General features: G+C 62.0%; 822 protein-coding genes, 10 tRNA genes, 10 rRNA genes, 2 other RNA genes, 1 pseudogene and 2 riboswitches (2 of these 847 running past the window's edge). Of the genes and pseudogenes, 517 read left to right on the forward strand and 328 right to left on the reverse strand.

Going from position 1 to position 914,909, the window contains the following annotated elements; genetic code table 11:
- Positions 1-938 carry the 3' portion of a GGDEF domain-containing protein gene (locus D9M09_RS01320; protein ID WP_240453525.1) on the forward strand. 232 nt of this gene lie to the left of the window's left edge, so the window shows 938 of its 1,170 coding nt (coding positions 233-1,170); its start codon lies off the left edge, out of view; it ends in the stop codon at positions 936-938.
- Here D9M09_RS01320 and D9M09_RS01325 read toward each other — a convergent pair.
- From D9M09_RS01325 to rpe, 7 genes are all read right to left on the reverse strand, one after another.
- A complete protein-coding gene (locus tag D9M09_RS01325) occupies positions 889-1,341 on the reverse strand; it encodes a hypothetical protein (RefSeq protein WP_141750026.1) in 453 nt (150 codons plus the stop codon). The two genes, D9M09_RS01320 and D9M09_RS01325, sit on opposite strands and share 50 nt — an antisense overlap.
- A 20-nt stretch (positions 1,342-1,361) precedes the next feature.
- Positions 1,362-2,162, reverse strand: a complete 801-nt coding sequence (gene trpC, locus D9M09_RS01330) for an indole-3-glycerol phosphate synthase TrpC (protein WP_070223789.1) — start codon at positions 2,160-2,162, stop codon at positions 1,362-1,364.
- 34 nt (positions 2,163-2,196) lie between these two features.
- Positions 2,197-3,240 carry an anthranilate phosphoribosyltransferase gene (gene trpD, locus D9M09_RS01335; protein WP_070312616.1) on the reverse strand — a complete coding sequence of 348 codons (1,044 nt, stop codon included), beginning with the start codon at positions 3,238-3,240 and terminating at the stop codon, positions 2,197-2,199.
- A gap of 65 nt (positions 3,241-3,305) precedes the next feature.
- Positions 3,306-3,869: an aminodeoxychorismate/anthranilate synthase component II gene (locus D9M09_RS01340; protein ID WP_070223786.1), complete on the reverse strand. Its 564-nt coding sequence runs from the start codon at positions 3,867-3,869 to the stop codon at positions 3,306-3,308.
- A 1-nt stretch (position 3,870) separates the two neighbouring features.
- Positions 3,871-5,367: an anthranilate synthase component I gene (gene trpE, locus D9M09_RS01345; RefSeq protein ID WP_070292458.1), complete on the reverse strand. Its 1,497-nt coding sequence runs from the start codon at positions 5,365-5,367 to the stop codon at positions 3,871-3,873.
- Between the two features lie 269 nt (positions 5,368-5,636).
- Positions 5,637-6,341 (reverse strand): phosphoglycolate phosphatase, encoded by a 705-nt coding sequence (locus D9M09_RS01350; RefSeq protein WP_121668413.1) that lies wholly within the window; start codon positions 6,339-6,341, stop codon positions 5,637-5,639.
- The gene (rpe, locus tag D9M09_RS01355) at positions 6,341-7,015 is read right to left on the reverse strand and encodes a ribulose-phosphate 3-epimerase (protein ID WP_070223781.1); all 675 of its coding nucleotides are present in this window, start codon (positions 7,013-7,015) and stop codon (positions 6,341-6,343) included. Before rpe ends, D9M09_RS01350 begins: the two co-directional genes overlap by 1 nt.
- A gap of 167 nt (positions 7,016-7,182) precedes the next feature.
- Here rpe and apaG point away from each other — a divergent pair, with 167 nt between their 5' ends.
- Entirely contained in the window at positions 7,183-7,557 is a 375-nt protein-coding gene (gene apaG / locus D9M09_RS01360; protein WP_035828598.1) for a Co2+/Mg2+ efflux protein ApaG, read from the forward strand.
- 24 nt (positions 7,558-7,581) lie between these two features.
- Here the strand turns inward: apaG and D9M09_RS28710 are convergent, their stop codons facing one another.
- Positions 7,582-7,728: a hypothetical protein gene (locus D9M09_RS28710; protein WP_162995539.1), complete on the reverse strand. Its 147-nt coding sequence runs from the start codon at positions 7,726-7,728 to the stop codon at positions 7,582-7,584.
- A gap of 49 nt (positions 7,729-7,777) precedes the next feature.
- Here D9M09_RS28710 and mltA point away from each other — a divergent pair, with 49 nt between their 5' ends.
- Positions 7,778-9,007 carry a murein transglycosylase A gene (mltA, locus tag D9M09_RS01370; protein ID WP_240453526.1) on the forward strand — a complete coding sequence of 410 codons (1,230 nt, stop codon included), beginning with the start codon at positions 7,778-7,780 and terminating at the stop codon, positions 9,005-9,007.
- Between the two features lie 37 nt (positions 9,008-9,044).
- Here the strand turns inward: mltA and D9M09_RS01375 are convergent, their stop codons facing one another.
- Together D9M09_RS01375 and D9M09_RS01380 are read right to left on the reverse strand one after the other, a co-directional pair.
- The gene (locus tag D9M09_RS01375; protein ID WP_070292460.1) at positions 9,045-9,482 is read right to left on the reverse strand and encodes a universal stress protein; all 438 of its coding nucleotides are present in this window, start codon (positions 9,480-9,482) and stop codon (positions 9,045-9,047) included.
- A gap of 137 nt (positions 9,483-9,619) precedes the next feature.
- Positions 9,620-10,921 (reverse strand): MFS transporter, encoded by a 1,302-nt coding sequence (locus tag D9M09_RS01380; RefSeq protein WP_240453527.1) that lies wholly within the window; start codon positions 10,919-10,921, stop codon positions 9,620-9,622.
- Between the two features lie 76 nt (positions 10,922-10,997).
- On the opposite strand from D9M09_RS01380, the gene D9M09_RS01385 reads away from it, so the two are divergent.
- The 7 genes from D9M09_RS01385 to rrf (D9M09_RS01415) all read left to right on the forward strand — a co-directional run bounded on the left by D9M09_RS01385 (position 10,998) and on the right by rrf (D9M09_RS01415) (position 17,740).
- Positions 10,998-11,774 carry an enoyl-CoA hydratase gene (locus D9M09_RS01385; protein WP_121668415.1) on the forward strand — a complete coding sequence of 259 codons (777 nt, stop codon included), beginning with the start codon at positions 10,998-11,000 and terminating at the stop codon, positions 11,772-11,774.
- A 380-nt stretch (positions 11,775-12,154) separates the two neighbouring features.
- Positions 12,155-13,685, forward strand: a 16S ribosomal RNA gene (locus D9M09_RS01390).
- Positions 13,686-13,766: 81 nt separating this feature from the next.
- A tRNA-Ile gene (locus D9M09_RS01395) sits at positions 13,767-13,843 on the forward strand.
- Positions 13,844-13,868: 25 nt separating this feature from the next.
- Positions 13,869-13,944 (forward strand) — tRNA-Ala (locus D9M09_RS01400).
- A 239-nt stretch (positions 13,945-14,183) separates the two neighbouring features.
- Positions 14,184-17,059, forward strand: a 23S ribosomal RNA gene (locus tag D9M09_RS01405).
- Between the two features lie 136 nt (positions 17,060-17,195).
- Positions 17,196-17,308: ribosomal RNA gene (gene rrf, locus D9M09_RS01410) — 5S ribosomal RNA — on the forward strand.
- A 319-nt stretch (positions 17,309-17,627) separates the two neighbouring features.
- Positions 17,628-17,740, forward strand: a 5S ribosomal RNA gene (rrf, locus tag D9M09_RS01415).
- Together the 16S, 23S and 5S rRNA genes with 2 tRNA genes alongside form the textbook arrangement of a ribosomal RNA operon.
- Before the next feature lie 60 nt (positions 17,741-17,800).
- Here rrf (D9M09_RS01415) and D9M09_RS01420 read toward each other — a convergent pair.
- From D9M09_RS01420 to D9M09_RS01435, 4 genes are all read right to left on the reverse strand, one after another.
- Positions 17,801-18,145 (reverse strand): DUF1840 domain-containing protein, encoded by a 345-nt coding sequence (locus tag D9M09_RS01420; RefSeq protein WP_070224486.1) that lies wholly within the window; start codon positions 18,143-18,145, stop codon positions 17,801-17,803.
- A gap of 180 nt (positions 18,146-18,325) precedes the next feature.
- Positions 18,326-18,871 (reverse strand): hypothetical protein, encoded by a 546-nt coding sequence (locus D9M09_RS01425; protein WP_121668416.1) that lies wholly within the window; start codon positions 18,869-18,871, stop codon positions 18,326-18,328.
- Between the two features lie 64 nt (positions 18,872-18,935).
- Complete coding sequence (locus D9M09_RS01430) at positions 18,936-20,456, reverse strand: YifB family Mg chelatase-like AAA ATPase (RefSeq protein ID WP_121668417.1); 1,521 nt, start codon at positions 20,454-20,456, stop codon at positions 18,936-18,938.
- A 119-nt stretch (positions 20,457-20,575) separates the two neighbouring features.
- A complete protein-coding gene (locus tag D9M09_RS01435; protein WP_070289926.1) occupies positions 20,576-20,830 on the reverse strand; it encodes an accessory factor UbiK family protein in 255 nt (84 codons plus the stop codon).
- A gap of 270 nt (positions 20,831-21,100) precedes the next feature.
- Between D9M09_RS01435 and D9M09_RS01440 the strand changes: the two genes are divergently transcribed.
- The 13 genes from D9M09_RS01440 (at position 21,101) to D9M09_RS01500 (ending at position 33,888) form a co-directional block, all read left to right on the forward strand.
- Positions 21,101-21,868, forward strand: a complete 768-nt coding sequence (locus tag D9M09_RS01440; protein ID WP_070311087.1) for a TorF family putative porin — start codon at positions 21,101-21,103, stop codon at positions 21,866-21,868.
- A gap of 11 nt (positions 21,869-21,879) precedes the next feature.
- Positions 21,880-22,218 carry a P-II family nitrogen regulator gene (locus D9M09_RS01445; protein ID WP_010393464.1) on the forward strand — a complete coding sequence of 113 codons (339 nt, stop codon included), beginning with the start codon at positions 21,880-21,882 and terminating at the stop codon, positions 22,216-22,218.
- 11 nt (positions 22,219-22,229) lie between these two features.
- Positions 22,230-23,771, forward strand: coding sequence for an ammonium transporter (locus D9M09_RS01450; RefSeq protein ID WP_121668418.1), 1,542 nt, complete (start codon positions 22,230-22,232; stop codon positions 23,769-23,771).
- A 203-nt stretch (positions 23,772-23,974) separates the two neighbouring features.
- Positions 23,975-25,273 carry a glutamate--cysteine ligase gene (gene gshA / locus D9M09_RS01455; RefSeq protein ID WP_070222828.1) on the forward strand — a complete coding sequence of 433 codons (1,299 nt, stop codon included), beginning with the start codon at positions 23,975-23,977 and terminating at the stop codon, positions 25,271-25,273.
- A 96-nt stretch (positions 25,274-25,369) separates the two neighbouring features.
- The gene (gene gshB / locus D9M09_RS01460) at positions 25,370-26,326 is read left to right on the forward strand and encodes a glutathione synthase (RefSeq protein ID WP_070222826.1); all 957 of its coding nucleotides are present in this window, start codon (positions 25,370-25,372) and stop codon (positions 26,324-26,326) included.
- A gap of 12 nt (positions 26,327-26,338) precedes the next feature.
- Positions 26,339-26,743, forward strand: coding sequence for a PTS sugar transporter subunit IIA (locus D9M09_RS01465; RefSeq protein WP_035824452.1), 405 nt, complete (start codon positions 26,339-26,341; stop codon positions 26,741-26,743).
- A gap of 92 nt (positions 26,744-26,835) precedes the next feature.
- Complete coding sequence (locus D9M09_RS01470) at positions 26,836-27,105, forward strand: HPr family phosphocarrier protein (protein WP_010393142.1); 270 nt, start codon at positions 26,836-26,838, stop codon at positions 27,103-27,105.
- Between the two features lie 44 nt (positions 27,106-27,149).
- The gene (gene ptsP / locus D9M09_RS01475) at positions 27,150-28,892 is read left to right on the forward strand and encodes a phosphoenolpyruvate--protein phosphotransferase (RefSeq protein WP_121670926.1); all 1,743 of its coding nucleotides are present in this window, start codon (positions 27,150-27,152) and stop codon (positions 28,890-28,892) included.
- Between the two features lie 133 nt (positions 28,893-29,025).
- Positions 29,026-30,225, forward strand: coding sequence for a homoserine O-succinyltransferase MetX (gene metX / locus D9M09_RS01480; protein ID WP_071650235.1), 1,200 nt, complete (start codon positions 29,026-29,028; stop codon positions 30,223-30,225).
- On the forward strand, positions 30,222-30,833 hold the full coding sequence (gene metW / locus D9M09_RS01485; RefSeq protein WP_070222822.1) for a methionine biosynthesis protein MetW: 612 nt from the start codon (positions 30,222-30,224) through the stop codon (positions 30,831-30,833). The genes metX and metW overlap by 4 nt, the downstream gene beginning before the upstream one ends.
- A complete protein-coding gene (locus D9M09_RS01490) occupies positions 30,833-32,092 on the forward strand; it encodes an AmpG family muropeptide MFS transporter (RefSeq protein WP_121668419.1) in 1,260 nt (419 codons plus the stop codon). The genes metW and D9M09_RS01490 overlap by 1 nt, the downstream gene beginning before the upstream one ends.
- Entirely contained in the window at positions 32,073-32,975 is a 903-nt protein-coding gene (locus D9M09_RS01495) for a M48 family metallopeptidase (RefSeq protein WP_070289936.1), read from the forward strand. Before D9M09_RS01490 ends, D9M09_RS01495 begins: the two co-directional genes overlap by 20 nt.
- Before the next feature lies 1 nt (position 32,976).
- Positions 32,977-33,888 carry a pseudouridine synthase gene (locus D9M09_RS01500; protein ID WP_070289938.1) on the forward strand — a complete coding sequence of 304 codons (912 nt, stop codon included), beginning with the start codon at positions 32,977-32,979 and terminating at the stop codon, positions 33,886-33,888.
- A 134-nt stretch (positions 33,889-34,022) separates the two neighbouring features.
- Here the strand turns inward: D9M09_RS01500 and D9M09_RS01505 are convergent, their stop codons facing one another.
- Positions 34,023-34,799, reverse strand: a complete 777-nt coding sequence (locus D9M09_RS01505; RefSeq protein ID WP_070222814.1) for an exodeoxyribonuclease III — start codon at positions 34,797-34,799, stop codon at positions 34,023-34,025.
- Positions 34,800-34,908: 109 nt separating this feature from the next.
- Between D9M09_RS01505 and pyrE the strand changes: the two genes are divergently transcribed.
- Positions 34,909-35,571: an orotate phosphoribosyltransferase gene (gene pyrE / locus D9M09_RS01510; protein ID WP_070222812.1), complete on the forward strand. Its 663-nt coding sequence runs from the start codon at positions 34,909-34,911 to the stop codon at positions 35,569-35,571.
- Here pyrE and D9M09_RS01515 read toward each other — a convergent pair.
- Together D9M09_RS01515 and D9M09_RS01520 are read right to left on the reverse strand one after the other, a co-directional pair.
- Entirely contained in the window at positions 35,568-35,822 is a 255-nt protein-coding gene (locus D9M09_RS01515) for a GNAT family N-acetyltransferase (RefSeq protein WP_070222810.1), read from the reverse strand. The genes pyrE and D9M09_RS01515 overlap by 4 nt on opposite strands.
- Positions 35,810-36,553, reverse strand: coding sequence for a sulfite exporter TauE/SafE family protein (locus D9M09_RS01520; RefSeq protein ID WP_121668421.1), 744 nt, complete (start codon positions 36,551-36,553; stop codon positions 35,810-35,812). Before D9M09_RS01520 ends, D9M09_RS01515 begins: the two co-directional genes overlap by 13 nt.
- Before the next feature lie 125 nt (positions 36,554-36,678).
- On the opposite strand from D9M09_RS01520, the gene D9M09_RS01525 reads away from it, so the two are divergent.
- The 5 genes from D9M09_RS01525 to D9M09_RS01545 all read left to right on the forward strand — a co-directional run bounded on the left by D9M09_RS01525 (position 36,679) and on the right by D9M09_RS01545 (position 39,606).
- Entirely contained in the window at positions 36,679-37,572 is an 894-nt protein-coding gene (locus tag D9M09_RS01525; RefSeq protein ID WP_070222806.1) for a LysR substrate-binding domain-containing protein, read from the forward strand.
- A gap of 21 nt (positions 37,573-37,593) precedes the next feature.
- Positions 37,594-38,460 (forward strand): alpha/beta fold hydrolase, encoded by an 867-nt coding sequence (locus tag D9M09_RS01530; protein ID WP_121668422.1) that lies wholly within the window; start codon positions 37,594-37,596, stop codon positions 38,458-38,460.
- Between the two features lie 95 nt (positions 38,461-38,555).
- Positions 38,556-38,747: a YqaE/Pmp3 family membrane protein gene (locus D9M09_RS01535; protein WP_070222801.1), complete on the forward strand. Its 192-nt coding sequence runs from the start codon at positions 38,556-38,558 to the stop codon at positions 38,745-38,747.
- Between the two features lie 65 nt (positions 38,748-38,812).
- Positions 38,813-39,277, forward strand: coding sequence for a carboxypeptidase-like regulatory domain-containing protein (locus D9M09_RS01540; protein WP_121668423.1), 465 nt, complete (start codon positions 38,813-38,815; stop codon positions 39,275-39,277).
- The gene (locus D9M09_RS01545; RefSeq protein ID WP_121668424.1) at positions 39,277-39,606 is read left to right on the forward strand and encodes a hypothetical protein; all 330 of its coding nucleotides are present in this window, start codon (positions 39,277-39,279) and stop codon (positions 39,604-39,606) included. Before D9M09_RS01540 ends, D9M09_RS01545 begins: the two co-directional genes overlap by 1 nt.
- 21 nt (positions 39,607-39,627) lie before the next feature.
- Here the strand turns inward: D9M09_RS01545 and D9M09_RS01550 are convergent, their stop codons facing one another.
- The 6 genes from D9M09_RS01550 to gatC all read right to left on the reverse strand — a co-directional run bounded on the left by D9M09_RS01550 (position 39,628) and on the right by gatC (position 46,097).
- On the reverse strand, positions 39,628-40,665 hold the full coding sequence (locus D9M09_RS01550) for an oxidoreductase (RefSeq protein WP_121668425.1): 1,038 nt from the start codon (positions 40,663-40,665) through the stop codon (positions 39,628-39,630).
- A gap of 247 nt (positions 40,666-40,912) precedes the next feature.
- Positions 40,913-42,160: a M56 family metallopeptidase gene (locus D9M09_RS01555; RefSeq protein ID WP_121668426.1), complete on the reverse strand. Its 1,248-nt coding sequence runs from the start codon at positions 42,158-42,160 to the stop codon at positions 40,913-40,915.
- The gene (locus D9M09_RS01560; protein WP_121668427.1) at positions 42,157-42,540 is read right to left on the reverse strand and encodes a BlaI/MecI/CopY family transcriptional regulator; all 384 of its coding nucleotides are present in this window, start codon (positions 42,538-42,540) and stop codon (positions 42,157-42,159) included. The genes D9M09_RS01555 and D9M09_RS01560 overlap by 4 nt, the downstream gene beginning before the upstream one ends.
- Before the next feature lie 191 nt (positions 42,541-42,731).
- A complete protein-coding gene (gene gatB / locus D9M09_RS01565) occupies positions 42,732-44,207 on the reverse strand; it encodes an Asp-tRNA(Asn)/Glu-tRNA(Gln) amidotransferase subunit GatB (protein ID WP_276208764.1) in 1,476 nt (491 codons plus the stop codon).
- Positions 44,208-44,244: 37 nt separating this feature from the next.
- Entirely contained in the window at positions 44,245-45,741 is a 1,497-nt protein-coding gene (gene gatA / locus D9M09_RS01570; protein ID WP_099409747.1) for an Asp-tRNA(Asn)/Glu-tRNA(Gln) amidotransferase subunit GatA, read from the reverse strand.
- 53 nt (positions 45,742-45,794) lie between these two features.
- Positions 45,795-46,097, reverse strand: coding sequence for an Asp-tRNA(Asn)/Glu-tRNA(Gln) amidotransferase subunit GatC (gene gatC / locus D9M09_RS01575; protein ID WP_070222787.1), 303 nt, complete (start codon positions 46,095-46,097; stop codon positions 45,795-45,797).
- Positions 46,098-46,448: 351 nt separating this feature from the next.
- Between gatC and D9M09_RS01580 the strand changes: the two genes are divergently transcribed.
- The 6 genes from D9M09_RS01580 (at position 46,449) to D9M09_RS01605 (ending at position 53,330) form a co-directional block, all read left to right on the forward strand.
- Positions 46,449-47,492 (forward strand): rod shape-determining protein, encoded by a 1,044-nt coding sequence (locus tag D9M09_RS01580; protein WP_010393186.1) that lies wholly within the window; start codon positions 46,449-46,451, stop codon positions 47,490-47,492.
- A 108-nt stretch (positions 47,493-47,600) separates the two neighbouring features.
- On the forward strand, positions 47,601-48,662 hold the full coding sequence (mreC, locus tag D9M09_RS01585; protein WP_099409748.1) for a rod shape-determining protein MreC: 1,062 nt from the start codon (positions 47,601-47,603) through the stop codon (positions 48,660-48,662).
- Positions 48,659-49,171 carry a rod shape-determining protein MreD gene (gene mreD / locus D9M09_RS01590; protein ID WP_035824494.1) on the forward strand — a complete coding sequence of 171 codons (513 nt, stop codon included), beginning with the start codon at positions 48,659-48,661 and terminating at the stop codon, positions 49,169-49,171. The genes mreC and mreD overlap by 4 nt, the downstream gene beginning before the upstream one ends.
- A 12-nt stretch (positions 49,172-49,183) precedes the next feature.
- Positions 49,184-51,154, forward strand: coding sequence for a penicillin-binding protein 2 (gene mrdA / locus D9M09_RS01595; RefSeq protein ID WP_121668429.1), 1,971 nt, complete (start codon positions 49,184-49,186; stop codon positions 51,152-51,154).
- A gap of 8 nt (positions 51,155-51,162) precedes the next feature.
- The gene (gene rodA, locus D9M09_RS01600) at positions 51,163-52,278 is read left to right on the forward strand and encodes a rod shape-determining protein RodA (RefSeq protein WP_070222781.1); all 1,116 of its coding nucleotides are present in this window, start codon (positions 51,163-51,165) and stop codon (positions 52,276-52,278) included.
- Positions 52,278-53,330 (forward strand): septal ring lytic transglycosylase RlpA family protein, encoded by a 1,053-nt coding sequence (locus D9M09_RS01605; RefSeq protein ID WP_070311062.1) that lies wholly within the window; start codon positions 52,278-52,280, stop codon positions 53,328-53,330. Before rodA ends, D9M09_RS01605 begins: the two co-directional genes overlap by 1 nt.
- Before the next feature lie 160 nt (positions 53,331-53,490).
- Here the strand turns inward: D9M09_RS01605 and D9M09_RS01610 are convergent, their stop codons facing one another.
- From D9M09_RS01610 to argS, 7 genes are read right to left on the reverse strand one after another with little or no spacing between them, the layout of a single operon-like run.
- Entirely contained in the window at positions 53,491-54,180 is a 690-nt protein-coding gene (locus D9M09_RS01610; protein WP_121668430.1) for an SPOR domain-containing protein, read from the reverse strand.
- Positions 54,174-54,932: a type III pantothenate kinase gene (locus tag D9M09_RS01615; protein WP_121668431.1), complete on the reverse strand. Its 759-nt coding sequence runs from the start codon at positions 54,930-54,932 to the stop codon at positions 54,174-54,176. The genes D9M09_RS01610 and D9M09_RS01615 overlap by 7 nt, the downstream gene beginning before the upstream one ends.
- Before the next feature lie 4 nt (positions 54,933-54,936).
- Entirely contained in the window at positions 54,937-55,740 is an 804-nt protein-coding gene (locus D9M09_RS01620) for a biotin--[acetyl-CoA-carboxylase] ligase (protein WP_121668432.1), read from the reverse strand.
- Positions 55,741-55,750: 10 nt separating this feature from the next.
- A complete protein-coding gene (locus D9M09_RS01625; RefSeq protein WP_121668433.1) occupies positions 55,751-56,512 on the reverse strand; it encodes an SDR family oxidoreductase in 762 nt (253 codons plus the stop codon).
- Positions 56,513-56,549: 37 nt separating this feature from the next.
- Entirely contained in the window at positions 56,550-57,221 is a 672-nt protein-coding gene (locus tag D9M09_RS01630; RefSeq protein ID WP_070222768.1) for a thiol:disulfide interchange protein DsbA/DsbL, read from the reverse strand.
- A 9-nt stretch (positions 57,222-57,230) separates the two neighbouring features.
- Positions 57,231-57,947 (reverse strand): SPOR domain-containing protein, encoded by a 717-nt coding sequence (locus D9M09_RS01635; RefSeq protein WP_121668434.1) that lies wholly within the window; start codon positions 57,945-57,947, stop codon positions 57,231-57,233.
- Positions 57,948-57,967: 20 nt separating this feature from the next.
- Positions 57,968-59,677, reverse strand: coding sequence for an arginine--tRNA ligase (gene argS / locus D9M09_RS01640; protein ID WP_070311051.1), 1,710 nt, complete (start codon positions 59,675-59,677; stop codon positions 57,968-57,970).
- A 375-nt stretch (positions 59,678-60,052) separates the two neighbouring features.
- Here argS and rsmB point away from each other — a divergent pair, with 375 nt between their 5' ends.
- The 8 genes from rsmB (at position 60,053) to D9M09_RS01680 (ending at position 68,288) form a co-directional block, all read left to right on the forward strand.
- Positions 60,053-61,474: a 16S rRNA (cytosine(967)-C(5))-methyltransferase RsmB gene (rsmB, locus tag D9M09_RS01645; RefSeq protein ID WP_121668435.1), complete on the forward strand. Its 1,422-nt coding sequence runs from the start codon at positions 60,053-60,055 to the stop codon at positions 61,472-61,474.
- Between the two features lie 97 nt (positions 61,475-61,571).
- Positions 61,572-62,078, forward strand: coding sequence for a DUF4390 domain-containing protein (locus D9M09_RS01650; protein ID WP_226939765.1), 507 nt, complete (start codon positions 61,572-61,574; stop codon positions 62,076-62,078).
- Entirely contained in the window at positions 62,078-64,375 is a 2,298-nt protein-coding gene (locus D9M09_RS01655) for a sensor histidine kinase (protein ID WP_070222758.1), read from the forward strand. The genes D9M09_RS01650 and D9M09_RS01655 overlap by 1 nt, the downstream gene beginning before the upstream one ends.
- 98 nt (positions 64,376-64,473) lie before the next feature.
- Entirely contained in the window at positions 64,474-65,193 is a 720-nt protein-coding gene (locus D9M09_RS01660) for a response regulator (protein ID WP_070222756.1), read from the forward strand.
- On the forward strand, positions 65,190-65,591 hold the full coding sequence (locus D9M09_RS01665; RefSeq protein WP_070311047.1) for a GTPase: 402 nt from the start codon (positions 65,190-65,192) through the stop codon (positions 65,589-65,591). The genes D9M09_RS01660 and D9M09_RS01665 overlap by 4 nt, the downstream gene beginning before the upstream one ends.
- 156 nt (positions 65,592-65,747) lie before the next feature.
- Entirely contained in the window at positions 65,748-66,005 is a 258-nt protein-coding gene (locus D9M09_RS01670; protein WP_070222752.1) for a BTH_I0359 family protein, read from the forward strand.
- An 86-nt stretch (positions 66,006-66,091) separates the two neighbouring features.
- Positions 66,092-66,871, forward strand: coding sequence for a class II glutamine amidotransferase (locus D9M09_RS01675; protein ID WP_071650236.1), 780 nt, complete (start codon positions 66,092-66,094; stop codon positions 66,869-66,871).
- Between the two features lie 136 nt (positions 66,872-67,007).
- The gene (locus tag D9M09_RS01680; protein WP_035824533.1) at positions 67,008-68,288 is read left to right on the forward strand and encodes an EAL and HDOD domain-containing protein; all 1,281 of its coding nucleotides are present in this window, start codon (positions 67,008-67,010) and stop codon (positions 68,286-68,288) included.
- Positions 68,289-68,476: 188 nt separating this feature from the next.
- Here the strand turns inward: D9M09_RS01680 and D9M09_RS01685 are convergent, their stop codons facing one another.
- From D9M09_RS01685 to D9M09_RS28715, 3 genes are all read right to left on the reverse strand, one after another.
- Entirely contained in the window at positions 68,477-68,848 is a 372-nt protein-coding gene (locus D9M09_RS01685; protein ID WP_083287233.1) for an SPW repeat protein, read from the reverse strand.
- A gap of 122 nt (positions 68,849-68,970) precedes the next feature.
- Positions 68,971-72,765: a methionine synthase gene (gene metH / locus D9M09_RS01690; RefSeq protein ID WP_205602323.1), complete on the reverse strand. Its 3,795-nt coding sequence runs from the start codon at positions 72,763-72,765 to the stop codon at positions 68,971-68,973.
- A 155-nt stretch (positions 72,766-72,920) separates the two neighbouring features.
- Positions 72,921-73,265, reverse strand: coding sequence for a hypothetical protein (locus D9M09_RS28715; RefSeq protein ID WP_139143694.1), 345 nt, complete (start codon positions 73,263-73,265; stop codon positions 72,921-72,923).
- A gap of 136 nt (positions 73,266-73,401) precedes the next feature.
- On the opposite strand from D9M09_RS28715, the gene D9M09_RS01695 reads away from it, so the two are divergent.
- Both D9M09_RS01695 and D9M09_RS01700 read left to right on the forward strand, forming a co-directional pair.
- The gene (locus D9M09_RS01695) at positions 73,402-75,873 is read left to right on the forward strand and encodes an IPT/TIG domain-containing protein (protein WP_162995541.1); all 2,472 of its coding nucleotides are present in this window, start codon (positions 73,402-73,404) and stop codon (positions 75,871-75,873) included.
- Between the two features lie 145 nt (positions 75,874-76,018).
- Positions 76,019-76,426 (forward strand): tautomerase family protein, encoded by a 408-nt coding sequence (locus D9M09_RS01700; protein ID WP_099409760.1) that lies wholly within the window; start codon positions 76,019-76,021, stop codon positions 76,424-76,426.
- Between the two features lie 6 nt (positions 76,427-76,432).
- Here D9M09_RS01700 and D9M09_RS01705 read toward each other — a convergent pair whose 3' ends face one another.
- The 3 genes from D9M09_RS01705 to def form a co-directional block, all read right to left on the reverse strand.
- On the reverse strand, positions 76,433-77,329 hold the full coding sequence (locus D9M09_RS01705; protein WP_070311039.1) for a LysR family transcriptional regulator: 897 nt from the start codon (positions 77,327-77,329) through the stop codon (positions 76,433-76,435).
- Positions 77,330-77,359: 30 nt separating this feature from the next.
- Complete coding sequence (fmt, locus tag D9M09_RS01710; RefSeq protein WP_070222742.1) at positions 77,360-78,316, reverse strand: methionyl-tRNA formyltransferase; 957 nt, start codon at positions 78,314-78,316, stop codon at positions 77,360-77,362.
- 93 nt (positions 78,317-78,409) lie between these two features.
- Positions 78,410-78,952 (reverse strand): peptide deformylase, encoded by a 543-nt coding sequence (gene def, locus D9M09_RS01715; protein ID WP_121668437.1) that lies wholly within the window; start codon positions 78,950-78,952, stop codon positions 78,410-78,412.
- A 306-nt stretch (positions 78,953-79,258) separates the two neighbouring features.
- Between def and dprA the strand changes: the two genes are divergently transcribed.
- The 3 genes from dprA (at position 79,259) to D9M09_RS01730 (ending at position 83,886) form a co-directional block, all read left to right on the forward strand.
- Positions 79,259-80,362, forward strand: coding sequence for a DNA-processing protein DprA (gene dprA / locus D9M09_RS01720; RefSeq protein WP_121668438.1), 1,104 nt, complete (start codon positions 79,259-79,261; stop codon positions 80,360-80,362).
- 94 nt (positions 80,363-80,456) lie between these two features.
- Complete coding sequence (locus D9M09_RS01725) at positions 80,457-80,921, forward strand: DUF494 family protein (RefSeq protein ID WP_070222738.1); 465 nt, start codon at positions 80,457-80,459, stop codon at positions 80,919-80,921.
- Between the two features lie 298 nt (positions 80,922-81,219).
- A complete protein-coding gene (locus D9M09_RS01730; RefSeq protein ID WP_121668439.1) occupies positions 81,220-83,886 on the forward strand; it encodes a DNA topoisomerase III in 2,667 nt (888 codons plus the stop codon).
- A 62-nt stretch (positions 83,887-83,948) separates the two neighbouring features.
- Here D9M09_RS01730 and D9M09_RS01735 read toward each other — a convergent pair whose 3' ends face one another.
- The 3 genes from D9M09_RS01735 to D9M09_RS01745 all read right to left on the reverse strand — a co-directional run bounded on the left by D9M09_RS01735 (position 83,949) and on the right by D9M09_RS01745 (position 87,636).
- Positions 83,949-84,671: a hypothetical protein gene (locus tag D9M09_RS01735; RefSeq protein ID WP_121668440.1), complete on the reverse strand. Its 723-nt coding sequence runs from the start codon at positions 84,669-84,671 to the stop codon at positions 83,949-83,951.
- 74 nt (positions 84,672-84,745) lie between these two features.
- Entirely contained in the window at positions 84,746-86,155 is a 1,410-nt protein-coding gene (locus D9M09_RS01740; protein WP_121670928.1) for an alkaline phosphatase, read from the reverse strand.
- A gap of 29 nt (positions 86,156-86,184) precedes the next feature.
- Positions 86,185-87,636, reverse strand: a complete 1,452-nt coding sequence (locus tag D9M09_RS01745) for an alkaline phosphatase (RefSeq protein ID WP_162995542.1) — start codon at positions 87,634-87,636, stop codon at positions 86,185-86,187.
- 269 nt (positions 87,637-87,905) lie between these two features.
- Here D9M09_RS01745 and D9M09_RS01750 point away from each other — a divergent pair, with 269 nt between their 5' ends.
- The 4 genes from D9M09_RS01750 (at position 87,906) to D9M09_RS01765 (ending at position 91,566) form a co-directional block, all read left to right on the forward strand.
- The gene (locus D9M09_RS01750; protein ID WP_162995543.1) at positions 87,906-88,775 is read left to right on the forward strand and encodes an MBL fold metallo-hydrolase; all 870 of its coding nucleotides are present in this window, start codon (positions 87,906-87,908) and stop codon (positions 88,773-88,775) included.
- Between the two features lie 14 nt (positions 88,776-88,789).
- On the forward strand, positions 88,790-89,446 hold the full coding sequence (locus D9M09_RS01755; protein WP_121670931.1) for a DsbA family protein: 657 nt from the start codon (positions 88,790-88,792) through the stop codon (positions 89,444-89,446).
- A gap of 94 nt (positions 89,447-89,540) precedes the next feature.
- Entirely contained in the window at positions 89,541-91,004 is a 1,464-nt protein-coding gene (locus D9M09_RS01760) for a catalase (protein WP_121668441.1), read from the forward strand.
- A gap of 178 nt (positions 91,005-91,182) precedes the next feature.
- Positions 91,183-91,566: a hypothetical protein gene (locus tag D9M09_RS01765; RefSeq protein WP_070222728.1), complete on the forward strand. Its 384-nt coding sequence runs from the start codon at positions 91,183-91,185 to the stop codon at positions 91,564-91,566.
- 54 nt (positions 91,567-91,620) lie between these two features.
- On the opposite strand, the gene D9M09_RS01770 is transcribed toward D9M09_RS01765, so the two are convergent.
- The 4 genes from D9M09_RS01770 to D9M09_RS01785 form a co-directional block, all read right to left on the reverse strand.
- On the reverse strand, positions 91,621-95,199 hold the full coding sequence (locus D9M09_RS01770; RefSeq protein WP_121670932.1) for an ABC transporter permease/M1 family aminopeptidase: 3,579 nt from the start codon (positions 95,197-95,199) through the stop codon (positions 91,621-91,623).
- A 10-nt stretch (positions 95,200-95,209) separates the two neighbouring features.
- The gene (locus D9M09_RS01775; RefSeq protein ID WP_070222726.1) at positions 95,210-96,103 is read right to left on the reverse strand and encodes an ABC transporter ATP-binding protein; all 894 of its coding nucleotides are present in this window, start codon (positions 96,101-96,103) and stop codon (positions 95,210-95,212) included.
- Positions 96,104-96,285: 182 nt separating this feature from the next.
- Positions 96,286-97,482: an ABC transporter permease gene (locus tag D9M09_RS01780; protein WP_070222724.1), complete on the reverse strand. Its 1,197-nt coding sequence runs from the start codon at positions 97,480-97,482 to the stop codon at positions 96,286-96,288.
- A gap of 3 nt (positions 97,483-97,485) precedes the next feature.
- Positions 97,486-98,265, reverse strand: a complete 780-nt coding sequence (locus tag D9M09_RS01785) for an ABC transporter ATP-binding protein (protein ID WP_121670933.1) — start codon at positions 98,263-98,265, stop codon at positions 97,486-97,488.
- Between the two features lie 147 nt (positions 98,266-98,412).
- Here D9M09_RS01785 and D9M09_RS01790 point away from each other — a divergent pair, with 147 nt between their 5' ends.
- Complete coding sequence (locus D9M09_RS01790) at positions 98,413-98,844, forward strand: hypothetical protein (RefSeq protein ID WP_121668442.1); 432 nt, start codon at positions 98,413-98,415, stop codon at positions 98,842-98,844.
- 86 nt (positions 98,845-98,930) lie between these two features.
- Positions 98,931-99,575: a 2-polyprenyl-3-methyl-6-methoxy-1,4-benzoquinone monooxygenase gene (gene coq7, locus D9M09_RS01795; protein ID WP_121668443.1), complete on the forward strand. Its 645-nt coding sequence runs from the start codon at positions 98,931-98,933 to the stop codon at positions 99,573-99,575.
- Between the two features lie 108 nt (positions 99,576-99,683).
- Here coq7 and D9M09_RS01800 read toward each other — a convergent pair whose 3' ends face one another.
- On the reverse strand, positions 99,684-100,106 hold the full coding sequence (locus D9M09_RS01800; protein WP_070289996.1) for an OsmC family protein: 423 nt from the start codon (positions 100,104-100,106) through the stop codon (positions 99,684-99,686).
- Between the two features lie 225 nt (positions 100,107-100,331).
- Between D9M09_RS01800 and rplM the strand changes: the two genes are divergently transcribed.
- From rplM to erpA, 5 genes are all read left to right on the forward strand, one after another.
- Positions 100,332-100,760 carry a 50S ribosomal protein L13 gene (rplM, locus tag D9M09_RS01805; protein ID WP_010393282.1) on the forward strand — a complete coding sequence of 143 codons (429 nt, stop codon included), beginning with the start codon at positions 100,332-100,334 and terminating at the stop codon, positions 100,758-100,760.
- A 9-nt stretch (positions 100,761-100,769) separates the two neighbouring features.
- Positions 100,770-101,162, forward strand: a complete 393-nt coding sequence (rpsI, locus tag D9M09_RS01810) for a 30S ribosomal protein S9 (protein WP_010393285.1) — start codon at positions 100,770-100,772, stop codon at positions 101,160-101,162.
- A 170-nt stretch (positions 101,163-101,332) separates the two neighbouring features.
- A complete protein-coding gene (gene argC / locus D9M09_RS01815) occupies positions 101,333-102,370 on the forward strand; it encodes an N-acetyl-gamma-glutamyl-phosphate reductase (protein ID WP_070222714.1) in 1,038 nt (345 codons plus the stop codon).
- A gap of 90 nt (positions 102,371-102,460) precedes the next feature.
- Positions 102,461-102,850 (forward strand): bactofilin family protein, encoded by a 390-nt coding sequence (locus D9M09_RS01820; protein WP_070290243.1) that lies wholly within the window; start codon positions 102,461-102,463, stop codon positions 102,848-102,850.
- Positions 102,851-102,944: 94 nt separating this feature from the next.
- On the forward strand, positions 102,945-103,307 hold the full coding sequence (gene erpA / locus D9M09_RS01825) for an iron-sulfur cluster insertion protein ErpA (protein ID WP_029496047.1): 363 nt from the start codon (positions 102,945-102,947) through the stop codon (positions 103,305-103,307).
- Positions 103,308-103,476: 169 nt separating this feature from the next.
- Here erpA and D9M09_RS01830 read toward each other — a convergent pair whose 3' ends face one another.
- Positions 103,477-104,571 (reverse strand): anhydro-N-acetylmuramic acid kinase, encoded by a 1,095-nt coding sequence (locus D9M09_RS01830; protein ID WP_070222712.1) that lies wholly within the window; start codon positions 104,569-104,571, stop codon positions 103,477-103,479.
- A 141-nt stretch (positions 104,572-104,712) separates the two neighbouring features.
- Positions 104,713-106,080 (reverse strand): M23 family metallopeptidase, encoded by a 1,368-nt coding sequence (locus D9M09_RS01835; RefSeq protein ID WP_121668444.1) that lies wholly within the window; start codon positions 106,078-106,080, stop codon positions 104,713-104,715.
- 154 nt (positions 106,081-106,234) lie between these two features.
- Here D9M09_RS01835 and tyrS point away from each other — a divergent pair, with 154 nt between their 5' ends.
- From tyrS to D9M09_RS01890, 11 genes are all read left to right on the forward strand, one after another.
- Positions 106,235-107,500: a tyrosine--tRNA ligase gene (gene tyrS / locus D9M09_RS01840; RefSeq protein ID WP_121668445.1), complete on the forward strand. Its 1,266-nt coding sequence runs from the start codon at positions 106,235-106,237 to the stop codon at positions 107,498-107,500.
- Positions 107,497-107,943, forward strand: a complete 447-nt coding sequence (gene dtd / locus D9M09_RS01845; RefSeq protein ID WP_121668446.1) for a D-aminoacyl-tRNA deacylase — start codon at positions 107,497-107,499, stop codon at positions 107,941-107,943. The genes tyrS and dtd overlap by 4 nt, the downstream gene beginning before the upstream one ends.
- A gap of 33 nt (positions 107,944-107,976) precedes the next feature.
- Positions 107,977-108,609 carry a YbhB/YbcL family Raf kinase inhibitor-like protein gene (locus D9M09_RS01850; protein WP_121668447.1) on the forward strand — a complete coding sequence of 211 codons (633 nt, stop codon included), beginning with the start codon at positions 107,977-107,979 and terminating at the stop codon, positions 108,607-108,609.
- A gap of 3 nt (positions 108,610-108,612) precedes the next feature.
- On the forward strand, positions 108,613-109,257 hold the full coding sequence (locus tag D9M09_RS01855) for a histidine phosphatase family protein (protein ID WP_121668448.1): 645 nt from the start codon (positions 108,613-108,615) through the stop codon (positions 109,255-109,257).
- Positions 109,258-109,378: 121 nt separating this feature from the next.
- The gene (gene dusB, locus D9M09_RS01860; protein ID WP_071653823.1) at positions 109,379-110,431 is read left to right on the forward strand and encodes a tRNA dihydrouridine synthase DusB; all 1,053 of its coding nucleotides are present in this window, start codon (positions 109,379-109,381) and stop codon (positions 110,429-110,431) included.
- Between the two features lie 168 nt (positions 110,432-110,599).
- Positions 110,600-110,833 carry a helix-turn-helix domain-containing protein gene (locus D9M09_RS01865; RefSeq protein ID WP_008445162.1) on the forward strand — a complete coding sequence of 78 codons (234 nt, stop codon included), beginning with the start codon at positions 110,600-110,602 and terminating at the stop codon, positions 110,831-110,833.
- Positions 110,834-110,940: 107 nt separating this feature from the next.
- A complete protein-coding gene (gene purH / locus D9M09_RS01870; protein ID WP_070290015.1) occupies positions 110,941-112,527 on the forward strand; it encodes a bifunctional phosphoribosylaminoimidazolecarboxamide formyltransferase/IMP cyclohydrolase in 1,587 nt (528 codons plus the stop codon).
- A 180-nt stretch (positions 112,528-112,707) separates the two neighbouring features.
- Positions 112,708-113,247: a crossover junction endodeoxyribonuclease RuvC gene (ruvC, locus tag D9M09_RS01875; RefSeq protein ID WP_121668449.1), complete on the forward strand. Its 540-nt coding sequence runs from the start codon at positions 112,708-112,710 to the stop codon at positions 113,245-113,247.
- A 35-nt stretch (positions 113,248-113,282) separates the two neighbouring features.
- Positions 113,283-113,861 (forward strand): Holliday junction branch migration protein RuvA, encoded by a 579-nt coding sequence (gene ruvA, locus D9M09_RS01880; RefSeq protein ID WP_070222695.1) that lies wholly within the window; start codon positions 113,283-113,285, stop codon positions 113,859-113,861.
- Positions 113,862-113,867: 6 nt separating this feature from the next.
- Positions 113,868-114,923 (forward strand): Holliday junction branch migration DNA helicase RuvB, encoded by a 1,056-nt coding sequence (ruvB, locus tag D9M09_RS01885; RefSeq protein WP_034749202.1) that lies wholly within the window; start codon positions 113,868-113,870, stop codon positions 114,921-114,923.
- 32 nt (positions 114,924-114,955) lie between these two features.
- On the forward strand, positions 114,956-115,426 hold the full coding sequence (locus tag D9M09_RS01890; RefSeq protein WP_070312433.1) for a YaiI/YqxD family protein: 471 nt from the start codon (positions 114,956-114,958) through the stop codon (positions 115,424-115,426).
- 38 nt (positions 115,427-115,464) lie between these two features.
- Here the strand turns inward: D9M09_RS01890 and D9M09_RS01895 are convergent, their stop codons facing one another.
- The 4 genes from D9M09_RS01895 to D9M09_RS01910 all read right to left on the reverse strand — a co-directional run bounded on the left by D9M09_RS01895 (position 115,465) and on the right by D9M09_RS01910 (position 121,826).
- On the reverse strand, positions 115,465-116,604 hold the full coding sequence (locus D9M09_RS01895) for an OmpA family protein (RefSeq protein WP_121670934.1): 1,140 nt from the start codon (positions 116,602-116,604) through the stop codon (positions 115,465-115,467).
- Between the two features lie 13 nt (positions 116,605-116,617).
- Positions 116,618-118,135 carry an ice-binding family protein gene (locus tag D9M09_RS29880; RefSeq protein WP_121668450.1) on the reverse strand — a complete coding sequence of 506 codons (1,518 nt, stop codon included), beginning with the start codon at positions 118,133-118,135 and terminating at the stop codon, positions 116,618-116,620.
- 272 nt (positions 118,136-118,407) lie between these two features.
- The gene (locus D9M09_RS01905) at positions 118,408-118,854 is read right to left on the reverse strand and encodes a DUF2147 domain-containing protein (protein ID WP_121668451.1); all 447 of its coding nucleotides are present in this window, start codon (positions 118,852-118,854) and stop codon (positions 118,408-118,410) included.
- Between the two features lie 164 nt (positions 118,855-119,018).
- Positions 119,019-121,826, reverse strand: coding sequence for a valine--tRNA ligase (locus D9M09_RS01910; protein WP_121668452.1), 2,808 nt, complete (start codon positions 121,824-121,826; stop codon positions 119,019-119,021).
- 676 nt (positions 121,827-122,502) lie between these two features.
- Between D9M09_RS01910 and D9M09_RS01915 the strand changes: the two genes are divergently transcribed.
- On the forward strand, positions 122,503-123,543 hold the full coding sequence (locus D9M09_RS01915) for a porin (RefSeq protein ID WP_070290247.1): 1,041 nt from the start codon (positions 122,503-122,505) through the stop codon (positions 123,541-123,543).
- Positions 123,544-123,550: 7 nt separating this feature from the next.
- On the opposite strand, the gene D9M09_RS01920 is transcribed toward D9M09_RS01915, so the two are convergent.
- Positions 123,551-125,647, reverse strand: coding sequence for a putative bifunctional diguanylate cyclase/phosphodiesterase (locus D9M09_RS01920; protein WP_070222687.1), 2,097 nt, complete (start codon positions 125,645-125,647; stop codon positions 123,551-123,553).
- Positions 125,648-125,885: 238 nt separating this feature from the next.
- Here D9M09_RS01920 and D9M09_RS01925 point away from each other — a divergent pair, with 238 nt between their 5' ends.
- The 12 genes from D9M09_RS01925 (at position 125,886) to D9M09_RS01980 (ending at position 137,452) form a co-directional block, all read left to right on the forward strand.
- Positions 125,886-126,626, forward strand: a complete 741-nt coding sequence (locus D9M09_RS01925; protein WP_070222685.1) for a Crp/Fnr family transcriptional regulator — start codon at positions 125,886-125,888, stop codon at positions 126,624-126,626.
- A gap of 95 nt (positions 126,627-126,721) precedes the next feature.
- Positions 126,722-128,581: a hybrid sensor histidine kinase/response regulator gene (locus tag D9M09_RS01930; RefSeq protein ID WP_083287235.1), complete on the forward strand. Its 1,860-nt coding sequence runs from the start codon at positions 126,722-126,724 to the stop codon at positions 128,579-128,581.
- Positions 128,582-128,609: 28 nt separating this feature from the next.
- The gene (locus tag D9M09_RS01935; protein ID WP_070222683.1) at positions 128,610-129,416 is read left to right on the forward strand and encodes a response regulator; all 807 of its coding nucleotides are present in this window, start codon (positions 128,610-128,612) and stop codon (positions 129,414-129,416) included.
- A gap of 38 nt (positions 129,417-129,454) precedes the next feature.
- Entirely contained in the window at positions 129,455-129,712 is a 258-nt protein-coding gene (locus tag D9M09_RS01940; RefSeq protein WP_121668453.1) for a hypothetical protein, read from the forward strand.
- A 108-nt stretch (positions 129,713-129,820) separates the two neighbouring features.
- Positions 129,821-129,936, forward strand: a riboswitch (TPP riboswitch).
- Positions 129,937-130,015: 79 nt separating this feature from the next.
- Positions 130,016-131,929, forward strand: a complete 1,914-nt coding sequence (gene thiC / locus D9M09_RS01945) for a phosphomethylpyrimidine synthase ThiC (protein ID WP_121668454.1) — start codon at positions 130,016-130,018, stop codon at positions 131,927-131,929.
- Between the two features lie 20 nt (positions 131,930-131,949).
- Complete coding sequence (gene thiS / locus D9M09_RS01950; protein ID WP_070222852.1) at positions 131,950-132,153, forward strand: sulfur carrier protein ThiS; 204 nt, start codon at positions 131,950-131,952, stop codon at positions 132,151-132,153.
- Between the two features lie 157 nt (positions 132,154-132,310).
- Positions 132,311-133,105, forward strand: a complete 795-nt coding sequence (locus D9M09_RS01955) for a thiazole synthase (protein ID WP_070312414.1) — start codon at positions 132,311-132,313, stop codon at positions 133,103-133,105.
- Positions 133,102-133,869, forward strand: a complete 768-nt coding sequence (thiD, locus tag D9M09_RS01960; protein WP_240453528.1) for a bifunctional hydroxymethylpyrimidine kinase/phosphomethylpyrimidine kinase — start codon at positions 133,102-133,104, stop codon at positions 133,867-133,869. Before D9M09_RS01955 ends, thiD begins: the two co-directional genes overlap by 4 nt.
- Before the next feature lie 10 nt (positions 133,870-133,879).
- Entirely contained in the window at positions 133,880-134,503 is a 624-nt protein-coding gene (gene thiE, locus D9M09_RS01965; RefSeq protein WP_121668455.1) for a thiamine phosphate synthase, read from the forward strand.
- Positions 134,504-134,581: 78 nt separating this feature from the next.
- Entirely contained in the window at positions 134,582-135,214 is a 633-nt protein-coding gene (locus D9M09_RS01970) for an ANTAR domain-containing response regulator (protein WP_070222669.1), read from the forward strand.
- Between the two features lie 90 nt (positions 135,215-135,304).
- Positions 135,305-136,411 carry an S-(hydroxymethyl)glutathione dehydrogenase/class III alcohol dehydrogenase gene (locus D9M09_RS01975; RefSeq protein WP_121668456.1) on the forward strand — a complete coding sequence of 369 codons (1,107 nt, stop codon included), beginning with the start codon at positions 135,305-135,307 and terminating at the stop codon, positions 136,409-136,411.
- 186 nt (positions 136,412-136,597) lie between these two features.
- On the forward strand, positions 136,598-137,452 hold the full coding sequence (locus tag D9M09_RS01980; protein WP_162995544.1) for a hypothetical protein: 855 nt from the start codon (positions 136,598-136,600) through the stop codon (positions 137,450-137,452).
- On the opposite strand, the gene D9M09_RS01985 is transcribed toward D9M09_RS01980, so the two are convergent.
- On the reverse strand, positions 137,449-137,724 hold the full coding sequence (locus D9M09_RS01985) for a hypothetical protein (RefSeq protein ID WP_121668458.1): 276 nt from the start codon (positions 137,722-137,724) through the stop codon (positions 137,449-137,451). The genes D9M09_RS01980 and D9M09_RS01985 overlap by 4 nt on opposite strands.
- Before the next feature lie 109 nt (positions 137,725-137,833).
- On the opposite strand from D9M09_RS01985, the gene D9M09_RS01990 reads away from it, so the two are divergent.
- Complete coding sequence (locus D9M09_RS01990; RefSeq protein ID WP_070278250.1) at positions 137,834-140,143, forward strand: UvrD-helicase domain-containing protein; 2,310 nt, start codon at positions 137,834-137,836, stop codon at positions 140,141-140,143.
- Positions 140,144-140,461: 318 nt separating this feature from the next.
- On the opposite strand, the gene D9M09_RS01995 is transcribed toward D9M09_RS01990, so the two are convergent.
- From D9M09_RS01995 to D9M09_RS02005, 3 genes are all read right to left on the reverse strand, one after another.
- Entirely contained in the window at positions 140,462-141,253 is a 792-nt protein-coding gene (locus tag D9M09_RS01995; RefSeq protein WP_070290041.1) for a BPSS1780 family membrane protein, read from the reverse strand.
- Positions 141,254-141,255: 2 nt separating this feature from the next.
- Positions 141,256-142,212, reverse strand: a complete 957-nt coding sequence (locus D9M09_RS02000; RefSeq protein ID WP_121668459.1) for a homoserine kinase — start codon at positions 142,210-142,212, stop codon at positions 141,256-141,258.
- 84 nt (positions 142,213-142,296) lie between these two features.
- Positions 142,297-142,692: a hypothetical protein gene (locus tag D9M09_RS02005; RefSeq protein WP_070222654.1), complete on the reverse strand. Its 396-nt coding sequence runs from the start codon at positions 142,690-142,692 to the stop codon at positions 142,297-142,299.
- Between the two features lie 291 nt (positions 142,693-142,983).
- On the opposite strand from D9M09_RS02005, the gene polA reads away from it, so the two are divergent.
- Both polA and D9M09_RS02015 read left to right on the forward strand, forming a co-directional pair.
- Positions 142,984-145,746: a DNA polymerase I gene (polA, locus tag D9M09_RS02010; RefSeq protein ID WP_070290044.1), complete on the forward strand. Its 2,763-nt coding sequence runs from the start codon at positions 142,984-142,986 to the stop codon at positions 145,744-145,746.
- Between the two features lie 324 nt (positions 145,747-146,070).
- The gene (locus D9M09_RS02015) at positions 146,071-146,955 is read left to right on the forward strand and encodes a dienelactone hydrolase family protein (protein WP_121668460.1); all 885 of its coding nucleotides are present in this window, start codon (positions 146,071-146,073) and stop codon (positions 146,953-146,955) included.
- Between the two features lie 98 nt (positions 146,956-147,053).
- Here the strand turns inward: D9M09_RS02015 and D9M09_RS28720 are convergent, their stop codons facing one another.
- A complete protein-coding gene (locus D9M09_RS28720) occupies positions 147,054-147,335 on the reverse strand; it encodes a hypothetical protein (protein WP_162995517.1) in 282 nt (93 codons plus the stop codon).
- On the opposite strand from D9M09_RS28720, the gene D9M09_RS02020 reads away from it, so the two are divergent.
- Positions 147,223-147,981, forward strand: a complete 759-nt coding sequence (locus D9M09_RS02020; protein ID WP_070222636.1) for a ZIP family metal transporter — start codon at positions 147,223-147,225, stop codon at positions 147,979-147,981. The genes D9M09_RS28720 and D9M09_RS02020 overlap by 113 nt on opposite strands.
- 276 nt (positions 147,982-148,257) lie before the next feature.
- Positions 148,258-150,000: an ABC-F family ATP-binding cassette domain-containing protein gene (locus D9M09_RS02025; protein ID WP_121668461.1), complete on the forward strand. Its 1,743-nt coding sequence runs from the start codon at positions 148,258-148,260 to the stop codon at positions 149,998-150,000.
- A 45-nt stretch (positions 150,001-150,045) separates the two neighbouring features.
- On the opposite strand, the gene D9M09_RS02030 is transcribed toward D9M09_RS02025, so the two are convergent.
- Genes D9M09_RS02030 through D9M09_RS02040 form a run of 3 tightly spaced genes read right to left on the reverse strand, consistent with a single transcriptional unit; the run spans position 150,046 to position 152,990 of the window.
- Positions 150,046-150,897 (reverse strand): sulfurtransferase, encoded by an 852-nt coding sequence (locus D9M09_RS02030; protein ID WP_121668462.1) that lies wholly within the window; start codon positions 150,895-150,897, stop codon positions 150,046-150,048.
- 13 nt (positions 150,898-150,910) lie between these two features.
- Entirely contained in the window at positions 150,911-151,834 is a 924-nt protein-coding gene (locus D9M09_RS02035; protein ID WP_121668463.1) for a DMT family transporter, read from the reverse strand.
- 55 nt (positions 151,835-151,889) lie between these two features.
- On the reverse strand, positions 151,890-152,990 hold the full coding sequence (locus D9M09_RS02040) for an aromatic ring-hydroxylating oxygenase subunit alpha (protein WP_070222628.1): 1,101 nt from the start codon (positions 152,988-152,990) through the stop codon (positions 151,890-151,892).
- A gap of 406 nt (positions 152,991-153,396) precedes the next feature.
- On the opposite strand from D9M09_RS02040, the gene D9M09_RS02045 reads away from it, so the two are divergent.
- From D9M09_RS02045 to D9M09_RS02085, 9 genes are all read left to right on the forward strand, one after another.
- On the forward strand, positions 153,397-153,648 hold the full coding sequence (locus D9M09_RS02045; RefSeq protein WP_046683420.1) for an exodeoxyribonuclease VII small subunit: 252 nt from the start codon (positions 153,397-153,399) through the stop codon (positions 153,646-153,648).
- Complete coding sequence (locus D9M09_RS02050; protein ID WP_240453529.1) at positions 153,645-154,556, forward strand: polyprenyl synthetase family protein; 912 nt, start codon at positions 153,645-153,647, stop codon at positions 154,554-154,556. Before D9M09_RS02045 ends, D9M09_RS02050 begins: the two co-directional genes overlap by 4 nt.
- A complete protein-coding gene (gene dxs / locus D9M09_RS02055; RefSeq protein ID WP_121668464.1) occupies positions 154,557-156,425 on the forward strand; it encodes a 1-deoxy-D-xylulose-5-phosphate synthase in 1,869 nt (622 codons plus the stop codon).
- Between the two features lie 165 nt (positions 156,426-156,590).
- Complete coding sequence (locus D9M09_RS02060) at positions 156,591-158,684, forward strand: FUSC family protein (RefSeq protein ID WP_121668465.1); 2,094 nt, start codon at positions 156,591-156,593, stop codon at positions 158,682-158,684.
- Between the two features lie 269 nt (positions 158,685-158,953).
- Positions 158,954-159,139 carry a hypothetical protein gene (locus tag D9M09_RS02065; protein ID WP_070222622.1) on the forward strand — a complete coding sequence of 62 codons (186 nt, stop codon included), beginning with the start codon at positions 158,954-158,956 and terminating at the stop codon, positions 159,137-159,139.
- Between the two features lie 90 nt (positions 159,140-159,229).
- Positions 159,230-159,595, forward strand: a complete 366-nt coding sequence (locus D9M09_RS02070; protein ID WP_240453530.1) for a glutaredoxin family protein — start codon at positions 159,230-159,232, stop codon at positions 159,593-159,595.
- A 31-nt stretch (positions 159,596-159,626) separates the two neighbouring features.
- A complete protein-coding gene (locus D9M09_RS02075) occupies positions 159,627-159,818 on the forward strand; it encodes a hypothetical protein (RefSeq protein ID WP_121668466.1) in 192 nt (63 codons plus the stop codon).
- Positions 159,819-159,902: 84 nt separating this feature from the next.
- A complete protein-coding gene (locus D9M09_RS02080; protein WP_070222616.1) occupies positions 159,903-160,103 on the forward strand; it encodes a hypothetical protein in 201 nt (66 codons plus the stop codon).
- Between the two features lie 94 nt (positions 160,104-160,197).
- The gene (locus D9M09_RS02085; protein ID WP_121668467.1) at positions 160,198-160,386 is read left to right on the forward strand and encodes a hypothetical protein; all 189 of its coding nucleotides are present in this window, start codon (positions 160,198-160,200) and stop codon (positions 160,384-160,386) included.
- 62 nt (positions 160,387-160,448) lie between these two features.
- Here D9M09_RS02085 and D9M09_RS02090 read toward each other — a convergent pair whose 3' ends face one another.
- Positions 160,449-161,003: a cob(I)yrinic acid a,c-diamide adenosyltransferase gene (locus D9M09_RS02090; RefSeq protein ID WP_070222612.1), complete on the reverse strand. Its 555-nt coding sequence runs from the start codon at positions 161,001-161,003 to the stop codon at positions 160,449-160,451.
- Between the two features lie 150 nt (positions 161,004-161,153).
- Here D9M09_RS02090 and D9M09_RS02095 point away from each other — a divergent pair, with 150 nt between their 5' ends.
- Genes D9M09_RS02095 through glcF form a run of 3 tightly spaced genes read left to right on the forward strand, consistent with a single transcriptional unit; the run spans position 161,154 to position 164,973 of the window.
- Positions 161,154-162,644 (forward strand): FAD-linked oxidase C-terminal domain-containing protein, encoded by a 1,491-nt coding sequence (locus D9M09_RS02095; protein ID WP_121668468.1) that lies wholly within the window; start codon positions 161,154-161,156, stop codon positions 162,642-162,644.
- Between the two features lie 16 nt (positions 162,645-162,660).
- Entirely contained in the window at positions 162,661-163,731 is a 1,071-nt protein-coding gene (glcE, locus tag D9M09_RS02100) for a glycolate oxidase subunit GlcE (RefSeq protein WP_121668469.1), read from the forward strand.
- Positions 163,732-163,737: 6 nt separating this feature from the next.
- A complete protein-coding gene (gene glcF, locus D9M09_RS02105) occupies positions 163,738-164,973 on the forward strand; it encodes a glycolate oxidase subunit GlcF (protein ID WP_121668470.1) in 1,236 nt (411 codons plus the stop codon).
- Here glcF and D9M09_RS02110 read toward each other — a convergent pair.
- From D9M09_RS02110 to D9M09_RS02125, 4 genes are all read right to left on the reverse strand, one after another.
- The gene (locus tag D9M09_RS02110) at positions 164,966-167,074 is read right to left on the reverse strand and encodes a putative bifunctional diguanylate cyclase/phosphodiesterase (RefSeq protein ID WP_121668471.1); all 2,109 of its coding nucleotides are present in this window, start codon (positions 167,072-167,074) and stop codon (positions 164,966-164,968) included. The two genes, glcF and D9M09_RS02110, sit on opposite strands and share 8 nt — an antisense overlap.
- Before the next feature lie 184 nt (positions 167,075-167,258).
- Positions 167,259-167,744, reverse strand: coding sequence for a glutathione peroxidase (locus D9M09_RS02115; protein WP_121668472.1), 486 nt, complete (start codon positions 167,742-167,744; stop codon positions 167,259-167,261).
- A 1-nt stretch (position 167,745) separates the two neighbouring features.
- Positions 167,746-168,885, reverse strand: coding sequence for a PilT/PilU family type 4a pilus ATPase (locus D9M09_RS02120; protein ID WP_205602324.1), 1,140 nt, complete (start codon positions 168,883-168,885; stop codon positions 167,746-167,748).
- Between the two features lie 3 nt (positions 168,886-168,888).
- Positions 168,889-169,932 (reverse strand): type IV pilus twitching motility protein PilT, encoded by a 1,044-nt coding sequence (locus tag D9M09_RS02125; protein ID WP_070312390.1) that lies wholly within the window; start codon positions 169,930-169,932, stop codon positions 168,889-168,891.
- 70 nt (positions 169,933-170,002) lie between these two features.
- Between D9M09_RS02125 and D9M09_RS02130 the strand changes: the two genes are divergently transcribed.
- Both D9M09_RS02130 and proC read left to right on the forward strand, forming a co-directional pair.
- Complete coding sequence (locus D9M09_RS02130) at positions 170,003-170,704, forward strand: YggS family pyridoxal phosphate-dependent enzyme (RefSeq protein WP_070290071.1); 702 nt, start codon at positions 170,003-170,005, stop codon at positions 170,702-170,704.
- A 16-nt stretch (positions 170,705-170,720) separates the two neighbouring features.
- Positions 170,721-171,551 (forward strand): pyrroline-5-carboxylate reductase, encoded by an 831-nt coding sequence (gene proC / locus D9M09_RS02135; protein ID WP_121668473.1) that lies wholly within the window; start codon positions 170,721-170,723, stop codon positions 171,549-171,551.
- 12 nt (positions 171,552-171,563) lie between these two features.
- Here the strand turns inward: proC and D9M09_RS02140 are convergent, their stop codons facing one another.
- From D9M09_RS02140 to D9M09_RS02175, 8 genes are all read right to left on the reverse strand, one after another.
- The gene (locus tag D9M09_RS02140; RefSeq protein WP_121668474.1) at positions 171,564-172,280 is read right to left on the reverse strand and encodes an anti-sigma factor; all 717 of its coding nucleotides are present in this window, start codon (positions 172,278-172,280) and stop codon (positions 171,564-171,566) included.
- Entirely contained in the window at positions 172,277-172,843 is a 567-nt protein-coding gene (locus tag D9M09_RS02145) for a sigma-70 family RNA polymerase sigma factor (RefSeq protein WP_070290077.1), read from the reverse strand. Before D9M09_RS02145 ends, D9M09_RS02140 begins: the two co-directional genes overlap by 4 nt.
- Positions 172,844-172,933: 90 nt before the next feature.
- On the reverse strand, positions 172,934-173,491 hold the full coding sequence (locus D9M09_RS02150) for a DUF3455 domain-containing protein (protein WP_070312386.1): 558 nt from the start codon (positions 173,489-173,491) through the stop codon (positions 172,934-172,936).
- Between the two features lie 89 nt (positions 173,492-173,580).
- Entirely contained in the window at positions 173,581-173,928 is a 348-nt protein-coding gene (locus tag D9M09_RS02155; protein WP_121668475.1) for a hypothetical protein, read from the reverse strand.
- Positions 173,925-174,302 (reverse strand): phage holin family protein, encoded by a 378-nt coding sequence (locus D9M09_RS02160; protein ID WP_083287244.1) that lies wholly within the window; start codon positions 174,300-174,302, stop codon positions 173,925-173,927. The genes D9M09_RS02155 and D9M09_RS02160 overlap by 4 nt, the downstream gene beginning before the upstream one ends.
- Positions 174,303-174,356: 54 nt before the next feature.
- Complete coding sequence (locus D9M09_RS02165; RefSeq protein ID WP_070290084.1) at positions 174,357-174,713, reverse strand: glycine zipper domain-containing protein; 357 nt, start codon at positions 174,711-174,713, stop codon at positions 174,357-174,359.
- 108 nt (positions 174,714-174,821) lie between these two features.
- Positions 174,822-175,676, reverse strand: a complete 855-nt coding sequence (gene ubiA, locus D9M09_RS02170) for a 4-hydroxybenzoate octaprenyltransferase (RefSeq protein ID WP_121668476.1) — start codon at positions 175,674-175,676, stop codon at positions 174,822-174,824.
- A gap of 58 nt (positions 175,677-175,734) precedes the next feature.
- Complete coding sequence (locus D9M09_RS02175; protein ID WP_070312382.1) at positions 175,735-176,673, reverse strand: hydrogen peroxide-inducible genes activator; 939 nt, start codon at positions 176,671-176,673, stop codon at positions 175,735-175,737.
- Positions 176,674-176,807: 134 nt separating this feature from the next.
- Between D9M09_RS02175 and D9M09_RS02180 the strand changes: the two genes are divergently transcribed.
- The 9 genes from D9M09_RS02180 (at position 176,808) to D9M09_RS02225 (ending at position 188,210) form a co-directional block, all read left to right on the forward strand.
- The gene (locus D9M09_RS02180) at positions 176,808-177,047 is read left to right on the forward strand and encodes a DUF3717 domain-containing protein (RefSeq protein ID WP_070222578.1); all 240 of its coding nucleotides are present in this window, start codon (positions 176,808-176,810) and stop codon (positions 177,045-177,047) included.
- Between the two features lie 33 nt (positions 177,048-177,080).
- Positions 177,081-177,563, forward strand: coding sequence for a D-glycero-beta-D-manno-heptose 1-phosphate adenylyltransferase (rfaE2, locus tag D9M09_RS02185; RefSeq protein WP_070222576.1), 483 nt, complete (start codon positions 177,081-177,083; stop codon positions 177,561-177,563).
- A 127-nt stretch (positions 177,564-177,690) separates the two neighbouring features.
- On the forward strand, positions 177,691-179,187 hold the full coding sequence (locus D9M09_RS02190; protein ID WP_162995545.1) for a hypothetical protein: 1,497 nt from the start codon (positions 177,691-177,693) through the stop codon (positions 179,185-179,187).
- On the forward strand, positions 179,184-180,653 hold the full coding sequence (locus D9M09_RS02195; protein WP_121668478.1) for a hypothetical protein: 1,470 nt from the start codon (positions 179,184-179,186) through the stop codon (positions 180,651-180,653). Before D9M09_RS02190 ends, D9M09_RS02195 begins: the two co-directional genes overlap by 4 nt.
- 44 nt (positions 180,654-180,697) lie before the next feature.
- Positions 180,698-181,135 carry a hypothetical protein gene (locus tag D9M09_RS02200; RefSeq protein ID WP_121668479.1) on the forward strand — a complete coding sequence of 146 codons (438 nt, stop codon included), beginning with the start codon at positions 180,698-180,700 and terminating at the stop codon, positions 181,133-181,135.
- A gap of 36 nt (positions 181,136-181,171) precedes the next feature.
- Positions 181,172-184,870 (forward strand): tubulin-like doman-containing protein, encoded by a 3,699-nt coding sequence (locus tag D9M09_RS02205; RefSeq protein WP_121668480.1) that lies wholly within the window; start codon positions 181,172-181,174, stop codon positions 184,868-184,870.
- A gap of 33 nt (positions 184,871-184,903) precedes the next feature.
- A complete protein-coding gene (locus D9M09_RS02215; protein WP_162995546.1) occupies positions 184,904-186,136 on the forward strand; it encodes a hypothetical protein in 1,233 nt (410 codons plus the stop codon).
- A gap of 17 nt (positions 186,137-186,153) precedes the next feature.
- A complete protein-coding gene (locus D9M09_RS02220; RefSeq protein WP_070290099.1) occupies positions 186,154-186,900 on the forward strand; it encodes a hypothetical protein in 747 nt (248 codons plus the stop codon).
- Positions 186,901-187,250: 350 nt separating this feature from the next.
- On the forward strand, positions 187,251-188,210 hold the full coding sequence (locus tag D9M09_RS02225) for an IS110 family transposase (protein WP_121668350.1): 960 nt from the start codon (positions 187,251-187,253) through the stop codon (positions 188,208-188,210).
- Between the two features lie 15 nt (positions 188,211-188,225).
- Here the strand turns inward: D9M09_RS02225 and trmL are convergent, their stop codons facing one another.
- The gene (trmL, locus tag D9M09_RS02230) at positions 188,226-188,696 is read right to left on the reverse strand and encodes a tRNA (uridine(34)/cytosine(34)/5-carboxymethylaminomethyluridine(34)-2'-O)-methyltransferase TrmL (RefSeq protein WP_070222564.1); all 471 of its coding nucleotides are present in this window, start codon (positions 188,694-188,696) and stop codon (positions 188,226-188,228) included.
- A gap of 39 nt (positions 188,697-188,735) precedes the next feature.
- Positions 188,736-189,503 carry a ComF family protein gene (locus tag D9M09_RS02235; protein WP_121668483.1) on the reverse strand — a complete coding sequence of 256 codons (768 nt, stop codon included), beginning with the start codon at positions 189,501-189,503 and terminating at the stop codon, positions 188,736-188,738.
- A gap of 57 nt (positions 189,504-189,560) precedes the next feature.
- On the opposite strand from D9M09_RS02235, the gene D9M09_RS02240 reads away from it, so the two are divergent.
- The 7 genes from D9M09_RS02240 (at position 189,561) to D9M09_RS02265 (ending at position 195,629) form a co-directional block, all read left to right on the forward strand.
- Positions 189,561-190,484, forward strand: a complete 924-nt coding sequence (locus tag D9M09_RS02240) for a methyltransferase domain-containing protein (RefSeq protein WP_240453531.1) — start codon at positions 189,561-189,563, stop codon at positions 190,482-190,484.
- Positions 190,485-190,949: 465 nt separating this feature from the next.
- Positions 190,950-192,158, forward strand: a complete 1,209-nt coding sequence (gene coxB / locus D9M09_RS02245) for a cytochrome c oxidase subunit II (RefSeq protein ID WP_070222560.1) — start codon at positions 190,950-190,952, stop codon at positions 192,156-192,158.
- 13 nt (positions 192,159-192,171) lie between these two features.
- Complete coding sequence (ctaD, locus tag D9M09_RS02250) at positions 192,172-193,770, forward strand: cytochrome c oxidase subunit I (RefSeq protein ID WP_034749009.1); 1,599 nt, start codon at positions 192,172-192,174, stop codon at positions 193,768-193,770.
- A 51-nt stretch (positions 193,771-193,821) separates the two neighbouring features.
- On the forward strand, positions 193,822-193,938 hold the full coding sequence (locus tag D9M09_RS29545) for a cytochrome oxidase small assembly protein (RefSeq protein WP_217494223.1): 117 nt from the start codon (positions 193,822-193,824) through the stop codon (positions 193,936-193,938).
- 1 nt (position 193,939) lies between these two features.
- Complete coding sequence (locus D9M09_RS02255) at positions 193,940-194,512, forward strand: cytochrome c oxidase assembly protein (protein WP_071650232.1); 573 nt, start codon at positions 193,940-193,942, stop codon at positions 194,510-194,512.
- Between the two features lie 9 nt (positions 194,513-194,521).
- Positions 194,522-194,728 carry a DUF2970 domain-containing protein gene (locus D9M09_RS02260; protein WP_034749002.1) on the forward strand — a complete coding sequence of 69 codons (207 nt, stop codon included), beginning with the start codon at positions 194,522-194,524 and terminating at the stop codon, positions 194,726-194,728.
- A gap of 40 nt (positions 194,729-194,768) precedes the next feature.
- A complete protein-coding gene (locus D9M09_RS02265; protein ID WP_070222559.1) occupies positions 194,769-195,629 on the forward strand; it encodes a cytochrome c oxidase subunit 3 in 861 nt (286 codons plus the stop codon).
- A gap of 161 nt (positions 195,630-195,790) precedes the next feature.
- Here the strand turns inward: D9M09_RS02265 and D9M09_RS02270 are convergent, their stop codons facing one another.
- Entirely contained in the window at positions 195,791-195,991 is a 201-nt protein-coding gene (locus D9M09_RS02270) for a twin transmembrane helix small protein (RefSeq protein ID WP_121668485.1), read from the reverse strand.
- A gap of 36 nt (positions 195,992-196,027) precedes the next feature.
- Here D9M09_RS02270 and D9M09_RS02275 point away from each other — a divergent pair, with 36 nt between their 5' ends.
- From D9M09_RS02275 to D9M09_RS02300, 6 genes are read left to right on the forward strand one after another with little or no spacing between them, the layout of a single operon-like run.
- Entirely contained in the window at positions 196,028-196,774 is a 747-nt protein-coding gene (locus tag D9M09_RS02275) for an SURF1 family protein (RefSeq protein ID WP_121668486.1), read from the forward strand.
- Positions 196,755-197,384, forward strand: coding sequence for an SCO family protein (locus D9M09_RS02280; protein ID WP_121668487.1), 630 nt, complete (start codon positions 196,755-196,757; stop codon positions 197,382-197,384). Before D9M09_RS02275 ends, D9M09_RS02280 begins: the two co-directional genes overlap by 20 nt.
- Positions 197,385-197,402: 18 nt before the next feature.
- Positions 197,403-198,578, forward strand: coding sequence for a COX15/CtaA family protein (locus tag D9M09_RS02285; protein WP_121668488.1), 1,176 nt, complete (start codon positions 197,403-197,405; stop codon positions 198,576-198,578).
- A complete protein-coding gene (cyoE, locus tag D9M09_RS02290) occupies positions 198,579-199,478 on the forward strand; it encodes a heme o synthase (RefSeq protein ID WP_070290106.1) in 900 nt (299 codons plus the stop codon).
- Positions 199,475-200,068, forward strand: a complete 594-nt coding sequence (locus tag D9M09_RS02295) for an SCO family protein (protein WP_121668489.1) — start codon at positions 199,475-199,477, stop codon at positions 200,066-200,068. Before cyoE ends, D9M09_RS02295 begins: the two co-directional genes overlap by 4 nt.
- A gap of 42 nt (positions 200,069-200,110) precedes the next feature.
- The gene (locus D9M09_RS02300; RefSeq protein WP_070222553.1) at positions 200,111-201,187 is read left to right on the forward strand and encodes an AI-2E family transporter; all 1,077 of its coding nucleotides are present in this window, start codon (positions 200,111-200,113) and stop codon (positions 201,185-201,187) included.
- Here D9M09_RS02300 and D9M09_RS02305 read toward each other — a convergent pair whose 3' ends face one another.
- The 3 genes from D9M09_RS02305 to nhaR all read right to left on the reverse strand — a co-directional run bounded on the left by D9M09_RS02305 (position 201,188) and on the right by nhaR (position 205,021).
- Positions 201,188-202,528, reverse strand: coding sequence for a hemolysin family protein (locus D9M09_RS02305; protein ID WP_070222551.1), 1,341 nt, complete (start codon positions 202,526-202,528; stop codon positions 201,188-201,190).
- Positions 202,529-202,647: 119 nt separating this feature from the next.
- Complete coding sequence (locus tag D9M09_RS02310) at positions 202,648-203,982, reverse strand: MFS transporter (RefSeq protein ID WP_121668490.1); 1,335 nt, start codon at positions 203,980-203,982, stop codon at positions 202,648-202,650.
- Between the two features lie 124 nt (positions 203,983-204,106).
- A complete protein-coding gene (nhaR, locus tag D9M09_RS02315) occupies positions 204,107-205,021 on the reverse strand; it encodes a transcriptional activator NhaR (RefSeq protein ID WP_070222547.1) in 915 nt (304 codons plus the stop codon).
- A 115-nt stretch (positions 205,022-205,136) separates the two neighbouring features.
- Between nhaR and D9M09_RS02320 the strand changes: the two genes are divergently transcribed.
- From D9M09_RS02320 to D9M09_RS02340, 5 genes are all read left to right on the forward strand, one after another.
- Entirely contained in the window at positions 205,137-206,210 is a 1,074-nt protein-coding gene (locus tag D9M09_RS02320; RefSeq protein WP_099409825.1) for a DUF475 domain-containing protein, read from the forward strand.
- A 131-nt stretch (positions 206,211-206,341) separates the two neighbouring features.
- Positions 206,342-206,917 (forward strand): TerD family protein, encoded by a 576-nt coding sequence (locus tag D9M09_RS02325; RefSeq protein WP_070222543.1) that lies wholly within the window; start codon positions 206,342-206,344, stop codon positions 206,915-206,917.
- A 72-nt stretch (positions 206,918-206,989) separates the two neighbouring features.
- Entirely contained in the window at positions 206,990-207,685 is a 696-nt protein-coding gene (locus tag D9M09_RS02330) for a TIGR00266 family protein (RefSeq protein ID WP_070222541.1), read from the forward strand.
- Between the two features lie 39 nt (positions 207,686-207,724).
- Positions 207,725-208,306, forward strand: a complete 582-nt coding sequence (locus D9M09_RS02335; protein WP_070222539.1) for a TerD family protein — start codon at positions 207,725-207,727, stop codon at positions 208,304-208,306.
- 80 nt (positions 208,307-208,386) lie between these two features.
- Entirely contained in the window at positions 208,387-208,605 is a 219-nt protein-coding gene (locus tag D9M09_RS02340; protein ID WP_034784905.1) for a hypothetical protein, read from the forward strand.
- Positions 208,606-208,698: 93 nt separating this feature from the next.
- Here the strand turns inward: D9M09_RS02340 and D9M09_RS29300 are convergent, their stop codons facing one another.
- From D9M09_RS29300 to D9M09_RS02365, 5 genes are all read right to left on the reverse strand, one after another.
- Positions 208,699-209,196 (reverse strand): zinc ribbon domain-containing protein, encoded by a 498-nt coding sequence (locus D9M09_RS29300; protein WP_070312926.1) that lies wholly within the window; start codon positions 209,194-209,196, stop codon positions 208,699-208,701.
- Positions 209,197-209,340: 144 nt separating this feature from the next.
- On the reverse strand, positions 209,341-210,981 hold the full coding sequence (locus D9M09_RS02350) for a patatin-like phospholipase family protein (RefSeq protein ID WP_162995547.1): 1,641 nt from the start codon (positions 210,979-210,981) through the stop codon (positions 209,341-209,343).
- Between the two features lie 84 nt (positions 210,982-211,065).
- A complete protein-coding gene (locus tag D9M09_RS02355) occupies positions 211,066-213,348 on the reverse strand; it encodes a CPBP family intramembrane glutamic endopeptidase (RefSeq protein ID WP_121668491.1) in 2,283 nt (760 codons plus the stop codon).
- Positions 213,345-214,070: an ABC transporter ATP-binding protein gene (locus tag D9M09_RS02360; RefSeq protein WP_070312923.1), complete on the reverse strand. Its 726-nt coding sequence runs from the start codon at positions 214,068-214,070 to the stop codon at positions 213,345-213,347. Before D9M09_RS02360 ends, D9M09_RS02355 begins: the two co-directional genes overlap by 4 nt.
- Positions 214,067-214,765 (reverse strand): ArsR/SmtB family transcription factor, encoded by a 699-nt coding sequence (locus D9M09_RS02365; RefSeq protein ID WP_070312922.1) that lies wholly within the window; start codon positions 214,763-214,765, stop codon positions 214,067-214,069. The genes D9M09_RS02360 and D9M09_RS02365 overlap by 4 nt, the downstream gene beginning before the upstream one ends.
- A 76-nt stretch (positions 214,766-214,841) precedes the next feature.
- Between D9M09_RS02365 and D9M09_RS02370 the strand changes: the two genes are divergently transcribed.
- Both D9M09_RS02370 and D9M09_RS02375 read left to right on the forward strand, forming a co-directional pair.
- Positions 214,842-215,948, forward strand: a complete 1,107-nt coding sequence (locus D9M09_RS02370; protein ID WP_121668492.1) for a cytochrome P450 — start codon at positions 214,842-214,844, stop codon at positions 215,946-215,948.
- A complete protein-coding gene (locus D9M09_RS02375) occupies positions 215,945-216,292 on the forward strand; it encodes an antibiotic biosynthesis monooxygenase family protein (RefSeq protein WP_070222526.1) in 348 nt (115 codons plus the stop codon). Before D9M09_RS02370 ends, D9M09_RS02375 begins: the two co-directional genes overlap by 4 nt.
- On the opposite strand, the gene D9M09_RS02380 is transcribed toward D9M09_RS02375, so the two are convergent.
- On the reverse strand, positions 216,289-216,741 hold the full coding sequence (locus D9M09_RS02380; RefSeq protein ID WP_070222524.1) for a hypothetical protein: 453 nt from the start codon (positions 216,739-216,741) through the stop codon (positions 216,289-216,291). The genes D9M09_RS02375 and D9M09_RS02380 overlap by 4 nt on opposite strands.
- Before the next feature lie 181 nt (positions 216,742-216,922).
- On the opposite strand from D9M09_RS02380, the gene D9M09_RS02385 reads away from it, so the two are divergent.
- On the forward strand, positions 216,923-217,189 hold the full coding sequence (locus D9M09_RS02385; RefSeq protein WP_070290134.1) for a hypothetical protein: 267 nt from the start codon (positions 216,923-216,925) through the stop codon (positions 217,187-217,189).
- A gap of 89 nt (positions 217,190-217,278) precedes the next feature.
- Here D9M09_RS02385 and rpoH read toward each other — a convergent pair whose 3' ends face one another.
- The 5 genes from rpoH to D9M09_RS02410 form a co-directional block, all read right to left on the reverse strand.
- Positions 217,279-218,172, reverse strand: coding sequence for an RNA polymerase sigma factor RpoH (rpoH, locus tag D9M09_RS02390; RefSeq protein ID WP_070222520.1), 894 nt, complete (start codon positions 218,170-218,172; stop codon positions 217,279-217,281).
- Positions 218,173-218,582: 410 nt separating this feature from the next.
- Positions 218,583-219,503 (reverse strand): permease-like cell division protein FtsX, encoded by a 921-nt coding sequence (gene ftsX, locus D9M09_RS02395; protein ID WP_070222518.1) that lies wholly within the window; start codon positions 219,501-219,503, stop codon positions 218,583-218,585.
- On the reverse strand, positions 219,500-220,243 hold the full coding sequence (locus D9M09_RS02400; protein ID WP_070312921.1) for a cell division ATP-binding protein FtsE: 744 nt from the start codon (positions 220,241-220,243) through the stop codon (positions 219,500-219,502). The genes ftsX and D9M09_RS02400 overlap by 4 nt, the downstream gene beginning before the upstream one ends.
- A gap of 8 nt (positions 220,244-220,251) precedes the next feature.
- Positions 220,252-221,307 (reverse strand): signal recognition particle-docking protein FtsY, encoded by a 1,056-nt coding sequence (gene ftsY / locus D9M09_RS02405; protein WP_070222514.1) that lies wholly within the window; start codon positions 221,305-221,307, stop codon positions 220,252-220,254.
- Positions 221,308-221,471: 164 nt separating this feature from the next.
- A complete protein-coding gene (locus D9M09_RS02410; RefSeq protein WP_121668493.1) occupies positions 221,472-222,413 on the reverse strand; it encodes a MerR family transcriptional regulator in 942 nt (313 codons plus the stop codon).
- Positions 222,414-222,617: 204 nt separating this feature from the next.
- On the opposite strand from D9M09_RS02410, the gene D9M09_RS02415 reads away from it, so the two are divergent.
- The 10 genes from D9M09_RS02415 to D9M09_RS02460 all read left to right on the forward strand — a co-directional run bounded on the left by D9M09_RS02415 (position 222,618) and on the right by D9M09_RS02460 (position 232,291).
- Positions 222,618-223,931 (forward strand): NAD(P)/FAD-dependent oxidoreductase, encoded by a 1,314-nt coding sequence (locus D9M09_RS02415; RefSeq protein ID WP_070222510.1) that lies wholly within the window; start codon positions 222,618-222,620, stop codon positions 223,929-223,931.
- Positions 223,921-224,718 (forward strand): DUF1365 domain-containing protein, encoded by a 798-nt coding sequence (locus D9M09_RS02420; RefSeq protein ID WP_121668494.1) that lies wholly within the window; start codon positions 223,921-223,923, stop codon positions 224,716-224,718. Before D9M09_RS02415 ends, D9M09_RS02420 begins: the two co-directional genes overlap by 11 nt.
- Positions 224,715-225,962, forward strand: a complete 1,248-nt coding sequence (locus D9M09_RS02425) for a class I SAM-dependent methyltransferase (protein ID WP_430886682.1) — start codon at positions 224,715-224,717, stop codon at positions 225,960-225,962. The genes D9M09_RS02420 and D9M09_RS02425 overlap by 4 nt, the downstream gene beginning before the upstream one ends.
- Before the next feature lie 2 nt (positions 225,963-225,964).
- Entirely contained in the window at positions 225,965-226,513 is a 549-nt protein-coding gene (locus D9M09_RS02430; protein ID WP_121668495.1) for a chalcone isomerase family protein, read from the forward strand.
- Complete coding sequence (locus tag D9M09_RS02435; RefSeq protein ID WP_121668496.1) at positions 226,510-227,790, forward strand: MFS transporter; 1,281 nt, start codon at positions 226,510-226,512, stop codon at positions 227,788-227,790. Before D9M09_RS02430 ends, D9M09_RS02435 begins: the two co-directional genes overlap by 4 nt.
- On the forward strand, positions 227,781-228,341 hold the full coding sequence (locus D9M09_RS02440; protein WP_121668497.1) for a DUF3833 domain-containing protein: 561 nt from the start codon (positions 227,781-227,783) through the stop codon (positions 228,339-228,341). Before D9M09_RS02435 ends, D9M09_RS02440 begins: the two co-directional genes overlap by 10 nt.
- Entirely contained in the window at positions 228,338-229,105 is a 768-nt protein-coding gene (locus tag D9M09_RS02445; RefSeq protein ID WP_121668498.1) for an SDR family NAD(P)-dependent oxidoreductase, read from the forward strand. The genes D9M09_RS02440 and D9M09_RS02445 overlap by 4 nt, the downstream gene beginning before the upstream one ends.
- Positions 229,102-229,557 carry a nuclear transport factor 2 family protein gene (locus D9M09_RS02450; protein ID WP_121668499.1) on the forward strand — a complete coding sequence of 152 codons (456 nt, stop codon included), beginning with the start codon at positions 229,102-229,104 and terminating at the stop codon, positions 229,555-229,557. Before D9M09_RS02445 ends, D9M09_RS02450 begins: the two co-directional genes overlap by 4 nt.
- A 974-nt stretch (positions 229,558-230,531) precedes the next feature.
- Positions 230,532-231,596 (forward strand): porin, encoded by a 1,065-nt coding sequence (locus D9M09_RS02455; RefSeq protein ID WP_070222502.1) that lies wholly within the window; start codon positions 230,532-230,534, stop codon positions 231,594-231,596.
- 152 nt (positions 231,597-231,748) lie between these two features.
- Complete coding sequence (locus tag D9M09_RS02460; protein WP_121668500.1) at positions 231,749-232,291, forward strand: hypothetical protein; 543 nt, start codon at positions 231,749-231,751, stop codon at positions 232,289-232,291.
- A gap of 72 nt (positions 232,292-232,363) precedes the next feature.
- On the opposite strand, the gene D9M09_RS02465 is transcribed toward D9M09_RS02460, so the two are convergent.
- Entirely contained in the window at positions 232,364-234,067 is a 1,704-nt protein-coding gene (locus tag D9M09_RS02465) for a thiamine pyrophosphate-binding protein (RefSeq protein WP_121670940.1), read from the reverse strand.
- Positions 234,068-234,307: 240 nt separating this feature from the next.
- Here D9M09_RS02465 and rnpB point away from each other — a divergent pair.
- The 17 genes from rnpB to D9M09_RS02550 all read left to right on the forward strand — a co-directional run bounded on the left by rnpB (position 234,308) and on the right by D9M09_RS02550 (position 253,284).
- Positions 234,308-234,647: RNase P RNA component class A (gene rnpB, locus D9M09_RS02470), an RNA gene on the forward strand.
- Positions 234,648-235,308: 661 nt separating this feature from the next.
- The gene (mraZ, locus tag D9M09_RS02475) at positions 235,309-235,737 is read left to right on the forward strand and encodes a division/cell wall cluster transcriptional repressor MraZ (protein ID WP_034748899.1); all 429 of its coding nucleotides are present in this window, start codon (positions 235,309-235,311) and stop codon (positions 235,735-235,737) included.
- Between the two features lie 9 nt (positions 235,738-235,746).
- Positions 235,747-236,718: a 16S rRNA (cytosine(1402)-N(4))-methyltransferase RsmH gene (gene rsmH / locus D9M09_RS02480; RefSeq protein ID WP_070222499.1), complete on the forward strand. Its 972-nt coding sequence runs from the start codon at positions 235,747-235,749 to the stop codon at positions 236,716-236,718.
- Positions 236,715-236,984: a cell division protein FtsL gene (gene ftsL, locus D9M09_RS02485; protein ID WP_034748894.1), complete on the forward strand. Its 270-nt coding sequence runs from the start codon at positions 236,715-236,717 to the stop codon at positions 236,982-236,984. The genes rsmH and ftsL overlap by 4 nt, the downstream gene beginning before the upstream one ends.
- Positions 236,984-238,762, forward strand: a complete 1,779-nt coding sequence (locus tag D9M09_RS02490; protein WP_070222497.1) for a peptidoglycan D,D-transpeptidase FtsI family protein — start codon at positions 236,984-236,986, stop codon at positions 238,760-238,762. The genes ftsL and D9M09_RS02490 overlap by 1 nt, the downstream gene beginning before the upstream one ends.
- A gap of 8 nt (positions 238,763-238,770) precedes the next feature.
- The gene (locus D9M09_RS02495) at positions 238,771-240,279 is read left to right on the forward strand and encodes a UDP-N-acetylmuramoyl-L-alanyl-D-glutamate--2,6-diaminopimelate ligase (protein ID WP_121668501.1); all 1,509 of its coding nucleotides are present in this window, start codon (positions 238,771-238,773) and stop codon (positions 240,277-240,279) included.
- Complete coding sequence (locus D9M09_RS02500) at positions 240,279-241,709, forward strand: UDP-N-acetylmuramoyl-tripeptide--D-alanyl-D-alanine ligase (RefSeq protein WP_121668502.1); 1,431 nt, start codon at positions 240,279-240,281, stop codon at positions 241,707-241,709. The genes D9M09_RS02495 and D9M09_RS02500 overlap by 1 nt, the downstream gene beginning before the upstream one ends.
- Positions 241,710-241,711: 2 nt before the next feature.
- Complete coding sequence (gene mraY, locus D9M09_RS02505) at positions 241,712-242,887, forward strand: phospho-N-acetylmuramoyl-pentapeptide-transferase (protein WP_070222491.1); 1,176 nt, start codon at positions 241,712-241,714, stop codon at positions 242,885-242,887.
- Positions 242,887-244,443, forward strand: coding sequence for a UDP-N-acetylmuramoyl-L-alanine--D-glutamate ligase (gene murD / locus D9M09_RS02510; RefSeq protein ID WP_070222489.1), 1,557 nt, complete (start codon positions 242,887-242,889; stop codon positions 244,441-244,443). Before mraY ends, murD begins: the two co-directional genes overlap by 1 nt.
- A complete protein-coding gene (gene ftsW / locus D9M09_RS02515; RefSeq protein WP_070222487.1) occupies positions 244,443-245,654 on the forward strand; it encodes a putative lipid II flippase FtsW in 1,212 nt (403 codons plus the stop codon). The genes murD and ftsW overlap by 1 nt, the downstream gene beginning before the upstream one ends.
- Entirely contained in the window at positions 245,651-246,745 is a 1,095-nt protein-coding gene (gene murG / locus D9M09_RS02520) for an undecaprenyldiphospho-muramoylpentapeptide beta-N-acetylglucosaminyltransferase (protein ID WP_071650230.1), read from the forward strand. The genes ftsW and murG overlap by 4 nt, the downstream gene beginning before the upstream one ends.
- 10 nt (positions 246,746-246,755) lie before the next feature.
- Complete coding sequence (gene murC / locus D9M09_RS02525) at positions 246,756-248,159, forward strand: UDP-N-acetylmuramate--L-alanine ligase (RefSeq protein WP_070222485.1); 1,404 nt, start codon at positions 246,756-246,758, stop codon at positions 248,157-248,159.
- Position 248,160: 1 nt separating this feature from the next.
- On the forward strand, positions 248,161-249,129 hold the full coding sequence (locus D9M09_RS02530; RefSeq protein ID WP_070222483.1) for a D-alanine--D-alanine ligase: 969 nt from the start codon (positions 248,161-248,163) through the stop codon (positions 249,127-249,129).
- 1 nt (position 249,130) lies between these two features.
- Entirely contained in the window at positions 249,131-249,949 is an 819-nt protein-coding gene (locus D9M09_RS02535) for a cell division protein FtsQ/DivIB (RefSeq protein ID WP_070312913.1), read from the forward strand.
- A gap of 49 nt (positions 249,950-249,998) precedes the next feature.
- Positions 249,999-251,231, forward strand: coding sequence for a cell division protein FtsA (gene ftsA, locus D9M09_RS02540; RefSeq protein ID WP_010394955.1), 1,233 nt, complete (start codon positions 249,999-250,001; stop codon positions 251,229-251,231).
- Positions 251,232-251,385: 154 nt separating this feature from the next.
- Positions 251,386-252,594, forward strand: coding sequence for a cell division protein FtsZ (ftsZ, locus tag D9M09_RS02545; protein ID WP_034784974.1), 1,209 nt, complete (start codon positions 251,386-251,388; stop codon positions 252,592-252,594).
- Between the two features lie 183 nt (positions 252,595-252,777).
- Positions 252,778-253,284: a peroxiredoxin gene (locus D9M09_RS02550; protein WP_121668503.1), complete on the forward strand. Its 507-nt coding sequence runs from the start codon at positions 252,778-252,780 to the stop codon at positions 253,282-253,284.
- Positions 253,285-253,705: 421 nt separating this feature from the next.
- Here the strand turns inward: D9M09_RS02550 and D9M09_RS02555 are convergent, their stop codons facing one another.
- Positions 253,706-254,473 carry a class I SAM-dependent methyltransferase gene (locus D9M09_RS02555; RefSeq protein WP_121668504.1) on the reverse strand — a complete coding sequence of 256 codons (768 nt, stop codon included), beginning with the start codon at positions 254,471-254,473 and terminating at the stop codon, positions 253,706-253,708.
- A gap of 104 nt (positions 254,474-254,577) precedes the next feature.
- On the opposite strand from D9M09_RS02555, the gene D9M09_RS02560 reads away from it, so the two are divergent.
- From D9M09_RS02560 to lpxC, 3 genes are all read left to right on the forward strand, one after another.
- Positions 254,578-255,351 (forward strand): helix-turn-helix transcriptional regulator, encoded by a 774-nt coding sequence (locus D9M09_RS02560; RefSeq protein ID WP_121668505.1) that lies wholly within the window; start codon positions 254,578-254,580, stop codon positions 255,349-255,351.
- Between the two features lie 160 nt (positions 255,352-255,511).
- Positions 255,512-256,354: a DMT family transporter gene (locus tag D9M09_RS02565; protein ID WP_121670941.1), complete on the forward strand. Its 843-nt coding sequence runs from the start codon at positions 255,512-255,514 to the stop codon at positions 256,352-256,354.
- Positions 256,355-256,429: 75 nt separating this feature from the next.
- A complete protein-coding gene (lpxC, locus tag D9M09_RS02570; protein WP_070222474.1) occupies positions 256,430-257,365 on the forward strand; it encodes a UDP-3-O-acyl-N-acetylglucosamine deacetylase in 936 nt (311 codons plus the stop codon).
- Between the two features lie 109 nt (positions 257,366-257,474).
- Here the strand turns inward: lpxC and D9M09_RS02575 are convergent, their stop codons facing one another.
- Entirely contained in the window at positions 257,475-257,984 is a 510-nt protein-coding gene (locus tag D9M09_RS02575; protein WP_070222473.1) for a DciA family protein, read from the reverse strand.
- 279 nt (positions 257,985-258,263) lie between these two features.
- On the opposite strand from D9M09_RS02575, the gene secA reads away from it, so the two are divergent.
- A complete protein-coding gene (gene secA / locus D9M09_RS02580) occupies positions 258,264-261,035 on the forward strand; it encodes a preprotein translocase subunit SecA (protein WP_121668506.1) in 2,772 nt (923 codons plus the stop codon).
- 84 nt (positions 261,036-261,119) lie between these two features.
- Here the strand turns inward: secA and D9M09_RS28725 are convergent, their stop codons facing one another.
- Positions 261,120-262,376, reverse strand: coding sequence for an alpha/beta hydrolase (locus tag D9M09_RS28725; RefSeq protein ID WP_139143047.1), 1,257 nt, complete (start codon positions 262,374-262,376; stop codon positions 261,120-261,122).
- A 217-nt stretch (positions 262,377-262,593) separates the two neighbouring features.
- Between D9M09_RS28725 and argJ the strand changes: the two genes are divergently transcribed.
- From argJ to D9M09_RS02610, 5 genes are all read left to right on the forward strand, one after another.
- On the forward strand, positions 262,594-263,832 hold the full coding sequence (argJ, locus tag D9M09_RS02590) for a bifunctional glutamate N-acetyltransferase/amino-acid acetyltransferase ArgJ (protein ID WP_070290173.1): 1,239 nt from the start codon (positions 262,594-262,596) through the stop codon (positions 263,830-263,832).
- A complete protein-coding gene (locus tag D9M09_RS02595; RefSeq protein ID WP_121668507.1) occupies positions 263,829-264,710 on the forward strand; it encodes an ATP-binding protein in 882 nt (293 codons plus the stop codon). Before argJ ends, D9M09_RS02595 begins: the two co-directional genes overlap by 4 nt.
- Positions 264,707-265,129 carry an NUDIX domain-containing protein gene (locus D9M09_RS02600; RefSeq protein ID WP_121668508.1) on the forward strand — a complete coding sequence of 141 codons (423 nt, stop codon included), beginning with the start codon at positions 264,707-264,709 and terminating at the stop codon, positions 265,127-265,129. Before D9M09_RS02595 ends, D9M09_RS02600 begins: the two co-directional genes overlap by 4 nt.
- Positions 265,130-265,250: 121 nt before the next feature.
- Positions 265,251-265,460 (forward strand): FitA-like ribbon-helix-helix domain-containing protein, encoded by a 210-nt coding sequence (locus D9M09_RS02605; protein ID WP_070219361.1) that lies wholly within the window; start codon positions 265,251-265,253, stop codon positions 265,458-265,460.
- Between the two features lie 6 nt (positions 265,461-265,466).
- Entirely contained in the window at positions 265,467-265,889 is a 423-nt protein-coding gene (locus D9M09_RS02610) for a type II toxin-antitoxin system VapC family toxin (protein ID WP_139143048.1), read from the forward strand.
- A gap of 3 nt (positions 265,890-265,892) precedes the next feature.
- Here the strand turns inward: D9M09_RS02610 and yacG are convergent, their stop codons facing one another.
- From yacG to D9M09_RS02665, 10 genes are all read right to left on the reverse strand, one after another.
- A complete protein-coding gene (gene yacG / locus D9M09_RS02615; RefSeq protein ID WP_034785391.1) occupies positions 265,893-266,084 on the reverse strand; it encodes a DNA gyrase inhibitor YacG in 192 nt (63 codons plus the stop codon).
- An 18-nt stretch (positions 266,085-266,102) separates the two neighbouring features.
- Positions 266,103-266,858, reverse strand: a complete 756-nt coding sequence (gene zapD / locus D9M09_RS02620; RefSeq protein ID WP_070219363.1) for a cell division protein ZapD — start codon at positions 266,856-266,858, stop codon at positions 266,103-266,105.
- Between the two features lie 62 nt (positions 266,859-266,920).
- Positions 266,921-267,568: a dephospho-CoA kinase gene (coaE, locus tag D9M09_RS02625; protein ID WP_121668509.1), complete on the reverse strand. Its 648-nt coding sequence runs from the start codon at positions 267,566-267,568 to the stop codon at positions 266,921-266,923.
- Positions 267,569-267,590: 22 nt separating this feature from the next.
- Positions 267,591-268,460 carry a prepilin peptidase gene (locus D9M09_RS02630; RefSeq protein ID WP_162995548.1) on the reverse strand — a complete coding sequence of 290 codons (870 nt, stop codon included), beginning with the start codon at positions 268,458-268,460 and terminating at the stop codon, positions 267,591-267,593.
- A 285-nt stretch (positions 268,461-268,745) separates the two neighbouring features.
- Positions 268,746-269,336 (reverse strand): DUF2867 domain-containing protein, encoded by a 591-nt coding sequence (locus D9M09_RS02635; RefSeq protein WP_070290185.1) that lies wholly within the window; start codon positions 269,334-269,336, stop codon positions 268,746-268,748.
- 186 nt (positions 269,337-269,522) lie between these two features.
- The gene (locus tag D9M09_RS02640; protein ID WP_121668510.1) at positions 269,523-269,912 is read right to left on the reverse strand and encodes a hypothetical protein; all 390 of its coding nucleotides are present in this window, start codon (positions 269,910-269,912) and stop codon (positions 269,523-269,525) included.
- Positions 269,913-270,060: 148 nt separating this feature from the next.
- Positions 270,061-271,404 carry an ABC1 kinase family protein gene (locus D9M09_RS02645; protein WP_070219368.1) on the reverse strand — a complete coding sequence of 448 codons (1,344 nt, stop codon included), beginning with the start codon at positions 271,402-271,404 and terminating at the stop codon, positions 270,061-270,063.
- Positions 271,401-272,135 carry a TetR/AcrR family transcriptional regulator gene (locus tag D9M09_RS02650; RefSeq protein ID WP_070219369.1) on the reverse strand — a complete coding sequence of 245 codons (735 nt, stop codon included), beginning with the start codon at positions 272,133-272,135 and terminating at the stop codon, positions 271,401-271,403. Before D9M09_RS02650 ends, D9M09_RS02645 begins: the two co-directional genes overlap by 4 nt.
- Before the next feature lie 783 nt (positions 272,136-272,918).
- Positions 272,919-274,115, reverse strand: a complete 1,197-nt coding sequence (locus tag D9M09_RS02660; protein WP_121668512.1) for a type II secretion system F family protein — start codon at positions 274,113-274,115, stop codon at positions 272,919-272,921.
- A gap of 73 nt (positions 274,116-274,188) precedes the next feature.
- Complete coding sequence (locus D9M09_RS02665) at positions 274,189-275,661, reverse strand: DHA2 family efflux MFS transporter permease subunit (RefSeq protein WP_240453532.1); 1,473 nt, start codon at positions 275,659-275,661, stop codon at positions 274,189-274,191.
- Between the two features lie 206 nt (positions 275,662-275,867).
- Between D9M09_RS02665 and D9M09_RS02670 the strand changes: the two genes are divergently transcribed.
- The gene (locus tag D9M09_RS02670) at positions 275,868-277,013 is read left to right on the forward strand and encodes a hypothetical protein (RefSeq protein ID WP_121668513.1); all 1,146 of its coding nucleotides are present in this window, start codon (positions 275,868-275,870) and stop codon (positions 277,011-277,013) included.
- Between the two features lie 66 nt (positions 277,014-277,079).
- On the opposite strand, the gene D9M09_RS02675 is transcribed toward D9M09_RS02670, so the two are convergent.
- From D9M09_RS02675 to cobT, 13 genes are all read right to left on the reverse strand, one after another.
- Positions 277,080-278,534, reverse strand: coding sequence for a cobyric acid synthase (locus D9M09_RS02675; RefSeq protein WP_070219373.1), 1,455 nt, complete (start codon positions 278,532-278,534; stop codon positions 277,080-277,082).
- On the reverse strand, positions 278,531-279,337 hold the full coding sequence (locus D9M09_RS02680) for an ABC transporter substrate-binding protein (protein ID WP_121668514.1): 807 nt from the start codon (positions 279,335-279,337) through the stop codon (positions 278,531-278,533). Before D9M09_RS02680 ends, D9M09_RS02675 begins: the two co-directional genes overlap by 4 nt.
- Positions 279,334-280,245 (reverse strand): cobalamin-binding protein, encoded by a 912-nt coding sequence (locus tag D9M09_RS02685; protein WP_099411878.1) that lies wholly within the window; start codon positions 280,243-280,245, stop codon positions 279,334-279,336. The genes D9M09_RS02680 and D9M09_RS02685 overlap by 4 nt, the downstream gene beginning before the upstream one ends.
- Complete coding sequence (gene cobD, locus D9M09_RS02690) at positions 280,242-281,228, reverse strand: threonine-phosphate decarboxylase CobD (protein WP_121668515.1); 987 nt, start codon at positions 281,226-281,228, stop codon at positions 280,242-280,244. The genes D9M09_RS02685 and cobD overlap by 4 nt, the downstream gene beginning before the upstream one ends.
- Positions 281,221-282,174, reverse strand: coding sequence for an adenosylcobinamide-phosphate synthase CbiB (gene cbiB / locus D9M09_RS02695; RefSeq protein WP_121668516.1), 954 nt, complete (start codon positions 282,172-282,174; stop codon positions 281,221-281,223). The genes cobD and cbiB overlap by 8 nt, the downstream gene beginning before the upstream one ends.
- Entirely contained in the window at positions 282,168-282,734 is a 567-nt protein-coding gene (gene cobU, locus D9M09_RS02700; RefSeq protein WP_121668517.1) for a bifunctional adenosylcobinamide kinase/adenosylcobinamide-phosphate guanylyltransferase, read from the reverse strand. The genes cbiB and cobU overlap by 7 nt, the downstream gene beginning before the upstream one ends.
- Positions 282,735-282,741: 7 nt before the next feature.
- The gene (cobO, locus tag D9M09_RS02705) at positions 282,742-283,374 is read right to left on the reverse strand and encodes a cob(I)yrinic acid a,c-diamide adenosyltransferase (protein WP_070219379.1); all 633 of its coding nucleotides are present in this window, start codon (positions 283,372-283,374) and stop codon (positions 282,742-282,744) included.
- Entirely contained in the window at positions 283,371-284,144 is a 774-nt protein-coding gene (locus D9M09_RS02710) for an ABC transporter ATP-binding protein (RefSeq protein ID WP_121668518.1), read from the reverse strand. Before D9M09_RS02710 ends, cobO begins: the two co-directional genes overlap by 4 nt.
- 7 nt (positions 284,145-284,151) lie before the next feature.
- Positions 284,152-285,177: a FecCD family ABC transporter permease gene (locus D9M09_RS02715; protein ID WP_070219381.1), complete on the reverse strand. Its 1,026-nt coding sequence runs from the start codon at positions 285,175-285,177 to the stop codon at positions 284,152-284,154.
- A gap of 80 nt (positions 285,178-285,257) precedes the next feature.
- Entirely contained in the window at positions 285,258-287,126 is a 1,869-nt protein-coding gene (locus D9M09_RS02720) for a TonB-dependent receptor domain-containing protein (RefSeq protein ID WP_070219382.1), read from the reverse strand.
- 127 nt (positions 287,127-287,253) lie between these two features.
- Positions 287,254-287,495: riboswitch (cobalamin riboswitch) on the reverse strand.
- 44 nt (positions 287,496-287,539) lie between these two features.
- Entirely contained in the window at positions 287,540-288,094 is a 555-nt protein-coding gene (locus tag D9M09_RS02725) for a histidine phosphatase family protein (RefSeq protein ID WP_121668519.1), read from the reverse strand.
- A 1-nt stretch (position 288,095) separates the two neighbouring features.
- Positions 288,096-288,902, reverse strand: a complete 807-nt coding sequence (locus tag D9M09_RS02730) for an adenosylcobinamide-GDP ribazoletransferase (RefSeq protein ID WP_121668520.1) — start codon at positions 288,900-288,902, stop codon at positions 288,096-288,098.
- A gap of 4 nt (positions 288,903-288,906) precedes the next feature.
- Positions 288,907-289,947, reverse strand: coding sequence for a nicotinate-nucleotide--dimethylbenzimidazole phosphoribosyltransferase (gene cobT, locus D9M09_RS02735; RefSeq protein ID WP_121668521.1), 1,041 nt, complete (start codon positions 289,945-289,947; stop codon positions 288,907-288,909).
- A gap of 489 nt (positions 289,948-290,436) precedes the next feature.
- On the opposite strand from cobT, the gene D9M09_RS02740 reads away from it, so the two are divergent.
- From D9M09_RS02740 to rrf (D9M09_RS02760), 5 genes are all read left to right on the forward strand, one after another.
- Positions 290,437-291,967: ribosomal RNA gene (locus D9M09_RS02740) — 16S ribosomal RNA — on the forward strand.
- A gap of 100 nt (positions 291,968-292,067) precedes the next feature.
- Positions 292,068-292,144 (forward strand) — tRNA-Ile (locus tag D9M09_RS02745).
- Positions 292,145-292,171: 27 nt separating this feature from the next.
- Positions 292,172-292,247, forward strand: a tRNA-Ala gene (locus D9M09_RS02750).
- Positions 292,248-292,494: 247 nt separating this feature from the next.
- Positions 292,495-295,384, forward strand: a 23S ribosomal RNA gene (locus tag D9M09_RS02755).
- Between the two features lie 136 nt (positions 295,385-295,520).
- A 5S ribosomal RNA gene (gene rrf, locus D9M09_RS02760) occupies positions 295,521-295,633 on the forward strand.
- A 227-nt stretch (positions 295,634-295,860) separates the two neighbouring features.
- Here rrf (D9M09_RS02760) and rtcR read toward each other — a convergent pair.
- Positions 295,861-297,465, reverse strand: coding sequence for an RNA repair transcriptional activator RtcR (gene rtcR / locus D9M09_RS02765; protein ID WP_121668522.1), 1,605 nt, complete (start codon positions 297,463-297,465; stop codon positions 295,861-295,863).
- A 206-nt stretch (positions 297,466-297,671) separates the two neighbouring features.
- Between rtcR and D9M09_RS02770 the strand changes: the two genes are divergently transcribed.
- The 5 genes from D9M09_RS02770 (at position 297,672) to D9M09_RS02790 (ending at position 303,264) form a co-directional block, all read left to right on the forward strand.
- Positions 297,672-299,243, forward strand: coding sequence for a TROVE domain-containing protein (locus D9M09_RS02770; RefSeq protein WP_121668523.1), 1,572 nt, complete (start codon positions 297,672-297,674; stop codon positions 299,241-299,243).
- 272 nt (positions 299,244-299,515) lie between these two features.
- Positions 299,516-300,751, forward strand: a complete 1,236-nt coding sequence (locus D9M09_RS02775; protein ID WP_121668524.1) for an RtcB family protein — start codon at positions 299,516-299,518, stop codon at positions 300,749-300,751.
- A 16-nt stretch (positions 300,752-300,767) separates the two neighbouring features.
- Positions 300,768-301,787: an RNA 3'-terminal phosphate cyclase gene (gene rtcA / locus D9M09_RS02780; protein WP_121668525.1), complete on the forward strand. Its 1,020-nt coding sequence runs from the start codon at positions 300,768-300,770 to the stop codon at positions 301,785-301,787.
- A gap of 132 nt (positions 301,788-301,919) precedes the next feature.
- Positions 301,920-302,405 carry a cytochrome c-550 PedF gene (gene pedF / locus D9M09_RS02785; protein WP_070221748.1) on the forward strand — a complete coding sequence of 162 codons (486 nt, stop codon included), beginning with the start codon at positions 301,920-301,922 and terminating at the stop codon, positions 302,403-302,405.
- A gap of 25 nt (positions 302,406-302,430) precedes the next feature.
- Positions 302,431-303,264, forward strand: coding sequence for a substrate-binding periplasmic protein (locus tag D9M09_RS02790; RefSeq protein ID WP_240453533.1), 834 nt, complete (start codon positions 302,431-302,433; stop codon positions 303,262-303,264).
- 159 nt (positions 303,265-303,423) lie between these two features.
- On the opposite strand, the gene D9M09_RS02795 is transcribed toward D9M09_RS02790, so the two are convergent.
- Complete coding sequence (locus D9M09_RS02795) at positions 303,424-305,562, reverse strand: TonB-dependent receptor family protein (protein WP_121668527.1); 2,139 nt, start codon at positions 305,560-305,562, stop codon at positions 303,424-303,426.
- 204 nt (positions 305,563-305,766) lie between these two features.
- On the opposite strand from D9M09_RS02795, the gene D9M09_RS02800 reads away from it, so the two are divergent.
- The 7 genes from D9M09_RS02800 to D9M09_RS02830 all read left to right on the forward strand — a co-directional run bounded on the left by D9M09_RS02800 (position 305,767) and on the right by D9M09_RS02830 (position 315,419).
- On the forward strand, positions 305,767-306,723 hold the full coding sequence (locus D9M09_RS02800) for a beta-propeller fold lactonase family protein (RefSeq protein WP_121670943.1): 957 nt from the start codon (positions 305,767-305,769) through the stop codon (positions 306,721-306,723).
- 336 nt (positions 306,724-307,059) lie between these two features.
- Positions 307,060-308,580 (forward strand): aldehyde dehydrogenase, encoded by a 1,521-nt coding sequence (gene adh, locus D9M09_RS02805; protein ID WP_070221751.1) that lies wholly within the window; start codon positions 307,060-307,062, stop codon positions 308,578-308,580.
- 55 nt (positions 308,581-308,635) lie between these two features.
- A complete protein-coding gene (locus tag D9M09_RS02810) occupies positions 308,636-309,025 on the forward strand; it encodes a DUF779 domain-containing protein (RefSeq protein WP_070221752.1) in 390 nt (129 codons plus the stop codon).
- A 49-nt stretch (positions 309,026-309,074) separates the two neighbouring features.
- Positions 309,075-310,811, forward strand: a complete 1,737-nt coding sequence (locus tag D9M09_RS02815; RefSeq protein WP_240453534.1) for a PQQ-dependent methanol/ethanol family dehydrogenase — start codon at positions 309,075-309,077, stop codon at positions 310,809-310,811.
- A 287-nt stretch (positions 310,812-311,098) separates the two neighbouring features.
- Entirely contained in the window at positions 311,099-312,259 is a 1,161-nt protein-coding gene (locus D9M09_RS02820; protein ID WP_070310866.1) for a porin, read from the forward strand.
- Between the two features lie 117 nt (positions 312,260-312,376).
- Positions 312,377-314,419, forward strand: a complete 2,043-nt coding sequence (locus D9M09_RS02825; RefSeq protein ID WP_240453535.1) for a 4Fe-4S binding protein — start codon at positions 312,377-312,379, stop codon at positions 314,417-314,419.
- Positions 314,409-315,419, forward strand: a complete 1,011-nt coding sequence (locus D9M09_RS02830) for an FAD:protein FMN transferase (RefSeq protein WP_121668529.1) — start codon at positions 314,409-314,411, stop codon at positions 315,417-315,419. Before D9M09_RS02825 ends, D9M09_RS02830 begins: the two co-directional genes overlap by 11 nt.
- Before the next feature lies 1 nt (position 315,420).
- Here the strand turns inward: D9M09_RS02830 and D9M09_RS02835 are convergent, their stop codons facing one another.
- Positions 315,421-317,409 carry a sigma-54-dependent Fis family transcriptional regulator gene (locus D9M09_RS02835; protein WP_227742104.1) on the reverse strand — a complete coding sequence of 663 codons (1,989 nt, stop codon included), beginning with the start codon at positions 317,407-317,409 and terminating at the stop codon, positions 315,421-315,423.
- A 604-nt stretch (positions 317,410-318,013) separates the two neighbouring features.
- Between D9M09_RS02835 and D9M09_RS02840 the strand changes: the two genes are divergently transcribed.
- From D9M09_RS02840 to rrf (D9M09_RS02860), 5 genes are all read left to right on the forward strand, one after another.
- Positions 318,014-319,544 (forward strand): 16S ribosomal RNA (locus D9M09_RS02840).
- A 98-nt stretch (positions 319,545-319,642) separates the two neighbouring features.
- A tRNA-Ile gene (locus D9M09_RS02845) sits at positions 319,643-319,719 on the forward strand.
- 107 nt (positions 319,720-319,826) lie between these two features.
- Positions 319,827-319,902: transfer RNA gene (locus D9M09_RS02850), tRNA-Ala, on the forward strand.
- Positions 319,903-320,139: 237 nt separating this feature from the next.
- Positions 320,140-323,013, forward strand: a 23S ribosomal RNA gene (locus tag D9M09_RS02855).
- 136 nt (positions 323,014-323,149) lie between these two features.
- Positions 323,150-323,262: ribosomal RNA gene (gene rrf, locus D9M09_RS02860) — 5S ribosomal RNA — on the forward strand.
- Between the two features lie 233 nt (positions 323,263-323,495).
- Here the strand turns inward: rrf (D9M09_RS02860) and uraH are convergent.
- The gene (gene uraH, locus D9M09_RS02865; protein ID WP_034785620.1) at positions 323,496-323,849 is read right to left on the reverse strand and encodes a hydroxyisourate hydrolase; all 354 of its coding nucleotides are present in this window, start codon (positions 323,847-323,849) and stop codon (positions 323,496-323,498) included.
- 120 nt (positions 323,850-323,969) lie between these two features.
- Between uraH and puuE the strand changes: the two genes are divergently transcribed.
- The 10 genes from puuE (at position 323,970) to D9M09_RS02915 (ending at position 341,212) form a co-directional block, all read left to right on the forward strand.
- Complete coding sequence (gene puuE / locus D9M09_RS02870; RefSeq protein WP_121668530.1) at positions 323,970-324,923, forward strand: allantoinase PuuE; 954 nt, start codon at positions 323,970-323,972, stop codon at positions 324,921-324,923.
- 99 nt (positions 324,924-325,022) lie between these two features.
- Positions 325,023-326,489, forward strand: a complete 1,467-nt coding sequence (xdhA, locus tag D9M09_RS02875) for a xanthine dehydrogenase small subunit (RefSeq protein ID WP_070311905.1) — start codon at positions 325,023-325,025, stop codon at positions 326,487-326,489.
- A 10-nt stretch (positions 326,490-326,499) separates the two neighbouring features.
- Complete coding sequence (gene xdhB / locus D9M09_RS02880; protein ID WP_070311906.1) at positions 326,500-328,845, forward strand: xanthine dehydrogenase molybdopterin binding subunit; 2,346 nt, start codon at positions 326,500-326,502, stop codon at positions 328,843-328,845.
- Positions 328,846-328,854: 9 nt separating this feature from the next.
- Positions 328,855-329,934, forward strand: coding sequence for a xanthine dehydrogenase accessory protein XdhC (gene xdhC / locus D9M09_RS02885; protein WP_070311907.1), 1,080 nt, complete (start codon positions 328,855-328,857; stop codon positions 329,932-329,934).
- 9 nt (positions 329,935-329,943) lie between these two features.
- Positions 329,944-331,260: a guanine deaminase gene (guaD, locus tag D9M09_RS02890; protein ID WP_070291085.1), complete on the forward strand. Its 1,317-nt coding sequence runs from the start codon at positions 329,944-329,946 to the stop codon at positions 331,258-331,260.
- Between the two features lie 43 nt (positions 331,261-331,303).
- A complete protein-coding gene (locus tag D9M09_RS02895) occupies positions 331,304-332,806 on the forward strand; it encodes an adenosine deaminase family protein (RefSeq protein ID WP_121668531.1) in 1,503 nt (500 codons plus the stop codon).
- A gap of 792 nt (positions 332,807-333,598) precedes the next feature.
- Positions 333,599-337,033 (forward strand): TonB-dependent receptor, encoded by a 3,435-nt coding sequence (locus D9M09_RS02900; RefSeq protein WP_121668532.1) that lies wholly within the window; start codon positions 333,599-333,601, stop codon positions 337,031-337,033.
- Between the two features lie 156 nt (positions 337,034-337,189).
- On the forward strand, positions 337,190-338,887 hold the full coding sequence (locus D9M09_RS02905; RefSeq protein ID WP_240453536.1) for a bifunctional metallophosphatase/5'-nucleotidase: 1,698 nt from the start codon (positions 337,190-337,192) through the stop codon (positions 338,885-338,887).
- Between the two features lie 16 nt (positions 338,888-338,903).
- Positions 338,904-340,133 carry a phospholipase D-like domain-containing protein gene (locus D9M09_RS02910; protein ID WP_070291088.1) on the forward strand — a complete coding sequence of 410 codons (1,230 nt, stop codon included), beginning with the start codon at positions 338,904-338,906 and terminating at the stop codon, positions 340,131-340,133.
- 8 nt (positions 340,134-340,141) lie between these two features.
- A complete protein-coding gene (locus tag D9M09_RS02915; RefSeq protein WP_121670946.1) occupies positions 340,142-341,212 on the forward strand; it encodes a S1/P1 nuclease in 1,071 nt (356 codons plus the stop codon).
- Positions 341,213-341,248: 36 nt separating this feature from the next.
- Here D9M09_RS02915 and D9M09_RS02920 read toward each other — a convergent pair whose 3' ends face one another.
- Complete coding sequence (locus D9M09_RS02920) at positions 341,249-342,013, reverse strand: DeoR/GlpR family DNA-binding transcription regulator (protein ID WP_121668533.1); 765 nt, start codon at positions 342,011-342,013, stop codon at positions 341,249-341,251.
- 85 nt (positions 342,014-342,098) lie between these two features.
- Here D9M09_RS02920 and D9M09_RS29550 point away from each other — a divergent pair.
- Positions 342,099-342,683: pseudogene (locus tag D9M09_RS29550) on the forward strand (NUDIX domain-containing protein); the annotation flags it as partial.
- A 513-nt stretch (positions 342,684-343,196) separates the two neighbouring features.
- On the opposite strand, the gene D9M09_RS02930 reads toward D9M09_RS29550, so the two are convergent.
- From D9M09_RS02930 to D9M09_RS02960, 7 genes are all read right to left on the reverse strand, one after another.
- Positions 343,197-344,168 carry an ABC transporter permease gene (locus D9M09_RS02930; protein ID WP_034754516.1) on the reverse strand — a complete coding sequence of 324 codons (972 nt, stop codon included), beginning with the start codon at positions 344,166-344,168 and terminating at the stop codon, positions 343,197-343,199.
- 4 nt (positions 344,169-344,172) lie between these two features.
- Positions 344,173-345,252 carry an ABC transporter permease gene (locus D9M09_RS02935; RefSeq protein ID WP_034754518.1) on the reverse strand — a complete coding sequence of 360 codons (1,080 nt, stop codon included), beginning with the start codon at positions 345,250-345,252 and terminating at the stop codon, positions 344,173-344,175.
- Positions 345,249-346,778 (reverse strand): ABC transporter ATP-binding protein, encoded by a 1,530-nt coding sequence (locus D9M09_RS02940; protein ID WP_121668535.1) that lies wholly within the window; start codon positions 346,776-346,778, stop codon positions 345,249-345,251. Before D9M09_RS02940 ends, D9M09_RS02935 begins: the two co-directional genes overlap by 4 nt.
- 81 nt (positions 346,779-346,859) lie before the next feature.
- A complete protein-coding gene (locus D9M09_RS02945; protein WP_070219322.1) occupies positions 346,860-347,855 on the reverse strand; it encodes a BMP family lipoprotein in 996 nt (331 codons plus the stop codon).
- Positions 347,856-348,348: 493 nt separating this feature from the next.
- A complete protein-coding gene (locus D9M09_RS02950) occupies positions 348,349-349,251 on the reverse strand; it encodes a LysR family transcriptional regulator (RefSeq protein ID WP_121668536.1) in 903 nt (300 codons plus the stop codon).
- Between the two features lie 85 nt (positions 349,252-349,336).
- The gene (locus tag D9M09_RS02955; protein ID WP_430886683.1) at positions 349,337-350,266 is read right to left on the reverse strand and encodes a pseudouridine-5'-phosphate glycosidase; all 930 of its coding nucleotides are present in this window, start codon (positions 350,264-350,266) and stop codon (positions 349,337-349,339) included.
- Between the two features lie 3 nt (positions 350,267-350,269).
- Entirely contained in the window at positions 350,270-351,427 is a 1,158-nt protein-coding gene (locus tag D9M09_RS02960; RefSeq protein WP_070291091.1) for a carbohydrate kinase, read from the reverse strand.
- Positions 351,428-351,783: 356 nt separating this feature from the next.
- Between D9M09_RS02960 and xapA the strand changes: the two genes are divergently transcribed.
- The 7 genes from xapA to D9M09_RS02995 all read left to right on the forward strand — a co-directional run bounded on the left by xapA (position 351,784) and on the right by D9M09_RS02995 (position 360,459).
- Complete coding sequence (xapA, locus tag D9M09_RS02965; protein WP_070291092.1) at positions 351,784-352,623, forward strand: xanthosine phosphorylase; 840 nt, start codon at positions 351,784-351,786, stop codon at positions 352,621-352,623.
- Between the two features lie 117 nt (positions 352,624-352,740).
- Positions 352,741-353,934 carry a phosphopentomutase gene (locus D9M09_RS02970; RefSeq protein ID WP_070219353.1) on the forward strand — a complete coding sequence of 398 codons (1,194 nt, stop codon included), beginning with the start codon at positions 352,741-352,743 and terminating at the stop codon, positions 353,932-353,934.
- The gene (gene deoC / locus D9M09_RS02975) at positions 353,931-354,890 is read left to right on the forward strand and encodes a deoxyribose-phosphate aldolase (protein WP_070219318.1); all 960 of its coding nucleotides are present in this window, start codon (positions 353,931-353,933) and stop codon (positions 354,888-354,890) included. Before D9M09_RS02970 ends, deoC begins: the two co-directional genes overlap by 4 nt.
- Before the next feature lie 12 nt (positions 354,891-354,902).
- On the forward strand, positions 354,903-357,284 hold the full coding sequence (locus D9M09_RS02980; RefSeq protein ID WP_430886684.1) for an aldehyde dehydrogenase family protein: 2,382 nt from the start codon (positions 354,903-354,905) through the stop codon (positions 357,282-357,284).
- A gap of 116 nt (positions 357,285-357,400) precedes the next feature.
- Positions 357,401-358,723, forward strand: coding sequence for a thymidine phosphorylase (gene deoA / locus D9M09_RS02985; protein WP_121668538.1), 1,323 nt, complete (start codon positions 357,401-357,403; stop codon positions 358,721-358,723).
- Positions 358,724-358,829: 106 nt separating this feature from the next.
- Positions 358,830-359,237, forward strand: a complete 408-nt coding sequence (locus tag D9M09_RS02990; protein ID WP_034785574.1) for a cytidine deaminase — start codon at positions 358,830-358,832, stop codon at positions 359,235-359,237.
- 4 nt (positions 359,238-359,241) lie between these two features.
- A complete protein-coding gene (locus tag D9M09_RS02995; RefSeq protein ID WP_162995812.1) occupies positions 359,242-360,459 on the forward strand; it encodes a nucleoside deaminase in 1,218 nt (405 codons plus the stop codon).
- 1 nt (position 360,460) lies between these two features.
- Here D9M09_RS02995 and D9M09_RS03000 read toward each other — a convergent pair whose 3' ends face one another.
- The 4 genes from D9M09_RS03000 to D9M09_RS03015 all read right to left on the reverse strand — a co-directional run bounded on the left by D9M09_RS03000 (position 360,461) and on the right by D9M09_RS03015 (position 363,113).
- Entirely contained in the window at positions 360,461-361,624 is a 1,164-nt protein-coding gene (locus D9M09_RS03000) for a dipeptidase (RefSeq protein WP_121668540.1), read from the reverse strand.
- Positions 361,625-361,635: 11 nt separating this feature from the next.
- Positions 361,636-362,058, reverse strand: a complete 423-nt coding sequence (locus D9M09_RS03005; protein ID WP_099410329.1) for a VOC family protein — start codon at positions 362,056-362,058, stop codon at positions 361,636-361,638.
- A gap of 160 nt (positions 362,059-362,218) precedes the next feature.
- The gene (locus D9M09_RS03010) at positions 362,219-362,488 is read right to left on the reverse strand and encodes a hypothetical protein (RefSeq protein ID WP_070312743.1); all 270 of its coding nucleotides are present in this window, start codon (positions 362,486-362,488) and stop codon (positions 362,219-362,221) included.
- Between the two features lie 142 nt (positions 362,489-362,630).
- Positions 362,631-363,113 carry a hypothetical protein gene (locus D9M09_RS03015; protein WP_070219311.1) on the reverse strand — a complete coding sequence of 161 codons (483 nt, stop codon included), beginning with the start codon at positions 363,111-363,113 and terminating at the stop codon, positions 362,631-362,633.
- A 310-nt stretch (positions 363,114-363,423) separates the two neighbouring features.
- On the opposite strand from D9M09_RS03015, the gene D9M09_RS03020 reads away from it, so the two are divergent.
- The gene (locus D9M09_RS03020; protein WP_070291200.1) at positions 363,424-364,359 is read left to right on the forward strand and encodes a choice-of-anchor A family protein; all 936 of its coding nucleotides are present in this window, start codon (positions 363,424-363,426) and stop codon (positions 364,357-364,359) included.
- Between the two features lie 13 nt (positions 364,360-364,372).
- Here the strand turns inward: D9M09_RS03020 and D9M09_RS03025 are convergent, their stop codons facing one another.
- Together D9M09_RS03025 and D9M09_RS03030 are read right to left on the reverse strand one after the other, a co-directional pair.
- Positions 364,373-365,071, reverse strand: a complete 699-nt coding sequence (locus D9M09_RS03025) for a TetR/AcrR family transcriptional regulator (protein WP_121668543.1) — start codon at positions 365,069-365,071, stop codon at positions 364,373-364,375.
- 10 nt (positions 365,072-365,081) lie between these two features.
- Entirely contained in the window at positions 365,082-366,539 is a 1,458-nt protein-coding gene (locus D9M09_RS03030) for a PLP-dependent aminotransferase family protein (RefSeq protein ID WP_121668544.1), read from the reverse strand.
- A gap of 203 nt (positions 366,540-366,742) precedes the next feature.
- Between D9M09_RS03030 and D9M09_RS03035 the strand changes: the two genes are divergently transcribed.
- The 7 genes from D9M09_RS03035 to D9M09_RS03065 all read left to right on the forward strand — a co-directional run bounded on the left by D9M09_RS03035 (position 366,743) and on the right by D9M09_RS03065 (position 376,585).
- Entirely contained in the window at positions 366,743-368,059 is a 1,317-nt protein-coding gene (locus D9M09_RS03035) for an aspartate aminotransferase family protein (RefSeq protein WP_121668545.1), read from the forward strand.
- A gap of 75 nt (positions 368,060-368,134) precedes the next feature.
- Positions 368,135-369,640, forward strand: a complete 1,506-nt coding sequence (locus D9M09_RS03040; protein ID WP_121670948.1) for a CoA-acylating methylmalonate-semialdehyde dehydrogenase — start codon at positions 368,135-368,137, stop codon at positions 369,638-369,640.
- Between the two features lie 44 nt (positions 369,641-369,684).
- Positions 369,685-371,052, forward strand: coding sequence for an NAD(P)-dependent oxidoreductase (locus D9M09_RS03045; RefSeq protein ID WP_121668546.1), 1,368 nt, complete (start codon positions 369,685-369,687; stop codon positions 371,050-371,052).
- Positions 371,052-372,332 (forward strand): NAD-dependent dihydropyrimidine dehydrogenase subunit PreA, encoded by a 1,281-nt coding sequence (gene preA / locus D9M09_RS03050; RefSeq protein WP_205602325.1) that lies wholly within the window; start codon positions 371,052-371,054, stop codon positions 372,330-372,332. The genes D9M09_RS03045 and preA overlap by 1 nt, the downstream gene beginning before the upstream one ends.
- A 109-nt stretch (positions 372,333-372,441) precedes the next feature.
- On the forward strand, positions 372,442-373,926 hold the full coding sequence (locus D9M09_RS03055; protein WP_121668548.1) for an NCS1 family nucleobase:cation symporter-1: 1,485 nt from the start codon (positions 372,442-372,444) through the stop codon (positions 373,924-373,926).
- Between the two features lie 21 nt (positions 373,927-373,947).
- Positions 373,948-375,339: a dihydropyrimidinase gene (gene hydA, locus D9M09_RS03060; protein WP_121668549.1), complete on the forward strand. Its 1,392-nt coding sequence runs from the start codon at positions 373,948-373,950 to the stop codon at positions 375,337-375,339.
- Between the two features lie 10 nt (positions 375,340-375,349).
- A complete protein-coding gene (locus D9M09_RS03065) occupies positions 375,350-376,585 on the forward strand; it encodes a Zn-dependent hydrolase (protein WP_070219303.1) in 1,236 nt (411 codons plus the stop codon).
- 2 nt (positions 376,586-376,587) lie between these two features.
- Here the strand turns inward: D9M09_RS03065 and D9M09_RS03070 are convergent, their stop codons facing one another.
- On the reverse strand, positions 376,588-378,342 hold the full coding sequence (locus D9M09_RS03070) for an allantoate amidohydrolase (RefSeq protein ID WP_121668550.1): 1,755 nt from the start codon (positions 378,340-378,342) through the stop codon (positions 376,588-376,590).
- 73 nt (positions 378,343-378,415) lie between these two features.
- The gene (locus D9M09_RS03075) at positions 378,416-379,354 is read right to left on the reverse strand and encodes a LysR family transcriptional regulator (protein WP_034754583.1); all 939 of its coding nucleotides are present in this window, start codon (positions 379,352-379,354) and stop codon (positions 378,416-378,418) included.
- Positions 379,355-379,485: 131 nt separating this feature from the next.
- On the opposite strand from D9M09_RS03075, the gene D9M09_RS03080 reads away from it, so the two are divergent.
- From D9M09_RS03080 to D9M09_RS03145, 14 genes are all read left to right on the forward strand, one after another.
- Positions 379,486-380,718, forward strand: coding sequence for a urate hydroxylase PuuD (locus D9M09_RS03080; protein ID WP_121668551.1), 1,233 nt, complete (start codon positions 379,486-379,488; stop codon positions 380,716-380,718).
- A complete protein-coding gene (locus tag D9M09_RS03085; protein WP_121668552.1) occupies positions 380,715-381,950 on the forward strand; it encodes a M20/M25/M40 family metallo-hydrolase in 1,236 nt (411 codons plus the stop codon). Before D9M09_RS03080 ends, D9M09_RS03085 begins: the two co-directional genes overlap by 4 nt.
- 57 nt (positions 381,951-382,007) lie before the next feature.
- Entirely contained in the window at positions 382,008-382,925 is a 918-nt protein-coding gene (locus D9M09_RS03090; protein WP_121668553.1) for a LysR family transcriptional regulator, read from the forward strand.
- A 209-nt stretch (positions 382,926-383,134) separates the two neighbouring features.
- Positions 383,135-383,809: a DUF4286 family protein gene (locus D9M09_RS03095; protein ID WP_121668554.1), complete on the forward strand. Its 675-nt coding sequence runs from the start codon at positions 383,135-383,137 to the stop codon at positions 383,807-383,809.
- Positions 383,810-383,918: 109 nt separating this feature from the next.
- Entirely contained in the window at positions 383,919-385,247 is a 1,329-nt protein-coding gene (locus D9M09_RS03100) for an MFS transporter (protein ID WP_070291110.1), read from the forward strand.
- 4 nt (positions 385,248-385,251) lie between these two features.
- Entirely contained in the window at positions 385,252-385,929 is a 678-nt protein-coding gene (locus D9M09_RS03105) for a DUF2848 domain-containing protein (protein ID WP_121668555.1), read from the forward strand.
- A gap of 4 nt (positions 385,930-385,933) precedes the next feature.
- On the forward strand, positions 385,934-387,292 hold the full coding sequence (locus D9M09_RS03110) for an amidase (RefSeq protein ID WP_121668556.1): 1,359 nt from the start codon (positions 385,934-385,936) through the stop codon (positions 387,290-387,292).
- A gap of 128 nt (positions 387,293-387,420) precedes the next feature.
- Complete coding sequence (locus D9M09_RS03115) at positions 387,421-388,713, forward strand: paraquat-inducible protein A (protein ID WP_430886685.1); 1,293 nt, start codon at positions 387,421-387,423, stop codon at positions 388,711-388,713.
- Positions 388,706-390,346: an intermembrane transport protein PqiB gene (locus tag D9M09_RS03120; RefSeq protein WP_070219293.1), complete on the forward strand. Its 1,641-nt coding sequence runs from the start codon at positions 388,706-388,708 to the stop codon at positions 390,344-390,346. Before D9M09_RS03115 ends, D9M09_RS03120 begins: the two co-directional genes overlap by 8 nt.
- Positions 390,343-390,939 carry a PqiC family protein gene (locus D9M09_RS03125; RefSeq protein WP_240453537.1) on the forward strand — a complete coding sequence of 199 codons (597 nt, stop codon included), beginning with the start codon at positions 390,343-390,345 and terminating at the stop codon, positions 390,937-390,939. The genes D9M09_RS03120 and D9M09_RS03125 overlap by 4 nt, the downstream gene beginning before the upstream one ends.
- Before the next feature lie 47 nt (positions 390,940-390,986).
- Positions 390,987-391,394, forward strand: coding sequence for a DUF2946 domain-containing protein (locus tag D9M09_RS03130; RefSeq protein WP_240453538.1), 408 nt, complete (start codon positions 390,987-390,989; stop codon positions 391,392-391,394).
- A 77-nt stretch (positions 391,395-391,471) separates the two neighbouring features.
- Positions 391,472-393,586 carry a TonB-dependent receptor family protein gene (locus D9M09_RS03135; RefSeq protein WP_240453539.1) on the forward strand — a complete coding sequence of 705 codons (2,115 nt, stop codon included), beginning with the start codon at positions 391,472-391,474 and terminating at the stop codon, positions 393,584-393,586.
- Between the two features lie 8 nt (positions 393,587-393,594).
- The gene (locus D9M09_RS03140; RefSeq protein ID WP_121668559.1) at positions 393,595-394,935 is read left to right on the forward strand and encodes a PepSY-associated TM helix domain-containing protein; all 1,341 of its coding nucleotides are present in this window, start codon (positions 393,595-393,597) and stop codon (positions 394,933-394,935) included.
- 57 nt (positions 394,936-394,992) lie between these two features.
- Positions 394,993-395,385: a hypothetical protein gene (locus D9M09_RS03145; RefSeq protein WP_121668560.1), complete on the forward strand. Its 393-nt coding sequence runs from the start codon at positions 394,993-394,995 to the stop codon at positions 395,383-395,385.
- 3 nt (positions 395,386-395,388) lie between these two features.
- Here the strand turns inward: D9M09_RS03145 and D9M09_RS03150 are convergent, their stop codons facing one another.
- On the reverse strand, positions 395,389-396,303 hold the full coding sequence (locus D9M09_RS03150; RefSeq protein ID WP_070291203.1) for a LysR family transcriptional regulator: 915 nt from the start codon (positions 396,301-396,303) through the stop codon (positions 395,389-395,391).
- 102 nt (positions 396,304-396,405) lie between these two features.
- Between D9M09_RS03150 and D9M09_RS03155 the strand changes: the two genes are divergently transcribed.
- The 4 genes from D9M09_RS03155 to D9M09_RS03170 all read left to right on the forward strand — a co-directional run bounded on the left by D9M09_RS03155 (position 396,406) and on the right by D9M09_RS03170 (position 400,165).
- Complete coding sequence (locus tag D9M09_RS03155) at positions 396,406-397,515, forward strand: muconate/chloromuconate family cycloisomerase (protein ID WP_121668561.1); 1,110 nt, start codon at positions 396,406-396,408, stop codon at positions 397,513-397,515.
- A gap of 9 nt (positions 397,516-397,524) precedes the next feature.
- Entirely contained in the window at positions 397,525-397,815 is a 291-nt protein-coding gene (catC, locus tag D9M09_RS03160; RefSeq protein WP_070291119.1) for a muconolactone Delta-isomerase, read from the forward strand.
- A gap of 11 nt (positions 397,816-397,826) precedes the next feature.
- Positions 397,827-398,630, forward strand: coding sequence for a 3-oxoadipate enol-lactonase (pcaD, locus tag D9M09_RS03165; protein ID WP_121668562.1), 804 nt, complete (start codon positions 397,827-397,829; stop codon positions 398,628-398,630).
- Between the two features lie 131 nt (positions 398,631-398,761).
- Positions 398,762-400,165, forward strand: coding sequence for a sodium:solute symporter family protein (locus tag D9M09_RS03170; RefSeq protein ID WP_121668563.1), 1,404 nt, complete (start codon positions 398,762-398,764; stop codon positions 400,163-400,165).
- A 1-nt stretch (position 400,166) separates the two neighbouring features.
- Here D9M09_RS03170 and D9M09_RS03175 read toward each other — a convergent pair whose 3' ends face one another.
- From D9M09_RS03175 to D9M09_RS03185, 3 genes are all read right to left on the reverse strand, one after another.
- Positions 400,167-401,561 (reverse strand): GntP family permease, encoded by a 1,395-nt coding sequence (locus tag D9M09_RS03175; RefSeq protein WP_121668564.1) that lies wholly within the window; start codon positions 401,559-401,561, stop codon positions 400,167-400,169.
- Between the two features lie 128 nt (positions 401,562-401,689).
- Positions 401,690-401,766, reverse strand: a tRNA-Pro gene (locus D9M09_RS03180).
- A gap of 54 nt (positions 401,767-401,820) precedes the next feature.
- Positions 401,821-403,914 (reverse strand): AsmA family protein, encoded by a 2,094-nt coding sequence (locus tag D9M09_RS03185; protein WP_121668565.1) that lies wholly within the window; start codon positions 403,912-403,914, stop codon positions 401,821-401,823.
- Between the two features lie 120 nt (positions 403,915-404,034).
- On the opposite strand from D9M09_RS03185, the gene D9M09_RS03190 reads away from it, so the two are divergent.
- A complete protein-coding gene (locus D9M09_RS03190) occupies positions 404,035-404,403 on the forward strand; it encodes an ArsR/SmtB family transcription factor (protein WP_240453540.1) in 369 nt (122 codons plus the stop codon).
- Positions 404,400-404,822 carry an arsenate reductase (glutaredoxin) gene (gene arsC / locus D9M09_RS03195; RefSeq protein ID WP_121668566.1) on the forward strand — a complete coding sequence of 141 codons (423 nt, stop codon included), beginning with the start codon at positions 404,400-404,402 and terminating at the stop codon, positions 404,820-404,822. Before D9M09_RS03190 ends, arsC begins: the two co-directional genes overlap by 4 nt.
- A gap of 61 nt (positions 404,823-404,883) precedes the next feature.
- Here the strand turns inward: arsC and ispB are convergent, their stop codons facing one another.
- Positions 404,884-405,873, reverse strand: a complete 990-nt coding sequence (gene ispB / locus D9M09_RS03200; RefSeq protein WP_121668567.1) for an octaprenyl diphosphate synthase — start codon at positions 405,871-405,873, stop codon at positions 404,884-404,886.
- 304 nt (positions 405,874-406,177) lie between these two features.
- Between ispB and rplU the strand changes: the two genes are divergently transcribed.
- The 5 genes from rplU (at position 406,178) to proB (ending at position 409,596) form a co-directional block, all read left to right on the forward strand.
- The gene (gene rplU, locus D9M09_RS03205; RefSeq protein WP_034754730.1) at positions 406,178-406,489 is read left to right on the forward strand and encodes a 50S ribosomal protein L21; all 312 of its coding nucleotides are present in this window, start codon (positions 406,178-406,180) and stop codon (positions 406,487-406,489) included.
- Positions 406,490-406,529: 40 nt separating this feature from the next.
- Complete coding sequence (gene rpmA / locus D9M09_RS03210; protein WP_070219281.1) at positions 406,530-406,802, forward strand: 50S ribosomal protein L27; 273 nt, start codon at positions 406,530-406,532, stop codon at positions 406,800-406,802.
- Positions 406,803-406,916: 114 nt separating this feature from the next.
- On the forward strand, positions 406,917-408,026 hold the full coding sequence (gene obgE, locus D9M09_RS03215; protein WP_034754647.1) for a GTPase ObgE: 1,110 nt from the start codon (positions 406,917-406,919) through the stop codon (positions 408,024-408,026).
- Between the two features lie 13 nt (positions 408,027-408,039).
- Positions 408,040-408,450, forward strand: coding sequence for a hypothetical protein (locus tag D9M09_RS03220; protein WP_070312768.1), 411 nt, complete (start codon positions 408,040-408,042; stop codon positions 408,448-408,450).
- A 27-nt stretch (positions 408,451-408,477) separates the two neighbouring features.
- Positions 408,478-409,596 carry a glutamate 5-kinase gene (gene proB / locus D9M09_RS03225; RefSeq protein ID WP_121668568.1) on the forward strand — a complete coding sequence of 373 codons (1,119 nt, stop codon included), beginning with the start codon at positions 408,478-408,480 and terminating at the stop codon, positions 409,594-409,596.
- A gap of 126 nt (positions 409,597-409,722) precedes the next feature.
- On the opposite strand, the gene nth is transcribed toward proB, so the two are convergent.
- A complete protein-coding gene (gene nth / locus D9M09_RS03230) occupies positions 409,723-410,370 on the reverse strand; it encodes an endonuclease III (RefSeq protein ID WP_070219278.1) in 648 nt (215 codons plus the stop codon).
- Positions 410,367-411,095: an electron transport complex subunit RsxB gene (gene rsxB / locus D9M09_RS03235; RefSeq protein ID WP_070219277.1), complete on the reverse strand. Its 729-nt coding sequence runs from the start codon at positions 411,093-411,095 to the stop codon at positions 410,367-410,369. Before rsxB ends, nth begins: the two co-directional genes overlap by 4 nt.
- A gap of 357 nt (positions 411,096-411,452) precedes the next feature.
- Between rsxB and D9M09_RS03240 the strand changes: the two genes are divergently transcribed.
- The 3 genes from D9M09_RS03240 (at position 411,453) to D9M09_RS03250 (ending at position 415,569) form a co-directional block, all read left to right on the forward strand.
- Positions 411,453-412,193 carry a substrate-binding periplasmic protein gene (locus tag D9M09_RS03240; protein WP_070291129.1) on the forward strand — a complete coding sequence of 247 codons (741 nt, stop codon included), beginning with the start codon at positions 411,453-411,455 and terminating at the stop codon, positions 412,191-412,193.
- 164 nt (positions 412,194-412,357) lie between these two features.
- Entirely contained in the window at positions 412,358-414,850 is a 2,493-nt protein-coding gene (locus D9M09_RS03245) for a TonB-dependent receptor plug domain-containing protein (protein ID WP_162995549.1), read from the forward strand.
- Between the two features lie 41 nt (positions 414,851-414,891).
- Complete coding sequence (locus D9M09_RS03250; RefSeq protein ID WP_070291131.1) at positions 414,892-415,569, forward strand: DOPA 4,5-dioxygenase family protein; 678 nt, start codon at positions 414,892-414,894, stop codon at positions 415,567-415,569.
- Positions 415,570-415,636: 67 nt separating this feature from the next.
- Here D9M09_RS03250 and D9M09_RS03255 read toward each other — a convergent pair whose 3' ends face one another.
- From D9M09_RS03255 to D9M09_RS03270, 4 genes are all read right to left on the reverse strand, one after another.
- On the reverse strand, positions 415,637-416,857 hold the full coding sequence (locus D9M09_RS03255) for a polyhydroxyalkanoate depolymerase (RefSeq protein ID WP_070291132.1): 1,221 nt from the start codon (positions 416,855-416,857) through the stop codon (positions 415,637-415,639).
- A gap of 279 nt (positions 416,858-417,136) precedes the next feature.
- Positions 417,137-417,460: a ferredoxin FdxA gene (fdxA, locus tag D9M09_RS03260; protein ID WP_010395176.1), complete on the reverse strand. Its 324-nt coding sequence runs from the start codon at positions 417,458-417,460 to the stop codon at positions 417,137-417,139.
- A 331-nt stretch (positions 417,461-417,791) separates the two neighbouring features.
- On the reverse strand, positions 417,792-418,079 hold the full coding sequence (locus D9M09_RS03265; protein ID WP_121668570.1) for a protealysin inhibitor emfourin: 288 nt from the start codon (positions 418,077-418,079) through the stop codon (positions 417,792-417,794).
- Positions 418,080-418,182: 103 nt separating this feature from the next.
- On the reverse strand, positions 418,183-419,580 hold the full coding sequence (locus D9M09_RS03270) for a hypothetical protein (protein WP_070219271.1): 1,398 nt from the start codon (positions 419,578-419,580) through the stop codon (positions 418,183-418,185).
- 218 nt (positions 419,581-419,798) lie between these two features.
- Between D9M09_RS03270 and D9M09_RS03275 the strand changes: the two genes are divergently transcribed.
- A complete protein-coding gene (locus D9M09_RS03275) occupies positions 419,799-420,083 on the forward strand; it encodes a polyhydroxyalkanoic acid system family protein (protein ID WP_070219270.1) in 285 nt (94 codons plus the stop codon).
- Positions 420,084-420,261: 178 nt separating this feature from the next.
- Here the strand turns inward: D9M09_RS03275 and D9M09_RS28730 are convergent, their stop codons facing one another.
- Positions 420,262-420,423 carry a hypothetical protein gene (locus tag D9M09_RS28730; RefSeq protein ID WP_162995550.1) on the reverse strand — a complete coding sequence of 54 codons (162 nt, stop codon included), beginning with the start codon at positions 420,421-420,423 and terminating at the stop codon, positions 420,262-420,264.
- A 245-nt stretch (positions 420,424-420,668) separates the two neighbouring features.
- Here D9M09_RS28730 and proV point away from each other — a divergent pair, with 245 nt between their 5' ends.
- From proV to proX, 3 genes are read left to right on the forward strand one after another with little or no spacing between them, the layout of a single operon-like run.
- Positions 420,669-421,901 carry a glycine betaine/L-proline ABC transporter ATP-binding protein ProV gene (gene proV / locus D9M09_RS03280; RefSeq protein ID WP_070219346.1) on the forward strand — a complete coding sequence of 411 codons (1,233 nt, stop codon included), beginning with the start codon at positions 420,669-420,671 and terminating at the stop codon, positions 421,899-421,901.
- A complete protein-coding gene (gene proW, locus D9M09_RS03285; protein WP_070219269.1) occupies positions 421,898-423,001 on the forward strand; it encodes a glycine betaine/L-proline ABC transporter permease ProW in 1,104 nt (367 codons plus the stop codon). Before proV ends, proW begins: the two co-directional genes overlap by 4 nt.
- Positions 423,002-423,013: 12 nt before the next feature.
- Positions 423,014-424,072, forward strand: a complete 1,059-nt coding sequence (proX, locus tag D9M09_RS03290; protein ID WP_070312774.1) for a glycine betaine/L-proline ABC transporter substrate-binding protein ProX — start codon at positions 423,014-423,016, stop codon at positions 424,070-424,072.
- A gap of 91 nt (positions 424,073-424,163) precedes the next feature.
- Here proX and D9M09_RS03295 read toward each other — a convergent pair whose 3' ends face one another.
- From D9M09_RS03295 to D9M09_RS03305, 3 genes are all read right to left on the reverse strand, one after another.
- Complete coding sequence (locus D9M09_RS03295) at positions 424,164-424,625, reverse strand: GNAT family N-acetyltransferase (protein ID WP_070312775.1); 462 nt, start codon at positions 424,623-424,625, stop codon at positions 424,164-424,166.
- Positions 424,626-424,672: 47 nt separating this feature from the next.
- Positions 424,673-424,927 carry an acyl-CoA-binding protein gene (locus D9M09_RS03300; protein WP_070219266.1) on the reverse strand — a complete coding sequence of 85 codons (255 nt, stop codon included), beginning with the start codon at positions 424,925-424,927 and terminating at the stop codon, positions 424,673-424,675.
- Positions 424,928-425,127: 200 nt separating this feature from the next.
- Positions 425,128-425,484 carry an FKBP-type peptidyl-prolyl cis-trans isomerase gene (locus D9M09_RS03305; protein WP_034760263.1) on the reverse strand — a complete coding sequence of 119 codons (357 nt, stop codon included), beginning with the start codon at positions 425,482-425,484 and terminating at the stop codon, positions 425,128-425,130.
- Positions 425,485-425,681: 197 nt separating this feature from the next.
- Between D9M09_RS03305 and D9M09_RS03310 the strand changes: the two genes are divergently transcribed.
- From D9M09_RS03310 to D9M09_RS03340, 7 genes are all read left to right on the forward strand, one after another.
- Entirely contained in the window at positions 425,682-426,653 is a 972-nt protein-coding gene (locus D9M09_RS03310) for a cytochrome D1 domain-containing protein (protein WP_070291134.1), read from the forward strand.
- Between the two features lie 11 nt (positions 426,654-426,664).
- On the forward strand, positions 426,665-427,501 hold the full coding sequence (locus D9M09_RS03315) for a polysaccharide deacetylase family protein (protein ID WP_240453541.1): 837 nt from the start codon (positions 426,665-426,667) through the stop codon (positions 427,499-427,501).
- Positions 427,498-428,538: a sterol desaturase family protein gene (locus tag D9M09_RS03320; RefSeq protein WP_430886686.1), complete on the forward strand. Its 1,041-nt coding sequence runs from the start codon at positions 427,498-427,500 to the stop codon at positions 428,536-428,538. The genes D9M09_RS03315 and D9M09_RS03320 overlap by 4 nt, the downstream gene beginning before the upstream one ends.
- A complete protein-coding gene (locus D9M09_RS03325) occupies positions 428,538-429,365 on the forward strand; it encodes an EI24 domain-containing protein (RefSeq protein WP_121668571.1) in 828 nt (275 codons plus the stop codon). The genes D9M09_RS03320 and D9M09_RS03325 overlap by 1 nt, the downstream gene beginning before the upstream one ends.
- Before the next feature lie 31 nt (positions 429,366-429,396).
- Entirely contained in the window at positions 429,397-430,182 is a 786-nt protein-coding gene (locus D9M09_RS03330; protein WP_070219263.1) for a competence/damage-inducible protein A, read from the forward strand.
- Between the two features lie 364 nt (positions 430,183-430,546).
- Positions 430,547-433,663, forward strand: coding sequence for a transglycosylase domain-containing protein (locus tag D9M09_RS03335; RefSeq protein WP_121668572.1), 3,117 nt, complete (start codon positions 430,547-430,549; stop codon positions 433,661-433,663).
- A gap of 59 nt (positions 433,664-433,722) precedes the next feature.
- On the forward strand, positions 433,723-434,103 hold the full coding sequence (locus D9M09_RS03340) for a hypothetical protein (RefSeq protein ID WP_121668573.1): 381 nt from the start codon (positions 433,723-433,725) through the stop codon (positions 434,101-434,103).
- On the opposite strand, the gene D9M09_RS03345 is transcribed toward D9M09_RS03340, so the two are convergent.
- Positions 434,100-434,705, reverse strand: a complete 606-nt coding sequence (locus D9M09_RS03345; protein ID WP_121668574.1) for a glutathione S-transferase family protein — start codon at positions 434,703-434,705, stop codon at positions 434,100-434,102. The two genes, D9M09_RS03340 and D9M09_RS03345, sit on opposite strands and share 4 nt — an antisense overlap.
- Before the next feature lie 131 nt (positions 434,706-434,836).
- On the opposite strand from D9M09_RS03345, the gene D9M09_RS03350 reads away from it, so the two are divergent.
- Positions 434,837-436,183: a TAXI family TRAP transporter solute-binding subunit gene (locus tag D9M09_RS03350; protein ID WP_070291206.1), complete on the forward strand. Its 1,347-nt coding sequence runs from the start codon at positions 434,837-434,839 to the stop codon at positions 436,181-436,183.
- Positions 436,184-436,196: 13 nt separating this feature from the next.
- Here the strand turns inward: D9M09_RS03350 and D9M09_RS03355 are convergent, their stop codons facing one another.
- The 3 genes from D9M09_RS03355 to D9M09_RS03365 all read right to left on the reverse strand — a co-directional run bounded on the left by D9M09_RS03355 (position 436,197) and on the right by D9M09_RS03365 (position 437,447).
- On the reverse strand, positions 436,197-436,481 hold the full coding sequence (locus tag D9M09_RS03355; RefSeq protein ID WP_070291138.1) for a helix-turn-helix domain-containing protein: 285 nt from the start codon (positions 436,479-436,481) through the stop codon (positions 436,197-436,199).
- Positions 436,478-436,828 (reverse strand): type II toxin-antitoxin system RelE/ParE family toxin, encoded by a 351-nt coding sequence (locus D9M09_RS03360; protein ID WP_070291139.1) that lies wholly within the window; start codon positions 436,826-436,828, stop codon positions 436,478-436,480. The genes D9M09_RS03355 and D9M09_RS03360 overlap by 4 nt, the downstream gene beginning before the upstream one ends.
- A 157-nt stretch (positions 436,829-436,985) precedes the next feature.
- Positions 436,986-437,447: a rhodanese-like domain-containing protein gene (locus tag D9M09_RS03365; protein WP_070219342.1), complete on the reverse strand. Its 462-nt coding sequence runs from the start codon at positions 437,445-437,447 to the stop codon at positions 436,986-436,988.
- Between the two features lie 385 nt (positions 437,448-437,832).
- Here D9M09_RS03365 and glnA point away from each other — a divergent pair, with 385 nt between their 5' ends.
- From glnA to D9M09_RS03405, 8 genes are all read left to right on the forward strand, one after another.
- Positions 437,833-439,248 carry a type I glutamate--ammonia ligase gene (gene glnA, locus D9M09_RS03370; RefSeq protein ID WP_070219258.1) on the forward strand — a complete coding sequence of 472 codons (1,416 nt, stop codon included), beginning with the start codon at positions 437,833-437,835 and terminating at the stop codon, positions 439,246-439,248.
- A gap of 173 nt (positions 439,249-439,421) precedes the next feature.
- A complete protein-coding gene (locus tag D9M09_RS03375; RefSeq protein WP_070291207.1) occupies positions 439,422-439,904 on the forward strand; it encodes a DUF4124 domain-containing protein in 483 nt (160 codons plus the stop codon).
- Between the two features lie 5 nt (positions 439,905-439,909).
- Positions 439,910-440,998: a nitrogen regulation protein NR(II) gene (gene glnL, locus D9M09_RS03380; RefSeq protein WP_070291140.1), complete on the forward strand. Its 1,089-nt coding sequence runs from the start codon at positions 439,910-439,912 to the stop codon at positions 440,996-440,998.
- A gap of 48 nt (positions 440,999-441,046) precedes the next feature.
- Positions 441,047-442,537, forward strand: a complete 1,491-nt coding sequence (gene ntrC, locus D9M09_RS03385) for a nitrogen regulation protein NR(I) (protein ID WP_070291141.1) — start codon at positions 441,047-441,049, stop codon at positions 442,535-442,537.
- Positions 442,538-442,675: 138 nt separating this feature from the next.
- Positions 442,676-443,641: a magnesium/cobalt transporter CorA gene (corA, locus tag D9M09_RS03390; protein ID WP_034760218.1), complete on the forward strand. Its 966-nt coding sequence runs from the start codon at positions 442,676-442,678 to the stop codon at positions 443,639-443,641.
- A 134-nt stretch (positions 443,642-443,775) separates the two neighbouring features.
- Positions 443,776-445,149 (forward strand): ATP-binding protein, encoded by a 1,374-nt coding sequence (locus D9M09_RS03395; RefSeq protein ID WP_121668575.1) that lies wholly within the window; start codon positions 443,776-443,778, stop codon positions 445,147-445,149.
- 300 nt (positions 445,150-445,449) lie between these two features.
- Positions 445,450-445,818 (forward strand): TonB-dependent receptor plug domain-containing protein, encoded by a 369-nt coding sequence (locus D9M09_RS03400; protein WP_121668576.1) that lies wholly within the window; start codon positions 445,450-445,452, stop codon positions 445,816-445,818.
- On the forward strand, positions 445,812-448,265 hold the full coding sequence (locus D9M09_RS03405) for a TonB-dependent receptor domain-containing protein (RefSeq protein WP_121668577.1): 2,454 nt from the start codon (positions 445,812-445,814) through the stop codon (positions 448,263-448,265). The genes D9M09_RS03400 and D9M09_RS03405 overlap by 7 nt, the downstream gene beginning before the upstream one ends.
- Before the next feature lie 88 nt (positions 448,266-448,353).
- On the opposite strand, the gene D9M09_RS03410 is transcribed toward D9M09_RS03405, so the two are convergent.
- Together D9M09_RS03410 and D9M09_RS28735 are read right to left on the reverse strand one after the other, a co-directional pair.
- Positions 448,354-449,985, reverse strand: coding sequence for an NAD(P)/FAD-dependent oxidoreductase (locus D9M09_RS03410; protein ID WP_070219253.1), 1,632 nt, complete (start codon positions 449,983-449,985; stop codon positions 448,354-448,356).
- Positions 449,986-450,060: 75 nt separating this feature from the next.
- On the reverse strand, positions 450,061-450,369 hold the full coding sequence (locus D9M09_RS28735; RefSeq protein ID WP_162995551.1) for a hypothetical protein: 309 nt from the start codon (positions 450,367-450,369) through the stop codon (positions 450,061-450,063).
- A 698-nt stretch (positions 450,370-451,067) separates the two neighbouring features.
- Between D9M09_RS28735 and D9M09_RS03415 the strand changes: the two genes are divergently transcribed.
- Complete coding sequence (locus D9M09_RS03415) at positions 451,068-454,067, forward strand: TonB-dependent receptor (protein WP_083287270.1); 3,000 nt, start codon at positions 451,068-451,070, stop codon at positions 454,065-454,067.
- A gap of 174 nt (positions 454,068-454,241) precedes the next feature.
- Here D9M09_RS03415 and D9M09_RS03420 read toward each other — a convergent pair whose 3' ends face one another.
- The gene (locus D9M09_RS03420) at positions 454,242-454,967 is read right to left on the reverse strand and encodes a 16S rRNA (uracil(1498)-N(3))-methyltransferase (RefSeq protein ID WP_121668578.1); all 726 of its coding nucleotides are present in this window, start codon (positions 454,965-454,967) and stop codon (positions 454,242-454,244) included.
- Positions 454,968-455,491: 524 nt separating this feature from the next.
- Here D9M09_RS03420 and D9M09_RS03425 point away from each other — a divergent pair.
- The 3 genes from D9M09_RS03425 (at position 455,492) to gap (ending at position 461,559) form a co-directional block, all read left to right on the forward strand.
- Positions 455,492-458,230, forward strand: coding sequence for a TonB-dependent receptor (locus tag D9M09_RS03425; protein WP_121668579.1), 2,739 nt, complete (start codon positions 455,492-455,494; stop codon positions 458,228-458,230).
- Positions 458,231-458,474: 244 nt separating this feature from the next.
- Positions 458,475-460,472, forward strand: a complete 1,998-nt coding sequence (gene tkt / locus D9M09_RS03430) for a transketolase (protein ID WP_070312784.1) — start codon at positions 458,475-458,477, stop codon at positions 460,470-460,472.
- A 76-nt stretch (positions 460,473-460,548) separates the two neighbouring features.
- Complete coding sequence (gap, locus tag D9M09_RS03435; protein ID WP_010395244.1) at positions 460,549-461,559, forward strand: type I glyceraldehyde-3-phosphate dehydrogenase; 1,011 nt, start codon at positions 460,549-460,551, stop codon at positions 461,557-461,559.
- Between the two features lie 42 nt (positions 461,560-461,601).
- Here the strand turns inward: gap and D9M09_RS03440 are convergent, their stop codons facing one another.
- The 3 genes from D9M09_RS03440 to glnE all read right to left on the reverse strand — a co-directional run bounded on the left by D9M09_RS03440 (position 461,602) and on the right by glnE (position 465,756).
- On the reverse strand, positions 461,602-462,384 hold the full coding sequence (locus D9M09_RS03440) for a YoaK family protein (RefSeq protein WP_070219248.1): 783 nt from the start codon (positions 462,382-462,384) through the stop codon (positions 461,602-461,604).
- Positions 462,385-462,411: 27 nt separating this feature from the next.
- Positions 462,412-462,903 (reverse strand): cache domain-containing protein, encoded by a 492-nt coding sequence (locus D9M09_RS03445; RefSeq protein WP_083287269.1) that lies wholly within the window; start codon positions 462,901-462,903, stop codon positions 462,412-462,414.
- Positions 462,904-462,999: 96 nt separating this feature from the next.
- Entirely contained in the window at positions 463,000-465,756 is a 2,757-nt protein-coding gene (gene glnE / locus D9M09_RS03450) for a bifunctional [glutamate--ammonia ligase]-adenylyl-L-tyrosine phosphorylase/[glutamate--ammonia-ligase] adenylyltransferase (protein ID WP_070291146.1), read from the reverse strand.
- Between the two features lie 259 nt (positions 465,757-466,015).
- Here glnE and D9M09_RS03455 point away from each other — a divergent pair, with 259 nt between their 5' ends.
- The 3 genes from D9M09_RS03455 to tldD are packed head-to-tail and all read left to right on the forward strand — an operon-like array spanning position 466,016 to position 472,513.
- The gene (locus D9M09_RS03455) at positions 466,016-470,191 is read left to right on the forward strand and encodes a YhdP family protein (protein WP_346428568.1); all 4,176 of its coding nucleotides are present in this window, start codon (positions 466,016-466,018) and stop codon (positions 470,189-470,191) included.
- A 36-nt stretch (positions 470,192-470,227) separates the two neighbouring features.
- The gene (locus tag D9M09_RS03460) at positions 470,228-471,028 is read left to right on the forward strand and encodes a carbon-nitrogen hydrolase family protein (RefSeq protein WP_070291147.1); all 801 of its coding nucleotides are present in this window, start codon (positions 470,228-470,230) and stop codon (positions 471,026-471,028) included.
- Between the two features lie 24 nt (positions 471,029-471,052).
- The gene (gene tldD, locus D9M09_RS03465) at positions 471,053-472,513 is read left to right on the forward strand and encodes a metalloprotease TldD (RefSeq protein WP_099410277.1); all 1,461 of its coding nucleotides are present in this window, start codon (positions 471,053-471,055) and stop codon (positions 472,511-472,513) included.
- Between the two features lie 199 nt (positions 472,514-472,712).
- On the opposite strand, the gene D9M09_RS03470 is transcribed toward tldD, so the two are convergent.
- Positions 472,713-475,553 carry a TonB-dependent receptor gene (locus D9M09_RS03470; RefSeq protein ID WP_121668580.1) on the reverse strand — a complete coding sequence of 947 codons (2,841 nt, stop codon included), beginning with the start codon at positions 475,551-475,553 and terminating at the stop codon, positions 472,713-472,715.
- Between the two features lie 108 nt (positions 475,554-475,661).
- Positions 475,662-475,847: a hypothetical protein gene (locus tag D9M09_RS28740; protein ID WP_141750030.1), complete on the reverse strand. Its 186-nt coding sequence runs from the start codon at positions 475,845-475,847 to the stop codon at positions 475,662-475,664.
- A 204-nt stretch (positions 475,848-476,051) separates the two neighbouring features.
- Between D9M09_RS28740 and aroG the strand changes: the two genes are divergently transcribed.
- Positions 476,052-477,116, forward strand: coding sequence for a 3-deoxy-7-phosphoheptulonate synthase AroG (aroG, locus tag D9M09_RS03475; RefSeq protein ID WP_070219338.1), 1,065 nt, complete (start codon positions 476,052-476,054; stop codon positions 477,114-477,116).
- Between the two features lie 75 nt (positions 477,117-477,191).
- On the opposite strand, the gene D9M09_RS03480 is transcribed toward aroG, so the two are convergent.
- From D9M09_RS03480 to D9M09_RS03490, 3 genes are all read right to left on the reverse strand, one after another.
- Positions 477,192-479,930, reverse strand: a complete 2,739-nt coding sequence (locus D9M09_RS03480; RefSeq protein ID WP_162995553.1) for a TonB-dependent receptor — start codon at positions 479,928-479,930, stop codon at positions 477,192-477,194.
- A gap of 461 nt (positions 479,931-480,391) precedes the next feature.
- Positions 480,392-483,070, reverse strand: coding sequence for a TonB-dependent receptor (locus tag D9M09_RS03485; RefSeq protein WP_121668582.1), 2,679 nt, complete (start codon positions 483,068-483,070; stop codon positions 480,392-480,394).
- A 178-nt stretch (positions 483,071-483,248) separates the two neighbouring features.
- Positions 483,249-486,029 (reverse strand): TonB-dependent receptor, encoded by a 2,781-nt coding sequence (locus D9M09_RS03490; protein ID WP_121668583.1) that lies wholly within the window; start codon positions 486,027-486,029, stop codon positions 483,249-483,251.
- Between the two features lie 624 nt (positions 486,030-486,653).
- Here D9M09_RS03490 and D9M09_RS03495 point away from each other — a divergent pair.
- The 20 genes from D9M09_RS03495 (at position 486,654) to D9M09_RS03590 (ending at position 512,361) form a co-directional block, all read left to right on the forward strand.
- Complete coding sequence (locus D9M09_RS03495; protein ID WP_070312789.1) at positions 486,654-488,492, forward strand: ABC transporter substrate-binding protein; 1,839 nt, start codon at positions 486,654-486,656, stop codon at positions 488,490-488,492.
- Between the two features lie 28 nt (positions 488,493-488,520).
- Entirely contained in the window at positions 488,521-489,459 is a 939-nt protein-coding gene (locus D9M09_RS03500; RefSeq protein WP_070219240.1) for an ABC transporter permease, read from the forward strand.
- Between the two features lie 9 nt (positions 489,460-489,468).
- On the forward strand, positions 489,469-490,584 hold the full coding sequence (locus tag D9M09_RS03505; RefSeq protein ID WP_099410271.1) for an ABC transporter permease: 1,116 nt from the start codon (positions 489,469-489,471) through the stop codon (positions 490,582-490,584).
- 9 nt (positions 490,585-490,593) lie between these two features.
- Positions 490,594-492,285: an ABC transporter ATP-binding protein gene (locus D9M09_RS03510; protein ID WP_121668585.1), complete on the forward strand. Its 1,692-nt coding sequence runs from the start codon at positions 490,594-490,596 to the stop codon at positions 492,283-492,285.
- Between the two features lie 27 nt (positions 492,286-492,312).
- Entirely contained in the window at positions 492,313-493,275 is a 963-nt protein-coding gene (locus D9M09_RS03515) for a VTT domain-containing protein (protein WP_070219237.1), read from the forward strand.
- A 378-nt stretch (positions 493,276-493,653) separates the two neighbouring features.
- Positions 493,654-494,673: a glucokinase gene (locus D9M09_RS03520; protein WP_070219236.1), complete on the forward strand. Its 1,020-nt coding sequence runs from the start codon at positions 493,654-493,656 to the stop codon at positions 494,671-494,673.
- Positions 494,674-495,087: 414 nt separating this feature from the next.
- Positions 495,088-495,882: an SMC-Scp complex subunit ScpB gene (gene scpB / locus D9M09_RS03525; RefSeq protein WP_070219235.1), complete on the forward strand. Its 795-nt coding sequence runs from the start codon at positions 495,088-495,090 to the stop codon at positions 495,880-495,882.
- The gene (gene rluB / locus D9M09_RS03530; RefSeq protein WP_121668586.1) at positions 495,875-497,947 is read left to right on the forward strand and encodes a 23S rRNA pseudouridine(2605) synthase RluB; all 2,073 of its coding nucleotides are present in this window, start codon (positions 495,875-495,877) and stop codon (positions 497,945-497,947) included. Before scpB ends, rluB begins: the two co-directional genes overlap by 8 nt.
- 344 nt (positions 497,948-498,291) lie before the next feature.
- A complete protein-coding gene (rimP, locus tag D9M09_RS03535) occupies positions 498,292-498,780 on the forward strand; it encodes a ribosome maturation factor RimP (protein ID WP_035828693.1) in 489 nt (162 codons plus the stop codon).
- On the forward strand, positions 498,777-500,342 hold the full coding sequence (nusA, locus tag D9M09_RS03540) for a transcription termination factor NusA (RefSeq protein WP_070222358.1): 1,566 nt from the start codon (positions 498,777-498,779) through the stop codon (positions 500,340-500,342). The genes rimP and nusA overlap by 4 nt, the downstream gene beginning before the upstream one ends.
- A gap of 46 nt (positions 500,343-500,388) precedes the next feature.
- Positions 500,389-503,247, forward strand: a complete 2,859-nt coding sequence (infB, locus tag D9M09_RS03545; RefSeq protein WP_034760145.1) for a translation initiation factor IF-2 — start codon at positions 500,389-500,391, stop codon at positions 503,245-503,247.
- A gap of 120 nt (positions 503,248-503,367) precedes the next feature.
- Positions 503,368-503,784 (forward strand): 30S ribosome-binding factor RbfA, encoded by a 417-nt coding sequence (gene rbfA / locus D9M09_RS03550; RefSeq protein ID WP_035825200.1) that lies wholly within the window; start codon positions 503,368-503,370, stop codon positions 503,782-503,784.
- Between the two features lie 2 nt (positions 503,785-503,786).
- Positions 503,787-504,722, forward strand: coding sequence for a tRNA pseudouridine(55) synthase TruB (gene truB, locus D9M09_RS03555; protein ID WP_121668587.1), 936 nt, complete (start codon positions 503,787-503,789; stop codon positions 504,720-504,722).
- A gap of 253 nt (positions 504,723-504,975) precedes the next feature.
- Positions 504,976-506,808, forward strand: a complete 1,833-nt coding sequence (gene typA, locus D9M09_RS03560) for a translational GTPase TypA (protein WP_070223676.1) — start codon at positions 504,976-504,978, stop codon at positions 506,806-506,808.
- A 119-nt stretch (positions 506,809-506,927) separates the two neighbouring features.
- Positions 506,928-507,923 carry a tRNA dihydrouridine(20/20a) synthase DusA gene (gene dusA, locus D9M09_RS03565; protein ID WP_121668588.1) on the forward strand — a complete coding sequence of 332 codons (996 nt, stop codon included), beginning with the start codon at positions 506,928-506,930 and terminating at the stop codon, positions 507,921-507,923.
- The gene (locus tag D9M09_RS03570; RefSeq protein WP_121668589.1) at positions 507,923-508,387 is read left to right on the forward strand and encodes a hypothetical protein; all 465 of its coding nucleotides are present in this window, start codon (positions 507,923-507,925) and stop codon (positions 508,385-508,387) included. Before dusA ends, D9M09_RS03570 begins: the two co-directional genes overlap by 1 nt.
- Before the next feature lie 536 nt (positions 508,388-508,923).
- The gene (locus D9M09_RS03575) at positions 508,924-510,678 is read left to right on the forward strand and encodes a methyl-accepting chemotaxis protein (RefSeq protein ID WP_121668590.1); all 1,755 of its coding nucleotides are present in this window, start codon (positions 508,924-508,926) and stop codon (positions 510,676-510,678) included.
- Positions 510,679-510,738: 60 nt separating this feature from the next.
- Complete coding sequence (locus tag D9M09_RS03580; RefSeq protein ID WP_070218202.1) at positions 510,739-511,086, forward strand: energy transducer TonB; 348 nt, start codon at positions 510,739-510,741, stop codon at positions 511,084-511,086.
- Between the two features lie 168 nt (positions 511,087-511,254).
- Entirely contained in the window at positions 511,255-511,827 is a 573-nt protein-coding gene (locus D9M09_RS03585; protein ID WP_121668591.1) for a hypothetical protein, read from the forward strand.
- 150 nt (positions 511,828-511,977) lie between these two features.
- On the forward strand, positions 511,978-512,361 hold the full coding sequence (locus tag D9M09_RS03590) for a hypothetical protein (RefSeq protein ID WP_070311565.1): 384 nt from the start codon (positions 511,978-511,980) through the stop codon (positions 512,359-512,361).
- Between the two features lie 515 nt (positions 512,362-512,876).
- Here D9M09_RS03590 and D9M09_RS03595 read toward each other — a convergent pair.
- From D9M09_RS03595 to D9M09_RS03605, 3 genes are all read right to left on the reverse strand, one after another.
- Positions 512,877-513,326 (reverse strand): hypothetical protein, encoded by a 450-nt coding sequence (locus tag D9M09_RS03595; RefSeq protein WP_070218194.1) that lies wholly within the window; start codon positions 513,324-513,326, stop codon positions 512,877-512,879.
- A gap of 259 nt (positions 513,327-513,585) precedes the next feature.
- Positions 513,586-514,245 carry an FxDxF family PEP-CTERM protein gene (locus D9M09_RS03600; protein ID WP_070218193.1) on the reverse strand — a complete coding sequence of 220 codons (660 nt, stop codon included), beginning with the start codon at positions 514,243-514,245 and terminating at the stop codon, positions 513,586-513,588.
- A 325-nt stretch (positions 514,246-514,570) separates the two neighbouring features.
- Positions 514,571-516,676, reverse strand: coding sequence for a TonB-dependent receptor family protein (locus tag D9M09_RS03605; protein ID WP_121668592.1), 2,106 nt, complete (start codon positions 516,674-516,676; stop codon positions 514,571-514,573).
- Positions 516,677-516,963: 287 nt separating this feature from the next.
- On the opposite strand from D9M09_RS03605, the gene D9M09_RS28745 reads away from it, so the two are divergent.
- The 3 genes from D9M09_RS28745 (at position 516,964) to D9M09_RS03620 (ending at position 518,412) form a co-directional block, all read left to right on the forward strand.
- Positions 516,964-517,410, forward strand: coding sequence for a response regulator (locus D9M09_RS28745; protein WP_162995554.1), 447 nt, complete (start codon positions 516,964-516,966; stop codon positions 517,408-517,410).
- 151 nt (positions 517,411-517,561) lie between these two features.
- Entirely contained in the window at positions 517,562-517,948 is a 387-nt protein-coding gene (locus tag D9M09_RS03615; protein WP_070291164.1) for a BPSL0067 family protein, read from the forward strand.
- Positions 517,949-517,956: 8 nt separating this feature from the next.
- A complete protein-coding gene (locus tag D9M09_RS03620; protein ID WP_139143720.1) occupies positions 517,957-518,412 on the forward strand; it encodes an STY0301 family protein in 456 nt (151 codons plus the stop codon).
- An 82-nt stretch (positions 518,413-518,494) separates the two neighbouring features.
- Here D9M09_RS03620 and D9M09_RS03625 read toward each other — a convergent pair.
- The 4 genes from D9M09_RS03625 to D9M09_RS03640 all read right to left on the reverse strand — a co-directional run bounded on the left by D9M09_RS03625 (position 518,495) and on the right by D9M09_RS03640 (position 521,885).
- A tRNA-His gene (locus D9M09_RS03625) sits at positions 518,495-518,570 on the reverse strand.
- 133 nt (positions 518,571-518,703) lie between these two features.
- Entirely contained in the window at positions 518,704-519,585 is an 882-nt protein-coding gene (murI, locus tag D9M09_RS03630) for a glutamate racemase (RefSeq protein WP_240453543.1), read from the reverse strand.
- A gap of 72 nt (positions 519,586-519,657) precedes the next feature.
- Positions 519,658-521,199 carry a fumarate hydratase gene (locus tag D9M09_RS03635; protein ID WP_086144995.1) on the reverse strand — a complete coding sequence of 514 codons (1,542 nt, stop codon included), beginning with the start codon at positions 521,197-521,199 and terminating at the stop codon, positions 519,658-519,660.
- A 71-nt stretch (positions 521,200-521,270) separates the two neighbouring features.
- The gene (locus D9M09_RS03640; RefSeq protein WP_070291168.1) at positions 521,271-521,885 is read right to left on the reverse strand and encodes a YqhA family protein; all 615 of its coding nucleotides are present in this window, start codon (positions 521,883-521,885) and stop codon (positions 521,271-521,273) included.
- Between the two features lie 294 nt (positions 521,886-522,179).
- Here D9M09_RS03640 and acs point away from each other — a divergent pair, with 294 nt between their 5' ends.
- From acs to D9M09_RS03680, 9 genes are all read left to right on the forward strand, one after another.
- Positions 522,180-524,186, forward strand: a complete 2,007-nt coding sequence (acs, locus tag D9M09_RS03645; RefSeq protein WP_121668593.1) for an acetate--CoA ligase — start codon at positions 522,180-522,182, stop codon at positions 524,184-524,186.
- A 213-nt stretch (positions 524,187-524,399) separates the two neighbouring features.
- Positions 524,400-524,490 (forward strand) — tRNA-Ser (locus D9M09_RS03650).
- 231 nt (positions 524,491-524,721) lie between these two features.
- Complete coding sequence (locus tag D9M09_RS03655) at positions 524,722-526,032, forward strand: tyrosine-type recombinase/integrase (protein ID WP_121668594.1); 1,311 nt, start codon at positions 524,722-524,724, stop codon at positions 526,030-526,032.
- A complete protein-coding gene (locus D9M09_RS28750) occupies positions 526,025-526,204 on the forward strand; it encodes a hypothetical protein (RefSeq protein ID WP_162995555.1) in 180 nt (59 codons plus the stop codon). Before D9M09_RS03655 ends, D9M09_RS28750 begins: the two co-directional genes overlap by 8 nt.
- A 940-nt stretch (positions 526,205-527,144) precedes the next feature.
- Complete coding sequence (locus D9M09_RS03660) at positions 527,145-528,011, forward strand: phage integrase N-terminal domain-containing protein (RefSeq protein ID WP_121668595.1); 867 nt, start codon at positions 527,145-527,147, stop codon at positions 528,009-528,011.
- A 136-nt stretch (positions 528,012-528,147) separates the two neighbouring features.
- Positions 528,148-528,348: a helix-turn-helix transcriptional regulator gene (locus D9M09_RS03665; RefSeq protein ID WP_034760447.1), complete on the forward strand. Its 201-nt coding sequence runs from the start codon at positions 528,148-528,150 to the stop codon at positions 528,346-528,348.
- A gap of 271 nt (positions 528,349-528,619) precedes the next feature.
- Positions 528,620-528,961, forward strand: a complete 342-nt coding sequence (locus tag D9M09_RS03670; RefSeq protein WP_162995556.1) for a hypothetical protein — start codon at positions 528,620-528,622, stop codon at positions 528,959-528,961.
- Positions 528,962-529,413: 452 nt separating this feature from the next.
- Positions 529,414-530,541, forward strand: a complete 1,128-nt coding sequence (locus D9M09_RS03675; RefSeq protein ID WP_240453545.1) for an ImmA/IrrE family metallo-endopeptidase — start codon at positions 529,414-529,416, stop codon at positions 530,539-530,541.
- Between the two features lie 14 nt (positions 530,542-530,555).
- Positions 530,556-531,071: a DUF4411 family protein gene (locus D9M09_RS03680; RefSeq protein WP_121668597.1), complete on the forward strand. Its 516-nt coding sequence runs from the start codon at positions 530,556-530,558 to the stop codon at positions 531,069-531,071.
- A gap of 129 nt (positions 531,072-531,200) precedes the next feature.
- Here D9M09_RS03680 and D9M09_RS03685 read toward each other — a convergent pair whose 3' ends face one another.
- Entirely contained in the window at positions 531,201-531,485 is a 285-nt protein-coding gene (locus D9M09_RS03685) for a helix-turn-helix transcriptional regulator (RefSeq protein WP_121668598.1), read from the reverse strand.
- Positions 531,486-532,408: 923 nt separating this feature from the next.
- Between D9M09_RS03685 and D9M09_RS28755 the strand changes: the two genes are divergently transcribed.
- Together D9M09_RS28755 and D9M09_RS03690 are read left to right on the forward strand one after the other, a co-directional pair.
- A complete protein-coding gene (locus D9M09_RS28755) occupies positions 532,409-533,371 on the forward strand; it encodes a retron St85 family effector protein (RefSeq protein ID WP_143449988.1) in 963 nt (320 codons plus the stop codon).
- Complete coding sequence (locus D9M09_RS03690; RefSeq protein WP_121668599.1) at positions 533,368-534,315, forward strand: retron St85 family RNA-directed DNA polymerase; 948 nt, start codon at positions 533,368-533,370, stop codon at positions 534,313-534,315. Before D9M09_RS28755 ends, D9M09_RS03690 begins: the two co-directional genes overlap by 4 nt.
- Before the next feature lie 361 nt (positions 534,316-534,676).
- On the opposite strand, the gene D9M09_RS03700 is transcribed toward D9M09_RS03690, so the two are convergent.
- Complete coding sequence (locus tag D9M09_RS03700; protein WP_240453546.1) at positions 534,677-536,149, reverse strand: MFS transporter; 1,473 nt, start codon at positions 536,147-536,149, stop codon at positions 534,677-534,679.
- A 100-nt stretch (positions 536,150-536,249) separates the two neighbouring features.
- Between D9M09_RS03700 and D9M09_RS03705 the strand changes: the two genes are divergently transcribed.
- The 3 genes from D9M09_RS03705 to D9M09_RS28760 all read left to right on the forward strand — a co-directional run bounded on the left by D9M09_RS03705 (position 536,250) and on the right by D9M09_RS28760 (position 539,627).
- The gene (locus tag D9M09_RS03705; RefSeq protein ID WP_121668602.1) at positions 536,250-537,080 is read left to right on the forward strand and encodes an AraC family transcriptional regulator; all 831 of its coding nucleotides are present in this window, start codon (positions 536,250-536,252) and stop codon (positions 537,078-537,080) included.
- A gap of 467 nt (positions 537,081-537,547) precedes the next feature.
- Positions 537,548-538,534, forward strand: coding sequence for a hypothetical protein (locus tag D9M09_RS03710; protein WP_070291185.1), 987 nt, complete (start codon positions 537,548-537,550; stop codon positions 538,532-538,534).
- Positions 538,535-538,796: 262 nt separating this feature from the next.
- Positions 538,797-539,627: a BPSL0067 family protein gene (locus tag D9M09_RS28760; RefSeq protein ID WP_240453547.1), complete on the forward strand. Its 831-nt coding sequence runs from the start codon at positions 538,797-538,799 to the stop codon at positions 539,625-539,627.
- Between the two features lie 89 nt (positions 539,628-539,716).
- Here D9M09_RS28760 and D9M09_RS03720 read toward each other — a convergent pair whose 3' ends face one another.
- The 3 genes from D9M09_RS03720 to D9M09_RS03730 form a co-directional block, all read right to left on the reverse strand.
- A complete protein-coding gene (locus D9M09_RS03720; protein ID WP_121668603.1) occupies positions 539,717-540,139 on the reverse strand; it encodes a type II toxin-antitoxin system HicB family antitoxin in 423 nt (140 codons plus the stop codon).
- 253 nt (positions 540,140-540,392) lie between these two features.
- A complete protein-coding gene (locus D9M09_RS03725) occupies positions 540,393-541,973 on the reverse strand; it encodes an isocitrate lyase (protein ID WP_070310553.1) in 1,581 nt (526 codons plus the stop codon).
- Between the two features lie 338 nt (positions 541,974-542,311).
- On the reverse strand, positions 542,312-543,616 hold the full coding sequence (locus tag D9M09_RS03730; protein ID WP_121668604.1) for an MFS transporter: 1,305 nt from the start codon (positions 543,614-543,616) through the stop codon (positions 542,312-542,314).
- Between the two features lie 152 nt (positions 543,617-543,768).
- On the opposite strand from D9M09_RS03730, the gene D9M09_RS03735 reads away from it, so the two are divergent.
- Complete coding sequence (locus D9M09_RS03735) at positions 543,769-544,485, forward strand: SDR family oxidoreductase (RefSeq protein WP_070310551.1); 717 nt, start codon at positions 543,769-543,771, stop codon at positions 544,483-544,485.
- Positions 544,486-544,488: 3 nt separating this feature from the next.
- Here D9M09_RS03735 and D9M09_RS03740 read toward each other — a convergent pair whose 3' ends face one another.
- Both D9M09_RS03740 and D9M09_RS03745 read right to left on the reverse strand, forming a co-directional pair.
- The gene (locus D9M09_RS03740) at positions 544,489-545,007 is read right to left on the reverse strand and encodes a hypothetical protein (RefSeq protein WP_070310550.1); all 519 of its coding nucleotides are present in this window, start codon (positions 545,005-545,007) and stop codon (positions 544,489-544,491) included.
- Between the two features lie 56 nt (positions 545,008-545,063).
- Positions 545,064-546,254, reverse strand: coding sequence for a DUF1566 domain-containing protein (locus D9M09_RS03745; protein WP_162995557.1), 1,191 nt, complete (start codon positions 546,252-546,254; stop codon positions 545,064-545,066).
- A gap of 129 nt (positions 546,255-546,383) precedes the next feature.
- On the opposite strand from D9M09_RS03745, the gene D9M09_RS03750 reads away from it, so the two are divergent.
- The 13 genes from D9M09_RS03750 to D9M09_RS03810 all read left to right on the forward strand — a co-directional run bounded on the left by D9M09_RS03750 (position 546,384) and on the right by D9M09_RS03810 (position 562,313).
- The gene (locus tag D9M09_RS03750; protein WP_121668606.1) at positions 546,384-546,815 is read left to right on the forward strand and encodes a hypothetical protein; all 432 of its coding nucleotides are present in this window, start codon (positions 546,384-546,386) and stop codon (positions 546,813-546,815) included.
- A gap of 83 nt (positions 546,816-546,898) precedes the next feature.
- A complete protein-coding gene (locus D9M09_RS03755; protein ID WP_121668607.1) occupies positions 546,899-547,855 on the forward strand; it encodes a bifunctional helix-turn-helix transcriptional regulator/GNAT family N-acetyltransferase in 957 nt (318 codons plus the stop codon).
- 107 nt (positions 547,856-547,962) lie between these two features.
- A complete protein-coding gene (locus tag D9M09_RS03760) occupies positions 547,963-548,601 on the forward strand; it encodes a TetR/AcrR family transcriptional regulator (protein WP_070218173.1) in 639 nt (212 codons plus the stop codon).
- A 116-nt stretch (positions 548,602-548,717) separates the two neighbouring features.
- A complete protein-coding gene (locus D9M09_RS03765) occupies positions 548,718-549,527 on the forward strand; it encodes an alpha/beta fold hydrolase (protein WP_083293448.1) in 810 nt (269 codons plus the stop codon).
- Positions 549,528-549,673: 146 nt separating this feature from the next.
- Positions 549,674-551,887 (forward strand): TonB-dependent receptor, encoded by a 2,214-nt coding sequence (locus D9M09_RS03770; RefSeq protein ID WP_205602327.1) that lies wholly within the window; start codon positions 549,674-549,676, stop codon positions 551,885-551,887.
- A gap of 124 nt (positions 551,888-552,011) precedes the next feature.
- Positions 552,012-553,007: an extracellular catalytic domain type 1 short-chain-length polyhydroxyalkanoate depolymerase gene (locus D9M09_RS03775; protein WP_070310547.1), complete on the forward strand. Its 996-nt coding sequence runs from the start codon at positions 552,012-552,014 to the stop codon at positions 553,005-553,007.
- A gap of 75 nt (positions 553,008-553,082) precedes the next feature.
- Positions 553,083-553,946, forward strand: coding sequence for a hypothetical protein (locus D9M09_RS03780; RefSeq protein WP_162995558.1), 864 nt, complete (start codon positions 553,083-553,085; stop codon positions 553,944-553,946).
- A gap of 81 nt (positions 553,947-554,027) precedes the next feature.
- Positions 554,028-556,823: a type VI secretion system Vgr family protein gene (locus tag D9M09_RS03785; protein WP_121668609.1), complete on the forward strand. Its 2,796-nt coding sequence runs from the start codon at positions 554,028-554,030 to the stop codon at positions 556,821-556,823.
- An 18-nt stretch (positions 556,824-556,841) separates the two neighbouring features.
- Positions 556,842-559,112 (forward strand): T6SS effector phospholipase Tle3 domain-containing protein, encoded by a 2,271-nt coding sequence (locus D9M09_RS03790; RefSeq protein ID WP_121668610.1) that lies wholly within the window; start codon positions 556,842-556,844, stop codon positions 559,110-559,112.
- 80 nt (positions 559,113-559,192) lie between these two features.
- Entirely contained in the window at positions 559,193-560,812 is a 1,620-nt protein-coding gene (locus D9M09_RS03795; RefSeq protein WP_121668611.1) for a type VI lipase adapter Tla3 domain-containing protein, read from the forward strand.
- Between the two features lie 13 nt (positions 560,813-560,825).
- The gene (locus D9M09_RS03800; protein ID WP_070310542.1) at positions 560,826-561,092 is read left to right on the forward strand and encodes a PAAR domain-containing protein; all 267 of its coding nucleotides are present in this window, start codon (positions 560,826-560,828) and stop codon (positions 561,090-561,092) included.
- An 85-nt stretch (positions 561,093-561,177) separates the two neighbouring features.
- Positions 561,178-561,840, forward strand: coding sequence for a hypothetical protein (locus D9M09_RS03805; RefSeq protein ID WP_162995559.1), 663 nt, complete (start codon positions 561,178-561,180; stop codon positions 561,838-561,840).
- A 38-nt stretch (positions 561,841-561,878) separates the two neighbouring features.
- Positions 561,879-562,313 carry a DUF695 domain-containing protein gene (locus D9M09_RS03810; protein ID WP_070218165.1) on the forward strand — a complete coding sequence of 145 codons (435 nt, stop codon included), beginning with the start codon at positions 561,879-561,881 and terminating at the stop codon, positions 562,311-562,313.
- Here D9M09_RS03810 and bla read toward each other — a convergent pair whose 3' ends face one another.
- Together bla and D9M09_RS03820 are read right to left on the reverse strand one after the other, a co-directional pair.
- Positions 562,314-563,207 (reverse strand): class A beta-lactamase, encoded by an 894-nt coding sequence (gene bla, locus D9M09_RS03815; protein ID WP_070218164.1) that lies wholly within the window; start codon positions 563,205-563,207, stop codon positions 562,314-562,316.
- Positions 563,200-565,875: a hybrid sensor histidine kinase/response regulator gene (locus D9M09_RS03820; RefSeq protein ID WP_121668613.1), complete on the reverse strand. Its 2,676-nt coding sequence runs from the start codon at positions 565,873-565,875 to the stop codon at positions 563,200-563,202. The genes bla and D9M09_RS03820 overlap by 8 nt, the downstream gene beginning before the upstream one ends.
- On the opposite strand from D9M09_RS03820, the gene D9M09_RS03825 reads away from it, so the two are divergent.
- Together D9M09_RS03825 and D9M09_RS03830 are read left to right on the forward strand one after the other, a co-directional pair.
- The gene (locus tag D9M09_RS03825) at positions 565,874-566,083 is read left to right on the forward strand and encodes a hypothetical protein (RefSeq protein ID WP_121668614.1); all 210 of its coding nucleotides are present in this window, start codon (positions 565,874-565,876) and stop codon (positions 566,081-566,083) included. The two genes, D9M09_RS03820 and D9M09_RS03825, sit on opposite strands and share 2 nt — an antisense overlap.
- Before the next feature lie 307 nt (positions 566,084-566,390).
- Positions 566,391-568,622 carry a TonB-dependent receptor gene (locus tag D9M09_RS03830; protein ID WP_121668615.1) on the forward strand — a complete coding sequence of 744 codons (2,232 nt, stop codon included), beginning with the start codon at positions 566,391-566,393 and terminating at the stop codon, positions 568,620-568,622.
- Between the two features lie 192 nt (positions 568,623-568,814).
- On the opposite strand, the gene gluQRS is transcribed toward D9M09_RS03830, so the two are convergent.
- The 13 genes from gluQRS to D9M09_RS03870 form a co-directional block, all read right to left on the reverse strand.
- Positions 568,815-569,744, reverse strand: coding sequence for a tRNA glutamyl-Q(34) synthetase GluQRS (gene gluQRS, locus D9M09_RS03835; protein WP_121668616.1), 930 nt, complete (start codon positions 569,742-569,744; stop codon positions 568,815-568,817).
- Positions 569,745-569,870: 126 nt separating this feature from the next.
- The gene (locus tag D9M09_RS28765) at positions 569,871-570,722 is read right to left on the reverse strand and encodes a hypothetical protein (RefSeq protein ID WP_162995560.1); all 852 of its coding nucleotides are present in this window, start codon (positions 570,720-570,722) and stop codon (positions 569,871-569,873) included.
- A gap of 508 nt (positions 570,723-571,230) precedes the next feature.
- Entirely contained in the window at positions 571,231-571,431 is a 201-nt protein-coding gene (locus D9M09_RS03840) for a hypothetical protein (protein ID WP_071650130.1), read from the reverse strand.
- Between the two features lie 57 nt (positions 571,432-571,488).
- Positions 571,489-571,911, reverse strand: coding sequence for a hypothetical protein (locus D9M09_RS28770; protein WP_162995561.1), 423 nt, complete (start codon positions 571,909-571,911; stop codon positions 571,489-571,491).
- 312 nt (positions 571,912-572,223) lie between these two features.
- A complete protein-coding gene (locus D9M09_RS28775) occupies positions 572,224-572,700 on the reverse strand; it encodes a hypothetical protein (protein ID WP_162995562.1) in 477 nt (158 codons plus the stop codon).
- Between the two features lie 77 nt (positions 572,701-572,777).
- Entirely contained in the window at positions 572,778-573,218 is a 441-nt protein-coding gene (locus tag D9M09_RS28780) for a hypothetical protein (RefSeq protein WP_162995563.1), read from the reverse strand.
- A 549-nt stretch (positions 573,219-573,767) separates the two neighbouring features.
- On the reverse strand, positions 573,768-574,223 hold the full coding sequence (locus D9M09_RS28785) for a hypothetical protein (protein ID WP_162995564.1): 456 nt from the start codon (positions 574,221-574,223) through the stop codon (positions 573,768-573,770).
- Positions 574,224-579,218: an RHS repeat-associated core domain-containing protein gene (locus D9M09_RS03845; protein ID WP_121668617.1), complete on the reverse strand. Its 4,995-nt coding sequence runs from the start codon at positions 579,216-579,218 to the stop codon at positions 574,224-574,226.
- Positions 579,208-580,512, reverse strand: a complete 1,305-nt coding sequence (locus D9M09_RS03850; protein ID WP_121668618.1) for a DUF2169 family type VI secretion system accessory protein — start codon at positions 580,510-580,512, stop codon at positions 579,208-579,210. Before D9M09_RS03850 ends, D9M09_RS03845 begins: the two co-directional genes overlap by 11 nt.
- A gap of 2 nt (positions 580,513-580,514) precedes the next feature.
- Entirely contained in the window at positions 580,515-582,656 is a 2,142-nt protein-coding gene (locus D9M09_RS03855) for a type VI secretion system Vgr family protein (RefSeq protein ID WP_121668619.1), read from the reverse strand.
- Between the two features lie 78 nt (positions 582,657-582,734).
- Positions 582,735-583,775 (reverse strand): type VI secretion system baseplate subunit TssG, encoded by a 1,041-nt coding sequence (tssG, locus tag D9M09_RS03860; RefSeq protein WP_121668620.1) that lies wholly within the window; start codon positions 583,773-583,775, stop codon positions 582,735-582,737.
- Positions 583,739-585,580, reverse strand: a complete 1,842-nt coding sequence (tssF, locus tag D9M09_RS03865) for a type VI secretion system baseplate subunit TssF (protein ID WP_121668621.1) — start codon at positions 585,578-585,580, stop codon at positions 583,739-583,741. The genes tssG and tssF overlap by 37 nt, the downstream gene beginning before the upstream one ends.
- Before the next feature lie 78 nt (positions 585,581-585,658).
- Complete coding sequence (locus D9M09_RS03870) at positions 585,659-586,471, reverse strand: outer envelope protein (RefSeq protein WP_080753567.1); 813 nt, start codon at positions 586,469-586,471, stop codon at positions 585,659-585,661.
- Positions 586,472-586,922: 451 nt separating this feature from the next.
- On the opposite strand from D9M09_RS03870, the gene D9M09_RS03875 reads away from it, so the two are divergent.
- From D9M09_RS03875 to D9M09_RS03900, 6 genes are all read left to right on the forward strand, one after another.
- The gene (locus D9M09_RS03875; RefSeq protein ID WP_121670957.1) at positions 586,923-588,437 is read left to right on the forward strand and encodes an ABC transporter ATP-binding protein; all 1,515 of its coding nucleotides are present in this window, start codon (positions 586,923-586,925) and stop codon (positions 588,435-588,437) included.
- The gene (locus D9M09_RS03880) at positions 588,430-589,506 is read left to right on the forward strand and encodes an ABC transporter permease (RefSeq protein ID WP_121668622.1); all 1,077 of its coding nucleotides are present in this window, start codon (positions 588,430-588,432) and stop codon (positions 589,504-589,506) included. The genes D9M09_RS03875 and D9M09_RS03880 overlap by 8 nt, the downstream gene beginning before the upstream one ends.
- Positions 589,499-590,428: an ABC transporter permease gene (locus tag D9M09_RS03885; RefSeq protein ID WP_121668623.1), complete on the forward strand. Its 930-nt coding sequence runs from the start codon at positions 589,499-589,501 to the stop codon at positions 590,426-590,428. The genes D9M09_RS03880 and D9M09_RS03885 overlap by 8 nt, the downstream gene beginning before the upstream one ends.
- A 21-nt stretch (positions 590,429-590,449) precedes the next feature.
- Positions 590,450-591,535, forward strand: coding sequence for a BMP family ABC transporter substrate-binding protein (locus D9M09_RS03890; protein WP_121668624.1), 1,086 nt, complete (start codon positions 590,450-590,452; stop codon positions 591,533-591,535).
- Positions 591,536-591,655: 120 nt separating this feature from the next.
- Positions 591,656-592,492, forward strand: a complete 837-nt coding sequence (locus D9M09_RS03895) for an HDOD domain-containing protein (protein ID WP_121668625.1) — start codon at positions 591,656-591,658, stop codon at positions 592,490-592,492.
- 135 nt (positions 592,493-592,627) lie between these two features.
- Positions 592,628-594,241, forward strand: coding sequence for a M28 family peptidase (locus D9M09_RS03900; RefSeq protein WP_121668626.1), 1,614 nt, complete (start codon positions 592,628-592,630; stop codon positions 594,239-594,241).
- Between the two features lie 170 nt (positions 594,242-594,411).
- Here the strand turns inward: D9M09_RS03900 and D9M09_RS03905 are convergent, their stop codons facing one another.
- Both D9M09_RS03905 and D9M09_RS03910 read right to left on the reverse strand, forming a co-directional pair.
- The gene (locus tag D9M09_RS03905) at positions 594,412-595,626 is read right to left on the reverse strand and encodes an MFS transporter (RefSeq protein WP_121670958.1); all 1,215 of its coding nucleotides are present in this window, start codon (positions 595,624-595,626) and stop codon (positions 594,412-594,414) included.
- A gap of 171 nt (positions 595,627-595,797) precedes the next feature.
- Entirely contained in the window at positions 595,798-596,796 is a 999-nt protein-coding gene (locus D9M09_RS03910; protein ID WP_121668627.1) for an LLM class flavin-dependent oxidoreductase, read from the reverse strand.
- A gap of 261 nt (positions 596,797-597,057) precedes the next feature.
- Here D9M09_RS03910 and galT point away from each other — a divergent pair, with 261 nt between their 5' ends.
- The 5 genes from galT (at position 597,058) to D9M09_RS03935 (ending at position 606,115) form a co-directional block, all read left to right on the forward strand.
- Entirely contained in the window at positions 597,058-598,161 is a 1,104-nt protein-coding gene (gene galT, locus D9M09_RS03915; protein ID WP_121668628.1) for a galactose-1-phosphate uridylyltransferase, read from the forward strand.
- Positions 598,158-599,264, forward strand: coding sequence for a M24 family metallopeptidase (locus D9M09_RS03920; RefSeq protein WP_070218144.1), 1,107 nt, complete (start codon positions 598,158-598,160; stop codon positions 599,262-599,264). Before galT ends, D9M09_RS03920 begins: the two co-directional genes overlap by 4 nt.
- Positions 599,261-600,328 carry a galactokinase gene (gene galK / locus D9M09_RS03925; protein ID WP_121668629.1) on the forward strand — a complete coding sequence of 356 codons (1,068 nt, stop codon included), beginning with the start codon at positions 599,261-599,263 and terminating at the stop codon, positions 600,326-600,328. Before D9M09_RS03920 ends, galK begins: the two co-directional genes overlap by 4 nt.
- A gap of 177 nt (positions 600,329-600,505) precedes the next feature.
- Positions 600,506-602,242 carry a glycoside hydrolase family 2 protein gene (locus D9M09_RS03930; protein WP_070310074.1) on the forward strand — a complete coding sequence of 579 codons (1,737 nt, stop codon included), beginning with the start codon at positions 600,506-600,508 and terminating at the stop codon, positions 602,240-602,242.
- 54 nt (positions 602,243-602,296) lie between these two features.
- Positions 602,297-606,115: an NAD(P)-binding protein gene (locus tag D9M09_RS03935; protein WP_121668630.1), complete on the forward strand. Its 3,819-nt coding sequence runs from the start codon at positions 602,297-602,299 to the stop codon at positions 606,113-606,115.
- Positions 606,116-606,425: 310 nt separating this feature from the next.
- Here D9M09_RS03935 and D9M09_RS03940 read toward each other — a convergent pair whose 3' ends face one another.
- Positions 606,426-606,935, reverse strand: coding sequence for a hypothetical protein (locus D9M09_RS03940; protein WP_162995565.1), 510 nt, complete (start codon positions 606,933-606,935; stop codon positions 606,426-606,428).
- 264 nt (positions 606,936-607,199) lie between these two features.
- Between D9M09_RS03940 and D9M09_RS03945 the strand changes: the two genes are divergently transcribed.
- On the forward strand, positions 607,200-607,499 hold the full coding sequence (locus D9M09_RS03945) for a hypothetical protein (RefSeq protein ID WP_070312035.1): 300 nt from the start codon (positions 607,200-607,202) through the stop codon (positions 607,497-607,499).
- On the opposite strand, the gene D9M09_RS03950 is transcribed toward D9M09_RS03945, so the two are convergent.
- The 5 genes from D9M09_RS03950 to D9M09_RS03970 form a co-directional block, all read right to left on the reverse strand.
- Positions 607,500-607,913 (reverse strand): VanZ family protein, encoded by a 414-nt coding sequence (locus tag D9M09_RS03950; RefSeq protein ID WP_070288585.1) that lies wholly within the window; start codon positions 607,911-607,913, stop codon positions 607,500-607,502. It lies immediately after the preceding gene.
- 542 nt (positions 607,914-608,455) lie between these two features.
- Positions 608,456-609,220: an SDR family NAD(P)-dependent oxidoreductase gene (locus tag D9M09_RS03955; protein WP_035825332.1), complete on the reverse strand. Its 765-nt coding sequence runs from the start codon at positions 609,218-609,220 to the stop codon at positions 608,456-608,458.
- An 87-nt stretch (positions 609,221-609,307) separates the two neighbouring features.
- Positions 609,308-609,829: a TPM domain-containing protein gene (locus tag D9M09_RS03960; RefSeq protein WP_070312036.1), complete on the reverse strand. Its 522-nt coding sequence runs from the start codon at positions 609,827-609,829 to the stop codon at positions 609,308-609,310.
- The gene (locus tag D9M09_RS03965; RefSeq protein WP_121668632.1) at positions 609,829-610,662 is read right to left on the reverse strand and encodes a TPM domain-containing protein; all 834 of its coding nucleotides are present in this window, start codon (positions 610,660-610,662) and stop codon (positions 609,829-609,831) included. The genes D9M09_RS03960 and D9M09_RS03965 overlap by 1 nt, the downstream gene beginning before the upstream one ends.
- Position 610,663: 1 nt before the next feature.
- The gene (locus tag D9M09_RS03970; RefSeq protein WP_070221362.1) at positions 610,664-611,278 is read right to left on the reverse strand and encodes a LemA family protein; all 615 of its coding nucleotides are present in this window, start codon (positions 611,276-611,278) and stop codon (positions 610,664-610,666) included.
- Between the two features lie 157 nt (positions 611,279-611,435).
- Between D9M09_RS03970 and pyrF the strand changes: the two genes are divergently transcribed.
- A complete protein-coding gene (pyrF, locus tag D9M09_RS03975; RefSeq protein WP_121668633.1) occupies positions 611,436-612,260 on the forward strand; it encodes an orotidine-5'-phosphate decarboxylase in 825 nt (274 codons plus the stop codon).
- Positions 612,261-612,667: 407 nt separating this feature from the next.
- Here the strand turns inward: pyrF and sbcB are convergent, their stop codons facing one another.
- On the reverse strand, positions 612,668-614,116 hold the full coding sequence (sbcB, locus tag D9M09_RS03980; protein WP_121668634.1) for an exodeoxyribonuclease I: 1,449 nt from the start codon (positions 614,114-614,116) through the stop codon (positions 612,668-612,670).
- A 158-nt stretch (positions 614,117-614,274) separates the two neighbouring features.
- Between sbcB and D9M09_RS03985 the strand changes: the two genes are divergently transcribed.
- On the forward strand, positions 614,275-614,904 hold the full coding sequence (locus D9M09_RS03985) for a DUF5610 domain-containing protein (RefSeq protein ID WP_227742112.1): 630 nt from the start codon (positions 614,275-614,277) through the stop codon (positions 614,902-614,904).
- 1 nt (position 614,905) lies between these two features.
- On the opposite strand, the gene D9M09_RS03990 is transcribed toward D9M09_RS03985, so the two are convergent.
- From D9M09_RS03990 to D9M09_RS04010, 5 genes are all read right to left on the reverse strand, one after another.
- Positions 614,906-615,871, reverse strand: coding sequence for a GGDEF domain-containing protein (locus D9M09_RS03990; RefSeq protein ID WP_121668635.1), 966 nt, complete (start codon positions 615,869-615,871; stop codon positions 614,906-614,908).
- Between the two features lie 261 nt (positions 615,872-616,132).
- The gene (locus tag D9M09_RS03995) at positions 616,133-616,510 is read right to left on the reverse strand and encodes an HPF/RaiA family ribosome-associated protein (protein ID WP_121668636.1); all 378 of its coding nucleotides are present in this window, start codon (positions 616,508-616,510) and stop codon (positions 616,133-616,135) included.
- Positions 616,511-616,711: 201 nt separating this feature from the next.
- A complete protein-coding gene (locus D9M09_RS04000) occupies positions 616,712-617,377 on the reverse strand; it encodes a DUF1345 domain-containing protein (protein ID WP_070221367.1) in 666 nt (221 codons plus the stop codon).
- A gap of 38 nt (positions 617,378-617,415) precedes the next feature.
- On the reverse strand, positions 617,416-618,687 hold the full coding sequence (locus tag D9M09_RS04005; protein ID WP_070221368.1) for an MFS transporter: 1,272 nt from the start codon (positions 618,685-618,687) through the stop codon (positions 617,416-617,418).
- 78 nt (positions 618,688-618,765) lie between these two features.
- Positions 618,766-619,791 (reverse strand): CDP-6-deoxy-delta-3,4-glucoseen reductase, encoded by a 1,026-nt coding sequence (locus tag D9M09_RS04010; protein ID WP_121668637.1) that lies wholly within the window; start codon positions 619,789-619,791, stop codon positions 618,766-618,768.
- Positions 619,792-619,803: 12 nt separating this feature from the next.
- Between D9M09_RS04010 and D9M09_RS04015 the strand changes: the two genes are divergently transcribed.
- From D9M09_RS04015 to D9M09_RS04030, 4 genes are all read left to right on the forward strand, one after another.
- Entirely contained in the window at positions 619,804-620,721 is a 918-nt protein-coding gene (locus D9M09_RS04015) for an SDR family oxidoreductase (RefSeq protein WP_121668638.1), read from the forward strand.
- 83 nt (positions 620,722-620,804) lie between these two features.
- On the forward strand, positions 620,805-621,065 hold the full coding sequence (locus tag D9M09_RS04020; RefSeq protein ID WP_070221371.1) for a hypothetical protein: 261 nt from the start codon (positions 620,805-620,807) through the stop codon (positions 621,063-621,065).
- A gap of 205 nt (positions 621,066-621,270) precedes the next feature.
- The gene (locus tag D9M09_RS04025; protein ID WP_070221372.1) at positions 621,271-621,540 is read left to right on the forward strand and encodes a hypothetical protein; all 270 of its coding nucleotides are present in this window, start codon (positions 621,271-621,273) and stop codon (positions 621,538-621,540) included.
- 242 nt (positions 621,541-621,782) lie between these two features.
- Complete coding sequence (locus D9M09_RS04030) at positions 621,783-622,022, forward strand: hypothetical protein (protein WP_029496207.1); 240 nt, start codon at positions 621,783-621,785, stop codon at positions 622,020-622,022.
- A gap of 87 nt (positions 622,023-622,109) precedes the next feature.
- Here the strand turns inward: D9M09_RS04030 and D9M09_RS04035 are convergent, their stop codons facing one another.
- The 3 genes from D9M09_RS04035 to D9M09_RS04045 all read right to left on the reverse strand — a co-directional run bounded on the left by D9M09_RS04035 (position 622,110) and on the right by D9M09_RS04045 (position 626,828).
- Positions 622,110-622,949, reverse strand: coding sequence for a glycine-rich domain-containing protein (locus tag D9M09_RS04035; RefSeq protein WP_346428570.1), 840 nt, complete (start codon positions 622,947-622,949; stop codon positions 622,110-622,112).
- Positions 622,950-623,010: 61 nt separating this feature from the next.
- Positions 623,011-624,858: a CHASE domain-containing protein gene (locus D9M09_RS04040; RefSeq protein ID WP_240453548.1), complete on the reverse strand. Its 1,848-nt coding sequence runs from the start codon at positions 624,856-624,858 to the stop codon at positions 623,011-623,013.
- A 203-nt stretch (positions 624,859-625,061) separates the two neighbouring features.
- Positions 625,062-626,828 carry a glutamine--tRNA ligase/YqeY domain fusion protein gene (locus D9M09_RS04045; protein ID WP_121668639.1) on the reverse strand — a complete coding sequence of 589 codons (1,767 nt, stop codon included), beginning with the start codon at positions 626,826-626,828 and terminating at the stop codon, positions 625,062-625,064.
- 162 nt (positions 626,829-626,990) lie between these two features.
- Between D9M09_RS04045 and D9M09_RS04050 the strand changes: the two genes are divergently transcribed.
- From D9M09_RS04050 to D9M09_RS04070, 5 genes are all read left to right on the forward strand, one after another.
- Positions 626,991-627,284 carry a DnaJ domain-containing protein gene (locus D9M09_RS04050; protein ID WP_121668640.1) on the forward strand — a complete coding sequence of 98 codons (294 nt, stop codon included), beginning with the start codon at positions 626,991-626,993 and terminating at the stop codon, positions 627,282-627,284.
- A gap of 215 nt (positions 627,285-627,499) precedes the next feature.
- Positions 627,500-628,012: a hypothetical protein gene (locus tag D9M09_RS04055; protein ID WP_121668641.1), complete on the forward strand. Its 513-nt coding sequence runs from the start codon at positions 627,500-627,502 to the stop codon at positions 628,010-628,012.
- Positions 628,002-628,787 (forward strand): hypothetical protein, encoded by a 786-nt coding sequence (locus tag D9M09_RS04060; RefSeq protein ID WP_099410539.1) that lies wholly within the window; start codon positions 628,002-628,004, stop codon positions 628,785-628,787. Before D9M09_RS04055 ends, D9M09_RS04060 begins: the two co-directional genes overlap by 11 nt.
- Before the next feature lie 19 nt (positions 628,788-628,806).
- Entirely contained in the window at positions 628,807-629,679 is an 873-nt protein-coding gene (locus tag D9M09_RS04065; protein ID WP_070288596.1) for a hypothetical protein, read from the forward strand.
- Between the two features lie 283 nt (positions 629,680-629,962).
- Positions 629,963-630,922, forward strand: coding sequence for an IS110 family transposase (locus D9M09_RS04070; protein WP_121668350.1), 960 nt, complete (start codon positions 629,963-629,965; stop codon positions 630,920-630,922).
- A gap of 92 nt (positions 630,923-631,014) precedes the next feature.
- Here D9M09_RS04070 and D9M09_RS04075 read toward each other — a convergent pair whose 3' ends face one another.
- Positions 631,015-631,917 carry a LysR family transcriptional regulator gene (locus D9M09_RS04075; protein ID WP_121668642.1) on the reverse strand — a complete coding sequence of 301 codons (903 nt, stop codon included), beginning with the start codon at positions 631,915-631,917 and terminating at the stop codon, positions 631,015-631,017.
- Between the two features lie 103 nt (positions 631,918-632,020).
- On the opposite strand from D9M09_RS04075, the gene D9M09_RS04080 reads away from it, so the two are divergent.
- Positions 632,021-633,301, forward strand: a complete 1,281-nt coding sequence (locus tag D9M09_RS04080; protein WP_240453549.1) for an MFS transporter — start codon at positions 632,021-632,023, stop codon at positions 633,299-633,301.
- Positions 633,302-633,307: 6 nt separating this feature from the next.
- On the opposite strand, the gene D9M09_RS04085 is transcribed toward D9M09_RS04080, so the two are convergent.
- Positions 633,308-633,955, reverse strand: coding sequence for a hypothetical protein (locus D9M09_RS04085; protein ID WP_121668643.1), 648 nt, complete (start codon positions 633,953-633,955; stop codon positions 633,308-633,310).
- Positions 633,956-634,119: 164 nt separating this feature from the next.
- On the opposite strand from D9M09_RS04085, the gene D9M09_RS04090 reads away from it, so the two are divergent.
- Positions 634,120-634,446 (forward strand): hypothetical protein, encoded by a 327-nt coding sequence (locus D9M09_RS04090; RefSeq protein ID WP_070221866.1) that lies wholly within the window; start codon positions 634,120-634,122, stop codon positions 634,444-634,446.
- 17 nt (positions 634,447-634,463) lie between these two features.
- Here the strand turns inward: D9M09_RS04090 and D9M09_RS04095 are convergent, their stop codons facing one another.
- Together D9M09_RS04095 and D9M09_RS04100 are read right to left on the reverse strand one after the other, a co-directional pair.
- Positions 634,464-635,333, reverse strand: coding sequence for a LytR/AlgR family response regulator transcription factor (locus D9M09_RS04095; RefSeq protein ID WP_121668644.1), 870 nt, complete (start codon positions 635,331-635,333; stop codon positions 634,464-634,466).
- The gene (locus D9M09_RS04100; RefSeq protein WP_121668645.1) at positions 635,330-636,445 is read right to left on the reverse strand and encodes a sensor histidine kinase; all 1,116 of its coding nucleotides are present in this window, start codon (positions 636,443-636,445) and stop codon (positions 635,330-635,332) included. Before D9M09_RS04100 ends, D9M09_RS04095 begins: the two co-directional genes overlap by 4 nt.
- Before the next feature lie 185 nt (positions 636,446-636,630).
- Here D9M09_RS04100 and ugpQ point away from each other — a divergent pair, with 185 nt between their 5' ends.
- Positions 636,631-637,374, forward strand: coding sequence for a glycerophosphodiester phosphodiesterase (gene ugpQ / locus D9M09_RS04105; RefSeq protein ID WP_121668646.1), 744 nt, complete (start codon positions 636,631-636,633; stop codon positions 637,372-637,374).
- Between the two features lie 107 nt (positions 637,375-637,481).
- Here ugpQ and D9M09_RS04110 read toward each other — a convergent pair whose 3' ends face one another.
- Positions 637,482-639,539: a TonB-dependent receptor domain-containing protein gene (locus tag D9M09_RS04110; RefSeq protein ID WP_162995567.1), complete on the reverse strand. Its 2,058-nt coding sequence runs from the start codon at positions 639,537-639,539 to the stop codon at positions 637,482-637,484.
- A gap of 159 nt (positions 639,540-639,698) precedes the next feature.
- On the opposite strand from D9M09_RS04110, the gene D9M09_RS04115 reads away from it, so the two are divergent.
- The 6 genes from D9M09_RS04115 (at position 639,699) to D9M09_RS04140 (ending at position 647,353) form a co-directional block, all read left to right on the forward strand.
- The gene (locus D9M09_RS04115) at positions 639,699-640,145 is read left to right on the forward strand and encodes a Fur family transcriptional regulator (RefSeq protein WP_121668647.1); all 447 of its coding nucleotides are present in this window, start codon (positions 639,699-639,701) and stop codon (positions 640,143-640,145) included.
- Positions 640,146-640,264: 119 nt separating this feature from the next.
- Positions 640,265-642,877 (forward strand): alanine--tRNA ligase, encoded by a 2,613-nt coding sequence (gene alaS, locus D9M09_RS04120; protein ID WP_121668648.1) that lies wholly within the window; start codon positions 640,265-640,267, stop codon positions 642,875-642,877.
- 237 nt (positions 642,878-643,114) lie between these two features.
- On the forward strand, positions 643,115-643,342 hold the full coding sequence (locus D9M09_RS04125; protein WP_010395510.1) for a sulfurtransferase TusA family protein: 228 nt from the start codon (positions 643,115-643,117) through the stop codon (positions 643,340-643,342).
- 243 nt (positions 643,343-643,585) lie between these two features.
- Positions 643,586-644,335: an electron transfer flavoprotein subunit beta/FixA family protein gene (locus D9M09_RS04130; protein ID WP_070221859.1), complete on the forward strand. Its 750-nt coding sequence runs from the start codon at positions 643,586-643,588 to the stop codon at positions 644,333-644,335.
- A gap of 42 nt (positions 644,336-644,377) precedes the next feature.
- Entirely contained in the window at positions 644,378-645,310 is a 933-nt protein-coding gene (locus D9M09_RS04135; RefSeq protein ID WP_070221858.1) for an electron transfer flavoprotein subunit alpha/FixB family protein, read from the forward strand.
- Between the two features lie 252 nt (positions 645,311-645,562).
- Complete coding sequence (locus D9M09_RS04140) at positions 645,563-647,353, forward strand: acyl-CoA dehydrogenase (protein WP_121668649.1); 1,791 nt, start codon at positions 645,563-645,565, stop codon at positions 647,351-647,353.
- A 234-nt stretch (positions 647,354-647,587) separates the two neighbouring features.
- Here the strand turns inward: D9M09_RS04140 and D9M09_RS04145 are convergent, their stop codons facing one another.
- Positions 647,588-648,214, reverse strand: coding sequence for a glycine zipper 2TM domain-containing protein (locus tag D9M09_RS04145; RefSeq protein ID WP_070221856.1), 627 nt, complete (start codon positions 648,212-648,214; stop codon positions 647,588-647,590).
- 134 nt (positions 648,215-648,348) lie between these two features.
- The gene (locus D9M09_RS04150) at positions 648,349-648,783 is read right to left on the reverse strand and encodes an NINE protein (RefSeq protein ID WP_070221855.1); all 435 of its coding nucleotides are present in this window, start codon (positions 648,781-648,783) and stop codon (positions 648,349-648,351) included.
- Between the two features lie 277 nt (positions 648,784-649,060).
- Between D9M09_RS04150 and rpsP the strand changes: the two genes are divergently transcribed.
- From rpsP to D9M09_RS04200, 10 genes are all read left to right on the forward strand, one after another.
- Positions 649,061-649,312: a 30S ribosomal protein S16 gene (gene rpsP / locus D9M09_RS04155; protein WP_010395524.1), complete on the forward strand. Its 252-nt coding sequence runs from the start codon at positions 649,061-649,063 to the stop codon at positions 649,310-649,312.
- 13 nt (positions 649,313-649,325) lie between these two features.
- Entirely contained in the window at positions 649,326-649,883 is a 558-nt protein-coding gene (gene rimM / locus D9M09_RS04160; protein ID WP_070221854.1) for a ribosome maturation factor RimM, read from the forward strand.
- A gap of 50 nt (positions 649,884-649,933) precedes the next feature.
- Positions 649,934-650,680: a tRNA (guanosine(37)-N1)-methyltransferase TrmD gene (trmD, locus tag D9M09_RS04165; RefSeq protein ID WP_070221853.1), complete on the forward strand. Its 747-nt coding sequence runs from the start codon at positions 649,934-649,936 to the stop codon at positions 650,678-650,680.
- Between the two features lie 131 nt (positions 650,681-650,811).
- Positions 650,812-651,195, forward strand: a complete 384-nt coding sequence (rplS, locus tag D9M09_RS04170; protein WP_010395528.1) for a 50S ribosomal protein L19 — start codon at positions 650,812-650,814, stop codon at positions 651,193-651,195.
- A gap of 80 nt (positions 651,196-651,275) precedes the next feature.
- Positions 651,276-651,935, forward strand: a complete 660-nt coding sequence (locus D9M09_RS04175; protein WP_070313791.1) for a CoA pyrophosphatase — start codon at positions 651,276-651,278, stop codon at positions 651,933-651,935.
- Positions 651,936-652,031: 96 nt separating this feature from the next.
- The gene (locus D9M09_RS04180) at positions 652,032-652,991 is read left to right on the forward strand and encodes a CobD/CbiB family protein (RefSeq protein WP_070221851.1); all 960 of its coding nucleotides are present in this window, start codon (positions 652,032-652,034) and stop codon (positions 652,989-652,991) included.
- 224 nt (positions 652,992-653,215) lie between these two features.
- Positions 653,216-653,551: a DUF3579 domain-containing protein gene (locus D9M09_RS04185; RefSeq protein WP_070221850.1), complete on the forward strand. Its 336-nt coding sequence runs from the start codon at positions 653,216-653,218 to the stop codon at positions 653,549-653,551.
- An 81-nt stretch (positions 653,552-653,632) separates the two neighbouring features.
- Positions 653,633-654,082 carry a CBS domain-containing protein gene (locus tag D9M09_RS04190; RefSeq protein WP_070221849.1) on the forward strand — a complete coding sequence of 150 codons (450 nt, stop codon included), beginning with the start codon at positions 653,633-653,635 and terminating at the stop codon, positions 654,080-654,082.
- 78 nt (positions 654,083-654,160) lie between these two features.
- A complete protein-coding gene (locus D9M09_RS04195) occupies positions 654,161-654,979 on the forward strand; it encodes an AraC family transcriptional regulator (protein WP_121670961.1) in 819 nt (272 codons plus the stop codon).
- Positions 654,976-656,439 (forward strand): carbon-nitrogen hydrolase family protein, encoded by a 1,464-nt coding sequence (locus D9M09_RS04200; protein ID WP_162995568.1) that lies wholly within the window; start codon positions 654,976-654,978, stop codon positions 656,437-656,439. Before D9M09_RS04195 ends, D9M09_RS04200 begins: the two co-directional genes overlap by 4 nt.
- 191 nt (positions 656,440-656,630) lie before the next feature.
- On the opposite strand, the gene D9M09_RS04205 is transcribed toward D9M09_RS04200, so the two are convergent.
- Entirely contained in the window at positions 656,631-657,371 is a 741-nt protein-coding gene (locus D9M09_RS04205; protein ID WP_070221847.1) for a GntR family transcriptional regulator, read from the reverse strand.
- A gap of 387 nt (positions 657,372-657,758) precedes the next feature.
- Here D9M09_RS04205 and D9M09_RS04210 point away from each other — a divergent pair, with 387 nt between their 5' ends.
- The 3 genes from D9M09_RS04210 (at position 657,759) to D9M09_RS04220 (ending at position 664,507) form a co-directional block, all read left to right on the forward strand.
- A complete protein-coding gene (locus D9M09_RS04210) occupies positions 657,759-660,419 on the forward strand; it encodes a TonB-dependent receptor (RefSeq protein WP_070221846.1) in 2,661 nt (886 codons plus the stop codon).
- A gap of 202 nt (positions 660,420-660,621) precedes the next feature.
- Entirely contained in the window at positions 660,622-663,321 is a 2,700-nt protein-coding gene (locus D9M09_RS04215) for a TonB-dependent receptor (RefSeq protein WP_162995569.1), read from the forward strand.
- 64 nt (positions 663,322-663,385) lie between these two features.
- Entirely contained in the window at positions 663,386-664,507 is a 1,122-nt protein-coding gene (locus tag D9M09_RS04220) for an acyltransferase family protein (RefSeq protein ID WP_121668651.1), read from the forward strand.
- Here the strand turns inward: D9M09_RS04220 and D9M09_RS04225 are convergent.
- The 11 genes from D9M09_RS04225 to D9M09_RS04275 all read right to left on the reverse strand — a co-directional run bounded on the left by D9M09_RS04225 (position 664,504) and on the right by D9M09_RS04275 (position 676,544).
- Positions 664,504-665,703: a DUF5009 domain-containing protein gene (locus D9M09_RS04225; protein WP_162995570.1), complete on the reverse strand. Its 1,200-nt coding sequence runs from the start codon at positions 665,701-665,703 to the stop codon at positions 664,504-664,506. The two genes, D9M09_RS04220 and D9M09_RS04225, sit on opposite strands and share 4 nt — an antisense overlap.
- A gap of 83 nt (positions 665,704-665,786) precedes the next feature.
- On the reverse strand, positions 665,787-667,094 hold the full coding sequence (locus D9M09_RS04230) for a tetratricopeptide repeat protein (RefSeq protein ID WP_121668653.1): 1,308 nt from the start codon (positions 667,092-667,094) through the stop codon (positions 665,787-665,789).
- A 159-nt stretch (positions 667,095-667,253) separates the two neighbouring features.
- Positions 667,254-668,387 (reverse strand): ABC transporter ATP-binding protein, encoded by a 1,134-nt coding sequence (locus D9M09_RS04235; RefSeq protein WP_121668654.1) that lies wholly within the window; start codon positions 668,385-668,387, stop codon positions 667,254-667,256.
- 14 nt (positions 668,388-668,401) lie between these two features.
- A complete protein-coding gene (locus D9M09_RS04240) occupies positions 668,402-669,724 on the reverse strand; it encodes an MFS transporter (protein ID WP_121668655.1) in 1,323 nt (440 codons plus the stop codon).
- A gap of 26 nt (positions 669,725-669,750) precedes the next feature.
- The gene (locus D9M09_RS04245) at positions 669,751-670,587 is read right to left on the reverse strand and encodes a carbohydrate ABC transporter permease (RefSeq protein WP_121670963.1); all 837 of its coding nucleotides are present in this window, start codon (positions 670,585-670,587) and stop codon (positions 669,751-669,753) included.
- A 13-nt stretch (positions 670,588-670,600) separates the two neighbouring features.
- Positions 670,601-671,470 carry a carbohydrate ABC transporter permease gene (locus D9M09_RS04250; protein WP_070221839.1) on the reverse strand — a complete coding sequence of 290 codons (870 nt, stop codon included), beginning with the start codon at positions 671,468-671,470 and terminating at the stop codon, positions 670,601-670,603.
- A 7-nt stretch (positions 671,471-671,477) separates the two neighbouring features.
- On the reverse strand, positions 671,478-672,734 hold the full coding sequence (locus D9M09_RS04255) for an ABC transporter substrate-binding protein (RefSeq protein WP_121668656.1): 1,257 nt from the start codon (positions 672,732-672,734) through the stop codon (positions 671,478-671,480).
- Between the two features lie 88 nt (positions 672,735-672,822).
- Positions 672,823-673,836, reverse strand: a complete 1,014-nt coding sequence (locus D9M09_RS04260; protein WP_070221837.1) for an SIS domain-containing protein — start codon at positions 673,834-673,836, stop codon at positions 672,823-672,825.
- Positions 673,826-674,938 (reverse strand): N-acetylglucosamine-6-phosphate deacetylase, encoded by a 1,113-nt coding sequence (nagA, locus tag D9M09_RS04265; protein ID WP_070221836.1) that lies wholly within the window; start codon positions 674,936-674,938, stop codon positions 673,826-673,828. The genes D9M09_RS04260 and nagA overlap by 11 nt, the downstream gene beginning before the upstream one ends.
- Positions 674,935-675,669, reverse strand: coding sequence for a GntR family transcriptional regulator (locus tag D9M09_RS04270; protein WP_070221876.1), 735 nt, complete (start codon positions 675,667-675,669; stop codon positions 674,935-674,937). Before D9M09_RS04270 ends, nagA begins: the two co-directional genes overlap by 4 nt.
- 2 nt (positions 675,670-675,671) lie before the next feature.
- Positions 675,672-676,544, reverse strand: coding sequence for a BadF/BadG/BcrA/BcrD ATPase family protein (locus D9M09_RS04275; RefSeq protein ID WP_121668657.1), 873 nt, complete (start codon positions 676,542-676,544; stop codon positions 675,672-675,674).
- Positions 676,545-676,892: 348 nt separating this feature from the next.
- Here D9M09_RS04275 and D9M09_RS04280 point away from each other — a divergent pair, with 348 nt between their 5' ends.
- On the forward strand, positions 676,893-677,180 hold the full coding sequence (locus tag D9M09_RS04280; protein WP_034759823.1) for a hypothetical protein: 288 nt from the start codon (positions 676,893-676,895) through the stop codon (positions 677,178-677,180).
- A 51-nt stretch (positions 677,181-677,231) separates the two neighbouring features.
- Here the strand turns inward: D9M09_RS04280 and D9M09_RS04285 are convergent, their stop codons facing one another.
- The gene (locus D9M09_RS04285) at positions 677,232-677,510 is read right to left on the reverse strand and encodes a hypothetical protein (RefSeq protein ID WP_139143662.1); all 279 of its coding nucleotides are present in this window, start codon (positions 677,508-677,510) and stop codon (positions 677,232-677,234) included.
- A gap of 417 nt (positions 677,511-677,927) precedes the next feature.
- Here D9M09_RS04285 and D9M09_RS04290 point away from each other — a divergent pair, with 417 nt between their 5' ends.
- From D9M09_RS04290 to bufB, 8 genes are all read left to right on the forward strand, one after another.
- A complete protein-coding gene (locus tag D9M09_RS04290; RefSeq protein ID WP_070313696.1) occupies positions 677,928-678,452 on the forward strand; it encodes a hypothetical protein in 525 nt (174 codons plus the stop codon).
- 51 nt (positions 678,453-678,503) lie between these two features.
- Positions 678,504-680,135, forward strand: coding sequence for an ExeA family protein (locus tag D9M09_RS04295; protein WP_121668658.1), 1,632 nt, complete (start codon positions 678,504-678,506; stop codon positions 680,133-680,135).
- A gap of 1 nt (position 680,136) precedes the next feature.
- Entirely contained in the window at positions 680,137-680,829 is a 693-nt protein-coding gene (locus D9M09_RS04300; RefSeq protein WP_121668659.1) for a general secretion pathway protein GspB, read from the forward strand.
- A 100-nt stretch (positions 680,830-680,929) separates the two neighbouring features.
- The gene (locus D9M09_RS04305) at positions 680,930-682,426 is read left to right on the forward strand and encodes an alkaline phosphatase family protein (RefSeq protein ID WP_070292142.1); all 1,497 of its coding nucleotides are present in this window, start codon (positions 680,930-680,932) and stop codon (positions 682,424-682,426) included.
- Positions 682,427-682,520: 94 nt separating this feature from the next.
- Positions 682,521-683,045 carry a molybdopterin-guanine dinucleotide biosynthesis protein B gene (gene mobB / locus D9M09_RS04310; RefSeq protein ID WP_121668660.1) on the forward strand — a complete coding sequence of 175 codons (525 nt, stop codon included), beginning with the start codon at positions 682,521-682,523 and terminating at the stop codon, positions 683,043-683,045.
- Between the two features lie 57 nt (positions 683,046-683,102).
- Positions 683,103-683,303, forward strand: a complete 201-nt coding sequence (locus tag D9M09_RS04315; RefSeq protein WP_034781856.1) for a YjfB family protein — start codon at positions 683,103-683,105, stop codon at positions 683,301-683,303.
- Between the two features lie 233 nt (positions 683,304-683,536).
- The gene (locus tag D9M09_RS04320; protein WP_070292140.1) at positions 683,537-683,839 is read left to right on the forward strand and encodes a BufA1 family periplasmic bufferin-type metallophore; all 303 of its coding nucleotides are present in this window, start codon (positions 683,537-683,539) and stop codon (positions 683,837-683,839) included.
- A 17-nt stretch (positions 683,840-683,856) separates the two neighbouring features.
- Complete coding sequence (gene bufB / locus D9M09_RS04325) at positions 683,857-685,482, forward strand: MNIO family bufferin maturase (RefSeq protein WP_121668661.1); 1,626 nt, start codon at positions 683,857-683,859, stop codon at positions 685,480-685,482.
- 4 nt (positions 685,483-685,486) lie between these two features.
- Here bufB and D9M09_RS04330 read toward each other — a convergent pair whose 3' ends face one another.
- The 3 genes from D9M09_RS04330 to fumC all read right to left on the reverse strand — a co-directional run bounded on the left by D9M09_RS04330 (position 685,487) and on the right by fumC (position 687,608).
- Positions 685,487-685,771, reverse strand: a complete 285-nt coding sequence (locus D9M09_RS04330; protein WP_070221826.1) for a hypothetical protein — start codon at positions 685,769-685,771, stop codon at positions 685,487-685,489.
- A 125-nt stretch (positions 685,772-685,896) separates the two neighbouring features.
- Complete coding sequence (locus D9M09_RS04335; protein WP_121668662.1) at positions 685,897-686,118, reverse strand: RNA-binding S4 domain-containing protein; 222 nt, start codon at positions 686,116-686,118, stop codon at positions 685,897-685,899.
- 95 nt (positions 686,119-686,213) lie between these two features.
- Positions 686,214-687,608, reverse strand: coding sequence for a class II fumarate hydratase (gene fumC / locus D9M09_RS04340; RefSeq protein ID WP_070221825.1), 1,395 nt, complete (start codon positions 687,606-687,608; stop codon positions 686,214-686,216).
- A 172-nt stretch (positions 687,609-687,780) separates the two neighbouring features.
- On the opposite strand from fumC, the gene D9M09_RS04345 reads away from it, so the two are divergent.
- The gene (locus D9M09_RS04345) at positions 687,781-688,899 is read left to right on the forward strand and encodes a type IV pilus assembly protein FimV (RefSeq protein ID WP_162995572.1); all 1,119 of its coding nucleotides are present in this window, start codon (positions 687,781-687,783) and stop codon (positions 688,897-688,899) included.
- Between the two features lie 429 nt (positions 688,900-689,328).
- Here the strand turns inward: D9M09_RS04345 and D9M09_RS04350 are convergent, their stop codons facing one another.
- Together D9M09_RS04350 and D9M09_RS04355 are read right to left on the reverse strand one after the other, a co-directional pair.
- Complete coding sequence (locus tag D9M09_RS04350; protein ID WP_070221823.1) at positions 689,329-689,625, reverse strand: flagellar protein FliT; 297 nt, start codon at positions 689,623-689,625, stop codon at positions 689,329-689,331.
- Between the two features lie 177 nt (positions 689,626-689,802).
- Entirely contained in the window at positions 689,803-690,630 is an 828-nt protein-coding gene (locus D9M09_RS04355) for an HDOD domain-containing protein (RefSeq protein WP_099410574.1), read from the reverse strand.
- 155 nt (positions 690,631-690,785) lie between these two features.
- Between D9M09_RS04355 and D9M09_RS04360 the strand changes: the two genes are divergently transcribed.
- The 3 genes from D9M09_RS04360 to D9M09_RS04370 all read left to right on the forward strand — a co-directional run bounded on the left by D9M09_RS04360 (position 690,786) and on the right by D9M09_RS04370 (position 693,918).
- Entirely contained in the window at positions 690,786-692,855 is a 2,070-nt protein-coding gene (locus D9M09_RS04360; protein WP_121670964.1) for a M13 family metallopeptidase, read from the forward strand.
- Between the two features lie 67 nt (positions 692,856-692,922).
- Positions 692,923-693,558 (forward strand): class I SAM-dependent methyltransferase, encoded by a 636-nt coding sequence (locus D9M09_RS04365; RefSeq protein ID WP_121668664.1) that lies wholly within the window; start codon positions 692,923-692,925, stop codon positions 693,556-693,558.
- A gap of 174 nt (positions 693,559-693,732) precedes the next feature.
- Positions 693,733-693,918 carry a CsbD family protein gene (locus D9M09_RS04370; RefSeq protein WP_034759763.1) on the forward strand — a complete coding sequence of 62 codons (186 nt, stop codon included), beginning with the start codon at positions 693,733-693,735 and terminating at the stop codon, positions 693,916-693,918.
- Between the two features lie 73 nt (positions 693,919-693,991).
- Here D9M09_RS04370 and D9M09_RS04375 read toward each other — a convergent pair whose 3' ends face one another.
- The 3 genes from D9M09_RS04375 to D9M09_RS04385 form a co-directional block, all read right to left on the reverse strand.
- Positions 693,992-696,202 (reverse strand): S9 family peptidase, encoded by a 2,211-nt coding sequence (locus D9M09_RS04375; RefSeq protein ID WP_121668665.1) that lies wholly within the window; start codon positions 696,200-696,202, stop codon positions 693,992-693,994.
- Between the two features lie 190 nt (positions 696,203-696,392).
- Positions 696,393-697,232 (reverse strand): PhzF family phenazine biosynthesis protein, encoded by an 840-nt coding sequence (locus D9M09_RS04380; protein WP_121668666.1) that lies wholly within the window; start codon positions 697,230-697,232, stop codon positions 696,393-696,395.
- Positions 697,233-697,247: 15 nt separating this feature from the next.
- Positions 697,248-698,639 (reverse strand): MATE family efflux transporter, encoded by a 1,392-nt coding sequence (locus D9M09_RS04385; protein ID WP_070313707.1) that lies wholly within the window; start codon positions 698,637-698,639, stop codon positions 697,248-697,250.
- A gap of 192 nt (positions 698,640-698,831) precedes the next feature.
- On the opposite strand from D9M09_RS04385, the gene D9M09_RS04390 reads away from it, so the two are divergent.
- The 6 genes from D9M09_RS04390 (at position 698,832) to D9M09_RS04415 (ending at position 703,814) form a co-directional block, all read left to right on the forward strand.
- Complete coding sequence (locus D9M09_RS04390) at positions 698,832-699,509, forward strand: beta/gamma crystallin family protein (RefSeq protein WP_083293754.1); 678 nt, start codon at positions 698,832-698,834, stop codon at positions 699,507-699,509.
- Positions 699,510-699,687: 178 nt separating this feature from the next.
- On the forward strand, positions 699,688-700,560 hold the full coding sequence (locus D9M09_RS04395; protein ID WP_121668667.1) for a beta/gamma crystallin-related protein: 873 nt from the start codon (positions 699,688-699,690) through the stop codon (positions 700,558-700,560).
- A 102-nt stretch (positions 700,561-700,662) separates the two neighbouring features.
- Complete coding sequence (locus tag D9M09_RS04400; RefSeq protein ID WP_070221817.1) at positions 700,663-701,655, forward strand: beta/gamma crystallin-related protein; 993 nt, start codon at positions 700,663-700,665, stop codon at positions 701,653-701,655.
- Between the two features lie 161 nt (positions 701,656-701,816).
- The gene (locus tag D9M09_RS04405) at positions 701,817-702,482 is read left to right on the forward strand and encodes a beta/gamma crystallin-related protein (RefSeq protein ID WP_121668668.1); all 666 of its coding nucleotides are present in this window, start codon (positions 701,817-701,819) and stop codon (positions 702,480-702,482) included.
- 96 nt (positions 702,483-702,578) lie between these two features.
- Positions 702,579-703,499: a DnaJ C-terminal domain-containing protein gene (locus tag D9M09_RS04410; RefSeq protein WP_070292121.1), complete on the forward strand. Its 921-nt coding sequence runs from the start codon at positions 702,579-702,581 to the stop codon at positions 703,497-703,499.
- Positions 703,500-703,502: 3 nt separating this feature from the next.
- Positions 703,503-703,814, forward strand: a complete 312-nt coding sequence (locus D9M09_RS04415; RefSeq protein WP_070221814.1) for a MerR family transcriptional regulator — start codon at positions 703,503-703,505, stop codon at positions 703,812-703,814.
- A gap of 7 nt (positions 703,815-703,821) precedes the next feature.
- On the opposite strand, the gene D9M09_RS04420 is transcribed toward D9M09_RS04415, so the two are convergent.
- Entirely contained in the window at positions 703,822-704,049 is a 228-nt protein-coding gene (locus D9M09_RS04420; protein WP_121668669.1) for a hypothetical protein, read from the reverse strand.
- A gap of 143 nt (positions 704,050-704,192) precedes the next feature.
- Positions 704,193-705,107, reverse strand: a complete 915-nt coding sequence (locus tag D9M09_RS04425; RefSeq protein WP_121668670.1) for a LysR family transcriptional regulator — start codon at positions 705,105-705,107, stop codon at positions 704,193-704,195.
- Positions 705,108-705,241: 134 nt separating this feature from the next.
- Here D9M09_RS04425 and D9M09_RS04430 point away from each other — a divergent pair, with 134 nt between their 5' ends.
- The gene (locus tag D9M09_RS04430) at positions 705,242-705,847 is read left to right on the forward strand and encodes an FMN-dependent NADH-azoreductase (protein ID WP_121668671.1); all 606 of its coding nucleotides are present in this window, start codon (positions 705,242-705,244) and stop codon (positions 705,845-705,847) included.
- A gap of 113 nt (positions 705,848-705,960) precedes the next feature.
- Positions 705,961-706,515 carry a nuclear transport factor 2 family protein gene (locus tag D9M09_RS04435; protein ID WP_121668672.1) on the forward strand — a complete coding sequence of 185 codons (555 nt, stop codon included), beginning with the start codon at positions 705,961-705,963 and terminating at the stop codon, positions 706,513-706,515.
- 17 nt (positions 706,516-706,532) lie between these two features.
- Here D9M09_RS04435 and D9M09_RS04440 read toward each other — a convergent pair whose 3' ends face one another.
- Positions 706,533-706,832, reverse strand: a complete 300-nt coding sequence (locus tag D9M09_RS04440) for a hypothetical protein (RefSeq protein ID WP_070221809.1) — start codon at positions 706,830-706,832, stop codon at positions 706,533-706,535.
- Between the two features lie 137 nt (positions 706,833-706,969).
- On the opposite strand from D9M09_RS04440, the gene D9M09_RS04445 reads away from it, so the two are divergent.
- Positions 706,970-707,224 (forward strand): hypothetical protein, encoded by a 255-nt coding sequence (locus tag D9M09_RS04445; RefSeq protein WP_070221808.1) that lies wholly within the window; start codon positions 706,970-706,972, stop codon positions 707,222-707,224.
- Here D9M09_RS04445 and D9M09_RS04450 read toward each other — a convergent pair.
- Positions 707,206-707,445, reverse strand: coding sequence for a TIGR02450 family Trp-rich protein (locus D9M09_RS04450; protein WP_070221807.1), 240 nt, complete (start codon positions 707,443-707,445; stop codon positions 707,206-707,208). The two genes, D9M09_RS04445 and D9M09_RS04450, sit on opposite strands and share 19 nt — an antisense overlap.
- Before the next feature lie 72 nt (positions 707,446-707,517).
- Between D9M09_RS04450 and D9M09_RS04455 the strand changes: the two genes are divergently transcribed.
- Positions 707,518-708,381 carry a cysteine hydrolase gene (locus tag D9M09_RS04455; protein WP_121668673.1) on the forward strand — a complete coding sequence of 288 codons (864 nt, stop codon included), beginning with the start codon at positions 707,518-707,520 and terminating at the stop codon, positions 708,379-708,381.
- 79 nt (positions 708,382-708,460) lie between these two features.
- Complete coding sequence (gene pncB / locus D9M09_RS04460; protein ID WP_070221805.1) at positions 708,461-709,651, forward strand: nicotinate phosphoribosyltransferase; 1,191 nt, start codon at positions 708,461-708,463, stop codon at positions 709,649-709,651.
- A gap of 181 nt (positions 709,652-709,832) precedes the next feature.
- Here the strand turns inward: pncB and D9M09_RS04465 are convergent, their stop codons facing one another.
- Positions 709,833-710,132, reverse strand: coding sequence for an antibiotic biosynthesis monooxygenase family protein (locus tag D9M09_RS04465; protein WP_070221804.1), 300 nt, complete (start codon positions 710,130-710,132; stop codon positions 709,833-709,835).
- 66 nt (positions 710,133-710,198) lie between these two features.
- Positions 710,199-710,633 (reverse strand): hypothetical protein, encoded by a 435-nt coding sequence (locus D9M09_RS04470; RefSeq protein ID WP_121668674.1) that lies wholly within the window; start codon positions 710,631-710,633, stop codon positions 710,199-710,201.
- Positions 710,634-710,804: 171 nt separating this feature from the next.
- On the opposite strand from D9M09_RS04470, the gene D9M09_RS04475 reads away from it, so the two are divergent.
- The 4 genes from D9M09_RS04475 (at position 710,805) to D9M09_RS04490 (ending at position 714,246) form a co-directional block, all read left to right on the forward strand.
- Entirely contained in the window at positions 710,805-711,386 is a 582-nt protein-coding gene (locus tag D9M09_RS04475; RefSeq protein ID WP_121668675.1) for a DJ-1/PfpI family protein, read from the forward strand.
- A 64-nt stretch (positions 711,387-711,450) separates the two neighbouring features.
- The gene (locus D9M09_RS04480; protein WP_070221801.1) at positions 711,451-712,683 is read left to right on the forward strand and encodes a GAF domain-containing sensor histidine kinase; all 1,233 of its coding nucleotides are present in this window, start codon (positions 711,451-711,453) and stop codon (positions 712,681-712,683) included.
- A 53-nt stretch (positions 712,684-712,736) separates the two neighbouring features.
- On the forward strand, positions 712,737-713,384 hold the full coding sequence (locus tag D9M09_RS04485) for a response regulator (RefSeq protein WP_175444754.1): 648 nt from the start codon (positions 712,737-712,739) through the stop codon (positions 713,382-713,384).
- A 166-nt stretch (positions 713,385-713,550) separates the two neighbouring features.
- Positions 713,551-714,246 carry a Crp/Fnr family transcriptional regulator gene (locus D9M09_RS04490; RefSeq protein WP_070221800.1) on the forward strand — a complete coding sequence of 232 codons (696 nt, stop codon included), beginning with the start codon at positions 713,551-713,553 and terminating at the stop codon, positions 714,244-714,246.
- On the opposite strand, the gene D9M09_RS04495 is transcribed toward D9M09_RS04490, so the two are convergent.
- A complete protein-coding gene (locus D9M09_RS04495; RefSeq protein WP_121668676.1) occupies positions 714,243-715,433 on the reverse strand; it encodes an MFS transporter in 1,191 nt (396 codons plus the stop codon). The genes D9M09_RS04490 and D9M09_RS04495 overlap by 4 nt on opposite strands.
- A gap of 91 nt (positions 715,434-715,524) precedes the next feature.
- Between D9M09_RS04495 and D9M09_RS04500 the strand changes: the two genes are divergently transcribed.
- Positions 715,525-715,977 carry a winged helix-turn-helix transcriptional regulator gene (locus tag D9M09_RS04500; RefSeq protein ID WP_121668677.1) on the forward strand — a complete coding sequence of 151 codons (453 nt, stop codon included), beginning with the start codon at positions 715,525-715,527 and terminating at the stop codon, positions 715,975-715,977.
- Positions 715,974-717,197 (forward strand): D-amino acid dehydrogenase, encoded by a 1,224-nt coding sequence (locus D9M09_RS04505; RefSeq protein ID WP_121668678.1) that lies wholly within the window; start codon positions 715,974-715,976, stop codon positions 717,195-717,197. Before D9M09_RS04500 ends, D9M09_RS04505 begins: the two co-directional genes overlap by 4 nt.
- Here the strand turns inward: D9M09_RS04505 and D9M09_RS04510 are convergent.
- Together D9M09_RS04510 and D9M09_RS04515 are read right to left on the reverse strand one after the other, a co-directional pair.
- A complete protein-coding gene (locus D9M09_RS04510; RefSeq protein WP_121668679.1) occupies positions 717,172-718,251 on the reverse strand; it encodes a hypothetical protein in 1,080 nt (359 codons plus the stop codon). The two genes, D9M09_RS04505 and D9M09_RS04510, sit on opposite strands and share 26 nt — an antisense overlap.
- 69 nt (positions 718,252-718,320) lie before the next feature.
- The gene (locus D9M09_RS04515) at positions 718,321-719,352 is read right to left on the reverse strand and encodes a MerR family transcriptional regulator (RefSeq protein ID WP_121668680.1); all 1,032 of its coding nucleotides are present in this window, start codon (positions 719,350-719,352) and stop codon (positions 718,321-718,323) included.
- Positions 719,353-719,691: 339 nt separating this feature from the next.
- Here D9M09_RS04515 and D9M09_RS04520 point away from each other — a divergent pair, with 339 nt between their 5' ends.
- The 13 genes from D9M09_RS04520 to D9M09_RS04580 all read left to right on the forward strand — a co-directional run bounded on the left by D9M09_RS04520 (position 719,692) and on the right by D9M09_RS04580 (position 732,283).
- Positions 719,692-720,702: a zinc-binding alcohol dehydrogenase family protein gene (locus tag D9M09_RS04520; protein ID WP_121670965.1), complete on the forward strand. Its 1,011-nt coding sequence runs from the start codon at positions 719,692-719,694 to the stop codon at positions 720,700-720,702.
- 1 nt (position 720,703) lies between these two features.
- Positions 720,704-721,840 carry a mannitol dehydrogenase family protein gene (locus D9M09_RS04525; RefSeq protein ID WP_121668681.1) on the forward strand — a complete coding sequence of 379 codons (1,137 nt, stop codon included), beginning with the start codon at positions 720,704-720,706 and terminating at the stop codon, positions 721,838-721,840.
- 114 nt (positions 721,841-721,954) lie between these two features.
- A complete protein-coding gene (locus D9M09_RS04530; protein WP_121668682.1) occupies positions 721,955-722,872 on the forward strand; it encodes a GntR family transcriptional regulator in 918 nt (305 codons plus the stop codon).
- Between the two features lie 25 nt (positions 722,873-722,897).
- Positions 722,898-723,233 carry a UxaA family hydrolase gene (locus D9M09_RS04535; protein ID WP_121668683.1) on the forward strand — a complete coding sequence of 112 codons (336 nt, stop codon included), beginning with the start codon at positions 722,898-722,900 and terminating at the stop codon, positions 723,231-723,233.
- Positions 723,230-724,453 (forward strand): UxaA family hydrolase, encoded by a 1,224-nt coding sequence (locus D9M09_RS04540; protein WP_121668684.1) that lies wholly within the window; start codon positions 723,230-723,232, stop codon positions 724,451-724,453. The genes D9M09_RS04535 and D9M09_RS04540 overlap by 4 nt, the downstream gene beginning before the upstream one ends.
- A gap of 11 nt (positions 724,454-724,464) precedes the next feature.
- Positions 724,465-725,481, forward strand: coding sequence for an aldo/keto reductase (locus D9M09_RS04545; RefSeq protein WP_121668685.1), 1,017 nt, complete (start codon positions 724,465-724,467; stop codon positions 725,479-725,481).
- Positions 725,478-726,308 carry an amidohydrolase family protein gene (locus tag D9M09_RS04550; RefSeq protein WP_205602328.1) on the forward strand — a complete coding sequence of 277 codons (831 nt, stop codon included), beginning with the start codon at positions 725,478-725,480 and terminating at the stop codon, positions 726,306-726,308. Before D9M09_RS04545 ends, D9M09_RS04550 begins: the two co-directional genes overlap by 4 nt.
- Before the next feature lie 114 nt (positions 726,309-726,422).
- Positions 726,423-726,752 carry an L-rhamnose mutarotase gene (locus D9M09_RS04555; protein ID WP_121668686.1) on the forward strand — a complete coding sequence of 110 codons (330 nt, stop codon included), beginning with the start codon at positions 726,423-726,425 and terminating at the stop codon, positions 726,750-726,752.
- 77 nt (positions 726,753-726,829) lie between these two features.
- Positions 726,830-727,585, forward strand: a complete 756-nt coding sequence (locus D9M09_RS04560) for an SDR family oxidoreductase (protein WP_099410601.1) — start codon at positions 726,830-726,832, stop codon at positions 727,583-727,585.
- 188 nt (positions 727,586-727,773) lie between these two features.
- Positions 727,774-728,640, forward strand: a complete 867-nt coding sequence (locus D9M09_RS04565) for a fumarylacetoacetate hydrolase family protein (RefSeq protein WP_121668687.1) — start codon at positions 727,774-727,776, stop codon at positions 728,638-728,640.
- 66 nt (positions 728,641-728,706) lie between these two features.
- Positions 728,707-730,266 carry a sugar ABC transporter ATP-binding protein gene (locus tag D9M09_RS04570; RefSeq protein WP_099410603.1) on the forward strand — a complete coding sequence of 520 codons (1,560 nt, stop codon included), beginning with the start codon at positions 728,707-728,709 and terminating at the stop codon, positions 730,264-730,266.
- 19 nt (positions 730,267-730,285) lie between these two features.
- Positions 730,286-731,260 carry an ABC transporter permease gene (locus D9M09_RS04575; protein ID WP_092714916.1) on the forward strand — a complete coding sequence of 325 codons (975 nt, stop codon included), beginning with the start codon at positions 730,286-730,288 and terminating at the stop codon, positions 731,258-731,260.
- Between the two features lie 60 nt (positions 731,261-731,320).
- Complete coding sequence (locus D9M09_RS04580) at positions 731,321-732,283, forward strand: ABC transporter substrate-binding protein (protein WP_121668689.1); 963 nt, start codon at positions 731,321-731,323, stop codon at positions 732,281-732,283.
- A 355-nt stretch (positions 732,284-732,638) separates the two neighbouring features.
- Here the strand turns inward: D9M09_RS04580 and D9M09_RS04585 are convergent, their stop codons facing one another.
- From D9M09_RS04585 to D9M09_RS04595, 3 genes are all read right to left on the reverse strand, one after another.
- On the reverse strand, positions 732,639-733,583 hold the full coding sequence (locus D9M09_RS04585) for an SMP-30/gluconolactonase/LRE family protein (protein WP_205602329.1): 945 nt from the start codon (positions 733,581-733,583) through the stop codon (positions 732,639-732,641).
- Between the two features lie 63 nt (positions 733,584-733,646).
- Entirely contained in the window at positions 733,647-733,889 is a 243-nt protein-coding gene (locus tag D9M09_RS04590) for an Imm32 family immunity protein (protein ID WP_070292076.1), read from the reverse strand.
- Complete coding sequence (locus tag D9M09_RS04595; protein WP_070292074.1) at positions 733,886-734,644, reverse strand: hypothetical protein; 759 nt, start codon at positions 734,642-734,644, stop codon at positions 733,886-733,888. Before D9M09_RS04595 ends, D9M09_RS04590 begins: the two co-directional genes overlap by 4 nt.
- A gap of 249 nt (positions 734,645-734,893) precedes the next feature.
- Between D9M09_RS04595 and D9M09_RS04600 the strand changes: the two genes are divergently transcribed.
- Entirely contained in the window at positions 734,894-735,136 is a 243-nt protein-coding gene (locus D9M09_RS04600) for a hypothetical protein (RefSeq protein WP_070221783.1), read from the forward strand.
- A gap of 45 nt (positions 735,137-735,181) precedes the next feature.
- Here the strand turns inward: D9M09_RS04600 and D9M09_RS04605 are convergent, their stop codons facing one another.
- Together D9M09_RS04605 and D9M09_RS04610 are read right to left on the reverse strand one after the other, a co-directional pair.
- Positions 735,182-736,336, reverse strand: a complete 1,155-nt coding sequence (locus tag D9M09_RS04605; RefSeq protein WP_121668690.1) for a sensor histidine kinase — start codon at positions 736,334-736,336, stop codon at positions 735,182-735,184.
- A 564-nt stretch (positions 736,337-736,900) separates the two neighbouring features.
- Positions 736,901-737,410: a penicillin-insensitive murein endopeptidase gene (locus D9M09_RS04610; protein WP_162995573.1), complete on the reverse strand. Its 510-nt coding sequence runs from the start codon at positions 737,408-737,410 to the stop codon at positions 736,901-736,903.
- 242 nt (positions 737,411-737,652) lie between these two features.
- Between D9M09_RS04610 and D9M09_RS04615 the strand changes: the two genes are divergently transcribed.
- Positions 737,653-739,254 carry a GGDEF domain-containing protein gene (locus D9M09_RS04615; protein WP_121668692.1) on the forward strand — a complete coding sequence of 534 codons (1,602 nt, stop codon included), beginning with the start codon at positions 737,653-737,655 and terminating at the stop codon, positions 739,252-739,254.
- A gap of 183 nt (positions 739,255-739,437) precedes the next feature.
- On the opposite strand, the gene D9M09_RS04620 is transcribed toward D9M09_RS04615, so the two are convergent.
- Positions 739,438-739,806 carry a hypothetical protein gene (locus D9M09_RS04620; RefSeq protein ID WP_121668693.1) on the reverse strand — a complete coding sequence of 123 codons (369 nt, stop codon included), beginning with the start codon at positions 739,804-739,806 and terminating at the stop codon, positions 739,438-739,440.
- Positions 739,803-740,153, reverse strand: coding sequence for a hypothetical protein (locus tag D9M09_RS04625; RefSeq protein ID WP_162995574.1), 351 nt, complete (start codon positions 740,151-740,153; stop codon positions 739,803-739,805). The genes D9M09_RS04620 and D9M09_RS04625 overlap by 4 nt, the downstream gene beginning before the upstream one ends.
- Positions 740,154-740,479: 326 nt before the next feature.
- Here D9M09_RS04625 and D9M09_RS04630 point away from each other — a divergent pair, with 326 nt between their 5' ends.
- From D9M09_RS04630 to D9M09_RS04655, 6 genes are all read left to right on the forward strand, one after another.
- A complete protein-coding gene (locus D9M09_RS04630; RefSeq protein WP_162995575.1) occupies positions 740,480-741,040 on the forward strand; it encodes a hypothetical protein in 561 nt (186 codons plus the stop codon).
- Positions 741,019-741,339, forward strand: coding sequence for an EI24 domain-containing protein (locus D9M09_RS04635; protein ID WP_121668696.1), 321 nt, complete (start codon positions 741,019-741,021; stop codon positions 741,337-741,339). The genes D9M09_RS04630 and D9M09_RS04635 overlap by 22 nt, the downstream gene beginning before the upstream one ends.
- Positions 741,332-741,784, forward strand: coding sequence for an HD domain-containing protein (locus D9M09_RS04640; RefSeq protein WP_121668697.1), 453 nt, complete (start codon positions 741,332-741,334; stop codon positions 741,782-741,784). The genes D9M09_RS04635 and D9M09_RS04640 overlap by 8 nt, the downstream gene beginning before the upstream one ends.
- Before the next feature lie 283 nt (positions 741,785-742,067).
- Positions 742,068-742,529: a penicillin-insensitive murein endopeptidase gene (locus tag D9M09_RS28790; RefSeq protein ID WP_139143186.1), complete on the forward strand. Its 462-nt coding sequence runs from the start codon at positions 742,068-742,070 to the stop codon at positions 742,527-742,529.
- A gap of 13 nt (positions 742,530-742,542) precedes the next feature.
- Entirely contained in the window at positions 742,543-742,911 is a 369-nt protein-coding gene (locus D9M09_RS04650; RefSeq protein ID WP_070292055.1) for a hypothetical protein, read from the forward strand.
- Positions 742,905-743,291 (forward strand): hypothetical protein, encoded by a 387-nt coding sequence (locus tag D9M09_RS04655; protein WP_083293755.1) that lies wholly within the window; start codon positions 742,905-742,907, stop codon positions 743,289-743,291. Before D9M09_RS04650 ends, D9M09_RS04655 begins: the two co-directional genes overlap by 7 nt.
- Before the next feature lie 397 nt (positions 743,292-743,688).
- Here D9M09_RS04655 and D9M09_RS04660 read toward each other — a convergent pair whose 3' ends face one another.
- Positions 743,689-744,045 carry a TfoX/Sxy family protein gene (locus tag D9M09_RS04660; RefSeq protein WP_070313731.1) on the reverse strand — a complete coding sequence of 119 codons (357 nt, stop codon included), beginning with the start codon at positions 744,043-744,045 and terminating at the stop codon, positions 743,689-743,691.
- A gap of 98 nt (positions 744,046-744,143) precedes the next feature.
- Here D9M09_RS04660 and D9M09_RS04665 point away from each other — a divergent pair, with 98 nt between their 5' ends.
- A complete protein-coding gene (locus D9M09_RS04665; RefSeq protein ID WP_070313732.1) occupies positions 744,144-744,377 on the forward strand; it encodes a hypothetical protein in 234 nt (77 codons plus the stop codon).
- A complete protein-coding gene (locus D9M09_RS04670) occupies positions 744,374-744,835 on the forward strand; it encodes a MepB family protein (RefSeq protein WP_070313733.1) in 462 nt (153 codons plus the stop codon). The genes D9M09_RS04665 and D9M09_RS04670 overlap by 4 nt, the downstream gene beginning before the upstream one ends.
- A gap of 29 nt (positions 744,836-744,864) precedes the next feature.
- On the opposite strand, the gene D9M09_RS04675 is transcribed toward D9M09_RS04670, so the two are convergent.
- Positions 744,865-746,424, reverse strand: a complete 1,560-nt coding sequence (locus D9M09_RS04675) for a recombinase family protein (protein ID WP_070313734.1) — start codon at positions 746,422-746,424, stop codon at positions 744,865-744,867.
- Between the two features lie 109 nt (positions 746,425-746,533).
- Between D9M09_RS04675 and D9M09_RS28795 the strand changes: the two genes are divergently transcribed.
- Both D9M09_RS28795 and D9M09_RS04680 read left to right on the forward strand, forming a co-directional pair.
- A complete protein-coding gene (locus D9M09_RS28795; RefSeq protein ID WP_141750100.1) occupies positions 746,534-746,746 on the forward strand; it encodes a hypothetical protein in 213 nt (70 codons plus the stop codon).
- A 172-nt stretch (positions 746,747-746,918) separates the two neighbouring features.
- On the forward strand, positions 746,919-747,926 hold the full coding sequence (locus D9M09_RS04680; protein WP_070313735.1) for a 2-hydroxyacid dehydrogenase: 1,008 nt from the start codon (positions 746,919-746,921) through the stop codon (positions 747,924-747,926).
- Positions 747,927-748,028: 102 nt separating this feature from the next.
- On the opposite strand, the gene D9M09_RS04685 is transcribed toward D9M09_RS04680, so the two are convergent.
- From D9M09_RS04685 to D9M09_RS28805, 10 genes are all read right to left on the reverse strand, one after another.
- Complete coding sequence (locus tag D9M09_RS04685; protein WP_070313736.1) at positions 748,029-749,174, reverse strand: Arm DNA-binding domain-containing protein; 1,146 nt, start codon at positions 749,172-749,174, stop codon at positions 748,029-748,031.
- Positions 749,175-749,480: 306 nt separating this feature from the next.
- A complete protein-coding gene (locus tag D9M09_RS04695; protein ID WP_070313737.1) occupies positions 749,481-749,720 on the reverse strand; it encodes a hypothetical protein in 240 nt (79 codons plus the stop codon).
- Complete coding sequence (locus D9M09_RS28800; RefSeq protein WP_162995576.1) at positions 749,714-749,866, reverse strand: hypothetical protein; 153 nt, start codon at positions 749,864-749,866, stop codon at positions 749,714-749,716. Before D9M09_RS28800 ends, D9M09_RS04695 begins: the two co-directional genes overlap by 7 nt.
- The gene (locus D9M09_RS04700; protein ID WP_121668700.1) at positions 749,863-751,701 is read right to left on the reverse strand and encodes a replication endonuclease; all 1,839 of its coding nucleotides are present in this window, start codon (positions 751,699-751,701) and stop codon (positions 749,863-749,865) included. The genes D9M09_RS28800 and D9M09_RS04700 overlap by 4 nt, the downstream gene beginning before the upstream one ends.
- A complete protein-coding gene (locus D9M09_RS04705; protein ID WP_121668701.1) occupies positions 751,691-752,044 on the reverse strand; it encodes a hypothetical protein in 354 nt (117 codons plus the stop codon). The genes D9M09_RS04700 and D9M09_RS04705 overlap by 11 nt, the downstream gene beginning before the upstream one ends.
- Before the next feature lie 101 nt (positions 752,045-752,145).
- The gene (locus tag D9M09_RS04710; RefSeq protein ID WP_121668702.1) at positions 752,146-752,547 is read right to left on the reverse strand and encodes a hypothetical protein; all 402 of its coding nucleotides are present in this window, start codon (positions 752,545-752,547) and stop codon (positions 752,146-752,148) included.
- Between the two features lie 122 nt (positions 752,548-752,669).
- A complete protein-coding gene (locus D9M09_RS04715) occupies positions 752,670-752,933 on the reverse strand; it encodes an ogr/Delta-like zinc finger family protein (RefSeq protein WP_121668703.1) in 264 nt (87 codons plus the stop codon).
- Positions 752,930-753,118, reverse strand: coding sequence for a hypothetical protein (locus tag D9M09_RS04720; protein ID WP_121668704.1), 189 nt, complete (start codon positions 753,116-753,118; stop codon positions 752,930-752,932). The genes D9M09_RS04715 and D9M09_RS04720 overlap by 4 nt, the downstream gene beginning before the upstream one ends.
- Before the next feature lie 47 nt (positions 753,119-753,165).
- A complete protein-coding gene (locus tag D9M09_RS04725) occupies positions 753,166-753,369 on the reverse strand; it encodes a hypothetical protein (protein ID WP_121668705.1) in 204 nt (67 codons plus the stop codon).
- Positions 753,370-753,379: 10 nt separating this feature from the next.
- Positions 753,380-753,583, reverse strand: coding sequence for a hypothetical protein (locus D9M09_RS28805; protein ID WP_162995577.1), 204 nt, complete (start codon positions 753,581-753,583; stop codon positions 753,380-753,382).
- An 81-nt stretch (positions 753,584-753,664) separates the two neighbouring features.
- Between D9M09_RS28805 and D9M09_RS04730 the strand changes: the two genes are divergently transcribed.
- The 3 genes from D9M09_RS04730 to D9M09_RS28810 all read left to right on the forward strand — a co-directional run bounded on the left by D9M09_RS04730 (position 753,665) and on the right by D9M09_RS28810 (position 755,258).
- The gene (locus D9M09_RS04730) at positions 753,665-754,108 is read left to right on the forward strand and encodes a helix-turn-helix domain-containing protein (protein WP_121668706.1); all 444 of its coding nucleotides are present in this window, start codon (positions 753,665-753,667) and stop codon (positions 754,106-754,108) included.
- Positions 754,105-754,512 (forward strand): hypothetical protein, encoded by a 408-nt coding sequence (locus tag D9M09_RS04735; RefSeq protein ID WP_121668707.1) that lies wholly within the window; start codon positions 754,105-754,107, stop codon positions 754,510-754,512. The genes D9M09_RS04730 and D9M09_RS04735 overlap by 4 nt, the downstream gene beginning before the upstream one ends.
- A 65-nt stretch (positions 754,513-754,577) precedes the next feature.
- Positions 754,578-755,258, forward strand: coding sequence for a hypothetical protein (locus D9M09_RS28810; RefSeq protein ID WP_162995578.1), 681 nt, complete (start codon positions 754,578-754,580; stop codon positions 755,256-755,258).
- A gap of 19 nt (positions 755,259-755,277) precedes the next feature.
- Here D9M09_RS28810 and D9M09_RS04740 read toward each other — a convergent pair whose 3' ends face one another.
- The 24 genes from D9M09_RS04740 to D9M09_RS04850 all read right to left on the reverse strand — a co-directional run bounded on the left by D9M09_RS04740 (position 755,278) and on the right by D9M09_RS04850 (position 773,570).
- A complete protein-coding gene (locus D9M09_RS04740; protein WP_121668708.1) occupies positions 755,278-756,522 on the reverse strand; it encodes a phage late control D family protein in 1,245 nt (414 codons plus the stop codon).
- Positions 756,519-757,127: a phage tail protein gene (locus tag D9M09_RS04745; protein ID WP_121668709.1), complete on the reverse strand. Its 609-nt coding sequence runs from the start codon at positions 757,125-757,127 to the stop codon at positions 756,519-756,521. The genes D9M09_RS04740 and D9M09_RS04745 overlap by 4 nt, the downstream gene beginning before the upstream one ends.
- A 14-nt stretch (positions 757,128-757,141) precedes the next feature.
- Positions 757,142-760,045 carry a phage tail protein gene (locus D9M09_RS04750; protein ID WP_162995579.1) on the reverse strand — a complete coding sequence of 968 codons (2,904 nt, stop codon included), beginning with the start codon at positions 760,043-760,045 and terminating at the stop codon, positions 757,142-757,144.
- Complete coding sequence (locus tag D9M09_RS04755) at positions 760,046-760,159, reverse strand: GpE family phage tail protein (protein ID WP_071650284.1); 114 nt, start codon at positions 760,157-760,159, stop codon at positions 760,046-760,048. It lies immediately after the preceding gene.
- An 8-nt stretch (positions 760,160-760,167) separates the two neighbouring features.
- The gene (locus D9M09_RS04760) at positions 760,168-760,476 is read right to left on the reverse strand and encodes a phage tail assembly protein (RefSeq protein WP_121668711.1); all 309 of its coding nucleotides are present in this window, start codon (positions 760,474-760,476) and stop codon (positions 760,168-760,170) included.
- Positions 760,477-760,516: 40 nt separating this feature from the next.
- Positions 760,517-761,026 (reverse strand): phage major tail tube protein, encoded by a 510-nt coding sequence (locus D9M09_RS04765; protein ID WP_121668712.1) that lies wholly within the window; start codon positions 761,024-761,026, stop codon positions 760,517-760,519.
- Positions 761,027-761,094: 68 nt separating this feature from the next.
- Positions 761,095-762,270: a phage tail sheath protein gene (locus D9M09_RS04770; protein ID WP_121668713.1), complete on the reverse strand. Its 1,176-nt coding sequence runs from the start codon at positions 762,268-762,270 to the stop codon at positions 761,095-761,097.
- A 37-nt stretch (positions 762,271-762,307) separates the two neighbouring features.
- On the reverse strand, positions 762,308-762,790 hold the full coding sequence (locus D9M09_RS04775; RefSeq protein ID WP_121668714.1) for a hypothetical protein: 483 nt from the start codon (positions 762,788-762,790) through the stop codon (positions 762,308-762,310).
- Positions 762,791-762,792: 2 nt separating this feature from the next.
- A complete protein-coding gene (locus D9M09_RS04780) occupies positions 762,793-764,352 on the reverse strand; it encodes a phage tail protein (RefSeq protein ID WP_121668715.1) in 1,560 nt (519 codons plus the stop codon).
- Complete coding sequence (locus tag D9M09_RS04785; protein WP_205602330.1) at positions 764,349-764,969, reverse strand: phage tail protein I; 621 nt, start codon at positions 764,967-764,969, stop codon at positions 764,349-764,351. Before D9M09_RS04785 ends, D9M09_RS04780 begins: the two co-directional genes overlap by 4 nt.
- Entirely contained in the window at positions 764,962-765,873 is a 912-nt protein-coding gene (locus D9M09_RS04790) for a baseplate assembly protein (RefSeq protein WP_121668716.1), read from the reverse strand. The genes D9M09_RS04785 and D9M09_RS04790 overlap by 8 nt, the downstream gene beginning before the upstream one ends.
- The gene (locus D9M09_RS04795) at positions 765,870-766,214 is read right to left on the reverse strand and encodes a GPW/gp25 family protein (protein WP_121668717.1); all 345 of its coding nucleotides are present in this window, start codon (positions 766,212-766,214) and stop codon (positions 765,870-765,872) included. The genes D9M09_RS04790 and D9M09_RS04795 overlap by 4 nt, the downstream gene beginning before the upstream one ends.
- Positions 766,211-766,882, reverse strand: a complete 672-nt coding sequence (locus D9M09_RS04800; RefSeq protein WP_240453551.1) for a phage baseplate assembly protein V — start codon at positions 766,880-766,882, stop codon at positions 766,211-766,213. The genes D9M09_RS04795 and D9M09_RS04800 overlap by 4 nt, the downstream gene beginning before the upstream one ends.
- Positions 766,883-767,019: 137 nt before the next feature.
- Complete coding sequence (locus D9M09_RS28815; protein ID WP_162995580.1) at positions 767,020-767,601, reverse strand: hypothetical protein; 582 nt, start codon at positions 767,599-767,601, stop codon at positions 767,020-767,022.
- Between the two features lie 148 nt (positions 767,602-767,749).
- A complete protein-coding gene (locus D9M09_RS04805; RefSeq protein ID WP_121670969.1) occupies positions 767,750-768,217 on the reverse strand; it encodes a phage virion morphogenesis protein in 468 nt (155 codons plus the stop codon).
- Positions 768,214-768,702 (reverse strand): phage tail protein, encoded by a 489-nt coding sequence (locus D9M09_RS04810; RefSeq protein WP_121668719.1) that lies wholly within the window; start codon positions 768,700-768,702, stop codon positions 768,214-768,216. Before D9M09_RS04810 ends, D9M09_RS04805 begins: the two co-directional genes overlap by 4 nt.
- Complete coding sequence (locus D9M09_RS04815; RefSeq protein ID WP_240453552.1) at positions 768,686-769,198, reverse strand: lysis system i-spanin subunit Rz; 513 nt, start codon at positions 769,196-769,198, stop codon at positions 768,686-768,688. The genes D9M09_RS04810 and D9M09_RS04815 overlap by 17 nt, the downstream gene beginning before the upstream one ends.
- Complete coding sequence (locus tag D9M09_RS04820) at positions 769,195-769,755, reverse strand: glycoside hydrolase family 108 protein (protein WP_121668720.1); 561 nt, start codon at positions 769,753-769,755, stop codon at positions 769,195-769,197. The genes D9M09_RS04815 and D9M09_RS04820 overlap by 4 nt, the downstream gene beginning before the upstream one ends.
- Positions 769,755-770,126: a hypothetical protein gene (locus D9M09_RS04825; protein ID WP_035820867.1), complete on the reverse strand. Its 372-nt coding sequence runs from the start codon at positions 770,124-770,126 to the stop codon at positions 769,755-769,757. Before D9M09_RS04825 ends, D9M09_RS04820 begins: the two co-directional genes overlap by 1 nt.
- 64 nt (positions 770,127-770,190) lie before the next feature.
- Entirely contained in the window at positions 770,191-770,400 is a 210-nt protein-coding gene (locus D9M09_RS04830) for a tail protein X (RefSeq protein ID WP_121668721.1), read from the reverse strand.
- A complete protein-coding gene (locus D9M09_RS04835; protein WP_121668722.1) occupies positions 770,400-770,903 on the reverse strand; it encodes a head completion/stabilization protein in 504 nt (167 codons plus the stop codon). Before D9M09_RS04835 ends, D9M09_RS04830 begins: the two co-directional genes overlap by 1 nt.
- A 95-nt stretch (positions 770,904-770,998) precedes the next feature.
- Positions 770,999-771,715, reverse strand: coding sequence for a phage terminase small subunit (gene gpM / locus D9M09_RS04840; protein ID WP_121668723.1), 717 nt, complete (start codon positions 771,713-771,715; stop codon positions 770,999-771,001).
- Positions 771,715-772,734, reverse strand: a complete 1,020-nt coding sequence (locus D9M09_RS04845; protein WP_121668724.1) for a phage major capsid protein, P2 family — start codon at positions 772,732-772,734, stop codon at positions 771,715-771,717. The genes gpM and D9M09_RS04845 overlap by 1 nt, the downstream gene beginning before the upstream one ends.
- 47 nt (positions 772,735-772,781) lie before the next feature.
- Positions 772,782-773,570: a GPO family capsid scaffolding protein gene (locus tag D9M09_RS04850; protein WP_205602331.1), complete on the reverse strand. Its 789-nt coding sequence runs from the start codon at positions 773,568-773,570 to the stop codon at positions 772,782-772,784.
- Positions 773,571-773,706: 136 nt separating this feature from the next.
- On the opposite strand from D9M09_RS04850, the gene D9M09_RS04855 reads away from it, so the two are divergent.
- The 3 genes from D9M09_RS04855 to D9M09_RS04865 all read left to right on the forward strand — a co-directional run bounded on the left by D9M09_RS04855 (position 773,707) and on the right by D9M09_RS04865 (position 776,797).
- Complete coding sequence (locus D9M09_RS04855; RefSeq protein WP_121670971.1) at positions 773,707-775,518, forward strand: terminase ATPase subunit family protein; 1,812 nt, start codon at positions 773,707-773,709, stop codon at positions 775,516-775,518.
- 62 nt (positions 775,519-775,580) lie between these two features.
- Complete coding sequence (locus D9M09_RS04860; RefSeq protein WP_121668726.1) at positions 775,581-776,585, forward strand: phage portal protein; 1,005 nt, start codon at positions 775,581-775,583, stop codon at positions 776,583-776,585.
- On the forward strand, positions 776,582-776,797 hold the full coding sequence (locus D9M09_RS04865; protein WP_121668727.1) for a DUF2116 family Zn-ribbon domain-containing protein: 216 nt from the start codon (positions 776,582-776,584) through the stop codon (positions 776,795-776,797). The genes D9M09_RS04860 and D9M09_RS04865 overlap by 4 nt, the downstream gene beginning before the upstream one ends.
- Positions 776,798-777,183: 386 nt before the next feature.
- On the opposite strand, the gene D9M09_RS28820 is transcribed toward D9M09_RS04865, so the two are convergent.
- On the reverse strand, positions 777,184-777,501 hold the full coding sequence (locus D9M09_RS28820; RefSeq protein ID WP_141750102.1) for a hypothetical protein: 318 nt from the start codon (positions 777,499-777,501) through the stop codon (positions 777,184-777,186).
- Between the two features lie 64 nt (positions 777,502-777,565).
- Positions 777,566-777,937 (reverse strand): hypothetical protein, encoded by a 372-nt coding sequence (locus D9M09_RS04870; protein ID WP_141750103.1) that lies wholly within the window; start codon positions 777,935-777,937, stop codon positions 777,566-777,568.
- Positions 777,938-778,138: 201 nt separating this feature from the next.
- Between D9M09_RS04870 and D9M09_RS04875 the strand changes: the two genes are divergently transcribed.
- Positions 778,139-778,516, forward strand: a complete 378-nt coding sequence (locus tag D9M09_RS04875; protein ID WP_070313768.1) for a response regulator — start codon at positions 778,139-778,141, stop codon at positions 778,514-778,516.
- A gap of 521 nt (positions 778,517-779,037) precedes the next feature.
- Here the strand turns inward: D9M09_RS04875 and ssrA are convergent.
- From ssrA to ompA, 4 genes are all read right to left on the reverse strand, one after another.
- Positions 779,038-779,398: a transfer-messenger RNA gene (ssrA, locus tag D9M09_RS04880) on the reverse strand.
- Positions 779,399-779,489: 91 nt separating this feature from the next.
- Positions 779,490-780,194 carry an HAD family hydrolase gene (locus D9M09_RS04885; RefSeq protein ID WP_121670972.1) on the reverse strand — a complete coding sequence of 235 codons (705 nt, stop codon included), beginning with the start codon at positions 780,192-780,194 and terminating at the stop codon, positions 779,490-779,492.
- A gap of 68 nt (positions 780,195-780,262) precedes the next feature.
- Positions 780,263-780,958 (reverse strand): bifunctional 2-polyprenyl-6-hydroxyphenol methylase/3-demethylubiquinol 3-O-methyltransferase UbiG, encoded by a 696-nt coding sequence (gene ubiG / locus D9M09_RS04890; RefSeq protein WP_070219394.1) that lies wholly within the window; start codon positions 780,956-780,958, stop codon positions 780,263-780,265.
- Positions 780,959-781,083: 125 nt separating this feature from the next.
- Entirely contained in the window at positions 781,084-781,794 is a 711-nt protein-coding gene (gene ompA / locus D9M09_RS04895; RefSeq protein WP_070219395.1) for an outer membrane protein OmpA, read from the reverse strand.
- 656 nt (positions 781,795-782,450) lie between these two features.
- Between ompA and gyrA the strand changes: the two genes are divergently transcribed.
- The 15 genes from gyrA (at position 782,451) to D9M09_RS04970 (ending at position 799,648) form a co-directional block, all read left to right on the forward strand.
- Positions 782,451-785,129, forward strand: a complete 2,679-nt coding sequence (gene gyrA, locus D9M09_RS04900) for a DNA gyrase subunit A (RefSeq protein ID WP_099410367.1) — start codon at positions 782,451-782,453, stop codon at positions 785,127-785,129.
- Between the two features lie 154 nt (positions 785,130-785,283).
- Complete coding sequence (locus tag D9M09_RS04905; protein ID WP_162995581.1) at positions 785,284-785,868, forward strand: DUF2059 domain-containing protein; 585 nt, start codon at positions 785,284-785,286, stop codon at positions 785,866-785,868.
- Positions 785,869-785,894: 26 nt separating this feature from the next.
- Positions 785,895-787,001 carry a 3-phosphoserine/phosphohydroxythreonine transaminase gene (gene serC / locus D9M09_RS04910; RefSeq protein WP_240453553.1) on the forward strand — a complete coding sequence of 369 codons (1,107 nt, stop codon included), beginning with the start codon at positions 785,895-785,897 and terminating at the stop codon, positions 786,999-787,001.
- A gap of 83 nt (positions 787,002-787,084) precedes the next feature.
- On the forward strand, positions 787,085-788,155 hold the full coding sequence (gene pheA, locus D9M09_RS04915) for a prephenate dehydratase (protein ID WP_121668729.1): 1,071 nt from the start codon (positions 787,085-787,087) through the stop codon (positions 788,153-788,155).
- Between the two features lie 173 nt (positions 788,156-788,328).
- On the forward strand, positions 788,329-789,435 hold the full coding sequence (gene hisC / locus D9M09_RS04920; RefSeq protein WP_070219398.1) for a histidinol-phosphate transaminase: 1,107 nt from the start codon (positions 788,329-788,331) through the stop codon (positions 789,433-789,435).
- Positions 789,436-789,439: 4 nt separating this feature from the next.
- Entirely contained in the window at positions 789,440-790,348 is a 909-nt protein-coding gene (locus tag D9M09_RS04925) for a prephenate dehydrogenase (protein ID WP_121668730.1), read from the forward strand.
- Positions 790,349-790,366: 18 nt separating this feature from the next.
- On the forward strand, positions 790,367-791,722 hold the full coding sequence (aroA, locus tag D9M09_RS04930) for a 3-phosphoshikimate 1-carboxyvinyltransferase (RefSeq protein WP_070289560.1): 1,356 nt from the start codon (positions 790,367-790,369) through the stop codon (positions 791,720-791,722).
- Positions 791,723-791,833: 111 nt separating this feature from the next.
- Positions 791,834-792,502 carry a (d)CMP kinase gene (cmk, locus tag D9M09_RS04935; protein ID WP_099410373.1) on the forward strand — a complete coding sequence of 223 codons (669 nt, stop codon included), beginning with the start codon at positions 791,834-791,836 and terminating at the stop codon, positions 792,500-792,502.
- A 119-nt stretch (positions 792,503-792,621) separates the two neighbouring features.
- The gene (gene rpsA / locus D9M09_RS04940) at positions 792,622-794,334 is read left to right on the forward strand and encodes a 30S ribosomal protein S1 (protein WP_071650172.1); all 1,713 of its coding nucleotides are present in this window, start codon (positions 792,622-792,624) and stop codon (positions 794,332-794,334) included.
- A gap of 17 nt (positions 794,335-794,351) precedes the next feature.
- Positions 794,352-794,657: an integration host factor subunit beta gene (locus tag D9M09_RS04945; protein ID WP_008446215.1), complete on the forward strand. Its 306-nt coding sequence runs from the start codon at positions 794,352-794,354 to the stop codon at positions 794,655-794,657.
- Between the two features lie 240 nt (positions 794,658-794,897).
- Entirely contained in the window at positions 794,898-795,200 is a 303-nt protein-coding gene (locus tag D9M09_RS04950; protein ID WP_029496228.1) for a LapA family protein, read from the forward strand.
- A gap of 46 nt (positions 795,201-795,246) precedes the next feature.
- Positions 795,247-796,422 (forward strand): lipopolysaccharide assembly protein LapB, encoded by a 1,176-nt coding sequence (lapB, locus tag D9M09_RS04955; RefSeq protein ID WP_070219401.1) that lies wholly within the window; start codon positions 795,247-795,249, stop codon positions 796,420-796,422.
- A gap of 79 nt (positions 796,423-796,501) precedes the next feature.
- The gene (locus D9M09_RS04960) at positions 796,502-797,869 is read left to right on the forward strand and encodes a UDP-glucose dehydrogenase family protein (RefSeq protein ID WP_070219402.1); all 1,368 of its coding nucleotides are present in this window, start codon (positions 796,502-796,504) and stop codon (positions 797,867-797,869) included.
- Complete coding sequence (gene rfaE1, locus D9M09_RS04965; RefSeq protein ID WP_070219403.1) at positions 797,866-798,819, forward strand: D-glycero-beta-D-manno-heptose-7-phosphate kinase; 954 nt, start codon at positions 797,866-797,868, stop codon at positions 798,817-798,819. Before D9M09_RS04960 ends, rfaE1 begins: the two co-directional genes overlap by 4 nt.
- A gap of 166 nt (positions 798,820-798,985) precedes the next feature.
- Entirely contained in the window at positions 798,986-799,648 is a 663-nt protein-coding gene (locus D9M09_RS04970) for a ComEA family DNA-binding protein (RefSeq protein ID WP_121668731.1), read from the forward strand.
- 94 nt (positions 799,649-799,742) lie between these two features.
- On the opposite strand, the gene D9M09_RS04975 is transcribed toward D9M09_RS04970, so the two are convergent.
- Positions 799,743-801,308, reverse strand: a complete 1,566-nt coding sequence (locus tag D9M09_RS04975; RefSeq protein WP_121668732.1) for a phospholipase D family protein — start codon at positions 801,306-801,308, stop codon at positions 799,743-799,745.
- 199 nt (positions 801,309-801,507) lie between these two features.
- On the opposite strand from D9M09_RS04975, the gene D9M09_RS04980 reads away from it, so the two are divergent.
- A complete protein-coding gene (locus D9M09_RS04980) occupies positions 801,508-802,872 on the forward strand; it encodes a M20/M25/M40 family metallo-hydrolase (protein WP_121668733.1) in 1,365 nt (454 codons plus the stop codon).
- Here the strand turns inward: D9M09_RS04980 and D9M09_RS04985 are convergent.
- Positions 802,869-804,638 carry an FAD-dependent oxidoreductase gene (locus D9M09_RS04985; RefSeq protein ID WP_121668734.1) on the reverse strand — a complete coding sequence of 590 codons (1,770 nt, stop codon included), beginning with the start codon at positions 804,636-804,638 and terminating at the stop codon, positions 802,869-802,871. The genes D9M09_RS04980 and D9M09_RS04985 overlap by 4 nt on opposite strands.
- Positions 804,639-804,890: 252 nt before the next feature.
- On the opposite strand from D9M09_RS04985, the gene cysM reads away from it, so the two are divergent.
- Entirely contained in the window at positions 804,891-805,793 is a 903-nt protein-coding gene (gene cysM, locus D9M09_RS04990; protein WP_035825682.1) for a cysteine synthase CysM, read from the forward strand.
- 99 nt (positions 805,794-805,892) lie between these two features.
- Here cysM and D9M09_RS04995 read toward each other — a convergent pair whose 3' ends face one another.
- From D9M09_RS04995 to D9M09_RS05015, 5 genes are all read right to left on the reverse strand, one after another.
- Complete coding sequence (locus D9M09_RS04995; protein WP_034751784.1) at positions 805,893-806,225, reverse strand: hypothetical protein; 333 nt, start codon at positions 806,223-806,225, stop codon at positions 805,893-805,895.
- Between the two features lie 438 nt (positions 806,226-806,663).
- Positions 806,664-807,827 (reverse strand): lytic murein transglycosylase B, encoded by a 1,164-nt coding sequence (gene mltB, locus D9M09_RS05000; RefSeq protein WP_070219407.1) that lies wholly within the window; start codon positions 807,825-807,827, stop codon positions 806,664-806,666.
- A complete protein-coding gene (locus D9M09_RS05005) occupies positions 807,818-809,839 on the reverse strand; it encodes a transglutaminase TgpA family protein (protein ID WP_121668735.1) in 2,022 nt (673 codons plus the stop codon). The genes mltB and D9M09_RS05005 overlap by 10 nt, the downstream gene beginning before the upstream one ends.
- Positions 809,836-810,822, reverse strand: coding sequence for a DUF58 domain-containing protein (locus D9M09_RS05010; RefSeq protein ID WP_121668736.1), 987 nt, complete (start codon positions 810,820-810,822; stop codon positions 809,836-809,838). The genes D9M09_RS05005 and D9M09_RS05010 overlap by 4 nt, the downstream gene beginning before the upstream one ends.
- 5 nt (positions 810,823-810,827) lie before the next feature.
- A complete protein-coding gene (locus D9M09_RS05015) occupies positions 810,828-811,736 on the reverse strand; it encodes an AAA family ATPase (RefSeq protein ID WP_070219410.1) in 909 nt (302 codons plus the stop codon).
- A gap of 226 nt (positions 811,737-811,962) precedes the next feature.
- Between D9M09_RS05015 and D9M09_RS05020 the strand changes: the two genes are divergently transcribed.
- Positions 811,963-812,889, forward strand: a complete 927-nt coding sequence (locus tag D9M09_RS05020; protein ID WP_121668737.1) for a histone deacetylase family protein — start codon at positions 811,963-811,965, stop codon at positions 812,887-812,889.
- 12 nt (positions 812,890-812,901) lie between these two features.
- Here the strand turns inward: D9M09_RS05020 and D9M09_RS05025 are convergent, their stop codons facing one another.
- Together D9M09_RS05025 and D9M09_RS05030 are read right to left on the reverse strand one after the other, a co-directional pair.
- The gene (locus tag D9M09_RS05025; RefSeq protein ID WP_070219412.1) at positions 812,902-813,228 is read right to left on the reverse strand and encodes a hypothetical protein; all 327 of its coding nucleotides are present in this window, start codon (positions 813,226-813,228) and stop codon (positions 812,902-812,904) included.
- Between the two features lie 158 nt (positions 813,229-813,386).
- A complete protein-coding gene (locus tag D9M09_RS05030; protein WP_070289569.1) occupies positions 813,387-814,127 on the reverse strand; it encodes a hypothetical protein in 741 nt (246 codons plus the stop codon).
- 257 nt (positions 814,128-814,384) lie between these two features.
- Here D9M09_RS05030 and ylqF point away from each other — a divergent pair, with 257 nt between their 5' ends.
- Positions 814,385-815,332 carry a ribosome biogenesis GTPase YlqF gene (ylqF, locus tag D9M09_RS05035; protein ID WP_121668738.1) on the forward strand — a complete coding sequence of 316 codons (948 nt, stop codon included), beginning with the start codon at positions 814,385-814,387 and terminating at the stop codon, positions 815,330-815,332.
- Positions 815,333-815,495: 163 nt separating this feature from the next.
- Here ylqF and D9M09_RS05040 read toward each other — a convergent pair whose 3' ends face one another.
- Positions 815,496-816,371, reverse strand: coding sequence for a DODA-type extradiol aromatic ring-opening family dioxygenase (locus tag D9M09_RS05040; protein WP_240453555.1), 876 nt, complete (start codon positions 816,369-816,371; stop codon positions 815,496-815,498).
- A 112-nt stretch (positions 816,372-816,483) separates the two neighbouring features.
- On the opposite strand from D9M09_RS05040, the gene D9M09_RS05045 reads away from it, so the two are divergent.
- Complete coding sequence (locus tag D9M09_RS05045) at positions 816,484-817,374, forward strand: LysR family transcriptional regulator (protein ID WP_121668739.1); 891 nt, start codon at positions 816,484-816,486, stop codon at positions 817,372-817,374.
- Here the strand turns inward: D9M09_RS05045 and D9M09_RS05050 are convergent, their stop codons facing one another.
- Entirely contained in the window at positions 817,375-818,259 is an 885-nt protein-coding gene (locus D9M09_RS05050) for a hypothetical protein (protein ID WP_121668740.1), read from the reverse strand. It lies immediately after the preceding gene.
- Positions 818,256-820,508 (reverse strand): M1 family metallopeptidase, encoded by a 2,253-nt coding sequence (locus D9M09_RS05055; protein ID WP_121668741.1) that lies wholly within the window; start codon positions 820,506-820,508, stop codon positions 818,256-818,258. Before D9M09_RS05055 ends, D9M09_RS05050 begins: the two co-directional genes overlap by 4 nt.
- A 223-nt stretch (positions 820,509-820,731) precedes the next feature.
- On the opposite strand from D9M09_RS05055, the gene D9M09_RS05060 reads away from it, so the two are divergent.
- The 5 genes from D9M09_RS05060 (at position 820,732) to D9M09_RS05080 (ending at position 824,840) form a co-directional block, all read left to right on the forward strand.
- A complete protein-coding gene (locus tag D9M09_RS05060; RefSeq protein ID WP_121668742.1) occupies positions 820,732-822,267 on the forward strand; it encodes a TonB-dependent receptor domain-containing protein in 1,536 nt (511 codons plus the stop codon).
- Between the two features lie 146 nt (positions 822,268-822,413).
- Positions 822,414-823,085 carry a thiol:disulfide interchange protein DsbA/DsbL gene (locus tag D9M09_RS05065; protein ID WP_070219418.1) on the forward strand — a complete coding sequence of 224 codons (672 nt, stop codon included), beginning with the start codon at positions 822,414-822,416 and terminating at the stop codon, positions 823,083-823,085.
- A gap of 14 nt (positions 823,086-823,099) precedes the next feature.
- Positions 823,100-823,324, forward strand: coding sequence for a hypothetical protein (locus D9M09_RS05070; RefSeq protein ID WP_121668743.1), 225 nt, complete (start codon positions 823,100-823,102; stop codon positions 823,322-823,324).
- A 91-nt stretch (positions 823,325-823,415) separates the two neighbouring features.
- Positions 823,416-824,162, forward strand: a complete 747-nt coding sequence (locus D9M09_RS05075; protein WP_121668744.1) for an SDR family oxidoreductase — start codon at positions 823,416-823,418, stop codon at positions 824,160-824,162.
- 135 nt (positions 824,163-824,297) lie between these two features.
- Entirely contained in the window at positions 824,298-824,840 is a 543-nt protein-coding gene (locus tag D9M09_RS05080) for an ester cyclase (RefSeq protein WP_121668745.1), read from the forward strand.
- 9 nt (positions 824,841-824,849) lie between these two features.
- Here D9M09_RS05080 and D9M09_RS05085 read toward each other — a convergent pair whose 3' ends face one another.
- From D9M09_RS05085 to D9M09_RS28825, 7 genes are all read right to left on the reverse strand, one after another.
- Positions 824,850-825,767, reverse strand: coding sequence for a LysR family transcriptional regulator (locus D9M09_RS05085; RefSeq protein ID WP_240453556.1), 918 nt, complete (start codon positions 825,765-825,767; stop codon positions 824,850-824,852).
- On the reverse strand, positions 825,764-826,660 hold the full coding sequence (locus D9M09_RS05090; protein ID WP_070313787.1) for an efflux RND transporter periplasmic adaptor subunit: 897 nt from the start codon (positions 826,658-826,660) through the stop codon (positions 825,764-825,766). The genes D9M09_RS05085 and D9M09_RS05090 overlap by 4 nt, the downstream gene beginning before the upstream one ends.
- Before the next feature lie 38 nt (positions 826,661-826,698).
- Complete coding sequence (locus tag D9M09_RS05095) at positions 826,699-826,899, reverse strand: DUF1656 domain-containing protein (protein ID WP_070224633.1); 201 nt, start codon at positions 826,897-826,899, stop codon at positions 826,699-826,701.
- Complete coding sequence (locus D9M09_RS05100; protein WP_240453557.1) at positions 826,889-829,033, reverse strand: FUSC family protein; 2,145 nt, start codon at positions 829,031-829,033, stop codon at positions 826,889-826,891. Before D9M09_RS05100 ends, D9M09_RS05095 begins: the two co-directional genes overlap by 11 nt.
- A 10-nt stretch (positions 829,034-829,043) precedes the next feature.
- Positions 829,044-829,550, reverse strand: a complete 507-nt coding sequence (locus D9M09_RS05105) for a MarR family winged helix-turn-helix transcriptional regulator (RefSeq protein WP_070224646.1) — start codon at positions 829,548-829,550, stop codon at positions 829,044-829,046.
- A gap of 73 nt (positions 829,551-829,623) precedes the next feature.
- Positions 829,624-831,036: an efflux transporter outer membrane subunit gene (locus D9M09_RS05110; RefSeq protein WP_121668746.1), complete on the reverse strand. Its 1,413-nt coding sequence runs from the start codon at positions 831,034-831,036 to the stop codon at positions 829,624-829,626.
- Between the two features lie 132 nt (positions 831,037-831,168).
- Positions 831,169-831,486 carry a DUF4148 domain-containing protein gene (locus D9M09_RS28825; protein WP_162995582.1) on the reverse strand — a complete coding sequence of 106 codons (318 nt, stop codon included), beginning with the start codon at positions 831,484-831,486 and terminating at the stop codon, positions 831,169-831,171.
- 286 nt (positions 831,487-831,772) lie between these two features.
- Here D9M09_RS28825 and D9M09_RS05120 point away from each other — a divergent pair, with 286 nt between their 5' ends.
- From D9M09_RS05120 to D9M09_RS05130, 3 genes are all read left to right on the forward strand, one after another.
- On the forward strand, positions 831,773-832,102 hold the full coding sequence (locus D9M09_RS05120; RefSeq protein ID WP_121668748.1) for a hypothetical protein: 330 nt from the start codon (positions 831,773-831,775) through the stop codon (positions 832,100-832,102).
- A 115-nt stretch (positions 832,103-832,217) separates the two neighbouring features.
- Positions 832,218-832,535, forward strand: coding sequence for a hypothetical protein (locus D9M09_RS05125; RefSeq protein ID WP_070224630.1), 318 nt, complete (start codon positions 832,218-832,220; stop codon positions 832,533-832,535).
- 87 nt (positions 832,536-832,622) lie between these two features.
- On the forward strand, positions 832,623-833,099 hold the full coding sequence (locus D9M09_RS05130; protein ID WP_121668749.1) for a DUF2244 domain-containing protein: 477 nt from the start codon (positions 832,623-832,625) through the stop codon (positions 833,097-833,099).
- Here the strand turns inward: D9M09_RS05130 and D9M09_RS05135 are convergent.
- Both D9M09_RS05135 and mgrA read right to left on the reverse strand, forming a co-directional pair.
- Positions 833,084-833,569, reverse strand: a complete 486-nt coding sequence (locus tag D9M09_RS05135) for a hypothetical protein (RefSeq protein WP_121668750.1) — start codon at positions 833,567-833,569, stop codon at positions 833,084-833,086. The two genes, D9M09_RS05130 and D9M09_RS05135, sit on opposite strands and share 16 nt — an antisense overlap.
- 75 nt (positions 833,570-833,644) lie before the next feature.
- A complete protein-coding gene (gene mgrA / locus D9M09_RS05140) occupies positions 833,645-834,685 on the reverse strand; it encodes an L-glyceraldehyde 3-phosphate reductase (protein WP_099410395.1) in 1,041 nt (346 codons plus the stop codon).
- A gap of 120 nt (positions 834,686-834,805) precedes the next feature.
- Between mgrA and D9M09_RS05145 the strand changes: the two genes are divergently transcribed.
- Complete coding sequence (locus D9M09_RS05145) at positions 834,806-836,395, forward strand: CYTH and CHAD domain-containing protein (RefSeq protein ID WP_162995583.1); 1,590 nt, start codon at positions 834,806-834,808, stop codon at positions 836,393-836,395.
- A gap of 34 nt (positions 836,396-836,429) precedes the next feature.
- On the opposite strand, the gene D9M09_RS05150 is transcribed toward D9M09_RS05145, so the two are convergent.
- The 5 genes from D9M09_RS05150 to D9M09_RS05170 all read right to left on the reverse strand — a co-directional run bounded on the left by D9M09_RS05150 (position 836,430) and on the right by D9M09_RS05170 (position 842,782).
- A complete protein-coding gene (locus D9M09_RS05150) occupies positions 836,430-837,305 on the reverse strand; it encodes a Kdo hydroxylase family protein (protein ID WP_121668752.1) in 876 nt (291 codons plus the stop codon).
- A gap of 78 nt (positions 837,306-837,383) precedes the next feature.
- The gene (locus D9M09_RS05155) at positions 837,384-837,755 is read right to left on the reverse strand and encodes a lysozyme inhibitor LprI family protein (protein WP_121668753.1); all 372 of its coding nucleotides are present in this window, start codon (positions 837,753-837,755) and stop codon (positions 837,384-837,386) included.
- Positions 837,756-837,880: 125 nt separating this feature from the next.
- Positions 837,881-840,847: a sensor histidine kinase gene (locus tag D9M09_RS05160; protein ID WP_121668754.1), complete on the reverse strand. Its 2,967-nt coding sequence runs from the start codon at positions 840,845-840,847 to the stop codon at positions 837,881-837,883.
- Positions 840,848-840,972: 125 nt separating this feature from the next.
- Complete coding sequence (sodB, locus tag D9M09_RS05165) at positions 840,973-841,551, reverse strand: superoxide dismutase [Fe] (protein ID WP_071078930.1); 579 nt, start codon at positions 841,549-841,551, stop codon at positions 840,973-840,975.
- A 211-nt stretch (positions 841,552-841,762) separates the two neighbouring features.
- Entirely contained in the window at positions 841,763-842,782 is a 1,020-nt protein-coding gene (locus D9M09_RS05170) for a LacI family DNA-binding transcriptional regulator (protein ID WP_070224621.1), read from the reverse strand.
- Between the two features lie 470 nt (positions 842,783-843,252).
- Here D9M09_RS05170 and D9M09_RS05175 point away from each other — a divergent pair, with 470 nt between their 5' ends.
- The 6 genes from D9M09_RS05175 to D9M09_RS05200 all read left to right on the forward strand — a co-directional run bounded on the left by D9M09_RS05175 (position 843,253) and on the right by D9M09_RS05200 (position 851,339).
- Positions 843,253-844,512: an extracellular solute-binding protein gene (locus tag D9M09_RS05175; protein ID WP_205602332.1), complete on the forward strand. Its 1,260-nt coding sequence runs from the start codon at positions 843,253-843,255 to the stop codon at positions 844,510-844,512.
- 7 nt (positions 844,513-844,519) lie between these two features.
- On the forward strand, positions 844,520-845,512 hold the full coding sequence (locus tag D9M09_RS05180; RefSeq protein WP_121668755.1) for a carbohydrate ABC transporter permease: 993 nt from the start codon (positions 844,520-844,522) through the stop codon (positions 845,510-845,512).
- Positions 845,509-846,327, forward strand: a complete 819-nt coding sequence (locus D9M09_RS05185) for a carbohydrate ABC transporter permease (protein WP_034751746.1) — start codon at positions 845,509-845,511, stop codon at positions 846,325-846,327. Before D9M09_RS05180 ends, D9M09_RS05185 begins: the two co-directional genes overlap by 4 nt.
- A 32-nt stretch (positions 846,328-846,359) precedes the next feature.
- Positions 846,360-847,736: a GH1 family beta-glucosidase gene (locus tag D9M09_RS05190; protein ID WP_121668756.1), complete on the forward strand. Its 1,377-nt coding sequence runs from the start codon at positions 846,360-846,362 to the stop codon at positions 847,734-847,736.
- A 1-nt stretch (position 847,737) separates the two neighbouring features.
- Positions 847,738-848,778 (forward strand): ABC transporter ATP-binding protein, encoded by a 1,041-nt coding sequence (locus D9M09_RS05195; protein WP_121668757.1) that lies wholly within the window; start codon positions 847,738-847,740, stop codon positions 848,776-848,778.
- A gap of 107 nt (positions 848,779-848,885) precedes the next feature.
- Positions 848,886-851,339 carry a TonB-dependent receptor gene (locus D9M09_RS05200; RefSeq protein WP_121668758.1) on the forward strand — a complete coding sequence of 818 codons (2,454 nt, stop codon included), beginning with the start codon at positions 848,886-848,888 and terminating at the stop codon, positions 851,337-851,339.
- A 94-nt stretch (positions 851,340-851,433) separates the two neighbouring features.
- Here the strand turns inward: D9M09_RS05200 and xseA are convergent, their stop codons facing one another.
- Both xseA and D9M09_RS29885 read right to left on the reverse strand, forming a co-directional pair.
- Positions 851,434-852,795, reverse strand: coding sequence for an exodeoxyribonuclease VII large subunit (gene xseA, locus D9M09_RS05205; protein WP_121668759.1), 1,362 nt, complete (start codon positions 852,793-852,795; stop codon positions 851,434-851,436).
- Positions 852,796-853,111: 316 nt separating this feature from the next.
- Positions 853,112-853,243 carry a hypothetical protein gene (locus D9M09_RS29885; RefSeq protein WP_276208716.1) on the reverse strand — a complete coding sequence of 44 codons (132 nt, stop codon included), beginning with the start codon at positions 853,241-853,243 and terminating at the stop codon, positions 853,112-853,114.
- An 881-nt stretch (positions 853,244-854,124) separates the two neighbouring features.
- Here D9M09_RS29885 and D9M09_RS05210 point away from each other — a divergent pair.
- From D9M09_RS05210 to D9M09_RS05250, 9 genes are all read left to right on the forward strand, one after another.
- Complete coding sequence (locus tag D9M09_RS05210) at positions 854,125-854,730, forward strand: MotA/TolQ/ExbB proton channel family protein (RefSeq protein WP_058050625.1); 606 nt, start codon at positions 854,125-854,127, stop codon at positions 854,728-854,730.
- Entirely contained in the window at positions 854,727-855,167 is a 441-nt protein-coding gene (locus tag D9M09_RS05215) for an ExbD/TolR family protein (protein ID WP_121668760.1), read from the forward strand. Before D9M09_RS05210 ends, D9M09_RS05215 begins: the two co-directional genes overlap by 4 nt.
- Positions 855,168-855,241: 74 nt before the next feature.
- On the forward strand, positions 855,242-856,297 hold the full coding sequence (lpxK, locus tag D9M09_RS05220) for a tetraacyldisaccharide 4'-kinase (RefSeq protein ID WP_121668761.1): 1,056 nt from the start codon (positions 855,242-855,244) through the stop codon (positions 856,295-856,297).
- Positions 856,278-856,454: a Trm112 family protein gene (locus D9M09_RS05225; protein ID WP_010395789.1), complete on the forward strand. Its 177-nt coding sequence runs from the start codon at positions 856,278-856,280 to the stop codon at positions 856,452-856,454. The genes lpxK and D9M09_RS05225 overlap by 20 nt, the downstream gene beginning before the upstream one ends.
- Positions 856,455-856,456: 2 nt before the next feature.
- The gene (gene kdsB, locus D9M09_RS05230) at positions 856,457-857,215 is read left to right on the forward strand and encodes a 3-deoxy-manno-octulosonate cytidylyltransferase (protein ID WP_121668762.1); all 759 of its coding nucleotides are present in this window, start codon (positions 856,457-856,459) and stop codon (positions 857,213-857,215) included.
- A gap of 275 nt (positions 857,216-857,490) precedes the next feature.
- Positions 857,491-858,147, forward strand: a complete 657-nt coding sequence (gene adk, locus D9M09_RS05235; RefSeq protein WP_070224611.1) for an adenylate kinase — start codon at positions 857,491-857,493, stop codon at positions 858,145-858,147.
- A gap of 195 nt (positions 858,148-858,342) precedes the next feature.
- Positions 858,343-860,466, forward strand: coding sequence for a sodium-translocating pyrophosphatase (locus tag D9M09_RS05240; RefSeq protein WP_070224610.1), 2,124 nt, complete (start codon positions 858,343-858,345; stop codon positions 860,464-860,466).
- 200 nt (positions 860,467-860,666) lie between these two features.
- Positions 860,667-861,053, forward strand: a complete 387-nt coding sequence (locus D9M09_RS29555; protein WP_070224609.1) for a hypothetical protein — start codon at positions 860,667-860,669, stop codon at positions 861,051-861,053.
- A gap of 13 nt (positions 861,054-861,066) precedes the next feature.
- Positions 861,067-861,567: a glycine zipper family protein gene (locus D9M09_RS05250; RefSeq protein WP_205602333.1), complete on the forward strand. Its 501-nt coding sequence runs from the start codon at positions 861,067-861,069 to the stop codon at positions 861,565-861,567.
- On the opposite strand, the gene D9M09_RS05255 is transcribed toward D9M09_RS05250, so the two are convergent.
- Entirely contained in the window at positions 861,564-863,621 is a 2,058-nt protein-coding gene (locus D9M09_RS05255) for a TonB-dependent receptor domain-containing protein (RefSeq protein WP_121668764.1), read from the reverse strand. The two genes, D9M09_RS05250 and D9M09_RS05255, sit on opposite strands and share 4 nt — an antisense overlap.
- Before the next feature lie 279 nt (positions 863,622-863,900).
- Here D9M09_RS05255 and D9M09_RS05260 point away from each other — a divergent pair, with 279 nt between their 5' ends.
- The 35 genes from D9M09_RS05260 to D9M09_RS05430 all read left to right on the forward strand — a co-directional run bounded on the left by D9M09_RS05260 (position 863,901) and on the right by D9M09_RS05430 (position 908,273).
- Complete coding sequence (locus D9M09_RS05260; protein WP_070224606.1) at positions 863,901-864,323, forward strand: hypothetical protein; 423 nt, start codon at positions 863,901-863,903, stop codon at positions 864,321-864,323.
- Positions 864,324-864,555: 232 nt separating this feature from the next.
- Positions 864,556-865,800 (forward strand): hypothetical protein, encoded by a 1,245-nt coding sequence (locus D9M09_RS05265; protein WP_139143015.1) that lies wholly within the window; start codon positions 864,556-864,558, stop codon positions 865,798-865,800.
- A 4-nt stretch (positions 865,801-865,804) separates the two neighbouring features.
- Complete coding sequence (locus D9M09_RS05270; protein ID WP_121668765.1) at positions 865,805-867,247, forward strand: UbiA family prenyltransferase; 1,443 nt, start codon at positions 865,805-865,807, stop codon at positions 867,245-867,247.
- A gap of 42 nt (positions 867,248-867,289) precedes the next feature.
- Positions 867,290-867,634, forward strand: coding sequence for a DMT family transporter (locus D9M09_RS05275; RefSeq protein WP_071650290.1), 345 nt, complete (start codon positions 867,290-867,292; stop codon positions 867,632-867,634).
- Between the two features lie 160 nt (positions 867,635-867,794).
- Positions 867,795-868,553 (forward strand): 3-hydroxyacyl-CoA dehydrogenase, encoded by a 759-nt coding sequence (locus D9M09_RS05280; protein ID WP_070224603.1) that lies wholly within the window; start codon positions 867,795-867,797, stop codon positions 868,551-868,553.
- 84 nt (positions 868,554-868,637) lie between these two features.
- Positions 868,638-870,413: a gamma-glutamyltransferase gene (gene ggt / locus D9M09_RS05285; RefSeq protein WP_121668766.1), complete on the forward strand. Its 1,776-nt coding sequence runs from the start codon at positions 868,638-868,640 to the stop codon at positions 870,411-870,413.
- 41 nt (positions 870,414-870,454) lie between these two features.
- The gene (locus D9M09_RS05290) at positions 870,455-871,624 is read left to right on the forward strand and encodes a patatin-like phospholipase family protein (protein WP_070224601.1); all 1,170 of its coding nucleotides are present in this window, start codon (positions 870,455-870,457) and stop codon (positions 871,622-871,624) included.
- A 119-nt stretch (positions 871,625-871,743) separates the two neighbouring features.
- Positions 871,744-875,907: a hybrid sensor histidine kinase/response regulator gene (locus D9M09_RS05295; RefSeq protein ID WP_121668767.1), complete on the forward strand. Its 4,164-nt coding sequence runs from the start codon at positions 871,744-871,746 to the stop codon at positions 875,905-875,907.
- Positions 875,908-875,993: 86 nt separating this feature from the next.
- Positions 875,994-876,701 carry a response regulator gene (locus tag D9M09_RS05300; protein WP_070312085.1) on the forward strand — a complete coding sequence of 236 codons (708 nt, stop codon included), beginning with the start codon at positions 875,994-875,996 and terminating at the stop codon, positions 876,699-876,701.
- A gap of 231 nt (positions 876,702-876,932) precedes the next feature.
- Positions 876,933-878,552 (forward strand): AMP-binding protein, encoded by a 1,620-nt coding sequence (locus tag D9M09_RS05305; RefSeq protein ID WP_121668768.1) that lies wholly within the window; start codon positions 876,933-876,935, stop codon positions 878,550-878,552.
- Positions 878,549-880,924 carry a bifunctional salicylyl-CoA 5-hydroxylase/oxidoreductase gene (locus tag D9M09_RS05310; RefSeq protein ID WP_121668769.1) on the forward strand — a complete coding sequence of 792 codons (2,376 nt, stop codon included), beginning with the start codon at positions 878,549-878,551 and terminating at the stop codon, positions 880,922-880,924. The genes D9M09_RS05305 and D9M09_RS05310 overlap by 4 nt, the downstream gene beginning before the upstream one ends.
- 1 nt (position 880,925) lies before the next feature.
- On the forward strand, positions 880,926-881,726 hold the full coding sequence (locus tag D9M09_RS05315; RefSeq protein WP_121668770.1) for an SDR family NAD(P)-dependent oxidoreductase: 801 nt from the start codon (positions 880,926-880,928) through the stop codon (positions 881,724-881,726).
- A gap of 13 nt (positions 881,727-881,739) precedes the next feature.
- The gene (locus D9M09_RS05320; protein WP_083287188.1) at positions 881,740-882,252 is read left to right on the forward strand and encodes a MarR family winged helix-turn-helix transcriptional regulator; all 513 of its coding nucleotides are present in this window, start codon (positions 881,740-881,742) and stop codon (positions 882,250-882,252) included.
- 2 nt (positions 882,253-882,254) lie between these two features.
- Entirely contained in the window at positions 882,255-883,109 is an 855-nt protein-coding gene (locus tag D9M09_RS05325; RefSeq protein ID WP_121668771.1) for an enoyl-CoA hydratase family protein, read from the forward strand.
- A 4-nt stretch (positions 883,110-883,113) separates the two neighbouring features.
- Complete coding sequence (locus tag D9M09_RS05330) at positions 883,114-884,274, forward strand: acyl-CoA dehydrogenase family protein (protein WP_121668772.1); 1,161 nt, start codon at positions 883,114-883,116, stop codon at positions 884,272-884,274.
- Positions 884,275-884,300: 26 nt separating this feature from the next.
- The gene (locus D9M09_RS05335) at positions 884,301-884,693 is read left to right on the forward strand and encodes a RidA family protein (protein ID WP_070224642.1); all 393 of its coding nucleotides are present in this window, start codon (positions 884,301-884,303) and stop codon (positions 884,691-884,693) included.
- A gap of 119 nt (positions 884,694-884,812) precedes the next feature.
- Positions 884,813-885,559, forward strand: coding sequence for a PEP_CTERM-anchored TLD domain-containing protein (locus D9M09_RS05340; protein WP_227742124.1), 747 nt, complete (start codon positions 884,813-884,815; stop codon positions 885,557-885,559).
- Between the two features lie 172 nt (positions 885,560-885,731).
- Positions 885,732-887,204, forward strand: a complete 1,473-nt coding sequence (locus D9M09_RS05345) for an MBOAT family O-acyltransferase (RefSeq protein ID WP_121668773.1) — start codon at positions 885,732-885,734, stop codon at positions 887,202-887,204.
- 6 nt (positions 887,205-887,210) lie between these two features.
- Positions 887,211-888,233 (forward strand): hypothetical protein, encoded by a 1,023-nt coding sequence (locus D9M09_RS05350; protein ID WP_139143016.1) that lies wholly within the window; start codon positions 887,211-887,213, stop codon positions 888,231-888,233.
- Between the two features lie 96 nt (positions 888,234-888,329).
- Positions 888,330-888,404, forward strand: a tRNA-Arg gene (locus tag D9M09_RS05355).
- 160 nt (positions 888,405-888,564) lie between these two features.
- A complete protein-coding gene (locus tag D9M09_RS05360; RefSeq protein WP_070289606.1) occupies positions 888,565-890,457 on the forward strand; it encodes an ATP-binding cassette domain-containing protein in 1,893 nt (630 codons plus the stop codon).
- A 151-nt stretch (positions 890,458-890,608) separates the two neighbouring features.
- The gene (locus tag D9M09_RS05365; protein WP_240453558.1) at positions 890,609-891,298 is read left to right on the forward strand and encodes a CAAX prenyl protease-related protein; all 690 of its coding nucleotides are present in this window, start codon (positions 890,609-890,611) and stop codon (positions 891,296-891,298) included.
- 103 nt (positions 891,299-891,401) lie between these two features.
- A complete protein-coding gene (epsL, locus tag D9M09_RS05370) occupies positions 891,402-892,595 on the forward strand; it encodes an XrtB/PEP-CTERM-associated polysaccharide biosynthesis outer membrane protein EpsL (RefSeq protein ID WP_227742125.1) in 1,194 nt (397 codons plus the stop codon).
- A gap of 8 nt (positions 892,596-892,603) precedes the next feature.
- The gene (locus D9M09_RS05375) at positions 892,604-893,986 is read left to right on the forward strand and encodes an undecaprenyl-phosphate glucose phosphotransferase (protein WP_070312095.1); all 1,383 of its coding nucleotides are present in this window, start codon (positions 892,604-892,606) and stop codon (positions 893,984-893,986) included.
- A gap of 681 nt (positions 893,987-894,667) precedes the next feature.
- The gene (locus tag D9M09_RS05380) at positions 894,668-895,648 is read left to right on the forward strand and encodes an EpsD family peptidyl-prolyl cis-trans isomerase (RefSeq protein WP_240453647.1); all 981 of its coding nucleotides are present in this window, start codon (positions 894,668-894,670) and stop codon (positions 895,646-895,648) included.
- A 52-nt stretch (positions 895,649-895,700) separates the two neighbouring features.
- On the forward strand, positions 895,701-896,489 hold the full coding sequence (epsE, locus tag D9M09_RS05385; RefSeq protein ID WP_070312096.1) for a polysaccharide export protein EpsE: 789 nt from the start codon (positions 895,701-895,703) through the stop codon (positions 896,487-896,489).
- 62 nt (positions 896,490-896,551) lie between these two features.
- Positions 896,552-897,967 carry a chain length determinant protein EpsF gene (gene epsF, locus D9M09_RS05390; protein WP_070224586.1) on the forward strand — a complete coding sequence of 472 codons (1,416 nt, stop codon included), beginning with the start codon at positions 896,552-896,554 and terminating at the stop codon, positions 897,965-897,967.
- Between the two features lie 15 nt (positions 897,968-897,982).
- On the forward strand, positions 897,983-898,858 hold the full coding sequence (gene epsG, locus D9M09_RS05395) for a chain length determinant protein tyrosine kinase EpsG (protein WP_070224585.1): 876 nt from the start codon (positions 897,983-897,985) through the stop codon (positions 898,856-898,858).
- Positions 898,859-899,764, forward strand: coding sequence for an exosortase B (gene xrtB / locus D9M09_RS05400; RefSeq protein ID WP_070224584.1), 906 nt, complete (start codon positions 898,859-898,861; stop codon positions 899,762-899,764). It begins immediately after the preceding gene.
- Positions 899,761-900,456, forward strand: a complete 696-nt coding sequence (gene epsI, locus D9M09_RS05405; protein ID WP_083287667.1) for an exosortase-associated protein EpsI, B-type — start codon at positions 899,761-899,763, stop codon at positions 900,454-900,456. The genes xrtB and epsI overlap by 4 nt, the downstream gene beginning before the upstream one ends.
- Before the next feature lie 111 nt (positions 900,457-900,567).
- Positions 900,568-902,076: a lipopolysaccharide biosynthesis protein gene (locus tag D9M09_RS05410; protein ID WP_070224582.1), complete on the forward strand. Its 1,509-nt coding sequence runs from the start codon at positions 900,568-900,570 to the stop codon at positions 902,074-902,076.
- Positions 902,077-902,086: 10 nt separating this feature from the next.
- Positions 902,087-903,520, forward strand: coding sequence for an O-antigen ligase family protein (locus D9M09_RS05415; protein ID WP_070224581.1), 1,434 nt, complete (start codon positions 902,087-902,089; stop codon positions 903,518-903,520).
- Entirely contained in the window at positions 903,520-904,458 is a 939-nt protein-coding gene (locus tag D9M09_RS05420) for a glycosyltransferase family 2 protein (protein ID WP_121668774.1), read from the forward strand. Before D9M09_RS05415 ends, D9M09_RS05420 begins: the two co-directional genes overlap by 1 nt.
- A 121-nt stretch (positions 904,459-904,579) precedes the next feature.
- Positions 904,580-906,874 (forward strand): heparinase II/III domain-containing protein, encoded by a 2,295-nt coding sequence (locus D9M09_RS05425; protein ID WP_227742126.1) that lies wholly within the window; start codon positions 904,580-904,582, stop codon positions 906,872-906,874.
- A 145-nt stretch (positions 906,875-907,019) separates the two neighbouring features.
- Positions 907,020-908,273 carry a glycosyltransferase gene (locus D9M09_RS05430; protein WP_175444759.1) on the forward strand — a complete coding sequence of 418 codons (1,254 nt, stop codon included), beginning with the start codon at positions 907,020-907,022 and terminating at the stop codon, positions 908,271-908,273.
- Between the two features lie 7 nt (positions 908,274-908,280).
- Here the strand turns inward: D9M09_RS05430 and D9M09_RS05435 are convergent, their stop codons facing one another.
- Positions 908,281-909,531: a phenylacetate--CoA ligase family protein gene (locus D9M09_RS05435; RefSeq protein ID WP_139143018.1), complete on the reverse strand. Its 1,251-nt coding sequence runs from the start codon at positions 909,529-909,531 to the stop codon at positions 908,281-908,283.
- Positions 909,532-909,875: 344 nt separating this feature from the next.
- Here D9M09_RS05435 and D9M09_RS05440 point away from each other — a divergent pair, with 344 nt between their 5' ends.
- The 5 genes from D9M09_RS05440 to D9M09_RS05460 all read left to right on the forward strand — a co-directional run.
- Positions 909,876-911,003 carry a glycosyltransferase family 4 protein gene (locus D9M09_RS05440; RefSeq protein WP_227742127.1) on the forward strand — a complete coding sequence of 376 codons (1,128 nt, stop codon included), beginning with the start codon at positions 909,876-909,878 and terminating at the stop codon, positions 911,001-911,003.
- A gap of 96 nt (positions 911,004-911,099) precedes the next feature.
- Positions 911,100-912,380: a nucleotide sugar dehydrogenase gene (locus D9M09_RS05445; RefSeq protein ID WP_070224576.1), complete on the forward strand. Its 1,281-nt coding sequence runs from the start codon at positions 911,100-911,102 to the stop codon at positions 912,378-912,380.
- Positions 912,381-912,435: 55 nt separating this feature from the next.
- A complete protein-coding gene (locus D9M09_RS05450; RefSeq protein WP_070224575.1) occupies positions 912,436-913,458 on the forward strand; it encodes a DUF354 domain-containing protein in 1,023 nt (340 codons plus the stop codon).
- A gap of 74 nt (positions 913,459-913,532) precedes the next feature.
- Positions 913,533-914,624: a Gfo/Idh/MocA family protein gene (locus D9M09_RS05455; protein WP_070312099.1), complete on the forward strand. Its 1,092-nt coding sequence runs from the start codon at positions 913,533-913,535 to the stop codon at positions 914,622-914,624.
- A 206-nt stretch (positions 914,625-914,830) separates the two neighbouring features.
- A protein-coding gene (locus D9M09_RS05460; RefSeq protein ID WP_240453559.1) for a hypothetical protein crosses the window boundary here: on the forward strand, positions 914,831-914,909 show its 5' portion. The gene runs 653 nt beyond the window's last position; the window shows 79 of its 732 coding nt (coding positions 1-79); the start codon lies at positions 914,831-914,833; its stop codon lies off the right edge, out of view.

A 914,909-nucleotide genomic window follows, 5' to 3' on the forward strand; every position in this document is an offset into this window, starting at 1 on the left:
TTGGCCTGGCGCCCAGCCGCCGCGCCTATCTGCTGATACTTGTCCTGGCCATCGCCGGCAATTGCTGGTGGTTGCTGGCGCACCCCGATTTCTCGGCGCGCGTGGCGCTCTTCTCCCTGCTGGTCTTCCTGTTTTATGCGCGGCAGGTGCAACTGGTGTGGCGTCATGGCGAACGCCATTTCTCGAGTTTTTTCTTTGGCGCGCTGATGCTGCTGCAAGCCGTCGTGGTGCTGGCGCGCGGCGTGTCGGCCTTGCTGCATGGCGGCGCCAGCGTGAACCTGACGGTGGCCGGCACGCCGGCCGGCATCTATCTGGCGGTTGCCAATTTCATGGCGCTGCTGCTGACGGTAGGCTTCATGACGGTGGCGACCCGGCGCCTGCAGCAGATACTGGAGCGCCGCTCGACCCACGATCCGCTGACGCAGGTGCTGAACCGGCGCGGCTTTGGCGACGCCTATGCGCGCGAAATCGGCAATCTGCGGCGCCGCCGTTTGCCGCTGACACTGCTCAGCATCGACCTCGATTACTTCAAATTGATCAATGACCGTTACGGTCACGCGGTGGGCGACCAGGTATTGGCGCATGTGGCCGCCGTTATCAAAGGCGCCCTGCGCGAATCGGATTGCGTGGCGCGTTTCGGCGGCGAGGAGTTCGTCGTGCTGATGCCGGATATGCCGGTGCATAACGCGCTGGGCGTGGCCGAACGCATCCGCGCCTTGCTGCGCGAGCCCAGTCATGCGGGGCTGCCACCGTGTACGGTCAGCATCGGCGTCGCTTGCCAGGCATCGGTGGTGGAAGGGCTGGAACAGTTGCTGTCGCGCGCCGATGCGGCCCTGTACCTGGCCAAGGAGCGTGGACGAGACCGCATCGAACTCGATGCTTGTGCGTTTACTGAGGACCGGACAATGTCCGCAGCTGGAAGCGGTACTGGTCGTTGAAGAGGAAAGTTTCGGAAAAATCGAAGGTGCGGGCGTGGCGGCGCATCAGGTGTGCGGCCGGCGGAAAGAGGACCTGCACGCGCCGCACGGCGGCCAGCGCGGCGGCCGATGCTTCGTTGTCGCGCGAACGGTGCACGTGCACGCTTTTCAGTTCGCCATCGGGACCCACGCTCAGGTCGAGCACGACGATGGCCGGCAGCATGGGCGGCAGGCGCCCGCTGAACGTGTATTCTGCGTTGGCCGCCATGATCTGCTGCGCCACCAGCGACTTGTAGACGTCGATGCTGGCGGCAAGCTGTATCGCGGCCGGCGTGCGAGGGGGCATGGGCGCCGTTGGCGGGGGCGCAGTCTGGCAAGCCGACAGCAGGGCAGCAGTGGCAAGGACGATAATCGCGTGTCTCATGGCTGCCAGCCTACCATGGTTTAACTGAACAGGCGTTCCAGCTCCACGCCGGGGTCGGGTGCGCGCATGAACGCTTCGCCCACGAGGAAGCTGTGGATGTGCGCATCGCGCATGCGTTGCACGTCGGCCGTGCTGTGGATGCCCGATTCAGTGATGATCAATTTGTCCTGCGGGATGCGCGGCAAGAGATTGATGGTCGTGTCGAGCGACGTCTCGAACGTGCGCAGGTTGCGGTTGTTGATGCCGATCAGCGCACTCTTGAGTTTCAATGCCGCCGTCAGTTCTTCGCCGTCGTGGCTTTCGATCAGCACGCCCATGCCCAGTTCGTGGGCGCACGCTTCCATCTCGGCCATCAGGCCATGGTCGAGCGCCGCGACGATCAGGAGAATGCAGTCGGCGCCCATGGCGCGCGCTTCATAGATCTGGTACATGTCGACCATGAAATCCTTGCGCAGCACGGGAATGGCGCAGGCGGCGCGCGCCTGCTGCAGATAATCCACGGATCCCTGGAAGAACTGTTCGTCCGTCAGCACGGACAGGCAGGCCGCGCCATGCGCCGCATAGCTGGCGGCGATGTCTGCCGGACGGAAGTCGGCGCGGATCACGCCTTTCGACGGTGACGCCTTTTTGACTTCGGCGATGATGCCGGGCTTGCCGGCGGCGATGTGCTGGCGCAGGCTCGCTTCAAAGCCGCGCAGGCCGGCACGCAGGGCGCTGTCGCTTTCCACGTCGCCGCGCAGGCTGGCCAGGCTGCGGCGGGCTTTGGCCTTGGCCACTTCGTCGGCTTTCACGGCCAGGATTTTATCGAGTATGTCGGACATGATGGTCGCTATTCTATCAAGGAGGGCGGAGAGCTTACGCTTGCGGCGGGGTGCCCAGCTGCTGCGTCACGCGCACGAATTGGTCGAGTTTCGCCAGCGCGGCGCCCGAACTGACGGCGGTGCGCGCACGCGCCAGGCCGTCTTCGATCGAGCTGGCCACGCCGGCCGCGTACAACGCCGTGCCCGCATTCAGGGCCACGATGTCGGCGGCGGCACCAGGATCGCCGCGCAGCGCTTCCATCATCTTCGCTTTCGATTCGATGGAATCGGCCACCTTCAGATTGCGGCTGGCGATCATCGACATGCCGAAGTCTTCGGGATGGATTTCATATTCGCGGATCTCGCCGTTGATCAATTCGCCCACCATGGTGGCCGCGCCCAGCGACACTTCATCCATATTGTCGCGGCCATACACGACGATCGCATGCTGTGCGCCCAGGCGCTGCAGCACACGCACCTGGATGCCGACCAGGTCGGCGTGGAACACGCCCATCAGGATGTTCGGCGCGCCGGCGGGATTGGTCAAGGGACCGAGGATATTGAAGATCGTGCGCACGCCCAGCTCCTTGCGCACGGGCGCCGCATGCTTCATGGCCGCATGGTGGTTCGGTGCGTACATGAAGCCGATGCCCGTTTGCGCGATCGACTGGGCGATCTGCTCGGGCTGCAGGTTGATGTTGACGCCCAAGGAATCGAGTACGTCGGCGCTGCCGGACGAGGACGACACGCTGCGCCCGCCATGCTTGGCCACGCGGGCGCCCGCCGCCGCCGCCACGAACATCGAGGCGGTGGAAATATTGAACGTGTGCGCGCCGTCGCCGCCCGTGCCGACGATGTCGAGCAGGTTGGTGGTGTCGGCCATGGGCACCTTGGTGGAAAACTCGCGCATCACTTGCGCGGCGGCGGCGATTTCGCCGATGGTTTCCTTTTTCACGCGCAAGCCCATGGTGAGGGCCGCGATCATGGTGGGCGACATTTCGCCGGACATGATCTGGCGGAACAGGTACAGCATTTCGTCGTGAAAGATTTCGCGGTGTTCGATGCAGCGCAGCAGGGCTTCTTGTGGGGTGATCGGCATGATGCTTCCTTCTTCAATGATGGCGCAGGAGGACACTGATGGCACGCCGGGGCGTGCGCATGGGATCAGCGCTCGAGGAAATTCTTCAGCAGGGCGTGGCCGTGCTCCGAGAGGATCGATTCAGGGTGGAATTGCACGCCCTCGATATCGTATTCCCGGTGGCGCACGCCCATGATTTCGCCGTCGTCCGTCCACGCCGTCACTTCCAGACAGGAAGGCAGCGAGGCGCGTTCGATCGCCAAAGAGTGGTAGCGGATCACTGTGAAGGGGCTGGGAATGTCCTTGAAGACGCCCACGCCCGTATGCGCGATGAGGGAAGTCTTGCCATGCATGACCTGCTTGGCGCGGATGACCTTGCCGCCAAACGCATCGCCGATGGCCTGGTGGCCCAAGCATACGCCCAGTATCGGCTTCTTGCCGGCGAAGTGCTTGAGCACTTCCACCGAAATGCCCGCCTGTGCCGGCGCTTTCGGGCCGGGCGAGATGCAGATGCGGTCCGGGTTCAGCGCCTCGATCTGTGCGATCGTGATTTCATCGTTGCGGTAGACCCGCACGTCTTCGCCCAGTTCACCGAAATACTGCACGATGTTGTAGGTGAAGGAGTCGTAGTTGTCGATCATTAGCAGCATCTTAAAACCCTCCATCCAGGCCATCTTGCACTTGTTCGGCGGCACGCAGTACGGCGCGCGCCTTGTTTTCAGTTTCCTGCCATTCCATTTCGGGGATGGAGTCGGCCACGATGCCGGCCGCGGCCTGCACATACAGCATGCCGTCCTTGACCACGCCCGTGCGGATGGCGATCGCCACGTCCATTTCGCCGCCAAACGACAGGTAGCCGCAGGCGCCGCCGTAGATGCCGCGCTTGGTGATTTCCAGTTCGTCGATCACTTCCATGGCGCGCACTTTCGGCGCGCCCGTCAGGGTGCCGGCGGGGAAGGTCGCGCGCAGCACGTCCAGGTTCGACAGGCCCTCCTTGAGGGTGCCTTCCACGTTCGAGACGATGTGCTGCACATGCGAGTATTTTTCGATGACCATGCGGTCGGTGACTTGCACGCTGCCCGTTTCGGCGATGCGGCCGATGTCGTTGCGCGCCAGGTCGATCAGCATCACGTGCTCGGCGATCTCTTTCGGATCGGCCAGCAGCTCGGCCGACAGCTCGGCGTCGCGCTCGGGCGTGGCGCCGCGCGGACGCGTGCCGGCAATCGGACGCAAAGTGACTTTCTTGCCGCCGTCCGCCGTCGTCTCGTTGCGCACCAGGATTTCCGGCGAGGCGCCGATGATCTGCATGTCGCCGAAATTATAGAAGTACATATACGGCGATGGATTGAGCGAACGCAAGGCGCGGTACAGGGTCAGCGGCGAATCGACATAGGGTTTACGGATGCGCTGGCCGATCTGCACCTGCATCAGGTCGCCCGCCATCACGTATTCATGCGCCTTGGCGACCGCCTTCAGGTAGTCTTCCTTGGAAAAATCGCGGATGGTTTCCGTGCGCACGGAAGCGCTGGTGACGGGCGCATCGACACCGCGGCGCAGCATCATGCGCAAGTCCTTCAGGCGCTGCTGTGCTTTCGAAAACGATTCGGGCTGCGCCGTGTCGGCGTAGACGATCAGGTAGAGTTTACCGGACAGGTTGTCGATGACGGCCAGTTCTTCCGTCACCATCAGCTGGATGTCGGGCAGCTTCAGGTCATCTTTCGGCGCGCCGCCGGCCAGTTTTTTCTCGATGTGGCGCACGGTGTCGTAGCCGAAGTAGCCGGCCAGGCCGCCGCAGAAGCGCGGCATGCCGGGGCGCAGGGCGACCTTGAAGCGCGACTGGAATTGTTCGATGAAGTCGAGCGGATTGCCTTCGTGTTCTTCGATCACACTGCCGTTCTTGACGATTTCGGTGCGTTTGCCGTAGCTGCGCAACACGGTCGTGGCGGGCAAGCCGATGAAGGAGTAGCGGCCGAAGCGTTCGCCGCCGACGACGGATTCGAGCAGGAAGGTGTTTTTGCCACCGTGTTGGGCCTGTGCCAGTTTCAGGTACAGGGTGAGCGGGGTTTCCAGGTCGGCGAACGCTTCCGCGATCAGGGGGATGCGGTTGTAGCCTTGCTGGCCCAGCGATTTGAATTCGAGTTCGGTCATGTTTCTCTCCATGCCGTCAGGGTATGAGTGTGCATAGTGCACAAACCCTGCGGTGGGTTATCAAAAAACTTGCCGGTACATGGAACTTGCGCAAGAGGCGCAAAGGACGCGTATGCAGCCGGCAGCAATCGTAACGGCTCGGCCCTTAAGCCTGCCAGGATTGCCAGCGTCGCCAAAGCCAGGCCTCAATCGAGCCGGTTTGGGTGACATTGTGTTTTTTGATGAGAAACGTGTTCACGATATGGTGTTGGGTTTGGTCAGTATGCCGCTTAGTTTTGCATGCCAATAAAACGTGCTGCTTCGAGCAGTGTCTTTACTATACCATCGGAATCGGTATCGTGTATAGAGTGTCCGTGATTGTAGCCATACGGTACCGTCAATACGGGGCAAGCCGCAGCCCTGGCCGCTTGCGCGTCATTCGAGGAGTCGCCGATGGCCACCACTTTGGCGGGCGCCAGGTCGAAGTCCGCGCACACTTGCAGCAGCGGCAGCGGATCCGGTTTTTTCTTCGGCAGCGAATCGCCGCCGTAGACGATCTCGAAATACTGGTCGAGGTTTTTCAGTTTCAGCAGGGGCAGGGCAAAGGCGATCGGCTTGTTGGTGACGCAGGCCAGGCGCAGGCCCGCCGCCTTCATCGCCGCCAGCCCCGCTTCCACGTCCGGATACAGGGTGCTGAACTGGCCGTTGATGGCCAGGTAGTGGCGCTGGTAACCGTCCATCGCCTGCTCGAAATGCTGTTCCACGCCGGCCGCGTCGAAGTCGAGCGCCAGCACGGTGCGGATCAGGTTTTCCGAGCCCTTGCCGACCATCCGCTTGATGGCCTCGGCGCTGATGGGTGCCAGGTCCAGTTCAGCGCGCATGCCATTGATGGCGACATGAAAATCGGGCAGGGTGTCTAGCATCGTGCCATCGAGGTCGATGATGGCGGCGCGCACGCCGGCCAGTACGTGGTCTTTCACCGTGCCCGCTTGCATCAGGCGCCCTTGACGGATGCCAGCTCGGCGCGCATGGCGTCGATGACGGCCTTGTAGTCGGGCTTGCCGAAGATGGCCGAGCCGGCGACGAAGGTGTCGGCGCCGGCCGCGGCGGCGGCGGCGATGTTGTCGATCTTGATGCCGCCATCGACTTCCAGCATGATGTCACGGCCCGATTCGTCGATCATGCGGCGCGCTTCGGCGATCTTCTTCAGCGCCTGCGGGATGAAGGACTGGCCGCCGAAGCCCGGGTTGACCGACATGATCAGGATGATGTCGATCTTGTCCATCACGTGTTCCAGGTAGTGCAGCGGCGTGCCCGGGTTGAAGACCAGGCCCGATTTGCAGCCATTGTCGCGGATCAGCTGCAAGGAACGGTCGACGTGATCCGACGCTTCCGGGTGAAAGGTGATGATGTTCGCGCCAGCCTTGGCGAAATCCGGGATAATGCGATCGACAGGCTTGACCATCAGGTGGACGTCGATGGGCACTTGCACGTGCGGGCGGATCGCTTCGCACACCAGCGGGCCGATGGTCAGGTTCGGCACATAATGGTTATCCATCACGTCGAAGTGGATGATGTCGGCGCCGGCGGTAACGACGTTGCGCACTTCCTCGCCGAGGCGGGCAAAGTCGGCGGACAGGATGCTGGGAGCGATACGGAATGTTGTCATGGTGGCTAAAGGCTGAGAGTAGAAAATGCGAAGATGCGCTATTTTACGCTTGACGCCGGTACCATGCTTCATTGAAGGACCGTGAAACACAGAATACGCATCGCGCGATGGTCAATGCGTCGCGCGCGACACACAATACGACTGGCAATGTCTGAATAGGAATGACGATGGCGACTTATGAATTTACGGTAACGGTCAAGACGCAATACCTGCCCGAGCAATCGGCACCGGACCAGGGGCGGCACGTGTTCAGCTACACGATCCGCGTCGTCAACACGGGCACGGCCGGCGCGCAACTGATTTCGCGCCACTGGGTCATCACGGATGCGAACAACAAGGTGGAAGAGGTACGGGGCCTGGGCGCCGTCGGCCACCAGCCGCTGCTGCAGCCGGGCGAGCAGTTCGAGTACACGAGCGGCACCATGCTGGGCACGCCGCAAGGCTCGATGCATGGCGAATACTTCTGCGTGGCCGAAGACGGCCATCAGTTCGAAGCTTTGATTCCCGAGTTCGTGCTGTCGGTGCCGCGCACCCTGCATTGACGCAACGCCGGGGGGCTTGGCCCCTTATTTCAGTTTCTCGGTGCCGTCCTGTTCTTCGCCGAGCTGTTTGCGTGCCGGTGGCGCGGGTTTTTTACCCGAATACATGGTCCACCAGACTATAAATGCCAGCAAGAAGAACGCCACCAGCGCCTCTATCATCAAGATCCACATACGCACCCCTATGTTATTTACCCGCAGCTTAGTATTTACCCGCCGTCTGTTGACACGCGGTAGTCTACCCGTTTCCATCGGCGCCGTCGCGCTTGCGCTTTCCGCCTGTACCACGCCATCGGCGCCACCGGCCGCCGCCGGCGGCAAGGCGCCGCCCATCGCGCCGACCGTCGTCAGGCCCGTGCCCGCCAAGCCGGCCGACGCCAAGGATGCCGCGGATGTGGCAGCGCCCACCTTTGTGCCCGCCAAGTTCGCCGCCTTGCCTGGCTGGGCCCGCGACGACATGCGCGCCGCCTGGCCAGCCTTCATGGCTTCGTGCGGCGTGCTGGTGAAGCGTCCGGACTGGAAGGAATCGTGCACGATCGCGCGCCAGGTGAATGCCGACAGCGACAAGGCCATCCGTCTGTTCTTCGAGACCTTCTTTGTGCCCAATCAAGTCATTACGGCCGATGGTGCCAGCACGGGCCTCGTCACCGGCTACTACGAGCCGCTGCTGCACGGCGCGCGCAAGCGCGGCGGTCCATACCAGACGCCACTGTACAAGGTGCCTGACGACCTGGTCTCGGTGGACTTGGCTGGCGTGTATCCGGAACTGAAGAACATGCGTCTGCGGGGCAAGCTGGTCGGCAAGAAGGTGATACCGTACGCGACCCGTGCCGACATCGAGCGCGCCACGTCCGTCACGGGCAAGGAATTGCTGTGGGTGGATGACGAAGTCGAGGCGTTCTTCCTGCAGGTGCAGGGTTCCGGCCGCGTGCAGCTGACCGATACGCAGGAAACCGTGCGCGTGGCATATGCGGATCAAAACGGCCACCCCTACAAGTCGATTGGCCGCTACCTGGTCGACAAGGGCGAGCTGACCCTGAGCCAGGCGTCCGCGCAAGGCATCAAGGCGTGGATTGCCGGCCACCCGACGCGCAAGGATGAATTGTTCAACGCTAACCCCAGCTATGTCTTCTTCAAGGAAGAGCGTTTGCCCGATCCGAAAGTGGGGCCGAAGGGTGCGCTGGGCGTGCCGTTGACGCCGCAGCGCTCGGTGGCCATCGATTCGCGCTTCCTGCCGCTGGGCGCGCCCGTGTTTTTGTCCACGACGCAAGCCAATAGCGAGATTCCCATGCAGCGCCTGGTGATGGCGCAGGATACGGGCGGCGCCATTCGCGGGCCGATCCGTGTCGATTATTTCTTTGGCTTTGGCGCGGAAGCGGCCGAGAATGCGGGCCGCATGAAGCAGAGCGGCGCCGTGTGGGTATTGTTGCCGAAGCAGGCACCGGCGCGGTGAGTTGCTGCGCGCGACGCCGGGGTAGTTATTGTCTGGCTTAACGCAGAACCATGACCGGCAAATGCGTATGCGCGAGCACTTTTTGCGTTTCGCTGCCCACGAACAGCTTGTTCAAGCCCTTGCGGCCATGCGAGGCCATCAGGATGATGTCGCAATGGTAGGTTTGCGCCGCATTGACGATTTCGTCGTGCGGGCTCGGTGACACTGCCACCACGCCTTCGAAAGCCACGCCGGCGGCGCGTGCCGCTGCGCCGATCTTGTCGATCGCGCGTTGCGAAGCTTCCTGCATCTGCTGTTCATACAGGCTGGCGTCGAGGACGATGCCGCCGTCGGCCATCGGCGAGAACGGGAACGGTTGCACCACGCTGATGGCGACCAGCTTGGCCTTGTTCAATTGGGCAAAGGCGAGGGCGGTCTCGGCGGCTTTGTCGGACAACGGCGAGCCGTCGGTGGGAAATAAGATGGTGTTAAACATGGCGTGCTCCTCAAGTGATGTAAGACAGCTTATGGATTTACATCAATTAAAACATTGATGTAAATCAAACCTCACAGGCTTTGGCATGAATAGTGTCGCCAAGGCAATCTTTCATCAGTGTATGCCCGTTCCTCGCTTCAGGTGCGCACGCTACGCAGCGGCGTGCCCCATACCATGGCGACCGTCAACGCAATGCTGCCTGCCGCGATGCAGGCCAGGCCATTGCGCACGCCAAAATGTTCCGCGACCCAGCCGGCGGCCAGCGCGCCCAGCGGCGCCGTTGCCACCGTCAGGAAGCGCATGGTCGATGTCATGCGGCCCAGCATGGGATCGGGCGTGACTTTCTGGCGCAAGCCCAGGTAGGGAATAAAGAACAGCATCACGCCGCAATCGAAAAAAAACATCAATATGGCATAGGCGACGGCACTGGCCGCCGCGCTGCCGAACAGCGCGGCGGGAATCGTTGGCGTCAGGGCAAAGCAGAGCGAGGTCGAAGCCAGGCCGATCAGGATGGTGCGGCCAGCGCCGTAGCGCTTCGTCAGCGGCTTGACGATGAAGGCGCTGAGCAAGACGCCGGCGCCGCCCAGCATCTGCGTCATGCCCAGCACGCCAGGGCTCATGCCCAGGTCGCGTGTGGCGAACAGCACCGTCAAAGCCATGCTGGCATAAAACAGGAAGTGCCAGATGCCGGCGCCCCAGACCAGCGCGCGCAGCAGCGGCTCGCGCCAGACGAACAGCAAGCCGTCGGCGATGTCGCGCAAGGCGTGCTTGTCAGAGGGGGCCGGCCGTGGGTCGCGCACGCTCATGGCGCGCAAATTGAAAACGGAAATCAAGTATCCGCAGGCCGTGCACAGGATGGCGACGGGCGCCGACAGTATTTGCACCAGCACGCCGGCCAGGCCGGGGCCGATCAGGCGCGAAGCCGATTCCGTGGCGGCAAATTTCGATTGCGCATCGATCAAGCCATCGCGGCCCACGAGGAAAGTCAGAAACACCTGTTCGGCGCCGCCGCCGACGACGAAGCCCGTGCCGATGATGAATCCCACTATATATAACCATGGCATCGACAGCACGCCGCACCAGTAGGCCACGGCCACGCTGGCCAGGGCCAGGCCGGACATGCTTTCGCTGAACAGCATGATCGGGTGCTTGCTGCGCCTGTCCAGCAGCACGCCGACGGGCAAGCCAAACAGGGCGAACGGCAGCGCCTGTAGCGCGACCAGTACGCCCATCTGTTCCGGCGTCGCATGCAGCAGCAGTACCGCGCAAAGGGGCAGGGCCAGCGAGGTGATCTGGGCGCCGAAGCAATTGAGGCCGTTGCTGAACCACAGGCGGCGGAAATTGACGCTGGCGGCGCTGCCGTCGCCGCGCAGATAGCGGGTGCAGTACTGGAAGAAGGAGGAGAAAATACGCTGCTCGATAAAGGTGATCGGACTCACAATAATAGCAGCGCACCTGCCGCGCCGCTGCCGTTAGCCGCTACAATCGTTGCACCGTTCATCGAGAGGAGACACTATGCAATACGAAGACCTGATCATCGACATCCAGGACAAAGTGGCGGTCATCCGCCTGAACCGTCCCAAGGCCTTGAATGCCTTGAACGACAATATGATGAATGAGCTGGGCCACGCCTTGCTGAAGTTCGATGCCGATGAGAATATCGGCTGCATCGTGCTCACGGGCAGCGAAAAAGCCTTTGCCGCCGGCGCCGACATCGCCGCCATGGCTGACTACACTTATCCCGATACCTTTACCCAGGGCTACATCAGCCGCAACTGGGAACATATCTTGCGCGTGCGCAAACCGGTGGTGGGCGCGGTGGCCGGCTATGCGCTCGGTGGCGGCTGCGAACTGGCCATGATGTGCGATTTCCTGATCGCCGCCGACAGCGCCAAATTCGGCCAGCCGGAAATCAAGGTTGGCGTCACGCCGGGCGCGGGCGGTACGCAGCGCCTGCCGCGCGCCATCGGCAAGGCCAAGGCCATGGATCTGCTGCTGACGGCACGCACCATCGATGCCGCCGAGGCGGAACGCATCGGCCTGGTGTCGCGCGTGGTGCCGGCCGATAAGTTGCTGGAAGAAACCCTGACTGCCGCCAAGACCATCGCCGCCATGCCGACCTCGGTGGCCATGATGATCAAGGATTGCGTCAACCGCGCCTTTGAAACGACCCTGACCGATGGCGTCGCCTACGAGCGCCGCTTGTTCCAGGCTGCCTTCGGCACGCCTGCACAAAAAGAAGGCATGCACGCTTTCCTGGAAAAGCGCTTGCCAAACTTCGACGGTCTTTGATATGATTCGCCTCCCCGATGAGACGCACTAGTTTGCGGCACAAAAGGGGCGGCCTTCCGGGGCTGGGTAGTAAAAAAGAAAGTTGACGAATTAGCCGAAATGCTTCATACTCTTCCTTCTTCGCAGCTGACAAACACAACGCTTTGTCGATAGCGCGAAAGTAGCACCGAATACAGTTCTTTAACAATTAACAGTCGATAAGTGTGGGCATTTGATGTAAGTGCAGCGCTGCGCAAGCAGCGTAAAACTTAAAATATCAAATGTTCACGAAGAAATAAATGAAATAGGACGCTTCGCAAGAAGTGGCCTGTCAGTTGTTTTTGAAGTGAGCGACCCGTCAGCAATGACGGTGCCGGTAAAACGGCAAAGTAACAGAGATTAAACTGAAGAGTTTGATCCTGGCTCAGATTGAACGCTGGCGGCATGCCTTACACATGCAAGTCGAACGGCAGCACGGAGCTTGCTCTGGTGGCGAGTGGCGAACGGGTGAGTAATATATCGGAACGTACCCTGGAGTGGGGGATAACGTAGCGAAAGTTACGCTAATACCGCATACGATCTACGGATGAAAGTGGGGGATCGCAAGACCTCATGCTCGTGGAGCGGCCGATATCTGATTAGCTAGTTGGTAGGGTAAAAGCCTACCAAGGCATCGATCAGTAGCTGGTCTGAGAGGACGACCAGCCACACTGGAACTGAGACACGGTCCAGACTCCTACGGGAGGCAGCAGTGGGGAATTTTGGACAATGGGCGAAAGCCTGATCCAGCAATGCCGCGTGAGTGAAGAAGGCCTTCGGGTTGTAAAGCTCTTTTGTCAGGGAAGAAACGGTGAGAGCTAATATCTCTTGCTAATGACGGTACCTGAAGAATAAGCACCGGCTAACTACGTGCCAGCAGCCGCGGTAATACGTAGGGTGCAAGCGTTAATCGGAATTACTGGGCGTAAAGCGTGCGCAGGCGGTTTTGTAAGTCTGATGTGAAATCCCCGGGCTCAACCTGGGAATTGCATTGGAGACTGCAAGGCTAGAATCTGGCAGAGGGGGGTAGAATTCCACGTGTAGCAGTGAAATGCGTAGATATGTGGAGGAACACCGATGGCGAAGGCAGCCCCCTGGGTCAAGATTGACGCTCATGCACGAAAGCGTGGGGAGCAAACAGGATTAGATACCCTGGTAGTCCACGCCCTAAACGATGTCTACTAGTTGTCGGGTCTTAATTGACTTGGTAACGCAGCTAACGCGTGAAGTAGACCGCCTGGGGAGTACGGTCGCAAGATTAAAACTCAAAGGAATTGACGGGGACCCGCACAAGCGGTGGATGATGTGGATTAATTCGATGCAACGCGAAAAACCTTACCTACCCTTGACATGGCTGGAATCCCCGAGAGATTGGGGAGTGCTCGAAAGAGAGCCAGTACACAGGTGCTGCATGGCTGTCGTCAGCTCGTGTCGTGAGATGTTGGGTTAAGTCCCGCAACGAGCGCAACCCTTGTCATTAGTTGCTACGAAAGGGCACTCTAATGAGACTGCCGGTGACAAACCGGAGGAAGGTGGGGATGACGTCAAGTCCTCATGGCCCTTATGGGTAGGGCTTCACACGTCATACAATGGTACATACAGAGCGCCGCCAACCCGCGAGGGGGAGCTAATCGCAGAAAGTGTATCGTAGTCCGGATTGTAGTCTGCAACTCGACTGCATGAAGTTGGAATCGCTAGTAATCGCGGATCAGCATGTCGCGGTGAATACGTTCCCGGGTCTTGTACACACCGCCCGTCACACCATGGGAGCGGGTTTTACCAGAAGTAGGTAGCTTAACCGTAAGGAGGGCGCTTACCACGGTAGGATTCGTGACTGGGGTGAAGTCGTAACAAGGTAGCCGTATCGGAAGGTGCGGCTGGATCACCTCCTTTCTAGAGTTTGCACGAATCAGGTAACTGGTTCACGCATCAAATGTTCACACTTATCGGCTGTTAATATAAAGAACAGCATTTGGGGCTGTAGCTCAGCTGGTTAGAGCACCGTGTTGATAACGCGGGGGTCGTTGGTTCGAGTCCAACCAGCCCTACCAGTTTCTGTAGTCTGGAAATACCCTAGGGGGATTAGCTCAGCTGGGAGAGCACCTGCTTTGCAAGCAGGGGGTCGTCGGTTCGATCCCGTCATCCTCCACCAAAAGTTCAAACGTAAATCAGCGCAGATGGCGCCGGGATTTAGGTTTGGTCTTTTCGAGATCAAGTGCTGTATGTTCTTTAACAATCTGGAAGAAGTAAAGATTATTTATTGATCGGTTTGCCGTAAAACGCAGATCGATGGGTAATGATTGTATGTATCAACAAACAAGCAACAACGTTGTACTTTCTTATCCCTGTAGCGCTCTTTGATTACCTGGTAATCAGAGGCTAACGTTATAGGGACAAGCGAATAAGTGCACATGGTGGATGCCTTGGCGATTACAGGCGATGAAGGACGTAGTAGCTTGCGATAAGCTGCGGGGAGTGAGCAAACACACTTTGATCCGCAGATTTCCGAATGGGGCAACCCACCCTTTTAGGGTATTGCATACTGAATACATAGGTATGCAAGGCGAACGCGGCGAACTGAAACATCTAAGTAGCTGCAGGAAAAGAAATCAACCGAGATTCCCAAAGTAGCGGCGAGCGAAATGGGAAGAGCCTGTACGTGATAGTCGGACCGATAACAGAATCCTCTGGAAATAGGAGCCATAGTGGGTGATAGCCCCGTATGTGAAATCGGACCGGTGGTACTAAGCGTACGACAAGTAGGGCGGGACACGTGACATCCTGTCTGAATATGGGGGGACCATCCTCCAAGGCTAAATACTCGTAATCGACCGATAGTGAACCAGTACCGTGAGGGAAAGGCGAAAAGAACCCCGGAAGGGGAGTGAAATAGATCCTGAAACCGTGTGCATACAAACAGTAGGAGCGGACTTGTTCCGTGACTGCGTACCTTTTGTATAATGGGTCAGCGACTTACATTCAGTGGCAAGGTTAACCGAATAGGGAAGCCGTAGAGAAATCGAGTCCGAATAGGGCGATCAGTCGCTGGGTGTAGACCCGAAACCAAGTGATCTACTCATGGCCAGGATGAAGGTGCGGTAACACGCCCTGGAGGTCCGAACCCACTAATGTTGAAAAATTAGGGGATGAGCTGTGGGTAGGGGTGAAAGGCTAAACAAACTTGGAAATAGCTGGTTCTCTCCGAAAACTATTTAGGTAGTGCCTCAAGTATCACCATCGGGGGTAGAGCACTGTTATGGCTAGGGGGTCATTGCGACTTACCAAACCATTGCAAACTCCGAATACCGATGAGTGCGAGCTTGGGAGACAGACGTCGGGTGCTAACGTCCGGCGTCAAGAGGGAAACAACCCAGACCGCCAGCTAAGGTCCCAAAGATTGGCTAAGTGGAAAACGAAGTGGGAAGGCTAAAACAGTCAGGATGTTGGCTTAGAAGCAGCCATCATTTAAAGAAAGCGTAATAGCTCACTGATCGAGTCGTCCTGCGCGGAAGATGTAACGGGGCTAAGCCAGTCACCGAAGCTGCGGATATCCTTTATTGGATATGGTAGGAGAGCGTTCTGTAAGCCTGCGAAGGTGTCTTGTAAAGGATGCTGGAGGTATCAGAAGTGCGAATGCTGACATGAGTAGCGATAATGGGGGTGAAAAGCCTCCACGCCGTAAGCCCAAGGTTTCCTGTTCAACGTTCATCGGAGCAGGGTGAGTCGGCCCCTAAGGCGAGGCAGAGATGCGTAGCTGATGGGAAGCAGGTTAATATTCCTGCACCGTCGTATGATGCGATGGGGGGACGGATCGCGGAAGGTTGTCTGACTGTTGGAATAGTCAGTTTCTGCTTCATAGAAGGCACTTAGGCAAATCCGGGTGCGGAATTCAAGGGAGTGGGACGAGTGAATTTATTCACGAAGCAATCGGAAGTGGTTCCAAGAAAAGCCTCTAAGCTTCAGTCATACGAGACCGTACCGCAAACCGACACAGGTGGGCGAGATGAGTATTCTAAGGCGCTTGAGAGAACTCGGGAGAAGGAACTCGGCAAATTGGTACCGTAACTTCGGGAAAAGGTACGCCCCGGTAGCTTGACTGGTTTACTCCAGAAGGGTGAAAGGGTTGCAATAAACTGGTGGCTGCGACTGTTTAATAAAAACACAGCACTCTGCAAACACGAAAGTGGACGTATAGGGTGTGACGCCTGCCCGGTGCTGGAAGATTAAATGATGGGGTGCAAGCTCTTGATTGAAGTCCCAGTAAACGGCGGCCGTAACTATAACGGTCCTAAGGTAGCGAAATTCCTTGTCGGGTAAGTTCCGACCTGCACGAATGGCGTAACGATGGCCACACTGTCTCCTCCCGAGACTCAGCGAAGTTGAAATGTTTGTGATGATGCAATCTACCCGCGGCTAGACGGAAAGACCCCATGAACCTTTACTGTAGCTTTGCATTGGACTTTGAACCAATCTGTGTAGGATAGGTGGGAGGCTTTGAAGCGGGGACGCTAGTTCTCGTGGAGCCAACCTTGAAATACCACCCTGGTTTGTTTGAGGTTCTAACCTTGGTCCGTTATCCGGATCGGGGACAGTGCATGGTAGGCAGTTTGACTGGGGCGGTCTCCTCCTAAAGTGTAACGGAGGAGTTCGAAGGTACGCTAGATACGGTCGGACATCGTGTTGATAGTGCAATGGCATAAGCGTGCTTAACTGCGAGACTGACAAGTCGAGCAGGTACGAAAGTAGGACATAGTGATCCGGTGGTTCTGTATGGAAGGGCCATCGCTCAACGGATAAAAGGTACTCTGGGGATAACAGGCTGATTCCTCCCAAGAGTTCATATCGACGGGGGAGTTTGGCACCTCGATGTCGGCTCATCACATCCTGGGGCTGTAGCCGGTCCCAAGGGTATGGCTGTTCGCCATTTAAAGTGGTACGTGAGCTGGGTTTAAAACGTCGTGAGACAGTTTGGTCCCTATCTGCCGTGGGCGTTGGAAATTTGAAGGGGGCTGCTCCTAGTACGAGAGGACCGGAGTGGACGAACCTCTGGTGTACCGGTTGTCACGCCAGTGGCATTGCCGGGTAGCTAAGTTCGGAAGAGATAACCGCTGAAAGCATCTAAGCGGGAAACTTGCCTTGAGATGAGATTTCCCAGAGCCTTGAGCTCTTTGAAGGGTCGTTCGAGACCAGGACGTTGATAGGCTGGGTGTGGAAGTGCAGTAATGCATTAAGCTAACCAGTACTAATTGCCCGTACGGCTTGTCCCTATAACCTTAGCAGGTACAGAGGATAAGACGGTACAACGTTGCGTGTGTGTTGATACCATTCATTACCCCAATCTTTGCTTCTTCCAGATTCATGGCCTTGTCGTCCTACAGGAGACAAGCGTCAGTACAAGTTATGCCTGATGACCATAGCAAGTTGGTCCCACCCCTTCCCATCCCGAACAGGACCGTGAAACAACTTTGCGCCGATGATAGTGCTGCAACCAGTGTGAAAGTAGGTTATCGTCAGGCTTGTTATACGCAGTAAGAGAAAAACCCCACCGGATTCCGGTGGGGTTTTTTTTCGTCTGACGGTTTTGCGGGGCGCCGCGGGTGGTTGTCGGCTTACGCTGCGCTAAGCCGACCTACGCCGACCTGCGCCGACGGACATCGGCCGACATCGACCAAACCAGGTAGGTCGGATTAGCGCGCAGCGCGTAATCCGACAACACTGTTGGCGTCCGAGGGGAGACTTATGCGCTTGCGCGCCAAGCTGACCTACGGTATAATTCGCCTCCTCAGATCAGATGGTTTGCTGCCCCGTTGGGAGCAGGCTGTTGAAAAAGTTATGCCTGATGACCATAGCAAGTTGGTCCCACCCCTTCCCATCCCGAACAGGACCGTGAAACAACTTTGCGCCGATGATAGTGCTGCAACCAGTGTGAAAGTAGGTTATCGTCAGGCTTGTTATATAAAAAAACCCCGCATCAGCGGGGTTTTTTTTCGTCTGCAGCATTCATCGGACTAGATGCCCCAGGTGATGCTTTCATTTTCCGCCTTGGCCGAGCGCAGCATCTCCATCAAGGGATAGGCGCGCTGCGAGAAATGCACTTTTTGCGCGCGCGCATGGGCGCCCGTTTCGCCATCTTCCAGCGTTTCCGGCGTATGCGCATCGTGTTCGACGTCATTTTCCGGATGTAGTTTGCTTTCCGCGACTTCTTTTTCCAGCAGGGCCAGGGCATCGCCCGCTTCGGCTGGCGTGATGACGCCGCGTGTGGGGTTCTTGTGCAGGATGTCGAGGATGCGCTGGGCATGTTCCTGGTACATCAGCACTTCAGGGGAGGATTTGGATTTGAATGAGATCAACATAAGCGCTTTCTGAAACTTGTTGTTAGTGTCGAAACAATATCACGACTTGAAATGTCGCACAGGCCGTCCGATTGCCCGGATTGCACATTTGCAAGCCGGATAGGGCCATCTGTTGGACAACGCACGCATTTACAAGAGCTTGCTTGCGGTGAAAACACCCGTTTAAGCGATCGTTAAGTCTCAATCCAGTTTCACCGAGTCCATGAAAGTGTCGATGGTGTCACGCGACAGCTTGCTTTCTTCACCGAGGATGATGATCTGGAAAATCCGTTTATCCTGCGCCACAAAACGGCCGACCAGCAAGACCGGCTTGCCTTGCTGCGTGCCTTTGGCCTCGATGCTGAGCGAACTGCGCTGGTGTGTTCCGGCCGCCGTGCTGCTGGCCGTCGATGCCGATTTTTCGCTGCGCACGGTGCCGTTGATATTTTTTAACAGGGCAGTCTGCATGGCGGGCAGGGCCGCTTGCGCCTGTTCTGCGCTGTCGAGCACGGCGCTGCCGATGGCGAAGGTATTGCCATCGACCTCGCTGGCCGTCATGGTCAGGCTGATTTTCTTGCCATCGAGATCGATCTCGCGCGTCAGCACGGCCGGTTTGCCTGGAAACAAGGCCGTGAACTGGGCGTCGGGGCTGCGGTAGTCGCGCCAGTCGAACTTCGGACTGCAGGCCGACAAGATGCCGGCGGCCGCGAGCGTAGCCAGAAAGAGGGCAAGTGATGGTTTTTTCATCAGCAGATGGTAGCAGCGCCGCCAGTCGTGCGCAATCGTGCACGTGCGGCACTTACGGGCCGCCTTATATTTCACGCAGCACGCGCCGGTACTGGATCGCTTCGGCGACGTGCGGCTGCGTGATGCCGGGGCTAGCCTCCAGGTCCGCGATGCTGCGCGCCACGCGCAGTACGCGGTGATAGGTACGCGCCGACCAGTGCAATCGCGCCATGGCGCCGTGCAGCAGCTGTTCGCCATGCGTTTCCAGGCGACAATGCTGTTCGATTTCGGTGCTGCTCAGGCGCTGATTCGCCTTTCCCTGGCGTGCCAGCTGCAGGGCAAAGGCTGCCGCTACCCGCGTGGCGATGGCTCGCGTGCTTTCTCCGGCGCCGGCGTGCCGGCCCAGCGCCGCCGGCGGCATGGCGGCCACTTCAATCTGCAGGTCGATACGGTCGAGTAGCGGACCGGACAGGCGGCTGTGATAACGGAGCACGGCGTCCGGCGTGCAGCGGCAACGTCCCGAAGCGTGGCCCAGATAGCCGCACGGGCAGGGATTCATGGCGGCGATCAGCTGGAAGCGGGCAGGAAACTCGGCCTGGCGGGCCGCGCGTGAAATGTTGATCACGCCCGATTCCATGGGCTGGCGCAGCACATCGAGCACCCGGCGCTGGAATTCGGCGATTTCATCGAGAAACAGCACGCCGCAGTGCGCGAGCGAGATTTCTCCGGGGCGCGGCACGTTGCCGCCGCCCACCAGGGCCACGCCGGACGCCGTCTGGTGCGGGGCACGATAGGGGCGGCGTTTCCAGTGTTCCACCTTGAAGTGGCCGCCCAGCGAATGCACGGCGGCCGATTCCAGCGCCTCTTCGTCGCTCATGGGCGGCAGCACGCCGGGAAAACGGCTGGCCAGCATGGTCTTGCCCGCGCCCGGCGGCCCGACCATCAGGACGTTATGGCCGCCCGCGGCCGCCACTTCCAGCGCCCGCCGCGCCTGCTGTTGCCCTTGCACGTCGGCAAAGTCAGGATACGGAAAGACGTGCGCTGCCAGCATGGGCTGATGGCGTTGCAGGGCGGTCTGGCTGCCGTGCGCGGCAAAATGCGCGCAGACTTCGAGCAGGCTGTGGGCGGGATAGATGCAGGCATCGCGGACCAGCGCCGCCTCGTCCGCATTCGCCTGCGGCAGGATGAAGGCGCGTGGCGCGCCCGCCGGGCAGCGCTGCATGGCAAAGGTCATGGCCAGGGCGCCGCGAATGGGACGCAACTGGCCAGAGAGCGACAGTTCGCCCGCGAATTCGTAGTGATGTAATTGGTCGCCCGGCAACTGGCCCGAGGCGGCCAGGATACCCAAGGCAATAGGCAGGTCGAAGCGCCCCGATTCCTTGGGCAAGTCCGCCGGCGCCAGGTTGGCCGTGATGCGCCGCGCCGGCATCTCAAAGCCGCAGTTTTGCAGCGCGGCACGGACGCGGTCGCGCGATTCCTTCACTTCCGTATCCGGCAGGCCGACTATCGTAAATGAAGGCAAACCGTTGGCAAGGTGGACTTCGACACTTACCTCGGGCGCTTCCATGCCGGCCAGGGCGCGGCTTTTCAGGACGGCCAGACTCATCAAACTCCCCTGTGGCGCGGGCGCGGGCAGTCTCAGTCTAGCGCGTGAAACGCCGTCAGGCTTGAGCTATGCCAGCAAGGCCGTCAATAACGTGGTCTGGCTGGCGTCAGCTTACAACCTTACACCTTGGCCTTGGGTTCGTTCAGACGGGTTTCCAGTTCGATCAGGCGCAATTCCAGTGCGTCGAGCTTGGCGCGGGTCTTGGCCAGCACTTGCGCCTGGATATCGAATTCCTCGCGCGTGACGAGATCGAGGCGGGCGAAGCCTTGGGTCATCATCGATTTCACGTTTTTCTCGATATCCTTGGCCGGCGAGTTCTCGATGGCCTGGTGGATCTTGCCTTGCAAGTCGTTAAAGAAGGTATTCATGTCCATGTTCAGTCCTTTTATGGTGCGGCATGTGCATCGCACCATTGCGGTGCACAGCGGTGTTAATCTGGTGCGAAAATAGGCAAATCCACAACGCTTCAGCAACGTATTTCCGCATGCCCAGCGGCTTGCACGGTATGTATGGCCGGAAAGGCACCTGTCAAGGTGGCAAGAGAGCTGGCACGTATTCTGCTAAAGAAGGTATGAACGCTTTGTGATCTCCAGCCAAGATTTTAAACCTCAACCGCTTTAAAAGTTCAATAAAAGGGAATCGCCATGAAGAATCTGTCCAAGAACATGACTTTAGCTGCAGCGTTGACGCTGGCCATGACCGCCTTGTGCGGCAGCGCCATGGCCCAGGATGCAGTGGCGGCGCCTGCTGCGGCCGAAGCCGTACCTGATAACGTGGTGAGCTACAACGTGGCGCTGACCAGCGACTACCGCTACCGTGGCGTGTCGCAAAGCCGTCTCGACCCTGCCATCAGCGGCGGCGCCGACTATACCCACAATCCGACGGGTTTGTACGTGGGGACCTGGCTGTCGAGCATCAAATGGATCAAAGACGGCGGCGGCGATACCAACCTGGAATGGGATATCTACGGCGGCAAACGTGGCGAGATCAGCAAGGATTTCACCTACGATGTGGGCGGCCTGTACTACTTCTATCCCTCGAATGGGCTGAGCACGAACGCGAACACCTTCGAACTGTACGGCCAGCTCGGCTATGGCCCGGCCTACATCAAGTACTCGCATTCGACCAGTAATCTGTTCGGCGTGCCTGACAGCAAGAACAGCGGCTACCTCGATGTGGGTGCCAACGTCGATGTGCACGATGGCTACATGCTGAACCTGCATGCCGGACGCCAGAAGGTCGCGCACAACGATTCCCTCAGCTATAACGATTACAAGATCGGCGTGACCAAGGATTTCGGCGTGGTGACCGTGGCTCTGGCCGCCGTCAAGGCCAACATCACGTCGCTGGCACCGAATGGCAAGAATCTGGCGAAATCCGGTCTCGTGCTGACCGTATCCAAAACCTTTTAAGCGAGACTGCCATGAAAATGATTACTGCAATCATTAAACCGTTCAAACTGGACGAAGTACGCGAAGCCTTGTCGGCTATCAATGTGCAAGGCATTACCGTCACCGAAGTCAAAGGTTTCGGCCGCCAGAAAGGCCATACGGAACTCTACCGTGGCGCCGAGTATGTCGTTGATTTTTTGCCAAAAACCAAGATTGAAGCAGCCGTCGATGACGCCATTGTCGACCAGGCCATCGAAGCGATCGAAGGCGCCGCGCGTACCGGTAAAATCGGCGACGGCAAGATTTTCGTCTACAACCTGGAACAAGTCATCCGCATCCGTACCGGTGAAACCGGCAACGAAGCGCTCTAAGGGGAATATTGATGCGTAAAAATATAACAAAATTGCTCGCTGGGATAGCCTGTCTGTGTGCGTTTGGCGTCGCCGCGCCAAGCTTTGCCGATGCCCCCGCCAAGACGGAGGCGGCCACGACCACGGCCGTCGCCGCTCCCGCCGTCACGCCCGTGCCTGACGCCGCGCCCGCTGCCGCCGCTCCGGCTCCGGCCCCGGCCGCTGCCGCACCGGCTGCCGCCCCTGTCGCCAACAAGGGCGATACCAGTTTCATGATGATTTCCACCTTGCTGGTGATTTTGATGACCATCCCCGGCCTGGCCCTGTTCTACGGCGGCCTGGTGCGCTCGAAGAACATGCTGTCGGTGCTGATGCAAGTGTTCATGGTGTTCGCGCTGGTCATCGTGCTGTGGTGTATCTACGGTTACTCGGTCGCCTTCACGGAAAAAACCGCCTTCTTCGGTGGCTTCGACCGCCTGTTCCTGAACGGTATCTGGGATCCGGCCAAGGGCACGTTTGCCGCCGCCGCCACCTTCAGCAAGGGTGTCGTCATTCCCGAGTTCGTCTTCGTCGCCTTCCAGGGCACGTTTGCCGCCATCACCTGCGCACTGATCGTCGGCGCTTTCGCCGAGCGCGCCAAGTTTGCCGCCGTGCTGGCCTTCGTCGTGCTGTGGTTCACGTTCGCCTACCTGCCAGCGGCCCACATGGTGTGGTTCTGGACCGGTCCTGACCTGATCACCAATGCCGCCACCTCGGCCAGCGAAGCCCTGAAAGCGGGCTGGATCTGGCAAAAAGGCGCGCTGGACTTCGCCGGCGGCACCGTGGTGCACATCAATGCCGCCGTCGCCGGCCTGGTGGGCGCGATCATGATCGGCAAGCGCGTCGGCTACGGCCGCGAATCGATGGCGCCGCACTCGCTGACGATGACCATGATCGGCGCCTCGCTGCTGTGGGTGGGCTGGTTCGGTTTCAATGCCGGTTCCTCGCTGGAAGCGGGCGACGTGGCGGCCCTGGCCTTCGTCAACACCTTGCTGGCCACTGCCGCCGCCACCCTGTCGTGGGTATTTGGCGAGTGGATCAGCAAAGGCAAGCCATCCATGCTCGGTGGCGCGTCCGGCGCCGTGGCCGGCCTGGTGGCGATCACCCCGGCGGCCGGCTTTGTCGGCCCGATGGGCGGCCTGGTCATCGGCCTGCTGGCCGGTATCGTCTGCCTGTGGGGCGTGAATGGCCTGAAACGCCTGATCGGCGCCGACGATTCGCTCGACGTGTTCGGCGTGCATGGCGTGGGCGGTATCCTCGGTGCCTTGCTGACGGGCGTGTTTGCTGCACCACAATTGGGCGGCCAGGGCATCTTCGACTATGTCACCAACAAGATGTCGGCCGATCCGTATTCGATCGGTCATCAGGTGTGGGTGCAGGCGCAAGCGGTCGGCACCACCATCCTGTGGTCGGCCGTCGTCTCCGTCGTCGCCTATAAACTGGTCGACATCGTCATCGGCTTGCGCGTACCGGAAGAAGAAGAGCGCGAAGGCCTCGACATCACCAGCCATGGCGAGCAAGCGTATCATGGTTAAATAACAAGGATATGGCATGCCAGCGCCCCGGCGCGGCATGTCCGGCCAGAAAGGCGCCTCATTGAGGTGCCTTTTTTTCGTTGTGGGAATGGAAAAGGTCTTTAAAACAAGGGTTTTGCCCCGATTTGGGGTACTTACACGGTAATATAGTCGGCAGTTCTGTGTGCTTTTTTGAATACTGCACATAATTTAAGGATGTAACTATGGTTCCCCATCTCGTCACGGCCCTGACCGGACCGCTGCTCGACCTCGAAAAAAAGATTCTGGCCGCGACGCCGGCCATTGAGCGCTGGTTTCGCATGGAGTGGCAAGAACACACGCCGCCCTTCTATTGCTCGGTAGACTTGCGTAACGCCGGCTACAAACTGGCGCCCGTCGATACCAATCTGTTCCCTGGCGGTTTCCATAACCTGGCCACGGAAATGCTGCCCCTGTCCGTGCAGGCGGCCATGGCTGCCATCGACAAGTATTGCCCGGACGCCCGCAACCTGCTGATCGTGCCGGAATTGCACAACACCACGCCGCAATACCTGCAGAACGTGGCGCGCCTGATGCAAATCTTCCGCCAGACGGGACTGCACGTGCGCTTCGGTTCGTGGTCGCCCGAGATCACCCAGCCGACACCGCTGGCCCTGCCGGACGGCAACATGCTCGTCATCGAGCCCCTCGTGCGCCTGAACAACGGTCGCCGCCTGGGCTTGAAGGATTTCGACCCGTGCACGATTCTGCTGAATAACGACTTGTCGGACGGCATCCCCGATATCTTGCAAAATATTCATGAACAAAGCTTGCTGCCGCCCTTGCACGCGGGCTGGGCTTTGCGCCGCAAGAGCAACCACTACACGGCCTACGATGAAGTGGTGAAAAAATTCGGCAAGATGATCGATGTCGACCCGTGGATGCTCAATCCCTTCCACGCCAAGTGCAGCGACGTCAATTTCCAGGAAGGCGAGGGCGAAGATGCGCTGGCCGCCAGCGTCGACGTGCTGCTGGCCAAGATCCGCAAGAAATACAAGGAATACGGCATCAAGGAAAAGCCCTTCGTCATCGTCAAGCCCGATGCGGGCACGTATGGCACGGGCATCATGACGGTGCGCGACGCCAGCGAAGTGCGCGACCTGTCGCGCAAGCAGCGCGACAAGATGTCCATCGTCAAGGATGGCAAGGTCGTCACCGACGTCATCATCCAGGAAGGCGTGCCCACGTTTGAAAGCATCAAGGATGCCGTGGCCGAACCCGTCGTCTACATGATCGACCGCTATGTGGTGGGCGGCTTCTACCGCGTGCACGCGGAAAAGGGTGTCGACCAGAACCTGAACGCCCCAGGCTCGCAGTACGTGCCGCTGGCGTTTGCCCAGCAGCATGCCGTGCCGGACTTGAAGGCCAAGCCGGGCACGGCCGCGCCGAACCGCTTCTATGTGTATGGCGTGGTGGCGCGCCTGGCCTTGCTGGCCGCGTCGCTGGAAATGGAGCGCACGGACCCGAATCCCGAGGTGTATTGATCGCTCCCCGCAGCTTGCCGGGCGCGGTGACTACCGCACCTGGCGATCTCGGCTAGAATCAAGCATTCCTTATCAGGCTCCCCGATTGGACGCACCATGAAAATTGCATTCCTTGCCGACCCGCTGGCAGGCTTCAAGACTTACAAAGATTCCACCTTCGCCATGATGCGCGAGGCGGCCAAACGCGGTCATGCCGTGTACGCGTTCGAACAGAAGGACATGGCGCTGGAAGAGGGCATCGTCACGGCACGGGTAAACCACATCGCGCTGACGGGCGACGAACACGATTGGTACAAGGTCGTCTCGACCGAGGAAGTGCGCCTGTCGGCCCTGGACGCCATCATCGAGCGCAAGGACCCGCCGTTCGACATGGAATACGTGTACGGCACGTATTTGCTGGAACTGGCGGAAAAGCAGGGCGCGCACGTCTTCAACAAGCCGTCCGCCATCCGCGACAACAATGAAAAGCTGGCGATTGCCCAGTTTTCCGAATTCACGTCGCCGACCCTGGTGACGTCGGATGAAGCGCGCCTGCGCGCCTTCCACGCCAAACACCAGGACGTCATCTTCAAGCCGCTCGACGGCATGGGCGGCACGGGCATCTTCCGCGTCAAGGCCGATGGCCTGAACCTGGGCGCCATCATCGAGACCTTGAGCGAGAACGGCGCGCAGACCATCATGGCGCAGCGTTTCATCGCCGACATTGTCAAGGGCGACAAGCGCATCCTCGTCATCGGCGGCAAGCCGGTGCCGTTTTCGCTGGCGCGCATCCCGCAGGCGGGCGAAGTGCGGGGCAACCTGGCGGCCGGCGGCACGGGCGTGGCGCAGCCATTGACGGCGCGCGACCTGGAAATCGCAGAAAAGCTGGGCCCGATCCTGGCCGCGCGTGGCCTGATGCTGGTAGGATTGGACGTGATCGGCGACTATCTGACGGAAGTCAATGTCACCAGCCCGACCTGCTTCCAGGAAATCATGCAGCAAACGGGTTTTGACGTGGCTGCCATGTTTGTCGACGCCGTCGAGCATGGCGTTGCGCAAGCGCAGCAGCGCTAGAGGGTATTGACTATGGTAGGGATTTTGCTCATGACACATGCACCGCTGGGACAGGCTTTCATCGCCGCCTGCGCGCATGTGTTTCGCGGGCCAACGGAACGGTTTGAAGCCATCGACGTCGTCGCCGACCAGGACCTGGCGGAAGTGCAGAAGCTGGCGTCGGACGCCATCTGCCGCCTTGACGACGGCTCCGGCGTGCTGGTGATCACCGACGTGAAGGGCGGCACGCCGTCGAACTGCTGCAACAAGCTGGCCGATGCGGGCCGGGTGGAAGTCATCGCCGGCATCAGCCTGCCGATGCTGCTGCGCGCCATCACGTATCGCCGCGACACGCTCGACGTGGTGGTGGAGATGGCGCTGGCCGGCGCGCAAAGCGGCGCCGTGCGCGTCGATAACCGCATTCGCGTGGGCGAGTAAGGAAGTACATGGCCGCCGCCCTGAAGGCGGCGGGTTTTATAGGCCAAGATTGTCATCAGCGTAGTGCATTCAGGGATAGAGACCATACAAAAATGATTCAAAAAGAACTCGAAATCATCAACAAGCTGGGACTGCACGCACGCGCCTCCGCCAAATTTACCCAGCTCGCCGCCAAGTTCAAGAGCGACGTCTGGCTGACCCGCAACGCGCGCCGCATCAACGCCAAGTCCATCATGGGCGTGATGATGCTGGCCGCCGGCAAGGGCGCGAAAGTGACCCTGGAAGCCGAGGGCGATGATGAGCAGGCATGTGTCGATGCGCTCACCGCCCTGATTAATGACAGGTTTGGCGAAGGCGAGTAATGCCCGCCGAACGCAGCCGCAGCCGCATTCCGACAGGTCAACCCATGGCATCTTTCACGCTCCACGGCATCCCGGTTTCCCGCGGCATCGCCATCGGCCGCGCACATCTGCTGGCGCCGGCCGCCCTTGACGTCAAACATTACCTGGTCGCCCAGGAACAGATCGAAGCCGAAGTCCAGCGCCTGCAAAGCGCCATCGCCACCGTCCACAAGGAACTGCAGACCCTGTGGAACGAGCTGCCCAAGGATGCGCCCACGGAGCTGGGCGCGTTCATCGACGTGCATGCGCTGATCCTCTCCGACCCGATGATTTCCGAAGCTCCGCTCGACATCATCCGCAAGCGCCATTACAACGCCGAATGGGCGCTGTTGACGCAGATCGATGAGTTGTCGGCGCAGTTCGATGAAATCGAAGACCCGTACCTGCGCGAACGCAAGGCCGACATCCAGCAGGTGGCCGAGCGCGTATTGAAAGTCTTGCTGGGCACGGAGCAGCTGCTGCCCAAGGCCGCGGCCGAAGACGAATTGATGGCGCAGATGATCGTCGTCGCGCACGACATTTCTCCGGCCGACATGCTGCAGTTCCGCGACCGCTCCTTCATCGGTTTCATCACCGACGTGGGCGGGCAGAACTCGCACACGGCCATCGTCGCACGCAGCCTCGATATCCCGGCCGCCGTCGGGATGTCGCAGGCGTCGATGCTGATCGACCAGGATGACTGGCTGATCATCGACGGCGACGCCGGCGTCGTCATCGCCAACCCCAGCGCGCTGGTGCTGGAACAGTACCGCGAGCGCCAGGTGGCCATGCAGCGCGCGCGCAAGAAGCTGGGCAAGCTGAAAAAGACGCCGGCCGTGACCAAATGCGGCACGCCCGTCACCCTGCTGGCGAATATCGAGTTGCCCGAGGATTGCGCGTTTGCGCTGGAGTCGGGCGCCAGCGGCGTGGGCCTGTTCCGCTCCGAATTCCTGTTCATGGGCCGCGCCCACAAGATTCCCACCGAGGACGAGCAGTTCGAGGCTTACCGCAACACGGTGCAGTCGATGAAGGGAAAAGTCGTCACCATCCGCACGCTCGACATCGGCGCCGACAAGCCGCTCGACCAGTCCGACCATACGGCATTGAATCCCGCCCTGGGCCTGCGCGCCATCCGTTACTGCCTGGCCGAGCCGCAGCTGTTCCTGACGCAGCTGCGGGCGATTTTGCGCGCCTCGGCCTTCGGCAAGGTGCGCATCCTGATCCCGATGCTCGCGCATGCGTTCGAGATCGACCAGTCGCTGTCCATGATCGCGCAAGCAAAGGCCAGCCTGCGCGAGGAGGGCGTCAAGTTCGACGACGAGGTCGAAGTGGGCGCCATGATCGAGATTCCGGCCGCCGCGCTGGCCCTGCCCATGTTCGTCAAGCGCATGGATTTCCTGTCGATCGGCACGAACGATCTGATCCAGTACACCCTGGCCATCGACCGGGTCGACTACGAAGTGGCGCATTTGTACAATCCGCTGCATCCGGCCGTGCTGCAGCTGATCTCCATGACGATCGCGGCCGGCCACAAGGCGGGCATCGACGTGGCCGTGTGCGGCGAGATGGCGGGCGACGTGAAGCTCACGCGCTTGCTGCTGGGCATGGGGCTGCGCGAGTTTTCCATGCATCCGGCGCAGCTGTTGGCGGTCAAGCAAGAGATCCTCAACAGCGACCTGGGTCTGATTGCGCCACAAATGCGCAAAATTATGCGTTCGATGGAACCAAATGTGATCGCGGAAGCCGTCCAGCAACTGCAGCTCATGTAAACTGTCACCTTAAGCATCAGGACACATCGCGCGCGGCAAGAGGTGTCCTGATGTTAAAGTTGCAGTACCTATCATCGCGGTGCTGCATCGACCATGGCCCGTGGGGCCGCCCCCCTTTTATAAACCGACACACATGTCATCCATTGGAATCGTTTCGCCGCAAACTATGTATTTTGCGCAACCCCTGCAGCTGCAAAGCGGCGCATCGCTGCGGGACTATATGTTGATGTATGAAACCTACGGCACCCTGAACGCCGACAAATCGAACGCGGTGCTGGTCTGCCACGCCCTGAACGCCTCGCACCACGTGGCCGGCGTCTATGCGGACGAGCCGAAAAGCACGGGCTGGTGGGACAATATGGTCGGCCCCGGCAAGCCGCTCGACACGGACAAATTCTTCGTCATCGGCGTCAACAACCTCGGCTCCTGCTTCGGCTCGACGGGCCCCATGCACACCAATCCCGCCACCGGCAAGCCATATGGCGCTTCCTTCCCCGTCGTGACGGTGGAAGACTGGGTCAGCGCGCAGGCGCGCCTGGCCGATGAACTGGGCATCACCCAGTTCGCCGCCGTGATGGGCGGATCGCTGGGCGGCATGCAGGCGCTGGCGTGGAGCATCATGTTCCCCGAGCGGCTGCGCCACTGCGTGGTGATCGCCTCGACGGCCAAGCTGTCGGCGCAAAACATCGCCTTCAATGACGTGGCGCGCCAGGCCATCCTGTCCGACCCCGATTACCATGGCGGCGACTTCTATGCGCACGGCGTGGTGCCGAAGAACGGCTTGCGCGTGGCGCGCATGGTGGGCCACATCACGTATCTGTCGAATGACGACATGGCCGAGAAATTCGGCCGCAAGCTGCGCGACGCGGCGCAGACGGGCGACTACAAATTCGGCTTCGGCATCGACTTCGAGATCGAATCGTATCTGCGCTACCAGGGAGACAAGTTCTCCGAGTACTTCGACGCGAACACGTATTTATTGATCACCAAGGCGCTCGACTATTTCGATCCGGCGCGCGCGCATGGCGGCGACCTGGCCAAAGCCCTGTCGGGTACCAAGGCCAGGTTCTTCCTCGCCTCGTTTTCCACCGACTGGCGTTTTTCGCCCGAGCGCAGCCGCGAAATCGTCGAAGCGCTGGTGTGCAACCGCCGCCAGGTCACGTATGCCGAAATCGACGCGCCGCACGGCCACGACGCCTTCCTGCTGGAAGATGCGCGCTACATGAACATGGTGCGCGCCTATTATGGCCAGGTTTGGAACGACATCGGGGCGGGCTTGCCCGCTCCTGCACCGCACACCGCCGTCCGCCAGGGCGCCAAGGAGACCGCATGACTTTTGACGAATTGAGCGCGCTGCGCCCCGACCTGGCCTTCATCGCCCATTGGGTGCCGAACAACGCGCATGTGCTGGACGTGGGCTGCGGCGAAGGCGTGATGCTGCAGTATCTGCAAAGCGACAAGGAGTGCAGCGGCTATGGCATCGAGATCGCCGACGACAAGGTGCTGGCCAGCACCCTGCGCGGCGTGAACGTGATTCAGCAGGACATGGAAAAGGGCCTGGCCATCTTTGGCGACAACAGTTTCGATACGGTGTTGTGCCTGTCGTCGCTGCAGATGATGAAGCAGGTCGAGCCGCTGCTGCGCGACATCGTGCGCGTGGGCGCCGAGGCTATCGTCTCGTTCCCCAACTTTGCCTACTGGCCGCACCGCGTGGCCTTGCTGAAAGGCCGCATGCCCGTGTCGAAGTCGCTGCCCTACCAGTGGTACGACACGCCCAACGTGCGCTGCGCCACCATCAACGACTTCCGCGAGCTGGCCGAGGAATGCGGCCTGGAAGTGATCGAATGCGTGGCCCTGGCCGAAGGCAAGATGGTTTCCGTGCTGCCGAACCTGCGCGGCGACCTGGCCGTCTTCCGCCTGCGTAAAAAAGCGGTGCATTGATGAGCACAAGCCCGGCGCCCGGCTGGCGTTCCTATGCCAATGGCCGCATGCTGGCCGTGCTGGTGCTGGGCTTCAGTTCCGGCCTGCCCCTGTTCATCCTGCTGTACCTGCTGCAGGCATGGCTGGCCAAGTCGGGCTTGAACGTCAAGGCGCTGGGGCTGTTCGCCCTGGTGCAGTTCCCGTACATCTGGAAATTCCTGTGGGCGCCCCTGATGGACCGCTACCGCATCCTGGGACTGGGACGCCGGCGCGGCTGGATGGCGCTCACGCAAGTGGCGCTGTTCTTTTCCATCGGCGCCATGGGCATGCTCGATCCGCTCACGCAGATCGGCCTGATCGCGGCCGCCGCCGGCGGCGTGGCCTTTCTGTCGGCCAGCCAGGACATCGTCATCGACGCCTACCGGCGTGAAATCCTTGCCGACAACGAGCAGGGCCTGGGCGCGGCCGTCATCGTCAACGCGTATAAAGTGGCGGGCATGGTGCCGGGCGCGCTGTCGCTGATCCTGGCCGACCGCATGCCATGGCAGCCCGTGTTCTGGATCACGGCCGCCTTCATGCTGCCGGGCCTCATGTGCACCTTGCTGATCAGGGAACCCACCGTGTACGGCTCGCCGCCAAAGACCATGCGCGAAGCGATCATCCTGCCGTTCCAGGAATTCATCGCACGCGATGGTTGGCGTAGCGCAATGTGGATACTTGCCTTCGTATTACTCTACAAAATCGGCGACAGCATGGCCACGGCGCTGGCGACGAAGTTCTATCTGGACCTGGGTTTTTCCATGACGCAGATCGGCCTGGCCGCCAACACCACGGGTTTCTGGGCCAGCCTGGCCGGTGGCGTGGTCGGTGGCGTGTGGATGCTCAAGCTGGGCATCAACCGGGGCCTGTGGGTGTTTGGCGCGCTGCAGGCGATCGCGATTCTGGGTTTCGCCTGGCTGGCGCAGGTGGGGCCGAATACCATGCTGCTCAGCGCCGTGATCGGTTTTGAAGCCTTCGCCAGCCTGGGCCTGGGCGCGGCCGCCTTTGTCGCGTTCCTGTCGCGCACCACGGACCCGCGCTATACGGCCACGCAATATGCCTTGTTTTCCAGCCTGAGCGCCGTGCCGCGCACCCTGATCAATGCCTCGGTGGGCTTTCTGGTCGCGGAATTGGGCTGGTTCTCGTTTTTCATCGTGTGCTTCTTCCTGGCCTTTCCGGCCATGATGATGCTGCCTAAAATTGCTCCATGGAGGTCTGCCAATGGCACCAATATCCCTTAAACGTTACGCCATCCTGGCCAGCCTGTGCGCGGCCACCGCGCTGGCGCCCCTGTCCGCCCATGCCCAGCAGGCGACGGTCCAGGACGGCATCAAGGTGCGTCCCCTGTCGACGTCGCGCATCTTTGCCGGCGGCGCCGATTTCAATGCACAATCGAAGCAGCAATATGCGCAGCTGGTCAACGAGGCGAAGGAAAAAAATGCGCTGGTGCCCGACAGCGATCCGCAAGTGAAACGCCTGCGCGCCATCGCCCAGCGCATCATCCCGTTTGCCACGCGCTGGAACGAGGCGGCGGCCGACTGGAACTGGCAGGTCAACCTGCTCAATTCCGACCAGGTCAATGCATTCTGCATGCCGGGCGGGCAGATCGCTTTTTACAGCGGCATCATCACCAAGCTCAATCTGACCGACGACGAAGTAGCCATCGTCATGGGGCATGAAATCTCGCATGCGCTGCGCGAACACTCGCAGGCGCAGGCGGGCAAGGGCAACCTGGCCGCCGTCGGCGCCAAGCTGGCCGGCGCCGGACTGTCGGCCTGGCTCGGTGTCGATCCGAGCATCACCAGTACCGCCACGAATATGGCGGCGCAGGGCGTGATGCTGAAGTTTTCGCGCGACGATGAACGCGAAGCGGACTTGATCGGCATGGACCTGGCCGCGCGCGCCGGTTTCGACCCGCGCGCCGGTGTCATCCTGTGGCAGAAAATGGCGGCCGTGAGCAAGGGCGCGCCGCCGGAATTCCTCTCGACGCACCCGTCGGGCAAGGACCGTATCTCGCAGATGAACAGCCACATGGCGCAAGTGCTGCCCCTGTACGCGCGCAGCAAGGGCGTCAGCGTGGACGCCTTGCCGCCATACCGCAGCAACGCCATCGCGCAGCGCTAGGATGACCAAGCGTCACGCCGCCGCACCTTTGCCCATGCGCGACGGCGTGGCGGCCAGCTACCTGTGGCTGCCGGAAGGGCAGTGGCCGGACATGCTGTCCTTTCTGGTCGAGCGCTATCCGCAGATCAGCGCCGCGCAATGGAGGGACCGCATGGCGCGCGGTGAAGTGGTCGATGGCGACGGCGCCGTGCTGGCGCCCGGCAGCGGATACAAGCGCGGCATGCGCATTTTTTACTACCGCGAGCTGGAGCGGGAAACGCCGATTCCCTTCCAGGAAGATATCCTGTTTCAGGACGAGCATCTGATCGTGGTCGACAAGCCGCATTTCCTGCCCATGACGCCGGGCGGGCGCTTCGTGCAGGAGACCTTGCTGACGCGCCTGAAGAAACGGCTCGATAGCGCCGACCTCACGCCGATCCACCGCCTCGACCGCGAGACGGCCGGCGTGGTGATTTTTTCGCGCCAGATCGCCAGCCGTGGCGCCTATCAGTCGCTGTTCCAGCGCCGCGAGGTGCGCAAGACGTACGAGGCGCTGGCGCCCGTGCTGGCGGGACGCGATTTTCCATTTACCTACCACAGCCGCATGGTCGAGGGCGCGCAGTTTTTCCTCATGCGCGAGGAAGCGGGCGAGCCGAACTCGGAAACCGTCATCGACGTGATCGAAGAGCGCGGCGGCGTGAATCTGTACCGGCTGCAGCCGCATACGGGGCGCAAGCACCAGCTGCGCGTGCACCTGGCCTCGCTGGGCATCCCCATCGTCAACGATGCGTTTTACCCGGTGGCCCTGCCGTGCAAGGAAGACGACATGTCGCAGCCCTTGCAGCTGCTGGCGCGGGCCATCGATTTCACGGACCCTTTGAGCGGCGAGCCGCGCCATTTCGAAAGCCGGCGCGTGCTGGCGTGGCATGCTTAATCCGCCACCATCACTGACGTGCCAACAATGCTGTCGGATTACGGTCCTGCGGACCTAATCCGACCTACGGCAGATTCAGCGTAGGTCGGGTTAGCGCGCAGCGCGTAAGCCGACACCACCACGGACGTATCAGATCAGCCCTTGACCGTGTAATCGATGATCAACGGTGCGTGATCGGAAAACCGCTCGTCCTTGTAGACGCTGACCGTATGCGCCTGGGCTGCGATGCCGGGCGTGGCGACGTGGTAATCGATGCGCCAGCCCACGTTCTTCGCGTAGGCTTGTCCGCGGTTGCTCCACCACGTGTACTGGTCTTCGCGCTTGTCCAGGCCGCGGTGCACGTCGACAAAGCCCACTTCGTCGAAGACGCGCGTCAGCCACGCACGCTCTTCCGGCAGGAAGCCGGAATTCTTTTTGTTGCCCTTCCAGTTCTTCAGGTCGATTTCATGGTGGGCGATGTTCCAGTCGCCGCAGATGACCACTTCGCGGCCCAGCGCCTTCAATTCCAGCAGGTGCGGCAGGAACAGTTCCATGAAGCGAAACTTGGCTTCCTGGCGTTCCGGCCCGGACGAGCCGGACGGGCAGTACACGGAAATGACGGACAGGTTGCCAAAATCGCAGCGCACGTAGCGGCCTTCGGCATCGAATTCAGGGCTGCCGAAACCGATATGCACGGCGTCCGGTTCCACCTTGCTGTATACGCCCGTGCCGGAGTAGCCCTTTTTCTCGGCATAGTGGAAATGGCCATGGTAGCCGTGCGGGTTGAGGAATTCCGGCGTCATGTCGGGCAGCTGCGCCTTCAATTCCTGCACGCAGATGAAATCGGCCGTCTGCGTGCCCATCCAGTTGAAAAAGCCTTTTTTGGCGGCGGAACGGATGCCGTTCAGGTTGGCGGAGATAATTTTTGGCATAGAGTGAGAATGAAAAGGGCGCTGGACGGGGCCGGCGGGCGCGGCATGGCGATTGTCTCGCCGCTGCGCGCGGATTAAAATACAGGCACTTTTAAAAAATGAGGCTAATGTGAATAATTTACGCCAGCAGTTTATCGCGTTTTCAGTATCCAAGGGAGTCTTGCGGTTTGGCGAGTTCACCACCAAGGCCGGGCGATCATCGCCGTACTTCTTCAATGCGGGCCTGTTCCATGACGGCGCCACCCTGGCCGAACTGGCGCAGTTCTACGCGCAGACCCTGCTCGACTCGGGCGTGGAATTCGACATGCTGTTCGGCCCCGCCTACAAGGGCATCACCCTGGCGTCGGCCACCGCCGTGGCGCTGGCCGGCAAGGGCCGCAACACCTCGTTCGCCTTCAACCGCAAGGAAGCCAAGGACCATGGCGAAGGCGGCACCATCGTCGGCGCCAAGCTGCATGGTAAAGTCGTCATCATTGACGATGTGATCTCGGCCGGCACTTCGGTGCGCGAATCGGTGGACATGATCCGCGCCGCCGGTGCCGAACCATGCGCCGTGCTGATCGCCCTGGACCGCATGGAGCGTTCGGGCCCGGACGGCCAGCTGTCGCCAAGTTCGGCGGTGCAGGAAGTGTCGAAACAGTACGGCATTCCCGTCATCTCGATCGGCAACCTGGACGACTTGTTCGGCTACCTGAACGGCGCGGGCGCCGATCCGGAACTGCTCCAATACAAGGATGCCGTTTCCGCGTACCGCACGCGCTACGGTATTTAAGTCGTCTTTTCCAGCAGCGCCCGCAGCCGCGGGTCGCTGCAGGCGGCGCCAGCTTGCGGATGGCATTGCAGCAGCCGCTGCAGCAGCGCGCCGCCGATGCCGCGCCGGCGGAACGGCGGTTTCACGAACAGCATGTTCACCGTCACTTCATCGGCGTCTCTGCTGATATCGAGCATGGCCACCTGCTGGCCGTCGATCCACGCGCACAGCGCGCTGTCCCCTTGCCAGTCTATCCGCATCACGCCAGCCATGGTTTGACCGCCGCATGCAGGCCCAGGGCGAACAGGCCGATAAAAAAGCAGCGCTTGAATACCTGCTGCGCGATTCGCCCGCGCAGCCATTGACCGGCCAGCATGCCGGCCAGCGCCGGCAGCAGCGCATACGCGGATGCGCCGGCCGCGCCGAGGCTGAAGTCGCCGTGCAGGGCCAGGCTGGCCGCCAGCGCCACGGTCGAAGCCGTAAACGCCAGGCCCAGCGCCTGCACCAGCGCGTCGCGCGCCAGGCCCAGTCCCTGCAGATATGGCACGGCGGGGATCACGAATACGCCCGTGGCGGCCGTCACCAGTCCCGTCGCCGCGCCGGCCAATGGCCCCAGCCACGCTTCGTGCCGCGCCGGCACGCGCAGCTGCAGCGAGAACAGGCCCGCCAGCGCATACAGCATCAGCGCCACGCCCAGCGCGACGACGGCCCAGGCACCGCTGTCGGCCGGCAGCAGGGCGCCGCCCGCCACGGTAGCGGCCATGACGGCGGCCAGCATGGGCCACAGGCGCCCCAGCAGGGCGCGCAGGCCGGGGCCGGCCGCCAGTTGCCACACATTCGTCACCATCGACGGCACGATCAGGAGGGCTGCCGCCTGCACGGGCGGCATGACGAGGCTGAGCGTGCCCATGGCCACCGTCGGCAAGCCCAATCCGACTACGCCTTTGACGAAACCAGCGACGAGGAAGCTGGCGCCGACGGCCAGCAGAAATGACGTCTCCATTTTTTCTGTTCCACAGTGAATTGCGTGGATTCTGCGCGCGCTGGGCGGTTTCGCCAAGGTGGATTATTTTGAGTCAGCCTCAGTAAAATACGAAGGCTGGTAAGATGGTGAAAAGGGGAGCCGTCATGCGCTTTGATCTGGTCGATTTGCAGCTGTTCGTCAACGTGGTGGAAGCGGGCAGCCTGACGGCGGGCGCCGCGCGCAGCCATCTCGCATTGGCCTCCAGCAGTGCGCGCGTGCGCGGCATGGAAGAGATGCTGGGCATGCCCTTGCTGCTGCGCGGACGGCGCGGCGTGGAGCCGACGCCCGTGGGCCAGACCTTGCTGCATCACGCGCGCCTCGTCTTGCTGCAAATGGAGAAAATGCGTGGCGAGCTTGGCGAGTTTGCGCGCGGCTTGAAAGGGCAGTTGCGCCTGCTGTGCAATACGGCCGCGCTCAGCGAATTTTTGCCCGAGGCGCTAGGCGCTTTTCTCGACCGCCATCCGAACCTGACCATCGACCTGGAAGAGCGCCTCAGTTACGATATCGTCAAGGCCGTCTCGGAAGGGCTGGCCGACATGGGCATCGTGTCCGACTCGGTCGACATGCGCGGCTTGCAGACGTTTCTGTTCCGCCCCGACCGGCTGGTGGTGATCGCCGCGGCCGACGGCGTGCATCACCGCGCCCTGGGCCAGGATGGCGTCGTCGCGTTCTCCACGCTGCTGGATCACGATTTCATCGGCCTGGCCGACGACAGCGCGATGCAGCAGTATCTGGGCATGCATGCGGCACGCCTGGGCCGCCCCTTGAAGGTGCGCGTGCGCCTGCGCAGCTTCGATGCCGTGTGCCGCATGGTGGCCAGCGGCGTGGGCATCAGCGTGGTGCCGCTGGCGGCGGCCAGCCGCTGCCAGCAGACGATGGCGCTGCGCTGCCTGGAATTATCCGATCCCTGGTCGGTACGCAATCTGACGATCTGCGTGCGCCAGTTCAGTGAATTACCCCTGTATGCGCGCCAGTTGATCGATCATCTGAAGGCGTGACAGGGCATGACAGGAGCAGCGATGCGTTTTTCAGAAGACAAGATGGCCAGCCTGCTGTGCAGCGACCGGATCGAGCGGCCCATCCACATCTGGCAGCCGGAGCATCCCCGCGCCGTGATCCTGGCGATCCACGGCGGCATGGCGCATGCGGGCGACTACGTCACGCCGGCGCTATACTTCCGCCAGCACGGCATCGCCACCGTCAGCTTCGACATGGTGGGCCACGATGGCAAGCGCAAGGTGGACATCCCCTCGTTCGACGCCTTCCTCGACGACGAGGAGCTGTTCCTCGCCTGGGTCAAGCAGGCGTATCCGGGCGTGCCGATCTTCGTCATGGGCCACTCCATGGGCGGCCTGATCGCCACCCACCTGGGGCTGCGCCGCTTTGCGGGCGATCCGGCCATCAAGGGATTTGTGATTTCATCGCCGTATTACGTGAATGCGATTCCCGTGCCGAAGGTGCTGCAGATGCTGTCGGGCTGGCTGGCGCGGCGCTTCCCCACGATGAAGGTGCCGCTGGGTAACCTGACCATGCTGCTCACGCACGATCAAACCATCACCGCGCGTCATTTCCAGGACGAGCGCGACGGCATCCGCGCCAGTGCGGCGTCGGTGCGGTTTGCCCATGCGCTGACGTCGGCGCAAAAGGAACTGGCGGGCGGCCTGTCGGACTGGCGCTTCCCCCTGTTCGCCGCAGTGGCGGGCGACGACAAGCTGGCCGACAGCCGCGCCACGGAAAGCCTGCTGCGCAGCGTGCCAGATGGCTTGCTCGACTATCATTTTTATCCGGCCAATTATCACGAGAATTTCAATGAAGTGAACCGCGAAGCGATCTTTGCCGCCATCCTGGCCTGGATGGAGAAACTGCTGGCACCCGTGCAGGCTTGACGGCCGGGTATCGTTATAATCGGCTTGACTGCATTTACCGCCGGCGCCTGCCGGCCCGGTCCCCGCGGCACAGGGGAATACTCAAGGAACGAACGATGCGCTTGCTGATTGCCCTGTTACTCCCATGGCTGACCTTTTTCACGATCGGCCGTCCGATCGCCGGCATCATTTGCCTGATCCTGCAAATCACCTTGATCGGCTGGCTGCCGGCCACGATCTGGGCCGTGTATGCGCTGAGCCAGTACAAGACGGACCAGAAGATCGCCGACGCCATGCGCCGGCGTTGATATAGGGCTAAGGCCTGTTTAAGCTGCGCTTCCTATCTTGATTCAACCGACATGAGGAGAGTGAGATGGCATCAAACAGACGCGGTACCCTGAGCCTGGCGGCGGCGATGCTGGCCGCCGGGCTGTTGCTGGGAAGTGCGGCGCAGGCGCAAACCGACGGTGCACTGCCGCCCGTGCAGAAGAGCGGGGCGGTGGAATACCTGAGCGGCGGCATCGGCCTCGATGAGTCGACGGCCATCAAGAGCGCCAGCCGACATTGGCCCTTGAGTCTCGTGTTTTCCGTGCAGGCGGCGGGCAAGGCGGAATTTGCCTCCGACGTGAAGCTGGAAATACGCGATGCCAAGGGCGCTCCGGTGCTGGACACGACGGCCAGCGGACCGTTCCTGCTGGCGAAACTGCCGCCAGGCAGCTACAGCCTGCGCGCCACCCTGGCCGGCAAGTCGCTGGAGCGCAAGGTGCAGATCAAGGCGGGCAGTTCCGCGCGCGTGGAGCTGGTCTGGCCGGCGGGAACGAACCAGGGCCGGCCTTGATGTCTGGCGACGGCAAGGCGCCCGAACGGGACTTGTCGGCGCGGGGCTTGTCGGCGCATATCCTGCCCACGTCGGCGACGATGGTCGGCGTGTGCATGACGGTGCTGTCGATCGGGCATCTGGCGCCGCGCGGCGACATGCGCGTGGCCATCGACAAGCTGCTCGCCGTCGATGCCATCGTCTTTCTCGTCAGCGCAGTGCTCTCGTTCATGTCGCTGCGCCCCGGCCAGTCGCGCTTGCGCTACGAATCGTGGGGCGAACTGCTGTTCATCTGCGGCCTGGCCCTGCTGGCGCTGGGCGCCGTGGTGCTGGCCTTCGTCATCAACTGACCGCGATCAGCTGACATCGAATCAGCTGACCGCGAGCACGCGCCCTTCGGCAGCGCTTTGCAAGGCCAGTTCGATCAGGCGTATCGTCGCTGCCGCATCCTCGGCCGCCACCGGCGCCGGTGCGCCGTGGCGGATGGCGTCGGCCATGCCCTGGTAAAAGTCCTGGTAGCGGCCCGCCTGCATTTCGAGGTGTTCGCAATGGCCGTCCGGCTGCGTGCCCAGGTGCAGCGCGCCGCGCACGGGGGCCACGCCCCAGCCGGGCTGGCCCGGCCTGCCGCCCGCCTTAAGCGCATCTTCCTGCGGATCGAGGCCGAATTTCACGAAACTGCCCTTTTCGCCATGCACGGCGAAGCGCGCCGTCGGCGCCTTCACCAGGCAGCCCGCTTGCAGCACCACGCGCAGCCGGTCGTAATACAAAACGATGTGCATGTAGTCGACGGCTTGCGCGCCATCGCGCTGCAGGACGATATCGGCGTACAGTTTTTCCGGCTTGCCGAACAGCTGCATGGCCTGGTCCAGCATGTGCGGACCCAGGTCGTACAGCAAGCCGCCGCCCGGCGCGCCGGATTCGCGCCAGCGCTGGCGGATCTCGGGGCGGAAGCGGTCGAAGTGCGATTCGACGCTGGCGATGCGCCCCAGCGTGCCTTGTGCCAGCAGCGCTTTCAGGGTCAGGAAATCGCCATCCCAGCGCCGGTTGTGGTACACGCTGAGCACCAGCTTGCGCTCTTTCGCCAGCGCGATCAGACTCTGCGCCTCGGTGCTGGAAATGGTGAAGGGCTTGTCGACCACCACGTGCTTGCCCGCTTGCAGGGCCGCTTGCGCCAGGCTGAAGTGCGCCTCGTTGGGGGCGGCGATGACGACCAGCTCGATGGACGGATCGGCAAACAGCTGCGCCGCATCCGCATACACGGTGGCGTGCGGCCAATCCTTGTGCACGAGCTCGGGCTTGCTGGAGGCGACGGCCGTTAATTCCAGGGCATCGATGGCGGACAGGACGGGAGCGTGGAAGGTGGAGCCGGCAAAGCCGTAGCCGACCAGGCCGGTTTTGATCTTGTTCATGGCGGGTTCACAGGTGCGTGGAAGAATCCATGATCATACCCGCAAGCGGGCGGCGGCACCGCTGCAGCAATGCTGCCACGATGCCGCCGCGCATGCTTTAGAGCCTATCCCAGTAGGGAGCGTCTTTTGCAAGCAGCACATCAGGAGCGCGGACAAGGCGCGAGGAGGACGCGTGGCGAGCCACGCGACGACTCCCCGCTTCTGAGGGGCGCTTGCAAGAGATGTATTCATCTACTGGGATAGGATCTTAGTTCAGGCTCCAGACGTATTGCACCTTGACGCTGGCGCTGACCGGCTTGCCGCCAGCGAGGGCCGGCTTGAACGTGCACTTGGCAATGCCAGTGCGCGCCGCCTCGTCGAGGGCAGGATGGCCGCTGCTCTTGACCACGCTTGACCCTTGGACCTTGCCGGTGGCGTCGACATCAAAGGACAGGTTGACCGTGCCCGTTTCCTTCGCCTGCAGCGATGCGGGCGGGTAGACCGGTTTGCCGCACACGCCAAAGTCGATGACGGGGCGGCGCTCCAGCACGGGTGCGCTGTCGGCGGCGACGGCCTGGCCGTAGATGCCGAGGCAGGCGCCGGCCAATGCCAGCAGCGGCACGGCCGCCTTCCAGTTCAGGGCTTGTGGTGCGGGGCGCAGCAATCGTTTGATACGTGACATAAGATCTCCTCCGTTGGCCGCCTGGGCCAGGTGGTGGGTTGAGAACTGGAGACGTTCCAGTTCCGAGAGTGCAAGAGCCAGACGCCGCGGTTCGCCCAGTTGTCTTGCTGCGAAATCATCTGCAATATGTTCGCGTTCGAGGCGCACGCCGCGTGAAATCCACCAGACGGCAGGGTGGAAGAACAGCAGCGCCTCGATGGCGTTTTGCAGCAGGTTGACCAGATAATCGTGGCGCCGGATGTGCGCCAGTTCATGCGCCAGCAGCGCATCGAGCAGGTGCGGCGGCATGCCGGTGATCAGCGCCGCAGGCACCAGCACCATGGGGCGCCAGATGCCGGCCGTGAGCGGACTGGCGATGTTGTCGAGCACGCGCAGCCGCACGGGCCGCGCCACGCCGGCATCGTGCGCCATGCGCGACAGCCTTGTCTGCAGCTGTGCATGCGTGGTGCCCGTGTTCCTGGCGCTGCGCTCTATCCACAGCATGCCCAGCGCCATGCGCACGGCCAGCACGGCGGCGCACAGGGCCCAGACGCCGACGACGGCGCGCAGCAGCAGGTCCAGGTCGGGCAGGCTGTCGGGCGCCAGCAGGGCGGCGGACAGCAAGGCGCTGGAGTACAGCGCGCCCGTGGCATCGGCCCCGGCCAGGCGCAGATACAAGCCCGCCGCCGGCCACGCCAGGCAGGCCAGCAGGGCGCCGCAACCGACGGCGTAGCGCGCCTCGGGACGCGCATTGCGCAGGGCCGCCCACGCCAGCGCCGTGGCGCAGCCGATCAGCAGCCCTTGCCACAGGAAGTGCAGCAGGGTCCAGCCCAGCGCCGGCACGAAGCCGCTCATGACTGATCGTCCTTGAGCATTTTTTCGATTTCCTCGCGTTCGGCGCGCGACACGCCCGTGCGCAGCGCCGCCAGCACCAGCGCCTTGGCCGAACCGGCAAAGGCCTTCTGCATCAGTTCCTTCAGCAGATTCGTCTGCAGGCTGTCCTGCGCCTGGGCCGGCGCATACACGTGCGAGCGCTGGCTTTCGTCGCGGATCAGCAAGCCCTTGCCATGCATGATCTGCATCAGGCGCAGCACGGTGCCATAGGTGATGGCCGGCTTGGCCAGCGTCAGCGCCTCGTGCACCTGCTTGGCCGTGGCCGCACCCAGCGGCCACAGCGCCTGCAGCAGATCGAGCTCGGCTGCCGTCGGTTTCGGGATGTCGTGCGTCTTGGTCATGCGGTTTTCCTCTTGCCTGAAATTCAATATGGCTAGATTACTCGTTGTAGACAAAAATGTATACTTTAATTTTCAGTGGCGTATAAACGCCTGTCAGACGTGACATAAAAAGTAGACAAGCTTGTTTATGAGGAGATCCGACAGGCAAAAAAAAAGACGCCGCAGCGTCTTTTTTTTGGGGCGAGTGAAAATTATCCCGCCAGCTTGGCCTTCAGCAGTTCCGTCAGCTGGGCCGGGTTGGCCTTGCCCTTGGATGCCTTCATGGCCTGGCCGATCAGCGCGTTGATCGCCGCTTCCTTGCCGGCGCGGTACTGCTCCACCGACTTGGCGTTGGCCGCCAGTACTTCATCGACGATGGCTTCCAGCGCGCCCGAGTCCGAGATCTGCTTCAAGCCCTTGGCGTCGATGATGGCGTCGACCAGGTGCTCGTCGTCCGATTTCGCTTCCCACATGCCGGCGAAGACTTCCTTTGCCGCCTTGTTCGAGATCGTGCCGTCGGCGATGCGCTTGAGCATGGCGGCCAGCTGGGCGGCCGAGACGGGGGCGTCGTCCAGGTCCACGCCTTCGCGGTTCAGGGTCGACGAGACGTCGCCCATCAGCCAGTTGGCGGCGGCCTTGGCGTTTTCCTTGCCGGCCTTCTCGACCACGGCGACGAAGTAGGTCGCCATGGCTTTCGATTGCGTCAGCACCAGCGCATCGTAGTCCGGCAGTGCGTATTCGCTGATGAAGCGGGCGCGCATGGCGGCCGGCAGTTCCGGCATCGAGGCCTTGACCGTGTCGATCCACGCTTGCGAGATGACCAGCGGCGGCAGGTCCGGATCCGGGAAGTAGCGGTAATCCTGGGCGTCTTCCTTGCTGCGCATTTCGCGCGTTTCCTTGCGGTCCGGATCGTACAAACGCGTCGCTTGCACGACCTTGCCGCCGTCTTCGATCAGTTCGATCTGGCGGCGCACTTCGACGTGCACGGCTTCCTCGATGAAGCGGAAGGAGTTCAGGTTCTTGATCTCGCAGCGCGTGCCGAATTCCTTCTGGCCGACGGGGCGCACGGAAATGTTGACGTCGCAGCGGAACGAGCCTTCCTGCATGTTGCCGTCGCAAACGCCCAGCCACATGACCAGCGAGTGCAGCGCTTTGGCGTAAGCCACGGCTTCGGCGGCGCTGCGGATTTCCGGCTCCGAGACGATTTCCAGCAGCGGCGTGCCGGCGCGGTTCAAGTCGATGCCGCTCATGCCCGCATAGTCTTCGTGCAGGGATTTGCCGGCGTCTTCCTCCAGGTGGGCGCGTGTCAGGTTGACCGTCTTGGTGACGAATTCGCCATCCTTTTCATAGCCGAAGGTCAGGGCGCCGCCGATGACGACGGGGTCCTCGAACTGGCTGATCTGATAACCCTTGGGCGAATCGGGATAAAAATAGTTCTTGCGCGCGAAGACCGAGTGCGGCGCCACGGTGGCGCCCACGGCCAGGCCGAAGCGGATGGCGCGGTCGACGGCTTGCTTGTTCATCACCGGCAGCACGCCGGGCAGCGCCAGATCGACGGGGCTCGCCTGCGTGTTGGCTTCGGCGCCGTACTTGATCGGCGAACCGCTGAAAATTTTGGATTCGGTCGTGAGCTGCACGTGGTTCTCAAGACCGATGACGACTTCCCATTGCATAGTGTTCTCGCTTATTTTTTGGTGGCGCCGCCTGGGCGGCGCGATTTTTTTCTTAGATGCCGGCCGTTGCGTTGCCTGGAGCACGCGTATGCCAGTCCGTCACTTGCTGGAACTGGTGGGCCACGTTCAGCAGTTTGGCTTCGCCAAAATAATTGCCGATGATTTGCAGGCCGACGGGGCGCTTGCCATTCTTCTCGCCTGCACCGAAACCGCAAGGGATTGACATGCCGGGCAGGCCGGCCAGGCTGGTCGACAGGGTGTAGATGTCGGCCAGGTAGTTCGCCACCGGGTCGTCCGTCTTGTCGCCCAGGTCCCAGGCGACGGTCGGCGCGACGGGGCCCATGATGACGTCGCAGACGGCGTCCGGGCCATTCAGCACGGCGTCGAAATCCTGCGCGATCAGGCGGCGGATCTTTTGCGCCTTCAGATAGTAGGCGTCGTAGTAGCCATGGCACAGCACGTAGGTGCCGACCATGATGCGGCGCTGCACTTCCGGACCGAAGCCCTGGGCGCGCGACTTCTTGTACATGTCCTGCAAGTCCTTGTACTCGGCCGCGCGGTGGCCGTAGCGCACGCCGTCGTAGCGCGACAGGTTCGACGACGCTTCGGCCGGCGCGATCATGTAGTAGGCGGGAATCGACAAGGCCGTGTTGGGCAGCGAGATGTCGACCAGGGTGGCGCCCAGCTTTACATACTGCGCCAGCGCGCCGCGCACGGCCGCTTCCACGTCCTTGGCCAGGCCCTCGCCGAAGTACTCGCGCGGCACGCCGATGCGCAAGCCCGTCAACGGCTGGCCCAGTTCACGTGAAAAATCTTCCGCCACGCCGCCCTGTTCCGGCGACAGGCTGGTCGAGTCGCGTTCGTCGAAGCCGGCCATGGCGGTGAGCAGCAGGGCGCAGTCTTCGGCCGAGCGGGCCATCGGGCCGCCCTGGTCCAGCGACGAGGCAAAGGCGATCATGCCGAAGCGCGAGACGCGGCCATAGGTCGGCTTGATGCCGGTGATGCCGCAGAAGGCGGCCGGCTGGCGGATCGAGCCGCCCGTGTCGGTGCCGGTAGCCGCTGGCGTGAGGCCGGCGGCGACGGCGGCGGCCGAGCCGCCGGACGAGCCGCCCGGCACGGCTGTTTTATCCCACGGGTTCTGCACGGCGCCGAAGGCCGAGTTCTCGTTGCCGGAACCCATGGCGAATTCATCGCAGTTGACCTTGCCCAAAGTGACCATGCCGGCCGCCTGGAATTTTTCCACCACGGTGGCGTCAAACGGGCTGGCGTAGTTGGCCAGCATTTTCGAGCCGGCCGTCGTACGCCAGCCTTTCGTGACGAACAAGTCCTTGTGCGCGATCGGCACGCCCGTCAATGGCGTGGCCGTGCCGGCGGCGATACGCGCGTCGGCGTCGGCTGCTTGCGCCAGGGTCAGGGCACGGTCGACGTGCAGGAAGGCGTTCGAGTTGTCCGCTTCGATGCGGTCGAGGAAATGCGTCGCCAGTGCAACGGCGGAAATTTCCTTGTTCTGCAAAAGCGTGGACAGCTGTTTGATGGATTTTGTATGCATGGCGTTTCTATTGTGATATTCGGCAAGAAGGCGGGAACGGCGCAACGGCGTGTTTATTCGATAACCTTGGGAACGAGATAGAGTCCATCCTGTACCTTCGGCGCCACGGCCTGGTAGGCGTCGCGGCGATTCTGTTCCGTGGCGACGTCCTCGCGCAGGCGCAGGGCGATATTGTCCATGTGGGCGGCCAGCGGGTGGCTCAGGGGCGCCACGCCATCGGTATTGACGGCTTGCATTTGTTCTGCCAGTGCGAAAATCTTGTTCAATTGGGCCAAAGACGTGACGGCCTGGTCGTCGGCCATTTCAAGTTGGGCCAGGTGGGCGATGCGTTTTACGTCGGAGAGTGTCAGGGACATGGCGAATGGCGCGGAGTGCCGCGCATTAGTATTAAGTTGGCGTTTTGATAAAACGCGGGTATTTACTGCTATTTTGCTCACAAAAATCGAGGAATGCCGCGTAACTCGCGGCTGCAAGAGTCGCACTTTTCCATGGTTTTTGAGCAAATCGCATTCAAATTATAAGGTAGAATGGCGGGTTAATGCGTTGCCGGCGCTGATGGACCGCTGCCGCAGCATAGAAAAGATTGCGCAAGCGCCAAGCGAAACCCGAAAAAATCGCCTCCACGGATTTTCAGGGTGCCTGAAAGCGCCCGCTTTGAAACTCCCCATAAACAGCTTTTGCGCAGCTCGATGCGCTACAGGACACTCATGTTTGGTTTTTTACGCAGGTATATCTCCACCGATCTGGCCATTGACTTGGGCACGGCCAACACCCTTATTTATGTACGCGGCCTCGGTATCGTCCTGGACGAGCCATCCGTCGTCGCCATCCGCCAGGAAGGCGGTCCGAATGGCAAGAAGACCATTCAGGCAGTCGGCAAGGAAGCCAAGCAGATGCTGGGCAAAGTGCCGGGCAATATCGAAGCGATTCGTCCGATGAAAGATGGCGTGATCGCCGACTTCACCGTGACCGAGCAGATGCTCAAGCAATTCATCCGCATGGTGCATGACTCGAAATTCTTCCGTCCATCGCCGCGCATCATCATTTGCGTGCCGTGCGGTTCGACCCAGGTCGAACGCCGCGCGATCCGCGAATCGGCCCTGGGCGCCGGCGCCTCGCAGGTGTACCTGATCGAGGAACCGATGGCAGCGGCCATCGGCGCGGGCTTGCCCGTGTCGGAGGCGACCGGCTCGATGGTGGTCGACATCGGCGGCGGCACGACGGAAGTGGGCATCATCTCGCTCGGCGGCATGGTCTACAAGGGTTCCGTGCGCGTGGGCGGCGACAAGTTCGATGAAGCCATCGTCAACTACATCCGCCGCAACTACGGCATGCTGATCGGCGAACAGACGGCCGAAGCCATCAAGAAGGCCATCGGTTCGGCCTTCCCTGGTTCGGAAGTGAAGGAAATGGAAGTCAAGGGCCGCAACCTGTCCGAAGGCATCCCGCGTTCGTTCACCATTTCCAGCAACGAGATCCTCGAAGCGCTGACCGACCCGCTGAACAACATCGTCTCGGCCGTGAAAAACGCGCTGGAACAGACGCCGCCGGAACTGGGCGCCGACATCGCCGAAAAAGGCATGATGCTGACGGGCGGCGGCGCGCTGCTGCGCGACCTGGACCGCCTGCTGATGGAGGAAACCGGCCTGCCGGTGCTGGTGGCCGAGGACCCGCTCACCTGCGTGGTGCGCGGTTCCGGGATGGCACTGGAACGTATGGACAAGCTCGGCTCGATCTTCTCCTACGAATAATCTGACAGAAGGGCCGGAAACCATTCCGGCCTTTTTTTGGTTTTGGCGCCGGCGTCTGACCGGGGCCTGCACGTTGGCGCACTGCGCCTGGCCTGATTATTGGAAGTCATGGAATACAGTCCTCCGCCACTTTTCAAACAAGGCGCCTCCGCCCGCGTCAAGATGATGGTGTTCGCCGGCATTTCTATCGCCCTGCTGCTGGTCGATTCGCGCATGCACGCGCTGACGGCCGTGCGTCAGGCGGTCGGCACCGTGCTGTATCCGGTGCAGATGGCGGCCCTGGTGCCGCGCGACGTGGCGCTTGGCGTCGGCAACTACTTTTCTTCGCTGTCCGCCCTGGAAAAACAGGTGCGCGACCTGAAGCACGAACAGATCGCCTCGGCGCAGATCCTGCAGCAGGCGCAGCTTAATATCGTTGAAAACAACCACCTGCGCAAGCTGATGGAAGCGCGCGAGCGCGTGCCCGTCAAGACCATGATGGCCGAAGTGCTGTACGACACGCGCGATTCGGCCACGCGCAAGATCGTGCTCGATCGCGGCATCCAGCATGGCGTGGAACTGGGCCGCCCCGTGATCGACAACCTGGGTGTGGTGGGGCAGGTCACGCGCGTGTTCCCGTTCACCTCCGAAGTAACGCTCTTGACCGATGAAGAGCAGGCCATTCCCGTGCAGCTGCTGCGCAACGGTGTGCGCAGCGTGGCCATCGGCCGCGGCAAGTCGGGCACCATGGAGCTGCGCTTCACGGCCCCCAGCGCCGACATCCAGATCGGCGACATCGTCATTACCTCGGGCCTCGACGGCCTGTACCCGGCTGGCCTGGCCGTGGCGCGCGTGACCCTGGTCGAGCGCAATGCGCATGGCCCGTTCGGCCGCGTCGTGTGCCAGCCGCTGGCCGGTATCGAACGCAACACCCAGCTGCTCATCCTGATGACGTCGCCCGATATTCCGCCGCGCCCGCCCGCCGAAGATGTCAAGACGGGCCGCAAGATCGCCGGCAAGATGGCGCCGATCAAGGACCCGGCCAAGGAGCCTGCCGCCGCCGCGACAGCCCCCGCCGCGAAGCCGCCCGCCAGCGCCGCGCCGAAACCGGCGGCGCCGGCAGGACCTGCCGCAACGCCTGTAACAACGCCAGCACCTGCCGCCGTGCCACCGAAGGAAGCGACACGATGAACCGCCCGCATTACATCCTGCTGCCGGTCAGCCCCCTGTTCATCGGTTTTTCCCTGCTGTGCGCTTTTTTGCTGAATCTGCTGCCATGGGGCCAGTTTGTCGGCGTGCCCGATTTCGTCGCGCTGGTGCTGGTCTTCTGGGGCATCCACCAGCCGCGCAAGGTCGGCATCGGCGTTGCGTTCTTCATGGGCCTGATGATGGACGTGCACGATTCGACCCTGCTGGGCGAGAATGCCTTGGCGTATACCTTGCTGTCGTATTTCGCCATCATGATGCACCGGCGCGTGCTGTGGTTCCCCATCCTGACGCAGGCACTGCACGTGCTGCCGCTGCTGCTGCTGACGCAGGCGCTGCAATTGCTGACGCGGCTGATCGTCTCGGGCCGTTTCCCCGGCTGGCTCAATTTCATCGAGAGCTTCGTCGCCGTCGCCCTCTGGCCTTTCGTGACGTGGATCCTGCTGGCGCCGCAGCGCCGCGCCGTGGACCGCGACCATAACCGGCCGATCTGACGGGCGCCTGCCATGACCGAACTGAAAAATACCGAGCGCGAACTGCATTTTTTCCGCATGCGCCTGACCATCCTGGGCGCGCTCGTCTTCGTCTGCTTTTCGCTGCTGCTGGCGCGCTTCATCTGGCTGCAGGTGATCAAGCACGAGGACTACGCGACCAAGGCTGAGGACAACCGCATCGCCGTGGTGCCCATCGTGCCCACGCGCGGCCTGATCCTCGACCGCAACGGCGTGGTCCTGGCGCGCAATTACTCGGCCTACACGCTGGAAATCACGCCGTCGAAATTGAGCGCCAGCCTCGATTCCGTGATCGACGAGCTGTCGACCCTGGTGCAGATCGACGTCAAGGACCGCCGCCGCTTCAAGAAGCTGCTGGAAGAATCGAAGAACTTCGTCAGCGTGCCGCTGCGCACGCGCCTGACGGACGAGGAAGTGGCGCGCTTCACGGCGCAGCGTTTCCGCTTCCCCGGCGTGGAAGTGCAGGCGCGCCTGTTCCGCCAGTATCCGATGGGCGAGGTGGCCTCGCACGTGGTGGGCTTCATCGGCCGCATCAACCGCAATGAAGCCAAGGCGCTGGAAGAGGGCGAGGACGCGGCCAACTACAACGGCACCGACCATATCGGCAAGGAAGGCCTGGAAAAAAGCTACGAAAAGCAGCTGCATGGCACCACCGGCTACGAAGAAGTGGAAGTGTCGGCCGGCGGGCGCGCCATGCGCACCCTGTCGCGCACGGCGGCCACCCCCGGCAACAACCTGATCCTGTCGATCGACATCGAACTGCAGAAGGTGGTAGAGGAAGCGTTCGGCGAATGGCGCGGCGCGGCCGTGGCCATCGACCCGGCTACGGGCGACATCCTCGCCTACGTCTCCAAGCCAGGCTATGACCCCAACCTGTTCGTCGACGGCATCGACCAGCAAAGCTGGAACGAACTCAATACCTCGCTGGACCGGCCGATGGTCAACCGTCCCCTGTCCGGTACCTACGCGCCCGGTTCGACCTTCAAGCCCTTCATGGCGCTGGCCGCGCTGGAACTGGGCAAGCGCACGCCGAGCCAGTCGATTTCCGATCCCGGCTTCTTCATCCTCGGCGGCCACACCTTCCGCGACGACAAGGTGGGCGGCCATGGCACGGTGGACATGCACAAGTCCATCGTCGTCTCGTGCAACACCTATTACTATCAGCTGGGCCGTGACATGGGCATCGACGCCATCCACGACTTCATGAAGCCGTTCGGTTTCGGCCAGCTGACGGGCATCGACCTGAATAATGAAAAGACGGGCGTGCTGCCGTCGACGGAGTGGAAGCGCAACCGCTTCAAGACGCCGCAGCAGAAAAAATGGGTGGGCGGCGACACGATTTCGGTGAGTAACGGCTCCGGCTACAACTCCTACACGCCGCTGCAGATCGCCCACGCGACGGCCAACCTGGCCAATAACGGCGTGGTGATGAAGCCGCATCTGGTGAAGATCATCGAAGACGCGAGCACGCGTGCGCGCACCCTGACGGTACCGAAGGAAAGCTACCGCATCGCGCTCAAGCAGGAAAACATCGACATCATCAAGCGCGCTATGGTGGGCGTGACCAGCGAGCAGGGCGGTACGGCCGCGCGCATCTTCACCGGCGTGCAGTACACGGTGGGCGGCAAGACGGGCACGGCGCAGGTGGTCGGCATCAAGAAAAACGAGAAGTACAATGCCAAGCTGCTGGCCGAGCGCCTGCGCGACAACGCCCTGTTTACGGCCTTCGCGCCGGCCGACAAGCCGCGCATCGCGATCGCCATCGTGGTGGAAAACGCGGGCTTCGGCGCCGGCGTGGCCGCGCCGATCGCGCGCAAGGCGCTCGACTACTACCTGCTGGGCAAGCGCCCGAGCGACAAGGAAAAGGACACCACCAAGGTGCCCAAGGAAGATGTCGACGAAGTGCGCACCCTGGAAGAAATCACCGACGAGCAGGCCGCCCCGGCGCCGCCTGCCAGGCAATAAGGAAGCACATGCCCATTAACGAGAGGCGCTCGCTGTGGCGGCGCGCCAAACCCTACCTGGCGGTGTTCGATCCGCCGCTGATGATCATCATCCTGATGCTGCTGTGCACCAGCCTGCTGACCCTGTATTCGGCCAGCATCGGCATCCCCGGCAAGATCGAGGACCATCTGCGCAACATCATGCTGTGCTTTTTCGTCATGTGGGTGGCGGCCAACGTCACGCCGCAGATGATGATGCGCATCGCCGTGCCGGCGTACACGGTATCGGTGATCTTGCTGGTGGCCGTGGCGCTGTTCGGCACCATCAAGCTCGGTGCGCGGCGCTGGCTGCATATCGGCGTGATCGACATCCAGCCGTCCGAATTCCTGAAGATCGCCACGCCGCTGATGCTGGCCTGGTTCTTCCAGCATAATGCGGGCGCCCTGCGCTGGAAATCGTTCCTGATGGCGGCCGTGCTGCTGCTGGTGCCCGTCTACCTGATCGCGCGCCAGCCCGACCTGGGCACGGCGCTGCTGGTGGTGGCGGCCGGCTTTACCGTCATCTTCCTGGCCGGCCTGTCGTGGAAGGTGCTGGCCGGCTTGCTGATCACCTTTGTTTCCTGCCTGCCGATCGCCTGGTCGCACCTGCATGATTACCAGCGCGACCGCGTGATGATGCTGATCGACCCGACCAAGGACCCGCTGGGAAAGGGCTTCCATATCATCCAGTCCATCATCGCCATCGGGTCCGGCGGCATGACGGGCAAGGGCTGGACGCACGGCACGCAGGCCCACCTGGAATTCGTTCCGGAGCGCACCACCGACTTCATCTTCGCCGTGTATTCGGAGGAGTTCGGCCTGGTGGGTAATCTGATTCTGATGCTGATGTATTTACTGCTGGTGGGACGGGGGATGATGATCGCCGCCAACGCCCCCAGTTTTTTCACTCGCCTGCTGGCAGGAGCGATAACAATGATTTTCTTTACGTATGCGTTTGTCAACATGGGCATGGTCAGCGGCATCGTGCCGGTCGTCGGCGTTCCCCTTCCATTCCTCAGCTATGGCGGCACCGCGCTGCTGACCCTGGGCGTGGCCACCGGCATCCTGATGAGCATTCAGCGCCACCGCAAGCTGGTGCAGACCTGATGCGGGCGCCTGTCGATACCTTCGCCATGCGCGGGCTCAGCCTTGCCGCCTTGCTGACCCTGGCCGCCTGCGGCACCGCGCCGCACAAGCCCGCATCGAACAACGTGCCGCTGCCGTCGGGCGGCAAGGTCAAGGTGCCCGTGCGCCAGGATCCCACCTTGCCGGTATTGCCGGCGGCCGGCTCCGGGCGCGGCGGCTACTACAAGGATGACGGTCCGGGCGACAATCCGCCCGCCAACCTGCGCGACGTGCCCGATGCGGAAGTGCGCAACGAGCCGTATTCGACGCGCTCGAACCGCCCGTATGTCGTCTTCGGCAAGACGTACACGCCGATCACCGACAACGAGCCATTCAAGCAAAAGGGCACGGGCACCTGGTATGGCAAGAAATTCCATGGCCAGCGCACCTCGTCGGGTGAAATCTACGATATGTACAAGATGACGGCGGCCCATCCGACCTTGCCGATTCCATCGTATGCGCGCGTGACGAGCATCGACAGCGGCGAGCAGGTGATCGTGCGCATCAACGACCGCGGCCCGTTCCACGCCACGCGCGTGATCGACGTGTCGTACACGGCGGCGCTGAAACTGGGCTTTCTCGGCAAGGGCAGCCACCAGGTGGTCGTCGAACGCCTGCTGCCGGCCGATATCGATGCCATCCTGGCGGCCCGCGCGGCGCCCAAGCCGGTGCCGTCGGTGGTGGCCATTTCCATCGATACGCCGGCCGACAGCGAACCGGAAATGCGCGCCGTGGTGCAGCCTGAAATCACCGCGCTGTCAGCGGTCGATGCCACCGTGGCCGCGCCCGCGCCAGCGGCGCTGGCCACCGGCTTCTACCTGCAGCTGGGCGCCTATTCGCGTGCGGACAATGCGGAAGCGGGCCGCGCGCAACTGGCGCCGTATGCGCAAACGCTGGGCAATCTTGATGTGGTGCCGGCCGGCCCGTTGTTCCGCCTGTACGGCGGACCGTTCACGAGCCGCACCGATGCGGCGCGCGCGGCGGCCAGCCTGCCGGCGTCGGCGGGTGTCAAACCGATCGTCATTGAGAGATGAGCGTAGGTCGGATTAGCGTGCAAGCGCGTAATCCGACACCATGGTTGGCGTCGCTGGCGTTGTCGGATTACGCGCAAGCGCTAATCCGACCTACCTGGCTGAAGCACAGTGAGCATCGCAGGTTGCCTATGCCGGACGCGCAGTAGGTTTGGTCCGGCGCTTATTTACAGGAGCGCAGTTCCTGCTCGTCGAACTGCTTCGTGATCTCGGCCAGCCGCGCGCGCGTGGCGGCGTCGAGGTCGCGGAACTGGTAGGCGAATTGCTTGCTGGCGCTGTAGCGCGGCGCGACGCGGGCGCTGTGCACGCCCTGTTTGTTGAGCGATGCCAGCTGGCTTTGCGCGCTCGTTTCCGACTTGAATACGCCCAGTGAAATGCCCCAGCGCAGTGGGCTGTTTTCGTTCATGATGAAGTAATTCGTCACGCCCAGCTGCTTCAATTCGCCGGCCTTGCGGTCGGCGCCTTCCTTGCTGCCCTGCGGCGGGATGTACACCATGTAGCTGGAAATGTCCTGGCCGGCGACGTTGCGGCGCGATTGGCGGTCGCCCAGGCTCAGCGCGGCCACTTGCGCTTCGAAGCGGCGGCCATCGGCCAGCAGGAAATTGCCCACCTCCGTGCACGCATACGATGGCGGCGGCGCCGGCGTTTCTGCGGCGACCGGCGCAGGCGCTGTGGCCACGGCCGGTGCGGTCGCCTGCTCCTGCGTCAGCAAGGTGAGCTTGCCCGCCTGCAGCTGGTTTTTCAGGCGCGCCGGCTCGCGCGTCTCGCTGCGAAAACTGCCCAGATAACCCTGGCCGATGGCCAGCACCAGCAGGTTGACGCCGGCCAGCAGCCAGAAGACGAATTTCAGCATACGTGGTTTCCTTGTGTTCCTGCGGCCCCGGCGCGCGCGGCCGCCTGCAGGCCGATCATGACGATATTGTCGACCAGATGCAGCGGCACCGCCAGCGCCAGGGCCGGTGCGATGCGCAGTGCGGCGCCGCCCGACAGCAGGCAGGCGCTGGCGCCGTGCATGCGCACGGCCCGTTCGATGGCGCCCGCCTGCGCCGCCAGGCAGCCGGAGAGGATGGCGTCGTCCGTGTTGTCGGCAAAGCCGGCCGGCAGCACGGCGTCGCTGGCGATGTGCGGCAGCTGCGCCGTATTGCGCGCCAGCGAGCTGGCCATCAGTCCCAGTCCAGGCAAGATCATCCCGCCGAGAAAAACGCCGTCGGCCGTGATGGCGTCGATGGTGGTGGCGGTGCCGCAATTGGCGACGATGACGGCCTGGCCAGGCGCCAGCGCGTGCGCGCCGATGGCGGCGGCAAAGCGGTCGCAGCCCAGCTGCGACGGCGCGCGGTAGCCGTTCGTCAGTCCGGCCAGCTGCGGCAGCGAGACAAAGTCACGCGGCGCGACCGGCAGCATGGCGCGCAGGCGCGTGCCGATGACGGCGCCCGCCACGTTCGACAGCAGCGCTTCGCTGATGGCAAGAGTCGCCCAGTGCGCGGCCAGGGTCTCGATCTGCGCATGCGCGACGACGCCGCTGGCCAGCCAGCCGCCGGCCGCGCTGTCGGCGGCCACGAGCGCCCATTTGATGCGCGTATTGCCGGCGTCGATCAGCAGCAGCATGCGCTCACTCCCCGGCCAGGCGCAAGGACACGTCGCCCGACATGACTTCCTGCAGGCCGCCGTCGGTGCGCAGCAGCAAACGGCCCAGCTGATCGACGCCGGCCGCCACGCCTTGCTGCAGCAGCTGGCCGTTGTCGAGGATTTTCACGTGCTGGCCCTGCCACGCGTGCAGCAGGTTCCAGCGTTCCGCAAACGGTGCAAAGCCCGTGTCGTCGAATTCGGCCAGCACGCCGGCCAGGCGGCTCAGCAGCGCCGCCACCAGGGTGTTGCGCTCCATCTGCGCCAGCCAGGGCACGGCCGAGACGCTGCGCCCGATCTGCCGTTCCAGCGCATCGGGCATCAAGAGATTGATGCCGCAGCCGATGACGGCCCACACGCCGCCGCTATCGTCGCCCTGTGCCTGTTGCGTTTCGACGAGGATGCCGGCCAGTTTGTGGCCATCCTTGAGCAGGTCGTTCGGCCATTTCAGTTGCACCGGCACGCCCAGCGCCGTCATGCTTTCGGCCAGCGCCACGCCGACGGCCAGCGGCAGGCCGACCAGCTGGTGCAGCGGCCCCTTGAAGCGCCAGGCCAGCGAGAACATCAGGCTGGCGTCCGCCTGCGACACCCACGGCCGTCCGGCGCGCCCCCGTCCGGCCGTCTGCTGGCCGGCGATGCGCAGGGTGGGGCCGGCCAGGGTGGCGCAGCGCGCCAGCAGGTCGGCGTTGGTCGATCCCGTTTCATCGACCACTTCGATGGCCACGTGCGAGGCGCCGGTGGCGCAATGGGCGGCGATGGCCGCGCTGTTCAAGTCTGAGTGCTTCGTCATGTTGGTCAGTTCAGTTGCGCGCCTTGTGCGGCGCATTCGCGAAGGCCCGGTCGTAGACGGCATTGGGCAATGCGCGCAGCAGCTTGGCGACGACGCCCATCTGCCACGGGATCACGCGGTAGCTGTCGCCGTCGGCGATGGCGCGCGCGGCGCGCACGGCGAATTTTTCGGCCGGCATCAGGAAGGGCATGCGGTAGGCGTTGTGGCGCGTCATCGGCGTGTCGATGTAGCCGGGCGTGATGGTGACGACCTTGATGCCCGCCGGTTTCAATTCCAGGCGCAGCGATTCGCAGTAGCTGATGACGGCCGCCTTCGAGGCGCTGTAGGCTTCGGCGCCGGGCAGGCCGCGGATGCCGGCCACGCTGCCGATGCCCACCAGGCGTCCGCTGCCCTGGTTTTTCATGGCGGCGATGAAGGGCGCGAAGGTGGCGACGGTGGCCGTGACGTTGATGGCGATGAGGCGCGCGAAGGCGTCGAGGTCTTCCGCGTGTTCGCTCAGGGTGCCGTAGGACACGCCGGCGCTGGCGATGACGACGTCGATGCCGCCGGCGTGGGCGATGAAGTCCTGTGCTGCGCCTTTCAGGGCGGCGTGGTCGCACACGTCGACGGCGTAGGCGCGGTGGCGTTCAGGGCGGGGCAGGGAAGCGATCAGTTGCTGCAGCGTGTCGCCGCGGCGGGCCAGCAAGCCCAGTTGGGCACCCTGGCGCGCGTACTGCAGCGCCAGGGCGGCACCCAGTCCGCTCGACGCGCCCGTGATGAAAACGCGATGCATCAGGCGATGCCCGGGCGCGCCAGGGAAGTGGCCATGCTTATTTCTTTTCCGCTTTGGCTTTCGCGACCAGCACGTCCATCACGGTGAGCGCCTGGGCGTTCAGCTGCTCTTCGTTCTTGGCCGACTTGCTGCCCTGATCGGCTTGCGAAGGCGAGGTGATGTAGCGGCCGTCGATGGCGATCATGGGCCAGAACGTCACGTTATAGCCCTGCATCATGGCATCCGCGCGGCGCACGCGGGCCGAGACGCCCATCGAACGGTAGGTGTCGATGAATTTCTGGCGGTCCACGCCCTGCTTGGCGACGAAGTCGAAGACGGCGTCGTCGGTGTTAAGGCGGTTGCGTTCCACGTGCATGGCGTGGAAGACGCCGGTGTGCAGCTTGTCGACCAGGCCCATGGCTTGCAGGGTGAAGAACAGGCGCTGCTGCGGCGCCACGCTCTCGTCGCGCGACACGTGCACGCGCTTGAAGACGATGTTGTCGCCCTGTTTCTTGACCCACGCCGCCAGTTGCGGCTCGAGCACGTTGCAATGCGGGCAGTAATAGGCGAAGAATTCCGTCACTTCGATTTTCTTGCCCGATTCCGTCGCCTGCTGCGCGGGCAGGGTTTCGTATTCGACGCCGTTCTTCGGCTCGGCAGGCGAGGCGGACGCGCCCAGGGCGATGGTGCAGAGGGCGGCGGCGAACAGGATTTTCTTCAGAAAACGCATGCTGGTTCCTTATTTTTGGTTACGGACGACGGCGACATCGATGCCGTTTTCAGATAGTTTGGTGCGCGCGCGGTTCATCGCTTCGAGCTGGTTGAACGGCCCGATGCGCACGCGGTGCAGCACGCCGGCGTCGGTGCTGCGGTCGCTGATGGCCGCTTCGAAACCGAGCAGCGCCAGTTTGCCGCGCGTGCTTTCGGCGTCCGACATGTCATGGAAGGCGCCGGCCTGCAGATAATAAATCCATTTGTCGCTGGCTGCATCGGCCTTGGCTTCTTTCGCGTCGGCCTTGGCTTGCGGTGCTGGCGCCGCTGGTGCGGCCGCCGGCGTTTTCGGCGCCGGCTTGTCCTTCAGTGTACCGATCAATTCCTGCAGCGCGTCCGGCGGCGGTGCCTTCGGCTGCTGCGCGGTGGTGGGCGCCGGCGCCGGCGCGGCAGGCTGCGTCGGCGTGACGATCTCGCGCGGCTCCTTGGAGAAGTCGCGCGCCGCTTCCTTGGCCGCTTCCTTGTTGCCGTACATCGGCTTGTTCGGGTCGGCGATCTGGCCGGCCGTCGGTTCGGCCGACTTGCCGGCCTTGCCCGATTTGTCGGTGAAGGGCGAGGCGCCCTTGGTGATCACCAGGGCGACCACCACGGCGATGCCCAGGCCGATGACCAGGCCGATGATGATGCCGACCAGGGTATTGCCCTGCTGGCGCCGGGTCGAAGAGAAGCGGGAAGCATGATTCATTGACGGTTTGACCTTCGCGATTACATTTTGTTTGGCGCGGACACGCCGATCAGTGCCAGGCCGTTGCGCAGCACCTGGCGCGCGGCGACGACGAGGGCCAGGCGGGCCATCTTGACGGCGTCGTCCTCGACCAGCACTTTTTCGGCGAAGTAGAAGCTGTGCAGGTTGGCGGCCAGCTCGCGCAGGTAGAAGGCGACCTGGTGCGGTCCCAGTTCGGCTTGTGCGCGCGCCAGCATTTCCGGGTAGGCGGCCAGGGTCGCCAGCAGGGTCGCTTCGGTCGGCGCCGTCAGCGGGGACAAGTCCACGCCGGCAACCGTGCTTTCATCGCCGCCCCAGTTTTCCAGGATGCGGCAGATGCGCGCATGCGCGTACTGCACGTAATAGACGGGGTTTTCATCGGTGGTTTTCAGGGCCACGTCGACGTCGAAGACGAATTCCGTGTCGGCCTTGCGCGAGATCAGGAAGAAGCGCACGGCGTCGCGGCCCTTGGCGATGTCGCCGCCGCCCGACCATTCGATCAGGTCGCGCACGGTCACGTAGGAGCCGGCGCGTTTCGAAATCTTGACTTCTTCGCCGTCCTTCATGACGGTGACCATCTTGTGCAGCACGTAGTCGGGGTAGCCTTGCGGGATGCCCATGTCGACGGCCTGCAGGCCGGCGCGCACGCGCGCGATGGTGCCGTGGTGGTCGCTGCCCTGGATATTGATGGCCTGCACGAAACCGCGCTGCCATTTCACCAGGTGATACGCGACGTCGGGCACGAAATACGTGTAGGTGCCGTCCGTCTTGCGCATGACTCTGTCCTTGTCATCGCCGAAGTCGGTGGTGCGCAGCCACAGCGCGCCATCCTGCTCGTAGGTGTGGCCCGCCTTGATCAAGGTTTCCACTGCGCTGTTGACCTTGCCGTCCGCGTACAGCGACGATTCCAGGTAGTAATTGTCGAACTTCACGCCAAACGCCTGCAAGTCGATGTCCTGCTCGTTGCGCAGGTAGGTGACGGCGAACGGGCGGATCGAATCGATGTCTTCCACATTGCCGTTGGCCGTCGCTGGCAAGCCGTCGCTGGCCGCAACCGTCTTGCCGGCCTTGAAGTCGCTGGCGATGTCGGCGATGTAGTCGCCGTTGTAGGCGGACTCGGGCCATTCGGCGTCGCCGGGCTTGAAGCCGCGCGCGCGCGCCTGTACGGAGTTGGCCAGGGTCTGGATCTGCACGCCCGCGTCGTTGTAATAGAACTCGCGCGTCACCTGGTAGCCTTGCGCGTCGAACAGCGAGGACAGGGCGTCGCCCAGGGCCGCCTGGCGGCCATGGCCCACGTGCAGCGGACCGGTCGGGTTGGCCGAGACGAATTCGAGGATGACTTGCTTGCCGGCGCCTGCCGTGCTGCGGCCATAGCGATCGCTTTCGCCCAGGATGGTCTTGATGACGGCCTGCTTGGCGGCGGCGGAGACGCGCACGTTGATGAAGCCGGGACCGGCGATTTCCACTGCCTCGACCAGGCCCTTGCCGGCCGGGTTGGCCAGCACGGCCGTCACGATGGTTTGCGCCAGTTCGCGCGGGTTCTGTTTCAGCTGCTTGGCCAGTTGCATGGCGATATTGCAGGCGACGTCGCCATGCGATGCATCGCGTGGTCGCTCGAGCACCACGGTAGGCTCAAGCGAAGTGCCGGCCAGGACGGGAGCGAGGGCGGCCTGGAACAGGGCGATGATTTCTTGTTTCTGTTGGGCGAGCATGAGCAGGATGGCGGTGGAACCGCGTTAAGAATGAATAGAATGAATCGAAAAGCAAAACGGACGGCCATGACATCGCCGCCCAGACTGCGTTAATTATACTGGTTTGCTGCCGGGAACAATACGCTAGCCGGCAGTGTCCCCGTGCTGGCGCGTTTCACGATATTATCAGGACAGCATGCCCATGTTGGTGCGCGAAAACATCAGCATGGCGCATTCTGCTTGTATATATGCAGTTTTTTGCCGCAATTTACATGTATCGCTGCAATCGCTTGGGCCAGAGGACGCCACAAACGCTACAATCGACCCTTTATTGATGACGCGCGGCCGCGACTTTGCCTCCATGCAGCCCGCCGCGCGCAGCCACACCGGATAACTATGAACAAGCGCCCCACGCTGAAATTGAAAACCAAGCCGGCGCCAGGCCAGGCGCCTGCCGCACCGAAATTGCGTCCCAGCTACCATCCCGACCTGAAACCGGTCTTGCAGCCAGGCTTCCAACCCGATTTGCGCGCCGACTCGCTGGCGTTTTGCCTGCTGGGCGCGGCCAATGCCGTGGCGCAAGTGCGCACGGGCACGGCCCTGCCGCAGGCGCTGGCCAAGGTGTTTACGCAATCGAACGCCAGCCCGCAGGCGCGCGGCGCCATCCAGGATATTTCCTACCGCACCATGCGCCAGCTGGGCCGCAGCGAAACGCTGGTCGGCCTGATGACGTCGAAGGCGCCCGAGCCGCCGATGCTCGCAGCCCTGCTGTGCTGCGCGCTGTCCTTGATGTCGGCCGAGCCGGGCGAGCAGCCGTACGAAGAGTTCACGGTGGTCGACCAGGCGGTCACGGTGGCCACCTCGCACCCTGACCTGGCGCATGCCAAGGGCATGGTCAACGCCGTCTTGCGCCGCTTCTTGCGCGAGCGCAAGTCCTTGCTGGAAGCGGCCTTGCAGCAACCTTTGGCGCAATGGAATTATCCGCAGTGGTGGATCGATTCGCTGCGCCTGGCTTACCCGCGCGACTGGCAAGCCATTTTGACGGCCGGCAATGCCGTGCCGCCATTGACCTTGCGCGTGAATCGCCGCAAGAGCACGGTAGAAGCCTACCTGGCCGTGCTGGCGGAGGCGGGTATCGCCGCGCGCCAGGTGGGGCCGTTCGCCGTGCGCCTGGACAAGCCGATCGGCGTAGCGCTGATTCCCGGCTTCGAGCAGGGTGCCGTCTCCGTGCAGGATGCTGGCGCGCAACTGGCCGCGCCGCTGCTGGATTTGCAGGACGGCATGCGCGTGCTCGATGCCTGTGCGGCGCCGGGCGGCAAGACGTGCCATATCCTGGAACTGGCCGACGTGCACGTGACGGCCATCGATGCGGACGCCAAGCGCCTGCCGCGCATCGCGGAAAACCTCGAGCGCCTGGGCCTGGACGCGACCTTGAAGGCGCAGGACGCGCAATCGAGCGCATGGTGGGACGGCCAGCAGTACGACCGCATCCTGGCCGATGTGCCGTGCACGGCCTCGGGCATCGTGCGCCGCCATCCCGATATCCGCTGGTTGCGCCGCAAGGGCGACGCGTTCCAACTTGCAACACTTTCATCCAAAATTCTGGACAACCTGTGGCAGATGCTGCGCCCCGATGGTAAATTGCTGTTCGTGACATGTTCGTTGTGGCCGCAAGAGTCCGAGGCACAGGCAGCGGCATTTGCGGTGCGCAATAATGCGACCCGATTGACAGCGCCTGGCCAGCTGTTGCCGACCGGCAGCGCGGAGCAGGACCACGACGGTTTGTTCTATGCGCTATTCCAAAAAAATGCGGCTTGAGCGATTCGTCGAACCTTTTCTCACGGACACTACCGGCACACTTGTGACAACACGACTCTTCCGACTCCTGGCCCTGCTGCTGATGCTGGCATGTACCATGCCACGCGCGCATGCCGCCGATATGGTCGAGATCACCCGTGCCTACATCGAGGCCAGCGAAGAGGGCTACAAGCTGGCCGCCACGTATTCCTTCGAGCTCAATCATGACCTCGACGATGCCGTGCAGCATGGCGTGCCGCTGTATTTCACGACGGAAATCGAACTGACCCGGCCCCGCTGGTATTGGTTCGATGAAAAAGCCATCGTGGCGCGCCAGACCAGCAAGCTGTCGTACAACGTGCTCACGCGCCAGTACCATGTGTCGGGCGGCGGCTTGCAGCAAAGCTTTCCCACGCTCGACGATGCGCTGTTCCTGATCCGCCGTCCCAGCCGCTGGCTGGTGGCGCGGCGCGGCGAGCTGAAAGTGGGGCAGACGTATAACGTCACCTTGCGCATGGGCATGGACCGCGATTACCTGCCCAAGCCGATACAGGTCAATGCCTTCAATAACAGCGACTGGCGCCTGGCTTCGAATAAAAAAACCTTCTTGTATACGGCGGAGTAGTGAGTCAAGCATTGCGCTATCTGCTGGTGGTGGGCGGCGGCATAGTCAGTATCCTGCTGTTCCTGCTGGCATCGGCTTCCGATAATTCCGGCTTTTTCGACCGTTACTACACTTGGCTGCTGGGCCTGAACGCGGCCGTGGCCGTGTCCCTGCTGGCGCTGGTGGGTATTTCCCTGGGGCGTCTGTACGCGCGCTACAAGAGCGGCAAGTTCGGCTCCAAGCTGATGACGCGCCTGGTGATGCTGTTCGCCGCCGTCGGCATCCTGCCGGGCCTGGTGATTTTCCTTGTCTCTGTGCAATTTGTCTCCCACTCGATCGAATCCTGGTTCAACGTCAAGATCGAAGCGGCGCTGGAATCGGGGATTGAGCTGGGCCGTGCCGGCCTCGATGCGGCCCTGGTCGAGCTCGATCACCGGGGCCACAAGGCCGTCGAAGAAATGGGCGCCGACCCGGTGGCCGGCCCGGCCGTGCTGACCAGCCTGCTGCGCGAAGAGGGCATGCAAAATGCCATGCTCGTCAGCGGCGACGGCGTGCTGCTGGCCAGCGCCGGGCCGCACAGCGCGGCCGACTTGCCGACGCCGGCCATGCTGGTGCAGGCAGCCTTGCCGGCCGGCTATGCCTCCGCCGAAGGGGGACTGGAATTGCACGACGACGGCACGGAGTCGGGCGGCGGCGGTTTCCGCTCGGGCTTGCCGGCGTCGCTGGAAACGGCGGCCAGCCTGCGCCTGCGCGTGCTGGTGGCCGTGCCGGGACCGTCCGTCTCGCCCCGCTACCTGCAACTGCTGCAATCGGTGCCGCCCAAGCTGGCGACGAATGGCGAGGTGCTGCGCGCCGCCTACAGCGAGTACAAGGAACGTTTCGTCGCGCGCGTGGGACTGCGCAAGATGTACATGGAAATCCTCACCTTGACCTTGCTGCTGGCTATCTTTGGCGCCATCGGCAGTGCTTTCCTGATCGCGGGCAACCTGGCCCAGCCCCTGCTGCTGCTGGCAGAGGGCACGCGCGCCGTGGCCGAGGGCGACCTGTCGCCGCGCCCCATCGTCGCCACCAAGGATGAACTGGGTACCTTGACGCAATCGTTCAACATCATGACGCGCCAGCTGCTCGATGCGCGCACGGCCGTGGAAAGCAACCGCGCCGCGCTGCAAAACGCCAAGGCCCACCTGGAATCGGTACTGGCCAACATGTCGGCCGGCGTGATGGTGCTCGATGGCGACTTCAAGCTGGTGACCTGCAATGAATCGGTCGAGCGCATCCTCCAGCATTCCGGGATGAGCATGGTGGGCCAGCCGCTGGCGCAGATTGCTGGAATGGAAGAATTTGGCGGCGCCATCATCAGCGCCTTCACGGCGCAAAGCGCGCAATCGGCGTCGGGCCGCAACCAGCAGCGCCTGCATTGGCAGCGCCAGATCGAGATTCCGCGCCGTCTGGGCAGCAGTGCCGACGAGCATGACATCACCTTGCTGGCGCGCGGCTCGCGCCTGCCGCTGGAGTCGGGCAGCGGCTACATCGTCGTGTTCGATGATATTTCCGACGTCATTTCCGCGCAGCGCTCGATCGCCTGGGGCGAGGTGGCGCGCCGCCTGGCGCATGAAATCAAGAATCCGCTCACGCCGATCCAGCTGTCGGCCGAGCGCCTGCAGATGAAGCTCGAAGGCAAGCTGGAGCAGCCCGATGCCGATCTGCTCAGCCGCGCCACCACCACCATCGTCAAGCAGGTCGATGCGATGAAGCGCATGGTCGACGACTTCCGCGACTATGCGCGCACGCCGCCGGCCGTGCTCGTGCCCCTGCGCCTGAACGAGCTGATCGAAGAGATCCTGAACCTGTATCTGCGCGGCGACGATGGCGACATCATCCACCCGCTGTTGGCGCCGAATCTGCCGATGGTGATGGGCGATCCGACCCAGTTGCGCCAGGTGATCCATAACCTGCTGCAGAACGCGCAGGACGCCATGGCCGACCTGCCGCCGGATTCGCCGCATCCGCGGATTGACGTAAGGACGGAAGCAATTCATTATCGCAGTGCGGACGGCGGCGTGAATATCGCCGTGCGGCTGGCCATCACGGACAACGGTCCCGGTTTTGCGCCAAAAATCCTGGCGCGCGCCTTCGAGCCGTATGTGACCTCGAAGGCCCGCGGCACGGGATTGGGCCTGGCGATGGTCAAGAAAATTATCGATGAACACGGCGGACGCATCGATATCGAGAACCGGGTCGACGGCAATGGCGCTTCGGTGGTCATTTTGCTGTTAAAGTTAGCTCCCGACACTCCTGCCCAGGAATTCCTGGCGTGAGGGTCTGGTTTAGTATTTAAAACACTAATAAAATCATAGTTGTCCGCCGTGTACATCTTGTGCGCGACGGCCGGCGAAATGAGGAAGGCAAGACACGAATGGCAAACATACTCGTAGTGGATGATGAAATGGGTATCCGTGAGTTGCTCTCGGAAATTCTGGGCGACGAAGGACATGCTATCCAGCTGGCCGAAAATGCGCAGCAGGCGCGCGAAGCGCGTGCCGCCGGTGCACCGGATCTGGTATTGCTGGATATCTGGATGCCCGACACCGATGGCGTCACCTTGCTCAAGGAGTGGCAGCGCGATGGCTTGCTGACCATGCCGGTGATCATGATGTCGGGCCACGCCACCATCGATACGGCGGTCGAGGCGACGCGCATCGGCGCCATGAATTTCCTGGAAAAACCGATTGCCTTGCAAAAGCTGCTGAAAGCGGTCCAGCAAGGCTTGACGCGGGCACAGGAAACCGTGCGCGCGCCGAGCGTGGCGCCGCGTCCCGCGGCACCCGTGGTGACCGAGGAAAGCAGCCATCCCGTGCCCAGCTTTGGCGGCAGCGCGCCGCAACAGCTGATGGTGCGCCCAGGCATCGCCGTACCGGCGGTGGCCGAAGGCCATGGCTACAACCTGTCGTTCGACTTGCCGCTGCGCGAGGCGCGCGATGCGTTCGAGCGCATGTATTTCGAACACCACCTGGGCCGCGAAGGCGGCAGCATGACCCGCGTGGCGGAAAAAACGGGCCTCGAACGCACCCATTTGTACCGCAAACTGAAACAGCTGGGCGTCGAACCGGGCAAGCTGGCCAAGAAAGGCCTGTGACGTCAGCCGTACGGCGTCCGACGCCGCTGACCCTGGTCAGCGGTGGTTGCGCGGCCGGGCGCGAGGCGGCCATCGCGCAAGCCTTGCAGCCTGGCCAGCCGGCCGCCGTGATCCTCGAGGGTCTCGCTGACGGCAACGCCATCCTGGCCGACCTGGCCGAACAAATTTCTCCTTCTCCATCGTTTCCACTGCAACTGTTGCGTATTGCGCCCGGCTGCCTGTGCTGCAGCGGCAATCTCGTATTGCGTGTAACATTAAATCGTCTGCTGCGCCATCCACCCGCGCGCCTGTTCATCAGCCTGGCCGACGCCTCGCATATCGAACAGCTGCGCACCTGGCTGACGGCCAGTCCCTACGATGTCCTGCTGGCGCTGGAACCGGACCTGCTTGTTTCCTGAACGCGGCTTTCTGACGGTATTACCGCAGTCGCAGTTTGCATCTCGTTACAACTCTGTAGCCCGCAGGGTGGCCCGGCCGCTTGAAATGGCGGCGTGGGGACCCCACCTCTGTCCTGAAACCGCAAGAGTTTCTCTTGCTTGAGCGAAGGATGCAAAATGAACCTGATCTATAACAGCGAACAATACAGCGTCGTGGAATTCGGCGTCGATGGCGACCTGGAAGCCCTGCGCTTCGGCGGCTATGAAATCGTCGACAAGGGCGGCAAACGCGAGACTTTCATCGCGGGAGTCCTCGCGCAAAACTTCCGCCGCGACGTCACGGAATTGATCGCCAGCGAACCGAGCATGGAAGAGATCGATGAATTTTTGGGCAGCTATGATTCCCTCATGAGCCAGCCGGTCCTGTTGCACTGATTCTGGCTGTCTGATGGCCATCGCCACCATACCAATCCGCAAGGCGGCGTGGTATGGTGGGCATGTTATCCCGCTGCAAACAGACCATGTGCCAACTTCTCGGAATGAATTGCAATGTCCCCACGGATATTGTCTTTAGTTTTACCGGCTTCGCCATGCGCGGCGGCCATACCGATACCCACCATGACGGCTGGGGCATCGCCTTTTTCGAGGGCGCCGGCGTGCGCCATTTCGTCGATCACCAAGCGGCCATCGCCTCGCCCGTGGCCGAACTGATCAAGCGCTACCCCATCAAGTCGCGCAATGTCATCGCGCACATCCGCAAGGCCACGCAAGGCCAGGTGGCGCTGGAAAACTGCCACCCGTTCGTGCGCGAACTGTGGGGCCGCTACTGGGTCTTTGCCCACAATGGCGATTTGAAGGAGTTCAACCCCGTGCTGACGGGCAGCTACCGCCCCGTCGGCTGCACGGACAGCGAACTGGCTTTCTGCTACCTGCTGCAGGAATTGCACGCGCGCTTCGGCGACGCCCCGCCGGCCTTGCCGCAACTGCATGCCGCGCTGGCGGAGCTGTTGCCCGGCATTGCTGCCCACGGCACGTTCAACATGATGCTGTCGAGCGGCGAGGCGCTGTTTGCCCATTGCTCGACCAGTTTGCACTATCTGGTGCGACAACATCCGTTTCCAACTGCTAAACTCTCCGATGAAGACCTGAGCGTGGACTTTTCCCAGGTGACGACGCCCCAGGACAGAGTGGCCGTGATCGTTACCCAGCCGCTGACGACGAATGAACAATGGACGGCGTTTGCGCCCGGCGAATTGAAATTATTTGTCGATGGGATGGTGCAAGACACGCCAGTGGCCTGATTTTTGACGACAATAGCCTTGATTACTGCCAAAATACCCACAGCGCGGGCGAAATTCAGCTAAAGTATTGTCAATAGTGAACCTTGATGCGGGCGCCGCGCGGCCGGTGTCACTCGACGTGATTGATGAAGAGTTAATGATCGATATTTCCAGCAACGACATCACCCCGAAACCCTTGCGCGTGCGCGAGTTCTATCTGGGGCGACAACCTATCCTCGACCGCAACCAGGCCCTGTTCGGCTATGAGTTGCTATTCCGCAACGCTCCGGTCGGTCCCGCCAACATTACCAGCGACCTGTCCGCCACGGCCTCCGTGATCGCCCACGCTTCCCAGCTGGGCATGGAAAAAGTCATCGGCGACGCGCTCGGTTTCGTCAACGTCGACGCCGACGTGATCATGAGCGACATCTTCGTTTTCCTGCCGCGCGAAAAAGTCGTGCTGGAAATCGTCGAATCGATGCCCGTCACGCCGGAAGTGCGCGCGCGCATCAGCGAACTGGTGGGCCACGGCTTTACTTTCGCGCTGGAAAACGTCGTCTCCGATACGGCGCAAGTGCAGGAACTGTTGCCGTTGGTGCAATACGTCAAGATGGACATGAGCACGGTCGACCCGAAAGTGCTGGCAGCGCTGGCGCCCCGTTTCAAGCAGGAAAACAAGAAACTGGTGGCGGAGAAGGTCGAGACGCGCGAAGAATTCAAGTCGGGCCTGGACCTGGGCTTCGATTATTTCCAGGGTTATTATTTTGCCAAGCCCGCCATCATGACGGGCAAGAAGCTGTCGCCGTCGCAACTGGCCGTCATGGAACTGATGACACTGGTGACCTCCGATGCCGACAACATGGACATCGAGCGCGCCATCAAGCGTGACGTGTCGCTGGCCCTGAACCTGTTGCGCCTGGTCAATACGCCGGCCGTGGGTGCGCGCCAGCGCATCGATTCGCTGAGCCAGGCCGTGACCGTGCTGGGCCGCCGCCAGCTGCAGCGCTGGCTGCAAATCATGCTGTACGCGGAGCCAAGCAAGCGTGGCCATAGCATGACGCCGCTGCTGATGCTGGCGACCACGCGCGGCCGTTTGCTCGAATTGCTCGCGCATAAACTGCGCCCGAACCATGCCCATTCGGCCGATATCGCCTTTACGGTCGGCATCATGTCGCTGATGGATACCCTGTTCGGCGTGCCGATGTCGGAAATCCTCAGCCAGATCGAAGTGATCGACGAAGTGGCCGAAGCGCTGCTGTCGCGCGAAGGCTTCTACGGCGACCTGCTGCGCCTGGCCGAATGCATCGAACGCATCGAAGACATGGAAGGCGAGATCGTGCCGACCTTGCGCGACCTGGCCATGTCGCCGGACGACCTGGTGGAACTGGAAATGGCGGCCTACGAATGGAGCGATAACGTAGTGCGTTATGCGCTGTAAGTTGGATTAGGTGGGGCCGCCGAGGCCCAAAGGGCCGTAATCCGACACAACATTGTTGGCACTGACCGGTGTTGTCGGATTACGCGCAAGCGCTAATCCGACCTACCCGCTGTAACGTCCCGGATTTCCACTTTTAAAAAACCCTGCACGGCATGCCGTGGCAGGGTTTTTTTACGCCGGTAGCTGCGCTACGCGGCTGCGCCGGGCCAGTGCTTGTGCAGCTCGGGGTCGGTGCGCAGCTCCCACAGGGCCAGCACGGCGACGGCGATACCGACGATCAGCTCGTTCCACATGACGACGCGCTGATCTGCCAGCCGCAGCACCCACGGCGAGGCGGCGACCCAGACGCCCACCAGCAGGTTGACGACGACGGCCCAGAAATAGGTCTTGTACAGATCGAAGGCGGCCAGCACGGCGATGACCAGGCCCGAGACAAAGGCGTTGATCATCTGCGGCGAGCCTTCGGGATAGGAAAAGGCCCAGGGCGAGACGAGCAGCCACAGGCCCAGCAACAGGATCACTTGGTCCTGCCAGCGTTTCAGTTTGAAGTTGGTTGCCATATTACCTCCTTGCCAGTTGGGGAACGGGCCGGAGCGGGCATGCAGCATGCCGGCCGGCATACTGCGTTAGTGCGCTGCGGCGCGCGAAAAGTTCCGCGCGCCGCAGCGCAAGGCGATGGTGCTTACGACAAGTTGGGCGCCAGCCAGCGTTCCACGTCCTCAATACTGGCGCCACGGCGCTTGGCCATGTCTTCCACCTGGTCCATGCCGATCTTGCCGACGACGAAGTATTTCGACTCCGGGTGGGCAAAATAAAAGCCGGAGACGGCCGCGCCTGGGAACATGGCATACGATTCCGTCAGCTGCATGCCGATTTCCTCGGCCTGCATGACCTCGAACATCTCTTTCTTGACCGTGTGCTCAGGGCAGGCCGGGTAGCCGGGCGCGGGACGGATGCCCACGTATTTCTCGGCGATCATGTCGTCGTTGCCCAAGTGTTCATCGGGCACGTAGCCCCACAAATCCTTGCGCACGCGTTCGTGCAGGTACTCGGCAAACGCCTCGGCCAGGCGGTCCGCCAGGGATTTGAGCATGATGGACGAGTAATCGTCGTGCGCATCCTCGAAGCGCTTTTCATACTTTTCGATGCCCAGGCCGGACGTGACGGCAAACATGCCGATGTAATCCTTCACGCCCGACGCCTTCGGCGCGATGAAGTCGGCCAGGCACTGGTTCGGGCGCTGCACGCCGTCGACCACGGGTTTGACGCCTTGCTGGCGCATGCCGTAATACGTGAACGCCACCGTACTGCGCGTATCGTCGGTGTACACCTCGATATCGTCGTCATTGACGCTATTGGCTGGCAGCAAGGAGACGACGCCGTTGGCCGTCAGCCAGCGTCCGTCGATGAGTTTTTTCAGCAAGGCCTGGCCTTCCGCGTACACCTTGGTGGCCGCGTCGCCCACCACTTCATCCGTCAAGATGGCGGGGAAGGGACCGGCCAGGTCCCAGGTCTGGAAGAATGGGCCCCAGTCGATATAGTTGGCCAGCGTGGCCAGATCCACGTTCTTGAACACGCGGCGGCCGATGAACTTCGGCTTTACGGGCGTGCACGGGCCGTCGAACGGCACGACCATCTTGTTCGCGCGCGCCTGCGCCAGCGGCAGGATGGGCAGGGCCTTCTTGTTGGCGTGCTGTTCGCGGATACGCGCATAGTCGAGTTCGATGTCTTCCACGTACTTGTCGCGCTGTTCCGGCGTCAGCAGCGATTGCGCCACGGACACGGAACGCGAAGCGTCCGGCACGTAGATCACGGGGCCTTCGTAGTTGTGCGCGATTTTCACGGCCGTGTGGGCGCGGCTGGTGGTGGCGCCGCCGATCAGCAGGGGAATCTTCAGCATGCGGAAGTGTTCGTCGCGCTGCATTTCCTTGGCGACATACGCCATTTCTTCCAGCGACGGCGTGATCAGGCCCGACAGACCGATGATGTCGGCGTTTTCCACCTTGGCGCGGGCGAGGATTTCCGAGCACGGCACCATCACGCCCATGTTGACCACTTCGAAGTTATTGCATTGCAAGACTACCGTGACGATATTCTTGCCGATGTCATGCACGTCGCCTTTCACGGTCGCCATGATGATCTTGCCCTTCGGCTTGGCGACGATGCCCGTGCGCTGCTCTTCGAGCAGCTTTTCTTCCTCGATGAACGGAATCAGATGGGCCACGGCCTGCTTCATCACGCGCGCCGATTTCACCACTTGCGGCAGGAACATCTTGCCTTGGCCAAACAGGTCGCCGACCACGTCCATGCCGGCCATCAGCGGTCCCTCGATCACGTGGATGGGGCGCCCGCCATTGTGCAGCAGTTCCTGGCGCGCTTCTTCCGTGTCTTCCACGATGAATTGCGTGATGCCATGCACGAGCGCGTGCGACAGGCGTTCCTGTACTGTTCCCTCGCGCCAGGCCAGGGTTTGCGCTTCGGCCTTGCCGCCCGCCTTCAGGGTGCCGGCAAATTCGATCATGCGCTCGGTCGAGTCTTCGCGGCGGTTCAGCACCACGTCTTCCACGCGCTCGCGCAATTCCGGATCCAGGTTGTCGTACACGCCCACCATGCCGGCGTTGACGATGCCCATGGTCATGCCGGCCTTGATGGCGTGGTACAGGAAGACGGTATGGATGGCTTCGCGGGCGGGATCGTTGCCGCGGAAACTGAAGGACACGTTCGACACGCCGCCCGAGATCTTCGCGTACGGCAGGTTTTCCTTGATCCAGCGCGTGGCGTTGATGAAGTCGACGGCGTAGTTGTTGTGCTCTTCGATGCCGGTGGCCACGGCAAAGATGTTCGGGTCGAAAATGATGTCTTCCGGCGGGAAGTCCAACGCATCGATCAGCAGGTGGTAGGCGCGGGCGCAAATCTCGATCTTGCGCTCGAAGGTGTCGGCTTGCCCTTTTTCATCGAAAGCCATGACGATGACGGCCGCGCCGTAGCGGCGGCACAGTTTCGCCTGGCGCAGGAATTCCTCTTCGCCTTCCTTCATGGAAATCGAGTTGACGATGGCCTTACCCTGCACGCATTTGAGGCCCGCTTCGATGACCGACCATTTCGACGAGTCGACCATGATGGGCACACGCGAAATATCGGGTTCCGAGGCGATCAGGTTCAAGAAACGCGTCATGGCGGCCAGCGAATCGAGCATCGCCTCATCCATATTGATGTCGATCACTTGCGCGCCGTTTTCCACCTGCTGGCGCGCCACGGACAAGGCTTCGTCGTATTGCTCGTTGAGAATCATGCGCGCGAACGCTTTCGAGCCCGTGACGTTGGTGCGCTCGCCCACGTTGACGAACAGCGACTCGTCGTTGACGACGAACGGTTCCAGGCCCGCCAGGCGCAAGTCGTGCGACGGGGCCGGCACGGTGCGCGGTGTATTTTTCGACAGCAACTCGCCGATGGCGGCGATGTGCTCGGGCGTGGTGCCGCAGCAGCCGCCCGCCATGTTCAAAAAACCCGCGTCGGCAAATTCGCGCAGCAGGGCGGATGTGTCGGCTGGCAACTCGTCGAAGCCCGTGTCGCTCATGGGATTGGGCAAGCCCGCGTTCGGGTAGATGCAAACAAACGTGTCGGCGATCTTGGCCAGTTCTTCCGCGTACGGGCGCATCAGGGCGGCGCCCAGCGCGCAGTTCAGGCCGATGGTCAGCGGTTTCGCGTGGCGCACGGAATTCCAGAAGGCGGGCACGGTCTGGCCCGACAGGATGCGGCCCGAGGCGTCCGTGACGGTGCCGGAAATCATCAAGGGCAGGCGCACGACGGTAGGATTCTGTTCGTAGAACAGGTCGATGGCGAACAGGGCCGCCTTGCAGTTCAAGGTATCGAAGATGGTTTCCACCAGCAGCACGTCGGCGCCCCCTTCCACCAGGCCCTGCGTCTGCTGCAGGTAGGCGGCCACCAGCTGGTCGAAACTGACGTTGCGCGCGGCCGGGTCGTTGACGTCGGGCGAGATCGATGCCGTCTTTGGCGTCGGTCCCAGGGCGCCCGCGACGAAGCGCGGCTTGTCCGGGGTGGAATATTTATCGCAGGCGGCACGCGCCAGTTTCGCCGCCTGGACGTTCATTTCATAGGCCAGGTGGGCCATGTGGTAATCGTCTTGCGCGATCGTCGTGGCGCCGAAGGTATTCGTTTCGATCAGGTCGGCGCCCGCCGCCAGGTAGCGCTCGTGGATTTCCTGGATGATGTGCGGCTGCGTGAGGGTCAGCAGCTCATTGTTGCCTTTGACGAACAGTTCGCGCGCGCCGCTGTCGGCCGGCGCGGCGAAATCGATGAAGCGGCCGGCGGGACCGCCACGGTACGCTTCTTCGTCGAGCTTGTACTGCTGGATGATCGTGCCCATGGCGCCGTCGAGGATCATGATCCGCTGCGCCAGGATGGCGCGCAAGGTGGCTTCGGTCGGGGACATGGCGGGGATCACGGTATCGTTCATTTCATGCTTTCAATAGGCAAACGGGCGGCGGCGCGGCGACAAGACAGTACGAGGCGGTTGCGGGCCAGCAGGATCAGCTGACGGAGTGTGCCCGCCGGGTAGGGCAGGCAGAAGGTGGCAATCGCCTGAATCACCGGGTCTAAAATTATACGGCATCAGGCTGCTTTGGTTTTAAGCAAAAGCGGCCGTTCGCCTCGCGGCAGGCTTGCTTGCAACAGATCGGCTTGCGCCGCGCCTGATTCTGAAATGACATTCCTGAAAATCTTACTCAAAGTGTTAATTCTTCCGCCAAAATTGCCAGGAAGATATGTCCTCCAGGCTGTGGAAAAATTCCCACATTCTTGGCGCCATAGCAGCCTGTTTTTAATGGATTGTATGGCAATAGCTGCAAAGGAAAATAATTTTGATTCAAGGCCATGTAGGTGGGGGCGAATAATTCTTAAATAAATATTTCCAGACGAATACTTTATTATTATCAAAACCAATTGAATCAAAAGCATTAATAGTTGTCTTTGGGAATCGAATTAACCGATAATATGGGTTCTTCGAAATCACATTCTCACCAAAAGTCACCAATATGTCACATTTCTCTCGTGTCCTCCCCGGCATCGCGCTGCACCAACATGGTTGCCATCCATGAAAAACCATCTGCTTGTTGCATTGTTTCTTGTGCTGGGCCTGTCCGCTTGCGGCGGTGGCGGCGGTGGTGACACGGCGGTGGCGACCACGTCGGGCAATCCTGCCGTGGTTCCTGCCGTAACGGCCGTCTCGGCGGCGAATGTCGCCGTGGGCGGCAGGCTGGTGGTGACGGGCACGAATCTGAGCCGCGTGACGGCTTTCCAGGTAGGCGGCGTGAACGTTGCCGCCAGTGCCAGCAGCGACACCAGCGTGACCCTGGCCATGCCGGGCACCCCTGTGACGGGCGCCTTGAGCCTCGTCAGCGCCAGCGGCACGGCGACCACCAGTTATAACGTCAATGTGTACTTGCCGCTGAGCGTGAGCAGCGTCGCGCCGGCGACGGGCGGCGTCGGTTCCAGCGTGACGATCGCGGGCGGCGGCATGGGCGCCGTGACGGCGGTGCAGTTCGGCAGTGGCGCGGCGGCAACGCCGCAAAGCCAGACAGCCGGCAGCGTGACGGTAGTGGTGCCTGCGGGCGCAGCGACAGGCGCGCTGACGGTGCGCGGTCCGTACAACGATGTGATCAGCAGCGACACGTACACGGTCCTGGCGAGCGTGGCAGTGACGTCGATCACGTCGGCCGTCAACGGCGCGACCTTGTCGGTGACGCTGCAGGGCAGCAATCTGGACCAGGTCAGCTCGGCAACGGTGGGCAGTACGCCAGCCGTCATCGTCAGCGCCAGTAGCAGCCAGCTGCTGCTGTCTGCGCCAGCGTCGGCAACGGGCAACGTGATGCTGTCGGCCGCTTCGCGCATCGCCGTGAATGCGGGCACGGTGTCGGCCTTTACCTTGGGCAGCATTGATTTCGCGCAGGTACTGAACTTGAATTCCAGCGATGCCGCCTTGCGCTTGACGCGCGGCAAGCCGGCCGCCGTGCGCGTCTCCGTGCTGGCCACGCAAACAGGCCAGACCAGCCCGGCCGTGATCTTGAATGCGACGGCCGCCAATGGCGGCAACCTGGGCAGCATCACCATGAGCGGCCCATCGGTCTTGCCGACGGTGAAAAGCGATTACAGTTTCAACGGCAATTTCAGCGCCGTCCTGCCTGCTGGCTGGATCTTGCCCGGCGTGCGCGTGCGCGTGACGGCAGTGGGCAATGACGGCGTGCAAGTGAGCCAGGAAGCGGCGCCCGTGGTGGGCAGCGCAGCGAAAATTCACCTGGTGCTGGTACCGCTGAGCACCGATGATGGTGTGGCGCAATTGCCGGACGCCGAGGTGATCCGTGCTGCACTGACGCGCGTGTATCCGTATGCGGCGGAAAATATCAGCATCACCACGCGCACGGCGCTGAGCATGCCAGGCAGCAGCACGGCCGACAGCTGGTGGAGCGATGCCTTGGACAAGCTGGACAACAAGCGTGCACTGGAAGATAGTGGCGCCTATTATTATGGTTTCGTGCCGAGAATGTCTTCCACGCGCACCGCCGGCCTGGCCTACATCAACCCGACGGGCAGCAGCAATGCCTTCACGGCGGCCATCGGCCTCGATGCCAGGTTCAACAGCATTGCCTCCGTCGATCCCTTTGGTAATAACTGGCCTGAATGGCTGACCACGCTTGTGCATGAGCTTGGCCATAACCACTCGCTGCAGCACGTCGCCTGCGGCGGTCCAGCCAGTGCGGCCACCGACTACCCGTATCCGAATGGCGAACTGGGCCCGCAACCGCTGTACAACAGCGACTATGCGGGCAGCATTGGCCAGTTGAGCAAGGCCGTGTATGGCGCTACGCCGATGAAGGACGTGATGAGCTATTGCAGCGGTGCCTGGTTCTCCGACTACAGCTATGTGCGGGTACAGCAATTCCTGGAAAGACGCAGCACGCAGGTGACGGGCAGCAATGTGCTGGCCGCCAGCATGTCCGTGGCCGAGAACGGCTATCTGACCATTTCCGGCCGCATCACGCCAGCCGGTGTGGGGCTGCGTCCCGCCGTTGCCTCGTCTGCGCGCATCGGCCCCGCTGCCGGCGGCAGCGGCCATGCATATACCCTGCGCGTGCTGACGGCGTCGGGACAGACTATCGACTTGCCTTTTGATGGCGTTTCCGTGGCTGATCATGGCGGCAACGCCATGAGTCATTTCCGCGTCAGCTTCGCCAACCCGGGCGACATCAGCGACGTGCAAGTGCTGCAAAATGGCAAGGCTTTAGCCAAGCTGGAGCGCTCTGCGCGCCGCAGCAGGGCCGCCGCCAACGATGCCACGTTCGATGCGACACAAAGCGGCGGCAAGCTGGCGCTGGTCTGGAATGCCGATGCGGAACCCTACGCCGCCGTGCTGCACGTGGCCGCCGATGGCCGCAAGACGGTGGTCGCCAGTGACTTGACGGGTGGCAAAGCCAGCGTCGACGTCAGCGCCTTGCCGGCCGGCGGCCGTTTCGAGGTCAGCCTGTCGTCGTCCGTGGGCGCACGCCTGATGAGGGTGCAGCGCCGCTAAGCCAGCGGGCTCGATGCGACGAGGGCTTGCCGCGGCAAGCCCTTTTTTTGTGTGTGGAATATGCACAGATCCTGTACCTGGCGAGGGCTGCCGTTTTACCTCCCGCCTGCCTAGAATGGGACTTCATCCACTTGCGGAGCATCCCATGCCCATTCTGAACCTGCGTTTGTCCACCACGCCCGATGCGCGCCAGTCGGCCGCCATCGCCGCCACCTTGAGCGCCTTGACGGCGCAGTTGCTGCACAAGGCGCCCGAACTGACGTCGGTGGCGATCAGCCATCTTGACGCGGCGCACTGGTTTGTCGGCGGGCCATCCCTGCAGGTGCAGGGCAAGGCCAGCTTTTTCCTCGATATCCTGATCAGCGATGAAACGAATACGGCGGCGGAAAAGGCCGCGTATATCGCCGCCGTGTTCGCTGCCATGCATGAGCATCTCGGCGCCTTGCATGACGTCAGCTACATCCACGTGCACGACGCGCGCCAGGCGGCCTGGGGCTACGGCGGCTTGACGCAGCAGTTCCGCGCCGTGCGCAAGGCGCTGCAGCCGGCCTGATCAATCCTAGCGGTGATTTTGATAGTGTTGCACGGCAAAATCGATGAAGACCCTGACCTTCGGCGACAGCTGGCGGCTGTGCGGATACAGCGCGTACAAGGTGCGTGGGCGCAAGGTGTAGCCGGGCAAGACTTCCACGAGCTGGCCGCTGCGCAGCGCGTCGCGCACGATGAAGCCGGGCGCGCCGGCAATGCCCATGCCGCCCACGGCAGCCTCGCGCAGGGCCACGCTGGTATTGGCTTGCAGGCTGCCGCGCACGGCTACCTTGTGCGCGGCGCCGCCCGCATCCGTGAACGACCACTCGGCCGGCTTCTCGCCGGAGCTGTACATCAGGCAATTGTGCTGCGCCAGGTCTTGCGGCGTGGCCGGATGGCCATGGCGGGCCACGTAGGCGGGCGAGGCGACGGCCAAGGTGCGGCTGCTGCCCAGCTGGCGCGCCACCAGGGTGGAGTCGGGCAAGCCGCGCGCCAGGCGCAGCGCCACGTCGAAGCCATCGTCGATCAGGTCAACGATGCGGTCATTGCAGACGAGATCGATGTGGAGGTGCGGGTAGTGGCGCGTAAAGTTGGGCAGCCAGGCGGCCAGTTCCAGGGTGCCGAAGGCCATCGGCGCATTGATGCGCAGGCTGCCGGACGGCTGTGCCTGGTGCATGGCGACGGCGCGATCGGCCGCATCGAGGGCGTCGAGGATGTCGCGGCTGGCCAGATAGTATTCCTGGCCGGCGGCCGTCAGGGCGAAGCGGCGCGTGGTGCGGTTGAGCAATTGGGCGCCCAGCTGGCTTTCCAGCTGGCGGATCTGGCGCGACACGATGGAGTGGGAAATGCCGAGCGCGGCGCCGGCGGCCGTGAAACTGCCCAGTTCCACGACGCGGCGCAAGGCGCGCAGGGCGGTCAGCTGGTCCATGGGCGCTTGCCGCCGGTATCGATGGCTTAATTAAACGAAACGCTTGCCTTCGAGGGGGAAGCCCTTGATGAACTCGGCTGCGGGCAGGCGCTTGCCGCCCGGTTTTTGCAGTTCCGTCAGGCGCAGCGAGCCATTGCCGCAGGCCACGACGATGCCATGCTGGGCGTCGGCCGCCAGCACCTGGCCCGGCGCTTCCTTGCTGTCCGCGTCGAGCACCTCGGCGGCCCAGATCTTGATGGTGACGCCATCGACCTGGCCGCAGGCGCCGGGAAACGGATTGAAGGCGCGGATTTTCAGGCCCAGTTCCAGCGCCGGCAAGCTGAAATCGAGCGCCGCTTCTTCCTTGGCAATCTTTGCCGCATAGGTGACGCCCGCTTCCGGCTGCGGCACCGCTTCCAGCGGCTGCTGCTGCATCTTGCGCAGGGTCTCGACGATCATCTTGCCGCCCAGTTTGGCCAATTTGTCGTGCAGGGTGGCGGTGGAGTCGCCCGCCTCGATGGGCGTGCGCTCGATGGCCAGCATGGGGCCCGTATCGAGGCCTTCTTCCATCTGCATGATGGTCACGCCCGTTTCATCGTCGCCGGCCTCGATGGCGCGGTGGATCGGCGCGGCGCCGCGCCAGCGCGGCAGCAATGAACCGTGGATATTGATGCAGGGTTTGATGTCGAGGGTGCTGCGCGGCAAGATCAAGCCGTAGGCCGCCACCACCATCACATCGTAATCGGTGGCCAGCAGGCGCTCATGGGCCGCCTTCGCCTCTGCGGCGCGCTGCGGGTCCTTGCTGTCCATGCGCAAGGACAGCGGTTGCAGCACCTCGATGCCGTGCTGCTGCGCGTACTGCTTGACGGCCGAGGCGTGCAGCTGCATGCCGCGTCCGGCAGGACGGTCGGGCTGGGTCAGCACCAGCGGAATCTCGAATCCCGCTTCGTGCAAGTCTTTCAGGGCCGTGGCGGCGAATTCAGGCGTGCCTGCGAAGATCACTTTCATAGCGTTCCTTGACGTGAGGTGCGCAGGCCCGGGCCGGAGGCGCCAGGCTGGCGTGGTGTTACGACTATTGTTGCTTAGTCTATCAGCAGCGGCTTAGAAACGACGGTTCTGTGCGCGCAAGCTCGCTTCGCGCTCGAGACCGCGGATTTCCTTGATCATCTTGGTCTTGATGCGGTTGCGCTTGAGCGGCGACAGGTATTCGACGAATACCTTGCCCAGCAAGTGATCCATCTCATGCTGGATGCAGACGGCCAGCAAGCCATCGGCTTCCAGCTCGTACTGCTTGCCGTGGCGGTCCAGGGCGCGCACCTTGATGCGGGCCGGACGCTCGACGCCGTCATACACGCCGGGCACGGACAGACAGCCTTCGTCGTAGACCTGCTTTTCTTCGCTGGACCAGGTGATTTCCGGGTTGATGAATACTTGCAGCTGGTTTTTTTCTTCGGTGGTGTCGATCACCATCATCTGGATATGCTCGTCCACTTGCGACGCAGCCAGGCCGACGCCCGGGGCGTCGTACATGGTTTCGGCCATGTCGTCGATCAGGGTTTGCAGGCGCGCGTCAAATTCGGTGACGGGCTTGGCGATCGTGTGCAGGCGAGGATCGGGGTAACGCAGGATATTTAATATGGACATACGGATTCGACTGGTTAAGGTGGGCGCCGGTGCGCCGGATTATTCATGCCTGGGCCATGCGAACGATGGCAGGGCTATTTTATTTTTGAGTACGCTACGGTTGGGCGCGTGTGGCGCAACGGCGCGGCAGATGCGTTTGCCAGTGCGCTATTCGTTTGCTGCAAAGGGAAATTTTATCACAGACGCCCATGGCCCTGTGGACGGCGGGCCGTTTTGCGGCGTCATTGCACGCATCCTTGCGCGCGTCGGTATCGCGTGCGCGCCATGGCGCTAGCATGGGATGCCACAGTACATAACGAGGTTGTCATGCATGCACTTGCAACGATGGCGGACACGGCCACGGAACTGGCGGGCTGGCTGCGCCTCCAGCATCTGGCCGGTGTGGGGCCGGTGGCGGCGCGCGCCTTGCTGGCCCGCTTCGGCTTGCCGCCGCAAATCTTTGCCACGCCGTTCGACATCCTGCGCGAGGTGGTGCCGGCCAGCGTGGCGCGCGCCATCGTGCAGCCGCCCAAGCCGGTGGCCAACAGCCAGCTGGCGCTGACCCTGCAATGGCTGCAGCGGCCCGGCAATACCGTGCTGACCCTGGCCGATGCCGCGTATCCGCCCCTGCTGCTGGAAATCGCCGATCCGCCGCTGTTGTTATATGTGCGGGGACGGGCGGAACTGCTGTCGCGTCCGGGCGTGGCCATCATCGGCAGCCGCAATGCCAGCGCGCAAGGCATGCAGAACGCGGCCGCCTTCGCCCAAGCGCTGAGCGCGGCAGGCTTGACCATCATTTCAGGGCTGGCGCTCGGCATCGACACGCACGCGCACGAGGGCGGCTTGCGCGGCGCGGGCGGCACGGTGGCCGTGATCGGCACGGGCGCCGATTTGGTGTATCCACGCCGTAACCTTGATCTGGCGCAAAGAATTGCCGAACAGGGCTGCATCGTCAGCGAGTACGCGCTGGGGCTGCCTGCCATGCCGGGGAATTTTCCGCGCCGCAACCGTCTGATCAGCGGCCTGGCGCGCGGCGTGCTGGTGATCGAGGCGGCGGCCCAGTCGGGTTCCCTGATCACGGCGCGCCTGGCGGGCGAGCAGGGGCGCGACGTGTATGCCTTGCCCGGCTCCATCCATGCGACTTTGGCCAAGGGTTGTCATGCACTCATCAAGCAGGGTGCCAAGCTGGTCGAATCGGCCGATGACGTGCTGCAAGAGCTGCAGTGGCTGGGCGGCGTCCCCAGCGTGCCGGCCGCGGTGGAGGACGAGCCGCCGCTGCTGGCCGCGCTGGGCCACGATCCGCACGACGCCGATACCCTGGCCGCGCGCAGCGGCCTGGCCATGGGCGCACTGATGGGGCAATTGCTGGCGCTGGAGCTGGCGGGCCGGGTCGAACGCTTGCCGGGAGGACTGTTTCAACGCTGCAAATGACAGCTTGTCACTTGTGTGGCGGCCTTGCCGCACGGGCGCGCTTTGTCTGCGCGCACCCTTGTGTCTTAGCGAGCTTAGCTGCTAGAGTAGAGCCATGTTCGATATCCTGGTGTACCTCTACGAGACTTACTATCGCCCCGATGCCTGCCCCGAGCCGGCAGTCCTGGCGCGCAAACTGTCGGCCGTCGGTTTCGACGACGTGGAGATTTCCGAAGCGCTCGTGTGGCTGACGGACTTGAACGCCATGGCCGGCGCCGAACAAACCCTGACGGCCAGTTCCACGGGCACGCGCTTCTACGTGCAGCAGGAAAGCGACGTGCTGGGCACGGCCGCCATCGGCTTCATCCAGTTCCTGGAAAGCGCCAAGGTGCTGTCGCCGCTGCAGCGCGAAATCGTCATCGAACGGGCGCTGGCGCTCGACGAGGCGCCCGTGTCGCTGGGCAAGCTGAAAGTCATCGTGCTGATGCTGTTGTGGAGCCAGGGCAAGGAACCGGACGCCTTGATGTTCGACGATTTATTCGTCGACGACGAAGACCTGCCTCCCCGCCTGCTACACTAATATAATACAGCGCTTGCTGGCTGCTCCTCCAGCCGTTGGCCTGACACCCCGGCGCCGCTGCCGCGCCATCCCCTTTAAGATGCACTGCACCGGCGCGCACGCCAGTCCATTGTGTTTGCGCCTGCGCATTCTTGCTTGCAGATAACTTGCCGAATTCTTCAATAGGCGCTTATCATTGGCCGCTTGACAAGACCACAAGTCACAAGGCCTTGCGCAGACAAAAGCGTCGGCGCCTGGCAATGCACTGTATGATGCGCATGCTGAAACTATCCTAGAGCATTTTTCGAGACCAAAAAATATGACAAAAACCCTCATCATCGCCGAGAAGCCTTCTGTCGCGAACGATATCGCGAAGACGCTTGGCGGCTTCACCAAGCACGATGAGTACTTTGAATCGGATGAATACGTCCTGTCGTCGGCGGTCGGCCACTTGCTGGAGATCGCCGTACCGGAAGAATTCGACGTGAAGCGCGGCAAATGGAGTTTCGCGCACTTGCCGATGATTCCACCGTATTTCGCGCTCAATCCCATCCCGAAGACGGAAGCGCGCCTCAAAGTATTAAACAAGCTGATCAAACGTAAAGACGTTTCCACCCTCATCAACGCATGCGATGCGGGGCGCGAAGGCGAGCTGATTTTCCGCCTGATCGCGCAAAACGCCAAGGCCAAGCAACCGATCAAGCGCCTGTGGCTGCAGTCGATGACGCCGGGCGCCATCCGCGACGGTTTTGCGCACCTGCGCAGCGACGAAGAAATGCTGCCGCTGGCCGACGCGGCCCGCTGCCGTTCGGAAGCCGATTGGTTGATCGGCATCAATGGCACGCGCGCCATGACGGCGTTTAATTCGAAAGAAGGCGGTTTTTACCTGACCACCGTGGGCCGCGTGCAAACGCCGACCCTGTCCATCGTCGTTGAACGCGAAGACAAAATCAAGAAATTCGTGCCGCGCGACTTCTGGGAAGTGCGCGCCGAATTCGTCTGCGCGGCCGGCATCTATGAAGGCCGCTGGCTCGACACGAAGTTCAAGAAGGACGAGAACGACCCCGAGAAGCGCGCCGAGCGCCTGTGGAGCAAGACGGCTGCCGACTCGATCGCCACCGCCTGCCGCGGCCGCCAAGGCATCGTCACGGAAGAATCGAAACCGACCACCTCGATGGCGCCGGGCCTGTTCGACCTGACCAGTCTGCAGCGCGAAGCGAACTCGCGTTTCGGCTTCTCCGCCAAGAACACGCTGGGCCTGGCACAGGCGCTGTATGAAAAGCACAAGGTCTTGACGTATCCGCGTACCGATTCGCGCCACCTGCCGGAAGACTACATGCCGACCGTGCTGCAGGCGCTGGAAACGGTCAAGGAAAACAGCAACTACCACCAGTTCGCCAAGCAGATCATCGACAAGGGCTGGGTCAAGCCGAACAAGCGCATTTTCGACAACACGAAAATCTCGGATCACTTCGCGATCATCCCGACGACGATTGCGCCAAAGAATTTGTCCGAGCCGGAACAGAAGTTGTACGACCTGGTCACGCGCCGCTTTATGGCCGTGTTCTTCCCGCCTGCGGAATTCCAGGTCACCACGCGCTATACGGAAGTGTCCGGCCATCAGTTCAAGACTGAAGGCAAGGTCATGACCAATCCGGGCTGGCTGGCCATCTACGGCAAGGAAGCGTCGACGGACGCCGACAAGGAAAGCAATGGCAACGGCAACCTGGTGCCCGTCGCCAAGGGCGAGAAAGTGCAGACGGAAAGCGTCACCGCCAACGGGCTGGTGACGAAACCGCCAGCGCGTTTCACGGAAGCGACCTTGCTGTCGGCCATGGAAGGCGCCGGCAAGCTGATCGACGACGACGAGCTGCGCGACGCGATGGCCGGCAAGGGGCTTGGAACCCCGGCCACGCGCGCGGCCACCATCGAGGGCTTGCTGACGGAACGCTACCTGATCCGCGAAGGCCGCGAACTGATCCCGACGGCCAAGGCATCGCAGCTGATGACTTTGCTCAAAGGCCTGGGCGTCAATGAATTGACGGCGCCTGAGCTGACGGGCGAGTGGGAATACAAGCTGTCGCAGATGGAAAAAGGCAAGATTTCGCGCGAAGAATTCATGCGCGAAATCGCGCAGATGACGCAAATCATCGTCAAGCGCGCCAAGGAATACGACAACGACACGATTCCCGGCGACTACGCGACCCTGGAAACGCCGTGCCCGAATTGCGGCGGCGTGGTGAAGGAAAACTACCGTCGTTTCGCCTGCACCAAGTGCGAATTCTCGATGAGCAAGACGCCGGGTTCGCGCCAGTTCGAAATCGCCGAAGTGGAGCAATTGCTGAAGGACCGCACCATCGGCCCGCTGCAAGGCTTCCGCTCGAAGATGGGCCGTCCGTTCGCCGCCATCCTGCGCATCGTGCGTGATGAAGAGATCAAGAATTTCAAGCTGGAATTCGATTTCGGCCAGAACGACGAGAGCGAAGATGGCGAAGGCGTCGATTTCACGGGCCAGACGCCCGTGGGACCGTGCCCCAAGTGCAATGCCGGCGTGTACGAAATGGGCCTGGCCTATGTGTGCGAACACAGCGTGGCCAAGCCGAAGACGTGCGATTTCCGCAGCGGTCGCATCATCTTGCAGCAGGAAATCTTGCCGGAACAAATGGCAAAACTGCTCAACGATGGCAAGACGGACTTGCTGCCGGGCTTCGTATCGCAGCGCACGCGCCGTCCGTTCAAGGCTTTCCTCGTGCGCGGCAAGGATGGCAAGGTGAGCTTCGAGTTTGAAGAGCGCAAGGCCAAGCCGGGTGCGAAGACAAAGGCTGCCGCTGCCGAGGTCGAAGGCGAAGAAGGCGCGGCGCCAGCGAAGAAAACGGCCGTCAGGAAAGCGGCAGCCGTCAAAAAGGCACCGGCCAAGAAGGCCACGGCCGTGAAAAAGCCGGCCGCCAAGAAGGCGCCGGCGAAGAAGGCGGCAACGGCCGAGTAATCGGACGCCAGCCAGACAAAAGCCAGGGATTTCCCTGGCTTTTTTTATGTCCCGAGGCTGGCTTAGTCCAGGTAGTCGGAGTACTCGCGCTGCGCGTAATTCTGCAGATTCGCCCACGGCTGCGCCTTGCTGACGGTTGGCTGCAGCTTGACGTCGACCCGGCGATAGAAGGTATTCGCGCGGTCGCCGCTTTCGATGATCAGGGGAATCTGCTTTTGTTCATCCCACAGGATGCGCTGGAACACGCCGTTCTTTTCCACTTCGCGCCAGCGCGCCCCCGTCACGTTCGATGCCTGTTTCGACAGGGGCATGGCGGCCACCAGTTTCGGGTCCAGCAGATAAAAACTGTTTTCCCAGGAGCCGTCGAAATTGACGTTTTCGTATTCGGCCTTGGGAATCGAGACGACGATCTTGTCGTGCGCATCGATGTATTCGACGCGCACGGTGTTCTTTTCCAGCATCACGTGGCGCGGGATGAGCACGGGATTGAAGTGCTTGTGTTCATGCTGCGTAGCTTTCAGTGCCACTTTGGTGTTGTTGCCATGCTTGTGGCCCGCATGCGCGTCCGTCGACGGCGCCAGCACGCGCTCGACCCACACGTGGCCGGGGCGGCGCAGCATCTTTTCTTCGTAGCGGCTTTCGCGCGTCACGCCTTCCGGCGTCAGGACGCGGCTGTAATAGGTGATGCCCAGGTCCAGGTCGGCAGGAGCAGCAGCGGTGGGGGCGGCTTGGGCGCTGGCGGCAAAGCCGGCGGCGAGGAGGATGGCGATCAGGGACGATTTCATGGTGGTGCCTTTACGTGCAGAGGGGCGGAGGGCATACGCCATCCGCCCCGGTGGGGTTGCCGTGTTGATGTGGATCAGAAGCCGAAGGCCGCCTTCAGCAAGTCAAACACCTTGGTGTTGTCCAGGGTGCCCTTGAAGGTCTTCGCGCCGGCGCCCGTGGCCAGCAGCTTGACGTCGCCGCCGCCATGGGTTTCGCTGGCCAGACGCACGCCTGTTTCTTGCAGGTAGTTGTCTTTCAGCGCCGTGGCGCTGTCGACGTTGCTGCGCAGGTCAGGGCGGTTCGGGCCATTGCCGAATACCAAAGTGGTGTAGGTGTTGCCATCGGCATCCTTGCTTGGCTGGTTATCCTTGTAGCCGCGGTTGATGTCGAGGATATTGTTGCCGCGCTTGCCGTAGCCGTTGAAGGCCAGCGTGTGGTCATGGTCGGCCGTGACGACGATCAGGGTATTGGCCAGGGTCGGGTCGGTTTCCTTGATCTTGGCGATGGCCGCCTTGATGGCGTCGTCGAAGGCGATGGTGTCCGTCAGCGCGCGCTTGGCATTGATGCCGTGCAAGGCGTGGTCGATGCGGCCGCCTTCGACCATCAGGAAGTAGCCGTTCGTGTTTTTCGACAGCAAGTCGATGGCTTTGAGCGTCATTTCCGACAGGCTAGGCTGGGTCGCGCCTTCGCCCAGCGGCGGCGTGGCCGTGCGGTCCAGTTCATATTCGAGGTGGCTGCGGGTGCTGTACAGGCCGATGAATTTCTTGCCGCTCGGCGCTGCCGCCATTTCCGTCTTGTTGGCGGCCACGGTGTAGCCCTTGGCGGCAAATTCCGTCAGCAGGTTGCGGCCATCGGCGCGGCCATATTTGTTGCTGGCCGACCAAGGCGTGAAATGGTTGCGACCGCCACCCATCAGCACGTCGACGCCATCGCCGAGGGCTGCGTTGTAGCCGGCGCCGCCGGGTGTCGCTTGCGCGGCGATCGCGTATTGCGCATTGCGGTTGCAGATGTGCGAGAACGTCGTCGCCGGCGTGGCGTGCGTCAGTTCCGTGGTGGTGATGGCGCCCACGGCCTTGCCCTTGGCTTTCGCCAGTTCCAGGATGGTCGGCACGCTCTTGCCGCCGGCCGGGCAATTGTCCACGCCCAGGTTGCCGTTGGCGTCGCGGCCGGGTTCCTTGGCGATCGTGTCTTGCGCCATCGAGATGACTTCATTGTTCATCTTGACGCCGGTCATGTAGGCGGCCATCGATGGCGCGCTGTCCGTCGTTTGCGCATCGTTCGAGAACGTCTTGATGCGCGCCGTACGTTCCAGCGTATCCATCGTCAGGCTGCCGTCTTCGCCGTATTTGTAGATGCGCGACGCCGTCACGACGGACGGGCCCATGCCGTCGCCGAGGAAGAAGATGACGTTCTTCGCGTCGGCGGCGTAGGCGCTGGCGACGCTGGCGGCCACGAGCGTGGTCAGCAAGGAGAGTTTCAGGGCGGGTTTCAATGCGAGTTTCATGTGCTTGTCCAATTCTTGTCTCTTGGGGATTACAGACCGCCGGCGGTCTTGACCAGGCCGAATACTTTGGTGTTGTCGATGGTGCCCAGGAAGGTTTCCGAACCCTTGCCGATGGCGCCCAGGAAGACGTCGGTGCCGCCGTGGGTCTCGTTGCCTGCCGCCGTGCGGATCACCGCTTCCTGGTGGTAGGAATTGGCGCTGGTGACGGTTTCATCGAGGCTGGCCATGGCGGCGCGGCTAGATTGTGTGCGGTTTTCGCCATTGCCGAAGCCGATGATCGAATACGGTGCGCCGTCCAGGTCTTTCTCGACCGCGCCGGTGACGTAGTTCTTCACCACGCCCAGCACGCCAGGGTTGCCGGCAGCCGTCTTGCCCGTGCGCTTGGCGTAGCCGTTCAGCACCAGGGTATGGTCATGGTCGGCCGTGACGACGATCAGGGTATTGGCCAGGGTCGGATCGGTGAGCTTGGCTTTTTCGATGGCGGCCTTGATGGCGTTGTCGAACGCGACCGTGTCTTGCAGCGCTTTCTTGGCCGTCGTTTCGTGCAGCGCATGGTCGATGCGGCCGCCTTCGACCATCAGGAAGTAACCCTTCTTGTTCTTGGCCAGCACGTCCATGGCCTTGGTGGTCATTTCCGCCAAGCTAGGCTCCTTGGCCGCATCGCGGTCCAGGTCGTAGCTCATGTGGCTGGAAGTGAACACGCCGAACAAACGGTCGGTCTTGGCCGGATCGACGGCCTTGAAGTCGGTGGCGTTATTGGCGACCGTATAGCTCTTCGCTTTCAGTTCGGCCACCAGGTCGCGGTCGTCGGAACGCTTGCCGCCGCTCTTGAATGGCGTAAAGAATTGCGCGCCCCCACCGAGGACCACTTCCAGGCCGGTGGTGCCCAGGGCGCTGTTGTAGCCCGTGCCGCCTGGCACCAGGGCCGCGGCGATATCGTTTTCCAGGTCGCGGTGGCAGATGTGCGCGTAGGTCGCGGCCGGCGTGGCGTGCGTCACGCGCGCCGTGCTGACGACGCCGGCGGCAAAGCCCTTGGCCTTGGCCAGTTCCAGCAAGGTGGTGGCGGGCGTGCCGTTGCCGGTGCCGCATTTGTTGACCAGCTTGTTGCCGTTCGCATCCGTGCCCGGATCGATGGCGACCGTGTTGGCCGACATCGAGATGACTTCATTGTTCATCTTGACGCCGGTCATGTAGGCGGCCATCGATGGCGCGCTGTCGGTCACTTGCGCGTCGTTCGAGAACGTCTTGACGAAGGCCGTTTCCGGCAGGGTGTCCATGGTCAGCGAACCGTCTTCGCCCACCGAATAGATGCGCGCGGCCGTCATGGTGGTCAGGCCCATGCCATCGCCGAGGAAGAAGATGACGTTTTTCGGCGGCGCTTCAGCCACTACCTCTTCTTTTTTTGCATCGCTGCCGCAGGCGGCCAGCATCAGGGTGATGGCGACGCTGCAGCCAGCGACGGAAATTTTTCTGCGTGTCATGTGGTTCATCCGGCTAGGTTTGAAAGAGCTAGCAAGATAGCAATCCAATGTGACACCCTCATGACGCTGTGACATGTTTTGTGACGGCGCCACACCGCCGCAGCGGTGTGGCTTTCGCGTACGTCTACGCCGGAAAAATACACCGTCGCATGCCCGACATCGGTATATTGCATCGAAATAAGCAACAAACTATTGCGTTTTAACGGGTTTTTCTACCGAATCAAGCAACGTAAGATGCCGTCATCCCAATCATTTTGTGAAGGCAGATCATGTTCTCCAAATCCATCAGCAGCGTTCTTGTTTCCACCCTGTTTGCCGCCGGCGCCGCTTCTGCCGCCGCCAGCGCTCCCTTGAGCCTGGAAGTCTTCAACCCGGGCGAAGCGGCGATTTTCCCCGTCGCTTCCGTGCTGGTGGCGGGCAAGCATGACGCCGTGCTGATCGACGCGCAGTTTTCGCGCGCCGAAGCGCAAAAGCTGGTGGAGAAGATCCGCGCCAGCGGCAAGAAACTGACGACGGTCTATATCAGCCATAGCGACCCCGATTTTTACTTTGGCCTCGACGTGATCAAGGCAGCCTTCCCACAGGCAAAGATCGTTGCCACGCCGGAAACGGTGGCCGAGATCCGCCGCAAGGCTGACGCCAAGGTCGCCTACTGGGGGCCTATCCTGAAAGACAATGCGCCGCACGGCATCGTCATTCCCGAAGCCTTGAAAGGCAAGCGCATCAGCCTGGAAGGCCAGTCGCTCGATATCGCCGGCCCGACGCCAGCGCGCACCTATGTGTGGATTCCATCGATCAAGGCCGTCGTCGGCGGCGTGGTGCTGTTTGGTAACTTGCACGTGTGGACGGCCGATACGCAAAGCCTGCAATCGCGCCAGGACTGGCTCAAGACGCTCGACGGCATCGCGGCGCTGCAGCCCGTCACCGTCGTGCCTGGCCACTTCAAGGTCGGTTCGCCCCTGACGCCCGACAGCATCGGTTTTACGCGCGACTACCTGGTGACGTTCGAAGCGGAAACGGCGAAGGCCGCCAATTCGGCCGCCCTGATCGCCGCCATGAAACAGCACTACCCGCAACTCGGCCTCGATGGCGCTTTAGAAACGAGCGCCAAGGTGGCAAAGGGTGAAATGCAATGGTAAGCGGCAAGGCCGGCATGCCCACATTGCACTACATTTTCGACCCCCTGTGCGGCTGGTGCTACGGCGCGGCGCCGCTGGTCGAGGCGGCGCGCGCCGTGCCCGGCCTGACGGTGGCTTTCCACGGCGGCGGCATGATGACGGGCAGCAATCGCCGCCAGATCACGCCCGCCTGGCGCGGCTATGTGCTGCCGCACGACCGGCGCATCGAGCAAATGTCGGGCCAGCCCTTCGGCGACGCCTATATCAACGGCTTGCTGAACGACACGACGGCCATGATGGATTCCGAGCCGCCGATCACGGCCATCCTGGCGGCTGAATCGCTGGCCGGCAAGGGCCTGGACATGCTGCAGCGCGTGCAGCGCGCCCATTACGTGGACGGCTTGCGCATCGCCGACGTGCCCGTGCTGGTGTCCTTGGCGCAAGAGCTGGGCATGGACGGGGCCGCATTCGGGGCGGAATATGCCCGGCAGGCGGGCGCTGCCACGCAACAGCACATCGACGCCAGCCGGGCCCTGCTGGCGCGGGTGGGCGGGCAGGGCTTTCCCACGTTCGTGCTCGACGATGGCAGCGGCAAGCTGTCCGTGATCGATATCGGCGGCTTCCTGGGCCAGCCTGCGAAGTTGCAGGCGGAACTCGGCGGCGTGTGCGACGCTCACGGCTGTGCATTGTAAATAGCTATCGGTTCGATAAAATCAATTAGCTTTTCCTTTGTTGTTGACCTCGTTACACTAGGTTTCATCAGTCAACAACGAAGGAAAAGCAGTCATGAGTCAACAGCCGCCATTCAGTACCGCCTCGGGCATCCCCGTCGCCGACAACCAGAACTCCATCAGCGCCGGCCCCCGCGGCCCCTTGCTGCTGCAAGACTTCCACCTGATCGAAAAACTCCAGCATTTCAACCGCGAGCGCATCCCCGAGCGCGTGGTGCACGCCAAAGGCTCGGGCGCCTACGGCACCTTTACCGTCACGCACGATATTTCCCGTTACACCAAGGCCAGGCTGTTCAGTGAAGTGGGCAAGCAGACGGCCACCTTCGCCCGCTTTTCCACCGTCGGCGGCGAACGCGGCAGTGCAGACACGGAACGCGACCCGCGCGGCTTCGCCGTGCGTTTCTATACGGAAGAGGGCAACTGGGACCTGGTCGGCAACAACACGCCGATGTTCTTCATCAAGGACCCGATCAAGTTCCCCGATTTCGTCCACACGCAAAAGCGCGATCCGCAAAGCAACCTGAAATCGGCCGAGATGATGTTCGACTTCTGGAGCCATGCGCCGGAAAGCCTGCACCAGGTCACCATGCTGTTCTCGGACCGGGGCACGCCGGACGGCTACCGCCACATGGATGGCTTCGGCAGCCATACGTATAGCCTGATCAATGCGGACGGCCAGCGTGTGTACGTGAAATGGCACTTCAAGACGCGCCAGGGCATCAAGAATTTGCCTGCGGCGGAGGCGGGCCGCCTGGCCGGTGCCGATCCCGACTACGCCCAGCGCGACCTGTTCGGCGCCATCGAACGCGGCGATTTCCCCCAGTGGGAAGTCAAGCTGCAGGTGGCGACGCAGGAGCAACTCGATGCCTGGGAGCAGCGCACGGGCTGGAACCCGTTCGACCTGACGAAGGTGTGGCCGCACGCGGATTTCCCGCTGTTGCCCGTCGGTATTTTCGAGCTGAACCGCAATCCGGACAATTACCATGCGGAAGTCGAGCAGGCCGCCTTTTCGCCGGCCAACGCCGTGCCCGGCATGGGATACTCGCCGGACAAGATGCTGCAAGGCCGCTTGTTCGCCTACCACGACGCCCAGCTGTACCGCGTCGGCACGAACCACCAGCATTTGCCCGTGAATGCGGCGCGCTGCCCCTTCCATAACCAGCAGCGCGACGGCGGCATGGCGATCCACAATGGCAGTTCTGCGCAGAATTACGCGAACGTGGCGGCGGCGGGCACGCAGCCGCAAGGGCTGGGCCATGGCGAGCCGGCGCTGGCGCTGGCTGGCGGCGCGGCCCGCTACGATGGGCGCGGCGTGGAAGACGATTACACGCAAGCCGGCAATCTGTTTCGCTTGATGTCGGCCCAGGCCAGGCAAAACCTGTTCGACAACCTGGCCGGCCCCCTGAGTCAGGTGCGGCCGGAAACCTTGCAGCGTCAGCTCGCTCACTTCGACCAGGCCGACCCAGCCTACGGCGCCGGCGTGCGGGCCGCCTTGCAGGCCCGCGGCGTGGCACTGTAATTGTGTGTGGCAGGCGGAATAAGCTGGTTCCGCCTGTTTGATGCAGCACAAATGAGAGCTTATTAGAGTTGGATGCTAAATATTGCCGTATGGACATATTTGCCTTCCATGCGTAGACTTGTCGGTCTGATGATCGCGCCGCCTTCCTGGCGGCGTCCTGACTAGAAAGTCTTGCAATATGAATATGGCGAAGCTGTGCGTGCATGGGGACGACCCCACGCTCAAATCCATCCTCGAAGTCTTGCCTACCGATCCGGAGCGGCAATGGCGCAAGGGCGAGGCGAAGGGCGCGAATCGCGTGCATCTCGATTCCGGCTTCGACGTGCTGATCGCGCAAGCGCCCAAATCGCAAGTGTTGCCCTCGCGCATACGCAGCTACCTGGCCGAATGCCGTTCGCGCGGCGTGACGTTCACCATGCCGCGCATCGTGGCCGAGCTGCAACTGGAGCTGAATGGCGACGACACGGTCGACGCGCCGCTCGACTTGAGCCTGGCCGACATGCAGCACCTGACGGAAATGGGCATCAGCCTGAGCCTGGTGACGCGCTGCGCCGCAGCCTGATTCCCGTGTGACACGCAAAAAAATGGCCGCCCATCAACGGGCGGCCATTTTTCGTCATGGCTCGTCGAGCTCGACGGTGACCATATTGTCATCGGGCTTGCGGTCGATCAGCTTGTTGTCAGGATCGATGCCCGCCTTGCCGGGGCGGCTGCCGACGATGACGGTGTAGCTCGCTTCACGGGCCGTCATGCGCAGGCGTTCGCGCAGCAGCGGATGGCCATTCGCGTCGTCGACGCCGATCTCGATCCAGTCATGCAGCGGCGCGTCGTGTTCCTCGCCCTGTTCGCCGGCCGTCAATTTGCTTGCCTGCACCTTCATGGTGACGGCGTACTTGCCATCGCTGCGTTTCTTGGCCGTGGCCGACAGGGCGCGGTTGTCGAACAGCACGATTTTCTCGAACAGGTCGTCGATCAGGTAAGCCTGCTCGGGCGGCGTGACCTGGCGCAAGCCCTGGACCAGCGCCGTCACGCTCGCATACGGCGGGCCTTTCTGGCCGTAGGTCTTGAGCAGCTCGCGCAGCACGCCGTTGACCTTGTCTTCGCCGATGATGTCTTGCAGCAAGTACATAGCCAGGCTGCCCTTGTGATAGTGGATGTAGGCCTGGTTTTCATTCTCGGCCAGCGGCAATTCCTTCTTGCGTTCCTCGCTGCGCCCCATCAGGTATTGATTCAGGTCATAGCGCAGGAAGCGGCGCATCTTGGCCGGTCCCACGGTCTTCTTCATCACCATCAGGGCCGAATATTCGGCCAGGGTTTCGCTGAGCACGGTGGCGCCCCGCGTATTGCCGCCCACCAGTTGATGCGCCCACCACTGGTGCGCCACTTCATGCGCCGTGATGTAGAACGGATAGTCGATGTCCTTCGGGTTCTTGTCGTCCACCTTGGCGATAAAACCCAGGCCTTCCGAGTACGGTATCGTGTTCGGGAACGATTGCGCAAACGTGGCGTAGCGGGGGAATTCGACGATGCGCAGGATCTTGTGCTGGTAGGGGCCGAAGTTCTTCGTGTAGTACTCGAGCGCTTCCTTGCTGCCGCGCACGAAACGCTCGAGGTTGTATTCATGGCCAGGATGGTAATACACGTCGATGGCCACGTCTTGCCAGCGCTCGTGCTTGACGGCGTAGCGGGCCGACTGGAACGCATAGAAATTCAGGATCGGCTGGTCCATCGTGTAATGGAAGTAATGGCGGCCCTTGGCGATCCAGTCGTTGTCCAGCATGCCCGGCGCGATGGCCGTCTGGCCGTCGACGGTGCTGACGGTGGCGTCAAAGTTGATGCGGTCGGCGTCGTTGCTGACGTAATTGTCGGCCAATCCCTTCGCATCGTCGCGTGGCAAGGCCCGTTCGCGCGCGGGCAAGCCGTGTTTCTTGCGGTCGCGCGGGTCCGTCAATTCCAGCTGCGGCTGGTAACCGATGTGCGGCAGCACGGCATTCGTGAAGAAAGTGCCGTTGGCCACCACGGGCGTGTCCTGGCCCAGGCCGAAGATGCCGCGCGGCGCATAGCGGATGTCGAAATCGAGGCCCAGGGTGGCGCCCGGCGCCAGCGGCGCGGCCAGGCGGTAGCTGTAAAAGCCCAGCTTGCCGTCATCGAGGCCGGGATGCACGCGCGTATCGAACCGCAGGCGCATGGTGGCCGTCGGGTCTTGCTGCACAAAAATGTGGCTGATCGGCAAGCTGGTCTTGTTTTGCAGCACATAGCGGCCCGTGACGGCCAGGGTGCGCTGCGCCGGGTAGATGGCCACGTCGAGTTTCACGTCGGTGATTCTCGGCTGCGGCGTGGCGGCAAACTTGCGGTACTGGCGCTCGATGCTGGCGCGGTCCGCATCGCGGGAAAATTCGGACTGGTAATCGTTGGCCACGTGGAAAACGTAAAACAGCACGCCACCGGCGCCGACGAAGATCAGGGCGCCGCCGGCAAAGCTGGCCAGCACGCCATGCGTGAGGCCGTGGCGCGCCAGGCGCAGGCGGATACGCCAGCTGTCCTGCGCGCCGCGGGGCCAGAACAGCAGCGACAGCACCGTCAGCATGACGGCCGCGCCGCTCCAGTACAGCAAGTACCAGCGCTCGCGCAACACAAAGTGGCCGGCGCCGTTCATGGCCGAATACACGACCTCCGGCGTGCTGCCGTACAGCAGCAGCGGGTCGCCCAGGCCCAGCGAGGAAAAGCTGATGCTGGCGATGTGGTACAGAATCATGGCGAAATACGCCAGGTATTTCTGATTGATCAGCACTTGCACGAAGATGGCCAGCACGGCGACCAGCGCATAGTAGGGCAGGTGCGACAGGAACAGCGATTCCAGGTACAGGCCGGGATCGAGGCGGTAATAGCCCTTGAAGACCTGGATCGACATGCCGCACAGCATGATGACCAGGCTCAGCAAAGCTTGCAGGCCGACCAGCGCACACAGTTTCGACAGCAGGGGCAGCCAGTTCGGCACGGGCAGGGCGTCGAGCATCAGATACGTGCCCGCTTCCCGTTCGCGCCACACCAGCTCGCCCGCGTAGAAGGTGGTAATGATCAGCATGAACAGGGCGAACGAGGCGCTGACCATGTCCAGCACCTTTTCCGTCACGGGATAGGTATTCGTGCCGTACATGGAACCCATGTCCAGCGCGCCCGCATACATGGTCAGCACGCCGGCCAGCACGATGACGACGAAATAGATGTTCTTGATGGTTTCGCGCAGGTTCAGCCAGCTCATCTTGACGAGCAGGGCGGCCAGGTTGCGCTGCGCGAAGTCCGGCGTTTCCTGCGTGGACAGCGAAGCGTTCGACAGGCGCTGCGGCGCCTCGCCCTCGCTGCGGCGCCGGGTGGCGCCCGCGTCCGTCGTCGCGTGGAACTGGAAGCGCCAGTAGCCGAGCAGCAACGCCACGAGGGCGAAGCCGGACCAGATGGCGCGGTTCAGCAGGTATACGCCTTCCAGCGTCACCAGGCGCGTGTTGCGTTCCGCGTTCGGCCAGTATTCCGTCAGGCGTATCAGCGCCGTGGTGCCGAAAGGATCGATCAGGGCGGCCAGGGTCTTGTAGTCGAGGTCGCGCGCCAGCGACGGCGCTACCAGGTAGCCGATCAGCATGACCACCGAGCTGATGTACACGGGCAGCATGCGCCGCGTCAGGGCCGCGATGACGAAGAAGATGGCGCCGAAGATGAACAGGTTGGGCAGCAGGGTAAAGACGTAGGGCATCAGGTAGGCCAGCGCCCGTTGCGGCCCCAGCCGTTCCGGGTCGATGCCGGGCAGCCAGGCGCCCAGCCAGGCGCCGATCACGATGCTGGAAAACACCACCGCCAGCACCAGGTAGGCGCCGAGGAAGCGGCCGAAGACGTACTGGTATTTTTTGATCGGTGCGCTGAAAAAGAAATGCTGCATGCCGTACTCGAAATCCTGCTGCACCGAGCGGCCCATCATGGCGGCCACCACCACGGCGCCGAAGCAGCCCAGCAGGCTGCACGTGAACGCCAGCGAACGGGGGGCGTTGATCAGGAACTTGCCGCCGAAACTGATGCTCGCTTCCTTGAAGACGCCGCCGGCGGCGGCCATCCACAGCATGGCCAGCGCCAGGAACATGGCGAAATACACCCAGGTCGACAGCAGCTTGAGCCGCTGTCGCGCTTCAAAGCGGGCGATGGCAAACATGGCCGCCCCCTCAGTCGCATTGCGGGGCGACGCGGTGGCGCCCGGCAATGGTGGCGAAATACAGGTCTTCCAGGTCGCCGATGGCTTCCTCGAAGCCGTCGCCCGGGTCGTCGTCGCTGTAGACGTGGATCAGGGTACGGCCCGACAGCAAGCGCGTGGAAATGACGGCGTGGCGCTGCTGGAAGCTGGCCAGTTCTTTCTTTTCGACGAAGCGCGCCCAGATCTTGCAGCTGACTTCATCGATCAGTTCCTGGGTCTTGCCGCACAGCAGCAAATGCCCCTTGTTGATGATGGCCATGTTGGCGCACAGGTCGGCCACGTCGGACACGATATGCGTCGACAGGATCACCGTCTTGTCTTCGCCGATGTCGGACAGCAGATTGTGGAAGCGGACTCTCTCCTGCGGGTCGAGGCCGGCCGTCGGCTCGTCGACGATGATCAGTTTCGGGTCGCCCAGCAGGGCTTGCGCGATGCCGAAGCGCTGGCGCATGCCGCCGGAAAAGCCGCCCAGGCGCTGGTGGCGCACGTCGAACAGATTGGTTTGCTGTAACAGCCCGTCGACGACTTCGCGCCGGCGCGCCCGTTGCGACAAGCCTTTTAACATGGCGAAGTGGTCGAGCAGCTCGTAGGCCGTCACTTTCGGGTACAGGCCGAAGTCTTGCGGCAGGTAGCCCAGCATGCGGCGGATTTCGTCCTTGTCGTCGAGTACGTCGTAGTCGCCGAAGAAGATGGAGCCGGAATCGCATTCCTGCAAGGTGGCCAGGGTGCGCATCAGGGTCGACTTGCCGGCGCCATTCGGGCCCAGCAAGCCAAACATCCCGGGCGGTATCGTCAGCGAAACGTTGTCCAGCGCCACCACGCCATTCGCGTAGGTCTTCGACAATTTGCGGATCTGCAATTCCATACAACTCCTAACTCATGCGTTGCTGCCCGATGCGACAGGGCTACTCTATGCTGGCATTGTATTGAATTTAGGACGCACTGGGCAGTTGCATGCGATACACGGCATTTTCGCGTGCCCAGAGTGCAGTTGGCGAGGGCGGATGGCGGGCCGGTCCTGGTCTTGTCGGACGCGCCACGAGAGTGTCAGTTACGGAACAAAACCGATTCCCGGTTAAACCACCAGCGGCACAGCATCAGCAGCGCGCCGGCGATCACCGTCGTCGAGGCCAGGATCACGCCGAACATGCGGTAATCCATGGTGCCTTTCACCAGTTCCTTCATGGCCAGCGACACGTTCGTCAGCGGCACCATGGCCCACATCCAGTTCAGCTCGACGCCGGGCAGCATGGCCGTCACCGTGGGCAGGATGACAAACAGCATCAGCGGCGTGATCATGCCGGCCGCCTCCTTGTAGCTCTTCGCGTAGATCGAGATCGACAGCAGCAGCGAGGCGAAGATGGCGGCCGTCGGCACCAGCATCAGGGTCACCATGGCCAGGTCGGGCAAGCCGATGCTGTGCACGAGGATGGCCATGTGGCCTTCCAGCGAGCTGCCGAAGATGGCCAGCAGGACGCCCATGCTGCCCACCATCAGCACGGCGGAGGTCATGCCCACCGTAAACAGCACGAGGAACTTGGCCAGCACGATGGCGCTGCGCGGCACGGGCGCCAGCAGCAGGGTTTCCAGCGTGCCCCGTTCCTTTTCGCCGGCGCCCAGGTCGATGGCCGGATACATGGCTGCCGTCAGGCACACCATCAGCAGCAGATACGGCACCATGCCGCCGATGATGGCGCCCATCTGTTCGCGCTCGTTGGCCGTCGATTGCTTGTCGAGCACGATGGGATTGAGCGCATAGGCCAGCTGGGCAGGGCTCAGGTTCAGGGCGGACAAGGCTCCTTCGCGCAGGCTGGCGTTGTAGGCGTCGACGATTTCGCGCACGCGCTGGTGCGTCACGTCCACCGAGCTGGCGCTGTTGTAGTGCAGGGTCACCTTGGCTTGCGCCTGCTGCTTCAGCGCTTGTTCAAAATGCGGCGGGATGACGACGGCAAACTTGATGGTATCGTCGCCGATGGCGCGGCGGATGTCCGCCTCGCTGGCCAGCGGTACTTCGCGCAGGTTGTGCTGCTGCGCAAACCGCGCGCTCAGGCCCGGCGAATGGTCCTTGCCGAACAGCGCGTAGCGCAGTTCCGCCGTCTTGGCGTTCTTGAACATATTACTTGAAACATAAGCGAAGCCGCCAAAGATCAGCGGCATGGCAAAGATGGGGATGAGGATGGTGAAAATCAGCGTCTTGCGGTCGCGCGTGAGTTCCAGCAACTCTTTCAGATAAATGGTCCACATGGCTCAGGCTCCCTGGTTGATGACGCTGACAAAGGCGTCGTACAGATCGGTACTGCCGCCCAGGTGGCGCAGTTCGTCGACCGTGCCATGGAAGGCGGTGGTGCCGCGGTTGATGATGCAGACGCGGTCGCACAGCTTTTCCACCTCGTGCAGGTGGTGCGTGGAAAAGATCAGCGGCACGCGCAGCGCCTTGTAGCTGGCGATGAAGTCGAGCAGGATCTTGGCCGACATCACGTCCAGGCCCGTGGTCGGCTCGTCGAGGATGACCACTTGCGGCTCGTGCACGACGGTGCGGGCGATCGCGCACTTCTGTTTCATGCCCGTCGACAATTGATCGGCCCGCTTGCCGCCGTATTCTTCCATCTGCAGCAAGGAAAACAGTTCGTCGCAGCGGCGTTTCAGCTTGTCGGCAGGCATGCCATGCAGGCGGCCAAAGTATTCCACGTTTTCGCGCGCCGTCAGGCGGCCGTACAAGCCCGTCGAACCGGACAGGAAACCGATGCTCTGGCGCGCCACCAGCGGCTGGCGCAGCACGTCGACGCCATTGACGAGGGCGCTGCCCGCGTCCGCCTGCAAGGCCGTCGACAGCAGGCGCAGGGTGGTCGTCTTGCCGGCGCCATTCGGACCCAGCAAGCCCAGCACTTCGCCGGGGGCGCAGCTGAAACTGACGTCGCGCACGGCGTGGAACCAGCCCTCATGTTCGCGCGGATCGCTCACGTGCACGTCCTTGCCCTTGTGGGGCGGCATGCGGAAACGTTTTGCCAGGTGCTTGACCTCTATCATGTGCTTCATCCATTCAACGGTGAACAACGAGAGTAGCATGCAAAAAATGTAACTTGCAAGGTGGAAATATCGTTTGGTCTATTGAAAAAAACAGCATCTTCATGCAAGCTGGCCCGGTGGCGCCGGCGGACGGCGCGGGAGAGCGTAATGCAAACGATCGATCAGGCGATGCAGGACAAGGTATTGGCCGTGGCCCGCGCCGGCATGACCAGTGCCGAAGCCATCGGTTTCTTCCGCGTCAGCCTGGGACTGTACTATCTGGCCGGACTGATGACGGAAGAAACCCTCGATTTCAAGCAGATCGACGCGAAGTACAACCGTTTTATTTACCACTCGCTAGGTGGCGGGCACAGCATCGCCAGCGTGCTGCAATTCATGAGCGGCGAGAAAGTCTTGCGCGTGCTGCAATCGGAGCGTTTTCGCGCCGCGTTTGCCGAATACTGCCCGGACATTCCCGTCGACAGCATTTCTTTTCTGATTTCACTGAACCTGGGCGTGGCGAAAAGCCTGTCCGGGCTCGATGCCGTCGGCCCCGTGGTGGACTGGATCGAGCAGGAAAAAGCGCGCACAGGTCAATAAAGCCCCGTTCGGCCCGCGCGCGGCGTGGGGACGGCTGGCCCTGATCGTCCTATAATTCATGTTTTCCCTTACATGAATAGCCCACGATGACCGCGAACCGCCATTTTGACCCCCTGGATCGTTTGATTGTTGGCGCCGACAAGGCCTTGCGCGTCATCGCGGGCGTGGCTTCGGCCTCGCGCCCCACGCCGGCCGCGCATGCGCCCGATGCGGAGCTGAGCCCGGCCGAGCAGCGCCACAGCGCCGGCTTGATGCGCGTCAACCATGTGGGCGAAGTGTGCGCGCAAGCCTTGTACAACTCGCAGGCGCGCTATGCGCACAGCCCGGCCATCCGCGCCCAGTTCGACGAGGCGGGACGCGAAGAGGAAGACCACCTGGCCTGGACGGCGCAGCGCCTGACGGAGCTGGGCTCGCGTCTGAGCCTGCTCAATCCCCTGTGGTATGCGGGTTCGTTTGCGCTGGGCACCATCGCCGCACGCATGGGCGACGGCCGCAGCCTGGGTTTTGTGGTGGAAACGGAACGCCAGGTGGAAGCGCACCTGGCCAGCCACCTGCAGGAATTGCCGCCGCAAGACGCCAAGTCGCGCGCCATCGTCAAGCAGATGGCCATCGACGAGGTGGAACACGGCGCCGCCGCCCAGCGACTGGGCGCCATCGACACCCCGGCGCTCGTGAAGGCGTTGATGGGGTTGATGGGCAAAGTGATGACAAAAACCGCGTATTACATCTGATATTTCTGCGTAGGTCGGCGTAGGTCGGATTAGGCCGCAGGCCGTAATCCGACAACATTGTTGGCGCCGGCGGTGTCGTCGGATTACGCGCTCACGCGCTAATCCGACCTACTCCTCGATGATTTCAAAGGAATGCGTGATCTCCGCGGTTTTCGCCAGCATGATGGACGCCGAGCAATATTTATCATGCGACAATGAAACGGCCCGTTCCACGGCCGTCGGTTTCAGGGCCTTGCCCCGTACCGTAAAGTGGAAGTGGATCTTGGTAAAGACTTTCGGGTCGGTGTCGGCGCGCTCGGCTTTCAGGGTCACTTCGCAGCCGTTGACGGCTTCGCGGCCCCGTTTCAGGATCAGCACCACGTCATAGGCGGTGCAGCCGCCCGTGCCCAGCAAGACCATTTCCATGGGGCGCGGCGCCAGGTTGTGGCCGCCGCCATCGGGCGCGCCATCCATGGTCACCAGGTGGCCGGAACCGGTTTCTGCCCGAAAACTCATGCCCGACGGGCCATTCCAGCTGACTTTGCATTCCATCGTACTCTCCGAAAATTGTAAGCGTTTTGTATTGTAATAGAGGAATGCCCATCCATGTGCCGGCCGCCAGCCCGCAGCCGGTCTGCATCGTGGCTTGACGCGGCAGGGTAAAGCCGCTTATACTTGTCGGCTTTCCGTTCGCTCAGGAAAAGTAAATAAGGCAGAGTCCGCATAGCAACATCGGCGGAACCACCATTTGAGCGTGTAATCTATTAGGAAGTCAACATGAAAACATTTTCCGCTAAAGGACATGAAGTCCAGCGCGATTGGTTCGTGGTTGACGCGACGGACAAAGTCCTCGGACGTGTTGCCAGCGAAGTGGCACTCCGACTGCGCGGCAAACACAAACCAGAATTTACTCCTCACGTCGATACCGGCGACTTCATCGTCGTCATCAACGCAGGCAAACTGCGTGTGACCGGTACCAAAGCTACTGAGAAAATTTACTACCGTCACTCTGGCTATCCAGGCGGCATCTACGAAACCAACTTCCAGAAAATGCAACAGCGTTTTCCAGGTCGCGCGCTTGAGAAAGCGGTCAAAGGCATGCTGCCTAAAGGCCCACTCGGCTACGCAATGATCAAGAAGCTGAAAGTGTACGCGGAAGGTTCCCATCCGCACGCTGCTCAGCAACCTAAAGCACTTGTTCTCTAAGGAACTGACATGATCGGTAATTACAATTATGGAACCGGCCGTCGCAAAAGTGCAGTGGCTCGGGTTTTTATCAAAGTTGGCACAGGCTTGATCGTTGTTAACGGCAAACCAGCAAACGAATACTTTTCGCGCGAAACGGGTCTGATGGTCATCCGTCAACCACTGGAACTGACCGGCAATGTCGAGCGTTTCGACATCAAAGTCAACGTCCATGGCGGCGGTGAGTCGGGCCAGGCTGGTGCAGTTCGTCACGGCATCACCCGCGCTCTGATCGACTACGATGCAGCGCTGAAACCGGAACTGGCGAAAGCCGGCTTCGTGACCCGCGATGCACGTGAAGTCGAGCGTAAAAAAGTTGGTCTGCGCAAAGCACGTCGCGCAAAGCAATTCTCGAAGCGTTAATTTCTACGCTACAGCACCTTGCGGGGTGCTGGTCGAAAAGCCGCTGGACTTCGGTCCCGCGGCTTTTTTGCATTTCAGCGTGACTCTGCGTTGCGCTGTAAAATACGCGGAAAACCCGCAGGGGGAGCGTTTCCCTTCATCTTTATGCAATCTATACACAAGGAAAGAACATGATCAAAGTTGGCATCGTCGGCGGCACTGGATACACGGGCGTGGAGTTGCTGCGCTTGCTCGCTACCCATCCAGATGTCGAGTTGACGGCGATTACCTCGCGCAAGGAAGATGGCTTGCCCGTTGCCGACATGTATCCTTCCCTGCGTGGCCACGTCAAGCTGGCGTTTTCCTCGCCGGACAAGGCGAACCTGGAGCAGTGCGACGTGGTCTTCTTCGCGACCCCGCATGGTGTTGCGATGGCGCAAGCGCCAGCTCTGCTGGCCGCCGGCGTGAAAGTCATCGACCTGGCCGCTGACTTCCGCCTGAAAGACCAGGCCAAGTTCGAGCAGTGGTACAAGATTCCCCACACGGCCCCCGAGCTGATAGCCGAGGCCGTGTATGGCTTGCCGGAACTGAACCGCGAAGACATCAAGCAGGCCAGGCTGATCGCCAACCCCGGTTGCTACCCGACCACCATGCAGCTGGGCTTTTACCCGCTGCTCAAGGCGGGCCTCGTCAATGCGGGCGGCTTGATCGCCGACTGCAAGTCGGGCGTGTCCGGCGCCGGCCGCAAGGCGGAAATCGGCATCCTGTTCTCGGAAAGCAGCGACAGCTTCAAGGCCTATGGCGTGGCTGGCCACCGCCACCTGCCGGAAACGACGGCGCAGCTGCAGCGTTTCACGGATGAGAAAGTGGCGCTGACCTTCACGCCGCACCTGGTGCCGATGATCCGCGGCATGCATTCGACCCTGTACGCGCAGCTGAACAAGGATGTCAGCAATGAAGAATTGCAAGCCTTGTTCGAAACGCAATACAAGGACGAGCCTTTCGTCGACGTGATGCCATTCGGCTCGCACCCGGAAACCCGTTCCACGCGCGGCTCGAACATGCTGCGCCTGGCCTTGCACCGTCCCGAGGGCGGCAATACCGTCATCGTGCTGGTGGTGCAGGATAACCTGGTCAAGGGCGCTTCGGGCCAGGCCGTGCAGTGCATGAACTTGATGTTTGGCTTGAAAGAAACGGCAGGTTTGCAACATATCGCCTTGCTGCCGTAAAAATAGGCAGCCGTGCTTGCGCGGGTCCGGCGCCTTTTTGCCGGACCTGTGCTAAATTGGACTGCCACGTATACCAACAGGATGACGTTCATGTTCGAGCGCAACGCGAAAAACCCCATCGACACCCTGATTGGCGCTTCCACGCGGATCGAAGGCGACTTGCTGTTTTGCGGCGGCTTGCGCATCGATGGCCATGTGCGCGGCAACGTCACGGGCGAGGCGGGCGAGCCCACGCATATAGTGCTGGGCGAGGCAGGGCGCATCGATGGCGAGGTGCGCTGCTCGAGCCTGGTTGTCAGCGGCGAGATCAATGGCCCTGTGTATGTGTCCGAAATGCTTGAAATCCAGCCCAAAGCCCGCATTGTAGGAGAGGTCTATTACAAGGTGCTGGAAATGCACAGCGGCGCATTGGTGCAGGGCAAGCTCAGCCGCCACGACAGCGCCGACCCCGTGCTGCACCTGGCCGTATCGGAAATGTGAGCAGGAACAACACCGGCTAGCCGCCTCTGCGGACGCCGCAGCGCGAGTTGTGCCAACAGTCTATAATGAGGCTATGTTTTCTGAGGAGTCTGAAATGAATGCAGTCGCTGAAATGCAAGATGTGATCCCTTCGCCTATCATCTTTACCGATAGCGCCGCCGAAAAAGTCGCGCAGCTGATCGAGGAAGAAGGCAATCCCGACCTGAAATTGCGCGTCTTCGTGCAGGGCGGCGGCTGTTCCGGCTTCCAGTACGGTTTCACCTTCGACGAAATCGTCAACGAAGATGACACCACCATGGTCAAGAACGGCGTTCAGCTGTTGATCGACTCCATGAGCTACCAGTACCTGGTCGGTGCGGAAATCGACTACAAGGATGACCTGGAAGGCGCGCAGTTCGTGATTAAAAACCCGACCGCGACGTCGACCTGCGGTTGCGGTTCGTCGTTCTCGGTATAAGCTGGTACACCTGAGAAAACGTCCATGGCGGCGTTGCATTGTCTCGCCGTACTCTTCGTACTGTCTTTGGCAATGCGCCTTGCCCTGAACGTTTTTTAGGCGCGCCGGTTTACAGGCGCAATATAAAAATAGCGGATCATCGATCCGCTATTTGTGTTTCTGCGCCCGCTTAGCGCGGGTAGAGCGCGCCCAGCACCCGCAAGCCCTGAGCACCCGTCACGGCCGGCAAATTGCCCGGCTTGCGCTGTGTAAAGCGCCAGGCCAGCCAGGCAAACGCCAGTGCCTCGACCTGGCTGGGCGCCACGCCCAAGGCCTCCGTCGACTCCACCGCCATGCCCGGCAATTCCCGGGCCAGCGCTGCCATCAGCGCGGCGTTCTGCGCGCCGCCGCCGCACACATACACGGTTTCCGCGTGCGCTCCGTCGCGCGCGATGGCCTGCGCCAGGCTGACGGCCGTCAGCTGCGTCAAGGTCGCCTGCACGTCGGCGGCTTGGGCGCCACGGTGATTCGCCAGCTTGCCTTGCAGCCAGTCGGCGTGGAACAGGTCGCGGCCCGTGCTTTTCGGCGCCGGCAAGTCAAAATAGGGATCGTCGAGCAAATCCGCCAGCAGGGCGGGGATGACTTGGCCAGTGGCGGCCCAGGCGCCGTTGGCATCATACGGCTGGCCCAGGTGCCGCAAGGCCCAGCCATCCATCAGCGCATTGCCGGGACCCGTGTCGTAGCCCGTCACTGTGCCGTCCGCGTGCAGCACGCTGATATTGCTGATGCCGCCGATATTGGCCAGCACGCGCGTGTGGCCGGGCAAGTTGAAAATGGCCTGGTGAAAAGCGGGCACCAGCGGCGCGCCCTGGCCGCCGGCCGCCACGTCGCGGCTGCGCAAGTCGGCGATGACGTCGATGCCCGTCAGTTCCGCCAGCAGGGCCGGGTTGTTCAACTGGCGCGTAAAGCCCAGCTCGGGGCGGTGGCGGATGGTCTGGCCATGCGCGCCGATGGCGGCGATGGCGTCCGGGCCGATGCCCGCGTCGCTCAACAGCAGGGCGACGCATTCGCCGTAATGGCGCACGAGCTGATTGGCCGCCAGCGCTTCGCGTTCGATTTCATTTTGGCCGGCACTTTGCAAGGCCATCAGGTCGGCGCGCAGGCTGGCGGGAAAGGCAATGTAGGCGTCGCCCAGGCTGCGCGTGCCGCCATCGTCGGAAAAGTCGACCAGCGCGCCATCGACGCCATCGAGGCTGGTGCCAGACATCAGACCGATATACAGCATGGGGGTTGTCCTTGAATGCATAAGTGATGGGGTGCATTGTGCCGCATTTGTGCCGTGTGCACGCGGGAAAAAACAAAGGCACCGGCCATCTGCATGGGCGGTGCCTTTATGGGTTGCCCGAAGGCAGTGTTGGAATGTCGTTTAACGCGACGCCAGTGCCGTGTCGTTCGGACGCAGCAGGGTGAAGCGGTGCATCATGTCGGCGGAGACCATGCGGAAGCGGCTCAGCTCGGCGGCCGTCAATGGCGCCTGGGCTTGTACGTTCAGCTTGCTTGGATCTTGTGCCACGCCGCCGACACGGAATTCATAGTGCAAATGGGCGCCCGTGGACCAGCCGGTGGTGCCGACGTAGCCGATCACATCGCCCTGGCTGACTTTTTGACCTTTTTTCAGGCCCGAAGCGAAGCGGCTCATGTGGGCGTAGGCGGTGCTGTAGTTGGCCCAGTGTTTCAGAACAACAACATTACCGTAGCCGTTCTGGCTGCCGACGGAATCGACCACGCCGTCACCGGAAGCGCGGATAGGGGTACCCGTTGCTGCGGCGAAATCGATGCCCTTGTGTGCTTTCCAGTTGCCGGAAATCGGGTGCACGCGCATGGAGAAGCCGGACGAGATGCGGGAAAATTCGAGGGGGGATTTCAGGAAGGCTTTTTTGAGGGACTTGCCGTCGAAGCTGTAGTAACCGCCGCCTTGCTTGCTGGCTGGGTCTTCGAACCAAACGGACTGGTAAGTCGTGCCGCGGTTGGTGAATTCACCGGCCAGGATGCGGCCCGCTCGGACAAATTCGCCATCTTGCCAGAATGTTTCGTAGACCACATTAAACGAGTCGCCGCGTTTCAGGTCGGAACGGAAGTCGATATTGGTGGAGAACATTTCCACGATTTGCGCGGAAATCGAGTCTGGCAGGCGGGTACCGTCCAAGCTGGAGTCGGTGGCGGCGAACAGGGTGGAAGTGATCTTGCGCGCGTGCATTTCAACGCGGCGTTCCAGCTGGGCTGCCACTTCCGTGGCCACGAACTTGTCGCCCTTGCGGGTGATCAGGATGTTCTTGACCGATTTGTCGGTGCCGTCAACGAGGGTGGCGCGCATCCAGTTGAGGTCGCCGTTTTCGGTCGTTTGCGCTTGCACGCGCTTGCCTGATTTCAGCAACATCACGCCGCGCGCGATCTTGTCGGTTTTGATGAAATTGGCCGCCGCCGGATCATCCACGCCGAGACGGGTCAGCAGGGTGGCGAGGGTATCGCCAGCGCGGACTTTTTCTTCGTGGGTGAAATTCTGGTCTACCTGTTCCATCGCGGAAATTTGCGAGGCGAGATCAGGCATTTCCAGGTTCTGGGCGATGGACGTGACCGGCAAGTCCGATGCGTCGGGCGCCATGGGCGACACAGCGACCGCGCCGAAGGCGGCCACGGCGAGCAGCACCGCGGATGCGCCAATAATGCGCGCCTTGCGTGTCGTCGTCAGCTGTGTGTACAAGCTTGAGCCTGTGATTTTATGTATAGGGTTCATGCAATCAGTTAAAATTTGCCCTTGAACGATACCTGAACTAGTGCTCTTTGTTATTGTTATTTTGGTTCGTTTTCATACGGCAAGATTGATGGGATCGAGCATTATAGCAAACTCCGCAAACCTACCACCATTTTGAGATTTATAGTCAAATTTTATGGAAATCAACACCACCGCATCGCCTACAAAGGCTAACGCCGCTCAGACCGCGCTTCCACTGTCGGACAGAGTACAAGAAGCCCTCGCGATTACCAAGCGTGGCGTCGACGAACTCTTGATCGAAAGCGAATTTGCGCAAAAATTAGCGCGCTCCGAGAAAACTGGTGTTCCACTGCGCATCAAACTGGGCCTGGACCCGACTGCACCCGACTTGCATCTGGGCCACACTGTCGTGCTGAACAAGATGCGCCAGCTGCAAAACCTCGGCCATCAAGTCATTTTCCTCATCGGCGATTTTACTTCCATGATCGGCGACCCTTCGGGCCGCAACGTCACGCGCCCGCCGCTGACCAAGGAACAGATCGAGATTAACGCGATGACGTATTTCGCGCAAGCATCTTTAGTGCTGGATGCCAGCAAGACGGAAATCCGCTATAACTCCGAGTGGTGCGATCCGCTGGGCGCGCGCGGCATCATCCAGCTCGCTTCCCACTACACGGTGGCGCGCATGATCGAGCGCGACGACTTCACCAAGCGCTTCCAGGGCGGCATTCCGATTTCCGTGCATGAATTCCTGTACCCGCTGATGCAAGGCTACGACTCGGTGGCCCTGAAATCGGACCTGGAACTGGGCGGCACGGACCAGAAGTTCAACCTGCTGGTGGGCCGCGAACTGCAAAAGCAGTACGGACAGGAGCAGCAGTGTATTTTGACCATGCCGCTGCTGGAAGGTTTGGACGGCGTGGAAAAAATGTCCAAGTCGAAGAATAACTACATCGGCATCACGGAACCGGGCAACACCATGTTCGCCAAGCTGATGAGCATTTCCGACGTCATGATGTGGCGCTACTACGAGCTGCTGTCGTGGCGCTCGATCGCCGAACTGGCCCAGCTGAAGCGCGAAGTCGAGGAAGGGCGCAATCCGCGCGACGCCAAGGTTGCGCTGGCGCAAGAAATCGTCGCCCGTTTCCACTCGCAGCAGGCGGCCGAAGATGCGCTGGCCGACTTCGTCAACCGCTCGAAGGGCGGCATTCCTGAGGATATCCCGGCAGTAACCCTGGCCGGCGCCCCGCTGGGCATTCCGCAATTGCTGAAACAGGCGGGCCTGTGCCCGTCGACATCGGAAGCCATGCGCAAGATCGACCAGGGCGGCGTGCGTATCGACGGCACCGTCATCAGCGACAAGGGCCTGCAAGTGGCGGCCGGCGAATTCGTGTTGCAAGTTGGCAAGCGCAGTTTCGCGCGCGTCACCTTGACGGCATGATCGCGCTGCTGCAGAGAGTCACGCAGGCGAAAGTCGACGTCGGCGGCGCCACCGTCGGCGCCATCGACGCCGGCCTGATGGTGCTCGTGTGCGCGGAGCGGGGCGATACGGAAAAGGAAGCGGACGCCCTGCTGACCAAACTGCTCGGCTATCGCGTGTTTGCCGACGAAGCGGGCAAGATGAACCGCAGCGTGACGGACGTGGCCGGCGGCTTGCTGCTGGTGCCGCAGTTCACCCTGGCGGCCGATACCAAGTCCGGCACGCGCCCGTCGTTTACGCCGGCGGCCGCGCCGCAGGACGGCTTGCGCCTGTTCACGCATTTCGTGGATCAGGCGCGCAGCCGCCATGCGACCGTGCAAACGGGGCAGTTCGGTGCCGACATGCAGGTGTCGCTCACCAATGACGGACCTGTCACATTCTGGCTGCAGGTGAACGCTAAATAAGCGTCAAACAATAACTATAAAGAGGAGCAAGCGATGAAATTGTGGAGCGAGACGTTTCGTGATGGCGGCCTGATGCCGGCCGACTATGCCTTTGCCGAGATCGATCCGGCCAGCCGCGTGCGCCTCGCCGGCAACCGCAATCCCCATCTGGCCTGGGACGAGGTGCCCAACGGCACCGAGTCGCTGGCCCTGTTCTGCATCGATTCCGATGCGCCGCAAGACGCCCGCCTGGCCAACCGCGACGACCAGTCCCTGCCGCTGACGGCGCTGCGCGGCGACTTTTATCACTGGAGTTTGCTCGACTTGCCGCCCGCCATGCGTTCTATTGCCGCCGGCGAATTTTCCAGCGGCATCACGCCGCGCGGCAAGGCTGCAGGTACTGGACTGCGCCAGGGCATCAACGACTACACGGGCTGGTTTGCCGGCGATGCCGCCATGGCCGGCGATTATTACGGCTATGATGGCCCGTGCCCGCCGTGGAATGACGAGCGCATCCACCACTATATTTTCCGCCTGTATGCGCTCGACGTGCCGCAGCTGGCTTTGCCTGAGCGTTTCACGGGACAGCAAGCCCATGCCGCGCTCTACGGCCACATCCTCGACGAAGCCCAGCTCGTCGTCGCCTATTCGCTCAATCCCGAGTTGGCACTTACTCTGAAGAAATAACGCATGAGCACCACGATTTTATTGATACGCCATGGCGAGACGGCCTGGAATGCGGGCCGCCGCCTGCAGGGCCATATCGACATCGCCTTGAACGAGGCGGGCCTGGCGCAAGCGGCCGCGCTGGGGCAGGCGCTGGCCGACGAAGCACTGGCCGCCATCATCGCCAGCGATCTGCAGCGCGCGCAGCAGACGGCGCAAGCCGTGGCCGACGTGAACAAGCTGCCCGTGCAGACGGATACCTTGCTGCGCGAGCGCTGCTATGGCGCTTTCGAAGGCTTGCTGTATGCGGACATCGCCGCGCGTTATCCGCACGAGTATGCGCAATGGCAATCGCGCCAGATCGACGCCGTGATGCCGTCGGGCGAGCGCGACGCGGAGAGCTTCCGCCAGTTTTACGCACGCGCGAATGGCGCCATCGCCCGCTGGGCCGAACGCTATGACGGCCAGACGATCGCCATCGTGGCGCACGGCGGCGTGCTCGAGTGCGCTTACCGCGAGGCGGTCGGCATGACGCTCGACAGTCCGCGCGACTTCCAGGTCAAAAATGCCAGCGTCAACCGCTTCTCGTATGCGGACGGCAAGCTGCATTTAGTGCACTGGGGAAATATCGAGCACCTGAGCGCGCCCGCGATGGACGAGCTGGGGTAAGAGTGCCCTAAGCGACGGCGCCATCCTCACTCTGACGCACTGATCCAAAAAAATAGTGCTTATTAAATAGGCAGGGAATCGGTTAAAATAGCAGGTTCCTCCGTCCATTCCAGGTTCTTCAGTGCAAATCGGCCCTCACATTCTGCGCAACAATGTTTTCGTCGCTCCCATGGCGGGCGTGACGGATCGGCCTTTCCGCCAGTTGTGCAAGCAGCTGGGTGCCGGCTATGCCGTGTCGGAGATGGCGGCGTCGAATCCGCGCCTGTGGGCAACGGAAAAAAGCGCGCGCCGCACGGATCACGACGGCGAAATGGAGCCGAAAGCCGTGCAGATCGCCGGCGCCGATCCGCAGGACCTGGCCGACTGCGCCAGGTTCAATGTGGACCGAGGCGCGCAGATCATCGACATCAACATGGGCTGCCCCGTCAAAAAGGTGTGCAACAGCTGGTGCGGTTCGGCCCTGCTGCAAGATGAAAGCCTGGTCGAAAAGATCCTGCACGCCGTCGTCAATGCCGTCGACGTGCCGGTCACCCTGAAATTTCGCACGGGCTGGAACCGTTCCAACAAGAATGCCCTGACCATCGCCCGCATTGCCGAGCAAGCGGGCATCCAGATGCTGACCCTGCACGGCCGTACGCGTGCCGATGGCTACAAGGGCGATGCCGAATATGAAACGATTGCCGCCGTGAAAGCATCGGTGGGCATTCCCGTGGTGGCCAACGGCGACATTACCAGTCCGGAAAAGGCCCGTTTTGTGCTGGATCAAACGGGCGCCGATGCCGTCATGATCGGCCGCGCGGCACAGGGCCGGCCGTGGATTTGCCGCGAGATCGACCATTTCCTGCGCACCGGCACCTTGTTGCCGGCGCCGTACGTGGATGAAGTGCGGACCTTGATGGACGAGCATTTGCGCGCCCATTATGCGTTTTATGGCGAGTTCCTCGGCGTGCGCACGGCGCGCAAGCACATCGGCTGGTACGTCAAGGATCTGGAAGGCGGCGAAGCGTTCCGTCAGGAAATGAACTTGCTGGAGTCGACGGATGCGCAGTTGCTGGCCGTCGATCAATTTTTTGAGTCGCAATGGAAATTTGGCGAACGGTTACAATACCGCCTCGCCGAATCCAGTGAAAGTGGCCTGATCGATACGATCAAACCTGCGGCCACGGCAGCATGAGCAGATAGCAACAAGCAGGGTAAATCAGTTAGCAGCAGTACAAGGGCGAACGCCTATACAGAGCGTCATGCAATATTAATTACAACACCGAGGCAAGAGGGCAGCACGCGGACCGCATGAGCGGCGCGGCGCCGGATGGCCAGGTGTTCAGCCGGTTGAAGCATAAAAATGAGCAAAGAAAGCATTCAGGAAGTCGTACAGAAAAGTCTAGAAGATTACTTCAATGACCTGGGCGAACAGCAAGCATCGAATATCTACGACATGGTCGTGCTGACCGTGGAAAAGCCCATCCTGGAAGTCGTGATGACACGCGCCGATGGCAACCAGTCGCACGCCGCGCAGATGCTGGGCATCAACCGCAATACCCTGCGCAAGAAATTGCAGGAGCACGGTTTGCTGTAATGCCGGCATGCAAGTGACGCCAAGATTTGAATCCGCCGCAGCGGGCCCGGCCTGATAGCTGATTGCTGCGCCATTCGCCAAGAACACTTAACCACCTAGCCACAGCCATGATCAAACAAGCTCTCCTCTCCGTTTCCGACAAGACCGGCGTTCTCGACTTCGCCCGCGCCCTGTCCGCCCTCGGCGTCAACCTCCTGTCCACCGGCGGCACCGCCAAATTGCTGGCAGACAACGGTGTTCCTGTCACGGAAGTTGCCGATTACACGGGTTTCCCGGAGATGCTCGATGGCCGTGTGAAGACCCTGCACCCGAAAGTGCACGGCGGTATCCTGGCGCGCCGCGATTTCCCTGAGCACATGTCGAAACTGGTCGAGCACGACATGCCGACCATCGACATGGTGGTGGTCAACCTGTACCCGTTCCAGGGCACGGTCGCCAAGGCTGATTGCACGCTGGAAGACGCGATCGAAAACATCGATATCGGCGGCCCGACCATGCTGCGTTCGGCAGCCAAGAACCACAAGGATGTGGTCGTCATCTGCGACCCGACCGACTACGACGCGGTGCTGGCGGAAATGCGCTCGGCCGATGGCCAGGCCGGCGACGTCAGCTATGACACCAAGTTCATGCTGGCGAAAAAAGTCTTTGCGCACACGGCGCAATACGACGGCGCCATCACCAACTACCTGACGAGCCTGGGCCCGACGAAGGTGCACGCCGAGCGCGGCGCCTATCCGCAAATCCTCAACGTTGCATTTGAGAAAGTGCAAGACATGCGCTACGGCGAGAACCCGCACCAGAGCGCCGCCTTCTACCGCGACCTCGTCGCCACCGATGGCGCGCTGGCCAACTACCGCCAGTTGCAGGGCAAGGAATTGTCGTACAACAACATCGCCGATGCCGATGCTGCCTGGGAATGCGTGAAGAGCATGGGCGGCTTCGAGCAAAGCGCCGCCTGCGTCATCGTCAAGCATGCGAACCCGTGCGGCGTGGCCCTGGGCAAGAACGCAGCGGAAGCGTACGCGCGCGCCCTGCAGACGGACCCGACCTCGGCATTCGGCGGCATCATCGCGTTTAATACCGAACTCGACGGCGCCACCGCCGGCGAAATCGCCAAGCTGTTCGTGGAAGTGCTGATCGCTCCGTCGTTCTCCGCCGAAGCGAAACAAATTCTGTCGAGCAAGCAAAACGTGCGCATGCTGGAAATCCCGCTGGGCAGCGGCGTACACGCCATGGACTTCAAGCGCGTCGGTGGCGGCTTGCTGGTGCAATCGCCGGACGCGAAAAACGTCGGCATCGGCGACTTGCGCGTGGTCAGCAAGCTGCAGCCGACGCCGCAGCAACTGGCCGACCTGATGTTCGCCTGGAAAGTGGCGAAATTCGTCAAGTCGAACGCCATCGTTTTCTGCGGCAATAACATGACCCTGGGAGTGGGCGCAGGCCAGATGAGCCGTATCGACTCGGCCCGCATCGCTTCCATCAAGGCGCAAAACGCGGGCTTGTCGCTGACCGGTTCCGTGGTGGCGTCGGACGCCTTCTTCCCGTTCCGCGACGGCCTCGACGTCGTCGTCGACGCAGGCGCGACCTGCGTGATCCACCCGGGCGGCTCCATGCGCGACCAGGAAGTGATCGATGCGGCGGACGAGCGCGGCGTCGTCATGTTGTATACCGGAACGCGTCACTTCCGTCATTGATAGTGAAGAGAGTAGGTCGGATTAGCGAGGCCGAAGGCCGCGCGTAATCCGACAAGCGCAGTTGGCGACGCATGTCGGATTACGCGTACCGCTAATCCGACCTACAGCTCTCGATAAGGTACTCAGCGGCAGGCACTGGTTATTCACCGGTGCCTGCCGTATTCATTATAGAATCTGGCGATGATTATTCTTGGCATCGATCCTGGCCTGCGCACGACCGGCTTTGGGGTCATTGAAAAACACGGCAACAAGCTGCGCTATATCGCGTCGGGCACCGTCAAGACGGGTTCCGAAGGGGAATTGCCGCCGCGCCTGAAGGTCATCCTGCGGGGCGTGAGCGAAATCGTCGGCACCTACCAGCCCGATTGCGCGGCCATCGAAAAAGTGTTTGTCAACGTCAACCCCCAATCGACCTTGCTGCTGGGCCAGGCACGGGGCGCGGCCATTTGCGCGCTGGTCCACGCCGACCTGTCGGTGGCCGAATACACGGCCCTGCAAGTGAAACAGGCCGTCACGGGCCACGGCAAGGCGGCCAAGGAGCAGGTGCAGGACATGGTTTCCCGGCTGCTGTCGCTGCCCGGCTTGCCCGGTACGGATGCGGCCGATGCGCTGGGCGTGGCCATTTGCCACGCCAACAGCATCGATGCGCTGGCCATGCTCGGCGCGCTGGCGCCGCAATTGCAGGGCTTGCGCATGAAGCGCGGCCGCCTCGTTGGATAAAGCAGCACTCTGAAATTTTACATTAGGAACACGCGATGATAGGCCGTCTCTCCGGTATTTTGCTTGAAAAAAATCCGCCACAATTGCTGGTCGATTGCCAGGGCGTCGGCTATGAAGTCGACGTGCCGATGAGCACCTTTTACAACCTGCCCCACGTGGGCGAAAAAGTCGTGCTGTTCACGCACCAGGCCATCCGCGAGGATGCGCATTTGCTGTTTGGCTTCGGCAATGCGGCCGAGCGGGCCGTGTTCCGCCAGTTGATCAAGATCACGGGCGTGGGCGCGCGCATGGCGCTGTCCATCCTGTCCGGCATGACGATCGCGGACCTGGCGCAAGCGATCACCCTGCAGGATTCCGGCCGCCTCGTGAAAGTGCCTGGCATCGGCAAGAAGACGGCCGAACGGCTGCTGCTGGAATTGAAGGGCAAGCTGGGGGCCGATATCGGCGCCGGCGGCGCGCACGCGGCGCCCGATGCCCAATCGGACATCCTCAATGCGCTGGTCGCGCTCGGCTATTCCGACAAGGAAGCGCTGGCCGCCGTGAAAAACGTGCCGGCCGGCAGCGGCGTGTCGGACGGCATCAAACTGGCGCTGAAAGCGCTGTCGAAAGGCTGATAGGGCATGAGCATCCAGACCGACAGCTTCACGGAACAGCGCATCATCGACGCGGCGCCCATCTCGCACAACGAAGAGGCGATCGAACGGGCCTTGCGCCCGAAGCAGCTCGACGAGTACGTGGGACAGGAAAAGATCCGCGACCAGCTGGAAATTTTTATTACGGCCGCGCGCCAGCGCAAGGAAGCGCTCGACCATACCTTGCTGTTCGGCCCGCCTGGCTTGGGCAAGACGACCCTGGCGCACATCATCGCGCGCGAAATGGGCGTCAATCTGCGCCAGACCTCCGGCCCCGTGCTCGAGCGCCCGGGCGACCTGGCGGCAATCCTGACGAACCTGGAAGCGAACGACGTCCTGTTCATCGATGAAATCCACCGCCTGTCCCCCGTCGTCGAAGAGATTTTATATCCGGCCCTTGAGGATTATCAGATCGACATCATGATCGGCGAAGGCCCGGCTGCCCGTTCCGTCAAGCTCGATCTGCAGCCGTTTACATTAGTGGGCGCCACCACGCGCGCCGGCATGCTGACCAATCCGCTGCGCGACCGCTTCGGCATCGTCGCCCGGCTGGAGTTCTACAACACGGGCGAATTGACGAAGATCGTCACGCGCAGCGCGGCCCTGCTGAAAGCGCCGATCGACCCGGAAGGCGCGCATGAAATCGCCCAGCGCGCGCGCGGCACGCCCCGCATCGCCAACCGCCTGCTGCGCCGCGTGCGCGATTTCGCGGAAGTCAAAAGCAATGGCGAGATCACCAAGGTGGTGGCTGACCGCGCGCTGGCCATGCTGGACGTCGATTCCGCCGGTTTCGACGTGATGGACCGTAAATTGCTCGAAGCCGTGCTGTTCAAGTTCGGCGGCGGCCCCGTCGGCATCGGCAATCTGGCCGCCGCCATCGGCGAAGCGGCCGATACCATCGAAGACGTGCTGGAACCTTACCTGATACAGCAAGGTTTCCTGCAGCGCACGCCGCGTGGCCGTGTCGCCACGCCGGCCGCCTACCTGCACTTCGGCGTCAGCGCGCCGCGCATGGGCCCGGGCGGCGAAGCGTGGGAACTGTGATGGCGGAAGCGGGTGAGCAAGCGAACGTGGGCATGCAGATCTGGATCGACGCCGATGCCTGTCCCGTGGTCATCAAGGAAATTTTGTACAGAGTCGCCGACCGCCTGGAGTTGCCGCTCACCCTGGTCGCCAACCAGGGTTTGAGGGTGCCGCCCTCGCGTTTCATCCGCACCGTGCAAGTGCCGTCTGGCGCCGACGTGGCCGACCAGGAAATCGTGCGGCTGCTCAATCCCGGCGACCTCGTCATCACGGGCGACATCCCGCTGGCGGCCGACGTCCTGGCCAAGGGCGGTTTCGCGCTGAACCCGCGCGGCGAGTTTTATACGAAAGACAATATCGCCCAGCAATTGACGATGCGCGCCTTCATGGAAGAATTGCGCAGCGGCGGCGTCGACACGGGCGGCCCGGCCGCCTTCAGCCAGTCGGACCGGCAACAGTTCGCCAACAGCCTGGACCGGCATCTGAGCAAGCATCACCGCAAGCCGGCAGCGCCGCAGACGTAAAAAAACCGGCGCAAGCCGGTTTTTTGTGCGCGTAAAACTTAACGCATGACTTTGCGCGTGCCCACGACTTCCACCGTCACGCGGCGGTTCTTGGCGCGGCCGGCGGCACTCGTGTTGTCGGCCACGGGCTGGGTTTCTCCCTTGCCTTCCGTGTAGACGCGGCTCGTCTCGACACCCTGCGCCACCAGATAAGCCTTGACGGCTTCGGCGCGGCGCAAGGAGAGCTTCTGGTTGTAGGCATCCGGACCGACGGCATCCGTATGGCCGACTGTGACGATGACTTCCAGGTCCATGCCCGTCAGTTGACCGAGCAGCTGGTCCAGTGCCGCCTTGCCTTGCGGCTTGAGCGTCGATTGATCGAAATCAAACAGCGCTTCGGAAGCAAACGACACTTTTTCCGACACGGGGGCTGGCGCCGGCTTGGCCTCGATCACCGGTGCCGGCATGGCGACGACGGGGGCGACTTCGGGCGCCGGCTGGTAGGCGGGCGTGGCGCTGGCCGGACGGCCCAGTTTATACACGAGGCTGACGGAATACAGGTCCGCATCGCCGCGGTTGCCGACGGCGTCGTTCAGGCGATAACGCTCGACTTCGCCACGCAGGGCCAGCGCTTCGCTGAACTTGTATTCGAGGCCCAGGCCCAGCTTGGCGTTGAGCTTGCGTTCGCTGGCATGGGTATTGCTCGAACCCAGCAGGCGGTTGCCGCTGAATTCCGTGTTGGTCTTGGTGTAGTGCATGCCGACACGGCCCAGCAACGACAGGCGCTGCGACAGCGGCAGCTGGCCCAACAAGTCCAGGTTTACGCCGCGAAAGGCCGCTTGTCCGTTCAGTACGCCGTTGCCGCTGGTGGTCGACTTGAAATCGAACTTGCCCAGGTCAAAGTAACCGGCTTCCACGGCGACATACTGGTTCAGTTGGCGGCCGACAAACAGTTTATAGCCGGTGTCGCGCTGGTCCTTGCTGAAACCGATGACGGTTTCGCCGTTGGCGGCCAGGCTGGCGCGCAGGCGCGGCTCGTCGATGGTGGCGCGCGACTGGCCCGCGCCCGCGCCGATGTACCAGGCGCTGTTGGCCCAGTCCGGGTTGATGAAGGTGTTGTCCTGCGCCTGCGCCGATTGGGCCGCCAGCAAGGCGCCGGCCATTACGCTCAGGGCGCCCAGTGTGTGTGCGATAGTCATGGTCATGTCCCGATTATTTGGTGATCTGATTGTTGCGCAGGGTAACGGCGGCGGCCGTCAGCACGCGGCCATTGAGCAGGGTCGTATTGTCGCCCACCGTGATGGCGGCCGACTGGCCCAGGATATTGCCCTTGAAGACGCTGTTGGCGGCCAGGGTGGTGGGGCCGACGGGCAACCAGCTGACGTTGTCGGCCGTGGCGCCATTGTTCAGGGCAACCACCGAGTTGACGGTCGAGTTCAAGGTCAGGGCCGTACGGAAGATGTACACGCCAGGACCGTTCAGGGTCAGGGTGCCCGTGATGCTGATGGCGCCCGCATAGCAATACACGCCGGGACCGAAGGTTTGGCCGCCGAGGTCGATGCCGCCGGCAAAGCTGACGTCGCACGTACGGCTGTTGCCGTCCGTGATTGCCGCTTGCAAATCCGTCATGGCGCCGGCCAGGATGGCGCCCGACTTGTAGTTGGTAAAGCCTGCCGCCTGGGTCGGATCGACCGTTTGCGAAGGTGAGCCGACGTCGCCCGTGATCAGCGTGGTGCCGCCCGAATTGTTCGTGATCGAGGTACCTGCCAGCACGCCGAAAGGTGCCGCGCGGCCCAGGAAGATCGGGTTCAGGACGGGCGGGATGGCGACAGCGGTGACGGTCAGCAGCGCGCTGCCCGACTGGCCGCCGGCCGTGGCGGTGATGCTGCTGGTGCCGGTGGCAACACCGGTGGCGATGCCCGTGTTCAGTACCGTGGCATTGGCAACGGTGCCCGAGGTCCAGGCGGCGCTGTTGGTGACGATGGCGTTCGAGCTGTCGGAATAAGTGGCGGTGGCAATGAATTGCTGCGTGGCGCCGACAGCGATGCTGGCGGTGGCCGGCGTGACGGCAATGCTGACGATGCTGGTGGCCGGCACGGTGATGGTGGTGCTGGCCGTCTTGCCGTTGAAGCTGGCGTTCATGACGCTGGTGCCAAAGGCAACGCCGGTGACGAGGCCGCCGCTGGCGACGGTGGCGAAAGCGGGCGTGACGGCAAGGAAGCTGCTGCTGGCCGTGACGTCAGCCGTGCTGTTGTCCGAGTAGGTGGCAATGACGGCCAGCTGGCGCGTCGCGGCGACGGGCACGATGGGGCTTTGCGGCGTGACGGCGATAGCCAGCAAGGTCGCTGGCGTGACGGTCAACTGGGCCGCTGCGCTCTTGCCGCCAAACGCGGCGCTGATGCTGCTGTTGCCGGCAGCGATGCCGGTGCTCAAGCCTGTGGCGGCATTGACTGTCGCGCTGGCCGGTGTGGCCGACGCCCAGGCCGCCTTGGCGCTGACGTCTTGCGACGAGCCGTCGCTATACGTGGCGATGGCCGTGAATTGCTGGCCCGCACCGATGGTGACCGTGGCCGTGGCTGGCGTGACGGCCAGGCTGGACAAGGTGGCGCCCGGCAAGCCGAGGATGGGATCGCGTCCCTGGTCGCCGCCGCCGCAACCGGCAAGGGCGGCCATGGCCAGCAAACCTGCCGAGACGAGCAGCGGGTTCAGATATCGCTTGAAGAGATTCATATAGTTCCTTTGTGCATGGCAATCATTGCCGGGCATCCGCGGATGAGGTCATCCGGCAGAGCCATGCCGCCTTTCGCTACGGGCGATGGCGTCACAGGCATGCACTATTTCATTTAGGAAACTTCAAGTATGTTCGGTGGCGCGCATAGCCTGCCTTTGGCAGGAAAACGGCGCAAACGCGAGCAATTCGGCCTGGAAAACAACGGCCGTGTGCGGAATACAGACACAAAAAAGCCGGCGCAGCGGCCGGCTTCGATAGCGCAGGGGAGGGATTATTCTTCGCGCAGCCAAGTTTGCGTGCGGCCCAGCATCGGTATGCCCTTGTAAGCGCGCATGCTGATTTTCTTGCCGCCATCGCTCAGACTGATTTTGCTTTTATAGACAGTGCCATTTTTGGGATCGACGATTTCACCGCCGGTAAATTCGTTACCATCTTTTTTCAGGCCAGTCAGGATCACCATGCCGATAACGGGCTGATCCTTGCGCGCACCTTCGCACTTTTCACACTTTGGGCTCTGGTCTTCATTCGGCTCGCGGAACAGCTTTTCAATCTGGCCTTGCAGTACGCCATTGTTTTCCGTGATGCGTATCAGCGCCTTTGGCTTGCCAGTCTCATCGTCGATGTTTTTCCACAGGCCAACCGGCGATACATCTGCGGCCAAGGCGAGGGCAGGGGCGACGCACAGCATGGCGCTGATGGCAAATGCGGCAAATTTCATGGTAAGTCTCCTCATTGGTTTTTGTTTGTCGAGTGTAACAAATAAATGACCGGTCGTACTATTTTCTACTAAATTTAACGCCTAACCATGACAGCATAGGCGCATGGCCAAAAAAAAGCCGCCCGGTAGGGCGGCTTTTCAACTGCTACATTGCTTGGGTTTGCTTAGGATGCTGACAACTTGGCAAACTGCTCGCGCATCTTTTCCAGCGTCGCGGAGAAGTTAGCGACGCGGGCTTTTTCCTGCGCCACCACTTCAGCCGGTGCGCGGGCGACAAAACTTTCGTTCGACAGTTTGCCGTTGGCTTTGTTGATCTCGCCTTCAAGACGTGCCATTTCTTTCGACAGGCGCTCGCGTTCGGCTGCCACGTCGATTTCCACTTTCAGCATCAGCTTGGTGGTGCCGACGATGGCGACGGCCGCTGGCGAGTCCGGCAGCGCATCGACGATCTGCACTTCAGCCAGCTTGCCCAGCGACTGGATGTACGGTGCGTACGACGCCAGCGCGGCCTTTTCCGCCGCATTGCCCGCTTCGACGATCAGCGGCACGCGCACGGATGGCGAGATCTGCATTTCGCCGCGCAGGTTGCGCGTCGCATCCGTCAAGGCCTTCAACTGCTGCATCCACGCTTCGGCCGACTCGTCGATCTTGCTGGTGTCAGCGATCGGATACGGCTGCATCATGATCGAATCACCCTCAGCTTTCAGGGTCTTGCCGGCCAGCGGCGCCACCGTCTGCCACAGCGCTTCCGTGACGAAGGGGATGATCGGATGGGCCAGGCGCAGCACCACTTCCAGCACGCGCAGCAGGGTATGGCGGGTGGCGCGCTGCTGGCCTTCCGTGCCTTGCTGTACTTGCACCTTGGCTACTTCCAGGTACCAGTCGCAATACTCGTCCCACACGAATTTGTAGATGGTGGCGGCGATGTTGTCGAAACGGAAGTCTTCGAAGCCCTTGGCCACGTCTAGTTCCGCCTTTTGCAGCAGGGAAATAATCCACTTGTCCGCTTGCGACAGATCAACATCGTTCGGGGTGCAATCCTTGCCTTCCGTATTCATCATGACGAAACGGGTGGCGTTCCACATCTTGTTGCAGAAGTTGCGGTAGCCTTCGCAGCGGCCCAGGTCGAAGTTGATGTTGCGGCCCAGCGAGGCATAGCTGGCCATGGTGAAGCGCACGGCGTCCGTGCCGTAGGCGGAAATGCCTTCCGGGAATTCCTTGCGTGTCGCCTTGGTGATCTTTTCCGCGTCGCGCGGGTTCATCAGGCCCGTGGTGCGCTTGACGATCAAGCCTTCCAGGTCGATGCCGTCGATCAGGTCGATCGGGTCCAGGGTATTGCCCTTCGACTTGGACATCTTCTGCCCCGTCGAATCGCGCACCAGGCCGTGCACGTAGACGGTTTCAAACGGTACCTTGCCCGTGAAGTGCGCCGTCATCATGACCATGCGCGCGACCCAGAAGAAGATGATGTCGAAACCCGTGACCAGCACGGACGACGGCAGGAAGGCCTTCATGTCCGGTGTTTCTTCTGGCCAACCCATGGTCGAGAACGGCACGAGAGCCGACGAGAACCACGTGTCGAGCACGTCGTCGTCGCGTTTCAAGGGGCCCGTGCTGCCGGCGGCCTGCGCCTTGGCGATGGCTTCCGCTTCTGTCTTGGCAACGAAGATATTGCCCTTGTCGTCGTACCAGGCCGGAATTTGATGGCCCCACCACAGCTGGCGCGAGATGCACCAGTCCTGGATGTTGTTGAGCCACTGGTTGTAGGTGGTGCTCCAATTTTCCGGCACGAACTTGATTTCGCCATTGGCGACCTTGTCCAGCGCCGTCTCGGCGATCGACTTGCCCGGGAAGAAAGTGCCTTCCGGGGCCGGTTTGCTCATGGCGACGAACCACTGATCCGTCAGCATCGGCTCGATGACGACGCCCGTGCGGTCGCCGCGCGGCACCATCAATTTATGCGGCTTGACCTGTTCCAGCAAGCCTTGCGCGTCGAGGTCGGCGACGATCTGCTTGCGCGCGGCGAAACGGTCCATGCCGCGGTAGGCGGCCGGCGCGTCGTCGGTGATCTTCGCGTCCAGGGTCAGGATGACGATCTGCGCCAGTTTGTGGCGCTGGCCCACGGCGTAATCGTTCATGTCGTGCGCAGGGGTGATCTTCACGCAGCCGGTGCCGAATTCCTTGTCGACGTATTCGTCGGCAATGATGGGGATTTCGCGGTCCGTCAGCGGCAGTTTGAGCATCTTGCCCACCAGCGCCGTGTAGCGCTCGTCCGTCGGATCGACGGCCACGGCCACGTCGCCCAGCATGGTTTCAGGACGCGTGGTGGCCACCGTCAGGAAACCGCTGCCGTCGGCCAGCGGGTATTTGATGTACCACATGGAGCCGTCTTCTTCTTCCGACACCACTTCCAGGTCGGACACGGCCGTGCCCAGCACGGGGTCCCAGTTGACGAGGCGCTTGCCGCGGTAGATCAGGCCCTGCTCGAACAGGCGCACGAAGACGTCGGTGACGACTTTCGAGCGCGGTTCATCCATCGTGAAGTATTCGCGCTGCCAGTCGGCCGAAGCGCCCAGGCGGCGCATCTGCCCGGTGATGATGGAACCCGATTTTTCTTTCCATTCCCACACTTTTTCCACGAATTTCTCGCGGCCCAGGTCATGGCGCGAAATCTTTTGCGCGTCCAGCTGGCGTTGCACGACGATTTGCGTGGCGATGCCCGCGTGGTCGGTGCCGGGAATCCAGGCCGTGTTGTGGCCCAGCATGCGGTGGTAGCGGGTCAGGCCATCCATGATGGTCTGGTTGAACGCATGGCCCATGTGCAAGGTGCCGGTGACGTTCGGCGGCGGCAACTGGATGCTGAAGGAAGGTTTTCCGGCATCGAGGGTGGCGGTAAAGTAACCGCGCTGTTCCCACTCGGTGCGCCAGAATTGTTCAATGTCGGCGGGCTCGAAAGACTTGGCTAATTCCATGATTTGGCGTGTGATTGGCAAAAGGAACCATTATAGATGACGCGGCAACGCCTGCAGCGTGGCAAGCGGCCTTTTTCAGTGTTTTGGCGGCCTGGCGGGCCGCGAACTAAGTAATCCTCAGGAAATTATTGTGAAATTATGACGAACAGAACCGGATGCTATGCAAGGCGCCAGCCGTGACGCAGTGCGAGCACTGCTAGCAGCGGGCAACGCCGCAGAGCGCCGGTTATGGAAGTCAGAAATCACAATAATTTATTGGGGGTTACTTAACAACAGAGGGCGCAATAAAACGGGGGCGACAGGGGCGCCGATGCTATAATGCCGGCCTCGGCGCCTCCTGCCCCATCCTTGCGGACGGCGCCAGCAGACGCGGTTGCATTAAAGTTTCATATCCAGCACTCGTCCGCGTCTCACGGCCAGCGCATCTGCGATGCCAGCCACCTTCAGCGCATCCCCTTTGGGCCGGGCGCCTGAGCCACGCGCACCGCCAGCGGTGCACCATTCACGGCGGAATCAAAGCGGCACGTCCATTGCACGCCGCTGCCGCCACAGCTTAGCCAGGATCTGTTGTCCGGCGCGTCGTCTTTTGATACGGCATACCCCGCTTGGCGCCTTGCCGCCTGCGGCCTTGCCGTGGCCGCCGCTTTCCTGGTTGCGCTTTTACAAGGAAATCATCATGAAAAAAATCGCCATCGTTGCCGGTCTTGCCACCACTCTGGGCGCCTTGCCTGCCGCCCAAGCCCAGTCGTCCGTTGATGTCTATGGTCTGATGGACGCGGGCCTGGTACAGGAAGGCGGCATCAGCAAGCTCACCAGTGGCATATCGGCCGGCTCGCGCCTGGGCCTGCGCGGCACGGAGTCGCTGGGCAATGGCTGGCAAGCCGTGTTCACCCTGGAAGCGGGCGTGCAGGGCGATACGGGCCGCTCGGACCAGGCGGGGCAATTGTTCGGCCGCCAGGCGTTTGTCGGCCTCGACAGCCCGCTGGGCATGCTGACCGTGGGCCGCCAGTACAACCTGCAAAGCCAGGCCTTGACCGACGTGGCCGACCCGTTCGAAGGCGGTTATGCCGGCGCGGCGACCAACCTGGCCGGCTATTCGGCCACGCGCATCGACAATACCGTGCGCTACACCTCGCCGGAATGGCGCGGCGTGACGGGCACCGTCATGTATGGCGCCGGCGAACACACGGGTGTGGCGGCGGACCAGCGCTCGCTGGGTCTGGCCCTCGGCTATGTCAACGGTCCGTTGACCTTGCGCCTGGCGCGCCAGAGCCGTGCGGGCGAGCCGGGTAAGGCCGACGCGAACAACACGATTCTGGCCGGTAACTACAACTTCGGCGTGGCCACGGCGTTTGCCGGCTATGGCCGCAACACGGGCGAGGGCAGCACCATGTTCTTCGCGGAAAACCCATATGGCGCGGCGCAGGCGCCCACCGCGTCGAACGACAGCCGCGACGCCATCGTTGGCGTCTCCGTGCCGCTGGGCGCGACGACTTTGCTGGCCTCGTATGTGCGCAAGGATGACCGCGACAGCGCCAACCGCGATGCGCAGCAGCTGGCCATCGGCGCCACGTACGCCTTGTCCAAGCGCAGCAAGGTGTATCTTGCCTACGCGCATATCCGCAACCGCAACGACGCCGCCTACATGGTGGGCAATGCCACGGAAGTGGGCACGGGCAACCGCGCCTTCAACGTCGGCTTGCGCCACGCGTTTTAACGCCTGGTCAACCCATCGCCAGGGCCGGCAACATGCTGCCTTGGCGTAATAATTCTTCGAAGGCGGGCGCGGCCAGGGGGCGGCTGAACAGATAGCCCTGCATCTGGTCGCAGCCATGCTGGCGCAGGAAGGCCAGCTGCTGCGCCGTTTCCACGCCTTCGGCGATCACTTTCAGGCGCAGACTGTGCGCCAGCGAAATAATGGCGCGCACGATGGCCGCATCGTCGTCGCTGTGCGTGATGTCGCTGACGAAGGTTTTGTCGATCTTTAATACATCGATGGGGAAGTGGCGCAGGTAGGCCAGGCTGGAATAGCCGGTGCCGAAGTCGTCGATGGACAGTTGCACGCCCAGCGCCTTCAGGTTGGCCATGATGGCGGTGGCTTGCTCCACGTTATGCATGACCATGCTTTCCGTTAATTCCAGTTCCAGATGGGCGGCGTCGAGACCTGTCTCGGCCAGCGCCTGTGCCACAGCGTGCAGCAGATTTCTTTGCTTGAATTGTCGTGCCGACAGGTTCACGGCCAGGCGCAGCGGACCATGGCCTGCCAGCTGCCAGGCGCGTGTCTGGGCGCACGCCGTGCGCAGGACCCAGTCGCCGATGGGCGTGATCAAGCCCATTTCCTCGGCAAGGCCGATGAAGCTGGCAGGTGGAATACGCCCCAGTTGCGGATGTTGCCAGCGCAGCAGCGCTTCCATGCCCACCACCGCGCCGCTGGCCAGATCCAGCTGGGGCTGGTATTCGAGGTGAAACTGCCCGCGTTCCAGGGCGTGGCGCAATTCGCTCTCGAGTCCCAGTTGTTCCAGGGTGCCTGAATTCATGCCCGAGGCATAGAATTGCCAGTGGCCCCGTCCCTGTTCCTTGGCGCGGTACATGGCGATGTCGGCGTGCTTGATCAAGGTGTCGGCATTCTGGCCATCGTCGGGATACACGGCCACGCCCATGCAGCAGCTGAGAAAAAATTCATATTCGCCCAGTTGCAGCGGCTGCGCCACGGCGTCCTGGATGCGCTGCAGGATGGCGGCGCCCGGTTCGCCAGCGCCATGCTGTGGCAACAGCAGCACGAATTCGTCGCCGCCCAGGCGTGCCACCGTGTCGACTTCACGCGTGGCGTCGCGCAGGCGCTCGGCCACGTTTTTCAGCACCAGGTCGCCCGCATCGTGGCCCAGGGTGTCGTTGACGAATTTAAAGCGGTCGAGATCGATGAACACCACCCACAGGGGCTGGCCGCTGCGCCGCGTCACGGCCATCGCCTGTTCCAGCCGTTCGCGCAGCAGGGCGCGGTTGGCCAGCCCCGTCAGGATATCGTGCCGGGCCTGGAATTCCAGTTCCTGCTCGAAGCGCATGACGGTGCTGATGTCGTATTGCGCCACGACAAAGTGGCTGACGGCGCCATCACCATCGTCGCGCACGGGCGCGACGAACAGCTCGCTCCAATAAGTGCTGCCATCCTTGCGGAAATTGCGCACGATGGCCTTGCCTTCGCGCTGTTCGCGCAGTGCGGCCGTAATCTGATGCATGTCTTGCCGCCCCTGCTCCGGACCCTGCAAGTCTTCCAGGCGCTGGCCGATGACTTCGCCGGCCGCATAGCCGGTGATGCGCTCGAAGGCGGGATTGACGTATTCGATCAGGTAGCCGGGTGCGTCGGCGCTGCACAGGATGATGGCGTTGGCCGACACTTCGATGATGCGTTCGCGCAAACGCAGCGACTTTTCATTGCGCATGCGCGCCGCGATGTCTTCGGACAGGCGCAAATTGGCAAACTGCAGCGCCGCCGTGCGTTCGCCCGTGATGCGGGCAATCACGAAATTGCGCGACACCAGCTGGTATACATAGGCCGTTGCCAGCAGGCTCGACAGCAGTCCGCCCAGCAGCACATACAGCGAACCGCGATGGTTGGCATCGGGCGCCATGCCTTTGGCCGGCAGCAGGGCCGCGCCCAGCGTATGCCCGCTGGCGTAGTACTGCAGCAACAGCTTGCTGCTTTCCGACTCGATCTGGCGTGCCGAGGCGTAGCACAGGGCCGTCAGGCAAAGCCCGACCGTCAGGGTGATCAGGGCCGAGATGGAGACGGAAATGGAGATACGTTTGAAGAATGATTGCATGATGGCGTCCGGTAGCAGCGCCGGCGCCGATCCATGATCCGGCAGCTCTGGCAGTGACTGACTGTAGGGCGGCAGGCGCCGCGGGGTCCGTTCGCTGGCGAACGGACAAGCATGCTTGCAAGAAATATAGTCGGGCCACTGTGCAGGCGCTGTGTTACGCTGCTGCATATGGCGCCCCTCGTTCGGACGTCTTTCACTTCTCTCCCTAGCTGACGACTGGAAACCAGGAAAACTGCCCATGTCGAGTCCGCATGCCCAGCTGCACAACCCGAATCAAAACCATTTACTCGCCGCCATGCTCGACGCCGATTTCGCGCGCCTGGCTCCCCATCTGGAGCAAGTCTCCATGCTGCTGGGCGATGTGATCTACGACTCGGGCGACAAGCTGCAGTATGTATACTTCCCCACCACGGCCATCGTTTCCATCCATTACCTGCTGGAAAACGGCGGCTCGTCCGAGATCGCCGGCGTCGGCAACGAGGGCATCGTGGGCGTGTCGCTGTTCATGGGCGGCAACTCGACACCGAGCCGCGCCGTCGTGCAGACAGGCGGCGTCGGCTACCGGCTCAAGGCCCACCTGCTGATGGAAGAGTTCGACCGCGCCGGCCCCGTCATGCGTTTGCTGCTGCGTTATACGCAAGCGCTGATCACGCAAATGTCGCAAACGGCCGTGTGCAACCGCCACCATACGGTGGAGCAGCAGCTGTGCCGCTGGCTGCTGCTGACCATGGACCGCCTGCCGAACCGCGAGCTGACCATGACGCAGGAACTCATCGCCAACATGCTGGGCGTGCGCCGCGAAGGCGTCACGGAAGCGGCGGGGCGATTGCAGACGCGCGGCTTCATCAGCTACCGGCGTGGCCATATCTCCGTGCTGGACCGCGCCGGCCTCGAAGGCCATGTGTGCGAATGCTATGGCGTCGTGAAGAAGGAATTCACGCGCCTGCTGTCGGACGTGCGCCAGCGCCAAGGCCGCTAAACGCCGCATTTCCCTCTCTTTTATTATTGTCCTAGCCCAGGCTACCTATGTACTCAGTTGAAAATCACCCTACTCGCGCCCCTTCGCGCTGGCCCATGACATTGGCATTCTCGTTCAGCGCCATCGTATTGGTGGTCATCGGCGTGCTGGCCTGGCGCGCGCCGCCTTTTGATGCGGCGATCCTGATCGAGGCCCTGGTATGCCTGCTGTTGCTGATGCTGGTGGCGCTGTACCGGCGCACGGTGTCGGCCAGCCTGCCGCGCCAGCTGCTCAAGGCGGGCGCCTTGCAGGATGCGATTTTCAACAGCGCCAATTTCTCGTGCATCGCCACCGATGCGCAGGGCGTGATCCAGATCTTCAACGTGGGCGCCGAACGCATGCTCGGCTACGCAGCCAGCGACGTGGTCGACAAACTGACGCCGGCCGGTATTTCCGACGCGCAAGAAATCGTCACCCGCGCCGCCGCCCTCAGCGCCGAGCTCGACACCGTCATCACGCCGGGCGTGGAAGCGCTCGTGTTCAAGGCCACGCGCGGCATCGAAGACATCTATGAGCTGACCCACATCCGCAAGGATGGCAGCCGCTTCCCCGCCATCGTCTCCGTGACGGCCTTGCGCGACGCGCAGAGCAAGGTCATCGGCTATCTGCTGATCGGCACCGATAACACGGTGCGCAAGCAGGTCGAAGCGGAACAGGCGCTGCTGGATCAGCGCCTGCGCGAACAGCAGGCGTATACGCGCTCGCTGGTCGAGACCAATAATGCCGAGTTGAAAAAGGCGCGACTGGTGGCGGAAAAAGCCAACCGCGCCAAGTCCGAATTCCTGTCGAGCATGAGCCATGAATTGCGCACGCCCCTGAATGCCGTGCTGGGTTTCGCCCAGCTGATGGCGTCCGACGTGCCGCCGCCGAGCCCGCCGCAGCAGCGCTCGATCGAGCAGATTCTCAAGGGCGGCTGGTACCTGTTGCGTTTGATTAATGAAATCCTCGACCTGGCCATGATCGAATCGGGCAAGGTCACCCTGTCGCAGGAAGCGATGTCGCTGCTCGACGTGCTGCAGGATTGCCAGGCCATGATCGCGCCGCAGGCGGAAAAGCGCGGCATCCGCATGCATTTCCCCCGCTGCGGCAAGGCCTTTTATGTGCATGCGGACCGCACGCGCGTGAAACAGGTGATGATCAACCTGCTGTCGAACGCCATCAAGTACAACCAGGGCGGCGGCGCCGTCACCGTCGAATGCAGCCGGCATGGCGAGCGCGTGCGCGTGAGCGTGCGCGACAGCGGCGCCGGCCTCGACGCGGCCCAGGTGGCGCAGCTGTTCCAGCCGTTTAATCGCCTGGGACAGGAAAACAGCACGGAAGAGGGCACGGGCATCGGCCTGGTCGTCACCAAGCAACTGGTCGAATTGATGGGCGGCACCATCGGCGTCGACAGCACCGTCGGCGTGGGCACCACGTTCTGGTTCGAGCTGGCCGCCAGCAGCGCACCGGAACTGGTGCTGGGCGACGGCGATGCGCTGCCGCAGGTGCAGGAACCGCAGGAAAGCCAGCGCACTTTGCTGTACGTGGAAGACAATCCCGCCAACCTGGCGCTGGTCGAGCAATTGATCGCCCGCCGCAGCGACTTGAAACTGCTGACGGCCATCGATGCGCATCTGGGCATCGACCTGGCGCGCACCTATCAGCCCGACGTGATCTTGATGGATATCAACCTGCCCGGCATCAGCGGCTATGGCGCGCTGCATATCCTGCATGATGATCCCCTCACCAGCCACATCCCCGTCATGGCCTTGTCGGCCAATGCCGTGCCGCGCGACATCGAGAAAGGCTTGCAAGCGGGCTTCTTCCGCTATCTCACCAAGCCGATCAAGGTGGTCGAATTCATGGATGCGCTCGATGTAGCCCTGCACCATGCAGCCGCGCACGGCCTGGCCGACGACACTCACGCAATACGCTAATTCAGCAATCAATTTTAGGAATACCGCCATGCTTCAAGCCACCGAGATCCTGAACGCCAGCATCCTCATCGTCGATGACCAGGAGGCCAACGTCATGCTGCTCGAACAGGTGCTGCGCAATGCCGGCTACACGCGCATCACGTCCACCATGGACCCGCAAGCCGTGCGCGCGCTGCATCAGCAGCACCGCTACGACCTGATCCTGCTCGACTTGCAGATGCCGGAAATGGATGGCTTCGAAGTCATGGAAGGCTTGCGCGACCTCGAGGCGGGCAGCTATCTGCCCGTGCTGGTGATCACGGCCCAGCCCGGTCACAAGCTGCGCGCCCTGCAGGCGGGCGCCAAGGATTTCGTCAGCAAGCCCTTCGACCTGGTGGAAGTCAAGACGCGCATCCACAACATGCTGGAAGTGCGCTTGCTGTACCAGAAGCTGGCCGAATACAACAAGTCGCTGGAACAGATGGTGGAAGACCGCACGGCGGAGCTGCGCGAAAGCGAAGCGCGCTTCCAGCGCTTCACGGAACTGTCTTCCGACTGGTACTGGGAACAGGATGCACAGGGCAATTTGACGCGCTTTTCCGGCCCCGTGGCCGAGATGCTGGGCATCGGCAGCGAGGAAGAGCCGCAGCGCTGGAATGCCGCCGAGCGCGCCTTGCTCGACGCAAAAATTGCCGCGCGCGAACCGTTCCTCGATTTCATCTACAGCCGCGCCAACCTCGACGGCAGCACGCAGTATCTGCAGGTCAGCGGCGAACCGATGTTCGACAATGGCAGCCGCTTCATCGGCTACCGCGGCATCGGCCTCGATGTCACGGAGCGCTTGCGGGGAGCGTGATTTATACTTGGTGTTATTGATATTGACCAGGAAAAATCATGACTGACAAATCACCACCGCAATACTGGTTCCCTGCCAAGACCTATGGCTGGGGCTGGGGCTTGCCCATCACCTGGCAGGGCTGGCTGGTGTTCCTGGCCGCGCTGGCGCTGTTCGCCTGCGGCGCCTTCCTGTTCCCGCCGCAAACCATGCTGGTTGGCTACATCATCTATGAAGCGGCCATCGTCGCCGTGCTCATTTTCATCTGCCAGCTGAAGGGCGAACCGACCGCCTGGCGCTGGGGCAAGAAGAAATAATCGTGCCGGCATCTGCTGCATTGCAGCAGATGCGCAAAGACGACACCTGCAAGAAATCATCTGGCCACGCGGCGCGAACCGCGTATAATTGGCTCGCTGCCGCAAGGCGGCAAACGCTAGGGGTCCTGCCTTTCGCTGTGGAAACACAGTGCAAGCGCGGGTGAGAAATACCCTCCGAACCTGATCTGGATAATGCCAGCGAAGGGAAGCTTTAGGATGAACGCACCCCGCTTTTCCGCGTGCGTAATTCCGAACCTCCTTAGCTGGCTCCAGGCTTAAAAATAGTCTAGCCAAGGAGCCAAAATGAACGCCAACCCGAAATTCCTCTCCGCCACCGCCACGGTCGACGAAGCCGCCATCGCGCCGCTGCCCAATTCGCGCAAGATCTACGTGCAGGGCAGCCGCCCCGACATCCGCGTACCCATGCGCGAGATCAGCCAGTCCGACACGGAAGCATCGTTCGGCGGCGAAAAGAATCCGCCGATCTACGTCTACGATACCTCCGGCCCGTACACGGACCCGGACGTGCGGATCGACATCCGCTCGGGCCTCGATACGCCGCGCCTGCCGTGGATCATGGAGCGGGCCGACACGGAAGAATTGCCTGGCCCCACCTCCAACTACGGCATCGCCCGCCTGGCGGACCCGAAGCTGGCCGAGCTGCGTTTCAACCTGCACCGCAAGCCGCGCCGCGCCATTGCCGGCAAGAATGTTACACAGATGCATTACGCGCGCCAGGGCATCATCACGCCGGAAATGGAATTCGTCGCCATCCGCGAAAACATGCGCCGCCAGGAGTATTTGCGCGAACTGAAAGCTTCCGGCCCTATGGGCGAGCGCCTGGCCGACCTGATGGGCCGCCAGCACCCGGGCCAGTCTTTCGGCGCCAGCATCCCGGCGGAAATCACGCCGGAATTCGTGCGCGAGGAGATCGCCCGCGGCCGCGCCATCATTCCCGCCAACATCAACCACCCGGAAGTCGAACCGATGATCATCGGCCGCAATTTCCTCGTGAAAATCAACGCGAATATCGGCAACTCGGCCGTCACCTCGTCGATCGGCGAGGAAGTGGAAAAGATGACCTGGGCCATCCGCTGGGGCGGCGATAACGTGATGGACTTGTCCACCGGCAAGCATATCCACGAAACGCGCGAATGGATCGTGCGTAACAGCCCCGTGCCCATCGGCACCGTGCCGATTTACCAGGCCTTGGAAAAGGTCAATGGCAAGGCCGAAGATTTAACTTGGGAAATCTTCCGCGACACCCTGATCGAGCAGGCCGAGCAGGGCGTCGATTACTTCACCATCCACGCGGGCGTGCTGCTGCGCTATGTGCCGATGACGGCCAAGCGCTTGACGGGCATCGTCTCGCGCGGCGGCTCCATCATGGCGAAATGGTGCCTGGCACACCACCAGGAATCGTTCCTGTACACGCATTTCGAAGAGATTTGCGAAATCATGAAGGCGTACGACGTGTCGTTCTCGCTGGGCGACGGCTTGCGCCCCGGCTCCATCTACGACGCCAACGACGAGGCGCAGCTGGGCGAATTGAAGACCCTGGGCGAGCTGACGCAGGTTGCCTGGAAGCACGACGTGCAAGTGATGATCGAGGGCCCGGGCCACGTGCCCATGCAACTCATTAAAGAAAACATGGACTTGCAGTTGGAGCAGTGCGGCGAAGCGCCGTTCTACACCCTGGGGCCGCTGACGACGGACATCGCGCCCGGCTACGACCACATCACTTCGGGCATCGGCGCGGCCATGATCGGCTGGTACGGCACGGCCATGCTGTGCTACGTGACGCCGAAGGAACACTTGGGCTTGCCCAACAAGGCGGACGTCAAGGACGGCATCATCACGTACAAGATCGCGGCGCATGCGGCCGACCTGGCGAAAGGCCATCCGGGCGCGCAGATCCGCGACAACGCGCTGTCGAAAGCCCGCTTCGAATTCCGCTGGGACGACCAGTTCAACATCGGCCTGGACCCGGACAAGGCGCGCGAATTCCACGATGAAACCTTGCCCAAGGATTCGGCCAAGGTGGCGCATTTCTGCTCCATGTGCGGCCCCCACTTCTGTTCGATGAAGATCACGCAGGAAGTGCGCGAATATGCGGCCGGCATGGGCATCGCGGAAGACAAGGCGCTCCAGCAGGGCATGGAAATCAAGGCCATCGAATTCATCAAGAACGGCGCTGAGCTGTACCGCAAGGTCTGAAGGAGAGCGTGATGCCTGCATTGATATCCATCACGCTCAACGGCGCGCCGCACCAGGTGCCGCCGGGGCAAACCCTCGATCAACTGATCGCCGCGCTGTCGCTGGAAAACCAGGCGCTGGCGCTGGCCGTCAACCGCAACGTCGTGCCGCGCAAGGCGTGGCCAGGACAGGTCTTGCAAACGCAAGACCAAGTGGAAATTGTACGCGCCATTGGCGGTGGCTGAAAACGTCCAAGCAAACCTACTGCGCGTCGTGCTTTGCGGCCTGTGATGCTCACCGGCTCGGCGCCCCCGTGCTCTAGCACGGTTGCGCGTCTCGGCCACAAATCATCGCCGCTCGCTACGGTTTTCTTCGGACGTTTAAAAACTTAAGGAAAAGCACATGAATACCGCAACACATGACGACCTGCTGACCATCGCAGGCAAGCAATACCAATCGCGCTTGCTGGTGGGCAGCGGCAAGTACAAGGATTTGCCGCAGACGCGCGAAGCGACGGATGCGGCCGAGGCGCAGATCATCACGGTGGCGATCCGCAGGGTCAACATTGGCCAGGACCCTAACGCGCCCAGCCTGCTCGACTTCGTGCCGCCGGACCAGTACACGATACTGCCGAACACGGCCGGCTGCTACAACGCCAAAGACGCCGTGTACACCCTGCAGCTGGCGCGTGAACTGCTGGGCGGGCGCAACCTGGTGAAGCTGGAAGTGCTGGGTGATGAAAAGACCCTGTTCCCGCACATGCCGGAAACGTTGATTGCGGCCGAAGCGCTGGTCAAGGATGGTTTTGACGTGATGGTCTACTGCAGCGACGACCCCATCCAGGCGAAGATTCTGGAAGAGATCGGCTGCGTGGCCGTCATGCCGCTCGCTTCGCTGATTGGCTCGGGCATGGGCATCCTGAATCCGTGGAATTTGTCGCTGATCATCGACCAGGCAAAGGTGCCTGTGCTCGTCGATGCGGGCGTGGGCACGGCGTCGGATGCGGCCATTGCCATGGAACTGGGCTGCGATGGCGTGCTGATGAACACGGCCATTGCCGGCGCGCGTGACCCCGTGCGCATGGCGCGTGCCATGAAGCTGGCCGTGCGGGCCGGGCGCGAAGCGTTTCTGGCGGGACGCATGCCGCGCAAATTTGCCGCGTCGCCGTCGTCGCCGATGGCGGGCCGCCTGACGTGACGGGGCCAACGTTGCCGACGGTGCTGGTGTTTGCCGGCGCCGACCCGTCCGGCGGCGCCGGCATCGCCGCCGATATTGTCGCGATTGCCGCGCAGGGCGCGCATGCCTTGCCCGTGATCACGGCGCTGACGGTGCAGGACAACGACAGGGTCTTCGGCGTGCAGCCGGTGGCGCCGGAATGGCTGCGCCGGCAGGCGCTGGCGCTGATCGACAAGATGGTAATCAGCGCCGTGAAAATCGGCATCCCGGGCAGCGCCGCGAATGCGGCCGTCATCGCGCAGCTGATCGCGCAATTGCGCCAAAGCCGGCCGGACTTGCCCGTGGTGCTCGATCCCGTGCTGGCCAGCGGCCATGGCGACGTGCTCAGCCGGGACGATGCCGTGCTGGCGCTGGCGCCCTTGCTGCCGGTGACGACCGTGATCGTACCGAACGGGCCCGAAGCGCTGGCTCTCGGCGGCGAAGCAGCGTTGCGCGCGCAAGGCTGTGGCCACGTGCTGGTGACGGGTGGCCACGGCGAGGGCCAGACGATCATCAACCGCTGGTTTGACGCCGCTGGCGAGGAGCGCGAATGGTGCTGGCCGCGCCTGCCCGGAGAATTTCACGGCAGCGGCTGCACCCTGGCCTCGGCCATCGCGGCGCGCCTGGCGCTGGGACAGGCATTGCCTGAAGCGCTTGATCTGGCGCAAAGCTATTGCCATGCGGCCCTGGCCGGCGCGTATGCGATTGCGCCAGGTCAGCTTATGCCGCAACGATTCATTCAATAAGGAAAACATCATGCGTGGACTGTATCTGGTTACCCCGAATTGGGACGACACCGACCGCCTGCTCGACATCACGGAACAGGCCTTGCACGGCGGCGTGGCCCTGCTGCAATACCGTCACAAGAGCGCCGAGGCGCAGCAGCGGCGCGAGCAGGCGGGCGCCTTGCTGGCCCTGGCCCGCAAGTATGGCGTGCCCTTCATCATCAATGACTTTATCGCGCTGTGCGAAGAACTCGACGCCGATGGCGTGCACGTGGGCGGCCTGGACGCGTCCGTGGCGCAGGTGCGCGCCCGCCTGGGCAAGGACAAGATCGTCGGCGCTTCCTGCTATGGCGACATGGCCCTGGCCAGGACGGCCGAGGCCGGCGGCGCCAGCTATGTGGCCTTCGGCGGCTTTTATCCTTCGCTGGTGAAAAAGTATCCGGTGACCACGCCCCTGGACATCGTGCTGCAGGCGAAACGCGAGATCGCCTTGCCCTGCGTGGTGATCGGCGGCATGACGCCGGAGAACGCGGCGCCGCTGGTGGCGCGCGGCGCCGACATGGTGGCGGCCATCAGCAGCGTCTTTAATAATGCATACGAGGCGGACGATGTGAATATTGCGGTGCAGCAATTCAATCAATTATTCGCGGCATGAGCATGGACATACGGGGCTGATTTGGGGCAATAATCGGCATATAATAAGAACATCATTCATTACCGAGGTTCCCCACCCATGAGTCAGCCAGCCGCCGCGAAACGCCTTATCCTGATCGTTGACGATGACCAGCTCCTGTTGGAATTCCTCGGCGAAGTCCTGCGCCATGCCGGCTACGAGACGGCCCTGGCCAATTCGGCCGAAGTGGCGCTGCAGCTGGTCGCCCAGCGCGAGCCGGACCTGGCTTTGCTCGACATCCACATGCCGGGCATGTCCGGCCTGGAACTGGCCAAGCGCCTGCATGGCGAGACGGGCGTGCCGTTCATGTTCCTGTCCGGCAGCGGCGACAGCGAATCGGGCAAGCAGGCGGCCGCCTATGGCGCCGTCGGCTACGTGGTCAAACCCGTCGACGAAGGCCGCTTGATGCCGGCATTCGAAGCGGGCCTGGCGCGTGCCGATGAAATCCGCCAGTTGCGTCGCACCGAGCTGAACCTGAACGCGGCCCTGGCCGCCGGCCGCGAAACGAGCTTGGCCGTGGGTTTGCTGATGGGCAAGTTCCAGACGGACCGCAACACGGCGTTCGAAGTGCTGCGCGACCATGCCCGTTCCAGCCGCCGCAAGATCAATGAAATCGCCAGCCAGCTGTTGCTGGCCGAGGAAACCCTGAACGGCTTGCACGGCGCATTTTTGAACCGGGCAAAGACCAAGTAAGCGTATCCTCTCGCGCCCGCATGCCTGCCTTGCTATGATGTGGCGATACGGCGCGCTGGCGCGCCTGGTTCAACCATAGACAGGACATACATGAAAACCAAAGCAGCGATTGCCTGGAAGGCGGGCGCCCCGCTGACCATCGAAGAAGTCGACCTGGCCGGCCCGCGCGAGGGCGAAGTACTGGTCGAGATCAAGGCCACGGGCATTTGCCACACCGATTACTACACCCTGTCGGGCGCCGACCCTGAAGGCATCTTCCCGTCCATCCTCGGCCATGAAGGCGCCGGCATCGTCGTCGACGTGGGCCCGGGCGTGAAAAGCCTGAAGAAGGATGACCACGTCATCCCCCTGTACACGCCGGAATGCCGCCAGTGCAAATTCTGCCTGTCGCAAAAGACCAACCTGTGCCAGTCGATCCGCTCGACGCAGGGCCGCGGTCTGATGCCGGACGCCACCTCGCGCTTCTCCATCGACGGCAAGCCCATCTTCCACTACATGGGCACCTCCACCTTCTCGAACTACATCGTCGTGCCGGAAATCGCGCTGGCAAAAATCCGCGAAGACGCACCGTTCGACAAGGTCTGCTACATCGGCTGCGGCGTCACCACCGGCGTGGGCGCCGTGCTGTTTACGGCCAAGGTCGAGGCGGGCGCGAATGTCGTCGTGTTCGGCCTGGGCGGCATCGGCCTGAACGTGATCCAGGCGGCCAAGATGGTCGGCGCCGATAAAATCATCGGCGTGGACATCAACCCGGCGCGCCAGGCCATCGCGCGCAAGTTCGGCATGACGCATTTCGTCAATGCCAACGAAGTGGAAAACGTCGTCGACAACATCGTGCAGTTGACGGACGGCGGAGCCGACTACAGTTTTGAATGCATCGGCAACACCACCACCATGCGCCAGTCGCTCGAGTGCTGCCACAAGGGCTGGGGCCAGTCCATCATCATCGGCGTGGCGGCGGCCGGCCAGGAAATTTCCACCCGTCCATTCCAGCTGGTGACGGGGCGCGTGTGGAAAGGTTCCGCCTTCGGCGGCGCGCGCGGCCGCACGGACGTGCCGAAGATCGTCGACTGGTACATGGAAGGCAAGCTCAATATCGACGACTTGATCACGCACCGTCTGAAGCTCGACGACATCAACCAAGGTTTCGACCTGATGAAAAGCGGCGAATCGATCCGCTCCGTCGTGCTGTATTAATTGAAATACGCCGTACCACGGCGTTTTTGCGGAGGCTGCGGCCTCCGTTTTTTTTTGCCCCGCGTGCCATCCATCGTCCATGTCTGCCATCCAGGCAAGTCTTTTTGCAGCCTGTCGCACCGCGCTGGAGCCGTGCGCCATCCATCGCTACAGTCAATGCTCCACTACTTTTGCGACGAGGCAGCCATGTCCACTTCCCACCGTTTGATCCTCAGCCTGGCCGGTATTGTGCTTGGCGGCAGCGCGCTGGCCGTGCAGCCGTCGCAGCCGCCCGCGCCGCCGGCCGCACCGGCCGCGCCGAGCAAGAAAATCAGTATTTCCATGGGCAGCGGCGATGGCTATGCGCTCGTCGACAGCAGCGAGGATAGCGTCACCATGGCCGGCACCGATGTCGACGGCCAGCAGATCAAGCAGCTGCAGCGTTCGCTCAAGGGGCAGTTCTTGTGGTTCCGCGACCAGGGCAAGGGCTATGTGACGCAGGATGCCGCGCTGCTGGCCCGCGTGCGCGACGCCTGGAAGCCGTCGCAAGATCTGGGCTTTCAGATGAGCGGCCTGGGCAAGCAGATGAGCGAACATGGCAAGGCGATGGGCGAACTGGGCAGCAAGATGGGCGCCCATGGCGCGGCGCAGGCGAACGTCGGCGCGCGCGATGTGGCGCAACTGCAGGCGCTGGGCCGCCAGCAGCAGGAACTGGGCCGCAAGATGGGCGAGGCGGCACGCCGCCAGGCGCAGGCCACCACGGAGACGGCGCGCCGCGCGGCCGGACGCGAGGTGGAACGCCTGCAGCAGCAGATGGAAGATGCGCAGGACGCCATGGAAGAGGTCAACGACCGCATTGCCACCGCGCAAGAACGCGAGGCGGACAAGGTGGATGTGCTGTCGCGCCAGATGGATCAGCGCGGCAAGCCGATGGAAACCCTGGGCAAGCAGATGGAAGCGCTGGGACGCCAGCAGGAAAAAGCCACCAAGGCAGCCGACAAGGCCACACGCCAGGTGATTGCCCAGGCGCTCAGCGAAGGCAAGGCCAAGCCGGTGCGCTAGACTTGGTTCCAGCTGGCGGCCACGGCCCGGTATTGCGCCGGCAGCTGCGCCCTGGCCTCGTCTTCGCTCGCATACACCTCATCCTGCAGCGTATCCCAGCGAGCGTCGCAGCTGAAACGGTAGACGCGCGCCTCGCCCGCATACTGGCACACGGCCAGGCCGTGGATGGCGATGGGGGCGGTGCCGACTTCACTGGCGACGTGGCCGAAGGGCAGGTCGGACCAGGCCCAGGCCAGTACGCGGGCGCCGTCGAGGTGGGTGGGTGGTGTCATGGGGATACAGGCCGTTGTGTCGGGATGCCGATTGTAGCGCGCGTGGGTAAAATGGCGCGACCGCTGGACAAATGCACAGTATTTTTAGCCATGCCGGTATAATCACGGGATGCAAAATCTTCTTCACAACCTCAATCCCGAACAATTGGCTGCCGTCACCCTGCCGGCCCAGCATGCGCTGATCCTGGCCGGCGCCGGTTCGGGCAAGACCCGCGTGCTGACCACCCGCATTGCGTGGCTGATCCAGACCCAGCAGGTATCGCCGCCCGGCATCCTGGCCGTGACCTTTACGAATAAAGCCGCCAAGGAAATGCTCACGCGCCTGTCGGCCATGCTGCCGATCAATACGCGCGGCATGTGGATCGGCACCTTCCACGGCCTGTGCAACCGCTTGCTGCGCACGCATTACCGCGACGCGGCCTTGCCGCAGACGTTCCAGATCCTCGATTCGCAGGATCAGCTATCCGTGATCAAGCGCTTGTTGAAGGCGAACAACATCGATGATGAAAAATTCCCGCCGAAGACGGTGATGTATTTCATCAACAATGCCAAGGACCAGGGCTTGCGCGCCACGGACGTGGAAGCGTATGACGCGCACGAGCGCAAGATGGTCGAGCTGTACCAGCTGTACGACGACCAGTGCCAGCGCGAAGGCGTCGTCGATTTTGCGGAATTGCTGCTGCGCACTTACGAGTTGCTCAGCCGCAATCAACCGTTGCGCGAGCATTACCAGGCCCGTTTCCGCCATATCCTCGTCGACGAGTTCCAGGATACGAACAACCTGCAATACAACTGGCTGAAATTGCTGGCCGGCCATGGCAGCCGCGATGGCGGCGCCCTGTTTGCCGTCGGCGACGATGACCAGAGCATCTACGCCTTCCGCGGCGCGAATGTCGGCAACATGAGCGCCTTCGAGCATGAGTTCCAGGTCAAGAACTTGATCAAGCTGGAGCAGAACTACCGCTCGCACGGCCACATCCTCGACAGCGCCAACGTGTTGATCGCGAACAATAGCAAGCGCCTGGGCAAGAATTTGCGCACGGACGCTGGCCATGGCGAGCAGGTGCGCGTGTATGAAGCCAGTTCTGACTTGCAGGAAGCGCAGTGGATCATCGAAGAGGCGAAAAGCCTGATCGCCGACGGCGCCTCGCGCAGCGAAATCGCGATTCTGTACCGTTCGAACGCGCAGTCGCGCGTGATCGAACACGCGCTGTTCTCGGCCGCGATTCCATACCACGTGTATGGCGGCCAGCGTTACTTCCAGCGCGCCGAGGTCAAGCACGCGATTGCCTATTTGCAATTGATGGATAATCCGCACAATGACTCCGCTTTCTTGCGCGTGGTCAATTTTCCCACGCGCGGCATCGGCATGCGCTCGATCGAGCAATTGCAGGCCGCGTCGGAACAGTACGGCATTTCGCTGTACGCATCCGTGCCGTATGTGGCCGGCAAGGCGGGCAGCGTGCTGGCCGGTTTCGTCAAACTGATCGAAGGCGTGCGCTTCGAAACGCAGCAATTATCTCTGCCGGAAATGGTCAGAGTCGTGCTGGAAGCGAGTACCTTGCTGCAACACTATCAGAATGAAAAGGAAGGCGCCGACCGCATCGAGAATCTGGAGCAGATGGTCAGCGCGGCCAGCCAGTTCATTTCCGAGGAAGGTTTTGGACAGGGCGCACCGGCCCACCTGGGCCCAGCAGCCCAGGCGCAGTCGGGCGCGCCCGTCGTCAACCAGGATGGCATCGAGATACTCGACGCGGACGCGCCGCTGCCGGCCGTGATGTCGCCGCTCTCCGCCTTCCTCTCGCACGCGTCGCTGGAAGCGGGCGACAACCAGGCGCAGGCGGGCCAGGATGCGCTGCAGATGATGACGGTACATTCGGCCAAGGGCCTGGAATTCGACAATGTGTTCATTACGGGCCTGGAAGAGGGCCTGTTCCCGCACGAAAGCAGTTCGAAGGAAGACAACGGCGTGGAAGAGGAACGCCGGCTGATGTACGTGGCCATCACGCGCGCGCGCAAGCGGTTGTACATGAGTTTTTCGCAGACGCGCATGCTGCACGGCCAGACGCGCTACAACATGAAGTCGCGCTTCTTCGACGAGTTGCCGGAAGAGTCCTTGAAATGGCTGTCGCCGAAGGTGCAGGCCAACTGGTTCGGCAACCGCAAGTCGGCCTGGGACGAGGCGCCCAAGGTGGCCAGCCTCGGTTCGGACAATGCGATTGCGCAAAAGATCGCGCAAAAAGCCACGGGCGGCGGCTGGCGCATCGGCGAATCGGTGGCGCACGCCAAGTTCGGCGAAGGCGTGATCGTCAATATCGAAGGCGGCGGCGGCAATGCGCGCGCGCAGATCAACTTCGGACAGCACGGCATGAAGGTGCTGGACCTGGGAATTGCCAAGCTGGAACGTCTGGGACGGTGATGTGGTACGCGGGATGGCTGACGATGGCGTCGGATTACGCCTTCGGCTAATCCGACCTACGCCAGGAACGGTGATCTGGTCTGGCGCGTAGGTCGGATTAGCGTAGCGTCATCCGACAACATTGTTGGCCTCGCAGCGTCGGATTACGCGGCGTGCCGCCGCTAATCCGACCTACGTTGTGGCATTGCAAGGCATTCGAGAGCGTGTAGGTCGGATTAGCGCAGCGTAATCCGACATCATTGTTGGCGTTGCAAGGCATTCGATATATAAAAAAGGGGCAGCCTGCGCAGGCTGCCCCTTTTTACATCTGGCCGGTGATCACTCTCCGGTCTTGTCCAGCGACACCGTCTTGCTCTCATCGACGGGCAGGCCGAAGATTTGCCGGTAGGCGGCGTAGAACGAGCAATGCATGATGATGGTGAGTATCATCGACAGGGGCATCATCAGCTGCATCATCAGCGGCGTGCGGCCAAAGATGACGGCCAGTAACTGGCTGGTGACGACGCTGATGGCGAACCAGGTGGCGGCGAAGACGATGAAGGCCGACAACGAACGCCAGACGGCGAAAAAGCTGAAGAACAGCGCCTTGCCCAGGCCGGTTTGGCGCCAGTAGATCAGCGGCGCGGCAAAGCAGAAGGCCATGGCGGCGGGCACGTACAGCACGATGGCCAGCAGGATGCCCAGGCCCAGGCGCGAGTCGGGGATGGCGGCGCGTGCCGCTTCTTCCGTCAGTTGCCCCGTGACCAGTTTCCACAGCAAGCCGTCGTCCACCAGGGTCGAGGCGCCGATGGCAACGATGGCCATCAGGATGTACAGCACGCCCAGGCCGAACAGGGAAGGAAACGCGGGTTTGCGGAAGCCCGAAATCAACAGGCTGGGCAGGACGCGCTTGCCCTGGTCGATATTCAGGCAACCTTGCACGAAGGCCACGGAAAACACGGGCACCAGGATGACGGGCAGCAATTGGCCCAGCACGGGCACGATGCTGACGGCCAGCATGCAGAACATATAGCCGAGAAACAGCATCGACATGCCGCCAGGTTGCTTGCGAAACAGGGCGAATCCCTGTTTCACCCATTGCCAACCTGTACTTGCAGGTAATTTTTCCATGTTTAAAACAGTTCCGGAGCAGGTGTGGCGATACGTTCGCGCAGAATGCGTTCGAAATGCGTGGGATCGTGCGGTGTCAGCATTTCCGCTTCGCGCGGCTGGTAATAATCGTACAGGCGCGACAGCCAGAAACGCAGCGCGGCGGCGCGCAGCATCGGTTGCCATGCCGTTTGTTCTTCGTGCGTAAACGGGCGCACGGCCTGGTAGGCGTCGAGCAGGGCGCGCACGCGCACCTTGTCGAGCACGCCCGTGGCCAGGTCCACGCACCAGTCGTTGACGGTGACGGCCACGTCGAACAGCCAGGTGTCGCAGCCGGCAAAGTAAAAGTCGAAAAAGCCCGTCAGGCGCTCGCCGTCAAACATGACGTTGTTGCGGAACAAGTCGGCATGCACGGGACCGCGCGGGATGGCTTTATACGTATCGCAGGCAGCAAAGGCGTCCTGGAAGTGGATTTCCGCGCGCAGCAGGTGCGCCCTGGCATCGTCGAGATGGTGCAAGACCAGCGGCGTGGTGGCGTTCCACCAGTCCAGGCCCCGCAGATTCGGCTGCTGCAGGGGGAAGTCCTGCGCCGCCAGGTGCATCTTCGCCAGCATGGCGCCCACGGCGGCGCAATGCACGGCTTGCGGCGCCATCTGCGAGCTGCCGTCGAGTTTGCTGACGATGGCGGCCGGCTTGCCTTGCAGGGCCGTCACCAGTTCGCCATCGGCATTGGCGATCGGCGCGGGCACCAGCACGCCCCGGTCCGCCAGGTGGCGCATCAGTTGCAGATAGAACGGCAATTGCGCGAAGCTGAGGTTTTCAAAGATCGTCAGCACAAACTCGCCGCGCTCCGTGCTCAGGAAGAAATTGCTGTTTTCGATGCCGGAGGCGATGCCCTTGAGCGCCAGAGGTTTGCCGAGTGGAAACTGCGTGATCCACTGGCCGATATCGTCCAGGTGTAGCGCGGTAAAAACTGCCATGGGAAAGAGAGGAATGGTCTAAAAGGTCAAAAAAAGCCGACTGCCCCCGCGCATGGCCGGGGCAGGGCAGAAGAGAGTGGCTGCTTACTTCGCTGGTGCGGGCGGTGCTGGCGCGTCCGCTGCCTCTTCATCGCGTTGTTTCTGTTTTTTCTTGCCCAGATCAAATTCCAGCACTTTCCATTGCGGGCCGCGCAGGGCGTTGCCGTTGGCCTGGTCGGCGCCGGCGGCCGGCTTCATGTAATAGGTGCTGCCGCCGCTGGTGACTTTCACTTCGCTGGTGACGCCCGCTTCGCGTTTTTCGGTAATCTGCTGCTTGGCGGCGGCCGGCGCCACGGTGATGGGGGCTTCGCCCATTTCCTCGATACGTTCCAGTTGTGGCGGCGCATCGCTCGGTTTGGCCGGCGTCTGGGCGCTGGCAATGGCTGAACATGCCAGCAGGGGCAGGGCGAGGAATGTCCAGAGTGTCGATGTACGCATCATGATGGGTTCGCTTCCATGTGTGGGGCTGCAGCGCGTGCAGTGGTGTAATGCCGTCAATTTATCTATAAGGCATTGTAACAAACTGATAGGCAATGCTGTTTAAATGAACGGAAATGGCTGGCAGCGGCGGCACGCATGCCAGTTCGGGGCCGCCAGGGTGGCAAAAACGCCAGGAACGGCACGTATTGCGGCCGGTGGCGCGGCCCTAAACTCTGCGATAATTGGACGATATTCCACCCGCCCGCCGCTGTACTTCCTGGGCGGGCGCGCTCACCTTATTTTATTGGCATTATGCAAAACACCCTGCTGTTAGTCGACGGTTCCAGTTACCTCTATCGTGCCTTCCATGCGCTGCCCGACCTGCGCAGCCCGGACGGTTACCCCACGGGCGCCATGCATGGCATGGTCAACATGCTGCGCCGCCTGCGCGCCGATTACCCGGCCGCCTACATCGCCTGCGTGTTCGATGCCAAGGGTAAAACTTTCCGCGATGACATGTATCCCGAGTACAAGGCCACGCGCGCCTCGATGCCGGACGACCTGCGGCTGCAGATCGAACCGATCCACGAAGCCGTGCGCGCCATGGGCTGGCCGATTCTGATGGTCGACGGCGTCGAAGCGGACGATGTGATCGGCACCCTGGCCGTGCAGGCGGCCGCCGCCGGCATGAACGTGGTGGTGTCCACGGGCGACAAGGATCTGGCACAGCTGGTCAACAGCCAGGTGATGCTGATCAATACCATGAGCAATGAAAAGCTCGACGAAGCGGCCGTGCTGGCCAAGTTCGGCGTGCCGCCCAACCGCATCATCGATTATCTGTCGCTGATCGGCGATACGGTCGACAACGTGCCGGGCGTGTCGAAATGCGGGCCGAAAACGGCCGTCAAGTGGCTGACCCTGTACGACAGCCTGGAAGGCGTGATGGAAAACGCGGCCAAGGTGGGCGGCGCCGTCGGTGAAAACCTGCGCACGGCCCTGCCATGGCTGCCGCAGGCGCGCGCCTTGATCACCGTCAAGACCGATTGCGATCTGTCCGGCCATATGACGACGATCGCCGATTCGCTGGTGGCGAAACACGAAGACAAGGAAGCGCTGCTGGCCTTCTTCAACCGCTACGGCTTCAAGGCCCTGCTGCGCGAACTGGGCGCCACGCCGCCGCCGATGTCGCCCGTCGGAGCGCCGCCTGCCGCCGGCGTTTCCGTCGTCAACACGACGGGCGACATGTTCGCCGATGCCGCGCCAGCGGTGGAAGCCGAGTATGAAACCGTGCTGACGGATGCCCAGCTCGACAAATGGATCGCGCTGATCGATGCGGCTGCCCTGACGGCCGTCGACACGGAAACCACCTCGCTGGAACCGATGACGGCGCAAATGGTCGGCATTTCCCTCTCCGTGGCCGAGCACGCCGCCTGTTACATCCCGCTGGCCCACGACTACGCGGGCGCGCCGGAACAGTTGACGCGCGAACACGTGCTGGCGAAACTGCGCCCGTGGCTCGAAGATGAAACCAAGCCCAAGCTGGGGCAGAACCTGAAATATGACAGCCACATCTTCGCCAACCATGGCGTGACGTTGCGCGGCATCGCCCACGATACCTTGCTCGAATCGTATGTGTTCGAATCGCACAAGAAACACGACATGGACAGCCTGGCCCTGCGCCACCTGAACTACACGACGATCCCGTTCGAGGACGTGTGCGGCAAGGGCGCCAAGCAGATCACGTTCAATCAAGTCGAGGTGGAGCAGGCGGCAAAGTACGCGGCCGAAGATGCCGACGTCACCTTGCGCCTGCACAATGCCATGTGGGGCAATGTGGCGAACGATGAAAAACTCACCTTCATCTATGAAAAGATCGAAATGCCGACGGCCGTGGTCTTGCAAAAGATCGAGCGCAACGGCGTGCTGATCGACGACGAATTGCTCAACATCCAGTCGGCCGAGCTGGCCGTCAAAATCCTGGAGCTGGAAAAGAAGGCGTATGAACTGGCCGAGCAGCCGTTTAATTTAGGCTCGCCCAAGCAGATCGGCGAAATCTTCTTCGAGAAATTGAAGCTGCCGGTGGTCAAGAAAACCCCGACGGGCGCGCCGTCGACGGATGAAGAAGTGCTGCAAAAGCTGGCCGAGGATTATCCGCTGCCGAAAGTGCTGCTCGAATACCGCGGCATGGCCAAGCTGAAGTCGACGTATACCGATAAATTGCCGAAGATGATCAACGTCACGACGGGCCGCGTGCATACGAACTATGCGCAAGCCGTGGCCGTGACGGGGCGGCTGGCGTCGAACGACCCGAATTTGCAGAATATTCCCATCCGCAGCGCGGAAGGCCGCCGCATCCGCGAAGCGTTCATCGCGCCGCCGGGCAGCCACATCGTTTCGGCCGACTATTCGCAGATCGAATTGCGTATCATGGCGCATATCTCGGGCGATGAAGCCATGCTGCGCGCGTTTGCCGACGGCATCGACATTCACCGCGCTACGGCCGCTGAAATCTTTGGCGTGCCGGCCGCGGAAGTGCAGAGCGAGCAGCGCCGCTACGCCAAGGTCATCAACTTCGGTTTGATCTACGGTATGAGCGCATTCGGCCTGGCCGGTAACCTGGGCGTGGACCGCACGGCCGCGCAAAGCTATATCGACCGTTACTTTGCCCGTTTTTCCGGAGTGAAACAGTACATGGAAGACACGCGCCAGCAAGCCAAGGCGCGCGGCTACGTGGAAACCGTGTTTGGCCGCCGTTTGTGGTTACCGGAAATTAATTCGCCGAACGGCCCGCGCCGCCAGGGCGCGGAACGGGCGGCGATCAACGCGCCGATGCAGGGCACGGCTGCCGACCTCATCAAGCTGGCCATGATCGCCGTGCAAGGCTGGCTGGAAACGGACGGCTTGCAGACGAAGATGATCATGCAGGTGCACGATGAACTGGTGCTGGAAGTGCCGGACGCGGAACTGGAACTGGTCAAGCGCAAGCTGCCGGAACTGATGGCCGGCGTGGCCGCGCTGAAAGTGCCGCTGACGGCCGAGGTAGGCGTAGGCAGGAACTGGGACGAAGCGCATTGATGCTGCGTCGGCTTACGCGGGGCATGCCCCGCTAAGCCGACCTACATGTTGACTCGAGCAATTACCGTAGCCCGAACACATGTTTACTTGAGCAATGACCGTAGGTCGGCTTAGCGCAGCGTAAGCCGACATTGTTTGTCAACTGGGACGAAGCGCATTGATGTTGCGTCGGCTTACGCGGGGCATGCCCCGCTAAGCCGACCTACATGTTTAATTCAGCAATGACCGTAGGCTGAACACATGTTTACTTGAGCAATGACCGTAGGTCGGCTTAGCGCAGCGTAAGCCGACATTGTTTGTCAACACACCCTTCAGGAGTAACGCATGAGCGACATGATCACCGATTGTGAAAGTTTGCTGGGCCAGAGCAGCGTGTCCGGACCGGACGGCCGGCGCGGTTTCCTGAAGGTGGCGCTGGGCGCGGGCTTTGCCGTGGCCGTGCTGCCCGTGGCGGCGCAAAACGTCATCAAGACGGATTCCGCCGGGCTCGTCACGGGCAGCATGTCGGTGATGGTCGATGGCCAGGCCGTGCCCGTGTATGCGGCCCAGCCGGAAGGCAAGACGGGTTTGCCCGTGGTATTGGTCATTTCGGAAATCTTTGGCGTGCATGAACATATCGCCGATATGGCGCGCCGCTTCGCCAAGCAGGGCTACCTGGCGCTGGCGCCCGACCTGTTCGTGCGCCAGGGCGATCCCACCAAGGTGTCCAGCATCCCGGAATTGATGAAAGGCATCATCGCCAAGACGCCGGATGCGCAAGTGATGGCGGACCTCGATGCGGTTGTTGTGTGGGCGAAACAGAATGGCGGCGACACGAGCCGCCTGGGCATCACGGGCTTTTGCTGGGGCGGCCGCATCACGTGGCTGTACGCGGCGCACAATCCGGCCGTCAAGGCGGGCGTGGCCTGGTATGGCCGCCTCGTGGGCGAAGCGACTGCCTTGCAGCCGAGCAACCCCATCGACATCGCCGCCACCTTGAAAGTGCCCGTGCTGGGCTTGTATGGCGGCAAGGATACGGGCATCACGCAGGAATCGATCGCCAAGATGAAGGAGGCGCTGGCCAAGGGCGGCAACCAGTCGGAATTCGTCGTGTATCCCGATGCGGGCCACGCCTTCAATGCCGATTACCGCCCCAGCTATGTGGCGGCCGATGCGAAAGACGGCTATGCGCGCTGCCTGGCCTGGTTCAAAAAGCATGGCGTTGCCTGAGGTTGCAAGCTGAACGTCGCTAAAAGTGCCTGATTGCCACATTTTTTTCCAGAAGTTGCCGCGAAAGGCGCACCGGGCTGTAAAATGCCCGGTTCGCGTCAATGCAGTACAATTGCATCTTCACTGCGCCACGCTGCCGCCAAGCGCGCACAAGATTGAATAATAAGCAACACTATACAGATCAAGCCAGACGCCAGCATTGCGGGCGCCCGTAGGCCGGCGCCATTTTGAGGTAAGAAAATCATCGATCCCGTCCTTATATCCATTTTGCTCGCGACAACGATCGCGGGCGTCTTCAGCATTACTGCGGCGGCGATCTTTTCGTTTGCATTCCTGTCCAAAGTGGTCGAGCGCATGGTCAGCTTGTCCGTCGGCATCATGTTGTCGACGTCCTTGCTGCATGCCTTGCCCGAAGCGTTCGAATCGCAGGCGGACCCGCGCAGCCTGTTCGCCACCTTGCTGGCGGGCTTGCTGGCCTTTTTCATGCTGGAAAAATTCGCCATCCTGCGCCATTCGCACCACCACGAAGGCGACGGCCACCACCATGCGCACGGCCACGACAAGCACGAGGCGGGCAAGGCCGGCTGGATGATCCTCGTCGGCGACGGCATGCACAACTTTACGGACGGCATCCTGATCGCGGCCGCCTTCCTGGCCGACCCGAAGCTGGGCCTGGTCACGGGCCTGGCCATCATCGCGCATGAAATCCCGCAGGAAATCGGCGATTTTATTGTACTGCTCAACGCCGGCTTCTCGCGCCTGCGCGCGTATGTCTTCAATCTGCTGTGCAGCCTGATGGCGGTGGCCGGCGGCCTGCTCGGCTATTTCACCCTGGACCGCGCCAGCAATCTGATCCCGTACGTGCTCGTGTTCGCCTCGTCCGGCTTCATCTATATCGCCTTGTCCGACCTGATGCCGCAGATGCAGCGCCGCGCCACCTTGCGCGAAACCATCCCGCAAGTGCTGCTGATCGCGCTGGGCGTATGTATCGTGCTGTTCCTGACGCATAAGCGCCACGGCGGTTGATGCACTGATTCGGTGCCGCAGTACCACTTATGCTATATTGCCTTTCTGACTAACTTGCACAGAAAGGAGGAAAATATCATGGAAGAAAACTTGTTGCTCGCCTTGTGGCGCGCACGCTCTTTTAGCGCATTTGCCAGCTCTTGCCCACGTTCTATCGCGCTGCGATAACCTGGCCAGAGCAAAGTTACCCTCCTCTACGAGTCCTTTCCTGGTACTCCGTTGTCGTTAGCGCTCCTGTTAACGCGGATGCTTGCATCCCGAACAAAGACAAGAGCCATGACTACCCTGATTTCTACCCAAGCTTTACAACTGGATACCCACGACGGTTTCCTCTTCAACGAACTCGCCTTTACCTTGCGCCAGGGCGACCGCATCGGCCTGATCGGCCACAATGGCTGCGGCAAATCCACCTTGCTGGGCTTGCTCAGCGGCACACGGGAAGCCACTGCCGGCACCATCCACTATGCCCGTGCCTGCCGCCTGCAGCACGTGGAGCAGCATTTGCCGGCCGAACTTGCCAGCCTGAGCCTGTACGACGCCTTGCTGGCGCCCGTGCTGGAGCAGCCCGAGCTGCATTGGCGTGTCGACAGCCTGCTGGCCGAGTTAGGCTTCGAGCACGAGACGGCGCAAGTGCCCGTGCATTCCCTGTCCGGCGGCCAGCACACGCGCCTGCTGCTGGGGCGCGCCCTGCTGCAGGAGCCGAACGTGCTGCTGCTCGACGAGCCGAGCAATCATCTGGACTTGCCGTCGCTGCTGTGGCTGGAGCAATTCCTGCTGCGCTGGCGCGGCGCCTTCATCCTCGTCTCGCACGACCAGCGCCTGCTCGACAACGTGGCCACGCGCAGCTGGATTTTGCGCGATAGCCGCCTCTACGATTTCGACTTGCCGTGCGGCCCCGCGCTGGCGGCCCTGGCCGAAGCCGATCTTGCCGCTGCCGCCCGCCATGCGGCCGAACAGAAGGAAATCGACCGCCTGTCCGCCAGCAGCGCCCGCCTGGCCCTGTGGGGCCGCACCTACGACAATGAAGACCTGGCGCGCAAGGCCAAGACCATGCAGCGGCGCATCGACAAATTGAAGGATGCGCAATCATTCGTCAGCGATGGCGCACCGTGGCGTTTGAGTTTGCGCGGCAAGCCGCTGGCGGCCGACCAGTTGCTGGCGCTGGACGCCCTGGACGTGCGCGCCGTGCCCGCTTCCCCGCTGTTGTTCCACACCGGTCAGCTGTGGCTGAAACCGGGCGACCGGGTCGCCTTGCTGGGTGCCAACGGCAGCGGCAAGTCGTCCTTGCTGCGCCTGTGCTGGCAAGCGATCCAGGAACAGGAGGAGCGGGCGGACTTGCGCTGGCACCACGCCGCCAACATCGGCTATTACGACCAGTCGCTCAGGCAACTGGCCGATACGGCCGATTTATCCGACGCCCTGTACCCGTTTGCCGTGCAGAACGAAGCGGCGCGCAGCCAGGTGGCGCGCAAGCAAGCGTTGATCTCGGCCGGTTTCCCGTATGCGCGCCATGGCCAGACGGTGGCGACCCTGAGCGGCGGCGAGCGGGCGCGGCTGTTGTTCCTGGGGCTGTCCCTGGCCAGCTATCATTTATTGTTGCTCGATGAACCCAGCAACCACCTGGACATGCAGGGTAAGGCGGAGCTGGGGCAAGCCTTGCGCGGCTTTGAAGGAGCTTGTTTGCTGGTGTCGCACGACCGCGACCTGATCGAAACGGCCTGCAACCGTTTTTGGGTGGTGGCCGACGGCCGGCTGGAAGAGTGGCCGGACGCCGGCAGCGCGTATGCACGCCTGAGTGCCGAGGATGGACAGGCGCCGTTGCCGGTGCCGCGCGTGGAAAGCGCACCGCTTGTGCCAGGGCAAACTGATGTGGATCAACAGCTGGAGCGCTTGTGCGAACTGGAGCAATTGCTGGCGGAAGACCTGGAGAGAAAACCGCGCCACCAGAAGCCGGCCAGCCAGCAGGCGTGGCAGGCGGAACTGGCGCAGTTGAATCAATCGCTGGGGATAAGTTCATAGTTATCCACGGGTAAAAAAATGGCGGACCATCTGGTCCGCCATTTTTTAATTGCCCGTCGCCACCGGCCGCGCCGGATCGGCGCACCATTCGCTCCACGAGCCCGGATACAGGGCCGCGCCAGGTAAACCGGCCACTTCCAGGGCCAGCAGGTTGTGGCACGCCGTCACGCCGGAGCCGCACTGCATGACGGCCGCTTGCGGTGCGTCAAACAGGGCGCTGAAATCGCGCCGCAGTGCTTCCGCGCTTTTAAAGCGGCCGTCCGCCTGCAGGTTATCCTTGAAGAAACGGTTTTTCGCGCCCGGGATGTGGCCGCCCACGGGGTCGATGGTTTCGTTTTCGCCCCGGTAGCGGTCGGGGGCGCGCGCATCGATCACCGTCAAGGCTTGCGTTTCCAGGTTGGCGATGACGTCCTGCACGCTGACCGTGCGCGTCAGGCTGGCCTTTTCCGTCAGCTTGCCGGCAGGGCGTGGCGCCACGGGCGTGACCAGCGGCAAGCCCTGTGCCTGCCAGGCGGCCAGGCCGCCGTCGAGCACGGCCACATTCGGATGGCCGACCCAGCGCAGCAGCCACCACAAACGGGCGGCGAACATGCCGCCCTGGCCATCGTACGCCACCACTTGCGTGTCGTCATTGATACCCCAGCCGCGCAGGGTGGCCAGCAGGGCGTTGCGGTCGGGCAAGGGATGCCGTCCCGTAAATTGGGGGCCACGGGCCGTCTTGGGGCCGGACAGGGCCGTGTCGATGTCGGCGAATTGCGCGTTCTGGATATGCCCGGCGGCAAACGCGTCGCTGCCCGCTGCCGGGTTGAGCAAGTCGTGGCGGCAATCGAGGATGACCCAGTGGCTGTCATTCAGGTGGCTGGCCAGTTCGCTGGCCTGGATCAAGGTGGTGTACATCAGGAATGCTCCTTTACACTTCGCTGGCGATGGGATCCGTGCGCGCGATGGCGGCGCCACGGGCCGTGTTGCGGGTATTGTAATAGGTGGCGGCGATGCCCGAGGCGAGGATGATGGCGATGCCCGTCCAGCCGTGCCAGTCGAACAGGTCGCCGAAGATCACCACGCCCCAGAAGCTGGAAAAGACGATGCCTGTGTATTGCAAATTGGCAACCACGAGGGTCTTGCCCAGGCGATAGGAGCGCGTCATGGCCATCTGCGCCATGGTGGCGCACAAGCCGATGGCGGCCAGCAAGCCGATGCCGTAGGCGCTCGTGTGCATGTGCCAGACGACGGGGCCGCCGCCGGCGCTGGCCACGTGGCCGATCACGCCGGCCAGGAAATTGACGACCGAGAAATAGAACACGACCCGGTATTCGGGCTCGCCCAGCAAGCCCAGTTTGCGCACCTGCAAGTAGGCGAGGGCCGACAGCATGCCGGAAATCAATGCCGTGATGGCGCCGGCCAGCTGGTCCGTCTCGAACACCGGTTGCAGCAGCAACGTCACGCCGACAAAGCTCATGGCAATGGCCGCCACCAGCGGCCACTCGACCTGTTGCATGCCTTTCCACCAGCCGCCAGCCAGCAGGATGACGGCGATCCAGATGGGCGCCATGTAATTGAGGGTCATGGCCGTGGCAAGCGGCAGGATGGCGATGGCATAAAACCACAGCCACAGGGCGATCACGCCCACCACGCCGCGCCACAGATGCTGGCCCGGCATCGTGGTTTTAAAGCTGCCGCCCTGGTACAGAATCGTGCAGCTCATGACGAGCATGCCGATGATGCCGCGGTACATGACGATTTCGGACGTCGAATACAGATCCGACGCCAGTTTCACGCACACGCCCATGATGGCGAACATAAAGCTGGCAAACAGCATCCAAAGTGACTGCATGAGTAATCCTGACGATGAAAATGAAAAAGGCCGCGCAATGCGGCCCCTTGAGGAATTACAGTTCGATATTGCTGCGGTACCACTCGTGGAAATGCTGCATGCCGTCTTCCATGGGCGATTGGTAAGGGCCCACTTCGTTCACGCCGCGCGCAATCAGGACCTTGCGGCCCGCATCCATGCGCTGGGCGATTTCATCGTCCTCGACACAGGTTTCCATGTAGGCAGCCCGTTCCGCTTCGACGAAGTCGCGCTCGAACAGTACGATTTCTTCCGGGTAATAGAACTCTACCACGTTGCGCGTTTTTTGCGGGCCGTCGGGCCACAGGGTCGAGACGACCAGCACGTGCGGATACCATTCGACCATGATGTTCGGATACAAGGTCAGCCAGATGGCACCATACGGCGGCGCTTCGCCGCCGCGGAATTGCAGCACCTGCTCCTGCCATTTCTTGTAGGCAGGCGAGCCGGCCTGCTGCAGGCCGCGGTGCACGCCCACCGTCTGCACGCTGTAATCCTTGCCGAATTCCCAGCGCAGGTCGTCGCAGCTGACGAAGCTGCCCAGGCCCGGGTGGAACGGTTCGACGTGATAATCCTCGAGGTAGACTTCGATGAAGGTCTTCCAGTTGTAGTCGCACTCGTGGATTTCCACGTGGTCGAACATGTAGCCGGAAAAATCGAGGTCTTTCGAGACGGACAAATCTTTCAATTTTTCCATCACGTTGTAGCCATTTTGCTCGAACAGCAAGCCATTCCAGCTTTGCAGCGGCGTTTTCGACAGGTTCAGGCACGGCGTCTCGGGGAAATGCGGCGCGCCGATCAATTCACCCTTGAGGTCGTAGGTCCAGCGGTGCAGCGGGCAGACGATGTTATTTGCGTTGCCGCGGCCATTGAACATCAGCGCCTGCCGGTGGCGGCACACGTTGGACAGCACTTCGATGCCATTGGCGTTGCGCACGAGCATGCGCCCTTCGTTCTCAGACGCCAGGGTCGCAAAATCGCCGGTTTCCGGCACCATCAGCTCGTGCCCGACATAGCGCGGGCCGGCTTGGAACAATTGCTGCATTTCACGCTGCAACAGCGTTTCGTCAAAATAGACGTGGACCGGAAGTTGCGCGTTTGAACGCGCCAGCTTGGCGTGAGTAGCCAGATCGGACATCCCAACCCCCATAAATGTACAACGGTCAGCAGTGCCCCAGGCCATTCCCTGGGCAACCGCTACAGAGAGAAAGAATCCGCAAAGACCTGAATTCAAATTTGTTGAAACGGTATTTCGGACAGAACCGGCGATTATAGCGCGTATCGGCCTCGGCATTATCAAACCCGCCCGGTAAATGCACTACTTTAATGAGAAACATTGTCATTTGGCGTGCAATTTCCGGTAGCAAGGGGCGATTCGGCTAAAATCCACTGACAAGCTGGCAACGCTATTGACTTTGAGCGCGCCGATTGCGCTTAAGTTTTCACTTAATAGTGTGGTTTGTTCTAAAATAACGCTTCTATACTGGCCGGGAGTCCCCGGCGTCTCCCTACAAGCCCCTCGTGCCACGAAGAGATCTGAGTCTATGTCGAAGAAATTAACTGCCGCTGCCGCAGCGCCGGCCTCGTTTGAAGAGGCGATGGCGGAACTGGCGCAGCTGGTAACGCAAATGGAAGCGGGCCAGTTGCCGCTGGAAGCATCGGTCGCGGCGTACCAGCGCGGCTCGGAACTGGTCAAGTATTGCGCTACCCAGCTCGACAGTGTCGAAGCGCAGGTGAAAGTACTGGAAGGCGACATGTTGAAACCGTTCGTGGATGCCGGCGAGGCCGCCCAATGATGGCCAATGTGCAACAAGACAGCGTGACCTTCGGCGACTGGATGCAAGCGACCCAGTCCGGCGTGGAAGGCCGGCTCGACCAATTCCTGCCGGCGGCAGACGTCGTGCCGCACAAGCTGCACGCGGCCATGCGCTACGCGCTGCTGGGCGGTGGCAAGCGCGTGCGCCCGCTGCTGGTGATGGCGGCCGGCGAACTGTTTGACGCCGATCAAGACACGCTCGCGCGCGCAGCTTGCGCGCTGGAAATGATTCACGTGTATTCGCTCGTGCATGACGACATGCCGTGCATGGATGACGATGCCTTGCGCCGTGGCAAGCCCACCGTGCACATCGCCTATGATGAAGCGACGGCCCTGCTGGTCGGCGACGCGCTGCAATCGCAGGCCTTCATGCTGCTGGCCGACGGCGCGGCGATTCTTCCCGCGCGGCAGATGGCGATGATCCGGCTGCTGGCGCACGCTTCCGGTTCCGCAGGCATGTGCGGCGGCCAGGCGATCGACCTCGACAGCGTCGGCCTGGCCTTGACCTTGCCGCAGCTGGAACAGATGCATCAACTGAAAACGGGCGCCTTGCTGCGCGCAGCCGTGATCCTCGGCGCGCTGGCGGGCAAGGATTTGACGGCGGACGAGATGTCGGCGCTGAACGCGTATGCGCGCGCCGTCGGGCTGGCGTTCCAGGTGGTCGACGACGTGCTCGACGCGACGGCCGATTCGGCCACCCTGGGCAAGACGGCGGGCAAGGATGCTGCCGCCAACAAGCCTACCTACGTATCGATACTGGGGCTGGAACCATCGCGGGCCCTGGCAGAACAATTGCGGTGCGACGCCCATGCGGCGCTGGCGCCATTCGGGGACAAGGCACGCCGTTTGCGCGAGCTGGCGGACCTGGTCGTGCAGCGGAAGGCATAAATGAAACTGTTAGAAACCATCAATGAACCAGCGCAAGTGCGCAAGCTGGCCCGCTCGCAACTGGTGCCGCTGGCGCAGGAATTGCGCAGCTTCCTGCTCGATTCCGTTTCCAAGACGGGCGGCCATCTGTCGTCCAATCTGGGCACGGTCGAGCTGACCGTCGCGCTGCACTACGTCTTCAACACGCCGCACGACCGCATCGTCTGGGACGTGGGCCACCAGACCTATTCGCACAAGATCCTGACGGGCCGCCGCGAGCGCATGCACACCTTGCGCCAGAAAGACGGCATTTCCGGCTTCCCGAAACGCGACGAGAGCGAATACGACACCTTCGGCACGGCGCACTCGTCGACGTCGATCTCGGCCGCGCTGGGCATGGCCCAGGCCGCCAAGATCAAGGGCGATCCGCTGCATGCGATCGCCGTGATCGGCGACGGCTCGATGACGGCCGGCATGGCCTTCGAGGCGATGAACAATGCGGGCGTGCAGGAAGACGTCAACCTGCTGGTGATCCTGAACGACAACGACATGTCGATCTCGCCGCCCGTGGGCGCCCTGAACCGCCACCTGGCGCGATTGATGTCGGGCCAGTTCTATGCGGCGGCGAAAAATGTCGGCAAGTCCGTTTTGCCCGGCCCCGTGCTGGAACTGGCGAAGCGCTTCGAAGAGCACGCCAAGGGCATGGTCGTGCCCGCCACCATGTTCGAGGAATTCGGTTTCAATTACATCGGCCCCATCGACGGCCACGACCTCGATTCGCTGATCCCGACCTTGCAAAACATCAAGCAATTGAAGGGCCCGCAATTCCTGCACGTGGTGACCAAGAAGGGGCAGGGCTACAAGCTGGCCGAAGCGGAACCGATCCTGTACCACGGCACGCCGAAGTTCAATCCCTTGGAAGGCATCAAGCCGGCCACGGCACCGGGCAAGATGACGTACACGGAAGTGTTCGGCAACTGGCTGTGCGACATGGCGGCGCACGACAAGCGCCTGGTGGGCATCACGCCGGCCATGCGCGAAGGCTCGGGCATGGTCAAGTTCGAACAGCAATTCCCGAACCGCTATTTCGACGTCGGTATCGCCGAGCAGCATTCCGTGACGTTTGGCGCCGGCCTGGCCTGCGAAGGCTTGAAACCCGTCGTGGCCATTTACTCGACCTTTTTGCAGCGCGCCTACGACCAGCTGATCCACGACGTGGCCCTGCAAAACCTGGACGTGACGTTCGCGCTGGACCGTGCCGGCCTGGTGGGCGCCGACGGCGCCACGCACGCGGGCAATTACGACATGGCGTTCCTGCGCTGCATCCCGAACATGGTCGTCATGGCTGCGTCCGATGAAAACGAATGCCGCCAAATGCTGACGACGGGCTACCATTATCCGGGCCCCGCCGCCATCCGCTATCCGCGCGGCGCCGGTGCCGGCGTGGCCATCGTGCCGGAACTGACCAGCATCGAGATCGGCAAGGGCGAGATCAAGCGTCACGGCAAGCGCATCGCCATCCTGGCCTTCGGTTCGATGGTGGCGCCGAGCGTGGCGGCCGGTGACAAGCTCGACGCGACGGTGGCCAACATGCGCTTCGTCAAGCCGCTCGACGTGGCACTGGTGAAGCAGCTTGCTGCCGAGCATGATTACCTGGTGACGGTGGAAGAGGGCTGCATCATGGGCGGCGCCGGTTCGGCCGTGGCCGAAGCGCTGGCGGCGGAAGGCATCGTCAAGCCTATCCTGATGCTGGGCTTGCCCGACACCTTCATCGACCATGGCGACCCCGTGCAACTGCTGAAAAGCGTGGGCCTGGACGCCACCGGCATCGCCGCGTCGATCGAGCAGCGTTTTGGCGGCTCCCAGCCGCGCCTGGCTGTCGTCAGCTAAGTTGGCTTACAGAATGAAAAGCGGCACTGCGGTGCCGCTTTTTTTGCGCCTGCGGGGTTTTTACGCTGCACTGCAACATTTTTCGTCCGGGAATGCTACGATGACGCTTTGATACCCCTTTCAAAGCCGATCTTGCATTTCAGGAAACTCCACCGCCGTTCGCGCATGCTGGCAAGCCGCTGGCTGACGGGCATGCACGCCTATACCGACACCCTGGCGCAGCGCCGTCCCCTGTGGATGGTCAGCCTGGCCATCGACGAAACGAACTTGTCCGAAGGCTTGCGGGCCGCTTGCGCCTCGAGCGCCATGCTGCTCTTGGGCTTGCTGTTCGACCATCCCGATTTTTCCTGGGCCGCCATCGGCGCCTTCTGGACCTGCCTGGCCGACGCGGCCGGTACGCGGCGCATGCGTTTCGTGTCGATGGTGGGTTTCGGCCTGCTGTCGACCGTGGCCGGCGGCCTGACGGCGCTGGCGGCCGGCCATGGCGTGGTGACGGCGGCCATCGCCGTGCTGCTGTTTTCCTGGGCCGGCGCGCTGGCGCGCATCTGGGGCGCGGCCACGGCGCAGGTGGCCATCCTGGCGGCCACGGCCTGCGTGGTGATGGTCACGCATCCATTGCAATCGATGACGCAGACGGCGCCTTTCCTGGGGCTGTACATGTTCGGCTGCCTGTTCGCCACCGTGCTCAGTTTTACGGTCTGGCGCATCCATCCGTTCGGCCCGAGCCGGCGCGCCATCCGCGCCGCGTATTCGCGCCTGGCCGGCATCGCGCGCGACAATGCGCGCTTCCTGGAACAGGGCCCCGCATTGCCGGACGCGGCCGCGCATGGCGCCAGCTACCGTTCGCAGGCGCGCGCCGCGCTGGAAGCGGCACGGGTGGCGCTGGCCGCCGTGCCGCCCGCGCGCGCGGGCCGCAGCGCCCTGTACGACAATCTGCTGCTGGCACTCAGCGACGCCGAGCGCATCTTCGCCTATCTGATCGCCGTCACGCATACGTGCGAGCGCGAGCAGCACCGGCTGCGCCAGGACCCGCGCGCGCGGCGCAGTCTGGAAGTGATGGCCGTGCTGCTGCGCCGCCTGGGGCAAGCCGTGCAGCGCCAGCCGGAAACGCCACCCCTGGAATTGCAGCGCCGCCTGGCCGGTTGCGGACGGCGCCTGGAAGCGGCGCTGGGCGCCTTGCTGCCCTTGCGCCTGAACGTGGAATTCATGGAGCTGGGCTTGCCGCGCGCGACGCAGCTGCCGTGGCGCGAGGCGGCCTTCCTGGCGCTGGGGCAGGCGTGGCAAACGGCGAAAGTCAACGCCACGCCGCAGTCGCTGAGCTGGCGCCACGCGGCGCGCGTGTCGCTGGCGACGACGGCCGGCTTCCTGCTGGTCGAGGCGCTGCATATTCCGTTCGGCTACTGGGCCACCATGGCCATCTTATTGATATTGCAGCCGTCGGTGTCCACCACCTGGCCGCGCGGCATCGAACGCGTGGCGGGCAGCGTGCTGGGCGCCGTGCTGGCCGTGCTGATCGGCCTCGTCATCTACACGCCGCTGGGCATCTCGCTGGTGGTGTTTCCCCTGATTGTCGCCACGATGGCCTTGCGCCGCGTCAGCTACAGCCTGCACGTGCTGTTCATGACGCCCGCCTTCGTGCTGGTGGCCGACTATGCGGCGCCGGCCAGCGAGATGGTGTATGCGATGAGCCGCCTGGGCAACAACGTGCTCGGCTGCGTGTTGGCCCTGCTGGCCACGTTCTTCCTGTGGCCGGACCGCGAGGCGGACGACCTGGATCAGCGCCTGGCGAAAGCCGTGTCGGCCAACCTGAAATACCTGCTGGCCGTGCTGGCGGCCGGTGGCAAATGGGATAGCGCCATCGCGCGCCTGCGCCGCGAGGCGGGGTTGGCCAGCAATAACGCGGAACAGGTCTTGCAGCGCTTGCGCATCGAGCGCCGCCTGGACCGCAGCAGCGGCGTGGGCCTGGCGGCGCTGCGCACCTTGCCGCTGCTGCGCCGCGTGGCGGGCAGCACGGCGCGCATCAGTCTGAGCCCGCAGGCCGAGCCGGCGCCGCCCGAATTGCAACGCTGGATCGCCGAGGTCAGCGGGGAAATCGATGCGCTGCTGCGCGGTGACGCCGATGCCGGCGCGCCTGGTCCCTGCGTTGCGGAGGGCTTGACGGCCCTGCAAGCCGACGCGGTGGCCCAGGTGCAGCTGCTGCGGGGATTATTGCGCGAACACATGCATGCGCAGCCCGTGAGCCTGCCTGTACCGGCCTGAATATAGCCGCCGGCCGGCTGCGCCCGCAACCGGCCTCTCCTGCTTGCGGCGCCGATATTGTATAGACGTTTGACGCCTCCCAATCTCTCCAAATTCCACATTCCATGCGCTTTGCCCGTATATTTTCCAAACTGGAAATTTATCGAAATGAAACGTTGACTCTAAAATAAGTGCGGTCTATATTCGTTTTCGTAGCAAGCAAAGATGACATTTCTTACGACTGGTCTGCCGCGATTGCCTGAGGCAATCGCTCACATGGAGAGTAGTAAATGAAAAAGATTGCAGCATTTATTTTCACCCTGGGATTGAGCGCTTCCTATGCCATGGCTTCCGATATCGGCTGCTCTACCTGCGAGGAGGAGCTGCGGGAATGCACGATGCAAAATGGCGACAGATCCCCATTTTGCATCGGCAGTTACAAAGCCTGCCTGAGGGTCTGCGACATCGGCTCCTGATCTCCGTGCATTGCCAGGCGGCGGGCAAGCGCATGCTGCGCCGGCCGCCCTCGATCATCTACGTCTCTGATACCTATGATGCAGAAAAAAATGAAAACCATCGTCATGTATGGCCTGATCCTCGCTGCCGGTCTGGGCAGCGGTTATGGCCTGTCCTTGTTGCCGGGCTTGTTCAAGTCGAATTACACCGAGGGCAATTACGCGGCGTATTTCCCGAATGCCCAGGCGAAAGTGGTCTTGTACGGCACGGACTGGTGCGGCTACTGCGCCAAGACGCGCGCGTACTTCAAGGAAAACAAGATCGAATTCGTCGATCTCGATATCGAGAAATCCCCGGAAGCGAAAAAAGCCCATGCGGAACTTGGCGGCGGCGGCGTGCCTGTTGTGCTGATCGGCAACCGCAAGATTCAGGGTTTTAATGCGGGCGCGCTGGAAGCGGCGCTGAAGAAAATCTGACGTTCCCACTTGTTAACTTGAAAGGCTGACCATGTTCAAAAAGATTGCCGCTTTCCTGTTTGCCGCCGGCGCCGCCCTGTCTTTCAGTGTCCAGGCTGGCGGCCCTGACTGCCCCTTTGTCTGCGAGCGCAACTTGCTCGATTGCGTGGAATTCGGCCAGCCGGCCTGCATGGAAAATTATCAGGCTTGCCAGAAGGAATGCCTGCGCCCGCCGCATAACTGACGCGCGGAAGCACTTATGGATGACGCGTAAGGGACGGCGCGCCATGGATGTTGCTCATCGTCTCACAATTCAACAGGAGTGCTTATGTTCAAAAAACTGGGTTTCTTTTTGTTTGCCATGGGCGTCAGCGCCTCGTATGCGATCGCCGGCGGCGGCGAGCCGGAATGCTATGCGCAGTGTGACGACGATCTGGTGCAGTGCATGACCGACCATCCGACGGCGCCAGGCGCGTGCACCAAGATTCACCGGATGTGCATGAAAAGCTGCGATCCGATCTTGCCATAGATCATGATTGCCGGCTAACCAGTCAGTACGCTGGGCAGGCCGGCTGCGTCACTTCATCCATCCTGCCGTCCCTCATTTCCACAAAGGAGTACTTATGTTCAAAAAACTGGGTTTCTTTTTGTTTGCCATGGGCGTCAGCGCCTCGTATGCGATGGCCAGCAGTACCGCCGACATTTCGGAATGCCAGGCCGAGTGTTATATGGCGCTCGACGCCTGTGTCATGGAGTTCAGTGTGCCTTCATGCGTGCGTGTCAATAAGGCGTGTCTGCAGGCCTGCGGCTAGCAAGCGCCTGTCAGCTTGATGCAACACGGCGATGCCTGTCAAACTGCATCGCCGTTTTTTATTTAGCCCCGCGTGCGGTCATGCCGCCACAGCACGTCGCTGCCGCCGGCAAAGCGGTTGAGCACGCGCGACAGCACGAACAGCAGGTCCGACAATCGGTTCACGTACTGGCGCGGATGTTCGTGCAGGGGCTCCGCATTGGCCAGGGCGACGATGCTGCGCTCGGCGCGGCGGCAGACGGTGCGGCACACGTGCGCGAGCGAGGCGGCGCGTGAGCCGGCCGGGAGGATGAATTCGGAGAGGGCCGGCAAGTCCGCATTGTATTTCGCCAGCAGGTCGTCGAGGCGCAGCACGTGCTCTTCCTTGATCAGCTGGTAGCCGGGGATGCAGATTTCTCCGCCCAGGTCGAACAAATCGTGCTGGATGGCCACCAGTTCGTCGCGCAAGGCGTCGGGCATGGCTTCGCACAGCAGCAAGCCGATGTTGGAATTGAGTTCATCCACGTCGCCCATGGCGTGGATGCGCGCGCTGTCCTTGCTGGTGCGGCTGCCGTCGCCCAGGCCGGTGCTGCCATTGTCGCCCGTGCGCGTGGCGATTTTCGAAAGTCGGTTGCCCATGATGCTGATCCTGTAAAGAAGAATGGGGGCAGCATACGACACTGTGCGCCGCCCGGCGCCGGATTTGCAGGCAAATCGGACAAAAAATGCGGTGCGCGCCACTTTTGTGCTTACAATCGTTGCACGTCCATGCCTCTTGCCATCCATCTTATGCTCAATGCCGCCCCTGAACCCGGATTGACCGCCGCGCGCCAGCAAGCCGTCGTCGCGGCCCTGCTGGCCGTGCTGCCGGCCCGCTGCGTGCTGTCCGACGCTGAAGACACGCGCCCGTATGAATGCGACGGCCTGGCCGCCTACCGCCAGCTGCCGATGGTGGTGACCCTGCCCGACACGGAAGAACAGGTCATCGCCATCCTCGGCGTCTGCCGCGAACTTGGCGTGCCGATCGTGCCGCGCGGCGCCGGCACGGGCTTGTCGGGCGGCGCCTTGCCCATCGCCGACGGCGTGGTGCTGTCGACGGCGCGTTTGAACCGTATCGTGCGCCTCGACGCTTATGCGCGTACGGCCGTGGTGCAGCCGGGCGTGCGCAACCTGGCCATTTCCGAAGCGGCGGCGCCCCACGCGCTGTACTACGCGCCCGACCCGTCCTCGCAGATCGCCTGCAGCATCGGCGGCAACGTGGCGGAAAACTCGGGCGGCGTGCATTGCCTCAAATACGGCCTGACCGTGCACAATGTGCTGCGCGTGCGCGTCGTCACCATCGACGGCGACGTGCTGGAACTGGGCGGCGAATGCCTCGATTCGCCCGGCCTGGACCTGCTGGCCGTCTTCATCGGTTCCGAAGGCATGCTGGGCATCGTCACGGAAGTGACGGTGAAACTGATACCGAAGCCGGCGACGGCGCGGGTCATCATGGCCTCGTTCGGCGACGTCGTCACGGGCGGCAATGCCGTGGCCAACGTGATCGCCGCCGGCATCATCCCGGCCGGCCTGGAAATGATGGACCAGACCTCGTCGCGCATGGTCGAACCGTTCGTCAAGGCCGGCTACGACACCGACGCGGCGGCCATTTTGCTGTGCGAAGCGGACGGCACGCACGAGGAAGTGGAAGAGGAAATCGCCCGCATGACGGCCGTGCTGGAAGGGGCGGGCGCCAGCGCCATTGCCGTCTCGCAGTCGGAAGCGGAGCGCATGAAATTCTGGTCCGGCCGCAAGAACGCGTTCCCCGCCGCGGGACGCATCTCGCCCGACTACTACTGCATGGACGGCACCATCCCGCGCAAGCGCCTGGCGGAAGTGCTGACGGGCATCGCCGCCATGGAAACGACGCATGGCTTGCGCTGCGCCAACGTGTTCCACGCGGGCGACGGCAATCTGCACCCGCTGATCCTGTTCGACGCCAACAAGCCCGGCGAATTCGAGCGCGCCGAGGCGTTTGGCGCGGACATCCTGGCCCTGTGCGTGGCCGTGGGCGGCACCATCACGGGCGAACATGGCGTGGGCATGGAAAAGATCAATTCCATGTGCGTGCAATTTACGCGCGCCGAACTCGATGCCTTCTTTGCCGTCAAGCGCGCCTTCGATCCCCATGCCTTGCTGAACCCGGACAAGGCGATTCCCACCTTGAACCGCTGCGCCGAATTCGGCAAGATGCATGTGACGGCGGGACGCCTGCCGTTCGCCAACCTGCCCCGTTTTTAATTTTCCGGAGACCCCATTGCAAGCGATAGCGGAACAATTCAGGCAGCAGATTCTGGCGTCCAGCGCGGCGGGCAAGCTCTTGCGCCTGCGCGGCGGCGGCACGAAAGACTGGTATGGCCAGCAGCTCGATGGCGAGGTGCTCGACACGCGCGCGTATGCGGGCATCATCGATTATGAACCGACGGAGCTGGTGATCACGGCCCGCTGCGGCACGCCGCTCGCCGAGATCGAGGCGGCGCTGGCCGCGCGCAACCAGATGCTGGCTTTCGAGCCGCCGCATTTCGGCGCTGGCGCCACGCTGGGCGGCGTCGTCGCCAGCGCCTTGTCCGGGCCGCGCCGGGCCAGCGCGGGCGCCTTGCGTGACTTCGTCCTGGGCGCCGTGCTGATGGATGGCCATGGCGAACGCCTGGCCTTTGGCGGGCAGGTCATGAAAAACGTGGCCGGCTACGATGTCTCGCGCCTGCTGGCGGGGTCCATGGGCACGCTGGGCCTGATCCTGGAAGTGTCGCTGAAGGTGCTGCCCCTGCCGCTGCGCGAAGCGACCTTGCGCGTGGCGTGTGCGGAAATTGCCGCCTTGCGCCTGCTCAATGAATGGGCCGGTCAACCGCTGCCCATTTCAGCCAGCTGCTGGCACGATGGCGTCTTGAGCGTACGCCTGTCCGGCGCCGAGGCGGCCGTCTCGGCGGCGTTGCACGCGCTGGGCGGCGAGGTGCTGGCGCCCGATGACGCGGCCGCCTTCTGGCTGTCCGTGCGCGAGCAGACGCACGCCTTCTTTGCGGGCGCGGGCAGCTTGTGGCGGCTGTCGCTGCCGCCGCACGCCAGCGCCGTGATCGTCAAGGGGCGCCAGTTGATCGAGTGGGGCGGGGCGCAGCGCTGGCTCAAGCTCGACGCCGACGCCGATGCGGCCGGGGCGCTAGACATCCGCCAGGCGGTGGCCGCCGCTGGCGGCCACGCCACCCTGTTCCGCGGCGGCGACAAGGCCGTGGGCGTATTCCATCCGCTGGCGCCGGCCGTTGAAAAAATCCACCAGCGCCTGCGGCAGGCTTTCGACCCGGCCGGCATCTTCAACCCGCACAGAATGTATTGAGCGCGCATGCAAACCAATCTCGCCGATTTCATCAAGAACACGCCGGCAGGCGACGAAGCCGAAGCCATCCTGCGCGCCTGCGTGCACTGCGGCTTTTGCACGGCCACCTGTCCCACCTACCAGCTGCTGGGCGACGAACTCGATGGCCCGCGCGGGCGCATCTACCTGATCAAGCAGGTCTTGGAAGGCGCGCCCGTCACGGCCAAGACGCAGACGCACCTGGACCGCTGCCTGACCTGCCGCAACTGCGAGTCGACCTGTCCCTCGGGCGTGCAGTACGGGCGCCTGGTCGACATCGGCCGTAACGTCGTCGAGCAGCGCGTACAGCGCCCCTTGCGCGAACGCGCGCTGCGCTTCGCCCTGAAGGAAGCCTTGCCGCGCCGCTGGCTGTTTACGCCCGTGTACAAGGCGGGTCAGGCGCTGCGCCCGCTGCTCTCGAAAAGCTTGCAGGACAAATTGCGGCCAGGCGCCGCAGCCGGTGCATGGCCGGTGCGCCGGCACGCGCGCACCATGTTGCTGCTCGACGGCTGCGTGCAGCCGGCCATGTCGCCGAACATCAATGCGGCCACGGCGCGCGTGCTCGACGCGCTGGGCGTGCAATTGATCGTCGCGCCGAAGGCGGGCTGCTGCGGCGCGCTGCGCCATCACCTGAATGACCAGGACGCGGCGCTGGACGACATGCGCCGCAATATCGACGCCTGGTGGCCCTATGTCAACGGCATGGACAGCGCCGAAGCCATCGTCATGACGGCGTCCGGCTGCGGCGCCACGGTGAAGGAATACGGCCATCTGCTGGCGCACGATGCGCAGTATGCGCAGAAGGCGCGGCGCATCGCTGAACTGACGCGCGATCTGTCCGAGATCATGCCGGCCTTTGAGAACGAACTGGCGGTGCTGCTGAAGGGGCGCATAGTGAAAAAGGTGGCGTACCACCCGCCGTGTACCCTGCAGCACGGCCAGCAGATCCGCGGCAAGGTGGAACAGGTGCTGCGCACCGTCGGCGTTGACGTGCACCTGTGCGCGGACAGCCATTTGTGCTGCGGTTCGGCCGGCACGTATTCGATCCTGCAGCCGGCCCTGTCGCAGCAGCTGCGCGACAACAAGGTGGCGAACCTGGAAGCGTGCGAGCCGGAGATGATCGTGTCGGCCAATATCGGCTGCCTGAGCCATTTGCAGTCCGGCACGCAGACGCCCGTGCGGCACTGGATCGAGCTGATCGACTCGGCCTTGACGCCTAAATAGGTATTTCGCTGTACTGCGCGATGCGCCATTGCGGGGCGGGGATGAACGTGTTCGCCCACTCCAGCACGGCGTCGGCCGGCATGGGACGGGCGATGCCGTAGCCTTGCGCCAGGTCGCAGCCGAGCTGGATCAGGCGCGCGCCATGCTCGACGCTTTCCACGCCTTCGGCGATCACCGTCAAGCTGAAGGAACGGGCCAGGCCGATGACGGCGCGCACCAGGTGCAGGTCGTCGCGGTCGTTGAGCATATTGCGCACGAAGCTCTGGTCGATCTTGACGATGTTGGCCGGCAGGCGTTTCAGGTAGGACATCGACGAATAGCCGGTGCCGAAATCGTCGAGCGCGAACGTGATGCCCAGCGCCTGGCAGGCGCGGATGATGCGGCGCACGTCCTCGATGTCGTGCAGGGCCGACGATTCGAGGATTTCCAGTTCCAGCATGCTGGCGCGCACGCCGGGAAATTCGCCGAGGATGGTTTCCAGGCGCGAGACGAAGTCCGGTTGCTGGAAGTGGCGCGCCGCGATGTTCACGCTGACCACCCAGTGCTTGCCGGTCGCGCTCCAGCGCTGCATCTGCCACAGGGCCTGGCGCAGCACCCATTCGCCGATATCGATGATCAAATCCGTCTGTTCCACCAGCGGCAGGAATTGCGCCGGCGCCAGCACGCCGCGGCGTGGATGCTGCCAGCGCAGCAGCGCTTCCATGCCCACCACCGTGCCGGCGCGCATATTCACCTTGGGCTGGTAGTACAGCCGCAGTTCGCCGTTGATCAGGGCGTGGCGCACTTCCGTGCGCTGGTTGTGGTGGGTGCGTACTTCCTCGTCGAGGTTGGTGTCGAAGAAGTGGTACTGGTTGCGCCCCGTCAATTTCGCCTGGTAGACGGCGTGGTCGGCGTGGCGCAGCAGGCTTTCCGTATTCAGGTCCTTGCCCGCGTAGACGGCGATGCCGGCGCTGGCCGTCATGTGCAGCGCCTGCTGGTCGCACTGGTAGGGACGGCTCAGCTCAGTCATCAGTTGCGTGACGTTCTGTTCGATGCTGGCGATGCTGGCCTGGCCGCACAGCAGCATGACGAATTCATCGCCGCCCAGGCGCGCCGCATAGTGGACCTGGCCCGTAAAGCCGTGCAGGCGGCCCGCTACCTGCTTGAGGATTTCATCGCCCGCCTCGGCGCCGTAGCGGTCGTTGATGGCCTGAAAGTGATCGAGGTCGAACAGGCAGACGGCCAGCAGACGCTGGCGTTCGCGCGCCAGGAACAGTTCCTGTTCGAAGCGGGCGGCCAGCGCGGCACGGTTGGGCAGGCCCGTCAGCACATCATTATAGTTTTGCCAGGACAGCTTTTGCAGCGCCTGTTGCATGTGCACGGTTTCATTCAGCTGTTCGCCCAGCTGGCGCTGGCTGGTCTTGAGTGAGGTCAACAGTTCTTCGATATCGCCGGCCATGCCGTTGAACGACTGCGACACGGCTTGCGCCTCGGGCGTGGCGCCGGCTGCCAGGCGCACGGCGAAGTTGCCTTCGCGGAAGCGGTCGGTCGCCTGCACGAAGCGCGCCAGCAGCTTGCGGTGCGTGGCCAGGATCAAGCCCAGCAGCAGGAAGACGAGCACGATATTGATGCTGCTGAGGACGGCTTGGTCGCGTACCCGGTGCCACACTTGCGCCAGGGGCAGGCCGGGCGTGTAGTGCAGGTTCAGGGTGCCGTCGCCGCCGTCCGGCAGCGCCACCGTCAGGCGGCTGCGGATGGCATTGATACCCGCCAGGCGCGCGAACCACGCCGGCACCGTGGCCAGTGTGTCGCCAAGCTTGCTGTCGGCCAGCACCTCGACATGCCCGCCAGCCGTGTCCCAGCGGGCGGAAACGAGGCTGCGGTTCAGCGGCAGGGCGCTGCGCAGTACCTGGCGCACGCTGTCGTGCATCGCGTGACTGTCCGCGTGCACGGCCAGCGGCAGCACGCTATTGGCGAGGAACAGGTCGAGTTGCCGCGCATCGTTCTGGTAGCGCGCATTGGCCAGCGCCGTTTCCGTGCCGAGCAGGGCGTGATAGCGGACGGTGGAAACGGCGAGTATCAGGAAGAAAATAGGAAGAAAGAGGCGGGAATAAATTCCCATCCGCATCCATGAAGATAATATTTTCCCAAAGACTGGCATCGTTTTTTGATCGATATCTGCGAATAATTATGCAAACATTATCACTGAAATTTGCTATTGGAAACACAATATTGATATCAAGCATGAAATAAACACGGATTCATTGATTTGAGCAATTATTGTTTTTAATCAAACCGTCGAATGGCTATTCCTGTAGCAATTGCCGAATGTCGTCCGCCAGGCTGGCCGGTTTGCTGGCCGTCGCGTAGCGGCGAAATACGCTGCCATCCTTGCGCACCAAAAACTTGGTGAAATTCCATTTGATCGACTGCGTGCCCAATATGCCGGGCGCCGCCTGTTTTAATTGCGCAAAGACAGGGTGCGTATGCGGGCCATTCACATCGATCTTGGCAAACAGGGGAAAGGTGACGCCGAAGTTCTTTTCGCAAAAGGCTTTGATTTCCCCATTCGAGCCCGGTTCCTGCTGGCGGAATTGGTTGCAGGGAAAGCCCAGCACGACCAGGCCCTGCTCGTGGAATGCGCGGTACAGCGCTTCGAGCCCCTGGTATTGCGGCGTGAAGCCGCAGGCGCTGGCCGTGTTGACGATCAGCAGTACCTTGCCCTTGTAGCGGGCCAGGTCGATCGGCGTGCCGTCCAGCGCCTCGGCCTGGAAATCGTGGATGCTGGTCATGTCAGAGGAGTCCCAGTTTGGTGGCGCCCGTTTGCGGAGCGGGTTCCGGCGCCGTGGCGCCCTTGAGTTTGATCGCCAGGCGCAGGTCGTTGACGGAGTCCGCATTGCGCAGCGCGTCTTCATGGCTGATGGCGCCCGCTTCGTGCAGGTCGAACAGGGCCTGGTCGAACGTCTGCATGCCATGCTCGCGCGATTTTTTCATCAATTCCTTGATCTCGTGCACCTGACCCTTGAAGATCAGGTCGCTCATCAGCGGCGAATTGAGCAGGATTTCCAGCGCCGCCTTGCGCCCGCCGCCTTCCTTGTTGGGGATCAAACGCTGCGAAATCATGCCCTTCAAATTCAGCGACAGATCCATCAGCAGTTGCTGGCGACGCTCTTCGGGGAAGAAATTGATGATGCGGTCCAGCGCCTGGTTGGCGTTGTTCGCGTGCAGGGTGGCCAGGCACAGATGGCCCGTCTCGGCAAATGCGATGGCGTGGTCCATCGTGTCGCGGTCGCGTATTTCGCCGATCTGGATCACGTCGGGCGCCTGGCGCAAGGTGTTTTTCAGGGCCGTGGCCCAGTCGTCCGTGTCGACGCCCACCTCGCGCTGGGTGACGATGCAGTTGCCGTGCGGATGGATGAATTCCACGGGGTCTTCGATGGTGATGATGTGGCCATGGCTGTGCGCGTTGCGGTGGCCCACCATGGCGGCCAGGGTGGTCGACTTGCCGCAGCCCGTGGCGCCCACCATGATGACGAGGCCCCGCTTGCTCATCACGATGTCTTGCAGGATGGCGGGTAAACCGAGCCCATCGAGCGTGGGGATGGCGGTATTGATCAGTCGCAAGACCATGCCTGCCTGGCCCATCTGCACGAAGGCGGACACGCGGAAACGCCCGAGGCCGTCCGGGCTGATGGCGAAATTGGCTTCGCGGCTCGATTCGAACTCGGCCGCCTGGCGTTCGTTCATGACGGCGCGCACGTAGCCGGCCGCCTGCTGCGCGGCCAGCGCGGCGCCCGCCAGCGGCGTCAGCTTGCCGTCGAGCTTGATGGCGGGCGGAAACCCGGCCGTGATGAACAGGTCGGAGCCGCCCCGTGCGCGCATCTGCGCCAGCAGCGCGTGCATGGCGCCATAGTGTTCGTGCGTCGTCTGCATGGCTTATCCGGGGAAGTTTTCGGGCGATTTGGCGGCCGAGCGGGCAGTTTCCGCCGAGATCGTGCCGCGCCGCACGAGGTCGGACAGGCACTGGTCCAGCGTCTGCATGCCCACGTTGCTGCCCGTCTGGATGGCGGAATACATTTGCGCCACTTTCGCTTCGCGGATCAGGTTGCGCACGGCCGGCGTGGCCAGCATGATTTCATGCGCGGCCACGCGCCCAGCGCCGTCCTTGGTTTTGAGCAAGTTCTGCGAAATGACGGCTTGCAAGGACTCGGACAGCATGGCGCGCACCATTTCCTTTTCCTCGGCGGGGAAGACGTCGATGATGCGGTCGATCGATTTTGCCGCCGACGAGGTATGCAGGGTGCCGAACACCAGGTGGCCCGTTTCGGCCGCCGTCAGCGCCAGGCGGATGGTTTCCAGGTCGCGCAATTCGCCCACCAGAATGACGTCCGGGTCTTCGCGCAGGGCCGAGCGCAGCGCATTGCTGAACGAATGCGTGTGCGAGCCTACCTCGCGCTGGTTGATCAGGCATTTCTTCGGCTCATGCACGAATTCGATCGGGTCTTCGATGGTCAGAATATGGTGATTCAGGCGCTCGTTGACGTGGTTCACCATCGCTGCCAGGGTGGTCGACTTGCCCGAACCCGTCGGGCCCGTCACCAGCACGAGGCCCCGCGGGCGCATGGCCAGTTCGCCGAAGATGCGCGGCGCGTTCAGGTCTTCCAGGGTCAGCACTTTCGACGGAATCGTGCGCAGCACGGCCGAGGCGCCGCGTTCCTGGTTGTAGGCGTTGACGCGGAAGCGGGCCAGGCCGGGAATTTCGAACGAGAAATCGCACTCGAGCGCCTCTTCATACGCCTTGCGCTGGCTGTCGTTCATGATGTCGTAGATCATGCTGTGCACTTCCTTGTGCTCGAGCGGCGCCACGTTGAGGCGGCGCACGTCGCCATTGACCCGTATCATCGGCGGCAGGCCGGAAGACAGGTGCAGGTCGGAAGCCTTGTTGCTGACGGAGAAAGCGAGAAGTTCGGAGATGTCCATTTATAATCCCTGTGCCTGCATTGATGGGCTGGCGCACTGTGCCGCCGCCCCTATACACTAGAAAATGATTATGTCCACAATCGAACAGAACTTGCAAGCCGTGCGCGACAGTATTGCGCAGGCGGCCGTGGAGGCGCAGCGCGCGCCTGCCGACGTGACCCTGCTGGCCGTGTCAAAAACCTTCGGCGCGGACGCCGTGCTGGACGCCATGCGCGCGGGCCAGATGGCGTTTGGCGAAAACTATCTGCAGGAAGCGCTCGACAAGATCGCCTTTGTGAAGGAGGCCTCGCCGCAGCACGTCCCGGCATGGCATTTCATCGGCCCCATCCAGAGCAACAAGACGCGCCCCATCGCCGAGCACTTCGACTGGGTGCATACGGTGGAACGGGAAAAGATCGCCGCGCGCCTGTCCGAGCAGCGCCCTGCCGGCTTGCCTGACCTGAATATCTGTCTGCAAGTTAATATCAGCGGCGAAGCCAGCAAGAGCGGCGTAACGCCGGCTGACTTGCCGGCGCTGGCGCATGCCGTGGCGCTGCTGCCCCGCTTGCGTTTGCGCGGCCTGATGGCGATCCCCGAGCCGGAAACGGATGTCACGCTTCAGCGCCGTGCCTTTGCGCAACTGCGCGCGCTGTACGAACAATTGCAGGCGGACGGGCTGGCGCTCGACACCCTGTCGATGGGCATGTCGGCCGACTTGCGCGCCGCCGTGCTCGAGGGCGCCACCATCGTGCGCGTGGGCAGCGCCATCTTCGGTTCCCGCAACTATTCCTGATGAAGAGAGAACAAGCATGACGACAGAATTGAATATCGCATTTGTAGGCGGCGGCAACATGGCCGCGGCCCTGATCGCCGGCCTGGCGGGCAAGCTGACCCTGGGCGGCAACATCCACGTGATCGACCCGCACGCGCCGGCGCTGGAAAAACTGCAGGCGCAATTCGGCGTCACGACGGCGACGTCCGCCGGTGACGCGTTGCGCGGCGTGGACGTGATCGTGCTGGCCGTCAAGCCGCAAAGCATGCGCGACGTGGCGGCGCAGCTGCTGCCCTTCCTCGACGGCGAGCGGGCGCCATTGATCCTGTCGATCGCGGCCGGCATCCGCGCCGCCGACCTGTCGCGCTGGCTCGGCGATTACCCTGCCATCGTGCGCTGCATGCCGAACACGCCGGCCCTGATCGGCATGGGCATCACGGGCATGGTGGCCAGCAGCGGCGTGAGCGACGAACAGAAAAAGACGGCGGACGCCATCCTGCGCGCCGTCGGCCAGACCGTCTGGCTCGACGACGAAGCGAAGATCGATCCCGTGACGGCCGTGTCCGGCAGTGGCCCCGCCTATGTGTTTTACTTTATCGAAGCGATGCAGCAGGCAGCGGCCGAACTGGGCTTGACGCCCGAGCAGGGCACGCAGCTGGCCATTGCCACGTTTACGGGCGCGGCGCAGCTGGCGGCGAATTCCAGCGAACCCGTGTCGCTGTTGCGCGAGCGGGTCACGTCGAAAGGCGGCACGACCTATGCGGCCTTGACCAGCATGGAAGAGAGCGGCGTGAAGGCGGCCATCGTCAAGGGCATCAAGGCAGCCGCGCAGCGCGGGCGCGAGATGGGAGACGAGCTGGGCAAATAAGTGGACAGGTAATTACATGACCTTGACGGCGCGGCCGATGTAGAGCACCGGCCCCGTCGGCCTGCCCGTGGGCGAACCCGTCGCCGGCTCCAAGGTGATTTCAAACAATTGCTCGGGCTGCAGCGGCGGCAGCTTATCCAGGGTCAATTTGACGCTTTGCCCCGGCTTGACGAGGCCCAGCGAGACGGGCGCGCCCCAGTCCTTGCCCTTGGTCCAGAATTGCAGGGCTTTCTGCTGCGGCACGCTAGTCGGCCCCAGCGGGATCAGGCTCAGGTCGCGGTTCTTGCCGCCGCGTCCGCCCGCCTGCACGATCCAGCCCGGCGATTTATCCTGCGGCGCCACCAGCACCACCAGGTAGCCGGGCCCGCTGGGCGCTTGCAATTGCGTAGTGACCAGCACGGCCAGCACGGCCGTGGCCAGCAAGCCGCCGCCGGCCAGCACTCTCCAGAAGGCCAGGCTGTTCCACCACGCTTGCCAGCCGCCCGCCTGCCGCACGGTGTTCGGCATGAACAGGCTGGCGCTGATGCGCGGCCACAGTTGCGCCGAGGGCGTTTCGGGCGGCGCCAAAGTCGTCAAGGGTAGCAGACGCCGTTCCCAGTCGGCCACGGCGTCGCGCAAGGCGGTGTCAAGCGGCAAACGCTGTTCCAGCTCGACGCGCTCGGCCAGCGCCAAAGTGCCCAGCACGTATTCGCCGGCCAGCCTTTGCAATTCCTCGTCGCTGTTGATCATCCCATGCACTCCCGCAAGGCAGCCAGGCCCCGCTTGACCCAGGCCTTGACGGTCCCCAGCGGCGCTTGCAGGCGCTGCGCGATTTCGCTATGGGAACAGCCATCGACGTAGGCGTACAGGATGCTGTTGCGCTTGGGTTCGTCCAGGTGGCCCAGGCAATCGTGCAGCTTGCCCATGTTCGCCTGCAGCGCGTAGGCGTCCGAGGTGGCGTCGGCATCGTTGCCTTCGCGTTCATGCAGCAGGGTTTCCACGGTATCCTCGTCGGCCGATACTTCATGGGCGCGGGCGCGCGCCACGTTCAGCGCCTGGTGCCGCACCACTACATAGATCCAGCCCTTGCCGCTGCCGCGCGTGGCGTCGAAGCTGCCGGCGCGGCGCCAGATGTTCAGGAAGGCATCGTGCAGCACATCTTCGGCCAAGGCCCGCTGGCGCACGATGCGCAGGGCCACGCCCAGCAGATAGCGGCTTTCCTGCTGGTACAGGCCATGCAATGCCTGCTGCTCGCCCCTGGCGCAGGCGCGCAGGGCGGCATCGTAATCGTAAGGGGCGGCGTGGGCTGGCAAGGTCGGCGCAATCGTTGACTGAACGGTTAGCAAGTTTTCAAGGCCGAGTATAGGTCAGAAACCCGCTTGCCAACCGTCGCTTGAAAGGATTTATGCCGATTTCCAGAAGATGTAGTCGGCCTGGTAGGGCACCCATTGTTTGGCACCGACGGACTCCATGCCGCAGGGGCTGCTTGGCGCCACGCCGCCGCTGGTGGCCACGCGCTGGATGTAGCTGACGCCCTGCATGGCGCCGCTGCCCGTGGCCGGATTGGCTTTCACCAGCTGATACGGGATATTGCCCGCGCCGGCCGGTGCCACGGCCACTTGCGTCGCCGTCACTTTCGAGCCGTCCAGGTTGGCCCAGGTGGCGGGTGGTCCCACATACGTGCCCACTTGCATGCCGCTGCGGTCGTTCAGGGCCGCGTCCGGTCCCACGAAGACCCATTCATGGCCCGTCATGTCTTTCTTGGCCTTGCATTCGTAGGCGATCTTGCCCACGCCCACCGTCTGCATGGCGACCTGATGGCCATCGGGCACCTTGACGGCGTTCGGCAATTGTTCCTGCGAGTAGCGTGCGCTCATCGGTGCGCAGGCAGCCACGAGCAGGGCGGCGCACAGGACGGTGAGCGAGGGGGCGGTATGGCGTGGGGCGGTGGTGGCATGCATGGCAAGCTCCTGGTAGTTGGCTCAACCGGCTGGTTGATACCATTACTACGCAGGGGCCGGCCATTTGGATGCAGCCAGGCAAAAATATTTTATGGCGGCGTTTCTTTTTTGCTGAAACGCTGCGCCAGCGCCAGCACGACGGGCATGGCGGTGGTGGCGTGCTTGAGCAGCGCGCCGCTGGCCCGCAGCAGCGGCAGGAAGCGGCGCGGGCGCACCAGCAGCAAACCCAGCACGGCGCCGCCCACCATCAGGGGAATTTTAAAACGCGTGGCCAGGGTGTGGCGCAGATTGCCGCCCGTTAAAGGTTCCAGCAATTGGCGTGTCTGCACGCCCAGGGCCAGGCGCTGCAGCGCGCATTCGGCCAGCAGCGCGTCACGTCGCTGCGCTAGGCTGGCGGCCGTGTGCACGTGCGACAGTTTGGTGGGATGCGTGGTCATGGCCGCTCCGATCCCCGGCGGGCCAGTAGTTGCAGCTCGTCCAGGTCTTTGTTCAGTTCGGAAAGTGTGAAGGACAGCAGTTTCGGCTTGCTGCGGAAACTGGCGCGCACGCCCAGCAGGGTGGCGACGGCGGCGACGATGAAGACGGCGGCCGTGATGGCGATGGCGGCGATGCGGTGCGTATCCCAGAACAGCACGATGACGAGGAATACGATCAAGACGAGGCCGACGAACAGGCACAGCAGCGCCAGCATGGCCAGCGCCAGATAGGACAGGAAGCGCAGCGACTCTTCTTCCATTTCCACGGCCGCCAGGGCCAGACGGGTCTGGACGATGGCGGCGAGGGTCGCTGCGACTTGGGCGACATGGTGCATGATAGCCATATGCTGCCTTTCGCGTCAGGAGACGGCGAATGCCGTCAATACTGTCTAACGGCGTGACGAGGAAAGCAGCAGGCCGAACAGCACGCCCACGACGGCGCCCGCACCCACGGCTTTCCATGGATTGTCCTGCACGTATTCGTCGGTGGCCTTGGCCGCCTTCTTGGTACGTTCGAGCAAGTCTTCTTCCAGCTTGATCAAGTCTTTCTTGGCCGTTTCCAGGGTGGCGATGAACTTGTCCTTGACGGCTTTGACATTCTCGCCAGTCTGATCCTTGGCGCCATCGAGCCAGCCTTCCGCTTCATTGATGACGTTTTTCAGGTCGCCGACCAGTTTGTCGCGGGCCTTGTCGGCGTCGGCGAGGATGCTGTCGCTGCTGGATTTGCCGGTATGTATCGAGTTCATGTATTACCTCATGGAAGTGAAACTGCACAGTGAAATACCAGTGTAGGCAGCTGCGGCCAGGCCTGTCTTGCGCCGCCTCAAGGGCTGCCGCGGCGCAAAGATCGTTGCTTAACGGAAAGCAATGTCCAGTACCACGCCCGCAAAGACCGCTGCTCCTAGCCAGTTATTATGCCGGAATGCCGCAAAACACGGCATACGCTCGCGTGCGCGGATCAGGGTGTAGTGATAAACGGCGCAGCCGGCCGCCACCAGCAAGCCGGCGACGAACCAGTAACGCAAGCCCAGATACCAGCCGCATGCCAGCCACAGCAGCAGGAAAACGGCATAGCAGAACATGACGATGGCCACGTCGTAGCGGCCGAAGGTGATGGCCGAGGTCTTGATGCCGATTTTCAAGTCGTCGTCGCGGTCGACCATCGCATATTCCGTATCGTAGGCCACGGCCCAGAAGACATTCCCCAGCAGCAGCAGCCAGGCGACGACGGGCACGGAATCCGTGATGGCGGCAAAGCCCATGGGAATGCCGAAGCCGAAGGCGATGCCCAGATACGCTTGCGGAATCGCAAAGAAGCGCTTGAAGTAGGGATAGGTGCCGGCGATGATGACGGCCGCCACGGACAGTTGCTTGGTCAGCGCATTCAGGGGCAGGATCAGGCAAAAGGCCAGCACGGTCAGCACGCTGGCCACGGCCAGCGCTTCCTTGCCGCTGATGCGTCCGCTGGTGATGGGACGGTCCGCCGTGCGCTTGACGAATTTGTCGATATCCTGGTCGGCGTAGTCGTTGATGGCGCAGCCTGCCGAGCGCATCAGGAAAGTGCCGAGAGTGAAGATGAGCAGCAGCCGCCAGTCCGGCACGCCTTGCTGCGCCAGCCACAGCGCGCACAGGGTAGGCCACAGCAGCAATACGGTACCGATAGGCTTGTCCAGCCGTATCAGGCGGAAATACAGCGCCAGCTTGTTCATGGAAGACTCGATCTTGTTGAAGAGAAAGGTCGATTATCGCAAATAGTATGCAAATGTACTATTCGTCGTCTTCGCACAAGGGGGTGATGCCAGGCAAGTTGCAGCCGGCGATGGCCGCGCACAGGGCGTCGATGGCCGCCTTGCGCGTAAAACTCTTGCGCCACAGCATCACTACCCGGCGCGATGGCACGGGGGTGGCGAAGGGCCGGTATTCGAGCATGCCGTCGGTGGCGTGCATATTGGCGACCGAGGCGCGCGGCAAGACCGTCAGGCCGATACCGCTGGCCACCATGTGGCGGATGGTTTCCAGAGAGGAACCTTCGAACGTGCGCTGCATGCCGTTGCCGGGCGAGGAAAAGCGCGCCATTTCGGGGCACACTTCCAGCACCTGGTCGCGGAAACAGTGGCCATTGCCCAGCAACAGCATGGTTTCCGATTTCAAATCCTGTGCGGCGATTTTTTCACGCGCCGTCCACGGATGCTGGCGCGGCATGGCCACGACGAACGGTTCGTCATACAGTTCCTGCATGGCCATGCCGTGATCGGGCAGGGGCAGCGCCATGATGGCCACGTCCAGTTCGCCCTGGCGCAGCAATTCGAGCAGGCGAACCGTGAAGTTTTCCTGCAAAATCAAAGGCATCTGCGGTACCTGGTCTATCATGGCCTTGACCAGCGGCGGCAGCAGGTAGGGGCCGATCGTATAGATCACGCCCAGGCGCAGGGGGCCGGCCAGCGGGTCCTTGTTCTGCTTGGCGAGTTCCTTGATGGCGGCCGTCTGTTCCAGCACGCGCTCGGCTTGCGCGATGATCTGCGCGCCCAGGGGTGTGACGGAGATTTCCGCGCCGCCCCGTTCGAACAGGACCACGCCCAATTCGTCTTCGAGTTTCTTGATGGCCACTGACAGGGTGGGCTGGGCAACGAAACAGGCTTCGGCGGCGTGGCCGAAGTGCTTCGCTCGCGCGACTGCAACGATATATTTCAGTTCAGTCAGTGTCATAGGTTGATTGAAACACAGGAAGTACTTACTTGCAATGAATGAAAGGTGGCGCAAACGTGAAACTGTGGCGCCGATGGCGTATTGTAGCGGATCGCCCCCTATAATGCGGGAGCGGGCGGCGGAAGGAGGGGGCGATGGAACTGCGGATGCAGGCGCTGGAAGCGGCGATCAATTACTGGCGTGCCCGGCAACCGGCGCGCGGCAATGAATATGCGCTGTCGCTGCCCGTCAGCCGCCTGGCCGGCGTGTATGCGCTGATGATTTATTACCGGCAAGATCGCATCGCCGAAGAGGGCCTGGATCCTGCCGTTCTCGCCTTGATCGATGCCTGGCGCCGCCATGCCGCTGGCATCCAAGGCGATAGCCACGCCTGAGTGTGACCGTATTTAACCCAACAAGAGATATCCATGCCTGAATTTGAAAACAAACTGTGCGGTCGTGACGAACTGCGTGCCCGCGCCGCGGCCCTGCCGAAACCGGTGGTCGTGACGAACGGCGTGTTCGACATTTTGCACCGCGGCCACGTGACGTATTTGGCGCAGGCGCGCGCGCTGGGCGCTTCGCTGATCGTTGCCGTGAATACTGATGCATCAGTGAAACGCCTGGGCAAGGGCGACGACCGTCCCCTGAACAGCTGCGAAGACCGCATGGCCGTGCTGGCCGCGCTGGAAGCGGTGAGCCTGGTCGTGCCGTTCTCGGAAGACAGCGCCCTGGAAGTGGTGCAGGAGATCGAACCGGAAATCTATGCCAAGGGCGGCGACTACGACATGGCGGCCATCCCCGAAGGACGCGCCGTGCTGGCGTATGGCGGCCAGGCCGTGGCCATCGATTTCGCGCACGACCGCTCGACCACCAAGCTGTTGACGAAAGTGCGGACGCAGCAGGGCTGAGGACCGTCGTCAATGTTTCCATACAGATAAAAAGACGTTACTATGAGAACTGCCAGGGCTGCGACTTCGTTTCGACAGCCCCAGCACGTTACACCGTCTGATATGCATTGCTTGTCATAGAAAATACATGGATCATAAAACTTCTGGGGATTGGCCACTGCCCTCCGGCGCCTGGTACGTCGATGACGCGGGCGCGTGGAGCATGCAGCGCAGCGCGGACGGCCAGAATGTCTCGCCCTTGGTGAGCCAGGCCGATATCGGCAAGCTGATGTTGGCGCGGCGCCTGCCGGCGGCGGCCGGCGCGCCCGTGCGGCAGTTTCCGCCCGAATTTGCGTTCGACCCCGCCTCGGGCGCGGCCTTGCAAGTGCCGCCCGAGGCGGCCGCCACGCCGTCCGGGGGGGCGCCTTGGGTTCCTCCTTTCGGCGCGCATCCCGTCAGCGACGTGCCGCCGGCCGGTCCGGCCGGCTTGCGCCAGGCCAGCGTACCGCTGAAGCTGGCTGACCAGCGTGCGCGCGAAGAGCATGCGCAAGCCGATGCCTCGCTGCCCATGCCGCCGCCCGGCGAATACGAATTCTTTTCCGCCCCGTTCGGCACGAGCGCGCCCGCGCTGCTGGCGCTCGACCCGCGCAAGGCCGTCTTGCACGCCTGGCTGCCCGCCTCGAAACGCTGGCTGGCGCTGGACCCCGACTATGGCAGCTTGCTGGCCGAATCGGACCTGGCCCACGGCGCCTGGCGCGCCGAGCTGGTGCCGGAATTCAATAGCGTGCTGGTCTTGCCGACCGGCCATGGCCTGGCCTGCATCCGTCCCGACGTGCCTTCGCTGAGCTACGTGGTCGAGCACGTGGGCGGCGCGCCGTGCATCGCCGCGCCTGTCTGGTTCCAGAGCCGCCTGTGGGCACCGCTGCGCGACGACGATGGCCGCATCCGCTTCGTCAACCTTGATGCGCAACAAAAGCCGGGCAGCGACGTGCTGCTAGACGGCGTGGTTGACCTGGGCACCGTCAGCGCCCCCGTCGCCTACAACCGCATGGCCGTGTGGCCCTGCGCCAACGGCCAGCTGCGCCTGCAATTGCAGCCGGACGGCAACGTGGCCGCTTCGTTTACGCCCTGGCCCGAAGGGCTGGTGCCGCATTTCGAATTCGGCAGCCCGTACGTGTCGCGCGATGGCGGCCTGTGGCAGCTGTGCTTCGAGCGCAGCCGCGGCACCTATGTCTACGTGAAACTGGGCGCGCAATCCGAGCGGGCCGACGCGCTGGCGCCGCGCCTGTGTTCGGGCAGCTTCAATTACCGCTTCGCCGCCAAGCTGAAAACGGCGCCGTGGGAAGAACCGGAACACGGCGACGATGGCGGCAAGAACCAGGCCGTCATGCCCTTGCTGGAATCGGGCGGGGGCAGCAGCGTCTTTGGCGTCAAGTTCGCCACCAGCGCCGGCCTGTCGAGCGTGCTGCGCTCGAGCGAGCGCCTGGCGGCCCAGCTGGTGCAGGACGACGAGTTGCGCGAGACCGTGTTCCATACCTTTGCCGTCAGCGAGCCGTGGCGCGTGCGCCTGTTTGTGCATGAAGGCATGCTGTGGGCCTACCACCCGCTGCTGTCGCGCATCGATGGCTGGGCCTTGCAGGCATGAAGGCGCGCTTACTGACCGTGGCTTGCGCCGCGTTTTTCAGCGCCGCCGCCGCGCAGGCGGCCGGCATCCAGCAAGCGTTTCTGGTGCAAAACTCGGGCTGGATGGAGCCGTTTTACACGGATGAGCATTCGCAGCTGAAAGCCCTGGTGGGCGCCGTGGCGCAGGCCGCTACAAACCCGTCCGACAAGGTCTACACCCTGGCCTTCAGCCAGAGCAGCGGCAGCAATGTGTCGCCAGCGCTGATCGGGCAAGGGCAGGGCGGCGCTGGCGTGGCGGGCCAGCTGGCCAATCTGGGCCTGGCGCGCAAGAGCGCCGGCGGCGCGCTGGCCGACACGGATTTTCAGGAAGCCGTGACCAAGACCATCACGGGCCCGTTTCAGTCCGCGTCCGGCATCGTGTGGATCTTTACCAATAACAAGAACAGCCCGAACAACGACAGCCAGACGGCCGAGCGCAACCGCGATTTTTACCGCTTGCTGCACCTGGAACCGTCGATCACCAAGACGGTGGTGTTTCCGCTGCGCATGCCCGTGCAGGGCAAGCTGTACAGCGCCAAGGGCTTGATGGTGTATGCGCTCGCGTATGGCCAGCCCGCGTCCGAGGCGTTGACCCGCATCCTGGCCGAGGGCCGGCTGTCGCAAGTGCTGACGCGTCCGCCCGCGCGGCTGAAACCGGTGGACCAGGATGCCGTGCGCATCGTGCCCCAGTCCGTCAAGAACAGCGCCAACGTGCATGCCAGCCTGGGCCGCGACGGGCGCACCATCGTGCTCGACGTCGATGCGGCGAACCTGGTGCCGCAAGTGGTGCTGCAGGCGTCCTTGCAAAACATGTTTTTCCCGTACGTGATCGACAGCGCCAGGGTGCACGCCAGCCTGGCGGGCCAGAACGCGCCGCTGCACGTTGCGCCAGATCAAATCCGCCAGCTGCAGCCGGGTGCCAGCCAGTCCGTGCAGGTGCAGTTCGCGTTGCCGATGGCGCAGATTCCGTCGCCGTGGTCGGCGCAGGCGATCGCCGCCATGGGCAAGCAGGTGTTGCTGCCCATGCAGGCGCAGGTGGGCCTGTCGGAACAGCGGCTGGCGCTGGCGTCCAGTTTTGGCAAGGATTTGCAGGAACTGTTTCCCGGCGATCCGATCTCCGGCATGTTCACACCGCCCGACAGCGTGCGCGCGTCGCAGGCGACGATCCCGCTGCTGGTGCGCATCCAGTACCCGCTGCTGCCCGTGCTGGTGATACTCGGCGGCGTGCTGGCGCTCGTGCTGGGTTTGCTGGCGCTGGGTTTGCTGGGCACGCGCGCCACGCGCTACAAGGTGCTGGCCGACGGCGTGCAGCGGCAAGTGCTGCTCAAACCCTTCAAAAGCGTGCAGATCCGCGACGATGACGGCCGCGACATTGGCGAACTCAAGCGTGGCCTGGGCAAGCCGGCCGTCGTGCGCGTGGCCGAAGGCCATACCCTGAGCCTGGCCTGATAACGATTTCCTTTTAAACTATTCAAATCCACCAGAGGCATACCATGGCGCAAGAGACTCCCAAAGACAACAGCGGTTTTACCCTGCCGGCCCCCGCATCCGCGCCGCCGGCCGCCGATGCGCCGGGCGCACCAGCATCCACCACGGCCACCACCGAAGCTGCGCCCGCGTTGGACGCCGCCGCCACGACCGACACCTCGTCGCGCGACACGCTGATCGGCGGCGTCGTGCTGTTGCTGCTGTTCGTAGCCTTTTTCTTTGCCAAGAATGCCTATGCGAATGGCCTGGTGGCCAAGCGCGTGCCGCCGAACAAGGCCAATGCCTCGGGCTGGTGGCTGTTCATCTTCCTGGCCAGCCTGGCGACCGGTGTCGTGCTGGCGGCCGTGAATGCCCATAAATTCCTCGCGCCGCTGTTCATGGGACCGCTGGTGCTGGTGGGCCTGGTCGCGTTACTGTTGACCTTTACTTCCAGCCGCCGCTAAGAATACGCCGTTGCACGCATCATCGAAGGAATCACCATGGCAGAGAACCTGAACCAAACCATCACCGGCGGCGCCAGCGAGCGCAAGCAGGACAAGATCATCGAACTGCGCCCGACCCTGTTCATCGGCATCGGCGGCACGGGCATGCAGGTGTTGATGCGCGTGCGCCGGCGCATCCTCAACACCCTGTGGGGCGGCGCGGGCAACCGCACGCGCATCGAGGGGCTGGCCGACTTCCCCATCGCGCAATTCATCCATTTCGACCTCGACAATGGCGCCGTGATCGAGAGCGGCGAGTCGCAGGCGAAGGACTTGCAGTTCGACCAGGTGAAGTTCACGGACGATGACAAGGTGGTCGAATCGTTCGACATGGACAAGTACAGCCGTGATGAAGATTCCCTGGAAAAGTATCCGCACATCAAGGAATGGTTGCCGCTGACGCCGCAGCGCATCCGCGAGCTGCGTTTCGACATGAGCAGCGGCGCCGGGCAGATCCGCGCCGTGTCGCGCCTGTATTTCTTCGACAAATACGCGAAGATCCGCGACAAGATCCGTTTTAAGCTGAAAGCCCTGAAGGCGGGCCTGTCGCACGAGCGCCAGCTGGCCGAACTGGGTTTGCGCATGGAAACGAACCGTTTCCGCATCGTCATCGTCGGTTCCGTGGCGGGCGGCACGGGTTCCGGTTCCTTCCTCGACATGGGCTTGCTGGCGCGCTGGCTGGCGCGCAGCGAAGTGGGCGCGGCCGACGTGGAGCTGATGCTGTTCTTGCCGACCGGCTACACCAAGGCCAACAAGGACCGGGTCGAGGCCAACGGCTATGCGGCGCTGATGGAGCTGGAATCGGCGATGATGGGCAACAAGGGTTATGTGGGCCGCTGGGACGCGTATGACCGTCCGGAGCTGACGCGCGAGCCGTACAGCGAGGTGTACCTGATCGATTCGGGTAATCTTGCCCAACAGCACACCAAGGATGTCAGCGACGTCTACCACATGGTGGCCGACTCGCTGTTCGAGGATTTTGCCTCGGCCGACTTCGCCCGCGCCAAGCGTTCGATCGCCGTCAACCAGGCGCAGCACAAGAATTCGCTGTACAACGCGCCCGTGCCGCAAGACCGCTTCGGCGACATGCGTTTGTATTTCTCGAAGCGCTTTTCCTCGTTCGGCATGGCCGTGCTCGATACGCGCCAGGAAGCGGCGCGCGACGAGCGGGCCCACCGCTGGGCCGGCGCCATGCTGCAAGCGTTCTTTGGCGTGGGCGGCACGGACGCGGGCGCCAACCGCGCCACGGATACGCAGCGCGATAATTTTCTTGCTGCAAATATGTTCCTGAAGGGCACGCCCTTCAGCGATTTCCCCGAGTTTTCGGACAAAAGCATCGAACTGAAGCGCTCCAGCGGCGACTTCATCGATTTCCGCGTCGTCGACGAATTGCTGGAAGACCGCCACGGCCACTTGCTGGCCGGCGTGGAAAACCGGGTCAATACGCGCATTAACGATATCCGCACGGGCTTCGACCGCAGCGAATGGCCGGCCCAGGTGCGCGACGCCATGAAGCACCTGGAACGCGACGCCGTGCGCGACCAGGATTCCACGGCCGACACGACGGAAGACCGCATCAGCAAGCGCCGCCGCGAAGTGCTCGACGACGTCAAGAAAGTCGTGCGCGACCAGTTGTATGGCTATCTTGATAATAAAGAATTCGGCGGCCTGGAATACGTGCTGTCGCTGGTGGAACAGATCAAGGACCGCATCGAGGCGCCGGGCAGCGGCTTGACGGCGCAGATCGGCGCGAATGCCGAGCGCTACCGTGAAATCAAGGAAGCCGTGCGCTCGCGCGAATACGAGCGCCTGCTGAACAACCTGGAACAGACGCGCAGCACCTTCGGTTTCCTCAGCAATGGCGAAAAGCAGGCGGGCGTGGTGATGGATCATTTGCGCACGGAAATGGCGAATGCGCTGAAATTCCATCTGCGGGCCAAAGCGGCGGACGAGTCCGTCATCCTGCTGGGCGAGCTGTCGCGCTGGCTGGGCAACCGGGTCGGCGTCGATGCGCAGGGCCGCGCACAGTGGAATGGCCTGGTGGGCGAGCTGCAAACGGGCCGCGAAGGCGTGCTGGCCATGCTGGCGGAACTCAAGACGGCCAATACCATCCTGCAAAAGGACCTGGACAAGGAACATGCGACCCTGATCGTCATTCCCGTCACGGAAAAAGACATCGCGCTGCCGTCGGCGGCCACCTTGCGCCAGTGGGCCGATGAAGCGTTCAAGGACATGGGCGGCTCAAAAGCCCTGTTCCCCATGCTGGGCGAACCGGCGCAGCGCGGTTTGATCCTGGCCAAGGTCACGCGCATGGCCGAGAACATGATCGCCACGGCGGGCCTGGCGGAAGGGGCGACGAGCACGCCCGACCCCCTGTTCGAGGCGCTGGAACAGATGGATGTATCCGAACGCCTGGACCGCTTCCGCAAGCTGCTGGCCTGCTCCATGCCCTGGATCGACGCCAACATGGCGGGCGACTTCACGGTCGTGTCGGACCAGTTCAAGTGCGTGATCGGCGTAGCCAACGCGGCCGCCTTCAAGGCGAAGTTCGGCGCCGAGCTCGAATCGTGCGTGCCGACCCAGGTGGGCATCACGGTGAGCCAGCTGGAAATCGTCGAGACGGGCATCCGCGGGCGCGCCGTCTGCTATTGCGAGCTGGCCGGCGTGCCGATGACGGTGCTGCGCGGCCTGGAAGGCTGGCGCACCAGCTACCGCAAGGAAGGCGACAACGACAAGGCGCCGACCCACACGCATATTGATCCAACGCAATTTACGCACCCGATCGCGCCCAATACCGATGAAATGAAACGCCTGGCCGAGGATTTCGGCGAGTTCCTGCAAGCGATCATGCTGGGCGTGCTGACGCGGCACACGGGCAGAGTCGTGCCGCCGGGCCAGTACCAGTTCGCCGTCGAACCGGGCGACCTGCGCCGCATCGGCAACGAACGGGCCATCCGCCAGAACGGCATGCCCGCCTCGTACGAGAAAAATATCGCCCTGCGCATCGAGGAAAAATTGACGGCGCTTGACGCCGTGCAGACGGCGGCCATGGCGGCGCTGGCAAAATACTATGAACGCACGGTGTATGCGCCCAAGCTGGTGGCGCAGGCCGATGGCTCGCAGCTGCCGTACGTCGGCTTTGGCAGCGCCATTTCCGCCGAGCTGGGCGCGCGCCTGCGCGAATCGGCGCGCCGCAAGGGCATGGCCAGCGATGAGCTCGACCGCACGGTGCAAGCCTTGCTGGGGCGCCTGAAGGAATGGGCGAACGTGATCGGCGACTCCGACGGCGACGCTTACGAATGGGAAGTGCGCGAGCCGGAAGCGGACGGCCAGCCCCGGTTGAAATATGCGATCAAGGGAGAAATGCTGGAAGCGGGACGCCTGGAGCAATTGCTGCGCCCGGCCAGCGCGCCGGCCGCTGGCGTGGCGCCGGCCTTCGGCATGGTGCCGCCACCGCTGGGCGGCATGCCGCCGCCGCTGGTGGAATACCAGTATTTCCTGGGCATAAACGGCCAGCAGCAGGGACCGTTCACGGCCCAGCAGATCGTGCAGTACGTGCAGGGGGGGCAGGTCGTGCCAGCCACCACCAAGGTGTGGCGCGCCGGTTTGCCGGCCTGGGCCGAGCTGGCCCAGTTCCCCGAGCTGGCGCCCTTGTTCCTCAGTGCGCCACCACCGTTGATGCCGCCGCCTCTGTGAACGCTGGAATGACGTTGGAATGAAGGATTAGTTTTGGATATCTGCAACAAATGCAAGACGGGCCTGTGGACCGTTGTCAGCCATTGCCCGTACTGCGGGCAGGCGCAGGCTGGCGCAGTCCAGCCAGCCGCGGCCGTGCCGCCGCCGCTGCCCGTGCAAGCGCCTGTAACAGCGCCTGTGCCGCCTGTGCCAGTATCGCCGCCTGTGGCGCCCAAGCCGCCGCCTCAGCCGGTGGCACCGGCGCCTGCGCCGAAAGCGCCGCCCAAGCCGGCTCCGGCTCCGGCTCCGGTCCCGGTGCCGCCGCAGGCCGCGCCGAAGCCCGTGCCGGTGCCGCTATCGGCGCCTGCACCGACAGTCCCGCCGCCGCCGCGCAAGTGGCTGCGCTGGCTGGGCGGCGCCGTCGTGCTGGCGGCCGTCATCGTCTACATGAATGGCAAGCCGGGCGGCAAGAGTGAATCGGCCTGCAATGACGCCATCGACAGTGGCTTGAAGCTGGTGGCGAATGGCAGCCTGGACGGCGCCCGCCAGAAGCTGGCGACGGCGAAAAATGTGTGTACGGGCAAGTCGAGCGCCAAGGCCGACGATCTGCAGGCGGCGATCGGCAAGGCGGGCTCTGGCTCGAGCGGCTGTCAGCGCGGCGTGCGCGCCATCGAGCGCAATATTGACGGCCATCAATTGCAAAGCGCCGCCAGGGGCATTGCCGGGCTCGACATCGATTGCGCGGGCGCTGCCAGCGTGGATTCCTTGCGCAAGCAGCTGGCGCGCCAGCAGGCGGCAGCCGCGTCCGTGCTGGTCGGCGTGCGCCAGGCGCTCGATGGCAAGGATGCGACGGCGGCCCGCAATGGCATCGCCAGGCTGGAAGCGATCGACCGCGAAGCGGTGGAATTGCCGCAGCTGAAGGCCGACGTGCAGGCGCTGTCGATGGCGGCGCCCGTTTCTGCCCCGTCACCGGCCCCGGCGCAGGCAGCAATGCCGGCACAGCAGGAACCGGCGCCCGCGCGCGCGGTCGAACGTCCAGTGGTGACCGAACGCCGTACGCTGGAAACGTCGCCCGTCGATAGCGGCGCGGCCATGCGCAACGAGATGGCGCAATCGTTCCTGCGCGATGCCGAGCGTTCTTTGCTGGAAGGCAAGTTCGATGCGGCCAAGACCTATCTGGAAAGCGCGCGCCGCGTCGATCCGGGCAATGCGCGCATCGACAACCTGTCGCGCCGCATCCGCGAGCGCGAACGGCAAGTGCTGCAGACGGAAACAACGATCAATTAGCCATCTGGGGAGTCACCATGCTGAATCACACCACCTTGCGCGCCGTCGCTGCGCTGACCATCGCGGCCATGCTGACCGGCTGCGCCACGGCGACTATGAGCCCGAACGGCGTGCGCCAGGACAGTTCCTATCCGCAAGGCGGCGCCCAGGCGGCCACGGATGAGGATCCGTGCAGCGTGGGCACATCGGCGGCGGCCGGTGCGGCCGTGGGCGCGCTGCTGGGGGCGCTGGCGGGCGGCAAGAATGGCGCGCTGAAGGGCGCGGCCATCGGCGGCGGCCTGGCGGCGGCCGGTTGCCTGGCCATCAATGTCAATTCGCGCCAGACCAAGACGGCGGCGCAGGCGGACCGCGACTACATCCGTACGCGCGGCGCCTTGCCGCGCGAGCCGCAAGTGGTGTCGTACACGCCGCAGCTGAGCGCGTCGACCGTCAAGCGCGGCCAGCCGTTCAAGGTCAACTCCGTGGTGGAACTGGTCAACGGCAGCGCGCAAAGCGTCAACGACGTGCGCGAAGAGCTGGTGGTGCTCGACCCGCAAGGCCAGCCGTTCAAGTCCGGCTCGAAAGCCCTGGCCAGCAACAACAAATCGGGCGGGCGCTTTGAAAACTCGTTCGAGCTGACCTTGCCGGCCGGCGTGTCGCAGGGTGTGTATGGCGTCAAGACGAATTTATATGTCAACGGCAAGCTGGCCGCCACGCGCGACCTGCGCACGCAGCTGGTGATGCTGGACGACAATAGCGGCGCGGCGCAGCTGGCGCTGCGCTGATCGCCGTATGCAAATGCGTAGGTCGGATTAGCGGGGTAAAGCCCCGCGTAATCCGACAACACCACTAACGCCAACAATGTTGTCGGATTACGGCCCCTTGGGCCTAATCCGACCTTGTATTATTCCCCTCATGCCGTTCGTGGTATTGCGAACGGTATCGACCGCTGTCAAAATCTTGATAGGCATATCAAGACCGGGTAACTGGATGCCGTATCCGCCCTTAGGCCCCGAGCCAGCTCCGTAGATCTCGCACCAGTTACCCATCCTCCATGTCAAGATCGGACAGTATCTTTGGCACCGGCATGCCGGTTAGCCCGCATTTGCAAGGTAGATCGCAAGAGGACCACAGCATGTTTAATTTAGGAATCGACGTTGCCAAGGCCAAGCTCGACTGCGCGCTGCGCCTGCCCAACGGCAAGCATCGTAACAAGGTTGTCGAGAACAACCACCAAGGATTCACCGCGCTCCACGCATGGCTGCTGAAGCATGCTGCCGGCAGCCCCAGGGTGTGCATGGAAGCGACGGGCACGTATTGGGAAGGGGTTGCCGAATATCTCGCTGGACTTGGCATGGTGGTCAGTGTCATCAATCCAGCCCAGATCAAGGCCTTCAGCGCTTCACGCCTGGTGCGCACCAAGACCGACAAGGTCGACGCACAGCTGATCGCCGACTTCGCCCATGAACGCCAGCCAGAGCCCTGGCAGGCGCCATCGCCGGCCGAGCAATCGCTGCGCGCGCTGGTGCTGCGCCTCGATGCCTTGCAAGCGATGCGCCAGCAGGAAAGCAACCGGCTTGAAGTGGCGCGCGCGGCGGTACGCCAGGGTATCGAGGATCATATTGCCTGGCTCGACGCCGAGATCAAGGCGCTGATCCTGGCGATCCGCCGTCATATCGATGACGACCCGGATTTACGCGGCAAGCGCGAATTGCTCGATAGCATCCCTGGCCTGGGCGAGCGCACGATTCCCGTGCTGCTGTCCTACTACGCCAATCCTGAGCGCTTCGACAGCGCCAAGCAGGCGGTGGCGTTTGCGGGCCTCGATCCGCGCCAGCACGAGTCAGGTTCCAGCGTGCGTGGCAAGCCACGCATGTCGAAGGTCGGCCACAGTTTCCTGCGCAAGGCACTGTACATGCCGGCCATGGTGGCAGTGCATAAGACGCCTTGGGGCAAGCGCTTCGGTCAGCGTCTGCGTGACGCCGGCAAAGCGCCCAAGCTGATCATCGGCGCCATGATGCGCAAGCTGGTGCACGTGGCATTCGGCGTGCTCAGGTCGGGAAAAATATTTGATCCGGCCTTGCACGCCGCTTGACGGGGATAACAGTATCTACGCGCCGCCGGCGTATCCATGCTGGCGCCAGGCCTCGTAGACAACGACGGCCACCGTATTCGATAAATTCAAACTGCGGTTGTCCGGGCGCATGGGCAGGCGGATGCGTTGCTCTGCCGGGAAACCGTCGCGCAGGGCTGGATCGAGGCCTTTCGTTTCCGAGCCGAACACGAACACGTCGCCCGGCAGGAAGGCCACGTCGCCGAACGGGCGCGAGCCGCGCGTCGTCATGGCGAACATGCGGGCGGGGTCGGGCTGGGTATCGGCCAGGAAGGCTGCCCAATTCTTGTGCACCTTCATCTTCGCGTAATCGTGGTAATCGAGGCCGGCGCGCTTCATCTTGGCATCGTCGAGGGGAAAGCCCAGCGGTTCGACCAGATGCAGCTGCGCGCCCGTGTTCGCGCACAGGCGGATGACGTTGCCCGTATTGGGCGGGATTTCAGGTTCTACCAAAACAACGTGAAACAAAATGCTCTCCTTGGTCTATCTCTCATATATACAGCGAATTTAATGCGGCGGCGTGCGCGCCACCACCAATATGCTGACCCTGGCCGACCCCGCGCGCTTGCAGGCGGCCGCCAGGGCGTTGACGGTATGGCCGCTGCTCATCACGTCGTCGACGATGCCGACATGGCATCCTGGCAATAACGCCGCATGGTCCGGCGCGATGGCGAACGCGTGCGCCAGGTTGGCTTGCCGTTCCTGCGGCGCAACGCCGCTTTGCGCCCGCGTCTCGCGCACGCGCAGCGCCAGGCGGGGCTGTAAAGGCACGTCCAGCAGGCGCGCCAGCGGGCGCGCGATTTCCAGCGCTTGGTTAAACCCCCGCTCGGCCAGCCGGGCCGGGCCCAAGGGCACTGGACACAGCAGTTGTGGCGCTTGCCATTCCTGCTGTTGCTGAATGGCAACATGCAGCAGTTCTGCGAACAGGGGCGCCAACGCCAGTCGCGCGCCGAATTTCAGCTGCAGCAGCAACTGGTCGACGGGCGCCGCATAGTCAAACGCCGTGACGGTGGCGTCATATGCGGGCCGCTGGCGCAAACAGCGCCCGCAGAGTTGAGCCACCTCAATGTCAGCGAGCGGATTGGCGCACTGGCGGCAGCGGTGGCGCAGTTGCCCGCGTCCTTGCCCCAGGTACTGCGCGCGGCAAGGCGGGCACAGCACTTGCGGGCCGCCGATGCCGCACAGCGCGCACTGGGCCGGCAGCACGGTGGCGCCCAGCCACAGTCGCAACGCCCGCCAGGCGGCATCAAATTGTTGCCGGGTGGCGGTCCGCATCGCGATGGCGTCGTTCCATGTACACTGCCGACATTATCTCACCTCACCCGATTCAACATGCCAGTTCCCACCAGTCCGCCCAAAATGAGTGCGCCCATCGATGCGGTGCAAGTACGCGATTTCTTTTCCCGTCCGGCGCGCGTCGCGCCGTCGGACTTCCTGCGCCGCGAAGTGTCGGCACGCATGCACGAGCGCCTGGAGCTGGTGAAAATCACGCCGCATCGCGTGCTTGACGCCGGTTGCGGCCCCGGCGCGGACCTGGCGCAGTTGCACAAGGATTATCCCGCTGCGCAGATTATCGGTCTCGATGCAGCGCAAGCGATGATGCAGGCGGCGCGCGCGCCTGCGTCGAAACTGGCCAGCCTGAACCAGTTCCTCAGCAAGTTGCTGCCGGCCAAGACAGGCGTGGATTTGTTGTGCGGCGACCTGGGCGACCTGCCGCTGGCGCAGGGCAGCATCGACCTCGTGTGGTCGAATCTGGCGCTGCACTGGCATGCCCAGCCCGACCGCGTGTTTGCCGAATGGCGGCGCGCGCTGCGCCTCGATGGCTTGCTGATGTTTTCCTGCTTCGGCCCCGATACCTTCCGCGAAGTGCGCGACGCCTTTGCCGAGGCGGATTTATATCCGCACGCCTTGCCCTTCGTCGACATGCACGATTTTGGCGACATGCTCGTCGAGACGGGCTTTTCCACGCCCGTGCTGGACATGGAGATCATCACCGTCACCTACGATACGGCGGAAAAACTGCTGGCGGACATGCGCGCCTTTGGCGGCAACCCGCTCACCACGCGCCGGCGCGGCCTGATGGGCAAGGCGGCCTGGCAGCGCATGCTGGCCGCGCTGGAAAAGACGCGCCGTCCCGACGGCAAGCTGGGTCTGAGTTTCGAAGTGATCTATGGCCATGCCTTCCGTCCCGCGCCGCGCGTGACGCGCAATGGCGAAGCGATCATCCGCTTCGATCTGCCGCGCAAGCCCAAATAAAAGGGCAAAGAAACCGACACTTGGTCGCATTCGCGCGCGATGTGGCAACTTGGCGTTGCAAAGCGCGCGGCGGCCGGGAGAAGGGCGCGCACAAAGCCGATTATTGCTTGATGGATTCAAGTTTACTTGATTATAATCGTTGATTGTTTGTCAGCTTGCTAATTGAAAAAAACAAGGGCTGCATACAAAATAAAAAAAACAAAGCGAGACTTATTCGAAGTTACTGCATTAGTATAGTAACCATCTTCCACACGAGGCCATTTCGATGTGGGGAAGAAAAACAGGGTTCCAGCATGGTTGCGCGCCGCCGTTTTTTGCTGCGGCAGCCAGCATGGAATTCGCTGGTGCTTGACGCACATGGCCGCATTCCGGCCGTGTTGCTTTCATGGAGGAGCGGCAGCGGTCCAGTACGGAGAAATCCGCAGCCGTTTAAAATATCATTATTTTTGGGTGGTTGGGGAAAACATGACACATGCAAAGCGACTTCAATCGTTGCTGCTCGGGCTGTCTTTGACAGCGTTTGGCATCGGGCGATGGGCCACGGCGGCACCGGCTGCCAGCACCTATCCCGGCACCGGCGGTCCCGTGCCGTTCGAAATGAATCTGCAACCGCCGGCGACACAGATCGCCCATGAAATCTACGATTTGCACACCCTGATGATGATCATCTGCCTGGTGATCTTCGTGGCCGTGTTCGGCGTCATGTTCTATTCCATCTTCAAGCACCGCAAGTCCCTGGGCCACAAGCCGGCCACTTTCCACGAAAGCACCACCGTCGAGATCGCCTGGACCGTCGTGCCTTTCCTGATCGTCATCGGCATGGCCCTGCCTGCCACGCGCACCGTGGTCGGCATGAAGGACACCTCGAACGCCGACATCACCATCAAGGCCACCGGCATGCAGTGGAAATGGGGCTATGACTACCTGAAAGGCGAGGGCGAAGGCATTTCCTTCCTCTCCAACCTGGCCACGCCGCGCTCGCAAGTGGGTGCGCCAGGCGCGCCGCCGACGGAAAAACGGGGTGAAAACTACCTGATCGAAGTCGACAACGAAGTCGTCGTGCCGGTCAACAAGAAGATCCGCGTGGTACTGACGGCCAACGACGTCATCCACGCTTGGTCCGTGCCCGCCTTTGGCGTCAAGCAGGATGCGATTCCCGGCTTCGTACGCGACACCTGGTTCAAGGCCGACCATATCGGCACCTTCCGCGGCAATTGCGCCGAGCTGTGCGGCAAGGAACATGCGTTCATGCCCATCGTCGTCAAGGTCGTCTCCGCCGACGACTACAAGGCCTGGGTTGATGTAAAACAAAAGGAAATGGCCGCATTGGCTGATGATCCAAGCAAGGTGTGGACCATCGACGAATTGAAGGTCAAGGGCGAGAAAGTGTATACGGCCAACTGCGTGGTCTGCCACCAGGCGACCGGCAAGGGCGTACCGGGGGCATTTGCGCCGCTGGACGGCTCGGCCGTGGTGAACGGCCCGAAAGCTGATCAGATCCACGTCTTGCTGAACGGGCAAAAGAGCGGCAAGTATCCCGCCGAAATGCCGGCATGGAAACAGCTGTCCGACACGGAAATTGCCGCAGTGATCACTTACACGCGCAATTCCTGGTCGAACAAGGCCGCAGAGAACATCGTTCAACCAGCCGAAGTCGTGGCTGCACGCAAGTAATTAGGAGCCGCATATGAGTACGAGCACGAGCACCTTGGACCACGCCGGTCACGATCACGACCATGCCCACGACCACCCGACCGGCTACCGCCGCTGGCTGTTTGCCACCAACCACAAGGATATCGGTACGTTGTACCTGTGGTTTTCGTTCATCATGCTGCTGTCGGGCGGCGTGCTGGCCCTGATGATCCGTACGGAACTGTTTCATCCAGGCTTGCAATTCTTTCACCCGGAATTTTTTAATCAACTGACCACCATGCACGGCCTGGTGATGGTGTTTGGCGCCATCATGCCGGCCTTCGTCGGCTACGCCAACTGGATGATCCCGCTGCAAGTGGGCGCGTCCGACATGGCGTTTGCCCGCATGAACAATTTCTCGTTCTGGCTGCTGCCGCCGGCCGCGCTGCTGCTGGCCACGTCATTCCTCGTACCGGGCGGCGCCACGGCTGCCGGCTGGACCCTGTATGCGCCGCTGTCGACGCAGATGGGCCCCGGCATGGACATGGCGATTTTTGCCATGCATCTGATGGGCGCCTCGTCCATCATGGGTTCGATCAACATCATCGTCACCATCCTGAACATGCGCGCCCCCGGCATGACCCTGATGAAAATGCCGATGTTCTGCTGGACCTGGCTCATTACCGCGTATCTGTTGATCGCCGTCATGCCCGTGCTGGCCGGCGCCATCACCATGACCCTGACGGACCGCCATTTCGGCACCTCGTTCTTTAATGCGGCAGGCGGCGGCGACCCCGTCATGTACCAGCACATCTTCTGGTTCTTCGGCCATCCCGAGGTCTACATCATGATTCTGCCGGCCTTCGGCATCGTCTCGCAGATTCTGCCCGCGTTTGCCCGCAAGCCCCTGTTCGGCTATGCCTCGATGGTCTACGCTACCGCTTCCATCGCGATTCTGTCCTTCATCGTCTGGGCGCACCACATGTTTACCACCGGCATGCCGGTGACGAGCCAGCTGTTCTTCATGTACGCGACCATGCTGATCGCCGTGCCCACGGGCGTGAAAGTGTTCAACTGGATCGCCACCATGTGGAAGGGCTCGATGACGTTCGAAACGCCGATGCTGTTCTCGGTGGGCTTCATCTTCGTGTTTACCATGGGCGGCTTCACGGGCCTGATCCTGGCCGTCACGCCGATCGACATCCAGCTGCAGGATACCTATTATGTGGTGGCGCACTTCCACTACGTGCTGGTGGCCGGTTCGCTGTTCGCCCTGTTCGCCGGTTTCTACTACTGGTCGCCGAAATGGACGGGCCATATGTACAACGAGACGCGCGGCAAGATCCACTTCTGGCTGTCCCTGATCACGTTCAACGTGACCTTCTTCCCGATGCACTTCCTGGGTCTGGCCGGCATGCCGCGCCGCTACGCCGACTATCCGGCGCAGTTCACGGACTTTAATATGATCGCCTCGATCGGCGGCTTCGGTTTCGGCCTGATGCAGGTGTACTTCCTGTTCTTCGTCGTCTTGCCGACCATCCGCGGCGGCAAGGCTGCGCCGGCGAAACCATGGGAAGGCGCGGAAGGCCTGGAATGGACCGTGCCGAGCCCGGCGCCGTTCCACACGTTTGAAACGCCGCCGACCGTGAAATAAGGTATCGCGGGCCGGCGTGTTGCGCGGCCCGTCTTGAATAAAGTGCCTGCCATGACCGAAGTGAAAACTGAGCGCAAGAAACCGAACAACCTGCGTACCGGGCTGATCTTGGCCGCCCTGGCGGCCTTCTTCTTCCTGTCCGTGTTCGTCAAGCGCATGTGGCTCTGACGTGACGACGCCCCACCAACAGGAAACACGCGGCCTGAACCGCAAGATGCTGGGCAAGCTGCTCGTCATTGCCGTGCTGATGTTCGGCTTTGGCTATGCCCTGATTCCCGTCTACAAGCAGATTTGCGAAGTGATGGGCATTAACGTGCTGACGCAAAAAGATGGCACGGTGGCCTACGACAACAATACGCAGGTCGATACGACGCGCAGCATCACCGTCGAGTTCGACGGCAATGCGCAGGGCCCATGGCGCTTCCGCCCGACCGTCTCGAGCATGCAGGTGCATCCGGGCGAGCTGGTGACCGTCCTGTATGAAGTGGTCAACACGCAAAACCGCGTCGTCAACGCGCAAGCGATTCCCAGCTACGCGCCGCAGAGCGCCACGCCGCATTTCAAGAAGGTCGAGTGCTTCTGCTTCAAGCAGCAGACCTTGAAGGCCCACGAAGCGCGGCAGATGCCGGTGGTGTTCTTCCTCGATCCGGCCCTGCCGAAAGAGGTGAAGACCATCACCCTGTCGTACACGTTTTTCGAGATTGCCGGTCTGAGCCAGGCTCAGACGCCGGCCGTCCAATAGGAGAGTGTCATGGGCGAATCCAAGCAGCCGGAAAAAGCGTCGTTCCTGTATTCGCTGCGGGCCGTCGTCTGGTCGTTCACGGGACTGCGCCGCAAGAGCGATTTCGACACGGATTCGGCCAAGCTCAATCCCGTGCACATCGTCATCGCCGGTTTCCTGGTGGTGGCTTGCCTGATCGGCATCCTGATTTCAATTGTTAAATTCGTCGTTTTATAAATTATAAAAAACCACCCTATAAGTTTTTGAGGAGATGATGATGAGTTCCAACCACGCCGCCGTACCTTATTATTTCGTGCCCGGCCCGTCGCGCTGGCCCATGCTGGGCGGCGCCAGCCTGCTGCTGACCATGATCGGCGCCTCGGCCTGGGTCAACGACGTCTCCTGGGGCCCGTACGTGAATTACCTGGGCATCGCCGGCATCCTGCTGGTGCTGTATTTCTGGTTCGGCGACGCCATCAGCGAATCGGAACAGGGCCTGTACAGCGAGCGCATCGATCACTCCTTCCGCTGGAGCATGAGCTGGTTCATCTTTTCGGAAGTCATGTTCTTCGCCGCCTTCTTCGGCGCCCTGTTCTACGCGCGCAGCATCTCGATGCCATGGCTGGCCGACCTCGACCACAAGGTGATCTGGCCCGATTTCGCCGCCCACTGGGGCAATACGGGCCCGGCCGGCACGGTGCAGGAATTCACCACCATGACGCCGTTCTGGATTCCGACCATCAATACGGCCCTGCTGCTGACGTCGGGTGTCACCCTGACGATTTCCCACCACGCGCTGCGCGCCGGCCACCGCGCCATGACGGCCCTGTTCCTGTTCGCCACCATCGTGCTGGGCGCCATTTTCATGGGCTTCCAGGTCTACGAATACATGCACGCCTACAGCGAACTGAACTTGAAATTGACGTCCGGCATCTACGGCGCCACCTTCTTCATGCTGACGGGCTTCCACGGCTTCCATGTGACCCTGGGCGCCATCATGCTGTCCGTCATCCTGTACCGCGTGCTGAAAGGCCACTTCACGCCCGAGCACCACTTCGGCTTCGAAGGCGCCGCCTGGTACTGGCACTTTGTCGACGTCGTCTGGCTGGGCCTGTACGTGGTCGTGTATTGGTTATAATGGCGGGGCAGGGCGCGCGTTGTTGAGGGGCGCGCCGGCACCATAAAAAAAAGCCGTACCGGGACATCCTGGGTACGGCTTTTTTCTTAGTGTGAAGAATTTTGCTAAGCAAGCAACGTCGTTGGCAACGGGGTCAGACCCGTCGGGTCTGACCCCAGCCGTTAATGTATGCCCGTCGGCTGGATGTAACCCAGATGATGCGCCAGCAGGATCAGCAAAAACAGGGTGATCGACAAGCCCACGCGCAGGGCCAGCGCCTGCACGGTGCGGTTGCTCTTGCCCTTGTCGCGCATGAGGAAGAACAGGGCCGAGCCCAGGCTGCCCAGGATCAGGATGAAGGCGACGGCAACGAGGATTTTCATGGATGGTAGCGCCAGGCTTGAGGAGGTTTCATTGTAATGCGTATCCGCTTCCATTTTAGATGGATTCCATTTGTTGTAATGCTGCTACTGGTGGCCCTGGGTGTCTCTCTGGCGCAGTGGCAGCAGCGCCGTGCCGACGAGAAAGTCGCCCGTGCCGCCCGGCTCGAGGCCGGCAACCAGGCCGCGCCGCTGGCCTTGACGGCCGCGCCGCTGCTGCCGGCCGATGCGCAAGCGATCGAGTTTCGCCGCGTCACCGTCACGGGCCATTTCGTGCCCGCCTGGACGGTCTACCTGGACAACCGCCCCTACAAGGGCCAGGCCGGTTTCCACGTGCTCACGCCATTTCAAATAGACGGTTCCCCCATGCACGTACTGGTGGCGCAGGGCTGGTTGCCGCGCAACAATGCCGAGCGCACGCGCATTCCCGACTACGCCACGCCCACGGGTACGGTGACGATCACCGGCATCGCGCGCCTGAACGCGGGCCATGTGATGGAACTGGGCACGACGCCGGCCCTGGCGCCGCGCGCCATCGTGCAAAATGCCGATATGGACCAGCTGGCCCGGGCCAGCGGCCTGGCCCTGCAGCCCTTTATCCTCGAACAAACAGTCGACCCAGGTGATCCGCCAGCATCCGGCCAGCTTCCCGTGCGCGACTGGCCGGCGCCCGACCTGGGCGCCGACAAGCACCGCGGCTATGCTTTCCAGTGGTATGCACTGGCACTGATGGCTTTTTTATTTTTTGTCTTTACAGGATTTCGACGTGCAAACAAACAGCCCTGAAGCAACGCAAGACAACGGCAACAAGCAGCTGCAAAACACGGGACGGTGGAAACTATTGGCCGTGGTGGCCGTGTGCGCCTTTCCCATCATCGCCTCGTATTTCACGTATTACATCATCAAGCCCACGGGCCGCAACAACTACGGCGCCCTGATCGACCCGCGCTTGCACCCGATACCGGAAGCCCAGCTGCAGGTGACGGAACTGGACGGCAAGCCCGCGCCGCTGGCCCAGTTCAAGGGCAAGTGGGTGCTGCTGCAGACGGGGCCGTCCGATTGCCAGGAAGCATGCAAGAAGCAATTGTTTGACATGCAACAACTGCGTTTGATGCAGGGCAAGGAACGTGAACGCCTCGAGCGGGTGTGGCTGGTGACGGACGCTCAGCCGCTTGACACGCTCGTGATGCGGGAATTCGACGGCACCAGCATGCTGCGCGTGAATAATGACGCCTTAAAGGCGTGGCTGCCCGTGGAGCCGGGCGGCAAGACCAGCGACCACTTATATTTGATCGATCCGCTGGGCAACCTGATGATGCGCTTCCCGAAAGACGCGGACCCGAACAAGATCAAGAAAGACATCGCCAAGCTGCTCAAAGCTTCGGCGATCGGTTAAGGGGAACGCATGCCGACGATGCATCTCTCCGCGCTGGCCCAGCTGGGCTTGACGGGTCTGCTGGTGGCGCTGCTGCCTTTGAGCATGGTGTGGGTGTCCGCGGACGCCAATAAATACCGCAAGCTCGTGTGGATCGCCGTCTTCCTGACGGTCGACCTGATCATGTTCGGCGGTTTTACACGCCTGTCCGATTCCGGCCTGGGCTGCCCTGACTGGCCTGGTTGTTATGGTTCTGCCAATCCTTTCCTGGCGCACGAACATATCGTGGCGGCGGAAACCCTGATGCCGACGGGCCCCGTCACGGTAGTGAAAGCGTGGATCGAAATGACGCACCGCTACCTGGCCATGGCCATCGGCGTCTTGATCGTGGCGATGATGGTGCAGGCGTGGCGCCAGTGGAGAAAGAGCAAGCGCGAGGAATTCGCCCCCGCGCTGCCGACGGCGCTGTTCCTGTTCGTCTGCCTGCAAGGCGCGTTCGGCGCCTGGACTGTCACCTTGAAGCTGCAACCGGTGATCGTCACCATCCACTTGCTGCTGGGCATGGGCTTGCTGGCCATGCTGACGTGGCTGGGCGGGCGCCAGGATCATGCCGTCAAACCCCTGCTGCGCGCCGATGCGGACGCTGCCGTGCTGCGCCCCGTGCGCGCGCTGGCTGTCATGTCGCTCGTGCTCTTGACGGTGCAGATCGCGCTCGGTGGCTGGGTGAGCACCAACTACGCCACCCTGGCCTGCACGGATTTCCCCCTGTGCGGCGGCAAGGTGATTCCGGAGATGGATTTCGAGCATGGTTTCCACCTGTGGCGCGAACTGGGCAAGACGGCCGCCGGCCACTATTTGCCGTTTTCCGCGCTGACGGCCATCCACTGGGTGCACCGCAACTTCGCCTTCATCGTGCTGGCCGGCATCGGCTATACCGTGTGGCGGGCGTGGAAATTGCCATCCTTGCGCGGCACGGCCCGCTGGGTGGCGCTGGTGCTGGCCCTGCAGGCGGCCACGGGCCTGGCGACCATCTACCTGAGCTGGCCATTGTCGATTGCCGTGCTGCATAACGGCGGGGCGGCGCTGCTCGTGTTGTTGCTGACCATGTTAAACTACAAGGCTAAATTCCAACTCGATGTAGCGCGCAATGTTCAGCGCGCTTGCGCCGCCGCGCCAGTGCCCTCGGCACCAGCCAGTTCTTCCCGTACCGCATAAATGACTACTCAGACCATCAGCCGTAAACCATCTCCCCGCATCGCCCAGTACTGGGCGCTGACCAAGCCCCGCGTGACGCAGCTGGCCGTATTTTGCGCCGTCATCGGCATGTTCCTGGCCAGCGAGGAGTTGCCTGACTGGCATGCGGTGGTGTTCGGCACCATCGGCATCTGGCTGCTGGCCGGCGCCGCGTTTGCCGTCAATTGCCTGGCCGAGCGCGAGATCGATGCGCGCATGGCCCGCACGGCGCGCCGTCCGATGGCCATGGGCGACATCACGGTGAAACAGACGGTGGTGTTCGCGCTCGTGATCGGCGGCCTGGGCATGGCGATTTTGTATCACCTCGTCAATCCGCTGACCATGTGGCTGACCTTTGTCACGTTTGTCGGCTATGCGCTGATCTACACCATGGTGCTCAAACCCGCCACGCCGCAAAACATCGTCATCGGCGGCCTGTCCGGCGCCATGCCGCCCGCGCTGGGCTGGGCGGCCGTCGCCAACGACGTGCCGATGCAGGCGTGGCTGCTGGTCCTGATCATTTTCGTCTGGACGCCGCCGCACTTCTGGGCGCTGGCCATGTACCGGCGCGACGATTACGCGCGCTCGGGCCTGCCCATGCTGCCCGTCACGCACGGCATGCAATTCACGCAATTCCACGTGTGGCTGTACTCGATCGCGCTGGCCGCCACCACCTTGCTGCCGTACGCCGTGCGCATGAGCGGTCTGATCTACCTGGCCTCGGCCGTGCTGCTCAATGCCGGCTTCCTGTATTACGCCTGGAAGATGTACCGCCACTACACGGACTTGATCGCGCGCAAAGCGTTTACTTTTTCCATCATCTACCTGGCATTGCTGTTCGCGGCCTTGCTGGTCGATCACTACATTCCCCTCGGCACATGAAAAAATACCTGACTCTGTTGCTGGCGGCCGCGCTGGCCGTCGTCCTCGCCGGCTGCGGCAAGCCTGCCGCACCGAAGCTGGCATTCAAGAACACGGACGTGACGGGCCTGGGCTACGCGCGCGAATTCGCGCTGACGGACCACACGGGCCAGCCGCGCACCCTGGCCGACTACAAGGGCAAGCTGGTGCTGATGTTCTTCGGCTACACGCAATGCCCGGACGTCTGCCCCACGACCATGGCCGACATGGCGCAGGTGATGAAGGAAATGGGTCCGCAGGCGGACCAAGTGCAGGTGCTGTTCGTTACCGTCGACCCCGAGCGCGACACGCAGCAATTGCTGGCGCAATACGTGCCCGCCTTCGACAAGCGCTTCGTGGGCCTGTATGGCGATGCGGCCGCGACGGCCAAGGTGGCCAAGGAATTCAAGGTGTATTACGCCAAGGTCGAAGGCGAAACGGACAGCAGCTACACGGTCGACCACACGGCGGGCACCTATGTGTTCGACCGCGAAGGCAAGATCCGCGTGTTCGTGCGCCACGGCGAAAAGCCTGCCGCCATCGCGCACGATCTTAAACTTCTGCTATCCTGATCCGGTCGCGCCCCCGGGCGCCATCTTCAGGATATGCAGTACATGGATAAACGTTTCGAGCCGCACGCCCGCCTGGCAGCCATCATCTTCTTGTTGATCGGCTGCTTTTTCGTCTTGCGGCCCTTCCTGGCCGCCATGCTGTTTGCCGCTTGCGTGGGCATTTCCAGCTGGCCCCTGTACCTGCTGCTGCTCGACCGCCTGAAAGGCCGGCGCAACTGGGCGGCCGCCATCATGACCTTGTCATTGCTCCTGGTCATCGTGCTGCCGCTGGCCCTCGTCACCTACAACCTGGCCGATAACGTCTCGCGCATCTATGAACAGTTGCGTACGGCGCTGGAAACGGGCGGCCTGCATCCGCCCGCCTGGCTGGCCAGCATTCCCGTGGTGGGCGAAACCATCGCCGGCTACGTGGAGCGCCTGCTCGCCGATCGCGAGGAATTATTGAATTTGGGCAAGACGATGCTGGAGCCGGCGCGCCATTTCCTCGCTTCCGGCGGCATCCTGCTGGGCACGGGCCTGGCGCAGACCAGCCTGGCCGTGTTCGTCAGCTTCTTCCTCTACCGCGACGGCCAGCAGCTGAGCCGTGCCTTGATGACGGGCGCCGGCCGCATCATCGGCGACAGCGCGCCCGGCGTGGGTTTGACCATCAGCCGCACCGTGCGCGGCGTCATGTATGGCTTGCTGGGCACGGCGCTGGCGCAAGCGCTGGTGGCCGTGGTGGGCTTCCTGATCGCCGGCGTGCCGGCCGTCGCGCTGCTGGGCGTTGCCACCTTCATTTTTTCGCTGATCCCCGTGGGTCCGCCTCTGATCTGGGGCGGTGCCGCCATCTGGCTGTTTTCAGACGGCCAGACGGGCTGGGGCATTTTCATGCTGGTGTGGGGCGCGCTGCTGATCAGCGGCGTGGACAACGTGGTCAAACCCATGCTGATCAGCCGCGGCAGCAGCCTGCCGTTTTTGCTGGTGCTGCTGGGCGTGCTGGGCGGCGTGCTGGCCTTCGGCTTCGTCGGCATCTTTATCGGCCCGACCCTGCTGGCCGTGCTGTACAGCCTGCTGCAAACGTGGACGGTGGGCGAAACCACCGTGCCGCAGGGCAAGGATACGATTACGTTGAAGAAGTAATCAGTCGCGCAAGTCCGCATCGAGATCGCGTTCCTGCTTCGGAATCACCTTGATCAGCACGATGCGGGGCCCGTTCATCTTCTTGACGACGATGTCGAAGTCGACAAAGGTGATGCGCTGGCCCTGCTTCGGAATGTCTCCCAGCTTGACCATGATCAAGCCGCCCACCGATTCCACGTCGTCCAGCCCCAGTTCCTCGTTTTCGATATCGATGCCGAGGATGCGTTCGAGCGAGAAGATGGGCAGGCTGGCCTTGCCGATCAGGGTGCCGTCGCTTTGCTTGAGCCAGTCGTTTTCATTGCGGCGGAATTCGTCGCGGATTTCACCGACCATGGCACCGAGCAAGTTATCGAGGGTGATGAAACCCAGCGGGCGCTTGCCCTTTTCGCCGATCAGGGCGAAGTGGGGCGCGCCGTCGCGAAAGCGCCGGAACAGTTCCAGGGCCGGCGTGCGCGCGGAAATGATGTCCACGGGACGCAAAAACGGCGTGAGCGAGGTGATCGGTTTGCCCGCCTGCTGGGCAAAGAACAGATCCTTGAGGTGTACCACGCCCAACACGTCGTCTTCATTCGTGTCGAAATACGGGTAGCGGCTGAAGCGGTTGCGCAGCACCGTGTCGAGGTTTTCTTCCAAGGTGCTCGACGCGTGCAGGGCGATCACTTCATTGATCGGGCGCATCAGGTCCGATACCGTCATTTGTTCGAAATCGAGCGACTGCGCCAGGATGTTGCGCTCGTCGCGCGTAAACTTTTCGCCGGGCTGGCTGGTGCGCAGGATCAGTTTCAATTCTTCGGACGAATAGTGGGCATCGTGGCCGCCCTTGCCGGACAGGCCCGCCAGGCGCAGCACCCAGTTGGCGCTGGCGTTGAGCAGGTAGATGGCGGGATACATGGTCCAGTAAAAGCCGTACAGGGGAATCGCGCTCCACAGGCCGACGGCTTCCGGGTTGCGGATAGCCATCGATTTGGGCGCCAGTTCGCCCACGACGATATGCAGGAAGGAAATCACGCTGAAGGCGAGGACAAAGGAGATGCCGTGGATCAGCTCTTGCGAGGTGACGCCGATGGCGCCGAACAGCGGCTCGAGCAAGCCGGCAAACGCCGGTTCGCCGACCCAGCCCAGGCCCAGCGAGGCCAGCGTGATGCCCAGCTGGCAGGCGGACAGGTAGGCGTCCAGCTGGCCATGCACCTTGGCCAGGATGCGGCCCCGTAGTCCCTGTGTCTTGGCGATGGCGCGGATGCGCGTGCGCCGCAAGGTGACGATGCCAAACTCGGCGGCAACAAAAAAACCGTTCAGCGCGACCAGGAAGAGGGCGAGCAGGACTAGCAAGACATTGTGCATGGGGGCGCAAAAGATGGGCTGTTAAAACGTCATCTTAAACGACGAAGGCCGCCATAGCCTAATTTAGCCGCGCGCCCCGCCCGTGCAGGCGGGCGCGCGCGGCGGGTTTTTCGCGCTTTTCAGCCTTTGGCCGCCGTTTGCGGTCCGCCGCGCATGGCAAACACCATGACGGCCGAGACGATGGCGGGGATGGCGACGACGAGGAAGATCGTGCTGTTGGGCCAGTTCAGGCGGATCAGCTCGCCGCCGAGCACGGGGCCGATGATGGAACCGATGCGGCCCACGCCCAGGCTCCAGCCGATGCCCGTCGAGCGCAGGGTGGTCGGGTAGTAGCTGGCCGCCAAGGCGTTGACGGCTGGCTGGCCGCCCACCACGCAGAAACCGGCGATGAAGATCGTGATGAACAGGAAGGCCAGCGACACGTCGGGACGGCCGATCAGGGCAATTGCCACGGCAGCGACCAAAAAGCACGGCAGCAGGATGCGGCGGAAGCTGGAGCGGTCGATCAGCTGGCCCATGACGAGGGTGCCGATGGTGCCGCCCACTTGCAGGGCCGTGCCGGCCAGCACGGCGTTGGCCGTCGACAGGCCCGCTTCCTTGGCAATCGTCGGCAGCCAGTTGGACAGGAAATACAAGTTCAGCAAGTTCATGAAATTGATGACCCACAACAAAATCGTCATCTTCGCGCGGCCGCCCGTAAACAATTGCAGCACGGGTGCGCCCTTGTGTTCCTTTTCATGCACGACGTATTGCGTGTCGGCCGTGATGTTGACGGTGGGGTCGATGCGCTTGAGCCACTGCGCCACCTTGTCGAGCTTGCGTTTCTTGAGCACCAGGAATTGCATCGACTCGGGCAGCAGGAAGAACATCAGCACGCCGATCACCAGCGGCACCACGCCGCCCACGTAAAACACGGATTGCCAGCCGAAGGCGGGAATCAGCGCGGCGGACAATAATCCGCCCAGCACGGCGCCCAGGGTAAAGCCGCACGAGACGAGCATCATCAGGGTGACTTTCTTGCGCAGCGGACTGTATTCGCCGGCCAGCGCCATGGCGTTCGGCATCACGGCGCCCAGGCCCAGCCCGGTAATGAAGCGTATCAGCTGCAATTGCTCGATGTTTGTTGCCAGCGGCGTGACCAGCATGCACAGCGAAAAGAAGATGGTCGAGCCGATCAGCACGGGGCGGCGGCCGAACTTGTCGGCCGTGATGCTGAAGACGAGCGAACCGACCAGCATGCCCAGCAAGCCCGCGCCAAACACGGGACCCAGGTTGGCCTTGCTGACATGCCAGTCGGCAATGATGGCGGGCGCCACATAGCCCATCGCCTGCACGTCGAAGCCATCCATGATGACGCACAGCCCGCACAGGATCAGCATGCCGATCTGGAAGGAGCCGATCCTGTTGTTATTGATGAGATCGGGAATATCGATCGTCTTGCCTGCCGTGGACATGGTGATGCTCCTGTTTTTTTATGGTGATCGCGCCCTGCCGGCGAGGGAGGGGCGCGTGTTTGTCTCAGGCTTTATTACAATCGCTTTTGATTGATTATTCAAACGTTATTTTCGAATGGATTTATCAGCTTTCCTTGTGAATCTTTGGCTGGCCCTGGATGGCGGCCAGGATGACATCGAGTGCCGGGTGCATGATCTTGCGTTCGTTTGAAATGACATAAAACTGTTCGCGCAGGGATGAGGCGTCGCCGACCAGCACGGCGCCGAATTGCTCCTCGATATCGGCCGCCAGGCTGGCCGGGGCGAAGAACAGGCCCAGGCCCTTGCGGCCAAACGCGTTGAGCATGGCGTTGTCCTCGAATTCACCGACCACATCGGGCCGCACGCCTTGCTGCACCATCCATTCATCGATGCGCCCGCGCAAGGCGTTATTGCGCGCCGGCAGCAGGAATGGCGCGCCATGCAGGCTGTGCGGGAAGTTGTCGCGGTATTGTGCGGCCAGCGCGGGGATGCCGAACAGTTTCATGGCGCTTTCGCCCCACAGGTGGCTGGACACGCGCAGGCTGGCGCCGGCGGGCACGGCGCGGTCCGTCAACACCAGGTCCAGCTTGTGCAGGGCCAGGTCGGCCAGCAAGGATTCAAATTCGTCTTCCAGGCACACGAGCTTGACGGGCTGGTCCAGGCTGCGCGTGGCGTCCAGCATGCGGTAGGCCATCAGTTTCGGCAGGGAATCGGAAATGCCCACCGTCAAACGCATCTTTTCCGCGTCCGTATCGGCCAGCGCATCCTGCATCTGCTCGCCCAGCAAAAAAATCTGGTCCGCATAGCCGAGCGCCAGCCGGCCCGCTTCCGTCGGCACCAGGCGGCGTCCCTGCGGCTGCAGCAGGGAGCGGCCCAGTTCCTTTTCCAGCAGGGCCAGCTGGGTGCTGATGGTTTGCACGGCCAATCCCAGCCGTTCGGCCGCGCGCGTCACGCCGCCTTCCTTGGCGACGACCCAAAAAAAGTACAAATGGCGGTAATTGAAGCCCGTGGTTTTCATCGCGATATCCTATCTTCTGTTTTTACGAAGTAATACTTCCATTATCTTCTATTTTTAAATGTGTGACATGTCCCTATACTATGTTTCATTAAATCTAGATAACGGGGAACTATCGATGAAGCATTTCAGAGTGTCATTTCTAGTGACATTTATCTGCCTGGGCATTTCCGCCTGGTGGGGTTACACGCACGGTGGCGTGCAGACGATGCTGGCGGCGCTCGGTATCGCGGTGATCCTGGGCGTGATGGAAGTCTCGCTGTCGTTCGACAACGCGGTGGTCAATGCCTCGGTGCTGAAGAACTGGGACAAATTCTGGCAAAACCTGTTCCTGGGCGTGGGCATCATCATCGCCGTCTTCGGCATGCGTCTGCTGTTCCCGCTGGTCATCGTGGCGCAAGCGGCGGACCTGGGCTTGATGGAAGTATGGAATCTGGCACTGAGCAATCCGGAACAGTATTCGATGCACCTGACGAATCACCACGCGGAAGTGGCGGCATTCGGCGGCATTTTCCTGCTGCTGGTCTTCCTGAACTTCCTGCTGGACTCGGAAAAAGAAACGCACTGGCTGGGCCGTATTGAAGAAAAATTGGGTGCGCTGGGCAAGATCTCGTCGATTTCCGTGATGATCGCGCTCGGTACCCTGATGGCCAGCCTGTCGATGATCGAAGAAGGCCAGAAGCTGGTGGTCCTGACGGCCGGCCTGTGGGGCATCCTGACCTACGTGGGCGTCGATGTGATCAGCGGCTTGCTGGAAGGCGATAACGGCGACGGCAACATGGGCGATATCATCAAGCGCGGCGGTATTGGCGGCTTCCTGTACCTGGAAGTGCTCGACGCCTCGTTCAGCTTTGACGGCGTGATCGGCGCGTTTGCCATCACCAAGGATGTCGTGATCATCATGCTGGGCCTGGCAATCGGCGCGATGTTCGTGCGTTCGATGACGGTGTTCCTGGTGCGCAAGGGCACGCTCGACGAGTTCGTTTATCTGGAGCACGGCGCGCACTATGCGATCGGTATCCTGGCCGTGATCATGTTGGTCAGCATGAAGTTCCACATTCCCGAGATTTTCACGGGTCTGATTGGGGTGGCCTTCATTCTCGCCTCGCTGTGGTCGTCGATCCGCTACAAGCGCAGGATGGCCCTCGAAGAAGGCCGGACGGAAGCGCTGGAAGCGGTCAAGGCAGTGTAAAGAATGCGCGGCAAACGACTACACCCGTTTGTCGGCAAGTTGCAGCAAGCGTCGCCGCCGGCCTGGGGAGTCAGGCCGGTGGAGGACGCCAGGTGTTTGATCATATACAACCCACATAGGAGAAATACATCATGGCAATCAGTCTGCAAAAAGGCGGCAACGTCAACCTGAGCAAGGAAGCCCCCGGCATTTCGAAGATGATCATCGGCCTGGGCTGGGATGCCCGCGCCACCGACGGCGCCGCGTTCGACATCGACGGTTCCGTATTCCTGTTGAAGGCCGACGGCAAGGTTCGCGCCGACGTCGACATGATTTTCTATAACAACCTGAAGTCGAGCGACGGTTCCGTCACCCACTCGGGCGACAACACCACGGGCGCCGGCGATGGCGACGATGAAACCGTAGTCGTCGACCTGGCCACGGTGCCAGCCGAGATCGACAAGATCGCCGTCTGCGTGACGATTCACGATGCCGAAGCGCGCAAGCAAAACTTTGGTATGGTATCGAAAGCGTACGTGCGTTGCGTCAACGCCAACGGCAACACGGAAATCGCCCGCTTCGACCTGTCGGAAGACGGTTCGGCGGAAACGGCCATGGTCTTCGGCGAAATCTACCGCAATGGCGGCGATTGGAAATTCAAGGCCATCGGCCAGGGATATAAAGGCGGTCTGGGCCCACTCGCAGCATCGTTCGGCGTCGGCGTATAAGTTGTAAATAATCAAGGCGGTCCGCAGCGCGGGCCGCCGCCATCACCATCATCGTTGAGGAAGGAACAGTTAATGCCGGTTTTTAATGTAACAGGGGACGTCGACCCGTTTCTGCATGTGTCGCTGGCCAAGGGCGAGAAGATTTATTGCGAATCCGATGCGATGGTGATGATGGAAACCAATCTTGAGCTGAAAGGCAAGATGACCGGCGGCATAGGTGCGGCGCTGATGCGCACCTTTGCCAACGGGGAATCGTTCTTTCAGCAGCATATCGAGGCAATGCGCGGCGACGGCGACTGTCTGCTGTCGCCCACCTTGCCCGGCGCGATGCGGGTGCTCGAGGTTGGCGCCCAGCAATACATGATCAGCGACGGCGCCTTCGTGGCTGCCACGTCTGGCGTGGAATTGAAGGTGCGCACGCAAAGCCTTGGCAATGCGCTGTTTGCCCAGAGCGGTGGTTTTTTCATCACCGAGACGGCAGGCAGCGGCCAGTTGGCGGTGTCCGGTTTTGGCGCGATGTCGGAACTGGAAGTGACGCCTGGCAAGGACGTGGTGATCGACAATTCGCACGTCGTATGCTGGGACAACCGCCTGCAATACGAAATTTCCATCACGACCGGCAGCAGCGGCGGCTTTCTGGGCAATTTGATCAATAGCCAGACCAGCGGCGAAGGCATGGTGCTGAAGTTTTCAGGCACGGGAAAAATCCTCGTGTGCTCGCGCAACCGCGCGGCCTTCCTCGCCTGGACGCAAAGCAAGCCGGCGTAACTAATATTTGATGTAACCAAGCAAACAGGAGCTATGCGTATGTCTGTCAATTTGAGCAAGGGCCAGAAGATTTCTCTGGACAAAGAAGCTGGTACCACCCTGACCCGTATCACCATGGGCCTGGGCTGGGATGCGGCCAAGACCAAGGGTTTCCTCGGTTTCGGTTCGAAGACGGAAGCCGTCGACCTGGACGCCTCGTGCATCATGTTCGATGAAAACAAGGGCACGTCCGACATCGTCTGGTTCCGCCAGCTGAAAAGCAAGGACGGCAGCATTGTCCACACGGGCGACAACCGCACGGGCGCGGGCGATGGCGACGACGAACAGATCAATGTCGATCTGTCGAAGGTGCCGGCGCACGTGAAAAGCCTGGTCTTCACCGTCAACAGCTTTACTGGCCAGAACTTCTCGCAGGTGGAAAACGCCTATTGCCGCATCTTGAATGCCAGCAATAACCAGGAAGTCGCGCGTTTCAACCTGTCTGTGCAAGGTTCCCACACGGCACAGATCATGGCCAAGCTGTACCGCCATAACGGCGAATGGAAGATGCACGCCATCGGAGAAAACGGCAACGGTCGCACGTTTGACGACCTGATGCCCCAAATTTCAGTGCATCTATAAGGAGCAGTACGCAGCGGGCGGGGGACGGACCGGATACCGGCCCTTGTCCGCTGCTCTATTTTGAAGGAGAGTATGTCGTGATGCGATTGCTGATAGCCTTGCTACTTCCGTGTCTCACGTTTTTCATGCTGGGGCGCCCGCTGGCCGGTGCCGCCGCCTTGATCTTGCAGTGCACTGTGATCGGCTGGGCGCCGGCGGCCCTGTGGGCCCTGTACACGGTGAACCAGCATAAAACGGAGCAGGAACTGGAAGGTGCGTTAAGCCGCAGCTACATGCGCAGGCGTAGTCGCTTGATTTAAGGTCGATTGATCTAAATCAACCGGGCGCCAGGAATCCTTGCGCTAAAGCCCGTACGAGCGATCGTGCGGGCTTTTTTGTGCGCGTGCGAGGCGCTACTCATCGCTTTCGGCTGGGCATATTGCCGCTTGTGCGGCCTCTTGCGAGGACGTTTCCGCTGCCGCCAGCAGGGTGTCGACGGTGCTGGCGTCAACGCGCTTCATGTCTTTCGACCACGATACGAGTAAGGCGAAAGACAGCAACAGGCTGATCACGCCGAGGACTAGCGTAAGACCGATGCCCCATTGCGACCACTTTCGTTGTACCAGGTTGAAGTGTTCAACACTTTGCCATTCTCCATTTTTCCAGGCCATCTCACGGCCTTTGATGCCCAGCCAGATGGCAACCCCGATGCCAACGTAGGGGATCAGTGCGAGTAAGCCTATCCACGTGCGGTTGCCGATCGCCCATATCCAGTTCAGCAGGAAAGCACCCCAGCTCCAGCCAGCCACACCGGCAGGCAGTGCCTCGGCGGCGTCACTGCGCGCGCCACAGTTGGCGCAAAAGTGCGTCTTGCCTTCCGCTTGCTGCGTCCCGCATGCCGTGCAAAACATGGGCTATCCTTCACGATGAATGGTGACCAGGCGGCTGCGGTGCATGGGTTTATCCCCCGCAACAGCCGTACAGTGCATTCTTCTTCGTCGACGTCATGGCTGTCTTGATTACAATCAAGAGTTACCCTTGTCGTGCCAGGCAGCTCACTTCTTGCAGCGTATCGGCACGTTCACGGAATTGCCGTCCGAACTCAAGTTGCGGTATTGCAAATCTTCGCTCTCGATGGCGAAGCGGGGCACGGCGTGCACGTAGCGCTGCTTGCAGACCGTGTCGTCATTGATCAGTTTGCCCGCCAGCATGTAGTCGCACAGGGCGAAGCGCGATTCCTCGTCGTCGAGGATCAGCACGCGCGCGGCGCTGTACAGCGCCGATTGCAAGACGTCCGGGCTGCAGTTTTCCGGCCCCGTCAGTTTCAGATGGGTTTTCGTCTGCGTGGCCAGGCGTTGCAGCTTGACGAGGGCGGCGCGCTCTTCCTTGCGGGCAATGTCGACTTGGGCGTCGCCGCTGGACAGGCGCAGCGCCAGCGAGGCGATCTGGTCGATGGAAATATGCCAGGCAAAGCCTTCGAGCCGCGTGCGGATCTGGCCGGGCAGGGGATCGGCCGCATCGACTTCGCAGCGGTACTGGCCCAGGTGGGGACGGCACAGCACGGGAATGGCAAAGGCCGAGGTGCGCTTGCTCTTGACGAATTTCTGGCTCAGGTCGCCAAAGTTTTCATGCGTGATGGTATCGAAGCGGGCTTGCCCAAAGCCCATCTTGACGAGGTTTTCCTTGCGCTGGCGTGAAAACAGGGCATCGACGGCATCGTAGATATTCTTGTTGAAGATGCGGTCCAGCGGCTGGCGCTCGTCCGACATCTTTTCGAAGACGGCGCTGGAATTGGGCGCGTTGGCGTCGATGGAAATGAGGATGAAGGGCTTGCTGTTCAGGCGCGGCGGCACGACGGCCATGTCGTTGCCGTAGAGTTGCGTCAGGGCCACGTCCCACAGGGTTTCCACGCCCAGATTGTCGGCCGCGCCGCCGTCGAACAGGTGGACATACGACGGCGATTCGCGCGACTCGGAACCGAGTTCCGGCACGAACGTATTTTTCGGACGGAAACGCTCGAAGGTGACGGAATCGAACACGCCGGGAAAGGCGGCCGAGGTGGCCACGGCCGTGGCCAGGCGGATATCCTGGATCGGCGAATGCAGGGTGCCGTAAAAATACTCATAAGAAAACACCACGCGCTTGCCGCCATCGGTGGCATCCGTCGCGTTGGCCAGGAAGATGGGGCCGTCGTGCGGCAAGTCCTCGTAGGTTTTCTTGTCGTACAGCACATCGTCGAACACGTCGGACAGGAAGGACGTGCGCGTCTTGTTCGTCAACAACATCGTCGTCAGGTTGGCCGGTTTCAAAATGGTCTGGCCGAAGAAATCCGTTTTCAGCTTGCTGCGCAGCAAAGGCCAATCCGTCTGCTTGCCATGCAAGGCATAGTAGCCGCCCGCGATGGCGCCGCCGGACACGCCGGAGATGGCCGAGGCGCCGCTGACGAGACCGAACTGCTCCAGCTGCTCCAGCGAGGCGGCCGAGAAATTGGCTGCGCGGCTGCCTCCGCCGGACAGGGCGATGCCGATGAAGTGGTCGTTGGGCATCGGGTTCTGGATGCGCGCCTTGGGCGCGTCGATGCGCAGGCGCGGGGCTTCCTGCACGGTGAACGTGCGGTTTTCCACGCCGCTGTTGGGGCGTAGGGCGAGTACCGTGCAGCCGCTCAGCAGCGCGGCGAGGATAAATGGTGCGAACAAGCGTGGCTTCATGCGTGATCTGTGCGTAGTCATTGGTTGGGATACGGACGGAAACGTGTGCGATTCTAGCAAACTTGCCGGTGATTAAGCATGCAGCTGATATGCGAGGAGGGCGGCGTTGTAGCCCGCGTGTACCAGCATGGGCGCCAGCAGCGCGCCGCTGCGTTCGTACGCGAGGCCCGCGCACAGGCCCAGCACGAAGGCAGGCAGCATGGCGGAGGGCGGATGCATCATGGCAAACAGCGCGGCGCCGGTGCCGATGGCCTGCCAGGCCGGCAGCGAACGGCGCAAGCCGCCCTGCAGCAAGCCGCGGAAAATGAATTCCTCGCACAGGGGCGCGGCCAGCACGCCCAGGGCCAGCAGCCACAGGCTGTCCCACGAACTGCCGCCCGCTGCCGCCGCAGGTGCTTGCAACACGAGCGTGCAGGCGATGCCGCAGAGAGCCGATACGGCCGCGCCTGCCGTACCCCAGCGCCAGGGGTGCCGGCCTCGTGCCATGCGCGGCACGCCGGCCGTCTTGCTGCGCCAGTAGACCAGGCGCAGCAGCACATACGTGAGCACGCCAGCCACCTTGTCCTTGAGCAGGATCAACAGCAGGATTTGCAGAATAAAAAACAGCATGGCGGCGATCAGGCCGTCGGCCGCCGTCACCCTGGCCGGCGGCGAGGCGGACGGGTCGAGCAGGTAGGGCAGCGCATCGCGTGCTTTTTGCCACAGGGCCACGGCCAGCGCCGCCGTCAGCACGACAAACACCAGTTGCTGCGCCAGGCTGCCGGCCGCCAGCGCGGCGATGTACAGGCCGGTCAGCAGCAGGTATAGATACGTGTAGGCGGGCCGTATCTTTACCGCCGCCTCGGTGGCCAGCGGATCGCTGGCAAACACGCCCAGCGCCACGGCGATCGCCGAGTACAGGGGGATGCCGGCCAGGGCCAGCAGCATCAAACCCGCCATGTCCCACCGCCAGGCGTCTTGCCAGGCCAGCGCCGCGCCGAACAGGATCAAGGGGTAGAGCAGGGCCAGCGCGGCCCACAGCTGGGCTTTTTGCCGCAGCGCCTGGTCGACGGCGACGGGAAACGTGTACAGCAGCCACAGCGCGCCGCCTTCCTTGTTGAGGGTCTGGAAGGCCGACATCATCAGCACATAAGTGCCGAGGAAAAAGCCGGTAGAGGCCAGCAAGACGGGGCTGGAAAGCAGCTCGTGCAGGTCGCGCGCCTGGCCCGAGAACAGGGCCTGGCCACCGAGGATCAGTAAAGGCAGCAACAGGGTTTGCACGAGAAAATTGCGGTCGCGCAGCAGCAAGGTCAGCTCGCGGCGCTGGATCACCGTGCCGGGGCGGGCGCGCCACTTGCCAGCGGACTGGTTCGCAGGGGAGCGCTTGCGGCCGGCCTCGCGCTGGCCCGCGCCCACCACGCCGTGGCGCAGCTGGCGGCGCAGCAGGGCCATGCCCAGCAGCATCAAGCACAGGCATTGCGCCAGCAGCAGCACGGCCGGCAAGGCCGCTGCCGCACCTCGGGCATTGAGCAAACTCACCAGCAGGCCCGGCGCCGTCCAGCCGGTCCAGGCCGGCATGGCCGCCGCCCACGCGTGGGCAAAGCCGCCCGTGCCCATGCCGAACGACATGCCCATATACATGGGAAACAGGCCGGCCACCGACAGCAGGGCCTGCAAGTTGCGCAGCTGCGCAGGACTGAGCGACAGGCGCAAGCCCGTGTCGATCAGGGTACGCAACATGGCTGCCAGGGCCAGCAGGAGCAGGCAGGCAAACAGCCCCGACAGCGGCGAAAACCAGCCCTGGCCCGAATACCAGGCGATCATGGTGGTGCCGGGCCACAGCACCAGCAGGCCGAGCGGGTTGACCAGCGTGCGTTCGAGCACGCGCGCCCACAGCAGGGTGCCCTTGTCGACGGGCAGGGTGACCAGCCATTCCAGGTCCCAGTCCGGCTTCGACAGTTCTCCCATGCCCAGCGGCAGCAGCAGGCTCACCAGCCACAGCAGCGCCAATTGCAAGGTCAGGGCGCCCGCCAGTGCCGCACTGAACGGTTGCTCGATCAAGTGGGCGATGACGGGCGCCATCACGCGCTCGCCTGCCTGCAGGCTGCCCTTGGCCTGGCAAACGGCCACCTGGTCGAGCAGGCAATGCATGTTCAGCAGGTTGTGGCGGGCGATATTGCCGGAGGCAAATAGCATGGGCAAGACCAGCAGCGCGCCCAGCAGCCAGCGTCCTCGTTTCTTTCCTGGCGTGGCGGGCCGGCTCTTGCCTCCCCGATGGAACGCCAAGCCCTTGCCGCTGACGTTGAGCAGGCGCTGCAGGCGCAATCGGGTCAGCAGCCAGACGGCGCGCCAGGCGGTGGGTGGCGCCGGTGTCATGCGGTGTCGTCGGTGAGTTGTAAAAAGAGGTCTTCCAGGCTGCCGTCGCTGGACAGCTGCTGGCGGATCTCGTCCAGGCTGCCCGTGGCGACCAGGGCGCCACGGTGGATGATGGCAACCCGGCTGCACAGTTTTTGCGCCATGTCGAGCAAATGCGTGGACACAAAAATGGTGGTGCCGGCCGCGGCGATGCGCAGCAGGCGTTCCTGCACGTCGCGCGACGCACGCGGGTCGAGGCCGTTGATCGGTTCATCGAGGATCAGCACGGCGGGATCGTGGATCAGCGCGCACGCCAGGCCCAGCTTTTTCTTCATGCCCAGCGAATAATTGACGGCGAAATCCTCGCTCGCCTCGTCCAGGCCGAATTCCGTCAGCAGACGCGCCGTGCGCGTGGCCGCCTCGGCACGTGGATAGCCATGCATTTCGGCCACGAATTGCAGGATTTCACGTCCCCGCAAATAATCGTAGAAGATGGGATTGTCGGGCAGGTAGCCCACCTTGCGCTTGACGGCGGCGCCATCGCGGTGGCAATCGAGGCCATCGATCAGCACGCGCCCGCTGCTGGGCACGAGGATGCCCATCAGCATGCGGATGGTGGTGGTTTTACCGGCCCCATTCGGGCCCAGGAAGCCGAAGACCTCTCCTTTGCCCACTTGTAAGGTCAGCGGCTTGACGGCCTCGAAGGTGCCGTAGTGTTTGGACAAACCTTCGAAGCTGATCATGGCGCACCCAGCGCGGCCAGCAGGCGCCGCTCGCCATCGGGCGTGAGGCGCAGGGCACGGCTGTCGAGTTCGCGCTCGGCCCAGCGCCGGCGCAGGGCCAGCTGCAGCAGGGCCGCCCCCAGCGCCCCGCCCAAATGGGCGCGCCGTTCGCTCCAGTCCAGGCAGGCACAGGCGAAGCGGCGGCGCTGGCGCTGCAATTGCGGCACGTCGATGCCCAGCGCCGCCATGCCGGCCGCGCCCGCTTCCGACAGGCAATATTCGCCTTCGCCGCCATCGTCGAGCAGCCAGCCTTGCGCGTGCAACTGGTCGTGCATGGCGACGGCGACCGTGCCGGCCATGTGGTCGTAGCAGGTGCGCGCATGGCGCAAGCGGTCCGGCGTGGAGGGTGTAAACGGCGTTGCGGGCACGCCGGCCACCACCAGCAGCGCTTCCAGCGCCCGCGCCACCTCCGTACTGGCCAGACGGTAGTAGCGGTGCTTGCCCTGCGCCAGCATCGACAGCAAACCGTCGTCGCGCAAGCGCGCCAGATGGGCGCTGGCCGTCGAGGCGCCTACCTCGGCCAAGGTGGACAATTCCGTGGCCGTGCGCGCATGGCCATCGAGCAGGCTGCACAGCATGCGCGCGCGGGCCGGTTCGGCGATGGCGCCGGCCAGTTGCGCCAGGCCCATGTCGGCCGAGGGAAGTTTGTCATCCATGATTCGTCCGTGGGCGAAGTGTTGTGGTGGAAGGGGCAGCATACTCGTGTCCCCACCTCACTGCAATGGAATGCGCATGCCGCTCGCCGACCCTTTTTCCGCCGTCACCCACGCGGCGCCGTATGACTACTATCGCCGCCTGGCGGACGGCCCGCCGCTGCGTTTCGAGACGTCGCTCGATTGCTGGCTGGCAACGGGAGCCGTTGGCGTACAGGCCGTCCTCGAGCATCCCGCCTGCCGCGTGCGCCCGGCAGGCCAGCCGGTACCGGATACGCTGGCAGGCACGCCGTGCGGCGCCATCTTTGCCGAACTGGTGCGCATGAACGACGGCGAGCGGCATGCCGTGCCGAAACAGGTGCTGGCGCGCGCGCTGGGCCAGGTGGACCTGGCGCGCCTGCACGGACGGGTGATGCAGTTTGCCGGCGACCGCGTTCCCGGCAGCGCCGCGCAGCTGAACGAGGCGATTGTTGAGCTGCCCCTGTTCGCCATGGCGGACTTGCTGGGCTTTGCGCCAGCGCAATGGCCGGCGCTGGCCGCCTGGACGCGCGACTTTGTCGCCTGTTTGTCGCCGCTGAGCAATGGAGAACAACTGGCCGGCGCGCAGCAAGCGGCCAATGCCTTGCTGCACGGTTTTACCGTATTGCTGCGCGAGGCGGATGCCTTGCCCGGCAGCTTGCTGCACGACATCGTGACCGGGGCGTATGCCGTCGGCTGGCAGGCGTCTGGCGGCGTGCTGGCCAACCTCGTGGGCTTGCTGTCGCAGACGTGTGACGCCACGGCAGGTCTGCTGGGCAATGCCACGGTCGCTTTGTGCACGCAGCCGCAGTTGTTCGCGCAACTGCGCGCCGCACCCCAGCGATGGCCGGCTTTGCTGCGCGAGGTCAGCCGGCATGACCCCGCCATCCATAACACGCGCCGCTACACGGCCGATGCCGTGGAATTGCCCGGCGTGTGCATACCGGCCGGGCAGACGATCGTCGTCGTGCTGGCCAGCGCCGGCCAGGCGGAGTCGGGTTTTGGCCATGGCCGCCACGCCTGTCCGGGCCAGTCCATCGCACAGACGATTGCCACGGCATGCCTGCAGGCATGGGCCGACGGGCTGGAAGACATGCCGCTGGCCTGGTCGTACCGGCCTTCGCTGAACGCCCGCATCCCCGTTTTCAACACTGGAGAAAGAGCATGATTGCCGTGATTTTCGAAGTCTGGCCCAGCGCCGAAGGACGCCAGCAGTATCTGGACCTGGCCGCCGCGCTGCGTCCCTTGCTCGCTGAAGTCGATGGATTCATTTCCATCGAGCGCTTCAGCAGCCTGAGCGAGCCTGGCAAACTGCTGTCGCTGTCTTTCTTTCGCGACGAAGCGGCACTGGCGCAGTGGCGGCAGCTGGAAGCGCACCGCGCGGCGCAATCGGCGGGCAGGCACGGTGTGTTCGACGACTACCGGTTGCGCATCGCCGGCGTGGTGCGCGATTACGGCATGCTGGAGCGCCAGCAGGCGCCTGCCGACAGCCAGCGCCGCCACGGTATTTAGCGGGGCAGCGCGCCCTGCGTAATCTTGACCTTGACCCGGTAGGTGGGCGCGGCCGCGTCCAGGGCGGGCGGCGTGGCCGGGTCGACGTCGAGCAGGGTGAACGTCAGGTGGTTGACGGTCACGGAGCTGGCGGCGCCGGGCATGGACTCGGACAAGACGATATCGGTGGCGCCCGCGCTGTTGAGCAAACTGAAACTGTAGCTGACGTAGCCTTTCCACACGCACACGGCGCCCTTGCGGCAGCGGCTGTCGTTGACGCGCTCGAGTTTCAGGGTATCGGTGGCCGTGATGGCGACCTGTTCGCCCGGCGAGAGCACGTGGGTGACGCTGCGCGGCGTGTTTTCCGCGTCGCCGGCGCTGCCAGCCGCGCCGCAGCCCGCCAGCACGGCCAGGCAGGCGATGAACAGGGGTAACAACCACGTTCGGTACGATTGATGTAGATAGTGCATGTTTTTCCTTTCAGGTGGAGCGTCCCGGCCGGCGTGGCGTCCACGCGTGGGATGAAAATGATAATAACAAAATGATATTTTTCTGGCGCACTATTGGCGCGCTGCCGATGAATTGACGCGTCGGCCACGCGGCGCGCCGATTACTGCGTAGAATGGCTGTTTTGAAAATCAGGAAACAACCATGAAAAAAACCGACCTGGCCAAAAGCGATGCCAAGAAACTGATGGGAAAGATGAATGTTCCCGGCGCCGGTGCATTCGGTAAGGAAGCGGTGGTCGTCGACCGCCGCGAGCAGCGCAAGCGCGATCAGGCGCTGGGCCTGGTGCCGTTCGCCGTCAAGCTGAACAGCGATCTGGTGTTGCAATTGCAGACCCTGGCCAAGGAGCGCGGCGCGGATCTGAATGAATTGGTCGCCGAGCTGATCACCAAGGGCTTGGCTGCAGCATAAGGGCTGACAATGTTTATCTGTTGATAAATATCATTTATAAAACTAAAAGGCGCCTTGCGGCGCCTTTTGCATTGCGGCATTGCTTTCGATTACACGTAGGCCGCCAGGGCGCCCTTCATTTTCTTCAGCGCCGCCACTTCGATCTGGCGGATGCGCTCGGCCGATACGCCGAACTCTTCCGCCAGCGCGTGCAAGGTGGCACCGGAGCCGTCGTCGTTGGCCAGCCAGCGCGCTTCGATGATGCGGCGCGAACGGGCGTCCAGCTTCGACAATGCCGTTTCCAGGCCTTCCGATTGCAGGCGCGTCACTTGTTCCGCTTCCAGCACCTTGGTCGGCTCGCTTTGCTCCGACGACAGATAGGCGATCGGCGAAAACTTGTCGTCTTCATCGTCGGTCGGCGACTCCAGCGCGATGTCGCGGCCGCTCAAGCGCGTTTCCATTTCGATCACTTCTTCGCGCTTCACGTCGAGCAGCTTGGCCAGCGCATCGATCTGCTTCGGCGTCATCGCATCGAGGCCCGTCTTGTGGCTGCGCAGATTGAAGAACAGCTTGCGCTGTGCCTTCGTCGTCGCGACCTTGACCAGGCGCCAGTTTTTCAGGATGTACTCATGCATCTCGGCTTTCACCCAGTGCATGGCGTACGACACCAGGCGCACGCCCTGGTCCGGATCGAAACGTTTCACGGCTTTCATCAAGCCGATATTGCCTTCCTGAATCAGGTCGGCGTGCGGCAAGCCATAGCCCAGATAGCCGCGGGCAATCGAGACCACCAGGCGCAGGTGCGACAGCACCAGCTCTTGCGCGGCGGCCAGGTCATTTTTTTCGCGCAGGCGTTTCGCCAGCGAAATTTCTTCGTCGTGGGTCAACATGGGCAGACGGTTCACGGCCGAGATATAGGCGTCGATATTGCCCAGATTGCCAGTGAACCCGAGGCCCAGCGCATTACTTTTGGTCGGAACCAATGCGGATGTTGCGGACATCATAGTCATGTTTTCTCCCTCGTAGTCTTGCTTTGTTCCAGTTGGCCACATCACACGATGTGGCCCGATTGTCTGTTCTGTTTTGCGTATTCGGTCTTGCACTTTGCAGATCGCGGCACCATCTTCATCTGGCGTCCATGGCGGTTCTGCTGTTGGTATGTCCCTATATTAGCACTCTCTGCCTGAGAGTGCCAATCAGCACATTTAATCGTCCTGATAGCCTAAATACTATGGTGATTTAATGCTTGATATATATCTCTGAACAGCGCGAGATAGCGCTTTACGACAACATGGCCAGTCTACGGCCTCTGGCTGAAGCGAGCCTTAAGAATACTTGCTAAATATCAAGATAACAGCAGATGGGGATGGCGAGGCGCATGGCGGCACCGCAGGTGCCGCCATGGAAAGGAAGGTCAGTTCAGGCGCGCCAGGTGGCGCTGTACGCAGAGGAAGGCGCCGATCAGGCCGAGGCCGGCGCTGACGGCCAGCAAGCCTGCCATCGGCAGCGGCGCCAGCGGCACCAGCTGGAATTCGGACGCATACAGGCGTGCAAACTCGGCAATCGCGGTATTGAGCGGCTGCAAGGCCAGCGCCACGGCGCCCAGCGCCAGCGCACCGGCGCACAGGCCCAGCAGGGCGCCCGTGTAATAGAAGGGGCGGTGGATGAAAGTGTCGGTGGCGCCGATCAGTTTCGAGATGCTGATTTCATCGCGCTGCTGCATCACTTGCAGGCGGATGGTATTGAAGACCACGGCGATGACGGCCACGCCCAGGGTGATGGCCAGCAGCAGCAGCACCAGGCGCAGCACGCCCAGCAGGGCCGCCAGACGCTTGACCCAGGCCGAATCGACTTGCGCCGATTCCACGCCGGGCAGGTGGCGCAACTGTTCCGCCACGGCATCGACGTCCTGCGCTTCGCTGGCGCTGCTGAAGGCGTCGAGTTTCAGCACATAGCTGTCGGGCAGGGGATTGTCGCCCAGGGTGCTCAGTACGTCGGCCAGGCCGTTCTTGTTCTTCAGCGTATCGAGCGCCTGTTCGCGCGGGATGAAGACGATCTTTGCCTTTTGCTCGCCGACGATCTTGCGCATGGCGCTGGCCAGGGCCACGGCTTGCTCGCGCGGCGTGTCGATCTTCAGGAAGACGCTGATTTCCGGGTCGACCGACATCTGTTCCGACATGGGGCGCACATTGTCGAGCATGGTCAAGCCGGCGAACGGCAGCGACAGGGCGATGGCGACGACGAGCACGTTCAGTAAAAAGCCGCCTGGCGACTTGCGCAAATGAATCAGCGCCGAGCCGAGCGCGAAGCGGTGTTGACGGAACCAGCCTCTCATGCCTGTTCTCCCTGCGCGTCGTCCGCATCGGGGGAGGGGGCGAAATCGGGATCGGGCGGCGCGAAGACGGGCGCTTGCGTGGCCTTGTCGATGGCGACCAGCTGGCCGTTCTTCAGGTGGATCACGCGGGCGGCGGCGTCGAGCATCTGTTCGTCATGGCTGGAAATGAGGCAAGTTACGCCCACCGAGTGGAATGCTTTGAGGGCGTCGAGCACCTTGTTGGCGCTGGCGCGGTCCAGGTTGGCCGTCGGTTCGTCGGCCAGGATGATCTGCGGCCGGTTGACGATGGCGCGCGCGATCGATACGCGCTGCTGCTCGCCGCCCGACAGCGACAGCGGACGCGCCATGGCGCGGTCCAGCAATCCCACCTTGTCGAGCGCGGCGCGCGCGCGCTGCTCGGCGGCAACTTTATGCGCGCCGACGACGAGCAGCGGCAGCATGACGTTGGCCAGGATGGAGCGGTCGTTCAGCAGTTTTTGTTGCTGGAAGATCAGGCCCATGTTCCGGCGCAAAAACGGCACGCCGGCCGGCTTGATCTTCGCCATGTCTTGGCCATTGACGATCAGCTTGCCCGACGTGGGGCGTTCCATGGCGGCGATCATTTTCAGCAAGGTGGACTTGCCGGCGCCGGACGGGCCGGCCAGGAAGACCAGCTCGCCCTTGGCAATACTGAGCGAAATGTCGCTGAGCGCCACGGCGTCGGGGGAGTATTGCTTGGAGACGTGCTGAAATTCAATCATGTATAGGCTTATCCGAGCAGCGCTTCGACAAATTCGGCAGCCACGAAGGGCTGCAAGTCTTCAATTTTCTCACCGATGCCGATGAAATACACGGGCACGGGGCGCACGCGGGCAATCGCCGCCAGAACCCCGCCCTTGGCGGTACCGTCCAGCTTGGTGATCACCAGGCCGCTCAACTGCAGGGCATCGTCGAAGGCCTTCACTTGCGTGAGGGCGTTCTGACCCGTGTTGCCGTCGATGACGAGCAGGGTTTCATGCGGCGCGCCCTCCATGCCCTTGCCGATCACGCGCTTGATTTTCTTCAATTCTTCCATCAAGTGCAACTGGGTCGGCAGGCGGCCGGCCGTGTCGACCATGACCACGTCGATGCCGCGCGCCTTCGCCGATTGCACGGAGTCGTAGGCCACGGCGGCCGGGTCGCCCGATTCTTGCGAAATCACGGTAACGTTGTTGCGCTCGCCCCAGACCATCAACTGCTCGCGCGCGGCGGCGCGGAAGGTGTCGCCCGCGGCCAGCAGCACGGACTGGTTGTTCGACTGCATGTGCTTGGCCAGCTTGCCGATGGTGGTGGTCTTGCCGGCGCCATTGACGCCGGAAATCATCATCACCAGCGGCTTGTGGCGGCCCAGCTCGAAGCGCTTTTCCAGCGGGCTCAGGAGCTCGATCAGCAGCACTTTCAGCGCGGCCTTGACGGCGGCTGCGTCGAGCAGCTTGTCTTCCTTGACCTTTTTCTTCAATTCCGTGAGCAGGAATTCGGTGGCGTCGATGCCGGCGTCGGACATCAGCAGCGCCGCTTCCAGCTCTTCGTACAGGGCGTCGTCGATCTTCGCGCCGACGAACAGCACGGACAAGGTGTTCGAGGTTTTCGACAGGCCCGCCTTCAGGCGCGTCATCCACGATTTTTTCTCGGGTTCGGCGGCCACGACCACGGGCACGAGCTCGGCCGGCGCGCCGCTCAGGGGCGTAGCGGCTGGCTGCGGTGCGGGCGGCGTGGCGGGAAGGACGAGGGGCTCGGCTGGTGTGGCCTCGGGAGCGATGGGTTTTTTCTTGAAGAAACTAAACATGGATGTGTGGTGGCGGGTGCTGACCTAAGGCCCGGCGGCGCCGGACACTGTGTTACGGGCTATTCTACCAGAGCGCGCCCGGCCCTTCATGCTTTACTGTTCGATTGGCAACATTGCGTGCCTATCCACGGAGATCGCCGCAGTTGCCGCGCTTTTCAACGGGTTCAATGCATTTGCAGGGCCAGCGCCTGGTGGCGGCGGCGCCAGTCGGCGATGCTTTCGTCGACTTGCCGCAAGTCCAGCACATGCAGGAAAGAAGGGGGCTGCTTGTACAGCACGGGACTGCGTCCCCCTGCCCACAATTCCATGCTTGGCGGCAAGTTCGCATGCAGTTGCTGCAGGCTGTCGCGCGTCTGCCGCTGCTTGCTGGCGCTGGAAAACGACAGCGCCACGATATCGGCCCGCTGCGCGCGCGCGGCCGCGACGATGTCCGTCAGCGGCGTTTCCACTCCCAGCGACATGCAATGGGCGCCCGCCGCCGCGCACAGCGCCTCGGCCATCAGCAGCCCCAGGCCATGACGCTCCTGCGGCAAGGTACTGAGCACGATGCGTGGCGTGCGCGTCGATGGGCTGCTTGCCTGCGGCAGGGAAAAGATGGCGTGGCGCATCACCGTTTGCAAGGTTTCGCTATACAGATGCTCTTCATACACGGCCAGGTCGCCGCAAGCCCACGCCTCGCCCACCATGCCCGTCAGGGGGGCGATCACGTCGATGGTGAACGCTTTCAAGCCCAGCACGGCCAGCGCCTGGCGCAGGGCGTCCCCCAGTTCCGCCATCTGGTGGCCGTGGCACAGCGACAGGTAGTGTTCGAGCTGCGGAGGCGGCGTTGACGGCGCCGCACTGCCGGCGCTGGCCAGCTGCTGCAGTTGCACGGTGCTGTGCTGCATGATTTTTCCCGGACGAAAGCCGAGGTCCAGCAGGCGCTTGACCATGCGCAACTTCTGCACTTGCTCGGCCGGGTAGCTGCGCTCGCCAAAGGCGTCGCGCTGAGGCTGGGGAAAAGCGTAGCGGCGCTCCCAGACACGCAAGGTTTCCTTGGCCAGCCCGGTATCGCGCTCGACATCGCTGATGCTGAAGGCGGAAGTAGGTTGCAGGTCAGTATCCATACCAGGGGCTTGCTCGCATGCCAAAAAGAACGTGGAGTGCATTTTACGCCTTCCGCCGCCCCGGACCAAATAGCTGAATCCGATTGGAAATTGCCGACGTATAAGTTGTGGAACGGCCGAGGGCGCTCATTGACATAAATCAATATTTCATCGATTATCCATGAGGCTCGTTTTGTCCAGGACAAACTTAATACAGGTGTACTCATGAAAATTGCCGTCGTCGGAGCAGGAATTGCAGGTTTGTCGTGTGCCTATCGCCTGGCGCAGGCGGGCCAGGACGTGACCTTGTACGAGGCGGGCGACTATTTTGGCGGCCACAGCCATACGGTCGATGTCACGCTCGATGGCGTCACGCATGGCGTCGACACGGGTTTCCTCGTGTTTAACCACGCCACCTATCCGAACCTGGTGCAACTGTTTGACGAACTCGGTGTCGAGGCGGCCGACAGCGACATGTCGTTTTCCGTGAAGATGCCGCTGGGCACCTCGTCCGATGCCCGCGTGCTGGAATGGGCGGGCGCCAATTTCGATACCGTGTTCACGCAGCGCAGCAATCTGTTGCGCCCCGCCTTCCTGCGCATGCTGCGCGATATCGTGCGCTTCAACCGCCAGGCCAGCGCCCTGGCCATGGCCAGCGTGCCGGCGCCGGCCATGTCGCTCGGCGAGTTCCTTGATCTGCACAATTATGGCGACGAGTTCCGTCACTGGTATCTGTTGCCCATGGCCGCCTGCATCTGGTCGTGCCCGGCGCGCCAGATGCTGGCCTTTCCCTTGGCCACCTTCATCCGTTTCTGCCACAACCACGGCTTGCTGCAAGTGAGCAACCGGCCGCAATGGCGTACGGTGCGCGGCGGTGCGCGCGTGTACGTGGAAAAACTGCTGGCAGGCATTGCGCAGCAGCGCCTGGCGTGTCCCGTGCTGGCCGTGCGGCGCCAGGGGCACAACGGCGCACGCATGGTCGAGCTGCATACGGCGGCCGGCGTCGAGCATGCCGATCACGTGGTACTCGCTTGCCACAGCGACCAGTCGCTGGCCCTGCTGGCGGACATCCGTGACGACGAGCGCTCCGTGCTTGAAGCCGTGCGCTACCAGCCGAACCGGGCCGTGCTGCATACGGATGCGTCTTGCCTGCCGCAGCGCCGCCGCGCCTGGTCGGCCTGGAATTACCAGGGCCGGCCGGCCGCGCAGGAGGGCGAATCGCCGCAGGTATGCGTGCACTATTTGCTGAACCAGCTGCAGCCGCTGCCGTTTACGACGCCCGTCATCGTCTCGCTCAATCCGCTCGACGAGCCGGACCCGGCCAAGGTCATCGACGCGTTTTCGTATGCCCACCCCGTGTTCGATGGCGCGGCCATTGCGGCCCAGGCGCGCCTGGCCGGTTTCCAGGGCGCGCAGCACACGTGGTTTGCGGGCGCCTGGACGGGCTATGGTTTCCATGAAGACGGTTTGAAGTCGGGCCTTGCCGTGGCGCAAATACTCAATGGCATGGCGGCGGCGGAGCTCGGCCATGCCGCGTAATTCATCGCCGTCCGTGCCGCCGCAGCCCCAGCTGTGTCTAGGGCGGGTGCGGCATGCGCGGCTGCGTCCGCGCGCGCATGCTTTCAGTTACGGCATGTTTTATCTGCGCCTGCCCTTGCGCAGCCTGGGCGCGCACGATTTTCCTGCCCGCTTGATCTCGCGCAACGGCGCCAATGTGCTGTCCTTCCGCGACAGCGACCATGGCGATGGCACGACGCCGCTGCTGGAGTGGATCGATGGCTTGCTGCGCCAGCAAGGCGTGCTCGACGCGGGCGGCGAAATCTGGCTGCAAACCATGCCGCGCATGTTCGGCTATGTGTTCAATCCCGTCAGCTTCTGGTTTTGCCACCGCCCGGATGGCGCGCTGCGCGCCGTGGTCTGCGACGTGCGCAATACCTTCGGCGAGCGCCACCTGTACCTGCTCGAACAGGGCGGGCCCATCGCTTATGGCAGCGAATTGCAGGCCAGAAAAATTTTCCACGTGTCGCCATTTTGCAAGGTGGAAGGGCATTACCGCTTCCGTTTCCTGCGCAACAGTGAAGAGGATGGCGAGCGCCACCTGGCCCGGGTCGATTACGACGACCTCGACGGTCCTGTTTTGCAGACGAGCTTGTCCGGTACGGCGCGGCCGCTGCGCGATGGCGCCATCGCCTGGGCTCTGCTGCGCTACCCGCTGATGACGTTTGGCGTGATGGCGCGCATCCATTGGCAAGCCTTGCGCCTGTGGCTGCGCCGCGTGCCGTTTTTCAGCAAACCCCACCCTCCACAAGAAAAGGTGTCCCGATGAGCTCCGACTCCCTGCCGACCGGCCTGCATGCGCGCAGCAGCGCGTGTCCCGCGCACTTGCCCGACCACACGCACCTGGACATGCCCGCTTCCGGGCGCATGATCGTGCGCCTGCTGCAAAAATTACAATATGGCGCCCTGCGCCTGCGCACGCCGGATGGCAGTATCTTGCTGTACGGCGACGGCAGCCAGCCCGTCACCCTGGACTTGTACAACTGGCGCCTGTGTGCGGCCGTGTTGCGCTCGGGTGACATCGGCTTTGCGGAAACGTTTATCGCCGGCGACTGGCGCACGGACAATTTGCCGGGTTTGATCGAGCTGATGATACGCAACCGCGCACAGATCGAGTCCTTGATCTATGGCAACTGGTGGGGCAACCTGGTCTACAAGCTGCGGCATTTGCTCAACCGCAATTCGCGCGCTGGCAGCAAGAAGAATATCCACGCCCATTACGATATCGGCAACGCCTTTTATCAGTTGTGGCTGGATCCGTCGATGACGTATTCGAGTGCGCTGTTTGCCGAAGGCGCCAGCCTGGAGCAGGCGCAATGGGCGAAATACCGGCGCATTGCCGATCAGCTTCAACTGCGGCCAGGCGCCAAGGTGCTGGAAATCGGCTGCGGCTGGGGCGGTTTTGCGGAAACGGCGGCGCGCAGCTACGGCGCCCACGTGACGGGCCTGACCTTGTCGACCGAACAGCTGGCGTATGCGCGCCAGCGCCTGCAGGACGCGGGGCTGGCGGCGCAGGCCGACCTGCAGCTGTGCGATTACCGCGACAGCGCCGGCCAGTACGACGCCATCGCCTCGATCGAGATGTTCGAAGCCGTAGGGCAAAGCTACTGGCCCGGCTATTTCGCCTGTGTGGCGCGCAACCTGAAGCCGGGCGGCCGCGCCTGCATCCAGACCATCGTCATCGCCGACGACTTGTTCGAGCGCTACAGCAAGAGCACGGATTTCATTCAACAGTATATTTTTCCGGGCGGCATGCTGCCGTCGCCGGCCGAGTTCCGCCGCGCCGCCGAGGCGCAGGGCTTGCGCGTGGAAGACGCCTTCCGCTTTGGCCTCGATTACGCGCAAACCCTGCGCCAGTGGCGCGCCAGCTTCCTGGCCCAGCGCACGGCGCTGGAAAAGCAGGATTTCGATGGCCGTTTCCTGCTGACCTGGGAGTTTTACCTCGCGTATTGCGAGGCCGCCTTCCAGGCGCACAACACGGATGTGATGCAATTTACTCTGGTGAAGGACTGACCATGCGCCGCTTGCTTGCCACTGTTGTGCTGTCATTGACCATGTTGGGTGCCGCGGCCGCGCCGCCTGCCTTTGTCGCCGCCGACGTGCCCGAAGCCCGGCTGGCGGGCGAGGGCGAATACACGTGGTTCGGCATGCGTATTTATCGGGCACAACTGTGGGTGGGACCGCAGGGCTACCAGGGCGCGGCGTCGGCAACGGCGCCGTTTGTGCTGGAATTGCGCTATGCGCGCTCGCTCGACGGCAAGAAGATCGCCGAAGCCAGTTATGAACAGATGCAGAAAATCGGCGCCGGCACGCCGGAGCAGCGCCTGGCCTGGCTGTCCACCATGCAGCGCATCTTTCCTGACGTCAAAGAGGAGCAGCGTATCGCGGGCGTCTACCGGGCCGGCATCGCGCCCGGCGTGCGCTTTTATCTCGATGGCAAGGTGCTGGCCGACGTGAGCGATGGCGATTTCGCGCGCGCGTTTTTTGCCATCTGGCTCTCGCCGTCGACCACGGCGCCCAAGCTGCGCGCGGCCTTGCTGCAGAATGCGGCGGCGCTGCCATGAACGCCGGGGCCAGCGCGTTGAGCTTGCCGGCCCTGTTCAGCTACGGCCTGTTCGGCTTGCCGCTTGCCATGCTGGCGCTGCCCATCTATATCTATGTGGCGCCGTTTTATGCGCAGCGCAGCAACCTTGACCTGGCGCAGATCGGCGCCGTGCTGCTCGCGGCGCGCATCGCCGCCGCCTTCATCGATCCGGCCCTGGGCGCCTGGATGGCGCGTGGCGGGCGCAGTTATGCCATGCTTGTCGGCGCCGCGTTGCCCTTGCTGCTGCTGGGCTTTGGCGCGCTGTTCCATCCGCCCTCGATGCCGCAAGCGGCGACGCTGGCCTGGTTCCTGGCCGCCTTGCTGCTCGTCTACACGGCCTATGGCCTGGCCGGCATCGCGCACCAGAGCTGGGGCGCGGCGCTCACCCAGGCGTCCACGCAGCGGGCGCGGGTGGCGGCCGTGCGCGAAGGCTGCGGCTTGCTGGGCGTGATCCTGGCGGCCGGGCTGACTTCCGTGCTCGGCTATGACGGCTTGTCGCTGGCCTTTGCCGTCTGCTTGCTGGCGGCGGGGGCGCTGCTGCTGGCGCACGCCCCGCGTCCGGCCTTGCGCAGCGCCGGGGAAACGTTACCCGGCAATGGCTGGAAGCTGCCGTTTCGCCAGCGCGCGTTTCGCTGGCTGTTTGCCGTCCTGCTCGTCAATGGCGTGGCGGCCGCCATCCCCGCCACCCTGTTCCTGTTCTTTGCCGGCGACTATTTGCGCCTGGGGCATTACGCGGGACCGTTCCTGATCGTCTACTTTTGCGCGGCGGCCGCCTCGATGCCCGTGTGGGTGGCCCTGGCGCGCCGGTTTGGCGAAGCGCGCGCCTGGGGCGGCGCCATGCTGCTGGCCGCGACCGTGTTTGTCTGGACATATGGCCTGGGCGCGGGCGCCACCTGGGGCTTTGCCGCGATTTGCCTGCTCTCGGGCCTGGCGCTGGGCGCCGACCTGGCCTTGCCGCCGGCCCTGCTGGCAGGGCTGATCGGCGCGGCCGGCCATGCCGGGCGGCACGAAGCGGCATATTTCGGCTGGTGGAACTGGGGCGTGCAAATGAGCCTGGCGCTGGCGGCCGGCATCGCCTTGCCCCTGCTGGCCTGGCTCGGCTATGTGCCTGGCAACAGCAGCGGCGGTTTGCCGGCCCTGGCTGCCGCCTACGCCTTGCTGCCCTGCGCCTTGAAACTGCTGGCGGCGCTGCTGCTGTGGCGCGCGCCGCTACAACATATATATAGTGAACCCGGGGAGTACCGACCATGTACCTGATGAAATGCTGCCGGCGCGGCATGACGGCCGCCGCCTTGCTGCTGGCGCTGGCCGCCTGTTCCACGCCGCCCACGCCCGCCACTTACGCGCATGAAACACCCAAGCTGGACCTGCAACAGTACTTCAACGGCACGCTCGACGCCCACGGCATCTTCCAGGACCGCTCCGGCAAGGTCGTGAAACGCTTCACCGTCGTGATGCGGGCCAGCTGGGCGGGCGAGACGGGTACCCTGGACGAGGATTTCACGTATTCGGACGGCAGCCGCCAACGGCGCATATGGACCTTGCGCAAGACGGCGCCCGGGCGCTTCATCGGCACGGCGCCCGACGTGATCGGCGAGGCCGTCGGCGAAGTGGCCGGCAATGCCTTGCGCTGGCAATACGTGCTGGCGCTGCCCGTCGATGGCACGGTCTACCACGTCGACTTCGAGGATTGGATGTTCCTGATGGATGACAAGGTCATGCTGAACCGCGCCGCCATGAGCAAGTTCGGTTTCAGCCTGGGCGCCGTCACTTTATCGTTCAGCAAACGTCCGCAGGCGGCCCCATGAATCGCAAGATCACCAGCTGGGCCGGCAAGCACGTGTGGATCATCGGCGCTTCCAGCGGCATCGGCGCCGCCTGCGCCACCCTGCTGCTGGAGCAGGGCGCCAGCGTGGCCTTGTCGGCGCGTCACCGCGCCAGCCTCGAGCAGTTGTGCGAGGGGCAGCCGCTGGCGCAGGCATTGCCGCTCGATGTCACCCAGCACGCGCAGCTGCGGGCCGTCTGCGTGGAGTTGCAGCGGCAGTGGACGCATATCGACCTGATACTGGTGGTCGCTGGTGGTTATCAGGCCATGCGCGCCGATAGCTTCGACCTTGAGGCGGCGCAGGGCTTGCTGGCCCTGAATGTGGGCGGCGTCTTCAATTGCCTGGAGCAGGCCTTGCCGTGGCTGTTGCGCCAGGGCAGCGGCGGCATCGGCATCGTCGCCTCGGTGGCCGGCTATGGCGGCTTGCCCAAGGCGCTCGCATATGGCGCCAGCAAGGCTGCGCTGATCAATCTGACGGAGTCGCTGTATCTGGACCTGCATCCACGCGGGATTGATGTATATCAAATCAACCCCGGTTTTGTCGCCACGCCTTTGACGGCGGACAACGATTTCACCATGCCGGCCCTGATGACGGCGCAGGACGCGGCCGCCGCCATGCTCGATGGCATCGAGCGGGGGCAGTTTCACATCCACTTTCCCAAACGCTTTACCAATACCCTGCGCCTGGCGCGGCTGTTGCCGTACCGCGCCTATTTCTGGCTGATCCGCAAGATGACGGGCGTATGAGCACAAGCATGCTGGACACGGAAGGCGTGGAACAGGCGCTGGCGCGTCTGGTGGCATTTTACGAGCACCTGAGCCTGGAACGCCTGGCCCAGCTGGGGGCCGTGTACGCGCCGGACGCCCATTTCAAGGACCCGTTCAACGAGGTGAAGGGGCATGCCGCCATTCTGGCCATCTTCGAGCACATGTTCGTGCAGGTTGATGCGCCCCGGTTTGTCGTGCTGGAAAGCCTGGGGCAGGGGCAACAAGCCTTTCTGACCTGGGAGTTTCGCTTCCGCATGAAACGACTGGTATCTGGCGAACAATGCATACGCGGCGCCACACATGTGCGCTTCGATGCGCAGGGACGGGTGCTCGTGCACCGCGATTATTGGGATGCGGCGGAAGAGTTGTATGAAAAACTGCCGTTGCTGGGCTCTTTCATGCGCCTGCTCCGGCGCGCAAGCCAGCGTTAAAGCTTGTTTCTCTATGCTTTTAAGAAAAAAATGCAAAAAAGAGAAAGTAAAGATGTGAAATGGGGCCGCTGAAAACTTGATTTCGGTCAAAGTGTCGTTTTTTAGACACAAAAATATCAAAATATTGAGAAGGCAACATTGTAAGAAATTGTTTCAAGTGATGCGCAATTTGCAAGCAAGAGTCGTACTCATCCGTTCCAATCGGATGGTGGAAGCGTGGTCTGAAAAACATGGAAAACATTTCTATGTGAGCAATTTAAATTACCGGAAAGTCAGTAATTGTGTTGATACTCTGCCTATTTTTTTGACGCGTGCGCCGACGTCGAAAATAGCGCCTACGCCCCTGAATAATGCGGCAACGCACCAAAAATGGGCGCATGCATTCCCGTTTTTGGGCATTCGGCAGCAAACATTGCCGATGCCGTGTATGCTTCGTCCCGTTTATCCATTATCGCCTGACAAATTGTGCGCTTTGTCGCGTAAATCTTGGAGGGCAAATGAGGGGTAAAGCATGTTGACGTTTTAATCACTCGCCTGATACTGTTGCACTAATACAACGGGTGTGGACTAGGCATGCGCTATGATGGAATGGTCAATCAGGCCAATGCATTGGTTGGCAAGGGGCACTGGCTCTGTCGCGTAGTACGGTTGGCGATGGTCGGGATGCCTGAAAAAGCCCCCGGCCTGGTACCGGAAGTAACATGTTGGAACTTGATGGAATGTGAAACGGTCGTTATAGTGCCGCTTCCGGTGCCGTTTGAGCACCGAACCGGCGCACGAATAACGGTCGTTATGCAGCCTTCAAGCTTATCGGTGCAATAGCGTGCCGATACCGATATGAATGTTCCTCTGACCGGAACAGCAATGTGGCAGGTGGAGACCTTGCCCTCACTCATAAAAAGCGCTCTGCTAGAGCGCAGCTCGAGATGCATAGGCTGTATTACTTTTTGCTTCAAAAATTAAAGGAAATCGCAATGAAAAAAACTCTGATCACCCTGGCAGTTCTGGCAGCAGCCACTGGCGTAGCCCAAGCTCAATCGAGCGTTGTTATCTACGGTACCGTTGACGCTGGTTTCGTCAGCGAGCGCGGCGGTGTTAACGGCAACGTTAACAAACTGGACAGCGGCATTGCTTCGGCTTCCCGTATCGGCTTCAAAGGCACCGAAGATCTGGGCAGCGGCCTGTCGGCACTGTTCGTTCTGGAATCGGGCTTCGGCGTTGACAACGGTCAACAAGACGTTGCAGGCAGCTTGTTCAACCGTCAAGCTTACGTTGGTCTGAGCAGCAAAACGACCGGTACCCTGACCCTGGGTCGTCAATACACCCCTTGGTACAACACCCTGTCGAAAGTTGCTGATCCATTCGCAGCTGGCTACGCTGGTTCCGCTAAGAACCTGTTCCCATCGAACACCCGCACCAGCAACACCGTGCTGTACACCTCGCCAAACTTCAACGGCTTTGACGCTGACGTGGCTTACACCTTCGGCGAGCAAGCTGAGTCGAACAAAATCGGCCGCAAAATCGGCGCGTCGGCTGGCTACTCGAACGGTCCTTTGAACGCTCGTATCGCTTACAACAACACCAGCAACGACACCGCAACGACCGAAACCGGTAGCGGCCGTAACTGGTTGGCTGCAGCTAACTACGACTTCGCAGTTGCTAAAGCTTACATCGCATACGGCGCAAACAAAGGCCAAAACAGCGCCATCCGCAACAACGGCAATGTTAACGCGTTTAACTACACTTCGGCTGGCTACAGCACCGACAGCAACAACATCCTGGTCGGCGCAACCGTACCTGTTGGCCCAGCTGGCACCGTAATGGCTTCGTTCATCCGCACGAACGACAAAACCGCTGCTAACGCTGATGCTGATCAATGGGCACTGGGCTACTCGTACGCTCTGTCGAAGCGCACCAGCACCTACGCTTCGTACGCTAAAATCAAGAACAAAAACAACGCTGGCTACACCGTTGGTAACAACAGCAATGTTGGTACGGGCGACAAAGCCTTCAACGTTGGCGTTCGTCACTCGTTCTAATATTCGCGCAAGCGAAGCTTAGTACCGCTGCCAGCATCCCTTCGGGGATGCTGATAAGCAAGGAAACGCGCTGTCTGGCTTCGGCCTGGCGGCGCGTTTTTGCATTGGCGGCGCCAGTTATAATGGCGCCGTTACCCAAGTAAAGGAATGCCATGTATTCATTCACCTCGCCGCGCCTGGCCGCCATGCTGGCCGCGCTGCTGCTCGCCGGCGCCACGGGCGCCGCTGTTGCCGCCGTCAAGGGCAAGAAGCCGGCCGGACTGGAGCGCTATGGCGTGGCCGTCTATTCGGACCTGTGCCTGCAAAAGGATAGCGGCGAAATCGGCGGCCAGCGCGTCACCCTGCACCGCTTTGCCGAGGCCGATTCCGTCATCTATGAATTCACGGCAGGCGCCCTGAGCTGGCCTATCGTGGCCAACGACGTCAACCTGGACGCCGCCACGGGCGCCTTCGACTTCACCATCGCCGGCGCCGACAGCGAGGAACGCACCATCGTCGGCAAGTTTTCCAAAGACGGGCAGACCCTGACCCTGGAAGGTGATTATTGCGGCGGCAACGTGCGCATGCCGATGAAGCTGAGCCGCGTGCGCGATTTCGGCCGTCCCCTGAAAAATTGCACGCCATGCCCGTCGGTGCCGGAAGCGCCGGCCGAGGCGGCGCCGGCCCAGGAAAGCGCGCCAGCGCCTGCCGCCTGAGTTATTGTGACTTGCGCATGAAAAAGGCCCGGTATCGACCGGGCCTTTGTTATTTCTCGCCTTGCAAGGGGCTTATTTGGCCGCCTGCGCCTTTTCCGCATTCGCGCGGATGGTGGCCAGTGTCGCGTTTGGCGTGATCAGGTTGCCGTCGTAGCGCAGTTCGATCAGGGCCGGCAAGTTGTGCGCCCTGGCATGCGCCAGCGCCCGCTGCAGGGCAGGGGCGAACTCTTCCGTCGTATTCACCGCTTCGCCATGCGCGCCATACGCCTGCGCCAGCGCCGCAAAATCGGGGTTGTGCAGGGTCGTGCCCGACACGCGGCCAGGGTAGTCGCGTTCCTGGTGCATGCGGATGGTGCCGAACATCTGGTTGTTGAAGACGATGATGACCACGCCCGCCTGGTATTGGACGGCCGTGGCCAGTTCCTGGCCATTCATCATGTATTCGCCGTCGCCGGCGAAGGTGATGACGGTGCGCTCCGGGTGCACGATCTTCGCCGCCACGCCCGACGGCACGCCGTAGCCCATGGCGCCGTTCGTCGGCGCCAGCTGGGTGCGCATGCCGCCGTAGCGATAAAAACGGTGCGCCCACGAGGCGTAGTTGCCGGCGCCGTTCGTCACGATGGTGTCGGCCGGCACCTGCGCCATGATTTCCTGCGTCACCTGCCACAGGTCCAGCGGCGCCTGGCCATCGCGGAAGATGGGCGGCTGCTCCTGGTAGGCGGCCAGCTCGGCCTTCGCTTCCGCCGGCGTATGTTTCCAGGCGGAAGCATCGACGGGGGCCATGGCGGCCAGCATGGCGCACACTTGCGGCATGCCGCTGTTGATCATCAGCTCGGCCTGGTAGACGCTGCCCAGCTCCTCGGCGTCCGTATGGATGTGCACCAGGCGCTGGCGCGGCACGGGCGAGTCGAACAGGGTGTAGCCGCCCGTCGTCATTTCGCCCAGGCGCGGGCCGATGGCGATGACCAGGTCGGCATTTTTTACGCGCGCGGCCAGTTTCGGGTTGATGCCGATGCCGACGTCGCCGATGTAGTTCGGGTGTGCATTGTCGAGCAAGTCCTGGAAGCGGAAGGCGCAGGCGACGGGCAGGTGGTTGCTTTCCGCGAACTGCTGCAGGTCGGCGCACGCTTGCGGCGTCCAGGTGGTGCCGCCGAGCAAGACCAGCGGCTGCTTCGCCGCCGCCAGCATGGCGCGCAGCTGCTGCAGCTGGGCGTCGGACGGCGCCGCCTGCACGCTCCGGTAGGCGCGCGTGTCGGCGACAGTCGCCATGGAAATGAGCATGTCTTCCGGCAGGGCCAGCACGACGGGGCCGGGACGCCCGCTGGTGGCGACCTGGAAGGCGCGCGCCAGGTATTCGGGGATGCGCTCGGCGCGGTCGATCTGCGCCACCCACTTGGCCATCTGGCCGTACATGCGGCGGTAGTCGATTTCCTGGAACGCTTCGCGGTCGACGAAATCGTTGCCCACCTGGCCGATGAACAGGATCATCGGGGTGGAGTCCTGGTAAGCCGTGTGCACGCCGATCGAGGCGTTGGTGGCGCCCGGACCGCGCGTGACGAAACAGATGCCCGGCTTGCCCGTCAGCTTGCCGTAGGCTTCGGCCATGAAGGCGGCGCCGCCTTCCTGGCGGTTGATGATGAAGCGGATGCCCGAGTCGTGCAGGGCGTCGAGCACGTCGAGGTAGCTTTCGCCAGGCACGCCAAAAGCGGTGTCGACACCGTGGATCTGCAGGGCATCGACCAGGATCTGGCCGCCGGTACGGGGTTGTTGCGTCATGTTCGGCTCTTTATATTCTAGTTGGGTGGCAAAGAAATGGGGCAAGCGGTGTGCATGCGCCTGCATGCAGGCGGCTTGCCCCATTCATTCTATGTGAGCCGATTTGGCCCGGCTTTTGAAATGGCGACACCGAATTACACAATCCCCCGGGCCGGAGCCCGACGCGGGGCCCGGCGAGCGGTGTCGTTCCCGCACAGGCCTTTTTGCAGAAACATGCTGCGGCGCGGTACAATGGCGGGTGAAGCAGGCCAGACAGTCGCTGGCCGGCGCAGCAATGCGCTGGCGGGAGGAAGGTCCGGACTCCATAGAGCGGGGTGACGGTTAACGGCCGTCCGTCGAAAGCCGCAAGGTATAAGGCGAGGAATAGGGCCACAGAGACGAGCGTATTAAGTTACGGTGAAACGCGGTAACCTCCACCTGGTGCAATTTCAAATAGGCACGCGATGATGCTGCTCGCGGAGCGTGCGGGTAGAAAGCTTGAGCGCCCGAGTAATCTGGCGCCTAGAGGAATGACTGTCATAGCGCCGACCTGCAAGGGAAGGCGCCGTAACAAAATCCGGCCTATCGGCCTGCTTCACTTGAATTCCTGCTCCCTGGCTTGCCGGGGAGTATCTTGGTCACCGCAGTTTGCATGCTGCGCACCAAGCAAAAGCCCCGCAACGGGGCTTTTTTTGTTTCTAAAAATAGTGCAGCGAAGATAAAGTTGTATAGACAACTAAAGATGGACAATTGGTTAAAGTTTCTTGGTTCTAATTAATTGCTGCAGTGCAAAAATATTTTTCCTGCGTCAGGCCAGGCCCGGAAAACAGGGCAGGTATGCGCCATGGGCAAGGGTTTTATGCTTTAAACCAAGTCTTTCTCTGCCGCTGCTGGCCGTTGTGCCTGCATGACGAAAGTATTGTCATGTGTCAACTAACTGTAAAAAATTCAATTTTTTGATTTCGTTTTTTTCGATGTTTACGGTAGGAAAACACATGTGTGCAGATGAGGTAGCACATTCACTATCTTTCATAAGTATCTAATTTATCGATATATTTTTATTTGAGACTCCTTCAACGATCTGCGCTAAGTCCTTAATTTCATTAATAAAATTCCTGTTTTGCCAATCGGAAACCGCTTGACCACTATCTTTGCTTCCTCTAAAGTGGGCAACTGTGTGAAAAAGTGTGTTTTTGTGGGAAATTTTCCCTTTCCATCGCGATGCGCAAGCGTTGCAAGCCAAGCTCAAAAAAAGGTATTCCGTGTTTCAAGGCGCGTCCGCAATCAATCTCGATGCCAAAGGCAGGATGTCTATCCCTGCCAAGCACCGTGACGCGCTGGCGATTCAATGCGAAGGCCGTCTGACGCTGACCAAACACCCCGATGGCTGCCTGCTGTTTTTCCCCCGTCCCGTGTGGGAAAGCCACCGCCAGCAAATCGCCGCCTGGCCCATGTCGGCGCGCGCCTGGCAGCGCATCTTCCTCGGCAACGCCGTCGACGTCGAGCTGGACTCGGCGGGCCGCGTGCTGATCTCGCCTGAATTGCGCAATGCCGTCGGGCTGGCGCGCGAAGTGATGATGATCGGTATGGGCAGTCACTTTGAAATATGGGATGCCGCCAAATTGGCCGACAAAGAACAGCAGGCGATCGATGCCGGCACCCCCGATGTACTTTCCAATTTTTCTTTCTAAGGCTCCGTAATGACACAACTCACGGTGCCGGAATTTCAGCATCGCACGGTGCTGCTCGATGAAGCGGTCGATGCGCTCGACCTGTCGGGCGACCGCGCGCACGGCATTTACGTCGATGGCACGTTTGGCCGCGGCGGCCATAGCCGCCTGATCCTGTCGCGCCTGGCCGATGACGCGCGCCTGATCGGCTTCGACAAGGATTTGCAAGCCATCGCCACGGCCGAACAGATTGCCGACCCCCGTTTTCAGATCGTCCATGACAGCTTTGCCACCATGACGGCCAGCCTGGCCGAACGCGGCGTGCAGCAGGTGGACGGCATTTTGCTCGACCTGGGCATCTCGTCGCCGCAGGTCGACGACGCGGCGCGCGGTTTCAGCTTCCGCAACGACGGACCGCTGGACATGCGCATGGATACCACGCGCGGCGTCTCCGCGGCCGAGTGGCTGGCGGTGGAAACCGAGCAGAATTTAGAGAAAGTGATACGCGATTATGGGGAAGAACGGTTTGCTTTTCAGATTGCAAAGGCGATTGTTGCTGGCCGGGCAGTCCAGCCAATTTCAAGCACACGACAGCTTGCCGGCATCGTGGCAGGCGCCGTCAAGACCCGCGAGAAGGGTAAGGACCCCGCTACCCGCACCTTTCAGGCAATCCGCATTTTCATTAACAAAGAGCTCGAGGATCTCGAGATCGGTCTGAACCAGGCATATGCCTGCCTGGCGCCCGGCGCGCGCATGGCCGTGATCAGTTTTCATTCGCTCGAAGACCGCATGGTCAAGCGCTTCTTCGCCTCGAAGGCGAACGTGGAGCAGCCTGACCGCCGTCTGCCGATCCGCGCGGTCGACTTGCCGCAGCCGGAAATGAAGCTGATTTCGAAAATGAAGCCGTCCGACGCCGAGATCGAGGGCAATCCCCGTTCGCGTTCGGCCGTCATGCGCGTGGCGCAGCGTTTGCCCATTCCAGTTAGTGGCGGCGCCCGATGACTGGCAAGCTGTGTGTCGTGCTGTCGGCCCTGCTGGTGTGCTGCGGTCTGTCGCTGGTGAACGCGCAGTACCAGTCGCGCCACCTGCTGATCGACCTGGAACGCGCGCAAGCGCTGTCGCGCCAGCTCGACATCGACTGGGCGCAACTGCAGCTGGACCAGTCCACTTTGGGCAAGCATGAACGCATTGAATCGATCGCACGGCGCGACCTGAGCATGACGCCGTTGACGGCGGCGCGTACGCAATACCTGACGGAGGGCGAATAATGAAGTTGGGCGGTAATAGTAACGGCCGGGTGGCGGCATCGAAAGGCGTGCCATTCTCGAAGAACCCCGTACTGGCGGTGCGTCTGCCCGTCTGGCGTTCGCGCGTCGTGCTGTTCCTGCTGTTCTTCGCTTTCGCCGGCCTGGGCGCGCGCGCCCTGTGGCTGCAGGGCGTGTCGACGCAGTTCCTGCAAAAGCAGGGCAAGGCGCGCTATGAGCGCACGCTGGAACTGCCGGCCACGCGCGGCAAGATCACCGACCGCAACGGCCAGGTGCTGGCGTCGTCCGTCCCCGTGAAAGCCATCTGGGCCATTCCCGACGACGTGCTGCAGGCGTCGCCCGAAAAAATCAATGCGCTGGCCGGTCTGCTGGAAATGAACGTCAACGAATTGCGCAAGAAGCTCGATTCGGACCGCAGCTTCGTTTACCTGAAACGCCAGGTCGAGATGGACGTGGCCGACAAGATTTCCAAGCTCGGCATCGACGGCATCGACGAGCGCAAGGAATACAAGCGCTTCTATCCACAGGGCGAAGTGATGACCCACGTGGTGGGCTTTACCAACGTGGAAGACGTGGGCCAGGAAAGCATGGAACTGGCGCAGCAGAAAACCCTCGTCGGCACCACCGGCAGCCGCCGCGTGATCAAGGACCGTCTGGGCCACATCGTCGAAGACATCGGCTTCATCCACGAACCGCATGACGGCAAGGACCTGACCCTGTCCGTCGACAGCAAGATCCAGTACATCGCCTTCACGCAGCTGAAGGAAGCGGTGGAGAAATTCAACGCCAAGGCCGGCGGCGCCGTGGTGCTCGACGTGCACACGGGCGAAGTGCTGGCCCTGGCCAATTACCCGAGCTACGACCCGAACGACCGCCGCAAGCTCACGGGCCAGCAGCTGCGCAACCGCGTCATGACCGATACTTTTGAGCCCGGTTCGACCCTGAAACCGATCACCGTGTCGCTGGCGCTCGACACGGGCCGGGTCAAGCCGACCACCCTGATCGACACGGGCCCGGGCCGCTACACGATCGCCGACCGCACGATTACCGACACCAAGCCGCACGGCGTGATCAACGTCTCCGAAATTATCGAGATGTCGTCGAACATCGGCACCTCGAAGATCGCGCTGGGCATGCCGTCGCAGGAAATGTGGGAAATGTTTACCAAGGTCGGCTTCGGCCAGCAGCCGAAATGGGGCTTCCCCGGCGCCGTGGCCGGCCGCGTGCGTCCGTATAAATCGTGGCGCCCGGTGGAACAGGCGACCATGAGCTACGGTAACGGCATTTCCGTGTCGCTGATCCAGCTGGCGCGTTCTTATATGATGTTCGCCCGCGACGGCGACACGATTCCCCTGTCGTTCCAGAAGGTCAATGAACTGCCCGTGGGCCAGCAAGTGATCAAGCCGAAGACGGCCGCCGACATGCGCGCCATGCTGGAACTGGTGGTCTCCGGCGCGCACGGCTCGGCCAAGCGTGCCCAGGTCGCCGGCTACCGCGTGGGCGGCAAGACGGGTACCGCCTATAAGGTGGAAAACGGCCGCTATGCGATGCCGCGCAAATACATCGGCTCTTTCGTGGGCATGGTGCCGATGTCGGCGCCGCGCTTCATCATCGCCGTGATGATCGATGAACCGACCGGCCCCGCCCACTATGGCGGCCAGGTCGCCGCTCCCGCTTTCGCGGCGATTGCGACCAACGCGCTGCGCGCGATGAACGTGCCGCCCGATTCCTCCGTTACCGAAATCGTGGTCCCGGCCAATGCCGGCCCGGAGGCCATGTGAAGTCACTCATGACCATACAAGACATCAGTTTGTGGATCAAAACGGCTGCCCCGTCCGGGCAGCTGACGTCCGATTCGCGCCGCGTGCAGCGCGGCGACGTGTTTTTCGCCTATGCGGGCGCCACCGATTTCATCGCCGCCGCCATCGCGCAGGGCGCCGCCGCCATCGTGCATGACGCCGTGGAATGGAACGCCGCATGGAGCGTGCCGCACCTGCTGGTCAGCGACCTGAAACGCCTGGTCGGCCCCGTGGCGCATGCTTTCTACGACATGCCCGACAGCGCCATGTTCAGCGCCGGCGTAACGGGCACGAATGGCAAGACCTCGTGCGCCTTGTGGCTGGCGCAAGCCCTGGCGCGCCTGGGCGAGCCATCGTCCGTCATCGGGACGTTGGGCGTGGGCCTGTGCAAGCCGCGCGGCGCCATCGAATTTGACGTCACCGGCTACACGACGCCCGACGCCGTGCTGCTGGCGCGCAAGCTGGCCGCCATGCGCGACGCTGGCGCCAAGGCCGTCGCCATCGAAGTGTCGTCGATCGGCCTGGACCAGGACCGCGCGGCCGGCATGCATTTTGACGTCGCCATGTTTACCAATCTGACGCGCGACCACCTCGACTACCATGGCGACATGGCGGCCTACGAGGCGGCCAAGGTCAAGCTGTTCGACTGGCCCGGCCTGAAAACGGCCGTCATCAACCTGGACGACCCCATGGGTTTGCGCCTGGCGGCGCACGTGGATGGCAAGCTGGCCGGCGAATATCCCGTCATCGGCTACACCCTGCAGGATGCGGCCGCCTTGCCCGACCTGCCGGGCATGCTGATGCTGCGCGCCAGCCAGTTCCGCAGCCGCAATGCCGGCACTGACTTCCACCTCGAATGCGCGCTGGGCGTGGCGCTGGTCAAGACGCAGCTGGTGGGCCACTTCAATATCAGCAACGCGCTGGCCGTGCTGGGCGCCTTGCTGGCGCACGGCACCGGCCTGCGCGCCGCCATCGACGGCATCGAATCCTTGCAGCCGGCCCCGGGCCGCATGCAGCAGGTGGGCGGCCAGGAAGCGCCGATGGTCGTCATCGATTACGCGCATACGCCGGACGCGCTGGAAAAAACCCTGGCCGCCTTGCGCCAGGTGGCGCAGGAGCGGGGCGGCCAGCTGTGGTGCGTGTTCGGCTGCGGCGGCGACCGCGATCCGGGCAAGCGTCCGCAGATGGGCGCCATCGCGCAGCTGGCCGATCACGTGCTCGTCACCAGCGACAATCCGCGCAGCGAAGACCCGCACGCCATCATCGCGCAGATCGTCGCCGGCATGCACGCAGACGGCCCGCAGCCGCAAGCCATCGAAGACCGCGCCGCCGCCATCCTGTCGGCCATCAAGCACGCCGCCAAGCCGGACGTGATCCTGTTGGCGGGCAAGGGCCATGAACCGTACCAGGAAATCAAGGGCAAGAAACTGCCGTTCTCCGATGCCGACCATGCGCAGCTGGCCCTGTCCGCGCGCCTGACCATGATGAGGACGAACTGATGCGCGGCACCCTGACAGAACTGATGCCGTCGCTGGACGGCGCGCAGCTGAAGGGCGACGCCGTTTTTGACGGTGTCTCCACCGACAGCCGCAGCGCCCAGGCCGGTTCGCTCTTCGTCGCCCTGCGCGGCGAGAGTTTCGACGCCCACGACTTCCTCGAGCAGGTGGCCGCGCGCGGCGTCGCCGCCGTGGTGGTCGAGCGCCTGCCCGCAGGCTGGGACAGCGGCAAGGTAGCGGCCATCGTGGTGCCCGATACCCTGGCCGCGCTGGGCCGCATCGCCAACCACTGGCGCGGCCGTTTCAATGTGCCCGTCATCGGCGTCACCGGCAGCAATGGCAAGACCACCGTCAAGGAGATGATTGCATCGATCCTGGCGGCGGCCTTTGGCGAAGAAGCGCGCCTGGCCACGCGCGGCAACCTGAATAACGAGATCGGCGTGCCATTGACCCTGTTCCGTCTGAGCGAGCAGCACAAGGCGGCCGTCATCGAGATGGGCATGAACCATCCGGGAGAAATCGCGCGTCTGGCCGCGATTGCCGCGCCGACCCTGGCGATGGTCAACAATGCGCAGCGCGAGCATCAGGAATTCATGCATACGGTCGAAGCGGTGGCGCGCGAAAACGGCGCCGCGCTGGCGGCATTGGCCGGCGACGGCGTGGCCGTCTTCCCGCATGGCGACGAATTCACGCCCTTGTGGCGCGAGCTGGCCGGCGCGCGCGCCGCCATCACCTTCGGCCTGTCGAAAGAGGCGGACGTGAGCTGCACGCACCGCACGGCCGAGGATTTTGGCAGTGACCTGTTCGTCAGCGTGCGCGCGCAGGACGGCGCCTTGCGCCAGTTCTTCGTGGGCTTGCAGGCGGCGGGCGAACACAATGTGCGTAATGCGCTGGCCGCGGCGGCATGCGCCTTGGGCGCCGGCATCGCCATCGAACATATCAAGCAGGGCCTGGAGGCGTTCGCGCCCGTGAACGGCCGCCTGCAGAAAAAACGTGCCGCCAACGGCGCCACCATCATTGACGACACGTATAACGCCAATCCGGATTCGGCGCGCGCGGCCATCGATGTACTGGCGCAGGCCGCGGCACCACGCATCCTGGTGCTGGGCGAGATGGGCGAAGTCGGCATGCAGGGGCAGCAGTTCCACGAAGAGATCGGCGCCTACGCCGCCGCCAAAGGCATCGAACACGTGCTGGCGACGGGCGGCCTGGCGCGCCATCTGGTGAGTGCGGCGCAGGCAGCCGCCAGCCAGGAATCGGGCACGGTCGTGGAGTATTTCGAACAGTTCGACGGTTTGCTGGCGGCGCTCGATGCGCATTTGTCCGGCCGTTCGGATGCAACAGTATTAATCAAGGGCTCCCGCTTCATGAAGATGGAACGGGCCGTGCAGCATTTGATTGGTTCAAACAACAATAACAAGGAAGCTCACTAATCATGCTGCTCTGGCTCGCTCATTATTTCCAGGACGACATTGGCCCATTGCGGGTCTTTAACTTCATCACTTTCCGCGCCGTCTTCGCCACCTTGACGGCGATTTTGATCGGCCTGTGCGCCGGCCCCGCCGTGATCCGCATGCTCACGCGCATGAAGGTCGGCCAGGCCGTGCGTACGGACGGCCCGCAAACGCATCTGAAAAAACACGGCACGCCTACCATGGGCGGTGTGCTGATCCTCATCGCCATCGGCATTTCCACCTTGCTGTGGGCCGACCTGTCGAACCGCTTCATCTGGCCGGTCCTGATCGTCACCCTGGGCTTTGGCGCCGTCGGCTGGGCCGACGATTACCGCAAGGTGGTGCACCAGGACCCGGAAGGCATGCGCTCGCGCGAAAAATACTTCTGGCAGTCGCTGATCGGCATCGTCGCCGCGTTTTACCTGGCGTTTTCCGTCTCCGTGTCGGAACCTGACGCGGGCCACGTGTGGAACCTGATCTACGCCTGGGTACAGTCGGGCTTCGCCATGGACCTGCCGCCGAAGGCCGATTTGATCGTCCCGTTCTTCAAGACCATCAGCTATCCGCTGGGCGTGTGGGGCTTCATCGCGCTGACCTATTGCGTCATCGTCGGCACCAGCAACGCCGTCAACTTCACGGACGGTCTCGATGGCCTGGCCATCATGCCGACCGTGATGGTGGGCACGGCCCTGGGCCTGTTCGCCTACCTGACGGGCAACGCCACGTATGCGCGCTACCTGTTCATCCCGCACATTCCGGGCGCCGGCGAACTGGTGATCTTCTGCGGCGCGCTGGCAGGTTCCGGCCTGGCCTTCCTTTGGTATAACACGCACCCCGCGAAAGTGTTCATGGGCGATGTGGGCGCGCTGGCACTGGGCGGCGCACTGGGCACCGTCGCCGTCATCGTGCGCCAGGAAATCGTGCTGTTCATCATGGGCGGCATCTTCGTCGTCGAAACGCTGTCCGTGATCATCCAGGTCGTCTGGTTCAAGTACACCAAGAAGCGCTTTGGCGCGGGCCGCCGCGTCTTCCTGATGGCGCCATTGCATCACCATTTTGAACAAAAAGGCTGGAAGGAGACGCAGGTTGTCGTGCGTTTCTGGATCATCACCATGATGCTGGTGCTGCTCGGCCTGACCACCTTGAAGCTGCGCTGATGATGTACGACGCTAAAACCGCACTGGTACTGGGCCTCGGCGAATCGGGGCTGGCCATGGCCCTGTGGCTGGCCCGCAGCGGTGCCTGCGTGCGCGTGGCCGATACGCGCGAAGCGCCAGAGCGCCTGGCCGCGTTGCAGGCTGCCGTGCCGCAGGCGCAGTTCATCGCCGGCGCCTTCTCGGCCGAGCTGCTCGATGGCGTCGACTTCGTTGCCGTCAGCCCCGGCCTGGCGCCGGGCCGCGAACTGGCTGGAATCGCCCCGGCCGCGCAGGAAAAAAATATCCCCGTGTGGGGCGAGATCGAACTGTTCGCGCAGGCCCTGGCGGCGCTCAAGGCGGAACGCGGCTATGCGCCGAAAGTCATCGCCATCACGGGCACGAATGGCAAGACGACCGTCACCAGTCTGGTAGGCCTGCTGTGCGAGCGCGCCGGATTGGTCACGCGCGTGGCCGGCAATATCAGCCCCGCCGCGCTGGACGTGCTGCGCGAAGTGCTCGATGCCGAGCCCGCGCCGCAGCCGGTGGAGACGGACGCTGAAGCGGCGGAACCCGTCGCCGGCACCTTGCCGCAGGCGTGGATACTCGAGTTGTCCAGCTTCCAGCTGCACACCACGTTCAGCCTGCAGGCCGATGCGGCCACGGTCCTGAATCTGTCGCAGGATCACCTGGACTGGCATGGCGACATGGCCGCGTATGCCAAGGACAAGGCGCGCATCTTCGGCGAGCAGACCGTGCGCATCCTGAACCGCGACGATGCCTTGGTCATGCACATGGCCGATCCGCTGGCCGAGACGGTCACCTTCGGCACGGGCGAGCCGGCGGAAGTGGACAGCTTTGGCCTGGTCAATGAACGCGGCATCTTCTGGCTGGCGCAAGCCGTGCCCAGCGAAGAAGTGATCGAGAAAAAACGCAGGAAGAACGATCCGGCGCCGGAACCGGTGCCGACGATGGCCAAGAAACTGATGCCGGCCGACGCGCTGAAAATCCGCGGCCAGCATAACGCCTCGAATGCGCTGGCGGCGCTGGCCCTGTGCCGCGCCATCGGCTTGCCGTTCGCGCCGCTGCTGCATGGCTTGCGCGAGTACCAGGGCGAACCGCACCGCGTGGAGCTGATCACGGCCGTGGGCGAGGTCGAATATTACGACGACAGCAAGGGCACCAACGTGGGCGCGACAGTGGCCGCGTTGTCCGGCCTGGGCAAGGCGTTTGGCGGCGCGGAACAGCGCCTGGTGCTGATCGCCGGCGGCGACGGCAAGGGGCAGGATTTCTCGCCGCTGGCCGAACCGGTCTCGCGCTACGTGCGCGCCGTGGTGCTGATCGGCCGTGATGCGCCAGCCTTGCGCGCGGCGCTCGAGCCGGCCGGCGTGGACATCATCGATTGCGCCACCTTGCCGGAAGCCGTCAAGCGCGCCAGCAGCCTGGCGCTGGCCGGCGACGCCGTGCTGCTGTCGCCCGCATGCGCCAGCCTGGACATGTTCAAGAACTATGCGCACCGCGCGCAGGTGTTTGTCGACGCCGTGCGCGACATCGCCCTGGAAAACGGACAGGATATCTGATGGCCTTCCAACTGCCTTTCCGCTTTGGTTCCGGCTCGGCTGCCAAGCCGCTGGATAGCCGCGCGCGGCAGTCGAAAATGATGGATTACGACAAGCCGCTGGTGTGGGTTGTCCTGCTGCTCATGTTGCTGGGCATGGTGATGGTGTATTCGGCGTCGATCTCGCTGTCGGACGCGCGCAAGTTCGCCGCCTACACGAACAATTATTTCGTCGTGCGCCAGGCGCTGTTCATCGGCGTGTCGGTGATCGCGGGCGCGCTGGTGTTCCGCATTCCCATCGCGACCTGGCAAAAAATCGCGCCGTGGCTGTTCATCGGCACCCTGGTGCTGCTGGTGATGGTCCTGATACCGGGCCTGGGCGTGTCGGTCAACGGCGGTCGCCGCTGGCTGAATCTGCCGGGCCTGCGGCCGCAGCCGTCCGAGCTGATGAAGGTGGTGATGGTGCTGTACGCGGCCGACTACACGGTGCGCAAGCAGGAATACATGCACAAGCTGACCAAGGGCTTCATGCCGATGGCGCTGGCCGTCAGCTTCGTCGGTTTGCTGCTGCTGATGGAACCCGATCTGGGCGCCTTCGGCGTGATCGTCTGCATCGCCATGGGCATCCTGTTCCTGGGCGGCGTCAACGCCATCTGGTTCGGCGGCATCGGCGCCATGCTGACGGCGATCTTCGTCACCATCATCGCCCTGTCGAAATTCCGCCGCGAGCGGTTTTTTGCGTATCTCGATCCGTGGCAGGAAGACAATGCGCTGAACAAGGCGTATCAGCTGACGCACTCCTTGATCGCCTTCGGGCGCGGCGAGCTGTTTGGCGTGGGCCTGGGCGGCAGCGTGGAAAAACTGCATTACCTGCCCGAAGCGCATACGGACTTTTTGCTGGCCGTGATCGGCGAGGAACTGGGCCTGGTTGGCGTGCTGGTCGTGATCGGCATGTTCTACTGGATTATCAAGCGCGCCTTCGACATCGGCCGCCAGGCGATCGCCATCGACCAGACCTTTGCCGGCCTGACGGCGAAAGGCATCGCCATCTGGATCGGCGTGCAGACCTTCATCAACATGGGCGTGAACCTGGGCCTGCTGCCGACCAAGGGCCTGACCTTGCCCTTGATGAGTTATGGCGGCACGGGCGTACTGATTAACTGTATCGGCCTGGCGATTTTGCTGCGCATCGATTACGAAAACCGGATCCTGATGCGCGGAGGCCGGCTATGAACAACGTGACGAATTTGAAAACGACGAAAAGACTGATGATCATGGCGGCCGGCACCGGCGGCCATATCTTCCCGGGCCTGGCGATTGCGCAGACGATGCGCGCGCGCGGCTGGGAAGTGAGCTGGCTGGGCACGACCCATGGCATGGAGCAGGAACTGGTGCCGAAAAGCGGCATTCCCATGGATGCCATCGAATTTTCCGGCATGCGCGGCAAGGGCCTGGCGCACACGGTCAAAGGCGGCTTCAGGATGCTGGCCAGCTTCTTTGCCATCCGCCGTTTCATCGCCAGCCGCAAGCCGGACGTGGTGATGGGCATGGGCGGCTACGTCACCGTGCCGGGCGGCCTGATGGCGCGCCTGAAGGGGGTGCCGCTGGTGCTGGTCAATGCCGACGCGGCGCTGCTGCTGTCGAACAAGACGCTGGTACCGCTGGCGCAGCAGGTGTGCTTCGGGTTCCCCGCCGATTTCGGCAGCGCCGCCGGCAAGGCCGTCGTCACGGGCAATCCCGTGCGTGCCGAGATCCTCGCCATGGCACCGCCAGCCTCGCGTTTCGCGGGACGCAGCGGACAGCTGCGCATCCTGGTGGTGGGCGGCAGTCTGGGCGCGAAAGCGCTGAACGACAATCTGCCCGCCGCGCTGGCCCTGATGCCGGAGGGCGAACGCCCGCTGGTGACGCACCAGTCGGGCAAGAAGAATATCGACGCCCTGCATGCCGCGTATGCGCAGGCGGGCGTGCAAGCGAACGTGGTCGACTTCATCGACGACATGGCCAGGGCGTATACCGAGGCCGACCTGGTGATTTGCCGCGCGGGCGCCATCACCTTGTCGGAATTGACGGCGGCCGGCGTGGCCAGCGTGCTCGTGCCGCTGGTGGCGTCGACCACCAGCCACCAGCGCGACAACGCGCAATGGATGGCGAAGCAAGGCGCGGCGATTCATCTGCCGCAGACGGAAATGAGTGCGGTGTCGCTGAGCACTCTGCTGGCGTCCTTGACGCGCGAGACCTGCCAGCAGATGGCGCAGGCGGCACTGGCAGCAGGCAAGCGCGACGCCAATGAGGCGATCGCACACGTATTGGAAAAATTGGCATGAGGTTAGCTCTGTGAAGCATAAAGTAAACAATATCCACTTTGTCGGCATTGGCGGCAGCGGCATGAGCGGCATCGCCGAAGTGCTGGTCAACCTCGGCTACAAGGTGTCGGGCTCCGACCTGGGCAGCAATGCGGCGACGCAGCGCCTGGCGAGCCTGGGCGCGACCGTCATGCTCGGCCACGCGGCCGAGAACATCGGCGACGCCGATGCGGTGGTGACGTCGGGCGCCGTCCCGCAAGACAATCCGGAAGTGGCGGCCGCGCGCGCGCGCAAGATCCCGCTGGTGCCGCGCGCCGTGATGCTCGGTGAATTGATGCGCCTGAAACGCGGCATCGCCATCGCCGGCACGCACGGCAAAACCACCACCACCAGCCTGGTCGCTTCCGTGCTGGCGCAGGGCGGTCTCGATCCCACCTTCGTCATCGGCGGCCGCCTGACCAGTGCCGGCGCGAACGCCAAGCTGGGCTCGGGCGACTACCTGGTGGCCGAAGCCGATGAATCGGACGCCTCGTTCCTGAACCTGACGCCGATGATCGAAGTGATCACGAATATCGACGCCGATCACATGGACACCTACGAGCACGATTTCGAAAAGCTCAAGCAGGCCTTCGTGCAGTTCACGCACCGCTTGCCGTTCTATGGCCGCGCCATGCTGTGCATCGACGATCCGCACGTGCGCGCCATCATCCCGTCCGTCACCAAGCCCGTCACCACCTACGGTTTCGCGGAAGACGCGCAAGTGCGCGCCATCAACGCGCGCGCCGTGGGCCTGGAAATGCATTTCACCGTGCTGCAGGAAGGTTATCCGGACCTCGACGTGGTGCTGAACCAGCCCGGCATGCACAATGTGCAGAATGCCTGCTCGGCGATCGCCATCGCGCGCGAAATCGGCATCGCCGACAGCGCCACGCAGCAGGGCCTGGCCGAGTTTTCCGGCGTGGGCCGGCGTTTTACGCGCTATGGCGACGTGGCGCTGCCGAACGGCGGCACTTTCGCGCTGGTCGACGATTTCGGCCACCATCCGGTGGAAACGGAAGTGACCCTGGCCGCCGCGCGCGCCGCCTATCCGGGGCGCCGCCTGGTGCTGGCTTTCCAGCCGCACCGCTACAGCCGCACGCGCGACCTGTTCGAGGATTTCGTCAAGGTGCTCGGTGCGCCCGACGTGCTGCTCTTGTCCGAAGTGTATGCGGCGGGCGAGGCGCCTATCGTCGCCGCCGACGGCCGCGCCCTGGCGCATGCGCTGCGCGCGCGCGGCAAGATCGAGCCGATTTTCGTCGAGTCCATGACGGACATGGCCGACACCATCATGAGCGTGGCGCGCGACGGCGACGTCGTGCTGACCATGGGCGCCGGTTCCATCAGCGGCATCCCGAATCAACTGACAACGTATCAATCTCACACTGTAAAGGCCTGACGTGAACCAAGCTTCAGCTATCGACGTTAAACAATTGGGCAAGGTCGGCGTCCTGTTCGGCGGCCGCTCGGCCGAGCGCGAAGTGTCGCTGATGTCCGGCGCGGGCGTGCTGGCCGCTTTGAAAAGCCATGGCGTGGATGCGCATGGCTTCGACACGGGCGAACGCAGCCTGGCCGAACTGGCCGCTGAGAAGTTTGACCGCGTCTTCATCGCGCTGCACGGCCGCTTCGGCGAAGACGGCAGCCTGCAGGGCGCGCTGGAACAGCTGGGCATCCCGTACACCGGCAGCGGCGTGATGGCTTGCTCGGTGGGCATGGACAAGGTCTATACCAAGATGATCTGGCTGATGCACGAGCTGCCGACGCCGAAGTACGCGGTGCTGGACGACAGCTCCGACCTGGCCAAGGTCGCCGCGGAACTGGGCTTGCCGCTGATCGTCAAGCCGCCGCATGAAGGCTCGAGCATCGGCATCACGACGGTCAACGAGGCCTCGGCCTTCCAGGCGGCCTACGACATCGCCGCCGGCCTCGATGATTCGGTGCTGGCCGAGGAATTCATCAAGGGCCGCGAATTCACCGTGGCGATCCTGGGCAAGGGCGCCGCGGCGCGCGCGCTGCCGCCGATCGAAATCGTCGCGCCGCAAGGCAATTACGATTACCAGAACAAGTACTTCACGGACGATACGCAGTATTTCTGCCCGCCGCAGCTGGACCCGGCGATCATCGCCGAGATGGAACGCATCGCCCTGGCGGCCTACCGCGCCCTCGGCTGCGAAGGCTGGGGACGGGTCGATGTGCTGATGCGCGCGGCCGATAGCAAGCTGTTTTTGCTGGAAGTGAATACCTCGCCAGGCATGACGGGCCACTCGCTCGTGCCGATGGCGGCGCGCGCGGAAGGCACCAGCTATGAAGACCTGTGCCTGGAAATCGTTTCCGGCGCAAGCCTGAAAATGCACAAGGGACAGCGCTGATATGTGGCATGACGCTAAAAGCCTCAATACGACTGCCAACGGCTTGCTGGCCGCGGTTCTGGTCGTGTGCGTGGCCGCCGGCGTCTGGTGGGTGTCGCAGCGTCCCATGTTCGACCTGCGCACGATCAAGGTGGAAAGCGCGGACGACAAGGGCCTGCGCCACGTGAATTACCTGACCCTGCGCAGCGGCACTTTGGGCCGTATCAAGGGCAATTTTTTCACGACCAACCTGGAAAGCGTGCGCGGCGTGTTTGAATCGGTGCCCTGGGTGCGCCGCGCCAGCGTGCGGCGCGAGTGGCCGAACCAGTTGATCGTGGCGCTGGAAGAACACGAGGCGCTGGGCACTTGGGGCGAAGATGGACGCCTGCTGTCGGTCAAGGGCGATGTGTTTACAGCCAATGTGGCCGAAGCCGAAGACGACCATGAGTTGCCTGCGTTTGCCGGCCCCGATGGCAGCGAGAAGGAAGTGCTGGCCACCTACGTGCAGCTGGCAAAGTGGTTTGCGCCGTTGAAGATGGTGCCGGAAACCCTGTCGCTGTCGAGCCGCTATGCGTGGACGGTGAAACTGAATAACGGCATGAGCGTGGCGCTGGGGCGCGAGCAGAATCATACAACCCTGAAAGCGCGGGTCGACCGGCTGGTGGGTATCTACCCGCAGCTGGCAAGCCGGCTGGAAAATATCGACACGATCGATATGCGCTACCAGAATGGCCTGGCGCTCAGTTCAGCCGGCCTCGTGATACCGGCCGAAGGCAAGGATGGCAGGCCGGCGCCGGCGATCAAGAAGAAAAATGGCAGTCCGATTAAAAAACCGGCTTAACCGAATACTCAATTAATCAATTAATAGCCCAAAAAACTAGGCGAAAGAAATGACAAAAGACGCGAAAAACCTGATCGTCGGCCTCGACATCGGCACCTCGAAAGTGGTGGCGGTGGTAGCCGAAGTGATGTCCGATGGGCGCCACGAAGTGATCGGGCTGGGCCAGCACGAATCGAAGGGCCTGAAAAAAGGCGTAGTGGTCAATATCGAGGCCACGGTGGAGTCCATCCAGCGCGCGCTGGAAGAGGCCGAGCTGATGGCCGACTGCAAGATCCGCAATGTGTACGCGGGCATTGCGGGCAGCCATATCCGCAGCTTCAATTCCAGCGGCATGGTGGCCATCAAGGACAAGGAAGTGACGGCGACCGACGTGGCGCGCGTCATCGAGACGGCAAAAGCGGTTAACATTCCGACCGATCAGCAATTGCTGCACACGGTGCCGCAAGAGTTCATCGTCGACAGCCAGGAAGATGTGCGCGAGCCTATCGGCATGAGCGGCATCCGCCTGGAGGTGAAGGTGCATATCGTCACCGGCGCCGTGTCGGCGGTGCAGAACATCGTCAAGTGCGTGCGCCGCTGCGGGCTGGAAGTGTCGGACCTGATCCTGCAGCCGATGGCGTCCGCCGATGCGGTGCTCACGCCCGACGAGAAGGAACTGGGCGTGGTGCTGATCGACATCGGCGGCGGCACGACCGATGTGGCGGTATTTTCCGATGGCGCGATCCGCCATACGGCAGTCATTCCCATCGCCGGTGACCAGATCACCAACGACATTGCCATGGCCTTGCGTACCCCGACCGCGGAAGCGGAAGAAATCAAGATCCGCTATGGCGTGGCCAAGCAGGTCCTGGCCGACCCCGGCGAATCGCTGGAAGTGCCGGGCCTGGGCGACCGCGGCCCGCGCAACCTGTCGCGCCAGGCGCTGGCGGCAGTGATCGAGCCGAGGGTCGAGGAGCTGTTCGCGATGGTGCACCAGGTGGTGCGCGAATCCGGCTACGAAGGCGTGCTGTCGTCGGGCATCGTGCTCACGGGCGGCACGTCCATCATGCCCGGCATGGTGGAAATGGCGGAAGACATCTTCCTGAAACCGGCGCGCCTGGGCACGCCCGAGTATCGGGGCCAGCTGGCCGACGTGGTGCGCAGTCCGCGCTATGCCACGGTATTGGGCCTGCTGCTGGAAGCGAAGAAGCAATACCTGCGCGGCCACATCGTGACGCGTCAGGACGGCTCGGTGAAGGCAGTCTGGCAACGCATGAAGGAATGGTTTTTAGGGAATTTTTAAGGGCATGATTTACGCCCGGCAGTACAGGTTTTTTGGCAGCATCGCAGGTACACACACATAACTTTATTTTATATTTAACCGCAGTTTTCAATCTCCAGTTCTCCTACCAATATGAGGCCTGGCGCTTGGAAACCGCATCTGATAGGAGCACATCATGGAGTTCGATATGGTCGATAACACAGCTTTAGGTACCGTCATCAAGGTCGTCGGCGTCGGCGGTGCGGGTGGCAATGCAGTCCAACACATGATCAACAAAGGCATGTCGGGCGTGGAGTTCATTGCCGCCAACACCGACGCACAGGCCCTGTCGACATCGAAGGCCCACAACATCATCCAGATCGGCGATACCGGTCTGGGCGCCGGCATGAAGCCTGCCGTCGGCCGCCAGCTGGCCGAAGAATCGCGCGCACGCATCGCCGATTCGCTGCGCGGCGCGCACATGGTCTTCATCGCCGCCGGCATGGGCGGCGGCACGGGCACGGGCGCCGCTCCTATCGTGGCCGAAGTGGCCAAGGAACTGGGCGCCCTGACGGTGGCCGTGGTCTCCAAGCCATTCTCGTACGAAGGCCAGAAGTGCATGGACATCGCCGACGAAGGCCTGGAGCAGCTGTCCCTGCACGTCGACTCGCTGATCATTATCCTCAATGAAAAACTGGAAGAGATCTACGAAGACGAAAGCATGCTGGAATGGATGCAGCACGCCGATGATGTGCTCAACAACGCGGTGGCCGGCATTGCCGAAATCATCAACGTGCCTGGCCATATCAACGTCGACTTCAACGACGTGAAAACCATCATGGGCGAGCAGGGCAAGGCCATGATGGGCACGGCGACGGCGTCCGGCGTCGACCGCGCGCGCATCGCCGCCGAACAGGCTGTCGCTTCGCCGCTGCTGGACGGCATTGATCTGTCTGGCGCGCGCGGCGTGCTGGTCAACGTCACGGCCAGCCGTGGCCTGAAAGGCAAGGAGATCAAGGAAGTCATGGCTGCCGTGCGCGCGTTTGCCGCGCCGGACGCGTCGATCGCGCAAGGTATCGCCTACGACGACGCCATGGGCGACGATATCCGCGTTACCGTGGTGGCCACGGGCCTGGGCCGCGCGAAGAAAAACATCCAGCTGGTACCGCAGCAAGTGCTGCGCACCGGCACCCACAACAGCCCGCTGACCCCATCGGCTGCCATGGGTAGCGCGCAAGCGGCGACGACGACGGTTGGCGTAGCCACGCCGGCAGCCGGTTTCGACGGCATGAAGGCACCGGCAGTATGGCGCCGCGAATCGGCTTCCGAGCAAGTGCGCGCGATGGAAAAGAATGGCATGGAAACCTACGACATTCCAGCGTTCCTGCGTAAGCAAGCAGATTAAGGTGATCTGATGTCAGTAACGATGACGGCGGCCTGAGGGCCGCCGTTTTTTTTGCCGTTTTTTGATTTTTGGCTTTGCCTTTCCGGCCGCTTTCTGCACAAATGCGGCAAGTCAGGCATACTATCGCGCAGTGTCGGCATCACGCCGGCAGCATCCTCAACCGACAGCACACAAGGAGTCAACATGACCATCAAGATCGGCGACACCCTGCCAGAAGGCACCCTGGCCGAATTCATCGAAAGCGAAACCGAAGGTTGCGCACTGGGTCCGAACACGTTCAACGTGCAAGACCTGGTCAAGGGCAAGAAGATCGCCATCTTCGGCCTGCCAGGCGCCTACACCCCGACCTGCTCCGCACAGCACGTGCCAGGCTACGTCAAGCACGCTGCCGACCTGAAAGCCAAGGGCGTCGATGAAATCTGGTGCATCTCCGTCAACGACGCGTTCGTGATGGGCGCCTGGGGCCGCGACCAGAAAGCCACCGGCGTCGTACGCATGATGGCTGACGGCAATGCCGCCTACAGCAAGGCCCTGGGCCTGGACGCCGATTTCTCCAAGCACGGCATGGGCACGCGCTCGCAGCGCTACTCGATGCTGGTCGACAATGGCGTCGTGACGCAATTGAACATCGAGCAGGGCGGCAAGTTTGAAGTGTCGAATGCCGAGACTTTGCTGAGCCAGCTGGCCTAAGCAGATCGCAGGTCGGCGTAGGTCGGCTTAGCGCAGCGTAAGCCGACGAGCGGAATTGGCATCACGTTTGCTCTGGCATTGTTGGATTACGCGCTGCGCGCTAATCCAACCTACGCAATAAAAAACGGCGCCATCGGCGCCGTTTTTACGTTTACTGTACCGATGGCTTGGTGGCTTCGAACATGTCCGCGTCGATGCTGAACGAATAGTCGTCCTGCAGCTGAGCCAGCTGGCCTAAGCAGATCGCAGGTTGACGTAGGCCAGGCGTAGGCCAGGCGCAGGTCGGCGTAGGTCGGCTTAGCGCAGCGTAAGCCGACGAGCGGAATTGGCATCACGTTTGCTCTGGCATTGTTGGATTACGCGCTGCGCGCTAATCCAACCTACGCAATAAAAAACGGCGCCATCGGCGCCGTTTTTACGTTTACTGTACCGATGGCTTGGTCGCTTCGAACATGGCCGCGTCGATGCTGAACGAATAGTCGTCCTGCAGCGCGAAATACCGGCGCGCTTCCTCGGGCGCGCCATCGAACAGGTTGCGGATGGCCGCCACGCGCTCGTCCGGCGTGCGCATGCGCGCCACCCACTCGTCGAACTGCATCGTCAGTTTCCACACGCTGCGCAAGCTGTGCGTAAAGCCCGCGTTGTCGAACTTGGCGCCCCATTCGCACGTGCGGTAGTCGCGCACGTGCGAGGCGTCGCGCAGCATTTCCACCGCCTGCAAGGTGCTGTCGTACAGGGCCGTCTTGGGCGCCACGATATCGACCACCAATAACGTGCCGTTCGGGCGCAGCACGCGCCACGCTTCGGCCAGGGCTCCGGCCACGTCGTTCCAGTGGTGCGCGGAAAAGCGCGTGACCACCATGTCGAAGCTGGCATCGGCAAACGGCAGACGCGCGACGTCGCCCTGTTGCGTGCGGATATTGTGCAAGCCGCGCTGCGCCTTGGCGTGGTCCACCACGTCGAGCATGGGCTGCGCCAGGTCGTAGGCGACGACGGATGCCGCCACGGGGGCGACGGCAAAGCTGGCGTGGCCGGCGCCGCAGCCCAGGTCCAGCACGGCCGGCCGGCCGTGGCGGCGTGCGCATTCCTGCATCAGCACCAGGTCGGCGCCTTGCGCATGGATCGCGCTGCTCAGGTAGGCATTGGCCGTCTTGCCAAACTGTTCGGTAACGACATCGTGCTGCTGCATGGTTTTCTCCTGTTGATGGGTGAGTTCCTGCAGAATAGGGATAAAATTATCCTGTAACAAGACCATAACTTATACTGGTATATCCACTACCATGCACCGCCATCATGTCGAACAAGCTCGCTGAATTCATCCGCGCCCGGCGCGAAGCCGTCACCCCCGCCATGGCTGGCTTGCCCGGTGGAGGACGCCGGCGCACGCCCGGCTTGCGGCGCGAGGAACTGGCGCAGCTGTGCGACGTCAGTCCCACCTGGCTGACGTGGCTGGAGCAGGGGCGGCCCGTGTCGGCGTCGGCCAAGATGCTTTCTCGCCTGGCGCAGGTACTGCAGCTGAGCGCGGCCGAGCGCGCCTATCTGTTCGAGGTGGCCGACAAGCATGACCCTAGCCATGGCACAGGCGAGGGCGGCGGGCCTGCCAGCACCGAGCTGGCCGCCATCGTCGCCGCCATCGACGCGCCCGCCTACATCCTCGACCGCGAATGGAGTGCCGTGGCGTGGAACGGAGCGGCGTCCGCCTTGTTCACGGGCTGGCTGCATGGCGACGGGGACGCGCCGAACCAGCTGCGCTTCATGTTCCTGGAGCCTGGCGCGCGCGACCTGATCGTCGGCTGGCCCGAGCGGGCGCGGCGGCTGGTGGCGGAGTTTCGTGCCGATATCGGACGCCAGGCGGACCAGGCGCCGCTGGCTGGCCTGATCGCGGAGCTGGCCGATGCCAGCCCTGAATTTCGCCTGTGGTGGGGCGCGCAGCAGGTGCAGGGCCGCGATGGCGGCTTGCGCCGCTTCCAGCATGCGCAACAGGGGGCGCTCAGCTTCAACCAGGTCACCTTGCACCTGGCGCGCCAGCATGAGCTGAAACTGGTGATGCTGTTGCCTGTGTCATAAGGCAAAACGGCCCCGCTTGCTATAATCGGGCGGACCGCCTGGCCCTGCCTTTCCAGACCATGCTGTCCTGGCTCCGGCCGTCGCCATGATGACGGTCCCGTTCTTTTGCCAGGAGTCTGTCCTGTTACCCCGCAATCCCAACCTGCGCAGCATCTATGTGATGCTGATCGCCGTCGCCATGTTTTCCCTGATGGACACGGCCATGAAGCTGTTGTCCGCCCACTATCCGCCCATGCAGGTGACGGCCTTGCGCGCCCTGTCGTCATTGCCGCTCGTTTGCCTGTACCTGCTGTACCGGGGCGCGTTCAAGAATGTGCTGCAGGTGCGCTGGCCGCTGCACTTGCTGCGCGGCGCGCTGGGCGTGCTGATGATTACCCTGTTCGCGTATGGCTTGAAGCGCATGTCGCTGGCCGAGACGTATGCGCTGTTTTTTGTTGCGCCCTTGCTGATCACGGTACTGTCGGTTTTTATCTTGAAGGAAAAAGTCGACGTCGCGCGCTGGTGCGCCATCGCCGTGGGTCTGCTGGGCGTGCTGGTGGCGCTGCGTCCCGACGGTTCGGGCTTCTTTTCGCTGGCCGGGCTGGCCGTGCTGGGCTCGGCTGCCTGTTACGCCATTTCCGCCGTCACGGGCCGCATCCTGAGCCGCACGGATGCCAGCGAAAGCATGGTCTTCTGGCTGATGGTGATGATGGCCGGCGGCGGCGTGGCCTTGTCGGCGCACGAATGGGTGAGCATCCGCCGCGAAGACTGGTGGCTGCTGGCCGGCTTGTCGCTGAGCGGCTTCCTGGGCCAGCTGGCCATCACGGAAGCTTTTCGTTTTGGCAAGGCATCGAGCGTGGCGCCATTCGAATACTCGGCCCTGGCCTGGGGCATGGCCCTGGACTGGATGCTGTGGCGCGCCTTGCCCGACGAATACACGCTGATCGGCGCGGCCATCATCATCGGCAGCGGCATTTATCTCGTGCGGCGCGAAGCCGTGCATGCGGAAAGCGAACATCCGTGAGGAACGGTTGTGGTATTTCTGGCGTGAGCCATGCCGCACCGCAACGAAAATCCGGCAAATAGATATAATCGACAGATGTTAAAACAACGCACCATCAAACAACAGGTCCGCACCATCGGTGTCGGTTTGCACTCCGGCACCAAGGTCGAGCTGATTCTGCGTCCCGCCGCGATCGACACGGGCATCGTGTTTCGCCGCATCGACCTCGATCCCATCGTCGAGTTTCCCGCCAGCGCCATGGCCGTGGGCGATACGCGCATGGCGTCCGTACTGATCAAGGACGGCGCCAGGGTTTCCACGGTGGAACACCTGATGTCGGCCGCAGCGGGCCTGGGCATCGACAATATGGTGATCGACGTGAATGCGGAAGAAATTCCCATCATGGACGGTTCCGCCTCGTCCTTCGTCTACCTGCTGCAGCAAGCCGGCGTGGAAGAGCAGCAGGCGCCGAAGAAATTCATCAAGGTCATCAAGCCCGTGGAAGTGCGTCAAGGCAAGGGCGACGCGGAAAAATGGGCCCGCCTGTCGCCGTACGACGGCTTCAAGCTCGATTTCTTCATCGAATTCAACCATCCTGCCGTCGATGGCACGATGCAGCGCGCTTCCGTCGATTTCGGCGACGTGTCCTACGTGCACGATGTGGCGCGCGCGCGTACCTTCGGTTTCATGCAGGACGTGGAAAGCTTGCGCGGCATGGGCCTGGCCCGTGGCGGTTCGCTGGAAAACGCCATCGTGATGGACGAGTACCGCATCCTCAACGCCGATGGCCTGCGCTATGAAGACGAGTTCGTGCGTCATAAAATCCTCGACGCCATCGGCGACCTGTACCTCGTGGGCCACCCGTTGCTCGCGTATTACACGGCGCACAAGTCCGGCCACGCGCTGAACAACCAGCTGCTGCTGGCGCTGCTGGAACAGCCGGAATCGTATGAAATCGTCTCGTTCGATACCAACGAGGCGGCGCCGCAGTCGTATTTGCGGCAGATGGAGCGCGAGTGGTCGTTGACGTAGGTCGGATTAGGCCGCAGGCCGTAATCCGACAATCCCGCAGGCGCCAACAATGTTGTTGGATTACGGCCCGAAGGGCCTAATCCGACCTACGTGCTGCCGCCTGGCGTTGCTAATCTTTAGGTTCGCGGTGGTGGCGCACCATATTGCGCAGCGCCGCGATCAACTGCTCGTTCTGCTTCGATGGCGGCAATGCCGTGCTCAGCTCTTCCAGGGCCGACATGGCTTTTTCCGGCAAGACCAGTGCCCGCGTATGCACGATGGGCGCAATGCTCTTGATGACTTGCACTTTCAGCTTGATGCCTGAAATCTGCCAGCCCTTTCTTTCCAGTTCCCCTTGCAGTTTCGGCAATTGCTGCTTGAGCTTGGCCGCCAGCGCCGCGTTCGGCGTGGCCAGCACCAGCTGCCCGCCTTCGAATTGCAGGATGTCGCAATGCTCGAACATCGCCGGCAAGGCCTTGGCGCAATCTTTCTGCAGGGCGGCCAGGCGCGTGACGGTGGGCATCAGGGAAGCCATCGTCGCGTTGCCGCGCAGAAAATCGGTTGCCCCCGTCGCGGCCGGGCCGGAACGGGCGAAGCCATAGCCGCGACGCGGCGCCGGAGAATAAGTGGGAGTTCGCATGGCCGAAACATAGCACACTCGCCCGCGCATGACGAGTGCGGCGGCGAGTGCGGCGCAGGCGGGCAGGTCGTATTGCCTTACAGTATGGGAAATGTCCGCAATTTCTGCCATTTGTTTGTCATTAAGCTATTGTTATATGGTGCATTACCCCAACCTTGGCGGGAACGCATGATAAAATCATCGTCTTTTGCCATAGTCGAACTCCGTGCGGTGACGCGATTACTACCTCGTTGTTCCCTACCGAGCTTTTTTTAACGGCGTTTTTTCAAGAATTCAAGCATGTCATTACTGACCCAGATTTTCGGTAGCCGCAACCAGCGGCTGCTCAAGCAATACCAAAAAACGGTACGCGAGATCAATGCGCTCGAGCCGGCCATCGAAAAGCTGTCGGATGCCGAGCTGCAAGCGAAAACGCCTGCCTTCAAGGAACGCATCGCCGCTGGCGAATCGCTCGATGCCTTGTTGCCGGAAGCGTTTGCCGTTTGCCGCGAGGCCAGCAAGCGCGTCCTGCGCATGCGCCATTTCGATGTGCAGATGATCGGCGGCATGGTCTTGCATTTCGGTAAGATCGCGGAGATGGGCACGGGCGAGGGCAAGACCCTGATGGCAACCTTGCCAGCCTACCTGAACGCCTTGTCGGGCAAGGGCGTGCATATCGTCACCGTCAATGACTACCTGGCGCAGCGCGATGCCGAGACCATGGGCCGCCTGTATGCATGGCTGGGCCTGTCGACGGGCGTGAACATGTCGCAGATGGAGCACAGCGCCAAGCAGCAGGCGTACAACTCCGACATCACGTACGGCACGAACAATGAATTCGGTTTCGACTTCTTGCGCGACAATATGGTCTACGAAGCGCGCGAGCGCGTGCAGCGCAGCCTGAACTTCGGCATCGTCGATGAAGTCGACTCGATCCTGATCGATGAAGCGCGTACGCCGCTGATCATTTCGGGCCAGGCCGAGAACCACACGGACCTGTATCACAAGATCAATGAACTGCCTGCGCGCCTGACCCTGCAGATCGGCGAAGAAACGCCGGACGGCAAGGGCAAGGTTGAAGTGCCGGGCGACTACACCAAGGATGAAAAAGCGCACCAGGTGCTGCTGACGGAAGCCGGCCACGAAAAGGCCGAAGGCATCCTGATGGAGATGGGCCTGCTGCCGGAAGGCGCGTCGCTGTACGATTCGGCCAACATCACCCTCGTGCACCACCTGTATGCGGCCCTGCGCGCGCATGCGCTGTACTTCAAGGATCAGCACTATGTGGTGCAGAACAATGAAGTGGTGATCGTCGATGAATTCACGGGCCGTCTGATGACGGGCCGCCGCTGGTCCGACGGCTTGCACCAGGCCGTCGAAGCGAAGGAAGGCGTCAAGATCCAGAACGAGAACCAGACCCTGGCCTCGATCACCTTCCAGAACTACTTCCGCATGTACGCCAAGCTGGCCGGCATGACCGGTACCGCCGATACCGAAGCGTACGAATTCCAGGAAATCTACGGCCTGGAAACGGTCGTGATTCCGCAAAACCGTCCGCTGCAGCGCAAGGACCGCCAGGATCAGGTCTACAAATCGTCGGCGGAAAAATACAACGCGATGTTGAACGACATCCGCGACTGCTACGAGCGCGGCCAGCCCGTGCTGGTGGGTACGACCTCGATCGAGAACTCGGAACTGCTGTCGGGCATCCTGACCAAGGCCGGCTTGCCGCACAACGTGCTGAACGCGAAGCAGCATGCGCGCGAAGCGGAAATCATCGCCCAGGCAGGCCGTCCGAAAGCCATCACCATCGCCACCAACATGGCAGGCCGCGGTACGGACATCGTGTTGGGCGGTAACGTCGAAAACCAGATCAAGTTCATCGAAGCCAATGCTGAGCTGAGCGACGCCGACAAGGCAGCCCAGTCGCAGACCTTGCGCGATGAGTGGCAGTCGCTGCACGACCACGTGGTCAATGCGGGCGGCTTGCACATCATCGGCACCGAACGCCACGAATCGCGCCGCGTCGACAATCAGTTGCGTGGCCGTGCCGGCCGCCAGGGCGATCCGGGTTCCTCGCGCTTCTACCTGTCGCTCGACGACGCGCTGCTGCGCATCTTCGCCGGCGACCGCGTGCGCGCCGTGATGGACCGTTTGAAAATGCCGGAAGGCGAACCGATCGAGGCAGGCATCGTCTCGCGTTCGATCGAGTCGGCCCAGCGCAAGGTCGAAGCGCGCAACTTCGACATCCGCAAGCAATTGCTGGAATACGATGACGTCGCCAACGACCAGCGCAAGGTCATCTACCAGCAGCGTAACGAGCTGCTGGAAACGACCGATATTTCCGAGATGATCGGCTCGCTGCGCCATGGCGTGTTCACGGACCTGGTGCACGAATACGTGCCGCGCGAATCGGTGGAAGAGCAGTGGGATATCAAGGGCCTGGAAAACACCCTGGCCAGCGAATGGCAGCTCGACCTGCCGCTGCAGCAAATGCTGGAAGCCGATTCGACCTTGACGGACGAAGAGATCCTGGAAAAAGTGCTGGCCGCGGCCGATGCCGTGTACCAGTCGAAGATCGATATTGTCGGCAAGGAATCGTTTGGCGGCTTCGAGCGCAATGTCATGCTGCAAAGCGTGGACAGCCACTGGCGCGAACACCTGGCGGCGCTCGATCACCTGCGCCAGGGTATTCACCTGCGCGGTTATGCGCAGAAGAACCCGAAACAGGAATACAAGCGCGAAGCGTTTGAACTGTTTGGCCAGATGCTCGACATGATCAAGAACGACGTCACGAAACACGTGATGACGGTGCGTATCCAGTCGCGCGAAGAAGTCGATGCGGCCGAACAGGCGATGCAGCAGTCGCACGTGGAAAACGTGCACTACCAGCACGCCGAATTCGACCCGAACGCGGCGCCGGAAGAACTGCTGGCGCCGACGGCTGGCGACAGCAACGACCAGTATGTCGACGACATGAGCGTGAGCATGGGCGTCAAGGTCGGCCGCAACGATCCATGCCCTTGCGGCAGCGGCAAGAAGTACAAGGCTTGCCACGGCAAGCTGGCTTAAGCGCGGTTTGTCAGTGTGAACAAAAAACGGAGACTGCGGTCTCCGTTTTTTTATGCTTGCTTTTCTGTCGCAGTCAATGCCAGCTCAAGGAAATTCCCAATACCGCGGCACGGGTAATGGCCTGCCCCGCAACCCGCCACGATCTTTTGCCCGCAGACCCGCCTTGATCATGGTGGCAACATCGGTCAGTACGACACGATTGCTGACAAGATAGTCGTGGCCGATAAAGTTCATTGTCACGTTCGAGGCATCGATAAAATCAAGGCCGGGAATGTTGACGATGGGGCCGCGGATGTCGCCAATTTTGTCCCAACCGGAATACCTGTAGGACAAACGCATAGCCATGTCATTCTTCGATGCATACAGCGTGACTGGCAAGCCCAGACTGGCAAGGCGAGGTGCGATCTGCTCGCGGAATACATCGGCGTTGATGTCCGGCGCCGCCAGCACCACTTGCTTGAAACGCGGCAGCAGTTCCGGGCGTTTTTCCAGCAAGTTGGCCAGGGCCATCGTCGTCGGGCGGTTACCCATGCTGTGCGCAATGATGTAAATATCGGTGGCATCGGAGCGGTCGGCGAAATCAGCGAGGAAGTTTTGCAGATGTGCCTGCGTCCATTGAGCAGAGTTGTCATCAAAACGATAGCCGGTAAATTCTCCCTTCGATGGCCAGCTGTAAAACACGGGCATGGCGTTGACATTAAGATCGACAGCCATCTGCGCAGTGCGCAAGGCGGCATCGTCAAACGCATTGTAGTATCCATGGATATAAATGAAGGCGGCCCGCCTCTCCGGGGGGAGAGAGGCTGCCAGCCGCGTTTTGACTGTGGCAAAAAACCTGGCGGCCGACCAGCGCTCCAGGTCCATGATGAGCATGTATTTTCGGGCGTCGCCGCCTTGACCTAAAATCCACCACGGCGTTTTTGTTACGGTGCCGATTTTCCTATCCTCGGGAACACTGACCAATACGCTGCCGTAACTTAAATGAGGCGCTTTGCGGTTTGGTTGCCAGCTATAGTTTTTCTTGTCAGCTTGAAATTGCCGGTCGGTGGCGTAATAAACCCTGACCAGCGTGCTGCCCGCTTGCGCCGCTACCTCTGCCGGCAGTCCGCCCGATACCGGCGGCGGGGCCGGAGCAGACCGTGGCGGCGGGGGAGGCGGAGGCGGAGGCGGCAGCGAAGCCGTTGCAGGCGCTTCCGGGGCGGGCTCGATCGTGCTGATCGATGCTGGTGGCGTCAGGGATGCGCATGCGCTCAGCACACTGCACAATAGGGCCAGGGACAAAGGCCCGGCTGTCACACGATATGATTTGATCAGGCAAACGCATTTCTGTTGATTCAGCATGGCATTCTCTCTTCTGTTGGTGCCGCATTGGAAGGTCGCACGCGAAGTACCGTGCACTCTCACCTTAGGCACGCATGTCTCTGCCATCATGACAAATCGCAAGCTTGCGAGCCGGGGCAGGAGCGAATGTTCGTCGAGTATAAGGGCGCCCGCATGGTCAATGCCGCCGCGAAGGCGCTACAATAGCGCTTCCCTTTTCCCTCGCAGAAGAACTCATATGGCCGTCAATTCTCCCAAGCCCGTCGCCGCCGACTTGAAAGCCGTCGCCGGCATTGAAATCGGTGTTGCCGAAGCCGGCATCAAGAAACCCAACCGCAAGGATTTGCTGGTATTGAAACTGGCGCCGACGGCCACCGTGGCCGGCGTGTTTACCCTGAACCGCTTCTGCGCCGCGCCCGTGCAAATCTCGAAGGCCAACCTGGCGGCAGTGACGGCCGGCGCCGCGCCGATCCGCGCGCTGCTGGTCAACACGGGCAACGCGAATGCGGGCACGGGCGAATCGGGACTGGCCGACGCGCAGGCCAGCTGCGCCGCGCTGGCCGAACTGCTGGGCTGCACGCCGCAGCAAATCCTGCCGTTTTCCACCGGCGTGATCCTCGAGCCGCTGCCCGTGCAGCGTCTGGTCGCCGGCTTGCCGCAAGCTGTGGCCGCGCTGACTTCGGATAACTGGTTCTCGGCCGCCGAAGCCATCATGACCACCGACACGCAGCCGAAAGCCGGTTCGCGCACGGTCACCATCGGTGGCCACACGGTGACCCTGACGGGCATCAGCAAGGGCGCCGGCATGATCAAGCCGAACATGGCCACCATGCTGGGCTTCCTCGCGTTCGACGCCACCGTGGCCCAGCCCGTGCTGGACCAGCTGGTGAAACAGGCGGCCGACAAGTCGTTCAACTGCATCACCATCGACGGCGATACGTCCACGAATGACTCGTTCATGCTGGTCGCCACGGGCGCCGGCAGCCTGGTCATCGATTCCATCGATTCGCCGCACTATGCAGAACTGGCGGCCGCCGTCACCGAACTGTCGACTTTCCTGGCGCAAGCCATCGTGCGCGACGGCGAAGGCGCCACCAAATTCATGACGGTGACCGTGGAAGACGGCCGCAACGTGGAAGAATGCCGCAAGATCGCCTATTCCATCGCCCATTCGCCGCTGGTGAAAACCGCGTTCTTTGCCTCCGACCCGAACCTGGGCCGCATCCTGGCCGCCATCGGCTACGCGGGCGTGGACGACCTGGACGTGGGTCAATTGAACCTGTACCTGGACGACGTGTGGGTGGCCAAGAACGGCGGCCGCAACCCCGATTACCAGGAGCAGGATGGCCAGCGCGTGATGCAGCAAAGCGAAATCACCATCCGCGTCAAGCTGGCGCGCGGCGATGCCACGGCCACCCTGTGGACATGCGATCTGTCGCATGACTACGTGTCGATCAACGCCGACTACCGCTCATGACCGCCCTCGATCAATTCCTGATCCGCGCCGAGCGGGTACTGGCGCGCCTGGAGTCGATCTTGCCGCCGGCCTTGCCGGCGACCGACTGGAACAGCTTTGCCTTCCGCTGGCGCCGGCGCCAGGGCGCCGCCAGCCATCTGCAGGCGGTGGCGCACGTGTCGTCCATCGCCCTGGATGACTTGCATAACATCGGCACGCAAAAAGCGCAGATCGAGCAGAATACGCGCCAGTTCGTTGCCAGTCGCCCCGCCAACAACGTGCTGCTGACGGGCGCGCGCGGTACGGGCAAGTCGTCGCTGATCAAGGCATGCCTGAACCAGTTCGCCGGCCAGGGCCTGCGTCTGATCGAAGTGGACAAGGCGGACCTGGCCGACTTGCCCGACATCGTCGACCTGGTGGCGGCGCGTCCCGAGCGCTTCATCATCTTTTGCGACGACCTGTCGTTCGAAGAGGGCGAAAGCGGCTACAAGGCGCTGAAAGTGGCGCTCGACGGCAGCATCGCCGCGCAATCGGACAATGTGCTGATCTACGCCACCTCGAACCGCCGTCACCTGATGCCCGAGCGCATGTCGGACAACAGCAGCTACAAGACGGACGACGATGGCGATTTGCACCCGGGCGAGACGGTGGAAGAGAAAATCTCGCTGTCCGAGCGCTTCGGCCTGTGGCTGTCGTTCTACCCGTTCAAGCAGGACGATTATCTCGACATCGCGGCGCACTGGCTCGCCTCGTTCGGCTGCACGCCGGAACAGATCGCGCAAGCGCGCGGCGATGCCCTGCGCTGGGCCTTGCAGCGCGGCTCGCGTTCGGGCCGTGTCGCCTGGCAATTTGCGCGCGATTATGCTGGGAAACTACCTGCGGGAAAGCTGCCGCAATGAGCGAGATGAAAGTGAAACCGGTCGATGTGGCCGTTGGCATCCTGATGAAACCGAATGGCGACGTGCTGCTGGGCCAGCGCCCGGCCGGCAAGCCGTATGATGGCTATTGGGAATTTCCTGGCGGTAAAGTCGAACCGGGCGAAGCCATTTTGGACGCCTTGAAGCGCGAGTTTGTCGAGGAGCTGGGTTTATACATCGACAGCGCCGAAGCCTGGTGCGGCGTCGAATATGTGTATCCGCACGCCCATGTGCGCCTGCATTTCTATATCAGCCGCGACTGGCGCGGCGAGCCGCAAAGCCTGGAAGGGCAGGCGTTCGCCTGGCAGGGCACGGTCGGCGTGGAACCCTTGCTGCCGGCCACCATTCCCCTGCTGGAATGGCTCGACGCGGTACGCCGGGAATCCCTGATACCTGCCTGATCTCCACTTGTGCCGGCGGGCAGCACCATGCTGCGTGCTGGCGCAAGCTTTGCTGTGACTTTCCTTGTATCGTGCGCGCTTTGCGCTACAGTGCTTTCATCAAGCACCGGGGGAGTCTCGCATGCCGCTGACACTGACCTTTACCGATACCGATGAATTGCTGATTGCCGCCTTGCACAAGCGTGCCCGCGCGCATGGGCGCAGCATCGAAGACGAGCACCGCGACATCCTGCGCAGCGCCTTGCGGCCCTTGCCGAAGCGCCCGCTCGACGATATTTTGCGCGGCATGCCCGACGTGGGCCTGGACGCGGATTTCGAGCGCCGCCCCTGATGCGCCATGCCTATGCCCGCCTATCTGGTCGATACGGATGTGATCGTTGCTGCGCGCAAGGGCAGTGCTGCGCCGGCGGGCGTGGCCGATTTTTTCGAGCGGGTAGCGCCGGAGTTGCGTTATGTGCCGGTGCAGGTGATCGCGCAATTGCGCGCAGGCATACAGTGCAGCTGGCGGCGCGAAGCGGCGCTGGAAGCACTGGCGCTGGAGGGCTGGCTGGAAGCCGTGCTGGCGGAATATGCGCCGCGGCTGCTGGAATTCGACCTCGATTGCGCGCTCGTGTGCGCGCGTCTGCATGGCCGTAGTCACGCGCATGGCGTCGATGGGCAGATCGCGGCGATGGGCATTGCCTATGGCTTGACGGTGGTCAGCGGCAGGCTCGACAGTTTCGCGGCGCAGGGGCTGCGCCTGGAAAATCCATTCAAATGAAGCTTACTGGGGCTTGTTGTCTTCGTCCGCCAGGGGATCTTCGAACGGATCGGCGGCAGGGATCGTGTATTTCTCTTCGGCCCAGGCACCCAGGTCGATCTGCTTGCAGCGTTCCGAGCAGAAGGGGCGGTATTTATTGGCTTCAGTCCATTCGACTTTGGCGGCACAGGTAGGGCAGTTAACGACGGTCATGATGGGGCAAATAAGTAACAGTTAAAAATTACAGAGCGTGAGCTCGAATGGTACATCTTCTTCCAACGGCTTGGGTTTCAAGTCGCCGCCCTGGGTAGTGAAGCGTACCCACAGCATGTATTTGTTGGCGGAAATTTCCGGGATGGCGCCGCTGTTTTCATCGAGGCTCAGGCGCAGCATCTGATACACCTTGCCTTGCAGCATTTGCTGGTAGCTGCCGCCATTGGCGATCAGCTTGACGGGACCGCCGGAATCGCGCAGCAGGCGCAAGACCAGGGCCAGCGCGTCGAACAGGGGCGCCAGCGGGGCGAACCACGCGTGGATATCGGTCAGGCGCTGCTCGCAGCTGCGTTTTTGCCAGGCAAAGTACGAGGGCAAGTCGAATTCGCAGGCGCCACCCGGGATGATGGTGCGGCCGCGGATGCTCATCAGCCATTCATTGTCGCGGATATTCTGGCCCGTCTTGCCTTGCGCCGCCACGAGGGCGCCGCTGACACTGTCGAGTTCGCCGAGGATGGCGTCCAGGGTTTCCGGCTCCACGTTCGGATTGCTGCGGTAGCCCAGCAGGCTCTGGCGCTGGCGCTCGAGTTCCTGCAGCAGGTCGGACTTCAGGTCGGCGCGGCCGGCCACTTCAAGCATATCGAAAATAGTTGCCAAAGCAACATGATGCTGCATTGCATGCTCTTGCTGGATGAAGAACTTGAATTTGTCGTACAGGTCTTCCAGCCGCAACAAGGTACGTATGCGTTCGTTGAAAGGGTATTCGTAGACAATCAAAATAATTCCCTTAAGTAAGGACCTGCAAACAATCCCGTGATTTTGAACCAAGCGTCGACAAATTACAAACGTTGCGGCCCGATTCCAGCCATTCTTTTTGAAAATGCCAGATATAAATCGTGCAACTGGGCAATCTGCGGCGCCAGGGCCGCCAAATCGCCATTATTGTCGATCACATCGTCCGCCGCCGCCAGGCGCATGGCACGCGTGGCCTGCGTGGCCATGATGGCTTTGACTTGTTCTTCCGATAAGCCATTGCGCGCCATCACGCGCGACACTTGCAGGCTTTCCAGGCAATCGATGACCAGTACGCGGTTGACCCGCTCCACCCAGCCGCCGGACTCGACCAGCAGGGGCACGGCAAAGATCACGTAGCTGCCCGTTGCTGCGGCGGCCGCTTCCAGGGTGGCCTGGCGGATGCGTGGGTGCAGGATGGCTTCCAGTTTCGCCTTGGCGGCGGCGTCGGAAAACACGAGGTTGCGCATTTTTGTACGGTCGAGGGCGCCGCGCGCATCGGCGTAGCCGGGGCCAAATTCCGCCACCAGAGCTGGCATGGCCGCGCCATTGGGCGCCGTCAGGCTGTGTGCGATCTGGTCGGTGTCGACGATGGAGGCGCCGCGCGCGGCGAACAGGTCGGCCACCGTGCTCTTGCCGCAACCGATGCCGCCGGTGAGTCCGACGCTGAAATAGGGGGCGTTTTGTAATTGCATGTGTGTATCCATAAGGGGCCGGTCAGCCGGTCAGGCCCAGCGTGAGCCGCGACAGGGGCGTGCCGTACAGCAGCGCGATCAGGCCTGCCGCCGCCAGGTAGGGGCCGAAGGGAATCGGTTTGTCGCGTCCCCGCTTGGCAAACACGATCAGGCCGATGCCGACCACGGCGCCGACCACCGACGACAACAATATGATCGTCGGCAACATGGTCCAGCCCAGCCACGCACCGAGCGCCGCCAGCAATTTGAAGTCACCATAGCCCATTCCCTCCTTGCCTGTCGCCAGCTTGAAGGCCCAGTACACGGCCCACAGGGCCAGATAACCGGCGGCCGCGCCGATGACGGCGTCCTGCAGCGGCACGAAAGTTCCGTTGATGTTGACCAGCAAGCCGGCCCACAGCAGGGGGAAGGTCAGGTCGTCGGGCAGCATTTGCGTGTCGGCGTCGATGAAGGTCATGGCGATCAGCAGCCAGGCAAACACGAGCGTGGCCAGGCCCGTCCAGCCGCTGCCGAAATGCCAGATCAACAGGGCCGACAGCGCGCCCGTCAGCAGCTCCACCAGCGGATAGCGCACGGAGATGGGCGCCTTGCAGGCGCTGCATTTGCCGCGCAGCAGCAGGTAGCTGATGACGGGGATGTTTTCCTTGGCCGTGATGCGGTGGCCGCAAGCGGTGCAGTTTGAGTGCGGCAGCATCAGGTTGTAGCGGTCCGTGTGCGGCAAGGGCAAGCCGCTTTCTTCCGCCACGTAATTAGCGGAGTCGCGCTCCATCATTTTCGGCACGCGGTGGATCACCACGTTGAGGAAGCTGCCGACGATCAGGCCGAACAGGGCGGCGACGAGGGCGACGGGCAAATTGCCGGGCGCGGCGAACAGCAGGGTATCTTGCAGCATGGTGGAGTTGTCTGAGGTGATGATGTTGCCGGGCAAACATTGCTTGGCACTGCCGCAGTGTAAAACATCTGCCGGCGCATGGGGATGTTTTGCGCAGGGTTCTGGTCGAGGGATGACGTCGGGCCAGCATGGCGGCGGTAGTTTTCGCGTGGATCGAATTCTTCCAGTCGCTCACCGATGTGTGGGTTTGTCACCCGGCTTGCGGAGGCTGTCCCGCAAACCGGACGCTGGAAACTCCTGCGCTGCCTTTAGATGGTCAATATTCGGTTGGCGGCAACAATGAGGTCACCTTTCTGGCTTACGGTGCACCTTGTCGCGCCGGTTGACCGCGCGCGCCAACAGCGAGCGAGTCAGGAGCTTATGAAACGGCATGATGATAAACAAATAAACTCGTCCCAAGAGATTGTTTATTTTAACCAAGGTTGAAATCGTCACTTCCGATCCTTTCAGACTCGGTTGAATGCTTATCCAGATCCGAAAATCCAGATGCTTGTCGTCACCACCGACGACGACTTCAGTGCCCGTACTTGAAATAATCGGAAACATGCCAATCTTGCCCAGCCCGCGATCGCTAAAGCTAATACTTTTCTTTAGTCCCAACGGTGCGACGATTCCGTTGCGCAGAATAATGAGCCAGGTGAGCATGCGATGCGGTTCAGCGAACACGGCGCGCCCCGCTTGTTCGGCGTCCACGTAGGTTCGATCCCCCTGACCGGAATAGCCGTCGGAGAAATCAATGCGCGTCAATCCTGACGCCGACATGGCTGCTGCCGGTGCGGCAATGAGGAAGACTTTGTTTGCTTCGTTTGTCATGAATAAAACGCTCTCTGTAAAGTGAGTGACGGTCGGACTGCGGTTGTTTTGATTGGCGCGCATTCCAAGTTTGCAAACGTGCACTGGCGAACGGAGTGCTTGCATAGTGGTCACATGGGCCGGAATGCTCCATCTGATATTGCGCCAAATAGACCACGGACGAGTACCGCATTTTTTGAGTCCGCAGTTGTGAATAAGTCCGTCAAATATCTGTTCTCTGAAGCACGTCTTTTTCTGATTGGACGGGCTTCAGTGCTGGCCTGCCAGGACAGTTCTTGCCGACTGCGCGTCGGCTTTCAGTGCGAAGTAGGTCCACATTCCTCCAAGCAGATCTGCGACGCCGAAAAAAACGATCATTGGGCTGGCAAGGCCTATGGCAGCGAAGGTCGTGAAGGCCGCGAACACGAAGAGGCGCGTGTATACCGACGCTACCAGAAACGGCTTGTTTTCGTGCTTGGCTGCGACCCACGCATAGACGCCAATCATGGATACGACAACGCCAAGCAAATGAATCCAGACCTCGGAGGTTGGCGGCATTTGTAAGATCGACAGCAAGAAGTTCGGCGCGACGACTAACACGGGCCCAACGACGAACAAGTAGATGGCGAATACTTTGGCGCTATACGCAGACTTGGACATGTTTTTCCTTTTCGAGAGCGTTGCCGATAGGCTTGGTGGTTTCACGGCGGGTGATTGAACTGTGGTGGCGATACTGCGCAAGCGCGGCACGGCTGCTGCCAGGCATGATGAAGACCGCGCATCGCGGAGGCGGAAACGTGGTATGCATTTAACGAATCCAGGCGTTGGCGGTGCGCACACGTGCACCGAGGGTTTTGAGAAGCTGGATCAGACCTAAATAGGCCCGGTCTACGTAGGGCAGTTCCTCCGGCAAGGACTGCAGGTGCTGAAGTGCCTGGCGCTGATGCTCGGCTGATGGACGTGGGTATGGCGGGTGTTGCGCAAAGTCATACACCGCCACGGTAAACGGCAACTTCTGCCAGGCATGCCGCTCGGCCATTGCCGGCAGCAGTTGCTGGCAAAAGTCCTGCTCATTCAGATTCGGCCCAATCAGGCCCAAGTCCCGATAGGCCTGATGCATGGCACTGTGGTCCGCCGGGGTGCGCAACTGTGCCGACCAAAGCGCGCTGAGCGCTTGGCAAAAGTCAGCGGCCAGCGTGCGGGTGCAGCCAAAGTCCAGCAGGCCCAGTCGGCCGTCCGGCATGAACAGATAGTTGCCCGGATGCGGGTCGGCTTGCAAGCGGTGCAGCACAAAGGTGCAATGAAAGAAGGCGTCAAACAGCAACTGACCAGCCTGATCACGTGCGGCTTGATCGGGTTCGGTCAGCAACCATTCGTTGAGATGCAGTCCCGGCAGGCGTTGCATGGTCAGCACGCGGCGTGTGGTGCGGTCCATTACCGGCTGGGGGATCACCAGGCCCGGCAGCGTGAGATGCTGTGCAAACCATTGCATGGTCTGTGCCTCGTGCAAATAGTCCAGTTCCTCGGCCAGTTTCTGTTCGATGTCATCCATCATGCGCGCGATGATATCGGCTTTGGGCATCATCTCCGAGCGTTCCCCCCAGGCTTGCAGCAGGCTGCGCAGCATACGCATGTCGCTGCCAATGGAGTCCGCCATTCCGGGGTATTGTAGTTTGACGGCCACTGCCAGACCGTCGCTCATGATGGCAGCGTGGACCTGACCCAGACTGGCGGCAGCAAAGGCGATCGGATCGAATTGCTGGAACAGGGCTTGCGGATCCTGGCCAAACTCCTGGCGCATCACTTTGATCACCAACGCGCGGTTCAGCGGCGTAACCTGGTAGTGGGCGCGGGCCAGTTCCTGGCGCATGCCCTCGGGTAGAAAGCCTAGTTCCATGCTGAGCAGCTGCGAGGCTTTGAGTGCCGTGCCCTTGAGCTGGTTCAACGCGGCAAACAGGATGCGCCCGAGTTCCGCCTCATGTGCCACGCGGGCCTGTTCCGTTTTCGCATCGTCGCGCGTCATCGACTTGGCCTTATGGCCCAGGTGGGTCAGCCCGGCCCGCGCCACTGCCATGCCGACAATCGCGCCACGCGAAAGACGTCCGGTGCGCGGCAACTGCGAAACCTTGTTCGTCCTGGTCGTGGGCTTCATGAGCGTACCCCGCCCAAGCCGCGGCGGGCCAATTGCAGCAGATCCAGCAAGCCATTGCCGTCTTGCATCAGGCGCGCCAGCTGGCTGCGCACCATGAAACCGCCCAGCTCCAGCAGCTTGTCCACCAGGCCGCTGCGCAAGGCTAACACCAGCACGCTCAAACTTAAATCGACCATTTGTGTGGTGTTGGAAAACTGCTCGGAGGTGTCGCGCAGCCAGTACGCAATGACGCCGTACACATAGTCGGCCAACAGTCCGGCCAGGCTGGGCTTGAAGCCGCAAGGCACGATTTCACCGGTCGTCTCGGCCTGCTCCAGCATCTGGAGGAAGGTTTGCTGGAGCAAAGGCTTGCCGGGTAGTTGCTCGCCCAACAGCAGCGTGGGCGCGCGCTCCACCATGCCACGCGCCAGACCCACAAATTCGCGGTCGGCCAGCAAACCTTCCAGCAGACTCTCGATCACCAGTTGCAGGCGCTCCTGCAGCGAAAATTCGTTCTGTCCCTGCGTCTTGTCGGCCTGCGCCACTGCGTCTGCAATTGCTTGCTGAAAGTAGGCGGTTACCAGTTTCTCCTTGGTAGGGAAGTATTTGTAGATGGTGGCATCACCGACGTCGGCGGCACGTGCGATCTGCTTCATCGTGGTGCCCTCAAACCCATGCTGGGTCATCAGGTCCACTGCGGTCTGAATGATCAGCCGATGGTTTTTGGCTTGTTGGGCTTTGGAAGTACGCATGATCGAAATTTGAAAAAGAGTGGAATGTCGGGGCGGGGCGAAACAATCAAGTCTGGCCCTACCATGTAAGCAGTGCGACGGCGAGCAGGCATATCGTTGCCCCCGCAGCTACAAAATATCCATTCATAGAATGGCTGGCGAGAAAGTTGCGGCCACGTGCCTCTTGAACTTGACGACGCCACAGACGACGCGTGCAAGCCCCGACCAGTACGTGAACCAGACCACTGTATTTGCCATATCCATTCTCGAGATTACCTCATGCCCTACATTGCGATATGAATATACGATACTTACTATCTATTCATTTAATATATTTCACATCTATTGCATAGTCAATGACTATTATTTGATAAAGAGGTCGATGTATTCCAAGCATGGCTTCATGCCGGGTGTCGGTGGCAATCCACGGAACTTGGCAGCGCCGCGCCTCGGCACGGCTTCTGACTCATGGATTTGTGCGATTCAGGACGTGGAGCCCGAGGCTGCGATTTGATGATGCCAGGGCGGTGCCAGTAGGCGAGCGGCAACGCGCCATGTGGGCCTAAGTAGTACCGGGCGACGGCATGGCCCTGCTCAGTAGCTCGTAAGAACCATATTCTTGCGGCTACGTAGTCGATTCGGACACCGTCCCTGGAGATGCATGAGGACTGGCGACATTGATTTGGGCATCGGCACGTCTAAGCCCGGCTTCGAATGCCCATCGTGATACGGCATGTTGCACCGAGTCCTGACTCATCGAACGCTTCCATCATGTCTCATCACTAAGAACCTACAGGCGCGCAGTCAAATCACGGCCCCCAGCTTGAAAATCGGCAAATACAGGGCAATCACGAGGGAGCCGACGAGCACACCCAGCACCACCATCAGCGCCGGTTCCAGCAGGGCCGACAGGGTGGCGACGGTGGCGTCGATGTCCGCCTCGATGATCTCGGCCGCCCGCGACAGCATGGCGTCGAGCGCGCCCGATTCCTCGCCGATCAGGGCCAGTTGCGTCAGCAGCGGGGGAAACACGCCGCTGTGCTCCATGGCCAGGGCCAGGCTGCCGCCGGCGCGGATTTCACGCTCGATGCGCGCTGTCGCTTCCTGGTATAGCGCGTGGCCGGAGGCGGCGCCCACGAGGCCCAGCGAGTCGAGCAGCGGCACGCCGGCGGCGAACATGGCGGCCAGGGTGCGCGTCCAGCGGGCGATTGCCGCCTTGCGCAGGAGCGGGCCGAACACGGGCAGGCGCAGTGCCCGCAGTTGCGTGTTGCGTCTTAAGGCGGGCCAGCAGCGCCAGGCCAGGTGCAGCAGCACGCAAGCGAGCACGAGCGCTGCCAGCAAGACCAGCCAGTAGCGGACCAGAAAGGCGGACACGCCCATGACGGCCAGGGTGGGCAACGGCAAGGGCGCGCCGAAGCTGTCGAAGACCTGGCGGAAGGCGGGCACGACCACGCTCATGATGATGGCCGTGACAACGATGGCGACGAGTACGATGACCAGCGGATACATCAGCGCGCCGCGCACCTGCCGCCGCAAGGCGATGGCTTTTTCCTGATGCGTGGCCAGGCGCGCCAGCAAGTCCTGCACGATGCCGGCCTGTTCGCCCGCCGCCAGCAGGTTGCAATACAGCTCGTCAAACAGCAGGGGAAACTGGCGGAACGCTTGCTGCAGGCTGCTGCCCGCTTCGATGTCGTGGCGCAGGTCGCGCATCAGCTCGGTGATCGCGGGTTTGGCGTGCCCCTTGCCGGCGATGTCGAAGGCGTGCAGCAGCGGCACGCCGGCCGCCATCATGGTCGACAGCTGGCGCGTGAACAGGGCAATATCCTTGCGCGTGATGGCCTTGCCCGGCGCGCTGCGCGCAGCCTGCACCCGGGTGGCCAGGATGCCCTGGCGTCTTAGCGCGACCGTGGCTGCGCCGGCGTCGGCGGCGCGCAAGACGCCTTCGGCCGCCTTGCCATGGCGGTCCGTGCCCTTCCATGCAAAGCGCCGCTCGGCCGCCATGTGCACCTCCTGCCGTCACGGTAGCAGCGCCGGACAAAAGCACCAGCGGCGCTGGCGGCAGGCTTGATGTGGCTCAGCCTTTTGTGGTTTGCACTTCCGTCTGCACAACGGCCTGGGCCTTCACGTCGGCCGCATCGTCCTCGTCGCTGTCCGTGCCCTTGCTGATGCTTTCGCCATCGTCGCGGCGCAGGGTCCAGAAGGTCAGCGAGGACAGCACCGTCAGCGCGGCCAGGGTCAGGAAGGCGTGGTGCAGGGCCGTACTGAGCATGGCGCGGTCCGACTGCGGCATGTCGCCCAGGTACCAGCCCGTGATCAGCGAGCCGAAGGCGAGGCCAAAGCTCATCGACAGTTGCTGCATCGAGCTGGCGATGGTGCTGGCCATGCTGGAATCGGCCTTGTCGACGTCGGCATACGCGATGGTGTTCATGCTGGAAAACTGCAGCGAATTGAAAAAGCCCATGCACAGACTGATGGCGACAATCACGTACAGGGGCGTGCCCGCGCCCACCTGCGAAAACATGGCGATGGTGATGCCGATCAGCACGGTGTTGACGATCAGCACCTGGCGGTAGCCGAAGCGGGCCAGCACGCGCGCGGAAATGAATTTCATGCCCATGGCGGCGGCCGCGGACGGCATCATCAGCAAGCCCGATTGCCAGGCGGGCAAGCCCAGGCCCAGCTGGTACAGCAGCGGCAACAGGAAGGGCAGGCCGCCCACGCCCAGGCGCGTGACGAAGCCGCCCACCACCGAGACGCGGAAGGTGCGGATCTTGAACAGGGTCAGGCGCAGCAGCGGGTGCAGCACTTCGCTCGAATGCCAGGCATACGCGGCCAGCAGGCTGATGGAGATGAACAGCAGCACGGCAAACGAAGTGCCGTCGATGCGATGTTCGCCGAAGATTTCCAACAGCCACGACAGCAGCGCGATACCCGTGCCGAACAGCACCAGGCCGATCAGATCCAGCGGACGGGGCTTATCGCCGTAATAGTCGGGCATGTAGCGGTGCGCCAGGTACAGCGCCGCCAGGCCGACAGGCACGTTGACGAAGAAAATCTCGCGCCACGACAGCCAGTGCACGATCAATCCTCCCACCGTGGGGCCCAGCAGGGGGCCGATCAGGGCAGGGATGATGACGAAATTCATGGCCGCCAGCAATTGCGACTTGGGAAAGGTGCGGATGATGGTGAGCCTGCCTACCGGCATCATCATGGCCGCGCCCACCCCTTGCAGCAGGCGCGCGGCCACCAGCATGGGCGCATTGACGGACAGGCCGCACAGGATGGAAGCGATGGTAAAGATGGCAACGGCGGCGGAAAACACGCGCCGCGTGCCGAAGCGGTCGGCCATCCAGCCGCTGATGGGAATGCACACGGCCAGGCTCAGGATGTAGCTGGTGACGACGGCCTTCAGGCTCAGCGGCGTCACATGCAGGCTGGCGGCCATGGCGGGAATGGCGGTGTTGACGATGGTGGAGTCGAGTTGCTCCATGAACAGGGCGGTGGCGACCACCCAGGGAAGGTAGCTTTTAATCGGGGAACTGGTCATGGATGCGAGCCTGAGGAGGTAAGACGGAGCCGACAGTACGATGAATTGTCACATAAATGGCGCCCGCGTGCCGCCCGCGCCATTCATTCTTGCAGTGCGCCGGGGGCATCGTCCATGGAACATTTGTTCCATGGCAATAGATTACTGGCAAGGCTAGCATGTGTTTTCCGGCAGTTCCCGCCCCTCCTTCCCGAAAGTCCTATCACATGAAAAATGCACTTACCTTCCTTGCCCTGAGCGCCGCCCTGTCCGCCTGCGGCGGCGGCAGCGATGGCGGTACGCCGGAAGCGCCAGTCACGCCGCCCGTCGTGGTCACGCCCGTCGCCGATCCCGTGACGGTCGCCTCGCAAGCGGTCGCGGCCCAGGCTGGCCTGGCCGTGATCGCCGGCGCCAATGCGGACGAGACGGTGTATGACGTGGCGGCCGATATCGGCGACACGTGGCGCATCACGTTCGACAGCGCGAAGAAAACCTACGCGATCCGCGTGCTGTCGACGCAGTTCGGCTTGAGCGACCGCAGCGGCACGTTCAGCGCCGTCACCGTCGGCAATCTCACCACTTACACGGCAACGGATTTCAGCGTCACCGTCGACGCGCGCACGCGTCTTCTTTCGGGCAATATCAAACTGGGTAATATGGTCTCGACCGTCAGCGGCACCGGCTATGCGGTGGGCGACGTGGCCAGACTGGCCGGCAGCTATATTTTCCTGGGGGCCATGCGCAATGCCTCGAACGGCGGCGACCGTTTCAATCCGAAAGGCAGCCTCAAGGTAGCGGCCGATGGCAGCGCGCAACTGTGTAATGGCGGCGTATTCAATGCGCAAGGCGTGTGCTCCGCGGTATCGCCGCAGCTGGAAGCGGAAAACGCCAGCCTGACCCTGGTCAAGGATGCGAAGAATGGTTTGCTCGTCGCCCGCCAGGGCCAGCAGGATTTCGGCATCGTCCACGTGCATGCGGGGGACCGGGGGCTGGCGCTGTTTATCGACCGCTACAGCCGCAACCAGGAAAACGTGCTGCGCGTGGGCACCATCGTGGCCGCCAAACAACAGAAGATCGGCAGCGAAATCGCCGGCAGTTACGCCTGCGCGGCGCCGGGCATCAGCGCCAAGATCGAGATTGCGGGCAACACCGCCACCTTGACGAATAACACGAGCGGCAAGACGCACGCGGAAACCATCACCGCCAACAAGCTGGGCCTGGGCGCGCAGGCCGTCGATTTCGATGGCATCGCCGTGTTCAAGGACCCGGCCGACGTGCCGGCAGATTACTCGATGTTCATGCCGGTGTCGTCGAGCATGGCGGTCGAGTTTTCGACCGACCGCTCGTATATGGGCACGTGCCTGAAAAATTAAGAGGTGCCGCCACGTGCCTGTGTGAGTAGGTCGGGTTAGCCGGTACGGCGTAACCCGACATCACCATCAGCGTGGCATTCGTTCCAGCGCATCCATCAACGGCATCGCCGCATCGGCAATCCGTTCCAGGCTCGCTTCGCGCAGGGCGGCGGTGTCCACCGTGTGGCCGGAGTCCAGCCCCGCCCAGCGCAGCAGCGCCGCACACGCGGCGGGCGTGTCGAACATGCCGTGCAAGTAGCTGCCGAGGATTTGCCCGTCGCCCGATACGGCGCCTTCCGGCCGCCCGTCGATGACGAAAGCCGGCTGCGCCAGCGCCGCGCCATGCGACATGCCCATGTGGATTTCATAGCCTGACACGGGCGCTTCGGCCGCGCCGCCAAACGCGCAATGGCCGGCGACTTGCTGCAGGCGTTTTTCCGCTGTCAGCTCCGTCACCAGGTCGAGCAAACCCAGTGCCGCTGACTCTCCAGCCGCGCCTTCCACGCCCCGCGGATCGCGCACGCTTTGCCCCAGCATCTGGAAGCCGCCGCAGATGCCCAGCACCTTGCCGCCATAGCGCAGGTGCTTGGCCAGGTAGGCGGGCCAGCCTTGCTGCTGCAGCCAGGCCAGGTCGCCACGCGTGTTCTTGCTGCCGGGCAGGATCACCAGGTCGGCCGGCGGAATCGGCTGCCCCTGCTGGATAAATTGCAGGTCGATGCCGGGGTGGGCGCGCAGCGCGTCGACATCCGTGTGGTTGCTGATGCGCGGCAGTTGCGGCACCACCACCTTGAAGGCGCCCCGTTCGGCTTGCGTCGTTTCGACGGCGTCTTCCGCATCGAGGAACAGGCCTTGCAGGTAGGGCAGCACGGCCAGCACGGGCTTGCCCGTCTGCTGTTCCAGCCACTCGATGCCGGGCGCAAGCAGCGAGATGTCGCCGCGGAAGCGGTTGATGACGAAGCCGACGATGCGTGCCCGTTCGCTGTCGGACAAACACGCCAGGGTGCCGATGATGTGGGCGAAGACGCCGCCCCGGTCGATGTCGGCCACCAGGATCACGGGGCAGTCGACGGCTTCGGCAAAGCCCATGTTGGCGATGTCGCGCGCGCGCAGATTGACTTCGGCGGGGCTGCCCGCGCCTTCGACGATGACGGCGTCGTATTGCTGGCGCAAGCGCGTAAAGGATTCCAGCACGGCGCCCATCGCGATGGTCTTATATTGCTGGTAGTCGCGCGCATCCATCTCGGCGCGTACCTTGCCGTGGATGATCACTTGCGCGCCCGTGTTCGACGACGGTTTCAAGAGCACCGGATTCATGTCCGTGTGCGGCGCGATGCCGCAGGCCAGCGCCTGCAAGGCCTGGGCGCGGCCGATCTCGCCGCCGTCGCTCGTCACCGCGCTGTTCAAGGCCATGTTTTGCGGCTTGAACGGCGCTACCGTCACGCCACGCCGTTTCAATAAGCGGCACAGGGCCGCGACGACGGTGCTCTTGCCCGCGTCGGATGTCGTGCCCTGCACCATCAGGACGGGGAAGGGGCTCTTCATGTCTGCTGCTCCTGCAGATGTTGCCAGCGCGCGATGATGTCGCTGATCTGGCGCAGCCCTTCGGTAATCGCCGCCGGGCCGGGCGACAGGATGTCGGGCGACTTGATCTCGAACAGCATCTGGTTTTTCACGGCGGGAATCGCATCCCAGCCCGGGCGCGCCGCCAGTTGCGTGGGCTGGAACTTCTTGCCGCACCAGCTGGCGAGGATGATGTCGGGCGCGCGTGCGACCACGTCACGGGAATCGGCGATGATGCGTTCCTTTGCGCCGGGCTGCCGGGACAATTCCGGGAAGGCGTCCGTGCCGCCGGCGATCTCGATCAGTTCTGCCGCCCAGCCGATGCCGCTCATCAGGGGATCGTTCCACTCCTCAAAGTAAATCACGGGCTTGCGCGTCCACGACATTGCGCGGGCCTGTGCGGCGGCGATGTCCGCGCGCAGGCTGGCGATCAGCAATTTGCCCGCTTCCTCGCGCTGCACCAGCGCGGCCAGCACGGCGATCATGCGCAGGATGCCGTCGACCGTGCGCTGGTTGAACTGGTGTACTTCGATGCCGGCCTTGACCAGGTCGCGGCAGATATCGGCCTGCATGTCGCAAAAGCCGATCACGAGATCCGGTTCCACTGCCAGGATGCGTTCCAGGTTCGTGGACGAAAAGCCGCTGATCCTGGTTTTTTCCTCGCGCGCCCGTGGCGGACGCACGGTAAAGCCAGAGATCCCCGCGATGACGTCCTCGGCGCCCAGCGCGTACAGCGTTTCCACGGCTTCCGTCGACAGACAGGCGATGCGCTGGTAGTGACTCATGGCGCCGTCTTGGCTGCGGGAGCGCTGCGGCGCTGGCGGGCCGCTTCCAGCTGTTCGCACATGGCGGCCGTGCCTTCGATCATGCGCGGACCGGCGCGGTTGAGCAGGTCGCCATTCAGGCGGAACAGGTTATTTTTGCGCACGGCCGTCATCGACGGGAAGGCGCGCCACATGGCCAGGCCGCCTTCGCTGCGCGGGTCGCTTTTTTCGCTGGTGCCGAAGATGACTTCCGGGTCTTCCTGCAGCACGCCTTCCGGCGTGACGACGGGCGCCACCACCTTCATCGCGGCGAACACATTCTGGCCGCCGCACACGCGCATCGAATCGCTGATGATGCTCGCGCCGCTCAAGGTATATAGAGGTTTGTCCCATACCTGGTAAAACACGCGCACGGGCGGGCGCTGCGCGTATTGCGCCGTCAAGCTGGCCAGTTTGGCGCGCAGCTGGGCGGCGGCCGGCTTGGCGATTTTTTCCGTGCCCATCAGCTGACCCAGGCGTTCCATGCTGTCGGGGATATCGGCCAGCTTGCGCGGTTCGCTGTGATAGATGGGCACCTTCAACTGGCGCAGCATGGCGATCTGGCGCTCGGCGCTGCCATGCATCCACACGACGATCAGGTCCGGTTTCATGGCGATGATGCGTTCCATGTCGTACTGGCGGTTGTCACCCACTTGCGTGATTTTCTTGGCCGCCTCCGGGTAGTCGCTGTAGCTGACGACACCGGCGATCTTGTCGCCGCCGCCGGCAGCGAACAGCAGTTCCGTGACGTGCGGCGCCAGCGCCAGGATGCGCTGTGCCGGTTTTGCCACGGTGACGGTATTGCCGTCGTCGTCGCGCACGGTGATGGCGGCATGCGCCTGCAGCGAGATTAATCCGGCCAGCAGCAGTGCTGTTTTCAAGTGGTTCATATGTGCTTCCATGCGGTGAGGGCCTGCTGCAGGCGCAGCCAGGCATGTTCGTCGGGGGGCAGGCCCAGGCGGATGCCATGGGCGGCGTGGCGGAACAGGCGCACCCAGATGCCCGATTCCGCCATATGGCGCCAGAGCGCCTCGGCGCGTGCTTCCGGCCACCATTGAAACAGCGCCGTGCCGTTGCTGGCGATGCCGTGCGCCGCCAATAACTGGCGCAGGCGGGCGCCTTCGCCGCGCAGGCGCTCGCGCATGGCTTCCTGCCAGCGCGTGTCGTTCAGGGCGGCCAGCGCCACTTGCTGCGCCGGGCCGCTGACGGTCCACGGACCCAGCATGTCGGCCAGCTGTGCCAGCAGCGCGGGATGGGCGGCGACAAAGCCCAGGCGCAGGCCCGCCAGGCCAAAGAATTTGCCTACCGAGCGCAGCACGATCAAGCCTGGCCGATGCGTATGGGGACCCAGGCTGGCGTGTGACTCCGTGTCGCCAAACGCTTCATCGACCACCAGCCAGCCGCCGCGCGCGGCCAACTTGCCGGCCCACTCCAGCAGCAGTTCCGGTGCGATGCGTTCGCCCGTGGGATTGTTCGGGTTGCAGATCACCAGCACGTCGCAGTGGTCGACGGCATCGGCCAGCAGCGCATACGGCACTTGCCGCAACTGGTGGCCGTGCTGGCCCCAGTGGTGCGCATGTTCCGCATACGACGGCGCGGCCACGACCACGCGTGACGGCGCGCGCAGGCGGGGCAGGGCCTGGATGGCGGCCTGCGTGCCTGCCACGGGCAGCATGGCCGGCGCGTCGTAATACGCGCAGGCGGCGGCCGCCAGCGCGGGATCGGCTTCCGGCAGCCGGTGCCAGGCGTTGGCGTCGGGTGATGGCGCCGCATACCAGTGCGGATTGATGCCGGTCGACAGGTCGATCCAGTCGGCGATCGGCCGGTCGTATTCACGCGCCGCGTCGCGCAGATTGCCGCCATGTTCAAGCAAGATACTTCCCTTTCAGGTAAAACAGGCCCGCCAGCAGCGCCACCCAGATCAGCCACAAGACAGCCGTTTCGGCGACCAGGCGCCAGGCGCGGTCGATGTCGCGCGCTTCCGCGGGACGGCCGGCGCCCAAAGGCGGGCGGCGTTCCAGTTCGCCGTCATAGATGGCGTCGCCGCCCAGGGCCAGGCCCAGGGCGCCGGCGCCGCTGGCCATCACGGGCCCCGCATTCGGGCTGCCCCAATTGGGCGCCTGCGTGCGCCAGCAGTGCCATGCGTTTTTTTTGTCCGCCATGCTCTTGCCCAGCAAGACATAGGACAAGGCCGTCAGACGCGCCGGCAGGTAATTGAGGATGTCGTCGATGCGCGCGCCGCAGCAGCCGAACCAGTCGTAGCGCGCATTGCGGTAGCCCCACATGGCGTCGAGGGTATTGGCCAACCTGAAAAGCACGGCGCCCGGACCGCCCGCCACGGCAAACCAGAACAGGGTGCCGAAGACGGCGTCGTTGCCGTTTTCCAGCAGGGATTCCGTGCTGGCCTTGGCCAGGCTGGCCGCATCGGCATTGGCCGTGTCGCGGCTGACGATGCGCGCCGTCAGCAAGCGCGCGTTGTCCAGGTCATCGATGGCCAGGGCATCGGCAATCGGTTGATTGTGGTCGCGCAGGCTGCGCAAGCCGAGGCACAGATACAGCAAAAGGACGTGCAAGGCCGCCCCGGCCAGGCCGCACAGCCACCAGGCGGCATAGCTGATTGGCAGCACGGCCAGCGACCAGGCCAGCGCGCCGCGCAGGAAACGCCCACGGCCCCGGTTCAACAGGCGTTCGAGCGCGCTGGCGAGGCGGCCAAAACCCACCAGCGGATGCCAGCGGCGCGTTTCTCCCAGCAGCATGTCGAGCAGCACGCCGGCCGCCATCAAGGCGGCCAGCATGGGCAGCGACAGGCCGCTCAGCATGGGCTGCCTTTCAGGTATAGCGGCAAGCCGGCGGCAACAAAGACAGCCTTGTCGCACACGGCGGCCACGGCCTGGTTCAAGCGGCCCGCTTCATCGGTGAAGCAGCGCGAGATGGCGCCGTAGGGGACGATGCCCATGCCCACTTCGTTCGAGACGAGCACGAGGTCGCAGCCGGTGTCTTCGATTTCGGCCAGCGCGTACAGCAGGTGCGCGCGCTCGCTGTGGAACAGTTCGGGCAGGGCGAGGTCGCCCACGTCCGGATACGTCGCGCCGCCGGAAAACATCAGATTCGTCAGCCACAGTGTCAGGCAGTCGACCAGCAGCAGCCTGCCGGGCCGTGCTTCCCGCAGGATGGCGTCGCCCAGGCGCAGCGGTTCTTCGATAGTCACCCACCCGGCCGGGCGCTGGGTACGATGATGCGTGATGCGCGTGGCCATCTCGTCATCGCCCGCCTGCGCGGTGGCGATGTAGAGCACTTCCTTGCCGGACTCGCGGGCCAGCTTTTCGGCATAGGCGCTCTTGCCGGAGCGGGCGCCGCCGAAGACCAGGGTGCGCGTCATGGCGCTGTTACCACTCGGTGCCGATTTGTGCGCCGATGCCGGCCGCGTACGCATGCTTGACGACGGCCATTTCGGTGACGGTGTCGGCGATGGCGATCAATTCGTCCGGCGCGCCGCGGCCCGTGATGACCACGTGCTGCATGGCCGGGCGTTCGAGCAGATCGGCGATGACCTTGTGCACGTCGAGGTAGTTGTACTTGAGGGCGATATTGAGTTCGTCGAACAGCACCAGGCCGTAACTGGGATCGGCCAGGAAGGTCTTCGCCTGCTCCCATGCAAGTTCGGCTTTTTCGATGTCGCGTTCGCGGTTCTGCGTTTCCCAGGTATAGCCTTCGCCCATCGCATGAAAACTGATTTCGTCGGGGAAGCGGCGCAGGAATTTTTCTTCGCCCGTCGACATGGCGCCCTTGATGAACTGCACCACGCCCACTTTCATGCCGTGACCCATGGCGCGGATGGCCATGCCGAAGCCGCTAGAACTCTTGCCCTTGCCGTTGCCCGTGTTGACGATGATGATGCCGATTTCCTTGTCGGCCTTGGCGATGGCCGCGTCGATGATGGCTTTTTTTCTCTCCATGCGCACGCGGTGGCGTTCGTTGATTGCGGCTGTTTCTACGTCGATAGGTTTGTTGTCGCTCATGTCTGATCCTCTTTCGGTATGAATATCTTGCGTTTGCCGTGATCGATGATCTCGATAGGGTGGCCCAGGTAGTCGCCCAGGATGGATGCCTGCATCACCTCGGCCACAGGGCCGGCCAGCCAGCCGCCGTCGCCCATCAGCAGCAGCGCATGGGTCGAGACGCTGTGCGCCAGGTTCAGGTCATGGCCTACCATGACCACGGTTTTATTCTGTTCGCGGCACAGCTTGGCCAGCAGGCCCATGACGCTGACCTGGTGCGCCAGGTCCAGCGCGTTGGCCGGTTCATCCAGCAGCAGCAGGGGCGTGTCCTGTGCCAGCATGGCGGCGATCGCCACGCGCTGGCGTTCGCCGCCGGACAGGCTGCGCACGTCGCGCTCGGCCAGGTGGTCCACTTCCATCGAGGCCAGTGCCGCCAGGGCGATGCGCTGGTCGTCGCTGCTTTCCCAGTAATGGTTGTCGTGATACGGGTGGCGCGCCGACAGCACGGTTTCGATGACGCGGTACGAGAACGCGTCGTGCCGCGCCTGCGCGAGGAAGGCCCGTTCGCGCGCGAGTGCTTCCAGTGGCCAGTCGATCAGGGCGCGGCCCTGTATCGTCACGTGGCCGGCATCCGGTTCGCGCAAGCCGGCCAGGGTGCGCAGCAAAGTACTTTTGCCGGCGCCGTTGCGGCCGATGACACTCCAGCATTCACCGTCTTTTATCTGCCAGGTGAGGTTTTCCACGAGGGAGCGCGTGCCCGCCTTCAGGCCCAGTTGGTAGGTGCGTATCATGCTTTTTTCATCTCCTGCGCAGCCGGTGCAGTTGGTACAGGAACACGGGCGCGCCTATCATGGCTGTCACCACGCCGACGGGCAACTGCAATGGCGCCAGCACGGTGCGCGCCAGGGTATCGGCCAGTACGAGAAAGGTGCCGCCGGCCAGCGCGGCGGCCGGTATCAGCAGGCGGTGATCGGGGCCGCAGGCAAAGCGCAGCGCGTGCGGCACGATAAGTCCCACGAAGCCCACGCTGCCGGCGCTGGTGACGGCGCTGGCCGTGAGCAGGCCGGAACAGAAAAACAGGCCCTTGCGCAGGGCGCCCACGCGTACGCCCAGGGTGCTGGCCGCTTCCGCGTGCAGGGCCATGACGTTGAGCGAACGCGCGCAGCGCAGCGCAAAGACCATGGCGCCGGCCAACACCAGCCAGGGCATCAGCCGCGCGGGCGCGCCGGACAGGTCGCCGATCATCCAGAACACCATGCTGCGCAAGCGGCTTTCCGGGGCGATGGAGAGCATCAGGGTGACGATGGCCATGCAGGCCGAGGCCAGGATCACGCCCGTCAGCAGCAACAGCGAGGCGCCGCCTTCGGCCGCCGTGCCGCCGCGCAGGTCGCGCCGGGCAAAGAAGTACAGCAGCATGGACACGCCGACGGCGCCGGCGAAGGCGGCCGCGTCGACGACCCACAGCGCGCACATGAACAGCAGCGCGGCCAGCGCGCCGACGGAGGCGCCGGCGGAAATGCCCAGCACATAAGGATCGGCCAGGGGATTGCGCAGCAGCGCCTGCATCATCAGGCCCGCCAGCGACAGCGCCGCGCCGGTGACAAAGGCGGTCAGCGCGCGGCCCAGGCGCAGGTCGAGCAGGGTGGCGGCGAGGGTATCGGTCTTGCCCTGTACAACATGGAACAGGGCGGAAGGCAGGTCGGCGAGCGGAATCGCGATCGAACCGATCATGCCGGAGAAAATCAGGCTGGCAATCGCGCACGCGATCAATACCGTGATGATCACGGTGGCGCGGTGGCGCATATTGCGGAAGAATGGGTGCATGTACTGCCTTAAAATCGGGAACCGCATCTGCGGGCGATGGCGGCATGCCATCGCCCGCAGCTTACATCATTACATCATGCTTATTTCATGCCGTAGCGTACGCCAACGAAGAGGTTCGAGCCTGGCGTTGCGTAGAAGCGGCCCAGTTCGTAGTCCTTGTTGGTGATGTTGTTCCAGCGTGCCAGCACCGACCAGTCACGCGCGAACTGGTAGGTGGTGTACAGGTTCAGCAAGCCATAGCCACCGAGCGTGGTTTTGTTGGCGGCATCTTCAAAACGCTTGCCAGACAACTGCCACTCCGTACCAGCGGTCAAAGGACCGGTCGTGTAATCGACGGTGAAATTGGCATGCTTTTTCGCGCGGCGTGCCAGTTGCTTGTCCGTGGTTTCATTGCGCGGATCTTGCAGGTCGATATTGCCGCTGACGTTGAAGGCGCCGAATTTGCGCGCGCCAGCCAGTGTCACTCCCTCGAGCAGGGCTTTGTCGACGTTCATGCTGCAGCCATAGCCTGGCTTCCAGCCGATTACCGGGCAAGTTGACACGTAGGTGAGCATGTCGGTGATCTTGTTATGGTAGTAGATCGCGCTCAGTTGCGATTGGCCGTCGTTGTAATGCAAGCCAATTTCAGCGTTGCGGCCTTTTTCCGGCTTGTTCGTCGGGATGCCGGAGTCAGGGTAGTAAAGATCGTTGAAGGTTGGTGCGCGGAAACTGGTGCCATAGCTGGCGTTGGCGCGCAAGGCGTTGCTGAAACGATAGCCGTAGGCGACGCTACCCGTGTTGTGCGTACCATACGCCGAGCTGTCGTCGCGACGGCCGCTGATGCTGGCCAGGTGGGCGCCGCGCACCAGGTTGTACGATGCAGCGAACGATTTGGTATTGCGGCCGCCGGACAGGCCCTTGGCCGAGCTCACGACGTCTTCATCACGGTATTCGCCCAGCAATTGCAGGGTGTCACGGCCAATGAGAATATCGTTTTGCCAGCTGATGTCGCTTTGTTTGGTGTCGAACTGGCTTCGGCCGAAGGCGCCGGTGGCGGACACCGAGGTTTGTTTGTCCTTTGCCTGGGCGTAGCGCAGCTCACTGGTCCAGTTCGGCAAGAACTGGTTCTTCGTGAAAACCGAAATGTTTTCCAGCTTATTGTCGTTGCGTGCGTCGAAGTTCAAGCCCGAATCGTACTGCGCATCCAGTTTGCTGTTCAGGAAAGTCAGGCCGACTTCATGGCCCTTGGCCATCTGGTAACCGAACTGGCCGCTGACGCTTTCCTTGTCGTAGCCGTCTTTATCCGGATTGTAGGTATACGTCGAGGCACCCAGCTTGGAGGCGGAAAAGCCATCCGATTTTTCCTTGCCTGCGGTCAGCGCGTAGCTGAAGCTGTTGTTGCCACCAGTAGAGCCGGCAACGCTGGCTTCCGCCTGGCGCGTGTTGTAGCGGCCGTAGCCAGCGAAGGCGGAGAAGCGCGCCGCGCCATCGCCTTTCTTGGTAAAGATCTGGATCACACCACCGACGGCATCGGCACCATACATGGTGCTCAGTGGACCGTAGACGATTTCAACGTGGTCGATGCTCGACAAAGGCAGGGCGCTCCAGTTGGCTGTGCCCGAAGTGGCGGAGCCGATGCGCACGCCGTCGACCAGCACGATATTCTGGTTGCTGTTCGCGCCGCGAATGAAGACGCTCGAATTGGTGCCTGGGCCGCCACTGCGATTGACTTCGATGCCGCGCTGTTTTTGCAGCAGGTCGATCAGCGTACCGGCGCCGGAACGCGCGATGTCTTCCGCGCTGATGGTCTGCGTATCGCTCAATACTTCGCTCAGGTGCTGCGGGTAGCGGTTGGCGGTGACGACGATCGGATCGAAGGTATCTGGCGTGGCTTGGGCGAAAGCGGCAGGCGCGGCAATGGCTAGCGCGAGCGACGTGAGCGTCGCGCGGCAGGAAACAGCATGGGTCATGATAATTTTCAGTAAGTAATATGCAACCAGCCGACGTCCCCGTAGGCCAGATTGAACAGAAGTGGGAACTGAGATTGACGATCGAAGATGGCCATCGGCCATTCGGATCGCGAACATCCCCGTTCGCACACTTCCACCTGTCCTGGCCGGTATCCGGGCTGGCAAGTACGGCTATCCCACCTTCCCATGCTCGATGATTGCAAGCACAGTGGTTGTCAGAGATAGCTTGTCGTCCGCCTCCTGTTGGGAGGGGCGACACTTGCTTACCGTTGCGGGGGCAGCACACGTTCGCCGCGGGCGCGGCATCGTGTTTCCCGTTTAACTGCGCTCATGGACATGAGCGCGGGCACCAAAACCCCGTCATTATACGTGCTGTGGGCGTGGACTGATATGGCTTGCTGGACGATTCGCTATCAGAAATCGATGACGACCGTCGCACCGTAGGCGATTTTGTGGGCGGAATGGGCGGCCAGCAGGGCCGTTTCCTCCAATGGCAGCTGCGCCTGCAGCGCCGACAGCAAGCGGATGGTGCCCGCATGGCAGATGATGACCGCCGTGTCGTGTTGTTCGCGCAACAGATCGCCTAAAAAAGCATCGACGCGGGCAGCCATTGCCAGCACGTTCTCGCCGCCGCCGGGGCGGTACCAGGCCAGGTCGGCGGCCCAGGCATCGATGTCCGCGCGCGCAATCGCGTGCCAGGGCTGCATTTCCCAGGTGCCGAAATCCATTTCGGCCAGCCGGGCATCAAGGTGCAATTCGCTCGCGGGCAGATCCTGCGCCAGGGCCGTCGCCAGGCCGGCGCAGCGGCGCAGCGGACTGGCGTAGAGCGGCACACCGGGTGGCAAGGTCGCTTGCAGATGGGCGCGCACCCTCGCGATTTCATGCGGCGCCACCGCCACGTCGCTGCGGCCATAGCAGGTGCCGCTGGTGACTTGCGGCGCGGGGTGGCGCACTAAAATCAGTCGCATATTAATAGAAGCGTATGGGAGGCTGAAAGCTGGAAAGGATGGCCAGGTAAATCGCCACTTCCGCCAGTTGCTGCACGGCGCCCAGGCAGTCGCCCGTGTAGCCTTGCAGGCGGCGCTGGCATTTGCGGCCCAGCCAGAATGCGGCAGCTGCCGCCGCGACGATGGCAAAGACCAGCGCCGCCCAGTCAACTATCCCCAGCAGGGCGCAGGCGATGGTAGGCAGCAGGGCGCAGAAGGCGGCGATGATGAATTCCCCCGTCGTCATTTCCTGCGCCATCGGTTTGGCCTTGCCTTCGTCGCGCGCATAGTCCATGAGCCAGATCAGCGAGACGGCGGCCAGGCGTGAGAGCGGATGGGCGATGAACAGGGTCGCCACCACGGAGGCAGGCGGCAGCGAAGCGAGCGCGGCGCACTTGATGGCCAGCAGACTGAGGATGCCGATGGCGCCATAGGCGCCGATGCGCGAATCCTTCATGATTTCCAGCACCCGCTCGCGCGTCAGGCCGCCGCCGAAGCCGTCGCACATGTCGGCAAAACCGTCTTCATGGAAGGCGCCCGTCAGGTAGATGCCGGCGGCGACGGCCAGCAGCACGGCCACCGCCGAAGGCAGGAGCCAGCTGGCCAGCAGATACACGGCGCCGCTGATGGCCGCCACCACCACGCCGACCAGCGGAAAGTAGCGCGAGGCGTGTTGCAGCCAGGCCGGCTCGAAACCCACCCAGCGGGGGATCGGCAGGCGCGTGAAGAACTGCAGCGCGATAAAGAACAGGCGGCACTGATGGACTGCGGCGGAAACGGGGTTGCTCATGATCTTAGTCTGGCGTGGACTTTTCGCTGACCTGGGCCGAGGCGAACGTGGCCATTTCGCGCATGAAGTTGACGGCCGCGTGCAGCAGCGGCAAGGCCAGCGCCGATCCCGTGCCTTCACCGAGGCGCAAATCGAGGTGCAGCAGCGGACGCGCTCCGAGGCTGGCCAGCAGTTGGCGATGGCCGTTTTCATCGGAGCAGTGCGAAAACACGCAGTAATCGAGGATGGCTGGCTGCAAACGGGCCGCCACCAGTAGGGCGCTGCTGACGATGAAGCCGTCGATCAGCAGAATCATGCGCCGTTCGGCTGCCTTGAGCATGGCGCCGGCCATCATGGCGATCTCGAAACCGCCAAAGGTGGCCAGCACGTCGAGCGGCTCATGGATTGCCGCATGATGGGCGACGGCCGCCTCGATCACCTGCTGCTTGTGCAATATGCCTTCCTTGGACAGGCCGGTGCCGGCACCGACGCAGTCGGCAACCGGCGTTTGCGTCAGCTTGTGCATCAGTGCGGCAGCGGCCGTGGTATTGCCGATGCCCATTTCGCCAAAGCCCAGTACATTGCCCTCTAGCGTGGCGACGAGGTCCATGCCCGCCTGCATGGCGGCCAGGCATTGTTCCTGGCTCATGGCGGGTTCGTTGGCAAAGTTGCGGGTGCCGGGAGCTTGCTTGCGATCCAGCAGGCCGTCGCGCGGGCCGAAATCGTGGTTCACGCCGGCATCTACTATATAGAGGGCGCAATCGGCCTGGCGGGCAAAGACATTGATCGCGGCGCCGTTGCCGAGGAAGTTCTCCACCATTTGCCAGGTCACGCTTTGCGGATAGGCGGAAATGCCTTCGGCGACGACACCATGGTCGGCCGCGAAAACGATGATGGCCGGCTGGTGCAATGCCAGTTGCGTGTTTTGCTGGATCAGGCCGATCTGGCGCGCCAGGGTTTCCAGCATGCCGAGACTGCCCAGCGGCTTGGTCTTGCTATTGATGGCATGTTCGAGGGCGTTGGCCAGGGCGGGATTGGCGGTGGGGACGATGTGTGGGATAGGCATGGAAGTCAAGGTGATGGGGCAGGGGATTGTTGGCGCTACGATATCACACAGCAATATTTGCCCAGCTGCAAAATAGCGCTTGCGAGGTCTCCGCACCTTGGCTATAATTCGCCCCCTCGCTGAACGACGCATGCAAATGCTGAGTACGGTGAGAAAAAGAAGGAGTTGACGGATGTAGTGAAATGCTTCATACTCTTTCTTCTTCGCAGCTGACAAACACAACGCTTTGTCGATGGCGCGAAAGTAGCACCGAATACAGTTCTTTAACAATTAACAGTCGATAAGTGTGGGCATTTGATGTAAGTGCAGCAGTGATCTTCGGATCGCTGTAAAACTTAAAATATCAAATGTTCACAAGAAATAATGAAATAGGATACTTCTTCGGAAGTAGCCTGTCAGTTTTTTGAGTGAGCAAATCTTTTGCAATGTAAAAGATTTGGATGGTAGTGATGCTGTCCGACCTGTCAGAAATGACATTAAACAGAGATTAAACTGAAGAGTTTGATCCTGGCTCAGATTGAACGCTGGCGGCATGCCTTACACATGCAAGTCGAACGGCAGCACGGAGCTTGCTCTGGTGGCGAGTGGCGAACGGGTGAGTAATATATCGGAACGTACCCTGGAGTGGGGGATAACGTAGCGAAAGTTACGCTAATACCGCATACGATCTACGGATGAAAGTGGGGGATCGCAAGACCTCATGCTCGTGGAGCGGCCGATATCTGATTAGCTAGTTGGTAGGGTAAAAGCCTACCAAGGCATCGATCAGTAGCTGGTCTGAGAGGACGACCAGCCACACTGGAACTGAGACACGGTCCAGACTCCTACGGGAGGCAGCAGTGGGGAATTTTGGACAATGGGCGAAAGCCTGATCCAGCAATGCCGCGTGAGTGAAGAAGGCCTTCGGGTTGTAAAGCTCTTTTGTCAGGGAAGAAACGGTGAGAGCTAATATCTTTTGCTAATGACGGTACCTGAAGAATAAGCACCGGCTAACTACGTGCCAGCAGCCGCGGTAATACGTAGGGTGCAAGCGTTAATCGGAATTACTGGGCGTAAAGCGTGCGCAGGCGGTTTTGTAAGTCTGATGTGAAATCCCCGGGCTCAACCTGGGAATTGCATTGGAGACTGCAAGGCTAGAATCTGGCAGAGGGGGGTAGAATTCCACGTGTAGCAGTGAAATGCGTAGATATGTGGAGGAACACCGATGGCGAAGGCAGCCCCCTGGGTCAAGATTGACGCTCATGCACGAAAGCGTGGGGAGCAAACAGGATTAGATACCCTGGTAGTCCACGCCCTAAACGATGTCTACTAGTTGTCGGGTCTTAATTGACTTGGTAACGCAGCTAACGCGTGAAGTAGACCGCCTGGGGAGTACGGTCGCAAGATTAAAACTCAAAGGAATTGACGGGGACCCGCACAAGCGGTGGATGATGTGGATTAATTCGATGCAACGCGAAAAACCTTACCTACCCTTGACATGGCTGGAATCCCCGAGAGATTGGGGAGTGCTCGAAAGAGAACCAGTACACAGGTGCTGCATGGCTGTCGTCAGCTCGTGTCGTGAGATGTTGGGTTAAGTCCCGCAACGAGCGCAACCCTTGTCATTAGTTGCTACGAAAGGGCACTCTAATGAGACTGCCGGTGACAAACCGGAGGAAGGTGGGGATGACGTCAAGTCCTCATGGCCCTTATGGGTAGGGCTTCACACGTCATACAATGGTACATACAGAGCGCCGCCAACCCGCGAGGGGGAGCTAATCGCAGAAAGTGTATCGTAGTCCGGATTGTAGTCTGCAACTCGACTGCATGAAGTTGGAATCGCTAGTAATCGCGGATCAGCATGTCGCGGTGAATACGTTCCCGGGTCTTGTACACACCGCCCGTCACACCATGGGAGCGGGTTTTACCAGAAGTAGGTAGCTTAACCGTAAGGAGGGCGCTTACCACGGTAGGATTCGTGACTGGGGTGAAGTCGTAACAAGGTAGCCGTATCGGAAGGTGCGGCTGGATCACCTCCTTTCTAGAGTTTGCACGAACCAGTTAAATGGTTCACGCATCAAATGTTCACACTTATCGGCTGTTAATAAGAGAAGAAACAGTAGTCGTAGAAGTTCCGCGTTGGGGCTGTAGCTCAGCTGGTTAGAGCACCGTGTTGATAACGCGGGGGTCGTTGGTTCGAGTCCAACCAGCCCTACCAGTAAGACCCGAGTCGTAGAAATATCCTGGGGGATTAGCTCAGCTGGGAGAGCACCTGCTTTGCAAGCAGGGGGTCGTCGGTTCGATCCCGTCATCCTCCACCAAGTACTTTGAAAGTGCAAACGTAAGCCAGTCAACAAGACTTGGGTTTAGGTTTGATCTTTTAGCGATCAAAGCTGTTTCGTTCTTTAACAATCTGGAAGAAGTAAAGATTATTTATTGATCGGTTTGCCGTAAAAAGCGAATCGATGGGTAATGATTGTATGTATCAACAAACAAGCAACAACGTTGTACTTTCTTATCCCTGTAGCGCTCTTTGATCACCTCGGTGATCAGAGGCTAACGTTATAGGGACAAGCGAATAAGTGCACATGGTGGATGCCTTGGCGATTACAGGCGATGAAGGACGTAGTAGCTTGCGATAAGCTGCGGGGAGTGAGCAAACACACTTTGATCCGCAGATTTCCGAATGGGGCAACCCACCCTTTTAGGGTATTGCATACTGAATACATAGGTATGCAAGGCGAACGCGGCGAACTGAAACATCTAAGTAGCTGCAGGAAAAGAAATCAACCGAGATTCCCAAAGTAGCGGCGAGCGAAATGGGAAGAGCCTGTACGTGATAGTCGGACCGATAACAGAATCCTCTGGAAATAGGAGCCATAGTGGGTGATAGCCCCGTATGTGAAATCGGACCGGTGGTACTAAGCGTACGACAAGTAGGGCGGGACACGTGACATCCTGTCTGAATATGGGGGGACCATCCTCCAAGGCTAAATACTCGTAATCGACCGATAGTGAACCAGTACCGTGAGGGAAAGGCGAAAAGAACCCCGGAAGGGGAGTGAAATAGATCCTGAAACCGTGTGCATACAAACAGTAGGAGCGGACTTGTTCCGTGACTGCGTACCTTTTGTATAATGGGTCAGCGACTTACATTCAGTGGCAAGGTTAACCAGATAGGGAAGCCGTAGAGAAATCGAGTCCGAATAGGGCGATCAGTCGCTGGGTGTAGACCCGAAACCAAGTGATCTACTCATGGCCAGGATGAAGGTGCGGTAACACGCCCTGGAGGTCCGAACCCACTAATGTTGAAAAATTAGGGGATGAGCTGTGGGTAGGGGTGAAAGGCTAAACAAACTTGGAAATAGCTGGTTCTCTCCGAAAACTATTTAGGTAGTGCCTCAAGTATCACCATCGGGGGTAGAGCACTGTTATGGCTAGGGGGTCATTGCGACTTACCAAACCATTGCAAACTCCGAATACCGATGAGTGCGAGCTTGGGAGACAGACGTCGGGTGCTAACGTCCGGCGTCAAGAGGGAAACAACCCAGACCGCCAGCTAAGGTCCCAAAGATTGGCTAAGTGGAAAACGAAGTGGGAAGGCTAAAACAGTCAGGATGTTGGCTTAGAAGCAGCCATCATTTAAAGAAAGCGTAATAGCTCACTGATCGAGTCGTCCTGCGCGGAAGATGTAACGGGGCTAAGCCAGTCACCGAAGCTGCGGATATTGTTCTGTGATTTATCACAGATATATATGGTAGGAGAGCGTTCTGTAAGCCTGCGAAGGTGTCTTGTAAAGGATGCTGGAGGTATCAGAAGTGCGAATGCTGACATGAGTAGCGATAATGGGGGTGAAAAGCCTCCACGCCGTAAGCCCAAGGTTTCCTGTTCAACGTTCATCGGAGCAGGGTGAGTCGGCCCCTAAGGCGAGGCAGAGATGCGTAGCTGATGGGAAGCAGGTTAATATTCCTGCACCGTCGTATGATGCGATGGGGGGACGGATCGCGGAAGGTTGTCTGACTGTTGGAATAGTCAGTTTCTGTCTCATAGAAGGCGCTTAGGCAAATCCGGGCGCGCAATTCAAGGGGATGGGACGAGTGAATTTATTCACGAAGCAATCGGAAGTGGTTCCAAGAAAAGCCTCTAAGCTTCAGTCATACGAGACCGTACCGCAAACCGACACAGGTGGGCGAGATGAGTATTCTAAGGCGCTTGAGAGAACTCGGGAGAAGGAACTCGGCAAATTGGTACCGTAACTTCGGGAAAAGGTACGCCCCGGTAGCTTGATTGGTTTACTCCATGAGGGTGAAAGGGTTGCAATAAACTGGTGGCTGCGACTGTTTAATAAAAACACAGCACTCTGCAAACACGAAAGTGGACGTATAGGGTGTGACGCCTGCCCGGTGCTGGAAGATTAAATGATGGGGTGCAAGCTCTTGATTGAAGTCCCAGTAAACGGCGGCCGTAACTATAACGGTCCTAAGGTAGCGAAATTCCTTGTCGGGTAAGTTCCGACCTGCACGAATGGCGTAACGATGGCCACACTGTCTCCTCCCGAGACTCAGCGAAGTTGAAATGTTTGTGATGATGCAATCTACCCGCGGCTAGACGGAAAGACCCCATGAACCTTTACTGTAGCTTTGCATTGGACTTTGAACCAATCTGTGTAGGATAGGTGGGAGGCTTTGAAGCGGGGACGCTAGTTCTCGTGGAGCCAACCTTGAAATACCACCCTGGTTTGTTTGAGGTTCTAACCTTGGTCCGTTATCCGGATCGGGGACAGTGCATGGTAGGCAGTTTGACTGGGGCGGTCTCCTCCTAAAGTGTAACGGAGGAGTTCGAAGGTACGCTAGATACGGTCGGACATCGTGTTGATAGTGCAATGGCATAAGCGTGCTTAACTGCGAGACTGACAAGTCGAGCAGGTACGAAAGTAGGACATAGTGATCCGGTGGTTCTGTATGGAAGGGCCATCGCTCAACGGATAAAAGGTACTCTGGGGATAACAGGCTGATTCCTCCCAAGAGTTCATATCGACGGGGGAGTTTGGCACCTCGATGTCGGCTCATCACATCCTGGGGCTGTAGCCGGTCCCAAGGGTATGGCTGTTCGCCATTTAAAGTGGTACGTGAGCTGGGTTTAAAACGTCGTGAGACAGTTTGGTCCCTATCTGCCGTGGGCGTTGGAAATTTGAAGGGGGCTGCTCCTAGTACGAGAGGACCGGAGTGGACGAACCTCTGGTGTACCGGTTGTCACGCCAGTGGCATTGCCGGGTAGCTAAGTTCGGAAGAGATAACCGCTGAAAGCATCTAAGCGGGAAACTTGCCTTGAGATGAGATTTCCCAGAGCCTTGAGCTCTTTGAAGGGTCGTTCGAGACCAGGACGTTGATAGGCTGGGTGTGGAAGTGCAGTAATGCATTAAGCTAACCAGTACTAATTGCCCGTACGGCTTGTCCCTATAACCTTAGCAGGTACAGAGGATAAGACGGTACAACGTTGCGTGTGTGTTGATACCATTCATTACCCCAATCTTTGCTTCTTCCAGATTCATGGCCTTGTCGTCCTACAGGAGACAAGCGTCAGTACAAGTTATGCCTGATGACCATAGCAAGTTGGTCCCACCCCTTCCCATCCCGAACAGGACCGTGAAACAACTTTGCGCCGATGATAGTGCTGCAACCAGTGTGAAAGTAGGTTATCGTCAGGCTTGTTATACGAAAAAACCCCCATCGGTGACCCGGTGGGGGTTTTTTTACGTCTGGCGCTTGGATACGCCGCTGGTGCTGTCGGCTTACGCTGCGCTAAGCCGACCTACGCCGGCCTGCGCCGGCCTGCGCCGACCGACATCGACCTACGTCGACCTGCGCTTGACTCCGGTACTTCGCCGTTGGGAGAATGCTGGACGAAAAAAAGCAGCGCTGTGCGCTGCCTCTGTTATCTAATACTGTCCCATTCCAGGTCAAAGCGGGCCAGGAATTTCTTGAGCCGGTCCGCATCATTCGGTTTCGCCTTTGCCTCGCGCGAAACGGCATACAGCTTGCGGCCCGCATCGGACAGGCTGTTGGACTGTCGGCACACCTGGATGACTGCCTGCAGCTGCAGCGCATCGAACAGATCGAGTTGCGCTGCCGCCTGCTCTCCCATCAGCTCTGCCAGGTCCACTTCCGGCCGACCGGTTCGCCCATCATGATGCTGCCACATCCGGTTCAGGCGCTGGATCTCTTCGTCGACCACACTATCGGTGATGCGGCCCGCTTCCGACAGCGTGGCAAGGCGCGTGACTGCGGCGGACAGGTCGCGGAAATTCCCCTTCCATGCGGAGGTGGACAGGGTGGCAAAGCGCATGAAACGCTCGCGCGCCTCCTTGTTGAAGCGCACTCTTTCGCCCGTCTCCGCACCGTACTGCGCCAGCAGGTAGTCCAGGTTCGGCTCAATATCCTCGGCTCGCTGCGCCAGACCCGGTAATTCGTACGTCCACAGGTTGATGCGCGCATACAGGTCTTCGCGGAAGCGGCCGGCCGCCACCTCCTTGCCCAGGTCGCGGTTGGTGCCGGCGATCAGCTGGAAGTCGCTTTGCACCTCCGTATCCGCACCAACAGGAAAGAAGCGTTTTTCTTCGATGGCTTTCAGCAGCATCGCCTGTTCATCGAGTCCCAGTTCGCCGATTTCATCGAGAAACAGCAAGCCCTTGTGCGCGCTGCGCAACAAGCCTGGCCTATCCGAACCCGCGCCTGTAAATGACCCCTTGATATGACCGAACAAGGTAGAGGCTGCGCCATCGCCATGCAGGGTGGCGCAATTGAGGTCGATGAATTTGCCGTCGATCTGATGGCGCGATTTTTTCAGTTCATACACGCGGCGCGCAAGGAAGGACTTGCCGGCGCCGGTTGGTCCCATCAGCAGCATGGGCGCTTTTGACTTGATGGCGACGCGTTCGATTTCCTCGATCATGCTATTGAACTTGGCATTGCGCGTGGCGATGCCGGACTTCAGGAAGGCCACGCCTTCGGCCTGCTCGCGCGTAAAACGCTGAGCGATCTGGTCGTAGCGCGACAGATCGAGGTCGATCAGCGCGTAGCTGCCCGGATTGCCGGCGGCCTGCCGCTTCGGTGGCGACGTTTGCACCAGGCGGCCCGGGAAATAGCGGGCTTCCGTCATCAGGAACATGCAAATTTGCGCCACGTGGCTGCCGGTGGTGATGTGGATCCAGTACTCCTCCTTGTCCGGATCGAAGGCGTAGCTGTTGGCGAAATCGTAGAGCGCGCCGTATACGTCTTCAAAATCCCAGGCATCGCTGATGGGCAGTTCATGGGCGACCAGCCTGGTTTCAGGCGAGACGCTGGCGATATCCTGCGACACCTGGCGCACCAGGCTGGCAAACTGCTCGCCGGCGTACAGCAGTTCGAAACGGTCGATGATCTTGTCTTCATGCTGGGTCAGGGCGACGCTGGGGCGCCACTTTTCCCAGCGTGCCGCTCCTCTGCCATTGTCGAGTTGCGTGCCGAGAAAGCCGATGACGACGGTGCGTTTTGCTTGCATATCTTGGATAAAAATTTATCTGAAAAGATAATTGTATTCGAAATCGTAATCGAGGGGATAGTTTCAAGGCAAAGCATGCATGAGAATATTATTCCAAAAAATCAATGGCTTACATTTGTTTTTGGAAAAATTATTAGAGCTGGCACAGCGCTTGCAATAGAGGAGATACCAACGAGATAAACGTAGAGAGCAGAGAGGAACGAAAAATGGCCAACGTCCAGCTATTCCAGAGCGCACAACAGAGCGCGACCTTGCCTTCGGCACTGGCACGCAATGCCGAAGGCGCGCCAGCGTATGCACTGACGCCACGGCATCAGTTGGCGCAATATGCTGCCACCGGTTGCCTGAACACGACGTTCTATGCCAGCGCCGAAGCGCAGCTGGCGATGGTACTGGAACTGTGCAAGGCGGTCGAACCAGCCTTCATCGCACAAACGGCCGTGTACTGCCGCGAACGGGGCTACATGAAAGACATGCCGGCCTTGCTGGTGGCCGTGCTGGCGGGGCAGGGTGCTGCAGAATTTACGCAGGCCTTCCAGCGCGTGATTAACAACGGCAAGATGCTGCGCAACTTCGTGCAGATCATGCGTTCGGGCGCCGTGGGCCGCAAGTCGCTGGGATCGCGTCCGAAAAAGCTGGTACAGGCATGGTTGAACAACGCATCCGAGCAGGCCTTGCTGGCCGCTGCCGTGGGCAATGCGCCGTCGCTGGCCGACGTGGTGAAAATGGTGCATCCGAAACCGCAGGCAGCGTGGCGGGAGGCATTCTTTGCCTGGCTGATCGGCAAGGAATATACACGCGATGCCTTGCCGGCGGCGCTGGCCGCGTTCGAGGCATACAAGGCCGATCCTTCGCAGCCGATACCGGCAGTGCCGTTCCAGATGCTGACGGCGTTGCCCTTGAGCGCGCAGGATTGGGCGCAGATCGCCCGCCAGGGCAGCTGGCAGATGGTGCGCATGAATCTGAATACCTTTGCCCGCCATGGCGTGTACGTGATTGATGGCATGCCGGAACTGATCGCCGCCAAGCTGCGCGATCCCGAAGCGATCGCCAGCTCGCGCGTGTTTCCCTACCAACTGATGTCGGCGTACATGGCCGCCGGCGACAAGGTACCGTGCATCGTGCATGCAGCGCTGGAGCAGGCGCTGGAAATATCGCTGGCGAACGTGCCGCGGATCACGGGCAAGGTGGTGGTGTGTCCTGACGTTTCCGGCTCGATGGCCTCGCCCGTCAGCGGTTTTCGCGGCAGCGCCACCTCGAACGTGCGCTGCATCGACGTGGCGGCTCTGGTGGCGGCAGCCATGCTGCGCAAGAATCCGGACGCCATGGTGCTGCCGTTCGAGCACAACGTGGTGCAGTGCGCACTTGGCGCCGATGACAGCGTAATGGCGAATGCGGCCAGGCTGGCGGCCATCGGCGGTGGCGGCACCAATTGCAGCGCACCCCTGCTGCGCATGAACAGCAGGAAGGAGCTGGCCGACCTGGTGATCTATGTGTCCGATAACGAATCGTGGATCGACGCCAGGCGCAGCGGCGCCACGGCGACGATGGGGCAGTGGACGGTTTTCAGGCAGCGCAATCCGCAGGCAAAGCTGGTGTGCATCGATATTTCGCCGCATGCCACGACACAGGCGATGGAGCGCGAGGATATCCTGAATATCGGCGGTTTTTCCGACGACGTCTTCAAGATCATCGCCGCCTTTGCCGCCGGTCAGCTGGACCCGGCCCACTGGGTGGGAGAAATCGCCACCATCGATATCGCGGTACCAGCTTGTTGAAGTAACGCGCACGAATGCCGACAAGACTACATGAGAGACGTCCTGTCCAGGTTTGTCATGCGCCGCAGTACCCCGAATGCCGACAGGATTACATCGATCAGCCGCGTCAAACCGGCCTGCCAGACGCAGTGCGCCTGGCAGAAAATCCTGTCCCCCCTTGTCGGGTTGTCGTACTGATGAATGCCGGTGGAACTACATCCAGAGCCGATGCGTCGGCAATGTTTCACCAATCCTTGTCATCACCCCCTATACAATAGAAGAAGAGCATAGCGATGAAAAACGAAGAATACGAAGTTCTGCATACCGAAGGCAGCCGTCCCGTGAAAATGTGGACGCGTGGCGTGCCTGTCGAAGAAGCGGCCAAAAAACAATTGCGCAACACGGCGACCCTGCCGTTCATCTACAAGCACATCGCCGTCATGCCCGACGTCCACCTGGGTAAAGGATCGACCATCGGCAGCGTGATCCCCACCCTGGGCGCCGTGATTCCGGCAGCCGTGGGCGTCGATATCGGTTGCGGCATGATGGCGGCGAAAACCACGCTGACGGCAAATGATTTGCCCGATAACCTGGGGCCGCTGCGCAGCGCCATCGAGCGCGCCATTCCGCACGGGATGTCGCCGAAGACGCGCGGTCACCGCGGCCGCGACGAGGGTTCCTGGCAGACGCCGCCCTCGGTGGTCGATGCCGCGTGGCTGCAGCTGAAGGATGAATTCGACGCCATCTGCCTGAAAACGCCCAAGCTGAAGAACACGAATAACTATCGTCACCTGGGAACTTTGGGCAGCGGTAACCACTTCGTCGAAGTCTGTCTCGATGAACAGGGTTCTGTATGGTTCATGCTGCATTCCGGTTCGCGCGGCGTGGGCAATGCCATCGGTACGCATTTCATCGAACTGGCCAAGCAGGATATGCGTACCCACTTCATCAACCTGCCCGACCAGGACCTCGCCTATCTGGCCGAAGGCACGCGGCATTACGACGATTACGTGGAAGCGGTGGGCTGGGCCCAGCGTTTCGCGCGCAACAACCGCGAAGTGATGATGCAAAACCTGATCGCGGCCGTGCGCACGGTCATCCATAAGCCGTTCCAGACGCATGTGGAAGCCGTCAACTGCCACCATAACTATGTGCAGAAGGAGCACCACTTCGGCAAGGACGTGTTGGTCACGCGCAAGGGCGCCGTCTCGGCCCGCGCCGGCGAACTGGGGATCATTCCCGGTTCCATGGGCGCGAAGAGTTTTATCGTGCGCGGCAAGGGTAATGCGGACAGTTTCCATAGCTGCAGCCACGGCGCGGGACGCACGATGAGCCGTACGGAAGCGAAGCGGCGCTTCAACCTGGACGACCAGATCCGCGCCACGCAAGGCGTGGAATGCCGCAAGGATGAAAACGTGATCGATGAAATTCCAATGGCCTACAAGGATATCGATGCGGTGATGCTGGCACAGCGCGAGCTGGTCGACGTCGTGCATATCCTGAAGCAGGTCGTTTGCGTCAAAGGTTAATAAAGAGAAAGTACAGATGATAGAAATTGATGGAGCGCAAGGTGAAGGCGGCGGACAGATTTTGCGCTCGGCGCTGAGCCTGTCCATGATCACGGCCCAGCCGTTCCGGCTGACGAATATTCGCGCGGGGCGGGACAAGCCCGGCTTGTTGCGCCAGCATTTGCTGGCCGTGCAGGCAGCGACCGCCATTTGCGGGGCGCGCACGACGCCGGTGGCGCTGCGCGCAGCCAGCCTGGAATTCGTGCCTGGCCCCATACGCGGCGGCGATTACCGCTTTGCCATCGGCAGCGCCGGCAGCTGCACCCTGGTGTTGCAAACCTTGCTGCCGGCTCTGCTGTATGCGGATGGGCCGTCTACCGTGCGCATCAGCGGCGGCACGCACAATGCCATGGCGCCGCCCGTGCATTTTTTGCAGCGCGCGTATGGCCGCATCCTGGAACAGATGGGCGCCGAGGTGGAGATTACGCAGCAGCGCTATGGCTTTCATCCCGCAGGTGGTGGCGAGGTGCTGGCCACCGTGCAACCGTGCCAGCGTTTGCGGCCCATTTCACTGCTGCAGCGCGGCGAGCGGAAGGCCGGGTATGCGGAAAGCGTGGTGGCGGGCGTGCATGTGAACGTGGCGCAGCGCGAGCTCGAGCGTGTCGCCGACGGCATGGGCTGGAGCGGCAAGCAGCTGCGTCTCGTCGGCTTGCCGGCGGAGCAGGGACCGGGCAACGTCCTGTTGCTGACATTGGAACATGAGCACGTCACGGAAGTATTTACGTCGTTCGGCGAAAAGCACTTGCTGGCCGAATCCGTGGCCAAGCGCCTGTTGAACGAGGTGCGCGCCTATCTCAAGACGGACGCGGCCGTGGGCGAGCACCTGGCGGACCAGCTCTTGCTGCCGATGGCGCTGGCCGGCGGCGGTAGCTTCAGTTGCAACAAGGTGTCGCAGCATGCGTTGACGAATGCGGACGTGATTGCCCGCTTCTTGCCCGTGCGTATCACTTTCGAGCAGCAGGCGCGGGGCAGCATCTGCACGGTGGCCGCCGCCTGACGCGCGCGGTGACACAATCGCTGTTGCAGCTGTTCCAAATTGATACATGGGCGGCCCGATGTGGGGCATATACGCATGGCATGGCATTTGCTCTTCTTGAGATATTCACTAAAAAAAACCAAGGAGACCAGCATGACCTATTCCATCCGTACCCTGCTCGGCGTGGCCGCCGCCGGCGCCGTTGCCCTCACCTCCCTGCTGACCTTGCCGCATGCCTATGCGCACGGCAATGTCACGCCGCAAGGCGTCGACACCACGGGCTTGCCCAAGGTGGGTGACAAGTGGCTCGAGCAAAACCCGTATCGCGGCAACAAGCTGGCCCTGACGGTGGGCACCTCGGCCTATAACCAGAATTGCGCGCGCTGCCACGGCATCGAAGCCATTTCGGGCGGCATCGCGCCGGACTTGCGCCAACTGGACCGCGATTGCTTCGGTATCAAGAATGAGACAAAGAAACAGGCGTGCTACAAGGAAACGGATAATTATTTCCTGGCGACCATCCGTCACGGTAAAGTGCGTAATGGTGCCGTGTACATGCCGCCGTTCGAGGGCGTATTCAACCAGGAAGCGATGTGGGCCATCAAGACCTACCTGGAAACCCGCCGCGAGTCTAATTAGGTCGAACTGATAACGAAGGAGTTCCATGCGTTCATTTCAACTCCGTGGCGCGCGCGCGATGCTCTCGCTCGCTTGCATGGCGCTGTGCGCGGCCGCGCCGGCGCGCGCCGATTGGCAGAAAGTGCGGCAGTCGGGCAGCCTGAAGGTGGCTGTGTATAACGAGCTCGCGCCGTTTTCCGACAAGGGCGCGGGCATCGATATCGACATCGCCGAAGCGCTGGCGAAAAAGCTGGGTTTAAAACTGAGCTTGCTGCCCTTTCCCGCCGGCGAAAACCTCAACGACGATTTGCGCAATATGGTGTGGAAGGGGCATTACCTCGGCTATGGTCCCGCCGACGTGATGCTGCACGTGCCGGTCGACAAGAAATTGATGGCGGACAACGACAAGGTCGAGATATTCGCCCCGTATTACGTGGAAACCGTGCGCCTGGCCCGCAGCGCGCAAGCCGTGCCGCAATTCGATGGGGTCGCTTCGCTGGCGGGCAAGCGTATCGGCGTGGAAAAGGTGTCGATCGCGGCCATGCTGATGTTGGGCGAAGACAATGGCAGATATCGCGACGATGTGCGCATCTTCGATACGGCCGCCGAAGCCTTGCAGCAATTGCAGGCTGGCCAGCTCGACGCCGTGTTGGCGAACCGATCGGAAATCGAGTCGGTGCTGAAAAGCGATCCTGCTTTCCCCTTGAGCGAAGTGGCGTTCGCCCGCTTGCCGCGTGCCGGCTGGGCCGTGGGCCTGGCCGTCAGCAAGCAACAGCTCGACGTGGCCAAGTTACTGCAGGCGGCCATGAACGAGATGGCGGCCAGCGGCGAATTGAAAGCCATCTTTGAGAAGTATGGCGTGAAGGAAGCGCGGCCCTGAAGTAGCCTGCTTGAGTTGAAAAGCCCGCGCATCGGAAGAGGCGCGGGCTTTTTCATGAGAACGCCTGAAAAATGTTCAGGGCAAGGCGCATTGCCGCAGGCAGTACGAATAGTACGACAAGGCAATGCAACGCCGCCATGGACTTTTTCTCAGGTGTTCTTAAAAGGAGTATTGGGCGCTCACACCCAACAACCAGTTACGGCCTGGCGCCGCTTCATAGTAGCGCTTGTTGCTGTCGCCGACGATGACGGAGCCCACGTAGGTCTTGTCGAAAAGATTATTCAGGCGGGCAAACTCCTTGAAGCGCCAATTCCCTACGTTTTGCTTGGCGTTGAAGCGGGCATTGAACACCGTGTAGCCGGGTGCCGGCTTTTCGATGTTGCTGTCTTCCGCGTAGACCTGGTTGCTGGCCACGCTTTCCAGTGCCGCGCCGAAACGGTCGAGCGTGTCTTTCCAGGCCAGTTCCGCGAACAGGTTGGCGCTGGGCACGCCCGGTAAACGGCTGCCTTCGCGCACGCTGCCGAAGGCCTGGTCATACACGGCGTGCAGGCTGGTCAGCGCCACTTTTGTCGTGAAACCATACGGCAAGCTGGAGTCGAGCGACACTTCCATGCCTTGGCGTAAGGTCTTGCCCGCATTGCGGTAGCTGGTGCGCCCGCCGCTGGAACTGTCGACGACCAGTTCATCGTTGGTCTTGATCTGGAACACGGCCGCGTTCACATGCGTGTTGTGATTGATCCTGGCCTTGATACCCGCTTCCAGGTTGGTGCTGGTGGCCGGTTTCAGCTGGTAATTGAAGCCGCCGCCCGTGCCCGAGTAAAACAGTTCGTTCAGGGTGGGTGCTTCGAAACCGCGCGCGGCGCTGGCGTACACGTTGACGTTGGGCGTCAGTTTATACAGCAGGCCCAGCACGGGTGTCGTGTGGCTGAACTCCAGGCTGCCGCTGTCGTTGCCATTGCCGAGGAAGCGGTCGTTGACCGACACTTTCATTTTGCTGTAGCGCACACCTGCGCTGAGCAGCCATGGCCCGCTCTGCCATTCTGCCTGGATATACGGATCGAGGCTGGAGACGACATCCTGCTCGTCGCGGCGCAGCTTGCCCTTCACGCCAAACGTGTTGCCGATGTAATTTTCATAACCGGTGCGGTCATCGCTGGAGCGGCCATAGTCGATGCCGATGGTGGTGCTCAGCTTGCCACCGGCCAACTGGCTGACGTGCAGCCAATTGGTGTCGATGCCGTAGAACTCACGCTGGAAGTCGACCACGCCGCCCGAATGGCTGGCCGGTGCCTGGAAACCCTTGGTGAATGCCTGGTACTGGATCACGTCGCGGTTGCCGCCGTAGGCCGTCACGTGCAGGCGGTCATCGCCGAACGACTGTTCATAGGTGGCGCCGATTTGCTGGTGGTCGATGCTCTTGCGCGTGTTGTAGCGTTCGGCCAGGGTGCGTTTCGGGTTTTGCGTGTCCGTCGTGTCGATTTCGCCGGCGCGCGGATCGCGGGAAAACGTGGCCCAGGTGGCGCCCAGCGGATCTTGCGTGTTGCCCTGGTGCAGGCTGTTGGCGACGATGGTCAGCTTGCTGTCCGTATTCGGCTTGACCGTGATCTTGCCGAACGCCTGTTCGCGCGTGGCGGCGCTGTGGTCTCGAAAGCCATCCGTGCGGAAGCGCGAACCGTCGAGCACGTAGCCGATGCCGCCTGCCTGGCCCTGCGCCGACAGGTCCACCTTGCTGGTGCCGAAGCTGCCGCCCGTCACGTTCAGTTCGACGGAGGGGGGATTTTGCCCATCCTTGGAAAACAGCTGGATCACGCCGCCTGAATGGTTGCCGTAGATGGCAGAAAACGGCCCGCGCAGCACTTCGATGCGCTCGGCCGTATCGAGGTTGAAGGTGGCGGCCTGGCCTTGCCCGTCGGGCATGCTGGCGGGAATGCCATCGCTGATCAGCTTGACGCCGCGCACGCCGAAGGCCGAGCGGGCGCCGAAGCCGCGCGACGAGATTTGCAAGTCTTGTGCGTAGTTTTGGCGGTTTTGTACGACCAGACCCGGCACGGCGGCCAGCGCTTCCGAGGCATTGACGCGGATTTGGCCGTCCTGGATGCGGGTGCTGTCGACGACGTCAATGGACGCGGGCACTTCCTGGCTGGGGTGGGCGATGCGGCTGCCGCTGATGACCACCGTATCCATGAGTTGCCCGGCGGCCAAGTCAGCGGGCTCGGCGGCAAAGACGTGGGGGGCCAGGGTGGCGCTGCCGGCGACAAACAGGCTGGCGATGGTGTTCAGGCGGAAACGATGCTGCATGCGGATTCTCCAATGTGAATAAAAGCCTGCTTGAGCGCGTGAGCGGCGCAGGTCTGCATAGTTGTATCAAGCAATATGCCTGCCATGTCTCCATTGGTGGGCGGAAATTATACGCGTGTCAGTGGCACGGCGTTTGCATGCAGCAATTATCAGATGCGCCGCTACCGCGCGCTTTTCCTGTGTTTTGCCATTGAAAAGGTGATTATGCCCAACTTCTTCCCGCGCTTGCGCCAGGTGTGCTGGCTGCTGCCTGCGCTCTTCAGCACGGCCCTCCAGGCCGCTCCTTTTGCCTATGTCCCCAATGAAAAATCGGGCACCGTGAGCGTGATCGACACGGCGACCGATCGGGTGGTGCGCCAGATCGCCGCAGGCAAGCGTCCGCGCGGCATCGCCGCCGACCCCACCGGGCGGCAATTGTTTGTCACCGATGCGGCCAGCAGCGCCTTGCTGCTGATCGATAACGAAGCTGGCGCACCAGTTCGCATGGTGGCGCTGGGCAAGTCGCCCGAAGGCGTGAGCGCCTCGCACGACGGTCGTTACGTGGCCGTGGCCGTCGAGGAAAACAATAGCGTGGCCTTGCTCGATGGCCAGACGGGCGTCGTGCTTGCCGATATCAAGGTGCAGGGACGCAACCCGGAACATGCCGTGTTCAGTCCCGATGGGCGCTGGCTGCTGGTCAGTGCGGAAGAGGCCGAGCAAGTCGATGTCATCAACGTGGCGCAACGCCGCCAGGTCGCGTCCATTGCCGTGGGCTTGCGTCCGCGCGGCATCGGTTTCAGTCCGGATTCGGGCCTTGCCTACGTGGCGTGCGAACTGGTCAATGCCGTCTACGTGATCGATATGACGGCGCGCAAGGCCATTGCCACCATTCCAGCGGGCAAGAATGCGAATGGCATCGTCGTCCATCCCGGTGGCAAGCAAGTGTATGTATCAAATGGCACGGATGGCACGGTGATGGTGATCGATACGGCCAGCAAGCAGGTGACGGCCACCATTCCCGTCGGCAAGCGCCCATGGAACATGGCCATCACGCCCGACGGGGCCAAGCTGTACGTGGCCAATGGCCGCTCGAACAGCGTCTCCGTCATCGATACGGCCAGCGCGCGCAAGGTGGCCGATATCGCAGTCGGCGAATTGCCATGGGGCGTGGTGATTCGGTAGCGTTACAGGAACAGGTGTTCCAGTCTGGTACACCTGTTCCATTGTGCAGCGGCGACGGGCCGCAGCAGCAGGGCTGGCCCGGATTGGAACAGGATGCCTTCACCTTGTTCAAAACGCAAACAGGCCCGCTCCCGCGGCTCAAGCCCGGGCATGCGCCGAAAAGCGCACCGGTATTGACGCCGCGCCCTTGTAACAGGGGTAAAAGCGGCTAAGTTTGTAGTGGGATGGCGAGCTGGCACGGCATTTGCGGAAGACTCCGTGTACTCACCCCATCTGTACCAGGACGTTTGATTTTAATTAAGTAATTCCATTCTAATTAACCCGATAGAGGACGACATGAATCTCGCAGACATCAGCAAACTGGGCGTAGCCAATCCCTTCAAACAACGCTATGACAATTACATCGGCGGCAAATTCGTTGCACCAGTAAAAGGTGAATACTTTCCTAACATCACGCCGATCACGGGCTTGCCATTTTGCGAAATCGCCCGTTCCACGACGGAAGACGTCGAGCTGGCGCTGGATGCCGCGCATGCCGCCAAGGAGGCCTGGGGCAAGACTTCGCCCGCCGAGCGCGCCAACATCCTGAACCGCATCGCCGACCGCATCGAACAGAACCTGAGCTTGATCGCCACGGCGGAAACGATCGATAACGGCAAGCCGATCCGCGAAACGATGAATGCCGACATTCCGCTGGCCATCGACCATTTCCGTTACTTCGCCGGCTGCATCCGCGCGCAGGAAGGTTCCGTCGCGCAAATCGATGCGGAAACCTATGCCTACCACTACCACGAGCCGCTGGGTGTCGTGGGCCAGATCATTCCGTGGAATTTCCCGATCCTGATGGCTGTCTGGAAACTGGCGCCAGCGCTGGCCGCCGGCAATTGCGTCGTCCTGAAACCGGCAGAGCAAACCCCCGCTTCCATCATGGTGTTGATCGAGCTGATCGGCGACCTGCTGCCACCGGGCGTGTTGAACATCATCAACGGTTTCGGCCTGGAAGCGGGCAAGCCGCTGGCGTCGAGCAAGCGCATCGCCAAGATCGCCTTCACGGGCGAAACGGGCACGGGCCGCCTGATCATGGGCTACGCCGCGCAAAACCTGATTCCCGTCACCCTGGAGCTGGGCGGCAAATCGCCGAACATCTTCTTTGAAGACGTGATGGATGCGGACGACGAATATTTCGACAAGTGCCTGGAAGGCTTTGCCATGTTTGCGCTGAATCAAGGCGAAGTGTGCACCTGCCCATCGCGCGTGCTGATCCAGGAATCGATCTACGAGAAATTCATCGAACGGGCCCTGAAGCGCGTGGCCGCCATCAAGCAGGGCAATCCGCTCGACTCGTCCACCATGATCGGCGCCCAAGCGTCGCAGGAGCAGCTGGAAAAAATCCTGTCCTACCTCGACATCGGCCGCCAGGAAGGTGCCGAAGTGCTGGCTGGCGGCGAGCGCAACACGCAGGCGGGCGACCTGGAAGGCGGCTATTACGTGCGTCCGACCGTGTTCAAGGGGCACAACAAGATGCGTATCTTCCAGGAAGAAATTTTTGGACCGGTCGTGTCCGTGACCACCTTCAAGGATGAAGCTGAAGCGCTGGCGATTGCCAACGATACCTTGTACGGCTTGGGCGCCGGCTTGTGGACGCGTGACGGTTCGCGTGCCTTCCGCATGGGCCGCGCCATCCAGGCGGGCCGCGTGTGGACCAATTGCTACCACCTGTATCCGGCCCACGCCGCTTTCGGCGGCTACAAGCAATCGGGTATCGGCCGCGAAAACCACAAGATGATGCTCGACCACTACCAGCAAACGAAGAACTTGCTGGTGAGCTATAGCCCGAAAGCGCTGGGCTTCTTCTAAACCGGCAACAGGCGCCGCGCCCGTAGTCCAGGCGCGGCGCGCAGAAAGGGATGCCATGAGTGCAGCAATTGCCAGGGTGGTCGCCACCGATGCGGCGCTGGAAATGATGGACAAGTTGCGCCAGCGTCACGGCCCGCTGATGTTTTTCCAGTCGGGCGGCTGCTGCGACGGCAGTGCGCCCATGTGCTACGCGCTGGGCGAGTTCGATGTCAGCGATACCGATATCTATCTCGGCAATTTGAATGGCGCACCGTTCTACATGGGACTCGAGCAATTCGAGTACTGGGAGCATACCCAGTTGATTATCGATGTGGTCGATGGCAATGGCGGAATGTTTTCACTCGACAACGGCACGGGCAAGCGCTTTTTGACGCGCTCGCGCCTGTTCACCGATGAAGAGTGCGCCTTGCTGCATGCGCAGCCGCACGACCACGGCAGCACCTGATACATACACATACTAATAACAGAGGGAGATGATTGTGCAGAAAAAAATCATGGGGATACTCATCGGTTTGGGTGTGGCATCGCTGGCCCAGGCGGCCGATGTGGGCAATGTCACCACCGCCATGCTCGACAGCACGGCGAAGAATCCGTCCAGCGTGCTGTCGTTCGGCATGGGCACGCAGGGCCAGCGCTATTCGCCGTTGACGCAGATCAATGACAAGACCGTGGCCAAGCTGGTGCCGGCCTGGTCGTTCTCGTTTGGCGGCGAAAAACAGCGGGGCCAGGAATCGCAGCCGTTGATTCACAACGGCAAGATGTTCGTCACGGCATCGTATTCGCGCATCTTTGCCGTCGACCTGAAAACGGGCGCCAAGCTGTGGAAATATGAGCATCGCTTGCCGGACGGCATCATGCCCTGCTGCGACGTGGTCAACCGCGGCGCCGCCCTGTACGGCAACCTGGTGATCTTCGGCACGCTCGACGCCTACCTGGTGGCGCTGGACCAGAATACGGGCAAGATCGTCTGGAAGGAGAAAGTCGACGACTATGCGGCCGGTTACTCGATGACGGCGGCGCCGCTGATCGCCGAAGGTTTGCTGCTGACGGGCGTGTCGGGGGGCGAATTCGGCATCGTCGGCCGGGTCGAGGCGCGCAACCCGATGACGGGCGACCTCGTGTGGAGCCGTCCGACGGTGGAGGGCCATATGGGCCACCGCTACGACAAGGACGGCAAGGCCATCGATAACGGCGTATCCGGCACTGTGAACAAAACCTGGCCGGGCGACCTGTGGAAAACGGGCGGCGCCTCGACATGGATGGGCGGCACCTACGATCCGCAGACCAAGCTCGCGTATTTCGGCACGGGCAACCCGGCGCCGTGGAACAGCCATCTGCGTCCCGGCGACAACCTGTACTCGTCGTCCACCGTGGCGCTGGACGTGAAAACGGGGCAGATCAAGTGGGCGTATCAGAATACGCCGAACGATGCCTGGGATTTCGACGGCGCCAACGAGTTCGTCACCTTCGACATGGATGGCAAGCGCTACGGTGGCAAGGCTGACCGCAACGGTTTCTTCTACGTCATCGATGCGGCCAACGGCAAGCTGCAGAATGCCTTTCCGTTCGTCAAGAAAATCACCTGGGCCAGCAGCATCGACCTGAAGACGGGCCGGCCGAACTATATCGCAGCCGGCCGCCCTGGCGACCCGACCAAGGGAGAAGAAGGCAAGAAGGGTTCGACCGTGTTTGCCGCGCCGGCTTTCCTCGGTGCAAAAAACCAGATGCCGATGGCGTACTCGCCGCAAACCAAGCTGTTCTACGTGCCCGCAAATGAATGGGGCATGGATATCTGGAACGAGCCGATTAGCTACAAGAAGGGCGGCGCCTTCCTCGGCGCCGGTTTTACCATCAAGCCCTTGTTTGACGACTACATTGGCGCCATGCGCGCCATCGATCCGAAGACGGGCAAGATCGTCTGGGAAATCAAGAACAACGCGCCGCTGTGGGGCGGCGTGATGAGCACGGCCGGTAATCTGGTGTTCTACGGCACGCCGGAAGGCTTCCTGAAAGCCGTCGACGCGAAGACGGGCAAGGAGCTGTGGAAATTCCAGACGGGTTCCGGCGTCGTGGCGCCGCCCGTCACCTGGCAGGATGGCGACACGCAATACGTGGCCGTCGTCTCCGGCTGGGGCGGCGCCGTGCCGCTGTGGGGCGGCGAGGTGGCGAAGAAGGTCAACTTCCTGGAACAGGGCGGTTCCGTGTGGGTCTTCAAGCTGGCGTCGAAGTAACGGGGTGAAGCGTCCGGGCCACACGGATGGGTGTCTCCCTGTCCGCCGGGTGCTTTCTTTTTGCTGACGGCCCAGGCCGTCAGTTTTTTGTTTACGCAGGCGTTCGATCAATGTGCCGGCGGTCAAAAAAGGAACACCGTGCGGGGCGATTGATCCGCTGCTGCACACGTCAAACACGTCATTTCTCTTTCTCCCTGTGAGCCGTGCTGGGCACGCTTATTGCCAAAGCTTGAGGTACATCAATCACTGATGTGCACACTAAAAACAGAGAAGAAAGAGGAGACGCAATGAACACATTGAGCAAGCTGGGGAGCGTGGGTGTCATGACAATCGCAGCGGTGGGGCAGGCGCAAGCCGTCGATATCAAGGCGGGCGACTGGACCGTGTCGGTAGGCGGCATCGTCAACGCCTATTACACGCAAGTGTCGTGTTCGGGCGATGCCGTGGGCGGGCTGGCGCTGGGAGGCCAGGCGCTCGGTTGCGGCGGCGAAAAGGACCGCACCACCATCGGCAACGGCTTGCTGCCGAATGGCTTGATCACCTCGGCAAGCTCGCGCCTGGGCGAGTACGACGTGAAAGCCTTGATCGGTATCTACAACTCGACGGCCACGGACAGCGCCATCAGCCAGAACAGCGTGGTCGACGTGCGCCAGGCTTTCTTTACGTTCGGCAATGCGGAAATGGGCACCTTCAAGCTGGGCCGCGACTACGGCATCTTCGGCGCGAATGCGATCCTGTCCGATATGACCTTGTTGGGCTCGGGCGCACCGGTGCAGGCGACACAGCGGGGCCGCGTGACCCTGGGCCATATCGGCGCCGGCTATACCTATCTGGGTAACTATGGCCAGATCATGTACAGCACGCCGAAGTCCAGCGGTTTTGGCGCCGACGTGGCGCTGGTCAGCCCCGTTTCCGATACGCCCATCGTGGCAGGTTCGACCTATTCTTCGAAGTCGAGTCCGCAAGTGCAGGCGCAGCTGACGTATGCGCAGGAGGGCTTGAAAGCCTGGCTCGGCGTGAAGTCGCAAAAATTCACATCGAAAACGCCTGGCGTCGATGACCTGACCATGCGCGGCGTGGAAGTGGGCGGCTCGTACCAGATGGGACCGGCTGGCGTGCTGCTCAATTTCCAGGGCGGCAAGGGATTGGGCATTCTCTCCGATGCGGACCAGGGCGATACCAAATCGAAGAACTGGCTGCTGCAAGGCACGTATAAAACGACGGACAAGCTGAAGCTGGGCTTGTCCTACGGCATCAGCAAGAACGACGACAACACGGCCGGCACGGGCGGTTTGAAGTCGAACGCCAACCTGACCCTCGGTGCGTATTACTCGCTCAACAGTGCGATCACCCTCGTGGGCGAGCTGGGCCAGACGCGCTCGAAAGGCTTTACGGGCGGCGAAGCGAAGATGAATGGCGTATCCCTGGGCGGCATTATTTTCTTCTAACCAATGAATGCGGCGCCGGAAGCTGCGGCGCCGCACGGAGTGCAATGCATGCGGATAATGCGGTTATTCATCGGATGCTGGCTATTCCTGTTTATCCTGGGACAGGCGTGGGCAGGCGTGCTCACCAAAGCCGAGCTGGCGCGGCGCTTCCCTGCGCCCCTCGTCGTCGGCGACAAGGAAGCCGAGCTGCCCGTCTGGCCCCTGTTCAAGCAAAACGCCACGGCCACCGAGCTGGTCGGCTATGTCTTTGAGTCGGTGGACCTGGCGCCGATTCCCGGCTTTTCCGGTGTGCCCGTCAATTTATTGATCGCCATCAATCCTCAGGGTAGTTTTCTGGACGTATCCGTGCTGTCGCAGCACGAACCCGTGTTTCTCGATGGCCTAGGTGAAGCGCCGCTGTTCCAGTTCGTCAAACAGTACCAGGGCCTGTCGTTGAAACAGAATATCGCCATCGATGCCAGGAAGAAGCGCGCCGCCGATGCCACGCACGCCGATATCGACGGCGTGTCGAAGGCGACGGCCTCCGTGCGCATCATCAACCAGAGCGTGCTGGCGTCCGCCTTGAAAGTGTCGCGCAAGAAACTCGGCTTTGCGCAGGGGCGCGATCCGGACCAGATCGCCCGCATCCGCATGGACGTGTTCGAGAAACTCAGCGTGGCAAAGATGCTTGAGCAGGGCTTGATCCAGCATGTGCGCCTGAGCAACAAGGACGTCGAAACCCTGTTTGCCGGCAGTCCCGGCGCGGGACTCGATGCCGAGGCGCAGCGCGAGCCGGACGGCCTGTTCATCGATCTGTATCTGGCCTATGTCTCCGTGCCCACGGTGGGACGCAATCTGTTGACGGAACGCAGCTGGAACAAGCTGCGCAACCGGCTCGACGAGGACGACCACGCCATCCTCGTCATGTCGCGCGGGCGCTACAGCGTGCTGGGCGACGATTTCGTGCGCGGCACCGTGCCGGACCGGTTGTTGCTGAAGCAGGATGGCTTGCCCATCGACATGCGCGACCTGGACTTGGAATTGAGCCTGTCCGATGCGGGACCGTTACCAACGGAAAATATTGCCGTATTCCGTGTCATCAGCCAGGCGGGGCTCGATGCAGCCAGCCCGCTGGCATTTTCTCTCCCCATCACGCGCAGCAAGGGCATCGTGTATCCGGAACGCATCGCGCGCAACGTCGATTTCAGCTACCGTCTGCCGGCCGGGTTTTATACGGCGCCGCAAGGCAACGATGCCAGCTGGCGCGGCACGTGGAAGGGGCGCCAGACTGAGCTGTTGATCTTGCTGGCCGGGCTGGCGCTGCTGGCCGGCGCCTTGGCCTGGCAGAAACGCCTGGTGCGTAATGGCCGGCAATTTGCATGGTTCCGCCGCCTGTTCCTGTTGTTGACCATCGGCTTCATCGGCTATTACGCCCAGGGGCAATTGTCGATCGTCAACATCACAGGGCTGATCCAGGCGCTGCTGGCGGGGCGCAGCCTGGGCTTTTTCCTGTTCGATCCGATGACGGTGATTCTCTGGGCTTTCGTTCTGCTCAGCCTGTTCATTTGGGGCCGCGGCACGTTTTGCGGCTGGCTGTGTCCGTTTGGCGCCCTGCAGGAATTCACGGGCAAGCTGGGCCAGTGGCTGCGCTTGCCGCAGTGGAAGATCAAGCCGCGCCTCGATGGGCGCTTGAAATGGATCAAGTATGGCTTGCTGGCGGCCATTCTGGCCAGCAGCATGTTTTCCAGCCAGATCACGGACAAGCTGGTGGAACTGGAACCGTTCAAGACGGCCATCACCCTGAACTTCGTGCGCGCCTGGCCCTTCGTCGCGTATGCCGTGGGCTTGCTGTTGCTCAGCAGTGTTTCCTACAAATTCTTTTGCCGCTACCTGTGCCCGTTCGGTGCGGCGCTGGCGCTGCTGGGACGCTTTCGCCTGTTCAACTGGATTCCGCGCCGCAAGGAATGCGGCACGCCATGCCAGACTTGCCGCCACCGTTGCGAGTATCACGCCATCGCGCCGAGCGGCAAAGTCGATTATGGCGAATGTTTCCAGTGCATGGATTGCGTGGTGATTTACGCCAGCGATGAAAAATGCGCACCCTTGATGCTGGAAATCAAGCGCGCCCGTACCATTCCCATCGTCCGGGCCACGGCAGAGGAGAGCAGCAATGCAGCGTAGAACCTTTATTTCCGCAGCGATTGGCAGCGTGGCCGGCATGGCGGGCGTGATCTTGCCTGGCAGTATGGCGCGCGGCACGGCTACGGCATCCGGCGTGCGCCCTTATCAAGGTGCCGCCCTGGCGTTTGGCACGACGGTCGCCGTCACCGTGTTGCATCACGACCAGCGCCAGGCCGAACTGGCCATCGAAGACGCCTTGCATGCGGCCAGGAGTGTCGACCGCCTGATGAGCATTTACAGTCCTGCCAGCCAAGTCTTCCAGCTGAACCGCGATGGCCGCCTGGCCCGGCCGAATGCCCATCTGCTGACGGTGCTGGCGCAGGCGCAAGCCTTGTCGCAATGGAGCGACGGGGCGTTTGATATCACCGTGCAACCCTTATGGCAGCTGTTTCGGTCGGCGGCAGACCTGGCGAGCCTGCCTGCGGAAGCATCGCGCCGCGAAGCGCAGGCGCGGGTAGGCTGGCGGCAACTGGCATGGGATCGCCGCGAAGTGCGTTTTCTTCAGCCCGGTATGGCGTTGACCTTGAATGGCCTGGCGCAAGGCTATGCGGCCGACGTGGCGCTGGCGGCCGTGCAGGCGCGCGGCATACGGCACGCGCTGCTCGACACGGGCGAGTTCATTGCGCGCGGACAGCGCTCCGTGCGCCGTCCGTGGACCCTGGGCATCCAGGACCCGCGTGATGCGGAAATCCTGGCGGCCACCTTGAAAGTGGAGGGGCGCAGCGTGGCCACGTCGGGCGATTACGAATGCACGTTTACGCCCGACTTCGTGCATCACCACATCTTCGATCCTGCGAAAGGCGATTCGCCGGGCGAACTGGCCAGCGTGACCGTGCTGGCGCCTACCGGCTTGCTGGCCGATGGCTTGTCGACGACCTTCATGGTGACGGGGGCCGCGCGTGCGCATGCGATGGCCGCGCACATGCAGGGCGTTGACCTGATGACCATCGACAAGTCGGGCCAGCGCAAGATGTCGCCCGGCTTTCCCCGTCTACTCTAGGCTATTTCAGGTGCGGCACCTTGCGATAGATCGTGTTGCGCGACACGCCCAGGGCCCGCGCCGTGGCCGAGACGTTGCCGCCGTGGGCATCAAGCGACTTGAGGATCACGCTTTGCTCCATCTCTTCCAGGTTGGCGCCGGCTGCGATCATGCGGTCCGTGCTGGCACTGGCGGCAGTCGCTTGCGTCATCTCAATATCGTCGAGGAAATCGTCGGGCATGTGGCGCAAACAGATTTCATGCTCGTCGCCCGCCATGACGATGGCTGTGCGCAGCAGATTGGTCAGTTGGCGGAAATTGCCTGGCCATTTATGCTGGTGGAACAGGCGCAGGATGTCAGGGGCCACCGTGTAGCGCGTGTCGGGCGCTTCCGTCGCGAGGATTTTCTTCACGACCGTGTCGAGGTCCGTGCGCTCGCGCAGGGGCGGCAGTTTCACCACCAGGCCATTCAATCGGTAATACAAGTCTTCGCGGAATAGTCCCTTCGCCATGCGTTCGCGCAAGTTGTGATTCGTGGCGCAAATGAGTTCCACATTGACGGTGATCGATTTGCTGCTGCCCAGCGGCGTGACCATGCGTTCCTGCAGCACGCGCAATAGCCGTGCCTGCAAGCCGAAAGGCATGTCGCCGATTTCGTCGAGGAACAGGGTACCGCCATTGGCTTGTAGGATCTTGCCGATCGCCCCTTTCTTGCGCGCGCCCGTAAACGCCCCGTCTTCATAGCCGAACAGTTCGGACTCGATCAGGGTTTCCGGGATCGACGCGCAATTGACGGCAATAAACGGTCCCATGGCCCGTGGCGAATCGTTATGGATGGCTTGCGCCAGCAATTCCTTGCCCGTGCCTGTTTCGCCCATGACGAGGATGGGAATATCGCGCCCCAATACCTTGTTGACCTTTTCGATCACCAGTTCCAGTTGCGGATCGCCCGTGCGCAGGTAGCGCAGGCCAGACAGGCGGCGCGCCGCGTTGGCCGCATGGCTGGCGGGTGCGGGAACCTGGGCCGGCACGGCGTTGATATCGCTGTGATCGGTGCTGGCAGTAAAACCGTGCTGGAAGACGCTATTGGACAGGCGCAACTGCGCGCGCCCATACACGCGCACGCCGCTGTGCATGCACAGGTTCAGCAAACCGGGTGAGGCCGTGCGGTAATGCTCGTACAGGGCGGACACTGGCAAGCCGAACAGGGAGCTGAACGTGTGCGATTGTAGTGCGGCAAATGACAGGCCCAACTGGAACAAGCCATTCTTGTTGGCCGATAAGAACCGCCCACCCGGTGTGAACGAGGCGATGCCTTCCATCAATGTGCCGATGAATTCGGGGCGCGCGTGGAAGTGCACGGTGATGGCGTCTTCGAAGGTGGCGGAAAACAGCTGATTTTCGATCATCAGGGCCGACATGCGCACGAGGGCCATCGTATGCTTGTGAAAACTGCGCTGGTCGCTCGAGACGTCCAGCACGCCGATGACATTGCCCCGGTGGTCGGTAATCGGTGCCGCAGAACAAGTCAGAAAGTGATTGGCAGCCAGGTAATGCTGGTCCGCATGGACCAAAGTCGGTACTTTTTCCGTGATGGCCGTGCCGATGGCATTCGTGCCGCGGCTTTGTTCCGACCACGCTACGCCTGGCTGCAGGGCAACGCGGTTTGCTTTCTCCAGGAAATCATCGTCGCCCAGCGAATGCACGATTACGCCATTGGCATCCGTCAAGATCACCATATTGTGTGTGTTGACGATTTGCTGGTACAGGGTTTCCATCGCGGGCAGCGCGTGCGTGTGCAGCATGCGGTTTTGCTCTATCAGCAAGGACAGGTCGGATTTGCCGGCTGGCGTAAAGTCGGGCGTGGCCGTGGGCGACAGGCCAAAAGCGACGGAACGCTGATGGGACGTTTCGATGATGACGGGGACGTTGTCCTGTCCTGCCGGCAAAGTGTTCGCGTCCGCGATGGACGAAAACGGTGCGCTACGGTAAGTAGCTGATGGTTGATACATGATCTCGTTGCCTCCGTTGGGCCCTGTACTGCGGCGCTCTTTTGAATATCGAGAGTGTTCCATAATGTAGCACCTGTCACAAATGGGAGCAAAGCAAAGCGAGCCGGGCTGTCCCCAGTGTTGCTGCCAGGCCCAGAGTTGCTCTCATCAGTGGACAGTGCATGGGGCTGTATAAGCAAGTGCGGTGCCAGGGCCGTTTCACGGCGCGGGAAAATAGCCCTTGCGGCGCGCGCAGGGCAGGGCTATAATCCGCCCCCTCGCTGAACGACGCATGCAAATGCAGCGTGAAGCGAGAAAAAAGAAGGAGTTGACGGACGTAGCAAATTGCTTCATACTCTTCCTTCTTCGCAGCTGACAAACACAACGCTTTGTCGATAGCGCGAAAGCAGTAACCGAATACAGTTCTTTAACAATTAACAGTCGATAAGTGTGGACATTTGATGTAGTGCAGCAGTGATTTTCGGATCGCTGTAATACTTAAAATATCAAATGTTCACAAGAAATAATGAAATAGGATACTTCTTCGGAAGTAGCCTGTCAGTTTTTTGAGTGAGCGACCCGTCAGCAATGACGGTGCCGGTAAAACGGCAAAGTAACAGAGATTAAACTGAAGAGTTTGATCCTGGCTCAGATTGAACGCTGGCGGCATGCCTTACACATGCAAGTCGAACGGCAGCACGGAGCTTGCTCTGGTGGCGAGTGGCGAACGGGTGAGTAATATATCGGAACGTACCCTGGAGTGGGGGATAACGTAGCGAAAGTTACGCTAATACCGCATACGATCTACGGATGAAAGTGGGGGATCGCAAGACCTCATGCTCGTGGAGCGGCCGATATCTGATTAGCTAGTTGGTAGGGTAAAAGCCTACCAAGGCATCGATCAGTAGCTGGTCTGAGAGGACGACCAGCCACACTGGAACTGAGACACGGTCCAGACTCCTACGGGAGGCAGCAGTGGGGAATTTTGGACAATGGGCGAAAGCCTGATCCAGCAATGCCGCGTGAGTGAAGAAGGCCTTCGGGTTGTAAAGCTCTTTTGTCAGGGAAGAAACGGTGAGAGCTAATATCTTTTGCTAATGACGGTACCTGAAGAATAAGCACCGGCTAACTACGTGCCAGCAGCCGCGGTAATACGTAGGGTGCAAGCGTTAATCGGAATTACTGGGCGTAAAGCGTGCGCAGGCGGTTTTGTAAGTCTGATGTGAAATCCCCGGGCTCAACCTGGGAATTGCATTGGAGACTGCAAGGCTAGAATCTGGCAGAGGGGGGTAGAATTCCACGTGTAGCAGTGAAATGCGTAGATATGTGGAGGAACACCGATGGCGAAGGCAGCCCCCTGGGTCAAGATTGACGCTCATGCACGAAAGCGTGGGGAGCAAACAGGATTAGATACCCTGGTAGTCCACGCCCTAAACGATGTCTACTAGTTGTCGGGTCTTAATTGACTTGGTAACGCAGCTAACGCGTGAAGTAGACCGCCTGGGGAGTACGGTCGCAAGATTAAAACTCAAAGGAATTGACGGGGACCCGCACAAGCGGTGGATGATGTGGATTAATTCGATGCAACGCGAAAAACCTTACCTACCCTTGACATGGCTGGAATCCTCGAGAGATCGAGGAGTGCTCGAAAGAGAACCAGTACACAGGTGCTGCATGGCTGTCGTCAGCTCGTGTCGTGAGATGTTGGGTTAAGTCCCGCAACGAGCGCAACCCTTGTCATTAGTTGCTACGAAAGGGCACTCTAATGAGACTGCCGGTGACAAACCGGAGGAAGGTGGGGATGACGTCAAGTCCTCATGGCCCTTATGGGTAGGGCTTCACACGTCATACAATGGTACATACAGAGCGCCGCCAACCCGCGAGGGGGAGCTAATCGCAGAAAGTGTATCGTAGTCCGGATTGTAGTCTGCAACTCGACTGCATGAAGTTGGAATCGCTAGTAATCGCGGATCAGCATGTCGCGGTGAATACGTTCCCGGGTCTTGTACACACCGCCCGTCACACCATGGGAGCGGGTTTTACCAGAAGTAGGTAGCTTAACCGTAAGGAGGGCGCTTACCACGGTAGGATTCGTGACTGGGGTGAAGTCGTAACAAGGTAGCCGTATCGGAAGGTGCGGCTGGATCACCTCCTTTCTAGAGTTTGCACGAACCGGTAACGGTTCACGCATCAAATGTTCACACTTATCGGCTGTTAGTCAAAGAAGAAACAGTAGTCGTAGAAGTTCCGCGTTGGGGCTGTAGCTCAGCTGGTTAGAGCACCGTGTTGATAACGCGGGGGTCGTTGGTTCGAGTCCAACCAGCCCTACCAGTAAAAGCGTCAAACGAAAGTACAAACCTACTTTCGTTTGGTTGATAGCTAAAAACCACTGGCAAAGCCAGATGATTTTTAGAGATCAAAGCCACGCAAGACCCATAGGGGGATTAGCTCAGCTGGGAGAGCACCTGCTTTGCAAGCAGGGGGTCGTCGGTTCGATCCCGTCATCCTCCACCAAGTACTTTGAAAGTGCAAACGTAAGCCAGTCAGGTTTAGGTTTGATCTTTTAGCGATCAAAGCTGTTTCGTTCTTTAACAATCTGGAAGAAGTAAAGATTATTTATTGATCGGTTTGCCGTAAAACGCAGATCGATGGGTAATGATTGTATGTATCAACAAACAAGCAACAACGTTGTACTTTCTTATCCCTGTAGCGCTCTTTTCGTTTGAAAGAATGAAGAGGCTAACGTTATAGGGACAAGCGAATAAGTGCACATGGTGGATGCCTTGGCGATTACAGGCGATGAAGGACGTAGTAGCTTGCGATAAGCTGCGGGGAGTGAGCAAACACACTTTGATCCGCAGATTTCCGAATGGGGCAACCCACCCTTTTAGGGTATTGCATACTGAATACATAGGTATGCAAGGCGAACGCGGCGAACTGAAACATCTAAGTAGCTGCAGGAAAAGAAATCAACCGAGATTCCCAAAGTAGCGGCGAGCGAAATGGGAAGAGCCTGTACGTGATAGTCGGACCGATAACAGAATCCTCTGGAAATAGGAGCCATAGTGGGTGATAGCCCCGTATGTGAAATCGGACCGGTGGTACTAAGCGTACGACAAGTAGGGCGGGACACGTGACATCCTGTCTGAATATGGGGGGACCATCCTCCAAGGCTAAATACTCGTAATCGACCGATAGTGAACCAGTACCGTGAGGGAAAGGCGAAAAGAACCCCGGAAGGGGAGTGAAATAGATCCTGAAACCGTGTGCATACAAACAGTAGGAGCGGACTTGTTCCGTGACTGCGTACCTTTTGTATAATGGGTCAGCGACTTACATTCAGTGGCAAGGTTAACCAGATAGGGAAGCCGTAGAGAAATCGAGTCCGAATAGGGCGATCAGTCGCTGGGTGTAGACCCGAAACCAAGTGATCTACTCATGGCCAGGATGAAGGTGCGGTAACACGCCCTGGAGGTCCGAACCCACTAATGTTGAAAAATTAGGGGATGAGCTGTGGGTAGGGGTGAAAGGCTAAACAAACTTGGAAATAGCTGGTTCTCTCCGAAAACTATTTAGGTAGTGCCTCAAGTATCACCATCGGGGGTAGAGCACTGTTATGGCTAGGGGGTCATTGCGACTTACCAAACCATTGCAAACTCCGAATACCGATGAGTGCGAGCTTGGGAGACAGACGTCGGGTGCTAACGTCCGGCGTCAAGAGGGAAACAACCCAGACCGCCAGCTAAGGTCCCAAAGATTGGCTAAGTGGAAAACGAAGTGGGAAGGCTAAAACAGTCAGGATGTTGGCTTAGAAGCAGCCATCATTTAAAGAAAGCGTAATAGCTCACTGATCGAGTCGTCCTGCGCGGAAGATGTAACGGGGCTAAGCCAGTCACCGAAGCTGCGGATATGCGTAAGCATATGGTAGGAGAGCGTTCTGTAAGCCTGCGAAGGTGTCTTGTAAAGGATGCTGGAGGTATCAGAAGTGCGAATGCTGACATGAGTAGCGATAATGGGGGTGAAAAGCCTCCACGCCGTAAGCCCAAGGTTTCCTGTTCAACGTTCATCGGAGCAGGGTGAGTCGGCCCCTAAGGCGAGGCAGAGATGCGTAGCTGATGGGAAGCAGGTTAATATTCCTGCACCGTCGTATGATGCGATGGGGGGACGGATCGCGGAAGGTTGTCTGACTGTTGGAATAGTCAGTTTCTGCTTCATAGAAGGCACTTAGGCAAATCCGGGTGCGGAATTCAAGGGAGTGGGACGAGTGAATTTATTCACGAAGCAATCGGAAGTGGTTCCAAGAAAAGCCTCTAAGCTTCAGTCATACGAGACCGTACCGCAAACCGACACAGGTGGGCGAGATGAGTATTCTAAGGCGCTTGAGAGAACTCGGGAGAAGGAACTCGGCAAATTGGTACCGTAACTTCGGGAAAAGGTACGCCCCGGTAGCTTGATTGGTTTACTCCATGAGGGTGAAAGGGTTGCAATAAACTGGTGGCTGCGACTGTTTAATAAAAACACAGCACTCTGCAAACACGAAAGTGGACGTATAGGGTGTGACGCCTGCCCGGTGCTGGAAGATTAAATGATGGGGTGCAAGCTCTTGATTGAAGTCCCAGTAAACGGCGGCCGTAACTATAACGGTCCTAAGGTAGCGAAATTCCTTGTCGGGTAAGTTCCGACCTGCACGAATGGCGTAACGATGGCCACACTGTCTCCTCCCGAGACTCAGCGAAGTTGAAATGTTTGTGATGATGCAATCTACCCGCGGCTAGACGGAAAGACCCCATGAACCTTTACTGTAGCTTTGCATTGGACTTTGAACCAATCTGTGTAGGATAGGTGGGAGGCTTTGAAGCGGGGACGCTAGTTCTCGTGGAGCCAACCTTGAAATACCACCCTGGTTTGTTTGAGGTTCTAACCTTGGTCCGTTATCCGGATCGGGGACAGTGCATGGTAGGCAGTTTGACTGGGGCGGTCTCCTCCTAAAGTGTAACGGAGGAGTTCGAAGGTACGCTAGATACGGTCGGACATCGTGTTGATAGTGCAATGGCATAAGCGTGCTTAACTGCGAGACTGACAAGTCGAGCAGGTACGAAAGTAGGACATAGTGATCCGGTGGTTCTGTATGGAAGGGCCATCGCTCAACGGATAAAAGGTACTCTGGGGATAACAGGCTGATTCCTCCCAAGAGTTCATATCGACGGGGGAGTTTGGCACCTCGATGTCGGCTCATCACATCCTGGGGCTGTAGCCGGTCCCAAGGGTATGGCTGTTCGCCATTTAAAGTGGTACGTGAGCTGGGTTTAAAACGTCGTGAGACAGTTTGGTCCCTATCTGCCGTGGGCGTTGGAAATTTGAAGGGGGCTGCTCCTAGTACGAGAGGACCGGAGTGGACGAACCTCTGGTGTACCGGTTGTCACGCCAGTGGCATTGCCGGGTAGCTAAGTTCGGAAGAGATAACCGCTGAAAGCATCTAAGCGGGAAACTTGCCTTGAGATGAGATTTCCCAGAGCCTTGAGCTCTTTGAAGGGTCGTTCGAGACCAGGACGTTGATAGGCTGGGTGTGGAAGTGCAGTAATGCATTAAGCTAACCAGTACTAATTGCCCGTACGGCTTGTCCCTATAACCTTAGCAGGTACAGAGGATAAGACGGTACAACGTTGCGTGTGTGTTGATACCATTCATTACCCCAATCTTTGCTTCTTCCAGATTCATGGCCTTGTCGTCCTACAGGAGACAAGCGTCAGTACAAGTTATGCCTGATGACCATAGCAAGTTGGTCCCACCCCTTCCCATCCCGAACAGGACCGTGAAACAACTTTGCGCCGATGATAGTGCTGCAACCAGTGTGAAAGTAGGTTATCGTCAGGCTTGTTATACGAAAAAACCCCTTCCGGTGATCCGGTTGGGGTTTTTTTACGTCTGGCGCTTGGATACGCCGCTGGTGCTGTCGGCTTACGCTGCGCTAAGCCGACCTACGCCGACCTACGCCTGATCCGACCTACGCCGGCCTGCGCCGACGGACATCGGCCCACATCGGCCAAACCAGGTAGGTCGGATTAGCGCGCAGCGCGTAATCCGACAACATTGTTGGTATGGTGGGATCAGCTACCGCGATAGGTCGAGTATGACCACGGCGATACCACCAGCGGCACGTGGTAGTTCTCATCCGTATGCGCAATGCCGAAGGACAGGGTCACCAGATCGATGAAGCGGGGTGAAGGCAATTCCACGCCCTGGGCGGCGAAATAGTCGCCGGCATTGAACACCAGCTCATACTGGCCCGCCTTCATGCTGTCGCCTTCCAGCAAGGGCGAGCTGCAACGGCCGTCGCTATTGGTCATATCCATCTTCAACAACACTTTGCCTTCCGGCGCGACTGAAAACAGGGCCACCTTGACGCCGGCTCCCGGCCTGCCGTGGGCGATATCGAGTACATGCGTGCTGAGTTTTCCCATTTGCTATCCTGTATATAGGGTGAGTGAATGTGCTTATCTTGCAAATCATATACCTGCATCAGCGGCTGGCTATATGATTGGGCATATAACCAACATTGTCTCCTATAGGCGAGCCACCGCATGAGTACTTATGAAAATTATCCGCGCGATTTGATCGGCTATGGCCGCACGCCACCTCACCCTCAATGGCCGGGAAAAGCCCGCATCGCCCTGCAATTCGTCCTCAATTACGAGGAAGGGGCGGAAAACAGCGTGCTGCATGGCGATGCCGCCTCGGAAACGTTTTTGTCGGAAATGATCGGAGCGGCGGCTTTTCCTGCGCGCCACCTGAGCATGGAGTCGATTTATGAATACGGTTCGCGCGCCGGATTATGGCGCTTGCTGCGCATGTTCGAGGAGCGGCGCCTGCCGTTGACCGTGTTTGGCGTCTCGATGGCCCTGAAGCGCAATCCCGAGGCGGTGGCCGCCTTCCAGGAACTGGGCCATGAAATCGCCTGTCATGGCTTGCGCTGGATTTCCTATCAAAACATGGATGAAGCGACGGAGCGCGCGCACATGCGCGAAGCCGTGCAGATCATCCGCGAATTGACGGGGGCCGCCCCGCAAGGCTGGTACACGGGGCGCGATTCGCCCAATACGCGCAAACTGGTGGTCGAGCATGGCGGCTTCCGCTACGACGCCGATTATTACGGCGATGACCTGCCATTCTGGGAAAAAGTGGCGTACACGGATGCGGCCGGCATGCCGGCCATGCAGCCCCAGCTGATCGTACCTTATACCCTGGACACGAACGACATGCGCTTTGCCGCCATGCAAGGTTTTAATTCGGGCACACAGTTTTTTGATTACCTGAAGGATGCCTTCGACGTGCTGTACGCGGAAGGCGATCCGAACGGCTTGAACCAGCCGAAGATGCTGTCCATTGGCCTGCATTGCCGCCTGGTGGGGCGTCCGGGACGGGCCGCTGCGCTGGCCCGCTTCCTCGACTATGTGCAGCGCCATGAGCAAGTGTGGATCACGCGCCGCATCGATATCGCCGAACACTGGCATGCGACGCATCCTTGCACTGTTTGATGGGTATTGATATTGGATGATAAGTAAAATCAGTCTTTGCATATAGTTGTCCCATATGCCGGTGTTAATCTCCTATACTGGGACTATACCGAGGCCAGCATGTCAGAACCGATCCGCTTTTACTACCGTGGTGCCGTACAGGAAGTACGCAACGCCGCCCCTATGCAGACTGTGTTGCAGCACCTGCGCGAGGATTTGCATTGCACGGGCACCAAGGAAGGCTGCGCCGAAGGCGATTGCGGCGCCTGCACCGTCGTCATCGGCAGCCTGGTCGATGGCCAGGTCGAGATGAAAGCCGTCAACGCCTGCATCCAGCTCACGCCCACGCTCGATGGCAAGGCCCTGTTTTCTGTGGAAGACTTGCAACAGCCCGACGGCGCCCTGCATCCGGTGCAGCAGGCGATGGTCGAGTGCCATGGTTCGCAATGCGGTTTTTGCACGCCCGGCTTTGTCATGTCGCTGTGGGGCATGTATCTGCAGAAAAACGGTGAGACGCCCACGCGCTGCGAAATCGACGATACGCTGTCGGGCAATCTGTGCCGCTGCACCGGTTACCGGCCCATCATCGACGCGGCCAGGCGCATGGGTGAATTGCCGCATGTCACGTTTGATCGGGATGCCGTGGCGCAGCAATTGCAGGCGTTGCAGCGCGGCAGCCTGAGCACGTATGAACATGGCGGCCAGCACTTCCATGCGCCGCGCAGCATCGACGAATTGGTGGCGTTGCGCGCGGAAAAGCCGCAAGCCTGCCTGTTGGCCGGCTCCACCGACGTGGGCCTGTGGGTGACCAAGCAACTGCGCGACCTGGGCGACATCATTTATATGGGCAATGTTGCCGCGCTGAAAACCATCGGCATCGTTGACGGCAAGCTGCAGATTGGCGCAGGCGCCAGCCTCAACGATGCGTATGCGGCGCTGTGCCGGTATTATCAGGACGAACTGTCGGAACTGTGGCAGCGTTTTGCTTCCTTGCCGATCCGCAACGCGGGTACTTTGGGCGGCAATGTGGCGAATGGTTCGCCCATCGGCGACTCGATGCCGTGGCTGATCGCGCTGGGTAGCGACATCGTGCTGCGCGGTTCCGCCGGACAGCGGATCATGCCGCTTGAAAAGTTCTATTTGGGCTATCAGAAGAAAGACTTGCAGCCCGGCGAATTCGTCGAAGCCGTGCGCGTGCCCTTGCCCCGTGCCGAGGTGCATTTCCGCACGTATAAACTGGCCAAGCGCTTTGACCAGGATATCTCGGCCGTGTGCGCCGCGTTCGCCTTCCAGCTCGATGGCGAGCGTATTGTCGATGCACGCATCGCCTTTGGCGGCATGGCGGCCACGCCGCAGCGTGCCGTGCAAACGGAAGCGTTTCTGCGCGGACAGACATGGAGTGAGGAAAATCTGACTATGGCCATGCGCTTGCTGGCCGACGATTACGCGCCTCTGTCGGATATGCGCGCGTCGAACACCTACCGCATGACGACGGCGCAAAATCTGTTGCGCCGCTTCTGGCTGGAAACCCGTCCCGGTGCGCCGTTGCCACCGACGTCCCTCAACGCCTACGCTTGCCGCGCCTGAAAGGACCAGCATGAATTATCCTGCCACGCCCGAACTGCAAGCGGCCGCCTGGGCCGCCGTGGGCAAGCCCAGCCCCCATGAATCGGCGCAATTACATGTGCTGGGGCAAGCCACCTACACGGACGATATCGCCGAACTGCACGGCACCTTGCACGCGGCCTTGGGCCTGTCGCAAAAACCGTATGCACGCATTACGGCCATGGATTTATCGGCCGTGCGCGATGCGCAGGGTGTCGTCGCCGTCTACACGGCGCGAGACATTCCCGGTACCAATGATTGCGGCCCCATCATCCACGACGACCCCATCTTGGCATTTGATCTGGTGCAATATGTGGGCCAGCCCATCTTCATCGTGGTGGCCGATACGCACGACCATGCGCGCCGCGCCGCGCGCCTGGCGCAAGTGTCATACGAGGAATTGCCCGCGATCATGACGCCGCAGGCGGCCAAGGCCGCGCAATCGTATGTGCTGCCGCCCATGCAGCTGACGCGCGGTAATTACCAGGCCGCATTCGAGGGCGCGCCGCATGTGGTCAAGGGCCAGCTGTATGTGGGCGGCCAGGAACAGTTTTACCTGGAAGGACAGATTTCCTACGCCATTCCGAAGGAAGCGCAGGGCATGCTGGTGCTGTGTTCGACCCAGCATCCGAGCGAAATGCAGCACGTGGTGGCGCATGCGCTGGGCGTGCATTCGCACAATATCACCGTCGAATGCCGGCGCATGGGCGGCGGTTTCGGCGGCAAGGAATCGCAGTCGGCCCTGTGGGCGGCGGCCGCATCGATTGCGGCGTCCAAACTGAAGCGTCCCGTGAAACTGCGCGCCGACCGCGACGATGACATGCTGGTGACGGGCAAGCGCCACTGTTTTTACTATGAATACGAAGTCGGTTACGACGACGATGGCCGGATCCTGGCCGCCAAGGTCGACATGACCACGCGCGCCGGCTATTCGGCGGACTTGTCCGGCCCCGTCGCCACGCGCGCCGTCTGCCACTTCGACAACACCTATTATTTGTCCGACGTGGACATCCGCGCCGCCTGCGGCAAGACGAATACGCAGTCGAACACGGCTTTCCGGGGCTTTGGCGGACCGCAGGGCGCCATCGCCATCGAGTATGTGATCGATGAAATCGCCCGCCATTTGCAACGCGATGCGCTCGATATCCGCCTGCTCAATTTCTATGGCCGCAACGATGCGGACGGGCGCAACGTCACGCCGTACGGGCAGAAAATCGTCGACAACGTGATCCATGAACTCGTCGCAGAACTGGAAGCGAGCAGCGACTACCGCGCGCGCCGCCGCGCCATCGATGCGTTCAACGAAGCCAGCCCTGTCCTGAAGAAGGGCCTGGCATTCACGCCCTTGAAATTCGGTATCGCCTTCAACGTCACGCATCTGAACCAGGCCGGCGCCCTCGTGCACGTGTATGTGGATGGCTCCGTGCTGGTCAATCATGGCGGCACGGAAATGGGGCAGGGAATCAATACCAAGGTGATGCAGGTGGTGGCGCACGAGCTGGGACTGGACCTCGAATGCGTGCGCGCCACGGCCACCGACACCAGCAAGGTGGCGAACACGTCGGCCACGGCGGCATCCACCGGCGCCGACCTGAATGGCAAGGCGGCGCAGGATGCGGCGCGCCAGATCCGTGAACGCCTGGCCGATTACGCGGTCAAACTGTACGGTGGCGATGCTGGCACTGTGCGCTTCTTCGACAACCATATCCACGTCCATGGTCACGTCGTGCCGTTTGCCGAGCTGGTGCAGAAGGCATATCTGGCTAGAGTGCAATTGTGGTCCGATGGTTTTTATGCCACGCCCGGGCTGTCGTGGGATGCGAAAACGATGACGGGCCATCCGTTTTCCTACTATGCCTATGGCGCGGCCGTGGCCGAAGTGGTGGTCGACACCTTGACGGGCGAGTGGAAACTACTGCGTGCCGACGCCTTGTACGATGCGGGTCAGTCATTGAATCCCGCGATTGATCTGGGGCAAGTGGAAGGCGCGTTTATCCAGGGCATGGGCTGGCTGACGACGGAGCAGCTGTGGTGGAATGCGGCAGGCAAGCTGATGACGCACGCGCCATCGACCTATAAAATTCCCGGCATTTCCGATTGCCCGGAAGATTTCCGTGTGAAACTGTTCCAGAACCGCAATGTGGAAGACAGTATCCACCGTTCCAAGGCCGTGGGCGAGCCGCCGCTGCTGTTGCCGTTTTCCGTGTTCTTCGCCATCCGCGACGCCATTTCCAGCGTGGGTCACCACGCCGTGCAGCCGCCGCTGAATGCACCGGCCACCAGCGAGGAAATCCTCAAGGCGGTCATGGCCGTCCAAGCGGCGCATGTCGGCGCCTAGGAGCAGACGATGAGCGACTGGCTGACAGCGATGGACAACGACACGCAGGCATCCGTGCTGGTGACGGTGGCCCTGGTCGAAGGTTCCGGGCCGCGCGAGGCGGGCGCGAAGATGCGCGTCACCCTCGATGGCCAGGTCGACACCATCGGCGGCGGTCACCTGGAATTGCGTGCCGTCGAAATTGCCAAGACCATGCTGGCGACAAAAGACACGCATGCGCGGCTCGAGCGTTTTGCGCTGGGCCCCAGCCTGGGCCAATGCTGCGGCGGCGTCGTCCACCTGGCATTTGAATATGTCGATGCCAGCTTGAACGATGTATTATCCGCCTTGCGCGAGCGTCGCCAGCAGGACAGCTGGCGTTTGACGGCGCTCGATGGCGAACCCGCCTCTGCGCTGTTCGATGCTGACGGCAGCTTGATTGCCGGCACGCCAGGCCAGGCGCCCGATACGTTTTCGCGCGAGCGCGCAACCCATGTCGCGCAGGGGAGTGAAGGGCGGCGCTGGCTGGTCGATCGCTGCCTGGCGCCGGGCGCCCATCTGACCCTGTTCGGCGCCGGCCACGTGGGCGCGGCCATCGTGCGCGCGCTGGCCCACTTGCCCTGCAATATCACCTGGGTCGATGAACGCGAAGACATGTTTTCCGCAGCGTTGCCTGCGGGGTTGCCAGCTAACGTGCGCATCGCCGCCACCGACACGCCCGAGGAATTCGTTGCCATGGCGCCGCCGGGCGGCAGTTTTCTCGTCATGACGCATAGCCATGCGCTCGATCAACGCTTGACGCAAGCCGTCATGGAGCGCGAGGATGCGGGCTGGTTCGGGCTGATCGGTTCGCACACCAAGCGCAAGCAGTTCGAGCACCGGCTGCAGGCGCGCGGCGTGCCGGACGAGCGCATTGCGGCCATGGTGTGTCCGATCGGCATGCCCGGCATCCGCAACAAGGCGCCGGCCGTGATCGCCGCCTCCGTTGCCTGTCAATTACTGATGGTGTGGGAGGAAGCGGCCGCGGCCGCCTTGGCCGCACCGCTGCGGCTGGCTTCTGCCGGCGCGCCACCGCGCCGCCGGACACGCGCCGCCATTCATCCGTTATAGAAAGAAGTCATGCCGATTGTTCCTGCCACATTGCAAGCCTACCGAGCCAGCTTGCTGCACTTCCACGCCGATCCCGCTTTTAATGAGGATGCGCACGCCTGGCATGCGGATGGCTTGCTGATCGTGGCCGACGGCAAGATCGTCGCGGCCGGCGATTACGCGCAGCTGCAAGCCACTTTGCCGCCTGGCACCGAGATCGTCGATTACCGGGACAAGCTGATCGTGCCGGGTTTCATTGATACCCATCTGCATTTCCCGCAGACGGAAATGATCGCCTCGCCCGCGCCCGGTTTGCTGCCATGGCTGGAAACGTACACCTTCCCTACCGAGCGCGCGTTTGAGAATCCCGAGCATGGGCGCGATGTCGCCGAGTTCTTTCTCGATGAACTGCTGCGCTGCGGCACCACGACGGCCATGGTGTATGGCAGCGTGCATCCGCAATCGGTCGATGCCTTCTTTGGCGCCAGCGAGGCACGCGGCTTGCGCATGGTGGCGGGCAAGGTCATGATGGACCGCAACTGCCCCGAGTTCCTGCGCGACACGGCCGAGTCCGGCGCACGTGAAAGCGAGGAGTTGATACGCCGCTGGCACAAGCACGGCCGCTCGCTGTATGCGATCACGCCCCGCTTCGTGCCGACATCGACAAATGAACAGATGCACCTGGCGGGCGAGCTGGCGCGCGCCTATCCGGATACCTATCTGCAAACCCACGTGTCGGAAAACGAGGATGAATGCCGCTGGGTGCGTGAACTGCATCCGCAGGCGCGCAGCTACCTCGATGTGTATGACCACTACGGCATGCTGCGCCCGCGCGCCATGTTCGGCCACTGCATCTGGCTCGATGAGCGCGACCGCGCGCGCATGGCTGAAACGTCCTCGGCGGCCGCCATTTGTCCTACATCCAACCTGTTCCTCGGTAGCGGCCTGTTCGATTTCGAGCGGGCCGACGCGGCGCGCGTGCTGCTGTCGCTGGCGACGGACGTGGGCGGCGGCACCTCGTTCTCGATGTTGCAAACCATGAACGAAGCCTATAAAGTAGCACGCTTGAAAGGCAGCTATCTGCCTGCCTTGCGCATGTTTTACCTGGCGACCCTGGGCGCCGCGCGCGCCATGCAGCTGGAAGGCACCCTGGGCAATTTCACGGCAGGCACGGAAGCGGACTTCATCGTGCTCGACAAGCAAGCGACGCCGCTGCTCGAGCGCCGCACGGCTGGCTGTCAAAGCCTGGAGGAATTGCTGTTTGCCTTCGCGCTGCTGGGCGACGACCGCGCCGTGGCCGCCACTTATTCAGGCGGGCAATGCGTGCATGTGCGGGGGCAGGGCTGACCTACCCGTTGTTCAACACGAATTATCCTGAGCGAGAACGCGAATGCACAAGAAACTCACTGGCCTGGCGCTTGGCGCCGCGCTGGCATTGACCGGAACGGCGCAAGCCGCCAAGGCCGTGGCCACTCCGTCTTCCAACGAAGCGGCCACGGCGCGCCATTTTGCCGCCCTGGTGTCCGGTGCACAGCCGAAGACAGCCGAGTTGAGCCTGTTCTTTTCCATGATGCCCAAGGGCGGTGATTTGCATCACCATTACTCGGGCGCCATTTATGCCGAGCAATTTCTCGACTGGGTCGACAAGGAAAACTATTGCGTCAACAAGACGACCTACCGCATCGAAAGCAACAAGGACGTCGTGGCGGCCGAGCGCGCCAAGCCGGCCGCACAGCGCAGCTGCCTGTCGTCCACGGAAGTGTTTGCCGATGCGGGCCTGTATGCGGAATTGCTGCAGCGCTGGTCGACCAAGGATTTCTATAATCACGGCGCCATCCAGACGCCGCCGGACCGTACCTTTTTTGACACCTTCGGCTACTTCGGTCCCGTGGCGTCGACGAATACGGCCGACGGCCTGAAAACCCTGAAGCAGCGTGCCATCGCGGAAAACCTCAGCTACATCGAGACGATTTTCGAGCTGTCGCCCTTCGTGCAAAACGCGCAGTTCGACCAGCAAGTGCTGGCGCCGGGCTTGCCGCCGGCTGCGTTGCAAGCGCTGCTGGCCAGCTGGACCAACAACCTGGACCAGGACGCCAGCTTCCAGAAAAGCATCACCGCCTACAACGACAATGTGAACGCCAGCAGCGCCGGCATCGACGATGCGCACTTCACCATGCGCTACCAGGCGTATGTGCTGCGTTTCCTGTCGCCATCGCAAGTGTTCTCGTCCATGGTGGCCGCGTTCAAGGCGGCCAGCCTCAATCCGCTGCTGGTGGGCGTGAACATCGTGGGCCAGGAAAGCGTGAACGTGTCCATGCGCGATTACAGCTTGCACATGGAAATGTTCAAGTTCCTCAAGACAAAATATCCGAACGTCAAGATCGCCCTGCACGCGGGCGAGCTGGCGCTGGGCATGGTGCCGCCGGAAGGCATGGCTTTCCATATCGCCGAAGCCGTCGATGTGGCGGGCGCCGACCGTATCGGCCACGGCATGGATATCGCCTACGAGCACAATGCGCTGGCGACCATGCAAAAGATGCGCGAGCGGGGTATCCCTGTAGAAGTGAACCTGACCAGCAATGATTACATCCTTGGCATCAAGGGCCAGGCCCATCCGGTCACCCTGTACCGCAAGTATGGCGTGCCCTTCGTGATCTCGACGGACGACGCGGGCGTGTCGCGCAATACCTTGTCGAATGAATACGTGCTGTTTGCCAGCCAGTACAAGACCGATTATGCGGAAATCAAAAAGCTGTCGTACAACAGCTTGCGCTATTCCTTCCTGGCGGAAGCGGACAAGCAGCGTTTGCTGAAAGCGCTCGATGCCCGTTTCACCCGGTTTGAAGCGCAAATTGCGGCGGCCGACAAGGCAGGCAAGAGCGGCAAACCGTAAGTTACGCGACGTTCACAACTGATACTCTCAGGGCGGCCGGATCTTCCGGCCGTTTTCCATTTCTCCCCTCCCTTTCTTGCAATGTGTTTTTGTTAATGTTGTGGCGGCCATGCGACACAATTAACAGCAGATACACGACTTTATCCAATTTCCTGGATGAATCAATTTCAAGTACATATTGCTCATTTATAATCTCGCGCCATAAGCCCGAACGCTGTCAGCACGATATCAATCCAGCTAGTTACCCCATGCTATTTATATTTTAAATATATAAATATGTAAAAAAAATCGTATTTGTCATCCATTTTTTGATGATGCATAGTGAGATGAAGATGATATTAAAAAGTCACAATTCATCTGGGCGATATCGTAAGAAGATGGGTATTTGCAGTAAATAAAGGTGAGATGCAGAGTGAAACAAACAGTCGCGCAGCTAAATGACGACATTCTTCTGCATTTTGCCGCCGTGTCACAGTCTTGAAATATTTAACAATTACACTCGCGGCTTGCCATGTTGGCCGGCTAAGCATGTGGGATGAATGACACAGGTGCTAGCGCCCTGGATCATACGGATCGGTAGCAGTTTTTTTCACCGTTATTGTCTGGATATAAATAGTTGTGATGTGTGGAGCGGCGTTTTGTGATGGTCTTGTCAGGACCGCAGCCAGTCCCGCCGGCGTAACAGTTGCAGCATCGTAAAGAGGAGATCTTGTGTTTGTGTTGCTGTGCGGCGCAGCCGGACGGTGGGCAATCCAGGATGTTCAAAAATAATAGTCTTTTCTGGGGTTAAAGATGATCAATCACAAGCGACTTCGGCTAACGCAAATCGCGTTCAGCCTGTCTATTGCACTGGCGGCGGCACCATCGTTCGCACAGAACACTACGTCTTCCATCGGCGGCCGTATCTCGGCCACCGACGGCAAGCCGGCAGCTGGTGCCACCGTTACCATCGTGCATACCGAATCGGGTTCCGTCAGCAATGTGACGACCGATGCGGAAGGCCGCTACGTCGCCCGCGGCTTGCGCGCCGGCGGTCCATACACCATCACCATCACCAAGAATGGTGAAGTGGAAAAACGCGAAGGCGTGTACGTGCAGCTGGCGGAAACGGCCAATGTAGACGCCACCCTGGGCGCCCAGATGCAAACCGTAAACGTCACGGGCACGGGCGCACGCGCACAGATTTTTAACCGCAGCAACATGGGTGCGGGCACCAACATTGGCGCGAACGAATTGGCCATGCAGGCGTCGATCCAGCGCAATCTGCAAGATTACGCCCGTTCCGATCCGCGTGTTTCTCAAACGGACAAAGAGCGCGGCGAATTGTCCGTTGCCGGTCAAAACTCGCGCTACAACTCGATGACCATCGATGGCGTGGCCGTGAACGATACGTTCGGCCTGGAATCGAACGGCAGCCCGACGGCCAAGCAGCCGATCTCGATCGATGCGATCCAGTCGGTGCAAGTGAACGTCGCCAATTACGACGTGACGCAAAAAGGCTATACGGGCGCCAATATCAATGCCGTGACCAAGTCCGGTACCAATGATATCAAGGGCAGCGTCTACTACGTGTTCCGTAATGACAGCATGGCCGGTGACCGTTACGACAACGTCAAAGACAGCTATTACGCGCCAGCGCCGTTCCGCGAAACGACCAAGGGTGTTTCCGTCGGCGGCCCGCTGATCAAGGACAAGCTGTTCTTCTTTGCCAACAAGGAAAAGCTGGAAAGCACTCGCACTGCGCCAAACTTTGGTCCCATTGGCAGCTCGATGACGAACGTCGGTATTACCGAGTCCGCTATTGCCGCTTTACAGACGATTGCCAAGGATAAGTACAACTTGCCAGTCGGTACCACGGCCGTCCCCGCAGGCACGAAGTTGACGGTAGATGATGTCTTGCTGAAACTGGACTGGAACATCAACGACAACCATCGCGCGATGGTTCGCTACTCCAAAACCGATCAATCCGAGCCGATGTTTACCGGTGTATCGGATAGCGGCATCGCCTTGAACTCGGCCTGGCGCTCGCAGGAAAAGTCGATCGAAACCATCGTCGGCCAGTGGTTTGCCGACTGGACGCCAAATTTCTCGACGGAATTCAAAGTATCGTCGCGCGACTATGAAAGTCTGCCGAAGAACAATTCCACCCTGCCAACCATGTCCCTCAAGTTTACGGGGGATGTGCCGGCAGGATCGCCTGCAGGCGTGTCGACCAAAGACCGCTACCTGAACTTTGGTACCGACCAGTCGTACCAGTTCAACGTCTTGCGCACCAAGACCAAGGATGCCTACCTGGGCGCCAACTGGGCCTTGGGCGATCATGAAGTCAAGTTCGGCACCGACTTCAGCAAGAACGATGTCTACAATGCGTTCCTGCAGAACATCAACGGCAACTACACCTTCGGCTGTATCAATAATGTCGGATACTCGTTTGTCAAACCGAACCCTGACGGCAGCACTACTTTCAACTGCAACAGCTCGGCCGCTCTTCAGGAACAAGCCGTACTGGAAAATTTCCGTACCGGACGCCCGAGCTCTTACCAGGTGCAAGTACCGTTGCCAGGTGGCTCGCTGGAAAACGCCATTGCTGATTTCAGCCTGAAAAACTATGGCTTCTTCGCTCAGGACGTATGGACCGTCAACAAACAGTTGACCGTGCAGTATGGCGTGCGTGTCGACAAGGCCGGCATCAGCGACCGTCCGCTGTATAACGCTGCTGCGGCTGCACCTATGGTGGCTGCCAACGCGCAGACGGGCAAGGCACAAAGCGGTGGTTTTGGCCTGAACAATACGCAAACCATCGATGGTCAGACACTGTGGCAGCCACGTGTGGGCTTCAACTACAAGTTTGACAGCGCCCGTCCTACCCAGTTGCGCGGTGGCGTCGGCCTGTTCCAGGGCGCGGCAGCCACGGTCTGGATGTCGAACCCGTTCGCCAATCCTGGCGTGGCAACCCGTATCGTCGGTTGCGGCACCAGCGGCTTCAAGGCTTGCCCATCGGTAGGTGGCTTGTTCAATCCTGATCCGAACACCCAGCCGACGAACTTCCCTGATGCCGCCCCTGCAGCCAACGTCGACTTCCTGTCGCCTAACCTGCGCCAGCCATCGATCTGGAAGGGCAACCTGGCATTCGAACATGAGCTGCCATGGATGGGCCTGGTTTTCGGCGCGGAATACCTGCGCACGCAAAACAAGGATGCCATTTACTATGAGCATCTGAACCTGGGCGCGGCGACGCGTACCGGTACCGATGGCCGTGCGTTGTACTATTCGAACACTGCCTACAATACGAACTGCTGGACTTCCACCGGTGGCTTGTCGTCGACCAATGCGGGTTGCGCGGGTTCCTTCGCCAAGGCACTCAAGAACCCTGCGTTCAACAACGTCATGGTTGCGCAGAAAACGGACAAGGGCGCGGGTAATCTGGTGACGCTGTCGGTCAGCCAGCCGATGACCAAGGGCTTTGGCTGGTCGGTTGCCTACACCTATACGGATGCAACGGAAGTGTCGCCGCTGACCTCGTCGGTATCGACATCGAACTTCAACGCCCGTTCGATCTTCAATCCGAATGAAAACGTCGCCGCCAATTCCGGCTACCTGGTGAAAGACCGCTTCAATGCTGTGTTGAACTTCCAGAAACGCTTCTTCGACAACTACAAGACCAGCTTCGGCCTGTTCTATGAAGGCCGCAAGGGCAAACCATACAGCTGGACCTACAGCAATGACTTGAACGGTGACGGCGTCAGCGGCAATGACTTGATGTATATCCCATCGAAACCAGGTTCGGGCGAAGTGGTATTCCGTGGCGATACGGCAACCAACCATGCCAACGAAGATCGTTTCTGGGCATTTGTGAACGCAAACGGCGACCTGCGCAGTTCGAAAGGCGGCGTGGTGAAGCGTAACGACAGCTTCTCGCCTTGGACCAACAGCTTCGATATGCGTGTCAGCCAGGAAGTCCCAGGCTTCTTCAAAGGCAACAAAGGCGTTTTCACGATGGACTTCTTCAACGTGGGCAACATGATCAACCGCAAGTGGGGCCGTATCAATGAAATGGCTTTCCGCTCGGCTGGCGGTCAAACGCGTAACTTTGTTGATTTTGCCGGTCTCGATGCTCAAGGTCGCTACATCTATCAAGTGCGTGACAAGGTAGAAGACTACACCGTGCGTCAACAAAAGGGTGAGTCCCAATGGGCGATCCAGGCGACGGTCAAGTACGAGTTCTAATCTCGACGCTTGATTGACGTTCCGAACGGCTGGTGGCGACACCGGCCGTTTTTTCGTTTATGTTGTGCTTTCTGGTAATACTCTGATGGGCTTGCGGCGCACGGCGTCCCCCCGGATGAGACGGCTTTTTTGAATACTGATAACCATGTGGGGACCATGAAACATCATCCGACACCACTGGCCGCCGCGGCGGCCCTGACTGTGCTGCTGGCCGCCTGTGCCACGCCTCCCGCGCCTAGCGCGACGCCCATCGATATCAACCTGGTCGCCCTGAACGACTTCCACGGCAACCTCGACCGCAGCAAATTCACCTACACGAGCGCCGCCGATGCCGGGAGCAAGACGGTGCAGGCGGGCGGCATCGATACCTTGTCCGGCGCATTGACAGCGTGGCGCCGCGAAGATGCGCAGCTGATTTTTGTCGGCAATGGCGACCTGGTCGGCGCCAGCCCCGCCATGTCGGCGCTGTGGGCGGACGAACCGAGCATCGTCGCCATGAACATGCTGGGCATGAAAGCCAGCTCCGTCGGCAACCATGAATTTGACCAGGGCAAGGCGGAATTGCTGCGCCAGCAGCGCGGCGGTTGCGAGTCATCGCGCGCCGACAAGGCCTGCAAGTTCACGCCCGACTTCAAGGGCGCCAGCTATACCTATATGGCGGCCAATGTCATCGACACGCAGACGGGCAAGTCCCTGCTGCCCGCCTACCGCATCGAAGAGGCGCATGGCGTCAAGGTGGGCCTGATCGGCGCCGTGCTGAAAGATACGCCGTCCGTGGTGACGGCCGCCGGCATTGCCGGCCTGCAGTTCGGCGATGAAGCGGACGCCATCAACGCCACCTTGCCGCAGTTGCGCGCGCAGGGCGTGGGCGTGTTCGTCGTGCTGCTGCACCAGGGCGGCGAGACGAAGGAAGCCGTCGACCAGCCCGACTGCAGCCACCTGAAGGGCGAAGTGGTCGACGTGGTCAAGCGCCTCGACCCGGCCATCCAGCTGGTCATCAGCGGCCATTCGCACCAGGGCTATCTGTGCCGCGTCGATGGCCGGCTGGTGACGCAGGCACAGATGGGCGGGCACATGCTGACGCGCATCAAACTCAAGGTCGATCCCGTCAAGAATGCCGTTGTTGATGCCAGCGCGCAAAACGTCGTCATGTTGCCAGGCATGTATGAGCCGGACCCTGCCGTGGCAGCCTACCTGGAATCGGTCAAGCAGCGCAGCGCAGCCGAATTGTCGCGTCCCGTGGCCGCCATCGCCGTGCCCAGCGTGGGCCGCAGCACCAAGGGCAGCGGCGCTTCCGCGCTGGGCGACCTGGTGGCCGACAGCACCCTGTTCGGCGCACGCGCTGCCGGTGCACAAATCGGCTTGATGAACAATGGCGGCATCCGCAAGGATTTGGAAGCGGGTGCCGGCCTGATGACGAATGTGGGTCAGAACCAGGCAGTTGTCCCGTTCGGCAATACCCTGATCGTCGTCAGTCTGTCCGGCGCGCAAATCCGTACCTTGCTCGAGCAGCAATGGCCGGGCGCCGAAGCGGAGGAGAACAATCTGCTGCAAGTGTCCGAAGGTTTTACTTATCGCTGGGACAGCACGCGGCCCCAGGGCCAGCGCGTGCTGCCGGGCAGCATCATGCTCAATGGCATTCCTCTGGAAGACAATCAACAATACCGTGTCGCCGCCAACAGTTTCCTCGCTGGCGGCGGCGACCGCTTCACCGTGCTGGCGGCCGGCACGCGCCGGCTCGACACGGGCGTGCGCGACATCGACGCCTTCAGCGATTACCTGATCGCCCGCGCGCGCGCCGGCAAACCGGCCGGCAGTGCCACGGCGGCGGGCCGCATCGTGCGCGTCAAATAATCTACAAGGAATAACCATGCGTCATTTATCTGTTTCCCTGCTCGTCACTACCCTGTTCGCGGGCACGGCCCACGCCGATTTCACGATACCCGGCTTTGAGCTGGTGCACACCTCGCCCGTGGAAACGAGCTTGACCAATCCCGACCTGCGCGAACCCGTCGCCGTGTGGCGCGAGCTGTTCGATTCGGCCAAGAAAGAGATCGTCATCGCCCAGTTCTATGCCGTCAGCAAACCGGGCACGGCCTTTGAAAAGGTGCTGGCCAGTTTGACGGCCGCCGGCCAGCGCGGCGTGAAGATCCGCTTCCTGCTGGACCAGAAGGGCGTGGGCCTGTCGGAAGCGGCGACCATCGCCCGCATCAAGGCGATTCCCAACCTGGACTTGCGCCTCATCGATTTCAATAAAATCACGGGCAACGGCATCGTGCACGCGAAATACCTGGCCGTCGATGGTGAAGTCGCGTACATCGGTAGCCAGAACTTCGACTGGCGCTCGTTCGAGCACATCCATGAAACGGGCTTGAAGATCACGGAACCCGCCATGGTGGGCCAGGTGCAGGCGATTTTTGAACAGGATTGGCAAGCCCAGGCGCTGACGTCGCAAGGCAGCCGCGCCACGGTGCTCAACAGCAAGGTCGTGCCGGCCAATTACGCGCAAAACGCTTTCCTGCTGGCCAGCCCGAACGCCTACAACCCGGCCGGCGTGGGCGACTCGGAAACGGGCTTGCCCGCCCTGCTGGCGGAAGCGAAAAACGAAGTGCGCATCCAGTTGCTCGACTATGCGCCGCTGTCGTATGGCCCGAACCGCACGCGGCCGTACTACGCCGTGATCGACAACGCCGTGCGCGCCGCCGCCCAGCGTGGCGTCAAAATCAAGCTGATGGTGTCCGCCTGGAATACGGAAGCGCCGGCCATCGCCTACCTGAAAAGCCTGGCCCTGGTGCCGAACGTGGAAATCCGCATCGTGACGATTCCCACGGCCTCGACGGGTTTCATCCCGTTTGCGCGCGTGATCCACAGCAAGACCATGAGCATCGATGGCAAGCTGGCCTGGGTCGGCACGAGCAACTGGGCGGGCGGCTATTTCGATTTGTCGCGCAACCTGGAAGTGGTGCTGCGTAACGATGCCATGGCGCAGCGCATTGCCGCGCTGCATGAGCAGACGTGGAGCTCGGCGTATGCGCAACCGATCGACATCAACAAGCAGTATCCGAAGCCGGCCAAGGCCGCGCCGCAAGGCAAGGAATAATGGTGAACATGAAAAAATTACTCTGCGTGCTGGCGCTGGGTGCCGCTTTCGCTTCCGGCAATGTGCTGGCCTGGGGCAATGACGGCCACCGCGCCGTGGGTGCCATCGCCGATCAATTGCTCAAGGGCAGCGTGGCCCAGGCGCAGGTGGCCAGGTTGCTGTTGCCCGGCGAAAGCCTTGAAAAGATCGCCAACTGGCCCGACTGCGTGAAGGGCACGTATTGCGGCCCGCAATCGCCGGAGATGTTGAGCTATGTGGCGGCGAATCCCAAGCATGGCGAATATCACTACACGAACGTGCCTTTTCAACATGCGCATTACCACGACCATGGCGTGGGCACGGCCGATGACGATATCGTGCAGACGCTCAAGCGGGCGATCCTGGTGTTGCAGGGCAAGGCCGATGCGGCCAGCAATCCGCACGGCTTCAGCCAGCGCGAAGCCTTGATCCTGATCACGCACCTGGTGGGCGATATCCACCAGCCGCTACATGTAGGCAATGCATTTCTCGGCAAGGATGGCCAGTTCTTCGTGCCCGCCACGCAGGCGCAGATCGACGACGTCGCCGTTTTCAATGCGCGCGGCGGCAACGACTTGCTGCTCGACGATGCGAAGATGACGGCGCTGTCGGACGCCGTGATCCCCGCGCCGCTGCCGGCGGAAGCGGGCGATGCCAAGCCTGCCAGCAGTTATCCGAAGTCGCCCACCAGGCCCCTGCATTCCTACTGGGATACGACCGTGGTCGATTACGCCATGCGCCGTTTGAGCACGCGCACGCCGCAGCAGTTCGCGCGCACCGTGATCGCCACCGCGCCCGTAGTGAGCGCCAACAGCGGCGACCCCGCCACCTGGCCCTATCAGTGGGCCGATGCCGCGCTGGCGGCGTCCAAGATTGCTTTCACGGATGTGGTGGCCGGTCCCGCCACGCAGCAGACCAGCCGCAAGGGCGAGGTCTACAAGGTCTGGAGCTTGACGGTGCCGGACAATTATCCGGTACCGAGTTCTGCGCTGGCGAAGCAGCAGCTGACCGAGGCGGGCTATCGCCTGGCCGCCGTGCTGCAGGCGATTTGGCCACAGTAAAGATGTCATGTGAAAGCGGCCTGCGGGCCGCTTTTTTCATGCCAGGGTGATGGCGATTCCCATCTCGCGGAAGGGCGCGACGAGGGCGTCCTCCACGTCGCGGTGCACGATGATATCGTTGACCTGGCTCATGGGTGCGATTTGAAACGGCGAAGCCGTGTTGAACTTTTCCGGCGAGGCCAGCACGACGGTGCGGTTTGACGCCTCGCTCAAGGCACGCTTCACGCACGCTTCTTCATAGTCGCCCGTGGTGATGCCCGCTTGCGGATGCAGACTGGATACACCCATGAAATACAGGTCGGCGCGGATGCGGCCGATGGCTTCCACGGTGGCCGCGCCGACGCCCACGATCGAGTGCTTGTACAGGCGCCCGCCCAGCATCAGCACCTCGATGAACGGGTGATGCACCAGCTCGACGGCAACCGAGGGGCTGTGCGTGACGACGGTGGCGCGCAAATCGCGCGGCAGCTGGCGCGCCAGCTGCACGGCGGTCGTTCCGCCATCGAGAAACACCACTTGCCCCGTTTGTATCATGGCGCCCGCCGCGCGTCCGATGGCGGGCTTGGCTTCGGGCGAAATCTGTTCGCGGGCCGCAAACGGTGCCAGCGCGGGCGAACTTGGCAGCAAGGGGAGGGCGCCGCCGTGCACGCGTTCCAATAACCCTTCTTTCGCCAATTCGCGCAGGTCGCGCCGTATCGTGTCTTCCGACAAGCCCAGACTATCGCTGACGGCCTTGGCGACGATCTGCCCTTCGCGCTGGAGCAAGTCCAGCAGATATTGTTTGCGTTGATGTGTCAGCATGGTTTTTCTTGAGTGTTCTTGTATTTTCTTGATATTGCACGAGTTTGCATGATAAAGTCGGCGAAGGCAAGCACAAGGAGATGATATGCACGAAGATAATTCGAGACAGCAACGGGTCCGCATCCAGCAGGTGCAAACCCTGTCGCACGACTGGTATCTGCTGCAAAAAACCACGTTCGATTACCTGCGCCACGATGGCGAATGGCAGACGCAGACGCGGGAAACCTATGACCGCGGAGATGGCGCCACCATCCTGCTCTACAACAAGGCCAAACGCACGGTGATCCTGATCCGCCAGTTCCGCTTTCCCACGTATCGCGAGGGCCACGATGGTTTCCTGATTGAATCAGCGGCCGGCTTGCTGGAAGAGGCCAGCGCGGAACAGCGCATCCGCGCCGAGGTGGAAGAGGAAACCGGTTACCGGGTGGGGCAGGTGCACAAGGTCTTCGAAGCCTTCATGAGTCCCGGCTCCGTGACGGAACGCCTGCATTTCTTCGTCGCTGAATACGACCCCGCCAGCCGCATCGGCGACGGCGGCGGCCTGGCGCACGAGGGCGAAGACATCGAGGTGCTGGAACTGCCCTTGGCGCAAGCGCTGCAGATGGTGGCCGATGGCCGCATCTGCGACGGCAAGACCATCATGCTGCTGCAGCATGCGCAGCTGCATTTGATGCCAGGCAAACGGGGGCAGCAGATTCTCGTAGCCGGCCCTTACCGTTCGGGCACGGGCGACGACCCGGCCCTGATGGCGGCGAATGTGGCAGCCATGGAAGCCGTCTGCCTGCCGCTGTATGCCAAGGGCCACATGCCCGTGCTCGGTGAATGGCTGGCCTTGCCCATGCTGGCGCTGGCCGGTTCAACCCAGGTGGGCGATGCCGTGTATGAGGAACTGTTCCACGCGCATGCGACGCGTTTATTGAGCCATTGCGATGCCGTGCTGCGTATCGGCGGTGCGTCTGGCGGAGCGGACCAGATGGTGGCCGTGGCGCAGGATCTCGGTTTATCCGTGTATTTCTCGCTGGACGAGATTACCCAGGCGTAAAAAAAGCGAAGCCCAAAGGCTTCGCTTCTTGTCATTTTAGGGAGCGCCTGAAAAATGCCCAGGGCTAGGCGTCTTGCCGAAGGCAGTACGAATGTACGACGAGGCAAGGCAACGACGCCATGGGTATTTTCTCAGGTGCTCTTAACGCGATTTTACAAAGGGGATGCCGATGGCCTTCGGCGCGATGGATTTCGCCATCAAGCCCGCCAGCACGATCACGGTGACTACGTACGGCACCATCTGGATCAAGGAGCCGGGGATGCGGCCCACGACGGGCAAGTCCACGCCTTCAATCTGGATCTGGATGGCGGCGAAGAAGCCGAACATCAGGCAGCCGAGGAAGGTGTAGACGGGACGCCAGTTGCCGAACACCATGGCCGTCAGGGCCAGATAGCCGGCGCCGGCCGACATGTCGCGCAGGAAGAAGCCACTTTGTACGATGGCCAGATACGCGCCCGAGAACGAGCACAGGATGCCCGCCACCAGCATGGCCAGGTAGCGCGTCGCTTCCACGCTCACACCGGCCGAGTCGGCCGCATGCGGGTTTTCGCCGCAGGCGCGCAGGCGCAGGCCGAAGCGCGTGTGGTACAGCAGCCAGTGCACGAGCGGGATCAAGAGGAAGGCCACGTAGACGAGGATGGAATGGCCGCCGATCAGATGGGCATACACCCAGCCGATGAAGGGAATATGCTCCACGTACTGCGTGCCCGGCAAGACCACGTCGAACAGCCGCGCCGAACCGAGGTCGGGCGTGCGGCCGCCTTGCTGGAAGAAGAATTGCGCCAGCACGAAGGTCAGTCCGCTCATGGCGATGTTGATCGCCATGCCGGCCACCAGCTGGTTGCCCTTTTGCGTGATGCTGACGTACGCCTGCAGCAGGGCCAGGGCGACGCAGACGAGCATGCCTGCAGCCATGCCGTAATACGGGTTTTGCGTCGTGTAGGCGACGGCGGCGGAAGCGAAGGCGCTGGCCAGGATCTTGCCTTCCAGGCCGATGTCGATCATGCCGCTGCGTTCGGCAAACAGGCCGGCCATGGCGGCAAAGATCAGGACGGGCGCATTGCGCACGGTCGATACCAGGATGCTGGCGAATTGAAAGTCGTCGAGTGTCATGGTGTTAGCCTTTGGTGCGCTTGAGCAGGGCGGAAATGGCCGGTGCGTAGAAGTTTTCCATGGCGCCGCAGAACAGGATGATCAAGCCCTGGATGAAAATGAAAGTTTCAGTTGGGATATTCGGTTTTTCCAGCGACAGGTCGAAGCCACCCTGGATCAGCGCGCCGAACAGCACGGCCGACAAAAAGATGCCGACCGGATGCTGGCGGCCCATCAGGGCGATGGCGATGCCGATGAAGCCGGCGCCACCGACGAAATTGAGCGACAAATAGTGCGTCGAACCCATGATGGAATTGACGGAGCCGAGGCCCGCCAGCGCGCCCGAGATCAGCATGACGATGATGATCATCTTGCTGATCGACACGCCCGCATAGTGGGCCGCGTGCTTGTTGAGGCCCGTGGCGCGCAGCTTGAAGCCCCACGACGAACGCCAGACCATCACGCCGTAGATCACCAGCGCGGCGATCGCCAGGATAAAGCTGATGTTCAGCGGCGTGTCGCCCAGCGACGGGAACCAGGTGGAGAGGCGCGGCATTTCGCCGCTTTCCGCAAACACGCGGCTGGCCGTGTTCTGCTCGCCCGGCGGAATCAGGTACTTTACGATAATAAAATTCATCAGGCTGGCGGCGATGAAGTTGAACATGATGGTGGTCACCACAATGTGGCTGCCGCGCTTCGCTTGCAGATAGCCGGGCAAAAAGCCCCACAAGGCGCCGAACAGGGCCGCGCCGATCATGGCGGCAGGAATCAAGAGCCAGGCGGGCAGGGTCTGGTCGAAGGCCAGCATGGCCACCGTCAAGCCCAGGCCGCCGATATACATCTGGCCTTCGGAACCGATATTGAACAGCCCGGCCTGCATCGCCACGGAAACCGACAGGCCCGTGAAAATGAAGGTGCTGGCGTAGAACAGCGTGTAGCTCAAGCCTTCCGGATTGAGGATGGCGCTGTGGACGAGGATCGACAGCGATTCGGCCGGGTCTTCGCCCAGCATATAAATCACCAGGGCCGCGACCAGCAAGGCCGACAGCAGGTTTAACATGGGCATGACAAAGGCTGTCGCCCAGCGTGGCAAGTCGTTATTCATGATTTATGCATTCCCCCCATCAACAGACCGATGCGGGTGGTATCGAATTCTTCAATTTTCAGTTCGCCGGTGATGCGTCCGCCGCACATGACGAGAATGCGGTCGGCCAGCGCCCGCACTTCTTCCAGTTCGACTGACACCAGCAGGATCGCCACGCCCGCGTCGCGCAGGGCCAGCAATTGCGTATGGATGCTTTCGATGGTGCCGATGTCGACGCCGCGCGTGGGTTGCCCCACCAGCATCAGTTTCGGCTTGGCCAGCACTTCGCGTGCGATCACCACCTTTTGCTGGTTACCGCCGGACAGCAAGCCGATACGCAAGTCCGGATTGGCCGGGCGCACGTCAAACGTTTTCAGCAGTTCCGCGCAGCGGGCGCCGATGGCCTTGAAGTTGAACAGGCCCCAGCGGTTTTTCAGGTGGTCCTGGTAACCGAGGATGGTGTTTTGCATGACGGAAAAATTCTTCACCACGCCATCGCGCAAGCGGTCTTCCGGAATGTGGGCGATGCCCAGCTCGCGGAAGGCCAGCGGCAAGCCGTCGGCATCGTGGCGCTTGGCAAACGGCAAGTCCTTGTCGAGAAAACGCAGCTTGCCGGACGTCGGCAAGCGCATGCCCGACAGAATTTCCAGTAGCTCGCTCTGGCCATTGCCGGAAACGCCCGCGATGGCGACGATTTCGCCGGCGCGCAACTTGAAACCTATATCGGCCAGCAATTTGACTTGCTGCTCGTCGGCCAGTTGCAGATCAGCCACTTCCAGCACCGTGGCGCCCGGATTGTACGGTGCGCGGGGCAGGTGGCTCTGGATGGGGCGGCCCACCATCATGTTGGCCAGTTCCTCTTTCGAGGTGCCGGCCGTTGCCACGGCGCCCACCACCGTGCCGCCGCGCATGACGGTGACGTTGTCGGTGATTTCCAGGATCTCTTGCAGCTTGTGCGTGATCAGGATGATGGTCTTGCCTTGCTCCTTGAACAGGCGCAGGATTTCAAACAGCGAGGCCGTTTCCTGGGCCGTCAGCACGGCCGTCGGCTCGTCGAGGATCAGAATATTGGCGCTGCGGTAAATCTGCTTGAGGATTTCCACGCGCTGCTGCGCGCCGACGGACAAGTCTTCGATCTTCGCCAGCGGGTCGACGTCGAGGCGGTAGCGCGCGCAAATCTCGCGCAATTTCGCTTCCGCTTCCGTGCGGTGGCTGGCCAGGCGAAAACCGCCTTCCGTGCCCAGCATGATATTGTCGAGGACGGTGAAGTTTTCGACCAGCATGAAGTGCTGGTGCACCATGCCGATGCCGAGGTTGATCGCTTCCTGGCTATTGCGGATAGGCTGTACTTTACCGTCGAGCAAGATTTCTCCGCCGTCGGCACGGTAATACCCGTACAGGATGCTCATCAAGGTCGATTTGCCGGCGCCGTTCTCTCCCACCAGGCCGTGGATACTGCCCTTGGCGATGGAGAAGCTGACGTCGGCGTTCGCCTTCACATGTCCAAACTGCTTGGAAATGTTGCGAAATTCTACTGCTGGCTGCATAGGTTCATAACTGGATAGTTTCATGGAAACGCGCCGCGCGGAGACAGGCCCCGGCGGCGCGCTAAAAGATACGGAGAAAAATTAAACCGGGCAGCTGCTGCCGACGCGGTAATCGATCACTTTGATCTTGCCATCGATAATGTCCTTACGCGCACCCAACACGCGTTTTTCGATTTCCGGCGTAATCAGCTTGCGGTTATTCTCATCGAGTGCCCAATCCACGCCGCCCTCTTTCAAGCCTTTATAGCTGACGCCGCCCTTCCAGGTGCCGTTCTTGACTTGCATGAAGCTGTCGTAGACCGTGTTGTCGACGCGCTTGACCATCGAGGTCAGGATGCTGCCTGGATACAAATGGTTCTGGTTCGAATCGACGCCGATCGCCAGCTTGCCTTTTTCCTTGGCCATTTGCAGGGTGCCCATGCCGCTGCCGCCGGCGACGGCGAACACGACATCGACGCCGCGCTCGAATTGCGAGCGGGCCAGTTCGCCGCCCTTGGCCGGGTCATTCCAGGCGCCGGACGTGGTGCCGACCATGTTTTGCGTGATTTCCGTCTTCGGATTGACTGCCTTGACGCCTTGCGCGTAGCCGCAGGCGAAGTTGCGGATCAGGGGAATATCGATGCCGCCGATGAAGCCTACTTTTTTGCTTTTGCTGGCCATGGCTGCAGCCACACCGACCAGGTAGGAGCCTTCTTCTTCCTTGAAGACGACGGAGTTGACGTTGCTGCCGGCGGCCTGGCCGTCGATCAGCACGAATTTTACGTTCGGAAATTCCTTGGCGACCTTTTGCACGGCTTGCGTTTGCGCAAAGCCGATGGCGGCGATCATGTCGAGTTTCTTGCGGGCCAAGCCACGCATGACTTGCTCGGCTTGCGTATCGCTCGATGCCTGGACTTCGATGAAGGAAATGCCCGTGTCTTTTTTGAAGCGCGAGGCGCCTTCGAAAGCGGATTGGTTGAACGACTTGTCGAACTTGCCGCCCGCGTCATACACGACACCCAGTTTTGGGGTAGCCGCGGACGCTTGAGCAGTCAGAAATACGGCTGCGATCGTCAAACTAAATTGTGTAAGTTTCATGAATTGGCTCCTGGAAGATCGATATTGTATATTTTTTATAGGTGAAACATATAATTTGGGGCCGATTTAGCCTGTTTTTGATGCACGAGGTGATAATTCCTTATCAACATTGCACTGTATCGCACAAGATCATTGCTGACCTCGCGTGCTTTCATGTCGACAGTGTGATGCTCATGCAACAGTCGCGCCCCGTCTCTTTTATAGGTACAACATCGAATGGGGCTGCCGGAGCGGGCTGGGATGCGCCGTCAGTGGACGGGCAGGGCAGACACGGAACCGGCGCCGCGATGGGCGTCCGAATCACTATGCATCATGCCAGATATGTATGACAAATACGTTTTTGTTTAGCTATTTATATGATTGCCATATAAATTGGAATGCAAACCCAAAACGAAGGGCTGGGGTCGGACGGGGACGCCGAGTCCCTGAGGGTCCGACCCCGGTCTTGCTGCTTTTCGGGTTGGCGTTGCTTGCTGACGCTTGAGGCTTTGCCTCAATTAGCTGGGGGATTGATGATATTCAGGAAAGCCCGCACGACGGGAGCGTCGTCGAGCGTCGTGTAGCTGATATACAAGTTGGCCGACGGCGGATTGGTCTTGATCGGCAGAAATACCACGCCGGGCCAGCCGATGCGGCTCGTCGTTTCCGGCACCAGGGTCACGCCCAGGCCCGCGCCCACCATGGCCAGCAGGGTCTGCGGTTCGCTTGCTTCCTGGAAGATCATGGGTTCGAAACCGGCATTGATACAGCATTGCACCAGGTAGCGGGGAAACGCGGACTTGTCGAGGTTGAGGGTCAGCATCGGCTCGTGGGCGATGTCGATCAGCTCGATGGCCGTGTTTTTCGCCAGCGGATGGTGTTCATTGACGGCCACGCAGACGTTTTCGCGGAAGCACAGTTCCTGGCGCAGATTGTCGTGGCGCAAGTCGTCGTCGTTGAGCTTGGGTTCGCGCCAGAAACCCACGTCGATCTGTTTGGCGCGCAAGGCTTCGTATTGCACCGTGGGACCGAATTCATGAATGGTCCAGGTGACGCGGGGAAATTTGGTCTGGAATTCTTCCAGCAGGCTGGGGATGGGGCCCCACATGGCCGAGCCGACGATGCCAACGCGCAAGCGGCCCACTTCGCCGCGGTCGATCTGGCGGATGGTATCGATGGTCATGCGCATCTTGGCCAGCAGCTCGGCCGCCTCGTTCATCAACGCCTTGCCCGCCACGGTCAGCTCGAAGGTGCGCGTGGTGCGCGCAAACAGGCGCACGCCCAGTTCGCTTTCCAGTTTCATGATCTGCTGGCTCAGGGGCGGCTGCGAGATATGCAGGCGCTCGGCGGCGCGGCTGAAGCTTTTCTCCTCGGCAACGGCAAGAAAATACTTTAACTGTTTCAGATCGATGGACATGCTTTCCTTGGCGTTGCGTGGTGCCTGGCGATGGAACGGCGCGCGGACCGGTAACGGCGCGCGCGCTTTCTTTACAGCAGTCCTATTATCGTGCCACGACCGCCTGCATGGCAATGGCCAGCGCGGTGCCGACTTGGGCATTGTGTTTGACCAGCGCGATATTCGTCGCCAGGCTGCGGCCATCCGTCAGCTGCTTGATGCGCGACAACAGGAATGGCGTGACTTGCTTGCCCTTCACGCCGCCCGCGTCCGCTTCCTGCAAGGCTTGCGTGGTGATCGCATCGATTTCTTCCTTCGGCATCGCTTGCGCGGCCGGCACGGGGTTGCTGACGATCACGCCGCCTTTCAAGCCCAGCTGCCACTTGGTGCCGATGAAGGCGGCCTGTTCCTCAGCCGTGTCGAGGCGGAAATCGGCCTTGAAGCCGCTTTCGCGCGTGAAGAAGGCGGGGAATCCTTCCTGGCCCACGCTGATGACGGGAACGCCGTGGGTTTCCAGGTATTCCAGGGTCAGGCCGATGTCGAGGATGGATTTGACGCCCGCGCAGACGACGGCCACGGACGTGTGCGCCAATTCCTGCAAGTCGGCGGAAATGTCGAAGCTCGTTTCCGCGCCGCGGTGCACGCCGCCGATGCCGCCCGTGACGAACACGGCAATACCGGCCAGTTCCGCGCAGATCATGGTGGCGGCCACGGTGGTGGCGCCCAGTTTGCCCTGCGACAGGACGAACGGCAGGTCGCGGCGGCTGACCTTCATGGCGTCGGGCGAGGTGCCCAGCAATTCCAGCTGCTCGGGCGACAGGCCCACACAGATCTTGTCGCCGATGATGGCGATGGTGGCCGGCACGGCGCCGCCGTCACGGATGATCTGCTCCACTTCGCGCGCCATTTCCACGTTTTGCGGATACGGCATGCCGTGCGAAATGATGGTCGATTCCAGCGCCACGATGGCCTTGCCGGCGGCGCGCGCATCGAGCACTTCTTGCGAGAACGAGAGGAAATTATTCAGTTGCGTCATATGTCAATCCTGTTGAAAGAGGGTAGGGGGAGGCGGCGCCAGGTCGGCGTCGTCGATGTCGTCGAGGGCGCCGGCCGAAATCCGGGGCGAGACGGTGGCAGCCGATTCCAGGGTCATGGCCGCCAGCTTCAGGCCGCGCCGGCAAGCCAGTTTCAAGTCGCTGATGTCGTGGTACAGCGACCAGCAGACGGCGGCGGAAAACGCGTCGCCTGCGCCCGTCACGTCGACGGCGTCCACTTCGCGCGCGGCCAGGTGCACGATGGGCGCGTCCAGGCTGTCGCCGTCCGTGAAATACACGCCTTCGCCGCCGCAGGTGACGATCACCTGGCGCGCCCCCTGGCGCTGTACTTCGCGGCAGGCGGCGCGCATCTCGAACGCCGTCGGCAAGGCGCGCGCCACGCGCGTTTCCAGCTCGCCCCGGTTCAGGATCAGCAGGTGCAAGCCCGTCAGGTCTAGCGGCAGGTGCGCCATCTTCGGCTGCGAGACGGCGACGATGACCAGCGGCGTCGCGCGGGCAGCATCCTGGCGCGCATCAGCCAGCAGCGCCTGCACGCTGTCGTGGCCCAGGTTCAGGTCGCAGACGGTGAGGGCGGCGGCGGCGCGCTGCGGCTGGCGGCTGTGCAAAAAGGCCGGTGTCAGCTGTTCGTACAGCTGCATGTTGGCCATCGCCAGCAGCATTTCGCCATGTTCGTCGAGCACGGCCGTGTAAGTGCCGCTGCTGGTGTTGCTTAAATGCAGGCTGCCGCGCATGTCGATGCCCGCGTCTTCCGCGTGCGTCTGCAGCGCATGGCCGGCCGCGTCGTCGCCCAGCGCCGTCAGCAGGGCGACGGGAATCGACAATCGGGCCAGGTTTTCCGCGATGTTGCGGCCCACGCCGCCAAACACTTCTTCCGAGCGCACGGGATTCGAGGTGCCCATCTGCAGTGTCGCCAGCGTGCGCATCTTGCGGTCGAGGTTGGCGGCGCCTATGCACAGCACGGGACGGCTGTCGGGCAGCACGTAGGCGCGTCCCAGCAGGCGTCGCTCGCGGATGAGTCCGGCGATGTGGCCGGCGACGGCCGAGCGCGACAAGCCCAGCTCGCTCGCCAGGTCTTGCTGCGAGATGAAGGGGTTGTTGCGGATCAGCGCATATAGCTGGTCTTTTTTATTGGTATCGGTCACAAGGTTTCACTGAAAGGATAAACATTTGTCCGAAACTTTAAACATTTGTCTGATTGGTGTCAAGCTCGCATAAAAAACCTTCGTATGGAGCTTGTATGCATGCATTTCCCGGGCATGGCGGGCCTGGGCTAGCCTCGACTATAATATCGGCCATTTATATTTGAATTGTATAAATGGGCAAGAAAAATGGTATTTGCCATACATATTCCGTTTGATGCATAGTGGCGGCAAATAGTGGCAATACGCATTTCGATATACCAGTAACACCTACATAACCGATACCTGGGCGGAAGTTCTTCACCGGGCACGGCCGCGCAGGCAGCAACCCATCATCATTAGTCAATCAGAGGATAACCATGTCGAACAACACCCCTTTCCACGCCGCCGAAATCATCCGTGCCCGCGCCCCAGAAAATTTCAAGCCGCGCGTGGCGATGATCCTCGGCTCCGGCCTGGGCGTGTTGGCCGAGCAAATGACGGACGCCGTCAGCATCAGCTTTGACGAATTGCCGGGTTTCCCGATCAGCACCGTGCACGGCCATGCCGGCGAACTGGTGGTCGGCACCTTGTCGGGCGTCGCCGTCGTCTGCATGAAGGGCCGTGGCCATTTCTATGAAGGCTATGGCATGGGCGTGATGACGAGCGCCATCCGCACCTTGAAACTGCTGGGCTGCGAAATGCTGTTCGTTACCAACGCCGCCGGTTCCCTGCGCCCTGAAGTGGACGCCGGCAGTCTGGTCGCCATCAGCGACCATATCAACCTGTTGCCAGGCACGCCGATGGTCGGCCCGAACGACGACCGCTTCGGCCCGCGCTTCTTCAGCATGGCCAACGCCTACGATGCGGACCTGCGCAAGCTGGTCAAGGACACGGCAGCCGCCAGCGGCATCACCCTGCATGAAGGCGTGTTCGTCGCCTACCCTGGCCCGAACTTCGAGACGGCCGCCGAAATCCGCATGATGGCGCGCCTGGGCGCCGACACGGTCGGCATGTCCGTGGTGCCGGAAGTGGTCTCGGCCCGCCATTGCGACCTGAAAGTGGTGGGCGTGTCCGTCATCACCAACCTGGCCGAAGGCATGTCGCCATTCGCCCTGTCGCACGAACAAACCCTGAAATACGCGGCCATCGGCGCGAAAGACCTGGTCAAGCTGATTCTGGCCTTCCTGGCGACCGTATCGGCTACGCCGCAAGCCTAAGCACTTTTTACGCAGCAGCGGCGCGCCGGCCACCGGCGCTGCCGCGCGGCAGGCCGGGAAAATCCGGCCTACACTGACCGCATCATCTTTGCATCACTCCATAAAGCGAGCCTTATCATGTCACGCGCATTTATCCTCCTGCTTGATTCCTTCGGCCTTGGCGCGACGCCAGACGCCGCCAAGTATGGCGACGCAGGTGCCAATACCTTTGGCCACATTGCCAGCACTGTCGCCAAAAGCGGCAAGACCTTGAAACTCCCGAACATGGAACGCCTGGGACTGGGCGCCGCGGCGCACCTGGCCAGCGGCGAATGGGCCACGGGCTTCGACCAGCGCGACGGCTTCACCGGCGCCTACGGCGCGGCGCGCGAGCGCTCCACCGGCAAGGACACGCAGAGCGGCCACTGGGAAATCGCCGGCGTGCCCGTCGAATTCGACTGGGGATATTTTCCCCGCACCACGCCGTCGTTTCCGGCCGACCTGACCGACAAACTGAAAGCCCTGTCCGGCGTGCCCGGCTTCCTCGGCGACTGCCATGCCTCGGGCACGGACATCATCAACAAGCATGGCGACGAGCACGTCGCCACCGGCAAGCTGATTATCTACACCTCGGGCGACTCGGTGATGCAGATCGCCGCGCACGAAGAATCGTTCGGCCTCGAGCGCCTGTACGAAGTGTGCGAAATGGCCTTCAAGCTGGTCGAGCCGTACAACATCGGCCGCGTCATCGCCCGTCCGTTCACGGGCAGCAACGGCAACTACACGCGCACGTCCAACCGCCACGACTATGCGGTGGCGCCGCCAAGCAAGACCCTGCTCGACCACGTCAAGGATGCGGGCGGCGAAGTCGTCGGCCTGGGCAAGATCAGCGACATTTTCGCCACCCAGGGTATTTCCAGAGTCGTGAAGGGTGTCGACAACATGGCGCTGTTCGAAGCGCTGTTGAAGACGGCCGATGAAGTGCAGGACAAGTCGCTCACTTTTGTCAACTTCGTCGATTTCGACCAGGCATTCGGCCACCGCCGCAACGTCGAAGGCTATGCCGACGCGCTGCGCGAAATGGATGCGCGCCTGCCGGAATTCATGGCCAAGCTGAAGGAAGGCGACCTGGTCGTGATCACCGCCGACCATGGCTGCGACCCCACCTGGCACGGCTCCGACCACACCCGCGAACACATTCCGATGATCTTCTTCGGCCCCGGCGTCGCCCCGCGTGCGCTGGGTATTTCCGAGACCTTCTCCGATATTGGCCAAACCCTCGCCAAGCACCTTGGCGTACCACCACTTGCTAATGGAACCAGCTTGTTATGACACTCATGCACCCCGAATTCAAGCGTAACGAGGCCGTCGGCCTCGACCTGGGCTGGATCAACCAGATCCGCGTCAACCGCGCCGCGACGGACCGCCGCGCGGCCAGCCTGGCGAACCGCCGTACCGTGAAAAAGGAATACCAGGCCGCCTGGCTGGTGAAAGCCATCCAGATGATCGACCTGACCACCCTGGGCGGCGACGATACGCCGGGCCGAGTGGAGCGCCTGTGCATGAAGGCCATGCGCCCGTTGCGCGCCGACCTGATGGACGCGCTGGGCCTGACGCAGCTGAGCACCGGCGCCGTGTGCGTGTACCACGAGATGATTCAACCGGCCGTGAAAGTCATCCAGGGCCGCTTGCCCATCGCCGCCGTGTCGACCGCCTTTCCGGCCGGCCTGACGAACATGGAAACGAAGCTGCGCGAGATCGAACTGTCGGTCGCCGCGGGCGCTTCGGAAATCGATATCGTCATCACGCGCCAGCATGTCCTGAACGGCAACTGGCAAGTGCTGTATGACGAAATGCTGGCTTACCGCAAGGCGTGCGGCGAAGCGCACGTGAAGGCGATTCTCGCCACGGGCGACTTGCTGACCATGGAAAACGTGGCCAAGGCGTCGTGGGTGTGCATGATGGCGGGCGCCGATTTCATCAAGACGTCCACCGGCAAGGAAAGCGTCAACGCCACCATTCCCGTGGCCCTGACGATGGTGCGCACGGTGCGCGAATACTATGAACAGACGGGTTTCAAGGTGGGCTTCAAGCCGGCCGGCGGCGTCAGCTCGGCCAAGAGCGCGCTGCAATACCTGACCCTGATGAAGGAAGAGCTGGGCAACGAATGGCTGCAGCCGCACCTGTTCCGCATCGGCGCTTCCAGCCTGCTGACCGACATCGAGCGCCAGCTCGAGCACTACGTCACCGGCAGCTACTCGGCCAATCATCGTCACGCACAACCTTAAAGAACATTCGTCATGACTACAATTAACGAGATTCTCACTACTATGGACTACGGCCCTGCTCCCGAAAGTCAAAAAGAAGCGCAAGCATGGCTCGACGGCCATCAGCGCACATTCGGCCTGTTCATCGACAACGCCTGGAGCGAGCCGGCGGAACTGTTCGCCTCGACCAATCCGGCCGACGGCACGCAGCTGGCCGAACTGACGCAAGCCACCGATGCGGACGTGGAACGCGCCGTGGAAGCGGCGCGCCGCGCGCTGCCCGTATGGCAAGGCATGGGAGGCCATGGCCGCGCCAAGGTCATGTACGCGCTGGCCCGTCTGCTGCAAAGGCATTCGCGCCTGTTCGCCGTGCTGGAAACCCTGGACAACGGCAAGACCATCCGTGAAACGCGCGATATCGACCTGCCGCTGGCCGCGCGCCATTTCTACCATCACGCCGGCTGGGCGCAGCTGCAGTCGGAAGAATTCGCCGACTACCGCGCCGTGGGCGTGGTGGGCCAGATCGTGCCGTGGAATTTCCCCCTGCTGATGCTGTCGTGGAAAATCGCCCCGGCCCTGGCGGCCGGTAACACGGTCGTCTTCAAGCCGGCCGAATTCACGTCGCTGACCGCCATGCTGTTCGCCGAATTGTGCGTGCAGGCGGGCGTGCCGGCCGGCGTGGTCAACATCGTCACGGGCGACGGCAGAGTGGGCTCGGCCATCGTCAACCATCCTGGCGTCGACAAGATCGCGTTTACGGGTTCCACCGAAGTGGGCCGCCTCATTCGTGAAGCGACGGCCGGCAGCGGCAAGAAGCTGTCCCTCGAATTGGGCGGCAAGTCGCCGTTCATCGTCTTCGAAGACGCGGACCTGGACGGCGCCGTGGAAGGACTGGTCGATTCGATCTGGTTCAACCAGGGGCAAGTGTGCTGCGCCGGTTCGCGCCTGCTGGTGCAGGAATCGGTTCAGGAGCGCTTCCTGAACAAGGTGCGCGCGCGCATGGAAAACCTGCGTCTCGGCTCACCGCTGGACAAATCGATGGACGTGGGCGCGCTGGTCGACCCCGTGCAGCGCCAGCGCATCGCCGCGCTCGTCGATTCGGCCCGCGCCGAAGGCTGCGACGTGTGGCAACCGGCGTGCGAACTGCCGGCTGACGGCTCGTGGTTCCCGCCCACCCTGATCACGGGCGCGTCGACCTCGGCCGCCGTGGCGCAGGCTGAAATCTTCGGCCCCGTGCTGGTGGCCATGAGCTTCCGCACGCCGCCCGAAGCGGTGCAGCTGGCGAACAACACGGTGTACGGCCTGGCCGCCAGCGTGTGGACCGAGTCGATCAGCCTGGCCCTCGATATCGCGCCCGCCATCAAGGCTGGCGTGGTGTGGATCAACAGCGCCAACCAGTTCGATGCGGCCTGCGGCTTCGGCGGCTACCGCGAATCGGGTTTCGGCCGCGAAGGCGGCCGCGAAGGCATGCTGGAATACATGACGGCCCTGGCCGAAGATGCGCGTCCGGCCCTGCCGCTGGTGGAAGCGAAGGCCAAGGCCAACGCGAAGCCGGCGGCAGCCGACCCGTTCGCCATCGACCGCACGGCCAAGATGTACATCGGCGGCAAGCAGGCGCGCCCTGACAGCGCCTACAGCGTGCCCGTGTTCGGCGCGAATGGCGCCTTGCTGGCCGAAGTGGGCGTGGGCAGCCGCAAGGACATCCGCAACGCCGTCGAAGCGGCCCATAAAGCGTCCGGCTGGACCAGCGCCACGGCGCACAACCGCGCGCAAGTGCTGTACTACATCGCCGAAAACCTGGCAGCGCGCGCCGACGAATTCGCCGCCCGCATCGCCGCCATGACGGGCAGTAAAAATCCGGAGAAGGAAGTGCAGGCTTCGATCGAGCGCCTGTTCTATTACGCCGCCTGGGCCGACAAGTACGACGGCCTGGCGCACCAGCCGCCAACCAAGGGCATCACCGTGGCGCTCAATGAAGCGGTCGGCGTGATCGGCATCGTCTGCCCGAATGAAGCGCCACTGCTGGGCTTCATTTCGCTGGTGGCGCCGGCCATCGCGCTGGGCAACCGCGTGGTGGTGGTGCCGTCGGAAGCGCATCCGCTGTCCGCGCTGGACCTGTACCAGGTGTTCGACACGTCCGACCTGCCGGGCGGCGTCGTCAACATCATCAGCGGCAACGCCGATGAACTGGCGCGCACCCTGGCCACGCACGCCGACATCGACGCCGTCTGGCGCCATGACGGCTCCGCCGACGGTTGCGCGGAAGTCGAGCGCCTGTCGGCCGGCACCCTGAAGCGCACCTGGGTCGGCGGCGCCAAGGGCCGCGACTGGTACAGCGCCGCGCAAAGCGGCGGCCGTGCCGTGCTGGCGCATGCGTCGCAAGTGAAAAACGTGTGGATACCTTACGGCGTTTAACTGACTGATCGTTGGAATTGCAAAGCTGGGGTCAGACCCGTCGGGGGGATACGCCATTGGGCGTATCCCGATCCCGCAGGGACTGACCCCAAACCTATTTTTATTGGAGTTATTCCATGTTTTTGACCCAGGAAATCATCCGCAAGAAGCGCGACAAGGGCGTCCTGAGCGCCGAGGAAATCCAGTTTTTCGTACGCGGCATCACTGACGGCAGCGTCAGCGAAGGGCAGATCGCGGCGCTCGGCATGGCCGTCTATTTCAACGACATGAACATGGACGAGCGCGTGGCGTTCACCCTGGCCATGCGCGATTCCGGCCAGGTGCTGGACTGGCGCTCGCTGAACCTGTCGGGCCCCATCGTCGACAAGCATTCGACGGGCGGCGTGGGCGACGTGGTCTCCTTGCTGCTGGGCCCCATGGTCGCCGCGTGCGGCGGTTACGTGCCGATGATCTCGGGCCGCGGCCTGGGCCACACGGGCGGCACCCTCGACAAGTTCGACGCCATTCCCGGCTACTGCACGGTGCCGGACAATGCACTGTTCCGCAAGGTAGTGCAGGAGATCGGCGTGGCCATCATCGGCCAGACGGCGCAGCTGGCGCCGGCCGACAAGCGCTTCTACAGCATCCGCGACGTCACCGCCACGGTGGAATCGGTGGCGATGATCACCGGCTCCATCCTGTCGAAGAAACTCTCGGCCGGCCTGGACGCGCTGGTGATGGACGTGAAAGTGGGTTCCGGTGCCTTCATGCCCACCTACGACAAGTCGGTGGAACTGGCCGAGAGCATCGTCGCCGTCGGCAATGGCGCGGGCATGCAGACGTCGGCGATCCTGACGGACATGAACGAGGCGCTGGCGCCATACGCCGGCAATGCGCTGGAAGTGCGCGGCGCCATGGATTACCTGACGGGCCGTTCGCGTCCCGCGCGCCTGCACGAAGTCACCCTGGCGCTGTGCGCCGAGATGCTGGTGCTGGGCGGCCTGGCCGCCACCGAAGAGGAAGCGCGCGTGAAATTGATCGCGGCCCTCGATTCGGGCGAAGCGGCAGAGCACTTTGCGCGCATGGTGTCGGCCCTGGGCGGCCCGGCCGATCTGGTCGAGCATCCTGATAAACACCTGGAACAGGCGCCGTTCGTCGTGCCGGCGCCAGCGCTGTCGGCCGGCTTTGCCAACGTGCGCGATTGCCGCGCCATCGGCCTGGCAGTCGTGGCATTGGGCGGTGGCCGCCGCCGTCCGAGCGACAGCATCGATTTTGCCGTCGGCCTGACGGACCTCGTGGGCCTGGGCGAGCAAGTGGCCGTTGGCCAGCCGCTGGCCATGGTGCACGCGCGCACGGAAGCGGCGGCGCAGCAAGCCGTCAAGGAAATCCAGGACGCGTATGCAATCAGCGCCGTGGCGCTGGCGGGCAATCCGGTGATTTATCGTACCATTCGACCGTAGTTGAAAACTGGGGTCAGACCCCCGTTTGTGATGGCGCTGAGCTATGTGTGAGCGGTGTTGAGGGTCTGACCCCGGCCTTAATGATTTCAAAGGTATAACAGAAAAAATGAACAACCAAGAACTGATCGCCGAAGCCAATGCCGGCCGTGAACTGGCCTACGCGCCATACTCGCGTTTCAAGGTGGGCGCGGCGCTGCTGTGCAAGGATGGCCGCGTCTTCCGCGGCTGCAACGTGGAAAACGCCGCGTATGGCCTGTGCAACTGCGCCGAGCGCACGGCGTTTTTCAGCGCCATCGCGCATGGCTGCAAACCGGGCGACTTCGCCAGGCTGGCCGTTACGGGCGACACGGCTGAACCGATTTCGCCATGCGGCGCCTGCCGCCAGGTGATCTTCGAGATGGGCGGCGCCGACCTGCCCGTGATCCTGACGAACCTGAAAAACGATGTCATGGAAGTGACGGCCGGCTGGCTGCTGCCGCACGGCTTCGGCAATTCCGACCTGGACATGAAGTAACAGGATCCGCTTGAACAAGACGATCGACATCCAGGCCGCCGTGGCGATAGCCGCGGCCGAAGCCATGGCGGCGAAGACGCAGGGTACCTTTGGCGTGGGCGGCGTGCTGCTCGACGGCGCCGGCAACGTGCTGCAATCGATGCATAACAACGTCGTGCGCCAGGGGCTGGTGTTCGACCCCACGGCGCATGGCGAGCGCCAGCTGGTGGACTGGTATTTCGCCGAGCGGGCCAAGGGCGCGCTCTTGCCGCCGCCGGGCGAACTGACCATCGTCACTTCGCTCGACCCCTGCTGCATGTGCACGGGGGCGATTCTGGCGGCAGGCTTCAACGTGGTGGTGGCCGCGCCCGACGTCAAGGCGGGCATCAATTACGATGGCAGCGCCACGTTTACGGCCTTGCCGGCGCCGCTGCAGGCGCAGGCCGGCCGCAGTTTTTGCTATCCGGCCGTGCGCGGCGCCACCGAGTATGCGCGCGCCCCGTCCGGCGCCGCGCCCAAATCTTTTTTTATCGGCAAGAGCATCCATGAGGCGACGCAGGCACTGTGCTCGCTCGTGTTCGAAGCGACATCGGCGCAGGTGATGCAGCTGCTGAACGCCGGCGACGACGTGCCCCTGCGCGATCCCGCCGCCTTGCCGCCCGAGCATGTCGTGGTGCGCGCCTTGCGCCGCCGCTATCCCGACGCCCTGACTTACCGCTGCGACCCGCACGCGCCCGACGCGGGCCTGGCGCCATTCCTGCAGGCGGCCATGGAGCAGGACGCGCGTGATGGCGGCCAGGGCGATGCGGCCGCCTTGCTCGATTCCTTCGGCAACCTGCTGCTATGCATGCCGGGTAAGTTGAGCCAGTCGGCCATACGCACGCCGTTCATGGAATGCACGCGCCAGTACGCGCAGCTGCGTTTTGAATTGATGGCGAATGCGGTGCCGGCGCTGCAGGAGGAAATCAAAAGCTACCTGGGCCACCCCAAGCACGGCACCTTCGTGCTGGCCATCGGCCCGGACGACAGCGCCGCCAGTTTCATGACCCTGGGTGCCTACGGCTCCACCATGGAAGGGGCGCTGCCGGAGAATAATCCCGCACAGTTCCAGTACGTGCGCCCGGCCATGGCGCAAGACGCGCTGCTGGCGCTGTGCGAGTCGATGCCGCCGCTGTACCGCAAGTTGATACGCATCCGGCCGCGCCAGGTGGCGGACCAGGCCCTGGTTCAGGCGCTAGGCTAGTCTAGGCGTCATCGTCCGGCAGGTTCTTCAGCAGGAAGTCGCGCACGTTTTCGCCTGCCACGCGGCGGATCTGCGCTTCCGACAGGCCAGCATCCAGCAGCGCCTGCGTCAAGCGCGGCAAGCCGGCCGCGTCGATGGCCGTGGTGACGGCGCCGTCGAAGTCCGAACCATAGGCCACGTGTTCGGCGCCGATCAGCTTGACCGTGTACTTGATGGCGCGCGCGATCGAGGCCACGTCCTTGCCGCAGACGGCCGTATTCCAGAAGCCGATACCCACCAGGCCGCCCTGGGCGGCGATGCGTTTCAGCTGGGCGTCGCTCAGGTTGCGCCCGTTGGCGCAGGTGCCGCGCACGCCCGTGTGCGACACCATCACGGGGCGTTTCGCCAACGTCAGTACGTCGTCGATGGTGGCCGGCGAGGCGTGCGCCAGGTCGACGATCATCTTGCGCTGCTCCATGGCGCGCAGCCATTGCTTGCCCAGCGGCGTCAGGCCGCCTTTTTTCAGGCCGTGCTGGGAGCCGGACAGTTCCGTGTCGAAGAAATGCGTGGGCGCGGCCATGCGGTAGCCGGACTGGTACAGGGTGTCGAGATTGTCCAGCTTGCCTTCGAGCGCATGCGCGCCTTCCAGTGTCAGCCAGCCGGCCAGCAGGGCGGGGTCTTTTTCGCGCGCGGCGATGAAGCTGCGCAACTGGGCGCGGCTGCCTATGACGCGCACCTTGCCATGGCTTTTTGCCGCTTGCTGGCGCAGCTCGTCGGCCTGCCAGGTGGCGCGCGCCAGCAGGCTGTTCCACGTGGCGGGCGGCAGGCCTTGCGCCACCACCAGGGCCGTGATGTTGTCCGTGTCGCTGCCATTGCGCTCGATATTCATCTTGCGCGGCGTCTTGGTGACGACGGAAAAGGCTTGCAGCGCCACGTTGGCCCGCTGCAGGCGGGGAAAGTCGACGTGACCGCGCTGGCTGTCGCGGTTCAGGTCGCGTTGCCACAGCAGGCTGTCGGCGTGCAGGTCGGCGATCCACAGGCTCTGATGCAGGGCCACAGTGGCTGCCGACGGCGCCTTGCCGGACGGGGGATGAATGCGGTTGAGATGTTCGTCGACGAGGACGGGAGCGGACAGGAAACCGCCGATCAGCGCAAGGCTGGCGGCGGTGAGGGTAGCGACAATCATTGTTCTCCGTTTTACCATGGATCGTAGGTGCCCAGGCTCCAGATGTGGCCTTCCGGGTCGCGGCAGGTAAAGCCCCGTCCGCCGTAATCTTCATCCTTGATGTCGAGCACGATCTCGGCGCCGGCTTCGCGCGCGCTGCGGTAGACGGCATCGGCGTCGCTGACGACCAGGTAGCAGTTTTGCGTGTTGGCCCCGCCGACGTCGCTTGGCAGTTTCATCAGGCGGCCGTAGTCGCTGTCGAGGGCGGGTGCCACCATGACCATGCCGTTGCCAAAGCTCAGTTGCGCATGGGCGACACCGCCTTCGCCATCGGGCACGATCAATTGCTTTTCAAAACCGAGCGCCTTGCACAGCCATTCGATGGCGGCGGGCGCGTCGCGGTAGCGCAGGCAGGGAATAGTCGTAGCTGCTGTAGCTTTTGCTGTCGTGGTCATCAGAAAACTCCTATGGCTGAGGGGGAGTAGCTTCGATCATGGATACTGCGTAGCGTTCCGTATCAAATCCCTCCATTTGGATGGTTTTGATGCCCGTCAGTGCCGCGCCCATCCATAGTGCCATAGAACCATCATTGCACTCTTGCCACGCCGCAAATTTTTATTGCGGCGAATGCTGCGAAGCCGACGCTTTCTGATCTGCGCCCGCATCGTCGTTGTTGCTTGCCCATCTCAGCAGCATGACGAGGGCAAACAGCATGATGGCCAGCGGCAAGATGGTGATCAGGAACGCCAGGCCCAGGCAGCAGACCAGCAGCATGGGCCAGGACATGGCGCGCAAGGCAGCCATGCCCTGGCGCGCGTAAGCGCACAGCTCGTTCCAGAAAGCGCTGAAGGAAGTGCTGCCCGGTGCCGAATTGATGTCTTTCATGCCGTTCTCCTGTCGTGTGGGTGCCGCTGCCGTATGCATGCTGGCAATGAAACCACTATAGGCAAATCCTTGCTGCCGGGTATGGCGTATGCGACGAATGGCAGGAATGGCGGACCGAACGGCGACAGGCAACGACAAACGGTTACTCGAAGACCTTCAGTTTCAGCTGGAAACTGAGCGCGCCATACAGGCGGTCCTTGTAAGACGGCACGATGGCGATATTCACGCCCACGCGCTGGTATTCATAGCTGATGGTGGGGACCAGGGCCGGGAACCAGCCGCCATCGCGCATCTTCGGATAGCCGCTGAAGCCGCCAACGACGGCGCCGATGCGCAGCGGGCCCACCTTGATTGGCTGGTAGTACACGCCCAGGTAATTCGAGTAGGCGCGGTCGCTATTGTAGAAGCGGCCGGCCGTGACCGACGCGACCGTGGAGAAGCGGTATTCGGCGCCCAGGCCCGGATTGCTGTCGTTCAGGTTCTTGTCGCGCTGAAAGTGATACGAATAAAAGCCCGCGTTGAGCCAGGTTTCGCTGAGCGGCTGGTTGTCGATCATGTTAAACACATCGGCTTGCGCGCCGCAGGCATATGCCAGCATCAGTGCGCCTAGGGACAATCGTTTCATGCGTGCTTCATCCTTATGATTTCATACTTTATGGGCTGGCCTGGTCTGGCGCTGCCGCGATCGTATCACCAAGTTGGCTGCGCTTCTAAGCAATATTGAAAGTGCAGAACAGACGGCTGTTTGCCCGTCTGTTTTCAGCGTTAGCCGGATGGCTGGGGCGTTCTCCGGGCAGCGCCAGGAGAATGATTCCTGCCGGGCAACTATGTTTTCATTATTGTTACAAAAGTTGTTGGTTTGCGACATATCAAAGCGGATGGATATGATATTCTGGCGTCAAGTTAATTTTCTTTTTGGAAATAAAATGTCAATCATGCCTAAATCATCATTCGTTCTCGTTTTGTCGACCGTGTTTGCCGCCGGCGCCGCGCAAGCCGGTGTTGTCGATTTGGGCATCGGTGGCGCCAATTTGTATTCCCTCAGTAACTTCAGCGCGTCCGGCAGCGATGTCGAAGGCGGCGTGCTGGTCGCCGGTAACTTGACGGCATCGAACTATTCGGTCAATGACAAGAACAAGGATGCCTACGTCACGCATGGCAACACCGGCTATGCGCTGGTGGTTGGCGGCAACCTGAACTACAGCTCCGGCTCGATCAAGAACGGCAATTACTATGTGGGCGGCAGCACGACGACGAGCAGCGTGGGCCTGAACACGGCTAGCAAGACCACGGTGTCGCCCGTGTCGTTCGCCACGACGTCGGCGCAGCTGAAAAACACCTCGACCTCGCTGGCCAACGTGGCAGCGACGGGCAGCAGCTCGGTGGCCTATGGCGGCATGACCCTGAAGGGCGGCACGGGCAATGTGCAAGTGTTCGACCTGACTTCCGCGGCGCTGGGCTCGGTGAACAACTTCAAGTTCAGCAATCTGCACACGAACGACACCCTGATCCTCAATATCAGCGGCACGAATGTGAACCTGTCCGGCGGCTACGGCGATTTCAGCAAATACAATGTGCTGTACAACTTCTATGAAGCGCAAACCATCACCTTGAACGGCGTGGGCCTGTACGGCAGCGTCCTGGCGCCGCTGGCGACCCTGGCCGGCGGCAATGGCCAGATCAACGGCAGCGTCGTGGTGGGGAACTGGGCCTCGAACATCCAGGTCAATGCGAACCATTATTTCAATGCTACCAACGTGTCCGGTTATGTGTCGGCCGTGCCGGAACCGGAAACCTATGCGATGCTGCTGGCAGGCCTGGGCATGATCGGCTTCATGGCGCGCCGCCGCAAGAACAAGACGGCTGCGTAAGCGTTCGCGCTGTTCAGAAAACCGCCTGTCGAGGCGGTTTTTTTTCGTCCGCTGGCGGCATGGCCACCGCCGCCAGCACCATGTGCGCGATCAGGATTTCGGCGTCCTCGTAATCCTTGCGCGTGAGCTGCTTGCGTTCCAGCACCAGGGCCATCTGCGCCGAAAAATCCGCATACGATTGGGTCATGGCCCAGATGGCGAACATCAGGTGCGTGGCGTTGACGGGCGCGATCCGGCCGGCGGCGATCCACGCTTCGAAGACGGCGATATCCTTGCGCAGCAGGGGCACGACCCGGTCGCGTATCTGCGTGCCGTACAGGGGCGCGCCATTGATCACTTCCAGCGCATACACGCGCGAGGCCCACGGCTGTTCGCGCGAAAAACGCAGCTTGGCGCCGATATACGCGCGCAGCACGTCGCGCGGCTCGTCGTGTTCATTGGCCAGCATGTCCATGCGCGCCAGCCAGTCGTCGAGCACGTCGTCGAGCACGCGCTGGTACAGCAGCTGCTTGGACGGGAAGTAATACATCAGGTTTTGCTTCGACAGGCCGGCCCGCTCGGCGATGGTGGCGATCGACGCGCCCTCATAGCCGCATTCGGCGAACGCGCGCACGGCTTGCTCCAGGATGTCCGCTTCCAGGCGGTCGCGGTTTTGCAAACGCCGGCCGCCGGCATTTTTCACGGAAAGGGCAGGGGATTTGTCGCTGGCCATGACGGGTTCTTTAGCGTGGGCGTATCGATTGCAGGAATGCCTGCAGCACGGGGGTATCGGTGTAGGCCACGTTGAAGCGGAACCACACCGTCTCGGGCGCGCGCAGCATGAAAAATTCGTTCGGCGAAAGCAGGATGCCCGCCTTCAAGGCCATGTCGGCGATGACCTTGCCATTCCATTCCGGCGTTTGCACGTCGGGCCAGCCGGCGCTGACGAACATGCCGCCGCGGGGCCGCGCCACGGGCGCCATGCCCGCCTGCGCCAGGCAGTCGATGCTGCGCTCGCGGGCCGCATCGAGCTGCGCCACGAGCCGTTCGACCATGCGCTTGTAGGGCCGCGCGGAGATGGCGTGGTAGACGGCGCGCTCGTTGATTTCCGACGTCGTCAGTCCCGCCAGCATTTTCACGCGCACCAGTTCGGCCACCAGCGGCGGCGAGGCGCAAATCGATCCCACGCGCAGCACGGGCGACAGAGTCTTGGAAAAACTGCCCACGCGGATCACGCGGCGCAAGCCGTCCATCGCCGCCAGCGACGCTTCGCCGCGCGCCGCCAGTTCGCGGTAGATATCGTCTTCCACCAGCCAGAAATCGAATTGCTCGGCCAGTGCCAGCAGGCGGTGCGCCTGCGCCTGGGTGAGCGATGTACCGAGCGGATTTTGCAGCACCGTGTTGACGAACATCAGTTTCGGCTGCGTACGCGCGGCTTCAACGGCCAGCGCATCGAGATCGAGGCCCGCTTCGCCGCGGTGGACGCCCACGGGGATGCAGCCGTGGTGGCGTATCAGCGACTGCAGGTTGCTGTAGCCGGGGTCTTCCACCAGCACCGTGTCGCCCGGCTTGGTCAGGCTGCGCAGGATCAAGTCAAAAGCATGCGTGGCGCCGTGCGTCAGCAGGACCTGGTCCGGCTCGACCTGGAACAGCTCTTCCGACAGGCTGCTTGCCAGGTGCTGGCGCAGCGAGGGAAAGCCGAGAGGGTGGCCATAGCCGCGCAGGCGGCTGGCGGGAATGCGCATGGCCTGGCGCACGGCGTCGAGCACGGTCGCTTCGCCATACATCTCGGGCGGCAGCCAGCCCGCCCCCACGGGGAGGGCGTCGGACACGCCCGAATACAGGTCCGGCGTGAGGGCGTCGATGGCCGTGGGGCTGGCGTGCACAGCCAATTGCGGCGAGGCGGCGATATCGTGGCGCGCGACGAAATAGCCGGAACCGCGCCGCGACGACAGCAAACCGAGGTTGACCAGGCGGTCATACGATTCGACGACGGTAAACGTCGACACGCCATTGCAGCGGGCGAACTGGCGCACGGACGGCATGCGCGTGCCGATGCGCAGGGCGCGGCTGCCCACCATGACGCTGATGGCGATGACGATCTGCTCGACCAGGCCGCCCTTTTTCTGGCGGTCGATGTCGAGCACGGGCCAGCCGCTGGCTTGCTCGGGAGCATCGTCTGTGCTGTCGCTGTGCTTCACGGTGGCTCCTTATGCTGCCTTGCACAAAAAAACTGTAGTGGTTTTTCGACCTGTACGGTTGGGATACTTTGCCGTTTGTGTATCTGTGCCATTGGGGATGGCCTGTCTATTATTACATCAGCTTTTTGCCAACTGGTAAATTATTTTACGCTTCGTCAAAAACGATCCTGGCCCCCGCGCCAGCCCATTCCAAGGAGAAGGTCATGAACGAAACAAGGCCGGAATCGATGTCGGCATTCTGGATGCCGTTTACGAACAACCGCGATTTCAAGGCCAACCCGCGCCTGCTGGTATCGGCCGAAGGCATGTATTACAAGGATGTCGATGGCAACGCCATCCTCGATGGCACGGCGGGCCTGTGGTGCGTGCCGTGCGGCCATGCGCAGCCGAAAATCGTCGGCGCCATCCGCGACATGGTGGGCCAGCTCGACTTCGCCCCCACTTTCCAGATGGGCCATCCGGCCGCCTTCGACCTGGCGGAAAAACTGATGGACTACACGGGCCACAAGTTCGGCCATGTGTTTTATACGAATTCCGGCTCCGAAGCCGTCGATACGGCGTTGAAGATCGCGCTGGCCTACCACCGGGCGCGCGGCGAGGGCGCGCGCACGCGCCTGATCGGCCGCGAACGCGGTTACCACGGCGTCGGTTTCGGCGGCATTTCCGTGGGCGGCATCGGCGGCAACCGCAAGACCTTCGGCCCCCTGCTACCGGGTGTTGACCACCTGCCGCACACGCACAACCTGGATAAGAACGCCTACACGGTGGGCGAACCCGAATACGGCACCCACCTGGCCGACGAGCTGGAACGCATTATCGCCCTGCACGACGCCTCGACGATCGCCGCCGTCATCGTCGAACCGGTGGCCGGTTCCACGGGCGTGCTGATCCCGCCGAAAGGCTATCTGAAACGCTTGCGCGAACTGTGCACCAAGCACGGCATCCTGTTGATTTTCGATGAAGTGATCACGGGTTTCGGCCGCATGACGACGCCTTTCGCCGCCGACTATTTCGACGTCGAGCCGGACCTGATGACGACGGCGAAGGGCCTGACCAACGGCATGGTGCCGATGGGGGCAGTGTTCAGCAAAAAGTATATCCACGATGCCTTCATGGATGCGCCGCCCGGCATCGAACTGTTCCACGGCTATACGTATTCCGGCCACCCGCTGGCCTGCGCCGCCTCGCTGGCCACCCTGCAAGTGTTCGAGGAGCAGGACATCCTGGGCCACGCGAAAGCGATGCAGGCGTACTGGAGCGACGCCGTGCACTCGCTGAAAGGCTTGCCGCACGTGATCGACCTGCGCAGCATCGGCCTGATCGCCGGCATCGAACTCGATCCCATCGCCGGTAAGCCGGGCACGCGCGCCTTCAACGCCTTCAAGCAGGCCTTCGCCGACGGTGTGCTGATACGCACGACGGGCGACATCATCGCGCTGTCGCCGCCGCTGGTGCTGGAGAAGCAGCATGTCGACGAGCTGTTCGGCAAGCTGGCCACGGTGCTGAAGAACCTTGATTAAGCCCCGGGGTCAGACCCGCCGGGTCTGACCCCAGAATTTGCCCTTGGGGTAAAGAGAGGAAATAACGTGAACCAAATTAACACACAGCTCGACACCATCACCCACTACATCAACGGCGCCAAAGTCGACACCCAAAGCGGCCGCTACGGCGACGTCTACAACCCGGCCCTGGGCGAGCCTGTGGCGCGCGTGGCGCTGGGCACCGTGGAAGACGTGGACGCGGCCGTGCAGGCGGCGGCCACCGCTTTTCCCTCGTGGTCGGCCACGCCGCCGCTGACGCGCGCCAGGGTCCTGTTCCGCTACCTGCAGCTGTGCCAGCAGCACACGGACGAATTTGCCGCCATGCTCACGCGCGAGCATGGCAAGACCTTTGCCGATGCCCAGGGCGAGGTGGCGCGCGGCATCGAGATGGTGGAATTTGCCGTCGGCATACCGCAATTGCTGAAGGGCGAATTCACGGACCAGATTTCGCGCGGCATCGACGCCTGGTCCATGCGCCAGGCTCTCGGCGTGGTGGCCGGCATCACGCCGTTTAACTTTCCCGTGATGGTGCCGATGTGGATGTTCCCGGTGGCGATTGCCTGCGGCAATACCTTCGTCTTGAAACCGTCCGAGCGCGATCCGTCCGCGTCGCTGCTGCACGCGAAATTGCTCAAGGATGCAGGTTTACCCGACGGCGTCTTCAACGTGGTACAGGGAGACAAGGTGACGGTCGACGCCTTGCTCGACCACCCCGTGGTGCAGGCGATCAGCTTTGTCGGCTCGACGCCGATCGCGGAATACATCTATGCGCGCGGCAGCGCCAGCGGCAAGCGCGTGCAAGCCCTGGGCGGCGCGAAAAACCACATGGTGGTGATGCCCGACGCGGACATGGAGATGACGGTCGACGCGCTGATCGGCGCGGCCTACGGATCGGCGGGCGAGCGCTGCATGGCCATCTCCGTCGTCGTGGCCGTGGGCGACGCGGGCGACAAGCTGATCGATGCACTGGCAACGCGCACGGCCGCACTGAAAGTGCGCGACGGTATGGAAGATGGTGCGGAAATGGGACCGGTCGTGTCGCTGGCCGCCAAGCAGCGGATCGAAAAACTGATCACCTCCGGCGTGGAGCAGGGCGCGACTTTGGTGGTCGATGGACGCAACCACGTGGTGCCGGGACGCGAGAACGGCTTCTTTGTCGGCGGCACCTTGTTCGATCACGTCACGCGTGACATGACTATCTACAAGGAAGAGATTTTCGGCCCCGTGCTGTGCGTGCTGCGGTGTCCTGACGTGGTGCACGCGGTGGAGCTGATCAACGCCAACGAGTATGGCAACGGCGTGGCCATTTACACGCGCGACGGCGGCGTGGCGCGCGAATTCGTGCGCCAGATCCAGGTCGGCATGGTGGGCGTCAACATCCCCTTGCCCGTGCCGATGGCCTTCAACAGTTTCGGCGGCTGGAAGCGCAGCATGTTCGGCGACCACCACGCGTATGGCCCCGAAGGCGTGCGTTTCTACACGCGCCACAAGGCCGTGATGCAGCGCTGGCCGAACACGGCAAGCGCTGGTGTGGAATTTGCTTTTCCCCAGATGAAGTAAGGGTTTTAAGTCAAACATTGGCCGCACAAAAAAAGGAAACCGCGATGATCGAGTCCTTGAGTTATTTACCGCATCCCGCCCTGCCCAACGAGGAATTGGCTGGCCATTTCACGGACCTGGCGCCGCCCCTGACGGTGCGCCAGGCCGCCATCGAAAGCGCCCGCTGCCTGTACTGCTACGACGCGCCGTGCAGCCGCATCTGTCCGTCGGAAATCGACGTGGCCAGCTTCATCCGCAATATCCACGACAAGAACATCAACGGCGCCGCCGCTGGCATCCTGAAACAGAACATCCTGGGCGGCAGCTGCGCGCGCGTCTGCCCGACGGAAATCCTGTGCGAAGACGTCTGCGTGCGCAACCACGACGCCGAAGGCCAGCCCGTCAGGATCGGTCTCTTGCAGCGCTATGCCGTCGACCATATGCACTTTGCGAGTCACCCGTTCAAACGGGCGGCAAGCACGGGCAAGACCATCGCCATCGTCGGCGCGGGACCAGCCGGCCTGTCGTGCGCGCACCGCCTGGCCATGCTGGGCCACGACGTGGTGATCTTTGAGAAGGAAGACAAGGCGGGCGGCCTGAATGAATACGGCATCGCCAAGTACAAGCTGACGGACGATTTCGCGCAAAAGGAAATCGACTTCCTGCTCGATATCGGCGGCATCGCCATCCGATGTCGCCAGGCGCTGGGTGAAAACGTGCAGCTGCGCGACTTGCATGCGCAGTACGACGCCGTCTTCCTGGGCCTGGGCCTGGGCGCCAGCCGCAAACTGGGCTTGACGGGCGAGGACGCGCCGGGCTTGCTGGCCGCCGTCGATTACATCGCCGCGCTGCGCCAGGCGGACGACCTGGCCGCGCTGCCCGTGCCGAAACGGGCGATTGTGATTGGCGCCGGCAATACGGCCATCGACATGGCCGTGCAGATTCAAAGGCTGGGCGCCGAGGAAGTCACCCTGGTCTACCGGCGCGGTTTCGACGCCATGACGGCCACCCATCATGAACAGGAGATCGCCAAGGCGAACCAGGTGCGCATGCTGACGTGGGCCCAGCCGCAGCAGGTGCTGCTTGACGCTGCCGGCAAGGTGGCCGGCATGCGTTTCGAGAAAACCCGCATGCAGGGCACGCGCCTGGCGGGCACGGGCGAAACGTTCGACGTGGCGGCCGACGCCATCTTCAAGGCCATCGGCCAGAGCCTCGATACGCAGCTGCTGCATGACCCGATGGCGTCGTTGCTGCAGCGTGAAGGCGACAAGATCGCCGTCGACGCGGGTTTCCGCACTGTGCTGCCGGGGATCTACGCGGGCGGCGACTGCGTGGCGCCGGGGCAGGACTTGACGGTGCAGGCCGTCCAGCATGGCAAGCTGGCCGCACTGGCCATCCATTCCGATCTGTTCAATAAAGTGGAGGCTGCATAATGGCTGATCTCAGCATCGAATTTTGCGGCATCAAGGCGCCGAATCCCTTCTGGCTGGCGTCCGCACCGCCGACCGACAAGGCGTATAACGTGGTGCGCGCCTTCGAGGCGGGGTGGGGCGGCGTCGTGTGGAAAACGCTCGGTGAAGACCCGGCCGCCGTCAACGTCTCGTCGCGCTATTCCGCCCTGTACGGCAAGAACCGCGAAGTGGTCGGTTTCAATAACATCGAGCTGATTACCGACCGCTCTTTGGCAATCAACCTGCGCGAAATCACGCAGGTGAAAAAGGACTGGCCTGACCGCGCCATGATCGTCTCCCTGATGCTGCCCTGCGAAGAGCACTACTGGGCCGACATCCTGCCCAAGGTCGAGGCGACGGGAGCGGACGGCATCGAGCTCAATTTCGGCTGCCCGCACGGCATGCCGGAGCGCGGCATGGGCGCGGCCGTGGGCCAGGTGCCCGAGTACGTGCAGATGGTGACCGCCTGGTGCAAGAAACATAGCCGACTGCCCGTCATCGTCAAGCTCACGCCCAACATCACGGACGTGCGCATGCCGGCGCGCGCGGCCAAGGCGGGCGGCGCGGACGCCGTCTCGCTGATCAACACCATCAATTCCATCACCTCGCTGGACCTGGACCGCATGGTGGCCTTGCCGATTGTCGGTGGCGCCAGCACGCACGGCGGCTATTGCGGGGCCGCCGTGAAACCCATCGCGCTGAACATGGTGGCGGAAATCGCCCGCGATCCGCAGACGCGGGGCTTGCCCATTTCCGGCATCGGCGGCATCGGCAACTGGCGCGACGCGGCCGAATTCATCGCCCTGGGCGCCGGCTGCGTGCAGGTGTGCACGGCCGCCATGCTGCATGGCTTTCGCATCGTCGAAGAAATGAAGGATGGCCTGTCGCGCTGGATGGACGAGAAGGGCTATGCACGCATCAGCGATTTTTCCGGCAAGGCCGTGGCCAACACGACGGACTGGAAATACCTGGACATGAATTACCAGGTGATCGCGCAGATTAACCAGGACGACTGCATCAAATGCGGCAAGTGCTACGTGGCTTGCGAAGACACCTCGCACCAGTCGATTGCGCAACTGATCGACGCCGCCGGCACGCGCACATATGAAGTGATCAAGGAGGAATGCGTGGGCTGCAACCTGTGCGAAATCACCTGTCCGGTGCAGGGCTGCATCACGATGGTGCCGCAGGCCACGGGCAAGCCGTACATGAACTGGACGCAGGATCCGCGCAACCCCCGGGCATTGGCGGAATCGGTATAGGGCACGTTTTTTGCGTACGCATATTTTATAAACAGTTGCCCAACTTTGCAGTAAGCTAGGCCGCAGCCGTTTTTAAAACGCCCAACCTCCCAACCGATGGAGCATACCTGTGAACCACGACTATTCAGGCAACACGCAACTCTGGAATGAAGACCTGGCGCCCACCACGGCGGCGCAGCGCACCTGGCGCTGGTATCACTTTGCCGCGCTGTGGGTGGGCATGGTGATGTGCATTCCCGCCTACACCCTGTCGGCCAGCCTGATCGACAGCGGCATGTCCGGTTACCAGGCCGTGCTCACGGTCTTTCTCGCCAACGCCATCGTGCTCTTGCCCATGCTGCTGATCGGCCATGCGGGCACCAAGTACGGCATCCCGTATGCCGTGCTGGCGCGCGCCTCGTTCGGTACCATGGGCGCGCGCCTGCCGGCATTGATGCGCGCCATCGTCGCCTGCGGCTGGTACGGCATCCAGACCTGGTTCGGCGGGCAGATGATCTACACCTTGATGGGCGTGCTGATGGGCCATGAACTGGGCGGCGAGAAGATCGCGGGCCTGGGCATCAACGGCAGCCAGCTGTTGTGCTTCCTGGCCTTCTGGGCCATCCAGTTCTATTACATCCTGCATGGCATGGAATCGATCCGCAAGCTCGAAACCTATACGGCACCCCTGAAAATCCTGATCTGCTTCGTGCTGCTGTACTGGGTGCACAGCAAGGCAGGCGGCGTGGCCAGCCTGCTGGACCAGCCATCGCAATTCATCCCCGGCGGTAAAAAGGCGGGCCAGTTCTGGAGCGTCTTCTGGCCGTCGCTCACCGCCATGGTGGGTTTCTGGGCCACCTTGGCATTGAACATTCCCGACTTCACGCGCTTTGCCAAGACGCAGCGCGACCAGATCGTGGGCCAGTCGGTCGGCTTGCCCGTGCCGATGGGTTTGCTGGCCATGCTGGCCGTGATCGTCACTGCCGGTTCGGTCGTCATGTACGGCAAGGCCATCTGGGACCCCGTCGACCTGGCCAGCCGCATGACGGGCGCCGCCGTGCTGATCGCCCTGATCATCCTCCTGATCGACACGGTCAGCGTCAACCTGGCGGCCAACCTGGTGGGGCCTGCGTACGACTTTTCCTCGCTGGCGCCGAAGCAGATTTCATACAAGATGGGCGGCTACATCACGGCCTTCATCGCCATCGTCATGATGCCGTGGAAGGTGCTTGAGTCGACACAGGGCTATATCTTCACTTGGCTGATCGGCTACTCGGCCTTGCTGGGCCCCATCGCCGGCATCCTCATCGTCGACTATTACTTTGTGCGCAAGACGCAGCTCGACGTCAGGCAGTTGTACCGCGACGACGGCGTCTACTCGTATGGCAATGGCTGGAACATGGCGGCGCTGATCGCCTTTGTCATCGCCGTGCTGCCGAATATCCCGGGCTTTTTGAACGCGGCCTTTCCCACGGCGTTTCCCGGCGTGGGCGAAGGCTTTAAAACCATCTACACCTACGCCTGGTTCGTGGGCGTGGCCATCGCCGCAGTCGTCTACGGCGTCATGATGAAGGGCAAGGTAGCTGCGCTCGTACAGCAGGCGCCCCAGTCCTGATCTTTTCGAGAAGGAGACAAGATGACTACACTGATACGTGGCGGTACCGTCGTCAACGCCGACCGCGCGTTTCGCGCCGATGTGCTGATCGAGGGCGACACGATTGCCGCCGTCGGCGAGAACCTGGCGCCGCCGGCCGGCGCCACCGTGATCGACGCGGGCGGCCTGTACGTGATGCCGGGCGGGATAGATACGCACACGCACATGAACCTCCCTTTCATGGGCACCGTGACGGCCGACGATTTTTTCACGGGCACGGCGGCGGGACTGGCGGGCGGCACCACCACCATCATGGACTTCGTCATCCCCGCGCCGAAGCAGTCGCTGATCGAGGCCTATCACCAGTGGCGCGAGTGGTCGGCCAAGGCGGCTGGCGACTACACCTTCCACGTGGCGATCACCTGGTGGAGCGAACAGGTACATGAAGAGATGGGAGTGCTGGTGCGCGAGCATGGCGTGAACAGCTTCAAGCATTTCATGGCCTATAAAAACGCCATCATGGCCGACGATGAAACCCTGGTGAAAAGCTTTACCCGCTCGCTGGAACTGGGGGCGCTGCCCACCGTCCATGCGGAAAACGGCGAACTGGTTTTTCAGTTGCAGCAAGCCCTGCTCAAAAAAGGCATCACCGGTCCGCAGGCGCACCCGCTGTCGCGCCCTCCCGCCGTGGAAGCCGAGGCGGCCAACCGCGCCATCGCGATCGCCAACGTTTTGAATACCCCCGTGTACATCGTGCACGTCTCGTGCGCGGAGTCGCTCGACGCCATCACGCGGGCGCGCGCCAACGGCCAGCGCGTATATGGCGAAGCGCTGGCGGGCCACCTGGTGATCGACGACAGCGTCTACCAGAGCGACGATTTCGACTACGTGGCGGGCCACGTCATGAGCCCGCCGTTTCGCGGCAAGCACCATCAATCGGCACTGTGGCACGGCCTGCAAAGCGGCAACCTGCACACGACGGCCACCGACCACTGCACCTTCTGCGCCGAGCAGAAGGCGGCTGGCAAGAATGACTTTACGCGCATCCCGAACGGCTGCGGCGGCGTCGAGGAACGCATGGCCGTGGTGTGGGATGCTGGCGTCAATTCGGGCATGCTCACCCCCTCAGAATTCGTCAAGGTGTCGTCCACCAATGCGGCGCAGATCTTCAATATGTATCCACGCAAGGGCGTCATCGCCGCAGGCAGCGATGCCGACATCGTGCTGTGGGACCCGCAGGGCACGCGCACCATTTCCGCCGCCACGCAGTTCGCCAAGGGAGGCTTCAATGTCTTCGAAGGGCGCACCGTGCGCGGCATCCCCAGCACCACGATTGCCGCCGGCAAGGTGGTGTTCCACCAGGGCGAACTGATGGCCGTCGAAGGGGCGGGGCGCTATATCGAGCGTCCCGCGTTTGCCGCCACGACCGCATAAGGAGTTGACGATGGATGCATTGCGTATCAATGGTGAGCGCCTGTGGGCAGCCCTGATGGAACTGGCGCGTATCGGCGCGACAGCGAAGGGCGGCGTCAAGCGCCTGGCCCTGACGGACCTCGACAAGGAAGGCCGCGACCTGGTGGCAGGCTGGGGCCGCGAGGCGGGCATGAGCATCACGATCGACCAGATCGGCAATGTCTTCATGCGCCGCGACGGCATGGACAATACCTTGCCGCCCGTGATGACGGGCAGCCATATCGACACGCAGCCCACGGGCGGCAAGTTCGATGGCAACTACGGCGTGCTGGCGGGCCTGGAAGTGGTGCGCACCCTGAACGATCTGAAGATCAAGACGCAGGCACCGATCGAGGTGGCCTTCTGGACCAACGAGGAAGGCTCGCGTTTCGTGCCCGTGATGATGGGCTCGGGCGTGTTTTGCGGCGCCTTCTCGCTGGAAACCGCGTATGCGGCCAAGGACACGGAAGGCAAGACCGTGGGCGAGGAGCTGGCGCGCATCGGATACAAGGGTGAGCAGGTGCCGGGCGACCATCCGATCGGCGCCTATTTTGAGACGCATATCGAACAGGGCCCCGTGCTGGAAGACGCGGACACGGTTATCGGCGTGGTGCCGGCCGTGATGGGGCTGTCCTGGTACGACTGCGTGGTGACGGGCATGGAAGCACATGCGGGCCCCACGCCCATGGGCTTGCGCAAGGATGCGCTGCAGGTGGCCACCACCATCATGCAGGAAGTGGTGGCGATTGCCAACCGCTACCCGCCGTACGGGCGGGGCACGGTGGGCATGGTGCAGGTCTTCCCGAACAGCCGCAACGTGATCCCCGGCGAAGTCAAATTCAGCATCGACCTGCGCAACGTGAACGACGAGCTGCTCAACACCATGCACGGCGAGATCACGGCTTTCATCGATGCCACGCGCGAAAAAACAGGCTTGGGCATTTCACTGGAAAGAGTCTCCTACTACCCGCCATGTCCGTTCCACCCCGACTGCGTGGGCGCCGTGCGCAACGCCACGGCCAAACTCGGCTACTCCGTGATGGATGTGGTGTCCGGCGCCGGCCATGACGCCATCTACGCGGCCCGGCTGGCGCCGGCCGGCATGATCTTCGTGCCGTGCAAGGACGGCATCAGCCACAATGAAATCGAGGACGCCAAGCCCGAGCACCTGGAAGCGGGCTGCAACGTGCTGCTGCACGCGATGCTGGAGCGGGCCGTGGCCGTGTAACCTCAGGGCTTGGGCTGGAAGTTGCGCAAAAACGCCAGCAGCGCGCGCGCCGCGATGTCGGCGTCGTCGGCCGTCATGGTTTCCAGCGGATTGTGGCTGATGCCGCCATTGCCGCAGCGGGTAAACAGCATGGCCACGTCGGTGATGGCGGCCATGGCCATGGCGTCGTGGCCGGCGCCCGACAGCAGCGCGTACGGTGCGATGCCGACGGATTCCACGGCTTGCGCCAGCTGCGCCATCAGCCACGGCGCGCATGGCGCCGCGCGCGCCGACAGCAGCAGTTCCAGCTGGTAGTCGATCTGGCGCCGCGCGCAGATGGCGGCGATGCCATCCAGAATATCGTCGACGGCTGCCTGGCGCACGGCGTCAACGGCCGCGCGTATATCGAGCGACAGGGTGCAGGCGCCGGCGATCACGTTGACGGAGCCGTTGGGCACCTGCAGCTGGCCCACGGTGCCCACCAGCGCTTCGCCGTGGCTGCAGCGCTGTTCCACCAGCAGGATGATTTCGGCGGCCGCGCTGGCCGCGTCCTTGCGCATGGTCATGGGCGTGGTGCCCGCGTGGCTGGCCACGCCGCCCAGGCTGACCAGGTAGCGCGAGCTGCCGGCGATCGCCGTGACGATCCCCAGCGGCAGGTCGCGCTCAAGCAGCACGGGGCCCTGTTCGATATGCACCTCCACATAGCCGAGCAGGCTGGCCGGATCGCGCGCGATGGCGCCGATGGCGCTCGCCTCGTGGCCGGCGGCGGCCAGTGCGTCGCGCATGCTCACGCCATCCGCATCCAGCTGCTCCAGCAGCGACACGTCGAACTTGCCCGTCACGGCCGTGCTGCCCAAAAACGTGCTCTTGAAGCGCACGCCTTCCTCTTCGGCGAAACCGACGACCTCGAAATGAAACGGCAGTTTTTCGCCCCGTTCGTGCAGGTGGCGCACGACGGCGATCGGCAGCACGATGCCCAGCCGGCCATCGTACTTGCCGCCGTTGCGCACGGTGTCGTAGTGCGATCCCGTCATCAGGGTCTTCGCGCCCGGTGCGTTGGACAGATAGCGGCCGACGACATTGCCGACGGCGTCGATGTGCACCTGCATGCCCGCGTCCCGCATCCAGTCGGCCAGCTGCGCGGCCGTTTTGCGGTGCGCCGGCGTCAGGTAAGCGCAGGTCAGGTTGTAATCGCTGTCGCTCCAGCCGGCCAGCGTTTCCGCCTGCTGCATGATGGCGGGGCCGAAGTCCAGGCGCACGTCGAGCAGGTCGTTCAGGCGCAGTTCGGCAATGCGCTTGATCTGCCGCAGCGATTCGGCCAGTTCATCGGCGCGCCGGTTTTTCAGGCGCCGCGCAAACGTGGCGATGATGTCCTGGCGCGTCAGGCCCTCGCCCGTCGGACCCTTGACGGCCAGGATGAAGGGAAAGCCGAACTTGGCGTTGTATTCGCTGTTGAGGCGCTGCAGGGTGGCGAATTCATCAGGGCTGCACAGGTTCAGGCCCGACTTGGCCTGTTCGCGCGTCGATTCCGCCGTCAGCTGCCCGGCGATGGCGGCCTTGCCGGCCAGTTCCGGGTGGGCGCGTATCAGTCCCAGCTGCTCTTCGGGCGAGGCTTGCGCCAGCACGCGCTGCAGCTCCGTCTTGAGGGCCGTCAGGCTGGCAAACGGCCGGGCGGCAGCCGCGCGCTGGGCGATCCAGGGCGAGTGTTCGTAGATGCCATGCAGGTGCGCGATAAAATCGGCCTGGCTGCCGGCGTTCAGGTCTGAAAGGGTGGTCATGGTTTTCCGATCATGCAAGCGGTGATGATAGCGCCCCGTTCCTGCCTCCATTATATGCGCGCGCTGATAGCGGCTATCGCTGCACCAGCGCCTTGGCGGCCGCGCTGACCTGGTCGCGCAGCCATTTGTGTTCGGGCGCCTGGTGCACGCGCTGGTGCCACAGCTGGTAAAAGCGCATGGGCGGGAATTTCAAGGGCACGGTGTACGTTTTCAGCGGCAGGGTCTTTTCATAGAAGCGCATGAATTGCCGGCCCGTGGTGAGCACCAGGTCCGTCTGCGTCAGCATGTAGGGGATCAGGCCGAAATACGCCGACTCCACCACCACGTTGCGCTGCAGGTTTTGCCGTTCGAGGAAGGAATCGATCACGCCGTGGTAGCCGGGCATCATCTGCGACGGTGCCACGTGGGGCAGGCTCAGGTAGTCGTCGAGCGTCATGGCGTCGCTGGCGGTGCGGCGCGCATAGGCGTTTTCCGCATGCATGGCGCAGATGATGGGGTCTTCGAACAGCTTCGAGATGTGCAGGTGGGCGGGCGGCTCGTCCCAGTTGGCGATCACCAGGTCCAGGCCCCCGTCGGAAAGCTGGCGGATATGGTCGATGCCCGGCCCCAGGCTGTGCAGCACGACGCGGCTTTTCGGCGAGCCGCGGCGCAGCAGGGCCACCACGTTGGGCAGGAACTGGCTGTCCAGGTAGTCGGGCGCGGCGATATGGAAGGTGCGCGCCTCTTCCTGCGCCACGAACGGCGTCTTCTTGACGAACAGGCTTTCCGTCTGGTCGAGGATGCGCTTGGCCGGATTGAGCAGGCTTTCGCCATGCTGGGTCGGCACCATGCCGCGCGCGCCGCGCACGAGCAGCGGGTCGCCCGTCAGTTCGCGCAGCTTGCGCAGGGAGGCGGAAATCGAAGGCTGCGGCTGATTGAGCTTGAGCGCCACGCGCGAGACATTCTTTTCCACCAGCAGCAGGTAGAGGATGCGGATCAGGTGCAGGTCGAGGTGTTGCGGCAGGCTGGACATGTGACGGCGGCTCTGTTGTATATCGATTTGAATATGTCAAATATACGATATTTTTCATGTGATGGGCGGTAAATCCGTTTATCTTGTGTAGATTGGCACGAATATGGGTTCGGTCTGACTAGAGGAAATTTATGGAAGTATTTGCCTACCTGATTCCGTACGGCCTGGAGTGGCTGAACCTGATCGTCCGCTGGCTGCACGTCATCACGGGCATCGCCTGGATCGGTGCTTCCTTTTATTTCGTCTGGCTCGACAATTCCATACGTCCGCCCGCGCCCGGCTCCGAGCTGGCGAAGAAGGGCGTGTCGGGAGAATTGTGGGCCGTGCATGGCGGCGGCTTTTATAACCCGCAAAAATACCTGGTGGCGCCCGCGGAACTGCCGAAGGAGCTGCACTGGTTCAAGTGGGAAGCGTATTCCACCTGGCTGTCCGGCTTTGCGCTGCTCACCATCGCGTATTACTTCAATGCTCAGGCCATGATGATCGACAAGGCCGTGGCGGACATCTCCAGCGGCCAGGCCGTCGGCATCGGTATCGCCACCCTGGTCATCGGCTGGACCGTGTACGACCTGCTGTGCCGCTCGAAGCTGGCGCAATATGAACTGTGGTTCGGCGTGACGGTGTTCGCGCTGATCGTCGGCGCCGCCTATGTGCTCACGCATTTGCTCAGCGGGCGCGCCGCCTACATCCACGTGGGCGCCATGATCGGCACCATCATGGTGGCCAATGTGCTGATGCTGATCATTCCCGGCCAGCGCAAGATGGTCGAGGCCATGGCTGCCGGCAAGCTGCCCGATCCCAAACATGGCATGAAGGCCAAGCAGCGCAGCGTGCATAACAATTATTTTACGTTACCCGTGCTGTTCATCATGATCAGCAACCACTACGCGATGACTTACCGCAACGATCACGCGTGGCTGGTGCTGGCACTGATCATGGCGGCCGGCGTCTTCATCCGCCACTTCTTCAACCTGCGCCACAAGGGCCGCGTCGAGTGGCGTTATCCTGCCCTCGGCGTGGCCCTGCTGGTGGCCGTGGCCGTGGCCATCGCGCCGAAAGCGCCCGTGGCCCTGGCGGCCGCACCGGCGGTGGACCCGGCGGCGCAGTTCAAGAGCGTGCACGCCATCATCGCCCAGCGCTGCGCCACCTGCCATTCGGCCCAGCCCACGCAGCCGGGCTTCGCCACGGCGCCGGCCGGCATGATGCTGGATAATGAGACGCAAATCCGCCAGCACGCGGCGCAAATCTACAAGCAGGCCATCGAGCTGAAGGCCATGCCAATCGGGAACCTGACCAATATGACGGAGGCCGAGCGCAGCGAGCTTGGCGCCTGGCTGCAACAGACCATGCAAGGAGCAAAATGACGACGCACGCAGAAAAAATCACGGCCTGGATCGACGAACACTTCGACGAGGAAGTCGCATTTTTACAGAAGGTGGTGCAGCAGCCGACGGATACGCCGCCCGGCAATAACGCGCCCCATGCGGATCTGGTGGCGCAACTGCTGCAGGCGTATGGCTGGAACGCGGAAAAGCACGCTGTGCCGGCGGACCAGGTCGAGGCGTATGGCATGCAGAGCATCACCAACCTGATCGTGCGCCGTCCGTATGCGGCAGGCGGGCCGACGGTGGCCCTGAATGCGCATGGCGACGTGGTGCCGCCCGGCGACAACTGGACGTATCCGCCGTACGGCGGGCAGATCGACGGCGGCTATATCTACGGCCGCGCGACGGCCGTGTCGAAAGGCGATTTCGCCACCTATGTGTTTGCCGCGCGCGCGCTCGAAGCGCTGGGCATTCCGCTCAAAGGCCAGCTGGAACTGCATTTTACCTACGACGAGGAATTCGGCGGCTTGCTGGGGCCGGGCTGGCTGCTGGAACAGCAGCTGACGAAGCCCGATTTCGTCATCGCCGCCGGTTTCAGCTACGGCATCGTCACGGCGCACAACGCCTGCCTGCAGCTGGAAATCACCGTGCACGGCAAGTCGGGCCACGGCTCCATGCCGGAAACGGGCCACGATGCGCTGCAGGCGGCCAACAAGATCCTCAACGCCATTTACGGCCAGCTGCCGGAACTGAAAAAGATCAAATCGAAAGTGGCCGGCATCGACTCGCCCACCATGCTGGTGGGCCGCATTGACGGCGGCACGAATACCAATGTGGTGCCGGGCAAGGTCGTCATGAAGATGGACCGCCGCATGATTCCCGAAGAAGACCCGGTGGCGGTGGAGGCGCAGGTGCGCGCGCTGATCGAGGACGCCGTGCGCGACGAGCCGGGCATCCGTATCGAGATCCGCCGCCTGCTGCTGTCGCACGCGCTGCGGCCCTTGCCCGGTTCCGAACAGCTCGTCGGCAGCCTGCAGAAAAATGCGCAAGCCATCCTTGGCGAGACGATTCCCGCCGTCGGCACGCCCCTGTATGCGGATGCGCGCCTGTATGGCGAGCGGGGCATCCCCGCCGTGCTGTATGGCGCCGGCCCGCGCACGGTGCCCGAATCGAATGCGAAGAAGGCCGACGAGCGCCTGGCGCTCGACGACTTGCGCAAGGCCAGCAAGATCGTCGCCCTGACCTTGCTCGATTTCCTGGCGCAGAAATAGGGCGGGGCGCTTTGGCTTACAATGGGGCGACCACACTCTAGGTGAAGAAGAGCTCCATTGAATACCCGTTTTCTCGAAGCGTTTGTCTGGGCTGCGCGGCTGGGCAGCTTCCGCACGGCGGCCGACAAGCTGCACATCACGCAGGCGGCCATTTCCAACCGCATCGCCTCGCTGGAGCAGGACTTCGGCACGCGCCTGTTCGACCGCGACGCGCGTGACATCCGCCTGACTTTTGCCGGGCGCAACCTGCTTGTGTACGCCGAGCGCATGCTGGAGCTGTGCCGCGACATGTATGCGGCCAATTCCTCGCCCGCGCAGATCACGGGTGAAGTGCGCATCGGCGTCATCGAAACCATCGTGCATACCTGGCTGATCCCGTTTCTGCAGCGCGTGCAGGAGCGCTATCCGGGCATCGAGATTCAATTGACGTCGGAATCGACGCGCCGCCTGCACGAACAGCTGCAGCAGGGCGAACTCGATATCGCGCTGCAGACGGACATGCTGACGGGCGACCATATCCGCAGCACGGGCAGCGGCGCCATCGCCATGGGCTGGGCCGGCAGGGCCGCCGACTGGCCCGACACGGGCGTGCCGTTCACGGTGGCGCAACTGGCGCAGCATCCGATCATCACCATGAACCGCGGTTCGCAGCCGCATTCAGCATTGAAAGCGCTGTGCCAGGACGAGGGCGTGCAGCTGGGGCGCGTCCATTGCGTCAGCTCGATCTCCGCCATCGTGCGCCTGGTCAAAGCGGGCTTCGGCATCGCCGTGCTGCCGCTGGCGCCCCTGCGCGAGGAAATCGAGCAAGGCAATATCGCGCTGATTCCCTGCGCCAGCAGCCTGGCGCCGCAGCGCATCGTCATCAGCTACAGCGAAGACATCACGACGGAAGCGATTCAATTGGTCGCCATGCTGGCATGCGAAGAGGCGGCCAGGTTCACGCTGGCGCTGGGCGAGGAATATGGTGCCGGGTGATGTCGGCTTACGCTGACGCTAAGCCGACCTACGATGCATATTAGTCGGGTAGGTAGGATTAGCGGCGGGACGCCGCGTAATCCGACAACATTGTTGGCCCCACCCACAAGAAAAACTTATCAGTCGCGTTCAGAATAACCCGTTTGCCAAGTGATGGCGTGCCACCTATTCTGGGTTGGCACTCCACTTACAACGCAAACGGAACCCTCATGACGACGTCCACCACCACCTTGCCCGGCATCCTGTTCGTCTGGACCAGCGCCGACCCGGAACACGAGCTTGATTTCAACCGCTGGTATGACCGCGAGCACGTGGAAGAGCGCGTGCGCATTCCCGGCTTCGCCAGCGGCACGCGCTACCAGAGCGTGCGCGGTCCGCGCAAATACCTGGGCCTGTACCGCACCGTGTCGCTCGCCGCCTTCCAGACGCCCGACTACTTCAAGGCCTTCGGCCAGCAGACGCCATGGTCGCTGACGAACTTGCAGCGCATGGTCGACCCGATGCGCCGTGTATGTGCCATCGAGGCGGAAACGGGCATGGGCACGGGCGCCTGGCTGGCCGTGCTGCGTCTGGGTGCATCAGCCATCGGCCAGGATGCGCAAGCGGTGGCCGGCTTGGCCACGCTGGGAACGACGCTGCTGCAGATCGACGGCGTCATTGCCACGCGCTTGCTCACGCCCGACGCCAGCCTGTCCGGCCCCCTGCCGGCGGAACGGACGGAGGCCCGCGTGCTCGATCCGATCTTCCTGATCGACGCATCGTCCGAAAGCGCCGCCATGGCGGCCGCGAATGCCGCCAGCGCGGCGCTGGGCCTGGACGCCGAACAGGCAGCCATCCTGCAGCTGTCCTGGCAGCTGCGCGAGGCCGACCTGCACGCTGCCTGACGCGCCGCAAGCGTATCTTGCCGGCACTGATAACACGAGACACGGGCCACGGCGCAGGGCAAAGCATCCTGCGCCGGGCCTGCAATAAAACTGACGAGAGAGGTAGGCAATGACCACATATACGAACGCCGCGCATCCGGCAGCCCAGGCACCGGGCGAGAAGGCCACGACGGCCAAGACGGGCCGCCTGGCCACGGCCAGCATGGTCGGCACGACCCTGGAATGGTATGACTTCACCGTCTACAACACCATGGCCGCGCTGATTTTCAATCACCTGTTCTTTCCCTCGTTCGATCCGCTGACGGGCACCATCCTGGCCTTTTCCACGTATGCCGTCGGCTATATCTCGCGCCCCATCGGCGGCGTGATCTTCGGCCATTTGGGCGACAAGCTGGGACGCCGCTGGGTGCTCGTGGTGACCCTGATGCTGATGGGCGTGACGACGGGCCTGATGGGCCTCCTGCCCACGTACGCGACGGCCGGCATCTGGAGTCCCATCCTGCTGGTGGCGCTGCGTTTCGTGCAGGGCATCGCTTTGGGCGGCGAATGGGCCGGTGCCGTGCTGATCTCCGTCGAACACGGTGCGCCGGACAAGCGGGGCCGCAACGCCTCGTGGACGCAGGTGGGGCCGTCGTTCGGCACCTTGCTGGCGACGGGCTGCATCGGTCTGATCACCTATCTGCTGCCGCATGAAGCGTTCATGGACTGGGGCTGGCGCATGCCGTTCATCGCCAGCCTGCTGCTGGTGGCGTTTGGCATGTGGATACGCAGCGGCATCGAGGAAACCCCGCTGTTCAAGGAACTCGACCAGCAGGATGCCAAGGCCGAAGCGCCGATCGGCGACGTGCTGCGCCTCTACTGGCGCCGTCTGCTGATCGCCGGCGGCGTGCGCATCGGCTCGGACGTGCTGTATGCGCTGGTGGTGGTGTTCACCCTGACGTATGTGACGACGGTGCTGCATCTGTCGTCGACCCTGGCGCTCACCGCCATCATGATCGGCACGGCTTGCAATGCGCTGTCGGTGCCGCTGTTTGGCGCGCTGTCGGACAAGATCGGCCGCCGCCCCGTGTATGCGCTGGGCGCAGCGCTGGGCCTCGTGTGGGCGTTTGCCTTCTTCACCTTGTTAGACACGGCCAGCCCGGCCGCCATCGTCACGGCCGTCGTCGTGGGTCTGGTCATCCACGCCATCATGTACGGCCCGCAAGCGGCCTTCGTCATCGAGCAATTCCCGACCAAGGTGCGCTATGCGGGTTCCTCGCTGGCCTATACCCTGGCCGGCGTCATCGGCGGCGGCTTCGCGCCGCTCGTCATCGCCAGCCTGTACCGCTCGTACAACAGCACCGTGGCCGTCTCGCTGTACGTGGCGGCGGCCTTGCTGATCACCGGCGCGGCAGTGTTTGCCGCACGCGAAACGGGCCGCGGCCCCCTGGAGGAATAAAATCATGACGACATTGCATTTTCAACTGGCCGGCCACGGCCCCGTTACCTTCGACATCGATCACCTGATCATCGCCGGCTGGACGGGCCGCGACATGGCGATGGTGGAACACCATATCGCCGAACTGGAAGCCATCGGCGTGGCGCGCCCGAAAAGCGTGCCCACGTTTTACCGCGTGGCGGCAGCACTGCTGTCGAGCGACGCGGCCATCGAAGTGCCGGGCGGCGATTCCTCGGGCGAAGCGGAATTCGTGCTGTTTTCCACGGAATACGGCCTGCTGGTGGGCATCGGTTCCGACCACACGGACCGCAAGGTGGAAAGCTACGGCGTGACGGTATCGAAGCAGATGTGCGGCAAGCCCGTGGGCGACACCCTGTGGCGTTATGCCGACGTGGCCGGCCACTGGGACCAGCTGCAGATGCGCTCCTGGCGCGAGCGTGCCGGCGTGCCGGCCCTGTACCAGGATGGCCCCGTGACGCGCATGCTGTCGCCGGAAGACCTGATTCAGCGCTACACGGGGCAGGCCAGCCTGCCCGTGGGTAGCGCCATGTTCTGCGGCACGCAACCGATCATCGGCGAGATGGGCCATGGCGACGCGTTTGAGCTGGAGCTGTATGATCCAGCCTTGCAGCGCCGCCTGCAGCACCGCTATGCCGTGCAAACCCTGCCCGTGGAAGGATAAGAGAATGACCGAACTGACCAAGACCATCCGCGAACTGGCGGCCGACCTGGCCGCCGGCCGCATCACCAGCGTGGCACTGACCGAGCGGATGCTGGCGCGCGCCGAGGCGCACCGGGCGCAGGGCGGCCATGCCTATGTCAGCCTTGATGGCGAACAGGCCTTGGCCGAGGCCCGTGCCAGCGATGTGGCGCGCGCCGCCGGCATCATTGCCTCGCCGCTGGCCGGTATCCCCATTTCGATCAAGGACCTGTTCGACGTCAGGGGGCAGGTCAGCAGCGCCGCCTCGCTGGCGCTGGCCGACGCGCCGCCCGCCGTGGCCGATGCGGGCGCCGTGGCGCGCCTGCGCGCGGCCGGCGCCGTTCTGCTTGGGCGCACCAATATGAGCGAATTCGCGTTTTCCGGCCTGGGCTTGAATCCCCATTACGGCACGCCGCGCAATCCGCACGACGGCACGCGCGTGGCCGGCGGCTCCACCTCGGGCGGCGCCGTCACCGTGGCCTTGGACATGGCGGCCGGCGCGCTGGGCACGGATACGGGCGGCTCGATCCGCATTCCCTCCGCTTTTTGCGGCCTGACGGGCTTCAAGCCGACGGCGGCGACTGTGCCGCTGGCAGGCACGGTGCCCCTGTCGCGCTCCCTCGATTCGGCCGGCCCCATCGCCCGCAGCGTCGATTGCTGCGCTATTTTGTATGCAGCGCTGTCGGGCCATGATATCGGCGCGCAGGCGCCGGCACTGAAAGGCTTGCGCTTCGGCTTTACCCTGGACTATGTCGGTACGCACGTGGCGCCGCAGGTGCAGCAGGCTTTCGACGCCGCGCGGGACAAGCTGCGGCAAGCCGGCGCCCTGGTGGAACAGTTCGATTTCCCCGAGTTGCTGGCGCTGCCGGGCATCAATGGCGGCGGCGGCCTGGTGGCGGCGGAAGCGTGGCACTGGCATCGCGCCCTGCTCGAGGAAAAGGGCGCGCAGTACGACCAGCGCGTGGCGGCGCGCATCCGCCGCGGCCAGCAGCAGGGCGCGTTTGACTACATCGACCTGCTCGATGCGCGCGCGCGCCTGATCGCCATCGCCCGGCGGCGCCTGGCGCCGTTCGACGCCTGGCTGATGCCCAGCGTGGCCATTCTGGCGCCGCAGGTCGCGCCGCTGGAAGCGGACGACGCCACCTTCTTTGCCACGAACGGCCTGGTGCTGCGCAACGCCAGCGTCATCAACTTCCTCGACGGCTGCGCGCTGTCGCTGCCTTGCCATGCCGACGGCGAGCTGCCCGTGGGGCTGGGCATCTGCGGCCTGGCCGGCGCCGACGATACGGTGTTGCAAATCGGCCGCGCCGTGGAGGCGTTGTTGCGGGGGAGTGGAAAAGAATAGTGCCGTAGTGCAGGAAAATGCCAATTCTGTCATGATGGCTGGCATTGACATGGGATAGTCGCGCTGCGGGCGCCGGCAAACTTCACACTGTGCACCGATACGACCTGATTAGCTGTCATGACTGCGGCGTGCTGTACCGCAAACGTCCGCTGCGCCCCCGCGAAAAGGCGCGCTGCATCCGTTGCCGCTCGGTGCTGTACCGCGGCGCTTACGCGCGGGGCGCATCGGCCGAATTGAGCAAGGTGGTGGCGCTCACCCTGGGCGCCGCCTTTGTCTTCCTGATCGCCCAGTTTTTCCCCATCGTCGAACTCGACGTCAATGGCCTCACTTCCAGCGCCACCTTGCTCGGCTCCATCCGCGTGCTGTGGTACGAGCAGATGCACATCGTGGCGACGATGGTCTTCCTGTTTACCATCCTCTTTCCCGCCATCGAACTCGGTTCGCTGCTGTATGTGGCGCTGGGCCTGCGCGGCGGCGTCAAGGTGCCGGGCTTTAACCGCGTGCTGCGCGCCGTGCAGACGGCGCGCGAATGGGGCATGACGGAGGTGCTGATGATCGGCATCCTGATCACCGTTGTCAAGATGACCAGCCTGGCCACGGTGCTGCCGCAACCGGGCTTGTTCGCGTTTGGCGCGCTCACCGTGCTGCTGGCCATCGTCGTCTCGTTCGACCCCAAGGCCCTGTGGAACCTGGGCGACGACCTGACCCGGCAAGCGCTGCCCGGCATCCGCTACAAGGCTTTCGCGCCCGGTGAAAAGGTGGTGCCCTGCCATGCCTGCGGCCTGGTGGCGCCGCCTGCGGGCAAGGGCAGGCACCTGGCGTGCGTGCGCTGCGGCACGGCCCTGCACGTGCGCAAACCGGACAGCATCAACCGCACCTGGGCCTTGCTGATCGCCGCCATGATCCTCTACATTCCCGCCAACCTGCTGCCCGTGATGGTCACGCAATCGCTGTTCGGCACGCAGGACGACACCATCATGAGCGGCGTGGTGCTGTTCTGGACCAGCGGCTCGAAGGGCCTGGCCATCATCATTTTCATCGCCAGCGTGGTCGTGCCCATGCTCAAGCTGGGCGTGCTGGCGCTGCTGGCGTTCACGGCGCAGCGGCGTTCGCGCTGGCGGCCGCGCCAGCGCACCATCTTGTACCGCATGGTCGAATTCATCGGCCGCTGGTCCATGCTCGACATCTTTGTCGTCACCCTGACGGTGGCGCTGGTGCGCTTCAAGTCGCTGGCCGTGATCACGGCGGGACCGGGCGCGCTGGCCTTTGGCGCCGTGGTGGTGCTGACCATGCTGGCGGCGATGCAGTTCGACCCGCGCCTGATCTGGGACCCCGTCGACGGGCAGGTGCCTGGCGAGGAAGAACCCGTGGTGGTGGCAAATACCGGAAACAATACAGTGATTGGAGAACAGCATGTCTGACAAAGAAGCGGGCGGCCTTGCCGAAACGGGTGGCCAGGGCGTCCCCCCGTTGCCGGAACCCGATGTGGAACAGGGCAGCCGCTGGCTGCCGTCGCTGGTATGGCTCATTCCGCTGCTGGCAGCGCTGATCGGCGCCGGCCTGGCCGCCAAGTCCATCCTCGACCAGGGACCCACGGTGACGGTCAGCTTCAAGAGCGCCGAAGGCCTGGAGCCGGGCAAGACCAAGGTCAAGTACAAGGATGTCGACATCGGCCAGGTGCGCGCCATCACCCTGGGCGACGACTTGAGCAAGGTACTCGTGACGATCGACATGAGCAAGGAAGCGCGCCGCTTCGCCACCGCCGATTCGCGCTTCTGGGTGGTGCGCCCGCAGATCGGCGCCAGCGGCGTGACGGGCCTGGGCACCTTGCTGTCGGGCGCCTACATCGGCGTCGACACGGGCAAGTCGGAGCAGAAGAAGGAGAGCTTCATCGGCATGGAGAGTCCGCCCGCCGTGGCGGGAGACCAGAAGGGCAAGCTGTACACCCTGCATGCGGACAGCCTCGGCTCCGTCGACGTGGGCTCGCCCCTGTTCTTCCACCGCCTGAGGGTGGGCAAGGTGGTCAGCTTCGCGCTGGACAAGGATGGCAACGGCATCACCATGTCGGTCTTCGTGAATGCGCCGTACGACCAGTTCGTCGGCAAGGATGCGCGCTGGTGGCATGCCAGCGGCGTTGACGTGCGTCTCGATTCCAACGGCTTCAAATTGAATACGCAATCGCTGGCTGCCATGCTGGTGGGCGGCATCGCCTTCGAGGCGGAAAACGGCCGCAAGCCCGTCGAACCGGCACCGGCCGGCACCAATTATCGCCTGGCGGCCGACGAGGCGAGCGCCATGCGCGAGCCCGATGGCGAGGCGATCACCACCGTGTTCTATTTCGACCAATCGCTGCGCGGTTTGCAGCCCGGCGCCACGGTCGATTTCCGCGGCATCGTGCTGGGCGAGGTGCGCTCGGTCGGCATCGAGTTCGACCCCGTGAAGAAGAACTTCCGCATGCCCGTCACCGTCAACCTGTACCCGGCCCGCCTGGGCATGCGCTTCAAGGCCGCCGTCGACGATGAGGAAGGCTCGGCCGGCCACCAGCTGCTCGAACGCATGGTCAGCCGCGGCTTGCGCGCGCAGCTACGCACGGGCAACCTGCTGACCAGCCAGTTGTATATCGCGCTGGACTTCTTCCCGAAAGCGCCGAAGGTGGCGCTCGATCCGAACAGGTATCCGCTGGAAGTGCCGACCGTGCCGAACACCCTCGATGAATTGCAGACGCAGATCGCCAGCATCGCCCGCAAGCTCGATCAGGTGCCGTACGCGGAGATCGGCAATAACCTGAACGCCACGATCAGGCAGGCCAATACCCTGTTCAAGCAGCTCGATGGCCAGGTGGTGCCGGAAATGCGCGATACCCTGACGGCGGCGAAACAGACGTTCGGCACGGCCGAACAGGTGCTGCAAAAGGATTCGCCGCTGCAGTCGGACGTGCGCCAGGCCTTGCAGCAGCTGACGCAAACCCTGCAATCGCTGAACGCGCTGTCGGATTACCTGGAACGCCACCCCGAGTCCCTGATCCGCGGTAAAAAAGGAGATGAAAAAAAATGATGAAGCCGATGTTTTCCGCGCTGCTGGCGGCCAGCCTGCTGGCTGCCTGCTCCACGCCCCAGCCCGAGCATTTCTATACGCTGAGCGGCGGCGCCGACGCGCAGCCGGCCAAGCCCGTGAAATACTATGTCGAGGTGCTGGCCGTCAGCGTGCCGCAGCAGGTGAGCCGCAACCAGTTTGTCGTGACGGCGCCGTCGGGCCGCATCGAATTGCTGGAGCAGCAGCGCTGGGCGGGGCCGCTGGCCGGCGAGATCGGACAGGCCCTGTCGACGGCCGTGACGAACGACCTGGGCGCCATCGACGTGTTCCGCACGCCGCATCCGGACAATCTGCCCGTGTACCGCATCAGCACCAACGTGCAGCGTTTCGAGTCCGTGATGGGCCAGTATGCGCTGATCGATGCCGTGTGGAGCGTGCGCCAGCTGGCCAGCAGCAAGGTGGTCACTTGCCGCACGATCGCCAATGAAAAGGTGGGCGCCGGCTATGATGAACTGGTGCTCGGTCACCGCCGCGCCGTGAACCGCATCGCCGCCGATGCGGCCAGCGTCGTGCGTGCTTTTGACAACGGCAGCGCCGCCTGCCCGGCCGCCTGAGCCGCTTTCCGCTACCCAGTCCCGGCGGCCGCTGGTAAAATGCGGCCATGGGAATGACCTTGTTCACGCGCCGCTTCGCCGCCTGGATCGCCTGTTTCGCGATCCTGCTGGCGGCGCTCGCGCCATCGATTTCCCGGGCCGTCGCCAACGCCAAACAGGAATCCGGCTCCGGCTGGGCGGAAATCTGCTCGGTGGCCGGCATCCGTTTTGTGCAGCTTGATCAGGCCGATTACGGCGCCGCCGATGGCAAGTCCGGCGGCAAGGCCATGCAGATGGAGCATTGCGCCTTCTGTTCCACGCATGCGGGTTCCGTCGGCCTGCCGCCGGCCAGTCCAGTGCTGCCGCTGCTTGTGGCCAGCGGCACGGCCATCTTCCCGGCCCTGTACTACCAGTCCCCATCCCCGCTGTTCATCTGGTCCACCGCGCAGTCGCGCGCGCCGCCCGGTCTCATTTAAGTTTTTGCATTTTCAATGCTGGCGCTGTCCACCTTGCGGTGTGACGCCCCGCATCCGCACACTTAAACGAGAATCACATGAACAAGAAATTATTGATGCTGGCGGCAGCCATCGCCCTGGCCTATCCCTGCGCGCAGGCGCAGCAACTTGACCACGCCATCGACACGGTCGTCGTTTCCGGCTCGCGCGCGCAATCGTGGCTGTCCGAGACGCCGCAGGCGATCGGCGTCGTCAATGCCAAAACGCTGGAGCGCGACAAGCCCAGGACCATGGGCGATATCCTCAACCGCATCGCCGGCGTGTACTGGAATGACCTGGGCAACGAGCAGCACAGCATGAGCATCCGCCAGCCCATCGGCACGAATGCCGTCTACCAGTACCTGGAAGACGGCATACCCATCCGCCCGCTGGGCGTCTTCAACCACAACTCGCTCAACGAGATGAACATGGCGGGCGCCAGCGGCGTGGAAGTGGTGAAGGGCGCCGTCTCGTCGCTGTACGGCAGCAATGCCGTGGGCGGCGCCGTCAATTTCCTCACGGCCGGCGCCAGCGCCACGCCGACGGCAAGCGCGGGCGTGCGGCGCGACAACGTGGGCGGTTTCACCCGCTACGACACGGCCGCCAGCGATACCTGGGGGCCGCTGGGACTGCGCTTTTCCCATTACAGTTCGCGCCGTTCGCGCGACAACTGGCAAGAGTACAGCTATGGCGACAAGGATTCGTTCTCACTGCGCGCCGACTATGCGCTCGGCCCCGCGTCGCAGCTGCGCGCCACCCTCGTGCACACGGATCTCGATGCCGCCATGACGGGCAGCCTGTTCGAGAACGATTACCGCAGCAATCCCGGCAAGAGTCTCAATACATTCACCTACCGCAAGGACAAGACCACGCGCATGAACCTGGCGTGGGAGGGCGCGACGACAGCCAATGGCACGAGCACCATCACCGTGTTTACACGCAAGAACGACCACGGGCAGATTCCCGCGTATTCCATCGGCAACTGCGCGGGGCTGCTGTGCAAGGGCGTCATCAACAACAACCATGTCGATTCGCTGGGGCTGGACGTGAAACACCAGCAGGAATTCGCGTGGCTGCGTTCGCGCCTGGTCGCCGGTGTGTACGTGGACAAGAGCGACAATCCCTTTGTCAGCGACAATCTCTCCATCGTGCGCGATGCGGCCACGGGCCGCTATCTGCGCTATACGCTGGCCAACGCGTCCAATCCGCAGGGCGTGCGCGATTACCAGACGGACATTTTGAACACGGCCATCTTCGCGCAGTGGGAATTTTCTCCGCTGGCGGGCACGCGCGTGGTGCTGGGTGGACGCTCGGACGCCATCCGCTACGACTATCATAACAATCTGGCGCCCGTCGGCAGCGTCAACTACGGCGCGCCCGACGAGTCGCGCAGCTTTTCGCATGTGAGCCCGAAGCTGGGCGCCACCTACGCCATCGGCCATGCGGGCAGCGCATATGCGAACGTCAGCCAGGGCTTTACCCCGCCCGAAGTGAGCCAGCTGTATGGCAAGACGGGCATTGCCGACCTGCAGCCGTCCGTCTACAACAACTATGAACTGGGCCTGCGCTGGGCCTTCCTGCAGGGCCGCTTGAAACTCGACACGGCACTGTACCGGCTCGACGGGCGCGACACCATCGTCAGCTACACGCTTTCGCCGGGCAACAGCGAAAACCGCAATGCGGGACGCACGCGCAGCGAAGGGCTGGAGCTGGGTTTGAACTACGACAGCGGGCCGTTCGACGCGCGCTTCGCCACGGCCATCGCGCGCCACCGCTACCTGCGCTACCAGGTCTCCAGTACCCTCGATTACAGCGGCCGCATCATGCCGCAGGCGCCGCGCGACATCACCTCGTTCGAGATCGGCTACAAGCCCGTGACCGGCGCGCGTATCGCCCTCGAAGCCGTGCATCAGGGCCGCTACTGGATGAACAACGCCAACACGGTGGAGTATGGCGGCCACGCCTTGCTGAACCTGCGTGCCAGCTACCAGCTCGCGCGGGGCCTGGAAGCGTGGGCGCAGGTGCGCAATATGGCCGATAAGCGCTATGCCGATTCGGCCAGCAGCAGCTATGCGGGCACGGGCAGCTATGCGCCGAACAGCCAGAACCAGTACACGCCCGGTGCGCCGCGCAGCGTGATGCTGGGCCTGGGCTATACCTATAACGGACTGTGAGGCTGGCCATGGACGATCACACCTTTCTTATCGCACGGCGCAAAAGCCTGTACTGGCGCATCCACTTCTGGGCCGCGCTGATCGCCTCGCCGTTTGCGCTGGTGGCCACCCTGACGGGCATTTTGTATGTGTTCACGCCGCAGATCGAGGCGCGGCTGTACCAGCACCTCGACCATGTGGCGCCGCAAGCGTCCATGCTGCCGCTGGACGCCGCCGTGGCGGCCGCGGAACGGGCGGCCCCGCATGGCTGGACGGTGCAGCACGTGGTGCCGCCGTTTCAGCAGGACGACGCGGTGCAGGTGGCGTTCGCGCCGCCCGGCGGCGCGCCCGATGAACATGCGGGCCATGGAGGACATGCCGCACCGGTCAAGCCGAAGTTCGGCCTGCCCGCGCAAGCCGTGATCGTCTACGTGAATCCGTATGACGCGCGCGTGCTGGGCAGCCTGGCCAGCAGCGAACGTTTCGGCAACTGGGCGAAAAAGCTGCATTCGCGCCTGCTGCAAAACGATGGCTGGCGCTGGATGATCGAGCTGGCCGCCAGCTGGCTGATGGTGATGCTGGTGACGGGCGTGGTGCTGTGGTGGCCGCGCGGCGCGCAATCGGGCTTGCCGAAGCGGGGCGCGCAGGGCCGCAACGGCTGGCGCCAGTGGCATGCTTTTCTCGGCGTGGCGCTCGGCATCGTCAGCGTCGTGATCCTGACGACAGGATTGACGTGGAGCCAGCAGGCGGGCGGGCGCATCCGCACGCTGCGCGACGTCAGCGGCCAGGCGCCGCCGCCCGTGCCGCGCGGCCTGCACTCAAGCGAAGAGGGCGCTCCGCTCGACTGGCAGGATGCGTGGCAAGTGGCGCGCAGTCACGCGCCCGCCATCGCCGTGCAGCTGACGGCGCCGGTCAGTCAGGACGATGTGTGGCGCGCCACCATGGCCGACCGCAGCCAGCCCACCTTGCGCTTCGACCTGCAATTCGACGCCTACAGCGGCAAGCCTTTGTACTATGCGGGCTGGGACGCGCAGACGGCGTTCGGCAAGGCCACCGCCATCGGCATCCCGTTCCACCGCGGTGAATTCGGCTGGTGGAACCAGGCCTTGCTGCTGCTGTTCGGCGCCAGCGTGCTGTTTTCGCTGGTGTCGGGCTGGGTGATGTTCTTCAAGCGGCGCCTGCCAGGCTCGCTGGGCTTGCCCAAGCTGCTGCCGGGCGCCTGGACGTCGCCGTCCGCGCTGGCCTGGCTGGTGGCGGCCGGCATGTGCGCGCTGATGCCGCTGCTGCTCGTGTCGGGCGGCATGCTGGTGCTGCTGGAATTGGGGTTGGCAAAATGTGGGCCGCGTGTCGGCCGCATGTGGCTGCGCTAGAATAAGGGATGCGGCCAGGCTCGTTGCCAAGGGCCGCGCCTTTGTAATGGCTGAACCATGGTATTCATCGATTTTCCCGCCTTGTCCGCACTGGCCGCCGCGTCGGCCGGTGTCACGCAAAAATGCAGTTGCTGCACCGTTCCGCTCGATGCCTGGCAGCGGCTGCCCACGTCGCTGGAACTTGACCGTTTCGAGGAGGTCGGCACCCTGCGCGCAGATCCGTACGCGGAACCGACGTTTGACGAGTACCACCCGCACGGCACGCGCTACGACAGCGTCGACGCGCCCATCGCGCCGCGCTTTTATCCCGCGAACCTGAGCCAGGTGGCCCGCTGCCTGAACTGCGGCCGCCACTACCTGCGCTACAACGAGGCGGGCGGCTATTTCACGGAGCTGCGCATCCGCGCGCTGCGCCCGGCATTGCTGGCCGATGCACCGCTGTCAAAGTGAGGGCTACAGGCTTTCCTTGACGTGCGCGATGCCGTGTTCATCGTAGATCGAGTACACGGCAGCGAGAAGGTTTTCCAGTTCCGGCGAGCGGTCCATATGCCGCATGCTGAATAAAATGGGCGAGAACGCATGCTTGTCGTCCAGCTTGCGGTACACGACGTTCCGGTGATGCATGGCCTGCACGCTTTCCGGCACGATGGAAATGCCCTGGCCGGCCGCCACCAGTCCCATGGAAATCTGCAGCTCGCGCACTTCCGTGACGGGACCGGGTGTGACATTGCCTTCGCTGAACATGGCCAGCACCTGGTCGGCAAAGCTGGGGCGCGGCGCTTTCGGATACACGAGCAGGGTCTCGTGGATCAGGTCTGTCAGGCGCAAGCCGCCTTCACCCTTGGCCAGCCGGTGGCCGGGCGGCAGGGCCACCACCAGCCGCTCTTCGCGCAGCAGGATGCGGCGGATGCTGGGGTCTTCGCTTTTCAAGCGTCCGAAACCCACGTCGATGCGGCCTTCCTTCAGGGCCTTCAACTGCTGCACCGTTGTCATTTCATGCAGGGTCACGTCGACCTCGGGATGGCGTTCGCAAAAGCGGTGCACGATGTCGGGCAATTCCCCATACAGCGTCGAGGCGACGAAGCCGATCGACAGGGTGCGTTCCAGCTTGCCCACGCGCTGCGTCATCGCCTGCAGGTCGCGCACCTGGTCGAGCAGGGGCCGTGCATGGGCGAGGAAAAACTCGCCCGCTTCCGTCAGCCGCAAGGGCCGCGAACCTTTTTCGATCAGCGCCACGCCCAGCGTTTCTTCCAGCTGCTGCATCTGTCGGCTCAGCGGCGGCTGCGCGATATGCAGGCGCGCGGCGGCCCGCGTGAAGTTCCTTTCCTCTGCGACCGCAACGAAGTAGCGCAAGTGCCGTAATTCCATCTTCATACCTTTCAGGTATAGGTTTGATACCAACTCGGTGTTGGACGTGGGGGCATTCGGGGAATATCGTGTCACCACTCCACAGAATTATACGGAATAAATATGATTCAAAATATCGAGACCTACCTGGTCGATGTGCCAACCATTCGTCCGCACCGGATGTCCGTCGCCACCATGAATACGCAAACCCTGGTGCTGGTGCGGCTGCGCTGCGCCGACGGCATCACGGGCTGGGGCGAGGCCACCACCATCGGCGGCTTGAGCTACGGCGGCGAAAGCCCGGAAAGCATCAAGACGAATATCGATACCTATATCGCGCCGCTGCTGGTCGGCATGGAAGCGAGCGCAGTGGCCAAGGCCATGGCCCTGGTGCGCAAGGTCATCCAGGGCAACCGCTTCGCCAAGTGCGCGATCGAGACTGCGCTGCTCGATGCGCAGGCGCGCCGCCTGAACGTACCGCTGTCGGAATTGCTGGGCGGCCGCGTGCGCGATGCGCTGCCCGTGGCCTGGGTGCTGGCCAGCGGCGACACGGCGCGTGATATCGCCGAAGGGGAAAAGATGCTGGACCTGCGCCGCCACCGCATCTTCAAGCTGAAGATCGGCCTGCGCGACGTGATGGACGATGTGGCCCACGTGCTGGAGATCAAGCGGGCGCTGGGCGAACGGGCCAGCGTGCGGGTTGACGTCAACCAGGCCTGGAGCGAGACGGACGCCGTGCGCGGCATCGCCGCGCTGGAAGCGGGCGGCATCGACCTGATCGAACAACCGGTGAAGGCGGGCAACCGTGCCGCGCTGGCGCGCCTGAAGCAGCGCTTCGACGTGGCCATCATGGCCGACGAAGCCTTGCACGGCCCCGCCGATGCGCTGGCGCTGGCGCAGGCCGACGCGGCCGACGTGTTTGCCATGAAAATCACCCAGTCGGGCGGCTTGCTGCCCGCGCTGGAAGTGGCCACCGTGGCGCGCCTGGCCGGCGTGGGCCTGTACGGCGGCACCATGCTCGAAGGCGGCGTCGGCACGGCCGCCACGGCCCATGTCTGCTCGACGTTTGCGGAACTGGCCTGGGGCACGGAACTGTTCGGCCCCTTGCTGCTGACGCAGGAAGTCTTGCGCGAGCCGCTCGTGTACCGCGACTTCATGCTGCAGGTGCCGACGGGGCCTGGCCTGGGCGTCGAGATCGACCTGGACAAGCTGCGTTCCATGCAACGCCAATAAGGAGAAACCATGTTATTCCATGTACGCATGAACGTGAACCTGCCGTTGAACATGCCCGCCGAGCAGGCGGCGCAGCTAAAGCAAACGGAAAAGGAACTGGCGCAGCGCCTGCAGCACGAGGGCAAATGGCGCCACCTGTGGCGCATCGCCGGCCAGTACGCCAACGTCAGCGTCTTCGACGTGGACAGCGTGGACGAGCTGCATAATTTGCTCACTTCGCTGCCGCTGTTCCCCTACATGCAGATCGACGTGATGCCGTTGTGCCGCCATCCTTCGTCGGTGCGCGGCGACGATTCCTGAGGAGACATGCGATGACGCAGATAGGCAACGACACTGCCGGGAAAACGTGCGAGGTGGACGGTATCGGCCTGCATTACCGCACGGATGGCGAGCGCGGCAAGCCCTGCCTCGTCCTGTCGAATTCCCTCGGCACGGACCTGTCCATGTGGGATGCGCAGGCGGCCGCGCTGGCGGGCGACTTTTTTGTCGTGCGTTACGATACGCGCGGCCATGGCCAGTCCGCCAGCGGCGGCGCGCCGTTCGACATCGGGCGCCTGGGCCTGGACGTGGTGGCGCTGCTCGATCACCTCGATATCGCGCGCGCCGCCTTCTGCGGCATTTCCATGGGCGGCTTGATTGGCCAGTGGCTGGGCATACACGAGCCGCGGCGCTTGACGCAGCTCGTGCTGGCGAATACGGCGGCGCGCATCGGCGGCGCCGCGCCGTGGCAGCTGCGGGCGGAACAGGTGCGCCGCGACGGCATGGCCGCGGTGGCCGACAGCGCCGCCGCGCGCTGGTTCACGCCCCAGTTTATCGCGCGTGAAGCGGACACGGTGGCGCGCCTGGTCGGCATTTTGCGCAGCCAGGATGCCGGCGGCTACGCGGCCTGCTGTGACGTGCTGGCCCAGACGGACTTGCACGCCGGCGTCGGCACGATCAGCGTGCCCACCCTGATCATCGCGGGCGAGCACGATCCCGTGACCACCGTCGACGACGGGCGCTGGCTGCAGCGGCAGATCGCGGGCGCCCGCCTGGCAAGCGTGCCCGCCTCGCATATCTCGAACGTCGAAGCGGCGGACTTGTTCACGGCGCAGTTGCGGACCTTTTTGTTGTGAGGCTTGCTGTACCGTATAGGTATGGCAGGAATTTGACTTTCCCCTGAGCACCGCCACCGGCTCGTCCGGCATGGGGCAGGGGAAGCTTTCTTGAAAAATAATAATAAGAAAAGCAGACTTGGAGTAGACGGATGGAAAACAGATTGATCATCATCGCTGCGATCACGGTGGGCTATTTCGCCCTCATGTCGTACATTACCTACAGCGTGCGCAAGCATGCCAACAGCGCCGAGGGCATGACGGCGGGCGGGCGCAACTATCCCGCTTACCTGATCGGCGCGCTGTTATTGTCGGAATTCATCGGCAGTTCCGTCAGCATCGGCACGGCCCAGAAGGGCTATGAACTGGGCATTTCCGCCGCCTGGAATCTGGTGGCGCTGTCGCTGGGCTTCTTGCTGCTGGCCATCGTGCTGGTCAAGAAATACAAGGAAAGCGGGCAGTCGACGATTTCCGGCATCCTGGCGCAAACGTATGGCGAACCCGTGCGCTATGCGGCGTCCATCCTCACCATCGTCGCGCTGAGCATCGTTGCCGTGGCCTTGTATGCGAGCGGCGGCGCCGTGCTGGCGGCCGTGCTGCACATCAACAAGACGGTGGCCATCTTGCTGGTGGGCGCCATCACCGTGATCTATGTCAGCCTGGGCGGCATGCGCTCGGTCGTGTACACGAATTTTGCCCACTCCATCGTCAAGTATCTGGGCGTGATCCTGGCGCTCGCGTATGCGCTGGAAGCCTCCGGCGGCATCGGTGCGCTGCAGGCGCAGCTGCCCGCCAAGATGTTCAACTGGGTCGAGATCGGCTGGGGCCAGATCATCGCCTGGATGATCGGCGGCATCGGTTCCATCTTCGCCACGCAATACGTGATCCAGGCCCTGGTCAGCACGGACAACCCGGCCGTGGCCAAGCGCGCCTGCTATTACGTGTCCTCGCTGATGATCCCGTTCGGCCTGATGGCGGCCCTGATCGGCATGTGCAGCGCCGTGCTGTATCCGGGCATGAAGTCGATCGACGCCTTTCCGACATTGATCGCCCACATGCCCGCGTTTTCCGCCAGCATCATGATCGTGGGCCTGGCCGGCGCCCTGTTCGGCGGCATTTCCGCCACCACCCTCGCATCGGCCACCCTGGCCATGAAGGATTTTTATGACCCCTGGTACAACAAGGCAAAGAATGACGCGAAATCGCTGATGTTCCTGCGCATCGCCATCGTCGTGGCCGGCCTGCTGCCGCTGGTGCTGGCGCTGTATGCGGAAAAACTGCTGATGATCGCCTTCCTCGGCAAGGCCCTGCGCGCCACCCTGGCCGTGCTGGTGCTGATGGCCTTCTATGCGCCGAAATTCGGCACGCCGCGCGGCGCCTTCGTCGGCGTGATCGTTTCCGTGATCGCCACCATCGGCTGGTTCCTGGCGGGCAATCCGTATGGCGTCGACAGTTCCTACCTGGCGCTGGCCGGCCCGCTGCTGACCATGGGCATCAGCCACCTGTTCAAGCCGGCGCACGCTGTGGCGAAGCCGGCATCGTCGTCGCGCCGCTAGGTCAGACCAGTCCCGTCATGTAATAGAGGGCAATGACGAGGAACACGGCCACCGTCTTGATGACGGTGATGCCGAAAATATCGCGGTAGGACTGGCGGTGGGTGAGGCCCGTGACGGCCAGCAGGGTGATCACGGCGCCATTGTGCGGCAAGGTATCCATGCCGCCGCTGGCCATGGCCACCACGCGGTGCATGACTTCGAGCGGGATATGCGCCTGTTGCGCGGCCTGGATAAAACTGTCCGACATGGCGGCCAGCGCAATGCTCATGCCGCCCGATGCCGAGCCCGTGATGCCGGCAAGGGTCGTGACGGAGACGGCCGCGTTGACGAGGGGATCGGGCACGCTGCGCAAGGTGTTGCTGACGGCAAGAAAGCCGGGCAGGGCGGCGATGACGCCGCCAAAGCCGTATTCGGACGCCGTATTCATGGCCGCCAGCAGGGCGCCGCCCACGGCCGCCTTGGTGCCTTCGGCAAAAGCGGCGCGGATACGCCCGAAGGCCGTTGCGCACACGAGCAAAATCCCCAGCAACAAGGCGCCTTCCACGGCCCAGATACCGGTCACGGAAGCGATCGCCGTGGATACGGGCGCATGCAGGCCCGGCAGGGCCTCGGCGGTGAGTACGTAGCTGGCGCCATACCAGTGCGGGATCAGCTTGGTCAGCGCAAAGTTGGCCACGCCCACCAGTACCAGAGGTGCCACCGACAGCAGCGGATGGGGCAGGGCACCCGCGTCGGCCGTGGCCTTTTCGGCCTCGGCCCCATACCCTTCGCCCGTCGCCATGACGGAACGGCGACGCCATTCCAGGAAGGCCAGTCCCATGATCACCGTCAGCACGGCGCCGATGGTGCCCAGCCATGGCGCGGCCCAGCCGGTCGTGTTGAAAAAAGTGGTGGGGATGATGTTCTGGATTTGCGGCGTGCCCGGTAAAGTATCCATGGTGAACGAAAACGCGCCCAGGGCGATGGCGCCCGGCATCAGCCGCTTGGGGATATTGCTCTGGCGGTACAGTTCCGCCGCAAATGGATAGACGGCAAACACCACCACGAACAGCGACACGCCGCCATAAGTCAAGGCGGCGCACACGGCAACGATCACGGCATTCGCGCGCGCGCTGCCGATGTAGCGGATGGCCGCCATGACGATGGACTGGGAAAAACCGGACAGCTCGATGAGTTTACCGAACACGGCACCGAGCAAAAAGACGGGGAAATACAGCTTGATGAAGCCCACCATCTTTTCCATGAAGATGCCGCTGAAGACGGCCGGCACGGCGGACGGATCGGTGAGCAATACGGCACCGAGTGCGGCGACGGGCGCAAACAGGATCACGCTGTAGCCGCGGTAGGCGGCCAGCATCAGGAAGGCCAGTGCGGCCAGAACTATCAGGAAAGACATCGGTCAGGCCCTTGCGCGAGAAGTGATCAGGACATTAATGATGTAATTAATATCATATTTCTCGGCAACACACCAACGCGCAGGTCAAGGTACGGGCAGCTTAAGCCGGCACAGCAAGGGGAAACGGCTGGTCGGGGTGAGAGGATTCGAACCTCCGGCCTCTGCGTCCCGAACGCAGCGCTCTACCAGGCTGAGCCACACCCCGCTTACTGTTATTACAGCAGATGGCGGGGCGGGTTTCAAGCGGCTGCATCAAGGTCTATTTCTTTTCCTGCTGGGCTTTCTTGATTTCCGCTTCGCTGACCTTTTTCGCCGGTGCATTCGTTGCCGGCGAAGCAGGGGCCTTGCGCGTGGCATTGGCTTGCGCCATGACGGCGGCGCAGTCCGTGTCGGGTGCCTTGTCGACGTTGATCAAAGGCAATAGGGCGGCCAGCGGCGTGACGGCGGTGGCCAGGGCCACGGCGGCGCCTGCTTTCAGGGCCAGCGGGCCTTTTTGCGGACCCACGTCCGGGTTCTTGAACGTGCCTTTCGCATACAGCGGCGTGCGCAGGGTGATGATGCGGGCGCCCTTGGTGCGGGGGCGCACGTCGAGGTCCAGGGTTTCTGTTGCCAGGTTGACGTTGCCCGTGATATTCACCACGGCCGTGTCCGTATCGAGCACGAAGCGGCGCACGTCGGCCTGGCCATTCGTGACGGCGAAATCGCTGGCCAGGCAGTTCAGGTGCACCTGCTTGTCGCCGAAGATTTTCACGAAGACGGCGTTGGCCAGGTTCAGGCCGGCCAGTTCCAGCATGAACTGGCTGACGGAGCCTTCGCTGACGGTGGCCGCCAGTTCGCCATTCGCGCTGGCCAGCATGGCGGAAATGGAATTGCCGTGGCCCGTCAGCGCCGCATCGCCATATACTTCACCGAAGCTCGCCTGCATCGATTGCAGCTTGGGAAACAGTTCGCGAATCTTGAGGTGGCGCGCCGCCACCTTGGCTTGCGCGGCGATGGTTTTTTGACGGCCGTCGAGCGTGATGTTCGAGGTGATGTCGCCGCCGGCCATGCCGAAATTGAGCGGCGTTAAACTCAGCACCTTGTCTTTCATGTGGATGTTGGCGACGATGTCGTTGAGCGGGATATCGTGCGTGCGCACCAGTTTCTTGCCCGTAAATTTCACGTCGGCGTCGAGCGCATCCCATTTCGCCGTATTGAACTGTTCCACCGGCAAGGCTTTATTGTCGGGCTGCACGGGCGCCTTGCCGCGCGCCTGTTTCCGCGCATTGCTGTCGGCGCCGATGGTGGGGCCCAGGTCTTCCAGGCGCAATTGCTGCGACGTCACCTCGCCGCGCAGCAAGGGGCGGGGCTGGCGCGACAAATACTGCAGGGTGCCGGCCAGGTCGCTCTGGCCCACCGTGCCCTTAAAATTCTGATAAGTCCAGTTCCAGCTGGCGCCGTCCTTCTTGCCCAGCAGGCGGCCTTTGGTGGCGTAGTCCGGCGTTTCCGGCAGCAGCAGGCCCGTCAGCGGGTACAGGTCAGCCATGCTGGCGCCGGCCAGGCTCAGCTGCAAATCGATGCCGGACAGCGAGCGCGGGTCGGTCAGGGTGCCATCGATGCTGGCCTTGTTCTTGCCCAGTACGGCATGCGCTTGCACGGGATACACGGTGTTATTGTCGGTCAATGACAGCACGGCGCCCGCCTTGCCGCCGCCCGTCACGGGCGCCTTGCGGTAGCTGCCGCCCAGGGTGAAGGCGATGCCGTATTTCTGCACGGGAGCGTTGCCTGACGCATCGCCCGGCGTGGCGTCGGGCGCCGTCGAGCTGACCTTGGCTTGCACGTCGAGCGCGATGCCTTCGTCCAGGTAGCGGATGGCGCCGTCGCCGAAGGCCATGCGCTGGATTTCCACGTCCCATGCCGAAGGACCGTTATCCTTCAAGGTCCAGCTGTTGCTGCCGTCGGCGCGCCGCTGCAAGGCGATATTGGGTGCGTCGAGCGCCAGGTCCGTCAGCACCACGCGGTGCTGCAACAGGGGCAAGGGATGGATGGCCAGGTCGATGCGTTTCGCGCTGGCCAGTTGCGGGCCGGCTGTCGCCCAGTCCGGGTTGCTCATGCGCACGTCGTGGGCGCTGATGACAGGCCGCGGCACGTAGCGGCGCCAGCCCGGTTCCGTTTTCAGGCCTTGCTTCCACGTCACCTGCAGGTCGCCGCCGATGACGAAGCTGCGGCCCGTGCTTTCCGACACTTTTTCGTTGATGTAGGGACGGGCGCGGTTCCAGTCGAAGGTCAGCACGAAGATGGCCACGATGGCGATGAGGGCAAGCAAGGCGGCCAGGCTCCAGCCGAGGATGTTGAGCGGGGTTGAGCGTGTCATGGGAATGCCGATCGCAGTGATTTTTCATCAAGGTAGACCGATAGGCCGGGACAGTCGGTGCGCTGGGTTACGTAAGACACCGCGCTTGAAATGATTCAATAATTCGACTATTATTGAAGTATGGAAAATGAAAAGACAACAGCGAACCAGGCGACGCCGCTGACGAGCGCTTCCGCCATCGTGGCCCTGGCTGCGCTGGCGCAGGAATCGCGGCTGGCCGTATTCCGCCTGCTGGTGCAAGCGGGGCCGGAAGGCATGGCCGCGACGAAAATTGCCGACGCGCTGGCGATTGCGCCATCGTCGCTGTCATTTCACTTGAAAGAACTGGCGCACGCCAATCTGGTGACGGCGAACAAGGCAGGCCGTTCCATCATCTACGCGGCCAATTATGCGGGCATGAACGGCTTGCTCGCCTTCCTGACCGAGAACTGCTGCGCCGGCGCACCTTGCTGCGTCAGCGAACCCAATGTAAAGGACATCACACCATGACGATCACGATTTATCACAACACGGCATGCGGCACGTCGCGCAACACCCTGGCCCTGATCCGCAACACGGGCGTCGAGCCCGTCATCATCGATTACGTCAAGCATCCGCCTTCGCGCGAGGAACTGGTCGACCTGATCGAGCGTGCGGGCCTGTCCGTGCGCGCCGTCATGCGCGACAAGGGCGCCCTGTACGACGAGCTGGGCCTGGCCAATCCTGAGCTGAGCGATGCGGCCCTGCTGGACGCCATGCAAGCCCATCCTATTTTGATCAACCGCCCCATCGTCGTCACGGCACTGGGCGTGCGCCTGTGCCGGCCGTCGGAAAAGGTGCTGGAGATCCTGCCGCTGCCGCAGAAAGGGGCATTTGCCAAGGAAGATGGCCAGGCCGTGGTCGGCGCCGACGGCAAGCCGGTGAAATGAGCGGGGTATAAAAAAACGGCGCCAGTGGCGCCGTTTTGTATTGCATATAAGTACAACGCGATCAGTGATTGCGGTCCACGGCAAACGAGCACAGTTGCAGCATCGATTGCTTGTAGATGCTGTCGGGCCAGCCGGCGATGGCATCGGCGGCGCGCTGGCCGGCGATTTCCGCCTGCTTGCGCGTGTAGTCGAGGGCGCCGCTGCTGGTGATGGCCGTCAGGACGGTATCGAAATGCTGTTCGTCGCCTTGCTCGATGCAGCCGCGCACCAGTTCGCGTTGTTCCGGCGTACCGTTTTCCATCAGCCAGATCAGCGGCATGGTGGGTTTGCCTTCGCGCAAGTCGTCGCCCACGTTCTTGCCGATTTCGGCGGCGTCGCCTGCATAGTCGAGCACGTCGTCGATCAGCTGGAAAGCCGTGCCCAGCGAGCGGCCGTATTCGGCGGCCGCTTCGATATCGTCTTCGCTGGCGCCGGCGATCAGGGCGCCCAGTTGCGCCGACGCTTCGAACAGCTTGGCTGTCTTCGAGCGGATGACGTTCAGGTAGCTTTCCTGCGTCACGTCCGGATCGTGCATGTTCAGCAATTGCAGCACTTCACCTTCGGCGATCACGTTGGTGGCGTCGGAGAGGATTTGCATGACGCGCATATTATTGAGCGACACCATCAGCTGGAACGAGCGCGAGTGCAGGAAGTCGCCCACCAGCACCGAAGCGGCATTGCCGAACAGGGCATTGGCCGTCTGGCGTCCGCGGCGCATCGACGATTCGTCGACGACGTCGTCGTGCAGCAGGGTGGCCGTGTGGATGAATTCAACCACGGCGGCCAGTTCATGGTGCGCCGTGCCGCGATAGGCGTGGGCATTGGCCACCAGCAAAATCAGCACGGGGCGGATGCGTTTGCCCCCTGCGCTGATGATGTATTCAGCGATCTGGTTGATCAGAATGACATCGGAGTGCAACTTTTGGCGGATCACCGTATTGACTGCATCCATATCGGCGGCAATCGTTTGCACGATGGTGTTTTGGTTAACGTGTTTGTTAGCGTCAGACAAGGCGAACCTGCATTAGATTGTGGGTGCCGCGATTATACGACAAGGCTTGCGCACGCGTGATGTTTGCCTATGGCTGCAAGGCAATTGTTTGATCTTGTTGGCACTGCCGCGCGTTTTCCTGTCTGCCTGGCGCGAGCCTGACATGATGGTCAGGTTGTCGACATACCACGATCGTCAAGCTTTGTGAATACTTTTTGACGCAATTTCTCAGTCCGTGTATAATCGCTGGTTCCCCCTGTTGTGTACGGCTTGCTTTGCGTGACAGTGGGACAAATTCTTTCAACATTTGATGAGGTTTCAAATCATGTACGCGGTCATAAAAACCGGTGGCAAACAATACAAAGTTGTCGCTGGCGAAAAACTTAAAGTAGAACAGATACCGGCAGACATTGGTTCCGAAATCACCATCGATCAAGTTCTCGCAGTAGGCGCGGGCGACAGCATCAAGTTTGGTGCTCCATTGGTCGAAGGTGCAACGGTACTGGTTACGGTTGTGGCGCATGGTCGCCATGATAAGGTCAAAATTTTCAAGATGCGTCGTCGTAAGCACTACCAAAAGCATCAAGGCCATCGCCAGAATTTTACCGAAATCCAAATCGTTTCGATCAACGGCTAATCGCCGCTGTTTGAATTAATCAGCTATCAAGGAGTCTTAAATGGCACATAAAAAAGGCGGCGGCACAACGCGAAACGGCCGTGATTCAGAATCAAAGCGTCTGGGCGTTAAAGTCTACGGCGGCCAAGCTATCAATGCTGGCGGCATCATCATTCGTCAACGCGGCACCCCAGTGCGCGCCGGCGAAGGCGTAGGCATGGGCAAGGACCACACGTTGTTCGCGCTGATCGCGGGCAAAGTGAAGTTCGTTGTCAAAGGTGCCGGCTCGAAGCAATTCGTGACCGTTGTACCAAACGAAGCAGTACCAGCGTAATTCATTCGCGGAGCGCCAGTTCGCTCCGCAATGATCGCATGATGTAAGGCGCAAGCCTTCAATCGAAAGGCTCTGCCCAAGGTAGAGCCTTTTTAGTTTTATGGCGGCAAAATTATGAAGTTTATCGACGAAGCAAAAATCGAAGTCATCGCGGGCGATGGCGGCAACGGCTGCGCCTCTTTCTGCCGTGAAAAATTCCGGCCTTTCGGCGGTCCCGATGGCGGCGATGGCGGCAAGGGCGGCACCATTTGGGCAGTCGCCGACCGCAATATCAACACGCTCGTCGATTTCCGCTTCTCCAAAATGCACAAGGCTCGCAATGGCGAGCCTGGCCGTGGCGCAGATTGCTATGGCAAGGGCGCCGATGACATCCACCTGCGCATGCCGGTCGGCACCTTGATCATCGACAACGCGAGCGGCGAAATCCTGGCCGATCTGACCGAACACGGCCAGACCGAAATGCTGGCCAAGGGCGGCGAAGGCGGCTGGGGCAATATCCACTTCAAGTCCTCGACCAACCGCGCACCGCGCCAAAAAGGCGAGGGCAAGGAGGGCGAACGCCGCGAATTGCGCCTGGAACTGAAAGTCCTGGCCGACGTGGGCTTGCTGGGCATGCCGAACGCCGGCAAATCGACGTTCATTTCGGCCGTCTCGAACGCGCGTCCGAAAATTGCCGATTATCCATTTACCACCCTGCACCCGAACCTGGGTGTGGTGCGCGTGTCGCACGAGAAGAGCTTTGTGATCGCCGATATTCCCGGCTTGATCGAAGGCGCTTCCGAAGGCGCGGGCCTGGGCCATCAATTCCTGCGCCACTTGCAGCGCACGGGTCTGCTGTTACACATCGTCGACCTGGCGCCGTTTGAAACCAACGTCGATCCTGTCAAGGAAGCCAAGGCGCTGGTCAAGGAATTGAAGAAGTACGACGAGTCGCTGGTCGACAAGCCGCGCTGGCTGGTGTTGAACAAGCTCGACATGGTGCCGGAAGAAGAGCGCAAGAAGATCGTCAAGGACTTCCTCAAGCGTTTCGCCTGGAAAGGTCCCGTCTTCGAGATTTCCGCGCTGAACCACCAGGGTTGCCCGGAACTGGTCAATGCCATCTACCAGCATCTGGAAGAGAAGAAACACAGCGAAAGCCGTGCCGAAGAAACGCAGATGACCGAAGAAGCACGCGGTATCTCGTCGATCGACCCGGATGATCCGCGTTTCAAGATCCTCGACTAAGCGCCTTACCCTGATGTCGGTACAGACGGTCGCTGCCGCGTTCGCACGCAAGCAAGCGTGGCAGCGCCGTGTATTGCATCTGATCGCGTATGCTTACGGGCTGAGCGCGGTCGCCTGTCTGCTGTTCGCCGATGACATGGCGGCCGGCATGGGCATCTTCCTCAACGGCGTCGATGGCTACAGCCAGTTCTACGCTTCCCATGTCGGTGTCTGGGGCGCTACCGCGCTCCTGGCGCTGTTCGCGGCACGGCAGGGCGAACTGCCCGTCCTCGGCGATATCACTGCAATGTTGGTCCTGGCGCAGCCCGCCGGCCGTCTGTTCGCGGCCATCAGCTTCGGCTTGCCCCAGGGTTTTGTGTTGTTCATGTGCGCAATGGAGTTGACGGCGGGGCTGGCCTTGCTGCTGCTGCGTCCTGCGCGCTGACGTCTATTAAGTGAAGAGCGCCGCCCCATGGATTCCGTGATTCAAAAAGCTACCCGCATCATCATCAAAGTCGGCTCCTCGCTGGTCACCAACGATGGCCGCGGACTCGACCATGCCGCCATCGCGCGCTGGGCCGCGCAGATTTCCGGCTTGCGCGCCCTCGGCAAGGAAGTGGTGCTGGTGAGTTCCGGCGCCATCGCCGAAGGCATGCTGCGCCTCGGTTTCGAGCAGCGCCCCACCGATATCCACGAATTGCAGGCGTGCGCCGCCGTCGGCCAGATGGGCCTGGCGCAAATCTATGAAAGCAGCTTCCGCGCCCACAGCCTCGGCACGGCGCAAGTGCTGCTCACGCATGCCGACCTGGCCGACCGCGAACGCTACCTGAACGCCCGCTCCACCCTGACGACCCTGCTGCGCCTGGGCGTGGTACCGATCATCAATGAAAACGACACCGTCGTCACCGATGAAATCAAGTTCGGCGACAACGACACCCTAGGCGCCCTGGTCGCCAACCTGATCGAGGCCGATGCGCTGGTCATTCTGACGGACCAGCACGGCCTGTTTTCGGCCGACCCGCGCAAGGACCCGAACGCCTATCTGATCACGCAAGGCATCGCCGGCGATCCGGCCCTGGAAGCGATGGCCGGCGGCGCCGGTTCCAGTCTGGGGCGCGGCGGCATGCTGACGAAAATCCTCGCCGCCAAGCGCGCCGCCAAGTCCGGCGCCCATACCATCATCGCCTGGGGGCGCGACAGCGACGTGCTCAGCCGCCTGGCACAGGGCGAAGCGATCGGCACGCAGTTGCTGGCGCAAACGGGCCAATTGACGGCGCGTAAGCAGTGGATGGCCGATCATCTGCATACGGCCGGCGCCGTCGTGCTCGATGCGGGCGCCGTGCAAAAGCTGCGCCAGGAAGGCAAGTCGCTGCTGCCGATCGGCGTGACGGGCGTGAACGGCGAATTCGGCCGTGGCGCCGTCATCACCTGCGTCGACGCGCACGGCGTGCCCGTGGCGCGCGGCCTGTCGAACTACACGAGCGGCGAAGCGCGCCGCATCATGCGCAAGCCGTCCACCGAGATCGAATCGATTCTCGGCTACATGGAAGGCCATGAGCTGATTCATCGCGACAATATGGTGTTGTTGTAGGTCGGATTAGCGGCGAACGCCGCGTAATCCGACGCCACCACCGGCCAACAAGGTCGTCGGATTACGGCGCCTTGCGCCTAATTCGACCTACGCAGCAACGACATCGGCCCTATTCGGGCCGTTGCTTTACACCACGGCCGGCACCGGCGACTTGTCCTTGTAGTCACACAGGTCGGCGATCATGCAGTTCCAGCATTGCGGCTTGCGCGCCGTGCAGGTGTAGCGGCCGTGCAGGATGAGCCAGTGGTGGGCGTCGTGCAGGAATTCCTTGGGCACGAATTTGAGCAGCTTTTGCTCGACGATATCGACATTCTTGCCCGGCGCAATGCCGGTGCGGTTCGAGACGCGGAAGATATGCGTGTCGACCGCCATCGTCGGTTCGCCAAACGCCGTGTTCATGACTACATTGGCCGTCTTGCGGCCCACGCCGGGCAAGGCTTCCAGCGAAGCGCGGTCGCGCGGCACTTCGCCGCCGTGCTGATCGAGCAGGATCTGGCAGGTGGCGATGACATTCTTGGCCTTGGTGCGGAACAGGCCGATGGTGCGGATGTAGCTGGCCAGCTCGTCGACGCCCAGGGCCAGTATCTGGGCCGGCGTATTGGCGACCGGATACAGCAGGCGCGTGGCCTTGTTGACGGACACGTCGGTTGCCTGCGCCGACAGCAGCACGGCGATCAGCAGCTCGAACGGCGTCGTGTATTCGAGTTCCGTTTTCGGGGAAGGATTGGCGGCGCGAAAGCGCGTAAAGATTTCCAGGCGTTTGGCAGCGTTCATGCGTCTTTTTTCGGCGTGTTGGGGGCGGGCGGTTCGGTCTGGGTGCTGGCGGCGGCCTTGGCGCGCGCGCGCTCCATGGCGGCGGCGATGATGGCGCGCTTGCGCTCCTTTTCCGCCAGTTCATCTGGCGTGACCGGCACTTCCTGCGTCACTTCCTGCATCTTGGCGACGGCCTTGGCTGCCAGGCGCGCATCGTTGGCCTCGGCTTCGCGGCGCAGCCGCTGCGTGCGGAAATCGTGGCGCGCGCGCGCGTCGTCCGCATCCATCTGGCTCCAGGCATCCCAGCCCGTGGCGTCGCCGCTGACCGGGTACATGACGATGCAGTCGACGGGGCAGGGCGCCACGCACAGGTCGCAGCCCGTGCACAGGCTGGTCACTACCGTATGCATCTGCTTGGCGGCGCCGACGATGGCGTCCACGGGACAGGCCTGGATGCACAGGGTACAGCCGATACACAGCGATTCGTCGATATAGGCGACAGATCGCGGACGTTCGAGGCCGTTGACGGGATTGAGTGGAATGACTTTTTTGCCCAGCAAGCCAGCCAGGCGCACGATGCCCTGCGCGCCGCCCGGTGGGCACTGATTGATGTCGGCGCTGCCTGCGGCTATCGCTTCCGCATACGGGCGGCAGCCGTTGTAGCCGCATTTGGTGCATTGTGTTTGCGGCAGCAAGTCTTCGATCTGGTCGGCAAGTGAGGCAGGGGCAGGGTGCGGCACGGTCATCTTCCACGGTAAAACGTCATTATCGGCCATCTGGGCCGCGCACAAGTAAAAACCTGTTTTGTAGGAGGGGATAGCGGGTGCCAGGGCCAGCTGTTGTAGGCGCGCCGCAATCGTATTTTATTTCCCTTGGGAATGTCAAAGTGCAAATAAACAACTTTGCAATTCCTTTTTTTTGTGGGAGCATGATTTTCATCAAGCTACTAATCAAAAAGCCGACCGCCAGTCCTGTTGTCGCCCCCTGTGAGGCGTACCAGGTCATAGGAGCAAAACATGCGTTTCCTCCGGACAGTTGGTTTGCCCTTCTGTTTATTCATGCACTCCACACTTGCCCTTGCATACGGGCAGGCTGGCTCTCCCATGGCGGCGCCGGGCGCTGCCAGCTCGCGCATCGTCCGCTTCGCGGCGGAAGACTGGCCTCCCTTTATTTCCCGCAGCCTGCCTGCCGACGGCATGTCGGGCGCCATGGTCAGCGCCGTCTTCGAACGCATGGGCTATGTCGTCAAATATGAGTATTTTCCCTGGAAGCGCGCCATGCAGTTTGGCCTGGCCAGTCCCCGTTACGCCGGTTTCCTGGCCGTCTGGCGCACGCCCGAGCGGGAAAAACTCTGTCATTTTTCTGTTCCGGTTGGTAACACGCAAGGTGTGCTTGCCTACCTGAAGGAGGATGGCGTGCCCGGCGCCGCCCTGACTGATCTGGGCAAGCTGCGCATCGGCACCGTGGCCGGTTATTCGAATGGGGAGCAATTCGACGGCATGGTGGCGCGCGGCGAGCTGAGGACGGAAGAGGGCTTGAACGATGCGACGAATCTGAAGAAGCTGTTGATCAAGCGTTATCGCGTGATTGTCATCGAGCGCCATGTGCTGCAGCACTTGCTGATGGGACGCAACTTCAGCAAAGCTGAACGGGAGCGCATCGCCATCATCGATACCGTCTTCAAGGAGCGCCCCGTGCACGTGTGCTTCCAGCGCGATGCCGAAGGGGCGGCCCGGCAAAAGCGCTTCAACGAGGCGGCGCGCGATATCGACACGGCCCGCCTCGAACGCGATTACTGGAAGCGGCTCGATCAGAGCCTGGCGGCGGCGACAGCTCATCCCTGACACTGCGCGCCGCTGTTGTTCGTTGCCAAAACGAAATATCTAAATACGAAACCATTCGTTCTTGTTTGTTTGTCCATCCTTTAGTCTGCAGCCACTGTGTTGACGACTTTGAAAGGATGTTTTCGTATGCCGGAATTGATTCACAAGCAAGAACCCGTCCCCGTTTGCTGCAATTGGCGCACGCCGTCTCGTTGGCCGTGCTCGTGCTGGGAGCGCCTGGCGCGGCCCATGCGCAAGCGCCGCTGGACACCGTCATCGTCACGGGTGCGCGCGGCACGGGCCGCACAGTGGCCAACAGCGCCGCGCCGATCGACGTGATCAGCGCGCAGCAATTGCAGGCCACGGGCAAGTTGAACCTGCTCGACGCGCTCGATACGGCCTTGCCATCGTTTAACTTGCCGGCCCGCGTGCAGCCTGACCTGGGCAGCATCGTGCGCGCGGGCCAGTTGCGCAACCTCGACCCCTCGCATACCTTGGTGCTGGTCAACGGCAAGCGCCGGCATACGACGGCCATCGTCAATGAGGATGGCTTTCCCGGCTCCGTCGCCACCGACCTGGCCCTGATCCCCACGGGTGCCATTGCCCGCGTGGAAATCCTGCGCGACGGCGCCTCCGCCATCTACGGTTCCGACGCCATCGCCGGCGTCATCAACATCATCCTGAAAGCGGATGACAAGGGCAGCTTCAGCACGCAGCTCGGTTCCACCTACGATGGCGACGGCACGAACGGTTCCGCGCGCATCGATGGCGGCACGCGCCTGGGCGAACACGGCTTTGCCCACTTCGGCGCCGAAGTCCAGCGCCAGGGCATTGCCGTGCGTAACTTCGGCTTGAATCCCGGCTACCTGTCGTATCCGGCCGTGCGCAACAGCGATGGCCAGCTGGTCAAACTGGGGCCGAACAACAGCTTGCCAGCCGGCGCTTCGCCGAACCCGGCTGAAGCGACGCGCAACAGCAATCCCTGGCGCAATACGGGCGTGCCGCAAAGCACGACCGCCTCGCTCAGCGCCAACCTCGGTTATGACGTGTCGAACGAGGTGCAACTGTACGGCTTCGGCACGTATGCGCACCGCAATGCCCGCTCGGCGCAGAATTTCCGTCTGCCCAATACCATTTTCAATAACAACAAGGGCTTGCTGGCCGTGTATCCCGACGGCTTCACGCCGTATGAAACGACGAACGAAAACGATTTTTCCTTGACGGGCGGCATCAAGGGCGAGACGGCCGGTTGGAGCTGGGATATCAGCAGCACCTATGGCCGCGACGATATCGACGTGGGCGTGGAGCACTCGGCCAACTATTCACTGGCTTATCCGGGCGGCAAGACGGATTTTGATATCGGCAATCAGCGCTACAGCCGCTCGACGACGAATGCGGACGCACGCCGTCCCGTGCAGCTGGGCTTGAGCGAGCCGGCCGATCTCAGCATTGGTCTCGAGTACTCGCATGAAACCCAGCAGCGCAGCCCGGGAGAACCCGCTTCCTGGCAGGGCAGCGGTTCGTCGGCATTGGCTGGCTACCTGCCCGTCGATGCGTCCGACACGGCGCGCCACAGCTATGCGGCGTACGTCGGCCTGGGCGCGAAGCTGACGCCGCAATGGCTGCTCGACACGGCCTTGCGCGCCGAGAAATATTCCGATTTCGGCAGCAAGACGACGGGCCGTTTGTCCGCCCGTTATGACGTCACGCCCGCCGTGGCGTTGCGCGGCACCGTCAGCAACGGTTTCCATGCACCTAGCCTGGTGACGCAGTCGTATTCGAACACGTCGGACCATGCGGGCGTGCCCTACACCCTGGCACAGCCCAATTCCGTTGCCGCGCGGGCTCTGGGCGCGCAAGCGTTAAAACCTGAAAAATCGACGAATCTGTCGGCCGGGTTGACCTTCAACCCCACGCCGACCCTGCGCCTTGCCGTTGACGCGTATCAAATCAAGGTCAGCGACCGCCTGGGCGTGTCGTCGAATATCGGCATCGACCGCAGCTCGGGCGTGGCGCTCGATGGCAGTGGCCGGCCGCTGACGGCGGCGCAAGCGGGCGTCATTGAAAACCTGCTGCGCTCGGCGGGTTTGACGGTGGGCAATGGCCTCGTCGCGCATTACTTTGCCAACGTGGGCGACACGCGCACGCGCGGCGTCGATTTCACGGCCGAGGATGTGCTGCGCGTGGCCGACGGCAAGCTGCGCTGGACGGCGGCCGCGAACATCAACCATACGAGCCTGGTGGGCAAGGCGGACCTTCCCGCCGTGCTGCAAGGCTTGCCGAACATCGGCACCCTGAGCAAATCGGCCGAGTACGACTTGCTGTACCGCGCGCCGCGCGACAAGGAAATCATCACGCTGGCGTATGAAAAAGCCGGCTGGACATTCAATGTACGCGAGACGCGCTACGGCAAGCTCAAGCGCCTGAACGCCATCACGGGCGGCGACTACCAGCTGAAAGCGGCCTTCGTGACGGATGTCAGCGTCGGCTACGACATCAGCAAGCGCATCAACGTGACGGTGGGCGCCAACAATGTCTTCGACCAGAAGCCGGGTCAGGTGCCGCGCGAAGCGCGCAGCGCCGCCAGCCTGGCGCAGTACACGGGCGCGTATGACAACTCGGGACCGCTGGGCGTGCTGGGCGGCTATTACTACGCCCGCGCCACCGTCTCGTTCTGATTTTCCCATCCCTCTACCGATCATCAAGAACAGGAAATCCTATGTCTGAACACAATCAACACGCCGCCATCGATCTGGAATGGGCGAATCTCCTTTCGCCGCAGCGCCGCACGCTCTTGCGCGGCGGCGGCCTGGTGGCGGCGCTGGCCGCTTCCGGCCTGGCGGGGTCGGCCCTGGCGCAGGATGGCGCGGTAAAACGAGTCAATCCGCCACCCGGTAAAAGCCCATGGGGCGAGCATACGGATACGGCGCCCACGCCGCGCCCCGTCAGCGTGCGCCCCGGCGAGGAAACCTTGCCGAGCAAGCCGCGCGCCTACACGGATATCGAGAGTTATCACGCGCATATCTACTTTGACGAAGACAGTTACCAGAAGGCGGCGCTGATACGCAAGTGGGCGGCCGAGCGCTTCCAGATCGAGCTGGGCGACTGGAATCTGGAGCCGCGCGGCCCCCACGTGACGCCGTCGTTTTACTTTGGCTTTACGAATGACCTGTTACCGGTGATCGTGCCGTGGCTGCAGCTCAACAGCCTGGGCCTGACGATATTGATCCACCCGAATACGGAAGATCCGCGCGCCGACCACCTGTATTACGCGCTGTGGGTGAACCGTTCGCAGCCCGTGAACGGCTATGCGATGAAGAAGCCGGGACCGGGCGAGCCAAGGGTCGAGCAAATCTTTGTCAATACGCGCCCGACCGTGAAAATCGAACGGGCATGAGCGAGGCATAAAAGAAAACGCCACGCCAGTATGAACTGGCGTGGCGTTTCGATGGGTATGCCGTGTATCAGCCGTGTTTCTGGATGAATTCGCCGATCTTCGGGCAAATGATCTCGCGCCAGCGGCGGCCCGAGAAGATACCGTAGTGGCCGCATTTCGGCGCCACGAAGTCTTGCTGCATGTCGGCAGGGATGCCGGAACACAAGTCGTGTGCGGCTTGCGTCTGGCCGGCACCGGAAATGTCGTCCAGTTCGCCTTCCACGGTGAACAGGGCCACGTTCGTGATGTCTTGCGGACGCACCAGCTGACCGCCCACTTTCCACGTACCCTTCGGCAGGCTGAATTCCTGGAAAACCGTTTTAATGGTTTCCAGGTAGTACTCGGCCGGCATGTCCAGTACGGCGTTGTACTCGTTGTAGAACTGGCGGTGGCCTTCCGCCGGCTCGTCATCGCCCGTCACCAGGTGCATGTAGAACTCGCGGTGGCTTTGCGCGTGGCGGCCCGGGTTCATGGCGATGAAGCCGGCGTGCTGCAGAAAGCCCGGATACACCTTGCGGCCAAAGCCTGGGTAGTTCGGCGGCACCGCGTAGATCACGGTGTTTTCAAACCACGAGAACTTCTTTTCCGTCGCCAGGTTGTTTACTTGCGTGGGCGAGCGGCGCGGGTCGATCGGGCCGCCCATCATCGTCATGGTTTTCGGCATGTGCGGATCTTTTGCCGTCGCCATCAGCGAGATGGCGGCCAGCACGGGCACGGTCGGTTGACAGACGGAAATCACGTGCAAATCAGGCGCCAGCAGGCGGATGAATTCTTGCACATAATAAATGTAGTCATCGAGGTGGAACGGGCCTTCCGTCAGCGGTACCATGCGCGCGTCCGTCCAGTCGGTGATGTAGACATCGTGCTCGGCCAGCAAGCCGCGCACGGTATCGCGCAGCAGGGTCGAGTGGTGACCGGACAGGGGGGCAACCAGCAAAACTTTGGGCTGTTGCAAGCCAGTGGCTTCTTTTTTGAAGTGAATCAGGCGGCAAAACGGTTTTGTCACGACAACGTGTTCGCGTATGTCGACGCTCTCGCCCTGGACGAGAACGGATTTGATGTCGAATTGCGGTTTTTCGTAGTCTTTGCCAAGGCGGTACATCAGCTCGTAGCCGGCTGCGATGCGTTGCGAAAACGGGGTGTGGGCCAGAGGGGAAACCGGGTTGGTAAATAACTTGGAGGACATGTCTGCCCATTGCATCACCGGAGTGAGGAAAGAGCGTTGCAGTTCGTGCAGTTGGTAAAGCATATAGAGTCCTTGTTTGATTCCAAGCGCCAATATCGGCTCAAATATCATAATCCAATTTTACGATATTTGTTGAGGACAAAATGTGCTTTACCGCGCATAGGTCCACTGTTTGCGCATAGTTGTGACAGCGCGCCACAGTTACGTGGATAGAGCTGCAACGATGCTTTAAAAGCAAAAAAAGCAGCGTTTCCGCTGCTTTTTGTCTGTTTTTTTGCCGCCACGCCCCTGCGGGGAAGAATATCCATCCCCGCCGGAATTGCCGCCGCAGCTGCCGTGCGCTTAGCGCACCAGCATGTCGAGCTTGTCCTTGACGTCCTTGTATTGCTCCGCTTCCGGCAAGGCAGCTTTCGTCTTGGTGATCGAAGGCCAGTTACGGGCCAGATCGACGTTGATCTTGATGAAGGCTTGCTGGTCGCCCGGCACGTCCTCTTCCGCGAAAATCGCGTTCACCGGGCACTCTGCCACGCAGACGGCGCAGTCAATACATTCGTCCGGATCGATTGCCAGGAAGTTCGGGCCTTCCCGGAAACAATCTACCGGGCAGACATCGACGCAGTCGGTATAGCGACAGGCGATGCAGGATTCGGTGACAACGTGGGTCATAACAGTCCTATCAATTTGGGGGAGGTGCTGTAGCGCCTGCAGGAACCTCGGCGGCGCATACTAAAGCAAAGCATTGTATTTTAAGGCAATTCGCTATTTCTCACAAATCCCGCTTATATACAATACATATAAGCAAATTCATTTTTTGGCAGTGTCATTGCCGCGCAGAGCGGGCAATTCAGCGACTATCCGGGACGTTGCCATGAAGAACGCGGCAAGAACGCGACAGTCGCCCGATGCGGCAGGGAGCAGGGCGGGGGATGTGCTGGCTTGACGTGTGGTGTTTTTGTTTTACTCAAATCAAGATCGGCACAAATAAGTGCCGGAACACTCAGGCGCTGGCGCGTATTTGCGCCAGCAATTGCTGCCATCGTGCATTTTCAGCACTGCCATCCTCGGCAAACGTGATGGTGCGGCGCGCGGTGGGCGCATCGACGGTGATCTGCCAGCGGGGAATATCGGCGCCCACCTGTTCATCCGTGGCCTGCGGCTGCGTGAAAAAGCCGCTGCTGGCCAGTGCCGCTTCCAGCCTGGGGCCAGCGGGATGGGCTTGCGTATCGATCTCATACTGTTCGCTCAGGCCGGCAAAGCCGCCGCTGCTGCGGGCTGAAATTTTCATGCTGCTCCTTGCTGTTGTGGGTGGTGTGGGCCGCGTCATGGCCTGCCGCTGCTGCGGCTGGCCTGAAGCGGACGCGCCGGTGCGCTGCCTTGCATGGGACTGGTTACCGGGGACCGTAACTGCGGCACCAGGCGGCCAGCGCTTCGCGCTCCGCTTCGAGCAACTGGTCCGATTCGCTGTATTCCGCATGGTTCATGGTACCGCAGCAGGCGCGCCGGTCTTGCACGGCGCCGTCTTCGTCGACGATATCGGGGGCAAATGTCATTTGCCCCTCCTCCGTCATGGCATTGGCCTTGAGCACTTCGCGCACGGTAAAGCTGTTGCGGATAAAGTCCAGGTAGGCGCCGTTGCCGTCGGCCTGGGCGATCGTCAGCATGTGGCCGGCCACGTCGGCATAGGTGGCGGCCTGGTCCGGCGATGCCACCAGCGCGCGCAGGACCAGGCTGCGCAGGTAGTCGCCGCAGCGGTGCAGGACGGCCGCATCGTCTTCCAGCTGGGGCTGGCGTTCGTGGGCAAAGATGTCGGCCAGGATGTCGTAGATGGCGCCCGTAAACACTTGCGAAATGGCGTGCACTTCCGTGCCCGCTTCCGACAATTTGATGTCATTGTCGGCATTACGCAAGCCATTCGGCCGGCCCAGGGCCAGGCCGAACTGCTCGGCCAGGTCGGCCAGGAAGGTCTTGTCGTGCAGGTCGGATTTCGTTTGCGCGATCACCGCTTCCACCTGGTCCAGCTGCGACAGGGCCAGGAAGATGGCCGTCAGGTCGCCAAACGATTCGTGCAAGCCGCCCGTTTGCGGCGGATTATTGCTGAGCAGCCAATTCGGCTTGAGGCCATCGAGCACGGCGTGCCCCGTTTCATGCGAGACGATGTCGAGCGAGCGGCAGGTGTAGACGCGCTCGGTGGCGCCGCTGGGGATGAAGTCGCCGAACTTGAGCGCCTTGTCGCTGCGGCTGTAATACGCATTCATGACGTTGGGCAAGCCATGCGGGAACACGCGCAGCGGTGCCGTATTGCTGGCGCTGTTCCATTGCCAGGGTAGGGGCGGCGCCGTGTCGTTGCTGGCCAGCGCGCGCTGGTACATGGTGAGTGTCATGCGCACGATGGCAAACGTGTGCACGGCGTCGAACTGGTCGGTATTGGGCGAGACGATGAAGTCGCCGAAGGCATTCGGGCTGACTTGCGCGATGCCCGGTTCGCCAAACGTGATGCGCGCGTCGCGCGGGCCTTGCAGGATCAGCCCGGGCAAAAAGGCTTTACGGGTGCCCAGGTCGCTGACGGACGGATCTTGCTTCCAGATCAGCACGCGTGAACCGACGGGCACGGCGGCCAGGTTGCGCACCGTTGCCTCCGTCAGGCGGGGCGGGCCCGGCTGCAGGGTCAGTTGCGCATTCTTGCGGTGCTGGCGGTAGGGCGCCGAGGGGGTAGGGACATAGCCGACGGGCAGGGACACGCATTTGGTCAGGACGGCTTCGACCGGCACGATGACTTTCTGGTCCATGGTAGTTCTCCAAGACACGCGCAACTGGAACTGGAACTGGAACTGGAACTGGAATAGTCGTCCCGCTTGGGCGCATCCGGTTTGATTCCGCGCAAACGATGCGCGGGAAGGACGGGCTTTTTTGGCCGTCCGGCGCCCGCTGCGGCCGTGCCCGCCGCATGGCGGCTGGTATGATGCTGGCCGTATTGCCCCCGTTTTTATAATAAAAGGATCGTTTGATGGCGGATATAAATATAGTTCAGCAACATAAGCTGACAGCAGCAAAGGCGCGCGAAGCGGCGCAGCAAGTGGCCGACAAGCTGGCCCAGGAATATGACCTGGCGTGCGCCTGGGATGGCGATGTGCTGCGCTTCGAGCGCAGCGGTGTCGATGGTTCGCTGACCCTGGAAAAAGAGCAGGCGCAACTGCAAATCAAGCTGGGTTTCATGCTCAGCGCCTTCGCCTCCACGATTGAAGGCAAGATCGCCGAGAAAATGCGCAAGGTGTTTACCGAAGCAGTTTGATGGCATTTGGCCCGCTTGTCTGGCGCCCTGTTTGGTGCTAGTGAGCATGTCGCGGCGATGGGCGAAAAGACGATGAAAACATGTCGCTTTTCGCCTTTTTTACGTCCGACTGTACGCTGGCGAACATTGCTAGCACATTTCTATTTGGAAAGCCATTGGACTTTGATGGCTTTTTGCATTATACTTGAGTCATATTTACAACAGCTACACCGCGTTTCACCTTCTGCTTCGCAGTACTCTCCGCTCGCTGAGTGGTGAATAATTCTTCGGGTTTTACACCCGCATCCAGTTTAAAAGTAGCTTGGTCGATTTTTTTTCGGTCAAATACATTTGGTGCCATGTATTTGCATGGCGCTAGCGTTGTTAAAAGTCCTGAACCACAGCCTCTTTTAGCACGCACACGGCACCCCGGCACCGGCTTTGGCCATCCGCTGGTCACACGCGTGTCACCCCCTGTTTCCTGTCGCTCCCGTGCGCATTGTGCGCCGTGGCGTAGCCGACGCAACAGGGTTTGCTGATTCCCGCCGCAAGCTAGCAGGCTTGCTGGGTTTCAATCCATTCGTCAAATCGAGGGAGAACCACATCGTGGCAAAACAAATCATTATCGACCATGTGTTCAAAGTGTTCGGCGACAAGCCAGAAGAAGCACTTGAACTCGTCCGTCAGGGCGCCAGCAAGCAGGACATCCTGGCCAAGACCGACTGCACCATCGGCGTCTTCGACGCCACCTTTACCATTGAGGCGGGCGAGATTTTCGTCATCATGGGCCTGTCCGGTTCGGGCAAGTCGACCCTGGTGCGCATGCTGAACCGCCTGATCGAGCCCACCGCCGGCCGCATCCTGATCGACGGCAACGACATCAATACCTTGCCGGACGCCCAGCTGCGCGCCCTGCGCCGCAAGGATATCAGCATGGTGTTCCAGTCGTTCGCGCTGCTGCCGCAAATTACCGTGCTCGACAACACTGCCTTCGGCATGGAACTGGCCGGCATGCCCAAGGCCGAGCGCCATGCGCTGGCCCAGCAAGCGCTGGAACAGGTGGGCCTGGACGGCTACGGCGCCAGCTATCCCGACGAATTGTCGGGCGGCATGCAGCAGCGCGTGGGCCTGGCCCGTGCGCTGGCTTGCGATCCATCGATTTTGCTGATGGATGAAGCGTTTTCCGCGCTCGATCCGATTATCCGTACGGAAATGCAATCGGAACTGCTGCGTTTGCAGCAAATCAAGCGCCGCACCATCGTCTTCATTTCGCATGACCTCGATGAAGCCATGCGCATCGGCGACCGCGTCGCCATCATGAAAGACGGTCACGTGGTGCAAGTGGGCACGCCGGAAGAAATCCTGCGCAAGCCGGCCAACGATTATGTGCGCAACTTCGTGCGCGGCGTCGATGCGGCGGCCGTCTTCAAGGCCAGCGATATTGCCCGCAAGAGCCAGATCGTCGTATCGGAATCGCCGAGCCGCGGTTCGCGCGCCGCGCTGTCGATGCTGGAAGAGCAGGATCGCGCGTTTGCCTACGTCGTCAATCCACAGCGCAAGTTCCTCGGCGTCGTCTCGGCCGATTCGCTGCGCAGTGCGCTCGACGGCCATGTGGGGCCGCTGGGCCTGGCCCATGCCTATCTGCCCGACGTGCAGACCATCGATGCAGACGAGCCCGTCGCCGGCCTGTTCGGCCAGGTGGCGCAACTACCTTACGCCGTCCCTGTGGTGGCCAATGACGGCAGCTTCCGCGGCGCCATCAGCAAGACGACCTTGCTGAAGTTCCTCGACCGCGACACGCCAGCCATAGCCGAACAACAACAGAAAGGACAAGCATGAACCCAAGCACCGTTTCCACAGTAGAACCTGTTGTTGAACAGGCCGCCCAGATCAATCCCTGGGCGCTGACGCCCCCCACCGACGCCAGCACCGCCTGGCTCGACGCCGCCGCGCCTGCCGTGCAGCCGGAACATGCGGCCGGCTTTCACCTGACGCAGATTTTCGACGGCTCGCTGCCGCTGGAAAGCTGGATCAACCAGGGCCTGGGCTGGGTCGTCGCGCATTTCCGCCCGTTCTTCCAGGCCGTGCGTGCGCCGATCGACAGCGTGCTGTCCGGCGTGGAAGGCGTGCTGCTGGCCGCTCCGTCGCTGACGGTGATCGCCATCATCGGCTTGCTGGCGTGGCAATTTACGAGCCGCACCCTGGCCATCGGCACCGTGCTGGCGCTGCTGCTCGTGTCGATGCTGGGCATCTGGCCGGAAGCCATGACGACCCTGTCGCTGGTGTTGACGTCGCTGGCCTTCTGCCTGGCCATCGGTTTGCCGCTCGGTATTTTCCTTGCCAGCAGCGACCGCGCACAGAATATCCTGCGCCCCTTGCTCGACGCCATGCAGACGACGCCTGCCTTCGTCTACCTGGTGCCGGTGGTGATGCTGTTCGGTATCGGTAATGCGCCGGGCGTGATCGTCACGATCATCTTTGCCCTGCCGCCGCTGGTGCGTTTGACCAACCTCGGCATCCGCCAGGTGCGTCCCGACCTGATCGAAGCGGCCCGCGCCTACGGTGCCTCGCCGTGGCAGTTGTTGACCCGCGTGCAGTTTCCGCTGGCCATGCCGTCCATCATGGCCGGTATCAACCAGTCGCTGATGCTGTCGCTGTCGATGGTCGTGATCGCTTCGATGATCGCCGTGGGCGGCCTGGGCCAGATGGTATTGCGCGGCATCGGCCGCCTGGACATGGGCCTGGCAACGGTGGGGGGGCTCGGTATCGTGCTGCTGGCCATCACCCTGGATCGCTTGACGCAAGCGATGGGCCAGCCACGCCGCGGCGTGCGCCACTGGTACCAGACGGGTCCCGCCGGTTTCGTGCTGCGCCTGGTGCGCGGCAACACGGAGAAAAATAATGTTGAACAGCAAGCAACGCTGGCCAACGCACAATAAGAAAGGATTTACATGCATCAAATTGACAATTTTAAAGTGACGCAAAAATCGCAACGCAAGTTCCAGCTGTTTTCCGCCCTGGCCATCGCCGCCATGGCCCTGACCACCAGCCTGGCCATGGCGCAGGCGCCGGCCGCAACGGCTGACGCGCTGCCCGGCAAGGGCGTCAAGGTGCAGCCGCTGCAAAGCTCGATTGCGGAAGAAACCTTCCAGACCATGCTGGTCGACAAGGCCCTGGAAAAGCTCGGCTACGAAGTGCAGCCGATCAAGGAAGTGGAATACCCGACCGCGCATATCGCCATCGCCAACGGCGACGCCACCTTCATGGCTGTGCACTGGGACCCGATGCACAAGGATTTCTATAACAATGCGGGCGGCGACGCCAAGTTGTCGCGCACGGGCCAGTATGCGGGTCCTGCGGCGCAAGGTTATCTGATCGACAAGGCGACTGCCGAGAAATACAACATCACGAATATCGACCAGTTGCGCGATCCCACCCTGGCCAAGCTGTTCGACCACGATGGCGACGGCAAGGCCGATTTGACGGGCTGCAACCCGGGCTGGGGCTGCGAAGCGCTGATCGAGAACCACATGGATGCGTACAAACTGCGCGAAACGGTAACGCACGTGCAGGGCAGCTATGCGGCCCTGATCGCCGACACCCTGGGCCGCTACAAGCGTGGCGAGCCTATCCTGTACTACACGTGGACGCCGTACTGGGTCAGCGGCGTGCTGGTGCCGGGCAAGGACGTGGTCTGGCTGAAAGTGCCGTTCTCGGCCAATCCCGACAAGGTGAACACCCGCCTCGACGATGGCAGCGACTACGGTTTTGCCGTCAACACGGCGCGCATCGTATCGAACAAGGCCTGGGCGGAGAAAAATCCGGCCGCGGCCAAGCTGTTCGAAGTGATGCAATTGCCCGTGGCCGACATCAATGCGCAGAACGAGCGCATGCGCCGCGGCGAAAACACGCAGTCCGATATCGCCCGCCATACGGCCGGCTGGATCAAGTATCACCAGCAAAAGTTTGACGGCTGGATCGCGCAAGCGCTGGCGGCGGCAAAAAAGTAAATTACGGCTGATACAGGCGTAAAAAGAGTGGCTACCGGTTTGATAGCCACTTTTGCGTTAACAGCCTGTTTTTGTGGTTTTTGGTGAGTTTTCAGCCGTTTTCGGCCAGTTTCAGGTGCAAAATGGGGAAAGGCTTGCCAAAGGGGTCGCATTCCGACCGGTTTTCCCCGATAAAACCCAGGTGGCGGTAAAAGCCGTGCGCTTGCGTGTTGTGCTCATTGACGTCGACGGCCGTGGCGCCCAAGGCCGTGATGGCGTACTGGACCAGCGTGCGGCCGGCGCCGCTGCCGCGTTGATCGGGATGCACGAACAGCATCTCGATCTTGGCGTGCTCGACGCACAGGAAGGCGTACGGGACACTGTTGGCATCGCGTAGCACGTGAAGCCGATGGTCCGCCGTCACCCTGGCCAGCTCATCGCGAACGAAGGGCATGAGGAAAGCGATATCGCTGTCGGCGAGGAAATCGTGGGTGGCGCGTACGGACAGGTGCCAGACGTCGAACAAACGGGGCAGGTCGGCGGCATGGGCCAGGGAAATCGGTGATGGTGTCATGCGGAAATAATAACATTGCCCCGGGCTGTGCCGGGGCAGGGGGATGATCAGTCCTTCAAGTCTTCGATCAGGTCGATGTATTGCTGCTGCGCATCTTCCTTCGACGTGCCGGCCAGGGCTGCCCAGGCATCGAACTTGGCGCGGTTGACGAAGTCGGTCATGCCGGGGCGCTCGCCCGTGGCGTCGCCGCTCGAGGCTTGCTTGAACAAGGCGTAGATTTTCAGCAAGGTCATATTGTCCGGACGCTCGGACAGGGTCTTGGAATCGAGCTGCGCTTGGTCGAATTGCTCTTGTAAACTCATGATGGCTCCTGTGTGCTGATGGAATCGCTGGAAAAGTGCGGCAGGCGCGGCGGAGTGGCCACCGTGCGTGCTGCAGTGCCTGACATCATAGTGAAAAAAGCGCGCCGTGCATTAGAGGACACACTCAAAACAAAAGCGCCGCCGCTGAATGAACAGGGGCGGCGCCAGGTACAGTCGCTCGAGCGCTGTGGAGTCTGTTCTTATACGCCCAGCAGTTCGACGTCGAAAATCAGGGTCGCGTTCGGTGGAATCACGCCGCCGGCGCCGCGTGCGCCATAGCCCAGTGCTGCCGGGATGATCAGCTGGCGCTTGCCGCCCACTTTCATGCCTTGCACGCCTTCGTCCCAGCCCTGGATGACGCGGCCTGCGCCCAGCGGGAATTCGAACGGGTCGTTGCGGTCCTTGCTCGAATCAAATTTCGAACCGGCGCTGCCGTCGTCGTTCTGCAGCCAGCCCGTGTAATGCACGACAACATTGTTGCCGGCTTGCGCTTCAGCGCCTTCGCCGACGACGGTATCGATGTATTGCAGGCCGGAAGCGGTAGTGGTGGTGGTCATGATAATCCTTGTGTAGGCGATGAAAGCTTCAGATTGTAGAGCAATGAGTTGCAAAGCGCCATTCCAGGCCCGCTGCAGGGAAAATGGGGAAGTTACGACGAGGTTTGGCGACGGCTTGTATTTAAGGGGGGATTTCACACAATAAATACGGTGTTCCACGTAAAATGCATGTTTTGTATTTAACAGTGATTTCTTCCATGTTCCGCAGTCTACGCCGCCTTGTTTTTTCCTCGCTGTGCCTGGTTTCCGCAATATCGACGGCGCAAGCCGAAGTGGTGGTGGTACTCAATTCCCGTGATGCTACGGTGCAACTGCTGGACCAGAAAACCTACGCCCCCCTGTCCACCTTTGCCGTTGGCAAGGAACCGCACCACCTGATGGAGACGCCGGACGGCAAGTCGCTGATCGTCGCCAGCTCCGTCGGCAACGAACTGATCTTCCTCGACCCCGTCTCGGGCCAGATCCAGCGCCGCATCAGCAACATCCTCGATCCCTACCAGATCGGCTTTTCGCCGGACCAGAAGTGGTTCATCTCGAATTCGCTGCGCCTGGACCGCATCGACCTGTACCGCTACGACGGCAAGAACCTGACCCTGGCCAAGCGCATCGCGCTGCCGAAGCTGCCCAGCCACATGGCCTTCACGGCCGACAGCACCATGGCTTTTATCACGCAGCAGGGCAGCAACCAGGTCAGCGCCATCGACCTGGCCACGCAGACGGTGAAATGGACCATGCCCGTCGGCCCGGCGCCGGCCGGCATCACGATGACGCCCGACGGTAAATATTTGCTGGTTGGCATCATGGGCAGCGATTACGTGGAAGTGATCGACTGGCGCACGCAAAAGACCGTCAAGCGCATCAAGGCGGGCGCCGGCACGCATAATTTCCGCGCGCTCGGTGACAACCGCATGACGTTCGTGTCGAACCGCGTGTCGAACACGATCAACATCATCGACCAGCAAACCCTGGAAAACGTGGGCACCATCAACGTGCCCGGTGGCCCGGACTGCATGGAAATCACGCCCGATGGCAAGACCATGTGGGTCACCCTGCGCTGGATCAAGAAAGTGGCCGTGATCGATTTGACCACGCGCAAGGTGATCAAGACGATCCCCGTGGGCCGCTCGCCCCATGGCGTGTATTTCGCCACGCACTCGCCGCGCATGTGATGACGGGTGTGATGATGAAACGCCTGATTTCCGCGGGCCATGTGCCCGCCATGCTGCTGTGCGCCGGCGCCATGCTGACGTCCGCGCATGCTGCTGCACCTGCCGCCGCTGTACCAGCCGCAGCTTCAGTGCCGGCCGCCTGCAAGGGTACGATCTACATGACGTTCGACACGGGCAGCCAGTCGCAAGCGCAACTGATCGCCGACGTGTTGAACAAGCGCCAGATCAAAGCCACGTTCTTCCTGGCCAATGAAAAGACGACGCGCGGCGACTATTCGCTCGACCCGTCGTGGGCGCCGTACTGGAAAGCCCGCGTGGCCGAAGGCCATGCGTTCGGCACGCACACGTTTGACCATGTGTACTGGAAGAAGGATCTGGCCAACGGCTTGATCCAGGTCAAGCCCCAGTTCGGCAAGGATGGCGGCAAATTGGCGTCGGTGACGGATCAGCAGTTCTGCGAGGAATTGCGCCGCGTCGATACGCGCTTCCAGGAACTGACGGGTCGCAAGCTCGACCCGTTCTGGCGCGCGCCGGGCGGCTACACATCGCCGCGCACCCTGGCGGCCGGCAGCGCCTGCGGCTACCAGCATGCGGGCTGGGCGCCGGCAGGGTATTCCGGCGATGAGCTGCCCAGCGACAAGTATCCAAACGCCATGCTGCTGAAGAAAGCGCTGGCGAATTTGCGCAGCGGCGACATTTTTATTGCGCACATGGGCATCTGGTCGCGCAAGGAGCCGTGGGCGCCCGCCAACCTCGATGCCTTGATTTCCGGCCTGCAAGACAAGGGTTTCTGTTTTGCCACCCTGCGCGAGCATCCTGCCTACGCGCGGAAGAAGGGCCAGCCATGATGGCCGCCGACATCGTCAGTTTCGTCACCCCGGCGATCGATGCCGTGGTCGATGCGTTTGGCGTGGCGCAAGGCTGGCTGTTCCAGACTGTGGTGAATCCCCTCGTGTATCACCTGGGCTTTGGCGAATTTACGGAAGAGGCGTTCGAGGGCACGGAGTGGCTGCTGATCGGCCTGTGCGAACTGGTGCTGCTGTTTCTCGTGCTGCGCCCGCTCGAAGCCCTGATTCCCGCGCAAAAGATCACGGACCCGCGCGCCCGCTGGAACGATTTTATTTACACGGTGCTGCACCGCATCGGCCTGTTTTCTGTCGTGGTGTTCTTTACGCTCGATCCGCTGATGGATGCCTTGGCGGGTGCTTTGCGTTTCGACAATATCCATCCATTGAATCTGGAGTCGCTGTTGCCCGGCATCAGTCCCTTAGTCAGTTTTATCATTTATTTTGTGATACTGGACTTCGTCGACTATTGCTACCACCGTGCCTCGCACCATTTCGGCTGGTGGTGGGGCTTGCACAGCCTGCATCACAGCCAGCAAAACATGAACTTGTGGAGCGATGACCGCAATCACCTGCTCGACGACTTTTTGCGCGACGTGGTGATGGCGCTGGTGGCGCTCGGTATCGGCGTGCCGCCAGGGCAATATGTGCTGCTGGTGTCGATTTCGCGTATTTTGCAAAGCTTGCAGCATGCGAATGTGAGGATACACTTCGGCCGCATCGGCGAGCGGCTGCTGATCTCGCCCCGTTTCCACCGCACGCACCATGCGATCGGCGTGGGGCACGAGTCGAAAGGCAAGGGCAGCATGGGGGGCTGCAACTTCGGCGTGGTGCTGCCGATTTGGGATATGCTGCTGGGCACCGCGAATTTCTCGGCCGGCTATGCGCGCACGGGCGTGCGCGACCAGCTGGCCCGCATCGACAGCCATGGCGTGGGCCGGCCCGGGCGCAACTATGGCCGCGGCTTCTGGCAGCAGCAATGGCTGGGCGTGCGCCGCATGGTGGAATTTGCAAGAATCAAACGAAAAGGACGCCGTTGATGCGTAATGTGCTGAATTCGTATGGCCGTGCCTTCCTGTCGCAATTGCACGGCAGGATATTGCTGTTGAGCATAGCGCCGTTCATCCTGTCGCTGATCCTGTGGGGCGCCCTGCTGTATGTGGGCTTGCAGCCGCTGATCGACGGCCTGCATGCGCTGTTTACGCAATATGACTTCTTCCGCACCAGCGGCCAGGTGTTGGCCACCTTTGGCCTGGGCATGCTGAAAGCCGTGATCGTGCCCCTGATCGCCATGTTCATGCTGTTGCCGCTGATGATCTTGACGGCGCTGATCTTCATGGGCCTGTTCGCCATGCCGGCCATCGGCCGGCATATCGGCGGGCGGCATTTTCCGCAGCTGGAAAAGAAGCATGGCGGCAGCATGCTGGGCAGCGTCGCCACCTCGCTGGCGACGTTCCTGCTGTTCATCATCGTCTGGGTGCTCATGCTGCCCCTGTACGCGTTTCCGCCGGCCGCGCTGGTGGGGCAAGCCGTGCTGTGGGGCTGGCTGACCTACCGCGTGATGGCGTATGACGCCATGGCCGATTACGCCAGCGTGGAAGAGCGCCACGCCATCATGCGCACGCAGCGCTGGCCGCTGCTGGCCATCGGCATGGTCTCCGGCGCGGCCGGCGCCGTGCCGGGCATGCTGTGGATGGGCGGCGTGATGTCGGTGGTGTTCTTCCCCTTCCTGGCGGCGTTCGCCATCTGGCTGTACGTGCTGATCTTTATCTTTACGGGTCTGTGGTTCCAGTATTACTGCCTGGAAGCACTGGCGCGTTTGCGGGGCGTACGCGGCATGACCGACGTGGCGCCGGCGGACGCTTGAGTATTTTTATTGCATTCTACGAGGGAGTTTCATGGCTATCGGATTGATCATCATTGGCGACGAAATCCTGTCGGGCAAGCGCACGGACCAGCATTTTCCGAAAGTCGTGAGCATGCTCAAGCAGCGCGGCTTGCAGCTGAGTTGGGCGGAATACGTGGGCGACGAGCCGGCCCGCCTGGTCGCCTTGCTCCAGCGCAGCTTTGCCAGCGGCGACATCGTCTTCAGCTTTGGCGGCATCGGCGCCACGCCGGACGACCATACGCGCCAGGCGGCCGCCGATGCGCTGGGCTTGCCGCTGGTGCTGCATCCACAGGGCAAGCTCAATATCCAGCAACGGATCACGGAAATGGGCGAGGAGGCGGGCGTGCCGGCCGATTTGAACTCGCCGGAAAACCTGCACCGCCTGAAAATGGCGGAATTCGTGCAGGGCGCCGAGCTGATTCCGAATCCGTACAACAAGATTGCCGGTTTTGCCGTGCGCGAACATTATTTCGTGCCGGGCTTTCCCGTCATGTCCTGGCCCATGATCGAATGGGTGCTCGATACGCATTACGCCCACCTGTTCAACCAGGTGCCGCACGCGGAACATGCCTTGCTCGTGTATGAAACGGCCGAATCCTTGCTCACGCCGCTGATGGTGCGCCTGGAAGCGGAGTTTCCGCTGATCAAGGTGTTCAGCCTGCCCAGCGTGGGCGATGCGCAGACGCGCCGGCATATCGAACTGGGCGTCAAGGGCGAGCCCGCGCAAGCGGCGGCTGCCTTTGCCGAGATGCGCGCCGCACTCGATACCTTGCAGGCGGAATACACCACCATCTGAGATGCAGCCAGCCCGGCGCCGGCGGCTTTTTCGCTGGCGTCCAGCCCGCCATGCATCTATGTACGCCAGCGTACGTTCCAAGACGTTGTTTTTTTGCGAAAATCTTCAATGAAGCAAGATTTTTGTGCGCGCTCGTCAGTCGTTTTCATTCCGATGTGGTGGAATGGTGAACAGGGGCCTTGCGTGTCGAACGCGCGGTCGCCTGCCTGTGCAGTAGCGTGTTTTTTTGATTCACCGGTATGGACATCATGTTAAGCAAGTTTTGTTGTGACCGGCCTTGGCTGGCCCTCGTCTTATCCTGCGCGGAGCGGCATCGCTGCCGCCTTTTCCGCGCCGTCCAAACCCAACCTTACCCCAGCATCCCATGAAAGACACAGGCGTCAATCTGGCCGCGCAAGAGCGGCCCCCCTCTGATCCAGCTCCCGAGGCGCCGCCGCCGGCGAGCCCGCCGAAGAAGCGTCGTTCGCGCATCTGGCCGATCTTTGCCATCATCTTGCTGGCGCTGATCGCCGGCGTGGCGTGGTTCGTCATGCGCGAAGTGCGCACGTCGGCCCTGCAGGCAGAGTTTTTCACGCGCCTGGACCGCCAGCTGGCGTTCAAGGTCGAGCCTGGCCCTGCACCGGCGGGCGCCATCCGCTATCCGCAGCACGGCCCGTATGACGAGCGGCTCGGCTATGCCAGCTTGCCCGACTTCATTACCAAACTCAATGCGCGCGACTACGCCGTCACGGCGCAGGCGCGCATGTCGCCGAAAATGGTGCAACTGGTCGACCGGGGCATCTTTGCCACCTATCACGAGAAAAACCGCGCGGGCCTGACCATCCTCGATTGCCGCGCCGCGCCGCTGTTCGCGGCCAGCTATCCCGAGCGCATGTTCGACGGCTTTGCCGAAGCGCCGCCGGCGCTCGTGCAAAGCTTGCTGTTCATCGAAAACCGCGAATTGCTCGACCCGGGCACGCCCAAGCGCAATCCCGCCGTGGAATGGGACCGTCTGAGCAAGGCGATCCTCGACAAGGCGCTGAACCTGTTCGGCGGCCACCGTGGTGGCGGCGGCAGTACGCTGGCCACGCAGATCGAAAAATACCGGCATTCGGAAGACGGGCGCACCAGTTCCATGCAGGACAAGCTGCTGCAGATGATTTCGGCCAGCCTGCGCTCGTACCAGGATGGCGAAAACACCATGGAAGCGCGGCGCAAGATCGTCGTCAATTACCTCAATACCGTGCCGCTGTCGGCAAAGAGCGGCTTTGGCGAAGTCAACGGCATCGGCGACGGCATGTGGGTCTGGTATGGCCGTCCGTTTGCCGAAGTGAAAACCTTGCTTAGTGGAAAAATGGACCAGCCGGGCAGCGCGCTGGCCTACAAGCAGGCGCTGAGCCTGCTGATCGCGCAGCGCCGTCCTTCCCATTATCTGGTGGCCGGCGGCGCCGACCTGGAAGAATTGACCAACAGCCATCTGCGTTTGCTGGCGCAGGCGGGCGTGATTTCGCCGCAGCTGCGCGATGCGGCCATCGCCGAGAAGCTGCGTCCGTCGACGGCGTCCGGCGTGCAATCGGAAGCGTCGACCTCGTTCGTTACGCGCAAGGCCTCGAATGCCGTGCGCAACCACCTGGCCACCATGCTCGGCGATCCGCGTTTGTACAACCTCGACCGCCTTGACCTGAAAGTGGTCAGCACGCTCGACGCGCAGGCGCAAAACGCCGTCACCAAGGTCTTGCGCGAGTTGCGCGACCCGGAAGTGGCGAAAGCGGCCGGCCTGACGGGCAAGGGCATGCTGGGCAATGGCGACCCCGCCAACGTGGTCTACAGTTTTACCTTGCTGCAAAAGGGCGAGCAGGCCAACTTGCTGCGCGTGCAAACGGATAACTTTGACCAGCCGCTCGACATCAACGAAGGCGCCAAGCTGGACCTCGGTTCCACGGCCAAGCTGCGCACCCTGGTCACGTACCTGGACATCATCGACCAGCTGCACCAGCGCTACAGCGGCATGGGCGCCGCCGAGCTGGGCAAGATTGCCGTCGATCCGAAGGACATGCTGTCGCAGTGGGCGATTGCTTACCTGAAACCTTTGCCTCTCGGCGAAGCGCGCAACCTGCCGGCCATGCTGGCGGCCGCCATGGAACGCAAATATTCGGGCAACCCGGGCGAAGGCTTCTTCACGGGCGGCGGCTTGCACCATTTCGGCAACTTCTCCAAGCTCGACGACAGCCGCATCATGACGGTGCAGCAGGCGCTGCGCCAGTCGACCAACCTGGTGTTCGTGCGCCTGATGCGCGACGTGGCCCGCTACTACATGTTCTCGCGCCCCGATTCTTCGGCCTCGCTGCTGGCGGACGCGGACGATCCGCGCCGTGCGCAGTACCTGAGCCGCTTTGCCGACAAGGAAGGGCGCGAATTCCTGCACCGCTTCTATCAGAAGTACCGCGGCAAGAGCGTTGACGAGCAGGAAAAGATTTTATTGGCCAGCATCCGCCCGACGCCCGTGCGCCTGGCGAATATCTTCCGCACCGTCAATCCGAAGGGCACGGTGGCGGAATTCGGCGATTTCCTCAACGCCAACCTGCCGTCGCAAAACGAAGTGCCGCCCGAGCGCGTCGCCAAGATGTACCAGCAGTACGCGATGGAAAACTGGTCGCTGGCCGACCGCGGCTACCTTGCCAATGTGCATCCGCTGGAACTGTGGATGGTGGCGTATCTGCGCCAGCATGAAGGTTCCACCCTGACGCAGATGGTGGCGGCCAGCGAAAAGGAACGCCAGGAAGTCTACAAATGGCTGTTCAACACGCACCGCAAGCATGCGCAGGACCGCCGCATCGCCAACTTGCTGGAAGTGGAAGGGTTCCTGGAAATCCACCGCCAGTGGAAGAAGATGGGCTACCCGTTTGATTCGCTGGTGCCGTCGTATGCGACCACCCTGGGCGCGTCGGCCGACCGGCCCGCTGCGCTGGCCGAATTGATGGGCATCATCATCAACGATGGCGTGCGCAAGCCGAGCGTGCGCATCGATTCCATGCATTTCGCCGCCAACACGCCGTACGACACCATGGTCAAGCGGGGCAGCAAGGTGGAGGCGGAGCAAGTGCTCTCGCCGGACGTGGCCAAGGCCGTGGCCAAGGCCATCCGCGAAGTCGTGTCGGACGGTACGGCGAAACGGGCGAAGACGGCATTCGTCGGCGCCGACGGCGTGCCGATCCCGATGGGCGGCAAGACGGGTACGGGCGACCAGCGTTTCGACGTGTATGGCGCCGGCGGCCGCCTGATCGAGTCGCGCTATGTGAACCGCTCGGCGACATTTGTGTTCAATATCGGCGAGCGCTTCTACGGCAGCATGACGGCGTATGTGCGCGGACCGGAATCGAAGAACTACGATTTCACCAGCGCCTTGCCCGTGCAACTGCTGGTGTCGCTGGCGCCGAGCTTGATGCCGCTGATCGAGCCGCCTGCGCCAGCCGAGGGCGTGGCGAAACAGTGCACGAATTAAGGTGTTTTTGCACCTGAAAGCCGGCCTTCACGGGCCGGTTTTTTTTTGAGGGAGTGCAATTGGAAAAGACCCAGCAGATTTTTCAGCAATATCACCGCTTTGACGATGGCGCGCTCGTGTCCATCGAACAGCGGTATCAGCCCGGGGGCGTGCAGGCCGTGCGCATCGTGTTATACGCAAGAAATCATGTGCTCGATGGCAATGTCTGGCGCAACGTCGCCATCACGGTGGGCGAGGTACAGGAAGTGCAGGTCCGGATGCCGGGCAACTTCATCAACCGCATCTGCTGCGGCGTGAAGTTGCTGCGTTTCGGCGACGCGTGGTGCGTCGACGTCGACGGCACCTATACGCGCGACGATCCGGCGACCCTGAACGAGGTGCGCCGCGATGGCGATTGCTATGTCATCGGCGGCACGGTCGAGGTCATCGAACTCGATTAGCCGACAAACATGGCCGTTTTATCTTCCATGCGCGCGTGATAGGCGGCAATGGCCGGATACGCTGGACGTTGCATCGGGGCCATCAGCCAGCGCTTGACGGACAGGCCCAGCACGATATCGGCCAGGGTGAACGCTTCGCCGCAGACGAATGCGCCCGTGCGCTGCAGCTGCTGTTCCAGCACGCCCATCATCTTGTTCCATCCGGCAATACCGGCCGCCAGCTGCGCCGCATCCTGGTGGGCCGGGCTGTGGCGCACTAGCGACATGAAGGCGTAGCGCCAGCTGTTGTTCAAATCGCCCATCTGCCAATCCATCCATTTTTCCACTTCCGCGCGGGCGCGTGGCGTGCTTGGAAGCAAGTCGTCGCGGCCCGCCTGGGCGCACAGGTAGCGGCAGATCGTGTTCGATTCCCACAGCACCAGGTCGCCGTCCACCAGCACGGGCACCATGGCGTTCGGGTTCAGGGCCAGGAAGGCCGGGTCGTCGGTACTGCGAAAGCCGCTGCCCCAGTCTTCGCGTTCGTAGGGCAGGTCGAGTTCCTCGCACGTCCACAGGACTTTGCGGACATTGATCGAGGCGGCTTTTCCAAGAATTTTCAGCATGCGGGGCTCCAGAGGGCAGGTGGTCGATCTGCCACTGTAGCGGAAATGGCCACGCCGCGCATGTGAAAGTGCCTTGCATAGTTGGGCTTTTCTTGGCATCGTAGCCACCCATGAAACCTATGCGCCACCACATGTCCAAAATCCTCGCGTTCAGCCGCTTTTCCGTGCGCGATTTCCTCGCCACCGCCGGTCCCACCCTGCTGCTGGTCGGCGCATTCTGTGCGCTTGCCTACTGGCTGGTCGACCCGGCGCCGCCGCGCCAGGTGAGCCTGTCGACGGGGCAGGACAATAGCGCGTATGAAGAGTTCGGCAAGAAATACGCGGCCACCCTGGCCAGGCACGGCATCAAGGTGACCTTGCAGCCATCGCTGGGTTCGCAGGAAAACCTGCAGCGCCTGAACGCGGGCAAGACCGATATCGCCTTCGTGCAAAGCGGCTCGACCGAGCACGCCGATGCCGAGCGCCATGGCCTCATCTCCCTGGGCAGCCTGTTTACGGAACCCGTCTGGCTGTTCTTGCGCGAAGACAAGGCGGTGACGGAACTGACGCAATTGAAGGGCATGAAGATCAACCTGGGGCCGGAAGGCACGGGCGTGCCCAGCCTGTTCCGGCAGTTGCTGTCCGTGAATGGCGTGGAAGCGAACGAGCTGACGGTGAGTGCCTTGCAAAACACGCCCGCCACGGTGGAGCTGCTGGAAGGACGCATCGACGGTCTGGTGTTCAGTTCGGCGCCGGAAGCGCCGCTGATCCAGATGCTGCTGCAGACGCCGGGCATCAAGTTGTTTGATTTTTCGCAAGCGGAGGCGTACACGCGGCGCCTGCCTTTCCTCACGCATGTGGTCTTGCCGCGCGGCATAGTCGACCTGGGAAAAAATATCCCGGCGCAGGATTATCATCTGATCGCGCCGACCGCCACCCTGGTTGCGCGCGAAGACTTGCATCCGGCCCTCGTCGACCTGTTCGTGCAGGCGGCGGCCGGCATCCATGGCGGCACGGGCTGGTTCCAGCAGCAGGGGCAGTTCCCGTCCGCGCGCTACACGGAAATTCCTGTCGCGCCCGAAGCGCTGAAATTCTACAAGGATGGCGCGCCCGTGCTGCAGCGCTATATGAGTTTCTGGCTGGCTAATTTCTTCGACCGCATGTGGGTGCTGGTGGTGGCGCTCGGTGCCTTGATATTGCCCTTGTCGCGCGTGGTGCCGCCCCTGTACGTGTGGCGCATCCGCTCGCGCGTGTACCGCTGGTACGGCCAGTTGCGCACGGTGGAGCAGGCGCTGGAAGACGTGCCGCCAGCGCAGCGCGCGCAAGTGTATGCGGAGCAATTGAAGCGGCTGGACCAGATCGAGGACATGGTCAACCAGATCTCGATTCCCCTGTCGTTTGCCGATGGCCTGTATGGCTTGCGCAGCCATATCAATTTCGTGCGCAAGCGCATATTGACCTTGATGGGCGAGCATCCCGAGGCAGGCGAGGCGGCCTGAGCGCTTAAGTCGCTTAAACGAGGGTGACCGACAGCTTGCGTCCAAGCAGCGCGGCGGCCCGCTCCAGCGTGGAGAGCGTCACGTCGCTGCCAGGGTCGAGCAGGCGGTCGAGCTGCGAGCGGCTCGTCTGCAACAGGTCCGCCATGCGCGTCTTCGACAGCGATTGCTCCTGCATCGCCTGCGTCAGTTGCCAGGCGATCACTTCCTTGATGGCGCGGGTTTGCGTTTGCTCAAAGATGCCTTCTTCCTTGAGGAAGTCGTCGAGGCTGCTGCCGAGATGGGGGGCGGTGGCGTTCATGTCAGTTCCTTGTAGCGTTTGCGGGCCAGCGCCAGGTCGTCTTCCGGCGTCGTCCGGGTTTTCTTGATAAAGCCGTGCAGCGCCACCAGGCAATCGCCGTGATGGCAGATCAGCACGCGCGCGATGCGGTTGCCGGGCAAGCTGCTGCGCACCTCCGACAAGCCGTGCCCGAGATGCCGGCACAGGGGCATGCCCACGGGCCAGCGCCATTGCGCATGCATCAAGTCTTGTCCGATCACATGGCGTTCCTCGATGGGGAGCGACTTGAGCCAGTCGCGCACGGGTTCGCCGCCATTGCCATTCGCGTAGAACAGCAGGGTAATCTGCCGCAAGCCGGAAGCATCCATGACGCACCTCTACGTTGTACTATATAAGGTACATTTCTTCAAGGAGAATTTGCGCCGCAGTTGAAAAAATCGGGCGCGCATGGATGGTTGTAGTCGATGACGGGCCATCGCGTGGCCCGCCAGATCAAACACTGTTCAGATAGTCAGGCGGCCAGCGTCAGGCGCCCAGCCACGGCAGCCCGGCCTTGCACCAGCCGCCGATCTGCTTGCGGTGGCCGTCCGCATCCTTGTCGCCTTCAAACCCTTCAAGGATGTCGAAGCAGTTGATATAGCCGTGCTCGGTGGCCAGCTTGGCGGCATGGCGCGAACGCACGCCCGAGCGGCACAGGAACAGCAGCACCTCGTCTTTGCCGGCCTGGGCCGCCAGCTGCGCGAGGAAATCGGGATTCGGCACGCCGCCCGGGTAGGTGGCCCACTGCACCGCACCATGCTGGGTATCGGCGATGTCGACCCGGCCTACCCAGTCGCGCTCGGCGTTCGTGCGCACGTCGATGAGCTTGGCGGCTGCGTCCAGTTGCAGTAGCGCGTACGCTTCCTGCGGCGTCACGGCGCCGGCATACGGCGTACCTTCATTGGCCCGGCTGCGGGCGGTGGTCAGGATGTCGGCGGCGGTAGTCATGGCGTCCTCGATGAAAGTGGGCAGGTATGGTCGATTATAGTGCGCCATCCGCGCCCCGCAAACGGGAAACCACGGCGCACGGCGCATGCACCACAACGAGGCATTTTTCAGAAATCCGCACAAAATGCACGATAATGGTGCGTTATTCGTTTTTTGCACTTGCATAGTGCATTCTTGATTTGATGCAAACTCAGCAGGAAAATCGCGGGCGGGAAAACTTTCATTGGGATAGCCGGTTTTTGCCTCTGGCGGCCAGGTCTCTTCTGGAGCTGGCATGGAATCTGCTATGATCCTTATGAGTTTTGGTGGCACGCAATGTTTGCTTCGCTTCATCAGCCCAGACGCACTAAGGTCGGCTCACCCCACATTCATTTAGGAGATACGCATGGCAATGACAGCCGCAGAAGTCTTGAAGATGGTAGAAGAAAACGAAGTCAAATTCGTTGATTTCCGCTTTGCTGATACCCGTGGTAAAGAGCAGCACGTGACGGTTCCCGTGTCGCACTTCGACATGGACAAATTCGAGTCGGGCCACGCCTTTGACGGTTCTTCGATCGCTGGCTGGAAAGGTATCGAAGCGTCCGACATGATCTTGCTGCCGGATCCAAACACGGCCAATATCGACCCGTTCATGGAAGAAACGACCCTGTTCATGCAGTGCGACGTGATCGAACCGTCGGACGGCAAGGGCTACGACCGCGACCCGCGCTCGATCGCGAAACGCGCCGAAGCCTACCTGAAATCGTCGGGCATGGGCGACACCGCCTACTTCGGCCCTGAGCCAGAATTCTTCATCTTCGACAGCGTGCGCTGGAAGATCGACATGTCGGGCTGCTTCGTCAAGATCGGTTCGGACGAAGGTTCCTGGTCGACCGGCAAGGATATCGAAGGCGGCAACAGCGGCCACCGTCCTACCGTCAAGGGCGGCTACTTCCCCGTGCCGCCAGTGGACAGCTTCCAGGACATGCGTTCGGAAATGTGCCTGATCCTGGAATCGCTGGGCATCCCGGTTGAGGTACATCATCACGAAGTGGCCGGCGCCGGTCAGAATGAAATCGGCACCAAGTTCTCGACCCTGGTCGAGCGCGCCGACTGGACGCAAAACCTGAAATACGTGGTGTGGAACGTGGCGCACAGCTATGGCAAGACCGCCACCTTCATGCCGAAACCTATCGTTGGCGACAACGGTTCGGGCATGCACGTGCATCAATCCGTATGGAAAGATGGCAAAAACCTGTTCGCTGGCGATGGCTATGCCGGCCTGTCCGATTTCGCCCTGTACTACATCGGCGGCATCATCAAGCACGCCAAGGCACTGAACGCGATCACCAATCCGGGCACCAACTCGTACAAGCGTCTGGTACCAGGCTACGAAGCGCCGGTGAAACTGGCGTACTCGGCGAAAAACCGTTCCGCCTCGATCCGTATCCCGCACGTGGCCAATCCAAAAGGCCGCCGCGTCGAAGCGCGCTTCCCGGATCCACTGGCGAACCCGTACCTGTGCTTCGCCGCACTGCTGATGGCCGGCCTGGACGGCGTTGCCAACAAGATCCATCCGGGCGAAGCCGCCTCGAAAGATCTGTACCATCTGCCGCCGGAAGAAGACGCACTGATCCCTACCGTGTGCGCTTCGCTGGAAGAAGCACTGGAAGCCCTGGACAAGGACCGCGAGTTCCTGACCCGCGGCGGCGTGTTCAGCGATTCCATGATCGACGCTTACCTGGAACTGAAAATGCAGGACGTGCAGCGCATGCGCATGACCACGCATCCTGCCGAGTTCGACATGTACTACTCGCTGTAATGGCGCCACGCCGGCAACGTGCCGGTAGTGAATAAAAAAACGCGGGTGAGGCGATGGTCTTGCCCGCGTTTTTTGTTATGGCGCCACAGTGCGTTGTTGTATAGTCGGCCCAGGAACGATGCGGCATGTGCCGACAGGAGTAGAGATTGACCAAGCATTACAGAATGGCGCTGATGGCAGGATTGCTGGGCGCGGCGGCACAGGCGCACGGGCAGTTGTATGTGTGCGCCGATGCGCAAGGACACAAGACGTACACGGACAGGCGGGCTGGCGCGCATTGCCAGCTGCTCGATTTGCCGGGCGCCCTGACGGAGCCGCCACGCAAGACGGCGCCGCTGGCAGGCGCGCCTGCCCGACCCGCCACACAGGCGGCGGTCACGGCGGCGCCGGCCGCCGGCGCGTTTCCCAAGGTCGATGGTGCGGAGCAGCGCGCGCGCGACCTGGACCGGCGCCAGATCCTGCAGGACGAATTGCGCAGCGAAGAGCAGAAACTGGCGGCGCAGCGCCTGGAATTTAACGGCGGGCAGCCCGAGCGCCAGGGCAACGAGCGCAACTATGCGAAATACCAGGAACGGGTGGCGCAACTGAAGGACAACATCAGCCGGACGCAGCAGAACGTCGAGGCCCTGAAACGCGAGATCGCGAATATTCGGTAAAGCACATGACACTAGACAACCATTCCAGCCGCCCGGCCCACCTGGCAGGCCTTGATCTGCTCGCTTCTGCCGTGATCCTGCTCGACGGCGACGGCCGCATCAGCTATGCCAACGCGGCGGCGGAAAACCTGCTGGAAAGCTCATTAAAGGCGCTGTCGCGGCAAAAACTGACGGCGCTGTTCCTCAATCCCGAGGAGCTGGCCGGCATCTGCGCGCAGGCGCTCGAACATAAATTTTCCGATTTGCGCCAGGACCTGAGCCTGGAACGCCTGGGGCGCGAGCCGTTGCGCGTGCACAGCATCGTCAGCGCGCTCGACGCACCGCGCGACGGCGTGCTGATCGAGCTGCGCGAAAACGTGCAGCAGCTGAAACTCGACCGCGAGGAGCGCATCCTCGACCAGAGCCAGGTCAACAAGGAGCTGATCCGCAACCTGGCGCATGAAATCAAGAACCCGCTGGGCGGCATCCGCGGCGCGGCCCAGCTGCTGGAGCTGGAATTGCCGGCCCTGCACCTGAGCGAATTGCGCGAATACACGCAAGTCATCATCAAGGAAGCGGACCGCCTGCAGACGCTGGTCGACCGCCTGCTGGCGCCGCACCGCCGCCCGCACATCGTGGGCGACGTGAATATCCATGAAGTGTGCGAACGGGTGCGCAGCCTGATCCTGGCCGAGTTTCCCAGCGGACTGACCATTTCGCGCGATTACGACGCCTCGATCCCCGAGTTTCGCGGCGACAAGGAGCAACTGATACAGACCGTGCTCAACATTGCGCATAACGCGGCGCAGGCGCTGGCCGAGCGCATCGAAGCGGGCGATGCGGAGCTGATTTTCAAGACGCGCGTGGCGCGCCAGGTGACCCTGGCCAAGGTCCGCTACAACCTGGCATTAGACTTGCATATCATTGACAATGGACCGGGCATCGCACCCCAGATCCGCGACCGGATTTTCTACCCGCTGGTGTCGGGCAGGGAAGGCGGCAGCGGACTGGGACTGACCTTGGCGCAAACCTTCGTGCAACAGCACCTGGGCGTGATCGAGTGCGAAAGCCGGCCTGGATACACCGATTTCAGGATCGTTCTCCCCTTGCCATAAGCGAGGCAGTATCCCACCCATGAAATCCATTGCGGGACGCACACACTAATGAAGCCAATCTGGATAGTTGACGACGACGAATCAATCCGCTGGGTGCTGGAAAAAGCCCTGGCGCGGGAAAATCTCGCCACCAAGAGTTTTGCCAATGCGCGCGACGCCATCGCCGCGCTGGAATTTGACACGCCGCAAGTGCTCGTGTCGGACATCCGCATGCCGGGCGCGTCCGGCCTGGAGTTGCTGCAAACGGTCAAGTCGCGCTTTCCCGGCTTGCCGGTCATCATTATTACCGCCTTTTCCGACCTCGATTCGGCCGTCGCGGCCTTCCAGGGCGGCGCCTTCGAATACCTGGCCAAGCCGTTTGACATCGACAAGGCTGTCGAGCTGATCCGCCGCGCGCTGGAAGAAAGCCTGCGCGAGACCAGCGTCGAATCGGGCCCGTCGGAAACGCCGGAAATCCTCGGTCAGGCGCCGGCCATGCAGGAAGTCTTCCGCGCCATCGGCCGTTTGTCGCAATCGAATGTGACGGTGCTCATCACGGGCGAATCCGGTTCCGGCAAGGAACTCGTGGCGCGCGCGCTGCACAAGCACAGCCCGCGCGCGGCGCAGCCCTTCATCGCCCTGAACACGGCGGCGATCCCGAAGGATTTGCTCGAGTCCGAACTGTTCGGCCATGAACGAGGCGCGTTTACGGGCGCGCAGACGACCCGCCGGGGCCGCTTCGAGCAGGCCGAGAACGGCACCCTGTTCCTCGATGAAATCGGCGACATGCCGTTCGACCTGCAGACGCGTTTGCTGCGCGTGCTGTCCGACGGCCATTTCTACCGCGTCGGCGGCCATCAGCCCATGAAGGCGAACGTGCGCGTCATTACCGCCACGCACCAGAACCTCGAGCAGCGCGTGCGCGACGGCCTGTTCCGTGAAGACTTGTATCACCGGCTGAACGTGATCCGCCTGCGCCTGCCCAGTTTGCGGGAGCGGCGCGAGGATATCCCCATTCTGGTGCGCCACTTCCTGGTGCAAAGCGCGCGCCAGCTGGGCGTGGAAGCCAAACGCATGAGCGAACCGACGATGCAGTTCCTCAGCAGCCTCGACTTGCCGGGCAATGTGCGCCAGCTGGAAAACCTGTGCAACTGGATCACCGTCATGGCGCCGGGCCAGACGGTGGAAATCAAGGACTTGCCGCTGGAATTGACGCAGGGGCAGGGCGATGGCGCCGCCACCGCCGCGGCGGGCGAGGCCGCGTCGCCAGCTGTTGCTCACCAGCAGGGCGGTCAGGTCTTCGAAGCGGCCGCGCCCGCCAACGGCGCGCCGCCGGGCTGGATCGGCTTGCTGGAATTGCAGGCGGCCGGCATGCTGGGCGCGGGACAGCAGGAAGTCATGGCCGTGCTGGGGCGGCAATTCGAATCGGCCCTGATCAAGACGGCGCTCAAGCATACGCACGGGCGCAAGAACGACGCCGCCGTGCGCCTGGGCATCGGCCGCAACACCATCACCCGCAAGATATCCGAACTGGGCATCGACGGCGCCAAGGACGATTGACGCCTTGCCGGACGGGGACTCTCCCGTCCGCTTTTTCTTGCGGTGTTCCTTGCACGCCACAACACCCACAGCAGGCGATAAGGTAAGCTGACGCCTGCCGGACTGTTTCGTCCGGTCTTCATTTGATTGTGGAACTGTATGCTTATAAACTGCGTGGCCTACCAGGATGGCAAAAAACTGGCCGACTTGCCGATCGACGATATCAGCGATTACGTCGAGCGCCCCGATTGCTTCGTCTGGGTGGCCCTGCTCGACGCCACGCCGGACGAGCTGAAACAGATGCAGCACGAGTTTTGCCTGCACGAACTGGCGGTGGAAGACGCGCAGCGGGGCCACCAGCGTCCGAAGATCGAGGAATATGGCGATTCCCTGTTTGCCGTGGTGAAAACCGTGGAAATGGTCGAGAACGAACTGGTACTGGGCGAAGTCGACATTTTCGTTGGCGCCAATTACGTGCTGTCGTCGCGCAGCAATAGCTCGCAAGGTTTCCTTGGCGTCCGTGCGCGCGCCGAGCGCGAACCGCATCTGCTGCGCCAGGGCTCGGCCTTCGTGCTGTACGCGCTGATGGACGCCGTCGTCGACCGTTACTTTCCCGTGCTCGACGCGCTGGAATCGGAGCTGGAATTGATCGAGGACCGCATCTTCGACCGTGGCACCGAGCGCGACAATATCGAACGGCTGTATCAATTGAAACGCAAGGTCATGGTCTTGCGCCACGTGGTGGCACCCCTGATGGAAGCGGTGGGCAAGCTGCACGGCGGGCGAGTGCCGCCGCTGTGCCACGATACCCAGGAGTATTTCCGCGACGTGCACGACCACCTGGCGCGCATCAACGGCACGCTCGACACCATCCGCGATACGATCAGCACGGCCATCCAGGTGAATCTGTCGATGGTGGCCATCGACGAGAGCGAAGTGAACAAGCAGTTGGCGGCCTGGGCGGCTATCTTTGCCGTGTTTACCGCATTTGCCGGCATCTGGGGCATGAACTTCAAGTTCATGCCGGAACTGGACTGGCATTATGGCTATCCGGCCGCCGTGGCAGTGATGAGCTGTGTCTGCGGTTATATGTATTACTTGTTCAAGCGTTCCGGCTGGCTATAAAAATTTCCTGCGTATCTGTATTATTAAACAATAGCCAGGGGTACAATCGCGGCAAGTCCCCTGACCAGGGCCTTTGCTGAGGATCGCCGCGCCGGCAGCTTTGCCTGCGCTTCCCGTGCTGCGCAGGAGCATTCATGAGTATTCCGTTGTTCGATGTGAATTCGCAAGAACCCCTGTTCGATCCCGAGCAGCGGCGCACCCTGGCGGAAGCGGCCCTGCGCTCGATCACCGCCTCGACGGCGCACGCCCGTGGCGACGACTTCCTGCGCATCCTCGTCAAGGACCTGGCCGAAGCGCTCGACGTGCACTATGTGATCGCCGGGCGGCTGGTGCGCATGGACGATGGCAGCGAAGGCATCCGCACCCTGGCCCTGTGGGGCGGCGATGACTACCAGCCGAATATCGAATACAGCCTGCAGCACACGCCTTGTCAGGACGTGACTTGCCAGAGCATGTGTTTTCACGGCAGCGATATCCAGCGTCGCTTTCCACTCGATACCCTCCTGGTCGACATGCATGCGGAAAGCTATGTCGGCATGCCGCTGATCGATACCGATGGCAAGACCCTGGGCATCCTGTCGGCCATCGACACGCGTCCCATCGATGAAAACAAGCGCTTGCTGGCCTTGCTGCTGCTGTCGATCTTCTCGGCGCGTGGCGCGGCCGAGCTGCAGCACCAGGAGCGCACCCAACAGCTGGAAGAAATCGTGCGCGTGCGCACCGAGTCGCTGCTGGCGGCGCAGGCCAATCTGATCGAGCAGGAACAGATGGCGGCCCTCGGCTCGCTGGTGGCGGGCGTGTCGCATGAAGTCAACACGCCCATCGGCGTGGCGCTGACAGCCGCGTCGAGCATGGGCAGCTATGCCGACCAGCTGGTGCAGCTGCTGGGCGGCGCCAAGGTCAGCCGCACCGAACTGATCGACATTGCCGAATCCCTGAAAGGCGCGGCGGCCTTGATCGAGCGCAACCTGGCGCGTGCCGCCGACCTGATCGGCAATTTCAAGCAGCTGGCCGTGGACCAGGTCAGCGAATACGTGGCGGACCTGGCGCTGCACGATTATGTGCACGGCCTGGTGTCGGCGCACAGCCCGGAACTGCGCAAGGCGGCGCTGGGTGTGGAACTCGATATCGCGCCCGATTGCCAGGTACGCCTGGCGGCCGGCAAGCTGTCGCAAATCCTCTCGAACCTGCTGATGAACAGCGCCCGCCATGGCTATCCGCAAGGCGGCCCGGGGCGCATCACGATCCGCGCGCGCATCGAGGAGGAGGGGGAAGACGCCGCCGGGCGCTGGCTGCTGCTGGACTTCTCCGATGACGGTATCGGCCTGGCGCCGGCCGTGCGCGAACACATGTTTGAACCGTTCTTCACCACCAAGCGGGGCCAGGGCGGCTCCGGCCTGGGCATGCACATCGTCTACACCATCGTGCAGCAACTGGGCGGCCAGGTGTGCGCGATCGACTGCACTCCCGGCTGTCATATACAAATCAGGCTGCCGCTGGCCAGCTGATGCCGCATGGCCTCGCGGCTAGCCGCGAGCGCGCCTTATCCCTTGTCGCCCCTGCTTTTCATATGTTGTATGTACGCCATACGCATGTTGAGTTCTGTTGACACTCATATTCTTGCCGTGATTCTATGTAGTTGTCTAGTTGACTTTTAGTTGCCTAGTTCCATTTCTGTACACGTGTCCCAGCGAACTTCACGGCGCCTGATCCGGTGCCGTGCGAGGCGTTTCCTTTAGATGAACGAGTGTAATCCGGGTAACAAATCCGGAGTCATATATAACCGTACAAATGAAAAAGGGTTCACCATGCTTAAAGAAACCGTCATCTCTCGTGCAGTTCGCATCGTCTGCGCCGGTGGTATGGCAGCGGCCTTGTCCGTTGCCTCGCAGTCTGCGGTAGCACAAGATGCGCAGGGCGCCGATGCGCAAATCCAGCGCGTTGAAGTCACCGGTTCGTCGATCAAGCGTATCGCTGCCGAAGGCGCCTTGCCGGTCACCGTGCTGACCGCCGAAGCCATCCGCACATCGGGCGCCACTTCGGTCACCGATCTGGTCAAGAAGCTCTCTTCCGCCCAGGGTGCCACGAGCGAAAGTTCCTCGGTTGGGGGAAGCACCTTCGGTTTCTCCGGTATTTCCGTGCATAACTTGGGGAGACGCGTACGCTCGTCTTGCTGAACGGCAAGCGCCTGGCCCAGTTCGGCGGCCAGACGCTGACGGGTTTCGCCGCTGGCTTCGACTTGAATTCGATCCCTATCTCGGCCATCGAGCGTGTGGAACTGCTGACCGATGGCGCCTCCGCCCTGTACGGTGCCGATGCGATCGCCGGCGTGGTCAACTTCATTACCAAGCACGATACGACGATCGGTGATGTGTCCATCGGCTACTCCGCACCAAAAAACGGTGCGCGTGAGAAACGCCTCAGCGCCACCAAGGGTTTTGGCAACCTGGACGAAGATGGCTACAACGTGGTGCTGACCTTTGGCCACGACGAGCGCGACAAGCTCGCTTCCGTCGACCGCAAGTTCGCCAGCACGGGCAAGGTGCAATTCTCGGCCAATGGCAAGCGCTATCAGAAGCAACAGTTTTCGGCCAGCCCGATTCCGGCCAATGCCACCGATGACAATGGCCAGCTGATCAGCCCTTACCAGAAGGCCAACGGCTCCTGCCCGGACAAGACGTTCCGCGTGATCGAACCGTATAACGACGGCAGCGGCCTGGTCGATGACTACTGCGGCTACGACTTCACCAAGGACCTGGAAATCTATCCGGAGCGCAAGCGTGACAACTTCATGGCATCGGGCACCTTCAAGATCGCCGGCCAGGAAGTGTATGCGGACGTATTGCTGTCACGCACGAAACAAACTTCGCGTATCGCCCCCGTGCCTGGGGCGATCGCTGTCGATGCAGGCACGCCGCTGCATGACAAGTATTTAGTGCCAGCTGGTATTACCGGCGACAGCACGGCTTTTTACCGGCTGTTCGACATGGGCCAGCGTACCTCGAAAGATACGGCCGATTTTGCCAGTGTGGTGGTCGGCACGCGCGGCATTCTGGCCGGTTGGGACTATAACGCTGCTTATAACTTTTCCGAAAGCCGCGTAAAAGGCAGTATTTCCGGCTATCCTGGTGCCATTGCTGTCAATAATCTCACATCGAGCGGCCTGCTCGATCCCTTCGTCGGCCCGGGCAAGCAGTCCACCGCGGCACAGGAAGCCATCAAGGCTGCCGCGTATACCGGTTACTGGGATGGCGGCACTTCGCGCCTGCAAACGATTAACCTGAATGGCTCGACGGAACTGCGCCGACTGCCTGGCGGCGCGATGATGCTGGGCATGGGAGTCAACATCAATCGCGAAGAATTCTCCGCGAAGCCAAGTCCGTTTGCGCAAGGCATCCTGGCCGACCCCGTGAAGGGCACCTTGTGCGGCGGCACGACAGGACTGGAGTGCGACCAGCGTTTCGGCGATGCGGCCAGCAGCCAGCCGTACAGCGCCAGCCGTACGTCGAAGGGCATTTTTGGCGAAGTCATCGCGCCTGTGCTGAAAGAGCTGGAATTGGGCGCGGCCTTGCGTTTCGATGAATTCTCGGACTTCGGCGGCGCCACCACGGCCAAGGCCAGTTTTAAATGGACGCCGGCACCCACCTTGCTGATCCGCGGCTCTGTCGGCAACGGTTTCCACGCACCGACAGTGCCGCAAGTCAACGCCCTGCAGCGCGGCTATGGTGTCACCAGCGAGAAGTACACGTGCACGCCGGCACTGCAGGCGATCGCCACGCGTCTGAATGCACAATGCCAGCCAGGCAATCGCCAGTACGACCAGCTGGCCGGCGGCAACCGCGAGTTGCAGCCTGAGAAATCGAAACAGGCGACCATCGGCTTCCGCTACGAGCCGATCAGCGCCATTACCCTGGGCGCCGACCTGTGGCATGTGCAGATCCGCGATTCCTTCGGTCAGTTGACCGAACAGCTGGTATTCGGCAATCCGTCCAACTTCCCGAAATCCTGGGGCGTCAACAAGGACGTGGGCACGGGTACCACCTACCTGGCCTTCCTGGCGGACAACCAGAATCTGGGCAAGTCGTTTGCCACCGGTGTCGATATCGATATCAGCGCCCGTTACCGTTCCGGCATTGGCCTGTTCACGTCGCAGCTGAACGCGACGCAAATGCTGCGCGAGGATGTGCAGCTGGAACGCGGCGGCAAGTATTATTCGGCGCTGGGCAACTTCGCCGATCTGGGGACGGTGACTTTCCGCACGCGCGGCCAGTGGACGAATACCCTGAAAACGGGCAACTGGGCCAACTCGCTGACGGTCAACTTCCTGTCCGGCTACAAGGACCAGGAAACGTCGGTCGATGTACTTGACGCTTCGGGCGCCGTGACGGGCCAGGAAAAGATCCGCATGCAGGTCGGTTTCTATTCGACGCTCGACTGGCAAACGGTGTGGACGCCAAGCAAGAGCTGGGTCCTCACCGCCGGCGTGCTGAACTTGACCGACAAGAGTCCGCCATTCGTGCCATCGACGTCCGGCGCGAACCGCGGCCAGCAATTCGGCTATGACGACCGCTATTACGATCCGCGCGGCCGTACCGGCTACCTGAATGCCTCGTACAAGTTTTAAAGAGCGGGAGCAGGCATAAAAAAAACCGGCACTGTGAACTCAGTGCCGGTTTTTTTTCGTCCCGCCTGCAGGCAGAGGCTGGCGTAGCTTAGCCGCGCGCCGCCATCGACAGCGCCACCGCCTCGGCCACCTTGATGCCATCGACGGCCGCCGACAGGATGCCACCCGCATAGCCGGCGCCTTCGCCTGCGGGGAAGAGGCCCCGTGTATTCAGGCTTTGCAGGTCGTCGTCGCGGCGCTTGATGCGGATCGGCGACGAGGTGCGCGTTTCAACACCCGTCAGCACGGCGTCGGCCTTGTAATAGCCCTTGATCTGCTTGTTGAACGCCGGGAAGGCTTCGCGCAGGGCCGTGATCGCGTATTCGGGCAAGGAGGGCGCCAAGTCCGTCAGATGCACTGCCGGCTTGTACGACGGTACCACGCTGCCGAATTCCGTCGAGGCGCGGCCAGCCACGAAGTCGCCGACCAATTGTCCAGGGGCATCGTAGTTGCCGCCGCCCAAGGCAAATGCGCGCTCCTCCAGCTCGCGCTGCAGGGCGATGCCGGCCAGCGGGTCGCCCGGGTAATCGGCCGGCGTGATGCCGACGACGATGGCGCTGTTGGCGTTGCGCTCGTTGCGCGAGTACTGGCTCATGCCGTTCGTCACCAGGCGGCCCGGTTCCGAGGCGGCGGCCACCACCGTGCCGCCCGGGCACATGCAGAAGCTGTAGACGGAGCGGCCATTGCTGGCGTGATGCACGAGCTTGTAGTCGGCCGCGCCCAGGATAGGGTGGCCGGCGCTGGGGCCGAAGCGGCAGCTGTCGATCAACGATTGCGGGTGTTCCACGCGGAAGCCGATGGAGAACGGTTTCGCTTCGATGTACACGCCGCGGCGGTGCAGCATCTCGAAGGTGTCGCGCGCGCTGTGGCCGATGGCCAGCACGACGTGGTTGCTGGCGATGGTTTCGCCATTGTCCAGCACCACGCCGCGCACCTGGCCGCCATCGCTGCCCGGCTCGATGTCGAGATCGACCACTTTGCTGCTGAAGCGGTATTCGCCGCCCAGCCGTTCGATATTCGCGCGCATTTCTTCCACCATCTTGACCAGGCGGAAGGTGCCGATGTGCGGCTTGCTCACGTACATGATTTCTTCGGGCGCGCCGGCCTTGACGAATTCCGTCAGCACCTTGCGGCCGTAGTGCTTGGGATCCTTGATCTGGCTGTACAGTTTGCCGTCCGAGAAGGTGCCGGCGCCGCCTTCGCCGAACTGCACGTTCGATTCCGGGTTCAGTTCGCGCTTGCGCCAGAAACCGAAGGTGTCGACCGTGCGCTCGCGCACCTGCTTGCCCCGTTCCAGGATGAGGGGGCGCAAGCCCATCTGTGCCAGGATCAGCGCCACGAACAGGCCGCAGGGGCCCGTGCCGATGACGATGGGGCGCGGTTCATTGGTATGGCCGGCCAGCTGTTCGCCGCCGGCGACGAATTTATAGTCGGTATCGGGCGCAGGCATCAGGTGGATATCGTGGCCCAGGCGCGCCAGCACGGCCGCTTCATTCTTGACGTCCACGTGCAGCGAGTAAATCAACACCACGGCGCTGCGCTTGCGCGCGTCATAGCTGCGCTTGAAGACGGTAAAGCCGAGCAGCTCATCCGCGGCAATGCCGAGGCGCGCCAGAATGGCGGCGGGCAGGGCCGCTTCGTCGTGTTCGAGGGGGAGTTTTACTTCGTTGAGTCGCAACATGGTGTGTATTTTTAAAAATTGCCGGGCTCCGTATCTAGCGGAGAGTGTGCGGTGCCGCGTGACGGCATCCGGGCGCTATTTTACCTCCACATCGTTTACTGCTTCGTTTATCCGGACTTTTTTTTGGGGTGTAACAGGCGGCAGTACCGTCTGTTCGCATGGTCGCCACCGTGCCGTGGCGCGATATGGCGGCGTTTCCTGGCTGCTACAAACTGGTGCAAAATCGGCGCGTTGCTGGTGCATCCGCCGCCCCTTGTTGGGGCGTGCAAATCGGGGCCAAATTTTCCCCGTAATTTGTGTTGCTTTTTTGTTGTGGCTGCTTGATTTTGTTGACGCCTTGCCATTGCGTGTGATTTGATAGTGTTTTGTTTCTTGCAGGTGCAATTCTGTATCTTTGCTTCGTACGCATTGAAGGAAATGAGCAGCGCTGCCTCTTGCCGCTGTCGCGTCCTCAATGGAATGCGGGATTTATTTTTGAGATAATGACAGGAGATATGGAACTGTCCTGAAAAAATATGATTGATTTATTGCGGGATGGATGTGCAATATATCCGACCTCGTCCCGTAAAATAATTTCGTCTTGCGCGTCATTTATTTTCCGGGCTTTTTATATTCATATTTTTTAGAAACAACTCTTCCTGCAGCATTCTGATGCCATTGGTGCAAAGCCACTGTTTGCAGGCATTCCAAGTAAATTTGATTATCGTCCGCGAGTGTTTTCATTCAGCCTGGATGCGCTTCTGCTCGTCTATTTTTTGTATAAATTGAAGTGTTGCGCCAACAGAACAGTTTTTCTAATTTTATTGACCAGTCCGTTTCAATATGTTCCGATGTGTCATTCTGTTTATTTTGCGTATGCAAAGTGGATCGAGAGGATGCCTTGTATGAAGGGATTACAAGGTGATGAGAGTAAAAAGCGTTCAAAAACGCATAAGTGTGAGTGATAAACTCCTTTACCAAAGCAGTAATACTGCGCTCATAAATAAATAGGGAATGACATGTTGAGAAAAACTGTAATAGCACGTGCATTAACGATCGCTTTCAGCGCATCGGTATTGAGCGCTGCGATTGTTCCAACGGTAATGGCACAGTCGAATGCCACGGGCAATATCATCGGCAAGATCGCGCCGGATGCCAGCGCATCGGTGCAGATCGTCGGTGCTGACAATGGCTTCAAACGGACCATTTCGCCCGATGCAAGCGGTACTTTCCGCATCACCTCCCTGCCAGTTGGCAACTACAAGGTGACCCTGCTGAAAGGCTCTTCCGTCGTCAGCTCGCAGGATGTGGAAGTGCGCATCGGCCAGGAAAGCGAAGTGGCGCTGCAGCAAGTGCAAACCGTGAACGTGACGAGCCGCCGCCGCGCGATCGATGTCACCAGTTCCAACTCCGGTTCTTCCTTCAATTCGCGCGAACTGGCTACCCTGCCATTGGCGCCTACGGTTGCCAACATCGTGCAATTGGCTGGCGGCACCACGCGCGCCGACTCGCGCTACGGCAACAACGCCGCCAGCTTCGGCGGCTCCAGCGCGTCGGAAAATGCGGCGTACATCAACGGTTTCCCCGTCACCAACAGCCTGTATCAGGTTGGTTACTCTTCCCTGCCTTTCGGCTCGATTGCTGAAGCGCAAATCATCACCGGCGGCTACGGCGCCGAATTCGGACGTTCGACGGGTGGCGTGGTCAACATCACCACCAAGAGCGGTACGAATAACTGGGAATTCGGCGCCGGCTTTACCTACGCGCCTGATTCGCTGCGCGGCAAAGCCAAGAACATCATGTTCCCGAATACGGGTGCCAATCCCAAGACGGATGGCAAGATCTACAACTACCGCGAAGGCGACAAGCTGACCGAGAAGGTCTATAACGCCTATGTCAGCGGCCCGCTGATCAAGGACAAGCTGTTCATCTATCTGGGTGGCGAATTTACCAAGATGGACCGCGAAACGGCGCGTCTGGCATCGACCAGCCAAGTGAACAACCAGACCGGCTGGCTGGTGCAGAAATCCGATGTGCCGCGTTATATCGCCAAGATCGACTGGAATATCACCGACAACAACCGCCTCGAATACACGCACATTTCGGACGAGTCGAATGTCAACGATCAATACTACGGCTTCAACTACGACACCAAGCAGCGCGGCTATGTGCAGAACGGCGGCGCCAGATTCAAGAACTATTCGGCAGGCGTGCTGTTCCTCAACGCCACCGGTGCCGCGCTGGCGGCAGCCCAGGGCTCGAACATCGACATCCTCAAGCTGACCAGCTATGTGACCGACGATCTGACCGTGCAAGCCCTGGTTGGCCAGGCGAAGACGCAACGCGAGCAAAATCCGTTCGGCTACATTCCAGGCTTGCGTCCAATCGTCGTTAGTTCTCCAGAGTTTAAGGTACCAGGCCTGAATTATTCGCCTAGCCAAGTGCAGGGTTTCAGCTCGGCCCTGCTGCGCGACGGCGCGCAAGACACCAACCGCGGTTATCGCCTGGATCTGGAATACAAACTGGCCAAGCAGCATACGATACGCGGCGGTCTTGACCACAACAAGATCAATGCCCTGAACGGTACGGAAGCGGCTGGCGGCGGTACCTGGACGTATCTGAAAACCGATCCGAACACCGTATTGTCTGGCCACAATATCTCGCCGGCAGCTGGCGGCGGTTATGGCACCCAAGGTTACTACGTGCGTGAAAACCTGCAGCGCGGCGGCTCCACCCCGACCGTCGAGCAGTCGGCGCAATACATCGAGGATCGCTATCAGGCCACCGAAAACCTGGTCGTGACCCTGGGCTTGCGCAATGAGTCGTTCAAGAACATGAACGGTATCGGCGAAACCTTCGTGGAACAGAAAAACATGCTGGCACCGCGTTTGAATGCGGCCTGGAATGTGTATGGCGACGGTTCCCTGAAAGTCTTCGGTACGGCTGGCCGCTACTTCATGCAATTGCCGGCCAACATGGCCGTACGTTTTGCCGGCGCTTCGCTGAACACCGACCGCTTCTACACCTACACGGGCGTCAACCCGACCACGGGCGCACCGCTGGGCTTGAACCCGATCAGCAATGTCGTGTCGGCTAACAATGAATTTGGCCAGGAAAAACGCGCCAATGAGCTGGCTTCGACCAACTTGAAGGCCCACTTCCAGGACGAGATCAACCTGGGCTTCGAGAAGGCGCTGACGCCTGACTTCAACGGCGGTATCAAGTTCACCTATCGCAAGCTGAAAAACACGATCGATGACTACTCGGATCCACGCGCCATTTCGGCCAAGCTGACAGGCGCTGAAAAAGAGTACTTCGACGATCATGGCTGGAACGGCGCCCTGTTCAATCCAGGCAAGGACAACACCTTCATGATCCCGGTGGGACCAAACGGTGCACAGCGCGCGGTGACGATTACGGCTGCCGATGCCGGCTTCCCGGAAAAAGCCAAGCGTACCTATACGGCGCTGGAATTCATGCTCGAACATCCGATGCGCAATGGCTGGTACGGCAAGATGAACTACACCTGGTCGCGCAGCGAAGGCAATCAGGAAGGTCAGACCAAGTCGGATAACGGCCAGGCCGACGTGGGCTTCAGCTCGGGATGGGACTTCCCTGAGACGATGATCAACGGCAGCGGCTTGTTGCCGAACAACCGTACGCACCAGTTGAAAACCTATGGCTACTATGAGTTCACGAGCCAGTTCGGCGTCGGTGGCAACTTGCTGGTGGCAACGGGCCGTCCTATGTCGCGTACTTGCAATATCCCAGCGTCCATGGATCAACAGGGCTTGGGCTTGTCGCAATACGGTTCGATCTTCTTCCTGTGCCCAACCGGCCCGAACGGCCGTGGCGCTTACGGCACGCTGCCAACGGAAATGCGCCTGGACTTGAACTTCATCTACAAGCCAGAGCAGATCAAGGGCATCGTGTTTAAAGTCGACGTGCTGAACGCAACCAACCGTCAAGTGGCGCAATCGATCGACGAGGCTTACAACACCAGCGCCGCTGGTACTGCCGTCAGCACGACCGCCGGCATGGTCAACTCCTACTCGAGCCCGCGCACCGTGCGCTTGTCGGCCCAGTACAGCCACAAGTTCTGATGTGATTCCCTCCTTGCCGGTTGACAGTCGTCAGCCGGCGGAGACGGGGATGCACGGACGGACGGATACAGCAAAGGCATCATCAGTCATGCCAGTAAAATGCCCCGCAAGCTGCAAAGCTTGCGGGGCATTTGTTTTGGCGGCACGCTCGGTGCCTGATCGTCGTACGCTGGCTTACATCCCGCCCCACAAGGCGCCCAAGGTGGCCAGCGCCGTCAGGCCCGCCGTTTCCGTGCGCAGGATGCGCGGCCCCATAGCCAGGCCGATGGCGCCGACGGCCAGGGCCGCCTTTTCTTCCGCTTCCGAAAATCCCCCTTCCGGCCCCACCATCACGGTGATCGCCTGCGGCGGCTGGTGACGCGCCCAGTCGGCCAGCGACTGCTCCGCACGCGGCGTCAGGATGATGCGTTTATGTAAATCCTGCTGGCTGCTCCAGCTATTAAAATCTTGTAATGGCGCCAGCTGCGCCAGGCGGTTGCGCCCGCATTGTTCCGATGCGGACACGATGATCGCTTGCCAATGGGCCAGTTTTTTCTCCGCCCGCTCGGCGGACAGGCGCACGACGCAGCGTTGCGCCGCCAGCGGCACGATGCCGGCCGCGCCCAGTTCGATGGCTTTTTCGATGATCCAGTCCATTTTGGACGCTTCCGGCAGCGCTTGTGCCAGGGTCACGGCGTAGGGCAGTTCCGCTTCGCGCGCCGTGTGGGACTTCAGTTCGGCGCTGGCGCGTTTTTTCTCGACGTTGCACAAGACAGCCGTGTACTCGCCGCCCTCGCCGTTGAAGACGGTGATGGCCTCGCCCGGCATAAGGCGCACCACATGGACGTGGTGGGCGACGGCGTCGGGCAGAGCGATGGTGGCGCCTATGGCGAGTGGCTGGGGACAGAAAAAACGCGGCATGCAACATCCTGGCGGAGAGAAACAATGGGAGGTGCCGCGCCGCGCGCGGGTGGGGCGCGCGCGGCAGCGACTCGAGAGTGCAATTTTAGTGCCGCTGCGCGCGGCCGGGGGAAATTCTTGCCGCTGGGCCTGCGCGGCGCATCCGGGACGGGAAATTGCGTGGAGATAACAAGCTGACTAAAACGAAATGTTGTTTTTTGATTTCATAAATCATTGCATTATTGACAGTGATACTTTTGGCGTGGTTTGATGACTATACAAGTTGTGTTGAACGACATCAATTGTTTCCAGCAATGTCGTCCGTGATGTGATTCGGTATGGCATGGGGAGACGCCGCACGTTTCAATGCCCGGGCCTATGACCCCGGGCGCGTTGCGGCCAGCTTAAATTGGTTGGACAAGCATGCCACTGTAGCGGGAGGGGCCTTGCAGTTTTTCGCAAGACCATGAGAGATTTAAGTGATTATAAAAATACAAACTAATCGCTTATCAAGTGATATCAGGGATCATGAAAAGGAATAAGTTATGATGTTTCGCGAAAAAAAGAGTGTGCAGGTGGTGAGATTGGCGTTGGCCGCGTTCGCCGGCGTCGCAACGATGAGCGTGCATGCGCAGGAAGCGATCGATGCGCCGGTGCCTAAGGTGCAGCGCGTCGAAATCACCGGTTCGAGTATCAAACGCATCGAAGCCGAAGGTATTTCCCCGATCACCGTGATGACGCGCGAATCGATTGCCCGTTCGGGCGCGACGTCGGTGCTGGATCTGATGCGCAACCTGACTTCTGCTGGCGGTAACGGCGGTGAGCTGGCGACATCGAGTTCCTTCCGAAACGGCGCCACCAGCGTCTCGCTGCGCGGTCTGCCGACCCTGATTCTGTTGAACGGCTATCGCCTGCCGGCGTCCGGTTCGGACGATTATAGCGGCCAGACCTCCGTCGATCTGAACGCCATTCCGCTGTCGGCCATCGAGCGCATCGATGTGCTCAAGGACGGCGCCTCGGCCATCTACGGCACCGATGCCGTCGGCGGCGTCATCAACTTCATCCTGCGCAAGGATTACCAGGGCTTGACTCTCGACGCCAGCACCGGTTCGACCACCTATGGCGACGGGCAAAACCATAAGGTGTCCGTGTCCGGCGGTTTCGGCGACCGTGACGCACAGAAATTCAACGTGACTTATTCGGCCTCGTACGAAAAAACCAAGGCTATCCACGGCGTCGACCGCGATTGGGCGAACAGTACCGATTTCACCGGCCACAAGGGCGGCCTGTATCAGGGTGGCGTGTACGGCGCCAAGGGCCGCGATCCCGGCACCATATCGCTTGGCGGTTCGCAGCGCATGCCCGATCCGGAGTGCGACGCGGCCCACAGCAAGCCCTATCCGGATGCGCCGGAATGGGTGGCTGGGCCGAATCGCAGCTCCTGCATGTATTCCGCCGCTGAGTCGATAGACCTGGTGCGCCCGTCCACACGCTACGGCGGGGCGGTCACGGCGAACTGGGATTTGACGCCGGATGTATCGCTGTTCGCCAATCTGTTTTACAACCACTTCGACACGCGCGTCCAAGGTTCGCCTGCCTGGATCCAAAATGCCGACCGCTCCGGCGTGCTGCGTGTGGCGGCGAACAACCCCTTCAATACCTACGGCGTGCCGGTCAATATCCGCCGCCTCTTCCCTGCCGCCGAGGGTGGTACGGGCACCAATGTAGACACCACCTGGCTGGTTGGCGGCGCCACCGGCCGCGTAGCCAACTGGGATTGGACCGTGTCTGTGGGCCACAGCCAGGAGAAGGGCGAAACGCGCGTGTACGGCTCCTTCATGCACGATAAATTGCAGAGTTACCTGGCGCAGGGCAAGTTCAACCCCTTCGGCGGCAACCATAATTCGGAGCAGATCATCAACGAACTGACGGCCGACCAGTACACCAAGACCAAGTCCTCGACGGATTTTGCCAAGGTGACTGCTTCCAGCGAATTTGGCCAACTGCCCGGCGGCAAGATCGGTGTGGCCGTCGGTGCCGAGTACAAGCGCGAGAAGCTCAGCTACGATCCGTCGCAGGCTTGGCGCGATGGCGCAATCGGCATCTATTCGACCCTGCGCGGCATCGACGGCTCTGAGTCGCTCGGCGCCGTGTTCGGCGAGTTGGCCCTGCCGCTGCTGAAAAACCTGGAAGCGCAGGCGGCCGTCCGCTATGATCGCTACCAGTTGGCTGGCGGTACCACCAACCCGAAGCTTGGCCTGCGCTGGACCGCCTTGCCGACCTTGATGTTCCGCACCAGCTACAGCACCGGTTTCCGCGCGCCGACACTGTCGCAGCGCTTTAACGAAGGCCGCGGCGGTTTCGTCGCGACCAAGGATCCGAAGCGTTGCATCGTGGGTGACGCGTATTTTGACACCGCTTGCAGCGGTTCGGCGCTGTCTCTGCTGTCCGGCACGAAGGATTTGAAGCCCGAAAAATCGAAGCAGTTCAACCTGGGCGTGGTCGCCGAACCGATCAAGAACCTGACGCTGGGTTTAACCTACTGGAATATCAAGTGGAACGATCGCGTCGAGAATCTTGACAACGAAACCGTGTTGGCGGGCGAGGATGGTCAGTACAAGGACGCCGTCACGCGCTATGCCGTCACGGCGGAAGACCAAGAGAAGTATAACGCGCTGAGCGCCGCCCAGCGCGCGACGCTGGGTCCGTTGGTAGGTCGCCTGAAGCAGCTGCAGGTTGGCCTGATCAATCGCAGCAAGGTCGTCACCGACGGTCTGGATGTCGAAGCGTCGTACACGCTGCGCACGGCCGAGATGGGGCGTTTCAAGGTGTTCGGCGAGGCGAGCTACACGCTGTCCTACAACCGCACGCTGCTGCCTGATGATCCGGCGATCAATTGCCCCAACAACACGGCTTGCGAGGCAGGTGAATACGGCTATCCTAAGCTGCTGGCCAAGCTGGGTGTCAACTGGGACCGCGGTGCTTGGGCGGCGACGACGAGCGCCAACTTCACTTCGCATTACCACGTGGACCGGACACCGTCGGCGACGATCAACCTTTACTACGACGAGTACGCGAACGGCCTGATGATCCCGAGCGCGACCCTGGTTGACGCCTCGCTGTCCTACAGCGGCTTCAAGAACCTGGTGCTGCGTGGTGGCGTCAATAACGTGTTCGACCGTGCGCCGGCATTCGATCCATCGTCGAACATCGGCTACGACACCGCCTACGGCAATCCGCGTGGCCGCTACATCTACATGTCGGCGTCGTACTCCTTCAAATGACGTGAGGGTGGACTGACAGGCGGGGCGGGCCGATTTGCGGCGCGCCCCGCAGCGGCGTACGTCGCGAAAAACCGGGCCTGGCCCGGTTTTTTTTCGCCCCTGCCGGGCGCAAGCGGCACAAGCTGCGGCGGCGCGCGTTGCGCGGTTTGATTTTTCCCCTTGCTGGTCTGGTAAAATACATAGCTCTGACTGCGCCCAGCTGCGCTGCAAACGAATTTAAACTCCGCGACTGACCCACACCATCATGACAACTACGCTCCCGACTACCAAAATGGCCAATGCGATCCGCGCACTGGCAATGGACGCTGTACAAAAGGCCAATTCCGGCCATCCAGGCATGCCGATGGGCATGGCCGAGATCGCAGTTGCCCTGTGGAGTGGTCACTATCGCCACAATCCCGCGAACCCGAAATGGCAAAACCGCGACCGTTTCCTGTTGTCGAACGGCCACGGCTCGATGCTGCACTACGCGCTGCTGCACCTGACGGGCTACGACCTGTCGATGGATGACATCAAGGCCTTCCGCCAGATGCATTCGAAAACCCCGGGTCACCCGGAAGTCGATATCACGCCCGGCGTGGAAACGACCACCGGCCCGCTGGGCCAGGGCATTGCCAACGCCGTCGGCATGGCCCTGTCGGAGCAATTGCTGGCCGCTGAATTCAACAAGCCTGGCCACGACATCGTCAACCACTACACCTACGCCTTCGTCGGCGATGGTTGCCTGATGGAAGGTATTTCGCACGAAGTGTGCGCACTGGCCGGCACCCTGGGCCTGAATAAACTGATCGCCCTGTACGATGACAACGGCATTTCCATCGACGGCAAAGTCGAAGGCTGGTTCACGGACGACACCCCGGCCCGCTTCGAAGCGTACGGCTGGAACGTCATCCGCGCCGTCGACGGTCACGATGTGGCCGCCGTCGCCGCCGCCATCGCCGCCGCCAAGACCGCATCGAAGCCAACCCTGATCTGCTGCAAGACCATCATCGGCAAGGGTTCGCCGAACCTGCAAGGCGGCGACAAGGTCCACGGCGCCGCGCTGGGCGACAAGGAAATCGCTGCCGTGCGCGAATACATCGGCTGGGATGCCGCCCCGTTCGAAATGCCGGCCGACGTGTACGCCGCGTGGGACGCCAAGAAGCAGGGCGCCCTGCTGGAAGCGGACTGGAACGAGCGCTTTGCCGCCTACAGCCGCGAATTCCCGCAGCAAGCCGCTGAACTGACCCGCCGCATGCAAGGCGAACTGCCACAGGCATTCGAAGCGGCCCTGAGCGCCGCCATCGCGTCCTGCGTCGAGAAGAAAGAAAACATCGCTACCCGCAAGGCCAGCCAGAACGCCATCCAGGCACTGGCTTCGTCGCTGCCGGAATTCCTCGGCGGCTCGGCCGACCTGACCGGTTCGAACCTGACCAACTGGAAAGAGTGCGTGGCCGTGCGTTCGGGCCAGCCTGGCAACCACATCAACTACGGCGTGCGCGAATTCGGCATGAGCGCCATCATGAACGGCATCACCCTGCACGGCGGCTACATCCCGTTCGGCGCCACGTTCCTGACGTTCTCCGACTACAGCCGCAATGCCCTGCGCATGGCCGCCCTGATGAAACTGCGTTCGATCTTCGTGTTTACCCACGATTCGATCGGCCTGGGCGAAGACGGCCCGACGCACCAATCGGTCGAGCACGTCTCGTCGATGCGCCTGATCCCGAACCTGGACAACTGGCGTCCATGCGACACTGTCGAGTCGGCTGCCGCCTGGGGCGCCGCCGTGCGCCGCAAGGATGGCCCGTCGACCCTGATCTTCTCGCGCCAGAACCTGCCGTACCAGGAGCGTAGCGCCGAACAGATCGAGAACATCTACCGCGGCGGCTATGTGCTCAACGACGTGCTTGAGCCCAAGGCGATCCTGATCGCCACCGGTTCCGAAGTGGAACTGGCCGTCGCCGCCGCCAGCGCGCTGGCCTCGGAAGGCATCAACGTGCGCGTCGTGTCGATGCCGTCGACCGATGTCTACGACCGCCAGGACGCCGCCTACAAGGCCAGCGTGCTGACGAAAGGTGTGCCGCGCGTGGCCATCGAAGCGGGCGTGACCAGCTTCTGGTACAAATACGTGGGCCTGGAAGGCGCCGTGGTCGGTATCGACACGTTCGGCGAATCGGCGCCGGCTGGCGTGCTGTTCAAGCACTTCGGCTTCACGGTCGAGAACGTCGTCGCCAAGGTGAAAGCCGTTATCGCTGGCTAATATTGATTTTTAACGGTCCTGGCGATGTTGTCGCCGGGGGCGTGCATGTACCTTCTTTTTTAATCAGGAGCAGAGTATGACGATCAAAGTTGCAATCAATGGCTACGGCCGCATCGGCCGTAATGTGTTGCGCGCTTTCTACGAAGGCGGCAAGAAACAGGATATCCAGATCGTTGCCATCAACGACCTGGGCGATGCCAAATCGAACGCCCACCTGACCCGCTACGACACTGCGCACGGCAAGTTCCCGGGCACGGTCACCGTCGAAGGCGACAACATGATCGTCAATGGCGATCCGATCCGCGTATTCGCACAGCGCAATCCTGCTGAAATCCCATGGGGCGAGCTGGGCGTGGACGTCGTGCTGGAATGCACGGGCTTCTTCACCACCAAAGAGAAGGCTTCGGCTCACTTGAAGGGCGGCGCGAAAAAAGTCATCATCTCGGCACCCGGCGGCAAAGACGTCGATGCGACCGTCGTGTTCGGCGTGAACCACTCGGTGCTGAAATCGACCGACACCGTCATCTCGAACGCGTCGTGCACCACCAACTGCCTGGCACCGCTGGTCAAGCCATTGAACGACGCCATCGGCATCGAAACGGGCCTGATGACCACCGTGCACGCCTACACCAACGACCAGGTGCTGTCCGACGTGATGCATGAAGATCTGCGCCGCGCCCGTTCGGCCACCATGAGCATGATCCCGACCAAGACGGGCGCCGCCGCCGCCGTGGGCCTGGTGCTGCCTGAGCTGAATGGCAAGCTGGACGGCTTCGCCATCCGCGTGCCGACCATCAACGTGTCGCTGGTCGACCTGTCCTTCATCGCCAAGCGCGACACCACCGTGGAAGAAGTCAACGCGCTGATGAAAGCCGCGTCGGAAGGCGCCCTGGAAGGCATCCTGACCTACCAGACCGAACCGCTGGTCTCGATCGACTTCAACCACAACCCGGCTTCGTCGAACTTCGATTCGACCCTGACCAAGGTGTCGGGCCGTCTGGTGAAAGTATCGTCGTGGTACGACAATGAGTGGGGTTTCTCGAACCGCATGCTCGACACCACCGTCGCACTGATGTCGGCCAAGTAATTTTGTGACCGCATAAGAAAAAACGCCCTTCGGGGCGTTTTTTTATTCATGGCTGTGCGAATAAAAACGGCGCCGGTAGAAGCGCCACAAGACGCGCAAGTCGCGCAGCACGGGCACGCCCGATAGCAGGGTCAGCACGCCGGCGAGCAGGATGGTGGCGGCGGGAAAGCCGATGTGCTTGAAGGCCAGTGCGCCGCTGACGCCGCCGATGAAGAAGCAGCTGATCAGCAGGCTGTGCGTCCTGAGCTTGCCGCGGTTGACCTTGACCATGCGGTCCGGCAGGTGGCGCCGGTTGTAATACGCCATCTTGCCCAGTTCGATGCCGATGTCGGTGGACAGCCCCGTCACATGCGTGGTGCGGATGACGGCGCCCGAAATCTTGGTGATGATGGCGTTCTGCAAGCCCATGACAAAGCACAGCAGCAAGATGGTGACGGGGCCCAGCACGTCGGGCATGGCGGCCAGGTAATTGCCCGTCAGGCCGAACAGCAGCAACAGCGCCGCTTCCAGCAGCAGGCTGGCGGCAAACTGGCTGTGCAGCCGGCGCCGCTTGCCCCAGTTCACCATGATGGCCGTGACGGCCGCGCCGCTGACAAAGGCCAGCCAGGCGCCCAGCGCGGCCAGGGCTACCGTGACGTTGCCCAGCGCCAGGTCGTCCGCCATGCCCGAGACGATGCCCGTCATGTGCGAGGTATAGCCGCCGATGGCAAGAAAGCCGCCCGCGTTGACGGCGCCCGCCACCAGCGCCAGCACGCAGCCCAGCTGCAGATTGGCTTGCGTATCGCGCGCCGATCCGCTCAGACGGGACAGGTAATGGAGCGGCATGCGGGCGCGTTTTCCTCTTGCCGTGGCTTATTTATAGATGCCGGAACCGACGATCATATTGTCGACCCGTTCGATGTAGCCGGATTTTTGTTCGACCACCTTGGTCAGGGGGTTGGGCCACTTGAAGTCTACCCAGCCGCGTCCGGCCGGCGTGCTGGCCGTGGCGATCAGCGACTTGATGACGGCCTTGCCTTCATTGTCCTTCAGGTCGATCAGGTTCTTGCCGACCATCTTGGGATTGTTGCCGTGCGCCAGGGTGACGCCATTCATGTCGTACACATAAATGTACAGGTCACGGTCATGGAAGCTGGTGTTGGCGGGATCGGCAATGGCGGCAAAGGCCTTTTCCTTGCCGTCGGCCTTGATCATGGCCACGGCGCGCTTGGTCATGGCGATGGCTTCATCCGCGCTGCCTCTGGGGGCGGCCCATGCCGTTGCCGGCATGGCGCAAAGGATGAAACTGGCAACGAGGGCGTGGATGCCCGTTTTTACACTTGCCGTTTTTACACTTGTCTTCATACGCTGTCTCCTGGTATGGGCAACCCCGGCGCGGCCTGTTGTACGGCACCACTGGGAAGTGGAGTTGCCTGTACGTATCATACGCCGGCGCCGGGCTTATGCAATCGTTGCGGGAAAGATCGTGTGCCACAGGCGCATCACGTTGTCCGCATGCACGCGCACCCGCTCCGGTTCCACCCGGGCCAGGTCCTGCCCTTGCAGGCGCAGCTGATGCTGCAGCTTGCGCAGCGTGCGGTAGGCGTCGGCAACCGAAGCGGCCAGGCCGGCGTCGATCAGGCCCAGCTCGCCGCACAGGCGCAGCAGGGCGATATTGCCCGAGTTGGCCGTCAGCTGCGGATACTGCGCCGCATGCTGCAGCACCAGGTATTGCACCATGAACTCGATGTCGATCATGCCGCCCGGATCCTGTTTCAGATCAAAGCTGCCGGGACGGGGCGGATGCGCATCGAGCATCTTCTTGCGCATGGCCACCACTTCACCCTTGAGCGGACCGTTTTCCGGGCGCTCCTTGCGCAGGATCGTGTCGCGGATGCGCTCGAAATGCTTGCCGATGCTGACGTCGCCCGCGCAAAAGCGCGCGCGCGTGAGCGCCTGGTGTTCCCACACCCAGGCCGCGCTGCTCTGGTAGCGCTCGAACGCCTGCACGCTGGACACCAGCATGCCGGAGGCGCCGTCGGGGCGCAGCGCGATGTCGATGTCGAACAGGATGCCGGCCGAAGTGTGCGAGGTCATCCAGGTGATGAAACGCTGCGCCAGCTTGGCGTACAGGCCGGGCGCTTCCTGGTCGTCGTCGTCGAACAGGAAGATGACGTCAAGGTCGGAGACATAGCCCAGTTCTTTGCCGCCCAGCTTGCCATATGCGATGACGGCGAATTTCGGCACCTCGCGGTGGCGCGCAGGTAACGTTTGCCAGACGGCTTGCACGGTGGCGGCGACGATGATGTCGGCCAGCTGCGACAGGTAATCGGCCAGCTTTTCCACGCTCAGGTCGCCCGCCAGGTCTTGCGCCAGGCACTGGAACAGCTGCGCGTGGTGCATTTCACGCAGGATATCCATCTGCCGCTCCGTGTCGCCGGGGGCGTCGTCGAGCTGGCGCTGCAGGTCCAGCGCCAGCGCGGCCGGGTCGGGCACCGTGTTGCGGATGCGTTCATCGAGCAGCTCGTCGAGCAGGATCGGGTGCTGCGTGAGGAAGGTGGCGGCCCAGCCGCTGGCGCACACCATGCGCACCACGCGCTCGAGCGTGTGCGGGTACTCTGTCAGCAATGACAGATAAGCCGAGCGGCGCGCGATCGCTTCCAGGAAATCGAGCAGCCGGCCCAGGGTGGCCAGCTGGCTGGCATTGCCGTTGGACACGGAGCAATCGGTGATCAGGGGCAGGGCGGAATTGACGAGGGCCACCAGACGCGTGCGGCTCGCTTCGGGCAAGGATTGCAGGCGCGGTGCTTGCCACGTGGCCAGCAAACGGCGCGCGCAAGCGGCCGGTTCATGGAAACCCATGGCGGCAAAGCGCGCCTCGATGGCTTCCTGCTGGTCGGACGCGGCGCAGTCGTTCGACGTCTGCGGGTCGATGCCCGTGTCGGCCGGCGGCGTGCCGCTGCTCTTGTCGCTGAACATTTCGTCGAACTGGCCGGCGACAAACACGCGGTGCGCTTCCAGCCGGGCCAGCAGGGTAGCGACGTCGGGCAGGCCCATCATCTGCGCCACCACCAGGCGGTCGGCGTCATTCGCGGGCAGGGTGTGTGTCTGTGCATCGTCAAGATACTGCAGCCGGTGTTCGAGGTTGCGCAGGAAAGTGTAGGAACCAAGCAACTGTTCCACGATGGCCGGTTCCAGCAAGCCCTTGTCCGCCACCGTACGCAGGGTGGCGCGCGTGGAGCGCTCGCGCAGCTCGGCGTCGCGCCCACCGCGTATCAATTGGAATACTTGCGCGAGGAATTCGATTTCGCGGATACCGCCACGGCCCAGCTTGACGTTGTTGCTGCGGTCCGGGTGCAGCCGTTCCTGGCGGTTGACCTCGGCGCGGATCTGGCCGTGCATGGTGCGGATGGCGTCGATGACGCCGAAATCGAGGTAGCGGCGGAAGACGAAGGGCCGCACGATGGCGTCGAGCGCGGCGATGTCCTCCGGCTTGCCCGTCACGGCGCGCGCCTTGACCCAGGCGTAACGCTCCCATTCGCGGCCCTGCACGATCAGGTATTGCTCCACCATGCCCAGGCTGGCGGCCAGCGGACCCGAGTTGCCGTTCGGACGCAAGGCCATGTCCACGCGGAAAGTAAATCCGTCCTGTGTGATTTCGGCCAGGGCGGCGATCAGTTTCTTGCCCATGCGAATGAAAAACTCGTGGTTGGACAGGCTGCGCTGGCCCGGCAAGGTCGCTTGCGTGTCGCCATCTTCCGGATACACAAAGATCAGGTCAATATCCGACGAGACGTTGAGTTCGCCGCCGCCCTGCTTGCCCATCGCCAACACCATCAAGGCCTGTTCCTCGCCCGATTCCTCGCCGACAGGCATGCCGTGCAGGGCCACCATTTCGTCCATGATGGCGTCCACATGCGTGCGGATGGCGAAATCGGCAAAGCCCGTCATGGCCGTGACGACTTCATGCAAGTCGGCCTGACCGCCAAGATCGCGCGCGATCAGACCGCAGACAAGCAGATTGCGCAGGCGGCGCATGGCCCGCTCGGGCGGCAGCGGCGGCATGGCGGCGTTCGATTGCCCGGCCAGCGCGGCGGCAAAGTCAAGCCCGTCCAGCGGCGCGCGCACCAGTTGCGCTACCTGCGCGGCGCGCTCGGGGGCGGCGTCCAGCCAGCGCTGGTAGAAACGGGAGGCGGAGATCAAAGGCTGTGTGCTCATGGTATCGGTAAGGGTCTCGTGGATGCTGCGTGCATGTTCTTGTTTAACTTGGCTGCGAACGGCGGGGGATGCGGTAAAATTGTGCCGCCGGCCCAATACCGCCGGTAGTGCGTGCTCTTCCGAACGATGGTAAGGGAGGCTTTGCTCAGACGCAAGCGCAAGGATGCAGGCGCGCACCACGAATGCAGACGATTTTTGCCATTATTTGACGCCGGGCCAGTTTATTAGCTTATTGATGCAAAAACCGCCAGAAGCAAGCGTGACAGAGCATGTGCCCTTGGCCCTGCGCTGGCAGCGGCTGCGTGCCGCCTATCGCCTGGCCAACCTGGCCACCCACCATGTGCTGGGTTTTACCATCAAACTGGTGCTGCTCGCGTATTTCGCCTTCGCCGTGCTGTTTTTATTCCTGCGCTACGCGATCCTTCCGAATATCGATTATTACAAAGGCGATATCGAGCGGGCGGCCAGCCGCGCGCTGGGCAACCCTGTCAGCATTGCGCGTATTTATGCCTCCTGGCATGGCGTGCGGCCCAATCTCTTCTTCGGCGACGTGACCCTGCGCGACCAGGCGGGCCGCCAGGCGCTGAGCCTGCCGAGCATATCGGCCACCGTGTCGTGGTGGAGCGTGCTCGGTTCCGTGCGCTTCACTACCCTGGAAATCACGCGGCCCGACCTGGACGTACGGCGCAGCAAGGATGGCAAGCTGTATGTGGCCGGGGTGTTGATCGACAGCACGCAAGGCAGCGATGGCAAGGGCGCCGACTGGCTGCTGTCGCAGCATGACATCATTATTCGCGACGGCAAGGTGCGCTGGACGGACGAAGCGCGCGGCACGCCGGAGCTGGCTTTGTCCCAGGTCAATCTGCTGCTGCGCAACCGCTGGCGCAGCCACAGGCTGGGCTTGCAGGCCACGCCGCCCGCCAGCCTGGCCGCGCCCATCGATGTGCGCGCTCACTTCACGCATCCGCCTTTCAGCACACGCATCTCCGATGTATCGATGTGGAAGGGCGAGCTGTACGCCGACCTGAAAAACGCCGACCTGGCCGCCTGGCGCCGCTACCTCGATTACCCGTTCGAGCTGAGCCAGGGCAAGGGCGCGCTGCGCGCCTGGCTGAGCCTGGATCACGCGCGCCTGGCCGGCTTCACGGCCGACGTGGGCTTGACCGAGGTGCAGGCGCAGCTGGGCGAGCATATCGCGCCGCTCGACCTGCTGTCGGTCAGCGGACGCATTTCGGCCAAAGAAGAGCTGTCGGCGCAGGTGCCCGACGGTAAGCCCACTTTTGGCGTGAATGGCCATCAGGTGGAGTTGACGAATTTCGCGGTGGAAACCCGCGATGGCCTCAGCCTGCCGCCCACGACCTTGTCCGAGCGTTTCATCGCTGCCACGAAGCGCAAGCCGGCGCGCACGGAAATCACGGCCAAATCGCTCGATTTGCAAACCCTGGCCGCGCTGGCCGACAAGCTGCCGCTGGGCGAGCAGCAGCGCCAGCGCCTCGACGCCCTGGCACCGCGCGGGCGTTTGCAGGATTTTTCAGCGCAATGGGAAGGCGAGATGGCCACCCCCGCCAGCTACCGTCTGCGCGGCAAGCTCATCGATCTGGGCCTGAATGCGCAGCCGGCGCGCCTGGCCGTGGCGAAGACGGCGACCAGCCCCGCGCAGGCCGCCGCGCCCGCCATTCCCGGCTTCGATAAGCTCAGCGGCAGCATCGACGCCAATGACAAGGGCGGCACCATTGCCATCGACGCGCAGGACCTGGTGCTGCAATTGCCCACGTACTTGAGTGAGCCGGCCTTGCCGTTCGAACAATTCGCCATGCAGGCGCGCTGGACGTTTGAAGCGGCCAATATGCTGCGAGTCGAGCTGGACAAGCTCGATTTCAATCAGCAAGGCTTGCGCGTCGCCTTGCAAGGCACGCACCGGATGCCGCTCGACGGCAAGAACCTGGGGCAGGTCGATTTGACGGGCACGATCGACAATTTCCAGATCAACACCATCGGCCGCTACCTGCCGCTGCAAACGCCCGAGCACCTGCGCCACTGGCTGACGGGGGCGCTGGAAGGCGGCATGGCGCACGATGTCAGCCTGCGCCTGCGCGGCGAACTCGAACATTTTCCCTTCAAGGCCGACACGCCCGCCCAGCGGAATGCCGCCCAGCGCAATCGCGGCGACTTCCGCGTGGCCGGCAAGATCGAGAATGGCAAGCTGAACTATGCGCCCGGCGAATTTGCGGAAAGCGGTCCGCTGGCGGGCAAGGCGCCCCTGTGGCCGCAGGCGGAAAAGATCAAGGGCAGTTTTGTGTTCGAGCGGGCGCGCATGGAAATTCGCGGCGACACGGCCACCACGGGCGGCGTGGCCTTGACGAATGTCAAAGCCGTGATCCCCGACCTGACCGTCTTCGACACCTTGCTTGACATTGAAGGCAATGCGGCCGGCCCGATGCAGGAATTCCTCAAGTACGTGACGGCCAGCCCCGTGCTGGGCTGGATCGAGCATTTCACGGACGAAACGACGGCGACGGGCAACGCCAGGCTGGCCCTCAAACTGCACTTGCCGATCGAGCGCATGCTCGAGTCGACCGTGCAGGGCAGCTTGCAGCTGGCGGGCAACGACGTGGTGCTGTTCCACGACATGCCGCCCGTGCTGGGCACGCAGGGCAAGATCGAGTTCAACGAAAAGGGCGTCAACCTCAATGGCTTGAATGGCAGCCTGCTGGGCGGGCCGCTGGCCATCTCGGGCGGCACGCAGGCGGACAGTTCGATTCAAGTGAAAATCGCCGGCAACATGACCATCGACGGCTTGCGCAAGACCTATCCGGCGCCCGTGCTGCAGCGCCTGGCGAAACATTTGAATGGCGGCGCGCGCTACAATGGCTTGATTACGGCGCGCGACCACCAGGTGGTGGTCAATGTCGAGTCGCCGCTGACGGGCCTGGGCCTGGATTTCCCCGCTCCCCTGAAAAAGCCGGCCGGCGACAGCCTGCCCGTGAAATTCACCCTGACGGGCAATGCGGCCAATGGCGCGGGCCTGCGCACGGATGATATCCGTATCGCGCTCGGCTCCGGCATCGCTGCCCGTTACCAGCGCCAGAAGCAGGGCAAGGACGCCTGGCGCCTGGTGCGCGGCGGCATCGGCGTGAACGTGCCGGCGCCCGAGCCCGATAGCGGCATGATGCTTAACGTCAACATGAAAACCCTGGACGTGGACAGCTGGATCGCCGTCGGCAGCGAGATCGCCGGCAGCGCCCCGGCGTCCGGCGACAGCGGCGCCGCCGACGATGCGCCCGATATCGCGCAATATGTGGTGCCGGACATGATGGCGGCCCGTGCCAGCGAACTGATGCTGGGCGAGCGCAAGCTGGAAAACGTCGTGGTCGGCGCCACGCATCAAAAGGATGTGTGGCAAGCCAATATCGACGCAAAACAAGTGTCGGGCTATGTGACGTGGCTGGAAACGCCGTCCGGCCTGGGCAAGATGACGGCGCGCCTGTCGTCGCTGATCATTCCGGAGTCGGCCGCCAACGACGTCAAGAATTTGCTGGAAGGAAAGAGTGGCGCCCAGTCGATCCCCTCGCTCGATATCGTTGCCGAGCAATTTGAACTGTTCAACAAGAAGATCGGCCGGCTGGAGTTGCAGGCCTATAACACGATGGCGGCGGGCGGGCGCGAGTGGCGCGTGGGTAAGCTGCAACTGTCGAACGCCGATGGCGCGCTGAGCGGCAGTGGAAAATGGGTCATCAAGGACGGACAAAGCACGACCAGCCTGCGTTTCGGCCTCGATATCGTCGATGCGGGCAAGCTGCTCGACCGCTTCGGCTTTGCCGACACGGTGCGCCGCGGCAAGGGCCGTCTGAGCGGCGATATCGCCTGGAATGGCTTGCCGTATTCGCTAGACATTCCCACCTTGTCGGGACAGATCGAGATGAAGGTGGAATCGGGCCAGTTCCTCAAACAGGACCCGGGCGCGGCCAAGCTGCTGGGCGTACTCAGCCTGCAAGCCTTGCCCCGCCTGCTGAAACTCGATTTCCACGACGTGTTTTCCGAAGGCCTGGCCTTCGACGGCATCACGGCCAACGCCAGCATCAAGCGCGGCGTAGTGACCACCGATAACCTCAAGATGCATGGCGTGGCGGCCACCGTGCTGATGGATGGCACGGCCGATATCGCCAATGAAACGACGAATTTGCACGTGGTGGTGATCCCCGAATTTAACCTGGGAACGGGACCGCTCGTGTACGCGCTGGCCGTCAATCCCGTCATCGGCCTGGGCAGTTTCCTGGCGCAATTGTTCCTGCGCGCGCCCGTGATGAAGGCACTTACCTACCATATGCAGATCGCCGGCCCGTGGAAATCGCCCGTCGTGACCAAGCTCGATGGTGGTAAATTGGAACCTGTCGCCATGCCCGCAGCGGCGGTGAACGATGCCGTGGCGAAATAAGTGCCATTCGGCAAGGTCGAATGTACAAGAGGTGAAATGATGCATACAGTTGCAGCAGTACAAATGATTTCCTCGCCTTCCGTGGAAGACAACCTGGCCACGGCGCGGCGCCTGGTGGCGCAGGCCGCCGCCGGTGGCGCGCAGCTGGTGGTGCTGCCCGAATACTGGGCCATCATGGGCAAGCAGGAAACGGATAAGCTGGCCCACGCGGAACAGCCTGGCAGCGGCCCCATCCAGGATGGCATGGCGCAGATGGCGCGCCAGCACGGCATCTGGCTGATCGGCGGCACCTTGCCCCTGATTTCCGGCGAGGAGGGCAAGGTCCTGAACACCACGCTGGTGTACGACCCGCAAGGCGAGCCGGCCGGCCGCTACGACAAGATCCACCTGTTCGGTTTTACGCGCGGCACCGAGTCGTACAATGAATCGCGCACCATCGTGCCGGGCGCGCAGGTACGCGCTATCGAGACGCCGTTCGGCCGCGTCGGCCTGTCCATCTGCTATGACCTGCGCTTTCCCGAACTGTACCGCGCCATGGGCGATTGCGCGCTGATCGTCGTGCCGGCCGCGTTTACCCATACGACGGGCAGCGCCCACTGGGAAGTGCTGCTGCGCGCGCGCGCCATCGAAAACCAGTGCTATGTGCTGGCCTCGGCGCAGGGTGGCCTGCATCCGAACGGCCGCCGCACCTGGGGCCACAGCATGCTGATCGACCCGTGGGGCGAAGTGATCGCCGTGCTGCCGGAAGGCGAGGGCGTGGTCAGCGGCGAGATCGACCTGGTGTTTTTGGCCGGCGTGCGCGAGTCCCTGCCCGCGCTAACCCATCGGACGATGTAAATTGAATGTTGAGAAAAGATAGCCATGATTCCATTTGAACCCAATCTGTCCAGCCTGGCCGTGGCGCGCGATATCCTGCTCACGCCGTTCGGCCTGGACGAAGACAAGCTGCTCAAAGCCCTGGGCACGATGTTTACGCACAAGGTCGACTATGCCGACCTGTATTTCCAGTCGACCAAGAGCGAAGGCTGGAGCCTGGAAGAGGGCATCGTCAAGACGGGCAGCTTTTCCATCGACCAGGGCGTGGGCGTACGCGCCGTGTCCGGCGACAAGACGGCGTTTGCGTACTCCGATGACATTTCCGAGCGGGCCCTGCTGGAAGCGGCAGCGGCCACGCGCACGATTGCGCGCGCGGGCGCCGGCAGAATCAAGATCGCGGGCCGGATGCAGCCGCAGGGCGGACGCTCGCTGTACCTGCCCAACGATCCGCTCGCCTCGCTCGATGCCACGGCCAAGGTGCAACTGCTCGAGCGCGTGGAAAAGATGGCGCGGGCGAAAGACCCCAGAGTCGTGCAGGTGATGGCGGGCCTGGCCGGCGAGTACGACGTGGTGCTGGTGCTGCGCAGCGACGGCGTGCTGGCGGCCGACATCCGCCCGCTGGTGCGCGTGTCGCTGACCGTGATCGCGGAACAGAACGGCCGCCGCGAAACGGGCTCGGCCGGCGGCGGCGGGCGTTTCAGCTACGACTATTTCAGCGATGCCGTGCTGGAGCAATATGCCAGCGATGCCGTCAATTCGGCGCTGGTGAACCTGGAAGCGCGCCCCGCGCCCGCCGGGCCCATGACCATCGTGCTGGGACCGGGCTGGCCCGGCATCTTGCTGCACGAAGCGATCGGCCACGGCCTGGAAGGCGATTTCAACCGCAAGGGTTCGTCCGCGTTTTCCGGCCGCATCGGCGAGCGCGTGGCGGCCAAGGGCGTCACCGTGGTCGATGACGGCACCCTGGCCGGCCGGCGCGGTTCGCTCAATATCGACGACGAGGGCAATCCCACGCAGTGCACGACCCTGATCGAAGACGGCATCCTGAAGGGTTACATCCAGGACACGATGAACGCGCGCCTGATGAAGATGCCCGTGACGGGCAACGCGCGCCGCGAATCGTTCGCCCACCTGCCCATGCCGCGCATGACGAATACGTATATGCTGGGTGGCGACAAGGACCCGGGCGAGATCCTCGCTTCCGTGAAAAACGGCTTGTATGCCGTCAACTTTGGCGGCGGCCAGGTCGACATCACGAATGGCAAGTTCGTCTTCTCGGCCAGCGAAGCGTACATGATCGAAAACGGCAAGCTCAGCTATCCGGTGAAGGGCGCCACCCTGATCGGCAACGGCCCGGACGTGCTCAACCGCGTCTCCATGATCGGCAACGACATGCGCCTCGACTCGGGCGTGGGCGTGTGCGGCAAGGAAGGGCAAAGCGTGCCCGTGGGCGTGGGGCAGCCAACCTTGCGCCTCGACGGCATCACGGTCGGCGGCACGGCCTGATTTTTCTGAACACGGGGCGGCCAACATGGTTGTCGGATTACGCCCTCCGGGCTAATCCGGCCTACTTTCTCTGACATGGCACTCGCGTAGATCGGGTTAGCGCAAGGCGCGTAACCCGACACCATTGCCGGCCGCGTCCACACGGTTGTCGGATTACGCGTGGCTGCGCCCCGCTAATCCGGCCTACGCTCCCGATTTTTCAGAACTTGTATTTCACCCCCGCACTGATGAAGCGTCCCGCCGCGCCCGCGTAGTCGAGCGGGTTGTAGCCCGTGGCGCCATAGGTCAGCGGGTCGAGCGGGGCGATCTTGTCGAACAGGTTTTGTATCGTCGCAAACACTTCCAGCTTGGGCGTGGCCAGCCAGCGGGCTGTCAGGTCTACCGTGGTGAACGAGGCGATGCGGCAGCCGCGCGGCGCGTCCGTGCCATCGGCGAAATGCGTGGCGCAGCCGTCCGGATCATTCTTGAACAGCACGTTGTCGAGCGGCGCGCGGTAGTTGACGTTGGCCGTGACCCGCCAGTTCTGGCGTTCCCAGGTGGCGCCCAGGTTGATGCGGTCGTCCGGCGTGCCCATGCAGTTGGACACATCGCAATTGCCATGCGTACCGGCAAAATCGCGCTGCGTGCCATCCTGTTCCGTGCGCAGCCATTTGTACAGATGCGTCCACTTCAAATCGAAGGTCAGGCTGCCGTAGCCGTTGTCCAGGTTGAAGCGCTGGCGGGCGTCGATATCGATGCCGCGCACCGTTGTCTGCGCCGAATTCACATAGTTGGCCAGCACGGCCGTGATGGCGCCCGGATCGCCGGGAATACCGGTGGCCGTGGACGGGTCGCGCGCCACATGGCCTTCCGCGATGGCCGCATCCGTTTGCTCCTGGTTGATTTCATTCTTGCGGCGGATTTGCCACAGGTCCACGGAAATGCTGCTGCGCGGCAGCGGGTCCCACACGGCGCCCACGGAATAGCTGCGCGAACGTTCGGGCGACAGGTTCGGATTGGGCGAGGTGATGACGGCGATCGGCGCCGGATCGCAGGCCACTTCCACGCCCAGCGCGCAGCGCAGCGGATCGCTGGCGGTGGAGAACGCGGCCAGGCCGCCGACGCCGTTTTCCGCCGCGCTTGGAGCGCGGAAGCCCTTGGCAAAGGTGCCGCGCAGGGCCAGTTCGCGTATGGGCGTCCATTTCACGCCCACTTTCGGCGTGTAGGAATTGCCCACGTCGGTAAAATGGTCGGCGCGCAGGGCGCCCGACAGTTCCACGGTTTTCAGCACGGGCGCCAGCACTTCGGCATAGATGGCCGAGGCGTTGCGGCTGCCCTTGTAGGCGGAATAGCCGAGGCCAATGATATTGCCCCGTTCCGTGCCCGTGGTGGGTTTGAGTTCCGTCGCTTCGTGACGGAATTCCGCGCCCACGGCCACACCGAGGCCGCCGCCGTCGAGCTTGGCCACCTCGCGGCTGGCCTTGAAGTCGATCTGTGCGATATGCGTCTTGGCGTCGTTCGAGATGCGCGGCGACAGGGCCGCGTACAGCGCGGGCGAATTGAGGCCCGCGTTTTCCGCGATGCGCCACAGGCTGCCCGCCGGCAAAGCCGCATACGCCGGGTTCAGGCTGGCCGCCGCCACATTGGCGGCTGTCGGGTTGAGCAGGGCGAAGGCGACGTCGCGCTGCAGATAGCCGTTCAAGTCGTTCGAGACCTTGTTCTGCGAGTACAGCAAGGCGCTGTCGATATCCCAGCCCGCCACGCTACCCTTGATGCCGGCCACGAAGCGAGTGAAGGTGGAGTCGACTTCCGACAGGCGCGGCCCTACGTCGGCCGCCAGGTAGCGCAGCCGCGCCGCCGTGCCGAAATACGGGTTGTCCGGGTGCGCAGCACCGAGCGACACGCCGGCATTGCTGACGGGGCCGCCCGGATAGCCGACCGAACCGCTGACCGTCGAAGGCGTGGTGGCCGAGTTCGATTCGCTGTGATACACGTTCAATTCGGCATACGTTTGCAAGGCAGGCGTCAGTTGCCAGGCGGCGCGGCCGAAGAAATTGATGTTCTTTTGCTTGGGCTGGATCTGGCCGTATTGCTGCGCGGCATCGGTCAGGCAGCCGCCGCCCGGGTCGCCCTGCGGATGTGTGGTGAAGTTGCCGCAGGCGGCGCCGGGGAAGGTGCGCGTAAAGCCCACGCCGGCCAGGTTGCCGCGGTTGTAGTAGTCGAGCGTGTCGGGATTGCGCACATTGCCGTTGACGGCGCTGCCGGCCGCGTTGTTGGTGGTGATGGCGCCCGCGCCGCTGAGCGACTCCTGCGCGCTGAAGCCCTGGTCGCGCAAGTCGCTGCGGCCGACGGCGCCCCGTCCGGCCCGGTCGCGGTTCCAGATGGCGGCCTTTTCGCTGTACTCGAGGTTCAGCAGCACGTTGTAGCGGTCGCTGTCGATGTCGCCGAAGCCGTGCGTGATGGCGGCGCGCGCATCGCGCCCGTCCCACTCTTTCGTTTTGCCGTAATTGCCCTTGATGGCCGTGCCCTGGTAGTCGCGCCGCAGGATCACGTTGACCACGCCGGCGATGGCGTCCGAACCGTAGATGGCCGAGGCGCCATCCTTGAGGATTTCCACCCGTTCCACCGCTTCCAGGGGAATGATGTTCAGGTCGGCAAATACCTTCTGGCCATCGTCGGCCAGGCCATATGGCGCCACGCGGCGCCCGTTCAGCAGCACCAGGGTCGAGGCCGTGCCCAGGCCCCGCAGCGACACGCCGGAAGCGCCGGCGGCAAAGCCGTTGCCGAAGGTAGTGGGCACGGAGCCCTGGTTGTCGACGGCCAGGGTCTGCAGCAGTTCGGCCACGCTGGACTTGCCCGATTTTTCAATGTCGGCCGCGTTCAGGGTTTGCACGGCCGACGCCGTTTCCGCTTGCGCGCGGCGGATGTTCGAGCCGGTGATTTCCACGCGGGCAATGGGAGCCGCTTCCTGTGCCAGGACGGGCAGGGCGAGCAGGGCGCTTGCCAGAGCCAGGCCCATGCGTGGCGGTGAAAACGGATGGACAGATTGTTTGTAGATCATGCGAGTCTCCGGAAGGTCAGACAGAAAAAGGTGAGGTACACCTTGCAGTCTTGGCCGTGCGGCCTGGCGGGGATTCGATCTACATCAGTAGTGCGTCGCTTCCCAAGGTTAAAACGGGCTGGCGTGGCGTGCGCGCCACGGCGGCCCCAGCGTTGTTGTCCAGCCGGTGCGGACCTGCAGCGCGCAACTTTTTACGCTTTTTGGCGTGTTTTTCAGGGTGAAACGGCAGCGGCATGCGGCTTTGCCGACAAATACGCTTGCCAACCCTTGCGATTTAGGTTTATAGTCGATCATCACTTACGGATGACTCGCATGTTCGCTCGCCACTTTTTTACCGCTTATTTTTACTTTAGCAATTCCAACCCCAAAGGCGGTGGAGTAGCGGTCGGTTCACGTAGCAGCAAAAAACGAGACCCCAGCACATTCTAAAAAACCGCCACTGATGGCGGTTTTTTTTTACCCAGATGTTTTACCCATCCTTAAATTTTGGAGAAAATGATGCCCCGCACCGATGATTTGCGAATTCGCGAAATGAAGGAATTGACCCCGCCGTCCCACCTGATCCGCGAATTCGCCTGCTCGGAGCAAGCCGGACAGACCGCCGCCAGCGCCCGTATCGCCCTGCACCGCATTTTGCATGGCCAGGACGACCGCCTGATGGTGGTGATCGGGCCTTGCTCCATCCACGACACCAAGGCGGCAATGGAATATGCGCGCCTGCTGGTCAAGGAGCGCGCGCGTTTCGCGGGCGAACTGGAAATCGTCATGCGCGTCTACTTCGAGAAGCCGCGCACCACGGTGGGCTGGAAGGGCTTGATCAACGACCCGTACATGGACAACAGCTTCCGCATCAACGACGGCTTGCGCATGGCGCGCGAATTGTTACGCGATATCAATGAGCTGGGTTTGCCTGCCGGTACCGAGTTCCTCGACGTCATCAGCCCGCAATACATCGCCGACCTGATCAGCTGGGGCGCCATCGGCGCGCGCACGACGGAGTCGCAGGTGCACCGCGAGCTGGCGTCGGGATTGTCGTGCCCGGTTGGCTTCAAGAATGGCACGGACGGCAATGTGAAGATCGCCGTGGAAGCCATCAAGGCCGCCTCGCAGCCGCACCATTTTCTTTCCGTCACGAAGGGCGGCCACTCGGCCATCGTCTCGACCAACGGCAACGAGGATTGCCATATCATCTTGCGCGGCGGAAAAACGCCGAACTATGACGCGGCCAGCGTGGACGAGGCGTGCAAGGCCATCGCCGCGCAAGGGCTGGCGGCGCGCCTGATGATCGACGCCTCGCATGCGAACAGCTCGAAAAAACCGGAAAACCAGATCCCCGTGTGCGCCGACATCGCCAGCCAGGTGGCGGGCGGCGATGGCCGCATCGTCGGCGTGATGGTGGAATCGCATCTGGTGGCGGGGCGCCAGGATTTGATACCCGGCAAGGAATTGATCTATGGCCAGTCCGTCACGGACGGCTGCATCGACTGGAGCGCCAGCGTGGCCGTGTTGGAAAACCTGGCGGCGGCCGTGAAGCAGCGCCGCTTGCAGGGCGACGCGGACTAACATGGCGCGCAGCATGAAAAAAAGCCCGGAAAGCTAAGCTTTCCGGGCTTTTTTAGTTTTCAGCTGACAGGAAGCTTAGAACTTGTAGGAACCGCTCAGGTAGAACTGGCGGCCCAGGGCGCTCGAGTACGATGGGTTGTAGCCCACTTGATGCGAACCCGTGTTACGCAGGGTGAACGGCGGATTGCGGTCGAACAGGTTCAGGATGCCGCCCGTGATTTCCACGTTCTTCAGCGGACGGTAAGCCGTCTGGAAGTCGAAGGTGGTGTAGCTCGGCACTTCCAGCTGGATGCCATAGCATTCGCCAGGGCTGCCGGCCACGATCACGGCGCAATCGTCAGCCGTCTGTTCCTTGTCCGTGTAGCCGTTGCGGTAGCTGGCGCTCAGCGTATGCGTGAACTTGGCCGTCTCATACGAGGTGGTGGCGCGGATGATGTTGCGGAAGCTGACCTTGTCGTTCGAACCGTAGCGATTCAGGCTGGTTTCCCATTGATCATCGGTGCCCGGCGTCGTGTAGCGCGAACGCAGCAGGTAGGTACCCATCAGGCGGCTCGTCAGGCGGCCGTCCAGCAGCTTCATCTTGTGGGTGAAGTCGTAGTCGATACCGCGGTTTTCCACCTTGCCGATGTTAATCGGCAGCAGCTTGATGGCCAGCACGTCCTTGCCCGTCGAGCTGATGTGCTTGGTGGTGAACAGGTTGGCGTACTTGGCAGGATCGTTGAAGATCAGGCCTTCCGAAACCGCCGTGACCTGGTCGCGGATTTCCACGTTCCACAGGTCGAACGACATCGACAGGCTGTCGATCGGCTCGAACACGGTACCGATGCTCCATTGCTTAGACGTTTCCGGCTTCAGGTCCGGGTTGCCGCCCTGGAAGGCTTCGAACTGCTGGCGTCCGACGCCGCTGCAGTAGCCGGCCAGCGGGTGGCCGCCCATGCCGTTCGCTGCCGTCAGTGGGCATTGGTAGTTACCGCCCGTGACGCCCCAGTCTTCCAGTGGGCCAGCGATTTCCTGCATGCTGGCGGCGCGGAAGCCGGTACCGGCAGCGGCGCGGAACATCAGGCTCTTGGTGGCGGAATACTTGCCGCTGACTTTCCAGGTGGTGGCGTTTTCTTTCTTGCCTACCGTCTTGCCTGTCAGCTTGTCGTCGATGGATCCGATCTGGTCATAACGCAGCGAGCCGGTCATTTCCAGTTTTTTCGAGATCGGCATCATCAGCTCGGCGTAGGCGCCGGCATTGTCGCGCGCGTATTCGCTGTCGACTTGTGCATTGTCAAACAGGATCTGCGCCTGCCTCGCGACGTCGGCCTGCTTCACCTTGTACGAGGTGTTGCGGTAGTCGGCGCCCACGCCCAGCATGGCCGTGCCGCCTGGCAGCGAGAACACAGGGCGCGAAGCGCGGCCGTCGATACCCTTCATCTCTACGGTTTGCGTGTTGTAGGTGCCGCTGAAGCCCGTGCCCAGCAGGGCCTGGCGCATGGCGTCCGGCATGGAACCGACAGGGTAGGCGAACGGGTCGATATTGCCGGCGGCTACTTGCGCGTCGAATTTGTCGGCCAGCGGGAAGCCGCTGACGTATTTCTGCGTCTGCTTGTTTTTCGAGTACGTCACGGCCGAGTTGATGTCCCAGCCGAATGCATTGCCATCGATGCCGGCGACGATGTGAGTGGCCTTGGTGCCGTAGTCGTACACGCGGTTGCCCATTTCCGACAGGCGGTATTTTGCGACGGCGCCCGTGGCGTTGGCCAACTGCGCCGGCGTCAGGTTCGGTGCCAGATATTTGTTGAACAGCGGCGAGCCGACATCGACGGAGAAATCGGCCGGGTACGGCGCGATGCTGGCGACGACGCGCGCTTCCGTGTAGGCGAGGTCATAGAAACCCTGGAAGCCGGTTTTGCCCAGCTTGACGGTACCCGAGCTGAAGATGGCGTCGCGCTTCGATTCCGGATTGATTTCGATGGTCGATGGCGAATCGAAATAGCAGTTGCCGTCGCCGTAGAAATCCATGTTGCTGGCGGCGCATTTGCCGCCATGGGCCAGGGCGTACGGGTTCAGATTGACGTTGTCGATGAAGGGCTTGTTGGTCTCTGGGTTGATGACCACATTACCGTTCGCATCGGTGCGTTTGTAATCGACCGTGGCATTGCCAGGGGCCGAGCGCGAGGAACCGTTGATGAATTGCAGGGCCTTGCCGGTCTTCGGATCGTTGAAATTGATGATGCCGCTTTTCGCGAAGCTGCGCTGCGATGCCTTCAGCGATTTTTGTTCGTCATGGCTGGCCGACACGAAGATGCTGTAGCCGTCTTCGTCGATATCGCCGAAGCCCTTGCTGATCGAGATCGAGTTGCTGGCGCCGCCTTTTTCTTCAGGACGCGAATACTTGGCATTGATTTCCAGCGGCGATGCGCCTTTTTTCAGGATGAAGTTGACCACGCCGGCGATGGCGTCGGCGCCGTACAGGGCCGAGGCGCCGTCCGTCAGCACTTCCACGCGCTCGATGGCCGACAGGGGGATCGAATTGAGGTCGATGGTGGTGCCGGAATTGGATGGCGCGATACGGCGGCCGTTCAGCAGCACCAGCGTGTAGGCTGCGCCGATATCGTGGATCGAGGCCGTTGTGACGCCGCCGCCGCCGCCGCCCACCGAATCGGCGGCCACGGAGAAGCCCTGCATCGCAGGAATTTGCTGGATGAAATCGGTCACCGTGGTGACGCCGGTTTTCTTGATGTCTTTCTGGTTGAACGACTGCACCGGCAGCGACGCTTCGGAAGCGATGCGCTTGATGCTCGAACCCGTGACTTCCACGCGTTGCATGGTGCCATCTGTTGTTTCTTGTGCGTACGCGGCGTGCATACTCAGGGCCATGCCGCCTGCAAACATCAGGCGCAGCGACCGCGATATTACATTTTCTATCATCATCTGAAATTCCTTGTTATTGTGATAAAGGCGGCAATTATTTTGAAATAACTTGTTGCTTGCCAACAATTTATTTGCCTTTTTGAAAATCCACCAATGAAAATTCTGTAAATTTTCTGGGCCCTCATCAAAACATTCACGATTCAGATTGTCAATTTCACGCGGACTTTTTGGACGAAATGCAACATTTCCCTGTTTTTTTTGTAATCCTTCAGCAATAAAGTATCGTGAACCCTTGTCAGCCTTGCTCAGATGCGTAAAATAAAACGGCGCACATCATCGCTGATGGCGCCGCTTTTCTGTTGCTGGCACGCTGTTGCCGGCGCTGCCTGTTTTATCTATTGACCTGAAAATTCCCCTTAAAACGTATAGCTGCCGCGCAGGTACCAGGCGCGCCCGATCGGGTCCGTGTAACGCGGGTCGTAACCTTTCTGGAACAAGGTGCCCTGGTTCGAGAACGGCGGTTCCCTGTCGAACAGGTTTTTCACGCCGGCCGTCAGCAGCACGCCTTTCCACGCGTAGCTGCCCGACACGTTCAGCAGGCTGTACGACGGCACATCGTGGCGGAACTGCGGATCCACCAGATTCTGATCCGTGTAGCCGGACTTGAACGATTGCGACACGGTGGCGCCCCAGTTGCCCATGCGCCAGTTCAGCGCGGCCGTATGTTTCCAGCGGAACACGGGATTGTTGTCCGCGTAGCGGCCCACGTTGGCAATGAAGGCGCCGCCCCGTTCGTTCTGGTAGTCATACTTGTGGGTCCACGTGCCATCGACCGACACGCTGACATCGCCATACGCGCCACGGGCCAGGCGCGCATTGAGGCTGACGTCGATGCCGTCCGTTTTCACTTCGCCGAGATTGTCGTTCAAGTCCAGGATGGCGTAGGGCGAACCATCGGGATTGCGCAGGAACAAGGCCTTGTATTTCTCGTAGTTGCCGAAGATCGATTGCTCGGGCAAGGACGAAATCTTGTCCTTCAAATGGATGTTCCAGTAATCGATGGCGAGCGTGACTTCCTTGACGGGTTCGAGCACGAGGCCGAGGGCAAAGGTCGTGGATTTTTCCGGTTTCAGCTTTTCATTGCCGCCCTGTAGCTTGAACTGCTGCAAGTCGCAATCGCGCAAGGGGTTGGCACCGGGCTGCGGCACGCCGCCGGGGCACAAAATCGGGTCATCATAGGTATCGTTGGTATCGTTCTTCGACGGCGGCGCATTCTTTTCAAACAGGGTGGGCGCGCGGAAACCCGTACTGGCCGAGCCGCGCAGCACCAGCGCGCTGCTGGCCTGGTAGCGCAGGGCCAGCTTCGGATTGGTGGTGCTGCCCACGTCGCTGTAATGGTCGAAGCGGGCGGCAAGCTGTACTTCCAGGTCCTTGATCAGCGGCAAGTTGACTTCGCCGAAGACAGCTTCGATGGTCCGCGAACCGCTCTTCGACAGCGAGCCCGACAGACCGGAACTGGCAGCCTGGCCGGCGATGTCGCGGTTGACGTTGAAGTCGGCCTTTTCGCGCCGCGCCTCGCCGCCCAGCGCGATGGCCAGCGGGCCGCCGGCCAGCTGCATCAGTTCGCGGCTGCCCTTGATGTCGAAGCCCGTGGTGGTGACCTTGGCGCTTTGCACTTCGCCGCGCAGTGCCGTGCTGGCCAGGTAAGCCTTGCCGGCCGCATCCTGCTCGCCAAACGGGTTCAGAATGCCGTTCAGCACGCCAGCGGCAAAACCCGCATCCTGCACATAGCCGTTCGTGAATTTTTCCGACGACTTGCTGATGGCATGGCTCAGGCCCGTCTTGTAGTCCCAGCCGGCCAGCTCGCCTTCGAGGGCCAGCACCAGGCGGTCCGCCTTGCCGTCCGAATCGATCTGCCGCTGGCCCGCCTCGACGGGGCGCCAGTTGACGCTCAGCGGCTGGCCCGACAAGCCCGGCTGGGCCGGTACGCCGCCCGCATTGCCCGGATAATATTTGCTGCTGATGGGCAGAATCAGGCCCGTTTGCGGTGGCGGCGCCGTGCGTGCCTTCACCTTGTTTTCCGAATGCAGGTATTCCACCGTGGCCAGGTGGCCGCCGCCCAGCTTGAAGGCGCCCTTGCCGAAGAAGGCTATTTGCTGCTGTGCGGGCAAGTCGTCGATCTGGCGCGTGTAATCCTGGCGGCAGGTGCCGTTCGCCGGCACGGCCGGCACCGACAGCGGCGGCAGGCAGCCGCTGGCCGCGTAGGGGTTGCCGGCCAGGCCATTGCCGCCGTTGGCCGCCGCATCGAAGTAGTTGCCAGGAAACGTCGTGCCGCTGGTAATGGACAGGCCGCGCGAGGGGACGATGCCGGTGGCTGAAAAGGCACGGTCCTGCGACGTGAGCACGTTTTGCTTGTGGTAGTCGAGCACGCCGAAGATATTGTAGCCGTCCGTGTCGAGCTTGCCGAAACCCGTCGACAGGTTGATGCGGTGCTCGCCGCCGCCCTTGTGTTCGGGGGCGACGACCTCGGCGGTGATATTCGTGACATTGACGGAGCGCTTGGTGATGAAGTTGATGACGCCGCCGATGGCGTCCGTGCCGTAGATGGCCGAGGCGCCGTCGCGCAGCACTTCGACTCTTTCCAGGGCCGCGATGGGGATGATGTTCAGGTCGACGCTGGCGCCGTCATACGGATGGTTGGCGATGCGCCTGCCGTTGAGCAGGACCAGGGTCTTGTCGCCGCCCAGGCCGCGCAAGTCGGCGCTGGCCTGGCCGCCCGTGGGCAAGCCGCTGGTATTGCCGCCGACGGCATTGCCGCTGCCCATGCTGGACGCATTCGAGGGTATCTTGCTGAGCACTTCCTGGGCTGTCGTCAGGCCCTGTTTGGCGAAATCCTCGGCCTTGAAGATGGACAGGGGCGTCGCCGTTTCCGAGACGAGGCGCTTGATCGAGGAACCGGTGACTTCGACGCGCTGCATGGCGGGAGGCTCGCCGGCGGCGCCGGTGTCCTGCGCCATGGCCGCATGGCCATACGCGCCGAGCAGGGCAGCGCACAACAGGCGCAAGGTAGGGGAGGGACTGCGGGTTTGCGTCATCTGACACTCCTGTGGCTTGGTCATGGGCCAAGTGGCCTGCAAGGGAGTTTTACAGGCGCACAGCAGGTCAGGTTTGCGCTGGCGCAATAGGCGTGTGGATGAGAGCCTTGCGCCACAGTCGCGGACGAAAAAAAGGCGGTGATTGCTCACCGCCTTGCGTCAGGATACGGGTGTCAGCTTAGAAGAACTTGTAGCTGGCGCCCAGTTTGAAGTAGCGGCCGATGGCGCCGCTGGCATCCATCGGGTTATAGCTCATGCCGCCGTAGGTCAGCGGGTCGAGCGGGGCGATCTTGTCGGTCACGTTGTTGATCGAGGCAAACAATTGCAACTGTTTGTTGACGTTCCAGCGGCTCGACAGGTCGAGCGTGGTGAACGAAGCGAGCTTGCAACCGTTCGGCGCCGGCGTGCCGTTCGCCAGTTTGGAGGCGCAAGGATCGCCTTCAAACTTGATATTTTTCATATCCGAACGGTAGTTCAGCACGCCGCTGACGTTCCAGTTGCCCAGGTCCCACGAGCCGGTCAGATTGATCTTGTCCTTCGGCGTGCCGGCGCAGTTGGAGGTATCGCAATTGCCATGCGTGCCGGCGAACTGGTAGCGCACGGTGGCCGACTCGGCGCGCACCCACGAGGCGATGTGGGTCCAGGTCAGGCCGAACGTGGCGCGGCCGTAGTCGCCCAGGCGTACGCGCTGCTTGACGTCCAGGTCGATACCCTTGATCTCCGTGTAGCTGGAGTTGCGGTACGGTGCCTTGGTGATCAGCAAGGTGCCCGTGTTCGGCACCACCACGCCATTGATGGTCAGGTTGTTGTCGGCGCGCACGGCCGTCGGCAGGGCGGCCGCTTCGTTGTAGGGCAGCGGGTTGATCTCGTTTTCACGCTTGATCTTCCAGGCATCGAGCGACAGGCTGGTATCGTTGAACGGATCCCACACCAGGCCCAGGGTGTAGCCCTTGGACTTTTCCGGCTTCAGGCTCGGGTCGCCGATCTTGACGGCCGCCACCTGCAGTTCGCAATCGCTGGCATTGGCGCCCGGCAGGCGGGTGCCGCCCGGGCAGCGCACGGGATCGCTGACGGTCGAGGTGCCCGTCGATTGCGAATTGGCATTGCTTTCCGCCGGTCCTGGCGCGCGGAAGCCTTCCGAATACGTGCCGCGCACGGCGAAGGTTTTCACCGGTGTCCACTTGGCGCCCAGTTTCGGCGTGGTCGACGAGAAACGGTCATATTTGTCGTAACGCAAGGCGCCCGATAGCTCCACCGTCTTGATGACGGGCGCCAGCACTTCGAGGAACACGGCCGAGACCTTGCTGTCGCCCTTGGCCGCCACATAGCTGGAGTTGATGGAACCGTCCTGCGTGCCCGACAGCGAAGGATTGTCGAGCTTGTCGCGGCGGTGTTCCGCGCCCACGGCCAGGCCCAGGGCGCCGCCCGGCAACTGCATCAGCTCGCGCGAGGCCTTGAAGTCGATGATGTCGAGCTTGGTGGTGGAATCGGACGTGGCGTTCGTCACCATGGCCGCGTACAGCGAGGCGGGATTCTTGCCCGCCTGCGCGCCGATGTAGTACGGGAAATATTGGCTGTTCGGATTGCCCAGGGCATCCTTGACGACGGCCATGTTCAGCATATTGCTGTAATCGAGGTGCAGCTTCGATTCCGAGTGCGTATAGCCGGCATCGTAGTCCCAGCCCATGGCGTTGCCCTTGACGCCGAGCACGATGCGGTTGAACTCATTGTTGGCCTGGCGCGTGCTGGCGCCCGCATCGAAAGCCTGGTAGCGCACGCGCACCGGCACGCCATACGGATTTTGCGGATGGTTGGCGGCCAGCACAATGGTGGTACCGGCGCCGGAACCGTAGTTGACGACGCCAGTCGGGCTGGTGGCGTTCGGCGGGAAGGCGATGGTCGGCGTGATCGAGGGCGGGATCAGGGTGAAGGCCGTATCGCGCTTCGAGTAGCCCGCTTCCGCATACACCTGGGTGTCGGCATTGACTTGCCAGGTGCCGCGCGTGTACAGGTTGATCGATTCGATCTTCGGCTGCATCGAGCGGAACTGGTCGTGGTGCCACAGGCAGCCGCCCTTCGGATCTTGCGGCGAAGACACGGACAAGCTGGAGCAGCCGGGCAGGGACACATAGTTGTTGGTGACGGGGTCGCGGATCAGGCCCGTCGGCGCGGCATTCGCATCGTTGTTGCCATTGATGTAGCCGCCGGCGAACTGGGTGTTGATCGCATAGCCATACGGACGCAGGTCGGCCTTGCCTATCCATTTGCGGCCGGCGCGGTCATTGTTCATCAGCATGTCCGATTTGCTGTACTCGGCATTGAGGACGAAGTTGAATTTGTCGGTATCCAGGTTGCCCTTGCCGAAGGTCAGCGAGGCGCGGTGCTGCTTGGCGTCGCTGTCGCCGGAGATGCCCGTGTCGCCTTTCAGGGTCAGGCCTTCGAAGTCCTTGCGCAGGATGATGTTGACGACGCCGGCGATGGCGTCCGCGCCGTAGGTCGACGATGCGCCGTCCTTGAGGATCTCGATGCGCTCGACGATCTGCATCGGCACCGTGGACAGGTCGGTAAAGCTCTTCTGGCCGTCATCGGCGCGCGCGAACGGCGCCATGCGGCGGCCATTGAGCAAGACCAGGGTCGAGGTGGCGCCCAGGCCGCGCAGCGAGATGGCCGTGGAACCGGCGGCAAAGCCGTTGCCGAAGCCTGTCGGCAGGGAACCGGCGCCATCGGCCGTCAGGGTTTGCAGGTATTCGGCCACGGTGGCCTTGCCCGATTTCATCAAGTCGTCGCGGGTGATGAGCTGTACCGGCGACGCGGTCTCGGCCGTAGCCCGTTTGATGCTCGATCCTGTAATTTCCACACGTTGCACATTGGCGTCTTGCGCCATTGCCGGCGCAGCCATCATGCCCAGGCTGAGCGCTGCTACGCTACCCGAAAAAATCAGGCGTACGGAGCGGGACATCACTGTTTCCATCATCATTCTCAGAACTCCGAAAGTATGCTCGGCCGGCCCTTGTGCGGCACAGCTTTGCCAGGGTGATAAAGATTGCTGCGTCGGCAATCGCTATGGATCAAACGGCATATCGTGTGAGCCGTCGTGATCGATAAGACCATTTGTCGAGAAACCTTGTCAACGCGCACACACCCGCTTTCAGCATGGAAACAACAGTGTTTTTTATAATGTTGACGTGTTTCAATATTTGCAATTATTTCAATGTTGCACTGCGATGCGCATTTTCCGTACTGCGATAAAAACGGCTGTCATTCGAAGCCGTAAGGGTTACTGCCAGGCCGGTTTTTCATGGCGGCGACCTGTCTTTGTTGCGCTGCGCAAGATTCTCCCGGCGAGGCAGGTGAGCGTGGCGCCACGCCACGCCAGTGCTGCGGCTTTTCGCCCGGCGAACGGAATATGCGTTATCGTTACGCCTTTTTCCGGCTCGCCTGCTTGCAGGTCCGGCTGGCGATGAACAAGGCATAGATCTTGCGAGGATGGACTGGTTTTGGCGGTGGAATCCTGTATCCCAGGGGGAAGCCAGTACAAGCGCACCAATACGGTGCGACAGATAATCGAGATGAAGGGTATTACATGAAGTCACCATGGATGCGGCGCGTGGCGCTGCTCGCCTGCCTGGCCACCCTGCCGCTGGCGGCCGTGGCCGTTGACGCTGCCCCCGCGGCCGCGCCGGTCAAAACCTTGCGCTATATCCTGCCGGCCGCCGAGACGGGCTTCGATCCGGCCACCGCGCGCGACCTGTATTCGAACCACATCACGCAGGCCGTCTTCGACACCCTGTACACCTATGACTACCTGGCGCGCCCCGTCAAGGTGGTGCCCGGCGCGGCGGCCGCCATGCCGGAAGTGTCGGCCGACGGCAAGACCTATACCATCCGCCTGAAAAAAGGCATCCTGTACACGCCTGACGCCGCGTTCGGCGGCAAGCGCCGCGAACTGACGATGGCCGACTACGTGTATTCGTGGAAGCGCCTGTTCGACCCGCGCCTGGCGTCGCCGCACAGCTGGCTGTTCGAAGGCAAGGTGGTGGGGCTGGACGACCTGGCCAAGGACGCGGCCAAGTCGAACAAGCTCGATTACAGCAAGAAGGTGGCGGGACTGGAAATCCTCGACCCGTACACCCTGCGCATCTCGCTGACCAAGACCGATTTCAATTTCCCCATGATCCTCGCCTACGTGCCGACGGCCGCCGTGGCGCGCGAAGTGGTGGACAAATACGGCGACGTGAAGGGCGAAGTGGGCTCGAATCCCGTCGGCACTGGCTACTACACCTTGGGCGAATGGACGCGCGGCAACCGCATCGTCCTGAACCGCAATCCGCAGCACTTGCCGGAAACGTGGAATTTCATGGCCGGCGACGATCCGGACGACCAGCGCATCGTGCGCCAGATGCAGGGCAAGCGCATTCCCGCCATCGACCGCATCGAAATTTCCGTGATGATCGAAGACCAGTCGCGCTGGCTGTCGTTCCAGAGCGGCGGCACTGACGTGTTCTGGCTCGACGGCCCGCTGGCGCCGAAAGCGCTGCTGAACGGCAAGCTGCGTCCCGAGCTGGCGGAGAAGGGCGTGCAACTGTCACGCCTGCTGGACCCGGAAATCAGCTATTACTACTGGAATATGGAAGACCCGACCCTGGGCGGCTTCAGCAAGGAAAAGATCGCCCTGCGCCGCGCCATTGCCATGGCGCACAATATCGATGAGGAAATCCGCATCATCTGGAATGGCCAGGCCAAACGCCTCGACTATCCGATCCCGCCCGGCGTCGTCGGCTACGATCCGCACTATAAATCCCTGCTGCAATACGATCCCGTGCTGGCCAACAAGCTGCTCGATAAATTCGGCTACAAGAAGGGCGCCGACGGCTGGCGTACTTTGCCGGACGGCAAGCCGCTCTTGATCCGCTATGCTTCGCGCAACGAAGCCAACGGCGTGCTGCAGGCGGAAATGTGGCGCAAGACGTACAACTCGCTGGGCATCCGCATGGAAAACGACCGCATGATCTTTTCCGACATTTTGAAGACGGAAAAGCAGTGCAAGATGCAGACGCGCACGGCGCCGTGGCTGGCCGACTATCCGGACGGCGACAATTTCATGCAGCTGTTCTACGGCCCCAACACGCACCAGAACAACAACGGCTGCTACCAGGACCCCGAGTACGATAAATGGTACGCGGCCAGCCAGGCCATGCCGGCCAGCCCCGAGCGCGACGAGCTGTTCCACAAGATGGCGCGCCGCCTGGAAGTCAATGCGGGCGCCCTGATCGGCTACGCGCGCTACCGCAACATGCTGGCGCAAAAGTCGGTGCTCGGCTACAAGAAGCACCCGATCCTGTTCCAGGAATGGGCGTATATGGATATCGACAGCACGGGCGCGCCGGTGGCGCCAGCCCCTGCGGCCTCGGCCAATAAATAAGCGACGCTTATAACAACAAGGAATCATTATGTTTGCTTATATCCTGCGCCGCTTGTGGCAGATGCTGCCCACCATGCTGGGCGTCGTCCTGCTGGTGTTTATATTGTTTAACTGGGTGGGCGGCGACCCCGCCTACATCCTGGCCGGCAAGATGTCTAGTGCGGAAAGCATCGCCAACATCCGCCGCCAGCTGGGCGTCGACCAGCCGTACTACGTGCAGCTGTGGATCTTCATCAAGCAGATCGTCACCTTTGATTTCGGTCAAAGCTGGGCCACGGGCGAGTCCGTGTCGCACATCATCACCTCGCGTCTGGGCCCGTCGATGATGGTGCTGATCCCGCTGACCGTGCTGGAAACCTTTTTCGGCGTGGCGCTGGCGCTGGCCATCGCGTTCGTGCGCGGTTCGCTGACGGACCGCATGGTGATGATTGCCTGCACGGTGGGCATGTCGATTTCCATTCTCGTCTACATCATCGTCTTCCAGTACGGTTTTGCTTACAAGCTGGGCCTGTTCCCCGTGCAGGGCTGGGGCGACAGCTTCTGGGAAAACCTGCTGCGCTATTCGACCCTGCCCATCCTGATTGGCCTGGCCGTGTCGATCGCGCCGACCCTGCGCCTGTTCCGCACCTTCGTGCTGGACGAGGCCAACCAGGATTACGTGCGCACGGCGCGCGCCAAGGGCCTCAAGGAAGGCCGCATCATGTGGGTCCACGTGCTGCGCAACGCCGGCATTCCCATCATTACCTATGTGATGTCGAACTTGCCGGCCCTGCTGATCGGCGCTTTCCTGCTGGAACGTTTCTTCGGCATTCCCGGCATCGGGCGTGAAGTGATTTTGGCCGTCGAGCGCAGCGACTTTCCGGTGATCAAGGCGATCACCGTGTATGTTGCCGCCGCCACCATGCTCTTCAACCTGCTCACCGACCTGCTGTACCAGGCGGTCGATCCTCGCGTACAACTGAAGTAGAAAGAGACGATGTCGAAACCTCATACATCGCCCGGCCTGTGGGCCCTGGCGTGGCGCCGTTTGCGCGGCGACAAGATTGCAATGGTATCGCTGGCCGTGGTCGGCGCATTTTTCCTGCTGGTGCTGGCGTCTGCCAGCGGCCTGGTGGCGGCGAACTGGGAAGACGAAGTTGCCGTCAGCTATGCACCGCCCACGTTTGTCGGCGCCGACAAGGATGCGGCCGGCGCCGCCGACGGCGCCATTCCCCAGTCCGACGAGCGCAGCGCGCCCACGCCAGTCAACGTGCTCGACCCGCTGGCCGACGATATCGCCGAACTGCGCGCCCAGATGGGCAGCAATCCATCTGCCGGCGTCGAGATGTACGGCGTCACCGACCCGCTGGCCGACGACTTGACGGCCTTGCGCGCCGGCATGGGCAAGACGAAAAAGCTGATCGCGCACAAGGCGGCGACCTTGCCTTTCGGCGCCGACAAGTGGGGTCACGATATCGTGCAGAAAACCATCAAGGGCGGCGAAACGTCGATCGTCGTGGGCCTGGTGGCGGCCTTGCTGGCCGTGGTGCTGGGCACCCTGTTTGGCGCCGTGTCCGGCTACTTCGGCGGCATCGTCGATGATTTCTTCAACTGGTTCTACAGCATCTTCACGTCGATCCCGTCGATTTTGATGATCTTGACGGTGGCGGCCGTGCTGCAGCAGAAGGGCGTGCTGACCATCGTGCTGATCCTCGGCTTGACGGGCTGGACGGGGCCGTACCGCCTGATCCGCGCCGAATACATCAAGCACAAGGCGCGCGAATACGTGATGGCGGCCGACGCCATCGGCGCCTCGCACTGGCGCAAGATGTTTTCGCACATCTTCCCGAACGTGAGTCACGTTGCCTTGGTGCAAATGTCGATTCTCGTGGTGGGCTTCATCAAGGCGGAAGTGATCCTGAGTTTCCTCGGCTTTGGCGTGCCGGTGGGCACCGTCTCGTGGGGCAGCATGCTCAACGAGGCACAAAATGAACTGATCCTGGGCAAATGGTGGCAGCTGACGGCCGCCGCCACGGCGATGGCCGTGCTGGTGACGGCGTTCTCGCTGTTTACCGATGCCTTGCGCGATGCGCTCGACCCCAAAGTGAAATAGGAGTTGCTCATGGACCAGAATAACCTGTTGGAAGTGCGCGACCTGCGCGTCACCTTCCGCCTGGACAAGAAGACCACGTTCGAAGCCGTCAAGGGCATCTCGTTCAACGTGCCGCGCAACAGCACCGTCGCCCTGGTGGGCGAGTCGGGCAGCGGCAAGTCCGTCAGCTCGCTGGCCGTGATGGGCCTGCTGCCGCCTGACAGCACCATCATCGATCCGCAATCGCGCATCCACTTCGGCGGGCGCGATTTGCTGCAACTGTCGATCGCCGAGCGCCGTACCATGTGCGGCAAGGATATCTCGATGATCTTCCAGGAACCGATGTCGTCCTTGAATCCCGTGTTCACGGTCGGCTTCCAGATCGCCGAAGTGCTGCGCCAGCACATGGGCATGAACCGCAAGCAGGCAAGGGCGCGTACGCTGGCGCTGCTCGAAGAAGTGGGCATACCCGACCCGGCCACGAAGATCGACGCCTACCCGAGCCAGATGTCGGGCGGCCAGCAGCAACGCGTGATGATCGCCATGGCGATCGCCTGCGAGCCGAAACTGCTGATCGCGGACGAACCGACGACGGCGCTGGACGTGACGATCCAGAAGCAGATCATGGACCTGATCGCGGCGCTGCAAAAGAAACACCAGATGTCCGTGCTCTTCATTACCCACGACCTGGGCCTGGTGGGGGAAATCGCCGACCAAGTGATCGTCATGCGCCACGGCGAAGTGCGCGAGACGGGCGAGGTACGCCAGGTATTCGAAGCGCCGCAAGACAGTTATACCAAAGCCCTGCTGCATTGCCGCCCGTCGCTGGACGAGCGCCCGTGGCGCTTGCCCGTCATCGCTGATTATATGGAAGGCAAGGCGGGCCCCGGCGTGGAGATGAAACAGCGCACGCGCGGCTACACGCCGGGCGACGAACCGGTGCTGGTGGTGAATAATCTCAGTAAAAGCTTTTATACGCGCGAAGGCCTGTTCGGCAAGCGCGAATTCCAGGCCGTCAAGGACGTGTCGTTCACTTTGCCGCGCGGAAAAACCCTGGGCGTGGTGGGCGAATCCGGTTCCGGCAAGACGACGGTGGGCCTGACCCTGCTGCGCTTGCACCAGGCAACTAGTGGCACGGCCATGTTCCACGGCAAGGACCTGATTGCCATGCCGAACAAAGAGTATTTGCCCTATAAACGCCGCATCCAGATCATCTTCCAGAATCCGTATGCGTCCTTGAATCCCCGCTTTACGGTGGGGCAGATTTTGCTGGAACCGATGCGCATCCACAAGATCGGTGCCGATGACAAGGAACGCATCGCCAAGGCCTACTGGCTGCTCGACAAAGTCGGCTTGCCGGAACAGGCTTTCCACCGCTATCCGCACGAGTTCTCGGGCGGCCAGCGCCAGCGCATCGCGATTGCCCGCTGCCTGACCATGCAGCCGGAGATTCTGGTGTGCGACGAATCCGTGTCGGCGCTGGACGTGTCGGTGCAGGCGCAGGTGCTCAACCTGCTGCAGGATTTGCAGGATGAATTCGGCCTGTCCTACATCTTCATTTCGCACGACTTATCAGTGGTGAAATACATCGCCGACCAGGTGATGGTGATGCACAAGGGGCAAGTGGTGGAACTGGCCGATTCGGACGAGCTGTACCGCAATCCCGTGCATCCGTACACGCGCACCCTATTGAGCGCCATACCGAAGGGCGTGCAGTTGTAGGGGGCTTTTTACGGTAAGATAGCGGCCATGCCCAACCTCATTTATCTGCTCGAACATTACGGTGTCCTGATTGTCTTTGGCATCGTGCTGGTGGAGCAGCTCGGCTTGCCGATTCCCGCCTTTCCCATTCTCGTGGTGGCGGGGGCGCTGGCCGTCGATGGCGACATGAATGGGGGGCTGGTGCTGGCCGCCGCGCTGGGCGCCTGCCTGATCAGCGACTTCACGTGGTTCCGCGCGGGCCGCCATTTCGGCAAGCGCATCCTGCGGCTGCTGTGCCGCATCTCGCTGTCGCCCGATTACTGCGTCAGCCAGACGGAAGACAAATTCAAGCGTTGGGGCCCGAAAGCCCTGATCGTCTCCAAGTTCGTGCCGGGATTCAATACCGTGGCCGCGCCGATGTCGGGTGCGCTCGGCACGCCGCCGCGCCTGTTCTTCCTGTATGCGGGCCTGGGCGCCTTGCTGTGGAGCGGCACCGGCATCGCCGTCGGCGTGATCTTTCACGCCAGCGTGCAGCAGGTGCTGGATTTGCTCAGCACCATGGGCAGTACGGCCTTGCTGATGCTGGCCGCCTTGCTGGGCTTGTTCCTGCTGTACAAATTCCTCGAACGCCGGCGTTTCCGCCAGGCCTTGCAGATCGAGCGCATCGGCATCGACGAATTGCTCGAACTCATAGAGCAGGGCGAAGAGCCGCTGATGGTCGACGCGCGCAGCGCCACGGCGCAAGCGCTGGAGCCGGCCGTGCCGGGCGCCTTGTTCTTCAATGGCAAGGAACCCGTGCCCGCCATGATCGCGATGGACAAGGACCGCCACATCATCGTGTATTGCAGCTGTCCCAACGACGTGACGGCCGCGCAAGTGGCCAAGCTGCTGCACCAGCACGGCTTTCACCGGGCCAAGCCCCTGCATGGCGGCCTCGACGCGTGGAATGCCGCCTACCGCTCGGACCAGCCGGCACCCGCCAGCCTGCTGGGCGAAGGCTTGCCCTCCTGATCGGCGCATGCCTGCCGCATCGCAGGCCGACCGTAAAAACCGGTAGTAATAATACGAAAGCGCTGTCGTGGGGCCGCCAGGACGGCAGCGCCGCGCCAGCGCCGCCCCATATAAAGCGGCTTTGCGCAAACTGCGGCATACTCTTGTTTTCAGGCGATTCCTGCTGCTATGCAGCATGCTTTTGGTGTATCTGGCGAGTGTAGGTACTTACTATAAATCATTGTTTTCGAGTAACTTTGGCCTTGCCTGTTGCATTTGGAGTGGAACTACCAATAAAGGCTTGTTTTGATGTACTTAAACTACAAACTTTGCTTGCCTCCGGGCGCATTCATCCTTTAAGCTTGGCGTCCCATGCGTCCCACTTCATCATTTAAAATCATGAGCGCTTCGTCTTCTCCCGTACTGCCGACTTCCGCCTTTGCCGATGGACCGCGCCTGCTGGCCGACGTGGGCGGCACCAATGCCCGTTTCGCCCTGGAAGTGGCCGCCGGCCACATCACCCTGGTCGAAGTGCTGCCCTGTGCCGATTACCCGAGCCTGTCCGCCGCCCTGCAAGCCTACCTGGCCTTGCCGCACATCGCTGCCGCAGGCGGGCAAGCCGTGCGCCATGCCGTGATCGCCATTGCCAACCCCGTCGACGGCGACTTCCTCAGCATGACGAACCACCACTGGTCGTTCTCGATCCGCGCCATGCGCGAAGAGTGCGGCTTCACGACCCTGGACGTGGTCAACGATTTCACGGCCCTGGCGCGTTCCTTGCCGCAGCTGTCGAGCGAACAGAAGCACCAGGTGGGCGCGGGCACGGCCCGTCCGAACACGGCCATCGGCCTGATCGGCGCCGGCACGGGCCTGGGCGTGTCGGGCCTGATTCCCTCGCATGGCGGCTGGATCGCCCTGCAAAGCGAAGGCGGCCACGTCAGCTTTGCGCCGTTCAATGAAACGGAAGTGAGCATCCTGCAATTTGCCTGGCGCGAATACGAGCACGTCTCGGCCGAGCGCCTGATTTCCGGCGATGGCCTGGAACTGATCTACCGCGCCCTGGCCGACCGCGCGGGCGTGCCCGCCGAAGCCTTGCCGGCGGCTGAAATCACGCGCCGCGCGCTGGCCGGCGAATCCCAGCTGTGCGACGACGTCATCGAAGCGTTCTGCTGCATGCTCGGCACGGTGGCGGGCAACGTCGCCGTCACCCTGGGCGCGCTGGGCGGCATTTATATCGGCGGCGGCATCGTGCCACGCCTGGGAGCGCGTTTCGACCGTTCCGGTTTCCGCGCCCGCTTCGAGCGCAAGGGCCGCTTCGCCAATTACGTGTCACAAGTGCCGACCTTCGTCATCACGGCGCAGTATCCAGCTTTCCTGGGTGCATCGGCCATTCTTTCGGAGAAACTCGCCTCCCTGTGATGCGCGAGGTACGGGCGATGTGTCGCGCCAGGGCCGGGTAAAACGCGTGTTTTGCCCGGTTTTGCGCTTTTCCGCTTTTTATCAGGTACAATTGGCATCGTTGGATGAAACGACGACTGTCGCTCTCCTGTCTGGCTGGTTCGCCGCCACGGGAAAAGCAGCTGCTCCGGAGATCGTTTCATTGCTGGTTACTTAGTGAAGGTTAATTAAGGCCAGCACCATGGATGACAGGACTTTCACTGCATCCGCTTTAATCCCGCTTTGCGCGCATCGGCCAAGGCGTCGGAAAAACAGCCTCAACTAGTAACCCAGCACGGCGTCATCATCGATGTCTGCCATCTGTTACGTTGAAATGAACGTTTTTGATTTCTTTCTCTGCATACGAATTGCAACACACATCCGCACAGAATTGCTATGAATACAATTGAGGCTAAAAAAGTCCTCGAAACCGCGTTGCTGTGCGCTCGTGAATCGCTGACGATCCACAGCCTGAAAAAGCTGTTCGTCGATGCGGACGAGAATGGTCGTGTGCGCGGTGTCGGCGTTGGCGCCGACACGATCAAGCAATTGCTGGAAGAGTTGCGCGACGAGTGGGAAGGGCGCGGCATCGAGATCGTCAGTCTGGCTTCGGGCTGGCGCTTTCAAAGCCGCCCGGAAATGAAGATGTATCTCGACCGGTTGACGCCCGAGCGGCCGCCCAAGTATTCGCGGGCGACCCTGGAAACCCTGGCCATCATCGCCTACCGCCAGCCGGTGACGCGCGGCGATATCGAGGAAATTCGCGGCGTTGCCGTCAATTCGCAGACGATCAAGATGCTGGAAGACCGTGGCTGGGTCGATGCCATCGGCTACCGCGACGTGGTGGGACGGCCGGCCTTGCTGGCCACCACCAAGCAGTTTTTGGATGATCTGGGTTTGCAATCGCTGTCCCAGCTGCCGCCTTTGCAGCAAATCAGCGAGATGCAGGGCAATGGGCTTGAAGCCCTGGAAGCGGCCCTGCAGGAAAATTTTGACAAGGCAAGCAATGAGCTTGTCCCCCAGCTTGGTGCAGGTAGCAATACGGCTGTGACAGATGTAGATGTGACAGCAAGCCTTGATGCCGGCCCCGATGCTTCGCCCATGGACGAAGCCTACACTCACGACCCTGCGCCAGAACTAACGGTTGACGCTGCGCCAGGTCAGCACAGCCAAGAAACGAAGAATGAATAATCCGAACACCCCCGAGACAGTAACCGCCAGCGACGAAGCCATCGTTGCCAAGCCCAAGCGCCGCACCAAGGCCCAGATCGAAGCTGACGCGGCTGCTGCCGGCACGGCTGGCGACGCTGTCGCCGCCAAGCCGAAGCGCCGCACGAAAGCCGACGTGGCCGCCGATGCGCCCGTCGCGGAAGCTGTCGCCGCCGACGCTGCGCCCGCCGCCAAGAAAACCCGCGCCAAGCCGGCCCTGAAGGCCGTGGCCGACGCCGCGGAAGCCGCAGCCGAGGCGGTTGCCGCCCCGGCGCCGCGTCCGCCGCGCGCCCGCGCCGCCGCCAAGGCCGCTGCCGCCGTCGCTGAAACGGCGCCGGAAGCCGTCGTCGACAAGCCGGCCGAAGCACGCCCGACCCGCGGTCCGCGCCAGATGCGCGGTGTGCAGGCGGAGCGCGCGTTGCGCCAGCCGCCGCGCGCCGAAGCGCCGCAGGCGGCCGATGCCGTTGCCGCAGCGCCTGCCGCAGAGCAAGCTGCCGCGCCTGTCGCCGACGTGTTCGATGCCGAAGGCAACCTCGTGTCCGGCCCGCGCCTGCCGCGCGGTCCCCGCAACGACGTGCCGGGTGCCGGCAAGAATGCCGGCAAGAGCCGTAAAAAGGGCAAGGGCCGCCAGGCTGCGCCAGGCAAGCTCAGCGACGCTGATGCCGTCTTCTCGTTCGTTACTTCCGACGCCTTCGACAGCGAAGAAGGCGGCACGGGCCGTGTACAGAAAGCGGCCGTGCGCCGCGACCTGACGTCCGACGACGATGCGCCGAAGCTGCACAAGGTACTGGCCGAAGCCGGTCTCGGTTCGCGCCGCGACATGGAAGACCTGATCATTTCGGGCCGCGTGTCCGTGAATGGCGAGCCGGCCCACATCGGCCAGCGCATCTTGCCGAGCGATCATGTGCGCATCAACGGCAAGTTGATCCAGCGCCGCGTCAGCAAGAAGCCGCCGCGCGTGCTGGTCTACCACAAGCCGGCCGGCGAAATCGTCAGCCACAACGACCCGGACGGCCGTCCATCCGTCTTCGACCGCCTGCCGACCATGAAGGCGGGCAAGTGGCTGGCCGTTGGCCGCCTCGACTTCAACACGGAAGGCTTGCTGTTGTTTACCACGTCCGGTGACCTGGCCAACCGCCTGATGCACCCGCGCTACGGCATCGACCGCGAGTACGCCGTGCGTACCCTGGGCGAGCTGGAAGAGGGCATGCGCCAGAAGCTGCTGGCCGGCGTCGAGCTGGAAGACGGCCTGGCGCAGTTCTCGAAGATCGCCGATGGCGGCGGCGAAGGCATCAACAAGTGGTACCGCGTGGTGATCGGCGAAGGCCGTAACCGCGAAGTGCGCCGCATGTTCGAAGCCATCGGCCTGACCGTTTCGCGCCTGATCCGTACCCGCTACGGCGCCATGACCCTGCCGAGCGGCCTGAAACGCGGCCGCTGGGAAGAGATGGATGAAAACACCGTGCGCGACCTGCTGACCGCCTACGGCATCGAAAAGAAAATGCCGGCATCGGGCGACCCCCGTGCCGCTGGCGCCGCCAAGGGCCGCGAAGCGCGCAAGGCCAGCCGCGATGACGAGCCGAATGGCAACCGCATCGATGTGAGCAACCGCAACGCCGATCCGTTCCCTGTCGCGCCGCGCCGTGGCCAGCCGCAAGGCCAGTTTGCCCGTCCGCAAGGCCAGGGCCGCCCGGGCGGCGCCGGCCGTCCAGGCGAAGCGCGTGGTCCGGGCCGCGGCCAGTCGCAAGGTCCGTTCCAGGGCGGCCAGCCCCGTTCGTCGGCATCGTTCGAAGGTGCGCAAGGCCAAGGCCAGGGCCGTCCGCCGCGTGCGGCAGGCCAGGGCCGTCCGGGTGGCGAAGGCCGCGCGCCGCAGCGCGGTCCGCGCCAGCCCGATCCGCTGCAAACGGCCTTCGGCTTCGCCAACACGGGTCCGCGCCGCAATGCCGGCGGTGGTGCCGGTGGGCAAGCACGTTCCGGCGGCCAGCCGCGCGGCGGCATGGATCGCGGCGGCATGGATGGCATGCCGCGCCGCCGCAGCAAAGGTTAATCGGGAAGAGTTTCTTCTTGCGCGCCCGCTGATCTGCCGCGGGTGCGCGCTCTTGTAACTGTTGTAAGCCGGGCCGCTCCTCGTGTGCGGCATTGCGGCGAAGTTAATAAGAGGTTATAATCTGCAGCCTAATAAAAGTTCTCCGCAGGGTTGTTTGGTGGGGAGTGCTTTCATCTGGTTGGGAAAATACAAGAAGATGGGCAGATGCCCATTTTTTTTTTGTTGAACCGTTTGTAATGGCTCCGCAAGGGGCCATATATGACTTGAATGCGTGTTTTTGCATGTTGTCGGCGCTTATTGCGGCGCTGTCATGCCGAAAACGGGCCTTATTTCTGGAGAATTTCTTGCAGCAGTTGGGATTAATTGAAAAGACAGTTACAGGTCTGGGCTATGAGCTCGTTGATGTCGAACGTGCCGAGCGCGGGCTGCTGCGCGTCTTTATTGATTTCAGCGCCGCCGATGCCGCTGAAAAAGGTCCGATCACGGTCGAAGACTGTGCCACGGTCAGTCACCAGTTATCGCATGTGTTGACGGTAGAGAACGTTCCTTACGAGCGTCTCGAGATTTCTTCCCCGGGTCTCGATCGTCCGGTGCGCAAGCTGGAAGACTTCGTCCGTTTCGCAGGCCAGGAAATCATCGTCAAGCTGATGGTGGCGATGCCGGGTACGAACAACCGGAAATCGTTCCAGGGGATCTTGCAAGAACCCGTGGGCGATAAATTGTCGTTGGAATTTGAAGGTAAGGATGGTCCGGCGATGTTGGAGTTTACGCTCGCCGATGTGGATAAGGCACGCTTGGTGCCGCAGGTGGTTTTTAAGGGACGCAAAGCATGAGCCGCGAAGTTTTATTATTGGTTGACGCGCTGGCGCGCGAAAAAAACGTCGATAAAGATGTCGTCTTCGGCGCCCTCGAATTCGCGTTGGCGCAAGCCACGAAGAAACGGTATGAGGGTGAAGTAGACATCCGCGTTTCGATCGACCGCGAAACGGGCGAATTCGAATCGTTCCGCCGCTGGCACGTCGTGCCCGATGAAGCGGGCCTGCAATTGCCGGATCAGGAGATCCTGCATTTCGAGGCAAAAGAACAGATTCCCGATATCGAAGTCGATGACCATATCGAAGAACCGATCGAATCCGTTGAATTCGGCCGCCGTTTCGCCCAGGATACCAAACAGGTGGTCCTGCAGCGCGTACGTGACGCCGAACGCGAACAGATCCTGGTCGACTTCCTGGAGCGCGGCGATTCGCTCGTCACCGGCACCATCAAGCGCATGGAACGCGGCGACGCCATCGTCGAATCGGGCAAGATCGAGGCACGTTTGCCGCGCGACCAGATGATTCCGAAAGAGAATCTGCGTATCGGCGACCGCGTGCGTGCATACATCTTGCGCATCGACCGCAATATGCGCGGCCCGCAAGTGATCCTGTCGCGCACCGCGCCGGAATTCATCATGAAGCTGTTCGAGCTGGAAGTGCCGGAAATCGAGCAAGGCATGCTGGAAATTAAATCCGCAGCCCGCGATGCCGGCGTGCGCGCCAAGATCGCCGTCTACACGGCCGACAAGCGCATCGACCCGATCGGTACTTGCGTCGGCATGCGCGGTTCGCGCGTGCAGGCTGTCACCGGCGAGTTGGGCGGCGAACGTGTCGACATCGTGCTGTGGTCGGAAGATCCGGCGCAGTTCGTCATCGGCGCCCTGGCGCCGGCGAACGTGTCGTCGATCATGGTCGATGAAGAAAAACACGCGATGGATGTCGTCGTGGACGAAGAAAACCTGGCAATCGCGATCGGCCGTTCCGGCCAGAACGTGCGCCTGGCCTCGGACCTGACCGGCTGGAAGATCAACATCATGACGGCCGAAGAATCGGCCGACAAAGCTGCCCAGGAAACGGCTGCCGTGCGCATCCTGTTCATGGAAAAGCTCGATGTCGACCAGGAAGTGGCCGATATTCTGGTGGAAGAAGGTTTCGCCAGTCTGGAAGAAATCGCTTACGTGCCAATTTCCGAAATGCTGGAAATCGAATCGTTTGACGAAGATACCGTCAATGAACTCCGTACCCGTGCGCGTGATGCGCTCGTGACCGAAGCGATCGCTTCGGAAGAGGGTCTGGAAGGCATGGACGAGGCGTTGGTGAATCTGGAAGGCATGGATCGCATCACCGCCGGCAAGCTGGGTCTGGCTGGTATCAAGACCGTAGAAGCATTTGCAGCACTGGCATACGACGAATTTGGCGCAATCCTGGCCTTGTCTGCGGACCGTGCGCGTGAACTGATTACAAGTGAATTTAAAGATGTGACCGACGATGAGATGAAGTTGGTTGACTCGAAATACGACGATCGTGCCAAGGCGTTGCAAGCCAAGGCATGGAGTCTGGCCGAATCCGCAAAGGCTTAATTTGAGTATCTTTATCATCTCCGCGACACATAGAAAAGAGGACTGAATGGCGAGTAACAACGTAGCCCAATTTGCCACCGAACTGAAGATGCCTGCAGATTTGCTGCTGACGCAGCTGCGTTCTGCCGGCGTCGAGAAAAGTTCGACGTCAGATCCATTGTCGAAAGATGATAAGGACAAGCTTTTGGATCATCTGCGCCGCACACACGGCGCAGCGGCTGACACAGAAAAGAAAAAAATCACCGTGACCCGCAAGGAAACGACTGAGATCAAGCAAGCAGACGCCACCGGCAAATCGCGCACGATCCAGGTGGAAGTGCGCAAGAAACGCACTTTCGTCCAGCGTGACGAAGCTGCGCCGGTCGCGGCAGAACCGGTCGCGCCTGCCGCACCGGTGATCGATCCCGCCGACGTGGCGCGCCGTGAAGAAGAAGCCCGTAAACAGGCTGAACTGATCGCCCGCCAGGAAGCCGATCTGCGCGAAAAGCAAGAACGTCTGGCCAAGCTCGACGCGGAAAAAGAAGCCCAGGCGAAAGCCACGCAACAGGCTGAATTGGCTGCGAAGAAAGAAGCGGAAGCGGAAGCGAAGAAAGCGGCCGCCAAGGCCGCCGCCGCGCCTGCCGCCAGCGCCGCTGCGCCTGTCGTTGACGATGCCGCCGCCGAAGCGAAAAAAGCCGCTGCCGCTGAAGAAGCGAAAAAGAAAGCCGCCGCCGCTGCTGTTGCTGCCAAGGAAGCCGCTGACAAAGCGGAAGCCACCGAGCGTGCACGCAAGGCCGTTGCCGACGAAGTTGCCCAGATCAAGGCCATGATGAACGCGCCACGCCGCGCCATCAAGGCACCGGAACCCGTACCGGTTCCCGTCAAGCCGAAGGCGCCGGAAGGCACGCTGCACAAGCCTGCTGACAAGAAACCTGGCGACAAGCCGGGCGACAAGAAGCCTGCTGTCGCAGACAAGAAATCCATCAAGTCGGCCAATGTGTCGTCCACCTGGTCCGATGATGCGAAAAAACGCGGCACCACCGGTGGTCCCAAGCCACGCGGCAATAGCGGCCCAGGCGGCCGTGACAGCTGGCGCGGTGGCGCGAAGGGCCGTCGCCCGACGCACCATGACGACCGTGAATCGAACTTCCAGGCGCCTACGGAAGCCGTCGTCAAGGACGTGCACGTACCGGAAACGATCACCGTGGCCGAACTGGCGCACAAAATGTCCGTCAAGGCATCCGAAGTCATCAAGCATTTGATGAAATTGGGCCAGATGTGCACGATCAACCAGGTGCTGGATCAGGAAACCGCCATGATTCTGGTGGAAGAAATGGGCCACAAGGCGTTCGCCGCCGAACTGGACGATCCGGAAGCGCTGCTGGCCGACGTGGGCGAACACGCGCACTTCGAAACCAAGCCACGCGCACCGGTGGTCACCGTCATGGGTCACGTCGACCACGGCAAGACCTCGCTGCTCGATTACATCCGTCGCGCCAAGGTGGCTTCCGGCGAAGCGGGCGGCATTACGCAGCATATCGGCGCTTACCACGTCGATACGCCACGCGGCATGATCACCTTCCTCGACACCCCGGGCCACGAAGCGTTTACCGCCATGCGTGCCCGTGGCGCCAAGGCAACCGACATCGTGATTCTGGTGGTTGCCGCCGACGATGGCGTGATGCCGCAAACGAAAGAAGCGATTGCCCATGCGAAAGCAGCCGGCGTACCGCTGGTGGTGGCGATCAACAAGGTCGACAAACCGGGCGGCAACGTGGACCGCGTGACGCAGGAACTGGTCGCCGAACAAGTCGTGCCGGAAGAATACGGTGGCGAATCGCCATTCGTGCCGGTATCGGCCAAAACGGGCCAGGGCATCGACGATCTGCTGGAACAAGTGCTGTTGCAAGCCGAAGTGCTGGAACTGACGGCACCGGTCGATGCGCCAGCGCGCGGCCTGGTAGTCGAGGCGCGTCTGGACAAGGGCCGTGGTCCTGTCGCGACGATCCTGGTGCAGTCCGGTACCCTGAAACGCGGCGACGTGATTCTGGCGGGCTCTTCGTATGGCCGTGTTCGCGCCATGCTGGACGAGAACGGCAAGTCGATCGCTGAAGCGGGTCCTTCGATTCCGGTCGAAATCCAGGGTCTGACGGAAGTGCCGGTTGCCGGTGAAGAAGTCGTCGTCATGGCTGACGAGCGCAAGGCGCGCGAAATCGGTCTGTTCCGTCAAGGTAAGTTCCGCGACGTGAAACTGGCGAAACAGCAAGCTGCGAAACTGGAAAACATGTTCGACCAGATGGCCGAAGGCGAAGTGAAAAACTTGCCGTTGATCATCAAAACCGACGTGCAAGGTTCGCAAGAAGCGCTGGTCGGTTCGCTGCAGAAACTGTCGACCTCCGAAGTGCGCGTACAAGTGGTTCACGCGGCCGTCGGCGGCATCACGGAATCGGACGTCAACCTGGCAGTCGCCTCGAAAGCGGTCATCATCGGCTTTAACGCCCGTGCTGATGCCCAGGCACGCAAGCTGGCCGAGTCGAATGGCGTGGACATTCGCTACTACAACATCATTTACGATGCGATCGACGAGATCAAATCGGCGTTGTCGGGCATGTTGGCACCAGAGAAACGCGAAACCGTCATCGGCCAAGTCGAGATCCGCCAGGTTATCCTGGTCTCGAAGGTCGGCGCGATTGCCGGTTGCCTGGTCACCGATGGCGTGGTCAAGCGTGCTTCTTCCGTCCGCCTGTTGCGCAACAACATCGTGGTGTGGAGCGGCGAGATCGACTCCCTGAAACGCTTCAAGGACGATGCGAAAGAAGTTCGCGCCGGTCTGGAGTGCGGCCTGTCGCTGAAGAACTACAACGACATTCAGGTTGGCGACACGCTGGAAGTATTCGAAGTCCAGGAAATCGCTCGTACCCTGTAATCGCAGCAGCAATGAAAACCGCGCGGACATACCGTTGTCCGCGCAAACACGTGGGGCGCATTGGTCAACGGGCAACCGTTTGACCCATGCGCCCTGCGGCACTTAGGACAGCATAAAATCATGGCTAAACATAGCAAAACCATGCCAGCGCGCGGCTTGCGCGTGGCCGACCAGATCCAGCGCGATCTGGCTGAGATCGTCGCCTACGAATTGAAAGACCCGCGCGTGGGCACGATGATCACCATCACCGAAGTGCAGATCACGCCCGATTACGCGCACGCCAAGGTGTTTTTCACGATGTTGAAAGACAGCAAGGAAGCCATCAAGAACACCACCGAAGGCCTGATGGCCGCCTCGGGCTTCATCCGTGGCTTGCTGGGCAAGCGCCTGCACATCCACACCCTGCCGATGCTGCATTTCGTGCACGACAGCTCGACCTCGCGCGGCATGGAAATGTCGCTCCTGATCGACAAGGCCAATGCCACGCGCGCGGCCGACGCCGAGCCGGATGTCAAACCAGAAGCGGACGAGCAATAACAGTGGCGGGTCCGAAGAAACCACCGGGCATCAAGCGGGTGCGCGACCTGGTCGACGGCGTCTTGTTGCTCGATAAGCCCGTGGGCTGGTCCAGCAACGACGCCCTGATCAAGGCCAAGCGCGTGCTGAACGCGAAAAAAGCCGGCCATACGGGCACCCTGGATCCGTTCGCCACGGGCTTGCTGCCGCTGTGCTTTGGCGAGGCGACGAAGTTCTCGCAGGACTTGCTGGAAGCCGACAAGACCTACGAAACCCTGGTGCACCTGGGGCAGACGACGGATACGGGCGACACGGAAGGCGCAGTGCTGGAAACGCGCGAGGTCAACGTCACGCAAGAGCAGATCGAAGCCGTGCTGGCGCGGTTCCGCGGGCCTATCCTGCAGACGCCGCCCATGTACTCGGCCTTGAAAAGGGACGGCAAGCCCCTATATGAGTATGCAAGGGCAGGCATCACCCTGGAGCGCGAAGCGCGCCCGGTGACCATCCACAAGCTCGAGTTCCTCGGCTATGAAGCCCCGTTCCTGAAATTGTCCGTGATGTGCAGCAAGGGCACGTATATCCGCGTGCTGGGCGAAGACATCGGCCATGCCTTGGGTTGCGGCGCTCATCTGAACGCCTTGCGCCGCACGCAGGTGGGCAACCTGACGCTCGACGGCGTCGTCACCTTGGATGAGCTGACGGCGCATGCCACGCCGCTGAGTCTGCTGGCGCCCGTCGATGCACTGTTGTCGAGTTTTCCCGCCGTCCAGCTGACGGAAGAATTGGCCAAGCGTTTCCTGCATGGCCAGCGCATCGCGCTGGGCAAGGAAGACGTCGCCGTGCCAGCCGAACCGGGCAGGGTGCGCGTGTATCACGACAGCAAGCTGTTGGGCACGGGCCAGTTACAGGAATACAGCATCCTGGCGCCCGAACGGCTCATTGCCACAGCACATCAATAAAAGCTGGGGTCAGACCCCTCGACCGTTGGCGCAAGCCTCTGAGTTGGCGGGATTGAGGGTCTGACCCCGGCATGCACTCTTCAAACAGTGTCGCTTTTTTAAACAATCCGTCCCCGACTGCGGGAGCCGCCAGCATTTTTAGATAGCGTTGCAACGCAACATGCTATACTACGCGGTTCCGGAAATAGATTAGCATTCGGGTATCTCGTACACCTTGTACGCACTCCGCAGTTTTTCAGTAACTACTACGACCATGTCAAATACAAAACGCGCAATTCGTAATATCGCCATTATCGCCCACGTTGACCACGGCAAAACCACGCTGGTGGATCAGCTGCTGCGCCAGTCCGGCACCTTCCGTGAAAACCAAGCGGTCGACACCCGAGTCATGGACTCGAACGACCTGGAAAAGGAGCGCGGCATTACGATTCTGTCGAAGAACTGCGCTGTTGAGTACGAAGGCACCCACATCAATATCGTCGACACCCCAGGCCACGCCGACTTCGGCGGCGAAGTGGAACGTGTTCTGTCGATGGTGGACTCGGTTCTGCTGCTGATCGATGCACAGGAAGGCCCGATGCCGCAAACCCGTTTCGTCACGCGCAAGGCGCTGGCACTGGGTCTGAAGCCTATCGTGATCGTCAACAAGATCGACCGTCCAGGCGCACGTCCTGACTGGGCCATCAACCAGACGTTCGAACTGTTCGACAAGCTGGGCGCAACCGACGAGCAACTGGATTTCCCTATCGTTTACGCTTCCGGCCTGAACGGCTATGCCGGCCTGACCGAAGACGTGCGCGGCGGCGACATGAAGCCGATGTTCGACGCCATCCTGGAACACGTTCCAGTACGTGACGACAATCCGGAAGGCCCGCTGCAAATGCAGATCACCTCGCTGGACTACTCGTCGTACGTCGGCAAGATCGGCATTGGCCGCGTCAACCGCGGTACCGTGAAAGTTGGTCAAGACGTGCTGGTCATCAATGGCCCAGGCGCCACGCCAATCAAAGGCCGCATCAATCAGGTGCTGAACTTCAAGGGCCTGGAGCGCGTGCTGGTGGACGAAGCTGTTGCCGGCGACATTTGCCTGATCAACGGTATCGACGAAATCGGCATCGGTTCGACCCTGTGCGCACTGGACACCCCGGAAGCGCTGCCGATGCTGACCGTCGACGAGCCGACCCTGACCATGAACTTCATGGTCAACAACTCGCCACTGGCTGGCCGCGAAGGCAAGTTCGTGACCTCGCGCCAACTGCGTGACCGTCTGGAAAAAGAATTGAAAGCCAACGTTGCTCTGCGCGTAGCGCCGACCGACGACGACACGATCTTTGAAGTTTCGGGCCGCGGCGAGCTGCACCTGACGATTCTGATCGAAAACATGCGTCGCGAAGGCTTCGAGCTGGCCGTATCGCGTCCACGCGTGGTGTTCAAGATGGTCGATGGCGTGCGCCACGAGCCCTTTGAAAACCTGTCGGTCGACGTGGAAGAAGCCAACCAGGGCGGCGTCATGGAAGAACTGGGCCGTCGTCGCGGCGACCTGCAAAACATGGAATCGGATGGCAAGGGCCGCGTGCGTCTCGAGTACCTGATCCCTGCGCGTGGCCTGATCGGCTTCCAGGGCGAATTCATGACCCTGACCCGCGGCACCGGCTTGATGAGCCACGTGTTCCACGAATACGCACCAGTCGACAACACCCGTGGCGAAATGGCCGGCCGTCGTAACGGCGTGCTGATCTCGCAAGATGACGGCGCTGCCGTTGCCTACGCTATCTGGAAACTGCAAGACCGCGGCCGCATGTTCGTATCGCACAATGACCCGGTCTACGAAGGCATGGTCATCGGTATCCACTCGCGCGACAACGACCTGGTCGTCAACCCGATCAAGGGCAAGCAGCTGACCAACGTGCGTTCGTCGGGTACCGACGAAGCGGTGCGCCTGGTACCGCCAATTCAGATGTCGCTGGAATACGCAGTCGAATTCATCGAGGACGACGAACTGGTGGAAATCACGCCGAAATCGATCCGTCTGCGCAAGCGCTTCCTGAAAGAGCACGAGCGTAAAAAAGCGTCGCGTGATGCGTAATCTGTTGTAGAGCATGGCCTGCGGGCCATGCCGCTTCCGGCCCGCTGCGCCGCGTCACCGTCATTGGTGAGGCGCGCAGCGGGTTTGTCATTTGCAGCTCCTGTTTTTTTGTAGACACCATGACTTCCTCTTCTTTGCCCTCCCGCCGCCTGTCCGTTGCCCCGATGATGGACTGGACCGACCGCCATTGCCGCAAGTTCCACCGCGAAATCACGCGTCACACCTGGCTCTACACCGAGATGGTGACGACGGGCGCGCTCGTGTACGGCGACGTGGAGCGCCACCTGCGCTTCAACGAGGAAGAGCATCCGGTGGCGCTGCAGCTGGGCGGCAGCGATCCGACAGACCTGGCCACCAGCGCCAGGCTGGGCCAGCAGTGGGGCTATGACGAGGTCAACCTCAATTGCGGCTGCCCGTCCGAGCGCGTGCAGAAAGGGGCGTTTGGCGCCTGCCTGATGGCCGAGCCGCAACTGGTGGCCGACTGCGTGAAAGCCATGCGCGACGTGGTCGACATCGACGTCACGGTCAAGCACCGCATCGGCATCGACGACAGCGAATCGTACGACTTCGTGCGCGACTTCGTCGGTACCGTGGCCGATGCCGGCTGCAAGACGTTTATTGTGCATGCGCGCAATGCCATCCTGAAAGGCCTGAGCCCGAAGGAAAACCGCGAAGTGCCGCCCCTGAAATACGATTACGCCTACCGCCTGAAGCGCGATTTTCCCCAGTTCGAGTTCATCATCAACGGCGGCATCAAGACCCTGGACGAGATCGACCTGCATTTGCAGCACCTCGATGGCGTGATGCTGGGCCGCGAGGCGTATCACAACCCGTACGTGATGGCGCAGTTCGACCAGCGCTACTACGGCGACGAGACGCCCGTGAAAACGCGCGAGCAGGTACTCGAGGCGATGATTCCGTACATTAGCGCGCAGCTGGAAAAAGAAGCGGGGCGCTTGAAACTGAACAGCGTCACGCGCCACATGCTGGGCCTGATGCAAAATCTGCCCGGCGCGCGCGGCTTCCGCCAGACCCTGTCGGACTCGAAGAAGCTGGCCTCGGGCGACCCCCGTTTGCTGCTGGAAGCGGCGGCGCGTTTGTCGCTGCCTGCCTGATGAGCGGCGACTGCCACAGCCTTGCGCGCGTGATCGAGGGCTACTTGCTGGCCGTCGGCGCCCTGAAGGATGACGGCAGCTTGTTTCTTTGCGAGTATCTGGGACCCGTCGCGCCGCAGGCATCGCTCGATGCCTTGTGCCGCGCGCTGCGGATTGCGCCGGCGGGCTTGTCCTTGCAGCCGCTCGAGAGCGTAGTGTGCAGCGGCATCGCCTGCACGCCGCGCCAGTGGTTGCTGGAGCGTATTCGTCCCATGAGCGAGGCGGACCGCCAGCCGCTCGATGCGCGTTTATATGACGGTTTCGAGCGAGAACTGGCCGAACTGCTGCGCGGCGAGCCGCGCTGGTATCAATTGGTATCATCTGGCCAGATCAGCCTGACCGGGCAATTGGGCGCCATCTGGAGCGTCTTTGTCTTTGGCACAGAGTGCCACGCCTATGTGATGCATTGCAGCTGGGACAGCTGAGCCAACTTGTCTATACCGCTGCTTCTGCGCAGTGGTATTGTCCGTACTCCCCCTTCCTCTGAGCACCTCTTCCAAAACGATGCAATATGGCTACGCCATGTGTTGTAAATGCGCCGTTTCGGCGCACGCCCGCACTGCCATGGGGCATTTCTAAGAGGCAAGAATCGGCGTTGTTGCCATTTCCCCGAAGAAAGTTAATCTGCCATTTATTCAGGTACTTATTGCTTGCTTTGAGGCAAAATTTACACCTATAATTGATTATAGACAAATATTTCTCATATGAATGTTTGATGTTGATCTCATATCATCAGTGTCAAAAATTCAGCGTGTGGAGCAAGTTTGCATTCGCAGTCACTGGCTGTTTCAGGGCTGGCGAAGGACCAGGAAGTACCCCAGGCTGCGTGCAGCCGGATACCGCCAGCATACCAATGGGTAAGGGCGGATACCGGTGTACCGCAGCCTTCGTCTTGTCGTGCCGGGCAAAAAATCCTTATCAATAGTTTCATTTACGAAGAGCCGAAATGAATTTAGCAAAAATGAAGGTTGGTACCCGCCTGGGCCTGGGTTTCGCCCTGGTACTGGTTCTGCTGGTGGCCGTGACCGTCCTCGGCATCGCGCGCATGGCGCAAATCCAGGAACGTCTCGATCACGTGATCAATGTCAACAATGTCGTCACCCGCCTGGTGATCGATATGCGTGGCAACGTCAGCGACCGCATCACCTCGCTGCGCATCCTCACCCTGATGACTGACGCGAGCGATATGGAGCCGGAAATGGCGCGTATCAAGACGCAGACGAGCACCTATCAGGAAACGCAGAAGAAGCTCGAAGAGAAATTCGCCGTCGAGTCGACTGCCGAAGAAAAGACCCTGCTCGCTTCGATCAAGGAATACGAAGCGGCCGCCATGCCGGCCATCGCCAAGGCATCCGCACTGTGGATGGCCAACGATGCGGAAGGCGCCACGCGCGTGATGATCAAGGAAATCCGCCCGGTGCAGAAAAAATGGATGGAAGCGCTGGAGCAGCTGGCCACCCTGGAAGACAAGCTCAATGAACAGATGCAGTCGGATGCCCGCAAGGCTTTCGACAGCGCGCGCCTGTTCATGATCATCCTCGGCGTACTGGCCGTGGCGATGGGCGTGGCGGCGGCACTGGTGATTACCCGCGGCCTGCTGAAACAGCTGGGCGGCGAGCCTGACTACACGGCATCGATCGCCGGCAGCATTGCCAATGGCGACCTGTCGATCGGCATCCACACCCAGCCATCGGACAATTCCAGCCTGCTGGCGGAAATGAAGGAAATGCGCAACAGCCTGGTGGGCATCGTCGGCCAGGTGCGCGTCGGCACGGAAACCATCGGCACAGCCTCGCGCGAGATCGCCGACGGCAATATCGACCTGTCGTCGCGCACGGAAATGCAGGCCAGCGCGCTGGAAAAAACGGCGTCCGCGATGGAAGAGCTGACCTCGACCGTGAAACAGAATGCGGACAATGCACGGGAAGCGAACAAGCTGGCCGCGACCGCGTCGGACGTGGCCCTGAAGGGCGGCTCCGTCGTGTCGCAAGTGGTTGACACCATGAGCTCGATCAACGAGTCGGCGAAGAAGATCGTCGACATCATCGGCGTGATCGACGGCATCGCCTTCCAGACGAATATTCTGGCGCTGAACGCGGCCGTGGAAGCGGCGCGTGCCGGCGAGCAAGGCCGCGGCTTTGCCGTGGTGGCGTCCGAAGTGCGCAACCTGGCCCAGCGCTCCGCTGGCGCCGCGAAGGAAATCAAGATCCTCATCGACGATTCGGCCGAGAAGACGGAACGCGGTACGCGTCTGGTCGGCCAGGCTGGTGTGACGATGGGCGAAGTGGTCGACAGCGTGCGCCGCGTGACGGACATCATGAGCGAGATCGCCAGTGCCAGCCAGGAACAAAGCGCCGGCATCGAACAGGTCAACCTGTCGATCATCGAGATGGACGGCATGACGCAGCAAAATGCCGCCCTGGTGGAACAGGCAGCCGCCGCGGCGCAAAGCCTGCAGGACCAGGCGGCCGAACTGGCGCACGTGGTCAGCATCTTCAAGCTGGTCGAAGGCGAAGAGAAACCGGCAGCGGCGTCTGTGCCGGCGCCGGCACCCGTGGCTGCCGCACCAGCGGCCGTGCGCAAGCCGGCGCCCGCATTGCGTCCGGTGAAATCGCTGACCCGCAAGACCGAAGCGGCCGCTCCCGTGGTTGCCGCGGCGCCACGCAAGGCGGCAGGGGCCGGCAGCACCAGCAATGACGAGTGGGAAGAGTTTTAAGCGCGGTCAACAGCGCACAGGAAGTTGTAATTACCGTATCTGATAATCATGGGGAAGCACATGTTTGAGAATAAGCGTTTGATGAGTGTTGCAGCAGCCTTGCTGGTGTCCGTTTCTTCCGCAGCCTTCGCTGCCGAGGTGCCCGCGTCGTTCGATGCCAAGAACTGCAAGGCCGACTATCCGAAAGCCTCGTTGATGAACGAAGAGCAGGGCACCGTGTCGATGTCCTTCCTGGTCAATGCCGATGGCAGCGTTGCTGATTCGAAAGTCGAGAAGAGCAGCGGCTTCAAGAACCTGGACAAGGCCGCCATCAAGGCCCTGTCCGCATGCAAGTTCAAGCCGGGCACCAAGGATGGTTCCCCTGCGCAAACCTGGACCAAGGTCGACTACGCCTGGAAGCTGGACTGATCCAGGCACTGCCGGGAGCGCGTCTCCCGGCATGACCGTATCCGCTACGGGCGGCGCCTGCGAGGGTGCCGCCCGTATTGTTATGTGCGGCAGCCAACGGCGCTGCCGCTGCGGATTCTGTTACCCTCGAAACATACCTTCGGGATATCCCACCACAAGAGGCCTACCATGCAGCGCATCCTGACACTTTCTTCCCTGGCCGCCACCGGCTTGCTGCTTTCCGCCTGCGCTTCCCTGGGCACGCCCGTGGGCTTGCAGGCGGGGCAGACCGTCGCCGTTGTCAACAGCCTGAGCTGGGACAATCCCCTGACGGGCAAGCGCGACGGTGTACGCACCAGCTGGCCCATCAAGGATGGCAAGATTGCCCCTGAATATTTTCCGCTGGCGCAATTGAAGCAATGCGACGCCGGCGGCAAGGCTTGCAGCTGGGGTGTGATGCGGGCGCAGCGCAGCGCGCCGAAGCTGGCGTATGCGGACGGCGGCGTCGACCTGGCCGTGAACGTTGCGATCGACGTGGCGCGGCGCCAGGATGCGCGCCAGGGCGAGACGCAAACGGCGATGGCGATACCGCAGGACGTGCCAGCCCTGGCGGGCAAGCAGCGTGTGCAGCCCAGCTGGAAATTGAAGTATGGCAAGGTCGAGCAGGTCGAGCTCGATTACGGCGTGCGCTACCAGGTGTGCGTCCAGCGCTACGATGCGGCAGGCAAGGCCATCGACACGTGCGACATTCCATTTATCTGAGGAAACATGGCGCATGGGCCGCTTGTGGCGCCATTGCTACATTTCATGTTGCGGCGTGCGTCGGGGTGTAACAATCGGTAAAAGCACAGCAAAGCATGGCGTAATTTCTTATAGTACTTACTTGAGGTAGTACATATTAGGAGAATTGCGATGAAAACCCTGTTGGCAGTAATTTCGCTGGCCGCATTGGGTGGCTGCGTCGTGGCCCCGCCAGGGCCCGCGTATTACGGTTCGCGCGCGCCACAGGGGGCCTACAATCCCTATGAATGGCATACGGTCTCGTCCGAGCCGGTGCAGTCGGGCCGCGTAATGAGCGCGCCGCGCGTGGAATACACGAATGAGCCCGTCTACGTGCAGCAGTCGCCTGTCTACGTGCAGCAGCCCGTGTATGTGCCGGCGCCCGTGTACGCGCCGCAACCGTATTATTACAATCCGCCCGTATCGATCGGGCTGGACTTCATGTTTGGCTTTGGGCGCTATGGCGGACGCCGCGGCGGCTGGGGCGGGCATGGACACTACCACGGCCGCCGCTAGACGCGGGGCGTAGTCCTTCTGGCGTGAGAAAGCGCGTCGTGCTTCGTAAAGCACGGCGCGCTTTCTCATTGGCGATGACGAGCAGCGCCGCGCAGCGTAATCAGTGGAAATATACCGAACTCTGGTGCAGCACGTCCGCCGAGCACAGGATATACATCGCCGCCGCTGCCAGACCTATTTGCAAGGCGCCAAAGCTGATCGGGATGAGGCGGGACATGTCGTACTCCTGAATGGTGTGAGGTGGGTTGTCAGGCTTTCATCATAGGTCGAATAAATGCTCTCGGGCATCGGATGAATGTCCGCCACGATGTAGGACAACACCTCGTCGCTGAGGCCCCGCCTCGCTCTCCGGCAGCCTAAGTAACCCCAATAAATTATTGCGATTTCTGACTTCTATAACCGGCGCTCTGCGGTGTTGCCCACTGCTAGCAGTGCTCGCACTGCGTCGCAGCGGGCGCCTTGCATAGCATCCGGTTCTATTCGTCATAACTTCACAATAATTTCCTGAGGATTGCTTAGCGGTTTTTCCAGCGCAGCACCGGCTCTTCCGGCGCCGTGTCCGGCACGTTCGAAATCGCCAGCCAGTGCGTCAGGCGTTCCGGATGCTTGAGATTGATGCCCATGCCATCGATGATGCCGACCTGTTCCAGCATGCGCGCGTCGATCTTCGCCTTCGACACCGTGGGTGCGCCCATGACCATGCGGTCATATGCCTTGCGCGCCTTGTGTTCCCATTTGTGCAGATTGCTTTCGTCGAAGCGGTTCGCTTCGAAGTACACGGTCAGGGTGCCGTCGAGGTTGCCGAAGCCGACAATGCCCGCGCCCTTGCGGATGGTGGTGGTGTTGTTGATGTCGAATTCCGCCGTGGGCACGAAAATGCCGGCGCGGCCATCGATGTCGGGACGTCCCACGGGTGTTTCCTTGCCGTAGGAACTCGTTTCGGTAATGGTTTTTTCTGCGGACATGGTGCGTGTGTGGTGGCCGTGCCGGGAGCGCAATCGGGTCCGGCAGCGCCAGTCATCCTGTTCAAAAAATGCGTGCTGATGATCAGGGCGGGGTAGGGGCCCTGGCGGAGCGATGCTTGGCATTGCTTGATACCCCGCTATTGTAGCGCCAATTTAATTCTTTTGGGCAACATTTAATGCTGCAGTGCACGCTTCTTCGGACGAGAAAAAGCCGCCCGGCCAAACGGCGGGACGGCTGTTGCGTGGCGTCTGTCCGGACTCAGGCGGCTGTCTTGCGGCGTGCCATGAAACCCAGCAAGCCCAGGCCCAGCAGCATCATGGCGTAGGTTTCAGGTTCCGGCACGGCGGCCGTCACCGAGACGTTGTCCAGGTAGGAACCATAGGTCGGTGCGGAGACGGGGCCGATCGATTCGAAACGCAGCAGGCTCGAAGAGCCGAGTGCGGTCACGTTCTGGCTGTAGGTTTGCCACACGCCGCTCGTGTTGCCGATCAATGCCGTTGGCGTCAGCAGCGTCGAACCCCAGTAGACATTCATCAGGCTGTTCGCGCCGCCCGCCGTATCGGGACGGCCCGAGTAGGCAAACGACAGCGCATAGGTGCTGCCGGCCGTGGTGGCGATCGCTTGCGATACCGACGTCAGGCGGTCCGTATTGAGTTCCAGGTATTGCGTGCCGCTGGCGGCGACGGGGTTGAATCCGCCCTGGCCGCCTTGCGTGGCGCCTTTCTGGATTTCAAAGGCCGAATTGCCGCTGGCCGATGAAGTCCAGCCTGTCACGCTGCTGAGCGGAGCCCAGGCTGAGGCGATGACATTGTTTTCGAAACTGCCATTGACCACCAGTTCGGTCGCGGCGTTGGCGGCGCCAGCGGTGACCAGGGTGGCCAGTGCGGCGATCTTCAGGAGGGTGGCTGGCGTCTTCATGGGTTCTCTTTGCTTAGTTAAAAGATAATTTGATTTCTTAAATGACATTTAAAGAATATCACCAAAACTCACAAAAAGAACACGCGCCCGCTAAAATTATTTGCAATTGTGAAATCATTTGTGTCTACATGGAAATTAATTTCTATGGTGAATGAATTGCTGTGAAGCTCCAAGGCGAACGCAAGCTTGGAGTTACTTGCGTCACGGTATTTTTGTGACATCGGGACGTAAAAAAACCTGCATCGTAACAACAACGATGCAGGTTTTTTCAGGTAACTGCCGTGCGCAGCGGCATATCGATTCGATAGGCGCCTTCGCGCAGGCATCAGAACGCCAGGCGGCCCTGCAGGTAGACCATGCGCGGCGCGCCCACCAGCTTGCCCAGGTTGCCGTCCGAGGTGCGCGTGAAGTAGCGCTTGTCGGCGAGGTTGTTGACGCCGGCGACCAGTTCCAGGCCCTTCTGTCCCGGCACTGTCCATTTCACTTGCGTATTCCAGGTGCGGAAGCCGGGAATCACACCCAGGTTGCCGGCCGGGTTTTCCGTCACGGTATTCGCTTCGTCGGCGAACTGGCGGCTCTGGTGGCTGCTCGACAAATCAACACCCCAGGCGCCCAGCTGATAGTGGACGCCGACGGTATCCGTGGTGCGCGAATAGAAGGGCACGTCGTTGCCCGCGTTCGCACCATCCTGCAAGGTCGCCTTGGTGTAGGTGTAGGTGGCATAGGCGTTCAAGCCGGCCAGCGGGCCGGACTTGTCGAAGCGGTAGTCGACGGCCGTTTCCAGGCCGCGGTGGTGCGTGGCGCCCACGTTGTAGAAGACGACGTTTTCGCCGCTGCCCACGGACTGGATCTGGTTGTCGAACTTGATGTTGAACAAGGTCGCTTCGGCCGACAGCTGGCTGCTCTTCCAGCGCGCGCCCAGCTCGGCTGTTTTCGCCAGTTCCGGCTGCAACGGATTCTTGCTCGACTGCGCATTGAGCTGCGTATTTTGCACGGCGCCAAACGAGCTGTTGTAGTTGCCGAACAGGGTCACGTTGTTATTGAGCAAGTAGGCGACGTTCAGCGAGGGCAGGGCCTTGTTGTTGAGCAGTTCGATCTTCTGGTCGACCGGCAAATGGTTGAAGCGTTCCGTCTTGATGTGTTCGTAGCGTACGCCCGGTGTGATGCGCCAGGCGTCGATGGCGATCTTGTCATCGATATACACGGCCTGCGCATCGGTGGCATTGTCGGCAAAGCGCGTCGGCTTTTGTTGCACGCCGCTGGCGATAATCACATTGTAGATGGCCTCGTCGGCGCGCTCGGCCAGGTAGCGGTAGCCGACGGTGACGTCCTGTGTGACCTTGCCGGTAATAAAGCGCTGCGTGTAGCGCGGCTCGATGGCCGTCGTTTCATAGTTGCGCGGCTGGTGGCCCAGGTTTTTTCCGCTGATCAAGGTGCTTTCGCGCGAGCTTTTGTTGTAGTAGGTGCGCACTTCGAATTCCTGCGTGTTCGACATGGCATTCAGGTAGCCGATGTCGAAGGCCTTGCGCTCGCCGCTCCAGAAGTCGGTGGGGCGCGTGTTCTGGAACGGGTCCTGCTTGTATTGTGCCGCGGTCAGGCCGCCCGGCGTGCGCGACGTTACGTCGTAGTAGGACAGCTTGCCGTACACCTCGGCCGTGGGGCTCAGGTCGTAGCGGAACTTCAGGGCGAAGTCGTTGACTTTTTCATCGCTGCCCACGCGCCAGTCGCTGCCGCGGATGCCGGAATACAGCACGGCCAGGCCCAGGCCGCTGTCGAGCTGGGTGCCGGCAAACACGCTGGCCTGCGTGTTGTGGCCCACTTCGCTGTAAGAGTTGTAGCGCACGGTGGCGTCGCCCGTGATGCCTGGCGCGGTGGGCACGCGGCGCGTCTTGAAGTTGATGATGCCGCCCACGTTTTGCGGGCCGAAGCGCACGGCGCCGCCGCCGCGCACCACGTCGACCGTCTCGACATTGGCCAGGCTGACGGGCGCGAACGACAGTTGCGGCTGGCCATACGGCGCGACCGACATCGGAATGCCGTCAAGTAACACCGTGCTGCGCGGCGAATAGCGTCCGGCCAGGCCGCGCACGCCGATGTTGAGCGAAATGGCGCTGCCCGCGCTGCCCGAATTGTCGCTGATCTGCACGCCGGGAATGCGGCGCATCACGTCGCTGAGGCTGGTTGCACCCGAGTTCTCGATGTCATCCTTCTGCACCACGGTGCGGGCGCCCGCGAAATTCTTCGTGCTGGCGGCCATGCTGGTACCCAGCAAGTTGCTGCTGACCTGAATCGATTCCAGGATGGAACCGGCATTCTCAGCGCTATTGGCGTCCTGCGCCTGCGCGGCAAGCGGGGCACCCAGGCAGGCGAGGGCGATGGCCAGCGCGCACGGGCGCAGCGAAAAGGGCAGTGTGACAGGTGTGGCAGCCATGCATGGATCTCCGTAATGACAATGTTTGCGCGGGCAATCGGGCGGCGCGACAACATCGTGGCGTGGACATCCGGCGCAAGGGGATAAGAATGATAATGATTCTCATTTTATCCGTCAATTGCGCAAACTGCGTAGGATGGGCTTTGCCTGGAGAAAGGCGGGAAGTGTTGCTGGCGCGGTACAGGAAGGAGTTTGGATTGCCGCTTGGCACCATTGCTGGGGTGCGGCGGCATTTTGCGTGCTTCTTGTATACTGCCGCTTTTGCAGCCGTCAGACGTGAACGTACAATGAGCCAGACAACTGAAACGACACCAGGCGATTCCTCCGTGGAACGCCGCCAGGGCGACCAGCCGGCAAGTGCTGCGCGCAAATTGAATCTGCTGGTGGTCGACGACAACCAAGAAGTGGGCGAATCGCTGGCCATGCTGCTCGAAGCGCTGGGCCACCATGCGGTGGTGGTGCGCAACTGGCAGATGGCCGTCGAGCAAGTCAAGCTGTGCGTGCCCGACGCCGTCTACCTCGACATCGAAATGCCCGGCATCAGCGGCATCGAAATCGGCCGCCGCCTGCACCACAATCCCGAGACGGCCAACGCCGTGCTGATCGCCGTCACGGGCCACAGCCTGCCCATGTACATGGACGACGCGCTGGCCGTGGGCTTCCGCCACTTCCTCGTCAAGCCGGTGCGCCTGGACGACCTGGCGACGACGGTGCAGTCGGTGCTGGCGGGATAGGTATCCTGCAGTAAAAGACGAAGAGGGCCGGCTGCATGCCGGCTTTTTTGCAAGAATGCGCCTGGGATTGGGAAAACAGTTGTGCTTGCTTAAAAGCGCCGTCCCTGATCCGGCATAGAGTGGCATGACATCTATCTCAAGGAGATGATTCATGCCCTATATTTATTCCAATGTCGCCGAGTTGAAAGGCAGGCCCGTTGTCGGTAGTCGCCACTGCGTCGCTTTGGTGCAGTACTATGCTCGCGCGCCAGTCACGGCAAACTGGCGCGAGGGCGAAGCGGTGTTGGGGAACGCCATCATCAAACCGGGAACCGCGATCGCCACATTTGTCAGGGGGCGTTACCCGAACCGACCACATGGCAATCATGCCGCCTTGTTCATCGGCCAGGCGATAGGCGGGATCTATATTGCAGACCAATGGAAAGCCGACGGCAAGACCGAAATTTCGGTGCGGCTGATACGCTCGCAAGGCAAGGACAAGCGCGGTAATTACATCCACGCCAGCGATAACGCCGATGCATTTTCCGTGATTGAATGAGGTTGGTCATGGCATACTCAAAAACGACAATGGCAGCACGGATCTGCTGGCCTGCAATGGCACTGCTGGCCATATCGTGCCTGCAATCGACAGCCAGCGCCGCGCCCGTTGCCTGCCCAGTGTCGATTTCCCAGGGCTCGCTGCAGCTTGCCGATGTACCGCAAGGCTGGACCAGCTATGTCGGTTCGCCACTTTACCTGCATGCGGCGGCGCCGATGAACGGGCCACCGGAGCAGTTGGGCGAGCTGTCGGACTTCCGGCAAAAGCGCTTGAAAAAAGGTTGGGTAGATACTTATCGGCTCGATGGCAAGTTTCCGGAGGGGAAATGGCTGGCCTGTCGTTACGGCGGCACGGGTCAGCTGACTTTGGCGATGCGGCTCGACGACAGTATCGACAGCTGTACTTTTACTTATCGGCAAGGTGAGCATGTCGGTGAGCGCAACATCGCCATCCTGTGCAGATAGTCATGGTGTTTGATTTACGCCATAAAAACCTGCTCTGAAATAGAAAAAGCCCGGTTCGAAAACCGGGCTCTTCTTTATTCTCTGGGGTGGCTGATGGGGCTCGAACCCACGACAACAGGAATCACAATCCTGGACTCTACCAACTGAGCTACAGCCACCACTGTCTTACTTGCCTGTTTAGCTGTTTTGCTGAACAGGTGCCGAATTATACAAAGAACTCGGCAAAGTGGCAAATCTAAATGCAGTCTTTTTTAAAGAATCGAAAGATTGCATGAAAACGCCTGTTTTCCCTCATACGGACAGGTGTTCGACAGGCGGGTGCAAGTCCAGCAAGCCGGCGAAGGCTTGCGCCAGGGATTCGACCTTGGCCGTCGTGTAGCCTTGCAGCTGGGGCGCATCGTTGTTGATGCGGCGTAAGCTTGCCGCGTCGAGCAAGCGGGCGAGCTGGCGCGCCACGGCGTCGCCCGTGTCGACCAGGGTGATCGTTTCCTGCGTATGCGCGCGCACCGTGCGTGCGATGGCGTCCTGCACGAAGGGGTAGTGCGTACAGCCGAGCACGAGGGTGTCGACGCCTTGTTCCAGCATGGGCGCGATGTAGCGTTCCAGCATGGCGCTGGTGGCGTCGAGCGGGTCGTTGCCCAGCTCGCACTGCTCGATGCGGTCGGCCAGGCCGATGCAGGGCTGCAAGATGAACGTGGCGCCCGTGGCTGCGCTCACCTGCTCGCGCAGGGCCAGCAGCTTGTCGCCGCGCAAGGCACGTTCCGTTGCCAGCACGGCGATCTTGCCGTTGCGGCTGATGCTGGCCGCCGGCTTCAGGCCCGGCTCGACGCCGACGATGGGCAGGTCGGGATAGCGTGCGCGCAGCGCCTTGATGGCGGCGATGGTGGCCGTGTTGCACGCCACCACCAATGCTTTCGCGCCTTGCTGCAACAAGAAGGCGGTGATCGCCAGCGAACGGTCGATCACTTGCTGTTCCGTCTTGTCGCCATATGGCGCGTAGGCGGAATCGGCAAAGTAAATCAAATCTTCCTGCGGCAGCTGCGCGCGGATATGGCGCAGCACCGACAGGCCGCCCACGCCGGAGTCAAAGATGCCGACAGGCAGCTTGACTGCCGGGGTCAGACCCGTCGGGTCTGACCCCAGATTTGCGCTATTACTTAAGGTAAAAGTCATATAAAGCCGAAGCCGATGAAAATAAAAAAACGCCGCGCTGTGTTGCCGCGCGGCGTCTATGGTAGAGCTTGTTTAAGCAACCGTCACGGGAATCTTGCTGACGCTATTGAGTTGCTCGATCTTCGCCTGCCACTCTTTCGGGCCCGTGTTGTGCACCGACGTGCCCTTCGCATCGACGGCCACCGTCACCGGCATGTCGACGACGTCGAATTCGTAGATCGCTTCCATGCCCATGTCGGCAAAGCCCAGCACCTTGGCGTGCTTGATGGCTTTCGACACCAGATAGGCGGCGCCGCCTACGGCCATCAAATAGGCCGACTGATGCTTCTGGATCGATTCGATGGCGACCGGGCCGCGCTCGGCCTTGCCGATCATGGCGATCAGGCCCGTCTTTTCAAGCATCATGTCGGTGAACTTGTCCATGCGCGTGGCCGTCGTCGGACCAGCCGGGCCGACGGCTTCGTCGCGCACCGGATCGACCGGGCCGACGTAGTAGATCACGCGGTTTTTAAAATCGACCGGCAATTCTTCGCCCTTGGCCAGCATGTCCTGGATGCGCTTGTGCGCGGCGTCGCGGCCCGTCAGCATCTTGCCGTTCAACAGCAAGGTCTGGCCCGGCGTCCACGAAGCGACTTCTTCTTTCGTCAGGGTGTTCAGGTCGACGCGCTTGGATTTTTCCGTGTCCGGCGTCCAGTGCACTTCCGGCCACGATGACAGCGATGGCGGCGTCATGTAGGCAGGGCCGGAGCCGTCCAGCACGAAGTGGCCGTGGCGCGTGGCGGCGCAGTTCGGGATCATGGCGACCGGCTTCGACGCGGCGTGCGTCGGGTGCATCATGATTTTCACGTCGAGCACGGTCGTCAGGCCGCCCAGGCCTTGCGCGCCGATGCCCAGCGAGTTGATCTTGTCGCACAGCTCGATGCGCAGTTCTTCCAGCTTGTTCTGCGGGCCGCGTTGCTTCAGCTCAAACATGTCGATGTCTTCCATCAACACTTCTTTTGCCATCAGCATGGCTTTTTCGGCCGTGCCGCCGATGCCGATGCCCAGCATGCCGGGCGGGCACCAGCCGGCGCCCATGGTCGGCACGGTCTTCATGACCCAGTCCACCAGCGAATCGGACGGGTTCATCATGATCATCTTCGATTTGTTTTCCGAGCCGCCGCCCTTGGCAGCGACTTTCACGTCGACGGTATTGCCTTCGACCAATTCCATGTGCACGACGGCTGGCGTGTTGTCCTTGGTGTTCTTGCGGTCGAAATGCGGGTCGGCGACGATGGAGGCGCGCAGCTTGTTGTCGTCGAAGTTGTACGCGCGGCGCACGCCTTCGTTGACGGCGTCGGTGACGGTGCCGCTGAAACCTTCGAAGCGCACGCCCATGCCGATTTTCAGGAAGACGTTGACGATACCCGTGTCCTGGCAGATAGGACGCTTGCCTTCCGCGCACATGCGCGAGTTGGTCAGGATTTGCGCGATCGCATCTTTTGCCGCCGGGCTTTGCTCGGCCGCATAGGCGCGCGCCAGGTGCTCGATGTAATCAGCAGGGTGGTAGTAGCTAATGTACTGCAACGCTGCGGCGACGGATTCGATCAGGTCTTCTTGCTTTATGACAGTCATGGTGTTCTCGCGGTGGATAAGAAGGGTAAGACTTTGATGCTGTTTGCTAATCAGTATAGGAGCGCCAGAACTTAGTGGGGCGCCCTGGCTTGGTTCTGCGTCACCGTCATGATGCGGTCCGTGTACGCAATCGCCATCGCCGACAGGATGAAGACCATATGGATCACCGTTTGCGCGATGATCACTTCGATCTTGTACGAGTTGGCATTGATAAACGTCTTCAGCAGGTGGATGGACGAGATGCCGATGATGGCCATCGCCAGCTTCGTCTTCAGCACGGACGCATTCACATGCGACAGCCATTCCGGCTGGTCCGGATGGTCGTCGAGGTGCATGCGCGACACGAACGTTTCGTAGCCGCCGATGATGACCATGATCAACAGATTCGAGATCATGACCACGTCGATCAGGCCCAAGACCACCAGCATGATGGTCGCTTCATTGAGCTTGGTCGGCAGGGCGCCGCCCGGTACGGCCACGGCCGTCAAGACGTGCTGCAGGGCCGCATCATTGCCGAATACGGCGCCGATCAGGTCCGACAGTTCCACCCAGAAATGAAATACGTACACGCATTGGGCAAGGATCAAACCCAGGTACAGCGGCAGCTGCAGCCAGCGCGACATGAAGATGAAGGCGGACAGGGGATGCAGTTTGCTATGTTTGGGCTTTTGTAAGTGGTCGATCATCTGGAGTTTCCTGGGGGTAAATACCAATTTTTGGTATGCCCGACATTTTACACTTGCTGCTGATCACTGCGCATGCCCTCGATTTGGATTCTTGGGCTTGATGAAACACAAAGCGACGCCAACTAATTGACTTGTTATCAGTTTTTCCATCCAGAATGCTGGGCGGCGCGCGCTTGACGCCCGTCGCCGGTGGCGATTATGGTTAGAATGGATCGGGGAAAACGCCGACTGTAAGGCGTCCGTAAGACAGCAGGAATATTGTGTTAATAAACAATTACTACACTGGAGACTAGCATGGCCGCTATAGAGAACCAAGGGCAGGGCACCGAGCAGCAGGGACCGGAAGAGTCGCGCGTATTTGAACCGTCGGCAGCGTTTGCCGCACAGGCAACGATTTCCGGCATGGACGCCTACCGCGCCATGGTGGCCGATGCCGAACGCGATTACGAAGGCTTCTGGGCCAAGCTGGCGCGCGAGAACCTGAGCTGGAAAAAGCCGTTCACCCGCACCCTGAACGAAGACAACGCCCCGTTCTACAAATGGTTCGAAGACGGCCAGCTGAACGTGTCGTACAACTGTCTGGACCGCAACATCGAAAATGGCCTGGGCGACAAGACGGCCATCATCTTTGAAGCGGACGACGGCACCGTTACCAAGGCAACCTATAAAGAACTGCACGAAAAAGTCTGCAAGTTCGCCAACGGCCTGAAATCCAAAGGCATCGCCAAGGGCGACCGCGTCATCATCTATATGTCGATGTCCGTCGAAGGCGTGGCCGCCATGCAAGCCTGCGCGCGCATCGGCGCCACCCATTCCGTCGTGTTCGGCGGCTTCTCGGCCAAGTCCTTGCAGGAACGCATCATCGACGCGGGCGCAGTGGCCGTCATCACGGGCGACGAGCAATTGCGCGGCGGCAAAAAGCTGCCATTGAAATCCATCGTCGACGAAGCGCTGGCGCTGGGCGGCTGCGACTCCGTGAAAAACGTCATCGTGTATCAACGCACGGGCAGCGACTTGCCGATGGTGGCTGGCCGCGACACGTGGCTGCACGACCTGGTCGAAGGTCAGTCGGCACAATGCGAACCGGAATGGGTCGATGCCGAGCATCCACTGTTTATCCTGTACACCTCCGGCTCGACGGGCACGCCGAAGGGCGTGCAGCACTCGAGCGGCGGCTACCTGCTGTGGGCCGCGCTGACGATGAAATGGAGTTTCGACATCAAGCCCAACGACGTGTTCTGGTGCACGGCCGACATCGGCTGGGTGACGGGCCACAGCTACATCGCGTACGGGCCGATGGCCGTGGGCGCCACGCAAGTGGTGTTCGAAGGCATCCCGACCTACCCGAACGCGGGCCGTTTCTGGGAAACCATCAAGAAGCACAACGTCAGCATCTTCTACACGGCGCCAACGGCCATCCGTTCGCTGATCAAGGCGGCCGACGTGGACCCGAAAGTCCATCCAAGCAACTACGACCTGACGAGCCTGCGCCTGCTGGGCACGGTCGGCGAGCCGATCAATCCGGAAGCGTGGATGTGGTACTACAAGCATATCGGCGGCGAGAAATGCCCGATCGTCGATACCTTCTGGCAAACGGAAACGGGTGGCCACATGATCACCCCGCTGCCGGGCGCCACGCCGATGGTGCCCGGTTCCTGCACCCTGCCATTGCCAGGCATCATGGCCGCCATCGTCGACGAAGCAGGCCAGGACGTGCCGAACGGCCAGGGCGGCATTTTGGTCGTAAAACGCCCATGGCCATCGATGATCCGCACGATCTGGAACAACCCCGAGCGTTTCAAGTCCAGCTATTTCCCGGAAGAGCTGGGCGGCAAGATGTACCTGGCAGGCGACGGCGCCATCCGCAACAAGGACACCGGCTACTTCACCATCACCGGCCGCATCGATGACGTCTTGAACGTGTCGGGCCACCGCATGGGCACGATGGAAATCGAATCGGCCCTGGTGGCCAACCCGCTGGTGGCCGAGGCTGCCGTGGTGGGCCGTCCGGACGACACGACAGGCGAATCGATCTGCGCCTTCGTGGTGCTCAAGCAGGCGCGTCCGACAGGCGAGGAAGCCAAGAAGCTGGCCCTGGAGCTGCGCAACTGGGTCGGCAAGGAAATCGGCCCGATTGCGAAACCGAAGGAAATCCGTTTCGGCGACAACCTGCCAAAAACCCGCTCCGGCAAAATCATGCGCCGCCTGCTGCGCGTGCTGGCCAAGGGCGAGACGATTACGCAAGACGTGTCGACGCTGGAAAACCCGGCGATTCTGGAGCAGTTGAAGGAAGCGTCGTAACAAGGTCAGTTCCTTCGGGATCGGCCTGCGCCCCACTGGGACGCAGGCCCCCTCAGGGGCCGACCCTAGCCCTTCCGGGTTTACTTTCGATGCCTGAATGTTTTACCCCACGGTAAATAACTTTGGCAGTCCGTAGAATCTTTGCTATAATCTGCGGCTTCGCGACAAGCGAGAAATAGTACGCAATGCGAGCAAGTAGACGCATTGCCTGCAGGAGAGGTGGATGAGTGGTTGAAGTCGCACGCCTGGAAAGCGTGTATAGGTTCATAGCCTATCGGGGGTTCGAATCCCCCTCTCTCCGCCACGGATAGTAATTAAGTAAGATCAGGACGTCTCAGGAAGTCCCTCAAAAACCGCTTAGAGCCTTGATTCTAAGCGGTTTTTTCGTTTTTCAGCGTCTCGAAATGTGCCAAGACGTTTCAGTACGTCTAACTTTTTTGAGGGAAGGCGCCGGGCCGGATTCCCCCATCCTTGACTACCATTCCCGCATAACTGTCCTATAGTGGTTTCAGACGCATTTGCGAAGGAGGCCACCATGGCAAAGCTCATCGTACCGCTGTCCGAACTTCAGGTCAAAAACGCCAAACCAAAGGATAAACCATACAAGCTATCCGACGGCGGCGGCCTGTTCGTAGAAGTCATGCCGAGCGGGTCCCGCATCTGGCGCTGGAAGTTTCGCCAGGCCAACGGCAAGGAGAACGCGCTGACGTTTGGTCCTTATCCGGAAATTACGTTGCAGGATGCGCGTGAAAAGCGCTTGGCTGCGCGGCGATTGATGCTGCAAGGGATCGACCCGGCCAAGCATCGCGACGACGCCAAGCGGCTGTTGAAAGAGCGTGCCGCCAACACATTTGAAAAGATCGCCCGCGAGTGGCACGCCAACAGGGTGCCGACCTGGAGCGAGCGCACCGCCAAGAACGTCCTGCAACGGCTGGAGGCAGATATCTTCCCGGCCATTGGCCGCAGGCCCATCGATGAACTCAAGCACCTCGACGTAATCGCCGCACTGCGCAAGATCGAGGAGCGCGGCGCAAGCGAAATCGCCCATCGGCAGAAGGCGGTATGTGCGTCAATTTTCAGCTACGCGATTCAATGCGGATTCACAGAGCGCAATCTGGTCACCGATATGAAGGATGTGTTGAAGACCGTGCGCGCCGGACACTTCGCCGCCATTGAAACCGACGAACTGCCGAAGTTTCTGGCCATTCTGGACCGCAACGAAGCACGCATGTTCGCGCCGACCCGCATTGCGCTGCGTCTGATGTTGCTGTGCTTTGTGCGCACCAGCGAGTTGATCGAGACGCCCTGGTGTGAAATTGACCTGGAGCACGGCGAGTGGATCATTCCATGGCAGCGCATGAAGCGCGGCAAGCTGACCGTCAATCCGGATATGACCAACCATCACGTCTGCCTGTCGCGCCAGGCGCTGGAGCTGTTGCATGAACTGCATGCGATCACGGGCCGCAGCAAGTATCTGTTCCCGAATCAGCGCGACCACGAAAAGCCGATCAGCAATAACACGATACTGGTGGCGCTTGGGCGCATGGGATACAAGGGCAAGATGACCGGCCATGGTTTCCGGGCGCTGGCCATGAGCACCATCAAGGAGCGCCTGGGCTACCGGCATGAAGTCGTGGACCGGCAACTGGCACATGCACCGAAGGATAAGGTGGCCAGCGCCTACGACCGGGCGCAGTTCCTGGCGGAACGGCGCCGGATGATGCAGGATTGGGCCGACTACATCGATGCCGTCAGTGGCAAGGGAGCGCCGCCGCTGACGCCCAGGCTAACGCTGGTCAGCGGCGAATCCAGCCGGGATGGCGGAACAGGAGGGCACCATGTCTAAGTATGTACTGCGCCTCACGGATGCGCTTATCAAGCAGATCTCTCCCAAGGACAAATTACATAAACTAGTTATCGGAGAATCTGTCCTGGCTGCAACGCTGCCGGTCAATGCCAGTAGCAGCAGCCCAGTCCGCGCCGGTCCCAATTCTGCGTACTACGAAAAGCGCACTTGACGAAACGAACCACTTGCAAACGTCGATATCAGGCATAGAATGAAGCTCTCTTATGTGGGAATCGCTCCCACGAGGGCATGCTTCGAGCATGTCCCTATGCTTAGCGGCATAGGCGTTGCGGTCGTTACCCGCCACCATGATACCTAGCAGTTTCTGCTAGACAGATCGCCGAGCCATGCAGAAGCATGCACACTCGGCACGATAAAGCGCTGCCTTCAGCGCCTTCATATGCCGCAATCCGCCAGACGGATTGCCTGATTGATTACGCCCTTTGGGCGCTTCCTCAAACAGGAGCAAGACTCCTGCCCTGATTGGTTCGCATACCCCGCGAGGTAGCGCACCCTATGAAGCACAGCATGGCTTTGCCGCAAGCCGCACCGTCAGCAGAAATGCCAGCGATGCGATGCCATCGCGGCTGCCGCCAGCGCATGTGCTTCAGAGTCGCCAGTATCGTCACCGCGAGTGCGATGCTGGCGTATATGCCGTCGCCTGCCATGGCTGCGTGCGCGCGTCGTTACTGGCGGCGTGCTGCCAGTGACGACGCGCCGCCGACGGCATAGGCCCAGGCGGCAAGCGGAATTCCACCGCGTGATGTTGTTCAGTGACGGGGCCAGGCGTCCCTCATCGCAGGCAAGCCCTGCGATGTCCTTTGCCCGCTACGGGCTGATTAGTAGAAGTTGATCCGTGCACGATGTGCACTCCATGGACCCTGGGTGATTGGTCCCCGCTGCGGCGGCTCCCTCCGGGAGCGCGTAGCGGTGCCACACGCGCATGCGGCGCGGGCAGGCAGTAACAGCAACCGCATACACGGGAGTGGTGTCCCGAGGCCTGATTCAACCTTTTCTGCCGAGGCAGTGAGGGTGGCCAGAAACACTTACCTGACAGGATTACACCACGCGGCATCGATGTGAAAACCAATGATCGGAAGGATGACTTTGCCATGCGCGACTTGAACTACCAGCTCAAGCAACTGTGCCACCGCAACCGGGATGGAAGCTTTGCGACGCAGGCCGACCGCGAGCGCCTATTAAACCTGTGCGCCAACGACCTGGCGGAACGAGGCTTCCAACATATGAGCGTGGACAGTCTGAAGCCGAAGCATGTGGCGGCGCTGCTCGACAAGTGGAAGCAGGATGGCATCAGTACCGGAACGATCAAGAATCGCATGAGCGCCCTGCGCTGGTGGGCCGAGAAGATCGGCAAGGAGAACATCATTGCGCGCACCAACGGCGAATACGGCATCGCGGAGCGGGTGCTTGTCACCAATGTTTCGAAGGCGAAGGTGCTCGACGCCGACACGCTGGCCCGCGTTAGCGATCCCTATACGCGCATATCCCTGCAGTTGCAGGCGGCGTTTGGTTTGCGACGCGAGGAAAGTATCAAGATCAAGCCGGGATGGGCCGATGGCGGGAATATCCTGCGGCTGAAGGATAGCTGGACCAAGGGTGGCAAATATCGGGAGGTGCCGATTACCACCATGCAGCAGCGCACCGTGCTGGATGCGGCCAAGGCGCTGGCAGGCAAAGGCAGCTTGATCCCGGCGCAGTTGCGGTATCGGGACCAGTTGAACCGCTTTCGGGCGCAGTGCGACAAGGCTGGCATCCATGGCGTGCATGGGCTGCGCCATGAGTACGCGCAGCGGCGCTATGCGGAGTTGACGGGCCGAGCTAGTCCAGTCAGTGGCGGGGCGATCTCCAGACAGCTGGATGCTTTACAAAAATTGGAGGATAACGCTGCAAGGTTAAAGATTTCGATGGAGATGGGGCATGGTCGTGAACAGGTCACGTCTATCTACCTGGGGAGATGACCGCCCACTTGTATCAGGGCCGCAGCGCATGGAATGGAAGAGATGCAGAAGGGGCAGCCCTGGCGCTGCCGGAATGATCGCGGAGAGTCGGCATGACTTTCCATTGTTTGCTGTTAATCAATCGAAGGAGAATCTTATGACCACGACTAAAAAATTCCTCCGCTTGCCTGCGGTAATCGAAGCCACCGGATGGTCCCGCGCCACAATCTGGCGCAAGGTGAAGGCAGGCGTGTTGCCAGCGCCTATTCCTATCGGACCCAAGTCTATCGCGTGGGACGCGGAAGAGATCGCTCAATGGCAGCAGCGCTGTATTGACGCCAGGCGTGGAGTCGCTTGAGTGGGAGTTAATAGTGGCCCCACCCTGTAAGGCGTCACGGGGTGGGCCTACCGGCCCTCTCCAAATTGTCCAACTGCTGCCGCTGCGCGGCAGCCCCGCGCGCCTGCTGCGCGCGTCCGTGGTTCTAGTTAGGTATTGACTGAGCATGCTTTTACGGCGGCCAGTGCATCAGTCTGTGTCCAAATGGCAGACCTGACCCTGGCGGTTCTGGTGATTTCGGAGCCGCCGCTCAGTTGCTCGTAAGATGCTAGATGAGGGCCAGGACCCGCGCATGGAATTCAATGTAGCTCACATGCGCCCGCCAAAGCCGCTTCGACGAAGCCGCCCGCTCCCTCCAGTCATGAATGTTAGAAAAGTGGAGCGTTGCGCAAGCCATGTCGGCATGCAGGCGCTGGCCTTCCCAGCGCTGAGCCGCGTTCCCACCGATGAAAGAGTGCGAATCGACATGCTGGCCATGCTGGAGAAAGTCCAGAAAGAGCGCGCCGCCGAGGTGATTGACGTGCTGTATGACTACTGCGCCGATATCATCTTCGCCTGCCTTGAGTTGGGTATGGATGAAGATGATTTGATCGAGGCCATGAGGGATGCCAGGGTGGCGCAGCGACGGAGATGAGTGGGCCGTTGCCGTGATATTTCTTAAAAAATGCCAGTGCTTTTTGCCGTAATCTGCCTCGTTGGTAGACTATCTTCTAGCTGAAATTCCTTTTGATATATTGTGTTAGGGGAAACGTTGACATTGACAGTGTCTTACGACGATTGAACTGCAGTCGGCAATGGTGCTGGATCCGAGGGGTGTCAGATCGTGATAATTAGTGAGTTTTTTTGATGAGAAATTTGCTATTGTTGACGGACATTATTTCGGCGCTACACATTACAGCTGCACGGGCCGTAGTTGGACCGTTAGTAAGAAGAATTCAAGGCTTGATTGAAGACACTGCATGCTTTCCCGTCGTCTCAGTTTGTCAATGTTCAGTGTATACTGGTGCTACTCTCTAATGACACAACCAACTTCCCATGCTACAGCTTAACCCTGAAATTATGCGATGGGCCAGAGAGACAGCGGGCATGAGTCTAGACAAGGCTGCGGTCGCACTACACCTTGGAGGTAAGCGCAAGAGTGGGGTGGAAGTCTTATCCTCCTACGAGGACGGCAGCATTGAGCCAACCCGTGCTGTTCTATTAAAGATGTCAAGGGCCTACAAACGTCCTTTGTTGACATTCTATCTACCGAAGCCGCCGGTTAAGGCAGAGCGTGGTGAAGACTTCAGAACTCTGCCAGATGATCGCCGCCTTGAAGATGCCGCCTCAGTCGATGCATTAATTCGCGATGTGCATGTACGTCAAAGACTGGTACGCGCTGCGCTTGATGACTCTGAGGAGGCCCATCTGCTTCCGTTCGTAGGATCGCTTCGAATGGAGCAAGGTGTCCCCGCGGTTGCGCAACGCATGCGGGATCTTACCGGATTTAATCTTCAACAGTTCCGAAAAAGACGGTCGGTGAGTGAAGCCTTTAACTATGCGAGAGCCCTTGTTGAACAGACAGGAATTTTCGTAATGTTGATCGGTAACCTTGGAAGTCATCATTCCAATCTTAGTGCTCAAGTGTTTCGGGGGTTTGCACTTTCCGACGAGATCGCGCCGTTCATAATTATCAACGACCAAGATGCCCCATCGGCATGGGCTTTCACGTTATTGCACGAATTCGCCCATGTTTTGTTGGGGCTCACTGGCATTAGTGGAGGCGGATATGAGCAAAAGGTTGAACGATTTTGTAACGACGTTGCGAGCCAAGTTCTACTACCTGGAGATGAGTTAAATGCTTGGCGTCCTGTCTACGGAGAACCTAATAGCTTGGTGGCGGAGATCAATAATTTTGCGTCTAGTAGAAAAATTAGCCGTAGCTTAGTTGCTTATCGTATGTACCTTTCTGGCAGCATAGATGAAGCGACTTGGCAGCTACTCAGTAAGACGTTCCAAGATATGTGGCTAAAAGAAAAGTCCATCCAGAAAGACAAAGCTCGCGCGTCAGAAAGTGGTCCGTCCTACTACGTCGTAAAACGCCATCGTGTAGGAGGTGCCTTGGTTGATATGGTGCGTCGAACACTTGCTGAAGGAACGCTTACGCCAACGAAGGCCGGCAAAGTTTTAGGTGTTAAACCAATAAATGTCGAGCCTTTGCTCGCTAATGCTTGATCTTGAGGTAGTCGATGCTCTATCTGCTAGATGCTAACGTTTTGATCACCGCACAGAATCAATATTACGCTGCGGACATGGTGCCGGAATATTGGGACTGGCTTATACATATGAGTATGAAGGGTGCTGTCAAAATGCCTTTAGAGACATTTGATGAGGTTGCTGAAGGAGCTAAAGGGCGTAAAGACGCTCTAAGTGCTTGGATCAGCCAAGCACATGTAGAGAACGCTCTTGTATTAGATGAGGAGGCTGACCCGTCAATTGTGCAGTCTGTTCTCGCTAAGGCCTATGCTCCAGACCTCAACGATACCGAAGTTGAGCAAATCGGCCAAGATCCCTTTCTAATCGCTTACGCCTACACTGACAGACCCCCAAGATGCGTTGTGTCAAATGAAACAGCTAAACCAAAGTCAACTCGCGCGAACCGCAAGGTACCTAACGCTTGCGATGACGTAGGAGTACAGTGTTGTGACACTTTCAGCATGCTCCGCAGGCTTGGGTTCACAACTGGCTGGCGCAAAGCGGCGTAGGTTTCTTTCGAATCATTGCATTAATGCCGCTCCGCTGCAGCAAAGGCTGGGATCATCACCAATATCCGTTTCCGGGGAAATTGCAGATCATTTGGTGTGACATAAGGGATATTTTCAGTTTCGTGCTGTTCAGGTCCATTGTTTGCTGGCGCGATTAATGTTTGTCGGATTGTCGGTTGTTGAGGATGGAGTGGCCACAGGTCTGCTGGTCTCGATACATGCTTGCATCCAACGTAGCACCTCGCTTCTGAGCCAGGCAGAAGAACGTCCCTGCAACTTGATAGGGGCAGGGAAGGTGCCTTCCTTTATCTTCGCATAAACGCTGCTGCGCGACTTGCCGCATGTTGCCAGTACTTCGCCCATGCGAGGTTCAACGCGGCGCTCTTTCAGGTATTCGTCTGTCGCTGGTTTCATGGCGTCCCCTTTTGTGAACCAAAAAATGCCAGCGGCAACACCGAGGCGAATGGCATATGCCGCAGGCCTTGCTCTGCTTCCGATTCGCCCGTCGTGGAAACGCTCTCGCAATCATTATTCCGAAAACACGTATCCAGTATCGAATGCTTGAATCATTGGTGCAACAAGAATCGGCCTGCCATGCCACTTGGAAATGCGAAGCCATTTGAAATGAAGCGCGTTATTGCGGTGTATTACTCGTACAGCAGACTATGAAAATTTGTTGTTGACATTGACCAAGATCGGTACATACGCATGTCAAATGTTCCCATTTTGACGCTGTCTATTACCGTTGATCTCCCGTGCTAGTTTCGACCTACATTCCTACTAAATTCCTGCTAAATCTGCTCTCGTAGCTGCATAAAAATGGTTTGCTCGAAGTGTTACCCGACGATTTAAGGATTCAGTCGCTGCACAGAGCGGGGCAGGATAGGCGAAGTTAGCTAACCTTCGGTTGGCTAACTTCGCACCTGCTTATTCGCACCTGCGATGCTCAGTGGTCCCCTGGCTTGTGACGCTAGGTATGGTGTCCCATGAGTGTGGTTATGCACGACCGTGCTTATGCTGGTCACCGAGGGAGCAGTTTCAGCTTAGACCCCGATCCCTGCGTTTTTTACGAAGAGGGATAAGACTTTACTGTATGAAAGTCAAATTAAAGAAACTGCAAACCTTTCCTTGACAGCAAGTGTAACAACATTGATAATTAATTGTTCTTCACGCGAATGTGGTTACGAAAGTATCCGTAACTTAGTCGGGCGGTTAGCCAGACTCTATATGATTGTGGCGACATGAGCCGCAGCGGCATTTTACGGCCCTACGCTCGCTCACGCTCGACTCCGATCCGCAAAATGCCGCTGCGGCTTTTCTAGGTGTAGAACCCATAAATGCAAGAAATTATTGAAGATCCTCGACAGAATTTGTTAGAAAAAATAAATCTCGAGAAAGCACGAGTAGAGTTTTCTGAATCCCACATTGTTTTACTTTGTGGAGGGAAGGTTCGATTTAAAGAGCGCCCTGATGATGATGAACCTATCCGATCTTCTTTAAGGCACGCAATAACCCATGCTCCCCCAGAATTTGAAACTTTTCGCCCAGAAGATATAACCGACTGGCACGTGGATGGTTTATTCAAAAATCTAATGAACTTTGAGCAAGAGCTCGCTGGAATTTGCTCTTTGGTTGTTATTGCACTTGAGAGTGCTGGTTCTATTGCCGAACTAGGTGCGTTCTCACAACTTCCTGACTTAAGTGAAAAAATTGTCGCAATTAAATCGCGAGATTTTGAGACTGATGCTAATTTAGCTTCTTTTATAAACTTAGGAATATTACGCTTTTTAAGAGAAAATAAAAATTCATCTGTTAGAAATTACCCATGGAACATTTCTGCTCCCCATGCTATAGAAGATGAAGTAGTAAAAGATGTGTTATTTGATATTTCTGAAATATTGTCGGAAATTCCAAAAACATCAATTTTCAATCCAAATCTTACAACTCATGTTGCTGCTTTATTGTGCGAGTTAACGACAATTTTTGCGGCGGTGCGAGAAAGTGAATTTTCGGCCTATTTAGATTTTTTTGATATAAAAATTTCACGTGATGATTTGCGTCGTAAATTATTTCTTTTAGAAAGATTTGGTCTATTGAAAAAAGAAGTGTATAGCGATTCTACGTTTTTCATGGTAGGTAGAAGCAAATTTCATAGACTTAGGCTGGCTTCAAAAGATGCAGCTATTCGAATTGATTCCACACGTGTGAATATGGAGTGCTTACAATTCTATAAAACTGATTCTAAACAGAGAAATCGTCAGCGCGCTATCTCCCAAGCATCCAAGGGAGTACAACGATGAAGTATTCATTACCTCAGTTGCTTCAAGAAAATATAGGACTTCATCCTTCGCAGTTTGAACGTCTAATTAGACGTGCTCCAGATACCTATAAACATTACACAATAAAAAAGCGCACAGGAGGAGATCGTTGGATCGCTCAGCCTGCAAAAGAAACGAAATATATTCAACATTGGCTAATAGATAATATTTTTTTGAAATTCCCTGTTCATCGCTGTGCAATGGCGTATAAGGCTGGAACAAGTATAGCTATTAACGCCGCAGCACATTCGAAAAATTCATATCTGGCTAAATTTGACTTTAGTAATTTTTTCAACTCAATAAAATATCATAATGTGAATGATTTTTTGAGTTTGTTATTGGAGGATAGTTTTTCCCCTGATGATATTGATAATATGGCGAGAGTATCTTGTGTTCGTGAGCCAGATTTTGGTCTATGCCTGAGTGTTGGAGCGCCAAGTTCGCCCTTGTTATCGAATGCTATTTTGTATGAATTTGATTCTCGCATAGAATATTGGTGTCAAGAACGCTCTATTACATATACTCGATATGCTGACGATTTAACTTTTTCGACAAATGAAAAAGGGGCTTGTTCTGAAATCCATAAATTTCTAGTCGATTCTTTAATTGATTTTGATTGTCCAGTGCTTCGATTGAATGATAAGAAAACTATTCATTCGTCAAAGCGATTCCAGAGGCGAGTGACTGGATTAATTATAAACAATGATGGAATGGTTTCTTTGGGGCGAGGGCGAAAAAGAGAAATTTCAGCAATGATACATAAGTTTCGATGTAAAGATTTGGCTGAGAGTGAATCTTATCGTTTGCAGGGGCTTCTTGGTTTTGCTCGTGATGCTGAACCTTCTTTTGTAGAAAGCATGAATAAAAAATATGGCAATGAAATTTTGTCTTCTATTTATTCTTTGAGGAAGCCAAAGGAGTCATAAAGTATTTTTAATTAATGAAATTTCTTGGGATGCAAGAAATTCCTATAGGGATGAAATTAAATTTTTGGCAAGTTATTCTTCGCAAGGGAATGGTTCGGGATATTCTTCAATCTACCATTCGTCGAAATTAGCCATTCATGCTGGATGCCAGCCATGATTTGAATCCCCCTCTCAAAAAAGAAAAAGCTACCTTCGGGTAGCTTTTTCTTTTTTCGTCTATACGCGGAGAGAAGCACTTCGTTCCTCAGGCGCAGGGCAGTGCGCTTCGAATCGACCAACTGCTGTCGCTGCGCTGAAGCCCAGCGCATTAGTGGTTCTAATCAATTTTGTGAATGAGCATGCTTTTACGGCGCCTAGCGTATCAGTTCGTGTCCAAATGGCAGACCTGACCCTGCGTCCTTCGAAGCATGAGCGACGCAACTGCCGAGACAACGCTGACGATGCCTGCTATCAAGAATGCGAACCGGTAACCCGCAAGTTCGGCCGCCTGGGGGAGTTGCCCGCTGGCCAATTGCGTCGCCATTACTGAATGGGCGACGGCACCGAGTACTGCTATGCCCACTGCGCCACCCAGCTGGCGTGCAGTGTTCTGTAGTCCTGCTGCAAGACCCGAGTCTTTCCGTGGAACGCCTGAAAGAACTGCTTGCGTGGCACTCATCATCACCAAGCCGTTGCCAGCGCCGACCAGCAATGTAGGCAGCAGAAATTCGCTGACCTGCAATGGGTGAACAGGTAGCCAATTGAGCCAGATCAGGCCTGCTGCCGACACGAGGCTGCCAATGAAGGGCAAATGTTTAAAGCCAGCGTCCCGCAAATAGCGTGATGCGATCGATGCGATAGCCAGTGCCGAAGCCATTGGCAGTAAAGCCAGTCCGGTGTCGAGCGGACTGCGCCCGTCGATTCGCTGCAGCGCCTGCGACAGAAAGAACATCGACACCGTGAGAACCGCGCCGAGGCTCAACACCATAGCCATTCCGACCGTTACGTTTCGCAGGCGAAATATTTCGAAATTGATCAGGGGCTGGGCCGAACGGCGTTCAGCTGCGATGAAGGCGACGAACATGATCAGCGCGGTAGCCAAGGCACTGAGCACGGTACTGGATGTCCAGCCTGCATGTACCGATTCTGATATCGCATAGAGAAACGAGGCCAACGCCAGGGTGACAGTGGACGCTCCCAGAACATCGAGCTTCGCCCGGGCGTCGTCCGTGAGCTGTGGTCGCAGACAGCCGGCAACAACCGCAGCCAGGACGATACCGACAGGTATGTTGACGAACATCACCCAGCGCCAGCTGGCTAGGCTCGTCAGCAAGCCGCCAATGACCACGCCAAAGGCGGAGCCCATCGCAGCGCAGGCCGCCCACAGGCCGATCGCTCGTTCCTGACTCGCCCCCTTGGGATGGGCGGCGACGATGACTGCCAGCGGTGAGGTCGCCAGTACCGACGCGCCCAAACCCTGCACTGCGCGCGATGCCAGCAGCATGCTCCCGGAAGTCGCAAAGCCACCTGCCAGGCTGGCTCCAGTGAACAGCGTCAAACCCCACAACAGAAGGCGCCGGCGCCCATAGATGTCGCTGGCGCGTGCAGCGAGCAACATGAAGCCACCCAGCAACAGCAGGTAGATGTCGACTACCCACTGCAATTGGACAGGTGACAGACCCAGGTCATCGCGCATCGCCGGTAGCGCGACGTTCACGATGGCACCGTCCACCACGACCATGAAGGCACACACGCAGGCGACGAAGGTAGCAATCCAGGTCGATACGCCACTGCGCAGCAGCGGTGGCGGCATCGCCGGTACGGAAGATATAGACATTTGTTGACCTTTCAGCACGATGACGGCGGCGACTGCCGCCTAAAAGTTTGGTAGGAGCCAAGTATGCTGAACAGCATGAAAAGTCATATAACGGTAAATGGACTTAAAATGGTGATAAATGGCCAAACTGAATCCTGAGCATGAGCAACCGGAAGACAACTTCAGCGAGTGGTCGGATGGCCCTCGTCTGATCGCGTTGTTGGGGAATGACGATCAGGCCAGCGAGTACCGCCTCGGAACACGCGAGTACGGTTTGCATCACCACCATCGAGGGCAGGTGTTCTGCGTAGAAGCCGGGCTCATCCATGTGCGGACAGCTCACGGGTCGTGGTTGCTCCCGCCGAACCGGGCCGGCTGGATGCCGCCAGGGGTACCGCATCAAGTACGTGTCAGCGGTGCTCTTGCCGGCTGGAGCGTGTTCATCACGCCGAAATCCAGTGCGTGCTTGCCGAGCCAGCCTTGCGTGATCGGCATCACCGAGGTGTTGCGCGCATTGGTGCGCCGGGCCGCCGAATGGGACAAGTCCGCTCAGCTGGCACTGGACCAAGAGCACGTCGTTACCGTCATCCTTGACGAAATCCGTCGCGCGCCGCATGAGTCGCTGCACTTGCCAATGCCGACAAATGCTCGGCTGGAGCGCATCGCTCGGGCGATCCTGGACGATCCCGGTTCGATTCGAACATTGGAAGCTTGGGCAGATTGGGGCGCGATGTCGGCTCGAACGCTGCGCCGTCAGATGCAGGCTGAAACAGGCCTGAGCTTTGCCCAATGGCGCCAGCAGGCACAACTCACGCACGCCCTGGAAATGCTGGCGCGTGGAGACTCGGTCACGCATGTTGCCGACACGCTGGGCTATGCCTCACCGAGCAACTTCATCGCCATGTTTCGCCGTTCCTTCGGCAACTCCCCGGCACGATACTTTGCGGCGCGTTCTGTTGGCGGCAGTTGAAGCACTGACATCAATCGGCTGCCTCCCATCATTGAGATCGGGCAGGCACGCGCTTGGACGATGCGTACACGCTGGCAGCATCTTTAAAAATGACAGGGGGGGATATTCATGCCTGTTTTCTCATGCAATATTGGTCGAACTCGGCAGCTCGGAGGAGAGGCGCTGCTCTCTGCAACATCGGTCCAGGCCGCATGAAGCATGGGTTGTTGAATTAGGTAAGTCCGTTTCTATTGACCTATCACATACCTTGCCGTGGGTGTTGAGCATACCTTTCAGTGAATGAATTGTGCTGCGCCCACGTAGCAGTACTCATTGCCATTCCCCTTATTTGCAAGAAGAATTCTATTTTAGTTATGTGGGGTAGACGTCGGTGATCTATCCCTGTTTGTGATGTGGGAGGGCCTTCTTGATGTCATCGTTGAGGATGCCGAGGTTCGAACACATAACAACAAGGAACGGGTGCAGCCATGGATGTATGGAAAGCGATAACCTATGTGAGTTCGCCTCTGACGCTCGTAGCATTCCTTGCTGCCGTTGTGGCATGGGTTTATGTCACCCAGCTTAAACGTACTGAGGTACTAATCAATAGCGCCAAAGAATCTGACAGGCGCATATTGCTCGAAGGCGTGCTGGAGGTGCTTCGTGTCAATGTGGACAAATTACCTCTGGCGCGGCGATTTGAGATTGCTACACAGCTTCTGCACGGAAGGGCACTTAAACTCAAACTGGCATTTGCTGCGTTCATGGTGGTGGCATTTGGAATGCTTGCTTTGTCAGCTTTCGCCATTTATCAATTACCAGCGGAACAATCTATCAAGGATCTGCTGGAGGGGCAGCAAAAGCTAGAGGCAGTGGCTGCACTGAAGAGACATCAGATATATCCTATTTCTGATACTGATTTGCCTCGTGCTCTGAGCGAGCTAGTAAAACTCGACAAGAATGAGTTGAAGTTGGGGATACTTGAGAGAACGCAGAAAATGCAGGAAAAAATTGACGCAGCTCCATCTGTCGCCGAACTACGGAGACGGGCGGAGCGAACGGAGGCTCCCTTTGAACGCTTGGGCCTCAAGCTATGGGCAGGCGTTCCCAAAATAGGTCCAGATCAGCCACGTCGTTTTTATGTCAATGTACCAATAGGTGCAGACTATGCATGGAAAAGGCTGAGGATTATCAATCCAGCCACAAATGAGGAAATCAGGGTGATTGCACGCCCAGTGATAGATGATCAGATTCGAGACGTTGATATTCACCTTAATTATCAACAAGCCGCACAGCTTTTTGGTACGCAGATTTCTGAAAGAAAGAAGGAATTATGGGCGCAGGTGCTGGGGCCGGGTCAGCTTTATGATCCAAGTTGTGAACCAGCTCGCAAGCCGGCGGAAAAGAGGCGGTTGGCACAATGTGATCCTGAAGAGTCACCTGACTATTTTGTTATGTTAAAGTCCCGGCCATAAGCATGTCGTGCTGAGTCTGCTCGAGCGTGACACTACAGCCATATCTTCGGGAGCAAGGTACGCGCAAATACATAATCTGTTTTGTCGACGATATGCGGCTTACCGAAGTCCTGTACAACCCATGTACTGCACAGCGACGCGGGATGCGTAATTCACGGACGCCGCCACCGCCGTTATTCCCCCGCAAACCTTATCCCATCTCAACTCCCCTATTGTTTCCCGCATGTATCGTAAGCCTCTCCCATCACCCCCGGAGAGTCCCGTGCCCTATGCCTGCACCAAAGTCGACGATCTGGAAAAAACCACCATGGTTGGCAACCACCAATGCGTCGCGCTGGTCCGCCACTACGCGGGTGCGCCTGCCACATTGGCCTGGAAGCTGGGCGAGGCAGTGCTGGGGAACCGTTTGCTGCGCAATGGCACGGCCATTGCCATATTCGTCAACGGCAAGCATGCGAATCATCAACAAGGCAATCACGCGGCCCTGTATATGGGACAGACGCTGGACGGTATCCTCGTCATGGACCAGTGGGCGGGCAAGCGCCCGGGCATCGTGACGTCGCGCACCTTGCTTGCCAAAGGCCAGTACAAGAATGGCTTGCATATCGACCCCAGCAATAATGCCGACACTTTTTCGTCATCGAATAAGGGAGCATCGATGCAACATCGACGTTGGTTGACCGGCGCCGCCTGCTGCCTATTTCCTATGCTTACTCAGGCTGCGATGCCCGCCGCTTATGCTTGTCCGGACAGCATGCCCGAGGCGTCGATCAGCCTGAACGCCGTGCCGGCTGGCTGGACGCCGTATATCGGCAGCCCGCTTTACTTGAGCGCCGCGGCGCCGATCGACGGCGCGCCAGCGCGCAGGGGGCAGCTCGTGCCCAGCGGGGAGAGCACGAAGCAAGGGGGAACGACGCTCAGCTACCGGCTGGAAGGCCCCTACCCAGACGGCAAGTGGCTGCAATGCAGCTATGGCGTGCATGGTGAAGTCACGCTGTCGCGGAGGATGGACGACAGTGTCAGCCTGTGCGAGTTCACCTACAGGAAAGGCCGCAAGGCCGGGCAGAACGAGATCGATATCGATTGCCGGTAAGTGAGTTGGTATCAGCGGTATTGCTGGGTGAATCGCAGGCCGCAAAGCCTGATGGCCTGTGAGGCGGGGTGCCGAGTCCGGCGCTTACATCACCGCGCACCGCCGTTCTTGGCTTCGGCCTCGATCAAGCTGAGCGCCGCACGCGACAGCAGGCCGCTGCGCGTCTCGTGCCGCGCCGCCGCATAGCGGTCGATCTTGCTCAACACAAAGCGTGGCAGGCTGATGTTGATGCGTTCGGGTTTGCTATCGAGTTTCTCAAGGTCGAGGTGGACCAATGCCCAGATGCCGCCCGCATGCTCAGGATTGGCCTGCAGGGCTTCGATCTTGCTTTGCGTGATTTCCACGGGTTCGCCCAGCTCCAGCAGTGTCTCGATGTGACTGGTGATGGCTCCCCGGACGTTGTTGAGCGCGTCTTCAACACTATCGCCCCACGAGTGGACGCCTTTGATGTCGGGGACGTTTACACCGTACACGCTAGCCTCATCTTTGAAAATGACAACGGGGATATACATGGCCGCTCCCTGTGATTTAATTGAGTGTGTATTTCAGCATAATCGCTGCGATACCAGGGTTCAAAATGCAGAAAAAGCTTGAGGAAGCGGGCTATTCGCACGCAACAAGCAAGCCACCAATCAGTGCCTGCGCCTGTGCATGTCGGCTTACGCGTTCCGCTAAGCCGACCTACGCAACTGCCGCCCGCCGGCGGGCCAGACGCAAAAAAGCCCGCCGAAGCGGGCCTTGTCACTCTACAGTCAAGCCAAAAGCTCAGAACTGGTTCATGGTGTTGTCTTTACCAGCCGCCTTGAGCGCCGCTTCGCCGCTGAAGTAATCCTTGTGATCGTCGCCGATGTCCGAGCCGGACATGTTTTGATGTTTCACGCAGGCGATGCCCTGGCGGATTTCCTTGCGCTGCACGCCGGCCACGTAGCCCAGCATGCCTTGGTCGCCGAAGTATTCCTTGGCCAGGTTGTCGGTCGACAAGGCGGCCGTGTGGTAGGTCGGCAGCGTGATCAGGTGGTGGAAGATGCCGGCTTCGCGGGCCGAGTCGGCCTGGAAGGTGCGGATCTTCTCGTCGGCCTGGACTGCCAGTTCCGTCTGGTCGTATTCCACGCTCATCAGCTGGGCACGGTCGTAGGCGGACACGTCCTTGCCTGCCGCTTTCATCGCGTCGAAGATTTGCTGGCGGAAGTTCAGGGTCCAGTTGAACGACGGGCTGTTGTTGTACACCAGCTTGGCGTTCGGGATGACCTTGCGGATTTCGCTGACCATGCCGCCGATTTGTGCGATATGCGGTTTTTCCGTTTCGATCCACAGCAGGTCGGCGCCGTTTTGCAGCGAGGTGATGCAATCGAGCACGCAACGCTCTTCGCCGGAACCGGCGCGGAACTGGAACAGGTTGCTCGGCAGGCGTTTTGGACGCAGCAGCTTGCCTTCGCGCTTGATGATGACGTCGCCATTGCCCAGCGCGTCGGCCGACACTTCTTCGCAGTCGAGGAAGGAGTTGTATTGGTCGCCCAGGTCGCCTGGTTCAGTCGTGACGGCGATCTGCTTGGTCAGGCCGGCGCCCAGCGAATCGGTGCGGGCGACGATGATGCCGTCGTCCACGCCCAGTTCCAGGAAGGCGTAGCGGATGGCGCGGATCTTGGCCAGGAAGTCTTCGTGCGGCACCGTCACTTTACCGTCCTGGTGGCCGCATTGTTTCTCGTCGGATACCTGGTTTTCGATCTGAATGCAGCAGGCACCCGCTTCGATGAACTGTTTCGCCAGCAAATAGGTGGCTTCGGCATTGCCGAAACCGGCGTCGATGTCGGCGATGATGGGCACGACGTGGGTCACATGGCCGTCGATCTTGGCCTGGATCGCTTGCTTTTCAGCGCCTTGGGCCGCATCCAGCTGGCGGAACAGGCCGCCCAGTTCGCGGGCATCGGCCTGGCGCAGGAAAGTGTACAGTTCCTTGATCAGTGCCGAGACGGCGGTTTTCTCATGCATCGACTGGTCCGGCAGCGGGCCGAACTCGGAGCGCAGGGCGGCAACCATCCAGCCGGACAGGTAGAGGTAGCGGCGGTCGGTGCTGTTGAAGTGTTTCTTGATCGAGATCATCTTCTGTTGACCGATGAAACCATGCCAGCAACCGAGCGACTGGGTGTACTTGGATGGGTCCGCATCGTAGGCGGCCATGTCGTTGCGCATGATCTTCGCCGTGTACTTGGCGATGTCCAGGCCGGTCTTGAACTTGTTCTGGGCGCGCATGCGGGCGGCGGACTCGGGATTGATGGCGTTCCATGCGCTGCCTTGTTGGTCTTTCAAACCAGCAACAGCTTTGATGTCGTCTTGATATTGGGACATGTGAATCTCCTAAAAAGAAAAGCTATGTTTGAGAAAATCGCCGAGTGCGCCACAACGTCTTGTCGAAGCAAACTGCATGACTAAATAGTAGGCCGATTCGCGCCGATCTTCAAGTCTTATATAAGACATATAACTTAAATTAAGTCTTTGTTTTTCAACGGCTTAATTATTATTTTTCATGATGTGAAATGAATTTTCAAAAAGTGAGAGGATTTATTGCTGAGTCTGCTGTTCGGAATTCCGCGATGTGAAACGTCTTTTCAGAATTTGGTGCGGCGCGACAAAATCTGGGCGAAAAAAAAGCCACCCGAAGGTGGCCTTGGCCGCTGGCGGCTGATTTAGCGTCCCACGGTCTGCCGCTGATCCTTGATGAACAGCGCCGTCAACATGCCGATCACGCACACGCCGATCACGTAATAGGCGGGACCCAGTACATTGTTCTTCAGCATCAGGGTCACGACCACGGGCGTCAGGCCGCCGAAAATCGCATACGACAAGTTGTAGGAAAACGACAGTCCCGAGAAGCGCACCTGCGCCGGGAACGCCTGCACCAGCACGTAGGGCACGGCGCCGACGACGCCGACGAACAGGCCCGTCATGGCGTACAGGGGCAGCAGCAGGTCGGGGCGGCTGCCGACGGTGGTGTAGAAGATATAGGTACTGATGGCCAGCAGCACCGAGCCGGTGAAGATCACGCGCTTGCCGCCCAGGCGGTCGGCCAGCATGCCGGCGATGATGCAGCCGAAGGCCAGGCAGAGTGTTGCCACGGTATTGGCGACCAGGGTGGTGCGTGGGGCGATGTGGTGGATTTTTTGCAGCAGGGCCGGCGTCATCAAGATGACGACGACGATGCCGGCCGACAGCATCCAGGTCAGCAGCATCGACACGGCGACGGCGCCGCGGTGGCTGCGCAGCACGGATTTCAAAGGCATTTCCGTCGCCAGCGCCTTGCGCTGCTGCATTTCCGCAAAAACAGGGGTTTCATGCAGCCAGCGGCGCAGATACATGGCGCCGAAGCCGAAGATGCCGCCTAGCAAGAACGGATAGCGCCAGGCGCCCTCGGCGATTTCTGCCGGCGTGTAGACGGTGTTCAATCCCGTCGCGACGAGCGAACCGAGCAGGATGCCCACCGTCAAGCCGGCCGTCAGCACGCCGCAGGCAAAGCCCGTGTAACGGCTCGGCACGTGTTCGGAGACAAACACCCAGGCGCCCGGCACTTCGCCGCCCACGGCCGCGCCCTGGAAGATGCGCATCAGGAGCAGCAGCAGCGGCGCGGCCAGGCCGATGCTGGCGTAGGTCGGCAGCAGGCCGATCAGCAGGGTCGGCACGGCCATCATCAGGATGGACAAGGTGAACATGCGCTTGCGGCCGAGCAAGTCGCCGAAGTGGGCCATGACGATGCCGCCCAGCGGACGCACGACGTAGCCGGCGGCGAAGATGCCGAAGGTTTGCAGCAAGCGCAGCCATTCTGGCATTTCCGGCGGGAAGAACAACTGGCCGATGGCGTTGGCAAAGAAGACGAAGATGATGAAATCGTAAAATTCCAGCGCGCCGCCGAGGGCGGCCAGCGACAGGGTTTTATAGTCTTGCTGGGTGAGGGGACGGCTTGCGGCGTGGAGTGCGGCGGTGTTGGAAGTAGGCATGTGTCTCGTTCTTGTGTGTTATCGGAGATTGCCAGATCTAGCATACGCATTTCCGCCGCATGAGTAAACGCGGCGCGTATGGGGATCAGCCTCAGCTGTGCTTAATACAACGCCGCTATCATCCGCGTTGACTTCATTGGAAAGGACACAGTATGCATATCATGATCGTGGGCGCCAGCCGGGGCCTGGGACGCGCACTGGTGGACGGTTTGCTTGCTGACGGACATGCCGTCATCGGCGTATCGCGCCAGCAACCCGCCGACTTGCCTGCCGGCCAGGGCACGCGGCTGCAATGGATCGCGGCGGACCTGGCCGCACCCGCGGAGGCGGTGGAACGCATCGCCCGCGAAGCGCCGGCCGTGCTGGACGCGGTGATCTACAACCTGGGCGTGTGGGAAGAAAAAGCCTTCAGCGATGACTACGCTTTCCTCGGCGATGCGGACGATACTATCGTCGACATGGTCAATACCAACATCACGTCAACGATATTGCTGCTCAAGCGGCTGGTGCCGCGCTTGCTGGCGAGCAACAAGCCGCAGCTGATCCTCACGGGATCGACGTCAGGCTTGCGCCAGAGCGGCCGCCCGGAAGTGACGTTCAGCGCCTCGAAATTCGCCCTGAACGGCATCGCCGATGCCTTGCGCGAAGGTTTCCGTGCACAGGGACTGGCCGTGACGGCGCTGCAGCTCGGCTATCTGAATACCTACGATGGCTTGTCCGTGCCGCTGGCGGACGCCGCCGCGCGGGGCGAAGGCGAGCTGATCCCCGTGCATGACGTCGTCGCCGTCGTGCGCATGCTGCTGAACCTGTCGAGTGCCTCGTTCGTGCGCGAACTGGTGCTGCCGGCGCTGCGCGACGAGCGTTTTTAGCCGCTAGGCATCGTCGCCGTAGACTTCGGACCAGCCGAGACGCTCTTCCAGCCACTCGTCCGCTTCGGACGAGTCCATGTGCAGCAGCAGGGCGCCCAGGCGCAAGTTGCCCTTGGCCAGGGCCAGCACGGCGAACACGGATTCCAGCATGGCGGGATCCAGCTGGCCCTGCAGCTCGCGCGCGGCGATGGCGGGCAGCTGCGCCCAGGCCGCCTGGTAGCTGGCGGCCAGCCAGTCCGGCAGCGGCGGATTGTGCGGGCGGTGGCGCTCCAGCTCGATCAGGGCGATGAGCGCATAGAAATCTTCCTCGCGCGATGGTGCGTTGCCCAGCAGGTGGACGAGCTGGGGCACGGCCGCATACGAGGCGACGCCCACGTCGCCCTGGTGGTGCAGCTCTTCCCACAGCTCATGCCAGACGTCTTCGCCCGCCTGCATGGCCTTGAGCGCCCCGGCCACGTCGTAGGGCATGCGGTAGCCGCCTTCCAGGGTGGGCCAGATGGGATCGTCGAGTGATAGCAGCATGGGTTTCCTTGATGATTGGGGAACGCTCGCCTGAGCAAACGCGCACTATACAAGCACTAAGCAAGCACCCGGCGCACGCAGCGCGCGTAGCCGTCAAATTCGCGCGCGTTCTGGTAGGCGACGCCCGTGTCGAAATCCCTGCACCAGGCTTCGTCCTCGATGTCGCCAGGCTCGCTTGACCAGTGCCAGTTCGGCCGGAACGCCTCTTTCAATGTCGCATACAGCAAGGTCTGCTCGCGCCGATCCGGCAGGCTGTGGCCCAGACTGGCAGCCCAGTTGGATGCGGCTTGCCAGGAATGGTTCTCCTGCTCGTACTCGTCCGGCAGCAGCACCAGGTGGTAATCGGGCGCGCTATCCCAGCCGAGGATCAGGCCGGCATAGCGTTCGCCCGGCTGCAGGGCGATGGGCGCGTCGGCCGATGGCGCCAATGTGACCCGGCGCACGGCGCAGGCGCGGCCTGAATAAGTCTTGCGATAGTTGTACTGGGTGCCGTTGTCGAAATCGTGGCTCCACGCCATGCGGGGCAGGATGGCGTCCGCTTCCGACGACCAGTACCAGGCATCCGGGAAGGCATGGCCCAGGTTGGCGTGCAGCAAGGCCAGCTCGCTGCGCGTCGGCAGGCAGGCGCCGCGCGCCGCGGCCCAGTCCAGCGCGGCTTGCCAGGGCAGGGCATCGGCCTCGCCGGGCAGCAGGAACAACTGGTAGCCGGCGGCGCCATCCTGGCCCGGCATGATGCCCGCGTAGCGTTCGCCGGCAGCGGCGCCCAGCACGCCCGTGCAATGCTCAAACCAGCCATCGTCTTCTTCCGTGGCAATAAATGCCGCGATCAGCGCCTGCTGCGCGGGCGGCGCGGCGGCCAGCAGGGTGTTGAAGCAGGTGATGGCCGAGGCGTGGGGTGTGCCGGCGCCGTTGGCGATGCCAACGAGAAAGTCACCCGCCCAGTCGGGCAGGGTGGCGATCAGGCGCGGCAGTTCGTGCAGCAGGGCGGTGCAATACGCCGTCTCGCCGAAACGCCAGGCGGCGCGGCTGGCCGTCTGGTAGGCGCCGTAATCGTGCTCGGCCTGCACGGATTGCACAATCGCCAGCGCGTAGTGCGCGCCCTCATTCCCCGTCAGCGCATCGAGCATGGCGCAGTAGCGCTGGAAGCGCCGCTGGGCTTCATCGGACGGTGTGGAGGTATCGTCATCCTGGATAATGTTGCCCACAATTAGTAATTCGGCTTTCCAGAGTTCAAAGGCAGTTGGCATGGCTGTGGCTGGCGAGAGTGGCGTCGGCCATGATTATGCCCCGACCATTGGTGTTTCAGCGTGCTGATTGAACATGCTACAGTCCGCCTTTGCCGCCAGCCTGGTGCGGCTTTGCCTGGATCATGATTGATGCCCACCTGGACTTCCCCGCCCCAACTCGTCGCCCTTGCCGCCTTTTATGCGCGGGCGCAGGCCCATCCTGAAACGATCAGCGACGCGGCCTTCCTCGAGGCCGTCAAGGCTGCCCACTGGCCCACCAATTGCTGGAGTTACGTGGAAGCATCGTTTGCCATCATCGCGCCCGCCTGCCTGCTGCGTCCGCATCTGAGCGCCGAGCTGATCGTATTCCCCATCGATGCCATGATCGCCGGTGGCCTGGACGATGCGGGGCAAGTCATCGCGATCGGCCTGGACTGCGCCATGCGCGACGCGCCGTATGTCGAGGTGAGCGAGGATGGCGGGCGCTGGCTGACACAGGTGTGGCCGGGACTGGGGGCGGTGGTCGAGAACGTGTTCCAGGCCAGGCTGCAGGCGGCGCTGGCCGATGACGATGATGAATAAGCGATCAACAAACGCTGAGGCTTGACGCCGAAAGCCCGTTTACGTTAGGGTATACGTAACTACTTACCTATATTCTGCTCAACATGTCCTCCAACCTGCAAACCTATGGCTCGCTGATGCTGGCCAGCCGCCTGCGCCGTCTTTCCGATCAATTGTATGCGGGCGTTGATACCAGCTATCTGGCGGCCGGCGTCGAGCTGACGTCGCGTTGTTTTCCCTTGTTATTGCTGCTGCGCGACAATGGCCCCACGGCGATCACGGCCCTGGCCGCGCAGATCGGGCAGACACATCCGGTGGTGGTGCAGCTGGGACGCAAGCTGCTCGACGCGGGCGTGGTGGCGGAGCTGCCGGATGCCAAGGACGAGCGGCGCCGCCTGCTGGCGCTGTCCGACGCGGGGCAAGCCTTGCTGCGCGACATGGCGCCCCTGTGGGACGACGTGCGCGCCGCCGTCGATACGGTATTCGAGCAAGGCACACCGCAGCTGATGGCCAGCCTGGACCGGGCCGAAGCGCGCTTGCAGGCGCAGGGTTTCGGCGAGACGATCGCCGCGTGCCGGCGCCAGCGCGAGCGGGCGGCCGTGGAAATCATCGACTACGACGCCGATTACGCGGCCGACTTCAAGCGCCTGAATATCGCCTGGCTGGAACGCTACTTTTATGTCGAGGCGCTCGACGACAAGGTGCTGTCCGATCCGCAACGCTCGATCCTCGACGATGGCGGGCAGATTTTCCTCGCGCGTTTGGACGGCAAGATCGTCGGCACCTGCGCCCTGATCCGTGCCGGCGGAGACAGCATCGAGCTGTCGAAGATGGCCGTCACGCCGGAATGCCAGGGCCTGGGCATTGCGCGCCGGCTGATCGAACGGGCCTTCGACGCCTTCGAGGCCAGCGGCGCCAAGCTGCTGTTCCTCGAGTCGAACAGCAAGCTGGCGCCCGCCATCCGCCTGTACGAAAGCAGCGGTTTTACCCATGTGGCGCGGCCCGCCGGCGACGCGCATTACCAGCGCGCCGACGTCTACATGGAGTGGCAAGGCAGGTAGCACACGCCAGGGCGCCACGCGGCGCTCCCCATCGGCCGTCTCCCGCGTTACAATACGTGCTCCCATAACGGAACCACGGTTCCACTATCGAGAGACGCCGACGCCGCATGCCTTCCTTTCCGATGCCCTTCCCGCAGATGATCGTTCCCCCGGAGCCCACTCAGGCGCGCAGCAAGCAGGCGTTCGAGCGCCTGCTGCTGGTGGGGGAACAGTTGCTGGCGGAAAACCGTTTCGATGAAATCGGCGTGGCCGACCTGGCCAAACTGGCGGAAACCTCCGTGGGCACGTTTTACCGTTTATTGGGCGATAAGGACACCCTGAGCCGCTTGCTGCTGCAGCGCTTTTTTTCCGACATGGTGGAAAAGGTCGAGACCCTGACGGAACTGCGCCAGTGGGAAGGGCGCAGCCTGGAAGAGTTCATCCGCGCCATGGTGGCCATGTTCGTGGCCGTGAATGGCGGGCGCAGCGGCGTCTTGCGCGCCTTGATCACGCGTGCGTCGCAGGATGCGCAATTTCGCGACAGGGTGCACCAGATCAATCATCTGATCTCGCAACGCACGGTCGCCGTGCTGGCCAGCAAATCGTCCAGCATCCGCCACCCGAACCCCACGCAGGCGATGATGGTCGTGCCGCCCGTGCTGCTGGGCATCCTGAACCAGCATACCTTGACGGGTTCGCTATCCTTTTTGTCGGGCGCGGCGCTCGAGGATGAACTGGTGCGTGTTGCTTTAAATTACCTGACTTGAGATATTTAGCGATTTAACTTGAAATCGGAATTCGGATTCCGTATTATGTTTTCCAACAGCAGGAAAACATATTCCTGCACCTGAACACAAAGCATGTTCAACAGCAAGGAGACAGAATGCGGCGTCACACGACATCCGATGTTCCATTGCATTACCTCGACCTGGGCAGGGAGCAGAGCGATCCCGCGCAGTCAGAGCCTATTTTTCTGTTGCACGGCCTCGGTTCCTGCGCCGAAGACTGGCGTCCGCAGATCGATGCCCTCGGCAGCAGCTTTCGCCTGATCGTGCCCGACCTGCGCGGCCATGGCGCCAGTCCCGCGCCAAACGGCGACTGGCAGATCGGCGACTTCGCCAACGACCTTTTCAATCTGATGGACCAGCTCGACGTGCCACGCGCGCACATCGTCGGCTTTTCCCTGGGCGGCATGGTGGGCCTGGAAATGGCCAACCGCGCCCCGGGCCGGGTGGCCAGCTTGTGCCTGATCAATTCTCAACCATTTCAGGGCAGCAAGCCGGCAGCGCTGCTGTTTGCCTACTGGCTGCGCCGCACGGTGATCGCCACCTTCGGCCTGAAAGCCATGGGCAAGATCATCGGCAAGAAACTGTTCCCCGAGCCGGCCCAGCAAGCGTTGGTCGAGCGCTTCGCCACGCAGATGGCGGGCATGGACAAGCGTGCCTACCTGGCCGCGCTCGATGCCATTTTCCACTGGGATATCGACATCCATTTCCAGGCCCTGGCCATGCCCGTCTTCATCATGGCGGCCGACCAGGATTACACGCCCGTCGCCAGCAAGCGGGCCTTTGCCGCACAGTTTCAGCAGTGCGAGATCGAGATCATCGCGAACTCGCGCCATGCCACGCCCCTGGACCAGGCGCAGCATGTGAATACCTTGTTGCAGTCCTTCCTCGCCACACATTCAAAATAAACAGGCCACTCGCCGCACGGGCAGGGGCCGGGAAACAGTCATCGCAGGGCAGGTGCTCGCTTCACGTGCGCGGGTACCTTGACGTCTTGTGATCCTGGCCTCCGGCCGTCTCCCTGGTGGTAAGCAAGCCTGACATTGGAGACGCTATGAAACTTGCTTTGAAATTGATGCCCGCCGCCCTTGCCGTTGCCGGCGCCTTTGCCACCCAGGCCCAGGCGCAGGAGGCCAGCCAGGCCACTGCTGTCAGCGCCCAGGAAGCCAGCGAAGCCAGCGACGCAAAAGAACGCATGGAAACCGTGACGGTCTCTGCCCGCCGCCGCGAAGAACGGCTGCAGGACGTGCCGCTGGCCGTCACGGCGTTTTCCGCCAAGGCCCTGGAACGGGCGAATATCCAGAACCTGGCCGACTTGCAGGAGCGCGTGCCGAACCTGACCGTGTACGCTTCGCGCGGCACGAATACCACCCTGACCGCGTTTATCCGCGGCGTGGGCCAGGCCGACCCCGTCTGGGGCGTGGACCCGGGCGTGGGCATTTATTTTGACGACGTCTACATGGCCCGTCCGCAAGGCGCGCTGCTCGACGTGTTCGACGTGCAGCGCATCGAAGTGCTGCGCGGCCCGCAAGGCACCCTGTACGGCAAGAACACCATCGGCGGCGCCATCAAGTACATTTCGCGCCCCCTGGCGAAGGAAAACGGTGCCTCGGCGGAAGTAGGGATTGGCAATTACAATCAGCGCAACTTCAAGGCCGCCTTCAATGTGGCCAACGAGAGCGGCACCTGGCGCGCGCGCCTGGCCGCTGCCAAACTGGACCGCGACGGATTCGGCCGCAACACGTTTAACGGCGAACAGGTCAGCGACCAGGACAGCACGGCCGCGCGCCTGTCCGTCGGCTACTTTCCGCAGGACATCCCCCTCACCGTCGTGCTGAGCCTGGACGCCACGGACGACAAGTCCGGTGTGCGCGGCTTCCAGCGCATGGGCGTGAGCGCTTTCGATCCGCTCAAGCGGCCCGCCAGCACGGATGCGTATGACATCCAGAGTGGCATGCCGGGCAACAACTTCACGCACAACCGGGGCGGTTCGCTGGTGGCCAACTACACCTTGTCGAACGACTGGTCCGTGAAAGTGATCGGCGCCAAGCGGCGCAGCACGTCCGAGCAAACCATCGACTTCGACGGCTTGCCGCAACCGATTGCCGACGTCTTCGGCGATTCGCGCGACGAACAGAAAAGCCTGGAATTGCAGGCCTCGTACAGCGGCGACTACGGCGCCGGCGTGATCGGCCTGTACCGCTTCGAAGGCACGGCCGGCGGCGGCATCTACAACAACTTCCTGGGACGCCAGTTTACGACCGCCGTCAGCACGGTGGAGACGGACAGCACGGCGCTGTACACGGACTGGACCTGGCCGCTGGGCAAGGTGTGGAGCATCAATGCGGGCTTGCGCCATACGCGCGAGGAAAAGCGCGCCATCGTGCTCAACCGCGCTTTTGCCGACGTGGGCTTCACGCGGCCCATCCAGACGGCGGCCGACTTCGACAAGTCCTTGTCCGTCAGCAATACCTCGCCGAAAATTTCCGTGCGCTATGAAGCGTCGAAGACGACGAATTTCTACAGCAACCTGTCGCGCGGCTTCAAGTCGGGCGGCTACAACGTGCGCGCCAACAACCTCGTGGTGCCCGATTCCGCGCGGCCCTACAAGGATGAAAAACTCGACGCGCTGGAAGTGGGCATGAAGTATGCGGCGCCCGACGACACCTTCGACGCCAACGTGGCCCTGTTCTACAACCGCTACAAGGATATTCAATTGTCCGTCTTCACCAGCTATGTGCAGCCGGGCGGCGTGCCGGGCTTCTATGGCGACTTCACGAATGCGGGCAAGGGCACCGTGAAAGGCGCGGAGTTCGAATTCTCGTGGCGGCCGAACCGCCAGTGGGAAGTCAACGGTTTTCTCGCCCTGCTTGATGCCAACTATGACGAGTTCATGAGCGGCGGCAAGAACATTGCGGATACGCAAAAGTTCAGCAATACGCCAGCCCGGCAAGTGGGCTTGAACGTGACGCGCACGGACCGCGACGTGTTCGGCGGTGCCTTGCGCAGCATGGTCGGCTATGGCTATCGCAGCAAGGTCTACCCGACGACGGACTTGAGCGAAACCCTGGCGCAGGGCGGCTACAGCATCTGGACGGCCGGCGTCGTGTGGGAAGCGCCAAAGAACTGGACCTTCAGCTTGCATGGCAGCAACCTGGGCAACAAGCGCTACCGCACGGATGGCTACAACATTCCCGCCGTGTTCATCCTCGACGGTTTCTATGGACCGCCGCGCCAGATCATCGCCAAGGCCGGTTACAAATTTTAGAGTTCTTCACTGCCGGGGCTGGACCCGCTGGGTCCGGCCTCGCGGGTCGGAAGTGCCGGCTTGACGGGCGTCAAGCCGGGTCGTTGTCGCTGTTTTCGTCGTGAATAATAATCAGGAGACTGGCATGGCACATCTGCATCAGCAACTGCGTCACTTGTTATCTGCACTCATCGCCGCCTGCGGCTTGCTGGCCGCGCTGCCGGCTTCCGCCGGGCAGTGGGACTTCGGCCTGTACGCGAGCCTGTGGGGCTCGCGCGAATACCAGGTCTGGCTGCCGAGCAATTACAATCCGAATACGCCGCTGCCCGTGGTGCTGATGCTGCACGGCTGCGGTTCGGAACCGAACAGCATGGCTGCCGTCAGCCGCTACAACCAGCTGGCCGACAGTGAAAACTTCATCGTCGTCTATCCGCGCCAGAACGTCACGGCCAACCCCATGCGCTGCTGGAATTTCATGTTGCCCTTGAACCAGGAACGGGGCACGGGCGAGCCGGCCGTGCTGATGGGCATCTTGAACAAGGTCAAGAATAACTACGCGGTGCAGGACAGCCGCGTGTACGTGACGGGCATCTCGGCCGGCGGCGCCATGGCGTCCATCATGGCCGCCTGTTATTCCGACGTGTTCGCTGCCGTGATGGTGCATTCGGGCGGCATGTACAAGGGCGCCACCGGCCTGGTCACGGCGGCTGATTCGCTGTTCAACGGCAGCTCCTTCGACCCGAAAGTGCGCGGCAAGGATGCCTGGCGCTGCTCCGGTTCGCCGCGCCGGCTGATGCCGACGATGGTGTTCCACGGCACTTCCGACATCGTCGTCAATCCCGTCAACGGCGAACAGACCATCGAGCAATTCCTGCAGACCAGCGATTACGGCGACGATGGCCTCGACAATGACAGCGTGCGCTACCGTGCCGACAGCATCGTGCGCCAGACGGTGCCGTACGGCCGCAGCTATACCATCGACACCTACCTGCACAACGGCGCCGTCATCGCGCAAAAGTACACGGTCGAGGGCATGAACCACGCGTGGAGCGGCGGCCCTCCCGGCTGGCCATTCAGCGATGAGCTGGGCCCGGACGCCACCGTGATCAGCTGGAACTTCTTCAAGAATTACCAGCGCTGATGCTGTAAGGAAATTGATAGCTTGTACAATGGGGCGCAGCGATTGCGCCCCATTTTTATGCCCGTGAAAGATCCCATGCCTGCTTGCCGTTTGCTGTCCTGTCTTGCCGTTGTATTGCTGTCCGCCTGCGCCGGCACCGGCCCGTCCGCGCCATCGGCGGCCGACCTGCAAGCGTTCGAGCGTGCCGCCCAGCAAGACAGCATGCGCAGCGAGTGCGACTGGAACGTGCGTTATGCGCCCGTCGCGCCCAGGGACGCCAGCGTGGCGCAATTGCAGGCCATCGCCACGGCGCGCCTGGCGGCCCTGCAACTGGCGCCCGCCTGGACCTTGTCCATGCCCGGCAGCGAGGCGCACGCCTTCAGTGACTCGGAGCAAGACCGTGCCGGGCTGCAATTGCTGCTCAGCATCGTCTTGCCAGCCATGGAGCGCTACCCGGCCGGCGTCTTCGCGCGCACGGGCTTGCGCCACGTCGTGTTGGTGAAGGATTTGAGCGTGGACGGCCAGCGCCGCCTGGCCATGCCGGCGCCGGACATCGACAGCGTCGTCTACGCCGACAACCTGCTGGCCGCCCTGTGTCCATCCGGCATGGAGCTGCGCGTGCACCACGAGTATTACCACTTCATCGAATACCGGCTGTTCAACGATTTCTATTACCGCGACCCCGCCTGGCTGGCCCTGAATCCGGCTGGCACAGCCTACGGCCAGGGCGGCGCCACGGCCTACGGCAAGGGTTTCCAGAACCTGGGCCACCCGCAGCCCGGGTTGGTGAGCCTGTACGCCGCCTACGGTCCCGAGGAAGACAAGGCGGAGGTGTTCGGCTGGATGATGGCGCCGGCGTATGCGCTGAGGCTGCAGCAGTGGACGGCGTTTGATCCCACCCTGCTGGCGAAGCGGCAAAGATTGATGGAAGTATTGGGAACCTTGGAGAATTCTTACTAAATATCAAGTATTTCCTTGCCGTCCCATGGCATTGTCGTTTCTCCAGCTTGATTAAATGCAAGTAAGAATGAGGAGAACGCCATGGACGGTGATGAGTCGATATCGGGTGGCGAACGTCCCTTGCGCCTGCGCCTGGGCGTATCCCCAAAGGTGCCCGCCGGTGCGCTGATACCGCAGCGCGTCGCCGGAAGCGAGGCCATCTGTGGCGGGATCGAATACCGTGTGCTGTGCGTCTCGACGCATGCGGATTTGCCGCTGAGCAGTTTCATCGCCTTACCCGCCGCTATCGATATCGTCACCGACCAGGGGAAGTTGCGCAGCATCTGCGGCATCGTTACGCAAGCGAGTGCCGGTGACGGCGATGGCGCGCTGGCCAGCTATCAGCTGGTGCTGACGGACGCCTTCGCCATCATGGAAAAGCGCAGCAATACGCGTGTTTTCCGGCGCCTGACGGATATCGAGATCATCAAGATCCTGCTCGACGAATGGATACGCAGCAATTCCGTGCTGGGGCATGCCTTCCAGTATGTGTTTGCCGATTTCTTCGAGGCACAGACGTATCCACAGCGCGAATTTGTCATGCAGCACAATGAGTCCGATGCGGCCTTCGTCCGGCGCCTGCTCAAGCGCAGCGGCGTCGCCTGGTTTTTTCGAGCGGAAGGCAATGCGGATGCGCATGCCGAGCCGGCACATACCCTGGTGCTGTTCAACCATGCCGATGGCTTGCGGAAAAACATGGCCGATACCGTGCGCTATCACGCGGACCGCGCGACGGAACAGCGCGACACCCTGACGTCGTGGAACGAAGTCCGCAAGTTGCAGGCGGGCAAGGTGACGCGCCATAGCTGGAATGAGGAACATCCACGCGCGCGGCCGTTCATGACTGCCGACGCCATGGGGCAGGGCCGGCAAGGCATGCATGGCAATGCCGTTGCCGCCAGCCTCGATGATTACCGCGTGCTGCCGCCACGTGCGGGGAGCGATCATGATGCCTTGTGCCAGTTGGGCATGCTGGCCATGCAGCAGCATGACTACGAAAGCCATTGTTTTCATGCCGAGGGCAGCGTGCGCGACCTGTGTCCGGGCGAATACTTTAGCCTGGCCGAACATCCCGATATCGACGCACTTCCGCCGGCCGAGCGCGATTTTGTCGTGACGGCGCTACAGGTGGCGGCGCAGAATAATTTACCCCGGGAACTGGCCGCCAGGGTGGCGCGTTTGTTCGCGCGCAATCGCTGGCTGGCCGATGATGCATCGCTGCCGCAGCGCGAACTGGCGACGGCGGTGGACGATGGCCCCTTGCGCATGCATATCGAATTGAGCGCTGTGCGGCGCGGCGTGGCCATCGTTCCGGCCTACGACACGCGCATCGACCTGCCGCCAGTTACCATGCAAAGCGCCGTGGTGGTGGGGCCGGCGAATGAAGAGGTTCATTGCGACGCCATGGGCCGGGTCAAGGTGCGTTTTCCCGCCACGCGCAAGGTGGACCATGAGCATGCAGGCGGCACGGGCGCATCCGACACGGATGCCGATTCGGCCTGGGTAAGAGTCGCGTCGAGCTGGGCGGGAAGCGGACCTGGCAGCATGCAGCCGTGCGGCTATCTGGGCTTGCCCCGCGTGGGCAGCGAAGTCCTGCTGGCTTTCCTCGGCGGCGACCCGGACCGGCCCATCATCGTGGGACAGCTGTACAACCACAGTGCGTTGCCGATCGCATTGAGCAAGGCGGGCGACTTGCCCGGCAACCGTTATTTGTCCGGCATCCAGAGCCGCGAGATCAAGGGCACACGTGGCAACCAGCTGCGTTTCGATGATGTGCATGGGCAAATCAATGCCCAGCTTGCCAGCGACCATGGCTCCACCCAGCTCAACCTGGGCTGGCTGACGCAGGACCGGCGCAATGGCCAGGGAGAGGCGCGCGGCGAGGGCGCCGAGCTGCGTACCGATGAGCAACTGGCGATGCGGGCGGGCAAGGGCATGCTGATTTCGGCCTGGAAGCGCCTGAACGGCGACGGCGGGCACATGGCACGCAGCGAATATCTGGGGCTGATGGAAAATTGCCTGGAATTGTTTCGCTCGCTGGGCAGCTATGCTGCCACGCATCAGGCGCTGGAGAATACGGATGAAGCGCAGCAGGAGCTGCAGCACAGCTTGAAAAGCTGGGAAGGTGGCAGCAATACGCAGCCCCGTGCCGAGCTGGGCGGTGCGGCGGCGATTGCTGTCACGGCGCCGGCCGGCATCAGCTTTGCCAGTTCGAAGGCCATCATCAGCTATGCCGCCGGCAGCATCGATACGGTGGCGCAGCAGCATCTGCAAGCGGTGGCGGGCCAGCGCTACAGTGTGAACGCCGGCAAGGGCATTTCGCTGTTTGCCCATGCGGATGGCATCCGCGCCATCGCCCACCATGGCAAGTTCCTGCTGCAAAGCCAGCATGACGACATGGACCTCAACGCGGCGAAAAATTTGAAGCTCACCGCCAGCGAGGGCAAGCTGACGGGCATGGCCGATGAAATTGTGTTGATTTCCAAGCATGGCGCTTTCATCCGCATCGGCGACGGCATCACCTTTGGCAGCAAGTCGCCACTGAACTTCAATGCACCCAATTTCGTCTTCAATGACCCGCAAAGCATGGTAGTGCAATTACCAAGCTTTGCCGAGGGCAAGGCCGACCAGCAATTCATTTTTCAATATGAGGGCGACGACAGTCCCGCCGATGGCGTGCCGCCAGCTCCCCAGCTGGCGCCGCAAGCCCAGTTTGCCGTGAAGCTGGAAGATGGCTCGTCGGCCGATGGCCGCAGCGACGGGGACGGCAAGACGGAGGTGCTGGAGCGCGCGGCCATGCACCTGGCCGCCATCGAAGTGTTCAACAACAAGGATTGATGACGCCAGGAGAGTGCAATGGGCAGCTATCCGAAAGTGCCGTACGTGGTGGGCGAAGACGTGACGCTCCTGCATTGCGAACGCAGCGTCTGCAAGAAGGTGAAAATACGCCGCAACTTGCCGGGCAATATCATCGTTATTCACGGCGTCAACGATGTGGGCGTCAGCTACAAGGCGGTGGAGCATGGCTTGTGCGAGGGATTGACGCAAAGGCTGGGCCGCGGCTTTACGCCAGCTTCTTACCGCATGCCTGTGGCGGCGGACAAGGACAGGCTGGAAGACGATCCCGACGCCGTGTTCTTCAAGCGCACTATCGCCAAGGATACCAACAGCCCCGTGATCCCGTTTTACTGGGGCTACCGTGAAGTGGGAGTGAAATGCAAAACGATCAACGGCCAGTTTGTTGACCGCTACGGCAACCGCCTCGACAAGGACCTGTCCAAGGAAGGCGGTCCCTTCGGCAACGCCACCAGCAGCTTGCCCGACATGTGGCGTCCGGGTATCTATGCGCCTGCGGATCCCATGGGCGATGCCTTGCGTCCATTGAGGACGGCGCCTGGCCGCATGTACATGGTATTGGCGGCCCAGCGTCTGGCCGCACTGATTTCCATGATCCGCGATTATGATGCTGACGATACTGTCAGCATCGTCGCGCACAGCCAGGGTTGCCTGCTGTCGCTGCTGGCCCAAGCCATGCTGATGGAAAAGGGGCTGGCGCCGGCCGATAATTTGATACTCACGCATCCGCCGTACAGCCTGGTGGACAGCCTGCCTCTGCTGATGCGAGGCGCGGCCTGGTTCGACGGCGGCGAGGATGCGGCGATGAAGCCTTATTACCATTTGCTCAGTGGTGCGCAGACCATGGGCGCGCGCCTGAAGACTTTGGCGAATATCGTGGCCGGTGTGGCAAAGGGCACTGGCCAGGCCTGCCAGCCGCCGTTTGCCGACTTGAAGAAGGACGAACATCGTGGCATGGTCGGCAGCCGCTGGCAGAGTGCCGACGACCGCGACAATCGCCGCAAAGTTTATCTGTATTTTTGTCCCGAAGACATGACGGTGGCACTGGATAATATCCAGGGCATGGGGTGGGATGGAGTACCGGATTATGCATCGGGAAGTGAACTCATGGAAGAAGAGGAGACGTCCAGCATTGATGGAAACAGCGTTTTTACTGGACATACCCGCATCGTGGAACGCGAGCAGGTACGCAATGCGCTGGTGGAACTGGGCGGCAGATTTTATCAGCGGATATTCAGCAACAAGACCAGGCTGGATCCGGCCACTGGAAAGACCACGGTGTCGTTGGTAGGCAAACCGCCGCCTTTTGACTTTCCACTGCGTCTCAAGACAGAAAGCGAACAGGCACACGTCGATGTTTCATTACGAAAATACCGTGCGCAACACAAGGCGGTGGCCTGGCCTATCAATACCAGGTTGAGCAAGACGGAACAGCGTAACGGCATACGTACCATCACTGGCGAAACATTGAAACAGCCGGTGCCGGCCGATTTGCGCGGCACCTCGCAAATCGATTCGCCCAATATTCCCAAAACTTCCATGATGCGTAACCGTAAACCTGAAGATCAGGGACCTGTGGAAGAAGTCGATCCCTGCGATGCATCAGTGGCACTTACCAGTGGAAGCGGCCTGCACACAAGCGTCGAGGATCGCCCGGATCCGGCTGGCTATCGCCGCTTTCCGGAGCGCGATGAAGCCATACGCGGGGCCGAATTAGCCTTGATGACGACTGCCTATAACAAGGAAAAGAAACTCGATGGCAAAGGGCCGCTCGATCAACGCAACGTTATTGCCGCCACCCGCTACACGGACGGAAATGTCTTGGCAACCATCCAGGAAAGCCCGAATGAGGCACGCTTGCGCTGGCAGCGGGAGGTCAGCGCCAAGTCTTTTCATAGTTCTATTATCGGTAGCGCGAAGAATCATAGTCAAGTGACCGCGTATGACGTGGCGATTGGCAGCGGCAAGGCTAGTTCGGATCCGCAGTTTTATGCGTATTTATGTGCGGTGGCGGATTGGCGGGTGAAGAACCTAAAGAGCAATGAAAAAGGGCGCAATGGAATACGGATAAAAGAAAAGTTCATATTGGAGTTTGCGCCATATTTGTCCGTCGAGCCTGCCTGGAGAAGTGCCGTGATCAATGGCACCATTAACTATTACAACACTGGAGTTTTGCCCGCAGGATTACCCTTGCTATCAGGGCCATTGTGGAAAATTGTAGTGTCACAAACAAAAAATACAAAAATAGTGACTGAAAAAAAAGCGAAATAAATGGATTGTCGTAGCCCCGTCGGTAATAATTTTCTTCCGACTATTGTTCCTTCGAAACTGCAGGCCGAAAGGTGATAATCATGATGACGCTTCGTTGGTTGGGAATATCAATAGTTGTTGTAATTTTATTTTTTGGTTTGTTATGGCTCAGTGCCTTATCGAAGAGCCAGGCGCGTGAAATTGCGTCACAGTTGCAGGCGCAACAGCCAAAGAAACCTATGGAGCCAGAGCAAGAGTACGTGCTGGAAGTGATCGGATTGGGAGTGACGCTGGATAAATATCGTCAGGGCAAATTGTGGGAGGCCTTGCAAAAAGGAAGTGCTTACACCAGCATACGCGAACAAGATCCCAAGAAATACCCGTGGACGGGCGATGACAAGGACGGGGAAGGTGGCAGCAGGGCCTATGACGCGCTGGAAAATGGTGTAAATTTTACCCCATTATACTGGGGGCTGCCATCGTTCTATGCAGGTACTCCCATCCTTGACCCGGCGGCACAACCGAGCTTAACTGAGCCGATGGCGGGACTCGTGGCTGGCGCTGGCACATCTGGAATGGCTTGGCACTTGTTTTCGATTGCTTCCTGGAAGCTGGATGAGCATCCTGACCAATTGCTGATTGATGTGTTTGATTTTTTCGATAGGCATCCTGATGTACCCTACATCGTTTTACATTCCGAGGACAGTGTTGGCACGCGGGATGGCAACCGGAAGCCAGGCACTGCAAGGAAATTGGTAAACGGATATTTCATTCCTGATATGCCTGATGCCACGGCAGTATTTATCCTGGCACGGCGCGAACGTGTTGATTTTTTGCGGCCAGCGATATGGGACGATCCCGGAAATAAGTTCGTACAAGAGCAATTCAGAGCGATGTATTATCAATTGATGGAATCTCTGGCGAAACCAGATAAGGAACTAGGAGCGGAATTTCCTCCCATACCTCGCCAACCCACCGTCGCCGAATGGCTCGCCGCTGCCGCCTCTTTCGCCCAGCGGCCCGATATCCGTGGCGTCGGCTTGCACACCTTCGATAAACTCAATCCCTGGGAAAATCGTCCGCCGCGCGACTGGAAGCCGACGCCGTGGTTCCCCATTCCGTGGAACCGGGAACAGATGGAAACCTTCGACCGATTGCCTTCGTTTGGATTCGTGCACAGGCCCGTGTTCGTCAAGTTCGCGGATGAGGAAGGCAAGCCCGTCACGCGGCGCGATGCGCGCCAGAAGATATTCAATGCAGGCTGGCAGCAGGCGCTGCAGACCTTGCCGGAAGCCGAGCGCGGCAAGGGGCCTTCGCGCATCGTGGCCGGTACGGGAAACCAGCCGGAACAGTCGCTGATGTTGGAAAGCATGCTGCATGACTATGCGGCACAGGGTGGCCCCGAAATCGACAGCAGCAAGAGCGCGCAGTTCATCAATACTGATCTTCGCCTGGGCAACACGGGCGCGGCCACGTGGTTCATGCAGATGGCCATCGGCGTGATGGGCAGCTACCGCGATGGCGGCGCCAGTGCGGCGATTAATTTACGCGACAGTAACGAGGCCAGCATTATTTTTATTACGCCACCATCGGATGCCAAACGTCAGCAGCAGGATGCCAATGGTGATATCTTCCGCAGCCGCATCACGCCGGCCGTCGATCCGGCCAACTACGTGGCGCCATCGGTGGAAGCCATCCTGGAAAGCTCGGCGGGCAAGTAGAACGGGAGGTAGCATGCGCAAAGTCATCCGTTTGGGCGACGCAACGTCGCATGGCGGCAAGGTGCTCAGTTGTGCCGCCACGCACTTCACGGTCAATGGTATCGCTGTCGCCTGCGTCGGGGACTTGTGCAGTTGCCCCATCAAGGGGCACCAAGGCTGCAAGATTGCCAGCGGCTCGTCCCGGCATAGCATCAACGGCATCGCCATCGCCTTCGAAGGCGATACCACCACTTGCGGCGCCAAGCTGCTGGCTGGCGGCGTCAACTTCCACACGTCCTGACGCCGCGTCCTCCCGGTATTTCCTGCTAACTATATAATCGGCGCTTGGGCGATACCCGCCTCTGAACGTCGATTGAAGGAATGCCATGCCAGGATATTTGGTGCGCCCCTTGGCGCTGTGTGTAATGTCGGCCGCGTGCCTCTCTGCCAGTGCCGCCGAGGCGGTGGCGGTGGATGCGCAGCAGCGCGCGTCCTTGCTGGAGTTTTATGCGCAGCAATATCCGGGCGAGCCGGCCACGCGCACCGTGTTCGAGAGCGTGCCCGTGGTCGGCGGCCGCGGCCGCGAAGTGGTGGGCAGCGTGGAAACGCCGCCGTATCGCGGCCATGGCGCGCTGTGCCGGACGCAGCGCACCAAGTTCGTGCTGCATGGCGAAGGCAAGCAGGCGCGCTGGCAGGAGGCGGGCATGGAGTATTACGCCTGGCTCGACCGTGGCACTTGCCGCGCGGTGGCCGAACCTGTGCGCATGCTGCAGCGCGTGCCCGATGTGGAACTGGAAGGCGTGTTGCTGTACCAGAAACCGCTGCTGGAGCGGGCGCGATTATTGATGGCGGGTAACACGGCCTGCGCGCCGCTACGGGCGCTGAAATTTACGCTGGCAGCCGTCGACGTGGGCGCCGCCGCCCCGCGCGCCGAAGAGCGCTACGCGCTGGTGTTCAAGAGCGACCGCGACAGCTACACCCGCGTCTGGCTGCGCAAGAGCGGTGCCCAGTATGACGCCTGGAATGTGACTTGCCCGCCAGTGCTGTAAGCTGCGCTCCCTCGATTTATTTTTTGACTATTGTAACCATGAACGAAAATTCCACTTCCGCCCGCAGCTGGGGCACCATCGTCACGCATAGCGACGAGATGGCCATCATCTACCGCTATGTCGACACCTTCCATGACGACTGGGACCTGTCGTCGCAGCCGGACCGCATCATCATCGCCTGGCGCTATGAGGACGAGACGGGCATGCCCGCGCCGAACGAGCGCGAGCACATGGAGGAGCTGGAAGCGGCGCTGGCGCCCGTGGTGGAAGAAGAGGGTTTCGCCACCCTGGCGCTCGTATCGACGGGCGAAAACTTGCGCGAATGGATTTATTACACGCAGTCGGGCGAAGAATTCTTCAATCGCCTGAACACGGCGCTGGCCTCGCGCCCGAAATTTCCGATTGAAATCCGCAGCGCGGCCGATCCCGCCTGGTCGACTTATGCCGGCTTCATGGCCGCCCTGCCCAAGTAATTACGCCAGCGCGGCCGTCACGATGCGCGTGGCGGCCGTGATGATGTCCTGATTCGTGTCCGCGTTTTTCTGTTCGCGCGTGTAGTACACGGCGATGAGCAGCGGCGCGCCGCTGGGCGGGTAGGCCACGCCGATGTCGTTGACGCTGCCATAGGCGCCCGAGCCCGTTTTATCGGCTACTTGCCAGCCGGCCGGCACGCCGGCGCGGATGCGTTTGTCGCCCGTGGTGTTGCCGCGCATCCATGTGGCCAGTTGCTGGCGCTGCGGCGCCGGCAAGCTATTTTCCAATAACACTTGTTGCAAGCTGTGCGCCATCGACGCAGGGCTGGCCGTGTCGCGCATTTCGCCGGGGATGGCGCTATTCAATTCTGTTTCCCAGCGTTCCAGCTGGAATACCGTATTGCCGATGCTGCGTGCAAACGCCGTCACGGCTTGCGGCCCGCCCAATATTTTCATCAGGAAATTGGCCGCGCTATTGTCGCTGTACTGCAACGTGGCGGCGCACAGCTCGGCCACGCGCATGCCATCGGCCAGATGTTTTTCCGTGATGGGCGAATAGGTGACCAGTTCTTTTTTCTCGTAACGCACGAGCTGTTCCAGCAAGCCCGGCTGGCTGACGCTGCGGGCCAGCACTGCGGCCGCCAGCATGGCCTTGAAGGTGCTGGCCAGGGGGAAGCGTTCGTCGGCGCGGTAGGCAACGCGCAGCTCGCTGCCCTGGCGCCAGGCGGCAACGCCGAGGCGTCCGCCTGCGGCCTGTTCCAGCGCGGCCAGCTGCGTGTGGGCGCTGGCGATGCTGGTGGCGGGTGCGGCAAACAGCAGCGGTGCCGGGCACAGCAGGGTGGCGCCAGCGGCCAGCAGGAGGGTGCGGCGGACGTGGTTCGGGGAGTCAGTCATGGTCTGTAGGTATTTTCGGAGTGGAAAGGGTGGCCAGCAGTTCGCCGATGGCGAGCAGGTTGGCCGGCTTGGTCAGGTGGTGGTCGAAACCGGCCGCGCTCGATTGACTGCGGTCGTTTTCGGCGCCCCAGCCCGTCAATGCGACGAGCACGACCTTGGCGCCGGCCGGTATCCGGCGCAGCGCGCGCGCCACTTCGTAGCCGTTCATGCCGGGCAGCCCGATATCGAGGAAGATGACGTCTGGCAAAAATTGCGGCGCCACGGCCAGCGCCTGCGCGCCATCGTGGGCTACGTGCGTGGCATGGCCCATCATGTCGAGCACGGCGGCAAGGGTTTCGGCCGCATCGACGTTGTCGTCGACCACCAGTACGCGGAAATGGCGGCCGCTGGCGGCGGGGGCGGGCGCGTCCGGTGCGGCGGGGGCTGGGGCTTCCTCCTTCAGCAGCGGCAGGCGCACGGTAAACGTGCTGCCCAGGCCGGCGCCGGGACTGGCCGCCGTGGCGCTGCCGCCATGCAATTCGGCCAGGCGCCGTACCAGCGACAGGCCGATGCCCAGGCCGCCCTGGGCGCGGCCCATGTTTTGTCCCACCTGGGTAAACATGTCGAAGACGGTGGCGATCGACTCGGCGGGAATGCCCACGCCGCTGTCTTCCACCTCGATCAAGACCTCGTTGCCGTTGCGTACCGCGCGCAAGGCGATGTGGCCGCCGGCGGGCGTGTACTTGGCGGCATTGTTGAGTAAGTTGCCCAGCACTTGCGCCAGCCGCGTGGGGTCGGCCTCGAGCGGCAACGCCTGCTCGTCGAGCGTCACCTGCAACTGGTGATGGCTCGCTTCGATCAGCGGCATGCTCGTTTCCACGGCGCTGGCGATGATGGTTTTCAAGTCCGTGCGTTCGAGCTTGAGCTCGATCTGGCCCCGCGTGATGCGCGCCACGTCCAGCAAGTCGTTGACCAGGTGCACCATCTGATTGACTTGCCGCTCCATCACGTCGCGCACGCGCGCCACGGTGGCGGGCTTGTCGGCGGCCAGGCGCATGATTTGCAAGCCGTTGCGGATCGGTGCCAGCGGATTGCGCAGTTCGTGCGCCAGGGTGGCGAGGAATTCCGTCTTGCGCCGGTCCATCTCGGACAGGTTGTCGGCCAGCTGGCGCAGCTGCTGTTCCGAGCGCTTGCGCTCGCTGATGTCGCTGAACAGCACCGTCAGCAGGCGGCTGCCGGGGCCGCCGAGGCGCGCCGCAAAAACTTCGAACCAGCGTTCCATGGCCACGGCTTCGTTTTCGTAGCGCACGGGCTCGCCCGTCTTGACGACCTGGTCGTACAGGTCGAACCAGTGCTGGTCATGGTCGGGCACGAAGCTGCGGATGGTCTTGCCGATGGCATTGTCGAGGCCCGACTGCTTGACGAAGGCGGCGTTGCCTTCCAGGTAGCGGAAGTCCACGGGGCGGCCCTGCTCGTCGTACAGCATTTCAATGACGCAAAAGGCCTGGTCCATCAGCTCGATCAGAGTGCGGTAGCGTTCCTCGCTGCGCCGTAGCGCATCTTCCACCTGTTTCTGGCGCGTGATGTCGAGCAGCACGCCGGGCAATTGCAAGGGGGTGCCATCGGGCGCATATTCCGCGCGGCCCCGCGCGATGACCGAGCGGTACTGACCATCGCCGGCAGCGACGCGGTAGCTGGCCTCGAACGGTGCGTGCGCGTGCAGCGCATGGGCAATTTGCGCGCTGACTTGCTCGCGGTCATCGGGATGGATGATGTCCAGGTAGCGCGCCAACGGCGCCGCCGTGGTCGCATCGGCATTGACGGGGAACAGGCGCGCCATATTGCTGTCGGCCGTCACGCGGTCGGCAACGATGTCCCAGTTCCAGGTGGCCACTTCGCCGGCCGCCAGGGTCAGGCGCAGGGTTTCCTCGTTCTGCTTGCTGGCCGTCAGGTCGAGCGAGATGCCGGACAGGGCGATCACGTTGCCGGCGCCGTCGCTGGCGCAGGTGCCGCGCATGTGCGCCCAGTGCAGTGCGCCATCTGGCCAGCGCACGCGGATATCGATCTCGAAATCGCTGGCGCTGGCAATGGCTGCATGCACCACCGCTTGCCATTGCTGCAGATCGCCGTCGAGCATGGCACCCGTCAGCTGCGCATAATCGATGTGGCTGTCAGGTGGCAGGCCCAGATTGGCCTTGAACGCATCGGAGCCGGCCATACTGCCGCTGCCCAGGTCGATCTCCCACGTGCCCATGCGGCCGCCCTGCATGGCCAGGCGCAGCCGCTGTTCCGTCTGCCGCTGCTGCGTCACGTCGCAATGCGAGCCCAGCCATTCAACGATGCTGCCGTCGGGCGCCAGCACGGGCAGCATGCGCACGAGCATGTTGCGGTAGCTGCCGCTGACGTGGCGCAGCCGGTATTCCGCCTCGAACACGGTCGTCAGATGCGACGGCATGACGTAAGGCAAGTTGCGGTCGTCCGGATGCAGGGCATTGAGCCAGCCGCGGCCCCGCAGTTCGGCTTCCGTCTGGCCCGTGAAGGCGCGCCAGGACGGCTGGTCGGTATCGAACTGGCCGAAGGTTTTCGTGCTCCAGACGATGTCGCAATGGGCGCCCAGCAGCCTATGCGCGGCCTGCGCGGCGGCGGGGGAGGAAATGATGTCGTGGCTGTGCTGGCTCGGTTCTGGCATGGATAAGGTCGGCAATGGTGCGGCGCGCCGCCGCTGCACTGGGATGGGGCAGCACGGCAAGCTCAAGTATGGCGATATTACAGTCAAATACCGGCCGGAGCCTGTCTTGCAGGCAGCATTTCGCCGCCGCGGCGCAACGGCGGCGCCAGGGCCGGAAAATGGGCAAAACAGCAAGCTCCTGAGCGTATTGTGGCTGAATAACCACTAGTCAGGCTTTTATGTTGGTGAATAAATATTTTACATAACAATATTCTTGCAGCGCATAAGCCGCTTGAATTAAATTGGCGCCTTACTTAAAAGTTGGTGTTCATCAGACATCCGAGAGATGCGGCCGGAACCGCTGTCAACTTGAGTGACAGCCAGGACAGAGCCAGTGACGCCGAGAGCGGGGGAACATCCGCTCGCGCTGCTGCACCGTGATGGTGCAAACGATCGTCCAGCGCCGTATATAACCCGGAGACAGGTTGCAAGAAAGACAGATTTCGCAATTCTTTTTTAAACTTCTGGGAAACCACATGATCAAGATGTCCAAGATGCACAAGCGTTTGTGCGCCAAAAGCGCTGCTATGCTGGCACTGTCCGCTGCCTTGCCTATCGGCTCGGCTTATGCTGATGAAGTCGCTGCTGATACGACCCCTGCCGCCAGCCAGCTGGAAACCGTGACCGTGACGGCACAGCGCCGCAAGGAAAATATCCGCGACGTGCCCGTTTCCGTGTCGCTGCTGCGCGACGAGAAGCTCGACGTGCTCGTGTCCAGCGGCCAGGATATCCGCGTGCTGGCCGGCAAAGTGCCGAGCCTGAACGTGGAATCGTCGAATGGCCGCACCTTCCCCCGCTTCTACATCCGCGGCTACGGCAATACCGACTTCAACATCTTTGCATCGCAACCTGTTTCCCTGATTTACGACGATGTCGTGCAAGAAAATCCCATCCTCAAGGGCTATCCGATTTTCGACGTGGCTGGCGTGGAAGTACTGCGCGGCCCGCAAGGCACCTTGTTCGGCCGCAATACGCCGGCCGGCGTGGTCAAGTTCGAATCCGTCAAGCCGAAGCTGGACAAGGTTGAAGGCTATTACAACGTTTCCGCCGCCACGCACAACACGACCAACTTCGACGGCGCCGTCAACGTGCCGCTGAGCAAAGAATGGGCGCTGCGCTTCTCGACCCTGCGCCAGCACCGCGACGATTACGTCGACAACACATTTACGGGCCAGAAAAACGCGCTGGACGGCTACAACGAACATGCTGAACGCGTGCAATTGCTGTACGCACCGAACACCACGTTCAACGCCCTGTTCAATGTGCACCAGCGCAACACCACGGGCAGCGCGCGCGTTTTCTACGCCAACCTGATCAAGCAGGGCACGAACGACATCGTCGACGGTTTCGACCCGAACAAGTCGTTCACGAATGCGCCGAATTTCCAGCGTCTGCGCACCAACGGCGCCAGCGCCCGCCTGAGCTGGGATCTGGACGGCGTCAAGTTGTACTCGATCACCGGCTTTGAACAGGTCGGCAGTTACGTGTCGCATGGCGACATCGACGGCGGCACGCCGACGGGCCCCGGCTTCATTCCTTTCCAGGTTGAAACGGCCGGCGGCATCACCAGCGTGAAACAATACTCGCAGGAGTTCCGCGCCGAATCGAAAAATGCCGGTCCGCTGAACTGGCAGGCAGGCGTGTACTACTTCAACGAAGATGCCAACGGTTTCACCGACAACTTCGATACCAGCACGCACGTGCTGACCACGCACCTGGCCAGCCGCCAGAAGAACTCGGCCTGGGCCACGTTCGGTTCCGTCAACTACGCCGTCAACGATGACTTCATGCTGCGCGCCGGTTTGCGCTACACCAAGGACAAGAAGGATTTCAACACGGTGGAAGCGACCAACATCGTGCAGGTCAACCCGACCAGCGCCGATGTCAGCAAAGCCAAGGTCAACTGGGACTTGAGCGGTACCTATAAATACAACAAGGACGTGAACTTCTACGCGCGTATCGCCACTGGTTTCCGCGCGCCAAGTATCGCCCCGGCCAGCGACAAGGTGTCCGTGACGGTTGCCGATGCGGAAACCATCACTTCGTACGAAGCCGGTATCAAGGCCGATTTGTTCAACCGCCGCGCCCGCGTCGCGTTCAGCGTGTATGACTACCAGGTGAAAAACCAGCAACTGACGGTGGTGGGCGGCACGTCGAATATCACGCGCCTGATCAATGCAGCCAAGACGAACGGCCGCGGCGCCGAGCTGGAACTGGAAGGCTTTGTCACGCCGAGCCTGAAGATGTCCCTGGGCGGCAGCTACAACTTCACGGAAATCAAGGACCCGAGCCTGTCGATCGCCACCTGCGCGCAAACGCGTTGCACCGTGACGGACCCGCTGACCACCGGCAACCGTGCCATCATCGACGGCAATCCATTGCCGCAAGCGCCGAAGTGGACGATCACCGCCACGGGCCGCTATTCGATCCCGATGGAAAACGGCGAATTCTTCGTCTTCACGGACTGGGCTTACCGCAGCAAGATCAACTTCTTCCTGTATGAGGCAACCGAGTTCACCGGCAAGCCGATGGTCGAAGGCGGCTTGCGCGTGGGTTACACCTGGGATGCCGGCAAGTATGAAGTGGCCGCGTTTGGCCGCAACATCACCGACACCCAGCGTATCACGGGCGCCATCGACTTCAATAACCGCACGGGCTTCATCAATGAGCCACGTCAATTTGGCGTGCAATTCAAAGGCAACTTCTAAGAACACATAAGCAAACCTGCTGCGCGTCGTGATTTGCGGCCTGCGATGCTCATTGTGCTAAAGCACAGCTGCGCTTCTCGGCGGCAACTCACCGCCGCTCGCTACGGTTTTCTTAAGTGTTCGGTTCCAGGCGCCGGCCATGTGCTGGCGCCTGCATTGCTACCCGCCCGGCTCGCGCCGCGGCGGGTTTTTTTATGCGTGCCCGGGAAGGCGCGCCAGCCGCTGCGCCCAGGCGGGAATGGCTTGCCGCCAGAAATCTTCCACGTCGTCGGCGCGCACATCGAGACCGAGGAAGCGGGCCGCCGGCAGCAGCGCCGATGCCAGCAGTTCTGCCGCATCGGTGCCCGTATCGAAGGCGAGGGCGCCGGTCTGCTTCGACAGTTTCTCGCCGTTGTCATTGGTGACGACAGGCACGTGCAAGAAGCCGGGATGAGGCAAGCCCAGCACATCCTGCAGATACAGCTGGCGCGGCGTGGAGTCGAGCAAGTCCGCCCCGCGCACCACCTGCGTGATGCCCTGTGCGCCATCGTCGACCACGACGGCCAGCTGATACGCCCAAAAGCCATCGCCGCGCAGCACGATGAAGTCACCCACTTCGCTGGCAAGGTCTTGCCGCTGCGGACCCGCCCAGCGGTCCGTAAAGCCGTACACGGCTTGCGGCCCCTGCGGCACGCGCAGCCGCCAGGCCCGCGCCGCCTTGCCCGGCGCCAAGCCATGGCGGCAGGTACCCGGATACACGGCGGCGCCAATCTTTGGTCCGCCCGCCTGCAGCACCGAATCCTGAATCTCCTTGCGCGAACAGCCGCACGCATATACAAGGCCATCGTCCTGCAACTGCTTCAGCGCCGCCTCGTACAGCGGCAGCCTGCGGCTTTGCCACGTCGCCTCGCCATCCCACGCCATGCCGCAGCGCTGCAAGGTGGCCAGGATCGCCATATCAGCGCCCTCGACATTGCGGTCGTAGTCCAGATCCTCGATACGCAACAGCCACGTGCCCTGATGCACCTTGGCATCAAGATAACTGGCCATGGCGGCAACGAGCGAGCCCATGTGCAGGGGACCGGAGGGGGAGGGGGCGAAGCGGCCGATGTAGGGAGCGGTGGGGGAGTTCGGAGACGGCATGCTGTGAGTGTAGGCGGTGGTGACAGGCACTGATGGTTTATTGCGCAGGATCGGTAGCTTGGCGACAGCGGCAAGTATCGTGCAGGGCGATGGGCAAGTCAAATCCTGGGTTGTTCCAGGTGCTGCCTAATTGATAATCAAGTGTGTAACGTTATCTTCAAAATATGAAATTTCTTCATTGCAGTAATGCGGGTCATTCAGCTCTCGGAAATGTAAATCCTTGTCGAGTTTCTTCGTTCTGAACTTGTTACTCAGCAGTGCTACAACGCTCCCCTCATCTGGCCAGTTTGAAGAATATATTGCTATCAATGCATTTTCAAAAGAAATTTCATTGAGAAGACAGATTTTTAATCTTCGAGGTAGCTTCTTCAATAAATTCAGCCATTGTATCTCACTTGTTTTTGGGAAAAAAGTATCACTATTTTTTATGGATTCCATTATTCGTTGCTGCACTTTTATCGATTTATCTATATTGATATGTGATTCACAATTATCATTCATTTTCAATCGGATGGGTGATTTTCTGGCTATTTTGTACTGCAAGATTATGCATGATGAGGATGTTTTTATGTCATGTTGTACGATAACGCTTCCCCACGGAAATTGAAATATTATTTCTGATAACCCTTTCATTTTTCCGGGAATGCCAGACTTTCTTTGAATTTTTTTGACTAACGATGATTCACTCACGCCGTTGCCTACAGAATTATTTTCAAAGTAATGCATTATTACGTAATCTATTTCGGGGAAATTTTCTTTTACAATAATCAACTCGACAACGTAATCGCCTACCCATCCATTGATATCAAAAATATACATTCCAGCCCCTGTTGTTGTGGGTTTGGTGTGGAATGTATTGATAATGCTATTTATGAAATAGTTTGTTGGAGTTTTTTTCGATAATGCAATCTCTCCATTGACGAGCAGTAATCCATCAATGAAATCAAAAATATAGCTTGGGATTTCAAATTTTTTCATTCTGTTATGCGGAATTTTGAATGAGGCATCTCGTATGAATTATTACAGTGATTCAGCACGGTTGGTAGAGGCAAATATTGTTCCCCATCGGATCTTCGACGTTCAGAAAACTTGCGTAGGGAGCCTCTACATAATTGACGAAAAAACAGTTTTTTCCAGTCGCTCCTTGAGCGTGTCAATATTTTTCGTTCGTAAAGTGATAGATTGATCGTGCCACCTTTGCTACCTACGCGATGTGCTTGCTCAATTTTTGAAGGATGCATGAATTCTATTGAGAATTTTTTGTTGGACTCGTGTGTCATTGTCAGACGGCGACTGGTGCCTGAATTACACTGAATGATGCTATCCATCGTAATAAAAAATCCGAGATTATCAATGTAAAATTCTTTTGCTTCGTCAAAATTCAGGCAGAGTATTCCTATATTGATAGTGTCTAAAATGTGACTTTTTATGGGTCTCATGGTTATTCTTGCAATAGAGGATAAATACGAAAAATATTATTTTCAAATTACATAAGCCAGGATTTTATTGTGAATAAAAAATTTTCACAGGCTTCATGTTCTTCTTTGAAAAAGCGAAGCCCTGTTTTTATTCCTCGTTCATAATAAAAAACCTCCCAATATCCATTTTTTTCTCTGATGCACAGACTCTCATCCTGAGTCGGATCGCCAATCGAAAAAGCATTTGATGGTATGTTTAAAATTGCCATCTCGTGTCCTATATCGGAAATACTCATATATATGGTAATCTGAATTTAATATTGGTTTTATTGATAGGCGCAAAAAACTGATGTGGTTTGATTATGTGGGTCGTGGCAGGCGTCTATTTTCCCCCACGGCCCTGATTGCGGCAGAACGATGCCAAAATCATCCAGAAACCAGCGTCTCACTCTTCTTGTATATTTTCCTTCTGGTTTAGACTGAAAACCATCCATGCAATTTTCCGGACCAAAATCCCAGCATTTTATGGGGCCATCATCTTTCTCAAAAAAACAAATAACGATTATTCTCAATTTCTTTAGTTTGAAACTTGTTTTGTAGGCGATTACCTCTTCTTCATGCATTACCCATGCTTCCCAGTCTTGATCCATCGAGTGTAGATTTTTTCTTTTCATCCCTCTAAATAAAGTGATTGATTCGTTTGCAGCGAAATATCCATCTTTAAATTTAACATCACGAATTATATCCATTGTCAATGATTTTAATTTTGTGAAATTTTATCAGTTTCTTATTTTCATCAACCAGGCTTATCTTATAGTTTTCTGATTGGGCATAAAAGTAAGCGGAGAAGAAACTTGGATTTATGCAAAAAACATATTTCCAACTCTTCTGATCTGACTTTTCATTGATCAGTAGATTAATTATTTCTGGTGTGATTAGTTTGGCATTCCAAGTATTGGATAGCTTAATGTGGATATCAGTTCCCTTGTTGATTTCAAACTTCATGCTTGACAAAAATTTCTTATGTGGGCAAATAAGAATTTTCATTTTTGTCCTTTGATTTATTGGGTATGAAAATAATGCATATTCCAAAATACGCCAATTGACGCCATTGCTGACTGAATAGATGCTGAAGCTGAAATGCTGCCCCATGGGAAGTTAAATACGGAGAAAGTTTTTTTTGCCTCGTCAGGATTTTTTTTCAACACTTTGGCAAGTAATCTGGCCAGGCTGTTCTTGTCGGATATCAACTGATTTTCCGTCGAGTTGTATCCATATTTTTTGGTATTTCCTCCATCCCACGATAGCCATACACTCTTCATGCAATAATTTTCAAAGATAAAATTTATGCCAAACTCAAACTCATTCAAGCTTCCGCACGTTGATAAATTGTGCACATAAGTGTTTGTTTTATTGTTTTCTATTTCAATGTCATTTTCTTTTGCAAATTTAATAAAATCAGATTCGTTAAGTGGCGCCATCATGATACCGTCTAATAGGAGATAACCATTTCTTGTATCAAAAGATATTTTTTTCATTTTTTAAAACCTTGCCGGATGCCCTGGTTAAGGAGTGATAATATGATAATTCCCAACCGGAAACTATGCGTTGACCGCTAGCGGATTAGATTTTCGCATATCCACTCTAGAGTTTTTGCATAGGAAATATTTCCTTTTTTCCGTTCTTGAGTCGCATCATGAAGAAAAGAGTTCTTTAGTTCCAAAGTTCCATTTTGCGTGACCCACATGCAGATTGAATCAGAGATAGCATGATCTGTATTGGCTTCATCAAGTATTTTTGCCATCATGTGCAAACCTTTCAAAATATGATTTTTTAACATATGGAATTCGGCCACAATCATGCGCAATCTCAGGGATTTGCTTTTTTCGAAGCTATCGAGAATTTTCTCTTGTTCGTGGCTTGGTGAGTTGTGTAGGTAGTAACTAAATACAGGTTCAATATGGCCATTGAAAACGTTGTCGTCGTCGGCAGATACATTGATGGTGATGATGTTTTTGCAATTTTCAACATGGCTGCGTTTGGCGGACTTTGCCATGCTATATCCCAGATAATCCGATGTAGTTCCGCGCAATAAAATTGGTGTTCGAGCGAGCGAGCAAAAAAATCAAGCTCGTTGCTTGTAAGTGGAGCAGTTTTCTTTGCGATAATTTTTCTTCGCAAACTTTTAAGATATTTTGCTTCCAGACGCAATTTTTTCATAGTTAATTATAATGAACTCTAATTCATTGATAGTCTCGTTTTATCTATGATTGTTTGAACTGATGATTTTTCTCGTCTTTTTTGAAATGGTATAAGTGATGGATCTTCCCAATGATGTTTTTCCACCTAGTATTTTTTCGCCGGGTGCAAAATTTGGTACGAAAGTTATTTTAATATCTTCGTTTTTGTCTTGAATATATATTTCAAAATCTGAAATATTTCTTTGTTATTTTTTGAATTCATTCAAAACCACGAGCAATTTTTCAAGATTTTTTCCGGAAATTTTTTCTTCTAAGTTTTCTATGTTGGGTGTATGTTTTTCCATATCTCCATCGGAATAGGAAAGGTTTATTGGAGTACTCTGTTAATTAATATTTATTCTCTATCATATGTTTGTATTTTTGCCATATATTATCATTGTTGAGCAAAGTGATGATTTTTGATCTGCTTTGACTATTATGTATCCCCACGAGAAAGAAAAAAAATCCTCGTACTTAGTCGATGTTTCAGCTGGTTGATCTAGTGATTTTGAAATTAACTTACTTAGATATTTTTTTTCATTGATCATGTCCGAGTGACTGGAGTCATAGCCAAGTCTATTGGTGATTCCATCTGTCCAGATTATTTCAATAATGTAAAGAATTTCATTTTTAAATCTGAGATTTACTCTTGTTTCCAGATTGAGAAATTGAATATTTTGCATGCTATATGTTTCAAATTCATTTATTTTCCCAAAGCTTTCAAGAAAATTTATGTTTTTTATTTCTTTGATTGATGTGTTTTTGTTTACGTGAAAATTCTCATTTATTTCAATATCTCCAGTATTTTTATTTATATTCATTTACGGCCTCGGAAATTTAAATATTTTTGCGTTGGCTTTGAGTTTTGGTATATCTGAATCATCAATAAAGTATTGGTTTCCTCCTCCTGCGCCTAGTAATGTATTTGCCAATGCTTTTCCCGTGCCTGCACAGATATCTTCCGATAGTTTGAATGCTTGAACCTGATCTCTCATCGGTCGCGCCCCTGGAGTGTTTCCGGAATGTGAGATTTGCGTTAAATTATTGTATGCCAATGCGCTTCCATTTGCGGAAATAAGTGTCATTCTGTCGCTGTAATAATTTCCGGGTTTGGGGCCGTACGGATAAAGGGAATATAAGATAGTCCCTTTTTTTAAAACAATATTTGTATATGCATCGACTCCTGGGTAGGGCGGCTTACCTTGCCATTTTGTTGCTGAAGCTGATGGATTTTTACCAATACAAGGATTGCATGGTGTGTTTTTTGCACATTTCTTTGCTAACCCTAATGGGTCACTCCAGCCAGTGGGATTTGGTGCATATGTATATGTATTTAATCCACCAAGCAAGCCAACCGGATCTTGCGTCACATACCTGGCTATATCCGGATCATAGTACCTATAGCGGTTGTAAAACAGCCCCGTTTCCCCATCCTCATACTGCCCCTGAAACCGCAGCGGCTGCTTGATTTCTCCCTCGACGTGCAGCAAGCGTCCCCATGCCTTGTAGCGTCCGCTCCAGACCACGTTCCCTTGCGCATCCGTCAGTTCGCGCGGCGTGCCCAGGTGGTCGCAGTGGTAGTAGGTGATGCGGTCGTGCGCTGCCGCGCCGTCGGCTGCCGCCAAGGTATGCTGCCATGCCGAGGCATGCAGCGCTTCACTGTCCGCCTGTTCTTGCGCAATTGCCGCTTGCAGTTCGGCATCGTGCCGGGTGGCGGGTAAATCCCACTGCGCCACGCGTGGCAGATGTACGGCGCTTGCCTGGCGGCAGGCTGGCGAAGCGATCCTGGCCATCGGCACGAAGCTGTCCGGCTCGTACAGGTATGTGACCGTCTCTTCGTGTCCAAGTTCCTGCGCCAGCGTGTCGCCGTCCCAGACGAAGAAGGTGGTGGTGGCGCTCGTGCGGGCGGGCTGGTCTTTGCTGATGTCTTGCTGCTTGTTCCAGCGCGCTTCTTCTACCCGCTTGGCGATGCGGCGGCTGAAGGCGTCATAAAAGTAGCGGGCGCGGTGGCGCGACTGGCGTTCCGTCCTGCTTGCGTGGCTGAGGCGGTTTTCGGCGTCGTAGTGCAGTTCCAGGTCGCTCCAGGTCGACTCCCTGCCTGGAGGATGGAAGCGCTTGCCGGTGGCGTTGCCTTGCTCGTCGTAAGCGTATTCGGTATCGCCATAGTTGTTCACGACGTTGCCGGGCGCGGGAGCCTTGTCGACCAGATTGCCTGCGGGGTCGAAGGCGAAGCGTTCCGCCAGGCCCGGCTGCACGGCGGCCAGCAGCTGGCCGACGGGATCGTAGGTATAGCTGAGTTTGCCAAGCGGGCCGCCAGCGGTGGCGCCTGTCTGAAAAATGGTTGTCAAGTTGCCTTGCGCATCGTATTCGAAGCGGCGTTCGCGCACGGGGGCGGGTGCGTCGGCGCCGCGCGCCAGGGTCAGCTGGGTGAGCCGCGATTGCGGGTCGTACAGGCGCGTGGCGAGCAGGCCGCTGTTGCCCAGGGTGCGCTGTTTTTCGCGGTGCAGTTTGTCGCGCTCAACATCGACCACGGTCTGGCCTTGCCACAGCACGCCATGCCAGTGGCCGGAACCGTAGCGCAAGGTGTCGATGCGGCGGCCGTTCGGCAGGACCGTCTGGATGCGGTTGCCCAGCTCATCATAGGCGTGCGTCATGACAAAGCTGGCGTCCTGCGCGCGCGGGGCGTTGGGCAGCCTGCCGGCGTCGGGCAGGGATTGCAGGAAATATGCGCTGCGCTCTTCTATCAGCTGGCCCAGCGCGTCGTGGAAGAAACGCTGTTCCGCTTGCGGCGCGGACACGCCCGTCAGCCGCCCCAGCGCATCGTAGGCGTAGCGCACCACGCCATCCGACGTGGTCTTGACTGATAACAAACCGAGCGCGTCGCGCAGCAGTTCCGTGCGTTGCTTGCCGCACTCGGTGGCGCTCAGGTTGCCGGCCTGGTCATAACTGTATTGCGTGCGCTTGCCGTCGAAGCCCGTTTCCGACGTCAGCCAGCCTTCCGTGTGATACGCGAGCCGGTAGCTTTCACCCTTGGCGTTGATCAATTCCGTCAGTTGCAGTGCGGCATCGTAGCGGTACTGCACCGTCTGGCCGATGGCGTCCGTGCGTTCCACGGGCAAGCCCTGGCCGTTGTAGCGGTAGCGCGTCTGCTGGCCGGCGCCATCCTCGTGCAAGACCAGATTGCCGTCCGCATCGTAGGCATACTGTTCCCGCGTTTGATCGGGCGCCGTGAGGCGGATCAGCCGGCCCAGCGCGTCATACTCGTAGCGGGTGGCATGGCCCAGCGCATCGCGGGTCGTTTCCAGCCGACCCAGTGCATCGTAGGCATATTCGCTGGTGTGGCCGGAGCAATCTGTATAGGCGGTCAGCCAGCCCTGGCGGTTGTACTGAAAATGCTTGCTGCCGCCCCTGGCGTCGACCAGTTCCACCAGCTGGCCGCGCTGGTCGTAGCGGTAGCGCGTGACGTGGCCCAGCGCATCGGTGATGCTGACGGGGCGGCCTGCCGCATCGTATTCGCGGCGTGTGATATTGCCCAGCGCATCCGTGAAGGCGACGGGCTGGTTCTGGCCGTCGTAGTCGATGTTGCTGCTGTGCCCCTTGGCATCGGTGCTGCGGGTCAGGTTGCCCGCGGCATCGTAGGCGTAGCGCGTGGCGGCGCCGTTGGCGTCGATATCGGCCAGCAGCATGCCATCGCGGTCCCATTCGCGCCGGCCCAGCGAGGCTGCCTTGCCGTCGGTGACGCGGCGCACTTCGGTGACCAGCCAGTTGGCGTCGAATGTGTATTCGAGGACGCCGCCGTTTTCCGTGACGCGGCTTGTGTCGTTGTCCACGTAATCGATGCGCGTGTGCTCGCTGCCATCCCGGGCGCGCGTGGCGATGGCGCGCGCCTGGTAGCTGTTGGCCAAGCTGACGGGATGGCGCTGCGCCAGTTCCTGTTCGCTCAATGGCGAGCCGCGCCAGCGGGCGCGCAGCGCGTCCAGGCTGATCCATTCCAGTTCGTACGTAAAACCCGTGTAGCTGCTGCACGACATGAGCAGGTGGTGACGATAGCTGTAGCGGCGCGTGTCGCCCAAGGCATTCGACTGGCTGACCAGGTTGTAGCGGGGCGCGAAGGGCGGCTGGCTACCGTCCGTTTCGCTGGCATAGGCGTAGCGGACATGGCAGAGCCGGCTGCCGTCCGCCAGCACTTCGTCAACCCGGCCGATGCTGCAGGACAGTTCTGTCTCGCCGCGCATGGCTTCGAGCACGCTGCCATCGTCGCTGCGCAGGCGCAGCAGTACTTCGCCCGGTTTGGCCTCCATGAAACGGTCGATGCTGATGCCGCGTCCATCGCGCCCTTCGCTGCGCACGAGCGCAAAACGCTGCGTGGCAATCGGCGCGGACGGGGCCAGCATGGCGTTGACGCCGTCGTAGCCGTGCGGCAGCCAGCCGCCTTCAGCGCGCGCGTAGCGGTCGCTGCTGCCGTCGCGCCACAGCACGGTAAAGGTGTCGGCGCCGTCGCGCGTGAGCGTAAAACCTTCCTTGCGGCTATCGTGCCGCTGGCCCGCTTCCAGGCCAGGCAGGCGCAGGGCGCGGCCGCTGTCGTCGTGCAACACGATGCCGGCGTCGCTCAGCGACAGGCTGGTGGTGTAGGGCGTGGACCAGCGCGCGCCCAGCAAGCCCCAGTCTTCGCATTCGGCGCCGGAGCGGTAGCAGCGCGTCCAGGCGATGGGAATGCTGCGCTCGAGCGCGAAATCCGTCTGATACAGGATTTCCTGGCCCGTGCCGAAATGCACGGGCTTGCGGCCCTTGACGGGTTTTTTCGCGGGGCCGCTATCTTTCGGGCAGCAGTCGGACGGCGGCTCCGATTTCGGTTCTTTCTTGCCACGGCTCTTGCCGTCGTCGCCGCCGTTTTTCGGGGGCGGTTTGTCGAGTTTTTGGGGCGGCTTGTCCGGTTTCTTGCCGACCAGCTTGTCCTTGACCTTGTTGATCGTCGGCGCCGCCTTTTTGCCGAGAAACTTGCTCAGTATTTTTCCGCCTGGAACCTTGCTGAATACTGCCGCCTGCAATACGTTGCCGGCGATATTCATGCCGATGTCCGCGGCGGTATTGAGCAAGTCAGGTGTCTTGCCTGTCAATATGTAGTCAGCCGCCTGGTCGAGTACCGTGGCAGAGGCTTCCACTGCCGTTCCACTGGCAACGGTCGCCGTGCCGGCAACGGCGCCTGCTGCCGCCCCCGCTTCCATCGCGGCGGCAACGGGGGCGCCCACTCCCGTTGCCGCCACGCCAACGCCAGCCACGCCCAGCACGGCGCTGCCTGTCAGGACGGCGCCACCCGCGTCCACCAGGTCTTCGGCGGCGTCATGCATTTTCTTCGAGCCATGATCCTTGTAATCGTGTGCAGCTTCCCGTATCGCCGCCTTCAGTTCCTTGAGCACGGGCTTGGCCGCCTCCGCGCCCCGCTCATAGATCTTGCCCACGGTATTGCGCGAATTCATCCATACTTCGCGTCCCATCTGTACCAGGCTGGCGCCGTTGGCGCGGTGGATGGCGCTGGCGACCTTGGTGTCGACCTGCTTGCCGACGGTGCCGCTCTTGATGCCGCCCGCCTTGCCGGCCGCGTCGCCCTTGACTGTGGGAATGATGCTGCGCTGGTGCAGGATGACGGGCTCGCTGTGCGACTTGACGTTGGGCGAGACGTTCTGTGCTTCCGAGAACTCACCGATGATGCTGTAGGGAATAGGTGGCGTGCTGGAGCCGACGGGCGTCTTGCAAATGTCGGGGCTGAGGCTGACGCAATAGAAGCGCGAGGCTTTGGTGACGGTTTCATTCGTCATTGTTTTGACCTTGCCCGGCCGCCTTGCCCAGTGCTTCCTGCGCCTGTTCCAGCAGTTCGATGCGCGCGATCTGCGCCGGCTCCATCACGTGCAGCAGGCGCGACGCGACCTGGCCCGCGTCGGCCGGCACGATGGCGCGCCACACCAGTTCCACGCTGGCCGCCTCAGGATCGATCAGCACCGTATCGATGGCCAGGCGCCAGACGAGCAACTGGTCGTTCTTGTCCGCCAGCAGCAGGCACATCACTTGTTGGGGCAGGGCGAAGCGCAGCACGGTGTTGCCGCGCGGGTCGATGCGGGCCGACGGATGGTCGTGGCGGCACAGATTGGTCAACGTAAATTGTTCCAGTCCCGCCAGGTGCGGGCATTGCTGGTCGGGCGGCGTGCTGTTCCAGTACGCGAAATCGAAGTCTTCCGGTAACAAGGGGACTTCGTCGGCACCCCATGTGTCTTTTTCCACGATGTGTCCGGCCAGTGCGCGGCGCGGCAGCCAGCCACGGCCGATAACGGCCAGCCCCGCCGGCGCGGGCAGCTCTTTGCCGCCCGCGCCTTGCCAGAACTGGGCGGCCGTACATGGCTGCGACGGCTGCGTGATGCGCGGTGCTGGCACCTCATTGATCTGTTTCGCATCCAGGTACCAGTGCCGCGCAAAGCCGCGCCCCAGCGGATTGGCCTGGCAGGTATCATGCTTCGCCGCGTTGCAGTCGTCGGCCTCGATGCGGCATTGCCCGCCATACGCATAGGCATAGTGCAGCGGCAATTGCAGGAACGGTTCCGGCGTGGACAAGTGCCACGGATTGGGCCGAAGCAAGCCCGCCGTGGCGACGCGGGCGCAGCCTTGCGCCAGGCGGGTGAGGATGCTTTTCTTGCGGAAGGCGCGCTCGCCGCACACCTGCAAGGTCTTGTCGATCAGGGTCTTCTTTTTTGACTGTACTTTCAAATTGACGAGAAATTGCGGCATCGCCTGCCCGCGAGGCGCGTGCGCCACGCCATTGACGATCACGTCGCAGCGCGGCTTGTAGGGCGCGAAGTCGCTCTCCTGCACCGTGCCCGCCTGCGTGTCGTCGTGCAAGTGCCGGTCTTCCGTGGCCAGCGGCGACTGGCGCGCCATGGGCAGCAGGCTGGCCACGCCATTGGCGCCGCACGGGCCCAGGGTGTAGCCCATGCGTGCCACCACCACATGAAAGGCCTCGCCAAACTGGTCGACCATGTCGAACTGGCTGGCCGCGTGCGGCGTGCGGTTGTCGAACAGCAGGTTGGGGATATTGAAATGGGCGGTGCCGGCGTCGTTCATCGTCAGCCCGGATTATTGTCGATGTCGTCGCCGTGGATCTGCACCTTGGACCTGCCGCGGATGATGATTTCATCGGCAACCAGTTCAATGCGTCCCGGCGTGATGGTGATGCTGGACGTGCCCACCGTCATCGTGTGCGAATCGGTGGCCGTGAGTGTGCTGTCGGCGCCGACGATGACGCTTTTCGCCAGGCCGATCTGCTCGGCCTGCGCCAGCACGACGGTGGTGTTCATGGCGCCGATGACGGTGGTCTGGTAGGCGGCGCCGATGGTCAGCACCTTGGCCAGGCCGATCGTTTCGTCCTTGGCCAGGGTCACCCGTTCCGAACGGTGGCCGTCGATTTGCACCTGCTCGTTGCCGCCCACGTGTTCGCGGCGGTTGTCGCCGATGTCGATGTGTTCGTCGTGGTCCACACGCTCCCTGCGGTTGTTGTGCACGGTGATGTCTTCATCGTGGTCCACCGTCTCCGTGCGGTCGCGCTTGACGTGCACGGTTTCATCGCGGTCGACGGTTTTGCGCCGGTCGTTGCCGACCCAGTGCGATTCGTCATGCTCGACTTCGATGCGCTGGTCCTTTTCCGCATGCAGCCACAGCTCTTCCGCATCCTTGCGGTCTTCGAAGCGCAGGGCGTTGGCGTGCGCGGCGGAACCTTTTTTTGACGAGCGGCTCAGCATGCCGCTTTGCGTCTTGTTGGCCGGTAGCTCCCATGGCGGCATGTTGCGCGCGTTGTAGACGCAGCCGATGATGATGGGCATGGCGACGTTACCGTCGAGAAATTGGACGGCCACTTCCATGCCCACCCGGGGCAGGCTGATGTGGCCGAAATTCGGGCCGGCCCAGTTCGATATCACCCGTATCCAGGGTGAACTCTTGTCGTCGAAGGTACCGAGTCGGTCCCAGTGGAATTGCACCTTTACCCGTCCGTAACCATCCGTGTGGATTTCCTCGCCGGGCGGCCCGACCACGGTGGCCGTCTGCACGCCGTAGATCTTCGGTTCGCGGCTATGGAAGTTGCGGCCGGGGCGCCAGGGGATGTCACGGGCGATGCAGGTGAATGTGTTGCTGTAGTGAGAGGTGGCGCCGTGTCCCTGCTGATAGTTGTTGCTGGCGTAGTGGTGCACGGACAGGATCAGGTATTCGCTGGCTGCGCTGTCGAAATGCCCGCCCAGGGTGAACCAGCGTCCCGGTTGCGCCGTGCGGTCGTTGCCCTGCGCCTCGAACAGCTGGCCCTGGGCATCGCGCTCTTCCATGCGGCGCTGGGCCAGCTGCTCGCCATCATCGATGTTTTTAAAACCGTAGCTGCCCGTGTTTTCATATACCTCCAGGGCGGGCACGGCGCCTTGCCGGTTCAGCGAGTCGCGGCTGGCGCGGGCGCTGCGCGGATTCTTGAAATTGAAGCTGGCTACCGTCATTTGGCTTGGGGCCATGCGCCGCACCGTGCTCCATTGATGCACGCCATCGTCTTCCAGGGAGCCGGCCTGGTGCTGGAAGGGCATTTCGCTCAGATCGCCATCGATGGGCTTGCCGGTGGTGCTGTCGTCGGACAGCCACAAGGTGTGGCCGTCAAAGCGGTGTTCGTAGCGGTAGTGCCATCCCAGCTGCTCCCAGTGGCGGTGCAGCAGGTTGTGGTCGCTCTCGTTGTGCTGGCATGTATAGGTGATGGCGGGGTCCAGGCCGCTGGCGGCCAGCTTGTAGTCGCGCATCAGGTAGTCATCGAAGACCTTGTCCGTCAGCGCCGCCACCGTCAAGCCGTGGAAGGCGACATTGTTTTGCCGCAAGTGCAGGTGCGACAGCCATGGTTCCAGCACCATTTCATAGAAAGCAAAACCGCCGTCCGTGCGCAGGAAGCGGAATTCGAACACATAGCCATTGAAGTAGCGCAAGGTGCCGTCTTCGCGCACCAGTTCGATGGTCACCATCTTGCCCATCACTTTGTCGAGGGCGATGCAGGCGCCGTCGGACAATACTTCCACCACATAGGAAAAATCGCGCGACAGGCTTTCGCTGGCGGCCAGGCTGTTGGCCAGGAACTGGACGCCGGCAGGGCCGTCGCCATGCGGAAAGTGCAGGCGCAGCAGGCGCTGGCCCTGCATGTCGCCCATTAATGCCGTCCATGCCGCCGTCGTATCGGGGAACTGGCTCATCGTGCATCGCTTCACGTTAGGAATCGTTGGCCGACTGTAGCAATAGCGAACACAAGCGTTTTTGCGCGGCAACAAGATTCAATCGTTGAGTGAGGGCATCAATTGCATTTCGTAATGCATGTCATCGCGGTGGCGCGGCGTTGTTGCATCGCCGAGGAAACTGTTGCGGCCGAGGCCAGCTTGCCCGGTGGCCGTCAACGCCATTCCCCGCACATCGCTGGCGCGCAGCACCAGCACGATGTCGTAGCGCACGAGCGGCTGGCGGAACAGCGTCAGCATGTGCCGCAGCGCCGCGCTGGCCGGGGCGCGCGGCAGGAAGCCGGCGTGCTGTTCCGCGGTGAGCGGGCCGAGGCGCAGGCGTACGGCCAGGTCGGGCCGGCGGCAGCGCTCGCCGACGGTGGCGCGCTGGCCCAGCACGGCGTTTGCCATGCCCAGCGCCGTTTGTTCGCGCGGCGCCAGCACGTCCATGGCGCCCGTCGCCTCGTCGATATGGCAGGGCACGCCGAAGTGGTCGGCGAGGATGCGCGCCATGACGACGGACGAGATGTTGCGCTGCTGGAGCAAGCCGCTGTACAGGCCGGCGGCGGCCTCGTCCTGGCTTGGGCGGCATGCGGCCAGGGCCAGCAGGCGCGTCAGGAAGTCCCCGCTGTGGCCGGCTTGCTCGATGCGGTATTTTTGCCAGGCCTGGTAAAACAGGACGACGGTGCGGCTGGAAAACAGGTCGAGAAAAGCGCGCGGGCTATTCTCTCGTTCGCTGTACTGGTGGGCGGCAATGCGCTCCGAGTAGTGGCTGGGCAAGCAGCCCTGGCAACCCAGCAGGCCCATGAAGGCGGGCGTGATGTGGATATGGTGTACATGACCCGACAGCAGCGCTTGCAGCAAGGCATCCGCATCGGCGATCCCGCTTGTCGTGAGCGTCTCGACCTGGCTGGCTGGAAAGCGCAGCGAGACGCTATTGTCGAAGCGCATGACCTTCGCCAGCGCCGTGTGTTCATCGATGCCGTGTTCGGCCAGCCAGGCCAGCAGCAGGCGCAGCGCCTGGAAGCACTCGAAGCGCTGCGGCGCGTCGAGCAATTGCTGGATCACGCTGGCGTGGCGTCGGCGCTGCGTTCTGGGCATCGTAGGATTTCCTCGCCGCTGCGATGGGACAGCAGCGTCAGTTGGCTAAAGCAGTTGAGCTGGCTGTTCAGGGCGAAGTAGCGCTGCAGCACCTGGGCAAAAATAGAGATGCTGGTGCCGACGAAGGCTTGCTCGTCAATGCCCAGGCGGATGGCGATGCCGGGCATCAGGGTGGGAAACGGTAGCGTTGGCATCCACGCGCGCGTGCTGCCGTGCTCGAGGGTGACGATGCCCTGGATCAGCCGTTGCGTGGTGGGCGAGCGGGGCAGGTCGTACAGGCTCAGCATTTTCTGGAAGTCGCCCAGGCCAGCCTGCGTCAGGCTCGAGTAATTGAGCGACAGGTGCGCAATCAGGCGCCAATGCGTGTCCGCCAGGAAACGCATGCTGGGCGTGGGCTTGCGCAGGAAGCGCGCGGGGATGCCGTCGGGCACGTCCTCGGCCAGCAGGTCGCCGCCGGGCAAGCCGTAGTGCAGTTGCGTGGGCAAGTCGCGGTTGCTGCACAGCAGCTGCGTCGAAACGGTGGCGCAGGCCGCACTGCCCGGCGAAAACTGCGGGTCGATCAGGCTCAGGCGCATTTCATGGCCGGGGCTGACGTCCGCCACGGCTTCGTCGCGGCGCGCCAGCCAGTATTGGCCATGCTCAGTCTGAGAACCTTGCAGCGTGGCATACAGCGGCAAGAAGGTGCTCAGACGCTCGCCGGCCTCGTCCTTGCGCACCAGGGTGACGGTCTCGATGCTGTGGATGTCGTAGGCAAACGCATGCGTGGCATCGGCCACCAGCGCGTAGTCGGGCTCCGTGTGCGTGAGGCGGATCGGCACGCCGGACTTGGCAAACAGGTTGACGACGGGCGTGCAGCCTGGCAGCAGGTTGTCGCGGCTGACGCCGGAGAGCAGGCGCGCCTCGTGGCTGTCGCTGCGCACGCCTTTGAGCGGCAGGTGCAAGGTGAACTGGCGGCACTGTTTCGGCAGCAAGGCGGCCAGCAGGGACCAGGCGACGTCGATGAAATGGAATTTTTCCGGGAAGGAGAAATACTCGGTCAGCAGGCGCAGGGCCGGGTGCGAGCGGGCGGAAACGGGGATCAGCGCATCGTCGTCGGCATAGCCGGCCGGCGCCAGCGGCATACCGTCGACGGCCAGCCACGGACTGTGTTCGTCCAGCGCTACATACGCGCCCGTGCTGCGCAGGAACAGGGCGTCGAGCAGGGCCGCGCGCACGGACGGTTCGCCATCGGCAAACAGGCGCAGGCTGGACAAGCCGGCCTGGTCCAGGCGGTAGTTGTCGCTGCTGCTGGTGAACTGAATGCTGAGCAGGGCGCTGGCACCGTCGGGCAGGTGCAGGCCGGGCGGCGCGTCGATGAGCGGCGAAAAATGCAGGCGAGAAATAGCCAGCGGTGCCAGGGTCACGTCATACGCGCTGGTAAATTTGCAAGCGACGCCCTGCACCGGCTGCGAGCGCAGCACGGTGCCGCGCGCCACATGCGCCACCTGGGCCAGCTGGCCGCCGCCCGGCGCTTCGTCTGCCGCGATGCGCACGATGGAACATGAGGGAAACGGCCGCAGATAGTGCGGGTACAAAGTTTCCAGCAGAGAATTGGTGAATTGCGGATAGGCGTCGTCGAGGCGCTTGGCGACTCTGGCCGTGAGCAGGGCGACGGACTGGATCAGGCGCTCGACGTGCGGGTCTTCGCACGTCTCGCCGGCGATCAGCAGGCGCCCGGCCGCTTTCGGATAGCGGCTGGAAAACTCGCGCGTGTACTGGCGGAACAGGCCCAGCTCACGCTCATAATACGGCAGCAGTTGTTCCACGGTCGCGCTCTCCGCCAGCAGGAAAGCTTCATGCTGGCATCAGGCGCGACGGTGGGTGTTGATGAGAAACAATGATTCTTAGAAATGGTATTCCGCGCGTATCATCGGCGTCTTCGCCGTCTGGCCCACGTTGCCCGTGGTGGCGGGCGAGTTGCCGAACTTGTTCTTCCAGTACTGGTATTCGAGGCCCACGCGGAAGGTGTTCTTGGCGCTGCCCAGGGCCGCGCCCACGTCGTACATCACTTGCATGTCGATATTTGTTTCCACGGCCGTGTCGCGCCCCACTTCATCCTTGCCTTTCGAGTCGATGAGGTTGAAGAAACCTTCGAACGAGAACAGCGGCGACAAGGGGATGGCCCAGGCGCCCGTCAGCATGGCGTGCGTTTTATACGTGTAGCGGCCCGTCACTTGCGAGATGGGCGGGAAGGCGCCGCTGGGGGCGTTGCTTTCGCGCAGCAACAGCAGGCTGGTGTTGAAGAAGCCGGGCACGTCCCACATCAGGGTCGGGCCGGCCACCAGCATGCGCTTGCGCGAGTTGTAGCCGACGTCATTTTTCGTGTTGACGTCGAAGCCCAGGGTCACGCCGACGCCGCGCACGGGGCCGAACTTGATGTCGCTGCCGCGCACCTTGCCGATGTCGATGGTGTTGCGGTACACCAGGTAGGCCTCTTGCGCGCCGGACGTTTTACCGAGCGCGCCGGGGTCCTTGCTGTCGGACATCAGGAAGTCCAGGTTGACGAAGTTGCTGCCGTATTTGTAGCCGCTGGCGTGCGTGATGGCAAAGATGTTTTTCTTGATGTCGTCCGGATTGAACGGCTCGCGGTAGTCATTGCCGGCGCGCCAGCTCAGCGCGGTATCGCTCCATTCGGCAGCCTGGGCGGTCGCGCCCATGCCCAGGGTGGTAGTGAGGCAGAGCAACAGACAAGGTAGGGTTTTTGGCACTTTCGGCTCCTGATGGCGGTGTTGGAAAACGGGAACTGGGATGGCTGGGTGCAGGGGGGAACCCACTGGCGCGCATGTCGCGCTGCGGTGTGGCATTGCGCGCCGTTCAATCCATGATGCGAGAAGCGCAGCGCTGGGCGATATGTCTTATCTGCATACTTACTATCAGTTCTTGCATATAATCATCGCACCTTCTCAGCCTTGCGGGGCAAGGCGGCCGCTGTAAAGCTGATAATTTTTTTCAAAATTGTATACAGGTGTTGTTTTTTTGTGGAAATAGAAATGCGCGCCGCCACACCATCCCCCAAGCGCCGCGGATGCCGATAGGATAGAGACAAGAGCTTGAATTTTTCCACCGGCGATGATGCCGGCGACCCCGCAGCGAGGCACGAAAAAAACAATGACGGCACGCCTGGAATTACACGACATCAGCAAGCGCTATCCGGCCGTGGTGGCCAATGACGGCATCGACCTCACCGTCGCGCCCGGACAAATTCACGCCGTGCTCGGCGAGAACGGCGCCGGCAAATCGACCTTGATGAAAATCATCTACGGCGCCGTGCAGCCCGATGGCGGCCGCATCGTGTGGAATGGCCGCGAGGTCGAGATCGCCAACCCGTCGGCCGCGCGCGCGCTGGGCATCGCCATGGTGTTCCAGCACTTTTCGTTGTTCGACACTTTGACGGTGGCGGAAAACATCGCCCTCGGCTTGCCTGCCGGCACCAACATGGCGGAGCTGGCCCAGCGCATCGAAGACACAGCGCGCCAGTACGGCCTGGACCTGGAACCGCAGCGCCACGTGCACACGCTGTCCGTCGGCGAATGCCAGCGCGTGGAAATCGTGCGTGCCTTGCTGGCCAAGCCGCAACTGCTGATCCTCGATGAACCGACGTCCGTGCTGACGCCGGGCGCCGTGGAAAAGCTGTTCGCTACCCTGCGCCTGCTGGCGGCCGAAGGCTGCAGCATCCTGTACATCAGCCACAAGCTCGACGAGATCCGCGCCCTGTGCCATACGTGCACCGTGGTGCGCGCCGGCAAGAACGCGGGCGTGTGTGACCCTTCGCAAGAGTCGGCGGCCAGCCTGTCGCGCATGATGATCGGCGCGGAGCCGCCCGCCGTCACGCGCGTCGCGCGCGCGCCCGGCGCGGCCATGCTGAGCGTGCGGCAGCTGGATTTGCCGAAGAGCCATCCGTTCGCCACGCAATTGATCGACATCCATTTCGACGTGTGCGCGGGAGAAATTGTCGGCATCGCTGGCGTGTCCGGCAATGGCCAGCAGGAATTGCTGGCCGCCCTGTCGGGCGAGGACCTGCGCGCGGCGCCCGCCAGCATCGTGCTGAACGGCACGCCTGCCGGCCGCTTGCCGCCGGGCCGCCGGCGCGCCCTCGGTTTCGGCTTCGTGCCGGAAGAGCGGCTGGGACGCGGCGCCGTGCCCGACATGGGGCTGGCCGACAACGTCTTATTGAGCTTGCAGACCCCCGCCACCATCCGCCACGGCTTCCTGCGCCGTGGCGCGATCGCGCAGCGGGCGGCCGCCATCATCGCCCGCTTCCAGGTGAAGGCGGGCGGGCCGCAGGCGCTGGCGCGCAGCCTGTCGGGCGGCAACTTGCAGAAATACATAGTCGGACGCGAAGTCATGCGCGAGCCCACGGTGCTGGTGGTGGCGCAGCCGACCTGGGGCGTGGACGTGGGCGCGGCCGCGCAAATCCGCGCCGAATTGCTGGCGCTGCGCGACGCCGGTTGCGCGCTGCTGGTCGTCTCGGAAGAACTCGATGAATTGTTCGAGATCAGCGACCGCCTGCTGGTGATGGCAAAAGGAAAAATTTCACCGTCGCTGGACGTGGGCGAGGCCAGCGTCGATCTCGTTGGGCAATGGATGAGCGGGCTGTGGCCGCAGGAGGCTGCCCATGGCTAAGTTTGCCTTGCGTCTGGAAGCCCGTCCTGCACCGTCGCGCCTGATGTCGTGGCTATCGCCCGTGCTGGCCGTGCTGCTCACGGTACTGTGCGGCGCGCTGCTGTTTGTTGCGCTGGGACACGATCCGCTGGCGGGCCTGGCCGTGTTCTTTGTCGAACCCTTGCGCGACGCGCACGGCTGGTCCGAGCTGGGTCTCAAGGTGGCGCCTTTGCTGCTGATCGCCGTCGGCCTGGCCATCTGCTTTCGCGCCAACATCTATAACATCGGCGCGGAAGGACAGCTGACCCTGGGCGCCATCTGCGGCGGCGCGGCGGCCTTGTACCTCGACGATGGCGTGGGGGGCGCGGCCATCATCGGCATATCCCTGCTGGCCGGCATGGCGGGCGGCATGGCGTGGGCGGGCCTGGTGGCCTGGCTGCGCGATCGCTACAACGCCAGCGAAATCCTCGTCTCGCTGATGCTCGTCTACATCGCGCAATTGCTGCTCAGCTATCTCGTGTATGGCGTGCTGCGCGATCCGGAAGGATTTAATTTTCCGCAGTCGAAACTGCTGTCGGACGGCTTGCTGTTGCCGATGGTGATCAGCGACACGCGCTTGCACGTGGGCATCGTATTTGCCTTGCTGGCCTCGCTGGGCGGCTGGCTGTATCTGTCGCGCAGCATTGCCGGCTTCCGCCTGCGCGTGGGCGGCATGGCGCCGGCCGCCGCCCGCTATGCGGGCTTTTCCTCGCGTAAGACCTTGTGGTCGTCCTTGCTGATCTGCGGCGCCCTGTCCGGCTTGGCGGGTGCCTGCGAAGTGCTGGGACCGATGGGGCAGCTCACGCCCACGGTCTCGCCCGGCTACGGCTTTGCCGCCATCATCGTCGCCTTCGTGGGGCGGCTGCATCCGGTCGGCGTGATTTTTTCCAGCTTCGTCATGGCCCTGTTCTATATCGGCGGCGAACTGGCGCAATCGCGCCTGGGTTTGCCCAGCGCCATCACGGGCGTGTTCCAGGGCATCTTGCTGTTTGCCTTGCTCGCTTGCGATGTGTTGATCCAATACAAACTGCGCTGGAGGAAACATGGATAACCTGGCCCTGACGATAGCGCCTTTGATTGCCGCCAGCATCAATGCGGGCACGCCGCTGATGCTCGCCGCGCTGGGGCTGCTCGTCAATGAAAAGGCGGGCGTGGTGAACCTGGGCGCGGAAGGCATGATGCTGGTGTCGGCCATTACGGGCTTTGCCGTGGCCGTCAACACGGGCAGCCCCACCCTGGGCTTTCTGGCGGGGGCGGGCGCCAGCATGGTCCTGTCCGGCTTCTTTGCCTGGCTGACCGTGTGGCTGGGCACGAACCAGTACGCGACGGGCCTGGCCTTGTCTCTGTTCGGCGCGGGTGCGTCCACGTACATCGGCTTGAAGTATGTGGGCAACAGCTTGCAGAACGGCCGCTTCGGCATCCCTTTATTAGAAGACATTCCCGTGCTGGGGCCGGCCCTGTTCCGCCAGCATCCGATGGTGTATCTGTCGCTCTTGCTGTGCGTGGCCATCGCCTGGTTTCTGTACCGCACGCGGGCAGGATTGGTGCTGCGCGCCGTGGGCGAGTCACCGTCTTCCGCGCATGCGCTCGGCTATCCCGTGCGGCGTATCCGCCTGGCGGCCGTGCTGTTCGGCGGCGCCTGCTGCGGCCTGGCCGGCGCGTTTTTATCGCTCGTGTACACGCCGCTGTGGGTCGAGGGCATGGTGGCGGGACGCGGCTGGATCGCGCTGGCGCTGACGACCTTTGCCACCTGGCGTCCGGCGCGCGTGGTGGGCGGCGCCTACCTGTTCGGCGGCATCACGATATTGACGTTCCACGCGCAGGCGATGGGCGTGCCCATCGCGTCGCAGCTGCTGTCGATGCTGCCGTATGTGGCAGCCATCGTCGTGCTCGTGCTCATTTCCAGCAATGCCAATTACATCAAGCTCAACATGCCCGCTTCGCTGGGGAAAAATTTCAATCCCGGAAATTAATCACTGACCACAAGGAAAATCATGTCCAAGAAACTATTGTGCGCCGCCGTCTGCAGTGCCACGCTGATGTCCGTCATGCCCGCCATGGCCGCCGCCCCCGCGACTGCGCCGCTGAATGTCGGTTTTGTTTACATCAGCCCCATCGGCGACGCGGGCTGGACCACCCAGCACGATCAGGCGCGCAAGGAAATGGAAAAGGCGCTGGGCAACAAGATCAGCACCAGGTTTGTGGAAAACGTGCCGGAGAGCGCCGATGCGGAACGGGTGATCCGCGACCTGGCGCAGACGGGCAGCAAGCTGGTCATCACGACCTCGTTCGGCTACATGAATCCCACCTTGAAAGTGGCGAAACAATTTCCTAATGTGAAGTTCATTCATCTGACTGGCTACAAGACGGCCGTCAACGTGGCCAACACGAATGCCCGTTTCTACGAGGGCCGCTACCTGGCCGGCGTATTGGCGGGCAAGATGAGCAAGACCCACGTGGCCGGTTATGTGGCGGCGTTCCCCATCCCGGAAGTGTTGCAGGGAGTGAACGCCTTCACGCGCGGCATGCGCAGCGTCGACCCGAAGGCGGAAGTGAAAGTGGTGTGGGTTAATAGCTGGTTCGATCCGGGCAAGGAACGCGACGCGGCCATCACCCTGATCGGCCAGGGCGCCGACGTGGTCACCCACCACACGGACTCGACCGCCGTGGTGCAGGCGGCGGAAGAGAAGGGCAAGTATGCGATCGCCTACCACTCGGACATGAAAAAGTACGGGCCGAAGGCGCAGCTGGCCGCCGTCACCCACCATTGGGGCGACTACTACACGAAGCAGGCGCAGGCCGTGCTGGACGGCACGTGGAAGTCCAGCAGCACCTGGGGCGGCATCAAGGATGGCATGGTCAAGCTGGAAGGCATCAATGCGGCCGTGCCCGCCGACGTGAAACAGTTTGTATTGGCGCGCGAGAAAGACTTGGTTGCTGGTAAGCTCAATCCTTTCAGCGCGCCGATCAAGGATAACGATGGCAAGGTGCGCCTGGACAAAGGCGTGCTCGACGATGCGGCGCTGACGAAGATGGATTATTTTGTCGAAGGCGTGGCAGGGAAAGTTTCCGGAAAGTAATAGGGTTGCGTATAAACTTGCTGTAATATTGCCGGAAACGGGAGCCAGGCCGGGGATACATGCGCGTTCCCGGCCCACCCACACAGCAGAGCCTAATAGGCCCGTACCGGAGATTGACCCATGGACAGACTGGAAGTATTCAAGATTATCGCGTTGCAAGCGAGCAAGGGCGAGCTGACGTTCCCCGCCAACGTCAAGGCCACCTTGAAGCTGCAGGAAGCGCTGGACGACCCCGATTGCCATATCGAAGCGGCCGCCCGCATGGTCATGGCCGAGCCGCTGCTGTCGGCGCGGGTCGTGGCATTGGCCAACTCGGCCGCCTACAACCGTTCCGGCAATGAAATCGCCAATGTGCGCGCAGCCGTTTCGCGCTTGGGCTTTGCCACCTTGAAATCGATGGTGGCATCCGTCATCGTGCGCCAGTTGGGCAGCCAGATCACGGACCCGCAATTGCGCGCCAAGGCGGCCAGGCTGTGGGAACATACGGCCCACGTGGCCGCGCTGAGCCAGGTGATCGCCCGGAAAGTCACGCACGTGGATGTGGAAACGGCCATGTTTGCCGCCATCGTGCACGAAGTGGGCGGCTTTTATCTGCTGTCGCGCGCCGAGGAATATCCGGGCTTGCTCGATGACAATACCGAAGACTGGATCGAATACGGCGAAAAGCTGATCGGCCGCGGCGTGCTGCGCCAGCTGCAAGTGCCGGACATGGTCTTGCAGGCCGTGGAAGGCATGTGGCACGGCGGCAGCACGTTCCCGCCCCGCACCCTGGGCGCGACCCTGGTGCTGGCCAACGATCTGTCGCCCGTCGGCTCGCCCCTGCACCCGCCGGAAAGCGCCGAGCGGCGCCAGGCGGCGGCGAAGATCGACTTCGGCATCGGCGGCAGCACCCTGCACACGATACTCGAGGAATCGGCCGAAGAGATCGAATCGCTGGCGGCCGCCTTGCTCGTGTAATTTACTCGGCCATGACATCCCCGCCTTGCCGCGGGGATTTTTTTCGTCCGCATTTTGCCGCGCCTGCCCCATGGCATACAATCGCCGGCCCGGCTATCCGCCGGACTGAATGTCTCCTCTTATCCAAAGGATCTTATGCAGAAGCTGTTTTCTTCCCTGGCCTTGACTGCGTTGGCGTTTTCCGCCCAGGCCGCTACCGGTTTGCCCGTGGTGCAGGAAGCGCCCTTGCGCGCCCACCTGGCCTTCCTGTCCAACGATTTGCTCGAAGGCCGGGGCACGGGCCAGCGCGGCGCCGACCTGACGGTGGCGTACCTGGAAACCCAGGCGCAGATGGCCGGACTGCAACCCGTGCGCGGCAACAGCTACCGCCAGAGCGTGCAAATCGCCGGCGTGAAGTCGCTGCCTGCCGAGAGCAGCCTGCAGGCGGTGGCCGGCGGCAAGCCCGTGCCGCTGGCGTTCGGCCCCGACTGGGTGTGGGCCACGGGCGACTCCGTTGCCGCGCACACCTTCGACGCGCCGCTCGTGTTCGTCGGCTACGGCATCACGGCGCCGGAAGAGGGCTGGAACGATTTCAAGGGCGCCGATGTCAAAAACAAGATCGTCGTCATGATGGTCAACGACCCGCAGCCGACCGCGCTTGATCCGAACCGCTTTGCCGGCAAGGCGCTGACCTATTACGGCCGCTGGACCTACAAATTCGAGGAAGCCAGGCGCCAGGGCGCGGCGGGCGTATTGTTGATCCACACGAAACCGTCCGCCTCGTACGACTGGAGCGTCGTACAGAACAGCTGGAGCGGCAGCGAGCGCTTCCAGTTGGCCGACCGCACTGCCGGCACGCCATTGCAGGGCTGGATCGCGGAAGACGCGGCGCGCCGGCTGTTTGCGGCGGGCGGCCAGGACCTGGACGCCTTGCGCGTCAAAGCGGAAAACAAGGATTTCCAGGCCGTCGCCTTGAACGCCAAGTTGTCGGGCGAGATGAAGTCCATCGTGCGCAAGGTGGAGCAATTCAATATCGCGGGCATGGTGCCGGGCACCGACCCGACATTGAAAGATGAAGCCGTCATCTACAGCGGCCACTGGGACCACCTGGGCAAGCAAGGTGACTCTGGAGACACGATCTACAACGGCGCCGTCGACAACGCTTCCGGCATTGCCGGCTTGCTGGCCATGGCGCAGGAAGCCGTCAAGAAACCGGCGAAGCGCACGCAGATATTCCTGTGGGTGGCGGCCGAGGAACAGGGGCTATTGGGCAGCGCCGCCTACGCGGCCGACCCGCTGTGGCCGCTGGACAAGACGGCCGCCGCGCTGAACCTCGACAGCCTGAACTTCGTGGGCGCCACGCATGACATCGGCGCGCAGGGCAGCGAGCGCACGGAGCTGGGCGCGATGGCCGCCGCGGTGGCGAAAGCCATGGGCATGCACATTGCGGCTGCGCGTCCCGACCTGGCCGGCGGCTATTTCCGCAGCGACCATTTCAGCTTTGCCAAGGCGGGCGTGCCCGCGTTTTCCATCAATGGCGGACGCGAGTATATCAAGGACGTGGCAGCGTCGAAAGCCAAGGCGGCCGCCTACGGCCCCCGCTACCATCAGGTGACCGATGAGTACGACGCCAGCTGGGATCTGTCCGGCATGACGCAGCAGGCGCAATTCACCTTGAACCTGGGGCAAGCCGTGGCGAATGCGGCCAGAATGCCGGCCTGGAAGGCGGGCGATGCGTTTGGCAAGGCGCGCGGGCAAGCCGCGAAATAAGACGTGGTCTGTGCAAACAACGTTGTCGGATTACGCGCGGCCTCGCCGCGCCTCGGCGGCCCCGCTAATCCGACCTACGCCTGTTCGCTTGGAGCAAGTGCGTAGGTCGGGTTAGCGCGCCAGCGCGTAACCCGACAACATTGTTGGCCCCGCAGCCCCGCAGCGCCGGATCAAGCCGCCCGTTCCAGCCTGCGCTGCGTATGCCGGTACTTGCTCCACACGATCAGCAGCAACAGTGGCATGGCGCCGCCCACCATGCACAGGGCGGGCCAGCCGCCGGCGGCGAAGCTGGCGCTGGCCAGGGCCGAGCCTGCCGACGCGCCGATGAAGCCGCCCGCGATGAAGACGGTGGTGACCCTGGCCCGCGCGTGGGGCGCCAGTTTATAGATGATGGACTGGTGCGTCACTTGCAAACCCATCACGCCCATGTCCAGCAGCACGATACCGATCAACAGCAGCGCCAGCGAATGGGCGCCGAAGCCGATCAGGGCCCAGCCCGCGATCGAGGCGACGGCCAGCAGCCACGTGGCTTGGCGCGCATAGCCGCGGTCGGCCATGCGGCCGGCCGTATTCGCGGCGAAGGCGCCCGTGGCGCCCGCCAGGCCGAACAGGCCGATCTGCATTTCCGAATAGTGGTACGGCGCGCCGCTGAGCAGGAAGGTCAGGCCCGTCCAGAACACGCTGAAGGTGCCCAGGCCCAGGCCCGAGAACAGGGCGCGCTGGCGCAGCAAGGGTTCCTGGCGGATGATGTCGGCCAGGGAAGCCATCAGCTTGCCGTACTGCAGCTTGCCGCGCGGCGCTTCGTTCGGCAGGATGCGGCGCAGCATGACGAGCAGGGCGGCCACGACGATGGCGGCCAGCACGTAGACGGTGCGCCAGCCGCCGCTGATCTGCGACACGGTGCCGGAGACGGTACGCGCCAGCAAGATGCCCAATAATAAACCCGTCATGACGGTGCCCACCATGCGGCCCCGGCTGTGGTCGGGCGCATACGACGCCACCATGGCCGTGACCACCATCAAGGCGCTGGCCGTGATCCCCATCAAGACGCTGGCGACGGCAAAGACGATAATATTCTGGCTGGTGGCGGCCAGCAACAGGGCACCGATCTTGGCAATCAGCATCCACGTCAGCAACTGGCGGCGGTTCAGTACGTCACTGAGGGGGACCAAAAACACGATGCCCAGCACATAGCCGATCTGCGTGGCCGTGACCAGGTAGCCCGCTTGCGGCACGCTTACGCCAAACGAGGCGGCCAGCATGGACGTGAGCGGCTGCACATAGTACAGACTGGCGACGAGCACGCCGGCGGACAGGGCGAACAACAGGATGCGGGTGGAGCTCAGCAGGGTGCTGGCATCGACGGACGAGGGTGCGGATTTCATGCGGTACAACTTTCTTGGAATGATGCTTTTGGATGAGCATGATAGCGGGGCTGCGCATTTCTTGCCGGGCGCGGCCGATTTTGTGACTGGACGCGAGCAAAAAAATCCCGGCGATCGTTGCCGACGGCCGGGAAAAGGGTATTTGGGGAAATACCGAGGAAGACAGTGAAGTTACTGCGCGCGCGCCAGCTCCGCATGCACTTGCGCCGTGATTTCATACGAGCGCAGCCGGTGCTGGTGCTCGAAGATTTGCGAGGTGATCATCAGTTCGTCGGCGCCCGTTTCGGCGATGAAGGCGGCCATCTTCGCCTTCACCGTGTCCGGCGCGCCGATGGCCGTGCAGGACAGGACGGAATCGAGCATGGCGCGTTCCTGCGGGCCCAGTTGCTCCAGGTAGCCGGGCACGGGCGGTTGCAGACGCGACGGACGGCCCGTGCGCAGGTTGACGAACGCTTGCTGCATCGACGTGGCGCGCAGGTGCGCCTCGGCATCCGTGTCGGCGGCAAAGACGTTAAAACCCAGCATCACGTACGGTTTCGTCAATTGCTTCGACGGCTTGAAGTGTTCGCGGTAATAGGCCACGGCTTGCATCATCATTTGCGGCGCGAAGTGCGAGGCGAACGCATACGGCAAGCCCAGGTGGGCGGCCAGCTGGGCGCCGAACAGGCTGGACCCCAGTATCCACACGGGCACGTTCGCGCCCTTGCCGGGCACGGCCAGCACGCGCTGGCGCGGTTCGTCGGACATATAGTCGATCAATTCCAGCACGTCCTGCGGAAACTGCTCCGCGTCGGACTGCAAGTCGCGGCGCAGCGCGCGCGCCGTCGTCTGGTCGGAGCCGGGCGCGCGGCCCAGGCCCAGGTCGATGCGGCCCGGGTGCAGCGCTTCCAGCGTGCCGAACTGTTCCGCGATGACGAGCGGCGAGTGGTTCGGCAGCATCACGCCGCCCGCGCCCACGCGAATGGTCTTGGTGCCGGCCGCCACATGGGCGATGACGACGGCCGTGGCGGCGCTGGCGATGCCGGGCATGCCGTGGTGTTCGGCCAGCCAGTAGCGGTTGTAGCCCCAGCGTTCGCCGTGCTGCGCCAGGTCCAGCGTGTTCTTGAACGACTGGCTGGCGTTGCTGCCTTCGGCGATGGGCGCGAGGTCGAGTATGGAAAATGGAATCATGGTAGCGATATCGGGACGTGGTGGAAAATCACAATGGACGATTTGTCTATCCCCTGACGACAACAGGGTCGGCCTTGAAAGCGGCAGGGATGACAGGCTGTGCACATGATAATGCGAATCGGGAATTTGCGTACTGATCGGTAAAAAACTCGTCTCGACGGGAAACCGGTGTTGAGCAAATCTGGTAAATATTTGCAGACTGTGGAACTTTTGTTGCCAGTGCCAGTCTTAAGAATTCGTGTCTTAAGAATGCGAAACATCATGTATTGCAAGCAACTTGCCAAGCCCGACGGGCGCCAGCTGACCCTGTACAGCCGGCGTCCCATCGTCGTCGCCGGCGTTGCACCGAGTCCCTTCCCCGAGCCGCAGGAGGCCAATCCGCACTTGCGCTGGCATCCCTTGCGCGGCGAATGGGTGGCGTATGCGGCTTACCGCCAGGGCCGCCCCTTCCTGCCGCCGGCCCCGTACAACCCGCTGGCGCCCACGCGCGATCCCGCGCAGCCGACGGAATTGCCTGCCGGCGACTTCGATATCGCCGTCTTCGACAACCGCTTTCCCACCCTGGCGCCGCATGCCCATGATCCGCCCGACCTGACGGTCGCCACGGCGCCCGCCCGCGGCCATTGCGAAGTGGTGGTGTTCGCGCAGGATGCGGGCGCCTCGCTGGGCACGCTGGCGCCCGGCCACATCGCCTTGTTGCTGCAGGTGTGGGGGGAGCGCACGGCACAGCTGGCCAGCCGGCCAGGCATCGCGTACGTGCTGCCGTTCGAGAACCGCGGCGCGGAAGTGGGCGTGACCCTGCACCATCCGCATGGCCAGATCTACGCCTACCCCTTTGTGCCGCCCGTGCCGGCGCGCATGCTGGAGCAGGAACACGCATATTTCGCCAGCCATGGCCAGGCCCTGCTGGTGGACATGGCGCGGCGCGAAGCCGATGGCGGCGCGCGCCTGCTGTACCTGGGACCGGAGGCGATCGCCTTTGTGCCCGCCTGCGCCCGCTATCCGTATGAAGCGTGGGTGATGCCGCTGCGGCAGACGGACAGCTTCGCGGCCTTGTCGGCATTGCAGCGCGACGACCTGGCGCGCGCCCTCAAGACCGTGCTGCTGAAATACGACGGCTTGTGGCAGCGCGCCATGCCTTACCTGATGGCCTGGTACCAGGCGCCGCCGGACGGCCGCGCGCATCCGGAAACGCAGCTGCACGCACAGTTTTATCCGCCGTACCGCACGCGCGAACGGCTCAAATATCTGGCCGGCACCGAGCTGGCCGCCGGCATGTACGCCATGGATGCCCTGCCCGAGGAATCGGCGCGGCAGCTGCAGCAAGTGCGCGTGGCATGGGAAATGGCAGAGGAAATCGCATGAACTGGAATGTCGAACTGGAAATTGCGCACAAACTGGCGCAGATGCGTGGCTGGCTGGAACAGGAAAAGGCCGGCGCGTTGCGCCTGCGCGGCGTGGACTGGTTCGCCTGGGCCACGGCCGGCGCGTCGGGCAGCACCTGCCAGACGGCCGAGTGCGGCTGTGCCGAGGTGCTCGTCACGCGCGATGCGGCCTACATCCTGACCGATGCGGCCGAGGCGCAGCGGCTGCGCCAGGAAGAGGTGCGCGGCTGCTGGACCTGGCAAGTGACGCCGTGGATGCAACCCCGGCTGGCCGAATTGCGCGAGCATTTCGTGCAGCATGCGGCGCAGGGGCGGCCCGTGCTGTGCGACCGGCCCGGGCTGCACGAGCGCTGCCTGCCCGTCGCCCTGCGCGAGGAGCGCCTGCCCTTGCTGGCACCGGAACAGGCGCGCTACCGCGAAGTGGGGCGGCTGGCTTCCGCTGCCGCCAGCGAGGCGCTGCGCGCCGCGCGGCCCGATTGGAGCGAGCAGGAGCTGGCCGGCGCCTGCGCCCGCGCCCTGTGGTCGCGCGGCCTGCATGCCGTGTACGTGCTGGCGGCCGGCGCCGAGCGCTTCGAGCGCTACCGGCGCGCGCCGCCCGCCGCGTCGCCGCTGGGCGAACGGGCCGTGCTGGCGCTGTGCGCGCAAGGTTTCGGCCTGTGCGCCAGCCTGAGCCGCCAGCGCCGTTTCCGTCCCGCGCGCGACGGCATCGGCGAAGCCGACGCGGCCATCCTGGCGCTCGAAGCGGTGGCGCTCGATGCCTGCGTGGCGGGGCATGCGCTGAGCATGGTGTATCACGCGCTCGACAGCGCCTATGCCTATGCGGGCCAGCCCGATACGGTGCAGGAATTCCGGCAGGGCGGCATCGCCGGCTACCGCGCGCCCGAGGTGGCCGCCGGCGCGCATACGGAAATCGCCCTGAAGGACGGCATGGCCGTGGCCTTCCATCCCAGCCTGCCCGGCAGCATGGTGGAAGACACTTTCCTGCTCAGCGGCGGGCGCCTGCACAACCTGACTTGCGATCCCGACTGGCCGGCGGCAACGGTGCAGGGACGGCGGCGTCCGCTGACCCTGGAAGTGCAATGATCACCCCCGACGCGTATTTCGGCGCCGTCCCCGTGGTGGCGGCCTCGGCGCCCGGACGGGTCAACCTGCTGGGCGAGCATACGGACTACAACGATGGCTACATGCTGCCGTGCGCCACGCCGCAGCGCACGCGGGTGATGCTGGCGCTGGCCGCCGACGGGCACCACCAGTTCTATTCCGCCACCCTTGACGAACTCGTGCGTTTCGAGCGCCAGAGCGCCGCACCGCCCGGCTTTGGCCGCTACCTGGAAGGCTGCATACGCCTGCTCGAGGAGCGCGGCGTCGCGGTGCCGGCCGTGCGCGGCCATATCGATTCGGACGTGCCGCCGGGCGCCGGCCTGTCGAACAGCGCCGCGCTGGAGATCGCCATGCTGCGCGCGCTGCGCCAGTTGCTGGGACTGCAGATCGATGACGTGTCGCTGGCGCTGATGGGGCAGCAGGCGGAAATCCGCTACGCGCAGGTCAATTGCGGCGTGATGGACCAGATGGCATGCAGCCTGGCCGACGAACATCACATGCTGCTGCTCGACGCACGCACCCTGCGCCATGAACTGCTGGCGCTGCCCCATGACAGCGAGGTGCTGGTCATCGACAGCGGCGTGCCGCGCACTCTGGCCGGCAGCGCCTACAACGTGCGGCGCGCCGAGTGCGAACAGGCGGCGCGCCTGCTGGGCGTGGCGGCACTGCGCGACGTGCGCGAGCCGTCCGTGGTGGAAGGCTTGCCCGAGCCGTACCGCCGCCGCGCGCGCCACGTGGTCAGCGAAAACCTGCGCGTGCTGCAGGCTTGCGGCCAGCATGGTCCCGTGCGCTTCGGCCAGCTGATGGCGCAGTCGCACGCCAGCCTGCGCGACGATTACGAGGTATCGCTGCCGGTGCTCGATGCGCTGGTGGCGCTGCTGTCGGCGCAGTCGGCCGTGTACGGCGCGCGCCTGACGGGCGCCGGTTTTGGCGGCGCTTGCGTGGCCCTGTGCCGCAAGCAATGCGCGGCCAGCGCGGGGCGTACGGTGGTACAGCGCTTTAACGCTTTGGGACGCCACGCACGCATGCTGGTTCCGCTCGACTGAGCATGGTTTGATCCTGCTCATGCATCACCGCCCAAGTCCCATACGGCGGAACTTGCCCCATGCCGCATGCATCCAATTGGCATGCTCGATGACCATCTCTCCCCACCCCATACGAATGACGGCCTGGCCGGTACTGCCCTGCCTGGCGCGGGCGGCTTTGCCTATCCCCGCCCGCAGATGGTGCGCGAGAACTGGCAATCGCTGAACGGCGCCTGGCGTTTCACCTTCGACAATGAACGGCGCTACCGCCTGCCCGACGGCGGCATCGGCTGGACGCACGAGATCATCGTGCCGTTTCCGCCGGAATCGCAGGCCAGCGGCGTGGGCGACCGCGGTTTTCACCGCATATGCTGGTATCAGCGCGACTTCCTGCTGCAGCCGGGCGGACCCTGCGTGCTGCTGCATTTCGGCGCCGTCGACTACCATGCCAAGGTCTGGCTGAACGGTCACGTGGTGGCCGAGCATGAGGGAGGCCACACGCCGTTTGTCGCCAACATCAGCCATGCCCTGCTGGCCGACGGGCCGCAGGTGCTGACGGTGCGCGTCGAGGACGATCCGCACGACCTGGCCAAGCCGCGCGGCAAGCAGGACTGGCAACTGCTGCCCCATTCCATCTGGTATCCGCGCACCACGGGCATCTGGCAAAGCGTGTGGATCGAGCGCGTGGCCACCACTTATATCGGCAAGCTGCGCTGGACGCCCGTGTTCGAGGGCTATGAAATCGGCTGCGACGTGTTCGCCATGGGCGAGCTGCACGACGATCTCATCGTGGGCGTGCGCATCTGGCATGGCGACAATCTGCTGGCCGACGACCAGTACAAGCTGATCGAAAACGAAGCGAGCCGCAAGATCGCCCTGTCCGATCCCGGCATCGACGATTCGCGCAACGAACTGCTGTGGAGCCCGGAGCGGCCCATCCTGCTCGATGCCGAAGTCACGCTGCGGCATGGCGACGCCTTGCTCGACACGGTCAGGTCGTACACGGCGCTGCGCTCGGTGGCGATCAACCGCGACCGCTTCATGCTCAATGGCCGGCCGTATCCGCTGCGCCTGGTGCTGGACCAGGGTTACTGGCCCGACACCCTGCTGGCGGCGCCTTCCGATGCGGCCTTGCGGCACGACGTGGAACTGGCCAAGGCCATGGGTTTCAACGGCGTGCGCAAGCACCAGAAGATCGAGGACCCGCGCTACCTGTACTGGGCCGACCGCCTGGGCTTGCTGGTGTGGGAAGAAATGCCGTCCACTTACCGTTTTTCCGGCAAGGCCATCACGCGCATGGTGCGCGAATGGACGGACGTGATCGAACGCGACTACAGCCACCCGTGCATCCTCGTCTGGGTGCCGTTCAACGAATCGTGGGGCGTGCCCAACCTGACGGCCATCCAGGCCCACCGCAACGCCGTCGAGGCGCTGTACCACCTGACGCGCACGCTCGATCCCACGCGGCCCGTGATCGGCAACGACGGCTGGGAAGCGTCGGCCACCGACATCCTCGGCATCCACGATTACGACTGCGATCCGGAACGCCTGCAGGCGCGCTATGCGATCAGCGATTCGGCCCGCACCACCTTGTTCGACCAGCGCCGCCCGGGCGGGCGTATCCTCACGCTCGACGGTTTTCCGCACCGGGGCCAGCCCATCGTCCTCACGGAATTTGGCGGCATCGCCTTTGACCGGGAGCAGGGGGAAACCGATACCTGGGGCTATGCGCGCGTGGGGAACGAGGCGGCCTTCCTCGACCTGTACCGGCGCCTGATGACGGTCGTCAATACGGCGCAAATGTTCAGCGGCTTTTGCTACACGCAGTTCGCCGACACGTTCCAGGAAACCAATGGCCTGCTGACGGCGGACCGAACGCCGAAGGCCGCGCTGGAACTGCTCAGCGCGGCCACCCGCAATATCCGGCTCAATTGAACGCAAGCCGGGCCTGACAAGTTTCATCTGGTCCCTACATTAACAGGAGCAGGCATGGCCGATACCGATGGCGCGGCAGCGCCGTTTCTGACTTACTGGCAGGCGGGCTACGAGGGTGCCGACCACGTCACGCACGGCGGCCAGGCGCTGGACATGAACCGCGCCACGGGCCACCTGGACAGGGTGCGCGAAGACTACCTGCTGCTGCGCCAGTTCGGTATCCGCAGCGTGCGCGAAAGCATAGGCTGGCGCCTGGCCGAACGCGACGGCCGTTTCGATTTTTCCTGCATCGAGGAGCGCGCCGCCGTGGCGCGGGAACTGGGGCTGCAGGTCAACTGGACCTTCTGCCACTACGGCTGGCCGCCCGACGTCGACCTGTTCTCGCCGGACTTCGTGCCGCGCTTTGCCCGCTACTGCAGGGCGGCGGCGCAGTTTCTCGCGCCCTATGCGGGCAGCAAGCCCGTGTATTCGCCCGTCAACGAAATCTCGTTTACCAGCTGGGGTTTGTCGGTGCACATGTTCCAGTGCCTGAACATGCAGCGGCCGGACGCGGGTCATGAAGGCAAGCGGCAACTGGTGCGCGCCACCGTGGCCGGCTGCGACGCCATCCGCGCCGTCAGCCCGCATGCGCGTTTCCTGCAATGCGATCCCCTGATCCACGTGATCGCGCCGCCGGGACGGCCGGACTGGGTCGACCAGGCGGCCGCCTGGCGCGCTTCGCAGTTCGAGGCCTGGGACATGCTGTGCGGCCGCCGGGCGCCGGAATTGGGCGGCGCGCCGCGCTACCTGGACTTGATCGGCCTGAACTATTACCACAGCAACCAGTGGGAAAGCGGCAGCAACCTGCGCCTGTGGTGGCACCTGGGCGAGCCGCGCCGCATGCCCCTGTACCAGCTATTGCTGGAAGTGGGGCGGCGCTATGGGCGGCCGCTGCTGCTGGCGGAAACGAGCCACGTGGGCAGCGGGCGCGGCGCCTGGATACGCGACGTGGCCGCCGAGGCGGCACTGGCAGTCCAGCACGGCGCGGATCTGCGCGGCATCTGCATCTATCCCGTCATCGACCGCCCCGACTGGGACGATGCCAGCCACTGGCACCGCAGCGGCTTGTGGGATGTCAGCCTGGAAGAGGCGGGAGGGGAGCGGCTGCGGCGCATCCTCTCGCCGCCCTATGCGGCGGCGCTACGGCAGGCCCAGCGCCTGACCGAACACCTTTGTTCAACGTTTGCCCCGGCGGGGCAGAAAGGAACTGGCATGCGAACCATTATCGTCTTTTCACACCTGCGCTGGAATTTCGTGTATCAGCGGCCGCAACAGCTGCTGTCGCGGCTGGCGCAGTTCTACCGCGTGGTCTTCATCGAGGAACCTGTTTGGCACGACGGGCCGGGTACGCTGGAGCTGTCGACCCCGGCGCCGAACGTGACCGTGTGCCAGCCCCGCACGGCCGTGCGGGCGCCCGGTTTTCACGACGACCAGCTGGCCGTGCTGCAACCGCTGCTGGCCCAGATCACGCCCGCCGACGACCCCATCGTCTGGTTCTATACGCCGATGGCGCTGCCGCTGCTGCCGGCCCTGCACGCGGGCCTGGTGGTGTATGACTGCATGGATGAACTGGCCGCATTCAAAAATGCTCCGCGACAATTACTGCAGCGCGAAACGGCCCTGCTGGCGCGCGCCGAACTGGTGTTCGCGGGCGGCCCCAGCCTGTTCGAGGCGAAACGCACGCGCCATGCGAACGTCCATTGCTTCGCCAGCAGCGTCGATACCGTGCACTTCGAACAGGCGCTGGACCGCCACAACGGCCATCCCGCGCAAGCGGAGATCGGACGTCCCAGGCTGGGCTATTACGGCGTGATCGACGAGCGTTTCGAGCCTGCCCTGGTGGCGGCGCTGGCCGATGCCCATCCCGACTGGCAAATCGTGCTCGTCGGCCCCATCCTCAAGATCGACCCGGCCAGCCTGCCGCAGCGTCAAAATATCCATTACCTGGGCCAGCAGCCGTACCAGGCGCTGCCGCACTTCCTGGCCGGCTGGGACGTGTGCCTGCTGCCCTTCGCCCGGAACGAGGCGACCCGCTTCATCAGTCCTACCAAGGTGCTCGAATACATGGCGGCGCAGTTGCCCATCGTTAGCACCTCGATCACCGACGTGGCCGTGCCGTATGGCGGCATCGTGGCCATCGCCGACACGCCCGATGCCTTTGTTGCCGCCTGCGAGGCGGCGCTGGCTGCGACGCCGGAGCAGCGCGCGGCCATGGCCGCCGGCATGCGCGCCATCGTCGAGGGTACCTCCTGGGATGCCACGGTGGAACAGATGCGCCACTTGCTCGACACGACGCCGCCGGTGCAGGGGGCCCGCCAGGCGGCGCCCGCCGTCAGTACGGCACAGGCTGCCGCACCGGGCGCCGGCGTCAACCTCCTGCATCCGCCCGGTGCGCCGCAAGCCGTGGCCTGCGCCATCATCGGTGCGGGTCCGACGGGCTTGAGCGCCGCCTATCACCTGGGCGCCGATACCTTGTTGCTGGACAAAAATGCCACGGTGGGCGGCTGGTGCCGCTCCATCGTCGACCGCGGTTTTACTTTCGACCATGCGGGCCACATCATGTTTTCCAACGATGACTATGTGCTCGACATGTACCGCACCTTGCTGGGCACCAACCTGCACTGGCAAAACCGCGAAGCCTGGGTGTACAGCAAGCAGGTCTACACGCGCTATCCTTTCCAGGGCGCGCTGTACGGCTTGCCGCCAGCCGTCATCAAGGAATGCATCATGGGAGCCATCGAGGCGCGCTACGGCAAGGCGCCTGCCGTGTCGGGCCATGCGGCAGCGGGGGCCTGCGCCGTGGAAGACTGCTGCGCCGACGGCGGCACGGGGCTGGAACAGGCGCACGATGCCGTGGCGGCACCGCCCCAGGCGGGGCTCAATTTCGAGCAGTTCATCCATCAGGTATGGGGCAGCGGCATCGCCCGCCATTTCGCCATTCCCTACAACAAGAAATTATGGACTGTACCGCTGGCCGAGATGGAAACGTCGTGGCTGGGCGGGCGGGTACCGTTGCCGAACCTGGAAGACATCATCGAGGGCGCGCTCGAACCGGTGGCCAGGCCGATGGGTCCGAATGCCCGTTTCGGCTATCCCTTGCGCGGTGGTTTCCAGGCATTGATGTCGGGCTTCCTGCCGCATCTGCAAGGCCAGCTGGAGCTCAACGCCGAGGTGGTGCAGATCCTGCCGCGCCAGCATGTAATCGTGCTGGCCGACGGCCGCCGCTTCCGCTACCAGCACTTGCTGAGCACCATGCCCTTGCCGGAACTGGTGCGCCTGAGCGGCGAGCAGGCGCCGCAGCAGGTACGGGCGGCGGCGCACGCCTTGCGGCATATTTCCGTGCGCTGCGTCAACCTGGGCGTGGCACGTGAAAACATCAGCGAGAAACACTGGATTTACTACCCGGAAGAGACGATATTCCACCGCATTTTCCTGCAAGGTAACGCCAGCCCCCACTGCAATGCGCCGGGCGGCTTTGGCCTGACGTGCGAGATCAGTTATTCGCCCTGGAAACCGTTGCCGCTGGATGGGCAAGCCCTGATCGACCGTTGCATGGCCGATTGCATCGCCGTGGGCCTGCTGCGCGACGACGACCGGCTGCTGGCTGCCAACCAGGTGGACATGCCTTACGCCTATGTCGTGTACGACCACGCGCGGGCCGCCAATGTGGCGCTGGTGAAGGCCTGGCTGGCCACGCAGGATATCGTGCTGGCGGGGCGCTACAGCGAATGGGAATACTACAATTCCGACCATGCCTTCCTGGCCGGGAAAAAAGCGGCGGAACAGATCGCCGGGCTGGCGGCCAGCCGGCGCAAGGTGAGCATGGTGGAATAGGCGCTTGCGCCCGGGGGAGCCTGGAACGGCGCTCCCGGCGCAGGATGGATAGGCAAACAGGGAAAAGGCGCAAACAGGGAAAAGGCGCAAATGGGGAAAGGCAGGGAAAGGCGTAGACAAGAAAAGGCAATACACAACAGGCAACAGGCAACAGGCAACAGGCAACAGGCAACAGGCAACAGGCAACAGGCAAGGCAGATGAAATATCTGCCTTGCCTGTGTCAGCACGCTGGCGGCGCGGTGTCGCGCTGGCGTTCAGCGTCCGGGAACGCCAGTCCCGGATGCTATCGCGCATGGCGACGCGGTATGCCTAGTAGCGCTGCAGCAAGCCGTTGACCACCTTGACGTGATCGCCGATCTGGTAGCTGGGCTGGGAGTTTTGCATGAGGGTTTGTGTGCTGCCGTCGTCCAGGCGCAGGGTGACCCGGTACTGCGTATTGCCCGAGGTGCTGCCCGCTGTGCCGGAACTGCCGGATTGCATGTCGCCGCTGCGCTGATCCATTCCGCGCGGCACTGGCTCGATCGACTGTACCGTGGCAGAGGCGATGCTGACACCCGTCTGGCTGCCGTCCATGTTCATGGCGTTATTGGCCGTGGAGGTGCGCGTGTCGGCGCTGCCGGTGCCGGCATTGCTCATCGTGCTGCTGGTGCTGGTCCCGGTCCCGGTTCCGGTCGAAGTGCTGCCCGTCCCGGCCGTATTGCTGTAGCTTTCACCGCTGCGGCCATTCGTACTGCTCATGCCGGTGTTGTTCGGATTCGAATTGCAGGCGGCCAGCGTACACAGCAGGCCGGCCAGCGCCATGGTTTTTTTTGCTCTCATCTTGTTCTCCTCTTGGTCTGACAAAGTGGTAACCCGGTTTTCAGGGTGTGGCGGAGGTCAGCGTCAATGGCGCATGCCAGGCATGGCCGTAACTACTGCTAGTAAGAGAGCAGGGAAGGAAAGATGTTCGATCCTTGTTATTTCACATTGAGATACATCAAGCGCTTCAATTGTCGAGCTTGGTATAAAAGACATTCTTGTGCGAATGTGCACAGCGTCAGCGCTGTCCCGCTGTCCTTCCCGCTGCTTATCTCAGGAGAATAAATGGCTTCCGATTCCACTAGCGTCAAGCTGATCAATGAGTTGGTGATTGCGGTGTATGGTGCGCCGGGCACGGCGAACGATATGCGCGCCCGCCATGCGCTGACCCAGGCCCTGCATGCCTTGACGAGGTTGTCACGGTCCGAGCAGTTGATGGAAATGCGGCGCGATGCGGCGCGCGCGGCGGGAGCGCACAGCCGGCGCGAGATGCACGCGGCCTTGCGCCGCATCGCCGGCCGGGCCGCGGCCGGGCAAGGCCAGTTGCCCCTGGCGCTGAGCGCCGGCGACGGCGCGGCGCCCTGATCAGCCGCGCGCCTTCTTCAGCGCGGCGGCGGCCATGCCGGGCCAGAGGAAGTACAGCGGCAGCACCACGGCCGTGGCGGCCGTGATATCGACCACCCAGTCGCTGACGGCGCCATGGCGGTAAGGCAGGAAACTCTGGATAAATTCGTCCAGCGCGCCCATGGCTGCCACCATCAGCACCGACAGCAGCGCCCGGCGGGCCATGCCGCCGGCCGTGCCGCTGAACAGGATCAGGGCCAGCACGCCATAGCCGAACGAGTGCAGCACGCCGCCCGATGCATATTGGCCCACGTCCGCGCGCACGCCGGGGATGTCGCCGATCAAAATCACCAGCACATACAACAGCAGGGCTGTGCGGTAGCGCAGGCGTTCGTAGCGGTCGGCAAAACAAAGTTCGGACAAGGCTGCAGGCATGATGCGTCAGGATGGGTGGAAAGGCAGTCACAATATCATGTGCGTGGCGGGGCACCGTGTTTTTGCGCAAGAGCTTGCCGGACAGGAAAAAAAAAGGCCCGCGGGGGCGCGGGCCAAAAACCCAAATGAAAGGGTCAAGAGTTGAGAGTTGCTCGGTACTTACCCTGTCGCGCGCCTTGCCGGCGCCCGCCACGGTCATGAAAGGGGAGTGGTGTGCCATGGCGGCACACCTGTCTGTAGTCAGGCATATCGGTTGCCTGTACAGCAGATGAAGCAAGTATAGGGGGCGAAAATGACGGGCTGATGACACGCCGCAACATTTTTTTGCGGCAGACAGAATGAACGGGTAGATTGTGAGAAATGGCAAGAATGGCCATGTTGCAGCAGCAATAGCAAAAAAAAAGCCCGCTGGTGAAAGCGGGCTTAAAACTATTTTCTTGGAGGAGAATAGTGGAGACAGGTGCATTATGCTGCGTCGCACGATATGTGTCTAATGATCTTTTTAGATATGCATTATTCTTTTTTGATATAACTCGCCTGTTTCACTCTTTCACGGCCACCGTGTAGTTGAGCGCCATGCGTCCGCCATCGACGTAGATGGTCTGGCCCGTCATGTAGGTAGCGTCATCGCTGGCCAGGAAGGCGGCGATGCCGGCCACTTCTTCCGGCTCGCCGCAGCGGCCCAGCGGCGTGCGCGACAAAATCGTGTGGCGCGCCTGCGGGCTCGACAGCACTGCCTGCTTGGCCAGTTCCGTCAGGATGGTGCCCGGCCCGATGCCGTTCACGCGCACGCCGTGCGGCGCCAGGTTCAGGGCCATGACCTTGGTCAGCTGGTTGATGGCGCCTTTCGACACCACATATGGCACCTGGTTCGGGATCGCCAGCTCCGCATTCACGCTGGACATATTGATGATGCAGCCGCTGTTGCGCTTGACCATCTCGCGCGCCACGGCCTGGCCGCACAGGAACATCGATTTCAGGTTGATGCGCATGACCCGGTCGAAATCGTCTTCGCAGACGTCGAGGAAATCGGCCGCATGCGTGACGCCCGCATTGTTGACGAGGATATCGATGTGGCCGAACTGCGCCAAGGTTTCCTTCAGCATGGCGTCCACGTCCGCCTTCTGGCTGACGTCGGCGCAAAAGAAGCGTGCCTGCGGGCCGAGGGCGGCGGCCGCCTGCGCGCCTTCTTCCTTGATGTCGACCAGCATCACTTGCGCCCCTTCGGCGATCAGGCGGGTGGCGCAAGCCAGGCCGATGCCTTGCGTGGCGCCCGTGACGATGGCGGTTTTATTGACTAATTTCATGTGTGCTCCTCGGCGGGGTATGGGGGCCGCGCTGCCAGGAACACCAGCCCGCGCGGCAATGGGCAGATTTTAATCCCTGGGCATGAATCAGAGGAGGATGGGTTCGTTCGGCAACTGGTTGCCGCGCGTCCCATTGGCGGGGAAGTGGCTTTGCAGCAAGGTATTCAGCTGCTGCAAGGCATCGAGCGTGCTGTCGTGGTAATTGCCATCCTTGAACCCTTTGGTCATGGTGCGGCACACGGCTTGCCACTGTTCCGGCGTGACGCGCCGGCCCACGTTGCGGTCGGCCACGATATCGACCTGGTGTTCGGCCAGGTTGATATAGATCAGCACACCAACGTTGTCTTCCGTATCCCACACGCCGTACTGGGCGAACAGTTCGCGCGCCCGCTCGCGGTTGCTCACGCCCTGGTAAGCCATGCCCGGCGTCAGGGCCGCTTCGACGATCAGGCGCACTTCCGCCCGGTGCATCGTTTCACCGTCGGCAATCGCCGTTTCGATGGCTTTCAGGGTGCGCTCAGGAAAGGCCTGGCGCGCCGTCGCCGGCGTGCCCCGCAAATGTTTCAGGGCCCGTCCGCAGCGTTGTCCGAATGTCAGTTGTTTCGTCATTACCAATCTCCCGAGGCGCCGCCGCCGTCAAAACCGCCGCCGCCGCCACCGAAACCACCGCCGCCACCGCCACCGCCAAAACCACCGCCACCGCCGCCGAAGCCGCCACCGCGGTTGTTCAGCGCCTGGTTCAAGATGCTGCCCAGCACGACGCCCGTGGCGCCGCTGGACCAGTTGCTGCCGCGCTGCAGCCGGTTCGGCCCGCCACGCGAGCGGAACACGGTCACGAGCACAAGAAAGCCGAAGAACAGCAGCGGCAGCCAGAAGGTCAGGCCGCCCGCTTCCACGGTCGCCGGGGCCTGTTTTTGCGCCGGTGCGGGGAATTGCTCCTGGTTCAGCAAGGTAGCGATGGCGCCAATGCCGGCCACCAGGCCGCCGTAATAGTCGTTTTGCTTGAAATGGGGGGCGATCACGTCTTGCAGGATGCGTTTCGATTGCGCATCGGTCAGCACGCCCTGCACGCCACGGCCCGCCTCGATGCGCAGGCGGCGCAAGGACGATGGGTTGTCCTTCGCCACCATCAGCAGCACGCCGTCATCGACGCCCTTGCGGCCCAGCTTCCAGGCATCCGTCACGCGGATGCTGTATTGCTCGATGGCTTCCGGTTCCGTGCTCTTGACCAGCAGCACGGCGATCTGGCTGCCCGTCTTGGCTTCGTAGTCGGCCAGCACGCCTTCCAGCGCCGCTTTCTGCTTGTCATCGAGCATGCCGGCGTTGTCCGTCACGCGCGCCGCCAGCGGCGGCACAGGCTGCAAGCCCTGCGCGCTGGCGGGCAAGGCTGTCCACAGCAGCAGCGCCGTCGCCAGCGCCGCCAGATAAGACCAGGCTTTCATCTTATTTGCCGAAGTTGACGGTCGGCGCGGTCGAAATGGCTTTTTCGTTTTCCACCGTGAACGAAGGCTTGACCTTGTAGCCGAAGATCATCGCCGTCAGGTTGTTCGGGAAGCTGCGCGCATGCACGTTGTAATCTTGCACGGCGGCGATGTAACGCTGGCGCGCCACGGTGATGCGGTTTTCCGTGCCTTCCAGCTGCGACTGCAAGTCGCGGAAGCTGGTGTCGGCCTTCAAATCCGGGTATTTCTCGGACACCACCATCAGGCGCGACAGGGCCGACGACAGCTGGCCCTGCACCTGCTGGAACTTTTCAAAGGCGGCCGGGTCGTTCAGCACTTCGGGCGTGATCTGGAAACTGGTGGCGGCGGCGCGCGCCTTGGTCACCGCTTCCAGCGTTTCGCGCTCGTGCGTGGCATAGCCCTTGACGGTGTTGACCAGGTTGGGGATCAGGTCGGCGCGGCGCTGGTACTGGTTGACCACTTCGCCCCAGGCGGCCTTGGTGGCTTCGTCCTTGCTCTGGAAGTCGTTGTAGCCGCAGCCCGTCAGGATGCCGGCCAGGACGGTGACGCTCAGGGCCAGGCGCAGCCATTTGGTGAATTGATTGGTGATTTGCATGATGGGTTCCGTGCAGAGTAAAGGAGGTGGGGCAAATATACCTGAAACGGCCCGCCATGTCGGTTTAATAAGCGTCGGCCGCCGCCTCAGCCTGCCTTCCCTGGCCAGCGCCGCGTTACAATACGGGGTTTGCAACTGAATATAGAGAAGGTGTGCCGTGAATTTCATCAATAAATTATCCGCCGCATGGACGGCCAATAATTCCCTGCTGTGCGTGGGCCTGGACCCTGACCTGGCGAAACTGCCGGCGGACCTGCGCGACTTGCCCGATGGAATCACCACCTTTTGCACGCGCATCATCGATGCCACGGCCGACCTGGCTTGCGCCTTCAAGCCGCAGATCGCCTATTTTGCCGCGCTGGGCGCGGAAAAGCAGCTGGAAGACATCTGCCGCTACGTGCGCGAAAATTACCCGCACATCCCGCTGATCCTCGACGCGAAACGGGGCGACATCGGCGCGACAGCCACGCAATACGCGCGCGAAGCGTTCGAACGCTACGGTGCCGACGCCGTCACCGTGAACCCCTACATGGGCGAGGACTCGCTCGATCCCTACCTGGCGTGGAAAGACCGCGGCGTGATCATCCTGTGCCGCACCTCGAACCCGGGCGGCTCGGACCTGCAATTCCTCGATACGGACGGCGTGCCTCTGTACCAGCGCGTGGCGCGCCTGGTGGCCGAGAAATGGAACAAGAACGGCCAGTGCGCGCTCGTCGTCGGCGCCACGTTCCCTGAAGAACTGGCGCAAGTGCGCGCCATCGTGGGCGACATGCCGCTGCTGGTGCCCGGCATCGGCGCCCAGGGCGGCGACATCGCCGCCACCGTCGGCGCGGGCCAGACGGCGAACGGCATGGGCATGATGATCAGCTCCTCGCGCGCCATCATCTACGCCACGCCGCAGGACGGCGAAGACTGGGCCGACGCGGCGCGCCGCGTGGCGATCGAAACGCGCGATGCGATCAATCAACACCGCGCAGCGTAGGTCGGATTAGCGGCGACGCCGCGTATCCGACACCACCACGCTCGGGCCAACAATGTTGTCGGATTACGCTCTACGAGCTAATCCGACCTACGGCTGTATTGGTGGTTCAATGAGTAGGTCGGATTAGCGGCGTAGCCGCGTAATCCGACAATATCGGTAACGTCAACAATGTTGTCGGATTAGCGGGGCCTTGCCCCGCTAATCCGACCTACCCGGCTGGGCCGACGCGGCGCGCCGCGTGGCGATCGAAACGCGCGATGCGATCAATCAACACCGCGCAGCGTAGGTCGGATTAGCGGCGACGCCGCGTAATCCGGCACCACCACGCTCGGGCCAACAATGTTGTCGGATTACGCTCTACGAGCTAATCCGACCTACGGCTAATCCGACCTACCCGGCCTGGTCCTTCAGTCGCGCATGGGCGCCACCATCTCCGCGTAATCGTACAGCTCGCCCAGAATTTCTTCTCCCCGCTCATCGACCGATTCCGATAGCACGTCGATTTCCGTAAACAGCATCTCGATGGTGCGGGCGCCGCCGTCGCCGTCGAATAATCGGGCGGCGCGGTGCTGTTCCCAGCGCAGGCTTTCCGCCTCGCTCAGGGTTTGCGGGAAATTGCGGGCACGGTAGCGGAACAGCAATTCCTGCAGGCGCTCGTCGGCAAACGACGGGCGGGCCGTGGCCAGCTTGGCCGGCGTTTCGCGGCGCAAGGATTCGAGCAGGCGGCGGTCGTCGTTGCTGACGAAACCGTTGTACAAATCCTCATCCACGTCCAGGGCCGTATTGGCGCCCGGGCGCTGGAACACTTCGGCCCAGATGGCGTCCATGTTCGGTGACGCAGCGGCGAATTGTGCGTTGACCTTTGCCGCATCCACGTCGATGCCCCATTGCGCGGCCATGGCGGGCGACAAGGTCTTTAAATTGCCCACCAGCATGGGCGACTTGTTCAAATGGACGCTTTTCACGGGCAGGCGCGTCATCCCTTCGGGCATGGCTTCCTTGCGCGTGAACAAACGCGTGCGGATGGTGTCGGCGTCCAGCTCGAACAGTTCGCGCGGGTCGTAGGCGCAATCCCAGACGAGGATTTCATTTTTATTGCTCGGATGCGTGGCCAGCGGCCAGACGACGCCCAGGCAACCGCGTTCGGCGGGGAACATGCCCGACACGTGCAGGAAGGGCTGGCGCTCGCCGGCGGCCAGGTGCATGCCCATTTCGCTGGCGACCCTGTCCTTCTTGTGCAGGGCCAGGCAGAATTCGAACAGTTTCGGCTGCTTTTCGCGGATCAATCGTGCCAGGGCGATGGTGGCGCGCACGTCGGACAGCGCATCATGTGCCGCTTCGTGGGCCAGGCCATTGGCCTTGCTCAAGTGTTCCAGTTTGAAACTGGTCTGGCCATCGTCGCGCTTCGGCCATAGAATACCTTCCGGGCGCAGCGCGTGCGTCATGCGCACCACGTCGAGGATGTCCCAGCGGCCGCAATGGTTCTTCCATTCGCGCGCATACGGGTCGATCAGGTTGCGCCAGAACAGGAAGCGCGTGACTTCATCGTCGAAACGGATGGTGTTGTAGCCGACGCCGATGGTGCCCGGTTCCGAAAAGGCCGCTTCGATGGTGGCGGCGAACTGGTGTTCGGGCACGCCCAGCTGCAGACATTGCTGCGGCGTGATGCCCGTGATCAGGCACGATTGCGGGTCGGGCAGGAAATCATTTGCAGGCTGGCAATACAACATGATCGGTTCGCCGATCTCGTTGAGTTCGGCATCCGTGCGGATCGCGGCGAACTGGGCCGGGCGGTCGCGGCGCGGCTGGGCGCCAAAGGATTCGTAGTCGTGCCAAAGAAAGGTCTGGTTAGTCATTGATGGTCGTAACTTAATGTTGCTGAATGGGTTATCCGGGCCGCTAAAAACAAGCCGCCGCTTCAGTTTTCTGAAAACCTGCCGATACTACACGAGAGGATGGTCATCATCGCGTTTCCCGCATGGTGGCATACATTGTCCGTTCAAGGAGGTCTATCGTGTCAATTCCCATCGCCGCAGGCGGCAATTCCACCCCTTCCGTGACTTCCGTCAGTCCGGGCGTTGCCGGCAAGGACGATAAAGTCCAGCAAAAGGACGGCGTCAACGCTGAAATGAGCGTGAATGACCGCAGCAAGCTGCAATTGAACGCGTCCATCATGCAGGCGTCGTTGAACGTGTCCATCGGTTCCGAGAATGAACCGCTGGCGCTGCTGTACAAGACGGCCATCACCAACATCAATGAAGCGCTGAAAGGCCAGTACGGCGACGATGCGATCCAGAACGCGGCGTCGCAGGACAACAGCGCCGAAGCGACGGCGAGCCGCATCGTCTCGCTGTCGACGGGGTTTTTTGACGCGTTCAAGAAACAGAATCCCGGCATGGATGACGATACGGCCCTGACCAAGTTCATGGATACCATCAGCGGCGGCATGGAAAAAGGCTTCAAGGAAGCGCGCGACATCCTGGGCGGCTTGAAAGTGCTGAACGGCGATATCGCCGGCAATATCGACAAGACGTATGAGCTGGTGCAGAAGGGCTATGCGGATTTCATCGCTGCGCACAGCAGCAAGAAGGATGATGCGGCCAAGCCGGATGCTGCCAAGCCGGCCGACAGCAAGGCTGCCTGAGCTACAGCATGACCCGGTTGCGGCCGCCGGCCTTCGCGCGATACAAAGCCGCGTCGGCCGCCGCGATCAGCGCTTCGTCGTCCTGTTCGGCCGCCAGGCTGGCCACGCCGAAGGAACCCGTGATGTGCGGCAGCGCGCTGCGCATATCGGCGAAGATGACGGCTTGCTGCATGCGTTCGCACAAGCGTTCGGCGACCCGCAAGGCCACGTGTTCGCTGGTATCGGGCAAGATCACCATCATTTCCTCGCCACCATAGCGCACGGCAAAATCCGTGGGCCGCAGGGCCGCGCCCAGCACTTGCGCGGCAATGCGCAGCGCCTGGTCGCCCGCCTGGTGGCCGTGCGTGTCGTTGAAACGCTTGAAATGGTCGAGGTCTATCATCACCAGCGACATCGGCGAGCCGCTGGCGTGGGCCGTGACTATCATGGTCGGCAATAAATCGGTGAGCCAGGCGCGGTTGTACAAGCCAGTCAGGCTGTCGACCATCGACATCTGGCGGTAGAACTCGCCCAGTTTCTGCCGGCGGCGCAGCAAGGCGTTGGCGGCGCGGATGCGGAAAGACAGCAGCCGCAGCAGGTTGCGTGCCAGGCCGTTCGATTGTTCGATCAATTCCCAGACGACGGCCGCGTCGATCACCAGCAAGTCAGTTTCTTCCAGGGCGGAAATGGCGGCCAGGTTGCTCGCTTCATCGAGCACCGATTGTTCGCCCACGCTTTCGCCGGGCAAGACCTTGCTGACGGTGCCGTCATCCATGCCCGTGTGGATGTCGGCGGCCACGGCCAGCGAACCGCGCAGGACGATATACAGGCTGGTGCCCTGTGTGTCGGCAATGGCTTCGCCCGCTTCGAGGCGCATGACGGGGCAGGGCGCCAGCATGGCGGCCGTCTGGCTATCCGCCCCATCGCGAAATAGCTGTAAATCGCCGATGTTGCAGCCTGAAGCGCCGAAGTTGCCGATCTGTTCCACAATCACACTTTCAAAAAGCCGGCGCGCGCGAGCAGGGGGCCGGTAGCTTCATGATAGCGTAAAGCGGCCTTGGCTGTAACGGCAAAGGCTTGCTTGGTGTCACTTTCTGTGGGAAATACGACAATTATTTCATTGCCGTGTTAATAAGTTGAAATGCTTGCTGTTCTACTATGGATGTTGTCGCGCAGGAAGGTGGCTCCAGATGTGCAAAGGCAGCCTTGAACGGCTGCCTCAGTCTCTGGAAATCCTGCAGGAGGGGAGTTACTCGGCGGTTTCTTCCGCTTCGGCCGTATCGATCACGGCATTCTTGCCGGTGGCGTGGCGCTTGCTGTCTTGCAGGCGGCCCAGGGCGCTATCGAGGGCGCGTTTCAGTTTGTCGGTGGCGCCGGCAACGGATTGATGCACGGTGGCGTTCTGTTCGGTCACGGCAATCGGTTGATAGCCAGCAACGCGTGCTTCCATGACGCAGCGGATATCGTCGGCGCCGCCTTTCGGGCCATTCGTGTCGCTGATATGGACTTCGATGCGGGTCAGGTTGTCGCGGAAGCGGCTCAGTGCGCTTTCAAGTACGGATTGCACATGTTCGTTCAGTCCAGCGGTGTTGGCGATGGTGCTGTCGGTATGAATATTGATTTGCATATGCTTACTCCTGTCAATTCAAAAAAAACCCATCTCAGGCGTGCTGCGGCCTGGTTGCTGCCTCATGCACATGACGTCTGTGCATGGAACTTATCTTACTCCTCTTTCCAGTATTTCAAGAGGGTGCGCACGATTAAGATGAGCTTAACCCTACACCCAGGTCAAGTTTCCTCACGGAATTTTTTCAAGCTGGCGCCAGCTTTATCCATTGATGAGGCCGGCCGCGATATTGATCGACAGCCCCAGTACGACCAGGTTGAAGAAAAAGCTCAGCACGGATTGTCCCAGCACGATCTGCCGCATCAGCCGCGTCTGTACTGAAACGTCCGACGTTTGCACGGCCACGGCGATGGTGAAGGCGAAATACAGAAAATCCCAGTAATCGGGGTTTTGCTCGTCGTCGGGAAACTTCAGGGGGCGTACTGCGGGGTCGGCCTGGTAATACAGGTGGGCATAGTGGAAGCAGAACAGGGTGCCGACGAGGAACCAGGAACCGACCAGTGTCAGGATCGTCAAGCCGTAATGCAGCGCGCGCTCGTCGGGCGCCATGTCTTTCATCGAAGACAGTTGCGAGACGATGGCCACCAGGCTCATCACGGATGCGACGGACAGGGCCGACAGCACCGTGGTGGCCCGCTCATCCTGGCGCGCCGCCATCACCTTGACCTTGTGATGGTTGGCGCGCATCATCATCCAGGCCATCGTCGCCAGGTAGAACCAGACGGCGACATTCCACGCCGTCAGCAAACGCGTCATCTGTTGCCAGGAAGAGGGCAACAGCAGGCCGACCGCCACGCCGATGGCCGTGGCCATGCTCAGGTGGGGGCGGCTGCGGATGAAGCCGTGCAAGGGAAGCGTGATTTTCATGGTGCAAGTTCGTCAGTGGCAATAGCGCATCTTAGCCTTTAGTTTGCGGTCGCGGTGGGCGTCCTGGCGGCCGCTTCCTTTTCGTGGTGGGGGAAGCGGTCCATGCGCGACAGCACGGGGAACAGCACGGCCCACACGCCCGTCACGGCCAGGGTGGCGGCGCCCCCGAAGAGCACGGCGCGCACCAGGCCGAACCAGCCGGCCGTCAAGCCCGATTCGAATTCGCCCAGCTCGTTCGAGGCGCCGATGAAGACGGCGTTGACGGCGCTGACACGGCCGCGGATTTCGTCCGGCGTCTCAAACTGCACCAGCAGGTGGCGGATGTAGACGCTGACCATGTCGCCGGCGCCCATCAGGAACAGCGCCGCCAGGGCCAGCGGGAAATAGCTGGTGCTGCCCAGCACCAGGGTGCCCAGGCCGAAGACGGCCACACCGCCGAACATCCAGGCGCCCACCCGGCGCGTGATGGGAAAGAGGGCCAGTGCGATCGAGCACAGGGCGGCGCCGGCGCCGGGCGCCGTGCGCAGCAAGCCCAGTCCGCTGGGGCCGATATGCAGCACGTCGTGCGCGAGCGCCGGCAGCAGGGCCGTGGCGCCGCCGAACAGCACGGCGAACAGGTCGAGCGAAATGGCGCCCAGCACGATGGGTTTCGACCAGACGAAGCGCAAGCCTTCGAGCAAGGTATGCCAGCTGACGGGCTCGCGCTTGACCACTTGCGGCGCCGGCGTGGTGGCGCGCATCAGCAGCACGGACAGCACCAGCAAGGCCGACGAGATCAGATACACGACCTTGGGGCCGAAGTAATACAGCAGGCCGCCCAAGGTCGGTCCCAGGATGATGGCCACGTGCGAGCTCGACGAACTGAGTGCGAGGGCGCGGCTGAAGTGTTGCGTGGGCACCATGTTGACCAGCACGGCTTGCGTGGCCGGCATCATGAAGGCGCGCGCGCTGCCGAACAGCACCAGCACGGCGAACACGGGCCAGACGATGGAAATATTGCTTAACGTAAACGCCAGCAGGGCCAGCGCGCAGGCGAGCTGCGCCGTCAGGCACCAGGCGATGATGTTGCGGCGGTTGTAGCGGTCGGCCACGTGGCCGGCCGGCAAAATCAAGACGAGGAAGGGGGCGAACTGCGCCAGGCCGATCAGGCCCAGGTCGAACAGGCTGCCCGTGATCTGGTATACCTGCCAGCCGATGGCCACGCTTTGCATCTGCACGGCCACCGTGCCCAGCACGCGGGCGGACAGGTAACAGGCGAAGTTGCGGTGACGCAGGATACTGAAGCCGTTGCCGGCGGAAGCGAGAGACATGACATTTCCAGGAAACAGCGGGATGGGGCGGGTGACGGCAGCGGATGCCGCGCCAGCAGCACCCCGCTGTCTGGATGCTTACTTGGCCAGGTCGGCTTCCGTGGTGAACGCGTCGGCGTAGAACTCGTCGGCTGGCAACCGGCACAATTGCACGAAATCGCGGTGGGCCGCATCGACCATCACGGGCGCGCCGCAGGCATACACCTGATACGCGGACATGTCGGGCAAGTCGGCGATGACGGCCTGGTGCACGAAGCCCGTGCGGCCGCGCCATTCGTCTTCCGGCAAGGCTTCCGAGACGACGGGCACATAGGTGAACTGCGGCAAGTCGGCGGCCCACTGGCGGCACAGCGCGTCCATGTACAGGTCTTGCGGACGGCGGCCGCCCCAGTACAGGGTGATCGGGCGCGGGGATTGCTCGCTGATCATGTGCTCGACGATGGCTTTCAGCGGGGCAAAGCCCGTGCCCGAGGCCAGCAGCACGACGGGCTTGTCGGAGTCTTCGCGCAGGAAGAAGGTGCCCATCGGGCCTTCGAAGCGCAGGATGTCGCGCTCCTTCATCGTGCCGAACACCTGGTCGGTGAACAGGCCGCCCGGCAGGTGGCGGATGTGCAGGGTCACGGGACCGCCTTCGGCGGGCGCGCTGGCCATGCTGTAGCTGCGGCGTTTGTTGTCACGCAACATGATTTCGATATACTGTCCGGCGCGGTAGTTGAGGCGCTCGCTGGCCGGCAACTGCAGGGTCAGCACGACGACGTCGGGGGCGACCTTCTCGATGGTGGTCACGCGCGACGGCATTTTCTTGATCGGGTAGTCGCTGCTGCCCGCCACTTCGCGCGCTTCGATGACGAGGTCGGCGTCCGTGGTGGCGCAGCAGAACAGGGAAAAGCCGGCCGCTTCCTCTTCCGGCGTCAGGGCGCGCTGCTGGTGCGCCTTGTGCTGGACGGTGCCGGCAAGCACTTTGCCCTTGCACGAGCCGCAGGCGCCATTTTTACAGCCATACGGCAAGCCCACGCCGGCGCGTATCGCCGCCGCCAGCACGGTTTCGTCCGCTTCGCAGCTGAACTGGTGGCCGCTGGGCTGAACAGTAACTTGAAAAGTCATACAATCCTTGAGATGAAAAATATGTTAATGCACTCTTTGCGCAAGCCGGTGGGCCTGCCGCGCCTGCTGATCCTCGGTTGCGGCGACGTCGGCATGCGGCTGCTGCCCCTGCTGCGCGCGCGTTTTCGCGTCTTTGCCGTCACCAGCCAGCCGGCCCGCTGCGCGCAGCTGCGCGCGGCCGGCGCCGTGCCCATCGTGGCCAATCTCGACGACCGCGCCAGCCTGAAACGGCTGGCGGGACTGGCGCCGTACGTGGTGCACCTGGCGCCGCCCCTGTCGTCGGGCTTGCTGGACCGGCGCACGCGCAATCTGGCCGCCATTTTACCCGAGCATGCCCGCATGGTGTATGTGAGTACCAGCGGCGTGTATGGCGATTGCGGCGGCGCCTGGGTCGATGAAACGCGGCCTGTGGCGCCTGCCAATGCGCGGGCGAAGCGGCGCGTCGACGCCGAACAGGTCTTGCGTGGCTGGGGCGCGCGCCGCGGCGCCACGGTGGCCATCCTGCGCGTGCCGGGCATTTATGCGGATGACCGCCTGCCTTTGAAACGCTTGCGCGAAGGCACGCCGGCCCTGGCCGCGGATGACGACGTGTACACCAACCATATCCATGCCGATGACCTGGCGCGCATCATCGAACGGACCTTGTGGCGCGGCAAGTCGGGACGCGTGTATCACGCCAGCGATGACAGTGAACTCAAAATGGCCGAGTATTTCGATGCCGTGGCCGATACGTTTGGGCTGCCGCGCCCGCCGCGCCTGCCCCGTGCCGAGCTGCGGCAAGTGGTCACGCCGATGCTGCTGTCGTTCATGTCCGAATCGCGCCGCCTGCACAATACGCGCATCAAGCGCGAGCTGGGCGTGCGCCTGCGCTACGCGCGCGTGGCCGATGCCTTGCAGGCGCTGGCAGCCGGCGCGGGCCGCATCGGGTAAAATGGCCGGTTATCTGCGCACTTTGCTGGGCCGGCGCGCAGCGCGCCGTTCCCGCGTTGCGCCACTCACTTAAGGAAGACAGCATGAGCACCCTCACTTACGAAGCATACCTGGACGAGGTCACCACCGTCCTGACGGAATTGTACGACCTCGATGACGATGCCGCCATCAAGCTGGTCGTGGCGGCGCAGGACGCCGAATTTTTTGTCCCGCACGATGCGCATGAGGAAATGCGTACCGTGGAGCAAGCCAAGAAAGATGCGGTCGCCCTGTTCGAGCGCAAGCAGAACCGTCAGCAAACGCAGGAAAAACAACAACAGCGCGTGCGCCAGCAAAAGAAATAAAAATGGTGTGCTGTGCCTCTGGCCGCCAGGTCGCGGGGCAGCACGGGCTGCGGCGCAACGCCGGGACCGTGCCATTTGATGCAGCGCAAACGTGTCATGGCGCGCTGGCGATATGGTGAGCAATGTCGTCACGCGTCCGGGCTCTTGTGGCGGGCTCGGCATCTACAATTAGCGCGACGCTGTTTTCCGTCAGCAGGAGCGAGCCATGCGAGCTACGAGTCACCCCAGCAAGGAGCAGGTCCGCGCGTATATGCGCCGGCGCGAACGTGCGCTGCAGCCGCCGCCGCCGCCCGATGAAATTCGCCGGCAACTGGCCTGGTGCCGCATCGACGATTTTTCATGCAACTGCCTTTTGGCCACCCCGGCCGGCGTGGTCGCGCAAGGCTGGCATTTATCGACGGAAATCGCTCGCCTGGGCGCCCTCATGGCGATTGCCTGGCTCATGCGCAGCGGCGTTCCTCATTGTAAAAATTGATGACTTGCAGCAAATTTTTCCGATTTGGGTTATCCTCTAGCACATTCCAAGTGCGTCAATTCTCTTCAATTATCACAATTTTGCTTTAAGTTACGCAAAAATCAACAATAGCGTGTATTATATTGTTTGTGGCGTAAAAGCCGCATAAGTGATGGCGCTTTTTAGTGTGTTTACCCTGAATTATAGCGAAAGAGGCATTCGGCTTCTTTTTGCTCTAATACAACAAGTACGGATTTTTGATCATGTCTCTCAAACAAATTACTTCTTTGCCTACCTACAACCCGAATCGCGTCCTCGATGCGATCATCGACAAGCTGCAACTGAAAAACGATGCCGCCTTGTCGCGAGCTCTGGAAGTGGCGCCACCTGTTATCAGCAAGATTCGTCACAACACCTTGCCGATCGGCGCCACGATCCTCATCCGCATGCATGAAATCAGCGATTTCAGCATTCGTGAACTGCGCGAGTTGATGGCTGCCTAAGAGCGCCTGACAGACGGCAAACTGAGAGGTGCCGTCTGGGTAAGTCAGGCTTGCCGCGTGCGGCAGCCACATCTGTTTTCCGCCGTTCTATTGCGGGTCGCGGTTCAGTACCGGACGATCGACATAGAAGCGCCCCATTTCCAGGCCAGTCGAAGACGATTTGACCACCGCTGCGGCCAGAGAGGCAGGCGCGCTGGAAAACGCGGTGCTGGCCGCGCCCGTCGCGCGGCCCGAATACGCCGTCGCCTGCACGGCCGCACTGGAAAACGCCGTCTGCACGGCCCGGCCCGAGTAAGCGGTGGCCTGTACCGCGGCACTGGAAAATGCTGTTTGTACCGCGCGTCCCGAATACGCTGCCTGTACCGCACGTCCCGAATACGCCGCCTGTACGGCGCGCCCCGAATACGCCGTTTCTGCGCGGATATAATCTTCTCCGAACGTCTGCTCATACAACTGCTTCATGCGCTCGCCCACGCGATGGTGCGCCGCTTCGTCGTCTTCGCCGCGCAAGCCGATGTACGGAAAGTGATGGAGGAAGTAACCGAACACCTGCTCGCAGTCCGCCGCATATTTCAGGGTGTCGAGGATGTGGTAGTGCCAGAAAGTATCGACATCCATCAGTGGCGCCGTTTCTTCCTCCGGAAACTGTTTCATCAGGATCAGGAAGCGGCGGTATTCAAATTCCACGGCATTTGCCTTTTCCAGGCTCCATCCTTCGCCTGACTCCCGGTGCATCAGCTTGACCTTGATCGCGTCCAAATTCAAATCGGCAATTGCTTTGAAACTGTCGTTCGTATCCATGAATGTCCTTTTGTAAAGAGCGTTGTGGGAAATACGGTGAAACAAGGGAAGGCGGCGGGTGTGTACTCCTGGCAAGTAGTCGAGGAATGCCTGCCCATGGCGGGCGGGCGCTGAGTTGTTCAACATCAATATTGCATCTAATTACGAAATATGCAAGCTGAGCTTGCTTCATGCGGGCGGGCGCCGATCAACTGCTGGCCCGGCTTTCTTCCTGGTAGGGAAACGCGGTGGCGTCCGCGCCCAGCGGTACGCTGACGTGTACGCTCATGCCGGCGCCGGGGCTGCTTTCGATGTAGAAAGTGCCGCCCAGCAACTTGATGCGTTCCTCGATGCCCACCAGGCCAAACGAGCCCAGCTTGTTGCGCCCGTCGATGGCCGCGCCCACGCCGTTGTCGCTGATGCTCATCGATACCGTATCGCGGCACTTCTCCAGCTTGACCTGCACGCGGCTGGCATTCGCATGCTGGGAAATATTGCTGAGCGACTCTTGCAGGATACGGAACAGGGCCGTCGCGCACTGGTCGCTGAGGCAAATGTCGCCATGGCTTTCATGCACTTCGCAGGCGATGCCCGTGCGCTGGCGAAATTGCGCCACCTGCCATTCGACGGCCGCATTCACGCCCAGGTCCAGCACGGTAGGGCGCAAGTCGTTGATGATCTGTCGCACGCTCTTGATGGTGGCGTCGATCTGCTCCAGGGTCGAGCGGGCGCGCGCGTTCAGGCGCGGGTGGCGGCGCTGCGTGCGCGAGGCCAGCATGTCCGCATCGATGCGCAGCACCAGCAGGTTTTGTCCCAGGTCGTCGTGGATTTCGCGCGCGATGCGCTTGCGCTCTTCTTCCTTGATCTGGTCGGCGTGGGCCGCCAGCCGGCGCAGTTTCTGGTGCGACAGCTGCAGGCGGATCTGGCTGGCGCGCAATTCCTCCGTCATGCCCGTCGCCATCTGGATGGCGCGCCGGCGCGACGACGCCAGCGTGTGGAACAGCATGTACAGCAGCATGGCGCTGGCAAAGCCGATCAGCAGGGCCAGCCATGGCAAGAAGGCGTCGAAGCGCGTATACAGGTCGCTCTTGCGCACGCTGAACAGCGCTTGCCAGACGCGGCCATTGTGTTCGATCAGCATCGTGCTGCTCAGGTAGCGGCCCGAACTGCCGGGCAGCCACCACGGCGCATGCATGCCCGCCGTCGTGCTGTCGAAGATGGGACGCATGTCGTGCGGCAAGTTCAGTGCTTCGCGCGCCTGGGGGCCGATATCGAACAGGGTCAGGCGCACGTTACGCACCGGCATGTCGGCCAGCGCGCTGCGCATCATTGTCACCAGGTCGTAGCCGATGCCGACGGAACCCTGGTAAGCGGCGCGCCGCTGCTCCACCGTATCGACCGGCATGCCGTAGCGGTACACGGGCAGGCGCATGGCCATGCCTGTCAATTGGGGCCGGCCTTCCATCGGCACGGGCACGCCGGAATTGCTGACCTGCCCGGAATCGCGCGACTGCGCCAGCATTTCCGCGATCAGTGGGCGCGCGGCGATGTCATTGCCATACTTTTCCGGGGCGCTGGCAATCGGCTCGATGTACACCAGTACGGAATAACGGGCGCGCGGGGCGGGTGGATGGATGGCAAACGCCGGATAGCCGTCGCGCCCGGGCGGATAGTCGCGCTGCATGGCCGCTTCGAAGGCGCTGCGCTGCGCGTCGTCGAGTTCCTGGCTGTAATTGAGATTCATCACGCCCGGGTAGTTCTGTTGCAGGGCAATGTTTGCCACATAGCGGTGGAATTGCTCCCGGCTCACGTGTTCGTTGGCGTGGAACAGGCTGGCCGTGCCGCGCAGCAGGTTGGCATACGACTTGACGCGCGATTCGATGTTTTTCCGCGTATTGCGGGCCAGATTGTCGAACAGCTCGCTGGCGTCGTTTTCGATCGACAGCGAGGCAGCCATGTAGAACAGCAAGCCCACCACCATCGACATCACGAAGCCGAGCAGCCAGAGCGGTCTTTTTTCAGCAGATAAGGGGTGTTCGCTGGCAGTAGAAGACATCGCCATCCGCATCAGGAAGAGGAATCGGGGGCCGCCTGGGCGACTGTGTTATACAAGCGCTATTGAAATTGCAAATTGCTCAATAGCTGCCTAATATACAAAATTATCGTGAATGTAGTCAACAGGCAATATTCTGGGGTGACATATGTTCTTGAAACGAAAAAAAACCGCCGCAGCGGTTTTTTTGTGGGTCGTCCGGCGCCTTATTTTGCGGGCTGCCAGCTGTCTTTCAGGGTGACGATGCGGTTGAAGACGGGCTTGCCAGGCTGGCTGTCGACCCGGTCGGCCGCGAAGTAGCCGTGGCGCTCGAACTGGAAGCGCTGTTCCGGCTGGGCCAGTTCCGCGCCCGGTTCCAGCCACGCCTGCACCACTTCCTTGGCCAGCGGGTTCAGGGCCAGCTTGAAGTCCTTGCCGCCCGCGTCCGGCTGCGGGTCCGTAAACAGGCGGTCGTACAGGCGTACTTCGGCGGGAATCGCCGTCGGCGCGCTGACCCAGTGCATATTGCCCTTGACCTTGTAGTTGGCGCTGCCTTCCGTGCCAGACTTGCTGTCCGGGAAATAGTTGCAATGCACGGCGATGACCTTGCCTTCGGCATCCTTGTCAAAGCCCGTGCACTCGATCACATAGCCGTAGCGCAGGCGAACCTTGCTGCCCGGCTTGTCGTCGATGGGCGGATACAGGCGGAAATAGCCCTTGTTCGGCACTTCCATGAAGTCGTCTTCCTCGATCCACAGCTCGCGCGAGATGGGGAAGGTGCGCAAGCCCCGTTCCGGGAAGTGCGGGTGCACGGGCGCCGTGCACTCGACGCTCTCGTTTTCGGGGAAGTTGTCAATAATCAACTTCAGCGGACGCAGCACGGCCACCGTGCGCGGCGCCTTCGGGTCCAGGTCTTCGCGCAAACAGCCTTCGAGCACGCTATAGTCGATCCAGCCGTCCGATTTCGTCACGCCCGTGCGTTCGCACATCAATTGAATCGCTTCCGGCGTGTAGCCGCGGCGGCGCATGCCCACCAGGGTCGGCATGCGGGGGTCGTCCCAGCCGTCGACGATGTGTTCTTCCACCAGCTGGCGCAGCTTGCGCTTGCTGGTGACGATGTAGGTCAGGTTCAGGCGCGAGAATTCGAACTGGCGCGGCACGGGTTGCTGGAAGAAGCCGCCGGCGGCCAGGGTTTCCAGCAGCCAGTCGTAGAACGGGCGGTGGTCCTGGAATTCCAGCGTGCAGATCGAATGCGTGATGTTTTCCAGCGCGTCCGAGATCGGGTGCGTGTAGTCGTACATCGGATAGATGCACCAGGCGTCGCCCGTGCGGTGGTGATGCGCGTGGCGGATGCGGTAGATGGCCGGGTCGCGCAAGTTCATGTTCGGCGAACTCATGGCATCTTCGCTCATCTTCGCGCGCAGGATGTGCTCGCCATCCTTGAACTGGCCCGCCTTCATGGCGCGGAACAGGGCCAGCGATTCGTCGCGCGGACGGTCGCGGAACGGCGAATTCTTGCCGGCCTGGCCGAAATTGCCGCGGTTGGCGGCCATGTCTTCGGCGCTCTGGCTGTCCACGTAGGCAAAGCCGGCCGTGATCAGGTACTCGGCCATCGCGTACAGCTGGTCGAAATAATCGCTCGCGTAGTGCAGGTGGCTCTGGCCATCGGCAGTCTTCGGCTCCCAGTCAAAGCCCAGCCATTTCACGCTGTCCATGATGGTGTCGACGTATTCCTGCTCTTCCTTGGCCGGATTGGTGTCGTCGAAGCGCAAGTTGCACTGGCCGGCGTAATCGCGCGCCAGGCCGAAGTTGACGCAGATCGACTTGGCGTGGCCCACGTGCAGGTAGCCGTTCGGCTCCGGCGGGAAACGCGTGATCACCTGGGGCAGGCCGGGACGCACGTGCGCGCCGGCAGCCAGGTCGGCTTCGATGATGTTACGCAAGAAATTGGGCGCCAGCGCTGGCGCGGCGGTATTCGGTTTATCGTTGCTCATTGATCAATGCGGAAGAGTGACAGTAAAAAGCATTTTACCGTACCGCAAGCGCTTTATAAGCACGTATTTGGCCCCATATCCCAGCATGCAAGCGACGCGGGCGCCGTTCTATAGGATAATTCGCCTTTAATTAGCAAACAAAACGTGACCCCGGAGCCATTTATGGAAAATTTGTATAACGTCCTCGGTGTCGCGCCCAATGCCAGCGACGATGAAATCAAGAAGGTTTACCGTTCGCTGGCCATGCGCTTCCACCCCGACCGCAACCAGGCCCCCGGCGCCGAGGCGCGCTTCAAGAGCGTCACCAAGGCGTATGAAATCCTGGCCGACCCGGCCAAGCGCGCCGAATACGACCAGAGCGTGAACCACCGCATCATCATCGATCCGGAAGCGGAAGCCTATGCCCTGTGGTGCGGCGTGTTCCGCCTTCACGGCACCGTCCTTCCTACGGACTGAGGGCGTCTCACATAACCTACTGCGCGTCGTGATTTGCGGCCTGCGATGCTCACCGTACTAAAGTACGGTTGCGCTTCTTAGGCCAACGGGGGCGCCGAGCCTCACTGCCGCTCGCTACGGTTGTGTGAGACGCGGTACAGTCCGGATGATTTTAAAAACAACAACAACGGCGCTTTTAATGTAACAGCGCCGCGCATCACATTGGAAAGCACAGCATGAGAAGAGTACACCCTGAATTCGCGTACCAGTCGCGCGAGCTGGAAGGCCAGATCGACGGCATCCTTGGCGACCCGCCGAACCGCAAGAACTACAAAAGCATGGTCGACGCGCTGGTGAGCGAGTACGCGAGCGGCGGCGGCATCGAAGACGTGAACATGCTGGCCTTCGCGCTGGTCGATCACATCACCTTCAGCGACCCGAAGGGCTTGCTGGCCGAAAGCGAAGACTACGAGTTCGGCGACCCGTCCCGCGTGTTTTCCATGGCCGCGTGCGCCGCGCCGGAAGCGGCGAAGATGTACGCCGCCATCGAAGAGAGCTTCCCCGACCTGGCGCGCCAGGCCATCATCACGGCTTTCCTGCACAAGAACCCGCGCCTGTGGGACGACGACGACCAGTCGCTCGACCAGCTGGCCGCCAATGACGACGGCGACGACGAGATTGATGAAGACGAAGCCACCGACGATTTCGCCCAGATGTTTGACCAGGATGGAGATGACCATGGCCGATAATGAACAAAAAAGTAACCTGCCCGCGCTGACGAAGCAGGTCACGGAATTGGTGCTGTCCGGTTCGCTGGGCCACGCCGAGCAGGCGTTTGCGGACGCGGCCGACCAGTACGGCGACCTGGCCGTGGTGGAAGTGCTGAGCGCCATCCCGCCGCAAGTGACGGCCCTGCACCTGGCCGGCTTCGACGGCGGCAAGATGTCGCTGGCCACCTTGCTGGTGCCGCCCAAGGCCTGGGCCGACAGCCTGGCCTTCATCGCCGCCACCTGGAGCGATGACCAGATCGAGGATGATCCGGAACGCATCGCCGAAGCGCTGTTCGCGCACATCCACGGCGTGGTGTTTTCCACCGACGACGCCGAGCGCCGCCGCGAGCTGCTGCTGGAAGCATCCGCCACCGACTGGGGCGCCACGGCGTTCGCCATTTTGTTCTCGATGGCGCCGAAGGAAATCCTCGAAGTGGCGGGAGAGATCGTCATCAAGGGACCGTACGTGACGGGCGTGACGTCGTCCGACAACGATATCGTGCCGCTGGCCATCGAACTGGCGCAAGCGAATGAAGACGGCTGGGATCGCTCGCTGTTCGAACTGTTCCCCGACTTCCGCCACAGCGCCGACCTGGCCGACGCGGAATACTCGGACGACCCGGATGAAGAACCGACCATGTTGCAGCGCAGTACCAAGGAATTGCTGTACCGTCTGCGCAAGCAAGTGCCGAGCACGCGCAGCGCGCCGCGTTCCAGCACGCGCCGCAGCCTGGGCACGGGCATCTTCTCGTAATGAAAGCAGGGAATCACTAATGCTGCCAGCAATTGTTGTAGAGAATCTTCCGCGCCTCGTGCGCGCCATCAAGCTGTTGCCGGGCGACCCGCGCGAAGACGCGGCGCTGAACCTGGCCGACGAATTGACGGGCATCACGGCCATGGTGGCCGAGAAGTTCACGAATGAGCGCACGGCCGACGGCATCCAGAAGGCGCTGTACCTGACTGTGGGCGGCGTGTCGCTGGGCCTGGAGCAGGCCGTCACGCATGAGGGCGACCAGGCCGCCCTCGACTTTCTTGTCGAGCACGGCGCCGAGCACGCGTTTCAGGTCGGCTTTCGCCTGATCAAGGACCTGTCGCAGCTGCCGGAAGACGCCCTCGTCGGCGAATACGACCAGGACCCCGTCTACCTGCAGCGCCGTTTGCGCGAGCTGTTCATCGATATTTGCCAGGCCGACCCGAACCAGAACTGGGCCGGCTATGAAAAGTATGCGTTGCAGTTGCAACAGCGCAAGGAAGTGCAAGCCGTCGTGCGCCTGGCCGGCTGGCTGCGCCGTCACCACGACAACGGCCCCGTCAGCGACAGCGATTTGAATGCCGAGGGCGTCATCGCCCTGGCCATCATCTTCGCCATCGAAGGCGGCGGGCGCATCGTGGCGCGCACGGGGCAAAAGGAGTTTGAACGTTTCGTGCGTTCCGTGCGCAAGAACAAGCCCGACTTCGAGGAAGGCTGGGCCGCCCTGGTGGCCAAGGTGCCCGTGCAGCACCATCCGGTGTTGCTCGACCGCATCGCGTCCTACCGCCGCAGCTGCACCGTCGTGCAGAAAATCCTCACGCGGGCCAGCATGAAGAGCCTGTTCGAGGACCTGGAGAATTACGCGGGTTCCGAGCTGGATGCGGATTATTCGTGACCGCTGGTGTCGGATGACGCGGCGGCTTCGCCACCGCTAATCCGACCTTGTATTATTCCCCTCATGCCGTTCGTGGTATTGCGAACGGTATCGACCGCTGTCAAAATCTTGATAGGCATATCAAGACCGGGTAACTGGATGCCGTATCCGCCCTTAGGCCCCGAGCCAGCTCCGTAGATCTCGCACCAGTTACCCATCCTCCATGTCAAGATCGGACAGTATCTTTGGCACCGGCATGCCGGTTAGCCCGCATTTGCAAGGTAGATCGCAAGAGGACCACAGCATGTTTAATTTAGGAATCGACGTTGCCAAGGCCAAGCTCGACTGCGCGCTGCGCCTGCCCAACGGCAAGCATCGTAACAAGGTTGTCGAGAACAACCACCAAGGATTCACCGCGCTCCACGCATGGCTGCTGAAGCATGCTGCCGGCAGCCCCAGGGTGTGCATGGAAGCGACGGGCACGTATTGGGAAGGGGTTGCCGAATATCTCGCTGGACTTGGCATGGTGGTCAGTGTCATCAATCCAGCCCAGATCAAGGCCTTCAGCGCTTCACGCCTGGTGCGCACCAAGACCGACAAGGTCGACGCACAGCTGATCGCCGACTTCGCCCATGAACGCCAGCCAGAGCCCTGGCAGGCGCCATCGCCGGCCGAGCAATCGCTGCGCGCGCTGGTGCTGCGCCTCGATGCCTTGCAAGCGATGCGCCAGCAGGAAAGCAACCGGCTTGAAGTGGCGCGCGCGGCGGTACGCCAGGGTATCGAGGATCATATTGCCTGGCTCGACGCCGAGATCAAGGCGCTGATCCTGGCGATCCGCCGTCATATCGATGACGACCCGGATTTACGCGGCAAGCGCGAATTGCTCGATAGCATCCCTGGCCTGGGCGAGCGCACGATTCCCGTGCTGCTGTCCTACTACGCCAATCCTGAGCGCTTCGACAGCGCCAAGCAGGCGGTGGCGTTTGCGGGCCTCGATCCGCGCCAGCACGAGTCAGGTTCCAGCGTGCGTGGCAAGCCACGCATGTCGAAGGTCGGCCACAGTTTCCTGCGCAAGGCACTGTACATGCCGGCCATGGTGGCAGTGCATAAGACGCCTTGGGGCAAGCGCTTCGGTCAGCGTCTGCGTGACGCCGGCAAAGCGCCCAAGCTGATCATCGGCGCCATGATGCGCAAGCTGGTGCACGTGGCATTCGGCGTGCTCAGGTCGGGAAAAATATTTGATCCGGCCTTGCACGCCGCTTGACGGGGATAACAGTATCTACGCCGGCGCGCGTCCTGTAGTCCAGTAGGTCGGCTTAGCTACGGCACAGCCGCAGCGTAAGCCGACACGCCGGCCTACGCTCCCCCTTCCATGGCCGCTTCCTCGGCCAGCTTGACGAATGCCGCCACCAGCGGCGACGTCTCTTCTTCCCGTTGTGCAAGTAACAAGCTGGTCGTCGCCTGCGGGTCGGCGATGGGGCGGTAGCACACGCCATCCATGCGGATGCGGTCGAACGAGGCGGGCAGCACGGAAATGCCGCAGCCGGCCGCCACCAGGCCGATGATGGTCGATGCTTCGCCCGCTTCCTGCGTGACCTGGGGCACGAAGCCTGCGGCCTTGCACAGTCGAAAAATCTGCGGATAAATCCCCGTGCCCGCATCCCTGGGATACATGACAAAGCCTTCGCCCGCCATGTCGGCAATCGCGATGCTGTCCTTGGCCGCCAGCGCGTGGGCGACGGGCAGCACGAGGAACAGCGGGTCTTGCCGCAATTCGGTCAGGCGGATGTCGTCCGGGTACGTCGTTTCCGGCGGGCGCACGAAACCCAGGTCCATCGTCCTGCCCGAGATCGCTTCCAGTTGATGCAATGTCGCCATTTCATGCAGGGTCAAGGTGACGTGCGGGAATTGCTGGCGGTAGCGGTTGATGACGGTCGCGAAGTAGGGTGTGAACGGCGTGGAAAAGGTAAAACCGATGCGCAATTCGCCCGCTTCGCCCCGCTGTGCCCGGCGCGCCGTGACGGCCGCCTGTTCCGACAGGGCCAGGATGCGCCGCGCATCGTCGAGAAACAGCGCGCCTGCCTGCGTCAGCCGCACGGAGCGCTTGTTGCGCTCGAACAACTGCGCACCGAGTTCCGCCTCCAGCGCCTGGATTTGCTGGCTCAGCGGCGGTTGGCCGATGTGCAGGCGCTCGGCCGCGCGTGTGAAGTGCAGCTCTTCGGCAACGGCGACAAAGTAACGGAGGTGGCGCAGTTCCATATAAGTAATATTTTAAAAGTATGAGTTGGGCCTTGAATATATATTGGACGATATGATTTGGCAATCCTAAGATGAAGACTCGCTTCCTTTCCGAAACACGGCCATGTCTGATTCATCGCTTGCCTTTGCCCCCGCCACCTCGTCTGCCATCCCGGTTTCTCCCGCCGCACCCGCGCCCCGCACGGCCATCGCCAAGGGCTCGATCGAATTCAAGCGCAGCAACCGCGCCCTGTTCTTCGGCGGCTTTTCCACCTTCAGCCTGCTGTATTGCATACAACCACTGTTCCCGCTGCTGTCGCAGCAGTTTCATCTGACGCCCGCGCAAAGCAGCTGGTCGTTGTCCGTGTCGAGCGGCTTGCTGGCCATCTCCTTGGTGCTGCTCAGTGCCGTGTCGGACCGGGTCGGGCGCAAGCCGCTGATGGTGGCATCGATGTTTTCCGCCGCGATATTGACGATCTTGTCCGCCTTCGCCCAGGATTATGCGCAACTGCTGGCCATCCGCGCCGCGCTGGGCATTGCCTTGGGCGGCATGCCGGCCGTGGCCATGGCTTACCTGGGCGAGGAAATCGAGGGGCCGTCGCTGGGACTGTCGATGGGCTTGTATATTGCAGGCAGTGCGTTTGGCGGCATGTCGGGACGCCTTATCGCTTCCATGCTCAGCGATTTCCTGTCGTGGCGCTGGGCCCTGGGCGTGCTGGGCGTGGCCGGCGTGCTGGCGGCGGCGGAATTCTGGCGCAGCCTGCCCGCGTCGAAAAATTTCGAGCCCAGTACCAAAGGCTGGAATGCGCTGCCGCACGCGATCAAGCAACATTTTTCCGACCAGGGCTTGCCATGGCTGTTCTGCCTGGCTTTCGTGCTGATGGGCTGTTTCGTCAGCCTGTATAACTACATCGGCTACCGCCTGCTGGCCGCGCCATTTGGCTTGCGCCAGAGCACCGTCGGTTTGCTGGCCTTTCTGTACCTGATCGGCATCTTCAGTTCCGTGTGGGCGGGCCGCCTGGTGGACCGGCTGGGGCGCCGGGGTGTGCTGTGGATCATGCTGTCGGTGATGCTGTCCGGCATAGTATTGACCCTGTTCGATTCGCTGCCGCTGATCGTCATCGGCATGGCACTGGCTACCTTCGGCTTCTTTGCCTCGCATTCGATCGCCAGCAGCTGGGTCAGCCGCCGCGCCCGCGCGCCGCAGGCGCTGGCCTCGGCCTTCTATCTGCTGTTCTATTATTTGGGGTCAAGCCTGATCGGTTCGGCCTCGGGCATGATGTGGGGCTTCGACGGCTGGACGGGCGTCATCATCATGCTGGGCGTATGCCTGGGCGGCGGCGTGCTGATCGCCTTGCGCCTGCGCCATCTGCAGCCGCTGGGCGCGCGCGAAGCGGTGGGCTGAGCCCGGCTATTTGGGGCAGTTGCCGATCATCGTTTCCCCCTGCTTGCCCGCGCGCGTGGTCACGCACAAGGTGCCCAGCGCGCTGGTGATTTTATACGTGCGGCTGCCCCTGGCCTCATTCGCGCCCACTTCCTCGATTTTCGATGCCTCGTACCATTTCGGCGGCACGGCTGCGTAGGCTTCGGCAAAGCCTTGCTGCATGCGCTTGAAGGCGGTGTCGTCCAGTTTCTGTTCTCCCCGCTTCGGGAATTCCTTGCGTAAATCCTTGTCGATCTTGCCCACGTCGCGCTTGGCTTGCGCCAGGATATCGGCGGCGCTGGGCGCTGGCGGCGCCGTGATCGCTTCCGCCATTGCCGGTGCTGGCGCCGGCTCGGCGGCGGGCGGGGGCAGGGGGCGGCTGACGGGTGCCGGTATGGTTCGGCGCGGCACATGTTCAGCGGCCGGTTTTGCGCTGCGCAAGGCTATCGGCTTGGGCGGCGCAGGGGGCGTGTGGCGCAGCCAGGCGATGGCCGGGCCCTGCGGCAAGTGCTCGTCAACGGCAAGGCGGGGGCGCGACTGCAGGATCACATAGGCCAGCCCCGCGTGCAGCAGGACGATCAGCAGCAGGCCGGGAGCGCGGCGGGGCAGGGGTGGCAGCGAGGTCATGGAGGGCATGGTGGTTCAGGTACGCCAATGTATCTGAAGGATTTGATAATTATCTAGAATGTCACAAGCGCTTACAAAAAAGTGCACCATGGAAATTTCAACGCCATGGCGCGTGGCGGGGAACCTTGGGCCGGCCTGACGATCCAACTCTCGATACCATGGGAGGACAGATCATGATGCAGGTAAAGGAAGTGGCACGGCGCTTTGGCGCCATCGAACACGCGATCGGCCAGGCGGCCCAGTTGTGCGGCAAGCAGCAGGGCATGCCGATGGACTTGAAGGATTGCATCAATCAGCTGGACCAGCAAAAGAGCGCCGTGCGGCAAGCCATCGACACGCAGGACGATGCGCGCATCCGCCAAGCCGTCGACCAGATGGAATCGCTGGGCGACCGCGCCAAACGGGCGTGCGGCACGGCGACCAGCGTGACGCCGGAAATGAAGAGCGCCGTGCTCAAGGTCCACGATGAACTATCGGACCTGAAGCATCAGCTCCACTAGAACCTGGCTCCTGCGCGCTACATCTGCCGGAACAGATGGGCATATAAAGGGCTGACACGCAGTTGCGCCGGATGCTGGCGTAGGGTCAGCGACAGCTTGCCCGCCTCGTCGCGCACGGCCGTGGCGATGGCGCTGGCATTGACGATGGTGCCCCGGTGGATTTGCCAGAATTGTTGCGGGTCCAGCTGGGGCAAAAGTTCCTTCAGGCTCGTGCGTATCAGCGCTTCGCTGTCCTGGCACACGACGTTGATGTATTTGTCCAGCGCCTCGAAATACACGACGTCGGCCAGCGCGATCATGCGCACGCTGTTGCCTACGGCCGCCCGTATCATTTGCAGGCGCGGCGCGGGCGGCACCATGGCCTGCAACTGGGCCAGCAGTCGGGCCAGGTTGTCGTCGCTGGGGGCCGCTGTGACGGTTGCCACCACCGGCGCCGCCGCAGTGGCTGCCGCCGCTGCCGCCGCTGGCGTTGCTCTCCCGCTGGCGCCGGCGCTGTCGCGCAGGCGTTGCTGCAAGCGTTCCACCGTCTTGGCCAGGCGCGCATCGTTGACGGGTTTTAAGACGTAATCGGCGGCCGCGTGCTCGAAGGCGGCCAGCGCATATTCGTCGTAGGCGGTAACAAACACGATGTGAGGGAACGCGATGCCGTCCGGCCACTGTTCGGCCAGCTCTTCGGCCGCTTCCAGGCCCGTCTTGCCCGGCATCTTGATGTCGAGAAATAGAATGTCGGGCTGCAGCGCCAGGCCTTGCTGCAAGGCTTCCACGCCATTGGCGCAGGTGGCAACGATGTCGAGTTCCGGCCATAGCCGGCGCAGGGCATGCGCGAGGGCGGCGGCGAGTATGGGTTCGTCTTCGGCGATCAGGGCGCGCGGGGTGGAACTGGTCATGGCGTGGGGCTCGTGGTGGTGGAGTGTATCGGTAAGTGAAGGCGGGCGATGACGCCTGCCGGTGTGTTGGGGGCCAGCGACAGGCTGGCGGCTTCGCCATGCATGCCGTGCAGGCGTTCGCGGATATTCGCCACCCCCAGCTGCGTGCCCTTGGTCTGGCCCGGATGGTCGAGGCCCAGGCCATCGTCGCTGACGGTCAGCACCAGCGCGCCGCCGTCCGTGGACGCCTGCACGTGGATATGGCCGCCTTCGATCTTCGGTTCCAGGCCGTGCTGGATGGCATTTTCCACCAGCGGCTGCAGCAGCATGGGCGGCACCTTGATATCGCGCAAGGCCTCGGGCAAGTCCAGCGCATAGCTCAGGCGCGCACCCATGCGTATCGACATCAGTCCCAGGTAGGCTTGCATCAGGGAAAACTCCTGCGCGAGGGTGGTGGACCCGGCGCGCGAGGAACTCAAGGTGGCGCGCAGGTACTGGATCAGCTGGTCGAGCAGCAGCTGGGCGCGGTCCGGATCAAAGCTGATCAGGCCCTGCAGGTTGGCCAAGGTGTTGAACAGCATGTGCGGCTCGATCTGCGCCTGCAGCAGTTGCAGCTGCGCCTGCATGGCTTGGCGCGCCACGGATTCGGCGCGGGCCTTTTCCTCGGCGGCCACCATTTGCAGCCGGGCAATCTTTTCGCGGCTGGAGAAAAACAGCACGGCGCCGCCCGTGGCCAGCAGGGTGAACACGAGCGTGCCCATCATTTGCGTGGGCAACAGCTTGTCGAAGCCGCCCACGTCCACGCCCGTCAGCCAGCCGAACAGAACCAGGCCCAGCATTTGCGCCACGGGCACGGATAGCAGGATGATGAGCATGAAGGGCAGGAGTCTGGGCCGCTGGTCCGCACCCCATAAAGTCAGGCGCATGCCGTCGATCAGCAGGAAGGCGATCGTGCCGATGCACATCGAGGCGATCAGGTTTTGTCCGAAATGGCTGCCCGGATTGAGGATGAAGGTAATGACCAGCGCGCAGATCGCGTTCAGCACCAGCGCATAGCGAGAGTCGAGCAGCATGCGGTAGTAGGGAAAGCGGCGTCTGGCGGGGGCGTGGGCGGAAGGGGCGTCGGAGTTCATGGAAGTGTCTGCTGGTAGCGATGGGGCATTGTGTGCCAGCGCAGGCCAGGGCGCAACAGGGCTGCGACGAAACGGTGCCGGCGCGTCGCCATTCGCAGCATCGCGCCGCCAAACGGAGCCGCTTTACTTTTCACGATGGGCGCGGGATAGTATGGCAAGACAGTCTTTGCTATAAAGGAATCCTCATGTGGCCCTATCCACGCACCCTGGCGCACCGTGGCGGCGGCACCCTGGCGCCTGAAAACACCCTGGCCGCCCTGCGCTGCGGCCTGGCCTACGGCTACCGCGCCGTGGAATTCGACGTCATGCTGGCGTCCGACGGCGTGCCCGTCGTCGTGCACGACCCCGAGCTGGGCCGCACGGTGGCCGGCAGCGGCCACGTCAACGATTACACGGCCGCACAGCTGGGAACGATGGAGGCGGGCGCCTGGTTCGGCCCGCATTTTGCGGGCGAGGGCGTGCCCACGTTCGAGGCCGTGGCGGCGTATTGCAAGGCGCAGCACATCTGGATGAATATCGAGATCAAGCCGGCGCCCGGCTTCGACGTGCCGACGGGCGAGACGGTGGCGCGGGCCACGCGCGATTATTTTGCAAAGGAAATTTCTGAAGGAGAGTTATTGCCCTTGCTCTCGTCGTTCAGCATCGCCGCTCTGGAAGCGGCGCGCCAGGCGGCCCCGGAACTGGCGCGCGGCTGGCTGGTCGAACAGATACCGGAAGATTGGGCGCGCACGGCGAAGGAACTGGACGTGGTGGCGCTCCATTGCGACCACCAGCAGCTGACGCCGGAACTGGCGCGAGAGGTCAAGGAGGCGGGATACGGACTGTTTTGCTACACCGTCAACACGCCGGAACGGGCCAGTGAACTGCTGGCCTGGGGCGTGGATGGTTTTTGCACGGACAGGATCGATATTATTCCATCCATGGCGTAGGTCGGATTAACGGGGCAAAGCCCCGCGTAATCCGACAACATTGTTGACGTTATTGGTGTTGTCGGCTTACGCGCTTGCGCGCTAAGCCGACCTACGTTTCAAGCAGCTTAGAAAGTCACGCGCATGCCGACGGTGACATTGCGCCCCGTCAAAGGCGCCGCATTCTTGATGAACGAGGTGTGGCTGTACGCCAGCTCATTCGTCAGGTTGTTCGCTTTGATGTAGAACTGGGCCGGCGTGGTGCCGATGCGCGTGTCGTAGTTGGCGGACAGGTTCAGCATGTTGTAGCCCGGGGTTGCCGTTTCGAACGCGGCCACCTTGTCTTGCTTGCCCACGCGGTAGAACTCGGCCACGCCGCTCCACGCCTGCCAGTTGGCGTCGACCTTCACGCCAAAACGCTGGGCCGGGATGCGCGGCAAGTTGCCACCATCGTTGGCCAGCTTGGCCCGCACGTAGTCGCCGAACACGCTGGCGCCGAACATGGGGTTCAGTTGCTGGCGCACTTGCCCTTCCACGCCCGTGAACGTGGCGTCGCGCTGGGCGTACTGGATCAGCTGGAAGCCTTCATGGCTGTCCAGCGTGCTGCCGAAGATGTAGTTGTCGACCTTGTTGCGGTAGGCGCTGGCCGAGAAGGTCGTGGCGCCCGCATATTTGCGCAAGGTCAAGTCGATATTGTTCGACGTTTCCTTGCCCAGGTTTTGATTGCCCAGTTCATACGTGGCCGTGGCCATGTGCACGCCGTGCGCATACAGTTCCTCGGCGCTGGGCAGGCGGTGGGTGCGCGAAATGGTCGAACCGAGCGAATACTGGGGCGCGAATTTCCACACGGCGCCCAGCGAGACCGACGTGCCCTTGGCGCTGCGGTCTTGCAGGGTGGCGCTATCGACCGCGATGTCTTGCCACTCGTGGCGCAAGCCCGCTTCGAAGCGCCATTGGTCGAGCTTGTATTCTTCCACCAGGAAGGCCGCGTGTTTCTTCGTGACCGTCGGCGCCACGTAGGCTTCCTCGCCCAGGGCAGAGAAATCGCGCTTCGACGTTTGCAGGCCGACCACGCCGCGCCAGCCGAAGACGGGATGGTGTTCCATTTCCAGGCGCGCGTCGTGGCCCTTGTTTTTAAATGTGGTGGCGATTTCCGTGCCTTCGATTTCATCGTGCTTGTAATCGGTGAACGACGCGCGCAGGCGCAGCTTGGCGAAGCCGGGCACGGGGTCGCGCAATTCGCCGCGCACATCCCAGCGCTCGCTCTTCAGTTTCACGTAGGGCACGGCGCCATTTTCGTGGTCGTGGTCATGCTCGTCTTCGTCGCCATGGTCGTGGCCCTCGTGGCCGCCGCAGTGCAAGTGCGTGCCATGCGGGTGGCAGCTCTCGAATTCATGGTTGTGGCCAGGCAAGCCGTATTCCGCATGCTGGCTGGTGAAGGCCAGGCCCAGGAAGCCGCGTTCACCCACCCACGACACGCCCACGCTGCCCGTGTCCGTCTTGTTGTAGCTGCCGGCCACTTTGGAGCCGCCTTCCCAGCCGCTACCGACCTTGTATTCCTTCGCATCGCGCTTGACGCCTTCCGCGTGGAAGGCGATGTTGCCGGAGCCGCCAGTCACTTCAAAGGCGCCCGCCTTGTCGCGCGCTGCCGAGTTGGCGCGTACTTCCGCGCTGCCTTCGAAGCCCTTGGCCGGCACGCGGGTGGGGATTTTCTTGTCGATCACATTGACGACGCCGCCGACGGCACCGCCGCCGTAGGCCAGCGCGGACGGGCCGCGCAAGACTTCAATCTGTTCCGACAGCATCGGTTCGGCCGCGACGGCATGGTCGGGGCTGATGGTCGACGCATCCTGCACTTCGGCGCCATCGGACAGGATCTTCACACGGGGACCATCCATGCCGCGGATGATGGGGCGGCTGGCGCCGGCGCCGAAATGGCTGGACGTGATGCCGGGCTGGCCGGCCAGGGTTTCGCCCAGGGTCGCCTCGCGGGCGCGCACCAGTTCCTCGCCTTCCAGTACGGTCACGGGCGTGCTCATGTCGTCGCTGCCCAGGGCCAGTGCGCTGGCCGAAACGGTGACGGCAGGCAAGGTGGTGGCCTGTTGCGCCAGGGCGCTGGCGGGGGCGGCAAAGGCCAGCATGATGGCCAGCGCGAGGGGAGTGGGTTGGTGAGGACGGACGGACATGGGCAAGAATTCCTTTATCAGCTATCGGTGTTGGCAGGGTTGGGGCAGCGCATGAACAGGAAATAGCCTGCCCTAAGATGATAATGATAACCCATTATCATTAATGCGTGGCAGTTTTTCCGGGCAGTAGATACAGGCGGATGGTGTATTCTGTCGGCTATGGAACGCACAACACGTCAAAAAACCGCTATTCAAGCCGCCATCGAGTCGGCCCAGCGCCCCCTGTCGGCGCAGGAAATCCTCGAACAGGCCAGCTTGCAGGTGACGCAGCTGGGCATCGCCACCGTTTACCGCAACTTGAAGTCCTTGGTGCTGGAGGAAAAGGTGCACGTGGTGACCTTGCCGGGCGAAAACCCGCGCTACGAGTCGAACACGGCCGCCAATCACCACCACCACCATTTCCAGTGCACCACGTGCCAGCGCGTATTCGACGTGCATGACTGTCCGGGCGACTTGAAGCGCATGGCGCCGCAAGGCTTTGTCGTCGAGCGCCACGAACTGACCCTGTACGGCCGCTGCGCCGATTGCAATGCGGCCGCCGGCGTCAGTGCGGTCGCCGCCGGTGCCGCCCCGCACGCCTGCGCCAGCGGCCACGACCCGGCCTGAGCGGGCAGGCTGTCGATGTTGGCACGTGCGCAACAATGCCCGTGCCCGCCGTCAATGCAGCACCCCATATCACGTATAATCTTCCCTTTAAAGCTGCCGCCACTCTTTGCCAAAAAAACATGAAATCAACTGAAATCCGCGACAAGTTCCTCAAATTTTTCGAGTCCAAGGGCCATTCCATCGTCCGTTCCAGCTCCCTGGTGCCAGGCAACGATCCGACCTTGCTGTTGACGAACAGCGGCATGGTGCAGTTCAAGGATGTGTTTACGGGCACGGACAGCCGTCCGTACACGCGCGCCACCTCCGTGCAGCGCTGCGTGCGCGCCGGCGGCAAGCACAACGATCTGGAAAACGTCGGCTATACGGCGCGCCACCATACGTTCTTTGAAATGCTGGGCAATTTCAGCTTCGGCGACTATTTCAAGTGCGACGCGATCCAGTACGCATGGGAACTGCTGACCAAAGTGTACGGCTTGCCGGCTGACAAGCTGACCGTCACCGTCTACATCGAAGATGACGAAGCGTACGATATCTGGGCCAAGGAAATCGGCGTGCCCGTCGAGCGCATCATCCGCATCGGCGACAACAAGGGTTCGCGCTACGCTTCGGACAATTTCTGGCAGATGGCTGACACGGGCCCATGCGGTCCATGCACGGAAATCTTTTACGACCACGGCGCCGACATTCCTGGCGGCCCGCCGGGCTCGCCTGACGAAGATGGCGACCGCTTCATTGAAATCTGGAACCTCGTGTTCATGCAGTTCAACCGCGACGAAGCGGGCGTCATGCACAAGCTGCCCAAGCCGTGCGTAGACACGGGCATGGGCATGGAGCGCCTGGCCGCCGTGCTGCAGCACGTGCATTCGAACTATGAAATCGACCTGTTCCAGCACCTGATCAAGGCTGCCGCGCGCGAAACGGGCGCCACCGACCTGGAAAACAAGTCGCTGCGCGTGATCGCCGACCACATCCGCGCCGCCGCCTTCATGATCGTCGACGGCATCATCCCGGGCAGCGAAGGCCGCGCGTATGTTCTGCGCCGCATCATCCGCCGCGCCTTGCGCCATGGCCACAAGCTGGGCCAGACGAAACCGTTCTTCTACAAGCTGGTGGCCGATCTGGCCATCGAGATGGGCGGCGCCTATCCCGAGCTGGAAGAAGCGAAAGAAAACGTCGCCAACATGCTCAAGGCCGAGGAAGAGCGTTTCGGCGAAACCCTGGAAACGGGCATGAAAGTGCTGGAAGCGCAGCTGGCCAAGGATGCCACCGGCATCGACGGCGCCACCGCTTTTACTTTGTACGAAACCTACGGCTTCCCGCCGGACCTGACGGCCGACATCTGCCGCGAACGCAATATCACGTTCGACCAGGTGGGCTACGATGCGGCCCTGAAGGAAAGCCAGGAGCTGTCGCGCAAGGGCGGCAAGACGCACAAGGACAGCAAGGTCGAGTACACGGGCGAGAAAAACAAATTCGTCGGCTACGACCAGTTGACGTTCAGCAGCAAGGTCGTCGCGCTGTACGCGGCCGGCACGCAGGTAGCTGAACTGAAGGCGGGCCAGGACGGCATCGTCGTGCTCGACACCACGCCGTTCTACGCGGAATCGGGCGGCCAGGTGGGCGACCAGGGCGTGATCGCCTCGGGCGCCGGCAGCTTTGCCGTCAACGACACCCTGAAAATCCAGGCCGACGTGTTCGGCCACCACGGCGTGCTGGAGTCGGGCGTGCTGAAGGTGGGCGATGCCGTCTCGGCCGAAGTCGACACGGCCAAGCGCGCGCGCACCATCCGCAACCACTCGGCCACGCACCTGATGCACAAGGCCTTGCGCGAAGTGCTGGGCAGCCACGTGGCGCAAAAGGGTTCGCTGGTCGACCCGGATAAGACCCGTTTCGACTTCAGCCATAATGCGCCGATGACGGCCGAGCAAATCGCCGCCGTGGAAACGATCGTCAACAAAGAGATCCTGGAAAACCGCGCCACGCAAGCCCATTTGATGTCGTTTGACGACGCCGTCAAGCATGGCGCGATGGCTCTGTTCGGCGAGAAATACGGCGACGAAGTGCGCGTGCTCGACATCGGCAGCTCGAAAGAGCTGTGCGGCGGCGTCCACGTGCAGCGCACGGGCGACATCGGCCTGTTCAAGATCATCGGCGAAAGCGGCGTAGCCGCCGGCATCCGCCGCGTGGAAGCGGTGACGGGCGAGGGCGCGCTGGCGCTGGTGCAAACCATCAACCGCCGCCTGGTCGAAGCGGCCAGCGCCCTGAAGGCGCAGCCGGAAGAATTGACGGCCCGCATCGTCCAGGTGCAGGACCACGTGAAGGCGCTGGAGAAGGAACTGGCCGCGCTGAAATCGAAACTGGCGTCGGGCCAGGGCGATGAGCTGGTCACGCAAGCCGTCGATGTCAACGGCATCAAGGTGCTGGCGGCCGTGCTGGACGGCGCCGACGTGGCCCGTCTGCGCGAAACTATGGATAAGCTGAAGGACAAGCTGAAGACGGCCGCCATCGTGCTGGCCAGCGTGGCCGACGGCAAGGTCAGCCTGATCGCCGGCGTGACGGCGGACGCGACTTCCAAGGTCAAAGCGGGCGAGCTGGTGAACTTCGTTGCACAGCAAGTGGGCGGAAAAGGCGGCGGACGCCCCGATATGGCGCAGGCTGGCGGCACCGATCCGAGCGGCCTGGCGGACGCCCTGGCCGGCGTACCGGCCTGGGTCGGCGAACGCGCAAAATAAGGCGTAAGCTAGAAGGCATGCGGGGTTTTCGCCCCACAGCCCCTTGAAAACGGCCCGCAGACGGTGTTTGCGGGCCGTTTTGCCGTGTGGAATCTCGTTGTGACACCACAACAGCCGATGAACTATTTTGGTGCAGCGCGTCAATGCCCCTGATTTAGAGTAGTATGTCGAAAATCAGTACAACAAAACAATGGTGGGATATTGATGATGAGCGACACACTACTTGATACCGAGATTATGGAATTTCACAAAGAACTCGACGCGCGCGGCTTGAATTGCCCGTTGCCGATTCTGAAGGCGAAAAAGGCTTTGTCAGAGCTGCAGAGCGGGGAAGTGCTGCGCATCATGGCAACCGATCCCGGTTCCGTGCGCGACTTCCAGGCTTTCGCCAAGCAAACGGGCAATGCCCTGCTGTCGCATGTGCAGACGGGTACCGAATTCGTCTTCTTGATGCAACGCAAATAATTCTGCCAGCCGGGGCCGCCGTGGCGCGGCCTGGTTTTCCTTCCCGAACCAGCCCTTTTGCTGCCCTGCAGCGTAGCGGCGGACCCCCTTGAAATTCCCGAAGCTGGACAGTTTAGATGGATTGCTCTAACAAAAAATCGCACGATCGTGCTTAAATTCGGTTCAGGATTCAAATTTCTCTTATAATCGAACGCACAATCAGCACTTGATCCGTCATTTTTATAATTTCCCAAAGGCATAGCTATGAAAGTCTTGGTACCCGTCAAACGCGTGGTCGACTATAACGTCAAAGTCCGCGTCAAGAGTGACGGCACTGGCGTCGATACCGCCAACGTCAAAATGTCGATGAACCCTTTCGATGAGATCGCGCTGGAAGAAGCGATGCGCCTGAAAGAAGCCGGCAAGGTCACTGAAGTGGTCGCCATCTCCTGCGGCGTGACGCAGTGCCAGGAAACCCTGCGCACGGCGATGGCCATCGGCGCCGACCGCGGCATCCTGGTGGAAACGACGACCGACCTGGAACCGCTGGCCGTGGCCAAGCTGGTCAAGTCCCTGGCCGAGAAAGAACAGCCGCAACTGATCATCCTGGGCAAGCAGGCGATCGATGACGACAGCAACCAGACGGGCCAGATGCTCGCTGCCCTGCTGGGTTGGCCGCAAGCCACGTTCGCTTCGAAAGTCGTGCTGGAAGATGGCAAAGTCACCGTCACGCGCGAAGTCGACGGCGGCCTGGAAACCCTGGCATTGACCTTGCCAGCGATCATCACCACCGACCTGCGTCTGAACGAGCCACGCTATGTGACCTTGCCGAACATCATGAAGGCAAAGAAAAAGCCGCTCGAGACCGTCAAGCCGGAAGACCTGGGCGTCGATGTTGCGCCACGCCTGAAGACCCTGAAAGTCGTCGAGCCAGCCAAGCGCTCGGCCGGCATCAAGGTGCCGGACGTCGCCACCCTGGTCGCCAAGCTGCGTACCGAAGCCAAAGTCATCTAAGCGCGGCCTCGCCGTTTATCCAGAACAATTACAGGACACATCATGGTCGCATTAGTTATTGCTGAACACGACAACGCTACCTTAAAGGGCAGCACCCACCACACCGTGACCGCGGCTGCCCAGTGCGGCGGCGACGTGCACGTACTGGTCGCAGGTTCGAACGCCTCGGCTGCCGCCGCTGCCGCCGCGCAAATCGCCGGCGTGACGAAAGTCATCGTGGCCGACGCGCCATACTTTGCCGACGGCCTGGCCGAAAACGTGGCCGAGCAAGTGCTGGCCATCGCCGGCAACTACAGCCACATCCTGGCGCCAGCCACCGCCTACGGCAAGAACATCCTGCCGCGCGTGGCCGCCAAGCTGGACGTGGCGCAAATCTCGGAAATCACCAAGGTCGATTCCCCGGACACCTTCGAGCGCCCAATCTACGCCGGTAACGCCATTGCCACCGTGCAATCTGGCGACAAGGTCAAGGTCATCACCGTGCGCACCACCGGTTTCGACGCCGCTGCCGCCACCGGCGGTTCGGCTGCCACGGAAACCGTCGCTGCCGTTGGCGACAATGGCAAATCGGCCTTCGTGGGCCGCGAACTGGCCAAGTCCGACCGTCCTGAACTGACCGCCGCGAAAATCATCGTGTCGGGCGGCCGTGGCATGGGTTCGGCCGAGAACTTCCACATCCTGGAACCGCTGGCCGACAAGCTGGGCGCCGCCATGGGTGCTTCGCGCGCCGCCGTCGACGCCGGCTTCGTGCCGAACGACTGGCAAGTGGGCCAGACGGGCAAGATCGTCGCGCCATCGCTGTACATCGCCGTCGGCATCTCGGGCGCGATCCAGCATCTGGCCGGCATGAAAGACTCGAAGACCATCGTCGCCATCAACAAGGATCCGGAAGCGCCGATCTTTGCCGTGGCCGACTACGGCATCGTGGGCGATCTGTTCGAGATCGTGCCGCAACTGGTCAAAGAACTGGGCTAAGTCTCGCCCGATCCGGTTTTGTGTAGAGCGTATTCCGGTAGGGAGCGTCTGCAGCAGATTGTTCATCGGAAGTGCGGACAAGGCGCGAGGAGGACGCATGGATATCCATGCTACGACGAGCAACGCCGTCCCCGCTTTCGAGGGGCTGTCTGCTGCTGATGTATTCTTCTACCGGGATACGCTCTTACTACAAAGCCACGCCGGCCCGCCCCACACGGCGAGCCGCGCGTGGCTTTTTTCTTGGAGAAATAGATGAGCTATCAAGCCCCGCTGAAAGACATGTTGTTCGTCATGAACGAACTGGCCGGCCTGGCCGAAATCCATACTTTGCCTGGCTGCGAAGACGCGACACCCGACACGGCCGAAGCCGTGCTGGAAGAAAACGCCAAGTTCTGCGGCGGCGTGGTGGCCCCTTTGAACGGCCCCAGCGACAAGGAACCGAGCTTCTGGCACGACGGCCAGGTCACGACCTCGAAAGGCTTCAAGGAAGCGTTCAAGGCCTACGGCGAAGCGGGCTGGCAGGGCGTGCAGCATCCGACGGAATTTGGCGGCCAGGGCTTGCCCAAGCTGCTGGCCACGCCCTGCATCGAAATGCTCAATTCGGCCAGCATCTCGTTCGCCCTGGTGGCCCTGCTGTCGGACGGCGCCATCGAAGCGCTGCTGACGGCCGGCAGCGACGCGCAAAAAGCGACGTACCTGGAAAACCTGGTGTCGGGCAAGTGGACGGGCACCATGAACCTGACTGAGCCGCAGGCGGGCTCCGACCTGGCCGCCGTGCGCACGCGCGCCGTGCCGCAGGACGATGGCACCTATAAAGTCTTTGGCACGAAGATTTTCATCACGTACGGCGAACACGACATGGCGAAAAACATCGTCCATCTGGTGCTGGCCCGCACGCCGGACGCACCGGCCGGCGTAAAAGGCATTTCGCTGTTCATCGTGCCGAAATTCCTCGTCAATGCGGACGGCAGCCTCGGCGCGCGCAATGACGCGCACTGCGTATCCATCGAGCACAAACTCGGCATCAAGGCCAGCCCCACGGCCGTGCTGCAGTTCGGCGACCACGGCGGCGCCATCGGCACCCTGGTGGGCGAGGAAAACCGCGGCCTCGAATACATGTTCATCATGATGAACGCGGCCCGCTTCGGCGTGGGCTTGCAGGGCATCGGCCTGGCCGAGCGCGCCTACCAGCAGGCCGTGGCATTCGCCAAGGACCGCGTGCAGTCGCGCGACCTGGCCGGTTCCGCCGGTCCGGTCTCCATCATCCACCACCCGGACGTGCGCCGCATGCTGATGTCCATGCGCTCGCAGACGGAGGCGGCGCGCGCGCTGGCCTACGTGGGCGCGGCCATCAGCGACGTGGCACACCACCATCCGGACGCCGACGTGCGCGCGGAAAGCCTGGCGACGTACGAATACCTGGTGCCCGTGATCAAGGGCTGGGCCACGGAAATGTCGCAGGACGTCACGCGCGACGGCGTGCAAGTGCACGGCGGCATGGGTTTCATCGAAGAGACGGGAGCCGCCCAGCATTACCGTGACGCCAAGATCCTGACGATCTACGAAGGCACGACGGCCATCCAGGCGAACGACCTCGTGGGCCGCAAGACGGTGCGCGACGGCGGCGCCGTGGCAAAAGCCATCATCGCCCAGGTGCGCGCTACGGAAGCCCAGCTGGGCGAACTGACCGGCGCCGACTTCCAGGCCATGCAGCGCCACCTGGCCGAAGGCAGCGCCGCGCTGGAAGCCGTGGTCGAGTATGTGGTGGCGAACATGAAGACGGACATCAAGGCCGTGTTCGCGGGCAGCGTGCCGTATCTGAAGCTGGCCGGCATCGTGCTGGGCGGCTGGCAAATGGCGCGCGCGGCCATCGTGGCGCAGCAAAAGCTGGGAGAGGGCAGCGGCGACGCATCGTTCTACAAGGCAAAAATCGCCACGGCCCGCTTCTTTGCCGACCACATCCTGTCTCAGGCACCGGGCTTGCGCGCCACCATCATCGACGGCAGCGCCGGCGTGATGGCCTTGTCGGAAGAGCAGTTTTAAGCGGGGTCAGACCCCCTCGTCCGCTAACGCCGAGTTTGGCGTTGGCATTGTTGAGGGTCTGACCCCAGCAGTGTGCTGAAGACCCGCAGAAGGCAAAAAAAGCGCTGGAGATCGCTCTCCAGCGCTTTTTTAAACCACAAAGACAAATGCCGGGGTCAGACCCGCCGGGGGAATGTGCGCCAATGGCGCGCATTCCGATCCCACAGGGACTGACCCCAGATTTACTCTGCGTTCTTAGCGGCGGGCGATGCCGTTGCCCGAATTGCGTACCAAGTCGCCAGCCGCGAGGCCAGGATCCTGGTCAAACGCGAAATCGGCCTTGGCGCCCGTTTCGTATTGCACGGTGACGGTCCAGGTCTTGGCGTTCTTCATGTGGCCTTCGACTTGCTTGCCTGCGTAGGCGCCGCCAGCGGCGCCGGCCAGGGTGGCCAGGTCCTTGCCGCGTCCGCCGCCGACCTGGCGGCCCAGCAGGGCGCCGGCCACGCCGCCGCCGATCATGCCCAGTGCGCCGCCCTCACCGGCTTTTTCAGTGACGTTGACTGCCAGTACCTTGCCGCAATCGGCGCAAATCTGATGCTGCGGCTGCTTGGAGGGCTGGCTGGCGTAGGAGTTGCCCGCCTTTTGCGCGGCCTTGGCATTGATGATGGCCTGGTCGTATTCGCCCTTGGCGTCGCGCAGGCATTGCATGCGGGCTTTCGAGCTGCTTTCTTCTGCGCACAATTTCTTGTCGTCCGCATAGCGGGTGTTGGCTTGCTTCGTGTCGTACGCGTATTGCGCCTTCGGCGACAGGTTTTGCGCGAAGGCGGATGTGCTGAACAGGGCCGTGACGGCGACTGCGAGGATGAGCGGGCGACGAATCATGATCTTCTCCTTGGGGTGTTAAATGAGCCAGTAATGTCGGCATTGTGAATGCAGTATAGAGGAAAATCATGATTGCTTACCAACACTTACATGTGCGTGCGGGGCGACGGATTGATGTAATTTCCATGCGGAAATTAACCGTAGGCGCCGCCTGTGTACAGCAAGTCGAACAGGCGCGCCATGGTGGCGATCAGCACGCCCGCGCCTAGCATCAAGGTAGCGACCAGCACCACGGCCAGGGGCCAGCCCGTGTCCGACGCGCGGCTTGATGCGGCATTGTAGCGGGCGTCCCACTTGTCGTCCGGCATCAGGCCCAGCACCAGCGCTTCCAGGAAGCCGCCCAGGGCGGACAGGGTCAGCGGCAATATCTGATAAAACCAGTCCGCCTCGGGAAACAGCTGATGCAGCAGCGCGCTGGCGGGCAGGGCGGCCAGGTGTAGCCAGCCCCAGCGGTCTTTGGCGCCGTGCAGGTAAAAGCGGTGTGCGCCCAGCGTGCCCAGCAAAAAGGCCAGCAGGGTGGTGAATGCCTTGTTCTTGTGCGACTGTTGCAAAATGGTAGCGGTGGTCATGGGACTCCAGAATTGCTCATCAGTAAAGATTGCCAGTATCGGTCATTGCCTCGCACAACGATAGCACTTTCCTGTGGCGTTTATGCAATGATTTCGCCTGAGTTCAAGCCATGGCCGGCACGATAGACGCAGACGCCTATTGCGTCTTCGGCCCTGACTGGTCATAATGTTTGATTAGCCCAAATTACACGCCCGTCATCATAACGCTTGCTGCCTGGCGGTAAAGCGCGCTATAATTTGCGGCTTTTTCCGCCTCAGCACACTTTTTGGAAATATTATGGTCGTTATTCGTTTAGCTCGTGGAGGCGCCAAGAAGCGCCCGTTCTTCAACATCGTCGCTACTGATTCGCGCAATCGCCGCGATGGTCGCTTCATTGAGCGTATCGGTTTTTACAACCCGATGGCGCAAGGTGGCGAAGTTCCACTGCGTATCACCGCAGACCGTCTGGCCTACTGGCAAGGCGTTGGCGCACAATTGTCGCCAACCGTTGCTCGCCTGGTAGCCAGCAACAACAAAGCAGCAGCTTAATTAGATCACTGGTTTGACGGTCAAGACTGCATCCGGGGTGAAAGTCCCCGATGACCTGGTACAGGTAGGCTATGTCTCCGGTGCTTATGGCATCGCTGGCGGAGTCAGGATCACTCCTTTCTCCGACGATGCGGATGCATTATTAAGCGTCAAAACCTGGTGGTTTGATAAACCGACCTTGCATGATGTTCAAGTCAGGCAAGCGAAGTTACACGGCGGCGACGTCGTGGCCCAGCTGGTGGGTGTGGTCGGGCGGGATGCCGCAGAAGCGCTGAAAGGCGTGTCTGTGCAAATTCCGCGTAGCCATTTCCCGACGCTGTCGGCCGATGAATTTTATTGGTCCGATCTGATCGGACTGACAGTCGAGAATTTGCAAGGCGAGTGCCTCGGCACAGTGCACGACATGATGAGCAATGGTCCGCAGTCGATCTTGCGCGTTACGCCCGTCGCCAGTGCCGATGAGACCGTTGAAAAGGCGCCTGAGCGCCTGATCCCGTTTGTTGGCCAGTTTGTCATTAACGTTGACAAGGCTGCCAGCAAGATCACGGTCGACTGGGGCCTCGATTATTAAACCGCCTGCGCATAACTTTGCGCCGGGCAAACGTTGCAGGATGGTGAGCGATGCAATTTGATGTCGTGACCCTGTTCCCGGAAATGTTTGCCGCGCTGACGCAGTCGGGTGTGACCCGGCGCGCCTTCGAGCAGGGGAAATGTGGCTTGTCCTTGTGGAATCCCCGTGATTTCACGACCGACAATCACCGTACCGTGGATGACCGCCCCTATGGCGGCGGCCCCGGCATGGTGATGATGGCCCGTCCCCTCGAAGCGACAATTAATGCCGCCAAGCAACGCCAGGCCGAATTGGGACTGGCGGCGCCCCGCGTGGTGTTCATGTCGCCGCAAGGCCGTCCGCTGACGCACGCGCGCGTCACGCAGCTGAAAGCCGAGCCTGGCCTGGTGATCCTGTGTGGCCGCTATGAAGCCGTGGACCAGCGTTTGCTGGACCGTTGCGTCGACGAGGAAATCAGCATGGGCGACTTCGTCCTGTCGGGCGGTGAATTGCCCGCCATGGCGCTGATGGATGCGGTGATCCGCCTGTTGCCCGGTGTCTTGAACACGGAGGCATCGGCCATCGAGGACAGCTTCGTCAATGGCTTGCTCGATTCGCCGCACTACACGCGGCCGGAAACATATGAAGGCATGGCCGTGCCGCCCGTCTTGATGGGTGGCAATCATGCCGAGATCGTCAAGTGGCGCCGCCAGCGCATGCTGGAAGCGACCGCGACAAAGCGGCCTGATCTGTTGGTCAGTGCGCGTGCCGCCGGCTTGCTCAGCAAGACCGACGAAAAATTCTTGGCCAGCCTGTAAGCCGTCTCCGGACGGCCGGCAGGGTGGCCAGTAGTGCCGGGCATGTTGCCCATATTGTGTTACCCATCCTCTACCGGGCGGATACTTGCTATCCACAGTGCGCCGGCATGATGGTTTTCGGAGTTATAAAAATGGACTTAATTCAACAATTAGAGCAGGAAGAAATTGCTCGTCTGGGTAAAACCATTCCTGAATTCGCACCAGGCGATACCGTTATCGTCAGCGTCAACGTAGTCGAAGGCACGCGCAAGCGCGCCCAGGCTTACGAAGGCGTCGTTATCTCCCGTCGTAACCGTGGCCTGAACTCGAACTTCATCGTTCGCAAGATCTCGTCCGGCGAAGGCGTTGAGCGTACGTTCCAACTGTACTCGCCGCTGATCGCTTCGATCGAAGTGAAACGCCGTGGTGATGTTCGCCGCGCCAAGCTGTACTATCTGCGTGAGCGTTCGGGTAAATCGGCGCGTATCAAAGAAAAATTGCCAAACCGCCGCGTTGTGGCGAAAGCAAGCGCGTAATATCAGCGTCTGCGTTGGGAAAAGGGGTACCGTATTGGTGCCCCTTTTTTTATTCTGAATTGCTAATGGGACAAGCTGCCATGGCCACCATCGCATTTGATCCAAAACAACTCGCCATCGATTCGATCGCCGGCGAGGCGGCGCTGGACGCCGTGCGCCTGACGCCGGACTGGCTGCGCCAGCGCCTGGCCGAACAGCCTGACTGGCAGCCCGAGATCACCCAGGATTTCCTCTCCGCCCGCGCCGTGCCCGTGCGCGCCGCCGTCCTCATTCCCCTGGTGCAGCGGCCGCAGGGCTTGACCATTTTGCTGACCATGCGCACGGACCACCTGAGCAGCCATGCGGGCCAGGTCAGTTTTCCCGGCGGTCGCAGCGAGCCGTTCGATGGCTCGCCCGTGGCCACGGCCTTGCGCGAAACGGAAGAAGAAGTGGGCCTGGCGCGCGAGCACATCGAAGTGCTGGGCTGCCTGCCCGACTACCTGACGGGCACCGGCTACCAGGTCACGCCCGTGGTGGGCCTGGTAACGCCGCCGTTCGAACTGCGCGCCGACCCGTCCGAGGTGGCGGAAATCTTCGAAGTGCCGCTGGCCTTCCTCATGGATGGCATCAACCATCAGCGCCTGTCGGTGGAATTGCCGGGCGGACGGCGCTCGTTCTACGCCATGCCGTACGAGCGCTTCTACATTTGGGGCGCCACGGCCGGCATGCTGCGCAATCTGTTTCACCTGCTGCGCGCGTAAAATGGCGCCGCGCACGTAATAAGTTTGATTCCAGCACGGCACTGCGCTATCGTAGCGGGCATTGCGGTATTGCTGAAAAAGACAAAAGGACGTTTGATGACATTTCTCTCCATACTTTGCGCATTGCTGATCGAGCAGCTCAAACCTTTGCGCGCGGACAATCCGATCTACGCCGAAATCAAGAGCCTGGCGATGCGCATGGAGACCTGGTTCAATGCCGGCCACGCCAGCCACGGCCGCATGGGCTGGTTCCTCATGATCGGCGCGCTGATGGTGCCGACGGCGGGCGTGTACTGGATCTTGCTCCACTACCAGCTGACCCTGCTGGCCTTTGCCTGGAACGTTCTCATCGTCTACCTGACCCTGGGCTTCCGTCATTACAGCCATTACTTCACCTCGATCCAGCTGGCCCTGAGCGCCGGCGACGAAGCGACCGCGCGCACCTTGCTGGCCGACTGGACCAAGCTCGACACGGTGGGCATGGAAGCGAGCGAGATCGCCCGCATCGCCGTGGAAAAAGCCCTGATCACCACGCACCGCAATGTGTTTGGCGTGTTCTTCTGGTTCCTCATGCCGCTGGGTCCTGCCTGCGCCGTGATGTACCGCGTGGCCGAATACCTGGCGCGCGCCTGGAACGAGCCCGAGCACATGCGCAATGAAGCGTTCGGCCAGTTCGCCGCGCGCGCCTTTTACTGGATCGACTGGATCCCCGTGCGCCTGACGGCCGTGGCGTTTGCCGTGGTCGGCAATTTCGAGGACGCCATCTACGCCTGGCGCAATTTCGCCCAGCGCTGGCAGGACGAGTCCATCGGCATCATCCTGACGGCCGGCGGCGGCGCCATGGGCGTACGCCTGGGCACGCCAGCGGAAACGGCCGCGCGCGTGCTCGTCACGCCCGACATGGCCGTCGACGACAGCGACAGCGAAAGCGATATCCTGCCGGGCGAAGAGCCGGGCGCGCGCGCCTTGCAGAGCACGGTGGGCCTCGTCTGGCGCGCCTTGCTGCTGTGGATGCTGTTGCTGCTGTTGATGTCGGGCGCCGTTTTCCTCGGCTGACGCGGGCGCACATGCGCCATCCATGCGCCTTGCGCGTGGAACAAGGTTAAAATAGGGGCTGGCGCGCAAGGCGTGCCGGCCCCTGTTTGCATCGCCAGGGCAGATGGAGGTAGAACCCAAGTCTTCTATAAGATATAATACTGGCTTACCGCAGCAAACGTAGTTGACTACCAGCCCGGCTTACCCGCCGGGGCCATTCACGCAATCCAGTCCCGACAAGCCACATGGCCGAGTTATCTCAAAAAACAGGGGAACTCTCAGACGAGTTCTTCATCCTTGGTCTCACCAGCAATGGCAAGCAATTCCGACCCAGCGATTGGGCCGAGCGCCTTTGCGGAGTGATGTCCTGTTTCAATCCCGACGGCGGCGGGCGCAATGCGCACCTCCAGTATTCGCCCTACGTGCGCCCGACCGTCGTCAATGGCGTCAAGTCGGTGGTGGTCAACACCAAGCTGCGCGAGATCGAGCCGATGGCGTTTCACTTCGTGCGCGAATTTGCCAAGGATAACGACCTGCAGATCGTCGAAGCCTGCTTCTTGCCGCCCCCAGAAGAAAAGTAAGACCGTTTCAATTGATTTGCCTCAAACCCGCCACGGCGGGCTGGCGTAGCGTGGACACTCTGCCTCAAACGGAGCGGCGACATGCGCATCGGCGACATCTGTACCCTGCATACCATCCATTGCCAGCGTGACACCAGCGTGCAAGACGCCGCGCTGCTGATGCGCCAGCACCACGTGGGCGACCTGATCGTGGCCGAACAGCCGAACGGCGAGCGCGTCCCCATCGGCATCCTCACCGACCGCGATATCGTCATTTCCGTCATCGCCCTCGGTCTCGACCCCGCCAGCCTGCTGGTGGGCGACATCATGAGCGCGCAGCTGCTCACCGCCAGCGAAGACGAAGACGTCTACGACATCATCGAACGCATGCGCGTCAACGGCATCCGCCGCCTGCCCGTGGTCAACAGCCTGGGCGCGCTTTCCGGCGTCGTCAGCATCGACGACTTGCTGGCCTTCCTGGCCCAGGAAATGGCCGAGCTGGCGCGCATCAGCAGCGGCCAGCTGGTCCACGAAAAGCGCACCAGAAAGTAAGCGCGTATTGCGCAATTCCGGTCAAGCCACGGCTTGCTGAAAATGCTACAGTCGCTGCTCGTTCAACGGGAAGCGTTCATGCACTATCTGGCCAAGGCACTCTGGTATATCGAATCGCATTATGCGGACGATCTCTCGCTCGGCGATATCGCCCACGTGGGCGGCGCCTCGCCCTGCCATCTGACGCGCGCGTTCGGCCTGGCCACGGGCCACTCCGTGATGCGCTATGTGCGGGCGCGCCGGCTCAGCGAGGCGGCGCGCGCGCTGGCCCAGGGCGCGCAAGACATCCTTGCCGTCGCCCTGGAGGCCGGCTACGGTTCCCATGAAGCCTTTACGCGAGCCTTCCGCGACCAGTTCCACGTCACGCCGGAAATGGTGCGGGCCCAGCGCCACGTCGCCAACCTGGCGCTGGTGGGAGCGATCAAAATGGATGTGGCGCCGGGCGTGCCTTTGGCGCCGCCCCGTTTCGAGCAAGGGCCCGCCTTGCTGGTGGCGGGCCTCGTTGAGCGGTATTGCGCGGAATCGTCTGCCGGCATCCCCGCCCTGTGGCAGCGCTTCCTGCCCCATGTGGCGCCCGGCCAGCTCGTGTATGGCGTGTGCTGCAACAATGACGACGCGGGCAATTTCGACTACCTGTGCGCCATGCCGGTGGCCGACTTTTCCCAGGCTCCCGACGGCTGGGCGCGGCTGCGCATCGCGCCGCAGCGCTACGCCGTGTTTCATCACCGCGGCCACATTTCCACCATCCGCGGCACCTGGCATACGGTGTGGAACGAGTGGCTGCCGCAGTCGGGGCTGGAAGTGGCCGACGCGCCCGATTTTGAGCGCTACGACCGGCAATTCGATCCCGCCAGCGGCGTCGGTGGCGTGGAAATCTGGCTTCCCCTGAAAGCATGAGCATGCCCGATACCTTGTCTGCGCCGGCCCTGTTCGCCGGCACCACCGCGCTGCGCCGTCGCCTGTCGCAAACCGCCGCCGCGCTGGCGGCGGGCCTGCCCCTGTACTGGGTGCTTGGGCCACAGCCGCTGGGCCCGCTGGCCTGGTGCGCGCCGCTGCCCGTGCTGTGGCTGGCCCTGCGCTCGTCGCGCCGCGACGCGGCCTGGATGACCTTCCTGGCGGCCGTGCTGGGTCTGTCATCCAACTTCAGTTATTTTCGCCTGCTCATGCCCTTGCCGGCCGTCCTGGCCGTGATCACCGTCAAGGCACTGCTGTGGCTGCTGGTAGTGCTGGCCACGCGGCGCCTCGTGCTGCGTTACCGGGCGTCGTGGACGGTGCTGGGGTACCCCGTGCTGTGGGTGGCTATCGATACCCTGATGGCGGCCTTGCTGCCCGATGGTAACTGGGGCAGCCTTGCGTATTCGCAAGCGGACAATGTTGCCATATTGCAGGTAGCAGCCCTGGCCGGCGTGCCTGGCCTGCTGTTTCTGCTGTGCCTGGCGCCGTCCGCGCTGGCCTTGCTGCTGGCCGGCGGACGTGCGTATGCACCAGCGGCGGGGGCGACGTTGCTGCTGCTGGCGGCCACGTTCGCCGGTGGCGCCTGGCGCGTGCAGGGCGCACCGGCAGCAAGCGGGCCACTGGCGGGACTGGTGGCCATCGACGACTTCATCGGCCCGGCCACGCCGCCGGCACGCGCGCAAGCCGTCTGGGACCAGTACGTGCGCCACATCGAACAGCTGGCCGGGCAGGGCGCCAGGCTGGTGCTGTTGCCGGAAAAGATAGCGGTGCTGGCGCCCGCGCAGGCGGATGCCGTGCGGCAGCGTTTCCAGGCGCTGGCGCGCGGCACGGGTGCGTGGATTACCCTGGGCATCGGCGTGCAAGACGCTGCCGGCCGGCGCAACCTGGCCTGGCTGTTCGCGCCCGATGGCGCCGCGCCCGTCAGCTATCAAAAACATCACCTGGCGCCGCCCGAGCGCGATTTTCTTGCCGGCAGCGCGTATGCCGTGCAGCCGGTGGCGGGTCTGGCCATGGGCCTGGCCATCTGCAAGGACATGCATTTCGCGCCCCTGGGGCAGGCGTATGGCGCGGCCGGGGCGCAGGCGATGCTGGTGCCGGCCTGGGATTTTCAGCTGGACGGCTGGATGGGCGCGCGCATGACGGTGGTGCGCGGCGTGGAAAACGGTTATGCCGTGCTGCGCGCGGCGCGCGAGGGGGTACTGACGGTCAGCGACGCGTATGGCCGCGTGCTGGCGGAACGGGCCAGCAGCGCCATGCCGGGCAGCACCTTGCTGGTGCCGCTGCCGGCGCACCCGTCCGTCGCCACCTGGGCTGGATGGCTGGGGCCGCTGTTCGGCTGGCTCTGCGTGACACTGGGCGTGATGCTGCTGTGTACGGGACGCCGCGCCATGCCTTCTTCCTGATGGGAAAAGTCAGATTTTGCTGCAATGCGCAAAAACGCATTGCGCAGCCCTTTTTATATTCTCCGTACGCAGGTCACATAATCGCCGCCGATTCATTCGCCATGGCCGTGCATATAATAGGCATGATGGCGGCATATATATTGCACTGCAATAAATGGTTATCTGGTATTCGTGAAATGCGGCGATTGGTATTAATTGGTACTTAATTCAGCCACGAAGTCATACATATCGCCGCGGAAGTAGGAGCGGCAAAATTCCACGGCGCGGCCATCGCGCAAAAAGCCCAGCCTTTCCACCGACAAGCCCGCGTCGCCTTCCTCCGCCTGCAGCAGGCTGGCCTGCTCGCCCGTCAGCAACAGCGCGCTGAGGCGCTGCAGGGCGCGCACGGGCCGGTTGCCCGCCTGTTCCAGCGCGTCGTACATCGACACGTCGACGGCGTCGAGCGCCGGCAGGCAACTGGCGACGATGGTCGCGTATTCCAGGCACATCGGTATTTCGTCCGCATAGCGGATGCGGTGGAAGCGGTACACGGGCGCGCCCGGCGACAGCCGCAGGCGCAAGGCCTCTTCCGGCGTCACGGTGCCCTCTGCGCGCTTGAGCCACACACTTCGCGGCGTGCGTCCGCGCGCCCGCATGTCCTCGGAAAACGAGGTCAGTTTGGCGAAGTTTTTTTCGATGCGCGTATTGATGAAATTGCCTGAGCCGGGGCGCCGCACCAGCAAGCCTTCGTTGACGAGGCCATCGATGGCCTTGCGCACGGTGATGCGCGACACGGCCAGGTCGCTGGCCAGCTGGCGCTCGGCCGGCAGGGCTTCGTCGGGGCCGAGGATGCGCTTGTCGATCGCTTCGCGCAGCGCGCGCTGCAGTTGCTGGTACAGGGGCAGGCTACTCGTCTGCCCCAGGCCTTGCATGATGTGAGCCAGGGTTGTCATACGCTGAAGGTCTCCGTTACGGCGCGTTGCAGACGCGCTCTGTATCTGTTTTATGTCGCTGGATAATACCAAAAAAGACCGTTATAAAACCAATTTGAATTATCAGGGCGGCAATTTATGCCTGCCCTCGCGGGTATTTACCCCGCTCATACGGGCTACAAATTGATTTCGCTGAAGTGGTCTGTGTGATTCAAACAACGTTATAAAAAAAAAGTTGCAACTGGTAGTGTTCTGGTATTGGATAGTAGTATATTGGCGTTGAATTGGTTTTGTAAGTGGTTGTGCCGAAGGGTCTGCAGCATGCCGCAGTAGTAGGCGGGCTGGAAAGAAGACCTACGTTAAAAATGAAAAGGTTCCAATCCTGGAGCCTAAATCAAGGGGGAGTACATGAAACGCAATTTGACACCTGCAGCTGCCGTCGTGAAATCCGGTTCGCGTAGCCGTACGCCGATCGCTGCGGCCGTTGCCGTGATGGTCGCCGGTCTGGCCTTATCGGCGCAGGCGCAGGAAGCGCCGGCCGACGACGTGGCCACCGTGGTGACGGTGACCGGCGTGCGTGCCTCGCTGGAAAAATCGCTGAAGCAAAAACGTAATGCGGATTCCGTGGTGGAAGTGGTGACGGCCGAAGATATCGGCAAGATGCCTGACCGTAACGTGGCTGACGCGATCCAGCGCCTGCCAGGTGTGAATACCCAATCGTCTGCCGGTGGCGAAGGCGGCTTCGGCGAAAACGATCGCGTCAGCCTGCGCGGCACCAGCCCCAGCTTGCAGCAAACCCTGTTCAACGGCCACGCCATCAGCACCGGCGACTGGTTCGTGCTGAACCAATTCGGCGGCAACGTGGGCCGCAGCAGCAGTTTTTCCTTGCTGCCATCCGAGCTGGTGAGCTCGGTAGTGGTGAAAAAGAGCGCCACCGCTGATCTGGTGGAAGGTGGCGTGTCCGGTGCGATCGACGTGATCACGCGCCGCCCCCTGGAGTTCAAGAACAAGCTTACGGCTGAAGGCTCGATTCAGGCCAACTACAATGACCTGTCGGAGAAAACCCAGCCGCAATTCTCCGGTATGGTGAACTGGAAAAACGACGACAATACGCTGGGGATCATGGTGCAGGGTTTCTCGCAAAAGTCGGAAGTGCGTCGTGATGGCCAGGAAATCCTCGGTTACACGGCGATTTCGGCCGACAAGGCTGCTGCGCAGGCGCATCCTGAGCTGGTGGGCGTACTGGCCCCTACCTTCATAGGCGCGAGTTTCTTCCAGCAAAAGAAAACCCGCGAGGGTGGTGCGTTTGACATCGAGTTCAAGCCGAATAAGGATCTGACGCTGGATTTGAATGGATTCTATTCGCAATTGAAGGCGCCGCATTCGAATACCAACCACCTGGCCGCGCCGAGTGGCTCGATCAATGCGGGGATGGTGCCGACGTCCTACACGGTGCGCAATAATACGCTCGTGGCGGCGAACTTCACGAAGAATGCCGGTGAGGTCGACAATATTTATCGCCCGGACGCAGGCGGTGAAACGTACTATCTGGACTTCAACTTCAAGTACCGCGCCAGCAAGGACCTGACCTTCACCGGCAAGCTGGGCAAGACCCATGGCGTGGGCTACGACCGTGATGATGTGTACTACCAAAACAAGGTCGATGGCGGTATGAACTATGCGCTCAATGGCATGAGTCCGGCTACCGTTTCCTATCCGGGCGGCACGACCACGGCGCCATTGGGTACGGCGTGGATCGGTGGCGGGGAATCGCAGTCGGTCGACAAGGAACTGTATACCCAGATTGATGGCGAATTGCGCCTGTCGAGCGGCATTTGGGATTCCATCAAGTTTGGCGCACGCTTCACCGACCATAAACGTACCGCCGAGCACCCATTTGAAACGGGTCCTGGCGCGACAGGTCTGGACAGTGCCGGCCCCATCTGGAACGGTACGCAGTATCCGGGTAATTTCGCTTCCAACCTGGGCGGCAATTTGCCTACCAACTATTTCCGCTATGACGGCGATGCCCTGGCAAAATGGGCGGCGATTCCGGGCAACCGCAATCCTGACCGCGTCGCTCGCCACAACTGGCGCGATGAATTCAAGCTGCAGGAAAAAACCCAGGCAGTCTACGGTATGGCCAATCTGACCGGCGATAACTGGAGCGGTAACTTCGGCGTGCGCGCCGTCCATACCAAGCAGTCCACGACGGTGAATGCCAGCGGCGGTCCGATCACAGGTTCCGCATTTGGCGCCTACTCGCAAAACACTTATGATCGCAGCTATAACGACTTCCTGCCTAGCGCCAACATCAAGTTTGATGTCCGCAACGATCTCGTTGTGCGCGCGGCATTGGCCAAGACCATTGCGCGCCCTGACTATAGCGCGTTGGGCGGCGCCGTATCGCTGAATGAGGATTCCCTGAGTGGTACCAAGGGCAACATTAACCTCAATCCTGTGCGTTCGAACAATGCCGAAGTCAGCGCCGAGTGGTATTTCGCGCCAAAATCGGCGGTCTCGGCCGGCATCTTCTACATGGATTTGAATTCGATCGTGGCGCAACGTAACGTCAACGCCACCTATTTCAATACCAAGGTTGGTGCTGACAGGGTGTTCCAGGTGACCGAGTCCTACAACACCAAGGGCAAGAACAAGGGCGTCGAGTTGAGCTATCAGCAACCGGTGTTCGGTGATTTCGGCGTGCTGGCCAACTACACCTACGCCGACGGCAAGCTGAACGATGGCAGCGAATTGCTGAACGCGTCGAAAAACACCTATAACCTGACCGCTTTCTACGAAGCACACGGTTTTAGCGCGCGCCTGGCCTACAACTATCGCTCGGCCTACAAGGCCGGCGTGGACCGTGGCGCCAGCCAGCACGTCGACGACAGCAGCACGCTGGCAGGTTCGCTCAACTACAAGATCAACGAGCACTTCACGATCACGTTCGATGCGCTTAACCTGACCAACGAAACCATCAAGATGTACGCCGAAAACAAGGATCAGCCACGCGCGTTCTACAGCAATGGCCGTACCTTCTATCTGGGCCTGCGCGGCAAGCTGTAAGCAAGACGATCCGGCCTGATGCACCCGCGTCAGGCCCGGTCTTCCTCGGTCTTTCAAGGCAAGTTCCTGTTTCAGGGGCTTGCCTTTTTTTTCGGCGCTCCCGCTGATCTTTGTCGCTTTCTGCTGCACCCCGTCGTTTGCCGTCTGTACTCATCCATAAAACCGTCCCGCCAGCGCGGCGGGCATCCATAACGAGGAGTCTATGAACAGCCGTTTGCATCCCGTATTACATCCCATCGCCGCCGCCGCAGCCTTGCTGTCCATGAGCATGGCTGCCCAGGCGCAGCAAGCCCCCATGCAGGAAGTGGTCGTGACCGGCATCCGCGCCTCGCTGGAGCAATCGCTGAGCCAGAAGCGCAACAGCGATTCCGTGATCGACGTCGTCAGCGCGGAAGACATCGGCAAGTTGCCCGACAAGAACGTGGCTGACGCCGTGCAGCGTGTGCCTGGCGTCAACATTTCCTCGTCGGCCGGCGGTGAGGGCGGCTTCTCGGAAAATGACCGGGTCAGCATCCGCGGCACCAGTCCCAGCCTGACGCAAACCCTGATCAACGGCCACGCCGTGGGTACGGGCGACTGGTTCGTCACCGACCAGGTGGGCACCGTGGGGCGCAGCGTCAGCTTTGCCTTGCTGCCGTCGGAAATCGTCAGCCGCGTCACCGTGCAAAAGAGCGCGCAGGCGGACCTGGTGGAAGGCGGCGTGGCCGGCTCCATCAATATCGAGACGCGCAAGCCCCTCAGTTTCAAGCAGCCGTTCACGGCGGAATTGGCCGTGCAAGCCATCTATGCGGACTTGCCGGGCAAGACCGACCCTCAGATGAACGCCCTGTTTAACTGGAAGAACGAAGCGAAGACCATGGGAGTGCTGTTCCAGGTGTTTTCCGAGAAGCGCCACGAACGCCGTGACGGGCAGGAATTCTTCGGGTATGGCGCCATCGACGCCGACAGCCCTGCCGCGCAGAAACATCCGGAACTGGCCGGTGTGCTGGCACCGCTGGGCATCAACTCGGCCCTGTTCGAACAGGTACGCAAGCGCCAGGGGGGCAGCCTCGACCTGCAATTCAAGCCGACGTCTGATTTGATGCTGGACGTCAATGGCTTCTATTCCAAGCTGGACGCGGCCAATTACAACCGCAGCTTTTATAACCAGCCGGGCGCCAATCTGAATGCCGTCGATAATGACGGCAAGCATGTGGGCGTGATTCCCAGCGCGTTTACGGTCAAGAACAACACCCTGGTGGCAGCCGATTTTCCCGCGTCGCAATTTCCTGCCGCGAATGCCACCACGCCGTACAACGGTCAGCTGTATCCGGCCCTGGTGGACCAAATCTACCGCCCTGGCTCGAATTCGTCGACCGCGTATGTGGACTTCAACGGCAGCTACCGCGCCAGCGAGCGCCTGCGCATCACGGGCAGCCTCGGCTACACGCGCGGCATAGGCGAAACACCCGTCGACCTCGGCTATGAGGCGGGCTTGACCGGTGTGGGCGTGTCGTACCAGCTGAACGGCCTGTCGCCGGCCAGGCTGAATTTCCCCGGTCTCGATGTTTCAAAGTTATCGAATGCGGTAACGGCATCGGCCTGGGGTTCGCATGTGGAAACCCTGGACACGGAAAAATACGGCCAGGCCGATGGCGAGCTGAGCATGGATTATGGCGTGCTGGAATCGCTGAAGTTCGGCGCGCGCTACGCGGAACACCACCGCAATGTGTCATGGCCGGAAAACCGCAGCTGCGCCGTGTGCGACGGCACGACGAATGCGCCCTTGCCGACATGGAATGGCGGCACCTACCCGGGCGACTATGGCAAGGGCCTGGGCGGCAATGCGCAGGGACGCTACTGGCAGCTCGATCCGGCCGACCTGGTGGCGTGGGCCAACAAGTATGACAATACGGGCGGCCCGAATTCGCGCAACTGGCCGGCTGAACTGGACGTGAAGGAAAAGGATAGCGCGGCCTACATCATGGCCAACCTGGCAGGCAACAAGTGGCGCGGCAACGTGGGCGTACGCGTGGTACGCACGCAGCAGACGACGGTGACGAACGTGCCGGGCGGCGAGAACCCGATCGGCCAGGAAAACATCTTTGGCACCTACACGCCCACCGTCGTCAAGCACAGCTACACGGATGTGCTGCCGAGCGCGAACATCAAGTTTGACCTCAGCAAGGACCTGGTGGCCCGCGCGGCGGTGGCGAAAACCATGGCGCGCGCCGACTACAGCGCCCTGGTGGGCGCCGTCAACCTGAACGACCAGTTGCTGACGGGAACGGGCGGCAATCCGGATTTGAAACCGATACGCTCGACCAACTACGACGCCACCCTGGAATGGTACTTCGCGCCGAAAGCCATGCTGTCCGTGGGGGCCTTCTACATGGACATGAAATCGTACGTGACGTTTGGTACGGCGCCCGTGAGCTACTACAATAATACCTTCAAGAAATTCAACACCTATGTGATCCAGTCGCCGACGAATATCGGCGCCAAGAACAAGGGTGTGGAACTCAGTTACCAGCAGGGCTTGTGGGGCGGTTTCGGCGTGGTGGGCAATTACACCTATACGAATGGCAAGGCCGACGATGGCGCCGCCGTGGTCGGCAGCTCGCGCGGCACCTACAACCTGGAAGGCTATTACGAGGACGAGCGGCTGAGCGCGCGCCTGGCCTATACCTACCGCTCCAGCTTCCTGGCCGGCCTGTTCAGCAGCTCGCCCCAGTATGTGCATGGCGTGGGCAACCTGGCCGCATCGCTCAACTACAAGATCGACGAGCGCTATTCGCTGACCTTCGATATGCTGAACCTGAACAATCCGGTGCTCAAGTATTACGGCGCCAACCAGGACCAGCCGACGGCCCTGTATTCGAATGGCCGCCAGTTTTACTTTGGCCTGCGCGCCAAGTTGTAGTTTTTTTTACCGGCTTTCCGCCACAAGCGGGAAGCTGGTTTTTATCTTTTTGAATTGTTTGACCATGACTATTGCTTCTCAACGCTACCTCGCCCTCGACGTCCTGCGCGGCCTGACCGTCGCCCTGATGATCGTCGTTAATACGCCTGGCGACTGGGGCGCCGTGTATGCGCCTTTCCTGCATGCCGAATGGCATGGATTTACCCTCACGGACCTGGTCTTTCCCAGCTTTTTGTTTGTCGTCGGCAATGCGCTGGCCTTTGCGCTGGGCAAGTATGAATACCTGGGACACGGCGCCGTGCTGGCCCGGCTGTGCAAGCGCAGCGCGCTGATCTTTCTATTGGGCTTTTTGCTGTACTGGTTTCCCTTCTTCAAGATCGACGACGCGGGCCAGTTCGCCTGGTCGCCGTTGTCGCACACGCGTATTCCCGGTGTGCTGCAGCGTATCGCCGTGTGCTATCTGGCCGCCGCCCTGATCCTGCATTACGGGAAGACGCGCGGCGCGCTCGTCTTCAGCGCCTGCGCCTTGCTCGGCTACTGGGCCATCCTGGCCTGTTTTGGCGACTACAGCCTGCACGGCAATGCGCCGGCCAAGCTCGACCTGATCCTGCTGGGCGACAGCCATTTGTACCACGGCGAAGGCATCGCCTTCGACCCGGAAGGTATCCTCGGCACCTTGCCGTCCATCGTCAATGTGATTGCCGGCTACCTGGCGGGCAGCTTCGTGCGCCAGGCGGCGCCGGCACGGCTGCGCTCCAGCTTGTATCAACTGGCCGTGGCCGGCGTCATCTGCGTGGCCGTGGCCCTGTGCTGGAATGAAGTGTTTCCGATCAATAAGAAGCTGTGGAGCAGCTCTTATGTGATGCTCGGCATCGGCCTGGACTTGCTGCTGCTGGCGCTGCTGATGTTCATCATTGACGTGCGACAAATGACGTGCTGGACCTACTTCTTTGAAGTCTTCGGCAAGAACACCCTGTTCATCTACCTGGTGTCGGAAGTGCTGGTGATCATCGCGTTTACCGTGCGCATCGGCGGCGGCAACCTGTACCAGTGGCTGTACCAGCACTGGTTCACGGGCTGGGCGCCGGCGCGCATGGCTTCCTTGCTGTTTGCCGTCAGCTTCATGCTGCTGTGCTGGCTGATCGCCTATGCCATGGACAAGCGCAAGATCTATATCAAGGTCTAGAACTTCAGTTTTAATCCGTAGCGCGTGGCCAGCGCGGTGAAGGCCAGCATCAGGGCGGTGACGGCGGCGGCATTCCACAGGCCGGCCGCGCCGCCCGTTTCCAGCCAGGGCCACCAGAAGCGCGGCAGGTGCAGCACGGCCGCCAGCTGCTGCCACAGGTCGGGCACGATGTAGGCGAACAGGGCGTTGGTGCCGGCAGGCAACAATACCACCGCCCAGGCGCGCCAGCGCCACACGTCGATGACGACATAAAACATGAGGAACAGGGCCAGGATGAGGGCGCTGCACACGAGTGTGTACGATTCCGTGGCCGCGATCTTGTTGATGTGGTGATACGGCCGCAGCAGCAGGCCGGCCGCCAGCAAGCCCAGCGCGAACCACGCCATGAAACGGATGCGCTGCCCATGGCGCAGGGCCGCGCCGCGCAGGAACAGCTGGCCCACCAGGGTGCCGGCCAGTACATTGGCTGCCGTCGAGCCGAGCACCTGCGGCACGTTGACGAATGCGTTGACGCCTGCCGGCAGGAAATCCAGGCTGCCCGCCGTGCCCCCCATGTACAGCATGAGCAGCAGGGAAAACACGCCCATCAGCGCCGTGCCGCTACCCCGGCACGCCAGGTACAGCAGGCTGCACAGCAGGTAGGACCAGCCTATCATGCCGAGGATGCCCCACCACGACGGCTGCAGCCAGGTGCTGGAAAATTCGCTGTTCAGCTCTCCGCGGAACGTCGCCAGCAGGAACAGCATCAGCGCGCCGCCCACGGCCAGCGCCAGCTTGCCCGCGCCCTGGCGCCACAGCAGGATCATGGCCACGTAAAACAGCAGGAAATACAGGGCGTGCGGCAGCGGCGCCGCCTGCGCATCGTAGCGGTAGGCATTCGCCAGCACCACGCCGGCCAGCATCAGACTGGCGGAGCGCCACAGCAGGCGTCCCAGCAGGGCGGGCGTGACGTGGCCGCAATGGCGCTGCAAGGCCAGCGGTATGGCCATGCCGACCATGAACAGGAAGCCGGGAAAGACCAGGTCGGGCAAGGTGATGCCGTCGGCGCGAGGACCCGCATGCTCGAGCCACCAGGCGATGCCGGGCATGCCGGCCAGATAGTTGACCCAGATCATGACGACGATCACGCAGCCGCGGAACGCGTCCAGGCTGGTCAATCGTTCAGGTGCAGGTGCGGGAGCGGTGGCTGGCGGCATGGGTGTGAATGAAAAAAGGTCGAAAAAAAAGCAGCCCCGGCGTGAGCCGGGAACTGCCTTGCGCATGCTGGCGGGAACAGGAATTACTGTGCCGCTGCTGCCGGTGCCGCCGCTGCCGTGGCAGGACGGTTCAGCCACAGGATCCAGTAGCGGGCCAGATCGCCCACGCCGTCGCCGCCCTTGACCGTTTCCAGGACCTTGATGGCGTCATCTTTCTTGCCAGCCATGGCGTAGGAATAACCGAGGCGCAGCTTGGCGTCTTCAGGACGCTTCAGGCCGCCCTTGGCGATGCCTTTCTGGATCAGGTCGATACCTTTGTCGAACTGGTCCATCGTCACGAAGGCGTAGCCGAGGTTGATCAAGCCCGTGCCATCCTTGCTCTTCATGGCCGACGCTTCGCCGCTGGCGATGTTCTTCGCATCGTCGGCGGCAGCCTTGTTGGCCTGGTCGCGCAGTTTCTTGTGCTTGGCGGCATTCGCGCCCGTGCCCAGTACGCCTTTGGCAAAGCCCGCGTCCAGCACTTTTTTCGCTTCCGTCGGGAAGGCGTTCTGCAGAGCGATTTCAGCCATGTCGCTGTAATCTTGCGGCGGCATGGTGCCCACGGCCTTGAATTGCAGGCGCAGCACGTCGAGCGCGAAGCGGTCGGAATAGCCGGCCTTGCCTTGCGTGCGGCTCAGCAGATCGCTCCAGTAGTCATCCGACGGGTAGTAGCGCACCAGGTTTTCCATGGCGACCAGGTAGGTGGCCGGGTCCTTGCTTTTCGAACCCGTGTTGGCCAGCAATTGCAATTCTTCGATGGTCGGCGTCTTGCCCGCTTGCTGCTTGGCCGTCAGGTCGGCCATCAGTTCCTGTTTCGCGCGCGCGAAATCATTGCTGAAGTAGTAGGCGCGGATGATGTACGGGCGCATGGTGGTCACGTCGCCTGTTTCCGTTTGGTAACGGGTGAACCACTTGATGGCGTTCGGATAATCCTTGGCGTTGTAGTGGTAGTTGGCCAGCGCCTGGATGAAGTCGCCCTGGGCTTTCTTGTCCAGCTTGCCTGATTCGATGACCGCTTCCAGCGCCGTCATGGCCATCGGTGCATTGTTGGTGGTCGAGGCCAGCGCCACGCGCAGGCGGTTCAGCACGAACGTTTCATACGGCGTCAGGGCGGGAATGGCGGCAGCCTGGTCGATGCGGCTTTGTACGTCGGCGTAGTTTTTCGCATCCATCGATGCCTTCACGGCAACCGGATCGAGCAGCTTGAACACTTCGGGACGTACCGAATCGGCCGGCGCGGCAGCGGCAGCAGCGGCTGGCTTGGCATCCTGCGCGTGCGACAGGGCTGGCAGGACATTGAGGCCGATGGCGGCCAGGAGCAAGCTAAGACGGGCAAGACGGAATTGGGACATGGGTTATCCTTCAATCAATAACAAAAATACGCTCCGGTACTGGTTGCCGCAACAGGGTGCGGCGGCATTTGCCGGGGGCAGGGAATCTAAAAAAACACGTATTCTGCCATCCTGACCGCACAAGTCAAAGGGCGGCAGCATGGTAAACAACGGCTATTGTCACATAAACGGCTGGGCTGGAGCGCCAAACGTGCGCGCCAGGGCTTGCCCTTTGGCATCGAACAGCAGGCAGCGCTGCGGCGGCAGATGCAGGCGCATGGCGTCGCCCGCCTGGCGCAAGCCTTCCTCGGCCGGCAGCTTGACGGCCAGCATCTCGGTCACGCCCCGCATGCTGGCGTAAACGATGGCCACGTCGCCCAGGTATTCGACATGGCTGACGGTGGCGTCGACGACGTTGTTGTTCGCCGTCGCCCCATCCTGCAGGCTGACATGCTCGGCCCGCACGCCCAGGGTCAGCTGGTTGCCCGGCGCCACAGCGTCACCTTGCGCCTCGATGTCGATCATGGCGCCGCCAGGCAGACGCACGGCCACCGAGCCGGGGCCGCAGGCGACGGCCTCGCAGGCGATGAAGTTCATCTTTGGCGCGCCGAGGAAGCCGGCGACGAACAGGTTGCCGGGATTGTTATACAACTCGTGCGGACTGCCCACCTGCTCGATGCGCCCGCCGTTGAAGACGACGATGCGCTCGCCCAGGGTCATGGCTTCGACCTGGTCGTGCGTGACGTAGATCATGGTCGTCTTCAATTCCTGGTGCAGGCGCGAAATTTCCACGCGCATCTGTACGCGCAGCGAGGCATCGAGGTTCGACAGCGGTTCGTCGAACAGGAAGACCTTGGGCTTGCGCACGATGGCGCGGCCGATGGCCACGCGCTGGCGCTGGCCGCCCGACAGGTCCTTCGGCTTGCGTTTCAACAGTGGCGTGATCTGCAGGATGTCGGCCGCGCGCTCGACGGCGGCGCGCACCTCGGCCTTTTTATGTCCGGCCAGGAAGAGGGCGAAGGCCATGTTCTCGTACACCGTCATGTGCGGATACAGGGCGTAGCTCTGGAACACCATGGCCAGGCCCCGCTCGGCCGGCGCGATATCGTTGGCCAGCTGGCCGCCGATATGCAGCTCGCCGTCCGTGATGTCTTCCAGCCCGGCGATCATGCGCAGCAGGGTCGATTTGCCGCAGCCGGACGGCCCCACGAAGACGACGAATTCACCGTCGCGGATGTCGAGATCGATGCCGTGGATGACGGGGTGCTTGTCGTCGTACAGCTTGACGATGTTCTTTAAAGCGATGTGTGCCATGGGTTGTGCGATTCCTAGCTGGCGCTGGCCGGCGCGGACGTGGCGCCGGCGTCAGACGGGTCGGAGGTATCCTTCGGGCCGATGCGCATGAAGCGCGACAGGATCAATACGGGCACGGCCGACACCAGCACCCACAGGAAAAAAGTTTTGTAGCCGAGCGCCGTCTGGATGTCGCCGCTGATCATCTTGAACAGCACGAAACCCAGCTGCATCACGCCGGTGGCGAACGCATAGTGGGCCGTCTGGTACTTGCCGACGGAGACCACCTGCATCATGAACAGGATCAGGCCGACGAAGCCGAAGCCATAGCCGAACATCTCCACGCTGAGCGCGGCCGTGATCAGGGTCAGATCGGTGGGCATGCTGTGGCTCAGGTAATAAAACACCAGGTTCGGCAAATTCATGGCCAGGATCAGGAAGAACATGGCGCGCTTGAGGCCCAGCCACGACGTGAAGTAGCCGCCGCCGATGCTGCCCAGCAGGAATGCGACGGTGCCGGCCGTGCCGTACACGGCGCCCACTTCCGTCGTCGACAGGCCCAGTCCCCCCAGTTCGCGCGCCTCGCGCAGGAACAGCGGGCCGATGGTCTGCACTTGCGCCTCGCCCGCGCGGAACAGGATGATGAAGGCGATCATGCCCCAGATGCCGGGTTTTTTCAGGAAGTCCACCAGCACGTCCCACAGGGTGCGGCTGATGCCGGCCACGCTCTTGTCGGCCACGGCCGCGTTGCGCACCTGCGGCAGCGCCCACAGGTGGTACGCGGCCAGCGACAGCATCATGGCGCCGATGATCAGGAAGATCACCGACCATGCCGGCTTGATGCCGATTTTTTTCTCCAGGTAGCCGGCCAGGATCACCAGGCCGCCCAGCGAGATGAATTTGCCCGCGTTGAAGAAGGCGCCTTGCCAGCCCGCGTAGGCCGCCTGCTGCTTGTCCGACAGACTGGCGATATACAGGCCGTCGCAGACGATGTCGTGCGTCGACGAGGCCAGCGCGGCGACGAACAGCACGGCGATGCAGGCGGCGAACCACAGCGGCGTTTGCAGCGCCAGCGCGATCAGGCCCAGGCTCAGGCCACCGGCGAACTGGAACAGCACCACCATGGTCTTCTTGCTCGACGCCAGTTCCAGGAAGGGACTCCACAGCGACTTGAAGACCCAGGCAAAGCCGATCAGGCCCGTCCAGCGGGCGATCTGGTCGTTCGGCACGCCCATGCTCTTGAACATCAGGCCGGCCACCAGGGCCACGGCGTAGAACGGCAGGCCCTGGGCGAAGTACAAGGTCGGCACCCAGGAAATCGGGCTGCGTTTGCCAATATTGGTGCGCTTGTCGTGCATGGAGGCTTCCTTATCGAGAGACGTTTTCATTTGACTGCGCCGTCCATGCCGCGCATGAAGAAGCGTTGTGTAAACAGGAAGGCGAGCAGGGTCGGTACGATGGTGATCAGGGTGCCGGCCGCGATCACGCGCGTGCTGCTGCCGAAGGTGCCGCGCAAATACAGCACGCCCACCGACAGTGGGAATTCATCGGGCTTGCTCATGACGATGGACGGCCAGATGTACTCGTTCCACGATTCGACGGCCGTCAGGATGCCGACGGTGGCCAGCCATGGCGTAATCAGCGGCAGCATGATGCGGCTGAAGATCACCCATTCGGAGGCGCCATCGACCCTGGCCGCGTCGATCAGGTCTTGCGGCACTTCCTCGAACGCCTGCTTGAGCAGCAGGATGGCCACGGCCGTCACCACGTTGGGCAGGATCACGCCCGTGTAGGTGTCGACCAGGCTCATTTGCGTGATGGTGATGAAGTTGACGAGGAAGTTGACCTCGGACGGCAGCACCAGGGTGGCGAGGATCAGGCCGAACACGAGTTTGCGGCCGCGGAATTTCAGGCGCGCCAGCGGATACGCGGCCAGTGAACACAGCAGCAGTTTCCAGAACACGGTAAACACGGCGATCAGCACGGAGTTCTTGAAGAACGACCAGATGGGAATCGCGTTGAACACTTCGACGAAGTTCTCAAGCGAAGGAGCCTGCGGCCAGAAGGTGGGCGGGAAGGCGAAGATATTGCCTTGCGTGGAAATGGCCGTCACCAGGGTCCACCAGAACGGGAAGACGCAGACGAGGGCGATCGCGCACAGCACGGCATAGTGGCCCAGTATGTGCAGGCGCTTTTTCAGGGGGCGGGAACGGGTTGTCATGGTCATTGCCCTGTCAGCGGTGCTTCGGTTTCAGATAGCGCAGGCACAGCAGGGCGATGGCGATGCAAAACAGCGAGACGACGAAGCTGGCCGCCAGCGCGCGCGGCAGTTTCAAGTGCTTCAAGCCCTGGTCATACGCGTAATACAGCGCCGTGAAAGTGGAATTCATCGGGCCGCCCTGGGTCAGCACGTCGACTTCCTGGTACGCCTTCAGGGCCGCCAGCACGGACAGGATGGAGCACAGCATGATGGTCGGGCGCAGCATCGGCACCGTGATCTTCCAGAAGCGCTGCCAGCGGCTGGCGCCGTCGAGCATGGCCGCTTCCTGCATGTCCGACGGAATCGATTGCAGGGCCGCCAGGTACATCACCATGTACCAGCCCAGGCCCCGCCACAGGGTGACGAACATCACGGCGAACAGGGCCAGGCTGTCGTTCGTCAGCCAGCCCACGGGCGCGTTCACCAGTTTTAACGTCATCATCACGTAATTGAGCGCGCCCTGTTCGTGGAACATGAAGCCCCACATGATGCCGACGACGGAAACGGTGGTCACCACGGGCACGTAGAAGGCGGCGCGGAACAGACGGATGCCGGGCAGCCGGTTGTTCACCAGCACGGCGAGAGTGATGGCGCCCACCTGCACGAAGGGCACCATCAGCAAAAACATCAGCGAGTTTTTCAGGCCCGAGACGAACATCTCGTTGTTGAAAATGTAGCGGAAGTTATCGAGGCCGACGAAGCGCGTCTCGCGTATCAGGCTGTAGTCGGTGAAGGCCAGCACGGAGCCGTAGCCGACGGGCCAGAAGGAAAAGGCGGCCAGCAGCAGCAGGGCCGGGGCGAGGAACAACCAGGCTTGCACGGTATGGCGGTGGGCGAGTTTCATGGTGTCCTTAGTGGCGCGGCAGGGTGGCCAGCTTGCGGTTCCAGATGGCGACGGCCTGGTCCAGCGCCTGCTTAACGTCCTGCTTGCCCGTCACGCCCGCCTCGACGGCCTTCACCAGCGAGCGGCGCAGTTCGTCGTAGTCGTCGATGCCGGCCACGTACAGCGTGCGCGAGTGGCCCATCGACAGGGCGCCGGCGGCCACGGCCTTTTCGGCCGCGCCCGCATTTTTCGGCGTGGACAGAAAAAACGGGTCGGCCGCCGCCTTGACGGTGGTGGGGAAGACGCTGGCCTGGCGCGCGAAGGCCAGCTGGTTTTCGTCGTTCGTCAGGAAGCGCGCGAACTTGCCCACCGAGGGCAGCTGGCGCGCCGGCACGCCCTTCGGGATGGCGAAGTGCACCAGCCAGCCGCCATCGGCGATGCCGGTGGGGCCCAGCGGCGCAGGCGCCACGTCGGTGATGGCGTAGATATCTTTCGCGTCGCCGCGGATGCGCTGCATGGCCGTGGGCGGCGCCAGCAGCATGCCCAGGCGGCCGCCCTTGTAGGCGTCGATCACGGCGGGGAAATTGTCTTCGGCGAACAGGCTTTCTTTCAACAGGCCGCCGACCTTGTAGGTGTCGGCCAGTTTCTGCACCAGCGCCACGTGCTGCGGCGAATTGAAGACGGCGCGGTTGTCGGTGATGACGGCCAGGCCCTGCTGCATGAACAGGCCGTCGATCTTCGAGAGGGCAGGGGCGATGCCGGCCTTGCCCGTGCGTTGCGCGATCTGGCGCGCGAACGCCAGTTGTTCATCGAGGCTGGCGGGGCCGCGCGTGAGCCCGGCCTGCTTGAAAATGGCGGTATTGAAGGCGATCACCGCGACATTGCTGTACATGGGAAAACCGTAGGTGCGGCCCTTGAAGCGCAGGTCGTCCAGGGCGCTGGGAATGTAGCTGGCGCGCGCTTCCTTGATCAGGCCATCGACGGGTGTGAGCAAGCCGTCGCGCGCAAATTCGTCGGCCCAGGGCACGTTCAGGCTGACCAGCGCGGGCGGCGTGCCGGCCACGATGCGCGTGACCAGCTTGGTCTGGATGACGTCCCACGGGAAGTCGATCCATTCGATTTTGACACCGGGATTCTGCGCCTCATAGCGCGCCACCACCGCATTGAAATACGGCGTGAACTTGGGCTTCATGCTGAAGGTCCAGAATTCGATTTTCTCGGCAGCCCATGCCTGCGGCGCGAGCAGGCCCGCGCAGGCAAACACTGCCAACAGTCTCTTGATCATTATTATTATCCCTGCCAGTGGCCCCGCAAGTGCCGGGGTCGGACCCTCAGGGTCCGACCCCAGTCTTCGCTTTCGGGTTGGGTATTGCTTAGTTTGTTTTTGTTACCTTGCTCAAGTGACGCGGCGCATCCGGGTCCATGCCGCGCGCGGCCGACAGTTTTGCCGCCATCACGTAGAAGGACTGGATGGCGACGATCGGGTCGAGATCGGGCGTGGCCGCGACGGGCAGCGTCAGGTCGCGTTCGGCCACGTCGGCGGGTGCCGCCAGCAAGACCTTGGCGCCGCGGCCGCGCATTTCCGTGGCCAGCTGCAGCAGGCCGGCCTGGGTCGGGCCGCGCGTGGCGAAAATAAGCAGCGGGTAGCCGTCTTCGATCAGGGCCATCGGGCCGTGCTTGATTTCGGCGCCGCTGAAGGCTTCGGCCTGCAGGGCCGAGGTTTCCTTGAATTTCAGGGCCGACTCCAGCGCCACGGGGAAGCTGATGCCGCGTCCGACGACCATGATGTTGCGGGCCGGCGCCAGCACGTCGATGGCGGGCGACCAGTCGACGCGGGTCGCTTCGAGCAGCGCTTCGGGCAGCGCTTCCAGCCCTCCCAGCAGCTCGGGATCGTTCTGCCACTGGGCCACCATGCGCGCACCGGCGACCAGGCTGGTGATGAAGCTCTTGGTGGCGGCGACGCTTTGTTCCTTGCCGGCGCGCAGGGGCATGGCCCATTCGGCGGCGTGCGCCAGCGGCGAATCGATGTCGTTGACGAGGGCCACGGTGGTGGCGCCGCCATCGCGGAAGTAGCGGATCGGTTCGACCACGTCCGGGCTCTGGCCCGATTGCGAGATCGAGATGGCCAGGGTATCGCGCGTCACCAGCGGCGATTTGTTCAGGGTCACGAGCGACATCGGCAGGGATGCCACGACGCGGCCCAGGCGCGCCATGATCAGGTAGGCGACGTAGTTGCAGGCGTGGTCGGAGCTGCCGCGCGCGATGGTCAGCGCGGTCGAGAACGAGGTGCTCCTCAATTTGCGGCCCAGTTCCGCGTAGCGTTCCGTGTCGCTGGCCAGTTGCAGGGCGACGCATTCGGCGGCGGAAACGGCTTCTTTAAGCATCATTGAGGTCACAGATTTCTCCTTCTATATACACAGCTTTGAGTTTGAGATCGCGATCGAGTACCACCAGATCGGCGTAAGTGCCGGGGGCCAGCCGGCCGCGTTCTTCCAGGCCCAGATAATCGGCGGCGTTGGTCGACACGCGCTTGGATGCGTCGGCCAGGTCCAGTCCCAGTCCCACCAGGTTGCGCAGCGCCTGGTCCAGGGTCAGGGTGCTGCCCGCCAGCGTGCCGTCGGGCAGGCGCACGCCGCCCATGCATTTCTGCACGGCGTGGCGGCCCAGCATGTATTCGCCGTCCGGCATGCCGGTGGCTGCGGTCGAATCGGTGACGCAGTACAGGCGCGGGATGGCGCGCAGGGCCACCTTGATGGCGCCCGGATGCACGTGCAGCAGGTCGGGGATCAGTTCCGCGTATTCGGCGTGCGCCAGGGCGGCGCCGACCATGCCCGGCTCGCGGTGATGCAAGCCGCTCATGGCGTTGAACAGGTGCGTAAAACCCATGGCGCCGTGTTCCAGCGCGGCCACGCCGTCTTCATAGGAGCCCAGCGTGTGGCCGATCTGCACGCGCACGCCGGCGTCGGCCAGGGCGCGCACCAGCTCCAGGTGGCCGGCGATTTCCGGCGCCACGGTGATGACGCGCAGCTTGGCCAGGGTTTGCAGGCGCTCGATTTCCGCCAGCGTGGCGGCGCGCGCGTAGTTCGGCTGCGCCCCGAGCTTGCCGGAATTGATGTACGGGCCTTCCAGGTGGGCGCCCAGCACGCGCGCCGTGTTCGGGCGGCGGTGCCTGGCGGCGATGCCGATGGCCGTCAAGGCCATGTCGATGTCTTCCGGCGGCGCCGTCATGGTGGTGGCCAGCAGGCTGGTGGTGCCGTGGCGCGCATGGATGGCCGCGATGGTGTAGACGGCTTCGCCGCCTTCCATGATGTCCTTGCCGGCGCCGCCGTGCACGTGCAGGTCGATGAAGCCGGGCAGAATATAGTCGTCGCTGTTGCCCGACGGGTGGACGGAATCACCGGTGATGCTGTCGACTTTTTCGCCGAAGGCGATGGCGCCGTGGATCCAGCCGCCGGGGGTAAGGATATTGCCTTTGATAGTGCTGCTCATCTGCGCGACTCCGCTACGAATTCATAATAATCACTGCGGCAATACGAGTGGGTCAGTTCCACCGCTGCGCCGTTGTCGAGATAACTGACACGGGTGATGTGCAGCATGGCTTCACCCGTCTTGATATTGGCCAGCTTGGCCTGTTCCGCTGTGGCGTTGACGGCGCGGATATGCTGCAGCGCGCGCATCGGGATGGTGCCGCGCGACTCCAGGTAGCCGTATAGCGAATCGGTCACCTGCTGCGGGTCCGGCATGTACAGCGCGGGGATGGTGGTCGTCTCGATCGCCATCACCACTTCGTCGGCCGTGCGCAGGCGGCGCAGGCGCGCCACCGGCATGTGCGGCGACAGTCCCAGCGACAGCAGTTCCAGCGGCGCGGCCGAGCCGATGTCGCGCTGCAGCCAGCGCGAGCCGGCCGTGAAGCCCCGCTGGCGCAATTCTTCCGAAAAGCTCGTCAGGCGCGACAGCGGCTGTTCCAGCTTGGGCGTGATGTAGGTGCCCGAACCGCGCTTGCGCGTCAGCATGCCCCGGTCGCACAGCATGTCGATGGCCTTGCGCGCCGTGACGCGCGAAATTTCGAGGAGCTCCGATAGCACGCGCTCGGAAGGCAAGGCCTGGTTGGCGCGCCAGTCGCCGCTGGCGATGCCGTCCGACAGCATGTTCGCCAATTGCATGTAGAGCGGCGTGTCGCTGGCGGGATTCGGTTTGAAGGCGGACAGTTTGGCCAGCATGGTCATTGCTCCTGCAAGTGCTTGCGTATCAGGCGCAGACCGCCTGCGGCCGAGTCGCCCTGTGCCGGCACGACCAGTTGCAACAGTGCCGCCGGCAGGTAGCTCGACAAGGGCGCCGCCAGGCCGCCGCACAGTGCCACGGGCAAGGCGCCGGCCGGATCGAGTGCCCTGGCGATGAGGGCGATCTGCCGGCCCGCGTCGGTCAGGATGCTGCGCGCCACGGCATTGCTGGCCGCGTGTTCGAGCACCAGGCGCGCCAGTTGCGCGAAATTGGTCTGGCTGGCGGCGGCCAGCCACACTTGCATGGCGTCGCGCTGGCCGCCGCAGGCGTCGATGACGGCCGTGGCGAAGGCGCTGCCGGGCACGCGGCCGTCGACCACTTGCTGCGCATGGTTGATGGCGCGCATGCCGATCCAGGCGCCGCCCGCTTCGTCGCCGGAAGGGAAGCCCCAGCCGCCCACTTCATGGCGGCTGCCGTCCGCGTGCAGCACTTCGCCCACGCTGCCGGTGCCGATGGCAACGATGGCGCCCGGCTGGCCCGCATGCGCGCCCAGCAGTGTGGTCAGGGCATCCGATTCGAGTGCGACTGCGGCATAGCCGGGATTGTGTTCGACGAAGCTGGCGGCCCACTGCTTGTTGTGCACGCCGGCCAGGCCCAGGCCGATGGCCATGCGCTGCAAGGAGGGTTGTTCCAGGCCGGCCGCGCGGAAGGCCAGGGTGACGGCATGCGCCACGGAGGTCCACGCCCGTTCGATGCCCAGTCCCAGGCCGGATGGGCCGCTTTGACCCTGTGCCAGTTCCTGGCCGTCGAGGCGCGCCAGGCGTACGCGGGTACCGCTTCCCCCGCCGTCGACGCCGATTATGTATTCGATCATGTTGTGCAGTCCCGCATTTGGTTGAGTGCGCCTGTCTCGGTTCTTTTATTTGTCGGGCGGCGAAAAAGCTGAAGGCACTATATTGTCGCCCCGATGGCTTGTCAACAGGTATTTAAGTGGTATTAATAAATGCGTTGCGCGATGACGCGCCATGCCCGAGGGTGTGATTGCAAGCGATTGTTAATAAAGGAGTTTTTGTGTTTCGTGAATGGTATTGAAATTGGCCTTGTTTAATGCCAATTTTTTCCAACTGGTCTGTTGTTGGTGATGCGGTATTGCTTGCATGCATGCTTGGCAAGGGGCGCCATGAAGAGTAAAGTCCGGCTTTTACACCTGAGTTGGAAGAGCATGATGAACGACAAGGCAGCAAAGAGCGAGTACTGGGACGACTGGCAGCAAGAGGCGCTGGCCGCCGGTGTGTCGGCGCCGCTGGCCGCGCTGGGCATGGAAATGATGCGCACGCACCGCAAGAACCGCTGGCCGAAGGATTTCCTGGGCCGCGAAAGCGATGGCCCGGTCATGATCGAAATGTGCCTGGAAGATGAGGCGGAAACGGAATTGTTCTTTATCGAGAACCTGTATCCCTACGATGCGGCGCTGATCGAAAAGACGCGCCGCCGTCTGTGCCTGCACTGATCGTGCGCTGACGTGTGACTGGAACGGCCGCCTTGCGCGGCCGTTTTCACGTCAGTTACTGAATTTTTCGCTGCTCGTGGTGGCTCTGGCGCGCATGCGCAGGCTCAGCAGCACGATGGTGACCAGCAGCAGCGAATGTGTGCCCGGTTCATGCGAAGCGGGGGCGTGCAGGCTGGCGTCTTGCGACTGGAAACTGGCCAGGCGCGTGGCCAGGGTGGCGGGTGCCGCCTGGTAGCTGGCCTTCTGAACCGGCGCCGTGCCCGCCGCATGCGTGCTTCCAGCGGTCCAGAGCGACAGGGCCGCGCCCAGCAAGATCATTGTTCTCATCATATTCTTTATTTCCGCCGAGGGCTGTCAATCGATTACACATGGTCCCGCCGTATGCCGGCCCATGTCCTGTCCCCAGTTTGTATGCTTTCCGGCGTTGCTTATAGTGCACCGGAATGATATCTATTTATAAATTTCGTGTATTAAAACATAATAAAACAAAAATGCAAACGTCTTTTTGCAAATAAGTGCATGCGCTGCCTGTGCTTGCCGGGTGCGGTCTGTCTGTTGCATAGGGGAAATGACGTGGCATTTTCATGGGGGAGTGTCATAATGGCCCAGGCATTTCCGCCCAGGCATGGAGTAGATGATGAGCAAGGCACAGGACAGCAAGAAAGAAGCCAAGAAAGAACCGGCCAAGACCATGAAGGAAAAGAAGGAAGCCAAGAAGGTCAAGAAAGAAGAGCGCAAGCGCTGATCATGCGCGTGCGCCGTTCATTGACGCGCCCGTGGCGTGCGCCGGCCCTGCTGGCGGCGTTCGCCCTGCTGGCCGTTGGCCTGCCCGTGTCCGGCGTGCTGGCGCAGCAAAAGCCGGCGCCGTCCACGTTCGGGCAGGTGGTGGGCAATGCCGTGCTGTGCATCGACCAGATCGACAACAAAGCTTTTTATGCGTATTTGCTGACGGCCTTCGGCCCCGCCTACAAGCATGAAGGGGGCGCTTACTGGTTCCGCACGGACGCCACCTTGTGGGGCGCGCCGATTACCGACGTGATCGTCAGCGACGACACCAGTCCCCTCGTCTTCATGGGCGTGGTGGCGGACGCGACGCCGGAAAAGCTGGAGCCGGCCATCCGCGGCGCCTCGGGCCTGCGCTTCAATAAACTCGACAATTCCGCCTTTCCTGTCCGTGGTTCAATGCCTGGCAGTAAAATCGTCTACTTCCGTAGCAAGGCGAAAGTCTATTGCGCCAAATACAAGCCGTTGCCGCCCGCCCGCACCCGCTGAGGGTCTCGGCTTGCCGCCGCGCATTTTGATCGTTTCATCCGCAGGGTCTCCATGTACACGCATTATTTCCAGCTCAAGCAATCGCCGTTTTCGATCGCGCCCGATCCGCGCTACCTGTTCATGAGCGAACGCCACCGCGAAGCGCTGGCGCATTTGCTGTATGGCGTGGGCAGCGGCGGCGGCTTCGTGCTGCTGACGGGCGAAATCGGCGCCGGCAAGACCACCGTGTGCCGCTGCTTCATGGAGCAGATTCCGGAAAACTGCCAGCTCGCGTATATTTTCAATCCGAAGCTGTCCGTCGAGGAATTGCTGCTGTCGATCTGCGAGGAATTCCGCATCGCCGTGGCGCCCGGCGTGGCCAGCGTGAAAGGCTATGTCGACGCCATCAATGCGCACCTGCTGGCCAGCCATGCGCAGGGCAAGAACAATGTGCTGATCATCGATGAAGCGCAAAACCTGTCCGCCGCCGTGCTGGAGCAGTTGCGTTTGCTGACCAATCTGGAGACGAGCGAGCGCAAGCTGCTGCAGATCATCCTGATCGGCCAGCCGGAATTGCGCGCCATGCTGGCCCGGCCCGAGCTGGAGCAGCTGGCGCAGCGCGTGATCGCCCGTTATCACCTCGGTTCGCTGACGGAGGACGAGACGGCCAGCTATGTCCGCCACCGCCTGGCCGTGGCGGGCAGTACGGCGCAGACGCCGTTCGCGCCCCGTTTGATGGCGACCATCCATTCCTTGAGCAAGGGAGTGCCGCGCCGCATCAACCTGCTGTGCGACCGCGCGCTGTTGGGCGCTTACGTGGAAAACCAGCCGCAGGTGACGCGCCAGATATTGCGCCGTGCCGCCGAGGAAGTGTTTGCGGAAGAGGGCAAGCCGGCTGCCGGACGGGGCTTGCGCTGGCCGCACGTGGCCGCTGGCGTGCTGGCTGGTGCGCTGGTCACGGCCGCGCTGGCCTGGCATTTCATGCCACGCACGCCTGCCACAGTGGCCGTGGCGAAAGTGCCCGTCGTGGTGGCGTCGGCGGCGCCCGCTGCGACACCTGTCCCTGCGTCCGCGCCCGTCAGCGTGCCTGACCGCAACGCCGTGCTGCGCCAGCTGGCTGGCCTGTGGGGCGAGCAGTTGCCGGCCGGCGACGCCTGCCAGGCGGGCGCCCGCGCCGGCCTGCGCTGCCTGCACAGCCGGGGCGGCATCGCCGAGCTGCGCGTGCTGGACCGTCCCGCCATGCTGGCCTTGCGCGATGCGGGTGGCACGGAACAGCTGGCGCTGTTGACGCGTCTGCAGGATGATACCGCCACCTTGATGCTTGATGGCAAACAGCAAAGCCTGCCGCTGGCTCAGCTGGCGCAGCGCAGCGATGGCAGCTTCACGACCTTCTGGCGCGCTCCGCGCAGCTGGCGCGACGAAGTGCCGCTGGGCGCGCGCGGCGCCGACGTGGATTGGCTGGCGCAGCGGCTGGCGCAACAGCGGGGCTTGCCGGCGCCGGCCGCCAATCTGCCGCTCGATGCCGAGATGCAAGGCCAGCTGCGCGCTTTCCAGCAAAGCCAGAACCTGCGGGCCGATGGCCTGGCGGGCCCGAAAACATATATACGCCTGATGCAGCTGGGTGACAATGCGGAGCCGCGCCTGAGCAGCGCGGCTCCTGCCGTGGCGGCGCCCGCTGCGACGGCGATGGTGGCGGGGAAATAAGATGTCCTACATACTTGAAGCACTGAAAAAATCGCAGGCCGAGCGCCAACTGGGCGAGTTGCCCTCGATCCATGCACCGCAAGTGCAGCTGCACGATGCGGCCGCGTCCGGCGCTGGGCGGCGCGCGCCCGTCTGGCTGGCGCTGGGCGGCGTGACGGTGGCCGTGGCCGCCGCCCTGCTGTTCTGGCAGCCCTGGCAGGCAGGCACGGCTGCACCTGCGGCCGCTCCTGCCGTGCTGGCCCAGGCTGTGCCCGCGCCGCTGCCAGCAATCGTCCCGCCGGCAGTCCCTGTACCTGTCCCTGTATCCGCGCCGGCCCCCGTCACGCAAGTCACGCCCGTGCCGCCAGCGGCCACGGCCGCGCCCGTGCACCATGCCAGGCCTGTGGCGGAACCGAAGCAGGAAACGCCAGGCCAGACGCTTCCCGTCGTCCCGGCTCCGGCCGTGCCCCCGCCGGCAGCCGAAGATGCCGTGCCCGGCATGCGCGACCTGCCCGAGCCGATACAGCGGCAAATCCCCCCGGTCGCCATCGGCGGCTATATCTATTCGAAGAATCCGGCGGACCGCCTGTTGCTGATTGACAAGGTCCTGCGCCACGAAGGCGAGGAACTGGCGCCCGGCCTGGTGCTGGAAAAATTGCAGCCGAAAGCGGCCATCTTCAGTTTCAAGGGCTACCGCTACCGCGTGCCGTATTGAGTTGTTGTGCATCAAGGCCGGGGCCCCATAGCTGAACCATACTGGCCTGGCCTGGTCGAACCAGGGTCGCTGCGACCGTGTGCGCGGCCGGGGAGTTCCGATGATTGCTGCCGCAGCTGGTGAGGGTGCTTTTGATGCGCATGGCCTGGGTAACCTGGCGCGCATCGACCATATCGTCGTGCTGATGATGGAAAACCGTTCCTTTGACCACATGCTCGGCTACCTGAGCCTGGAAGGCGGGCGCGCCGATATCGATGGCTTGCAGGCCAGCCATGCCAACGTGCATGCGGGTGTCCGCTATCCCGTGCACCATTTGCGGCGCACGGCCTTTGGCCCGCAGCAAGACCCGTCGCATACGGGCACGTCGGTGGCGCAGCAATTGCAAAATAATAATGGCGGCTTTGTCGACGACTATGCGCAAACGCATCCGGGCGACCCCGACATCGACCTGGTAATGGGCTATTACAATGGGGCCGACTTGCCCATGTACGATTTTCTGGCGCAGCAGTTCTGCGTTTGCGACCGCTGCTACAGCTCCGTTCCTGGCGCCACCTGGCCCAACCGCCTGTATGCGATCAGCGGCAAGGCGGCCGGCAGCCGCGACAGCAAGCGCGTGCCCCTGTACACGAACAAATCCTTCGTGCGCCACCTGGACCGCGCCCAGGTCAGCTGGAAATTTTATTCCGCCTGGAAGCCCTGGAGCCTGGCGCTGACGGACGACCATTACCGTTCGTCCGAGCTGTACGAACCGTTCGGATCGAGCGCGCGCCGCTATGGCTTCATCGGCGATGCGCTGGCGGGCGCCTTGCCCTCGGTCAGCTGGATCGATCCGCATTTCTTTGAAAACGACGACCACCCGCCGGCCGACATCCGCGCCGGCCAGGCGCTGGTGGCGCAGGTCTACCAGGCCCTGTCGCGCGGCCCCGCCTGGGCGCGCACCTTGCTGATCCTCAGTTATGACGAGCACGGCGGCTTTTTCGACCATGTGCCGCCTGGCGCCGCCATCGACGACGACCCTGCGTTTCGCCAGTACGGCGTACGCGTGCCCATGCTGCTGGTGTCGCCGCTGATCGCGCCGGGCAGCGTCAGCCACGAGGTATACGATCACACGTCGATCATCAAAACCATCCTGCAGCGTTTTTGCCGCGCCGCCGATGGCAGCTTGCCCCAGATGGGCGCGCGCGTGGCGGCCGCCAGCGGCCTGGGTGCCGTGCTGACCCTGGCGCAAGGCCGCGTGGCGCCCGCCTTGCCCGCCGCCGTCGTGGCGCAGCGCGCCGCCTGGGAAGCCGATGTGCGGGCGCAGGATTTCGCCCCGCCGCCGCCCGCTTGCCAGCCTGATGGCGAGCTGGCCTCCGCTGTCGCCGTCCCCTTCCAGTCCGATGCCGAGGCGGGCGCGATCGCCGCCCACCGGCAATTGGCGCGCACGGCCAGGAATGCACATGCGCTAAATGGCAAAGCAGCGGGCAAAACAGCGGGCAAAGCTGCGGGTAAAACGGCGGGCGCGGCAGCGCCGAAGTCGTCGGGCCGGCGCCGTCGGCAGGGCGGCAAGCCGGCGCCTCTTGCCGCTGGGAATGGCGAAAAACCTGGAGTCGCGTGACTTGGGTGAAGAGCTGGACGATGCGCCGGGTCTGCGTCGGCGGTCGCGCCCGTGGGGCTGCGTATAATCATTCCTTCTCAATCAAGGAGTGACCATGCACGATGCGATGCCCCCACACCCGGTACTCGGTGTGATCGGCCGTTCCGGCAGCGGCAAGACGACCCTGCTGGAATTTGTGGTGAAGGAACTGGCGGCGCGCGGCTTGCGCGTCAACCTGGTCAAGCACAGCCACCATGACCTGGCGCTGGAACCGCCGCAAAAGGACAGCGCCCGCCTGCGCATGGCGGGGGCGGCGGAGGTGCTGGTGGCGTCGCCGTATCGGTTTGCCATCGTGCATGAGCTGCGCGGGGCTCCCGAGCCGAGCCTGGCGCAGCAATTGGCCCGCATGGGGCCGGCAGACCTGACCCTGGTCGAGGGTTTCAAGACGGACCCCATTCCCAAGCTGGAAGTGTTCCGTCCGGAAGTAGGGCAGGCGCCCCTGTATCCGTATGACCCGCATGTGATCGCCGTCGCCTCCGACAGTCCGGCGCCGGCCGACTTGCGCGAGGGCGTGCAATGGCTGGACTTGAATGCCCGCGAGCACGTGCTGGCCTGGTTGCTGCACAGGCTGGAAAAATAAGCTAAAGGTTTGCCGGCGGCATCCGTTAACAAGAGTAGAACCTCATTGGAGAAACGTATGGACGTCGGAAGCATTGCTCAACTGTCAACCACGATGGCGGAGACAGGCACGCGGCAAGCCGTTGGCTTGACTGTCCTGAAAAAAGCCCAGGATATCCAAAGCTCGACCGCCACCGCCTTGCTGGCAGCGTTGCCGCCGGTACAGTCGGCGCCGAGTCTGCCGGCTCATCTCGGTAACCGCATCAACACGACAGCCTGAGCGCGGTCCCGCGGCGCCAGTCCGGCGCTCGCCATAGATACGCCCACACCACCGTCATCGACGGTGGCGCGTGGGCGTTTTTGTCTGTCGTTTCGCCATCCTTTTCGCCTTCCTCCCGTCTCCGTTCGCCATGACCTGGCCGATTCAGTAGAATGACGTCCATCACCTCGCGTTGTCCATCGTGCAGCCCGGGGCGTGCCCACTTTACTTTGACCCATGCAAGAGGAATCCCCATGAACAAACGTCAAGCTCTCATCGCCGCCGCCCTCGCGGGCCTCTGTGCCGGTACTTCCATCAATGCGGCCGCTCACGATGGCCCCGCCCCAGGCGACAAGGAAAAATGCTATGGCGTGGCCAAGGCCGGGCAGAACGATTGCGCTTCGTCCGACGGCGCGCATTCCTGCGCGGGCCAGGCGGAGGCGGACAACTTGCCCACAGAATGGGCGTATGTTGCCAAGGGGACGTGCGAACAGGCGGGCGGTTCCGTCAAGCCCATCAAGGCCGGCAAGACGGCAAAGCCGGCCACGCAGCCGTAAGCGTCCGCCGCCTGCCCATGCCGCCGCCCATTCAGGCGCTTGCCGGCGTCGGCCTGCGCGCCGCGCACTACCGCGACTTTCTGGCGCGCCGGCCCAAGGTCGGCTGGCTGGAAGTGCACACTGAAAATTATCTGCAGCCGTCGGGCTGGGATAACCATGTGCTGCAGACTCTGCGTCAGGATTACCCCATCAGCCTGCATGGGGTGGGCCTCGGCCTGGGATCCGCGCGCGGCTTTTCCGAGAGTCATTTGCAGCGCGTGCGCGCCGTGGTCGAGCGTATCGAACCTTCCCTCGTGTCGGAACACCTGAGCTGGGGCGCCGTGGCGCAGCAGCAACTCAACGATCTGTTGCCGCTGGCCTTGAATGGCGCCGCCCTCGATTTGCTGTGTGCAAGAGTGGGGAGGGTGCAGGATGTGCTGAAAAGGCCGATCTTGCTGGAGAATGTCTCCACTTGCCTGCGTTTTGCCGACGATGCCATGAGCGAGGCGCAATTCCTGGCGGAACTGGCGCGCCGCAGCGGTTGCGGGCTGCTGCTCGATATCAATAATCTGTATGTGAACCAGTGCAATCACGGCGAAGATGCCTTGGCGGCCATGCAGTCCATCGCGCCGGGCAGCGTGGGCGAACTGCACCTGGGCGGCCATCTGCTGACGCCGCACGCCGTGATCGACCACCATGGCGCCGCCGTGGCCGATCCCGTCTGGGAGCTATATGCGGCCGCCTTGCAGCGCTTTGGCGCCATTCCCACCCTCGTCGAATGGGACACGGATTTGCCGCCGCTCGATATCCTGCTGGGCGAAGCGGACAAGGCGCAAGCCATGCTGGCGCGCCATGCGCCGCAAACGCCATCATGGCAGGCAGCGTCGCCGCCGTCCCCGCCGCTACCCGCGTCGCTTGACGCGCTGGCCGCTGGCCAGCAGGCATTTGCCATAGCCTTGCTCGATACCGGGGCAACATTGCCATCGTTCGCAGGCGAGGCGGTACCGCAGCGTTTCGCGCTGTACTGCGGCAACTTGAGCGCCACCTGGCGCCGTACCCTGGGCCACGCCTATCCCGTCGTGCTGGCGCTGGTGGGCGAGGATTTCTTTGGCGGCCTGGCGCGCGCGTATGGCCGGCAGATGCCATCCGATAGCGCAGATTTGAACCAGTTTGGCGCCCGTTTCGCCGATTTTCTGACGGCTTTCCCGCCTGTGGCCGCATTGCCCTACCTGCCGGACATGGCGCGCCTGGAATGGGCCTTGCACCTGGCCCATTACGCGGCCGATGCGCAAGCGCTGGCGCCCGAGTCGCTGGCTGCCCTGCATCCCGATCAGCTGGAAGCGCGGCGTTTTACCTTGCATCCCGCTTGCACCTTGCTCGCGTCCGACTGGCAGGTGGCGGCCTTGTGGCAGGCGCATCAGGAGGAGGACGGTTCGGGGATGTTTCCGCAAGATCTGCAGGTGGCGAGCTGGGCGCTGGTCTGCCGGCCGCGCTGGAAGGTGCAGGTGCTGGTGCTTGATGCGGCTGCGCATGCCGCCTTGCAAGCCTTGCAGCAGGGGCAAACGTTCGGCGCCGCGCTCGATGCGGCGTTCGAGCTGGACCCGGCCTTCGACCTGACCGCGCACCTGCGCCAGTGGCTGGCGCATGCGGTCCTGGCAGCGTGACGGTTTATTCGAAGGCGCGCAGCAGGCGCGCTTCGCCCGTCTGATCGCGGTACAGGGCATTCGCGGCCAGGGTGGCGTCCATCATGCGCGTGACTTGCTCTTCTTCAAAGCGGGCCAGTTCGGCCGTGGCCGCGACGAGGGCCAGTTGCAGCCTGGCGCGCGCGCTCTGGTACAGGCTGCTGGTGTATTTGTCTGTGTTACGCAGTAGTTCTTCCGCGTTTTCTATTACCTGGCGCAAGTCGCCGATCAGGCGTTCCTGGCTGCGCGTACCTTGTTCGGGATGGTCCATGGCGCTTCCCTTCTGCAATCGATATTTATCTGACAATAACGACGTGTCGCAGCTTGACTTGGGCAGCCGGGCTGGCAGGAGTGCTGGCTGTACGCATGGGGCCGCTTTCGCGCCCCATGCCGGGGTCAGACAGGAGCGACGACCGTGATACGGATATCGCCCACGCTGACGACCTGGCCGGCGCGGATCTTGGCGGTCTTGCGCAATTCCTTCTTGCCATCGACCTTTACCACGCCGCTATCGACCATGACCTTGCCTGCGCCACCGCTGTCGCACAAGCCGATCAGCTTGAGCAGCTGGTTCAGCTCGACGAACTCGGATGTTAAATCAAAGCTTACTTTTTGCATTGTATCCCTTATTGCAATGATGTGTTTTCAACACTTGATGACGACCTCAACTAATCCATAGTTTACCTGAAGCCGCCAGCAATGCAGGGTGTAAGTCAACTTTTGTTGGGCCGCGTCATCTCCAGCGGCACGATCCATGCGCCGAATTGCTCTTCCGTCACAAAGCCCAGGGCCAGCGCCGCTTCCTTCAAGGTCGTGCCTTCGTGCTGGGCCTGCTTGGCGATTTGCGCCGCCTTGTCATAGCCGATGTGCGGCGCCAGCGCCGTGACCAGCATCAAGGAGCGTTCCATCAGTTCGGCGATGCGTGCGCGGTTCGGCGCGATGCCGTGGGCGCAATGCTCGTCGAAGCTGCGCATGCCGTCGCCGAGCAGGCGCGCGCTTTGCAGGAAGTTGTGTGCAATCAAGGGCTTGAAGACGTTCAACTCGAAATTGCCCGAGGCGCCGCCCACCGTGATGGCCACATCGTTGCCGAAGACCTGGCAGCACAGCATGGTCAGCGCTTCGCACTGGGTGGGATTGACCTTGCCCGGCATGATGGAGCTACCCGGCTCGTTTTCGGGGATCGTGATTTCGCCGAGGCCGGAGCGGGGGCCGGACGCCATCCAGCGCACGTCGTTGGCGATTTTCATCAAAGCCGTGGCCAGGGTTTTGAAAGCGCCATGGGCGGCGACCAAGGCATCGTGGGCGGCCAGGGCGGCAAACTTGTTGCTGGCCGTTTCGAACGGCTGGCCCGTCAGGCGTGCCAGTTCGGCGGCGATGCGGCCGGCAAATTCCACATGGGCATTCAATCCCGTGCCCACGGCCGTGCCGCCGGCGGCCAGCTGCAGCAGCGGCGGCAACGCTGCCGTGATGATGTGCTCGGCAAAGTCCAGCTGCGCCACGTAGCCGGAAAATTCCTGCCCCAGGGTCAGCGGCGTCGCGTCCTGCAAATGTGTGCGGCCGATCTTGACGATGTCGGCAAACTCCGTGGCTTTCGCGTCCAGGGTGGCGCGCAGCTGGCGCAGCGGCGGCAAGACCGTGTTGGCGACGGCCAGCGCGGCCGCCACATGGATGGCGGTGGGGAAAATGTCGTTCGAGGACTGGCCCAGGTTGACGTCGTCGTTCGGGTGCAGCAGGCGCTCGGCGCCCCGCAAGCCGCCGATCAGCTCGGAGCCGCGGTTGGCCAGCACTTCGTTCATGTTCATATTGCTTTGCGTGCCGGACCCCGTTTGCCAGACGGCCAGCGGGAATTCTGCGTCATGCTTGCCGGCCAGCACTTCGTCGGCCGCCTGCGTGATGGCGATGGCTTTCTTGCCATCCAATAATCCCAGGTCCAGGTTGACGTGGGCGGCCGCGCGCTTGACGGTGGCCAGGGCGGCGATCAGTTCGGGCGGCATCTTTTCCGTGGAGATATGGAAATGCTCGAGCGAGCGCTGCGTTTGCGCTCCCCAAAGCCGGTCGGCGGGTACGTCGATCGGGCCGAAACTGTCGCGTTCGATTCTGCTACTCATGGCATCCCTTTCATCGATGGAGGTGGATCGAGTGTACTCCAGACGTCAAAAAGGCACAGGATGATGCTGTATTGCATCATTTTTGCCCTGGCCCATCTATATTTTTGCGATTTCCTGCCGTTAAAGACAGGCGAGCCCCCATTATTTATCCTGTTATCAAAGCGATCAGTCCATGCAGAGCAGCATCCTTCCCCGTTGGTCTTTGATCGCGTGCGCCGCCGCCAGCCTGGCCTTGCCGCCCGTCATGGCGGCCGAACTGGGCGACATGGCCGTCCTGTCGCACGTGGGCCAGCCCCTGCTGGCCGAGATCGAACTGACGGCCCTGGCGCCCGAGGAGGCCAATGGCGTGACCGTGCGCCTGGCTTCGCCCGATGTGTACCGCGGTGGCGGCATCGGCATGGATCCTGCCTTGCAAACCTTGACGATCGGCCTGTTTGAGCGCGGTGGACGCCATTATGTGCGCGTGGCCACGCGGCAAGCGATCCAGGCGGGGCATGTGCACCTGTATTTATTGCTGGGCAATGGTAGTGGCGCCGTCGTGCGCCTGGCTACCTTGTGGCTGACGCCGGCGCCGCCCGCCGCCGTACCCGCCAGTGCGCCAGTCCGGCCAGCTATTCCGTTGCCCGCGCCGGTCTCCACGCCTGTGCCGTTGCCACGCGCCGTACCCGTCGCGCCGTCGCCCGACGCCGCCGCGCTGGCGGCCCGCGCGCGGGCCGAGGGCCTCGTGCGTCCGGCGCGCGTGTTCGTGCCGCCGCCCGCCGCACCCAAACTGGCCGCCCCCGCGCTGCCGCGCCGCGCCGCAGCGCCCGTGGCCGCCTGCGCGCCGCAGGCGGAGACGGGGCAGGCGGCAGCGTGCGTGGGGCTGGACGAGAAAAACACGGCCCTGACTGAAAAGCTGGGCGAACTGGAAGGCAAGATCGGCGTCTTGCAAAAGGCGCTGGCCCTGCCTGCAGCCGCCGTGCCGCCCGCCGCCACGCCGGCCGTGGCGGAAGCGCCCCATGCGAAACCGAAACCCCTGCACGCGGCGCCGGCTGCCGACAAGGAAAAGAAATCGGGCGGCATGCTGTGGCTCGGTATCGGCACCCTGGTCTTCCTGCTGCTGACGGCGCTCATCGTGTACATCGTGCGCAAGCGCAGGCAAGCGGCGGGTCCGGGCGCACCGTCGAAATACTGGGTCTTGCTGCGCAAGCCGTTCGGCCGCAGGAAGAAGGATGTGCCCGTCTTGACGGAAGCGGTGGAAGAAGGGGCGGCGGCCGAACCGGAAGCGGAACCGGAGCCGTTCTCGCGTTAATGCTGCCGCAAGGCGCTACCGCAGGCCGCTCACAATTTGATATAAAAAAAGATATTGAAAAAATACATGGAAACGCTTGCCAAGCACGTTGCCTGTTTCTTAAAGATGGTGCTATGATGAATTCAGTGGACTTGCTCTACGACAAAACAGCCCCAGCCTGGCGCAGTCACCAACGATAGTGTGGCGCGGCAAACCAGGTGTAGCGTTGCATAAACGCCTGGGTCTGGAAGCGGTTCGCGATGCCGACGATGTGCTCGCGAACGCCGGATGCAACCGGCAGCGAGGCGACGCCAGGAGATACCTGGGGCTCGCCTTCCAAATTCCCCCGCCTTGCCTTTTTGAGCGCCGCAGATGGCGCTCTCTCGCATGGCGGCAGACGTAAAAAAAGCACCCGCGGGTGCTTTTGTCGTTTCTGGCGCGGCAAGCTTCTTACATGCGGGCGCGCGAACCTGGCATGGCGTTCGACAGCTGGGTCATCCACGGTTCCGTGATGGCGCGGATTTCGCGGTCATTGGCCAGGATTTGCTTGAGCAAGTCGATCTTGCGCAGACGCGAGGCGCCGGCCAGGGCAGGCGCCTTGCCCGTCATGGTCGCGCTGGCGGCGCTGGCGCACTGGTTTTCCAGGGTATCCAAGCCATCCCAGTCGCTCGAACGTGCGGCCACGACCATTTGATTGGTCATTCCTGCAATATTTTCATACATCGAGAGAACGTCGTTGGAGGTCATGAGCACACCCGTAACTAGTGAATGGATTACCGCTTGTCTAGATTAACGGCGGGTCCAACGGGAACTTGAGGGTGTTTTTGAAAAAAAGTGAAAATAATTTGGATGTTTTTTTGCGGGCAGCCGGCATGCCCGCAAACCCGCATGCCTGCTCGGTTGGCGATGCGGGCAACGGCCAGCTTACTTGACGAGTTCTTCCAGGCCCGCGCTCAGTTCGGCAAGCGGCGGCATCCTGTCGACCAGCACGGAGGGCGGCAAACCGAGCGCTTCGGCCACCGCGTTGGGATAGCAGGCGATGATTTCTTCATTGCTCAGCTGGTTTTCATCGATGCGCGCGCGCCAGGCGGCCAGGTGGATGATGGCGGCCAGGCGGTTCAACGGTGGCTTGGCCAGCGGAGCGGGGAAGGCGGCGATGGCCTCGGCAAAGGCGGGCGGAAACTTCCAGCGGCGCGCCAGTTCGGCGCCCACCTGCGCATAATCGTAGCCCAGCGACACCCGCTCCGCGTCGAGCCGGCGCGCGTCGAGCGGCGGGGCGATCTTGTCGAGCTGCATGGCTTGCTCGGGCATGGCGGCATGGATCACCAGTTGTCCGATCGCATGCATCATGCCGATGGTGAAAGCCTGGTCCTGGTTGTCGCCCGTCTGCTTCGCGATCCAGCGGGCAGATACGGCGCTGTGCAGGCTGTAGCGCCAGAACTGCGGCAAATTCAGGCCCGGCACGGCTTTGAAACCGCTGACGAGGCCCGAGCTGATGACGAGGGTGCGCACGGTCACAAAACCGAGCATCAGCACGGCATCTTCCACCGTGCCGATGCTGCGCGACACATGGTAATAGGCCGAGTTGGCCAGCCGCAGCAGCTTGGCGCTCAAGGCCGGGTCCGCTCCCAGCTTGCGCGCGATGTCTTCGGTGGCGATGGCGGGGTTGTCGAAACTGCGCACCAGTTCATCGACGATCTTCGGGGCGGCAGGCAGGGCGTGGGGATGCTGGAACAGCGCTTCCAGTTGCATGGCAATCTCCTTGGCGTTCGTGCGGTACGGGATGCGGTCGTGCCACTATATGCCGATTTTTTGTCCGCATGCAAAAAAGTTAGGGGATGCTTTTTCGCCCCAAAAAGGCAGGATTTTCAGGTTATGATTTTGGCTATTACATCGAAAGGATCGCCATGCACGGTTTGCGTTTTTCCTGGTCCCGGACGCCAGTCCAGGCCGCCATCATCCTCGCCCTGGCCGGCGTTTCGCTGACCGGTTTGCCTGCCCGGGCGCATGGCCAGCAAGGGGCCGCCAGCGCCGCCGCCCCCGCTGCCGCGCAGGCCTTGCCCGGTGACGATTTCTACGATTACGTGAATGGCGACTGGCTGCGCAGCACGGAAATTCCCGCCGACCGCAGCAGCTGGGGCTCGTTCGCCATCCTCGCCAACGCCACCAACGAGCGCATCATCGGCCTCGTCGAAGGTCTGGCGGCGGCGCCGCAGGCCGATGCATCGGCGCGCCAGGTCAGCGATTTTTACCGTTCCTGGATGGATGAAGCGGCTATCGAAGCGAAAGGCTGGGCGCCGATCAAGCCGCTGCTCAAGAAGATCGACGGCATACGCGACCAGGCAGGGCTGGCCCGCGCGCTGGGCGAGAGCCTGCGCGCCGACGTCGACCCGCTCAACGCCACCAATTTTTATACGGAAAACCTGTTCGGCCTGTGGGTCGCGCAAGACTTGAACGACACCACGCGCAATGTGGCCTACCTGCTGCAGGGCGGGCTGGGCTTGCCCGACCGCGCGTTCTACCAGAGCGACAGCGCGCGCATGCAGGGCTTGCGCGCGGGCTACCAGGCGCATATTGCCGCCATGCTCAAGCAGGCCGGCTACCGCGATGCGCCGGCCCGCGCCGCGCGCGTGTTTGCGCTGGAACAGCAAATTGCCGCAAGTCACGCCAGCCGCGAGGATTCGGCCGATGTCGCCAAGGGCAATAATGCCTGGCGCGCCGCCGACTTCGCCAGCAAGGCGCCTGGCCTGGACTGGAAAGCCTTCTTCGAAGCGGCAGGGCTGGGCCGGCAGAACGATTTCATCGTCTGGCATCCGACGGCCATGACGGGCAGCGCCGCGCTGGTGGCGCGCGTGCCGCTGGCCACGTGGAAAGATTTCCTCGCCTTCCACGCGGTCAACCATTTCAGCACGATCTTGCCGAAGGCGGCCGCCGACCAGCGCTTCGCCTTCTATGGCAGCGCCCTGAGCGGCACGCCGCAGCAGTCGCTGCGCAGCAAGCGGGCGCTGGCCGCGACGAATGCGGCCCTGAGCGACGCCGTCGGCAAGCTGTACGTGGAACGCTATTTCCCGCCGGAATCGAAAGCCCGCGTGCAAGATATGGTGACGAATATCGTCGCCGCCTTCTCGCGCCGCATCGACAAGCTGGACTGGATGGCGCCGGCCACCAAGGCGCAGGCGCAGGAAAAACTCAAGACCCTGTACGTGGGCGTGGGCTACCCCGAACAGTGGGAAAGCTATGCGGGCTTGCGCGTGGTGCGCGGCGATGCGCTGGGCAATGTGCAGCGGGCGGAGCAGTTCCATTACCGGCAGGAACTGGCCAAGCTGGGCCAGTCGCCCGACCGCAAGGCCTGGGCCATGCCGGCGCAGCTGGTCAATGCCGTCAACCTGCCGCTGCAAAATGCGCTGAACTTTCCGGCCGCCATCCTGCAGCCGCCATTCTTCGACCCGCAAGCATCCGATGCGGCCAACTATGGCGGCATCGGCGCCACCATCGGCCACGAAATCAGCCACAGCTTCGACGATCAGGGCGCGCAGTTCGACGCCCAGGGCAAGCTGCGCGACTGGTGGACGCCGGCCGACCTGGCGCATTTCCAGGCGGCATCCAAGCAATTGGTGGAACAGTTCGCGGCCTACAAACCGTTCCCCGACCTGGCCGTGAATGGCCAGCTGACCCTGAGCGAAAACCTGGCCGACCTGGCCGGCGTGGCGGCCGCCTATGACGCGTTCACCCTGTCGCAGCAGGGCAAGCCGGCGCAGGCGGGGGCGGACCGCGAATTCTTCATCGGCTACGGCGTCAGCTGGCGCAGCAAGGCGCGCGAAGCGGCGGCGCGCCAGCAAATCCTCACGGATGGCCATGCGCCGGCGCAATACCGCGCCGCCACCGTGCGCAATCTCGACGCCTGGTATCCGGCCTTCGACGTCAAGCCGGGGCAGCAGCTGTACCTGGCGCCGGAACAGCGCGTGCGCGTCTGGTAGTCATTGACGGTGCCGGACGCGCAGCGCGCCGGCACCGTAAAATGGCGTGATTACTGATTGGAGCGCCATGAAGCCGACCCCACCGCAAGATCCCATCCACGCCATCACGGGCCGCACCCTGGCCCATTACGACGCCAGCGCCGAGCAGTTTTTCGAAGGCACGCGCGATCACGACGTCAGCCAGAACATCGCCGCGCTGCTGAACGCCATCGGCAAGCCCGCGCCGCTGGCCATCCTCGACCTCGGTTGCGGCCCCGGCCGCGACCTGAAGGCGTTCACGGCCCTGGGGCACCACGCGACGGGCGTCGACGGCTGCTCCCGTTTCGTCGGGATGGCGCGCGCCTACAGCGGCTGCACCGTGTGGCAGCAGGATTTCGTCGACCTCGACCTGCCCGCCGCACACTTCGACGGCGTGTTCGCCAATGCCGTACTGTTCCACGTGCCCAGCGCCGCCTTGCCCGGCGTGCTGCGCGCTTTGTACGCGTGCCTGAAACCGGGCGGCGTGCTGTTCAGCTCGAACCCGCGCGGGCAGAACGAGGAAGGCTGGAATGGCGCGCGCTACGGCAGCTACCACGACGAAGCGACATGGGCCGCCTACGTGCAGGCGGCCGGTTTTACCCTGGTCGAGCAATACTACCGTCCGCCGGGCTTGCCGCGCGAACAGCAGCCGTGGCTGGCCACCGTCTGGCGCAAGCCAGCCTGATGGACGCATTTTGTATGAATTTGGGCATGTGTTAGGAACCGTACATAGTTTTTGCGGCCTCGGGCGTACTATGGATACATCGACACGCAGCAAGCAGTTTGCAACGGCGTGTGAGCCGCAGTACCGGCCCTTTGGGCTGGACAACAGATGTACCAACTACAGTGAGGATTTATCATGAACAAAGATCAAGTCGAAGGTAAACTGAAGGAAGTCGGCGGTAAAATCCAGGAAGCCGCTGGCAAAGTCGTCGGCAGCGAAGAACAGCAAGCCAAGGGCCTGGCAAACCAGGTCGAAGGCAAAGTGCAGAAGAAAGTTGGCGACGTCAAGGATGCAGTCGAAACTGTGACCCGCAAGCCATAATTTCTGCTCCAGCATAAAAAACCGCCGCCTATCGCAAGACAGGCGGCGGTTTTTTATTTGATGCAGCGCAAGCTTACTGTGCTGGCTGCATCAGGTTCTGCTTGAAGAACAGCTCGATTTTCTTGTACACGTGGCGCTGGCCCGCGCGCGACGAGATGCCGTGCTTGGCACCTGGATACGTCATCAGGTCGAATTGCACGCCGCGGTTGACCAGCGCGTCGATCAGTCGCGTGCTGTTGCTGAACAGGACGTTGTCGTCGGCCATGCCATGCACCAGCAGCAGCGGCGACTTCAGGCCGTCGAGGTGGGCGAACACGGTGCTGGCCTTGTAGCCGTCCACGTTTTCCTTCGGCATGCCGAGGAATTGTTCCGTGTAGTGGGTGTCGTACAGCGACCAGTCGGTCACGGGCGCCACCGACACGCCCATGGCGATCTTGTCCGATGCCGCCGACAGCAGGCGCAGGGTCATGAAGCCGCCGTAGCTCCAGCCGAACACGCCGATGCGTTTAGGATCGACGAAGCTTTGCTTGCCCAGCCAGTCGATACCCACCAGCTGGTCCGCCACTTCGGCCGCGCCCAGCTTGTGATAGATGGCGTCCGTGAACGCGCGCTCGCGGCGCGACGAGCCCCGGTTATCGAGGCGGAAGACGACAAAGCCCTGCTGCGCCATGTACTGGTCGAAGTTGTTGCCCCAGCGGCGCGCCACGTGCTGCGAGTGCGGGCCGCCGTACGTCGACAGGTAGACGGGATAGCGCTTGCCCGCATCGAAGTTCGATGGCTTGACGATCGAATAGTGCAGGGTTTGGCCATCGTTGGCCTTCAGGGTGCCGTACTCCGTCGGCAGGTGGTCGGCCTTGTACTTGAAGTACGGGTGGCTGGCGTTGAGCGCGTTTTCTTCCAGCCAGCCCACCATGGCGCCGTCCGGGCGGCGGATGCTGACCTGCGGCGGCGTGGCCGGGTCGGAATACGTGTCGACGAAGACTTCGCCATTGCGCGAGAACGTCGTGTCGTGCCAGCCGTCCGCTTTCGTCACGCGCTGCGGCTTGTCGGCCGTGCTGCCGTCGAGGGCCAGGGCGTAGGTCTGCTTGTCGATCACGGCGTCGCGGTTCGACGACACGAACACTTTACCGGTCTTCTGGTTCACGGCCAGCACGCTGTCGATGCCCCACTCGCCGGACGTGACGGGGTGCAGCAGCTTGCCGCCCATGTCGTACAGGTACAGGTGGTTGCGGCCCGTGCGCTCGGACGACCACAGGAAGGTGCCGTTCGACAGGAAGCGCAGGTCGTCATGGATGCTGACCCAGGTTGTCGATGTTTCCGTCAGCAGGGTGCGCTGCGCCAACGTCGTGGCATCGACGGCGACCAGGTCGAGGGTCTTCTGGTCGCGCGACTGGCGCTGGTAGACGAGCGATTTGCTGTCCGCGCTCCAGTCGGCGCGCACCAGGTAGATGTCCGGGTTCGTGCCCAGGTCCACCTGGCGCTGCACGCCCGTTTCCGGCGAGACGATCAGCAGCTGCACCAGCACGTTCGGGTCGCCCGCGGCCGGGTAGCGCTGTTCCACGACATCGGTGCGGTCGGCGAAGATTTCAAAGCGGCGCACGACGGGCACGGGCGCTTCGTCATAGCGTTTGTAGGCGATGGCGGAATCGTCCGGCGCCCAGTAGTAGCCGGTGCGCTGGCCCATTTCTTCCTGCGCCACGAATTCGGCTTCGCCGTTGCGGATCGTGCCCTTGCCGTCGGTCGTCAGCTGGCGTTCCTTGTCCGTCTTGAGGTCGATCACATGGATGTTTTGATCGCGCACAAACGACACGTAGCGGCCTTTCGGCGAGATTTTCGGATCGAGCACATTGCCCTTGGCGACCAGGCGCGCCTTGTCCGGATGGGCCGCGTCGACCAGGTAGAGATTGCCGGCCAGCGGCACCAGCAGCTGCTTGCCATCGGGCGACCAGCTGTAGCTGAGAATGCCGTTCAGGCTGGCCGTGCGCTCGCGTTCGCGGCGCGCCTGCTCTTCGGGCGAAATCGTTTCATTCGGCACCAGTGCCTTCGAGTCGACCAGGCGGTGCGTGCTCTTGTCCTTGAGCTTGAATTCCCACAGGTCGAGCTGGAACTGGTTGTCGGCGCGGCCGCGCAGGAACGTGACGCGCTCGCCGTCGGGCGAGACCTTCAGGTTGCGCACGCCGGGGCCGGCCAGCGCCGGATCGGCGTGGATGCGTTCCAAGGTCAGCTTTTCAGCCGATGCGGGAACGCTGGCCATCGCGGCCAGAAAACAAAGAATAAAACGCATGGATGTCTCGGTAGTTGGAAGAAGAAGGGCACTGCATGTACAGGCGAGCTTGAGCGTTGCCTAAGCGTAAGACGATACCAGAGCATGCCTGTTTATGCGATAGCGCCAGCCACGGAATAAACCGTTTCTGGCCGTATTTCCTTCGTCAAAAATATCCAGCAGCCGCCCATTCCATGGCGCTTTGCCCCGGTCAGGCCAATATCGTGCCTTCGATTACCGTCAGGCATGCGCCGCCTATCCAGGCCTGGCCGGCGCGGAAAGTCACGGACACGCGGCCGTCGCGCTGCAGGCAGGTGCCCTGGCGGACCGTGTAGTCGGCGCCCGCCAGCAGGTGCGCGATGCAGGCATTGGCGCTGCCCGTGACGGGGTCTTCCACCAGCGCGCCGTGTTCGCTGAGCAGCGCGCGCACTTCGTAGTCGGCTGGTCCGCCGGCGGCGTGCGGGCCATACAGCGCCAGGCCGTCGGCGCCGGCGGCGGCCAGCAATGGCGTCAGCGCCGCGATGTCGGCGCGCACGGCCAGGCAGGCGGCGGCGCTTGCCAGCGGCACGCACAGCCAGCGGATGCCCATGTCGGCGACGGTGGCGCCCGCGGCCAGTTCTCCGCCCAGCGCTGTTTGCAGCAGCGGCAGCAGATCCGGGGCCAGCGCGCGCGTGGTGCAGGGCGGCGCCTGGAACGCCAGCACGCCGCCGGCGCCCCGTTCTATCTGCACCAGGCCGACGCCGCATTCCTGCACGATGCGCGCCCCCTTGGGCTGCATGCCCGCATCGAGCAGGGCGTGCGCCGTGCCCAGGGTCGGGTGGCCGGCGAACGGGAATTCCATCTCGGGCGAAAAGATCCGCACGCGGTAATCGGCGGCCGGGTCGCGCGGCGCCAGCACGAAGGTGGTTTCCGACAAGCCCGTCCAGCGCGCGATGGCCTGCATCTGCGCGGCGTCGAGGCCATTCGCGTCCAGTACCACGGCCAGCGGATTGCCGAGGAAGGGCACGCTGCTGAAGACATCGACTTGCTTGAAGGGGCGTTGCTGCGGCATGGAGTGCTCCTTGTCTCAGGCTGCGCGCAGGCGCTGCAGCGACAGGCGGTTCAGATACCAGGTCAGCAGCACGGCGGCCACCGTCAAGCCCGTGACGAGACCGATCCAGAAGCCGGCGGCGGCCATCGGTTCTGCCGGCGACCAGATGAAGCCTTGCGGCGCCAGGCCCAGCACATAGCCGATCGGCAGCGAGAAGCCCCAGAAGGCCAGCAGCTGGATCAGCATCGGCTGGCGCGTTACCTTGTAGCCGCGGATGGCGCAGGAAGTGGCCACTTGCGTCGCGTCGGACAGCTGGAACAGGGCGGCGAACAGCAGCAGCTGCGCGCACAGGGCCTGCACCTGAGGATCGGACGTATAGGCTTGCGCGATCTGGTGGCGGAAGACGGTGATCAGGGTGGCCGAGACGATGGCCGCCGTCAGCGACATGGCCACGCCCACCCACGAAATGAAGCGCGCGCGGCGCAGATTGGCTTCGCCCACGGCATGGCCCACGCGCGTGACCAGCGCGATGCCGAAGGTGAGCGGCACCATGAAGACGACGGACGAGAAATTGAGGGCGATCTGGTGCGCCGACACCTGGATCACGCCGAAGCGCGCCACGAGCAGGCTGATGACGCCAAAGGCGCTCACTTCGGCAAAATACGTGACGCCGATGGGCAGGCCCAGGCGCAGCATGGGGCCGATTGACGACAGTTGCGGCCATTCCCAGTGCGTGAACGGATACGTGGCGTGATAGGCGGGGGCGATCCGGATCCACGCCAGCATGGCCAGCAGCATCATCCACACGCAGCAGGTGGTGGCCACGGCGCAGCCGACGCCGCCCAGTTTCGGCATGCCCCAGTGGCCGTAGATCAGCAGGTAGTTGACGAAAATATTCAGCGCCAGCGCGGCCAGCGCGATGACCATCACGGGCTTGGTCTGGTTGATGCTGGTGCTGTAGCCGTACAGCGCGCGGTAGGCGGCAAACGGCGGCAGCGCGCAGCTGATGATGTGCACGAACAGCTTGGCCTTGGACGCCACGGCCGGTTCCAGCATCAGGTGGTCGAACACCAGCGCCGCCATGTTCGTCAGCAGGCATGCAACCAGGCCGACGAGCAGCGCCTTCCACAGCGACTGGCGCACGATGTGCGGCACGCGGTCGTGGCGCGCGGCGCCGATTTCATGCGCCACCAGGGTATTGATCGCCATCATGATGCCGCTCACGGTGACGAGCACGATGGACCAGATGGCCGCGCCCAGCGACACGGCCGCCAGTTCCTCGGGATTCGTATGGCCCGTCATTGCCACGTCGGCCGCGCCCATGCCGACGGTGGCCAGCTGGCCGATCAGGATGGGCCAGGCCAGCTTCCACAGCGACGAGACTTCATTGCGGATGGCGGGCAGGGTGAACGAGGTAGTGTGTGGCATGGGCGGCAAGCTTGACTAAACACAAGATTCTACCGGCATTCGCCGTGCTTGTCCGCCGGGGCGCCCCGGAGGCCGGACCGGCACGGTAATCATTTGTTACAGCTAAGTGGGCCAGTCGCGGATAGACTGCGCGCTCTATTTGGCAAAATGACCAAATAGTCAACCGCAGTACCCTGACTATGGAGCAAGACCATGCTGAGACATACCCTGAACTGCGCCCTGTTGCTGGGCGCCGCCATGACGGCCGAACTGGCCGGCGCCGGCGAACTGACCCTGTATTCGCGCGACGATTATCACGGCCGCTCGCAGACCGTGCGCGACGCCGTCGCCGACCTTGAAGATCTGCGTTTCAACGACACGACACAAAGCATCCGCGTGCGCTCGGGCCGCTGGGAAGCGTGCGAGGACGCCGATTTCCGCGGCGCCTGCTTCCTGCTCGAGACGGGCGAGTATCCGTCGCTGGATGGCCAGGCCAACAAGATCACGTCGCTGCGCGAAGTGCGCGGCGGCTGGGACGGCCATCGGGGCCGCGACCGTGACGGTGAGCGCGACCGGGGACGCGACTGGGACGGCCGCCGTGACCGTGACCGCGAGCGCGGCCATTTGCCCGGGCGCTCGCTGGGCGGCGAGCTGACCTTTTATACGCGCGACGATTTTGCCGGCCGCAGCTTGAGCGTGAGCAACGCTTCCGCCGATTTGCGCGAGCGCGATTTCAATGACACGGTGCAAAGCGTGCGCGTGCGCTCCGGCTATTGGGAAGTGTGCGAAGACGTGGGCTTCCGTGGCCGCTGCCGCACCTTGGCGCCGGGCGAGTACGCGAGCCTTGAACGCATGAGCAACCGCATCTCGTCGGTGCGCGAAGTGCGCTGACGCGGGGCAGGCAGTACGCGAAGTGGCAATAACAGGCCCGCAGGGGCCTGTTATTGCTTTTGGTAACAATTTATTGTGCTTTTCGCATACTTTGTTACACCGTTTTTTCTGTGGATGGCTACACTGACATCAGTTGTCATGTCGATCACTTACTTTTGCCGCCACCGGAGACCGCCCCATGAATCGCCCGTTCGCCTTTGCTCTGCTGTGTGCCAGTTCGCTGTTTGTCCACCTCGCGGCGCAGGCCGGCGAGATCCGCCTGTACACCGATGACAATTTCAAGGGGCGCGTAGTCGTCTTGCGCGATACGACGGACGACTTGTCGCGCGTTAATTTCAATGACACCGTCTCGAGCATCCAGGTCGATTCGGGCAGTTGGGAAGTGTGCACGCATGCCGATTTCAAGGGCGATTGCAAGACGCTGGAACGGGGCGACTACCGCTCGATGCCGGGCATGAACGATAAAATCTCGTCTGTGCGGGAAACCGGCGCCGGGCAGGGCAGCGGCAGCGGCGGTGGACGCCGCGCGGCGCTGGAGTTGTTCGCCGACGGCGGCCAGCGCGGCGCGTCGGCCGGCGTGAACTCGGACCGCGACGACCTGGTCGACATCAGCTTCAACGACCGCGCCAGCAGCGCGCGTGTCGAATATGGCTACTGGCAGTTGTGCAGCGATTCCAACTACCGTGGCAGCTGCCGCGTGTTCGGGCCTGGCAGCCACGATGACCTGGGCAGCCTGAATGGACGCGTGTCGTCGGCGCGCCTGGTCGATCCGCGCGAAGAGAATCGTCCGCAAAATGACGAGGGCCTGGTGGTGCTGTATGGCCGCGCGTTCCTGAAGGGGCCTGGGCTGCAGGTGAACCGCGACGTCAGCGACCTGGTACGCCTGAACTTCAACGACCAGGCTGCATCCCTCGCCATCAACGAGGGTACCTGGGAAGTCTGCACGGACTCGCAGTTCAACGGTAGCTGCGAGCGCATGGGGCCGGGCAAGTATGAAGTGCTGAACACGACGCTCGACAAGCGTATTTCCTCGCTGCGCCGGCTGTACTGAACGCATGACCGGGCCTTCCGCATGGCCTTGTATTTGTTACACTAGCATCCTGGCGCAACCGCCAGGCAAATCATCACCAAAGAATGAAGAATGGAGTTAATCATGACGGGCCCTTTCAAACACACGCTGGCATGCGCGGCGACCTTGCTGCTCTCGCTGGGGGCCCATGCGGCCGCCCATGCAGGCGATATCACCTTGTTCGAAGACGTTGATCTGCGTGGCCGCGCAGTGAACCTGCGCGAGACGACGGACGATTTGTCGCGCTTTGGGTTCAACGACAAGGTGTCGAGCATCCTGGTGCGTTCGGGCACGTGGGATGTGTGTACCGATGCCGGTTTTCGCGGCAATTGCCGTACCCTGGGACCGGGCGAATACCGTTCGATGCCGGGCATGAACGACGCCATCAGTTCGGTACGCGAGTCGGGGCGCGGCGATGGCAACAATCCGGGACGCCCGGGACGCGATCCCGACCGGGGCCATGGCGGCTATGGCCGTGGCGGCACCCTGGAAGTGTATTCGGGCGCGGGCCAGAATGGCGGCTCGGCGCGCCTGAACCGCGACACGGACGATTTCGTCAATATCGGTTTCAACGACCGCACCACCAGCATCGTCGTCTATAACGGTTACTGGCAGCTGTGCAGCGATTCGAACTACAACGGCGTGTGCCGCATCTTCGGCCCTGGCCGCCATGACGACCTGGGACGCGGCCTCGATGGACGCGTCTCGTCGGCGCGCATGGTTGACGAGCGCGAGGCGCGCCGCCAGCAGCAGTACGATAATCAGTACCAGCGGCCGCAGTACGACCAGCCCCAGTATCCGCAATACCAGCAGCCGCAGTACCAGCAGCGCGGCGCCGTCCTGCTGTTCCCCGAAGCGGGCATGCGCGGCGAACCGCTGGCGCTGGACCGCAATGCGGAAGACCTGGTGCGCTACAACTTCAACGACCGCGCCTCGTCCATCGTCGTCAACGAGGGCCAGTGGGAAGTGTGCAGCGATTCGAACTTCCATGGCCGCTGCGAAGTGATCGGGCCGGGCGAATATGGCCGCCTGAACAGCATGGAAAACCAGATTTCCTCGCTGCGTCGCGTACGCTGATCCCGTCCTGGACGTCGTGCTGACAGACCGCCTGCCGGGTTGATCCCGCCAGGCGGTTTTTACATTCGCTGCCGTGCGCTGACATTTGCTTGCCCTTTGTTACACTCGCCGCCTGCCGCCTGGTCTACACTGGCGAAAATGTCATCAGTATTGGAGTTGTCATGGTTCGATCTTTCCGGCCCGCGCTGTTGTGCGCCGCCACCTTCCTCGCCCCCCTTGCCGCATCCGCGGGCGAAATCACCCTGTTCGAAGATGCCGGTTTCCGCGGCCGCCCCGTGACCCTGCGTTCCGACACGGGCGACCTGTCGCGCATGGGCTTTAACGACAAGACCTCGAGCATCATCGTGCGCTCGGGCACCTGGGAAGTGTGCAAGGACGCCAATTACCGTGGCAATTGCCGTACCTTCGGACCTGGCCGCTACGGCAGCATGCCGGGCATGAACGACGCCGTTTCCTCCGTGCGCGAAGTGGGCCGTCCTGGCCATGGCGGCGGCGACCACCGGCCTTACCCGCCGCGTCCGGAGCGTCCTCACCCCGGCTATCCCGGCCACGGCGGCGGCCACCGTCCCGACATGAATGGCGCCGTGCTGCTGTTCCCCGACGCGGGCATGCGCGGCCGGCCCGTACGCCTGGACCGCGAAGTGCGCGATTTGAGCCGCTATGGCTTCAATGACTGCGCCGAATCGGTCGTCGTCAACTACGGCCGCTGGGAATTCTGCGTCGATGCCAACTTCCGCGGCCGCTGCGTGGTGATGGGACCGGGCAGCTATGGCCGCCTGCACGGTGGCCTCGACCGCCGCATTTCCTCGGTGCGCCGCGTGCGCTGATCCCGCTGCCGGGCGGCGTTGTATCGTGCACACGCTGCCCAGCGACTAATTCGTGTACTCTTCCATCAGGCAGTTCAACCATGGGGAGCCGGCACGGTGGAATACAAGGACTACTACAAGGAACTGGGCGTCGAAAAGACGGCGTCCGAGGCCGAGATCAAGAAGGCGTACCGCAAGCTGGTACGCAAATACCATCCCGACGTGAGCAAGGAACCGGACGCCGACAAGCGCACCAAGGCCCTCAACGAGGCCTACGGCGTGCTGGGCGACGCGGAAAAGCGCGCCGCCTACGATGAACTGGGCCGTAACCAGGGCGCGCAGGGCCAGCCCTTCCGGCCGCCGCCGGACTGGGGTTCGGGCTACGAATCATCGGGCACCGACGACAGCGACTTCTTTGCCGACCTGTTCGCCCACGTGGGCGGGCGCCGCCGCGCCGGCGGCAGTTTCCAGATGCAGGGCGAAGACAGCCACGCCGCCATCACCATCGACTTGCAGGACAGCTACCAGGGCGCCAAGCGCCACATCGTCATGCGCGTGCCCGAAGCGGATGCGCAGGGCCACGTGGTGACGCGCGAGCGCACCCTGGAAGTGACGATACCGAAAGGCGTCACGGAAGGACAGCAGCTGCGCATGAAGGGGCAGGGCAATCCCGGCAGCGGCGGCGCGCCCGCCGGCGACTTGTACCTGGAAATCCGCTTCCGGCCCGACGCGCGCTACAAGGTGGAAGGGCGCGACGTGTTCGAGACGGTGCCCGTTACGCCGTGGGAAGCGGCGCTGGGCGGCGAGATCGACGTGCCCACGCCATCGGGCACCGTGACCGTCACCGTGCCGCCCAATTCGCAGACGGGGCGCAAGCTGCGTCTGAAGGGGCGCGGCATTCCCGCCGCCCAGCCGGGCGACCTGTATCTGCTGCTGGAAGTGGTGCTGCCGCCGGCGAACGATGACAAGGCGCGCGAACTGTATGCAACCATGGCGCGCGAGATGGCTTTCAATCCGCGCCAGAAGCTGGGAGGATAAATCATGACAAACAAGGTAATTGGCGAATTGCTCGAAGATCGTGCCCTGAGCCTGGAAGAACTGGCGCGCGCCTGCGCGGTGGAACCGGACTGGGTGGTGCAGCATGTGCAGACGGGCGTGCTGCTTCGGGACGGCCCGCCGGCGGGCCAGCTGACGGCCTGGCGCTTCACCAGCCTGGACCTGGTGCGCGCGCGCCGCCTGCACGAAATCGAATCCGTGTTCGACGCGAACGCGGACCTGGCCGCGCTGGTGGTCGATCTATCGGAAGAAGTGGCGCGCCTGCGCCGCCGCCTGCACGTGCTGGGCGTCGAGTAGCTTTTATTTACTCAGGCTCGCCGTGCCGCTGCACGGTGATCCTGCCGATATAAAACTTCCCATCGACGACGACCCGGTGCGGGATGCCGGCCACGTCGAAGCCGGGACCGCCGTCTTCCATCCACTCCTGCGCCAGCGAGTCGAACTGCTGCGGCGTCATGCGCAGCATCTGCGCCGTGATGACGAAGCGCGCGCCTGGTTTTTGCTTGTTGACGAAGTCGTCGATACCGGCCATGTGAATCTCTTCAAGGTTGTGTCTGAAATCGGGGTCAGACCCCCGGACACGTTGGCACTGAGCTTTGCGTTGGCGGTGTTGAGGGTCTGACCCCAGTAGTTGTTTAGGGCTTGCCCCCGCATGATACCCGTCCGCGCGTTCTTCTAGAAGCCCTGCACCAGCAGCGGCAACTGCTCCGCAAACCGCTCCGTCAGCCACTTGCCCGCCTGGCCCGGCGGCGTGTCGGCGCGCTGGATCAGGTAAATCGGATAATTCTCGCCATTGTCGACGGCCAGCGGCAGGTGCACCAGCCGTCCTTCCGTCAAATCCTCGCGCACCATCGCTTCGGGCATGTTGCCCCAGCCCAGGCCGGCGCGCAGCAGCGCGTGTTTTGACCCCAGGTCGCCCAGGCGCCAGTTGCGCAATCCCAGCACGCCGAAATCCTGGCCCTCCGTCAGCACGCTGCGGTCGCTGAGCACCAGCTGCACGTGTTCGCGCGCTACGCCGGAAGGAATCGGGCCGGCCAGCTGCGCCAGCGCGTGGCTGGGCGCAGCCACGGGAATCAGACGCACGTGGCCGACGGCCAGGCGCTCGAAGACGCTGGCCGTGGCCGTCATCCAGCCGCCGAGGCCGATGTGGCAGCTGCCATCCATCACCAGCTGCGCCACGGCGCCCATGGCTTCGATGCGCAGGCGCAGGGCGACGGTAGGGAACTGTGCCTGGAACGCCTCGAGCACGCGCACCAGCACGCAGGTGGGGAACATCACGTCGACCACCACCGACACTTCCGCCTCCAGCCCGCCGGCCAGCGCCTTGGCGCGCGCGCGCATGCCGTCGACCTTCAGGGCCACGGCGCGCGCGTCGGCCAGCAGGGCCTTGCCCGCATCCGTCAGCGTGGGCTTGCGCTTGCCGCGGTCGAGCAGCACCACATTCAGTTGTTCTTCCAGGTTGGCGATGGTGTAGCTGATCACCGACTGCGTGCGGTGCAGCTGGCGCGCCGCGTGGGCGAAACCGCCCGCGTCGATGACGGCGACGAACACGCGCAACTGGTCGAGCGAAGGCTGGCCCGGTTCTCTCATGATGATTCCCTATCTAAAAATTCGATGCTAATCATTTATATTTACATGGTTTTCTCGATGGTAGACCTGAACTATGCTGTATGCAAGGGCTGCGATGCGGCCCATCCCGTCACCCGTTTTCCCAGGAGCACTTCATGAGCAAGGTCTTGTACATCAATAGCAGCGTGCGCAACAGCGGTTCCCTATCGCGTCAATTGTCCGGCGAATTCGTCGCGAAATTGGCCGCGCAAGGCGCCAGTGTCGTCGAGCGCGACCTGTCCGCGCAACCGGTGCCGCACCTGACGGAAGAGGTGATGGGCGCCTTCTTCACGCCGGCTGACCAGCGCAGCGCCCAGGCGGCAGCGGCCGTGCAGTTGTCCGATACCCTGGTCGACGAATTGCTGGTCGCCGACGTGCTGGTGCTGGCCGCCCCCATGTACAATTTTTCCGTGCCGTCGACCCTGAAGGCGTGGATCGATCACGTGGCGCGCGCGGGCCGCACTTTCCAGTACACGGCAACGGGCCCCGTCGGCCTGGCCACGGGCAAGAAAGCATATATTTTTACGGCCAGCGGCGGCGTCTACAGCGAAGGCCCGGGCGCCGCGTATGACTACCTGAGCACCTATCTGCGCACGGCGCTGGGCTTCATCGGCATCACCGACATCGAGTTCGTGCAAGCGGAAGGCGTGGCCATGGGCGAGGATGCCGTCGCCAGCGCGATCGCCAAGGGCCGCGCCTCGATCGCAGCGCTGGCTGCCTGAGTCTACTCCGCCGTAGTTCCAAAGAGGGATTGCCAATCTGCCATGGTTGACATAAGCTTGCCGGCGGCACGCCCCGTGCCAGGCCGGCGAGCCGTTCGCCATGAAAGTCCCTCATGCACAAGTTGGCAAGCGCAATACTGTTCGGCTGTTCCCTGTTTTCGGCAGGCATGGCGCTGGCGCAGACCGCGCCCGCCGCACCGCCTGCGCCGCCCCACGTGGGCCGCCACGCCGCCACGCACGAGGATCTCCGCGCCATCGAGCAAGTCGTCGCCGACTTCCAGGCGGCCCTGATCGCCAAGGATGTCAGGCTGCTGTCGTCGCTGATGTTGCACACGAATATCCTGTTCGCCTCGCCGGCCGACGATGCTTTCATCAAGAACATGCGCGACACGACGGACGTCCACTTCGACGGCGTCGGGGCGGGTGGCTACGCCGCTTTCGCCAACTTCATCAAGCGCGAACCGCAGCGCACGGAAGAAAAATTCTACAACGTCAAGATCACCCAGGACCGCCATGTGGCGTGGGTCAACTTCGACTACGAATTCCTCGTCGGCGGCAAATTGTCGAACTATGGCGCGGAAGCGTGGCAGATGGTCAAGCGCGACGGCGACTGGAAAATCCTCAGCGTCGTCTGGTCCATGCATCCCGCCGCCGAGGCAGGAAAATAGCCGCCCGCCATGCCGCGTCAGTCGCGCGGCAGCGCGCGGATTTCCACCGTGCCCCCTGCGTTCAGTACGGGGTTTCCGATCAACAATTTTTTTGCATCGTCTATACTTTCAGCTTGCACACGTAGATAGCCTGACAAGTGTGGCGTGACCGCTCTGGCCTGGCCTGAGCGGTGCACGCAGATGCCGGGCCCGATGGAGCTGCCACCGCAGAAGCGGCCACTGGCCCTGAGCATGGCAAAGTAGTCTTCCCAGGCGGACGTGGCGACGTCCATCGGTGTTTCCGTGTCGTCATGCATGAAGATGATGTAGTCATTCATCCTTTTTCTCCTGTGCCGCGTGATAAAAAGAGAGCTGAATTGAGTATCCTGAGCAATCGCGAGCGCATGGTTTTACCCTCACCGCGTCAGTCCGTAGAGACAAGCTGTCCGGCCATGTCATTTTTGGAGCGCACATCGTGCCGATAAAGTATGTTGATTTTTATGAGGTGAATTACACGGCAGAGCGCTTGCGGGGCTGCAAGCTATGGGGCGCGTACGTCGCCATCTATGCCCCTTCGCCCAACCCCATGCACCGGGTGAACCTGGTGAAAAAGCGCCGGGTGTCGGCCGACCATCAGTTTACAACGGAAGCCGATGCCATGGCGGAAGCGGGCGAGGCGGCCGTCAAACTGGTCGAGCGGCGCCAGCGCCGCTATGTCTTCCACCCCTGATGCCACTGCGCGGTATCCTGCAGCGCGCGCCAGGGCAGGATGTGCACGCGGCCCGAATGCACGGCTTCCAGTTCCACGTGCGTGGCCGGTTCATCCGGCGTGGCCGGGGCGCACAGCTTGATGACGAGAAAATGTTTTTCCTTGTTGACGGGCGTGACGGCGGTCCATTTGCTGTTGAGTAACTTGTTCGGGCGCAAGTTATTGCGATTGACAAGGTGCATGGCGGTCTCCGGATTGGCGTGATGGCGATGTTGCCATTATCATGCAACTTCCTGCCACGCACGAGGACCGCCATGAAACGCCAGCTGCACTTGCTCGTCATCGACCCGCAAAACGATTTTTGCGACTTGCCCGCTACCTGGCTGCCGCCCGATGCGGCACCGGCCTTGGCCGTGCCCGGCGCCCACGCCGACATGCTGCGCGTAGCGCAGCTGATCCGCGAAGGGGGCGGCGGCTTGACGCAGATCAGCGTAACGCTTGACGCCCACCACCGCTACGACATCGCCCACCCCGCCTTCTGGCGCACGGGCGATGGCGGCGCCGTGCCGCCGTTTACGCAGATCAGCGCCCAGCAAGTGCGCGACCGCCTGTTCTTGCCCGCCGCCAGCGGCGCCTTGCCGCGCGCGCTGGCTTACCTCGATGCCTTGCAGCAGGCGGGACGCTACCAGCTGATGGTGTGGCCCGTGCACTGCGAGATCGGCAGCTGGGGCCAGAATATCCACGCGGCCGCGCGCGCCGCCTACAACGCCTGGGAAGTGGCCAACTTGCAAGTGGTGGCCAAGCTGAGCAAGGGTTCCAATCCGTGGACCGAGCATTACTCGGCCGTCATGGCGGAAGTGCCCGATGCGCAGGATGCAGCCACCCAGCTCAACCGTGCATTCCTCGACACCTTGCTGCCGGCGCAGCAACTCTACATCTGCGGCGAAGCGGGCAGCCATTGTGTCAAAGCCAGCACCGAGCACATCGCCGATTACCTGGAAGCGCAGCAAGGCAAGGGGGCCCTGTCGCGCCTGGTCTTGCTGACGGACTGCATGAGCCCCGTCACGGGCTTTGCCGCGCAGCAGCGCGACTTCCTTGCCGCCATGCATGAGCGCGGCGCGCGGCTGGCCACATCCACCGAGGTCGTGCCTGAATTGCTGGCCAACGCAGGCGATTGATGCTTTCCTGCAAGCGAACCCTGCTGAAATGCTTGCGGTGGCGTACTATTCTGGCTTCAGGAAGTTGGAGAAAACACACATGACCCCGATAGTGCGCAGTTTGCTGGAAACCGATCTGTATAAATTTACAATGTGGCAAGCCTTGCTGCACGGTCATCCGAATACCCATACCGAATACGAATTTGTCTGCCGCAACGCCACTGCCTTTCCCCTGGCCGAACTGAAGGGCGAGCTGGAAGAACAGCTCGACCACCTGTGTTCGATGTCGTTTGCCGACGACGAGCTGGCCTATTTGCGCACCTTGCGTTTCATGAAGAGCGATTTCGTCGATTTTTTGACGGTGTTCCGCTTCCAGAGAAAATTCATCGACGTCAGCACGGACGGCGACACCCTGATCGTGCATGCGGCCGGGCCGCAGGTGCACGTGATGGGTTTCGAGATTTTCGTACTGTACATCATCAACGAACTGTATTTCCGCCGCTTCGACCTCGATGCGGCCATGCGCGAAGGGCGCCACCGCCTGGGCTTGAAAGTGGCGGCCGTCAAGGAATTCGGCAAGCTGCCGCGGCGCAAGCATCCGTTTGAATTTTCCGATTTCGGCGTGCGCCGGCGTTTTTCCGGTGCCTGGCATGACGAGGTGGTGCAACGGCTGGCGCGCGAAGTGCCCGAATACTTCAAGGGCACGTCGAATGTCTACCTGGCGAAAAAGCTCGGCATCGTGCCGATCGGCACCATGGCGCATGAATACATGCAGTCGTTCCAGTCCTTCGGCGTGCGCCTGCGCGACTTTCAAAAGGCGGCCTTGGAAGACTGGGTGCAGGAATACCGCGGCGACCTGGGCATCGCCCTGACGGACGTGGTCGGCATGGATGCCTTTTTGGCCGACTTCGACCTGTATTTCGCCAAGCTGTTCGACGGCTTGCGCCACGATTCGGGCGACCCCGTCGAGTGGGGCGAGAAGGCGCTGGCCCACTATGCGGCCCTGCGCATCGACGCCAACACCAAGCGCCTCGTGTTTTCCGACGGCCTGGACCTGGACAAGGCGTTTGCCCTGTACCAGCACTTCGCCGACCGCATCATGACGGGCTTTGGCATCGGCACCAATCTCACCAACGACGTCGGTTTGACGCCGCTCAACATCGTCATGAAACTGGTGCGCTGCAATGGCCAGTCCGTGGCGAAATTGTCGGATTCACCGGGCAAGACCCTGTGCAAGGATGAAACCTTCCTCGCGTATCTGCGGCAGGTGTTCCATCATCCTGCCGTCTAAGCTGCGCCCAGCCGCCTATGCGTGGCGTAGGTCGGATTAGCGGGGCCGCCGAGGCGTGGCAAAGCCGCGCGTAATCGAACAATTGCGCGGACAACTGCGCGGACAACTGCGCGGCCAAGTCCGCCGACAAACTCGCCGACAAGCTGGGCGGGCAGACGGCGTGCCGTGTGCAACCCCCGGCTTAAAACCCCGTCACCACCGTGTTCATGTGCTCGACCTGGGGCGGGGCGGCAAAGAATTCGCCCACCAGGCCGCGCCAGGCCTGGAAGTCGTCGCTGCCGCGGAAATGCACGGTATGGTCTTCCAGGGTCGTCCAGCCGACCACCAGGCGGTAGGCGTCGCCGTTTTCGATCGAGCGCTCCAGGCGCATCGATTCGCAGCCGCGCGCGCGCTGGAACAGGGGGACGGCTTTCGCTACAGCCGCTTCGAAGGCTTCATGCGTGGCCGATTTGATCTGGATGTGGGCAATTTCAAAAATCATGGCAATTTCCGCTATGGAATGAAGGAACGGTGATCTTGCCATAATTTCGCCGTGCAGGGGAGGGCGTCAGCCCGCCAGCGCCGGTGTGCCTGCATCGGCGCGCCGGCTGCCCGCGTGGCTGGCCGTGCGCTGTTCGATGTCGCAGCCATTGCATGCCTGCACGATGGCGTGCGCGCGTTCCTGCTCCTGCGGATCGCGGACGGCGACAATGAGGCGCACCATGCCGCGAAACGCCGTCTTGCCGTAGTTACGCCGGTACATATGGTTGTCGCCGCCGAACAGGGCGTTGATCGCGCGTTCCAGCCGGCTGGTCATGGTGTCGCGGTTGCCGACCGTAAAATTGCCCTGCACGGGGCCGGCCTCGTCGTCGCCCGCGTCCAGTTGCACGGCGTGAGGAGGAAAGCCTTCGGCCAGCAAGCGGATGCGGGCGCGCTCCGCATCGGGGAAATGGTCGAAGATACGTATCAGCGTGCTGTCGCCGCTGTTTGTGCTGCTGTCCATGGCCCGGCCTTTCAAGGAGGTGTACCTGATTTGACCGGCGAGCCTGTAAAAAATTCTGCCTCAGCCTGTAAAATCCTCGATCAAGGCGCAAAAGTTTGATAAATATCCAGTATGGCTACCAAGTCGCGCTAAGATACGTCTTGCGGAATCAATCTTTCATAGGAGAACTAAATGGCAGCGAAGAAAATTCTGTTTTTGACCGGCGATTTTGCAGAAGATTATGAAACGATGGTGCCGTTCCAGGCCCTGCTGATGCTCGGCCATGCCGTGCACGCCGTCTGTCCCGGCAAGAAGAGCGGCGAGACGATCAAGACGGCCATCCACGATTTCGAGGGCGACCAGACCTACACGGAAAAACCGGGCCACCTGTTCACCTTGAACGCCAGCTTCGACGAGATCGACCCGGCCCACTACGACGCCGTGATGATCGCCGGCGGCCGCGCGCCCGAATATCTGCGCCTGAACGAGAAAGTCATCGCCGCCGTGCGCCATTTTGCCGAGGCGGGCAAGCCCGTCGCGGCCGTCTGCCACGGCGCGCAATTGCTGGCCGCCGCCGACGTCATCCGCGGCAAGCGCATTTCCGCCTATCCCGCCTGCGCGCCGGAAGTGACACTGGCGGGCGGTACGTATGCCGACATCGCCGTCACGGACGCCGTCACCGATGGCCAGTTCGTCACGGCGCCCGCCTGGCCCGCGCATCCGGCCTGGCTGGCGCAGTTCGTCAAGCTGCTCGGTACCGAGATCCATTTGTAACCTTCACCAGTCCGGCAGGCCGCAGCGCTTGCCGGGCGCACCACTTTTCAGATTCGAGTTTTTCATGCATGCGCCGCGCAGTCAACCTTCCCGCAAACAACTTCCAGCGTCGCGCTGGCGCCAGCGCCGCCTGGCGCAAGCCGCATCGGGCCTGAGCGCCGCGCAGGAGCGCCAGCTGGCCACCCTGCATGACATTTCCACCTTGCTGGCGGGACAGCACGCCATCGATGCGCTGTGCCGCGGCTTCCTGCGCCACGTGATGCAGTTCGCGCAAGCCGAAGGCGGTACCGTGCGCATCCTCGATCCGCAGCACGATACCGTGCATATCATCGTGCACGAAGGCATTTCCGACGCGATGGTGGAAGAGGAACATTGCATCCGCAACAACGATTGCCTGTGTGGCGCAGCCGTGGCGCAGGGCGTGATCCAGATCCGCGATTTCCGCCAGGTCGAAGCGCTGCAGCGCTACCGTTGCCAGGACGAAGGCTTTATCGCCATCGCCGTCTTTCCCATCCTCGCGCGCGACCAGGTGGTGGGCAGCTTTTCGCTGCACTTTGCGCAGCCACAAGCCGTGCAGGCGCAGCAGCAGGGCTGGCTGGAGACGCTGGGCCAGAGCCTGGGCATCGCCATCGAAAACCAGCGCCTGATCGCGCGCGAAAAGGAATTTGCCGTGGCGCGCGAACGCAGCCTGCTGGCCGAGGGCTTGCATGACAGTATCGCGCAAAGCCTGAACTTCATCAGCCTGCAAGTGCAGATGCTCGACGATTCCGTGCGCCGGGGCCAGCTCGACGAGGCGGCCGAAGTGTTGCCGCTGATGCGCATGGGCGTCGAACAAAGCTACCAGGACGTGCGTGAATTGCTCGTCAATTTCCGCACGCGCTGGCATGGCAGCGACCTCGAAAGCAAACTCAGCGAAGTGCTGGCCAAGTTCGAGCTGCAGACGGGTGTCGCCGGCACCCTGGAGATGAGCGGCAATGGCGCGCCGCTGGCGCCCGAGCAGCAGTTGCAGATCCTGTTCATCGTGCAGGAAGCGCTGTCGAATATCCGCAAGCACGCGCAGGCGAGCAATGTGGCGCTGCGCGTGGAAAACGGGCGCGATTTTGCGCTGCAGGTGCGCGACGATGGCGAAGGCTTTGCCGCCAACCTGCGCGACAAGAAAACGGAATTGCAGATCGGCTTGCGTATCATGCAGGAACGGGCCGAGCGGCTCGGTGCGCAATTTGCCATCGACAGCACGCCCGGCGGCGGCACGACGATCTCGCTGGCCTTGCCGGCGGCGCGGCGCCAGGCCGCGTAACAGATGATTCCGAATCTATTCCCGCTATTTATCAGGCTAAAGAAACAAACATAGTGAACGCACCAATCAAAATCCTGCTGGTCGACGACCACACCTTGCTGCGCAGCGGCGTCAAGCTGCTGCTGCAGCGCAATCCTCAATTCCAGGTGGTGGGCGAGGCATCGAACGGGCTCGACGGCGTGCGCCTGACGGCCGAACTGCGGCCCGACGTGGTGCTGATGGACTTGAACATGCCCGGCGTAACAGGCGTCGAGGCGCTGCAGCTGATCTTGCAGGACATGCCGCAGATGGTCGTGCTGATGCTGACCGTGTCGGAAAACGCGGCCGACCTGGGCGCGGCCCTGCGCGCAGGCGCACGCGGCTACTTGCTGAAAAATATAGAAGCCGAGCAGCTGGGCCAGGCCATTTGCCGCGCCGCCGCCGGCGAATCCGTGATTGCCGACGCCATGACGGCCAAGCTCGTGTCGCAGTTCCGCGCGGGGCAGAACGCGCCCCAGGCCGACTACGACAAATTGACGCCGCGCGAACGCGAAGCCATGGCCTGCCTGGCGCAAGGGCTGAGCAACAAGGAAATCGCGCGCCAGCTGGACGTGGCCGAAAGCACGGTGAAAATCCACGTGCAAAACATCCTCAAAAAGCTTAAGCTCAGCAGCCGCGTGCAGATCGCCGTGTATGCGGTCGAGCGCGAACTCGGTAAATAAAGATCAAGCAAAGCGCAAATACCGTGCCAAAAAGCCACAAGGAATGCGCGATTGTTTGATCTGCATGGCGTTCCGGCCTAGACAACCCTAGTTCCTTTGACGTATGGCCTTGACCGTGCCTGCGCATTACACTCTTAGTCATTCGCTAATCTAATAAGAGAGTGTCATGCATAAGGTCAACGTCGATGGCTTGCTATCGAGCCAGGCTCTGTTCCGCCATATTTCCCCTTCGCAATTAGAGCAATTGCGCCAGGATGTCGTGCGTGTCGAAGTGGAAAAAGGCAAAGTGTTGTTCCGCAAGGGCGAAGTGGCGGAAGGCGCCTACGTGGTGGTCTTCGGCCTCGTCAAGCTCAGCGTGTTTTCCATGGAAGGGACGGACAAGGTCCTGGAACTGATCCGTCCGGGTCAGAGCTTCGGCGAAGCCATGATTTTCCTCGATGAACCATACCCGTTCTGCGCCGAAGCGCTCGAACATTGTCTGCTGCTGCGCATCCCGCCGCATGCGCTGCTGCGCCTGCTGGACCAGTCGCCCCGCATCGCGCGCCAGATGATGAACAGCCTGTCGCATCACCTGATGGGCTTCATTCGCAACGTGGAACGCTGCTCCGTGCAGAACGCCACCCAGCGCGTGGTCGAGTATCTGTTGCAGGCATCGGACCAGCAGCGTTCGAACGAAGTCAAGCTGGACCTGAAGAAAAGCTTATTGGCATCGTTTTTGAACCTGGCGCCCGCCACCCTGTCGCGCGTGCTGCACCAGCTGACGGACTTGCACCTGATTAAAGTCAGCGGTTCGCTGATCCAGATCCAGCCCGATGCACTGAAGACGTATCGCCACGGTTCCGCCGCGGCCATGCTGAACTAAGCTTTTTCAGCAGGCAAGGTCAGCCGCCAGAACAGCAGGGCGAGCAAGCTGACCGCCGCGCCCAGCGCGCATACCCCATGCCAGCCCGCCAGCGCATACACGCTGGTGGCGGCAATCGCACCGAGTCCGCTTCCCACCGCATAAAACAGCATGTAGCACGCCACCAGGCGGCTGTGCGCGTCGCTGTCCTGCTTGAAAATCAGGCTCTGGTTCGTCACGTGGATGGCCTGGCCCGCCAGGTCCAGCGCGATGATGCCGACGATCAAGGGCCACAGGGCCGCGCCGGCAAAACTGAGCGGCAGCCATGCGGCCAGCAGCAACAGCAGGGCCGCGCCCGTCGTCCACTGCGCGCGGCCATTGTCGGCCAGCGCCCCCGCACGCGCCGCGCCCAGCGCACCGATCACGCCCACTAACCCGAAGGCGCCGATGGCCGCATGGCCATAGCCTTGCGCCGTCAATGGCAGCACCAGCGCGCTCCAGAAGATATTGAAGACGGCAAACATCAGCAGGGCCAGCATGCCGCGCACGCGCAGCACCTTGTTGTGCAACAGCATGTCCGCCATGGAGGCGAGCAGGGCGCCGTAGGCCAGCTTTTGATCGGATGGCTGCGCCGGCGGCAGCTTGCGCCACAGCAGCAACAGCAGGGCGCAGGCGATGGCTGCGGAAACAAAATACACGGCGCGCCAGTCGGCCAGGTCCGCCACCACGCCGGACAGGGTGCGCGCCAGCAGCAAGCCGATCACCACGCCGCCCTGCGCCATGCCGACGACCTTGCCCCGCTCATGGCTGGCCGCCGCGCTGGCCGCATAGGCGATCAAGCCTTGCGTCATGGCCGTGCCCAGCAAGCCCACCAGCAGCATGCCGCCCAGCAAGGCTGCCGTGGAACGGGCGCAGCCCAGCGCCGCCAGCGAGACGGCAAGCAAGCCCAGCTGGAACAGGGTCAGGCGGCGCCGGTTCAGCATGTCGCCCAAGGGAACCAGCAGCAGCAGGGCCAGCGCGCAGCCGAGCTGCGTGGCCGTGATGACCATGCCGCTGGCGGCTTCCGTCATGCCGAACTCGTGCGCCAGGGTGGCGAGCAAAGGCTGGGCGTAATACACATTGGCCACGCTGAGGCCTGCCGCACAGGCAAACAGCCAGACGAGAGGGGAAGGAAGTGCTGCCGTGATGGGGGTGGTCGTGTCGCGCATGGGCTTGCCTATAAGTGGTTGCAAATTAAAACTAGTTGGAGTCTACGGTGATTAGTTTTAAAATGCAACCACTCAATCAAGGAGAGACTCCGTGGCCAAGCGCAAGAGCCTGAAAACCGACCCCTGTCCCGTGGCGCGCGCGCTCGACGCGATCGGCGAACGCTGGTCGCTCTTGATCGTGCGCGACGCCTTCGACGGCATGCGCCGGTTCGGGGAGTTCCAGAAAAGCCTGGGCGTGGCAAAGAACATCCTGGCCGACCGCCTGCATACCCTGGTGGAAGAGGGCATCTTTACGGTCGCGCCCGCCTCGGACGGCACGGCCTACCAGGAATATGTGCTCACACCCAAGGGGCTGGCCCTGTTTCCCGTCGTCGTCGGCTTGCGCCAGTGGAGCGAGGCGCAATTGTTCGACCCTGGCGAGGCCCATTCCACCCTGCTGCAGCGCGGTTCAGGCTTGCCCGTGCGCCGCATCGACGTGCTGGCCGAGGATGGCCGCGTGCTGCAGGCGGGCGATACCGTCGTGCACAAGGTAGGGTCGCCATGAGCCGCACGGTGGCCGTCATCGGCGGCGGTATCACGGGCGTCACCACGGCGTACGCGCTGGCGAAACGGGGCGTCGCTGTCACCTTGATCGAGCGCCACCGCTATGCCGCCATGGAAACGTCGTATGCGAATGGCGGGCAATTGTCGGCCTCGCACGCGGAAGTGTGGAACCACAAGGCGACGATCTGGAACGCGCTGAAATGGATGACGCGGCGCGATGCGCCGCTGCTGCTCAATCCGACTCCCGGCTGGCACAAGCTGAGCTGGTTTGCGGAATTTCTCGCCGCCATGCCGGATTACGAGCGCAACACCATCGCCACGGCGCGCATGGCGATTGCCGCGCGCGCACATCTGTTTGCCTGGGCGGAAGAAGAAAAGATAGCTTTCGATCACCGCCGCGCCGGCATCCTGCACGTGTACCGCGACCGGCGCGGCTTCGAGCGGGCGGCAGGCGTGTCGCGCCTGCTGGCGCAGGGCGGCTTGCAGCGGCGCGCCGTGAGCTTGCTGGAAATGCGCGCCATCGAACCTGCCTTGCACGGTGATTTTTACGGCGGTTACTACACGGACAGCGATTCCACGGGCGACATCCACAAATTCACCAGCGGCCTGGCTGAAGCCTGCGTGCGCCTGGGCGTGGCCTGCCGCTATGGTGCACAGGTCACCGCGCTGGCGCGCGAGCACGGCAAGGTGCGTGTCTCCATGGGCGAAGACAGCGCCGTGTTCGACGCCGTCGTCATCTGCGCGGGCACGGCCAGCCGCGCCATGGCGGCCATGCTGGGCGACCACGTGAATGTGTATCCGGTGAAAGGCTATTCGATTACCGTGCAGCTCGATGACGGCGCCAGCCGCGCCGCGGCGCCGTGCGTCAGCTTGCTCGACGATGCGACCAAGCTGGTCAGCAGCCGCCTGGGCGAGGACCGGCTCAGAGTGGCCGGTACGGCGGAATTCAATGGCGTTAATTACGACATCCGCGCCGACCGCATCCGCCCGCTATTGGAATGGGTCGAGCAGTGCTTTCCCGGTGTGAATACGCGCAAGGTCGTGCCGTGGGCGGGCTTGCGGCCCATGCTGCCGGCCATGCTGCCGAAAGTGGGGCCAGGCAAGGCACCGGGCGTGTATTACAACACGGGCCACGGCCACCTGGGCTGGACCCTGGCGGCCGCGACGGCGGAGATGGTGGCAGAGGCGGTCGCGCCTAGTTCTTCGGCAGCAGATCGCTGAGCGCGGCGCGGCCCTTGACGGTGAGGAAGGGGCCGACCTTGCTGTAGGGCAGTAAAAAATCGTTTTCGCAGCCGCTGCCGTTCGAGTCTTCCCAGAACGATACGCCTTCCGGCTTCAAGGACAGGTGGAAGCGGCCGTGGCCGTCGTAATCCGTGCCCTTGCATTCGGCGTCGATTGTCACACCCTTGAACAGGGCCTGGCGCAATCGGTCCGGCAATTCGGCCTTGTCGTCGCCATCGCTGGCGCTGGCGCCAAACCAGTTCCACACGTCCGTTTCCTGGCCCGTCTTCACGTCCCAGGTGCGAAACTTGATGGAGATGCCATTGGCGCCATAGCCGGCCGCCCAGCGGTAGAATTTGATCGTCACCCAGCGCGGCGACCAGTAGGTGGGCTCCGCATACACTTCGTCCTCCGTCGTGAAACCGTTGCGGCCCAGGTATTCGCGGCGCGTGGCATAGAAATCGGCCAGGTCTTTCTTGTTCTTCGCCAGCACGGCGCGCAGCTGCGCATTGATTTTTGCGATGCCGTCGCCGGGCGCCATCAGTTCCACGGTGATGGTGTCGCCCACTTGCAGGTTGCGGTATTGCTTGCCTTCGAAGGCGATGGGTTTACTGACCTTGGTGTTGGGAAAGTCTTCCAGCGCCAGGTTGTAGGCGTCGCTGGCGCAGGACGGGTGTTCGCGGTCGCCCGCCGCTTCCAGCAGGGTCAAGGCCAGGGGCAGGGTCTTGCCGCTTTTCGGATCGGTCCAGGTGCCGGCCAGTTTGCCGCCTTGCGGCGCACCCAGGCGCCACGTGCCCGTCGTGTCACCCTTGGCGTCGGACTCGCTCCAGTCGCTCTTGCCGTTCGCCATGGACAGCATGATCGGTGTCTTGTAGCGCGTGTAGTAGTAATTGCCGCTGCGGTCAGATCCTTGCGTGGGACTGGGCTGGTTGAAGCAGGCGACGATACTGGCCTTGCCCAGCGTGCCCTGCCACACCCCTTGCACGGGCGGCTCGGCCGCCATGGCGGAATTCAGGGCGGGCAGGGTCAGACATATCAACAAAAAGCGGCGCATCGGATTTTCCTGTGATTGGCGATGGCCGATTCTACATGGCCACCGCCTGGAAATGCCGCACGCCAACTTTTACGCTTGTTTTTCCTGCGCCACCACGGCCATTGCCGCGCCCAGGTATTGCACCATGGCCCCGTCGACGAAGCTGCCTTCCATCAGACGCGGTTCCTGCTGGTGCGCCTGGCGGAATTTCAGCTGCGTGGCCGGGTTCGTGCCCGCATACGAACGGAACAGGTCCAGCCACTGCCGTGCCAGCTGCAGCACGGCCGGGTCGGTGGGCGGCGTGCGCGCATCGATGGCGGCGCGCACGGCGGCGATCAGGGCCGGCCACTCGCCCGATCGCTTGCCGTAGTTGGCGAGTAAATACGCATATTCCTGTTCATCGAGGAAAGGCTTGTACAGCGCCATGCGCGAGGCGTTGAAGGCGGCGAGGATGAACTGCATCAGTTCCGCATCGATGCTGGTCGTGGCCTGCATCGATGGCTCCTGCGCATGCATGTCGTTCAGGCGCGCGAACAGGCCAGGGTGGGCGCCCGTGTCGCGCACCAGCTTGACCATCCATTCCGTGGCCAGCGCCTGTGCTCGCGCGTCGCCGGGGCCGGCGCCCGTGGCCTGCAGTGCGCGCACTCTGGCCACCAGCGCCTTCCATTCCTGTTCCACGGCCGTATCGGACAGCAGCGGCAATTGCTGCAGTTCTTCTTGGGTAAAGTATTTGTCGTACATGGTCATCAACTCCATTGTGGTAAGCCACTCGGCCAGTTCCGGCGCCTGTCCCTGCGCCAGTTGCGCCTGCAGGGTGCGGAGGCGCTCGCGCAGGGTGGAAGCTTGCGCGATCTGGCGCTCCAGCATGGCGATTTGCCGCGCCACGATGGAATGCAAAGGCAGGTCCGGGGCGGCGAGGGCATTGGCGATATCGCCCAGCGACAGCCCGAACTTGCGCAGCGCCATGATCCGGTGCAGCCGGTCCATGTCGCTGTGCTGGTACAGGCGGTAGCCGGCTTGCGTGCGCGCCGAAGGCGAGAGCAGGCCGATGCTGTCGTAGTGGTGCAGGGTGCGGATGGTCAGGCCCGTGAGCCTGGCCAGTTCACCGATTTTCAGCAGCATCGTCTTCTCCTTGTCTTCAGTGCGTGCTATCACGATGGCGCCTGACGTCACGTTAGGGTCAAGCAGGAATGTAGCAGAGGAGCCGAAAAAACCGGAAAAAGAATCCGTTGACCTTCATTTTTTTGTACGGTATATTTATAAAACCGAATGACGGCTTCAGCAAAACAAACAGGTTCGGGCCAGGCGGCATGACGGCATGATCGTTGTGCGGCGCAGCAAGACGCGCCACTGGCAGGGCTGGAAAGACAATCCGCGCAGACGGATTTTTTTCACAGTTGGTTTGTACGTTAAATATAATATGCCGCCGGCAAGATCCGGACGGCGAGAGAGACGACCATGATGAAAAGCATCGTTTGCGATACGCCCGGCAGTTTGCGCATGGAGCAGCGCCCCGTGCCCGTGCCCGCCGAGGGCGAAGTGCTGCTGCGCATACGCCGCGTCGGCATCTGCGGCACCGACATGCACATCTTCCGCGGCACCCAGCCATTCCTCAGCTATCCGCGCGTGATGGGCCATGAATTGTCCGGCCATATCCACAGCGCGCCGGCCGGCTCGCGTCTGGCCGTGGGCGACCAGGTCTACGTGATGCCCTATCTGTCTTGCGGTACTTGCGTGGCCTGCCGCCAAGGCAAGACCAACTGCTGCACCCGCATCGAAGTGCTGGGCGTGCACCGCGACGGCGGCATGACCGAATATCTGGCGCTGCCCGAGCGCTTCGTCTTCAAGACGGAAGGCATCTCGCTCGACGACGCGGCCATGATCGAATTTCTCGCCATCGGCGCGCATGCCGTCAAGCGCGGCGCGGTTGATGCGGCCAAGCGCGTGCTGGTGGTGGGCGCCGGCCCGATCGGCATGGCCGTGATGCTGTTCGCAGCGTTGAAAGGCGCCGACGTGACGGTGCTCGACGGCCGCGCCGACCGCCTGCGGTTTTGCCGCGACGCGCTGGGCATCGCCCGCACGGTGCAGCTGGGCGACGGCGACAAGGAGCAGCTGTCGGAGACCACAGGCGGCGAATTCTTCGACGTGGTGTTTGACGCCACCGGCAATATCGCCGCCATGGAGCGGGGCCTGGATTTCGTCGCCCATGGCGGCTCCTATGTGCTGGTATCGATCGTGCGCGACCGCCTGTCCTTTTCCGACCCTGAATTCCACAAGCGCGAAACGACCTTGCTGGGCAGCCGCAATGCCACCGTCGACGATTTCGAGGACGTGGTGGCGGCCATGCAGGCGGGGAAAGTACCCACCGCGCTGCTCAATACCCACCGCACCACGCTCGACGAATTTACGGGCGTGCTCGATCGCTGGATGCAGCCCGAGGCGGGTGTCATCAAGGCCATCGTCGAGGTCTGAGATGAGCGATCTCAACCCCATACTTCAATTTGGCACCAGCCGCTTCCTGCAGGCGCACGCCGACCTGTTCGTCAGCGAAGCGGCCAGCCTCGGCGAGGCGCTGGGCCAGATCACCATCGTGCAAACGACCGGCAGCGCGCAGGGCGCGGCGCGGGTGGCGGCGTTTCGCCGGCCCGGCGGCTATCCCGTGCGCATCCGCGGATGGCAGGACGGCGTGCAGGTCGATGAAGAGCGCCGCGCCCACGCCGTCACGCAGGCGTGGCAAGCGGGCAGCGACTGGCGGCAGGTGCGCGATGCGGCCGTGGCCGCGCGCGTGATCTTGTCGAATACGGGCGACACGGGTTACCAGCTGGACGAATCCGACCACGCCGGCATGCTCGACGGCGCGGCCGTCCCCGCCAGCTTTCCCGCCAAGCTGCTGGTGCTGCTGCATGACCGCTTCCTGGCCGGCGCCGCGCCCCTCTCGATTTTTCCGTGCGAACTGGTGGCCGACAATGGCACGGTACTGCGCCAGGTGATCGTGACATTGGCGCGGCAGTGGCGCTGCGATGCCGCGTTCATCGTCTACCTGGAAACGGGCTGCCTGTGGATCAATTCCCTCGTCGACCGCATCGTTTCGGAACCGATCGAACCGATAGGCGCCGTGGCCGAGCCCTATGCGCTGTGGGCCATCGAGGCGCAGGAAGGCATGCTGCTGCCATGCCGCCACCGGCAGGTGGTAGTGACTAGCAGCCTGCGCGACTATGAACAGCGCAAGCTGTTCTTGCTGAACCTCGGTCACACCTATCTGGCGCAGCTGTGGATGGAGCGGGGCAGCCCGGCCGGCATGACGGTGCGCGAGGCGATGGACGATGGCGCCATGCGCGCCGCGCTGGAAGCCCTGTGGCAGGAGGAAGTGCTGCCCGTATTTGCCGCCATGGGGCCGCGGCACGGCGACGCCGCGCAGGCCTATGTGGCGCAGGTCAGGGAACGCTTTTGCAATCCCTTCCTCGCGCACCGCCTGGCCGACATCGCCCAGCACCACGCCGGCAAGATCGCGCGCCGCGTGGCGCCCGTGGCGGCGCTGGCGCGGCAGCTCTGTCCCGCGCTGGCGCAGCCGCGCCTGCGCGCCATGCTGGCGCCGGGAGCGCAGCCATGAACGCCCCCGCCCCCGCAGTTGTTTCCTTTTCTGCATGCCGATCCAATCCGATATCGACTAAAATGGCCCACTCATCCACTTTCCCTTTCGCTGGCATAGCGCGTTCATTCATCCATGTCCAAACCCGCCACCGTCTTCAAGCGCAGTACCAATCTGCTGTTGCAATTTCTCGCCGAGAATGTCGCAGTGGGCGAGATGCTGCCGACGGAGCAGTTCCTGACCACCATCTGCCAGGGCAGCCGCACGGCGGTCCGCAGCGCGATTGCGTATCTGTCGATGCGGCGGCTGATCGCCAGCCCGGCGGACCGGCGCCTGCTGCGCAAACCCATACCGGGCGACTACTTCGATATCTCCGAATTGCAGTCGGGGGCAGAGCGCATCCAGCAAGTGCTGATGGAGCGCGTGTACCAGCGCGACATGCCGCCCGGCGCGGAATTTTCGGAAGCGGAACTGGCGCGCGAGGCGGGCGCCAGTACCGTCAGCGTGCGCGAATTTCTGATCGGCTTTTCGCGCTTCGGCCTGATCGAAAAGAAACCGCGCGGCGGCTGGCGCCTGTGCGCGTTCGACCGCTCGTTCGCCACCGAACTGGCGGACATGCGGCGCATGTTCGAGATGGCGGCCGTGGAGCAGTTTGCGCACCTGCCGCATGGCGACCCCGCGTATGCGGAACTGGCGCGGCTGATCAAACAGCACGAGAAGCTGGCGGCCAGGATAGACACGCGCCACAACGCCTTTCCGGCGCTGGACCGCGAGTTCCACACCTTTTTGATTGGCCTCTTGAACAACCGCTTCGCGCAGGGCTTCTACGATATCGTCTCGTTTGTCTTCCACTATCACTACCAGTGGGACAAGGGCGAGGAAAAGGGCCGCAACCAGTACGCGGTGCAGGAGCACCTGGCGATCCTGCATGCGCTGGCGGAGCACGACATACCGAAGGCGCTCGAGTGCATGCGTTCGCACCTCGATTCCTCGCGTCGCACCATGCTGTCCTCGATAGGCACGCGCGAAAAACTGAGCCAGCCAGGCGCCTAACCGTCTTTGCCGGGGAGGGTGCGCCATGAGCCTCGCTTCCCGGCCTGCCAGCCTGCTCCTGATGTCGTCCGAGGATAACTGCCTGATCGCCAGGACAGCATTGGCCAGCGGCGACGTCGTCGCCATCGACGGCCTGCCCGTCACCCTGGCGCAAGACATCCAGATCGGCCACAAGGTGGCGCGCCGCGCGCTGGCCGTGGGCGACAAGGTGCTGCGCTACGGCGCCCTGATCGGCAGCATCACGGCTCCCGTCGCCATCGGCGAGCATATCCACACGCACAACCTGGCAAGCGACTACATCCCCACGTTTACCCTGGGCCAGGACGGCCACCATTTCCTGCACAAGGACGACCAAGCATGAACGCTCCAACGACGACACCCGCCCTGTCGGGCTACCTGCGCGCCGATGGCCGCAAGGGCATCCGCAATATCGTGGTGGTGGCCTATATGGTCGAATGCGCGCACCACGTGGCGCGCCTGATGGTCAACGCCTTTCCCGGCCAGCCCGTGCACCTGATCGGCTTTACGGGCTGCTTCCCCAACGAATACGCGGACCAGGTGATGCGCCGCCTGCTGACGCATCCGAACGTGGGCGCCGTGCTGCTCGTCTCCCTGGGCTGCGAAGGCTTCAACAAATATGGCCTGTCCAGCGCCGTGGCCGACAGCGACCGCCCCGTGCACACGATCACCATCCAGGAAAACAGCGGCACGCGCCCCAGCGTGAGCAGCGGCGTCGAATGGATAGGCTGGGCTTTGGAACACCTCGCGCGGCAGGAGCGCGTGCCGATGGGGATCGATGAACTGGTCGTCGCCACCATCTGCGGCGGCTCCGACAGCACCAGCGGCATCAGTGCCAACCCGGCCGTCGGTGTCGCCTTCGACACGCTGATCGCGGCCGGCAGCCCCTGCATCTTCGAGGAGACGGGCGAACTGGTGGGCTGCGAATACCACATGCAGCGGCGCGCCGTCAGCCCGGAGCTGGGCAACGCCATCGTCGACACCGTGGCCAAGGCCGCGCGCTACTACACCATCATGGGCCATGGCAGCTTCTCGCCGGGGAACGCCGATGGCGGCCTGACCACGCAGGAAGAAAAGTCGCTGGGCGCCTACGCCAAGAGCGGTTCCTCGCCCATCGTCGGCATTCTGAAGCCGGGCGACCAGCCGGCCGGCGGCGGCCTGTACCTGCTCGACGTGGTGCCGGACGGCGAGCCGCGCTTCGGTTTCCCGAACGTGTCGGACAACGCGGAAATCGTCGAACTCATTTCCTGCGGCGCCCACATCACCTTGTTCACGACCGGACGCGGCTCCGTGGTGGGATCGGCGATTTCGCCCGTCATCAAGGTGTGCGCCAATCCGCAAACCTTCGAGCGCCTGGCCGACGACATGGATATCAACGCCGGCAAGATACTCACGGGCGCAGCCACCTTGGAAGAAGTGGGCGCCGAGATCGTCGCCGCCGTGCTGAACGTGGCCAACGGAGAACTGAGCCGCTCGGAAGACCTGGGCCACCAGGAGTTCGTGCTGACCTATAAACAATTCGACGCGGTGGGGCCAGGCTGCTTCCCCTTGCGCGCTGCTTGAGGGCCGGATTCATGGATGTCACACAATTGCGTAGCTTGCCGCGTGGCGGCCTGTCGCTGCCCTGCATCGGCATGGGCTGCGCGCCGCTCGGCGGCCTGTACCAGCCGGTCAGCGATGCACAGGCGCGCGCCACCCTCGATGGCGCGTGGGACGCCGGCGTGCGCTTCTTCGACACGGCGCCGTTCTATGGCTATACCCAGTCCGAACACCGTCTCGGCGCGGCGCTGCGCGAGCGGCCCCGCAACGAGTTCGTGATCAGCACCAAGGCGGGACGGCTGATGCGGCCCGACCCCTGCGTGCGCCCCGGCGACGACGGCTTTGCCGCGCCGCTGCCGTTCCGCCCCCATTACGACTACACGTATGACGGCGTGCTGCGTTCGCACGACGACAGCCTGCAGCGATTGGGGCTCGAGCGCATCGATATCCTGTTCGTGCACGATATCGGCAAGGCCACGCATGGCGAACGCGAGCAGCAATACTGGCGCCAGCTGACTGACGGCGGCGGCTTTCGCGCGCTGGACCAGCTGCGCGCCAGCGGCCAGGTGAAGGCCGTGGGCCTCGGCGTCAACGAATGCGAGATCGTGCTGCGGGCGATGGCGGAATTCGACCTCGACTGCACCCTGCTGGCTGGCCGCTATACCTTGCTGGAACAGGCTTCGCTGTCGCCATTGCTGGACCTGTGCCTGGAACGCGGCAACGCCATCGTGATCGGCGGCCCGTTCAACTCGGGCGTGCTGGCCGGGAACGGCAAATTCAATTACGCCGATGCGCCGGCCGCGATACTCCAGCGCGTGGCGCGCCTGGACGCCGTCTGCCGCGCATTCAACGTGCCGCTGCAGGCTGCCGCCCTGCAGTTTCCGCTCGCCCATCCGGCCGTCGTTTCCTGCATCCCGGGCGGCCAGGACCTGGCGCAGCTGCGGCAAAATCGCGACTGGTTCGCCACGCCCTTGCCGGACGCCTTGTGGATGGCATTGCAGGAAGCTGGCCTGATCGATGCGCGCGCACCGGTGCCCAAGGGAGCCGCATGATGCGCATCGACGCCCACCAGCACTTCTGGCAACTGGCCGCGCGCGGCGGCAGCTGGCCGCCGCCATCCTTGGCCGCCATCCACCGCGATTTCGCGCCCGCCGATCTGGCGCCTCTGCTGGCCGAATATGGCATCGCTGGAACGGTGCTGGTGCAGTCGCTGCCGTCGTCCGCCGATACCGATTACCTGCTGGCGCTGGCGGAAAAGACCAGCTTTATCCGTGCCGTCGTGGGCTGGACCGACTTGTTGGCCAAAGACGCACCGGCGGCGATTGCCCGTCTGGCGTCGCACGGCAAGCTCAAAGGCCTGCGCCCGATGCTGCAGGACCTCGACGACGATCGGTGGATCGCCAACCCGGCGCTGCGGCCAGCGTTGACGGCCATGGCGGCACACGGCTTGCGCTTTGACGCGCTGGTGCTGCCGCGCCACTTGCCCGCGCTGCTGCAATGCGCGCGCGATTTTCCAGCGCTCCCCGTCGTGATCGACCATGCGGCCAAGCCGCCGATCGCCGAAGCTGAATTTGGCCACTGGCGCGAACACATGGCGCAGCTGGCCGCGCTGCCGAACGTGCACTGCAAGCTGTCCGGGCTGGTGACGGAAGCGAAATCCGATTGGAGCGTTGACGACCTGCGCCCGTATGTGGCGCATGTGCTGGACGTGTTCGGCCCCCGGCGCGTGATATGGGGCAGCGACTGGCCGGTAGTCGACCTGGCCGGCGGCTATGCGGCCTGGCTGCTGGCGAGCGAAGCGCTGCTGTCGCATCTCGATCAGCAGGACAGGGACGATATTTTCGGCCTTAATGCATGCCGCTTTTATGGGCTTAAATGAGGTGGCTGGCTTGTCGGCTTACGCCGTTCCGGCTAAGCCGACCTACGAAACACCTCGATGCCAACTGTAGGTTGGCTTAGCCGGTACGGCGTAAGCCAACAAAGAGGAGCTGAAATGCAAAGAATGGGCATGGTCATCGGCATCGCGCCGGACCGCATCGCGGAATACAAGACCCTGCACGCCGCCGTCTGGCCGCAGGTGCTGGCCAAGCTGACGGCGGCGCATGTCGGCAATTATTCGATCTTTTTGTGCGAGCCGGAAAACCTGTTGTTCGGTTACTGGGAGTATCACGGCGAGGATTTTGAAGCCGACATGGCGGCCATCGCCGCCGACCCGGAAACGCAGCGCTGGTGGACCTTTTGCGCCCCCTGCCAGCTGCCGCTGGCTTCGCGCGCCGAGGGCGAGCACTGGGCGATGATGGAGCAGGTTTTCTACTTTGCTTAGCAAGAATCCGGGGTCAGACCCGCCGGGTCTGACCCCAGCACTTAAGGTGTCGGGTTAAAAAAATAAAAGGAGATAACATGACCGCCAGACTACAAGGAAAAATCGCCCTGCTCACCGCCGCCGGCCAGGGCATCGGCCGGGCCACGGCCGAAGCGTTCGTGCGCGAAGGCGCGACCGTGATCGCCACCGATATCAACCAGGCCCAGCTCGACGCGCTGAAGGAAGCGACGGGCTGCGCCATCCGCCTGCTCGACGTGACCGATGGCGCGGCGATCACCGCGCTGGCCGGCGAGATCGGCCCCGTCGATATCCTCTTCAACTGCGCCGGCTTCGTCGATGGCGGCACCATCCTCGATTGCGACGATGCTGCCTGGGACCGTTCCTTCGACATCAACGCCCGTTCCATGTACCGGCTGATGCGCGCCGTGCTGCCCGGGATGCTGGCCAGGGGCGCCGGCTCCATCGTCAATATGTCGTCGGTGGCGTCGAGCGTGAAGGGCGCGCCGAACCGTTTTATCTACGGCACCTCGAAGGCGGCCGTGGTGGGCATGACCAAGGCGGTGGCCGCCGATTTCGTCACGCGCGGCATCCGCTGCAATGCGATCTGTCCCGGTACCATCGAGTCGCCCTCGCTGAAGGAACGCATTGCCGCGCAGGCGGCAGCGACGGGCGTGAGTGTCGATGAAGTGCAAGCCGCTTTCGTGGCCCGGCAGCCGATGGGCAGAGTGGGCAGGGCAGAGGAAATCGCCGCCCTGGCCGTGTATCTGGCTTCCGACGAATCCGCTTTTACCACCGGCATGGTCCACGTCATTGACGGCGGCTGGTCTAACTAAGGACACCCGACCAAACCTACTGCGCGTCGCGATATGCGGCTTGCGATGCTCACTGTACATTCGTACAGCTGCGCTTCTCGGCCACATCTCGCTTCCGCTCGCTACGGTTTTGTCGGGTGTCGTGAAGGCGCGGGCCTGATTGCTACCGAACTTTTTATGTTGTTTGATATTTACTTGAAAGTTTAATCATGAAACTGATGCGTTATGGCGCCAAGGGCGCTGAAAAACCTGCCTTGATCGATGCTGACGGCGCCGTGCGCGACCTGTCCGGCGTGCTGCCCGATATTACGGCCGCGACCCTGGGCAAGGATGGCCTGGCGGCCCTGGCCGCCATCGACATCGCCAGCCTGCCGGTGGTGGCCAACCCCGGCCGCATCGCGCCGCCGTGGCAGGGCGTGGGCAAGTTTTTATGCGTGGGCCTGAACTATGCCGACCATGCGGCTGAATCGGGCATGGCCGTGCCGGCTGAGCCGGTGCTGTTCATGAAGGCCACCAGCGCCATCGTCGGCGCCAACGATGCCGTGGTGATGCCGCAGGACTCGAAGAAAAGCGACTGGGAAGTGGAGCTGGGCGTGGTAATCGGCACCACTGCGCGCTATGTGAGCGAAGCGGAGGCGCTGTCGCACGTGGCCGGCTACTGCGTGGTGAACGATTTGTCCGAACGCGAATACCAATTGGAGCGCGGCGGCCAGTGGGACAAGGGCAAGGGCTGCGATACCTTCGGCCCGATCGGCCCCTGGCTGGTGACCGCTGACGAAGTGGCGGACCCGCAAAACCTGGGCCTGTGGCTGGAAGTGAACGGCAAGCGCGTCCAGGATGGCAATACCCAAACGATGGTCTTCTGCGTGGCGAATCTGGTCAGCTATATCAGCCGCTTCATGACCTTGTACCCGGGCGACATCATCAGCACCGGCACGCCACCGGGCGTGGGCATGGGGCAGAAACCGTCGGCCGTGTATTTGAAGCCGGGAGACACCATGCGCCTGGGGATCGAAGGCCTCGGCGAACAGCGGCAGACCGTGCATGCGTGGAATCCGCAACTGATCGACAGTTAAACGAGTAGCAAAACGAGTAGCAGACCGGCGCGCCGCCAAGATGCTCAGACATCGGCGCGCCGGCCTATGGCAGTGGAGTGGAGGAGACACACCATGAATCAATCCGAAGAGATACTGGCCTTGAACAAGGTCAGCAAGCGCTTTCCCGGCGTGCTGGCCCTGGACAACGTCAGTTTCAGCCTGCGCAAGGGCGAGGCCCATGCGCTGTGCGGCGAAAACGGCGCCGGCAAGTCCACCCTGATGAAGGTGATGAGCGGCGTGTACCAGGCCGACGAGGGGGAACTGGTCTACAAGGGCAAGGTGTGCAGCTTTGCCAGCAGCGTGGATGCGGAGGCGGCCGGCATCGCCATCATCCACCAGGAACTGAACCTGATCCCGCACCTGAGCGTGGCGGAGAATATTTTCCTGGCGCGCGAACCGGTGCGCGGCATTTTCATCGACCGCAAGAAGATGCGTGCCGATGCGCAGGCGCTGCTGGACCGTTTAAAACTGCGCATCGACCCGCGCCAGCTGGTGAAGAATCTGTCCTGCGCCCAGCAGCAGATGGTGGAAATCGCCAAGGCGCTGTCGCTCAATACGGAAGTGCTGATCATGGACGAGCCCACGTCCTCGCTGACGGAAAGCGAGACGGGCCAGCTGTTCGATATCATCAATGAACTCAAGCGCAACGGCGTGAGCGTCGTGTACATCTCGCACCGCCTGGAAGAGATGCAGCACATCATCGACAGAGTGACGGTGCTGCGCGACGGGAAATTCGTCTGCACCGACGATTTTGCCAGCACCACCCTGGATGCCATCGTGGCCAGGATGGTGGGCCGCACCCTCGATGAAAAATTTCCCGACCGCGTCTCGACGCCGACGGCTGAAGTGCTGCTGCGCGTGAGCGATTTGCACCGCAAGGATATATTCGGCCCGCTGAGCTTTGACTTGCGGCGCGGCGAGATCCTCGGCTTTTCCGGCCTGATGGGCGCGGGCCGCACGGAAGTGGCGCGCGCCATCTTCGGCGCCGATCCGCTCACCGGCGGCGCGATCCACCTGGGCGACGTGGCGGTGACGATCACCAGCCCCATCGACGCCATCGGACACGGTATCGCCTACCTGTCGGAAGACCGCAAGAGCCACGGCCTGGCGATCCGCATGTCTGTGGCGGCCAACCTGACCCTGACGAATGTATCGGCGCTGGCCAACCGATTCGGCTTCATCGATTTCGCCAGGGAAGAGGCGGTGGCGCAGCAGTATATCGCGGCGCTGGGCATCAAGACGCCGACCTCGAAACAGGTCGCGCGCAACCTCTCGGGCGGCAACCAGCAAAAGATCGTCATCAGCAAATGGCTGTACCGCGAATCGAAAATCATCTTCTTCGACGAACCCACGCGCGGCATCGACGTGGGGGCCAAGTTCGCCATCTACCAGCTGCTCGACAAGCTCGCGTCGGAAGGCATCGGCGTGGTGCTGATCACGTCCGAGCTGCCCGAGATCATGGGCATGACGGACCGCGTGGCCGTGTTTCATGAAGGGCGCATCAGCGGCATCGTCAATACGCGCGAGTCGTCGCAGGAAGAGATCATGCAGCTGGCGTCGGGGCGCGTCGTCGCTCCAATCCCTGGCCAGGCGGCAGTCCACTAAAAACAGAAAGCTTAAAAAAATGAACAAAGAACTGATCCAAAAATTCGCCGCGCTGGGCAGCCTGTCGCTGTTGCTGCTGGTGTTTTCCCTGACCAGCAACGCCTTTTTCTCCGTCAGCAACGGCATGAGCGTGGCCTTGCAAGTGACGTCGATCGCCTACCTGGGCATAGCCGCCACCTGCGTCATCATCACGGGCGGCATCGACCTCAGTTCCGGCTCCGTGCTGGCGCTGGCCGGCGTGGCCGCCGCGCTGCTGGTGAAAAGCGGCGTGCCCGTGCCGGCCGCCATGCTGGGCGGCGTCGTGGTGGGCGCCATGTGCGGCGCCGTCAACGGCTTTTGCATCACGCAATTGAAACTGCCGCCCTTCATCGCCACGCTCGGCATGATGCTGATCGCACGGGGCCTGGCGCTGCAGGTGACGGGCGCGCGCGCCATTTCCGGTCTGGGCGAGTCGTTCGGCGAACTGGGCAACGGCGTGCTGTGGCGCATCGAGCGCGACACGGGCGGCACGTTTCCCGAAGTCGTGTTTCCCGGCATTCCGTATCCCGTGGTGCTGATGGTGGTGATCGCCGTGGCCGTGTCCATCATGCTCAGCCGCACCACCTTCGGCCGGCATATCTACGCCGTCGGCTCGAATGCGGAAGCGGCCCGCCTGTCGGGCGTGAAGGTGGGCCGCGTGACCCTGCTGGTGTACACCCTGTCGGGCGCTCTGTCGGGCCTGACGGGCTGCGTGCTGATGTCGCGCCTGGTGACGGCGCAGCCGAACGAGGGCGTGATGTACGAACTCGATGCGATCGCCAGCGCCGTGATCGGCGGCGCCTCGCTGATCGGCGGCATCGGCACCATTTCCGGCACCGTCATCGGTTCCTTCGTCATCGGCATCCTGCGCAACGGCTTGAACATGAACGGGGTATCGAGCTTTATCCAGCAAATCATTATCGGACTGGTCATCCTGCTGACCGTCTGGATCGATCAGAAGCGCAACCGCGCCTGATGCAGCAAGCAGTACGCCATGAAGTCAATCCACCAAATCTATAATTAAATGAGGACGACAATGAACACCTTCAAAGCCTTCAACACCGTCTTGCTCGGTCTGTTGACCGCAGCCTCTGCCTTGAGCGCCAGCGCTGCCTTCGCCGCCCCGGGCGAGATCGCCGTGATCGTCAAGACGACCAATTCCAACTACTGGCAAAACGTCAGGAAGGGCGCCACGGCCAGCGCCGCCGATGCCAAGGGCTACAGCCTGACCTTCCAGGGGCCTGCCTCGGAATCGGCCATCGCCGACCAGGTCAGCATGGTGGAAAACGCCGTCACGCGCAAGGTGTCCGGCATCGTGCTGGCCGCGTCGGACCCGGACGCGCTGGTGCCGGCCCTGAAGAAGGCGTGGGAAGCGAAGATTCCCGTGGTGCTGATCGATTCGCTGGTGGCCGACAGCGGCAAGCGCTATTACCAGTCCTTCCTGTCGACCGACAATGAAGCGGCCGGCGAGCAAAGCGCCAAGGCCCTCATTTCGCAGGTCGGCAAGACGGGCAAGATCGCCGTGATGTCGTACGTGGCGGGCGCCGGTTCCGAGACGGGCAGGGTGGGCGGCTTCAAGCGCTACATCGAAAAGAATTCGCAGCTGCAGATCGTCGGCACGTATTACTCGCAGTCGCAGATGGCCACGGCGCTGAACCAGACGACCGACGTGCTGGCCTCGAATCCGGACTTGAAGGGCATCTTCGGCGCCAACGAGCCGACGGCCGTGGGCATGGGCCGCGCCATCGCCCAGGCGGGCAAGGCCGGCAAGGTGATCGCCGTGGGCTTCGACGGCAATGAAGACCTGAAAAACTTCGTCAAGGACGGCACCTTGTATGCAACCGCCGTGCAGGGTTCGTATTCGATGGGCGCGCTGGGCGTGAAAACCCTCGTCAGCCTGATCGAAGGCAAGAAGGTCGCGCCTTTCGTCAACACGGGCGTGGTGATCGTCACCAAGGCCAATGTCGATCTGCCGGAAGCGAAGAACGTTTTATATTGAGCCTCAGCCGATCGTCAGGCGCTGCTTCAATTCCTTGAGCAATCGTGGCATGGCGGGACCACGTCGGCTTGCTATTTGGTTCGTCGGCTTACGCCGTTCCGGCTAAGCCGACCTACCGGGCCTGCGCGTGCATCGCGTGGAACGTAGGTCGGCTTGGCGCGCAAGCGCGTAAGCCGACATCGCGCCATGCGCCGCCAGGATCACGTGGGCTTGCTATTTGTTTTGTCGGCTTACGCCGTTCCGGCTAAGCCGACCTACCCGACCTGCGCATGCATCGTGGCGTAGAGTAGGTCGGCTTAGCGCGCAAGCGCGTAAGCCGACATCGCGCCATGCGCAGCCAGCACCATGTAGCTTGCTATTCGGCCTTGCGGCGCTCCTGCGCCCGCTGCCATTCGAGGCCCGGGCGGTCGACGCGGAATTGCAGCAAGCGGCCCTGCACCACTTCCGTGACGTAGGCCGTGCGGCCATCGGGGCCGCCGAAGGTGATGTTGCTGGGCTTGGCGCCGGGCACGCTGATCTCGCGCAGGATGCGCCCTTGCGGCGACAATTTCACCACCGTGCCCTTGCCGTAGCGCGTCACGTAAAGGTTGCCGTCGACGTCCACGCGCATGCCGTCCATGCCGAAATCGTCGAACTTGATCAGCAATCGCTTGCCGCTCAGGCTGCCGTCCACGGCGATGTCGTACATCCAGATATTGCGCTGCACGCTTTCATTCACATACAAAATCTTGCCGTCGGGGCTCACTTCGATGCCGTTGGCCGTGCCCATCGTGTCGAGCGCCAGTGTCACCGTGCCATCGGCTGCGATGCGCCATACGCGGCCCGTGTTTTCCTTCCAGTTCGGGTCGCTCGCATACAGCACGTCGTCGGCCGTGATGGCGATGTCGTTCGGCTGCGTCATGCGCGGCTCGCGCGCGTGGATGGTCAGCGCGCGCGTGGCCGGGTCGACCAGGTAAATCGTGTGCTCCATGTAGTCGGCCAAATACATCTGGCCGCGGCTGCCGAAGCGGATGCCGTTGGCGATGCTGGTGCCGGGCAGGGTCAGGTACACCTCACCAGCGCCGCCGGGGCTGACCTTGCCGATGGTCTGCTGGCGCGCAAAGTTGACGGCATAGATATTGCCATCCGCATCCACGGCCGGGCCTTCGATGCCCTTGGTAAAGGAATGCGCGGGCGTGAAAGTGGTGGCGAGGAACAGTGCCTCGTGCGCGGGCTGGCTGGCGCAGGCGGACAGGCTGGCCAGCGCTGCGGCCAGCACGGCGGCGCGCAGCGACGGCAGGACGGTTCGAAAATCGGGCATCAAGGTTCTCTATATGGCAAGGGTGGCGTATGTTACCCGACGCGCGCCAGGCGGGGCGCCAGTCTATGCCGCCACGACGACGAGGTCGGGGAAATTGTCCTGCCAGCCATCCCATGCATCTTGCAGGTGCGCGTGCATGCCGGCCCGGTCTTGCGCCTGATCAAAGGTGTCCGCGCTGGCCAGCAGAAAATGGGCAATGGCGCGCAAGGTGGCCGGGTCGGCCTGGATGGTCACGTCGGAACAGGGCAGGGGCCGTTCTGCGGCCTCGTCCTGCAGATAACAGTGCAGCGATAAATGTGTGCTCATGAGCTTCGGTGGCTGATGTAGGCGCCCAGCATGGCGTGTGCGTTCAGTGCGGCGCGGGCCGCTTCCAGTTCTCCGGGCTGCAGGTACCAGAAGATCCAGCCGGCATGGTCTTCGCAGCGGCCATGAGCTTGCATCGCAGCGCGCAGCGCTTGCCGGCGCCCGGGCGGCAGCGCATCCAGCCTGGCTGGCGTGAAACCGTTGATGGGATAGACATCGCGCAGGTGCGCATCTTGCAACCCGCGCCGCTTGATGGCGGCCCAGTTATTTGCGGGGCAAGGCGTGCCAAAGGTCATCGGGTGGGCCTCGTCGACCTGCCGGTAGCCGAGTGCGTAACCGGTGCCATAGCCCTGCGTTTCAGCGTAGCAGTACAGATACTCGCAATGGTCAAACAGGCCGGGTATGGCCCGCGCACCGTCGAACAGCGGCGCCAGCGCAAGCTTGCTGGCGCGGATGGACAGAACCAGCTCCGAGCCCGATGAATACATGGCTTGCGCGTCGCAGTTGACGGCCTCGTCAGCTTCGTCGGGCGGCACGATACGCGGCGAAAGCAGGCCGATGCCGTTGGTCTCTGGCGCGAACAGCATCTTCTCGTAATTGCGCTGTGAGTACTTGACGATCTTGCCGCGCTTGTTGCCGTAGCGCTCGACGGATTCGCCGATGTGCTCGAACCAGGCGAACAACTGCGCGCTGGTCGTGGCGGGAATAAAGGGGCTATTTTTCTTGAATTCGCCTACGAGGAAGTGATATTGGTCCATATGTCGTTATTAGGAATGGGCAACGCGCATGATGCCATGCGCGGGCACATGGCGCTAGCGTGTACACCGTAGCGATGGCGCCGGACGGGTGGGAGAGAAAAAGATGCACGACAGGACGGCGCAATGGCTGGCTTGAGGCGTATGATGGAAATACGGATGTGGTTGCCGCAAGGCAGTGCGACGGACATGGGGCGCACATCTTGCAGGTTTTTTTCGTGTTTTTGGCAGCAATGACAACGAGGAGACATCATGGACAAACCCGAATTCATCCTGGCCGCGAAAGCCATGGAAACGCTGGAGATGTATCAGACCTTCTACGGCCATTCGCAGGAATACCAGGCGCACCAGCAGGAAGTGCTGAAACTGCTGCGCCACAAGGGCGCATCGCTGCTGGTGTCGGAACATGGCCCGGCGAAGTTCCTGCTGGCCTTTGCCGATGCGCTGGAAGCGGCCAGCTTGCCGGGCGAGTATGTGCCGCTCAGCCGCAGGTGAGGCGAGCCTGTCCCGGTGGGATGCCGCTTTCTGCCGGGATAGTCCCTAGCCGCCGTTCCCTCTGTCATTCAGCGCCACCCTGGGCAGGCGCACGGTAAATACCGTGCCGGATTCCAGGCTCGACTCGGCGCCGATGGTGCCGCCGTGTGCGCTGGCGATTTCACGCGCGATAAACAGACCCAGGCCGATACTGGTGGCGTTGGGTGCCTTGTGATCGTCGGAAATGGCCAGCTGCACCAGGGGATCGAAAATGCTCTTCAGCGAGCTTTCCGGGATCTGGCGGCCGAAATTTTTCACCTGCACCACGGCCGTATCGGCATCGCCGCAGGCCGTGATGGTCACCGGCTGGTCGTCGGTGCGATATTGCGCGGCATTATTGAGCAAATTGGAAAACAGCTGGGCCAGGCGGGCCGCATCGAAGTCGCCGATCATCTCGCCCGTGGTGCTCAGCTCGAATTTGCACTGCGGGTGGGCGGCCGAGGCATCTTCGACGGCCGTCTTGCAGATTTCCCCCAGATCGCCCAAGGTGGGTGAAATGGGCATGCGTCCCCCCAGCTGTGTCCTGGCGAATTCCAGCAGATCGTTCACCATGGTTGTCATGGTCGCTGCGCTGCGGGCGACCCGCGCACCGATCTGTACCGTGGAAGACGAGCTCGCGCTTGGCCTGCTCAGCAGCGCACCGGCCATCGTCATCGTGCTCAGCGGACTGCGCAGATCGTGGCTGAGGATGGCGAGAAAGGTATTGCGGGTCCGGTCGCTCTGCTGCGAATAGCGTATGGCCGATTCCTGCAGCGCCTGGTCTATCGCTTCATTGAAGCGCAAGATGTCTTGCGTCGCCGTTTTCGTCGTCACCGATACCTGTGCCATCCACAGGCGCAGGACGCTGGCCCGCATCGCGCGAAATTCCGCCGTCAGCTGCGGCAGCGTGAAGCCGATCTGCTGGCGCAGCGAGCCATGCGTGGCGGCTGCCGTCTCCTTGCCCGTGATTTCCGACACGCCCGTGGTCGATTTCTTTTTTCGCTGCGCCGCGCTTTCGATGACATCCATGTCGCGCACGATGGTTTCCAGCATCTGTTTCGCATGATCGCGCAATTCGGCCTTCGAAATGGCATTGCCCGGAATAGGAAGCGACCTGGCGAAAAGTTCCCACTCTTCCAGGATCGGCTCCAGATGGCCGGTAATAAAGCGCGATAATTTCACTGTGGACCGATGCGTTGATGGAAGAGGAGTCAGTGTACGCTGTTGCGGTGAGGGATGGGGGATCGGGTTCTGCTCCGGGTGCCGTATGCAGGCAGAGTCGCTCAGGCAGAAGCATCCGGCAGGCTGTGCGCCGGCAGAATGAGGCGGCCTCTGGTTTTAACGGTGCTGGACGGCGTCGAGGCTAGCAGATCGCTCCATACATCCCTTTTCCCGTACGTAAATCGAGTCCGAAATAGCATGCGTATCCCGCCTCTTTTGTATGAACGCAGCTAATGTCCCCCCTGCGCCGCTCCCGGTAGTACGCCGAGGAGCTGCATGCCTGTTCCTGTTTCACATCGGGGCCGAGCTGGGCAAACAGTTCCCGTGCCAATTCCCCTTTGACCATGATTGCCACTTTCCGGTCGTTTCGCGTGGGCGGCAGCATTTCGGACAGCGTTCCACCATAGATCTGATAGTCACCCCGCAAGGGTCGTGGTTCACCAGTCCATGCTGGCGGCTTGTCCGCGGCCTGGGAAGGTAAGAATACAGCGAGCGCCATGGCGCAGCATGCAAGCCGAGTATGCATCAGTACTCTCTGATTTCAATGTGAAGATGGTCGTCGTGCCCTTGCAGAGATCGGACGCGTCCACCGGCGATCGTCTTTTGCACCTCGCCATCGTTAAAGAAGACCTTGGTGACCATGGGATGTTGCAGAAACAGGCGTATCAATTTGATGGTGGCGTTCCGGTCATACACGTCATCAAAGCGCGACACGCGTGCGGACTGGCCTTCCATCTTGTCCTTCCGCATGGGGCGTATGTCCATTTCAAGGCCTTTTCTGTGGCTGACATGCTTGTCGTACCCTAACCCTTCCGCGATACTGATATTTCCGATGCCAAATTTCCGATCATCAATTGCCTGCCATTCACGTTCGATGTAAAAGATCAGGGATAGCAAGTTGGGGTGCGCATATTGGGCCATATGGCCGGAATGTGGTATCCGCTGCAGATTGCCATAGACGTAATATCCCGCACCTTCCGGAGCCTGGGGCAGGATGAAAAAACCGCGCTTGTCCCTGGGTTGAACTTCAAGCATGGTCGACTCCGCTAGGCGCAACGGTGGGGGAGTTGGCATTGTTTCGCATTCCATTTCATCTGGAGTTGCGCTACAGCAAACAATTGCAAACTGGAATAGCACTCTCCGATGCCATGGCCGAGGGGAGACGTGGCCCAGCAAGTGTCATGGTGACTTTTTTATATCATGTTTGTTACCAAGTGTGAGTATGTCGCTGCCTATTTCGTGCACACTTTGCCGGATATCAAACCGGGAGTGTATCCATGACCAGGTCACGCAGCTTGCCGCCACGATTGCTGGGAGCGGGCTTCCGGGGATTTTCCTTGCTGCCGCTGGCGATCTCATTTGTCGTGCTCGTATGCCTGTCGCTCCTGGCGACGCAGTTATGGATGACCTTGCGTGCGCGCGAGGTGCAATTGAATGAAGCGGGCCGTGAAAGCGCCAACCTGGCGCAATCTGTTGCCCAGCATGCCTATGACACCATCAAGGAGGCCGATACGGTGCTGGTCGGTCTGGTGGAGCGGCTGGAGGCGGACGGTGTCTCCGACCTTGAACTGGCCCGTCTCCATAAATTGCTGGTCACCCGCGTAGCCGAGCTGCGGCAGCTGCACGGCATCTTCGTCTATGCCAGGGATGGCAGCTGGCTCGTGAACTCTCAGAAAACCTTGTTGAGTAATCTGAATAATTCCGATCGAGATTATTTCAACTACCATCGAACGCATGATGATCGGGGGCCTTATGTCGGCCCGCCCGTGCGCAGCAAATCGACGGGGGACTGGATAGTCACGGTATCGCGGCGTATCAATTTGCCTGACGGCAGCTTTGGCGGCGTGGCGCTGGCGACCATCGATATGCATTATTTCAGGCAGTTTTACGAACGTTTTTCAATAGGAGAAAAAGGCGCCATTTTCATCGCGAATGGAAAAGGCATTCTTTTATTGCGCAGGCCGTTCGATGAGAGTTTGCTGGGGCGCGATCTTTCGCAGTTTCCCTTATTTCATGATTATTTACCGAAAAGTCCCGTAGGCACGGCCGTGATCAAGTCGCGGGTCGATGGCGTGACGCGCATCAACAGCTATCGAAGAGTCGAAGAATATCCGCTGGTGGTCTCTGCCGCATTGTCACAGGATGAAGTCCTCGCTGCATGGCGCCTCGATACCGTGATACAAAACGCCGTGGGCGGGGTGCTGGTATTGCTGATCGCGTTTATCGGATACCGCGTGGTGCGGCTGATCGATTTGCGGGTGAAAAGCGAGGCGGGACTGCTTGAAGCGCGCAACGAGCTGGAATTGATCAATGAAACCCTGGCCCGTCTTGCCAATCAGGATGGGTTGACGGGGCTGGCGAACCGGCGCCACTTCGACCAGTCGCTGCTTGCCGAGTTCAGCCGTGCGCAGCGTGAAAATAGCTCACTTGGACTGGTGTTGATCGATGTCGACTTCTTCAAGCAATACAACGATATCTATGGCCATGTGGCCGGCGACGAGTGCCTGAGAAAACTCGGCAAGGTGGTGGCTTACAGCATGCGCCGGCCGGGCGACCTTGCGGCGCGCTATGGCGGCGAGGAAATGGTCATTTTATTGCCGGGGACGGATTTGCCCGGTGCCTTGACGGTGGCGGAAGACGTCCGCCAGGCCGTGCAATCGCTGGGAATCGAGCATCGTGGCAATCCTCTTGGCGTGGTGACGGCCAGCGTCGGTGTGGCGGCGTTGATGCCGACGTACCTGAAAAACCAGGCGGTCGAGCTGGTTGAACTCGCGGATAAGGCACTGTACAAGGCCAAGGCAGCGGGGAGAAACCGGGTCTGCCATGCGTCAGCTTGCGATCATGCCGATCAGGCTGCGACGGCTTTGGCGTTTCGATAGCCATTGTTGAAGGCTGATGGCGCTGCGTCGGGTTTGCCCTGAGCCGCGCGTACGCCAGCCTTGTCCATGTACAATCGGCAACATCCAGATCGACGTTTCCGCCTCTTCATTCTGGAGTACGCTTGCAGGGACTGGAAGTCGTGCAGGATTGGCTGGGCTAAGGCTCAGGTCACCCCACGCGATCTAGCAAATCGATCCAGCAATGCTTTTGCCACTGCGCAAGTTAAAGCCGAAGTGACACCTATAGCCGTCATGATCCCGGAGACAGGAAACATTTTCCTTGTCGCGCTGCCGATAGCCTTTCTCCAAACTGCAGCGCTCTTTCGAATCCGGAGCCATCGAGTCAAACATGTCCCTGGCAACGGCCCCCGTGACCACGAAAGAAATCTTGCGGTCATGCGGTGTGGGCGGCTGTTGCTCGCCCAAGGTATTCGAATAAATCAGATAAGCCCCTTTGAACTGTTTGTATTCGCCCCAGTCGCTGCTGCCGCCTGCATAGGCCAGCGAGAATACGGTGATGGCGCCGAAGGCCACAGCCCACAGTTTTTTCATATCAGGCAGGCTCTCAGTTCCAGATGGAAATGATGGTCGTGATTTTTGAATGGTGTCACGAATGGAATGCCGGTATCGTTAAACAGCACCCTGCGCACACTGGCATGGGCCCGAAAAAGTGCGATGAGCTTTGCCGTCGCGGCTTGATCGTAGTCTTTGTCGTACCAATAAACAGGGAGTTGAAGGCCGTCCCTGCGCAGTGGACGAATGTCTACCTCCAGGCCGGATTTGTGCGTTGAGTGTTCCCCGTAGGCGGTGCCGTTAGCCAGACTGATGTTGCCAATCCCGAATTGCCGGTCATCGATTGCTTGCCATTCGCGTTCCACATACGGGAGCGCCATCATCATGTTTGGATGCGCGTACTGGCCCGCGCCCCTGCCCGGGTGCCATAGACGTAATACCCTGCGTCTTCCGGAGCCTGGGGCAGGATGAAAAACCCGCGCTTGTCTCTGGGGTGAACTTCAAGCATGCTCGACTCCGCTAGGCGCAACGGTGGTGGAGTTGGTATTGTTTCGCATTTCTTTCCGCCTGGAATTGCGGGATCGCAAACAATGGCAAGCCGGAGCCGGGTTTGTCCCTTGCTCTCGGCGGCGCGTGCGCCAGCCTGGTCCATGTACAATCGGCAACATCCGGATCGACGTATCCGCCCCTTGATTGCGGAGTCTGCCCGAAGGTGACAAAAACATTGCAAACCTGGCTGCTGGCCTGGCGGGAAGCCTTCACGTGCGTGGGGCTGGGGCTGCGCGATGCCCGTCATGCGGGACTGTGGTGGCGTTCCGCGCTGTGGTGCATGGCGGTCGTGGCGTTGTGGCTGGGACTGTATAGCTGCTTCGGCCGTTTTTTTGTCGAGCTCAGCGCCATGCTGGCGCTGGTGTCCGTTACCGGCTTGCTGGGCCTGGGCGTGATGGATGGCGTCGGGACACTGGCCAACGGGCCTGCCACCGTCACGCAGATGGGCAATATCGCCGGCGGCCTGGGCAGCGCCGCCAAAGCCTTGCTGTCGATCGGCCAGATCGCCCTGGCGCTGCTGGCGCTGGCTGCATTTTTCTATGTGATGGTCTTTGTCGTCGGCGCCATCGGCACGGTGCGCGTGCCGCTGCGCTGGTTGTTGCTGGAGCGCGCCAAGGCCGTTGTGGCGCGCCGCTATGCCACGTGGCAGGCGCCGGCCGGCCTGGTGCATGCGCCGCGCCCCCCGCCTGACGGCGGCGCCTGTTGCTGCTGCTCTCCCTGCTGATCCCTGTGTGGGCCATGTGCGTGCTGATCGCGTACTTGCTGGCCTGGAACGTCCAGATGATCTACGGAGCGGCGGCCGCAGAGGTACTTGGCGCGGAACAGCAAGCGGCATTGCGCCGCGAACAGCGTCCGGCGATTGTTGCCCTGGGCCTGCTGTTATGCTTGCTGATGCTCGTGCCGGTTCTCAATTTATTGGTGCCAGCCTTGCTGTGCACCAGCGTGTGCCACTTGCAGCGCCGCGGCTGGCGCGCAAGGGACACATCAATCAACGTGGACTTAACAAGGAGTGAACATGCGTGAACACGCAAGTCGCGGCACCCTCGAGCGCGCCATAGAAATTGCCGCCGCCACCCATGCCGGCCAGACGGACAAGGGCGGCGCGCCGTACATTTTGCACCCCTTGCGCGTGATGCTGCGCGTCGCCCCCGGCGCCCAGCAGATCGTCGCCGTGCTGCATGACGTGGTGGAAGACAGCGACGGCAAAGTCACCTTCGACGATCTGGCGCGCGAAGGATTTTCCCGGGACGTCATTGACGGCGTGCGCGCCGTGACCAAGATCGAGGGCGAGTTGTATGAAGATTTCATCGCCCGCGCGGCCCTGGACCCGGTCGGCAAGGCCGTCAAGCTGGCGGATCTGGCTGAGAATAGCGATCTGTCGCGGATAGGGGAGCCGACGCAGAAGGATCTGGAGAGGATAGAGAAATATCGGAGGGCGATCGGGTATTTACGGGGGGACGTTTTTTAGTTTCAAGGTGGCGCGGCGCACCTTTGCGCAGCATCAATATCTTGGCTTCAAGTAGCGGGAACACCCGAAAATGATGCCATCAGTGTATGGATGTTTGATTCTACGCAATGCCCAGAAAATGCATAACGGCAAAAATCGTCGCGTGCGCATGTTTTTTTGCGAGCGAAGGTGCGAGCTCTGCCAACTACATCGGCGCGTGACATGCTCCGTGAGATGTACGGGAGCATCACCTGGCGCCATTTGCGTTGAGCTGAGCGCTGAGGTTTTACATTCAGGAGTGCGCATGCTGGAATTGCAGCCCATGGATAGACGCGGCTACTTTAATCTTCCGCAAAGGCCGGAAGGCGCGGGTTACTACACCTATGGAACACCGCCCAATGGTGCCGGCCAGTATGCTCATCCCAAGTTGCTTTCGCTGCTATTCTTGGTTGAACATCAATGGCAAGGCATCGATAGCCGGAAAATTGGTTTTGGGAATATCAGCCTGGCTGATGGAACTCCCTACAGTGAACATAAAGGTCATCGAAGCGGAAAAGACGTCGACGTCCGATTGCTTCGCAAAGACAAAATGGAGAGCGCTGTAACAAGGTTTGACACGCACTACGACCGCGATGCAACGGCACAGCTGATCCGCATATTTTTTGAATTCAGCTTTGTCCAGGTTATCTTTTTTAATGACCCCACCATCCCCCGGATAAGACCACTGATACGCCACGACGACCATTTTCATGTCACGATCAAGTAGCGGGGCAGATGACATGAAACGTCTTCTCGCTGTTTTTCTTCTCTTTGTTTTGGCTACGGCCATGGCCCAATCCGCCCCCCAATGGCTATTTTCTTATCAGCCATTCAAAGGCCGCTATGCGATTTATGGCGGAAGCCTGAGCGATCCACAGCCGCCGACCAGGAAAGACAAGCGCATCGCGTTCTGGATCGACGGCAAGGCGGCGAAACAGCTATTTGATGCGATGGGCCCCGACTTGCGCAACGCGTGCGGCGTGGATGGCGAATATCGCCTGCGCCAGCGGGCGGAAGTGAGCTGCTCCTACCATCCCCGTGATGGCCATCACTGCGACTTCGGCTTTGACCTGCTGACCGGGCGCAGCATCGGCGGCTCCATATGCTGAGACGCGCCAGCCTGCTATGCGTTACGCTGCTGTGCCTGCTGTTGGCGAACCAGGCCCGGGCTATATGGGAATTTGCAGAGAGAAATTTTTCAGCTTCGTACGCGATCTACGGTGGATATCTTGACGATACCGTGGCCCCGGTTGCGGGCGATACCAAAGTCGCGTTTCGCTTGACGGGCACCGCCGCAAAAGACGTGTTCGAAGCCATCGGTCCGGATATGCGCGATGGCTGCGCCGATCCGCAAATACGCATTCGTAATCGTGACATGCTGCTGTGCCGATATCGATCAAAGGATGGTTATCGCTGTGATTTTGGGTTTGATTTGTCGACGGGCTTGAGTATTGGGGGAACGGTGGGTGGGGCGGTGTGCGGGGAGTAGCGAGGGTCAGGCCCGGCATACGCGCACAGCCTGAACAGCTAAGGTTGTTGTTAGGAAAAACCGCCTGCGGCGCAAAAGCCAGTCAGAAGAATCGGAGAGGGTTGCGCTTGCAAGCGCAACCCGGTTTTGCGGCGCCGAGCTGTGCTCGCCGAAGGCCCCGCACAACCCCCGCGCCCGTACCGGACGCGGATGCGCTGCCCGCGCTCTGCATGCATGGAATAAATAAAAAGGGCCTCCCCGCCAAAACGGGGAAGCCCTTTTATTTATTCAGTGGTGGAGACGGCGGGAATCGAACCTACCGTAAACTTAGATTTCTTAGGCATCTGGAAGGTTTTGCTGGCAAAATGCAGACAATCAACCCGCAACGGCAGCTATCGGCCAAAAGCGGACATTGACGCTAACGAGACTCTAACTTTGGCTTTGGCTGAGATTTGGGTTTTGGTAGTGGCAGTTCCGCCGTGGTGCGCTGTGCAAGCTGTACTAGCCATTCTCGTTCATCCCATAGTTCACCGCTGATTAAATAGTACGGCTTGGCCTGCGGGTAGGGAGGCGCCTCCTGCAGGGTGCCGAGTTTGCTGATCCAAGCCCGGCCAGCCTCCGTTGGCTTGATGAAAAGACGGTCGTCTGCGACGATGGCGAACATCTTGCCATCGCAATACACACCGTACTCGCCAAACATCTTTTTCGCGCTGAGGCTACCCGCGCCCGCCATCTGGTCAAGCAGAAAATCCACCGTACCTTGTTGTGATGCCATGTTGTCCTCCGTTTGAAAGAACAGTGTAGCGCACTGGCCAGGAGCGGCCGGCGCGGCTACACTATGGTCATTAATTTTTTTGCATGAAATATTTTCCCATGACACGCGAGCATATTACTCACCGCGGCATCTGCATCGCCACCCTGGCCGCCGGCCAGTCCGTCGAAACTCATTGCGCACCTGGCCACACGGCCATCCGCGAACAGGCCGACGGCTGGTGGCTGTATTTTGTCGATGAAGACGGCAAGGTCGACGGCTACGACAGCCCGTTCGCCAGCCACGCCGAAGCGCTTTGGGCGGCCAAGGCCGCAGCCGAGTTCAGCACGCAATGAAGGTCAGCCCCTGGGCCTTCCTGGGCTTGCCGAAAGCGCCCGTGCCGGAAGCTGAAAGTGCGGAGTACGGTGCCTGCCGCGCCGAACTGGAGGGCAAGCGCCTAGTCTTGCGCGTAGCGAAAACCACGCCGACGAAAACCGGCCAGTTCGTCACCGTCTGGAAGCGCCCCCATCCCGACGCCGAGATCGCTCCGCTGGACGAAGCGGACCCCGTTGATGTCGTCATCATCGCCGTCAGCAACGGCGCGCGGCACGGCTTTTTTATCTTTTCTCGCGCCGTGCTAATCGAGCACGGCGTGATGTCGCGCACCGGCCAGGGCGGCAAGCGCGCGCTGCGCGTGTATCCACCCTGGTGCGCGCCAGAATCGGTGCAGGCGCAGCGCACGCAGCGCTGGCAGGCAGTATGGTTTGTGGACGTTGGTGATCAGCTAAGCCTCATTCGTATCCTCGAAACTTAATGCCGTACGCGAAGTTTCCTAGCAGTTGTTCAGCGAGTAGTTTTATGCCCAGCTCCAAACATCGCATCAAGGGAGGCATGCTTGTACTGACTTAACGTGGACATGTTTGCTTCTGTCAATGTAATTTGCACCTTCAAGAAGTCTGCCTTTGGAAATAGGTAGTATGAATCTGCCTTCTGGTTTTGAAGATCAAGAAGTACTGCGAGCACGAAGTCACACCTTGACTCTTCATCCATGCGCACGCGCCAGCGGGGGAGGGCCGTTTTCTCATAAAGACAACGCGCGATAGCTATTTTTAGTAATGTTTCCCCATTCAGCAAAAAGGTATTTCGGGACGGGCCTTTCTCCAAACCGACGCCCGCACCGATTATCAATGCCTTGATTTGCTCATGCGTAGCTGCCCGAACATTGCTGATAACCGCGCGCGTGGCTATAAACTTGCAAATGTTGGTCGGGGGAAGCCCTGCGAGGGCGTAGGCCTCTAACATGGTGCCAAAGTAGTAAGCGAACATCTGCGCGCCGGGAAGTGTATCGTCCTGATCTATTAGCGTGGTTGTCACCTTCCCATGTTTTTCATGTAACTTGCGCAGCATTGCCAAGAGTTCTTCTTTTGGAATCGGAGCGAGGCGATGTTTGCGCTCTTGCTGCGCTTTACGAAAAAGGGCCACCGGGATAAGGGGAGGGAAGGCACCGATCCTTTGTATCCACATGGATGCAGGATTCTCGACGTGATACTTTCGGAGCTTGAAAGAGGCTCTGTTGTAGATGATGTTGCCGATGTACTTTTCGTTTGTAAGCACATCACGAACGCAGTCACGAGTCCAAGCGCGGCCGCATTCGCGAGGTGCCTCCATTGCATTTAACAAGAAAGCAATTTCGCTTTCACTTAGCCTTTCCAGTACGTACCAGTCGTACACTCCTCGAAGAATCTCAAGCTCCTCATTTGGTCCAGGAACTAGTATTACGCGGTCTGTAGGATGGCTCTTCCTTTCTCCGTATTCCAGTGCCGGCTTGGCCTTGCCACTTACACTGATAGGTATTCGGCGCAATCCAAATCCCGCTCTGCCACCTTGCTTAAATCCCATTTCTACAAAACGGCACTGAGCTGCAAACACCTTGGTTGAAAGTTCTCTGCTGTACTCGGCGGCCATGGCGCGCTTTACGCTCTTAATTATGGACGAGACCGAAGATCCATTGTTCTCGAAGTCTTCTGCACAATAGACAATGGCGACTCCTGCGCGGCGGCATATGTATTCGTAGTAGGCGCTTTCGTCCAAGTCCTGGAACCTTCCCCAGCGGCTTATATCATAGGCAAGTATCGACTGAAATGGTGCTACGCCACTTTGCACGTCTTCTATCAGGCTTCGTAAGCCTGGGCGAGAGGAAAAATCGAGCCCGCTCCTACCCTCGTCGGTGTATGTTTTGATAATGTCTATGCCATGGCGTTCTGCGTACTCCGAAATGCAATGAAGCTGATGTGAAACAGAATGATTTTGATTGTCTGTAGACATCCGGACGTATACCGCAGCTGTCGGCTTTGCAATTTTTTCCTTCGCCTTTGGAACGTGTATGGCTGCTTTGCGTCGCATGCTATTCCCTATGGACGGTGCCAAGTGCGGCGAGCTTTTTGCACTTGCTTGATGCGGATCAACACCTGGCCCTTCACCTGTCGCATTCTACTGAAACGGGGAGGGTGCTATGTTTGATAATGCCACTGAAAAAACGTTACGACTGATTGCTGCCGGGGTGTATCTGAAACGAATACATGGCCTGGAGTTCGCGGTTCTTGTGCTGATAGATGCCGGGCTTTGTGAAGGTATTGCAAGAGCTGCCCTGCAAGAAGACCGGGCTTACTTAGGTAGGGACTTGACGTTGAAAAACTGCCTGAGTGACGGCATACATCCAGAATGATCTGCATCCTATTGCAGTGTCGCACGATTCGGGTAACCCTTTCCTTTTTCTCTGGCCGGCAGTCCTCGTCGTTAGGTACCCAATTGCGTGGCCATACAGTTTGGAAAGGAGTAATCTTCTGTGTAGCCATTTTTAATAATTACAAATTGCGTTCGCGCAAAGGATCTTTAAGATGAAAATCGCTGTATTCAGCTCCCAACCATATGATCGCCGTTTTCTCAATGAGAAAGCAGATCAACGCGATACTCAAGATGCCGTGGAGATGCGTTTTCACACTGAATCCTTGTCCCTGCAGTCGGTGGCTCTTGCACAAGGATGCAAGGCAATCTGCGTGTTTGTAAACGATGTGCTTGACGCCGACGTGCTGCATGCTCTTGCTCACATTGGTGTGCGCGCGATCTTGTTGCGTTGCGCAGGTTTCAATAATCTCGACACGGAAGCCGCAAGGCATTTGGACTTTTTCGTCGCGCGCGTACCCGCATATTCTCCGGAGGCAGTGGCTGAGCATGCTTTAGCACTCACTCTTACATTGAATCGCCGAACTCACCGCGCATATGCGCGGGTACGCGAAGGCAATTTTGCACTTGACGGTCTCCTTGGGAGCAATCTGCATGGGAAGACCGTTGGCGTCATCGGTACAGGAAAAATTGGCTTGGCGACAGCCAAGATTTTTAATGGCTTTGGCTGCCGTTTACTGGGATTTGATCCCTATCCGTCTCCAGAGTTTGAGGCCATTGGTGAGATGGTCGCATTGTCTGACCTTCTTGCCGAATCGGACCTGGTCTCACTGCACTGTCCACTCACTCTTGATACCCATCACTTGATAAACGCAGATACGCTGGATCTAATGAAAGAGGGGGCCATGTTGATCAATACGTCGCGTGGCGCTCTCATCGATACGCAGGCAGTAATCGATGCGCTAAAGTCGCGCCAATTGGGGGCTTTGGCGATTGACGTGTACGAACAAGAAAGCAATCTCTTCTTCGAAGATCGCTCCGACGACATCATTACGGATGATGTTTTCCAGCGCCTAATGACGTTCCCAAACGTTCTTGTTACCGGACATCAAGGTTTCTTTACTATTGAAGCCATGCGTGAGATTGCATCGACAACATTTGAAAACTTGTCGGCATATCAGCTTGGTGCCGAATGCTCAAATCTCGTGCCTGGAACATATTAATGACTGTTACCTGGTCTGTGTTTTCCGTCCGCTTTGGGGCGTTTCCCGCCCCTCAGTCAGGATAGGCAATGTTGAATGACAGGCAGCCGATAGTCTTAATCCTTAAAGACCGAACACAATTTCCGCTTTTGATCCGGCCGTCTGATCTGCATCCGGCATCCACCGTCCGTACACCCGCGCAATCATTGTCCAGTCCGCATGCCCCATCTGCTTTGCAACCCACATAGGGTGCTCCCCTGCTGACAGCATCATGCTGGCGTAGGTGTGCCGCGTCTGATAAGGGTTGCGATACCGCACGCCAGCGTTTTGCAGAATGCCGGTCCATAGTGTCTTGCGGATCGGCTGGTCACCCTCCCAGCGCCGCTCCAGGCGTGGATTTTGAAAGACTTCCTCGCCCTTGGCCCAAGTGAAGGCCTTTTGTTCCTGCAACGCGTGCATGGCGCGTTCCAGCAGCTTGACTTCGCGGCGGCCGGCGTTCGTTTTCGTGCTTTCTGCCACTTTGGAATGCTGGGTGAGGGCTCGCGTTACCATCACCACACCACGCACGAAGTCCACATCGGCCCAATCCAGGGCCACCAGTTCGGACGTGCGCAGGCCGGTCCAGAAGGCAAACTGCAACAGGTTACGTCCTTGGCCGGTTGCCTGAGCAAGAATCGCTGCCTGTTCCTCCTTCGTGAACGGGTCGATATCGTCCTTCGACTGCGGCCCCTCGACCTTGGAATAGCACCAGCGCGCCAGAGGGTTCACCTCGATCAACTCGTCCTCTATCGCGTCGTCCAGTGCCTTGCGCAGCACGCTCTGGATATTGGCCATGGTCTTGTTGGTCGCGCTCATGGGCTCCAGCTTCGCCCGCACGTCCTTCTTGCGCAGCGCCGACAGCATGATGGTGCCGAACCAGGGGATCAGCTGGCCAACGACGATCTTGCGATAGCCGTTGTATGTGCTGGCCTTGAGGTGTTTTTTTTGCCTGTCGAGCCACTTATCCAGAAACGCCTCGATGGTCTGCACGTCACCGACCTGGTCGGCAAACTTGGCGGCATTGGACGATTGCGGAAAGGTGGCCGTGTAGTCAAAGCTGTTGGTGGCAATCGCGTGCAGGATCGCCGCTCGATGGTTCTCTGCCCGTTTCAGGTTAGCGGAAGTGGGCTTGAGCGCGATCCTTTCCCGGCACCTGGTGCCGCGATACATGAAGGTGATTTCGATGCTGCTTTCCGATGCAGCTTTAACACCTCGCCCGTCTCTACCCATGATTCATACCCTTTCACGTCAATTAAAATTCGATTGTCTGGCGCTTTGATCCAGACGGCGTCCTTCGGCCAGATCCCGTCCCGGATCTTTGTTCTGATCGCGTCGGGCGTGTAACCCGACTCGGTGGAGAACTTCGGTATGGTCATGTAGCGAAGCATTTCTTTTTCCTATTCTTGGAATCGGTTTGTACCGCCAAAGCAAACGCTTCAGCCTCCGTGTATTGCGGCACCTCAGCGCCTGGCTTGCGGTAATCTCGCAGTCGACAAAATTCCTTGTAATCCGCTTCCTCGGCCGGGGAGGGCGCTGTCATGCTGGACACCCGATAGGCGCGGTTGCTTTCTTGACCGCCTCGATGGCGCCCAGCGGCACGGCCCGGAACATGCCCGGCCACTGGTGGTCCAACTCGACCCACGCATGCAGCTCGCCATTGCCCACGTCGCGGCGCAGGTCGTTGACGGTGCCGACCTGGTAGCCTTCATCGGTATCGAATGTCACGCTGTCGCCCAGGGCGATTTGCCGCGGCGAATCGGTCAGGGTGGTCAGCATTGCGGTGCTCCTTTCAGTTTGGCGGTAACGCCGCACACGCCGTAGCGGTCGATGGCGGCGTCGATCACGTCGCCGCTGGATGCGGCAATCTCAAAAAAATCAAAACGTTCGGTTTGCGTGCGAACGATCACGGCATAAGTGCTCATGTGCCATTTCCTTCTTGTGGTGGGTTGTCGGGGACGATCAGCCGGGGCCACGGGCAGGCGTTGACGGCCGCCCAGGCGGCAATCAGGGCTGTTTTTGCCTCGTCGGGCAGGTCAGGTATGGGCGCCCCTGGCGGCGTGGCCGGGGCAGGGCGGTCGGGGTGCGTACAGTTATTTACACGAGTCCGAGGAACGGCAACCCCAACAGCCACCCCGCGAGCGCCTGTGGCCTGTACGGGCGTCCACGTATGGCGCACGGACTTGAAGACCACCCCGATCAGGTCGCTGCAGCGCACGCCGTAGGGCGTAGTGCGCAGCGTTTCGCCGTAGCGGCCGATGACGGTCTTTTCGTCCTTGGCCAGCGTGACGACCAATTCCTTGCGCGGCACCAGGGCGCCGCCTTGGGCGCGCAGGTATTCGGCCCAGCAGGCGCGCTTTTCGCCGTCGATCTTTTGTACGGCGTCCCAGGCGCGGCGCATGGCGGCCGGCGCTTCGTTGAGCATGCTCTCCTCGATGCGGCGCAGTTCGCGCCATACGGTCACGGGCGCGCCGCCCCATTGCTGGAATTGACGGATGCCCCAGCACGCGGCCCAGGACTCGACGCGCGCCGATGGCGTCAGCTCGACATCGCCTTCGGTATCGGCCGTGACGACGTAGCCTTCTTTCGTCTTGTGCTCGGCCACGCCATCGATGTTCTTGGCCACGTACTTGGCGATGTAGCCGGCGGCGCTGCCCTTGGCCCAGTCGATGCGCTTCACGTCCAGGCGGCGCGCGAAGGCACCCGGTTCGCCACGGTCCACGCGCCAGGCGTAGCGCCTCATGATGCGGATGGCGCGGCCGGCCACGTCCTGCAGGTGGGTCGTCTTGTATTTCGCGGTCGGGCGCACGAACAGCAGCAGATGCCAATGTGGACAGCCATCGTGGTGCGGCTCGGCGATGCGAAAGCCGTACAGGCCGATGCCCCGGCGCGCCAGCGCGGAGCGGCACAGCGACGTCATCTTGCCCAGGTAGGCATTCGCCTCGCGCGGCGTGGAGCCGTCGAACTTGTCGTTCGGCTTGCCGCTGTGCTGCATGGCGTGGAAGCGCGATGGACACGTCCAGGTGATGAATATGCCCTGGTCGCCGCATTCGCGGGCGATCTGCTCAAAGCCGTTGATGCGCAGCATCAGCTCGCCGCGCCGTATGGCCTTGTTGGCCGTGGTTTTCTCGGCCAGCTCGGCGATGCTAAATTGCTGGCCGTGCTCGTTCTGCACCAGCGTGGCGGCCAGCGCTGCCGCGTTACGGCGGTTTTGCGCCAGGCGCGACAGCACGGCGTCGTTGCTGGCGTAGGGTTCGCCGCTGTACTTCACATAGCCCAGGCGGATATTGCCCGCTTCAAAGGCGCGCTTAACGCGCTTGCGCAGTTGGCGGCGCCACCAGCGGGCGTCCACCAGTCGGGCGATGGTGTCGGTCATCGTGTCGAACTCGGGCAGCTCGATGCCATACGAGGCACATTCGTCTTCCATGATCTGCAGGGCGTGCGTGTCGGACACGGCCATCCACAGCATTTTGGTCACGCCGGCCGCCGCGCGTTCGGCGGTGGCCACGATGTCCGCATCGCTTTGCGACAGGTCGACGCCGGCCGGCACGTACTGCTCGGCGAATTCGCGCACAAAGCTGGTGGCGATGGACTCATAAATTTTGTACCAGGACGACCAAGCCATTTTGGCCATGGCTGCGTTGATGACGCGGTTGCGCCACTTGAACGGGATGCGGGCCAGCTCGGGCGCGAACTGGGTGGAGCGCAAAAAGGCTTCGTGACGCTGCGGGGTAGGTAGCAGGATTTGTTTAGATTGCATTTAACAGTCTTTCGTACACACGGATAGCGGCCGAGGTGGCGGCGCGCAGCTCGATGCGCTCTTCCTCGGTAAATGAGTGGATGGGCGATTCCCAGCGGTCGGCGTCCAGCCCGGCGGCAATCAACACGGAACGGCGCGCGCCACGTGGCGACAATCCCCAGGCCTGGGCGATGAAGGGCGCCAGGTTGCGCGGCTTGATGCTGCGCAGTTGGGCCTTGGCTTCGGCGATGGCGGCCAGCGCATGCCCGGCGCCCGGTGGCGTCGGCATGTCCTTGTCGCGCGCGGCCAGAATCTCGGCGACAGGCTGGAAGGACAGGTGATTGTCGATAAGGGACGCCGGCATGGTTCAGTCCTTGATGAAGCCAATGGCCCGCAGCACGCCGGGGGCAATGACGATCAGGAGTGACAGCAACCAGATTCCGCAGGTTTTGGCCAAGCGCAGCATCAGCGTGCCCCTGCCTTGAGAAAATGTTCTGCCCAGTACGGGAGCGTGTGCGATGCGCCGCAGCAGTGGCGGGAACCCGCTTCAGTGGCAAAAATGTAGTTCACCTCGATGGGCAGCTTGCCGACCAGGGCGCGTTGCTTGGCTGGCGCGAAAAAGCCGTCACGCTCCAGTGCCTGCCCATCGCTGACGATGAAGGTCAAATTGGCAGCGCCGTAGGCGTGATAGGTCTTGGCGATCTCATGGATGTGGGCGGTCAGCGCCGCGATGCCGATGCCCGCGCTGGCTTGCAGCAGAAAACACGTTGGCGCCACGGGGACAATGCAATTTTGCAAGGCGGGGCGGATCGTGCTTGGTGCCATGGATTGGTCGGCATGACGGGTGGCGTGCAGCGTGTTTTCCATCGGTTTTCCTTATTTCAGGTTGAACGAATCCCGCACGCTCAAAACGGAGCGCTGCAGGGCACAGCAAAAGAGGGGGAAGTTACGGCGGCCGGGCTACGGCGGCGCGAGGATCGGGATAGTCATCAGCAGCCCGCAGTCAGGTCGAGGGCCAGCTGGCTGGTGGCTGCCGCGCGCGCATGCTGGGACATCGGGATGCGGATATCCGGCTTGGGCATGGCGGACAGCGAGAGGGTGCGCAGCACTTCCAGGCCTGCCACGAAAGAGTGCCCGCAGTCGGGGTTCTGGCACATGTAGGTGATTTCCTTGAACATGACGGACATCGTGCGGCTTTTGACGGCGCGGACGGTGTATTCGCAATGCGGGCAGGGCAGGCCGATGACTCTCATTTCAGCTTTCTTTCCACTTGATACAGGGCGCGACCGCGACCTGTCATGTTTTTCAACTGCTTGCGCAAGCGCGACTTGATGAGCCATTCCGCAGCCTGTTCGATATCGGCCAGTCCTTGGCGCTGGCGCACGATCTCCAGCAGCGCGCGCTCGTCGTCATTGAGATTAATTTGGTGATCTGGCATGTGGGTAGCTTTGCAGTTGCTTAAAAGTTACTATTCAGCGTCTCGGATTAAGCATTGCGAAGCTGTACGCTATCGATGTTGGCGTCATCTGCGGCAACAACGGCCAAGGCTTCACGCATGACAATCTGGCGCACCAGCACCGCAAGAGCTTCGCCTTGGTAATCGGCGAGCGAGGAAACAAGCTGGTGTTCGTAATCGTCCAGGCGCAACATGACGCGGTGGTTGCGGATACGTTTTGCATCGGGGTACATGGCGTCGTCCTTAGTGGGTGATTTGGGAAGCGATTTCGCGCTTGTAATCGGCGAGGCCGCGCAAGATCAGGAAGCGCAAAAACCAAGCGCGGGATCGTTCTTGCTGCGCGGCAAAGTCTTCGACCTCCAGCACTTCATCAGGCGCCAAGCGGACACCTAAAGGCTGAGAAGTGACGCCCTTGGTAGTGCGCCCTATTTTGGATACGTTTTTCATAATGTTATGATGTGTAATCGCTACAGGATGGCGTAACTATAGTGTACGAATGTACACCTGTCAATGAGATTTAGTGAAAATATGAGCACCATCGGCGAAGCATTGAAGGCGGAGCGCCTCCGCTTGGGCATGAATCAAGAAGATTTTGGCGCTGCAGGTGGCGTGAAAAAACGTACTCAAATATCGTACGAACAGGATGAGCGGTCTCCAGACGCCGTTTATCTACGGGCTATTTCCGCTATTGGTGTTGATGTCCAATTCATCCTTACTGGCGATCAGGCAGCGGCCTCGTTGACAGACGACGAAAAGGAATTGCTGTCGGGTTATCGTGGTTTAGATATTCGCGGCAAGGCGGGTGTATTAGGGATGATAGACGGTATGACCGCAGCTCCTGCGACCAAGCCGGCGCAGCAAAAGGCGGATACAGCCACCCCCACTGTAATTTTCCACGGCAAAGTCGGCCAGCAAGTAACTGGTGATGTGACGGGGAAGCAGACATTCAACGTGGGCACAAAGAGAAAATGAAGGCCATTTTAATATCGTTGCTCTTGGCCGCATTGCCAATTTCATCTGCTTACGCAAACGAGTCCACCTCCGATGCAAAAAAAATCAAATTGGCCTTAGTCCGCATTCCGGTGACGGATAAAGACCTCGGCTATAAAGACCTTAGTGTGCGTCTCCCGAAAGTTGGCATGGCCGTGGAGTTCGTGAAGATAACGAAGGTCGCTAAAGGCGAGGACGAACCGCCGCACATCCTTGCCGGGGATGAAATTATAGACATTTTCCTAAGTGAGCCGAATCAGATTGTGAAAGCCATTTGCCCAATCAGCGGCGGCCAGGCTTCGTATGTCATACGTGGCAAGAAAATCATTCCGCAGACGCGCACGGCTTACTGGCTGATGACCAACAAATGCGATTACAAAGGCTAGACCGACTGAGCATCCTTAGTCGATGAACGTAGATTAGTTTTGGTTGTGGAAAGTAAAGTTAGCAGATGTCTGAAAAATTTGAATTCAAGCGCGAAGTAGGGCAAGCGGTTATTGGAAACGTGAATGAGGCGCCGCGCTTGAGCAACGTAGTCACGCTACATGTCGGCGACAAGGAAAAAGAAGTTGAGCTGATTACCTCCTATCAGCGTTCAAACATCAAATTGCTGGTGGACAGGCTTGCCAGCCTAATTGGCGTTGAGGATGTAAAGATATATCGAGGACTGATTACCGATTACGGCCTCCAAAGATTTAAAGAATTGCCTAGGAATAAGTATCAAGAAGTGAAAACTACTCTAGAGCAAAGAATTGAAGAGGCCGGAAAGCCCCTTGTTGATGCTCCGACCTCTACCGTCAAATCCCCCCAAGCTATAGCTCACCATGCGCACACTGCGCTCCCCTGCATCGCATGTGCTGAAAAAACGATGAGCTTTATACGCCTGCAACGCACCGCTCGCTTGCAACTTGCGGCCCTGATTGCATGCCTGATTGCTTGTGGCTGGCTACTTTACAAAGTTCAAGCACCTGTAGGTCATGATGTTAATCAGGCAAAAGACGGGAAATGCTACATTGCCGGAAAGGCTTACACCGCCGGGCATATTGAGCGATCACGCGGCAAAGCGATGGAATGTGTCGGTGCTGTAGGTGATATGCCAGCAATGTGGCTGGACGCAAATCGAGGACAATAAGCCAGCGCGGAACCAGCTCCTATTGAGCGCTGGCCACGTCCTCTTTATTTTCACGAATGATTTCTCGTACTTCCTCAATATGCTTCCACGCATGCAGCGCCGCCCGCTTCGCTGCCTGCTTGCTCTTGTAGGTATGCTCCAGCGTTTTGAGCGTGCCAGCGGCGCCAGCCTGTTCCTGCCCCGCTTTTTTCTTCTTCGCCGCCACATCCTTCCACTTCGCCACCACGCCCGTGATGCCTTCGTCCGGGTCTTTCTCTTCCTCGCGCTCGGCCTCGACCGCTTCCGTTTTCGTTTCAAACTCCACTCGCGTGGTAAAGCCGTTGCCGCCCAGGCTGTGCGTGACCTTGACCGATAGCCATTCGGTGGCGTCGATCTCAGGCTTGAAGCCTGTCACCGTCACGGGCGATTGCGGGAACACTGCCGGGTTGCCCAGGGCCAGGCTCATTTCGAAGGTGGCCAGGCCGCGCAGGATGCGCTGCCATTCGGCCACGGCCGCCGCGCGCGCGTCGGTTTCGTTGGCGAAGGTGGTGCGCAGGCGCTTGCTGTTGCCCGGCACGCCGGCTACGACGCTGCGGCGGCGCGCATAGCGCTCGTCGTGCCAGAAGGCGCGCACGCCCGTGTAGGCGTCGCTTTCGGCGCTGTGGTAGCGGTGGCCGTCGCCCAGGGCGCGCGTGATGGGGATGACGGGCAGCGCCTTGCCGCTGGCCGTGCGGCTCTGGTTGATGGGGATGAAGAGCAGGATGTCATTCTTGACGGTGGCCACCGCGTCGTATTTTCTGCCCAGCCGGCGCAGGAAGGCCGCATCGCTTTCGTGGGTCTGGTCGATGTGCTCGACGGCGGTATCGCGCAGGCGCGCCGACACGCCCGACGCCAGCTCGTTGCGAAAGGCAATTGCCTCGATGATCGCGCCCAGGGTGGTCTTGTGAAAGCTGTGTTCCTGCTGCTGTTTAAAGGTGTCGATCAGGTTGGCCGACCGCGCGCGTAGGGTGATGGTGTCGGGCGCGCCGCTGTGTTCCACCTCGTCCACGGTGAACTTGCCCATATCCACCAGACCGGCGGCTTGCCAGCCCAGCGCCAGGGCGATCTGCGCGCCGCGCGGCGGCAGGGCCAGCTTGCCGTCGCTGTCGTCGAGCGAGATATCGAGCTGGTCGCTCTCGTCGCCACGGCACAGGGTCAAGGTCAGATTAATCAGCCGCGGCGAGACGATGGCGGTCAAATCCTTGTCCTCGATGCTGACCTTGAAGGCGGGGATATGCTCGCTCATTTGAACTTGTCCGCCGCGCTGCCGATGGCGCCGCTGATGCTGCCGCCGATCTTGTCTTTCATCTCGCTGACCACGCCACCGTATTTCGACGTGATGCCGCCGACGACATTGCCGACCACGCTGCCCACGGCATTCCTGGCCGCGCCGGCGATGCTGCTGGTCATGCCGTCGATGCTGAGCATGTTTTTCAGGTCGCCGATGTCGCCCAGGCCAAGCATGGCCAGCACGCCGTCGTCGTCGCGCTTGAGCGCAATGGAGAACTCAACGCGGCGCGCGCCACCGCTGCCGTCGAGGACGCTGCGGCCCTCGGTCATGCTGGTGATGCGATACGAGCCGAGAATGCGGCCCGTGCCCTGGATCAGAATCCACGATTTACCCGTGTCGGCCATCATGCGCAGCGCATCGAGCGAATACAGGGAGCCGGTCAGTTCCGGCGCCACCCAGCCCGACAGGGTGATGGTGTCGTCACCTGGCCCCACGTACTGGTGCGCGTCGCGCAGGCCCACGCGCGCCGTGCTGGCGTGCTTCCATTCCGTTTGCCGCTGCAGCTCGTGATAGGCCAGCGTCGGCAGGCTGAACACGAACATTCCTAAAATCATCATCATGGTGTGCTTCTTTCTTAATCGTGGTCGCGCAAGGACGAGCGGATGCGCGCCGCCTTTTCGCGGTCGCGCTGATCGAGCGCCACGCTCACCGCGCGCGCAATGGCCTGGGGATCGGTGCCGGCCTGCACGTTGAAAGTGATTTCGATCTTGTCGCCCTGGATGGTCATGCCGGCGCCGAACCCGCCTTGTGCCAGCGGCGCGCGCGTGTCGAAGGCGCTGGCGGGCAGGGCGGTTGCCGCGCCGATGGCAATGCCGGCACCCAGTTGCGTCAGGCGCTGCGCCAGGCCCGAAACCTTGGCAATCGGCGCGCCCTCGCTGCGGTCCAGGCCCACGGCCAGGCCCTGCATGGTGTAGTCGCCGAGCTGGGCAAACACGCGGCTCGGGCTGTGGATGCCCAGCTTTTCCTTGAACCAGGCAATGGTGCTGGAACCGGCATTGCTGATGGCGTCCTTGACGGCGCCCATGGAACCCGTGATGCCGTTGACCAGGCCGCGCAGGATGTTGGCGCCGAATTCGGTGAACTGGGCCGGCAGCTTGATGCCGAACCAGCTCATGACGCCCGCGAACGCCTGGTAAAACACGCCGACCGGTGACCAGTTGATAATCAGGGCGCTGATACCCGTCAGGCCACCGGCACACGTCGCCTTGAGCTGCGACCACACGCCGACAAAGAACGTCTTGACCGGCTCCCAGCATTGATAGATGACGTTCAAACTGCTGGTGATGCCGCTGGCCATGCTGCGCAGCAGGCCGCTGCCGAAGTCGCTGAACCTGGCCGGCAGCGCAATGCCGAACCAGCCCAGCACGCCCGCGAAGGCGCGATAGAACAGGCCCAGCGGCGACCAGTCTGCGATCAGGTTATTGATGCCGACGAAGCCGCCGGCAAACGCCGCCTTGACGTCTGACCACAGGCCGCCAAAGAAAGCCTTGATCGGCTCCCAGTATTTGTAGATCAGGAAGGCGGCGCCGGCGATGACCGTGATGGCGATGCCAATCGGGGTCAGCGTCAGGACACGGCCCAGCCACAGTACGGCGCGGCCCGCCCACATGAAGGCGCCGCCCAGGCCGCGCAGGATGGGCGTGAGCACGCCGCCCGTCACGCCCATTTTGGCAAACATGACATGCAGCATGGCATACGGGCCGATCATGGCGGCAATGCCCAGCATCAGCGGCCCCAGCACCAGCAGCAGGCCGGCCAGTACGGCAAAGGCGGTAATCATGACCTTGGCCACGGTCGGGTTGCGTTCCATGAAGCCGTTCAGGCGCGTGACGGCGGAAATCGCCATTTCCAGCCCCTGCGCGTACAGCGGCAGGATTTTTTCGCCCATAGTCAGTTTCAAGTTGGCCAGCTTGGACTGCGCTTCCAGTTCCTTGCCGGCGGCCGAGTTGCGGCCCAGCTTGTCCAGCTGATCGATGTTCGCCGCGCCACGGTTCAGCTTTTCATTCTTGTGGATCTGCACGCGCTGCAAATACATTTGCGAATGCAAGTTCGACGCGGTGCGGTTGGAAAAGATGCTACCGATGGCATCGAGCACTTGTTTCTTTTCCGTGATGCCCTTCTTGGCCAATTGCGGCAACAGCACTTTTTCCATCCATTCGAACTGGTTTTCGCGGAACAGCTCGGAACCCAGCAGCGCACCAGGATCGAGAAAGGAAATTTGCCCGGCCTTGTCGTGCTTGACCTTGCTTTTGTCGCCGATCAGGCCAAACTCTTCCAGCTTTTTGGCCGAGCGTTTCGTGGTACGGCCCTGGTACAAGTTCTGGTAGGCGCTCATCAGGGACGTGCCGACGCGGTTGCCGCCCATTTCCTGCACCAGCGGCTCCATCTGGTAGTAAAACGCATCGTCCTTCAAACCCTTGGCAGCGAGGCCGCCCGTCTTGATCATGTTCAGCCATTCATTCGGCCCGACGCGCCCGCCTGTGGCGGTAATCACTTTCTGCACGATATTGGCCTGGGCTTCGAACTTTTCCTTGCTCTCCAGGCCGCCGCGCAGTTCGATCACCTTGAGCATGTCCATGAACTTGCGTTCGTTGTCGGCGCCCTCGGCCTCGCCGAAGAAGGCATGATTGGCAAACTTCATCTTCGCCAAGGTAGGGGCGACCATTTCCGCGTGGTGCACGTCGGCAAAGGCGCTCATGCCGTCGCGCATCAACTGCAGGTTGTCGAGCTGGCTGGTGCCGTAGGTCTTCATGTTGCGCGCGAAGGCGACGGCCTCGGCTGACACTTTATCGCCCAGGCCCAGTGCATTGACCCTGCCCACTTCCGTTTGATAGTGCTTGGCCTCGTTCAGCCCCTTGACGACGGGCGCGCCGATGACGGCGCCCGTGGCGGTCGCGCCGGCGCCGGCCATGGCCAGGTTGCCCGCCTTGTTGCGCAGCTTGTCGGCATGCTGGGTGGCGTTGGTGACGCGCTGCTGCTTGTCGGCTGACGCGGCCAGACGCTTTTGTTGCGAAGCCAATTCAACGTTCGTCAACTGGATACTGTTCTTAAGCCATTCCTGGGCCTTGCCCAGTTGGCGCGTGTCAATGCCGGCTTCCTTGAGGCTGGTACGCAGGACGCGGAATTGCTGGCTTTGTTCGCGGCCTTTCAGCGTCAATGCCTGCGTGACTTTGACTGCTGCGTTAAATTCGCGCGTCAGGGCGCGCGTGGGCGTCGTGGTCTGCTTCATTTTCGCAGCAAGATCATTCAGTTTGTCTTGCGCTTCCTTGAGCTTGGTACGCGTCGCATTGATACCGCTATGCAGTTCGCGGAATTTCCCCAGGTTTCTCTGCTGGGTGTTCAGTTCGCGCAAGCGGTCACTGGTGGCCTTCAACGCTTTGGCCGTATCGCTCGAGCCGCCCATGATTTTTTTCAGCGGGCCGGTAATCTTGTCCAGTGCCGCAAATACCACTTGTAATTTCAGATCCCGACCAGCCATCTATTCCGCTCCGCTTCGCTGCCGGGCGCGCTCGCGCCAGGCCATCAGTTCATCAATGGTAAAACCGTCCATCGCTGCCGGCGTCCAGTGGAAGACGCCGGCAATGTCGGCCATGGCGTCCTCTACTTCGCCGGGGATACCGAAAGGCGATCTGCTTTGCTCGCCAAAAAACCGGCAACCTCGGCGCCCACGGCCAGCAGGTCGGCCGGGTCCATGTTGGCGATGTCGTGCGCGGTCAAGGTCGGCTCGGTGATGCGCGGCAGCACGATCTGCAAGGCCGACACGTTCAGGTTGGCCAGCTCGATCAGGGAAATGCCGCGCAAGGCGCCCGCCTTGGGTTTGCGCACGGTCAGCGAGTTGATGAAGGTATCGCCGCGCTTGATCGGGTCGTCCAGTTCGATGACGGCGCTGTTTTGGGTATCGTTGTGCATGGTGTTGTCCTTGTAGGGTGGTGGTGAATAGAAAAGGGGATTACAGGCCGATGGCCTTGCGGATGGCCGCATTGGTGTCGCCGCCGCCAAAGTTCTCGGTGCCGCTCATGAAGTCCAGTTCGATGACGGTGGCGCCGTCGATCATCAGCTTGTAATAGCTGCAAGCCATGGTGTATTTGTGCGTGGTGTCGTCGCCCATCTTGGCGCCGCCCATGTCGATTTCCTTGTAGCGGCCGCGCACGACGACCTCGACGGCGGCGACCGTGCCCTCATCGTCTTCCTGATAGGCGCCGGCAAAGCGCAGTTGCACGGCGCCGTGCGTGTGCGCGCCGTACTGTTTCAGGGCTTCGGCGATCAGGCCGCCGCCGCTCCATTCCAGCGACAGCGCCTCGTTGCCGAAGTCCACGGACACGGGGCCGCTCATGCCGCCGGCGCGGTACTCTTCCATTTTGCGGCTGAGCTTGGGCAAGGTGACTTCCGGCACCATGCCCATGAAGGAGACGCCGTTCTGGAACAAGTTAAAATTTTTCAGTTTGCGGGGCAGGCCCATGGTGTTCTCCAGTTATTCAATGCGCCCGCGCTGGCGCGGGCAGGGTGGTGATGGCGGCGCCAGTACGACTATGCGGCGATGCGCGAGGCGAAGTCGGCCAGGTAGCGGTCGGTAATGCGTTGCTGGAATTTCAGGTTTTCCAGCGGCGGCACGGGCGTGTAGTCGTAGTCGATGGCCAGCTTGCCGTCTTTCAGCGCCGTCTTGTCGTTGTATTGCTCGTCATACCAGGCGTGGCCGTCGATGATGTAGCCCTGCAATTTCAGGTCGCGGAACTTGGCGTTGATGCTCTCCAGCAGGTCGCGCACCAGGGACGGATGCAGGGGCACATCGACATAGGCGAAGTGCGTTTCGGCGATGGTGTCGGCCAGCACCTGGGCCGTGCGCGTGTAGCTTTCGAAATAGAAGAAGCCGCCCGGCGCCTCGCAGGTGCGCGAACCCCAGAAGCGGTAACCGCCCATGTTAATCAGGGTGGTCACTTCCTTGGCGTTGAGCACGCCGGCATCGGTGGCCGGGTCTTGCAGGTCGAAAAATACGTCCTTGGTGATGCCGGTCGGGCCGTTGACGACTACGTTGGACAGGGTCTTGTGCCAGCCCGTTTCCTCGTCGATCTTGGCGCGCAGACCCATGGCGAAGGCGACAGCCGAGATGCTGGCCTCGGCGTCCGTGGCCGTATCCCAGTTCACAAAATCCGGCCAGATCACCATTACTTCGCGCTGGCCGAACTGGCCGCGATAGGTGGTGGCCGCCGTGACGGAGGCGCAGCCATAGGCCGACGCATACACGAAGCCGCGCAGGCGCTGTGCCACGCTGACCAGGGCGTTGGTGACGGCCTGGGTATCCAGGCCCGGCGCGCCGAGGATGCGCGGTTTCACGCCCAACTTGCTTTGCGCGGCCAGCAGCGCCTGGGCGCCCAGGTACTTGCCGTCCGGTGACACGCCGCCCACGGCGTTGGTGGTGGTTTCCGCTTCCGTCTCGCCTTCGGCCACGCGCACCACGACGGTCAAGGGTTTGGTTTGTGCGGCGATGGCTTCCAGCGCGCGATACAGGGTGCCGGTCTTGCCGGCCTTGCCCATGGCGGCCAGCACGTTGGTGACGAGCACTGGCGTGTCGAGCGGGAAAACGGCCGGGTCGGCATCGTCGGCCGTGGCGATCAGGCCCAGCACAGCCGTGGACACGGTGCGGATGGGGCGCGAACCCTCGTTGATTTCAATGACGCGCACGCCATGGTGGTAGTCGGTGGGCATTGCTGGCTCTCCTGGTAGGTAGTGAATGTCGGGGGTGTTACTGGGTGTTGCCTGCATCATCGAAGGCGCGCCGGGCCTCTTGCGGCAAGGCGTCGGCGATGCGCTGGAATTCGGCGCTGACGGCCGCCTGCAGGGCGTCCACATCCTGTGCGGCGACGACCGTCGCGCAGATGGTGATGTCGAGCAGGCAGGTGCGCGCCGTGGCGATGGCTTGCGCGATTGCCGCGTCGCCGCTGGCCATGGCGGCAAAGCCGATACCGGCCAGGCGGTTGAGAATCCCGTCACGGCGCGCGCGAACGGTATCGAGGTAGAAGGCGCACACTTGGCCATAGGGAATGGCAGGGGCCGGCGTGATGCGCAGCGCCCCTTTGACAAACTTGAACGATCCGCCGGATGCACGGGCGGTATGGGCGGCCAGGTGGTCAGCCTCGGATACCTCAAACACATCGGACGGGATGTCCTGGTACTCGATGTTGACGGGGTAAAAAAAACCTGTGCTCGGTGAATATCTGACGGCCATGATTAGTTTCCAATCGCAAAATAGGATGGGGTGATGCCGCCCGACAGCGTTGTCCCGTTGTAGGTGAACAGGCGGCAGCCCGTTTTGGTTTGCATGCCGGCATTGATATTGCTGGGCGCACTGGCCCCGGCGCCGGCTTGCCCGTCATATCCCCCAAAGACGCGAAAACACTTGTTCGGAAACGGAATGGGAAAGATCACATCGGCGTAGCCGGTGGCCTGTGTCGTTGTGCCGGTGCCCCACTGGAAAATGAAGTCGCCGGAAATTTGCTTGAAGCCGTTCGAAAACAACATGGCCGCAAAGTCGGCATTGCGCCACAGCTCGGCGGTCGAGTCGATGACTTGCCAGACGTTTGTCCCGGTCGCCATGAGGGTGAGAAATTGTCCCGCCTTGATCGTGATGCTCGGCACGCTGCCAACATCAAATCCAATGTTCACGCCTGGCGCGGCAAGGATGGTGCCGCTATTGAAAAGTCCGAAGAACTTGACGCACTTGCCGGAATTGTGGGGAATGCCAAGCGATACTGGGTCAGGAATGGTGATGGCCTTGCCCGCAGTCGGGAAGTACAGGGCGCAGCCCATATCCTCGGCGGTGAGCGAACGGCTTTCAGTGACGCCGGCATAGCGCACCATGTTTCCTTGTGCGCGCTGCACAAAGTCGGCATTGACCAGCTTGCTTGACGCGTCAAACTTCGGCAGTGTCGCCACTTCCTTCATGCTGTATTGCGGATGCGGATCTGCCGCCGCTGCGTGCTTGGCCAGTTGCTGGTCGCCATAGGCGCGTGCGCTGGTGTCCTGTTGATCGACATAGGCGACCTTGGCCAGCAGCGGGTGCGGGTCAAGAGCCGCCTGATGCTTGGCCAGTTGCTGGTCGCCATAGGCGCGTGTGCTGGTGTCTTGCTGATCGACATAGGCGACCTTGGCCAGGAGCGGGTGCGGATCGGCGGCCGCCTGGTGCTTGGCCAGTTGCTGGTCGCCATAGGCGCGTGCGCTGGCGTCCTGCTGATCGACATAAGCGACCTTTGCCAGCAGCGGGTGAGGATCAACAGCTGCCAGGTGCTTGGCCAGTTGCGCGTCGCTGTAGGCGCGCACGGTAATGTCTTGATCATCGACATATTTACGGGTGGCCAGGATGACGGACGGATCGATTTTCAGCTCGATGGCGGCCGTGCTTGCGACGATCAGCACGATGCGCACCACTTGCGTGCGCCCGCTACCCTCGGCCATCAGGGGCTTGTAGCTGGGCGGGCAGTTGGCGACCGCACACAGGTCGCCGGCCTCGTCAAAGATGCCGATCTCGCGTATCCACCAGCCGCCCACGTCCTCGGGCAAGACTTGCTCGACGATGATCTGGCTGCTGTTGGCCGGGTCGATGGTCAACTGGTTCAGGCCAGCGCGGCGCACTTCGTGGACGAGTGCCTTTTGCGTGCGCACAGGCATGGGCAGGTTGCCGTTGCCGTCGCCTACGGCAAGATTTTTCAGTTTCAGGGTTTGACCCAGGGCGATGGCGTTGGCCAGCTTGGCCTCGCCCACTTCGGTCAGGATGGCAAAGTATGTGCTCATGGATAGATGGTGAGAGTGTCGATGGTATGGGATGCGCCGCTTTGTAACAGCGTGCCGCGCACTTCGATGGTTTCCGCGATCCAGGGATACACGGTCATGCTGTCGCCGTGGTAGGCGCAAGCGCCCGCGTAGACGTTGCCACGGCTTTCCAGATAAATGGCCAGGCCCGTCATGTGACGGCTGACGGGCTTGGCGTCGGCAATCAGGCGTTCCATTTCCTGAAACATGGCATCTGTGATGCCCGAGTCCAGCACGCCGACATCGAGACGGAAAGTGCCGGGCACGCCGGGCGGTGAGGTTTGCCACCATTCGGTGATGCGGATCAAATAGCCCAGGGACTCGACCACGCGGCGCACGGCGGCAATCGTGCCCTTGTGCTTGTGGATGAAGTAGGACGCCTTGATCGTGCCGCGCTTGATCGACTCGGGCCAGGCGTCGTCCCAGCGGTCGACGGAACACGCCCACGCCAGGAATGGGAGCAAGGCAACGGGGCAGCGGTCGGCATTCCACAGGTCGCGCAGCGGCACGGGCACGTTGACCAGCTCGGCGCAGGCCACGGCAATGGCGCGTTCCAGCGCCGTGGTATTCGACGGCAGGGTGGGCACAGTCTTATTCATCGAGCACCACCACGTTCAAGTTGATGGCGGTGCAGCGTGCGGCCTGGGTGGCGTCCAGCTCGATATCGGTGGCCGGGCTGGTCAAGACGACCTTGCGCACGCCCTCGACGTGGACGGCGGCGCTGCAGGCGGAACGGTAGATGCTGTGCCCCAACGGGCGGCGTGGCTGCGACACGCGCGCGGCGTTGGCTTGCGCGGCGGCTAGCAAAATCGGCACTTCCGGGCCGACGCCGATAAACAAGGTGGCCTCGATCTGGTAATCGACGACCTGGGCGGCTTCCACGCTCAAGCGGTCGCCCAGGGGGCGCACGTCCTCGGCGTTGAGCGCGCGCGCCACGGTGGCCAGCAGTGCAGCGTCGGCGATGCCGGTGGCGTTGTTGGCCAGCACCGTGACGGTGACGTGCGCCGGCGCCGGGCTGGTGGCGCTTGCGTCTTTGATGCGGCCGTCGCTGCTGCGGGCGTGGAATTCATAGGAGGCTTTCGGGCCGGCCACGGACAGGCCGTCCGGCGCTTCCTGGATGCGCAGGCGGTAGGCGTCGTTGTCTTCCATGACGGCCGCCACAGGTGGCAGGGCGTTGGGATTGGCTGGCGTGATGGTCAGGCGCGCCACGTTGACGTTGGCGCCCAGTTGATCGAGGTCGCCATCGAGGGCAAACGCCAGCATGACGGCCTTGCCCGCCTCGTTGACGCGGTTGCGCAGGATGGTTTCCTGATATGCGTTTTCTTCCAGCAGCTTGGTGGCCGGTTCCGATTCCAGTTCCAACAGGGCCGTGACTGCCGCGCGCTCGGCTTCCGGCAGCAGGCTGACCAGATGCGTCTTGCGGCCGGCTAGGATGGCTTCGAAGTCCAGCACCTCGACTACGCTTGGCGCGGGCAATTGGGTCAGGTCGATGGGCGTGCTCATACGATGCCGCCTTGCTTGACGGGCACGGCCAAGGTGATGCCCTCGCTATTCGCCGTGCCGTCCAGCAGCAGGGTGATGGCGCCGTCCGTGTCGCGCGTGAGCTGTACGCTGGCGAGCTGCAGGCGCGGCTCCCAGCGGCGCAGGGCAAAGGCGGTGGCGGCGTAGATGCGCAACTGCGTGGCGCTATTTAAGGGCTGGTCGATCAGCTCGGGCACCTCGGAACCATAGCGGCGGCGCCGGATGCGCGAACCCATGGGCGTGGTGAGAATGTCGGTCACGGACTGGCGCAGGTGATCCAGGCCCGTCAGGCTGCGCCCGGTGGCGGCGTGCATGCCCATCATGCTTGCGGCCCGCCCGACTGGTCGCCGCCGGCCTTGACGCCGCCGTGCGGGTGCTTGGCCAGGCTGATGGCGCCGGCCAGCACGTCCTCGCTGGCTGTGACTTTGCCTTGCACGGCCATGGCCACGCCGCCAGCGGCGCCGGCCTTGGCGTTCACTCCGCCGTTCAGGGTGGTGGTGCCTTCCACAGTGGTGGACTGCATGACGATCAGGTTTTTCATGACGGTCAGGTCGCCCGTGCAGATGGTGCTGGGCGCGTTCGACGTCACCTTGTCGGCCGTGATGGTGGCGGTACCGCCAGGCAGGGTAGCCGTCAGGGCGTGGGCCGCGTGGTCATACTGCACCACGGCGCCGTCGGGGTAATGCGTGGTGTGGATGGTGTCGCTGGTTTCGGGCGCGTCAAATTCCTGCGAGTACAGTGCCGGAACGATGATGCCGCGCGTCAGGTCGCCGCCCGGGGAAAAGACGATGACCTGTTCGCCGACGGTGGGCGCTGACCAGGTGCGCGTGCTGCCCGCGCGGCGCGTGGCCCATTTCAGCCACTCGGTGGTGAGGGTTGGCCCGAGTCGCACGCGCGCCTTGGCCCCTTTGACCTCGGCAATGGTGCCCAGGCGGATCAGGTTTTGCAGCAAGCGGAGGAGGTCGGACAGGTCGGCGTTCATGCAATGCATGTTGCCGAAGTCCGCGTGCGGATGCACGCGGGGGCGGGTTGATAAGCGGATTAGTGACTTTTGCGGTTCTTCGTGGGCTTCTGCTGGCTTGTGATCAGGGGCTAAATTTGAGGTTGGTAGGTCTTATTTCTGAGCGATCAAGATTTCACGCTAGACGACTTTGCCTTTGAAATGGCGGCCTTAGCTTCGTTCAATAAAGAACGGATTTTTTCAGCATCGGCCAGCTTGAGAAATGCTGAGGTCTTACCAATTCTGCCACTCGACACTGCGAAACTTACTTCGCCATTTGTGCCGGAGAATACGGTCATGGATAAGTCGCCTTTTGTTCTATACTGGGCCTCAAAGTTACCCAATGTAGTCACATTTCGTTCTATTTTGCTGATGTAGTCCAAGCCCCGAATAAGAGAATCAATTTCTTCCTCGTCAATGAATGAAGTACTTTGGCGTTCAAGCCTTCCCGATTCTTTGACTTCAAACGAAACTCCGTATTGGACAGATTTTGGGTTACTCGCGTCTCGAAACTCGCGTACGTCTATTGATACTCGTCCCATGCCATTGACAACACCTATAGTCGAGAAGCCTTTTACGATTACGATACCAGTTCTTGCTGAAAATGCTTCTAGTTTCGTTGCTGGGGGGGCCTTGGTTGCGTCGGCTTGTTCTTGCGCATTGACCAGTAGAGGAATAGCAAGCAGGGTGATTGAAAGAAAGTGACGCATTGTTGCTCCAAATGAGTGTTGTGATGACTAGAATAATAGGCAAGCAAAGATCGTGTACATATTTGACCTGATCAATATGTGACAATTAGTGCTCGCTGGACTCTAACTCATTTGGCAACTAATATCAGCAAGAATCATTGTTCGGATTCTAGATTTGACATAGATGTCGTAATAAGGATTCACGTACTAAGCTCTGATCCTGTTCGTTGATTCCAATAAGGGGCCGCGCTACATAGGTGTATATCGCCCCCTTTTTTGATACCCGATCTGGTCGCCCAAACTGATGGACGCGCGCCACGCGCGCCACCCAGCCAAAGAACCCGACCTCGATCTGATCGCCGGTTGCCTTTACTTTCAGGTGTTTGGCAGTGCGAATCTTGGCGAACATGGCCGCCTTCTGCCGCTTGATCCTTCCATTCTTCCCCTTGAATTCCTTGCGCCGCTTGCGCGCTGGATAGGCCGTGCCATCCGGCCCCTGCTGCGCCTTGATGCGCTGCGCTTGGCTGCGGCGCAGGTCGATGGCCACCTTGTGGTTGATGGCGCGGCGCTGGGCCGGCTGCAGCTTGGCCAGCAGGGCGCCGGCCCAGGCTTCCAGTGCATGCAGGTCGTCGCTCATGGCGTGGCCTCGGGCGTGCGCCATTCGGCCAGCAGCGTCTCGCCGGCGTACAACTTCCAGAACTCGTCCGCATAGGCGGGCATGTGCTGTATCTCGGCCAGGTGCTTGATGTCGAGGCGGCCCGCCTCGCCGGCCTTGACTGCCACGCGTTCGGTCAGGTCCAGCTTGATGGAAATGTCGACCGTTTCGTGGTTATTAAAATCGACCTCGAAGGCGATACCGTGCCTGCGCGTTTCCTCGTTGGCCATCAGGTCGAGCTGATGCACTTTCAGCCAGGCGATTAGGGCCACCATGATGGCGTCCGCGTCGCCCGCGTAATCGGTGACGATCAGGTTGAGCTTGAAGCGGTATTCGAAGGAGAGGGAGGCGGTGGCCGACGCCACCACGTTGCCTTCGTCGGCGAAGACCAGCAGGCGGTCGGGATCGCGCTGCAGGTCGGGGATGGCGGCGGCCAGGTGCTGGCGCAGGCTATTCGGTTTGTACATGGTAGGCGTCTCGTACTAGGTTGTAGGCGTCGATGCAGGCGTTCAGCTGGCGGGCGGCGTCGTCGCCGTCGCCGGCAATGGTGTCAAGAGCTGCCGCAGTCGCTGGGTCAAGTTCGGCGCGCGTTTCATGCCGATTGCTTGCGGCAGCGGAGGTATCTGCAGTGGCGGCGCACTGGCCGCCGGCGACGGGGATTGACAGGCGCACAGCGCCGCTGCGCACGTCATCGTTAAAACGGTCACGTTCAGTTTTCGCATGGGTTTGTTCCTGGGTGAGGTGGTCGGCGCGCTGCGCCAGGACGGCGCCGGCTGCGCGCTCCAAGGTGAGCACGCGGGCGGTGGCCTGGGCCAGTGCGGTGGCGGAGGTGGTTGTTTGGATAGCGGCCGCCCGCTGCAGTTCGGCGATGCTGGCGTCTTTGCGCCAGCCCTGCACCGTCCAGCCGGCCAGAGCGCCGCACAGGAGAACAGCGGCCAGTGGGCGCCAGGTGGGTGCTGTCACATGGCCACCCGTTCCTTGATCCAGCCGAACAGAAAACGGCGCTGGGTTTTGTTGGCCTCGGTGATTTCCAGGTAGCGCGCTGCCTGCAGGCCGTTCAGGGCGCGCAGCAGCACGGTGGCGCCTTCCTGGCCGCGCCATTTCAGGAACGCGGCCAACGCGCCCAGCGACTGCGCGCCCAGGCGGCCGTCGACGAACAGGGCGGGATAGCGGGCGCCCGTGTCATTAAAACCGTTCAGCCAGCGCTGCAGGAATTCGGCCGCGCGGTGCGGCCCCATGTTCACGCCCGTGTCGATGACTTCGGCGCCGATGCCGGCATGCAGGGCCAGCACCTGGTCGAACTTGGGTTCCGTGATGTAGCGGGCCGTGTAGATGGCGCGCGCCACCGATACAGGCAGGTCGCGCATCGGCCCCGTGTAGCCGTTGGCACGCGCCACCGCCACGGTGATGCCGTAATTGGTTTCCCCGCCCTTGTCTTGCGGGTCGTTCACATAGCCGCCTTCGGCGCGCAGGATGGCGTCGATGACGCGTGCGATCAGGGGATTTTCCACGGTGGCCATCAATGTTCCTTCGCGTCTTTGACCAGCTCGGCGATGTCCTTGTCGCTGCGGCGCTGGAACCACAGGGCCACGGCGCGCGATACCCACCAGCCGGGGGCGCCCACGATCAGATCGATGGCGGAGGCGTTGACCATGGCGCCGATGGCCGGGAGCTGGGCGCACAGCAGCTGGTAGACGGTGCCGCCCAGCAGGCAGGAGAAGACGCCCGCGCAGGCCAGGCGGGCGACGAATTCGCCCTTGTTGAAGGTGCCGTCGCTGTTCAGGGGCGGCAGCACGATGTACAGCATGGCGGCGCCGACCATGCCCAGCGCCGCCTTGAAGCCGTACAGTTTGACCAGGGTGGCGAAACCACCAAACGATTCTGCGGACATTGCTTGATTCTCCGGTAAGAGGGATGAAAGATTTTTCATGATGGATAAAGGTTAAATGCCAGGATCAGTCCCATAGCTGCACGATGTCCGCCGCCTGGCCCGTGCTGGGTGCCGGCTCGGGCAGGGAGACGAGCAGGCCGGCAGGCAGCACGGCGCCATGGCGCGCCAGCGCGGGATTCATTTCTAGGGTGTGCTCGACGTATCCCGCGCCGTCGCCCAGGTAGCGCCACACCAGGGCGTCCACCGTGTCGTGTTGCTGCGTGCGCACCTGCATCAGATCAGCTCGACGGTCAGGTGCGTGCGGCCGACCATATCGGCAATCGCCCATTGCGCATTGCGCCGCTGCGCGCCGGGCGCCTCGTCGAGCCACTCCATGCTTTTCTTGTCGCTGACGGACGTGGCCGTGCTGTCGTAGTCGCGGTAACGCTCGATCAGATCGGCTTTCGCCGTGCTGTAGACGGCGCGCCGGTACTGCGCCAGCAGGCGCGATTCGCGGTTGATGCGCGCGGCCGGCACGTCCACCAGGGTGGCGATGCCGGCGGCGGCTTGCATTCCCTGCCAGTCGGCCAGCTCGCGGTTGACCTGCAGGATGGCGTCCACCACGGCTTGCACCAGGCGCGCGTCGGTGACGGTGCCGTCCAGGCGCATAGCGTCGCGCATGTCGGTGAGGGCAATATCGGGAAACCAGCCGTCGTTCTCGATGATGCCGGGGACCGTTGCAGGTGGCGCCGGGGTGGTGCCAGGCGGGGTGGACGGGGGTAGGGCCATGAAGGACATACGGGACGCTTTCAAAATGGGGCGGTGGACGGGGTTCATCAGGTCAAGGGTATGACCAGAATCCCCCCGTGCCGCCGTGCTGCGGGGGATGCTCTTTACGTGGAACCGGCCGCGCGCTTGATGCGCCGCTCCAGCCGTTCCATATCTTTCTTGACGCCGCACGACTCGGATAAAGCGCGGGCACGCTTCAGCTGGGCCATGGCCGTTTCCGCCTGCGCCACCAGCGCCGGCGCAATCTCCGCGTCGTCGGCCTGGTCCAGCACGGCGATCATGGCCAGGCCGATGGCCTTGTGCAGCTTGGCGCGCGCCTGGTCGGGCGCATCGCTGGCAGCCGTCAGCTGCTCGACGGTGCCCAGCACCTGGGCCGCGTGCTGCGGATCGGCGGCCAGCTTGCCGTGCAGGAAGCCCTCGGCAAATTCGTCCAGCATCAGGGTGGCGATGTCGCGGCTGTAGGTGTCGGGCAGGGTGAACTTGTGCGCCAGCGCGTACTCGGCCATGACCAGGGCGCGGTCGTATTCGCCCGTGTCGATGTGCCACACCAGCAGGGTGGCGAAGACGTCATCCTGGGCGCCCTTGCCGCCGGCCAGCACGCCGTCGATCCACTGCGCATAGTCGGGCAGCATGGTGGCCTTGACCTCGATCTTGCGTTCCACCGACTGGATGGATTTCAGGCGCCGCCGGTCATCGGCCAGCTTGTAGAGCATCATTTCGTAGGCCGTGCCGGTGGTCACGCCCTGCGGCGCGGCGGCGCCGGCCGTGCGCTCGGCCAGCATGCGCGCGCGGTGGCGCAGGGCGGGGGAAAGATTGCCCATCACTTGTCTTTCAGCTCGATGTTTTCCACCAGCGCCGCCAGGCCCAGGTCTTCGATCACGTAGGCGTCGTTCGATGACTCGTAGTTCTCGATGCGGTCGCGCTTGGGCACGTCCTCGACGCGGCGGCGGCGCGCGCCTTCCTGGAAGTAGATCGACAGATTGTCGAAACGGGTAATCAGGATGGCGTTATCCGGGAAGTAGGGCACGCGCGCGGCCGGCAAGCCGCCGATGCGTTTCTGGCTGATGATGATGTCCGCCGCCAGCGTTTCCGTGGGCGCCTGCTTGGTGTTGACCAGGGGGAAATACTTGTCGTTCAACAGCTTGCGCCCGACGATGGCCACCAGATTGGTGTCTTCCTGATACCACGGGTCCAGCAGGTTGACGGCATCGGTGACGGCCGCGTCCAAGTTGGCGTAATCCGCATCGGCCACGTCACCGATGACGACCTTGCCCGGCATGCCGGCCGCGACCAGGCCCAGCACGCGCTCGGGCGCCAGCTCGCGCAGGTGCTGCAGCCAGCCCTTGTTCACGTCCTGCAGCAGTGGGTTGGCGTCCAGATCGGTGTCGGCCATCGCCTTGACGCCATTGAAGCCGATGACGATGCGATCTAACGCCTGGCGCGTCAGGATGGCATTGGCCACGCGCGATTGAAAATCGGGGAACTTGGCCCAGGCGTCCAGCTTGGCATAGTTCAGATGCGTGTCGAAGTTGGTTTGTTCGCAGCGGTACTTGGTGCCGTCCAGGGTGGACAGGTCGCGCGTCTTGCGTTCCTTGTCCTTGGTGTTGGTGCGGCCGGCAATCGGGCCGGATACGCCCAGGCCCAGCTTTTCGCCTTCCTGCTCGGTCACGCCGATGATGTTCACTTTCGTCAGGAACTCGCTCGATTCCTGCATTTTCGTTTCCAGCTTTTGCTGCACGCTGGGCGTGACGCTGAAGGTCTTGGCCACATTGTCCGTGTCGTTCAGTTGGCCCAGGCGGGTTTCATATTGGCCAAAGACCTGGCGCGTTTGCTTTTTCATAAATCAGTGCTCCGTTGTTGAATGGGGGGAAGAAAGGGCGAGGGCGCTTAAAACTCGGTCTGCACGGCGCCGTCGTTGCCGGTGGCGGCCGGGCGGCGCGGGCCGTTGCCGGGCGCTTCGTCCATCTGCGCCTTGAAGGCGGCCAGCTCGTCCTGCGTGGCCTTCAATGCCGTTTCGGTTTTCTCCAGGCGCGCCAGGGTGCCCGTGTAGTTATCGTTGGCGGTGACGACGTGGCCGGCCAGCGCCTGCACGGCTTCGCTGATGTCGGCGAACTGCGCCGCGTCGGCGCCGGATTTGTTCGAAAAGCGCGACAGCAGGTTTTTCACGGCGTCGGCCAGCTTGGTTCCCTGCGGCTCGTCAAACTCCAGCGTCACCTCGACGGCCGAGGTAAACAGGTTGGCGCTTTGCTGCTTGCGGCTGGCGGAGAATTTCAGCGCATCGGTGCCCAGGCTGGCCGGGCTGTCGGTGACGCCCAGGCCGACCAGGTAGGGTTGTGCAGAGTCGGCAAAGTCGGGCTGGATTTCCAGGCTGGTGTACAGCTTCTGTTTCGCCTTGTTGATGGCGACCAGTTCCGGCGTCGGTTCGATCTGCGCGAACAGGGCCAGTTTCTTGCCGCTGTCGGTGTCGACTTCCTCGGCTTTCACCGCGATCACGTCGCCGTAGGCTTTGAATTGGCTGTCGGGCAGGATGCCGCGAATGTGTTCCAGCCAGATGCGCTCGCCGTAGGTTTTCGGGTTGTAGCTGGCGGCGATCTGCTCGATGGTGGCGCGGTCGATGTTGCGGCCGTCCGTGGTGGCGCCTTCGGTGGCGACGCGGAAGAATTGGGATTTAGGCATGGTGGCGTGTCTCGGTTGATCGGATAACGCCATGGTCAACGTCTTGGCGCTGCGACTCAATGCGCTGCGGGTTGCTATGGGCCATAGCGACTTTTGCCTTTCCCCGTTCCGCGCGCGCGCAGCCTACGCTGGCGGCATGCTGACAATCGAGAAAATAAGCGAACAAACTCCCGACGAGAAAATCGCCGAACTGGCCGTGCCTGAGTCTGAGCCACGCCGCGCCGCGCGCGCCCTGTACTGGAAGGGCTGGCGCATTTCGTCCATCGCCCGCCACCTGGGACTCAAGCGCAGCACCATCAATAGCTGGAAGGCGCGCGACGAATGGGACAAGGCGCAGGCCATCGAGCACGTTGAGGCGTCGGCCGAGCTGCGCCTGGTCAAGCTGATCGAAAAAGAGGTCAAGAGCGGCAGCGATTACAAGGAAATTGATCTGCTGGCCCGCACCATCGTGCAGATGGCGCGCGTGCGCCGCTATGAGCAACCGGGCGGCAACGAGGTAGACCTCAACCCCAAACTGGCGAACCGCAATGCCGGCCCGAAGAAGAAGCCGACGCGCAACGATTTCAGCGAAGAACAGAAAATCCAGCTGCTCGACGCCTTCCAGGATTCGCTCTTCGACTATCAAAAAGTCTGGTATCGCAACGGCGACCAGCGCACGCGCGCCATCCTCAAGAGCCGCCAGATCGGCGCCACCTGGTACTTCGCCCGCGAGGCGCTGGCCGACGCCATGGCGACGGGCCGCAATCAGATTTTCCTGTCCGCCTCAAAAAGCCAGGCGCACGTCTTCAAGCAATACATTGTGCAATTCGCGCGCGAGGCGGCCGGCATCGAGTTGACGGGCGACCCCATCGTGCTGCCGAACGGCGCGCATCTGTACTTCCTGGGCACCAACGCGCGCACGGCACAGGGCTACCACGGCAATTTCTACTTTGATGAATTCTTCTGGACGCAGAATTTCCAGGAGTTGAACAAGGTGGCCTCGGGCATGGCCATCCACAAGAAGTGGCGCAAGACCTACTTTTCAACGCCATCCTCGACCACGCATCAGGCCTATCCGTTCTGGACGGGCGAACTGTTCAACAAGCGCCGCGCCAAGGCCGACCAGGTCAACATCGATGTGAGCCATGGCCGCTTGTCGTCGGGTTTCACAGGCGAGGACAAGATCTGGCGCCAGATCGTCACCATCCTCGACGCCGAGCGCGGCGGCTGCAACCTGTTTGACATCGACGAGCTGCGCAACTTCGAATACAGCCCGGACCAGTTCGACAATTTGCTGATGTGCAATTTTATCGACGACTCGGCCTCGGTCTTCCCGCTGGCCGAGCTGCAGCGCTGCATGGTCGATTCCTGGGTCGAGTGGGACGACTACAAGCCCTTGCTGGGCCTGCGCCCGTTCGGCAACCGGCCCGTGTGGATCGGCTACGACCCGGCCTTGAACGGCGACAGCGCCGGGTGCGTGGTGCTGGCGCCGCCCATGACGGCCGGCGGCAAGTTCCGCATCCTGGAGCGCCACCAGTGGCGCGGGCAGAGTTTCGAAGACCACGCCGACGCCATCCGCCAGATGACGCAGCGCTACAACGTCGAATACATCGGCATCGATACCACGGGCATGGGCATCGGCGTGCTGCCGATCGTGCGCGGCTTCTTCCCGGCCGTCACAGCCCTGAATTACTCGCCCGAAGTCAAAACCCGCATGGTGCTAAAAGCCAAAAACATCATCAGCAAGGGCCGGCTGGAGTTTGACGCCGGCTGGACGGATATCGCGCAATCGTTCATGGCCATCCACAAGACCCTCACCCCCAGCGGGCGGCACGTGACCTATGTGGCCGGCCGCAGCGATGAAACCGGCCACGCCGATCTGGCGTGGGCCTGCATGCACGCCCTCGATCACGAGCCGTTCGAAGGCACCACCGACAACCACCACTCTTTCATGGAGATTTATTCTTGAGCAAAGCACGACACTTGCGCGCGCGCGGCCGGCAGGCCGAGGGCGCACCATCAACAGCGGCCATGGCCACGGCGCCGGCCGCCGCCGGCATCGAGGCGTTTTCTTTCGGCGACCCGACGCCCGTGCTCGAGCACGCCGATATTCTCGACTGCTTCGAATGCTGGAAGAACGGCCACTGGTATGAGCCGCCCGTCAATCTGGCCGGCCTGGCCAAGTCGTTCAACGCGGGCGTGCACCACAGCAGCGCCATCCACTTCAAGGCCAACGTGCTGGCGTCTACGCTGATCCCCAGCAAGTACCTGTCGCGCGACGCCTTCAAGCGCATGGCCCTGGACTTCCTGACGTTCGGCAATGCCTACCTGGAAGACCGGCCCAGCCGCAGCGGCAAGGCGCTGGCATACCAGCACGCCCTGGCCAAGTACATGCGGCGCGGCGTCGACCTGGACACGTATTTTTTTGTGAACGGCTACCAGGCCGTGCACCAGTTCGACAAGGGCCGCGTGTTCCACCTGATGGAGCCGGACGTCAATCAAGAGCTGTACGGCGTGCCGCAGTACCTGAGCGCTTTGCAATCGGCCTGGCTCAACGAGGCGGCCACCTTGTTCCGCCGCAAGTACTACAAGAACGGCTCGCACGCGGGTTTCGTGTTCTATATGACGGACGCGGCCGCCAACACGCAGGACGTGGACAACCTGCGCCAGGCCATGCGCGACAGCAAGGGGCCGGGCAACTTTCGCAACCTGTTCATGTACGCGCCGAACGGCAAGAAGGACGGCATCCAGATTCTGCCCGTCTCCGACGTGGCCGCGAAAGACGAGTTTTTCAACATCAAGAGCGTCACGCGCGACGACCAGCTGGCTGCGCACCGCGTGCCGCCGCAGCTGATGGGCATCTTGCCGAACAATGCCGGCGGCTTCGGCGCCGTGGAACCCGCTGCGCGCGTCTTCGCCCGCAATGAACTGGTGCCGCTGCAGGCGCAGTTCATGGCGATCAACGAGTGGGCGGGCGTGGAAGTGGTGAGGTTCGCCCCGTATGACCTGGGCCTGGGCAAGGAGGGCGCGCAATGAGTGACCACATCGACAACACGGACAAGATCATCTTCGCCGAGGTGGCGCGCGGCCTGGCTGCCGTGCGCGGCCGTCCCGCCCTGGCGCCGCACGGCTGCTGCCACTACTGCGACGAGGCGCTGGCGCCCGCGCTGCTGTTCTGCGATGTGGACTGCCGCGACGACTACGACAAGGAGCAGGCGGCGATGATCCGCGCCGGCCGCCCAGGATGACCGCCACGCCGCGATAGCCGGCAGGGCAGGGCCGCGACAGCCCAGCCGCGCCAGAGCGCCCCAGCCACCGCATAAGCCGCCCACGAGGCGGCTTTTTCACGTCCGGAGGAATGATGTTGCTCCAGAAGCACGAAAAAGCCCCATTTCGGCCCGGCGCGCGCAGTTGTCCCCCCTCCACACCTGCCCGCTATATAGGGGTCTTTTGACTCAAATGTGCGCTACGGCCGAAGGCGCACGAGGACTGGCGCGGCGGGGAGAAGAGGGGGTATGCGATTTGACGCATTTTGACGCACTTTGAGCGGTTTTTCTTGCGGGGTATGATGTACCCGTCGAAAGGGGGATTTTTTCACCCTGACAGGGCTGTATAACAGCCTCACGCGCCATGCCTATTTGATACTGGCCATACTTGCCGCCGAAATGAAAACCTCCGCACTTTTGCAGTGTTCCAGATTCGATACGTCTACAAAATCAGCAAAGCCGCCAGGTTCGCAGGTTGACCAAGCTATGTTGTTTCTCCTTTCGGCCCGCCTTAAAACCACCCTTACCGCCACGGACATGTCAATGTTATGGCGACGCATGTAGAGGATGGCATGTAGAGATCCTAATCGTTCTTCCATATCGATGGCTGAATTGACGATCGACTCGGATAGAGCGTCAATTCTGCGTTCGTTCGTGGGGCTTGGTGATAAAAAAACAATATTCATTTTTTATCTTTCGCTTTATATCTGGAAGTACCAGCGTCACTAGAAACTGACGTTACAGAGTCGTTTAAGACTCCTTCGGCCAGGAAGTGGACTTGCCATCATGTGCCACAAGTTCAACCACTGCGCCTGTTTCGATGAGCTGGCAGACTAGCGCCGAGGCTTCGATCCGTGCCGCATGCTGCGTCTTAAATACGCTTGGTGTTGGAATTTCAATAATTGGGGAGTACTCGATTCCTGCATGAGCTGTAAGGAGGACAACGCCTTGATACATACCGTTCACCTTCTTGTAGCTGGCTATCTGGTACTCATAGTCACCATGTTGCATTTTCTGGTCATTTCCCATTGACGGCTCCGCTATGAAATATGTTGGGTGGTCAATTTCGGATTTATATTTTAGAGCATTTTTAGAAATTGAAAAGCACAGTACAGTCAGCAATTGATATGCATTTTGAGCCAGTGGAAACCAATGACATTATTTCATTTTATGCATGTTTTCTGAAAAATATGTATAATTCCCATCAAGCAATCTCATCTTCAGTCCTCGCCCCCGACTGTTCAAAATTTCAGCCGCCTTGAACTTGCCGGCTCAATATGTGTCCTTACATTTGGATGCATCAGAACGAACGGCAGGTGCTGTATGGCAAACCAACTCTCCCCCTTGCGAATCATGATTGTTGATGACAATCGTGATGCCGCCGATCTTATCGCGGAATTTCTTGTGATTTGTGGTTATGAAGCTGTGCCCGTATATGGAGGCGCCGAGGCTCTGCGGACGGCAGACCGCTTTGCCCCTGATGTGGTCTTTCTTGATCTTGGGATGCCTGGTGTGAATGGCTTCCAGGTCGCGTCAACCCTCCGGCAGGCGCCTCGTTTCCAGCAGGTAAAAATGATTGCCCTTACCGCCTGGAGTGATGAAGCCACGAGGACGCAGACTAAAGCCGTAGGTTTCGACCATCACTTGGTCAAGCCGGCCGACTTGGATGACATCCTCGGCCTGCTGAGTGTCGGCGCCTGAGTGTCGCAGTCGGATGGCTTGGTAACGTCGAATTGACTCTTTGCGCACTAAGTCAGCGAATGAACGTACTTCGCGGCCCCGCAGACATGGGATAGTGAAGGCGAATGTTGTTTCTTATGTGCGTAGTGAATGAGTGCGGCGCCGGTATTCAAAGACTATTTGTACCAATGTTTCTACTTGGGTAGATTGGTAGATACGGTTTTAATTTCTTTTGAAGAGCCGCATAAATCTTGATCATTCGCATTACACCGCTTACGCCATGAAATAAGAAGAAGAGCCGCCCCATGGGTGCCTTTTTTGGACGTTGCTTCGTTCATAGGAGCAATGCGCCGCTGCTGCTGCTACTGCTGCGTTGCATCGTAGAGGCATTGTTAAGGTGCCGATGCCAGATCAGGGAGCGAGGCGTGTACACATAAAAAAAGGCTGTCATTTTGTTGTCATTCTTAGGCTAAAACAGCCCAAAAACAACCCAAATAATGACAGCCTTCTTCTTGCTAACTACTTGATTATAAAAAATTCAGTGGTGGAGACGGCGGGAATCGAACCCGCGTCCGCAAGCACTCCACAGACAGTTCTACATACTTAGCACTATCATTTAATTTAACTCAGCCAGCACGGATGTGCACGTTATGGGCAAGCGAGTTACCTATTATTTAGTCGGACGCTAAGTAACCCAGCATACGACGAGTCCCTGTAAATGACTCTAGAGCTTTTGACGGCCCACCCCAGGGACGAGGTGTTCTAGAGCTAACAGCGATTAAGCTGCCAGTGCGTACGAGTTATCGTTTGCAGTTAAGTTTTTTCAGGTTGTATTTACGAGGTAGCCCGCCCTCGGTATGCCCTGCGCTGCTTTGCAACCCACGTCGAAACCAGGTCGTCCCCACAGAACCTTCATTGTAGCGCAATCTTCACACTCTTGCATGATGCATTCGCAGTAATGGATAGAAGGCCAGGCAGACGCAGTATCAAGCCATTAAGCCGCCAGCTGCCGCTCCTGCGCCGCCTTCACCACAGTACTCACCAGCTCGAGCAACGCTTGCGGCGTATCGAGCAAATGGTCGGCGTTCCAGTGCTGCGGCTCGACGGGGCCGCAGTAGCCCCAGGCGCAGGCGACCGTGCGCATGCCGGCGGCGCGGCCGGCCTGGATGTCGCGCAGGTCGTCGCCCACGTACCAGCAGTCTTCCGGCGCCAGCTCCAGGCGGCGGGCCGCTTCCAGCAGGGGGGCGGGGTGCGGTTTCGGGTGCGCCATGGTGTCGCCCGAGATCACGCAGCCGGCGCCGCCCAGGCCGATCTGGCCCACCAGCGGGTCGGTGAAGCGGGCGGCCTTGTTGGTGACCACGCCCCAGGCCAGGCCCAGGGCGCTCAAGCCTTCCAGCATGGCGGGGATGCCGTCGAATAAACGGCTTTCCACGGCCAGGGCCGCTTCGTAATTGTTCAGGAAGCCGTCTTTCAGCGCTTCGTAGCCGCTTTCGCCCGGTTGGACGCCATACGATGCGCCTATCATGCCGCGCGCGCCGGCCGAGGCCGTGGGGCGCAGGATGTCATACGGAGTCGGCGCCAGGCCGGCGCGCGCGCGCAGCAGGTTGATGGCCGCCGCCAGGTCGGGCGCGGTGTCGGCCAGGGTGCCGTCGAGGTCGAACAGGATGGCGCGCGGGGCTGGCAGATGGTCAGTGATCATGGCGGGCAAAGTGTGTCAAGTAGGAATGAAAAATGGCGGCCGCAGCCGCCTTGTATTGTGCGTGATGGTTACAGCGGCCGGGTGCAGGCCACCAGATAATTGACGCTGGTATCGCTATTAAGTGAGTAAATCTTGGTCAGCGGATTGTAGCCCATGCCGCGCATGCTGTTGACGTCCAGGCCGGCACTGCGCAGGTATTGCGACAGTTCGGCCGGGGTGATGAATTTGTCATAGTCGTGCGTGCCTTTCGGCAGCAGACGCAGCAGGTATTCGGCGCCCAGGATGGCGAACAGATACGCTTTCGGGTTGCGGTTCAGGGTCGACAGAAAAACGTGGCCGCCCGGTTTCACCAGGGTGGCGCAAGCCTTGACGATGGCGGCAGGGTCCGGCACGTGCTCGAGCATTTCCATGCACGTCACGACGTCGTACTGGCCCGGCTCTTCCGCGGCCATGGCTTCGGCGGCGATCAGCTTGTAGCGTACCTTGGCACCGGATTCCAGGCTGTGCAGGTCGGCCACTTTCAATGCCTTGTCGGACAGGTCGATGCCCGTCACGTCGGCGCCCTTGCGGGCCATCGATTCGGCCAGGATGCCGCCGCCGCAGCCGATGTCGATCACGCGTTTGCCGGCCAGCGGCACTTTCGCGTTGATCCATTCCAGGCGCAGGGGATTAATTTCGTGCAGGGGACGAAACTCGGAAGTGGGGTCCCACCAGCGGTGGGCCAGCTCACTGAATTTTTGGATTTCGAGAGGGTCGGCGTTCATAGGTCGAATAATAGCGGCAATTTTACAATTGGGCAGCCACGGACGAAAAAAAACCCCGCCGTGGCGGGGTTTTTCAGCTGTTCTTGACTTGCGCGATGATTTGCGCCGAGTCGAGGGGGCAGCTATTACTTGTTGCGGGTACCAACAACTTCGATTTCCACGCGACGATTTTTCGCACGGCCTTCGGCAGTTTTGTTATCAGCAACAGGTTGTTTTTCGCCTTTGCCTTCGGTGTACACGCGGTTGCTTTCAACGCCTTTGGTAACCAGGTAGGCTTTGACAGCATCAGCACGACGTACCGACAGTTTTTGGTTGTAAGCATCGGTGCCGACGGAGTCGGTGTGACCCACAGCGATGATGACTTCCAGGTTGATGCCGCCCAGTTGTGCGGTCAGCTCGTCCAGCTTGGCTTTGCCTTCTGGCTTCAGCGTAGCTTTGTCGAAATCGAAGAATGCATCAGCAGCGAAGCTGACTTTTTCCGAGGTAGGAGCAACGACGACTGGCACTGGCACGACTGGTGCTGGTGCTGGTGCAGGTACGACTGGCGCTGGAGGTGCTACGCATTTGCCGTCTTGCAGGGTTTCTGGCTCTACGCACAGTGGTACGTCGCAACCTGGCACTGCGTCAGCAGGTGTCCAGTAGCCGGTGCGCCAGCACAGGCCGAATGGGTCACGCACGATCACGCCGCGGGCATCTTGCACGTAAGCGCTTTTTGGGCTTGGTGCTTGGATGTCAGTGGTAACTGGCGCGAATGGTGGGGAGGTTGGGGTTTGGGCCGAAGCCGAGCCAGCAATCACTGCGGATGCAGCGAAAAACAGCGTTACAAATTTATTCATTCTTTTTTCCTTTCGGGGGGTGATATCCGCAGAACAACACTGCGCTACTGGTGCTACGTGCCAAGATTTTATCATGTAGACCATATGCGCTCGTTTCAGATTGCGAAACTAGCAATTAACTTCCCAGTCATTTTGCCACACGCATCAGGGGCGCACGACCGTGGTTAAATCAAAGCTTGCCCGATTTTAGACCGTGCGTTGTTTTTGCGCAACGAAAATGCCCATTTGTAACGCATCTGTAACAATTGATCGCTTTTCTTGCCACTTTTAAGGGCAGGTGTCTTGAACTGACATTGCCGTTGTGCATTATCGGCAGAGCAACATGCACGACCCCGGTGCAAACTGCCAATGTTGCTGGTCTGGCCAATTTGTACAGGTAGCTGGGCGCGCATGCTAAAATCGTGCGCTTGACTGTTAAGAGTGCCGGGCAAATGCCCACGGCGGCACTGCATGGCCAGCACGTACCCTTGCGGTACCCGTACTGGCCTTGCCGCCAGCCCGCCGATTTGTTTTGGCACTCTGCGACATGGAAGCCGGGCCACGCCAGCAGCGCGCGGCGCGACGTCCACGACGACAGCCACCCAGGATATGCAGTATTGCGTCATACATTGCGTAACAGATAAGTTAACCACAGCCTGAGATCAGTCGAACCGCCAATGGATCAATTCGCAAAAGAAACAATTCCTATTTCCCTCGAAGAAGAGATGCGCAAGAGCTACCTCGATTACGCCATGAGCGTGATCGTCGGTCGCGCCTTGCCCGATGCGCGCGATGGCTTGAAGCCAGTGCACCGCCGCGTCTTGTTCGCGATGCATGAAATGAATAACGTGTGGAACCGCCCTTACGTCAAGTGCGCCCGCGTGGTCGGCGAAACCATGGGTAAATACCATCCCCACGGCGATGCCTCGATCTACGACACACTGGTGCGCATGGCGCAGGATTTCTCGCTGCGCTACATGCTCGTCGATGGCCAGGGCAACTTCGGTTCCGTCGACGGCGACGGCGCCGCGGCGATGCGTTACACCGAGTGCCGCCTCGACAAGATCGCCGGCGAGCTGCTGGCCGATATCGACAAGGACACCGTCGACTTCCAGCCCAACTACGACGGCAAGGAAAAGGAACCGACGGTCTTGCCGACGCGTATCCCGAACCTGCTGATCAATGGCTCGTCCGGTATTGCCGTCGGCATGGCGACGAACATTCCGCCACACAACATCACCGAAGTCATCGACGGCGCGCTGCACGTGCTGCGCAACCCCGATTGCACGATCGATGAATTGATCGAGCTGATCCCGGCGCCGGACTTCCCGACGGCCGGCATCATCTATGGCGTGTCCGGCGTGCGCGACGGCTATCGCACGGGCCGCGGCCGCGTTGTCATGCGCGCCAAGACCCACTTCGAGGAATACGGCAAGGATGGCGGCCGCATCGCCATCATCGTCGACGAGCTGCCCTTCCAGGTCAACAAGAAATCCTTGCTGGAACGCATCGCTGAAAACGTGCGCGACAAGAAGCTCGACGGCATTTCCGACATCCGCGACGAATCCGACAAGTCGGGCATGCGCGTGGTGATCGAGCTGAAGCGGGGCGAAGTGCCGGAAGTGGTGCTGAACAATCTGTACAAGCAGACCCAGTTGCAAGACACCTTCGGCATGAACATGGTGGCCCTGGTCGATGGTCAGCCGAAGCTGCTGAACCTCAAGCAGATGCTGCAATGCTTCCTGTCGCACCGCCGCGAAGTGGTCACGCGCCGCACCGTGTTCGAACTGCGCAAGGCGCGCGAACGCGGTCACGTGCTCGAAGGCCTGGCGGTCGCGCTGGCCAACATCGATGACTTCATCGCCATCATCAAGGCCGCGCCGACGCCGCCGATCGCGAAGGTCGAGCTAATGGCCAAGGCCTGGGATTCGTCCGTCGTGCGCGAAATGCTGGCCCGTACGGGCGACGGCACGACGCCGGGCGGCGTCGATGCCTACCGTCCGGAAAACCTGCCGAAGCACTACGGCATGCAGACGGATGGCCTGTACAAGCTGTCGGACGACCAGGCGCAGGAAATTCTGCAGATGCGCCTGCAGCGCCTGACCGGCCTGGAGCAGGACAAGATCGTCAACGAGTACAAGGACGTGATGGAACATATCGCCGACTTGCTCGACATCCTGGCCAAGCCGGAACGCGTCACCGTCATCATCACCGATGAAATGACGGCGGCGAAGAACGAATACGGCGCCGGCAACAAGGATGTGCGCCGCTCGCAGATCGAATTGAACGCGACCGACCTGGAAACGGAAGACCTGATCACGCCGCAGGACATGGTCGTGACCCTGTCGCACACCGGTTACATGAAGGCCCAGCCGATCACCGAATACCGCGCGCAGAAGCGCGGCGGCCGCGGCAAGCAGGCGATGGCGACGAAAGAGGAAGACTGGATCGACCAGCTGTTCATCGCCAACACGCACGACTACATCCTGTGCTTCTCGGATCGCGGCCGCATGTACTGGCTGAAGGTATGGGAAGTGCCGCAAGGCTCGCGCAACTCGCGCGGCAAGCCGATCGTCAACATGTTCCCGCTGCAGGACAACGAAAAGATCACCGTGATCCTGCCGTTGTCGGGAGAGAACCGCACGTTCCCGGAAGACCATTACGTGTTCATGTCGACCAGCCTCGGCACCGTCAAGAAAACGCCGCTGAAGGACTTCAGCAATCCACGCAAGGCCGGCATCATCGCGGTCGACCTGGACGACGGCGACTTCCTGATCGGCGCGGCGCTGACCGACGGCCAGCACGACGTGATGCTGTTCTCCGATTCGGGCAAGGCAGTGCGCTTCGACGAAAACGATGTGCGTCCGATGGGCCGTACGGCGCGCGGCGTGCGCGGCATGAACCTGGAAGAAGGCCAGCACGTGATCGCCCTGCTGGTGGCCGAGAACGAGCAGCAGTCGGTGCTGACGGCTACGGAAAACGGTTACGGCAAGCGTACGCCGATTCTTGAATACACGCGTCATGGCCGTGGCACGAAAGGCATGATCGCCATCCAGACCAGCGAGCGCAACGGTAAAGTGGTTGCCGCGACCCTGGTCGATGCCAGCGATGAAATCATGCTGATCACCACCGGTGGCGTCTTGATCCGCACCCGCGTGTCGGAAATCCGCGAGATGGGCCGCGCGACACAGGGCGTGACCCTGATCGCCGTGGAAGACGGCACCAAGCTGTCCGGCCTGCAGCGCGTGGTGGAAACGGATATCGACGAAGTCGAGCTGACGACGGAGGCGGGTACGGATGCCGCGCCGGCAGCGGCCGAACCAGCCGATCCTGTTGACCCGGCCCAGCCGGAGTAAGATGATTGGGGCTCTTTCGGGAGCCCCAATTGCTATTGGCGCGTCTTTTCGTGGTGCCGCCAGCAGAATTTCGTAGGTCGGCTTAGCCCGTCGGGCGTAAGCCGACATGCATCCGGCAGTGCCCTTTTACCAGTCATTCAACATCCCGCATGCCATGAGAAAAATCGTCGCCACCTTCTTTGCCGCGTTTTCGCTGGCCTTCCTCGCGAGCCTGCCGGCCCTGGCCCAGAGCACGCAAGCCACACCCGCGCGCCAGGCGGCGCCCAGCCCCGCCATGAAAGTGGCCGTGCGGCGCATGCTCGACGCGATGCAGTTCCCGCAACTGACGCGCAGCATCTTCGACCAGATGCTGCAATCGGTGCCCGCCATGATCCGCCAGTCGGCGCAGCAGCAAATCAACAGCAACCCGAAACTGGACGAGCAGCGCAAGGCGCGCGCGCTGGCCAGCGCCGAGGAAGAAATCCCCCTGGCCATCGCCACCCTGACGCAGGTACTGGCCGACCCGACCCTGATCGACGAGCTGGGCGACGAAATGGTGCCCCTGTATGCGCGTTTTTACACGGTGCCGGAAGTCGAGCAGCTGACGGCCTTTTACAAGACGCCGCTGGGCCGCAAGATGCTGGCCACCATGCCGCAGCTGTCGGCCGAATCGATGGCCATCAGCCAGCGCGTGCTGATCCCCCGCGTGAACGCCGTGCTTGATCAGGTCATGCGGGCGGCCACGCAGTCGCCCCAATAATTCTTATTTTCGCCAAGGACTGTATCGTGACCCATCAAGCCTTAAGCCCTATTTACAACTTCTCCGCCGGCCCAGCCGTCCTGCCCAAGGAAGTGCTGGCGCAAGCGGCCGCCGAGATGCAGGACTGGCACGGCAGCGGCATGTCGGTGATGGAAATGAGCCACCGTGGTCCCGAATTCATTTCCATTTACAAGCAGGCCGTGGCCGACCTGCGCGAGCTGCTGGCCGTGCCCGAGAACTATAAAATCCTGTTCCTGCAGGGCGGCGGCTTGGGCGAGAACGCCATCATCCCGATGAACCTCGTGGGCCTGGCCGCGCAGCAGCCGGCCACCGTCGACTTCGTGCACACGGGCTCGTGGTCGGGCAAGTCGATCCAGGAAGCGGCCAAGTATGCCAATGTGAACGTGGCCGCGTCCTCGAAGGCTGCCCGTTTCACTGGCGTGCCGCCCGTCGCCGAATGGAAGCTGACGCCGGGCGCCGCCTACCTGCACATCTGCACCAATGAAACCATCGACGGCGTGGAATTCCAGCAGGCGCCGAACGTGCCGGCAGGCACCACCATCGTGGCCGACATGTCCTCGCACATTTTGTCGCGCGTGATCGACGTGTCGCAATACGGCGTGATCTTCGGCGGCGCGCAGAAAAATATCGGCCCGGCAGGCCTGACCCTGGTCATCGTGCGCGAAGACTTGCTGGGCAAGGCGCTGCCGATCTGCCCGTCGGCTTTTGACTGGACCATCGTGGCCGAACATGAGTCGATGTACAACACGCCGCCCACCTACGGCATCTATATCGCCGGCCTGGTTTTCCAGTGGCTCAAACGCCAGGGTGGCGTTGCAGCCATGGAACAGCGTAATATTGAGAAAGCGGCGCTGCTGTACGCGGCGCTCGACGCGGACGACTTCTACCAGAACCGGGTCGACCCCGCATACCGTTCGCGCATGACCATCCCGTTCTATCTGCGCGATGAAAGTCTGAACGACGCATTCCTGGCCGGCGCCAAGCAGCGCGGCCTGCTGCAACTGAAGGGCCACAAGTCCGTCGGCGGCATGCGTGCATCGATCTATAACGCGATGCCGATCGAGGGCGTGCAAGCCCTGGTCACCTATTTGAACGAGTTTGCCGGACGCTGAGTCGCTTAACCGACCGCGCCGGCCCGCCGCCGGCGCAGGCCGCGCGGCCATGATTGAAGTACAGCTGACGAAACAAACCATCCATGACCGATAAATTGAAACCGCTGCGCGAACAGATCGATGCGATCGACGCGCAAATCCTCGAACTGCTGAACCGCCGCGCGCAAATCGCCCAGCAGGTGGGCCACGTGAAGGCCGAGACGCAGGCGCCCGTATTCCGTCCCGAGCGCGAAGCGCAGGTGCTGCGCGGCGTGGCCGAGCGTAATCCCGGCCCCATGGGCAACCGCGAAGTGCAGACCATCTTCCGCGAAATCATGTCGTCCTGCCGCTCGCTGGAAAAGCGCGTGACCGTGGCCTACCTTGGCCCGGCCGGCACCTTCAGCGAGCAGGCCGTGTATCAGCAGTTCGGCAGCGCCGTCGAAGGCTTGCCGTGCGCGTCCATCGATGAAGTATTCCGTTCCGCCGAGGCGGGAACGGCGGACTTCGGCGTCGTGCCGATCGAAAATTCCTCGGAAGGCGCCGTCAACCGCACGCTCGACATGATGCTGCAGACCAGTCTCATCATCAGCGGCGAGGTGGCGATCGCCGTGCACCACAGCCTGATGACGAAGAGCGGCAGCATGGATGGCGTCACGTCCATCTGCGCCCATTCGCAGGCGCTGGCGCAGTGTCAGGTGTGGCTGAACCAGAACTACCCGCATATCGAGCGCCGCGCCGTGGCCTCGAATGCCGAGGCGGCCCGCATGGCGGGCGAAGACGGCACGGTGGCGGCGATTGCCAGCGAACTGGCCGGCGCGCAGTACAAGCTGGGCGTGGTCAAGGGCCATATCCAGGACGATCCGCACAACCGCACGCGCTTTGCCGTCGTGGGCACCTTGCAGACGGCGCCATCGGGCAAGGACCAGACCTCGCTGGTGCTGGCCGTGCCGAACAAGGCGGGCGCCGTGTACCAGCTGCTGGCGCCCCTGGCCAAGCACGGCGTGTCGATGACGCGCTTCGAGTCGCGCCCGGCGCGCATGGGCAGCTGGGAGTATTATTTCTATGTCGACGTGGAGGGCCACGTGCACGACGCGGCCGTCGCCCAGGCGCTGGCCGAGCTGCAGAGCAATGCGGCGTTTTTCAAGGTGCTGGGGTCGTATCCGGTCAGTTTGTGACTTCGTTGACTGGTGTCGGATTACGCTGCGCTAATCCGACCTACGGTAAGCTGTAGGTTGGGTTAGCGCAGCGTAACCCAACAAACAACCACGGTAAGCCGTAGCTTGGGTTAGCGCAGCGTAACCCAACAACAGCCACCAGCCTAATCATTCACCAACTTTTAAAGAACACCATGTCTAAAAATATCGGTCCAGAATACGTCCGCGCCATCGCCCCTTATCAGAGCGGCAAACCGATCGCGGAAGTTGCGCGCGAATTCGGCCTCGACGAGGCAGCCATCGTCAAGCTGGCGTCGAATGAAAACCCGTACGGCATGCCGGAATCGGCGAAGCAGGCGATGATCGCCGCCATCGATGACCTGGGCCGCTACCCGGACGCCAACGGCTTCGACTTGAAAGCCGTGCTGTCCAAGCGCTACGACGTGCCTGCCGACTGGATCACCCTGGGCAACGGCAGCAATGACATCCTGGAAATCGCCGCGCACGCCTTCGTGCAGCATGGCCAATCCGTCGTCTACTCGCAGTACTCGTTTGCCGTGTACGCGCTGGCCACGCAAGGCCTGGGTGCGCGCCACATCGTCGTGCCGGCGCAAGCCTACGGCCATGACCTCGACGCGATGGCTGCGGCGATTGCCGACGACACGCGTCTGGTCTTCATCGCCAACCCGAACAACCCGACCGGCACCTTCCTGTCGGCCGCGCAGCTCGAAGCCTTCCTGCAGAAAGTGCCGGCGCATGTCGTCGTCGTGCTCGACGAAGCCTACAACGAATTCCTGTCGGCCGACGACCAGTACGAGTCGACGGCCTGGGTGCGCCAGTATCCGAACCTGGTGGTGTCGCGCACCTTGTCGAAGGCGTATGGCCTGGCCGGCCTGCGCATCGGCTTTGCCATCGCCCAGCCGGTGCTGACGGACCTGATGAACCGCATCCGCCAGCCGTTCAACGTCAACTCGCTGGCGCAGGCCGCCGCGATTGCCGCCCTGAACGACAAGGCATTCCTCGAGCAAAGCGCGCGCAACAACGCGGCCGGCTACCAGCAGTTCACGGAGGCGTTCGACGCCCTGGGCCTGGAATACGTGCCGTCGCACGGCAATTTCGTGCTGGTGAAGGTGGGCGACGATGACGAGGCGGGCGCGCGCGTCAACCTGGCATTGCTCAAGCAGGGCGTGATCGTGCGTCCGGTCGGCAGCTATGGCTTGCCGCAATGGCTGCGCATTTCCATCGGCCTGCCGCAGGAAAACGCCATCCTCATCGCCGCGCTGACGAAAGCGCTGGCCTGACGATATGATGACGCCTGCACTGAACAAGGTAGTCATCTTTGGCGTGGGCCTGATTGGCGGTTCGTTCGCGCGCGCCTTGAAACATGCGGGCGCGGTCGGCACGGTGGTCGGCATGGGCCGCTCGCCGGCCTCGATGGCGCGCGCGCTCGAACTGGGCATCATCGACGAGATCGGCGGCGACATGGCTGCTGCCTTGCTTGGCGCCGACCTGGTGCTGGTCGCCGCGCCCGTGGCGCAGACGGGCGCCATCCTCTCGTCCATCGCGCCGCACCTGCAGCCCGGCACCATCGTCACCGACGCGGGCAGCACGAAAAGCGACGTGGTGGCGGCCGCGCGCGTGGCCCTGGGGGGCAAGGTGGCGCAATTCGTGCCCGGCCACCCGATCGCGGGACGCGAGACGAACGGCCCCGATGCGGCCATCGTCGATCTGTATCAAGGCAAGAAAGTGGTGCTCACGCCGCTGGCGGAAAATAGCGCCGCCGATGTGGAGCGGGTGGCGGCCGCGTGGCGCGCCTGTGGCGCCATCCTGCACACCTTGAGCCCCGAAGAACATGACAAGGTGTTTGCCGCCGTCAGCCACCTGCCGCATCTGCTGGCCTTTGCGCTGGTCGACGACATCGCCAAGAAACCGCACGCGGGCCTGCTGTTCCAATACGCGGCCAGCGGCTTTCGCGACTTTACGCGCATCGCCGGCTCATCGCCGGAAATGTGGCGCGACATCAGCCTGGCCAACCAGCCGGCGCTGCTGCATGAACTGGACGCCTACCTGGCGCAGTTGACGACCTTGCGCGCCCATCTGGCCGCGCACGACGGCGCCGCCATCGAGGGCGTGTATGCGAACGCCCAGCACGCGCGCCAGCAATGGATCGAGGCGATCGAAACGGCGGAAATACCGGCCGCGCCCCCACGATAAATACTCAAGGATTCCAGCATGACCCAGACCAAGCACTATCCCCACCATATCGATCTGAAGCCGGTGATGCACGCCGAAGGCACGGTGCGCTTGCCCGGCTCGAAAAGCATTTCCAACCGCGTGCTGCTGCTGGCCGCGCTGGCCAAGGGCACGACGAAGATCATCGACCTGCTCGCCTCCGACGACACCTTCGTCATGCTGACTGCCCTGACGTCGCTGGGCGTCAAATGGACGCAGGATGAATTGACGGGCGACCCGGCCACGGCCCACCAGGTGCACCACGTGGAAGGCTGCGGCGGCGTGTTCCCGCACCACGAGGCGGACCTGTTCATGGGGAACGCCGGCACGGCGATCCGCCCGCTGACGGCGGCGCTGGCCGTGATCGGCGGCGACTACACCTTGCACGGCGTGTCGCGCATGCACGAGCGCCCGATCGGCGACCTGGTCGACGCGCTGAACGCCGTCGGCACGCAGATCGAGTACACGGGCGAGCAGGGCTTCCCGCCGCTGCGCATCCGCCGCGGCCACATCCACGCGCAACGCATCGCCGTGCGCGGCAACGTGTCGAGCCAGTTCCTGACGGCCCTGCTGATGGTGGCGCCGCTGATGGCGCGCGACCATGCGATCACCATCGATGTCACGGGCGAGCTGATCTCGAAGCCGTATATCGAGATCACCCTGAACCTGATGCGCCGCTTCGGCGTGACCGTCGAGCATGACGGCTGGCAGTCGTTCACCGTGCAGCCGGGCCAGCACTATCAAAGCCCGGGCACGATCCACGTGGAAGGCGACGCCTCGTCGGCCTCGTATTTCCTGGCGGCCGGCGCCATCGGCGGCGGTCCCGTGCGCGTGGAAGGCGTGGGGCGCGACAGCATCCAGGGCGACGTGCGTTTCGTCGAAGCCTTGCAGCAGATGGGCGCGACCATCACCATGGGCGAGAACTGGATCGAGGCGCGTTCGAACGGCGTGCTGAAAGCCGTCGACATGGACTTTAACCATATTCCCGACGCGGCCATGACGATCGCCGTGGCGGCCCTGTACGCGGACGGTACCTCGACCTTGCGCAATATCGCCAGCTGGCGGGTGAAGGAAACGGACCGCCTGGCCGCCATGGCGACGGAATTGCGCAAACTCGGCGCCGAAGTGGAAGAGGGCGCCGATTACCTGCGCGTGACCCCGCCGGCCGAAATCCAGGCAGCGACCATCGACACGTATGACGACCACCGCATGGCCATGTGCTTCTCGCTCGCTTCGCTGGACGGCGCCGCGCGCCGCGGCAACGAGATGCGCATCAACGACCCGAAATGCGTGGCCAAGACCTTCCCCGAGTATTTCGCCGCCTTCGCGGGGATTGCCAAAGATACTCTTATTTAACCGAAATCCGGGGTCAGACCCTCTCCACCCGCAACGCCAGTTCAGGCGTTGACGCAAGCGGGGGTCTGACCCCAGCCCTTTTGGGTTTAGTTTTTTTAAAGTGACAAAATAATGCCAACATCCACCATCCCAGTCATCGCCATCGACGGCCCCACCGCTTCCGGCAAGGGCACGGTGGCGCACCGCGTGGCCGACAAGCTGGGCTTTCATTACCTGGACTCGGGCGCGCTGTACCGCCTGACGGCCTTGAGCGCGCTGCGCCGCGGCACGGACTTGCGCGACGAGCACGCGCTGGCCAAGCTGGCCGAGCACTTGCCTTGCCACTTCGCCAATGGCGAGATCCTGCTGGCGCAGGAAAATGTCACCGAGCAGATCCGTGCCGAAGAGGTGGGCAACACGGCGTCGAAAATTGCCGTATTGCCAACTGTACGCCATGCCCTCGTCAGCTTGCAGCTGGGTTTTCGCAAGACGCCGGGCCTGGTGGCCGACGGGCGCGACATGGGCACGGTGATCTTCCCGCATGCCCAATTGAAGGTCTTCCTCACGGCCAGTGTCGAGGCGCGCGCGCAACGGCGCTACAAGCAATTGATAGACAAGGGTTTTTCTGCTAATATGGAAGACCTTCTGATGGATTTGCAGGCGCGGGACGAACGTGATACTCACCGTGCGATTGCGCCGCTGGTCCCCGCGGAAGGGGCGCATGTCCTCGATACGTCGGCAATGACGGCAGATGATGCCGTTGAAGCCGTGTTGAAATGGTATGCAGCTGCAGCAAAATAGTGTGATTTCTATGCTATGTGGTGCCCGTTGACGGCTCCTGGCCTGTCCGGGTGTGTCAAAAACCTAACCCAGTTTAAGTCGCATCGTGCGATCTCTGCTGGATAACCTGTGTGAACCCTATGTCTACTGTTACAACTAACGAATCTACCGGTATGGAAAGTTTTGCTGCGCTCTTCGAGGAATCGTTGTCGCGTCAAGATATGCGCTCCGGCGAAGTTATTTCCGCTGAAGTCGTGCGCCTCGACCACAATTTCGTGATCGTGAACGCTGGCCTCAAATCCGAAGCATTCATCCCTGTCGAAGAATTCAAGAACGACCACGGCGAACTGGAAGTCAAAGTTGGTGACTTCGTTTCCGTGGCGATCGAATCGCTGGAAAACGGTTTCGGCGATACCATCCTGTCGCGCGATAAAGCCAAGCGTCTGGCTTCGTGGCTGGCTCTGGAAAAAGCGATGGAATCGGGCGAAATCGTCGTCGGTACCGTCAATGGTAAAGTCAAAGGCGGTCTGACCGTGTTGACCAACGGCATCCGCGCATTCCTGCCGGGCTCGCTGGTTGATACCCGTCCTGTCAAAGACACCACCCCATTCGAAGGCAAAACCCTCGAATTCAAAGTGATCAAGCTGGATCGCAAGCGTAACAACGTGGTTCTGTCCCGCCGCGCCGTCATCGAAGCTTCGATGGGCGAAGAGCGTCAGAAACTGATGGAAACGCTGAAAGAAGGCACGGTCGTGACCGGCGTCGTCAAAAATATCACCGACTACGGCGCGTTCGTGGATCTGGGCGGTATCGATGGCCTGCTGCACATCACCGACCTGGCATGGCGCCGTGTACGTCACCCGTCGGAAGTACTGACGGTTGGCCAGGAAATCACCGCCAAAGTCCTGAAATACGATCAAGAGAAAAACCGTGTTTCGCTGGGCGTGAAACAACTGGGCGACGATCCTTGGACCGGTCTGTCCCGTCGTTACCCACAAAGCACCCGTCTGTTCGGTAAAGTAACGAACCTGACCGACTACGGCGCGTTCGTTGAAGTGGAACAGGGTATCGAAGGTCTGGTACACGTTTCCGAAATGGACTGGACGAACAAAAACGTTGCTCCTAACAAAGTTGTCCAACTGGGCGACGAAGTAGAAGTGATGGTTCTGGAAATCGACGAAGAGCGTCGTCGTATCTCGCTGGGCATGAAACAGTGCAAAGCCAATCCATGGGACGACTTCGGTGTTACCCATAAGAAAGGTGACAAAGTCCGCGGCGCGATCAAATCGATCACCGACTTCGGCGTGTTCATCGGCCTGGCCGGCAACATCGACGGTCTGGTGCACCTGTCCGACCTGTCCTGGACCGAAACCGGCGAAGAAGCCGTGCGTCGCTTCAAGAAAGGTGATGAACTGGAAGCCATCGTTCTGGCCATCGACGTTGAGCGCGAGCGCGTTTCCCTGGGCGTCAAGCAACTGGAAGGTGACCCATTCAACAACTTCGCAGCCATGAACGACAAAGGCTCGCTGGTAACCGGTACCGTTAAATCGGTTGAGCCTAAAGGCGCCGTGATCCAACTGTCCGAAGAAGTTGAAGGTTACCTGCGCGCTTCCGAAATCTCGCGCGACCGCGTTGAAGATGCTGGTACGCACCTGAAAGTCGGCGACACCGTCGAAGCGATGGTGTTGAACATCGACCGCAAAGCCCGTGGTATCCAACTGTCGATCAAAGCGAAAGACAACGTTGAAACCCAGGAAGCCATGCAGAAGATGGCAGCTACCGACAACAACGCAGCTTCGGGCACCACCAGCCTGGGCGCCTTGTTGAAAGCTAAGTTCGATAACAAGAACTAAGACTGCGGATACGGCAGATGACAAAGTCCGAGCTGATCAACCGCCTCGCTGAGCGTTATTCTCAGCTGGTGGCGAAGGATGCGGAGTATGCCGTCAAGACCATTCTCGATGCGATGACCAACGCCCTGGCGACCGGTCAGCGTATCGAGATCCGCGGTTTTGGCAGTTTTGCCCTGAACAGCAGGCCCCCGCGCATCGGCCGCAACCCGAAATCCGGCGACAAGGTGATGGTTCCTGAAAAACGGGTACCCCACTTCAAACCGGGCAAACAGTTGCGCGAGCGGGTGGACGCGATGGTCGGGCAACCGATCATCGAGGATTAATCGTCTGCTGGAAGGCGACATAAAGAGCGGCGTCCTTGGATGCCGCTTTTTTTTGTTAATATGCTGTAGAGCACTGCTCAAACCTACTGCGCGTCGCGCTTTGCGGCCGGCGATGCTCACCGTACTTCAGTACGGTTGCGCTTCTCGGCCACAAATCGCTGCCGCTCGCTACGGTTTGATCAGCACTCTACGTTTGTGCCATGTGGTACGGGCATTTTTTTGTTCACTCTGGACCTATCGATGAAAATCATCTCCACCATCGTTGGCTGTGTTCTTTTCGTCCTGTTCTTCAGTTTTGCGCTGAAGAATGCGCAGGTTGTCGACCTGCATGTTTTCCTCAATTATGAAATTCGCGGCCCCCTGGTCCTGATGCTGCTGGGCTTTTTTGTCGCCGGCGCCAGCCTGGGCGTACTGGCGCTGACGCCGACCGTGTTCCGTCACCGCCGCGAAGCGAACAAGCAAAAGACCACCATTGCCGCGCTGCAGACCGTTGGCGTGGCCAGCAATGTCCAGCCGCAACCGGACAGCGTGAGCGCGCAGTAAGCGGCGCCGTCGCTCCTATCTCTCTTACTCGAATAAAAACAATCGCATGGATTTTGAACTCTGGTGGCTCTTGGGTATCCCGATGTTTTTCGCGCTGGGCTGGATCGCCGCGCGCGTGGACATTCATCAACTGGTGTCGGAATCGCGCAGCCTGCCGCGCAATTACTTCAAGGGCTTGAATTTCCTGCTCAACGAGCAGCATGACAAGGCCATCGACGCCTTCATCGAAGTCGTCAAGCTGGACCCGGAATCGGCCGATATGCACTTTGCGCTGGGCAACCTGTTCCGCCGCCGCGGCGAAACGGAGCGCGCCATCCGCGTGCACCAGAACTTGCTGGCCCGTCCGGACTTGCCGCTGGAACAGCAGGGCCACGCCGCCTACGAGCTGGGCATGGATTACCTGAAGGCGGGCTTGCTGGACCGCGCCGAAGAAACCTTCAACAGCCTGGTCGACACGCAATATGCGGCCCAGGCGCGCCGCGCGCTGCTGGAAATCTACCAGCGCGAAAAGGAATGGCCACGCGCCATCGAAGCGGCCGTGGGCTTGCAGGAATCGGGTGCCGGCGCGCGCCAGAAGGAAATCGCCCAGTTCTATTGCGAACTGGCGCATGACGCTCTCGTGCACATGAAGCCGGACGACGCCATGCCGCTGCTGGAAAAAGCCTTGCAGACGGACCGCAAGAGCGTGCGCGCCACCATCCTGACGGGCGACGTGCTGCTGGCGCGCGGCGACGTGGAAGGCGCGCTGACCACCTGGCGGCGCGTGGAGCAGCAAAGCGTGCCGCACGTGGCCCTGGTCGCGCAGCGCCTGATGGATGGCTACACCAAGCTGGGCCGTGCACAGGAAGGCGTCAACCTGCTGCGTTCCTACCTGGAAGAGGCATCGTCGATCGACCTGATCGAAGTCGTCTTCAAGGCCGTTATCGAGCTCGACGGCGTGGAAGCGGCGAAGCAGCTGGTCAGCGCCGAGCTGCGCCGCACGCCGACCCTGCTGGGCCTCGACAAACTGCTGGAAGCGCGCATGATGGACGCCCCGGCCGCCATCTGGTCCGAGCTGTCGATGGTGAAAAACCTCGTGCACGGCTACACGCAGAAGCTGGCCCGCTACCAGTGCAGCCACTGCGGCTTCAAGGCACGCCAGTTCTATTGGCACTGCCCTGGCTGCAACAAGTGGGAAACGTATCCACCGCGCCGCACAGAAGAACTTAACGTCATGAACTGATTCGTACACGTCACCTTGCCCTGAGCAATGTGGCGTGTACTTCTATGTAAGACCTGCTTTTTATCCATACGGTACATCCATGAAAATCACTATTATCGGCACCGGCTATGTTGGCCTCGTGACCGGCGCCTGCCTGGCTGAGCTGGGCAACGACGTCTTTTGCCTCGACCTGGACGCACAGAAGGTAGCCTTGCTCAACAGCGGTGGCATCCCCATCCATGAACCGGGCCTGGAAGAAGTCGTGGCGCGCAACCGCGCCGCCGGACGCATGACCTTTTCCACCGACGTCGAAGCGGCCGCCGCGCACGGCGCGATGCAATTCATCGCCGTCGGCACGCCGCCCGATGAAGACGGCTCGGCCGACCTGCAATATGTGCTGGCCGCCGCGCGCGGCATCGGCAAGTACATGACGGACTTCAAGGTCATCGTCGACAAGTCGACCGTGCCCGTCGGCACGGCCGAAAAAGTGCGCGCCGCCATCCAGGGCGAACTCGACGCGCGCGGCGTGGCCGCCACGTTCTCGGTGGCATCGAACCCCGAATTCCTCAAGGAAGGCGCGGCCGTCGAAGACTTCATGCGCCCCGATCGCATCGTCATCGGCGTCGACGCCACGCCGGACGGCGAACGCGCGCGCGAATTGCTGAAAAGCCTGTACGCGCCGTTCAACCGCAACCACGAACGCACTTACTGGATGGATGTGCGCTCGGCCGAATTCACGAAATATGCGGCCAACGCCATGCTGGCCACGCGCATCTCGTTCATGAATGAACTGGCGAACCTGGCCGACAAGGTGGGCGTCGATATCGAAGCCGTGCGCCACGGCATCGGTTCCGACCCGCGCATCGGCCACAGCTTCCTGTATGCGGGCTGCGGCTATGGCGGTTCCTGCTTCCCGAAAGACGTGCAGGCGCTCGAGCGCACGGCACGCGGCCACGGCCAGGAATTGCTGATCCTGCGCGCCGTCGAAGCCGTCAACGACCAGCAGAAGCAGGTGCTGGGACGCAAAGTGGTCACTCGCTTCGGCGAAGATCTGACGGGCCGGCATTTCGCCGTGTGGGGCCTGGCCTTCAAGCCGAATACGGACGACATGCGCGAAGCATCGGCCCGCGTGCTGCTGGCCGACTTGCTGGGACGCGGCGCCACGGTGGCCGTGTACGACCCCGTCGCCATGGCCGAGGCGCGCCGCGTGCTGCAACTGGACTTGACGCCGGCGCAATTGGCGAAGGTGCGCTTTGCCGACAGCCCGAAGGATGCGCTGCAGGACGCCGATGCGCTGGTCATCGTGACCGAGTGGAAAGCCTTCCGCAGCCCCGACTTCGAGCAGGTCAAGGCGCGCCTGAAGCAGGCAGTGATCTTTGACGGACGCAATCTGTTCGAGCCGGCCGTCATGGCCGAGAACGGCATCGAATACCACGGGATCGGTCGCTCGATCCTGACGCGCGCATGAGCGCCCAGGAGGTAGTCGCCTTGACGGCGCCGGCCGCGCTGGCCCAGGTACGCCTGCTGGTGGTGGGCGATGTGATGCTGGACCGCTACTGGTTCGGCGATGTCAGCCGTATTTCGCCGGAAGCGCCCGTGCCCATCGTGCGCATCGAGAAGCGCGAAGAGCGCCTAGGCGGCGCGGCCAACGTGGCGCGCAACGCGGCCGCGCTGGGAGCGAAGACGAGCTTGCTGGGCGTGGTCGGCGACGACGAGGCGGGCAGCCAGGTCGAACGCCTGCTCGAAGGCGGCGGCATCCACAGCTATCTGCAGCGCGATGCGGCCATTTCCACCATCATCAAGCTGCGCGTGATCGGCCGCCAGCAGCAGATGCTGCGCATCGACTTCGAGGATGCACCGAGTGATACGGTGCTGCGCGACAAGCTCAAGCAATTCAATGCCCTCTTGCCGCACTACGACGTGGTGATCCTGTCGGACTACGCCAAGGGCAGCCTGGTGAACGTGGCCGAGATGATCAAGGCGGCACGGGCGGCCGGAAAAATCGTCATGGTCGACCCGAAAGGCGATGATTTCAGCCGCTATACGGGAGCGTCAGTGCTCACTCCGAACAAGTCGGAACTGCGCCGCGTGATCGGCAACTGGAGCACGGAAGAGCAGCTCACGGAACGCGCGCAGCAGATGCGCGCGCAGCTGGGCCTGGACGCCTTGCTGCTGACCCGTTCCGAAGAAGGCATGAGCTTGTACACGGCCGACGAGGTGCTGCACATGCCCACCGATGCGCGCGAAGTGTTCGACGTCTCGGGCGCCGGCGACACGGTGATCGCCACCATGGCGGCCATGCTGGGCGCCGGCATGGGCCTGGGCGACGCCGTGCGCACGGCCAACCGGGCCGGCGGCATCGTCGTCGGCAAGCTGGGCACGGCCACCGTCACCCGCGACGAGCTGTTCTCCCAATAACCATGCTGTACCACCTGCGCCGGAGCGTTTGATCTGGCGCAGGTTTTCCCATCCTTCCGCCGTCCCGTCTTGTCAACCGTATCACGTCCCAGCCGTTAAAGCCGTTAAGGCGCTGCTCTTCCCTTGCGTTCGAGTCATCTTGAAACCACACCACGGAGAGATACCCATGTTCAAAAAAATACTGCTGGCCATCGCCACCTTGATCGCGACGATGGGCTTTGCCTTTGCCCAGGTCGATGTCAACAAGGCGGACCAGGCGGCACTCGACAGCGTCAAGGGCATCGGCCCCGTCACGTCGAAAGCCATCATCGACGAGCGTGCCAAGGGCGGCGCCTTCAAGGATTGGGCCGATTTTGAAAGCCGCGTGAAGGGCATCGGTCCGAAAAGTTCCGTGAAGTTGTCGGAAGCGGGCTTGCAAGTGAATGGCCAGGCCAAGTCCGGCGCGCCGGCGGCACCCGCTCCGGCGGCGAAAGCTGCCCCGGCAAAAAAGGAAGCTGCTGTGAAGGAAGTTGCAGCGAAAGAAGCCGCACCGAAGCCAGCTGCTGCGACCGACACCGCTGCGGCGCCAGCCAAGACAGCCGCTGAAGCGAAAAAAGAAGCTGCTGCCGCGAAGAAAGAAGCCAAGGCTGCCGCCGCTGCCGCCAAGAAAGAAGCTGCCGCCGCGCCTGCCGCTGCAGCGGCCGATGCCGCTCCCGTGAAAACGACTGCCGAAGCGAAGAAGGAAGCTGCCGCTGCCAAGAAAGAAGCGAAGGCTGCTGCCGCTGCCGCGAAGAAAGAAGCGAAACTGGCTGCCGCCGAGGCGAAGAAAGCGGAAGCCGAGAAAAAATAAGCGTTTTGTCGTAAAGCGTGTTGCGTGGTGGTGCCGCGCAGCACGAGAAGAAAACCCCGCATGGTACCGGCCGCGCGGGGTTTTTTTTATGCACCTACAGCTGCGATTCGATCGGCAGCCAGCGCATCACGGACACCAGCAGGCGGCGCCAGAAGCCGGACTCCGGATCGTGCGTCCACACTTTGGCGGGCTGCTCGGTGGCGTCGGACCAGCGCAGGGCGCCGTTGTCGAGGAACAATCGATAGCTGGTGTCGCTCGCCGTCGAATGCAGGAACAGCGCGCGCATGTCGGCCGCCAGCGCGGCATCGTCGAACAGCACGCCCATTTCCGTATTCAGCTGGGCCGAGCGGGGATCGAGGTTGAAGGAACCGACGAAGCCCCGCTGGCCGTCGACCACCACGGCCTTGGTATGCAGGCTGGCGCGGCTCGACCCCATCAGACTGATGCGCTTGCGGTGCTGGGTCTTCAATTCAAACAGGGCGACGCCGCCATCGAGCAGCGCCTGGCGGTAGCGCGCATAGCCCGCATGCACGAGGGCCACATCGGTGGCGGCCAGCGAGTTGGTCAGCACCTGGACCTGGACGCCGGCCGCCACCTTGTCGGCCAGCATCGTGCTCAACGCCGCGCCGGGCACGAAGTAGGGCGAGGTCAGCAGCGCTTCCTCGCGCGCGTCCGTCAGCAGCGGCAGCAGGCTGTGCATGAGCCAGTGCTCGCTGCGCTGCAAACTGGCCACGGGCGCGGCTTTTTCCGGCGGGTCCGACAGCACCTGCACTTGCCCGCTCCAGTGCAGGCGCAGCCGGCCATCGAGGTGGGCCTGCAGCTGGCCCGCATCGGTCAGCTGCTGGAGGTAGGGGGAAGCGCCCACTTCGCCCGTGAGCGTATCGAGGCGCGCACGCACAGCCTGCAGTTCCGGCGCGCCCGCGTCCTTGCCGGCGTGCAAGGCGCGTATGGGGAGGACGGCGCGGCTGTTCCAGAAGCGGTCGAAGATGTCGCTCGTCTGCTGCACGGCGGGTCCCACCAGCAGCAAGTCGGCATCCTGGAAATTGACTTGCTCGGCGGCATCAAAATATTCATCGCCGATATTGCGCCCGCCGACGAGGGCCACCCTGCCGTCGACGATCCAGGCCTTGTTGTGCATGCGCCGGTTCAGGCTGACGGCGCGCAAGGCCATTTCCACGGCGCGCCACCAGATGCCGTCGCGGTTGCGGCTTGGATTGAAGATGCGCACGTCGATCAGCGGATGGCTGTCGAGCGCGAGGATGGCGGCGTCCTGGCCCCGTGCGTTGATATCGTCGAGCAGCACGCGCACGCGTACGCCGCGGTCGGCCGCGCGCAGCAGTTCGCGCACCAGCAGGCGTCCCGTGACGTCGTTATGCCAGATGTAGTATTGCAGGTCGATGCTGCGGCCCGCTTCGCGCGCGCTCAGGGCGCGCAGGGCAAACGCTTCCAGGTTGTCGTCGATCAGGGCCGTGCCGCTGTGGCCCGGCCGTTGCGCCAGCTGCGGCGCCAGCACGCGGTCGAGCAGGGTGGCATCCGTCGCCACGGGCAAGGCCGTTCCCGGCGCGCCCAGCGAACGTTCGGCGAAGCGCCCGTAGCTGTACAGGGCAGCGATGCTGAGCACGGCAAACAAGGTGGCCAGCAGCAGCAATTTGACGAGCATGCGGCGCACCGTCAGCGGACCGCGCGCATGCTGCGGCGTGCGGGATGGAGGGCGGTCTGGCGCATGCGTGCCTTTCGTGAACGGGGGAGTGGCCGATTGTAGCAGTTTCTACAATGCACGATTTTCGACCTGGAACATCCTTGCCTGCCGTCAAAAATGCGAGAATGGCCAGCTCAATCAATCATCGGGAGACGGCGGCATGGCAGGGATTGTGACGGCAATGACGGCAATGACGGCAGCCATGCTGTCGGCGAGTGTGGCGGCTGCGCCGGGCGCCGAACCGGCGCAGCAGCAGATACGGCAAGTGGTGGCCGACATCTCGCCGCAGCGCATCGAGGCGCATGTGCGCAAGCTGGTCAGTTTCGGGACGCGCCACACCATGTCCGATACCGTGTCCGACACGCGCGGCATCGGCGCGGCCCGGCGCTGGATCAAGGCCGAGCTGGAGCGCTGCGGCGCGCAGGCGGGCGGACGACTGCAGGTGGCGTTCGACAGCCATGTGGCGCCCGTGTCGAAACGCATTGCGCGGCCGACGGAAATCGTCAACGTGGTGGCGACCTTGCCGGGCAGCCAGCCGCAGTCGGCCGGGCGCATCTATGTCGTCAGCGGCCATTATGACTCGCGCGCCACCGACGTGATGGATGCGCAGGGCGACGCGCCCGGCGCCAACGATGACGCCTCGGGCACGGCGGCCGTCATTGAAATGGCTTGCGCGATGGCGCGCTACCAGTTCGACGCCACGCTCGTCTTCATGGCCGTGGCGGCCGAGGAACAGGGTTTGTTGGGTTCCGGCCATTGGGCGCAGCAGGCAAAGTTGAATAAACTCAACATCGCCGGCATGCTCAATAACGACATCATCGGCAGTTCGCGCGCGGAAGGCGGCACCGTCGATGGCGGCCAGGTGCGCCTGTTTGCCGAGGGTATCCCGGCCGTCAAGGAGATGAGCGACGGTGTGCGCGGCCTCGTGGCGACGGGCGGCGAAAACGATTCGCTCTCGCGCCAGCTGGCGCGCCATGTAAAACAGGTGGGCGAGCGCTACGTTCCCGGTTTCAAGGTCAACGTCATCCAGCGCGCCGACCGTTACCTGCGCGGCGGCGACCATATGCCGTTTCTGGCACAAGGCTACGCGGCGCTGCGTTTCACGGAACCGCACGAGGATTTTGCGCATCAGCACCAGGATGTGCGCGTGGAAAATGGCGTGCAGTACGGCGACTTGCCGCAATTCGTCGACTATGACTACGTGGCGAAAGTGGCGCGCGTAAATGCGGCGGCGCTCGCTTCGCTGGCCCTGGCGCCGGCCGCGCCCGCCGGCGTGCAGGTGCGCACGGCCCAGCTGGAAAACGCCACTGCACTGGTCTGGCAGCCGAACACGGAACCGGACCTGGCCGGTTACCGCATCGTCTGGCGCGCCACGACGGCCGACCAGTGGCAGGGCGCGCAGGATGTGGGCAATGTCACCGAGGCCAAGGTCAAGCTATCGAAAGACAGCTATTTCTTTGGCGTCCAGGCCATCGACCGCGACGGCAATGTCAGCGTGGCCACGTATCCCATGCCCTTGCGCTAGGCGCTGTTGACAGGCAAGCGGGCAAGGAAACCGTGAATCTGGGAAACGACGGCCGCGCCTTCGCCCACGGCGGCGGCGACGCGCTTGGTGGAACCGGCGCGCACGTCGCCGATGGCGAACACGCCCGGCACGCTCGTTTCCAGCGCGGCCCGTTCCGGCAAGTCCGGAGGCGGGTAGGCTAAATGCGCGCCGTGGCCATGGGCGCGGCATTCGGCGCGCGTGACGTCGAAGCCCGTGCGGATAAAACCCTGCTCGTCGACGGCCACGGCGCAGTCGTGCAGCCAGTCCGTGTTCGGATCGGCGCCGACAAACAGGAATACGCGGCGCACGGCGCAATCGCACTCCTTGCCCGTCTGGTTGTTGCGCCAGCGCACCTCCGTCAAGCCGTCGTCGTCGCCTTCGAGGGCGATGATTTCCGTGTGCGTGTGCAAGGTGATATTGGGCGTGGCGGCGATGCGCTCGATCAAATAGCTCGACATGCTGGCCGCCAGTCCCTCGCCGCGGATCACCATGTGGACCTTTGCGGCGTGGCTTGAGAGAAACACGGCGGCCTGGCCGGCCGAGTTGCCGCCGCCCACCAGGATGATTTCTTCCTGCCGGCACAGCTTGGCTTCGATGGGCGAGGCCCAGTAATACACGCCCCGTCCCTCATACGTTTTCAGGTTGGCCAGCGAGGGGCGGCGGTAGCGCGCGCCGCACGACAGCACCACCGTGCGGGCGCGCACCTGCGTGCCGTCGCACAGCTTGACGCGCAGCGGCCAGCTGTCGCACAGCAAGTTGGCGGCGCTGGCCGGGGTGGCGATCTCGACGCCGAACTTTTGCGCCTGCACGTAGGCGCGTCCTGCCAGTGCGCGGCCAGAAATTCCGGTGGGAAAGCCCAAATAATTTTCGATGCGCGCGCTGGCGCCCGCCTGGCCGCCGTACGCGCGCTGCTCGAGCGCCAGCACCGATAGCCCTTCCGAGGCCGCATACACGGCCGTGGCCAGGCCGGCGGGACCGGCGCCCACCACCAGCACGTCGAAGATCTTGTCGCCGGACAAATCGGGCAGCATGCCCAGGCAGCGTCCCAGTTCCGCATTGCCGGGATTTTTCATGATCTTGCCGTCTGGACAGACCACCAGCGGCCAATCCTGCGGCGTGGGCTGGTAGCGCCCGGCCAGCGCGGCGGCGGACGTATCGGTGGCCGGATCGAGCACCGTGTGCGGATGGCCATTGCTCGATAAAAAGCTTTGCAGGTGGAACAGATTGCCATTGCCGCGCGGGCCCACCAGCACGGGGCCGCCCGAATTCGATTCGATCAGCGCCACGCGGCGCAGGATCAGGGCGCGCACGATGCGTTCGCCCATCTCGGCCTCGGCCACGATCAGCGCGCGCAAGGATTCCGAACTGATGTCGAGCAATTCCACCTCGCCCACGGCGCTGCCATTGACGAGGGTAGGGCGGCCGGACAATTGCGCCACCTCGGCAATGAAGTGGCCGACGCCCACTTCGCGCAGCACGGACGCCTGCCCCAGCACTTCGTGGCGCGTGATGCTGACCCGCCCGGACAGTATCACCAGCATGCCGAAGCTGCTGCTGCCCGCTTCGAACAGCGTTTCGCCGTCGGCAAAGCGCCGCCGCGTGCCGTAGCGCTGCAAGCGCTGCAGTTCGAGCGCATTGAAGACGGGCGAGATCTGGTGGCTGCGGCCCTGCAAGTCGAGCGTGGCGAACTGGACGGGATCGTCCTGCGTCGTTTCGGGAATGAATTCGGGTGTGCTGCTGGCCATGGCGGGTCCGTTCGGAGGCTGAATAAGCAAATAACAAAAATAACTAACAGTGACGAGTCTAGCGCATGCGGCGCGCGCCTGCCGCAATACCCCTTGCGCACGCCCGGAAATGGCGGGGCGGCAGGCGCCATGCGGCGCGTCGCGGCGCAGCCGCATGCATACGCGGGCCCGGAAGCGGCCGCCGATCAGCGATACGCCGTCCAGCATCTCATATTAGAATGGGTCTTTGTTGAATCTACTCAAACAGACACGATGGCTTACAAGACACTTGAAGATACGATAGGCAATACCCCGCTGGTGCAACTGACGCGCTTGCCGGGTGCCGATGCGCTTGCGCGCAACAACGTCATCCTGGGCAAGCTGGAAGGCAACAATCCGGCCGGCTCCGTGAAGGACCGCGCGGCCATGTCCATGCTCAAGCGCGCTGAAGAGCGCGGCGTCATCAAGCCGGGCGATACCCTGATCGAGGCGACCAGCGGCAATACGGGCATCGCGCTGGCCATGGCCGCCGCTTTGCGCGGTTACAAGATGCTGTTGCTGATGCCCGACAACCTGAGCGTGGAGCGCCGCCAGAGCATGGCCGCCTACGGCGCCGACATTTTATTGACGCCGAAGACGGGCGGCATGGAGTATGCGCGCGACCTGGCCGAGCAGATGCAGAAGGATGGCCGCGGCGTCATCCTCGACCAGTTCGCCAACGAAGACAATTCGCGCGCCCACTATGAAAGCACGGGGCCGGAAATCTGGCGCGATACCAATGGCCAGGTCACGCACTTCGTCAGCGCCATGGGCACGACGGGCACCATCATGGGCGTGTCGCGCTATTTGAAGGAGCAAAATCCCGCCATCCAGATCATCGGCGCCCAGCCCGAGGAAGGCTCGCAGATTCCCGGCATCCGCAAATGGCCGGAAGCGTACTTGCCGAAAATCTACGACAAGTCGCGCGTGGACCAGGTGGAGTACGTGAGCCAGGGCGTGGCCGAGCGCATGGCGCGCAGCCTGGCGGCGGAAGAGGGCTTGTTTTGCGGCATCTCGGCAGCCGGTGCGTGCGAAATCGCGCTGCGCATCTCGCAAACGGTGGAAAACGCGACCATCGTGTTCGTCGTCTGCGACCGTGGCGACAGATATCTGTCCACAGGTGTTTTCCCTGCGTAACGGGGAAGGATGTGAAGTGAGGTCGGCCAGAACGGCCTGAGAACTGCTGGAAATACCCCCTCCCCATGGCGGGGAGGGAAAACCTGCGAACTGGCAGGATCAGCCTTGTGGCGTTTCGCCTTCTTTTGGCTTGAATTGCTTGTCGCTGATGCGGAATTTGTTACGACGGTCACCCATCAGGTAACGCAGGTCGCGGATGCTCAGGTCGCTGACTTCGTGCATGCGGATCAGCAGCGATGCGCCGACCGGCAGGCGGTGGTGGCGAATTTTACTGATGACCGGTGGCGCCACTTCCAGCGCGCGGGACAAGGCTGCGTCGTTTTTCAGGCGCAGGTTTTCGATCAGGGTATCGAGCAGTCTGTTTGGGTTGTACTGAAGCAGATCGTCGGAGTCCGAATCGCTGTTCATATCAATGCCGACTTGGTTTGTCATGATGTTATTGTTCCTTCTGTAGTTGCACTGCAAAGTAAAAAACACTCGGAGCTCGCTCTTGCTGCGTTCATGTTCATTCTTTACTAAAAGGAACGAATTCACACACGGTACGATCCGGGATACAGTTTTTCATGATATATACACAATTGTACAACAGGATTCAATTTCAGGCGGGAAAGCCCGCTAATCTTGCTTTGTACAGAACCGGTGTTGTCTAGCTGCAACACCTATTTATTCTTTATTATGCTCTATGATAGAGCAAAAATTGTACTTTGACAAAAGTTAAGTATAAAACCACTACTGCATCCCGTGCCGCACAAAGGCTGGCGAGCGAGGCTGGCACATGTTATCGGCCCCACCATAGACCTGTTTGCCGGTCGCTTCAACATCGCTTACGCTTTCTTACAAGTAATATTATAACTTTACACTGACTTTCGGTTAGCGTGCGCGCACTTGACTGATGGCCTTGCCCAGGTCAATCACTGACATGGCATAAAAATAACTTCTGTTGTACTGAGTTATAGCAAAGAAGTTATTGGTTGCCAAGTGATACTCAGTTGCTTCTGAACCATTTTGTAAATCGATCAAGCCAAACAACATGTTCTGGGGCGTGGCCACGACGGTACTCACGCCGGCTTCCTGCAATTCTCCCAGCCGGTATTTGGCTTGCAAGCCCTGGCCGACGAACTTTTCCCACGTGCGGCTGGCCGACACGGTGACGGGATACGTACTGATGGCCGGGTCGTCGCGCCGCCAGCCATGTTCGACGAGGAAATGCGCGACGCTGCCGATGGCGTCGGCCGTGGAATTACGCAGGTCGATATGGCCATCGCCATCGAAGTCCACCGCATATTTCATGATGCTGCTGGGCATGAATTGAGGCAGGCCGATGGCGCCCGCATACGAGCCGAGCAGGGTCAAGGGATCGATGCCATCCTTGCGCGCGTACAACAGCGCGTTTTCCAGTTCTCCCTTGAAAAATTCCATGCGCGCGGCGCGGGTCGGGCTGTCCGGATAGGAAAACGCCAGGGTCGTCAGCGCGTCGAGCACGCGGAAACGGCCCGTATTGCGTCCGTACACGGTTTCCACGCCGATGATGCCGACGATGATCTCGGCCGGCACGCCATATTCGCGCTCGGCGCGCGCCAGCGCTTCCGCATTCTCTTCCCAGAATTTCACGCCCGCATTGATGCGCACCGGCTCGATGAAGCGGGCGCTGTACGCTTGCCAGTTCTTCGGCTTGCCGGGCGGCGCCGGCTTCATCAGCTGCACGGTCGACTCGACATAGCGCACCTTGCCGATCAGGGTATCGAGCCCGGCGCGGTCAAAGCCATGCTTGGCGGACATGTCGTCGAGGAAGGCGCGTACTTCTTTCCAGTTGGCATAGTCGACAAACTCGCCTTCGAAGTCGAATTTTGCCGGTGCTTTCTTGGCTGTCGCCTTGGCGGGCGGGGCCTTGGCCGCGCGCACGGCGCGGGCGCGGTCGGCAGCGGAAATATGGCTGTTTTCCCCAGCGTGCGCGGTCGTCAGGCACAGGGGAAGGGAGAGGAGCAGGGACAGGGCGGAGGTTTTGATCGGTAACAAGGAGCGTCTCATCGGCATTGGGTTAACAGGCGGCGCAAGCTGCGCCGCGCGCGGAGTTGTTCGTCTGGGTGGGCATTACCATACTTCATCGCGGCATAGATTGCCAGAAACTGTGCGGTGGCGGCGTGCGCCTCTTGTGTGGCCTTGCCTGCGGCCAACCGTGCAGCATAACCGTGCGGACCTTCATGCGGCGCACGGCTGTAGCCGCGCCGCGCCTGCTGGCGGCAAAATTGTGCGTACAGGGCGTCGAGCGGATCGCCTTGCCGCGCCTGCCGCCACCAGACCAGACCACCGGCCACGGCGGACAGCACGGCCAGCACGGCGCAAGCGACTGCCAGCTGCTTCGCTGGCAAGTTTTTCAAGTGATCGAGCATGGCGCGCTGGCGCTGCGGCGTGGTGTCGAGTACCCAGCTGCTCCAGGCGTGCTCGGCCTGCTGCCATTGCTGGCGCCAGGCGGCAAGCGCCCCGTGCGCGCCGCCGTCGAGGCCGGCCAGGGCGCGCCACGCCGTCAGCGGCGACGGGGGCGGCGGCAGGGCGGCGTCAAGGTTGCGCTCCGTGCGCAGGGGCGCGACGGCGCCCGTGGGATCGATGCGCACCCAGCCCCGGCCCGCCAGCCACACTTCGCTCCAGGCGTGGGCGTCGGACTGGCGCACCGTCAGGCTGGCGCCGTCACTGTTGCGTGCGCCGCCCTGGTAACCGGTGACGACGCGCGCGGGAATGCCCATGGCGCGCATCAGCACGACAAAGCTGCCCGCGTAATGTTCGCAAAAGCCCGCCTGCGTGCGAAACAGGAAGTCGTCGACGCCATGCTTGCCCAGCAGCGGCGGCTGCAGGGTGTAGCGGAAGGGCGCGCGGCGGAAGTGCTCGAGCACGGCGGCGACGGCGTCGGCGGGCGCCAGCGCATGCGCGCCGCTGCCGCGCAGGGCACGGGCCCAGGCCACGCTGCGCGGATTGCTGCCTGCGGGCAAGGCCAGCCATGGCTGTTGCTGCGCGGCCGACAAGCCGGCCTGCAGCCGGTAGCGCGCTTGGGAACTGGCGCGGTAACGCACGGTCGAAGTAATGGGCTGTATGGTCAGCACTTCCAGCGCCGACGACACGACATACGGGTTACCGGGCAAGCGTTCGATGCTGCGCGGCACGTCAAGCGCGAAGATGCGCCGCTGGCCGCTCGCCTGCAAGGTGACTTCGTATTGGCTGGGCTGGCCTTGCAGCGCGATGTCGATGCGGCTATCGCTGGCAGGCGCGCGCCCCTTTGCCCCCCTGCGCGTCCAGGTGGCGCCGTCGAAGTCGCCCAGCACCACGGCGCGCCAATACAGCTGGTCTTGCGGCGGGATCGGCGTGCTGAAACGGGCCGTAAAGACAGGGTCGCTTGACAGGGCCAGCGAGGCGATGGCGCCCGGCTGCATGCTGTCGGACAAGCCCGTGTGCGCCTGCGCGTCTTCTGGTGAGGCGCCCCACAGGGGGCCGTCGACGCGCGGCACGGCAAGAAACATGATGGCCGACAGGGGGACGGCCAGTGCCAGCATGCGCCCCAGTAAATTTAACCGTTGCGCCAGGCGGGGCTGCACGGCGCCGTACTGGGCCGACAGCAGGGCGGCCAGCAGGACGATGACGGTGGCCAGCATCCAGGCAGCGCTGAGGATGCCTTGCGTATGGAAAAAGTTCGCCAGCAGAAGGAAAAAACTGAGGAAGACGAAGACGAAGATGTCGCGCCGGCCATGCATTTCCAGCGACTTCAAGGCCAGCAGCAAGGCCAGCATGGCCACGCCGGGATCGCGTCCCAGCACGGTGCCATAGCTGGCGTAGACGCCGGCAATGCCGAGCAGGGCCAGCGGCGCAAGCAGCGTTAGCTGCGGCTGGCGCCTGCCCCGCACGGTAATGACGGCGCGCCACAGCAGCAGGGCGGCGCTTGCCATCGACAACCATGGGGGCAGGTGCAGCGCGTGCGGCGCCAGCACCATGGCGGCCGCCAGCAACAGCAGCACAATGTCGGCTTTCTCGCGCGGCAAGCTGTTGAACCAGCGGATCATGGTGACTCCTTGCTGGGAGGTAAGTCGTGCAGGGCCAGTGCGCGCAAACAGGCGTCGCGCTGGCTGGCGCCCAAGGCCGGTGCCAAGGTCAGCGCGCCCAGGCGCAAGCCATATGACAAGCCCGTGCGTTCCGCCTGCAGCACCCAGGCGGCCAGGCGCGACAGGCGCGCTTCCGGCGCCAGCGCGTGCAGCGAGGCGTGCTCGAACACGATGCTGCCATGGGATGCGCCTGCCGGCGCGTCGGCGGCAGGCTGGAATTGCTTGCTGAATACGTGCTCGCCGTCGTGGCGGGCGATCTGGCGCCAGGCCAGGCGGTGCAAGGGATCGCCTGGCCGGTAGGCGCGCACGCCGGCCAGTTCCAGGCTGCCATCGGGCGAGTCTGGCTGCCGTGCCTGCTTTGCCGGCCGCACCGTGAAGGCAGGCAAGGGCAGCGGCGGCGCACCCTGTTCTGGCTGCGGATACACGAGCACGCGCGCCTCGGGCTGCCAGTGGCACCATGCCACAAACAGGCCCAGCGGAAAACTGCCGGACAGGCGCACGGAGGGCGCATCGAGCCAGCCGCGTTGCCGCGCCGTTACGACGATGCTGACGGCCGTTTCCCCGTGGGCGGCGATGTCGGCCAGGCTGGGTGCTGCCGCCACACCGCTGATGGCAAGGTGGATCGCATGGCGCGGGCGCGCGCTGCGGTTGATCAGGTGCAAGGTGAACGAGGCGTGGCTGCCCGCGAACACGGGGCTGCCCGGCGTGGCGGCCAAGGCCAGGCCCGCCAGGTTGCGGCTGGCAAACAGCATGTCGGCGATGGCGCAGGCGGCGGCGAAATACGTGAGCGCATAACCGAGGCCCAGGCGGTAATTGACGGCGGCGATCCACAGTGCCAGCAGCAGCGCGGCAAACGCCAGACCCGCGCGCGAAGGGCGGATGTGCACGCGCTGCGCGCCCAGCCAGGGACGCGCCGGCAGCCAAGAGATATTGCGCCAGCGCATGCCGCTCAGACGGGAATGCTCAACAGCATGTGCTGCAGCAGCGCGCGGCTATCCAGCGAGCCTTGCGCCGCATGCAGGCGGTGGGCGCAGACGGGCAGCAGCACGGCTTGCACATCGTCGGGCGTGACGTGGTCGCGTCCGGCCAGCGCGGCCCAGGCGCGCGCCGCCTGCAGCAGGGCCAGCGCGGCGCGCGGGCTCAGGCCATCGGCAAACACGCCCGGCGCGCGCGTGGCATGCACGAGGGCCAGCACGTAGTCGACGACGGCGGCCGAGGCGTGGATGGCGCGCAGGCCCGCTTGCGCCTGCAGCAATTCTTCCGCGTTCATGACGGCAGGCAAGGTGTGCAGCATGGCGCGGCGGTCGGCGCCCAGCAGCAGCGCCCTTTCCGCGGCCGCATCGGGGTAGCCCAGGGTGACGCACATGAGAAAACGGTCGAGCTGCGATTCTGGCAGGGGGAAGGTGCCCAGCTGGTGCGCGCAGTTCTGCGTGGCGATGACGAAAAACGGCTGCGGCAGCGCATGCGTGACGCCGTCGAGCGTCACTTGCCGCTCTTCCATCGCTTCGAGCAGGCCCGATTGCGTCTTCGGCGTGGCGCGGTTGATCTCGTCGGCCAGCAGCACTTGCGTGAACAGGGGGCCGGGATGAAAGAGGAAGCTGCCGCTGCCCCGGTCATACACGCTCATGCCGGCCACATCGGCGGGCAGCAGGTCGCTGGTGAATTGCTGGCGCTTCCATTGCAGGCCCAGCGAGATGGCCAGCGCATGGGCCAGGGTTGTCTTGCCCACGCCGGGCACGTCTTCGATCAGCAGGTGGCCGCCGGCCAGCACGCAGGCGAGGGCCTGGCGGATCTGCAAGTGTTTGCCGACGAGAACTTCGCCGATCTGCTGTGCGGCCTGGTGTATTTTCGAAAACATGCTATTTCTATCACAGTAAGTCGGATTATTTAATTTACAATCGCTTTGGCCAGGTCAAACCGCGCCGCCCGCCCGTTGCGCGCACGTGGTAGATTAGAGAGGCAGCAAGGACGGCAAGGGCGGCACAGACCAGCCAGTGATTTTATGCGAGAACGCGCAGGGCGAACAGGAATGCCATGCAGTGTTCCCGGAGAATGGACAGAGACAGAGGTAACCAGTACAGCGCATGAGCACAGCCATTTATACCCATCCCGATTGCCAGCGCCATGAAATGGGCGACTGGCACCCAGAATCACCGGCCCGCTTGCAGGCCATCAACGATCAATTGATCCTCGCGCACATCAGCGACCTGGTCGAGCACCGTGACGGCGTGCGCGCGCAATTGTCCGATATCGAGCGCAACCACAGTGCCACGGCCATCGGCCTGGTGCGCGACAATGTACCGCAGGAGGGCGATTACTATCCGCTCGACGGCGACACCCTGCTCAACGCGCACAGCTACGAGGCGGCACTGGCTGCGGCCGGCTCGGCCGTGGCAGCCACGGATGCCGTCATCGATGGCGAGATCAGCAACGCCTTCTGCGCGATCCGCCCGCCCGGCCACCATGCGCGGCCCAGCGAACCGATGGGTTTCTGCCTGTTCAATAATGTCGCCATCGCCGCCAAGCATGCGCTCGACGTGCGTGGCCTCGAGCGCGTCGCCATCGTCGACTTCGACGTGCACCATGGCAATGGCACGGCCGAGTCCGTGGCGCAGGACCCGCGCATCCTGATGGTGAGTTTTTTCCAGCACCCGTTCTATCCGTACAGCGATGTCGAATCCTACACCGACACACGCGTCAACGTGCCCGTGCCGGCCCGCTCGAAGGGCGATGCCGTGCGCCAGCTGGTGCTCGACCACTGGCTGCCTGCGCTGCACCGGCAACAGCCGCAGATGATTTTCATTTCCGCCGGTTTCGACGCCCACCGCGAAGACGACGTGGGCGGCATGGGCCTGGTGGAGGCCGACTACACATGGATGACGCAGCAGATGATGGCCGTGGCCCATCAGTATGGCAAGGGCCGCATCGTCAGCTGTCTCGAAGGGGGCTACAACCTGTCGTCCCTGGGCCGCAGCGTGGCGGCGCACGTGAAGGCGCTGGCGGAACTGTAACGGCGCAGCGCACTACAGCAAGGTGGGACGGCGGCTGGAATGCGTGTGGCGGTGGGTCTGATAGTCGAGCGCGTCGCCGGCCATGAAGCGGCGCCATGCTTGCGTGTAGACAAGCGATGATTTATCCGCATCGAAGCTGTCGAGCTGCAACATGTCGCGGTGGTGCTTGATTTCATTGACCAGTTGGTCATACAGCATTTGCAAGCCATAACTGTCGGCGCTCTGACGTTTCAAGCGCTCCTCGAGCTGCGCCACTTGCCCCTGCAGCTGCCGGCATTCCTTCTTCCAGTCATTGCGCGGCACGCGCTTGGGCGCCATGCCAGTGTGTTCCATCATCATATCGAGCTATCCCATCGCCTGTCTCCCTGCGCCTGTGCCAGCCAGTCCGGAAAACATTGCTTTTCATTTAAGAGGCGATATTAGAGCATACTTTTTTGTTTCTTTCAGTAAATATAAAAGTCCGCGTAGAAATATTTGACCCGGTTCCCGCGCGCGTATCACTGGCGCAGCGCCGCCTTCTTGGGTGGTGCCGGGGCGGCTTCCGCCATGTTGCCGTCATCGGCATACGTGAGGGTCAGCAGGGTATTGTCGTCCCAGCTCACGTCATGCAGCGGCGGCACGTAGCGCTGGCGGTCTTCCGTGATGCGGATGTCCAGCGTGCGCTCGCCCGAGCGCGCCTGCACGGCAAGCAGCTTGCGGAATACGGGAAACGGCACGTGGATCAGCGACGAGTGGCAAGGCCCGCCCGCCAGACGGAACAGGTTGCGCCGCACAAACGGCAGGTCATCCTGCTCGACGGCCCAGCGGATTTCGCATTCCAGGCGCAAGTCGCCCAGGCGGCGCACGTTCTGGGGCAGGCCTGGCGTGTGAATGTCGGCGCGCCAGCGCACGGTGTCGCGCTTCTTGTTGCTGACCAGGTCGGCATTTGCATCGTAGGCGGTCTTGTCGCGCGTCAAGGTGAAACCGCCGTCCGCTGCCAGCGGCACGGGGATGGACAGATTGTCGGCCGACAGGTGCAGGGTCACGCCTTCGAGCCTGGCCTTCGGCGTGGCGGGGATCAGCATGAAGCGCAGCGGCGCGCCTGGCGCCAGGCGCTGGTAGTCGGCGTACGCGTCGAGTCCCTTGAGCATGGTGCGGTAGGGGCGCAGGTCGGGATCGCGCGTGCCTTGCACGTCGACAATCTGTTGTATTTCCTGGTTCGCTGCGTCGCCTGGCGCCGCCGCTTGTTCCTGGGCCATGGCGGGCAGCAGACAGGCGCAAAGGGGACGAGGAGGAAAAAACGGGGAAGATGCATGGAATGCGTGCCAGGTTGTACTTGCAATGTGGAAACCGGCCAGGCTGGACGGACTGCGGATCTTATCATTCGTGTAACTGCCAAATTATCACCAATTGTCTCGTTCGCGCCGCACGGCTGGCGCTGGCGGCGGAAAATGGGACGTCGCAGCGGCAACCACGTAAAATAGCGGATTGACCGAACGATTTTGAAAGCAAGAGCATGGCGATACAATGGTACCCAGGACACATGAACGCGGCCCGCAAGAAAGCGGCCGAAACCATGGAAAACACCGATCTGGTGATTGAAGTGGTGGACGCGCGCCTGCCGGCAGCCAGCTGCAATCCCATGGTGGACGAGCTGCGCCTGTTCCGCCAGCGCCCTTGCCTGAAAATCCTCAACAAGACAGACCTGGCCGATCCTGCCGCAACTAGCGCCTGGGTCGCGTACTTCAATGCCCAGGAAGGCGTGACCGCGTATGCGATGACGACCAAGAAGCCGGGCGATGTGGCGCGCATTCCTGATCTGGCCAAGTCGCTGGCGCCGCACCGCGGCGTGCCGACCAAGCCGCTGCGCATCATGATCATGGGTATTCCCAACGTGGGCAAGTCGACGCTGATGAACGCGCTGCTGAAAAAACGCGTGGCCAAGGTGGGCGACGAGCCGGCCGTGACGAAAATGCAGCAAAAGCTGTACCTGGACAAGAACACCATCCTCGTCGACACGCCCGGCATGCTGTGGCCGAAGATCGCCATCCCCAGCGACGGCCTGATGCTGGCGGCCAGCCACGCGATCGGCTCGAACGCGCTGATCGAAGAGGAAGTGGCCGTCTTCCTGGCAGAGGAATTGCTCAAGCGCTACCCGGACTTGCTGGCGGCCCGCTACGGCACCAAGATCGGCGAAGTCGACGCCATCGGCGTGGTCGAGGGCATCGCCGCCAAGCGCGGCTTCCGCATCAAGGGCGGCGACTACGATTTCGAGAAAGCGTCGCATACCCTGCTGCTCGACTACCGCAGCGGCATCCTGGGCCGCATCTCGCTGGAAACGCCGGACACACGCGCGGCCCTGATGGCCCAGCATGCGGCCGAAATGGCGGAAAAAGCGGCGAAGGCGGCGGAAATTGCCGCTGAAAAGGCGAAAAATGCGGCGCGGGGCAAGCGCGGCACGTAATGAAACAAAAGCCGCTAGCTAGCGGCTTTTTTAAATTCTGGGGTCAGACCCCCGGTGACGTAGGCGTCGAACCTGCCGTTGGCGGTGTTGCGGGACTCGGCGTCCCCGTCTGACCCCGGCTTCCGAATTCACCCCAAAGCAAATTCTGGGGTCAGACCCCCGGTTACGTTGACGCTGAACCAGCCGTTAGCGGTGTTGAGGGTCTGCCCCCGGCTTGCTGCTCATTTCCGCTCGCCGCCCCGAACCTGAAACTGGTCACCGCCAGCGCCCCAAAGAAATCCTCTTCGTGGTAGACGACGTGCGCCGCTTCCTGCTCGGCCGCGCCGAGCGCCACCATCAGCGGCAGCAGATGGTCTTCCTGCGGATGGGCCTGGCGCGCGCCCGGGGCCCGGTCCCAGGCCAGCAACTGTTCCAGCCGCTGCTGTGGCGGCAAGGCCATCGTCTGGCGCAGCCAGGCGTCGAACTGGTGCGAGGCGACGGCGCCCGCCTGGCCGAACTGGCGCAGGTTGTGATAACTGAGGCCACTGCCCAGTATCAGTACGCCCTGCCGGCGCAGGCCGGCCAGCGCGCGGCCCACTTCGACGTGCGTCAGCGGATCGTAGCCGTGCTTGAGCGACAGCTGCACCAGCGGTACGTCCGCCTGCGGGTAAATGGGGAACAGGGCGCTGAAAGTGCCGTGGTCGAAGCCGCGCTCGTGGTCGAGGCGCGCCAGATGGCCGGCCGCATCGAGCAACTGTTTTACCTGCGCCGCCAGCTCCGGCGCGCCCGGCGCCGGGTACTGGATTTGATAGGTGTGCGGCGGAAAGCCCGAATAATCGTAGATCATGCCCGGCTTGGGGCTGGCCGAGACGAGAAACTGCGGCCCTTCCCAGTGCGCCGTCACGACCAGCACGGCTTTCGGGCGCGCGCCGATCTGGCGCGGGATGTCCTGCAGCGACGCTTCCAGCACGTCGTAGCGGCCGCCGAACTGGTCTTTCATGAACGGCCACGGGCCGCCGCCGTGCGACAGGAAATAGGTGGGAAATGTGTGCTCTTGCATGGCGGCTCCGGAGTGGAATGACTGATGCTATCGATGATAGTCATGCGCGCTCAGTTGATCAAGATCGCAATTATTGATATATCATTTCCATTTTGTTGATGATGGGACAGTCATGGATACCTTGCGCAGCATGCGCGTGTTTCGCGCCGTAGTGGAGCTGGACAGTTTTGTGCGGGCCAGCGAGCGCCTCGATCTGTCGCCGGCCATGGTCAGCAAGCACGTGATGCACCTTGAACGCCACCTGGGCGCGCGCTTGCTGAACCGCAGCAGCCGCCACCTGAGCCTGACGGAAATCGGCAAGGTGTATTTTGAACAGTGCCGCGACATGCTCGACAACCTCGACGAAGTGGAAGCGACGGTCGGCCGCACGACGGTGGTGCCGCGCGGCATGTTGCGCCTGAGCGCCCCCGTCTGGTTCGCCAATGCCATCTTTACGCGCACCCTGGTGGCTTACCGCGAGCGCTTCCCGGAAGTCACGTTCGACATCGATTTGAGCGGAAGAGTGGTCAACCTGGTGGAAGAGGGTTTCGACCTGGCCCTGCGCGTGAGCCAGGCGCCGTCGCCGGCCCTGATCGCGCGGCCCATCGGCAGCATCGCCTTTCACCTGGTGGCCGCTCCCGCCTACCTGGCGCGCGCGGGCCGGCCGCAGCTGCCGCAAGACCTGGCCCAGCACGCCATGATCAGCTATTCCTTGCTGGCGAACGGCAATGAGCTGGCCTTCGACGGGCCGCAGGGACGCGAGACGGTGAAGTTTACGCCCGTGCTGCAATGCAATAACGAAAGCCTGCTGCACGCGGCCGCGCTCGACGGCATGGGCATCGCGCTGCTGCCGTCGTGGCAGACGGATGACGACCTGGCGGCGGGGCGGCTGGTGCGCCTCTTCGACGATTTCAAGCTGGCGGGCGGCAAGGTGTACGCCGTCTATACAAGCCGCCGCTACCTGTCCTCGAAGGTGCGCACCTTCATCGATTTCCTCGCCGATGAAGGGCGCCTGGGGGCCTGACTAGGCGATTGAACGCCTGACGTCGATCAGCGCGAACAGGCGCGCGCTGCGCATCCACGCCAGCGCCAGCGCCGCCAGCTGCGTGACCAGCAAGCCGGCCGCGATGGCCAGCGGACCGGGGCCGGCCAGGTTCAGCCGTGCCACGCCCAGCAGCGCATACAGCGCCAGTCCCAGCACCGTGATGACGAGGTAGATGGCCAGGCAGGCCAGCGGACGCCGGCGCAGCATGGCCAGACCCCGCCACCAGGCCTTGACGGCCGACGTGCGGCGCCGGTCGACGGCCAGCGCCGCGCGGCCCGCGTCGAGCGTGGCGCAGGCCAGCAGGAACAGCACGCCCGCGAGCAGCAAGGCCAGGTGGCGGGCCAGGTCGGCGTCGGCTTCCAGGATGGCTGTCGCCGCATGCTTGTCGGCCAGTTTCAGCGCGCCGGCGCCGATCGCCAGTGCCACGCCCAGCGGCACGATGCTCCACAACAGCATGCGCAGCATGCGGCCGTATTCGCTGAAGGCGCCCGTCAGCAGGGCACCGAAGCCGGGCGGCGCAGGGGCGCGCGCGGCCGTCACCACCAGGCCGCTCAGCAGCGGCGACAGCAGCAGGGTCAGGACGATGGCGGCGATGGCGGCCTGGCTGATGGCGGCCCCGTTGCGGCTGGCATTGGCGGCCAGGTCGGCCAACGTCATCAGGTCGAGCCGCTGTGCCAGCGCTGCCGCATGCACGGCCTGGTCGAGGCTGGCGCTCAAGGTGCGCCAGACGGGAATGACGGCAACGATGGTCGGGATCAGCAGCAGGCCGGCCCACAGCAGCAGCAAGCGCCATTGCAGGGCGGCGCGGCTGGCGCGCGTGGTCAGGGTCAGGCCGCTGGCCCGTGGCGTGGAAGTGGCGCTCATACGATGGCGATCAGGGAAAGCAGGTATTGGAAGGCGGCGGCGATATCGAGGCTCCAGCGCCGCGCGGCGGACGTGTCGGCTTTCAGGGTACGGCTGTCATCGAGCTTGTTGACGTCGAGGTAGTGCACGCGGTCGGGATCGAGTTCGGCCGAGACGGCCTTCACGGGCTTGCTCCAGGTGTAGCGCTGCCACAGTTGCCCGTTGTCCCACACCACGCGTTCGGAGCTGCCGTCGGCGAACTTCACCAGCAGCACCTGCGGCACGGGCGCGCCGCGGCGGCGCAGCACCACGCTGGTCAGATAGGGATAGGGCCCGGTGCCGGGCTTGGCGTCCGGGTGCGCCTTGTCCCACGCCGCGCGCACCTTGTCCTCTTCTTTTTCCAGCGCCTCGGGCGTGCGTTCCACGCGCTTGCCGTTCACCAGCGCCAGGCCGGCCAGCGGCGTCTGCTCTTCGCTGGTGAAGCTGCCGATGCGGTCGTCGATATTCGCGCTGGCATGGACTTGCTGCGCGAAGACCTGTTCCACGATGCGCCGCTGGCCCGTCGCTTCGGCCAGCGCTTCGCGCAGGTCGGCCACGCTGGGGTGGCGGAATTTCCACTGTTCGTAATAGGCCTTGAAGCCCCGTTCCATGGCCTCGCTGCCGATGCGCGCTTCCAGGTCGCGCAGGGTGGTGGCCGTGCGGCTGTAGACGGGCCCCACGCCCTGCAGGCGGTCCCACGCATTCTGGCCCAGCGGGTCGGCCGCATCCTGGCGTGGCGCGGCCATGCGCTCGGCCTCGAAGACCTTGAAGGCGGGAGCGAAGCCCAGGCGCTTGAGCAGGGGCGTGGTGGCGTGGATGTCCTGGCCGCGCGCGCGCAGCATGCGCTGGTCCCAGTACTCGTTCAAGCCTTCGTCGAGGATGGGTTCTTCGAATTCGTTCGAGGCCAGGATGCCATAGAAATAGCCATGGCCGAATTCGTGGATGGTGACGAAGTCGAGGCCGAATCCGGCGAGGGTCTTCGGCTGCAGGCTGGCGAAGCTCGAGGCCGTGATGAAGGTCGGGTATTCCATGCCGCCCGCTTCGGCCGCATTGAACGGCGGGATCACCACCGTCAGGGTCTTGTACGGATACGGGCCCAGGGTACGCGAGAAATATGTCAGCGAGTCTTTCGCCGCCTGCAGCGCGGGCGCCGCGTTCGACGCATACTCGGGCGGGTACAGCACCTTGATGGCCACGGGCGGGCTGCCAGGGGCGCTCCAGCTGCCCGTCAATGGCGCTGCGCTGCGCTTGTCGGCCGTCCAGGCGAAATCGTGCACGTCGCCCTGCACATAGTGGTGCGTGAGCATGCCGTTTTTCTCCTGCGGCGCGCCCTGTAATTCACCGGTGGCGCCCACCGTGTACTCCCTGGGCACGGTCAGCTTCACGTCGTAGCGGCCGAAGTCGGCGTAGAACTCCGAATTGAGGTGAAATTCATGCGCGTTCCAGCGCGGCGCGGTGGCGCCCCGTTCGCCGGGCAGTTCCAGCACGGCGATCTTCGGGAACCACTGGCCCACCAGATGGAAGCTGCCGAAATAGCCGGTGCGCGCGATGACGCGCGGCAGCTGGTCGAAGAAGCGCATGTCGAGCGTCGTCTCGGCGCCCGGCGCGACGGCCTGCGGCAAGTCGACGCGCACCACGGTGCGGTCGGTGGCCGGGCCGTTGTCGGGCTGGACGAAATGCCAGGGCGCCGTGGCGCCGTTTTGCGTCATGCTGCGCAGTTCCATGTAGCCCCACTCGCCGTCGCGCGTGCCGACGCCCGAGCGAAAGCCCGTATCGAACTTGCGCTTCTCGGTAAAGAAGGTCGAATGCTCGCCCTCGAAGGCGTTCAGGTACAGGTGCAGGTACACGCTGCTGACGGCTTGCGCGCTGCGGTTGCGCCAGCGCAGTTTCTGCCGGCCGTCTATCGTGTGCTTGACGGGATCGAGCGTCGCTTCGATCTGGTAGTCGACCACGCGGTCCGACAGCGTCGCTTGCGCACCCGTGCGCGCGCCGCCCCAGGCGTTGCCGGCGCTGGGCGTGGTGACGGCGGCCGCATGCGGCGAAGCGAGGGCGATGCCGTCGGCCGACGGCGCCGGCGGCATGGGCGCGCTGGCCGGCTTGCCCTGGTCCTGCTGGGCGAACAGCTCGGCCTGCAGGGCCAGGCCGGCCAGCAGCAGGGCGGCGATGGCAAGGGCTTTGAACTTGCCCGCGAGGGGGACAATGCGGCGGCGCGGCGTGCTACGACTTTCCATGCGTGACTCCCACAGTGACTTGTTGATTTTCAGATGCAGTCGGCTGCGCCCAGGATCGCCGGGTGCTCGTTAATATACCTGTAAAAATTACAAATAAGCAATGGATTATGCTGGCAGCCCAGCTCGCTGTTGCGGCGCCGCGCGCCGTGCGTATAATGATTCGCTTTTGCCATCCTCCTACTACCGTGCGTTCGCGCCCAGGTAGCGCACCCAGCTTTCCGCCATGATGCCTGCCCCTTCCGCCCTGACCATCGCCGCGCGCATCTTGCTGTTGTGCACCCTGGCCATGCCTGCGCGCGCGCAGGACGGCGCGGATGGTGGCGCGGCCGGCGTCACGCACGGCGACTTGTCCGCCGAACTGGCGCAGGGCGGCCAGCACAGCATGCGCGGCGCCCTGTCGCGCGACCAGGGCGGCATGTCGCTCGACGTGGCCATCGATGGCCTGCGCAATGGCAATTACCGCGATGGCAGCGTGTTTCACCAGCGCGGCTTCAACGGCGGCGCGGAATGGAAGCTGCGCCAGGGCCGCTTCGGCTTCAGCGCCGACCAGCTGAACCAGGACACCCGCTATCCCGCGCCCGAAGCACCGTTCCTGGCCTTGCTGGCGGCCCGCCCGGAAGACCTGTACCGCTATGAGGTGCGGCGCGCCAGCGCCTTCGTGCAGCGCTATGTGGGCAGTTTCGAGCTGGGCGTGGAACTGTCGCAGCGGGAAAAGCGCGCCACGGCCCACTATGCGGGCGAGGACGGCAGCATCGAATCGACGTACAGCAGCAGCCGCCGCCAGCTGGCGCCGCGCCTGCGCCATTACGGCAAGGTGGCTGGCGTGGGCACGGACACGGAGGTGGGCCTGGACCTGATGCAGTGGCAGCGGCGCTCGGGCCGCGCGGGCGATGCGCAGCGGCGCCAGTACTCGCGCGCGCTGTTGCTGCGCGAAGAGCTGGCCTTCGGCGGCCTGTATGCGCCGCGTCTGCTGCTGGGGCTGCGGCATGAACAGTTCCAGCTCGACCCGGCCGACATGCCCGCCAGCGGCAGCGACTGGGAAAACCAGAATGCGTGGGACTTGCAGGGCAGCCTGCAGCTGCGCCCGCAGCTGAGCGTGTACGCCAGGGCCGCGCGCAGCTACCGCATCGATGACGATGGCTATACCCGCGCCGGCTACCGTCCCCTGGCGGGGCAGTTGCGGCGCGAAATGGAAGTGGGTGCCACCTTCGGCGACGCGGCGCGCAGCGCTTCCGTGCGCGTGTTCAGCGAGCGCCTGAGCAACCAGATCGTCTTCGACCAGAACCTGGGCCAGCTGGGCTTTGCGGGCAACCTCGACCCCTCGCGCCGCGCAGGCATCGCCATCGAGGCCGGCATGGCGCTGGCGCGCGACTGGCGCCTCGACGCTCAGCTGCGCCAGGTGCATGCGCGCTATGACGATTACGCCTATGACGGCCCGGACATCGCGCTCGTGCCGAAAACCCTGGCCAGTCTGCGCCTGTACTGGACGGGGCAGGGCGGCGCCAGTGCCGACGTGGGCGTGCAATGGCTGCGCGCCCTGCGCTACGGCCCCGATTTCGCCGGCAGCTGCCTGGCGCAAGTGCCTGCGTTTGCCACCGTGGACGGGCGTTACGTGCGCAAGCTGGGCGCGTGGGAGCTGGAGCTGGCCGGCAGCAACCTGGCCAACCGCCGCCATTACGGCGATGCGCCGGGCTGCCGCTCCAGCATTTACCTCAATGATGCGCGCCAGTTGCGCGTGGCCGCGCGCTACCATTTCTGAGGCAGCGGCACGGCGGCGCTTAAGAGCGGCTTAATCGGGCGCAAACGGAGCGCGCAAAAGCGCCTTTTTTCCGCCCGGGGTTCATCGCCCGGCGCAAAAAGTGGTAATCTCGCCCCGTTCACGACCACTTATGATGAAGGATTATTATGCGTTTTCTGCGTTTCTTGCGTCCCCTGCTTGCCGCCGTCACCCTGGTGGCGGCCACCGGCGGCGCCATGGCGGCCGATACCGGCTTTACCACGCTCCCGACGCCAGTGCGCACGGACACGGGCAAGAAGGTGGAAGTGGTCGAGTACTTCATGTACTCGTGCCCGCATTGCTACGCGCTCGATCCGCTGATGCACGACTGGGTCAAGAAGCAGGGCGACAAGATCGCCTTCCGCCGCATCCACCTGGCCTTCTCGGGTCCGAAGGATCCGCAGGCGCACGCCTATGCCACCCTGGAAGCGATGGGCCAGCTGGACCAGTTCCACGACAAGATCTTCCGCGCCATCCACGTCGAGCGCAACCGCCTGAACCGCGATGACGCCATCCTCGACCTGCTGGTCAAGAACGGCATCGACAAGGCGAAATACCTGGACATGTTCAATTCCTTCGGCGTGCAGACCAAGCTGAAACGCAACGAGCAACTGATCGCGGCCAGCAAGATCGACAGCGCGCCGACCATCGTCATCGACGGCCGCTTCGTGACGTCGCCGGCGCAGTTGTCGCGTCCTGGCCAGTCCGAGCCGCAAACCCAGGCCGCGACCCTGCGCGTGATGGATGAACTGGTGGCGCGCGTCCTGAAAGAGCGCGCTCCCGCGCCAGCGAAGAAGTAACACCGGAGAACACCATGAAACAGCTGCCCTGGACCCTGTGCGTACTGGCCCTCGCCCTCGTGGCGTGGTTGTCGATTGCCATCGTCAACGTGGAAAACCAGCGCAATGCGCTGGCCAGCAAGGCTTGCGTGGACCCCGCGTTCAAGAACGAGGTCGATGCGAAATGCCTGGCGTCCGTGCAGTCGCGCGAACACTGGTGGCAGCACCTGACTTATGCCATGACGCATTTCCGAAATTGAATGTGTCAGTACGAAAAACCCGCCGCGCGCGGGTTTTTTTTCGGCCGCGTATGATGCAGCCACAAGCAGCCACAACTATTCAGGAGGGACGATGAAGGAAGTGATCGTGATTACCGGTAGCAGCCGCGGCATCGGTGCGGCGACGGCGCTGCTGGCGGCGCGCCAGGGCTATGCCGTCTGCATCAACTATGTGCGCGATGCGCAGGCGGCCGGGGAACTGTGCGCGCGCATCGTGGCGGCGGGCGGCGAGGCCATCGCCGTGCAGGCCGACGTCAGCGAGGAAGCGGACGTGGCGCGCCTGTTCGATGAAGTCGATGCGCGCCTGGGCACGCTCACGGCGCTGGTCAACAACGTCGGCGTGCTGGAGCGGAAATGCCGGCTGGTCGACATGTCCGCCCAGCGCCTCGAACGCGTGCTGCGCACCAACGTGATCAGTTATTTCCTGTGCTGCCAGCAGGCCGTGCGGCGCATGTCGACGGCGAGCGGCGGGCAGGGCGGACGCATCGTGAATGTCTCGTCGGTGGCGGCGCGCATCGGTTCTCCGGACGAATACATCGATTACGCTGCCTCGAAAGGCGCCGTCGATACCCTGACCCTGGGCCTGGCGAAGGAAGTGGCGGCCGAAGGCATCCGCGTCAACGGCGTGCGGCCCGGCATCATCTACACGGACATCCACGCCTCGGGCGGCGAACCGGGCAGGGTGGCGCGCCTGGCATCGGGCGTGCCGATGCAGCGCGGCGGCCAGCCGGAAGAAATCGCCGACGCCATCCTGTACCTGCTGGGGCCGGGGGCCAGCTATGTGACGGGCAGTATCCTCGACGTGGCGGGCGGGCGCTGATTTTCAACGCATTGTCAACTTATTTTCAACCCTTGCAAGCAATTGCTTCAAGTGCGGGGCCAATTATCAAGCAGGGAAAGCGAGTTCAGAATGACGGTGTGCCATTGCACGCCGATCAACTCATTTGGAACCACCATGTCCGCTTTTGCTCCCGCCATCCTGTCCCTGTCCCTGTCCCTGTCCCTGCTGGCCGCCGCGCCGGCCCATGCCGCCACCAATCTGCCCCTGCCCGCCCACTTGTCCGGCGCGAAAGCCGACGCCGCGGTGGCGCTGGCCGCGCGCCGCTATGCCGCGTTCTGGGAAAGCGGCGACCCGGCCCTGGCGCGCCTGGCGCTGGCCGACGATTTTACGGACCGCACCTTGCCTGCCGGCCGCCCGCAGGGATTGGCCGGCCCGCTGCAGGCGTCGCAGGTGTTTCACGCGGCCGTGCCGGACTTGAAGGTGGCCATCGAGGAGATGCTGGTGGCGGGCGACCGGGTGACTTTGCGCCTGCATTTCACGGGCCGCTTCACGGGTGTCTTCCCCACGCCGCAGGGACCCTTGCAGGGGCAGGGCCAGGCCGTCGATTTCCATGCGTTTGATCTGTACCGTGTCAATGCGCAAGGGCGCATCAGCGATAACTGGCACCTGGAAGACAACCTGACCCTGCTGCGCCAGCTGGGCGTGCTGCCGCAGTAAGGGCGGCCGTCAGGCTTGCAGCGCGGCGAACTGCTGCACGAGGAAGTCGGCCAGCAGCGCGACGCGCGGCGGCTGGAAGCGGCTGCGCCGGTACAGCAGGTTCAGGGGGACGCTGTCGGCAAAATAATCGTCGAGCACCGTCTGCAAGCGCCCCGCGCGCAGGTCGTCGCCGATGTCGAGCAGCGATTTGTAGGCGTAGCCATGGCCGGCCACGGCCCAGCGGCGGATGATTTCGCCGTCGTTGCTGTGCCAGTCCCCCGGCAGGCGCAGGCTGTGGCGCTTGCCGTTTTCGCGGTAGCGCCATTCCTGCGGTGCGCCGTCGCCGGCCGTGAGCACGAGCGTGGGCAGCGAGGCCAGGTCGCGCGGCGCGGCCGGCACGCCCACCTTGGCGGCCAGCGCGGGCGCCACGCACACGACGCGCCGGCCCCGGTGCAGCAGGCGCGCCACCATGTCGCTGTCGGGCAGCTCGCCGTAGCGGATGGCCAGGTCGATATCGTCCTGCACCAGATTGGCCGTCATGTCCGTCAGGGTCAGCGCATGGCGCAGCTGCGGGTGCAGCGCGGCAAAGCGGTCGAGCATGGGCAGCAGCAGCTGGCGGCCGATGTCGGACGGCGCCGAGATGCGCACCACGCCACGCACGGCGCCGCCGCCCGCGTGCAAGCCGTCTTCGGCCTGCGCCAGCAAGTCCAGCGCCTGTTCGCTGTACTGGCGGTAGTGCAAACCTTCTTCCGTCAGGCGCAGCTGGCGCGTGGTGCGCTCGAACAGGGTGGCGCCCAGCGCCGTTTCCAGGCGCGCGATGGCGGCGCTGGCGGCGGCCGGCGACAGGCCGTGCTTGCGGCCGGCGGCGGAAAAGCTGCCCAGCACCGCAGCGTCGAGGAACAGGGCGATTTCCGCCAGGCGCCCGGCGCCGCCGCGCATCATGATCATGCCGGGTGCGCCGCCGCCGGTTTCGGCGCCGGTGCCGAATGGGGCGTGATCACCACGGTGCAGGTGGTGCCGGCTACCAGGACCTGATTCCTGTCTTGTTCATCTATGTGGATGCGCACGGGCACGCGCTGCGCCAGGCGCACCCAGTTGAAGGTGGGATTGACGTCGGCCAGCAGTTCGCGGCCCGTGGCGGCGTCGCGGTCGGTGATGCCGCGCGCGATGCTCTCGATGTGGCCATGCAGGGTGCCGCCGCTCATCAAATTCATTTCCGCCTTGTCGTCCTGCGCCAGCATGCCCAGCTTGGTCTCTTCGAAGTAGCCGACGACATAGTACGAGGCGCTGTCGATGACGGCCAGCTTGGCCGCGCCGACGGCGGCGAAATCGCCCTTGTGCACGTTCAGGTTCGTCACGTAGCCGCTGACGGGGGCGCGCACGGTGGTGCGTTCCAGGTTCAGTTGGGCCAGCGCGCGGGCGGCGACGGCGGCCTGCACTTGCGACGAGGCCGAGCTGGCGGCAAAGGCCGCGCTTTCGCGGCTTTCCGTCGAGATGATGCTGGCGTCGAGGCCTGCGCGGCGCTGCGCTTCCTTGCCGCGGCGGCCCATTTCCGTTTTTTGCGCGGCCAGCACGGCGTCGGCCTGGGCCAGCGCGCTGGTGTAGCGTTCCTTGTCGACGACGAACAGCACGTCGCCTTTTTGCACCACCTGGTTGTCGCGCACCAGCACGTCCGTGACGGTGCCGGCCACGTCGGCGCTGATGTTGACGATGTCGGCCTTGATGCGCCCGTCGCGCGTCCATGGCGACTCCATGTAGCGGTCCCAGACGGTCTTGCCTATCCACAGGGCTGCTGCCAAGAGCAGCAGGGTGATTGCATAGCGTGTCAGTTTGCTTACCATGTCGGCAGCCTTTCCTTGATTGGGTTGAACAGTTTTTTTTATTTGTAAAGCGATAGAGCCAGCGCGCCGAAGATGGCGATGAAGATGCACAGCCGCGCAAGCGACGGGTGCCACACCATGCGGTACACGCCCAGCCAGCCCAGCACGCGGTCGAGCAGGGTTTGCAGGCCGATGCTGAGGATGAACAGGGGCAGCAGGGTGGGAATCAGAATTCCGAACAGGGCGAATTCACGCGGCATGGTGGTCTCCGGCGCCAGGCGCCATATGGTCGAGTAATGAGGTGTAGATGGAATGCAGGTCGGCCAAGGCCGTCTGCAACCGTGCGCTGCGTTCGGCTGTCGCTTCCGCTTCCGCTTGCGCCGCGCGCACCACGGCGCCCGCCTGCAGGGTGGCGGCCAGCGCCGCCTGCAGTTGCGCATCGCCGCGCGTGCGCAGCCAGGCGGCGATGCCGTCCACGCACTGCTGCAGCGCATGGCGCGTGGCGCCCGGGCGGGCGGTAGCGATCAGTTCGCGCAATTCGATCACGGAATGGCCGATTTCCAGCAGGGTCAGGGCCTGGCGCACGACGGCGCGCGTGGCCTCGCCCGGCGCCGGCCCGGCCGCCGCATTGAGCTGGCTGAGCAGGTCGCGCACGCGGTTGTCGAAGCGATGCTTGACCCGGCGCGCCGGCGCCGTGCACGCCTGCAGCGCTTCGCGCCACAGGGCCGGGCCGATATGGTCCTTGTGGCCCATCGTGTGCTCGGGCAGCAGCACGGCAAACACGAGGGCGGCCAGCATCAGGCCGACGATCAGCGCCATGCCCGTGTTCAAAAAGGCCGCGCCGTCGACGTGCATCAGATTCGTCGGCGCCATCTGCGTGATGAAGGTGGACACGCCCAGGCCCACGCCCAGCTTGGCCGGATTCGTCATCAGGTACAGGCCGAGGGCGAGGAAGGGCGCAAAACTCAGTACCAGCATGGGGAAGCCGTCGCCGTGCACCAGCACGAAGTACACGCAGACGAGCGACAGGGGCATGGCGATCAAAAAACCCGTCAGCACTTGCCGGATCATCATGATGGGGCGCGGCGAGGACGAGGCCAGCGCGCAGAACACGGCCGCCATCAGCATCGCCGTGCTGGCGTAGGGCCAGGCGAGGAAGTAGGCGCCCAGCGCCAGCAGGGCCAGGCTGATGCCGGCGCGCGCGCCGCTGGCGAGCACCAGCGCGGGCGGCGTCTTCGGCGCATATGCCTGCGGCGTGCTCACGTCGAGCGGCGTGTCGTGCACCAGACTGAAATACACTTCGTGAAAGCGGCTCATGTCGCGCGCGAAGCGCTCGAGCAGCTCGCACACGGTGTCGAAGTCGATGCGCTGCGCATGCACGATGCGCGCGCCGTCGATGTCCGCGCGCGCCTGCGCCAGCGCCGCCTGCAAATGCCGCTGCATGGTGTCGAGCGAGTCTTGCGAAGGCGTCGTCTGCAGCGCCTCGGCGACGATGGCGTACAGGGGCGCGCACGCCTGCATGACCTGGTTTTCGCCATCGCGCTGCAGGCGGTCGAACAGGCGGTGGAAGGTATAGAAGGTGGTCAGCGCCGTCATGAATGTGGCGTTGAAGGCGTGCAGCTTGCGGTTCTGCGCGCGCACGTGGCTCACTTTGCTGGTCACTTCGAACAGCGCGGCCGAGCGCCCCAGTTCCAGCGCCGCCACGTCGGCGGCAAACTGCAGATGCGTCAGTTCCACCTGGGCCGGCGTGAGCTTTTGCTGCAGCACGTCATGGCAGAAGGCGAGGAATTTGCCGTAGCGCGCCTGCACCGTGCGCATCACCTGCGTGCCCTGGTGGCGCGGCAGCAGCACGCTGGAGACGGCCGCCGAGCAGATGATGCCCAAGCTCACCTCAGCCACGCGCGTGACGGCCAGCGAGAACACCTGCATCGGCTGCTCGATGGCGGGCAGCACGATCATGCAGGCCGTGTAGCCGGCCAGCACGTACACATACGATTGGGCGTTGCGGTGCAGGGCCGAGCCGCTCGTGCACAGGCCCACCCACAGGGCCAGGCCGGCGAACAGCAGCACGGGCTGCTGCGGGAACAGGCCGATCAGGGTCAGCGCGGCCGTGCAGCCCAGCAGAGTGCCGCACAGGCGGTAAAAGCTTTTTTCCAGCACCATGCCGCTGCTGGGCAGGGCCAGGATGATGGTGGTGGTCATCGCCGTACTGGGCGAATCGAGGCCCAGGCGGTAGGCCAGCCACAGCGCGCAGAACGCGGCGATGAGAGTCTTGCCGACGTAGATCCAGCGTTCGCCTTCCGTCGCGCGCCAGTCCTGCAGCGCCAGCGCCAGCCAGCGGGCCGCCCGGTTCAGGGGGCCATATGTGGGTTTTGTTGCTGTGGCTGGCGTCATCGATAGGCTATCAGTTCTGGTTGTTGAGATTGTTCAGGTTGCGCAGCTGGCGCATGTACAGCTTGTCGAGCACTTGCAGCTCTTCTTCCGTGAACCCGTCGTACAGGGCCGAGGTTTCCTGGTACACGTCGGGCAGCGCCGTTTCGATCAGCGCGCGGCCCTTGTCGGTCAGCGAGATCATCACGGAGCGGCGGTCGCCGGGGCGCGTGCCGCGGTGGATCAGGCCACGCGTTTCCAGGTCGTTGCACACGCGCGTCAGGTTGGCCGGCTTTTCATGGCACGCCATGCCCAGGGTGCAGGCGTTCGAGGTTTCGTCGTCCGTGCCGTACAGCACGGCCAGCACCATGTAGCTGGCATCGACCAGGTCGTGCTTTTTCAGCGCGGCATTGGTCAGGTCCTTCATGCCTTTTTGGATGTGGTACGTCATGCGCAGCAGGCGCATCAGTTCCATGGGGAAGCCTGGCATGCGCGTGCGGATGTTTTGCAGCCGCTTGGAGGTGGCGTCAAAAGCGGTCATGTCATATTCCTTCATGTGTGAATAAAGTTCCGATTGTATCTTGTTGGGCTAGGGCAATGCCAGGATTGCAAGCTTAGATGCCGCCTCCTAATGCATTCATCAAGGAAACGTACAGATCGAGCTCGCGCGCCCCATTTTGCGCCTGCTGCTGTTCTTCCGCCAGCAGCGCCACTTGCGTGTTGAGCATGGCGATGGCGTCGCTCATGCCCGCCTTGTACGCTTTTTCCGCCAGGTCGCGCGCGCGCTGCGCCGTGGCCAGCGCCTGCACGGTCAGCTGATGCTGTTTGGCCAGCGACTGGGCGCGGGTGACGGCGTTGGCCACATCCGACATGGCATTGATGACGGTGGCGTTGTACTGCTCCACGGCACCGTCGTACACGGCCGTCTGGCTGCCCAGCTGGGCGCGCAGGCGGGCGCCGGCAAAGATGGGCAGGCTCAGCGCGGGAGAGGCGCCGCGGATCTCCGAGTTGGCGTCGAGAAAGTGGCTGAAACCGAAGGCCTGGAAGCCGGCGAACGCCACCAGGTTGACGTTCGGGTAAAACTCGGCCTTGGCCGCGTCGATGCGCTGCGCCGCCGCTTCCACTCGCCAGCGCTGGGCGGCGATGTCGGGACGTCGGCCGATCAGGTCGGCGGGCAGGGCGGCGGGAATGGCCAGCGGCTCGTCCAGGCGCAGCACGGGGCGCGTGAGCGCCGCGCCGGCCGCCGGACCCTTGCCCGCCAGGGCCGCCAGCTGGTTGCGCAGCAGGGCCAGCGACTCGGCCGACTGCTCCAACTGGCGGCGTCCCGCGGGCAGGGTGGTTTCGATCTGCGCCACGTCAATGTCCGTGCCGATGCCGGCCGCCTTGCGCTGGCGCGTGATGTCGAGGATGCGGGCGCGCTGCGCCAGGCTGCGCTCGATCACGTCCTGCAGCTGGAATTCGTATGACAGCTGGATGTAGGTGCGCACCAGCGCCGTTTCCAGGGCCAGGCGGGCCATCTGCGATTCGGCCGACGCCATCTGCACGTCGCCCAGGGCGGCGGACAGGGCGGCGCGGTTGCGGCCCCACAGGTCCAGGTCGTACGAGGCCGTGACGGTGGCCTGGTTGCGCCACGCGTAGTTGCCGGCCAGCGGCGCCGGCGTGCTGCCGTGCTGCGAATACAGTTCGCGGTTGATGGAGACGTTCGCGTCCGCCTGCGGGCGGGTCTTGTCTTCCGCCGCGCCGGCCAGCGCCTCGGCCTGGCGCACGCGCGCCTGGGCGCCGCGCAGGGTGGGGCTGTCGGCCAGCGCCTGGTCCATCAACCGGTTCAATTGCGGGTCGTGCAAGTCTTGCCACCATTGCGTGCGCGGCCATTGTATGGCGGCGCTGGCGGCCGCATCCATGGCCTGGCTCGCCTGCAGCTTGTTGGCGTCGAGCATGGCCGATTGCGGCGCGATATGGCCCATGTCGGCGCAAGCGCTCAAGGCAAGGATCAGGCTGGCGGCAAGCAAACGGCGGTGCAGGGACATGCAGGGACTCCGGGAGAGGTAGTGTTGGGGGTGCTGCTGGGGTATCACAGCTCGCCGCGGGGAGCTTCGGGAGTGGCCCGAGTGCTGCGCCGCAACTGAGTTGTTACTGACTGAAACCGGCTGACTGGTTTCTTATTGCACGACGTGCTTGGCCGTTTGCGCGACATCAAAGTCCGCTTCCGTTTGCGGGATCAGGCCAGCCTTGCGGGCGGCGTAGAACTCGGCCATGACTTGTTCGCGCGTCACTTTGCTGGCGGCGGTGGACGGCGTTTTCGGATAGTCGACTTCGCTGGTGGCGATTTCGCCGGCGTTGCGGGCACGGATGTATTCGGCCGTGACGTCAGCACGCGTGAGTTGCTGGCTGGCAGCGGCAGGCGCGGCGCTCTGGGCAAACGCCGAAGTGGCGGTGGTAATGGCAAACAATGCTGCGATGAGTGATTTGGCTTGCATGATAAGACTCCAAAATGTGCATGATGGCTGGGTGGATGGGCCGGATCGCCACGTACCGGTCGGTTCGGCGGCATGGCGCTGGTGGGCGCCGTGCCGCCGATGAAGCAATTTCTGGATGAGAAGATGCTTACTTGGATTAACTATAGCAATGAATAGTACATTTGTGAAGTAAATTCTGAAAATAGTTGTGCGCCGCCGCATTTTCCCCTCGGAAAAGGTCGGGCAGCCGTGCGCCACTGGACTGGCCAGGAGAGTAAGCTGGTTTTTTTGTTAACGGGAGTCAGCCATGAGCAGCAGCACACTCGATCCGGACAATTTGCCCGTCACGCCCGACCGCGTTCTGGGCTCCGGCCATGGCAAGGGCGCGCTCGGTCCCAGCGACAGTTCCGACAGCGGCAGCGACATGCAGGGCGTGCCCGGCCAGGATGGGGAAGAACTCGATAACGACAGCGATGCGGCCGGCACGGGCGAACGGGCCGGCGTGGAGCCGCGCAATACGGCGCCCGACGGCGGCGATATCGATGTCGATCATGTGGAAAGCCTGGCACCCGTGCGGCCCGCAGAGGAGGGCGATGGCGAACCCGGCGTTCCCCAGGCGCCAGCGCCGCGCCCCTGATGCCGGCGGCCGGCGGCAAATTGCTGTCGCTCTGGCGCCATCAGCGTAAAATGCTGGCAAGGCGGCGTGCTTGCCGCCATGGCCAGCCGGCCGGCACAGGATAGGATGTCAGAGGATGCAAACGCAGATGTCGGAAGAGAAAGAAAAAGGCTTGATGTCGATGTACCGCGAGACGCGGCCGCGCGAGTTTTTTGGCGAAAAAAGTAACACCAATCACCTGGCCTGGAGTGCGCTGGTGGTCTTGCTGGCGCTGGCGTTCTGGCTGATCGTGGCCCTGGCGGCGGCGGAAAACCAGCGCTATGCCCTGGAAACGAAGGCGTGCCAGGATCGCGTGTTCCCCACGGAAATCGACACGTCTTGCCTGAAACAGGTCAAGTCGCGCGATCACTGGTGGCAGCACGTGGGCCACGCGCTGGTGAGGATGGGCGCCTGACCCGGGCGCACGCTGGCTGAACGATCTGGCGGAACCTGGCGGCGGCGAAGGCCGCCGCGGTGATGGAGCGATAGTGCGGAAGGCGCCATGCCACGCGATCACTCGCGCGAGCAGCCGCAATGGCTGCTGGCGCGCCACAGTGCCTTGACGGCGCGCCAGTTGCTGCGCGCCTATGGCTTGCTATGCCTGTTTTCCCTCGTCATTGCCGCCGCCTTTGCGCTGCGCGGCCTCTGGACCATTCCCGTCTTTTCGTTCGCCGAACTGGGCCTGGTGGCCGCCGCTCTGCTGCACTATCTGCGCCACGCGCGCGACTATGAACACATCGCCCTGCGCGACGGCGAGCTGATTATCGAACAGGTCAGCGCCGGCCGCTGCCGGCGCCACCACTTTTCGCCATGGCGCACGCGCGTCGAAGTGCCGCAAGGGCCGCGCCAATTGATACACATCAACGATATGTGTGATGCTACCCGTCATGTGGCGGTGGGCGTGTTCGCCACGCCCGAGCGGCGCCGGCAAGTGGCGCAGGAGCTGGGCGCGCTGCTGCCGCCCTATTTGGGCCCGTAAAACTGGAAAGTCTGTACTACCAGTAAGGTGGCGGGAAAGCCCGTTATGGTCTTGAACTCCTTGGTGCCGGTAATCTTGTAGGCGCCGGCCTGGAACGCTTCGCCTTCCTCCCAGCTGTGATCCTTCATGGCAAACTGCAGCAGGCGCTTGTCGTTATAGCGGTAGCTGAAGATGGTGTAGGCGCCGACGCGGCTGGTGACGACGAAGCGTTCATCCTGCGCGTCGGCGATGAGCAGGATGCCCGGATAGCGCCCGATGCCGGCCTCCTCGTTCTGGATGCGCAGGATCACATCGGTAAAACTGCATTCGGCGTCGCGTATCTTGTCGCGCTTCGTGGCGATCTGCATGACCTCGTCGTAGCTCTTGTTATGCACGATCGACCATTGCGGCGAGTCGCAATAATTGGCCGCGCTGGCAGGGGCCGCACAGGAAAGCAGTAAACAGACGGTGATGGCAGGGATGGCTTGCATGGAACCTTGTCGCGGATGTCGTGGGAGGCGGCAGTCTACCTGCTGGCTGCCGCCGCCACAAGCGGGGGACGATCCTCAGGTGGCCCGCGACGGGCCTTCCCACAGATTGATATGGCCTTCGCGCGCCTGCACGTCGATGGCGGCCAGCTCGTCGGCCGTAAACGACAACTGCTGCAGCGCGGCCACGTTTTCGCGGATTTGCGCGCTGCTGCTCGCGCCGATCAGGGTCGAAGTGACGCGTGGATCGCGCAGCACCCAGGCCAGCGCCATCTGCGCCAGGGTCTGGCCCCGCTGCGCGGCGATCTGGTTCAGCGCGCGCACGCGGGCCAGGTTTTCCGCGCTCAGATGCTTTTGCAGCAGCGAGCCGCCGCCGGGGCGGTTGACGCGCGCATCCTGCGGCACGCCATCGAGGTATTTGTCGCTTAATAAACCCTGCGCCAGCGCCGTGAACGTGATGCAGCCCATGCCCTGTTCTTGCAGCGTGTCGAGCAAGCCGTCTTCCTCGATCCAGCGGTTGAGCATATTGTAGGCAGGCTGGTGGATCAAACACGGCACTTTCCACTCCTTCAGCAGGGCGGCCGCCTCGGCCGTCTTTTGCGGCGAATACGACGACAGGCCCACGTACAGCGCCTTGCCCTGCTGCACGGCGGTCGCCAGCGCGCCCATGGTTTCTTCCAGCGGCGTGTCGGCGTCGTAGCGGTGCGAGTAAAAGATGTCGACGTAGTCGAGGCCCAGGCGTTGCAAGCTCTGGTCCAGGCTGGCCAGCACGTATTTGCGCGAACCGCCGCCCTGGCCGTACGGACCCGGCCACATGTCCCAGCCCGCCTTGGTGGAAATGATCAGCTCATCGCGGTACGGTAAAAAATCGTCGCGCAGCAGCTTGCCGAAATTGCTTTCCGCGCTGCCATACGGCGGGCCGTAGTTATTGGCCAGGTCGAAATGCGTGATGCCCAGGTCGAACGCGGTGCGCAGCATGTCGCGCTGCGAGGCCAGATTGTTGCTGTCGCCAAAGTTATGCCACAGTCCCAGGGACAGCAGCGGCAATTTCAGCCCGCTGCGCCCGCACGTGCGGTATGGCATGCTGTCGTAGCGGTTCTCGGCGGCGTGATAGGTCATGGCGTCTCCTTGTAAATGAATCGCCTATTTTGGCGCAAAATCAAGGTGTGCGTGCGTGCGCCTTGCGCGCGGCGGGACGCGCCTTACAATGGGCGTTCAGGAATCTCGCAAGGAGCGGACATGGAAATCGAATTGAAATTGCTGCTGGCGCCGCAGGACGCGCCCCGTCTGCGCGCCCACCCGCTCTTGGCGCAGGCTGCGCAAGGTGCGCCGCAGGTGCTGCAGATGCACGATATCTATGTCGATACGCCCGATTTGCAGCTGTGCCGCCACCACGCGGGCTTGCGCGTGCGCCAGGTGGACGGGCGCTGGGTGCAAACCCTGAAGGCGGGCGGCACCGTCAACGGCGGCCTGCACAGCCGCCACGAATGGGAAGGCGACGTGCCGGGGCCGCAGCCGGATCTGGCCGCGCTCGACTCGGCCATCGGCCGCAAGCAGCCCATCCGCACGCTGCTGCGCCGGGACGCCGTCCGCGACGCCTTGCGGCCCGTGTTTACCACGCGCATCGAGCGCACCGTCTGGCAGCTGCGCACGCCGCAGGGCGACCAGATCGAATGCGTGCTGGACCAGGGTGTCATTGAAAGCGGCGCGGATGGTGCCGATGGGGCCGATGGTACCGTATACAGCGTGCCCGTCAGCGAGGTCGAACTGGAATTGAAGCAGGGGCAAGCTTCCAGCCTGTTCGACGTGGCGCTGGCATTGCTGCAGGACGTGCCGCTGCAGCTAGGCCACATGAGCAAGGCGGAACGCGGTTATCGGCTGGCGGCATCGACCCCCTTGCAAGCCGTCAAGGCGCAACCGCTGGCGCTGGACGCGGCCATGTCGGTGGAGCAGGTGTTTGTGGCCATCGCCGGCAATTGCCTGGAACAGGTCAGCGGCAACCAGGATGGGGTGGCGGCGGGCGAGGATGTGGAAAGCGTGCACCAGATGCGCGTGGGACTGCGCCGTTTGCGCTCGGCGCTGGGCATGTTCAAGTCCCTGCTGGCCTTGCCGGACGCCTTGAAGGCCGAACTCGACTGGCTGGGCGGCGCGCTGGGCGAGGCGCGCGACTGGGATGTGTTGGCTGGCAATACCCTGGCGCAGCTCGATGGCGAGGCGCAGGCCGATGCGGCGGCGCTGGCACAGGCGGCGCACGCGCAGGCGCGGCTCAAGCACCAACAAGCCGCCCAGGCCGTCACCTCGGCGCGCTACACGGCCTGCATGCTGGGCTTGCAACGCTGGCTGCAGGCGCGCGCCTGGCGCGACGGCTGTTCCGCGCGCCAATTGCGGCGCCTCGATGCGCGCGTGTCGCCGTTTGCCCGCGCCACCCTGCGCAAGGACCAGCGGCGCCTGATGAAGCGCGGCAAGCGCCTGCTGCATGCCACGCCGCAGCAGCGCCATCAAGTGCGCATCGCGGCCAAGAAGACGCGCTATGCGACGGAATTCTTTGCCTCGCTGTTTGCGGGACGGGCCGTGAAACCGTATGTGGGACGCTTGTCGGCCTTGCAGGATGAACTGGGCTGGCTCAACGATGTGCAGGTGGCCGACCGGCTGCTGCAGCAATTGCCCGAAGTTCAGGCCGGCCAGGCTGACCAGTCCGCCCAGGACGGCTTGCGGCTGCACGCGGCCTTCGTGCGCGGCTATCTGGCGGCGCGCGCGCAGGCCGATGGCAGCGATGGCCGCATGCACAAGGCCTGGCGGCGCTTCAAGGCGGCCCGCTTGCCGGCCTGAATCCGCTTTTATCGGGGCGCGAGCCCAGGCCAGACTAGGCCAGCGGCCGCTGCAACTGGCGCTCGAGGATGGCCAGCGGCGATTTGTGGGGGGCGGCCATGGCGCGCACGGGCAGCAGCCAGGTTTGCTCGAGCGCATGCTGTCCCCGCAGGGCCGCGTGCGATACGACGTCGCTGAAGACGATCCACGTCTGGCCCGGCGCGAATGCGTGGGTGTATTGCTCCACCTGCGCCTGGTAATCGAGATCGGCCTTCATGGCGTCGTGCAGCTGCAGCATGTAGTGATCGTAGGCCGTGCGCCGCGACTTGGTGATGCGCAGCCGGTGCAGCAGCGCCGCCAGCACGGGCTGCGGACGCTTTGCAAGAGGTAAAAAATGCTGCGCCACCTGTTCGAACGGCGCGCCCAGTTTCCACACGCGGGGCGCGCCGCGCGGATCGATGTTGCTGAAGACGCGCAGGATGCGCCGGCCCTGCGTGGGTGAGGAGGGGAAACTGTCGACGTGCAGGCGCGTATCGTCCTTGCGCCAGGACGTCACCCGGCCGGCGATTTCCACGGGGCGAAAGCTGCCCTTGCCTTGCTGCAGATGGGGAACATAGCCGGGCAGCAAGCCGGCCAGCAAGCGCTGCGTGTGCTGCGCATAACGTTGCATCAGCGCGGCCAGCAGGGCCGCATCGCAGGCATCGCCGTGGCCCCGCACGCCGCGCGCCGGTTCCCAGCTGATGTTCTTGGCGCTGCTGGCGCTACCCACAGCGCCGTTCAGCAGCACATGCTCTTCCGGTTGCAGGGAAAAGCCCAGGCGGGGCAGCAGCACGACTTGCCCATTTTCGAGTGCCTGCAGCGCCGCCGCCTGCTGCGCGGCGCTGCCGCTGGCGTCCCACCGGTCCAGGGAAATATCGATGAGTTTGCTCATGGCACAAACGGGGAAACATCGGAGCGGCCAGTATGGGCGCTTGCCGCCCGCTCCCGTTTGCGCTGGCGCAGACTTACATCACAGTTTGCTGTTCTGGCAGCCGGCGCTCACGCATTCGCGCACGCGGTCCTGCAGGAATTGCGCGCGTTCGATGGTGGTCTTGGTGGCGCAATCGAGATTCACATAGAAGCCCGACGATTCGCGTTTGGAGCAGGCGTCGTTACGGTTGGCGATCCACGCCAGCTGGCCCGATTTCAGCTTCTGCTTGCCGCCGGCATCGAGCTTGGCGGCGAGTGTCTTGTAGTTGGCGTTGAGTTCCTTGTCCGCTTCCTGGTACACCTTGTTGAGGCAATACAGGCCGTCGAAGTCGTTGCGCGGCGTGTCGCAGGCCGAGTTGGCGAAGGTGGAACCGGAGGCAAACACGAGCAGGGCAAGCAGGCATTTTTTCATGGCGGGCTTTCAGGAAGTGGTGGGGCAGGATCGGTGAGTAGTACAGCGCTCTTGCGCATCGTATAACATTTTCTCTCCCGCCCGCGGACGCTTGCGGGCGTGCTCCGTCAGCCCCGCCGGCCCCGTCAGTAGGCCAGGCGGCCCGGCACGCTCACTTCGATCTGCGTGCCGGCGCCGGGCCGGCTGTCGATGCGCAGGCTGGCCCCGATGCCGGCGGCGCGCTCGCGCATGCCGACCAGGCCCCAGTGGCCGGGCCGCTGGCCCGTTTGCGCCACGGCGTCATCGAGACCGCAGCCGTCGTCGCGCACGCGCAGGGTGAATGCCTGCTCCGCATAGTCGAGTTCCAGCACGATGTTTGCCGCCTCGGCATAGCGCGAGGCGTTGAACAGCGCTTCGCGCGCGATGGCATAGACCTCGTCATGCACGCGCGGCTGCAGGCGCCGGCAGCTGCCGCTGACGTGCACGGTGAAGGCGTGCGCGCGGTGCTCGGCCAGGCCCTTGCCGAATTGCTGCAGCGCCAGCCGCAGTTCGTCCGGTTCGGCCGAGGCGCGCAAATCCATGATCTGGTCGCGGCCTTCGATCAGCAGCTGGTCGGCCAGGTTGAGGGTGCCGTCGAGGCGCGCCCGTTCGCGCGTGCCCTTGGGCAGCATGTCCGCATGCGCATGGAACGACAGGATCAGGCCCTGCACGCTTTGCAGCAGGGTGTCGTGCAGCGAGCGGGCGATGCGCGAGCGTTCGGCCAGCCGCTCCTGCAAGCGTTCCTGCAGCCGTTCCTGCATGTTGCGCGTCAGATGGCGGATGCGCAGCACATAGCCGCCGTACAGCAGCAGCGCGGCGCCCAGCGCCAGCAGCACGACGAACCACGGCGTCTGCACGAAGGCGGGCGCGATGACGATGTCGAGCTTGGCTCCCTGCGTGTTCCACACGCCGTCTTCGTTGGCGGCCGTGACGTCGAAGCGGTAGCTGCCCGGTGCCAGGTTGGTGTAGTACGCCTCGCGGCGCCCCACGGCCTCTTGCCAGCCGGCGTCCACGCCCGCCAGCCGGTAGCGCAGGCGCACGCGTTCCGGCATCGACAGGCTCAGCGCCGTGAAGCCGATCTGCAGGGTCTTGCTGCCTTGCGGCAGCTGCAGCGGCTTGCCATCGTCGAGCGCGTAACGCGCGCCATTGGCCAGCAAGCTGTGGATCTGCACGGGCGGCGGCAGGCGATTGCGGCGGATATGCAGCGGGTCGAGCATGGCGATGGTGGCCGAGGTGGAGAACCACAGCTTGCCGTCGGGCGCATGGATCAGAGAAGGCACGGGGCGCAGTTGCGAAGCATGGCCCTGCAAGCCGTCGAGCGCGTCGAAGTGTTCCGAGACGACGGCGCTGCCGTCCCGCATCCACGCGGCCAGGCTGGCGGCGCCGATATGGTCGATGCCGTCCGCGCCATGCAGCCACAGGTCGCCGTCCGGCAGGCGCACGATGCCCGACACGCCGCGAAACGCCGCGCCGCGCGCGCCGCGCAAGGTGTGGAAGCGCCCGGCGCGGTACAGGGCCACGCCGTTTTCGCCGCCGGCCCATATCGCGTCGCCATCGCGGTACAGCTGCAGCACGGTGCCCACCTGCAGGCCCTCGGCCGCGCCGAGCCGCCTGACGGCGCCCGCGCGCTGGCCGTCTGCCACCAGGCTGACCGTATTGTCGGCATGGCCCAGCCAGACGGTGCCGGCGCCATCGATCGCCATGGCCGTGGTCAGCACCGCCGGCAGGCCGGACAGGCCGCCGTTCGCGATCCATTTTCCTTCGCTCAGGCGAAACAGGCCGCCGCCGGAAAACGAGGCCCACAGGGCGCCCGAGCGGTCCTGCTGCAGCGCCTGCGGATCGAGTCCTTGCACGGGCGCTGTCACGCGCGTCATCGTGCCGTCGTGTGCGCGATGGTGCAGCTCCTGCTCGTTGCCCAGCCACAGCGTGCCGTCGGGCGCCCAGTGGCTGGCCGCCAGCGCCCCTTTCAAGATCACTTTTTTCATCCCGTCGGCCGTAAAGCTGCGCACGTCGCTCACGTAGTCGCCGATCCACACGTCGCCATCGGGTCCCGGCAGCATGCCAGGGTGGTCGAAGGGCACGGCGACGGGCAAGGTCTGCAGGCGGTTCGGTCGCAGCCGGTCCAGGCCCGTCGAGGTGCCGAACCACAGATTGCCCTCGCGGTCCTGGAACGACGTTTGCGGCAGCGGGCCGCTGATGCCGTTCTGGCGCGTCAGGCGCTGGGCCGGCAGACTGGGGCCGGCAGGGTCGAACTTGCGTTCGATGCCATCGGGTGTCATCAGCCACATGGTGCCGGCGCGGTCGAAGCGGATGCCGTTGCCTCTGGCGTCGGGCCGGATGGGCGCATCGCCGCGCGGCGCGCTGGTGCGCACGCGGTAGTAATTGCTGTGCGTGTCGACGGCCCAGATGGCGCCATCGGGCGCTTCATCCATGCTGGTGAGCATGGTGCGCGGCCAGGCATGGGAAAAGCGCGCCTGGCCCGGCTTGCGGAAAAAGACGCCATGCATGGTGCCCATCCACTGCGTGCCATCGCGCCCGAACAGGATCTGGTACACGCGCTTGTCGGGCAGGCCCACGTTGGCCGCTTGCGCGACGAAGCGGTCCGCGCCGGGCGCCAGGCGCGCCGCGCCATCGCGCGTGCCGACCCAGATGGCGCCGTCGGGCGCTGCCTCGATATGGAACACGGCGCCCGGCGGCAAGCCGTCCGCTTCGCGGTAGGTGCGCGCGCCACCCTGGCGAAAGACGCTGACGCCGCCGAGACGGTAGCCGACCCACACGGCACCGTCCGGCGGCGTGGCCAGGCCCAGCACATTGCTCGATGGCAGGCGGTGCCCGTACACGCTGTCGACGCGGTCGAAGCGCACGCCATCGTAGCGGTACAAGCCGGTGGCCGTGGCGATCCACAGCCAGCCATCCTTGCCCTGGGCGAATTTGAGCACGTCGACGGGCGCCCCTTGCAAGGCGCCCCAGCCATTGTGGGTGTAGTCGGACAGCAGGGGGGCGGCCGCGCACGCGTGCAGGTGGCACGCCAGCAGGGGCAACATCAACAGGCGGCGCAGCAGGCGAGCGGACATCGGTGCAGAGGGAGATAGCGGTGGCAGGGCAGTGATTGTAGCGCAGCGTCCTGCTTTTCAGCAGGCGAAAAAAAACCTGCGCGGGATGGCGCAGGCTTTTTTCGCCCTACGTTGACAAGGACCGCTTACGCGAAGTTCTTGGCAACGAATTCCCAGTTGACCAGGCCCCAGAACGTTTCCACGTACTTGGCGCGCAGGTTGCGGTAGTCGATGTAGTAGGCGTGTTCCCAGACGTCGCAGGTCAGCAGCGGCTTGTCGCCGGTGGTCAGCGGGCAGCCGGCGTTCGAGGTGTTGACGATGTCGACGGAGCCGTCGGCTTTTTGCACCAGCCAGGTCCAGCCCGAACCGAAGTTGCCCACGCACGACTTGGTGAATTCTTCCTTGAACTTGTCGAACGACGACCATTTGGCGTTGATCGCGTCAGCCACGGCACCCGTAGGCGCGCCGCCGCCGGCCGGCTTCATGCCGTTCCAGTAGAAGGTGTGGTTCCATACTTGCGCTGCATTGTTGAAGATGCCGCCCGACGATTTCTTGATGATCTCTTCCAGCGACAGGTTCTCGAACTCGGTACCCTTGATCAGGTTGTTCAAGTTGGTGACATACGCCTGGTGATGCTTGGCATAGTGGTATTCCAGGGTTTCTTTCGAAATATGCGGCGCCAGAGCGTCCATTTCATACGGCAGTGGTGGCAGAGTATGTTCCATGTGATGTCCCTTTATGGTGAGTATTCGGAGTCTACCGGCCTGCGGCCGGAGGGTTGAGCCAAGCTTGCTTGAAGCAGGCATTCTTGCTGAACGAGCCACTATTGTAAAGCGGATGCGCCATTGCTGCAGATTCCCGCACGCGTTGCGGATGACGGTGGCGTAGTGATTCTCGTTCAGCCTGAATCGGGCGTCATACTCTCCGTTGTGGATGTTATCGGATGCGCCGCGTGGTTTCGCGTACGATCAGTTCCAGCGGCGGAATGGCCGCCTGCACGGCTTCGCCGTTGATCAGGCCCAGCAGCGCTTCCGTGGCGATGCGGCCGATGTCGTACAGGGGCTGGTGGATGGTCGTCAGCGGCGGCGTCGTGTAGGACGAGCCGGGCAAGTCATCGAAACCGACGAGCGAGATATCGTCGGGCACGCGGATGCCCTTGCGGTACAGGCACAGGCGCACGCCATAGGCGGACAGGTCATTGGCGGCGAAGACGGCGCTGAATTGCTGCTGCGTATCAAACAAGTGGTTCATGGCCAGCATCCCGCTTGCCTCGTGGAAATCGCCTTCCGCCATCAGTTTCGGGTCGATGGCGATGTCTGCTTCGCGCAGCGCGCGCTGGTAGCCCGTCAGGCGCTCGGCCGCATCCGTGTTGTTGGCGGGCCCGGCCACGAAGGCGATGCGCCGGTGGCCCAGTTCGATCAAGTGGCGCACGGCCAGGTAGGCACCGTATTCGTTGTCGAGCTTGAAGCCGATGGCGCTTTTCGTGGCCAGCAGGCGGCCCGTCGAGACGATGGGCCGCTGCTGCGAGAAATCGAGCACGCTCTCGTCCGAGATGCGCCCCGACAGCAGGATGATGCCGTCGACCTTTCGCGCCAACAGCAGACGGATACGGTCCGCTTCTTCCTGCGCATTCCAGTGCCCGCTGACGATGACGGAGGCATAGCCCGTGTCCTTCAGCCCATCGTCGACGCCGCGCAGGCTTTCATCGAAGAAGGGGCTGGAAATATCCTGCACCACGATGCCGATGGTCATCGAGCGGCCCTTCTTCAAGCCCTGTGCCATCTGGTTCGGCGCGAATTTCATGTGCGCAATGGCCGCCAGCACGGCGTCGCGCTTGTCATCGGACACTCTGGCCGTGCCGTTCAGGATGCGCGAGACGGTGCTGGGCGACACGCCAGCCTGGCGGGCCACGTCGAGCAGGGTGGAAGGGGGAGCAGCATGGGCGCTATCGTTCAAGGCGGTTCCTGGGTGTCAAGATGGCTGGTCGTCAGTGCTCTGAAAACCTTTTCATCGAAAGATTACCATAAATGGCCGATAGCGCCGCAGATCGGGGTAGGTCGGCGTAGGTAGGGTTAGCCCTGCGGGCGTAACCCGACACACGGCCAGCAATGCGCCGGAACATGCCTCTGCCGCCAACAATATTGTCGGATTACGCGTTGAAACGCTAATCCGACCTACGCTTGAAAACGTTTTCACAAAAAACAACAGCAAGCCCGACAGTTTGTATTTTCGCCTTTTTCATAGGAGAGCACGCGCCGTGGCGTGGACCTTGCCACGCCACCCTCAATAAAAATGACAACTTTTTCGGTTGACTTGATTTTCTTTGCGGTGTTAAATGGACACATGTTGTGAAAACGTTTTCAAGATAGAAGACGCTCAATAATCGGAGATGAAATAATGAAGTCAAGCATCCTTGGCGCCGCCCCTTGGCCGCGCTGACCCTGGCCTGTGGCGTGGCCGCCGCGCCCGCCGCCATCCCGCCGGCCGCACCGTTGCCGGCGCTGGCCCCGGCGACGATTACCGTCGCCTCGTTCCCCGACCTGGACCGCGCCGTCAAGACGGCCTTGCCCCTGTGGGAAAAGCTGTACCCGCAGGTGAAGGTCAAGCTGGTCAGCCTGCAGATTGACGACCACCATAACTCGATGACGACGGCGCTGGCGGCCGGCGCGCGCCTGCCCGACGTGATGGCCATCGACTTCCGCTACGTGGGCAGCTTCGCCGAGTCGAAGGGCATGGAGGATTTGCTGCAGCCGCCATACGGGGCAGGGCAGTACCGCGCCCAGTTCGTGCCGTTCACCTTCGTGCAGGCGACCAGTTCGCGCGGCACCCTGGGCGCCATGCCGGCAGACCTGGGACCGGGCACTTTGTTCTACCGCAAGGACTTGATGGACAAGGCGGGCATCAAGGAAGCCGACCTGACGCAATCGTGGGAATCGTATATCGCCGCCGGCAAGAAGCTCAAGGCCGCCACCGGCACCTATCTGCTGGCCGGCGCCAGCGACCTGGCCGACATCGTTATCCGCGCCAATCTGAAGGATGGCGAAGGCATTTACTTTGGCGACAAGGGGCAGGTGCTGGTCGACTCGCCCCGTTTCGTCAAGGCCTTCGAGCTGGCCAAGGCAGCCAGGATCGCTGGCATCGACGCGCGCACCGTGGCCTGGACGGGCGAGTGGGCCGAAGGTTTTAAACGCGACAAGGTGGCCAGCCAGATGATGGGATCGTGGCTCAGCGGCCACCTGGCCAAATGGCTGGCACCCGATTCCAAGGGCCAGTGGCGCGCGGCCAACCTGCCGGCCGGCGCGCTGGCGTCCTACGGCGGCTCCTTCTACGGCATCCCGAAAAAGGCGGCCAACAAGACGCAGGCGTGGGAATTCATCAAGTTCATGACCGTCAACAAGGATATCCAGCTGCACTCGCTGAAAGAGATCGGCGCCTTCCCGGCCCTGAAAGCGGCATATGCGGACCCGATGATGGACGAGCCGCAAGCGTACTTCGGCGGCCAGAAGACGCGCCTGCTGGCACGCGACACGGCGGCGAAGATTCCCGTCATCCGCGTCGACAAGTTCGACGCCGTGGCGCGCGACATCGTCAACATGGAACTGGAAAGCGTGCTGGCGCAAAACAAGGATATCAAGACGGCCCTGGCCGACGCCAAGGCCCTGATCACCCACCGCGCGCGGCGCTAGGAGCAGCATGACTACCTCCATGCCTTGTACCGAGCGCGCCGCCGTCCCGGCGCGGCGCGCCAGGAAGCGTTTCAACATGAAGCAGTGGGCGCCATATATTTTCATCAGCCCCTTCTTCATCCTGTTCGCCGTCTTCAGCCTGTTCCCGCTGCTGTTTTCCATCTATCTGTCGTTCAACCAGTGGGAAGCGGCCAGCGGCGTGGAAGCCATGCAGTGGGTGGGCCTGGACAACTACAAATACGCCTTGAGCGACCCGTGGTTCTTGCGCTCGCTGGGCAATACGCTGTGGCTGGCGCTGGCCTCGGGCGTGCCGCAGCACCTGGTCGCCATTCCGCTGGCAGCCTTCATCCACAACAGCTTCAAGCGCTCGCGCAACCTGGTGATCGGCATTTACTTTTTACCGTTCATCACCTCCAGCGTGGCCATCGCCATGGTCTTCAACACCCTGTTCTCGCGCGACTACGGCCAGATCAATGTGCTGCTCCAGTGGTGCGCCAGCCTGCCGCTGGTGGGAAGCCTGTTTCCGTCAGAGTCCATCGACTGGCTGGGCAGCTCGCTGTTCATCAAGCCGGCCGTCGCCTTCGTGATTTTCTGGCGCTACCTGGGCTGGAACCTGGTGCTGTACCTGTCCGCGCTGCAGGTGATACCGAAGGATTTATATGAAGCGGCCACCATCGACGGCGCCTCGACACGCCAGCAGTTCTGGTACATCACCCTGCCGCAGCTGCGCCCCATGATCTACCTGGCCGTCACCTTGACCATCATGGGCAATCTGCAGCTGTTCGAGGAACCGTTCGTGCTGGTGGCCGAATCGAGCGGCGTAAGCCAGTCGGTGATGACGACGGCCATCTTCGTCTACAAGACGGCGTTTTCCTCAGGCGACTTCGGCACGGCGTCGGCCATTTCCTGGCTGCTGTTCCTCATCATCGCCAGCACCACCTGGGTGAATAACCGCATCTTCAGCCGCAATGAACGTCATGAACGCAAGGAGGCCCGATGAAAACCACCCGCTGGACGGCCTACGCCATGGTGGCCATCGGCGCCCTGATCATGGTCGCGCCGTTCTACTTCATGTTCGTCTTCGCCACGCACACGAGCGCCGAGATCTACAGCCTGCCGCCGCCGCGCTGGTTCGGCACGGCCCTGCTGAACAACCTCGAACTGCTGCAGGAGCGCCTGCCGTTCTGGCGCAATATCGGCATCAGCCTCTACGTGGCCTTGATGACCACCGCCCTGACCTTGTTCTTTTGCTCGCTGGGCGGCTATGCCTTCGCCATGTACGAATTCCGCTTCAAGCGGCCCCTGTTTACCCTGGTGATGGCCTCGATGATCATCCCGTCCTTCATGAACATGATCCCGACCTTCATGCTGATGGATTTCCTCGGATGGCTGGACCAGCCGCGCGCCTTGTACGTGCCGGGAGCGGCCGGCGCGCTGGGGATTTTCCTGATGCGCCAGTACATCGGCACGGCGATACCGAAGGACCTGATCGAGGCGGCGCGCATCGACGGCTGCGGCGAATTCGCCATCTACTGGCGGGTCGTGCTGCCGCTGATCGGCCCCGCCATGGGCACCCTGGGCCTGATCACTTTCATCAACTCGTGGAACAATTTCATCACGCCGCTGGTCGTCATGCGCTCGGTCGAGAACTACACGATCCCGCTGGCCCTGCGCAGCATGCAGGCGCCGAACAACACGGAGTGGGGCGCGCTGATGACGGGCGCCGCCATCGCCGTGCTGCCGCTGCTGCTGATGTTTTTTGTCGCCTCGAAGCGCCTGATCGAAGGCTTGACCCAGGGCGCCGTCAAAGGCTGATCCACACATTTATCTCAACCCCTCACACTGACATGACCACCATGCATAACGACGACATCGACACCAACTTCCCCGCCACCTTCACCTGGGGCGTGGCCACCAGCGCCTACCAGATCGAGGGCGCCGCCGCCATCGACGGCCGCGGCCCGTCCATCTGGGATACCTTCAGCCACACGGACGGCAAGATCATCGACGGCAGCAATGGCGACGTGGCTTGCGACCATTACCACCGCTATGCCGAGGACGTGGAGCTGATCGCCAGCCTGGGCGTCAACGCCTACCGCTTTTCCATGTCCTGGTCGCGCGTCCAGCCGACGGGTTCCGGCGCCTGGAACGAGGCGGGCTTCGATTTCTATGCGCGCCTGCTCGACGCCCTGGCCGCGAAGGGTCTCGATGCCCATCTGACCCTGTACCACTGGGACTTGCCGCAAGCCTTGCAGGACGAGGGCGGCTGGCTCAACCGCGCCACCTGCTATCACTTCGCCGCCTACGCGGCCGAGGTGGCGCGCCGCTTCGGCCACAAGGTCGCCAGCATCGCCACGCATAACGAACCGTGGTGCACGGCCGTGCTGGGCCACGGCACGGGCCAGTTCGCGCCCGGCATGGCCGATCCGGCCGCCGCCGTGCAAGTGTCGCACCACCTGCTGCTGTCGCACGGCCTGGCCATACAGGCGATGCGCACGGTGAATGCGCCGGCGAAACTGGGCATCGTGCTCAATCAGTGGACGGCCACGCCGGCCACCGACAGCGCCCAGGACCGCGAACTGGCCGAACTCGAATATGCGCGCTCGGTGCAGTGGTATATGGACGCCATCTTCAAGGGCCGCTACCCGGCCCTGGCCCTGAAACACGCCGACGCTTCTGCTTTGGCTATCTTTGAAAACGATTTCATGGATATCAAGCAGCCCATCGATTTCCTCGGCGTGAACTATTACACGCGCGCTTACATGAGCGCCGAGACGCCGCCGCGCAAGCCCGAATGCAAGCTCGGTGTCAACGACATGGGCTGGGAAACCTATCCGCAAGGCTTGACGGAGCTGCTCGTGGGCCTGCACCGCGAGTACCGGCTGCCGCCCGTCTACATCACGGAAAACGGCATGGCCGTCGCCGACAAGCCCGTCGGCGGCAAGATCCACGACGAACCGCGCATCGAGTACGTGCGGCTGCACCTGGATGCCCTGCGCGCCGTGATCACGCAGGGCATCGACGTGCGCGGTTATTTCTACTGGAGCCTGATGGACAATTTCGAGTGGAACTCGGGCTACGCCAAGCGCTTCGGCATGCTGTACGTCGACTACGCCACGCAGCAGCGCAGCTTCAAGGACAGCGCCCTGTGGTACCGCGATTTCATCGCCGCGCAGCGCGCATCCCACGCACCGGCCCAGCTGGTCCTGGCCGGGGAGCACTGACATGGCCGCCATCTCGCTGCGCGGCATCCGCAAGACCTACGGCGACGGCCCGGAAATCGTCAAGGGCCTTGATCTCGATATCCACGACGGCGAATTCATGGTCTTCGTCGGGCCGTCCGGCTGCGGCAAGTCGACCCTGCTGCGCATGATCGCGGGACTGGAAGACATCAGCGCGGGCCAGCTGCGCATCGGCGACCTGCTGGCCAACGACGTGGCGCCGGCCGAGCGAGGCATCGCCATGGTCTTCCAGAGCTATGCCCTGTACCCGCACATGACGGCGCGCGACAACATGGGCTTTGCCCTCAAATTGGCGGGCAAGGGGGAAGCCGAAGTGCGCGCCGCCGTCGGCAAGGTGGCCGAGATTTTGCAGATCACGCACCTGCTCGACCGCAAACCCAAGGCCTTGTCGGGCGGCGAACGCCAGCGCGTGGCCATCGGCCGCTCCATCGTGCGCCAGCCCAAGGTGTTCCTGTTCGACGAGCCGCTGTCCAACCTCGATGCCTCGCTGCGCGTGCAGACGCGCATCGAGCTGGCCAAGCTGCACCAGGAACTGGGCACGACGATGATCTACGTCACGCACGACCAGGTCGAGGCCATGACCCTCGGTGAACGGGTCGCCGTCTTCCACGGTGGCCACCTGGAGCAGGTGGGCGCGCCTTTGGCCCTGTACCGCCATCCGGCCAGCCAGTTCGTGGCCGGTTTCATCGGCGCGCTGCGCATGAACTTTTTGCCGTGCGCCGCCGTCCCGGCCCTGGCCAGCCAGCTTGGCGGCGCGGCGGGCATGCTGGTCGGCATACGCCCGGAACACCTGCGCCTGGTGCCGCGCAACGAGGGCTACGGCGCCACGGTGACCCTGATCGAGCAGCTGGGCGATGCGCAGATCATCCACGCGACGCTGGAGGGAAGTTCGCATGCGGTGGCCATCAAGCTGCACGGCGAGGCGCGCCACGCGCTGGCACAGGGCAGCGCCATCGGCTTCGCGCCGGAAGAAGGCCATGCCTTTCTGTTCGACACGGCCGGGCGCGCCGTGGCCACCCATTGACCCCGCACGGAGGCGACATGACTTCAGATTGACACCCAAAAAATGTGCAGCAATAGCCAAAGAGCTATGTGATCATCATTCAACCAGCGGTACAGGAGACAACAACAATGCAACAGCTCAAACGCAATACCATCGCCCTCAGCCTGGCGCATGCGACCTTCGCCCAGTTCATCTTGCTGGGCAGCGGCGCCGCCATGGCCCAGGAGGCTGCAGCCACGGACGCGGCAAAACCACCGGCAGCCGAACAGATGGACCGCATCGTCGTCACGGCCACGCGCCGCAATACCTTTGTGCAGGAGACGCCGCTGGCCGTCACCGCCTTCAACCAGGACACCCTGCAAAACAACCAGGTCAAGGATCTGGCGTCGCTGGCCACCATGGTGCCCAGCCTCGTCGTCGAGCAGCATGGCGACTCGGGCGGCGTGCACGTCTACATGCGCGGCGTGGGCTCGGCCAACCACACGGAGCTGGGCGACCCGGCCGTCGCCTTCTATGTCGACGGCGTGTATTCGCCGCGTCCCCAGGGCGCCACGGCGCTGATGTACGACTTGAGCCACGTCGAGGTGGCGCGCGGACCGCAGGGCACCCTGAACGGCCGCAATTCGACGGCCGGCGCCGTCAATCTCGTCTCCGCCGCGCCAAACACATCGAAGTTCATGGGCTCGGCCGGCATCACCGTCGGCGACTACCGCCACCTGCAGACGCAGGGCATGATCAATATCCCGTTCTCCGACGACGTGGCGCTGCGCATCGCCGCCATCAAGGATAGCCACGACGGCACGGTGGACTTCCGCCGCGGCTCGAACGTCATGCCGGGCACGGCCAAGTATGGCGCCGGCGACCAGATGGGCGTGCGCGCCTCGCTGCTGTGGAAGTTCACGCCGCAGCTGCGCGGCACCTTCATCGCCGACTACTTCCTCGACCAGGGCGCCGGCAACGTCTACCTGGCGGCGGAACCGAAAACGGGCGAGAAGCTGCGCTCGGCCCTGATCGACACGCCGGGCACCCTGGACCAGTCGATTTTGACCTACAAGGGCAAGCTCAATTACAAGCCGACGGATGCGCTGGACTTCACGTACCTGGGCAGCTGGAGCCGCTACAAGCGCCAGAATAGCAATGATGCCGATGCGGGCCTGTTCCCCGGCTTCAAGTCGGAAAACCGCACCGACTGGGCGCAGTTCGACAGCTATTCGCACGAACTGCAGGCGCGCTCGGACGACGATGCGCCATTCCAGTGGGTGGCCGGCCTGTTCCTGTTCAACGAAAAGAACAAGGTGCGCTTCGATATCGACCGCAGCCAGATTTCGCAGGCGGCCGTGCAGCAGGATATCGCCAACGGCGCCGTGATTTTCGTGCAGCCCACCGTGGGCCAGTATGCGTCGTCCATGTCCTTCATCCAGGGCGACCGCCAGCTCAAATCGAAAGCCGTGTTCGGCCAGGTCAGCCAGCAGCTGACGGACCAGATCAAGCTGACGGCCGGCGCGCGCTACACGAAAGACCATAAATTCGACATCGGCGGCCAGAACTGGGCGTGCCCGAACTGGCCCGCGAACACGCCGCTGGGCACCACCGTGCTGACTGCCGACCAGCTGCGCCAGCTGGTCACGCCGGGCACGGGCCTGGCCAACACGCACAATATCGGCCCCGGTGGCGCCATCACGGCGGCCGCCTGCGGCAATACGCCGGGCGACAATACGGCCGACCTGAAATACGGCCAGGCCACCTGGCTGGGCCGCATCGAGTACAAGCTGCGTCCGGACATTCTGCTGTTCGGCTCCGTGACGACGGGCTTCCATTCGCCGGCCATCGGCGACGGCGGCGCCACCACCAAGCCGGAAAAGCTGACCAGCTATGAAATCGGCTTCAAGTCGGACTTGCTGAACCGCGAACTGACCCTGAACCTCGATGCCTTCCTGATGAAGTACAAGGACAAGCTCGAATCGCAGGTGGTCAACAGCGTGCTGGCCAACTTCAATGCGGCCGGCGCCACCGTCAAGGGCCTGGAAGCGGAATGGGTGTGGCGGCCGACGAAGGTCGACCGCCTGACGGGCAACGCCACCTGGCTCAAAGCCGTGTATGACGACTTCATGTCGTGCGACGTAGATGCGGCGCGCGCGAATGGCCAGTCCTGCGGCTCGACGGCGCCATTGGTGAACGTGGGCGGCAGCACCATGAAGCACGCGCCGAAGTTTTCCACCACGGTCCAGTACGAGCATGATTTCACGGTGGCCGGCGGCCAGCTCACGCCGCGCGCCTCGGTGCATTATGAAACCATGTCGTACGTGGGTGCGGGCGCGTTCAACGGCGACGTGCCGGGCCATGCGGGCGTCAAGCGCCAGGAAGCCTACACGACCCTGGACCTGAGCCTGCGCTTCCAGCCGGCGAACAAGGCGTACACGGTGGAAGCGTTCGTGCAGAACGCCACCGACAAGGCGGTCAAGCTGGACGTCAATGAAATCTGCACGGACGTGGGCATGCCGTGCCAGCCGACGCAGCAGATCTACGGCGCTTTCTACAACGCGCCGCGCACGTTTGGCGCGCGCGTGTCGATGAAGTTTTGATGAGGTAGTGTGAAAGAGCAGTTGCAGTCGCAGTCCACTCAGTAGGGGAAGGTGTTGGGCCGGGGAGCTTCCCCGGCCTTTTTTATTCCAGCGCTTATTCCAGCGTTGCCTGCACGCTGGCGATGCCGATCTGCGCGCTGCCTTCGGCCAGGCGCACGTTGACGTTCTGGCGCGCCTGCAGCTGCGCCGGCGAGCGCACGATGGCACCTTTTTCGTCGCGCAGGATCGCGTAGCCGCGTTCCAGGGTGCGCTGCGGATTCAACAGCTCCAGCTGCGCCGCCAGGCCGTCGAGGCGGTGGCGCCGCTGGCTGAGCAGCTGCGCCATGGCCGCGCCGCCGCGCCGCTGCGCTTCCAGCAGGCGCGCGCGCGATGACGTGACGTCGGGCCGCAAGGCGGCCCAGCGGTTGCGCAGGCGTTCCAGTGCGTACTGCGACTGGTTCACGGGCGCGCGCGCCGCATGCGTCATGGCCGTGGACAGGGCCAGCAGCTGCAAGCGCTGCTGCTGCAGCTGCGCCTTCGGGTTGAGCAGGCGGCGGCTGTGGCGGTCCAGCGTCTGCGCCGCGTCGTCGAGGCGGCGGCGCATGGCGCGGCGCAGGTCGGCCGCATCGGCGCGCAGGGAAGCCATCCAGTCCGCGCGCGGCGTGGCCGCCAGTTCGGCCGCCGCCGTCGGCGTGGCCGCGCGCAGGTCGGCCGCGAAGTCGGCGATGGTGAAATCGGTCTCGTGGCCCACGCCGCTGATCACGGGCATGGAACAGTCGGCGATCGCATGCGCCACGGCTTCATCGTTGAACGACCATAAATCCTCGATGCTGCCGCCACCACGGCACACCAGCAGCACGTCGCACTCGGCCCTTATCGATGCCGTGCGGATCGCTTGGGCGATTTTTTCCGGCGCCTGCTGGCCCTGCACGGGCGTGGGATACAGGATGATGGACACGTGCGGCGCGCGGCGCTGCAAGGCGATCAGCACGTCGCGCAGGGCGGCCGCCTGCGGGCTGGTGACGATGCCGATGCTGCGCGCGAACATGGGAATGGCGCGCTTGCGTTCCTGGTCGAACAGGCCCTGCGCGGCCAGCTTTTCCTTCAGACGCTGGAACGCTTCGTACAGGGCGCCCACGCCGGCGCGGCGGATGGCTTCCACGTTGATCTGGTAGTCGCCGCGCGCGCCGTACAGGGTGACGAGGGCGCGCACTTCGACCTTGTCGCCTTCGCGCGGCGTGAAGCCCGCGTACTGGGCGCGGCCGCGGAACATCACGGCGCGCACCTGGGCGCCATCGTCCTTCAAGGTGAAATACCAGTGGCCGGAAGCGGCGCGCGTGAAGTTGGAAATCTCGCCGGCGATCCAGGTCAGCGGGAACGAGCGCTCGAGCAGGCGCGCGACGGCCTGGTTCAGGGCGCTGACGGTCAGCACGGGCGGGGCGGCAAAGCCGCTGTCAGTCGGGGTGTCTGTCATCATAAAGCTGGGAGCGGGAAGGGAACTGTCCACATATTATCGGCGAGGTCATGCTTATGTCATATATCGTGCAAAACAACAAGTTCTATTTCTAAGTAATTGATTTCATGATGAATTCCCGTATGCCTGATTTGCGTGCACAGGGAAAAAATCCTTTAATATCAAGCACATCAGTGCAGCCCCTGCCACTTACGCACAAAGTTATCCACAGAAAGTGTGCGGAACTTTTTGCCTTGGACAAACATGGCCAGGCTGGCCCTGATTGAGCGGTAAAAGTGCCTTGCTACATTTTTGCGCACGGAAATAAAGTGCATAGGAATCAAACGCTTAGTATGCCATGCATGGCCTTGCGCACAATCTTATCCACAAAAAATGTGCAGAACTCCCGCGCGGCAGCGGATTTATCCACCGGAATGCCCATGGCATGGCTTGCCTGAATTTTACGCAGCATAAAAATAGCCATATAGATCAAGGGTCTAGCGTTCGACCGTGCGCCTTGCTCACAATCTTATCCACAGAATATGTGCAAAACCGCATAAACCGTTTCGCTTTTTCCGGGAGTTTTCCACGGCGCGAGCAGGTGCTTGCGCTGCCTTATTTTTCAGCATCGAAAAAAACTCCTTTAAAATCAATGCTCTTGCATGGAGTCAATCGGCTTGCTCACAATCTTATCCACACTTTATGTGTGAAACTGCTTTCGCCGTGGGAAACTGCCTTTTTGCAGTGAAATGTGACGCTGAAAACCGTGCTTTCCAGCCCTTGCTACATTTTTATGCACGGCAATAAAAACGATATAAATCAATGTACTTAGCGCGTATCTTTGCGCTTGCGCACAATCTTGTCCACAGATTGTGTGCAGAACTTTGACGGCCCATTTGGCGCTGATTGAGCGTCGTCTGCCACTTTTTTACGCATTGGGTTAATTTCTTTTTAAATCAATGACTTAATTGAATTCCACGGCTTTGCGCACAATCTTGTCCACAGTAAATGTGCAGAACTCTGCACGTATTAATTTATTGACATTGACTACTGCCGATAAGCTGCTATGCCTGTATTTTGCGCAGTACGATAATTCCCATGTAAATCAAGGACTTGCATGTTGGACTTCATGCTTGCTCACAATCTTATCCACACAAAATGTGCAAAACTGAGCACCGGCGACGCGCGCCAGCCGCGCCGTGTGGACAAGTACCATGCAGGCGCCACTTGCCGCCGGCGCGGCAACGCGCTACATTGCGCCATTCCTGCGCGCACGTGCCATCGGTCTTCGGCGCTCGGTACAATACAGGCTGTCCGGGCGGTTCACCGCCTTCCCTTTACCAGGAGTTTCTTTTGCTCGCTATATTTCAAGCCGCTGGCTGGCCCATCTGGCTGTTGTTGATCGCTTCCATCGTCGCCCTGGCCCTGATCATCGAGCGCCTGCTGTATTTGCGACGCGCCAAGATCCTGCCCCGCAAGCTGTTCGATGAAGTGGTGCAGGTATATCGCAGCGGCAAGATCACGCCGGACACGGTGGCCAAGCTGGAAGGCAATTCGCCGCTGGGCGTGGTGCTGGCCGCCGCCTTGCGCAACGTCGACGCGCCGCGTGAAGTGATGAAGGAATCGATCGAGGAGGCCGGGAGCGGCGTGGCCCACACGCTGGAACGTTTCCTGACGACACTGGGCACCATCGCCACCCTGGCCCCGCTGATGGGGCTGTTCGGCACGGTGGTGGGCATGATCGAGATCTTCGGCTCGCAAAACGCCAGCGGCTCGAATCCTGCCCAGCTGGCCCACGGTATCTCGGTGGCCCTGTATAACACGGGCTTCGGCCTGGCCATCGCCATGCCGACCCTCGTCTTCTACCGCCATTTCCGCGCCCTCGTCGACAGCTTCGTCATTGACATGGAGCAGCAAGCCGTCAAGTTCGTCGACATCGTCCACAGTGGCCGCAAATGAACTTCCGCAAAGGCAAGGGGCGTGAAGACCCCGAAATCAACCTGATCCCGTTCATCGACGTGCTGCTGGTGATCCTGATCTTCCTCATGGTCAGCACCACCTACAGCAAGTTTACGGAGCTGCAGATCACCTTGCCGACGGCCGACGCCGAGCAAGCGAAGGAGAAGCCGCAGCAGATTGACGTCACCATCGATGCCAAGGGCAATTACACGGTCAACCGCGAACCCATATCGTTCCGCGACGTGGCCGGCCTGGCCGACGCCCTGCAGAACGCGGCCAAGGCGGCCAACGGCGGCAAGGCGCCCGCGCAGACGCCCGTGGTCGTCGTCAACGCCGACCAGTTCGCCATGCACCAGATGGTCATCCACGTGATGGAAGCGGCGCGCCTGGCCGGCTATGAAAAGCTGACGTTTGCGGCGCAGGCGGGCGGCAAGTAAATTCCCACCGTTACCGGCAACATAATTGGGGTCTGACCCGCCGGGTCAGACCCCAGCCCTTTACTCCTCACCGCATGCCCACATCCTCCCCCGCCAAGCTTGAAACCACATTGACCCGCGCCTGGCTGACGCGCGGGCCGCTGGCGTGCGCGCTGTGGCCCGTCTCGCTGCTGTTCGGCGCCCTGAGCGCCGTGCGGCGCGGCCTGTATCGCGCCAACATCATCAAATCCGCGCGCCTGCCCGTGCCCGTCGTCGTCGTCGGCAATATCTTTATCGGCGGCACGGGCAAGACGCCGCTGACGATCTGGCTGGTGCAAGCCTTGCGCGACGCGGGCATGCGCCCGGGCGTCATTTCGCGCGGCCATGGCAGCGCCGACCGTTCGCCGCGCGCCGTCACGGCTGCTTCCACGCCGCAGCAGGTGGGCGACGAGCCGCTGCTGATCTTCCAGCGCGGCGGCTGCCCCGTGATGGTGGGGCGCGACCGCGCGCAAGCGGGCAGGGCGCTGCTGGCCGCGCACCCGGACGTCGACGTGCTCGTCACGGATGACGGCTTGCAGCATTACGCCTTGCGGCGCGACGTGGAAATCGTGCTGTTCGACGGCCGCGGCGCGGGCAATGGCTGGCTGCTGCCGGCCGGCCCCTTGCGCGAATCGCCGCGCCGCCGGCGTGACGTGACGGTGATCAATGCGCCCGAGCTGGCGCCGGCGCTGGTGGACCAGGTCGCGCCCAAGGGCGGGCTGGTGGTGCAGATGCGGCTCGATGGCGGCGTGGCTGAGCGCTTGACGGACCGCAGCGAACGCATGCCGCTTGAAACCCTGGCGGCCGGCGGCCAGCGCATTGTGGCGGCGGCCGGCATCGGCAACCCCCGGCGTTTCTTTGCCATGCTGCGCGGGGCCGGATTGCGTTTTGCCGAGCTGCCCCTGCCTGATCATCACGACTTTCTCGACCAGCCATTTGCGGCACTCGACACGGATGTGATCTTGATCACCGAGAAGGATGCAGTAAAATGTGCGCAAATTGAATATCTCAAAGATGACCCGAGACTGTGGGTCGTCCCCGTCAGTGCGCGCATCGATAGCGCGCTGGCCCAACAAATTGTGGAGAAATGTCGTGGACGCTCGACTGCTTGATATCCTGGTCTGCCCTGTTTGCAAGGGTCCGCTTGAACACGATAAGAAGGCGCAGGAACTGATTTGCCGCGCCGACCGCCTCGCCTATCCTATCCGCGATGGCATCCCCATCATGTGGGCGGACGAAGCGCGCACCCTGCAAGACGCAGTGGAATAACGATGGCGTTCATCGTCATCATCCCGGCCCGCCTGGCTTCGACCCGCCTGCCGGGCAAGCCGCTGGCCGACCTGGGCGGCAAGCCCATGGTGGTGCGCGTGGCCGAGCAGGCAGTCCTGTCCGGCGCCGCGCGCGTCATCGTCGCCACCGACCATGCATCGATCCGCGACGCCTGCGCCGCGCACGGCGTGGAAGTGTGCATGACGCTTGCCGACCATCCGTCGGGCACGGACCGCATCGCCGAAGTGGCGCGCACGCTGTCTTTGCCGCCGGACGCCGTCGTCGTCAACCTGCAGGGCGATGAACCGCTGATCGATCCGGCCCTGCTGGCCGCCTGCGCGGCACAGATCAGCGCCGCAGTCCCCATGGCCACGTGCGCCCATCCGCTGCATGACGTGCTTGAGGCCTTCAATCCGAATGTCGTCAAGGTGGTGCTGGACAAGGCAAACCGCGCCTTGTATTTTTCGCGCGCCACCATCCCCTGGCACCGCGACGGCTTCGCGCAATCGAAAGACAGCTTGCCGGCCGGCTACGTGCCCTTGCGCCATATCGGCCTGTATGCGTACAGCAATGCATTTTTGCAAACGTATCCCACGCTCTCCGCCTCGCCGCTGGAAGCGATCGAGGCGCTGGAGCAGTTGCGCGTGCTGTGGCACGGCTATGCCATCGCCGTGCACGTCACGGACTCGGCCCCGGCCGCCGGCGTGGACACGCCGGAAGATCTGGAACGCGTGCAGGCGCACTACCGCCACGCCACCTGAGAAAACGTCCATGGCTGCCTTGCCCTGAACGTTTTTCAGGCGCCGTGCGTGCGCGAGAAAAACTTTATGCGGGGCCTGCCACAAAAAACCACATTTTGAAACACCTGCTTCGCTAATTGCTGGCTTTGATCAATCAGGGCATAGCAATTCGACAGCAAACTGGCGTTCCGGGGATTTTTTGTGGTAAGTTTCGTAGGGAAAGATAGCCATAGCAACATCATCTAAAAATAATTACACATACCACCATCCAAAATCTGTTTTTTAGGAACTTTTCAATGCGTCTGATACTTTTAGGAGCACCCGGTGCCGGCAAGGGCACCCAAGCTAACTTCATCAAAGAAAAATACAATATTCCACAAATCTCCACGGGCGACATGCTGCGCGCGGCGATCAAGGAAGGCACCGAACTGGGCCTGGCAGCGAAAAAAGTCATGGATGCGGGCGGCCTCGTGTCGGACGACATCATGATCGGTCTCGTCAAGAACCGCCTGCAGGAAGCCGATTGCGCCAATGGCTATCTGTTCGACGGCTTCCCGCGCACCATCGCGCAAGCGGACGCCATGAAGGATGCCGGCATCAATGTCGACTACGTGCTGGAAATCGACGTGCCGGATGAGTCGATCATCGAGCGCATGGACGGCCGCCGCAGCCACCCGGGTTCGGGCCGCGTCTACCACGTCAAATTCAATCCGCCCAAGGTCGACGGCGTCGACGACATCACGGGCGAGCCGCTGATCCAGCGCGACGACGACAAGGCGGAAACGGTCAAGAAGCGCCTGGACGTGTACCACAACCAGACCAAGGTCTTGCTCGGTTACTACAACGACTGGGCCAAATCCGGCCTGCCGGGCGCGCCAAAATACCGCCGCATCGCCGGCGTCGGTCCGGTCGAGCAAATCCGCGACAGCGCCTTTGCCGCCCTGGCGGAATAAGCAGTTTTTGAAAAGCGGACCTCAGTGTCCGCTTTTTTTGTGCCCGCTTTTCAGGCAGACTGCAAGCATGGCTGTATGTCTTACGTTTTCGTAGTTGAAGTTTTTTGCAGGTCGTGTTTTCCTGGCTGCGCGTGCCTACCCGGTGCGGTCTGCAGCTGTCGGCAATGACGTCGGATAAAAACAGAAGGGGACGATATGGCAGCCAGTTTGTGGTTTGCGGTAGCCTGCGGCGTGGTCGCAGTCATCTATGGTTTGGTGTCGCGCAGCTGGATCCTGCGCCAGGATCCCGGCAACGCGCGCATGCAGGAAATCGCGCTGGCCATCCAGCAGGGCGCGGCCGCCTATCTGGCGCGCCAGTACCGCACCATCGCCATCGTCGGCGTGGCGCTGCTGATCGCCATCTATGTGCTGCTTGGCCTGCACACGGCGCTGGGTTTTCTGATCGGCGCCGTGCTGTCGGGCGCCTGCGGCTTCATCGGCATGAATGTTTCGGTGCGGGCCAATGTGCGCACGGCGCAGGCGGCCACCCTGGGCATCAACCAGGCGCTGAACGTGGCCTTCAAGGGCGGGGCGATCACCGGCATGCTGGTCGTCGGTCTGGGCTTGCTGGGCGTGACCCTGTTCTACTGGCTGCTGGTGACGACGGGCGCGCCAGGCCTGACCCAGCATGACCTGATCAAGCCCCTGATCGGCCTGGCCTTTGGCGCCTCGCTCATTTCCATCTTCGCGCGGCTGGGCGGCGGCATCTTCACCAAGGGCGCCGACGTGGGCGCGGACCTAGTGGGCAAGGTGGAGGCCGGCATTCCCGAGGACGATCCGCGCAACCCGGCCGTCATCGCCGACAACGTGGGCGACAACGTGGGCGACTGCGCCGGCATGGCGGCCGACCTGTTCGAAACCTATGTCGTGACCCTGATCGCCACCATGCTGCTGGGCGCGCTGCTGATGGCCGAGGCCAGCAGCACGGCCATCCTCTATCCGCTGCTGCTGGGCGCCGTTTCCATCCTCGCCTCCATCGTCGGCTGCTCGATGGTCAAGACGGCACCCGGGAAGAAGATCATGTCGGCCCTGTACACGGGCCTGTGGTGGGCGGCGGGCCTGTCGCTGGTGGGCTTTGCCGTGGTCACGTGGCTGCTGTGGCCCGACGACGCCATGCGCTACAAGATGCTGGGCGCCACCGTCGTCGGCATCGTCCTCACGGGCCTGATGGTGTACATCACCGAGTACTACACGGGCACGGACTTCAAGCCCGTGCGCCACATCGCCGAAGCGTCGACGACGGGCCACGGCACGAATATCATCGCCGGCCTGGGCGTGTCGATGAAGTCCACCGCCTACCCGGTGCTGGCCGTCTGCGTCGCCATCCTCGTGTCGTACCAGCTGGCCGGCCTGTACGGCATCGCCATCGCGGCCACCTCGATGCTGTCGATGGCGGGCATCATCGTCGCGCTCGACGCGTATGGCCCCATCACCGATAACGCGGGCGGCATCGCGGAAATGTCGGGCTTGCCCGACTCCGTGCGCGCCATCACCGACCCGCTCGATGCCGTCGGCAATACCACCAAGGCCGTCACCAAGGGCTACGCCATCGGCTCGGCGGGTCTGGCCGCGCTGGTGCTGTTCGCCGACTACACGCATGCGCTCGAATCCGTGGGCCAGCACATCACCTTCGATTTGTCGAATCCGATGGTGATCGTCGGCCTGTTCATCGGCGGCCTGATCCCGTACCTGTTCGGTGCCATGGCGATGGAAGCCGTGGGCCGCGCGGCTGGTGCCGTGGTGGTCGAGGTGCGCCGCCAGTTCCGCGACATCAAGGGCATCATGGAAGGCACGGCGCGGCCCGAATACGACAAGGCCGTCGACATGCTGACGGCGTCGGCCATCCGCGAAATGATCGTGCCCTCCTTGCTGCCCGTCGTGGTGCCCATCGTCGTGGGCATGCTGCTGGGGCCGGCGGCGCTGGGCGGCCTCTTGATGGGAACGATTGTGACGGGCCTGTTCGTGGCCATCTCCATGACCACGGGCGGCGGCGCCTGGGACAACGCCAAGAAATACATCGAGGATGGCCATTTCGGCGGCAAGGGTTCCGACGCGCACAAGGCGGCCGTCACGGGCGACACGGTGGGCGACCCGTACAAGGATACGGCGGGACCGGCAGTGAACCCCTTGATCAAGATCATCAATATCGTGGCCCTGCTGCTGGTGCCGCTGCTGCCGGCCACGGGCTGGCTGGCCGTCAAGGCGCCGGCACCTGTCCACGCGCCCGTGCCGCCCATCCTGGCGCCGGCGACACCCGTGCAAAGCTTGCCGGCGCAATAGACCGCGCCACTCCATGCAGCCCCGTGGCCCGCGCCGCGGGGCTGTTTGCATTTTCTGCAGGTGAAACTTTCCTGCACTCCATATCCTCGGCGTATCAAAAGTGAGCAATTGTTACGGCGCCTTTGCTTGTGCCGGCCCCTTGCCAATAATGGAGTGAAAAGGTGAGCTTCACAGTCTGGCAGGGAAGGCGGGAGGAAGTCATGGACAGCATCAACAGAAAGGGCGGCGCGCTGCTGGCGCTGCTGATATTGGGCGGTGTTGCCGGGTTGGCCCAGGCGGAGCCGGGCCGGCACGGCGGTTTCCACGGCCATCACGGCCACTTTCATGGCCATTCGCACGTGGGCGTCTGGGTGGGAGCGCCCTTGTGGTATGGCTATGGGCCGGGGTGGTATGGCGACCCGTGGTATGGCTATCCCTATCCGTATGGGCGCACGGTGGTGGTGCAGCCGGCACCCGTGTACATCGAGCAGGGCGGCGAGCCGACGGCGCAGATGTGGTATTACTGCGCGCGGCCGCAGGGCTATTATCCCTACGTGAAAAATTGTAGTACGGCATGGCGTGCCGTGCTGCCGACCAGCGTGCGCTGACGGGGAGGGCGACATGAATACGAGAGCGTTAATGGGGCGTGCCGGCCTGCTGGCACCGCTGCTGCTGGCTGCCTGCACGGTGATGCCGGAAGGGCCGTCGGCCATGGTCTTGCCCGGCACGGGCAAGAGTTTCGAACAATTCCGCAGCGACGATCTGCAGTGCCGCGGCTATGCGCAAGGCCAGTTGGGCGGCAGTTCGGCGCAGCAGGCCAGCGTCGACAGCGGCGTGCGCAGCGCGGCGCTGGGTACGGTGCTCGGTGCGGCGGCCGGCGCCGCTATCGATGGCGGCCATGGCGCCGGCGTGGGCGCGGGCACGGGTTTGCTGTTCGGCGCGCTGGCAGGCACGGGCGCGGCGGACAGTTCCGCGTATGGCATGCAGCGCCGCTATGACTACGCCTACCAGCAATGCATGTATGCGAGCGGCCACAAGGTGCCCGTCGCCGGGCAGATGCTGAGCAGCGTGCCGGCGAATGCCGCCACGCCGCCGCCCGATACGCCGCCGCCCCGTTATTAGAACCGTGAGGTCAGGCCGACGAACATGCGGCGTCCCGGCACGTAGTAGTCAACCAGGCCATCGGCCATCGGTCCCTTCTTGAACAGGTTTTGCACGCCGCCGCGCACGGTCCACTGGGGCGTGACCTTGTACGACACGACGGTGTCGACGATGGTGTAGGCCTTGTCGGCCAGCTTGCCCGCGTCGAGTTCCTTGCCCGTGTACTGGGCCGACACTTCGCCGAACAGCTGGTCGTTGACTTGCCAGCCCAGCGCCGAATACCACGACAGCTTCGGCGTCGACAGCAGGTTGGCGCCCGTGGTCAGGTTTTTCGCCTCGGCCATGTAGGTCACGTTGTTACGCCAGTTCAGGTTTTTCGTCAGCGGGATATTCGCCGTCGCTTCCAGGCCGCTGGTGCGCGCTTTCTGGATATTCGTCATTTTGGTCCACCACTGCTTCTGGTAAAAACCCAGCGGCGCGTAGTCGATCTTGTTCTTGAAATCCGTGTGGAAGTACGTCAGGCCCACGTCCCAGCCATTCTGTTCCCACGCCACGCCGATCTCGCCGGCCGTGCTCGTTTCCGGCTTCAAGTCCGCATTGCCGGCCATGTAGCAGCCGCCCGTGATGTAGCCGAGCGGTTTGAGGCTGCCGCAACCGCGTCCGCCCGACTGCGTGGCCGCCGCCGGCGAGTTTTCCTTCAGGCTGGGGGCGCGGAAGCCTTGCGAGATGCCGCCCTTGATGGTCCAGGCGGGGGCCGGGTGGTACACGAGGTAGAGGCGCGGGCTGTAGTGATTGCCGAACTTGCTGTGGTGATCGAGGCGCAGGCCGGCCGTGGCCGTCAGGTTGTCGCGCAGGAACAGCTGATCTTCCGCAAACAGGGCCGAGGTGGTGCCGGACAGGGTGGCGCCGCTCACGGGGTTGCCCAGGTAATCGGTGGGCACGGTGCCGATGGTGTCCGTATTCGTCAATTCCTGGTGCTTCCACTGGCCGCCCATCACCAGCATTTGCTCGATGCCGCCCCAGCCGACCCGTTTTTCCAGGCTGGCATCCAGCGTGCTGTCCTTGGATTTGGCCACCGTGCCGACGACTTCGTTGTCGAAATCGTTGTGGTACAGGTTGACCACGGCCTTGCCGAAGTCCCAGCGGCCTTCATAGCCGATGCTGGCGCTCTTGCGTATCAGTTTGCTCGCGCCCCAGGCGCCGAACAGCGGGTAGCCGTCCGCGTCGAGCGTGGTCGAATCCGTCGATTGCTGCTTGCCGTAGCTGGCGTCCAGCGACAGGTTCTGCTTCTTGTCCAGCGCCCAGTTCAGCTGGCCCGAGACAGTCTGGTTGCGTTCGCCGCCGATGCCGCCCGATTTGCCGATCGCTTTTTCATCGGGATTCTGGCGCGTCTGGCCCACGCCCAGGCGCATGCCCACCGTGTCCGACAAGGGGCCGGCCAGGTTCACGCCCAGCTGGTGCGCCGTGCCGCGGCCGCTGTCCTGCGGCTGCGTGTAGTTGGCCGTGGCCGAACCGTTCCACTTGCCCGGCACCTTGCGCGTGATGATGTTGATCACGCCGCCCATGGCGTCCGAGCCGTACAGCGACGACATGGGGCCGCGCACCACTTCGATGCGCTCGATCATGTCGGGCGAGATCCAGTTCAAGTCTTGGCGGCCCAGGTCGGGACGGTAGGCCGTGTCGGCCGAGCTGCCGACGCGCTTGCCGTCGACGAGGATCAAGGTGTATTTGTCTGGCAGGCCGCGCAGCTTGATCTTCGACTCTTCGCCCACGGGGCTGGTGCCGCCCGTCACGCCGGGGATGCGGCGCAGCAAGGTATTCAAGTCATACACGGGCTGGCGTTCGATTTCCTCGCGCGTGATGACGCTGATGCTGGCCGGCGCATCCTTGATGTCGATGGCCGTGCCCGATGCCGTGACGACCACCGTGTTCATGGTGGGATCGGCGGCCACATTGCCTTCGGCCCAGGCGCTGCTGACGGCCAAGGAGAGCAGGCAGGGCAGAAGCAGAGTGGCGCAATGGATGGGGCGGGGGGGCGTAACAGGATGAATGAAGGTGGGACTGCGCTTGGTCATGGTGAACTTTCCGGATGTTGTTTTTTCCTGGCTGCCTTCCGGGTGGCTCGGGTATGAATGATTGAAAATGCAATAAACTGCGCTCCTATTCCGCGAATGAGAATAAGAATCGTTCTTATTGTAATGCCATCCTGGCAAGAAGGAAAGTGCTGAAAGGAAATAAAACACCGTTGCAGCGTGGACATGGCGGCTGCCAGCGTGTGCGTGTTACTCGCGCTGGCATCTGGCGCCGTGTGTGCCAATAATGAAAGCGGTATGATCAATGCTTGGGGAGGGGGCATGAAGACGATGACAAAAACCATGCTGGCGCTGGCCGGCGCCCTGCTGCTCGCTGGCGGCGATGCCTGGGCGCAGGAACCTGCTGCGTCCGATCAACTGCCCGTGTGCCAGCTCGACCCGCGCGACAGCGGCAAGCTCGCGGTGGAACCGTGCCGCCCGGCGCCGCCCGTGCAGCCGCGCCGTTCCGTGGCGCAGGTGATCGGCCGCATGCCGGCCCAGCCAGCGCCACCGGTCGTGCCCATGGCGCCGCTGCCGCCCAGCCCGGCCGTGCCCATGCCGCGCGCGCCGCAGCCCATCGGCGCATGCGACACGGGCGGTTGCCGCGACGCTGCCGGCGCGCGCTACAACGGCGCGGGCAATGCCACGCTCGATGCCAACGGGCGCATCTGCCACCGCAACGGCGCTTTCATGCAGTGTTTCTAAGGAGTCGGTGCCAGCGCATCGCGCTGCCATGCCGGAAGCAATAGGCAGGCCCTGTGCGTTGCCGCCGGGCGCCATGCATGCTGCCACGGCTCCATTTTCTAAACATTGATAAAAAACAAATATCAAGGATGAGTGGCCGGGATTTAATTATTGCTTTTTTGTATACATCATGAAACAATAACAATAAATATTTAATAATTTATTGTTGTCATCGTATTGTTAGCAATCCACAATGAAACCAGCCCATCTTCGTCTCTTGTTCGTCACGTTTTCCATCTGTGCCCTGGCTGTATTTTCCTGGTATTTTTTGGCAGGAAACGCACTGCTGGAAGCGGCCTATGACGGGCGCTCATGGTCGGTCCTCAATAAGGTACTGGGACACGCTGACCGCCACCCGCTGGCATTCTATATTCAGAAAATGGATGCCTTGGTAAGCTTTTACCTGTTGCTTTGGCTGGCATTCACCGTCACTGCCGCAGTGTTCCTGTATCGTTTGCATCGGCCCGCAGCAAAGAGCGACGATGGGCTCGACTACCTGTTGTTCGCCATTTACACCGCAGTGTTTGCCGGAATGCTCCTGCGTTTCGGCACGCAGGAAAGCTGGTACATGATCGATGACATTATGGCATTCAAAGGTACGCCGCCGTTCCAGCACCGCGTCATGTTCATTTTCCCGGCACAGGTCCTGCAGTACCTGTTCCCCCGCCTGGGCGCTATCGAGTGTTTTCTCTGGTCCCAGGTACTGGCCATTGTGCTGATGCTGTGGTCGGTCCGGCGTTTTGCGGCTCTCTTCATCCGACGAGACCTGGCCTTCGTGGCGCAGTTTCTGGTGTTGTGCATGTGGGCGCCCACGGTCACCTATTACACGTTTTACGATATCGGTATTATTTTTGTCTATTCCTTTTGCCTTTACCACCTGCTGCGCCGTGAAATGCTGCCCTATGTGGCGATGCTGGTGGCGGGAACGTTCAATCACGAGATAACGCTTTTCCTGATCGTGACGAGCGGCTTTGTCTTGCTTGGACAGATGAAGCTGCGCTCGCTGGCGGGATGGATCTTGCTGCAACTGCTGCTGTACGGCCTGGTGCGCGTACTGATGTTTTATGTGTTGCCAGCTCATCAGGCATGGGAGGGCGGCAAGATTGACAACAATATCAATCTCTTCCTGCACCATCCGCGTACGCTGGTACAGAACGTTGGCCCTTTATTGCTGTGGTATCTCGTGGCCGCCTGCGGCTGGCGCTATGCGTCGGCGCCGCTGCGGCGCTGCCTGATTATCCTGCCGTGTTTGCTGACCATGACCTTTATGGTGGGACAGTTCAATGAAGGGCGCCAGTTTGACGCGTTCATCCCCGTTGCCGTGGCATTCATGTTGTGCGCACTGAGTGCGCGTGTCGGTGCGCCAGCCATGCCCACGCTGGATCGGGACAGCGCCTGGTTGCTGTTACGCATGCCGGCATCCGGCACGGGAAGGTAATATCATGGCCGAACCGATGTTGTACGCGCAGGGTGAACAGAAGAGTGTACCGCTGGTGGTTGATCTCGACGGTACGCTGATCCATTCGGACTTGCTGTGGGAAGCGATTCTCATCTTTATCAAAGTGCGGTTCCTGCAGCTCTGGCGCTTGCCGTTCTGGCTATTTTCCGGCAAGGCTGGCTTCAAGGAAAAAATGGCGGACATGGTGGAGATCGATCCACAAGCCTTGCCGTATGATCAGATTTTGCTGGCCGACCTTGCGCGCCAGCGCAGCGAAGGGCGCCAGATCATTCTGGCGACAGGTTCGCAGCGCCGTTTCGCCGATGCCATCGCCGTCCACCTGGGCCTGTTTGACCGCGTGCTGGCCACCGAGGGTGGGATCAATCTCACTTCGCACAACAAGGCGCATCAACTGAGCGAACTGTTTGGTGCCAGGGGGTTTGATTACATAGGCAATGCCAGTGTTGACGTCGCGGTATGGAATGCCAGCAACGTGGCGCTTTCCGTCACGCGCACGCCGTTCCGGCTGGCGGGTGGCGGCGCCACGCAGCCAGCGGGCACGCCGCGCACTGGGTGGGGCGCGCCCCTGCTCAAGGCAATGCGGCCCCGCCAGTGGCTGAAGAATCTGCTGGTCTTTGTGCCGATGCTGGCCGGCCATGCGCTGAATCTGCCGACTTTCCTGCAGGCGCTGGTGGCGTTTGTGGCTTTTTCGCTGTGCGCCTCTAGCGCCTATCTGCTCAATGATGCGCTCGATGCGCCCGATGACCGACGCCACCCCAGCAAGTGCCGCCGGCCCATAGCCGCCGGCAGCCTGCCGCTGCCCGTTGCCCTTCTGGCCAGTCCGCTGCTGGCCATCCTGGCGCTGGCCATTTGCGCACTGTTCGATCCGCTGCTGTTGCTGGCCGTGGCGATTTACTTCGCCACCACCCTCGCGTACTCGATTTACCTGAAGCGCTTGCTGATGGTCGATATCGTCACCCTCGCCATCCTGTATACCTTGCGCATACTGGGGGGCAGCGCGGCGACGCATATCGAACCGTCGTTCTGGCTGCTGGCCTTTTCCTTCTTTATTTTCCTTAGCCTGGCGCTGCTCAAGCGCTATAGCGAGTTATTCAATCTGGAGCGCCAAGGCAAGGAAAAGACGCGCGGCCGCAGCTATACGACGGCCGATAAGGCGCCGATCGGCATCATGGGCGTGAACAGCGGATTCATTTCGCTGCTGGTGTTCATGCTGTACTTTAATTCCCAAAATATCCTGGTGCTGTATGCGCGCCCTTACCTGTTGCTGGGTATCGTGCCCCTGCTGGTGTTCTGGCTGGGACGATTGTGGACGCTGGCCTTCAGGGGCGAGGTCAACGAGGATCCCGTGTTGTATGTGAGTAAAGATCCCGTCAGCCTCGTGGTCATCGCCGCCTGCATGGCGCTGGCGGTCGGCGCCAGCCTGTAGAATGTCGCACCCTCTCCCGAAACCGTACCCGAACTGCTACCGATGATGACTTCCGCTTCTGCAGGCTTCCTATGGTGCGCGCTGGCCTCAGTGGCCAGCGCGGCGGCCACCTTGCTGATCAAAATGTCCAGCCAGTATGGCAGCGGCCTGAATATCGTCCGCCTGCTGTGGCTGGGCGGCGCAGGGGGAGCCTATGCCCTCGGTTTCATCTGCTATGCGGTGGCGCTGGAAAAGCTGCAAATCAGCCTGGCCTATCCCGTCATGACGGCCATCACGATGGCGCTGGTGACCCTGATCGGCTGCTGCGTGCTGCAGGAAGCGCTCACCATGCCGAAAGTGATCGGCATTCTGCTGATCACGGCGGGTGCTTTCGTCCTGTCCCGCTGAGCGCTCCAACGCCGGCCTGCTCCGTTTATCCATAACTTTTGGCTGTGTTGCGCAAAAAATGGCTACAATTGTCGCCGACATTACGTTTACGTAAACGTAACTATGGCACCATGCAACCATCAGGCGCCGGGAACACGGCCCTTATCACTCAGGAGTTTTCATGCAGATTCAGGACAATGTATTCATCATCACGGGCGGCGCATCGGGTTTGGGCGCGGCCACGGCGCGCATGCTGACGGCAGCAGGCGGCAAGGTCGTGCTGGCCGATGTGCAGACGGAGGCGGGCCAGGCGCTGGCCGCTGAACTGAACGGCGTGTTCGTGCAATGCGACGTGACGTCGGAAGAGGACGGCCTGGCCGTGGTGGCTGCGGCCACCAAGCTCGGTACTTTGCGCGGCCTGGTCAACTGCGCCGGCGTGGCGCCGGCCGTGAAAACCGTGGGCAAGGATGGCCCGCATCCGCTGGCCCTGTTCCAGAAAGTCGTCAACATCAACCTGGTGGGCACCTTCAATATGTGCCGCCTGGCGGCCGACGCCATGGCGAAACAGGACGCGACGGCGGAAGGCGAGCGCGGCATCATCATCAACACGGCTTCCGTGGCGGCCTACGATGGCCAGATCGGCCAGGCGGCCTACGCCTCGTCGAAGGCGGCCGTGGTGGGACTGACCCTGCCGATGGCGCGCGACCTGTCGCGCAACGGCATCCGCGTGATGACGGTGGCGCCCGGCATCTTCGAGACGCCGATGCTGCTGGGCATGCCGGCCGAAGTGCAGGATGCGCTGGGCAAGATGGTGCCGTTCCCTTCGCGCCTGGGCAAGCCCGGCGAATACGCGCAACTGGTGAAGGCCATCGTGGAAAACGTCATGCTCAATGGCGAAACCATCCGTCTAGACGGCGCCATCCGCATGCAGCCCAAATAAGCGTGGCGTGATTTGATGTAGGATACCCCCGTATGGGGCGTACAGCCTTGCTTGGCTGTGCGCCCTTTTTTTATCGGAGAATCCATGATCGCATTGAAGCCGCTGGCGCTGAGCCTGACCTTGCTGGGGGCGTTGGCCGCCAGTCCCGTATTTGCCGAAGTGCCGCAAAAGGCACCGGAAATCGCCACCGCGTATGCGGAAAAAAGTGGCTGGGCGGCGCAGAAATTCATGGTCGCCGCCGCCAATCCGCTGGCCGCCGATGCCGGCTATCAGATGCTGAAAAAGGGCGGCAGCGCCATCGACGCGGCCATCGCCACGCAGCTGGTGCTCACCCTGGTCGAGCCGCAATCGTCGGGCATCGGCGGCGGCGCCTTCCTGCTGTATTCGACGGCCAAGGGCGTGCAGGCGTTCGACGGGCGCGAAACGGCGCCGGCCGCGGCGGACGAACACCTGTTCCAGAATGCCGACGGCAGCCCCGTCTCGCGCGCCACGGGCGTGGTGGGCGGGCGCTCCGTGGGCGCGCCGGGCGTGCTGCGCATGCTGGAACTGGCGCACAAGGAACATGGCAAGCTGCCGTGGGCGACCCTGTTCGGCCCCGCCATCAAGCTGGCGCACGGCGGCTTTCCCGTCAGCCAGCGCCTCAACGGCCTGTTGACCTGGGACCAGGCCCTGAAGCGCGACCCTGTCGCCGCCGCGTATTTTTATGACGGCGAGGGCAAGGCCTGGCCCGTCGGCCACGTGCTGAAAAATCCGCAGCTGGCGCGCACCCTGCGCGAGATCGCCCGCGGCGGCGCCGACGCTTTTTATAACGGCCGCATCGCGCGCGACATCGCCGCCAAGGTGGCGTCGCATCCGACCAATCCGGGCAAGCTGACGGCGCAGGATATCGCCGGCTACAAGGCCAAGGTGCGCGAGCCCGTCTGCAGCGATTACAAGGCCTGGACCGTGTGCGGCATGCCGCCGCCATCGTCGGGCGGCATCGCCATCGCGCAGATGCTGGGCATCCTGGAAGTGAAGGACATCCGCCCGTACGCGCCCGTCGACGGCGTGCCCGATGCGCAGGCGATCCATTTGTTTTCGGAAGCGGGGCGCCTGGCCTACGCGGACCGCAACCGCTACGTGGCCGACACGGACTTCGTGCCGCTGCCGGGCAATGGCGTCGCTTCGATGCTCGACAAAGCCTACCTGGCGCAGCGCGCCGCCCTGATCGGCGAGAAATCCATGGGTAAAGCCTTGCCCGGCACGCCGCCCGGCATGCAGGTGGCGTGGGGCATGGACAATGCCCTGCAGCGTCCGTCGACCTCGCACCTGGTGGCCGTCGACGCTTTTGGGGGCGGCCTGTCGATGACCACCAGCGTGGAAGACGCGTTCGGCGCGCGCCAGATGGTCGACGGCTTCTTGCTGAATAACCAGCTGACGGATTTTTCGTTCGATTCGCGCGATGCCGATGGCCCGATCGCCAACCGGGTCGAAGCGGGCAAGCGTCCGCGCAGCGCCATGTCGCCCACCCTCGTGTTCGAGAAGGGCACGCACAAGCTGGTGCTGGCCACGGGCTCGCCCGGCGGCTCGTCCATCATCAACTATGTCGCCAAGGTCCTGGTCGGCACCATGGACTGGGGCTTGAACGTGCAGCAGGCCATCAGCCTGCCGAACTTCGGCAGCCGCAACGGTCCGACGGAACTGGAAAAGGGCCGCGCGCCGGCCGTGCAAGTCGAGGCGCTGCAGGCGATGGGCCACGAGGTGCGCGTCATCGAGCAGAATTCCGGCCTGCAGGGCATCATGCGGCTGAACGCGCATGGCAAGGATTTCTGGTTTGGCGGCGCCGATCCACGGCGCGAAGGCATGGTCAAGGGAGATTGAAACTTTTCCACAAAGTATCAAGACCCTGCTAATCTGCCGGCATGGGAATGCAAAATAAAACAGGCTTGATACTCACGGGAGGAGGCGCCCGTGCCGCCTACCAGGTGGGCGTGCTGCAGGCGATTTCGGCGATTCTGTGGGAAGCGGGTTGGGCGCCGGCGCGCAACCCGTTCGACATCATCTGCGGCACCTCGGCCGGCGCCATCAACGCCACGGCGCTGGCTTGCCGCGCCGATAACTTCGGCGAAGGCGTGCAAAAGCTGCTCGACGTGTGGCAGCACATCGAAGTCGAGCAAGTGTATCGGGCCGATTCGCTGGGCGTGATCCGCTCGGGCGCGCGCTGGTTGTCCTTGCTGTCGTTCGGCTGGCTGCTGCGCCAGTGGCATGCGTCGCCGCCCAATTCCCTGCTCGACAATACCCCGCTGGTCAGCCTGCTGCACCGCATGCTCGACCTGCCGCGCCTGGACGCGGCCCTGGCCGACGGCTTGCTGCATGCGCTGGCCGTGACGGCGTCGTCGTATTCGGGCAGCCGCCACATGACGTTTTATCAGACGGCCGGGGATATCGCGCCCTGGGTGCGCACGCAGCGCCTGGCCTTGCCCGACCAGATCGGCGTGGAACACTTGCTCGCCTCGGCCGCCATCCCTTTTATCTTTCCCGCCGTGCCCCTGTACGTGGGCGGCCAGCGCGAATACTGCGGCGACGGCTCCATGCGCCAGCTGGCGCCGATCTCGCCGGCCATCCACCTGGGCGCGAACAAGGTGCTGGTGGTGGGCGCGGGACGCATGACGGAACCGGCACCGGCCGCGTCCGAAGCGGCGCGCTACCCGAGCCTGGCGCAGATCGCCGGCCACGCGCTGTCGTCGATCTTCCTCGATGGCCTGGCCGTCGACATCGAGCGTCTGAACCGCATCAACCTGACCTTGTCGATGCTGCCGCCCGAGCTGCTGGGCAAGACGGCCTTGCGGCCGGTGGAATTGCTGGTCATTGCGCCGTCCGAGCGGCTCGACGCCATCGCCAGCCGGCATATCGGCAGTTTGCCGCGTCCCATCCGCACCATGTTGTCGGGCATCGGCGCGGCCGAAGCGCGCGGCGCGGCGCTGGCATCGTATTTATTGTTCGAATCGACGTATACTAACGAGCTGATCCGTCTTGGACAGCGCGATACGCAGGCCCGCAAGGACGATGTACTGGCGTTTTTTGGTTCTTGAGACGGCCCCCGGAACAGTTGCCGGAGTTTCGCGTTTTTTTTGACAGGACGATTGTGCTGGTATTTCGACGTGTTTGCGATGTTGCCTCACTGTTAATTTTACTGCTGGGCGGCTGGGCCATGGCGGCGCCTGCGCCCACCCTGCGTTTCGACCAGCTCAGCGTCGACCAGGGCCTGGCGCAGGAATCGGTGCTGGCCATCGCCCAGGACCGGCAGGGCTATATGTGGTTCGGCAGCCAGTCCGGCCTGAGCCGCTACGACGGCTACCGCATGGTCGTCTACAAGAATATCGAGGGCGACAAGACCAGCCTGGCCGACAACTGGGTCGGCGAGCTGCATGTCGATAGCCAGGGCCAGCTGTGGGTGGGCACCGACAATGGGCTCGACCGCTTCGACGCCGCCAGCCAGACCTTCATCCATTATGGTCCCGGCGAAAAGAGCAAGCGCGGCAACGGCAACCGGCATATCCATGCCATTCTCGACGATGGCGCGCGCGGCTTCTGGATCGCCACCTCGGACGGCTTGCAGCATTTCGACCCCGCCACGGGCGCCTTCCGCACCTGGCACCATGAAGAAGGCAACCCGCACAGCCTGGGAGACAATGAAATCAAGGCGCTGGCGCTGGACGCGCAACAGCGCCTGTGGATCGGCACGGTAACGGGCCTGGACATGCTGGCGCCGGGCAGCGAGCGCTTCGAACATTTCGCCGTCGATGCGACGCCCGGCTCGAAGTACAACGTGATCCAGTCGCTGCTGGTCGACCGCCAGCAGAACCTGTGGATCGGCACCATGGCCGGCGCCGAGCGCTGGCGTCTGGGTGGCGCCGGCCAGCCGCCGCAGGCAAGAGTGCGCTTCGGCGAGAAACATGGCTTTTCCGCCATCCGCGTGGCCAGCCTGTACCAGGATGTCGACGCCACCGTCTGGCTGGGCAGCAATGCCGATGGCCTGTTCCGCTGGCTGCCCGACAGCGACACCTTCCTGCAGTACCGGCACCAGACGGGCGACAAGTTCAGCGTCGCCGACAACCAGCTGTCGTCGCTGTACCGCGACCGCGCCGGCACCTTCTGGGTCGGTTCCTGGTACAACGGCGTGAGCCGGGTCGACCTGGGCAGCGGCGGCTTTGCGCGCATGGCGCGCGCGCCCGGCGACGTGGGCGCGCTGGCGGACAAGAAAGTGCGCGCCGTGGCCGACGCGGGCAATGGCAAGCTGTGGCTGGCCACCAAGGGCGGCCTGAAACTGTACGACACGCGCGACGGCAGCTCGCGCCTGTTCGACCTGCGCAGCGCACCCGGCATGTCGCGCGACGAGCAGGTCACGACCCTGTACAAGGCGCCGGACGGCGTGCTGTGGGTGGGCGGCTCGACGGGCTTGCACCGCTTTGATCCGGCACTGGGGCGTTTTTTTACCATGCGCTTTGCCGCCGGCGACCCGAACAGCGACACCATCCGCAATGTCGTGAGCGACCGCAGCGGCATGCTGTGGGTGTCGACGCGGGGCGGCGTGCACCGCTTCGATCCCGTCAGCCGCCGTTTTACCACGTACCGCCACGACCCGGCCGATCCGAACAGCCTGTCCGACAACATGGTGCGGCCCGTGCTGGAAGACGGGAAGGGGCGGTTGTGGATAGGCTCCTTCCACGGCCTGGACTTGCTGGACCGCGCCAGCGGCCGCTTCCGCCATTTCCGCCACGATCCGCAAAACCCGCAGAGCCTGAGCCACGATGAAGTGCATTTCCTGCACGAAGACAAGCGCGGCGTGGTGTGGGTGGGCACGGCCAATGGCTTGAACCGCATGGACGTCGACGCCAAGGGCGGGATCCGCTTCCGGCGCTTCCTGCGCAAGGATGGCATGGCCGATGACGCCGTCGCCAGCATCCTCGGCGACGACAACGAACAGCTGTGGCTGAGCACGAACAGCGGCATCACGCGGCTCGACATGCGCAGCGGCCTGTTCCGCAACTACGACAGCGCCGATGGCACGGTGGAAGGCTCGTACTTCGACGGTGCGGCCCTGCGCGCGTCGGACGGCACCATGTATTTCGGCGGCTTCAACGGCATGACGGCGTTCATGCCGCAGGATATCCACGACAACCGCGTGCCGCCGCTGGTGGCCGTCACGGAACTGCAGATCTTCAACAAGCCGGTGGCCATCGGCCGCGGCGAGTTCGCGCATGTGCTCAAGAAGGCCATCGACCATACGCGCGAGCTGGTGCTGACCAGCCGCGAAAGCGTTTTTTCGCTGGAATTCGCGGCCCTGCATTTCGCCGCGCCCCAGCGCAATATGTTCGCCTACCGGCTCGAAGGCTTCGACCAGGACTGGGTCATGACGGATGCGGGGCGGCGCTTTGCCACCTACACCAACCTCGACGCGGGCAACTATGTGTTTCGCGTCAAGGCGGCCAACAAGGACGGCGTGTGGAACGAGAGCGGCGCCACGCTGGCCATCACGATTTTGCCGCCGTTCTGGAAGACCTGGTGGTTCCGCACCCTGATGGCGCTGCTGCTGCTGGGCGCCGTGTATGGCGCGTACCGCCAGCGCGTACGCGCGCTGCGGCGCCAGCAGAACGAGCTGGAAAAACTGGTCGGCGAACGCACGGCCGAGTTGCAGAGCAAGGAAATCGAGGTGCTGGCCCAGTCGGAAAAGCTGGCGCAAGTCAACAGCAGCCTGACGAAAAACGAGGAAAGCCTGCGCCAGGCCAAGCGCAAGGCCGAGGATGCGACGCGCCAGAAGTCGGAATTTTTGGCCAACATGAGCCACGAGATGCGCACCCCGCTGGCCGGCGTGATCGGCATGCTGGGCTTTGCCCTGCGCGACGAGCAGCTGCACGACGCCACGCGCGAGCAGATCCTGCGCGGCCAGGCCAATGCCCAGTCGCTGCTGGTGATCATCAATGACTTGCTCGATTTTTCCAAGATCGAGGCGGGCAAGCTGAGTATCGAAAACATCGATTTCGCGCTCGGCGCGGCCATCGAGACGGTCGTGACCCTGTTCGAGGAGCAGGCGGCCGCGCGCAGTATCGGTTTCTCCATCGATTTCGCGCCGGACCTGCCGCCCTTCGTGGTGGGCGATCCGACCCGCTTGCGCCAGGTGCTGGTCAACCTGGTCGGCAATGCCTTCAAGTTCACCCAGCGCGGCGGCGTCAGCGTGTGCGTCGAGCGGGCCGGCGTGGCCAGCGGCAGCGGCGGACGCCGTGTCAACCTGATCCGCTTTAGCGTCAGCGACAGCGGCATCGGCATCGATGCGGACGCGATGGCGCGCCTGTTCCAGAAGTTCGAGCAGGCCGATGCCAGCACCACGCGGCGCTACGGCGGCACGGGGCTGGGTCTGGCGATCTGCCGCCAGCTGGTCGAACTGATGGACGGCGAGATCGAGGTGGCCAGCACGCCGGGGCAGGGCAGCACGTTTGCTTTCACCCTGCCGCTGGCCGATGGCGTGGCACCGCCGCTGGTGCCGCAGGTGGCGCTGGCGCCGCACAGCCACCAGTTGCGCGTGCTGTGCGCGGAAGATTTCCCGACCAACCAGATCATCATCCGCGTCATGCTCGAAGAACTGGGGCACCGGGTCGACGTGGTCGCCAACGGCGTGCTGGCCGTGGCGGCCTGCGTGCATACGCGCTATGACCTGATCCTGATGGACGGGCGCATGCCGGAGATGGACGGCGCCACGGCGACGCGTCTGATCCGCGTGGGCGGCTGGCCGGACCAGCCCGTGCGCGACCAGGAACTGATGATCGTGGCCCTGACGGCGAACGCCAGCGAAGAGGACCGCAGCCGCTACTTGGGCGTCGGCATGGATGATTTCCTCAGCAAACCGGTGGACGAGGCGGCGCTGCATGGCTTGCTGGCGCGTGCCATCGAGCGCCAGCTGCAGCGCGGTTTCATGTTGCCGCGCATGCCATCGAACGCGCCGCGCGCTAGCGCGCGGGGGCAGGCGGAACTCGACGCCCTGTTCGGCGTCGCGCCGGCCATCCCCGCCGCACCGCCATCCCAGTCCATCCGCAGCGGCGAACTGCAGCGGCGCATCCGCGTCGCCTTTGTCGCCGACCTGGAAGGGCGCCTGCGCGAACTCGACGATGCCCTGGCGGCGCAGGACCAGGACAACGCCGGGCGCCTGTTGCACGGATTGAAGGGCAGCGCCGCCTATCTCGACGAAACGCAGCTGCACATGCTGTGCACGGAAATGGAGGAGGCGGCCGATGGCGGGCGCTGGACGCAGGTGGCCCTGCATTTGCCGCAATTGCGCGCACTGTTGGCGCAAATAGCCGTTTCGGGCAAGGAAATGTAAAATAGGCAATTCCAGCCGTGGAGCGCGCGGCGAAACTGGGTAGAATACGGCCAGGCACCCTGGCGCTGCCGCCAATGGAGAAAGCAATGAAAGTACTGGTGGTTGACGATGATGTCGTGTCGCGCATGGTATTGATGCATCTGATCGACAGCTGCGGCGTGCACGACATCGTGGAAGCCGAAGATGGCGCGGCGGCGTGGGAGCAGCTCGAAGGCGGCTTGCGCCCCGCGCTGTGCTTTTGCGACTTGCGCATGCCGCGCCTGTCCGGCATGGAGCTGCTGCAGAAAATCCGCTCCGACAGCGCGCTCGACGCCATGCCGCTGGTGCTGGTCTCGTCGGCCAATGACCACGACACGGTGCGCGACGCCGTGCAGGCCGGCGCCGCCGGCTACATCGTCAAGCCCTTTCAGCCGGAGCAGGTGCGCCAGCATATCGACGCCTGCTTCGACGTCTGCGCCTTGCCGGCCGAGGCGCCGCGCGACACTTTGCAGCGGCTGGGCATTGACGGCGAACGCCTGCTGGCCTACTTGACGGGCTTCCAGGGGCAGATAGTCGCCGCCAGCGAACAGGTCGACGCCTTGCTGGCGCGCGGCGAACCGGCCCAGGCGCGCCAGCAGCTCGAACGGCTGCACCTCGGTTGCCGCACCCTGGGCTTGCACGGCGCGGAAGCCGGCATGAGCGCCTTGCTGCAGTCGGCCGTGCTCGATGGCGAGCAGATACAGGCGGCCCTGGCCGCGCTGGCGCGCAGCGCGGCGCAGCAGGCGCGTTTGCTGCGCCAGGACGGCGCCGACTGATACACCATAACAAAACCTACTGCGCGTCGTGATTCGCGGCTTCCGATGCTCACTGTGCATCCGCACAGCTCCGCTTCTCGGGTCAACGGGGGCGCCGAGCCTCCCATCCGCTCGCTACGGTTTTGTTAGGTGTGTTGAAATTGCTGCTTTCTGCTTGCTGGAAAAATACTTTAGGTTTAAAGTATCTGCTTCCGGGCCTTGTGCACGCGCCCGTCACCAGCCAGGATGAGCATGAGCAGCGACCCTTCGCCTACCACCGCATCTCCCCAGGACGCCTTTGCGCGCGCGCACCTGCCGCCGCGCGCACTCTGGCCGCAGCTGTGCCTTGATTTGCCCGAGCTGCAGTATCCGCCGCGCCTCAATTGCGTCGCCGCGCTGCTCGATGCGGCCGTGGCCAACGGCGGCGGCGAGCGCACCGCCATCCTTGCCGACGGCCAGCGCTGGAGCTACGCCGATCTGGCGCGGCAAGTCGACCGCATCGCCCACGTGCTGCGCGCCGACCTGGGCCTGATCCCCGGCAACCGCGTGCTGCTGCGCGGCGCGAATACCCCGATGATGGCCGCCTGCCTGCTTGCCGTGCCGAAGGCAGGCTGCATCGCCGTGCCCACCATGCCGCTGCTGCGCGCGCGCGAACTGTCCACCATCCTGACCAAAGCGCAAGTCAATGCCGTGCTGTGCGCGCAGGGCTTGCGCGGGGAGCTCGACGGCTTGCCAGACTTGCCGGCCATGCTGTGCTTTGGCGCCGCCGATGCGGAACTGGAACGGCGCATGGCGGCCCACGATGCGCCATTTCCCGCGCACGACACGGCGGCCGACGACGTCTGCCTGATCAGCTTTACTTCGGGCACGACGGGCGTCCCCAAGGGCACCATGCACATGCACCGCGACCTGCTGGCCATCTGCGACTGCTTTCCCCGTTCCATGCTGCAGGTGCGCGCCGACGACATCTTCATCGGCACGCCGCCGCTGGCTTTTACTTTTGGTCTGGGCGGCCTGCTGCTGTTTCCCCTGCGCTTTGGCGCGGCCACCGTGCTGCTGGAAAAACTCACGCCCGAGACCCTGCTGCGCGCCATCGCTGCCTATCAGGCCACGATCTGCTTCACGGCGCCGACTTTTTACCGCCAGATGGCGCCCCTGGCGGCCGGCCACGATTTGAGCAGCCTGCGCTTGTGCGTGTCGGCAGGCGAGGCGCTGCCGCTGGCCACGCGCGACGCCTGGCAGGCGGCGACGGGACTGGCCATGACGGACGGCATCGGCGCCACTGAAATGCTGCACATCTTCATTTCCGCCACGGGCGAGGGCATCCGCCGCGGCGCCATCGGCAAGGCCATTCCCGGCTACCAGGCATGCATCGTTGACGATGCGGGCGTGCCGCAGCCGCCCGGCGTGACGGGCCGCCTGGCCGTGAAAGGCCCCACCGGCTGCCGCTACCTGTCCGACCCGCGCCAGCGCGAGTACGTGCAGAACGGCTGGAACCTGACGGGCGACACCTTCGAGATGGATGCCGACGGCTATTTCTATTACCGCTCGCGCAGCGACGACATGATCGTCTCGGCCGGCTACAACATCGCCGGCCCGGAAGTGGAAGAGGCGCTGCTGCGCCACCCTGCCGTGGCCGAATGCGGCGTGGTCGGGCGCGCCGATGCCGAGCGTGGCCAGATCGTCGAGGCGCACGTGGTGCTCAAGGATGGCTGTCAGCCCAGCGACGTGCTGGCGGCCGAATTGCAGGACTTCGTGCGCCAGCAGATCGCCCCGTATAAATACCCGCGCGCCATTCGTTTCCTGCCTGCGCTGCCGCGCACGGAAACGGGCAAGCTGCAGCGCTTCAAACTTCGCACGGACACCCCATGAATATCGTCTGCATCGGCGGCGGCCCCGCCGGCCTGTATTTCAGCCTGCTCATGAAAAAGCAGAACCCGGATCACCGTATCACCGTCATCGAGCGCAACCGCCCGTACGACACGTTTGGCTGGGGCGTGGTGTTTTCCGACCAGACCCTGGGCAACCTGGCCAATGCGGACGAGCCGACGGCGCGCGCCATCCTGCAGGCGTTCAACCACTGGGACGATATCGAGATCCACTTCAAGGGCGAGACCGTGCGCTCCGGCGGCCATGGCTTTTGCGGCATCGGCCGCAAGCGCCTGCTCAATATCCTGCAGGCGCGCTGCGAGGAACTCGGCGTGCAGCTGGTATTCGAGACGGAAGTGCTGGACGACCAGGCCATCGCGAAGCAATACGATGCCGGCCTGGTGATCGCCAGCGACGGCTTGAACAGCCGCATCCGCACGCGCTATGCGGCCAGCTACCAGCCCGAGATCGACCAGCGCCATTGCCGCTTCGTCTGGCTGGGCACGCGCAAGAAATTCGAGGCCTTCACGTTTGCCTTCCGCCAGACGCCGCACGGCTGGTTCCAGGCGCATATCTACCAGTATGACGGCGAGACCTCGACCTTCATCGTCGAAACGCCCGAACACGTGTGGCGCGCGGCGGGACTGGACGCCATGAGCCAGGAAGAGGGCATCGCCTTTTGCGAAGCGCTGTTCGCCGAGGAACTCGACGGCCACGGTTTGCTGAGCAATTCGCCGCACTTGCGCGGCTCGGCACAGTGGATCACCTTCCCGCGCATCGTCTGCCGGCAATGGGTGTACCGCCAGGATGGCGTGCCCGTCGTGCTGATGGGCGACGCGGCCCACACGGCGCATTATTCGATCGGCTCCGGCACCAAGCTGGCGCTGGAAGACGCGATCGAACTGGCGCGCTGCTTCGGCCAGCATGCCGGTACGGATGCTGCGCTGGCCGCTTACCAGCAGCTGCGCGCCATCGAGGTGCTGAAGATCCAGAGCGCGGCGCGCAATTCCATGGAGTGGTTTGAAAACGTCGAGCGTTACAGCGCCATGGAGGCGCCGCAGTTCGCCTATTCGATGCTCACGCGCAGCCAGCGCATCTCGCATGAAAACCTGCGCCTGCGCGATCCCGCCTACGTGGCCGGCTATGAATCGTGGCTGGCGCGGCGCGCCGGCGAGCAGGCCGGCGTGGACATGCTGGATCCGGCCATGCCGCCCATGCTGACGCCTTTCCGGCTGCGCGGCGTGCTGCTGAAAAACCGTATCGCCGTCTCGCCGATGGCGCAGTACAGCGCCGTCGACGGCGTGGCCGGCGACTTCCACCTGATGCACCTGGGCGCGCGCGCCATGGGTGGCGCCGGCCTCGTGTTCGCCGAGATGACGTGCGTGTCGGCCGATGCGCGCATCACGCCCGCCTGCCCCGGCATGTACAGCGAAGCGCACACGCAGGCGTGGCGGCGCATCGTCGATTTCGTGCACGCGAACAGTGATGCGAAGATCGCCCTGCAGCTGGGCCACGCGGGCGCGAAAGGCTCGACGCGGCCCATGTGGGACGGCATCGACCAGCCGCTCAGGGAGGGCAACTGGCCGCTGGTCTCGGCCTCGGAGCAGCAATACCTGGCCGGCGTGTCGCAAACGGCGCGCGCGGCCACGGAAAACGACCTGGCGCGCATCGAACAGGACTTCGTGCGCGCCACGCTGGCCGCCGCCGTCGCCGGTTTCGACTGGCTGGAACTGCATTGCGCGCACGGTTATCTGCTGTCGAGTTTTATTTCGCCGCTGACCAACCGCCGCACCGACGAATATGGCGGCAGCCTGGAAAACCGCTGCCGCTATCCGCTGCGCGTGTTCCGCGCCATGCGCGCGGCGTGGCCGCAGGATAAACCGATGAGCGTGCGCATCTCGGCCCACGACTGGGTCGAAGGCGGCATCACGCCCGACGATGCGGTCGTCATCGCGCGCCTGTTCAAGCAGGCGGGCGCGGACCTGATCGACTGTTCCTCGGGCCAGGTCAGCAAGCTCGAACGGCCCGTGTACGGGCGCATGTTCCAGGCGCCGTTCGCCGACCGCGTGCGCAACGAGGCGGGCATTGCCAGCATGGCCGTCGGCTCGATTTTCGAAGCCGACCACGCCAACAGCATCATCGCCGCCGGCCGCGCCGACCTGTGCGCCGTGGGCCGTCCGCACCTGGCCAACCCGGCCTGGACCCTGACGGAAATGGCGCGCATCGGCTACAGCGGCGCAGGCGCAGTCTGGCCGAAACAGTACCGGCCGGGCCAGCAGCAGCTGGAACGCAATCTGCAGCGCGAGCGCCAGCTGGCGGCCGCCAACACGGGTCTCACCCCGCAACAGGTGGCCGCGCGGCTGCTGGAGGGATGACATGAACAAGGAAGCATCGATGGACGCATTATCAGGAAAACATGCGCTGGTGACGGGCGCCGGCAGCGGCATCGGCCTGGCCTGCGCACACGCCTTGCTGGACGCGGGCGCCAGGGTCACCCTGGCCGGGCGCGATGGCGCGCGGCTGGCGCGCGCGCGCATGCAGCTGGAAGAGGCGGGCCACGCGGGCCGGGTGGCCATCTGCGTGCTCGACGTGAGCGTGGAAGCGTCCGTGCAGGCGGGCTTCGCGCAGGCCGCCGCGCATTTCGGCCGCATCGATATCCTGGTCAATAACGCGGGCCAGGCGCATGCTGCGCCTTTCGGCAAGACGGATGCCGCCATCTGGCAGCAGATGCTGGCCGTGAACCTGACGGGCGTGTTCCACTGCTGCCAGGCGGCCATGCCGGCCATGCTGGAAGCGGGCTGGGGGCGCATCGTCAACGTGGCGTCGACGGCGGGCCTGAAGGGTTACCGTTACGTCAGCGCCTATGTCGCCGCCAAGCATGGCGTGATCGGCCTGACGCGCGCGCTGGCGCTGGAAGCGGCGCCGCGCGGCGTCACCGTCAACGCCGTCTGCCCCGGCTACACGGAAACGGACATGGTGGCGCAAGCCGTGCAGAACATCGTGCGCAAGACGGGGCGCGGCGAAGACGCGGCGCGCGCGGAACTGGCGGCAGCCAATCCGCAGCAGCGGCTGGTGCAGCCGCGCGAAGTGGCCGATGCGGTGGCCTGGCTTTGCCTGCCCGCGTCGTCCGCCATGAATGGACAATCGATCGCCGTCGCCGGCGGCGAAGTCATGTAACAGAATGAAGATCATGGACAAAGAAAACGAAAATGTGCAGGACGAACCCGTGCTGGATCTGGCCAGCCGGCTGACGCAGGACCACCACCAGTCGCTCAAGCTGTGGCTGCGCATGCTCTCGTGCACAGTGAAAATCGAAAACGAAGTGCGCACGCGCCTGCGCGCCACCTTCGGCATCACCTTGCCCCGCTTCGACCTGATGGCGCAGCTCGAACGCTTTCCCGATGGTTTGCGCATGGGCGAACTGTCCAGGCGCATGATGGTCACGGGCGGCAATATCACGGGCATCACCGACCAGCTGGAGCAGGAAAAACTCGTGGTGCGCGTGGTCGACCCGAAAGACCGCCGCTCGTACAGCGTCAAGCTGACGCCAGCGGGCCGGCGCGCCTTCGACGAGATGGCGCGCGTGCACGAAGGCTGGATCGCCGAACTGCTGCACGGCGTGACGCCCGATGACAAAACCCGTTTGATCGACCTGCTGTCGCACATGAAGCAGCAGTTGAATAACACCCCTCTAAAGGACTGAGCATGCGCCATCTACCGGGCCAGCCGCAAGACCTGCCAGGCAACCGCGCCAGCCTGACCGGCTACGCCGCGCGGCATTTTCTGTTTTCCGTCGAAGGCGGCGTGGCCACCTTGACCCTGCACCGGCCCGAGCGCAAGAATCCGCTCACCTTCGATTCGTATGCGGAGCTGCGCGAGCTGTTCCGCGCGCTGGCGCATGCGGACGACGTCAAGGCCGTGGTCATCACGGGCAGCGGCGGCAATTTCTGTTCGGGCGGCGACGTGCACGACATCATCGGCCCGCTGACGCGGCTCGACATGCCCGGCCTGCTGGCGTTTACCCGCATGACGGGCGACGTGGTGAAGGCCATGCGCGCCTGCCCGCAGCCCATCGTCGCCGCCATCGACGGCATTTGCGCGGGTGCCGGCGCCATGCTGGCGCTGGCTTCCGATATCCGCATCGGCACGGCGCGCAGCAAGACGGCCTTTTTGTTTGCCCGCGTGGGCCTGGCCGGCTGCGACATGGGCGCCTGCGCCTTGCTGCCGCGCGTGATCGGCCAGGGCCGCGCCGCCGAATTGCTGTACACGGGGCGCTCCCTGGCCGGAGCCGAGGCCGAGCGCTGGGGTTGGCTTAACCGCCTGGTCGAGCCGGAAGAGCTGGCCGAGGCGGCGCAGCTGTTCGCCGCCGGCCTGGCCAGCGGCCCCACCTTCGCGCACGGCATGACGAAAAAAATGCTGCAGCAGGAGTGGAACATGGGCGTCGACGAGGCCATCGAGGCGGAAGCGCAGGCGCAAGCCATTTGCATGGCCACCAACGATTTTCATCGCGCCTATCACGCCTTCGTGGCGAAAGAAAAACCGCAGTTCGAGGGCGATTAAGAAGATGAACAAGACACGCGACACCACTTACCTGGACTGGCCGTTTTTCGAAGCGCGCCATGCGGAACTTGAGCGTGACCTCGATGCGTGGGCGACGCAGCACCTGGACGACGCCCATGGCGCCGACGTCGATGCGGCTTGCCGCGCGCGGGTGGCGCAACTGGGGCAGGGCGGATGGCTGGCCTACGCCACGGGCACCGATGGCCAGATCGACACGCGCGCCATTTGCCTGATGCGCGAAACCCTGGCGCGCCACGACGGCCTGGCCGATTTCGCCTTTGCCATGCAGGGACTCGGCTCCGGCGCCATCGGCCTGTTCGGCAGTGCCGGGAACAAGGCGCGCTATCTGCCGGACGTGGCCAGCGGCAAGCGCATCGCCGCCTTTGCCCTGTCCGAGCCGCAGGCCGGCTCCGACGTGGCGGCCATGGCGTGCGCGGCGCGCCGCGACGGCGACGACTATGTGCTTGACGGCGAAAAGACGTGGATCTCGAACGGCGGCATCGCCGACTTTTACGTGGTGTTCGCCCGCACGGGCGAGGCGCCAGGGGCGCGCGGCATCAGCGCCTTCATCGTTGACGCCGACAATCCCGGGCTGGAAATCGCCGAGCGCATCGCCGTCATCGCGCCGCATCCGCTGGCGCGCCTGCGCTTTGCCAATTGCCGCGTACCCGTGTCGCAGCGTTTGGGCGAAGCGGGGCAGGGCTTCAAGGTGGCCATGGCGACACTCGACGTGTTCCGCACGTCGGTGGCCGCCGCCGCCCTGGGTTTCGCGCGGCGCGCGTTCGACGAAGCGCTGCGCCACGCGACGGCACGCCAGATGTTCGGCCAGACCCTGGCGGACTTCCAGTTGACGCAGGCAAAATTGGCGCAGATGGCCACCGGCATCGATGCGGCCGCGCTGCTGACCTACCGCGCCGCCTGGCAGCGCGACCAGGGCCGCAAGGTGACGAAGGAGGCCGCGATGGCCAAGCTGACGGCCACGGAAACGGCGCAGCAGGTGATCGACGCGGCCGTGCAGCTGTTTGGCGGCATGGGCGTCGTCAGCGGGCACCCGGTCGAGCGCCTGTACCGCGAAATCCGCGCGCTGCGCATCTACGAGGGCGCCAGCGAAGTGCAGCAATTGATCATCGCGCGCGAACTGCTGCGCGAGGCGGGGAACGCATGAACGGCAAGAACAACGAGGAGAACACGATGCAAGTGCTGCAACCAGCGGGATGGGCAAGACCGCGCGGCTATGCGAACGGTATTGCCGCCAGCGGACGCACGGTGTACGTCAGCGGCATGATAGGCTGGGATGCGCAGGGCCAGTTTCATACGGACGATTTTGCGGGACAGGTGCGCCAGGCCTTGCAGAATATCGTCGCCGTGCTGGCCGAGGCGGGCGCCTTGCCCGAGCACATCGTGCGCATGACCTGGTATGTACTGGACAAGAAGGAATATGTGGCGGCATATCCACACATTGGCGTTGCCTACAGGGAAATCATCGGCAAGCATTTTCCAGCCATGACGGCCGTGCAGGTGGCGGGACTCATCGAGGACAGAGCGAAGGTCGAGATCGAAGTGACGGCCGTGTTGCCTGAATGAATTGTTTTTGTCAAAATTATATTTTTTGCGCTAAAATAAGAAATATAAAAACAATATCTGCTATGTTATATTTGGCAACCGGAAAATACGCCGGCTTCAAATACTGACAGTCGAGGCAGATGATGCACAATAATTTTAAGGCGGTAAGAAGTGTGGTGCTGGCCGTGGCCGGTATGGGTGTTTGCCTGGGCGCGCAGGCCGGAACCGGCACGTCGCTACTCTCTCCCGGCTATCAAACGCAACTGGAAAGCTGGCTTGGCGAAGGCCGCCTGGCGCTGACGAATATCTACAGCAAGGCGGCGGGCGACACCTCGCTCGATTTTCACAAGGCCTCCGATGGCAAGGGGCGCACGTTTTCCGTCATGGAAGCGACCAATGCCTCGGGGCAAACCTGGCTCGTCGGTGGCTATAACCCGCAAAGCTGGAGTTCGACCGACGGCATGCATGTGACCATGGAAGATAGCCAGCGCACAGGCTTCCTGTTCAATCTGACAGCGGGTTTCATGCTGCCGCAATTGAAGCAGTATTTCAGCGGCGATGGCATCGGCAAGGATCAGACCTACAATCAGGAAAATTATGGTCCCACCTTTGGTGTCGGCCATGATCTGTATGTACCGCAGGACTTGACGCACGGCGGCTATTCTTCCCTTTACACCTACAATTACCGTGGACACCCGGCGAGCGGGATCAGCCTGATCGATGGTTCCAGTTTTACGGTACCGAACATTACGTACGGCGCGATACAGGTGTTTACCATCAGTGCGGTGCCGGAGCCTGCCACTTATGGCGTGCTGCTGGCGGGGCTGATCTTGCTCGCTGGCATGCATTTGCGTCAGCAGCGGACAAGCTTGCGCGCCCGCAGCTGAATGCTGCAGTCGCGCCGATATCGGATACGCTTGCGCGTGCCGCAGGAGCGGTGCGCCATGTCGCCTGCCGCGCCCTCGTTGCCGGAAAATTGATTGATGGCCATTAGCTCATCGGCAGTCGCCGAGGCTTGATGTTGTCGTATGAGCAACCACCCACGCTTGGGATTTTGTAGTGTTATTTAATACCTTTTCATTTTTCCTCATTTTCCTTCCGCTGGCACTGCTGGGCTACTTTGTCCTGTCACGCTATTCGCTGCGCCTGTCCATCATCTTTCTATTGCTGGCATCGGTTGCATTCTATTGTTACTGGGATATCGCCTTCCTGCCCTTGCTGGCCTTGTCGATCTGCACCAACTTTGCCGTCGGGCGCGCCATTTCGCTGCACCATGGACAGGGCCGCCTGCGCCGGGCAAAGCTGTGGCTGATCGGCGGACTCGTCTTTAATCTGTCCCTGCTCGTCTTTTTCAAGTACTTTGACTTCCTGTTGAGCAATATTGCCGCGCTCACGGGGGCGCCCATAGAGCCCATCGGGATTACTTTGCCCATCGGTATTTCCTTCTTCACCTTCACGCAAATCGCCTATCTAGTCGATTGCCATGCCGGCAAGGTCAAGGACTATCAACCTGAAAGCTACGGCTTGTTCGTTACGTACTTCCCCCACCTGATTGCCGGCCCCATCCTGCATCACAAGGAGATGATGCCGCAGTTCTCGGAGCCGGCCCGGCACGTTCCGTATCGCGGGCGGCTGGTGGTGGGCCTGAGTTTCTTTACCATCGGCCTGTTCAAGAAGGTCGTCCTGGCCGATGGCGTGGCCCGCTTCGTAGGGCCCGTCTTTGACCTGCATCATCAGCACCTGAGCATGCTCGAAGCCTGGGCCGGAGCCCTGGCCTATACTTTCCAGTTGTATTTCGATTTCTCGGCGTATTCCGACATGGCCTATGGCTTGTCTTATATGTTCGGCATCGTCTTGCCCATCAATTTCAACTCGCCATACAAGGCGGCGTCCATCATCGATTTCTGGCGCCGCTGGCATATCACCCTGTCCAATTTTCTGCGCGACTACCTGTACATTCCGCTGGGCGGCAATCGCAAGAGTGCGTTCTTGCGCTACCGCAATCTGTTGCTGACGATGCTGCTGGGTGGACTGTGGCACGGCGCCAATTGGACGTTCTTGCTGTGGGGCATGTTGCACGGTATTTATCTGATCATTAACCATGCCTTGCGGCACATGCTGGGCGGGCGTAGCAACTGGGCGCTGCGCCTGGGCGGCGCCTGCGCCACCTTCCTGGCCGTGGTTGTGGCCTGGGTCTTCTTCCGCGCCAATTCGGTGGGTGTGGCGCTGGACGTGCTGCATGCGATGTGGGGTGGCACTCTGACGCCAGCCATGCGCGAGACCGTGTTGGGCATGAGCCGCATCATGGAGCTTGGCAGTTGCCTGTGGTGGCTGGGCGCCTGCGCCGTTATCGCTTTCTTTTTGCCGAATGCCTATGACCTGCTGGGCCGTGGCTTGCGTCTGGAGCAGGAAAACCGTCTGGAAGGCGGGCGCGGCAACTTGTTGCTGGGTGCCTTGCTGTTGTTGTGCCTGTTCTTGCTGTCGATCAGCGAGACCCGTGGCGTATCCGAATTTCTGTATTTTAACTTTTAAATCATCATGCGTTCATCCATTACGATAGGAATCGGTGTGCTGCTGATGGCGCTGGTGCTCGAGGCTGTGTTGCAGTGCCTGCCGGTGTCGTCCGGCTTGCGCCTCGCGCAAAGCAGTGCAAGCATGCCGCTCAGCCGTTACTTGCCCCGGCAGGAGTATGTGTATTCGCATGGCTGGGCATTGTCGAACGCGCGCCGCGGTGTCACCAACGGGCAGGGTTTTGCCAATTCCGCCGAGTTCAAGCCGGATCCCGCCGTGCTGGTGCTGGGCGACAGCTTTGTCGAAAGCCTGATGCTCGACTACCCCGACACCCTGCAGGGGGAGCTGGACCGCATGCTGGGCGGGGCCGTGGTGTCGGCCGCCAGTTCGGGCAACGGCTTGGCCGATACGCTCGAGATGCTGCGCCATTATGCGCCGCGCCTGCATCCACGCAACGTGGTCGTTCTGATCGATTCGGGAAATCTGAACAACCTGCTGTTGCCCGCACCACGCAGCCACAACCAGTTCGTGGCCGGCCCTGATGGCGTGCGGACGGTCCATGTCGACTATGTCGAATCAAAGCTCAAGCGCTGGCTGGCGCACTCGGCCCTTGTGCGCTATACCTATTACAACCTGAAGCTGCCGGACTGGATATCGTCGCTGCGACGCGCAGCTCACGCGCCAGTGGCCGACGATACCGGGGCGGCGGCGCGCGACCAGATGCTGGCCTACTATTTCGCGCAGATCAAGGCGCTTCCCGGCGCCGCCGACAGGCAAATGGTCTTTGTGGTCGATGGGGAGCGCAACACCTTGTATGAGCCGAAGAAGGGCAAACCGTCGTGGCACGGCGATGACCGCCAAGTTTTCATGGCGCAGGCGAGGCAGCATGGCCACGTCGTGGTCGACATGCAGCCCGTGTTCGAGGAGCATTGGCGCGAGCATGCCGAGCGGCTCGATTTTCTGCCGATGGATGGCCACTGGAACAAGGTGGCGCATGGCTTGGCGGCGCAGCATGTCATGCCCTTGCTGTTGCCGGCCGGGCAGCCATAGCCGGGAGCCGCGCGCCACGCCAGCCGGATTTTCCGTTGCGTACCAGCGTCCGCTATGTCCACGGTGCGCGCCACCCTGTATAATGCCGCTGCGCGTGTCGCCATCGTACAATGGATAGTACAAGGTCCTCCTAAGACTTAAATGCAGGTTCGATTCCTGCTGGCGACACCACATTCCACGCAACGCGCGCCGGTGGCCTGAGTTCATGCTGGCTGCAATGTACTGGTGGTGCCGAGTTGTCGGTACAATGCGTGCTTCATTCATCCAATCGGCAGCTGTTTGGCGCACCACGCGGTGCGCGCGAGGCGGCGCCCGTACACCTTTACTCATTATGGCTGTCATTTCTCTTTCATCGGCGCAACTTGCGTTCGGTCACGTCGCGCTGCTCGATCACGCGGAATTTTCATTGGAAACCTCGGAACGGGTCGGTCTGATCGGCCGCAACGGCACAGGCAAATCCTCCTTATTGAAAGTCATTTCGGGCAAGTTCAAGCTCGATGACGGCCTGTTGGTGATGCAGCAAGGCATCAAGATCGCCTATGTGGAGCAGGAGCCGCAATTCGATCCGGACATGTCCGTGTTCGACGCCGTCGCGTCCGGCATGGGCGAGTCGCAGGCCTGGTTGAAGGAATACGATGCGCTGACGGGCCAGTTTGGCCAGGGTAATGACGACGAACTGATGGAACGCATGCACGACATCCAGGTCAAACTCGATGCGGCCGATGCATGGAGCTTGCCGAACAAGGTGGAAACCGTACTCGACCGCTTGAACCTGACGGGCGACATGGCCATGAAAACCCTGTCGGGCGGCATGCAGAAGCGCGTGGCGCTGGCGCGCGCGCTGGTGTCGGCACCCGACGTGCTGCTGCTCGATGAGCCGACCAACCATCTGGACTTCAGTTCCATCCTGTGGCTGGAAGGCTTGCTGCGCGACTTCAAGGGCAGCGTGCTGTTCATCACCCATGACCGCTCCTTCCTCGACAACGTTGCCACGCGCATCATCGAACTCGACCGCGGCCGCCTGCTGTCGTATCCGGGCAACTTCACGGCTTACCAGACCCGCAAGGCGGAGCAGCTGGAAATCGAGGAAGTGGAAAACGCCAAGTTCGACAAGTTCCTGGCGCAGGAAGAGGTGTGGATACGCAAGGGCGTCAAGGCGCGCCGCGTGCGCGACGAAGGCCGCGTACGCCGCCTGGAAGCGCTGCGCCTGACGCGCAATGCGCGCCGCGAACAGCAGGGCCAAGTGAAACTGGACGTGTCGGCCGGCGAACGCTCGGGCAAGATCGTGGCGGACCTGGAAAACGTTTCGAAGATCTACGGCGACAAGGTCATCGTCAAGGATTTCAGCGCCACCATCTTGCGCGGCGACAAGGTTGGCCTGATCGGCGCCAACGGCGCCGGCAAGACCACCTTGCTGAAAATGATTCTGGGTGAAGAGCAGTCGGACACGGGCACCATCCGCCTGGGCACCAAGCTGCAGGTCGCGTATTTCGACCAGATGCGCACGCAGCTGAACGAAGAGGCGAACCTGATGGAGACCATCGCGCCTGGCAGCGACTGGGTCGAGATCAATGGCCAGCGCCGTCACGTGATGACGTACCTGAACGACTTCCTGTTCGCGCCGGAACGTGCCCGTTCGCCCGTCAAGTCGCTGTCCGGTGGCGAGCGCAACCGTTTGCTGCTGGCGCGCCTGTTCGCCAAGCCGGCCAACGTGCTGGTGCTCGATGAGCCGACCAATGACTTGGATATCGATACCCTGGAATTGCTGGAAGAGTTGCTGGAAGAATACACCGGCACCGTCTTCCTCGTCAGCCATGACCGTACCTTCCTCGACAACGTGGTCACGCAGGTGATCGTCGCCGAAGGCGAGGGCAAGTGGCGCGAATTCGTCGGCGGCTACACGGACTGGGAGCGCGTGCGCACCTTGCCGATCGCCACGGCGCCTGCCAGCAAGCCGGCCGTGAAGGTCGAAGCTGCCGCACCCGTTGCCAAGCAGAAAAAGCTCAGCTACAAGGAGCAGCGCGAACTGGAAGAGTTGCCGAAACTGATCGCCAAGCTGGAAGACGAGCAATCGGTGCTGGCCGCCGAACTGTCGCATCCGGACTTCTACAAAAAGACGCCGGCCGAAGGCAAGCGCCTGAATGCACGCGTGGCCGAGATCGAAGGCGAACTGCTGGAAGCGCTGGAAAAGTGGGAGCAGATCGAGGCGCGCAGCAATGCCTGATTAGTTTCTTGCATACCCTGTTGTAATTTAAGTTAGGATTACTTGCCACGGCAACGGTTCTGCTTGATATAATTATATAATTATATTTTTTACATCGGGGGATGCATGTTTGTTATCAAAAACACGCGCTCCGGACCACTGCGTCCGGCGCGTGGTTCCACCTCCGGTGCGCATCGGCATGTTTGACCGCGCCGCCTTGCCCCGGGTAGCGCCATTCCTGGCCTACCTCTCCTTTATCTTCATCGCCGACATGCTGGGCCGGGCCGGCTTTGCCGCGCAGGATTTGCGCTGGCTGTACGCCGTCAAGATCGGCGTCGTGCTGGGCATGTTGTTGTACTGGCGCCGCAGCTATACAGAACTGGTCTGGACAGGGCTGGGTGCGCGCGCTATTGCCGTCGCCATCTCCGCCGGACTTGTTGTTTTTTTGCTGTGGATTAATTTGAATGCGGGCTGGATGAGTATCGGCAGCGCCGACGGTTTCGATCCCCGCAATGACGGCAGCATCGAGTGGACGCTGGTGGTGCTGCGCATCGCCGGCGCGGCGCTCGTGGTGCCTGTGATGGAAGAGCTGTTCTGGCGCTCCTTCCTGCTGCGCTGGATCGATGCCCCGGACTTTCTGAAATTTAACCCGCGTCTGGCGAGTGCAAAGGCCTTTGTTGTCAGCGTGGTACTGTTTGGCTTCGAACACAATTTGTGGCTGGCCGGTATCGTTGCCGGTGCTGCTTATAGCTTGCTGTACATGCGCAGCCAGAACCTATGGTCGCCGATCCTCGCGCATGGCGTGACGAATGGCGTGCTGGGCCTCTGGATTGTTTCCGGTGGACACTGGACTTACTGGTAATATTGCCAACTAACTGTTTGCTCTTTCAAAGACAATGCCCATGTTGAATTCCCCGCCAAAAAGCCTCCGTAGCCACCCATGTCTGCCGCCTGGCATGCCGCTCATGTCTATCTTGCGTGCCGCTTGCGTGCTCGTGGTCGGAGGTGTGGCCAGCTCGTCGGCAATGGCCGCCTGGAGCGATACCATTTCCCCGTTCCTGGCGACCTCGTATTCCTATGACGACAATCTGTTGCGCCTCGACGACAATGTTCCCGGCTATAACGGTCCCCGTTCCGATACGTCGCGCCAGATACAGGCAGGTTTTCTCGTCAACCGGCCGATCGGGCGCCAGGTGCTGACGGGGCAGGCCAAGTGGTCGCGCGTGTCGTTCCAGCATTTTGACCAGTTCAACTACAGCGGCAAGGATTTCCTGGCCGATCTTGAATGGCATCTAGGCAATCATCTCGATGGCCATGCGGGCGCCCTGTATTCGCAAACTCTGACGCCGTTCAGCGATTTCCAGAGCACTGAACGCAATTTGCGTACGCGTCAGCGAGAGTACGTCGATGGCGGCTGGCGTTTCCATCCGAGCTGGCGCGTGCGTGGCGCTTACAGCCGTGAGCGCTACTCGTATGACTTGCTGTCGCAGCGCGTGTCCAACCGTGAAGAAAAAGCGACGGAACTGGGGCTTGATTATTTGCCTGCAAGCAATAGTCGTGTCGGCGTGCAGTTGCGGCATATCAATGGCAGCTATCCGAATCGCGTCAACGGCGGCCAGTTCGGCGTCGACGATGGCTATACCCAGGATGAGATCAAGGCGAATATTTATTGGAATTACAGTGCGATTACCCAAGTGCAACTCTTGGGTGGATGGGTGCGCCGCAGCCATTCCTTTTATTCGGGGCGCAATTCGAGCGGCGCCAACGGGCGCATCGTGGTGAACTGGGCGCCTCTGGGCAAGGTGCGTTTCACCGGTTCCCTGTGGCATGAGTATGGAGTAGTGGAAAATGCGCTGATTTCGAGCAGCCTGAATAATGGCGCCAGTGTTGCCGCCGCCTGGGATATCACGTCCAAGGTTCGCATGGATGCGCAACTGCGCCGCGAGAAGCGCGACTTTTCGGCCGCCAGCGGCCTGGTATTGCCCGTCGATGTCAGCGACACCTCGCATACCGAATCTCTGGGACTAACCTATGCTCCGCAGCCGAATATCCAGCTGGGTCTGAACGCCTTCCGCGACACGCGCAAGGGCGCACCTATTATTAATACTGGCAGTTTCCGCGCCAAAGGCGTGTCGTTCAGCGCCAGTGTCCAGTTCTGAAGAGCACTATGACGGTTAATGATATACCCTTGATTTCGTTCTTTCAACGCATACTCGACCCATTGATTATCATGGGCACGCTGTATCTGTTGTCCGCCTTGTCAGGTTCCCCCTTTACTGGCTATTCGCTGGTATTGATGATCCTTGCGTTCTTTATTTCATCATCCGTATTCCAGTATGTCGATCCCTATCGTACCTGGCGCAGCGGTCGGATGCTGGCCTATACCCGCGATATTTTTGTCAGCTGGGGCATCACAGCCCTGATTCTGGTATTCCTGGGTTCGGCGACAGGACTGGCTTTTCATTTTGATCGCGACCTGGTGCTGGCCTGGTTTCTGCTAACGCCATTCATATTGCTGCTCAGCCATCTGGCTGCGCGGCGTATGGTGGCCGATCCCGGGCGCGACAGCGAAGTGCGCTCCGTCGTCATCATTGGCGCCAATGATGCCAGCCTGAAATTTGCCGCCACCGTCGAGCGCAATCCGAATCTGTTCATGAGCGTGCGGGGCTTTTTTGACGACCGTACCGATGACCGCTGGCCCGAGAAAATGCGTGAGCCCATGCTGGGCAAGATGGCCGATATCGCCGCCTATGTGCGCGAACACAATATCAAGATGATATTCATCAGCCAGCCCATTTCGGCGCAGCCGCGCATCCGTAAAATGCTCGATGAACTGCAGGATACGACGGCGTCCGTGTACTTCTTGCCGGATATTTATATCTTCGACCTGATGCAGGCGCGTTTCGACAATGTGGGCGGCATGCCGGTGATCGCCATCCGCGAGTCGCCGTTTACCGGTTTTAACAGCATGGTCAAGCGGGGCAGTGACATCGTGCTGGGCTTGCTGATCCAGATCATGCTGTTACCAGTGATGTTGGTCATCGCCATTGCAGTCAAGGTAACATCGAAAGGCCCCGTGATCTTCCGCCAGCGCCGCTACGGCCTGTATGGCGAGGAAATCATCGTCTATAAATTCCGTTCGATGACGGTCAGCGAGGATGGCGACAAGGTAGTGCAGGCCACCAAGAACGACCAGCGCGTGACGCGCGTGGGCAGCTTCTTGCGCCGCAGTTCACTCGATGAGTTGCCGCAGTTCATTAACGTGCTGCAGGGACGCATGAGCATTGTCGGGCCGCGTCCGCACGCCGTGGCGCACAATGAGCAGTATCGCAAGCTGATCAAGGGCTATATGCTGCGCCACAAGGTCAAGCCGGGCATTACCGGTTGGGCCCAGGTGAATGGCTTGCGCGGGGAGACGGAGACGCTCGACAAGATGGAGGCGCGCATCCATTTCGACCTTGACTACCTGCGCAACTGGTCGCTGTGGTTGGACTTATGGATCATTTTGCGCACCGTCAAGGTGGTGCTGAAGCGCGACAATGCGCATTGAGCGCGCATTGATGGCGGGCCGCCACACCGGACTTGAATATTTTTTGCAGAGATTTAATACGCGTTAAAATGGCGCAATCATGCGAGATGTCCAATAGCCGGTTCCTGGAGCCGGCCGAACAGTGATTCGATGAGCCAGACGACCCTATGAGGCAAGCACGGCGACATGATGTGCACGGTGACATGCTCCGCCTGCCTGACGGCGGGCCAGCTAGTCGACCATGGCATGCGCGCCGTGCCCGCTGGAACCTCGCCCTGCCAGCATGGCGTCGGTCTGCTGTTGAACAGCGGCAGACCTCAAGGCACCGGTCCCATTCCTGCCGCTTTCCCATGTTTGCCCGCCTCCGATTATTGTGCGGCGTAGTGCAAGTGCCCCTCGCTACGCAATAAATATTTTCCTGTGGAAATTATTTATTGAGGCATCGCTATTGCAAGGCTTGTGTTTCTGATGAAACAGTTGTTTTTAAGATCTTTTAATAGTTTTTTAAGCAAATATTTCCCTAGTAAGCTAGTACACTGTGTATCATATTTATAATATTGACAATCATGTGGTCGCAAGCCCATAATTTCAATCGAAATCTGCTTTTTTTGACAATATTTTGTTGCTAAGTGAGTTATCATCACGTTCACAAAATTATCAGCGGATTTCCTTACCTGAACTGAAGGAGTCATTTTGAACCAAGTGCAAATCGCCCGTGTGTCTTCGAGCACGTCCGCCATGCCTTCCCGTCTGCTGTGCGCAGGCCTGGTTGTGCTGGCCGTCGCAGGATTGTCTGCTTGTGGCAATAAAGAAAAAAAGCCCGGCCAGGCGCTGGCGAGTGTAAATGGGGAAGAAATCACCGTCCTGCAGCTCAATGAAGAGATGCAGCGCGCCAATGTTCAGGCGCCGCAGCAGGAAGCGGCGAGCAAACAGTTGCTCGAATCGCTGATCGACCGCCAGTTGCTGCAGAACGAGGCGGCCAAGGACAAGACGGACCGCGATCCCAAGGTGGTGCAAGCGATCGAACGCGCCAAGGCGCTGATCGTCGCGCAAGCCTATATGCAAAAGCGCATCGGTACGATCGCCCGCCCCACCAAGCAGGAAGTGGAAGAGTACTTCCAGAAGAACCCGCAATTTTTCAGCGAGCGCAAGCAATTCGACATGCGCGAGCTGGTGATTGCCAGCGCGGACATGAACGACCAGTTGAAGGCGGCCATGGATAGCGCCAAGACGCTCGACGACGTGGCTGCCTGGCTCGAGGCGCATAAGGTCAAGTTCGCCCGTACACAGTTGTCGCGCACCAGCGCCGACCTGGCGCCCGAGCTGAGCGCGAAATTGCTGTCGATGCCGAAGGGCCAGTTGTTCATTATCCGCGAAGGGGACCGCACCTTGCTCATTTCCCTGGCCGATATCCGCGACAATCCCGCGACCCTGGCACAGGCTGCGCCGCAGATCGAACAATTTTTATTCAACAAGAAAAACAAGGATGCCGCCGATGCCGAACTGAAGCGTCTGCGTGCCGCCGCCAAGATCGAATACCTGGGCAAGGACGGCCCCCGGCCGCCGCATCGGCAGCGGCCAGCGCCGCGGCTCCGGTACCTGCACCTGCACCTGCTTCGGCGGCCCAGGCAGCACCGGCGAAGAGTTCCTCGGAAGCAAATGATCGTGGCGTTGCTGGCTTGAAGTAAGTCGCAGCATTTTAGGTAAGTAACTCTATCAATGGAATAAGCGAATCATGAAACGAATTTTGATGTGGTGCATGGCCACCCTGTTGGCCCTGAGCGCCGGCTTCGCCGGTGCTGCCGATGTACAGCTGGGCGCCGGCGACGTATTGAAAATTTCCGTCTATGGCAATCCCGACCTGGCGCTCGAAACGCGCGTCAGCGAGGCGGGCGAAATCACCTTCCCCCTGGTCGGCAATGTGGCCCTGGGCGGTTTGTCGGTCTCGGCAGCGGAAAAAAAACTGGGCGGCTTGCTGGAAAGCGGCGGCTTCCTGCGCAAGGCACAGGTCAACATCATCGTGACGCAGCTGCAAAGCCAGCAAGTGTCGGTGCTCGGCCAGGTCAACCGTCCCGGGCGATATCCGATTGAAGGCAAGCGCAGCCTGATGGACATGCTGGCCATGGCTGGCGGCGTCAGTCAGGACGGCGGCGATGCCGTCAACCTGATTCGCAAGCGTAACGGCAAGACGACGCGCGAAATCGTCGATATCGTCGAGATGGTGCGCTCGGCTGACCTGAACCGCGACCTGGACGTGGCTGGCAACGACGTGATCTTTGTCGAGCGCGCGCCGCGCTTCTATATCTACGGCGAAGTCCAGCGTCCGGGCGCCTTCCGCCTCGAGCGATCGATGACGGTGCTGCAGGCTTTGTCCGTCGGCGGTGGCCTGACGCAGCGCGGCACCGAGCGCGGCATTCGCATCAAGCGCCGCGACGAGGCTGGCAAGCTGGAAATCATCAACGCCAAGCATGATGACCTGCTGCAAGTTGACGATATGGTGTACGTGCAGGAAAGCCTGTTTTAAGCCTGTGTCCGTATCTTTCCGGCGCAAGCCGGATGTTTTTCATTCTGTGTTGAGGTTTTCCCATGAATTTGTCACAGCTCCTACTGATCCTGCGTGCGCACAAGAAGTTGATCTTGGTCACGCTGCTGGTCACTGTTCTCGGCACGCTGTCGGTCAGTTTGCTCTTGCCTAAAACATACAAGGCGACAAGTTCGTTGCTCTTGAACTACAAAGGGGTCGACCCGCTGACGGGCCTGGCCATGCCGGGCCAGTTGTTGCCTGGTTTCATGGCGACGCAAATCGACATCATCAGCAGCAAGAACGTTGCCTTGCGCGTCGTCGACCATTTGAAACTGGCGGAAAGCCCGGCCGTGATTGCGCAATTCAATGAGGCGACCGAAGGCAAGGGCGGCACCGTGCGCGACTGGCTGGCCGATCTGCTGCTGAAAAAAGTGGAAATCGTGCCATCGCGCGAAAGCAGCGTGGTCGACATCAGCTTCAAGGGCAGCGACCCGCAGTTCGTTGCCGCCGTGGCAAATGCCTTTGCGGACGAGTACCAGAAGACCAGCATCCAGCTGAAGGTCGATCCGATGCGCCGCGTCTCGACGTATTTCAGCGAACAGACCAAGTTGCTGCGCGATAACCTGGAAGTGGCACAAAGCAAGCTCTCCAAATACCAGCAGGACAATGGCATCGTCAGCGTCGACAACCGTCTCGATGTCGAATCGAACCGACTGAATGACTTGTCGGCGCAATTGGTCATGGCGCAAGGGCAGACGATGGAAGCGTCGTCGCGCCAGCGCATGGCGCAGGGCAGCAATGGCATGGCCTCGCCCGACGTGTCGTCCAATCCGCTGATCCAGAACTTGAAGATTGGCCTGGGTAACGCCGAAGGCAAGCTGGCTGAAATCGCCCAGCGCCTGGGCCGCAACCACCCGCAATACGAGAGCGCCAAGGCGGAAGTCGACAAGCTGCGCGCCGACCTGCGCGAGCAGCTGGCCAATACCTCCAGCAGCGTTGGCAACAATGCGCAGATCCTGCAGCAGCGCGAAGCGGCGGTGCGCGCCGCCCTGCAGGCGCAAAAAGCCAAGGTGCTGGAACTGAACCGTACCCGCGATGAGATGGGCGTATTGATGAAAGATGTCGAGAGTGCCCAGCGCGCCTTTGACGTGACGTCGCAGCGCCTGTCGCAAACGCGCATCGAGGGCCAGGCGGAGCAGTCGGATATTTCCGTGCTCAATCCGGCTGTGCCGCCGATCGATCCTGCCGGTCCACGCGTGCTGCTCAATACCTTGCTGTCGATTTTCCTCGGCACCTTGCTGGGCGTGGGACTGGCCATCGTGATCGAGATGCTGTACCGCCGCGTGCGTTCGGAAGCCGACTTGCAAGAAACGCTGCAGATTCCCGTCTTCGGCGCCATCGACTGGAATGCCCGCAAGTCGCCGCGCAAAAAAGGTGTGTTGAACGGCATTCTGCCGCGCCGCCTGCGCTTACGTTAAAACATGGATATGACGATGAACCAAGCCGCGCTCCCCATTTCGATGAACACCGTGCCACGTACCGGCGACTCCAGTATTGGCGGTCTGCTGCTCGAGTCGGGCAAGATCACGCCCGAGAACGCCGAGCGCGTGCTGCGCATGCAAAAGGAACTCGGCATCCGCTTCGGCGAAGCGGCCCTGCGCCTGGGCCTGATCACGGAGGCCGACATCCAGCAAGTGCTGGCACGCCAGTTCGATTATCCCTACCTGCAAAAAGGCGAGGGCAAGTATTCGGAGCTGCTGGTGGCTGCTTATGAACCGTTCAGCCCGCAAGTGGAAACGCTGCGCGCGATCCGCAGCCAGGTCATGCTGCGCTGGTTTGCCCGTGGGCACAAGGCGCTGGTGGTGCTGGGCGGTGCGTCCGGCGACGGCGCCAGCCTGTTTGCGGCCAACCTGGCTGTCGTGTTTTCGCAGCTGGGTGAACGCACCCTGCTGGTCGACGCCAACTTGCGCAATCCGCGCCAGCATGAAATTTTCGATGTTCAGACGCGCCAGGGCTTGTCCGACATACTCGCTGGCCGCGCTCAGCTCGACGCCATCACCAAGGTCGAATCGTTCGTCGATCTGTCCGTGCTGGGATCCGGTACACTGCCGCCGAATCCGCAAGAGCTGCTCAGCCGTAGCTCGTTTGCCAACCTGAACACGGAACTCGAGTCGCTGTTCGACATCGTCATCTATGACGTGGCCGCGTATGCGCTCGGTTCCGACGCGATGGCCATTGCGGCCCGTGCCGGTGGCGTGCTGATCGTGGCGCGCAAGAATCAATCCCTGTTGAGCGACATCAACGCCATGGCCGAGCAGATCGTGCAGAGCGGTGCCAAGGTGGTCGGTTCCGTGATGGTGGATTTCTAAATGAATACCCAAGCCAAGCGGTGGTCGGGCCTGAACTTGCAGCAATGCAAGGAATACTTGCCAGAATGGCTGCCGTTGGCCGTCGGACTGCTGGCCATGTACATTCCGTCCTTTGCCGGCCTGTTTGGCGGCATCTGGGCGACGGAAGAGCAGGCGCACGGTCCCATCATCCTGTTTTTGTCGCTGTGGCTGATCTGGCGCAACTGGCCCGACATGCTGGAAAAAACCCGTGGCAGCGAACCCAGCGCGCTGGGCTGGGTGGTGCTGGCCATCGCCCTGGTGCTGTACGTGCTGGGCCGTTCGCAACATATCATCGCCTTTGAAATCGGCTCCTTCATCTGGATGCTGGCAGCCGTATTGTTGCTGAAGCGGGGCTTGCGTGCCTTGAAAATATTGTGGTTCCCGTTCTTCTTCATGCTGTTCATGGTGCCCTTGCCGGCCCAGATCGTCATCATGCTGACGATGCCGATGAAGATGGCCGTGTCGTACGTGGTCGAGCACCTGCTGTTTTTTGCCGGCTATCCGATCGCCCGCACGGGCGTGATCCTGCAGATCGGCCAGTACCAGCTGATGGTGGCGGACGCGTGCGCCGGCCTGCAGACCTTGCTGTCGCTGGAGGCGCTGGGCCTGTTTTACCTGAATGTCGTGCGCCACACGTCGGCACTGCGCAATATCGCACTGGCTATCCTGATCATCCCGATCTCGTTCTCGGCCAACGTCGTGCGCGTCATCGTGCTGACCCTGATTACCTATTATTTCGGCGATGCCGCGGGGCAGGGCTTCCTGCACGGTTTCGCCGGCATGGTGCTGTTCATTACGGCGCTGATCCTGATCCTTTCTGCCGATACCCTGCTGCAATGGATCGTTAAATTGCGTGAGCGTAGAGTGTCGGGGAGCCAGGCATGAAATCGATGATCAATTCCGTCAAGGTCAGTGTGCTGGCCGGCATCCTGATGGTGGCGTCGGCCGGGCTGGCCAAGCACTTGACGCCCAGCGTCAAGATCGCCGACAGCAAGAGGCAGTTCCAGCTCGCGGATATCATCCCCGTGGCCTTTGGCGGCTGGACCATCGACACCACCATCATTCCGCTGCAAGTCGATCCGGAAACCCAGGCGCGTCTGGACAAGATATACAATCAGACCTTGTCGCGCACGTATGTCGATCCGCAAGGAAACCGCGTCATGCTGTCGATCGCCTATGGTGGCGACCAGAGCAGTAATATGGCCGTGCACTTGCCGGAAGTCTGCTATGGCGCACAGGGCTTCGAGGTGCAGAAGTCGGGCCGCAGCGAGCTGCGCACCGATTACGGGACCTTGCCGGTGAAACATCTGTATGCGACGAATGGCCCGCGCCAGGAACCGATCACCTACTGGATTACCGTCGGCGACAAGGCGCTCACGCCGGGCCTGGATCAGCGCATGCAGGAATTGCGCTATGGCTTGAGCGGGGCGATTCCCGATGCCATGCTGGTGCGCGTGTCGAGCATCGACAGCGATACGGGCGCCGCCTACGCAATACAGGAAGGCTTTGTGCGCGCCATGTTGTCGGGCATGAAGGCGCAGGACCGTGCGCGCATCATCGGCAACTTCCATGGTTAAGCGGAGCGCGCCGGCGCTGCCTGGCCGTAGCCCCGATATTTTTGTCGATAGGAATTGCCATTAACCTTACGTTGCAGCGCCAGTGCGCCTCCTCCTGTCCTGCGTCGCGCCATGTCTGCCAGCGCTGACGTCAAGACACGCGCGGTAAGCGCCGTCAAATGGGCCGCGCTCGGCACGGTGACGCGCTTCGTGCTGCAGATGGGCGTGCAGATCGTGCTGGCGCGCCTGCTGGGGCCGGAAATCTACGGCCTGTTCGCCATGGGCTTGCTGGTCATGACACTGAGTACCTTCCTTGCCGATTTCGGCTTTGCCTGGGGCCTGGTGCAAAACCAGCAATTGCATGACGACGACATCCGTTTCGCCTTCACGTGGCAATGCTTGTCCGGCGCGGCGGCCATGCTGGGCCTGTACCTGCTGGCGCCGTGGATCGCCGCCTACTTCAAGGAGCCACGGCTGGTGTCCATCGTTTGCTGGCTGAGCCTGACGTGCCTGCTCAGCGCGATGACGGCGCCCAGCAGCAACCTGCTGCGGCGCCAGCTCAATTTCCGCTGGCTCAATATCGCGCAGATCCTCAGTTATGCGCTGGGCTACCTGTGTGTGGGCATTCCGCTGGCACTGATGGGCGCTGGTGTCTGGACCCTGGTCAGTGCCTGGCTGGTACAGGCGCTGAGCTTGCTGATCCTGACATATTGCCGCAATCCCCATACGCTGCGTCCATTGCTGTGGTACGCGGGTGCGCGCCGCTCGACGCATACGGGCAGTACAGTATTCATTACCAACCTGAGCAACTGGTTCTTGAACAACCTCGATCGGGTTTTCCTGGGGCGCATCCTCAATGCCCACGCGGTCGGGGTATATGCGGTGGGTTACAACCTGGCTAACACGCCCAATTCGCTGTTCCTCAGCGCCCTGCAGCCAGCCTTCCTGGCGGCCGGTGCGCGCTTGCAGGACGACGTGGCCGGCTTGCGGCAGGCGTACCTGTCCGTCATCGCGGCCACCTGGATCGTCATCGGTCCCGTCTTCGTGGTGTTGGCCTGCCTCGCCGGCGACCTGATCGCCACCCTGTACGGCGATGCCTGGCGCGAATCGAGCCGCGTGCTGACGGTGTTGGCGCTGGGCATGCCCGCCTACGTCACGTGGGGCATGTCGACGCCCATCTTGTGGAATACGGGCGGCAAGCACCTGGAAGCGCTGCTGCAGATGCCGCTGATCGTGCTGGCGGGTATCGCACTCTGGCAGTTTTCCGGCCTGGGTGTAGTGGTGGTGGCCGCCATCGCGTCAGGTACCTTGCTGGCGCGCGCGCTGGTGATCGGCATGACGGCATGCCTGCGCTTGCATTTGGGCATAATCGACTTGTGGCCCAGCGTCTGGCGCTCCGTCGTGCTGATGCTGCTGGCGGCGGCCGGCGCCCATGGCGGCTCACTGCTGGGGCATGCCATCGGCCACGGGCCGCTGCCTGCCTTGTTGTTTGGCTCTCTAGGTGGCGGCGGTCTGTGTTTACTGGCCGGTTTGCTTCAGCCACAATTGCTGGGACGGCGTATCGTCGACCTGCTTGGACGCTTCAGTCCGCCGGTGCCGGCACGGGTCGGTGTTTATCTTCGTAGTAAATGTTCAGTATGATGAGATTGATATGATTGAATTTATTGGCGGCTTGGTGGTGTTGATCGCCGCAATCCTGGTCGTGGCGGGCATGGCTTTGAGTGCCCACTGGGGACACAAGCGGGAATTGGGGTTGATGCAATATATTGCGTACCCGATTTTCCTGACCTATGCCTTGACCATTTTCTTGTCGGGCCGCGACCTGGCTTTTCCAGATGATGTGCTGGCCATTGTCGTCAACAAGAGTTCCATCGTTTCTTGGCTGGGCCGCCTGAGTTCGGTATTTCTGATCTTCTCATGTGGCGAGCGCATATTGCGCTACGTGCTGAACTCTGGAAGCGAGCACAAACGCATGCCCGGCATGCTGCTGTTTGGCTTCTGGATTTTTTACGCGAGCAATACATTGACCCCCGCCCTGTTCGGCATGTATCCATATTTTTCCCATGAATTCCTGTATGCGCTGCTGGCTTGCCAGGCGGCCCTGATGGCCAATACCAAGGCCGACGTGGACGCCATGACGGTTGTGCTGCGCAATGCCCTGCTGGCGTTGCTTGTCGCCAGTGCCGCTTGCATCGTATGGAAGCACGGTCTGGTAATGAGCACGAACTACCACGGTCTGGTACCAGGCCTGAAGCTGCGCTATGCTGGGCTGACCAGCCACGCCAACAGCCTGGGGCCATTGTGTGTGCTGTTCATGCTGTGCCTTTGGTATCGGCCTTTCAAAAATGTCTGGCTGATGCGCGGTGGCTGGATGCTGGGCGGCATCAGCCTGCTGCTGACGCAGTCGAAGACTAGCTGGATCGCCTTTATCCTGTCGGTGGTGGTGCTGGCCTGGTATAGCCGCCGCGATGAAATCAACGCCCGCATTCAGGATTTCCGGCGCCCCCATCTACCAGTATTATTAATACTGATGATGATGTTTGGCGGCGCCCTGCTATGCTTGATTTTCATGTTTGGCGGCGGCGGCGACAAGATTGCGCGCTTCTTCACGACCCGCGACGGCGCCGAACTGATGACCTTTATGGGGCGCGATCAGATCTGGCAGATCGCCGTCGAAGAGTGGCGCAAGAATCCTGTGTTTGGCTACGGACTGAATATCTTCGATGAGGCTTTCCGCAACAGCATCGGCATGCCGTTCGCCACCCATGCTCACAGCCAGTTCTTCCAGAGCCTGTCGAGCGCCGGCAGCGTCGGGGCGTTTGGCCTGCTTTTCTACACGCTGGTGATCGCTTATTTCGTCGCCAATACCGTCCGGGCCAGCCAGGGGCTGTCGCTGGCGCTGTTTATCCTGCTCATTTGCAAGTCGATCAGTGAAGTGCCTCTGTCGCTAGCCAGCATGAGCCCAGATTTGCCGATTCATATGCTGCAGCTGGCGGTGCTCGTCCGCTACTATGTACCGGCTGCACAGCAGCGGCGTGAGAAAGCCTTGGCACGGCGCAATATGATGGAAGGGAGTTTGTCTTGATGTTGTGCTCCGTCATTATCCCACTATATAACAAGGAACAATATATCGTCTCGGCGATCGCCTCTGTGATGTCGCAAAGCCACCAGGATTTTGAAATTGTGGTCGTCGACGATGGCTCGAGCGATGGCGGCGCCGCTCTCGTGGAAGCGATGGACGATCCGCGCATACGCTTGATCCGACAAGCGAATGGAGGCGTGTCACGCGCGCGCAACGTGGGTATCGCGGCCTCGCGAGGAGAGCTGGTTTGCTTCCTCGACGCCGATGATTGGTATGCTGCAGATTTTTTATTGGCAATTGTTTCCATGTACCAAAAGTATCCGAAAAACAGTTTTTTTTCTACATCATTTTTATGCATGAACGATCCATCCGATGGCCTGCTCGACCAGGTTGACGATGCGCGGTTTGAGCCGATTAAGAATTTCTATGCCTACCGGGCAGCCCACGGAGTGTTCTATTGCACTAACTCGATTGCCGTGCCGCGCCGCCATTTAATGTCCATGTCTCAATGTTTTCCCGAAGGCGATCAGTTTGGCGAGGACCAGGATTTATGGTTCCGCCTGGCCGAGCGCCTGCAGCTGGTCTTCACGCCTGCCAGACTTGTAGCATATCGCACGGATGTGGCTGGCAGCCTGTGTGCCGTGCATGACTTGCGCACCTTGCCACAGGTATTTTTTCGGTTGGAGCAGCGCGCCCTGAGCTTGCCTGCCGGCGACCCATCGCGCCCGGGCGCCTTGAGCATCGTCGCCGATGCGCGCATCAAGGTGGCGCGCTATGCTTTGCAGGATGGGCGCCGTGGCGATGCCTTGGTGGAATTATGCAAGGCATTGCGCGGCGGCATGTCGATGCGCTGGCTGGTGACTTTCGTCATGTGTACCGCTGGCAACGCTTCTTTGCTAAAACGGTGGGAATTGTGGCGCGAATTGAAGCAGAGCAACTAAAGTCATAGTAACCGAAAGTACTTTCGGTATAATGGACATTGCGCCCATGCAGTGTTGAGGACTTGCAATTCACGAGTCCTTTTGCTCGAGGCGCGCCGCTCCGTCTTGAGGGAAGGCGATTATGCAAAATGAAGCTGCCCCAGAAAAGATGTCATCCTATCTCATGGAGGCTATAAGCATGAAAGCCGCTAAACGTACCTTGCTATGCAGCGCAGCCTGGCTGCTGTTCCCTTATAGTCATTATGCGCGTGCCGACTGGGCCCAGTCGGCGGATGCACTGGTCGTGAAGGCGATGCCGACGAACCGCCAGCTGCAGGCGCAGAACCCGCCGACATTTACGTGGGCGCCCTACTCGGCGACTACCACTTCCTATACGCTCGAGATCCGCATCGGCACCACCGTGGTGCGCACCTATACGAGCAGCCGCAACTGGTATTTGCCCAGCGAGCCGCTTCCTGTCGGCAGCTATACCTGGCGCGTGCGCCCCACCGTCAGCTCGGCATGGTCGGATGACCGCGCCTTCGAGATCGGTGGCAGTTCCAAGCAATTCATTTTGCCGGCCAATGATGTCTTGCGCGCCAATATCCTGAAACGTCCGCGTCCGCGCGGTTTGCCTGCCAGCTTGCCGGTAGCGAGCGCCTGGACCGCTGCCATGAAGGCAGAACGGGGCCCGGCCTTGCAGGGGATGAGCAATGAAGTTGTCCTGCAAACGACCAATGTCGCGCTGCCGTCCGACGCCAACTGGCCCCTGGTTGCCAGCAGCGTCATGACTGCTGCCTATGCGGCGCAGATGACGTCGGTACGTACTTCGATCGTCTTGAACAGCCGCCAGCTCGAGGCCGCCGCGCTGATGTTCCGCCTGACGGGCGAGCAACGCTTTCTGACTGAGGCCTTGCGGCGGGGGGATGCCCTGACGGCGCTCAATCCCAATGGGCCGACCAGCTATGTCAATCAGGCGCAGGGCAGCCGCTCTATTGCCCTGGCGTTGAGCAAGGCGCTTGACAGCCTCGGTTCCAACCTCGACGCGACCCGGCGTGCTGTCTGGATGGCGATGGTCAAGACGCGTACGGCCGTTATCTACCAAGAGCTGCTGAGCAACAATGGTGGTATCGAACAGAAACCTTACGATGCCTTCACGGCTACCAATATCGGTTTTCTTGCCGGTATTTCCGCGCTGGTGCTGGGCGAAATCCCGGAAGCGACCACGTGGTTCGACTTTTCCGTACGCTACTTCTCGGGTTCCTTGATGGTATGGAGCGGCCCGGAGGGCGGTTTTTCGGAAGGTACGGCCTACGCGGAGTTCAGCGCGGATAACGCCTTGCAGATATGGCAGCCCTTGCTGCAGGCCAGCGGCATCGATTTGTTTGCCAAGCCGTGGTCCGCAGGGCTGGCTCGTTTCTTCATGGAATTTGTTCCGCCCGGCGCCAAGACACATATGTTCGGCGATGCGCAGGAGATTGAGCCGGTGTACCGTTTGCTGAAGGCCTATGTATCGCGCTTTGCCACGCCGGAAGCAGCCTGGTACGTCAAGAATATCACTGTGAACGAGGACATGCTGACCTTGCTGCAGGCGCCGTATCCTATGCCTGTATCGACCGTGACGGAAACGCCGCGGCCGCCGGCCAATGGCGCCCTTTTTCCCAGCATCGGCTGGAGCGCGATGCACAGCAATCTTGCTGATTTGAAACGCACTTCCGTGTATTTCAAATCTACGCCCTATGGTTCGTTCTCGCATAGCCATGGCAATCAAAATTCCTTCGTGCTGACGAGCGCCAATGTTCCCCTGCTGATCGAGACGGGCTGGTATGACTGGTTCGGTTCGCCCATGCACACGACATGGTATCGCCAGTCGAAGTCGGCTAACACGATTACTTTCGATGGCGGCGTCGGTCAAATGGTGGATGGCTACCGCGAAACCCTGGTGCGCAACGGCGCCATTACGGCCTTTTCCACGACACCGTCGGTGGACTACGTGGAAGGCAATGCGACCCCCGCTTATGGCGGTGCGTTAAGCCTGGCGGTACGGCAATTGTGGTACTTGCGCGACAGTGATGCCATCGTCGTGCGCGACAAGCTGGCTGCGCCTGTCCAGCGCAGCTTCGAATGGAATTTTCATGCGGCAGCACCAATCTTGGTAGATGGCAGCGGCAATATTTCCATCGTCAACCAGGGCCGCTCCGTGTGCATCAAGCCGATAGCCGATCCGGGGGTGCGCTATGAGAAACGAACAGGGCCGCCACCAAAGGCGGGTAGCTACGAAGAGCACGGCGCCTTGGTACGCACGACCAGTGCCAGCAGCGGCGAATTCCTCGTCCTGCTCGACGTTGGGTGCAAGAACTTGCCCGTAAGTATCACTGCAACGGCAACCGGCAGGCAATTGACAGTCGGCACGCAGAAAATCACCATCGCCAACTGATTACCTGCCGGCATGTCCAGTAAGCCGCTTGCCTTCAAGGCAGGCGGCTTTTTTTATGCCCTGTTCATAGCGATGCAAGCAGGAAAATCAGTTAATCATGGTATTATTGCAATAAATGCATTTATGTTATGAAGAGGTTCACTTGATGAGTACACCGGTAGCTGCAGCCCAGGACAATGCTTCGACGCTGCGTCTCTTGCAATTGGTTCCCGAAGCCTTGCCTACGTTCCGCGTGGACGTCACTACCTTGTTTGGCGACTACCTGCCGCGCCACGGCATCGAATGCGAGCTGGTTGGCAAGCCCGTGCTTGGCGTATTGCCGGACCGCAGCGAAGGAACCCGATTCGCGCGCGTCAGGACAAGTAGCGCGCAGGGCGGGCGGCTGCGGAGGGAAGGGGCTTTTTTACTCACCTGCCTGAGTGCCTTGCTCAAGGTCAACCGCGCGACCTGCGACGTCATCCAGGTGCGCGACATGGTGTCGATCGGCTTGCTGGCGCTCGTCATTGCCCGCCTCAAGGGCATTCCCTTTGTCTTCTGGGTTTCCTTCCTCATGTGCGAGGCGCGCATTGCCAGGGCGCGGGCACAATTGGCGGCGCATGGCGGCTTGCGCAATCGCTTGATATTACTTAAAGGTTTGTTGGAGGAGTGTCTGCTGTACCGCGTCGTGTTACCAAGGGCGCAACACGTCTTCGTGCAAAGCGGGGCGATGCTGGAGATGATGCTGGAGAAGGGCATCCCGAAATCGCGCCTGAGCGCGGTACCCATGGGCGTCGACACGCAGGTGCTGGCCGCTGCGCCTGTGCAGGCGGAGCGTCCGCAAGGGTGGCAGCATGGACCGTTGATCGCCTATCTTGGGACGCTTGATCCCAGTCGCCAGATCGGACGCATGATCGAGGCGCTGGCCAGCGTGCGCGGCACCTATCCTGATGCGCGCCTGCTACTGATCGGCAGCGCCGGTTCGCCAGCGGAAACGGCTGCGCTGCAGGCACAGGTGGACGCTTCCGGCTTGGGCGCCGCCGTGCGCATTACCGGCTGGCTGCCATCGCGGCAAGCTTGGGCCTTGCTGGCCAGCGCCGATGCCGCCGTATCCTATTTTCCCCGTGGCTTGATCCATGACACCTGTTCGCCCACCAAGTTGCTGGAATACATGGCGCTGGGAATGCCGGTGGTGGCCAACGACAACCCCGATCAGGTACGCGTTCTCAAGGAGAGTGGCGCTGGCTGGCTGGTCGACAGTTCGACGCCGGCGATGGCGCAGGGACTACTCGACATCCTGGCCGATCCGGCAGCGGCGCGTGCCCGCGCGGCCAGCGGCCCGGGGTATATCGAGGCGACGCGCAGCTATCGCGTGATCGCGTCGGCCGTTGCCGCACAGTACCGGCGCCTGGTGCGCCGCTAGCGTTACTTCAGGCAGCGGGACGCCGGATCACGAAGCGGTGCTTGCCGTTCGCCTGCACCAGGAAGGGCGCGTTGTGAATGAAGTCCAGCTGCTCAAATGCCAGCGATGCGCCGATGCGTCGGCGATACTCGTCGTCGAGCGCCTGCCTGCCATTCGCTGTGCCATGCAGGTTGATTTCCAGGCGCTGCTCGTCGAACACCACTTGAAACGCGTGAATATGGGGGTCTTCGCGGAAAAGGTGGGTGAAAAATTCTGAATGGACGGCCGCGCCGTGCGGGTCGACCACCATGTCGTTCTGCCGCCCGCCGACTTCATCGATCAGTGGCAGGCTGCGGCCGCACGCGCACAGCCGGCTCGACATGCGCACCAGATCCCCCGTATCGCAGCGCGGCAGAAACATCGCGCGATTTGCCATGTCCGTCGAGATCAGCCGCCCATCAGGCAAGATTTCCGCGTGGCTACGCGACGAGATTAGGTGGAAGCCGTCACGGTGCTCGCATTCGAAGGCTGAAACCCCAGCTTCGTTGCAGCCATACTGGCTGTAGCATGGCACGCCAAAGGCGGCTTCGATATCGGCCCGCATGGCCGGCGTCAGTACTTCTGCCGTACACACAATGCCGCGTAGCACGTGGTGCAGGCGCTGGCCAGATGCCAGCCTGTGCCGGGCCAACCGGTGGACGGCCGAGGCATAGCCGTACAGCAGCCGGAAGCCGCCCTGGCTCAGGTTAGCATCATATTCATCCATGCGTGCTGGCGACATGTCGAACGCGGACAGGACGCTGACATTCAGCAAGCGGTAGTAGATGCGCTGTTTGTAACCGGTGCCAAACAGGGAGGAGCCGGCAAGAAAAGCCACCTTGTCGCCCAACTGGTAGCCGGCCGCTTCCCAGGCGAGGAAAATGCCGGCCCACAGGTAGGACTGGGCTTCATTGCCTGTGTAGTACACCAGCGGTTCGCCCGTGGAGCCACCTGTTTTCTTGCGCACGACCTTGCCCTTGTAGTGGGGGTTGATCAGTTGTTCGCGATGGGTATTGATAAAACGCTTGTCCAGCACGGGCAGCGCTTCAAAATGGCTGACGTCGCGGAACAGGGGCAGGGCGTGCCGCATTGCATCAAAGTAGTCATTGAGCTGACTGCGCTCCCTGGCCTGCATGGTGGTATGGTCATCGTATTGCCAGTGGCGCAGTGTCTTGAGCAAGCCGATCGAATCGGTGCCGCGTGCAAGGTCGATCAATTTGTAGCGCAACGCTAAAGTCATTCTTGTACTCTCTATTCTTGCGCCGCACGGGAACGCTGTCCCCGTATGTGCAGCTAATTGCGTGTCTCGGGTCGGGTGTTGCTAGTCTGCACGCCGAACCTGTGATTCTTCCGTGCATGGCATGACAATTATTCATAATACAATATTTTTTTGACTGCTGTACGCATTCTGACGTATCCAGGCAAAGATGTCGCGTTCCGCGATTCGATTGAAAAAGTTAATTTTAAAGAAGTATTTTTGTTGTACAATAGTCACTCTTTATAAGCACAACAATAACAGTTTTGCTGTGGTGCAAAATGTATCGCGTGCGCGCTACGGGAATATGTGAGAATGAAAAAAATGCAATGGTTGTCGTAGTCCGACATGTACTGGATAAAAAATTTGGGGGCTGGATGAAGGCTGGATGCAAGGTACTGATGGTAGGCACCCATCCTGGCGGAAAGGGCGGCATCGCCACCGTTGTCGCTGTGCTGCAACAACAAGGTTTTTTTAAAGAGAACGCGGTGCGCTATATCGCCACGCATGCGCAAGGGGGGGGCGTGCGCAAGCTGGGCACGGCCATTGGCGCCGTGTGCACGGTAGCCTGGCTGTGTCTGACGCAGCGTCCGGCCATCGTGCATGTGCATTCTGCGTCGCGCGCCAGCTTTTACCGGAAATCATTGATATTGCTCACGGCGAGGCTGTTGGGCCGCAAGACGATCTTTCATTTGCATGGCGCCGAATTTCGGCAGTTTGCGAATGTCGAATCGGGCCCGCTGGCCCGCTGGTGGATACGCCGCACTCTGGCCAGCAGTTCCATGGTGGTGACCCTGTCGGAAAGCTGGAGCGGTTTCTTGCGTGAACTGGCGCCGACGGCCCGCCTGCGGGTGGTGGCCAATTCGGTCTCCATGCCGGTGCTGCAGGAGCCGGCGCGGGAAGAGGCGGGACGCATTCTGTTTCTGGGAAGGGCCGAAAAGCGCAAAGGCATCTTTGAATTGCTCGACGCTATTGCGCTGCTGAAGCAGGAGTATCCTGAAGTCATGCTGGTGATCGGCGGTGACGGCGACCTCCAGGAGATCGCGCTGACGGTAGAGCGCTTGCAGATCGGCGCGCATGTGAGCATTCTCGGCTGGATTGGCACGCAGGAACGCGACGAGCAATTGGCCCGCGCGGCGGTATTTACCCTGCCATCGCACGACGAGGGCTTGCCTATGTCGATGTTGGAAGCGATGGCCACTGGCAAGGCGATAGTCGTGACACCGGTCGGTGGAATTCCCGAAGCCGTCTATGACCAGGTCAATGGCTTGCTGGTGCCGCCGGGCGATGTTGAGGCGCTTGCCGCGGCATTTAGCCGTTTATTGACGGATATCACGCTGCGCCGCCGCATCGGAGAGCAGGCGCGTGCCACCGTCGCCGAGCGTTTTAGTACGCAAGTGGTAATGGCTCAGCTGGCCAGCCTTTACCGGGAGCTGGAAGGACCGGCGGCGCCGTAGCCAGGTGATGGATAGGCTTGCTGCTGGAGCGTAATGCCGCTGTCAGGATGGCCAGGTATCTGCCTGGCAAATATTGAATTTTTTGAAGGTTTTGTTATGACAACAATTGCAGTGATTGGCCTGGGCTACGTAGGCCTGCCCTTGGTCGTGGAGTTTGGCAAGCTGGGGCGTACCATTGGCTTTGATATTTCCGTCGAGAAAGTTCAGTCTTGCCAGCGCGGCACGGATCCCTCGCGCGAACTGAGCGACCAGCAAATGGCCGCGGCCGTGCAGGCCGAGTATTCGTCCGAGCCGCAAATACTGGCCGAGGCCGATATTATCATCGTGGCCGTGCCGACCCCCGTCGACCAGGCCCATAATCCGGACTTCTCGCCCTTGATCGGCGCCAGCCGCACGGTGGGCCAGTACCTGAAAAAGGGCGCCATCGTCGTCTATGAATCGACCGTGTATCCGGGCGCGACCGAAGAGGTGTGCATCCCCGTGCTGGAAGAGGTCTCCGGCTTGAAGTGGAAGCAGGACTTTTTTGTCGGCTATTCCCCCGAGCGTATCAATCCGGGCGACCGCAAGCATATGTTGACGAATGTCATCAAAGTGGTCTCGGGCGATACGCCGCAGACGCTCGAACGCGTTGCCACCATGTATGAAAGCATCGTCGAGCCGGGTGTGCACCGCTGCTCCAGCATCAAGGCGGCGGAGGCCTGCAAGGTGATCGAAAACACCCAGCGCGATCTGAATATCGCGCTGATGAACGAGTTGGCGATCATTTTTGACAAAATCGGCATCGATACGTCGGAAGTGCTGAAGGCGGCCGGCACCAAGTGGAATTTCCTGAAGTTCTCGCCGGGCCTCGTGGGTGGCCATTGCATCGGGGTCGACCCGTACTACCTGACGCACAAGGCGGAAATGCTCGGCTATCACCCGCAGGTGATTCTGGCCGGGCGCCGCATCAACGATGGCATGGGCAAGTATATCGCCGAGCAGACCATCAAGAACATGATCGCCTCGGGCAGCTACATCAAGGGCGCCCGCGTCAACGTGCTGGGCCTGACGTTCAAGGAAAACTGCGCCGACCTGCGCAATTCCAAGGTGGGCGACGTCATCCGCGAACTGAAAACCTACGGCGTGGAAGTATTCGTGCACGATCCATATGCGGAACAGGAAGAGGCGATGCACGAGTATGGCGTGCGCCTGTTCAGCTGGGAAGAACTGCCGCGCGCCGACGCGATCGTGGCGGCCGTATCGCATCAGCAATTGCTCGACCTGCCGGTGGAAGAGTTGCAACGCAAGCTGATCAAGAGCGGCTGCTTCATCGACGTCAAGGCGTGTTTCGACCAGCAGGCGCTGGAAGAGGCAGGCATCAAGGTCTGGCGCCTGTAAGGGCCGGCGCCGCGCAGCAGCGCGGCATCTTTTTTCATTGTTGCAAGGGTAATTCATGCGTATCTGGTTTGAACTGACCAACTCGCCGCACATCAATATGTTTGCGGCCATGATCCGCGAACTGGAACGCGAACACGAGGTCGTGATCACGTGCCGGCCGCTGGCCAATACGGTCGAGCTGCTCGACTTGCATGGCTTTAAGTACACGGTGGTGGGCAAGCATTACGGCGGCCAGCTGTCGGCCAAGCTGTTTGGTTTCCCCGTGCGCGTCTACCAGCTGTGCCGCTTTTTGAGCGGCAAGAAAATTGACGTGGCGATCTCGCAGAGCTCTTTCCATTCGCCGGTGGCGGCACGCCTGATGGGCATCCGCTCCATCTACATGAACGATAACGAGCATGCGGCAGGCAATATCCCGGCGTTCTTGTTTGCCAACCGCATCATGGTGCCGGAGTTTCTCGGTATGGAAAAACTCAAGAAGCAGTGGGCCAATCCGCGCAAGGTCTTGCATTATCCGGGCGTCAAGGAAGGGATTTACCTGTGGGAACTTGATCAGCGCCTCGGCGCCAAGGGAGTGCAGCAGCGGGCAGGGCGCGCGCGGCACGTGGTGTATATCCGTCCGGAACCATGGACGGCCCAATATTACAAGGGCAGCCGCAACTTCCTTGATGAGTTGCTGTTGGGTATGAAAGACCGGGTCGATATCGTGTTATTGCCGCGAGGAAAAGAGCAGGGCGTGCATTACCAGGATCCCAAGTTTGCTGGCGTGCGCGTGGTCACCACTGCCCTCGACATCGCCGATATCGCGCCCGATTGCGACCTGTTCATCGGCGCCGGCGGCACCATGACGCGCGAGATGGCCGTGCTGGGCATTCCCACCATCTCCGTTTACCAGGATGCCTTGCTCGACGTCGACCGCCACCTGCTGGAGGTAGGTGCCTTCGAACACCGGCCCGACCTGACGGCTGCGCAGGCGCTGGCCTACCTGGACAGCGCCACGCAGCAACCACCGAATCGCAGCTTGCTGGAAAAGGGCCGCGCCGCGTATGACCTGGTCAAGCGGCAGCTCGTCAACGGCTAAATTTGATTAACAACATACGGGACGATGGCGGCACGGGCCGTCAGCGTCCCGGCAGCGCTAAAGGACAGGACAATATGATACGCCTCGCAGTAGTAGGCTTGGGCAAGATGGGCTTGTCCCATCACTCGATGATCAATGCACATCCCGGTGTCACGCTGGCGGCCGTCTGCGACGCCACCGGCTACATGCTCGACATCCTGGGTAAATATACGGGCGTCAAGACCTATACGGACTTCGACCTCATGCTCAGTGAACAGGAACTCGATGCCGTGATCATCGCGACGCCGTCCAGCATGCACGGCAAGATGGTGCTGGCCGCGCTGAACAAGAATATTCATGTGTTTTGCGAAAAGCCTTTCTGCCTCGATACCGAGGAAGGCGAGCAGGCGACCCGCCTGGCGGCGGAAAAAGGCCTGGTCAACCAGGTCGGCTACCACTACCGCTTCGTCGGCGCCTTCCAGGAGGTCAAGCGCCTGCTGGACGTGGGTGTGATCGGTGAAGTGACGCATATGCTGGCCGAGGCCTATGGCCCGGTAGTGCTGAAGCCGAAAGGCTCCACCTGGCGTACCCAGCGTTCGGAAGGCGGCGGCTGCCTGTATGACTATGCGGCCCATCCGCTGAACCTGCTGAACTGGTATTTCGGCGCGCCGCGCGGCGTGGGCGGCTCCGTACTCAACAAGATTTTCTCCGCTGACACGGACGATGAAGTGTTTTCCACCCTGTATTACGCCGATGGCAAGAGCGCCCAGCTGTCCGTCAACTGGAGCGACGAATCCTACCGCAAGATGTCGACGAAGATCAGCGTGTGGGGCAAGAATGGCCGCATCACCGCCGACCGCCAGGAAGTCCAGGTCTACCTGCGCGACGCCAGCGGCGCACCGGAAGGCTATGGCGAAGGCTGGACCGTGCGCAATACCACGGAATTGACGGAACCGGTCGACTTTTACCTGCGCGGCGAGGAATACTCGGCCCAGCTCGATTACTTCGTCCGTTGCATCGTCGACAAGCGCGCGGACGACAATGTCAACTCGTTCGCCTCGGCGCTGGCGACCGACCGCGTGATCTCGATGCTGATCGCCGACGCGGAAAAAGGTCCTGGCGTGCTGTCCGGCGATGCCTTGCCAGAACAGCCGAAAAAGAAAAAAGGTTTCTTTTTTGGCCGCTGACATGCCGCGCAGCAGGATTTCGATACGAAATATGAATGGAGCAGGAAATGGATCAACTCGATCGTTTGTTATTTGGTGATAATCAGTTCTTCGGTGTGAATCATATGTCGGAGGAAAAAGCGCGGGCCCAGGCCATGCGTTTCTAGGATATCAAGGCCGTTATCAAGGTGCTCGATAATGCCTACGATGAAGGGGTGAAATCCTTCATGTGCACGACCCATGACCGTATCGCACAGGTGTGCGATCACATGCGTGCCGACCCGGTGCGCTACAAGGACTTCAAAT

Source organism: Janthinobacterium agaricidamnosum, assembly GCF_003667705.1.
Classification (GTDB): Bacteria; Pseudomonadota; Gammaproteobacteria; order Burkholderiales; family Burkholderiaceae_D; genus Janthinobacterium.

What these genes read in the sequence shown, in the direction of transcription:
- D9M09_RS01325 (WP_141750026.1), bottom strand. Translation starts at nt 1,341, where the DNA reads ATGAGACACGCGATTATCGTCCTTGCCACTGCTGCCCTGCTGTCGGCT.
- trpC (WP_070223789.1), bottom strand. Translation starts at nt 2,162, where the DNA reads ATGTCCGACATACTCGATAAAATCCTGGCCGTGAAAGCCGACGAAGTG.
- trpD (WP_070312616.1), bottom strand. Translation starts at nt 3,240, where the DNA reads ATGCCGATCACCCCACAAGAAGCCCTGCTGCGCTGCATCGAACACCGC.
- D9M09_RS01340 (WP_070223786.1), bottom strand. Translation starts at nt 3,869, where the DNA reads ATGCTGCTAATGATCGACAACTACGACTCCTTCACCTACAACATCGTG.
- trpE (WP_070292458.1), bottom strand. Translation starts at nt 5,367, where the DNA reads ATGACCGAACTCGAATTCAAATCGCTGGGCCAGCAAGGCTACAACCGC.
- D9M09_RS01350 (WP_121668413.1), bottom strand. Translation starts at nt 6,341, where the DNA reads ATGCAAGCGGGCACGGTGAAAGACCACGTACTGGCCGGCGTGCGCGCC.
- rpe (WP_070223781.1), bottom strand. Translation starts at nt 7,015, where the DNA reads ATGACAACATTCCGTATCGCTCCCAGCATCCTGTCCGCCGACTTTGCC.
- apaG (WP_035828598.1), top strand. Translation starts at nt 7,183, where the DNA reads ATGGCGACTTATGAATTTACGGTAACGGTCAAGACGCAATACCTGCCC.
- D9M09_RS28710 (WP_162995539.1), bottom strand. Translation starts at nt 7,728, where the DNA reads ATGTGGATCTTGATGATAGAGGCGCTGGTGGCGTTCTTCTTGCTGGCA.
- D9M09_RS01375 (WP_070292460.1), bottom strand. Translation starts at nt 9,482, where the DNA reads ATGTTTAACACCATCTTATTTCCCACCGACGGCTCGCCGTTGTCCGAC.
- D9M09_RS01385 (WP_121668415.1), top strand. Translation starts at nt 10,998, where the DNA reads ATGCAATACGAAGACCTGATCATCGACATCCAGGACAAAGTGGCGGTC.
- D9M09_RS01420 (WP_070224486.1), bottom strand. Translation starts at nt 18,145, where the DNA reads ATGTTGATCTCATTCAAATCCAAATCCTCCCCTGAAGTGCTGATGTAC.
- D9M09_RS01425 (WP_121668416.1), bottom strand. Translation starts at nt 18,871, where the DNA reads ATGAAAAAACCATCACTTGCCCTCTTTCTGGCTACGCTCGCGGCCGCC.
- D9M09_RS01430 (WP_121668417.1), bottom strand. Translation starts at nt 20,456, where the DNA reads ATGAGTCTGGCCGTCCTGAAAAGCCGCGCCCTGGCCGGCATGGAAGCG.
- D9M09_RS01435 (WP_070289926.1), bottom strand. Translation starts at nt 20,830, where the DNA reads ATGGACATGAATACCTTCTTTAACGACTTGCAAGGCAAGATCCACCAG.
- D9M09_RS01440 (WP_070311087.1), top strand. Translation starts at nt 21,101, where the DNA reads ATGAAGAATCTGTCCAAGAACATGACTTTAGCTGCAGCGTTGACGCTG.
- D9M09_RS01445 (WP_010393464.1), top strand. Translation starts at nt 21,880, where the DNA reads ATGAAAATGATTACTGCAATCATTAAACCGTTCAAACTGGACGAAGTA.
- D9M09_RS01450 (WP_121668418.1), top strand. Translation starts at nt 22,230, where the DNA reads ATGCGTAAAAATATAACAAAATTGCTCGCTGGGATAGCCTGTCTGTGT.
- gshA (WP_070222828.1), top strand. Translation starts at nt 23,975, where the DNA reads ATGGTTCCCCATCTCGTCACGGCCCTGACCGGACCGCTGCTCGACCTC.
- gshB (WP_070222826.1), top strand. Translation starts at nt 25,370, where the DNA reads ATGAAAATTGCATTCCTTGCCGACCCGCTGGCAGGCTTCAAGACTTAC.
- D9M09_RS01465 (WP_035824452.1), top strand. Translation starts at nt 26,339, where the DNA reads ATGGTAGGGATTTTGCTCATGACACATGCACCGCTGGGACAGGCTTTC.
- D9M09_RS01470 (WP_010393142.1), top strand. Translation starts at nt 26,836, where the DNA reads ATGATTCAAAAAGAACTCGAAATCATCAACAAGCTGGGACTGCACGCA.
- ptsP (WP_121670926.1), top strand. Translation starts at nt 27,150, where the DNA reads ATGGCATCTTTCACGCTCCACGGCATCCCGGTTTCCCGCGGCATCGCC.
- metX (WP_071650235.1), top strand. Translation starts at nt 29,026, where the DNA reads ATGTCATCCATTGGAATCGTTTCGCCGCAAACTATGTATTTTGCGCAA.
- metW (WP_070222822.1), top strand. Translation starts at nt 30,222, where the DNA reads ATGACTTTTGACGAATTGAGCGCGCTGCGCCCCGACCTGGCCTTCATC.
- D9M09_RS01490 (WP_121668419.1), top strand. Translation starts at nt 30,833, where the DNA reads ATGAGCACAAGCCCGGCGCCCGGCTGGCGTTCCTATGCCAATGGCCGC.
- D9M09_RS01495 (WP_070289936.1), top strand. Translation starts at nt 32,073, where the DNA reads ATGGCACCAATATCCCTTAAACGTTACGCCATCCTGGCCAGCCTGTGC.
- D9M09_RS01500 (WP_070289938.1), top strand. Translation starts at nt 32,977, where the DNA reads ATGACCAAGCGTCACGCCGCCGCACCTTTGCCCATGCGCGACGGCGTG.
- D9M09_RS01505 (WP_070222814.1), bottom strand. Translation starts at nt 34,799, where the DNA reads ATGCCAAAAATTATCTCCGCCAACCTGAACGGCATCCGTTCCGCCGCC.
- D9M09_RS01515 (WP_070222810.1), bottom strand. Translation starts at nt 35,822, where the DNA reads ATGGCTGGCGTGATGCGGATAGACTGGCAAGGGGACAGCGCGCTGTGC.
- D9M09_RS01520 (WP_121668421.1), bottom strand. Translation starts at nt 36,553, where the DNA reads ATGGAGACGTCATTTCTGCTGGCCGTCGGCGCCAGCTTCCTCGTCGCT.
- D9M09_RS01525 (WP_070222806.1), top strand. Translation starts at nt 36,679, where the DNA reads ATGCGCTTTGATCTGGTCGATTTGCAGCTGTTCGTCAACGTGGTGGAA.
- D9M09_RS01530 (WP_121668422.1), top strand. Translation starts at nt 37,594, where the DNA reads ATGCGTTTTTCAGAAGACAAGATGGCCAGCCTGCTGTGCAGCGACCGG.
- D9M09_RS01535 (WP_070222801.1), top strand. Translation starts at nt 38,556, where the DNA reads ATGCGCTTGCTGATTGCCCTGTTACTCCCATGGCTGACCTTTTTCACG.
- D9M09_RS01540 (WP_121668423.1), top strand. Translation starts at nt 38,813, where the DNA reads ATGGCATCAAACAGACGCGGTACCCTGAGCCTGGCGGCGGCGATGCTG.
- D9M09_RS01545 (WP_121668424.1), top strand. Translation starts at nt 39,277, where the DNA reads ATGTCTGGCGACGGCAAGGCGCCCGAACGGGACTTGTCGGCGCGGGGC.
- D9M09_RS01550 (WP_121668425.1), bottom strand. Translation starts at nt 40,665, where the DNA reads ATGAACAAGATCAAAACCGGCCTGGTCGGCTACGGCTTTGCCGGCTCC.
- D9M09_RS01555 (WP_121668426.1), bottom strand. Translation starts at nt 42,160, where the DNA reads ATGAGCGGCTTCGTGCCGGCGCTGGGCTGGACCCTGCTGCACTTCCTG.
- D9M09_RS01560 (WP_121668427.1), bottom strand. Translation starts at nt 42,540, where the DNA reads ATGACCAAGACGCACGACATCCCGAAACCGACGGCAGCCGAGCTCGAT.
- gatA (WP_099409747.1), bottom strand. Translation starts at nt 45,741, where the DNA reads ATGCATACAAAATCCATCAAACAGCTGTCCACGCTTTTGCAGAACAAG.
- gatC (WP_070222787.1), bottom strand. Translation starts at nt 46,097, where the DNA reads ATGTCCCTGACACTCTCCGACGTAAAACGCATCGCCCACCTGGCCCAA.
- D9M09_RS01580 (WP_010393186.1), top strand. Translation starts at nt 46,449, where the DNA reads ATGTTTGGTTTTTTACGCAGGTATATCTCCACCGATCTGGCCATTGAC.
- mreC (WP_099409748.1), top strand. Translation starts at nt 47,601, where the DNA reads ATGGAATACAGTCCTCCGCCACTTTTCAAACAAGGCGCCTCCGCCCGC.
- mreD (WP_035824494.1), top strand. Translation starts at nt 48,659, where the DNA reads ATGAACCGCCCGCATTACATCCTGCTGCCGGTCAGCCCCCTGTTCATC.
- mrdA (WP_121668429.1), top strand. Translation starts at nt 49,184, where the DNA reads ATGACCGAACTGAAAAATACCGAGCGCGAACTGCATTTTTTCCGCATG.
- rodA (WP_070222781.1), top strand. Translation starts at nt 51,163, where the DNA reads ATGCCCATTAACGAGAGGCGCTCGCTGTGGCGGCGCGCCAAACCCTAC.
- D9M09_RS01605 (WP_070311062.1), top strand. Translation starts at nt 52,278, where the DNA reads ATGCGGGCGCCTGTCGATACCTTCGCCATGCGCGGGCTCAGCCTTGCC.
- D9M09_RS01610 (WP_121668430.1), bottom strand. Translation starts at nt 54,180, where the DNA reads ATGCTGAAATTCGTCTTCTGGCTGCTGGCCGGCGTCAACCTGCTGGTG.
- D9M09_RS01615 (WP_121668431.1), bottom strand. Translation starts at nt 54,932, where the DNA reads ATGCTGCTGCTGATCGACGCCGGCAATACGCGCATCAAATGGGCGCTC.
- D9M09_RS01620 (WP_121668432.1), bottom strand. Translation starts at nt 55,740, where the DNA reads ATGACGAAGCACTCAGACTTGAACAGCGCGGCCATCGCCGCCCATTGC.
- D9M09_RS01625 (WP_121668433.1), bottom strand. Translation starts at nt 56,512, where the DNA reads ATGCATCGCGTTTTCATCACGGGCGCGTCGAGCGGACTGGGTGCCGCC.
- D9M09_RS01630 (WP_070222768.1), bottom strand. Translation starts at nt 57,221, where the DNA reads ATGCGTTTTCTGAAGAAAATCCTGTTCGCCGCCGCCCTCTGCACCATC.
- D9M09_RS01635 (WP_121668434.1), bottom strand. Translation starts at nt 57,947, where the DNA reads ATGAATCATGCTTCCCGCTTCTCTTCGACCCGGCGCCAGCAGGGCAAT.
- argS (WP_070311051.1), bottom strand. Translation starts at nt 59,677, where the DNA reads ATGCTCGCCCAACAGAAACAAGAAATCATCGCCCTGTTCCAGGCCGCC.
- rsmB (WP_121668435.1), top strand. Translation starts at nt 60,053, where the DNA reads ATGAACAAGCGCCCCACGCTGAAATTGAAAACCAAGCCGGCGCCAGGC.
- D9M09_RS01650 (WP_226939765.1), top strand. Translation starts at nt 61,572, where the DNA reads ATGCCACGCGCGCATGCCGCCGATATGGTCGAGATCACCCGTGCCTAC.
- D9M09_RS01660 (WP_070222756.1), top strand. Translation starts at nt 64,474, where the DNA reads ATGGCAAACATACTCGTAGTGGATGATGAAATGGGTATCCGTGAGTTG.
- D9M09_RS01670 (WP_070222752.1), top strand. Translation starts at nt 65,748, where the DNA reads ATGAACCTGATCTATAACAGCGAACAATACAGCGTCGTGGAATTCGGC.
- D9M09_RS01675 (WP_071650236.1), top strand. Translation starts at nt 66,092, where the DNA reads ATGTGCCAACTTCTCGGAATGAATTGCAATGTCCCCACGGATATTGTC.
- D9M09_RS01680 (WP_035824533.1), top strand. Translation starts at nt 67,008, where the DNA reads ATGATCGATATTTCCAGCAACGACATCACCCCGAAACCCTTGCGCGTG.
- D9M09_RS01685 (WP_083287233.1), bottom strand. Translation starts at nt 68,848, where the DNA reads ATGGCAACCAACTTCAAACTGAAACGCTGGCAGGACCAAGTGATCCTG.
- metH (WP_205602323.1), bottom strand. Translation starts at nt 72,765, where the DNA reads ATGAACGATACCGTGATCCCCGCCATGTCCCCGACCGAAGCCACCTTG.
- D9M09_RS28715 (WP_139143694.1), bottom strand. Translation starts at nt 73,265, where the DNA reads ATGCTTTTGATTCAATTGGTTTTGATAATAATAAAGTATTCGTCTGGA.
- D9M09_RS01695 (WP_162995541.1), top strand. Translation starts at nt 73,402, where the DNA reads ATGAAAAACCATCTGCTTGTTGCATTGTTTCTTGTGCTGGGCCTGTCC.
- D9M09_RS01700 (WP_099409760.1), top strand. Translation starts at nt 76,019, where the DNA reads ATGCCCATTCTGAACCTGCGTTTGTCCACCACGCCCGATGCGCGCCAG.
- D9M09_RS01705 (WP_070311039.1), bottom strand. Translation starts at nt 77,329, where the DNA reads ATGGACCAGCTGACCGCCCTGCGCGCCTTGCGCCGCGTCGTGGAACTG.
- fmt (WP_070222742.1), bottom strand. Translation starts at nt 78,316, where the DNA reads ATGAAAGTGATCTTCGCAGGCACGCCTGAATTCGCCGCCACGGCCCTG.
- def (WP_121668437.1), bottom strand. Translation starts at nt 78,952, where the DNA reads ATGTCCATATTAAATATCCTGCGTTACCCCGATCCTCGCCTGCACACG.
- dprA (WP_121668438.1), top strand. Translation starts at nt 79,259, where the DNA reads ATGCATGCACTTGCAACGATGGCGGACACGGCCACGGAACTGGCGGGC.
- D9M09_RS01725 (WP_070222738.1), top strand. Translation starts at nt 80,457, where the DNA reads ATGTTCGATATCCTGGTGTACCTCTACGAGACTTACTATCGCCCCGAT.
- D9M09_RS01730 (WP_121668439.1), top strand. Translation starts at nt 81,220, where the DNA reads ATGACAAAAACCCTCATCATCGCCGAGAAGCCTTCTGTCGCGAACGAT.
- D9M09_RS01735 (WP_121668440.1), bottom strand. Translation starts at nt 84,671, where the DNA reads ATGAAATCGTCCCTGATCGCCATCCTCCTCGCCGCCGGCTTTGCCGCC.
- D9M09_RS01740 (WP_121670928.1), bottom strand. Translation starts at nt 86,155, where the DNA reads ATGAAACTCGCATTGAAACCCGCCCTGAAACTCTCCTTGCTGACCACG.
- D9M09_RS01745 (WP_162995542.1), bottom strand. Translation starts at nt 87,636, where the DNA reads ATGACACGCAGAAAAATTTCCGTCGCTGGCTGCAGCGTCGCCATCACC.
- D9M09_RS01750 (WP_162995543.1), top strand. Translation starts at nt 87,906, where the DNA reads ATGTTCTCCAAATCCATCAGCAGCGTTCTTGTTTCCACCCTGTTTGCC.
- D9M09_RS01755 (WP_121670931.1), top strand. Translation starts at nt 88,790, where the DNA reads ATGCCCACATTGCACTACATTTTCGACCCCCTGTGCGGCTGGTGCTAC.
- D9M09_RS01760 (WP_121668441.1), top strand. Translation starts at nt 89,541, where the DNA reads ATGAGTCAACAGCCGCCATTCAGTACCGCCTCGGGCATCCCCGTCGCC.
- D9M09_RS01765 (WP_070222728.1), top strand. Translation starts at nt 91,183, where the DNA reads ATGAATATGGCGAAGCTGTGCGTGCATGGGGACGACCCCACGCTCAAA.
- D9M09_RS01770 (WP_121670932.1), bottom strand. Translation starts at nt 95,199, where the DNA reads ATGTTTGCCATCGCCCGCTTTGAAGCGCGACAGCGGCTCAAGCTGCTG.
- D9M09_RS01775 (WP_070222726.1), bottom strand. Translation starts at nt 96,103, where the DNA reads ATGGAATTGCAGATCCGCAAATTGTCGAAGACCTACGCGAATGGCGTG.
- D9M09_RS01780 (WP_070222724.1), bottom strand. Translation starts at nt 97,482, where the DNA reads ATGTGGACCATTTATCTGAAAGAGTTGCTGGAACTCACGCGCGACCGC.
- D9M09_RS01785 (WP_121670933.1), bottom strand. Translation starts at nt 98,265, where the DNA reads ATGATAGAGGTCAAGCACCTGGCAAAACGTTTCCGCATGCCGCCCCAC.
- D9M09_RS01790 (WP_121668442.1), top strand. Translation starts at nt 98,413, where the DNA reads ATGCAAACGATCGATCAGGCGATGCAGGACAAGGTATTGGCCGTGGCC.
- coq7 (WP_121668443.1), top strand. Translation starts at nt 98,931, where the DNA reads ATGACCGCGAACCGCCATTTTGACCCCCTGGATCGTTTGATTGTTGGC.
- D9M09_RS01800 (WP_070289996.1), bottom strand. Translation starts at nt 100,106, where the DNA reads ATGGAATGCAAAGTCAGCTGGAATGGCCCGTCGGGCATGAGTTTTCGG.
- rplM (WP_010393282.1), top strand. Translation starts at nt 100,332, where the DNA reads ATGAAAACATTTTCCGCTAAAGGACATGAAGTCCAGCGCGATTGGTTC.
- rpsI (WP_010393285.1), top strand. Translation starts at nt 100,770, where the DNA reads ATGATCGGTAATTACAATTATGGAACCGGCCGTCGCAAAAGTGCAGTG.
- argC (WP_070222714.1), top strand. Translation starts at nt 101,333, where the DNA reads ATGATCAAAGTTGGCATCGTCGGCGGCACTGGATACACGGGCGTGGAG.
- D9M09_RS01820 (WP_070290243.1), top strand. Translation starts at nt 102,461, where the DNA reads ATGTTCGAGCGCAACGCGAAAAACCCCATCGACACCCTGATTGGCGCT.
- erpA (WP_029496047.1), top strand. Translation starts at nt 102,945, where the DNA reads ATGAATGCAGTCGCTGAAATGCAAGATGTGATCCCTTCGCCTATCATC.
- D9M09_RS01830 (WP_070222712.1), bottom strand. Translation starts at nt 104,571, where the DNA reads ATGCTGTATATCGGTCTGATGTCTGGCACCAGCCTCGATGGCGTCGAT.
- D9M09_RS01835 (WP_121668444.1), bottom strand. Translation starts at nt 106,080, where the DNA reads ATGAACCCTATACATAAAATCACAGGCTCAAGCTTGTACACACAGCTG.
- tyrS (WP_121668445.1), top strand. Translation starts at nt 106,235, where the DNA reads ATGGAAATCAACACCACCGCATCGCCTACAAAGGCTAACGCCGCTCAG.
- dtd (WP_121668446.1), top strand. Translation starts at nt 107,497, where the DNA reads ATGATCGCGCTGCTGCAGAGAGTCACGCAGGCGAAAGTCGACGTCGGC.
- D9M09_RS01850 (WP_121668447.1), top strand. Translation starts at nt 107,977, where the DNA reads ATGAAATTGTGGAGCGAGACGTTTCGTGATGGCGGCCTGATGCCGGCC.
- D9M09_RS01855 (WP_121668448.1), top strand. Translation starts at nt 108,613, where the DNA reads ATGAGCACCACGATTTTATTGATACGCCATGGCGAGACGGCCTGGAAT.
- D9M09_RS01865 (WP_008445162.1), top strand. Translation starts at nt 110,600, where the DNA reads ATGAGCAAAGAAAGCATTCAGGAAGTCGTACAGAAAAGTCTAGAAGAT.
- purH (WP_070290015.1), top strand. Translation starts at nt 110,941, where the DNA reads ATGATCAAACAAGCTCTCCTCTCCGTTTCCGACAAGACCGGCGTTCTC.
- ruvC (WP_121668449.1), top strand. Translation starts at nt 112,708, where the DNA reads ATGATTATTCTTGGCATCGATCCTGGCCTGCGCACGACCGGCTTTGGG.
- ruvA (WP_070222695.1), top strand. Translation starts at nt 113,283, where the DNA reads ATGATAGGCCGTCTCTCCGGTATTTTGCTTGAAAAAAATCCGCCACAA.
- ruvB (WP_034749202.1), top strand. Translation starts at nt 113,868, where the DNA reads ATGAGCATCCAGACCGACAGCTTCACGGAACAGCGCATCATCGACGCG.
- D9M09_RS01890 (WP_070312433.1), top strand. Translation starts at nt 114,956, where the DNA reads ATGCAGATCTGGATCGACGCCGATGCCTGTCCCGTGGTCATCAAGGAA.
- D9M09_RS01895 (WP_121670934.1), bottom strand. Translation starts at nt 116,604, where the DNA reads ATGACTATCGCACACACACTGGGCGCCCTGAGCGTAATGGCCGGCGCC.
- D9M09_RS29880 (WP_121668450.1), bottom strand. Translation starts at nt 118,135, where the DNA reads ATGAATCTCTTCAAGCGATATCTGAACCCGCTGCTCGTCTCGGCAGGT.
- D9M09_RS01905 (WP_121668451.1), bottom strand. Translation starts at nt 118,854, where the DNA reads ATGAAATTTGCCGCATTTGCCATCAGCGCCATGCTGTGCGTCGCCCCT.
- D9M09_RS01910 (WP_121668452.1), bottom strand. Translation starts at nt 121,826, where the DNA reads ATGGAATTAGCCAAGTCTTTCGAGCCCGCCGACATTGAACAATTCTGG.
- D9M09_RS01915 (WP_070290247.1), top strand. Translation starts at nt 122,503, where the DNA reads ATGAAAAAAATCGCCATCGTTGCCGGTCTTGCCACCACTCTGGGCGCC.
- D9M09_RS01920 (WP_070222687.1), bottom strand. Translation starts at nt 125,647, where the DNA reads ATGCAATCATTCTTCAAACGTATCTCCATTTCCGTCTCCATCTCGGCC.
- D9M09_RS01925 (WP_070222685.1), top strand. Translation starts at nt 125,886, where the DNA reads ATGTCGAGTCCGCATGCCCAGCTGCACAACCCGAATCAAAACCATTTA.
- D9M09_RS01930 (WP_083287235.1), top strand. Translation starts at nt 126,722, where the DNA reads ATGACATTGGCATTCTCGTTCAGCGCCATCGTATTGGTGGTCATCGGC.
- D9M09_RS01935 (WP_070222683.1), top strand. Translation starts at nt 128,610, where the DNA reads ATGCTTCAAGCCACCGAGATCCTGAACGCCAGCATCCTCATCGTCGAT.
- D9M09_RS01940 (WP_121668453.1), top strand. Translation starts at nt 129,455, where the DNA reads ATGACTGACAAATCACCACCGCAATACTGGTTCCCTGCCAAGACCTAT.
- thiC (WP_121668454.1), top strand. Translation starts at nt 130,016, where the DNA reads ATGAACGCCAACCCGAAATTCCTCTCCGCCACCGCCACGGTCGACGAA.
- D9M09_RS01955 (WP_070312414.1), top strand. Translation starts at nt 132,311, where the DNA reads ATGAATACCGCAACACATGACGACCTGCTGACCATCGCAGGCAAGCAA.
- thiE (WP_121668455.1), top strand. Translation starts at nt 133,880, where the DNA reads ATGCGTGGACTGTATCTGGTTACCCCGAATTGGGACGACACCGACCGC.
- D9M09_RS01970 (WP_070222669.1), top strand. Translation starts at nt 134,582, where the DNA reads ATGAGTCAGCCAGCCGCCGCGAAACGCCTTATCCTGATCGTTGACGAT.
- D9M09_RS01975 (WP_121668456.1), top strand. Translation starts at nt 135,305, where the DNA reads ATGAAAACCAAAGCAGCGATTGCCTGGAAGGCGGGCGCCCCGCTGACC.
- D9M09_RS01980 (WP_162995544.1), top strand. Translation starts at nt 136,598, where the DNA reads ATGTCCACTTCCCACCGTTTGATCCTCAGCCTGGCCGGTATTGTGCTT.
- D9M09_RS01985 (WP_121668458.1), bottom strand. Translation starts at nt 137,724, where the DNA reads ATGACACCACCCACCCACCTCGACGGCGCCCGCGTACTGGCCTGGGCC.
- D9M09_RS01990 (WP_070278250.1), top strand. Translation starts at nt 137,834, where the DNA reads ATGCAAAATCTTCTTCACAACCTCAATCCCGAACAATTGGCTGCCGTC.
- D9M09_RS01995 (WP_070290041.1), bottom strand. Translation starts at nt 141,253, where the DNA reads ATGGAAAAATTACCTGCAAGTACAGGTTGGCAATGGGTGAAACAGGGA.
- D9M09_RS02000 (WP_121668459.1), bottom strand. Translation starts at nt 142,212, where the DNA reads ATGGCAGTTTTTACCGCGCTACACCTGGACGATATCGGCCAGTGGATC.
- D9M09_RS02005 (WP_070222654.1), bottom strand. Translation starts at nt 142,692, where the DNA reads ATGATGCGTACATCGACACTCTGGACATTCCTCGCCCTGCCCCTGCTG.
- polA (WP_070290044.1), top strand. Translation starts at nt 142,984, where the DNA reads ATGCAAAACACCCTGCTGTTAGTCGACGGTTCCAGTTACCTCTATCGT.
- D9M09_RS02015 (WP_121668460.1), top strand. Translation starts at nt 146,071, where the DNA reads ATGAGCGACATGATCACCGATTGTGAAAGTTTGCTGGGCCAGAGCAGC.
- D9M09_RS28720 (WP_162995517.1), bottom strand. Translation starts at nt 147,335, where the DNA reads ATGATGCCGACGGACAAGCTGACCATGCGCTCGACCACTTTGGACAGG.
- D9M09_RS02025 (WP_121668461.1), top strand. Translation starts at nt 148,258, where the DNA reads ATGACTACCCTGATTTCTACCCAAGCTTTACAACTGGATACCCACGAC.
- D9M09_RS02030 (WP_121668462.1), bottom strand. Translation starts at nt 150,897, where the DNA reads ATGTACACCACCTTGATCCAGGCCAGCGAACTGGCCAGCCACCTGAAT.
- D9M09_RS02035 (WP_121668463.1), bottom strand. Translation starts at nt 151,834, where the DNA reads ATGCAGTCACTTTGGATGCTGTTTGCCAGCTTTATGTTCGCCATCATG.
- D9M09_RS02040 (WP_070222628.1), bottom strand. Translation starts at nt 152,990, where the DNA reads ATGTCCGATCTGGCTACTCACGCCAAGCTGGCGCGTTCAAACGCGCAA.
- D9M09_RS02045 (WP_046683420.1), top strand. Translation starts at nt 153,397, where the DNA reads ATGTCGAAGAAATTAACTGCCGCTGCCGCAGCGCCGGCCTCGTTTGAA.
- D9M09_RS02050 (WP_240453529.1), top strand. Translation starts at nt 153,645, where the DNA reads ATGATGGCCAATGTGCAACAAGACAGCGTGACCTTCGGCGACTGGATG.
- dxs (WP_121668464.1), top strand. Translation starts at nt 154,557, where the DNA reads ATGAAACTGTTAGAAACCATCAATGAACCAGCGCAAGTGCGCAAGCTG.
- D9M09_RS02060 (WP_121668465.1), top strand. Translation starts at nt 156,591, where the DNA reads ATGCTGGCAAGCCGCTGGCTGACGGGCATGCACGCCTATACCGACACC.
- D9M09_RS02065 (WP_070222622.1), top strand. Translation starts at nt 158,954, where the DNA reads ATGAAAAAGATTGCAGCATTTATTTTCACCCTGGGATTGAGCGCTTCC.
- D9M09_RS02070 (WP_240453530.1), top strand. Translation starts at nt 159,230, where the DNA reads ATGAAAACCATCGTCATGTATGGCCTGATCCTCGCTGCCGGTCTGGGC.
- D9M09_RS02075 (WP_121668466.1), top strand. Translation starts at nt 159,627, where the DNA reads ATGTTCAAAAAGATTGCCGCTTTCCTGTTTGCCGCCGGCGCCGCCCTG.
- D9M09_RS02080 (WP_070222616.1), top strand. Translation starts at nt 159,903, where the DNA reads ATGTTCAAAAAACTGGGTTTCTTTTTGTTTGCCATGGGCGTCAGCGCC.
- D9M09_RS02085 (WP_121668467.1), top strand. Translation starts at nt 160,198, where the DNA reads ATGTTCAAAAAACTGGGTTTCTTTTTGTTTGCCATGGGCGTCAGCGCC.
- D9M09_RS02090 (WP_070222612.1), bottom strand. Translation starts at nt 161,003, where the DNA reads ATGGGCAACCGACTTTCGAAAATCGCCACGCGCACGGGCGACAATGGC.
- D9M09_RS02095 (WP_121668468.1), top strand. Translation starts at nt 161,154, where the DNA reads ATGCTCAATGCCGCCCCTGAACCCGGATTGACCGCCGCGCGCCAGCAA.
- glcF (WP_121668470.1), top strand. Translation starts at nt 163,738, where the DNA reads ATGCAAACCAATCTCGCCGATTTCATCAAGAACACGCCGGCAGGCGAC.
- D9M09_RS02110 (WP_121668471.1), bottom strand. Translation starts at nt 167,074, where the DNA reads ATGGGAATTTATTCCCGCCTCTTTCTTCCTATTTTCTTCCTGATACTC.
- D9M09_RS02115 (WP_121668472.1), bottom strand. Translation starts at nt 167,744, where the DNA reads ATGACCAGCATCCACGATTTCCAGGCCGAGGCGCTGGACGGCACGCCG.
- D9M09_RS02120 (WP_205602324.1), bottom strand. Translation starts at nt 168,885, where the DNA reads ATGCAGACGACGCACGAACACTATGGCGCCATGCACGCGCTGCTGGCG.
- D9M09_RS02125 (WP_070312390.1), bottom strand. Translation starts at nt 169,932, where the DNA reads ATGGACATCTCCGAACTTCTCGCTTTCTCCGTCAGCAACAAGGCTTCC.
- D9M09_RS02130 (WP_070290071.1), top strand. Translation starts at nt 170,003, where the DNA reads ATGTCCACAATCGAACAGAACTTGCAAGCCGTGCGCGACAGTATTGCG.
- proC (WP_121668473.1), top strand. Translation starts at nt 170,721, where the DNA reads ATGACGACAGAATTGAATATCGCATTTGTAGGCGGCGGCAACATGGCC.
- D9M09_RS02140 (WP_121668474.1), bottom strand. Translation starts at nt 172,280, where the DNA reads ATGATCAACAGCGACGAGGAATTGCAAAGGCTGGCCGGCGAATACGTG.
- D9M09_RS02150 (WP_070312386.1), bottom strand. Translation starts at nt 173,491, where the DNA reads ATGCATGCCACCACCGCCCCACGCCATACCGCCCCCTCGCTCACCGTC.
- D9M09_RS02155 (WP_121668475.1), bottom strand. Translation starts at nt 173,928, where the DNA reads ATGACCACGCATCCCACCAAACTGTCGCACGTGCACACGGCCGCCAGC.
- D9M09_RS02160 (WP_083287244.1), bottom strand. Translation starts at nt 174,302, where the DNA reads ATGCACCATGTCGCCCAAGTCGCAGCGACCCTCGCCGCCATCGTCCAG.
- D9M09_RS02165 (WP_070290084.1), bottom strand. Translation starts at nt 174,713, where the DNA reads ATGAACTCGATACATACCGGCAAATCCAGCAGCGACAGCATCCTCGCC.
- ubiA (WP_121668476.1), bottom strand. Translation starts at nt 175,676, where the DNA reads ATGAACAAGCTGGCGCTGTATTTCCGCCTGATACGGCTGGACAAGCCT.
- D9M09_RS02175 (WP_070312382.1), bottom strand. Translation starts at nt 176,673, where the DNA reads ATGACACTGACTGAACTGAAATATATCGTTGCAGTCGCGCGAGCGAAG.
- D9M09_RS02180 (WP_070222578.1), top strand. Translation starts at nt 176,808, where the DNA reads ATGGAACTGCGGATGCAGGCGCTGGAAGCGGCGATCAATTACTGGCGT.
- rfaE2 (WP_070222576.1), top strand. Translation starts at nt 177,081, where the DNA reads ATGCCTGAATTTGAAAACAAACTGTGCGGTCGTGACGAACTGCGTGCC.
- D9M09_RS02190 (WP_162995545.1), top strand. Translation starts at nt 177,691, where the DNA reads ATGGATCATAAAACTTCTGGGGATTGGCCACTGCCCTCCGGCGCCTGG.
- D9M09_RS02195 (WP_121668478.1), top strand. Translation starts at nt 179,184, where the DNA reads ATGAAGGCGCGCTTACTGACCGTGGCTTGCGCCGCGTTTTTCAGCGCC.
- D9M09_RS02200 (WP_121668479.1), top strand. Translation starts at nt 180,698, where the DNA reads ATGGCGCAAGAGACTCCCAAAGACAACAGCGGTTTTACCCTGCCGGCC.
- D9M09_RS02205 (WP_121668480.1), top strand. Translation starts at nt 181,172, where the DNA reads ATGGCAGAGAACCTGAACCAAACCATCACCGGCGGCGCCAGCGAGCGC.
- D9M09_RS02220 (WP_070290099.1), top strand. Translation starts at nt 186,154, where the DNA reads ATGCTGAATCACACCACCTTGCGCGCCGTCGCTGCGCTGACCATCGCG.
- D9M09_RS02225 (WP_121668350.1), top strand. Translation starts at nt 187,251, where the DNA reads ATGTTTAATTTAGGAATCGACGTTGCCAAGGCCAAGCTCGACTGCGCG.
- D9M09_RS02235 (WP_121668483.1), bottom strand. Translation starts at nt 189,503, where the DNA reads ATGCGGACCGCCACCCGGCAACAATTTGATGCCGCCTGGCGGGCGTTG.
- D9M09_RS02240 (WP_240453531.1), top strand. Translation starts at nt 189,561, where the DNA reads ATGCCAGTTCCCACCAGTCCGCCCAAAATGAGTGCGCCCATCGATGCG.
- coxB (WP_070222560.1), top strand. Translation starts at nt 190,950, where the DNA reads ATGACACATGCAAAGCGACTTCAATCGTTGCTGCTCGGGCTGTCTTTG.
- ctaD (WP_034749009.1), top strand. Translation starts at nt 192,172, where the DNA reads ATGAGTACGAGCACGAGCACCTTGGACCACGCCGGTCACGATCACGAC.
- D9M09_RS29545 (WP_217494223.1), top strand. Translation starts at nt 193,822, where the DNA reads ATGACCGAAGTGAAAACTGAGCGCAAGAAACCGAACAACCTGCGTACC.
- D9M09_RS02260 (WP_034749002.1), top strand. Translation starts at nt 194,522, where the DNA reads ATGGGCGAATCCAAGCAGCCGGAAAAAGCGTCGTTCCTGTATTCGCTG.
- D9M09_RS02265 (WP_070222559.1), top strand. Translation starts at nt 194,769, where the DNA reads ATGAGTTCCAACCACGCCGCCGTACCTTATTATTTCGTGCCCGGCCCG.
- D9M09_RS02270 (WP_121668485.1), bottom strand. Translation starts at nt 195,991, where the DNA reads ATGAAAATCCTCGTTGCCGTCGCCTTCATCCTGATCCTGGGCAGCCTG.
- D9M09_RS02275 (WP_121668486.1), top strand. Translation starts at nt 196,028, where the DNA reads ATGCGTATCCGCTTCCATTTTAGATGGATTCCATTTGTTGTAATGCTG.
- D9M09_RS02285 (WP_121668488.1), top strand. Translation starts at nt 197,403, where the DNA reads ATGCATCTCTCCGCGCTGGCCCAGCTGGGCTTGACGGGTCTGCTGGTG.
- cyoE (WP_070290106.1), top strand. Translation starts at nt 198,579, where the DNA reads ATGACTACTCAGACCATCAGCCGTAAACCATCTCCCCGCATCGCCCAG.
- D9M09_RS02295 (WP_121668489.1), top strand. Translation starts at nt 199,475, where the DNA reads ATGAAAAAATACCTGACTCTGTTGCTGGCGGCCGCGCTGGCCGTCGTC.
- D9M09_RS02300 (WP_070222553.1), top strand. Translation starts at nt 200,111, where the DNA reads ATGGATAAACGTTTCGAGCCGCACGCCCGCCTGGCAGCCATCATCTTC.
- D9M09_RS02305 (WP_070222551.1), bottom strand. Translation starts at nt 202,528, where the DNA reads ATGCACAATGTCTTGCTAGTCCTGCTCGCCCTCTTCCTGGTCGCGCTG.
- D9M09_RS02310 (WP_121668490.1), bottom strand. Translation starts at nt 203,982, where the DNA reads ATGTCCACGGCAGGCAAGACGATCGATATTCCCGATCTCATCAATAAC.
- nhaR (WP_070222547.1), bottom strand. Translation starts at nt 205,021, where the DNA reads ATGAAAACCACGGGCTTCAATTACCGCCATTTGTACTTTTTTTGGGTC.
- D9M09_RS02320 (WP_099409825.1), top strand. Translation starts at nt 205,137, where the DNA reads ATGAAGCATTTCAGAGTGTCATTTCTAGTGACATTTATCTGCCTGGGC.
- D9M09_RS02325 (WP_070222543.1), top strand. Translation starts at nt 206,342, where the DNA reads ATGGCAATCAGTCTGCAAAAAGGCGGCAACGTCAACCTGAGCAAGGAA.
- D9M09_RS02330 (WP_070222541.1), top strand. Translation starts at nt 206,990, where the DNA reads ATGCCGGTTTTTAATGTAACAGGGGACGTCGACCCGTTTCTGCATGTG.
- D9M09_RS02335 (WP_070222539.1), top strand. Translation starts at nt 207,725, where the DNA reads ATGTCTGTCAATTTGAGCAAGGGCCAGAAGATTTCTCTGGACAAAGAA.
- D9M09_RS02340 (WP_034784905.1), top strand. Translation starts at nt 208,387, where the DNA reads ATGCGATTGCTGATAGCCTTGCTACTTCCGTGTCTCACGTTTTTCATG.
- D9M09_RS29300 (WP_070312926.1), bottom strand. Translation starts at nt 209,196, where the DNA reads ATGTTTTGCACGGCATGCGGGACGCAGCAAGCGGAAGGCAAGACGCAC.
- D9M09_RS02355 (WP_121668491.1), bottom strand. Translation starts at nt 213,348, where the DNA reads ATGACACCGGCGCCACCCACCGCCTGGCGCGCCGTCTGGCTGCTGACC.
- D9M09_RS02360 (WP_070312923.1), bottom strand. Translation starts at nt 214,070, where the DNA reads ATGATCAGCTTCGAAGGTTTGTCCAAACACTACGGCACCTTCGAGGCC.
- D9M09_RS02365 (WP_070312922.1), bottom strand. Translation starts at nt 214,765, where the DNA reads ATGGATGACAAACTTCCCTCGGCCGACATGGGCCTGGCGCAACTGGCC.
- D9M09_RS02370 (WP_121668492.1), top strand. Translation starts at nt 214,842, where the DNA reads ATGCCGCTCGCCGACCCTTTTTCCGCCGTCACCCACGCGGCGCCGTAT.
- D9M09_RS02375 (WP_070222526.1), top strand. Translation starts at nt 215,945, where the DNA reads ATGATTGCCGTGATTTTCGAAGTCTGGCCCAGCGCCGAAGGACGCCAG.
- D9M09_RS02380 (WP_070222524.1), bottom strand. Translation starts at nt 216,741, where the DNA reads ATGCACTATCTACATCAATCGTACCGAACGTGGTTGTTACCCCTGTTC.
- D9M09_RS02385 (WP_070290134.1), top strand. Translation starts at nt 216,923, where the DNA reads ATGAAAAAAACCGACCTGGCCAAAAGCGATGCCAAGAAACTGATGGGA.
- rpoH (WP_070222520.1), bottom strand. Translation starts at nt 218,172, where the DNA reads ATGATGTCCGCAACATCCGCATTGGTTCCGACCAAAAGTAATGCGCTG.
- ftsX (WP_070222518.1), bottom strand. Translation starts at nt 219,503, where the DNA reads ATGAGAGGCTGGTTCCGTCAACACCGCTTCGCGCTCGGCTCGGCGCTG.
- D9M09_RS02400 (WP_070312921.1), bottom strand. Translation starts at nt 220,243, where the DNA reads ATGATTGAATTTCAGCACGTCTCCAAGCAATACTCCCCCGACGCCGTG.
- ftsY (WP_070222514.1), bottom strand. Translation starts at nt 221,307, where the DNA reads ATGTTTAGTTTCTTCAAGAAAAAACCCATCGCTCCCGAGGCCACACCA.
- D9M09_RS02410 (WP_121668493.1), bottom strand. Translation starts at nt 222,413, where the DNA reads ATGGATACTGACCTGCAACCTACTTCCGCCTTCAGCATCAGCGATGTC.
- D9M09_RS02415 (WP_070222510.1), top strand. Translation starts at nt 222,618, where the DNA reads ATGAAAATTGCCGTCGTCGGAGCAGGAATTGCAGGTTTGTCGTGTGCC.
- D9M09_RS02420 (WP_121668494.1), top strand. Translation starts at nt 223,921, where the DNA reads ATGCCGCGTAATTCATCGCCGTCCGTGCCGCCGCAGCCCCAGCTGTGT.
- D9M09_RS02425 (WP_430886682.1), top strand. Translation starts at nt 224,715, where the DNA reads ATGAGCTCCGACTCCCTGCCGACCGGCCTGCATGCGCGCAGCAGCGCG.
- D9M09_RS02430 (WP_121668495.1), top strand. Translation starts at nt 225,965, where the DNA reads ATGCGCCGCTTGCTTGCCACTGTTGTGCTGTCATTGACCATGTTGGGT.
- D9M09_RS02435 (WP_121668496.1), top strand. Translation starts at nt 226,510, where the DNA reads ATGAACGCCGGGGCCAGCGCGTTGAGCTTGCCGGCCCTGTTCAGCTAC.
- D9M09_RS02440 (WP_121668497.1), top strand. Translation starts at nt 227,781, where the DNA reads ATGTACCTGATGAAATGCTGCCGGCGCGGCATGACGGCCGCCGCCTTG.
- D9M09_RS02445 (WP_121668498.1), top strand. Translation starts at nt 228,338, where the DNA reads ATGAATCGCAAGATCACCAGCTGGGCCGGCAAGCACGTGTGGATCATC.
- D9M09_RS02450 (WP_121668499.1), top strand. Translation starts at nt 229,102, where the DNA reads ATGAGCACAAGCATGCTGGACACGGAAGGCGTGGAACAGGCGCTGGCG.
- D9M09_RS02455 (WP_070222502.1), top strand. Translation starts at nt 230,532, where the DNA reads ATGAAAAAAACTCTGATCACCCTGGCAGTTCTGGCAGCAGCCACTGGC.
- D9M09_RS02460 (WP_121668500.1), top strand. Translation starts at nt 231,749, where the DNA reads ATGTATTCATTCACCTCGCCGCGCCTGGCCGCCATGCTGGCCGCGCTG.
- D9M09_RS02465 (WP_121670940.1), bottom strand. Translation starts at nt 234,067, where the DNA reads ATGACGCAACAACCCCGTACCGGCGGCCAGATCCTGGTCGATGCCCTG.
- rsmH (WP_070222499.1), top strand. Translation starts at nt 235,747, where the DNA reads ATGACACAACTCACGGTGCCGGAATTTCAGCATCGCACGGTGCTGCTC.
- ftsL (WP_034748894.1), top strand. Translation starts at nt 236,715, where the DNA reads ATGACTGGCAAGCTGTGTGTCGTGCTGTCGGCCCTGCTGGTGTGCTGC.
- D9M09_RS02490 (WP_070222497.1), top strand. Translation starts at nt 236,984, where the DNA reads ATGAAGTTGGGCGGTAATAGTAACGGCCGGGTGGCGGCATCGAAAGGC.
- D9M09_RS02495 (WP_121668501.1), top strand. Translation starts at nt 238,771, where the DNA reads ATGACCATACAAGACATCAGTTTGTGGATCAAAACGGCTGCCCCGTCC.
- D9M09_RS02500 (WP_121668502.1), top strand. Translation starts at nt 240,279, where the DNA reads ATGCGCGGCACCCTGACAGAACTGATGCCGTCGCTGGACGGCGCGCAG.
- mraY (WP_070222491.1), top strand. Translation starts at nt 241,712, where the DNA reads ATGCTGCTCTGGCTCGCTCATTATTTCCAGGACGACATTGGCCCATTG.
- murD (WP_070222489.1), top strand. Translation starts at nt 242,887, where the DNA reads ATGATGTACGACGCTAAAACCGCACTGGTACTGGGCCTCGGCGAATCG.
- ftsW (WP_070222487.1), top strand. Translation starts at nt 244,443, where the DNA reads ATGGCCTTCCAACTGCCTTTCCGCTTTGGTTCCGGCTCGGCTGCCAAG.
- murG (WP_071650230.1), top strand. Translation starts at nt 245,651, where the DNA reads ATGAACAACGTGACGAATTTGAAAACGACGAAAAGACTGATGATCATG.
- D9M09_RS02535 (WP_070312913.1), top strand. Translation starts at nt 249,131, where the DNA reads ATGTGGCATGACGCTAAAAGCCTCAATACGACTGCCAACGGCTTGCTG.
- ftsA (WP_010394955.1), top strand. Translation starts at nt 249,999, where the DNA reads ATGACAAAAGACGCGAAAAACCTGATCGTCGGCCTCGACATCGGCACC.
- ftsZ (WP_034784974.1), top strand. Translation starts at nt 251,386, where the DNA reads ATGGAGTTCGATATGGTCGATAACACAGCTTTAGGTACCGTCATCAAG.
- D9M09_RS02550 (WP_121668503.1), top strand. Translation starts at nt 252,778, where the DNA reads ATGACCATCAAGATCGGCGACACCCTGCCAGAAGGCACCCTGGCCGAA.
- D9M09_RS02555 (WP_121668504.1), bottom strand. Translation starts at nt 254,473, where the DNA reads ATGCAGCAGCACGATGTCGTTACCGAACAGTTTGGCAAGACGGCCAAT.
- D9M09_RS02560 (WP_121668505.1), top strand. Translation starts at nt 254,578, where the DNA reads ATGTCGAACAAGCTCGCTGAATTCATCCGCGCCCGGCGCGAAGCCGTC.
- D9M09_RS02565 (WP_121670941.1), top strand. Translation starts at nt 255,512, where the DNA reads ATGCTGATCGCCGTCGCCATGTTTTCCCTGATGGACACGGCCATGAAG.
- lpxC (WP_070222474.1), top strand. Translation starts at nt 256,430, where the DNA reads ATGTTAAAACAACGCACCATCAAACAACAGGTCCGCACCATCGGTGTC.
- D9M09_RS02575 (WP_070222473.1), bottom strand. Translation starts at nt 257,984, where the DNA reads ATGCGAACTCCCACTTATTCTCCGGCGCCGCGTCGCGGCTATGGCTTC.
- secA (WP_121668506.1), top strand. Translation starts at nt 258,264, where the DNA reads ATGTCATTACTGACCCAGATTTTCGGTAGCCGCAACCAGCGGCTGCTC.
- D9M09_RS28725 (WP_139143047.1), bottom strand. Translation starts at nt 262,376, where the DNA reads ATGCTGAATCAACAGAAATGCGTTTGCCTGATCAAATCATATCGTGTG.
- argJ (WP_070290173.1), top strand. Translation starts at nt 262,594, where the DNA reads ATGGCCGTCAATTCTCCCAAGCCCGTCGCCGCCGACTTGAAAGCCGTC.
- D9M09_RS02595 (WP_121668507.1), top strand. Translation starts at nt 263,829, where the DNA reads ATGACCGCCCTCGATCAATTCCTGATCCGCGCCGAGCGGGTACTGGCG.
- D9M09_RS02600 (WP_121668508.1), top strand. Translation starts at nt 264,707, where the DNA reads ATGAGCGAGATGAAAGTGAAACCGGTCGATGTGGCCGTTGGCATCCTG.
- D9M09_RS02605 (WP_070219361.1), top strand. Translation starts at nt 265,251, where the DNA reads ATGCCGCTGACACTGACCTTTACCGATACCGATGAATTGCTGATTGCC.
- D9M09_RS02610 (WP_139143048.1), top strand. Translation starts at nt 265,467, where the DNA reads ATGCCTATGCCCGCCTATCTGGTCGATACGGATGTGATCGTTGCTGCG.
- coaE (WP_121668509.1), bottom strand. Translation starts at nt 267,568, where the DNA reads ATGCAATTACAAAACGCCCCCTATTTCAGCGTCGGACTCACCGGCGGC.
- D9M09_RS02630 (WP_162995548.1), bottom strand. Translation starts at nt 268,460, where the DNA reads ATGCTGCAAGATACCCTGCTGTTCGCCGCGCCCGGCAATTTGCCCGTC.
- D9M09_RS02635 (WP_070290185.1), bottom strand. Translation starts at nt 269,336, where the DNA reads ATGCGCGCCAATCAAAACAACCGCAGTCCGACCGTCACTCACTTTACA.
- D9M09_RS02640 (WP_121668510.1), bottom strand. Translation starts at nt 269,912, where the DNA reads ATGTCCAAGTCTGCGTATAGCGCCAAAGTATTCGCCATCTACTTGTTC.
- D9M09_RS02645 (WP_070219368.1), bottom strand. Translation starts at nt 271,404, where the DNA reads ATGAAGCCCACGACCAGGACGAACAAGGTTTCGCAGTTGCCGCGCACC.
- D9M09_RS02650 (WP_070219369.1), bottom strand. Translation starts at nt 272,135, where the DNA reads ATGCGTACTTCCAAAGCCCAACAAGCCAAAAACCATCGGCTGATCATT.
- D9M09_RS02660 (WP_121668512.1), bottom strand. Translation starts at nt 274,115, where the DNA reads ATGGCGGCCGAGCGGCGCTTTGCATGGAAGGGCACGGACCGCCATGGC.
- D9M09_RS02665 (WP_240453532.1), bottom strand. Translation starts at nt 275,661, where the DNA reads ATGACCAGTTCCCCGATTAAAAGCTACCTTCCCTGGGTGGTCGCCACC.
- D9M09_RS02670 (WP_121668513.1), top strand. Translation starts at nt 275,868, where the DNA reads ATGAAAAATGCACTTACCTTCCTTGCCCTGAGCGCCGCCCTGTCCGCC.
- D9M09_RS02675 (WP_070219373.1), bottom strand. Translation starts at nt 278,534, where the DNA reads ATGAAGAGCCCCTTCCCCGTCCTGATGGTGCAGGGCACGACATCCGAC.
- D9M09_RS02680 (WP_121668514.1), bottom strand. Translation starts at nt 279,337, where the DNA reads ATGAGTCACTACCAGCGCATCGCCTGTCTGTCGACGGAAGCCGTGGAA.
- D9M09_RS02685 (WP_099411878.1), bottom strand. Translation starts at nt 280,245, where the DNA reads ATGAACCACTTGAAAACAGCACTGCTGCTGGCCGGATTAATCTCGCTG.
- cbiB (WP_121668516.1), bottom strand. Translation starts at nt 282,174, where the DNA reads ATGCTGAGCGGCCTGTCGCTGCCCATGCTGGCCGCCTTGATGGCGGCC.
- cobU (WP_121668517.1), bottom strand. Translation starts at nt 282,734, where the DNA reads ATGACGCGCACCCTGGTCTTCGGCGGCGCCCGCTCCGGCAAGAGCGCC.
- cobO (WP_070219379.1), bottom strand. Translation starts at nt 283,374, where the DNA reads ATGAGCGACAACAAACCTATCGACGTAGAAACAGCCGCAATCAACGAA.
- D9M09_RS02710 (WP_121668518.1), bottom strand. Translation starts at nt 284,144, where the DNA reads ATGATACGCACCTACCAACTGGGCCTGAAGGCGGGCACGCGCTCCCTC.
- D9M09_RS02715 (WP_070219381.1), bottom strand. Translation starts at nt 285,177, where the DNA reads ATGCACCCATTCTTCCGCAATATGCGCCACCGCGCCACCGTGATCATC.
- D9M09_RS02720 (WP_070219382.1), bottom strand. Translation starts at nt 287,126, where the DNA reads ATGACCCATGCTGTTTCCTGCCGCGCGACGCTCACGTCGCTCGCGCTA.
- D9M09_RS02725 (WP_121668519.1), bottom strand. Translation starts at nt 288,094, where the DNA reads ATGCGACTGATTTTAGTGCGCCACCCCGCGCCGCAAGTCACCAGCGGC.
- D9M09_RS02730 (WP_121668520.1), bottom strand. Translation starts at nt 288,902, where the DNA reads ATGAGCAACCCCGTTTCCGCCGCAGTCCATCAGTGCCGCCTGTTCTTT.
- cobT (WP_121668521.1), bottom strand. Translation starts at nt 289,947, where the DNA reads ATGCCTATCCCACACATCGTCCCCACCGCCAATCCCGCCCTGGCCAAC.
- rtcR (WP_121668522.1), bottom strand. Translation starts at nt 297,465, where the DNA reads ATGCAAGCAAAACGCACCGTCGTCATCGGCTTTCTCGGCACGCAACTC.
- D9M09_RS02770 (WP_121668523.1), top strand. Translation starts at nt 297,672, where the DNA reads ATGGCCAACGTCCAGCTATTCCAGAGCGCACAACAGAGCGCGACCTTG.
- D9M09_RS02775 (WP_121668524.1), top strand. Translation starts at nt 299,516, where the DNA reads ATGAAAAACGAAGAATACGAAGTTCTGCATACCGAAGGCAGCCGTCCC.
- rtcA (WP_121668525.1), top strand. Translation starts at nt 300,768, where the DNA reads ATGATAGAAATTGATGGAGCGCAAGGTGAAGGCGGCGGACAGATTTTG.
- pedF (WP_070221748.1), top strand. Translation starts at nt 301,920, where the DNA reads ATGACCTATTCCATCCGTACCCTGCTCGGCGTGGCCGCCGCCGGCGCC.
- D9M09_RS02790 (WP_240453533.1), top strand. Translation starts at nt 302,431, where the DNA reads ATGCGTTCATTTCAACTCCGTGGCGCGCGCGCGATGCTCTCGCTCGCT.
- D9M09_RS02795 (WP_121668527.1), bottom strand. Translation starts at nt 305,562, where the DNA reads ATGCAGCATCGTTTCCGCCTGAACACCATCGCCAGCCTGTTTGTCGCC.
- D9M09_RS02800 (WP_121670943.1), top strand. Translation starts at nt 305,767, where the DNA reads ATGCCCAACTTCTTCCCGCGCTTGCGCCAGGTGTGCTGGCTGCTGCCT.
- adh (WP_070221751.1), top strand. Translation starts at nt 307,060, where the DNA reads ATGAATCTCGCAGACATCAGCAAACTGGGCGTAGCCAATCCCTTCAAA.
- D9M09_RS02810 (WP_070221752.1), top strand. Translation starts at nt 308,636, where the DNA reads ATGAGTGCAGCAATTGCCAGGGTGGTCGCCACCGATGCGGCGCTGGAA.
- D9M09_RS02815 (WP_240453534.1), top strand. Translation starts at nt 309,075, where the DNA reads ATGGGGATACTCATCGGTTTGGGTGTGGCATCGCTGGCCCAGGCGGCC.
- D9M09_RS02820 (WP_070310866.1), top strand. Translation starts at nt 311,099, where the DNA reads ATGAACACATTGAGCAAGCTGGGGAGCGTGGGTGTCATGACAATCGCA.
- D9M09_RS02830 (WP_121668529.1), top strand. Translation starts at nt 314,409, where the DNA reads ATGCAGCGTAGAACCTTTATTTCCGCAGCGATTGGCAGCGTGGCCGGC.
- D9M09_RS02835 (WP_227742104.1), bottom strand. Translation starts at nt 317,409, where the DNA reads ATGTATCAACCATCAGCTACTTACCGTAGCGCACCGTTTTCGTCCATC.
- uraH (WP_034785620.1), bottom strand. Translation starts at nt 323,849, where the DNA reads ATGGGAAAACTCAGCACGCATGTACTCGATATCGCCCACGGCAGGCCG.
- puuE (WP_121668530.1), top strand. Translation starts at nt 323,970, where the DNA reads ATGAGTACTTATGAAAATTATCCGCGCGATTTGATCGGCTATGGCCGC.
- xdhA (WP_070311905.1), top strand. Translation starts at nt 325,023, where the DNA reads ATGTCAGAACCGATCCGCTTTTACTACCGTGGTGCCGTACAGGAAGTA.
- xdhB (WP_070311906.1), top strand. Translation starts at nt 326,500, where the DNA reads ATGAATTATCCTGCCACGCCCGAACTGCAAGCGGCCGCCTGGGCCGCC.
- xdhC (WP_070311907.1), top strand. Translation starts at nt 328,855, where the DNA reads ATGAGCGACTGGCTGACAGCGATGGACAACGACACGCAGGCATCCGTG.
- guaD (WP_070291085.1), top strand. Translation starts at nt 329,944, where the DNA reads ATGCCGATTGTTCCTGCCACATTGCAAGCCTACCGAGCCAGCTTGCTG.
- D9M09_RS02895 (WP_121668531.1), top strand. Translation starts at nt 331,304, where the DNA reads ATGCACAAGAAACTCACTGGCCTGGCGCTTGGCGCCGCGCTGGCATTG.
- D9M09_RS02900 (WP_121668532.1), top strand. Translation starts at nt 333,599, where the DNA reads ATGATCAATCACAAGCGACTTCGGCTAACGCAAATCGCGTTCAGCCTG.
- D9M09_RS02905 (WP_240453536.1), top strand. Translation starts at nt 337,190, where the DNA reads ATGAAACATCATCCGACACCACTGGCCGCCGCGGCGGCCCTGACTGTG.
- D9M09_RS02910 (WP_070291088.1), top strand. Translation starts at nt 338,904, where the DNA reads ATGCGTCATTTATCTGTTTCCCTGCTCGTCACTACCCTGTTCGCGGGC.
- D9M09_RS02915 (WP_121670946.1), top strand. Translation starts at nt 340,142, where the DNA reads ATGAAAAAATTACTCTGCGTGCTGGCGCTGGGTGCCGCTTTCGCTTCC.
- D9M09_RS02920 (WP_121668533.1), bottom strand. Translation starts at nt 342,013, where the DNA reads ATGCTGACACATCAACGCAAACAATATCTGCTGGACTTGCTCCAGCGC.
- D9M09_RS02930 (WP_034754516.1), bottom strand. Translation starts at nt 344,168, where the DNA reads ATGACACTCGACGACTTTCAATTCGCCAGCATCCTGGTATCGACCGTG.
- D9M09_RS02935 (WP_034754518.1), bottom strand. Translation starts at nt 345,252, where the DNA reads ATGAATAACGACTTGCCACGCTGGGCGACAGCCTTTGTCATGCCCATG.
- D9M09_RS02940 (WP_121668535.1), bottom strand. Translation starts at nt 346,778, where the DNA reads ATGCAGCCAGCAGTAGAATTTCGCAACATTTCCAAGCAGTTTGGACAT.
- D9M09_RS02945 (WP_070219322.1), bottom strand. Translation starts at nt 347,855, where the DNA reads ATGAAACTTACACAATTTAGTTTGACGATCGCAGCCGTATTTCTGACT.
- D9M09_RS02950 (WP_121668536.1), bottom strand. Translation starts at nt 349,251, where the DNA reads ATGTCCATCGATCTGAAACAGTTAAAGTATTTTCTTGCCGTTGCCGAG.
- D9M09_RS02955 (WP_430886683.1), bottom strand. Translation starts at nt 350,266, where the DNA reads ATGACGCAACTGAATAATTTCCTCTCGTTCTCGCAAGAAGTGCTCGAT.
- xapA (WP_070291092.1), top strand. Translation starts at nt 351,784, where the DNA reads ATGTCGAACAACACCCCTTTCCACGCCGCCGAAATCATCCGTGCCCGC.
- D9M09_RS02970 (WP_070219353.1), top strand. Translation starts at nt 352,741, where the DNA reads ATGTCACGCGCATTTATCCTCCTGCTTGATTCCTTCGGCCTTGGCGCG.
- deoC (WP_070219318.1), top strand. Translation starts at nt 353,931, where the DNA reads ATGACACTCATGCACCCCGAATTCAAGCGTAACGAGGCCGTCGGCCTC.
- D9M09_RS02980 (WP_430886684.1), top strand. Translation starts at nt 354,903, where the DNA reads ATGACTACAATTAACGAGATTCTCACTACTATGGACTACGGCCCTGCT.
- deoA (WP_121668538.1), top strand. Translation starts at nt 357,401, where the DNA reads ATGTTTTTGACCCAGGAAATCATCCGCAAGAAGCGCGACAAGGGCGTC.
- D9M09_RS02990 (WP_034785574.1), top strand. Translation starts at nt 358,830, where the DNA reads ATGAACAACCAAGAACTGATCGCCGAAGCCAATGCCGGCCGTGAACTG.
- D9M09_RS03000 (WP_121668540.1), bottom strand. Translation starts at nt 361,624, where the DNA reads ATGATTGTCGCTACCCTCACCGCCGCCAGCCTTGCGCTGATCGGCGGT.
- D9M09_RS03005 (WP_099410329.1), bottom strand. Translation starts at nt 362,058, where the DNA reads ATGACCACGACAGCAAAAGCTACAGCAGCTACGACTATTCCCTGCCTG.
- D9M09_RS03010 (WP_070312743.1), bottom strand. Translation starts at nt 362,488, where the DNA reads ATGAAAGACATCAATTCGGCACCGGGCAGCACTTCCTTCAGCGCTTTC.
- D9M09_RS03015 (WP_070219311.1), bottom strand. Translation starts at nt 363,113, where the DNA reads ATGAAACGATTGTCCCTAGGCGCACTGATGCTGGCATATGCCTGCGGC.
- D9M09_RS03020 (WP_070291200.1), top strand. Translation starts at nt 363,424, where the DNA reads ATGCCTAAATCATCATTCGTTCTCGTTTTGTCGACCGTGTTTGCCGCC.
- D9M09_RS03025 (WP_121668543.1), bottom strand. Translation starts at nt 365,071, where the DNA reads ATGGCCAGCGACAAATCCCCTGCCCTTTCCGTGAAAAATGCCGGCGGC.
- D9M09_RS03035 (WP_121668545.1), top strand. Translation starts at nt 366,743, where the DNA reads ATGAACGAAACAAGGCCGGAATCGATGTCGGCATTCTGGATGCCGTTT.
- D9M09_RS03045 (WP_121668546.1), top strand. Translation starts at nt 369,685, where the DNA reads ATGATCGAGTCCTTGAGTTATTTACCGCATCCCGCCCTGCCCAACGAG.
- preA (WP_205602325.1), top strand. Translation starts at nt 371,052, where the DNA reads ATGGCTGATCTCAGCATCGAATTTTGCGGCATCAAGGCGCCGAATCCC.
- hydA (WP_121668549.1), top strand. Translation starts at nt 373,948, where the DNA reads ATGACTACACTGATACGTGGCGGTACCGTCGTCAACGCCGACCGCGCG.
- D9M09_RS03065 (WP_070219303.1), top strand. Translation starts at nt 375,350, where the DNA reads ATGGATGCATTGCGTATCAATGGTGAGCGCCTGTGGGCAGCCCTGATG.
- D9M09_RS03070 (WP_121668550.1), bottom strand. Translation starts at nt 378,342, where the DNA reads ATGACCACCCTTTCAGACCTGAACGCCGGCAGCCAGGCCGATTTTATC.
- D9M09_RS03075 (WP_034754583.1), bottom strand. Translation starts at nt 379,354, where the DNA reads ATGTCCAGCCTGCCGCAACACCTCGACCTGCACCTGATCCGCATCCTC.
- D9M09_RS03080 (WP_121668551.1), top strand. Translation starts at nt 379,486, where the DNA reads ATGGAAGTATTTGCCTACCTGATTCCGTACGGCCTGGAGTGGCTGAAC.
- D9M09_RS03085 (WP_121668552.1), top strand. Translation starts at nt 380,715, where the DNA reads ATGACGACGCACGCAGAAAAAATCACGGCCTGGATCGACGAACACTTC.
- D9M09_RS03095 (WP_121668554.1), top strand. Translation starts at nt 383,135, where the DNA reads ATGACGACGTCCACCACCACCTTGCCCGGCATCCTGTTCGTCTGGACC.
- D9M09_RS03100 (WP_070291110.1), top strand. Translation starts at nt 383,919, where the DNA reads ATGACCACATATACGAACGCCGCGCATCCGGCAGCCCAGGCACCGGGC.
- D9M09_RS03105 (WP_121668555.1), top strand. Translation starts at nt 385,252, where the DNA reads ATGACGACATTGCATTTTCAACTGGCCGGCCACGGCCCCGTTACCTTC.
- D9M09_RS03110 (WP_121668556.1), top strand. Translation starts at nt 385,934, where the DNA reads ATGACCGAACTGACCAAGACCATCCGCGAACTGGCGGCCGACCTGGCC.
- D9M09_RS03120 (WP_070219293.1), top strand. Translation starts at nt 388,706, where the DNA reads ATGTCTGACAAAGAAGCGGGCGGCCTTGCCGAAACGGGTGGCCAGGGC.
- D9M09_RS03125 (WP_240453537.1), top strand. Translation starts at nt 390,343, where the DNA reads ATGATGAAGCCGATGTTTTCCGCGCTGCTGGCGGCCAGCCTGCTGGCT.
- D9M09_RS03130 (WP_240453538.1), top strand. Translation starts at nt 390,987, where the DNA reads ATGGGAATGACCTTGTTCACGCGCCGCTTCGCCGCCTGGATCGCCTGT.
- D9M09_RS03135 (WP_240453539.1), top strand. Translation starts at nt 391,472, where the DNA reads ATGAACAAGAAATTATTGATGCTGGCGGCAGCCATCGCCCTGGCCTAT.
- D9M09_RS03140 (WP_121668559.1), top strand. Translation starts at nt 393,595, where the DNA reads ATGGACGATCACACCTTTCTTATCGCACGGCGCAAAAGCCTGTACTGG.
- D9M09_RS03145 (WP_121668560.1), top strand. Translation starts at nt 394,993, where the DNA reads ATGGTATTCATCGATTTTCCCGCCTTGTCCGCACTGGCCGCCGCGTCG.
- D9M09_RS03150 (WP_070291203.1), bottom strand. Translation starts at nt 396,303, where the DNA reads ATGGAATTACGGCACTTGCGCTACTTCGTTGCGGTCGCAGAGGAAAGG.
- D9M09_RS03155 (WP_121668561.1), top strand. Translation starts at nt 396,406, where the DNA reads ATGATTCAAAATATCGAGACCTACCTGGTCGATGTGCCAACCATTCGT.
- catC (WP_070291119.1), top strand. Translation starts at nt 397,525, where the DNA reads ATGTTATTCCATGTACGCATGAACGTGAACCTGCCGTTGAACATGCCC.
- pcaD (WP_121668562.1), top strand. Translation starts at nt 397,827, where the DNA reads ATGACGCAGATAGGCAACGACACTGCCGGGAAAACGTGCGAGGTGGAC.
- D9M09_RS03170 (WP_121668563.1), top strand. Translation starts at nt 398,762, where the DNA reads ATGGAAAACAGATTGATCATCATCGCTGCGATCACGGTGGGCTATTTC.
- D9M09_RS03175 (WP_121668564.1), bottom strand. Translation starts at nt 401,561, where the DNA reads ATGTCTTTCCTGATAGTTCTGGCCGCACTGGCCTTCCTGATGCTGGCC.
- D9M09_RS03185 (WP_121668565.1), bottom strand. Translation starts at nt 403,914, where the DNA reads ATGACACGCTCAACCCCGCTCAACATCCTCGGCTGGAGCCTGGCCGCC.
- D9M09_RS03190 (WP_240453540.1), top strand. Translation starts at nt 404,035, where the DNA reads ATGGAAAATGAAAAGACAACAGCGAACCAGGCGACGCCGCTGACGAGC.
- arsC (WP_121668566.1), top strand. Translation starts at nt 404,400, where the DNA reads ATGACGATCACGATTTATCACAACACGGCATGCGGCACGTCGCGCAAC.
- rplU (WP_034754730.1), top strand. Translation starts at nt 406,178, where the DNA reads ATGTACGCGGTCATAAAAACCGGTGGCAAACAATACAAAGTTGTCGCT.
- rpmA (WP_070219281.1), top strand. Translation starts at nt 406,530, where the DNA reads ATGGCACATAAAAAAGGCGGCGGCACAACGCGAAACGGCCGTGATTCA.
- obgE (WP_034754647.1), top strand. Translation starts at nt 406,917, where the DNA reads ATGAAGTTTATCGACGAAGCAAAAATCGAAGTCATCGCGGGCGATGGC.
- D9M09_RS03220 (WP_070312768.1), top strand. Translation starts at nt 408,040, where the DNA reads ATGTCGGTACAGACGGTCGCTGCCGCGTTCGCACGCAAGCAAGCGTGG.
- proB (WP_121668568.1), top strand. Translation starts at nt 408,478, where the DNA reads ATGGATTCCGTGATTCAAAAAGCTACCCGCATCATCATCAAAGTCGGC.
- nth (WP_070219278.1), bottom strand. Translation starts at nt 410,370, where the DNA reads ATGAACGCTGCCAAACGCCTGGAAATCTTTACGCGCTTTCGCGCCGCC.
- rsxB (WP_070219277.1), bottom strand. Translation starts at nt 411,095, where the DNA reads ATGACCGTGCCGCACCCTGCCCCTGCCTCACTTGCCGACCAGATCGAA.
- D9M09_RS03240 (WP_070291129.1), top strand. Translation starts at nt 411,453, where the DNA reads ATGGCGGCGCCGGGCGCTGCCAGCTCGCGCATCGTCCGCTTCGCGGCG.
- D9M09_RS03250 (WP_070291131.1), top strand. Translation starts at nt 414,892, where the DNA reads ATGTCTGAACACAATCAACACGCCGCCATCGATCTGGAATGGGCGAAT.
- D9M09_RS03255 (WP_070291132.1), bottom strand. Translation starts at nt 416,857, where the DNA reads ATGCTTTACCAACTGCACGAACTGCAACGCTCTTTCCTCACTCCGGTG.
- fdxA (WP_010395176.1), bottom strand. Translation starts at nt 417,460, where the DNA reads ATGACCCACGTTGTCACCGAATCCTGCATCGCCTGTCGCTATACCGAC.
- D9M09_RS03265 (WP_121668570.1), bottom strand. Translation starts at nt 418,079, where the DNA reads ATGAAAATTTCAGCCCGCAGCAGCGGCGGCTTTGCCGGCCTGAGCGAA.
- D9M09_RS03270 (WP_070219271.1), bottom strand. Translation starts at nt 419,580, where the DNA reads ATGGACCAGAAAGTCATCGTGCCGGTCGAAGCCGTCCTGACCAAATGC.
- D9M09_RS03275 (WP_070219270.1), top strand. Translation starts at nt 419,799, where the DNA reads ATGGCGGATATAAATATAGTTCAGCAACATAAGCTGACAGCAGCAAAG.
- D9M09_RS28730 (WP_162995550.1), bottom strand. Translation starts at nt 420,423, where the DNA reads ATGGCACCAAATGTATTTGACCGAAAAAAAATCGACCAAGCTACTTTT.
- proW (WP_070219269.1), top strand. Translation starts at nt 421,898, where the DNA reads ATGAACCCAAGCACCGTTTCCACAGTAGAACCTGTTGTTGAACAGGCC.
- proX (WP_070312774.1), top strand. Translation starts at nt 423,014, where the DNA reads ATGCATCAAATTGACAATTTTAAAGTGACGCAAAAATCGCAACGCAAG.
- D9M09_RS03295 (WP_070312775.1), bottom strand. Translation starts at nt 424,625, where the DNA reads ATGACACCATCACCGATTTCCCTGGCCCATGCCGCCGACCTGCCCCGT.
- D9M09_RS03300 (WP_070219266.1), bottom strand. Translation starts at nt 424,927, where the DNA reads ATGAGTTTACAAGAGCAATTCGACCAAGCGCAGCTCGATTCCAAGACC.
- D9M09_RS03305 (WP_034760263.1), bottom strand. Translation starts at nt 425,484, where the DNA reads ATGACCACCACCACTACCGCTTCCGGCCTGCAATACATCGATACCGTC.
- D9M09_RS03310 (WP_070291134.1), top strand. Translation starts at nt 425,682, where the DNA reads ATGTTCCGCAGTCTACGCCGCCTTGTTTTTTCCTCGCTGTGCCTGGTT.
- D9M09_RS03315 (WP_240453541.1), top strand. Translation starts at nt 426,665, where the DNA reads ATGATGAAACGCCTGATTTCCGCGGGCCATGTGCCCGCCATGCTGCTG.
- D9M09_RS03320 (WP_430886686.1), top strand. Translation starts at nt 427,498, where the DNA reads ATGATGGCCGCCGACATCGTCAGTTTCGTCACCCCGGCGATCGATGCC.
- D9M09_RS03325 (WP_121668571.1), top strand. Translation starts at nt 428,538, where the DNA reads ATGCGTAATGTGCTGAATTCGTATGGCCGTGCCTTCCTGTCGCAATTG.
- D9M09_RS03330 (WP_070219263.1), top strand. Translation starts at nt 429,397, where the DNA reads ATGGCTATCGGATTGATCATCATTGGCGACGAAATCCTGTCGGGCAAG.
- D9M09_RS03335 (WP_121668572.1), top strand. Translation starts at nt 430,547, where the DNA reads ATGAAAGACACAGGCGTCAATCTGGCCGCGCAAGAGCGGCCCCCCTCT.
- D9M09_RS03345 (WP_121668574.1), bottom strand. Translation starts at nt 434,705, where the DNA reads ATGCTGAAAATTCTTGGAAAAGCCGCCTCGATCAATGTCCGCAAAGTC.
- D9M09_RS03350 (WP_070291206.1), top strand. Translation starts at nt 434,837, where the DNA reads ATGTCCAAAATCCTCGCGTTCAGCCGCTTTTCCGTGCGCGATTTCCTC.
- D9M09_RS03355 (WP_070291138.1), bottom strand. Translation starts at nt 436,481, where the DNA reads ATGAACGCCACCGCCCCCCATCTCGGCAGCAGCCTCGACGACTTCCTC.
- D9M09_RS03360 (WP_070291139.1), bottom strand. Translation starts at nt 436,828, where the DNA reads ATGGATGCTTCCGGCTTGCGGCAGATTACCCTGCTGTTCTACGCGAAT.
- D9M09_RS03365 (WP_070219342.1), bottom strand. Translation starts at nt 437,447, where the DNA reads ATGACTACCGCCGCCGACATCCTGACCACCGCCCGCAGCCGGGCCAAT.
- glnA (WP_070219258.1), top strand. Translation starts at nt 437,833, where the DNA reads ATGGCAATGACAGCCGCAGAAGTCTTGAAGATGGTAGAAGAAAACGAA.
- D9M09_RS03375 (WP_070291207.1), top strand. Translation starts at nt 439,422, where the DNA reads ATGGCAGGATTGCTGGGCGCGGCGGCACAGGCGCACGGGCAGTTGTAT.
- glnL (WP_070291140.1), top strand. Translation starts at nt 439,910, where the DNA reads ATGACACTAGACAACCATTCCAGCCGCCCGGCCCACCTGGCAGGCCTT.
- ntrC (WP_070291141.1), top strand. Translation starts at nt 441,047, where the DNA reads ATGAAGCCAATCTGGATAGTTGACGACGACGAATCAATCCGCTGGGTG.
- corA (WP_034760218.1), top strand. Translation starts at nt 442,676, where the DNA reads ATGCTTATAAACTGCGTGGCCTACCAGGATGGCAAAAAACTGGCCGAC.
- D9M09_RS03395 (WP_121668575.1), top strand. Translation starts at nt 443,776, where the DNA reads ATGAGTATTCCGTTGTTCGATGTGAATTCGCAAGAACCCCTGTTCGAT.
- D9M09_RS03400 (WP_121668576.1), top strand. Translation starts at nt 445,450, where the DNA reads ATGCTTAAAGAAACCGTCATCTCTCGTGCAGTTCGCATCGTCTGCGCC.
- D9M09_RS03410 (WP_070219253.1), bottom strand. Translation starts at nt 449,985, where the DNA reads ATGTTGCGACTCAACGAAGTAAAACTCCCCCTCGAACACGACGAAGCG.
- D9M09_RS03415 (WP_083287270.1), top strand. Translation starts at nt 451,068, where the DNA reads ATGGCACAGTCGAATGCCACGGGCAATATCATCGGCAAGATCGCGCCG.
- D9M09_RS03420 (WP_121668578.1), bottom strand. Translation starts at nt 454,967, where the DNA reads ATGCCGCGTTTTTTCTGTCCCCAGCCACTCGCCATAGGCGCCACCATC.
- D9M09_RS03425 (WP_121668579.1), top strand. Translation starts at nt 455,492, where the DNA reads ATGATGTTTCGCGAAAAAAAGAGTGTGCAGGTGGTGAGATTGGCGTTG.
- tkt (WP_070312784.1), top strand. Translation starts at nt 458,475, where the DNA reads ATGACAACTACGCTCCCGACTACCAAAATGGCCAATGCGATCCGCGCA.
- gap (WP_010395244.1), top strand. Translation starts at nt 460,549, where the DNA reads ATGACGATCAAAGTTGCAATCAATGGCTACGGCCGCATCGGCCGTAAT.
- D9M09_RS03440 (WP_070219248.1), bottom strand. Translation starts at nt 462,384, where the DNA reads ATGCCGCTCCATTACCTGTCCCGTCTGAGCGGATCGGCGCGCGATACG.
- D9M09_RS03445 (WP_083287269.1), bottom strand. Translation starts at nt 462,903, where the DNA reads ATGAAGACAAGTGTAAAAACGGCAAGTGTAAAAACGGGCATCCACGCC.
- glnE (WP_070291146.1), bottom strand. Translation starts at nt 465,756, where the DNA reads ATGAGCACACAGCCTTTGATCTCCGCCTCCCGTTTCTACCAGCGCTGG.
- D9M09_RS03460 (WP_070291147.1), top strand. Translation starts at nt 470,228, where the DNA reads ATGATGCATACAGTTGCAGCAGTACAAATGATTTCCTCGCCTTCCGTG.
- tldD (WP_099410277.1), top strand. Translation starts at nt 471,053, where the DNA reads ATGATTCCATTTGAACCCAATCTGTCCAGCCTGGCCGTGGCGCGCGAT.
- D9M09_RS03470 (WP_121668580.1), bottom strand. Translation starts at nt 475,553, where the DNA reads ATGATCTACAAACAATCTGTCCATCCGTTTTCACCGCCACGCATGGGC.
- D9M09_RS28740 (WP_141750030.1), bottom strand. Translation starts at nt 475,847, where the DNA reads ATGATCGACTATAAACCTAAATCGCAAGGGTTGGCAAGCGTATTTGTC.
- aroG (WP_070219338.1), top strand. Translation starts at nt 476,052, where the DNA reads ATGCCCCGCACCGATGATTTGCGAATTCGCGAAATGAAGGAATTGACC.
- D9M09_RS03480 (WP_162995553.1), bottom strand. Translation starts at nt 479,930, where the DNA reads ATGCAACGCGTGGAAGTCACGGGTTCGAGCATCAAGCGCATCGCTTCC.
- D9M09_RS03485 (WP_121668582.1), bottom strand. Translation starts at nt 483,070, where the DNA reads ATGACGCAAACCCGCAGTCCCTCCCCTACCTTGCGCCTGTTGTGCGCT.
- D9M09_RS03490 (WP_121668583.1), bottom strand. Translation starts at nt 486,029, where the DNA reads ATGTCCCGCTCCGTACGCCTGATTTTTTCGGGTAGCGTAGCAGCGCTC.
- D9M09_RS03495 (WP_070312789.1), top strand. Translation starts at nt 486,654, where the DNA reads ATGAAGTCACCATGGATGCGGCGCGTGGCGCTGCTCGCCTGCCTGGCC.
- D9M09_RS03500 (WP_070219240.1), top strand. Translation starts at nt 488,521, where the DNA reads ATGTTTGCTTATATCCTGCGCCGCTTGTGGCAGATGCTGCCCACCATG.
- D9M09_RS03505 (WP_099410271.1), top strand. Translation starts at nt 489,469, where the DNA reads ATGTCGAAACCTCATACATCGCCCGGCCTGTGGGCCCTGGCGTGGCGC.
- D9M09_RS03510 (WP_121668585.1), top strand. Translation starts at nt 490,594, where the DNA reads ATGGACCAGAATAACCTGTTGGAAGTGCGCGACCTGCGCGTCACCTTC.
- D9M09_RS03515 (WP_070219237.1), top strand. Translation starts at nt 492,313, where the DNA reads ATGCCCAACCTCATTTATCTGCTCGAACATTACGGTGTCCTGATTGTC.
- D9M09_RS03520 (WP_070219236.1), top strand. Translation starts at nt 493,654, where the DNA reads ATGAGCGCTTCGTCTTCTCCCGTACTGCCGACTTCCGCCTTTGCCGAT.
- scpB (WP_070219235.1), top strand. Translation starts at nt 495,088, where the DNA reads ATGAATACAATTGAGGCTAAAAAAGTCCTCGAAACCGCGTTGCTGTGC.
- rluB (WP_121668586.1), top strand. Translation starts at nt 495,875, where the DNA reads ATGAATAATCCGAACACCCCCGAGACAGTAACCGCCAGCGACGAAGCC.
- nusA (WP_070222358.1), top strand. Translation starts at nt 498,777, where the DNA reads ATGAGCCGCGAAGTTTTATTATTGGTTGACGCGCTGGCGCGCGAAAAA.
- infB (WP_034760145.1), top strand. Translation starts at nt 500,389, where the DNA reads ATGGCGAGTAACAACGTAGCCCAATTTGCCACCGAACTGAAGATGCCT.
- rbfA (WP_035825200.1), top strand. Translation starts at nt 503,368, where the DNA reads ATGGCTAAACATAGCAAAACCATGCCAGCGCGCGGCTTGCGCGTGGCC.
- typA (WP_070223676.1), top strand. Translation starts at nt 504,976, where the DNA reads ATGTCAAATACAAAACGCGCAATTCGTAATATCGCCATTATCGCCCAC.
- dusA (WP_121668588.1), top strand. Translation starts at nt 506,928, where the DNA reads ATGACTTCCTCTTCTTTGCCCTCCCGCCGCCTGTCCGTTGCCCCGATG.
- D9M09_RS03570 (WP_121668589.1), top strand. Translation starts at nt 507,923, where the DNA reads ATGAGCGGCGACTGCCACAGCCTTGCGCGCGTGATCGAGGGCTACTTG.
- D9M09_RS03575 (WP_121668590.1), top strand. Translation starts at nt 508,924, where the DNA reads ATGAAGGTTGGTACCCGCCTGGGCCTGGGTTTCGCCCTGGTACTGGTT.
- D9M09_RS03580 (WP_070218202.1), top strand. Translation starts at nt 510,739, where the DNA reads ATGTTTGAGAATAAGCGTTTGATGAGTGTTGCAGCAGCCTTGCTGGTG.
- D9M09_RS03585 (WP_121668591.1), top strand. Translation starts at nt 511,255, where the DNA reads ATGCAGCGCATCCTGACACTTTCTTCCCTGGCCGCCACCGGCTTGCTG.
- D9M09_RS03590 (WP_070311565.1), top strand. Translation starts at nt 511,978, where the DNA reads ATGAAAACCCTGTTGGCAGTAATTTCGCTGGCCGCATTGGGTGGCTGC.
- D9M09_RS03595 (WP_070218194.1), bottom strand. Translation starts at nt 513,326, where the DNA reads ATGTCCGCAGAAAAAACCATTACCGAAACGAGTTCCTACGGCAAGGAA.
- D9M09_RS03600 (WP_070218193.1), bottom strand. Translation starts at nt 514,245, where the DNA reads ATGAAGACGCCAGCCACCCTCCTGAAGATCGCCGCACTGGCCACCCTG.
- D9M09_RS03605 (WP_121668592.1), bottom strand. Translation starts at nt 516,676, where the DNA reads ATGGCTGCCACACCTGTCACACTGCCCTTTTCGCTGCGCCCGTGCGCG.
- D9M09_RS28745 (WP_162995554.1), top strand. Translation starts at nt 516,964, where the DNA reads ATGAGCCAGACAACTGAAACGACACCAGGCGATTCCTCCGTGGAACGC.
- D9M09_RS03615 (WP_070291164.1), top strand. Translation starts at nt 517,562, where the DNA reads ATGCCCTATATTTATTCCAATGTCGCCGAGTTGAAAGGCAGGCCCGTT.
- D9M09_RS03620 (WP_139143720.1), top strand. Translation starts at nt 517,957, where the DNA reads ATGGCATACTCAAAAACGACAATGGCAGCACGGATCTGCTGGCCTGCA.
- murI (WP_240453543.1), bottom strand. Translation starts at nt 519,585, where the DNA reads ATGACTTTTACCTTAAGTAATAGCGCAAATCTGGGGTCAGACCCGACG.
- D9M09_RS03635 (WP_086144995.1), bottom strand. Translation starts at nt 521,199, where the DNA reads ATGACTGTCATAAAGCAAGAAGACCTGATCGAATCCGTCGCCGCAGCG.
- D9M09_RS03640 (WP_070291168.1), bottom strand. Translation starts at nt 521,885, where the DNA reads ATGATCGACCACTTACAAAAGCCCAAACATAGCAAACTGCATCCCCTG.
- acs (WP_121668593.1), top strand. Translation starts at nt 522,180, where the DNA reads ATGGCCGCTATAGAGAACCAAGGGCAGGGCACCGAGCAGCAGGGACCG.
- D9M09_RS03655 (WP_121668594.1), top strand. Translation starts at nt 524,722, where the DNA reads ATGGCAAAGCTCATCGTACCGCTGTCCGAACTTCAGGTCAAAAACGCC.
- D9M09_RS28750 (WP_162995555.1), top strand. Translation starts at nt 526,025, where the DNA reads ATGTCTAAGTATGTACTGCGCCTCACGGATGCGCTTATCAAGCAGATC.
- D9M09_RS03660 (WP_121668595.1), top strand. Translation starts at nt 527,145, where the DNA reads ATGCGCGACTTGAACTACCAGCTCAAGCAACTGTGCCACCGCAACCGG.
- D9M09_RS03665 (WP_034760447.1), top strand. Translation starts at nt 528,148, where the DNA reads ATGACCACGACTAAAAAATTCCTCCGCTTGCCTGCGGTAATCGAAGCC.
- D9M09_RS03670 (WP_162995556.1), top strand. Translation starts at nt 528,620, where the DNA reads ATGGAATTCAATGTAGCTCACATGCGCCCGCCAAAGCCGCTTCGACGA.
- D9M09_RS03675 (WP_240453545.1), top strand. Translation starts at nt 529,414, where the DNA reads ATGAGTCTAGACAAGGCTGCGGTCGCACTACACCTTGGAGGTAAGCGC.
- D9M09_RS03680 (WP_121668597.1), top strand. Translation starts at nt 530,556, where the DNA reads ATGCTCTATCTGCTAGATGCTAACGTTTTGATCACCGCACAGAATCAA.
- D9M09_RS03685 (WP_121668598.1), bottom strand. Translation starts at nt 531,485, where the DNA reads ATGAAACCAGCGACAGACGAATACCTGAAAGAGCGCCGCGTTGAACCT.
- D9M09_RS28755 (WP_143449988.1), top strand. Translation starts at nt 532,409, where the DNA reads ATGCAAGAAATTATTGAAGATCCTCGACAGAATTTGTTAGAAAAAATA.
- D9M09_RS03690 (WP_121668599.1), top strand. Translation starts at nt 533,368, where the DNA reads ATGAAGTATTCATTACCTCAGTTGCTTCAAGAAAATATAGGACTTCAT.
- D9M09_RS03705 (WP_121668602.1), top strand. Translation starts at nt 536,250, where the DNA reads ATGGCCAAACTGAATCCTGAGCATGAGCAACCGGAAGACAACTTCAGC.
- D9M09_RS03710 (WP_070291185.1), top strand. Translation starts at nt 537,548, where the DNA reads ATGGATGTATGGAAAGCGATAACCTATGTGAGTTCGCCTCTGACGCTC.
- D9M09_RS03720 (WP_121668603.1), bottom strand. Translation starts at nt 540,139, where the DNA reads ATGTATATCCCCGTTGTCATTTTCAAAGATGAGGCTAGCGTGTACGGT.
- D9M09_RS03725 (WP_070310553.1), bottom strand. Translation starts at nt 541,973, where the DNA reads ATGTCCCAATATCAAGACGACATCAAAGCTGTTGCTGGTTTGAAAGAC.
- D9M09_RS03730 (WP_121668604.1), bottom strand. Translation starts at nt 543,616, where the DNA reads ATGCCTACTTCCAACACCGCCGCACTCCACGCCGCAAGCCGTCCCCTC.
- D9M09_RS03735 (WP_070310551.1), top strand. Translation starts at nt 543,769, where the DNA reads ATGCATATCATGATCGTGGGCGCCAGCCGGGGCCTGGGACGCGCACTG.
- D9M09_RS03740 (WP_070310550.1), bottom strand. Translation starts at nt 545,007, where the DNA reads ATGCTGCTATCACTCGACGATCCCATCTGGCCCACCCTGGAAGGCGGC.
- D9M09_RS03745 (WP_162995557.1), bottom strand. Translation starts at nt 546,254, where the DNA reads ATGCCAACTGCCTTTGAACTCTGGAAAGCCGAATTACTAATTGTGGGC.
- D9M09_RS03750 (WP_121668606.1), top strand. Translation starts at nt 546,384, where the DNA reads ATGCCCACCTGGACTTCCCCGCCCCAACTCGTCGCCCTTGCCGCCTTT.
- D9M09_RS03755 (WP_121668607.1), top strand. Translation starts at nt 546,899, where the DNA reads ATGTCCTCCAACCTGCAAACCTATGGCTCGCTGATGCTGGCCAGCCGC.
- D9M09_RS03760 (WP_070218173.1), top strand. Translation starts at nt 547,963, where the DNA reads ATGCCTTCCTTTCCGATGCCCTTCCCGCAGATGATCGTTCCCCCGGAG.
- D9M09_RS03765 (WP_083293448.1), top strand. Translation starts at nt 548,718, where the DNA reads ATGCGGCGTCACACGACATCCGATGTTCCATTGCATTACCTCGACCTG.
- D9M09_RS03770 (WP_205602327.1), top strand. Translation starts at nt 549,674, where the DNA reads ATGAAACTTGCTTTGAAATTGATGCCCGCCGCCCTTGCCGTTGCCGGC.
- D9M09_RS03775 (WP_070310547.1), top strand. Translation starts at nt 552,012, where the DNA reads ATGGCACATCTGCATCAGCAACTGCGTCACTTGTTATCTGCACTCATC.
- D9M09_RS03780 (WP_162995558.1), top strand. Translation starts at nt 553,083, where the DNA reads ATGCCTGCTTGCCGTTTGCTGTCCTGTCTTGCCGTTGTATTGCTGTCC.
- D9M09_RS03785 (WP_121668609.1), top strand. Translation starts at nt 554,028, where the DNA reads ATGGACGGTGATGAGTCGATATCGGGTGGCGAACGTCCCTTGCGCCTG.
- D9M09_RS03790 (WP_121668610.1), top strand. Translation starts at nt 556,842, where the DNA reads ATGGGCAGCTATCCGAAAGTGCCGTACGTGGTGGGCGAAGACGTGACG.
- D9M09_RS03795 (WP_121668611.1), top strand. Translation starts at nt 559,193, where the DNA reads ATGATGACGCTTCGTTGGTTGGGAATATCAATAGTTGTTGTAATTTTA.
- D9M09_RS03800 (WP_070310542.1), top strand. Translation starts at nt 560,826, where the DNA reads ATGCGCAAAGTCATCCGTTTGGGCGACGCAACGTCGCATGGCGGCAAG.
- D9M09_RS03805 (WP_162995559.1), top strand. Translation starts at nt 561,178, where the DNA reads ATGCCAGGATATTTGGTGCGCCCCTTGGCGCTGTGTGTAATGTCGGCC.
- D9M09_RS03810 (WP_070218165.1), top strand. Translation starts at nt 561,879, where the DNA reads ATGAACGAAAATTCCACTTCCGCCCGCAGCTGGGGCACCATCGTCACG.
- bla (WP_070218164.1), bottom strand. Translation starts at nt 563,207, where the DNA reads ATGACTGACTCCCCGAACCACGTCCGCCGCACCCTCCTGCTGGCCGCT.
- D9M09_RS03825 (WP_121668614.1), top strand. Translation starts at nt 565,874, where the DNA reads ATGGATAAGGTCGGCAATGGTGCGGCGCGCCGCCGCTGCACTGGGATG.
- D9M09_RS03820 (WP_121668613.1), bottom strand. Translation starts at nt 565,875, where the DNA reads ATGCCAGAACCGAGCCAGCACAGCCACGACATCATTTCCTCCCCCGCC.
- D9M09_RS03830 (WP_121668615.1), top strand. Translation starts at nt 566,391, where the DNA reads ATGATCAAGATGTCCAAGATGCACAAGCGTTTGTGCGCCAAAAGCGCT.
- gluQRS (WP_121668616.1), bottom strand. Translation starts at nt 569,744, where the DNA reads ATGCCGTCTCCGAACTCCCCCACCGCTCCCTACATCGGCCGCTTCGCC.
- D9M09_RS28765 (WP_162995560.1), bottom strand. Translation starts at nt 570,722, where the DNA reads ATGAAAAAATTTGAAATCCCAAGCTATATTTTTGATTTCATTGATGGA.
- D9M09_RS03840 (WP_071650130.1), bottom strand. Translation starts at nt 571,431, where the DNA reads ATGGCAATTTTAAACATACCATCAAATGCTTTTTCGATTGGCGATCCG.
- D9M09_RS28770 (WP_162995561.1), bottom strand. Translation starts at nt 571,911, where the DNA reads ATGGATATAATTCGTGATGTTAAATTTAAAGATGGATATTTCGCTGCA.
- D9M09_RS28775 (WP_162995562.1), bottom strand. Translation starts at nt 572,700, where the DNA reads ATGAAAAAAATATCTTTTGATACAAGAAATGGTTATCTCCTATTAGAC.
- D9M09_RS28780 (WP_162995563.1), bottom strand. Translation starts at nt 573,218, where the DNA reads ATGGCAAAGTCCGCCAAACGCAGCCATGTTGAAAATTGCAAAAACATC.
- D9M09_RS28785 (WP_162995564.1), bottom strand. Translation starts at nt 574,223, where the DNA reads ATGAATATAAATAAAAATACTGGAGATATTGAAATAAATGAGAATTTT.
- D9M09_RS03845 (WP_121668617.1), bottom strand. Translation starts at nt 579,218, where the DNA reads ATGACGAATGAAACCGTCACCAAAGCCTCGCGCTTCTATTGCGTCAGC.
- D9M09_RS03850 (WP_121668618.1), bottom strand. Translation starts at nt 580,512, where the DNA reads ATGAACGACGCCGGCACCGCCCATTTCAATATCCCCAACCTGCTGTTC.
- D9M09_RS03855 (WP_121668619.1), bottom strand. Translation starts at nt 582,656, where the DNA reads ATGAGCCAGTTCCCCGATACGACGGCGGCATGGACGGCATTAATGGGC.
- tssG (WP_121668620.1), bottom strand. Translation starts at nt 583,775, where the DNA reads ATGCCCAGAACGCAGCGCCGACGCCACGCCAGCGTGATCCAGCAATTG.
- D9M09_RS03870 (WP_080753567.1), bottom strand. Translation starts at nt 586,471, where the DNA reads ATGGGCGCGACCGCCCAGGCTGCCGAATGGAGCGATACCGCGCTGAGC.
- D9M09_RS03875 (WP_121670957.1), top strand. Translation starts at nt 586,923, where the DNA reads ATGACGGCACGCCTGGAATTACACGACATCAGCAAGCGCTATCCGGCC.
- D9M09_RS03880 (WP_121668622.1), top strand. Translation starts at nt 588,430, where the DNA reads ATGGCTAAGTTTGCCTTGCGTCTGGAAGCCCGTCCTGCACCGTCGCGC.
- D9M09_RS03885 (WP_121668623.1), top strand. Translation starts at nt 589,499, where the DNA reads ATGGATAACCTGGCCCTGACGATAGCGCCTTTGATTGCCGCCAGCATC.
- D9M09_RS03890 (WP_121668624.1), top strand. Translation starts at nt 590,450, where the DNA reads ATGTCCAAGAAACTATTGTGCGCCGCCGTCTGCAGTGCCACGCTGATG.
- D9M09_RS03895 (WP_121668625.1), top strand. Translation starts at nt 591,656, where the DNA reads ATGGACAGACTGGAAGTATTCAAGATTATCGCGTTGCAAGCGAGCAAG.
- D9M09_RS03900 (WP_121668626.1), top strand. Translation starts at nt 592,628, where the DNA reads ATGCAGAAGCTGTTTTCTTCCCTGGCCTTGACTGCGTTGGCGTTTTCC.
- D9M09_RS03905 (WP_121670958.1), bottom strand. Translation starts at nt 595,626, where the DNA reads ATGAAATCCGCACCCTCGTCCGTCGATGCCAGCACCCTGCTGAGCTCC.
- D9M09_RS03910 (WP_121668627.1), bottom strand. Translation starts at nt 596,796, where the DNA reads ATGATTCCATTTTCCATACTCGACCTCGCGCCCATCGCCGAAGGCAGC.
- galT (WP_121668628.1), top strand. Translation starts at nt 597,058, where the DNA reads ATGTATTGCAAGCAACTTGCCAAGCCCGACGGGCGCCAGCTGACCCTG.
- D9M09_RS03920 (WP_070218144.1), top strand. Translation starts at nt 598,158, where the DNA reads ATGAACTGGAATGTCGAACTGGAAATTGCGCACAAACTGGCGCAGATG.
- galK (WP_121668629.1), top strand. Translation starts at nt 599,261, where the DNA reads ATGATCACCCCCGACGCGTATTTCGGCGCCGTCCCCGTGGTGGCGGCC.
- D9M09_RS03930 (WP_070310074.1), top strand. Translation starts at nt 600,506, where the DNA reads ATGGTGCGCGAGAACTGGCAATCGCTGAACGGCGCCTGGCGTTTCACC.
- D9M09_RS03935 (WP_121668630.1), top strand. Translation starts at nt 602,297, where the DNA reads ATGGCCGATACCGATGGCGCGGCAGCGCCGTTTCTGACTTACTGGCAG.
- D9M09_RS03940 (WP_162995565.1), bottom strand. Translation starts at nt 606,935, where the DNA reads ATGAGAGCAAAAAAAACCATGGCGCTGGCCGGCCTGCTGTGTACGCTG.
- D9M09_RS03945 (WP_070312035.1), top strand. Translation starts at nt 607,200, where the DNA reads ATGGCTTCCGATTCCACTAGCGTCAAGCTGATCAATGAGTTGGTGATT.
- D9M09_RS03950 (WP_070288585.1), bottom strand. Translation starts at nt 607,913, where the DNA reads ATGCCTGCAGCCTTGTCCGAACTTTGTTTTGCCGACCGCTACGAACGC.
- D9M09_RS03955 (WP_035825332.1), bottom strand. Translation starts at nt 609,220, where the DNA reads ATGAAATTAGTCAATAAAACCGCCATCGTCACGGGCGCCACGCAAGGC.
- D9M09_RS03960 (WP_070312036.1), bottom strand. Translation starts at nt 609,829, where the DNA reads ATGACGAAACAACTGACATTCGGACAACGCTGCGGACGGGCCCTGAAA.
- D9M09_RS03965 (WP_121668632.1), bottom strand. Translation starts at nt 610,662, where the DNA reads ATGAAAGCCTGGTCTTATCTGGCGGCGCTGGCGACGGCGCTGCTGCTG.
- D9M09_RS03970 (WP_070221362.1), bottom strand. Translation starts at nt 611,278, where the DNA reads ATGCAAATCACCAATCAATTCACCAAATGGCTGCGCCTGGCCCTGAGC.
- sbcB (WP_121668634.1), bottom strand. Translation starts at nt 614,116, where the DNA reads ATGACTAACCAGACCTTTCTTTGGCACGACTACGAATCCTTTGGCGCC.
- D9M09_RS03995 (WP_121668636.1), bottom strand. Translation starts at nt 616,510, where the DNA reads ATGCAAATCAATATTCATACCGACAGCACCATCGCCAACACCGCTGGA.
- D9M09_RS04000 (WP_070221367.1), bottom strand. Translation starts at nt 617,377, where the DNA reads ATGAAAATCACGCTTCCCTTGCACGGCTTCATCCGCAGCCGCCCCCAC.
- D9M09_RS04005 (WP_070221368.1), bottom strand. Translation starts at nt 618,687, where the DNA reads ATGTCTCTCGCTTCCGCCGGCAACGGCTTCAGTATCCTGCGTCACCGC.
- D9M09_RS04010 (WP_121668637.1), bottom strand. Translation starts at nt 619,791, where the DNA reads ATGACTTTTCAAGTTACTGTTCAGCCCAGCGGCCACCAGTTCAGCTGC.
- D9M09_RS04015 (WP_121668638.1), top strand. Translation starts at nt 619,804, where the DNA reads ATGAAAAATATGTTAATGCACTCTTTGCGCAAGCCGGTGGGCCTGCCG.
- D9M09_RS04020 (WP_070221371.1), top strand. Translation starts at nt 620,805, where the DNA reads ATGAGCACCCTCACTTACGAAGCATACCTGGACGAGGTCACCACCGTC.
- D9M09_RS04025 (WP_070221372.1), top strand. Translation starts at nt 621,271, where the DNA reads ATGCGAGCTACGAGTCACCCCAGCAAGGAGCAGGTCCGCGCGTATATG.
- D9M09_RS04030 (WP_029496207.1), top strand. Translation starts at nt 621,783, where the DNA reads ATGTCTCTCAAACAAATTACTTCTTTGCCTACCTACAACCCGAATCGC.
- D9M09_RS04035 (WP_346428570.1), bottom strand. Translation starts at nt 622,949, where the DNA reads ATGTTGAACAACTCAGCGCCCGCCCGCCATGGGCAGGCATTCCTCGAC.
- D9M09_RS04040 (WP_240453548.1), bottom strand. Translation starts at nt 624,858, where the DNA reads ATGTCTTCTACTGCCAGCGAACACCCCTTATCTGCTGAAAAAAGACCG.
- D9M09_RS04045 (WP_121668639.1), bottom strand. Translation starts at nt 626,828, where the DNA reads ATGAGCAACGATAAACCGAATACCGCCGCGCCAGCGCTGGCGCCCAAT.
- D9M09_RS04050 (WP_121668640.1), top strand. Translation starts at nt 626,991, where the DNA reads ATGGAAAATTTGTATAACGTCCTCGGTGTCGCGCCCAATGCCAGCGAC.
- D9M09_RS04055 (WP_121668641.1), top strand. Translation starts at nt 627,500, where the DNA reads ATGAGAAGAGTACACCCTGAATTCGCGTACCAGTCGCGCGAGCTGGAA.
- D9M09_RS04060 (WP_099410539.1), top strand. Translation starts at nt 628,002, where the DNA reads ATGGCCGATAATGAACAAAAAAGTAACCTGCCCGCGCTGACGAAGCAG.
- D9M09_RS04065 (WP_070288596.1), top strand. Translation starts at nt 628,807, where the DNA reads ATGCTGCCAGCAATTGTTGTAGAGAATCTTCCGCGCCTCGTGCGCGCC.
- D9M09_RS04070 (WP_121668350.1), top strand. Translation starts at nt 629,963, where the DNA reads ATGTTTAATTTAGGAATCGACGTTGCCAAGGCCAAGCTCGACTGCGCG.
- D9M09_RS04075 (WP_121668642.1), bottom strand. Translation starts at nt 631,917, where the DNA reads ATGGAACTGCGCCACCTCCGTTACTTTGTCGCCGTTGCCGAAGAGCTG.
- D9M09_RS04080 (WP_240453549.1), top strand. Translation starts at nt 632,021, where the DNA reads ATGTCTGATTCATCGCTTGCCTTTGCCCCCGCCACCTCGTCTGCCATC.
- D9M09_RS04085 (WP_121668643.1), bottom strand. Translation starts at nt 633,955, where the DNA reads ATGCCCTCCATGACCTCGCTGCCACCCCTGCCCCGCCGCGCTCCCGGC.
- D9M09_RS04090 (WP_070221866.1), top strand. Translation starts at nt 634,120, where the DNA reads ATGATGCAGGTAAAGGAAGTGGCACGGCGCTTTGGCGCCATCGAACAC.
- D9M09_RS04095 (WP_121668644.1), bottom strand. Translation starts at nt 635,333, where the DNA reads ATGACCAGTTCCACCCCGCGCGCCCTGATCGCCGAAGACGAACCCATA.
- D9M09_RS04100 (WP_121668645.1), bottom strand. Translation starts at nt 636,445, where the DNA reads ATGAACTCCGACGCCCCTTCCGCCCACGCCCCCGCCAGACGCCGCTTT.
- ugpQ (WP_121668646.1), top strand. Translation starts at nt 636,631, where the DNA reads ATGTGGCCCTATCCACGCACCCTGGCGCACCGTGGCGGCGGCACCCTG.
- D9M09_RS04110 (WP_162995567.1), bottom strand. Translation starts at nt 639,539, where the DNA reads ATGTCCGTCCGTCCTCACCAACCCACTCCCCTCGCGCTGGCCATCATG.
- D9M09_RS04115 (WP_121668647.1), top strand. Translation starts at nt 639,699, where the DNA reads ATGGAACGCACAACACGTCAAAAAACCGCTATTCAAGCCGCCATCGAG.
- alaS (WP_121668648.1), top strand. Translation starts at nt 640,265, where the DNA reads ATGAAATCAACTGAAATCCGCGACAAGTTCCTCAAATTTTTCGAGTCC.
- D9M09_RS04125 (WP_010395510.1), top strand. Translation starts at nt 643,115, where the DNA reads ATGGAATTTCACAAAGAACTCGACGCGCGCGGCTTGAATTGCCCGTTG.
- D9M09_RS04130 (WP_070221859.1), top strand. Translation starts at nt 643,586, where the DNA reads ATGAAAGTCTTGGTACCCGTCAAACGCGTGGTCGACTATAACGTCAAA.
- D9M09_RS04135 (WP_070221858.1), top strand. Translation starts at nt 644,378, where the DNA reads ATGGTCGCATTAGTTATTGCTGAACACGACAACGCTACCTTAAAGGGC.
- D9M09_RS04140 (WP_121668649.1), top strand. Translation starts at nt 645,563, where the DNA reads ATGAGCTATCAAGCCCCGCTGAAAGACATGTTGTTCGTCATGAACGAA.
- D9M09_RS04145 (WP_070221856.1), bottom strand. Translation starts at nt 648,214, where the DNA reads ATGATTCGTCGCCCGCTCATCCTCGCAGTCGCCGTCACGGCCCTGTTC.
- D9M09_RS04150 (WP_070221855.1), bottom strand. Translation starts at nt 648,783, where the DNA reads ATGACCACCGCTACCATTTTGCAACAGTCGCACAAGAACAAGGCATTC.
- rpsP (WP_010395524.1), top strand. Translation starts at nt 649,061, where the DNA reads ATGGTCGTTATTCGTTTAGCTCGTGGAGGCGCCAAGAAGCGCCCGTTC.
- trmD (WP_070221853.1), top strand. Translation starts at nt 649,934, where the DNA reads ATGCAATTTGATGTCGTGACCCTGTTCCCGGAAATGTTTGCCGCGCTG.
- rplS (WP_010395528.1), top strand. Translation starts at nt 650,812, where the DNA reads ATGGACTTAATTCAACAATTAGAGCAGGAAGAAATTGCTCGTCTGGGT.
- D9M09_RS04175 (WP_070313791.1), top strand. Translation starts at nt 651,276, where the DNA reads ATGGCCACCATCGCATTTGATCCAAAACAACTCGCCATCGATTCGATC.
- D9M09_RS04180 (WP_070221851.1), top strand. Translation starts at nt 652,032, where the DNA reads ATGACATTTCTCTCCATACTTTGCGCATTGCTGATCGAGCAGCTCAAA.
- D9M09_RS04185 (WP_070221850.1), top strand. Translation starts at nt 653,216, where the DNA reads ATGGCCGAGTTATCTCAAAAAACAGGGGAACTCTCAGACGAGTTCTTC.
- D9M09_RS04190 (WP_070221849.1), top strand. Translation starts at nt 653,633, where the DNA reads ATGCGCATCGGCGACATCTGTACCCTGCATACCATCCATTGCCAGCGT.
- D9M09_RS04195 (WP_121670961.1), top strand. Translation starts at nt 654,161, where the DNA reads ATGCACTATCTGGCCAAGGCACTCTGGTATATCGAATCGCATTATGCG.
- D9M09_RS04200 (WP_162995568.1), top strand. Translation starts at nt 654,976, where the DNA reads ATGAGCATGCCCGATACCTTGTCTGCGCCGGCCCTGTTCGCCGGCACC.
- D9M09_RS04205 (WP_070221847.1), bottom strand. Translation starts at nt 657,371, where the DNA reads ATGACAACCCTGGCTCACATCATGCAAGGCCTGGGGCAGACGAGTAGC.
- D9M09_RS04210 (WP_070221846.1), top strand. Translation starts at nt 657,759, where the DNA reads ATGAAACGCAATTTGACACCTGCAGCTGCCGTCGTGAAATCCGGTTCG.
- D9M09_RS04215 (WP_162995569.1), top strand. Translation starts at nt 660,622, where the DNA reads ATGAACAGCCGTTTGCATCCCGTATTACATCCCATCGCCGCCGCCGCA.
- D9M09_RS04220 (WP_121668651.1), top strand. Translation starts at nt 663,386, where the DNA reads ATGACTATTGCTTCTCAACGCTACCTCGCCCTCGACGTCCTGCGCGGC.
- D9M09_RS04225 (WP_162995570.1), bottom strand. Translation starts at nt 665,703, where the DNA reads ATGCCGCCAGCCACCGCTCCCGCACCTGCACCTGAACGATTGACCAGC.
- D9M09_RS04230 (WP_121668653.1), bottom strand. Translation starts at nt 667,094, where the DNA reads ATGTCCCAATTCCGTCTTGCCCGTCTTAGCTTGCTCCTGGCCGCCATC.
- D9M09_RS04235 (WP_121668654.1), bottom strand. Translation starts at nt 668,387, where the DNA reads ATGGCACACATCGCTTTAAAGAACATCGTCAAGCTGTACGACGACAAG.
- D9M09_RS04240 (WP_121668655.1), bottom strand. Translation starts at nt 669,724, where the DNA reads ATGCACGACAAGCGCACCAATATTGGCAAACGCAGCCCGATTTCCTGG.
- D9M09_RS04245 (WP_121670963.1), bottom strand. Translation starts at nt 670,587, where the DNA reads ATGACAACCCGTTCCCGCCCCCTGAAAAAGCGCCTGCACATACTGGGC.
- D9M09_RS04250 (WP_070221839.1), bottom strand. Translation starts at nt 671,470, where the DNA reads ATGAAACTCGCCCACCGCCATACCGTGCAAGCCTGGTTGTTCCTCGCC.
- D9M09_RS04255 (WP_121668656.1), bottom strand. Translation starts at nt 672,734, where the DNA reads ATGATCAAGAGACTGTTGGCAGTGTTTGCCTGCGCGGGCCTGCTCGCG.
- D9M09_RS04260 (WP_070221837.1), bottom strand. Translation starts at nt 673,836, where the DNA reads ATGATGCTTAAAGAAGCCGTTTCCGCCGCCGAATGCGTCGCCCTGCAA.
- nagA (WP_070221836.1), bottom strand. Translation starts at nt 674,938, where the DNA reads ATGAGCAGCACTATCAAAGGCAATATCCTTACCCCCGGCGGCTGGATC.
- D9M09_RS04270 (WP_070221876.1), bottom strand. Translation starts at nt 675,669, where the DNA reads ATGCTGGCCAAACTGTCCGCCTTCAAACCGAATCCCGCCAGCGACACG.
- D9M09_RS04275 (WP_121668657.1), bottom strand. Translation starts at nt 676,544, where the DNA reads ATGATCGAATACATAATCGGCGTCGACGGCGGGGGAAGCGGTACCCGC.
- D9M09_RS04280 (WP_034759823.1), top strand. Translation starts at nt 676,893, where the DNA reads ATGATGAACGACAAGGCAGCAAAGAGCGAGTACTGGGACGACTGGCAG.
- D9M09_RS04285 (WP_139143662.1), bottom strand. Translation starts at nt 677,510, where the DNA reads ATGATGAGAACAATGATCTTGCTGGGCGCGGCCCTGTCGCTCTGGACC.
- D9M09_RS04290 (WP_070313696.1), top strand. Translation starts at nt 677,928, where the DNA reads ATGCGCGTGCGCCGTTCATTGACGCGCCCGTGGCGTGCGCCGGCCCTG.
- D9M09_RS04295 (WP_121668658.1), top strand. Translation starts at nt 678,504, where the DNA reads ATGTACACGCATTATTTCCAGCTCAAGCAATCGCCGTTTTCGATCGCG.
- D9M09_RS04300 (WP_121668659.1), top strand. Translation starts at nt 680,137, where the DNA reads ATGTCCTACATACTTGAAGCACTGAAAAAATCGCAGGCCGAGCGCCAA.
- D9M09_RS04305 (WP_070292142.1), top strand. Translation starts at nt 680,930, where the DNA reads ATGATTGCTGCCGCAGCTGGTGAGGGTGCTTTTGATGCGCATGGCCTG.
- mobB (WP_121668660.1), top strand. Translation starts at nt 682,521, where the DNA reads ATGCACGATGCGATGCCCCCACACCCGGTACTCGGTGTGATCGGCCGT.
- D9M09_RS04315 (WP_034781856.1), top strand. Translation starts at nt 683,103, where the DNA reads ATGGACGTCGGAAGCATTGCTCAACTGTCAACCACGATGGCGGAGACA.
- D9M09_RS04320 (WP_070292140.1), top strand. Translation starts at nt 683,537, where the DNA reads ATGAACAAACGTCAAGCTCTCATCGCCGCCGCCCTCGCGGGCCTCTGT.
- bufB (WP_121668661.1), top strand. Translation starts at nt 683,857, where the DNA reads ATGCCGCCGCCCATTCAGGCGCTTGCCGGCGTCGGCCTGCGCGCCGCG.
- D9M09_RS04330 (WP_070221826.1), bottom strand. Translation starts at nt 685,771, where the DNA reads ATGGACCATCCCGAACAAGGTACGCGCAGCCAGGAACGCCTGATCGGC.
- D9M09_RS04335 (WP_121668662.1), bottom strand. Translation starts at nt 686,118, where the DNA reads ATGCAAAAAGTAAGCTTTGATTTAACATCCGAGTTCGTCGAGCTGAAC.
- fumC (WP_070221825.1), bottom strand. Translation starts at nt 687,608, where the DNA reads ATGAGTAGCAGAATCGAACGCGACAGTTTCGGCCCGATCGACGTACCC.
- D9M09_RS04345 (WP_162995572.1), top strand. Translation starts at nt 687,781, where the DNA reads ATGCAGAGCAGCATCCTTCCCCGTTGGTCTTTGATCGCGTGCGCCGCC.
- D9M09_RS04350 (WP_070221823.1), bottom strand. Translation starts at nt 689,625, where the DNA reads ATGACCTCCAACGACGTTCTCTCGATGTATGAAAATATTGCAGGAATG.
- D9M09_RS04355 (WP_099410574.1), bottom strand. Translation starts at nt 690,630, where the DNA reads ATGCAACTGGAAGCGCTGTTCCAGCATCCCCACGCCCTGCCTGCCGCC.
- D9M09_RS04360 (WP_121670964.1), top strand. Translation starts at nt 690,786, where the DNA reads ATGCACGGTTTGCGTTTTTCCTGGTCCCGGACGCCAGTCCAGGCCGCC.
- D9M09_RS04365 (WP_121668664.1), top strand. Translation starts at nt 692,923, where the DNA reads ATGAAGCCGACCCCACCGCAAGATCCCATCCACGCCATCACGGGCCGC.
- D9M09_RS04370 (WP_034759763.1), top strand. Translation starts at nt 693,733, where the DNA reads ATGAACAAAGATCAAGTCGAAGGTAAACTGAAGGAAGTCGGCGGTAAA.
- D9M09_RS04375 (WP_121668665.1), bottom strand. Translation starts at nt 696,202, where the DNA reads ATGCGTTTTATTCTTTGTTTTCTGGCCGCGATGGCCAGCGTTCCCGCA.
- D9M09_RS04380 (WP_121668666.1), bottom strand. Translation starts at nt 697,232, where the DNA reads ATGCCGCAGCAACGCCCCTTCAAGCAAGTCGATGTCTTCAGCAGCGTG.
- D9M09_RS04385 (WP_070313707.1), bottom strand. Translation starts at nt 698,639, where the DNA reads ATGCCACACACTACCTCGTTCACCCTGCCCGCCATCCGCAATGAAGTC.
- D9M09_RS04390 (WP_083293754.1), top strand. Translation starts at nt 698,832, where the DNA reads ATGCTGAGACATACCCTGAACTGCGCCCTGTTGCTGGGCGCCGCCATG.
- D9M09_RS04395 (WP_121668667.1), top strand. Translation starts at nt 699,688, where the DNA reads ATGAATCGCCCGTTCGCCTTTGCTCTGCTGTGTGCCAGTTCGCTGTTT.
- D9M09_RS04400 (WP_070221817.1), top strand. Translation starts at nt 700,663, where the DNA reads ATGACGGGCCCTTTCAAACACACGCTGGCATGCGCGGCGACCTTGCTG.
- D9M09_RS04405 (WP_121668668.1), top strand. Translation starts at nt 701,817, where the DNA reads ATGGTTCGATCTTTCCGGCCCGCGCTGTTGTGCGCCGCCACCTTCCTC.
- D9M09_RS04415 (WP_070221814.1), top strand. Translation starts at nt 703,503, where the DNA reads ATGACAAACAAGGTAATTGGCGAATTGCTCGAAGATCGTGCCCTGAGC.
- D9M09_RS04420 (WP_121668669.1), bottom strand. Translation starts at nt 704,049, where the DNA reads ATGGCCGGTATCGACGACTTCGTCAACAAGCAAAAACCAGGCGCGCGC.
- D9M09_RS04425 (WP_121668670.1), bottom strand. Translation starts at nt 705,107, where the DNA reads ATGAGAGAACCGGGCCAGCCTTCGCTCGACCAGTTGCGCGTGTTCGTC.
- D9M09_RS04430 (WP_121668671.1), top strand. Translation starts at nt 705,242, where the DNA reads ATGAGCAAGGTCTTGTACATCAATAGCAGCGTGCGCAACAGCGGTTCC.
- D9M09_RS04435 (WP_121668672.1), top strand. Translation starts at nt 705,961, where the DNA reads ATGCACAAGTTGGCAAGCGCAATACTGTTCGGCTGTTCCCTGTTTTCG.
- D9M09_RS04440 (WP_070221809.1), bottom strand. Translation starts at nt 706,832, where the DNA reads ATGAATGACTACATCATCTTCATGCATGACGACACGGAAACACCGATG.
- D9M09_RS04450 (WP_070221807.1), bottom strand. Translation starts at nt 707,445, where the DNA reads ATGCACCTTGTCAATCGCAATAACTTGCGCCCGAACAAGTTACTCAAC.
- D9M09_RS04455 (WP_121668673.1), top strand. Translation starts at nt 707,518, where the DNA reads ATGAAACGCCAGCTGCACTTGCTCGTCATCGACCCGCAAAACGATTTT.
- pncB (WP_070221805.1), top strand. Translation starts at nt 708,461, where the DNA reads ATGACCCCGATAGTGCGCAGTTTGCTGGAAACCGATCTGTATAAATTT.
- D9M09_RS04465 (WP_070221804.1), bottom strand. Translation starts at nt 710,132, where the DNA reads ATGATTTTTGAAATTGCCCACATCCAGATCAAATCGGCCACGCATGAA.
- D9M09_RS04470 (WP_121668674.1), bottom strand. Translation starts at nt 710,633, where the DNA reads ATGGACAGCAGCACAAACAGCGGCGACAGCACGCTGATACGTATCTTC.
- D9M09_RS04475 (WP_121668675.1), top strand. Translation starts at nt 710,805, where the DNA reads ATGGCAGCGAAGAAAATTCTGTTTTTGACCGGCGATTTTGCAGAAGAT.
- D9M09_RS04480 (WP_070221801.1), top strand. Translation starts at nt 711,451, where the DNA reads ATGCATGCGCCGCGCAGTCAACCTTCCCGCAAACAACTTCCAGCGTCG.
- D9M09_RS04490 (WP_070221800.1), top strand. Translation starts at nt 713,551, where the DNA reads ATGCATAAGGTCAACGTCGATGGCTTGCTATCGAGCCAGGCTCTGTTC.
- D9M09_RS04495 (WP_121668676.1), bottom strand. Translation starts at nt 715,433, where the DNA reads ATGCGCGACACGACCACCCCCATCACGGCAGCACTTCCTTCCCCTCTC.
- D9M09_RS04505 (WP_121668678.1), top strand. Translation starts at nt 715,974, where the DNA reads ATGAGCCGCACGGTGGCCGTCATCGGCGGCGGTATCACGGGCGTCACC.
- D9M09_RS04510 (WP_121668679.1), bottom strand. Translation starts at nt 718,251, where the DNA reads ATGCGCCGCTTTTTGTTGATATGTCTGACCCTGCCCGCCCTGAATTCC.
- D9M09_RS04515 (WP_121668680.1), bottom strand. Translation starts at nt 719,352, where the DNA reads ATGCTGCTGAAAATCGGTGAACTGGCCAGGCTCACGGGCCTGACCATC.
- D9M09_RS04520 (WP_121670965.1), top strand. Translation starts at nt 719,692, where the DNA reads ATGAAAAGCATCGTTTGCGATACGCCCGGCAGTTTGCGCATGGAGCAG.
- D9M09_RS04525 (WP_121668681.1), top strand. Translation starts at nt 720,704, where the DNA reads ATGAGCGATCTCAACCCCATACTTCAATTTGGCACCAGCCGCTTCCTG.
- D9M09_RS04530 (WP_121668682.1), top strand. Translation starts at nt 721,955, where the DNA reads ATGTCCAAACCCGCCACCGTCTTCAAGCGCAGTACCAATCTGCTGTTG.
- D9M09_RS04535 (WP_121668683.1), top strand. Translation starts at nt 722,898, where the DNA reads ATGAGCCTCGCTTCCCGGCCTGCCAGCCTGCTCCTGATGTCGTCCGAG.
- D9M09_RS04540 (WP_121668684.1), top strand. Translation starts at nt 723,230, where the DNA reads ATGAACGCTCCAACGACGACACCCGCCCTGTCGGGCTACCTGCGCGCC.
- D9M09_RS04545 (WP_121668685.1), top strand. Translation starts at nt 724,465, where the DNA reads ATGGATGTCACACAATTGCGTAGCTTGCCGCGTGGCGGCCTGTCGCTG.
- D9M09_RS04550 (WP_205602328.1), top strand. Translation starts at nt 725,478, where the DNA reads ATGATGCGCATCGACGCCCACCAGCACTTCTGGCAACTGGCCGCGCGC.
- D9M09_RS04555 (WP_121668686.1), top strand. Translation starts at nt 726,423, where the DNA reads ATGCAAAGAATGGGCATGGTCATCGGCATCGCGCCGGACCGCATCGCG.
- D9M09_RS04560 (WP_099410601.1), top strand. Translation starts at nt 726,830, where the DNA reads ATGACCGCCAGACTACAAGGAAAAATCGCCCTGCTCACCGCCGCCGGC.
- D9M09_RS04565 (WP_121668687.1), top strand. Translation starts at nt 727,774, where the DNA reads ATGAAACTGATGCGTTATGGCGCCAAGGGCGCTGAAAAACCTGCCTTG.
- D9M09_RS04570 (WP_099410603.1), top strand. Translation starts at nt 728,707, where the DNA reads ATGGCAGTGGAGTGGAGGAGACACACCATGAATCAATCCGAAGAGATA.
- D9M09_RS04575 (WP_092714916.1), top strand. Translation starts at nt 730,286, where the DNA reads ATGAACAAAGAACTGATCCAAAAATTCGCCGCGCTGGGCAGCCTGTCG.
- D9M09_RS04580 (WP_121668689.1), top strand. Translation starts at nt 731,321, where the DNA reads ATGAACACCTTCAAAGCCTTCAACACCGTCTTGCTCGGTCTGTTGACC.
- D9M09_RS04585 (WP_205602329.1), bottom strand. Translation starts at nt 733,583, where the DNA reads ATGCCCGATTTTCGAACCGTCCTGCCGTCGCTGCGCGCCGCCGTGCTG.
- D9M09_RS04590 (WP_070292076.1), bottom strand. Translation starts at nt 733,889, where the DNA reads ATGAGCACACATTTATCGCTGCACTGTTATCTGCAGGACGAGGCCGCA.
- D9M09_RS04595 (WP_070292074.1), bottom strand. Translation starts at nt 734,644, where the DNA reads ATGGACCAATATCACTTCCTCGTAGGCGAATTCAAGAAAAATAGCCCC.
- D9M09_RS04600 (WP_070221783.1), top strand. Translation starts at nt 734,894, where the DNA reads ATGGACAAACCCGAATTCATCCTGGCCGCGAAAGCCATGGAAACGCTG.
- D9M09_RS04610 (WP_162995573.1), bottom strand. Translation starts at nt 737,410, where the DNA reads ATGCTTGAAGTTCAACCCAGGGACAAGCGCGGTTTTTTCATCCTGCCC.
- D9M09_RS04615 (WP_121668692.1), top strand. Translation starts at nt 737,653, where the DNA reads ATGACCAGGTCACGCAGCTTGCCGCCACGATTGCTGGGAGCGGGCTTC.
- D9M09_RS04620 (WP_121668693.1), bottom strand. Translation starts at nt 739,806, where the DNA reads ATGAAAAAACTGTGGGCTGTGGCCTTCGGCGCCATCACCGTATTCTCG.
- D9M09_RS04625 (WP_162995574.1), bottom strand. Translation starts at nt 740,153, where the DNA reads ATGATGATGGCGCTCCCGTATGTGGAACGCGAATGGCAAGCAATCGAT.
- D9M09_RS04640 (WP_121668697.1), top strand. Translation starts at nt 741,332, where the DNA reads ATGCGTGAACACGCAAGTCGCGGCACCCTCGAGCGCGCCATAGAAATT.
- D9M09_RS28790 (WP_139143186.1), top strand. Translation starts at nt 742,068, where the DNA reads ATGCTGGAATTGCAGCCCATGGATAGACGCGGCTACTTTAATCTTCCG.
- D9M09_RS04650 (WP_070292055.1), top strand. Translation starts at nt 742,543, where the DNA reads ATGAAACGTCTTCTCGCTGTTTTTCTTCTCTTTGTTTTGGCTACGGCC.
- D9M09_RS04655 (WP_083293755.1), top strand. Translation starts at nt 742,905, where the DNA reads ATGCTGAGACGCGCCAGCCTGCTATGCGTTACGCTGCTGTGCCTGCTG.
- D9M09_RS04660 (WP_070313731.1), bottom strand. Translation starts at nt 744,045, where the DNA reads ATGGCATCACAACAAGGTACGGTGGATTTTCTGCTTGACCAGATGGCG.
- D9M09_RS04665 (WP_070313732.1), top strand. Translation starts at nt 744,144, where the DNA reads ATGACACGCGAGCATATTACTCACCGCGGCATCTGCATCGCCACCCTG.
- D9M09_RS04670 (WP_070313733.1), top strand. Translation starts at nt 744,374, where the DNA reads ATGAAGGTCAGCCCCTGGGCCTTCCTGGGCTTGCCGAAAGCGCCCGTG.
- D9M09_RS04675 (WP_070313734.1), bottom strand. Translation starts at nt 746,424, where the DNA reads ATGCGACGCAAAGCAGCCATACACGTTCCAAAGGCGAAGGAAAAAATT.
- D9M09_RS28795 (WP_141750100.1), top strand. Translation starts at nt 746,534, where the DNA reads ATGTTTGATAATGCCACTGAAAAAACGTTACGACTGATTGCTGCCGGG.
- D9M09_RS04680 (WP_070313735.1), top strand. Translation starts at nt 746,919, where the DNA reads ATGAAAATCGCTGTATTCAGCTCCCAACCATATGATCGCCGTTTTCTC.
- D9M09_RS04685 (WP_070313736.1), bottom strand. Translation starts at nt 749,174, where the DNA reads ATGGGTAGAGACGGGCGAGGTGTTAAAGCTGCATCGGAAAGCAGCATC.
- D9M09_RS04695 (WP_070313737.1), bottom strand. Translation starts at nt 749,720, where the DNA reads ATGCTGACCACCCTGACCGATTCGCCGCGGCAAATCGCCCTGGGCGAC.
- D9M09_RS28800 (WP_162995576.1), bottom strand. Translation starts at nt 749,866, where the DNA reads ATGAGCACTTATGCCGTGATCGTTCGCACGCAAACCGAACGTTTTGAT.
- D9M09_RS04700 (WP_121668700.1), bottom strand. Translation starts at nt 751,701, where the DNA reads ATGCAATCTAAACAAATCCTGCTACCTACCCCGCAGCGTCACGAAGCC.
- D9M09_RS04705 (WP_121668701.1), bottom strand. Translation starts at nt 752,044, where the DNA reads ATGCCGGCGTCCCTTATCGACAATCACCTGTCCTTCCAGCCTGTCGCC.
- D9M09_RS04710 (WP_121668702.1), bottom strand. Translation starts at nt 752,547, where the DNA reads ATGGAAAACACGCTGCACGCCACCCGTCATGCCGACCAATCCATGGCA.
- D9M09_RS04715 (WP_121668703.1), bottom strand. Translation starts at nt 752,933, where the DNA reads ATGAGAGTCATCGGCCTGCCCTGCCCGCATTGCGAATACACCGTCCGC.
- D9M09_RS04720 (WP_121668704.1), bottom strand. Translation starts at nt 753,118, where the DNA reads ATGCCAGATCACCAAATTAATCTCAATGACGACGAGCGCGCGCTGCTG.
- D9M09_RS04725 (WP_121668705.1), bottom strand. Translation starts at nt 753,369, where the DNA reads ATGTACCCCGATGCAAAACGTATCCGCAACCACCGCGTCATGTTGCGC.
- D9M09_RS28805 (WP_162995577.1), bottom strand. Translation starts at nt 753,583, where the DNA reads ATGAAAAACGTATCCAAAATAGGGCGCACTACCAAGGGCGTCACTTCT.
- D9M09_RS04730 (WP_121668706.1), top strand. Translation starts at nt 753,665, where the DNA reads ATGAGCACCATCGGCGAAGCATTGAAGGCGGAGCGCCTCCGCTTGGGC.
- D9M09_RS04735 (WP_121668707.1), top strand. Translation starts at nt 754,105, where the DNA reads ATGAAGGCCATTTTAATATCGTTGCTCTTGGCCGCATTGCCAATTTCA.
- D9M09_RS28810 (WP_162995578.1), top strand. Translation starts at nt 754,578, where the DNA reads ATGTCTGAAAAATTTGAATTCAAGCGCGAAGTAGGGCAAGCGGTTATT.
- D9M09_RS04740 (WP_121668708.1), bottom strand. Translation starts at nt 756,522, where the DNA reads ATGAGCGAGCATATCCCCGCCTTCAAGGTCAGCATCGAGGACAAGGAT.
- D9M09_RS04745 (WP_121668709.1), bottom strand. Translation starts at nt 757,127, where the DNA reads ATGATGATGATTTTAGGAATGTTCGTGTTCAGCCTGCCGACGCTGGCC.
- D9M09_RS04750 (WP_162995579.1), bottom strand. Translation starts at nt 760,045, where the DNA reads ATGGCTGGTCGGGATCTGAAATTACAAGTGGTATTTGCGGCACTGGAC.
- D9M09_RS04755 (WP_071650284.1), bottom strand. Translation starts at nt 760,159, where the DNA reads ATGGCCGACATTGCCGGCGTCTTCCACTGGACGCCGGCAGCGATGGAC.
- D9M09_RS04760 (WP_121668711.1), bottom strand. Translation starts at nt 760,476, where the DNA reads ATGCACAACGATACCCAAAACAGCGCCGTCATCGAACTGGACGACCCG.
- D9M09_RS04765 (WP_121668712.1), bottom strand. Translation starts at nt 761,026, where the DNA reads ATGGGCCTGCCCCGCAAACTGAAAAATTTTAACTTGTTCCAGAACGGC.
- D9M09_RS04770 (WP_121668713.1), bottom strand. Translation starts at nt 762,270, where the DNA reads ATGCCCACCGACTACCACCATGGCGTGCGCGTCATTGAAATCAACGAG.
- D9M09_RS04775 (WP_121668714.1), bottom strand. Translation starts at nt 762,790, where the DNA reads ATGGCCGTCAGATATTCACCGAGCACAGGTTTTTTTTACCCCGTCAAC.
- D9M09_RS04780 (WP_121668715.1), bottom strand. Translation starts at nt 764,352, where the DNA reads ATGAGCACATACTTTGCCATCCTGACCGAAGTGGGCGAGGCCAAGCTG.
- D9M09_RS04785 (WP_205602330.1), bottom strand. Translation starts at nt 764,969, where the DNA reads ATGAATAAGACTGTGCCCACCCTGCCGTCGAATACCACGGCGCTGGAA.
- D9M09_RS04790 (WP_121668716.1), bottom strand. Translation starts at nt 765,873, where the DNA reads ATGAGCACGCCCATCGACCTGACCCAATTGCCCGCGCCAAGCGTAGTC.
- D9M09_RS04795 (WP_121668717.1), bottom strand. Translation starts at nt 766,214, where the DNA reads ATGATGGGCATGCACGCCGCCACCGGGCGCAGCCTGACGGGCCTGGAT.
- D9M09_RS04800 (WP_240453551.1), bottom strand. Translation starts at nt 766,882, where the DNA reads ATGCATTGCATGAACGCCGACCTGTCCGACCTCCTCCGCTTGCTGCAA.
- D9M09_RS28815 (WP_162995580.1), bottom strand. Translation starts at nt 767,601, where the DNA reads ATGCGTCACTTTCTTTCAATCACCCTGCTTGCTATTCCTCTACTGGTC.
- D9M09_RS04805 (WP_121670969.1), bottom strand. Translation starts at nt 768,217, where the DNA reads ATGAGCGACGACCTGCATGCACTGGAAGCCTGGGCCGGCGCCCTGCTG.
- D9M09_RS04810 (WP_121668719.1), bottom strand. Translation starts at nt 768,702, where the DNA reads ATGTACAAACCGAATAGCCTGCGCCAGCACCTGGCCGCCGCCATCCCC.
- D9M09_RS04820 (WP_121668720.1), bottom strand. Translation starts at nt 769,755, where the DNA reads ATGGCCACCGTGGAAAATCCCCTGATCGCACGCGTCATCGACGCCATC.
- D9M09_RS04825 (WP_035820867.1), bottom strand. Translation starts at nt 770,126, where the DNA reads ATGTCCGCAGAATCGTTTGGTGGTTTCGCCACCCTGGTCAAACTGTAC.
- D9M09_RS04830 (WP_121668721.1), bottom strand. Translation starts at nt 770,400, where the DNA reads ATGCAGGTGCGCACGCAGCAACACGACACGGTGGACGCCCTGGTGTGG.
- D9M09_RS04835 (WP_121668722.1), bottom strand. Translation starts at nt 770,903, where the DNA reads ATGTCCTTCATGGCCCTACCCCCGTCCACCCCGCCTGGCACCACCCCG.
- gpM (WP_121668723.1), bottom strand. Translation starts at nt 771,715, where the DNA reads ATGGGCAATCTTTCCCCCGCCCTGCGCCACCGCGCGCGCATGCTGGCC.
- D9M09_RS04845 (WP_121668724.1), bottom strand. Translation starts at nt 772,734, where the DNA reads ATGAAAAAGCAAACGCGCCAGGTCTTTGGCCAATATGAAACCCGCCTG.
- D9M09_RS04850 (WP_205602331.1), bottom strand. Translation starts at nt 773,570, where the DNA reads ATGCCTAAATCCCAATTCTTCCGCGTCGCCACCGAAGGCGCCACCACG.
- D9M09_RS04855 (WP_121670971.1), top strand. Translation starts at nt 773,707, where the DNA reads ATGCTGACAATCGAGAAAATAAGCGAACAAACTCCCGACGAGAAAATC.
- D9M09_RS04860 (WP_121668726.1), top strand. Translation starts at nt 775,581, where the DNA reads ATGGCCACGGCGCCGGCCGCCGCCGGCATCGAGGCGTTTTCTTTCGGC.
- D9M09_RS04865 (WP_121668727.1), top strand. Translation starts at nt 776,582, where the DNA reads ATGAGTGACCACATCGACAACACGGACAAGATCATCTTCGCCGAGGTG.
- D9M09_RS28820 (WP_141750102.1), bottom strand. Translation starts at nt 777,501, where the DNA reads ATGAATATTGTTTTTTTATCACCAAGCCCCACGAACGAACGCAGAATT.
- D9M09_RS04875 (WP_070313768.1), top strand. Translation starts at nt 778,139, where the DNA reads ATGGCAAACCAACTCTCCCCCTTGCGAATCATGATTGTTGATGACAAT.
- D9M09_RS04885 (WP_121670972.1), bottom strand. Translation starts at nt 780,194, where the DNA reads ATGATCACTGACCATCTGCCAGCCCCGCGCGCCATCCTGTTCGACCTC.
- ubiG (WP_070219394.1), bottom strand. Translation starts at nt 780,958, where the DNA reads ATGAACGCCGACCCTCTCGAAATCCAAAAATTCAGTGAGCTGGCCCAC.
- ompA (WP_070219395.1), bottom strand. Translation starts at nt 781,794, where the DNA reads ATGAATAAATTTGTAACGCTGTTTTTCGCTGCATCCGCAGTGATTGCT.
- gyrA (WP_099410367.1), top strand. Translation starts at nt 782,451, where the DNA reads ATGGATCAATTCGCAAAAGAAACAATTCCTATTTCCCTCGAAGAAGAG.
- D9M09_RS04905 (WP_162995581.1), top strand. Translation starts at nt 785,284, where the DNA reads ATGAGAAAAATCGTCGCCACCTTCTTTGCCGCGTTTTCGCTGGCCTTC.
- pheA (WP_121668729.1), top strand. Translation starts at nt 787,085, where the DNA reads ATGACCGATAAATTGAAACCGCTGCGCGAACAGATCGATGCGATCGAC.
- hisC (WP_070219398.1), top strand. Translation starts at nt 788,329, where the DNA reads ATGTCTAAAAATATCGGTCCAGAATACGTCCGCGCCATCGCCCCTTAT.
- D9M09_RS04925 (WP_121668730.1), top strand. Translation starts at nt 789,440, where the DNA reads ATGATGACGCCTGCACTGAACAAGGTAGTCATCTTTGGCGTGGGCCTG.
- aroA (WP_070289560.1), top strand. Translation starts at nt 790,367, where the DNA reads ATGACCCAGACCAAGCACTATCCCCACCATATCGATCTGAAGCCGGTG.
- cmk (WP_099410373.1), top strand. Translation starts at nt 791,834, where the DNA reads ATGCCAACATCCACCATCCCAGTCATCGCCATCGACGGCCCCACCGCT.
- rpsA (WP_071650172.1), top strand. Translation starts at nt 792,622, where the DNA reads ATGTCTACTGTTACAACTAACGAATCTACCGGTATGGAAAGTTTTGCT.
- D9M09_RS04945 (WP_008446215.1), top strand. Translation starts at nt 794,352, where the DNA reads ATGACAAAGTCCGAGCTGATCAACCGCCTCGCTGAGCGTTATTCTCAG.
- D9M09_RS04950 (WP_029496228.1), top strand. Translation starts at nt 794,898, where the DNA reads ATGAAAATCATCTCCACCATCGTTGGCTGTGTTCTTTTCGTCCTGTTC.
- lapB (WP_070219401.1), top strand. Translation starts at nt 795,247, where the DNA reads ATGGATTTTGAACTCTGGTGGCTCTTGGGTATCCCGATGTTTTTCGCG.
- D9M09_RS04960 (WP_070219402.1), top strand. Translation starts at nt 796,502, where the DNA reads ATGAAAATCACTATTATCGGCACCGGCTATGTTGGCCTCGTGACCGGC.
- rfaE1 (WP_070219403.1), top strand. Translation starts at nt 797,866, where the DNA reads ATGAGCGCCCAGGAGGTAGTCGCCTTGACGGCGCCGGCCGCGCTGGCC.
- D9M09_RS04970 (WP_121668731.1), top strand. Translation starts at nt 798,986, where the DNA reads ATGTTCAAAAAAATACTGCTGGCCATCGCCACCTTGATCGCGACGATG.
- D9M09_RS04975 (WP_121668732.1), bottom strand. Translation starts at nt 801,308, where the DNA reads ATGCTCGTCAAATTGCTGCTGCTGGCCACCTTGTTTGCCGTGCTCAGC.
- D9M09_RS04980 (WP_121668733.1), top strand. Translation starts at nt 801,508, where the DNA reads ATGGCAGGGATTGTGACGGCAATGACGGCAATGACGGCAGCCATGCTG.
- D9M09_RS04985 (WP_121668734.1), bottom strand. Translation starts at nt 804,638, where the DNA reads ATGGCCAGCAGCACACCCGAATTCATTCCCGAAACGACGCAGGACGAT.
- cysM (WP_035825682.1), top strand. Translation starts at nt 804,891, where the DNA reads ATGGCTTACAAGACACTTGAAGATACGATAGGCAATACCCCGCTGGTG.
- D9M09_RS04995 (WP_034751784.1), bottom strand. Translation starts at nt 806,225, where the DNA reads ATGACAAACCAAGTCGGCATTGATATGAACAGCGATTCGGACTCCGAC.
- mltB (WP_070219407.1), bottom strand. Translation starts at nt 807,827, where the DNA reads ATGCCGATGAGACGCTCCTTGTTACCGATCAAAACCTCCGCCCTGTCC.
- D9M09_RS05005 (WP_121668735.1), bottom strand. Translation starts at nt 809,839, where the DNA reads ATGATCCGCTGGTTCAACAGCTTGCCGCGCGAGAAAGCCGACATTGTG.
- D9M09_RS05010 (WP_121668736.1), bottom strand. Translation starts at nt 810,822, where the DNA reads ATGCGCTGGCGCAATATCTCTTGGCTGCCGGCGCGTCCCTGGCTGGGC.
- D9M09_RS05015 (WP_070219410.1), bottom strand. Translation starts at nt 811,736, where the DNA reads ATGTTTTCGAAAATACACCAGGCCGCACAGCAGATCGGCGAAGTTCTC.
- D9M09_RS05020 (WP_121668737.1), top strand. Translation starts at nt 811,963, where the DNA reads ATGAGCACAGCCATTTATACCCATCCCGATTGCCAGCGCCATGAAATG.
- D9M09_RS05025 (WP_070219412.1), bottom strand. Translation starts at nt 813,228, where the DNA reads ATGATGATGGAACACACTGGCATGGCGCCCAAGCGCGTGCCGCGCAAT.
- D9M09_RS05030 (WP_070289569.1), bottom strand. Translation starts at nt 814,127, where the DNA reads ATGGCCCAGGAACAAGCGGCGGCGCCAGGCGACGCAGCGAACCAGGAA.
- ylqF (WP_121668738.1), top strand. Translation starts at nt 814,385, where the DNA reads ATGGCGATACAATGGTACCCAGGACACATGAACGCGGCCCGCAAGAAA.
- D9M09_RS05040 (WP_240453555.1), bottom strand. Translation starts at nt 816,371, where the DNA reads ATGCAAGAGCACACATTTCCCACCTATTTCCTGTCGCACGGCGGCGGC.
- D9M09_RS05045 (WP_121668739.1), top strand. Translation starts at nt 816,484, where the DNA reads ATGGATACCTTGCGCAGCATGCGCGTGTTTCGCGCCGTAGTGGAGCTG.
- D9M09_RS05050 (WP_121668740.1), bottom strand. Translation starts at nt 818,259, where the DNA reads ATGAGCGCCACTTCCACGCCACGGGCCAGCGGCCTGACCCTGACCACG.
- D9M09_RS05055 (WP_121668741.1), bottom strand. Translation starts at nt 820,508, where the DNA reads ATGGAAAGTCGTAGCACGCCGCGCCGCCGCATTGTCCCCCTCGCGGGC.
- D9M09_RS05060 (WP_121668742.1), top strand. Translation starts at nt 820,732, where the DNA reads ATGATGCCTGCCCCTTCCGCCCTGACCATCGCCGCGCGCATCTTGCTG.
- D9M09_RS05065 (WP_070219418.1), top strand. Translation starts at nt 822,414, where the DNA reads ATGCGTTTTCTGCGTTTCTTGCGTCCCCTGCTTGCCGCCGTCACCCTG.
- D9M09_RS05070 (WP_121668743.1), top strand. Translation starts at nt 823,100, where the DNA reads ATGAAACAGCTGCCCTGGACCCTGTGCGTACTGGCCCTCGCCCTCGTG.
- D9M09_RS05075 (WP_121668744.1), top strand. Translation starts at nt 823,416, where the DNA reads ATGAAGGAAGTGATCGTGATTACCGGTAGCAGCCGCGGCATCGGTGCG.
- D9M09_RS05080 (WP_121668745.1), top strand. Translation starts at nt 824,298, where the DNA reads ATGTCCGCTTTTGCTCCCGCCATCCTGTCCCTGTCCCTGTCCCTGTCC.
- D9M09_RS05085 (WP_240453556.1), bottom strand. Translation starts at nt 825,767, where the DNA reads ATGATCATGATGCGCGGCGGCGCCGGGCGCCTGGCGGAAATCGCCCTG.
- D9M09_RS05090 (WP_070313787.1), bottom strand. Translation starts at nt 826,660, where the DNA reads ATGGTAAGCAAACTGACACGCTATGCAATCACCCTGCTGCTCTTGGCA.
- D9M09_RS05095 (WP_070224633.1), bottom strand. Translation starts at nt 826,899, where the DNA reads ATGCCGCGTGAATTCGCCCTGTTCGGAATTCTGATTCCCACCCTGCTG.
- D9M09_RS05100 (WP_240453557.1), bottom strand. Translation starts at nt 829,033, where the DNA reads ATGACGCCAGCCACAGCAACAAAACCCACATATGGCCCCCTGAACCGG.
- D9M09_RS05105 (WP_070224646.1), bottom strand. Translation starts at nt 829,550, where the DNA reads ATGACCGCTTTTGACGCCACCTCCAAGCGGCTGCAAAACATCCGCACG.
- D9M09_RS05110 (WP_121668746.1), bottom strand. Translation starts at nt 831,036, where the DNA reads ATGTCCCTGCACCGCCGTTTGCTTGCCGCCAGCCTGATCCTTGCCTTG.
- D9M09_RS28825 (WP_162995582.1), bottom strand. Translation starts at nt 831,486, where the DNA reads ATGCAAGCCAAATCACTCATCGCAGCATTGTTTGCCATTACCACCGCC.
- D9M09_RS05120 (WP_121668748.1), top strand. Translation starts at nt 831,773, where the DNA reads ATGAGCAGCAGCACACTCGATCCGGACAATTTGCCCGTCACGCCCGAC.
- D9M09_RS05125 (WP_070224630.1), top strand. Translation starts at nt 832,218, where the DNA reads ATGCAAACGCAGATGTCGGAAGAGAAAGAAAAAGGCTTGATGTCGATG.
- D9M09_RS05130 (WP_121668749.1), top strand. Translation starts at nt 832,623, where the DNA reads ATGCCACGCGATCACTCGCGCGAGCAGCCGCAATGGCTGCTGGCGCGC.
- D9M09_RS05135 (WP_121668750.1), bottom strand. Translation starts at nt 833,569, where the DNA reads ATGCAAGCCATCCCTGCCATCACCGTCTGTTTACTGCTTTCCTGTGCG.
- mgrA (WP_099410395.1), bottom strand. Translation starts at nt 834,685, where the DNA reads ATGACCTATCACGCCGCCGAGAACCGCTACGACAGCATGCCATACCGC.
- D9M09_RS05145 (WP_162995583.1), top strand. Translation starts at nt 834,806, where the DNA reads ATGGAAATCGAATTGAAATTGCTGCTGGCGCCGCAGGACGCGCCCCGT.
- D9M09_RS05150 (WP_121668752.1), bottom strand. Translation starts at nt 837,305, where the DNA reads ATGAGCAAACTCATCGATATTTCCCTGGACCGGTGGGACGCCAGCGGC.
- D9M09_RS05155 (WP_121668753.1), bottom strand. Translation starts at nt 837,755, where the DNA reads ATGAAAAAATGCCTGCTTGCCCTGCTCGTGTTTGCCTCCGGTTCCACC.
- D9M09_RS05160 (WP_121668754.1), bottom strand. Translation starts at nt 840,847, where the DNA reads ATGTCCGCTCGCCTGCTGCGCCGCCTGTTGATGTTGCCCCTGCTGGCG.
- sodB (WP_071078930.1), bottom strand. Translation starts at nt 841,551, where the DNA reads ATGGAACATACTCTGCCACCACTGCCGTATGAAATGGACGCTCTGGCG.
- D9M09_RS05180 (WP_121668755.1), top strand. Translation starts at nt 844,520, where the DNA reads ATGACTACCTCCATGCCTTGTACCGAGCGCGCCGCCGTCCCGGCGCGG.
- D9M09_RS05185 (WP_034751746.1), top strand. Translation starts at nt 845,509, where the DNA reads ATGAAAACCACCCGCTGGACGGCCTACGCCATGGTGGCCATCGGCGCC.
- D9M09_RS05190 (WP_121668756.1), top strand. Translation starts at nt 846,360, where the DNA reads ATGACCACCATGCATAACGACGACATCGACACCAACTTCCCCGCCACC.
- D9M09_RS05195 (WP_121668757.1), top strand. Translation starts at nt 847,738, where the DNA reads ATGGCCGCCATCTCGCTGCGCGGCATCCGCAAGACCTACGGCGACGGC.
- D9M09_RS05200 (WP_121668758.1), top strand. Translation starts at nt 848,886, where the DNA reads ATGCAACAGCTCAAACGCAATACCATCGCCCTCAGCCTGGCGCATGCG.
- xseA (WP_121668759.1), bottom strand. Translation starts at nt 852,795, where the DNA reads ATGATGACAGACACCCCGACTGACAGCGGCTTTGCCGCCCCGCCCGTG.
- D9M09_RS29885 (WP_276208716.1), bottom strand. Translation starts at nt 853,243, where the DNA reads ATGCTGCGTAAAATTCAGGCAAGCCATGCCATGGGCATTCCGGTGGAT.
- D9M09_RS05215 (WP_121668760.1), top strand. Translation starts at nt 854,727, where the DNA reads ATGAACTTCCGCAAAGGCAAGGGGCGTGAAGACCCCGAAATCAACCTG.
- lpxK (WP_121668761.1), top strand. Translation starts at nt 855,242, where the DNA reads ATGCCCACATCCTCCCCCGCCAAGCTTGAAACCACATTGACCCGCGCC.
- kdsB (WP_121668762.1), top strand. Translation starts at nt 856,457, where the DNA reads ATGGCGTTCATCGTCATCATCCCGGCCCGCCTGGCTTCGACCCGCCTG.
- adk (WP_070224611.1), top strand. Translation starts at nt 857,491, where the DNA reads ATGCGTCTGATACTTTTAGGAGCACCCGGTGCCGGCAAGGGCACCCAA.
- D9M09_RS05240 (WP_070224610.1), top strand. Translation starts at nt 858,343, where the DNA reads ATGGCAGCCAGTTTGTGGTTTGCGGTAGCCTGCGGCGTGGTCGCAGTC.
- D9M09_RS29555 (WP_070224609.1), top strand. Translation starts at nt 860,667, where the DNA reads ATGGACAGCATCAACAGAAAGGGCGGCGCGCTGCTGGCGCTGCTGATA.
- D9M09_RS05250 (WP_205602333.1), top strand. Translation starts at nt 861,067, where the DNA reads ATGAATACGAGAGCGTTAATGGGGCGTGCCGGCCTGCTGGCACCGCTG.
- D9M09_RS05255 (WP_121668764.1), bottom strand. Translation starts at nt 863,621, where the DNA reads ATGACCAAGCGCAGTCCCACCTTCATTCATCCTGTTACGCCCCCCCGC.
- D9M09_RS05260 (WP_070224606.1), top strand. Translation starts at nt 863,901, where the DNA reads ATGAAGACGATGACAAAAACCATGCTGGCGCTGGCCGGCGCCCTGCTG.
- D9M09_RS05265 (WP_139143015.1), top strand. Translation starts at nt 864,556, where the DNA reads ATGAAACCAGCCCATCTTCGTCTCTTGTTCGTCACGTTTTCCATCTGT.
- D9M09_RS05270 (WP_121668765.1), top strand. Translation starts at nt 865,805, where the DNA reads ATGGCCGAACCGATGTTGTACGCGCAGGGTGAACAGAAGAGTGTACCG.
- D9M09_RS05275 (WP_071650290.1), top strand. Translation starts at nt 867,290, where the DNA reads ATGATGACTTCCGCTTCTGCAGGCTTCCTATGGTGCGCGCTGGCCTCA.
- D9M09_RS05280 (WP_070224603.1), top strand. Translation starts at nt 867,795, where the DNA reads ATGCAGATTCAGGACAATGTATTCATCATCACGGGCGGCGCATCGGGT.
- ggt (WP_121668766.1), top strand. Translation starts at nt 868,638, where the DNA reads ATGATCGCATTGAAGCCGCTGGCGCTGAGCCTGACCTTGCTGGGGGCG.
- D9M09_RS05290 (WP_070224601.1), top strand. Translation starts at nt 870,455, where the DNA reads ATGGGAATGCAAAATAAAACAGGCTTGATACTCACGGGAGGAGGCGCC.
- D9M09_RS05295 (WP_121668767.1), top strand. Translation starts at nt 871,744, where the DNA reads ATGGCGGCGCCTGCGCCCACCCTGCGTTTCGACCAGCTCAGCGTCGAC.
- D9M09_RS05300 (WP_070312085.1), top strand. Translation starts at nt 875,994, where the DNA reads ATGAAAGTACTGGTGGTTGACGATGATGTCGTGTCGCGCATGGTATTG.
- D9M09_RS05305 (WP_121668768.1), top strand. Translation starts at nt 876,933, where the DNA reads ATGAGCAGCGACCCTTCGCCTACCACCGCATCTCCCCAGGACGCCTTT.
- D9M09_RS05310 (WP_121668769.1), top strand. Translation starts at nt 878,549, where the DNA reads ATGAATATCGTCTGCATCGGCGGCGGCCCCGCCGGCCTGTATTTCAGC.
- D9M09_RS05315 (WP_121668770.1), top strand. Translation starts at nt 880,926, where the DNA reads ATGAACAAGGAAGCATCGATGGACGCATTATCAGGAAAACATGCGCTG.
- D9M09_RS05320 (WP_083287188.1), top strand. Translation starts at nt 881,740, where the DNA reads ATGGACAAAGAAAACGAAAATGTGCAGGACGAACCCGTGCTGGATCTG.
- D9M09_RS05325 (WP_121668771.1), top strand. Translation starts at nt 882,255, where the DNA reads ATGCGCCATCTACCGGGCCAGCCGCAAGACCTGCCAGGCAACCGCGCC.
- D9M09_RS05330 (WP_121668772.1), top strand. Translation starts at nt 883,114, where the DNA reads ATGAACAAGACACGCGACACCACTTACCTGGACTGGCCGTTTTTCGAA.
- D9M09_RS05335 (WP_070224642.1), top strand. Translation starts at nt 884,301, where the DNA reads ATGCAAGTGCTGCAACCAGCGGGATGGGCAAGACCGCGCGGCTATGCG.
- D9M09_RS05340 (WP_227742124.1), top strand. Translation starts at nt 884,813, where the DNA reads ATGATGCACAATAATTTTAAGGCGGTAAGAAGTGTGGTGCTGGCCGTG.
- D9M09_RS05350 (WP_139143016.1), top strand. Translation starts at nt 887,211, where the DNA reads ATGCGTTCATCCATTACGATAGGAATCGGTGTGCTGCTGATGGCGCTG.
- D9M09_RS05360 (WP_070289606.1), top strand. Translation starts at nt 888,565, where the DNA reads ATGGCTGTCATTTCTCTTTCATCGGCGCAACTTGCGTTCGGTCACGTC.
- epsL (WP_227742125.1), top strand. Translation starts at nt 891,402, where the DNA reads ATGTCTATCTTGCGTGCCGCTTGCGTGCTCGTGGTCGGAGGTGTGGCC.
- D9M09_RS05375 (WP_070312095.1), top strand. Translation starts at nt 892,604, where the DNA reads ATGACGGTTAATGATATACCCTTGATTTCGTTCTTTCAACGCATACTC.
- epsE (WP_070312096.1), top strand. Translation starts at nt 895,701, where the DNA reads ATGAAACGAATTTTGATGTGGTGCATGGCCACCCTGTTGGCCCTGAGC.
- epsF (WP_070224586.1), top strand. Translation starts at nt 896,552, where the DNA reads ATGAATTTGTCACAGCTCCTACTGATCCTGCGTGCGCACAAGAAGTTG.
- epsG (WP_070224585.1), top strand. Translation starts at nt 897,983, where the DNA reads ATGAACCAAGCCGCGCTCCCCATTTCGATGAACACCGTGCCACGTACC.
- xrtB (WP_070224584.1), top strand. Translation starts at nt 898,859, where the DNA reads ATGAATACCCAAGCCAAGCGGTGGTCGGGCCTGAACTTGCAGCAATGC.
- epsI (WP_083287667.1), top strand. Translation starts at nt 899,761, where the DNA reads ATGAAATCGATGATCAATTCCGTCAAGGTCAGTGTGCTGGCCGGCATC.
- D9M09_RS05410 (WP_070224582.1), top strand. Translation starts at nt 900,568, where the DNA reads ATGTCTGCCAGCGCTGACGTCAAGACACGCGCGGTAAGCGCCGTCAAA.
- D9M09_RS05415 (WP_070224581.1), top strand. Translation starts at nt 902,087, where the DNA reads ATGATTGAATTTATTGGCGGCTTGGTGGTGTTGATCGCCGCAATCCTG.
- D9M09_RS05420 (WP_121668774.1), top strand. Translation starts at nt 903,520, where the DNA reads ATGTTGTGCTCCGTCATTATCCCACTATATAACAAGGAACAATATATC.
- D9M09_RS05425 (WP_227742126.1), top strand. Translation starts at nt 904,580, where the DNA reads ATGCAAAATGAAGCTGCCCCAGAAAAGATGTCATCCTATCTCATGGAG.
- D9M09_RS05430 (WP_175444759.1), top strand. Translation starts at nt 907,020, where the DNA reads ATGAGTACACCGGTAGCTGCAGCCCAGGACAATGCTTCGACGCTGCGT.
- D9M09_RS05435 (WP_139143018.1), bottom strand. Translation starts at nt 909,531, where the DNA reads ATGACTTTAGCGTTGCGCTACAAATTGATCGACCTTGCACGCGGCACC.
- D9M09_RS05440 (WP_227742127.1), top strand. Translation starts at nt 909,876, where the DNA reads ATGGTTGTCGTAGTCCGACATGTACTGGATAAAAAATTTGGGGGCTGG.
- D9M09_RS05445 (WP_070224576.1), top strand. Translation starts at nt 911,100, where the DNA reads ATGACAACAATTGCAGTGATTGGCCTGGGCTACGTAGGCCTGCCCTTG.
- D9M09_RS05450 (WP_070224575.1), top strand. Translation starts at nt 912,436, where the DNA reads ATGCGTATCTGGTTTGAACTGACCAACTCGCCGCACATCAATATGTTT.
- D9M09_RS05455 (WP_070312099.1), top strand. Translation starts at nt 913,533, where the DNA reads ATGATACGCCTCGCAGTAGTAGGCTTGGGCAAGATGGGCTTGTCCCAT.